The sequence below is a fragment of the Gramella sp. Hel_I_59 genome, from assembly GCF_006714895.1.
In the GTDB taxonomy this organism is placed as follows: Bacteria; Bacteroidota; Bacteroidia; order Flavobacteriales; family Flavobacteriaceae; genus Christiangramia.
In genome coordinates this window covers 2,710,559-3,436,904 of record NZ_VFME01000001.1, presented here as the reverse complement: position 1 = coordinate 3,436,904, position 726,346 = coordinate 2,710,559, and the positions used below count along the sequence as shown (strand labels likewise).

The window sequence follows — 726,346 nt, the reverse complement described above, 5'->3', positions numbered from 1 at the left end:
AAACAAAGGAGTGTCACAGGATAGAGTGGTGGACCTTACTGGTATTCCAAAAAGATCATACGTAAATTATGAAAATGGTCAAACTGATATTCCAATTTCAAAATTGCAGAATATTGCAAGTGCTCTAAATGTTTCTGTATCTGAATTGTTGGGTGAGAAAATCAAGGAGAATAAAAACATCTCGATTTTAAAAGAAGAAGGCTTAAAGTATGAACGCACTTCATCGATTACATTGGAAAAGCTTCAACAAGATGTTCGACAGGTGAATGCCAATGTTGTTTCTTTAAACGAAGGCATAACTAAAAGTCTGGAAAGTTTGGCGAACGCAGCGATGCAGGGTCTCAAAAATGATCTAAAATTAATTAGGTGGACAGAGAGTGTGGATAACAAACGAATTTTGAAAGTAGCTGAAGATCTAGAAACTTTCTTAAATGAATACCAGGCAAGAGAGCATTAAAAAAGAGGACTATAAGCCCTCGAAGTATTGATCTAATAATTTTTGTTCATCTGGAGGGTAATTTTTACGGTTCTCCAGGTAAGAGGTAAAATAATCAAGTTGCTCAAAAATATCGAGCTTCTGTAAATAATCGATTTTCATAACAAGGTTACTATTGGTTAATAAGAATCGTAGGGTCTTGTAATACTAACTAATTTTTAAAGTAAACCGTATGAACTCCTTGGGGACGCTTGTCGTTATTATATTGGTTTCTGCTATTGGGATTTATTTTTTACTGAAGTCAGCTAACAATGATTCTTATAAAGAAAAATCTAAGAAGCCGGTTTCGCCCAAAAATATGATAGTTCTAAAAACATTATTTATACCAAGCAATCTCCTAGGAAAGATCATCGAAAATTTACATCAAGAGCAGAAGCGGACAAAGCAGTAAATAGTCTGAGAGGAATTTTGGAGGGTATACTCATGGACCAAAAGGTGACCAAAGGCGAAATAAATGAGCTTAATAAATGGTGTGTACATAATCAGGGTCTTGGTCACATGAATCCTTTTAAAGATTTCTTGCACACCATACAACATCGTATTTTAACCGAATCGGACAAATTAGATACCCTGGAAGATATTTATTGGCTCTCACAACAATACCAGGAGAATAATATTTATTACAATGCTGTTACTTCAGATATGCAAACACTGCAAGGTATTTGCCATGGTATTATATCTGATGGAGTTATAGAAGATCTTGAGGTTATAGAATTGTATGGATGGATTGAAAAGAATAAACACCTTTCGGAAATATATCCATACGCCGAATTATACAAACTTCTTTCTGATATCTTGGATGATGGAGTGATCGATGATGAAGAAATTAAATCTATAAAATCTTTTTTTCAAGAATTTGTAGAGCTTAATGATAAGAAATTGATGTCTACAATAAAAGAAGACACAACGGGCATTTCCTTCAGCAAGATCAATCCTATCGAAATAAAAGAACCGATACATGGGAAATGGGTCTGCATTACTGGAGAACTCAATAAAGGCACTAAGGAAACTTTGTATTCTCGTGTCGAGCGTAATGGTGGAGTTCGAAAAAACAATGTTTCAAATAAATTAAACTATTTAATAATTGGTGGAGCTGGAAGTCCTGCCTGGACGTTTGCATCTTATGGGCGAAAAGTTGAGGATGTTATATCTAGGCAAAAAAAAGGTCATGATATCAAGATAATTAAAGAGAATGATTTTTATGAATATTTGGAAAGAACAGGTTCGTAAGGATTAGTACACAAATTCGGGAAACAAACTCGTACACAGATTTTAAAAATGAAGTTTGAATTTTAAATATTAAATCATTGATAATCAATAAAGGTTAGCGAAAATAGCACAAGGGTCAGGATTCAAAATCCAGTTTTTTCGGAAGTGCGGGTTCGATTCCCGCCTCGAGTACTAGACTTTGAAAACCCCTGCAAACACAGGGGTTTTTTAGTTTTTTTCGCTGCCATTTTCATTATGAAAAAAAGCGATCCAATAAAAGTCGTACACAGAAACGATCACAGTAGCTTAGAAATATTCGTGGCAAAGAAACGATACTCTAAACCAAAATTGTTTACACCCAAAGTAGATGGAAAACCTTCTGTAGCTCCTGGGCAGTACTGGTATGTCTACTTCTGGTGGCGTAAAAATCCTGAAGGTCCTTTCGATTACCAACCTAGATTTAAGAGAAATCTGAACTACCTCAAAACCGTCAAAGAACGGAAAGCTGCAGGGAATTTAATGGCAGAACAATATCACGAAGCTTTAAAGAAAGGCTGGAACCCGGAAACCAAAAGCATTTCAGGTAGTAGTAGGCGAAAGAAAATTGTTTCATTAAAAGATGCTCTACAATATGCCTTCGACATTAAGAAGAAGGGAAAGAGCCAGCCCACCGTGGACGGCTATAAGTTTCACCTGGACCGGTTTAATGAGTGGAGCTCTACAAACGGAATTTCGGGAATGGATGTAAAGCAATTTGGGATCGATCATTTTTATGAGTTTTGGGACTGGCTGCGTTTTGAGTATATCAAAGATGATAAGCAGCCGTTAAGCGGTACTTCTATTAACAACCATAAACGTTCGCTTTCTGCACTTTTCAGCACTATGAAAAATGAGCGGCTCATTAATGATAACTTCATTATTGGGATTCCGCTGGAAGATGAGGATCCGCAAAACAATAAAGCGTTTACTCCGGAAGAATTAGTGAAAGTGATCAAGACGCTGTCCAGCGACGATCCCTATATGATCCCCATTGTACAGCTCATATTTTATGCATTACTGCGGCCAAGGGAAGTTTTACGACTGCGCATCCAAGATCTTAATACTGAAGACTGGTTGCTGGAAGTAAAAACTAAAACTGAAAGCAGGTCCAGAAGAAGAATTATTGAAAAGATTAAACCTGCGATACAGGCTCTGGATATTAAGGGGAAGCCTGGACATTACCATGTATTCACTTATTGGAATGAGCCGGGCGTCTGGGAACCGAAAAAGCTGAAGACCAAAGTAGACACGATGGGGCGTAGGTTTTCTGAAGTGAAAAACAAACTAGGTTTCGGGAGGGAGTACGGTTTGTACAGCATCAGGCATACCGCTATCATGGATCTTTACCAGAGCTATTTAAATGACGGATTAGCCGAGCATGAAATCTATCCGAAATTAATGGGGCATACTGGCCACCGTTCTATTGAAGGGGTGAAAAAATACCTCAGGCAATATAGTTATGCGTTACCTCCAGATCATTCTGACGTTTACTCAATAGATATTTAAATTAGGAAGGATGGAGAAATCATATATAGGCACCCGGTTTAACCGAAGCATTGTAAAGAAACTGGAAATTCCTGAAGGAACCGAAGATCAAATAAAGAAAGCTTTTGAACTGCGTTTTTTGAAGTATCCGGAAGATCTGGAAGATTGTGTTATTTTGGAAAACCAGGATAAACTTACCAGAAGCATCCAATGGAACTACAACGGACCTTATGATCAAGGGGAGAGTGTAGGCTATTTCTATGATCATAATACAAAGTTTAAAACCAATGAGCACTGGAGTAAAAGGATGCAGGATATTCATGCAAAGCCCAGTTAATTAACTTATAGGTTAATTTTTTATATTTGGGTATGGAAGCATTCATGCAATTTAAAAATACCGATATCTGCCTGGACTTTACGTGTTCATGTGGTGAAGCGAATCACTATGATGGTTATTTTGCCTATGAAATTGCCTGCGGAAACTGTAAAAAAATTTACAAGCTTTCAGATAAAATTGAGGTAACAGCATTGAGTCCTGAAGATTCTCAGTTATCTGGTGGTGCTATGGAACCCATTAAATTAGATGAAGAGCAAGTGGTGGCAGAACCCGGAAAAGTTGTAAGTTATCCAGCATTCAAAAATGATATCGTAATTTTTGATCATGATGAGATTACCAAGGGCTGTATAGCTGGAGAGGGAAAGCCTGAAATTATAGAACCTAGCAAAGCGCCAGGTGATTGGATGAAGGTTCGGGATGAACTGGATAGTTTTCTAAAAAACTCCCCCAGGTGTTTTTCCTAAGACCCTAACTGCGCCACAGTTTTTAGATGAATGCCTTCAAAAGTTCCCCGGCAAAGAAGAAAAATTCAAAGCTATTTTACCAGAAATCGCCAGGTATTATTTCCCGAAGGGAACGACTTCGTATAAAGGGATCACTTTGGAATTTTCTGAAAAAATTGGCGGTGATCAATATTATTTTACTCAAAAGAATTAACTATGAAATACAATTTTCAATTAAACATAGATTTTCATGAAGAAATTCCACGAGAAGAAAAAATAAAAGAATTTGCATCACGAAAAATTAGCTGAAGCATTTTATCCTAAATTAGAATTACGTAATATAGAATCCACCATTGTGGGTGATGATTTGATTTTACTTGATGCTCCAAAATTTAGAGCAGAATGTTCTATCCATGCTTTCGATAATAAAGAAATGTGGGAAATATGCTCTCAATTAAAACATATTAAATCTGCATTAGTTGGTACTGACAAGAGAGATATAATACCATTGTTAGAATCAGTCATCTTAAAACTAGATAGCTAATTATGGCGAAATTTAAATATGATGACGGCATCACATTAAATCTTCCTGAAGGTGTTCTTCCTGCTAAGAAGGAATCTTTTTCTCATGTTCTTTTATTTCAAGATGGCAAATTGATCAACCAATACTTTATAAAACAAGACCCTGATTAAGTTCAGGATGACGATAAAAGGTAAATTTACCTCTATAGACTTTACAGGCGTTAATCTGCAAGTCTGGAAGGAAAGTGAATATTCGCGATAAGTAGCTTTCCTTCAACGGCAGAATTAATTATATACTAATAACTCACAGAAGCAACTTCAAGCTCAGTTTCAAAAAGGGAAAGGCTATTTTCTGAATAATCAATCGCTTTTACCAGGTAGAGCTGCCCGTCTACCATGATCTTTTTATATTTCGATATCTGGTATAATTCGGTTTTAGAGAAGGGTCCTTTCAAGGTGATATTTGCGGCGTTCAGCTTAAAAAATATCCATCGCTTGTGGAAGCTTTCAAAGATTCCTCCTTCTCCAGGTATACTTAAATTGGTACCTTCAAAACTAATTACGGTACCAGGATGAAAGGCGGGATCGTAAAGTACTAATCCTACACCATCTCTATCTTCGATCTCCTGTGACATTTCAGAAGTTCGAACCCGCCATGGAATATATTTAAATGCGGTTTCGATCTTTTGAGTGTTCTCATCATTTTCTACATCCTCATGGTTAGCCTGGAATTTTCCCAGGTCTGTATTATTTGCATACTTCAGGAAATAACTTTCAGCTTCTATATTTTTAGGTTGGGCTATATAAAGACTTTTAAATATAGGCACCACTTTCCCGTGTTTTAAATAATCTTCTTCATTGAAATTAATGGCTATACTTTTCTCAATATCATCAATATCAATCTTTAGGTTGAACAGTGTTGCAAATTTATTCAGGTAATCTGCTACATTCCAATCTGGAATATACCGGCTGAAATCTACGGTGGGATGCATGTCATAGAAATCGAGTTCACTAAGATCCTGGTACCAGCCTATTTCAAATTCGGCAGGAATGAATTTATCAAAGCTGTGGTATATGAAGGTATATGTTGGGAACGGCTGATCTTGTTCAGGTTCTTCTACGTTAAAATTTAAAGTTCCTTCTAAGGTGCCACCATAAAGTCGAGAATCATTTGCAATTAAAAACCCAGCCTGTTCTATTTGTACTCCATGAAAGTTATTTCCCTGGATAAACATATCGTAGCGCAATACATGCTCACCGGCATTTACAGGTGTAAATTCTATTTTCTTCACATAGGTTCTGTAGGGAATACCATCTACCACTCCATTTACGAAGTCCTGCTCCCAGGGAACTGAAGTAATGTCCAGTGGCTCACCTGGTGGCTTCCTAGGAATTTTCACCATATTGTCATTCTCTGGAACCATTAGCAACCTTTTGAAGAATGGATGAAACGGAACCGAACCGGTGAGTTTATATCCTAGCGAATCGAAAGCGTATTCTATAGGAGCAAGCCAAAATACATGCGGAGCAATGACATTGTTATTGTGTACGGTAAAATACTTGGAGTTTGAAACAAGGTAATTCTTCGTTAAGCCTTCGAGGTCCCGCCCGTTAATTTGACCACGATAGAAAAAATGTGGATCATCACTTTTGAGATCTGTACCGAATTTATTCTGATACCTAATTTCTGGAAGTTGCCATTTTACTTCAGGATAAATTTTTCTAGATATGAATTCTGCATGATTGACCCAGGCTTGCTGATGTCCATATTCCTGGGAAGCTTCTGATTTATAATTTTCTGGGAATGGTGAACCAATCACACTAAATTTCGGAAAGAAAGAAGCAATCGGTTTATCCATGATCTCATTCACTTCAGAGCCAAACTTTAAATCACACTTCCTGAATCCATTCAATTTCTCCAGTTGTGTAATTACAGCGTTTTGACGAATCGCTCCTATTACCACCAATGATCTAAAATATTTTCGTTTCCCTGCAGAATGAATTTCGAACTCACCCATCGCTTTAAGCGTGTTGCTATTCTCTATAATTCTTAAAGGCCTGGTATTATGCTTCACCTTAATTTCTCCGGAAAAGGAACTGTTTTCTTCGCGAATTTTTGCGTCTTCACGAACGTGATCTAATTCTACTCCGTTGGTAATAATTCTGAATGACTTCATTTATGCTCCTGAGAATTTTTCGGTTACTTTGAATTGGTTGGGATCGATAATTTGAGGGTCTACAGCATCGATAATTTCTACTTCTACCGAAACTTCAGAAAATGCACCATTTACAATCTGGCACGGTAGTAAGTATTCACCATTCCCATCCAGGTCTATAGTAATATCCTCAGAACCCGTATATTTTATGGCTTCATCTGGCAACCCATATTTATACAATACGTATCTGGCACCTCCAAAAACTATCATGTACATGAGTACCGTGAATTTAAATGTTATCTGTCCGCCGGGCTGCCCTCCTGTAAATTTAAAATCAACCTGTTCACTTTGTGATTGTTCGGGATAGTTGATTTTCTCCACTTTTACCTGGAAAGAACTTGTATTGACATTTACCGTTTTGCTACTGGATAAACCGTTTACGTTGTCTGTCGCTGTAATTTTAACCTGGTACGTAGTATCTGCCTGGGCATTGCTTAAACTCAGCGTTGGGTCTTCCAGGCTGGAATCATTAAAAGTTATTGGCGCACCTCCCAAAACTTCCCAAAGTATTGTAGCTGTGTGACCTTCAGCTACATTTACTGTCGCGTCTATCTGCCCGGTACCATTATTAGAATTGTCCAGGGCAATGTATTTGATCGTGTTTACTACAATTTCTGGAGGGAGATCTGTATCTGGAATATCATTTACGTTATAGTTAATGGTAGCCGTATTACTCAATATTACTTCTGTTCCCATTTTAAAATCGATCTCGTCGAGTGGAAGCCCATCTTTTCTCTGGTCTGGTTCGTAGATAAACTTCACAAAATCTGATAGCGGAATACTATATGGCAAAATATCCGGATTATTCGCCACTAGATCTGATAGTTCTTTAATGCCGGCACCGTCTACAAAACTTATTTTTCCATTTACCGGTACTTCCCTAATTTGCAGGACAGTTGCCGGTTGAATAGCGGTGTAGGCCGTTAAAAACGCTGCCTTGCTAATTTCTATAGATTCGTTCTCGTCGCCTGTAGCTACAATATCTATTATTTCCGGTACCATCGCATACGTATTCCTGTTGGTGAAACTTGGAATATTTACCCTGTCGAACCTTAAAGCGTCTCCATATACATATTGGTTGTCTACCTGGTGAATTACTTTCTTGGTGGTACTCTCCACGCGTTCCCAGCTATTTTCCAGTTGCATTCTTACATCTGTGCTCGTGGCGATCGCATGAATTAGTGCTGTTACCGATTTATAGCCATAGCCAGAATACAACTCCAGTTCTTTGGTATCTTCTACATCATACGTTACCCTGGTACCATCTTTTTGCATATACGATTTTGGAGACAGTGTAGAGATATCTTCCTTGCGACCAAACAGGCATGCTGAAAGGTAAAAACCATAATTATTAAGATAGAAGATAGTTTTTGGAGGGTATAATGACTTATCTGTAAATACCAGTTTCTTCTGGATGGCACCTGCAGAAGTACTGAATCTTACGTATATAAATTCCAGACCTGCGATGTTTATATCTTGAAAATTGATTTCGTACTGCGTGAGCTGTAGCGGGAAGTTTTCCAGGGCTTCGGTATAAATTTCTTCATTGAGTTCATTGCGTACAGAAACCGTTAATAGCTCATTGGTGCGCAGGTATAAGGGAAAAATAAAACCGGTATTTCTATCTACGCTAATATTTTCCTGCGGAAGCCCAAGAAACTGAAGTTCCAATTCATCATTAAACTGTACCGGTCTGTGATTTTTCAAAATATAGAATAGCGGTAGTTCAAGACTAGCGACTGGAACCAAAGCTCCTATCTGGTACTCTTCTGCCACTACCTGGACTTTCTTGAATAGACCTTCTTTAGAATGGAATCCAGTGGTATAGGTACACTCGGTATCATTCATAAAATAAGAATGGTACAGATGTTTTAAATTGAATTCGCAAAAACCATTTTCATCTTTACTCCAACCTTGTTCCAGGAACGGCTCTGCTGCATCGTTTATAAAGACTTTTACGCGCACAAAATAATCTGGATCCTGTCGCGCTTGCAATAATATCTCGGTATCATTCCCATCTGCAATGACCCTGTTTTTATCTGGAGACTGTAATAATTCTATCATGAGGTAATTTTACCGTTGTTTTTACTGCTATCTATTTCACCTTTAAGCTCTGCATCTTTTTCAGCTTCATCATATCCCCAATTTACACGGGCATCTATAGGTTCATCCAGCCTTAGCATTAGTTTGAGCAGCATGGCTTTTAGTTCTGGATCTGAAGTTGGCATTTGCTGCCCCATACCGGCGGCTGCAGGATTTTTGTACATTCCACCTTCAAAACCTTTTACTCGCTGCCTGGTATATAAGATCTCATTAATAAGACGTGGATCCAGTTGACGGAATACAGCATTATCTATGATCATCTCGGTACCGTTTTCACCCGTTAGATAATCATTATCCCGGAAGTAAGTTGGTTCGTTTACAATTCTGGTACCGGCATTTCCCATGTTCCTCGCACGGAAACGTTTACCATCTGTCCTGGTTACATCCATGTAGTCTGGATATTTTCCTTTTTCAAATCCAGTAACACCTTTTAGGGTAGTCATTCCAACTTCTGCCAGCTGTAATCCTGTATTTAATTTTACAGAAGCAACATTGGTAAGCATATTTTGAAGGGAAACCATCCAGGTTGGGTTAGGTAAAATTGTTCCAGGAATTACTGCTGGAACTGCAGCGTGGTTAGCCTTAGCGATAGCAATACCTTTTGCTCCGTTATTTATAATTTCGCTAATTGCCAATCCTTTTTCTAAAAGAAATAAAGCCTTGTAGACACCAGATTTTTGACCGGCAAAACTCATTAACATTTGTAAACCTGCCCGCTGTGCATCAGATTTTGCACGTTCTAGCGTCTCTGTTGCTCGAGCAGATTCCCTGGCAAAATGTTGTTCCCTTTTTAGCTGGGCAGCTTTATTCTGTTCATCTTCTTTCGCTCTAATGGCATCATATCTCGCTTCAATCTCTGCTATTTCGGCTTCTTGCTTTTCTTTCAGTATTTTTTTGAGCTCATTCTTTTGAGTTTCCTCGAGTTCCAGACGCTCTATTTCTGCTTCCAGCTTCGCCTCTTCTTCCTCAAATTTCTGTTCAGCTGCTAAAAGATCTTTTTCTTTATCACTTTCTGCATTACTCAGAGCAATCTCATCTTTTAAGGCTTTCTTTCTCGCTTCAAATGCAGCGATTCTCTCCAGTTCTTTTTCTTCATCTTTGTTTTTTGCTTCATCAATCTTAATCTGGTTCTCTTCCTGTATCTGCTTTAAAAATTCCTGACTAGCACCTGCATTCTTAGCTTCCTGAATCTGGCGGTCTCTTTCCAGGATTGCCATTGCCTCATTAGATTTTGCTAACCTATTTTCTCTTTCCCTGTAAAAATCATCTTCAAGTTTTCGAAGATCTTCTGCACGTTTTTCAGCGGCTTTTTTAGCAGCTTCTAATTCGGCCTGGTATTCATCTCCGCTATCTGAATTTCCCGAAACTCCAGATCCATTTTTTTGGCGTTCCTGTTCTTCTTTTTGTTGCTGCTCTGCAAGTTTTCTTCTACGTCTTTCAATTTCGTCGAATCGTGCCCCAATTTTATCCCAGTCTGCATCTTCGCCTGAAAATGCTGTTTTAGTATATTGAACTGTCTGAAAGAAAAATTTTCTTATTGCCGTATCTGCATCTAACAAGCCGTTAAGTAATCCATCTACACCATTGAAAAAGCTGGTTTTAAACTTTATCCAGCTTACTTCGATCTCATTAGTAAATGCAATGTATTTATCAGATTTTAGCGCTCTATCCTGAGCTTCTTCAAGTTCTCTGTTGGCATCGGCAACATTCTTAATTTGTTGTTCTAGTGGTGTTAAAGCCTTTGTTTGTTCTTCATAAGATTTGTTGACTGCCTGGAATATCTTAAGAGCTCCCCCAGCGTCCTCTCCTGCCCCGCGAAAAATATCAGCGGAAAGTTGAGCGTTTTGCTGGACATTAATATTCGTGCGAACAGATTCCTCAGAGATCGCTTTTAAAGCATCCTTGGTAGTCATTTCACCAGAGCGAACTTTTTCTAAAATCTCATCTGTAAACGGAGCTCCAAAGGCATTTACTAATGAATCTCTTGTAGACTTGGTTTGCTCCTTTAAACTGAGATCTGCTTCTTTAAGTGCGTCAGGAAGTTTGTCCTGGTAGATCCCCAGATCAAAACCGGTATTAACGATATTAATAAATTCTTCAGCACTATACCCAGCCTGAGCGAAAAAGGTTGAATATTCTCGAATGCTATCAAAATACTCATCATTAGCAGCACCGCCTTTAATAAGACCCGCTTCAATTTTGTCCATAGCCTCAGAAAATTCTATTTCAAACTCTTTTGAAATGGCTTTAGCTGATTTTAAGGTCTCTTTAAAATCTGTTCCAAAAGTTTCTTCTAAAGCTTTTGCATGAGTTCGAGCTTTATCTGCAGCATCGCCTTGTAGATTGGTTAGGCGCTCGGTAAGTATCGCAGCTTTACGTACATTTTTGTTATAATCATGCCATACTTTAAACATTCCTACAGCAATGGCGATCGCTGCAAGTGTGGCACCTACAGGAGTAGTGACAAAAGCCCATGCTTGAGCGGTAAGTGCTTTCATGTTACTTCGCATCACCACAAGGCCGGCATTCGCCTGTTGAAGATTACCCGCTCGTAAACCTTGAAAAATATCTGATGTTGCAACCATAAGCTGCTCTCCAGCTTCAGAAGAATCCATCATTTCTTCCTTGGTTAATCCCATTTCATCTCGAACATCTTTAAGACGTTTTTGAGTTTCTTTTAATTTAGAATTCCACTGATTCCAGTCTTCTGTTTTCGGTGAGACAGCATTCATTTGAGCATTGAGCGCTCTCTGTCTTTTGGTAAGTTCATTAACACTCAGGGAAGCTAGGCCAATTTCTTTACGGTAATCTTCCTGCTTATCCTTATTCTCATTCATTTGGACCTTTACTTTTTCCAGATCCTTCCTGATTTGATCGTAAGCATCAGATTCCTTCTTACCTTCTGCAATTAATTTTTGTTTTGCTTTTCGCAAATCCTCCTCTTCGTTTTTTAATTTCCTGTAGGAAGATTGAAGGTCTCCAAGAGCTTTCATACTCTTATCACCTCCATTAATCGTCATATTAAGATTTAAATTCTCATCTGTAATTCTCTTACCCATAAAGCTCAATATTTAGGTCTTTACCTAACTGTGCCCGAATTTGTTCAGTGAGGTTATATTTTAACTTGAAAATGATATTGTTGAAATGGCCGTAGATAATGGAGTTATGAATTTTAACAGGCTTCTGCTTTCCGTATCTGGTACGTTTCATATCTATAAAACGCTGTTGTATATGATGTTCATGATGAAGTGTAGCGTCTGTGACCGTATATTTTCTGGAGAACTCAATTAAATCTATCTTCTGGGTGGAAGTTAAATTTGATAAAATTCGATCCTGAGCATTTTTCATATTTTCGGCTTCCTCGTTGAGAACCTTTTCTATAAATGCTTTTTTAATCAGGTTGTCGCCATTACGCGACTGAAGCGTTTCTATGCCATTCATAATACAAGTTTAGGAACGCGGATGCGCTCCTAAAAGGACACACTAGAAGGTTAAGTGAAGACATAAAAAAAACCGCACTTTGGCGGTTCTTAGGAATGTTGAAGATTTTATCCAGTATAGAAAATGGTGAGATCCAATCCTTCGTTTTTATCGTATGAAAATAATGCCGGATGTTTATGTTTAGAATCTGTGTAAGTTCTTCCGCTCCAATAACCTTCTTTGATATCAATTGTATCCTGCTTATCAAACATACCGGCTCCATTATCATCAATACCATAATGATTGTAAAATTGGTTGACGATATCCTTCAGATTTTTCACCGAATTAATTTTTCTTTTATGAAAGATGAAGTTTTTATTTGGTATGCCTTCAAAATCTTTTAATACCATTTCATCGAAATACCAGAAATATAGTTCATCGGTTTTTTTAAAGTAATTTTTTAATTTCTGGTTAGATGAATTTGTTTCTTCATCTTCCAATAAAAAAGTACTGTCTGGAATGCTTGGCGCTTCCATTAATAGTTCCTGATAACCTTTGTTTATTTTAGATTTTCGGTTGAATATTCCCATAGTACAGTATTAATTGAATTACTAATATATAATAAAAAACGTCCCCGAAGGGACGTATGACAGACGTTCGTGGGGAAGTAGGACCCGGTGAACGAATCTGTATGTTGGTATTAAGGTGTATTATTTTCATTGTTTTTTGAATCGATTTTTATTCTCTTGTCTCTCGAGTTTTCTTCTTTCAGCTCTGGTTGGTTCTGTATTTTCATATCTATAAAACTCATGAACTTTAAAAGAATCTTCATTTATTTTATTAGGTCCCATATTATTTTGTCTTTAAATCGAAATGCATCATATACCCATAAAAGCCTTTGTAGTTACTAACGGGATCTGCATCAAAAGTTCTAAAATCTATATCCTTAAAAAGGCAATCACCCTGAAACTTTTCGCTTTGTTCAAACAACCACTTTTCGAACCGGAGCACGTGTGCTGCAGTATCATTATAAAGCTTGCGGTATGCATCATACCCCTCGTTAATGTCATGTTTGTACATTAAGAAGAAAATCATTTTATTCTTATGCTTAAACTCATCCAGGTTCTTAAAGTCTAAACCAAAAGACGGTAAAACTCCAAAAAGAACTAATTCATCGCCAGGCATATCCCTGGTGAAGATCGCAACATCTTCATCTGTTACTAAAGTGATGTTATGTTTAATTTCAGGATTATCGGCTTTTGCCATTTCCTGGATCCTGCTAAGTTTTGCTTCTGTGATCATCTTTTTTCTTTAATTCTTCTGCTTTTTCATGCAACTGCACCATGCGCACGAGTACATCGTACACATTTACTTTTCCAGTGTCTTCTGCATTCCCGAAAACATTACTTTCTGCGAGGTCCCAAATGACACCCACAGGTCCCACGCCTTTTGCTTTTTTCTTAGAAGGTTTGAAAAGCTGGGCAATGTTTACCTCAATTCCGCCTTTTAATGTAAGTGCATCTGCAGTGGTAATGAATTTGTGGCAGCTGGAGAAAAACATAAAAACTCCAAATTTCACTTCTGGTGGTAATTTGCTTACCAGCTGGATTCTTTCTTCTAAATCTTCCGAAGAAAATTTTGGGCGTTTATTCTTGCGTGCCGGCCTGTACAATACGGCTACCATTTCATCAAGGCATGTCTGATCATTTGTATTACAAAAATCGATCATCGCATTCTGGCAGTGTACAAATACTTCTTCATAGCTGCAATTAGCCAGGGCAGCATCGGGTCCCAATAAAACAGTCTTATCTATGATGATTTCTGGAAGGGGATTCTTCACAAAATTAAGATCTACAATTTTCCGGATCTCTTTTTTATTCTTGCTTTCCTGATCTACAAAATAGGGGCGTACCAACTCACGAAGGCGAGTGATGTTTTCTACTGATTTTGGAGATTCGCTGGCATGAACCATATCCATTACAAAATAGACAAACAATGTTTCCAGGGTTTTCATATCCATACGACCTTGCTGGCGATTAAGCTCCAGGAATGAAAAATAGCGATACTGTGCATCGCTCATCTCTGCAATACCTTCAGGAAATTCTTTGGTTATTTTACCGAATTGAATGCTGTGCATGTTATTTCTTTTCATTTAAAGAAAATCCAGAATCTACCCAGCTTTGATCCTGGATAAGCCTGTACGTTCTAACCACTGCAAAATTTGTTACTTTAAAATACTCGTAGTTGAGACCGTAATCTTCTGCAGAGAGTTTTGATAAAACACTTTTCTCTAATAACTCCGGACTTACGTCCCTGGCATTCGTTGTATAAACAACTTCTGCAATGGCACTCATCGCAATGTTTTGAAGGGTCATTTCTGGCCTGTATAGTGTTTGGTATAGCTTCTCGATATCTCTTATAGAATAACCAATCGAACTGTTAAGTGTGATGGTTTTAAGATCTTTAGAAGTAAGTGTTTGCATGGGCAATTCTCTTACACGAAGGCGGATCTCCTGGACATAAACACTATCAAAATAGGGTAGTTTAAAGTGAATGCCTTTATCTAGTTTTTTGATCTTTTTACCGTTACGAACCCGAATGCCGGCTTCCCATGGTTGCACGATCACCCATATCTTGAGTGCATTAAAAATGTATTCTATAAATTGTTGAATCTGTCCCATTTACTTATTCCATTTCCCGCCTAAGGCCATACATAAAAAGCAAAAGCCAATACATAAGCAGATCCAAAAAACAGATAATGAATCTATATATGGCATCATGCGCTAATTAATTTTATAGTTTCTGGGCAAACGGTAAGCTTAAGCAATTTTAAATCTTTGCGGAATTTATCTTTTACCAGCAGTACTTTCTGCGTTTCTGGTAAAATCCTGATCTTCTTGTCTCTATTCAGAAAATCATTGATATCGCGCTGCAGGATTCTTTTTTGAAATAGCTCCAGAGCTTCTGGTCCCTGCATATTCTTAAGTGCCTCCTCATAGTATTTTTCTTCTCGCCTTTCCTTTCGGGCCTGCGGGGTTAAACTGTAAAAGAATGCTTTAATGGCTTGAAAAATTAGTTTTAGTTTGTTCATAAGATGTTAGAATTTGATTTGTTACTTGTATTCCTGGTTTTTGATATTTACTTAGTGTTTCGCAAATAGTATGGATTGCATAAACTGGTTGACCCAAAACATTTACTCCAATTTGATATTCAGCATGTCTTACTGGATTTTTCCTTAATGCACGAAATCTCCTCTTTCTTTTTAAAGCTTTCCTGAGTGCGAGCTTCAGCATTAAATTGTGAAGTTTTCCTCTCTGCTTTTCACTGTAATATTTCATAGATTTACATGTTTCTTTCCATCCTTTATTCCGTAGAGCTGGTCTGTTTCGTACTCTACTTCATTCTGCCCCGCAAAGATCTGCTCGAGAAGCTTTTCAAAATCCTCGGCCATTCCCTTGAATTTAGCAGACCGGCTTTCCCTTAGCGCTTCCAAGTCTTCAGTTTTCATTTTCACATTGTACTTGAAAGGCAGCATCTCATCTGGCAGTAAAGTCAACGCTCGTGACATTGCATGAAAACCAACGATCTTGCGACAGTATAGAATAAGCTGGCCATCTGGTGTAAAAGTGCCTGCATTTAGATCAATCTTTAGCTCCTCGATCTTATCTACTCCCAGGATAGGGATAAGCGTCTCTGCTTCGATATCGCTCATAAAAGGCACCATACGATAGTACAATTGCCCGCTATTTTCTATAGGGTAGATCTTCTGGAACTGGTTTGTTCTGGTAATAAATAAACCCTGAGCGGTTTTATATTCTTCGCTGGCGATCCATTCTGCCAGCTCCATTTCATCTAATGCCTGAATTAAAGCGTCCAGGGCGCGGTAGCTTCTACGCTCGGTATTTACTTCATCCTTCTTCAGCATCCAGTCCCAAGCCATCTTGGAATTATTTGGCATTTGCACATTTCTACCGGAGGTAGTATGCATTACATCTGCATTAGGAGCATACTGCAAGTAAGCTTGTAATAAGATGTACAGCTGCGCAGTTTTTAATGCTACCTTCATGATTTCAGCATTCTCTCCAGTTTGTTCGCTCTGGTAGAATTCTTCTATCTTATCGTACACCGGCTTACTTATAAAATCTATAAGTAATGGCGTTTGCAGCTCGATATCTGAAACTAGATTTTTGTATTTGAGATCTCTATTAATGAAGCCTAAAAGCTCCTTAATTTCTTCCTGTCCCTGGTCTGCTTTATTAAAAAGTAGTTTCATTCGGCTTTTTTAGGTTTAATGGCAGATTGGTTTTTTGTTCGGCTAGATTCTGAAGTGTCCTGTTCTCTTTGTGCTGAAATCTGGTAGAATCCAAGTTTGATGTCGGTTTTAAAATATGCCTTGATCACATCGTTAAAGACCTTGCAGATAAAAAGCTCTGCGACAGGTATTCCAGTTAACTGGTGGATCTGGTAAGCGTAAAGCTGTTCAGAGCCTGAATCGGACTTTCCGTCTGCACCAACATTAGCAAGGGAAGCATGAAGCGATAGACCGGCCTGTACGGCAAAATCGGACTTATCTGCTACCTTGATCTGGGCTTCTACATATTCTTTTACTTCCTGCTTAATAGGTGTGATTTTCCAGCCTTCTTCAACTGGGGTATTACCTATCATTGTGGTTACGGTTTTGTTGTGCCAGAACTTGCCCACGTTATCGATTCCGGAAAGTACCTGAGATAAGCTATCAAAGATTTGCTCTTCTAGATCCTCTAGCATTTTGGGGCTATAAGTAAGTCCCTGAGTGTTTTTACACTTATTTTTTAATTCCTGTTCCTTATCAGACCAGAATTTCTGAGGTGACGTTATATGAAAGCGAATATTTAGAGAGTTATTTGTAAAAGCTTCAATAATACGTGGAGCTGCAGTAGATCTCTTTATCCAGTTGAGAGTTCCATATGCTTTTGGTAACGCATAATCTTCCATTCCAAAACTTTTGGAGTTTGTGTAATGAATAGATATTGGATATTTAGTGGGGTTCTTACGATCCCAAAGTGGATATACTTCAAAGTCTGCCTGGTTAGAGGAATTCTTCCAGTCTCCCACCACCACATGCGTGGGTTTCTTAGATCTCGCTCCTTTTCTATAAGCCAGTCTGCATCTCTTGGAAGTCATTTCTTCCAGTACCGGCGCCATCTTATTCATTCCAAGCCTGGAGCCTCTAAGATTACGAATCTTCGTAAACACGTTATCTATGTAATAATATTCCACAGACCGTTGAAAGGAAAGTATCTCTACATCGATATCATCCAGCCATTGGGTAATTGCCGCATCTTCTATTGGATCTCGGGTTGCCTGGCTTCCGTCCGGCTTGAACCTGTACAGGTAAGGCCCCTGACCAAAGGCTAAGTTAGACTTACGATCAAGTATTGTAGGAGCAAGGTGATTAGGGAATATAGTTTCTTGGACTTCATCTGGTATATCATTGTTGGTGCCGAAGGGTATTACTTGGTAGTCTCCCAATCTTAATGGGTTCTCATTCCACCGGCTGAATTCTTCCTTAGAATTGGATGCGTTAGATCCAGTTGCCTCTCGGCCTGCTATCTCGAAGTAATGAGCCTTGCCATCTGCTACACCTAAATATTCTTTTCCTGAAGGTAATCTGTGTCCCATCTTATTTCAATTTGACTTCTATCCCATTCACCTCCATTAGCAAAGGGATGTAACAACTCCTGTTTACATGATTATCATTGTCTCTTAGCTGAAGTTTGTACTTCGCATTGCGATCATCTTTGGTTGATGCCATGGGCCGAAGGCTTGCGTTAACGATGCGCTTCTTGCCACCTCCAAGCTTAGCATAGTAGATACTGAATGGCTTACTAAGCTTAGAGCAATTCCTCATTAGCGTAATAGCCTCTTCAAGTGTGTAGGTAGTTGTATTCATTGTCTCAATATTACCGAAGCGAAAGCGGCAGCAAAAGGACACCCAATCATATCTCTAAAAAAGGTAACAAAGTGTAATTACGTTTAGAGGTCTGAGCGTGGCGGGCAGAACTGTGAGACGAATTGAAAATTAAAAATAGGGCATAGGGTCGATTCGCTGATTTTCAGCTATTTAACCATTTGCCTCAGGGAAATAGTTGCGAAAACTTGAACTTTTCAAGGGAAAACTTGTTAGTGTGCACCTGGCATTCCGGTGAATCTTACCGTGTTACCACCTATTTTTTCCAAAAACTTCGGCCTGCACATGAAATACTTGAAGGCATCACTCATGTTGGTAGACTTCATTGGAAGGTCTTTTTCCGGCAGTTTTTCTGAACTTTTATTTTTGTGAACTGTCTTAGATCCAGTTTTTGAGGTTTTAATAATTTTCTCTGCCAGCTCCATCGATGATTTTAAACATTTACAGGTATTCCCATCAATTAGTAACTCTGGAAGGTCTGGATTCGACCTGGTCATAAATGCTAAAGCAAGTTCATATTCCTGCCAGTGGTAAATCGTTTCCTGATTTTCGTTCATAATCGTAACTGTCCAGCCGGTAGAATTTCCAAACTCATCATATTCAATCGCTTTCTTAAACTTACTGGCGTGATCTTCTCCCTGTTTTTTATAAGCGAAGGCTGCACGATCTGGCCACAACTCCAAATGCTTTTCTTTATGATGCCTGTAAAAATCACGAAATTGTTTTCCGAGTTCAATCAAGAAGTCTGTTCCAACGGTATAAAATTCTTTTAAAGCTCTAATCTTATTTCCCTGTTCCTGTCCTGTTACAAGCGAACACATTCCTCCTGTATCCATTCCAGCTTCAATGGGTGCACGGTGATCGATGTATTTTAAATCTAAGGAACTTTCCTGGTATTCTTGCGTCCAGTCGGTGTCGTTATCCAGTTTGCTGTAGTCCCAGCCGTCTTTATTAAATAAATTCTCGGACAAAGCCGGGTAGAACATTTTAGATTTTTCCATTTTGGGTTGAATGGAAAATATAGCAGAACATAATTCTGAAAAATCAAGCTCATCAAACTGTTCTAACAAATATTCAAATCCTAAGAAATCGAGGTTTACTAAACTGGATGCGATATAAAAGAAGGTGCTGTTTTTTCGCTGGGAGATCCAGCGATCTTCCCAACGCTTAAACTTTCGTTTTGCTTTTTCAATCTTGGAACGATTTCCTTCCTGCTCTGCATGGAAAACTTCAGCGCGTATTTCGTTCAGAATAAAAGCGGCATAAATAATTCGCTTTATTTGAGCCTTATCCATGTTCTTTTCCATGTCCAGGATCCAGTCATGTTCACCGTGATTCACATTAGGCATATCGGTAGTGAAGGTGACACCACCATAATAAACCGATTTTCTAAACTTTAACTCACCACCACGTTTCGCAGGAGTAAGCTTACTTATTTTCTTTTTAGATTGATACTTTACTTCATCCCCAACAATATGCTGATAGGAGTCCCCGGCACCCCCCGAAGGGCGGTCCTGGCTTATCATCTTATAGTGTGTTCCCAGAAAATCTGTAATACTATGTTTATATTCTATAGGAGCTTTGTACGGTTTCCCAAAGGTTTTTGGAGGTCTTTTGTTTACCACGTAGTGATGATCTTCATGCCAGCCGTGAATCTTCCAACCGTCCATAAGCGACGGAACCACATTCTTGCGAAGGTTCATAAAAGTATCCCCGGAAATAGCCATATAACAGCCGGGCATATCATAACTAACATCCTGAATCCTGGGGGCGAGAATACCCGTGGTTTTTCCCATCGCACGAGCGGCGATGATAGCGGCATTTTTAGGACCTACCATAAGCACCAGCTGCTGGAGCCAGTTCATGTAAGCTACAGATACCTGGTCATTCTCCGCTGTGATCGTCCTCTTCGCCATCGTAATCGAATATTTGTCTTGGTTCTGAACCTAAATCCTGCTTAAGCCTGAATTTTTCTGTTTCGGCTATTTGAAGCTTATCCAGCCAGTTTCCTACTTCGTTACGATTCATATCATCGGGCAGCCCAATATCTGAAGGTTTAAGAGAGAAGAAGCGGTTTGGTTTAATGAAGAATTCTTCCGGTAGCGTTTCTTTATCGGGCTTATCCAGTTCAATAAGCTTTCCGGCTTCTTTAAGTATATCACTGGCAATCTTCATTTCAGCATGCGTTTTGGCAGTGGTTTTAGTCACCTTGTACATTTGCATTTGCTGTTCATAATGAATACGCCTGTAGAAATCTTTTTTTATTTCTTCATTCAAATAGAAGTAAACCCGGGCATCATCAATGCGGGTTCTGCATTGCTTGATGCTTAGATCTGGATAATGTAATTGTAACTTTCGAGTGATCTTCCTGGGATTAATATCGCCAGCATAAAAGAACCCACGAATTAATTCCAGTTGCTTTAAGTAGATGAGCATTTCTTCGGGCAGCTTATCGGTACCACCTTCAATCCATTCTTCTAAAAGGCTAAAATGATCACCTTCCTCGATTTTATCGAGTTCCTCAATTGTTTCAATGATCTGTTCCATTTTTTTAGTCAAGCTCGAAAATGTCTCTTTTGGCAGCCTCAAATTCGGCTACTCGGGATTGGTTATCGTGAATTTGTACCGCTGTCACGTTGCCAGTTTCCATCTGTACCTTAAGACTGTCTGCTTTGATTTCATCCAATTCTAACCTGCCACGTTCATAAGCTTCACGTATGGCAGAATCTTCTTCGCGCCAAATGCGCATAAAGTCTTTAATGGGAATAGAAAGCCTGCGGGCGATCATGTTGGGGGCCATATTACCGCCTGCAAGCTTCTCAATATGAATAAGCGTCTGCTCATCAAGAGCTGCTATTATTTCAGCATTAGATGGCATTATTTTTTAGATTTCAGAAGTTCTGAAACATAATCACGCTGCCACGCATAGTCTGCAGCCTTTTCAGTATATTCTGCTTTCTTTTCTACGTCTTCAGCCTTTTCAGCTTTAGATTCATTCCTGGAAACGTTGGTGCGTAGTGCCTGGTATCTTTTTCTAAGCTCTTCACCGTCCAGTTTCTCCAGCTCGGCCTTGATCTCAGCTTCTCTAAAAATTGGATGTTCGCCGAGCAGCGTTCCGTTTTTGTGAAAATGCTCCAGCTCATCATAAGCCTGTTTGTTTTCGATAAAATTATCTACGATTTCCTGAGCCAGAATCTTTTCTTCCTCTTCGCTCATACTCGCCCATAACTTCTCACGGCCTTCTTTATAGGCATCGTAAGCGCTTATAAGATCGTTTACCAGCACTTTTAATACATCTGGGCAGTCTTTCTTTTTAATGAAAGGAAATTGCTCTCTAAGCTTGATAGATTTTTTTACGTTGATGGGAACTTCCTTGGCTTCTTCAGCAATTAACTGTGCACGTTCTTCCTGGATAAAAGCAATAAGTGAAGGTTTATCGCGGCCCTCTGCTTTTCTGTCTTTAGCTTCGGCAATATCTGCAGCCAATGATTGGATATCTGGCCACTCTGCAGTATCTGCGGAAAAGGTCATCACGCGTGCTGCCAGGGAAACTACTCCGGAACTGCCAGCTCCTAAAATTACAACACCTCTTTCTGGAGTCTCTTCTTTTTTAACTACCGGGCTTTGCAGTAAAGCGTTCATTTTTCGCTGGTCTATTCCTGCAGCTCTGCATAGTTGATAAATCGCTCGTTCCAGGTTTGCCGGTGTACTGGTCATCCCGTTAAGCTGGTGATGAAAAGATCTGGATCTGTTAGGGAGCGTGTTGTAAATTTTACGTGCGCCGCTTAAAGTACGGTCGTGCTTGATAAAATCTACAACTTCATTTTGTTGTGAAGTCATGGTTCCAAAGTTTAATTATTGATTTTATCAAACTTAGGAACAGGTAACAAGGGGTAAAAGGACAGCTGTTACCGGCTGTTACACAAATAGGAATTTATTTTCTTTGATAGCTTCTTTATATTCTATCTCAATTCCTTTATAAGTTTCAAATTTTCCGCGATTAACCGGGTTGAGCAATAGTTTAGTGGGTTTGAAATCTTCGGGAAGTTTATAGTAAGCTTTTTCAAGTTCCTCAAAATCCAAATGCATAGAAATAAATTGAATATTCCCCAGGATTTCAGCATTTTCTGTAGTGAGTTTATCCACATCCACCAATGGTGCATTTTGAGCTTTACGTAACCATTCACTTCGCTTTGCATCTATCACTCCCTTGATACCAGAAGCGCTCCCAGTTATATTTACCTGCGGATAAGTTTCTCTGCGTCTGGCAGCTCTTGAAGTAGTTGCTAGTCTTTGTATAATTTCATCTGTGAGAAAAGATGTTTCTATTGGGTTATTAAATTGATCCATTTTAAAATCAGAAATTTCTGCATAAAAATCACAGCCGGTTTTTTTTAATTTTTTCATTAACTTTTTATCGGCAACAAACATTTTACACAAGCCATTCCATTCAGAATAAATTTGAGAATGATAACCTCTAGCATCTAGTATTTCAATAATTTCTTTCTTCTGTTTCGAAGGAATAGAGAATGAATGTCCAGGATCATATCCATATTTTTTGCAATGATCCACGATTTCTTCAATATATTTTGCAACTAAACTCATACCCAAATATAAAAAAAACCGCCCTACAAAATGCAGGGCGGTTTCTAACTAACTAATCTAACAAACTATTTTAGATACTTCTGGCTTGCTCTAAGAATATAAATGAGCCTTCGGTATGTTCGTAAGCTTTAAGGGTGATCCTGGCGCCTGCATCTGCTGTCCAGTCTACTCCGCCAAGCAGGAAGATCTTCTCTTCTGCAGCAGCAATCGTAGAAGCATTCGCTCCACCGCTTCCAATAAGTGTATAAACACCACCGTGAACAGGATTAGACAATGCTGTAATCGCTGTAGGCACTGTGTTCGCCTGAAGTTGGTATTCACCACTTCCCGCCAATACATCTGGAGTCGCAGTATCCTGATCAACCAGTTCTGCCTCGTCAAAGGTGAAGGTTCCGTAGTATCTACCTGGTAGAAGGTTAGATTTACCAAACTGTTGAAATTTAACCAGGTCTGATGTCCCGTCGTTGTTGTTTTGACCTTCAAACATCAGTGATAATGGTTTACACTTAGTACCGAATACACGGTAAAAAGCTTCTCCACCATCACAGCTTCCTACTTTTACAGCCACACCTATTGATCTACCGGTCCAGTTAGCGAAGAATTCTTCTATTTCTAAAGGAGATCCTGGGTATCTAAATTGTGGAAGTGATGTAACACTAATATTATCTTCCTCACCATCACTAGACCTTGGAAGATCGATAGTGGTGGAAGTAGCATACATTAAAATTGCATACTTATTTTCTTTGAAAAGAAACTGTCCCGGCATCTTGATTTTTTTGGAATCTCTACCTGGAGCATTCTTTACATCATCCCAATCCCATATTACTATGTGATTGTCTTTACCCTCGGAAGCACCAATAGCTCCACCAAGCGCTGACTTAAGAACATTTATTTTTACATAACTCATAATCTAAGTTTTATTTAAGTGAATTAAAGCCGATCCCAGAGTATGAGATCGGCTGTTAAATTATCCTCGGGCAATCTCTCTGAATTTGCCACCGATAAGTTCTACTGTTAAGAATTTACCTGTAGTAAGAGCGATGTCTGCAGAAAGGAAGAAGTTTCCTCCGTTAGCAATTGTAGTCGCATTATCATTAGATCCACCGGTGATGGTATATCGTTCACCTGGAACTGCACCTTCAATAGTAGTAAGTGCAGTAGCTTGTGTGTTTGCACTGGTCACAAAGCTGTTACCTTCTTCAGCATTAGCTGTAGTAGCATTTGCTGCTAATACAACTTGCTGCTCTTCTTCTTCAGCTCCAACCATTTTTCTTTCAATCTCGATGAATTTTCCACCATCAAGTGCCTGAAGCACTAAAAGGCTTCCATTGCTCGCTACGAAGTCACCAGCCTCAAGGATGATGTTCGCATTGTTCTTCACGGTAGACTTCAGGTTATCTGCATTACCTAAGATGTAAATACGCTCTCCTGGAGTCGCATCTGCGAAATTGGTAATATCTGTAGCCTCGGTGTTATTAGCGCCCACTACGATGCTCTGGTGATCTGCAAGTGATGGAACAGACTCGTTAGCCGGTACCGGCACATATGTATTAGTTAAAAGCTCCACATCGTTAGAAAATACCAACTGGTTCTCATAGCTATTTTCTGGCAAGTCGTATTGCTTGCGCCCAAACATGGCCACATAAGCGGAAAGTTTGTAATCTCCATAAGCCTGGATATCTCTTGGATCTGATCCACCTTTTCTAAACTGGATAAATCCATCTTCGTCAGGCTTATCAGTTAACGCATATTCATTATCCTTGGTAGTGATGTACATAAAATCTTCACCTTCCATCTGATCATAAGTAACCAGTTCAATGTTAGAGAAATCGTCTACAGTATCTGTATCACCTTTATAATCGGTATTTCCACCGTAAATAGTTCTTCTTGAATCATTGTAAGCTCTTTTCCAGGAAGGAGATAACACGAATTGAAGATCTGGAAGAATACTTACATCATATGGTAAGTTCTCACACATTTTCTTTACATAATCATGAACGTTTAGCTTCGTAGGTTTACCCATTTTGAATGGACGGAACTTAACTCCTCTAGCGTCAAGATATAGTTTCAAGAATCCAGAAAAGTTATTCATAAAGCTAGCAGGTGTATCTCTCTCTTCATCCTTGAAGTAGACTCCACGACCCATTACGATCTTATCTTCTTTACGCGCACGTTCCATGATCTTACCAACCACGTAGTATACATACGTCATTTTGTGAGGATCTGAATCTGTGATTCCAAGGGATGCTATGTGCTTCAGGTAGGATTTTTCCAGTTTCTTAAGTTGGTATCCTTTAAAAAGCATATCGATCTGGATGTCTCTTACTTTTCCTTTCTCAGCAACAAATTTCACTTTGTTTTTCGGTAAGAATTTAGATTTCAGAGACTGCGTGATCTCACCGGTTACGATTTGTGTATGGATGTACTCATCAGAAACTCCGGAGATTAACTCTACGTATTTCTTCATTTCCAAACCATCCAGCATGGTATCGTGAATTCTTTGATCTTCCTTACGGAAATATGCCTGGATGTCTGAGTTCAGCTTATCAATATTCGCTGTCTCAGTCCAGTTAGTTTCCGCAGTGATTTGATGTCCTCCAAGCGCCTGTCTCGCAGCTTCGTTCCAAGGGCGACCTTCAAAGGCATTATAGGAATGGTCCTGAGCAAACAAATGCGTTTTGCTGTGTCTAATATTCGCGTTCTTCATATGAGATGCTTTGATAGTTTCAACCGACTCGTCTCCTTCAGGAATTCCAGCCAGCATCTTCTTTTCGGCTTCCAGTTTCTTAATTCTGGAATCCATGGTGGTTAATAATTTCTTTGATTGTCCACCAGCAGTTTTTGCCGGGGCTTTTGCAGACTTAGATTCGTCTGGAGCACCTGCTCCTTCTTCCTCCTCTTCCTCGCCTTCACCACCGTCAGAGTCTTCACTCATATACTTGGCAGCAAGTGCCTGGATCTCTGCATCGTCTTCTTCCTGCTCTTCTTCAGCACCAATCTCGGTGTTAAAGTCTTTCAGGTACTTTTCAGAAAATCCTTCTTTACCTGCTTTCGCATCAAATTCGGCTTTCTGCTCGTCACTCAATTCAAGTTTTTCCTTGTTATCCATTAATGTCTTCGCATCGATATTAAAGAAGGCCATCAGGAAAGGGAAAAACACTTTTAAATTTTTCATTTTTCTTGTTTTGGGTTAATTATTCATGTAGGTTCTCACTTGTGAGAGGAATTTGACCTCTTCCACAGCCTCTTCAAAATCCATGATCCCGTCTATCAAACCAATTTCCTGTGCTTCTTCAGCATAGAACATTTTACCCTCGAGGATTCCCTCTACGTCTGTCTTTAATTTTGGGCGTTGTGATTTGACGAACTCCTGGAATTGAATCGCCAGCGGATTCAGGTGCTCTTTCTTAAATGCTCCATCTTTACCTTTTAGGGCTTCGTTGTAGCTTTTATGTTTAAAGGAACTCTGGGAAGCGTAGATTAATCGCTCTTTAATTCCCATTGCCTTTAAATATTCGGTGTAGTCGATTAGGGTTGCCATCACACCAATACTTCCAAACATGGAAGAGATGTTATTGCGGGCAACTAACTTGTCACATCCAACGCCTGCATATAGGTTTGCGCTGGCACACATATCGGCAAGGCCGATAAGTGGTTTTGTTTTTTTCTTCTGAAATTCTCTGAATGGAGCAATGGCGTTTACAGAGCCGCCGCCAGAATCCAGTAACCAGATGTGACCAATGATATTAGGATCTCTTTCAAAGTATTCCGCGATTCTCACTAATTCTTCAGCGCCCCATCGATACCAGCTTCCTTTTTTAACCATAGGACCGGAAATCTCAATGACTCCAATACTGTTGATAGGTGTGTTGGGATTTTCATTTCGATCTATAGGCTGCCCGTCCTGATCAATAATATATCCGCGGACTTCCTTTTTAAAATTAGGATCGGCTTGGGAAACTTGTTTTCCCTGCAGGATCTGTGCAACCATTAATAGCCATGGCTGTGCGTGCTGCTCAGATAGCGCCCAAGTGCTCGATAAAATTTCAGATTCTGTGTCTGTGAACATTGTACAATTTTGGTAAGTACAATGATAGAAGCAGCGGGATGCTTAGAAAAGGACACAAAAAAACCGCCTGTTATAGCGGGTTTTAAAGACTTCTAAGTATTCTTAGAATATTTAGGAAATTATTCCATTTTTGATCTCAAAAAGGTCGAAAACAACAGGACAAAGTGTCTCAAAATTACGTCATGCGTTGTAATTGCTGGCGTTTCGCCTCTGTTTCTCTTTGATAGAACTTGACAAAGGTGGCGAATTTAGTTTTTGAGTCGGAAATATTGTATAATTCCATGAATTTGTTGATTGCGAAGTGAATAGCCCCTTTGTTTTTGCCATTCATTTTATGGGTCACTTCTGCAGCTAAAATAAAATGATAAAGATTTGTCGAAAACCAGTCTTTAAAGACAGCGATAATTTCTTCTATTTCATCTTCATCTAAACTCAAGAATCTGGATCTTCCGTCTAATGCAGTTTTATTTCTTCGGCGTGCGTGATCTGAAACAGATATATAAAGCGTGTAGCCATCCTTTTCAAAGGCGGGTCTATTGGATTCTTTTAATCTACTATAGATCAATTTACCAAAACTATTCTTTTGATTCACGTGTAGTGCTTTGACTTTATCTCCACTATCTGCTATCTCTAAAGGCTGAGATTTCATTTGAGAAAATAGAAATTCAGCTAAGTATTTCGGAAAAGGGAAGGGGATTAGTTGTTTACTCACAGAGGGTTAGTAGTAGGGTTAAACGAAATTATAATATTATGTTAAGTAATCCAAGTAAAATCTTAATTAGCAGCTGAGCCAATACCATAGCCCGTCATTAGCGCTGTCAATATATACAACGCGGTTTTCCACCAGGGTTGTTTCTTTTTCTCTTCTGCTTCCAATCTTACAGCGGCTATCTGGGCGTTATTCTGGCGTAGATAATCCTTTAGTTCCAATTCGCTTACGACCGACTTTAATTTATCGATCGCAGCCCACTGGCTTGCCATGGTTAACCCATCTTTGATAGATTGCGCTTTAATGCGATCGCATTTCCTGAATTCAGATTCTACGTACTGTAGCGTTTCCATATCCAGGCGGGAACTATCTATTTTCTTTTGCGCGCCTTGTGATAAGACTGGCAAGGCTGTCAGCATCATTAATGTGATAAGGAGCATTTTCATAAGCATCGTTTTTAAGTTGTTCTTTTTCCTGCTGAAACTTCTCGGCGGTAAGAATATCTTTTTCTGAAGCATCTCTTAAACTATCCACGCTTTTGTCGATCTTCCGGATCTCGGCTTCATTTTTAAGTTTTTGCTCTTCCAGGCTTTTATCCAGAGTCTCTAGTGCCTTATTGGTTCCGCTTAATTCTGAATGCAACTGGTAAATAAAAAAGGCCGCCACTGCAATGATGATGAGATAGAGCAGATCCTTGATTTCAAACTTAGATTGGTTCATAATTTTAATCATTGCCCAGAGATAGAAAAGCAGCACAAATGTTGAAGTCGCTACCATAAAGCAGAAAAACTTCAAGCGCCTTTCTATATTCCGGAGTTCGTTACTCAATTTTTTATTGCAAAACCATTAATGATCTCCAGCTCGAATTCATCTGGGCATTGTTTCAACAATTTTCCAAGAGCTGTTCTGGAATCATGGAGATCCATCCTGCCATCGCCGTTCTTCTCTTTTAATCCCATTCCTACCATCACGCAACCACGAATCTCTGTATAGTAATTACCGGCATGAATAAGAATATACGCCCGGCCTTCAACGCCTGTAATGTGAAAGTGGTTTTTAAATTTTGCTGAAGTTCTTTTCTTTACGGTGTAGGTTCCCGGAGGAATACAGCTAACATTCTGTAAATTTCTTTTCCAGGGCAGCTCCAGCGTATCACAATCCCATTCGCTCATATCGTCATTGTCCAGGACGAAAAGCCGGCCCAGGGTTTGCACACCGTCATCGCTAATTCTTTCTAGTAGTAATCGTTTCATTTGAATTTAAATATTTTGATAAATGCTTTTATAATTTCTCTGCAGCGGTAAAATCCTGCGCCGTTTAAAATGATAAGTCCGTCGATGTATGCCAGGATGTAAATGGGAAAAAAGAGATCCATCATACCTAACTGAGAATCTTCAGATTTTGCCATGATATAAAACAGGTAAATTGCTGTTCTAAGAAGGAAGTATGCTTTGACCGGGAATCTCAAACGGGACCAATACAGGAAAAATCCGTAGGTCATGTGCATGTATGCGGCCATAAGAATTGTAAAGGCCAGATCATGAAAATAGTTTGGCAGGTCCCACCACCAGCTGTTGTACTCGAAAAATCTCATTTCTTATTGTTTTTAGAGCGATTAGAGAACCAATCAGCGAGATTATCTGCGAACTTCTTGAAAGCACCCCCGGCACTATCAGTAATACCATCTATAAGTTTTGGAATGTTTCTTCTCAGGTTTTTAATGATCTCCAGGCTAAATATGCCAAAGGCAAAGGAGCCAATTAAGCATAACACGGTGGCGTATTGATATTGCAAGTGAATTTCGTAACCAAACCATACCATGATGCAGGCAAGCACGTAGGTGGCCAGTACTTCTTTTTTGGTAACGCTGGCATCAAAAAGGTTTCTCATAAGCATAGAGATCACAGGACCTACTACTCCCAGAATGAGAAATTTTCGCGTTCCATCATCTAAACCTAAAAACCAGGTAATGATGGTACCGGTTAAGAAGAATACCGCATACAGTGCCTGCAGAATTTTTTCGTTAAACATTCTTAGAGTTTTTGAATTTCAGCACCGTCATTAAGGGCAATTGAGTTGATATCATTGGTTTTTTTCTTTTTTATAATTTTCAAAGGCTTCCATGAGATGTATCAGATCGAACTTATTTTGTCGATCACTATCTCTAAAACCAAAAACTTGTGCTGGGTATGTTGGACTGCAACCTGAACATTCTAGTTCTTCGACTAGCTTTGAATTAAGAATTAGGATAAATCTGTATTCTCTGCCCTCAATAAACTTATCATCGGTCTTAACTAAATAGCTTCGTCCAGAACCTTCCAGGTAAGTTTCTTGACCATATATTTTTCGGACTCTCAAATCGATGTTATGATAGCGTTCCTGACCTACCACTTGAAGGCTGAAGCATACAGCCATTAATAGCATTAGTAATTTCATTTTAGAATTGTTTTGAAATAATTTTTAGGTGGGATGGTTTTTACTTTTTTAAAATTTGAGTCTATTTCCTGAATAGTGAAATCTTGTATACGAATAGGATCGCCACTCATAAGTCCTAAGGTTTCATGCTCAAGACCGAAAAAATGAAAAAGCTCATGGTATAAAAGCATTTTAAAAATTGAAGGATGCTTCAATACTATTTCTGAAAAGACGATGATTACTTCATACCGTTTTTTTTGTGGGTTGTATACTGTACAGATGCTGGCAGCCCTATATGGATTGTCGCTTTCACAGTAATTATTTAATTCGCTTTTAGGAAGTATCAGTATGCCTCTTAGGTCTTTATCTAAAAAGTATTTAGAATTGAAGCCGTTACGATTTGCATCATCGTTAAATTCTAGAATGGCAGGAAGTACAACCTCCGGGTAATTGGTAATTAACCCCTCGGTTTTCTGGCTATGAACGCTTAGGCTTAAAAGCAGGAATATGGACAGGAAGAACTTTACCATGGCAACAGTTGATTTAAAAAGTCTGTTCTGTAGAGATAGCCGGAAATAAATGCTATGATAATGATCGCCCAGGTAATTTCACCTTTGTATTTTTCGTGCCATTTACGGGAATCTTCCTTTTCCAGAAGTGCAAAAATTATTTTAAGATCTCTTTTTTGTGAATCGCTTATTCTTCTACCTTTTACCAGGTATGCCCACGCCAGGAAGAATGGGGTTTTAAGGGTAAGCATAGCAAACCTATACCCGGTATTCCAGCTGCTTTTCCCACGTCTACGCATTTCCTGTCTCAGTAATTTATCTGCGCGCCACGTCATTTTAAGGCTAGCTGAAGCGTTGAGACCTACATATAAATAATCGTGCAGCATGGCGTCCAGGTCCAGCCACGGAATATCACATAACTCTTCAGTCATGCTGGCGCCGTTAAAATGTTTTGGGTTTCTTAAGAAATAATCAAAAGCCTGGTTATAGGGACCGCGTTCGCTAATCTCATATTGCCAGAGCTGCAGCATCACATCCATATCTCTTTTAGCCTGGAAGATCAAATGATCATCCTGCATAAAGAAATCATTGGTGCTGGTAAACAGGTTTTTAAGGAAGGAAATCAATCTCATAAAAAAAGCACTTTCAGTGTATTAACAAAAGTGCTTTTTTAGAGTAGGGTAGAAAAGGACAGGAAATTACGGAACCGCAGGATCTGGATCCGGCTGGATTTCCAGGCTTTCATCGATGAGCTCGAAAGCTCCAGCTGCTCCGTTTAAAATCTCCTCCGGAGTTTTGGCCAGGCTGCCATATATGGAAGTAGTGTTGCTGGTGAATAACAAAGCCTCTGGCAAAGTGCCTATAAATTTAGGATCGAAATCATTCTCTCCTTTGATAATATTGGATCCAAATAAATCGAAAAGCTGAGAGATCTGTGCAGGACTATAAGTTTTAACTCGCTTTCTCAAAAATTGATAAATAAAAATCGGAGATCCTGGAGCTGGATCTTGCCTCTCCACTTTTAATCGATCAAAAATCTCGATCTCGTAATTTCCAGATTTAATATTTCTTTTAATCGATTGGATCTCCGGGCTTATTATTCCTTTTTTGCTTTCTAAAGCATCGTATAAAAGATGTATTTTGCTTCTTACTATCATGTTTTAAAAATTATTATTCAGTAATACGATTTTTGACGTTCCTCTCCCGGAGATTATTTTTTTACCATCGCTAGTTGCTGACATCCCAAGACCTCCAGATGCAAAATTTACAGCGTCTGTAAATGTGTAGCTTTTGACTATTGTTGTAAAATCGTAAGGATTTGATACTTCAAATAGTTCTAATTTCGCGCCATCCCTAGTGGAATAAATAAACTTTTTACCGCTATCATAAAAAGAAATTCCATCCAAGTAGTCGGGAGCATTGTAAATTATAGTTCCAGAATTTATTTTTGTTATATCCCAAGCTGTTGAAAGCTCGCACTTTCTAATTCCATTACTTCCATCTGCTATAACGCAATTTAATCCATCCTGAGAAAAATATAAACCATGAATAAAAGGAAAAGTCATAGGGCTGTTTTTTCTTGTGCCTGTTCTAGTTGTAACATCCCAGGGCGTTGCTAGATCCCAGCTGTATATCCTTTTTTGAGCATCTGTGCCATAAAAAAATCTAGTGCCATCAGGTTTAAAAAATAATGAAGTCTGAAAAGTAGTAGGACTGAGTGATCCGGACGTGCTTGTGATTGAGCTTGATAAATCAAAAGGCTTAGGAAGAGTATTTTTATAAAGATTATAATTGGTTAAATGTATATGGAAAATTGCATCCCCAGAATCAGGCATAAATAAAGAATAAACTGCTCCGATAGAGAATTTACTTTCTTCTATAAATTGTACTGGCTCTCCTTGTAATTTCTGCCTTTTTGAAAAATTAAAATTTGTCCTGCTCATTATTTCGAGATCCTTAATTTTCCATTCACTGGCTCAATAAATAAATATGCAGATCCATCGGCCTCGATATCTGATCCGTTTGGAGCATCCAGATCCTCTCCAGGAGTTTGAGCCTGATCTGCGATCACTGCAGCTCCTCCTGCGTTGCATTCGAGATTCGCTCTAAAATTTGAAATTCCAGGAGATGGCCAGGTTAAAGTCACAGATGCGATCACAAATAATATTTTATCAATATCTGCCGCAGTTAATTCTCTGGAGATATCCACAATTACTGGAGCATCTTTTTGATCTGCATGATCCTTTGCAGATTGTAAATTACTGGCAAGTGCAGACTCCAACTCCGCTACCTTTAGATCATATTCTTCCCTGGAGATAAAATCTTCAGCGCGTATATAATCTCCCTTGGTATAGCGAATATTATCCAGGAAGAAACCAAAATTTGCACTGTCTAAGCCTACATACTGGATTTTAAAGCCAGTTATAAAAATAAGTGTTGGTTTATCTATGGGAATGGAAAGATCCTGGTACGTGCTCGTATCATCCAGATCATAACCAAACGCCTGTAAATTCCCTAGAAAATATCCTACACTTTCCCCGCTGGATGTTTTTCCGTAGATCGTAAAACTTAAAGGGTTAGTTCCTCCATAAGCTACTTTATTCTTAAAGAAAAAGGGCAGTTCTCTAATTTCCCCGGCATCTATAGGAACATCTGCCGTAAAAGTGACCGAATCATACCTTTTAATTCCGGTTGCTTCAATAGAGATTGTGCCATCTTGTGGATCTACTCCGCTGGCAAGATTGATGCGCGCACCTCCGGTAGTTTCTGTAACCGTCCAGCCGGGAGCGGCACCTTCATTATAAATAGGCGTATTGCTTACTCTATCTGGAGCTGCGGCATTCGCAGGAATAAAAAAGAAGGTGACTTCTATTTGAGTGTCTGGATCTATAGTTGGTTTTTCCGGAGTGGCAGAAGCATTTCCGGTAATCTTTACAATCTGGCCCTGGTTATTTAGTACTACCGCGTCAAATCTTCCATGAGTGGCATCGGCAGCATTTAGCGTAATAGGTTGCACCACCGGTTCGGTTTCGGTTCCAAATTCCTGGTCGTAAAAAATCCAGTGTGCAGAAAATTTAAAATCCATCCCGCCCTGGTAATTCCTGCTAACTGAAATAATTTTTTTCTCCAGAGCCTGTCCGCCGGTTAAACTCCGGGCATAAGCTTTGGAAGCTTCGAGGGTTTCGGCTGCTTTCTGGTCTACATACGCCTGGCTTATGCTGCTGGAAAATTCAAAAGTAAACCAGTCGGCATCATCTTCATCCCAGATGGCTTCTTTATCATTTCCGCCAACTACGCGCAATACTGCACGCCATCCTGGCTCTCCGTTAGGATAGGCGATTCTTAATTTATCCAGGGCGCTCTGTCCGCCTTCAGTATCTACAAAATATCCTTTAAAATAAGTAGCTCCGCCACCGCCGCCTGGCGTAGTAGGATCTGTGGTCCATCCAAGATTTACACAGCGATAACAGCTACCGTCCAGCAAATAGGCAAAAGCGCCTTTTGGCGGATTCGAAAACTTTGCCTGTAGCGCAGCGAGATCGTCATGTACATCATAAAATAGGGCGTTGGCGTTAAGCTTATCACGAAATAAATTTATTTCATCTGCAGATACCTGACCTTCGGGATCTAGTAGCGGCCTGCGCTGCTTTTTATCTGGAAACGCTATTTTTTCTGGATATGGCATTAGGAGAGGGTAAAGGTTAAGGTGTACGGGAATCCTAGTTCTTCAACAGGATCTGCAGCGGCCCCAATATATTTTATGGGTTCTATTGCTTTCTGGCTGAAGGTAATTTCAGTCCTACCGTTGTTAAAACTTATAGATGCGGCCATGGGACAATCTTCCCAGGCTAGATCGTAATACTGGTCTTTTTCGGTTCTTACACGTACCTGGTACATCCCGCGAATGAGATCATCGAGTTCCTTGAACTGTTTATCGTTTAAACCGGGATAACTAAGCTCCAGTGTATTATCGTAAATACTGCCGTTGGGAGTTTGCCGGGACCTGCTCTTCCATTGTATTTTTGAGAGCGTGGTGTAAATAGCCGCGAGATCTGGGAAGGTATTTCCCCAAACGCTTTTGAGCGATACCTCGCAGATATCTTCTATGGTATTGTTATTCTTTGCCAGCATACAAGTACAATAATAAGATGCGGTTACTGGTGATAAAAGGACAGCCGTTAAACGGCACTTTAAAAGAGACTCAGCTTTTCCGTTGGATTGCTCAGGTCATAATTGGCAGTCATCGATTCGGTTTTCTTCTTTCCAGATTTCCCGGTATTATTGGAAACGCTCACCGTTTGTTCTACCGTTTTTTGCTGCCAGCCGAATTCTTTGGTGTATTTCTTTAAGATCTCGCTGGGATAACTACTGAGTAAGAACTTGCCTTTGATCTTTGATAAGGTTTTTAGCAGGTTTTCAAAATCATCGATGCTGTACCCGTCGTAATGGCCACAATCTGAATTGTAATACGGTGGATCGCAGTAGAAAAAGGAATTTTCACTGTCTCGGGAATTGATGATACGCAACGCATCGGTGCATTCTACCTGCGTATTCTGCATACGAATGCTGAATTCTTCGGTAAAGCTTTCACGTCTTCGGGCTATTTTTTGTGAAGTGGTTCCTTTGCTTTTATCATATCCCCAGGAACCGTCCAGCATGGAAGCAAAAGATTGCGAAGCCAGCACCCAAACCGCCCAGGCTCTTTTTATCCTGGTAAATAAATGCGGATTGTCATACACTACCTTCGCATCGCTGTGCAGGGATCTTGAGTGTAATGAGATCCTGATCATCTTCTCCAGGTCTACAAAATCGTTCTTGCAGACTTCATAAAAGTTGATGAGTTCTTTATTGGTATCGTTAATCACTTCAATTTCTGAAGGTTTCTTGGCCCAGTAAATAGCGCCGCCACCTATAAAAGGTTCAGCGTAAAGTGTATGATCTGGAAATAACGGAATAATGGTATTGATAAGGTTCTGTTTTCCACCGTAGTAAGAAATAGGTGTTTTAAGTTCTGCAGACATTGGGTATAGATTTATTTAAACTGTTATATTTGTATCCTCTCAAAACCTTGAACAGCGCAAGCGTACCCTGAAGGCCTTGGCCTCCGGTGGTGCGTTTGCGCTGTTTTTGTATTAGGTTTTGAGAGATCTATACGAGCCGGAGGCCTTTTTTAACTGCTTCCGATTTAAGTGATACAAGTATAGTTCTACCAGTTATTTTAGAAAAAGACATGCTTCGAAAGGCTCACACTTCGATGCTTCGACAGGCTCAGCACTCAGTTTGGCAATAAAAAAGCCCCGAAAGTGCGAGGCTGTTGATTTAGTGTAAATCTACACTGTTTTTGGAGGTTCCATATTCAATAAAATTTTCCGTTAGAGATTCCAACGCATTGCCAATGCCAGTGACCTAAAAACCATTGAATGTATACTGAAACATAGTAGCTGTCCCAGCCAATTCTATGATCGTATACCTGGTGTTTAAACTTTATTTTTTTGATCACTGCATGATGGTATTTTTCTAAATATGTTTTAAGCTGGTCTTCCGTGTCAAACTCCTGCACGGTTTTCATGCTCTCTTCCAGGCCCCCACATTGATTTCTGAATTTGATTTTATTCATCCTCAAAGAATTTAAGAAGATCCTGACTCATTTTTAAGGATAAAGGTTCATCTAATTTTCCTTTAAGTTTCTGGGCACTTTTCTCGAGTAAGAAGGAAATTAGAGTTAGTTCATTTTCTTCCAGTTCCAGAACTACTCGATCTTTATGCTCGTGGTGATAGACTATCATGATTCCTTAATTTCATGTCCAGGGCATCCACCTCCAAAAGGATCAAAACCTTCACATTGGGTTGAACTTGGGAGCAGCTTCCAGCCTTCGGCTTTACGATCGGCGATATATTTCCGGGCGGCAGGATCGCTCATGGCCTTGCCATTTTCGTCGTTCATAAGACCGGCGATAGACCGGCCTTTATAGTTTCTTAAGAGTCCGTCGATATTGGTACTCATGTGTCTCTTTATATTCATCTTAAAAAAATATTCTAAAAGTCTCGCCATAGGGATCTGGATCTGTGATCTCTATTTGAAAACTTGATTCGGTTAATAATTCTATTTCTACGGCATCGTTGCCATACCTTCCTCTTAGGTGCAGCACCTTTTTAACTGGCCGGTGTGCGTTTACGTTGATGGTTTTATCGTTCACACTTACGGTATACGGTCCTTCATTACAGTTGAACTCCACATTTCCCTGGCTGGGATTGGAAGCGTCAAACCAGTAGTAGATCTCAGGTTGATGTAGAAATACATCGATCATCTCCATATTTTCCTGCTCCAAATCATTGGTGGAGCAGGATAGGAGCATAAGCAGTACTAAGCAAAGTGATTTTTTCATGTTGTTGGGTTTAAGATTTCTGAAAAGTCCAGGCTTAGTTGTGCCTTTCTGGTGTGAGATAATGGATAATTAAACCAGATGCATTCCTGCACGGGAGTTTTGCGGTAGTTGTTTCTTTTAGTAGAAAGCACCACTTTTTCCCAATCTGCATATAGCTCGTTCATGAGGTCGCAATTGTAACCACTAATCATGACCTTCCCCTGGATGTCGTGCAGTCTCTCTGCCAGCTCATAATGATCAGCATCGGTAAAATCGAATTTGTAATCGTCGTGAGCAGATCTGCTTTCGTTTGGATATGGCGGATCGGCATAAAAAAATGCTTCTGGAAAATCTATTCTTTCCAAACACTCTTCATAAGAGTAATTCGTGATCTGGTAATTACTACCCAGGATCTCTGCGATTTCATAAAGCTTTTCAAATGAATTATTCCATCTGCTTACAGTTTCGCCACCTTTACAATTGAGTTTGTTCTTTGCGAGATGCCAACCTTTTTTTTTTCTTTGGGAACCTAATCCCATGTAAGATTGGCGAAGTCTCACATAGAAAGTACGCGCTCTTTCTATGTGATCTGGAGACTGGCAGTTCCAGCTATCGTCATATTCTTTTTTGCTTACCGGCGTGAAGCGTAACCTGGTTAAAAGTTCGTCTCGATCATCGCGTAACACCTTAAAGAAATTGGTGACATCTGAATTTATTTCGTTCAGTGTTCGAATGCAATTGCCTTCGTAATTTAGAGACAGCACCGCGCTGCCTGCAAATAGTTCTACCAGGTGCACAAACTCTGCGGGGAAATACGGGTAGATCTCATCGATGTAGGAAAATTTTCCACCGAAATAATTAAAGGCTATTTTCTTTTTTGAATTTCCGCTCATGACTTATCAGTTTGCTTAGTAGCTGTATCTAGAAGTTTTTTAGATATCTCCCTCATATCTTCTAGATGAAATTGTGTTGCTTCCAGTTTTCCTTTTAAAAGATTCTCAGCTTCTGTTTTTATGTTTTTCTCTTTAGCAACATTTACAAATGCTTCCATTAAAATTTGAAAAAGTTGCGGCGGGCATTCTAATAAAGGTTTGAATTCTTGTACTTCACAAGGTTCTCTTTCAATCTTTTGTTCAATAATTTCAGAACCATTGAAATGAAGGAAAAAATAATCCTGACCTCTCTGAAGTCTCGCAACTATCTTTACTTTATTACTTAACCAATGGTTTTCTATAAAAATTTCTATCATACTTCAAATCGTTTATTAAACACTTTTCCGCAGCTATGGCATATGTCTGCAGTGAGATCCACGCCAACTGCCGACTCTAATACCACCGTGGTTTTAGAACCATGAGTGCAAAAAAGTGTATGGATACATTTTTTTAGTTTTCGGTATTGAAATATGAGAGGTAGTAATACATCTGCTTTTCTTCGTCCCATCCTTTTTCCAGGTGTTTGGCTGCACCGGTTCCTTTATCGATCTTGATCGTTAGGCCGGTATCCAGTTCTATATCTCCTTTTACTTTTTTAAGTGCTTCGCTTACGGCATCATTCTCGATCGCGAATTTTTTAGTATTGCTTACATCAAAACCATACACCGGTGCTTTTTCGAATTGGTACCGCTCGAATTCGCTATGCATTTCTTCTGGTACCAGGTCTACAAATACATCTTCCTCAAACTCATCGGTCGCAGCAAAAAACTGGAAAGCATCGTTTACAAAGGAAATTTCGGCTTTACGATCTTCAGCAGGGCGTATCACATCTTTAGCGAAATCGCGGCAAAATTTCAAGTAGTTCTTAGTTTGCGCACGGGAATCGTTCAACTCCTCCAGTCCCAGGAAGTTCTCTACCCAGTACTTGGTGTCATACCGGTTAGAATCCATATACAGCACCTTTGGCTCTGCGGTTGCAATGATAATAGCACCTTTATCGAGTTTATTAAGGTTTACGCCTTCCTGAAGAATGGCATCCAGGCGGCTTTCTTTTTTCTGAAACTGGATAAAATCGTATTTCATTTCAGACTTAAAAATGCCGATGCCACTTACTTTTTCGTTGTTGATCTCTATATTCTGAAGATCACATACGTACAGCTCACCGCTTTTAATATGCGGGTGAATGGACTGGTCATACAAATGCTGGGCGATATCCTGGCTCATTTCCATATTGAAGGGTACCAGGAAGTCCTGAAGTTCAGAATCTTCTGAAAATTGGAAGTAGCGTTCTTCTTTTTCACGGAAAGGTTTCAGAAAAAATTCTTTGATCACCGGCCTAATTTCATCGGTAAGTTCAAAAGGTTCCCTAGAGATAAACAGTTCTTCCAGTCGCGCCTTGTTTCCAATTTTATGGATGTACAGGCGCTCGATGTTTACATTAAATAAATTGATCATAATTTTACTTGTTTGCGTTAAAGGTTATTTCTTTCTAATACTTTGAATTTTGCTATGTTGTATAAATGAGATTTTCCTTCTAAACTTTGTAAAGTCTTATCAAGGTTATCTTTGCTGAAGTGCTTAAGTGTTGGGGAATTAATTTTAAGAGAAGCAATTTGTGGAAGGCCGTCTTGAATCAATAGGCAATAAAGAGAATCGTACTTTTTGTTTTCGTATAACTCTTTTAACCGATAATAGAAATCGACCATTTCTTTTGAAGCAATTTTCTCTGCAGCTTTCTTTAATCTGTCTGTATTTTCAGCATCAATAAGCGCCATAATCAGACTATTTGAAGGCTCTATTAATCCAGCATGCAGCAAGATATTTTCAAGCTTATCAATAATCTCCTTGTATTTCACATCTACTTTTTTCTTTAAAACACTAATCTCTTTCTGAATTTCATTTTCAATAACTTCATCTTTGAAATTGAGTAAATATCTTGCCCTTGCTACCAGTACTTTTTCTGCAGGCATCACCACTAAATCATCACCATCCTTAAGAAATTCTCCAAAACCAAGTACTATCCAATAGCCTTTTGAGTTGATCATTAATTTTACGGGATCTTCTTCTTTTTTAAATTGTACCGGAGAAAAGCTTCTTTTAATATTGATAGATTTAACAAGCTCTTTGGTAATTCCCTCTTTTTCTAATTCTTTATAATTCATTGCGTTAAAGGTTATTGCTAAAAAATAATGTTTGATTTATGCCCTGGCGATAGTAGATTTTCTTCTCCTTTACCAGGTTGTTTAAATGCCGCTTGATAAGCGGTAGAATAATCCCGGGTGATTTCCCACATATTTCTGAAAGCGAGATCCCTGAACCGTTGCCGGTCTTTTTAGAATTCTCCTGGATAATCTGGAAGATGGTTTCCATTAGTCCAGGAAGTTTATAGGGCGTTCCACTTCTTTAAATTCATAAACCCAAACCCAGGGATTTGATTCCCATGGCTGCTTTTTAGAGTTTATTGATTGCCAAAGGGATTGAAAAGATTCTTCTGGAGATTCAGCAGGAAAATCTTCGAAGTGATCTCCAATAGGATATATGTGATAGGTTCCTTTTCCTACACACCCCAATTTGCATAAGGAAGAAATACATGATGAATTACTTTCACATTCAGCAGATAAAACTCCTTCCGCGATCGCATCTTCTTCGGAAATATCCTGAAGGCGTTCTACTCTTACATCGGTTACTTCCAGAAATTTTCTGCAGGCTTCCTTCGGCATATAAATGGAAGGCTTCCATTTGTGATAACCATAGATATTTGGATTATTTTTTGAATCAGCTCTATAAAGAAACATGTGATGTATATCCAAAGACTTTTTCCAAGTTTCCCGAACCCAGATGATATCACCTTCAGTATATTTTGGACTTAAATAAATAATATTTCGTTTCAGATTTCTTTGATAAAAATAAAATTCACTTCCAGCTTGGTTTTTGAATTGCCAGTTATCCGGATCTTTATTGATTTCTTCCAGACCTTTTGTTCTCCTGGTTTGTGTTTTTCTTCCGGCGGCCAAAGCTTCAGCCATTGGCGTTCCCATTAAAATTGGTTTAATACTCATAATTCTAGCGTTAAAGATTAATTGTTTAGGTTACTGTCTACCGCAAATTTTTTACTGGTAAGCGGCAGGAAAGGATCTATTTGTTCTATAAGTCCCGCGCATTTGGAGCGGTGCAGGGAATTGCTGGTTTCCTGCTGGTAGTAGTGCAAACTGTCACTGGCGACATAAGCCATAAATACTTCCAGTTGCATGCTGCTTTTCTCAGGTTTATGCGGTGCAGAAAGTTTTTTAAAGACTTCATGCCCGTATTTTGAGAGAATGGAGTAGTGTACACAAGCCTGTATTTTTTGATCATTATTGATCAACTCTATTAAATGCGCAGCGTAATAATGCGTGGCTTCATTCAATACTTCCAGATCTGTAGTGTCTAAAGATTTCAGCGGAATTTTTTGATTATTCATAGCTCTTAATTTTCTCCTATGATGGGTTTGCCTGGCGTATGATTATCGAAAAACATCATCTTCTTAATATTTTCACCGTGTTTCTTTTGAAGCCTGGATCCCATTTCTCCGGAAATCATTTCCAGCCTACCATAGCGCTTATCGTCTTTAAAAAATGAAAACCAGACGATGCTATCATCGTTGTGCAAATACGCCAGCATCTTTACCTTGCTGCAGTGCGTGCAGCTGGCGGTTTTCTTGTGTGGGCATTGTTGTTGTGAACTCATATCAATTTTAGCGTTAAAGGATTACTATGCTTTAAATCGGTTAAGGTTGGCGCGTTCGGCATCAATTAAATTGCCGAGACCTTCCACAATCGTTTGGTTCAAATTATGGCTGCAGTAGCGTTCCAGCTCCTGGAAGTCAATTTCTCCGGATAAATATTTTCTAACCTTGGCGCGGACCTTTTCATAGTCGCTTAGCGACCTGGAGTTGGTCCCGGGTTTTATAGATTTGTAGCCGTATTTTTCTACCCGGTCTGTTTTTATTCCTGCTTTTCTGGAGGTATGCGCAGCACGTTTCTCTGCCCGGCGTTCTTTTCGCTTGGCTTTGTCCTGCTCGTTTTTCTTCCAGGCTTTTTCCAGATACCAGAAGCCAACTTCTTTGGCATCTCGTCGCTGGGTGTCCAGGTAATCGTTGATGTATAAAAATTGCCATTTTCGTTTTTTCGCCCAGCGTTCAGCGCAGTTGATCATCCACATCCACTTCTTGAATTCGCGGTACATCTCGGTTTTTGTGTAGTACCTACCAGTGAAATTCTTCAGTTTTTGATCTTCTAACTCCTCAAATCCCCGGTAAAATGCACCTGCAGCACTCTGGTTTTTCTTTTTTAGCCTGGAAATTACTTTCATGAATTCCTGGTAGAGTAGCTCGGCAAATACCGGCTGGCTTAGAATTCCGTTGCCAGACTCATGCTCCAGCTCTTTCATTGGCGGGATGTGATGCACATGTTTGTTGGCTTCCAGTTCCAGGCAAAGTTCCCAGGTATCCTGGATCCTGTTTTCGAGATTTTTAGAAGGATGCACTTCGACAGGCTCAGTGCTGCAATTCTTTGGAGCTTGTGGTGAGCCTGTCGAACCACGGCCGCCCGGCTTATTCTGTTCCGGCCGCGGGGGGTTCGGGGGGCATAGCCCCGCCGAAGAAGCAACGCGGTCCTGATCCTGTTTTTCAGCGCACAAAATTTCTTTTTCTGAAATTTTGCTTAAACCTCTTTTTTCCGATTCAGCACTTGCAATTCCACCGGGTTTTTCTTCGCTTTTGGTGACCCTGTGTGTTCCTGTAGCTGCCGTAGATTCGCCTTTTTGCGAATCGTTCCTTTCTCCTGGGGATCCGTGGGCATCCCCTTTATTTTCATTCTTATCTTTATATGATCCTGTAGTATCATCACTATAGGTGGGTTTTCCAGTTTTAAATTTTATAAATGGCTGTTTTTCAGGGTTTTGAGTTTTCGAAGGATTATGGTCTTTTATGGCTAAAATTTCAGGGTTAAAATCCACAGAAAAGCCCATATTACGGCCGTGCGATTTATAGTTGATCAGGATACCCGCTTCCACAAGATTGTGCACGTGCGCAAGGATAGCGTCGTTCTGAAAGTTAATTTGTTGCACGCCTTCTACTTTGTAGCGCTTAATGTTTTCGCTATTGGTAAGTAACCTGGGCAGCGTTCCCATGGTGGTGACTCCGGCATTTAATTTTTTCGCGTTCATGGCTTTCACCTGTGCCGCGTAGAAGCAAATGAGCACCGGCAGCGTTACCAGCATTTCATTTTTGAGTTGATGGTAGGTGCGCAGGAGAAAGTGCGTGCCGTTGGCTCTATTGAACTCCAGTACTTTTTGATTGTAGGCCATAGGTTCTTTGCTGGCCAGCTTATGTTTTTGCTTAAAATCTATCCAGAGTGCTTTTTGCTGGGTGGTATGCTTATCTTGTTTTAAGGCTCTGCGAAGTTCCAGGTTAATCTTATTAATGCCTTTACTCTTTTCTTGCTGCCGCTTGTTGTAATCCCTGGCGGCTTTTTTGCCATTCTGAATAGTATCCCGAATAGACTCTTTATCGATATAAGGATATCTGTATACTTTTTTCTGCGGAATTTCCTGCGGAACCGGTTTTAAATGCTCCAGGTTCTGCTGAAGTAAATTGGCTATACTGTTTTCGTGGCTTGACGATGGTTGCATACGGGGGTTTTTTAGAACTGCAATGCAGGCCGGGGTAGGTTTCACCGTCCCGGCGGCGTTGCAGGGAGGTTATACCTCGCTCTTGGTGTTTTTAGAATTTTTTATATATTCTTTTGCTTCGGAAACTAATTCCTGGATAGGTTGTTCTTTCGGTTCCATGTTGTCTAGATCCAAAAACAATTCCTTTTGATAGATCTCGATGAGTTCGTTCCTGAAACTTTCGTACTCGTCTCTTGATATTTTTTTGAAAGGTGATCGCCACATCGAAGAATCTTTTATGACTGATCGATCAAGTTCTTTTACATTCCTAGCGTGACTACCAATGCAGCTATTTTTCCCAAAATCAGATTTGAATGATCTAACCTTATAATCTTTGCCTTTCGAAGCATGTAGCCTTATTTCTTCTACTTGAGTGAAAGATGAATGATAGGTGTTAGTATCGGTATATAGTACGTCTTTAGATTCCTTCCATGCTACAAGTTCTAGATCATGAAATCTATCGCTTGTATCATCTCTGAAGTAGTAATGCATCATAACTTTCTTCTTTTTAAAAAGGGCAGGTAGGGCTGCCCCAGGTTTAATTATGAGGGCATAGTTGCCCTTACCCGCCATTAGGCAGGTTTTAGTTTATGCCAGGCCTGGTGAAACATACAAGCCAGACCCGGTTCCTTTAAACTAGTGGAGAGGGCAGGATTCGAACCTGCACCATACTTACCTCTTATCATAGGGCGTTGGAGTGTCGATCTCCGCCGCTTGCAACATTTGCGCTCAGCATGGACTTACTACCACTTCAGTGCTTTTAGCCACTCTGCCACCTCTCCGGTTGCTCGTCTCTCCGAGCTGTCCTCCTGTCATTCTTGCGCTACCTACAGGCCGATAGCGAACCACTCTATTCCGGGGTCAAGGGCAGTTTATCCTTATATCTCAGGTCATTTTTAAAACTTTCCCATAAAAAACATCTCGCCTGGTGGACAATCCAGGAATTGAACCTGGGACGCACAGATTTTCAGTCTGTCGCTCTACCAACTGAGCTAATTGTCCTGTTGATCATCTTTCTGCCACCGCACCTCGAATAATCCAGGTAATGATCTGGCGGTCTGCACGCTCTTAAAAACCGACCGTACTTAAAAAGACTGTCACGATACCTATGCGTTAATCGATTCGTGAAAAAGAACGCTTCGGGTCGGTTTATAAGAATTAGCCTTCCGTGGTGATCTTCCTTGGGAGTGGAGGATCTGGTACCGTCATTCTCATTTTGTAACTTTTGCTATCTATAATTCCCAGGATATAATTCATGTGGTAGGTTGCACCTGCTTTGGTGAAAATTGGAGCGAACACATCTGGCTCTTCCTGGTAATTTTCGTGGTAGATCTCCTGGGCGCGAATAAGATCTTTGCGGGTGTAGGTTTTTTTATGAAAATCTGAAGAGAATTTGACAGACTGGTGAAATAGCTTCGCCATAATACCAGCCAGGATAAAATTTATACCAGCTAGTAAATATTCTTGATTGCCCATATGATATCCTAATTGATACATTATAAAAGCGGCGGTAAGAATAAATTGAATAGTTCCCAATTTTCTTTTTTTACTTGCTAAGGAATATATCCCCAGAGCAATTATGATTGTCCATAATCCAAGGTTTACATAAGTCATTTAATTTCCGGTTAAAATATTAGCGAGCATGAGTCCTTCATTGCCCGGGCGAAATTCTTCTCCTAGTTGATCTGCCACATCATCCAGGATAGATCTTCTTTTTTTCTTTGGTTCTGGTTTCCCTATTTTTTGATCGCAGTACTTCTGTACTGTTCGCAGCTCTTCCTCTCCCAGAGAAGGAAGGCCCAGCATGATCATATTTAGAGAAGCGTTTGCCATTAATTCAAAAATCTATTGGTTTTGGTTTATTGAAAAGGACGCCAGCTCCTGTTCATTTTTCCGTAGCTGCTTTACATAAATTTGTAAGAGCGTAGCTTTCTCTTCCGCCGAATACAGTGAATTTCCAACCACTTTTATATTCTGCTTTATCCGGTGGATTTCTTTCTTCAGCCAGCGGGCGTCTCTTTCTATCACAACCATACTAAAAATTGTTAAATTCACGCACCACTCCCTGCCTAGTCGCCTTCATAAGCAATGCATGCTTACTTGAGACTCCAGCCTTATCTCTTAATTCACGGCTGTGAGAGTTGTAGGTGCTCCTTTTAATACTCATGGCTACCGCTATGGTTTCGTCTAAAGGATCTGCATCCTGTCCCATTTCATCCAGCATGAACACCTCTCTTGGCTTTAAGGGCTTCCCGTCTATAATTAGGGATTTAAAGCGCAGGGAAATGCAGTCGCGCTTGTGGCGGTAGTTTTCCATGGGCTGCAATATTCCATCGATCATATCTGGATGACCATCTGCAGATCCCCAGCCCAGGGCTATGTAAATTTCTACCTGCCTGTTACGGGAAACTTTCTCACCATTCTCCTTATAATTTTCAAGAGCGGTTCTTGCCTTTTCATTTTTATTAAAATGAGTCATACAAGCGGCGAACAATGGTACCGGAAGATCTTTCCATGTATGTGTTTTTCCATTCTGGATCCAGTGCGTTTTAAGATTTCCCACACAGAAGAACTCGATGTTACTGTCGGTTTTTAAGAGTCCTGCAATTAATTCTTGCGAGTTTGCGGTAGTTGTTGTAGTTTCGTAATTCATAATTTTATAATTAGCGTTAAAGGATTATGTAACCGCCTGAAGTTCACGCTTCGGGCTTTTTGTTTTTAATGGGTCCTGGTTTTTAAGATCGTTTGAATAAGAAACAAGTGATATAAAAAAAACTATAAGTGCTATGGCAGTGAGCCATAAAGCTGTTCTTTCTTCTCTTCTAAGTGAAGCATCTATTTCCTGAATTTCTTGATCTTTCATGATTTCTGGGTTTTCAAAGCTTCATGCCTGTCGTAAGCATCTTTTAATCGTTCTTTTGCTTCCTCACGAGCAGTTACGGTCTCCTCAACCATTAGTCTAATTTCAGTCTCTGCATCATCGTGTCTGCGCTCTTCCTTTAGCAACATGCATAGAAATGGGTTTGAAAGCTTTCCACCTTTCTGGTTGGTGATATTCTTTTCTACCAGGCGTTCTGAAATCTTATTCAGGCAGGCTGGTCCCAGTATTTCTCTTATGTATATTCCTTCTTGCTCCGTAATCATACTATTGTCTTATTGCGGAAATCAACCTACTTAGCTATATTTGTTAATCGCTGGTTAATTACCCGTGAAACAAATATAAAACAATATTGCAGGATATTGCAAGTTAAATTGCAAAAAACTGCAATAATTTATTGCAATAAGCTGCGGTATGTTGAAAATAAAGGAGATCAGAGAAAACAAAGGAGTGTCACAGGATAGAGTGGTGGACCTTACTGGTATTCCAAAAAGATCATACGTAAATTATGAAAATGGTCAAACTGATATTCCAATTTCAAAATTGCAGAATATTGCAAGTGCTCTAAATGTTTCTGTATCTGAATTGTTGGGTGAGAAAATCAAGGAGAATAAAAACATCTCGATTTTAAAAGAAGAAGGCTTAAAGTATGAACGCACTTCATCGATTACATTGGAAAAGCTTCAACAAGATGTTCGACAGGTGAATGCCAATGTTGTTTCTTTAAACGAAGGCATAACTAAAAGTCTGGAAAGTTTGGCGAACGCAGCGATGCAGGGTCTCAAAAATGATCTAAAATTAATTAGGTGGACAGAGAGTGTGGATAACAAACGAATTTTGAAAGTAGCTGAAGATCTAGAAACTTTCTTAAATGAATACCAGGCAAGAGAGCATTAAAAAAGAGGACTATAAGCCCTCGAAGTATTGATCTAATAATTTTTGTTCATCTGGAGGGTAATTTTTACGGTTCTCCAGGTAAGAGGTAAAATAATCAAGTTGCTCAAAAATATCGAGCTTCTGTAAATAATCGATTTTCATAACAAGGTTACTATTGGTTAATAAGAATCGTAGGGTCTTGTAATACTAACTAATTTTTAAAGTAAACCGTATGAACTCCTTGGGGACGCTTGTCGTTATTATATTGGTTTCTGCTATTGGGATTTATTTTTTACTGAAGTCAGCTAACAATGATTCTTATAAAGAAAAATCTAAGAAGCCGGTTTCGCCCAAAAAATATGATAGTTCTAAAAACATTATTTATACCAAGCAATCTCCTAGGAAAGATCATCGAAAATTTACATCAAGAGCAGAAGCGGACAAAGCAGTAAATAGTCTGAGAGGAATTTTGGAGGGTATACTCATGGACCAAAAGGTGACCAAAGGCGAAATAAATGAGCTTAATAAATGGTGTGTACATAATCAGGGTCTTGGTCACATGAATCCTTTTAAAGATTTCTTGCACACCATACAACATCGTATTTTAACCGAATCGGACAAATTAGATACCCTGGAAGATATTTATTGGCTCTCACAACAATACCAGGAGAATAATATTTATTACAATGCTGTTACTTCAGATATGCAAACACTGCAAGGTATTTGCCATGGTATTATATCTGATGGAGTTATAGAAGATCTTGAGGTTATAGAATTGTATGGATGGATTGAAAAGAATAAACACCTTTCGGAAATATATCCATACGCCGAATTATACAAACTTCTTTCTGATATCTTGGATGATGGAGTGATCGATGATGAAGAAATTAAATCTATAAAATCTTTTTTTCAAGAATTTGTAGAGCTTAATGATAAGAAATTGATGTCTACAATAAAAGAAGACACAACGGGCATTTCCTTCAGCAAGATCAATCCTATCGAAATAAAAGAACCGATACATGGGAAATGGGTCTGCATTACTGGAGAACTCAATAAAGGCACTAAGGAAACTTTGTATTCTCGTGTCGAGCGTAATGGTGGAGTTCGAAAAAACAATGTTTCAAATAAATTAAACTATTTAATAATTGGTGGAGCTGGAAGTCCTGCCTGGACGTTTGCATCTTATGGGCGAAAAGTTGAGGATGTTATATCTAGGCAAAAAAAAGGTCATGATATCAAGATAATTAAAGAGAATGATTTTTATGAATATTTGGAAAGAACAGGTTCGTAAGGATTAGTACACAAATTCGGGAAACAAACTCGTACACAGATTTTAAAAATGAAGTTTGAATTTTAAATATTAAATCATTGATAATCAATAAAGGTTAGCGAAAATAGCACAAGGGTCAGGATTCAAAATCCAGTTCTTTCGGGAGTGCGGGTTCGATTCCCGCCTCGAGTACTTAAAAACCCTTACAGAATTCTGTGAGGGTTTTTCTTTGCTATGATCCGGCTATAAATGTTAAAATTCAGATCACTTCCTGCTATCAGTATTCTTAAACAAGAGTGTTGTGGATACACTAAAAATGCACTTCTTATCATGCCTACAATCTAGATTCGCTCTCTACAATATTCTGCATTAACTTATAAGCTGCATTACTCACATTAGAAGATAGACAATGATTCACCTTCGGGATCGATTACTGTAAGGTTTTTGATAAAGAGCAGACGAAATCCCGGCCTGTAGAGATACAGGTTTCAAACTTTAAATTTATGACCAAACATATAAATTACTCTATTCTGGATCTTGCAGTTGTAGGCCAGGATATTTCACATTCTCAGGTTTTCAAAAATACCGTAGACCTTGCTCAGCAGGGAGAAGAACTGGGGTATAAAAGACTCTGGCTCGCTGAGCATCATAATATGGTGAGTATCGCGAGCTCTGCAACAACCGTCCTTATGAGCCATGTCGCGGCTAAAACTGAGAGCATTCGTATTGGAAGTGGAGGAATTATGTTGCCAAATCACTCTCCGTTAATTGTTGCTGAACAGTTTGGGACTTTAGGGTCGCTATATCCAGACAGGATCGATATGGGACTTGGCCGGGCTCCGGGAACAGATCAGGTAACTGCGCACGCGATTCGAAGTGATCGCATGAATTCTGTTTTTAAATTCCCGCATGAGATTGATGAAATTCAGCGATACTTTAAGAATAACTTAAAATCTACAAAAGTGAGAGCGACGGTTGCCGAAGGGGTTAACGTACCCATGTATATTTTAGGCTCGAGCACAGATAGTGCGCATGTAGCAGCAGAAAAAGGACTTCCCTATGTTTTCGCCAGTCATTTTGCACCAGGACAGTTATTTGAGGCAATGGAAATTTATTACAGGGAATTTCAGCCTTCAGCATATCTTGAAAAGCCTTATACTATTGCAGGGATCAATGTGACCGCCGCAGAGACCAAAGAAGAAGCCGAAAAACTTTCTACAAGTTCGCTTAGAATGATGGTAGGTGTACTTACAGGGAATCTGGACTATTTGCAAAAACCGGTTGAAATGGATGCTGAATTACGTGAAGTTCGCGACAATCCCGCTTTACAAAGAATGCTGAAATATTCTTTTGTAGGGGACAAACAGCACATCAAGCAAAAAACTGAAGAATTTCTGAAGGATACCGGGGTTGATGAGGTTATAGTCGCTTCTCATATCTACTATCAGGAAGATAGACTTAAGTCGTACCGCATTTTTTCAGAAGTGATGCAGGAGATCAATTCCTAAACTTCCTTAAATGCAGAAGCACACTCGTTAAGTATGGTTAAATTACTGCTTACAGTACTTGCCATATTTGACTCATGCATTCATTTCCATTATCTTGAAATAAAAAAGATTATGGAAAAGGTAGTGAAGATCAAATCGATTGGGCAGATAACGCACGATGTAAAGCAATTTATTGTCGAAAAACCCGAAGGCTATGAGTTTACGCCGGGACATGCCACAGAAATTTCGATCAATCAGGAAAAGTGGAAGGATGAAAAAAGACCTTTTACTTTCACCAGTTTAAATGAAGATGATCATCTCGAGTTTACCATCAAGATCTATCCAGATCATGACGGAGTCACGGAGCAATTAGCTAAACTGAAGGAAGGTGATGAATTGATTGTAAGAGATACCTGGGGTGCAATCGAATATAAAGGTCCCGGATATATCATTGCCGGAGGAGCCGGAATCACACCATATATTTCTATGCTAAGAGATCTTAAGAAGAAAGATAAACTGGAAGGCATGAATTTATTCTTCAGTAATAAGACCGATAAGGATATTATTCTGAAAGAGGAGCTAGATAGTATGTTGGGTGAAAATGCTAAATATGTAATTACAGATCAGGAAGACACAAAGCATACAAATGCTTATTTGAACGAAGAATTTCTTAAAAGCAACGTATCTGATCTAAGTAAACAATTTTATGTGTGCGGACCACCTGAAATGACAGAAGAGATCAATAAAACTTTGAAAAGTATGGGAGCAGATACCGATGCTGTTCAATTGGATGACCAATAGTCCTTCTCGTATAAATATAAAAAAGGCCGGAAAAAATTCCAGCCTTTTTTTGTTATGATTGCTCTTCAGCATAAGCTTTAAAACTTTCAAGAATAGATTTCCAACCTTGTTCTTGCTGTTCTACCGGATTCTCATCTTCTGTATCCAGAGTCTCTTTGATCATTACGGTCCCATCTTCTTCTGAAAATTTTACTTCTGCATTCCTGCCATCCTCAAGTTCATAGGTAAGTTTCTCTTTTTCTTTGACCTCTTTGTAAGTTCCGGCAAAATCAAAACCTACTTTTCCATCTTCAGATTCCATTCGGTATTTGAATTTTCCGCCCTCCTTGAGGTCATTTTCAGCATTGGGACATAACCAATCTTCACTGGCTTTGTTCCATTTGGTAATATGTTCGGGTTTAGTCCAATATTCCCAAACCTGGTCTAGTTTTGCATTTATCTTACTCTCAATTTCAATCTTTCCTTCTGAAGCCATAATTGTTCTTTTTATTTAAATATATCAAAAAATGAAAGGTCAATCAGATCATTTAGCAGACTTATCGGTTTTGTTTAACATTTTGATTCAAGTATCTCCATAAAATGTAAACAAGAAATATCCGTAGATCAGATACATCATTTCCACGGAATCTTCTATATATCTTTTGTATGGAGAACCAGATCTATTGCAATTTCAATGATGGAGATACCAAACTAAAAAATTTATCAGTTATACGTTCATGAGAACTTTCCACAGTTTAATGCTTTATTTTTCTGAAGCCAACTAGAGAAAATGCCAGTTTCCATGCTCAATAATTTATTGAGTAGTGAGTACAGCCGCTACAATAAGTGGTACTGTAATTAAAGCTGATACTACCGCTGGTTTGGTCCAGCTTTTCCGAATAAATTCTCTTTCCATTCCGATATACCTATTCCAGAAATATTCTGTTAGGATCAAAGCGCCGCCTAAATTCAGCATTAGGCCGATGTAAGTAGTGGAGAAATTAAATACGGTATAGGCATGACCAGCAGTATATAAAAGTGCAAAGAGCAGTACCTGCCATTTTCCTTTATTCTCCTTAACGTTGTTCAGGTTGCTCATAAGAATAACTGCTCCAAAGATCGTGGAGAAGAGCAGGCAGAACATGAAAATAACTCTTTTCGAATATAGTGCAGGAATGAGTTCTGTTATTTCATTGTCTTCAAATTCATCGTGGTTATGATCTGTTTCAGGATTGGGGTTTTCAGACCTGTGTGTCATATAGGTTCAGCAAAATTTTTATCATTCAAAATCGAATTTCAGAAAAAGCAATCTATCAAATTTAAATGATGTCATGACAAAAATCTACAATAGAATTCCATTCAGAAATAATAACACTCGCAATAATAGCAAGTACAATTAAAAACAGGATCAGGAGCCAGTCTATAGATTTGAGCAACTTCATCATTATTATTATATAAGATACAGTGCAGTGTAGGGCCTCTAAATATTCAGTTTTTTATTAAATTAAGGCTTAAAATTAATATTAAAAATTAAACTTTTCACGGTTAGGTTTGAAAACTTTAATTGTATAAATTACAGCAATTCGGTAGCGAGCTATTTGATATAACTATCATTATATAAAAACTATAGATAAAAATTATCGAGTACCTTTTCGTAAATTCGAATTCTAATCCAATTTATTAATCTAATACTTAACAAAATGGGAAAAAATCATTCTGGAAGCGACGATAATCACAAGGTTTGGGAAGTCAATGAATCCAGTAAATGTCCATTTATGGGTGGAGCTCTAAAGAACTCTGCCGGTAATGGGACATCCAACCGGGACTGGTGGCCAAATCAGCTAAACCTCAATATATTAAAACAGCATTCTACATTAACCGATCCTATGGACGATGACTTTAACTATGCTGAAGAATTTAAAAGTCTTGATCTGGCTGCGGTAAAGCAGGATCTTTATGATCTAATGACCGACTCCCAGGACTGGTGGCCGGCAGATTACGGCCATTACGGACCTTTCTTTATACGTATGGCCTGGCATAGTGCCGGTACATACAGGATTGGAGATGGTCGTGGAGGAGCTGGTTCTGGACAACAAAGATTTGCTCCGCTAAATAGCTGGCCAGATAACGCGAACCTGGATAAGGCGAGATTACTACTATGGCCAATTAAAAAGAAATATGGTAGAAAACTGTCCTGGGCAGATCTACTGGTATTAGCCGGGAACTGTGCTCATGAATCTATGGGCTTGCCAATGTTTGGTTTTGCTGGTGGTCGTGAAGACGTATGGGAACCAGAAAACGATGTTTACTGGGGATCTGAAAGCGAATGGTTGGATAATGAAGAAAGATATGCTGAAGGCGATCTTGAAAGTCCGCTTGGAGCAGCGCATATGGGATTAATTTATGTAAATCCTGAAGGACATAACGGGAATCCAGATCCGGTAGAGTCGGCTGGCTATATTCGTGATACCTTCGGAAGAATGGCGATGAACGATTACGAAACTGTTGCCTTGATCGCAGGTGGTCACACCTTCGGAAAAACTCACGGTGCTGCAGATCCTGAAAAATATGTGGAAGCTGAACCAGCTGCTGCAGGGATAGAAATGCAGAGTATGGGATGGCAAAATACCTACAATTCTGGAAAAGGGGCCGATACGATTACTAGTGGTATTGAGGGAGCCTGGACAGATACTCCTACAAAATGGAGTAATACGTACTTCGAAAATCTATTCAAGTACGATTGGGAATGTATTAAAGGGCCTGGAGGAGCATACCAATGGCAGCCAAAAGATAATGCCGGAGCGGGAACTGTTCCAGATGCGCATGACCCAGATAAAAAACATGCACCTTTTATGTTGACGACAGATCTTTCTTTAAAGATGGATCCAGAATATGAAAAGATCTCCAGACATTTTCTTGAAAACCCTGAAGAGTTTGCAGATGCTTATTCCCGTGCGTGGTTTAAACTAACACACCGTGATATGGGACCTATCGAAAGATATTTAGGGCCAGAAGTTCCACAGGAGGAACTGTTATGGCAGGATCCTATTCCAAAAGTTGAACATGAGATCATCAACAATCAGGATGTGGAAAGCTTAAAATCTAAAATCCTTGATAGCGGACTTTCTACTGCAGCGCTTGTTTCTGCTGCATGGGCTTCGGCTTCGACTTTTAGAGGTTCCGATAAACGTGGTGGTGCCAATGGTGCACGGGTACGTTTAGCTCCACAAAAAGGATGGGAAGTGAATAATCCGCCGCAATTAGGCAAAGTGATCCAGACGTTGGAAGGAATTCAGTCAGATTTCAACGATTCACAGGATTCTAAAAAAGTATCTATTGCAGATCTTATCGTGCTTGCTGGTTGTGCAGCAGTTGAGAAAGCAGCTAAAGATGCAGGACATGATGTAAAAGTGCCATTTACTCCGGGACGTGCAGATGCCACCCAGGAAAAGACCGATGTAGAAGCATTTGAACCACTGGAGCCTAATGCAGATGGTTTTAGAAATTACTTCGGAAACAGGGATAACATCTCAGCTTCAGCTGAAGCATTGTTGATCGATAGAGCACAATTGCTAACTCTAACTGCCCCTGAAATGACAGTTCTGGTTGGAGGAATGAGATCTATTGGTGCCAATTATGATGGTTCCAAACATGGAGTTTTCACAGACAGACCGGGACAATTAACGAACGATTTCTTTAAGAATATTCTTGATTTTGGAGTAACCTGGAAGGCAACTTCAGAAGATGATCAATTCTTTGAAGGAAGAGATAGAAGAACTGGTGATGTGAAATATACCGGAAGCAGAGTGGATCTCATCTTTGGATCAAATTCAGAATTAAGAGCACTGGCTGAGGTTTATGCAACAGATGATGTTGAAGCGAAATTTGTAAAAGATTTTGTGAAGGCCTGGGATAAGGTAATGAACCTGGATCGTTACGATCTCAAGGCTTAATATTTATCTAATAAATTAGAAAAGGGTGGCAATTTGCTGCCCTTTTTTATTTAATAGGATTAAACGAAATTCTTTATAGATTTGAGAAGGAGGCTTACTATAAAAATCACAAGCACAGCTAGAATTATAAAACTAAACAGGTTCAGCACTATACGGCTACCTGCAAGATCGTACCTGTTATCGAACCTTTCACTCAATAGAGATTTGGCTGTTTTTTCTGAATGCAGGGCGTGTAGATACACCCATCCTATAGGTTTGTAGATTAAATTGTGTCCAAATGGCCGTTCTTGTAGATTCAAAACTATCTGCGATTTTCATGTAGAAGAAACCTCTTCTTTTACGTTTATGTCTGCAAAATATAAAAAATCAGTGCGTTTTACGCCTTCAGGTAACCCTCGGCAAGCAGATCGGCTTCAGAAGAAATGCTGACTAAATTCCCATTTTTCAGAAGAAAATTTTTAGAGGCGACATTCAGAACATCCTGATAATAGTGATCTGTGATGATAATACCTTTTCTAGCTTTCAGGTTTGTAATAAACTCTATAATGCGCTCTTTATACAGAGGTTCAACCATAGAAAATGGTTCATCCAGTAGTAAAAATGGATGGTCAAGATTGCCCAAAAGAAGTAATTCAAGATACCTTCGCTGGCCAATGGCTAGTTCTTTAATCTTTCTGGAAGCAAAATTCCCTACTCCTTTAGCATAAAATATGCGATCCTGAGCCTCTCCGTCTGGGTGAAAAAAAGGAATAATATCCTGCACTTTTGCATTCTTCGGAAGAAAACTATCCTGCGGCAAATAAGCAATCAATTTTTCTGAAATGATGGAGGATGATGTCAGTTCCCGTTCATTAAGATAAATACTGCCCTGATCAGGTTTTATTTTTCCGAAGAGAATTTTTAAAAAGGTAGATTTTCCAGTACCATTTCTACCGAAGATTCCGATAATTTCACCTGTTTTACATTGAAAATTCAAATCATTCAGAATTTTATCTGCATAGGTTTTGTGAATATTTCGGGCTTGAAGAATTCTCAAAATAGCAACAGGATTATTCCGCACATAACAGAAATCAGAATATTAAGAAGAAAAACACGACTTAGCAGGAATGATTTGCTAAATCCCAGGTTCTCATACATATAGTATTGGTGCTTTTTAAAGTAATCGAATGCAAGCATACCTATAAAAATACCAAAACTGCTGAAAATAAGCAGGGCATACAGGGGTCCGGCAGCGATCCCAATAATGATCGCCAGCGGAACATTGTATGTGTTGATCTCTTTGAAATACCTGAAAACAGCCTGACTAAACATCAAATTATAACGCTTGAATAGCTCTCAAGGTATATAATTCAGTTCACTATTCTGAATAGGCACCAGAAGAATAGGTGAGCTCGTAGCTGTGTGTATAAATTTCGAATACGATCCCAAAAGGATCTTCGACATAACACATTTTAAAAGGTTTTTCTTCTGGATAATATTTTCTAATGGGCATTCGCTGTTTACCACCATTGGCCACAATTTTTTCAATTAGACCTTCAATGTCAGGATCCTGTACACAGAAATGAAACAATCCTGTGTTAAATGGGTTGAATTCTGGCGCTTCTTTTTTGCCCTTAGAAAATGAAAATAACTCGATTCCAACACCATCTGAGGTAGACATATGTGCGATTTCAAATTCTTCCCAGTCGTTTCCAAATACATCGATACACATCTGGCCAATAGCAGTATCAGGGTCTTTCTCTACCTTCGCCGGCTGCATGATCGTGTACCATCCCATTACTACAGAATAAAAATCTACAGCTTTCTGAAGGTCTGGAACGGTGATTCCAATATGTGAAAATGATCTTGGATAAGCGTTTTCTTTTTTCATAACATTCTTCTTTAGAATCTCAAAATTAAGGTATATTCGCCTAGTAAACAATAAGTTACCCAAAAGTGGTATAGGTTACTATAAGAGTAAATTGTACATTCCCAAAGCTTTATGTCGAAAACTATGTCTAAGAATATTTGTCCCTTAAATGCGACCATGAACCTTATTGGTACAAAATGGAAACCTTTGGTGCTCTTTCATTTACTGGACGGTCCGGAAAGATCTGGTATTCTGAAATCCAGGATTCCAGAGATCAGTAATAAAATGTTCACGCAAACAGTTCGTGAATTGGAGAAAGACTTACTGGTTTTACGCAAGGTTTACCCGGTCGTTCCTCCCAAAGTTGAATACCAACTTACTGAAAAAGGTAAGTCACTGGAGCATATTCTGCGTGAACTGGATGAATGGGGAAAGCAGCTTTAGTGGTAGATCTAAATCATTAAACAGGGGAACTGTAATTTTTGAAATTCCGTTAGCAAATTATGACCTGTTCGCGCGGAAGTTTTTCTAAATTTACGGCACAATAACAAACACAACTAAACAACACAACAAATGCCGACTACGGAAGCTAAAATCTTTAACTGTACACAAAGCCAGGCGCTGGCCGAGAAAATCGCCGATCATTACGGTACTCATCTTGGGAATGTGATCACTTCCACGTATAGTGATGGTGAATTTCAGCCATCATTCGAGGAGTCTGTAAGAGGGAGCAGGGTTTTTATCATTGGTTCTACCCATCCCGGTAGTGACCATTTGATGGAAATGCTTCTAATGCTGGATGCTGCAAAACGTGCGTCAGCAAGACATATTACTGCGGTGATGCCTTATTTTGGCTGGGCAAGACAGGATCGTAAGGATAAACCTCGTGTGCCTATTGCCGCTAAAATGATCGCAAGTATTCTCGAAACTGCAGGCGCAACCAGGATCATTACAATGGACCTTCATGCCGACCAGATCCAGGGATTTTTCGAAAAACCTGTGGATCACCTATACGCCAGTACTGTTTTTCTTCCATACTTAAAAAACCTTGGACTTGATAACCTAACCATCGCTTCTCCAGATATGGGCGGTTCTAAAAGAGCTTATGCATATTCTAAAGCATTAGAAACCGATGTGGTGATTTGTTACAAGCAAAGAGAAAAAGCAAATGTGATCTCACATATGGAGCTCATTGGAGATGTAACCGGGAAGAATGTTGTCCTGGTAGATGATATGGTAGACACCGCAGGGACTTTAACCAAAGCCGCAGATCTTATGATGGAACGCGGAGCATTAAGCGTTCGTGCAATCTGTACGCATCCTGTACTTTCTGGTGAAGCTTATGAGCGCGTTGAAAAATCTAAACTTGAAGAATTAATCGTTACCGATTCTATTCCATTAAGACAGGAAAGCAAGAAAATTAAGGTAGTGAGCTGTGCAAATCTTTTTGCAGATGTGATGAAGAGTGTGAATGATAACCGCTCCATCAGTGAAAAGTTCATCATGTAACTTCAGTATTTGATATAATATAAAAAATGCCGGTTCTATACCGGCTTTTTTTATGCTTGATTCTGATTGTTTTGATTTTCTATTGTGATGATCTCGATCTCTTTTCCGGTAATATCCTTCAGCAAATCTGCCTTGCGTAAACCTCCCCAGACTTCCAGTTCCGGATCCCCGAGTGTTGTTATTTGCAACCTGATCTTTTCTGAAGATTTAATGATCTCCAGTTCCTGAACATTCTGGTAGTGACTACGATCCAGGCCATCTGCGAGTCGGAGTAAAGCAGCTAATTTCTCGATCCTCTTGCGTAGTTTTTTTGATAACTGCTTATATAGATAATGTCTCTTTTTAGGAACAGTCCTTCGGTGATAACGAGCGGTATGTGCCATGATATTGATCTCATCTTCAGTAAAACCACGAAGATCTGCATGTCTTATTATATACAGCGCATGTTTATGATGTTTGCGATAGTTGATATAATAACCAATATCATGCATTAAAGCAGCATATTCCAGTAGCTCGCGATCTGCTTCTTCCAGTTTAAGATCTTTTTGAAAACCATCAAATAACTGCAGGCTCATCGCTGCCACATGCCGGGAGTGATCTTCCATCCATTGACATTTCCGTAGCAGCTCATGGACACTACGCTTACGCGGTTCAGGATAATTAGCGACCAGATCAAGTTTTGGACGTTCTTTTTTGATAAAATCGAGGATCATCCCATCTCTAAGCGCAGCTTCAGAAATTTTGATTTCTTCGATATTAAATTCCTTGATAAGATATTTTACCAGCACCATTCCCGGATTGATGATATCTATTCTTTTTTCATCCAGCTCACTAATATCTTCCCTTTCTTTCCGATCAAGCTGAATAAAATCCTTGTAAAGTTTTTTAAATTCTGAAACATCAAAAACCAGTTCGTTCAGGCTCATGTTGGCGGTATGAGAATTCCTGTTGGCGATCATCGCGCCTATATTTTCCATGGTTCCGGAACTTCCAATAATGGTTCTGACTTTATGCTTTGCGAGTATTTCTGAAAGCTCCCCGAGTTCTTTTTTATAATGTTGTTTTAAAGCTTTGATCTCCTCTTTACTAATAGGATCATTAGAAACAAATTTTGCCGCCATCCGGGCAACGCCGAGTTTCAAACTCTGAGAATAGAGAAACTCCTCATTATTACCCAGAATAAATTCCACGCTTCCTCCGCCAATATCCACCATCAAAACCAGTTCTTCGGAAAGTGCTATACTATGCTGAACCGCCAGCCCGATCAATGCTGCTTCTTTACTACCAGAGATTGCTCTAACTTTAATACCAGATTCAGCTTTCATTCGCTGAATAAAATCTCCTCCATTGGTGGCTTCCCGTATGGCTGAAGTGGCGAAGGCGATGATCTCTTCCACGTGCATGCTATCGCATAGAAATTTAATTCTTTTCATGGCATCGAGGCCACGTTGCATGGCTTCTTCACTCAATTTATTCTCCATTCCTTTTTCGGCAAGAATGACCATCTCCTTCAGTTTATCTACCGTTCTAAAACTTCCGTCAGGATAAATATCTACCAGTACGGCATGAAAAGAATTTGTACCAAGATCGATCGCGGCGATTCGCTTATTGGCATTTACAGTTTCAGATGGGTTCTCCATTTGCTTCAGAATTAATTAAGCTTCAATTTATACAAATTATAGATGAACTTCCAGCGAGAGATCTCAAAATGATCATCTCCTGTAATTCATCTGAACTTTTTAAGGGTCAGTGTTTTATAGATTCAGAAAAAGCTTTACTTTTGCAACCTCAAAATTTTGGCAAATGAAGGCAGTCCAAAGCGGACCCGACGACATTTGTTATAACTTTAAATTACAATAATGAAATCAATTACGATCAACGGATCTAAAAGAGAAAGCGTAGGCAAGAAGGCAACGAAGGCACTACGTAATGCTGGACAGGTTCCTTGCGTATTGTACGGCGTAGAAGGTGATCCACTACACTTTGCAGCAGAGGAAATCTCATTCAAAGACCTTGTGTACACTCCAGATGTACATACAGTTAAAATTAAATTGAAAGATGGAAAATCTTTTGATGCGATTCTTCAGGATATTCAATTTCACCCAGTGAATGATGCTATCCTTCACATCGATTTCTACCAGATCTTCGATGATAAGCCAATTACAATGGAAATTCCTGTTCACACTGAAGGTGTTGCAAGAGGGGTTAAGAACGGTGGTGTACTAAGATACAACCTTCGTCGTCTTAAAGTAAGAGGTTTACCTGGAGATCTTCCAGATTACATCGTTGCAGATGTATCTAAACTTAAAATTGGTCAGAAGCTTTACGTAACTGGTGTTGCTAGTGAGGATTATGCGATCCAGCATCCAGATAACACAGTAATCTGTCAGGTAAGAACATCTCGTAACATCGTTGCTCTTGAGGACGATGAGGACGAAGATGAAGTTGCTCCAGATGAAGTACCAGCTACTGAGACTGATGATGTAGCAGCAGTAAAAGAAGGAGAAGACAACTAGTCTTATTCTTTAATTCATATAGAAAAGCATTCCACTTCGGAATGCTTTTTTTATTAGCAGAATTTTATCATTCGGTTTTTAGTAATCTAATTTCAAAGTAGCTGATAAATTTTATCTTTACGAAAACTAAATTGGATGCTTTCATTCTTCGGAAGGATATTACGTAAGAAAGAGACCGGGAAGCAAATAGATCCCATGAAGAAATTTTTGATCGTAGGCCTTGGAAACATTGGCCCGAAATACGAAAATACCAGGCATAATATAGGATTTAAGATCCTGGACGAACTTGCCAGAGAGAAAGAGGTGAGCTTTGAAACCCAGAAACTGGGCGACGTTGCCAGCTTTAAATTTAAAGGAAGAACATTTGTGCTTCTCAAGCCAAGCACGTACATGAATCTTAGCGGGAAGGCAGTGAATTACTGGATGCAGAAGGAAAAGATCAACCTGGAGAATTTATTGGTAGTGACAGATGATCTCAACCTGTCTTTTGGAACATTGAGACTCAAAACCAAAGGTAGCGATGGTGGTCATAATGGGCTTAAAGACATACAGGCACAATTAAATACCACAAAATACAATCGCTTTAGATTCGGAATTAGTGATGAGTTCGCCAAAGGACAACAAATAGACTATGTACTTGGAGAATGGGAAGGTGATGAACTTAAGAAGATGCCGGAACGTTTAAAAACTTCCGCAGAATTGATATTGAGCTTTGGAACAGCTGGAGTTTCCAATACCATGAATTCATATAACGGAAAATAACAGGATTTGGAAGAGCATAAAGGTGCAAACTCATTTAGTAGTGAACGTCAAACTGTAGTGACCATAGGGACTTTTGATGGTGTTCATGCAGGACATCGCAGGATCATAGACCGCCTTGTTAACTCTGCCCATGCGAACAACCTGAACTCGGTTGTGCTCACCTTTTTTCCACATCCAAGAATGGTGTTGCAGAAGGAAAGTGATATCAAGCTTATCAATACGATCGGGGAGCGCAAGCAATTATTAGATCAAACCGGGATAGATCATCTTGTGGTTCATCCTTTCACACATCAATTTTCGAGGCTTACTGCACTGGAATTTGTACGCGATATCCTTGTAAATAAACTAAGGGCGAAAAAGATCATAATTGGATACGATCATAGATTCGGGCGCAATCGCACCGCTGATATTAACGATCTCAAGCAATTTGGAAAAGATTTTGGTTTCGAGGTGGAAGAGATCTCCCAGCAGGATGTAGAACAGGTAGCTGTTAGTTCTACTAAAATTCGGAAAGCACTTCTGGACGGAAGAGTGGAACAGGCCAATATTTATCTTCAAAGTGAATTTAGTCTGAAGGGTATTGTGGTTAGGGGAAGAGGGATTGGTAAAGATCTTGGCTATCCAACTGCAAATATGGAAATTCCTGAAGATTATAAACTAATACCGAAGAATGGCGTTTATGTAGTAAGATCTGTTTTAGATGGACAGACCATTTTTGGAATGATGAATATCGGAACAAATCCAACTGTTGGAGGAAAAGAGCAAACGATCGAAACGTACTTTTTTGATCTTGATAAAGATCTCTACGGAAAAGAATTTACCATAGAAATGCTGGTAAGGATCCGCGATGAAAAGAAATTTAATTCAGTAGAAGAATTAAAGATCGCTATGAAGCAGGATCAGGCATTTTCAAGTCAATATATCAAGGATAATTATGCTCAATAGGTGGTTATTCAAAGAAGTCGATAATTCAGCACTGGTTGTATTTCGTGCGTTATTTGGATTATTGATCACCATCGAAGCATTTGGGGCTATTTTCACTGGTTGGATTCGCCGAACCATGATAGAACCAGAATTCACTTTCAACTTTATAGGATTCGAATTTCTTCAACCGCTACCTGGAAACGGGATGATCTGGTATTACGCGATCATGGGGGTTTTCGGGATTTTTGTTATGCTGGGCTTCAAGTATAGAATGTCCATGGTGCTCTACGGGATCATGTGGGCTGGCGTCTATTTAATGCAGAAATCCTCTTATAACAATCATTATTACCTACTCATGCTCTTATGTTTTATCATGAGCTTTCTGCCGGCACATCGCTGGTTTTCAATAGATGCCTGGAGAAAACCGGAAATTAGCAGAATTTCCATGCCCAGATGGGTCTGGGTGGTGATCGTACTTCAGTTATGGATCGTGTATACGTATGCTTCGGTAGCCAAATTTTACCCGGACTGGCTGGATGGAAGTTTTCCTGCGATGCTTATGGCTTCCAAGAAAGATTACTGGCTGGTTGGAGAATTTCTTCAGCAGCCTTGGATTCGCTATGCGATCACTTCGTTCGGACTCCTGTTCGACCTGTTAATTATTCCGTTGCTACTTTGGAAAAGAACAAGATTAATGGCATTTATCGCTGCGATATTCTTTCATCTGTTCAACAGTTTTATCTTCCATATCGGCATTTTTCCCTATATGTCGCTCGCCTTCTGTATTTTCTTTTTCCCTTCGGAAACTATCAATAAGATATTCCTGCGTGGAAAGAAGAGATTTTACACTGGAAATGAGATCAATGTTCCTTCCTGGAATAAGATCTTTATTGGTGCTCTGGCCGTTTGGTTTGCTATACAGGTCGCCTTGCCATTACGACATTGGTTTTTTCAGGATGATGTACTCTGGACCGAAGAAGGACATCGCTTAAGCTGGAGAATGATGTTGCGAGGCAAAGGTGGTAGAATTACTTTCAAAGTAGTGGAAAAAGGAACCAGCGACACCATCATTGTTCAGAAAGAGGATTACCTGTCTCGAAAACAATTAAGAGCTATTCCAAGTAAACCGGACATGATCTGGCAATTTGCGCAAATACTCGAGCAGGAATATGCTGAAAAAGGTATGGACATAGAGGTTTATACTGAAGGGAAAATCAGGGTGAATCGTGGTCCATATAAAACTCTTATTGATCCAAAGGTAGATCTGGCGGCTGAAGAATGGCAGCATTTTCGTCACCATGACTGGATTTTACCTTCTACCGAAGACTAATTTTCTAGCCTGCTTTTGCTACATTTGCAGCTCATAAAAATTTCAACTTCATTTAAAATTTTCAGGCCTTATGTTACAGGTTTCCAAAATAGCAGAACATAAAGACGAATATATACAGGCACTCAAAAAGCGAAATTTTGAGGCTGAAGCTGTATTCGATAAGATCCTTGAACTGGATGAGACCAGAAGGTCCACGCAGGCACAATTAGACGATACGCTGGCGACTTCCAATAAGCTTTCGAAGGAGATAGGGCTTATGTTCAAGAATGGAGAACACCAGAAGGCGAATGTTTTAAAGCAAAAGACCGGGAAATTAAAGGAAGATTCTAAAGAACTTTCAGAAAAACTGAATAGCACTTTAACTCAACTGCAGGAGTTGCTATACACGATCCCAAATATTCCGCATCCATCTGTTCCCGCTGGTACAAGCGAAGAGGACAATGAGGAGATATTTAAAGATGGTGATGTTCCTGTACTGGCTGAAGGTTCTCAACCACACTGGGAACTGGCTAAGAAGTACGATATTATAGATTTTGAATTAGGGAATAAGATCACTGGTGCAGGATTTCCGGTGTATAAAGGAAAAGGAGCGAGATTACAGCGTGCCTTAATCACCTGGTTCCTGGATAAAGCAACCGAAGCTGGTTATACAGAATATCAATTGCCTCTAATGGTCAATGAAGCTTCAGGTTACGGAACAGGACAGTTGCCAGATAAAGAAGGACAAATGTATCACGTTACCGAAGATGATCTTTACCTGATCCCAACGGCTGAAGTTCCTATGACGAACATGTTTCGTGATAATTTGATGACCGAAACAGATTTCCCAATCAAATGTACCGGTTATACCCCATGTTTCAGAAGAGAAGCGGGGTCTTATGGAGCGCATGTAAGAGGATTGAATCGTTTGCATCAATTTGATAAAGTAGAGATCGTACGAGTGGAAACTCAGGAAAACTCTTATGCAGCTTTAGATGGGATGGTAGATCACATTAAAAATCTGCTTAAAGAACTAAAACTGCCATATCGCATTTTACGTCTATGTGGTGGTGATCTTGGATTTACAGCAGCACTTACTTTCGATTTTGAAGTATTCTCTACGGCTCAGGATAGATGGCTGGAAATAAGTTCGGTTTCCAACTTCGAAACCTTCCAGGCAAACCGACTTAAATTACGGTACAAGAATAAAGAGAATCAAAAGGAACTGGCCCATACTTTAAATGGTAGTGCCCTGGCTTTACCAAGAGTACTTGCCGGAATCCTTGAAAATTACCAGACTGAAGAAGGAATTAAAGTTCCTGAAGTTCTGGTTCCATATTGCGGTTTCGATCTTATCGATTAACCTGATTTTCACCATACTGGAACAGCGCAAATGTTTATATTTACATATGCGCTGTTTTTTATTTATGCTGATTTTCCTGCTCACCGGCTCTATAGCGGTGGCACAATCTGAGCAGCTTGCCAGGAATTTTTTCGATCAGGGAGAATACAAAAAAGCACTTGAGATCTATAAGGATATCTACGAGGATAATCCTTCCAATCCAATCATTTTTAACGGTCTTGTAAGTTCATATCAACAACTGGAAGATTTCAAAGCTGCGGAAGATCTTTTGCGAGAGCGTATGAATGCTTCGGCAAATAATCCAGCCATTCTTATTGATATTGGTCATAACTATGAACTTCAGCAAAACCTGGAACGAGCAGAACAGTTTTACCAGGAAGCTTTGCAGGCGGGTGAATCGCGACCCAATTATGCTTACTCGATTGCCCGAAGTTTTGAGAAATACAGTTTGCTCGACTATGCGGTTAAGGCATATGAACGTGCAATGGAGATCAATCCCGCTCAGAATTTTAATTTGCAACTCGCAAGGATCTACGGGGAACAGGGGAATACAGAAAAGATGTTCTCTAATTATCTCGATCTTATAGAAGATGATACAAAATTCTATAGCCTGGCAAATCGTGAGTTTAGTCGTTATATCACTGATGATCCAGCTACGGAAGCAAATATCAACTTTAGAAAATTACTACTGAAAAGGTCACAGGAAGATCCAAGATTATTATATAATCAAATGCTAAGCTGGCTTTTTGTACAGCAGCAGCAATACGACAAAGCTTTTACACAGGAACGCGCAATTTATAAAAGAGGAGAAAAGAACTTACAGGGAATCCTCAATCTTGCACTGCTGGCACGGGAAGCGAAGCAATTTGAGGAAGCACAGGAAATCCTGACCTATGCAATCGAAGAATCACCTTCACCGGCTTTCAATTTACAGGCCAGACATCTATTGCTAAAACTCAGAACCGAAACGGTAACTTCAGCAGGTTTAGATGACCTTGAGTCGGCATTTGAGCAATTGATCGGAGAATACGGAGTAAATAATGAAACGCTGGAACTTCAGATCGATCTGGCAAACTTTAAAGCTTTCCGAAGCGATAAAAAAGAAGCAGCAATCGCTTTACTTGATAACGCTCAGGAACTACAATTATCAAATTTTGAAAAAGCCAAAGTCAAAATGGCGCTGGCAGATATCCTGGTGATGCAGGAAAAGTTTAACCAGGCTTTGATCTACTATTCACAGGTGCAAAACCTGGTGAAAAACGATGTCATGGCGCAGGATGCAAGATTCAAGGTTGCTAAGACAAGTTATTATAAAGGTGATTTTGAATGGGCGAAAACTCAGCTTGATATTCTTAAAAAATCTACCTCGCAATTGATCGCGAATGATGCCATGGAACTGAGCTTGCTTATTAATGACAATAGCCAGGAAGATAGTACACAAACTGCACTTAAAAAGTATGCCAGGGCAGACCTGCTGGCATTTCAGAAGCGAAATTCAGAAGCTATCTCCATGTTGGATACGATCCTGAAAATACATAAGGGTGAAAGTATAGAGGATGAGGCTTTGTATACACAGGCAAGGCTTTTCGAGGAGCAAGCAAGTTATGATAAGGCAGAGAATAATTATTTGCAGATTATCCAGTCTTATGGTGATGATATCCTGGCAGATAACGCCCATTACTATCTTGCCGAGCTTTACGTAAACAAGCTGGAACATCCAGAGAAGGCAAAGACTCTTTACGAGCAAATTATCTTTAACTTTGCCAATAGTATTTATTTCACAGATGCCCGTAAAAAGTACCGGCAACTTCGTGGAGATATACTGGAATAACATCTTTAAAAATTTCCCGATGATGATTTATAATGTTACCCTGAACGTACAGGAAGAGATCCACGACCAATGGATGGAGTGGATGAAAAAAGAACATATCCCAGATATGTTGAAAACCGGAAAGTTCAGCAAAGCTTTGATGACCAAAGTGATGGTTCAGGAACCAATGGGCGGCATTACCTATTCAGTACAATATACTACGGAAAGCAAGGAAATGCTGGAGCGATATTATAATGAAGATGCCACTAAAATGCGAGCAAGTTCCAAAGCTTTCGAAGGTAAATTCGTTGCTTTTAGAACCGAACTTGAAATAATTGGAGAATATACTTCCCAGGAATAATAGATCATGAAAAATAACAGGCCACCAAGACAAGATTCCAATACAGATGTTAGTGCAAAGAAACATCTTGGTCAGCATTTTTTGACCGATGAGAATATCGCCAGGAAAATCGCTGATACCCTGGATTATTCCGGATATGAAAAAACTTTGGAGATAGGTCCGGGCATGGGTGTGCTTACTAAGTATCTTCTTGAAAAGGATACTGAAGTTCACGTAATCGAGATCGATTCAGAAAGTGTGGAATATCTGGAAAGTCATTACCTGCATTTGCGTGGTCGTATTCATGAAAAAGACTTTTTAAAACACGACCTTGGAAGTATCTTTAGAGAGGAACAGTTCGCTGTAATTGGTAATTTCCCTTATAATATTTCAACACAGATCGTTTTCAAAGTTTTGCAAATGCGAGACCAGATTCCAGAATTTTCTGGAATGTTTCAGAAGGAAGTGGCTAAACGAATTTGCGAAAAGGAAGGAAGTAAAGCTTACGGAATTTTGAGCGTGTTGGTTCAGGCATTTTATGAAGCAGAATACCTGTTCACGGTGCCTCCAACAGTTTTTAATCCACCACCTAAAGTGGATAGCGGAGTTCTACGCTTAAAACGTAAGGAAAACTATAGTCTACCCTGTAATGAAAAGCTGTTTTTTACCGTGGTGAAAACTTCTTTTAACCAGCGTAGAAAAACACTTCGTAATTCTTTAAAAAGTCTTAATCTTCCAGATAATTTAAGGGAAGATACTATATTTGGCTCTCGACCGGAACAACTCGGTTTCCAGCAGTTTATTGAACTGACGCAAAAAATAGAGCCGTATGCAGTTTCAAATAAGTGAAGAATTAATTGACAAAATTCAGTACCTCATCGAACAAGGAAACGATGAGGAATTGTTGTTGCACCTTGAAGACGTGCATCACGCTGATATTGCTGAAATTCTTACCGAAATAAACCTGGAAGAAGCGACTTATATTGTAAGGCTTCTAAATAGTGAGAAAACTGCTGAAGCTCTTATGGAGCTTGAAGAGAATGTTCGGGAACGCATTCTTGAAAATCTTTCTCCAAGCGAGATCGCCTCCGAGCTGAACGAAATGGATACCGATGATGCGGCAGATATTATTTCTGAACTGTCACCGGAACTTCAGCAAAATGTAATCGCTGAGATCGAAGATGAGGAGCATGCAGATCATATCGTGGAACTGCTTCGTTATGACGAAGATTCTGCCGGTGGTCTAATGGCAAAGGAGCTCGTTAAGGTAAATGAGAACTGGAGTGTTACCGGCTGTATGGCCGAGATGCGCAAACAGGCTGAGAACGTTACCCGAGTTCATTCAATTTACGTGGTCGATTCCAAGAATAAATTAAAGGGAAGACTTTCCCTCAAAGATCTGCTAACTGCTTCCAGCAGTGCCAATATCAGCGATGTTTATATTCCGCAGGTGGACTATGTAAATGTGCACACTGAGGGTGATGAGGTAGCGAGGATTATGCAAAAATATGACCTTGAAGCGATTCCTGTAGTTGATGAAATGAATCGCCTCGTAGGAAGAATTACCGTTGATGATATTCTTGATTTTGTAAGAGAAGAAGCTGAAAAGGATTACCAGATGGCTGCAGGTATCTCTGAAGATGTGGAGGCCGATGATAATATTTTCAAGCAAACAAGGGCTAGATTACCCTGGCTAATGATCGGGATGTTTGGTGGTCTTGGAGCTGCCAGTATAATTTCCGGTTTTGAAACCATACTAACTACCTATCCAAACTTACTGGTGTTTGTGCCGCTTATCCAGGCAACTGCCGGGAACGTTGGAGTACAATCCAGCGCCATCATCGTACAGGGACTCGCGAATGACAGTTTGAGAGGGAACATTCTGTCCAGATTATTAAAGGAATTTGGCCTGGCACTTATAAATGGAACTTCCATAGCCATTATTGTTTTTGCTATTAGCTCCTATTTCTTCGGAACCACCATTCGCGAATCGATCAGTATTGGGGTGGCTTTGATCTCTGTGATCGTATTAGCCGCACTTATTGGTACTTTTATTCCTATTATTCTGAATAAAAATAATATTGATCCTGCTGTTGCTACCGGACCTTTTATCACTACAAGTAACGATGTTTTTGGTATCCTTACTTACTTTCTTATCGCCAAGGCGATCCTAGGTTTCTAGGACTGTTCTACGGCTTCTGCCAAATCATTCTTAACTTTGCAGCAAGCATTTTCAGTAGATTACTGAAACTGTGAAAATTGCTAAATTCAAATAAGAAAGACATGATCATCCTACACGCAGATACCAATCACCCAATATTGATGAAAAAACTGGCAGAAGCTGGTCATCATAATGTGGAAGGCTTCGAACAAAGCCGGGAAGAAACCCTGCAGAATCAACATCTATACGATGGTATCGTCATAAGAAGCAGGTATAAGATCGATAAAGAATTTATTGATGCTGCGCCAAATTTGAAGTTTATCGCCCGGGTTGGCGCCGGACTCGAAAGCATTGATGTGGAATATGCTCAGGAACGCGGAATCAAACTATTTTCTGCGCCGGAAGGAAATGCAAATGCTGTTGGAGAACATGCCCTTGGAATGCTGCTATCCCTGTTTAACCGACTAAACAAGGCAGATCGTGAGGTTCGTGAAGGATTATGGCATCGTGAAGAAAACCGTGGCGTGGAACTGGACGGGAAAACTGTTGGTTTGATTGGCTACGGAAATATGGGGAAGAGTTTTGCGAAAAAGCTTAGAGGTTTTGATGTTGATGTTATCTTTTATGATCTGAAGGAGGGAATTGCAGATGAGAATGCAAGACAAGTTTCCTACGATGAATTTTTCGAAAAGGCTGATGTCGTGAGTTTGCATACTCCATTAACAGAAAAGACCTATCAAATGATAAATAAGGAATTTATTGCTAACTTTAAGAAACCTATCTGGTTCATCAATACTGCGAGAGGAAAAAGTGCGGTGACAGAAGATCTTGTTGACGCACTAAAAGAGGGAAAAATTCTTGGAGCAGGACTGGATGTACTGGAATATGAAAAATCCAGTTTTGAAAGTCTTTTTGGGAATAAGAAGAATGTTAGCATAAGCGCGGCAGATCCTATTCCGGAAGCTTTAAGAGAGCTAATGTTTATGCCGCATACACTATTGAGTCCGCATGTTGCAGGATGGACCAGAGAATCTCATGAAAAACTGGCCACAGTGATTGCAGATAAGATCATAGAGAGCTTTGATGCTGGGAAGAAATAGCGAGCTTCAATTTAGAACATTATAAATCTTACTTAACTTTAAATAAGTATAGAACTTTAAAACTTTAAATTCGATTCATTATGAAAAACAGGGTTACAGGTTTGGGAGGTTTCTTTTTTAAAGCAAAAGATCCTGCTGCTACAAAAAGCTGGTACAATCAGCATCTAGGTTTGGATACAGATCAATACGGCTGTACTTTCTGGTGGAAGGATAAACAGGGAAATGATTGCTCAACGCAATGGAGCCCGATGGATCATAAAACTGAATATTTTCAACCTTCTGAAAAACAATTCATGATGAATTTCAGGGTAGAGAACCTGGAAGAATTACTGAAAGTTTTAAAAAATGAAGGAGTAGAAATTGTAGGCGAAATGGAAACCTATGATTATGGTAAATTTGGCTGGATCCTGGATCCTGAAGGAAACAAGATCGAATTATGGGAGCCTGTAGACCAGGTTTTCCTCGATCAGAAAGAAAAAGATAAAGAATAAAAAAAAGCCATGCATAGCATGGCTTTTTTCTTGATTCAATATGTTATTTAAGCTTTAGTGGTAAGATCTAATAAAGCTTCTTTTATAGATTGTTGACCTTCAATTGCCTCAAAAGTCATATTCTTAACTAATGGATCTGCCAGTGACATTACCAGTAAAAATGCTACATCATCTCTGGAGATCTCTCCTCGTTTTCCAAGTGAACCTTCTGCAACTTCAACTTTAGCAAGGCCAAGATCATCGGTCAACGCACCTGGTCTAACGATTGTATAATTCAATCCACTTGCGCGAAGATAGTCGTCAGCTTCTTTTTTCGCTTCAAGATAATGCTTAAGATCTTCATTTTTTGATGGCTCATCTGCTGCCATTGCGCTCAACATTACAAATTTCTGAACATTGGAATTTTTCGCTGCATCAATAAGTTTTTTAGCACCTTCCTGGTCTACAGCAATAGTTTTTTCCTCACTGGTTCCTCCACCAGATCCTGCGGCGAAGATCACTTTATCAATTCCTTTCATGGTGTGACTTACATCTCCTTCAAGATCTCCCATCACAGCTTCTACATCCATATCTTCAAATTGCTGTCTTTGTTCTTCTTTTCGAATAAGTGCCAGCGGATTAAAACTTTCAGAATTGTTCAGGATTTCGATTACTCTTTTTCCTGTTGCACCGGTTGCACCGGCTATTAATATATTTTCCATGTTGTTAGCGTTTAGATTTGCAAGTTAAGAATCAGGCTTTCCAATGTCCAGTAAAAACATCAGAATAACAGTATCTTAACAGCAGCTTATTTATCTTTTGCAGTTGCCGCCGCCCGCTCTTCAAGTTCTTTTTGAAACTCTTCCATCACCGGTTTGACTGTGCTCTCCGGTAGATCAGCAATCCTTATATACATGAGTCCGTCTACCGCATCATTGAACAATGGGTCTACGTTAAACGCAACCACCTTGGCATTTTGCTTGATATATTTTTTTATAAGCACCGGAAGTCTTAGATTTTCAGGTTCCAGCTCATCTATGATGCGGTCAAATTTGTTAAGGTCAGCTTCACTTTCATCAAAGACAAGATCTTTATCGGCATCGACAAGTTTTACTTTAAATTCTTTCTTTGGGTGAACATACTGGGCAACATAGGGATCGTAATAATTGGATTTCATGAATTCGATCATGAGAGATTTTGAAAAATTACTGAATTTGTCACTTATGGTGACTCCGCCAATCAGATACTTATGCTCCGGAAATCGTAAGGTGCAATGCACAATTCCTTTCCATAATAAGAACAAAGGCATTGGCTTTAGCTGGTATTCTTTAATGATAAACGCACGACCCATTTCGATGCTCTCGCTCATCATTTTATAAAGTTCTGGTTCAAAACCAAACAGGTCCTGCAGGTAGAAACCATCAATTCCATGCGCTGCGAAAATCTCATTTCCCATTCCCATTCTGTAGGCGCCGGCGATCTTTTCAGCTTCACGATCCCATAGGAACAAATGATGATAATGATCATCGAATTTGTCTAGGTCCACACTTTTATTGGTGCCTTCTCCTACCTCACGAAAAGTGATCTCTCTTAATCTGCCAATTTCATTCAGGATGTTTGGGATCACTTCACGTTTGGCAAGAAACACCTCGTAATTTTTACTTTGCAGCAGCCGTTTATCCATTCTCCTGCAATTCTCCACTTCAAGACTCATTAATTCTGAATTGGTTTCTTCAGCAACATCTTTCGGAGATCTGGGGATTTTTAGTGTTCTGGGAAGTTTGGACAGTAAATTTTTCTTTTCAAAAACATTGGCAAGCATATATGTTTTCCGTCGTAAAAATGCGGTATACGCTTCCAGATTCGTATGTTCTTTCTGATCTTCTACTGAAATTGGATGACCTATTCGAACCTTTATTTTTCTACGCTTCTGTGAAAGCATCTCACTAGGTAACTTTGCTGTACGCAGCACATCACTCATACTAGCCAGGCGATAGAAAAATACGCTGTTCTTAGCATGGAAATAGATAGGAAGCACCGGCACTTTTGATTTTTGAATAAGTTTCATGGCTGAAGGTTCCCAGGGTTTATCCACGATCAAATGCTTGTCCTTGCTTGTTGAAACTTCCCCGGCAGGAAAAATTCCCAGCGCGTTCCCGGCTTTGAGATGTGCGATCGATCTTTTCATTCCTCCCAGACTGGACTTGGCATCCTTATGGTCTTCGAAAGGATTTACCGGCAGGATGTATGGTTTGAGTGGATCGAGACGGTGCAAAAGAAAATTCGCAATAACCTTATAATCGGGTCTTTTTTCCAGAACCAGCTTCATCAGGATCATTCCATCAATCCCTCCCAGAGGATGATTAGAAACAGTGATAAAAGAACCATCTTTTGGAATCCTTTTCAGGTCTTTTTCCGGAATATCATAATCGATCTCAAATTCATTCAGAATAGAGTCTATAAACTCAATTCCGTTAAGGTTTTTGCGTTTATCGTATTCACGATTAATACGGGAAAGTTTCGTGGTTTTAAGGATCAACCAGCCTATGCTGTCACCAAGAAAACCAAATTTGCGAAGATTCATCACTTTGGCTACTTCTCTTGCACTTACAATTCCCATAGTTGCCTGGTTTAGTTAGTTTTTGACCTAAAATCAATCTTCAGCTACCAGTTGAACGGTGTTTTGAGTCAATTGTTTTAAAAGTACGGTTTTATCCTTTTCCAGGCTAGCGATCGCTTCAGCATTGAAATGCCTGATAGTATAAAGAGAAACACCTGTCTTGTAATCCACTTTGAACCGAGCCTTGAGATGCTGGATAAGTTTTTCAAGCTGGTTGAATTTATTATCTACGCAAACCTTGAAACTAATAGCCGAATTTTGAATAAGATCCACCTTCATCTGATATTTATGGAAAAGCCGGAATATTTCAGAAATATTCTCTTCCACCATAAAGCTGAAATCCAGGGAAGACAATGAGATCAATACCTGATTTTTCTTTACGATAAAGCAGGGTACTTCAGGAAAAATAGTCCTGCCTTTACTTACAGCAGTACCTTCTTCCGCAGGATTAATAAAAGAGCGAACATAAAGCGGTATTTCCTTTCTTTGTAATGGCTGTAATGTTTTTGGGTGTATCACTGAAGCACCATAAAACGCAAGTTCTATAGCCTCTTCATAGGAGATCTGGTTGAGTAAATGAGTTTCAGTGAAGTGCCGCGGATCTGCATTCAGAACTCCAGGCACATCTTTCCAGATCGTCACATTTTCAGCGTTAAGGCAATAGGCCAGGATCGCAGCTGAATAATCTGATCCTTCCCGACCTAATGTCGTCGTGAAATTGTTCGCATCTGAAGCAATAAAACCCTGAGTGATATTTAGCCTTGACGTATCGATATGGCTGAGTACGAGGTCCTGAGTTTTACTCCAGTTTACCTGAGCTTCCCGATTAGTACTATCGGTTTTAATAAATTGTCGGGCATCAAGCCATTGTGATGGAATCTGTTGAGCATTAAGGTACTCGCTAACAATAGTGGTAGAAAGCAATTCACCAAAGCTCACCACTTGATCATAAACGAAATCGTATTGTATTGATTTATTATGTTCTAAAAAGTTTTCAAGTTCGGTAAAAAGCCTTTGAATTTTAGTAAAAACCTTTGCTCTTGTATCTGGAAAAAGCTCCTGCATGATCTCCAGATGATAGGTTTTCACCTCTTCCAGGGTACTTGAAACTCTGGAATTTTGCAGGTATTCCTGTACAACAAACTCTAAAGCATTCGTTGTTTTACCCATCGCAGAAATTACGATCAGTTTTTCTGCAGTTCCAGTAACTTCAAGAACCTTCAAAAGATTACGTACGCCCTCAGCATCTTTTACTGAAGCACCACCAAACTTAAATACTTTGATCACTATTTTTTCACATTTTTATGGATGCCACTTTCTTCCATATGCACGGTCTTCCAGCTCTCCTTTATCTGCGCACCCGTATTTTCGTAAAATTCGATCGCATTTCTATTTCCTTCTGAAACGACCCATTCTATACGTTTAACGCCATGTTCATGACCATATTTCACAACTTGCTGGTATAAAGCTCCGCCAAGACCTGTTCCACGCATACTTTCACGAACGATAAGATCTTCAAGGTGTACGGTTCTTCCTTTCCAGGTAGAAAACCTGAAGTATACCAACGCCATTCCTTCGATCTTTCCGGAAACATCGGCTACAAAACATTTAAAGTTTTCATGTTCAAAACCTTCTTTTTCCAGTGCGGCAACATCTACCTCTACATCATCGAGATGGTTTTCATGTGCGGCAAGTTCTTTTATAAGTTCCAGAACATCCCGCATGTCTTCACGTCTGGCCTCTCTAATTGTATATTCCATAAGTCAAATTTTAACAAAAATAGGGATTGTAGATGATAAGTCTATTAAAGCCTTATTAAAGCATATTTTTATTTTGGAGATAGGCATGCATTCCATCTGCATCCATTTGTACCGTATCCCAGTCCTGCATGACATTAGCACCACTTCTGCGATAGAAATCGGCAGCATCTTTATTCCAGTTTAGAACCACCCATTCTGTTCTTTTTACATTTTCTTCGGAAGCAAATTTGATCACCCGGCTGTAAAGAGCAGATCCCAGGCCTTTGCCTCTGTAGCTTTCCCGAACCACCAGATCCTCAAGATGAACAGTTTTTCCCTTCCAGGTTGAATACCTGAAATATATAAGAGCCATTCCGTGGATCTTCCCTTCAACTTCAGCAACAAAGCAGGTGAAAAGAGGTTGCTCACCAAAACCATCTTGTATAAGATCTTTTACTGAAATAATCACTGCGTCTGGCTCCTTTTCGAAGATTGCGAGTTCCTTTATAAGATCGAGAACGTCCTGCATGTCCCGGGCTTCCGCCTTTCTAATGTTAATTTCCATATAAATACTTTTCTACAAATTTAAACAATAGTAGTATTGCCAGCGAAATCGTTATAGTAAGATCAAAATTTAATACTTTAGCGGCCAGAAACCCAATTTCATGTCTAAGCCAAATCAAACTCTCGGAGAATTTATCATTGAAAACCAGTCAGATTTCCCGGGTTCTTCCGGAGAGTTATCCAGACTTATCAATTCTATTCGGCTAGCTGCCAAAGTAGTAAATCACGAGGTGAATAAAGCCGGACTAGTGGATATCATCGGGGCTTATGGCGAGACTAACATTCAGGGTGAAGACCAGCAAAAGCTGGATGTCTATGCGAATAATAAGTTTATTCAGACCCTAACGAATCGGGAGATCGTTTGTGGAATCGCTTCCGAAGAGAATGATGATTTTATCCGGATCGAAGGGCATAAACGCGATCATAAAAATAAATATGTTGTATTAATGGATCCGCTGGATGGTAGTTCGAATATAGACGTAAACGTATCTGTAGGAACTATTTTCTCGATCTATCAAAGAGTGACACCTATTGGGACTCCTGTTCAGAAGGAGGATTTTCTTCAACCCGGGAATATGCAGGTGGCCGCAGGATATATTATTTATGGAACTTCAACGATGTTGGTATATACGACAGGTCATGGAGTGAATGGATTTACATTAAATCCTGCACTGGGATCCTGGTATCTTTCTCATCCTGATATGAAATTTCCTGAAGATGGAAGGATCTATTCCATTAATGAAGGGAATTACATACATTTCCCACAGGGTGTAAAAGATTATATCAAATACTGCCAGGAGGAACAGGGAGATCGTCCTTATACTTCCAGGTATATTGGTTCGATGGTATCAGATATTCACCGGAATATGATTAAAGGTGGTATCTTCATGTACCCTAAGAGTTCCAAAGCCAATAATGGGAAATTGAGACTTCTTTATGAGTGCAATCCATTTGCATATTTAACAGAGCAGGCGGGAGGTAAAGCCAGTGATGGTTTCCAGAGAATTATGGATATAAAACCTACTGAGCTTCACGAACGTGTGCCTTTCTTCTGCGGAAGCAGGAAAATGGTGGAAAAAGCTGAAGAATTTATGCGTAAAGCTGAAACTGAAGATCAGTCTCAGTCATTATCTTTCTCAAGCAAATAACGATAATCATCGAAGTTTAACTGTCCGCTAAAGATCTGGATAGAACGCTCGATAATTCCTTCAGAAGCCTGGCTGGAAAAACCAAGGCCTATCGCGTAGCGCTTAATAAGTTCAGTTTCTTCTTCGTCGATCTCATTATCTGCAAAGATGATCTTGAAAAGATCGTGCAGGCGCTCTAATCTTCTTTCAACACTATTGGATCCAGTAAGAGGAAATGCTTTTGGGTTTTCGATCACCTTAGCATATTCAGCTTCGTTAATATCCAGTTTACGGGCAAATCTTTGAAGTAATTTCTCTTCTCTATCATTAATCTCACCGTCAATGGCTGCAAGATTTACGATCGATGCGAAATGACTTAAGTTTCTTAGATGCTCTCCTGAGCCAAATAAATCTGAAAAGGACATTTGTAGTATAATTTAGTCTTACAAATATAAAGATATCCCACACTTTAATTACGCAAAGCCAGCATTATTCTTGCTAGTCGTTCGCTAATCTTTTCTTAATCCTTTCCGTTTGAATCGAGTATTATTTAAATTCAATTTTCTTCAGAATTTATGGAAACACCGCTACTGGCTTTTAATGACAAAGGAATTTACTGTGCTGCTGCAGATGTATATCTGGATCCGTGGAAACCTGTGGATAAAGCGATTATATCACATGGTCATGCAGATCATAGCAGGTATGGTCACAAAAAATATATAACGCATCACAGCAATGTACCTATTATTAGTCACAGGCTGGGAGAAATTAATGTCACCGGCAAGAAGTGGAATGAAATCTTTACGATCAACGGAGTGAAATTTTCGTTGCATCCAGCAGGTCATATTATTGGTTCTGCCCAGATCAGGGTCGAGTATAAGGGTGAAGTCTGGGTTTTCACCGGGGATTATAAAACGGAGGATGATGGTGTTGCGGTCCCTTATGAGCCTGTAAAATGCCACACTTTTATTACTGAATGCACCTTTGGATTGCCCGCTTTTAAATGGACTCCACAGGAGCAGGTTTTTGCTGAAATAAATAACTGGTGGGCGCAAAACCAGGCAGATGGGAGGACTTCTGTTCTCTTCGGTTATTCCCTCGGAAAAGCCCAGCGTTTACTGAAGCATTTAGATCCATCTATTGGAAAAATATATACTCATGGAGCCATTGAGAATATGACAGAAGTATTACGTTCTCAAATGGATTTTCATGAAACTACAAGAGTGACCAGGGAAACCACGAAGGAAGAATTAAAAGGTAATATCGTACTGGCCCCGGGAAGTGCTCATGGAAGTACCTGGATCAGGAAAATGGTGCCTTATGTAACCGCCTCAGCCAGTGGATGGATGACTTTTCGTGGTGCCAGAAGAAGAAGAGCGATCGATAAAGGCTTTGTACTCAGTGATCATTGTGACTGGCAGGGTTTATTATCATCTATCAAAGAAACTGGTTGTGAAAAAGTGATTTGTACTCATGGATATACCGATATATTTTCGAAATATCTGCGCGAACAGGGTTACGACGCACGAACTGAAGAAACTCAATACGAAAGTGAGACTGGGCAACTGGAAAGCGATAAAGAAAAGGATTCGGAATGAGAGCATTTGCAGATTTGATCAAAACACTGGATAGTACCAATAAAACTACCCTGAAAGTTGAAGCTCTTACCGAGTATTTTAAAAATGCTGAAGACAAAGACAAAGTCTGGACCATTGCGATTTTAAGTCATCGAAGACCGCCCAGACCGGTAAATACAACCCTCATGCGGGAATGGGCTTCAGAATTAGCGAATATTCCGCTCTGGCTGTTTGAAGAATCCTATCATATTGTTGGAGATCTGGCTGAAACTATTGCCCTTGTTATTCCGAAGAGTGACAGTTCTACGGAAAAGAGTCTGAATCAATTCTTACAGGAGATCCTTGAACTCAAGAAAAAGCCAGAAGAAGTAAAAAAGGAATATCTTTTTGATAACTGGTTAAATCTGAATTATTACGAACGTTTCGTCTTTACCAAACTTATAACCGGAAGTTTTAGAATTGGAGTGAGTCAGAAATTGATGACTCGTGCTCTGGCAAAAGCTACTGAAATTGATGAAGATATCCTTGCTTATAAATTAATGGGGAACTGGGAACCTTCAAAGATTACCTATAATAAGCTTATTCTCGAGGAAAACGAAGAGGATTTTCTTTCAAAACCTTATCCATTTTATCTGGCTTACGCCATTGAAGATGAACCTGATGCACTTGGAGACGTTTCAGAATGGAGCGCAGAGCATAAATGGGATGGCATACGTTCGCAGGTAATTATTAGAAATGACCAGTTATTTGTGTGGTCACGTGGAGAGGAATTGGTAACCGATAAATACCCTGAATTTGAAGCTTTGGTTGGCGTTGTTCCCAATGGTACGGTCATCGATGGAGAAATTCTACCATTTCCAGATGGTGAAATTGGAACTTTTAATGATCTGCAAACGCGGATTGGACGTAAGAATGTTAGTAAGAAGCTTCTTGAAAAAACACCGGTTATTTTAAAAGCTTATGATATTCTGGAATGGGAAGGTGAAGACATTCGGAATACAGCATTTGGAGAGAGACGTGAGATACTGGAAAAGCTATATCACGAAGTTCGAAGTGAAGAGCTGCCCTTGCATCTTTCAGAAAGTATACGATTTAAAAACTGGGAAGAAGCAGCTGTAGAGCGCGAAAATTCGAGAGAAGTAAAGTCGGAAGGATTAATGCTGAAAAGACTTGATTCTCCGTATCTCGTAGGAAGAAAAAAAGGCGACTGGTGGAAATGGAAAGTTGATCCGCTCACCATAGATGCAGTACTTACCTATGCCATGCGAGGTCATGGAAGGCGAAGTAATTTATTTACAGATTACACATTCGGGCTCTGGGATGAAGAAAAAAAGGAACTGGTGACTTTCGCAAAGGCTTACTCCGGACTTACCGATAAAGAATTCCGAAAGCTGGATGCCTGGATCAAACGAAATACGCTGGACCGCTTTGGCCCGGTTAGAAGTGTAACTCCACATTACGTATTCGAAATTGCTTTTGAAGGAATAGCAGAATCTAAAAGACATAAAAGTGGTGTTGCAACAAGGTTCCCCAGGATACTTCGTTGGAGATTGGATAAAAAGATCGAGGAAGCCAATACTTTGGATGATCTAAAAGCGCTCATACCATGATGAAGCGGGCTGAACTCATAGGACTGGCAGATTACTGGTTTGCGGGACAGGACTGGAAACCTTTTAAATTTCAGAAGGATACCTGGACAGCTTATCTTCAGAAGAAAAACGGATTATTGAATGCGCCTACCGGAAGTGGGAAAACTTACGCATTGTGGGTTCCAATAGTACTGGAATATATTCGTAAAAATCCGGATTATAAATCGAAGCATAAGAAAGGTCTGAAGGCGATATGGATCACTCCGCTTAGAGCTTTAAGTGTAGAAATTGAACAGGCCGCTTCACGCTTTGCGGAAGAAATGGGAACGCAGTTTACCGTGGGTATCAGGACCGGCGATACTTCCCAGAAGGACCGGGCCGCGCAGAAACGCTCCATGCCAGATCTGCTCATTACAACCCCGGAAAGCTTGCAATTGCTGCTCGCTTCCAAAAACTACGACAAAACATTCAAGGACCTACAGGCGATCGTGATCGATGAGTGGCATGAACTTCTCGGGACTAAGAGAGGTGTTCAGGTAGAATTAGGTCTGTCCCGATTAAAAACTATCTCTAAAGATTTAAGGATCTGGGGTATTTCTGCTACAATCGGGAATCTTGATCAGGCAAGGGAAGTACTGCTTGGGCCAGAGTCAAAAGCCTTTGAAAATTCGGTTTTGGTGCGAGCATTCTTGAAAAAGAAGATCGATGTACGATCTATCATTCCGAAGAAAATGGAGAAATTTCCCTGGCGAGGGCATTTAGGTCTGCATTTGCTGGATGAGGTCGTGCCTATTATCAAGGAATCCAGAACCACTCTGCTTTTTACCAATACCAGGTCGCAATGTGAACTCTGGTTTCAGAAATTGCTGAGTAAATACCCTGAGTTTGCCGGTGAAATAGCCATGCATCATGGAAGTATTAATAAAGAAACCAGGCTTTGGGTCGAGCAGGCAATAAGAAACGAAAGTTTGAAAGCCGTGGTCTGTACTTCAAGTCTTGACCTAGGAGTAGATTTCGCGCCGGTGGAAACGATCGTGCAAATTGGCGGACCTAAAGGTGTAGCGAGATTTTTACAAAGGGCGGGTAGAAGTGGTCACCAGCCGGGAAAAGTAAGTTTGATCTATTTTCTGCCAACACATGCAATAGAGTTGATCGAGGCTTCAGCTTTACAAAAGGCCGTAGTAAAAAAGGCGGTAGAGGATCGAGTTCCTTACCTGATGAGTTTTGACGTTTTAGTTCAATATTTAAATACGCTGGCGGTCTCCAACGGTTTCTTCCCAAAAGAGATCTTTCCAGAAATTGCCAGTACGTTTTGCTTCCAGGGAATCACCGAAGATCAATGGCGATGGATCCTGAATTTTATTACCAAAGGCAGCCAGAGTCTTCAGTCTTATGATGAATATAAAAAAGTAGAGATTGAGGAAGATGGAAAGTTTAAGATCAATAATCGGGGAGTTGCCATGCGCCACCGACTTCAAATTGGAACTATTGTTAGCGACGCGGTACTGAGTGTAAAGTATATAAAGGGGGGCTATATAGGAACTATGGAAGAGTTCTTTATTTCCAAATTGAAACCCGGAGATGTATTTACCTTTGCCGGTAGAAACCTGGAACTCGTTCGAATTAAGAACATGCAGGTGCTGGTTAGGAAATCTAAGAAGAAAACGGCTAAAGTTCCTAGTTGGTCTGGTGGAAGAATGACCTTCTTCGCTCAAATGAGTGAATTATTACGCGATGAAATGTATGAAGCTTCAGCATTAGAGCAGGATGAGAAGACCAGTCCTGAATTTGAAGCTTTAAAACCTATTTTTAAGAGACAACAGAGAGATTCAATCATTCCAAAGGCAGATGAGTTTTTAATAGAAACTTTCAAAACCAGGGAAGGTTATCATGCGGTTTTCTATCCTTTTGACGGGCGATTTGTGCATGAAGCTTTGGGTAGTTTACTTGCTTACCGTATCAGCTTGCTAGTTCCAATCAGCTTTTCGATCGCATTCAATGATTACGGATTCGAATTACTTTCAGATCAAGAAATTGATATGCAGCAGATATTGGATAACAATCTGTTTTCTGCAGAGTATCTTATGGATGATCTCTATAAAAGTTTAAACTCTACGGAAATGGCCCGTAGAAAATTCCGCGATATAGCAGTGATTGCTGGATTGGTATTTACCGGGTATCCAAATAAGCTGATCAAAAGCAAACACCTTCAGTCGAATTCGCAATTATTATTCAGTGTTTTCAGAGATTATGAAGAGGACAATTTACTGTATCAGCAAGCCTTTCGGGAGACTTTTGAGCATCAGTTAGAAGAAGGGAGATTAAGAATCTCCCTTGATAGAATTTCGAAACAAACGATCGTCTGGAAAAAATGTGCGAAACCAACACCCTTCTCGTTTCCAATCATTACAGATAGAATGCGTGAAAAATTATCTTCAGAAAAGCTGGAAGATAGGATCAAAAAGATGCTGAAGCAATTAGAGGCTTAGTTGCTCTCTCTCATTTGCTTATCGATATAATGTCTTACCAGTTCTGTAGTTACTCCAAAGGCAACATGGGCAAAAAGCTCATTGATCTGCATTCTTACAGGCACATCTGTCGGTTTTGGCTCAAGACCCAGAATTGGTAAAGAAGTTTCGTGAGTAGAAGCCCAGGTCGTAGCACCAAAAATGATCCCGTCCATAGGTTTAAGGCCAAAACGGTTCTTTTTACCATAGCCATAAGCGGCTCCAAGAGAACCACCCATTGGGATGTTCACTAACTGTTCTGCCAGTGCTTCATTGTGAGTGCTTACCGGGCTACCTGTGATCTTAGTCGAAAGGTCGTCTACTATCTTCATTTGAGAAGACTTCTGGTCGATTTCTCTAACCGGAAGAACCTGCTCAATAAGGGTCTTAACAGCAGTCCCGGCAAGACCACCAATAAAACCTGAAATTACGCTACGACTTGTATTAGAAACATATGAATCCTTCTGAAAGAAATTTGCTACACTCATGATTTTGATTTTTTTGTGGAATAAAACTATTTATAAAGCGGGCGTTGCACAATGATTTAACACTGCTTTGGCACAGCTTTACACGAATTTTATATTTTTGAGTATGGATGATAAATTACAAGTAGCCATAATTCAGGCTGAACTGCAATGGGAAAATTCTGAAGCGAATCTGCAGATGTTTTCAGAAAAGATAGAAGCGATCAGTGATAAAACAGAACTTATTGTACTGCCGGAAATGTTTACGACAGGTTTCAGTATGAATGCTGAAAATCTTGCTGAAGAAACGAAAGGAAAGACCCTCAACTGGATGATCGAAACGGCTAAGCATAAAAATGCTGCGATCACGGGAAGTGTGATCATCAAAGATCATGGCGAATATTATAACCGACTCTTTTTCGTATTTCCTGATGGAGATTATAAAATTTATGACAAACGACACACCTTCACTCTGGCCAAGGAACATCTTACATATACTGCAGGAAAAGACAGGTTGATCGTTGAATATAAGGGTTGGAAGATTTGTCCGTTGGTATGCTATGACCTGAGATTTCCCTTATGGGCCAGAAATACCGAAGATTATGATCTATTGATTTATGTAGCCAACTGGCCAGAAAAGCGTGTAAATGCCTGGGATGCATTACTAAAAGCGCGTGCCATCGAAAATATGAGCTACTGCATTGGATTGAATAGAACCGGCGAAGATGGTGATGGCTATGTTTACAACGGGCATTCTGCTGCTTACGATGTTTTAGGTAATGCGATCACCGGCCTGAATAGATCTGAAGAATTCGTGGAGGAATTCGAACTATCAAAAAAGGAAATGCTGGAAACCCGGGAGAAAATGAAATTCTTACAGGATCGTGATTCTTTTAGTCTAGACTAAATTTATAAGGTTGATCCCAGTTAGCGCGCACTTCTAAAGTGTCTCTTAGATACTGAATCCTTTCTGGCTGAATCTTTTTCAGGAAATTACCTGTGTCCCACTTTTGGTTAGCATTGCTGTCAAAAATAACACGCACTAGGATATCCCCGGGATTGAGATAATTGAAAGTGAAATTCGACCGGTCTTCTGAATATTGCTCAGCGAGAATTTCACCTTTAATATTAGTTAACTGTACGATCACTGGAAATTGTTGAATATTCTGAAGATCAATGATGATAGTACCAAATGCTGAAAGATCTTTAGTGGTCATATTCTTATAGATCGTGTCATTGGTTTCTTCAAAAAGGTCTGTAATTGCACCTGGAAATGCAGTAATATTATAATTGTTTGCTGGCTTTTTCTCAAATTTCAGTCTCACTTCATTCAGCAATGGATCAAATTCAGCTTCGAAAGGAACATCAGCAGAATCCATATCCATGATCCTGATCTGGTCTGCAGCATACTCAATGATTGGCGTGTTTGCTTTTAACTTGAAGTCTTTGATCAAATCGCCATTTTCGGTTGAAACCATCAGTGAGTCACGTTCCAGATTTCCCATTCTCGCGATTAGAGTATCCTGCGTTCTTGGAGAATTCACCGCAAACATTAGAGTATCCAGTTCCGGACTGGTATTATACCAGTAATATAAGGTGTCTTTTACAGGGTCCTTTATTATTCTAGAGCGGAAACCTTCAGGTCTGGCAGATAGTAAATCGATTTTAATACTATCGGGATCTGCATATCCTTCGTAACCAAAAATGATCTGGTTCCCTTTAAAATGATTGGGCCTTTTAGGTTCGAATTCGAGCTGTTCCTTGAAAACTGTAAGTTCAAAGGTTTCTTCAGTAGGAATCGTAATATCACCTTCTACAAAACCAATTTTTTCTTTTTTAGGGTTATACAGGTAATTATCGTTGCTATCCATAAGTGCAACCATTCTGTAGGTACCCGCTTTTAGATTTTCAAGACTGAAATTAAAAGTGCTATCCTGGGAGTATGTGATATACCTTGGAGTTTCCTTGAAAACTATAGAATCTGTATAAGAAGTATCGGCTTCATAAAGCATTACAGATATTACTTCTGAAGGTTCTTTCAGCTTAGCATCTCTAACAATTCCAGAAACTGCCAGTGAATCTATATAATCTCCTGTTGAAAATACATATTTGAAATAATCATAGGGATTCCCCTCATTGTTGTCTACGATAGATTTTCCGAAGTTAATGGCATAGGTAGTATTCTCTTCCAGGGTATCAGTGATCTCTATCTTGATATCTTTTCTTGCTGTTCCCAATGGCATGATGTTAGGTTTTGGAACCATGGGAGGAGAAATAATGATCTGTTGGGAAGGTTTGTCCAGCTTTATATATTCATCGAAGTAAATTCGGATTTCCTCCTTGTCGAAATTAGTAGTAAAGTTTTCGGGGTTTGCTCTCAAGAATTTTGGCGGATCTTCATCTACCGGTCCGCCCTCGGGCATTCCTTTCTTTGCACACTGTACTGTGGTGAACAGAAGTATCAAAACGAGAATAAAACCGGGTACTCTTTTCTTCATGAATGAAAGGGAATTCTTTTAGCAAAGAAACAATTATTTTGAATTACAACGTAATGCTTAGTGTGTAATTGCCATGGTAGCGATAGATATGCTGATATTTTCTATTTCAAGTAATTTATGAGCACAGGCTTCCAGGGTAGCTCCGGTCGTAACCAGGTCATCAACCAGCAGCACAGTCTTTCCCTTCAATTCATCGGGCTTGTGAAGTTCGAGCGTTTGTTCAATTTTGCCCCATCTGGAGATCCTGCCTTTTCTGGTTTGTGTTTGCATGGCGTTTACTTTTAATAGAAGATCAGATCTATATTGAGCATTCAATTTTTTGGCGATTTCGATTCCAAATGCTTCTACCTGGTTGTAACCACGTTCTTTTAACCTGGATTTATGCAAAGGAACAGGAAGAACCAGATCTATTTTCTTGTAATCATTAATAGCCGATAGCTCTTCTCCCAGCCATGCGCCGAGATATTTTCCAATTTCCTGGTGTCCGCGATATTTCAGATCATGGATAAGCTGTTGTACCCCAGATTTTTTTCTGAAATGTAATAATGCGGTTGCTTTGTCTATCTTTACCCTGCCCTGGAAAATTTTTTTGACCGGATTGTCGTTATCTAAATGATATCTGGTAACCGGAAGATCATGCAGGCAATTGGTACAAAGTATATGCTCATTTTTCACAAGTTCTGCCTGGCAAATGTGACAGGAAGCCGGATAAAGAAGATTGATGAAATCGTGAAACATTTGTTAATGGCTTGTACCAGACTTGGTTAAACGTATAAATTTACAAACTAAATTGATTCATAATGACAGAAAATAAAAGCAATACTGCATTAAAAGTTCTTACAGGTGTTCTTGCCGTGGCGCTTATTGCCCTGAGTATTTACACGATCAAATTCTATAACGAAGAAAAGGAGAATAAAGAGATCCTTCAGAAGGAAAAAACAGTTATAGAAGATGAGTTGAACGAACTTATCATCAAGTATGATGAGGCGATCGATGAGAATGAAGTGATGGATCAGGACCTGGTAAATGCACGTGATCGAATTACCAGATTATTAGATTCAGTAAAAGATAATGAGGCGAACCTGGTTATGATCTCAAGATATAGAAGAGAGATCGGTAATCTTAAAGCTGAAAAAGATAGGTTATTCCGCGTTGTCGATAGTTTAAGTGCACAGAATCAACAATTGAGTACTTCTTTGGATAGTACAAGCGTTGCGCTACAGGAAAGAACAAGATTTTCAGATTCTTTGCGTAATACGAACCAGAATCTTTCTACAAAGGTGGATAAGGCGGCACGTCTTAAGATCACCGGTTTAAAAGGAGAAGGTGTGATCGTTAGAAATAGTGGAAAACTAGTTGAAAATGATAGAACGGGACGTATTGACCAGATTAGAACCTGTTTTACTCTAACAGCAAATGATCTTGCAGATACAGGTGAGAAAACCATGTACGTTCAGGTATATAATCCTGAAAATGAACTTGTAGGTGACCAGATCGTGGTGCAACATGAGGGTGGAGCAATGGTTTATAGCGCATCTTCTAAAGTATTCTACGAGAAAGATGAACTGGATGTTTGTATTCTTTCTAATACAGATGAGGACAAACTACTGGAAGGAACTTATAAGGTCTATGTTTATAATGACGCTGTTCTTCTTGCAAATGGAAGTTTTAGCTTGAGATAGATTATTAAAACATAAAATACAGACCGCCTTGAAGCTTATTCAGGGCGGTTTTTTTATTTTTGTTCCATGGCAAAACAAGAAGACCTTTTTAAGAACGTGATTTCCCATGCCAAGGAGTATGGGTATATTTTTCAATCCAGTGAGATCTATGATGGTCTGAGTGCTGTATATGACTATGGCCAGAATGGAGCTGAGCTGAAGAAAAACATCAAGGAATACTGGTGGAGAAGTATGACGCAGTTACACCAGAATATTGTTGGGATAGATGCTTCGATCTTAATGCATCCCACCACCTGGAAGGCTTCTGGCCACGTGGATGCTTTTAACGATCCACTTATTGATAATAAAGATTCTAAAAAGAGATATCGCGCAGATGTTCTGGTAGAAGATTATGCTGAAAAGCTACTTCAGAAAGCAGAAAAGGAAATAACGAAAGCGAAGAAAAGGTTTGGTGAAGATTTCGATGAAGAAATGTACAGGCAGACCAATCCAAGAGTGCAAAGATATCTTGGTGACCGTAAAGAGATCCTGGAAAGACTGGCTCGATCACTTACCAATGAAGATCTTGCAGATGTCAAGAAGTTAATAGAAGAACTTGAAATCGCAGATCCCGATACAGGTTCCAAGAACTGGACTGAAGTTAGACAGTTCAACCTTATGTTTGGAACTAAACTTGGAGCTTCAGCCGATTCTGCTACAGATTTATACCTGAGACCTGAAACTGCTCAGGGTATCTTTGTAAACTTTCTGAATGTTCAGAAAACCGGAAGAATGAAAATCCCATTCGGGATTGCACAGATCGGTAAAGCCTTCAGAAATGAGATCGTAGCCAGACAGTTCATTTTCAGAATGAGAGAATTTGAACAAATGGAAATGCAATTTTTTGTACGACCGGGTGAAGAGCTTGAGTGGTACGAGAAATGGAAAGAAGTACGATTAAACTGGCATAGATCATTAGGTCTGGGTGAAGAGAATTACCGATTCCATGATCATGAAAAATTAGCGCATTACGCAAATGCAGCGGCAGATATTGAATTTGATTTTCCATTCGGTTTTAAAGAACTTGAAGGAATCCATTCTAGAACAGATTTTGACCTTAAAGCTCATGAAGAACATTCTGGTAAAAAGCTGAGGTTCTATGATCCTGAGCTTAAAGAAAATTATGTGCCTTACGTGATCGAAACCTCGATAGGTCTTGATCGAATGTTCCTGGCAGTTCTTTCATCTTCGCTAAAAGAAGAGCAACTGGAAGACGGGAATACTCGTACAGTATTAAAACTTCCTGCGGTACTGGCTCCAACAAAAGCCGCAGTATTGCCACTTGTGAAGAAAGACGGCTTGCCGGAACTTGCCCATAAGATCATTGATGAACTTCAGTGGGATTTTAGAGTGCAGTATGATGAGAAAGATGCCATTGGGCGTAGATATAGAAGACAGGATGCTGCCGGAACTCCGCTTTGTATCACTGTGGACCATGACTCACTGGAAGATGATTCAGTAACAGTGAGATTCCGGGATACCATGGAGCAGAAAAGAGTGAAAATCTCTGAACTCGATGCATTGATTAGAAAAGAAACCGACTTTAAAACCTGGATGAAAGATTTCGCATAGGAATTTTCATTTTTGGTATAGTCCCGATATAAAGGCAATTAAGCGATTAATTGCCTTTTTTATATTGATTAAATTTGATAATGTCTATTTTTAGTCATTATTGAAGTTGATGCATTCGCGATGAAAAAATATATACTATTACTTCCTCTTTTATTTCTTTTTCAGCTGAACGTTTTTTCCCAGGAGAAAGAAAGAATGGGACCTGCATTCATAGATTCTGCCAGCGTAATTAAATCCGGAGCACTTTCAAAGAAAAGATTGATCCCTTCTACCAAAAAACAAAAGCTTTATAATCCGAGAAACCGGGGAATCAATAAGATCGTTCCGGGGAAAGGCCTGCCAAAAAGGGACGATCCTACTGTGCAAAAGAAAAAAGGTGAGATCCCGGCGAAAGCTCCAATATTTACATTTGATGGAGCAGATACGAGATCAACACCATCAGATCCAACCGGTGCCGTGGGCCGAAATCATTATGTAAACGCATGGAATTCTGAATTTGCGATCTGGGATAAGCAGGGAAATGTTTTAATTCCTGGTTCTTCGCTCGCTAGTATTGGTGGAGCTTTCAATGATGAAACCGATGGGGATCCTATCGTTTTCTACGATGAGTCGGCAGATAGGTTCGTGGTCATGCAATTTAGCGATGATCTTGCGCCAAGAGGTACAAGTAATTCCCCGGCGGCATTGCTTTTTGCAGTTTCTCAGGGTCCCGATCCTGTAAATAGTGGATGGTACACCTATAGATTTGACCTGGAATCATTGCCAGATTATCCAAAAATTTCGCTTTGGAGCGATGGTTATTATATTACTACCAACAAGGATGCTTTAGAACCACAGGGCAAAGAGATCGTTTACGTACTCGAGCGTGATAAAATGCTGGCTGGTGCAAATGATGTTAGAATACTAGGTTTCCCCTTGCCGGGAATTCAGAATAACGGATTTTACAGTCCGGCAGGTTTCAGTGTGATGGGATCAGATCTTCCGCCTGTTGGAGATGCACCAATAATTTATTTACAGGACGATCAATGGGCCGGGGTGAATGAGGATCACTTAAAGATCTGGCTTATGGATGTAAGCTGGGAAAATCTTTCATCTTCCAGCATTCGGTTAAGCCAGGAACTTACAGATGGTGTTTCACCATTTATAGCAACTTTTGATGGTGGTAGCTTTAAAAATCTTGCTCAGCCGGGAAGTGATACAGATATAGATGCCTTACAAGGTGCCATGATGTATATGACACAGTATCGAAGGTTCGAAGATCATAATTCGGTGGTTATGAACTTTGTGGTAGATGTGGATGCAAGTCCTGCTGAACATGCGGGCATTCGCTGGTATGAACTAAGACAGCCAAACGATGGAGCAGCCTGGAGTGTTTACCAGGAAGGTACTTACGCTCCGGATCCTAGTGATAGATTTAGCGGAAGTATTGGGATTGATGCCCGGGGAAATATAGCTCTTGGTTTTACAATTCTGGATGATAATCCAGTGGATCCAATTTTCCCATCCATTCGTTATACCGGAAGGTACGTAAATGATGCATTGGGAATCATGAGTATCGAAGAACAGAGCATTGTGGAAGGATTGAGTCCGCAGCCCAGTCCTTTTGGACGTTATGGAGATTATGCGCATCTAAGCATTGACCCGGTAGATGATCTAACCTTCTGGCATAATGCAGAATATTTTGAAGGAACAAGGCGTCTTAATAAAGTAGGAGTTTTCAGATTTTCTGCCACAGAATTGAACGATATTGGAGTAATTAGCCTTGAAAGTCCCGAAGATGCCAGTTTAACAGCTTCAGAACAAATTAGCATCAGGCTTAGAAATTTCGGACTTAATCCTCAATCTAATTTTGAGATTAGCTATACCATAAATGGAGGTGAAACTGTAACTCAGACCTATACTGAAACCATTCCTGGGGAAAGTGTTGCTGAATTTAATTTTTCTGAACTCGCAGATCTTTCCGAAGTAGGCCAGATTTATACACTGGTTATTTCTACCAATCTTGAGGGCGATGTTAATCCCGGAAACGATAGTATTGAAGCTGAGGTGAAGAACTTACCACCTAATGATGTTGGAGTTACTTCTATCGACGCGCCGGAATCTGGAGAGAACCTGAGTGCTTCTGAGCAGGTGACGGTTACGATCGAGAACTTTGGGGGAGAGCCTCAAAGCAATATCCCGGTTTCTTATCAGGTTGGAAATAACGCTACTGTTTCTGAAGTTTTTAATGGTACCCTTGAAGTGGGAGGTCTTGAAGTTTATACCTTTGATCAGACTTCTAATTTCTCAAGTTCCGGGAGATACACGATCACGGCAAGAACGAGATTAGCAAACGATTTTGATCCATCGAACGATTCAGAAAGAACATCGGTTGCTAATTTAGATTGTATTCCTGAAGGTTCAGATTGTTCCCAGGGAGACGGTATATTTTATTTCGAGATCAATGATTTTGTAAATGAAAGAATTCCATGTACTACCGGATATCTTGATTTTATTGGAGGTACTACGAATCTTGATCGATCAATAAACGATTACAGCGTAACTGTTCAAACCAATTTTGCAGATGATGATGTGGAGAAGTTTTCCATGTGGATCGATCTAAACGATAATGCGGTTTTTGAAGATTCTGAAAGATTGATCACTTCGGAAGTGATTCCGGAAATCAATACTCCTTTCACTTATGATTTCAGTTTACCTGAAGATGCCAAATTGGGACAACACTTACTAAGAATAAGAGCTGGTGATACCAGTTTTGATGGAGATCTAAATGATCCATGTTCAGTAATGGCTTATGGAACAACACATGATTATTCAGTAAATATCATTGACAGTACTTTAGATATTGAAGACTTTATCCTTAATGAAGCTGAATTGATCGTGGTTTCAGATCCAACAGTAGAAGGTCTTCACAGGGTAGTAATGGAAACGAGCTTTAATGAACCTCTACGTCTTACAGTTCATGATATTAGCGGACAATTGCTACTTGAAAACCTGATCCTGAATGAAGGGGACGGTTATATCTACGATCTGGATATGTCGTACGCTGCGAGGGGAGTTTACCTGGTTCGCGTAGGTACCCGAAAAGTTGGAAAAGTAAAACGCTTTATCGTAAAATAACGATCATTTTAAATAAATCATAACGCTATCCGGGACCACGAAAAGTTCAGATAGCGTTATTTTTGCGCAAAATCGAATTCTATGACTATTATCTCATATAATGTAAACGGCATCAGGGCTGCGATCAGGAAAGGTTTTCTTGACTGGTTACAACAGGCAGATCCAGATGTGGTTCTTATTCAGGAAATAAAAGCTACTCCAGAACAACTTGATCTGGAAGTCTTTGAAAAGGCTGGGTATCCATATCAATACTGGTATCCCGCAACTAAAAAAGGATATAGCGGCGTGGCAATTTTGAGTAAAACCAAACCAGATCATGTAGAATATGGGACCGGGATAGATTATATGGACTATGAAGGCCGGGTGATTCGGGCAGATTTTGGAGAACTTTCAGTCATGAGTCTTTATTTACCATCGGGTACCAATACTGCAAGGCTCGATTTCAAGTTCAAATTCATGGAGGATTTCCAGTATTATATTGATGAACTTAAAAAGTCCAGACCTAATTTGATTATTGGCGGGGATTACAACATTTGTCACGAAGCCATCGATATTCACGATCCAGTAAGGTTAAAGAACACTTCCGGATTTCTTCCTGAAGAACGACAGTGGATCGATAGGTTAATGCAAAGTGGTTTTATAGATAGCTTCCGTCAATTTAATGAGGAACCAGATCAATATTCCTGGTGGAGTTACAGAGCTAATGCACGAAATAACAATAAAGGATGGAGGATCGATTATAATTTGGTAGCAGCACCCCTGAAAGATCGCTTAAAAAGAGCAGTAATCCTGCCGGAAGCATACCATAGTGACCATTGTCCCGTTCTAGTAGAAATCGAAAAATAAAAAAATTATGAAACTTAGAATCCTTACAATATCAACACTTCTTGCATTGGGAACTTCCTGTGTTTCATCGAAAAAATACAATGATCTGGAAGGTAGAAATGCAGACCTTCAGCGTGAGAATAGAAGCATGAATGAGGACCTCAATTCCTTCCGAAGTAATTCGGAAAAGCTTGGGAATGATCTTGCCGGCTTACAAAAAGAGTACGATGCTGCTACTACAGAGCGAAATGATCTAATGCAGAAATATGCTGCGTTGCAAAAGAACTATTCCAGTCTGGAAGAATCTTATGATGCCCTTGAGCAAAATAGTTCAGCAGCAATACTGGAGAATTCCCGTCAGAACAGAGAGCTACTCGCGCAGTTAGACGAAAAAGAAGCCGACCTCCTTACCGAAAAGAACCGACTGGAAAAACTTCAAAAAGACCTTAATCTTCGTTCTCAGAGAATCGATGAACTGGAATCTGTCATTGCAGCTAAGGACGCCAAAATGAACGCTCTTAAGAATGCTGTTTCCAATGCGCTTACAAATTTTGAGGGGAAAGGATTAAGCGTTGAGCAAAAAGATGGGAAAGTATATGTTTCCATGGAAAATAAATTGCTGTTTGATTCTGGTAGCTGGGCAGTGAATCAGGAAGGAAGAAAAGCTGTCAAACAGCTGGGAAGCGTACTTGCGCAAAATCCTGATATCTCAGTTCTAATTGAAGGACATACAGATAATGTGCCTTATGGAGGTAGCGGACAGTTAAAAGACAACTGGGATCTTTCTACTAAAAGAGCGACGTCCATAGTACAGATTTTGCGAGAAAACAACCAGATTGACCCTCAAAGTCTTACTGCTGCTGGTAGAGGTGAATATGCACCAATCGCCAAAAATGAATCTGAAGCAGGAAAAGCCAAAAACCGTAGAATTGAAGTGATTCTTACTCCAAAACTGGATGAAATCACTCGTGTCCTTAATGAAATTGAATAATTAGATGAAATATAGCAATCTACCGAATACCAATATAAAAGTTAGTAAGATCTGTCTTGGTTCCATGACTTGGGGAGAACAGAATACAGAGGCTGAAGGTCACGAGCAAATAGATTACGCCCTGGATAGAGGTGTAAACTTTATCGATACTGCTGAAATGTATTCGATCCCAACGAAGGCAGAAACTCAGGGAAGTACAGAAAAAGTGATTGGATCCTGGTTAAAGAAAACCGGAAGAAGAGACGATGTGGTAGTCGCCAGTAAAGTGGCTGGTCCCGGAGATATGGTTTCGCATATTCGCGAAAATCTTGGTTTTCACAAGGAAGCTATCCAGGATGCTTTGCATAATTCATTAAAGAGATTGCAAACAGACCATATCGATCTATACCAATTGCACTGGCCGGAACGTAATACCAATTTTTTCGGGAAACTGGATTATAAGCATGATGAATCTGAAGCCTGGGAAGAAAACTTTCAGGAGATCCTGGAATCTTTGCAGGAGTTTGTTCAACAGGGAAAAATTGGTCATATAGGTTTGAGTAATGAAACTCCTTACGGACTCATGAAATTTCTTCAGGCTGCTGGAGATAAACTGCCGAAGGTAGTGACCGTTCAAAATCCATACAGTCTTCTTAATCGAAAGGATGAGGTTGGATTAACAGAAATACTTCATCGGGAGAATGTAGGCTTATTTCCTTATTCGCCGCTTGGAATGGGAACGCTCAGTGGAAAGCATTTAAATGGTATACAAAAGAACTCCCGTTTGGATCTGTTTCCGCAGTATAAGAGATATTCAAATGATCTGGCAGTCGAGGCAACCAGGAAATACAAGGATCTGGCCGATAAGCATAATCTTAGTTTAACCCATCTGGCATTGGCTTTCGTGAATCAGCAGAAATTCGTGACCAGCAATATTATTGGTGCTACGACCATGGAGCAATTAAAGGAAAATATTGAGAGTATTGATATCGTTCTTAGCGATGAAATCCTGAAAGTGATCGATGAGATCCATCAGCAAATTCCAAATCCTGCACCCTAAATATTTGGGCTTACCAGGCTCTCATGCACATACATAGAACGGTCGAGGCTATCACGAACATGATACCAATCGGCCGTTTTTCCATGCACGAACAAAAGTTCGCCATTTCTGGCAGTTTTCATTATTTTAGAATTACTGGCAGCTGCTTTATTCCGCAGGTTTGCTTTCGTTGAAATTACTCTAAGTTGTTGCGCTATTTTATTTTCCTTCGGAATAGCACTTTCAAAGGTTTCAGTTTTATAAACAAATCCTAGCGGATCGATTGCTCCTGTATTCCTGCGATATATTCCGAAGTGTAAATGTGGAGGAGTGGTTTTAGCATTTCCCGTATTGCCAACAAATCCAAGAGTATCACCGGTCCTGACCGAATTTAAATTTGGAACTATACTATCCAGGTGAGCATAATATATAGATTGAGAGCGTTTTGAATCACGCAGCCAGACTTGTTTTCCACCAAGGCCTTTCTCTCCGGAATAACCTATCCTTCCAGAAGTCGTTGCAATCACCGGTGTTCCTCGATCTGCAAAAATATCTATACCCTCATGGTCCCGGCTACCACCATCCCGAATGTCTCCCCAGTAACTACCAATATCTGCATTATCCCCACCAGAAACTGGAAATTGATAAGCTGGTAGTATGGAAAGTTGTATTGTAAAAGCCGTATGAGCTTCAATTTCCGGCTGAAAGATCACTTTATAGAGTCCTTTTTCTTCAACTTCGTAGGAAATAGAACCATCAGATTTAGGTTTTAAAACCTGTTCAAACTTTTTAGTTTCCTTGTTACGACGATATATTTCAGTAAAAATAAGGGTGGAAGAGGAGTCGGTTTTAAAATTGGTGTTCAGGATCTCACCTGGTTTTAAATACGCTTGGTAAGAGTAAATACTGAAGCTTTTCGGTTTTAAGTTTCCTGCTTCAGTATACGGCATTTCAACTTCAATACTATCGTTTAAAGCTTTCTGAATCCTGGATTCCCAAAGACTAAATAATTCATTTGAAATATCGCGTTCCCGTTGATATTTCTCTTTATCAGAAAGCCCGGAAATAAGATCTTCAGCTTTTTCCAGCTGAGAACAGCCAGAAATAAGTAAGAAAATAAGAATATACCTAAGGTTGCGCATTTGCTTCATATCGAGCTAAATATACGCAGCAATTGTGCCAGTCTATTCAAAAAGATGACTTACAACATCTTCAATTTTGGAAACTTTAATGACCTTGATATGATATTCAGATTTTGGAAATTTATTCTGTTTGGAAACCATAATACTGGCAAAACCAAGTTTCTCGGCCTCAAGAATTCTTTGCTCTACACGGGTCACTGGTCGCACTTCACCGGCGAGGCCAATTTCAGCAGCAAAACAGATATCTTTTGGAAGTGCAATATCCTCGTTTGAAGACAGAATTGCAGCAACAACTGCGAGATCTATCGCCGGGTCATCCACACTAATACCGCCGGTAACATTCAGGAAAACGTCTTTCGCTCCCAGCCTGAAGCCAGCTCTTTTCTCCAGAACTGCCAGTAACATATTCAGTCTTTTAGCATTGTAACCGGTGGTAGAACGTTGTGGTGTCCCGTAGACAGCGGTGCTTACCAAAGCCTGGATCTCGATCATTAGTGGTCGCATCCCTTCCAATGTAGAAGCGATGGCTGTTCCACTTAGATCTTCATCATTCTTGGAAATAAGTATTTCTGAAGGGTTATTGACTTCCCGTAGTCCGCTGCCCTGCATCTCGTAAATGCCCAACTCATGGGTGCTTCCGAAGCGGTTTTTATGCGCTCTAAGGATCCTGTATACATGATTTCGATCTCCTTCAAACTGCAAAACGGTATCGACCATATGCTCCAGAACCTTTGGGCCGGCGATACTTCCTTCTTTCGTGATATGACCAATCAAAATGACCGGAGTATTACTTTCCTTAGCAAATTTTATAAGCTCGGCGGTGCATTCCCTGATCTGCGAAATACTTCCCGGAGCGCTTTCAATATAATCACTATGTAAGGTCTGGATCGAATCGATAATAACCACTTCAGGCTCGATCTCTTCTACCTGACGGAAGATATTCTGAGTTTTAGTTTCGGTAAGGATAAAACAATTGGCAGGATTAGGATCGATACGTTCAGCTCGCATCTTGATCTGCTGCTGACTTTCCTCTCCGGAAACGTATAAAACCTTGTATTTTAACTGCAGACTTATCTGAAGTAGTAGCGTACTTTTTCCAATTCCCGGTTCACCACCAAGCAAAGTAAGCGACCCCGGGACGAGACCACCTCCAAGTACACGATTTAATTCATTGTTACCAGTATTAAGGCGATCGTGTGGTGTCGTTTCAATTTCAGCAATAAGTAAAGGCCTAGCTAATTTTTTAGCTTCCTTACTGGCACTTGTTTTCCAATCTTTTTTTTCAGGTTTTGCGACAAGTTCTTCAACTATCGTATTCCAGTCGCCGCAACTGTTGCATTTCCCCTGCCATTTTGCGTATTGTGCACCACATTTCTGACAATAGAATGTTGTCTTTACCTTCGCCATTTCCTAAATTATATTCTGCTAATAACCGAAATCTTTTTTGATTGCATCTGCCTTCTCCAGCATATAATCTGCATCAAGAAATGCGATACTTTTTTGTCCGTAGGCATTTTGATACATACGCATTGCCTTTTTGGGATTGCCGGTTTCTTCTTCATGTCGGGCTTCGAAGAATGTTCCTAACATGGTTCCCGGATAATGATCAAAAGCAAGTTTATAAAGATCCTTATAGGCTTCCCAGTTTCGTGTTTTTTCAATAGCGTTATGAACAGCCATAAAATCGTTGATACTTATTTGTCTTTTAAGACCATAAAGCTCTTCGATCGATTCATATTTCTCGGTAAGATATTGGGTAGGAGAAATAGAAGTTTGCAGAAGTATCTCATTATAATCTTTGGTTGATATAGGGCGGTAGATCTCAAACATGCTTGAGATTGCCGAAGGTATGGCCTTGCCTACTAGCGAGTAGTGAGATTCCCCGGTAAATTCTTCGAATTTATAAGAAACCAGCTTGTTGTTGATATTTTTAAGTTGATTGTCAAAATTCGCAATGCCAGATTTTAGTGCAGGTATATCCTCGTTAGATGTAGCCAGATAGAACCATTTTTTGGATTCTGAAGTTTCTAAAGCATCTGTAACCCAGTTTGCTACTTCTGGAGCTAGATCTGGACTAAGATTAATATAGCCTTTAAAAATAGGCTCCTGTTTAAGGAGATAATAATTGATAAAATTAGCCGTAAAATCATGCCCTACGATCATTCGGAAATTTGCCGTTCTGTACTTTTGATCGAGGCTGGCGAGTAGTTCCATGCCAATAAATTCAAAAAACTTAGCGCCTTTATCTGCAGGAAGAGAATTTTCTCCGTAGGATGTATCTTCCATACGAATTCCATCTTGGTTGATTCCAACAACAATCATCTCAGGAATGTCTTTCCAGTAGGAATAATAATCTACCATACCAGCTACGGGTTCGAATAGGTAGTCTCCATCCAGAACGACCACTACCGGGTACCTCTTTTCTGAATTCTGTTCGTAATTTCTGGGAAGTTGGATTTTGATTTCTCTTTTCTCTCCTAGCTTTTGAGAGTTGACGGTCTCATGCAGGATCTGCGACCAGCTTACTAAAGGCAGAATGAGTGCCAATAGCAGGGTTAATAAACATTTCATAGGTGTAGTATTGATTCGGACAGGAAAGGTAAGTATTATTTCCTGTTATTAAAAAGCGGTAACAGGATAAATGATAGTCCGCCAAATAACAGAACCACAGCGGTTTGAGTTGCCCAGGAGATCCAGCCAAGCGCTTCAGCAGCATGTGATTCGATACCAAAGAACATCAGGATTCCCCCTACGGCTAAGGGATAAACGCCTATGCCTCCATTAGTTGCTGAAACAGCGAAACTTCCCACAACGAATGCAGCCAGAATGGTGCCTGGTGTAGCATCTGCAGTTTCAGGAACGCTTAGTTTTATTACGAAGAACATGCATAGATACATTGACCATATAAAAATGGTATGTGCTATAAAAGCCCATTTCTGGCGCATGTTCAGGATACTTCGCATCCCTTCCAGTAAGCCTTTTGCGAGCTTTTTTATTTTCTTAAAAGGTCCCCAGTTTGATCTTTTAATAACTGTAAGGCCTAAAACCCCAAGTCCTACCAATCCCAGAAATATTAGTAGGGTATTCATGGGTTTAATGTTCTGGTCATGCAGGTAGCCCAGAAGATCGTCGGTTTGTAAAATAAGCGCAACCCCAATAATGAGCATTAGGATAAGCAGATCAGCAACTCTTTCAGAAATGATAGTTCCAAAACCTTTTTCGAAAGGAACCTTTTCATAGGTAGTTAACGTGGCAGCGCGCAAAACTTCACCAGATCTTGGAATTCCGAAGTTGGCAAGATAGGCGACCATAACTGCCATGAATCGGTTTGGAAACTTGGTGTTGTAACCCATTGGTTCCAGCATAAATTTCCAACGATAAGCCCTGGAAAGATGCGAAAGAGTTCCCAGAACAAAAGAAACCGCTATCCAGAATTTGTTGGCATCAACGATACTCTGCCATAAGCTCTCACGTTCTTGAGCAGTTGAACTTTGTAATGAATACCATACCAAAAAAATCCCCAGAAATAAGGGGATACTAATTTTTAAAAACTTTTTGAATTTTTTGCTCAACGAACTATTTCAAAAGATTGGTTTCTTCATCAGGAAATACCAATGATGGTTTAAAGTTTTTAGCTTCTTCTATTTCCATAATTCCGTAAGCGATAATAATTAAAATATCATCCTTAGCAACTTTTCTAGCCGCTGCGCCGTTTAAAGTAATCTCTCCTGAATTTCTAGGGCCTGGAATTACGTAGGTTTCAAGACGTTCACCGTTGTTATTATTAACGATCTGCACCTTTTCACCTTCGATAATATTCGCCGCTTCCATCAAATCTTCATCGATAGTGATACTACCAATATAATTTAGATCTGCACCGGTTACTTTAACTCTGTGAATTTTGGATTTTACTACGTGAATCTGCATCATGAATTAATTGTTCAGAGCGATGTTATCGATGAGACGAATATCGTCTGCATATACTGCGATGAACGCCCTGTATTGTTTTTCTTTATCTTTGATTTCAATTTTTTGAAGACTATTAGCTTCAGCAATCATAAAATATTCCAGTTCCAGAACATCCTGATCTTGAAATGCCGTCTCAACCCAGTCTGTCACTTCTTTAGCACTTTTTGTGCCAAATAGCTCACTGGCAGTTTGTAGCGTTTTGTAAATAAAAGCTGCTTTCTGCCTGTTTGCATCAGTTAGACGTTCATTTCTTGACGACCTTGCAAGTCCACTATCCTCTCTTAAAATAGGGCAGCCAATGATTTCTACCGGTAATTTTGTAAGATCTGTAAGTTTGCGAATAATCTGTAATTGCTGGAAATCCTTCTCACCGAAAAAAGCCTTGTCAGGTTCAGTAGCTTCGAACAATTTTTTCACCACGGTACCAACACCATTAAAATGTCCATTTCTAAATTTTCCTTCCATGACGTTCTCCAAACCACCAAAATCAAATTGCTGGGAAACAATCTTACCATCATAAAGTTCAGTCGCATTAGGACTGAAAATCCATAGATTTTGGAATTTTGTCTTTAATAATGCGATATCCTGATCGAGATTTCTGGGATATTTTTCCAGATCTTCCGGATCGTCAAATTGAGTTGGATTTACAAAAATGGACACAACAACCTGGTCTGTTTGTTGCGTAGCGAATTGAACCAGGGATAGATGACCTTCGTGTAAAGCACCCATGGTTGGCACCAGTCCGATGCTCTTTTCTTCAGATTTCTTCTCGCGAATAGCCTCAAGTAAACGTCCTTTCTCCCTAAAAACCTGCATTTTATTTTAAAATTAACAGCGTGCAAACTTAATATATCTGTGGCAATCTGCATAAAATTTTGTAATTTTGCGTGTTTTTTATTCGGAAACGTAACTAAAGCAAAGAATATATGAAAGATAAGAGAGTGTTATACGTCTCGTCTGAAGTTATACCGTACTTACCTGAAACCGATATCTCATCTACTTCCTTTGAAGCTGCAAAAATGGTTAATAACCTTGGCGGACAGATAAGGATCTTTATGCCAAGATTCGGAAATATCAATGAAAGAAGGCATCAATTACATGAAGTGATTCGATTATCCGGGATGAACCTGGTAATCAATGATCTGGATATGCCTCTAATCATTAAAGTGGCTTCCATTCCAAAGGAAAGAATGCAGGTTTACTTTATTGATAATGAAGATTATTTTAAAAGGAAAGCAACCTTAACAGATGAAGATGGAAATCTCTTTTCTGATAATGACGAAAGAGCAATTTTCTTTGCAAAAGGGGTGATCGAAACAGTGAAAAAACTGAACTGGTCTCCAGACATCATTCATGTTCATGGATGGCTATCTTCTCTATTACCACTTTACCTTAGAAACTATTACGGGAATGAACCATTATTCCGTGATGCAAAAATTGTGACCTCCGTTTACAATCAAAGTTTCGATGGAACGTTAGATGAAGAACTACGTGAGAAAATTTTGTTTGATGGTTTTGAAAATGCAAACGTAAAGCATCTAAAAACTCCAAACTTCGTAAATATTTTGAAGACGGCAGTAGATAATTCAGATGCTGTAGTAATGGGTGGTGATGATGTGCCTGAAGAGTTGCAGGATTACATTAAGAAGCTCAATAAACCGGTTCTTCCTTATACCGAAAAAGAAAATTTCTCTCACGCGTATCAAGAATTTTATGACACTAAAGTATTGTCAGAATCGTAAGAAAAATTTTAAATGAGATTAAATAATTTATACAGAATAACAGTCTTTATGGCTGTTATTTCCGCTTTTGTAGGGTGTGACGAAGACTTTTCAGAAATAGGAGGAGAGATCATAACCAATCCTTCGAATGTCGAAGTTCGGGAGTTCAATGTGAATGCCTACACCAAAAAGCTTAATTCAGTACAAACCAATAACTCGTCCAATTTCTTTCTGGGCGTCACCAATCACGATCTGTACGGTAAATCTGTCGCTAGTATAGTTAGTGAGTTAAGATTATCTACTTTGGATCCGGATTTTGGCGACAATGTAGAACTTGATAGTGTGGTGCTTAAAATTCCTTATTATTCTTCGGAAGCAGCCACTTCAGATGATGATGAGGTAACATATGACCTGGATTCCATTTATGGAAATGGTTCTTTCAAATTATCTATTTTTGAGACGAACTTTTTACTGAATGACCTCGATCCTGATGCTGGTTTTGAATCGGCTCAGAGATATTATTCAGATCAAAAACAACTATTCGAGCAGAATATTGTAGGGCCAGCAATCTATGTAGAAGAAAATTTCGAGCCTTCGGCTTTAGCTTTCGACTCTTACGAAGTTGGTGAAGATGGAACCGATACTATCGCAAATACACCATCTTTCAGGATAAAACTTCCTACGGATTATTTCGAAACGAAGATTCTTGACAAGGAAGGTTCTTCGGAATTATCATCAAATACTGATTTCAAAAACTACTTCAGAAATATATATATTAAGGCTGAAGAGAATGGAACTGAAGGATCACAGATCTTCTTTAATCTGAATAATCAGGATGCTAAGATCACTTTATATTATCGTAGTGATCGTGAGGTAGATGATGAAATTGAAGAGGATGTTCGTGGAAGTTATACCTTGAATTTTGCTTCTGGAAACAGAGTGAATCTATTGGAAGGAGCATATCCATCTGATGTTTTACAGGAAATTGAGTCGCAATCTTCAGAAACTGGTGCTGAAAATCTTTATATTAAAGGACAGCAAGGGAGTATGGCGATTATAGAGCTTTTTCCGGATACATTGGTGCTTCAGGATCTAAGATCAGAAGATCTATTGATCAATGAAGCTACTCTGGAATTCTTTGTAAATCGTGATGTTTATGGAGGTGAAAATCCAGATAGACTATATTTGTATGATTTTACTAATAATGCTTTTCTTGGTGATTACGCGATAGATCTTTCGCTTAATGCCGCAGATCCTTCAACTAGTTTGACGACTTTTTCTAGTCCGTTGCAGGTCGAAGAAGGAGAAGATGGTTATTATTATACATTGAGGATTACTAACCATTTATCCAACATTCTGAATAATGATGGAGATAATGTAAAACTAGGACTTGTAGCAGTACCAAATATAAATACGGTGGTTTCAAGGTCAAGTCAGGGAGTAATTGCAGGTTCCTTAAATTCTGCAGTAAGAAATTCAGAAGAGCTTACCAGAATCCCTACGGGTTCTGTTTTAACTCCGGAAGGAACCGTATTGCACGGTAGCAATTCCGCAGATGAAAATAGGAGATTGAAATTGAGAATATATTATACCAACTATAATTAAGAAATATGTGTGGAATTGTTGGATACATAGGGCATAGAGAAGCTTACCCTATTGTTTTAAAAGGATTACAAAGACTGGAATATCGTGGATACGATAGCGCTGGTATTGCTCTATACGATGGTGAAGAGCTGAAGATGTGTAAAACAAAAGGTAAGGTAGCCGATCTAAAGCAGAAATTCGAAGAGGAAGTTACTACAAACGGAACTGTTGGAATTGGTCATACAAGATGGGCAACTCACGGCGAGCCAAATGACGTGAACTCTCACCCTCATTACTCAAATTCTGGTGACCTTGTTATTATACATAACGGGATTATTGAGAATTATGATTCTTTGAAAAAGGAATTGAAAAAACGTGGTTACACTTTTAAAAGTGATACAGATACTGAGGTATTGGTGAATCTTATCGAAGATGTGATCATAAACGAAAAAGTGAAATTAGGTAAGGCAGTTCAGATTGCTTTAAATCAAACTATAGGTGCCTATGCGATCGCTGTTTTTAATAAAACGAAGCCAGATGAAATTGTAGTTGCAAGACTAGGAAGTCCGTTGGCTATTGGAGTTGGAGAAGATGAGTTTTTCGTAGCATCAGATGCATCACCATTTCTAGAATTTACCAATAATGCGATCTACCTGGAAGATGGAGAGATGGCAGTTATTCGTAGAGACAAGGAGGTAAAAGTTAGAAAGATTCATGATGATTCACTAGTAGATCCTTATGTGCAGGAATTGCAAATGAACCTGGAGCAGATTGAAAAAGGTGGTTATGAGCATTTTATGCTGAAGGAAATTCATGAACAGCCAAATGCAATTAGCGATACCTATAGAGGTAGAATGCTTGTTGATCAAGGCATCATTAGAATGGCCGGGGTAGATGATAATATGGAGCGTATTGCGAATGCAAAACGTATCATTATTGTTGCTTGTGGTACATCATGGCATGCAGGACTGGTAGCGGAATATATTTTTGAAGATATCGCAAGAATCCCTGTAGAAGTAGAATACGCTTCAGAATTCAGATATAGAAATCCAGTGATTTCAGAAAACGATGTGGTTATTTCCATATCGCAAAGTGGTGAAACTGCAGATACGATGGCAGCTATTAAGCTAGCCAAGGAAAAAGGAGCTTTTACCTTTGGAGTTTGTAACGTTGTAGGATCTTCAATTTCAAGAGAAACTCACGCAGGAGCTTATACGCATGCTGGACCAGAAATTGGAGTAGCTTCCACAAAGGCATTTACAACTCAAATAACAGTACTTACATTAATGGCTCTTAAGCTTGGAAAGTTTAAGGGGACCATTTCTCATAGCGATTTCCAATTCCATTTACAGGAATTGGAGCGAATTCCGGAGAAAGTTAAAGAGGCACTTAAGTCTGATGAACTTATCCAGGAGATTGCGGCTAAATACAAAGATGCTCCAAACTGTCTTTATTTAGGTAGAGGATATAATTTCCCTGTAGCACTTGAAGGAGCTTTAAAGCTTAAAGAAATTTCTTATATCCACGCTGAAGGTTATCCTGCAGCAGAGATGAAGCATGGACCAATCGCATTGATCGATGAGCAAATGCCAGTTGTAGTGATCGCTACTAAGAAAGGACATTACGAAAAAGTAGTGAGTAACATACAGGAGATCAAGTCCAGAAAAGGAAAGATCATTGGTATTGTGACTAAAGGAGATGAAGAAGTTAGAGATCTTGCAGATTATGTGATCGAAGTTCCAGAAACGATGGAATCACTTACTCCGTTGCTTACAACGATCCCATTGCAGTTATTATCCTATCATATTGCAGTATTGCTCGGTAAAAATGTGGATCAACCACGTAACCTAGCAAAGTCTGTTACTGTAGAATAATAATTATTGACATATTTGATAAAAAAGCCTCTTCGATCGAAGAGGTTTTTTCGTTTTGATAAGATTCTTAGCACGGTTCAACGTTGAAAATTCAGACATTTTCAAAACATTAAAAACTTCTCTTTATTTCAATCTGTTTTTTCAGAGAAAAATTTATCTTTGCACCCTGAAAATGACCTATTTCTGATTTATCAATTTTGAAATCAAGCGAGTAGGTATTTGAATTTTACGTAATAAAATTAAAAGAATTAGATAAATGTCTAAAGTCACAGGTAAAGTTGCCCAGATTATTGGTCCTGTAGTTGACGTTGTGTTCGACTCAGAAAACGCTGAACTGCCAAAGATCTACGATTCTTTGGAAATCGCCAGAAAAGATGGTTCTACTTTAGTTCTTGAAGTACAATCACATATTGGAGAAGATACTGTAAGAACGATCTCTATGGACTCTACTGACGGTCTAAGCCGTGGTGTTGATGTTCTTAATACCGGAAATCCTATTCAAATGCCAGTTGGTAAAGATGTTTACGGACGTCTTTTCAACGTTATTGGTGATGCGATTGATGGTCTTGGAAACTTGCCAAAAGCAGGTGTAGATGGATTGCCAATTCACCGCCAGGCGCCAAAATTCGAAGATTTATCTGTGTCTACTGAAGTTCTGTTTACCGGAATTAAAGTAATTGACCTTATCGAACCTTATTCTAAAGGTGGTAAGATTGGACTTTTTGGAGGTGCAGGAGTTGGAAAAACAGTACTTATCCAGGAATTAATTAATAACATCGCTAAAGGTCACGGTGGACTTTCTGTTTTTGCAGGAGTTGGTGAACGTACTCGTGAAGGAAATGACCTTCTTAGAGAGATGTTAGAGTCTGGGATTATCAAGTACGGTGACGATTTCATGCATTCTATGGAAGAAGGCGGATGGGATCTTCAGAAAGTAGATAAAGAAGTAATGAAGGATTCTAAAGCAACCTTCGTATTTGGACAAATGAACGAACCACCTGGAGCACGTGCACGTGTTGCCCTTTCTGGTCTTACAATTGCGGAATATTTCCGTGATGGAGCTGGAGAAGGTCAGGGGAAAGACGTTCTTTTCTTCGTAGATAACATTTTCCGTTTTACACAGGCTGGTTCAGAGGTGTCTGCACTTCTTGGGCGTATGCCATCAGCAGTAGGGTATCAGCCAACGCTAGCAACCGAGATGGGTGCGATGCAGGAGCGAATTACTTCTACTAAAAACGGATCTATTACATCTGTACAGGCGGTTTATGTACCTGCAGATGACCTTACCGATCCAGCACCGGCAACAACATTTGCCCACCTGGATGCTACAACGGTACTTTCTCGTAAGATTGCTGAGTTAGGTATTTATCCTGCGGTAGATCCTTTGGATTCTACTTCAAGGATCCTTACTCCAGATATCTTAGGAAATGAGCATTATGATTGTGCACAAAGAGTAAAGGAGCTTTTACAGAGATATAAAGAGCTTCAGGATATTATTGCTATTCTTGGTATGGAAGAACTTTCCGAAGAAGATAAGCTTGCAGTATCCAGAGCAAGACGTGTTCAACGTTTCCTTTCTCAGCCATTTCACGTAGCAGAGCAGTTTACTGGTCTTAAAGGTGTGCTTGTAGATATTAAAGATACCATCAAAGGTTTTAACATGATCATGGATGGAGAGCTTGATAAGTATCCGGAAGCGGCCTTTAACCTTAAAGGAACCATTGAGGAAGCGATCGAAGCTGGTGAGAAAATGCTTGCTGAAAACTAAAATTAGTTAAATGTATTTAGAGATAGTTACTCCAGAGGCGGTAGTATTCAGAGCTAAAGTAGATGCTGTGAAAGTTCCAGGAAATGATGGTGAATTTCAAATGCTGAACAATCACGCACCTATCGTATCTGTTCTTACTGAAGGTGATGTAAAGATCGACCTTGCAGCCGGAAGCACGAACGAGATCAAAGCTAAGGATCAGTCGGCTTTTAGAACGGAAGGAAACAATACTGAAGTTTTGTTCTACACCATTAAAGGTGGAGTTCTTGAAATGAAGGATAATAAAGCTATTATTTTAGCCGATTAATATTCTCATTCTTATAAAATTAAAAGCCTTTCATTTCTGAAAGGCTTTTTTTATGAGCATTATTGAACTGCTAATTATTTAGATTCCAGCCATTTCTTTCGGTTCTTTAATTGTTCTTTCGAAGCATTCTCAGATAACGTAATTTTGTAATCAGGATCTGCTGAAAGTTCTATGGAAGTAGTTTTGGTTTCTCCAAATCGCTGATATTCGAGGCTTATCTTTTCACCTTCAGCAGTACCAGCAATCACTTCTTCCATTTCTTTTGAAGTATTTACTGGAGTTCCATTTGCTGATGTGATCAAATCTCCTTCGTTCAGGCAAGCTTCGTAGGCAGGACTTCCTATTACAGTATTCCGACTAATTTGCAATCCGTTCTCAGTTTCACGGAAACTAGCTCCAAAATGATTATTTTTACTGTCCTGAGTGATGCTCACACCTACATGATCGAACAATTTTCTATAATCTGGTTTTTCAGCAGATCGTATATGTTTTGCGAAGAAATTATCTGAGAATTCTTTGCCCGCATATGCTGTAAGTGTATTTTCAATATCCTCTGTATCGTAAGCAACTTCATTCTTGCCATACTTATGCCACATCATTTTCATAAAGTCATCGAGATTCAGACCTTCTTCTCTTAAAGAAAGATCCAGTGCAAGACCAAGGATACTTCCGTAGGAATAATAGGAGATAAAGGTGTTTTCACGATTCACAGGATCTACAGACTTTGCCGCATCTACAAATGGAGCCTGCATGCTCATTTCCATAGGATTGAAATATCGGGTAGCTGGAGAATTCCAGACATAATTAAAAGTCCCGGAAAGCCCTTCGATATATTCTTTTTCTGAAGTGATGCCTGCACGATGTAGAATTAACCCGGTATAATAACTTGTGAAACCTTCAGCAAACCATAAGTTTCGGCTCATATTTACTTCAGAAAAACTGAAGGGTTCCAGATCCGCAGGGCGAATACGCTCCACATTCCATCCATGGAAAAATTCATGAGCTGCGGTGCCAATATTGCCTTTCATTCCACCATCTGCCAGAGCATCTGTCTTTGTAAGAATCGTACTGTTACGATGTTCCATTCCGTCGCCGCTGGCATTTGGCATATAGCAAGCCAGGAAAGTATATCTCCCGTAATCATAATCTGGTAATTCACCGAAAACGGCTGCTTCCTGTTCTACGATCGCTTTAATCTGCTCGAAATATTGATCAAGTTCAGCTTCAGTTCCCTGGTGGTGAAGAACAAATTCGATTTTCTGACCGTCATGCTCGAAACTTCTGATTTGATGATCGCTGATCTCTATCGGGCTATCCATAAAATAATACAGATCTGGCGCCTTAAAAGTTTTCTCATTGATCTTCTCAAGCTGTGTAGCGATCTTCCAGTCTGGTTGATCCTGAAGATCGATCTGTAACTCAATATCACGATCTTTCAATTCTTCGGAATACATGAAGGTTGCTGGAATATTTAAATGAGCATGACTGGCATCAACCTGAGAATAGGTGCCATCACCGCGATTCGCGTATAGTATATACTCTATGGAAATAGTGCCATCTGTATTCTTAACCGTCCAGGAATAAGGATCTTCTCTTGTGATTTCTAATTCTTTTCCCTCACTATTAAAAGCTTTGAAACCGTACACATTTTTGGCAAACTCATGCAGGGCGTATCTACCAGGAGAAGTACGGCTCATTCGTACAGTTAGTTCCTGTGATTTTATCTTCGGAAATGTTACTTCTATTTTTGCTTCATGATGAACAGCATTGCTGAAGGAAATTTTATAAGTGTTTACCTGTGAAGTCGCTGCCATGGAAGTTAATAGCAGTAACAATAATAATGATCGCATAAATTGAAAAATTTTAGGTAGCTAAATTTAAGAGAATAAGTTAGAAGTTTTCTAATCTGGCAAATATTCCAGAATATCCCCGGGTTGGCAATCCAGAGCCTGGCAAATAGCTTCAAGTGTGGAAAACCGAACAGCTTTGGCTTTACCAGTTTTAAGGATAGAGAGGTTTGCCGTAGTGATCCCAACCATTTCAGCCAGTTCATTGCTTTTCATACCTCTTTCTTCCAGAATCCGATCCAGATTGATGATAATGGCCATTCTTAAACGGTTAGTTTGTTCTCTTCCATCAATTGATTTCCCTCTTTAAAAATTTCAGCAAAGATAAAAGCCAACAGGGCAATGATTAGAAAATCAAAATCAAGATGAAAACCACTTACATGATAATTGTCGAAATCCCACATTGTAATCCATGACAGTCCGGAAATAATAAGACAATAAATTCCTATCCTTTGGAATGCCTGCACATTGGTGGTTTTAAAGGTTTCTAGATTTTCTACTGACTTTAAAACATTTTGAAATTGTTTTATAGCTAGGTACATGAGAAGAATTATTCCTGCAAATCTTAGATAATTGAAATATAGCGAAGCTGTATTCCAATCGGTCATATAGATAACATCCTCATCTGGAACTTCTTCTCCTATTACTTTCTGGAATTTTATAGAATTGCCTTTTATCGGTTTGTCTGCATGCCATCCATTATAAAAATCGCGATCTACTTGAAAGTGGATAAAAACAATCGTGAGAATAACTAAGACAAGAATGAAAGCTCCGTTAAGCAATTGACAGAGAAAAGCTGCGGTTTTAAGTAGGCTATTTTTACTCATGATATTTATACTTAGATAGTTAATTCATTTTCCTTCAATAAACTGGCGCTATTTTTAAAGATTTTACTCAAATAAATAAGAAATAAACCAATTGATATTACCAGCCAAGGACTTCCAAGATCATTTTCAATAGAAAGACCTATTTCTAATCTGTTATCAAAAATGAATACAGTGAAGAATTCCGCTACTATCTGTAGAATAACTAACCCAATTATTAATTTTCCTGCGAGGCTTAATCCAGAAATTTGGAGTTTCGTATACAACCTTTCTTTTTCAAAGTCTTTAATTAACTTTTTCAAAATATATACTGATGAAAATAAAATTGATGTATAAATAATCTCAAGAGTGAAGAAAACTATTGCAGCTGCTGTTGACTCTTCGTTCTCAACGATGGTAATATAATCTAGGGAGCTAAGTTTTACGCTTCCACCTAAAAGAAAATATATATAACATAGACTGGTTATAATTAGTTTAAGTAAAAGAAGAATGTAGGAAATGTTGATTATCGTTTTTAGGAATTTTGGCGGCTTCATCTATAGGTAATTATCGTTTTACGATAACAAACATATACTAAATTATCGATTATCAATAATTTTATTTGCAAATATTTCTAAGAGCTTGTTGTAATTGATAGAAAATTGAGAGTGAATTAAATAGAGAGTAATTAATGTAGAAATCACGTTTATCTCCAGGATTATTGATTGCGCTAAAACTATTCTTCAATAATAACTATTATATTTGCGACAAACAGATTTACTAAGTATGCTTACCGCAATTCTTACAGGATTTATATTTTCTATTCTCTTGGTTTTTGTAGGGAAGTTCTTCAAAGGTAAGCTCTCGATACTGGCTTCCATAGTACCACTTGGGCTCTTTTTATACTTTTTCCAGTTTATAGCTCCAATTGCAGATGGTGAAGTAATTACCAGATCCTTTCAATGGATTCCATCCTTTGGAGTAGATCTTGGTTTTAAGCTGGACGGCTTGTCGTTGCTATTTTCTTTAATGATCACGGGGATTGGTTTCCTTGTTTTTGCGTATACCTCTTCTTACTTAAAAGGGCACGAGTACCTGGATAGATTTTATGGATATCTCGCTGCGTTCATGGGTGCAATGCTTGGACTGGTACTTTCTGATAACATGATCACTTTGTTTGTGTTCTGGGAACTTACCAGTATTAGTTCTTTCTTTTTAATCGGCTTCAATAATACTAATCCTGCTTCCCGAAAATCGGCAATGACCGCTTTGGGTATTACCGGAATAGGAGGATTATTACTTCTTGCTTCAGCTTTATTACTAAATAATATTACAGGCACCTACAGCATTTCAGAAATGCTGAGTATGAGTGAAGCTATTCGTGGTAACGAATTTTACGCAGTTGCTGTTATGCTGTTATTTGGTGCGGCTTTCACAAAATCGGCTCAATTCCCATTTCACTTCTGGTTACCCGGAGCAATGAAGGCTCCAACACCGGTATCCACCTACCTGCATTCTGCCACCATGGTAAAAGCAGGAATCTATTTATTAATGCGTTTTACTCCTATTCTTGGAGGTGAAAATATCTGGAATTATACGCTGATCATCGTTGGGGGAATTACTATGCTTTACTCTGCGATCCATACCTTGTTCAGAACAGATCTTAAAGGGATCCTGGCCTATTCAACAATTTCGGCCTTAGGTATTCTGGTGTTTTTAATTGGTCTGGGGACCGAAGAAGCATTCTTGGCTGCAGCAGTATTTATCATTGTTCATGCGTTATATAAAGCAACTTTGTTCCTGGTAACGGGAATCATAGATCATCAAACACATACCCGTGATGTCACCAGACTCGCGGGACTTAATAAAATTATGCTTCCGGTTGGGATCGCCGGGATACTGGCAGCAATTTCCAGTGCCGGGATTCCCCCAACGATAGGTTTTATTGGAAAGGAACTTACGTACGAAGCTACATATCATTCAGAAACGATTATCATAATTTCGATGATCGCGATAGTTCTTACTAAGATTCTCTTGCTATATGCAGGTTTTGTAGCGGGAATCAAGCCATTCACCGGGAAACTGCCTGAAGAACACAAAAACGTGAAAGCTCCTGGTCCAATCATGTGGATTCCGCCGGTATTACTTGCAACTTTAGGTCTTGTTTTTGGAATTGCTCCATTTCTAATTGAAGGTGCTTTAATTAAACCTGTAGTTACGGCTCTTGGTGGTGATGCTTCTGAAATTCATCTGGCACTTTGGCACGGATTTAATCTAATTTTTATACTTAGTTTGATCACTATTGGTGTTGGAACTACGTTATATTTTGTAATCAAACCTTCAGAAAAACTGGTAGCATCTGCAGCGAAATTCAACTCAATTTCACCTGAAAATATTCTGAATCTTATCAATAAAGGTTTTGTACAATTCTCTAACTTCTGGACGAATTTCTTTCAGAATGGATACTTAAGAAACTACATTTCTATCATTATTCTCTTTCTGGTGGTATTGGTCGGTTATATAATGATTGGAAATACTCGTTTCGTGATCGACTATAATTCATTATCTAAAATCACTGTCTATGAGATCACCACTACTTTGATTTTGATTGCTGGAATCTTCTATACAGTTTTTACTGAATCCCGTTTGGCAGCGGTTGCAGCTATGGGTGTGGTTGGTCTATCGATTTGTTTGATCTTTGTATTTTATTCGGCGCCCGATCTGGCCATGACCCAGTTCTCAATTGATACACTTACAGTAATTCTATTCGTACTGGTATTGTATAAATTACCTAAGTATTTGAAACTTTCAGACTATAAAACGCGTGTGAGGGACGGTGTGCTATCCAGTGTATTCGGTTTGATCATTACGGTTCTAGCGCTTGAAGTACTTTCTGAACCTGTAAGCAAGCAGGTTGGGGAGTTCTACGCTGCAAACTCATATGTTGAAGCTCATGGAAAAAACGTTGTGAACGTGATCCTTGTTGACTTCCGTGGTGCAGATACACTAATAGAAGTTTCAGTATTATCTATAGCAGCAGTTGGAGTATTCGGCTTGATGAAATTAAGACTTAAGATGAGAGATAGAAAACGATATGCCGATACAAGTCTAAAACAAGAAAATAAGGAACAATAATATGCGAACAACCATCATATTAAAAACAGCTTCTAATTACCTTTTACCGGTATTGTTGGTGTTTTCGATTTTTATCCTTCTCCGTGGGCATTACCTGCCAGGAGGTGGATTTGTTGGCGGCCTTATCGCATCTATTGCTTTTATATTGCATTCGTTTGCCAACGGACTCGAGAAAACCAAAGAGCTTTTAATCGTGCATCCAGGATTTTTATTACCGGTAGGACTCGCTATTTCGTTTATGGCTGGTCTTGCTCCAGTGATATTTTTCGATATGCCCTTCATGACCGGACTTTGGTCACATGATACAGTTGCTATTCTAGGAAAAGTAGGTTCAGCACTATTTTTCGACATAGGAGTGTACCTCGTGGTAAATGGAGTGACTCTTACAATAATCTTTACAATTTCTGAATCGGCCTGATATGGAGATACTTTTAGCATTAATGGTAGGTATTCTATACGGAACTGGTATTTATATGATGCTTCGCCGAAGTATGGTGAAACTTATTATAGGAATCATATTACTAGGTAACGGCGCAAACCTGCTTATTTTTCTCCTCGGAAGAATAACCAAAGGAGCTCCTCCAATTATACCCGGAGATTCCAAGGTTTTCGTAGAAGCCTTTGCCGATCCTGTACCGCAGGCATTGATCCTTACTGCCATTGTAATTAGTTTTGGATTGCAATCTTTTGCCATCGTTCTGGTAAAGAGGGCGCATACCGTAGTTAGAACTGATGATTTGGACGAAATGAACGCAACCGACGAAGATTCATGACACAGCAATTAATATTATATCCGCTTTTCTTACAGATGGCCATCAGTATTATACTTATGTTCGGCTGGTCCAGGATTCGTTTTCAGAAGATATTCAGCATCTTTGGGAGTACGATGAGCGTAATTCTGGCGATCGTTCTTTTCAGCTATATCTGGCAAAATGGGACTCAAACCATACAAGCCGGGAACTGGGAAGCTCCCTTCGGAATCACCTTTGTTGCAGATTCACTGGCAGCTACGCTTGTACTATTAACCGCAATTTCAGGACTTGCAGTTTCCATATTTTCCGCAGGTTCAGTATTAAGAGACCGGCTAAGATTTGGCTATTTTCCCATATTTCATTTCCTGTTATTAGGTTTGAATGGGGCTTTTTTAACCGGTGATATTTTCAACCTCTATGTGTGGTTTGAAATCATTATTATTAGTTCGTTCGTGCTGATTACCATTGGAGGTGAAAAGGCTCAGCTTGAAGGAGCTGTAAAATATTTCACGCTGAATATTTTAGCTTCCATGATCTTCCTAACGGCGATCGCTGTACTTTACGGTATTACCGGAAGCTTGAATATGGCCGATCTTGCTGGTCAGGTAGCTGCTGTGGAAAATCGCGGACTCGTTCAAATTACTGCCGTATTATTCTTAATAGGTTTCGGGATCAAAGCAGGAGTTTTTCCGCTGTATTTCTGGTTACCGGCTTCGTATCATACACCTCCGTTCGCCGTATCGGCTATTTTCGGAGGATTATTGACCAAAGTAGGTGTATATGCTTTAATACGGGTGTTTACACTAATATTTGTCAACGAACCCTTTCTGAATAACATTATCATGGTCATCGCCATACTTACTTTAGTGAGTGGTGGAATTGGAGCACTGGTGCAAAATAACATGAGGAAGGTATTTTCATATCTAATCATCTGTCATATTGGATACATGATCGCAGGGATCGGGATGTTCACAGAAATTGCTATTGCAGGTGCGATCTTCTACCTTATTCATGATATTATCGTAAAAACCAATCTTTTCATGCTGAGCGGGGTGGTTTATAGAATTACAGGAACTAACAGCATGCGGGATCTTGGAGGTATTTATGCTAAATACCCGAAGATAAGTTTATTGCTATTTATTCCATTATTTAGCTTGGTCGGGATTCCGCCATTATCTGGTTTCTGGCCAAAGATCAACCTAATTAAAGCCGGATTTACTGGGGGTAACTATATTACCGTTGCGGCGATCATCTTTGCCAGCTTTATAACTTTAGTGATCATTGCGAAAATGTGGGCTGAAGTGTTCTGGAAAGATGCTAAGGAAATGCCGGAAAGAAAATATTTTGGATATTATCATAAGATGACCAATCTAAAACGCTCGCAATTTATCGTGCCGGTAGCTATGCTTAGTATTGTATCTTTGTATATTGGTTTTGGAGCTGAACATATTCAGGAGCTTTCTGCAAGAATTGCCGATGAATTGGTAAATAGTGAAGGGTACATTGAGGCAGTTTTAAAGACGAAGAATTAAGAAGATGAAGAATAAATTTCTTTCAAACATATTGCTAACGTTCGTATGGGTTGCCCTAACGGGTGATTTTTCATTCGAAAACTATCTGTTTGGATTTTTTCTGAATTTTCATATTCTCTGGCTCATAACAGTAGGTAGAAAACGAACCCGTTATTTTCTTATAGTTCCGAAGATCATATTGCTGTTACTGAATTTTCTTTACGAGCTTGTAAAAGCAAACATTGAGGTTGCATATGAAGTGATCACACCAAGACTTAATGTGACGCCGGGAATAATCATGGTTCCGCTGGATGTAAAATCTGATATTGGAATTACCGTTCTTGCAAATATGATATCTCTTACACCAGGAACTTTGAGCATAGATGTATCGAACGATAAAAAGGTTCTTTTTGTACATGCAATGTACCTGAAGGATAGAGAGAAATTCATCCGTGGAATCAAAGATGGATTTGAACGTAGAATTTTGGAAGTGCTGTCATGACGTTAGTTGAATATTTACATTATATCATATTACCCATATTGGTGATCTCTGCAGTTTTGATACTTTGGAGATTTATGAAGGGTCCAAGCATTGCAGATAAGATTGTATCGCTCGACCTTCTCATTACGACCGGAATCGGGATCATTGCGATATACAGTATTATTTACAATCAATCCACCTTGATGGATACTGCGCTAATTCTGGCATTAATCGCATTTTTAAGTACAGTAGCGCTTTCATTTTATCTTGAAAAACGTAAAAGGAAATGATAGATATCATAATTGCCGCCATAGCAACACTGGGAGCCCTTTTCGTTCTTTTAGCAGCGATCGGGATCGTTCGTATGCCAGACACTTATCTTCGTATTTCAGTAACTACCAAAGCTGCGACTCTTGGAGTTGGTCTTTTATTACTAAGTTCCACTGTATTCTTTAGTAATGCAGATGTGACTTCACAGGCATTTGTAATCATTCTGTTTCTATTCTTAACGGCTCCTGTTAGTGCTCACCTTATTGGAAGAGCTTCTTATTTTATTGGAGTTAAACTTTGGGATAAGTCGGTAATGGATGAATTGCAGGGTAAATACCAAAAGAACACCCACATCTTAAAAAGCAAGGTGGACGATACCCCTGAAGATAACGTGGATCATAGCAAAATGGATGATGCCGATAAGTAATAAGCGGTTAATCTTTTTTCTCCTCATCCTGTTCATTCTTTTTGATCATCTCGTGTTCAACGTAGCCAAATACAAGGTTAATTATTAGAATAAGTCCGCTTATAATTCCTAGTTCTGTATACATTCCAAAACCAGCAAGACACCCGGTAGCAGCACTACACCAGACTGTAGCTGCAGTGGTAAGACCCTGAATTTTTCTCTTCTTTTCCAGAATAGTTCCTGCGCCAATAAATCCAATACCAACAACGATCTGCCCAAGTACCCGAGTGATATCCACCGACTCTTCGTTTTGAAACCTAAGAGCCATTAATATAAAGATCGCGGAGCCAAGAGCCACCAGTGCGTTGGTTTTCAATCCTGCACCTTTGCCCTGGATTTCCCGTTCATAGCCAATTACCAGTCCGGCAATCGTTGCAAGTACTACTCTAAGAGCAAATAGTTCCCAGTTCATATTTTATAAAATTCATTGCTTAAGTTTGCCATATGCAAAAGCTTCCATTAAAATTAGAGAAAAGACTTGAGAAAAGGAAACATGATAATTCCTTTAGAAGTCTTCCTTCAGAAATTAAAGGAGTAGATTTTTTTTCTAATGATTATCTTGGTTTTTCTTCTTCGGAAGTAGTTAGAAATAGAACTTCGGAGATAATGGAAGCGCAAGCTTATCAAAATGGAGCTACCGGTTCCAGACTTCTTTCGGGTAATCATCCATTATTCAGTAAAGCTGAAAAGATGATTGCTGAATTTCATAACGCTGAATCTGCTCTAATCTTTAATTCCGGTTACGATGCTAATCTTGGTTTTTTTTCCGCAGTACCGCAAAAAGGTGATATCATATTTTATGATGAGTTAAGTCATGCGTCTATCCGGGATGGTATTAGAATGAGCCTGGCGAAATCTTATAAATTTTCTCATAACAGTCTTGAAAATCTGGAATCAAAACTGCGAAAATCCGATACTTCTTCGAATGATTTTCAGGTTTATATAGTGACCGAATCTGTGTTCTCCATGGACGGTGATATTCCAGATCTTGAGGGAATAACTAGACTTTCCAGGCAGTATAATGCCTTGCTGATTATAGACGAAGCTCATGCTACCGGCGTATTTGGAGATAATGGTGTTGGTTTGGTGCAGCAACTAGGAATCGAAGAAAATGTATTTGCAAGAATCCAGACCTTCGGGAAGGCAATTGGAAGCCATGGCGCTGCTATCCTGGGAGGTGAACAGTTAAGAAATTATTTGATCAATTTTGCAAGGAGCTTTATTTATACCACTGCGCTACCACCACATACCCTTGCTACACTTATAGCAGTTTATGAAAATCTACAATTAGATGTTGAGAATATTACAAAGCTTCGCGGAAACATCAATTTCTTTAAAGCTGAACTTGATAGGAACGCGCTTACAAAAAGATTTATAAACAGCGATTCTGCTATACAAAGCTGCATCGTGCCAGGAAATGATCGGGTTAAGTGGATTGCTTTGCAGTTACAGGAAAATGATTTTGTGGTAAAACCCATATTATCGCCAACGGTTCCTTTGGGACAGGAAAGATTAAGATTTTGTCTACATGCCTATAATTCGAAGCAAGAAATTTCGGAGGTCTTGGAAAGGCTGGCTAACTTTGTGCAAAAATCGAATTAATGCCTGCTCATTATTTTATTACCGGAATTAGTACAGATGTTGGAAAGAGCATCGCAGCTGCAATGATCACTGAAGCACTGGAAGCCGATTACTGGAAGCCTGTACAGGCAGGTGATCTTGATAATTCAGATGCTCATAAGGTGGAACGTTTGGTTAGTAACTCCAGGACGACTTTTCATAAGAATAGCTATGCTTTGAATAGTCCCATGAGTCCGCATGCTGCTGCGGAAATTGATTCAGTAAAGATCGATTTAAAAAAGATCAAAAGACCTGAAACCAACCGCGATCTCGTTATTGAAGGAGCTGGTGGATTACTTGTGCCTTTAAATAACAAAAGCACAATTCTGGATCTAATTGAAAAAGATGATTACGTCATTCTGGTTTCCAGGCATTATCTGGGAAGTATAAATCATACTTTGTTAAGTATTGAGATGCTTAAGTCACGAGGGATAGAAAATATTAAGATCATTTTTAGCGGAGATGAGCATCAAAGTACTGAACAGGCGATCCTGGATCATAGCGGTATTGAAGTACTGGGAAGAATAGAGCAGGAGCCGTACTTTGATAAAAATGTAGTACTGGAATATGCTGAAAAATGGAAGGAGAAATTATGCAAGAAGTAGAAATTAGTTCAAGCCTTAAAGAAAGAGATAGTAAACATTTATGGCATCCGCTTACACAGCATAAAGTTTCAGCAGAAATGCTGCCAATTTCAAAAGCGAGCGGCGTTATACTTACTGATGATGAAGGTAGTGAGTATATCGACGGAATCTCATCCTGGTACACTGCGGTGTATGGGCATTGCAATCCCTATATTACAAACAAAGTCGCTGCGCAGATGCAGAATCTGGATCAGGTGGTTTTCAGCGGATTCACACATGAGCCTGCCATAGAGCTATCTGAAGCATTGATAAAAATATTACCTGAAGGGCAGCAGAAACTGTTTTTCAACGATAATGGCTCCACAGCGACCGAGATCGGGATCAAAATGGCTTTGCAGTATCATCATAACCTTGGAAATGATCGAAAAGTAATGCTGGCTTTTGAAAATGGATTCCATGGAGATACTTTTGGCGCAATGTCAGTCTCCGGACTTTCAGTTTATAATGGAGCTTTTGAAGATCATTTTATACGCGTAGAACGTATTCCGGTTCCGAATGGGACGAACAATAAGGCAATTCTTGATCAATTAGAATCTATACTTAGCAAGGAAAATATCGCCGGATTTATATACGAACCTCTAATTCAGGGCGCTGCAGCTATGAAGTTCCACGATGCTGAAGGATTGAATGCAATATTAAAACTTTGCCGTCAACATGAAGTTCTTCTGGTAGCAGATGAGGTGATGACCGGTTTCGGGAAAACCGGAACTTATTTTGCTTCAGATCATATAGAGGAAAAGCCAGATGTGATCTGCATGTCCAAAGCTCTAACGGCAGGCTTGCTGCCAATGGGACTAACCTCTTGTAATCAAAAAGTATATGATGCTTTCTATTCAGATGAAATTGCGAAAGGTCTTTTTCACGGGCATACCTATACCGCGAATCCACTTGCGTGTACAGCGGCCCTGGCAGGAATAGAATTATTGACTTCCGAGGAAATCCAGCAGAACATTCAAAGAATTTCAGAAAAAAACAAGAAGTTCGTTCTTGAATTGGAGCAAAACCAACAAGTTCTCAATGCTCGCTCTATGGGAGTGATCCTTGCTTTTGAACTTGATGTAGAAATGGAGCGTTATGGGAATTTGAGAAATAAGCTTTTCAGGTTTTTTATGGATAATGGGTTGTTTTTACGTCCGCTTGGGAATACGATCTATATCGTGCCGCCTTATGTTACTTCTGAAGAGCAGATGAAATCGATTTACAAATTACTTCAGGAATGTATAGATCAATTTCAGGCGTAAATTAACGCCTGATGAGCTATCAAAAGAACTATCAATACTATTTTTGCTTTAAAATAAGTCCTTGAAAAATCCAATTTCCATAGACGCGATCGCCAGTATTTCTCCATTAGGAAGTACTGCGGAAGAGATCTGGAATAATTATCTCCAGGACTCCCATCACTTTAGTAGAAGAACAACTACTGAAAAATCCTGGTGGGTAGGAGAAATACCCAAAGATCTAGACAATCAATTAATGGAGCTTCAGCAGGAAGACTCCAGGTATCGCCATCTGGACCGTTCGGTTTTAATGGCAATTCTCACCGGTCGAAGACTCCAAGATGAACCGGGTTATAACAATAGCAATTCCGGCTTGAACATTGGAAGCAGCCGTGGCGCAACAGAACTTTTTGAAAAGTATCATAAAGAATTTTTAGAGACTGGAAAAGCATCTACCTATAGTTCTCCAACTACCACTTTGGGAAATATTTCGTCCTGGACGGCGCAGGATCTGCAACTGGAGGGTCCGGAGTTTTCTCATAGTATTACCTGTTCTACAGGAATGCATTCTATTTTGAATGCGATTGCCTGGCTGGAAAGTGGAATGCGAGACAACTTTATTGCCGGCGGTAGCGAAGCACCACTTACAGGTTTTACGCTTGCACAAATGGAGGCAATGAAGATCTATGCACAAAGTGATGATGAATATCCATGTAAATCGCTAAACATGGAGAAGCAAAAGAACAGCATGATCCTGAGTGAAGCTGCAGGATTATTGTCTTTAAGCAAGAACCCTTCAGCAAAATCGCAAGCTGTTATTCGCGGTATTGGGTATGCTAATGAAGAATTAAAGCACGGAGCTTCATTATCGCGGGAAGGTTTCTGTCTACAGAAGAGTATGAAAATGGCAATTAAAGACACTTCCGAAGAAATTGATGCGATTGTTATGCATGCTCCGGGAACCATTGGTGGAGATCTGGCTGAAGTAAATGCAGTGAACGCAATCTTTGGCGATGATCAACCAGCAATAACCTCCAATAAATGGAAGACTGGTCATAGTTTTGCAACTTCCGGAATTCTGAATATACAAATGGCGATATTAATGATTCAGCATCAGCAATTTATAACTGTTCCCTTTTCAAAATTTCAGAAGAAACCCAGGCAATTAAAAAACATTCTGGTGAATTCGGTCGGTTTTGGTGGGAATGCAGTTTCCCTGCTTATTTCGGCAAATTAATATTGTTAGGAATCGCGTTCATAAAACTTATAGCAGCTTTACCCTTTAAAGCTTAGTTTTCTTTATTTTTGAATACAAATCGAATTACATGGCACTTAAACACGACTGGACGAAGGAAGAGATCCTCGATATATATAACAAACCATTTATGGATCTGCTTTACGAAGCTGCAAGCATTCACCGCGAGCATCATGATCCAAATACAGTACAGGTTTCAACCTTACTTTCTATAAAGACCGGTGGTTGTCCTGAAGATTGCGGATACTGTCCACAGGCGGCCCGTTATCATACAGATCTTGAAGGGAACGACCTTATGAGTGTAAACCAGGTGAAAGCTCAGGCGTTACGCGCAAAAGCTTCTGGAAGTTCCAGGGTTTGTATGGGTGCAGCCTGGAGAAATGTAAAGGATGGGGAAGAGTTCGACAATGTTCTGGAAATGGTAAGAAGTATCAATAAACTTGATATGGAGGTTTGCTGTACGCTGGGAATGCTTACTGAAAACCAGGCAGCAAGACTGGCAGAAGCCGGACTTTATGCTTACAATCATAATTTAGATACATCTGAAGATTACTATAAAGAAGTAATTTCTACCCGTGGTTTTGATGATAGACTTGCTACGATCGATAATGTTCGTAAAACAAATGTGACAGTTTGTAGTGGAGGAATCATAGGAATGGGAGAAAGTCCTGCCGACCGTGCAGGAATGCTGGTTGCGCTGGCGACTCTTAATCCACAGCCGGAATCTGTTCCAATCAATGCGCTTGTTCCTGTAGAAGGAACACCCATGGAAGAACAGGAGCCAGTACCAATCTGGGATATGATCAGGATGGTTGCAACCACCAGGATCGTAATGCCTGAAACACAGGTTAGACTTTCTGCGGGGAGAACTCAAATGAGTAGAGAGGGACAGGCAATGTGCTTCTTTGCCGGAGCAAATTCCATTTTTGCCGGAGATAAATTGCTTACAACTCCAAATCCTGATGTAAATGAGGATATGGAAATGTTTAAAATGCTTGGTTTAAATCCGCAAAAGCCTTTCGTTAAGAAATCTCAGCCTGAAAGTGTTACTGCTGAAAATTCTCAATTTCAGAGTCAGAACGAAAAACCAAAATGGTCCCGACCAGGACATAAGATCGAGCGAAACCTTGAAGCTCAGCAAAAGGCAAAAACGAAGGTTTAATTAACGAATATCTATTGAAACTGGATCTCCAAAATATTCCCAGGCGAAGCAATCTTTCAAAAGAAGATTTTCTCCGGGAATATTTTGAACCCAGAAGACCGGTTATTATTGAAGACCTTAGCCAGAATTGGCCTGCTCGTAAGAAGTGGAATTTCGATTATTTCAAAGAAAAAGCCGGAGAGGTTGTGGTACCTTTATATGATGGCAAACCTGCCAGCGGTCGTTCTAATTCTCATGGTCCTGCTCAAAAAATACCTTTCAAAGATTATATAGAAATCCTGGAGAATGGTCCTACAGATCTTAGAATGTTCTTCTTCAATTTACTTCAAAACTGCCCGGATCTTATTGATGACTTTAAGTATCCGGAATTAGGAATCAAGTTTTTTAAGAAGCTTCCCGTGTTATTTGTTGGAGGAGAAGGTTCTAAAGTCGTCATGCATTACGACATGGATCTGGCTAATAATTTTCATTTCAATTTTGCGGGCAGAAAGCGTTTTATCCTGTATCCGCCAGATCAAACAGGCTTTTTATACAAGGTGCCTTATTCAATAGTGAGTATGGAGATTATTGATATGGATGATCCAGACCTACAAAAATATCCTGCGTTAGCAAAAGCCAGAGGTTTTGAATGTACTTTAGAACACGGAGACGCTCTGTATATTCCCAGTCACTGGTGGCATTGGGTGAAATATGAAACCCCAAGCCTTTCGCTTACGCTTAGATCGCTGCCAACGAAACCATCAGATCTGGGAGAGGTTATATCTAATCTTTTATTTATGCGGAATTATGATAATTTGATGCGTAAATTGAAGGGTCAGAAATGGATAGACTACAAAAACCGCAAGGCAATTGAGCGTACGCATCGCTATGCTGGTATTAATTGAAGAACGAATTTATGAGACTTGAGAACATACCGAAGGTTAAGACCATTTCAAAAGCAGATTTTGTGCGAGACTATGTTCGACCGCAAAAGCCAGTAGTTATCGAACGTTTGATCGAGGATTGGCCTGCTTTCGAGAGATGGAATCTGCAATATATAAGTGATATTGCCGGGAACAAGGAAGTGCCTCTGTATGATGATCGCCCAATTAGTTCAGAATTTAAATTCAACGAGCCGCATACAAAAATGAAAATGCGGGATTATGTAGATCTTCTAAAGTCTGAACCTACTAATTACCGAATTTTTCTCTATCATTTGATGAAGGAAGTTCCTGCGCTTCAAGATGATTTCAAATTTCCGGATATGGGTCTTCGTTTTTTAAAGCAATTACCCATGCTTTTCTTTGGAGGAGAGAATAGTAAAGTATTTATGCATTATGACATAGACTATGCGAATATTCTTCATTTTCATTTCCACGGAAAAAAGCGTTGTATCTTATTTCCACCTTCTGAAAGTAAATATCTATACAAGGTACCACATGCTTTAATAAGCCGTGAGGATATAGATTTTACGAATCCGGATTATGACAAATTTCCTGCGCTTAAGGAAGCCACAGGCTTCGTTACAGAACTTAAACACGGAGAGACTTTGTATATGCCTGAAGGTTACTGGCATCATATGACCTATCTCACTGCCGGTTTTTCCATGAGCTTACGGGCCACTCCAAGAACTCTTACCAATTTTTCCAAGGCTATATATAACCTTGTTTTTATGAGGCATTTTGATAATTATATGCGAAAACTACGCGGACAAAAATGGATCGATTACAAGAATGAGCAGGCTATCAGGAATACGCACAGCAAAAATAAGATCGACTAAAGTATTTCCTGAATAGAGTCAAAAACAAGGGAAGACTCATAGCCTTTGCGCATTAGATGATCTGCCAGCTTACCTTTTCTCTTGTATTCATTTGGTTCGTTGATCTTCTCAAGTTTCTTTTCAGCAAGTTCGAAAAGCGTTGACCGATAATCAGATTCTTTGATTTCGGTGAGTCCCATTTTAATAATAGGTGAGGAAATTCCTCTTTTCTTCAATTCCTGGGTGATCTTAATACGCCCCCATTTTTTTATTCTGAATTTCCCTCTAACAAAGCTTCTGGCAAAACGTTCTTCATTTAGAAAACCTTCTTGCATGAGTTCTATGATGATCTTTTCCTTCGCGGCGTCGATCATATGCATTTCATTCAATTTATCTTCTACTTCCTTCTGAGAGCGATCTCTGTAAGCGCAGAAATGCATCAGCTTCTGTAAAGCTTCCTCTACACTATAAGATTTGAATTTATGCTTCATTTCGGGATAAGTATCTTTTCAATTGAAACGCCCAGTAAATGATCGTGATCAATAACCAGATTGAAAATAGTGCAACTTCCGCAGGGATCAAATAGTAGGTATCATATAGGCTGAATGTGATTATTTCGCCGTAAAAAGTGAATCCCAGGATTAGGGTTATACTACTTACAAGAAGTGGAAATTTCCTCATTTTTCAAATATAGAATTTTGAATTCTAATTGCTGAAAAATTAGAAGTTCAAACATAAATAAACCTTCCTGGAAGGAAGGTTCTTAAATTATTATCTGATTGTACTATTTGGCTTTTTTGTTCAGTCGGCCTTCTGCTAGCTTGTCTAGTTTCTCGTCTGCTGTATATTCTTCATCAAGGGTTTTTTGTAGTTTTTTTGCGATGCTATCGTAACCCAGTTCTTTGGCGTAACGAACTACAGTTCCATATCCGGAGATCTCGTAATGCTCTACTCTTTGAGCATCTGCAATTAGACCGGCATCACGCACCTCTTTTTCTGCATCTTCCTTTAGGAATGCTTCAGCTTCAGCAATAAGTCCTTTCATGGCTTTGCAGGTTTCTCCGGTTGGTTTAATTTCCAGTTCCTTGCAAACTTCTTCCAGGCGTTGTTGGTGTTCCTTGGTTTCTTCCAGGTGCGCTTCAAATGCTTTCTTTAGCTTAGCATCGGTAGCATTTTCAGCCATCTTAGGAAGAGCTTTTAATAATTGGCTTTCTGCACTGTAGAGATCCTTCAGTTGGTGTTCGAATAAATCTTTTAAATTTTTCATGATTAATTTTAAATGGTTAATACCATAAAATTAAGCGGAAGAATAAATGTCTGTAGTTAAACCAATGCCAAAGAATTGTTGCTCAAATGCCAATTGGCAATTTCAGAATAGGGCATAAAAAAACGCCTTCCAATTGCTTGAAAGGCGTTCTTGTTATTGGATCACTTTCCCGTCATTATCGTGAAAGTGGTACTCTAAATACGTGTAAGCATCGCGAGGTAAAATTTTCACCCACCTTTTGTGGTCAACAAACCACTTGGAGCGGGGAGATGGAAAGCCTTTTGTTAAAAAGGCTGCAATAAAGGGATGTGCGCTAAGGGTGATCTTTTTATGATCTTTCTTAATAAGCTTTTCAAGATCGACTTTGATCTTATTCACCAAACTAATTGGTGCTTCGATCTCGCCGTTTCCGTTTGGATTATCCTCACGGGTCTTGATATTCATTTCAGGCCTTACGCGTTGTCTGGTAATTTGTATCAATCCGAATTTACTCGGAGGTAGAATCTTGTGCTTAGCACGGTCATCACTCATTTCGTTACGCAGGTGATCGTAGAGTTTCTTCCTGTTTTCGGCTTTGTTCATGTCTATAAAGTCCACTACAATGATACCACCCATGTCACGCAAGCGTAACTGCCGGGCAATTTCTGTGGCACTTATCATGTTAACCTCTAACGCAGTGTCTTCCTGGTTTTTGGATTTATTGGAACGGTTACCGGAGTTTACGTCAACGACGTGCATAGCTTCAGTATGTTCTATTACCAGATAGGCGCCTTTACTCATAGATACGGTGCGCCCAAAGGAAGTTTTTATTTGTCTCTCGATACCGTGTTTTTCGAAAATGGGTTGATTGGATTGATGCAACTTTACGATTGATTCTTTTTCTGGAGCGATTTCGCTCACATAATCTTTGATTTGCGTATAAAGTGTTTCATCATCCACGCAAATGGAAGTAAACGAATCATTGAATATATCTCTTAACAATGAAGAGGCTCTGTTCAATTCTCCCAGTACTTTCGACGGGTGATGAGGTTTATACAATTTTTTACACATTCCTGTCCAGCGACCAACCAAATTCTGTAGGTCTCTGTCCAGTTCTGCTACTTTCTTGCCTTCAGCTACGGTTCTAACAATTACACCAAATCCTTTAGGTTTGATGCTTTTTACCAGTCTCTTTAAACGTTCCTTTTCTTCTTTGCTTTCAATTTTTTGAGAAACTGAAACCCTGTTTGAAAAAGGTACGAGAACGATATAACGCCCTGGCAGGGATAGCTCTGAGCTAATCCTGGGGCCTTTGGTGGAGATAGGTTCCTTAACTATTTGAACCAGTAGCGATTGATTGGATTTTAGAACATCGGCAATAGAGCCGTTTTTGTCTATATCCTTTTCAATAGAAAAATTCTTTAAAGAATAATCTTTTAGTTTACCTGTGCTTACACGTTTGATGAACTTTACCAAAGAAGAGATCTGAGGTCCCAGATCATGATAGTGTAAAAAACCATCTTTCTCATAGCCAACATTTACAAATGCGGCATTTAACCCAGGAACAGCTTTTCGAATCTTGGCAATATAAATATCTCCAACATTGAATTTGGTGCTGTCCTCCTCTTTGTTAAGTTCAATAAGTTTTCCATCTTTTAATAAGGCAAAATCTACAGCAGAAGGTTCGGACCGGATAATTAATTCTTTGTCCACACTTCCAGATTTTATATCCATACCTGTAATAATTACAGACATAGATGGATTAAACATTATTTTTTCACAGGTTTTGAATCCTGAAGAAACCTTTTTAGCAAAACTCGTTTGCTGAAGGTTTCAATTTCAAAGAACGATTGTAATTAAATAAAAAAAGTAGTTGTCACACTACTTTTTCTTGTGGCGATTAGCTCTTCTTCTCTTCTTACGCTTGTGCGTAGCCACCTTATGTCTTTTTCTTTTTTTACCACTTGGCATAGTGCAATGTCATTTAAATTAATACTTATTTCTTGGAAAGACCGGGTCGTCCGGTATTTCAATTTACTTTACCTCAACATTTGATTTAACTCCTTCTACAAAAATCTTTGCAGGTTTAAATGCAGGAATGTTGTGAGCAGGAATTTTAATGGTCGTGTTCTTGGAAATGTTTCTTCCAGTTTTTTCAGCTCTGGTCTTTACAACAAAACTTCCAAAACCACGAAGATAAACGTTATCTCCACTTTCTAGCGAAGTTTTAACCTCATCCATAAAAGATTCTATAGTAGCTTGTACGTCTGCCTTTTCCATTCCCAGTTTTTCTGAAATGTTTGCTACAATATCTGCTTTCGTCATTTTCGTGCTATTTAAATTTAATTATTGGGGTTCAATTTTTCAAGGGGGCAAATATAAGAATTAAATCTGCAATATTTCAAACCTAATTCACTAATAATAACGGAATAAACCTCTATTATTGCGGAGATTCATAAATTACTATGGTTTTTTCCAAAAGACTGAAGCAATGGTATTTGCAAAACAAACGCGACTTACCTTGGAGATCTACTCAGGATCCTTATAAAATCTGGCTTAGCGAAATAATAATGCAACAAACACGGGTGGAACAGGGTTTGCCTTACTACCTACGTTTTACTGAAGTATATCCTAATGTTCATTCCCTGGCCAATGCACCGGAACAGGAGGTGTTAAAACTATGGCAGGGATTGGGTTATTATTCAAGAGCGAGAAACCTGCACACCACAGCTATCAGGGTTTCTAAAGAACTTGACGGGAATTTTCCAGATCATTATAAAGAGCTTAAGACCTTAAAAGGTGTTGGTGATTATACAGCAAGCGCCATCGCTTCCTTTTGTTTCAACGAACCGGTTGCCGTCGTAGATGGGAATGTTTACCGGGTTTTATCCAGAGTTTTTGGAGTAGACACTCCTATTAATAGTACTCCGGGAATCAAAGAATTTAAAGCATTGGCACAGGAGCTTATAGATCATAACGATCCGGCTACCTTCAACCAGGCGATCATGGAGTTTGGCGCCATTCAATGCAAGCCTCAAAACCCTCTTTGTGAGACCTGTCCTTTTAATGATGTTTGCATGGCTTTGAAGAATGACCAAATTAAGGAACTGCCTATAAAGATTAAGAAATCAAAGATCAGGCATCGATACTTTAATTATATAGTTCCTCAATTCAGGGATGAGCAGACCATTCTGGAAGAACGAACAGGAAAGGGCATCTGGTCCGGACTTTATCAATTTCCGCTGGTAGAGACGAATAAACCAGTTGGTGAAGCAGAGCTTATAGATACAGAGAATTTTCAGGAACTCGTAGGTGATCAAAATTTTGAGCTACATATATATAATGAGAAGGAGGTTATTCATAAACTATCTCATCAACATTTACATACGACCTTCTGGACCGTGAATATTGATGCTGAAAGCCTTGAATCCATCAATTTCAATAAGCTGAAGGATTATCCAGTTCCGGTACTTATAGAAAATTTTTTAAATGATTTCCTTCCGGAGGATTATAAATAGATGCTTGTTTATATCTTTGCTCGTTTTTGCCTTTGTGGCGAAAAAAAATTAGTATTTTAGAATAAATTTAGTCTTACTAAGCCTTTATTGGCTTTAAAATTATACTGAAATGACAGGTACATTGAACAAGGTAATGTTGATTGGACATACAGGAGATGACGTGAAAATGCATTATTTTGAAGGTGGTGGATCGTTGGGGCGTTTCCCAATCGCTACTAACGAAAGCTATACCAACAAAACAACTGGTGAGCGAGTGACCAATACTGAATGGCACAACGTAGTAGTTAGGAATAAAGCTGCAGAGATCTGTGAAAAATACCTGAAAAAAGGAGACAAGGTTTATATCGAAGGTCGTATAAAGACCCGTAAATGGCAGGATGATTCTGGAAGCGAGCGATATTCTACAGAAATTCATTGTACAGAATTTACATTCCTGACTCCTAAAAATGAAAGTTCTGCAGAGCCATCTACTGGAAATCAGCAAATGAGTCAGAATAGACCTGCGCAGCAGCAACAACCAGCGACACAAAGTCCCGGAAGTAGAAATGAACCTTATAACCAGACAGAAGAAGAGGACGATTTACCCTTCTAAGTTTAACTAAAATTTCAGCCTTTGGATTCGGAACCTCCCAGTTTGCTTTTGTTTCTAGCCTCAATGGGAATTACCCAGCTTATCAGCCTGATAACCTTATTCGTGCTATTATTATGTTCTGCGATGATCTCTGGAGCAGAAGTAGCATTCTTTTCACTTACTCCCGCGAATTTCATTACTGAAGATGGGAAAAGATCAAAGACACAGAATATAGTCATCAGTCTTCTTGAAAAACCTAAAAAATTACTGGCTACTATTCTTGTAGCTAATAATTTCATTAATATCGCCATTGTTCTGCTCTTCGATAGTCTTACCGATGATATCTTCGGAAGGATGAACACCACGTATTTTGGCATTGATCTGCGATTTATATTTGAAGTAGGTCTAGTAACATTCCTGATATTGTTATTTGGAGAGATTCTTCCGAAGGTATATGCCAGTAGAAACAAGGTGCAATTCTCCAATTTTATGGCTTATCCTATCAATGTTCTGGATACGCTCTTTTCTCCTTTAAGTACTCCAATGCGAGCTGTTACCCTCTATTTTCACGATAAATTCGGGAAACAACGCTCTTTTATAAGTATAGATCACCTTTCTCAAGCGCTGGAACTTACCAGCGAAGAAGATACAACACGGGAAGAACAGAAAATCCTGCAAGGGATCGTCAGCTTTGGAAATACAGATACTAAGCAGGTGATGCGTCCCAGAATGGACATTTTCGCACTAAATGAAGATAGTCCCTACGACGAAATAATTCCTGAGATCATTGAAAACGGTTATTCCAGGATTCCGGTCTTTCGAGAAAATGTAGATAATGTTATTGGAATTCTGTATATCAAAGATCTGTTACCTTATTTAAATGACAGGAAATTCGTCTGGACTAGTTTGCTTCGTGAACCTTATTTTGTTCCGGAGAATAAAAAACTGGATGATCTTTTGAATGATTTTAAAAATAAGAAGAATCACCTTGCCATTGTTGTGGATGAGTATGGGGGAACCAGCGGACTTATTTCCCTGGAAGATATTATAGAAGAGATCGTTGGTGATATTAGCGATGAATTTGATGATGAAGATCTGATCTATTCAAAACTTGATGAAAACAACTTCGTTTTTGAAGGGAAGACTCCGCTTAAGGATTTCTATAAGATTACCAGGATCGAAGATCCTACGGTTTTCGAAGATCAAAAAGGAGAGGCAGATACTTTGGCTGGATTCTTACTTGAGATCTCCGGAGGTTTTCCGAAGAAAAATGACGACATCATATTTCTGAATTATACGTTTTCAATTGAAGTGATCGACGATAAAAGGATTAAGCAAATCAAGCTGAACATTGCTCCTGTATGAGAAAACTGGTCTTTATAGTAGGTCTCCTTTTTACATTTGGATCCTGTCAGGACGAGGTACAACCAAAGCCAAAAGCTTTCCTGGCGCTGGAATATCCCGAAGCACACTATGAACAGGGTGATATTGGTTGCCCGTACAGATTTGAGAAAAATACTGAGGCTAGAATTTCGCCTTCAAGAAATAAGATTCCGTGCTGGGTCAACATTAATTATGATGCTATGAATGGGGTGATTTTTCTTACATATCAGCCTGTTCGCGATAATCTGGATTCTTTACTTACAGATGCCCAGAAACTACCATTACAACATACTGTAAAAGCAGATGCCATAGAAGGGGATGTGTATACCAACGACCTGCATAAAACCTACGGAATGTTATATGAAGTTGAAGGGGACGCCGCCTCCCAGGCACAGTTTTATCTAACAGATAGTACAGATCATTTTATTACCGGTTCTGTATACTTCAATAGTTTGCCAAATTATGATTCCATTATTCCTGCTGCTGATTACCTTAAACAGGATATCAGACATTTAATGGAAAGCCTTCAATGGAATTGATATTTTATTAAGACTTCATTTGGTAAAACCCTAATTATATAGTTAAAAATAGCTTACATCGTCAACGTAAACATGAATCATGAGGCAATTTTATTTGGTATCTCTCAGGTTAATTCTCTTTCTGCTTACTCTAACAATTATATATGCACAGGAAGTACTGGAGGGTAAGTCAATTAACGAAGCCACTGGTGAGGTAGTATCTTCGTTTTAACTCTAAACTAATCTATAAAAACTTCGACCTTTCCTTTGTATGGCAATGGAAGAACGGTGGTGAGAATGTGAATCTTACGACCTTGTTAACCGACCTTAATGGAACAAGTCACGATTATGATACTGTAGATCTTGATCCAGACGGTCAGGTTGGAAACGGACCTTACAGGGTGAGTCAGTTAGGATCATCTGCTGAGGTTTTTGTAGAAGATGCTTCTTATTTGAGAATGCGTGAGCTTGGTTTATACTATAATATTCCTACGGAAGTTTATGACGATTTCCTGAACGGTACTATAGATAATATCAAACTTGGATTCTCGGGAACTAACCTTATCAACATTTTTGATTATAACAGTTATGATCCTGAAGTATCCAATTTTGGAGCTAACGGAATCTTTACCGGGGTTGATGTAACTCCATTCCCTTCTTCGAAAAGATTTCTTTTTCACTTAGCAGTTAATTTTTAATACGTAGATGATGAAAAATACATTAACTAAAATATTCATACTCTTCTTTTTAATTAGCGGTTTTCAGGCTTGCGATGTTGAAGAGTTTTCAGACCTTAATAATCCGGAAGTAGATGCTTTCCGTGACAATCTAACCAGAGGAGATCTTCAGGATCTAGTTGGTGGTGTGCTTTACAGTATGCGCGTAAGCCTCGGGACTTATTATGATGATCTTGGCGTGATAGGCCGTGAATACTGGAGATTTTCAAGTTCAGATCCACGGTTTACTGCAGATCTTTTAGGAAAGGAAAATGCTGTACTTGACAATAATACTTTTTACATCACTAATCCATGGGCGGCAAGATATCGTACCGTAAAGAATGTAAATCTAATCCTTGAGTTTATTGATGGACAGGATGTTTCAGCTCAATTTTCAGACGCTGAAATTAGCGCTACTAAAGGTTTTTTAAAGACTGTCAAAGCGCACGAATTGTTGCTTAACTTAAATCTTACGTATCAAAACGGTGTTCGACTAGAAGCGAGCGATGAAAATAATCTTGGAGAATTCCTAGGGTATGATGCGGCGCTTACTGCGATTAGAGCATTACTTGATGAGGCGGCAGGAGATCTGCAAAATGGAGGCGATTCCTATCCATTTACACTTACTTCTGGCTTTTCAGGTTTCAGTACTCCTGACTCATTCTTAGAAGCAAACAAAGCGATTGCAGCAAGAGTAGCTGCCTACCAGGAAGATTTTCCTGCGGTACTGGATTACCTGGACGATAGTTTTCTCACATTGGATGCTTCCATGCTTGATGAGGGTATTTACTACAACTTTAGTGCAGATCAAACAGATATCCTCAATCCATTGTTCTTTCCTGTAGAGGCGACAACAGCCGGAGCAAGGATCGTGCAGCCAGACTTCGTAACCGATGCTGAGGATGGAGATGAGCGACTCAATAAAGTTGCCCAGCGAAGTGAACCCTTAACTTTCGATTTTCTTACAGGAGATTATGCGGTTTTCAGGTATACTTCCAATATTGATGCGATCCCGATTATAAGAAATGAGGAGCTTATCCTTCTTTATGCTGAAGCAAATATTTATCAAAATCCTTCTGAAGCTGTTGAAGCCTTGAATCTAATAAGGGATTCAGCAGGACTGGATGATTATGATGGTGATTCTTCTGAAGCTTCTCTTATTGATGAGATGCTAATGCAAAGAAGATATTCGTTGTTTGCTGAAGGTCATCGCTGGCTGGATGTGCGCAGGTATGATCGTTTGGATGAATTACCTACCGATAGGGAAGGGGATGATGTATTTGAGCAATTTCCAATTCCGCTTACAGAAAATCAATAATATTGCTGATTTTAGATATAGACCATCCCGTACTGCGGGATGGTTTTTTTATGCTTTCATAAGATTTAAAAATTATCTTCGCCGGACTAAAATTTTAAGTTTGAAAAACATCAAGTGGATCTATCTTATCATCCTTTCTATTGTTTGGGGTAGTTCCTTTATCCTTATCAAAAAAGCACTTGTAGGATTGAGTCCTTTGCAAGTTGGATCCTTCAGAATCATATTTGCTGCACTATTTTTGATATTTGTAGGTTTCCGAAGCTTGATGAAGCTGAATGGGAAACAATGGAAATGGATCGTAATTTCAGGATTTCTGGGATCATTCTTTCCGGTATATTTCTTTGCTTTTGCTGAAACCGAAATCGATAGTGCCATCGCTTCCATATTGAATGCGACCACTCCATTATTAACTTTGATTGTGGGAGCTGCATTCTTTCGAGCAGTAGTTACACAGAACAAGGTCACCGGCGTGATCATTGGCCTTCTAGGAACCTTCGGACTCATCCTTAGCGGGGCGAGTATTAATCCAGATCAGAATTACTTTTATAGTTTACTGGTGATTATGGCAACTGCATGTTACGCTGTAAACGTGAATATTCTCAAGACTAAGATGAGTGATATAAGTCCGCTTGGAATTACCGCAGGGAACTTTTTTGTGCTCTTATTCCCAGCACTTTTGATCCTGTATTTTTCAGGATTTTTTGAACTGGAGCCTATTGCTACTAAAGTTGAATTATCGCTTGTTTATGTGGGAATACTGGGCGTCATTGGAACAGGGGTGGCAATGATCATTTTTAATAAATTGATACAGATCTCAGATCCTGTATTTACTACATCAGTTACTTATACCATTCCGGTAGTAGCTCTTGGTTGGGGAATGATGGATGGAGAGGTCTTTAGTTTGTGGCAATTAGTTTCAGCAATGGTGATACTGCTGGGTGTATTCATTGTGAATCGCTCTAAAAATATCCTCAGAAGAAGAAATAGCACCAAATAAAAAAAGCCCCGTTTCCGGGGCTTTCATAATCTTCAGAAGAAATAATTATTCTACAGAGAAATCTGCATCTTCTACTCCTTCGTTTACCATAATTTCTGAAACTTTAAATTCAAAAGATTGTGGTCCCATACTTTGTGAGATAGTGAAAGGAAATTTAACTCCTTTTACTTCCTGGTAATCACCGTAACCAGTTGGAATGCTCATTGTCTGGCCTCCCTGGCTAACTGTCTTTACAGACTGTACTTTTAGTCCGCTATCTACAGCATAGTAGTTCTTAGTAGTCTCATCTGCACTTACAACGTAAGCATCTTTACCGTCTACCTGCTCGATTCCTTCGATTTTAGCTTCACCAACTGTTAATTCTGGAAAAGCATCAGCATCAGTCTTCGCAGCTTTGATCTGGTCTTCGTTGTATGGCATTTTCTGTCCCATCTGCATAACGAAACCTGTCTCACCGTTAAACACCTGCTTGCTTACAACCTGACCACCCATAGTTACTTCCTGGCTTAATTTTCCAGTAGAAGTTCTTGTCATGTCAAGTCCAAGTTCTCTACCCTGAACATTTGCACTAGCGATCATTTTTACAGTTTCGATACCTTCAACTGCCTCACGACCACCAATAGCTTCAATATACTTGTTGTATACCTTATCAACGCTCATATCAGCATCAACTTGTTTTTGCTCTGGCTTTTCAGTTTTCTCACCAAATCTGTTATAATAATTGATCGGGTAAGTTTTACCTTTATAGGTCATCTTTTCAAGATTCTCCAAGACATCGGCACCTTTACCAGCGATCACGATTCTTGAATTGTCTGCTAGGAAATACTTCTTTGCAACACGTTGAACGTCTGCTTTAGTAACCTTGTCGATTCTTTCAAGATACTCTTCGTAGAAATCATCATCAAGATCTTCAGTCTCTATTTCCATAGCGAAATTAGCAATGGTTGAAGGTTGCTCTAACGCAAGTACGAAATCTCCAGTGATCTTAGCCTTGGCATTTGCCAGTTCCTGATCAGTTACCATTTCGTTTCTCATTTTGTAAACCTCGTCCAAAAATGCAACTACAGAACTATCTGTAACTTCGTTTCTCACACTTGCACTGGCTACGAAAGTAGATGCATACTTGTCATTACCAACGTTGGAGCCCGCGCCGTATGTATAACCTTTGTCCTCACGAAGGTTTTGGAAAAGTCTTCCTTCGCCACCACCACCAAGAATCTTGTTAGCTAATAGGACTGGGAAATAATCGCCATCCTTTTTCTTGAGGTTGATGGTATTTACAAGAGAAATTTCAGATTGCACAGCATTTGGCATATCAATAAAGTTGATCTCCGTTTGCTTTACATTCGAAACTGCAGGCATTTTAGCTTCCGGAGTTGCTTTACCTGTCCATGAAGAAAAGTTCTTTTTTACAAGATCTTTTACGTCATCTTCATCTACGTCTCCTACAACTACCAGGTAAGCGTTCTTTGGAGAGAACCATGTATTATAATAAGACTTTACGTCTTCCAGTTTTACTGCGTTTACAGTTTCTTCTGTAGAGAATTCACCATAAGGGTGATCTTTACCGTAAGCTAATGCAGAGCGAACTCTACGAGCGTTGTAAGATATATCCTTTTCGCTCTGCTTCAATCCATCGATAGTTCTTGCTTTAGACTTATCAAACTCTTCCTGAGTGAATTCTGCGTTGATTATCCCATCTGCCATCAAAGCAAGTAAATCAGGGAAGTATTTAGATAGTGTATTTGCATTCGCACCACCAGCATAAAAATTTAGACGTGCCCCAAGGAAGTCAACTTTTTCATTGAATTCATCTTTAGACATGTTCTTAGTTCCGGTTCCAATCAGGTCACCGGCAATTCCGGAAACACCTGCTTTAGCACCTTCAGCATGTGGAGCATTGTCAAATCTAAGAGACATGGCAACTCGTGGTAATTTGTTGTTTTCCACGATCATTACCTGCATTCCATTATCAAGCTTGAAAGTTTCAGGTTCGTCCACATTTACTTTTGGAGCAGGACCCGGTTCGGGCATCTGGCTACGGTCGATCTGAGCTGAAACTCCAACTGTTAGCGTAGCAAACGCTGCCAGAGTTAGTATATTTTTTCTCATTGTTTTCAATTTTTTAATTATTATTCCGGCTGTTCGCTGGCTGGTAAATACTCAAGCACTACTCTTTGGTTAGGCTTTAGGTATTCTGAAGCAACTCTTTTGATGTCTTCTCTAGTGATATTTCTGTAAATATCGATTTGATCGTTGATAAGATCTGTGTCTCCATAAAGAAGGTAGTTTCTTGCAAGAGAGTTTGCAATACCAGAGATACTGGAATTTGAGTTTACGTAGTTGTTCTCTGCTTTGTTCTGCAGCTTCTGAAAATCTTTTTCAGTAATAAGCTCACTTCTTAATTTAGTGATCTCTTCTTCGATCTCGGTATTTAAAGTCTCAAGTTCAGTTTCTCCCTGAGGAATACTGAAGATAAGATACATCCCGTAATCTTCCTGCTCTAAGTTGAAAGCTCCCACCTGAAGTGCTTGCTTCTGCTCATCGACCAATTTCTTGTAAAGTTTCGAGCTGTTACCATCACTAAGGTAGTCAGAGATCATATTTAGTACATAGGAATCCTTTTCAGTAAAAGCCGGAGTTCTATATCCAATTACTGAAGCAGGGATCTGGATGTTTGAGTCATAAGACTTCGCATTGATCTGCTCTGTAATTGGTTGTTCTTCTGGGAAATTTCTGGTTACATCATCTCCTGAAGGAATTGGGCCAAAATAATCCTTAATCATTTTTTTAGTCTCATCGATCTTAATATCACCAGCAACTACCAATACAGCATTGTTAGGTACGTAATACTTGTCGAAGTAAGCTTTGAACTCATCTAAAGTAGCCGCGTCAAGATCTTCCATATAGCCAATGTTCGGATCCTTATAAGGATGATTTTCGAACATATTCTCCTGCATAGCTGGTAATAAGTTACCATAAGGAGAGTTATCCATACGTAGTCTTCTTTCTTCTTTTACTACTTCATTCTGAGTGTCCACACCTTTTTGTTTAATAATAGGGTGTAGCATTCTTTCAGATTCCATCCATAATCCTAATTCAAGGTTGTTTGAAGGGAATACTTCGTAATAATAAGTTCTGTCCTGGCTGGTATTTGCATTGTTGCTACCACCATTTGAACTAACGATTTCGAACCACTTTCCATTTGGAATGTTCTCGGTTCCTTCAAATAACAGGTGCTCAAAAAAGTGAGCCATCCCGGTTCTTCCGTCTTCACGGTCTTTTCCACCAACGTGGTACATCACAGATGTGGTTACAACAGGAGCGGAGTTATCCTTGTGCAGGATCACATGCAGCCCATTGTCTAAATCATACTCAGTAAATTCTACTTCCTGAGCAAATCCTACGATTCCAATCAAGAAAAAGCAGAATAACAGTCCTAGTTTGTTAATCATTTTTTTAAGGTTTTTTCAATTGCCATTATTAGTTTGTATACCTCTGAAATTGTTACATTAAAATAAGCTTATTATCGAGATTGTGCGAAATGTGTTAAAATTAACAAGCTATTAAGGCAATAAACGCGGTAATTTTAGGAAATTTACGTCTAAAACCAACTTTGCTATGGGTAAATTCAGTATTCCTATTAAATACGGTGTGGCTGTCGCCGCCGGTCTTATTGCTTATTTTCTAATTCTTTCACTATTTGATGCTCACAATCAGCCAATTTATAGTTTATTCAATGGGGTGATCATGGCCTATGGGATGTTTGAGGCCGTAAAGCATTACAGACTTCATAAAGGGAATAAATTTAAATATCAGAAAGGCTTTATGGCCAGTTTGCTAACGGGCTTTAATGCTACTATTATATTTACGATCTTCTTTGGAGTTTATTCTACGGAAATAAATCCAGGTTTTTTAGATGATCTAATTACGGTTTGGATTACAGATTACAATACCAGTATAGGTGTGGTCTTATTTGTAGTAGCTGTTATGGGATTTGCTACAAGTTTGGTTCTTACCCTGGCATACATGCAATTATTTAAAGATTCATGGAATACCAAAGAAGCGAAGAAGCACACTTTATAATCAATTCTGAAAAAGACAAAAACCTTTGTCAATTAATTAATTAGAATTATATTTGCACCCGCTTGCGTGAAAACGGAAGCGATTTTATTAAGTATTTATATAACTAATTATACGCTATGTACGCAATTGTAGAGATAGCAGGGCAGCAATTTAAAGTTGCAAAAGACCAGAGAGTTTATGTGAATCGCCTAGCAGGTAAAGAAGGAGACAGTATCTCTTTTGATAAGGTACTTCTTACTGCAGATGGAGATAGCATTACTGTTGGCGCCCCGGCTATAGAAGGAGCTTTGGTTGGAGCAAAGATCAACCGTCACCTTAAAGGAGACAAAGTAATCGTTTTCAAGAAGAAAAGACGTAAGGGTTACAGAACCAAAAATGGTCACAGACAAGCACTTACTGAAATTCTTATCGAAGGTATCGATCTTAAAGGTGGATCAAAATCCACTTCAGCTAAGAAAGAAGAGCCTAAGAAGGAAACTAAAAAAGAAGAATCTTCAAACGACCTAAGTCAGAATACAGTTGCAGAACTGAGAGAAATGGCTAAAGATAAAGGTGTTGAAGGATATTCTTCAATGAAAAAAGCAGAATTAATTGCTGCATTAAGCTAGTTTAAACTACTAAAAACGAAATAAAATGGCACATAAAAAAGGAGTTGGTAGTTCCAAGAACGGTAGAGAATCAGAATCGAAACGTTTAGGCGTGAAGATCTTTGGTGGACAAGCTGCTGTTGCGGGAAATATTATCGTAAGACAAAGAGGTACTGCTCACCGTCCAGGTGATAACGTATACGCTGGAAAAGATCATACTTTACACGCTAAAGTTGACGGACTAGTGAAATTCACTAAGAAGAAAGATGATAAATCTTATGTTTCTATCGAGCCTTTTCAGGCATAGTTAGATTCAAATGTATATAGAAACCCTCTTCAGAAATGTAGAGGGTTTTTTATTTCCTCTAATTAAATTGTTTAACTTTGTACTGTAAACAATAAACAGAATTATGATCGCAGAAGAATATGAATTAGATGAGAGGCAGATAGATCGAATAATCGCCATGGCCTGGGAAGACAGAACTACCTTCGAAGCAATCGAATTTCAATTCGGTTTAAAAGAGGAGGAAGTCATTAGGTTCATGCGTGAGCAAATGCATCCCAGAAACTGGAGAAAATGGAGAGCACGGGTTCAGGGTAGAAAGACAAAACATGAGAAGCTAAGGAGTGATGACGTTAGCAGATTCAAAAGTAAAGCTCAGCGTCAAATCACTGGTAACAGAATTAGCAAGAAGAAATACTAGCTTATCGTATATTTAGGGAATCAAGTTAATTTTCATGAAAATTATATCTTCCTTATTATCTCTGATATTTCTATTCGTCTTTATTCCGCAAGCTTATTCGCAGTCTAATGTAGAAGTAAATACTAGTTGCGGAATCGTGCAGGGGAATTACGACCAGAAGAGTGATCTAAGCATATTCTTAGGTGTGCCTTATGCAAAGCCTCCTGTTGATGAGCTTCGTTGGAAAGCACCTCAAAACCTTGATCCCTGGAAAGGGGTTAAAAAAACCAAACAATTTGGGCCTTCGGCAGTTCAGGAAAACGTTTTTGGCGACATGGTCTATCGCAGTAATGGCAAAAGTGAAGATTGCCTGTATCTGAATATTTGGACTCCTGATGTTGATCCAGATAAAAAAATGGCGGTTTTAGTTTATTTCTATGGTGGAGGATTTGTCGCCGGCGATGGCTCTGAACCTCGATATGACGGCGCATCGCTAGCACAAAAGGGAATTATTACCGTAACTGTAAATTATAGGCTCAATATTTTTGGATTTCTGGCACATCCCGAGCTCACCGAGGAATCGGCTTACAATGCCTCAGGAAATTATGGTTTGCTTGATCAGAATGCGGCCATCAAATGGGTTTATGAGAATATAACGCATTTTGGTGGTGACCCAGAAAGAATTAGTATCGGCGGTGAGTCTGCAGGTTCCATTTCAGTTAGTATGCAAATGGCTTCTCCATTATCTAAAGATATGCTTGCCGGGGCGATTGGTGAAAGTGGAGCAGCTATAAATCCAGCTTTACCGCCAGTTCGCTTAGAAGAAGCGGAAAAAATAGGAGAAGACTTTGTGATGCAAACTGGTTATACGTTCCAGGAGCTCAGAAATTTACCTACAGATTCTATTTTTAAAATTTACAATCAGTCCGGTAGATTTGGTTTCCCAGCGGTTATCGATGATTATTTTTTACCAAAAAGCTTACCCGAAATTTTCAGTAATAAAGAACAAGCCCAAGTTCCACTTTTGGTGGGATGGAATTCAGCTGAAATGATTGCTGAAGCATTTTTGCAGGATAATAATATGACCAAAGCGAAATATACCGCGAGAATGAAGGAAACATTTCCAGATAAATGGAAACAGGCAATTGAGCTTTATCCCGTTAAGACAAATGGCGATGTTCGTTTAGCTGCAACAGATATGGCCTCCGATAGATTTATATCCTACAGCACATGGAAATGGGCAGATCTACACGCTAATCATTCAGATCAACCGGTATACCGATATTTTTTCAAAAGAATCAAGCCCTCTCCAGATGACAATCCGGTAGATACTTCAGTAGGAGCACCGCATGCTTCTGAAATCGAGTATTTTCTTGGGAATCTAAATGGTGCTGACAATGCGAATCTATCCGAAGATGATTTTAGTATTTCTGAAAACATTCAGAGGTATCTAGTAAATTTTGTAAAAACAGGAAACCCTAACGGAAATGAACTCTTGAAATGGCCGTCAATTAAGTCTTCCGAAGATAAAACTCCGGTTTTATTAATGGATACTGTTTTCAAAGTTGAAGATTCAGAAATTGAAGCGCGTTATCATTTTCTTGATACACATTACCAAAATGATAAATAACAAAAAATCCCCGGGCAGCGGGGATTTTTCAAAAAACCAAACAAAAAAAGGGTCATCAATTCAAAGAGAATGTACTAATTAAATTAACCTCGTTACCCTTATAGGAATATTGGGATAGTGTATTATCCCCGATCATTAGCAGCTTGTCATCAAGAGGAATGACATCATAGGTGTTAATGTTCGTAAATTGATCTACAAGACTAAGATCGGGGGTGTTTTTAGTATCAAATATTTTAAGCCCTTCATCACCATCGCAAACAAAAAGCCAGTCATCCTTTACGCCTAAGCCAAAGGGATTATTCATTTCGTAGGAATTTACAATTCTTGGGTTGTTCTTGTCTGAAACATCTACGACATCCAATTGATTAAAATTTTGTCCGCAATTGTTGCCGCCTCGAATAGTCACGTATGCGTAATTGTCTTTTACTACGACAGGATCACATCCCAATACGTGCTGAAGGAAAGAAACCTGCTGTGGAGACTCTGGGTTCTCAAGATCATAGATATACATTCCAGTCGCACTACCCAGATAAAGATGATCCTGATAATGGAAGATTGTTTCAATATTCCAGCCGGCATATTCACTACTTAGCTCAACCGGATTAGAAGGATTGCTAATGTCTACTACAGAGAGTTCGCTCTCTTCAGCTATATAGAGTAAGTCGTCATTTATTGTAAACCTGGCCATACTTCCGCCGGTACCAGATCCACCACCGTCTGCTTCTGAGAAGAAAGGCTCATTGACCAGATCACCTCTGGCATATTCTATTTTTCGGGATTCAGTGATATAGCCTATAATAACTTCAGTATTATGATCAAAGTTTTCGAAGTCTACGAAACTTACCTGTCCTGGTGGTGGGGTGCGATAGTAATTAGGGAAAATGTCTTTGACCCTGCCTGCTTCTTTAATAGCATTCATGTCACTAAGATCGAAAACTACCAGGTCCATTCCATTATTTGCGTAAAGCATATTATTCCTAATGGCCACATCGGTATTTCGCGGGATCTTCAGAAATTGAACTTTTACGGGATTGAATGGGTCGGTATTGTTGATGATGTGAACACCTTCGTTTTTGTCATTGATAAATATATAATTCTGCCAGGCGTAGATCTTTCCCGATTCTTTGATTTCACGGGGAGCCTGAATTTCTACGGAAGCACGAAAATCAGCGATGGACTGAGTTATGGGTACTGCAACTGTAGTGAACTCATCATCACTATCCTCCTCACAAGAAGTGAAGAGGAAAAGTGGTGATAGTAGTAACACAAAAAGTAAATTTTTCATGTGTAATTGTGGTTAGGTATCTGTTAGATGCTACACTTTCCAAAAGGTTGCGTAAGATTTAAGAAAATTTTTTCTGTCACTTTGTCAGAACTCTGTTTAGTTCTATCTTTGCGATTCTAAAAACCCGGAGGTTAGTATAGATTTATGGAGAAGACAATAGACGAGAAAAAACAGGGGAACTCTTTAGTTATGGAGCCTAAGCCTGAAAATACCCGGAAACTTTTTATTGAAAGTTTTGGATGCGCAATGAACTTCAGTGATTCAGAAATTGTTGCATCCATTCTTAGTAAAGAGGGTTTTAATACTACCCAAAAGTTAGAAGAGGCAGATCTTGTTCTGGTAAATACCTGCTCGATTCGGGATAAAGCGGAGCAAACTGTTAGAAAAAGACTGGAAAAATACAATGCTGTAAAAAGAATAAACCCAGGAATGAAAGTGGGAGTGCTGGGCTGTATGGCAGAGCGTCTAAAAAGTAAATTCCTGGAAGAAGAGAAGATCGTAGATATGGTCGTGGGGCCAGATGCCTATAAGGATCTTCCAAATCTTGTGAGTGAAATAGAAGAAGGCCGAAGTGCCATGAATGTTCTTCTAAGCAAGGAGGAAACATATGGAGATATCTCTCCAGTACGCCTGCAAAGTAACGGTGTTTCAGCATTTGTATCCATTACCCGCGGTTGTGATAATATGTGCACATTTTGTGTGGTTCCATTTACCCGCGGTCGCGAACGTAGTCGTGATCCTCAAAGTATACTTGAAGAGGTGAACGATCTGGCTGATAAAGGCTTCAAAGAAATTACTTTATTAGGACAGAATGTAGATAGTTACTTATGGTATGGTGGCGGACTCAAAAAAGACTTTAAAAATGCTACTGAAATTCAGAAGGCGACGGCAACAGATTTCTCGCAGCTTCTGAAGCTTGTTGCAGAAGCACATCCCAAAATGAGAATCAGGTTCTCTACATCCAATCCTCAGGATATGACGCTTGATGTGATTAGAATGGTGGCCAAGTATCGTAATATCTGTAACTATATACATTTACCGGTACAATCTGGAAGTAACCGAATTTTAAAGGCGATGAACAGGCTGCATACCCGTGAAGAATATTTTGAGCTTATTAGAAACATCAGGGAGATGATCCCAAATTGCGGAATTTCTCAGGATATGATTACCGGTTTTCCAACCGAAACCGAAGAAGATCATCAGGATACCTTATCTCTAATGGAGAAGATTACCTATGATTTCGGTTTTATGTATGCTTATTCTGAAAGACCCGGGACCATGGCTGAAAGAAAGCTGGAAGATGATGTGCCTCATGAAGTAAAGAAAAGACGTCTACAGGAGATCGTAGATCTTCAGCAGAAACATAGTAAACAGAGAACAAAACGTTTCCTAGGGCAAACTACCGAAGTCCTGATCGAAAGAGAATCCAAAAAATCTGATCAACACTGGAGTGGTAGAAATTCACAGAATACTGTCGTGGTTTTTGACAAGGAGAATTATAAGATCGGTGATTTTGTCAACGTAAAAATAAAGGACTGTACCAGTGCTACTCTTATAGGAGAGCCAGTGGGGTATAGTGATAATAACTAATAACCTAACCAATCGTATATGAAACTTCGTTACCTCCTATTCGTATTTTCAGTAGTATTATTTTCATGTAGTTCAGATGACTCTTCTAATGTTGAGGAAGGGAATCCCGCGATTACCGGTGATTTTGTAGGATATACTCAAACCTTCAATCAATCTGGTGACGTTTATGATTACACCTACGAAGACGGTAAATGGTTGAGTATGGAGGTTAATGGCGATCTATGGATTGAACTTCAGTATAATGATGAAGACCAGTTGGTAAGAATTACAGAAAATAGCCAGAACTTTTCTACAGATCTTCAGTTTGGTTATGATGAATCCGGACAGTTAATTTCAGTTCAGGAATATGATGAATCCACTGATAGTTTTATGCCACGGGAGATTACTTATTCTGGCGATGTTATTAAAGTAGATAAGCTTAGCACCGGAGATAATTCTGGAAGAGTTGTTTTCACATTTGACAACGATCAGCTGAGTAAATTTGAAGATTTTAATGGGGATTCTATGCTTCTGCATTCAGATGAACTGGAATATGATGAGGGTGGAAATGTGATTCAGAATACCATATTTACAAGCTATTCAGGTTTATCAATAACCGAGGTTTTTGGTTATGAATACGACGATAAGCCTAATCCTCTCGCAGGATTTTTTCAGAATTACACTTTACCATTCTTAATATATGGCTCTAAAGCAAAATTGGTGAACTATGAGATTAGCACAGCCATAAGAGCATTTGGAACTAATAATAGGATCACGAACATCTACCCGGCGTCCTATTCAGAAAATCAAAAACTCGATATAGAAGTAGATTATAATGGTGAACAAATCACTACGCAAACTTTTATATTTCGTCCACAAGAAGCAGTAATTCAGGTAATCGAATTTTTATACAGCGAATAATTAATGGAATCAGTTCAGGCAATTAAACAGCGATTTGGAATTATTGGAGATGATCCAAAGCTCAATCGTGCAGTAGAAAAAGCAATTCAGGTTGCGCCCACAGATATTTCAGTACTTGTTACCGGAGAAAGTGGTGTGGGTAAGGAAAGTATTCCGAAGATCATTCACGCGCTTTCTCATCGTAAACACGGGAAGTACATCGCAGTGAACTGTGGAGCAATTCCTGAAGGAACTATCGATAGTGAACTGTTCGGACACGAAAAAGGTGCATTTACCGGTGCTACTCAAACCAGAAGTGGTTATTTCGAGGTAGCCGATGGTGGAACCATATTTCTTGATGAAGTAGGAGAGTTGCCTTTACCAACGCAGGTAAGATTACTTCGCGTACTGGAAAATGGTGAATTTATAAAAGTAGGTTCTTCAAAAGTTCAGAAAACCGATGTTCGCATCGTGGCTGCTACGAATATTAATATGTTCGAGAACATTAAAAAGGACAAATTCCGGGAAGATCTTTATTACCGTTTGAGTACAGTGGAAATTGGATTGCCACCACTACGGGAAAGAAAAGGTGATATCCATTTACTTTTCAGGAAATTTGCTTCAGATTTTGGATTGAAGTACAAGATGCCCACGATCAAACTTGATGATGAAGCCGTTGCTTTGTTGCTAAAATATCGTTGGGGAGGAAATATTCGTCAGCTACGAAATATTGCAGAGCAGGTTTCCGTTTTGGAACAGAAGAGAAATATTAGCGGCGATGAACTAAGACAATATCTTCCGGATATTGGCAGTAATCTACCGGCAGTCATTTCAGATAAAAAGAAGGAAGGAGATTTCAGCAATGAGAGAGAGATCCTTTACAAGGTACTTTTCGATATGAAGAGTGACCTGAACGATTTAAAGAAATTAACGCTGAAGTTAATGCAGGAGGGAGATAGTAAGCAGGTTCAGGATGAGAATGAAGGTCTTATCGAAAAGATTTATGGGAATAGTGGCGATGATATCGACGAAGCAGATATTGATGAAGATGAGCTGAATGTTCTTCAAATTCCGCAACAAAATTCTTCTTCACCAAGTCAGGAAGAAAAGGATAAGTATTATTTTGCTGAAGAAATCGAAGAGGAAGAAACACTTTCTCTTCAGGATAAAGAGTTGGAGCTAATTAAAAAGTCGCTGGAAAGACACAGTGGGAAGCGCAAGGCTGCGGCAGAAGAATTGGGAATAAGTGAACGAACTTTATATCGAAAGATCAAACAATACAATTTATAATTAATGACAAGATTTCTTAGCATTATCACAGTATTACTGGTGAGTTTGAGCTTATCTTCCTGTATGTCCTATTCCTTCACAGGAGCAGACACCGGAGATGCTGAAACATTTCAGGTAAATTTCTTCCAGAATAATGCAGATCTTGTGGAACCAGGTATAGACCGAGCTTTTACGATCTCCTTGCAGGACCTTATTCAGAATCAAACAAGTTTAAGTCTTACCAATACTAATGGGGATTTGATCTTTGAAGGTGAAATTACGCAGTTCTATGTGTCGCCAATGTCTGCAACTGCTGAAAATACCGCTGCGCAAAGTAGACTGACCATTGCGGTAAACGTTCGTTATTACAATACACTGGAACCGGAAAAGGATTTTGAAAAGCGTTTTTCTTTCTATTATGATTATCCAGCACAGCAACAATTGATCGGGGCAAACCTGGAGACGGCACTGGACGAGATCTATACCAGAATTACACAGGATATTTTTAACGCAGCGCTTACCGACTGGTAATGGAAAAAAAAGCACTCTTAAGTTTACTAAACTCTCCTGCGGAAATTACTAAAGAACAAACGCGGGAACTGGAAATTTTGCTTGAGAAAGCACCCTATTTCCAGGCGGGTCGTGCTATAAGGCTGAAGGGGCTGAAAGAACACCAGGAATTCAGTTACAATTCAGCATTGAAAAAAACCGCGGCCTATACCACAGACCGTGACATTCTTTTTGATTTTATTACTTCTGAAGAATTCAATCAAAACACGATCGCGAGACAGATCAGGCAGCAGGAAGACCGACTGAAGGAAATGACGGTCTACGAACATGAGGAAGTTCATGGCAGGCGAAGCATAGATCTGGATGATGCGATCAAAATGAAGCAGTCTGAATCTGAACGCGTTATGGATCCTGCATTGTTCGAACGTGCGCAGTTGGAGGATACTTCAGATAATGCGATAACTAATGAATCTTCCGAAGAAGAGAACCTGGAAATTGGAAAACCTCTGGAGTTTGATCAAAAGGAATCTCATTCATTTTCTGAATGGTTAAAATTAACCAAGGCAGAACCTGTAGATAGAGAAAACGAGGCAGAAGAACCAGAAAACGAAGATCGCCAGAGAAAATTTGATCTTATTGAAGAGTTTATTGCTAAAAATCCTAAGATCAAACCGGTAAAATCTGTTTCCAAAAACAATCTTGCCGAAGATTCTATGACCAGTCAGGAGTCGCTGATGACAGAGACTTTAGCGCGTGTTTACCTCGAACAGAAGAACTATAAAAAAGCCATTCAGGCATATAAAATATTAATTTTGAAAAATCCCGAAAAAAGTGGTTTCTTTGCAGACCAAATTCGGGCAATAGAAAAATTACAAGACACTAATAACGATTAAGAATGAGCACATTCACTATATTTTTAGCTTTAATAATTATCGTAGCATTTTTGCTGGTAGTTGTGATCATGGTTCAAAACCCTAAGGGTGGAGGACTATCTTCTTCTTTTGGTGGCGGAGGTCAGCAAGTTGGAGGGGTTAAAAAGACTGGAGACTTTTTAGATAAAAGTACCTGGACACTTGCAACTTTATTGCTTGTTTTGATCCTGCTTTCTAACGTAGCTATTATGGATAAGCCAGCGGAAGCTGGAACAAGGGTTTTCGAAAGTGACGAACCTGTAAATACTGAAATGCCTGCAGCTCAACCAGCAACTCAAACTGACAATGAGCAGTAGATAAGATACTCAAAAACATTTGGAAATGCCAGCTTATGACAAGCTGGCATTTTTTTTTGCCTTATGGCAGAGAATTAGAGCTGGCATAATTTTAGAAATATGTCTCTCGTATTTGAAAAATTAATTAACCTAATAATAAAATTTAATAAAATGGGACTAAACATTAAGCCACTTTCAGACAGGGTTGTAATTGAGCCTGTTGCTGCAGAAAACAAGACTGCTTCTGGTATCATTATTCCTGAGACAGCTAAAGAAAAACCTCAAAAAGGTAAAGTTGTAGCTGTTGGTGGAGGTACCAAAGATCATGATATGACAGTTAAAGAAGGTGATACAGTTCTTTACGGTAAGTATGCTGGAACAGAGCTAAAACTTGAAGGAACAGATTACCTGATCATGAGGGAAGATGATATACTAGCAATAGTATAAGTTTCACTTCAATTTTCTGGCAACCGCTGGAATTTATAATCAAAAATTAATTAACCAGTTATTCTGTAGTCTAACTATAGAAAATTAAAAATTATAGAAATGGCAAAAGATATAAAATTTGACATTCAGGCTCGTAATGGGATCAAACGTGGTGTTGATGCTTTGGCGAACGCTGTAAAAGTAACTTTAGGACCTAAAGGTCGTAACGTAATTATTAGTAAATCTTTCGGTGCACCAACTGTAACTAAAGATGGTGTAACTGTAGCGAAAGAAATCGAACTTGAGGATCCTTTAGAAAATATGGGAGCTCAGATGGTGAAGGAAGTTGCTTCCAAAACCAATGATCTTGCTGGTGACGGTACTACTACCGCTACAGTTCTTGCTCAGGCTATCGTACAGGAAGGTTTGAAGAACGTTGCTGCTGGTGCAAATCCAATGGACCTGAAACGTGGTATCGATAAGGCTGTTGAATCTCTTACTGCAGATCTTGCAAAGCAAACTAAAGAAGTAGGTGATTCTTCAGAAAAAATCAAGCAGGTTGCATCTATTTCGGCTAACAACGATGATGTTATTGGTGATTTGATCGCTCAGGCATTCGGAAAAGTTGGTAAAGAAGGTGTAATTACTGTAGAAGAAGCTAAAGGAACAGAGACTTATGTCGATGTTGTAGAAGGAATGCAGTTCGATAGAGGATATTTATCTCCTTATTTCGTAACGAATTCTGAGAAAATGACGGCAGATCTTGAAGATCCATACATCCTTCTTTTTGACAAGAAGATCTCTTCAATGAAAGATCTACTTCCAGTACTGGAGCCAGTAGCTCAGTCTGGAAAGCCTCTATTAATTATTGCTGAAGATGTTGATGGTGAAGCTCTTGCTACACTGGTAGTTAACAAACTTCGTGGTTCATTAAAAATCGCTGCAGTGAAAGCTCCAGGATTTGGTGACCGTAGAAAAGCAATGTTAGAAGATATTGCTATCCTTACTGGTGGTACTGTAATTTCTGAAGAAAGAGGATTTACTTTAGAAAACGCTACAATCGATATGTTGGGTACTGCTGAAAAAGTAGCGATCGACAAGGATAATACTACAATCGTTAACGGAGCTGGAAATAATGATGACATCCAGAGCAGAGTAAACCAGATCAAATCTCAGATCGAGTCTACTACTTCAGATTATGATAGAGAAAAGCTTCAGGAGCGTCTGGCTAAATTAGCTGGTGGTGTTGCAGTACTTTACGTAGGTGCAGCTTCAGAAGTAGAAATGAAAGAGAAGAAGGACAGAGTAGATGATGCACTTCACGCAACCAGAGCGGCTGTAGAAGAAGGTATTGTTGCTGGTGGGGGTGTTGCGTTAGTTAGAGCTCAGGCTGTACTAAGCAAGATAAAAACCGAAAATGCTGATGAAGCGACTGGAGTACAGATCGTTTCCAAAGCTATCGAATCTCCACTAAGAACTATCGTGCAAAATGCTGGTGGTGAAGGTTCAGTAGTGATTAACAAAGTATTGGAAGGTAAGAATGACTTCGGTTATGATGCCAAAACAGATACTTACGTAGACATGCTGAAAGCTGGTATTATTGATCCTAAGAAAGTAACAAGAGTAGCATTGGAAAATGCAGCTTCAGTTGCTGGAATGATCCTTACAACCGAATGTGCGCTTATTGATCTTCCAGAAGATAATGCTGGAGGTGGAATGCCACAAGGAATGGGCGGCGGTATGCCAGGAATGATGTAATTATCAATTCATATAATTAGAAAACCCGGCAATTTGCCGGGTTTTTTTATTTAGGGTTTTTGATCATTTCGTAAGAATTCAAAAGCGCCTTCCCTGAGATTGATCCCATACTCAAGATAGGCTTTGAGACAGGCCAGAAAATTTGCCCAACCTTCCGAGTTTCTGCCGAGCCAGGCAATCCCTTCAGCGTCATTTTGCATTCCTTCTTCTAAAACTGAAACCAAAGTTTGATTTTTTTCAATTTCAGTAAGTTCGAAAGTTACCGTGGTAATATGATTTTCGGCACCTTCCCATGTTATCACAATAATTTCAGGAAATTCGACCCGTAGCACTTCAATAGAAAACTCAACGAACTTGAATTCCGGGAATTTCCAGGTGATCTGCTTACCTACTTCGAGATTTGAACTTGCTTCAGAAATAAAAAATTTGCTCAATTTCTTCCGGTCTGTTATTGTCTGGAATACATCTTCCCTGCTTTTGGCAACCTGGATCTTTGTACTAATTCTAAGCTTCTCTGAATTTGTCATAAACTGATTTATGGCTTTCTTATTTGAATTTCGCTAAAAGGAAATAATCTATATCTTCAGCTTTTTGAAATATATGAATTCCAGACTAAAAATAATAGCGCTAGTAGCCGGGCCACTTCTTTTTCTTATTCTGCAGCTATTAGGTAGACCCGATTCTATGCCTGAAGCGGCATTTGATGTTCTCTGCGTAACATTGTGGATGGCGATCTGGTGGGTTTCTGAAGCAATTCCCATTGCGGTAACTGCTCTATTACCAAATATCCTTTTTCCTTTAACCGGAGCGGTAAGTATAGAGGATACAACCGCAGCTTTTGGTCATAAATATGTCTTTTTGTACCTGGGCGGCTTCATTCTCGCGGTGGCTATTGAAAGATGGGGTTTACATAGAAGGATTGCTCTGAATATCATTCAGTTCATAGGTGCAGATATCAAAAAGATCATTTTGGGATTTATGGTGGCAACGGCATTTCTCTCCATGTGGATTAGCAATACTGCTACTTCGGTAATGATGCTGCCCATTGGAACTGCAATTATCAGTCAGTTAAAAGACAATCCGGCAAGTGCAGAAAATGAAAATAAAATATTTGGTAAGGCCTTGATGCTGGCAATTGCCTATAGCGCCTCGATTGGCGGAATAGCAACTTTAATAGGTACTCCGCCCAATCTTGTTTTTGCCGGCATTGTAGAAGAAATATATGGTATCGAGATCAGTTTTACCAAATGGCTTATTCTTGGTTTGCCAGTATCGATTTTGCTTTTAATAATTTGCTGGAAGTATCTAACCACAAAAGCCTTCAATTTCAGTCAAACAGAATTTCCAGGAGGAAAGGCAGAGATCGACCGACTCAAAGCTGAACTGGGTCACATGAGCATACAGGAGAAAAGAGTTTTAGCAGTTTTTGCTATTACTGCATTTGGCTGGATTAGCAGAAGCTATCTCTTACAGCCAGTATTGCCGTTCATAGACGATACCATTATCGCGATGATCGCGGCTGTAGCTCTATTTCTAATTCCTGCAGGTAAGAGCAAAAGAAAACTGGTTACCTGGGAAGAAGCGGTTAAAATTCCCTGGGGAATTATTTTATTGTTTGGAGGAGGAATGGCACTTGCAAAAGGTTTTGGGGAAAGTGGTCTGGCGGTCTGGATAGGAGAACAATTGACGAATCTTGAAAATTTGCCATTACTTTTACTCGTAGTAATATTAATTGCTGCTGTCAATTTTCTAACTGAGGTGACTTCTAACCTGGCGACAACGGCCATGCTTTTACCAATTCTTGCTCCTATGGCGATCGCACTCGATTTACATCCTTATTTTTTAATGGTTGGAGCGACTCTGGCTGCCTCCTGTGCTTTTATGTTACCAGTTGCAACTCCGCCGAATGCCGTGGTTTTTGGGTCAGGTTATCTAAGAATCCCGGATATGATAAAAACAGGTATCTGGATGAATATTGTCAGCATAGCATTGCTAAGCCTGATCGTATATTTTCTATTGCCGTATTTGTGGAATTTCGAACCTGAAGTGATTCCGAAGAAATTTTTAGGAGATGGATCCTAGTTTTCTTCGAATTCCTCTTCTTTCATACTTGCCTTGGTTTGCAGGAAATATTTAGGACTTACTCCATACTTTTCTTTAAAGATTTTGGAAAAGTAACTACGATTGTTGAGTCCGATAGACGTTACAATTTCTGAGATGTTCTTTTCTGAAAGTTTCAGCATTTCTTTGGCAGCTTCTAACTTAATATGCTGCATATATTTATTTACAGTAAGATCGTAAACATACTTAAAGCCTTCCTGAAGTTTGTTGACATTGGTTCCAGCTTCTTTCGCCAGCGTTTCTACGGAAAGATTTGTACTAAGATCACCCTGAATTCTTTTGGCGACATAATTCACCTTTTCAATATCAGACTTTCTTAAGATTTTTGGCAGATTCTCCCCATTCTCATCATCCTGATACTGGTCTATTTGTATGGTAAGCATTTCAAATGCTTTTCCTTCTAGAAACAGGTTACGGAGAAATCCTGTAAAATCTTTAGTATTTATCTCATCCATTAAGTCTGCCGACTTAATACTATAATTCCCCTGGTAGAAAAATTGCTTTTTCGAAACTGCGTCTTTAAATAGCTCCTTCAAGGTTGGATCAAGATCTTTAAAATCATAATTGGAACGATGAGCAAAAACAGATCTAATGATTTCCAGGCTCGAAACATGGGTTTGGACATCCTTTTTAAAATATAGGATATGTCCATCATATCCACTGCTGCTCACTACAATGTTCTGGTAGGTATCTATGCTGTGTTCATCATCACTGTGCTGAAAGCAATGGCTAATACTCCCTTCAGAACAGAAAATAAATTTTAAAGGGTGTACGGTATTTAGAGAAAAATGTATTTCAACATCCTGCGAAAATTTACAATTGTAGGTGATATAGCCCATCCCGGAGTCAAAACTAATTCCTCGAATAGTACCTTCACCATACTCTGAAGGAATTTCGACTAGAAGTTCCCCGCTACGATTTTGCACATCTGCATCCAGCGATTGTGCTATGTTCTGCACAATTTCATTAACCGGTAGCGTTTGAACATCAATTCTCATAATATTACTGCTGAATTTTTTCGCCTAATAAGATAGGCTTTTTACAATTAAAAATCTTAAAATCTTGGGTTGTAAAGTTAAAGCTTGTGTGAAAAAATTAAGAATTTCTATAAAAGAAACTGTCAATAGAGATAATGGTAATGCGAAAAACGTTAGTGTTTCGGGGTGTTTCCAAAGCATAGCTAAATTTTAGAGCTATTGGCGGAAATTAATTCAAATTGAAAATCTTTGTTAAATATATATCGTTAATACATTTCAGTAAGAATTTGCTTTATTTTTCAGTAAAAACCATCAATATGAATCAAGATAAAGACAGATCGTCACCTGTACCTAAGGAAGATCGGGATAGTGAACAAAAAGTAAATCAATCTACCGAAACCAGAACTCAGAATTCCAGTTCAAAACTTTGGATCGTGATCGCCATAGTCGTTGTATTTTTACTTATTATTCTTTCTGTAACCGGAGTCTTATAGTTTAAAACTGTAGCTTCGTTTTTTTCGTAATTATAAGTATTAACACATAAGCAAAAGTAAATGGCTAAAAATTATTATGATCCGGCAGACCTGAGAAAATTTGGAGAGATTACTGAATGGAGCGAAGAACTTGGAAACAAGTTTTTTGACTACTACGGTAAAGTATTCGAAGAAGGAGCTCTCTCTGCACGTGAGAAGTCATTGATCGCTCTTGCAGTAGCCCATGTAGTAAAATGTCCTTATTGTATAGATGCATATACCAAAGATGGATTACAACGTGGAATTACCAAAGAAGAGATGATGGAAGCGGTTCATGCCGGCGCTGCAATTGAAAGTGGTGCTACCCTTGTGCATGGTGTGCAAATGATGAATAAATACAAAAAGCTAAGTATGTAAGTTTTTACTGAATTGAAGAACTAAACATACGTAGAAACAACTATATGATCACAAAATCCCTGAAGGCGCGTAAGGATGATCTTTCAAGCCCTAAGAACCAGTTAGAATTTTTAAGCGAAGGCATATTTGAAGAAGGCGAACTCCCGTATTTCCGGGATAAGATCGCAGAAACTCATGACCTGCCATTCAAACCCAAAAAACTCGAAATACTACAGTTGAATCTTGGTTACATGTGTAATCAGGTTTGTTCGCATTGCCATGTAGATGCCGGTCCCGATCGTAAGGAGATCATGACGGTAGAAACCATGAAGCAATGTCTGGAAGTGATCAAGAATACCGGAGCCCATACGCTGGACCTTACTGGTGGTGCCCCTGAAATGAATCCGAATTTTAGATGGTTTGTGGAAGAAGCCGCTAAAGCCGGAATCAAAGATTTTATTGTTAGATCAAACCTAACGATCATTCTTGCCAACAAGAAGTATCACGATCTACCGGAATTCTTTAAGAAGCATAATGTCCACGTGGTTTCGTCTTTACCATTCTACAAAAGAGAAAAAACTGATAAGCAAAGAGGTAGTGGTGTTTTTGATAAATCTATCAAGGCGCTGCAAATGTTGAACGCTGTAGGTTACGCGCAGGAAGGTACAGGTCTAAAACTGGATCTGGTATATAATCCTTCCGGTGCATTTTTGCCAACAGATCAAAAGGCGATGGAGCAGGACTTCAAAAAAGCTTTGAAAGAAGATTTTAATATCGATTTTGGCAGTCTGTTCGCAATAACAAATTTACCCATAAGCCGATTCCTTGAATACCTTATAGCTTCTGAAAATTATGAAGATTATATGTATGCACTGGTAGAAGCTTATAATCCTGCAGCCGTTGAAAACGTGATGTGTACCAATACAATCTCCATTAGTTGGGATGGCTGGTTGTATGATTGTGATTTTAACCAGATGCTGGAACTAAAAGTAAATTCTAAAGTGCAGCATATTAGTGAATACAACGAAGATATTTTGAATGATCGAAATATTATCATTTCCCAACATTGCTACGGTTGTACTGCTGGAGCAGGAAGTAGTTGCCAGGGAACAGTAGCTTAATATGAAATTACAGGGAATCATTTTCAGCTTAATTTTTTTCATTGGAATTACCGGGTTTAGTCAAAACGCATTGGATGATCTATTGCAAAAATATAATTCTGGCGATGTTCCATATACTTCCGTAGAGCAACTGCGTATGGATCAATTAAATGATGAGGTGGTCATCCTGGATGCAAGGGAAAGCAATGAATACGAAACCAGTCATCTTGATGGATCAAAATATATAGGGTATAATAATCTTGATCTTAGTGTTCTGGATTCCATTACCAGGGATAAACAGATCGTTGTCTACTGTTCAGTAGGAATTAGATCAGAGAACATAGCCAAAAAGATTCAGGATTTAGGATTTGAGGATGTAAAAAATCTATACGGAGGAATTTTTGAATGGAAAAATACCGGCTATCCTGTTTATGATAATAAAGGCAAGAAAACCGAAAAAATTCATACTTATTCAAAATACTGGTCGAAATATCTTAAGAACGGCGAAAAAATTTACTAGGTGTCAAAAGAAAATCTGCTAATCATATTTACAAAAAATCCTGTTCTCGGAAAGGTCAAAACCAGGCTTGCCAAAGGAGTAGGAGATAAAAAAGCTCTTGAAATTTATAAATTTCTGCTGAAGCATACTAAGGATGTAACCAGTAAGCTTGACGTAAGCAAGCAGGTTTATTACGCCTGGAATATCGCTGAAAACGATCTCTGGGAGGATGGAGGTTTTCAGAAAAGATTGCAGGTAGAAGGAGATCTGGGAGAGAAAATGGAAGCTGCTTTTAAAGCTGGATTCGACGAAGGCTATAAGAAAATTGTGATTATTGGAAGTGATCTTTACAATCTTGAGACAACAGATCTTGAGGATGCTTTTGAAGAACTTGAAGCTCACGACTATGTAATTGGACCCGCTGAAGACGGTGGATATTACCTTTTGGGTATGAAATCATTAAATTCAGATTTATTCATAAACAAAGCCTGGAGTACTTCCAGTGTATTCGAACAAAGTCTTCAGGACATGCAGGAGGGAACTTATAAAGCGCTGCCACTAAAAAATGATATAGATACGCTGGAGGATATTCAAGATCATCCGGCTTTTCAAAAATTAATAAATAATGACAGATAGAATAAACGAATCGGTAGATTATTTAAAATCCAAAGGATTCGGCGAACCCGAGGTTGGGATCATATTAGGTACAGGTTTAGGTAAATTACTGGACGATGTAGAAATTGAAGTAACCGCCAGTTACAATCATATCCCATATTTTCCAACTGCCACGGTGGAATTTCACAAGGGGAAACTAATTTTTGGAACCCTGGCAGGAAAAAAAGTGGTCATCATGCAGGGGAGATTCCACCTGTACGAAGGTTACAGCCTTTTTGATGTTACATTCCCGGTAAGAGTGATGAAACGTTTGGGGATGAAGCGTTTGCTGGTTTCCAATGCTTCCGGAGCGATCAATTTAGATTACGATAAAGGGGAGTTGATGCTCATTGATGATCATATTAATCTTCAGGGTGGTTCGCCACTGGCTTTCCATGGCGTTGAGCACCTGGGAGAACGATTTGTGGATATGAGCGAACCTTATGATAGATCCATGAACGAGCAATTTGAACATACCGCAAAAGAGCTGAATATTACTTTGCATAAAGGTGTGTATGCTTCGGTATTGGGACCTCAACTGGAAACCAGAGCAGAATACCGTTATTTAAAGATGATTGGTGCAGATGCGGTTGGAATGAGTACAGTGCCTGAAGTGATCGTTGCCAACCACTTGGGGATTCCGGTGTCAGCAATTTCTGTGATCACAGATAAAGGGGATCCGGATAATCTTGAAAAAGTAGATATTCAGGAAATTCTGGCAATGGCTGCCAAAGCAGAACCAGATATGGTTAAATTATTTAAAGAATTACTTAAGAAATTATAAATGAGTTATTTAGAGATTACTAAAGACGTTTACCGTGAGGCTGCACTTACGCCAGATGTGGGACTTTGCTGCACCACAAACCCGATCTGGGAACTTCCGGGATTGAAGATCCCAAAGATCATGCAGGAGATGAATTACGGTTGTGGTTCAACTGTGCATGCCCGGGATCTGACAAATAATCCGCGTACGCTCTATGTGGGTGTAGGTGGCGGAATGGAACTTTTACAGTTCGCTTATTTTTCCCGAATGAAATCTGGAGTGGTTGGCGTAGACGTGGTGGATGAAATGCTGGAAGCGTCCCGCAAGAATTTTGTGGAGGCAGAAGCCCAGAACCCATGGTTCAAATCTGAATTTGTAGATCTTAGAAAAGGAGATGCTACGGCGTTACCGGTGGAGGATAACTCTATAGATGTAGCCGCACAGAACTGTCTTTTCAATATTTTTAAAACTGAAGAGCTTACTCAGGCTTTAAAGGAAATGTACAGGGTGCTAAAGCCGCATGGAAGACTTGTAATGAGTGATCCTACCTGTGAGCAGGAGATGAATGATGAACTTAGAAATGATGAACGCTTAAGAGCGCTTTGTCTTTCCGGAAGTTTAAGCATCAAGGATTATGTGAAAGCATTGACCGATGCCGGCTTCGGAACTATCGAGATCAGGGCCAGAAAGCCTTATAGAATTCTGGATCCCAAAAACTATCCTACAGATGAATTGATTTATATCGAATCTATTGAAGTAGCCGCGATTAAAGATCCTATGCCAGAAGATGGGCCTTGTATCTTTACTGGAAAAGCTGCGATCTATTATGGAGATGAAGATCATTTTGATGATAAGAAAGGACATATTTTATTGAAGAATCAGCCAATTGCAATTTGTGATAAAACTGCAGGTGCACTGGCAGATCTTGGAAGAGATGATATTTACATAAGTGAGTCCACCTGGCATTACGATGGTGGTGGATGTTGCTAGTTAAAAAAACAAGATTATGAAGAAAGTATTTTTAAGTTTTTTGATCCTGGTCTCAGGGGCATTTATTTGTCAATCCTGTAACCTTATTTCGAGCGCAGGCTTCAACAGTAAAGGATTACCTACGCCAGATTCTGCAAATACTTCTGCAGCTGCAGAGGACAAAGTAGATCATTCCGGTTGGGATCAACTATTGAAAAAGCATGTGGATGACGACGGAATGGTAGATTATAAAGGTTTCCAGAAAGATCGGCCAGCACTTGACAAATACTTAAAGATGCTTTCTTCCATGAAGCCAGATGATACCTGGAATCGTGATCAACTTCTGGCATATTATATCAACCTCTATAATGCGTACACGGTGGATCTTATTCTTCGGAATTATCCAACGAAGAGTATTAAGGATATTTCTGGAGCATGGACAAAAGAGTTCGTCAAAATCGGAAATAAGGAAATTTCACTTGGTGCCATTGAAAATAGTCTGTTACGTAAAATGGATGAGCCAAGGATTCACTTTGCGATCAATTGCGCGTCCATAAGCTGTCCAAAACTTATAAATGAAGCTTATACCAGCGAGAATATCGAAAAACAACTGGAAAAGGCTACAAATGAATTTATCAATTCAGATAAGAATGAAATTTCAGCTTCGCAATTGAAGCTTTCATCGATTTTTGATTGGTATAAGAATGATTTTACTGAAAATGGATCTTTGATCGAATACATAAATCAATATTCAGAAGTGAAGATCAACTCGAATGCCAAGGTAGATTACAAGAACTACGACTGGAACCTGAACGAAGCAAAATAAGTGCTGTGATAAGTATAATTATCCCGGTCTATAATGAAGAGAAGCAGCTTCCGGCTTTGCTAAAATACCTGGAAACTGCTTCTTCTACTTATATACGGGAAATTCTTGTTGTCGATGGTGGAAGTACAGATGAAACTTCCCAACTTGCCATCGAACACCCAAAGGTTACTTATTATCTTTCTGAAAAAGGCCGGGCAGTTCAAATGAATTATGGTGCAAAAAAAGCAAAAGGTGAACTGCTGTATTTCCTGCATGCTGATAGTTATCCACCAGAAAATTTTGATATTTTAATCAAGGAGGCTGTCAGAAAAGGCAATAATTGCGGCTGTTTTCAAATGCGCTTTGACAAGGATCACTGGTGGTTGAATTTGATGGGACAATTCACAAAATTTAATCATCTATCCTGTAGAGGAGGAGATCAATCTTTGTTTATTACCAAAGATCTTTTTCATTCCCTTAGCGGTTTTAATGAAAGTTATACGGTTTACGAAGACAACGAGTTTATAAAACGGCTATATGAGCATGGATCATTCACAGTGATCAGGAAGTGGCTTACAACTTCTGCACGTTTATACGAGCGTATGGGAGTCTGGAAAACACAAAAGTTATTTCTTGAGATCTACTGGAAAAGAAGATTTGGTGCTACTGCTGAAGATCTACGTTCTCATTATTGCAAACGGATTAATTCCTGAAGCTGCCGTAAAAGCTTTTCAACTCTTTTTCTGCTGGTTTATTTTGTGGCGTGAACCTGGAATTTTCGAGTCCGCCGCTATTGGTTCCCTGATGCCACTTCCAAAGAAAACCACCTGCAAACCATTCTTTAGACCAAACCTGTTCAAAAAGAACTTGATAAGCATTTGACTGTAAATTTAAATTAAGACCGGGATGTTCCCGTTCAGAATTCCAAGGTGTTTTCAAGGCATGGTCAATACTTCTATATCCAAATTCTGTAAAAATTATCTGCTTCTCAAATTTATCAGATGCAGATTCAAGTGAACTAAGATGAGGTTCCCAGCCTTCTTTTATTTGATCAATATCGGGAGAAGCTTCGTCACTTATGGGAAAGTAAGCGTCCACGCCAATATAATCCAGGTCATCCCAGATCGTAGTTTGATCGAATTTATCCCAGTTTTCAGCATAAGTGATCTGCCCGCTATATATTTTTCTTACTTCGGAAATCAGGTTTTTCCAGAAGTCGGGTCGGTTGCTTACAAAATTGAAAAGTTCGGTTCCAATACAGAATAATTCCACATCTAGTTCTTCTGAAATTTCAGCATATAAAAGAATAAATTCAGCATAAGAATCTTCGAATTGCTTCCAGTCTTCTTCAGTTTCAAATTCAAGATCCCCGGTGAATGTTCCATTCCGAAGCCATATCTGCGGCTTTACCATAATATTTAGATTGCGCTCTCTTAATTTTGAAACAGTATGCTCAATACCTTCCTTGCGTTCACCAAACCACTGCCGATTAATGTTAAATTTTAGCTGAGGTTCCTGGCTGTCCGGTAGAAAACCAAATGGCATCAGGGCAATGTAATTGGCTTCAGTTTCAGCAACATAGTTTACTTCAGTATCGAGAATAGAATCCCGGGAAGCCACGAGGCTAATCCCATTCATTTTAGGTGATCGTTGATTTGTTTGACAGGACGCTGTTAGTAAACCGACCATTAGAAAGATCTGAATTATGAGGAGTGCCGATTTCCACTGCATGATTGAGCGATTATTGAGTAGTATAATTGGGTTTGTAGTTATTTTCAGCTTACTTTACTAAGTATATTCTGGCCTGTAGCAAATTATAAAAATAAATGGAGCATATCGTTATCATCGGAAATGGAATTGCTGGTATCACTGCTGCCCGGCATATTAGAAAAGCTTCAGACTGCAAGATCACCGTAATTTCTGGGGAATCTGACTATTTTTTCTCACGTACCGCTTTAATGTATGTCTATATGGGACATATGAAATGGGGCCATCTAAAGCCTTATGAAGACTGGTTCTGGGAAAAGAATCAAATAGAACTTAAGAAAGCCTGGGTTGATCACATAGATTTTGAAAATAAAGAACTCACTTTTTCTTCCGAAGAAACATTGCACTACGACAAGCTTATTCTGGCTACCGGTTCTTTGCCGAATCGCTTTGGCTGGCCAGGAGAGAATCTCAATGGCGTGCAGGGGATGGTTACCAAACAAGACTTGGAAAAACTGGAGGAAAGAACCTCCAGTATCAAACAGGCGGTTGTCATTGGTGGCGGACTCATTGGCGTGGAACTGGCAGAAATGCTGCATACACGCAAGATTCCGGTGACTTTACTGGTGAGAGAAAAAGGCTTTTGGAGCGGCGTATTGCCACCACAGGATGCAAAGATGATATCTGAGCATATTCTGGCGCATGGAATAGACCTTCGGCACGAAACAGAACTTGAGGAAATTCTTGGGGATGAACAGGGCAACGTTCGCGCTATTAGAACCAAATCTGGGAAAGAGATCACTTGCGAATTTGTTGGTCTTTGTGCAGGTGTAAAGCCTAATATCAACTTTCTTAAGAACCTGGAAATTGAAACCGAAAAAGGCATTCTCGTGAACGAATTTCTCGAAACCAGTATTCCAGATGTTTACGCGATTGGTGATTGTGCACAACAAAGAAAAGCCATAGGAGAACGAAAACCGGTGGAAGCAGTATGGTACACTGGCAGAATTATGGGCGAAACTGTAGCCAGAACGATTACTGGATATCGAACTCCCTACCAACCGGGTAACTGGTTTAATTCGGCTAAATTCTTCGATATAGAATATCAAACCTATGGCTGGGTATTTAATAAACCCGGGCTAAATGAACAGCATTTTCACTGGCAGCACGAAAGTGGAGAAAAGGCGATCACGATCGCTTTTGATACTGAATCAGGAAAATTCAAGGGCATCAATACATTCGGAATACGAATGCGACAGGAGGTATTCGATAAATGGCTGAATGAAGGAAAGACGATAAACCACGTTTTATCAAACCTCAAAGCAGCTAATTTTGATCCCGAATTTTATGAGCATCACGAAGCTGAGATCTTTAAAAGTTTTAAAAACAATTTACAAAGCACCTAATGAGTAGAATTGAACAAAATATGTCGGTAACCGGCGAAGCTGCAGCATCTCTCAATACAGGACAGAAAATATCGACTTTGCTGGGGATGTCTGGACTCATCATTCTTTGTCTCGCTGCTTTCAATCTAAATTTCCCCAATAAGGTTCTTTGGCTAAGTATCGCTTTAGGATCGATCACTGCAGGAATTGTGTGGTTTGCTCATGCTACCTATTCGAGCACGCATGCAGGCATTAAGAACGACGGAGTCTGGTTTAAAAGTATGACCAATCGCGGTTACGTGGCTTATCTTACAGGTGTTGGCTTGACCGGGTTCTATATACTGCTCTATTTCTTTCCTCAATATCTTGGTTTAAGGGCAGAAGGGGATAACGTAGGATTGATCGCTCTGTTTGATCCTCTGAGTTACTTGTTAAGTGGCAATCCGGCGAGCCAGTGGTTCGTATATGGAACTTTGTATACCATTGCTATTCTGGCCTTTGGAGTGAAATTCCTATGGAAATACCGGCATAATCGCTATGAGAAATTAAGAACTTTTAGTGTGATGTTCTTTCAGCTGGCATTCGCATTTCTTATTCCTGAATTTATGTCCAGGCTTAACGACGATGGGATGAACCTGCCGTATTACGATCTTAAGAATATCTGGCCACTTAATTATTATAATTTCGAACAATACCGGGTAGATGGTTTTCTTTCATCAGGTAATATAGGATTGGCTTTGCTAATTTTCGGTGTAGTTTCAATTTTTGTGATCACCCCGATTCTGACTTATAAATACGGGAAAAGATGGTATTGCAGCTGGGTATGTGGTTGTGGAGGTCTCGCTGAAACTGCTGGTGATCCTTACCGCCAACTTTCAGATAAGAGTCTTTTTGCCTGGAAAGTTGAGCGATGGGTGGTGCATAGTGTACTTGTTTTCGTCGTTCTAATGACTACCGCTGTCATCTACAGTTATCTTGGCTATGATTCTTCAAAATACTGGCTTACACGCGATGTCTTCCTGATTGGTGTTGGGACATTTCTAACCTTGCTGTTTGCAGCGATATGGTATTTTAAAAGAGAAGAATTGCAGAAGGACGCAAGATATGGTGCGATTGGATATCTCGTGATCATCCTTGGATTAATAGCTTTCCACTATTTCAGCGGACAGAACTTATTCTTATTTAATGCAGAAAGCCTTCGCCAGGCTTATGGTTTCCTGATTGGTGCAATATTTAGCGGAGTAATTGGAACTGGATTTTATCCAATTTTCGGGAATCGCGTATGGTGTAGATTTGGTTGCCCAATGGCGGCAATTTTAGGAATGCAACAACGTCTATTCTCAAAATTCAGAATTACGACCAACGGCGGCCAGTGTATTTCCTGCGGAAATTGTTCTACCTATTGCGAGATGGGGATCGATGTTCGGGCGTACGCACAAAAAGGCGAGAATATCGTTAGATCTAGTTGTGTTGGCTGCGGAATCTGCTCAGCGGTTTGTCCCAGAGGTGTTCTCAAACTGGAGAATGGTTCCACCAATAATCGAATCACGGCGGAAGATGGAGTTGTTGGAGATAATGTAGATCTTTTAGATCTTCTGAAGCAGAAAAGCTTATAATTTGTAAGGAGTTCGCTTATTTTCGCACTTCTCAAGCTGAACTGAATAACTGCCCATGCATTCTTCCATAAAAGTGATCATTCCGGCCTATAACGAAGCCGATTCGATTGGTTTGGTGATCGCAGCTATTCCTGATATTGTGGAAGAAGTCATTGTTGTTAGCAATAATTCTACAGATGCTACTGAAGCAAAAGCTGCTGCTGCCGGTGCTACAGTCCTGCAGGAGAATCGAAAAGGTTATGGCTATGCCTGTCTAAAGGGAATGCAGTACATCTCTGAACAATCTAAAAAGCCGGATATTATAGTTTTTCTGGATGGAGATTATTCAGATTATCCTTCAGAATTAGTCAGGATCGTTCAGCCGATCATTGAAGATAACAAAGATTTTGTAGTAGGAGCGAGGGTAAAAGAATGGCGGGAAACCGGTTCGATGACCTTTCCGCAGATCTTTGGAAACTGGCTGGCTACAAGTTTGATGAAATTATTTTTCAACTCCACTTTTACAGATCTTGGACCTTTTCGAGCGATCAAATATGAAAAATTACTTCAGCTGGAGATGCAGGATAAAACTTATGGCTGGACAGTAGAAATGCAATTAAAAGCACTTCGGAAAAATTTAAGATACTCAGAGATCCCAGTGCATTATCGAAACCGGATCGGGGTTTCCAAAGTTTCAGGAACACTTAAAGGTGCTATCTTTGCAGGTGTGAAAATATTGGGATGGATCTTCAAATACAGTTTTAAATGATAGACCTGCTGGTGATCATATTATACACGCTTGCGTTGCTGGTTATCTTCATCTACAGCCTCTCGCAGCTACACCTTTTGCTCAATTACCTCAAAGCTTTAAAATCCACCGAGACTGCGGAAAAATTTAACTTCGAAGCGAACGATGACTATCCATTTGTCACCATACAATTGCCGCTCTATAACGAGGAATATGTTGTTGAGCGTTTGCTGAAAAATATTGCCAGAATAGAATATCCCAGGGAAAAACTTGAGATCCAGGTCCTTGATGATTCTACAGATGATTCTGTAAACATCACTTCTAAACTTATTGAAAGTCTGAGGCTGGAAGGATTGGATATACAGCATATTTGCAGAGAAACACGGACTGGTTATAAGGCTGGAGCTTTAAAAGAAGGTCTGAAGATCGCTCGTGGAGAGTTTATCGCAGTATTTGATTCAGATTTTGTGCCCGGCAAAAATTGGCTGAAACAAACATTACCCTATTTTAAAAATTCCAGGATTGGTGTGGTGCAAACCCGTTGGGGGCATCTAAATCGTGATTATTCGCTACTTACCAGGATACAGGCTTTTGCACTTGATTTTCACTTTATACTGGAACAAACTGGAAGAAATTTTGGTCGCAATTTTATCAATTTTAACGGGACAGCGGGAATCTGGAGAAAGGAATGTATTCTGGATGCCGGGAACTGGAGTGGCGATACGCTTACAGAAGACCTTGATCTCAGTTATCGTGCACAGATGAAAAAGTGGGAATTCAAGTATCTTGAAAATGTTGAAACTCCTGCTGAGTTGCCCGTGGTGATTAGTGCAGCAAGGAGCCAGCAATTTCGATGGAACAAAGGTGCTGCCGAAAATTTCAGGAAGAACTATGGAAAATTATTAAGAGATAAATCGGCATCATTCAGTACCAAGTTCCATGGGTTCTTTCATCTTTTGAACTCCAGTATGTTTTTGATCGTTTTGTTTCTTGCGGTGCTCAGTTTGCCGGTACTCTACATCAAGAATTCTAATCCGGCTTTCGACTGGTATTTTAATCTGGTAGCAGTATTTGCACTAAGTACGCTCATCTTTTTTCTTTGTTACTATGTTGCCTGGTCAAGAATACATGGAAAAGGACTCAAATCCTTTCTTAAGTTTTTAGGGATGTTTTTAACCTTCTTTTCTATTGCGATGGGATTTTCAGTTCATAACTCACTCGCTGTTCTGGAAGGTCATATCGGGAAACGCTCGGAATTTATAAGAACTCCAAAATTCAATATTAGTGAGAGTGGTGACAAATGGAAGGGTAATAAATATCTGTCCGGTAAGTTTTCAAGAAATATAATTATTGAAGGGATACTGTTTCTTTATTTTGGCTTTGCCATTTTTAGCGCATTCCGACTTCAGGAATTCGGACTCATCATTTTCCACCTCATGCTATTCGCCGGTTTTGGTTTCGTTTTCATACAAAGCTTAAAGTCTGAAGTTTAACTAACTTAGTCGGAAATCCTTATACCGGAATGGATCTAAAACTGCTCAGGCTTTACAAATTCCCAATTCTTATAGCGCTCTCCTGTGTCGCCTTTTACTGGAGTTTTGCATATGGATTAGTCCGTGAAGATTTTGTTCGGCTTGTGATGCTTTATACGGCTTTATGCTTCCTGAGTTACAAGCTTTATAAGTTACTGCGTCACAATTTCAAATTCCTGGTCATACTTGCGATCATTTTTAGATTGATCTTCCTGTTCGCACTTCCACAACTTTCGCAGGATTACTTTAGATTTATTTGGGATGGACAGCTTATCAATGCTGGTATAAATCCTTATCAATTTATTCCTGCGGAAATTTCCAATGGTCTTAATTTTCCAAATACCGAAGTTTTATTAAACGGAATGGGGAGCCTTAGCGCAGGACATTATTCAAACTATCCACCGGTTAATCAGTTGCTATTTGCAGTTTCCTCGTTTCTAGCAAATTCCAGCCAATTGCTGAATGTGATGTTTTTAAGAGCGCTAATTATTGTGGCCGATCTCGGAACGCTCTATTTTGGTGCTCGTTTGCTTTCAAATCTCGGACTATCCAGGGATAGGATATTTCTCTATATTCTCAATCCTTTCATTATCATTGAAATGACCGGAAATCTGCATTTCGAGTCAGTCATGGTGTTTTTCCTGGTTTGGTCTCTTTATCTATTACAACAGAAACGCTGGGTAGCTTCTGCAATAGTACTTGGCTTGTCCATTTCTGTTAAACTATTACCACTGCTTTTCCTGCCACTCTTCCTCGGTTTTTTTCTGAAGAATTCGAAGCTGTCTTTCTTGAAATTACTCGGATTTTATAGCCTGGTAATCTTAACTCTGGTGATCTCGTTTGTTCCATTTTATTCCGAAGAGGTGATGGCGAATTTTATGGCAAGTGTTGGATTATGGTTTGGTAAGTTTGAATTCAATGCCTCGGTATATTACCTGGTGAGGTGGATAGGTTTCCAGGTAAAAGGATATAACATCATTGAGACCGCTGGCAAGATCTTACCCGTAATCACATTTGTTGCGGTTCTACTTCTGACTTTTCTACGGAAAAATGGGAAGATGCAGAGCTTGATAAAGAGTATGCTATTTGGTATTTCTGTTTATCTACTTCTGTCTACAACAGTGCACCCCTGGTATCTGGCAATTCCAATCTTTCTAAGTGTGTTCACGAGATTTAGATATATGCTCGTCTGGTCCTTGCTGGTCATTCTAAGTTATTCGGCATATTCCAATGCTCAATATGATGAAAATATGTGGCTGGTAGCCTTTGAGTATATCGTGGTAATTGGATTTTTCCTGTATGAACTACTCTTTCAGAATAGTTCTAAGCTTGCGGATTAGGTTTATTAGATTTCTTCAGAAGATATATATCACGCATATAAATGAGTGCACCAAAGAAATGTGCAGCCATAAGTACCGGGTCTTCTCGAAATATTCCGTAGGTAAAAAGCAAGCTGGAGCCTATTAAACTAAGGACCCAGAAACCCAGCGGTAATGAAGATTCCTGATTTACTTCAGAATAATACCACTGGTAAAAAAATCTTGAGGTATATACAATTTGAGCTACCAAACCTAAAGCGATGATCCAACCCGCAATATTTTCAGACCTCAATACATCATCCCAGGTTTGTGTTCCAAAAAAAGTGATGTAGGCCGCAATAGCAAATGGGAAAATTATGACCAGTCCTTTAAAGAAGATATTTCGGTTTTTCCATTCGTTCATTAAAGAAAGATTTCGCCAGTATACTCCGTAGATGAGGAACTGCCCTAACATGATTGCAAAATCATCCCGTAAATATCCATAGGTGAATAATAAAATAGAGGCCAGTAAGCTCAGTTTCCAGAACAATACCGGTGTTTCAACTTCCTTGGATTTTTCAGAAAGAAACCATTGACTTATTAATCTAGCACTAAATAATAGCTGTGCTAAAAAACCTATTGCAAATATTGGCCAGTTCTCCATCTAGTTCTTCATTCTTTTAAGGATCTTCTTTAAACTATTCTTCATCATAGATTGAGCACTTACAGAGAATGCAAAATCCTTACTATCATCAGGAACTTTCAACTCAGACCGTACGTGGCTGTAATAAACACTAACTTTTTCATTTAAATTAATGATCTCCAGCGACACCTTGGTCACATTGGCCTCACCAGGATCGATATTTCCTATTTGTATAGATCCAAGATCGTCTGCAGGCTTTTCAGCCTTGATATTAATGATATAGTCATAACCTTTTGCTCTTGAAGCCAATTGCTCAAGATCTTCCGCTGAACTATTGAATCCAAGGTTTGAGTTAATCAAAGTCACTGGCGTGTCCTGTATGCTCACAAGTTTTCCATTTGGAATTCGATCTTCTAATTTGTCAAAAATCATCTCTCGCAATTTAAGTCGAACGCTTTCTGGGGCATCAATAATATTTAGTAAGTGGGTGCCTTCAGGAAAACTGTAAGTTTTTTGCGACACACTGGAAAACACATAACTTGGTGTATTACAGGATTGTATTGAGATAGCGATGAGGAGAAAAAGAACCAATTTCTTCATGGAATATAAAACACAAAAGCTGCTCAATATTAGGCAATTTCGCCTGTTGAGCAGCTTGAATGTAAGGTAATTATTTGTTAATTACATATCCAGGAGATAGGCAAATATAAGTGGTGCAACGATGGTTGCATCACTTTCAATAATATGTTTAGGAGTGTTTATATCCAGTTTTCCCCATGTGATCTTCTCATTCGGAACAGCTCCAGAGTACGAACCGTAACTGGTTGTAGAGTCCGATATCTGACAAAAATAGCTCCAGAAAGGAGTATCTGTACGCTCCATATCCTGATAAAGCATTGGAACGACACAAATTGGGAAATCCCCGGCAATACCACCACCAATCTGGAAGAATCCAATTCCATCTTTGGAATTTTCAGTATACCAGTCGGCAAGGAAGGTCATATATTCAATTCCAGATTTCATCGTACTTGCCTTCAGTTCACCTTTAAGCACGTATGAAGCGAAGATATTCCCTAATGTAGAATCTTCCCATCCAGGAACCACCATTGGCAGGTTCTTTTCCGCAGCAGCATACATCCATGAATCTTTCAGGTCGATCTCGTAATGCTCCTCCATAACTCCGCTTAACAATAATTTATGCAGAAATTCATGCGGGAAATAACGTTCTCCTTTTTCTTCAGCATCTTTCCAGATCTTGAAAATATGATCCTGAATTCTACGAAAAGCCTCTTCTTCAGGAATACAGGTATCTGTAACCCGGTTTAAACCTTTCTCCAATAGATCCCACTCATCCTGAGCGGTAAGATCACGATAATTCGGAACTCGTTTGTAATGTGAATGCGCTACAAGATTCATCACGTCCTCTTCAAGGTTTGCCCCGGTACAGGAAACAATATGCACCTTGTCCTGGCGAATCATCTCGGCAAAGATCTTTCCTATCTCTGCAGTACTCATTGCCCCAGCAAGGGAAACAAGCATTTTTGAACCGCCTTGCAGCTGTTTTTCGTAATCTTTTGCAGCATCTACTAATGCTGCCGCATTAAAATGCAGGTAATATTTTTCTATAAATTGGGATATATGTCCTTTACTCATCTTCGTCTTCTTCAGTAAAATTTTGGTATTTAAATTTGTAGCTCAGCATTTTGTAATAAAGTTTTGCTGCCAGGAAGTCTGAAGATTTTTCCTTCTTATCCGGACAAAGCTCTACGATATCAAAGCCTACTACATTCTTTTTCTTGAACATCATTTTCAGAAATTCCAGGGTCTCATACCAGAATAATCCGCCTGGCTCCGGAGTACCGGTTGAAGGCATGATGCTAGGGTCGAAAGCGTCAAGATCTATGGTGATAAACACGTTTGGAGTCATTTGTCCAATCGCATCTTCCTGCCAGTCCTCGTAAAGATCATGGGCGAAATACACCTGGTTCTCGTCCATATGATCTTTTTCTGAAATGTCCATAGAGCGAATTCCTACCTGAATAAGATTGGTAGTTTTACTGGCTTCATGAAGTGCACAGGCGTGGTTGCAGGTTGAGCCTTCGTATTCTGGTCTTAGATCTGCATGAGCATCCAGTTGTACAACCGTAAGGTCTGAGAAAGATTCTTTAAAAGCTTTGATACTACCAATAGAAACTGAATGTTCACCTCCAAATAAGGTTACAAATTTCTCCTGTTTGATATAGTTTTTCGTGGTTTTGTAAACCGCTTCAACCATTTTCTCGGGAGAAGAATCCTCGGTCACCGGTGGTGCCAGATAAATTCCTTTTTTGTAAACCTCAGTATTTGTCTCGATATCATACAGCTCCATATTTTCTGAAGCGTCTAAAAATGCATCCGGACCTTTATCGGCACCTTTCTGCCAGGTACTGGTTCCATCATACGGCACAGGAATCAATACCACTTTCGCTTCGTCTATACGAGCATATTTATCGGGTATCCCGGCGTAATTCTTTTTGCTCATGGCTAATTGAATTGTTTAGTTAGTTGTTTATTAGTTGGTTAAAGGTATCGTTTTAATTATTTCTATCATAGCCAAGAATACTTAGCATGTCTTCAGAGTTCTGTTGTTCGCTGAAAAGTTTCGTTGTAATCTTATCATCTTCATCCCGGTCGATTAAAATATGCTTTGGCTGCGGAATAAGACAATGCTGCAACCCGCCAAAACCTCCAATCGTATCCTGATATGCACCGGTATTGAAAAACCCAATATATAAAGGCTTTTCCTTTTTAAACTTCGGAAGATAGATCGCGTTGGTATGTTGTTCAGAATTATAATAATCGTCACTGTCGCAGGTTAGACCTCCCAGCAAAACTCTCTCATATTCATCATTCCACCTGTTTACTGCCAGCATGACGAATTTTTTACTGATCGCCCATGTATCTGGCAATGTAGTAATGAACGAAGAGTTGATCATATTCCACTTTTCACGATCATTCTGCTGTTTCTGATATAAAACCTCGTAGATCGCACCACCACTTTCACCAACAGTAAAACTTCCAAATTCAGTAAAGATATTTGGAACATCTACTCCGGCTTCTTCACAGGTTAGTTTGATCTGGTTAATGATTTCATCTACCATGTAAGCGTAATCATAATCGAATGCCAGTGAGTTCTTGATAGGGAATCCACCACCAATGTTCAAACTATCCAGGCTAGGACATAATTTCTTTAAACTGGTATATACTTTCAAACACTTGTTCAATTCGTTCCAGTAGTAGGCTGTATCGCGAATCCCGGTGTTAATGAAAAAATGCAGCATTTTAAGGTCTACCTGCTCGTTATCTTTCAGTTGTTTATGAAAAAAAGGAACGATGTTCTGGTATCCAATTCCCAATCTTGAGGTATAAAATTCGAATTTTGGCTCTTCTTCCGAAGCAATTCTTATCCCTACCTGGAATTTCCCATTCACTTTTTCTGAAAGTAGATCTAGTTCTTCATAATTATCGATCACAGGAATACACTTTTCGTGTCCGCTATTGATCAGTCTACTTATATTCTCAACGTATTGATCTCTTTTGAAGCCATTGCAAATTACCCAATGATCATTGGAGATCCTTCCTGCAGCTTTAAGCTTTTCAACAATATTAATATCAAAAGCTGAAGAAGTTTCAATGTGAATGTCATTCCTTAAAGCTTCCTTGAGAACATGTTCAAAATGGGAACTTTTGGTGCAATAACAGTAATTATAGGAACCTTTATAATCATGTTTTTCCAAGGCGGCTTGAAACCAGCCTTTTGCTCTGTTGATATTCTGTGATATTTTAGGCAAGTATGTAAACTTGAGGGGAGCGCCATACTGCTCCACAAGCTTCATCAGGTCAATATCATGAAATTTTAATTGTGTTCCTTCCAGTGAAAATTCTTCCTGTGGAAAGTAATAAGTCTGGTCTATGAGATCGCTGTACTTTGTATTCAATTTGCGTAAATGATTTTAAGGCTAAAAATTAGATAATAATTGATAGGGTCAAAAAGATCGACTAATAAATTAATGTTAAGATAAGAGATAGGCTCGCTCCATTGCGCAACGATAGTATTCTGATCGTCATGGAGTTGCAATGCTGAAGGCTTTTCAGCTAATAAAAAGATATTTCTATTCAATTACCTATAGATCGACAGGAAGCCAGGGAAATTGATCCGACTTTTGACGTGGTAAATGTATTTAAAAAATTAAAATGGAAAAGCTAAAAAATGAATTAGTGCATCCCAAGGTTGATAACCTCCTGTTCAGTAAGGTTTCTGGTGCGCCCGCGAGACAGATCTTTCTTGGTTAGACCTCCAAATACAACGCGATCCAGGCTTTCTACATCGTACCCCATGCTCTTAAAGATCCTGGTTACAATATGTTCCTTAATGCTGTAAAGTTCGATCCCAACTTCAGTATGAGGTTTGTCGTCAATAAAGCTAATGCTGGTCACGATCACTTTAGAACCTTCAAGGAAAACTCCTTTTTCGATAGATTCAAGATCTTCCTTGGAAAGAGCTTTACTAAGCGTTACATGATAGATCTGGCGAATTCCATTCTTAGGTTTGGCCAGTTTTTTAGCTAGAGTTCCATCATTGGTAAACAGCAACAGACCCTTTGCCTGGTTATCTAGTTTCCCAACAGGACTTACTCTAGCGTCGGTAACTTTTGAAACAAGTTCCATCACAGTTTTACCACCTTTTTCAGGATTTCCAGTTACAAAAAATCCAGCTGGTTTATTCAGAAGAATATATTGTGGTTTCTCCGGGTTGATTCGGCGACCATCAAAACGAACATCGTCTTCAAGTTTTACTCTATAACCCATCTCTGTAACAGACTTCCCGTTTACAGTAACATTACCGGCAGCAATGTACATATCTGCATCTCTACGGGAACATATTCCAGAGTTTGCGATATATTTATTAAGACGAATACCTTCAGTATTAGAAATTGGACTCTTCTCCATTTTCGGCTTTACCGGTGCATTCCCACGTGCGTGAGATTTTTTCCTGGTACCACCACCTTGTCTGCCACTATTCTTACCACCTGAAGATCTATCGTTTCTGCTCATTGCCAAAATTTTTGCAAAGATACATTATCCCGCATGAGGATGCTAAGTATTTGAGAAAACTTTTAAGATGAGGGTATTACCTCAAAATACCCGGTTGAGAACTTCCTGAAGATCAATAAGCAGAATGCTGAAAACGCCTACGACAATGATCAGTTTTAAAATATTATGCAACAGGAGGTATTGCCACTTGGCTTTACTGAAGTATAAGAGTAGAAGAAAAACACCGAGCAAAAGGAGTGAAGTGTAAAAATAATAATTCATGAAACCTGTCTGAAATTGAGTGATCAACAGGTAAATAGGGATGATGGCAAGCACAGCACATACAGCAAGACAGAATTTGCTCCATCGCTCCCCGAAGACAAGTGGTATGGTTCTGTAATTCTGCGCGAGATCACCTTGCATATTTTCCAGGTCTTTGACAAGTTCTCGCATAAGGATCATCAAATAGAGGAATACAGCATGAATAAATATGACTGTCTCAAAATTTCTATAATAAACAAAGATTACAAAGAATGGTGTGATCGCAAGAATGGAAGCGACTAGATTCCCGAGAAACAGGATCTTTTTCAGGCGATGTGAGTATAGCCAGATTACGAAAATATAGATACTGAAAAATACTACTGCTTTAAATGATACATAGCTGGCAAAAAAGATAGCGGCAAAATTCAGAATAAAATAAACTGACAATTTTGTACGCTGACTAACCACGCGGTCGAGCATGGTTTTCTTAGGACGATTGATAAGATCTTTTTCGCTATCGTAAAAGTTGTTGATAATATAACCTGAAGCGATCACGGTAGACGAAGCAAGGATCAAAAAAAACAGGTTCGCATCAAAAAATACTTCCCGCAATGGTTTATCTGGGGCAAGTATAAAAGCTGAAGTTAAATACTGCGCTAGGACGACCACCAATATATTGTATCCCCTAACTACAGAAAATAAACTGAGTATTTTCAGTAGCAGGCGCTTTTTCGCGATCCCTGGCATAAAGTTGAGTTTAGAAGTTGTAAACTACTTCCAGGTTGTATCCTTTAAGTGATTTTCTTGCTTTTTCGATATCTTCAGTAAAACCAAGGATATAACCGCCACCACCAGACCCACAAAGTTTTAGGTAGTAATCATTGGTTTCGATCCCTTTCTGCCACAGTTTATGGAACTGCGCAGGAATCATTGGTTTGAAGTTATCCAGCACAGTATGAGATAGTTTCTTTACGTTCTTGAAAAGCGATTTTACATCTCCTTTCAAAAAGTCATCAACACAGGCGTCTGTTTGAGTCACGAACTGATCCTTCAGCATTTTTCTAAAAGGCTCCTGTTTCATATTCTCCATGAAAATACTCACCATTGGTGCAGTATCTCCAGTAATTCCGCTGTCTAGTAAAAATACTGCTCCCGTTCCATTTTCAGTTTGAGAAGGAATTCCTGCAGGTTCAATATTTTCTTTGGAGTTAATTAAAATAGGAATGCTCAAATATGAGTTAAGCGGATCCAGTCCTGAAGATTTTCCGTGGAAAAAAGATTCCATTTCTCCAAAGATCTTTTTCAGCTTTAATAATTTGTCCCGGGTAAGATTCTCCAGAACGGTGATCTTATCATGGGCATATTTGTCATAAATAGCGGCGACTAATGCACCACTACTACCAACACCGTAGCCTTGAGGAATACTTGAATCAAAATACATTCCGCTGGAAATATCAGCCTTAAGAGCTTCAATATCAAACTTTACAAGTTCCGGATTGTTTTCCTGAAGTGCTTCAAGGTAAGCAGCAAACTTACGCAGATTGGTATTCGATTTTTTAGCCTCTTCAGTATCATTGTCAGACAACTTCAGGGCGCCATTATAAAAATTATATGGGATCGATAAACCTTTGGAATCTTTAATGATCCCGTATTCTCCAAAGAGAAGAATTTTTGAGTAAAATAAAGGTCCTTTCATAAGCATTCAGGTTCAGTAGGCAGAAATGTAGTCGCAAACTTATTAAAATTACAATTTTTTTGCGCCATTCCCAACTAGGTCGCAAATATAGTGTCCATTCTCACAATACGCAACTAACTCATTCTTAATGAACTCTAAAACTTTAGGAGCGTGATCTTCAGGATATAGCAAATGTACGTTAGCACCAGCATCCAGCGTGAAACAAGCGGGGATACCCGTCTCTTCTCTAAACTTCCAGATACTGTTGATGATTTCCAGCGTGTTCGGTTTCATAAGAATAAAATACGGCTGACTACTCATCATCATGGCGTGAAGTGTCAACGCCTCGCTTTCCACAATTTTTATAAATTCTGAATAATCACCAGATTTCAATGCGGGAATCAATTTGCTTAGATTTTCGTGAGCTTGTTTGAAGCGCTCTTCAGCAAAAGGATGTCCATGCATTAGATCATGACCTACCGTGCTGCTAACCTGTTTTTCACCTTTATCTACAAGTAGTATAGTATCTTGAAAATTTTGAAAGTTTTCATGCAATTCATTTTCATATCTAATTGCAAAAAGATCTGATGAACTCTCAAATTCATTATGTTTTCCCCAGATCATAAGATCCCCTTGTATACTTCTGGAGGCGCTTCCGGAACCAAGTCTTGCCAGGAAAGATGCTTTTCTCTGGAAGTGTTCTTCGCTCATTTCAGGATCTAGCTGACGTTCAAGATCCATAATACAAAGTGCAAGTGCGCTCATCCCTGAAGCAGAAGACGCGATCCCGCTACTGTGAGGAAAGCTGTTTTCACTTCTTATAACAAACTTGTAATCGTTTAAATAGGGGCAATATTCCTGAATGCGCTCAAAAAACTTCTGAATCTTGGGTTTGAAATCTTCTTTAGGTTTATCCTCAAAATAGAAATCGAACTCAAAACTGTCAGATTTATCCTCTTTTTTCTGAAATTCCAGGCTAGTGGTTGATCTGCAATGATTTAGCGTAAAACTTATGGAAGGATTTGCAGGAATTTGATGTTCCTTTTTGCCCCAGTATTTGACCAGTGCTATATTACTTGGGGATTGCCAGCTCACCTTGCCAGACTTTATTTCCCTGGAATACATGGAGGGAACAAATTCCTGATGCGTCATTCTGAAAAATTTTTGTCAAAGTTAAACTTTATGTAAAGATCTTGAGATGTTTCCTTTTAAATAAATTGCTATTTTAGTGAGAGTAACCAACCAGATATGACCTCAAAACTTCTCATAAGAAGCACTTTTGCGGTAGGCATTTGTCTTGTCTTCGGTCTTCTTGGTGCGATCGCTATTCAAACAGGAATGGCAGATTGGTATACAGGCCTGCAAAAACCCTGGTTCTACATAAAGGATGATATTTTAAGCTCCATCTGGCTTTTTATGTACGTGTTACTTGGAGTTGCTGCTGGTATCGTTTGGAGTAAAGGTTTCTATCACAAATGGGTAAAAACAGCACTTTACCACTTTGGTTTCCAATTATTCCTGAATGGTTTCTGGTTCCTGCTGTTCTTTGCTCTTGAAAAACCGGTCCTGGCGCTAGTGGATCTGGCACTGCTTTTTGTGGTTACACTTTTCACCATAAAATGGTTTAAGATTGTAAGTAATACAGCTGCTTATATGCTTGTTCCTTATGCGGTATGGATTCTTCTGGCCTTCGCTTTTAACTTCGAGATCTGGCGTCTTAACTCATAGCTTTCGCAGCAAGAAATCCACCTGTCCACGCATTCTGAAAATTAAAACCTCCAGTGATCGCGTCAATATTCAAAATCTCTCCTGCAAAATATAGATTTGGGTGTAGTTTGCTTTCAAATGTTTGAAAATCTACTTCTTTTAGATCTATTCCTCCAGCAGTTACAAATTCTTCTTTGAAAGTGCTTTTGCCATTTACTGCAAATTCGGCCGCTGTAAGCTGTGCGCCCAGATTCGACAATTGCTGTTTGTTGAGGTCTGCCCATTTACTATCCTGAGAAATTCCAGAAGCAAGAACAAGGCTGTGCCATAGTCTTTTTGGAAGGTCAAACTGAGACCTTTTGTAAACCTGTTGTTTGGAATGTTCCTGTTTCAAATCTTTTAAAGTTTCGAGGATCGACAGTTCATTTTCACCAGGAATCCAGTTCACTTTTATGCTGAATTTATACTGAAGTTCATTTAAAGCCCTGGCTCCCCAAGCTGAAAGTTTTAAGATAGCAGGGCCACTGAAACCCCAATGGGTAATTAGCAATGGACCATCGCTGCTAAGTTTAGCTCCGGGAATCTCTACTTCTGCATCAAGAGCGATGCCGGGTAGATCCTTGATCCTGTCATCTTCGATATTAAACGTGAAAAGGGATGGTACAGCATCAACGATGGAGTGTCCGCTACTTTTCAAAAGATTCCAGATTTTCGAATTGCTGCCGGTTGCAAGCATCAATTTCTCACAGGAATATTCTTTGGAGCCTACTTCAATTTTCCAGTAATCGCCTTCAGAAGAAAAATTCTTTAAACTTTCACCAGTGCGGACTTCAATTTTCAAGTTATCGCATTCCTTTCTGAAGCAGTCAATAATGGTTTCTGAAGAATCTGTAATGGGAAACATGCGTCCGTCATCTTCAGTTTTAAGAGAAACTCCTCTGTCTTCAAACCAGCCAATGGTATCACCGGTCATAAATTTGTGAAAGGGTCCTCGAAGTTCTTTGCTTCCGCGGGGATATTTACGAACCAGTTCGGCAGGAATAAATTCAGCATGAGTGACATTACACCGGCCACCACCTGATATGCGAACCTTATTCAAAACTTCCTTTCCTCTTTCCAGGATAAGAACTTTCAGAGACCTGTTATTTGCAGCAATATTGATCGCTGTAAAAAATCCTGCTGCACCGCCACCTACTATGATCCTGTCGAAATATTCCAAATATGAGCTCTTTGATGGCAAAAATAAACAACTAAGAGCTAGTATTTAGTTTTGCAACAACTTAACAGGATTCTGTAATCGATCCGGATAATCTGAGATGATACCATCAACCCCGAAATCGATCATTCTCAAGATATCATTCACTTCGTTCACGGTCCACACGTTTACTTTAAAGCCATGATCCTGGCATAGCTTCGTATTATCTCGCGTAATAATTCCTACGGAAGGGTGTATGGCTACTGCATCCAGTTTCTTTCCAAGTTCTATCGCTTCAGGTACACTAGCTTTACTCAGGACTGCCAGCGGGATCCTGGAATTGATCTTTTTGACTTCGAACAATTCATTCTTCTGAAAACTGGAAACCAGAAAGTTGCCATATTCCCAGTTTTGTTTTTCAACTCTATGCTGAATAATTTCTGAAACCGCCTTCGCGGTATTCCGTCCCTTAAGCTCAATATTGATCTGGCATTTATTCTCGATAAGATCAAGCACCTCGTGCAGCATAGGAATTTTGAACCGCTCCTCGATCAAAAATGACTGCATTTCTGCACTTCTTTTTTTAGCGATTTCTCCGCTGCCATTAGTAGTTCTATCCAGGGTAAAATCATGAATTACGAACAATTCGCCAGTGGCACATCGATGCACATCGATCTCGATCATATTCACCCCAAGACTGATCGCTTTTTCAATACTTTCCAGTGTATTTTCAGCGAGATGAGCTTTAGCACCACGATGGCCAATTTTGTTGAACTTTTCCATTTTTCAAATTTAGAAATTAATGACTTTCCCTGAAAGTTTAGCGGTTTTAATACAAAAATCGGGAATTTAGAAATGATTATGACGGCTTAACATTTAATTAATTAAAAGCCGGAGTAAATTGAATTTCAACCAAAAATCGGGTGTATTCTAAGGTAATTATCTTGGTAATAATGATTCATCGGATTAAAAATCTAAATTAAATGGACAAGTGGTTCGCATTTGACATTCCGTCCTTTGTTGCGATTATTCTAACCGCAATAGGGATCTATATCGCAATTGTCATCTTTACCCGGATCGCCGGTAAAAGAAGTTTTTCTAAAATGTCCAGTTTTGACTTTGCTATGACCGTAGCTCTTGGGTCTATGGTGGCCACTACGGTTCTAAGTAAAAGCGTGAGCTTATGGGAGGGTGTAGTTGGTATCGCGGCAGTATATATTTTACAGCTATTTGTGGCGATCCTGCGTAGGTTCAAGGTGGTTCAAAATGTAGTGGACAACGGTCCTTTGATGCTTATGGATGGACAAACTATTCTTTATGAGAACTTAAAGAAAGCCAGGGTTACCGAAGCAGATCTTCGATCTAAGTTAAGAGAAGCAAATGTGATCAGGTTAAAAGAAGTTAGAGCTGTGGTTTTCGAAGCAACCGGGGATATTTCAGTTTTACATACCGATAAAGACGACGAAGAACTGGAAGATTATTTATATAAAGACGTTTCAAAATAGGAAGAAGATGCAGGTGAAGGAAAGAACAAGACGAAAGAGTTTAAAAGCTGTTTCAGATGAACAGATAAAGGCAGAATATGCCGAATTCATTCTTGAGAATGAACACCCGTGTATCATGGCCAAGACAATTTTCGCCATGGACCAGTTTATTCTCAAAACTTATGATGACTTTGGTAGTATGGAAGCTTCTGCCAGATTATTAAAGGATTTGAAAGACTATATTGAAGCTTACGATTTTGAATCGAATGATTTCAAAACGTTCCTGGCGGTATTTCCAAATTCTCCGGAGTATTCTGGAATTAACTTCGAAGAATTACTATGGAAGCAGTTAGGCAATATTCATAAACTGGATAACGAGCAATGGGATCCTGCGGTTAGTGATGATCCTAAGGATGAAAATTTTAGTTTTAGCATTGCAGGAAAAGCTTTCTATGTTGTAGGATTGCATCCAAATTCTTCCAGAAAGGCGAGACAGAGTCCATATACTACTCTGACATTCAATTTACACTGGCAGTTCGAAAAACTCAGGGAAATGGGGACCTATCAAAAAGTTCGTGATAGAATTCGTGATCGGGACGTAGCTTTGCAGGGTTCGATCAACCCTATGTTGGAAGACTTTGGAAATAACAGTGAAGCCAAACAATATAGTGGGCGTAAAGTTGATAAAGAATGGAAATGCCCATTCCACTAGGAAATTAAGAAATGTACAGACCAAAAAAATACCGGAAAGATGAGGATGAATTTATTCTCCCATTTCTTCGGAAATTTCCATTTGCGACATTTGTTCTCAAGGGAGAACATCTTCTAGCCACGCATATTCCTGTGCTTATCGACGAATTTGAAGAAGGTAAATGGAGTTTATTTTCTCATATCGCAAACCATAATGAACAGAAAGAATTTCTGAAGGATGATGTTGAAGTATTAGTGATATTTCATGGTGCTCATTCTTATATTTCCTCTTCCTGGTATGAGGAAGCTGATATTAGTACCTGGGATTATTCGGCAGTGCATGTGAATGGAAAAATTAAACTTCAGTCGGAGTCAGAACTAAGAGAATCTCTTTCAAAGCTGGTAGCTAATTTCGAAAAAGAGCAGGAAAATCCTCTTTACTACGATAAAATTCCGAAGAAAATGCTGGAAGATCACCTTCCGCAGATCACGGGTTTCTGGATCGAACCGGTAAAAGTTGAAGGCATCGCAAAACTACATCAATCTTACCATTCTAAAGATGTGGAAAGAGTGGTTGAGAAATTAGATGCTTCAGAAGATCCTCTAAAAAATCAAATTTCAGAAGGCATTAAAAACGAACATAATTTATAATGATCGAAGTAATCAAAAGACAAACTGGAGCGGCATTCAGACTGAGAAAAGGTCAGAAATTGAAAGTGATCGATCCAAACGGAGAACAGGTAAGCGATATGGTTCTTTTTAATGCAAAAGATACCCGGGAAAAGATCTCTTCCGGCAAAACTCTGGATTTTGAGGAAAGTATTTTGATTAGTCAGGGTGATCATCTCTGGAGTAACAGGAGTAATAAAATGATGGAGATCCTGGAAGATACGAACGGTAGAAATGACTTTTTGCTAGCGCCGTGCAGTCCTGAAACTTTCCAGATCATGTATAAGAATAATGAGTATCACCCAAGTTGTTTCGAAAATCTTTATACCAACCTGGAGAAGTTCGAAATTCAGCCAGATGATATTCCTACCGCATTCAATATTTTTATGAACGTTCAGTTCGACACTAATGGAAAACTTAGCGTAGATCCGCCTTTAAGCAAAGCCGGTGATTATGTTCTGTTCGAAGCGAAAATGGACCTTATAGTTGCTTTGACAGCATGTTCTGCCGAAGATAGCAATGGTGGAACCTTTAAGCCAATTCACTACGAAATTATCGATTAAGTGTTCTTCCTACGGTAACGCATATTCAACATTTCTATAGCTAGAGAGAAGAATACTGCAAAATAGATGTAGCCTTTAGGAACATGATAATGTGCACCTTCAACGATAAGCATGACTCCAATTAGTATCAGAAATGATAATGCCAGGATCTGAATTGTAGGATGATTATTTACAAATTCTCCTACAGGTTTGGCGAAAATCATCATTACGATGATGGAAACAATTACTGCTATCACCATTAGGATAATTTGGTCTGTCAAACCTACGGCCGTAAGTATGGAATCAAAGGAGAAAACGATATCCAGAAGTACGATCTGTACGATCGCAGAGCTAAAACTTATCGTTGGCTTTTTACCTTTTTCGGTCGTATTATTTTCCTCCTGTCCTTCTACCTTATGATGAATTTCAAGAGTACTTTTTATTAATAAGAATATACCACCGGCGACCAGGATAATATCCCGCCAGCTTAATTCAAAATCTGCCACGGTGAGTACAGGTTCGGTAAGCCCAATAATCCATGTGATACTTAAAAGCAACAAAATACGCATGATCAAGGCAATGGATAAACCACCTATTCTAGCTTTTTTCTGACTCTCTTCGGGAACTTTACCTGCTACTATAGAGATGAAAATAATATTGTCTATCCCCAGAACGATTTCCAGAAAAGTAAGAGTTAGAAGAGCTACCCAGGTATCTGGTTGTAGAAATATTTCCATGATCAATTGGTTGGTACAACTTCAAAATTAGATAAAAATGAATTACTCATAGTTAATATTATGAGAAACTGATTGAGCCTGTTAATTCTCAAAACCGAATTTGAAATTAACGCCACCGTAGATAGAAATCTGGAAAAAATCATAATCCGTTCGCCAGCGGGATTCACCTCGCACATAAATAAAGAATCTGTAAAAGTGAAATTCCAGTCGGTTATTGACTGCGAGAGAAGGAAAGGATCTCCAGGGTCTTTGAATTATAGAGAGGGAGAGATCCGTTACAGGGATCAGCTTTTTCCCGGGTCTGTAAACGTATCCAAGATTAAAACCTGATGAAGCATAATTGATGGCTTGAAAAGTTTCGTAATACGCTTCGAAGCTAAAATGTTCATTTCGGTATCCCAGAGAAAATATACCGTCGTAAGCAGCTGGGTTCACTGTGCCTCCAAATACTGCATTTCGAACATCCAGCCCTGTACCAGCATAAAAATAGGTTTCATCACTACTAATCCAGCTTTGAGCAGAAATTTGCGTTGCTAATAATAGTAATAAGAGTACGATACATTTTTTCATCAAAATAGTTCATAGAAAACCGCTCAGCTTAACTGCTGATTAATCGGGTCGCCTTGAATATCTTTTGATGTTTGGTTGAGAATGAATATAGAACTTTCTTTCCAATTTAATAGTGAAGAGATTTCAAAAACTAAAATGCGAAATGGTATGTCTCTAAATTGGTATTTATTATCACCAAAATGCTTTAATCTGTTTATAGTTGGTTCAGTTTATTTAATAATTCTTAAATTCTGCACTTAATTTTGAATATTTCATGGTTCAGTTATGAAATCTAGCGAACTATGATATCCAATCTTATTTAATTACGATTATGAATAAAATTTTCTTCTATTCCATAAGTGCAGCCCTTGCCGGGTTTCTTTTTGGATTTGATACAGTAGTAATTTCAGGAGCAGATAAACAATTACAGGCATTGTGGGGGACTTCAGATGCTTTCCATGGTTCTGTTGTGATGGCCATGGCTTTATGGGGTACTGTTGTTGGAGCGATCTTCGGAGGTATTCCTACAAATAAATTCGGTAGAAAAAATACATTGATCGCTATTGGAATTCTGTATTTCGTATCTGCCCTGGGTTCATCCCTGGTAGACGATCCTTATACCTTTGCATTCTTTAGATTTCTGGGTGGACTTGGAGTAGGAGCTTCTACCATCACCGCACCAGCGTATGTATCTGAAATAGCACCGGCCAATAAACGTGGTAAACTAGTTGCCCTGTACCAGTTCAATATCGTTCTGGGGATTCTTATCGCTTTTCTTTCCAATTACCTGTTAAGAAATACCGGAGAAGAACCATGGAGATGGATGGTTGGTGTAGAGGCTATTCCAGCTTTCCTGTATATTCTTTTTGTTATTGGGATTCCTAAGAGTCCGCGTTGGTTGGTCTCTAAAGGAAGAATGGCCGAGGCTAAACGCATTCTGGAAAGGATCAATCCAGGATTAGACGTTAGTGCCAAAGTTCAGGAGATCAGAACACAATCTGATTCTGAAGCTACCGGTGAGAATATCTTTATGAAAAAGTACCGTTTTCCGCTTATTCTGGCATTTTTAATTGCATTTTTCAATCAGTTATCCGGTATCAATGCATTCCTGTATTATGCCCCGAGAATTTTTGAAGCTGCCGGACTTGGAGAAAGTACAGCCTTGTTAAGCAGTATTGGAATTGGAGTTGTAAACCTGTTGTTCACTTTATTAGGAGTGTTTCTTATTGATAAACTTGGTCGAAAACAACTCTTGCTGTTTGGATCGATAGGCTATATTATATCTCTTTCACTGGTTGCAGCTGCATTCTTTCTGAATTGGGGAGGTTTATGGGTACCAATATTTTTATTTCTGTTTATAGCGTCGCACGCCATAGGACAGGGAGCGGTTATCTGGGTATTTATTTCTGAAATATTCCCTAACAGATTACGAGCTTCAGGACAGGCATTTGGAAGTTCAACTCACTGGGTGCTTGCCGCGATCATCCCTTCCAGTATTCCGTATTTATTCAGTACAATTGGTGCCGGCTGGGTTTTCGCCTTCTTTGCCTTCATGATGGTGCTACAACTGTTTTTCGTTATTTTTATGATGCCAGAAACCAAAGGGAAATCTCTGGAAGAACTGGCGGAAGAATTATCCATTAAAGAAATTTCAACTACAACCTGATATTATGAACAAGATTAAATTCGGTTTAACCTCACTGGCTGTTTGCTGCCTGTTTTTCAATTCGTGTAAGGATCAAAATTCTGAAGAAACTTCCGAAGAAATAGCTCAAACAGAAGTTGAGGAAAACAGTGACGAAGCCTATAGACCCAATTTTCATTTTACTCCGGAAAAGAACTGGATGAATGATCCGAACGGTATGTTCTATCTGGATGGTACCTATCACTTATATTTCCAGTATTATCCAGACGATAATGTTTGGGGTCCAATGCATTGGGGACATGCCACAAGTAAGGATATGATCACCTGGGAAGAACAGGAGATCGCATTGTTTCCAGATGAAAAAGGTTATATATTCTCAGGTAGTGCTGTGGTAGATAAAAACAATACTTCAGGATTCGGAGAGAATGGCAAAACTCCGGTGGTGGCTATTTTCACTTACCATGAACCAAAACGAGCTGAGAAAGGTGAGAAGGATTACCAGTCACAGGCGATCGCTTATAGTCTTGATAAAGGTATGACCTGGACAAAATATGAAGGCAATCCTGTGTTACCCAATCCAGGAATTGAAAATTTTAGAGATCCCAAAGTAACCTGGGATGAGGAACACAAGCAGTGGCTAATGGCTTTGGCAACGACCGAAAAAACTTTGTTCTATACTTCACAGGATCTGAAAGAATGGAAAAAAGTTTCTGAGTTTGGACAAGGGAATGGAGCACATGACGGAGTCTGGGAATGCCCGGATTTCTTTCCAATGCAGGTTGAAGGTACCGGTGAAACTAAATGGGTGCTGATTCAAAGTTTAAATCCTGGAGGCTATAATGGTGGATCTGGGACTCAGTATTTTGTAGGAGATTTTGATGGCACAACCTTTACGCCGGAAGAAAATATGACCAATCTGGAAGAAAAGCATGACTACTGGATAGACTTTGGAAGAGACAATTACGCTGGGGTGACCTGGTCTAATGTGCCAGAGGAAGATGGCAGGAAATTGTTTCTGGGGTGGATGTCTAACTGGTTATATGCACAGGAAGTGCCAACCGAAACCTGGAGAAGTGCGATGACCATTGCAAGAGAACTGAAGCTTATCAAAGAAGATGGACAATACCTGGTTACTTCCCAGCCGGTAGAGGAATTAGAAAAATTTAGAAGTGAACCAGTTAAAAAAAGCGCACTTTCAGCTAAGGAAGACCTGGTGTTAATCGATTCATCAGAGATCGATCTATCTAAAGCTGAGGTGAAATTCAGTATTTCTGGATTAGAGGAAGATGGCAACTACCATTTTACACTTTCTAATGAACAGGGAGAACAATTCGTGGTGAATTATGATCATTCAGAACAAAAATTCAGCATGGATAGAAGTAAGGCAGGAGTGAATGATTTTTCAGATAAGTTTTCCGGGACACCTTCAACGGCGCCGAGAATAACAGCGTCCAATTCTATGGAAGTTCATATGTTACTTGATAAAACCAGTATGGAATTATTCATCGATAATGGAAAGACCGTTATTACAGAGATCTTTTTTTCTGAGCAGCCATGGGATACTTTTTCGGTTGGTTCCGAAGAAAAAGAATTTATGGTGGATAGTTTTGAAGCCTATGAACTAAATTTTAATAATCAATAAAAGTATATGTCAAAAAGGATAAAAGCGGTTTGTTTTGGTGAGGTTTTGTATGACGTGTTTCCTGATATGGAACGAATTGGTGGCGCACCGCTTAATGTCGCAGTAAGGTTAAGCAGTCTCGGTATAGATGCTGAAATGATCAGTAAGGTTGGCGTTGATTCCAGGGGAGACGAATTGCTGGACTACCTCAGAACTCAGGGTGTTGAAACCGGTAATATCTTAAAGGATGAAACTCGTGAGACAGGAGCGGTGGATGTAAAACTTTCTCAAAGTGGTTCGGCCAGCTACACGATTAAATATCCGGCAGCCTGGGATGGAATTGTCGCTACTGAAACTATCGAGAAATCAGTTTCCCGTAGTGATGCATTTATCTTCGGAAGTTTGATCTGCCGTGATGATGTAAGCAGAAAGACCTTGTTCGATCTTATACCGAAAGCGTCTTACAGGGTTTTGGACTTCAATTTGAGACCACCACATTATTCAACAGATCTCCTGGCTGAATTGATCCAGCATGCAGAATTCATCAAATTTAATGATGATGAATTGTTTGAAATCGCAAAAATGTTAGGTTCAGAATATAATTCACTGGAGCAGAATCTTCTATTTATTGCGGTGAAATCCAATGCTGAAACTATTTGCGTTACGAAAGGAAGACATGGTGCTGTTCTAATGCATGATAAAAAACTTTATTATAATTCTGGTTACCAGGTAAAAGTCAAAGACACAGTAGGAGCTGGCGATTCATTTTTAGGTACGCTGCTGGCGAAAATGCTTCAAGGAGAAAAGCCTCAGGTAGCATTAGATACAGCTTGTGCGATGGGCGCTTTAGTAGCGGCAAAAGAAGGTGCCAACCCGGTAATTTCAGAAGAATTATTGCACAGGTTCATGAATCCAATGGATGCTAAAAAAGGTAAATAATTACTGAGTATGACTTATATAGATTGGATAGGTTCGGTAGGAGTGTTTTTAATTCTTCTGGCATATGTTCTTAATGCTGCTGGAAAACTTGGAACCAAAGATCTTATCTATATATTACTGAATTTGATAGGAGCCTCATTAGCCTGTTATGCATCAGTATTGATGGACTACGTACCGTTCATAATTCTGGAAGCGGTCTGGGCTACGGTTTCACTCTTCAGTCTCATTCGGTACAAAATGTAGAACCAAATCATAAAAAAAGCGATCCTAAACTGGATCGCTTTTCTTTTCTTAGTTGTTGGGGTTTAGTGTTATTTCTTTACACTTAGTTCTCTAGTTAACCATCCACTTCTGCTAGCTGTTGCAATCGCATAAGGGGTGATCCAGAATAGTCCGAAAGTGTGTAGAATACTGTATGAGTAAGCCCACAATGATTCTGATAGCTTATATCTTTTCGCATAGAACAATACCGGGAAACTTGAATAAACCATAATTCCCAGAAATGTTGAGCTAAGGAATAAAAGTGGGTGAGAGATCACGAAAAATAGCATGATCATAATCAATGGATAACTCATAATGATCTTCAGGAACTGGTTGATGAACAACAGTCTTGATCCAAGAGTTGAACCTTCTCTAAACTGAGTAAATACATATTTAGACATGGCAATATTCTCACGCACATTACTTCGCCCCCATCTAATAAACATCTTATAAAGACCTTTATATTGCTCAGGTACATTGGTGTATGCATACGCGTTTCTCTGGAAAAGAACGTGTTGTCCCTGCTTAAGAATCATGTTAGTCATAGCTCTGTCTTCACCGATATCTGAAGGTTTCCCCATAAAAGTCTGGTTGATCCACTCAGGAAGACATTCAAAAACAGCACTTGCACGATATGCTGCCAATGCACCAGGAGTACAAAGTACAGATTCAAGTGTGCTTTCCGCAGAACGCATAAATTCGAAACTTAGTACGAAATTCACGTTTAACATCTTTGGAAGTAATGCTTTCTCGTTATTCAGAACTCTGATGTTACCTGCAACGGCACCACATTTTTCATTAACAACGAATGGGCTTACCAGATTTCTCAAAGTATCTGCGTTTACTACAGAATCACTATCTACAGTCACAAAAACTTCACCAGTACCAAGGTTAAAACCTCTGTACAATGCATGTCTCTTTCCCTTATTTTCAGGCTGCTGGTAAATCGCTACACGATCACCCAAAACTTTTTTAGCTTCCTGCATCCAGCTCCAGGTATCATCCTTACTACCATCATCGATTGCTAATAACTGTAGTTTTTCTGTAGGATATTCACTTTCTGCGAGGCTAATAAGCGTAGCATACACCTGTTTTCCCTCGTTATAAGCTGGAACGATCACGGTACAGGTTGGTAATTCTTCGTTAGATACAGATTCTATTGGCTTGTACTTGAAATACAACACCAGATTATAGATAAAAAATGCTCCTCGATATAGGAAAAGGGCAGATGCAAGGATAAAGAAAGCATAACCCCAAGTAGTATTCATTCGGGCAGTATTGATCTCTGTAAAATCACTCTGCAGAAAATATACAAGATAAGCTGATCCCAACATGAGTATGAAAGTGCTAATAAGCACAACGATACCCCACGTATTCAGCGGATTTTTGGTTGGTAAGAATTTATTTATTCCTGAAGCGTGTTCTTCTTCAGCAATAGATTCATAATTCTTTTTAGTATTCATATTTCAGATTTTTGTTCGTATTGGTTTCCATATAGGCAACTCCTGTGCCCATTAGAAAAGCCCTGAAAATCAGGGCTTAATTTGGTCTTTATTAAGAATCATGGGTGACAATTCCACACTTTTGCCGTGTAATCTGAACTATTCCTCAATTGCGAAGCTTATTCTGAAGGGACTTCTTCGGTCTCTTCCACAACTTCAGATTTCTTAATTTCATCTGCATTTTCAGTTGCTTCAGAAGTTACCGTTGGTTCTTCTTCATCTGAAAAATATGGGAATACATCCAGGATTGGTGATTCAGTAATTGCAGGAATGCTATAATCGCCCATAGTTTCCTGTAATGCCTGCTCCGTATTTTCATAAGCCTCCTTTACATCGTTCGCCTGGATAAGCATGTATAAATTGGACTTTCTTTCCTTCCCACTCTCATCATCATAACTAATCAACGAAACCTTGGATTTGAACCATCGATCTGAATTTTCAAATGGATGAACTTCAGATAGATTTGCAACCTTTATATTGGTGATCATGAACTCCTCACTTGTGTAAGTCTTCATCTCTTCTGTGATTCTTGCTTCAGCTTCCGTATAAGAAACTGCGTCCAGAAGATAAGTTTCAGTAGTTACTTTACTTTCCCCGGTTTCATGGGTCTTTCTATACTTTACTTTGCACTCGTACCATACTACGCTCATAATGAAAATCTTTTTTTGGGTCGGCAAATATAGATCTTAAAAGCAAAGTGTTCGTAGCAAGTTTGAGAAATTTGTAGAAGTTATAAATGTGAAAGTGAAAGTTGTTGAAAACCGGCTAATTACAACTTAGTTTTCTGTAGGGGTGATCCTTTGGTCAGTATTAAGTTGAAATGATTTGCAGCAATAAGTACAGGCCATTAAGGAAGCTTCAGCTGGATCATGCTGAGCGTGCAGTTCCTGGAAATCATTAAAAAATCCAAGTTTGGTTCTTCCAGTCTTTTCGGGCAGGAGCTCACAGCTTTTAAGGTGAACCACATGTTGATTACCAAAGCGTTTCCTGTTCTCAAGATAAAAGCAAAACATTCCCTTCCTTTTGGGTAAAGATAGCGAAAAATGCTCCCTGAATAATCTCAACCTCATAGCTCAAATTTGAGGGCAAATGTATACTTGCATCCAGAGCTAAAGGTTCAGAAATTATTAATATCTTTTCTGCAGTATTATCTTATGGTTAATTGATTTGTAACTTAGTAAGTTGAAATACTAATCTTTAAAATTACGCTGTTTATTCATTCAGTATGCAAAAGAAGAAAGTGCTTTTTCACAAAATCCACGGTAGATCAAGCAAGATCTTAATCTCTCTGGCATTAGTGTGCCTCGTACTGTATGGAGTGGATTATTTTAATGACATGTTTGGAAGATTCGATAGCGTACTTTTATTCAGTGCTCATTTGATTCTTTTACTCTTCTGGAGCCGAATGATTTTTTTCAAGTCGGTGGTTTCCTGGAACAAACTTGGAATAAATATCAAAATGAAGGGAATCTGGGGAAAGCAGTTTACTTTTGAAAAGATTCGTTCGGTGGAAATTACAGAAAGTGAACTTATTATTATAGGGCGCTACGGAAAAACATCAATTTTTGATATTAAACATATTTCAATAGAGGACAGGGAACGAATCGCAAAGATCTTTGATCGCTACTGTACGGCATCTTATTATGAATTGAAGCAGGCCAGCTGAATATTTGAGAACTATTATACCTGTTTTTACTGAAATAATGGTGCAGCTGATTGAGGCTTCCATAGACTTTAGGATCGATAGAACATTTTGAAGTGTGATAGCAAAACTTACTTATTGCGAAATTCATTTATATTCTTTTACCTCTTCGAGCTATTCAATATGATAATATCGCACAACTTGTGAGTCTAAGGCGATACAATTGGTAATTGAACCTAAATTCCGATCCATTTATTTAATTTAGTCGCCAGACATTGGAACAATGAACGAAATCATAACTACTATTTTCTTCTTTATTGCCGTGATCGATCCGCTTGGGTCGGTACCGGTTTATCTGGAAGCAACCAAGAACATTCCCGAAAAGAAACGTAAGACAGTAGCAATCAGAGCTTCCATCATTGCTTTTCTAATACTATTGTTCTTTATTATAGTAGGACAGCTTGTTCTTGATGGAATGGATGTTTCCCTGGATGCTTTCCAAATCTCAGGTGGTGTGATCCTTTTCTTGTTCGCGCTTACTATGATCTTTGGTGATGGAAAACCTGAATCTGAAAAAGGACTCATCAAAGATTATAAGCATGTGGTGATCTTTCCAGTTGCCATCCCATCTATTGCTTCTCCAGGTGCGATTATGGCGGTAGTGCTAATGACAGATAATAATTTATATACAATACAGCAGCAGGCTGTGACCACGGCACTGGTCCTAGTGGTTATTGCCATTACCTGCATATTGTTATTAACGGCCAATCGTGTAAAAGACCATGTGGGAGAATATGGTATTACCGTGGTAAGTAAGATCATGGGACTAATTCTGGCAGCCTACGCAACCCAATCCATACTGGCGGGATTAAGAGACTTTTTCGTAGTTTTAAAATAGCCTGATAGCCCAATTGATATGACTAAAACAAAATATCCAAATAAACATTTTTTCGGCCTTTTGATAGTTTTTCTGGCGCTGCAAGCCTGCGAGGATAAGAAGGAGATCAGTTCTATAGATCCTATAAGTTGGGAATCGAGACAAATTGATATTCCGCAGAATGACTCATTGGCTTCCGGGGAAACTTATCTCTCTATTTATTCTGAAATTTATAGCCAGACAGAACATATCACTCATGATCTAACTGCGACCATTAGCATGAGGAACACCAGTCGGAAGGATACGATCTATGTTGAAAGAGCCGACTATTACGCCACCAATGGAAAGCTCATCCGAACTTATTTTGATGCTCCCATTTTTATCGCGCCACTGGAAACGATTGAAATTGTGATCGATGAAACCGATAAATCTGGTGGGACTGGGGCTAACTTTGTTTTTGACTGGCAGGCAGATTTAAATACAACCGAGCCGGTATTCGATGCTGTGATGATCTCCACTTCCGGGCAGCAAGGCCTTTCCTTCACTACACAGGGAATTCGTACTAAATAGTTATTATTCATAGAAAATAAAGGTTTCGCCGTTAACTTCATCGTTGAATACTAGTATTTTAACCAATTTTCTTTTTATATCTCAGGATTTAATTCCTAAATTTACCATCCAAATCAGGTCTAAACCTACAAATGCCAGCCCTAATCCGCATTTATTAAGACCATAATAAATTGCGTCATGAATAAAGTGAGGTTGTTGGGATTGGGGATGATCATCCTTGGAATCCTCATTGGCTACCTAAGTACAAGTACAAATTTTCATTTAGTGTCAGGAATCATGCTAGGCCTCGGTGTGGGATGGACCATAACCGGTAGATTCGGTCGAAAACATGATAATACTATCTCTGGAATTAAAACTACTACTTCAGAAGAGCAAACCGTCTAATTTCATTTGATAAGTTTAGGAGCATAATTCTCTTTTTATATCCTGATTCAATCCGACATTATTAACCCAGGTCAATCAACCAGGTTAAACTATTTACAAACCCGTCTGCTAGATTTATACAGCTCCTTATCCCCTCGTATTTTTGTCTCCGAATTAAAGTGAATTCTAAAAATCACAATTATGGAAGATAATATCAAAGGTAAAGTAGTAATTATAACAGGTGGTAGTAGTGGACTAGGGGAAAATACAGCCCGTCATTTAGCTTCACGAGGAGCAAAGGTAGTTATTGCTGCGAGACGTAAGGAAAAACTGGATGCCATTGCTGAAGATATCAGAAAAGATGGAGGTGAGGCGCTTGTAGTGGAGACTGATGTTACTAAAAGAGAAGACCTGAAAAATCTGATTGACCTTAGTAAAAAAGAATATGGCAAAATTGATGTTCTTATCAATAATGCCGGATTAATGGCTATTGCACCCCTTGCTGAAGATAAAGTGGAGGAGTGGGATAAAATGATCGATATTAATGTAAAAGGTGTGCTTTACGGAATTTCTGCAGCGCTCCCAGTGTTCCAGGAACAGGGATTTGGTCACTTTATAAATCTTTCTTCAGTTGCCGGAATCAAAGTATTTAGTCCTGGAGGAACCGTTTATAGCGGAACTAAATATGCAGTAAGAGCAATTTCTGATGGTTTACGTCACGAGGTTGGTGGGAACATTAGAACAACGACCGTAGAGCCAGGAGCTATAGATTCTGAATTAAAATATGGTTCAAGCCACGATGAAAGTTCAGAAAATGTAAAAGAATTTTACAAGCAGGCTATTCCTGGAGATTCTATTGCCAGAGCTATAGCATATGCCATTGAGCAACCAAAAGAGGTGGACGTGAATGAGATCGTAATTAGACCTACGGTTCAGGAATTCTAGATCACCGCTTTATACCGAAACTAAAAAAGTCCTTCAGAAATTTCTGAAGGACTTTTTTAGTATCAAACTTTCCGTTTTTACTGAAGCACTGTAGCTCTTTCAGTTTTAACCTCGTAGTCGGTATAGCCTTTTGCTCCTCCAGAGTAAAAAATATCCTCATCCCAGGGGTCCAGTTCAACACCCTGTGCAAATCTTTCAGCAAGATCTGGATTAGAGATAAATGGTTTTCCGAAGGCAACAAGGTCTGCATCACCATCTTCAAGCACTGCATTCCCTTTTTCCTGATCAAAAATTTATCAGGGATTTTCTCTAGTGCTATGAGGATTTCTCATTTTTTCAATCAATTTAGTATTTTAAGGTCAAAATATTAAGATTCTTAGATTCAATGCTTTAATTATTTCAATTCTTCAGGAGAAATCATTTTCTGAAGAGATTATTGAACCCAGAGACGCTTTCTAATAGCAGCGAAATTTTAACAAAAATATACCAGCTCGCAGGAATCTAGAAAAGTATTTCATACGTAGATTTCCTGGGCGTTTCAAAGCAGGAATCTGTTACTGATTTCAATCGATTAGATTAAAATCAGGACGTCATTATTTTATAATTTTAATTTTTTTCGGAATTCTTACAGGATAGCTATGGGGAAGCAGTCGGTAATGTTGGTGTTGGAAGGAACCTATCCTTTCAACGGAGGTGGAGTTTCTACCTGGGCGCATCTATTATGTAGCCAGATAAGCAACGTGAATTTCAAATTGTACTCCATCAATGCCAATTTTGAAACTAAACCAAAATATGATCTGAGTCCTAATATTACCCAGGTAGTTCAGGTTCCATTATGGACTCCAGATGAACCTTATGATTACATTAGCTATGGGGATGAGTATTATAAAACCGTAGGTAAAAAGGAATGGACCACCAATGAGATTGTAGAGCGTGAATTTGTTCCGGTTTTTTCAAAATTGTTGCATTTAATTTATGATGACAATCTCGAGGTTGAACATCTGGATGAGGTTTTTAGAACTCTGTGGTTATACTTTGAGGATTATGATTACAAGGAAACGATGCGTAGCGAGCCTGTTTGGAAGGCTTACCGTGAGATCATGTCCCAGTATATTGTAAGGGATTACAACCCAGATGCAGCTTTGATAGATATTACCATTGGTCTTCGATGGATCTATAGGTTTTTAATTCCACTGGCCATTACCGATGTCCCTAAATGTGATATCGCTCATCTAACCCTTTCAGGATTCCCTGTGATTCCGGCATTGATCGCACATTATAAGTATGGTACGAAAATCATGCTTACCGAGCACGGTGTTTTCATAAGAGAGCGACTTCTCGCCTTAAACAATTCTGAATATCCATTTTTTCTGAAACGTTTATTAATACGCTTTTCAGAAGCTATAGCAAGGTTGGCCTATTATAAATCTGAAGCTATTGTCTCAGTAAACAAATTCAATATTAAATGGGAGAAAATGTATGGGGCAGATCCCAACAAGATTTCGATCATATATAATGGGATTGATTCTGATAAATTTAAACCGAAACCAAAACCAGACCATCTTAAAAATGTTCCGACAGTTGTTGCAGCTGCCAGGATCTTTGAGCTAAAGGATGTGATTACTATGATCCGGTCCTGCGCCGTAGTTCAAAAATCTATTCCAGATATTCAATATCTAATTTATGGTGATGATAAAGCGGTTCCCGAGTATACAGATACCTGCCTCCAATTAATTGAAGAACTGGGAATAAAGGAGAATTTCAAATTGATGGGGCCTAGAAGCGATTCGCATAATATTTTTCCGGAAGGTGATCTTTCTATTCTTACTTCTATTTCTGAAGGTTTTCCTTATACAGTAATTGAAAGTATGAGTTGTGGTGTTCCTGTCATTTCCACAGATGTTGGTGGAGTTAAAGAAGCGCTGGACGAAAACAGCGGCTTTTTATGCAAGCCGAAGCATGCCCAGGAAATCGGGGAAAGGGTCATAGAATTATTACAGAACAAAGAATTGCGGTCGAAAATGGCTACCCACGCGAGACAACGAGTATTGGATCACTTTACGATCTCGAAATTTATACAGCAATATGAGGATGTGTACGAACAACTTCTAAATGTAAGTAAAGTGGAAAACAAACCTGTGGAAATTTTTTAAATGAACCCGGAACAAAGAAAAGCTGTAGCACATCTCATTATTGCTATTAAAGATCGTAACGGGAAACCGGTAAATTTAAATGTAGTGATCGCCACTATCGAATCTTTAGGCATCAGGGAAGTTGATGTTGAAAAAGATTTTGGCTTCGATAGTATTTTAAGTCTTGCGAACTATATCTATAAAATCTTTGGATTAAGAGCTTATAATGATTTAAAGAATGACAAGCAGCGAATAGTCGAGGCCAAGAATTATAAGAAGATTGCCATTTCCTCGTATTTTTCATCTCGTGCTGTCAAACAATTTATACTTGAGAATGGATCGGGGATCTCGAACTTTTTACCGGTTGCGATACAGGTGATCTCTATTGTACTTTTCGGGATTTCTCTCTGGACATTTTCCAAATTCAATAACCTGCAATCTACTGCTGTGGTTCTTGGTGTGATTGTGGGCTTCGTGGCTACCGGTGGATTTGTACAGGTAATTGGAAAGCAGGTTTCCTATTATTGGTATAATGAAGACTTCTATATGGCCCGGCACTCGGTTCTCAATATTATCAAGTACGGTACGCTTACCATCCTGGTGATATTCATACTTTCAGCCTTGCTAAATTTCATAATACCATTATACTCTATTAGTTTTGTGATCATCTGTTTTTCTTATGCTTTATTCATTGGCTTTCTACTTTTGGTACTGGCGCCCTTATATGCATTAAAGCAACGTTGGATGATCACCGTGAGCATTAGTATAGGAACATCACTCGCACTTGCTTTACATTTCTTCACAAAAGTCCCGGTATATTTCCTGCACTGGGCAGGAATAACTATTGCGGCTTTGACTTCAATTTTATATCTGCAATGGTTCTTAAAACATACATTGAAGAAGAAGAAATCCAGGTCGATCGTAGAACCAAAAGTGACTTTGTCCATTTACCGCAACTTTAATTATTTTTTATACGGAATCTTCTTTTTCCTTTTCGTGTTTATGGATAGGATTATCGCATGGTCATCTTCTACTAATCGCGAGATACCTTATCTATTCTACTATGAAAAGGATTATGAAATAGGCATGGATCTCGCCATCTTGTTCTTCTTTTTGCTGGGTGGAGTACTGGAATACAGTATTACCTCGTTTAACCGACATCTGGACTATTTTCAACTTATTAATAGTTACTCAAAATTCAAGAAGTTCAATCGTAAAATGACGGGATTATATCATCGTCATTTGAGATTACTTCTTTTTACAACGATGGGAGTGGCGATCCTGTTATATCTTATAATGACCCAGCCATGGGGTTATAAAGCGGGATTTGATGAGGCACTTTCAGAACTTAGTATTAAGGTGAGCATATTAGGGAGTATAGGCTATATATTTCTTACTATAGGTGTTTTAAACACGCTGTACTTGTATACTCTCAATCAAAACCGGAAACCGCTGGTTGCCATTATCGCTGCGTTTTTAACAAATTTTATAACGGGAGTGATACTAAGCCGGCTCATATCCTACGAATATGCGGTTGTTGGTTTAATGCTGGGATCTCTGGTCTTCATGCTGGTAACCTTTAGATATACAAAGCAGTTTTTTAAGAATCTGGATTACTATTATTATGCAGCATATTAAATATTTCGTGATGGGTCTGGTTTGCTTTTCAATCTTCAGTTTCTCTAAATGTAAGCATGAAACAGGAAAACGTGTACTTGTAAATTATGGAGATTTTGATCCTGAACTCGTTAAAGGATATGACTATGTGATATTAGAAAGCGCTCATTTCTCTTCGGAAGACATTAAAATTTTAAAATCTAACAACCAGAATGTTCTTGCTTACGTAAGTTTTGGAGAAGTAAATGAAGCTGCTCCACATTACCAGGAGATTTCAGAATATACCCTTTCAAAGAATGACATATGGAACAGTTATGTGCTTGACCTGGAAAATGAACAAACACGCCAAACAATTTTTGAGATCGTAAGAAATAATCTGGAAACCAAAGGTTTTGATGGACTCTTCCTTGATAATATAGACAACTACACTTCTTTTGGACCAACCCCAGAAAAACTGACTTCGCTCGTGAGTTTTCTAAAACTTGTTAAAGCAGAATTCCCAAAATCACATTTGATGCAGAATGCTGGACTGGAAGCGCTTGATGAAACCGAAGAGTATGTAAGTTCAATCGCGGTAGAATCTGTGGCTACCAATTATAATTTTGAAACTTCAGAATATAGAATGAGAGAATCGAAAGATTTCAATCAACGAATTGACAATTTGAAGAGCGTGGCTCAGGATATTGGATTGCCTATTATAATTATTGAATATGCAGATAGTGCAACTCTCAAAAATGCCGTGAAGAAGCGTTTGAAGCCTTATCAGGCAAATCTCTTTATTGGAAAAATTGAGCTTCAAAACCTACCGGAAAATGAGTGATGTTTATTTCTGGTTCAGTGCAACTTTACTCGGACCACTAAGAATTCTTTTATTCTTTTTGTTTTCTTACATTCTATACCGGTTAACTGCTGTAAAACTATCGTATCAAACTGGAATCGAATTTTTTGTCCCTAGGTTTGTAATGGGACTTTCCGCAGCGATCATAGTTAGTTTATTTCTAACACAGATCAATGGTTTCGATACCATGTTAATTTTAATGATCACATCCTTATTCTTTGTTCTGAGTTTTTTAAATCTAAAACGAAAAAAACCAATCAAAGCTCAACTTCAGAAGATTTATAGTCGATTAATTTTATATGTGGTTATTAGGTTTGAGGCTAATCGGTCACTGGTAGAGCGTAAAAATTTCAGAAAAAGAAAGCCGCAGACTCTGGAAGCTAAAAAAACAAAATTCTGGCAAATTGGAATTGCTCTGTTTATTTTCGCCGCTATGTTTATGAGCAGGTATTATTTCCTGCAGTATGATAATTACCTTTTAAGTTCATCCTGGTACGAAGATCTGGATAAAGTAAAAGCCATAGCAGAACAAACCTGGTTCAGTGTTGTTTCAGATTCTATGGGTGGTTATGCGATCATATCATTATACGCAAAGATTTCAGGTCTTAGTGATATGCTGGCCTTGAGTAATGCTGGCTTTATCGAGTCGGCTTTGCTGGCAGTGATCATATATTGGGCGCTATATAAGATAACTCATAAGCATGGCCCTGGATTACTTGCAGCATTGGTATTTGGATTTGGCTACACCATCATCCCCTTAAATATAGACTCTGTTCTGCAGCATAAATCGGTTTTTCTCGCCATGACTCTGGCGCTGCCGTTAATGATCTTCAACATGTATCCCACAAGTTTCCGGCAAAAGAAATCGAATTATTTCGTGTGGAATCTTATAGGTATTCTGGCTTTAAGTTTCGTTAATCTTTTTATAGCTCTGGCCGTATTATTACCGTTTATTCTCATTTGTCTTGCTATTAACCCAGCTGAAAAACGAGCGTACAATTTACGGGCATTGACGGCATACATTATTAGTGCCGCTCTACTCCTGTTGTGTTATCTCGTTGTTTCATACTTCCTGCAGGTAAGCTTTGTGAATCTGTTAGTGTCTAAACTAGTTTCATTTGATTATTACACCTATACCCCAAACCTGATTCTTCCATTTTCAGAATTAGTATGGTATTACATTAGCATAAACCTGGCATTAGGAATAGCCGCAAGCTTTATGATCGCCAGAAAATCTTCCCGATGGAGGTCTATACTCACAATTCTTATTTTTGTCTTGTTTCTATTCACGATTTACGTCCTGGATATTCCAATTCTAGATGATGATCTTTTGCTACAACTTATAGCGGTGTTCCTGCCAATACTAATTGGACTATTATTCTATTTTATCTATTTGCCACTTTATAGTCTGATTAAAAAACTGAACGCTTCCAACCTCGCAGAAATGAGTGTCGTTCTAATATTAACCGGAGGTTTATTCTATGTTGGCGAGAGTAAGGCTAGCGTGACCACCGAGGTTTTTGATTCAAAAAAAGATATTCTCCACGCTTATTATGAGATCGAGAATAGCAGGTTACCTTATTCTTATGCTGTGGTGAACACATCCAGTAATGGTAGGGTAAGCCGCGGCTTGCATTACTTTCTAAGTTATGGTGATTTTAATGCATCATATCTTCAAAAAGATGACAATTTCGCACGGTATAAGGCTGATGATGAGTATCTAAAAACCCATCCTGAAGTAATCTTACCTTCCAGTGTTTTTGTATTTGTTCCAGAAAAACTGAATCCTAAAATTTCGGAAGAAGTACAAAGGAATCTGCAGATGTTAAAACGAAGAGGAAGAGAGTTGAAAATGGTTTACGAAGGTCCTTCGGTACAGGTTTTTGAGATTGTAAATATTCCGAATTCCAGTAAAATAAATGATTTGTTGTTGTGAGAAATTTGAGAGCTAGGTTTATCATATTTTTAGTTAGTATCATTTTGATATCTGGCTGTGAAAAAGATAGCAAGGAGCAGGAGACGGGTAAAAGAACAGAACGTATAAGTTATGAAGCTTATAGTAAAGACCCTTTGGTGACCTTTATCGTAGATCCAGAGGATAAAACCAGTATAGATTACAAAGAGAATATTCATAAAACACTCAACTATTCCAAAATTCCGTTTACGGCTATTCAGCTGGATGAATTTAATTCCATGCCAGCATTCGGGGCAAATAATCGCGTAGTTATTCTTACGAATCCCGATGACCTGAATAAACGAGCATTTTTACAAATCCTTGAATTCCTTGAAAATGGAGGGATGGTCCTGCTGCCTACTTTAAGTTCAGGAGAGCAATTCGACTTTCTTGCAGGAGTGAGACTTGAAGGCGTTCAACAAATTGATACAAAGGCTAACGGTTACCTGGCTCCCAATCATATTCTGCCAAATTTTAAAAACAAGGCATTTAAGCAGGCCACTGTACTGAATGGGTTAAACAGGGACAGTTTTTCTGCGGATATTAAGGTACTTGCTACCGCGAATAGTGATACCAACTACCCGGCAATTCTTCAGAATGATCTTGGGAATGGTAAGGTGATCCTGATGAACACTTCTCAAGCCTTTGAAAAACGCGATCGCGGATTACTCTTTAGTATTCTTTTGCATGGACTTGAAGGAATACCATATTCCGTAGCAAATACTACAAGCATTTTTCTGGATGATTTTCCTGCGCCACTGTATAACATGGCTATGGAGCCTGTTCATACCGAAATGTCTGTGACTCAAGCCAACTTCTATACAGATCACTGGTGGCCAGATATGCTGAATCTTGCTAAGGAACAGGGTTTGATTTATTCCGGTTATGTTTGTTTTGATTACCGTAACCAGACCACACCGCCGTTTACTTTTGAAGAATGGGAAAGTTCCAAAAAACGAGAATCTGGTAAAACAGTAATCGCATCTGACTGGCTAATGAATCAAATGAAGAATTCTGATCATGAACTAGCGTTTCATGGCTATAATCACGCTTCACTTGTTGAGAACGACTGGCCAAATTATGATTTTATGGTCCTGGGATTGGAAGCCGCGAAAAAGAGGTGGCAGATCAGGAACTATGGAAAGCTACCTGCAAGCTACGTCCCGCCGTCAAATAATATAGATAGTCTGGGTTTTGCAGCGCTACAACAAGTATTTCCTTCTATAAAATATAATGCTAGCCTGTACCTGGGAAATTTTGAAGATGGTGGGTCTCGTGAGTTTGACCCTGAACCGTACAACGCTCATTTCTATAATTTCCCCAGAATTACCAGTGGATATACCATGGATGTAGCCAATCAATACAACCAGCAGAATCTATATTTATACACAGGTATCTGGTCACATTTCATTCATGCAGACGATATTTATCAAATTCCATCAAGTTTTGAGGAGCAGGAACCGCCATACGAATATCGAAATCAGGAACAGCTGGGTTGGAAAATTTCTAAAAACGGTTCTCTTGGATTGTATCCACGCTTTGAAAATTATATCAAACAAACAAAAAAGCTGTTCCCATTAATGCGGTTTCTTGCAGTTAAGAATGCAGCTGAAATTACTGAAGCCTGGAGAAATGCATCTTATTCGTATAGTTTTGACAAACAGAAGGTAAAGGTAGGGACCAGTAAAGAAAATGAGAATTGGTGGTTTCTTTATGTGAACTATCAAAACAAAACGCTGATCGAAGAATATTTCAATTCCAAGAAATTTGAGTTTTCAAAAACAAACTTGCATACCGGGAATTTGTACATGCTAAAATCTGAATCTGGACAAATCACTATTCCATATTTTCCGAAGAACACTTCAGCCTTAAAAGTTTCACTAGCAGAACAGTTCGAAAATTATCTCAATCTGGAAGAAACTCCGGCAGACGATTCCATTTCAGAAAAAATCATTGGTTTAAAACAAAGTCTGACATCATCGAACTCCTTCTCTAAAAATAAATGGCTGGAACTCGCCCGTTATCTGGGGTGGCAGAACAGGCAGGCAGAAATATGGCCATTATTAAAAACCCGATATGAGCAGCGTAATAGAGATCAACGATATGTTGAGGTAGCAAGTATGCTGGTAAAAGGGAGTGATTATCCAGACATGCAGACCCGGAAATTCTGGATGGGTGAACAAGTTGCGGTTTCAGGTGGTACACAGGTGAAACTCGATTATATCGGCTACTTCGGAAATAATAATGAAGTGAAATTGAATTCTGCTGAATTGAAGCAATTGATCGCTTCAAACGATTCAGAAAATGTTCGAAATTATATTGAAATTTTTCTGAAGGAATATCCCGATGAAGCAGCAAATTACCTCATTGAAAGTTCCTGCTCCAATCATCATAATTCAGCAGAGACCATTAGCTGGTTTTATGCCGACAGGCAGAATTATAAAGAAGCGATCGCCTGGGCAGGTTGTGCGGAGACCATAGGTGTGGAGACGATAGATCAATGGTATTTAAAAGAGGGAAATGAAGCAGAAATCAGGCAAAGAGGTTATCCACTTTATATTAATTGGTTGTTGAGTAATTCACCGGCCAAAGCCACTCAGCAATTGATCAATATAGAAGCCTGCAATGATGATTTAAAGTCGTTAGCCACAGAGATCTCCTATGCTTTTGGAAACCAGGGAAGTTATAGAATGGCCTTAGCATGGAGCGAATGTAGCGCAGATTTACCGGTTTTGACAAGAATGTACTGGTTGGCACAATTGAGCAAAACACAGGAAATTGAGGATCTATATGCTCAAATTAGTCCTGAAAATGAACAATTCGAAGAAATTCAAGAATTTTTAGTCTCCTACTATATTTCAGAGTCTGATTTTATCAAAGCCTGGAAGATGGCCGATTCAATGACAACTTCTGCTAAGAAAACAGAATTTAGGAAACAGTTGAATAAAGATGTGGTATTTATAGACAGAGATAAGCAAAAGCAATTATTGCTGGAAAACCCTGATCTTTTTGATGGTAAGGTATCGGCATTATTGGAAAAGAGTATTAGAACTACTGAAAGTGATTTTATCCAGTTAAATGGAAATATGGTGGCAGACAGGCTGGATCCTAATTATTATGAAACAAAGATTGGTTATGGATTAAGAGATCGTTCCTACAATACGCATATTTTTAGCCTGGTTCAAACCAAGTCTTACGAAGTGCCAGTAGCACAAATAGATCCTAATAACATAGATCGCAGCTTGTATGGGTTAGATTATCAATTTGTAACGGCTATAAAACCTGGGAAATTTAATTTCACTGCAGGTGCAAGGCTGGAGTTGGACCAGAATGAGAATGTGTATTATCATATTCGCGCCGGGGCTAGTATTAGTAAGGATAGCCTTTATAGTTCCGCTTCTGTGTTTAGACGGCCTGCGCTTACCGGTGGAGCTTATGGTTTGGAGATTTACCAGAGTCAGCTTAATATCTATGAGGAGTTAAGGATCAGTGAAACTTTTAGAACTACTCTGTATCTGGAAGGAAATCACTATGACGATGATGGCACCGTGGACGCTACTGCTGCTTTTGCTTTCTACGGAGAAATATATCGCAATGGAAGATCTGCAATATCTGCCTATACGGAAGTTGCCGGATTACTTGGTAATAATGATAAAAGTAGCGGCTATCCTTACTGGACACTCAAAGAGAGATTGTACGGTGGTTTTGGAGCTGGATATACCTTTGGGAATTTAAATAAAGATATTAATCTAAGCCTTGATGCGGCATATTTCCTCGATACTTTTTCTGATAATTTTCAGCGTTACCGAGGGAGTTTTAGCTATCCTTTTGATGATAAACTATATTTCACAGGGAGCATGGAATTCTATACGTTAAAGAACTTCTATTCTAACAACTTTGGCGTTGGATTACGCTATTACCTTAACTAATTAGGCAAAACTAAGTTTGACAATTGAAGCATTCATACCGTAACCTCATTTCAAAAAAAAAGTCCTTCAGAAGTTTCTGAAGGACTTTTTTTTAGTATTAAACTTCCAATTTTTACTGAAGCACTGTAGCTCTTTCAGTTTTAACCTCGTAGTCGGTATAGCCTTTTGCTCCTCCAGAGTAAAAAGTATCCTCATCCCACGAGTCCAGTTCAACACCCTGTTCAAATCTTTCAGCAAGATCTGGATTAGAAATAAATGGTTTTCCGAAGGCAACAAGATCTGCATCACCATCGTCAAGCACTGCATTCCCTTTTTCCTGATCGAAATTCGTATTGATCATTAATGTTCCTTTGTAGATAGGGCGATAACGTTTCGCGATATCTGTTTCAGCAAAAGAAATTTCAGAAACATCTGTAAATGGTTCAGAAAGATGGAGGTAAGACAGATCGTATTCGTTCAGCTTCTTGATGATATAATCGAAAGTAGGAATCGTTTCTTCATCCATAGTCATCCCGAATAGGCCGTGCATGGAAGGATTTAAGCGAATCCCGATTCGATTTTCCGGCATTACTTCTTTCACCGCATCCAGAACATCAAAAAGTATTCTTGATCTTTTCTCTATAGAACCTCCATATTCATCGTTTCTGTGATTGGAAGTCGCATTGAAAAACTGGTGAAAAAGATATCCGTTGCTGGAATGTATTTCTACTCCGTCAAATCCTGCTTCCATAGAATTTTTAGCTGCCTGCTTAAAATCTTCAATGGTTTGCTTGATATCATCGGCGGTCATTTCTCTGGGCACAACCGTATCCTTAAAACCTTCTGGCGTGAACGATTTTGAATTCGGATTGATAGGAGATGGCGCCAAAGGCAATTCACCTCCATGAAAATCTGGATGTGACATTCTACCCACATGCCATAGCTGAATAAAGATCTTTCCATCAGCATTATGAACTGCTGAGGTCACGTCTTTCCAGGCTTCAACCTGTTCCTTTGTATGAATTCCGGGGGTATTAATATATCCAACGGCATCTTTTGAAACCTGGGAACCTTCAGAAATTATAAGACCAGCGCTCGCTCTTTGTCGGTAATATTCTGAATGGAGTTCAGGAATAGCTTTCTTCTCTGGATTATCTGCACGCCCACGGGTCATAGGAGCCATGATCACGCGATTTTTTAATTCCAGATCGCCTAATTTATATGTTTTTAATAATGCTTGTGTACTCATGATTAGATTCTTAAAAATTGAATACAAAAGTATAGCCTGTGGAAGGGAAAATAATTGACATGGAATAACAGGACTTGTTAAAGCATGTTAAGCTATAGAAGATTTTCTAAAAGCAATTGGCAAAATTGATAGATTCAGGAATCCGGACAGCTCGTAAAAAAATAATTAGGTTATTTCTGACCGTAAATATTTCTTCGGAAGAAGGAATAAAAAAAAGCTTCAGATTTCTCTGAAGCTTTTCCGTTGTGCGGGCGAGAGGACTCGAACCTCCACACCTTGCGGCACTAGATCCTAAGTCTAGCGTGTCTACCAATTCCACCACGCCCGCATTTTAAAGTTTCACAACACTTAGGACTCGTTGTGATTCCCTGCTTAATTACTTAAGCGGGTGCAAATATAAAGATAAGTTTCAATTTTCAAACAGTCTTCCAGAAAAAAATTAAAAAAATTTCAGCTAAAATTTAGTGACTCCAACTAAGTTTCTGATTTTCAGTATAGATCAATTTTAATGATTTTGAACAAAATTTATTTTCTTATGAAAACACTAAGAGCTTTGAGACCAACTTTCCGCAGACTTCTTTATAACTTTACGCAAACCTGAAAATTAATACATGGATTCTATAAAAACATACCTCGAAGAACATAAAGACAGATTTGTCGATGAATTAAAGGAATTATTAAAAATTCCTTCGATTTCTGCAGATGCAAACTACAAGGACGACATGCTGAAGGCTGCGGAAGCTGTAAAGCAAAGTCTACTTGATGCTGGTTGTGATACTGCAGAAGTTGCACCAACTCCAGGTCACCCTGTGGTGTATGCTGAAAAGATCATTAACAAAGATCTTCCAACGGTGCTTGTATATGGCCATTACGATGTACAGCCACCAGATCCATTGGATCTATGGAATTCTCCGCCTTTTGAACCAGTCGTGCAAAAAACCGACATTCATCCTGAAGGAGCAATTTTCGCCCGGGGAGCCTGTGATGATAAAGGACAAATGTATATGCATGTAAAAGCCATGGAATACATGACCAAAAATGATGAACTTCCATGTAATGTGAAATTCATGATCGAAGGTGAGGAAGAAGTAGGAAGTGAGCACCTGGACTGGTATATCAAGGAAAATAAGAAGAAATTACAAAATGATGTGATCCTGATCTCTGATACCGGAATGATCTCCAAAGACACTCCATCTATCACAACCGGTCTACGCGGACTCTCTTACGTAGAAGTGGAAGTTACTGGAGCGAATCGGGATCTGCATTCTGGTCTCTACGGTGGTGCGGTAGCAAATCCTCTGAACGTCTTAAGTGAAATGATCTCCAAACTTACAGACGACAATAATCATATAACCATTCCTGGATTTTATGATAACGTGGAAAATCTTAGTGATGAGGAACGCTCTAAAATGGCAGAAGCACCTTTCAGCATTGAAGAGTATAAAGAAAAACTGGATATCAGGGATGTTAATGGAGAGGAAGGATATTCTACGCTGGAGAGAGGTTCTATCAGGCCAACCCTCGACGTAAATGGAATGTGGGGCGGTTATATTGGTGAAGGAGCGAAAACAGTGCTTCCGTCGAAAGCTTATGCAAAAATATCCATGCGACTGGTTCCTAACCAGGATCATAAGGAAATAACCAAATTGTTTACAAAGCACTTTGAAAGTCTTGCGCCAGATAGTGTTCGAGTGAAAGTGAAACCTCACCATGGCGGATATCCATATGTAACTCCAATAGACACAATAGGTTACCAGGCGGCTAGCGCAGCTTATGAAGAAACCTTCGGAAAAACGCCGATCCCGCAGAGAAGCGGAGGAAGTATTCCAATTGTATCCTTGTTTGAAAAAGAACTGGATAGTAAAATAATACTGATGGGCTTTGGTCTGGATACCGATGCGATCCATTCCCCTAACGAGCATTTTGGAATATGGAATTATCTAAAAGGTATTGAAACCATCCCATGGTTTTACAAACATTTTACTGAAATGAGTAAAAAATAGAGAATATATTAATATTTCTATATAACGGGGGATCAGGTTCGCAGAATTTGATTCCCCGTTTTAGTATATTTGCCGCACTAAAATTATTTTCATGAACAAAATATTAAGTACCTGCCTTCTTGCATCGGCATTGACTTTCGTTTCCTGTAATGAGGACAAGAAAAATGCAGATAAAGATGAGCAGCAGGAGATCGCGATGAACTCAGATTTTGAGGTAAACGTAGATGAATTTGCAGATATTAAAGTACTGCGCTACCAGATTCCGGGTTGGGAAAACTTAAGTCTGAAAGAGCAGAAGTTAGTGTATTATCTAACCCAGGCAGGACTTGCCGGGAGAGATATTATGTGGGACCAGAATTACCGTCATAACCTGGAAATTCGTGAAGCCCTTGAAAATATTTATACAAATTATGAAGGCGACCAGTCTTCAGAGGAATGGACTTCATTTGAAACTTACCTCAAAAGAGTATGGTTCTCGAACGGGATTCACCATCATTATTCCAATGCTAAGATCAAACCTGAATTCAGCAAAGAATATTTTGATACTCTTTTAAAAGAAAGCAATACCGAACTTACAGGTGAAGCTTACGAAGTAATTTTCAATGAAAAGGATGCGAAAAAGGTAAATCTTAATGAAGCTGATGGTTTACTGGAAGGTTCTGCCATCAATTTCTACGGTCCTGATGTAACTGCTACGGAAGTGGATGCATTCTACGCGAAAATGAAATCTCCAAATCCTGAAAGACCACTTTCTTACGGACTTAATTCCAAGCTTGTAAAGGAGAATGGAAAACTGGTTGAAAAAGTTTATAAAAGTGGCGGACTTTACGGTGAAGCGATCGATGAGATCATCAACTGGCTGGAAAAAGCTAAAGGTGTTGCTGAAAATGAAAAGCAGGCGAATGCTTTAGGATTATTGATCGATTACTATACTACCGGAGACTTGAAAACCTGGGATGATTACAATGTTGCATGGGTGGAAGCTACTGAAGGTAATATTGATTATATCAACAGTTTTATAGAGGTTTATAATGATCCAAAAGGTTACAGAGGATCTTATGAAAACATCGTTCAGATCAAGGATTTTGATATGTCCAAAAAGATGAGCGTTCTTGAAAATGAAGTGCAGTGGTTCGAGGATAACTCGCCAATCATGGATGAGCATAAAAAAGATTCTGTAGTAGGAGTAACTTACAAAACAGTGATCGTTGCTGGTGAAGCAGGTGATGCATCTCCAAGTACGCCAATTGGTGTAAACCTTCCAAATGCGAACTGGATTCGTAAAGAGCATGGAAGTAAATCTGTTTCTTTAGGGAATATCATTTCTGCTTACGAAGGCGCAGGCGGATCAGATAAACTGAAGGAATTTGCACATGATGAAGAAGAAGTACAACTTTCTGAACAATACGGGAAAGAGGCAGATAAGCTACATACTGCATTGCATGAAGTAGTAGGTCACGCTTCAGGACAAATGAATGCTGGTGTTGGAGAAACCAAGGAAACTCTAAAGAACTATGCATCTACACTTGAAGAAGGTCGTGCAGATCTTGTAGGTTTGTATTACCTGATGGATCCAAAACTAGAAGAACTTGGACTTACAGATGATTCTGAAAAACTAGGGAAGGCTGCATACAACGATTATATTCGTAATGGATTGATGACACAGTTAGTAAGAATTGAGCCGGGTCAGGATATTGAAGAAGCTCATATGCGTAACAGACAATGGGTGAGTAAATGGGTTTACGAAAAAGGACAGGAAGAAGGAGTTATTGAAAAAGTTGAAAAAGATGGGAACATCTACTTTGATATCAAAGACTACAAGAAGCTTCGTTCATTGTTCGGAGATCTGCTTAAGGAAACTCAGAGAATCAAGTCTGAAGGTGATTTCCTGGCTGCAAAAGACCTGGTAGAAAACTACGGTGTGAAAGTAGATCAGGATATTCACAAACAGGTACTGGACAGAAATTCGAAATTTAAGTCGGCTCCATATAGCGGATTCGTGAATCCTGTTCTGGTTGCTGAAATGGATGAGAATGATGAGATCGTTTCGATCAAAGTAACCCAGCCGAGATCTTTCGAAGAGCAGATGCTGGATTATTCTGAAAACTATAGTTTCTTAACTGAAAAGAAAGAGAAAGAAGAAAATGAAGTTGCTAAAACTGAAGAGTAGTTCTTAGCAGAATTATAGAAAAAAAAGCGGCCAACTGGCCGCTTTTTTTTGTGAGTATATCTCTATTTGAAGTTTGTCTTAAGATACAAACGCTCCACTTTTTCTCTTGCCCAGAGTTCCTTCCGAAGAAACTTTAAACTGGACTTTTTTGTAGGATTGGATTTAAAACAATTAATATTGATCCTTTCTGCAAGCCCTTCCCAGCCATAATGATCATGTAAAGAATCAAGGATATCAGCAAGTTTGATACCGTGCAAAGGATTGTTTGGCTGAGTGTGTTTGTTATTTTCCATAGGCGTGATTAGGTTTTCTTTACAAACTTGGTAAGCAATACGATCTGCTGGCCTTCGACTTTACCTTCAATTTGCTCAGCATTATCATGAACCAGCGATATTCTTCGAACTGCAGTTCCTCTTTTTGCTGTAAGACTGCTGCCTTTTACATTAAGATCTTTGATCAAAACAACGCTGTCACCTGCTTCCAGCACGACACCATTACTATCTTTATGAACGAGTTGAGTATCGGTTTCCTCAGTCTGTATACCTGCTTTAGCCCAGTGCTTTAACTCATCTTCCATATACATCATATCGAGTAAGTCCTGCGGCCAGCCTTCAGATTTAAGTCTGTTCAGCATTCTCCACGAAATAACCTGCACGGCAGGAATTGTACTCCACATACTGTCATTGAGACAACGCCAGTGATTTGGTTCTACATTTTCCGGATTTTCTATCTGCGATTCACAGTTCTGGCAAATCAGGATCTCAGCTTTCTGGTCCTCTGGAGCTTCAGAAACTGTATAAGCATTCAGTTGTTCGGTTTGACCGCACAATTCACAGGTGGAATCACTGCGTTCTCTTAATCTATCTTCAGAAATCATTTATTTGAGCATTTTGAGAAGCAAAGGTAGTTTAAAGCCATGTTTTATTAAGTATTTATGGCTTTTTCAGTAAAATAGATTCAATTTCCAAGGATTCTGCTCCACAATTCAGGAAGCAAACTTTCTGCATCTTCCATGGAACGTTCGGTTTCAGTGGCGGTTAATTCTCCATCCTCTTCCTGTAGTAAAAAGCTGAAAATAAATGGCGCATCGGGATCATTCATATCCAGTTTTCCGAAGCGAAGATCATTGAAATAAAGTTGCTCGTTCTTCTCGCTGAAAGTATACCAACCTTCGCTAATATCAATCAAACGCTTTAAGTTGGTGTGACCTGAAAGACTGTCGGCAAACTCAAGATTCTTAGGTACTTCCTGAAAACTTATAGGTTTGGTGTCAAAAATGGAATAGTCGGCGATCAAAAAATGATCCTTAGCCTCAATATTTGCACTCCATAAAATACTATTCATAGGTGCAGGTCGTGTATCCATTCTTTGATAAGAAATCGACTGTTCTTCCAATGCATTTTCGAATTTGTTATAAGTGATCCATTTAAGTGCAGGGGTGATCAATAATAGGTAAACGCTGCTAATAATCAAACCAAGCCGATTGTATTTCCTTCGTTTTGGATCATCCCGCTTTAAGCGCATCGTCATAATAAGCAGGACTAAAAACGGCAATGTATAAAGTGGATCAATAACAAATATATTCTTATAAGCCAGTCTTAGATCGAATGGCCAGAATAGCTGCGTGCCCCAGGTGGTATGTGCATCGAGCAGGGGATGAGTGAAAAGTCCCCAGAACATGAGCCATGACCAGTTCTTCCAGGTAGCAGCAGATTTGGACTCGATCTTTGAGATTAGCCATCCAAAAACCGTCGCGAACAGGACTGAAAATACTATAGAATGGGAAAAACCACGGTGGATCTCGGTTGCAGTGATTGTATCATAAGCATAGCCTACAAAAGTATCCAGATCTGGAATGGTTCCGGCGATCGCTCCGTACAGCATTGCTTTGTTCCCAACTTTTTTCCCCAGGACAGCTTCTCCAACAGCTGCGCCCAATACAATTTGCGTTAATGAATCCATAAGTGGTGTAGTCTAATTCTCTTGGGAAAACTTACCTGAAGATCAATCTTCCACGATCTGCATTTTTCTAAGTAAGAATGAAGCATTCATATTCTGGCAAATTCCTTTCTTGAATCGGTAGTCAAAATGAAGTTCGTTGTTCTCGATTTCGGCATCAAAATAGTAATTTTTTACCTGCTCGAACTGGTTGGCAGTTTCACATAAACTAAGGTCGTGTGTAGCAATGATCCCCGTTGAATTGGACTTTACCAGGCGTTCAATGAACTTTTTAGAGCCTATCGCCTTATCTGTACTGTTGGTGCCTTTCAGGATCTCATCGAGAATGATAAAGTATTTCTCGGTCTGAATTTTATCAACGATATACTTCAGTCTTTTAAGTTCAGAAAAGAAATAGGATTCATCGTCACCCAGCGAGTCACTGGTACGCATGCTGCTTATCAATTTGATAGGTGAATAGGTGCAGGAATCGGCACATACCGGAAGTCCCATGTTTGACATTACGATTTGCAGCGCGACCGTTCTTAGAAATGTACTTTTTCCAGCCATATTCGCACCGGTAATGATAAAAAACTGGTCGCTTTCTATTCTGAAATCGTTATCTACACGTTTACTTTGCTTTAAAAGTGGATGCCCTAGCTCTTTTGCTTCTATGCCATTTGGTACTTCAGAGATCTTCGGAAAAGTATATTGTTGATGATTAAATGCAAAATTACCGAGGCTGTTGTAAGCATCGAAGTTTTCTACTGCCTTAAACCAGTTGCTAACTTCAGTTCGGTGCTGAAGTATCCATTTCTCTAGTCGGTAAGATTGTTTTAAATCCCAAAGCATAAATCCATTAGCAAGAAATCCAAACAGAAAATTATTCCGTTGATCCAGAGCATCAATACCTTTACTGAATTCTTTTAAAATTTCTGAAGCTTTCCGTTTTTCCGAAGCAATGGAAGTCTGGAGATCATGGAGAATATCCGACTCAAATTTTTCGTCTTCAATAAAGCCGAGTAGCTGGTAATATTGCTGAAAAGTATCCTGGACCTTTCCAATTGCTGAGGATAGTTGATTGATCCTGCCAACGTAAATGGCGGTGATCATGATGCCTATAAGCAACCATAATAACAGCTGGTAAAATCCAATGAAACTGAAATAATAGGCAAGGATGACTCCTACAGAAAGAGTCGTAAAAACAATTGGTAACCAGCGCATAATTGCCGGAACAAAAGCTTTATAATTTGTAATCCATTTGAGAATGGTCTTCGAAGAATTCTCGGTTCTTACCAGCGTAGCAGTGGCGCTAAATTCCTGTCGCCAGTCGGCTTTGTTAGCGAGCTCTTTGATTGCTTCCTGTTTTTCAGTAATTCGGGTAGTGTCATTACTAAGCAGAAAAGATGAAAGTTTGCTTGCTCCTTCAGCTAAAGCAGTTCTATTGAGATACTGAAAAAAGCTTTTTCTTCCGAAGAGATCAATGTCACGACTAAAATCATGATCTTCAACATCAAATTCTTTTCCGTCTGGTAAATTCAGAAAATCCCCTGTTTCGAGAACGTGGATCTCAGTTTCATTTATAGAGATCAAAGCTTCCGTTTTATCCTTTTCGCGTTTAAGACCAGAATGTCTTGAGATAAGGAAGATAAATAGTGCCAGACAGCCAATGACCACAGGAACAACGACCTGTACCTGATCGTAGAAGAAAAAAACTGCGGCACATAAGGCGAGAAATACAAGTAATCTCAGGATACTCGAGACTGCCAGTTTTCCTGATAACTTCTTTCTCTCCTGCTCGTATTTGTTCTTTCTATCCTTGTAAAAAGCTAAAGGTTCTTTCATTCTAAACTATCTAATTCCTGCTTAAGTTTTCTGGTTAATCCTGCAACTACCAGTTCATAACTATGATCTATGAGTTTCCTGGTCAATTCCGGAGCTGCTCCACCATTCATTACTAACGTATTCCAGTGACGTTTATTCATGTGATAACCCGGTAAAATTGTTTCCGGGTATTCTACCCTTAGCTGAACAGCCCATTCTGGATCACATTTTAAATTCACTCTAAGTGGAACTTCATCGAGGCTGGCAATGCTAAACATCTTGCCCATGACCTTAAAAACAAGATTATCCGGGCCAAAAGGTAAATGCTCAGAAACCCCTCTTTTTACTAAGCAATAATCTCTGAACTGGTCGATATTCATAAAAATTAGTGTTTAATAAAAGAGGCAGATCTTATTTTTCCAGTTTAGGAGCTTCCGTATTTTCGATGGTAAGTGCTGAATAATCGAGTTTCCAGCCGATGGTTTCCACGATCTTTTCCATTAGCGCGATCGTACCCAAAGCTTCTTTTTGTGCCTGCTCCATGAGTCCGCTTTGAGGTATCTTGTCTACAATGGTTTTTTTGGCGTCACGGTTAATGTCTGTAAGATCTGAGGTTGTAAAAGGATTCGCCCAGCCTTCACGTTTATCGTAGTATTTAAAATCTGTTTCGATCGTCAATAATTCCGGTTGTGGGAAATTGGTGAGTATGATCTTTTTATTCTCATTATCGCTTTGCATTCTCACCTTGCTAAGATCAAATCCAACGTGTGCTTTCGCCTGTACCAGCACAATGGCTTTCTTTTTTCCGAAGACCAGGCTAATGTATTTTTCCTTTAGATTCTCGTAGTGGTAGATCTCAGAAAAATCACCTTCTACAGTGATAAATTTGCAAACGCTTCTAATCTTATCCATAAGAACAACAGATTGTTCATTGGTCTTCTCCATGGATCGATTCTTATTGAAGATCGAAAAAATAAAGTATGCAGCAACCGCACCGGCTGCAAGTCCTATAAATAGTAATTCCATATTATGTACCTATTTCACCTAAATGAGTGAATTTAAATCCTTTTTCATATTTAAGACCATATCCAAAACAACGATCAAAACTGGAATGTGCAAATAGCATGATTCCGGAAAGCTGTAAAAATGCATGATCGAGCATGATTCCCATCAGGTAGATCGCAATAGCAATTCCTTTATGATGAAAAATGTTATAGGAATATGCACCAATCTTATCACTTGCAAGATAACCCAACATGCCAATATCGGGAACTAAAAATAAGCCTGCAAACCACCACCAGCTATAATCCAGTTTTGTGAAGAGAAAAACCCCCAGAATAAGCATTGCAAATTCTTCGATTTTCAAACTAAGTTTCATTTGTTGAGAATTTTATATAAGACTGGTTTTGATGGTGCTGCGTCATTTTCGAAAGATGCCGGCTGCAAACTTAGAAAGTAGGCGCCGTCCTCAATTTTATTTGGAACATAGATCAATTCTGTGATCGTCGCATGGTAACGGATCTCCTTCGGGTAGTTCCAGAAAGCTTTGTGAGCCAGAAGTTTTCCTTCATCCTTCTCTTTATCTACAGAAGGCTGATCTATAAGCAGGTGATCGATTCCGTGTTCTCTCAAAAAATTAGCCGCCGCCTCCTCTAGATATGGCCAGTTCGTATGAGAATGATGTTTGGAGATCTTACCAATATAATTTGGTAGCGTCCTGATAATGATCGCTTCAGCCGTAGAATCTTTTAAAGCTTTTTCGAATTGTGCTCTTCTAAAAATACGGTCTTCACCAGCAATTTCTGGTTCTAGAGAGATCACTTCTGCCTTAAAAAAGAAACGTTTTAAATGCTGCTGAATAAAATTTGGTTCTTTGGTGATATGACCAACACACTCGGTATGCGTTGCATGAGCATGGGGATTAAAGCTGATATTGTTGAAATTCACTGAAGCTCCCGCACTTACTTTTCCAATAAAATTGCCATCAACAACCGGCTTGATCTCAGGATGTTCCAGATACCAGGCGATTGGATTTTTTTCATCACCACGCAGACTAATGGAAATATCCAGAGGTTTGGAAAGATCTACACGAAAATCTGAATTCTGGTAATGTATGCTGGCGATCATAAGAGATGAATATGCTCAACAAATGTAAGATTGTAAACCGATAATAGGCTAGCGGTGAAGTTGATATTTTTGAGACTCACCAAAATTATAGTCATCAAGGTAAAAGAGCTCTGCGGCAATTCCATCGCTTAGAAATTTACCTTTTTCAGAAATATGGAATTCGGTATCACGCTTTTCTATTTGTCCGTTTTCAAGAAAAATTTGTGCTTCCTTTATAAAATGTTGTTCGTAAAGCTTTCCAAAGTTGCGGTAAATATCTTCTGAATTTACGCCGAATTTTGTGCGTAACCTCGTCATAATATATTCGTTATAAGAATCTGTTAGCGATAAAACTTCCTGCTGTTGCGGAATTTTATTTTCTGCTAATGCCGAAATATATAATGAATTATTCGCCACGTTCCAGCTTCTGGTCTTACCGTCATAAGAATGGGCAGACGGTCCAATTCCCAGATAAGCTTTACCCAGCCAGTAAGCCATATTGTTTTCTGAGTGAAAACCTGGTTTTCCATAATTTGAAAACTCATAATGTTCAAATCCAGCGGTTGTAAGCTTTTGCACCAGGATATCGAAATGCTTCCTGAACTTCTCGTCGGTGACCGGTTGGATCTTTCCTTTCTTGATAAAATTTTCCAGTGCTGTTTTTGGTTCAACGGTAAGCGCATAACTAGAAATATGAGGAATGTCCAGTTCCAGAGCGATCTCTAGATTCTCGATCCATTGCTTATCAGATTGTCCGGGAATTCCGTAAATAAGATCAATACTAATATTATCGAAATATCGCTTCGTAAGTTTCAGGCTTTCTAATGCTTCTGTTGCGTTGTGTGCGCGATTCATCAATTTCAAATCTGCTTCAAAAAAGGATTGCACACCAATACTTAGTCGGTTTACTGGTGAATCATTCAACGTTTTTAAAACTTCTTCTGAAAGATCATCAGGATTTGCTTCGAGAGTGATCTCGGCACTATTTGAAACTTCAAAATTCTGGTTGATGCTTTCAAAAATCAATTCAAGTTCTTCCGCAGAGAGTAGAGAAGGAGTTCCGCCTCCAAAGTAGATGGTTTGTATAAGTCCGGGAATTTCATTTTTTCGCAATTTCAGTTCCCTGCTAAGCATTTCAACAAGTTGCCCCTTCTTCTTTGTAGAGGTTGAAAAGTGAAAATCACAATAGTGACATGCCTGTTTGCAAAATGGAATATGAATATAGATTCCGCTCATGACCTATTTGATCTTACCCGGATTTTGCTTTACAAAGGCGCTCCAGCCTGTGTAGCTTTTGCCAATTTCGGTTTTTCCAGAATTATAAAAGTGGCAAACCGCTGCAGCCAGACCATCTGTAGCATCAAGGTTTTTTGGAAGTTCCCCGATCTTCAGCATACTTTGCAGCATCTTTGCAACCTGCTCTTTACTGGCATTTCCATTCCCGGTTATCGCCATTTTAATTTTCTTCGGAAGGTATTCTGTAATAGGAACTTCGCGCGATAATCCAGCGGCCATAGCCACGCCCTGCGCCCGACCCAGTTTTAACATGGATTGCACATTTTTCCCGAAGAACGGTGCTTCAATAGCAATTTCATCGGGATGATAGGTGTCTATAAGTTCAATGGTTCTCTCGAAAATTAGTTTCAGCTTTACATAATGATCGCTGTATTTGTTGAGCTGTAACTCATTCATTTGAATAAAGCTCATGTTCTTGTTAACCACCTTGATCAAACCAAAACCCATGATCGTGGTTCCGGGGTCAATTCCCAGGATGATCCTTTCCCCTTGTATAGTTCTTTTGTCTGTCGTGCTACTCACTAAAATTGCCTAATTTGGACTTCTGCAAAACTAATCATTTAAAATCTGGCGTTCGCAATTTATGGCCATGCTTCCTGTCTACATCCTAGCCGGCATTTGTCTGTCTTATATAATTTTACTCTTATCACTTTTATATGGTTGGAGAAATTTAAAAAACAATCCTCGTTTTGTTTCTCCTTTTGAAACCGGTTTTTCCATCATCATTCCGTTTAGAAATGAGCAGTTACATTTGCCCGGTTTATTTGACTCTTTGAAAAATTTGAAGTATCCGAAGAACAAATTTGAGATTCTTTTGATCAATGATTCTTCTGAAGATGATTCAGAAAAACTGGTTCAGGAATTTCGCAAGATGCATGCTGATCTTTCGATCGAGCTCTTGCAAAACCAGAGAGAATCCATTTCAGCAAAAAAAGATGCTATAAAGGTCGGTATAGATAAATCCAGATTTGAATATATAGTCACTACAGATGCCGATTGTAAAGTTCCTGAAAACTGGTTGCAGGGATTTGATAATTATATAGAGTCTCAGGATTCAGATCTAATTGCAGCTCCGGTAATATTCGTCGAAGTTCATCCTGAAGATCCACTATTCCGAAAATTTGATCTCATTGATTTTATGAGTTTGCAGGCTACTACGATTGGTTCTTTTGGATTGAGAAAGCCATTTATATGTAATGCGGCAAATCTATGCTTTAAGAAAAAAGCATTCCAGGTAGTTGGCGGTTATAAGCAGTCCGGCAACTATGCAGGTGGTGATGATGTTTTTTTACTTCAGAAATTTAAAGAACACAAAAGAAAGATCGATTTTGTTAGAAGTAATAACATGATCGTAACAACTTCGGCGCAGAAAGATCTTCGAAGCTTTATACAGCAACGTTTACGCTGGGCAGCAAAATCTGCCGGTTACGATGATAGTTTTGCCAGGTTTGCTGCTTTGACCGTGTTTCTAATGAATGCAGCATTAATTATAGGACTAGTGCTTTGCCTGTTCGACGCCAGCTATCTTCAGTGGCTTATGATTGCATTCCTTATAAAGTTTAACCTGGATTTTATGTTGATCTATAAAGCTGCGGTATTTTTTGACAGGAAGGCAAGTATGCGAAGTTATGCCTTGAGTAGTATTGCCTACCCTTTATTTTCTTCAGGAATTTCGCTGACTTCTCTATTCGTAGGTTTTAAGTGGAAGGGAAGAGGTTACCGAAAATAGATTTATTCGGCTTTTACAACTACAGGCATTTTAAACACAGTAGATACAGGAATTCCTCTTTTGCTCGCCGGGTAAATTTTAGGCAAGGAATCAATACTCTGCCTGATCCAGTTCTTAATATCTGGTAATTGATTGGTCACTGTGGTATCCACTTCTATGGATTCAACTTGCGGTTTCCCGTTCTTGTCGATTTCCAGGTAAATAAAAAGCGTATCGTCAATGCTTTTGGTTACTACGGGTTGCTGACTTGCCAGGTGGCTATAAATTGTCGTGGAGACCTGGCGGGCGAAGCAATCTTTAGCTTCGGCAAGATCGGTGAGATTCTGGCAATCTTCGAAAGCGGGATACTCATCCACTTCTTTCCAGTTCAATGTGCGTGATTCCTGCTCCAGAACCTCTTCAGAAGAAATTTTCCTGGTTTCGAAATTACAGGAGCACAGAACTGAAATGGCAACTGCAAATAATATCTTCTTCATTAAAAGTTAGCTTTCGGATTCCAAAAATAGTGAAATCTAGCAGGTTAGGAAAATTATCTGCTATTCCGAAAAATGCTCCTCTTTTTTAAGCTCACTTAACCTGTATTTTGCAATTTCGATCATAGCAGGATTTCCATTTCCGGCATACCTGTCAAGGTATCGCTGGTAATGTTCAGCCACAGATTTTTTATCTTCAAAATACCTGTCGGCAGTAAGCGCCAGTTCCAGTAAAGCCCTTTCGTTTTCTTCATTTTCTTCGATCGCAAATTTGAAAAACCGGTAGGCTTCTTTAAAATCTTCGAGTTCCTTTGAAGCAAGTCCAAGATTCAGAAACTCGTTGTCAACTCTGGGATTTTTTATAAAAAGTGCATTATAGAAATGTTCTCTCGCATCTTTATGCCTGTCCATTTCCATCAGGATGACGCCAATGTTAGAATGCGCAGCGCTATTCATATCATTAATGTCGAGCATTTGCTTATAGGTTTCCAAAGCTTTTGATAACTGGTTGGTCATACGATAGGCTTTTGCGAGCTTTTGCAGTACAAATTCTGAAGCTTCACCTTCTTCTACGATCGTTTTAAACGCCGGTATCGCCTTGTCAAACTGAAAAGTAGACATATAAGCCTGGCCCAGAATAGATAAAAGACTTACATTTTTTGGACGTTTTTTCAAACCAGCCTGCGCGAGTACAATCGCTTCATGTTTTCTACCGCGAGCTAATTGATATTTACTGGTTTTGTAAAGTGCTCCCTGATGTGTAGGATCATAACTAACGGTTTCGAAAAATAAACGATTAGCCAGGGTATCCAGTTTGCGCTTCTCTTTGGTAAGCCCTAATCTATAGGTAAAGCCAGCATTTTCAGGATATCTTTCTTTTAAATTACTGAAGATACTATCTGCCAGCTCAAGTTTCCCGTTTTCAAGTAGCAGTTCTCCATAGTCCTGCATGGTTAAAACCTTCTCAGGATGTTGTTGTGTTACATGTTTGTAATTCTCAAGTGCAGCTTTGATATTTCCTTCCGACTGCTGAAATTTCGCCAGTTTCAATAGAATTTTAGCATCTTTATCAGGCAAGTCTGCCAATAATTTAATGGCTTCTTCACGATTACCAACCGCTGCAAGACTATCAGCATTATTTAAAATGTCCTGCTGCGCATAGGTTGGCAGCAGGACAATTATTGTAAGAATCAGGGCTAGTAAAAATTTCAAATTATTGAATATTATCCGTTCTTAGTTTCTTTTTGAGGCGTAGCAAATTCTATGGGCAAAGCATAGGCGATCGCCACTTTCTCACCCTCAAATTCACCCGCTTGCATCTTTGGCAATGATTTGATCACGCGAGTAGCTTCAGCTTGGAGGCTGGCTCTAACATCAGCTTCTTTTGCCAGAGATCTTGATTCAACATCTCTAATATCACCGTCTTTCCCTATCACAAATTTCACAACGATACGTTGACGACCGGTAAGATTCAATTCTTTTCCCAGAGCGGTGTTAAAATTTTTATTCACATGATTGGTGATTCGCTCCACCGTGCAATCTTTCTGATCATTGCCAGATAGCGATTCACATCCAGGAAAGACCGGTGATTTATCTGCCACCGCAAAGGGTGTAGCCATCTCCTGGCTGAAACCTGAAAGAGAAATTAGCAATACAAAGAGGCTAAGTAGATTTTTAATTTTATTGATTCTCATAATCTTGTTTTTGAATTTATTATTGGACCTTAAATGCGATTGGTAGACTATACATGACACTTACGGCACGACCATTTTGTTCTCCAGGAATAAATGATGGAAGTTCAGAAATTACTCTTTTAGCTTCCTCTTCTAATCTCGGATGCGGAGCTCTTGATTTAATATCCTGAACCTGTCCGTTTTCATCAATTCTGAATTGAACGATAACACGATTTATTCCTTCAAGTCCTAATTCCTTTCCTAGGGAAGTATTGAAGTTCTTGTTGACGAATTTTGAAATTTCTGAAGAAGTACAATTTTTTCTAGCGTCATCCACCCATTGGTCACATTCCTGAAAGGCAGGAACTTTATCGATCACAGCAAATGGTACTGATGAGGTTTTTTCTTCCTTCGTCTCTATAATTACTGGTTCACTGATTTTATTGTTTTTTCGATTTTGTAAATATTCATCATAAGTTATTTCAAAACGTTCATTATTGCGAGCCGAAAATTTCTTGTCAGACTCGCTATAGGTTCCATTCTTTATTTTTCTTTCCTTGCTACTTTCCATGACCCATTTGGTAAAAACTAAGAATCTGTAATATTCTTCCTTAGTTTGTTCTGCTTTCGGTTCCTGAGGAATATGTGTAGAAGCTATTTTATCCCAGCTCAATCCTTTTGCTTCCATTTCTTTTAATTCTGTCCAATATGAATCCACGAGATTTTCATGTTCTGCCTTACTAACTTCCATCGTGCTTTGTTCAATTGAATTATCATCTGAACATGCAACATAAGTGAGCATTAGCATTAGCAAGGGAATGATGAGTAAAAACTTGAATTTTGAAATGTTGGATGATTGATTTTTCTGTAACATAATGATTCGTTTTTTGATTAATGAATGACTAAAAAATTGATTGGTGAATGAAAAGTTTTCTGTTCCGAAGGCTGTATTGAGCAACTGTTCGAAATATTGCTTTTTTCCCGATTTTTGAACGGTGGTACTATCAGCAATATACTCATGAAGCGTAGCCAGACGTGACTGGAAAATATAGATAAGCGGATTGAACCAGAACAGGATCTTTAATAGTTCGAAAACCATTAAATCAAAACCGTGATGATCGTGCAGGTGTACCAATTCGTGCGTGATGATATGCTGTCGGTCTTTTTCTGAAATTTGGTCTCCTATATATAACTTATTGAAATAGGTAAAAGCAGTATACGAATCTGGAACCTCCCTCAGCTCGTAGTAACGAACATCAAGAGTTTTACTTTTTCGAGCGATCTTCTGAAGTTTAATGAGCTTGAAAATAAATATGCTTAAACTAATGACTACTCCTGCAAGATATAACCAGAACAACCAGTTGATCGAAGGATCGGCCTGAACAGGATTCGCAGTCGCGGCTTTCGAGGTTTCACCAATCATAACCTCCGGCATTAAGATCATTGTTTGATCGCTAAATTGTTGCATTATGCGTGCTGGTGCACTTTGCTGTAAGCTCCCAATTTTTACAAATGGAATCAAAAACGCCAGGATAGGAGTTGCAATCAAGTACGCACGGTTAAGTTTAAAAAAGGTTTCTTTTTCCAGCAATACTTCGTAGATCACGAAAAATGCCAGCTGGAATAAAATTACCTGGATGATATAATGTTCCATCACTTATTATCTTTATTGATTTCTTTCAAGATTGCTTCGAGATCTGTTGATTTCATCTCGTTCTTTTTCATAAAAAAGCTAACCATACTTTGAAATGAACCATTAAAATAATTGTTCATCAACTGGTTAATGCTCTGGTTGCTATAGGTTTCTTTCTCAACTTTTGGAAAATAGATATAACCTTTTCCCTTTTTTCTATGATCTACAAATTCCTTATTCTCCAGGATTCTTACAATTGTCGAAACCGTGTTGTAGGCCGGTTTAGGCTCGGGCATTTCATCAATGATTCCGTTCACATTAGATTCTTTTAGATGCCAGAGAATTTGCATGATCTCTTCTTCTGCCTTGGTTAATTGTTTCATGGTAAATGAATAAGTTGAAGCTAATATAGAACTAATCTTTTAGTTTGAACTAATTATTTAGTTAAAAAATGATTTTAAGTTGATTATCTTCGTTCAGAAAAAGAAATAGTATGGAGATAGTATTATTAAGTGTAGCGGCGATTTTTATGATCCTGGGGATCCTGGGAAGTTTTCTGCCGGTCTTGCCTGGAGTACCATTAAGCTGGATTGGGCTGCTTATATTTTTCCTTATTCCGGGAGTAGGAGTGAATTACGTGTTCCTTGGAATCACACTTTTTGTTGCCATCCTTTTCTATATTCTCAATTTTGCCATCCCAGCAATGGGAACTAAGAAATTTGGAGGAAGCCGTAAAGGAATGATCGGTGCAACCATAGGTTTGATCATAGGGATTTTTGCTCCATTTCCGTTCGCTATTCTTATTTGTCCGTTTGTAGGTGCTTTTATTGGAGAAATTCTAAATAAATCTGATTCCAGAACGGCTGGAAAGGCTGCTTTTGGTTCTTTTCTCGGTCTGCTGGCTTCCAGCTTTATGGAATTCATCGTCACCTTTGCATTTCTTATCCTGTTCCTTTACCAATTCTGGAGTTATAAGGAGTTTATATTCTGAAAGATCTGATTTTCAGAAACCTTTAAATAAGCGTACTTTTGCAAAAAAGTTAAATGATGTTGGATTTTATCGTGGTAGGAGCGGCACAGGCAGGTTTGGCCATGGCCTATTATCTAAAACAACAGGGTCATAACTTCCTGGTCGTGGATAAAGAAGCCGAAATTGGTGCTTCATGGATGAATCGATGGGATTCTCTTACTCTTTTTACTCCTTCTGAATTTAATAATATGCACGGGATGGAATTTCCGGCTAAAAAAGGTCATTACCCATCGAAAACTGAAGTCGCCGGCTACTTTAAAGAATACGTGCAGAATTTTGATTTTCCGGTTCAGTTAGAAACTTACATCCAAAAGATCACACGAGTAAATAATCATTTTCTTCTGAAGTCGCCGCAAGGTGATCTAAAAGCCAGAAATGTAATTATTGCTACAGGGCCATTTCATATTCCCTATACACCAGCTTTCTCCAAAAAGATCTCTTCTGAAGTTTTTCAGATCCATAGCAACTATTATAAGAACCCAGAACAGTTGCAGCCAGGACCTGCGATGGTGGTGGGAGCCGGAGATAGCGGATTTCAGATCCTCGATGAAATTTCTGAAAATGATCGCAAAACCTATTTTTCAGGAACTACAGATGTAAAAGTACTTCCGCAGGAAATAATGGGTAAAACACTTTGGTGGTGGTTTACAAAATCTGGTTTTTTAAGCTTCAGCAGAGATACATGGCTGGGAAAAAAGATCAGTAATTCGCGACAACCCGTAATTGGAACAGATGTAAAAGGGATTCTTGCCAGGGAAAATGTGAGCGCTGTGGGTAAAACGAAAGATGCTGAAAACGAACGTATTCTTACCGAAAAGGAAGAGCTTCGGGACATAAAGAATATCGTCTGGGCTACTGGTTACCGACCAAACTTTGAATGGATTGAAGGACTGGAACTGGCCAAGAACGGCTACCCTGAACATTATCGTGGAGTAAGCAATATGGAAGGTCTTTACTTTATTGGCCTGCCCTGGTTACATACCAGAGGTTCTGCAACCCTTGGCGGAATCAAAAAAGATGCGGCTTACCTCGCCGGGAAGATCGCTGAAAAGCATTCAGTTTCAGTATAAAAACCTTTCAGTAATAAGAACTTCAGCTAAATTGGTTTTATGATTGTATCGCATATCTTACTTTTGCGATATGACAGTTACAGATACGCACACTCATTTATATAGTGACTCATTTGATGGCGACCGGCAGCAACTTATTCAGGATGCCATCGCTCAAAACGTGACCCGTTTTTTCATTCCGGCGATAGATTCAGAAACTACCCAAAGTATGTATGAGCTGGAAAAAGCATTTCCAGATAACATATTTTTGATGATGGGATTACATCCTACTCATGTGCAGGAGAATTATGAAGATGAATTAAAGCATGTAGAAGAGGAACTTGCAAAGCGCAAATTTTACGCTGTAGGAGAAATTGGAATCGATCTGTATTGGGATAAATCCACGCTGGAAATTCAGCAGGACGCTTTCAGAAGACAGATACAGCTTGCGAAAAAGTACAAACTTCCAATTGTTATTCATTGTCGTAATGCTTTTGATGAGGTATTTTCAGTATTAGAAGAAGAAAAAGGTGATGATCTTTTTGGGATCTTTCATTGCTTTACGGGGAATTTCGAGCAGGCGCAACAGGCGCTTTCCTATAATATGAAACTCGGTATTGGCGGAGTGGTTACTTTCAAAAATGGTGGAATCGATAAATTCATGGCTCAAATTCCGCTAGAGCAGATTGTTCTTGAGACAGATGCTCCATACCTGGCTCCTAAACCTTTCCGCGGAAAAAGAAACGATCCTGTCTTTATATTAAAGGTTGCCGAGAAATTAGCGGAAATATATGAACTCCCAGTGGAGACCATTGCGGAGGTAACTACCAAAAACTCAAAGGAAGTCTTTGGAATCTAAAGCTGTTAAACATAAATTTTGTTCATTTGTTGAACTAATATTAGAGATAGGTGCAAAATTTTGATGATATACGTTTTTACGACGATGAAGAGGTAAATCCTGCTTTGCAGCAGTATGTGAAACATCCCATGGTAAAGGCGCTTCTGCAATTTACCTTTCCCGATCTGGAATATGACGAGATCAGGACCATACTCGCAGATTGCTATTCTATTAAGGATTTTCAAAGCAAGGTAATTTACTATAGTGTAGAGAAAGTTCTGGAGAAAACCAGTGAGGGTCTTAGTGACCGTGGTTTTGATAAACTTGATCAGGATGAATCATACTTCTATATTTCCAATCACAGGGATATTCTGTTAGATACTTCGTTGCTTAATTATACGCTATACAACCATGACCTGGTGATGACGGCTTCAGCTATTGGCGATAATCTGGTACAGAAACCTTTCCTTGCTGCCCTGGCAAAGTTAAATCGAAATTTTCTGGTTCTTCGAAATCAGAGTCCGCGTGAGATGCTTAAAAGTTCCATGCGACTTTCAGAATATACGAGAGGATTACTGGAAGACTCAAGATCGATCTGGATGGCGCAAAGAGAAGGGCGAACCAAAGATGGTAATGATGTGACCCAACAGGGTGTTCTCAAGATGATCGGGATGGCCAAAGGTGACCTGGATCTTCTCGATTACCTGGCTAAGATCAAGATCGTACCGGTTTCCATTTCTTATGAATTCGATCCTACAGATATGCTGAAGATGCCGGAAGTACTGGCAAAAAGAATGCAGGAGGAATATAAGAAAAGCGCCAATGAAGACTTTAATAGTATCATGCAGGGCGCGATGGGTCAAAAAGGTAGAATACGCCTGAATGCGGGCGAAGTGATCACTTCAGCAGACCTGGATTATATTCGTGAGCAGAATCTTTCAGTCAATGATCAGCTTCAGGCAGTTTCCAAACTCATTGATAAAGCGATCCATAAGAATTATAAGTTATGGCCATCGAACTATATAGCCTGTGATCTACTAAGAAATGAGGAGCGTTTTACAGATAAATACACAGAAAAGGAGAAAAGACAGTTTGACCGTAGAGTTAGCAGACGTGTGGATGTCAAAAATCCGCTGGCTTTGAATAGTTACCTGTTAATGTATGCGAATCCTGTAATCAATAAACTGGGACTTAATGAAGGATAATTCCAAGATACTACTTGTTTATACCGGTGGTACCATTGGGATGATCAAGGATTATGAGACTGGTGCGCTAAAAGCTTTCAATTTTGATGAGCTTTTGCATAACATCCCGGAATTGAAGATTCTTGAGCATGAGATCGAAACCATGACCTTTGGTGATCCTATCGATTCCTCCAATATGAATCCCGAATACTGGATCAAGATCGCAAATGTGATCCACGAACGATTCGATGATTACGATGGGTTTGTGGTGTTACATGGGAGTGATACCATGTCATATACCGCTTCAGCGCTGAGTTTTATGTTCGAAAACCTAACGAAGCCAATCATTTTCACCGGTTCGCAGTTGCCTATCGGGGATTTGCGGACAGATGCTAAGGAAAACCTGATCACAAGTATTCAGGTTGCAGGTTTAAGAAAGAATGGAAAACCAGTTATTTCTGAAGTTGGGCTTTATTTTGAGTACAAATTATACCGGGCGAACAGGACTACAAAGATTAATGCCGAGCATTTTCAGGCATTTTCTTCCATGAATCATCCTGCTCTCGCCGAATCTGGTGTATATCTTTCGGTTAATTATAAGGCACTTTGGGCTCCCAATAGAAAGCAGAAAACAAAATTACATACAGGTTTTGACGATAATATACTCGTATTAAAAATGTTTCCGGGAATAAGCGAGAGCACGGTGGAGCATATTCTGGCCAAACCTGGGCTAAAAGGAGTGGTGTTAGAGACTTACGGTAGCGGGAATGCGCCGAATACATCCTGGTTTCTCGAACTTCTTCGGAAGAAAATAAAAGAAGGGCTTTTTGTGGTCAATGTGACGCAATGCGTAGCAGGAAGTGTGAACATGGGACAGTATGAAACCAGTGTAGGTCTTAAGAAAGTAGGGGTGGTTTCCGGAAAGGATATCACTACCGAAGCTGCGGTAAGTAAACTAATGTACCTGATAGGTAAAGACTTATCTCCAAAAGTTTTCAAAACGATCTTCGAAACCTCCCTTCGAGGTGAAATGTCTTAAAATTAATGGCGGGTTTCTTGACGGGTAATTATTTTTTTCGTTATTTGCCGAGCCTAACAAATACAGAGAGGTGGCCGAGTGGTCGAAGGCGCACGCCTGGAAAGTGTGTATACGTCACAAGCGTATCGAGGGTTCGAATCCCTTCCTCTCTGCTAAGTGTTTATTTAAAATAATTTATATCTTTAACCTTTAACTAATTAAATTAAGACAAACAGTAATGAAAAGATTATTTTCTATTTTGGTAATCGCCGCGATTACGGTTCTTGGAACCTATAATCTACAGGCGGCTAACGGTACGAATAATTTGCCAGGAACGATTGTGAGCTTTGTACAGGATGACGAAGAAGCAATGGCCGGTGATGAACTGGAAGAAGAAGACCTTGGTTTCCACCAGGAGCTTAAAAAACGTTTCATCGAAGGTGGTCCGGAATTTATGGGGATCGTACTTTTGTGTTTAATTCTTGGTTTGGCTATTGCCATTGAGAGAATTATCTTTTTAAACCTATCTACTACGAATACTAAGAAGTTAGCTCAGGATGTTGAGGACGCACTTCATAGTGGTGGTATCGAGGCTGCTAAGGAAGTTTGTAGAAATACAAAAGGGCCTGTTGCTTCAATTTACTATCAGGGTCTTGATAGAGCAGATGAAAGCATCGAAGCTGCTGAGAAAGCAGTAGTTGCTTACGGTGGTGTTCAAATGGGACAGCTTGAGAAGAATGTATCTTGGGTATCTTTATTTATTGCACTTGCACCAATGCTTGGTTTCATGGGTACTGTAATCGGGATGATTCAAGCTTTTGACCGTATTGAAGCAGCTGGAGATATGCAGCCTTCACTTGTGGCAGGTGGTATTAAAGTAGCACTTCTTACAACAGTATTTGGTTTGATCGTTGCGATTATTCTTCAGATTTTCTACAACTATATCATTGCTAAGATTGATAGCATTGTAAATGATATGGAAGATGCATCTATTCTTCTTATCGATATGTTGGTAGCTTACAAGAATAAAAAACGAATCTAAGACAACGTAAATTATGACTTTACATAAAGTATTAAAATATCTGGCACTGGTCATTGGTGTCGTGGGATTGATCCTTTTAGGAAGGATAATCGTTACAGGCGGAGACGCAATAAAAGCCTCGGCAGACTTACAGGGGAGTCATTTAGACCCTTACATGTGGATAGCGTATCTAGTTCTTGCAGCTGTAGTTGTATTAGTTGCTATCTTTGTGATCGTAGGTTTATTCAGAGGAAATATTAAGAACACAATTATTGCCGTGGGATCTTTTGCAGTGATCATTATTGTCGCTTATGTATTAAGTGATGGTGAGGCAACTCAATTGAAAGATGGTACTATGCTGTCTGCATCTGGTGATCACTGGGTGGGCGCAGGATTAATTACCTTCTATATACTTGCAGGAATCGCGATTGCTGCAATGGTATTCTCCGGAATAAAAAAACTAGCTAAATAATATGGCAAAGAGATCAGCACCGGAAGTGAATGCCGGGTCTATGGCAGATATCGCCTTCTTACTTCTAATCTTCTTTCTGGTAACAACTACCATTGAGACAGATAGCGGAATAAGCAGGAAATTACCGCCATGGCAACCTGAAGAGCAGGATCCTCCGGTTATTAAACAACGTAACATCTTTACGGTGCTTGTGAACAGTAATAACGAGCTGCTGGTTGAGGATGAGAGCATGGAAATTGGAGAACTGCGTGCAGCAGCTGTTGAATTTCTTGATAATGGAGGAGGTACTGGAGACGAAGCATGTAGTTTTTGTCAAGGTCCTAAAGATTCAGGATCTTCTGTGAACCCACAAAAAGCCATCATTTCTTTGGTCAATAACCGTGGGACTGAATATGGAACATATATAGCTGTACAGAACGAACTTGTAGCTGCATACAATCAGCTTAGAGATCGTGAAGCTCAAAGAATGTATGGAACAACCTTCACGAAAATGGAGAGTAATTATAACGATCCAAGGTATACTGGTGATAAAGAAGCTTTGAAGGAAAAGATCGATGTGATATCTGATATGATCCCTCAGAAATTATCTGAAGCCGAACCAACGAGTTAGAACTAAATAAAGAAAACGACTTAAATTATGTCAAAGTTTAAAAAGAAGAAATCTGGAGAGTTGCCTGCTGTAAACACGGCATCTTTGCCTGATATCGTTTTTATGCTATTGTTCTTCTTTATGGTGGCAACTGTAATGCGTGACAATACTTTAATGATTCAAAATAATTTACCTTTTGCAGATCAGGTGGAAAAATTGGATAAGAAGGATTTGATCATGTATATCTATGCAGGGAAACCAAGCGAGAGATACCAGGCTAAGTATGGTACTGAAGCTAGAATTCAATTGAATGATAAATTCGCTAGTGTTGAAGAAGTGCAGAAATTTATCTACGCTGAAAGGGAATCTAAGCGTGAAGAACTAGTTCCATATCTTACTACTGCTCTAAAAGTAGATGAAGAAACCAATATGGGGCTTGTATCTGATATCAAGCAGGAACTAAGAAAAGCAGAAGCGTTGAAGATCAACTATACTACCAAAAAGGGAGAAGCTGGTAAGAACGTTAACTAATATCTTTTCAATTTAATTATAGAAAGCATCCTGTCCGGGTAAAACCAGGCAGGATGTTTTTTATATTTATAGCTTATTATAAACCATGAGGATCAAACTGATCATTCTTACCTTAACATTACTTTTTCCTGTACTCTCAATTGCGCAGGAAGATGAGCGGCAGTATAAGATCCCGGATTCAGTACCCTTTACCATAGACAGCCTTTACAGAGAGGATCAATTCTACGTCGGTTTTAGTTTTAATTTGATCACGAATAAACCTGAAGCAGTTTCTCAGGAAAGTTTTTCCGGAGGTATAAACCTGGGGGTAATTCGGGATATACCTTTAAATGAACGTAGAAACATAGCTCTCGGTCTTGGGATTGGTTGGGGAATTGATAGTTATGGTCAGAATTTGCGTATTACTAAGTCTGCTTCCGGTGTCACAGAATTTCAATCCTTAGAAGACATAGATTATGATACCAATCGCTATACGACACAACAGTTCGAATTGCCTTTTGAATTTAGATGGCGTACTTCAACATCAGAATCTTATAAGTTCTGGAGGATATATACCGGTGTTCGTTTAGGGTATATTTATAACTTCCGAAGTAATTATAAAGATGACGCAGAACAGAGTGTTATAAATGATCTTTCAGAACTGAATAAATTCCGGGCTGGAGCAACTTTTACCTTTGGTTACAACACATTCAACTTTCATTTCTACTATTCTTTGATCCCTTTTTTCAAAGACGCTTCACTTCAGAATGAATCTTTGGATGTATCTACTTTAAAAATAGGTCTGACATTCTATATTCTGTAAACCAGAGATTGAATAGGAGTAATTGTGGTCCTAAACCTATTAGACTTCCCAGCCATAGTTCTGAGTTTGTATGGGCTTTAAAATAAAGCCTCGATGATGCTGTAAGTCCGCAGGCGATGATAAGAAAAGCCACGGTATAAATGTAGTAAAGGTGAAAGTAAATACAGAAGCCGGTAACGAACATTAATAGACCGGTGATTCCCATCATATGCAAACTGACTTTAAGCCTGAACCAGCTCAAGGTATAAGCTAATAGAGTAGAAATAAGTATGCCTGCGAAGTAATAATAAAGTCCGGGGTAATTATAGAAGTTCAAGATTTGATGTAAAACCATCAATATTAACAAGCAAAAGAAGAATAGTGGCCAGCGCCTTTCTTCAACTTTCTCCAGAAAAACCGACTCTGCCTTTCCAAGATTCTTCAGTAAAAAATAGAATACTACCGGGATGAATATCGTAATGATCGCTATTGCCATTAATTTAGCCTTCACGATCTCGTCTGGAAAATACCTTGGTATAAAAATAAAGTAAAACAGACTTCCAAAGAATGGCATCCACAAGGGATGGAATACGTATGAGGAAAGCCTAAGCAGGATTTTCATTAGATCTCTTTTCGCAATCTTGCTACAGGAATATCCAGTTGTTCGCGATATTTCGCAACCGTTCTTCTGGCAATAGGATAGCCTTTGCTTTTCAGGACCTTAGCTAGCTTTTCATCTGTAAGAGGTTTTCTTTTATCCTCTTCTTCTATTGACATTTCCAGGATCTTTTTTATTTCTCTTGTAGATACTTCTTCACCCTGATCATTGGTCATCGATTCAGAAAAGAACTCTTTAATAAGTTTGGTCCCGTAAGGAGTGTCAACATATTTGGAATTGGCTACTCTTGAGACTGTAGAAACGTCCATCTCAATTTCATCTGCAATATCTTTTAAGATCATGGGTCTTAGATTCCGTTCATCTCCAGAAAGAAAGTATTCTTTCTGGTAATTCATGATCGAACTCATAGTCACCATAAGCGTTTGCTGTCTCTGTTTAATAGCTTCAATAAACCATTTTGCGGCATCTAGCTTTTGTTTAATAAACATAACGGCATCCTTCTGTGCCTTTGTCTTTTCCTTGGATTCCTTGTAACCTTTAAGCATGTTACTGTAATCCCTAGAAATATGCATTTCAGGAGCATTTCTACCATTCAGGCTCAACTGTAGATCACCATCTTCTATTTTGATGGTGAAATCTGGTATTACATGCTCAACCATTCTGGTGTTTCCAGAATAGGCTCCACCAGGCTTAGGATTTAAATGTTCAATCACATCTATAGCCTCACGAAGATCGTCCTCGCTTATATCATGACGGGTAAGAAGTTTGTTGTAATGTTTTTTACTGAAATGATCAAAAGAGCGTTCCAGTAGATCTTTGGCTAGTTCCACTTGTCTTGTGGATTCTCTGCGGTTTAGCTGAATGATCAAGCATTCTTCAAGACTTCGCGCACCAACACCAGCAGGATCGAGACGTTGTACTTTTTTAAGGACTTTTTCAACCGTTTCCTCGTCTGTGTAAATATTCTGGGTGAACGCAAGATCATCTACAATATCCTGAATGCTTCTTCTAATATATCCGCTTTCGTCAACACTACCCACCAGGAATTCTGCGATATCCTGCTCAATATCATCGAGTCTTATCGTGCTTAACTGAGTTTTCAAATGTTGCGTAAATGAAGTTCCAGCGGCATAAGGCACCTGCTTGTCTTCATCATCTGCACTGTAGTTATTAGCATTCAGTCGATAACTTGGAATTTCATCATCACTCAAGTATTCATCAACGTCTATTTCAGTCTCAATACTTTCACTATCGGTATCGTATTCATCGTCTGAATTATCATTAGCTATATCATCATATTCGTCGACACGATCTTCCTTTCCATCCTCCAGCGCCGGGTTCTCTTCCATTTCCTGTTTGATACGCTGCTCAAAAGCCTGGGTAGGCAATTGAATAAGCTTCATCAACTGGATTTGTTGTGGAGAGAGCTTTTGAGATAGTTTAAAATTTAATTGTTGCTTTAGCATAAAAGAGTGCTTGTCTAACAAAAATAAGGAAAAATCGATCCAAGTTGGCTTTGGCACGAACTATGTTCGTGGTAAATTTTTGTTAAGACAGCTTATGTCGGGAGAGGTTTCTAAACCTCTTCGGAAGCTTTAATTCGAAATCCATTTCTCTTGAAGTTATAGGATGCTCGAAACTTATTCCGGAGCTAAATAGAAACAGATTCTTGTTCTTAAAATACCCTTCTTCGATTCCATAAATTGGATCTCCCACAATGGGCAAGGACATTTTACTTAAATGTATACGAATCTGGTGCGTGCGACCAGTGATGGGTTTGGCTTTCACCAAAGAAAAAATTTCGTCCTCAATTTCAAAATTATCAACCGGTTCAAAAATGGTCGTTGCGGCTTTACCGTCTATACTTGCAGTCTGTGTCACCACGCATTGTAGCTGGCCGTGAACCAGCGTATGATAAGTTTTATGGATTGATTTATTTTCAAAAGCGCTGTAAAACAATTGCTGTACTTTCCTGGTTTTGGCAATGAGAATGATCCCGGCGGTAGGATTATCCAGTCTGTGAACAGGAACCGGATATCGTAAAGCATCTTTTAAATTTGATACTAATAAATTATGCGGAAGGGCATTTTCCAGTGTTCGAAAATAATTGCCATTGGTAGGAATGCCTGATGGTTTGTGAACTACAGCGAGATATTCATCTTCATATAGTACTTCAAGTATAAATTTGAAGATCTTTCTTTGCTGAAATTTATCTTCGAGAAGTTCGATCTTCTGTCCCGGTTGGATCCAGTCTGCAGTAGTTGCTTTTTCTCCATCCAGTAGGACGAGCTTCTTTGCGATCGCCTTTTTCAGTGCCGACCGACTGTTTATTTGAGGGAAAATAGAAATCGCATACTCCTGCAACCGGATCTTATGTTCGATTGCAGGAACTGTATGCGTTGCTATAATATTCAATCTTAAAATTCTGCGTTATGCGGAGTTCTTGGAAAAGGGATCACATCTCTAATATTACCCATTCCAGTAGTGAACTGAACAAGTCTTTCAAAACCAAGTCCAAATCCACTATGAACACAGGTTCCGAACTTACGGGTATCAAGATACCACCATAGTTCTTCCTCCGGAATGTTCAATTCTTCCATTTTTTCTTTAAGAACATCCAAACGTTCTTCACGCTGGCTTCCTCCCACGATCTCTCCAATTCCAGGGAAAAGAATGTCCATCGCTCTTACCGTTTTTCCGTCTTCGTTCAAACGCATGTAGAATGCTTTGATCTTCGCCGGATAATCAAAAAGGATCACCGGTGTTTTAAAGTGTTTTTCAACAAGGTAACGCTCATGCTCACTTTGCAGATCTGCACCCCATTCCTCGATGATATAATTGAATTTCTTCTTCTTGTTTGGCTTCGAGTTTTTAAGGATCTCGATAGCTTCGGTATAACTAACTCTTTTGAAATTGTTTTCCAGCACAAAGTTGAGCTTTTCCATAAGGCCCATGTCGCTTCTTTCTGCCTTAGGCTTTAACTGATCTTCTTTCTCCTGTCTTTCGGCAAGAAATTCCAGGTCATCTTTAGAGTGTTCCATCACGTATCTAAGTACGTATTTAATAAAATCTTCAGCCAGATCCATGTTTTGATCCAGATCACAGAAAGCCACTTCTGGCTCGATCATCCAGAATTCAGCTAAATGTCGGGAAGTGTTGGAGTTTTCAGCTCTAAAAGTTGGGCCAAAAGTATAAACCTGTCCTAGACCAAGTGCAAAAGTTTCAGCTTCGAGTTGTCCGGAAACTGTAAGATTAGTCTCTTTTCCGAAGAAGTCTTCCTTGTAATTAATGCTACCATCCTCATTTTTTGGAGGGTTTTTCATGTCTAGCGAAGAAACGCGAAACATTTCTCCGGCACCTTCAGCATCACTACCCGTAATAATTGGTGTGTGAACATGGTAGAAGTTCTTTTCCTGGAAATATTTGTGAACTGCGAAAGACAGTTTGCTTCGCACACGCATGATCGCTCCAAAAGTATTCGTACGTACACGTAAATGCGCCTGCTCACGTAGTTTCTCCATACTATGCTTCTTTGGCGATAGAATAGTTAGTTTCACTTCTTCAGGATTCGCATCCCCAAGAATCTCAATTTCTGAAACTTCAATTTCAACACGTTGCAGACTACCAAGACTCTCCTTCAAAGTTCCCTTGATAGATATAGCTGCACCTACGTTTATGCGATTGATAATCTCCTCATCGGTATTTTCAAAATCGATAACGCATTGCAGGTTTTTCAAAGTAGAACCATCGTTAAGCGCAATAAAACGATTACTACGGAAAGAGCGTACCCATCCCTTGATATGGTGTTCCTGTAAAAACTGATCGCTTTCAAGTATTTCAGCGACTTTTGCTTGTATCATTTAGTTGAAATTTAGAAAAAACAAAGATAGTTTATCGCCTGAAGCTTAGCAAGCAGGCTGTTTTATATATTAATTTAATTGTTTTGCTGATCGCGATTGGCCTCCTCTTCTTCAGTCTCAAAAATACGCATCGCCGGTTCTTTTAAAGTTTTCTTGTTGGCAATACTTCTTTCCAGCGAAAGTAAAAGTGAAGGTAGCAATAGTAAATTCGACAACATAGCAAACAGTAAAGTGGCTGAGACCAGTCCGCCAAGGGCCACCGTTCCTCCAAAACTACTGATCATGAACACTGAAAATCCAAAGAAAAGAACGATCGATGTATAGAACATACTTACACCAGTTTCTCTTAGCGCGGCATAAACGGAGCGCTTGATCTTCCAGTCATTGGCTTTTAATTCCTGCCTGTACTTTGCCAGAAAATGAATGGTATCATCTACCGAAATTCCGAAAGCAATACTAAAAACCAAGATCGTTGAAGGTTTAATAGGAACTCCAAGAAATCCCATCACTCCAGCAGTAACGATCAAAGGAAGTAAGTTTGGTACAAGAGATATCAAAATCATCCTGAAGCTTCTAAACATCCAGGCCATTAAACCTGCAATAAGAAGTATAGCCAGTCCTAACGAAATAATTAAATTTCTAACCAGGTAACTCGTTCCTTTTTGAAAAAGCAGTGCCTTTCCGGTAAGTGAAACATCATATCTTTCAGATGGAAAGATCTTTTCTATTTCTGGTAGTAGATCATTTTCGATCTCTTCCATCTTCTCTGTTCCAACATCCTTCATGAATGTGGTAATTCGAGCATATTGTCCAGTAGAATCCACGTAGCTTTGCATAATTCCTTCCGAAGAAGAAAGACCTTTTGCATAGGGCATTATAAAGTTTTGCTCCTGTGAAGTTGGTAACTGGTAATATTTTGGATTACCGTTGTAATACGCCTGCTTGCTGTATTTTACGAGTCGGTTGATGGATAATGGCTTGCTTAGTTCCGGAATCTCTTCGATCTTATTTTCGAGATCATTCATCCGTTTTAAAGTAGAAAGCTTCAATACGCCTTTCGGTCTCTTGGTATCGATCATGATCTCCAAAGGCATCACTCCATCAAATTCCCGTTCAAAGAATTTTACATCCTTATAGAATTGGGTTTCCTGAGGCATATCTTCAAGAATACTTCCTGAAACCTTAATGGTATAAATTCCGATGATACTAAGAATCAGTAGAGCGAGAGAAGATATGTAAATTGCAATTCTATGGTTTCTTACCATATCTTCCATCCAGTCAACAAAGCCGCCAATCCATCGTGTGTTTAGATGTTTTAAGTGCCTGTCTCGCGGTGGTTTTAAGTAAGAGTATATAACCGGAATTATCAATAAGCTTAAAACGAAGATCGCCAGGATGTTGATAGAGGCCACTACACCAAACTCTCTTAAAAGCTGACTATCAGTTAAAATGAAAGTAGCAAATCCAGATGCGGTAGTTACATTGGTCATTAAAGTAGCATTACCCACTTTGGTGATCACTCTTTGCAATGATTTCGCCTGGTTTCCATGCTTTTTAATCTCCTGCTGATACTTGTTAATAAGGAAAATACAGTTTGGAATTCCTATTACGATAATTAGCGGAGGAATAAGCGCCGTAAGAATTGTGATCTCATAATGCAGTAGCCCTATAAACCCAAAGGCCCACATAACCCCAATACAAACAGTAACCATCGAAATAATGGTTGCTCGTATGGATCTAAAGAAAAAGAAGAAAATAATCGAAGTGACCAGTAAGGCTGCGACAATAAAAAGTCCAATTTCATCGACTATGTTCTGTGCATTCAGTGTTCGTATATAAGGCATTCCCGAAACTCTAACATCGATACCCTGCTGCTCTTCAAATTCAGCAATAAGAGGTTCCAGTTCTTCCAGTACAAAGATCTTTCTGGCTTTAGTGTTTACCAGTTCTTTATTAAGATACAAAGCAGATTGTATGGTATTGGAATGTGAACTATACACCAGGTTCTCATAGAAAGGCAGAGCCGTAAAAAGTTTGTTTTCGAAAGCTGCGAGAATATCACTATCCAGATCTTCTTCCGGTAGCACCGGTACCATTTCAAATCTTTTGGGATCTTCAAACTTTTTAAGTTCCTGAAGGCTGGCCGGTGAAATGATCTGGTCAACTTCAGGATAAGTAAGTAGCGTATCTGTAAGTTTATTCCAGGCTTTAAACTTTTCAGGAGTGAATAAGGCAGAATCCTGTACTCCTAGCAGAATAAGATTTCCCTCTTCGCCAAACTTCTCCAGGAAGTCGTTATAACTCACGTTCACCTCGTGGTCATCGGGCATTAAATTAGCCTCGGTATACGAAAACTGCATGTTCTTCCATTGTGTGGAAAGCAGGTAGGTTGCGATCAGTATAAGTACAATGATCACAATTCGGTTTCGTAAAATAAGGCGTGCGATGGAATTCCAGAATCCAAAGCTAAAGATCTTTTGCATGGCTTTCTATTAGCGGCGCAAAGGTAAAAAAAACCCTATTTAAATACTTTGTTATTACTGTATTAATCGAGCTTTGAGCTATAACTGTACCTGTAAGGTAAATTTAAGAGAGAAATTTTCTTTAAAAGTAGGAAGACGATATGCTCCATATCTATAGGCTGTGCTAAGACCAAAGCCGCCAAATAATTTATTTAACTCCAGCCCTGCTTCAGAAAATCCATTTTCAAGAGTATTGAACATTATGCCTTCGTGCTTAGCAATATCAGTAAAATCACCAATGGCATGCCTTGAAATGAAAACAAGTTCTGGTCGAAAACTTTTACTTATGATAAACGGTCTTAACTGGTGTCTCATATGTAACATCACCTGCCTGTCTGAATAAAATTCATTGAAATACATGGTTTCAAAACTGTTACGACCAGCAACCGAAATTCTTTGAGAAATCTTAGATCTATTAGGATTGTTAGGGTAGGAGTGGAAAGCATGTGTCAGAGGTAGATCTCCTACACCATAATTACCTTCCAGTATAAATTCGGTTCTGGATTGATCGAGCCTTAAGATCTCATGCTCTGCCTTGATTCCAATTCTGGTAAAGTTGAAATCGCCGTCCAGAATTTTAACTGCCTGTTCTAACTGACCAGTAAACTGAGGGAATTTTTTCTCCAGTAAAACATCACCTTGCGGAGTTCTTAGATATTTTGAAAATGGCTGCCAAAGGAAACCGGCTTTAATAAAGTGGAGATCATAATCACTGTATAACTGATTGTTATCGTTATAATTGTAATTTCTGATCTGCCATATTTCTTCTCGTGAAAATCGCAACTGCGTATCAAGCCTTGGTGTGATTTTATGCTCAAGCCCAACGGCAAAAGTCCTAATATTGTAATAGTTATTGGTGTTTACGAATCTAGGTTCCAGAATAGAAAAAGTATTTCTCCCTTTCAGATAATCTACGGAAGCAATTTCATCAATATCTCTTGAGAAACCGAAGTTCAGATACGTATGATTTCTCTTATTAAGATAGATCTGGCTACCCAAACCATATTTGAACACTTCATCTTTAAAACCGTACGTGAGATACGAGTTCAGATTAAAATTCTCAGAAAATTGATCGTTGGTCTTTCCTCCAAATCCAAGCCTTATACCTTCGTAGTTACTAAACTTAAAGATCTTTCCAAGGTCCATATCCCAGAAACCTATAGGGTAAGAGCCAGAAGCGATGGCTTTTTTGACCTGAATTTTACGCTCTATATTCTGATTCTTTATAAGACTGTCTACTTTCTGTTCAGTAGCTTCATCACGATCATCGAATTCAACTTTTCTGTTTTCTTCCCAGAAACTTTGAGTTCTGTCTATCGCTTCTGGATCGATCCTGATCTCGGCATCACTAATTTTTACCTGGGCCTGCGGCTGCAAGTCGAAATCATAATGTATTACGGTTGAATTTAAGTAAAGATCTTGGCTTATTTCATCTGCACCCAGGAGTCTGCCAAGAATCCCAGGATTTTGCTGAACAGTTCCAATTCCAACAGTACCTCCAAAAACAGCAATTTCTTTTCCTCCCGAACCTGCTTTTATAGTGGTCGTTTGTAGCTTCGGAAACCAGACATCTTGATCGGGGAAATATTGATATTCATAGTCAACTTCCAATTTTACCGCTCCCAGAAGTTGCGCTTTTGCCTTCTGAATAGCGAGGGTTTCCGTATCTAAATAGAGAATTCCTTCCAGGCCAGCTACAACCTCTTCACGCTTTGGACTAAAGTAGATCACATAAGCAGGTCTTGAGGTTCGAGTCGTATCCAGGATCTTATAATCATAGTTTCTGAAAGCTGCTTTCCCTAGCGGTCCTGCATAATCTGTTTTGTAGAGACTGTAATCATTTTTATATAGAGAAAACGGATTGACGCCCATAGTAAGAACATTATAAACCGGTTTCTTAAATCCGGCAGTTCTTACGCCCAGTACTTCTTCTGAAGTGTCACCATTCCCATCATAACTGTGACTGGCAACCTTTTCTGAAAGATATCCACGCCCTTCGTTTACGATAGTTTTAATTTCTGCTGAAGTACTATCGGCATAAAGCTGAATTCCACCACCTTCGTTGTCTACAATAAACTTGGAATAACTTTTATATTTGAAACCAGGTAAGACCTTTTCAGGATCATTTATTTCTTTTCGCGAAATCGCTTCAGAAATAAGACTGTCGGCAGGATTGGGTGCATTGGAAAGTTCTACCGTTTGCAGTCTCTCACGAACCGCGCTTAGTTTGATCTGTAGATACTTTGTATCTTGATTAATACGGGTACTTATTGTCTTGTAGCCAACATAACTAATTCTTACTTCAACGACTTCTTTTCCAACTTGCAATTCAAAACTACCGTCAATATTGGTTAATACTGTGCCATTTTTAAGATTGATCCTGGCGTAGGCTAGTGGTTCATTAGTTTCTGAATCGATGACCCGGCCGTTCACTTTAGACTGTGCGAAGCTAAAAGTAGTAATCAGTAAAAACAAGTATACTAGCTTCGACATTATTTTGAAATGAATTTGTTCAGAAATAAAAATGCCGGTTCAAATCTGTTTTTCTCCAGACCCGAACCGGCATAAAATTTTGAAATTGTGATCATTAAACGGTCATGATCTCTTTTTCCTTCACAACCAGGATACTTTCGATCTTGGCGATATATTCATTGGTAAGTTCCTGAACTTCATCTTCGGAAGCTTTTAAAGCATCTTCAGAGATATCAGTTTTTTTAAGTTCCTGCATCGCATGTTTACGATCATTTCTAACTCCAATCTTAGAATCTTCCGCTTCAGCTTTTGCCTGCTTGGACAACTGAATACGACGTTCCTCGGTAAGTGGCGGTACGTTAATGATTACGCTCTCACCATTGTTCATTGGATTAAACCCAAGATTCGCTACCATGATCCCTTTTTCAATTTCCTGGATCATACTTTTTTCGAAAGGCTGAATTGATAATGTTCGCGCATCTGGTGTGTTCACATTAGCTACCTGTTGCAAAGGCGTTTTTGCTCCATAATAATCAACCATTACACTTCCAAGCATGCTTGGAGTAGCTTTACCGGCGCGTATATTTGAAAGTTGTTTTTTAAGATGCACAATGGCGTTCTCCATTGCTTCTTTTGCTTCTTCTAAAATAAATTCAACCTCGTCCATTTCTAATATCGTTTTCTATTTAATTATAAATTTACTTTTGTTCCTACAGGCTCTCCAGTCGTGACTTTTAACAAGTTCCCCGGTTTGTTCATATCGAATACAATAATAGGTAATTCGTTTTCCTGGCTCAAAGTAAATGCCGTTGTATCCATTACTTTTAATCCTTTCTTCAAGACATCCTCGAAAGAAATAAAATCAAATTTTGTAGCGCTTTTGTCCTTTTCCGGGTCTGAAGTATAAATTCCATCTACTCTGGTACCCTTAAGAATCACATCAGCTTTTATTTCAATAGCTCTTAATACTGCTGCAGAATCTGTAGTGAAGTACGGGTTACCAGTTCCTCCACCAAAAATTACCACACGACCTTTTTCCAGGTGCCTGATAGCTTTTCTTCTTATAAAAGGTTCTGCAACTTCATTAATTTTGATAGCCGACTGTAACCTGGTTTGAATATCTGCATCTTCAAGTGCACTTTGTAAAGCCAGACCATTAATTACGGTAGCCAGCATTCCCATATGGTCACCTTGTACTCGATCCATTCCTTTACTGGCACCGGCAACACCTCTAAAAATGTTTCCTCCACCAATTACAATAGCAAGCTCAACACCTTCTTCTACTACCGATTTGATTTCCGCAGCATATTCTGCCAGGCGTTCGGGATCGATGCCATATTGGCGCTTTCCCATTAAAGCTTCTCCAGATAGTTTTAAAAGTATTCTCTTGTATTGCATAGCTGTTTTTTATGAACCGTTGCAAATATAGCTAATATCTGAATTTGTGAAATATAAAGAGCCCTTTTTGAAAATGATTGGGAAGCATTTAGAATAAATTAACTCATTAGCCTTTTAATAATCGACTGACAGCCAATTCTGCTGGCGGGGTTTTTGATATATTTGGTTCATTACTAAAACTTAAAATATTAGGACCTATGATGGGATATTATATAATTGCTGGGCTCATTTTCTTAGTGAGCATGTTTGTGAGCAACAAACTAAAGAGCAAATTTAAGGAGTACTCCAAGGTGCACCTTCAAAACGGAATGAGCGGTAAAGAGATCGCTGAAAAAATGCTGCGTGATAATGGGATCAATGATGTAAAAGTGATATCTACCCCGGGAATGCTTTCAGATCATTACAATCCGTCCAAGAAAACCGTGAACCTGAGTGAGGGAGTTTACTCTCAACGTAACGCTGCGGCAGCGGCAGTTGCTGCTCACGAATGCGGTCACGCAGTTCAGCACGCAAAAGCTTACAGCTGGTTGCAAATGAGAAGTAAATTGGTGCCGGTGGTTAGTATCGCTTCCAAGTTTTCTCAATGGGCAATTTTTGGTGGACTTATATTAATGAGTATGGTGAGCGTAGGTGTAGGGCAAACTGTGCTGCTTGTAGGGATCATTATGTTTGCTATGGGAACCTTTTTCAGTTTTATCACACTGCCGGTAGAGTATGATGCCAGTAAAAGAGCTTTGGTATGGCTGGAAACTGAAAATATGCTGACTCCTGCGGAACATGATGCAGCAGAAGATTCGCTGAAATGGGCGGCTAGAACTTATGTGGTAGCTGCAGTAGGATCACTGGCTACACTATTATACTTCGTTGGAATATTTATGGGTAGAGATTAATTTAAACTTCAGAATAATAGAAAAGGCTGTTAGAACACTAACAGCCTTTTTTCATTATATCTTTATTTGCCGGTCTATTTGTTGATTGAGACTTATAAAAGTTTCTGTTCTGGACACACCGTCTATCGCCTGTATGTTCTTATTCAGTACTACCATTAGATGTTCGTTATCACGACATAAGATCTTAAGAAAAATTGACCAGTTTCCCGTTGTGTAGTGACATTCGATAACCTCAGGAATTTCACTAAGTTGCTTAACGGCCTGAGGGTTACTTACAGCCTTATCCAGGTAAACGCCTACAAAAGCCATGGTTTTGTAACCTAGCAACCTGGCATCCAGCATCATTTTAGAGCCTTCGATCAAACCAGATTTTTCTAATTTTCTCAAACGCTGATGAACAGCTGCGCCGGTAATTCCAATATTCTTGGCGATCTCCAGGATCGGTTTTTTGGCATCTTTCATTAGATAGTTAAGAATGGTCTTGTCGATCCCATCTAGCTCAACACTATCGTTTACAATCTTCATAAGGATAATTTTTGGTCGTTAAGCTAAAATAGCAAAAATGCTTTTCAATTTTAATTACCTACTTCACCAAATGGGTTGTATCCTAGATATTCTGTCTCTTTTTCTTTAAAAATGATATCATGAGCTTCAAGTTCTTTCAGAATAGGCTCATAGACCTCCTTGCGAATTGGTAACTGAACACCTGGAGTTTTAATTTCTCCGTTGAGGATCATCAATGCTGAAATGGCTACTGGTAATCCCACGGTCTTAGACATGGCTGTTCTGGACTGATCCTCTCCAATATGAACCATCGTAGAATCAATTTGCTTCTTTTCGCCATCTAGCTCGTAACCGAATTTATGGTACATAACGATCATATCCTTGTCATCTTCAGCCAGTGTCCATTTATCCATCAAAATCTTTTGAAGCGCTTGCGCCGGAGTAGCATTTTTGATCCCGATCTTTTTTTCTGAATTAAAAAGATCAAGTTCTATAAGCTTGTCCCACATAATATCATCCTGATCGATCTTAAGACTATGTCTGGTTTTAAGTTCTACGGAATCACTTGGGGAATACGGAAGAAAAGAATTGATGAAATCGCGGTAACTCATTTCTTCTGAATTAGTCATTTCGAAACTATCATCGGTCATTCCAAGTTGCACGAACATGTTCCATGCTCTACTGAAGCCTACTTTTCTGATAGTTCCTCTATATAAAGTAAGTGCATTTTCTAGTCCGTAAACACTTTGATATTTAAGTGAATTCCTGTTGGCATAACCTTCAAATTTTCCGTAGCCTTCTACTTTCAGAAATTCAGTCCTTCGGAATAATCTATGGTATGGAATGTACTTGTACTTCCCTTCCTGAATAAATTCAGCAACACCACCCTGTCCGGCAACGACCACGTTTCTGGGGTTCCAGGTAAATTTATAGTTCCATAGGTTGTTATCACTTTCCGGAGCAACAAGTCCGCCGGTAAATGATTCGAAAAGTAAGATCTTTCCACCTTTGTCTCTTATTCTGTCAATAACCTGCATGGCGCTCATATGGTCAATTCCTGGGTCCACGCCGATCTCATTCATGAATACAAGGTTCTTTTTCTTAACCTCCTCATCCAGAGCACGCATCTCATCGCTTATATAGGAAGCCGTTACCATATGCTTATTGAATTTCACGCAATCATGGGCGACCTCAATATGGAATCTTGCGGGCAACATGGATATCACGAGATCTGCCTGCTGAATTGCAGGCTCCCTGCTTTCCTTGTTGAAAACATCCAGTTCGATGGCTTCGCAATGTTTGCGATCCCGGCAGGCATTTTTGGCATTTTTGAGTTCCTTATCACCAATTTTTAATTTTAGATTTTGCTCTACCGCCCGGTCGAGCAGGTAGTCTATAAGTGCAGCGGTAGATTTTCCTGCACCTACGATTAATATTTCTCGCATAAATTAAGTTAGTTTTGTGTAGTGCAAACGAATGTATTAAAAAGCTGACTCATATAAAACTATGCAGACAAACAGGAAATTCTTAGTAACCGGAGCCATTTTTGGATTGATTGCTGTGATCCTTGGAGCTTTTGCAGCACATGGTTTGAAAGAAACACTTTCAGAAGCTTCTCTAAATAGTTTTGAAACGGGAGTTAGATTCCAGATGTACCATGCTTTTCTAATGTTGATCCTCGGGATTATTATTACTGAAAAAGATAACAAGCTATTATTTTACCTTTTCCTATTCGGTACCATATTATTTTCAGGATCTATCTATTTCCTATCTACATCGGCGGTTACAGGAGTAGACTTCTCAGCAATAGCATTAGTTACCCCAATTGGTGGAGGACTTTTAATTGTAGGCTGGTTCTTAATAGTCCTGAAATTCATAAAGTTAAAAAACAAATAAATTAATTGACGATATCGTTATATCTGCATAAGATTTTTACTTTTGTACGCCTAAACAAACAACAGAATTGATTTTTTTATGGTCGATAACACCCAAATTACGAAAACGATTTCGTTAGAGGATTACGGGATCAAAAATGCCAGAGTACATTATCAACTATCTCCAGAGGAACTTCAGAAGAAAACTATCGCATTAGGACAGGGAGTAGAGAGCTCATTTGGAGCACTTGCTGTTAATACTGGTGAGTTTACAGGAAGATCTCCAAAGGACAGATTCATTGTAAAAGATGAGATCACAGAAGATAAAGTATGGTGGGGAGATATTAACATCCCGTTTGATCCGGAAAAATTTGATTCTCTTTATAATAAGGTAACAAACTACCTTGGAGATAAAGAGATCTTTGCTCGCGATGCCTACGCTTGTGCAGACGATAATTATCGTTTAAACATTAGGGTGATTAATGAGTATCCATGGTCAAACCAATTTGCTTTCAATATGTTCTTGAGGGTAAATGATTCAGAACTTGAAAACTTTCAGGAAGACTGGCTGGTGGTAAATGCACCTGGATTCAAAGCAGATCCATCAGTAGATGGAACCAGACAGGAAAACTTTGCTATTCTTAATTTTAAGAAGAAAATCGCGCTAATTGGAGGAACCGGTTACACAGGGGAAATCAAAAAAGGGATTTTTTCAGCGCTTAACTTTGTATTACCTGTTTACAAGAATACTCTACCAATGCACTGTTCTGCAAATGTTGGAGAAGACGGCGATACTGCTATATTCTTCGGACTTTCAGGAACAGGGAAGACAACACTTTCAGCAGATCCGGAAAGAAAACTTATCGGAGATGATGAGCATGGTTGGACAAAGGAGAACACGATTTTCAATTTTGAAGGTGGATGTTATGCAAAAGTGATCAACCTTTCTGAAGAAAACGAACCAGATATTTACCATGCGATCAAGCCTGGAGCTATCCTGGAGAATGTCGTTCTTAATGACAACGGAGATGTGGATTTTAGCGATACTTCAATCACGCAGAATACGCGGGTAAGTTATCCTATTTATCATATTGACAATATCCAGGAACCGTCTATTGGAGAGAATCCTAAGAATATATTTTTCCTTACAGCAGATGCATTTGGAGTATTGCCTCCAATTAGTAAGCTTACACCAGGACAGGCGGCTTATCACTTTATAAGCGGATATACTGCAAAGGTTGCTGGTACTGAAGCTGGGGTAGATGAGCCTGTACCAAGTTTTTCTGCTTGTTTCGGCGCTCCTTTCATGCCGTTGCATCCTACGAAATATGCAGAAATGCTAAGTCGTAAAATGAAAGATGCAGGGGTTAACGTATGGCTTGTGAATACGGGCTGGACCGGTGGACCTTACGGAGTAGGAAATCGAATGAAATTAAAATATACTCGTGAAATGATAAGTTCTGCGCTTGAAGGAAAACTTGACGGAGTGGAATTTGAAAATCACCAGATTTTTGGATTGAGTATGCCTAAAACTTGCGAAGGAGTTCCGGCAGAAGTCTTGAATCCAAAAAACACATGGGCAGATAAAGAGGCTTATGATAAAAAAGCAAAAGAGCTTTCAAGTTTCTTCAAGCAGAATTTCTCCAAGTTCGAGGAGTATGCAAATGAAGAAATTATGAAGGGAGCTCCTGTAGATTAGTTTTAAATTGTTAGTTGAAATCAAAAAATCCGGTCGCAAGACCGGATTTTTTATTTATCGTATAAAAGTAAATTTACTTCTTATTCACTTCGTTAATGTATTTGCTAATTGCCATGGTCATACTCGGAGTTTCCGGAGTAGGAGCTTTGATATCTGCTGTTAGACCATGTTCCTTAGCTGCCTTTATAGTTGTGTTTCCAAATACAGCGATACGTGTATTATTCTGCTTAAAGTCTGGAAAGTTCTCAAAAAGAGATTTAATTCCGCTAGGACTAAAGAATACAAGAATATCATAAGTTACATCTTTCAGGTCTGAAAGGTCACTCACTACAGTTCGGTAAAAAACTGCTTTTTTCCATTCTACTCCAAGTTTATTTAATGTCTTTGGAACATCTGGCTTCAGCATATCTGAAGAAGGAAGTAAGAACTTCTCGTTCTTATATTTCTTAATAAGCGGAGCAAGCTCTGCAAACGTTCTTTTACCTACGTAGATCTTACGTTTACGATAGACCACATATTTCTGAAGGTAATAAGCAACGGCTTCACTTAGACAGAAGTATTTCAAGGAATCTGGCACCTTGAATCTCATTTCCTCCGCAATCCTGAAGAAGTGATCTACAGCATTACGGCTGGTTAAAATGATCGCGGTGTAGTTGGCAAGATCAATTTTTTGTTGTCTAACTTCCTTACTGGGAACGCCTTCAACATGAATAAAGGGGATGAAATCAATTTTAACTTTCTGTTTTTCTTCCAGCTCAAAATAAGGAGAGTTTTCTACCTTAGGTTCGGGCTGGGAAACCAAAATTGTTTTCACTTTCATATGCAATTCTTTAAAGTTCCTTTTAGATCGTAATTAACTTGTACAAAATAATATAAGGGGCGATTTCGAGAGCGCAAATGTACAAAATAAAATAGAACCAATTAACGCTAACCGCACTTTGATTCCTTCTATAGATTATAAACATTGAAAATGCATTTGCCAGTACAGCCGTAACCGCGATGATCCTAAGGCTGAGGCCGGTAACTTCCATACTATAAACCAGGAAAAGGCACGCGAAAAGAAGAAGGATTGAGATGAAATTGCGATAACTTAATTTCTGAAAAATATAGTAATCTATCCGCTCATCGATATCGAAAATGTTGCCAATGATCTTTTCAACTCCGGCTTTCAATAAAATAAGACAGGTGTAACCTGTGAGAATCCGAATAAACAAAACGATTGATTGAAGATCTGTTTCATAAAAGTACCTGTAAACCAGAAAGATAAATAAAGAGACTGCGATCGCCTGTACAGAGAATAATATAATGTTAAAACCATGAAAAGCCTTATTCTCCTTTCCTTTAAAGGCTATAAATTTACCAGAGTTGAGAAGCGATATAAATTCTTCAAAACGTTGTGGAAAGGCAACACGGGCTAATACCAGCAAGCCAAAGCATAGAAGGAAAGTGATCGTGATCCAATCCTGATATTCACTTAATCTTACCGTCGCCTGCATTTAAACTTTTTTACAAATGTAAAATTTTGACCCTATTTGCGGTTGCTTTCCATGAAGATTTGAAGTTTTAATTTGCATACATTTGCGCAAAAGTTTTAGGAATGGGAAATGGGATAATTATTATACCCACCTTTAATGAAATAGAGAACATTGAGCGCATTGTGAGAAACGTTTTTTCACAAAGACGCAAGTTTCACGTTCTTGTTGTGGATGATAATTCTCCAGATGGTACAGCAACCAGGGTTCGCACTTTGATGGCTGAATTTCCTGAAACATTGTTCCTTGAAGAAAGATTAGGTAAGCAGGGACTAGGAACTGCTTACATTCACGGATTTAAGTGGGCATTAAAGAGAGATTACGATTTCATCTTTGAAATGGATGCAGATTTCTCGCATAATCCCAACGATCTTATACGACTGTACAATGCCTGTAAGAGAGATGGAGCTGATGTCGCCATTGGTTCGCGCTATATTACCGGTGTTAATGTCATCAACTGGCCTATGAACCGTGTACTCATGTCCTGGTTGGCGTCGAGATATGTTCGGTTCATAACAGGTATGGATATACAGGACACCACGGCGGGGTACGTTTGCTATAAAAGTGAAGTTCTAAAAGCAATAAACCTGGATCGCATACAGTTTGTAGGTTATGCTTTCCAGATAGAAATGAAATTCAAATCCTATTTAAAAGGATTTAAGATTATAGAGGTTCCGGTGATCTTTACAGATAGAACACGAGGAACATCAAAAATGAGCGGCTCCATTATTTCTGAAGCCGTTTTTGGGGTAATAAAAATGAAGTTGAAAAGTCTGTTTAACAGGAAAAAATTCTGATGAAAAAGGTTTTAATCAAGAACGCTAAGATTGTAAACGAGAATAAGATCACTGAAGGGGATGTGTTCATCGAGAATGGAATTATCGTTGAAATTGCAGAAAGTATAAGTGCAAAATCACCAGATGTAATTATCTATGATGCTGAAGGCACCTATTTGATACCTGGACTAATTGATGACCAGGTACATTTCAGAGAGCCAGGTCTTACTCATAAGGAAAATATAGAAACGGGTTCGAAGGCTGCAGTAGCCGGAGGTATCACTACCTTCATAGAGATGCCGAATACTTTGCCGCAGGCAACGACAGAAGAGTTATTGGAAGATAAATTCAGTATTGCTGAAGAAACTTCTTATGCGAACTATTCGTTTATGTTTGGCGGCACAAATGATAATCTTGCGGAGATCGAAAAAATCGATCCTAAGAAAGTTGCTGCTTTAAAACTTTTCCTGGGTTCCTCTACAGGGAATATGCTAGTGGATAATGAAAAGGTATTGGAACAGATCTTCAAAAAATCTCCTGTACTTATCGCAGTACATTGTGAAGATGAGGAAACCATTCAGAAAAATCTGGAAGAAGCAAAGGCAAAATTTGGTGATGACATTCCTATTGAAATGCATCCGAAAATTAGAAGTGAAGAAGCTTGTTACAAGTCATCTTCTAAAGCTGTAGCTCTTGCGAAAAAAACCGGCGCTAGATTACATGTCTTTCATGTATCTACTGCTAAGGAATTATCCCTATTTAATAGTAAGAAGCAATTAAAGGATAAAAAGATAACGGCTGAGGTTTGTATACATCATTTATGGTTCAACGACCAGGATTATGCAACTAAAGGAACATTGATCAAGTGGAACCCGGCAGTAAAAACCAAGAAAGATCAGGAAGCATTGTTACAGGGGCTTCTGGATAATCGCCTGGATGTACTTGCAACAGATCATGCTCCTCATACTAAAGAAGAAAAGAAGAACGTATATACGAAAGCTCCAAGTGGTGGACCTTTAGTTCAACATGCTTTGCCTGCTTTGCTACAAATGCATCATCAGGGGAAAATATCTCTTGAAAAGATCGTGGAAAAAGCCTGTCATAACCCGGCAATTCTTTTTCAGATTGAAAAAAGAGGTTTTATTCGTGAAGGATACAAAGCAGATCTTGTTCTTGTAGATCTTAATTCACCTTGGGCTGTACAACCAGATAATATCTATTCGAAATGCCAGTGGTCTCCGTTTGAAGGAACAACCTTCAAATCACGTATCACTCATACTTTCGTGAACGGTAACCTGGTTTACAAGAATTTCAAACATCAACCATTTACGAAAGTCGCTGAAAGACTAACATTTGATCGCTAGAAAGTCATACATATTATTACTTGCACTGTCCATCTTTCTGATTGCCTGTCAGGATCTGGATAAGACTGAGAAGCCAGACAACCTCATCCCGGAAGAGAAGATGGTAGATGTGCTTACCGAGTTATCTCTGGTTCATGCAGCTAAGAATTACAATAAATTCAAGCTTGAACAAACTGGTATAAAACCAGACAGATTTGTGTTTGAAAAATATGATATTGATAGTCTTCAATTTGAACAGAGTAGTAATTATTACTCAGATCAATATGTAATCTATGAAAGAATTTACGATTCTGTAAGAGGTCGAATTAAAGTATTGAAATCAAACTATGATTCTTTGCGCGAAGTGGAGATCAAAAGAGAAGATAGCCTAAAACGCTTGCAGAAAGACTCTTTGCAGATGATGGACTCTATAATGGCCATTCCGAGATTAAGAGATTCTGTGCAACGTAGCAGGTTAAAACTGAAAGATGCTAGTAAATCAAAGAAAGTTATTCGGGATAGTCTGATCGCTCCCGTGAGCATGGAGGAGGACCGGAACTAGTTCTTATAATTACCGGTAGTTCGTTTGACAACACTTTCCATAGGCTCGAATTGATAATTCATTTCCTGGGTGATCTTGGAATTATCGTAGTAGCTTTCTTCGTGCAGACTATTGATAGTTTCATAAGTGATAGATCTTTTTCTTCCGAAAATACTTCCAATCTTTTGAAAGAACCATCCTAACGCGATCATCCATTTCTGAAGTTTTCGTTTAGGTTTCGTCTTATTCAGTGCATTTGCAGCCCACTCAAAAACTTGCTTAAATGAAATATTTTCTGAAACCAGTACATACTGTTCATTCACCTTTTCAGAATTCATTAAAATAATCATAGACTTCACAACATCCTGTACTCCTACAAATCCGGTGACTTTGGGGAAATAATAGGATAATCCGGAATCTATCTTTTTAAATATTTTGCCAGAACCCGAATTCCAGAAACCAGCACCAATGATCACCCCGGGATTCACAATAATGGCATTGACACCTTCCTGAGTTCCACGCCATACTTCTATTTCTGCTCCATATTTGGAAATAGCATAATGGTTGTGTTTCCCTTCCGGATTCCATTTACCGGTTTCATCTATTTTGTCTGCATTCGTGATGTTGCCCAAAGCAGCGATACTACTCACAAAACATAATTTATGCACTCTACAGGAAATGCATAGGTTGACAATATTTGCTGTGCCTTCAATATTGACTTTTCGTAATTCTTTCTCATCTGCAGGGTCAAAAGATACCAGGGCTGCCGAGTGATATACTTGCTGCACATCTACAAATACTTCAGTAAGTTGTGGGATATTATTAAGATCGGCTACATTCCATTCAATTTGATGAAATAGTTTCTTTGCTTCTTCAGCTTCAGAATAAAAAGAAAAAACTTCGAGAACCTTATTCAAATCGCTATTCTCACGATGAATAGCACGAATTTTTTCACCAGCACGCGCCAGTTCATATAGTAAATGAGCGCCTACCAATCCCGTACCACCAGTAACAAGTATCATAGGGTAAATATAGTTATTGCACTTAGGAAAAATAAGAGTAAATGGTATCTTTACGGCTATTTTTACCTGAATTAGCATATTATGGAGAAGAATTTCGTAAAAGAACTTACCTGGAGAGGGATGTTGCACGACACCATGCCTGGAACCGAGGAACATTTAATGGAAGAAATGCGTGCGGCTTACGTAGGGATAGATCCAACGGCAGATTCGTTGCATATTGGTCACCTTGTGGGAGTCATGATGTTACGCCATTTTCAACTTGCGGGGCATAAGCCTTATGCGTTAGTTGGTGGTGCTACCGGAATGATCGGGGATCCATCGGGGAAGTCGACTGAACGTAATTTGCTAGATGAAAAAACTTTACGTCATAATCAGAATTCATTGAAAGAACAACTTTCGAGGTTTCTTGATTTTGATTCTGAACATGATAATGCTGCAGTTCTGGTAAACAATTACGATTGGATGAAGGATTTCTCATTCCTTGAATTTATCAGGGATGTAGGGAAGCATATTACCGTGAACTATATGATGTCTAAAGATTCAGTTAAGAAAAGACTTTCTTCTGAATCTTCTGTAGGAATGTCTTTTACTGAATTTACTTACCAGCTGGTACAGGGTTATGATTTCCTGCATTTATACAGAGAAAACGACTGTACGCTGCAAATGGGTGGAAGCGATCAATGGGGGAATATCACTACGGGAACGGAGCTTATTCGCCGAATTGGAGATGGGAAAGGTTATGCCTTGACCTGTCCTTTGATCACCAAGGCTGATGGAACTAAATTCGGGAAGACAGAAGGTGGAAATATCTGGCTTGATAAAGAGAGAACTTCTCCATACAAATTCTACCAGTACTGGTTGAATACCAGTGATGAAGATGCTGAAAAATACATCAAGATCTTTACATTTTTGTCTAAAGAAGAGATCGATTCTTTAATTGCTGAACATAAGGAAGCTCCACACAAACGTGAGCTACAGAAGGAACTTGGAAAACAGGTGACAACAATGGTACATTCAGAAGAAGATTATAATAATGCACTTGCTGCTTCTGAAGTTCTCTTCGGAAAAAGTACAGCAGCCGACTTTAGAAAGCTTGATGAAGCGACCTTTCTGGATATCTTCGAAGGCGTGCCGCAAGCTGATATCGCGATGACTGAAATTGAGAACGGACTCGACATGATCGCTGCTCTGGCTGCTCAAACCAACTTTCTGAAGTCGAATGGAGAAGCCAGAAGAGCACTAAAAGAAAATTCGGTAGCAGTAAATAAGGAGAAAGTAAAGGAAGATTATACGATCACTAAAGATGATCTTATCAATAACAAATATGTTATTTTAAATAAAGGAAAGAAGAATACTTATATCATTAGAGCGATTTAAAACCTTCGAATGCCCGACTTCGTACATAGAAGTATATGGGTAATTTCAAGGAAGAAGATATAATAAGGGCGATCATTTTCATAATTTCAATGGGATTGATCGTCTTTCTTGCATTTTACAGCTGATCATACCGCCGCTTGGAAAGCTTAAATACAAAAGCCTTCAGGAAGAACCTGAAGGCTTTGTAACTAACTAACCAATCTAATATGAAAATTCACTTAGCGCAAAATGAAGTTATGAACCTTCTCCATCTTACAAATAGTGAGTCGCACTCAACTTCAGTAAATTACAGCTTGAAAAGTTAAAATTTCCATTATAGAACAAGAAGGTTACAACCTCTGATGTCGCTATTGTCAAAACGCCCCATGATCTCTATCTGGTCACCTGAGATTTTTCCAAGATCCTGGGTGGCAATAAATGAACAGGAGTTCAAATTAGCCAGATCTATTACATTAATACCACCGGTTTTACCATCCTGTACGTAACTAAGTGCATCTTCCGGATCCCGTATAAGTATATTCATCCAGTTGGGAGTTTCAAAAACTCCATTCCCATTAGAGTATGCCTGGGATAAAAGTTCAGTCATTCCATATTCACTATGAATATGATCAACCCCAAAACCAGAGCTTAAGATTTGGTGTAGTTCTTCTCGTATCATTTCCTTGCGTCTGCCTTTCATTCCTCCGGTTTCCATTATGATGGAATGCTGTAGATCAAAAGTTTCATTTTCTACAAGATCTAGTAAGGCAAAGGAAACTCCAATCAGGAATACTTTCTTTCCAGCCTGGTCTAACTTCTTTAATTTTTCAGAAAGATCTTCCAGGTCATCCAGGTAAAATCCGCTATCGGGCTTATTTGACCGTTTGATGAGCGCGTCTGCCATATAAATAAGGGAACTTCCTGTGCGTTCCAGGTAACTTGGTAGAAGAGCCAGAAATGTATAATCTTCTGGAGAACCGTAGAATGCTTCAAAGGCTTTTAAAAAACTCTCTTCATAGATGCGAAGATCGGCAACGTGATGCTTGCTGGTTGCAGCTCCGGTAGTTCCGCTGCTGGTAAAAGTGATCTCTGCTTTCTGTTCTTCAGTAATGATATTTTCTTTCTTGAAAAACTCTATGGGTAGAAACGGAATCTCCCTGATAGATAAAACGTTTTCAGGTGATTTCTTCAGAAGTTTACAGAATTTTTGATAAACAGTATTATGCTGAAATTGATATTGGTAAACTTCAAGGCTTAGCTTTTCAAATTCTTCTGAAGAAGAAATATTGAAGATTTTATTTTTCAGCATAAAGAAACATTGGAGCTTCAAAATTAAGCAATAAAAAAGCCTCTTTAAAAAGAAGCTTACAAATTAAGGCTTGGAGTATTTTATTTTACCACCAGTTTGCGGGTAGCTTTAGATCTTCCTTCTTCGATCTTAATAATATAAATTCCGGGAGTAAGTGTTGAAACGTCTAACTCTCTACCTCTTAATCTGGTCTTAAGAACTGGCTTCCCTAAAACATTATAGATCTCGATCTTCTTTTCCTGGTTTTTAGTGGAAGAAATAAAAACTCTTCCTCCAGTAATCGGGTTAGGATAAATGGATAAACCATCGATAGAAATTTCTGTTCGAGCTGAAGCAGATAAAGAGTCCTGAGCGTTCGCAGGGATTGCCAACATCAGGAAACTAAACAATAAAAAGCTAAATAGGTACTTTTGCTTCATTCTCTTTGGTACAGATTAGACAAACTTACAAATAAAATTTCAAAAATCCTGCCACAAAATGCTGGCTTGCCGTAATTTATAGATAATAAAAAAGGGTTACCAGATGGCAACCCTTAATTTTGGCTAATTATTGACGTTCAATATTTTATACTAAACTTTGATCTTAGTTTACCCAATCAAAATCTGCAGCATCTACAGTTGCATCTGCATCGTAAGCTTCTTCAACATCAGCATCCTCACCGTCAATCTGGATTCCAGAAAGATCTGTTCTGGTGTCATCTGCGATATCAATATTGGTTTCAAAACCAGATAAGGACAGACCAGTGATCGTTGCTCCAGAAAGTTTCTTGAACTGTAGTGCTGTTCCTCCAGCTGTTGAAACTGCAGTGATCTGGTTTAGACTTGGCATGTTATTCTCTCCGTCTGCTTCTACAACAGTTGAAAAGTTATCAATAGTTAGATTGATATAAGCATTTGTAACAGAACCATTCCAACCTTCAGTCCAGTCGATCTGGTCATCTTCGTTATTTTCAAAGTAAGCATTGGTTACAGAAACTGAACCTCCAAAGAATTCAACTCCATCATCAGCTCCATTAATAATTGCGATGTTGTCAATTGTAGTTCCGGATCCAACAGCGTAAAGAGATAGTCCATTGTACTGAGATTCAGAATTGATCTGTGCTCCGGCATCTTTTAGAATCAAGTAAGCGATAGAACCTGAATTATCTTCAGCATTAGATCCTCCATAAACGATTCCTCCAACTTCCGCAGTAGCATTCAAACCTTCAGTAGTTGCTGCATTTCCAGCGATCACAAGACCACCCCAACTTCCAGGTTGACCTGAAGTAGAAGACATTATTACAGGACTAGATTCAGTTCCCTGAATATCGATCATTGCTCCTTGTTGTACTACGATATAAATACTTGTAGCATCAGTATCGGCATCACTTCTGGCAGTGATCTTTGTTCCAGCAGGAATAGTAAGAGTTGCTCCGGCATTCACAGAGACTACATCACTAATAACATATTCGCTATCACCATCTAAAGTTAGGTCGCTATCAATGTTGTTTGGAAGTACAGATACCTGCCCACGATTAGAGATCCAGTCAAAAGTAGATTCCATTACCGTTGGAGTTAGAGAATATGTATTGTCGATATCGGCATCATCTCCGTTTAATTGAATATTAGACAGGTCAGTTCTGGTATCATCTGGAATATCAACTGAGTTGTCGTAACCGTTCAATGAAAGACCGTTGATGATCGCTCCAGAATTTTTCTTGAACTGTAATGCAGTTCCACCTTTTGTAGAAACCGCTGTAAAGTTATTGATAGTAGGTTGCTTGTCTTCACCATCTGCCTCAATAGCAGTAGAGAAATTTCCAATTGTATGAAGAACATAAACATTATCGATTGTTCCATTCCAACCTTCAGTCCAGTCTACTGCATCATCTTCGTTATTTTCAAGATAAAGATTCGTAGCATTTACAGAACCTCCGAAGAATTCAACTCCATCATCTGCTCCATTAATAAGAGCAACGTTCATGATAGATGTTCCTGAACCTACTCCATATAGAGAAAGTCCGTTAAACTGAGATTCAGAATTAATCTGAGCTCCAGCATCAGAAAGTACCAGGTAATTGATAGATCCTGAATCATCTGCAGCATCGCTACCACCGTAAAGAATTCCACCAACTTCAGCAGTTGCATCAGAGCCTTCAGTAGTCTCAGCATTACCTGCGATGATTAGTCCACCCCAGCTACCAGCCTGTCCATTAGAAGAACGCATGATCACAGGAGCAGATGCAGTACCGTTAATTTCGATATCTCCACCTTTTTGAACTACGATATAAACGTTGGTAGCATCACTATCATCCAGATCTGGATCTGCAACGATCTCTGTTCCTGCAGGAATTGTAAGGGTTACTCCACTTTCTACGGAAAGAATTCCAGATAATTGATACGAAGTATTAGCATCAAGAGTCATGTCCTCATCAACGCTTCCGTTAAGAATGTTATCTGAAGTTCCTGGATTTGGTGTCCCAGTGTCATCTGTAGGATTAATGATCTCAATATCATTGTCATCACTACTACAACTTGTGATAAGCAAACCGCCAAAAAGCGCGCTCATTAACAAAAAGTGTCTTGCTGTTTTTTTCATAATTTAAGTTTTGATTGAAATTGGTTGTGTGTATATAATTTGTGGTTAAAAAATTAGAAGTTGTAGCTTAACCCAAGGCTCAATACTGCGCCTCTGGTGTAAGACCGAACGGTTTGTTCTGCCTCTGCAGCATTACCAGATAATGGTCTAATTGCCTGATATCTTTCAATTTCAGGGTTAAGTAGGTTCTGTCCTTTGAATTCAAGTTCAAAATTATTTCCGAACTCTTTAGACAGGATCAAATCCAGGGTTACAAAACCTTTTTCAATGATTTCGTCGTTATATTGGATATCAATAAAATCAAGGTTTTGAGTATCTGGTGATCCAAGTGCGTAGATCTTATCTGAAGCGTAGTTAGCTACGATAGTTCCACGGAATGGATTTTCTGTTTCTGTACTGAAGTTTGCCGATGCATTTACGATCCAGTCTGATGCTCCCTGAAGTCCGATTTCATCGTTTCCATTATATCTGAATGTTCTTACAAAGGATCCATCTTCAGCAAAAACATCTTTAAGATCCTGACTATGCCACATTCTGGTGATATTTCCAGAAACACTCATGTCAAGGCCCTGGTCATTATCATTTTCGATTACATCCATTCTTGCTTCAAGCTCCAGACCATAAATGTTTGCTTCATCACTGGCATTGAAATATGAGAATACTCCAGATGCACCACGTGCCTGAGTTCTGTTGATTGGATCAAGAATTTTTTTATAAAAACCTGTAAGGGAAAGTAACTCGCCTGAACTTGGGAAAACTTCATATTTAAGATCCAGGTTATAGTTATTTGAAGCTTCTAGATTTGGGTTACCACGAGTGATCTGTCCAATCTGTGAAACATATTCAAATGGCGCGATCTCTTTAAATTCAGGTAGTGAAATGGTTTTGCTTGCTGCAAGTCTAATATTCGAATCTTCGTTTGGAGAATACTTGATGTTTAAGCTAGGGTATACATTATCGTATTCCTTAAACGTAAAATTGGGAAGGTTTTGTGGGTAGTTGTTCACATCAAAGATAACATCTACCTGGTCCTTCTGGTATCTCGCACCTGCATTAATATTCCATTGTTCGTTTCCAATGTTGAAAACTGCAAATCCACCGTAAGATTCCAGCGTTCCATTATAAATATCTGGCGTAAGACGATTGAATTGTAACAGCCTGTTGTTGAAGTTTTCCGTAGTAAAGATCGCTCCAAGATTGTCGATAGATGAAGGATTTACAGTATTAAAGTCGGTCTCTTCAGCTCCAAAGAATTGTGAAAAGAAATCACGCTCTTTATTTCTATAATTACCACCAAGAATAAGAGAAGCATTATTAGAATCTTCGTTATCCATGCTTAAGAAATTATAGGTATTCTCGATTCTGGCATTAAATTCAGTATCATCGATTTCCTGAGTAGATTTTCTTTGCTGAAAACCACCAGTTCTGGCCAATTGCACGAAGTTATTGTCTCCAATATTTACTTCATTACGAATACGATTCGGTTCATCTGCATTAACAAGATTATAACCTGCAGACCATTCCAGCTCGTTCTTCCCATCAAGAAAATCATGGAAACCGTGTAACTGGTTTACCCAAAGCCTGGTTTGTTTGATATTCTGATCACGAATAAACTGGTTCAGGTTTTCACCTCTGTTTGTTTCTTCAAAAACAAAACCTTCACCATTTCTACCAGCTTCATAAACCTCATCGGTTACTTTATTGATAAATAAACTGGTTGCTTTAAGGCGGTGGTTGTCGTTGATCTCGAAACCAAGATCGGCCATCAAAGTATTATTATCTGTCTTTTTGAAGTTTTCAGCATCTGTAAACTGGTCTTCAAGAACGTTCGTTCTATAGTTTCTGAAAAGACCTTCATTATATTCAAAAGCAACCGAATTAGATGCAGTAACAAATGCTCTAAGTGGTCCAAATTCCTTTCCTGCAGTAATACTTACTTTTCTATTTACTGGAACTGAAGTCTGTGGATTCCAACTCTGATTGTTTAAAGTAAATTCTGTTGGAATGCTCTGGTCGTAAACACCGAAGTATGTGTCTTCCTGGTTTGGAGAAACTTTAAAGTCGTTAAAAACTCCTGCGGCATTCGTATTAATACCAGCCTGAACACTAAAACCAGCTTCATCTTTTCCCCTAAGTTCTCTTGAAGAAATATCTACATTTCCAGAAGCCTGATCTGCAGAACTGATCGCGGAGTATGCCTTGCTGATCGATACATTCTGAATAACTCTCGTTGGAAATAAACCAAGATCGATGTTCTTTCTCTCCACATCATCAGATGGGATTGGGAGACCATTCATGGTACTATACAGGTAACGATCACCAAGACCCCTTACAAATAAGTCACCAGAAGCTTCACTAGTGGTTACCCCTGAAATCTTTGTGGTAGCGGTGGCAGCATCGGAAACTCCAAGTTTGGCTAATTCAACGGCCCCGATGCTTTCCTTTATTTCTACTGAATTTTTTTGTTCTACTAATAAAGCAACTTCAGAATCTCTTCTAGAGACAGTAGTAATCACTACTTCGTCTAATGATGCTGCACTGGATCCTAGTTCTGTATTGATCTCAGTCACTTTTCCAGCTTCTACAACTACATCTGGAATTTCCAGAGTTTCATATCCTACAAAACTAAAAACGACTGTATAGGTTCCTGGTTGTAGTTTGTCTAAAAGATATATTCCGTCGTAATCTGATGTGGTTCCTTTAGAAGAATCTTTAAGGAGAACATTAGCGAAAGGAAGAGGCTCACCACCCATTTCCTTATCGGTCAATTTTCCACCAATAGCACCAGTTGTAGTTTCCTGTGCTTGCACAACACCAACTAAAAGAAGTAGTGTTAGTAAAAAGAATTTTTTCATTTTTTTTCTTGCTATAAAATCTCGCTGCAAATAAACGGCAAGAAAGCCGCGACGATGTTACCCTAGATTTAACCCTTTGTCATTAAAGAGTTAGTTTAATGTTACCAATAGATTAACCTCAATGTTAATTCAAATTAATCCTTAATTTTATGAGCTGTAAACCATAGTTGTACACCATGAAGAAAAAAGACATTCAGATTTTATTAGTAGATGATGAGCCGGATATCCTGGAAATAGTAGGGTATAATCTCTCTTCGGAAGGTTACCAGGTGATCACTGCAGATAATGGTGCAAAAGCAGTTAAGCTTGCTCAAAAACATAAACCGCATCTTATTATTCTGGATGTTATGATGCCTGAAATGGATGGTATTGAAGCCTGTGAGCAAATAAGAAAGATTACAGATCTTGAGCACACAATTATTACATTTTTAACCGCAAGAGGAGAAGACTATTCGCAAATGGCTGGTTTTGATGCAGGAGCAGATGATTATATCACTAAGCCTATCAAGCCTAAAGTCCTGGTGAGCAAAGTAAAGGCGTTGTTAAGACGCTACCGCGATGAAGAGGCAGGTTCCAATATTGTAAAACTTTCCGGGATCACTATTAATCGTGATGAATATAAGATCGAACAGAATGGTGAAGAACGCAGTCTGCCCAGAAAAGAATTTGAGTTGTTATCTTTGTTAGCATCCAAACCGGGGAAAGTCTTTAAGAGAGAAGATATCCTTGACAAAGTATGGGGTAATGATATCGTAGTTGGAGGAAGAACGATAGACGTTCATATTCGAAAACTACGTGAAAAGATCGGTGACGATAAGATCAAAACCATCAAAGGTGTTGGGTACAAGTTTGTAGTTTAATGGCGCAACAATTTAAGAGGTCTTATAGATTTGCAATAAGGACTGCTTTATTTATCAGCCTCTTCCTTACCGCGATACTGGCTTTATTCATCTTTCTGGATTTGCAGAACTGGTGGATCGCGCTCCTTATTTTTGCAGGCCTGTGCTACCTGTTCTCATTTTTGATAATTCAGTATAGAGTAGAGCGGTTTATTTATCGCCGGATAAAAAAGGTGTATGATAATGTATCACTTCTCGATTCAAAAACCTTAAGACCCAACCAGATCACAACAGATATGTCCAGTCTTACCCGGGAGGTTAAGAAATTCGCCGAGGACAAAAAGCTGGAGATCGAAACCTTGAAAGTAAGAGAAGCTTACCGTAAGGAATTTATGGGGAATGTTTCGCATGAACTCAAAACACCACTTTTTACTGTTCAGGGTTATATTCTAACTCTAATAGATGGAGCCCATAAAGATAAGGTTATTCGTAAAAAATACCTTGCCAGAGCCAATAAGGGAGTAGAGCGACTTATTTATATCGTGAAAGATCTAGATATGATCACCAAGCTCGAAACAGGTGATCTGCATCTCAAGTATGAGACGTTTGATATTATCGAATTAATACAGGCTTCTTTCGATCTACTAGAGATGAAAGCTGCTAAAAAAGATATAACACTCACTTTTGACTTGGATTATTCAGAGGCTATTCTTGTGAGAGCAGATAGAGAAAGAATTCAGCAGGTTTTAACCAATCTTATCGTTAACTCCATTAAATATGGAAAGAATGGTGGAACTACAGAGATAAGTATTGAAAATCTTATCAAAAACAAGGTCATTGTGAGGGTGACAGATAACGGAGAAGGTATTGCGAAAGAGAATATTCCGCGTTTATTTGAGAGGTTCTACAGGGTGGACAAAAGTGGTTCAAGAAGAGAAGGAGGTTCAGGCCTCGGACTTTCAATTGTCAAGCATATTCTGGAAGCGCATGAGGAAAAGATCTATGTAGAAAGCGTTTTTGGTGTGGGAAGTGAATTTTCATTCACTCTCGAAAAACGTAAAGAGATCCCGGAGAACTCGGCCATCACCGAAATTACTTAAGCCGGTATAATTTTCAACTTCCTTCAATTTTTCTAAACTTAATTGATTTTGTTTACAGAAAGGAGCAATGCCTTGCTGTTCCAGTCGTTTCGCCAGATATTCCTGTTCTTCCTGTCCGGGTGTTGGAATAAAAAAAGCTCTTTTTTCTAATTTTGCAAGATCCATCAGCGTAGTGTAACCTGATCTTGCAATGATCGTTTCACTACTGTTTATAGCGTCTTCCAGTTCACTTCCGAAGAGATAATTGCGAATATGCAGGTTCGTATTACTCGAACTAAGTTGTTTTTCTTCGGAAATTACTCCGCGTACCAACAGTACACTGTCATTAGTTTTACTGAAGCATTCTAGTAATTTCTCTTCAAGCAACCTGCGCTGAGGTTCCGGCCCGCTAAGCAGCAGCAGGTATTTATATTTAATTTGCACTTCACGCTTTTCGAATCTGCTTAAAGCACCGATATAAGTGGATTGCTCAGGCAGATCTTTTACATGACTCAGATTTCCGCTTAAATTCTTTTCCCTGGAAGCGTAATCCGGGATCCAGATCTGGTCGAAATTCTTCAAATGCTGCCGATTTATATATGTAGACAGCAAGGTTGTGATGCCACTTAGAACATGAATTTGGTGAGTGATAAAAACATTTGTCTTCAGTTCATCGCTATAAACCCCAAACCGATTGTCAGAAATAATTCCTTCAATTTGATAATCTTTTATAATCTGCCTGGTCTTTTCCTTTTCCGCAGCGATGGTTTTTCGAATATGACTGGTTTGTGCAATGATCTTCCAGTTAAGAAGCCAGCCTTTTTTAGCATATTGAATATTATAACCGGGTAATTCGAGATGTGTAAGCTCAGGAAACTCCTTTCTCAGTAATTGCAGTGCAGCGCCATCTGAAGCCAGGATAGGTTCGTAATGTTCATTTTGAAGCGCACGAATAACAGGAATACTGCGGGTGGCATGTCCCAATCCCCAATTCATCACAGCCACTAAAATTCGTTTCTTAGACATATTCAAAACTATTCTTAGCCGCTCCTAAGCTAATTTCTTTAATTTTGCCAAAATATCAATTTTAAGTGGGAAGCAAGAATAAACTTAAACGTTTCAGAGAGAACGAGCAGTTTGAAAATGTAATTCAGCCGTCAAGAGAAGAACTTACGGAGAATGAATTTGCGTTAAAAGGAAACTGGAGCAAGGACCTTTTTAAGAACGACAATCCAATAGTTCTGGAACTTGGTTGTGGAAAAGGAGAGTATACCGTAGAGCTGGCCAGGCAGAATCCAGATAAGAACTTTATTGGGGTGGATATAAAAGGAGCGCGTTTCTGGCGTGGTGCTAAAACTGCCATCGAAGAAGGAATGAAGAATGTTGCTTTTATAAGAACGCAAATCGAACTGATAGAATATGTATTTGCTTCCGCAGAAGTTAGTGAGATCTGGATCACATTTCCAGATCCACAGATAAAATATAAGCGTACAAAACATCGTTTGACCAATGCAGAGTTTTTAGTTCGCTACAAGAATATTCTTAAAGTTGACGGACTCATGCACTTAAAAACAGATTCTGAATTTATGCATGGTTATACTTTAGGTTTATTGCATGGGCAGGGTCAGGAGATCCTTTATGCTCATCACGATATTTATAGTAATGAATATTCTCCAAAAGAAGTAACCGGAATTCAAACTTTCTACGAAAAACAGTACCTTGAAAAAGGTAAACCTATTACCTATATTCAATTCCGGATTAAATAGACATTATTGGAAGAAACGAAGATTTTCCTTATTACCTATTTTGCCGCCTTTATTGGTGTGGTGCCTCCAGGTTTGGTAAACATGACCGTGGCAAAGACCTGTGTGGAAAAAGGTAAAAGAAACGGACTCTATGTAGCCATTGGTGCAGGTATTATTGTATTTATACAGGCACTTATTGCGGTACTGCTTGCAGGTTATATTTTTGAAAATCCTTTTGTTAAAAAGATGCTGCTTCGGGCTGGTCTCGTAGTATTCTGTATTCTGGCAGTATATTTTTTCATCCAGGCACAGAAAAAGAAAAGAATTGACCCAAGTAAGCGAAAGGCGAATGCGAATAGTATCTATAAAGGCATGTTCATCGCTGCCTTGAACGTGTTTCCTATTCCTTATTTTGTAGCAATTGCAGGAGCAATGAATCTAAGCGGTGGTCTGGAATACGACTGGTCCTTAAATTCATCCTTTTCTATCGCTGCGTGTTTAGGGAGTTTTACAGCTTTGTATCTCTACGTAGTACTCTTTGATAAGATCGAAAAGAAAGCAGAGTCATTTGCAAAGTATTCCAACTATTTCATGGCAGCATTAATGGCAGTGCTCATCGTTATTGCCTTGGTAAGAATTCTGAATAATTAATTTTGAAAGATAATTCAGGTTTTTTTGATAGGGTTTATGAAGTCTGCCGGGAAATTCCTGAAGGGCGGGTAACTTCTTACGGAGCCATTGCAAAATCTCTTGGTGCCGCCCGTAGTGCGCGAATGGTTGGCTGGGCGATGAATAATTCTCATGATAAAAATGTTCCAGCGCATAGAGTAGTGAATCGAAACGGAATGCTTTCTGGTAAACATCATTTCTCTGGAACCAACGCTATGCAGCAACTTCTGGAAGCTGAAGGTGTTGAGGTGAAAGAACTACAGGTAGTCAATTTTAAAGAACTCTTCTGGGATCCCATGAAAGAGCTTTAACCAAATATAGTTTACCATAAATTACTGCTATCCAGCTATCGATCTAATATTCCTAAATTCTTCGTATTCTTAGCTTTTACCTTTATATTTGCGTTTAGAATCAGTCTAATTAAGCTGTAAAAAATCTGATTAAAATCAGTCTATGAAATTGAACAGAAAAGAAATTTTATCCGCATTAGAAACTATTTCCGTAGCCGGCGAAGGAGCTAATATGGTCGAGAGTGGTGCGGTTCAAAATGTAATGACCTTTGGCGATGAGGTGGTGGTCGATCTAGTATTAAGTACACCAGCTCTTCATATCAAAAAACGAGCAGAGGTTGATGTAATGAAAGCCATTCATGAAAAGGTTTATGAGAAGGCGAAAATTAAAGTAAATATCAAGATCGAAGCTGCTGAAAAGAAGCCGGAGATCAAAGGGAAACAAATTCCCGGAATTAAAAATATTATTGCCGTAGCTTCTGGAAAAGGAGGCGTTGGTAAGTCTACGGTAACTGCGAATCTTGCAGTGACCTTAGCAAAAATGGGATTCAAGGTTGGTATCCTGGATGCAGATATCTATGGTCCTTCCACTCCTATCATGTTTGATGTGGAAGCTGAAAGACCCTTATCTGTTACAGTAGACGGGAAATCCAAAATGAAACCGGTAGAAAATCATGGCGTTAAGATCCTTTCTATAGGATTTTTCACCAAACCTAACCAGGCAGTAGTCTGGAGAGGACCTATGGCAGCGAAGGCATTAAATCAAATGATCTTTGATGCAGCATGGGGAGAACTTGATTTCATGTTGATCGATTTACCTCCTGGAACGGGAGATATTCATTTATCTATCATGCAATCATTACCAATCACTGGTTCTGTTATTGTAAGTACACCGCAGAACGTTGCTTTAGCCGATGCTAAGAAAGGAGTTGCGATGTTCCAGCAGGAAAGTATCAATGTTCCGGTTCTTGGAATTGTTGAGAATATGGCTTATTTCACTCCGGAAGAACTTCCTGAAAATAAATACTATATCTTCGGAAAAGAAGGTGCTAAAAATCTGGCAGCAGATCTGGAAGTGCCATTTTTAGGAGAAATTCCGCTACTACAGAGTCTTAGAGAATCTGGAGATATTGGAAGACCGGCAGCTTTACAAACTGCTACTCCGTTGGAAAGTGCATTCGAGGAAATCACTCGAAATATGGTGCAGGAAACGGTGAACAGAAATAAAAATTTACCTCCTACAGAAGCTATTAAGATCACAACGATGGCAGGATGTAGCGCGGTTAAGAAAAAATAAATGACAAGCGAAGAAGTTAAAATAAATGTTGAAAAGGCACTTGCCGAAATTCGTCCATTTCTTGAAAGCGATGGGGGGAATATTTCCCTTGTATCTATAGAAGAAAATGATCGTTTGGTGAAAGTACAGCTTGAAGGAGCTTGTGTTGGCTGTTCTGTTAATCAAATGACCCTGAAGAGTGGTGTGGAAATGACGATTAAGAAATATGTGCCTCAAATAGAAAAAGTGGTAAATATAGATCGATCTACCCTTTAAAATTTTGCTGAAGAATGATTAAAACTGATATGCTCATTATCGGTGCAGGTCCAACAGGATTATTCGCCGTTTTTGAAGCCGGACTCTTGAAGATGAAATGTCACCTGATCGATGCTCTTCCACAACCTGGAGGACAGTGTTCAGAAATATACCCGAAGAAGCCAATTTATGATATTCCTGGTTTTCCTGAAGTACTTGCAGGTGATCTGGTTGATAATCTTATGGAGCAGATCAAGCCATTTGAGCCTGGATTCACTTTAGGCGAGAGAGCGGAGACCATAGACAAACAGGAAGATGGAAGTTTTATCGTTACAACCAGTAAGGGTACAAAACATCATGCGCCGGTCGTAGTCATTGCTGGGGGTCTGGGGAGTTTCGAGCCTAGAAAACCACCAATTCCTTCTATCAAAGATTTTGAAGATAAAGGAGTGGCTTATATTATTCGTGATCCTGAAGTATATCGCGATCGCAAAGTAGTGATCGCCGGTGGTGGAGATTCAGCTTTGGATTGGAGTATCTTTTTATCAAATGTTGCTTCAGAAGTTTCTCTGGTGCATAGAAGAAAAGATTTCAGGGGAGCTTTAGATTCCGTAGAAAAAGTTGATGAACTTTCGAAAATCGGAAAGATAAATCTGATCACTGATGCTGAAGTTGTAGATCTTCAGGGGAAAGATGAGCTTGAGGCTGTAGTAATAAGGCATAAAGATGAAGCAAGAGGAGAAGAGATCAAAGAAGTAGATGATTTTATTCCACTTTTTGGACTGTCACCTAAACTTGGTCCAATTGGAGACTGGGGACTCGAAATAGAAAAAAATGCTATTAAGGTTGATAATACTTATGATTATCAAACGAACATTCCCGGGGTTTATGCCATTGGTGATGTAAATACCTATAAAGGAAAATTGAAGCTTATTCTTTGTGGTTTCCATGAAGCTGCAATCATGTGTCAAAGTGCTTACCAGCTCATTAACCCAGACAAGAAGTATGTGATGAAGTATACTACTGTAAGCGGAGTTAGTGGTTTTGATGGAAGTAAGAAAGAAGCTAAAAGAGAAGTTGTAAAAAGTATAAATTAGAAGCAATTAAATGTCTGACGTTAAGATCACCATAATAGACCGTGAAGGCGAGGCTCATGTTATCGATGCCCCAACAGATATGAATATGAATCTTATGGAGGTTATTCGCTCTTATGAGCTCGCTCCGGAAGGTACTATTGGGATTTGTGGTGGAATGGCGATGTGTGCTTCATGCCAATGTTATATGCTCAATTATCAGCATATGCTTCCGGAAATGAGTTACGAGGAAGAAGATATGCTGGACCAGGCATTTCATGTGGAAGATAATAGCAGGCTTAGCTGCCAGATACCTATTACCGATGAACTTGAAGGATTGGAGATTCGAATAGCTCCAACAACCGAATAACAAAAAAGCCTGAAGAATTTACTTCAGGCTTTTTTGCTATAAATTTTTCTAATTCTAGATTGTTTGAAGCGTTTTACGCTCTTCAATTTCAGCTTCGATACCGTCCCAGAATTCTATTCTGCTTTGCAATGACTTTTCAGCGACGGCTTTTACTTCCTGCCACTTCTTATCATCATTTCCGCATAATTGCTCGACCATTCTAAATGCCATTGGACCATGTTCATCTTCATCCAGTTCAATATGGCGATCAAAGTAGTATTTGAACAGACTCAGATCTTCCTCAGGGAACTTTTGCTGCACTTTGCTTATGATAGAGGTAAACATAGCTGGAATTAGTCCTTCACGTCCAAAGGTGAAAGCTGACGCGATCTTATGAGGTTCCTGGCTATAAACAACTTCGAAAGTATGCTTCAGGAATTTTTTGATGCTTACTGGTAATTTACTGGTCGCGATGATCAGAAATATATCAGTGCCATGAGTTGCCTGCATCAAAAGATCTTCGATTTTAGACTTATTCGCCCCGGCGGCAGTCATTGCATCCAGATACATTTCAAAATGGCTTTGTCGCTCACCCTGCATGTTGATATCGGTTTCCTCGGCGAGAACGATCTCATTGATCAGGTATCTCGTTTCCGGATCTCCTACCGGTAACCAAGGATTGGTGGTTTTAGTAAGTTTTTCCTGAAGGGCAGTCAGTAAAGACATGAAGTCCCAAACGGCAAACACATGGTGTTCCATAAACAATTGCAGTTGTTCAGGACTATCGATCTTCTGGTAAAGTGAATGATTAATTAACTGGTTGGTTAGAGGTTTTAAACTTTCGTTTATCTCTTTAATCATCATAGGGTTATTTTTCCAGCAAAGGTAAGAGCTAGCTTATATATTATAAAAAAATTAGTCAGTTTTTACAGCTAGTTTAACTAAATCCTGTGCTTAAAACTGTACTTTGAAATATGCTATTAAATGCAGTCCTAATCTTTTATTCTGAAAAATCTGTAGAGTATTTACAGGTGGATGGAGTAGTGGCGAAAAAGCCGAAACCGCTAAAATCCAAATGTTGTGATAAATATAAAAAGGGCAAACGTTGCAAACGCTGCCCTAGTTTTGATTTGTTATAGGATTTTATTTTTTTAGCTTACCAGCATCAAGTGTCACTTATAGCCGGACTGAGCCTGTCGAAGGCCATTTTAAGTCAAGGTGGTTCTAATGATTTTTACTATTTTAGAAAGCTGCATGTCCTGTAATATCCATCCCGGTAATTAATAGATGAATATCGTGAGTTCCTTCATAAGTAATCACACTTTCCAGGTTCATCATATGTCGCATTATGCTGTATTCACCGGTAATTCCCATACCACCTAGAATTTGTCTGGATTCCCGGGCTATTTTGATAGCCATTTCAACATTATTCCTTTTTGCCATGGAGATCTGTGCCGAGGTGGCTTTACCTTCATTTTTCAATGTTCCAAGTCTCCAGGCCATTAGCTGGGCTTTGGTGATCTCAGTGATCATTTCAGCTAGCTTTTTTTGTTGCAATTGTTTTGCGGCAATAGGCACTCCAAACTGTTCTCTTTCCTTGGCATAACGCAATGCAGTATCGTAACAATCCATGGCGGCGCCAATAGCACCCCAGGCGATACCGTATCTAGCCGAATCCAGGCAACCAAGCGGTGCTCCCAATCCAGATTTATTTGGTAATAGATTTTCCTTTGGCACCTTTACATTGTCAAATATCAATTCTCCGGTAGCACTGGCTCTTAAAGACCATTTATTATGAGTTTCAGGAGTACTGAAGCCTTCCATGCCACGTTCAACGATCAGACCATGTATACGTCCTTCTTCATTTTTAGCCCAGACAACGCCAATGTCTGCAAATGGTGAGTTTGAGATCCACATCTTTGCACCATTTAATAAATAGTGATCCCCCATATCTTTAAAGTTCGTGGTCATTCCTCCAGGATTAGAACCATGATCTGGTTCTGTAAGACCAAAACAGCCAACCATTTCTCCGGAAGCTAATTTTGGAAGATACTTTTTCCGTTGTTCCTCAGTTCCATACTGGAAAATTGGATACATCACCAGGGAAGATTGCACTGAAGCGGTAGATCTAATCCCACTGTCTCCACGTTCAATTTCCTGCATGATAAGTCCGTAGGAAATCTGGTCAAGTCCTGCACCTCCATATTCTTCAGGAATGTAAGGTCCAAAAGCGCCAATTTCAGCAAGGCCTTTTAAAATCTGTTTCGGGAATGTGGCAGTTTGTGCTGCTTCTTCTATGATTGGAGAGACTTCTCTTTTTACAAATTCACGGGTAGCGTCGCGAACCATTTTATGTTCACTTGATAGCAGGTCGTCAATCTGGTAATAATCAGGAGCCTGGAATAGATCTGGTTTCATTGTGTAGTGTTTCTAACAAATGTAACCAAGTCTTTACTGAGAAGCAATTATAATTTCAGGTAGAAATCTTTGACTAGATTAATGTATTCCGGAGTGTAATTATGTCTGGATATTTCAATGATCAGATCTTCAATTTCAGCTGAAGTTTCTTCAAAACTGAAGCTCAGAAGACTCCTTTTTATGGGTGCTTCAGCGGTTCCTTTTACTCTGGTAATTCTTGTATGGTATAATTTAAAAGTCTTAGCAATCTTAATCGCAGTGTCCTCTTCAGAAAAAGGAATGATCATATCAAAGCGTCCGTTTTTGGATAGCAGGAGGGAAGCACCTTCTAATAATTCGGAGAGAGGCAAAGCTTCAGCAAAACGAGCCTGATCACGTTGATGATCACCTGTTTTATAATCTTCAGTATAAAATGGCGGATTGGAAAGAATTAGATCGTAATGTTCTTCATCCTGCATTTCTTCCACAAACTCATCAAATGCTGCATGATAGCAGAATAAGCGATCACCCCAGTCACTATTTTCAAAATTATCTACAGCCTGTTCATAAGCATTTTGTTCGATTTCTAGCGCGTCAATAAGTTCCGCACCAGATCTTTGAGCCATCATGAGGGCAATAAGTCCGGTTCCGGTGCCAATATCCAGGATGCTTTCCGGTTCATGTGCAAGCGAAGACCAGGCGCCAAGCAGCACACCGTCTGTACCAATTTTCATGGCACAACGATCCTGTTCTATTGTAAAATGTTTGAATTTAAATGGCCTTGCAGACATGGAACATGATTTTTAATGGAACTGAAATTCTTCAGTTATGATAACTTTTCAGTTTAGCTGATAAAAATATAAGTACAAAAAAAGAGGTTTTAAATACATAAAACCTCTTTTGATATATTATTCAGAATAAATTATCCTAGAGCAACTCTTTCGAAAGCAACTACTTCAAGTTCGCTGTCTACAGACTTCACGTACTCAGCAACGCTTTGCTTGTTCTCCTTGATATAAGCCTGGTGAACCAAAGTGTTATCTTTGAAGAAACGCTGAAGTTTTCCCTGAGCGATCTTGTCAAGCATATTTTCTGGCTTTCCTTCCTGTCTCAAAGTATCTTTAGCGATCTCGATTTCTTTATCGATAGTTTCCTGATCAACTCCAGTTTCATTAAGTGCAACTGGATTCATTGCTGCAGCCTGCATAGAAACGTTCTTTGCAGCTTCATCTGCTCCATCAACGCTTTTAGAAAGACCTGTAAGAACAGCAATCTTATTTCCAGCGTGGATGTAAGATCCTACGAAAGGAGCTTCAAGAGTTTTAAAAGCACCAATTTCGATCTTCTCACCAATAACACCAGTTTGTTCAGTAAGTTTTTCCTCTACAGTGATCCCTTTATAATCAGCTTTAAGAAATTCCTCTTTAGAAGAATAGTTAAGAGCGATTTCAGCGAAATCGTTAGCCATCTTGATGAAATCATCATTCTTAGCAACGAAATCTGTTTCACAGTTCAAGGAAATGATAACACCTCTAGTGTTTTCAGTATTCACCTGAGCAATTGCAGCACCTTCAGAAGAATCTCTGTCGGCTCTCTTTGCAGCTACTTTCTGACCTTTCTTACGAAGCAATTCGATTGCAGCGTCAAAATCACCATCAGCTTCCACTAATGCTTTCTTGCAGTCCATCATTCCTGCACCAGTAGCTTTTCTTAATTTATTTACTTCAGCGGCGGATATCTTAGCCATAATATTGTTTTTTTATTGAAAAAAGTCGTTTAGAAACTCACTGTAAAGAAAGAAGCTAAACGACTTTTAGATTTTATGTAAACGTTATTTTATTCTTCTTCGTTAGATGATTTGGCTTTATCTAAAGTTTCACTTTTAGATTCAAGCTTCACATCATTCTTAGCTTCTTTCATTGCCTTTTTGTCTTCGGCATCTTTAGAAGGAACTTCAGCTTTTTCTGCTTTAGGAGCAGCAGGTTTAGCTTTTTTCTCTTCTGAAGCATTAGAATCCTCTTTTTTCTTAGCTGGTTTCTCAGATTTTCTTTCTGAAAGACCTTCTACGATAGAGTCTGCAACGTAAGAAACAACTTTGCTAATAGATTTAGAAGCATCGTCATTAGATGGAATTAGATAATCAACCTCACGTGGATCTGAGTTGGTATCAACCATCGCAAAAATTGGAATGTTTAGTTTTTGTGCTTCTTTGATCGCAATGTGCTCACGTGTAGTATCTACAACGAAAAGCGCAGCTGGAAGTCTTGACATGTCTGAGATAGAACCTAAGTTCTTTTCTAGCTTAGCTCTAAGACGGTCTACTTGCAAACGTTCTTTCTTAGAAAGAGAGTTGAAAGTTCCATCTTTCTTCATTCTATCGATAGAAGCCATTTTCTTAACAGCCTTACGAATAGTAACGAAGTTTGTAAGCATACCACCAGGCCAACGCTCAGTGATATAAGGCATGTTAGCCTTTTCAGCCTGCTCAGCAACGATCTCTTTCGCTTGTTTCTTTGTAGCTACGAAAAGGATCTTTCTTCCACTTGCTGCGATCTTTGCAAGAGCATCACCTGCTTCCTGCATTTTAGCAGCACTTTTATATAAGTTGATGATGTGGATCCCGTTACGTTCCATATAGATATATGGAGCCATGTTTGGATTCCAACGTCTGGTTAAGTGTCCAAAATGAACACCAGCATCAAGTAATTCTTTTACTTCTACTTTGTTTGCCATTTTTGTAATAGTTTACGTTCTGTTGAGATAGCAACAACCAGGTGGCTACTTAATAGTATGGCCCTGACTGTTTAGATGCTAAACTAACTTCTGCCCGGCATGAACAGAATAACAACAAAAAATTAATTTTTTTATGAACTCCCCGGAAAATATTCCGGTTATAATATTAACGTTTAGAGAACTGGAATTTCTTACGGGCTTTCTTCTGTCCGTATTTCTTACGTTCTACCATACGTGGATCTCTAGTAAGAAGACCTTCTGGCTTAAGTGCGCCATGATTTTCCTGGTCTAGCGCCACCATAGCTCTGGATAGTGCCAGACGGATTGCTTCAGCCTGTCCAGTGATACCTCCACCGTAAACGTTAATTTTAACGTCGAAGTTTCCTTCATTTTCGGTAAGCATCATTGGCTGGTTCACTTTATAAAGAAGTGTTCCAGTTGTGAAGTAATCTTTAAGGTCTTTCTTGTTTACGGTAATGTTTCCCTGTCCTTCTGAAACATATACACGGGCCACAGCAGTTTTTCTACGGCCAATTTTGTGAATTACCTCCATTACTTAACGTCGTTTAAGTTAATAGTTTTAGGTTTTTGAGCTTCGTGATCATGTTCAGATCCTACATAAACCTTTAAATTTCTGAATAGTTCTGCTCCAAGTTTGTTCTTAGGAAGCATCCCTTTAATTGACTTTTCTACTAGTCTCTCAGGACTTTTTTCGAAAAGTTCTGAAGCTGTCAGACTCTTTTGACCACCTGGATAACCTGTGTGACGGATGTACTCTTTCGCGTCCCATTTCTTTCCAGTTAAGTTGATTCCCTGCGCATTCAATACAATTACATTGTCTCCGCAATCAACATGTGGGGTGAAGTTAGGCTTGTGCTTTCCTCTAAGTAGATATGCTACTCTTGAAGCAAGACGACCTAAATTTTGTCCGTCAGCATCTACCACAACCCATTCTTTGGTTCTGGTGGCTTTGTTAGCCGATACTGTTTTGTAACTTAATGTGTCCACACCAATTGATTTTACTAATTATTAAACATTCCAATCCCGCTTACCCGAATCTCAATCGGGAAAACAGGGGTGCAAATGTACAATTATAAATTCATATAGCAAACAGCACTATCAAAATTTAATCTGACTTAAAGCAGCTGGTTTTCAGTATGATAAAATACCTAAATATTAAAGCTTAATTCTATCAAACGATACATCATAATGTAGGTAAAGGACTTCAAAAAGGAATATCTATCGATATTTAGATCGATAAAGTGCTTTTTTGTGCGTTTAAAGTTAATTTTCGATGTTAAGGATTCCTTAATTTTTAGCATTCTGCTGTATGTTTGTAATCCCTAAATATATATTATGAAACTAATACTGAATGTTAGATTGTATTGCTGCCTCCTACTCGCTGGATTTTTATCTCAAAGTTGTAGTAAAGAGGATATTTCTCAGGAGTCTCAGTTAAAGCTCAGTAACGCAACCACGGTTACTACCGCAGATATGGTTGGAAGCTGGGATCTAACGAAAATGATGGCAGATGTGGAAGTTGATCTCGACTCTACTCCGGGTGGGAGCAAAAATCTTCTGGATGAAACTGATTGTTTTAACACAATGAGTATAACATTTATGTCTGATAGTACGTTTGTAAGTAACAATGCTATGATGACCTTCGAAGACGGAGATGGTGATGATTTTAGTTGCCTTTCTGATAGAATGGATTCAGGTAATTGGTATGTAAGCGATAATAAGCTTGTTTTGGAGCTCACAATTAATGGTGAAACCTTTATTCATGAAAAAGCGATCGATCTTGGATCTGGTACTTTCGCTTTTGATGTTACCAAAATCGAATCAGACCAATATGTAAATGATCCCGGTAATACGAGAGCTTCTGAAATCAGAATTTTGATGCTGGAGTATACAAGAGCTAAATAATAGTAAGAAGTAGTTTATAGTGTTAGTCAAAAAACCTCGTTAGTACTGCTAACGAGGTTTTTTAGTTAAAGATATTTACTGTCTTCTAGTGAGCTTCCAGCCAGTTCTGTCCAATTCCTATTTCTACATCTAAAGGCACCTGCAGCTTGTAGGCGTTCTCCATTTCTACTCGAATCATAGTTTTCATTTCTTCCAGTTCTTCTTTGTGAGCGTCGAATACCAATTCATCATGAACCTGTAACAGCATGCGTGTTTTATAGTTTCCAGCTTTCAGTTTGTTATGAATGTTGATCATGGCTAGTTTTATGATATCTGCTGCACTACCCTGAATTGGTGCATTCACCGCGTTTCTTTCCGCAGCACCACGAACCACCTGGTTTCTTGAATTGATATCTTTCAAATAGCGTCGGCGTCCCAGTACAGTACTTACATACCCATTCTGTCTTGCAAACTCTACCTGGTCTGCAATATAACTACTCAGTTTGGGATAAGTCTTATAATAGGTGTCGATCAAATCTTTCGCTTCACTACGAGAGAGAGAAGTTTGATTGCTCAGCCCAAACGCTGAAACACCGTAAATGATCCCGAAATTCACAGTTTTGGCGTTGCTTCTTTGTTCACGAGTAACTTCTTTCAGTGGCACATTGAAAACCTTGGCAGCTGTGGAAGCATGAATATCTTCACCCTCTTTAAAAGCTTTGATCATGTTTTCTTCGTCACTTAAAGCGGCGATAATACGCAATTCGATCTGAGAATAATCGGCTGCAAGCAGGACGAAATTTTCATCTCTGGGAACAAAAGCTTTTCTAACCTGCCTGCCCCGTTCTGTTCTTATCGGGATGTTCTGTAAATTCGGGTTGTTGGAACTCAGTCTTCCGGTAGCTGCAATGGTTTGCATATATTCGGTATGCACACGACCGGTCGTTTTTTCTACCTGATTTGGAAGCGCATCCACATAAGTATTCTGCAATTTTACGAGTCCGCGGTAATCCAGAACATGTTGAACGATCGGGTTCTCTTCAGCTAAAACGGAAAGTACGTCCTCACTGGTGCTGTATTGACCCGTTTTCGTTTTCTTAGGTTTCTTGGAAAGTTCCAGTTTTTCAAAAAGGATGATGCCTAGTTGTTTTGGTGAACTTATCAGGAATTCTTCTCCTGCTTCCTCGTAGATCTTGGTTTGCAGATCTTTAATGGCATTGGTTAATGCTTCGGAAAGGGATTGCAGGTAATTTTCGTCCAGTTTGATTCCTTCCAGTTCCATATCTGCCAGTACTTCTACCAGTGGAATTTCAATTTCATTGAATAATTTTCTCGTGTTTGCATCTTCCAGTTCTTTCTCGAAAAGCGTTTTTAGCTGAAAAGTGATATCGGCATCTTCTACTCCGTATTCAGTTTGAGATTTCAGATCCACATCACGCATGCTTTTTTGATTCTTACCTTTCTTTCCAATAAGTTCGGTAATTGGCTGCGGAGTGTAATTAAGGTATGTTTCTGCCAGAACATCCATATTATGACGCATATCTGGATTGATAAGATAATGCGCGATCATAGTATCAAAGATCGGAGATTTCACCTCGATATTATATTTGTCAAGAACCTTGATATCATATTTAAGATTCTGACCTATCTTTTCTATAGACTCATTTTCAAAGAAAGGACGTATTTTTTCTATCAATTCCTGTGCTTTCTCGCGTTCCTCCGGAAATGGAAGATAGTAGCCTTTCCCAGTTTCCCAGGAAAAAGCAATTCCTACTAATTCTGCATCCAGTGGGTTCAATCCAGTGGTTTCAGTATCGAAACAAACACTTTTCTGCATAAGCAGTCGTTCGAAAAATAGCTTTTGTGCCATTTCTGTTTCAAGCAACTGGTAAAAATGCGGAGTATCAGCCAGATTTGTTCTCGATGATGTTCGTTCGATCTCTTCGCCATCACCTCCAAATAATGAAAACTGTCCAGCGCCAGCGGTTTGTGCATTTTGTTTTGCTGAAGGCGAATTGCTCACCTGCGTAGGGGTGCTCTCTTCTTCTCCAGAAAATAATTTTAAAAACTGATCTTTCAATCTTCTGAATTCAAGGTCTTCGAAGATCTCCTGTACTTTGTCACCATCTGGCTTGGAAAGTTCGTAATCTTCAGCATGAAACTTTACATCGCAATCAATAAATATGGTCGCCAGCTTTTTGGATAATCGCCCTAATTCAGCATTTTCGATCACCTTTTCCTTCATCTTGCCTTTTAGGTCATCGGTATTTGCCAGTAAACCTTCCATGCTTCCGTATTTCTTCAGAAACTTCTTAGCAGTTTTTTCACCAACTCCTGGAAGTCCTGGAATATTATCGACGGAGTCGCCCATCATTCCGAGGAAATCGATCACCTGCTCCGGACGTTCCACCTCAAATTTCTTCTGAACTTCAGGTATTCCCCAGATCTCAATCCCATTTCCCATTCTGGCAGGACGATACATAAAGATATTTTCTGAAACCAGCTGAGCGAAATCCTTGTCTGGAGTCACCATATATACCTTATAGTTCTCCTTTTCTGCCTGCTTGGCGAGAGTTCCAATGATATCATCTGCTTCCATTCCGGCACATTCCACTACTGGAATATGCATGGCGCGAAGAATTTCCTGTATTACGGGGATGGATTCACGTATAGGTTCAGGAGTTTCATCCCTGTTCGCTTTATAGTCTGAAAACATTTCAGTTCTGGCTTCACTGCCATCCTTATCGAAACAAACCGCTAAATGATCTGGTTTTTCTCTTCTTATAACATCAAAAAGAGAATTTGTAAATCCCATGATCGCAGAGGTATTAAAACCTTTGGAATTAATTCGAGGGTTTTTGATAAAAGCATAATATCCTCGGAAAATTAATGCGTATGCGTCCAGTAAAAAAAGGCGTTTTTGATCGGCCATTAGAAATGTTTAATAAAATTCGTGATTAGCTCAAAATTACAAAGATTATATCGTTCCGCAGAAAGATATAAAACTAAGAATCCAAATAAGAGGGGCTAAGGTTGTCGCTGCTAATCCCTTCATGAAACTTAGCATAACTGAAGCCTTTGTGGATACAGTAAGATCCAATTTCCCCGGCTTTGTTGAGTGCTACATACGCTATCTGGAAATCCTTATGATTTGGTGCTTTGCGAACAGTTCTCATGACCGCTTCCTTGCAGGCTTCCTGCGGAGACATTCCCTGACGCATTAGTTCCACGATCAGGAAACTACCCACACTTTTCATAATTGCTTCGCCCATTCCGGTACCCACAGCTCCACCAATTTCGTTATCCAGGAAAAGTCCTGCACCAATAATAGGAGAATCACCAACACGGCCATTCACTTTATAGGAAAGTCCGGAAGTGGTGCAGGCTCCGGCGATATCTCCTTTGTCATCCATACATAGCATCCCAATGGTATCATGGTTCTCAATATTTATAATAGGTCTGTATTCTTTATGCTCCAGCCAGTCTTTCCAGGCTTTTTCCGAGCTTTCGGTAAGCAGGTTCTTCTTCTTAAACCCTTGTTGAATCGCAAATTGTAAGGCACCTTCACCGGCTAGCATGACATGCGGAGTTTCTTCCATCACTTTCCTCGCTACCTGAACCGGATGTGCGATCTCCTTTAGGTAAACCACTGCGCCGGCGTCTCCATCTGGTGACATGATGCAAGCGTCTAAAGTAACATTCCCGTCCCGGTCTGGCGCGCCGCCATTACCAACAGTAGTATTCTTTAAATTGGCTTCTTCTACCATCACTCCCTGTTCCACAGCATCCAGGGCGCTGGAACCATTTTCCAGCATTGACCCGGCTTTTTTGGTTGCGTTTTGAAAATTCCAGGTTGCCACCGCAACAGGTTTTGGTTTGATGTTCATAGGTTCTAATATATTTTGAGGAAAAAGGCTGGAACTTATACTAAGTGCTCCTATGCTGATCCCGGTTTTCTGAAGAAATTGTCGACGTTTCATGATCGATGAATTAATGCTGCCCTAAATGTATCAAAAAGCGTGATCAAAACCTTTATTCTGGAAGTCGCACTTTGATAAGGTCTTTGTTGGTAATGGCTCATGAATAATATTCTTTTATTCTTACTTAAGTCTTACTTTTTATTTCATAAATTCATGTTAATCTGTTCATGTAGAATCCTACATTCACATTTTGTAATCAATCATATATGTTCGCTTCAGAAATCTGGTCACTTTACGTCACTATTCTTCTAGTCGTCTATGCTCTTATCATCCTCTTCTTCGTGATAAGAGGAAATCTAAAAACGAAGAATATGGATGACTTTGCAATTGGAAGTAATGGTTTTCCTGCATGGGCGGTTGGCTTAAGTCTTGCTGCTTCCATGACCAGTGCGGCAACATTCATCATAAATCCTGGCTTTATAGCTTTATATGGTTTTTCCGGAATCATATCTTTTGGGGTGGTGATGCCCATTGCAATTTTTGCTTCTCTCATATTCTTTACCAAAGCATTTCAGAAACATGGTTCTACTGTCAAAGCTTTAACTATGGCACAATGGATAGGCAAGCGGTATGATTCCAAAGGACTTACTATTTTCTTTGCGATCCTGTCTTTATTATTGATTACCTTCATAGTTCTTATTTGCGTGGGACTTACCCAGATCATATCAAAATCATTAAACCTTGAGCCTTTCTATGTTCTAATGGGGTTGATCACTTTTGTCTTTGGATATACCATGTTTGGTGGAGCCAATTCCATGGTGTATACCAATACAGTACAGGCGATTATCATGTTCGTGGTAGCAGTGATCCTTTTAGCTTCAGGATCTGAGTATTTTTCTAATGGTTTCGAAGGATTTGCGAGTCTGCTAAGTGAGATCGATCCTAATTTGACGAAAACCACAAACTCTGAAAGTTTTCTTTTCCGGGATTATTTTGAAATCATCGTCTGCCAGATCATCATTGGGATCGCCATCGTTTGTCAACCACATATTATTACAAAGACATTATTTCTTAGAAGTGAAAAGTCCATCAATCAATATCTTACCGTAGCAATTGGTTGCATGAGTATCTTCTTCCTTGTAGTAGTGGTTGGCCTTTATGCGAGACTCACTTTTCCAGATCTAAGCCTTGATGGAACAGCCTTGAAAATGGATGAATTGGTTTCGGCTTATGTAGTGAAAACTTTTACAGCGGGAATCGGTGTTATTATCGTTGCCGGTTTGATTTCAGCGGGGCTATCTACTTTAGAGGCTTTGATACAATCACTTTCCACCACGATTACGACAGATCTAATAGCACCATTAAGTAAAAAGGAGAATTTTAATCAAGTAGGATTAAATAAAATTGTGATCATTATACTGGCAATCGTGAGCTTCTTTCTAAGTTACGACCAGATCGTAGATCCAAATGTAAGTGTGGCGATTTTTGCTCAGAATGGGGTCTATGCCTATTTCGCTGCTGCCTTTGTGCCGGTGCTTTTTGGGATATATTTCAAGAAGGTTAGCAAGAATGCAGTATTCATCGCAAGTTTTTCAGCAGTAGCACTTCATTTTATTATTTACTACGGAAGGATTACCCCGTATATGCAGGAGCCGGTGAACAACCCGGGAGTTTCAGCAGCGATCGCTGTTGTCGCATCTTTTATTATTGGTAATTCTCTATATTTAATTAGTAGAAAGAAAACATGAATTATTTTGATTGGATAGGAAAATGGTCTGTCTATACTCCAGATAAGAAGGGGGTAGCATCTGTAGACACGGGTGCCTCATATACTTACAAGGAACTAAATGATCTTTCGATTCGGCTCGAAAATCACTTAAGAATCGAATATTCTATCGAAAAAGGAGATAGAATTGCAGTGCTTGCCTCACATTCCCCAGAATACCTCATACTTTTTATCGCTGCTCAAAGAATGGGAGCAATACTTGTTCCGCTTAATTACAGAGCTTTGGTTTCAGAACTGGAATACTGCATCAAGGACGTAGAACCATCACTGGTTATTTTTGAAAAGGCATATCAAGCGAAAACAGTTCAACTAAGAGAAAAAGTATATTTTAATCAGATCGAAATAAGCCAAATCTTCAAAGCTTCATCCAGAGAAAATTCAGAAGCAATCCCTGCTGAAATTGAACCTGAGCAACCGGTCTTTATCTTTTATACTTCAGGAACAACCGGAAAACCAAAAGGTGTTTTGTATACCAACCGAATGCTCTTCTGGAATAGTTTAAATACTTCAGTACAATTAGAAATAACTTCCGCAGATTTTACACTGAATGCTTTGCCGCCTTATCATACTTCCGGTTGGAATGTGTTGCTGTTACCAATGTTGCACCGTGGTGCAAGGGTAGATTTTCTGAAAGCATTCAAGCCTAAAAAGGTGCTGGATTATATTGAGAATAATTCCATAAGTCTGTTTCTTGCTATTCCCACCATGCTTAGAATGATGGTTAAACACCAGGCTTTCCAGAATTTTAAAGCACCACAGCTAAAATATATTGTTGTAGGAGGAGAAGATCTCTCCATTTCAATTATAGATAAATGGGCAGAAAAAGGAATTCTTTTACGGCAGGGCTACGGACTCACCGAAGCGGGGCCTTGTATCACCTCTCTGCATCATCATGATGCTCTATGGAAAAAAGGTTCTATCGGAAAACCAAATTTTTACGTGGACTATAAAATTTTAAATGACGAAGATCGTGAAGTAATGGCTGGCGAAGCCGGAGAGTTGTACCTGAGTGGAAATATTGTTACTCCTGGCTACTGGAACAATTCAGCTTATACTCTTGAAAAAATAAAAGATGGCTGGTTTCAAACCGGTGATATTGTAAGAATAGATTCCGAAGGTTTTCTATATATGGTAGGAAGAAAGAACCAGATGTTTATCTCGGGAGGAGAGAATATTTATCCTTTGGAGGTCGAAAACGTATTGCTGAAAAAGAATCTGGTTAAGGAGGCGGCAGTCATAGGTGTTGAAGATGAAAACTGGGGGGAAGCTGGAGTAGCTTTTCTGGTTGGAAATATTCAGAAATTAACCGAAGAAGAACTGCAGGAAAAGCTTAAAGACTATCTCGCATCTTACAAAATTCCCAGGCATATTGTATTTCTCAATTCGTTACCTAAGTCCGGGATCGGTAAAATTGACCGTAAAAAATTAAAGAAAATGTATAAGCTCCTACAAGATGAAAAAAAGAATATTATTTAGTCTGTTTAGTATTGTTCTAAGCTCCTTAAGTGCACAGCAAACAATTAGTGAATTAGCAACCTACGAACTTCCAGTGAAAACTATCAAAATCAATCATGAAACAATTGCCTATACCGACGAAGGTAGTGGAGACAGAACTTTAGTTTTCGTTCACGGTCTGTCCAGTAACCTGGATTCGTGGAAGAAGAACCTCGAGGGACTTACCGGGAATTACCGTTGTATAGCAATAGATCTACCGGGATATGGCAAATCTTCCCGTAGCAAAACCGATTATAGCTTAGCTGAATATGCTAAAGTTCTACATGATCTGGTTGATAATATGAAATTGTCTAATGTTGTACTTGTTGGTCATTCCATGGGTGGGCAGATCGCGATGCATTCCGTGTTAAAATATCCACAGACTTATCAAAAATTGATACTTATCGCACCAGCCGGAATAGAGACTTTTACAGAGCAGGAGGCTTCAGTCATGAAATCTGCATATACACCAGCGATGGTTGTAAATACTTCAGATGAGCAGATTCTAGCAAATTATAAGCTGAATTTTTACAGTTTTCCTGATGATGCTCAATCTATGGTAGATGATAGGATCGCTATGAAAGAGGCAGAAGACTTTCCTGATTATGCTGAAACAGTAGTCAGTAACATTCATGCAATGCTGGAGGAGCCAGTAATCGATGAGATTCAAAACATTAAAATTCCTGTGTTAATGATTTTCGGAAAGAATGATATGCTCATTCCAAACAAATATTTTCATCCTTCAGAAAGTATAGAAGGTTTGATAGAAACTTCCGAAGAAAAATTTCAGGATCTTGAAGTTGAGGTGATCGATGAAGCGGGACATTTTGTGAATTTTGAAAAAGCTGAAGCCGTTAATGAACGAATAAAGATTTTTCTAGATTAATGAAGTCTAAACTTAAAATATTCACCGACTTTTCTGAAGGGGTCTTGCCTCATGAAGCATCTTTTCTTCAGAAGGCGAACAGGATACGGGATGATGAGAAAGAGGAAATTTTAAATAAAGTATGTAGAAATGCTGAACGCTTTTTTACTTCAGAAGACTTTGATGAAGAGATTGATAAGCGCAAATATGCTTATATCAAAAAGTGGATAACGCATAAACTTGAGAGAGCCGATGTGGATGCGCATCTGGAATACCTGAGTTTTATAGAAAAACAGGTGTTGACAGATACAATTACTTCCGTGGAAGAAAAAGAACTGCTGGAAAATATTAATGTCTACGATCAAACCTCGTTCTATTTCCAGAAATTCTATGAACTGGTTCGAGAATACCAGGATTATTTGTTGGTAAGATTCAGATATCAGGATTGTGAGCTTACCGAAGCTTTTTTAAAACAGAATCTGGAAGCCTATGAACGCTCCCTGGCTGTAAAAGATGAGATTTTTCATGCAACTAAGGATCTAACCCGGCAATACACCTCACAAAAGATCAATACAAAGCATTGGGAATCCAGATTACTGGAATATCTATATGACGATAAGCTGGATGGACGCAATAAATATCATGCATTCATCAGGCTGGTTTTTCTCTATTTCAACTACAAGGAATATGAGAAGGCGCGTAAGGTTTTTGATTATATCGATGATTGCTTTAAACATGGATTGTTGTACTCCAGGCGTGTGCTTTTTAATTATTATGCGAACCGGGTGATCCTGCATTCGAATTTAAAGGACCTGGATCAGGCTGAGTATTATGCACATTTGTCGGTTAAACAGGATAATAGCGATAAGCTTTTCTACCTGAATAATCTCGTAGCGATCCTGCTGAAAAAGAATAAGAACAGGGAAGCGCTGGATCTACTGACTGAAAATTATAAACTTTTTAAAAGTTCCTATAACCATCATCAAAAGCTTGGATTCGCCACACATTACGTTCGTACACTGGTGAGGAATAAACGGCTGAATATTGCAGAAACCTTTGCGGGTAACTTCCTGTATGAGAATCGAAAGCATGTATTCGAACATCGCTGGGGCAGGTTTTTCTCAAACTACCTAATGTTGCTAACTACAGCAGAAAAACCTGCTGAAGTGATTAAGATCACTAAAAAGTATAATCTTCTTGAGCGCGAAACAGAGGAAATGGGTCGGGAAAATCTTGTACCCAAGATTCACTGGTACTATTATCTAGCCAACTACCTCAATGGTCAGTATTCTGAAGATAAATTATTTGAGAAACTTATTCAAAGCATTGAAGCTTCCAATCTGAATACGGAAGGATTAGAAATGCTAAATGAATTTATAGACCGACTGGCTTTTTCTCTTCCCGGGTTCTTTTCAAATCTAAAGTCGCACTTTGAGGAGAAGTCCCATAATTACTAAGGTTCTATGATCTTTTAGTTAAGGTGTTAGCCAGAATTTTTCACGGTCATACTTCACAATCTTGACTCAGCCCATCCAGTACCGCATACTCTTGTTAATTTCGTCTTAAAACAATCAAAAACTATCTTTTATGAAGATTAGACTTTTCACCATTATGAGCATGCTGTTCGGCGTTTTTGCATACGCTCAAACGGGAAGCATTAGCGGGACAGTTACAGATGCCGCTACCGGGGAACCTTTACTGGGAACCAATATTGTAGTAAGAGGAACCAACACCGGCGCTACCACGAACGAGAATGGGAATTATAAACTGGATCTTGAACCAGATGATTATACCATTGAGGTTTTCTTTATGGGTTACGAAACTCTTACCAGGGATATTAGCATCGCTGAAGGGCAGAACTTGACCATGGATTTTAGTTTAAATCCATCATCCTCGGTAATGGATGAAGTTGTGATTTCAGCAAATAGAAGACCTCAAAAGATCACTAAAGCGCCGGCAACGGTTAATGTGATCTCTGCAAAGCAGATTGCCGACTTTCCTGGTCCCAATCCGGGTGAATTAGCCGCTAGACAAAAAGGAGTGGATTTCGTTAGAACAGGAGTGCAGGGAACCGGAATCAATATTCGAGGATTCAATTCAGCTTTCAACTCTAAAAACCTTCAGATCGAGGACGGGAGAATTTCTTCGCTGGTAGCTACAGGTTTGCCGCTTGGCTCGTTTACGACGATCACAAAGGAAGATATTGAAAGAGTCGAGATTATTTTAGGTCCTAATGCAGCTCTCTATGGTCCAAATGCTCATAACGGACTTGTAAATACACTAACCAAGGATCCAAGAACTTCTGAAGGTCTGGACCTTGTGGTTGGAGCTGGTAACCAGAAGCAGTTCACAGTTCGTGGGCGCTATGCCATGGAGGTGAGCGATAAATTTGCTTTTAAAGTCTGGGCAGAAAGAACTCAGGGAGAGGAATTTGATTATGTAGATTCAGTTTATGTGGGAACTACAGCATATAATGAACTGGATCTGGACAGAGACTTTTCGACAACAAAATATGGTGCAGCTACTTATTTCAGTCTTAATGAAACGAGTGACTTGATCGCTTCTTATGGGCACAGTAATAATTCAAACCTTGGCGTTACGAATGCTGGGAGAAACCAGATCAAGGACTGGTCTATAGATTATCTACAGTTAAAATATGTTTCACCGCATTTCTACGGAAACTTATATCACACCTGGAGTAAGACAGAGGATACCTACGCGATCAACCAGCGTACACAAAACTATGTTTCTTTTATCAATAATGGATTTACAGATGAGGAAGCTAGAGCAAGATCATTTACCGAGCAGTGGTTCCCGATTGAAGGAGCTCCAAATGGCGGAATTAGCCTTCCAAGAGGATCTGTGTTCGAGGATGCTTCTACGAGGCTGAATGCAGAAGCGCAGTATAATAACAACTTCGGAAACCTAACTTACGTGGTTGGTGCTCAATATCAGAAAGATAATGCCGATTCTAATGGTACTTATCTTTTGGATGAAGAAGGAACCATTGAAATTGATCAGGTTGGAGTTTATGGCCAGTTGGAATATAGTTTTGAAGATGCAGGAGTGGATCTTTTATTCGTTGGTAGATATGATGATCATGAACTTTATGGAGGGAATTTTATTCCGAAGGCAGCGATCGTAAAGAACTTTGACTTTGGTAGTTTCAGGCTTACTTATGGAAAGGGTATTGCGGCTCCATCGATATTAAACCTTAGCGGAAACCTTTTTGGGGGTCTTGTGCTGGGTAACGGAGAAGGTTTCACGTTACAGGATGGTACAGAAATTTCTGAGCTAAAAGTTGAAACTATAAAATCCTGGGAAATTGGATACAAAGGAAAACTGTTTGGAGAAAAGACATTTTTCGAAGCGAATGCATACTACAACAAATCGGAAGATTTCCTAAGTCCGCTAATCAACATTTCTGCGACTTCTCCGGTTGCGACCAGGGGAGAGACTCCAATTGGAGATGTGATCGCAGGTTCAGATGGTTCTTTTGTACTTACGTACCTCAACTTCGGGCAAGTGGATACTTATGGGGCAGATCTTGGAATCAACTACTTCCTTAATGATAAAAACCGACTCTCATTTAACTACTCATATTTTGGATATGAACTGGATGAGAATGATCCGGCTAACGATGCGAATAGAGATGGACAGGTGCTGGAAACAGATCTTCCTATCAACACTCCGGAAAATAAATTTGGGATTGGATATTACTATACCGGAGCTAAATTCTTTGGTTCTCTATATGGCCGTTATGTACAGGAATATGACTTCTTTTCAGGGATCAATATCGCTGCTGAAACTCAGGACCTGAATGGTGATGGAGTAGATGACGTCATCGAAAATGCGCGAAACGGTAGAACCTGGAATTATGGTCCACTAGGAGGATTCTTCAATATGGATCTTAATGCTGGTTATCACGTGAACGATAACTGGACAGTTGGAGTTTCTATAACCAATCTTTTTGATTCTGAAGTAAGACAATTTGTGGCTTCTCCGGAAATTGGTAGACTGTTTATGGTAGAGCTGAAATATCACCTGCCAATAGGAAAAAATTAAGATAAAATCCTGTATAACAGATGATCTGTAAAGCAGAATTAGAAAACGGGATTAGCCTTGAATATCTTGATCGGGGAGAAGGAGAAGTAATTCTTCTTCTTCACGGATTGGGATCCACAAAGGCAGATTGGGATCTTCAGAAGCAATTATTTTCAGAAGAATTCAGAGTTATAGCGCCAGATCTTCGAGGACATGGAAACTCTTCAAAACCTAGGCTAAAAGAGGATTACGGAGTTCAGAAATGTGCAGAAGATATGAAGCTGCTGTTGGATAGATTGAAGATAGCAGATTGCATAGTAGTAGGTTTTTCAATGGGTGGTGCGATCGCTTTTGAAATGGCAACCAGAATCAGCGATAGAATTTCAAAAATGGTCATTGTAAATACCGCGCCAGATTTTAATGCGCTGGGAGAGATGGGAGAGCAAATGATCGCAGAGCGAACTGAAATGTTGAGGTCCCAGGGCATGGAAGCCATGGCAGAGAAAGTAGCTATAGGTATGTTTCCTGAAAAGGATCAGGAAGATCTGAGAACAGCTTTTTATTCGAGAGCAAAAAAGAATGATCTGGATGCTTATTACAATTCTTTTATCACACTTATGGAATGGGGAATTGGAGATAAGATCAGAACTATAGATACACCAACTTTGGTGGTTGCTTCAGAACTTGATTATACACCGGTAACTTTAAAGCAATCTTATACTTCAGAAATGAAAAATGCAAAACTGGAAGTAATCAATGATTCCAGGCATGGAGTAACCATGGATCAGCCAGAAAACTTCAATAAAGCACTTCTAAAATTTTTTAGATCATGAACAGAGTAGCTTTGATAACCGGAAGTACCAGCGGAATTGGTAAGTCTATTGCTATTGCATTTGCTGAAGCTGGGTACGATATTATGTTTCATGGACTGGAATCGAACGGCTCAGAAATAGCCAGTAAAATTGGCGAAGAAAATTCAGTAAGAACAAATTTTTCCAATGCCAACCTGAAGGATCAGGAGGCTATTAATGAACTTATTGCAACAACTATAAATGAGTTTGGAAAGATCGATATACTCGTAAATAATGCCGGAATTCAATATGTTTCCAAGGTAGAGGAGTTCCCACTGGATAAATGGAATGACATCATAGCCATCAACCTGAGCTCTGTGTTTGTTGCTTCCAGAGCTGTCTGGCCTTCTATGAAAAACAATAGATTTGGCAGAATCATCAATATTTCCTCTGTACACGGCATCCGGGCTTCAGAATATAAGTCGGCTTATGTCTCTGCAAAACATGGAGTTATTGGTTTAACGAAAGTACTGGGTCTGGAAGGTGCAGGTCATAATATTACCTGTAATGCTATTTGCCCTGGTTACGTAAAAACCCCTTTGGTGGAAGGACAGATAAAGGATCAGGCGAAAGCTCATGGTCTTACCGAAGAGGAGGTAGTAAAACAGGTAATGCTTAAGAAGCAGGCTGTCAAAGAATTTATCCCTGAAAAAAAGATCGCAGAATTAGCCCTTTTTTTAGCGAAGGAAGACTCTTCAGCAATTACAGGATCAGCCTACGTGCTCGATGGTGGCTGGAGCGCACAGTAAATTTAATAGTTTGTTGGACAGAGGTAGGATATTCATTTATTCTGCCTTTGTCTTTATTAGTTAAATTGAACTAAAAATCTGTGGCAACCACGGGATTCCCAATATCTTCGCAAAAAACTACTTAATGCGCTGGTTGATTCTTGCCGTTATCTACATTATCGTAGATCTTTACGCTTTTCAGGCTTTACGGGTATTTTCAAAGAATGTATGGGTTGCCTCGTTCTATTTCCTGATCTCGATCGTTGTGATTGCTAATCTTTTCTATCAATTTAATCAGCCTAATCCTAATGATGGTTTTGGAGGTGGCAGGGGTTACGCGATAGGTATTTTTCTTGCATTCTTTGTAGCGAAAATTGTACTTGCTTTAGTTCTGCTAGGAGAAGATTTTCTAAGACTTCCATTTGCAGGTTTTCAAAAATTATTCGGCTCTTCAGAAAGTTTTTCTATTCCATCAAGAAGAAAATTTATAAGTACAGTGGCTTTGGGCCTTGCGGCAATTCCTTTTGCTGGTTTGTTATACGGAATGGTAAAAGGTCGGTACAACTTCAGGGTGTTGCGATATACACTTTATTTCGATGACCTTCCCGAGTCTTTTGATGGTTATACCATCAGCCAGATTAGTGATGTGCATAGTGGAAGTTTCGATAATAAAGAAAAGATACAGTATGGTGTTGATCTTTTGAAAGAGCAGGAAAGTGATCTGGTGGTTTTCACCGGAGATCTTGTGAATAATAAAGCTTCGGAAATGGAGAACTGGAAAGACGTGTTCTCGCAGGTAAATGCCAGGGACGGTGTATATTCTATCCTCGGAAATCATGACTACGGAGATTATACGCAGTGGGAAAGTCCGGAAGCAAAAAAGCAGAATTTACAACGCCTAAGGGATACTCATGCAGAAATGGGCTGGAAGTTAATGCTGAACGAACACAGTCTTATCGAGAGAAACGGACAAAAGATAGCGCTGGTAGGAGTAGAGAATTGGGGAATTGGCGGATTCAAAAAAGCCGGTGATCTTCAAAAGGCCGGAAACGGACTCTCCAGTAAAGATTTTAAAGTATTACTTAGCCACGATCCGTCTCACTGGGAAGAAGAGGTTAAGAAAGATGAAAAACATTATCATTTAACGCTTAGCGGCCATACTCACGGGATGCAATTTGGGATCGAGATTCCGGGTTGGTTAAAGTGGAGTCCTGTGCAATATCGTTACAAGCACTGGGCTGGAATTTACGAAGAAGCAGGACGCTATATTAATGTAAATAGAGGATTCGGATTTCTGGCATATCCTGGTAGAATAGGAATATGGCCCGAAATTAGCGTCATCGAACTGAAAAAAGGACCTAAACCAGCTTAATACAAAGAATTTCCTATATTTGATTATAGCTGGCGAACACGGTAAATAACCGAAAAAATAAATACTGAATTATGTCAAAGTTTGGTGAACTAGTAGATCTGAACATTCCGGTACTTCTGGATTTTTATGCTGAATGGAGCGAAGCTTCCGAAGCCATGCATCCGGTATTACGTGATGTCGCGGCCGCTTTAGGTGATAAAGCCAAGGTCATAAAGATCGATGTGGATAAGAATTCTCAGCTTGCTGAGGCCTTAAGAGTAAAGGGTTTGCCAACGCTTATGATCTACAGGGATGGTGAAATGAAATGGCGCCAGAGCGGTGAGCAAAATGCAAATACGCTTATTGGTCTTTTAAAGGAGCATCAGTAAGACTTTTGAAAGTGAAGCCTTTTTCAGCATAATATCTCATCACTCTGGGTAATACTTCCCTGAGGTTTTTAAATGCTTTTTCTGAATCATGGAAGACGATCGTACTTCCAGCAACAGCATTATTTATTACATTCCGGTAGCACTTTTCTGCTGAAATACTGTGGTCATAATCACCACTTATTACATCCCACATCACAATTTTATAATCTTGTTCCACAAGTTCACGTGCCTGGGCATTCAAGATCTTACCATAGGGCGGTCTGAAAAACTTTGTCTCTGGAAAGAATTTATTAGCAGTAAATACCTGCTGAGTTTTCTCGGTATTCTCGATATACACGGCTTTACTAGTTTTCCAACCGTTAAGGTGATTATACGTGTGATTTCCCACACAGTGTCCTTTTTCTAAAATACTTCGGAAGATTTCCGGGTACTTTTGAACATTCTCACCAATACAGAAAAAGGTAGCCTTTGCTGAATACTGTTCCAACAGATTCAGTACCCATGGAGTGATCTCTGGGATTGGGCCGTCATCGAAAGTCAGATAGATAGCATTATTATCCTTTATCCTGGAAATGCGTTTTGGATAAAGAAGTTTCAGGACTGAAGGATATTTAGGCAGGAATAAACTCATCAATATTCAAAAATAAAAAACCCGGCGCAATTGGCCGGGTTTAATTTTATTGCTGATCACTTTGCAGCGAAACCGAATCGTCCGGTTGCCCTATGGGAGTTGCGCCATCAAGTGCTTCCAGTATCTCCTGTTGCGGAGATTTTGCTTCGGCATCTATTTCTTCATCTTCACGATAGAAATGCCTGAACTTTTTTAGATAGGTATTGAATTCTTCAGCTTTCACTCTGGCCGTCTCACGATCCTCATAAACCATCATAATGTCAACCAGGCCGCGGTAACGTTCCATATCTGTGATGATCTCATCAGCGTATCTGTATTGACGTTCTACTTCCCAGCTACTATAAAATTCTAGATTCTCCTGATATTTCTTAGTCACTTTCTCCCAGATCTCACGAGCTTTCTGAGGTTTATTAACTTCGTAGTAACCGGTAATAAAAGGTTCCAGTAATGTATAATATTCATAATGCTCGACCGGCATATGTTGCATTCCCAGGTCAAGGATCTCTTCAGCATGTATAGTATCGCCCTCATTAAGGAGATTCTCAGTCAGTCTTGCGAGGTTGCTTCTATAGGTAATAGAGTTTTTACGGGTTTCAGGATCATGATAGATATCTGAAGACCCCATATTTCCCCAGTTCCAGTTCTTCACGATATTGTACATCTTCTCTGTATTCACGCGACCCATATCGAAAGGATTTCGGGGATCAAGAGGAGTTTGAATAGGTACAAGTTTATAAGTAACTCCTTCCAGTTGAAGATAATCTTTCATCCATAGGTAATCATCGTCACCAAAACTTCCGCCGGTAAAATAGATAGGACGTTTCCAATCGTTGTTGGCAATGATATCGAGCATCAACAGCCTGTTCTTGTAAAGCACCTGGTCACCAATCTCAATATCTATATGATCAACGATCTCGTTTGCTTCAGAACGGTCTACGATATTATTGTCCAGTACATTTTGCTTGTCTACCGGAATTCGAACATATTTAGAAGGGAAAGTGTTGATCATGGACCCACTTTGTAATTCAGCCATGGTTCTTGGATCTTCATTCTGAATATAATTCATCCAGGTTTTGATGCCCACAGTGTCTTGGGTTACTTCGCGCAGGAAGATCGCATCGTTCTTTCCGTTATACCAGTCCTGCGGTAATTGCGACGGGATCGCATCACTATCAAAAGCTTTTCGCTTCATCTGGTCAATATACCAGTCGGTTGCCAGTAAACTTGTATTAATTACACGTACATCGGTTCGGTATTTTTCAATTTGCTGAACATACCAGAGCGCAAATGTATCATTATCACCAATGGTAAATATAATGGCATTTTCATCGATGGAATCCAGGTACATCCGGGCCATGGTTAGTGCAGTGTCTCTGCCGGAACGATCGTGATCATCCCAGTTTTCCGAAGCAAGAAGCATTGGCACAGCAAGTAAACTTGCGATCACCACTACCGGAGCCAGAATTTTAGGCCCAATCATAGCTTTAAGTTTGTCGAAGATCGCATAGACTCCAAAGCCTATCCAGATCGCAAAAACATAGAAGGATCCTACGAGCGCATAGTCCCGTTCTCTTGGTTCAAAAGGCCTTTCATTCAAGTAAACTTTCAGTGCAATTCCAGTAAAAAGGAAAAACACCATAAGCACCCAGAAATTCTTCTGATCTCTTTTCAACTGAAAAATGAGTCCAATCAGTCCGAGTAAGAGCGGCAGGAAATAGTAGGTATTTCGAGCCTTGTTATTTTTTACATCTGAAGGTAAATTCTCTTGCGAACCAATATGCCATTCATCAATAAAATCGATTCCGCTGATCCAGTTTCCATGCAGATCTCCAAATTTTCCCTGTATATCATCCTGTCTCCCAGTGAAGTTCCACATAAAATAACGCCAGTACATATAGCCAACCTGATACTCCAGAAAGTAGCTGATGTTTGATGAGAATGAGGGTTTCTCTACATTGATGTAATCGCTAAACTGTCTTAAGAAATTATGGTAGTCTTCCATATCCCTCTCACCACGGGAAAACTGAGTGCGGAATTCGTTGATCGCACTTATAAGTCTTTCTTCACTTTGAAATTCTGGTTTGATCGTGAATTCCAGAGGACCGGTGAATTCCATGTAATTGGTGGCGTGCTCAGTACTCCACATTCTTGGTAGCACTGCTTTATGATCATCGTCCAGGTTCTGGCGTGCGTTCTTATATTCATTAACGATCACATACTTTCCAAGTTCCTCGTCTTTTTCATATTGAGGTTTTCCATCGCGATAAGGATTATTTTCATCAAGTCCGGAATACATCTCAGACCACTGAGGGCCGTAGAATAGATGAGTTTCCCCATATTGCTCACGATTATAATAGGCTAGCAGCTCACGGGCATTATCGGGGCTGTTTTCATTAATCACGGTTGGTGCATTACTACGAACCGGTAGCATTACCCAGCTGGAGAAACCGATTAGAACAAATAGTATACAAAGCAGTAGTGTGTTGTACTGATACAGGTTACGCTTGCGAGTGATATTGATCAGGAAATAGAATATAGCGATGATGGCAAGTAAAGCGATTGCTGTTCCTGTATTAAAAGGCATTCCCAGGGAATTGGTAAAGAACAATTCTGAAGCAGAAAAGAAAGTAAGCGTATAAGGTAATAGCAGTTTGAAGATAAACATAAGAACAGCTACTACGACCACGTTGGCGATGATGAAGTTCTTGACGGTAACCTTCTTATAGTTTTTAAAGAAATAAAGGAATCCGATAGCCGGTAAGGTTAACAGACCCATAAAGTGAACCCCAAAAGAGAGACCGATTACCAGGGAGATAAGAATGATCCAGCGATTTCCACGCGGAGTGAACATATCCCGTTCCCAGAGTAGTCCTAAATAAAACATAACCGACATAAAGCAGGCAGCCATGGCGTATACTTCGGCTTCCACGGCATTAAACCAGAAGCTGTCGGTAAAAGTAAATGCAAGTGAGCCAACGAGGGCACTACCCAGAACGGCTATTTTCTTAGCATCGGTAAGTGTTTCTCGAGGTCCGGCGATCTTTAGCACCAGTAAGCTGATAGACCAGAACATAAACATGATGGCTACGGCACTGGCAAAACCAGACATAAAGTTGATCATTAGGGCGACCTGAGTATTGTCTGCCGCAAAAGTGGCAAAAAATGCGCCCATCATTTGATAAAATGGAGCTCCCGGTGGGTGACCAACTTCCAGGTTGGCAGAGGTAGCAATATATTCACCGGCATCCCAGAAACTTGCCGTTGGTTCCAGAGTAAGTGTATAGGTGGTGAGGGCAATAAGAAAAACCAGCCATCCCAGGATCTTATTCCACTTACTAAAGTTGAAATCTGTCATAAATACTCGTGTAATTCTACTGAAGGGGCGAATTTAATAATAATATGCTGAATGCTTTACAAACGGAATGGAAAAGCGAATATTTTGGAAGTGTCTGGAAATGAATAGAAAAAATATGCTTTCCGAAAAAAATTGAAATTTTAATGAAATTCTTTTTGAAAAAGTTTGCGCGATAGAAACTTTGTCTTAAATTTGCATCCGCATTTAAGCACTGGCCTATGGTGTAACTGGCAACACGTCTGGTTTTGGTCCAGAAGAGTCTAGGTTCGAGCCCTAGTAGGCCAACAAGAAAAACCCTTAACTACTTGTAGTTAAGGGTTTTTTGTTTTAACAGGGGGGTTAAATAGGGGGCAAAAATTATTAGTATTTAATTATTCACGAATATTCATGACTAGTTTTTTCCTGAATTTTCAATTGATGTAGTAAGGACTCGAGGTTTCATCCATTTAAAATTTATATGGCTACAATACTTTTTGCACACCCTGTGCATGCCTATTTAATTATCTTTGTAATGTGAAAATAATGGCATTCATATTATCTTTATATGTACTGGGGCTTAATTTATTAGCCTGTAATGACAGTGATACTTCAGAAGTTAGTTCTGGCTCAGAAGTAACTATGGTTGCTACCCAGAATTTAGATATAGATCATTCACATGACCAAGTAGCGGATTTATGCCCTCCTTTTTGTAGTTGCCATTGCTGCCATGTGCACACAGTAGATTTTGGTTCTTCAAATTTCAAACCTTTGATTATGGAAATTCCATCAAAAGCCTTTGTCCATTTTGACAGCTCAGTGGAAGAACCTATTCTTTCCTTTTTAGATCCTCCAAAAGTTTAATTCAGTTTTTTTAATAGGATAGTTATATCCTTTTTCATCCAAAGCCCTTGTTTTCTGAAGCCTAAAACGATATCGATTTCCTCTATTCGTGGACTGTCGAGATGTTTAACTGAATTAATTTTTTTATATGATCAATAGAATCATTTCATTTTCCATTAATAATAAATTTATTATTGGGCTACTCACCTTAGCACTTATAGGTACTGGTATTTGGTCCATGTCTACAGTAAATCTGGGATCGGTACCAGATATTACTAACAATCAGGTTCAGGTGATCACCCAGTCACCTAATCTTGCCACAGAAGATATAGAACAATTTGTAACCTATCCCGTAGAACTTTCGATGGGTAATTTACCTGGGGTTACAGAGATTCGCTCTATTTCACGCTTTGGCCTTTCTGTAGTTACTATTGTCTTCAAAGATGATATGGGGACATACCTCCCTCGACAACTTGTACAGGAGAAGCTCACTGAATTGGGTAAAACTATTCCCGACAAATTTGGTAGTCCTGCTATGGGACCTATTTCAACCGGATTGGGTCAAATTTATGAGTATACCATAAAGCCAAAGGAGGGATATGAAACTGAATATTCCCCTATGGAATTACGAACTATTCAGGACTGGATAGTCAAGCGACAACTCACCTTACTGGAAGGCGTGGTTGAAGTAAATTCTTTTGGAGGCTCCATAAAGCAATATGAGGTAGCAATCAACCCGGAAAAATTAAACAGTATGGGTATTAGCATCTCTGAAGTTTATGAGGCGCTGGCACGGAATAATGTAAATACTGGAGGAGCCTATATCGAGAAAAATAAAATGTCGAATTTTATTAGGGGTGAGGGCTTAATTCGTTCACTGGAGGACATAAAGAAAATTGCCATTACTACAGAAAATGCAATCCCGATCACGATTGGGGATGTTGCGGAAAATGTTCAGTTTGGAAATCAGGTACGATACGGAGCTTTTACCCAGGATGGGGAAGAAGCCGTTGGGGGAATTATTATGATGCTGAAAGGTGCTAATCCCAACGCAGTCATTCAGGATGTCAAGGATCGTATGGCTGAAGTCGAGAAGTCCCTTCCTGAAGGTTTGACCATAGAGCCAATTATTGATCGAAGTGAATTAATAGCACGAACAACCGATACCGTTAAAACAAATTTACTGGAAGGTGCATTGATAGTGATTTTTGCCCTGGTATTGTTATTAGGTAGTCTAAGAGGTGGACTTATTACTGCTACCACTATTCCCTTATCACTGCTTTTTGCTTTTATTTTAATGAAGCAATTCAATGTCTGGGCCAATCTAATGAGTTTGGGGGCAATCGATTTTGGAATCATTATAGACGGTGCAGTGATTATCATCGAGGGAACCGTGTATGAAATACAAAAACGGATAAGATCTGGCAAGGTGAAATTCAATCAGGCTAAAATGGATGAAGTAGCCTATGATGCTGGGAGCACGATGATGAGCTCTGCATTTTTTGGACAAATTATTATACTTATCGTATTTACACCCATTCTTTTTCTTACCGGGGTAGAAGGTAAAATGTTTAAGCCGATGGCGTATACTTTCGGTTTTGCTATGATAGGTGCTATCTTCTTATGCCTTACATACGTTCCTATGATGTCTGCTTTATTTATGAAACCAATTCAGAATAAAAAGAACTGGTTTGGAAAGTTCGAACGCTGGCTGGAAAAAGTAAGTGACAGGATAATTGGCGGAATACAAAAAGTATACATGCCTTTATTAAAAGGAGCATTAAAATTGAAACTGATCGTAATTGGATCTGCCGTGGTTCTACTTGTGATAGCCGGTTTCCTCTTTTCCAGAATGGGAGGAGAATTTGTGCCTCAACTTGATGAAGGGGATATTGCCATGCAGGCTTTGATTAGACCAGGTAGTTCATTAACAGAGTCTATCGAAGTTTCAAAAAAAATTGAAAATATACTTTTAGAAAACTTTCCTGAAATTAAAACGGTAACGGCCAGAATTGGAGTGGCCGACATTCCCACAGATCCCATGCCAATGGATATTGCCGATATGTACTTAATCCTTGAGAAGGACAAGGATAAATGGACAAGTTCTGAAACTAAGGAAGGGCTTATTGAACAGATTAAGGAAATACTAAATGAAGATCTTACGGGTGTTAATCTAGTGTTTACTCAACCCGTAGAATTGAGGTTCAATGAGTTATTAGAAGGGGTTAGAGAAGATATTGCGGTTAAGTTGTATGGTGAAGATTTAGAGGTATTGTCAGAAAAGGTGCAGGAAATGGCCAATATTATCCAAACCGTTCCTGGTGCAGGAGATGTAAACGCGGAGAGAACCTCCGGCCTACCTCAAATGACAGTTAGATTTAACCGTGATAAAATTGCCCAATATGGACTGGATATTCAGAAAGTCAATGATTATATAAGCACCGCTTTTGCCGGAGGAACGGCCGGGGTCATCTTTGAAGGTGAAAAACGATTCGATTTAGTAGTAAGATTTGATGAAAAACATAGAAAGAATATTGATGACTTACGAGGAATGTATATCGACTTGCCCGATGGAACCCAGGTACCTATAAAAGAAATAGCAGATATTGACTATGTTCCAGGACCTATGCAGATCTCGAGAGATGACACATACAGAAGAACCTATGTAGGAGTAAATGCACGGGGAAGGGATGTAGAGTCTGTGGTTAACGACATTCAGCAAAAATTAGATGAGGAATTAGAATTACCACCCGGTTATTACATTACCTATGGAGGAGAATTCGAAAATCTTCAGAGTGCCAAAGATCGATTAGTGATTGTGGTACCAATAGCTTTATTCTTGATTTTCGTACTTCTATATTTTGCCCTACAATCTTTTTCCCAATCTATCATGATCTATATGGCGATACCTCTGGCTGCTATTGGAGGTGTTTATGCACTTTGGTTAAGAGGTATGCCATTTAGTATTTCGGCCGGTGTAGGCTTCATTGTTTTGTTCGGGGTTGCAGTTTTAAACGGACTGGTACTAATAAATAGATTCAATTCTTTAAAAGAAGAAGGAGTAACCAGTATAAAAGATAGAATTTTTACAGGAACCAAAGAACGAATTCGCCCAATTATGTTAACAGCAACAACAGATATTTTCGGTTTTCTACCAATGGCATTTTCCACCTCTGCCGGTGCAGAAGTTCAACAACCACTTGCTACGGTGGTTATAGGTGGTATGCTTACAGCTACACTGCTTACCCTGGTTGTTTTACCAGTGTTATACACCATTGTGGAAAGAAAGCGTGAGAAAAAAGAACAGAATAAGCTGGATACTTCTAATTCAGGATCTTTAACTACGATTTTGATAATTGGTTTGATGTTAGGCGGAACCTTTTCCGTAAATGCACAATCTGATGCTGTTTCATCTGAATATCCACAACAGGATACTTTACAAACCATAAGTTTGGAAAAAGCCCGCGAAATAGCAATCAAAAACTTTCCTCAGCTAAAAGCCGCTCAGCTTGAAATTGAAAGTGAAGAAGTACTGCGTAAAACCGCTTATGATTTTGGGAATACCCAAATCTTTACTGGAAAAGAAGAGGTAGGAAATGGTTCAGATGGGATCTATACTCAAATTGGTGTTCAACAACAAGGCATAGATGTTTTTGGAATTGCCCCCCGGTTAAAATTGCAAAAAGAAAGGGTGGCCCTTGCTGAAAATGCTTTAGAACTCAATACCTTAGAAGTGGAACGTGAAGTAAGTAGGGCCTGGGCTTCAGTTTATACAAGTAAAAAGAGGTATCAGGTATATAAGAAAATGGATTCAATTTTTGAAGACATTGAAAGAGCTGCAAGAATCAGGTATGAGACAGAAGCTACTTCTAAACTGGAGTATCTTGCTACATCCAATCAGGGAAACGAGGTAAAAATACAACTGGAACAAGCTTATCGAAATTACCTGAAATCATTACAGCGTCTAAATTTGTGGTTTGTTAGTGATACGATCTATGATGTACCAGATGTAACTGCCGAAGCATTAGATGAACCTTTAAATTTTCTGACAGAGTCACTCAAAACCCACCCGGCTCTTGAGGTTTCAGAACAGAGAGTTAATGTTGCAAAAGCTTTAACCAGAGAACGGAAATCTGAATTTCTACCAAAATTTCAGGGACAGTATGCCAGGCAGGAAATTAATGGGCAATCGGGTTTCTTCCAATATCAAATAGGAATCCAAATTCCGTTATTCTTTGGACCTGAATTAGGCCGTACTCAGGAAGCACAAGTGAATCGAAAGATTGCAGAGCAAAATTTTTATCAGGATAAACTCGAATTGGAAACTGCCTATAAAAATATGCGGGAAGAATTCATCAAATGGAGAAATTCATGGAACTATTATAAGGATGAAGCGCTTCCCTTGGCTAAAGAGCAACAGGAAGGATCTGTATTGGCATTTAAGGAAGGTGCTATAGATTATGTAACCTTCCTTCAAAATATAAGAGATGCCATTAGAATCGAGGTAAATGCTTGGAGTGCTTTTGATAATTATCTCGATAGCCGTTATCAACTTGAATATTACCTCGAAAAATCAATCTAAAATTAGAAAGAAAAACGATATGAATAAAAGATCAATAAATATTCTAATGCTTGCCCTATCATTCAGCCTGTTCTTTGGGTGTAAAGAAAATTCTGATATATCAGAAACTACTTCTCACGAAACTGAAGATTCAACTACGAATGAAAAAGAACCAGAAAGAGAAGAAGGCGGGATGCGCTCGGTTTATCTTTCAGAAATGAAATTCAATAGTTTAGGGGTCAAGGTGGACACCTTACCAAATAAAGCATTATCTGGAATAGTAGAAGCAAACGGGCAATTGGAAGTGCCACCTCAATACGAAGCTACCGTAACGGCTGTCTTAGGCGGGAATATTAATTCAATAAAAGTTATTGAAGGGGATAAGGTAAATAAAGGTCAGGTACTGGCGTATCTATCCCATCCCAATTTAACTAAAATACAAACAGATTATATCAATGCCTATAACCGGATGCAGTTCTTGGAAAAAGAATTTGAAAGACAAAAACGTTTGTATGAGGCAGAAGTTGGTTCCGGGAAAACTTTTCAACAAACACAGGCAGATTTTCAGTCGGTAAAAGGAGAGGTGAGTGGTTATGAATCCCAATTAAGGCAGTTAAATTTAGGTGCTTCCCAAATAAGAAACGGCACCCTCTACGAATACGTGCCTGTAGTTAGTCCTATTGCTGGCTATATAGAAAAAGTAAAGGTGCAAATTGGCCAATATGTGGAACCTCAAACCAGCATGTTTATGGTGGTAGATAATGAGCATGTTCATGCCGATCTAATGGTTTTCGAAAAAGATATTTATAAGGTAAAAGAAGGCCAAAAGATTTCTTTTAAGCTGGAGTCAGTCCCCGGAAGTGACCTCACCGGAAAAATATATTCAGTGGGGAAACAATTTGAACAAAATCCTAAAGCGGTGCACGTCCACGCAGAGATAGATAATAAGGAAGATTACCTCATTCCGGGAATGTATATCAAAGGAAAAATTAGGACAGGAGAAGAAGCAGTACCTGCATTACCAGAAGAGGCGGTGATAGAAGAAGAGGGAAATCCTTACATATTTACGGCACAAAAACATCAGGAAGAGGGTAAAACAGAATGGGAATTAAAACCGGTGCAAGTAAGAACGGGGATCAATGAAGATGGATGGGTAGAAATTAAACTGTTGGAGCCCCTTCCAGAAGGTACTTTAGTTGCGTATAACAATGCCTATTACCTGGTATCTGAAATGCAGAAAAGCCAAACCTCTCATGGTCATTAAATAGAGCTTTAAAAATTTAGATGGATGGGCTCTCTGTAAAATGTTTGTCTTAATTAAAATTCCAGAGGGTTCATTCTTAATAAAGAATTAATAAAACAGCGATGAAAGAAATAAAAGCATTTATAAAACCAAATCGGGTTCAAAAAGTGATAGAATCCCTTAGTGAAAGTGGATTCAAAAGTATGACGCTGTCCCAGGGGGAAGGCACCGGGGCATTTAAAGCAAAAGGTGCGTCGCCTTCTTTGGATTTCCGTGTAACCGACAGTCCGGTGGTAAAGTTGGAACTGGTATGTCAAAATGAAGAAGCACAATCAGCAATCGATATTATCCTTGAAAATGCAAAAACAACTGAACCCGGGGATGGGATCATTTATCTATCAGATATTGAAAATGTTTTTCAAATAAAGACAGGAAAATCGCTTAAAATATCTGATTCAAATAAGGATGAAAATGAATGAAATCGAGAAAATATTAGAGGCACACGAAGTTCGGCCAACAGCCATGCGTATCCTGGTCTATAAATTTATGGCTAAAAAAGACAGGGCTGTAACGCTTACCGAAATTGAAAATGCCTTTGGAAAAGCAGACCGGGCTACACTATCCAGAACAGTAAGAACATTCGAGGTAAAGAATATTGTTCATCAAATAGATGATGGCACAGGGATACCAAAATATGCGCTCTGTGAAAATTATTGTAACTGTGAGGTAGAACAGGATTTACACATCCACTTTCATTGCAATAATTGTGATGAAACAGTTTGTTTGACCGATCATAAAATTCCGCATATAAACCTACCAGAGGGATATATGGCAGAAAATGTAAACCTGGTAGTAAAGGGAATATGTGAGAAATGTAGTGGCGTTTAATTTTACGAGATGACCAAAGCCGAAACAACACTTAGAAACAACGGGATTAGACCTACCAAAATGAGATTATTTATTTATAAATATCTCAAAAGAAAGTTTTATGCCGTAACATTAAGGGAAATAGAAACGGCTTTTGTCAAAAAAAGTGAACATACACGAGATAGAACAACAATTTATCGGAGTATAAAATTATTTCAAAAGAAAGGGATTATACATCAAATTGATGATGGTACGGCTATCGCAAAATATGCATTTTCTGTTAAGAATTCACTGGATCTACACTTGCACCTTCATTGTATGAATTGCAACAAAACCTTCTGTTTGCCCAATAAAGTTCCACAGGAAAATTTACCTGACAAATACGAAATAACCGAAGTAAATTTAGTTTTGAAGGGGGCATGTGCAAATTGCCTCAAAGCAAAGAAGCTGAAATATAACATAGACCAATCTGCTCATAAAAAGTTAAAACAATGATACGAATCAAAAATGTCGAAAAAAGCAATTTGATATACGCTTCAATAAGCGGAAAGATTACTAAAGAAGATATAGAGAAAATCCATCCTTTGATACATAATATTGTCAAAAATGGAAATAAGGTGGATTTCTTTTTTGAACTAGTTAACTTTAAGGGCTACAATCTCAAAGGCTTATGGGAAGATTTAAAAATTGATACCGCCCATATTTCAGATTATGGAAAAATGGCCTTTGTGGGTGAAAAAGAATGGCAGCAATGGGCTGCTAAAGCCACTGATTTTTTTACAAGCTCGGAAGTTAAATATTTCGACCTTACCGAAAAGGAAGAAGCTAAAAGATGGATATTAAACCAATAGGGATATGAAAAAGCTACAACTAAAAATTCCGGTATTGCTACCTCAGGTGCCAAATGAAAAAGATACTTGTGTGCAAAGGCTCATTGCTGGATTAGAGGCCAAAGAGGGTCTTGAAAAAGTACATATAGTAGATGATCAGGAAGATACGGTGCCACAACTGTGCTTTCATTATGATCCGGACATTATCTCTATTGACCGAATTCAATCTTTGGCTGAAAATGCCGGGGCAGAAATTACGGAAAAATATGGCCACCTTCTTTTAGAGGTTGAGGGGATTAGACATACCCGCCATGCAAGAACTATAGAAAAGAGTCTGCTGAATATCGAAGGCGTTTTGGAAGCTTCCGCCAATGCCGGAGGAATGATCCGTTTAGAATATGATAAGCGTGAGACTAGTTTTGAAGCGATAAATGCAAGGCTTGAAAAGGAAAACCTACAAGTTAAAAAAAGCTCCTCTGGCCATAAGAATGGTTTTAAATCCTCGGAAAAAACCTCTGATGAATTATATGAAAAAAATAAGATGAGTCAGAAACACCAACATGAAGATGAAGATGAACTGAATCATAAAGAGGGTGATAGTCACGGAGCCGGGGAAGAACATTCACACTCCCACGGAGGTATTTTTGGAAAAAATACAGAACTTATATTTGCCATTATTTGTGGTGTTTTACTAGGGATAGGTTTTGGATTATCCTTTGTAGATTCAGTTCCCCAATGGGTTAGCCTTGCACTTTATATTGGAGCCTATTTCTTTGGAGGCTTTTATACCGCGAAAGAAGCTGTGGAAACCGTGGCCAAAGGTGGTTTTGAAATTGATTTTCTAATGTTGGTCGCAGCTATTGGAGCAGCTATATTAGGGGAATGGGCTGAAGGTGCTTTGTTATTATTTCTCTTTAGCCTGGGACATGCCCTGGAGCATTATGCGATGAACAAAGCACGAAAATCTATAGCCGCATTGGCAGAATTGGCACCTAAAACAGCTTTGGTTAAAAAAAATGGTAAAACGGAAGAAGTTGGTATCGAAAAACTCAATATTGGGGATATCATTGTGGTGAAACCTAATAGTAAAATATCCGCAGATGGCGTAGTTGTAGATGGGCAGAGTAGTGTAAACCAGGCTCCAATAACCGGGGAGAGTGTACCGGTAGATAAAATTCCCGTAGAAGATGTTGAGAAGGATTACTCAGAGGTAGATGATATCAAAGATGAAAACCGCGTTTTTGCCGGAACTATCAATGGGAACAATACTTTGGAAATTAAAGTGATCAAAGCAGCCAAGGATTCTACATTGTCAAGGCTGGTCAAATTGGTTAATGAAGCCCAGACCCAAAAATCACCTACCCAGTTGTTGACCGATAAATTCGAAAAATATTTTGTGCCGTCCGTTCTTATTTTGGTCGGAGCTCTTTTATTCGCATTTTTAGTAATTGACGAGCCATTTAGCGCCAGCTTTTACAGAGCAATGGCTGTATTGGTAGCTGCAAGTCCCTGTGCTTTGGCGATCTCGACCCCAAGTGCTGTATTGAGTGGTGTGGCCCGGGCGGCTCGAGGTGGGGTATTAATTAAAGGAGGCCGACCACTAGAGGATCTGGGAGAATTGACCGCCCTCGCCTTTGATAAGACCGGGACTCTAACGGAAGGAAAGCCAAAACTTAAGCAAGTAGTACCACTTGGGGATATTTCAGAAAATGAACTTCTCAAAATAGCAGTAGCCGTGGAAAGTTTGAGTGATCATCCCCTGGCAAAAGCTGTAGTTCGCGATGGAAAGGAGCGGATGGAAGGCGAGGAAATCCCGGATGCCTCCAATCTGGAAGCCGTGTTAGGAAAAGGTATTAAAGCAACATTGGGAAATGATAAGATCTATGTTGGTAATTTGGATCTATACGAAGAACTAAATGATACTATTCCATCAGAAGAAATAACTACTAAAGTACGAGATCTTGAAGGTGGTGGAAACACAACGATGCTTCTTCGTAAGAATGAAGAATATATAGGCATCCTTGCTTTAATGGATACCCCCCGGGAGGCAGCCAAAAGGACCCTTTCTGAATTGAAGAAAATAGGAATTAAACGAATGATCATGCTTACCGGTGATAACCAGAAGGTAGCAGACGCAGTAGCAGAAGAGATAGGATTGACCGATGCCTGGGGTAGTTTACTGCCGGAAGAAAAGGTGGAAGCCATAAAAAAACTAAAAGAAAAAGAATCTAAGGTAGCAATGGTAGGTGATGGTGTGAACGATGCCCCTGCCATGGCAAACAGCACCGTAGGAATAGCTATGGGAGCTGCTGGTAGCGATGTTGCCCTGGAAACCGCAGATATTGCCCTAATGGCCGATAAATTGGAAACCCTGCCCTTTGCCATTGGACTGAGTAGAAAGGCAAAAGCTATAATCAAGCAGAACCTTTGGGTAAGTCTGGGAATTGTAGCTCTGCTTATCCCTGCTACCATTTTTGGTTTCGCTAACATTGGAGTGGCGGTAGTTATACATGAAGGTTCCACACTTCTGGTAGTTTTCAACGCTTTAAGACTTTTAGCCTATAAAAAATGAACAAAAGCACTTTTATAGTCAGTCAAATGGACTGCCCTTCTGAGGAGCAGATGATTAGGATGAAACTGGAATCTTATGAACAGATAAAATATCTAGACTTTGATATTCCCAATCGAAAACTTGAAGTGTATCATCGAGAAGGGATTGAGGTTATTCATTCCTCGATTTCAGAATTAAAATTAGGCGATAAATTTATAGGATCAGAAGAGGCGGAAGTTCCAGTTATGGAAAACGAAACCAAACAAAAAAATATTCTTTGGTGGGTGTTGGGTATTAATTTTGGGTTTTTTCTCGTTGAAATGATTACGGGTTGGATATCTTCTTCGATGGGCCTTATTGCAGATTCTCTTGATATGCTGGCAGATTCGATAGTATATGCGCTGAGTTTATTTGCAGTAGGTGGTGCAGTTTCAAGAAAAAAGAAGGTCGCAAAATTTAGTGGATACTTTCAAATGTTACTGGCGACTCTTGGATTTACAGAAGTCTTGCGCAGGTTTTTTATGAGTAGTGAAACTCCTTTATTCCAGTGGATGATTATTATTTCTTCTTTGGCACTTGCCGGAAACTTAATCTCATTATGGCTAATCAACAAGGCTAAAAGTAACGAAGTCCACATGCAAGCCAGTGCCATTTTTACTTCAAATGATATTATCGTGAACGGCGGAGTAATTTTGGCGGGTGTTTTGGTTTATTTTTTAGGAAGTAAATGGCCAGATTTGATCATTGGCGGTATTGTCTTCACATTTGTGATGCGCGGAGCAATTAAAATATTGAAATTATCAAGGTAAATCTGGAAAAAAAATCATACATCAAAATGCCTATTACATAATGAAAAAAATGGGAACTATACAGACGAATTAAATATGGAATCATCAAGAAAAAAGAATCTTAAACAAGCAAGAACACTTCAAATATGGAATGTCATTTACGACACGATAGAAGTGGTCGTTTCACTTATTGCTGGAATAACTGCAAATAGTTCTGCACTCATAGGATGGGCACTGGATAGCACCATAGAAGTAATAAGCGCAGCAACTTTGGGCTGGCGGTTGCACGGCGAGCTTAACGACATAGAAGAGGAAAAGGTTAAGCGTCGTAAGAAAATTACATTATATGTTATTGCAGCATCTTTTACACTGGTTTGCCTTTTTATTTCCTATGATTCAATCACAAAGCTAGTTAATCAAGAAACGGCACGTTGGAGTAAATTGGGTTTAATCATCTTGCTTGTTTCATTGGTAGTTAATCCTATTTTAATCTATTACAAAAGAAAATACGGAAATAAATTGGACAGTCCGGCTATGCTGGCCGATGCCAAAGACACTTTTATTTGTTTGTACCAAACTGTGGTAGTACTTGCAGGATTACTGCTGGTCAATTGGCTAGGCTGGTGGTGGGCAGACCCGGTTGCAGCACTGCTTATTGTTCCCTATGCAGCCAAAGAAGGTTGGGAAGCTTTCAATAAAGCCAGAAACATTGAATATAATACGAATTAAAAATGGTGCAAACAGAAAGAAAAAATCTGTAAAATATTTAATCTATAAAATTCCTCTACGGCTTGCCTCGTGCCTGCTTGTTGCAGACAGAGATAGATGGTTCCAGGAATCTTCTTATTAGTTACAATGGCAAAATTAAGAAATCAATGCGCACACTCCGTCTTACTTATCATAAAGTTGAAACCATGGTAGATTTAGGGATTTGCACGGAAATAAAAGCAGTAATTTGGATAAGCCAGTTTCTCCGCTGGCAATTTTTTGTGTGTGATGCAGAGTATATATATTAACTATGGTCTTTTTTGTTCTAAAACTGTTTTGAAAATGGAGGGTGCTTCAGTTAAGGATTGCCAGAATTAAAAAAAAGCTCGTTATTATTTTCCAATTTTCTAGAGGAAATTGAAATAGTGTAAAATTCGTTTAGGAGTTGTTTTGAATAGTAATGGAATTGTGAATTTGGCGGAGTAGGGAACGCGGTGTTGTAGGATTAGACCTGGTTTGTTGGTCAAGTTAATTATTTTCTTTCTAACGGTACCGCTTGTTGTCGATGAACCGTTATTGCCTACAGTGCTTTAATCAGAAAAATGTTTTACCATCGTAAATAAAACCCACACTATATCTGGCTCTTGTAATTGCTACGTAGAATTTCGATTTGGAAATATTTTTAAATTGAGTCTCGTCTCCATTTTTTAAATATTTACGGATTGGTTCAGTTGGATAAATTAATACTCTATCAAAGGATTGTCCTTTTACCTCTCCAAAATTGAACGCAATATGATCATTAACTTTTGTACTTCTTGAATATCTTAAGATTGTCGGGTTATATTTTTCAATGTAATTTTTAACCTCGTTTTTAGGTACAGTAAAAATTCCATCGTGACCTGTTTCTAATTCTAATTTTGAGTTTGTTTTAGGTAAATTGGGGTATAACTTATCTGAAAAATCACAAATTCTCTGATTCGATCTATAGCATTCGTTTCTCTTTGTAATAACACATAATTTTAGACCGTACCAATGCTGAACGAGCTGTATAATATTAGAACCTTTGAATTGTTTATATTTTGGGGAGCAATTCGTGAAATATGTTGCTTGGCGACAATCGCCGACTAAAATAGTTTCTATTGGCGAACGCATTATTTGTTCTACTATATCAAAATCATATCCAGCTAAATCTTGAAATTCATCAATATAAATTCGATCATAGATTTCGTTTAGTCTACTTATTACCATTCCTTTTGAAAGAATGTTACAATGGCTCCCAAATTCTGATAGATGTTCTGAAATTATATATTTTCCACCTACTAAATAATATTTTTCAGTGTTGTCTTTTTTTATAAATCTTCTGGATTTATTGAATAAATTTAGATTTTCAGGGTAGTAAATAGATTCAATTCTCTTTTTCGAGTATAGGAAGTTTTGATAAGGTCGAATATAGTCTTGAAGAACAAAGGCATGCCAGCTTTGTATTGTAATATTGGTAGGAATAAAACCTTTTTTATCAATAATATATTGACGGATTTGTTCGAGGTTTTTAATAGTATAAGCGAGAATCAATATTTTCTCTGACTTCTCGCATATTGCAGAATCTACCAGATAGGTTGTCTTCCTAGATCCAGCTGATGAAATAATTACTTCATTGTTAAGAAATGGCATCAATAATATATTTGGGAAATGAAATCTTTTTTGAAGAATCAAATATTTTCATTGCTGAGTCAGTCTTATTTTTCGTCATATACTCAACTATTTCTTCTTTCGTACTATAGGTTGTATCAAGAACTTTATTAAGATTTTCTAACTCATTCACTTTAACTATTTGTGGCTCTAATGTTTTATAAATTTCATTCTGGTCGGCATAAATGCTAATATTATCCACGTTTGTGTAACTAGAATATTTTGCAGTTATATTCTTAGAAAAATCACCATCGTTATCAGTCATAACTCCTACCTCGTTTTTGGTGATTTGAGCAATGTCTAAAAAACGTTTGAAGGATAATCCTCTAACAGTAATAATATCAATTCCATCTTCAATTGGTAATTTCCCATTATTTTGTTGCATATAAGCTTTTTGGATTATAAGTTCATCAGATGGTCCTTCAACAAGTATTGCTTTTTTTGATAAGATAAATCTCAGAGTATCATATCCTGATAGCTTTTTAAAATAGTTTTGAGTTGTTATTTCTAAATCATTTAACCTCGTATAATTATGATTAAGGCCAATTAAGATAAGTTTATTTAACCCTAATTTATTTGCAACGAAAGGGCTATGGGTGGATATAATTAGTTGTTTTTCTTGACATTTAGATTGAATCTTGTTAATAAGGTAATTTACATTAGTATGAGAAAGGTGATTTTCTGGTTCTTCAATTAAAATAGCATCAGTTTGTTCTCCTTTTCTATCTAATGCGAGAAGCATTTTTAAAATTGACTGTTCACCCTTACCGATAAATTGATATGGAATTTCATCTAGATATGAGGTGAGATTTGTTTCCCAACCTGTCTTTCCAGAAATATCAATTGAAACAGACAAATCTTTATCGGTTATTACCCCTTTATCTTTTTTTAATTTTTCATTGATAGTTTTTATGCTTTCTTGACTGGAAAATGATTCTTTTAATTTTCGATATTCTAAGGAAAGTTCGGATTTCTCTTTAGCTGACAGTTGATCGTTTATAATTTTCTGCATATAGAAATCCGTTCCATATTGTAATCTAATCACAGTAGTATCTATTAATGTTGAATTAATAGGAATACTTCTATATGTGATTGATTTATTGGCAAATGATAGCCATGATGCTTTGTAGTACTCAGAAGGTATGGTGGTTATTTCTGAAGGATTTTCTATGTATTTTTCATATTCCTCTTTGTACTCTTCATTGAATTCAATACTCATTTTTACTCCCGGACAATTTTCACCAAGTTTATTATTAGTTCCTTTTAATTCGGAAAAAGCTGAATTATTTTCAAAGTATAGTTCTATATAAAGTTTTGGTATTGAGTACTTCTTGCCAGCTTTCAATGAATCAATATATTCTTTCGTCAAAGCTTTGCCGAATAGATAAGGAGATATCTCATTCTGAATTTTTCTGCCTTGAAAAGTTCCGGAAAGAGCTAGGTAAATAGCTTCTATAATTGTTGATTTACCAGTTTCATTATTTCCTACGAGAATATTTAAATCAGGATTTAATTCTAAGTTGAAATTTTTAATCGATTTAAAATTATGTATTACAACTCTGTTTATTTTCATATCTAGATTTTGTTGAGCATGTAGGTAAATCGTTATACCTAGCGCAATATAACGTTTACCATTAAAATATGTGGAGATAAAAACAGCATAAGGATATTATTTCAATTTTTTAGATTATCCAATTTGTGTCCTAGCATGTTTTCGATTGTAGATTGGGTAATATTACATCCATTGCAGATAGCAACGTACGAGTTCAGATGCTCATAAAATTGGTTTCTGCTTCAAGGTTGAATAGGTTTTATACTATAAAGCTTTAAAATATTAATCCATTAATATAATATTCAATAAATATTATATTATGGTGTTTTATATATTAATGTTTCTGGATCTAGATAAGCAAAATGTGTTGATCGATTCTTAAATGCATTTCATCAAAATCAACAAAAAAAAGACTCTTCCCTAGTAGAAAGAGCCTAGGCATTCTATTTCAGATTGGGATGAAAAGTGTGTCTTAAAATGCTTACGTTATCGTTCACAAATCCTAATTCCTGATTTCTTTGCCTATGATCATCTTTATAAGAAGATTTGTAGGGTTTACCAGATGTATTTCTGTTCCACACTATCCAAAAGGCCTTGTATCCAATCTCTGCAGATACCTCCAGTTTCTTGTAATTGTATTGCTTATTAGAACTATCTAATTCAATCGCAATATCTTTCTCATTGGGGTTAATTATTATGAAATCTACTTTCCCAATGCAGGTCTTTCTTTTGTGAGCTATTCTTATATGCTCTGGCATTTTGATATCTACCTCACGTACGACTCTCAAATCGAGTCTTTTACATGTTTCTATTATTGAGTCAGTCATTGCTTTAGTAAAATCGGATTTATTTGGGGTATAGATGTAGTCAAATCTGCCGATATCAATCTGCTCGATATCATTCATAATATGCTCAATAATCTCTTGATTAGTTAAACGTTCTTTAGAGTTTTGATCTTTCATAATATTCAGGTTTTAATTAATTAGACTTTCAACATTTCTTTTTTTGTGCATAACTAAAAACCCAGTAAAATCCTGTTAATACGTATATAGAACGTAGTGGCTTTATGCCGTATTCAGGATTTTCCTGGGTAGTTTTGCTAAAGAAAAAAGAGGTGAAGTCTCTAATTAAAAAGGAATTAATTAGGTTTAATGATCAATTGCTCTTGGTTAACCATTCATTATAAATGTGACTAGCTTCTTTATTCTCGCTGAGAAATTTTTTAACATGAGTCAGAACCTGCTCCTGCCCTTTATCATAAGCAGCCTTTTCTAAATCCGGGATAGAGCTGATTTTAAATAGTGAATAGAATACAAAGATCAAGGATAGCAAAACAAGAGATAATTTTGAAATAATCAACCAACGAGGTTGTTCTTGAGAATCCACAGTTCTTTTTACTACTTTTTGAAGGTCATTCAGGCATCTTTCTTGTTTTTTATTCTGCTCCTCTAAGTTTTTAGTTAAAGTGTTTTTTACATCATCTAAATCCGGCTTTATTCTCGTTTGAGATAATTTTATATTTAGCTCAGCTAATTTTTCTACTGATTTTTTGAAATCATTAATTTCTTCGGTCATTAGACGTGCTATTTCATCAATTTTTGCCATACTTATCTATTTAGTCCTCTGTTTTTTCCATTATCGCGTTTTAACGCCTTTTCTAAACTAGGATGTAAACCATAAAAGTTAGATCCTATTTTAATTTTATCGTTTTTAAATATTTTTGAGTTGAGAGATATTTGTTTAATTAAATTTGAACCTGTCAATTTCCAATTAACTTCACTTCCTTTAAATTCTGAGTTTTTGAATTTGTATCGGAATCCTTGCAATTGATTTGATTTATTGATAATCGGTCTGACTTCAATCTCTTTTTGTTTTAAAAGTTTGAAATATTCATCTATAGTTTTCGGTTTTTTCTTTATTACCGATTGATGATTTTTAAGGATTTCATTTCGTACGGCTTTTGTTTTGTTTCTTTTCCTTATTTGAATTTCCTCGACAGTAGTAAGATTCAACTCTTTTGCTATTTCTTTTGCAATTCTCTGACATTCCTTGCTAATGAATGAATCATTATATGCCTTACCGTGAAAGTCGACGCGATTTATATAAAGGTGAATATGCAAATGTGCTTTGTCGTTGTGGGTGAAACCTATGGCTTGACGATCACCCAATTGAAGTTTCTCCATAAACCGCTCACAAATGTTTTTCAACAAACGTTTATTCAATTTTTCCTTATCTTCTATGCAAGGACTTATTACAATACTTATAGTATTTTTAATACAAACCGTATTCAATCGCTGAATCATTGCAAATTCCTTTGAGATCTCTTCAGGATTATCTCCTATTAAATTTTGATTAAACACAATTTCAGCGTCTTTTTCATTATTCCATCCATATTTAATGGAAGCTTTAGTGTGGGATAAACATGAGGCTTTACTTATCATTTTCTTAATTTTTTTAATTGTTCTTTTATTTCATCAGCTAAATCATATACTGCCTTGGTTAGACCTGGATCTTTTTTCCTAAACATATTACCGATCCATTTGAAGTTGTTGTGGAATGTTACCAGATTCTGATATATTTCAATTTCCTCTTCGGTTAACCTTTGAACGACTTTTTTATCCATGGCAGATCTTCTGCAATATTCACTAACACTTAAAGAGGCATTTTTGGCTTTTATTCTTATAAGCTTTTTTTCAAAAATGGTGCACCGAAATTTTGTAACTACTTGTTTCATTTTCTTGTTTTCTTTTTGTGAATAGAATGAGCAAAACAAGAGTGTGTTTTGGCCTTTGGGCCACAAGCACACCTCTTGAAATGCCACTCTGTTTAATTAATTATTTATGAGGTTTAGAGTTCATGATGAATTCATTTAAGTCCTTGAAATCTTTGTATTTCGAACTATTGTCTATGACATTTTCTCTACAACTTTTTAGGGATTTGAGACCACGTCTACCGGCATCATCATTATCAAAGAATATCTCTATAGATTTATAATTATTTAGGAGGGGAGCTGCTTTTCGAACTAATGCTGTGGAATTACATATGATAAAATCAGAAGCATTTGAATTGAAGGAAAAATAATCCTGATAAGTAAGGAAGTCTATAAAACCTTCGAAAATTTTTACTGTGTGCGAGTTGTTATTAATAGTGGTAATATCTTTTGCACCTTTACAACCTTTAAAATATTTATTGCGAAGCTCTGTGCCACCTGAATTGTTTCTGAATGCAATGGCGAAGTATTTCTTACCCTGGCTATTAAAGTAAACTTCAAAACAATAGGTTTTTGCTATAGTTTGAGATATACCTCTGGATTTAAGATAATTTAATAACGCTCTATTCTGTAAATTCTGTTCTTTAAGAACTTCATACTTAAATTCCTCTTTTCCTTTTGAAATTTTCTGCTGTTGAAAAGAAAAAGAACCTTCACCTAAAAAGCTTAATGCACTGCTTACTGAGCAATTTTCTAAACGGGTAATCAAGTCAATAGGGTTTCCCCCAATTCCTTCCCCGTGATCATACCATTTATTTAATCTTTTTGAAACTTTAAAAGAGGGTATAGTTTCGTTACGGAAAGGACTGAGAAACCAGGCTTCATTATTATTTTCTCTTTTACATACTGCATTCAATTGTTGCAGTAAATCAAGCAAGTCGATTTTTTTGGCTGACTCACAATTTATCGTTTTTTTCATTTTTAAAATTTTAAATTACCTTCTTACCTATGTATTGATAATCAGTTATTTGAAGTTGTAATCAATGCTTAATTAAGTCACCTGTCTTACCTAAGGTCTCTAATTGAGGTAAGCTGAAGGTGACTTTAATTCATTGATCTTACCTATTTGAAATACTTGATATTTAGGGAATCACCTTTATCTAGGTAAATAGGTAAGATGATTTTAATATTTATTTATTTTCTAATTCCCAAGGGCTAACTTTGAATAGAGGTTTCGCTAAATAGCCATACAGTTGTCGCTTTGGATGTTTCACTCTCGGAAAATTTTGAGCGCTAAGTGCTCTTCCCATATTTATCTTACTTAAAGACAAATTGAGAGAATTAAGGTCATTGGTAATTTCTGTTGCAGTTAAGAAATCAGTCATATCTTTTCCTGGGTAATAGTACTTTGTAAGAATTTCTTCTTCCTGAGATAATTCTCGGTATTTAGAATTTCGAATCTCATTTAATCGGATATCTTCCAGAGTCAAGGTTGGATCAAAAGATTTATCCTGGTAGGCTAAATAATAAGCCTGAGCCCAAATATTATTTATACCTATTTCCGCTTTATATTTGAAATCGATTTTACCTTTCATTTCAAAACAAAGCCACCGAACGGAACCAGTTTCATCTTTTAGGAAAGTGAATTCGTTGGTTGATCCTAGAAATGAGCATATACGTGGGAGTTTAGAATTTTTACGATCGTATGGAAGTCTCTCGTTGATTCTCATCTTAGACATCATAGCTTTCCGAGAACCTAAGTCTTTTTTATTTTCACCATCAAAATCGTCAAAAACAATTAGGAAATTCCTGGTTAATTGAATGTTTGCATCTTTTCCATGGCCAATTTCTTCAGTATAATATGCCTCCAATTCAGGCGGACATATGTCTCGGCACCAGGAAGATTTACCAGAATTCTGACCTGGATGTACCAGGACAAAGCATTGTTTGTTTACATAATTAGGTTCTAATGCACATCTTACAGCACGAACTAAAAACTTTTTAAAGTTATATTGGAATTGGTCCGCAAATTCTACTGGGACATACTCGGCATATTTTTTTATCCAATCAACTTGGTCCCACTCCGGTAAATTCTCAAAATAGTCACGTATAGGGTTATAGGACTCTATAAAATCAGATTTGATAAAGATTTCGAGTTTAGCTATTGAAATCTTTATGCCCTCACTTTCAAGTTCAATTAATAAAGACTGTAGATTCAATATATCCCATTTAGTATCATTTAAGAGTCGTATTTCGTAATCATGGGATATTTCATTGTAGCGCAATTTGTATTTGGAAAAGATGTAATCTGAAGTTTGATGGTAAACGGTTTTATTCTTTGGGTTTTCAAATCCATAGAAACTACTTTTAGCTTTCATAAAATGATTTTTTTGGTTGAAAAGCCGTATATTTGCATAGCTTTCAACTAGTTAAACGGTTGTAAAAAGAATTAGACGTGGAGTGACAGCTCCACGTTTTTTTTGGTTAAGATTTAACCAAGTCGGGATTATTTCGGGCGGTTTCGAGAAGTTCTCTTTTAGAATAGAATACGGAACCTGCTATTTTATAGAATGGGATAAGTTTCTTTTTTCTCCACCCAATTAAGCATTGCTCAGTTTTACCAAATAATTTAGCTGCCTCTTTTTGGGATAATCGATCTTCCTTTGGGTCTATAACGGTCTGATTTACTAACTCGGTTTTCCGAATCCTGTTTACGACCAGTTCAACAGTATGTTCTAGGTCTTTTTTTGTGAAACCATAAAGAATGGGTTTGTACATAATTAATAGATTTAGTTAAACAATTCATTTCTGTTTTGTTCTACTAAATTCTATAAATGGGTGGGTGGTTTCTAGATCCTTTTTTGAAATAGGATGTTCATTATTTAATTAATAGGGGGTACCAAGGAAAATTAAATTTTTAAAGAAGATAGAAGTTTAATGATTTTATATAATTTTTAGGTAGATCTACTTCTTTTCTGTAGTAAGTGTTGAATGTTGATTTCGTATGATTATGTTCAATATTTAAACTATTAAATAACCGATAAAGGCTTTTGACCTCTGAAACTATTGCTTTCTTATCCCGAAGATATTTTAAAAGTCCTGCGAAGTCTTTCCAATCTCTACTTAGAAAATTAAAATCAGGAATACTCTTATGGATGTGCTGTTCATTTTCTATATGGAAGAATTCAATGAAGGAGCGTAATTCATTTTTATAATTAATTTCTTCTATATCTAAGTGCTTAAAGAAAGTTGAGAATACTCTATAAAGGCTTTGTTTGTCATGCTTCAATTTTAAAATCCCTCTGAGTTCAAGTTTTTCGGAAGCATTTAGTTCTTTCCTGGTTAGGGAATCAAAGCTAAGAGATCCGGTTAAGTGATTAAATTTTAGAGTATCTAGCATCGATAAAAGTAATGGGGTATCAATGTTTAAAACTACCTGAAAAGGGTTTAAGTAATTTTTAATAAGTGGATAACCAATTCTTCTCTCTATTTCAATTGGAACAAATTTGAGCTTATTCTTAATACCTAAATACTCTTCAACGTTTTCAGTCTTCTTTTCACCTCGTATGACAGGTTGAATATTTATCTTAGAAATATCATTTCTAATAATTTTAAACCAAGTATCAAGATCATAAAGAAAGGGTGAGATACAAAGGAGATTTGGGTCATGGAATAAAGTTGGTCTATCGTTTTTCATAATATATTGAAAATCACCTAAGTTGTAAGCTATTCGTATATCTCTAAAATTATCCCTGATTTTTTTAGTAAGACGGTTGTCAGTTTTAATGATATGATCTTCGATTGAATAGTTATTCAATAAGTGGTCGATCCCAGGTAATTCTGGATAATTTAGTTCTTTGGGTTCTTCCGTTTCAGAGCCTAATATCTCTTTATGTTCAAAATAGAAGTCTTCTCTTAGTTTAATTAGAAAAAATGTTCTATCAATTAAATTTAAATAGTTCATCTGTTCCAAGGAAATGATCCGATCATATAATGTCGGATGCTTAGAAGCATAATTGTTTTCTAGCTCCTCTTTCTTTTTCTCAAATAGTACTCTTTTAGCGTAATAATCTTTCATTATAATTTGTTCCAGGTATTATCCATTTCCTGCTTTTTAAAATCTTCAGCAATTTCTACGTAACGCTTAAATGATTTTTCATCAATATTTCCAGTTATATTTCGAACAACCATCTCTTTCATACCCAAAATAAGGGAATTCGTAATAAAGCTTTTTTTGGCGGTGTGACTAGTGATGAGCTCATGCTTTGGTTGTACTTTATCTACTCGTCTTTGGCCAATATATCTTGTGGTATTAACCGGTGTATCTATTCCGACTTTCTTGCAACATTCTTTTATATACTTATTAAACTTTTGTCCAGAAATGGAAGGAATAGGTTCGTAGATGGTACCAGCATACTTTTTAAGTATCGCTTTAGAAAAATTATTGAGAGGTGTTACATGTCCTATGCTTTTAGTTTTTTGAATACTTAGCCGAATTTCATCAGGGTAAATATTAGATGGCTTAAGTTGGCTCAAATCACTGAAACGGAGTCCGGTGAACGCACCCATACAATAGAAATCTCTAACGTGTTCTAGTCTCTTGGAATCAAACTTATAGTTATAAAGCGCCATCAATTCATCCATCGTTAAGTAAATAACTTCGATAGTATTGTGAATCGTTTTAAATTTTTTAAACTCAAGGTTCTCATGATAATTTCTTTCATAAGCCCAGTTCATAAAAGTTTTGATTCCAGCTATAAGTCGTCCAAAATAATTATTTAGAGTATTCCTTTCATTAAAGGCATAATCGCGAAACTTTTCATAGAAGTTCAAATCAATATTATTGAAGCTTAGATCATAATTTGAATACTGTTGAAAGTCTTTGATGAAATTTATTGTTGATACATATTTCTTTATTGTACCCTCCGCTTTAGAGCTGCGATTAGTTTCTATAAACTCATCAAACGAATCAATGAATTTGGGAGCGATGGAATTTTTACCAAAGTTTTTGTTATCTAACTGTTGAAGAATGTAATTCTTGTCAGCCTCAATGTCGTTCAAAAGGGCATATCGAAATATTAGTTTAACCTTGTTTTCAAGATCATCTAGCTGTTTATTATATTCTACATGAAAATTATAATCCTCAGATTTCAGATTAGGTTTAATTCTTTGATTTTTCCAATACTTCTCTAGGGTTTTTACATTGCGCACACTTTTTCGAATTCGCTCGCCATTAGAGGTGATCAACATTCTTACAGGCATCAGCCCACTTTTGGTGATCTTATCTTTTCGAAGGGTAAATGATACCTGCATATATTTGAACTGAAGTTAATAGGATGTAGTAGAATTCTTATTAAAACTAATTAAAATTGATTAAACAGGGGGCTTTATAGGGGGAAAAAGTTTTTCTAAAGATGATTAATATCGATTAATTATGGTTAAACAAATGGGAGGTATACTGTAACATATGGAGTTAATACTAGTTAAAAATTATGAAAAAAGTCTAGTAGCCCTAGTAGGCCAACAAGAATGTTAAAAACCCAAACTGAAAAGTTTGGGTTTTTTTGTTTTATATATTGACTGGGCGATAAGCTTGTCCCGAGCCTGTCGAAGGAAGTTTGAAGAAAGGTGCTTGCCCAAGGATACTCACAAAGTTGTTTATGAAATGAAATTTCATATCAGTAAATCTCATAGTGTGTAATCTTATAATAGCTTAGTTGCCATCCTGAGCCTGTCGAAGGATGTTCGTCAAAGAAAATCAGAGAATAGGTAGTCGAATATTATACCAATATTTCTTATCAAATAATAGGTTTTAGATAAGACACTGCCGCCATCCTGAACCTGTCGAAGGAAGCCTGTAAAATCAATTTAGATCGTCCCAAATCAAAAGCGAACCTCAACATTATAAATTCGTCGAAATTTTATTATCGTCTGTCTTCCGAGATGATAACGACCATTTAATTAACCTCAGCTCCACAACTTCTAGTAATGTTACAGACGATCGATTTGAAGGTTGTAAAAAATTGTTCCCCTGCCTGAAATTTCCGAACTTTGCATCAGAATAGTTTATGCACCCTACTGTGAAACTGAACATTCATTAAACCTATCGCAGTATGCCCTGGTACGTAGCAAGAACCAAATCACAACACGAGATCAAAACTTCAGAATATCTATCCAGAATGGGAATAGAAGTATTCTGTCCTACCATCGTGGAAGTCCGTCAATGGAGTGACCGTAAGAAGAAAGTCACGGTTCCATTATTCAGATCCTATATCTTTGTAAATATCGCTGAAAGTGAGAGGTCAAAGGTCTTTGATGCGCCCGGTGTGGTTAATTTTCTACAATGGCTTCATAAACCGGCTATTGCTAAGGATGCTGAAATCAAAGCAATACGGTCCTGGCTTAATAATGATAAGATCTCAGATCTGGAAGTTACCCAGTTCAAACCCGGAGATCAGGTAAAACTAAAATCGGGTAAAATGGCGAATCAAACGGCAGTGATCAAAGAGGTTGGTGATAAAAAGCTAAAACTGATCCTCGAAGAACTGGGCTGGATACTTACTGCCAGCGTGCACGACGTAGTTTAGGAACACTTAGCTCCTTAATATTATAATTTATCGGTTTAATCCAATATTTTAGCAACGAACTGTTAGGAGGCAATCAAACTCTGCAGTTGTTGATCATTTGAGCTTATAATCTTTATGAAGATATTAGTTACCGGGGCAGCCGGATTTATTGGATTTCACCTTTGCAAAAAACTTTTGCAGGAAGGACATGTAGTAATTGGTCTGGACAATCTTAATGATTATTACTGCCCATCCCTGAAAATTGCACGTCTTGCTGAACTAGGAATTATTACGGCGGCAGATTCCGCATATAATCAGCCATTGAATAGTCAGCAGTATCCCGATTTCATTTTCCATAAGATGGATCTTCAGGATCGCGAAAACTTACCTGGACTTTTTAAGGTTTACGAGTTAGACCTGGTTTGCAATCTGGCTGCGCAGGCAGGAGTACGATATAGCATCGAAAATCCTCAGGCTTACATCGATAGTAATCTTGTAGGTTTTGCCAACATTCTCGAATGCTGTCGACTTTACAACATTAAAGATTTTGTTTATGCCAGTTCTTCCAGTGTCTATGGACAGAACAAAAAGGTTCCATTTTCTGAAGAAGACAGAGTAGATGAGCCTATTAGTTTATATGCGGCAACGAAGCGAAGCAATGAACTAATGGCTTATACCTACAGCCATCTCTACGGAATTCGCTGTACAGGTTTGAGATTTTTTACAGTATACGGACCCTGGGGAAGACCAGATATGGCGATGTTTCTATTTGTAAATGCAATTAAGAATGGAGAACCGATCCGGGTATTTAACGAAGGGAACCTGGAAAGAGACTTTACCTTTGTAGATGATATCATTAATGGAGTGAAAGCGGTAATCAATGATTCAGAAACAGATAAAAATGCACTCCACCGCATATTTAATATTGGAAACAGCCAGCCGGTAAAATTGCTGGATTTTATTGAGCAAATTGAAAAGCAGTTAAGAATCAAGGCTAAAAAGAACCTGATGCCCATGCAGCAGGGGGATGTGAATAGAACCTGGGCAGACTCCCGGCCGCTTATGGAACGCTATGGCTATAAGCCAAAGGTAGATATAGAAGAAGGAATTAAAAGATATCTTGAATGGTTTCAGCGATATTATAAATAATCACAAATTACAAGAAGACTTTCATCATATGGAAAAGAATTTAGAGATTGCGATCTTAGCTTCACTGGAAGCTGGGAAAAGAATTATGGAGATCTACGAAAATGAAGATTTTGAGGTAGATTTTAAAGGAGATGACTCTCCACTTACAAAAGCCGATCTGGCTTCACATGAAATTATCATGCAGCATCTTGCAGCTACAGATATTCCGGTGCTTTCAGAAGAGGGAAGGGATCTTTCCTATGAAGAACGAAAGAACTGGTCCAGCTTATGGATCGTGGATCCTATCGATGGTACGAAGGAATTTATCAAGAAAAATGGGGAGTTTACGGTAAATATTGCCCTGGTTAGGGATCAAAAACCCGTGATGGGAGTGATTTATGTTCCGGCGCTTAAGGAACTGTATTACGCTGCCGAAAATATGGGTTCTTTTAAGGTCGATGATATCGTGGATTTCGAAGGAATGGAAAGTTTGGAATCTTCCGCAGTAAAACTTCCGAAGAAAAATTTGAATAAAAAATTCACCGTAGTAGCCAGTAAATCCCATCTTTCAGAAGAAACTAAAGATTATATCAGTCAGCTTGAAGAAAAGCACGGTGAAGTAGATAGCATTTCTAAGGGGAGTTCTTTGAAGCTTTGTATGGTAGCTGAAGGTAAGGCAGATCAGTATCCGCGTTTTGCTCCTACTATGGAATGGGATACGGCGGCAGGACAGGCGATCTGCACTTTTGCTGGTAAGACTGTGTATGATCATAAAACAGGCGAAGAAATGTTGTATAATCGCGAAAAACTGCTGAATAACTGGTTTCTGGTGAAATAGCTAGATTTGCAGCAATGCCATATAAATTTTAGAAAATGAAAGGAATTATTCTTGCCGGAGGTTCAGGTACCCGATTATATCCTATTACTAAAGGAGTGTCCAAGCAGTTGCTGAATGTTTATGATAAGCCAATGATCTACTATCCACTTTCAGTATTAATGCTTGCCGGTATCAGGGAAATTCTGATTATTACGACACCACAGGACAGAAGTAATTTTGAAAAACTGCTGGGTGATGGGAATGATCTTGGCATGAACTTTCAATATGCGGTACAGGAATCACCAGATGGTCTAGCGCAGGCTTTTATTATAGGGGAAGAATTTATAGATGGTGATGACGTTGCTTTAATTCTGGGAGATAATATTTTTTACGGACATGGATTTACAAGTTTACTTCGGAAGTCGGTCGCTACGGTAGAACAGGAGCAGAAAACTGGAGTCTTTGGATACTATGTAAACGAGCCTTCCAGGTATGGGGTGGCAGAATTTGATGCGGAAGGGAACGTTCTAAGCGTAGAAGAGAAGCCAGAATTACCAAAATCAAATTATGCGATTGTAGGTCTGTACTTTTTCCCAAATTCGGTTATCGAAGTTGCTAAGAATGTGAAACCTAGCAAACGTGGGGAACTGGAGATCACTTCTGTGATACAGTCATACCTTGATGATCGTAATCTTAAAATGGAGATTATGCATAGGGGTTATGCCTGGCTGGATACAGGAACCCATGAATCGATGCTCGAAGCAGGTAATTTTATTCATACCCTAGAAAAAAGACAGGGACTCAAAGTAGCCTGCCTGGAAGAGATCGCTTATGAAAAAGGCTATATAAACAAGCAGGATCTGGTGCAACTTGCAGGAAAACTGGGGAAATCATCCTATGGTGAATATTTATTAAAGAGAGCAGGACAATGAACGATCTAAACAAAACGATCCTGGTTACCGGTGGTGCAGGTTTTATAGGTTCCAATTTTATACCTTATTACCTGGAGCAATTTCCGGAACAGCATATGATTAATCTCGATGCGCTTACCTATGCCGGTGATCTGGAGAATCTTAGCGAAGAGGAATCCAACCCTCGCTATAGTTTTATAGAAGGTGACATCCGCAACCGTGACTTGATTGAAAAGATCTTCCAGGATCATCATATCCAGGGAGTTATACATTTTGCTGCGGAATCTCATGTAGATAATTCTATTAGCAATCCAGGTGTTTTTATCGAAACTAATGTAAACGGAACTTTTAACCTGCTGGATGTAGCCTTTAAGACCTGGATGAAAACTCCGTTTGAATACAGGGAAGAATATAATAATTGCAAATTCCACCATATTTCCACAGATGAAGTGTATGGTAGTCTTGGTAATACCGGGTATTTTACTGAAGAAACTCCCTATGCTCCGAACTCTCCTTATTCGGCAAGTAAAGCTGCTTCAGACATGGTAGTGCGTAGTTACCATCATACTTATGGAATGAATACGGTCATTACGAACTGCTCCAATAATTACGGTCCAAAGCAGCATAAAGAAAAGCTGATTCCAACGATAATTCGAAAGGCTATAAGCGGTGAAAATATTCCTATCTATGGCAACGGAAAGAATGTGCGTGACTGGTTATATGTGCTGGATCATGTAAAAGCGATCAGTCTGGTTTATGCGGAAGCTAAAGCTGGTGAGGTATATAATATTGGAGGTGACGCAGAAATGCAGAATATAGAGCTTGCTCAAAAGATCTGTAAATTGCTGGATGAACTTAAACCGAAGGATTCCGGAAGCTATAGTGAACAGATTGCCTTTGTAAAGGATAGAGCAGGGCATGATCAGCGGTACGCCATTGATGCCAGTAAGATCAGGTCTCAATTGAACTGGAAAGCAGATTCAGAATTTGAAGATGCTTTAAAAGAAACTATAATTTGGTATTTAAGTAGGTAGCATAAATTTCCTATATAAATGCTAGTCATGAAAGGCATGTGATAGATTGTGAGTATTTGGAAGTGGTACTAACTTCCGAATACCTCATTCTTCAGTTATTTTCCAGCACTTTTGATAATCTTCAAGCAAGCGTTTAATTACCTGAGTTTAATAACTTTGTCACAAAAAGGTAAAATTGAAAGCCTGTGTGTTACGAACAAAATAGTGATCTCACTCTTTAATTGTACCAGAAGTTCCATAATTAGCTTTTCGCTAATTTCATCCAGAGATGAAGTAGCTTCATCGAGCAGAAGTATCTGCGGCTGTCTTAATAGAACCCGGGCGAGTGCAAGACGTTGTCTTTCACCTCCTGAGAAGTGAAATTGGTAATTCACAATCACTTCATCAAGTCCGTTTTCTAAGCGATCTAAAAGATGTGAACCTCGTACTTGCAATAAAGTATACCTAATCTCTTTATCTGATATTTTTCCAGGATTGTCCCAAATTAGATTTTCGCGTAAAGTTCCATCTATAAAAAAAGCATCCTGAGGTAGATACCCAATTTGATGTCTCCAACTCTGTAAGTTTTCATCTTCAAGTATCTCATCATCTACCATTATTTCGCCAGATTTTTGTTGTTGTAAACCAGCGATCAAATCGATTAAGGTCGTTTTTCCTTTACCTGATTCACCAATGATTCCTGTAAGAGAAAACGCGGGTATACTAGCACTAAAATCGTGGAATAGTTCTTCATTATCATAGGAAAAATTCAGATTTGTAATTCGAAGTTGATTTTGTAACCGAATTACATTTTTGGGGGTTGAAAAATCTACGTTTGTAGCAGAAAAGTTTTCATCGAGTTGCATCACCATTCGTACGGAAGCGAAATTGCTTATTATAATATTGATATCGGTACTTATCGTTGTGAACTGCGGGTAAACCTTTGAAAATAATATAATCAATATAAAAAATGAGGTTAGAGGAATTAGATCGAATTTATAACCTAAATAGACTACTAATGTAAGGACGATTATTCCGGAAATTCGATAGAAAAAGGTAGGGTAAGCGCTGTTTTTCTGCATCTTCATATCCAGTTTTAGAAGGGATGAAGAAACAGATTCAAATTTTTTGTAATAAAATGCTTCAGACCCATGGACCTTAGCAATCTTTACGGTAGTCCAGAAGTCATCAATATATTTAAGAAGATGATTATAGGAATCCAGAAATCTCTCACCTAGATCAAAAGCTCTGAACATAAATTTACGAAGCAGTATGAAAACCAGTATTCCTATAAAAGAAATGAATAGCGTAAACTTACTTGAGACGAACATTGCCCAAACCAGGTAAGATCCTGCCATAATCAAACCGGTAAGTACCCGCATGATAAAAAAGAAATAATCAGCCAGATTGGGAATTTCGGTACTTAGAACCTGTAAGTGACCAGTTTTGCTTCGATTATTTAATAACTGCCAGTCGGCCTTGATAATCTTCCGGAATAATCTGTTACGTATTTCGTAAATAAACCTTTGTTGATATCTGGCATCTAGCAAGCTTTTCCATAATTGCAAAACTGCCATAAACGACAGTAGCAGGACGTAAATTATAAGAATGGTTTCCAGGTTTAATTGAAAGTTGACCTTTTCTGCCAGCTCTTTAAAAAATTTTGCAATAGGATTCTGATTATCACTGGTTTCAGCAGTTAATAATTGCAAGAGTGGTATCAGGAGTACAATCGAGAGTCCGGAAAATACTCCAAGGAAAAGCGTTAAAGTAAAAAGAAGTAGAATTTTTCCCGGACGAAAATTTAAAAGCATTTTCAGGCTTTTAGTAAAATATGGGTCAATTTTCATAAAGAAATGAATACTTGAAAATAAATTCTTCCGAGGGAAATTACAAAAAGAATCAGTTGCGATAGAACTCGAACACTTTGGAATACTTTCCGTAGAATATTATTGCAATAGTACTTAATTTAAACCTGAAGCCTGGAAAGCATTTCAGTTCAAAAAGATATGTCTTAATTCGATCCAGAAATGATTTGCTATAATAGTCTTCATATTCGATTTGTGTGATCGCAAAATCAGAAAGTTTTGCTATATCTGTTTCAGGTAAGCAGGGTACTAGAGAAGATTCAGGGAAGTATTTTTCCAGGGTTGAATTGCAGAGGGCTACCATGCGGGTCGCATTCAATTGGGTAGTCAGCTCCACAAATTTATGTTCGTCAAAAGTGATGTTTGCTAAGAAATCTCTCACATCAACGAGCCACTTTAACCTAAACCAGGCATGCTTCCCACCGTGAATAATTAAATACAATAGTTCCAGTTCATTATCAAAAATCTGGAAGCTTCGATTTTGAAATATTAGGTTTCCGGTATTTGATTTAATTACTTCTGAAAGAGTTCGATCATCAGTAACTCTGGATTTAAATAATTTCCAGTGAATTTCAATGTTAATATTGTTTTCAGGGTTTGAAAGCAATATTTGATTTGACAGTTTTATTAATCTTTTTCTTTTTTTTGAATTATCTGGCCAGGGGAAAAGAGCTGTTTTGTAGCCATGCAGTTCGAGTATAGAAATACATCTTTCAATATCTTTTGGCGAAACCAATAGATCCAGATCATTAGAGTACCTGTAACTGGCTTCCTGGTGAAGCCGGTAAGATAGCATCGGGCCTTTTAATGGAGTGAATGGGATCGTAGACTTTCGGAAAGCATCTGTTATCTTGTCGAATTCACCTACCTGAAAAAGTAGATGATATTTTTCCTGAAGATAATCCTTACTTCGATTCTCATTTAGTAGCGCATCGATCTGCTGATGAGATAAGCGGTGACGTTGATGAAGAACTTCACGATTTAGAAAAGTAAGGTTTGCCAATTTTCTTTTGTTTATCTATTGAAATCCGGATATTTCAAAGAAACCATCCAGATGTTCACCTCCTAAAATATTAGTACCTCCTATAGATAACCAGGCATGGGCTCTAAACTTTTTGTCAGGAGTTGGTGTTACTCCTATGTGTAAGGTGTTGTCATAAGATCGTCGTTCAAGCATTTTTCGGGTTGCAAGTGCTTTGACAAGACAAGTATTCTTCCAGGGGGTACGATTTTCCAGACCATTAATTATGGTAGCTATTAATAAGGCTTTTCCTATTTTAGCTTCACCTCTGCTGTGAGAAGTTTCTGAAACAGGTGCTGGCATCCATTTCCTTGAAGCCTGATAACTAACTTTTAAGCGATATATAAAAAGGAGTAATATTGCTTCAGGAAGTAGAGTGATCTCTGAAAATGATAATTTCCTCGCCGGTATAAATGAACCTATCATGCTGCAATCGATTCATTAAGAATGAGCTTTCGCGAAATCATCTCATCAATAAAACTATGAACATCCCTGCTACAGGTTTCTTGATCTACATCATATTCCTGTAAAAGTACATCAATGACTTCCTGAATAGTTTTCGGTGATTCTATTAATAATTGCCAGATTCTGCTTCCTATAGGATCAAGACCGTAGTAAGACTCGGCTTCCATACACATTAGAACAGCCTCATTACCGATTTTGCTGGAAAGTACCTTATCATTTACCTGATTTATCATTTATGTATGAGTAAAAATTAAAAAATGTTTAACTAAGCACAAGGCCCCAGCTATTCGGAGGTTTTACAGCTTTTGACTAAACTATTGTAAAAAATTTAACTGTTATGTGTAAATTCGGAAGTACTCGATAACCTCAATATATACTCGATGAAATACACAGGTTCTCCTTGATTAACGAAGCCGAGACAACTATACCATGCCTGAAAAAGCGTGATATAGAAGAGTCGACATAGTAAGGATTATGAAAATTAAGTGGATAATTGCGGATATGCGTTAAACAAAATTGAGGTAGTAGATTTAAATGAAGTTCAAATCTGAATCCAAAAAGATATGAGAAGTATAACTAAGATATTGTGCCGAGGAACTCAATCGAAATTAATAAACTTATTTGGCATAAAAAGTTCAACAGCATACTCGAAATCAACAATCTTTTAAATAAGAAGAATTAGATTTGAAAGTTTATTGCAGTTTCTCCAAGGTAGAAGTGAATAGTAAATCTACTAATGAACTTTCTAAATTGTGAACAAGGAGATTCTAAATGATGGCTTTACTGCTGAGTATGTCTTTAAAGATCAAGTTCGAATAAAAATGTATGAAAAATTCACCAGATTTTAAGTAAATAGATCAGATTAATGTAATCGTGGTTTACATGTATTATTGGTGCGGATATATTAACTAAATTTAAAAAATTCCCAAGAAATCTTGCACTTGATGGGTTTATACTACATAATAAACCGAAAAGTAAGCGAATTCAGGACAATGACAATAAGATATCTTTCAAATTTATATTGTAAAATATTTCATATCCTAAAAAGATTATGAACTGGAAGGGTGTTATCTTAACCTTGAAAAGAGGATGTAATAGTAAATAGCTCTTAAACTTGGTAACTGAGTAAGCGAAAACCCAACTAAGACACTAATGATTAGTTCTTTTCAAGGCCTAAGCTGAGTAAAAGAAACTGTATTATGTATTCCTGTGGTTTTTCATAAACCTTGTAATCCTTTCCCTTTGGGACAACCAAATCTAGGTTGAAGGTTGTTTTGAAAGTAGTTCCCAAAAAAAATACTTATAAAAAATTGTAAGTATTAGTTCAGCGTAAATTCATAAAAAATCATGACCTTGATTGGTTTGTAGCTCCACCATCACCGCCCTTTCCTCCCCTTGAAAGGGTTTCCTTGATTTTCAATTCAGACTTAATTTGGGGTTTTGTCCATTGTTTTTTAGAATTATTTTCTTTCATGACTTAGGTGCTATTTTACTAATTTTTCTTTATTTTCAATTGTCCAATTATCGAACTGTATCCAGCCATAAATCCCTAATACCTCCCAATAAGTTGACGCTAAGTTATCATAAATTAGGATATTTTCAAGAGATTCTTTTAATTTTGCGTTACTTATTAAAGCATTATTGTAGTTACTTTCGCTCAATGATTCCTTAAACTTTGCGAGATAATTTTGATTTATTTGTTTATAAGCAGGTGAGTAAGGCAATTTGTCGAATCTTAACCTATTCTTATCGGGTAATATATTTTCCATTGCTTTTCTGATTAGCCCCCGTTTTAATCCCCCCATATAATAATGTTCAACCGGTAACTGAACCATGAATTCAATTATTCGTCTGTCTAATAAGGGATATGTTATTTCAATTTGATGATGGGAAGAATTACAATCATATTCTTCACCAAAGTTTTCAAATTCCTCTGGCCAAATACTGTTTTTAATATTAAACTGATCCAAATAAAATTTTCTGTAAAAATCTTTCATCCTTTTTTGCAGGCTTTTTTTTACTCTATCCTGAAATTCCAGAGGGAAATTTAAAATAGTCCAGGGTTTATAAATTCTCAAAACGGAGTGAACAATTTCGCGGAAGAAAAATGGTAAAATTGGTTCGGTTATGTATCTGGTTATAAGAGTATAATAACTTAAATTCATATTTTTTCGGAAACGTCTACTTAATCTGAAAAATTTGGAGAAACTCCCATTTCGCATTAAAATGGGTAGTGGGGATACAGTACTATTAGATGTGGTAATATCTCCCAATACCCCGGACAACATTCGACGCACTGATTTTTCTTGAAATTTGGAAAAGATGGCCTCATCTAAATAATATGAATGTACAACAGGGGCATAATTGTCATCAAATTTGGAAAAAAGATCTTTTAAGGAATATTTTAGTGTAGAATGATAAATAAAAGTAGGATCTATATTTTTTTCCTGCTTTATGACTTCGTTTATGTAGTCCATTTCATCACGGAGGCTTGGCTCACAATAATTTTTGTCAAGGACGGACGAAGCAGAAATAATCTTCTTATTTTCTTTTGCAAACTTTCTAGCAGTAATACAGGCAATGGTGCTTGAATCTAAACCTCCACTTAGAGGAACTCCAACTTCGCTAATTACCCTCGTTTGGTCTGCAATCACTTTTTCAAGTAAACTTCTCAATGTCTTAGCCCAATCTTCTTCCGTATTTAAATTTTTATTTTTTTTATTTAAATCCCAGTATTTAAAAATTAAAATCTGGTATTTATCTATTTTAAGATAACTGGCGGCTTTAAGTCTGTAAATGTTTTTCCAAGCAGTTTTAGTAGGAGCATCACATAGGCCTATTGCCTCATCCCTCAAATGTAGATGGTCAACTTCAGTTTTTACAAAAGGAAGTTGTACTAGTGATTTTAATTCCGTAGAAAAAACAAATCTGTTATTTTCAAAATAATAAAGAAATGGCTTTACCCCCATTTGATCTCTGGCACAAAAGAGTTCTTTTTTTTCTTTGTTCCAGATGGCGAAGGCAAAATCCCCATAAATATCTTTGACAAAATCTTTTCCGAATTTGATATAAGACCGTAACAGTAAAAGTGGGTCGGTGATAGTTTCGCGTTCCGATGGATGCGTATTAATTCTATCCATGATTGCCTCGCGTTCATCAAGACGCGCATAAGCTGTGATTACAAAGCCATCTTCTTCATAGGGTGAGGAGTCATAGATGGATTCCGGAGTAACCTGTAATAGCATATGCCCGAAAAACATGGATTCCTCGCGATAAATATCCTGCCGGTCTGGTCCACGATGAGCCAGATCTTTCTGCATGGAAGTGATCCATTCATCCTGGATAGGTCGGCCCTCAAAATCTATAATTCCAAATATGGCGCTCATGAATTTAGCTTAATCTGAATTGTAAATTTTGCCCAGGTAGTCCGCGATTGCCTGTTGAGTTTCTTGAATTGGTATCTGCTTAGGTCTGGATAGTTTTGTGACTTTGGTGTAATTACACATAGCAGTTAGATCTTTGAAAAATGAGGATTCGTTTTCGGGCATCCCAAACATATATTCCAGACGATATATTTCCTTTCTTAAAGCCATAATTTTTTCTACTCCCTCCACCTCCTTTATGCTTATAGAAGGATTGTCGTGAATATCCAATAATAAAATATGATCAAGGGCAAAATGACTTTTAGTATACGATGCTAAGGGAAAGTAAAATTTTTCGGTATCAGGGTCAATTTTACGTAAACTTTCCTTGCTTTCACTAAGCTGCTTAAGACTATCTTCCCATAATTTAATACGGTCGCTCATAGTCCAGATCAAAGCCTGATTATTCTTAATAACTATTGGAGTTATATCATCTGTCAGAAACTCATTATCATCCAACACAAATGCTGCGGTAAGCGAAGATTTTCCGGCTCCGGAATCCCCGCAAAGCATAATTCCCTTATTACCATAAACAAAACAACTGCCATGCATAGGCATAATTTTCCGTTGATGCAAAATTGCGCCGTAGGTTGACCCGTTTAAGTAAAGTTCAATAGTCTCCCTACTTGCTTGTGGGTCAATGCACATGGATATATAATTGCCGTTAGCAGCGTAGAAGGTGCCTACATCATCAACTTCCATTAAAAATTCGTTCTGAGTTACACGATAGAAATCATCAACATATAGTGGATCCTCGACCTCTATTATGTTGTTGCTTATTTCGATTTTTACATCGGTTAAGGGGAACTTATAATGCTGTTGAGGGGCTGTAATGGAATCTTTCAATTTATAAGATAAGTTTTAGCTTTAATTGTAGATAATTCACAAACATAGAAAATATAAATTGTTTACACAGTATTCATTTTCAGGCATGATTTACTCAAAACAGAAGACCTGGTATGCAGGTTTTGATATATGTTGGGTATATGAGATGCTGTTTTTAATCAATTATTAATTAATAAAATGGTAGATAGAGTAGAAATGAAATTTATTCCCAGACTAAGAAATGTAACTCTTGTGAACTATCTATGAGGGAATAATCTCACCGGGAACAGAAATATAAGTTGTAAACTTGATAAAAATACCTTAAACTCTTCAGAATAATAAAATTTAATATTTGAGGAATTATCAATTAAATAGCAATAAATCATGACTTTGATAATTATCTTAACTTCTGAAGTTTGAGATTATGACATTATTAGTAATAATTGGTTATCAAGGGTTTAGGTGTTCCATTTAAAAACGATTGAGATCAGATAAAGTTAAAATTTTTAACGTTTTCAATTTGACAGTATGGATTATCTGGATTAATTTCGCAAGTTCTAATCAACCTGATCCGCCTAACCCTACTTATGTGTCTTTGGTCTAACCAGATTAAAGAATTTCAATCAGGTTTTATCGAAAATTTTATTACGAGAGTTACAATATGTGACTCACGGAGGCGAAGCCCTGTTATGTTATGTCTAAAATTATTCATGTATTACTTACTGGAGGAGTTGGCAGCCGACTATGGCCGCTCTCTCGAAAGTCAAGACCAAAACAATATATAGACCTGTTTGGAGGGAAATCGCTCTTTGAGCTATCAATTCTACGGAATCAAAAGTTTTGCGATGACCTAACTATCGTTGGAAATGTTGATAACGATCATCTATCTGAGGAAACCTTAAGTAGAACCAGGACGATAGATCACTCCAGCATTATTGAAGCAACCCCACGGAACACGGCGGCGGCAATAGCATTTGCAGCTTTTTCTGCACATCCTGAAAATATTCTACTTGTTACTCCGGCAGATCATATTATTGTAGAAGGAGCAGCTTACAATAAAGCAGTGGAAGAAGCAGTAGCATTGGCGAAAGAAGATAATATTGTCACCTTCGGTATTCAGCCGACAAAGCCGGAAACTGGATATGGTTATCTTGAAACTGAAGGCAACACCGTAAGCTCATTTAGAGAAAAGCCAGATCTGGCTACTGCAAAAACCTTTCTGCAAAGCGGAAAATTTCTCTGGAATAGCGGAATGTTCTGTTTTAAAGCAGGTTTGTTTCTGGAGGAATTAAAGAAGTATGAGCCAGAAGTTTTCGAATCATCCAGGGAAGTCTGGTTTAATAATAAGGAAGGTGCATTAAATCTGGAAGACTCCTTAAAAATTCCTTCAATCAGTGTGGATTATGCAGTTATGGAGAGGAGCGATAAAATAAAGGTTGTGAAGTCAGGTTTTGACTGGAGTGATATGGGAAGCTTTGAAGCTATCTATGATTATCTAATTGAGCAGGGACATGAAAAAGATGGCCATGGCAATATGGTAATAGGTTCGAATAATTATACTGCTTTTGTAGGACTTGAAAATTCTATTTTGGTTTGTACAGAAGATGCTAATCTGGTGCTGAGTAAAAAATGTTCCCAGGATGTAAAAAAGGTTTATCAGGAACTTGAGATCTCTGCATCACATTTAATATAGATCTTGGCGCAAACATATAAAAGGCATATCGCTAAAACTATTACCTGGAGAATTGTTGGAACGATTGATACGATTCTGCTTTCCTGGCTAGTGACAGGTAATCCCTATACAGGTCTTAAGATCGGTTTTTCCGAAGTGGTTACCAAGATGTTGCTATATTACCTACATGAGCGTATATGGTTTCGAGTCAAAGCTGGGGTCACGAAGAATGGAGATAGTAGGAAAAGACATATTGCAAAAACGATTACGTGGCGCGCTATAGGCACTTTAGATACGATGCTATTGGCTTGGTGGATTTCAGGTGATCCTTTTACGGGTTTAAAGATTGGGCTTATAGAGGTCATTACAAAAATGATCTTATATTACCTGCACGAGAGAGCCTGGTATAAGTACGACTTCGGACTGCAACAGCGAAGAGATCAAGAATTAAAACGAAAAGAACCATTAGAGAATTCCCATGAATAATATTGTTCCACATACATTTGAAGTTAGCAGAGCGTCTCGTAATTCCATGAAAGGTCATAAGTCTTTTGTGATTTGGTTTACCGGGTTATCAGGTTCGGGGAAATCTACCCTGGCAAATATGGTGGAACAACAACTCTTTGAAAAAGGAATACACACCTTTTCCTTAGATGGTGATAATATTCGTGGGGGACTTAACAATAATCTAGGCTTTAGTCGTGAGGATCGAGAGGAGAATTTGAGACGTATCGCTGAGGTGGCTAAACTATTTGTAGATAGTGGGAGCGTAGTGATTGCTTCCTTTATCTCTCCTTTGCAAAGCGATCGAGATTTTATAAGAGAAATTATAGGAGAAGAAGATTTTATAGAGGTTTTTGTGAACACGCCTTTAAAGATTTGCGAGAAGCGTGACGTTAAAGGGCTTTACAGAAAGGCCCGGGCTGGAGAGATCAAAAACTTTACAGGAATTGATGCACCTTACGAACCCCCAGCAACACCTACGATCGAGATCAGGACAGATCAGGAAGAAGCTAGGGTTTCAGTAGAACGTATCCTTAATTTATTAGAAAAAGAACTGGAAATAACAAAATAATGAGCAAGTACTATCTTAATTACTTAGACGAATTAGAATCTGAAGCTATTTATATCCTACGGGAGGTATGGGCACAATTTGAAAATCCTGTGATCCTGTTTTCGGGAGGAAAGGATTCTATCTTAGTAACACATTTGGCTAAGAAGGCTTTTTATCCAAGTAAAATTCCTTTTGCACTGATGCATGTAGATACCGGTCACAACTTTCCAGAGACCATTCAGTTTAGAGACGATCTAATCAGTGAGCTAGGAGTGAAATTGATCGTAGGATCGGTACAGGATAGTATTGACCAGGGTCGTGTGGCGGAAGAAAAAGGAAAGAACGCTACAAGAAATGCGCTTCAGATCACCACACTTTTGGATGCAATAGAGACTAACAAGGTAGACTGCGCTATAGGTGGCGGTAGAAGAGATGAAGAAAAGGCACGAGCCAAGGAGCGTTTCTTTTCACACAGAAATGATTTTGGAGAATGGGATCCTAAGAACCAGCGGCCAGAACTCTGGAACTTGCTAAACGGAAAACATTTCGAAGGAGAACACTTCAGAGCTTTTCCAATTAGTAACTGGACCGAGATGGATGTCTGGAACTATATTAAAAGAGAGAATATAAGTATACCATCATTATACTTTGCACATGACAGAGAGGTTGTGTTCAGAAGTAACTCCTGGATTCCGGTATCAGAATACCTGAAATTGGAAGAAGGAGAAACTATTGAAAAGAAAAAAATAAGGTTTAGAACCCTTGGTGATATTACCATTACCGGAGGAATAGAGTCTGACGCAGATACGCTGGAAAAGATTGCCGATGAAGTCTCTACTATGAGGAAAACAGAACGTGGAGATAGATCTGATGATAAGCGTTCTGAGACCGCTATGGAAGACCGTAAAAAACAAGGGTACTTCTAGATAATAGATCACAACTTAGAGTCAGCAAGCTTAATTAGCAATACAATATATAAGAGCATATTATAATGGAGATCAATAACAATCAATTACTAAGATTTACAACGGCAGGAAGCGTGGATGATGGGAAAAGTACCCTCATTGGCCGACTGCTATATGATTCCAAATCTATATTTGAAGATCAGTTAGAGTCAGTAACCAACACCAGTGCAAAAAAAGGTCATGAAGGAGTGGACCTGGCATTGTTCACAGATGGCTTAAAGGATGAGAGAGAACAGGGCATCACCATCGATGTAGCGTACAGATATTTCACCACTCCTAAGAGAAAATTCATTATCGCAGATACTCCGGGTCATATTCAATATACCCGTAATATGGTTACTGGAGCATCAACAGCGAATGCAGCTCTTATTTTAATAGATGCCAGGCATGGAGTTATCGAGCAGACCAAAAGACATTCGTTTATAGCTTCACTTCTGAATATTCCTCATTTGATCGTTTGTGTCAATAAAATGGATTTGGTAGATTTTTCAGAAGAACGATATAATGAGATCATTGGTCAGTTCGAGGAGTTTTCTTCCAAGCTGCTGGTAAAAGATGTACGTTTTGTTCCAATGAGTGCCCTTCTGGGAGATAATGTTGTGAATCGTTCCGAAAACATGAGTTGGTATGGAGGTGGAACGCTACTTAGTATATTGGAAACCCTGCATATTAGTAGTGATATTAACAAGATCGATGCACGGTTCCCGGTACAAACTGTATTAAGACCACAAAGTGACGAGCATAGAGATTACAGAGGCTATGCCGGTAGAGTGGCCAGCGGAATCTATAGATTGGGTGATGAAGTAGCCGTACTGCCCTCAGGCTTTACCTCGAAAATCAAATCTATCAATACCGGGGAACAGGAGGTTGAGGAAGCTTTTGCACCAATGTCTATTTCTATAACTCTGGAAGATGATATTGATGTAAGCCGCGGCGATATGATTGTAAAGAAGAATAATCAACCGGAAGGAGAGCAGGAATTTGATGTGATGTTATGTTGGCTGAATAACGATGCTGCGAAGCCCAGAGCAAAATATACCGTGATGCACACTTCCAATCAACAGAGAGCCATGATCAAGGATGTGGTTTATAAGATTGATATCAACACTTATAATAGAAATACGGAAAACAAGGATCTTTCCATGAATGATATTGCTAGAGTAACGATCAGAACTACGCATAGATTGATGATCGATTCTTATAGAGATAACAGAAATACAGGTAGTATTATTCTGGTAGATGAAAATACTAATGAAACCGTTGCAGCAGGAATGATAGTTTAATCTATTTCTGTCGGAATTATCATTAGTCTTAAGTTAGTAGAAGTCTTTTGTAAAGAGGACTGCGGTATTATATGAAAATTGCAATAGCTGAAAATGAATAAAGTAGCATTGATTACCGGCGTGACCGGGCAGGATGGAGCATATTTAAGTGAATTCCTCCTGAAAAAAGGATATATAGTTCACGGTTTAAAAAGAAGATCTTCTCTTTTTAATACCGATAGGATAGATCATTTATATCAGGATCCACATGAAGATAAAAGAAATTTTATACTCCATTATGGCGATATGACAGATTCTACGAATCTTATACGTCTTATTCAGGAAATCCAACCAGATGAGATCTATAACCTGGCTGCTATGAGCCATGTTCAGGTATCATTTGAAGTTCCGGAATATACCGGAAATGCTGATGGATTAGGGACTTTACGTATCCTGGATGCAGTTCGCTTGTTAGGGCTGGAAAAGAAAACACGTATTTATCAGGCTTCCACTTCAGAATTATACGGAAAGGTTCAGGAAGTACCTCAATCTGAAACTACGCCATTCTATCCACGTTCGCCTTATGCAGTTGCAAAAATGTATGCATTCTGGATCACGGTAAACTACCGTGAAGCTTATGGCATGTATGGATGTAACGGAATTTTGTTTAATCACGAATCTCCGCTAAGAGGGGAAACTTTTGTAACTCGTAAGATCACCAGGGCAGCTTCAAGGATCGCTTTAGGACTTCAGGATAAATTTTACCTGGGGAATCTGGATGCACAAAGAGACTGGGGACACGCAAAGGATTATGTAAGAATGATGTGGATGATCCTGCAAGCCGAAAAAGCAGAAGACTGGGTGATCGCTACGGGGAAAACTACTCCGGTTCGAGATTTTGTAAAAATGGCCTTTGCTGAAGTCGGAATAGAACTCGAATTCAGAGGTGAAGATGCTGATGAAAAGGCTTATGTAAAATCCTGTAGCAACGATAAATTTCAACTGGAAACAGGTAAGGAAGTTTTGGCAGTAGATCCGAAATATTTCAGACCTACAGAAGTTGATCTATTAATAGGAGACGCTTCCAAAGCAAACAACAAACTAGGCTGGACTCCTGAATATGATCTAAAGGATCTAGTAAAAGATATGATGGCCAGTGATGTAAAACTTATGCAGAAAGATCAGTACCTTAAAGAAGGTGGGTTTAAGACTTTAAATTATTTCGAATAACTAAGAAAGATTACACGGATTAAGGCTGATTTCACGGAAGGTTCATTTCACTGAAGAAAACGGATTACACGGATGGGGAAATTACTTTTTGAGGTGGAAACGTTTCAAATAATTGGTGCTTGTATGAAAGTTCATAAAGGCCTCGGTCACGGTTTTCTTGAATCAGTATATCAGGAAGTGTTAAGTAAGGAGTTTAATAAGTTTTCAATTCCTTTCGAAGAACAAAAAAGGCTGAATCTATATTACGAAGGTGAAAAACTGGAGAAATATTTCAAAGCTGACTTTCTTTGCTACAACAAAATTATAGTTGAAATAAAATCAGTAGCCTTTTTACCTAAAGCGCTGGAAAATCAGGTAATCAATTACCTAAAAGCTACCAATACAGAAGTTGGTTTGCTAATTAACTTTGGAGAGAAAAGTCTGAAGTGGAAACGCTTCATTAATACGGAAAATTCTTAGAAGGAATTCGCGCAATCCGCCATAATCTGCGAAATCAACTGAGAAAACGATACAGCGGTCTGAACACCTAACAAATCGTAAGAAAGAATTAGAATGAACAAGAGCACAAAAATATACATCGCCGGTCACCGTGGAATGGTTGGCTCAGCGATCTGGCGAAAACTCGAAGCTGAGGGATATACAAATCTTATCGGTAAAACTTCTTCGGAACTGGATCTTCGCAACCAGGCAGCTGTTGCTGATTTCTTTGAAACTGAAAAACCGGAAGTAGTCATCGATGCGGCAGCGAGAGTAGGTGGGATCATGGCGAATAGCGAATATCCATATCAGTTCCTGATGGAGAACATGCAGATTCAGAATAATCTTATCGACTTCTCTCATAAGTCAGATGTTCAGAAATTTATCTTCTTAGGAAGTTCCTGTATTTATCCAAAGCATGCTCCACAACCACTGAAGGAAGAATATTTGCTGACGGATAGCCTGGAACCAACCAATGAATGGTATGCTATAGCAAAGATTGCCGGAGTAAAAGCCTGTGAAGCGATACGAAAACAATTTGGAAAAGATTATGTTAGTTTGATGCCTACCAATCTATATGGAACTCATGATAATTTTGACCTGGAAACTTCGCATGTCTTACCGGCAATGATCAGAAAGTTCCATGATGCTAAAGTAAAAATGGAGCAAGCTGGCGATACTAGCCCAGTTGAACTTAAGAGTAAGTCCGTCGGTGCTAATAATGAGCCTGTCGACCATAGCAGTGAGCCTGTCGACCTTAGCAGTGAGCCTGTCGAACTGTGGGGTAGCGGATCTCCCATGCGAGAATTCTTATTTGTAGATGACCTTGCAGATGCAGTTTGTTTCGCTTTGGAAAATAAATTACCAGAGAATCTTTACAATATTGGTACAGGAGAAGATCTCACCATAAAAGAACTGGCAGAACTTATTCAAAAAATTGTAGGTCATAAAGGAGATATTATCTGGGATACCTCAAAACCTGATGGTACTCCGCGTAAGCTCATGAACGTAGATAAGATGAAGGACGCTGGGTGGAAAGCATCAACAGCGCTGGAAGAGGGAATTCAAAAAACCTATGAGTGGTTCTTAAATAACCAGAATAAATTTAAAGAAGTTAAACTTTAACCAATCCGTGCAGTCTGCATTAATCTGCGGAATCCGCGCTTTAAAAAAATCCGTGCAATCCGCTCAAGTCTGTGGAATCCGCGTCTGAATGAAATGAAGAACATAAAAAATATCTGTTGTATTGGAGCAGGATACGTAGGAGGACCAACTATGTCTGTGATCGCCCAGAAATGTCCCGAGATCAACGTTACTGTTGTGGATCTGAACGAAAAAAGAATTGCCGCCTGGAACGACGATAACCTGGATAATCTGCCTATCTATGAACCCGGTTTAGCCGAAGTGGTTAAAGAAGCAAGGGGCAGAAACCTATTCTTTTCCACAGAAGTTGATAAGGCCATAGATAAAGCAGAAATGATCTTTATTTCGGTGAATACACCAACCAAAACCTATGGTATAGGAAAGGGAATGGCGGCTGACCTAAAATGGATAGAACTTTGTGCCCGGCAAATCGCCAGGGTATCCACCACAGATAAGATCATTGTAGAAAAATCCACGCTTCCGGTGAGGACCGCGGAAGCTTTAAAAAGTATCCTGGAAAACACCGGTAACGCAGTGAACTTCCAGATTCTTTCCAATCCTGAATTTCTTGCCGAAGGAACAGCAATCCAAGATCTGCAAAATGCAGACCGTGTCTTAATTGGTGGAGATATTGACAATACGAAAGGACAAGAAGCCGTACAAGCTTTAGTAGATATTTATGCACACTGGCTTCCTAAAGAAAAAATATTGACGACCAATGTATGGTCTTCAGAACTTTCAAAATTAACTGCCAATGCATTCCTGGCCCAGCGTGTTTCCAGTATAAACGCGATGAGCGAGCTTTGTGAAAAAACCGGGGCCGATGTAAATGAAGTAGCACGAGCTATTGGTATGGACTCGAGGATAGGCCCAAAATTTTTAAAATCTTCTGTAGGTTTTGGAGGAAGCTGTTTCCAGAAAGATATTCTCAACCTGGTGTATATCGCAAAATCATATGGATTAGATGAAGTAGCCGATTACTGGGAGCAGGTGATCATTATGAACGATCATCAAAAAAGAAGATTCGCTGCCAATATAGTACAGACACTTTTCAATACCGTTTCAGGAAAGAAGATTGCCCTTTTGGGTTGGGCTTTTAAAAAAGACACCAACGATACAAGGGAATCTGCTGCTATTTATGTAGCTGATTACCTCTTAAACGAACAAGCAGAAGTTGTAGTGTATGATCCAAAGGTAACCGAAGAGCAGATCTATGCCGATTTGGATTATTTGGGAACACGTACAGAGAAAGAAAACCGAAAGCTACTAAAAGTAGTAAAAGAGCCTTACCAGGCTTGCGAAGCTGCTCATGCTATAGCCGTATTAACCGAGTGGGATGAATTTAAAACCTACAACTGGCAACAAATATATGAGAGTATGCTAAACCCTGCGTTTGTTTTTGATGGTAGAGACATATTGGATACGCAGGTTCTTTCTGAAATAGGCTTTAATTTGACTAGTATTGGAAAACCAGAAATAAAAGCAGTAAGAAAGCAAGCTTCAATAGCTGTATAATTGCTGATTAAGAATTTTAATTTTAGATGGAATACATCAAAAAAATATTAATTACAGGAGGTGCGGGATTCATAGGATCTCACGTAGTTCGCCTGTTCGTGAATAAATATCCGGAAAATCAAATTTTCAACCTCGATGCCCTTACTTATGCAGGGAATCTGGAGAATTTAATAGATATCCAGGACGCTCCTAATTATACCTTCTTAAAGGCTGATATTACTGATGCTGAAAAAATAGATGAACTATTTAGCAAATATCAGTTTGATGGGGTGATTCATCTGGCTGCGGAGTCTCATGTAGACAGGTCTATCACAGATCCAATGGCTTTTGTAAAGACTAACGTAATGGGAACCGTAAACCTACTGAATTCTGCAAAAGAACATTGGAAAGAAGAAACCAATGACAAACTTTTTTACCACGTAAGTACAGATGAAGTATATGGTAGTCTTGGAGAAGAAGGCTTATTTACCGAAACCACCGCTTACGATCCAAATTCTCCATATTCTGCCAGTAAAGCAAGTTCAGATCATTTTGTGAGATCTTATGGAGAGACTTATAAGCTTCCTTATGTTATAAGCAATTGCTCCAATAATTACGGGCCGAATCATTTTCCGGAAAAACTGATCCCATTATTTATAAATAATATTATTAACCACAAATCCTTGCCGGTTTATGGCGATGGGAATTATACCAGGGACTGGCTCTTTGTAAAAGATCACGCGGCGGCAATAGACCTTGTTTTTCATAAGGGGAGCAATAATGAAACCTACAATATAGGCGGCTTTAACGAATGGAAAAATATCGACCTGGTAAAACTACTTTGTCAACAAATGGACCAGAAGCTAGGTCGCAAAGAAGGAGAAAGCGAAAAGCTGATCACCTACGTAAAAGATCGGCTCGGTCATGATCTGCGTTATGCGATTGACGCCGGTAAGATCAATAAAGAATTAGGCTGGAAACCCAGCGTAACTTTTGAAGAAGGACTATCTAAAACGATCGATTGGTATCTTGAAAATGAAGAGTGGCTTAAGAATGTTACCTCCGGTGCGTATCAGGAGTATTATAAGAAACAATATTAGGTTGTAAGCTATAAGCCCTAAGCTATAAGCAAAAAGCATAGAGCCTAAAACATCGAAATGAGAGATTTTAAGAAATATGATGTCTGGAAACTAAGTCATGAGCTGGTACTGAAGGTTTATCGGGTAACTTCATCATTTCCTGATTCCGAAAAATATCAGTTAATAACTCAGATGCAGCGGGCTGCCTATTCTATAACTGCAAATATCAGTGAAGGATGTGGCAGAGAATCAGATAAAGATTTCAACCGATTTTTACAAATTGCCCAGGGATCTGCTCATGAATTGGAGTATTTTTTTATTCTGACAAAGGATCTTTCTTTTATTGATGAAAAGTCTTATGAAGGTCTTAATCAACAAGTAAACGAAATAAAGAAGAAATTATATAAATTAAGTCTCAGGCTAAAAGCATAAGGCCTAAAGCCTAAAGCATCTAAAAAATGAAAGGTATCATACTTGCCGGCGGCTCCGGCACCCGTTTATATCCAATTACTAAAGGAGTATCCAAACAACTTCTTAGTATTTATGATAAGCCGATGATCTATTATCCACTATCGGCATTGATGCTGGCAGGAATTAGAGAAGTCCTTATTATTTCTACACCTGAAGATCTTCCAAATTTTGAGAAGCTATTAGGGACCGGATCAGAACTTGGAATGAGATTCGAATATAAAGAACAACCCAGCCCTGATGGACTGGCCCAGGCTTTTATCATTGGAGAAGAATTTATTGGTAGTGATGATGTTTGCCTGGTATTGGGAGATAATATTTTTTACGGGCAGGGACTAACCGAAATGCTGAAACAATCCCGCTTAAACGTTGAGACAGAAGGAAAAGCAACTGTTTTTGGTTATTATGTCAACGATCCAGAAAGATATGGCGTTGCCGAATTTGACAAGAACGGAAATGTCATTAGTATTGAAGAAAAACCTAAGCATCCTAAGAGCAATTATGCGGTTTCTGGCTTATATTTTTATCCCAATTCTGTAGTGGAAATCGCGAAGCAAGTGAAGCCCAGCGAACGTGGCGAGCTGGAAATTACTTCCGTCAATGAAGCTTACCTTAAGCAAGATAGGCTAAAGGTTGAATTAATGGGGCGTGGATATGCCTGGCTGGATACCGGCACCCACGAATCTATGCTGGAAGCATCAAATTTTATTCATACCATTGAAAAGCGACAGGGGCTTAAAGTAGCCTGTATAGAAGAGATCGCTTACGAAAAAGGATACATTTCTGCAGATGAATTAAAAGTCCTGGCTGAACCCCTAAAGAAAAACGGCTACGGAAAATATCTTTTAAGCAGAATTATTAAACCGTAATTGTATTAGAATTTTATTATTGCTAAGAAGAAAAACATGATTAAAAAAGACAATTCTCCTATTTACGTCACTCAACCCGACATGCCCGTTTTCGACGAATTCGTTGAATCTTTGCGAGAAATCTGGGATTCTAAATTCTTAACAAATAATGGCAAATTCCATCAGGAACTTGAAAAGCGAATTGCAGAATACCTTAAAGTACCTTATGTAAGTCTTTTTTCGAACGGAACTTTAGCTTTAATAACGGCCTTACAGACCTTGCGAATTCAGGGAGAAGTAATAACTACCCCATTTAGCTTTGTTGCCACTACACATTCCCTTCATTGGAATGGCATCAAACCGGTCTTTGTAGATATTGAAGAGGAATACCTGAATCTTGATCCGGAAAAAATAGAGGCAGCAATCACTCCTCAGACTACTGCTATCTTACCCGTACATGTATATGGAAGACCTTGTAATCACGAGAAAATTCAAGAAATCGCAGACAACTATGGCTTGAAGGTAATTTATGATGCAGCGCATGCCTTTGATGTGAACCATAATGGGAGTACCATTCTCGACTATGGTGATTTAAATGTTTTGAGCTTCCACGCTACTAAAACCTTTAATACTATTGAGGGAGGCGCTATTATAAGCCATGATATAAAAACAAAACAACGAATCGATTTTTTGAAAAATTTCGGTTTCGCTAATGAGACTACAATTGTTGCTCCAGGCATTAATGCCAAAATGAATGAGGTACAGGCAGCATATGGATTACTTCAATTTAAGTCGTTGGAAAATAATCGCCTAAAAAGACAAAAAGTTTGGGAAAAATACTCGGAGGAATTAAAAGATGTTCCCGGTGTAAAAATTCCGGAACTACCTGATGGTTTGAGTCATAATTACTCCTATTATCCTGCTTTAATAGAGGAACAAGATTATGGCATTAGCAGAGATAAATTGTACGACAAATTAAAGGAGGAGAGAATATTAACCAGGAGGTATTTTTATCCATTAATATCTAATATTCCTACCTATAGAGGACATAATTCTTCAAAGCTTTCAAACTTACCTATTGCCAATAAAATAGCCGAACAAGTTTTATGTTTACCTCTGTATGCATCCTTAGAATCATTTGAAGTTGAAAAGATTATCTCTTTAGTAAAAAATAACGTTAGAGAAAACTTTTTAATTTAATTGAAAGATTTAAAGAAAAAAACCCTGACAGGTTTAGGATGGAGTTCTGCCGGTAATTTGGTAGGACAAGCCATGCAATTTGTTGTAAGTATAATATTAGCCAGATTGCTGATGCCCGAGGATTTTGGCTTAATGGCAATGGTGCTGGTGTTCACGTCTCTCGCTCAGGTATTTATGAATTTTGGTTTTGGAAGTGCTTTAATTCAGGATAAGAATGCGGCTCAAGAGGATTTTTCAACAATTTTTTACTTAAACGTTGCAATAGGAATAGTTCTTTTTATTATTACTTTTTTAATAAGTGACCTGGTTGCCCAGTTTTATGAAACTGAAATTATTTCTAAAATTCTGCGTATTCTATCCGTTACTTTTATAATTAGTTCCTTTGGAATAATACCAAATATAATTTTAACCAAGGAAATTGACTTTAATAAAGTTGTAAAGGTCGATATAACTGCAAATTTCCTTTCCGGTCTTGTTGCAATCATTTTGGCTTATCTTGATTATGGAGTTTATAGTCTTGTTGCTCAAAGTATTATGGCTTCCCTTTTACGAACAACTTTTATTTTTTTTGCTTCCAGGTGGACGCCTTCATTAGTATTTGAAGTAGCATCGGTTAAAAAATATTTAAATTTTAGTTCAAATATTCTTTTTATCAACATTATCTCCAAAACTCTTGATGAGATGGACACTATTCTTATAGGAAAATTTTATCCGGCTGCTTCACTGGGTATTTTTAATAGAGCTAAAACTTTAAGAAAATATCCATTACAAATAATTGGAGGAGGAATAAATAAAGTGATGTATCCTTCGTTAGCAAAAATTCAGGATGACGATGAAAGATTAGTAAAATATTATTCTGCTCTCATTCATATATTGTCATTTCTGGTTATTCCTGTAATGTTCACATTAGTCATTATAGCCGAACCTCTTATACTTCTTATTCTCACGGAGAAGTGGATAGAAGTTGTTCCGATATTTCAAATTCTTTGTTTGGTGGGATTTATGATTTCAATAGGAGGAATTAACTCGAATATATTTTTAACCAAAGGAAAATCTCGTTTTCTTTTAAAATTTGAAACGGTTAAACGAATTTTGTTCTCGCTGATTATTTTAGCCTCATTACGATTCGGATTAAAAGGAATGGCAACTGCTATTGCATTGGCAACTACTTTATCATTTTTAGCGAACCTCCATTTCCCAGGAAAACTTATTGGCTTTAAATTTTATCGACAGTTAAAAATAATAAGCTTTTATTTAGTAATTGCTATTTTTTCTAGTTCTGTAGCACTTCTATACCAGTTTAGATTAAATGAAATGAACCTATTATTCCAAATTCTGATTCCCAGCATTCAGATTTTGATTTTTTATGTCTTCTTGGTTTATTTTTTCAAATTAAAAGGCTTTGTTTTAATAATGGAAAATTTAATACTGCCTACAATTAAGAAGTTAGAACTAAAAAAAAGCTAACAACGATTTAATGAAAAAAAAAATTCTACTTATAGGCGCAGGTCATCATGCAAAAGTTATTATTGATGTTATAAATAAGGAAGGAAAATATTTCATAGTTGGATTAGTAGACTCCAGACATCAAGCAGGGACTTATTTTTGTGGACATGAAATTTTGGGTCGTCAGGAAGAAATACCAACTCTGGAGAAGAAATACGACATTTCCGGGTATATCATTTGTGTCGGAGACAATTGGATGAGAAGTAAAATAGTCACTCAATTACAGGAATTAATTCCAAAAATTGAATTTTATAACGCGATTCATCCCTCTGTTGAAATCGGAAGTAATGTTAAGTTAGGAAATGGTATCGTCGTGATGCCGGGTTGTATAATTAATACAGAGGCGGCGGTTGGAAATCATACCATCATTAACACAAATTCTTCTCTTGAGCATAATTGTATAATGGAAGATTTTTCAAGCATCTCAGCCGGAGTAACAACAGGAGGTTTTGTCATCTTAAAAAAGTTTGCTGCAATAGCCCTCGGCGTTACCATTTTCGACCGCATTACAATAGGAAAACATTCAGTAATTGGATCTGGTTCGTTAGTAACAAAAGATATTCCCGGATCTGTTTTAGCTTATGGATCTCCTGCAAGGGTAGTGAGAAAAAGGGAAATTGGAGAAAAATACCTTAAGTAAGAAAAATGGAAACAGTGAGTATCTGCATGATTACCTATAATCATGAAAAATATATTGAATCAGCAATAAAAAGTGTCCTAGCTCAAATCACGAGCTTTACAATAAAGCTGTACATTGGAGAAGACTTTTCTAATGATGGAACTAGAAGAATATGTCAGACTTATCAGAGGAATTTTCCCGATCAAGTGGAATTATTACCTTCAAATAAAAATTTGGGAATGATTCCCAATTTTGTTCAAACATTACAAGCTTGTGATGGCAAATACATTGCTTTACTGGAAGGAGACGATTTTTGGACAGACCCCAATAAACTTCAAAAACAAATTGACTTTTTGGAGACAAATGACGAATACATTATGTGTTTTCATGACGCTTTCAAACTCGATGAAATAGGTACTGGTAAAACGGGGGAAAGGACAATTAATAAAGATGAGAGAGCAGATATTTCTACAGAAGACCTGTTAATTAGAAACCGAGCAAACACTCTTACAGTTGTTTTTAGAAATAATGTATTGAAAACATATCCTGATTGGCTTTATACATTTAATGGTGCAGATCGTTTTCTATACCTCCTACTTAGTCAATATGGAAAAATAAAATACCTTCCTTTTGTCGGTGCTACTTATCGGCTTCATTCTGGAGGAATATCTAACTTCAAAAGGAAGCCTGAAAGTGTTGATGTCCTAATAAATCATTATAAGGATAGAATAAGAGCAAATGAAACTTTAAATCGTCATTTTAATTTCCAATATGAGAATTTAATTTCCACCATAATTAAAGATTATGCAATTCAATCGTTTCTGCTTTATTTTTATACTAGGGACTATGGCGGTTGTAAAAATATTATTAGTCAATATAAGCTGAGGATATTTTCCAGTTTGAATTACAAATACCAATTAAAATTTATCTTGGTTTCACTTGCAGGAAATTTTAAAAAAGAAAAAAAGAAATGAATTTTAAAGATATCCAAATTTATTCCCATCCAAGATCCGGATCAAATTATTATGCAGATCTGATAAATAAAAATTTTACTCACAAGGACAACTTCCGCCAAATTTATGGAGATCACAGGTTCCCGGGAAATATTGTGAGGGATAATCCCTCGACGGCTTTTCTTTACATTAAAAGAGACTTTCCTGCTGTTCTAAATTCTATATTTAATATGAAAGAAAGATTTGGACTCCTTGTTTCCTCACCTGAGGAGTTGCAGCAGTCAATATATAAAGAAGTTTATAATCCGCGACTAAAGTCTTTTATTCAGGTTAAAAACGACGAAGGCTTTAAAGTAGAAACAAAAATTTCAAAATTTTTTTCCAGTATCGAAATGAAGCCTCTAGAGTTTCATAATTTACATATTACTCAATGGGAAAAAAATAAAAAATATAAAAATTATCATTCTGTTAATTACAATGATCTCTTAAATAATTTCGACAAAACAATGTCCGAAATTAACATGTTCCTTGGAGCCGATAATTCCGAGTTTACTAATACTTCTGAGCAAGTGGGATACATCCCGCCAAAAAATGGAAAACATTATCTAATAATGAACATTTATAACAAATATTTTTTAAAACCTGCTCTTTACGTTTATAAAAATGTTAAGAGAAACAGATGAAAATAGCTGTTTTTTGTGGAAAGTTCCCGTCGGTGTCAGAAACGTTTGTCGTTGAAGAAATATGTCAATTATTAGATGATGGAAATGATGTGATCATCTTTTCTAAAGAAAAAGGTGGCAATGATTTTACGAGTGCAAAATTCAACCAATACAAACTTCAGGAACGCACCATTTATTTCACTTTAAATAGAAGAAAGACCTTAAAAGGAGTAGTTGAATCTGTATTCACTAATTTAAATAATATCAGTAAAATCCCTAAACTGATAAATAGAATTGGTGTAAGAAGCTTGTTCTCTAATCGAGGCCAATCTTTTTCCTTTCATGAACATCATCATTTTGATATTATTCATTGCCACTTTGCTGTAATGGGAGACCTTGCTGTGAAGTTGCGTCAAAGAAAAATAATATCAGGTAAAATAATAACAACTTTTCATGGATCTGGTTTAGTAACTCTAAATAGTAAAAAAGGGATATATCCTCATTTAATTAAGGAAGGAGATCTTTTTATTTCCAATTCCGCCTTCACAACGCAAGTAGCTGTTAGCAAAGGATATTCTGAAAACAAGATTTTTTATGTGCCTGCACAATTTGATAGCAACAAATTTATTAGGTCCAAACCAAGATTCTACCCTAAAGAGAAAATTACAATCATTTCCATAGGTAGGTTAGTACCTTTTAAAGGCTTCTATTATGGTGTCCATGCTATAAAAAATCTGTTGTTGAAGGGACATACCAATATTGAATACAGAATAATTGGCGAAGGACCAACCAGAGCAGAACTTGAAAAAGAAATTCAGGAATATGATCTTGAGGAATACGTGACTTTATTAGGACAACAAACCAGCGAAATTGTTAAAGAAGAACTTGAAAAAGCCGATATATATATCATGCCAGGTATAATTGATGACAATGGTAGAGCAGAAGCGCAAGGTGTAGTGCTACAGGAAGCTCAGGCAATGGAATTACCTGTTATTGCATCCCGTGTAGGAGGCATGGTGCAAGGAATAAATGATGGCAAAAGTGGATTTTTAGTTTCACAAAAAGATGAAGTTGAATTAGCTGAAAAGATAATCTGGTTTTTGGAACACCAGGATAGAATAAAGGAATTTGGACAAAATGGAAGAGCTTTCGTTTTGGAAAATTTTAATTCTAAAAAAAATTTTGAAAAACTTTTGGGATGTTATAGACATACCCTTAATAAATAGAAACTATTACCCATGAGGATTGCCTTCGTTATCGAAACATTTCCTTCTACAACAGAAGTTGCTATTTTAAATCAAGTTATAGGCTTGATTGAAAGTGGTGCAGATGTTACGATATTTACTTTTAACAAAAGCTACCTGAAGGAAAAGAATATCCACCAAAAGGTTTTTCAGCAACCACTAAATATTATTGAATTACCTAAACCAGCTTTTTCCAAGTACAAAAATGAATGGAAAAATAAATTGGCGGTTCGATTTAACGCCCTCCCCCTTTTATGGCGTTCATTTTTAATATCTCCCGGCCTTTCCTGGAAAGCAATTACTGAAAGCACCTATGGAGAAACCAAAAATGGGTTTAAAATCATTTATGCCATACAACCTTTATTGGAGCAGAATTCTAATTTTGATGTCATTCATTGCCAATTTGGTCCTATGGGATTATGGGGCGCCATCCTACGGGATCTGGGTTTGTTGAAAGGAAAATTAATCACATCTTTTAGAGGATATGATATAAATGATTTGCCTCAAAAAACAAATGAAGAAATTTATTCATTCTTAAAACTGAAGGGAGATCTTTTCACAGCGAATACTTTGAACACAAAACAAAATGCCATAAAATTAGGTTTTGAAAGTAATAAAATTCATATAATTCCTTCGTCAATAAACGTAAAGGAATTTCAGTATCTCAATAGAGGTTATGATAAAGAAAATGAATTTGAGATTCTTACAGTAGCTAGGCTCACCGAAGTAAAAGGTTTAGAATATGCAATTAAGGCTATGGCTATTCTGAAAAATGACTTTAAACTTACAAACTTTCGCTATCGAATAGTTGGAGAAGGAGAATTGAAGCAATCTTTACAAGCATTGATAGACGAAAATGATTTACACGATCAGGTCATCTTAGAAGGTTATCATTCGCAAGAAGCTTTGAGATCCTTCTTTTACAACAAAGCTCATTTATTTATTCTTCCTAGCATTATCACTTCTACAGGTAATAAAGAAGCACAAGGTGTAGTATTACAGGAAGCTCAGGCTTGCGGGATACCGGTTATAGGTACAAACACAGGAGGCATCCCGGAGGGAATTCTTGATGGGAAATCGGGATTTATTGTTCCTGATAAAGAGCCTCGCTCTATAGCTAAAGTAGTTCAAAAGATATTGACTGAACCTCTTTTAATTAAACAAATGGGTAGCGAAGGGCGTCGCTTTGTTGAAGAGAATTTTGATATTAATTCAGTAACAAAAAATTTAATTCATTTATACCAGTCATAATGTCTAAACCTACTTTACCAAATCTATTTATCATTGGAGCTATGAAAAGTGGAACCACTTCTCTACACCAATATTTGGATAATCATCCTGAAATTTTTATGTCCAGAACCAAAGAGCTTAACTTTTTTATAGAAGAGGAAAATTTTTCTAAGGGTATTGATTGGTATAGGGCACAATTCGATGAATCATTTAAATATAATGGAGAATCTTCGCAGAGTTATACCAAACAGCACATATATAAAGGAGTTTCTTCTAGAATAAAAAATACAATTAATGAAGATGGTCGTTTTATTTATGTAGTAAGAGATCCAATTAAAAGAATTATAAGTCATATCAACGAAGCAAAGCTTCAAGGTAACCGAAAAAATAATTTTGATTTGGAAGATTACACTACTGCTCAACTAGAAGAACTAAATTATGTACTTACCAGTAAATATTATTATCAGCTAAAGCCATTTCTTAATTTTTTTCCAATTAAAAATTTTCATTTTGTTTCTTTCGAGGAATTAATAGCCGACCCAGGAAGAGAATTAAATAAAATTTTTAATTTTTTAGATCTAAAGGAAATGGAGCTTGATGAGCTAGAAAATTTAACTGCAAAAAATGTCTCAAAAGAAAGATTGGTAGAAGCCAAATGGATAAGAAATTTGAAGAACGGATCATTTCTTCCTTCAGTAGCAAAGACTTTTATCCCTTCCAATTCAAAAGATAGGATCCGGAAATATCTCGACCGTAGTGGATTAGGTAAAGCTCCGGTAAATCAAATTAAATTATCCCCAGAATTGAAAAAAAGAATTGAAAACGTATTGCGGAATGATGTCAATAAGTTCAGAGAAGTGACAGGACGCAATTTTACCCACTGGTCTATTTAACTAGGAAAATGGCTCCAAGAATTTTTTTTATTATAATAATAAAGAAGTTTATTTCTAGGGCTTTTGTTTAGAAGTAAAATTTTGATATTCAGGGTAATATTCAGCTTTTTTTTAAGACGAGCCATGGAATTAAGATAAATCCAAGAGAAAAATTGATTGAAACTTGGATACAATTTCAAACCAAAAAAGTATTAAAAGATTTGCTATTCAATAGGTCTACAAAATTTCAAGAATTGATAAAAATTAAATTATAAGAAATGGCTGAAAATTTAGTGTCAGTTATTATCCCAAACTTCAACAGCATTAAATTTATTGAAGCGACTTTAGATTCAGTCTTCAATCAAACTTATAAGAACATTGAAATCATAATTATAGATGATGGATCCACTGATGGTTCTTTCGAATACATTTCAAATCTCGATAATCAAAATATAAAACTTTTAAAAAGCCCTGGGAAAGGCGCCTGTGCTGCCAGAAATTATGGACTAAGACTGGCAAAGGGGGAATTTATTCAGTTTTTGGATGCCGATGATTTGTTCAGTCCTAATAAAATTGAATCTCAAGTTTCTGCATTAAGGAACCAACCTGAATCCATTGCTGTATGCTCCACTAAACATTTTTATGAAACTATAGATAAAGGCGTGATAACCGATAGAGAGTTTCTCTATACAACGAGCGATACTGAAGCATTTTTATTAAATCTATATGGGGCAAATGGACAACAGAATATGGTGCAAACCAGTGCGTGGTTAACTCCTAGAATTTTGCTTGATAAAGTTGCCCCCTGGGATGAAACATTGAGTAAGGACCAGGATGGGGAGTATTTTTGCAGAGTTGTAACCACCGCTAAAAAAGTTATTTATACTCCTGAAACTGTAAACTATTATAGAAAACATATAAAGGGCTCAAATATTGCCAATCAAAGGCAACAAATCCATCTGGAAAGTCAAATACGCGCTTTAGATTCAAAGACAAAGCAGTTCGTTATATTGAAAGATTCTCAAGCCTATAACAACGCCATGGCCTTGCAATATAAAATAATAGCTATTGACGCATATCCTATGCACAAGACTATTTACAAAGCCGCAATACATAAAACTGACCAGTTTGGTGGTAGTACTTATGAGCCGGTTATGGGAGGTAAGATTATTGAAAGCATAAAAGCTATTTTTGGTTGGCGCGCGGCAAAATCATTTTCTGTGTTCATTCACAAATACGTGACAGCATAAATGAAAAATCTTCTCTTTATTTCAACCTCAAGCTTAGCAGCTAACCCCAGGCTCGTGAAGGAATTTGAAGCCCTTAAACATACATTTGCCTGTCATGTTTTGTGCTTTAAACATCATGACTGGAGCTTAGAGCTTTCTGAAACAATTAAAGCTAGAAATCCGGAAATTCATTTTATCGAGATTGACAGAAAAAAAGAAATAATTAAAACAGTTTTTTCGAAGGTCTTACAAAAATTTGCTATTGTTCTCAACCCATTTTTTCCAACCAATTTTGGAGTCTGTGCATTTGCCAGTAACGATAAAGCCCTGCAATTATGGTTTATGGCTAATGCTCTACAGAAAAACTCAAAGTTTTCCCGAATAATTGCCCATAACCTGGGTGCTTTTTATGCTTCTGTAAAACTTTCGGAAAAAAATGACATTGCCCTACAATTAGATGTAGAAGATTATTATCCCGGAGAAGCCCTGTATTTTAATAAAGCTTATGAAAAGCAAAACAGGATGAAGCTTATGGCGCATAGTTTTCTACGAGCAGAGAGTGTTTCTTATGCTTCTAAAGGTATTCAACTGGAGTGTGAAAAGCATTTTAAAGGGGACAACCAAATAGAAAATTTGACTATTATTAATTCCTTTAATGCGGAGGATTTTAAAAAACCAGGAAACACTCACACGAATATCATAAAGTGTGTTTGGTTTTCTCAGCATATCGGCCCCAATCGAGGCCTTGAAAAAGTTTTTGCAGCAGCAAAAAGCTTAGACCGAATAGAATTTCACCTTATAGGAAACCCTAATTACAACTATTTGGAAACTGTAAGTATAGGCAAGAACGTAATGCTGCATGACATCATGAAACAGGAAGATTTACATGAATTTTTAAGCCAAATGGATATTGGTCTTGCTCTTGAAAATGTAGAGGCAGACGATAACCGTAACATCTGTTTAACGAATAAATTTTTAGCCTATGTTCAGGCAGGTCTGTATATTTTAGCAACCGATACCTTTGGTCAATCACAATTTTTGAGTTCCTTGGATTATAATGCGGGGCTTATCATGGAATTTTCCTTAGAAAAATCACTTCAGGATCTAGACCGAAACCTTATACAAACGACTGCTAAAGTTGAGAGATGGCAGAACGCCAGGTCTTTTTCCTGGGAGAATGAACAACTTAAGTTACAGAAATTAGTATCATGAAAAAAGTTTTGATGATTTATCCACACTGGCATCCTGCAAACCTTGCAGGTGTTCACCGGCCCCGCCTAATCGGTAACTTCCTGAAGGATCTTGGCTGGACACCGAGGATTTTAACGGTACACGAAGAATACTTCGAAGAAACTCCTGATCATGATTTCAAACGAACTTTTTCTTCTGATTTTGAAGTAACACGCGTAAAAGCCTTGAAAACCTTTAAGCCGAGATTGATCGGGGACATTGGGTTGAGAGCCTTTTACCAGCTATATAAGAAAGCTCTGGAATTAATTGAAACGGAAAAAATCGACTTTATCTGGTTACCTATTCCTTCCTTTTATAATTCTTTGCTGGGAAGGCTTATCTATGAAAAGACAAAGATGCCTTATGGGATAGACTATATCGATCCATGGGTAAGGGATATTACAAATCAAACAGGAGTTCGGGCTCAGCTAAGTCAGTCGGTGGCAAGAGCTTTAGAGCCTATTGCCGTTAAAAAAGCAAGCTTAATAAGCGGAGTATCCACACCTTATTATGAACCTGTTTTAAAGAAAAATTTTCCCGAGTTTTATAATAAGGACAATGAATTGCTTTCTGAGACGGTAAACTCCAAATCTGGAAGAAAAATAGTACATGTGGCAATGCCTTATGGCTTCGATCCCAATGATCACGAAGTTGTCCTTCCTAACGTTAAGTTTCCGTGGGACAATGATCCCCAGGACCAGAAGAACTGGATCTATGCGGGTGCGTTTCTTCCCAATAGCCACATTTTGCTTTCTGCATTTTTTGAAGCTATTGAGAATTTAAGAAAGAAGGGACTTTGGGACGAAAAAATAAAGTTGTGGTTTCTAGGTACCGGAACTTATCCCGCAAAATCAATTACAGAATATTCAGAGGAATTTGGGTTACAGGATATCTTAACCGAAAAGAGGAAGCGTTATCCTTTTCTACAAGTTTTAAACTTTCTTTCAGCGGCAAATACGGTAATGATCATAGGAAGTACGGAGAAGCATTATACAGCCAGTAAAACCTTCCAGGCACTTTTAAGTAAAAAACCGGTATTTAGCGTCTTTCATAGAGAAAGCAGTGCTGTAAAAGTCATGGAAGATTGTAAAGCAGACGATTACACGGTACGTTTTAATCCGGATGACGATAGAGAGACCTTAGTAGATCAATTTGAGGAGAAACTTTTAAACCGTCTAAACCCTACATCATGGAATCCCGATCTGGAGGTATTAAATAAATTTTCAGCTAAGGAATCGGCACGTAAATTGGTTCAAGGAATTGAAAAAGTATATTAATAGCATTCCTACATTAAATCTTATTAGTTAAAACTGGAATACTAAATTTATGAAAGAAAAAAGATCTCAACTTGGTTTCGGTACAGCAAGTTTAACGAGCATAAAGTCTTACCACGAGAGTTTATCATTATTAAATTGCGCTTATGATAAAGGCATCACTTTATTTGATACTGCTCCATTATATGGAAAAGGTTATGCTGAGTTAATTTTAGGCAAGTTCGTTAGAAATAAAAGAAGTGAAATTGAAATAACAACTAAATTTGGATTAGGTGCTTCAAGTTCAAAGTTTATTCATCCATTCTTGGCTTTACCTCTTAATTATATTACCAAAAAAGTTAAAAACAATAAAAAATCTGATAAGAAGCCTCAAGCATTTGTACCGAATTTGTATGTGAGAACTATTGACAAAATCTCAATTGAAAATTCATTAAATCAAAGTCTGAAAAACCTTCAGACAGATTACATTGATAATTTTATGATACATGAGGGGCTGCCTTTCTTCATTACAGAAGAAGGTTTAGACTTTCTTTTTAATTTAAAAAAGGAGGGTGTGATATTAAACCTTGGAGTCGCAGTAAATAGTCACCATTTAAAAAAAATTGACGAGCCTTTACACGATAATTGGGACATACTTCAATACGATCATATGTCTTCAAATTCAAAATCCATACAGACAAGTTTTCCTGAAAGAGACCATTACTTCCATTCAATTTTGAAAAACATAGAAGAATCTCAGGTTGTAGAAGTTAATGACAAGGAGAAAGCAGGATATTTGTTAGCTCAAATAGCGAACAAGAACACAAGCTCTAAAATTTTATTTTCTACAAGAAAGAAGAGCCGATTAATAGATAATATTGATTCCTTTAATAAGTTCAAAAACTAAATGCCATTTTACAATTATAATGTTGATAAAATTACATCTGATCTCCTTAAAAAGGAGGTTGTAATTATTGGCGCCGGAGCATCAGGTATAATGCTAGCTTTAGAATTATTAAAATTAAAAATAAGCACTGTTATTATCGAAACCGGACATTTTCAGGAAGATGAAAAACGACAAGTGTTGAATGAAGTTGTGCAGACGGGAAAAAAATTAGAAAATGCTGTATGGGGCCGAAAAAGAGCAATTGGAGGTACCACAATAGCATGGGGAGGTCAATCCTTACCCTTTTCTTATCTAGATTTCAAAAAGAGAGAATATGTCGCAAACAGTGGATGGCCTATAAATTTTGATTCTCTAAAAGAATACTATAAAGACGCTAATAGGTTCATGGGCGTTGATGTTATGGATTATGAAGGGCAAATATTCTCTAAACTCAATATAAAAAGACCAAATATTGATAAAAATAAATTGAATTATCATGCGTCGAAATGGGCTAACGAACCTAATTTCAGGAAGAAATATAAAAACCAACTAGAAAATGAAGTTGATGTAATTTATAATGCACAAGTAACCGAAATTATTGCAAACAAAAATAAGGTAGAAGGTATTATTCTAGGGAATTTTAAAGGAGAGAGTATGGAAGCTCCCATTAAAAAACTAGTGCTGGCAACAGGAGCAATTGAAGCCACTAGAATGATGCTTCATTTAAGCAAAAAAAATAAAAATTTTTTTAGTGAAAACGGTGAGCTAATAGGAAAGTATTTTATGGATCACCCTTGTATGAAAATAGGTTCTGTAAAAAACATTCGGGATGAGTACTATTTTCAGAAACAGTTCAATACAAATTATCATAAAAATAGAAAATATTCTTTCCGAATCAGTCTATCTGATTATGCTCAAACGAAATATAAAATATTAAATGCCTCATTAAGCTTAATGTTTTATTATTCAAATGAAACAGAGGATCCTATTTATAGGGCAAAAAGTTTAGTTAAAACTCGCAACTTAAGTTCTCTGGGATGGATATTGAAAAACTGGAGAATTTACTATAAAATGTTAGTCGCTTATTTGTATGATGGATTTCTCTATAAGCCAAATGCTGATGTTAAATTAGTTGTAATGGCGGAACAGGAGCCTTCCTTGGATAGCTTTATCTCATTGAGTGAGGAAAAGGATGAGTTCGGTCAGGAAAAAGCTTTAATTAATTGGAATGTTTCTAATAAAACTTCTCAATCCATAAAGAGTATTGTAAAATTCTTTGAAAATTATTTAAATGAAAGTGGACGGGCTACAATTGAATATTTTTCTGATTTGGATAAAATTAATAATAATCTTCTATCGGATGTCAACCATTTTATGGGAGGAACCAGAATGAGTAAATCTGAAGAAACGGGGATTGTAGATGAAAATCTAAAAGTATGGCAAACCGAGAACTTGTTTGTTTGCAGCACTTCAGTTTTTCCAACAGGATCACATTCTAATCCTACGCTTACCTTACTAGCTTTGACACAGAGGTTAGCCTATCATCTTAAATCAGTTTCTCTTTATGAAAAATAGGCTTGCAGTAGTTATTACTCATCCAATTCAATATTATGCTCCAATGTTCAGATTACTGGCAGAAGAACCGGATATTGAAGTGAAGGTTTTTTATACCTGGTCTCAGGCTAAGGAAAAAGTAAAGGACAAGACTTTTGGAAAAGATATACAGTGGGATATTCCTTTGTTAAATGACTATAACTACGAATTTGTTGAGAATTTCTCTAAAAGCCCGGGAAGTAATAAATGGAACGGGATAGAAAATCCCGAGCTTATTAAAAAAATTAAAGAATTCCATCCCGGGGCGATCCTGGTCTTTGGATGGAATATGAAGAGTCATTTCAAAGTAATGAAATACTTTAAAGGTAAAGTCCCGGTTTGGTTTAGGGGTGATTCTACTTTGTTAGATGAGACTAAAGGATTAAAAACTCTGGCCAGACGCCTTGTACTCAAATATGTTTATAATAACATTGATAAGGCATTTTATGTAGGCCGGGAAAGCAAAAGATATTTTTTAGCTCATGGTTTAAAGGAAAAAGAACTCGTGTTTGCACCTCATGCAATAGATAATGATAGGTTTTTTGACGCTACAGGAGAATATGAATTATTAGCAAAAGATTGGAGGGGGGAACTTGGTTACACCAATGAAGATATCGTTATTTTATTTGCCGGGAAGTTCGAGCAAAAGAAGAATCCATTACTTCTAGTAAATGCTATAAAAAGTCTACATGACGAAAACGAATCCAATTTGAAATTGCTTTTATTGGGAAATGGTCCTTTGGAAGCCGAAATTGACACTGCAATAAGAGACTGCTCTTTTATAAAAAAACTTCCTTTTCAAAATCAGTCCAAAATGCCGGTTGTATATCGAATCGCAGATATTTTTTGTCTTCCGTCTAAGGGACCTGGAGAGACCTGGGGCTTGGCGGTGAATGAAGCTATGGCTTGTTCCCGACCAGTATTGGTTAGTGACAAGGTTGGATGTGCACCTGATCTAGTACAAAATAATAACGTAGGTGAAATATTTGAATCCGGTAATTTGGAAGATCTAAAAATTAAGCTCCGCAAAATGTACCAGACGAATTTAAAATCGACAGGGAAAAATGCTAAAGAGGTCATCGCAGAATGGAACTTTAATAAGATCTCTGAAGCAATTAAATCTGAACTTCAGTAATGACCTTACTCTCTATTCTAGGCTTAATAACTCTAGGAATAATTCTACTTAGCTTATTTAATAAGCTTGGACAGAGTTTACCGGTGATCGAGCTGCTTTTGGCAATTGCCGGCCTTCAATGGATTCTTGGTCCAATTATAAGTTACAGCTCTGAAACATCTCATTATAAATATTATATGTATGTTCCCCAGGAGACCTATATGTCTTTTGTGGTTCCTGCTTTTGTGGTTTTTTCAGCTGTTGCGTTACTATGGAAAAAAGAGATTTTCACTTTTGATGAAGCTGATCTGTCTAAGAATTCCGGTTATGGTTTGAAAATACTTCTCTTTGGTATTGCAGCAGATATTGCCGGCAGGTTTGCCCCCCAGTCACTAGCCTTTTTTTTATTCTTGCTGTCGCAATTTAAATTTATTGGAGCGGCTTTATTGCTCTTTTCATCTTCCAAAAAAGAGCGATTGCTATTTTATGCCGCAATAGGTTATTTGTTTGTTACCTCCATAAATAATGCTCTTTTTCATGATTTTCTATTATGGAGTACTTTTTATTTTATGCTATGGGCTCTAAAATATAAACCGGGAGTACAAAAAAAGATCTTTATTCTTTTAGCAGGTCTGGTTTTTGTAATTAGCCTGCAGACTGCAAAGGCAGCTTTAAGAGCTGAAATATGGAACGGATATGAGGGAGATAAAATAGCATTATTTTTCAATGTCCTGGATCAGGAATTAAGCAATACCAATTTTGATGATACAGAACAGGAAGGACTTAATGTTAGGTTAAACCAGGGTTGGATCATTTCTGCTATCATGAAAGAAGTTCCGGAAGATGAACCTTTTGCTAACGGAGCTACTGTAAAAGAAGCTGTGACGGCAAGTCTTTTGCCAAGATTCTTATCGCCAAATAAAAAAAAGGCCGGAGGTCAGGAAAATTTTAAAAAATACACCGGTCTTTATTTAGGCGAAGGAACCTCAATGGGCATGAGTATAATAGGAGAGGCTTATGCTAATTTCGGTTCCTTTGGAGGAATATTTTTTATGCTAATCTGGGGCTTTTTTTTATCGGTTTACTGGAACCGCATTAGGGCTTTGAGTGAGAATCATCCTGTTTTGATCTTCTTTATACCTCTACTATTCTTCCAGGTAGTAAAAGCGGAAACCGAACTGGTTGTTGTTTTAAATCATATGGTAAAGGCCAGTATTGTGGTTGCTTTGTTCTTTTGGGGTGCGCGAAAGCATTTAAAGTGGGAGATCTAATATGTCGGAAAAATATCTAACACTAATTTTTAGAAAACGCCTTCCACAATTCAACAGCATTGAAGAGATTTTTCTACAACTGCTGGAACAATTTAAAAAGCAACTTGATGTACATCATGTTGAGGTACCGAATTCAGGAGCAGATCCCTTAAGTGCTTGTAAAAATCTTCACTTTATACATAGGAATAAAAGTAACATCAACCATATTACAGGCCATATTAATTATGGCTCCCTGGCTTTAGGAAAAAAAGGAATTCTAACTATACATGATATTGGTTCTGCTTTTTACGGCGGAAGTATTCATAAATTATACATAAGGATATTTTGGTTTTGGCTTCCGGCTTTAATGGTTAGAAAAATTACTGTCATTTCCCATTTTTCTAAAAAAGAATTAAGTGAATTAATTCCTTTTGCTAAAAATAAGATAGTGGTAATTCACAACCCGGTAAATTCTGCATTACAATATTGCCCAAAACCTTTTAACAAAGAGAATCCATTAGTACTTCATATAGGTACGAAATCTAATAAAAATCTGGAGCGCACTATTGAGGCATTGGAAGGGATTAAGTGCAGATTCTTAGTAATTGGTGAACTTTCTCAAAGGCAACTTGCATTACTCGAGAACAATAGAATAGACTATTACAACAGAATGCATATTTCCTTTACAGAAATTAAAGCAGCCTATGAAGAATGTGATCTGGTGAGTTTCGTTTCTCTCTATGAAGGATTTGGAATGCCGGTTATTGAGGCCCAGGCAGTAGGAAGGCCTGTACTTACCTCCGCCATAGAACCATTAAAAGAAGTAGCGGGTGATGCAGCCTGTATGGTAAATCCAACAGAAGTTCGGGATATTCGAAAAGGGCTTTTAAGAATTATGAAAGAAGGTAAATATCGGGAAGAGCTTGTAAGAAAGGGACAGGAAAACGTTAAACGTTTTCAACTAAAGAACATAGCAGATCAGTATTTAGCATTGTATAAAGAGATCACAAATGCCTGAAAAGAAGAAAATCCTTATTTTTATAGACTGGTTCCTACCCGGTTATAAGGCGGGTGGTCCAATACAGTCAGTGGTGAATTTAATCAACCACCTTGGCCATGCATATGACTTTGATGTGGTGACTTCTAATAAAGACCTGGGAGAAGTTGCTGCTTATCCAAATATTACTTTTAATGAATGGATTGAAAGAGAAAATTGCCGGGTAATCTATTTGGATGAGAGAAACCAAAATTTAAAGCGCTACCGTGAAATCTTAAGAGAGAAGCAGTATGACTCTGTCTATTTCAACTCCCTTTTTTCGGTAAACTATACACTGAAACCGCTACTGGTTTTGAGAAATTTTAAAGTCAAATTAATTTTGGCTCCCCGAGGAATGTTGGGAGAAGGAGCTTTGAATATAAAGCCGTTAAAAAAGAAAGTCTTTTTAAAGCTTTTCCGAAGTTTCGGTTTTAGCAGTAAGATAAACTGGCACGCCACCGCTGCTTCTGAAGCAACAGAAATAAAGCAGCACTTTGGTGAGGATTCTAAAGTTCGTATAGCAACAAACCTTTCCGCGGTTATGGCTAATGATTTTCCGGAGAAAAAGAAAGATGAGGGATTTTTAAATTTATTCTTTTTATCGCGAATCAGTAAGAAAAAGAACCTTAAAGCTGCCCTTCAGTATCTATCAAGTGTAAACAATTTGTATAATATTAATTTTAGCATAATTGGTCCGGTAGAAGAAGAAAAGTACTGGCAGGAGTGCTTGGAAATTGTTGATGATTTACCGAAAAATATCAGGGTAAAAAATATTGGAGCAGTTCCTAATCACCATTTAAAGGAAGAATTAAAAGATCAGCATTTTATGTTGCTGCCGACTTTTCACGAGAACTTTGGGCACGTGATCATGGAATCCTGGCAAAATGCATGTCCGGTAATTATTTCTAATAATACTCCATGGGAACAACTGGAGCAAAAGAAGATTGGTTTTGATATTCCTTTAGAACAGGAAGAACAATTTATAAAAGCGATAGAAAAAGTAACCGCAATGGATCAGGCTGAATACAATGACTGGTCAAAAGCTGCATTTGATTTTGCTAAAGAATATTGTAATGATCCTAAGGCGATAGAGGCAAGTAGACAATTGTTCGAATGACTAAATACTACCGATTGATTTTTTAATCGGGAAATAAAGATAAATCATGAAAAAAATTCTAATTACCGGTGGTGCTGGTTTTGTCGGTTCACACTTATGTAAAAGATTATTAAATGAGGGTAACGAAATCATCTGCCTTGATAATTATTTTACTGGGAGTAAAAAAAATGTTATCGAATTACTCGATAATCCTTACTTTGAATTGGTGCGACATGACATTACCGAACCTTATTATGCTGAAGTAGATGAGATCTATAATCTAGCCTGTCCTGCGTCACCGGTACATTACCAGTACAATCCTATCAAGACGATCAAAACTTCAGTTATGGGTGCCATAAACACTCTTGGTCTTGCTAAACGGGTCAAAGCGAAGATCTTGCAGGCAAGTACCAGTGAAGTCTATGGAGATCCTGCCGTTCATCCACAGCCGGAATCTTATTGGGGAAATGTAAATCCAATTGGAACCAGGTCTTGTTATGATGAAGGCAAGCGTTGCGCAGAAACCTTGTTTATGGATTATTATCTGCAAAACCAGGTTAAAATTAAGATCATCAGGATCTTTAATACGTATGGACCTAATATGAATCCGGAAGATGGGCGTGTGGTGTCCAATTTTATCGTTCAGGCTTTAAAAGGTGAGGATATTACCATTTTTGGAGACGGTACTCAAACCAGAAGTTTTCAATATGTAGATGATTTGGTGGAGGGAATGATTAGAATGATGAATAGTAGGGATGGTTTTATAGGTCCGGTAAACCTGGGTAACCCGGGAGAATTTACCATGATCGAGTTAGCAGAAAAAATCATAGAACTCACAGGCTCCTCTTCGAAACTTATTCATTTAGATCTTCCCAAAGATGATCCTACTCAAAGAAGACCGGTTATTGATCTTGCCAAAAAAGAACTTAACGGATGGGAACCAAAAGTTCATCTTGAAGAAGGACTTATCAAGACCATAGCTTACTTTAAAAATCTATTAGATGAGGAAGGGAAGATAAGTCCCAAAGTTTTGAACTAAGCTTTATATGCAAACAGATCTATCCTCTTATAAAAACGACTGGTATAAACCTGGAAGCAAATTAAAAATGCTCCTTTGGTATTTGACTAACGTACTCTTTTTTCAGAATTCCTTAAATCCTTCTTCGGAGTTAAATGTGGCATTATTAAAGTTATTTGGAGCTAAAATAGGTGAAGGAGTCGTGATAAAGCCAGGGGTAAATATTAAATATCCCTGGAAACTGGAAATTGGGAACCACACATGGATAGGAGAGAAAGTCTGGATAGATAATTTAGGCGAAGTGAAGATTGGTAGTAATGTTTGTATTTCCCAGGGAGCTATGTTGCTTTGCGGGAACCACAACTATAAAAAACTAACTTTCGATCTGATAGTACAGAATATTACACTGGAAGATGGGGTATGGATCGGGGCGCAGTCTGTGGTTTGTCCCGGGGTAATTTGTAAGAGTCATAGCATTCTTTCTGTGAGTTCAGTGGCTAACAAAAATCTGGAGGCTTATAAAGTTTATCAGGGGAATCCTGCTGTTAAGGTTAGACCTCGAATAATGGATGAGATTGCCACATCGGCTAATGCCTCTTAGTAATGGTACAAGGTATCAGAGATAGGATTAAGGACTTAACTTAGTCTGATAATTTTAAAATTACAGTAAAACTCTCAACAAAGACAGATAACAAATAAAGTGAAAGTTACAATCATCACCGCAACCTATAACAGCGCAGATAATATTTTTACTGCAATGAAATCTATCGCCACCCAATCCTATCTGAATATAGAATGGGTGGTAATCGATGGCGGTTCCAGCGATAAAACCCTCGATATTATTAAGGGAAACTATAGCAGGGAGCTAAAAATTATATCAGAGAAAGACCAGGGAATTTATGATGCCTTAAATAAAGGGATCAAACTCGCCAGTGGTGATATCATTGGTTTTGTGCATTCGGATGATTTTTTAGCTTCGCCGGAAATAATTTCTGAAATGGTTCAGACTTTTAGAGATAGAAAAGTTGACGGAGTGTATGGTGATCTGGAATACGTAAGCAAATCTGATACTAGCAAAAGAATAAGATTCTGGAAAAGTGAACAGTTCTTTTCGAAGTTGTTACGAAAGGGCTGGATGCCGGCTCATCCCACCTTGTTTCTGAGAAGTGAAGTTTATCAAAAACACGGTCACTTTAATTTAAAGTATCGTATCGCTGCCGACTATGATTTTATTCTGAGGGTATTTTCAGATTCAAGCTTAAGCTTTAAGTATATACCAGAAGTTCTTACGAAAATGAGAGTGGGTGGGGCAAGTAACCGAAGTCTTAAAAACATCAAGCTAAAATCCATGGAAGATCTTAGGGCTTTAAAGACTAATAAGATTACGAATCCTTACAGCGTTCTTCTCCAAAAGAACTTATCAAAGATTTCCCAGTTTTTTTAGAAATACATTTAAACCTTTCTTCCCTACAGGTTCAGGTTAATTACTAACCAGAAAACTTTACACCAATGAATATTTTAGATCAGGAGGTCATCCTCGAACTTTTCAAAAGCTATTACGGTTTTTTTACGGCAGGTACTTTCCTGCTTGCCTTTATCCTTACCTGGTATTTTATTCCTAAAGTACTTTGGGTAACTAAAGAAAAACAATTGGTAAAGGAAATCAATCATCGCAGTTCTCATCAAATAGAAGTACCTTCCTTTGGAGGAGTAGCTTTTTTCCTGGTGCTAATACTTATCATAAGTATTCTGCAAAGCCTGCGTATCACCTACACAGGAAACCATCTTATTATAGGTCTTACTTTTCTATTTATGGCGGGATTAAAGGATGATTTGGTGGTTTCTTCGGCCAGATTAAAATTTGTAAGTCAGGTGTTTGCGGCTGGATTTATTATTTTTTCACCAGAGTTGGAGTTAACTAATTTACATGGATTTTTGGGTATCACTGAAATACCTTATTGGTTAGGGTATATTTTAAAATTGTTTGTGGTAATCGCATTGATTAATGCGTATAACCTGATAGATGGTATAGATGGTCTGGCGGGAATTGCCGGGATCGTAATATGTACTTCCTTTGCCGTGATGTTCTACCTTATCTCAGAACCATATTTTGTTCTAATTAGCGTTACCGTAGTAGGCTTACTTGCAGCATTTTTGCGCTACAATTTTTCACGAGGTCATCGCAAGATCTTTATGGGTGACGGAGGCTCCCTTACCATTGGTTTTTTAATAGCCTTCCTTGCTCTGAAACTACTAGTAAGAGATAACTCTGCAACATTACTGGAGGAGGGTTTTATGCCAGAAAATCGTGTATTATTTCTTATAGCTATTTTATTTCTACCTGTTTATGATACTGGAAGAGTCATCCTTATAAGACTTTCCCAGGGAAATACTCCTTTTGAAGCTGATAGAAATCATCTACATCATGTGTTATTAGACAATAAGTTAAGTCATAAGCAGGCCAGTGTATTGCTTGGTTTTATTAATGTTCTAATTATTGGATTGTTTATGATGCTTAGTAAGATTATCAACAGCGTTTATTTGAGTCTCATCATGCTGGCTCTATTCGTGTTAATAGCTTTAGTATTCGAATACCTTCGGAAAAATCGCAAGTACCGGGTGCTTTCAACACGATTAACGAAGAAAGGTATTAAAGTGCAGATTCGCGGACTTATCAAAAATATGAATTTCTAAGCATCTGATGTTCTACTCCTTTCGCCGCCAATCGGATTACTAAAATTAAGTTAAAATTTAACTGACAATTAATTCTCAACCTATTATTTTTGCGGCGTAAATTAAAATTTTTCATGATTCGTAGACTTTTTTTCTCCATCTGCCTGTTAGGCATATTAAGCTCTTGTGTTAGTAAAAAGAATATCTCATATTTTCAAGGGTTAAATCAGGTTCATGAACTACATCCCGATAATAATCTGGAGATACAACCAGATGATGTGTTGACGATCAGGGTTTCTGCTCCAGAACAGGAAGCGGCACTGCCTTTTAACCTAACCAAATCTGTAGGGAGTATGGCTGGAGGAGCATCTGTAGCCAATGTGGAATTGGAGACTTACCTGGTCGCAAATGATGGAACTATTCAATTTCCTGTTCTTGGGAAGGTAGTAGTAGAAGGCTATACCAATCAGGAACTATCTCTGAAGATGAAAGAACTTCTTGAGGTTTATGTTCAGGATCCCATTGTAAATGTTCGTATTCTGAATTTTCAGATCAGTGTTCTGGGAGAGGTGAGAAGCCCGGGAACTTTTAGTATTCAGGATGATCATATTAGTCTTTCCAAAGCATTGGGACTTGCGGGGGATATTCCATTGAGTGGAGATAGAACAAATGTGTTGGTAATGCGGCAGGACAACAATAAAATTGTACATGAATATCTGGATCTAACTAATCCTGAAATACTGGAATCACCATTTTATAATTTGCAACAAAACGATGTTGTTTATATAGATCCTAACGGTCCTAAAAGACAAACCGCTGGTTATCTGGGAACAGCTTCCACTTACCTGTCCATATTTTCAGTAATAATTTCCTTAGTAATTTTACTTACCAATTAGATATGTCCCAAACATCTAAAAATCCTTCAACCAAAGATCAAAATGAACTCAATCTCAGGGATGAAGCAGAAAAATATTTGAGATACTGGCCCTGGTTTGTCGCCTCGGTAATTTTCTCTTTGCTTATAGCTTATATTAACCTGCGTTACACCGTACCTATTTACAGTACTTCAGCAACCATTATCATCAAAGATGAGAACAGTGGAGGAGGTTCTGAATTTGCAATGATGCAGGATCTTGGAATGTTTAGTGGAATGGGATCAAACAGCATTGAGAATGAACTGGGGATTCTGAAAAGTAGAGAATTGATGCAGGATGTAATGCAAAGTCTCAATTTTACTACTTCCTATTATGCTGAAGGTAATGTGCGAACTACAGAAATATATCAGGGAAGCCCATTATTAGTAGAAATCCTCAATAAAAATTCTGCGAAGGAAACACTGCCTAACCTGCAAATCTCAAAACCGGTTCAGGGGGCCATCACGATCACTAATCTTTCTAGTCAACAAAGTTATAAGGCAAATTTAGGAGAAGCATTTGTGATTGGAGAAACTACACTGGTAGTACGCGATAATTCTAATGGAATTGATATTGAGAATTTCAATTATTATCCCTTAAAAGTTGTTTTTAATAATCCCGTAAGTCTTGCAAATTCGTATCGTTCTCAATTGCAGGTGAAACTGGAGGATTACAATTCTACGTTGGTTAATTTAGGATTAAACGATCCCATTAAAGAGAAGGCGCAGGATATTCTGGATCAACTAATTTTTGAATATAACCGGCAGGCTATTGAAGATAAAAACCTGGTAGCAAGAAATACTGCACAATTCATAGATGAAAGGCTGGCTTTGATAACCGGTGAACTCGACTCTGTAGAAAGCGGGAAAAAAGAATTTAAACAGGATAATAATCTTACTGATATACAGTCTGAATCTCAATTATTTATTGAAAGCGCGAGCGAGTTCAATAAGAAAATGCAGGAAATCGAGACTCAACTGGAATTGAGCAGATCTATGCTGAATTTTATGAATCAGGAGAATGATTCAGATCTACTACCATCCAATCTTGGGCTTGAAGGATCGGGACTCAACGAATACATTGCTCAATATAATGAACTGGTGTTGCAAAGAGACAGGATCCTGGCGGGTTCTACGGAAAAGAACCCGGTTGTTATCAATCTGAATACTCAAATTGAACAATTAAAGAGTAATATTTTCAGTAGTATTCAAAACGTACAGACTAATCTACAAATTGCCAGAGATGATCTCAACCGGCAATCTGCAGTAATAGGTGGAAAGATTTCCGCAGTACCTGGCAAAGAGCAGGAGTTTCGGGGTATTGAAAGACAACAGAATATTAAGGAAGCACTTTATCTATTTCTATTACAGAAAAGAGAAGAGAATAGTCTTACACTAGCAATCACTGCACCTAAAGCTAAGATCGTAGACTCCGCATATAGTTCGGGCACTCCGGTTTCTCCAAACAAACGTAGTATTTACCTAACGGCCCTTTTGATAGGATTGGGAATTCCATTTGCGATAGTTTATCTTAAGAACTTACTTAATAATAAAGTTCGTACTAAAGAGGATATTACAGGTAGCGGACTTAGTATTCCAATCGTTGGTGAGATTCCAAGACTTGCCAAAGGTCAGAATGAACTAATACAGGAGAATGACCGCTCTGTACTGGCTGAATCATTTAGATTGATGCATACGAACTTGCAGTATTTCCTGGCAGAAAATTCGAATGAGATCAATCAAAGAGCGACTACGATCTTTGTGACTTCCACAGTAAAAGGAGAGGGTAAAACATTTATTGCTTTTAACCTGGCTAAAACACTGGCTAATACCGGGAAAAAGGTGCTTATTATGGGAGCAGATCTTAGAAATCCACAGTTACAGAGATTTCAGGAAGAGGCGAAATCCTGGTTGGGTGTAAGTAACTATCTGGTAGATCGTAATCTGCATATTCAGGATTTGATCAAAAATTCAAGTATACATCCAGATCTGGACATTTTAACTTCTGGTAGTATTCCTCCCAATCCTTCAGAATTACTAAGAAGTCATAGACTGGAAGAATTGTTCGAACAGGTGAAAGAATTATACGATTATATTCTAGTTGATACGGCTCCAGCGATGGTAGTGGCAGATACCTTTCTTATTGGCAAACATGCCGATCTCACGCTATATTCTGTAAGAGCTGATTATACGGAGAGGAAATTGCTAAACTTTATTGGGGATGCAAAAGACGATCAAAAACTAAAAAATGCCGGCTTAGTATTGAATAGCGTAAAATCTGCGAATTATGGATATGGTAAGTATGGGTATTCTTATGGTTATGCCTACGGAGTTGAATCACAAGGCTTCTGGGAGAAATTGAAAACAAAACTGAAGTCTTAGTGTATAACAATTTAAAGCTATCACCCCGTAATTATCGGGGTGTTTTTGTATGAGAACAATTCTAATTATAATCGCGTTACTTTTCGCTAAGCAGGTTAAAGCTCAGTGGCAAATCGGCGGAAATATAAGCGCTACTGGATTTATTCATTCCCAGGATGAACTACCATTCTGGCTTTATTCAAATACACGAGCAAGAGTGTCTAGTGACACAGATTTTGCAGGTCATAGTTCTATTTATATTGACTACTTGCAAAACGAAGACTGGACCTTCAAAATTCAAGGAGGGGTTTTTTATGACAATGGGTACTACAGGAATCTACAGATGGATGAACTTTTTGCAGAAATTAATTATAAGAACTTTGGTCTGGTAGTGGGCAGGAAACAACGAAAAGAACTATATGATGGTTTGAGTGCCAGTGATATGAATTTTGCCTGGTCTGTAAATTCAAGACCAATACCTGGAATACAGTTTAGTATGAATGAACCTTTCTGGCTACTAAGGTCTAAAGCATTAGGATTTGAACTTGAGTGGGACGAATTCTTTCTCGAGAAAACCAGGTATGTTTCAAATGCCAGATTGCACCATAAAAAGCTAGCTTTTCATTATCGCAAGCAAGGTTTCAAATTAAGCCTGGGTCTTGATCACTATGCTCAATGGGCTGGGACTTCTCCAGAAACAGGAGTTCAACCAAAGGCAGTATCAGATTATTTTAGAGTCATTACCGGAAGAGGAGGTGGTGAAAATTCTGTGGAAGGCGAACGGCAGAATGCCTTAGGTAATCATCTGGGAGTATATTCTGCTCAACTGTCACAAGATTTCAATTATTTGAATGTACAATTGATATATAATCATTTTTTTGAGGATGGATCAGGTAGCAGGTTCGCTAATATTCCTGACGGTAAATATGCAATTAATGTATCCAATCGTAATCCCGGCGCATGGTGGAATGCAATTCTCTATGAATTTTATTATACTAAGAACCAGAGTAAAAACTCGGGCGGTCCTCAGGATACAGATGCATATTTCAATAATTTCCAGGCATACAGATCAGGCTGGACTTATCATAATAGAATTATCGGCTTGCCGTTTTTTGCTTTTGATGCATCGATACCTGCAGTTACTAATGATAAGTTTCTAGCTCATCACTTCGGAATTGCCTCAGAACTTAAGTTTATAGATAGCTTTCCAATCCAAATGAAAACCAAAGTTTCGATGGTCAATTACTCTGATAGTTCTCTTGAAAATGAACAAATCTACTTTTCTAGCTCACTAAGTTCTCAATTGAATCATTTCAACGTTTCTCTCTTAATTGGAGCCGATCTTAGCCAGCCTATGGATAATTCCCTTGGAACTGGTGTACAGCTTTCCAAATCATTCTGATCCCGATTAGTTTATAAAAACATTATGAACAATTAGTATTTAAAAGATTTAATTTGCCTGAAAATTTCACGATGTACCGGGGCTTAAATCGTTTACTACTCTTTCTTATAATTCCATTATTTAGTGTTCAGGCGCAGTACTCACCAGAATTTGAAGTCAATTTAGAAGCCGGTGGATTTTATAGTCAGGATAATGAACTACCATTCTGGTTATATAGCAATAGAAAAGGACTGGTTGATAGAGAAACTAACTTTTATACACTGGCAGGTGCAAGCTTCGAAATAGATTTATACGAAGGGATCATGTTAAAAGCAGGTGGAACCGGCGTATACCGAGAAGGATTCGATAGTTCAGTATATGCTGATGAATTATTTGTTCAAGGTTATGGAAGATATCTGGATCTTCTTGTAGGAAAACGACATGAAGCAATTGCCTTTGATGGCTTAAGCGCCAGTAACGGTCAGATACTAAACTCTTTAAATTCTCGGGCTTTTCCTGGTATTAAACTTAGCAGTGCTGCACCAATTTTCTTAGGTGTGCAAGAAAAGTTTGGTTTTGAATTTGAATTTGCAGAGTATATACTTAATGACGAAAGAACAGTAGAGAGCACTAGAGTTCATAATAAAAGTCTCCATTTTATTTACGCACCCAATAGTTCTTTAAGCTTTAAGATAGGAGCTGAACACTACGCACAATGGGGTGGGACTTCAAATGCGGAGGGGAAATTGCCCGGTGATTTCGAAGATTATTTGAAGATTTTATATGCAGGTAAAGGTGATGCAGATGCACCAGTTGTAGATCAACAGGTCGCTCTTGGTAACCATTTAGGTAGTTATATGTTAGAAGCCAATTATGACACACAAAACTACTATTTTACCTTTTTCATAAATACCATCTTCGATGACCCTAAAGGTAGCAGGCTAGGAAATGCTCCAGATGGCCAATATGGCTTTTATATGCGGTCTAAGGAGGATCGCACCTGGATTCGAAGTGCGATGTATGAACTTTATTATACCCGTAATCAAAGCAACCATTTAGATCTGGACAATTCCAGTGACTACTTTAATAACTCTGTATATAAATCTGGATGGACCTATAATAATCAAATAATCGGTGCGCCATTTTTTGATTACAGTGAAGAATTAAATAGAGTTGTCAACAATAAATTTATTGCTCATCATCTAGGATTTCAGGGTGATTTTCTAACCTATGGAGAAAAGTATCCTTTTCGGGTTCTTGCTTCTTATACCAGAAAAGATGGAACATACAATGATAAATTCTATCCGAACTTAGATGAATATTATTTATTCAATGAAGTGGGCTTTATCACAAAATGGGTTGATGTAAAACTTAATCTAGCGGTGGAGCTATCTCAACAGGCAGGTCCTAAATTTGGAACAGGTATAGTCCTCTCCAGAACTTTTCTATAATACCCAAACCCGGCTATTCGCCGGGTTTTTTAATATCTATCACCACTTTTTCTATACTGAATAAGTTATACATATTTAACTATATTTGAATCTTAACATTTCAAAGTTTTGTTCAACAGGCCTGAACCCACTGAATGTCAAAAACTAACGATAACCCTAACTCGCCAGGTTTGAACCTGAAGCTTTTGCTGATCTCCCTGGTTAGTGGTCTCTTGCTAGTCATGCTAGGATTCTTTATGCTATGGCAACGTTACCAGATCCTTGTTGACGACAGGCAAACCGAAATGTCATCTATGATCGATGTGGTAGCCCAGAATATCGATCAATCCCTTAAATACAGTTATTCTGCAGCTCTTTCACTGGCTTTGCAGATAGATGAGGAAGGAGAGATTGATAACTTTGAGCTCATCGCATCTCAGTTGGTAGATAATAACCCGAATATTGATGCGATCCAGATCGTACCAGATGGCATTATTACCAAAGTATATCCATTTGAGGAGAATAAGGATGCTATCAATTATAATATTCTTGAGGATCCTACTCGTAATGAAGAGGCTTTTGAAGCGATCGAGCGAAAACGTATGTTTTTCGGAGGTCCTTTCGAACTGAAACAGGGTGGTCTTGCCGTAGTTGGACGATTACCTGTTTTTATAAGGAATGACTTTTGGGGTTTTGTTGCCGTCATCATAAAGTTCGATAATCTTATCCATCAGTCGGGGATACATGAATTATCAGGTGATGACTATCAGTTTCAGTTTTCGAAGATAAATCTGGTATCTGGCAATGAGGAATTTTTTCTGCAGTCCAGACCAGATCTTCATGAGAGTTATTCCGAAGTGATTGACTTGCCAGATGGAGAATGGCGATTATATATTATTCCGCAGTCACTGCACCAGCCGTTTCTAAGACTTATTCCGGTTGCCTTGCTTATTATTTTTCTCGGGGGAGCGGTTGCCTATATACTCTACCAGGTCTTAAAACGTCCTGTGATCATGCAGCAGCGAATGATGTCCCAGGCAGGGGAATTAGCTGAAAGTGAACAACGCTTCAGAACGATCTTTAACCAGGCGGCTATCGGGATGGCTCGTCTTGACACCAACACCGGGATCATCCTGGAGACCAATAAGAAATTTCAGCAATTGTTAGGTTATCCTGAAGATTACCTGGTGGGTAAATCACACATTGACATTACTCATCCTGATGATAACCAGAAGAATATTGAACTTATTGATAAACTTCGTAAAAATGAGATCAATCATTACAGTCTGCAAAAACGCCTTATTCGAAGCGATGGAAAAACCATCTGGATCAATCTAAGCGTTTCTCCGTTATGGGCAGAAGGGGAGCAGGCGACTTCACAGATCGCACTTATCGAAGATATTTCTGCCAGGATGGAGGCAAAGCAATTATTGATCGACAATGAAAACCGCTTTAGAGCCCTAGTGGAAAATAGTGATGAGATCATACTTATTGTAGATACCCAAAATAGCGTTCAATATTATTCTCCTTCACTGGCCAAGGTGTCCAAATATGAAGAGATCGATTTTACCGCCCATGGAGTTTTGCATTATATCCATCCAGATGACCATGATCTTTTAAGACAAAAGATCGAATACTCTTATACAAAGCTTAACGTACCTATTGTAGATATCATCCTTCGGGTAAAGAATGCAGAAGATCACTGGTTCTGGGTAAATGCGACGCTAACAAATATGCTGGACGTTCAAAATGTGAATGGATTTGTGGTGAATCTTCGGGATATTACAGAAAAGCGCGAAGCGGAACTTAACCTTGTAAAGTCGTATGAACTGGTGATGGAACAGAATAAACGTCTGCTAAACTTTGCCTACATCGTTTCACACAATTTACGCTCTCATGCCAGCAACATGCAGTCTATTCTGGAATTGTATACTGAAGAAGATTCAGTAGAGGAAAAGGATCAGTATATAGAATTGCTTCAGAAAGTATCAGGGAATCTCGACCAGTCTCTGCATGATTTGAACGATGTGGTTTCCATTAGCACCAATATGGATATTAGTGTGCAAATTATCAATGTTCGGGAAACACTGGAAAGTACTTTGGAAATCCTAATTCCGCAGATCAATCGAAAAGATGCCAGAATTCGAAATGAAGTTCCGACAACAATGGAGGTTTCTTTTAATTCGGCTTATATGGAAAGTGTATTATTGAATTTTCTTACCAATGCACTCCGTTATACCGAAAATTCAAGAACTCCGGAGATTATCATTTCTGGCTATCAGCATAATGGACGCTGGGTGCTCGAAGTGCAGGACAATGGGATAGGTATTGATATGACTGCTTATGGTGACAAGATATTCGGTCTTTATAAAACTTTTTCCAGTAGAAAAGACGGTCGAGGTGTAGGCCTTTTTATTACAAAAAATCAGGTAGAAGCTATGGGAGGGTCGGTTGATGTGGAGAGTATTCTCGGTGAGGGAACAACCTTTAAAGTTTATTTTAAATGACAGAGAAAATAGCTGTGATAGATGATGATGAGGTCTATCAAATGATCATTAGCAGGTATATTGAAAAATCTAGTGCGTTTAAGCAGGCAGAATATTACCAGTTTCCGAAAGAAGCACTTAAGTATTATATTGAAAATAAGGATAATCTACCTTCCGTGATGCTACTGGATATTAATATGCCCTTGATGGATGGCTGGCAATTTCTGGAGGCTTTGCAATCTCAGTTTCCGGATGTTCATGATCACACAAAGATCTACATTGTGACCTCCTCGATCGCATTTTCAGATAAAGAACGTTTTGAGAATTTTCCGAAGTTGGCAGGTTTTCTATCGAAACCTTTAAATGTTGAGAAGCTTAAAGAAATAGGAGGGAGTCAGAAATAAAAAGTTCGGTGTAGGGACCGAAACTTTATATGTACTTGAAAAATATTAACTAGGCTGCTGAAGTGATATTGTAGTGAGAAAGAATAGTCTCATAAAAAAAGATGCTTTTCTCATCCTTTTTCAGACAGGATTGTAAAAATCTTTCCAGATCCATACACTCAAAGGTAATATTGGTATATTTTTTCTGGCCAACAGGTAATTGTAATTCTATAGTTTGTTCAGCGTAGTTAATCTTCACATTCTTAGCTTCGAAATATTTTTTTACGATAGCTCTATGCATTAACTGAAAATTTGAAGTCTCCAGGTTTTTATTGGATATGCTGTAAGAAATAAGGTTTTTAACCTCGTCTAATAACTCCGGGGTAGTAAAATTGTTCATTGTAAGCTTATTGTTAGGTGTATTGTTGTATGATTTACAATGGCTAAATTACTATTAGACAGGCTAAAAGCTGTTAATAAAAATGTAATACTTCCCTTATTAATAAATTTTTAACCTTACCATAATTTTGTTTACAAATAATTCAGATTACAGATCTAAAACCATCGGTGAACGCATGATGCTACCAGCTTCATCAAGAATAGACAGGTTGTAGAATGAAGTTTTGTTCCTTTTTAGATAACCTGAAGAGTAATGAATATGTCCAAACAAATGAATTTTCGGCTGAACGAAGTCTAATGTTTTCAGCAATTCTTCACATCCAAGACGTTCTCCGGAAGCAATTTGATCCATGATTCCGTATGGAGGGGTATGCGTAATTAGCACATCTGTATCTTCCGGTATCTTATTCCAATGCCTTTGCATTGCCAAACCTCTTTCTCTGTTAAATGCCCAGTTCTCCAATCCTGGAGTTACTGGTGATCCCCAGAATTTTTTATCATTAATGATCAATTCCCGGTCAAGAAGTACTTCTATGCCTTCAGGAATGGTTTTTAATAATTCCTTTTTTTCAAAATAGAAATCGTGATTCCCGGGTATGAGAATTTTGTAGGGATGAGGTTGGTCACTCATCCATTTTAGAAAATTATTGGTTTCGTTCCGGGTGCCACCATCTGTACAATCTCCGGCATGAATAAGCACGTCGCCATCAGGAACGGGTAAATGATGATGCAGATTATGCGTGTCTGCAAGACAAACGAGTCTCATGCTAATTAAATTGGTTGAGTTTAAGACAAAAAAAATCCGTTGATGCAAATCAACGGATTTAATTCTTCTTTCTCAATTATTATTCTTCATCTTCCGATCCTAACTGGAGCATTTCTCCATTAGTTGGTAAGACTTTATCAATCGTTTTCAAAATTCCAAAGGCGACGATCGCAGCAGTTACTACGAAAAATATAAATTTAACCAGTAAACTTTCACTGATTACAAGACTGTAAAACCCGAGAAATAACTCGACCATTACAAATAAAACTTTTACACCGACCTTTAAAAACATTTTTTTCTAATTATTACCCTACAAATATAGCACGCAATAAGCTTAGGTTGAAAGTTTAAAAATAAGTTTGACGAATATTTAACTTTGGTAACTTCTGGCTCACAATCTTTTAAGTTAAATATTCTTAATTCAGCCAGAATCATGCCTGCCGAATAGTAAATTGGCTCACCTAAATCCTGGTAAATTGAAGAAATCAAACAAAATCGCTGCTGGAGTTTTGATCGCAATTGGTGTTCTGGCTCTTGTTTTAGTGATAGCGAACAACATTCTGGAAAGTAAGATCAAGAAGGGAATCGAGAAAAATCTGGATTCTGCAAATGCGGTTTATGAAAAGGTCGATGTTAAGCTTTTAGATCGTTCTGCGGAAGTGATCAATGCTGCCATAAGTATTCGTGGAAAAATGTTGAAAGTTGATACTATCAGATTAAATGATATCGAGATCCTTGAGTATTTAACTGACAAGAATATTGTTATTGGTGATTTGAGAATTTCCAATCCTGAAGTGAAGATCTTTAAACTTCCGAAGAAAGAGAAGGATACGTCCTCTTCCAAAAAACAGAATAGTTTTAAAAATAAGATCAGGATCAAGTCGGTTAGAGTTTCCGGCGGAAGCCTGAAGATCTTTGAAAAAGATAGTTCAACTCATAGACTTTATTCTAAACTTCGCGATATTAGTATGGAGCAGGTGCGAATTGATTCAACCTCTCTGAAAGAATCTGTTCCTTTCAATTATGATCTTATCCTTCTGAATATTGATAGCTTGTTTTATGATCTGAATGATCTTCAGAAATTATACGTCGGCGATCTTGTAATAAGGAATAATGATGTCAAGATCACCGATTTTCAGCTTAAACCGAAGTTCTCCAGAAATGAACATCAGCAGAATATTAGTAAAGAAACCGATTGGTATGATCTTGAGATCGATAGCATTGGGATGCAGGGTCTTACCTGGAGTCTACAGAATGATAGTCTGAAAATTGGAAATTCTCTCACTCATATAGATCAATTCGATTTTGTGATTTATAGAGATAAGTTACAGCAGGATGATAATAGTATTAAACCTTTATATAGTCAAATGTTGCGGGAAATGCCGTTGTTGTTGCAGATTGATAGTATAAGTCTTACGAACGGTTATCTCAAGTATGAAGAGAAGATTCATGCAGATCGCGAGCCGGGAACTGTGGATTTTTCTAATATGAATCTTCAGATAAGTCAGATTTCTAACGTGAATTTGAGTAGGGAAGATTTTCCGGAAACCAGGATCAAGGCCCAGGCAGATTTTATGGAATCTGCATCTCTGGATGTGAATTGGAGTTTTAATATAGCTGATACCCAGGATCGTTTTAATATAAGCGGGGAACTTGGTAGAATAGCTGCGGAACAGATCAATGAATTTATGAAACCAGCCATGAATGTACAGGCACATGGAGAAATTGAGGATCTGTACTTTAATTTTGCAGGTGGACCTTACACAGCTAAGGGTGATATGCGCTTGGAGTATAAGGATTTTAAGATCGAAGTACTGCAGAAGGATGGAAAAGAGAAGAACAAAGTCGTATCTGCACTGGCGAACCTTATCGTGAAGAATAAAGCGCAAAATAACAAAGCAAATCATAAAGATATTACTGTGGACAGGGATAGAACGAAATCCTTCTGGAACTATCTCTGGAATATGATCAAGAATGGAGCTTTAAAAGCATTTATTTAAATTCTGAAAGTTACTACCGGCCTGTTAGCATGATTGACCAGGTCTTCGCTAATACTTCCATTGAAAAAGTGTGCGAGACCTTTACGACCATGCGTTCCAATTCCAAGCAGGTCTGCTCCTCGCTTACGAGCAAAATTTAGAATACCTTTTTCAACGCTAATGTCATTATATATATGAATATTAGTTTCCAGCTCAGGATATTCTTCAGTGAATTTCAGCATTCTTTTAGTAGCTTCCGCAGTGCTTAAAAAGTCATTGGGCGTGTTTACGAATAACAGGTGCATTTGCGTATCGATTGCCTGGGCAAATTTCATGGCCCTGGAAAGCAGGTCTTTTTGATCTGAAGTAGCATCTGTAGCGAACACAAAATTTTCAATTCTGAAGTCAGGAATTTCATTTTTGATGACCAATACAGGAATTTCAGAATTACGAACTACTTTCTCTGTATTGGAACCAATGAACATTTCCTGGTAGCCGCTAGCGCCATGTGAACCCATCACGATCATTTCGCAATTCTTCTCATGGCTAATTTCAATAATTCCTTCAAAAGCCCTGTGGAACTGAACGGTTTCGTGAACCTTTATTCCTTCAAGATAGTCTGACATCTTTAATTTGGAGAATCTTTGATGCGCTAGCTTCATAAAAAATAACGCCTCTGGAACGTTCTGGCTACTGCCGTGCACCGGGTCGATCAACATCATTGGTAGCTCCAGCATATGGAGCAAATAGATCTCACTGTCGAATTTTCGGGCCAGTTGTGCAGCGACTTTAAGAGCTTTTTCGGCCTGATCGCTAAAATCGGTGGGAACGAGAATATTTTTCATAATTCGAAGTAATAGATTGAAGGTGAAGTCTCTATTAAATTTACGAAGAATATTTCATTTCCTCTGGCGTTTTTATACTTGAAAAATATTGCTATATTTGCAGCGTTGAAACTAAAATTTTGGTACAGCGAGGGGACAGAAGTCCCCTCTTTTTATAAACATATGCTGAAGGATAAAGTAGAAAAATTAGCAGAGCAGGTCTTTGAAGAGAATAAGAATTTATTCTTAATAAGCCTTGAAATGAACTCCGCTAATCACATTAAGATCGTAATAGACGGTGATGAGGGAGTTTCAGTAAATGATTGTATTACAGTAAGTCGCGGGATCGAGCATAATCTCGACAGAGAAGAGGAAGATTTTTCGCTGGAAGTGACTTCTGCAGGGGTTTCTGAACCTTTGAGCTTACCAAGGCAATACAGGAAAAACATAGGTCGCAGGCTGAAAGTGAAAACTGAAAATGATAAGTTTGAAGGAGATCTTCTGGCTGCAGACGAAAAAGAGATCAAGCTAGCCTGGAAAGCCAGGGAGCCCAAGCCGGTAGGTAAAGGGAAGGTCACAGTTGATAAAGAGGCAACATTGTCTTATGATGAGATTGTGGAAGCGAAAGTTAAAATAACATTTTAATCACAAATTGATATGGAAAATATCGCGTTGATTGAATCATTCTCAGAATTTAAGGATGATAAGCTTATAGACAGGGTTACGCTTATGGCGATCCTGGAAGACGTTTTCAGAAATGCTTTGAAGAAAAAGTATGGAGAAGACGATAATTTTGATATTATTGTAAACCCTGATAAAGGAGATCTTGAGATCTGGAGAAACCGGATCGTTGTTGCAGATGGTGAAGTAGAAGATTCCAATAGGGAAATTTCTCTTGCTCAGGCCAGAAGGATCGAACCCGATTTTGAAGTTGGTGAAGATGTTTCAGAAGAAGTGAAGCTTATTGATCTTGGAAGAAGAGCTATTTTGGCATTGCGTCAAAACCTTATCTCGAAGATTCATGAGCATGATAACACGAATATTTATAAGCAGTTTAAAGATCTTGAAGGAGAGATTTATACTGCAGAAGTTCATCATATAAGGCACAGAGCAATCATTCTCCTTGATGACGAGGGCAATGAAATTGTGCTTCCTAAAGACCGCCAGATTCCATCAGATTTCTTCAGAAAAGGAGAAAATGTACGTGGGATCATTGAAAGCGTGGAGTTAAAAGGTAACAAGCCTACCATCATCATGTCCCGAACCGCACCAGGTTTCCTTGAGAAGTTATTCGAGCAGGAAATCCCTGAAGTGTTCGATGGTTTAATTACTATCAAAAAAGTTGTTCGTGTACCTGGTGAAAAAGCGAAAGTAGCAGTAGATTCTTATGATGATAGGATCGATCCTGTAGGTGCCTGTGTGGGAATGAAAGGTTCTCGTATTCACAGCATCGTTCGTGAGCTTGGAAATGAAAACATTGATGTGATCAATTTCACCAATAATGAGCAGTTATTCATCACAAGAGCCCTGAGCCCTGCGAAGATAACCAGCATTAAAATGGATGAGGAAGCTAAAACTGCTGAGGTAATGCTGAAGCCGGAAGAAGTTTCCAAAGCAATTGGTAGAGGTGGTCACAACATTAGACTGGCCGGGCAATTAACCGGTTATGAGATCGATGTTTACAGAGAAGGTGTTGAGGAAGATGTAGAGTTAAAAGAGTTTACAGATGAAATTGAAGATTGGGTAATCGCCGAATTTTCAAAAATTGGTCTGGATACTGCAAAGGCTGTATTGGAACAGGATGTTGATGATCTTGTACGTCGTACAGACCTTGAGGAAGAAACCATCAAAGACGTTATGTCGGTTCTTCGCTCAGAATTTGAAGAATAATATTTTTTTAATATAGATTACATTAAAAGAGGTTAATTTAGAGGGCAATTTATGGCAGAAGCGAAAACAACGCGATTAAATAAAGTTCTACGTGAGTTCAATATCTCGTTAGACAGGGCTGTGGAATATCTTACTTCCAAAGGCTACGAGATTGATGCACGTCCAACTACCAAGATCTCGGGAGAAATCTACGAGGTGCTTTCTGACGAGTTCCAAACCGATAAGAGTAAAAAGGTTGCTTCCAAAGAAGTAGGAGAAGAGAGAAAGAAGGAGAAGGAGGAACTTCGCAAGGAAATAGAGGAAAAGCGTAAAGCTGAAGAGGTGAAGAAAGAAGAAGTTTCTTCTTCCCGAGCCAAGCTTGCCGGTCCTAAAACGGTTGGTAAGATAGACCTGGACAAAAAGCCCGGAGAGCAAGCTCCTGCGGAAGAAGCCTCTAAAGAAACTGAAGAAGTAAAAGAAACTCCAGCTGAACCTGTCAAAGAAGCTGAGAAGACTACTGAAGAAAAAGAACAACCAGCAAAATCTGCAGAAAAGCCTAAAGAGGTTTCTGCGGAAAAACCTGCTGAGAAAAAAGAAGCTCCTGCTCCTAAGAAGGAGGAAGCTCCGGTTGCTAAAAAAGAAGAAGCGAAGCCAGAAGTGAAAACTGAGGCTAAAGCTGAAACTGAAAAAGCTCCCGATGCTCCAGAAGCTACCGAAGAGAAGAAAGAAGAAGGTTCTGATACGATCAAGACCAACTACACGAAGCTCGACGGACCTAACTTCACCGGTAAGAAGATCGACCTTTCACAGTTCAAGAAACCTGTAAAGAAGAAGGACGAGAAGAAAACCGAATCTAAGGACGAAAAGGACAAGCGTAAGAAACGTCGTCGTCGCATCAGTAAAGATGTAAAAGGTGGTGGTGGAAACAGTCCGCGTGGTGCAGCTGCCAAAAAAGGCGGAAGAGCAAGAAGCAAACCTATTACAAAGGAAGAGCCAACTGAAGAAGAAGTACAGAAACAAGTACGTGAAACTCTGGAGAAACTTCAGGGGAAATCTTCTAAAGGTAAAGGTGCTAAATATAGAAGACAGAAAAGAGACGAACACAGGCAACGTTCTGCAGATGATCTTGCACAGCAGGAATCTGATGATAAGATCTTAAAGGTAACAGAATTCGTTACTGTAAGTGAAGTTGCAACTATGATGGATGTTCAGGTAACTAAGATTATCTCAGCATGTATGTCCCTTGGAATGATGGTAACCATGAATCAGCGTCTAGATGCTGAAACATTAACTATCGTTGCTGAAGAATTTGGCTATGAAGTTGAATTCACCACTGCAGATGTAGAAGAAACAGTTGAAGAAGTTGAAGAGAATCCTGAAGATCTTGTAACCAGAGCTCCAATCGTAACTGTAATGGGTCACGTGGATCATGGTAAAACATCCTTATTGGATTACGTTCGTAAAGAGAATGTAATTGCCGGTGAAAGTGGGGGGATCACGCAGCATATTGGTGCATATGGAGTTGAGCTTGATGGCGGACAAAAAATTGCATTCCTGGATACTCCTGGTCACGAAGCCTTTACGGCGATGCGTGCTCGTGGTGCACAGGTAACAGATATCGCGATTATTGTGATTGCGGCAGATGATGATGTGATGCCTCAAACAAAAGAAGCGATCTCTCACGCACAGGCTGCAGGAGTTCCAATCATCTTCGCGATCAACAAATCTGATTTGCCAACGGCGAATCCAGAAAAGATAAAAGAGAAACTTGCCCAGATGGATCTTCTTGTAGAAGACTGGGGTGGTAAGATTCAGTCACATGATATTTCTGCGAAAACAGGAGCTGGCGTGAAAGAATTACTTGAAAAAGTACTTCTTGAAGCTGAAATCCTGGAATTGAAGGCTAATCCTAAGAAACTTGCCAAAGGTACAGTGGTGGAAGCATTCCTTGATAAAGGTCGGGGTTATATTGCAACTATTCTTGTTCAGGCTGGTACTCTTAAGATTGGAGATTATGTACTTGCCGGTAGAAATAGTGGTAAAATCAAAGCAATGCATGATGAGCGTGGTCACGAGGTGAAAGAAGCCGGACCATCTACGCCAGTGTCTATTTTAGGACTTGATGGTGCTCCTCAGGCAGGTGATACTTTCAAAGTCATGGAAGATGAGCGTGAAGCAAAAGATATCGCAGCACGTAGAACTCAGTTACAACGTGAGCAGAATGTTAGAACTCAGCGTCACATAACGCTTGATGAAATTGGTAGACGTATCGCACTTGGTGACTTTAAAGAACTTAATATAATCCTGAAAGGGGATGTGGATGGTTCAGTAGAAGCGCTTACAGATAGTTTCCAGAAGCTTTCTACGGAAGAGATTCAAGTGAATATTATACATAAAGGAGTTGGTGCAATTACTGAAAGTGATGTACTGTTAGCTTCAGCATCTGATGCGGTAATTATAGGATTTAATGTTCGACCTGCAGGTAATGCCAGAATGGTGGCTGATAAGGAAGAAATTGATATCCGTACTTACTCGATCATCTACGATGCGATCAATGATCTTAAAGATGCGATGGAAGGTATGCTTTCACCGGAACTTAAAGAGGAGATCACTGGTACTGCAGAGATTAGAGAGACCTTTAAGATCTCTAAGGTTGGTACGATCGCTGGTTGTATGGTAACTGCAGGAACTATCTACAGAAGTGCTGGAATACGCCTTATTAGAGACGGCGTAGTCGTTTACACTGGAGAACTAGCTTCATTAAAACGTTTCAAAGATGACGTTAAAGAGGTGAAGAAAGGTTATGATTGTGGTCTTCAGGTTAAGAACTACAACGACATTAGAGAAGGTGATGTAGTAGAAGCATTTAGAGAAGTAGAGGTTAAGAAAACCTTGAAATCAAAATAAACTGAGTAGGATACTCAAGAAAAAAAGCGGCTCTATGAGCCGCTTTTTTTTTGTTAGTGGTGTCGACAGTATTTGTGGGAAATTATTGATACCAAAAGCTCAGATTCGTGCCAATATGGATTGTGTAATAAGATATTAATAGTACCTATTAGTCTTTGTTTCTGAAGATTCAAATCAATTCCTGCAAAACCCATTATAGTATGTTTTGATGATTTCTGCGTACCCATAAAATTGCAGGTTTGGATTTAACCATTGATGAGTTGAGGGCAGCTACTATTTTTAGAGACAGCAATCGCATTGGTGCAGTTCAGCAGTAAACTGCATTGACTAGCTGGAAAGCAAAACATCCCATTCGGAATAACTATAAGTGTGAAATATCTAATTAGATTGCAGGAATCAAATTAGATTAATAACCTTGATTCTTTGGGTAATTCATAGTTACAAATATGACCCCGGATTAATTGATTTCCATGTAAGATTTTAAGACTGTGGCTTTTTCGAGTATGAATTTTCAATGTTTGCTTTACATGTTCTAACTTGAAAACTATAGATATATCTCCACTCGTTGTGGAATAAGAGTATGAGTAGTTGACTATAGAAAACCCGGAATTGACCGAGAAGTACATCTCAGGAAGAGTTGGGGATAAGGGCGATGTAACTTTATTTAAAATCCTGGATTATTGAGAAATCTTCAGCTATACGTACTTGATCTGGTATGGTGTTCGGGCATATCAGTTCCCGAAAATCTTTCAACAAAAAAGCGGCTCATCGAGCCGCTTTTAATGTATAATATTCAAATTCTTATTTCCTCTGTGGCTTCGGAATAAAAGCTGAAGGAAAGTCTTCTTTAAGAGTAAGGAGCGCTCTATCTGCTTCCAGTCTGTTTCTAAAGTTACCTACCCATACTTTATAATTTGGAGCTTCATAGGCGATCTTGGATGGGTATTCGTAAAGATTCCGGTACTTCTGAATTACCTCGTTTGCTTTACCATTATCACCATAAAATAACTGTATCACGAAGCGGTCACCAATTTTATTATTATCACTCAATTCTTTCTTAACTTCCATTAGTTTATCGATCTTTTTGCTTTGTTGAATTTCAACACTGGCTTGTTGAGCGCTGGAACTCAGATTAAAAAGAAGGAAAAAAGCTGCAATCGCAAATGAGTACTGTATATTAGGTTTTTTCATAGCTTGTGGTCTTTTGACAAATGTAAAATATAATAACTTAAACAGCTTGTAAAATATTATTTAGAACTATTATAAATTACCCATTAACACTTATCTAACATTCCTAGAATCGTCTATAAGTATTACTTTTGTGCCTGAATTTAAAGGTACCTTTTTAGGTATTTAGCCCTAAAATACTGAGTGTAAAAACCGTACCAAAGTTTAGACGTTAATCGAACTTAAAATATGAAAAAGGTGATTTTCCGCCATTCAATTTCGCGACAACTACTCTTAAGCGTAGCTTTCTTATTTACATTTTCTCTGTTCGCGCATGCGCAGGATCAGACGGCGCAGGATAGTACAGCTCAGGCTGAGTCTGGCCCGGCGACCGAAGCTGATGCTGGTGCTGGAGCAGCTGCTGCCTCTCTTGGAGATGCTGCTGCTGGTAAAGAATTATTCAATTCATTGTGTGCAGCCTGTCACAAACCTTATTCTAATTCTATTGGTCCTGCCTTAAATGGTGCGACAGATAGACATGAAATGGAATGGCTTTATGACTGGATCCAGAATTCTGCTGCATTGATCGCCAGTGGTGATGCTGAAGCTAATGAAGTTTACAATGAATGGAATCAAACGGCAATGCCGGCTTTTCCTCAATTGACCGAGAGTGATATTGATAATATTCTTGCTTACGTTGAGCAGCCTAAACCAGAGCCAACAGCGGCAACTACTGGTGCAGCTCAGTCAGGTGGAGGTGAAGGTTCAGGTGGTGTTTCTGTAAATATCATTTTAGGAATTCTTGCTTTTGTATTGGTGCTTCTTCTTGTGGTGCTTTTCCTTGTAAACAAAACATTAAGAAATTTCGCTTCTGCGTCTGGAATTGCAATTCCGGAGAAGCCAAAAACTAAACCTTTATACCAGTCTTTCGTAGAGAATCAATTCCTTCTTGTGGTAACCTCAATCTTTGTGTTGCTTACTGTTGGTTACTTCTCTTACGGTTTTTTAATGCAGATTGGTGTTGATCAGGGATATCAGCCAATTCAGCCAATTCACTATTCACATAGAATTCACGCAGGTGATAATCAGATCGAGTGTAAGTACTGTCACTCTTCTGCAAGAGTTTCTAAACATTCCGGGATTCCTTCTCTAAATGTTTGTATGAACTGTCACAAGGCTATTGCTGAAGTGTCTCCTGAAACGGCTACTGAAGAATACTCTAAAGAATTTTACGATAAAGAGATCGCAAAGTTATATGATGCGACCGGTTGGGATCCAGCTTCCAGAACTTATTCTGGAGAAGAGAAACCAGTTAAATGGGTTCGTATTCATAACCTGCCAGATTTCGCATACTTCAATCACTCGCAGCACGTAAGTGTAGCTGGAATTGAATGTCAGAAATGTCATGGTCCTATCGAAGAAATGGAGATCGTATATCAAAACGCGCCTCTAACCATGGGATGGTGTATTAACTGTCACCGTGAAACGAATATCAGAATTGAGGGTAACGAGTACTATGAAAAGATTCATGAAGAGTTATCTAAGAAATATGGTGTAGAAGAGCTTACGGCTGCTCAAATGGGTGGTTTAGAATGTGGTAAGTGTCACTACTAAAATCCTGAAGTTCAGGTTTAATTTAAGAAGCTAATATTTAGATATAATATGTCATCAAACAAGAAATACTGGAAAAGTGTTGAAGAGCTGGAAGATAAAAGCTCTGTTGTTGAGACGCTCCAGCAAAAGGAATTCGCCGAGGAGATCCCGATTGAGGACTTTCTTGGGGATAAAGAAAATCTTGCAGATTCAAAAACTTCAAGACGTGATTTCCTTAAGTATGTTGGTTTCAGTACAGCAGCGGCATCACTGGCTGCCTGTGAAGGCCCGGTGGTAAAGTCTATTCCTTACGTGGTTCAGCCAGACAGGATCGTTCCTGGTGTTGCTAACTACTATGCGACAACTATTGCTGATGGTTTCGACTTCGCTAGTGTATTGGTTAAGACACGTGAAGGTCGTCCTGTAAAAATTGAAAATAATGATCTTTCGAAGTTCAAGGGCGGAGTTAACGCTCGTGTTCATGCTTCGGTACTTTCATTGTATGATACTAAAAGGGTTAAACGCCCAATGATTGAAGGAAGAAATGTTTCATGGGAAGAATTCGACCGTCAGGTTGTTTCAGATCTTGAAAACGCTAACGGCGAGGTGGTATTGCTTACGCAAACATTTGCTAGTCCTTCAACTGCAAAACTAATTCAGGAGTTTTCTTCGAAATTTGGGAATGTACGCCATGTAGTGTATGATACTGTTTCAGAAGATCCTGCATTGAATGCATTTCAGTCTAAATACGGAAGACGTGCGCTGCCTCACTACGATTTCTCTAAAGTAGAAACAGTAGTTGGTGTTGGTGCAGATTTCCTTGGTGACTGGCAAGGTGGTGGTTTTGATGCTGCTTTTGCAAAAACCAGAATACCTGAAAATGGTAAAATGTCACGTCATATCCAGTTTGAATCGAATATGTCATTGACCGGAGCAAATGCAGATAAGCGTGTTCCTGTTAAACCATCTGAGCAAAAAGCCGTTATGGCTGCTCTTAAAGGTTATATCGCTGGTGGTTCTACCAGTGGTCTTTCTGAAAAGCTTGATGATGCAGTCGTGAAAGCGGCAAGACAGCTTAGAAAAGCAGGAAGTGCTGCTGTGGTTGTATGTGGAATTCCAGATGAGGAAGCACAGGGATGGGCGTTGGAGATCAACGAAGCTTTGGGAAGTCAAGTAATGGATTCTTCGAATGCTCGAGTAACTCGCCAGGGAAATGCTAGTGAAGTAGCGCAACTGGTAAAGGATATGAATAACGGAAGTATCGGCGCTCTTATGATCGCTGGTCTAAATCCGGTTCATACGCTTCCAAATTCTAAAGAATTTGTGGAAGGTCTTAAAAAAGTGAAAACTGTAGTTGATTTTACTACAAGAACTGATGAGACTTCTAAACTAAGTAAATATGTTGCTGCAACTCCGCACTATCTTGAAAGCTGGGGAGATATTCAGTATAGCGAAAAGGCTTTCAGCCTTATGCAGCCAACAATAAGACCATTATTTGATACCAGACAATTTCAGGATACGTTATTGAAATGGACAGATAATAACCAGTCTTATTACGAATATATTCAGGAAACCTGGTCTGGCGGACTTGGAGATCGTAACTGGAGCGAAGTGCTTCATGATGGTGTCTTTGAAGCTAGTTCACCAGTAGCTCTTCCGGCTTCAGCAGGAAGCAGTGCATCAGCTATTTCCTACAGCATTGATGATCTTGACGGTGAAGGTTTTGAATTAAGTCTTTATACCAACACTGCGATTGGAGATGGACAGCAGGCGAACAACCCATGGTTGCAGGAAATGCCAGATCCATTAACCAGAGCAAGTTGGGATAACTACATTACCATGTCTAAGGCAGATGCCGAGGCGATGGGAGTTATGAACGAACATGTTGCAAATGGCGGACTTAACGGTAGCTATGTCAATGTTAGCGTTGGTGACACAGTAGTTCAGAATGTTCCGGTTTATATCATGCCAGGACAGGCAAAAGGATCTGTCGGTCTTGCACTTGGATACGGTAGAAAGGCCGGTGTTCAGGAAGAGATGCAAACAGGTGTGAATGCGTATCCATTGTACAATGACTTTAGATCTGTTCAGAAGGTAAAAATAGAAAAAGCTCCGGGTGTTCATGAATTCGCCTGTGTTCAGCTTCATAATACATTGATGGGTCGTGGAGATATTATCAAGGAAACAACCCTTGAGATTTTCAATACTAAAGATGCTCACGTATGGAACCATGTTCCAGAGGTTTCTTTAGATCACCAGGAAACTCCAGTAACTTCTCCGGAAGTTGATATCTGGGAGAGTTTCGATAGATCTACAGGTCCTCACTTCAATTTGAGTATCGACCTGAATGCATGTACCGGATGTGGTGCTTGTGTGATCGCCTGTCATTCTGAAAACAACGTTCCTGTAGTTGGAAAAGAGGAAGTAAGAAAGTCCAGAGATATGCACTGGTTGCGTATTGACCGTTACTTCTCTTCTGAAGAGAATTTTACTGAAGATATCGAGGAAAAAGAAGATGCTTCAGGTCTTGGTTTTGGAGACTATATCTTTGGGGATAGAGAAGGAGAAGGTTCGTTGTCTACTTTCGACAGACTTGAATCTACGGCTGATAATCCTCAGGTTGTATTCCAGCCGGTAATGTGTCAGCATTGTAACCATGCTCCATGTGAAACAGTTTGTCCTGTTGCGGCAACTTCTCACGGTAGACAGGGTCAGAATCAAATGATTTATAACAGATGTGTTGGTACTAGATACTGTGCGAACAACTGTCCTTATAAAGTACGTCGTTTCAACTGGTTCAATTACGCTCAGAATGATGAGTTTGATTATCACCTGAACAACGACCTGGGTAGAATGGTTCTTAATCCTGACGTTACTGTACGTTCCAGAGGGGTAATGGAGAAATGTTCTATGTGTATTCAAAAAACTCAGAAAACCATTCTTGATGCGAAGAGAGAAGGTAGAACGATCGAAGATGGAGAATTCCAGACTGCTTGTTCTGCTGCTTGTGATAAAGGTGCGATGGTCTTTGGGGATGTGAATAACAAAGACTCGAAAGTTCTTGAAAAGAAAAATGACGACAGGATGTATCATCTTCTTGAGTATGTAGGTACAAAACCAAACGTGATGTACCAGACGAAAGTTAGAAATACAACCGAAGCTTAAAATAACGAATAACTAAGAATCAATTAGAAGGATATGTCTCATTACGAAGCACCTATACGAAAGCCTCTAGTTACCGGGAACAAAAGCTATCACGATGTGACGGTAGATGTTGCTGCTCCGGTTGAAGGACGGGCTAACAAATCCTGGTGGATAGTTTTCTCTATTGCCCTTGTTGCCTTTCTTTGGGGTGTAGGATGTATAGTTTACACAATTTCTACAGGTATTGGTACCTGGGGATTAAACAAAACCGTAGGTTGGGCCTGGGATATTACCAACTTCGTGTGGTGGGTAGGTATTGGTCACGCCGGTACACTTATCTCTGCTGTACTATTGCTTTTCCGCCAGAAATGGAGAATGGCAATTAACAGGTCTGCAGAGGCAATGACCATTTTCTCTGTAATGCAGGCTGGTCTTTTCCCGCTTATTCACATGGGCCGTCCATGGCTGGCATATTGGGTACTTCCAATTCCTAACCAGTTTGGATCACTATGGGTGAACTTTAACTCGCCACTTCTTTGGGATGTATTTGCGATCTCTACGTATCTTTCTGTATCACTGGTATTCTGGTGGACTGGATTACTACCTGATTTTGCAATGATCCGTGACCGTGCGATCACTCCTTTTACTAAGAAAGTCTACGGAATTCTATCCTTTGGATGGAGTGGACGTGCTAAAGACTGGCAACGTTTCGAAGAGGTATCGCTAGTACTTGCCGGATTGGCAACGCCACTTGTACTTTCTGTACACACAATTGTATCTTTTGACTTTGCAACATCGGTAATTCCGGGATGGCATACGACCATTTTCCCTCCTTACTTCGTTGCGGGTGCGATCTTCTCTGGATTTGCGATGGTGAACACCTTACTTATCATCATGAGAAAGGTTTCCAATCTTGAAGACTATATAACTATTCAGCATATCGAATTGATGAACATCGTGATCATGATCACAGGTTCTATTGTAGGTACTGCATATATTACTGAGTTAGTGATCGCATGGTACTCTGGTGTTGAGTACGAACAGTATGCATTCCTTAACAGGGCTACCGGACCTTACTGGTGGGCATACTGGAGTATGATGACCTGTAACGTGTTCTCTCCACAGTTCATGTGGTTCAAGAAATTACGTACCAGCATTATGTTCTCTTTCTTTATTTCAATCGTAGTAAACATCGGGATGTGGTTCGAACGTTTTGTAATTATCGTGACTTCACTTCACCGTGATTACCTTCCATCTTCATGGACGATGTTCTCACCAACATTTGTGGATATCGGGATCTTTATTGGAACCATTGGATTCTTCTTTGTGTTGTTCTTACTATATGCTCGTTCGTTCCCAGTGATCGCTCAGGCAGAGGTAAAAACAATTCTGAAGGCTTCCGGAGAAAAGTATAAAAAACTAAGAGCTCAGCATGGTGATGATGTCTTGCATTACGATCCTCAGGCAGTAGGTAGAAATCCTATGCAGAATGAGGAAGATGGAATTCACCATAAAATTGAAGATACAGAACATCAAAAAACGGTAGAAGCAGATCATCCTCATGAGGATACTGTGAACGCAGATGGTATGGTAGTTTCAGAAGTGATGAAAGACCGTATCGATGAGATGTTAGGAAGAATTGGTACTTATGATCCTGCAACACAGTCTGCAGATGATCTTACCAGACTTAAAAATGTCGGACCATTATTGCAACAGCATTTCCATCAGGTTGGTATTTACCTTTTCGACCAGGTTAGTAAATTGACAGAACAGGATTTTGTCTTGCTTGATGAAGTGATCGAAAACTTCCCTATCCAGGCTAACAGAGCTGGATGGACAGAGCAGGCAAACAAACTAAAAAATAAATAATCAGGATGGCATCTAAAGTTTTACACGCTATTTACCAAGATGACGACCTGCTTTTACAGGCTGTAAAGCAGATTCGTGAAGCACGCTATCATATTGGAGAGATCTATTGTCCATTTCCGGTTCACGGACTTGATAAAGCAATGGGACTTGCTCCAACAAGACTTGCCATCACCGCATTCCTTTATGGATTGGTTGGTTTGGCAGTAGCAGTTGCTATGATGAATTTTATCATGATCGAGGACTGGCCACAGGATATTGGAGGAAAACCAAGTTTTAGCTTTCTTCAGAATATGCCGGCATTCGTACCTATCATGTTTGAACTTACAGTATTCTTTGCAGCTCACCTTATGGTAATCACCTTCTATATGAGAAGTAGATTATGGCCATTTAAAAAAGCTGAAAACCCTGATGTAAGAACTACAGATGACCTGTTTCTTATGGAAGTGGATGCTGCGAACCATAACATAGATGATCTTACCAAGTTTCTTTACGATACTGGTGCATCTGAAATTAGATTAATAGATAATAAATAGTGATAATGAGAAGTTTGTTCCATAAAACTATAGGATTTTGTCTGCTTGGCTTTGCAGTTGTTTCCTGCAATGACAAGGAGGATCCAAACTATCAGTACATGCCAGATATGTATGAGTCTGTAGGTTACGAAACTTACGGTGAATACAAGGTATTTGAGAATGCTCAGGAGGCAAAGTTACCGGTAGAAGGATCTATCCCAAGAGGATGGATGCCGTACGATTACGAAAATTCTGCAGCAGGAATTGCAAATGCTAAGGCAAATCTTAATAATCCAATTCCATATACTCAGGATAACCTAGCAGAAGGTAAAGGATTGTACACTATTTATTGTGCTGTTTGCCACGGTGATAAAGGAGATGGAAAAGGAATACTTGTAGAAAGAGAAAAGATCCTTGGTGTACCATCTTACGATGATGCGGGTAGAGCAATTACTGAAGGTAGTGTTTATCATGTAATGTACTACGGAATTAATAACATGGGATCTTATGCTTCTCAGACTTCTATTGAAGAACGCTGGCAGATTGATCACTATGTGATGAGCTTAAAAGATAAGTTGGAAGGTAAACCTGAAAGAGAATTTGAAGAAGAGCAAACAAGCCTTCTTCCTTCCAGAGCAGATGCTAATATCTATGAGGATGCTGGCGATACCGCTGCTGAAGGTGCTACCGAAAACAACCAAACTGAAACTCAAGAATAAAGATTTAGATCTATCAATATGTATACGCTATCCAGTAAAATAAAATTAGCAGCAATCATTTGTATGGTTGTGGGAGCAATAGGTCTCGTTTACGGGTTTATCGCGGCTCCAGAAACTATCGAGGATGTGGAGGCAATGATGGCTTCTGAACATCACGGGGAAGAGCATGCGACAGATGAAACTCACGAAGTTAATGTAGAGCAGATTCCTGGTGGAAACACTGAAGTTGAGAATATAGAACACACTGAAGATAATATTGATCATTCAGCTGAAGCAGATCACGCTGAAGCTGGTCACGGTGAAGAAGCATCTCATGAGGCTGAGCATATGGAGCATATACTGCACCAGTTACAGAATAAGCCATGGGCTGCACTTTATGTGGCAGCATTCTTTTTCTTCATGATCTCTTTAGGAGTTCTTGCCTTTTACGCCGTACAATACGCTGCACAGGCAGGTTGGTCACCGGTATTATTCAGAGTGATGGAAGCTATCACTGCTTACTTACTACCTGGTGGGCTTATCGTTTTTGTAATACTTGTTCTTTCAGGTTTACACTTAAACCATCTATTCGTATGGATGGATCCTGAAGTAGTAGCACATGATGAAATCATTCAGAATAAAACAGCATACTTAAACGTACCGTTTTTCTTAATTAGAGCTGCTATCTACCTTGCTGGGTGGGCTATCTTCAGACATTTACTTGTAAAGAACTCTAGAAAGATGGACGATGCAACAGATCTTTCGATCTTTAAAAAGACTTTCAAGCTATCTGCAGGATTCCTTGTATTCTTTATCGTGACCGAGTCTATGATGTCATGGGACTGGATCATGAGTTTAGATCCGCACTGGTTTAGTACATTATTCGGATGGTTCGTATTCGCAAGTATGTTTGTTTCCGGGATCACTACGATCGCTATTATATCAATATATCTAAAGTCAAGAGGTTACCTTGAATTCGTAAATAACAGTCATATTCATGACCTTGCAAAATTCATGTTCGGGATCAGTATTTTCTGGACCTACCTTTGGTTCTCTCAGTTTATGTTGATATGGTATTCAAATATTCCTGAAGAGGTGGTTTACTTTATCCAGAGGATGAATGATTATCCTATACTTTTCTGGGGAATGATAGTAACAAACTTCCTATTCCCGGTATTATTGTTGATGAACAGCGATTACAAACGAGTGAACTGGTTTGTCGTTATGACAGGTATCATTATCCTTGGTGGTCACTACATCAACGTTTATGTAATGGTTATGCCTGCGACTGTTGGAGAATCCTGGTTTATAGGTATTCCTGAAATTAGTGCAATGCTATTGTTCGGAGGTTTATTCTCTTTCATTGTGTTCAATGCGCTTACAAAGGCACCGCTACTGGTAAAAGGTAATCCATACTTGAAAGAAAGTAAACATTACCACTATTAATAAAGATTGATTGTTTAAAGAAGAACTTATAAAATGACCGTATTTTTAGTAATCATAGTACTCGCACTTCTGGCCGTAACAGGTTGGCAGATCTCTAAGATCTTTCAGTTATCGAAGGGATCAGATGAGGATACTTCACAGGTTGCAAACGATAAGGATAACCGTACTCACGGGATCCTGATGCTAGCATTTGTAATTTTCCTTTACGTTATTACCATATTCTGTTTCTGGGAATACAGTAAATTCTACCTTCCGGAAGCTGCTTCTGAACATGGTTCAGAATATGACACCTTAATGTTTGTATCTATCGGACTTATCATGTTCGTACAGATCATTACTCAGGGTCTACTTCACTATTTCGCGTTTAAATACAAAGGGAAGAAAACTCAAAAAGCATTGTTTTATGCAGATAATGATAAGCTGGAATTTATCTGGACGATCATTCCTGTAATTACTCTTGCTGGTCTTATTATCTACGGATTATTTACCTGGAGTGATATCATGAATATCAATGAGGACGAAGATCCTTTAGTGATCGAGGTTTACGCTTACCAGTTTGACTGGAGAGCAAGATACTCTGGAGAAGATAATACCTTAGGAAAAGCTAATGTTCGTTTTATCGAAGGTGTGAACCAGTTAGGTGTAGATGAATCTGATTCTTATGGAAAAGATGATGTTATCACTACTGAATTGCATTTACCGGTAGACAGACCAGTACTTTTCAAATTCAGATCTCAGGATGTATTGCATTCAGCTTATTTCCCATTCTTCCGTGCACAAATGAACGTAGTTCCTGGAATGATCACTCAATTCGGTTTTACTCCAACGATCACTTCCGAAGAAATGAGAGAAAGTGAGTACATGCGAGATAAGGTGAAGAGCGTAAATGAGGTAAGAAATGAGCGTAACGAAGTACTAAGAGCACAGGGTGAAGCTACCCTTGATGAGTATGAATTTGAGTATTTCTTATTATGTAATAAGATCTGTGGACAGGCACACTACAACATGCAAATGAAGATCGTAGTGGAATCTGAAGAAGATTTCAATGCATGGATGTCAGAGCAGCCTACATTTGGAAGTACTATGGAAGAAAGTAGTCAGAATGTAGATAGACCAGAAGATACTGCTGGAGATGGCACGCCAGAGTCAATGCAAGAAGATTCTGAAGGGGAGATGGAGACTGAAAATGCACCGGAAGGTGAGAATGCAGTAGCTTCAATAGAATAGATAACGAACGTACAATTTTAAGATAAAGAAATTAGAGATATGTCAGCAACTGCAACAGCACCGGCACACGATCACCACGATGATCACGGACATCATCATAAGGAAACTTTTATAACAAAGTATATTTTCAGTACCGATCATAAGATGATTGCGAAGCAATATCTTATTACAGGTCTTCTAATGGGAATAGTAGGTATTGGGATGTCCATCCTTTTCCGTATTCAGCTTGCATGGCCAGAGGAGTCTTTCTGGGTTTTTGAAGCACTATTAGGAGAACGTTGGGCACCGGAAGGAGTAATGTCACCAAGTATTTACCTGGCACTTGTTACTATTCACGGTACTATCATGGTATTCTTTGTATTAACTGCCGGACTTTCTGGTACGTTCTCGAACTTATTAATTCCGTTGCAAATTGGTGCGCGGGATATGGCCTCAGGATTCCTTAACATGGTTTCCTACTGGTTGTTCTTCCTTTCATCAGTGATCATGCTATGTTCATTGTTCGTGGAGTCAGGACCAGCGATGGCAGGTTGGACGATTTATCCTCCATTATCTGCATTACCACAGGCAATTAGCGGTTCTGGTACAGGGATGACATTATGGTTGGTTTCTATGGCGATCTTCATTGCATCTTCATTACTAGGATCCTTGAATTATATTGTTACGGTATTGAACCTTAGAACTGCAGGGATGTCTATGACCAGACTTCCTCTTACTATCTGGGCGTTCTTTGTAACAGCTATTATTGGAGTTGTATCGTTCCCGGTATTACTTTCAGCTGCATTACTATTAATCATGGATAGAAGTTTTGGAACATCCTTCTTCTTAAGTGATATCTTTATTAAAGGAGAAGTATTAAGTCACCAGGGAGGTTCTCCGGTACTTTTCGAACACTTATTCTGGTTCCTTGGTCACCCTGAAGTTTATATCGTATTACTTCCAGCACTAGGGATCACTTCAGAAATTATCGCTACAAACTCACGTAAGCCAATCTTTGGATATCGTGCGATGGTAGCATCTATTTTGGCTATCGCATTCTTATCTACGATCGTTTGGGGTCACCATATGTTCGTATCTGGTATGAACCCGTTCCTTGGATCGGTATTTACCTTTACCACATTACTAATTGCGATACCATCAGCTGTAAAAGCTTTTAACTATATCACAACGTTGTGGAAAGGTAACTTACAAATGAACCCGGGAATGTTATTCTCGATAGGTCTTGTATCAACCTTCATCACGGGAGGTCTAACAGGTATTATCCTAGGGGATTCTACACTGGATATTAACGTGCATGATACGTACTTCGTGGTTGCTCACTTCCACCTGGTGATGGGTATCTCTGCATTGTACGGACTATTTGCAGGAGTTTACCACTGGTTCCCTAAGATGTTTGGTAGAATGATGAATAAGAATCTTGGTTATATCCACTTCTGGGTAACAGCTGTAGGTGCTTACGGAGTCTTTTTCCCAATGCACTTTATCGGGATCGCTGGTCTTCCAAGACGTTATTATACGAACACAAGTTTCCCATATTTTGACGATTATGCCGATGTAAATGTTATCATTACGGTAGCTGCTATCATTACTGCGTTAGTTCAGTTGGTGTTTATTTATAACTTCTTCTCTTCTATGTTCTACGGAAAGAAGGCTGTTCAAAACCCTTGGAGATCAAATACACTGGAATGGACTACTCCTGTAAAACATGTGCATGGAAACTGGCCTGGACCAATACCATCAGTTTACAGATGGCCTTATGATTACTCTAAAACTGGAGAAGACGGTGAGTATGTAATTGCTGGACAGGATTTCGTGCCGCAAACTGTGCCACTTCAGGAAGGTGAGGAAGAATTAAATCACTAGAAAACATTAAGTCTATATAGAAAGCCTTTTCCACTACGGAAAAGGCTTTTTTTATTCTATATGTTTTACCGACTTCTCAAATTGTAATATCTTTTTGGAAATCAGTTGAAATGAAATATTTATTCTCTTGCTTGCTTTTGATAATTAGCTTTAGCCTTTCTTCCCAGAGTTATTGTGACTGCAGCCGGAATGTTGAAGTTTTCAATAAAACCGTCCAGAATTTACCTGTCACCAGGAATACATCAGATCTATCTGCATACAATAAAGCATTAAGTGCTGCCAATAATTATTCGTATTCAGGGAACTACCCAGAATATGATTGTTTTCAACAGATGAGTAAAATACTTGTTACTCTGAATGATCGGCATAATATGATGTATTCTGAAGTTGGTTTTGATGTAAATCAATCTGATACGACCTACCAGGAATTTCCAGAATTTGAAGGTGATCTGGATAGTTTAAAAACGAAACTTGAGCTAAAACCACTAGAAGATGTTGAGGGTATCTATTCCCGTGATGGTTTTAGCATAGGAGTATATAAATCTGAAGAAAATCTAACTTTGGTCAACCTTAGCGGTGGAGAAGAGGTATGGCAGAAAGGGGAAATTATAGGTCGATTCTTGAAATACGGGAATGGTCGCTATCTAGCTGCAATAGGTCAGTTTCACGACAAGCAACTTGTGAATTTCCCCCTGGAGATCAAGAATGGTCATATTTCAAAACTACAGCTTTCAAAGTCCAACGCCAGTCCAGATCTTTCCAGTATAGAAGATACAGAAACTTATCAATATTCAAAATCAGGTGATATTACTTATATGAGAATTGGAAGTTTTTCCGGTTACAATCCCGTTTTGAAGAATGCAGAAAACTTCTATAAAAGTCTGGAAGAGAAACCTGTTACTAAAGACCTGATCCTGGATCTTCGCGACAATGGTGGAGGTGGTGATAGAAATTCTGATATTCTCTATAAATATCTACGGAAAAACTATAAGAATGCAAGATTATATGTACTGATAAATGGGAACACTGTGAGTAATGCAGAGCAGTTCGCTCTAAGACTTCAGAAGTTTAAAAATGTAACCTTACTTGGAAGTAAAACTAGCGGAACTATCGCGTATGAACTTGGTAAAACTTATGATTTTCCCTGCTATAACTTCAAAGGATTCTTTACTTTTAAAGGCGATAAAAAATATCTGGAATATGAGTCTGTAGGAGTGCAGCCTGAGATTAGTCTGGACAATTCTGAAGATTGGATCAAGCAAACTAAAGAATACATTGCGAAAAGCAAATAAATGATGAACGAGAACCTGGATGCCAGTGGAGAGAATCTTTCTCCTGAAGAATTTGACATAGAAAGAGCTTTAAGGCCCCTAAGTTTTGATGACTTTGCGGGACAGGAACAGGTGCTGGAGAATCTGCAGATCTTTGTGCAGGCAGCTAACATGCGTGGAGATGCGCTGGATCATACCTTGTTTCATGGACCTCCAGGTCTGGGAAAAACCACCCTGGCGCATATACTTGCAAATGAACTCAATGTTGGAATAAAGATTACTTCGGGTCCTGTTCTTGATAAACCCGGAGACCTCGCTGGTTTGCTTACAAATCTTGATGAGCGTGATATTCTGTTTATTGATGAAATTCATCGATTGAGTCCCATAGTAGAAGAATACCTGTATTCTGCCATGGAGGATTATCGAATTGACATAATGCTCGAAACCGGTCCTAACGCAAGAACTGTACAAATCAATTTAAATCCATTCACTTTAATTGGAGCTACAACACGCTCAGGATTGCTTACAGCGCCCATGCGTGCACGATTTGGTATTTCCAGCAGACTACAGTATTATTCTACTGAACTGCTTTCAGGCATCGTAGAAAGGAGTTCTGAGATCCTAAAAGTTCCAATATCACAGGAAGCTGCTATCGAAATTGCTGGCAGAAGTCGTGGAACTCCGCGTATCGCAAATGCCTTGCTAAGAAGGGTTCGGGATTTTGCACAGATAAAAGGTAACGGAAAGATCGATATTGAGATCGCGAGGTATAGCTTAAAAGCGTTGAATGTGGACGCGCATGGACTGGATGAAATGGACAACAAGATCCTGGAAACCATCATCGACAAGTTCAAAGGTGGTCCTGTAGGTATTACTACCCTGGCGACAGCTGTAAGTGAAAGTGCTGAAACTATTGAAGAGGTTTACGAGCCATTTTTGATTCAGCAGGGATTTATTTACCGGACACCTCGCGGAAGAGAAGTAACCGAGCATGCCTACCGTCATCTTGGGAGAACCAAGGCTCCCGGACAGAATGGATTGTTTTAAAAAAGTATCATGATGGAGAAAGAGAAAAGTATTCCCGAAGTTTCACTGGCTAAATTTTTAAAGCATTCAGCCAATATTTTAAAGAATCCGTTACCGTTTCATAAGAAGAACTTTGAGGAAAAGGGAGATACTTTTCGATTGAAGATCGGTTTTAGTAAATCGGTCATTTTCAGTAGGGACGCGGCTCTCGTAGAATATGTACTTCAGAAGAACCAGAAGAACTTTGTGAAATCTGAAATACAGACCAAAGACCTGGTGAAATATGTTGGTAAAGGTCTGCTCACCTCAGAAGGAGAGCACTGGAAGAAACAACGAAAGTTGATCCAGCCGGCATTCCATAAAAAGCAACTTGCCAATTTACTTGATTCCATCAAGGAAGCAATCTGTGCCGAATATGAAAAAATCGAGACCGGGAAAGAGATCGATATTTTTCCAATTATGAACGATCTTGCTTTTCAGACGGTTGTAAAATCACTTTTTAGTAGTGCTGCAAATCAAACGGAGATCAACCGACTCCAATATATTACTGAAGCCACGCAGCAAATGCTGGTAAAAGAATTGAGGCAACCCTATCTTGGATGGTGGTTTAGTTTGAGTGGAAAAATTGATAGTTATCTTCAGCTAACAGAGGAGGCAAGGAGTATTTTACGAACCATAGTTCACGAACGACAGGCTTCAGGAAACCGTTATGACGATCTTCTGGATATGCTGCTGGATGCGAAATATGATGACGGGAATTTCATGGATGAAGAACAACTTATTGATGAGATCCTGATCCTGTTTACTGCGGGGCATGAAACTACCTCGAATTCGTTAACTTTTACAGCTCAGTTACTAGCATTCAATCCTGAATGGCAGGAAAAGATATACAAAGAGGTCTCAGTTTTGAAGAATGAAAGCGATGATCTTATGCATCTGGTGACCAAAGCACCATTCACTCAAATGGTTCTGGAGGAGTCAATGCGTATGTATCCTCCAGCTTATTTCATCGATCGGGTAAATATTGAAGAATTTGAATTTGAAGGCAAATACTTTGAACAAGGTTCCAATTTGCTGTTTTCATTGCATGAAGTTCACAGACATCCAGATCTTTGGGAGGAGCCAGACACATTCAAGCCAGAAAGGTTCGCTGATGGCGGAAGACAATATTCCTCACAATATTTCCCATTTGGTGCGGGACCACGTAAATGTATAGGAAATAACTTCGCGATGTTCGAGATGATCATTGCGGTTGCAGAATTGATGAACGATTATAAACTGCAGCCGGTGAATAATGAGATCGAAATAAAACCATTGATAACTCTTAAGCCTAACAATGCTATTCTGAAGTTTTCAAGGAGATAGATTTACTTTAATATTGATTCCAGTAATCTTTCCATTCCCCAGTTCAATAGTTTTTTAGACTCTTCATTATTTAAACCGCATACATCTTTGGTAACTACAAAGGCTTCAACGCCCATAAGCACTGTAGCTATATTGGCTAAGTTTTCTTTTTCTTCAACACTCATATGTTGCGCCTTGCTGTCCAGCAACATCATCAAGGATTTTTTGCGGCGAGCCCCACGCATTTTATCGCTATGATCATTGTTCAGGACTACACTCATATATTTTCTAAAACCAGATTCGTTATCTATGGTTAACTGGTTATAATAATCCTGCATGGATAAAATAGCTTCTTCCAGGTCTTTCCCAGCAACTTCATCATACAGATCTTCAGAGCTTTTAGTATTCAGATCCAGTACTGCTTCTGCTGCAAGTACATCGATACTTGAATAATAGCGATAGATCGTTGCCCTGGAAATGTCTGCTTCTTTGGCCACATCTTCGAGGCTTATATATTTATTCTTTTCCAGTAACTTTTGTGTGCTTCTAAGGATTTTGTCCCGGGTTTTCAGCTTCTGGGTCTTCCTACCTTTCTGGATGTATTGTTTACTCATGAGACAAATATCTTATAAAACTTTGATACTACAAAATTCCGTTCTATATTTACGAGACTAAAATCTCATAAGATGTGTAAAGAATTAGAATCGTGGGTGTTAGGTCACAAAGTTTCAGTGCAGAATCTTTCCGGTGACTACGATCTTAGTATTGGCGAATCCCTTAGTCAGGTACCTGGTCCACCACCACATTATCATGAAAATTTGCATGAGTCTTTTTATATCGTAGCAGGCGAGATGGATTTCATCATCAATGGCGAGCAGAGAAATGTGAAAGCGGGGGAATCGATAGATATTCCCCCAAAAACGCTGCATACTTTCGTAAACTCCAATAGTGGAAACTGTAAATGGGTAAATATTCACAGTCCTAAAAGATTCGGAGAATTCTTTCATAAATACGGGATACTCGCCAGCGAGGAAAATGCTATGGAAAAATCGGTTGCTCCAGAAATTATTCAGGAGGTATTAAAAACTGCGGCCGATTATGATATGATCATTCAAATGGAATAGGAACCAACAAAAATATATACAGATGAAAACGAATTTATTTAGAAGACTAATTCTGGTTTTGCCAGTTCTATTAATAGCGCTAATTAGTTCCTGTAGTTCAGATCCATTTGATGATGAGAACTTACAGAATTATGATTTCAAGGTTGAGAAGGCTGAGACTCTGGATGATCAGCTGGTAATGCTTACTAAGGCAATGCGTAGATTTCATAATTTTAATGTAGCTGTGGATCAGGGTTATGAGCAGGTGAGTCCGCTTGTACCTGGTATGGGCTATCATTATGCCAAAGAAGAATATGTGGATATGAAATTCGATTTGCTAAAACCTGAAATCCTCGTATATCATCCAGATGAAAACGGGAAAATGCATTTTGTAGCTGCCGAGTATTTGATCCCGGTTAAAAACTGCGATCAAACTGAAGATTATACAATACCCGAAGGACCTTTTATCGGTGAAGATGATCACTGGCATCTCAACTGCGTCGCTGGAGGATGGACGCTACACGCCTGGGTGGGACTGGAAAATCCCGATGGAGTTTTTGCGCCATTTAATCCCACACTCCAATGATCTCAGCTATTTAATTTTTACATTAGCTGCTCTAAATTCAGTCTTTGAATCCTTCAGCAGCAAAATATTCACAACTTATTAAAGCCGAAGCAAAACGCCTCGGCTTTTTGTCATGCGGAATTTCAAAAGCTGAATTTCTGGAAGAGGAAGCGCCAAGACTGGAAAGCTGGCTTCAGAATAATATGCATGGGGAAATGCGCTATATGGAGAATTATTTCGATAAGCGTCTGGATCCTACCTTGCTAGTTCCGGGTTCAAAAAGCGTTATTTCTCTACTGCTGAACTATTATCCTTCAGAAATACAAAACAGCGAGTCCTACAAGATCAGTAAATATGCTTACGGTAGGGATTATCATTTTGTGATCAAGGATAAATTGAAGGAAATGCTCGTTACGCTAAAGGCCCAAATTGGGGATTTTCACGGTCGTGCATTTGTAGATTCAGGTCCGGTTCTGGACAAAGCCTGGGCTGCAAAAAGCGGACTCGGTTGGATTGGTAAACATTCCAATTTGTTATCTAAACAAACAGGTTCTTTCTATTTTATCGCTGAATTAATCGTGGATCTGGACCTGGAATACGATACTCCGGTAACCGATCACTGCGGAAGCTGTACCGCCTGTATCGATGCCTGTCCTACGGAAGCGATCGTAGAACCTTACAAGGTAGATGGCAGTAAGTGTATTTCTTATTTCACCATTGAACTGAAAGATGAGCTACCGCAGAGTATGAAGAATCAGTTTGATGACTGGATGTTTGGCTGCGATGTTTGTCAGGACGTTTGCCCGTGGAATAGATTTTCCAAACCTCACCAGGAACCACTATTCAATCCGCATCCTGAACTTCTGGAGAACTCAAGAAAAGACTGGGAAGAGGTCACCAGGGAAACTTTCAACGAGATCTTCAGAAAATCTGCCGTGAAACGAACAAAATTTGAAGGTCTTAAGCGAAATATTGAATTTCTAAAGCCTGACTAGTTTGAGAAGTCATAAGAAATTAGCACTTTTTCATTTTCTCCATTCTTGTTTTTAGCTGCTTGCTCGATCACGATCCTATCTACTTCAGTCTTTACAATATTCTGAAGTTTTCGCTTGGGATGAATTACCAGTTTTCTGGAGATTTCCCCATTCTCTTCAATGATCAATGAAATCTTCAGTAGATCAATTTGTTTGTCATCATAACTCATTTGCCTTAGCTTCATTCTAAGGTCATATTTATAACGGTCAACTATATTTCTAATTCCTGTCTCGTAGCCTCGAAACTCAGGAGGAGTTGCTACTTCATTCACATCGGTTATGTTTGCAAAATCTCCGTCGCCTGAAATCCTGGCGCTATTATTCCCTAATTCGAGGCTTCTGAATTTAAACGGCAGGGTATAAGTGATCGCTACGGGTTGTTCGTTTAACATTGCCGGCTCAGCGATCTTCAATTCCTTTATAGCGTCTTCCGCTACTCGGGCGATCGTGGGGAATTTAGATCGTGATCGTACATTAATGACTTCTCCTTTTTCACTTACAGTAAACTGGATATACGCCTTTCCGGATTCTTTCGATTTGATGATATCAGCAATTTTCGCATTGCTATTCATAAACTGACTTATAGAAATGGTAAAACATTCTTCGGAAGGGTCTTCTTCGCAGTATCCCTTTATTAGTGGTGGACTGTCTACCTCGTTTATGGATAGAGTTTGTGCATATATATATATGCACAGGCACAAGGAAAAGTGCTAAAAACAGACTTTTGATCATGAAAATAATTTAGGCCTCCAAAGTATAAATTATCTTAGAGATACGTTTGAAGCTTTTGTTCTTTTTATTTCTCTAAGGACAGCAGCCTTATTAACTTTGCTAATTAGCCGAAAACTTAAAATTATGAGTAACACTTCCAGAAAAAGAAGAGAGGCATTGGTTTACCACGCTAAACCTAAGCCCGGGAAAATTGAAGTTGTACCAACTAAGAAATATGCCACCCAAAGAGACCTGTCTCTGGCTTATTCTCCAGGTGTAGCTGAACCATGTCTAGAGATTGAAAAGGATAGGGAGAATGTTTACAAGTATACCACCAAAGGAAACCTGGTAGCAGTTATTTCCAATGGTACTGCCGTTCTGGGTCTTGGCGATATTGGTCCCGAAGCATCCAAGCCGGTGATGGAAGGAAAAGGTCTTCTCTTTAAGATCTTTGCAGATATTGATGTTTTCGATATTGAAGTAGACACTAAAGACGTAGATAAGTTCATAGAAACGGTTAAGAATATTGCGCCAACTTTCGGCGGAATCAACCTGGAAGATATCAAAGCTCCTGAAGCATTTGAAATTGAACAACGCTTAAAAGCAGAACTGGATATTCCGGTGATGCATGATGATCAGCATGGAACTGCGATCATTTCAGCAGCAGCATTGCTGAATGCCTTGGAACTGGCTAAGAAAAAGATCAGCAAAGTAAAGATCGTCATCAGTGGTGCAGGAGCTGCTGCTGTTTCCTGTACCAAGCTTTACAAAGCTTTTGGTGCTAAAGCTGAAAATATCGTGATGCTTGATAGTAAAGGTGTCATTAGAAAAGACAGAACAAATCTTTCTGAAGAAAAAGCGGAATTCGCTACTGCCCGTAAGATCGACACCTTGGGTGAAGCCATGAAGGATGCCGATGTTTTCGTGGGTCTTTCTATCGCAAATATCGTAAGTCCGGCAATGCTTAAGAGCATGGCAAAAAGACCTATCGTTTTTGCAATGGCCAATCCTAATCCAGAGATCGATTACAACCTGGCGATGGATACCAGGAAAGATATCATCATGGCGACAGGTAGAAGTGATCACCCAAACCAGGTGAACAATGTTCTTGGTTTCCCGTTTATCTTCCGTGGTGCACTGGATGTACGAGCTACGAAGATCAATGAAGAAATGAAAAAAGCTGCAGTAAAGGCATTGGCAGAATTAGCTAAAGAAGCAGTGCCAGAGCAGGTAAATATTGCATACGGTGAAACGAGGTTAAATTTTGGACCTGATTATATTATTCCGAAGCCTTTCGACCCGAGATTGATCGCCAAAGTTCCGCCTGCAGTTGCCAAAGCTGCGATGGAAAGTGGGGTCGCCCGGGAAGGGATCGATGACTGGCAACGTTACGAGGAAGAGTTGCTGGAACGTATGGGTAATGAGAACAAGATCACCCGTTTGTTACAAAACCGCGCTAAAACAAACCCTAAACGAATCGTTTTTGCTGAAGCAGACCATCTTGATGTTCTTAAAGCTGCACAGATCATTAATGATGAAGGAATTGGGTTCCCAATCCTGCTTGGACGAAGTGAAGTGATCAAGGAATTAATGGCTGAGATCGATTTTCAGGAAGAGGATGTGGTTATCATAGATCCAAAATCTGATGATGAAGAGGAAAACAGAAAAAAATACGCCTACAAATATTGGGAAACCAGGCATAGAAGTGGCGTAACTAAATACGATGCCGAAAAACTACTAAGAGAACGTAACTATTTTGCCGCGATGATGGTCAATGAAGGAGATGCAGATGCATTACTTTCAGGTTATTCCAGAGCTTACCCAACGGTGGTAAAACCTATGCTGGAACTTATTGGGTTAGCAGATGGCGTTTCCAGAGTAGCAGCTACCAATGTGATGAATACCTCCAGAGGTCCATTATTTATTAGTGACACTTCTATTAATATAGATCCTTCAGCTAAAGATCTTGCCAAGATCGCGCAAATGACGGCTCGTACGGTTCAGTTATTTGGTATGGAACCTGTGATCGCGATGGTGTCTTACGCTAACTTCGGATCTTCTAAACATCCAAGAGCGACCAAGGTAAAAGAAGCAGTTTCTTACCTGCACAGGTTTCATCCGGAACTAAGTGTTGATGGAGAACTGCAGGCAGATTTCGCTTTAAATCGCGAGATGCTTCAGAATAAATTCCCGTTTTCAAAACTTGCCGGTAAGAAGGTGAATACACTGATCTATCCAGATCTGGATTCAGCTAACAGCACCTATAAGCTTATCAAAGAACTTAACAATGTAGACTCTATAGGCCCGATCATGATGGGAATGAGGAAACCTGTTCATATTCTTCAGCTTGGTGCAAGTGTAGAGGAAATGGTGAACATGGCTGCAGTAGCGGTTATAGATGCACAGGAGAAAGAAAAGAAGGCTAAGAAAAAAGCTTAATATCTTACATAAAGTAAAGGCGGGAAGATGATTCCCGCCTTTGCTTTATTTTACTACATTTGAACCTCAACACAACTTTCTTTCATGATTCATCACCTCAAGGGTCAGTTAATAGAAAAAAATCCCACCTATGTGGTTATTGAATGCAACGGAATAGGATATACCGTAAATATTTCCCTGCATACATTTTCACTAATTCCTGAATCTGAAGCGATCAGTCTTTATACTTATCTTCAGGTAAAGGAGGATTCACACACCTTGTACGGTTTTATTGAAAAATCTGAAAGAGAGATCTTTAAACTTCTTATTTCCGTTTCTGGCGTAGGCACGAGCACGGCTCGCGTAATGCTTTCTTCCTTGCAACCAAAGGAGGTGATCAATGCGATTGCGACCGGTGATGTTCCTACCATCCAGAGTGTGAAAGGTATCGGCGCCAAAACAGCTCAAAGAGTCATTCTTGATCTCAAGGACAAAGTGCTTAAGGTGATGGGCGATGATGAAGTTTTAATGACTCCAAACAATACAAATAAGGAAGAAGCGTTATCTGCTTTAGAGATCTTGGGTTACAATAGACGCCAGGCTGGCAAGGTTGTAGAAAAGATTCTGAAGGATGATCCTGAATCCACCGTAGAATCTATTATAAAAATGGCTCTTAAAAAGCTGTAACTAAATTGAAGAACAATTACCTGAAATTGTCTTTACCGGTACGCCTGACTTTCCTGTTATTTATGGTGTTTTCCATAGACGCCATTTCCCAGGAGACTCCTCAGGACACCATCCAGGCGGGCTTTGCTCTAGGTGAGCTTCAGCTCCCAGATCCACAATCTATAGAATCCAGATACGAATATGATCCTATCCTCAACCGTTACTTTTACAGGGAACGCGTAGGACAGATCAATATAGGTCTGCCTTTAGTTCTTACTCCGCAGGAATATGAAGACCTCGTGCTGGAAGAGGAAATGCGTAATTATTTTAAGCTGAAAAATGATGCGCTTTCAGGTAGAAAGGAAGGAACCGAAGATATTCAGCGTGATCTTTTGCCAGATTTCTATGTCAATAATAATTTATTTGAAAGCATTTTTGGTGGCTCTGAAATCAATATCGTTCCACAGGGATCGGTAGAAATAGATCTTGGACTTCTCTATACCAAACAGGATAACCCGGCATTTTCTCCAAGGAACAGAAGCAACTTATCTTTTGATTTTGACCAGCGGATTAGTCTTTCCATGCTTGGGCAAATTGGAGAGCGTCTTCAGGTTACGGCGAATTACGATACCGAGTCAACCTTCGATTTTCAAAATCAGCTGAAACTGGAGTATACGCCAAACGAGGATGATATCGTACAGAAAATTGAAGTGGGTAATGTAAATATGCCTTTGAATAATGCACTTATTCAGGGTGCGCAAAGTCTTTTTGGTTTTAAAACCGAACTTCAGTTTGGGAAAACAAGGATCACCGGAGTATTTTCAGAACAAAAGTCGGAGCGACGTACGGTTAATGTGGAAGGTGGAGCAACCGTAGAGGAATTTGCCAAATTTGCCCTTGATTATGATGCCGACCGGCACTTTTTCCTGGCACACTACTTCCGCGATACTTATGACGAAGCGCTAAGAAACTATCCGTTTATCAATACCAATATTCAGATCAAGAGGATTCAGGTTTGGGTCACGAATAGAACCAACAATATTCAGAATATTCAGGATACGCGAAATATCGTAGCGATCCAGGATCTTGGGGAATCCAATGTTCCGGGAAATATTGGACTGGATACTCCGCCGGGCGGATTTTTCAATCAACCAGCAGGAGCTTTTCCAGACAACCTTGTAAATGATTTTAATCCCTTCGGAATAAATGGCAATGGGGAATCTATACTGAATCAGGCTATCAGGGATATTGCTACGGTAGACCAGGGATTTGGGACAATAACAGTTTCCGAAGGAACCGACTATGCAAAACTGGAAAATGCGCGACAACTAAAACCTTCAGAATATACCGTTAACACCCAGCTTGGATATATAAGTTTGAATCAACGTTTAAGCAATGATGAGGTGCTTGGGGTTGCATTTCAGTATACAATCAATGGAGAGGTTTTCCAGGTTGGTGAATTTGCGAATGATGGAGTGAATGCTACAAACGATCCCGGAACTGAAGAGCCAACAACCGGAACCAATTCCAGGGCTAGTCAGAATCTTGTGGTTAAGCTGCTTAAAAGTACGATCACCAATGTTCAGGAACCTATCTGGGACCTGATGATGAAGAACATCTATAGTCTTAATGCGTACCAGCTGGAACGTGAAGATTTTAGAATGAATATTCTGTACACAGATCCTCAACCATTAAACTATATCAAACCTGTTGAAGGAACCACGTTGCCTGCAGATGTGAATGAAACTCCATTATTGCGCGTTTTCAGGCTGGATGAATTGAATACCAATAATGACCCAATCAATGACGGGGATGGATTTTTTGATTATGTACAGCAAATTACCATCGATCCTCAAAATGGTAATATCATCTTTACTACGGTAGAACCATTTGGGGAACACCTTTTCCGAAAACTGGATGAGAATCCAAATGCCGGTAGTGAAGATTATAATATCCCGGAAACCTGGAATCCAAACCAGGAAAAGTATGTTTTTCGCGCTATGTATCGTACTACAAAAACACAGGCAGAGCAGGAAGAGGCAGATAAGAACAAATTCCAGTTAAAGGGTAGATATAAGTCGGCTGAGGTTGAAGGAATTCCAATTGGATTCAATTTGCCGCCGGGATCGGTTACTGTAACCGCGGGAGGGAGAATTCTTCAGGAAGGAGTGGACTACGTGGTGAATTACGAGCTGGGAAGAGTGCAGATCCTTGATGAGGGCTTACTTGCTTCCAATATTCCAATCCAGGTAAATACTGAAAACAATGCATTATTCGGTCAGCAAACTAAACGATTTACCGGGCTCAACGTAGAACATCAGTTCAATGAAAATTTTCTAATTGGGGGTACTTTTATCAATCTTAAAGAACGCCCATTAACTCAAAAAGCGAATTACAGCTACGAGCCAATTAACAATACAATTCTTGGTTTAAACCTGAATTACAGTACAGAAGTTCCATTTTTAACCAGGCTGGTGAATAAACTTCCAAATATCGATACAGATGTTATGTCCAACGTATCTGTACGTGGAGAATTTGCTTATTTGCTACCGGGATCGCCCAATTCTAATGATTTTGATGGGGAGGCTACTACGTATATAGATGATTTTGAAGCTGCACAAACGGCAATTGATATCAACAATCCTTTAGCATGGGAATTGTCCAGTGTTCCGGTTGGGTTTGGTGGTGAACTTGCGAACGGAGACCTAAGTGTTGGTTATAGAAGAGCAAAAATGAGCTGGTATACCATAGATCCTATTTTCTATAGCAATAACCGTCCAGATGGGATCAGCGATTCAGATATTTCTAGTTATGCGACCAGACGGGTTGCGCTAAATGAGATCTTTCCAAATACAGATGTAGTTCAGGGTCAGCCGCAAGTGGTTTATACGATGGATGTGAATTATGATCCTTCAGTTCGTGGGCCTTATAATTATAATCCTGCAGCAGCTGGTGGGAATACGCTGCCTGTACCTGGGAATAATTTCGCCGGAATCACCCGTCCTATCAATACGACCAATTTCGAACAAACGAATGTGGAGTATATCCAGTTCTGGGTGATGGATCCTTATATCTATGCTGAAAATGCTAATAAAAGCGACGGACTCATAAACTTTAACCTTGGTAATATTTCTGAAGATGTACTGAAGGATGGACGAAAGCAATATGAAAATGGCCTTCCCGAAGGTGAAGGAGAAGCGAATGTAATCACCTCTGCATTTGGAAATACTCCGGCAGATAATTCACTGGTGTATGCATTTGATTCTGAAGGGGACGGAAGGACGCTGCAGGATGCAGGTTTTGACGGATTGCTTGATGCTGAAGAAGCCTTAAAATTCCCGGATTTTGGAAACCTCGCCGATCCTTCCGCAGATAATTACGAGTATTTCCTGAATAGGGATGGCAGTGTTTTAGATCGATACCTCGATTATAATGGAACTGAAGGCAACTCGCCAACAGATGTTTCCGATACCAATCGCGGGAATACCACATTGCCTACTACTGAAGATATTAACCGGGATAATACGATGAACACCATCAATAGTTATTTCGAATATAAGATTCCTTTTTTCCGGGGGATGAATATCGATAACAACCAGTATATCACCGATGTCAAGGAATTAACGACCACACTTCGAAATGGTCAGGATCTGCCGGTGCGTTGGGTACAGTTTAAAGTGCCAATTTTTGAACCTACCAATGCTATTGGAGGAATCGCAGATTTCAGATCCATTCGTTTTATAAGAATGTTCCTTAGTGACTTTCAGGACGAGACCATTCTTAGATTTGGAACTATGGATCTTGTTCGCGGAGACTACAGGAGATATAACCAGAGTTTATTCGAGGATTCAGGGCAATTGGAAAACCCAAATACTTCCTTTGAAGTAAATGCTGTGAATATTGAAGAAAATGAGAACAGGCAGCCTATTCCTTATCGATTGCCACCGGGTGTTGAAAGAGAGCAGCTGTATCAAAATAATACCAGCTTGCGTCAAAACGAACAATCACTTTCTTTGAGTGTTTGTGATCTGGAACCTCAGGATGCCCGGGCGGTTTATAAGAATTTCCAGATCGATATGCGACAGTATAAGAATCTTGAAATGTTCCTACATGCTGAATCTGTCATTAACCGCCAACCGCTTAAGGATGGGCAGTTGGTTGCATTTGTTAGAATGGGAACAGATTTTAGTGATAACTTCTACCAGGTGGAAATACCCTTATCACCAACACTTTTTGGCGCTTCTACTGCGGAAGAGATCTGGCCTGAAGTAAACAGAATGAACCTGGAACTGGATTTGTTACAGCAGGTAAAAACTTCAGTACTGGGAGATCCAACTTTGAATTCAACCGACTTGAATTTCTTTACTGAAGATCTTCAGGAAGTAGATGCTGAAGCGCCTTATGATATGGGCAGACTGCGTATTGGAGTAAAAGGTAATCCAAGTTTCGGAAACATCAGGCTTCTCATGGTTGGAGTAAAGAATGGAACCAGGGAAGACGGGGTAACCGATCTTTGCGGAGAAGTATGGTTTAATGAATTACGACTTTCAGACCTTAAGAATGAAGGTGGCTGGGCCGGAGTGGTAAGCATGGATAGTAATCTTGCAGATTTTGCCAATATTTCAGCCACAGGACGACGAAGCACGGTAGGATTCGGAGCTTTAGGACAGGGACCTAATCAGCGAAGCAGGGAAGATCTTCAGCAATATGATGTAGTTACGAATCTTAATATGGGGCAGTTGCTTCCGCAGAAATGGGGAGTGAAAATACCTGTAAATTATAGCAGGGGAGAGGAATTGATCACACCAAAATATGATCAGGAATTTCTGGATGTGGAATTGGATACACGGCTCGATAATATTGAGGACCCGGCACAGAGGGATGCCGTAGAGAAGCAGTCACAATCCTATACCAAAAGACAGAGCATAAACGTAATTGGGCTTAGAAAAGAGCGTACCGGGGAACGAACGCCGATGCCTTATGATATCGAGAATTTTGCTTTTGCAACTTCCTATAATCAGGTGGACCATCGGGATTTTGAGATCGAGGAAAGTATCGATCAAAGTGTTAGAGTAGGTGGAACCTATGAATTTAGTTTTCCGCAGAAAAGCCTGGAGCCTTTAAAGAACCTGGCAGTTCTGGACAGTAGTGATTATTTCGCCATTTTCAGAGATTTTAATATTAATTACCTGCCAACAAACATCAATGCGAGTTCTAATATCTTCCGGCAGTATAACCAGCAAAAGTTCCGTTCTCTGGATTTAAGTGATAGTGATATAGGAATACCAACCCTGTATCAACGTAACTTCCTGTTCGACTGGCAGTATGGGATCAATTATAATTTGACCAGGTCTTTGAGTTTTGCGTTTAACGCCAGCAATAACAGGATCATAAGAAATTATATAGATGATGAAGGTTTTGCTGATGATTCTATAGGAGTATGGGATGACTTTTTCAATATTGGAGAACCAAATCAGCATTTCCAGACACTTCAGGTCAATTATGACCTGCCTTTTGAAAAGATACCAGTCTTAAAGTTTGTGAACGCCACCTATTCTTATACCGGAGACTTCCAGTGGCAGCGAGGGTCTCAGCGTTTTCAGCAATTAGAAGATATTCCGGCGATTGGAAACAGCGTTCAGAATTCCAATACACATCAGATAAATGCCAGTCTAAATCTTCAGGATCTTTACAATTATGTTGGTTTGGTTCAGAAGAAGAATAACAGTGCCGGGAAAAGTATTCAGGAACGGAGCAGGGGAATTCCAACACTTGGTCCACCTTCCGAAGAAGATGAAGAAGTAGAGGAAAAACCTAAGCCAAAAACCAATAAAGGAAATAATACACTTATCGGGATCGCTACAGGATTAAAAACTTTCCAGGTCAATTATCGTAATAGCCGCGGGATATTTCTTCCGGGTTATACAGAGAGTGTCGGCTTTATGGGAACTTTCAGGCCAACCGCTGGATTTACTTTTGGCTTTCAGGAGGATATCAGGCAAATGGCGGCAGAACGAGGATGGCTTACCTTATTCCAGAATTTCAATCAGCAGTTCTCCGCAGTGAAAAATGAGCAACTGGATTACCAGGCAGGTTTTGGTTTTATACCAGATCTTACCATTGAACTTACCGGGAGAAAGAACGAAGCCGAGAATTATTCTGAAAATTACCGTGTAGATCCTGTGAGTATGGATTATCAATCGCTTACTCCTTACACCTACGGGAACTTCAATATTTCAACATTATTGATCGCGACAAGTTTCCAGCAGTCTAATGAAGCCAGTTCTGAAGCATTTCAGAATTTCAGGGCGAACAGAATTGAGGTTGCCAGAAGAATCGCCAATGAGCGTGGTTTGGATCCTACAGATGTGGATGAAGAAGGTTATCCAAGAGGTATAGGAAAAACGAATCAGGCAGTATTGTTGCCAGCATTTATTGCGGCTTATTCTGGAAAAGATGCAGGAAGTGTGCAATTGGGAGCTTTTAGAAATGTGCCTATTCCAAACTGGAATCTTAAGTATACAGGATTAATGCGTTTCGAGTGGTTCCGGGATAAGTTCCGAAGATTTTCCATAAACCATGGATATCGCGCAGATTATACATTGAATCAGTACCAGACAAACCTGGATTATGATCCTGCAGATCCTGAAGCATTGAACCAGGCAGGTGATTTTAAGAATCCTGTTCTTTTCTCAAATCTGGTGTTGACAGAATTATTTACTCCGCTTGCGCTTATCGATTTTGAAACCAAGAACAGCATACAGATCATGGCGAAGATGGAGAAAGATCGCTCGCTCGCTTTCAGTTTTGATAATAACCTGCTTACAGAATACAGCGGAAATGAATATACCCTTGGACTAGGATACAGATTGAGAGATCTAAAGATCGCAACGGCACTTGGAGGAAGAAGAAGAGTGCTTAGCAGTGATCTTAATTTCAGAACCGATGTTAGTTACCGTAAGAACCGAACGATTGTAAGGTATCTGGATCTTGCCAACAATCAGACGATCTCAGGACAGGACATCTGGTCCATTAATTTCAAGGCAGATTATGCGTTTACCAGAAACTTAACGGCGAGGTTCTATTATGATCATACATTCTCAGAATATGCAGTTTCAACGGCATTTCCACAAACAACCATTCGATCTGGTTTTACCCTGATCTATAATTTCGGAAATTAACGAAGCCATATTTGAACAATTCAGCGAAAAAATTAACTTTGCCACAAGATAAAACTAGCACATGAATATTCCACAAGAATTAAAGTACACAAAAGACCACGAGTGGGTTAAAATTGAAGGAGACACTGCGACTATCGGAGTTACAGATTTTGCCCAGGGTGAGCTTGGGGATATCGTATATGTTGAGGTAGAAACTTTGGATGAAACTCTTGAAAAAGAAGAGGTTTTTGGAACGGTAGAAGCTGTAAAGACCGTTTCAGATCTTTACATGCCAGTTTCAGGAGAGATCATTGAATTTAATGATAGTCTTGAAGATGAGCCGGAAAAAGTAAATAATGATCCTTACGGTGATGGATGGATGATCAAGATAAAACTATCAGACGCTTCTGAAGTTGAAGGTCTTCTTTCTGCCGAAGAATATCAGGAAGTAGTAGGTGCATAAATTAGTTTTAATTTTAGCGCTTCTTTATACAGGTGCCATCACGTACTTTTCTTTGATCGTGATGAACTTCAAAGTAAGTGTAGGTGGTTTCGATCCTACAGACAAAATGCTCCATGCCGGAGCATATTTGTTTTTATGTGTTTTGTGGAAACTATTTTTTATTCTGAAAAGCACCGATTTTACGCGTTATCGCCCTAATCTCTACTGGGTGGCTATCGCATGTTTTCTATTTGGTATGTTAATTGAGGTTCTACAGGGAACTCTAACCAGTTACAGGACACCCGATTGGTGGGATGGCCTGGCAAATTCAACTGGTGTATTGCTTGCAGTCATCTTTTTCCTGGTAATGGCGCCCACCATAAAAAAGTTGAAAAGCAGGTATTCTTTGTAATTAACCTTTATTAACCTAGCTTTTTATGAAACCGAAAAAAAATCCGAAAGCCGATCTTCGTCGGAACTGGGTCCTGTTTCTTCAAATTGGACTTATTGTAACCTTATTCTTCACGCTACAGGCATTTCAATGGAAAACTTATGATCCTGCTCAGGCAGGCAAAGATGTGCTGAACCTGGATGATCTACCCCAGGAGGAAGTTCCTGTAACCGTTTATGATCAAACACCGCCACCTCCGCCGCCGCCAGTAGAGCCTCCGGAAATTAAAATTGCTCCAGACGATGCAGATGTAGAGGAAGATGAAATAGCTCCCACTGAGATCAATCTGGATGATATTGTGGAACCTGAAGATATTATTGACGCAGAGCCTGATGAAGTTGTTGAAACGGTCCCATTTAAATTTATTGAAGATGTTCCATTATTTCCAGGTTGTGAGGATCTGGACAATAATGCAGACAGGAAGAGCTGTATGAGTGAGAAAATTAGCAGGTTCGTTGGAAAAGAATTCGATACCAGACTCGGAGAGAAACTAGGGCTAACGGGAATGAACCTGGTGACCGTTTTGTTCGTAGTAAATACTCAGGGTGAAATCGAACAGGTGCAGGCACGAGCTCCTCATCCCAAGCTTGAAGAAGAGGCTAAACGGGTGATCTCGAAACTGCCTAGAATGAAACCTGGAAAGCAAAGAGGAAAGGCAGTGCCGGTCTCTTATGCCATCCCGATTCGGTTTAAAGTTCAATAGTCTTGAGCTTATACTGAAAATTAGCGGTAGATTAATTACTTATTCTATCAGATTAATTTAGTTTTTTAGAAAAAATCTTTATTTTAGCAACCCTTAACAACTAAACGCATTATGGAACCTAAGAAAAATCCAAAAGCTGATTTAAATAGAAACCGAACTCTTTATTTGCAGTTAGGTCTTATTCTTGTTTTGCTAATAACCTGGCGGGCAATAGAATGGAAGACATATGATCCTGAAGCTGTTGACATCGGTCAATTGAATATGGACGAACTTGATGAAGAGGATGTGCCAATTACGGAGATGTTGAACACACCTCCACCACCTCCACCTCCACCACCAGCACCGGAAGTTATCGAGGTTGTAGAAGATGAGGAAGAAGTAGAAGAGGATGAGATCCAGTCTACAGAGACCAACCTTGATGAGATCGTGGAAGTAGAAGAAGTTGTTGAGGCTGTTGAAGAAGAAGAGGTAGCAGATGTACCATTCGCGGTTATTGAAGATGTGCCGATCTTCCCGGGATGTGAAAATCTAAAAAACAATAACGAGCGTAAAGCTTGTATGAGTGAAAAGATCAGTAAGTATGTGAACAAGGAGTTCGATACAGATCTTGGTTCTGAGTTAGGACTTTCTGGTATTAACCGTGTGATCGTTCAGTTTAGAATTGACGAAAAAGGTAATATTGGTCAGGTTAGAGCTCGTGCTCCACACCCTAGACTTGAGAAAGAAGCTGCTAGAGTAATTAACAGTCTTCCTAAAATGAAGCCTGGTAAGCAGCGAGGAAAACCGGTAGGTGTTATGTACTCCCTTCCAATTGCTTTTAAAGTACAGGACTAAATATCCACTCAATATCATATAAATCCCGGCTCTGTCCGGGATTTTTTTATTTTGGGATACTTCTGTTTTATGTATATTACAGCACCAATTAACCTGCTACTTACCTATGAAGTACTGCCTGCTTCTTGTTTTTACATTTTTCTGTCTAAGTGTTCCAGCCCAGGATTCGAGTACAGTTTCTGAAATCTATCCGGAATTTGAAGAATGCTCCAATGTTACTTACGCAAATCAGGAAAGTTGTTTTAAAAATACCTTTTTGGCGAAGTTCAAAGATGAATTCAGACTACCGGAATCTTTAGTGCCGGAAGACTATACCGGTAAGATCACCATAGTTTTTGAAGTTGATGAAGATGGTCTTTTCCAGGTGATCTATCTGGATGCTGCCTACGAAGAACTGAAAACAGAAGTGAGAAGAGTATTTGCAGGTCTTCCGCAGTTAAAACCTGCTACTTACAACGGCAGAGCGATTCATATGCAGTTTAAGATGCCATTGCAATTACCGCTTGGTTCCAACTCAACCTTATATCCTGTCGAAGATATTTCCGAAGAAAAGAGCAACCAGTTAGTGATCCAGGAGAAAGAAGCCAAAGACTCCAATATTCTTGAAGAATATGAGAGAATTAAGTCTGATGATTTTACTCAGCCACGATATAGCAGTCAGATCAATATCCCGCTTTCTCATGAATATTATAGTCGGTTTGATGCTGAGATCAACCAGATAGGTCTCAATTCTCATTCGGCTTCAAAACCACTAATGTTTACAGAGGTCAACAAGTACTATGATTTTAAAGCTGAAAGACAGCAAATGCTGCAGGATCGAAGTACATATGCAGGACGAAAACTTTGGAATGAGCACCTGGTTAGGTTCCAGACAGACGATTATTGGTTCACGATAGATCCCGGATTTGACTTGCAAATAGGGAAGGATTTTGAACAGACAGAGCATGAATTTACCTATAACAATACCCGGGAATTTATTATCCAGGGAGGTTTAGGTAAAAAATTCAATTTTTATTCAGTCATCTACGAAAGTCAGGGAAGATTTGCCCAGTATTATAATGATTTTGCTGAATCTATTCGTCCTGCCGGAGGTGATCCAGCGATCGTACCAGGTAGAGGAATAGCTAAAACTTTTATGAATGATGGGTATGACTACCCGGTTGCAGAAGGTTATTTGTCCTTTACTCCTTCAGAATTTATAAATATCCAGTTTGGCCATGGGAATAATTTTATTGGTGATGGGTATCGCTCCCTTTTACTAAGCGACAATCCATCTCCTTATCCTTATTTGAAGCTGAATACCAAGTTCTGGAAGATAAAATATACAAATACGTGGATGTCACTTAGGGATGTTCGACCGGAAGTTACCAATAGCGGCTCCTTTAGAACAAAATATATCGCAAATCATTATTTGAGTCTGAATCTTACCAAACGTCTTAATCTGGGGTTCTTTGAGTCGGTTATGTGGGAGAATGATAACGATCGTGGTTTTGATTTAAATTATTTAAATCCTGTCATCTTTTACCGCGCGATAGAATTTGCTACCGGAGCCGATGGTGGAAATGCCATTATTGGGCTCACAGGAAAATACAAGATATCGAACCAGATGTATACGTATGGACAATGGTTGATTGACGAATTTTCTTCAACAGATGTTTTTGGAGGAGAAGGAAGCTGGAAGAATAAACTAGGTTTTCAAATTGGCTTAAAGTATTTCAACGCTTTTAAAGTAGACGATCTGTACTTGCAGGCTGAATATAACCAGGTGCGCCCTTACACTTATTCTCATAATTCAATCACGCTTAACTATGCACATAACAACCAATCCATGTCTCATTTATGGGGTGCGAATTTCAGAGAGTTTGTGGGGATCGCACGCTATAGAAAAGATCGGTATTACGGCAGCGCGAAACTGATTCTAGGAAAGCGCGGATTTGATTTTTCTGAAGATGGCGCCTATTACGGTCAGGATCTTTACAGGAGTGAAGAGGCCCGACCATTTGAAACCGGTGTAGAAATAGGGCAGGGGAATACTACGAACTCATTTTATTCTGAATTGGAAGCGGGTTACATTGTGAATCCAACTACGAACTTGAAACTGTTTGCAAGTTTCATCTACAGGGATTTTAATCCGCAGGTGAATACTGCTTTAAATTCTGAAATTTCCACGACCTGGATCAACTTTGGATTGCGCACAGATATTTTCAATTGGTATTTTGATTACTAGTCTTTTTCACCCCTGAAAATTAACACATTGCCAGCCTTGCCAAAACCTAATTAAGGAGTATCTTTGCACAAGTTAAAAAAAAGCTTTTTTGAGCAATACTCGCGTACATAATCCCAACGCTTCCATACTCTCAGATTTTAAGGAAATTACTAAGATGAGGCTGGCCATTAGTGTGGTTTTCTCCTCTGTGGCGGGTTATTTTTTAGGTGCCGATTCCATAGATTTTGTGACTGTTACTTTGCTTGCCATTGGTGGATATCTCATGGTGGGGGCAAGTAATGCTTATAACCAGATCATTGAAAGAAACCTGGACAGCCTTATGGACCGTACGAAAAACCGTCCGCTGCCGGCAGGAAGAATGTCTGTGACCACAGCATTCACGATCGCAAGTATTTTTACTGTTCTGGGATTGATTGTTTTATACGTAATCAATCCAAAAACCGCAATGTTCGGTGCTATTAGCATTTTCATGTATGTGAGTCTTTATACACCATTGAAAACGAAGACACCATTGGCAGTATTTGTTGGGGCATTTCCAGGAGCTATCCCATTTATGTTAGGTTGGGTGGCGGCATCAGGAAGCTTTAGTATAGAGCCAGGTACTTTGTTTATGATTCAGTTCTTCTGGCAGTTCCCGCATTTCTGGGCAATTGGTTGGTGGTTGTTTGATGATTATAAGAAAGGTGGATTCTTTATGCTTCCTACTGGAAAACGTGATCGTGGAACAGCAGTCCAGATCATATTATATACCTGCTGGACAATTATGGTTTCATTAATTCCGGTTTTCGGAGTTACCGGTAAATTGTATTTAACTCCGGTTTCCGGAGTCATAATTCTACTGCTGGGACTTGGAATGATGTATTACGCAATCAGGCTTTTTAAAGAGAAAACGGCTGAAGCGGCTAAAAAATTAATGTTTGCAAGTGTGTCTTATATCACCTTGCTGCAAATTGTATATGTACTCGATAAATTTATTAGACAATGGATTTAACACAGGGATCAGACGAAATGAAACAGGCCCGTGCAAAGAAGATGATGCTTTGGTTCGGGATCATAAGTATGGTAATGACCTTTGCAGGACTTACCAGCGCTTATGTTGTAAGTAAGAACAGACCAGACTGGCTAACCGACTTTGAACTTCCAGTTTCATTCCTTTGGAGTACACTGGTGATCGTAGGAAGTAGTATCACCCTCTGGTTATCGAAACAAGCGATAAAATCTGGTAATCGTAGGAATGCTTCGGCTTTCTTGATTGGAACGTTGATTCTGGCAATTCTATTCGTAGTTTTCCAGTTCTATAGCTTTTCAGAAATAGTGCAATCCGGTTATTATTTTACCGGTAGTGAGAGTACGATTACAACCTCCTTTATTTATGTATTAGTGCTGGCGCATTTAGCCCATCTGGCGATAGGCTTAGTAGTGCTTTTAGTGTTAATTTATAACCATTTTAAACAACGTTATAATGCAGGTCAAATGCTTGGATTTGAGCTTGGTGCAACTTTCTGGCACTTTGTTGATTTTCTGTGGATTTACCTGATTATCTTTTTATATTTCTTTAAATAATAAAATTGCGTATTTTTGCGCATCCTTTAACATTAAAACACTTCTATGGAGGCTACTGTTGTTAGAACAGGCACTGAAGGAAAAACCTGGGGTGGTGGTAATGATCCACTAAAAGCTAGTTATGGTAAGATGATGATGTGGTTCTTCATCCTATCTGATGCTTTAACATTTTCAGGGTTTCTTGCCGCTTATGGTTTTTCACGCTTTAAATTTATTGATTCCTGGCCAATTGCGGATGAGGTTTTCAATCACTTCCCGTTCTTGCATGGAGTAGACGCTCCAATGTATTACGTGGCGTTGATGACGTTCATTTTAATATTTTCTTCGGTAACTATGGTACTTGCTGTAGATGCAGGACATCATATGAAGAAAGCTAAGGTTACGCTATATATGTTTCTTACCATTATTGGTGGAATTATATTCGTGGGATCACAAGCCTGGGAGTGGAAGAATTTTATTAGCGGAGAATATGGAGCTGTAACTACTAAAGGTGGTAACATCCTTCAATTCGTAGATGGTGAAGGTCATCGTGTAGCATTATCTGAGATCGCAGTTCCAATTGAAGGCGATAGAGTAGAGCATGAAGCGAACACCGGGATCTGGTTTGATTCTGGAGCTGAGCTACCAACCTATTCACTTGATGAGATCAAAGCTGGTTTTGCAGCGAATGAAGATCTTCTAATTAGAACACAAACATTTACCGAAGATAACGAGAAAACCATCCTAAGTAGAGATGAGTCTCTGGCTAAGCTGGATACTGAAGCTGTTGGAACTGTAGAAGGTGCTAACCTTACTCAAAATGAGTATGGACCACCATTATTTGCAGACTTTTTCTTCTTTATCACTGGTTTTCACGGGTTTCACGTGCTTTCCGGGATCATTATCAATATCATCATCTTCTTTAACGTAGTCATTGGAACTTACGAGCGAAGAGGAAGTTATGAGATGGTTGAAAAAGTTGGTCTTTACTGGCACTTTGTAGACTTAGTTTGGGTATTTGTATTTACATTCTTTTACCTGGTTTAATTCTGAAATAAATTATTATGGCTCACGATACAACACATGAAGGATCTGCAACTAAAAGGATCTGGTTTGTTTTCGCAATACTTTCAGTAGTAACAATCGCAGAAGTAATTCTTGGAATTATTAAGCCTGCTTTCCTAACAGACACCATGTTCTTAGGAATGAGATTACTTAACTGGATCTTTATCATACTTACGATCTATAAAGCGTATTATATCGCCTGGTCTTTTATGCACCTTGAACATGAAACTAAAGGGCTTAGAAGAGCGATCGTATGGACGTCTATTTTCCTTATTTCTTACCTGATTTTTATCCTTCTTACTGAAGGTGGATATATCTACGAAGTATATAAGAGCGGGCATGTAGCCTGGGACTTCTAACAAAAGTTAAAAGCATTGGAAAAGGCGGTTTTATAAAACCGTCTTTTTATTTTTGTACCCGTCTGTAAAGCATCTCATTGCTATGAAGAAGTTTCTAGTTCTTGGTATTTTATTCGCCCTTCCAATCACCGCATATTTGTTCTTTGCTTCTGGCAAGAACAACTTCGCCAGGTTACCTGTTCTCACAGAAAATGTAACGGATATCTCCGGAATGGAAACCAATACCGATAGTGTGCTTAGTTTTGATGAGCATATCACAGTTGTCGCCTTCTTTGGATCAGATCTCGAAAAGATCAAAGGCAATACCTTCAATCTTGACAAAAAAATACTTGAAAAATATTACGACTTCGACGATTTTCAATTTGTATTAATCCTTCCTTCGGAAACTAAAGAAGATACCGGGAACTTTATTGAAGAATTTAAAAAGATCAGCGAATCTTCGAAATGGAAGATAGCTTATGCAACTTCCGAAGAGATAGAAACAGTTTTTGAAAGTTTTGCCAGTCCGCATAAACTCGATCAGGATCAATACACGCCATATGTTTACATCGTAGATAAAGATCGTAATCTTCGTGGCCGTGATGACGATGAAGATAACGGTGAACTTTATGGGTATGACTCACGTGATGTAGCAGAACTGAATAACAAAATGAACGATGACGTAAAAGTTATCCTTGCAGAGTATCGTCTGGCTTTAAAGCGTAACAATCGAAACGATAAGATCTAATGAAAAACTACTCATATATAGGAATTTCACTGATCATCCTGGTTTTCGGGATCATTTTTATCCCGAAGATCATAGATAGAATTAGTGATAATGAGATCGTTAAAGCAGATCGCCTGAATAAAACAACTGATAAAAAACGTACTAAGACCGATGTTCCTCTGGTTTACCTTGAAATTGATGGAGAGCGAAAAAAAGCACCTCAATTTAGTTTTGTAAATCAGGACGGCGATACGATCACCAATAAAAATTATGCTGGTAAAGTATATGTGGCAGAATTCTTCTTTACAACCTGTCCTACCATTTGCCCGATCATGAATAAAAATTTAGTCGAGATACAGGATGAGTTCAAAGATGCTTCCAATTTTGGGATCGCATCATTTTCCATAGATCCCGAGCATGATACTCCAGAGGTGCTCACTGAGTATGCCGATAAGTATGGAATTACAGATCCAGACTGGAACTTGCTCACTGGAGATCGCGAAAAGATCTACCAGGTGGCTAATAAAGGATTCGGTATTTATGCTGGTGAAGATGCATCTGAAGCTGGAGGATTTGCTCATCAGGGCTGGTTCGCTCTAGTAGATCAGGAAGGTTATATTAGGTCCAGAGAGGATAATTTTGGTAATCCGATTATCTATTACCGTGGTTCTGTAGAACGAAATAAGTCGGTCACTGGAGATCAGGAAGAACCGCAGATCGAAATATTAATTGAAGATATAAATAACTTACTTTGAAAACTTCCCTGAACACTTCAGATAAGATCGCCGTTCCTGTGATTATAGGACTCTCTATCGCCGTTCCTGCCATTGTTGTAGTTCTTATGTTATTACCAGAGCGTTACAACATCTTTGGCGCCGATTCGATGACATTTCCGCTCTTTCATGGTGTACTGAATTTCCTAACCGCAATTTTACTGGTTGTTGGATATTTCTTCATGAAGGCAGACAACTTTTTAGCACACAGGAATACTATGATCGCTGCATTTGGTCTTTCTGTAGTTTTCCTGGTGAGCTATGTGCTTTCAAAGATCAGTAACGAACCGGTGCCTTATGGAGGAGAAGGAATTTTGAGATATGTCTATTTCTTTATACTTGTTTCCCATATTATACTATCCGGAATCATAGTGCCGCTGGTTTTATTTACAATGTATAGAGGCTTGAGTGGAGAATACGACAAGCACTCGAAGATAGCAAGATGGACATTCCCAATCTGGTTATACGTAGCCGTTACCGGTGTACTGGTATTTTTATTTATGATGCCGTATTATTAAATCTCTTCGGAAATTTATAATTTGGTGAGATTAAGAGACTGAATATGAAGAAACTACTTATTATAAGCATTCTATTTGCAGCATTTCTTTTAATTCCTGAAACTGCTGAAGCTCAATGCTCCATGTGTCGGGCTGTGCTGGAAAGTGAAGGTGATCAAAGTACCGCAAAGGGAATTAACGATGGTATTCTATATCTCATGATATTTCCATATTTACTCATTGGTGGGATTGGTTACTTCATTTATCGCACCTGGAAAAGAAGAGAAAAAGAAGAAGCTTAGACTCTTTTGTAATGTAAACTTAAGTTTAAGAATTACACTTTCCCTAACATTATTGTAACATTTCATTTTTTTGATAGTCTTATTGAATAGAAGACAGGTTCTTCTGTTTAATAACCATCAATCATGATCAATATTACCAATCTTCACAAATCCTATAAAATGGGTGCGAATTCATTGCACGTGCTCAAAGGGATCAATTTCGAGGTTGCTGAAGGTGAACTCGTTTCCATTATGGGCTCTTCAGGTTCCGGAAAATCTACATTACTAAATATTCTGGGAATGCTGGATGAAGCCGATGAAGGCTCCTACATTCTCGATGGAGTTCCCATTAAAGGGCTTAGCGAGAAACAAGCAGCGAAGTATCGGAATAAATTTCTGGGTTTCATCTTCCAGTCTTTCAATTTGATAAGCTATAAATCTGCATTGGATAACGTAGCACTTCCGCTTTATTACCAGGGTTTGCCTCGCGGTGAACGTATGGACAAAGCGATGAGTTACCTGGAGAAGGTAGGCCTGGCTAAATGGGCTGGCCATTTACCTAATGAACTTTCAGGTGGACAGAAGCAACGTGTCGCCATTGCCAGGGCACTGGCGAGCGATCCAAAAGTCTTGCTGGCAGATGAGCCTACAGGTGCTTTAGATACAAAAACTTCCTATGAAGTGATGGATCTCATTCAGAAGATCAATGATGAAGGAAGAACTATACTGGTGGTAACTCATGAAAATGATATCGCCCAGATGACTAAAAGGATCGTAAATCTTAAGGACGGTTTGATCATTGAAGATACTTTGGTTTCACAAATAAGAGCTTCAGAAAATGTTTGATCTTGATCGTTGGGATGAGATCTTTGAAACCATCCGAAAAAATAAGTTACGCACGTTCTTAACTGGACTTTCGGTAGCATCAGGAATTTTTATCCTGGTGATCCTGCTTGGAATTGGTGAAGGAATGAGAAATGGAATTGCCCGCGAATTTGAGCAGGATGCTGCAAATTTAATGCTGGTTTATCCAGGAATGACTTCAAAAGAATATAAAGGACTGAACCCAGGAAGACGCATTCAGTTTAAAAATGAAGACTACGATCAGATTCTAAGACTTTACGGCGATAAACTTGATAAAAGCGCTTCGTTATATCAGCAATGGGGACAGGTGCTCACTTACGGGAAAGAATCTGGTTCCTACCAGGTCTACGGAAGTTTTCCCAGCTACCAGGTTCTGGAAAATAACACTCTTACTACAGGTCGATTTATCAATATACCAGACCTAGATAATTCAGAAAAGAATATGGTCATAGGTCAGCGAATCAAGCTCGATCTTTTTAAGGATGAAGATCCTATTGGTAAATACGTGCAGGTTTCCGGAGTGAACTTTAAAATTGTTGGAGTTTACACCGATCCCGGAGGAGAACGTGAAGAATCTCGCGCTATTGTGCCAATTACCACTGCTCAGAAAGCTTTTGGTGGTGGAAACGATATTGCCAGAATGTATCTCACGCTCAAACCTGAAGATGATTTTGACAAGTCGGTAGCTGCCTCCACACAATTTACTGCAGAACTGGACCAGTTCTTAAAGGAGCGTCATACCGTTGCACCAGATGATAATAGTGCCATCTACGTAAATAACTCACTGGAAAATGCGAAACGCTTTTTCACTCTAATGGATATGATCAAATTATTCTTCTGGGGTGTTGGTGTTTGTACCATTATCGCGGGAGTTGTTGGGGTGAGTAATATCATGCTTATAATCGTGAAAGAACGAACCCGTGAAATTGGCGTAAGGAAAGCATTAGGAGCTCAGCCACTTTCGATTATCGGAATGGTGCTTCATGAATCGATCTTTGTAACGGCCATTGCCGGTTTCCTCGGACTCATATTTAGTCTCGCACTCCTGGAATTTGTGGGCCCAATGATCGAAACCCAATATATTTATAACCCAACCGTTAATTTTACGGTAGCGATCAATACGGTGTTTATTCTTGTGATAGCAGGAGCACTGGCGGGATTCTTCCCGGCCTGGAGAGCAGCCAGGATCAAACCAATTGTAGCACTAAGAGACGAATAGTATGTTTAGTAGAGATCGTTGGAATGAAATTATAGAAGCGCTAACCTCGAACTGGTTTAGAACCCTGATGACTGCTTTTGGAGTTTTATGGGGAATATTTATCCTTGTCATCCTGCTAGCTGCAGGAAAAGGATTGGAGAATGGTGTAAAACAGGGTTTTGGTGGTATTGCAACCAATACCATGTTCATGTGGACACAGGTAGCTTCAAGACCTTATAAAGGAATGCCGAAAGGAAGATTCTACAGTTTTGAAGTAGAAGACGTTGCGGCTATCGAGAGAGAGGTGCCAGACCTCAGGTTTGTCTCACCTCGAAATCAGCTTGGTGGTTTTGGTGGCGATAACAATGTGGTACGTGGCTTAAATACCGGTGCATTCAATGTGTACGGAGATTATCCAGAAATCATTCAGCAGGAACCTATGGATATCACTTCTGGCAGGTTCGTGAACCATTCAGATATTGATCAGAAAAGGAAGGTTGCCGTAATAGGAACCGGTGTGCAGGCTGCTCTATATGATAAGGGAGAAGATCCGCTTGGAACTTATATCAAGATTAGTGGAGTGAATTTCATGGTGATTGGAACTTACAAGAAGAAAAGTCGGGGTGGTGATGCCGAGGAAGGTCAGAAAGAGATATTTGTTCCTTTTACAGCTTTTTCCCAGGCTTTTAATCGTGGGAATAAAGTAGGCTGGATGGCCATTACCGCAAAAGACAATAATAGTATCACGGCTCTTAAGGGAGATATTATCGACCTGGTTAAGGAACGTCATAAGATACATCCGGAAGATGATCGCGCGGTGGGTAATTTTGACCTTTACGAGGAATTTTCTAAAGTAAACGGACTTTTTGTAGCCCTTAAGGCGGTAGCCTATTTCGTAGGAGTACTGGTATTGCTTTCAGGAATTATCGGGATTAGCAATATTATGCTCATTGTGGTAAAAGAACGTACCAATGAAATTGGAGTAAGACGTGCTCTGGGAGCAACGCCATGGTCTATAAGAGGGCAGATCCTGATGGAGTCTATATTTCTTACCATCATTTCAGGAATGAGTGGGATCATTCTTGCTACCGGTGTGATCTGGCTGGTCAATTTCCAGCTGGACCAGATGGATACTTCAGAAATGATGTTCTTAAACCCTTCCGTAGACCTGGGAGTGGTGATCGTAGCCCTTAGTATTTTAATAATCTCTGGTCTTCTGGCCGGCCTTATACCTGCACAGCACGCCATCAAAGTAAAACCTGTGGACGCTCTGCGTACAGAATAGTTAGTAAATAGAAACACAATCAAGAAATGAAAAAATTTGTAACCATCGGAATTTTAGTTTTAATAGCAGTGACCTTCGTTGGGGCACTTTATTATCTCTATCAAAAAAGTGAAGAAGATCCAATTGTCTATCAAACTGAGGAGCCTTCAGAACAAACTATTATCAAGAAAACTGTAGCAACCGGAAAAATTGTTCCGAAGGAAGAAGTGCTTATCAAGCCAAATATTTCAGGAATCATCGATGAGATATATATCGAGGCTGGTGACAAGATCAAACAAGGGGATCTAATTGCTAAAATTCGCGTTATACCAAATGTATCATCACTGCAAAGCGCGAAAGATAATGTGGCAACTGCCCGTATCAATCTTGATAACGAAAAGAAAGTGTATCAAAGACAGAAAGAGCTTTATGATAAAGGCGTGATCTCTGCCAATGACTATGATGCTGCTGAAGTTTCTTACCAGAGAAGTGAACAAAATTATCGTTCAGCACAACAAAATTATGAGATCGTAAGAACCGGTACCACCAGTGGAATTGGAAGTGCGGCAAATACCCTTGTACGATCCACGGTAGAAGGAATGGTGCTGGATGTTCCTGTGAAAACTGGAAACCAGGTAATTGAAAGTAATAATTTTAACGATGGGACCACGATCGCAACGCTTGCCGATGTGAACGAGATGATCTTTGAAGGGAAAGTCGATGAGAGTGAAGTTGGAAAGATCAAGGAAGATCTTCCGCTTGAAGTAACCGTTGGTGCGATTGAAAATAAATCTTTCGATGCTGTACTTGATTATATAGCTCCAAAAGGAGTAGAGGAGAACGGTGCGATACAATTTGAGATCAAAGGAACGCTGAACAAAGCAGATACTACATTTATTAGAGCTGGACTTAGTGCGAATGCATCCATTATTCTTGCGAAAGCCACAGATGTACTTGCGATCAAGGAAGCACTTGTGCAATTTGATGATGAGAGCAAGAAGCCATATGTAGAGATCATGACGGGTGACCAGGAATTTGAACGTAGAGAAATTGAACTTGGAGTAAGTGACGGAATTAATGTAGAGGTGACTGAAGGCCTGAAAATGGGCGATAAGATCAAAGTTTGGAACCAGCTTAAGGCTCCTACAAATATTGCTCAAAACTAGAATTTAATTTTTAGGTGTAACAACCTGTACCTTTTACAGACATATCATACAGAATTATATTATGAAGAATTATAGTTTACTTGTTACCCTCTTTCTTTTCTGCGGAATGATGAATGCGCAGCAGAAAGAGTGGACACTGGAAGAATGTGTGGAGTACGCATTGCAAAATAATATTCAGGTTAAACAATCTGAACTTGATCTTGAACTCTCTGAAATCGAGAAACTGGATGCACTGGGTAATTTTATTCCAAGTATTAACGGCCAGGCTACCAATGCATGGAATACCGGTCTTACTCAGAATGTTACCACGGGAATCCTTCAGAATCAGACAGTAAGAAACTTCTCTGCTAACTTAACTGCAGGTCTTACAATTTTTGACGGACTTCGAAATTTCAAACAATTACAAAGAGCTAAGATCTCAAGACTGGCCAGCCAGTATTCGCTGGACAAAATGGAGGATGATATCGCCTTGTTCGTTGCAGATGCCTACTTGCAGGTATTGTTCAGCAAACAAAATCTTGATGTTCTACAGGCTCAAAATGAAGTTACCAAAGAACAATTAACGCGAACTCAGGATCTGGTTGATGCAGGTGTATTACCTCAGGGTGACCTTCTGGAGATTAAAGCTACCATGGCAGATGAGAAGCAACGAATCATTCTTGCTGAAAACCAGATACAAATATCGCTTATTGGTTTAGCACAAACTTTAGGGATTAGAGACTATCAAAGTTTTGATATTGTAGATCGTGATTACGCGGTCTTCGGAAATGAAATTCTTGCGAACTCTGTTTACGATGTGATCGAGAAAGCAAAAGAAGAACGTTCAGAATTAAAAATAGCGGAGGCTAACAGAGATCTTGCAGAGCAGGATGTTGCTTTGGCTAAAGGAGCTTACCTACCAACTTTAGGAGCTTTCTTTAACTATAATACCAGGGAAACCGGACAGGGAAGAATCACTGGTGCCGTGCTGGATCCAACGGAGCCTTCAAGACAAATTGGTTTGGTGCAGGATACTGAGCAGATTGTAGTTGCTCCTAATACGATACCAACACTAGGAAGTCCGTTACCATTTTTTGATCAGTTGTATAGAAATGACGGGATAAGTTATGGTTTCCAGTTAAGCGTTCCCTTCCTGAATGGATTTTCAACAAGAAACGCTGTCAAGAGAAATCAGATCAATGTGAAAAGAGCTGAATTCCAGTTAGAACAGGCTGAACTTGATCTGGAAGCGAATGTTTACCAGGCTTATACAGATGCTAAAGGTGCTTTTGAAGCCTATGAAGCTGCTTTGGTAGCTTCCGAAGCACAGGAGAAAGCATTTGAATATGCTACAGAGCGATATGATGTTGGACTTACCAACGCGTTCGACTTTAGCCAGGCGAAGATTCGTTTTGAGAATACTCAAAGAGAGGCGCTAAGAGCCAAATACGATTATATTTTTAAATTAAAAGTTGTAGAACTTTATTTTGGAATTCCGGTTAGGGATTTAAAACTGTAAATAATGAATAAGAAGAAACTTTTCATCATCCTTGGGATCATCATCGTTTTAATCGTTGCACTAGTTATCGGTAAAAAAGCCGGTTGGTTCGGAAGTTCCACCAACATCAAAGAAGTGGAGATCACTGAAATTGAACCGGTAGATATTATCGAAACCGTATCGGCAACAGGTAAAATTCAGCCAGAGGTTGAGGTAAAACTTTCTTCTGAAGTTTCCGGAGAAATCATTGAATTACCAATAGTTGAAGGTCAGCTAGTGGAAAAAGGAGACCTTCTGGTAAAAGTAAATCCTGATATATACCAATCCAGCGTACAGAGAGCCAGAGCGAGTTATTCTAATTCTCAGGCTAATTTCGCACAGACAAAGGCTAGTTTAAAACAAGCTGAAGCAGATTTTAATCGTAACAAAACTTTGTTTGATAAAGGTGTGATCTCAAAAGCTGAATGGGATGGAATCGTTTCTAGTTATGAAATGGCAGAAGCAAACAAGGAATCTGCATACTACAGCATGCAGAGTAGCGCTGCTACAGTAACTGAAGCAACCGATAACCTTGGACGTACCAATATTTATGCTCCAATGAGCGGTACGATCTCAAAACTGGATGCAGAGCTTGGAGAAAGAGTTGTTGGTACTCAGCAAATGGCCGGGACTGAAATTCTTCGGGTAGCAAATCTTGACAATATGGAAGTTGAGGTTGATGTAAATGAAAATGATATCGTAAAAGTTGCTGTGGGTGATTCTACGATCGTTGAAGTAGATGCTTACTTAGGAAAGGATTTCAAAGGAATCGTTACTGAAATTTCTAATACTGCAGATAATACCCTAACCACAGACCAGGTAACTAATTTTAAAGTGAAAGTTCGTATTCTGAAGGAGTCTTACGAAGACCTCATGGAAGGAAAGCCGGAGAGTTACTCTCCTTTCAGACCAGGAATGACCGCTACGGTAGATATTATCACGAATAAGAGAATGAAAGTAATTGGAGTTCCAATTAGCTCGATCGTGATCAAATCTGATACTACAGCAACTAAAAAGACTTACGGAACAGCTCCTGCTACTGAAGGAACTGAAAAATTTGAATGTGTATTTGTAAAAGACGGACAAAAAGCTAAACTTCGCGTGGTGCAAACCGGAATTCAGGATGATTCTCAGATCGAGATCACAGATGGCCTGAAAGAAGGTGATGTAGTAATCACTGGCCCTTACAATACCGTTACTAAAAATCTTAATACCGGAGATGATATCGAGGTTAAAAAAGAAAAAACGGAAGAAGAAGAGGCTGAATAAATTCTAAAGATTTGGCAACTATATTATGTCTTGAAACAGCAACGACCAACTGCTCAGTTGGTCTTTCTGTTGATGGGAAACTAATCAGTCTTAAAGAAGATAATACCAAAGGTTATTCACATGCTGAAAAGCTACACCTGTTCATTCAGGATGTATTGAAAGATGCAGGGAAGAACCTTCAGGATCTGGACGTAATTGCAATTAGCAAAGGACCAGGTTCTTATACCGGTCTAAGAATTGGGGTTTCTGCTGCTAAAGGATTATGTTTTTCGCTTAATATACCATTGATTTCGATTCCTACGCTAGACCTGCTCGTTCATCAATTAAAGAATGAACCCGGGATGAAGATCGCAATGCTGGATGCCAGAAGGATGGAAGTTTATGCTGCTGTTTTTTCTGAAGATCTAATCCAGGTTCGTGACACCAATGCTGAAATTTTAGACGAAAGTTCGTTTGCGGAATATCTTCAGAAATCGAAAGTACATTTTATAGGGAATGGGGTAGCAAAGTTCCGGGAGATCATCTCTTCTGAAAATGCTGTATTCCACGAACAAAAATTCCCTTCGGCTTCAGAAATGACAGAGATCGCTGAGGTAAAGTACAAAATAAGCGACACCGAAGATGTCGCTTATTTTGAGCCTTATTATCTCAAAGATTTTATGATCGGTTAAGTATTATTCTGCCGATCTTTTTTCTCTTTCAGTTCCTCTCATTTTAGTTTGATCATATAGGTAAACATCTCTTTGTGGGTAAGGAATAGTCATTCCAGCTTCCTCAAGTCTAATTTTACCTTCCTCGATCATATACCAGTGCAGGTCCCAGAAGTCTGGCAATTCAGCAAAATATCGCACAGAGAAGTTTACCGAACTATCTCCAAGTTCAGAAACAATAATCTGTGGTGCAGGATCCTTCAAAATTTTCTCCTGTTCCATTACCATATTGGTAAGGACTTCTTTCGCTTTCTTGATATCATCATCATAAGAAATTCCGAAGCTTAGATTCTCCTTACGCGTTTTATTGAAACTGTAATTCGTAATATTATCGTTGCTTAGTTCACCATTAGGAATTACCACTCGCTGGTTTCCAAACGTATCAAGTTTCGTGTAAAATAAAGAGATCTCTACAACGCTACCAGAAACTCCCTGAGCTTCGATCCAATCTCCAACCTTAAATGGTTTTAGAACGATTATAAGCACTCCACCGGCAAGATTGGATAGCGATCCCTGCAAAGCAAGACCAATGGCCAGACCTGCAGCACCAATTGCCGCCACAAGCGATGCACTCTCTACACCAAGTTGAGTGATAACAAGTACAAAAAGAATTATCTTGAGACCCCAGCTGGCAGCATTTACTGTAAACTTCTCCAGCGTTGGATCATAATCTTTTTTGTCAAATAGTTTCTTTAAATATTTTACAATGAGTTTTATTACCCATAGTCCTACAAGTAGCAGCACAATCGCACCGATTAGCGTAGGGAGGTAATCGATAAACTTGTTCGCGTATTCTTTTGCGATTTCGCCGTAGTTGTTCAACTTGTCCATTCTTTTTTTTCTAATTTAAGTTCAAGCCCCTAGTCTAAAAAAATAGAGGCCATATCCTGTTTATTTTATGTTAAAATTAAATCATCTGTCCTAATGCATCACTTAGTGAATGCACTGGAAGCTGACAATTTCCATGTTGGCAAATATAAATTAATGATTCGCCAGACTTGTGACGATCCTTTAAAATTGCGAGATCAGATTTGCTTATAGAAGCAGCCAGTACTTTATTTTGTAAATATTGCTGCTGAAAACTTTTTGCAAGTTCTTCGGAATTGTCTCCGGTGACGGCAATCTCGTAGAAGGGATGTGTAAAATTCAGTAATAATAGCAACCAGTTCGAATAGGATTGTGCATAATCGTTAATACCCGGAAGCACTGCCTGCAACATTTTTTCTGATCTGTCTATAAGCTCAGTATTACCTGTAAGTTTACCCAGCTTATAATAATTATGGGCCATTACTGAATTGGCTGCAGGAATCACATTATCCTGTACATCAATAATTCTATTGATCAACGCCCGGTCTTTGGATGAAGTAAAGTAAGACAGCCCGGTCTTCTCATCCTTAAAATCATGTTCCACAATTTCAAGTAATGCTTGTGCTTTGTCCAGGAAGTATTCTTTGAAACTGCTTTCATACAAATCCAGTAAAGCCTGAATCACAAAAGCATAGTCTTCGAGATAAGCATTGATACTACTTTTTCCGTTTTTATAAGTATGAAAAAGTCTGCCGTCCGGCTGAATTAAATTCTTCAAAATAAAATTGATTGCCGCTTCTGCTTTTAGAAGATAATTTTCTTTTTGCAGCGCCTGGAAAGCATGGCAATATCCGCTGATCATCATCGCATTCCAGGAAGTGATGGATTTGTCGTCAAGTCCGGGTTTTGACCGCTTAGATCTTTCAGACCCTAATTTTTTCTGAAGTTCTTTCAGTTTAGCGCTTAATTCTTTCGTGCTTAAGTTTAATTTAGCTGAAAGCTCCTCAAGGCTCTGAGTTCGAATGAGCACATAATAATCCTTTTCCCATCTTCCGAAGGCATCGATATGATAGACTTCTGAAAACAATTCGTAATCGTCTCCCAGAATTTTCATCAACTCATCCTTTGTCCAGACGTAAAATGCACCTTCTTCTGAATGTCCCTGGCCATTGTCACTATCGGCATCGAGTGCCGAATAAAATGCTCCTGATTGGTCCTGAAGTTCGTTTTCCACGAATTCCAGCGTTTTCTCAACAACATCAGCATACCATTCATTCCTGGTGAGTTTATACAAATTCGCATACGAACTTACTAATTGCGCATTATCATAAAGCATTTTTTCAAAATGCGGGACATGCCATTTTTCATCTACAGAATATCTTGAAAAACCTCCATCGATAGGGTCATAGACTCCTCCCCAGGATATTTTATCAAATGTATGTTGTACATATTTTAAAAGTTCTGTGTCTTTTTCCTGGTGGGCGAACCTTAAAAGAAAATCATAATTGGAAGGCATCATGAATTTTGGACTTCTATTATATCCGCCATTCTTATGATCCAAAACAGATTTCCATTTTGAGATGATGCCGTCAAATAGTGACTTATCTAATTTCTTTTCATTCTCAGGAACATTAATAATCTGCATTTGAGAAAGTCCTTCTTCCAGCTTTTCAGCATACTCCAGGAGTTTTTCTGGTTGATTATCATACAAATGAGCAATTTGAGTAAGTGCAGATTTCCATTGATCCTTTTGAAAATAGGTGCCTCCCCAAACAGGTCTTCCATCAGGCAAGGCTACGACATTCATTGGCCAGCCTCCCATCCCGGTCATTGCCTGTACTGCATTCATGTAAACCTGGTCAACATCTGGTCTTTCCTCGCGATCTACCTTTACAGAAATGTAGTTGGCATTCATAATTGCAGCTACTTCAGCATCTTCAAAACTCTCATGCTCCATAACATGACACCAGTGACAGGCAGAATATCCTACACTAATTAGCAGTAGTTTATTCTTCTCTTTTGCTTCATCCAGGGAGCTATCATTCCAGGGACGCCAGTCTACCGGATTGTGTGCATGCTGTAGAAGATAAGGACTGCTTTCATTGATAAGCTGGTTCGTATGATCAGGTTTTTTCATAGCACTATTTTGATGGATTTGATATACAGGAGGCTAAAATTAAGGCGATTGTGGCGGGAGCTGCTTGATATTATTAATCTTTTAATAACTTTAACACCCCTGTAATTCAGTTTAATTATAACAGTTTTGCAGATTGAAAACAGATCTATCATATGGAAGACATTTACATTGTGATGCTTGTGGCGCTATTCGCCCTTGCCATTACAGATCTTGTAGTTGGAGTTAGTAACGATGCCGTAAACTTCTTGAATTCAGCTATAGGATCCAAAGCGGTCTCTATGCGAACGATCATGATCATCGCCAGTATTGGTGTGGCTGTGGGAGCTATATTTTCCAGCGGACTCATGGAGGTTGCCCGAAAAGGGATTTTCATGCCGGGAGAATTTTACTTCGAAGAGATCATGATTATTTTCATGGCCGTAATGATCACCGATGTGTTATTACTGGACTTTTTCAATTCACTTGGATTACCTACTTCCACTACAGTTTCTATTGTTTTTGAACTTCTCGGTGCTGCCGTATGTATGGCAGTTATCAAGATCTATACACAGGATAATGGAGATCTTAGTTTACTGCAGAATTATATTAATTCATCAAAAGCAACCGAGATCATTATTGGGATCTTACTCGCTGTGGTCATTGCTTTTATAGTTGGAGCTTTTGTGCAATATATATCCCGACTTATATTCTCATTCCAATTCGAGAAAAAAATAAAATATGCGGGTGCCGCTTTTGGTGGTTTCTCACTTACTTCCATACTCTACTTTATAGTAATTAAAGGTTTGAAAAGTGTTTCTTTTATCTCTCAGGAAACGCTTACCTACATTAACGACAACACTTGGTTTATTGTGTTAATAGGTTTTATAGCATTTACGCTTATCTCACAGTTTATAATGAGTGTGCTTAAACTTAATATCCTAAGGATCATTATCATTATTGGAACCTTTGCGCTGGCACTTGCATTTGCAGGAAACGATCTTGTGAACTTTATTGGAGTACCCATTGCCGCCTGGCAATCTTTTGATCTATGGCAGTCAGCTTACAATGCAACCGGGGTGATGCCATCAGAATTTTTAATGACAGGTCTTTCAGGAAAGGTCAATACTCCCGAACTCCTGTTAGTTTGTGCTGGAGCAGTGATGGTAATCACACTCTGGTTTTCCAGTAAAGCAAAAACTGTGGTTGATACCGGGATCAATCTTTCCAGACAGGGTGATTCCGTAGAAAGATTTGAACCAAACTGGCTTTCAAGAGGGATCGTACGATATTCTGTGATCATTGGAGGGGCTGTAAGTTCTGTTTTGCCGGGTGGTTTAAAAAGCAGTATCGATAATAAATTCAGTAAACCTGCCTCTCACAAGCAAAGTAGTAGGGTAGACGCTCCGGCATTTGATATGGTTCGGGCTTCGGTAAACCTGGTTGTAGCCAGTGTGCTTATTTCCATTGGAACTAATATGAAGTTGCCGCTTTCAACTACCTATGTGACTTTTATGGTCGCTATGGGTACTTCACTTGCGGATAGAGCCTGGGATCGCGAAAGTGCCGTATATCGCGTTGCAGGCGTGCTAAACGTCATAGGTGGTTGGTTCGTAACCGCTATCGTAGCATTTACGGCCGCTGCAATTTTTGCATCTATTATTTTTTACGGCGGAACCATAGCCCTGGTAGTTCTCATTATCGCAGCACTGGTTGTGGTCGTAAGAAGTAGTATTCTTCATTCTAAAGAGATGAAGAAAGAGAAGGATCAAAAGAAATTCAATAAGAGCGATATTATTACGATCAATGAGATCACTGCGGAAACTTCAGAAAATATTTCCAAAGTTATTGCGGGAATAGATAAGGTGTATTCTAAAAGTGTGGATCATCTTGGATATTATGATCTAAGTAAACTGAAGAAGAATTATAAGCGTATTGAAAAGCTGGAGGTTGAAGTTGATGAGCTTAAAGACAATATTTTTTATTTTATCAAATCCCTTGATGAGAACTCTGTTGAGGCCAGTAAGTTTTACATTTTAACCCTGGATTACCTTCAGGATATGGTGCAGTCGATTAGTTTCATCGCCAGGAATAGCTATAACCACGTACATAACAACCATAAGAACCTGAAGTTTAACCAGATTCGGGATCTTAAAAAGGTAGATGATCGTTTGCAGGTGCTTTTTGATGAGCTAATGCTGACCTTTAATAACAACGAGTTCGATAAAATCGATAGCCTGCTGAATGAGAAACAGGAATTGCTGGATTATGTTAGTGATCTAATTCAGAAACAGATCGAAAGAATAAGAACTTCTGAATCTAGTCCTAGAAATACGAAGCTTTACTTCGGAATATTACTGGAAACGAAGGACCTGATAGGTTCTACTATGAATCTGCTACAACTCTTTCAGGAATTTTATCAGGAAGCAAGAAAGACCAATTATTAAATAAAAAAATCCCTTCAAGTTGAAGGGATTTTTTTATTTAGTTTAGTATCAAAGTGATTAGCCATTGATCGCCTCTACATATTGTACTTTATCCCGAAGCATATCTCGAAGCATCGTTTCGATTCCGCTTTTCAATGTCATCGTTGAAGAAGGACATCCACTACATGCACCCTGTAAGATCACTTTTACGGTCTTGGTTTCTTCATTGTAACTGTCAAAAAGGATATTTCCGCCATCACTTGCCACTGCAGGTTTGATATACTCATCAAGGATTGCGACGATCTGCTGACTTGTATCGTCAAGTTCCTTGTATGCTGCATCATCATTATCTTCCTGAACTTTTTCAGTTTCCTGAGTTTGAATAGTCTCCGCGGTCAAAACTTCATTTCCTTCCTCGATATAATTTCTTATGAATTCACGAAGTTCCATGGTAATCTCTTCCCATTCAGCAACCTCATATTTCTGAACTGAAACATAGTTCTCATCAATAAAGACCTCTTTGACAAATGGGAAATGAAACAACTTCTGAACCAATGGTGCATTCTTTGCATCATCGATGTTCTTGAATTCAACCGACTTTAATACAAGTTTTTTGTTCGCTACAAATTTCATTACCGCCGGGTTTGGCGTGCTTTCAGCATAGACTGTCACTGGTACTTTACCGGTGGTGGTCTTTTCCTCCTTGATCACTTCGCCACCTTTGTTAAGGTATTCTTCGATTTGATCTGCTACTTCCTGTTGTACATCGCTCCATTCCACGATATCGTATTTCTCGATAGCGATGAAATTTTGTGCGATATAAACCGTTTTAACAAATGGCAGATAGAATAATTGCTGGGCAAGCGGTGAACGCTTGGCTTCGTCTATATTCTTGAATTCGAAATTTTCATGGCGTGTCAGAAACCTGTCAGCTTCAAATTTTATAATTGAAGCCGTGGTTGTAGGGACTATGTTGATATTAAAATCTTTCATCTCAAAATTTTTGGCAAAAATACTAAAGAAAAACTACGTTATACATATATTTACAGCCTTTATGGTGAATTGGGGATATCTTAAAAGAAGCCTTTCACGGCTCTCTTATCAATTGATTTTATGCACTTTTGCTTCGTTTGCGCTGTGGAATTCTCCAGCATTGAACGCGCAGGAAGTGATCCCTACCTATTCAGATTATCTAACCGATAATCTTTATCTTATCCATCCCAGTATGGCTGGTGCTTCTAACTACGATCAACTTCGTATAACCGGTAGAACGCAATGGTTCGACGTGCAGGATGCTCCTAACTTACAGACCGCAGCTCTAAATATTCGAGCTACCGATAAAATAGGACTTGGAGGTATCATGTTCAGAGATGAAAACGGGAATTATTCAAAACTTGGCGCTTACGCTACTTTTGCTTATCATCTTATGTTTTCCCGAAGTACGGTGAATCTAAACCAGCTATCATTCGGTATTAGTGCTGGTTTAATTCAACATAGACTTGATACGAGCGGTTTCACAAGGTTTGATCCTTTGGTTGGAAATAATCAATCAGATATTTTTGGGAATATTGATATTGGAGCATCTTATTATGTGAATGATCTTTATTTTCATCTTGCCGCAAAGAATATACTTTCAGTAAGCAGAGATCTGTTCTATTCAGATGCGGTGCCAAGTAATATGAGGAAATATCTTTTCTCGGCAGGCTATGTTTTTAGCTTTGACCGTAATAGTGACTGGAGTTACGAGCCTTCCATATTATTCCAAGCCCGAGAAGCTACAAAAGAAATGGCGATAGATGCCAATGTAAAAGCTTATTATCAACTCGATAATAGCAGATTATGGGGCGGAGTTTCTTATCGAAACAGTTTTGAAAGTGTTGAGGTTACCGGGCAAGGTGAAGCGGTTGCAAATCAGCAATTGCGCTACATTACTCCATTTGTTGGAATAGATTACAATAAGTTCGTTTTTGGTTACACCTTCAGCTACCAGCTAAATTCACCTGTGCTAAGTAATACTGGATTCCATCAGATCACATTGGGCTATAACTTCGGAAAAAGCCGCCAGCGTTATGATTGTAAATGTCCGGCGATCAACAATTAAAAATCTAAAGTTTCGACCTTGTAATTTTGCTCTTCCGAAGAAATAATAGAGGAGAGGACATTGGAGTTTGCATTCGAGAAAAATAAGTTGCTAATGGCATCAGAATTATCATTTAGCAATTCCCTTTCAGCAAGGATGATCTTAGTTTGTTTTGCTACTGCTTCTCCAGAATCAATGATCTTCACCGTATCTGGCAATATCTCTTGAAGAACGGGAATTAGATATGGATAATGACTACAGCCAAGCACCAGGTAATCTATTCTAGCATCAAGCATTGGTTTGAGTAAGTGCTGAAGTAAGCCAATCATCTCGGGAGTATTCGTTTTTCCTGCTTCGATGAGTTCTACGAGTCCATTGCCTTCCACTTCTACCACCTGTATATCCTTAGTGTATAATTCGCTGGTTTGGGCAAACAATTCACTTGATAATGTTCCTCGGGTAGCCAGTATACCTATAGCCTTATTAGTACTTTTTAACGCAGCTGGTTTAATGGCAGGTTCAATACCTATAAAAGGGATTCTATAGGAACTTCTTAGTACTTTGATAGCATTTGTAGTGGCAGTATTACAGGCAATGACGATGAGCTTGCAATTGAGCTCCAGAAGCTTTTCCGTGTTTTTGATAGAAAGTGCAATGATCTCTTCCTGGGTTTTCAAGCCATATGGCGCATTCTTACTATCAGATAAATAGATCGTATGCTCGTTGGGAAGAAGTTCATGTATTTCTTTCCATATAGAAGTTCCTCCTACGCCGGAATCAAAAATGCCAATTGGCTGAGACTTGTTCATAAGGTCCTAAAAATAAAAAACTGCGTACTAAGTGTACGCAGTTTAAACATTTTATTGAAATGTAATTGGATTACAGTCCTAAATCTTTTTTCACATCTGGAGTTAGATCATAACCATCAGCTAAAAGAACTCCTGTTCCTGTAGTTGAGTCTAGTACGTAATCGTAATCTTTTGCTCTAGCTACTTTTTGAATGCTAGCACGAACTTTCTCAAGAACTGGTCTTAAAAGATCAGTTTCTTTTTTCTGAAGATCCTGTCTCGCTTTAGTGCTGTGTTCCTGGATTCTTCTTTGAGCAGCCTGAATTTCAGCTCCTCTTTTCTGATTTTCTTCATCAGATTTTGTGTTAGCTTCAGCTTCGTAACGTTGCATTGTGCTTTGAGCTTCAGATAACATGTCTTTGATCTCAGCATCGTAAGTCTTCTCAAGTTTCTGAAGTTGATCCATTGCACTCTTGTATTCCGGAAGTGACTGTACCAACTCCTGAGTAGCGATATGAGCAACTTTAGACTGTGCGTTTGTAAAAGCAGTAGCGCCAATCGTTAAAGCTAAAGCTATAAAAAGTGTTCTGAATTGTTTCATTGTAATCGTCGTTAAAAATTAAAGTTTAAATTTAGTTTATAGTATCATTCTTAGTTTCGCGTGCTTTTAACAAGGAGTCCTTTTTACGTTCTCTCTCAGCTAAAATCCTTGCACGTCTTTCTTCAAATTCTTGTTGTCTCGCAGCCTTCAAAGAATCCCGTTCCTTTTTTCTGGCTTCGATCAATGCTTCACGTTCAGTCTGGCGTTCCTTTACCAGTTCTTCCCGTTCGGTAACTTCAGCATCCTGTTCTACCGTTCTGTTTTCTTCGCGTTCAAATTCTTCTACTTCATCTCGGCCTTCTAATTGCTCACGATTGGCGGTACGTTTAATTGTTCTTAATACCGTTTCGCTTACATCGTATTGCTTGTCTGCATAGATCATTCCAACGTCTGAAGTGCGGTCGAAAATAAAATCAAAATTTCTGTTTTCAGCAATTTGCTGAACTGCTGTGAAAACCTGATCTTGAATTGGTCGTACCAATTGTTTCTTCTGAATCATATAATCACCATTGGGCCCGAATCGTTTTTGCTGATATTCCAGTACCTGTTGTTCCATGTAAGAAATTTCTGATTCACGCTCCTCGATAAGTTCTCTTGTTAAAAGAGCTTTTTCATTATCCAGTTTGGATCGCATGGCTTCAACAGCGCGCATTTTAGTTTCGGCTTCCGCTTTCCATTCCTGAACACGGCTTTCCAGTTGCTTTGAAGCTTCCTGGTATTCCGGAACATTTTCAAGAATATATTCCATATCAATGTATCCCAATCGAATCGTCTTTTGAGCCGTCGCTGTACTTAGACCGATCACTAGAAATACTAATATGAAGTTTATTCTTTTTTTCATTCAAATCGAATATAGAAAATATCGTGCCAATTTAAAATTGTTGTCCTATGATAAAGTGTGTTTCCCAACCATTAGGTCCTGGCTGACCACCTACGATTTCGTCGAAACCATATCCAAAGTCAATTCCAAGTAATCCAAATGTTGGCATAAATACTCTTAGTCCAACACCAGCAGATCTGTTCAACTGGAATGGGTTGTAATCTCTGAAGTTGTCGTAAGTAGCACCTGCTTCAAGGAATGATAATGCATAGATAGAAGCAGCTGGTTTCAATGTAATAGGGAATCTAAGTTCAAGTGAAAATTTGTTGTAGATCACCGCTCCGTCATCTCTGTCATTTACTCCTCTATCAATAGGTACTACAGACTGGTTTGGATAACCTCTTAACTGTATGGTTTCTCTACCATCTAAACTGAATGCTCCAAGACCATCACCACCTAAATAGTAACGCTCGAATGGAGGAATACCTCTTTCGCTGTTGTAAGCTCCAAGGAATCCAAATTCAGCATGTGTACGTAGAACAAGATCACTACTTGGACCAAAGTTGGCTAAAGTTTCATACCAGCTTCCTGCCAGTTTAATTTTGTAAAATTCCAGCCAGTTATATTTTTTCTGGTCAACTTTCTCCTGGTCTGCAACAGAATTTTCTGAAGTTACTCTGTTTCCATTGTTATCGATCAGGTTACCATCATCATCTCTTAACTGGTATTCCGGATCATTCTCCAGGTTTCCGTAGTCTACACCGTTCCATAATGAATAAGGAGGAGTGAACTTCGCGCTAAAATCAAATTTAGAACCCTGCGTTGGGAAGATCGGGTTAAAAGCCGTGTTGTCTCTTACAATTCCTAACTGGTAATAAAGGTTATTCGAGTGACCATCACCAAAAGTAAACAGTCCTGTATTATAGTTATTAAGGTCATATCTCTGGAAGCCAACCACGTTTGAAATCGTAGCGTACTGGTCTGGTTCTCTAAGTCTTTTTCCAAGACCTATGCTTACTCCAAGAATATCAAAACTTCTTGTTTTATCTGCTTCTCTTTCAACATAATCGAACAGAAACTGTCTGGTGTAGCTAAAAGATGTAGATAAACTAACCGGTTCTTCACCACCTAACCAAGGTTCTCTGAAGGATAAGCTGTAGGTCTGATAGAAAGTACTGGCCTGTGCTCTAAGAGATAAGGTTTGACCATCTCCCATTGGAATTGGATCATAAGCATCCTTGTCGAATAAGCCTTGTATACTAAAGTTATTGAACGACAGTCCCAGTGTTCCAATGAATCCACCACCACCGTAACCACCCTGTAGTTCGATCTGGCTGGCTCCTGACTCTACCACCTGGTATTCCAGGCTCAATGTTCCTTCTCGTGGATCTGGATCCACAAATTCAGGATTTAATTGTTCTGCATCAAAGAATCCAAGTGCACCTAATTCACGAATAGTAGAAACCACGGCCTGCTGACTGTATTTCTGGCCCGGCTTGGTTCTCATTTCACGGTAGATCACATGATCCTTGGTCTTGTTGTTTCCAGTTACTCTTATCTCGTCAAAAAAGGCCTCTTTCCCTTCAAGGATTCTTACTTCAAAATCGATCGTATCATTGTAAACATTCGTTTCTACAAGATCGATATTGGAGAAAAGATATCCGTTGTTCTGGTATATATTGGCGATCGATGTTTTATTAGGTTCTCTACTCTGGATTCTTTCATCGATAAGAACACCATTATAAATATCTCCTTTTTTAACTCCAAGAGCTTTCCCTAACTGCTCATCTGTATAAGCAGCATTTCCTAGATAATCAATATTCCCAACGTAATAGCGGTTACCTTCTTCGATGTCCAGTTTCAGGCTAATAGTTTCTTTATCATTCTTAATAAGAGTATCTGAAACTATACGAGCATCACGAAAACCTTCTTCCTTGTACTTGTTGATTAGCGCAGTTTTATCTTCCTGATAATCTGCCCGAACAAACTTGGAACGCTTCCAGAACCTGATAATGTTCTTTTGCTTGGTGTTCTTCATATTCCTCTTCAGCTTCGCGTCTGATAGCTGTTCGTTACCATTAAAGTCAATGCTTTTGATCTTAACGCGATCTCCTTTGTTCACGTTTACCAGCATATTCACCTTATTCGCTCCGGTAGTATCATCAACAGGCTTTGTTTGTATGTAAACATCTGTATTGAAGTAGCCTTCCTTCTTATATTTATTCTGAATATAATTTCTAGTTGTGGTAATAAGGTTTTCAGTAACCTTGGAGCCAGGCTTAAGGCTATTCTCATCTATAAGCTCGTCGCGGTCACTCTTTTTCTTTAAACCGGTAAATGTAGTTTGGTTTAAAACAGGAACTTCCTTGATCTCCAGTTCAAGATCTGCTACGTTACCCTCAACATTGGTGATATAGAAATTGATATCACTAAATAGATCTAACGACCAGAGTTTATTGATCACATTTCTAAGCTTCTCACCCGGAATATAAAGCTCCTGGCCAGATTTAAGCCCGGTGTAGGTAAGGACTGTTTTTTCGTTGTAGGTGGTGGTTCCGGTAACTTTTATTTCTCCAATGGTGTATTTCTTAGAATCTCCCAGTGGAAGGTCCTGTGCTTTGGCAGCTATACTGAAAATGAAAAAAAATGCGAAAAGTGTAAAAATCTTCTTTGTCATGGATGCACTAACTGAGTTGCTCACTTGTTTTTCCAAATCGTCGTTCTCTGTTTTGATAGTTGTATATGGCTTCAAAAAGGTCTTCCCTTCTGTAATCTGGCCATAAGATTTTCGTAAAATACAATTCAGCATAAGCAATCTGCCATAAAAGGAAATTACTAATGCGTTGTTCGCCGCTGGTCCTGATCAATAGATCAACATCTGGCAAATTTTGGGTGTAAAGATGCTCATTTATAACTGATTCATCAATAGCATCAATAGATAATTCCCGGTTACTTATCTTCTCTGCGATTTGTTTGAAACAGCTGGTAATTTCTTCCCTGCTCCCGTAGCTTAACGCCAAAGTAAGGGTCATTCTTGTGTTGGATGAAGTTTTTTCTATAACATCCAGTAATTCTTTCTTCGCTTTCTTCGGAAGATTGGAAATATTTCCAATGCAATGAAGGCGAATATCGTTGTCCTGAAGTGTCTTGATCTCTTTCTTAAGCGATGAAACCAGGAGTTTCATAAGAGTATCGACCTCAAGTTTTGGCCTGTTCCAGTTTTCCGTAGAAAATGCATAGAGGGTAAGGTTTTTCACGCCAATCTCAGCGCAACCTTCTACTGTATCTCTAACAGCTTTAGTTCCTTCTTTGTGACCTGAAGCTCTAAGAAAACCTTTCTGTTTCGCCCATCGTCCATTACCATCCATAATAATGGCAACGTGCGCAGGTAATTTGTCAAGGTTTAAATTGTCTTTATAGTTCATCTAAAAGCAGTAACATGGCTTACGCCCAAATGTGAATGTGAATGACAATCCGGTAAAAACATACCAGTCATTCGTATTTCTATTCCCGAATTCCAGTTGAGGTTCTCTTCGGTCTAAATATTCTTCAGGCCAGCTTCCATCCAGGTTATCTGTTAATGTATAGCGGGCTCCAATTTCCAGCGCACCAATAATATGCTCGGTGATAGCCTCTTTATAGCCAAAAACCATCGGAATAGCGAATTCCCAATTAGTACCTTCATTGGATAGATTCCCGGCTCTGCCATCTTTCAAATAGACATGATCTGCCTTGAAATAGGTGATTCCGGTATATATATAAGGTGTCTTTTGTGGTAAAGGCTCAGATAAGTCAAAATCCCAGAAATTAAATTCCAGTCCCAGTGAAGCTTCAGCAATCGTATTATCGAAAGAATAACCACGCTGTTGTCTTCTGGTGTCATTAGACTCTGTATCATCTGCTGAGATTTTCGCATACAATAATGACAGTCTCCATGCGTGTCGCGGACTAACGTTCCACTTCGCCATAAAACCTCCAACGGGCGTATTGGGAAGGATGAAAGTAGTTTTTCCAACGTCTCCTATAAAATTGGCACCACCCGCAAAAACCCCAACTTCATATTTTTGAGAGTAGGAATTTCCGGTAAAAAAAGCCATTATGATAAATGCGATCAGGTACCTCATAGGTTTTCAAAAGTTTGCAAATATAACAATTCTACTTGCCCTGCAATAATTTGAGCAGATTTGTACATACGTATAAACAACAAATGATTTTATTTATTGCTTAATTCCGTTTGTCTTCACCCCATAATAGCTTTTTTCGTAGCGTATTAAGGAAACTGTCTTCAGTTAATTCCACGAAATTTATGCAGTAGGGTGCTTTTGAAATAATTATTTCGGTATCATTTTCCAGAGTGGCAATTCGGGAATCCATGGATACAAGATGCGTTTTTTCCCGACCAGACACCTTTAATTTGATCTTAGTGCCATCTCTAATTACCAGTGGACGCGCATTCAAATTGTGTGGAGCTATTGGTGTAATCACCAGGGAGTCTGCATCTGGAGTGATTACAGGGCCACCGCAGCTTAAAGAATATCCGGTAGAACCTGTAGGCGTGGCGATAATAAGACCATCTGCCCAGTAAGAAGTAAGGAATTGGTCATTTAACCAGGTGTCCACAGTAATCATGGAAGTGGTGTTTCTTCTACTTACCGCGATTTCGTTTAAAGCGATCTGTGAGAAAACCGGATCCTGATCTTTAGTGTTAGTTTCTATCGTGAGTACTGAACGTGGAGAAAGTGTGAATTTTTTTTCCAGGATTTCGTTCAAGGTGCTTTCTATTTGTTCTTTCTGAATCGTAGCAAGAAATCCGAGTCTTCCAGTGTTGATTCCCACAATGGGGATATTCAGGTTTCTAATATAATTAATGGATTTGAGGATAGTTCCATCTCCACCAATAGAAAAGAACAGGTCAAAAGAATTGTCCAGCTCTTCAAACGCGCTAAACTGGCGGTATTCCTTCTGAATGGAATTGTGATCATGGATCATTTGAAGAAAATCTTCTTCGATCAAAACTTCCACATTCTTCTCGTCAAGCAAATTCAGTAATTGTCCAATGTAATGACCCGCATTCTCATGGTAGAACTGGCCGTAAATACCTATTTTCATAAACTTATATATTCAGGTATTTATCAAGATATTTTGATCTATCCTTTAAATTTTTATTGAAAGTGTCTTCCTGATGTTCAGAAATAATAATATACCCATATCTTCTAAACGACTGAATGATTTCGGTCATTCCCGAAGGTGATATCTTCAGGGTTATCTGAGCCATGTCATTCTCTATCTTTGAAACAAAAGTTCCCAGTAGATGCGCATTATTGGATTCTACGATCTGGCTAACTTCTCCAAGCGTGTAGTCTTTAAATGCTTTTTCCACCACAATAATGTTTCCTGGCTCATGTAGAAAAGGTGTTTCCTTGAATAAAGAGATCATTTCATTCAACTCTACATATCCTATATAAAGATTCTCATCATTCAGAACTGGTAATATATTGGAGTTGTTCTGGGCAAAGGCTTCCAGGCTGTCCAGCCAGTAATTACTTTCACGTGCAAAAAATCCTTCGAGCGCATAACGATAATCGCCAAGGGTCTTATCATTATCAAAACAACGCACATCATTTTCTGAAATGCAACCAATATAAATGCCATTCTCCGCAACGGGAAGATGGGTATAAGTAAGTTGATTAAATAATCTGTGTACTTCTCCAATCTTTTCTGAAAGGCTCAAGATCTCCACATCATTTAGAATGTATTCCTGCAAACTCATATACTCAATTCCTTTTCTGCAAATTAATCAAAATAATATTCAATGAAGCAGGCTGCACTTTGTATTTTTGTTAATAAAACCAAGGGAAAATGACGAAATTAAGTGTAAATATCAACAAGATCGCTACCTTAAGAAATGCACGTGGAGGAGATGTTCCAAATGTGCTGGAGGCTGCAAAAAATATTGAAAAGTTCGGGGCAGAAGGAATCACGGTTCACCCAAGACCAGATGAACGGCATATTCGTTATGCAGATGCAAGGGAATTGAAACCGGTGCTTACTACCGAATTTAATATAGAAGGGAAGCCTATTCAGCAATTTGTGGATCTTGTGCTGGAGGTGAAACCTGCTCAGGTTACACTGGTGCCAGATGCTGAGGATGCGATAACTTCCAATGCGGGCTGGGATACCATTAAGCATCGCGATCATTTGCGTGAAGTAATTTCAGAATTTAAAAATCATGGGATACGTACTTCGATCTTTGTGGATCCAGATCTAAAAATCATTGAAGGTGCTGCTGAAACCGGTGCAGATCGCATTGAACTTTATACGGAGCAATTTGCGGTAGATTATGCTAAAGGAATGGAGGATGCTGCGAAATCCTATGCTGCCTGTTCGAAGCTGGCTTATGAGCTGAAACTGGGAGTGAATGCCGGGCATGATCTTTCTCTTGATAATATTGGATACTTCAGTAATAACGTGCCGTATCTTGACGAGGTTTCAATTGGTCATGCATTGATTTCCGAAGCTTTATATATGGGACTTGAGAAAACTATTCAGCAATATTTGAAATTATTGAAATAATATGGAGTTACATTCGATCATACTGGGAGAGGGAAAGCCGCTACTTATATTACACGGATTCTTAGGAATGTCTGATAACTGGAAAACTTTAGGTAAGAAATTTGCCGAAGATGGTTTCCAGGTTCATTTGATTGACCAGAGAAATCACGGAAAGTCTCCGCATAGCGATGAGTTTTCGTACAGTTCTATGGCGCAGGATATAGTGGAGTACTGTAAGCAGCACGATCTTAAAAATGTATTTCTAATGGGTCATTCTATGGGTGGTAAGACGGCGATGCTTACGGCTTGTGAAAATAAGGAGCTCGTAACGAAATTAATCATTGTAGATATTGCGCCTAAATATTATGCGCCACATCATCAACAAATTTTGAAAGGCTTGACGGCTCTTGATAATGCGCAGCTAAGTTCTCGTGGTGATGCTGAAGAATTTCTGGGAGATTATATTAAGGAGCCTGGCGTAAAATTATTTCTTCTGAAGAATCTTTACTGGAAAACTAAAGAGAAGCTTTCATTACGAATGAATCTTGATATTTTAAAAGAGAAGATTAATAACCTAGGAGAAGCTTTGTATTCCGGGGCTACATACAATGGTCCGGTTTTGTTTATAGTTGGAGAGAAGTCTGATTATATCACGGAAGCAGATCATAAGCTCATCAAAGAACATTTTCCAGAGGCTGAAGTAGCTACAATATCAAAAGCAGGCCATTGGGTACATGCTGAGAATATGAAAGATTTTTATATGAGAGTGTCAGAATTTCTTTAATTCTGGATGATTTTATTATGTATGCATAATAAATTTAAATGTATTGTTGCATAATATCTAATTTATGCTATTTTTGGCAAGAGCATTTTAAGATATATTAAATATAATCCTACTTAAATTATGAAAAGACTATTTTTACTTAGCCTGTTTATGTTGGCGGCGGCTACAACCTATGCCGGAGGTTACAGGGTAAGTCTACAGGGTCAGCGTGGTCTCGCTATGGGACACACCGGAGTTGCAGTTGTTAATAATGCAGAACTTGCGTTCTTCAACCCTGCCGGACTGGTATTCCTAGAGAACAAGATCAATGCATCTGTTGGTGTAAGTGCCGTATTCTCTGATGTAGTATGGCAAAATGATGAATTTGGACAGGTAGAAAGAACAGATAGCCCTGTGGGAACTCCGTTCTATGCTTACTTCTCTTATAAGTTGAACGAGAAATTAAGTCTTGGACTTGCAGCGTATACTCCTTATGGTAGTGCTGTAGAATGGGAAAAAGACTGGCCGGGATCTCACCTGGTAAATGATATCGAACTGGCTGCTATTTATGTGCAGGCGTTAGCTTCTTATAAGATCACCGATAACCTTGCAGTAGGTGGTGGTCCAATCTATGTTAGTGGTTCGGTTAATTTCAATAGAAATCTTAATAGAACTCTTAGTGATCTGGAAGGAAATCGTTCCAATGTTACTATAGATGCTTCTAATGTTAGTGCCTTTGGATGGTCTGCAGGTGTAATGTGGAGTCCGGTGGATAGTCTAAGAGTTGGAGTAAACTACCGCTCGGAAATTCTTGTAGAAGCTGAAGATGGTGATGCAGATTTCGAGAATGTTCCTAATTCTCCTCTTGCACCATTCAGCGATACTCAATTTGACGCTACGTTGCCACTTCCGGCAGAATTAAGCGTGGGAGTTTCTTACCAGTTAAACGAACAGTGGTTGTTCGCTTTCGATTATAACAGAACCTTCTGGGATGTATATAACTCATTGGATGTAGACTTTGCGAATCAACCTACTGCAAATGATTCTTTCAATCCTAGAGCTTACGAAGACTCCAATAATTATAGATTTGGTGTTCAGTATATCGCAAACGAAACCTTTACTTTGAGAGCTGGATACTATTTCGATGGTTCACCGGTGCAAGATGGGTATTTCGCACCTGAAACTCCGCGTAATGACTCCAATAATTTTACAGGGGGGTTATCTATTAATGTAACAGATAATGTAGCAATTGATGCAGCATTCCTTTATAGCAGATTTAAAGAAATAGACGCGACTTATTCTCCAGATCCCTCTGAATTTCCTGATTATGAAGGAGCGCCTTTTGGAGGAACTTATAAGTCAAGTGCATTTGTACCAGGTCTTGGTGTAACTATTAAAATTTAATTAGAAAGATGAAGAACTATTTTAAATATATGGCAATTCTGGCCCTGGGAATCGTTTCCTGTGAACCAGAACTAGAAAATTCTATTGAAGACGGAGATTTTTATACGAGCGGTGAGGCAGATTTCTCAAACTACGTTGCGCTTGGAAATTCGTTAACTGCAGGTTATGCTGATGGCGCGCTTTATTTAAGCGGTCAGCAAAATTCTTTTCCAAGTATTCTTGCTGAAAAGTTTAGTGCTGTACAGGAAACTGGAGAATTTATTCAGCCACTTGTAAATGATAATGCTGGTGGATTGCTCTTAGGAGGAAACCAGATCACGCAAAATAGATTTGTACTTGCAGTAGGAGCCAATGGCCCATCACCTGCAAGATACACCGGAGCTCAGCCTACTACCGAGGTTAGTAATAAATTTGCTGGACCTGTTAACAATATGGGTGTTCCCGGAGCTAAATCCTATCACCTTGGTGCTCCAAACTACGGTAGCGTAGCGGGAGTGGCTGCAGGTACTGCAAACCCATACTTTGCAAGATTTTCAAGTTCTGAAAGTGCTACGGTTCTTCAGGATGCCTTAGCTCAGGATCCTACATTTTTCACGCTATGGATCGGGAACAACGATGTGCTAGGATATGCAACATCAGGTGGTGTTGGAGAATACCAGGAAACTGAAACTAATCCTGCACTTTATGGTGAAGGTGATATCACGAATCCTGTGATCTTTAATGCAGTATATGGTCAATTAGCAAGTTCTCTAGCTGAAACGGCAGATGGTGTATTAATTAATATTCCGGATGTAACTTCAGTTCCTTTTTTTACAACTGTACCTAATAATGCGCTTGCATTAGATGCTGCAACAGCAACCCAATTGACTCAGTATTTCCAGGCAGTATCTGGAGTGCTAACTCAGGTGTTGATTGGTCAGGGTGTTCCTGCTGCTCAGGCTCAGGCTTTGGCAGGTCAGTATGCGATCACTTTCAACGAAGGTCCTAACAGATTTTTGATCGATACTCCTGTAACTCAAACAAATCCTTTAGGATTTCGTCAAATGACTGAAGAAGAATTATTAGTCTTAACGATCGATCAGGGTGCATTGGCAAGTGGTTATGGATCTGTACAGTTTACGCAGTCTGTAGGTGAAGTAATTGCTATTCTTCAAGCTGGTGGTATGCCAACTGAAGCTCAGGTGAACACTTTATTTGGTGCTGTAAGCGGTATAGATGATAAAGATGTGCTGGATAATGATGAGCTTGCAAACATTAAAGATGCAACTACAAAATTCAACAATTCAATTCAGACGTATGCAGATCAATTCGGTCTTGGATATGTAGATGCAAACGCTTTGCTAACTCAATTGGATAATGGTGGAATTACGTTCGATGGAGGAAGTGTAAATTCTGATTTTGTAACAGGAGGAGCATTTTCACTGGATGGGGTTCACTTAACTCCTAGAGGATATGCAATCATTGCTAACGCGATCATTGATGAGATCAATACAACTTACGGTTCTAACGTGCCTAAAGCAAATGTTGGTTCTTATGGAACAGTATCTCTAAGTCAGGACGTTCAGTAATATTAAAATTGACATAAATATTGAAGAGACCGGGTTTTGCCCGGTCTTTTTTTTGCAATTTTACCAGCAAATCAATCAATAATATCATGAAATTATTACTAAGACTTTTACTTACAGCCGTGGCTGTGGTCATATTAGCCAAGATTTTACCAGGTGTTTCGGTAGATAGTTACTGGACTGCCATCATCGTTGCAGTAGTCCTTTCACTACTTAACTTTATTGTAAAACCTATCCTGGTACTTTTTACTTTACCTGTTACCATACTAACCCTCGGGTTATTTCTCTTAATCATCAACGCGATCATCATTTTTATGGCAGATGGTTTTATTGATGGATTTGGTGTAAGTGGATGGTTTATGGCAATAATTTTCAGTTTATTACTTTCCCTGTTTCAGTCGGTACTATTTTCTATTCTGAAATCAGATTAGATTTAACTGAATTTCAACAAATTGAAAGTTTGCAGACTTTAAGAAAAAACGTAATTTTGCACTCCAATTTTTATATAAGATCAAAATGAATATTACCAGAGAGAATATTGATGAATTAAACGCGGTAGTAAAAGTTGATATCGCTAAAGAAGATTACGCCGGTAAAGTAGATAAGATTTTAAAAGATTACCGAAAGAATGCCAATATTCCCGGTTTTAGAAAAGGTCATGTACCAATGGGGATGGTCAAAAAACAATATGGACAGGCTGTTTTGGTGGATGAAGTGAACAAACTTCTTCAGGATAGTCTAAATAAATACCTAACGGAAGAGAAATTGGATGTCCTTGGAAATCCACTTCCGAAGGAACAGGAAAATTTTGACTGGGATCGTGAGAACTATTCTTTTGAATTCGAACTTGGACTTGCTCCAGAATTTAATGTAGATCTTGATCTTAAAGATCCGGTAAGAAAATATAATATCGTTGCCGACGAGAAGATGGTGAACGATCAGGTTGAAAGCATCCAGAAGCAATATGGTAAGCTTAAGACGAAAGATGAAGTAGAAGAAGGAGATACCGTTGCTGGAACCTTTAAGAATGAAGAAGAAGGTATTGAGAACGATACCACAATTGAACTGGCTGCTATCAAAGGAAAGAGAAATCTTGGAAAATTTGTTGGAGCTAAAGTTGGAGATACTCTAACATTGAAAACAAAGAATCTTTTCGAAGATGAGCACGCTCTGGTGAATCACCTAAGCATAGATCAGGAAAAAGCTAACGATCTTGATACTGAAGTAGAATTCACTATTTCTGAGATCAACGAAAGAGAACTTGCAGATCTTGACCAGGAATTATTCGACAAACTTTTCGGTAAGGATAAGGTAACTTCTGTGACTGAATTGAAGGATAAGATCAAGGAGGATGCAGCAAAGCAATTCGAGCAACAAAGCGATCAGCAATTGATGAATGATATTACTGAAAAGCTTATCGAAATTACTAATTTCGAGCTACCTAAAGATTTTCTTCAGAAATGGATACAGACAGTTGGTGAGAAACCGCTAACAGATGAGGAAGCTGCTGAAGAATATGAAAAAAGCGAGAAAGGTCTTCGTTACCAGTTGATCGAAGGAAAAGTGGTAAACGATAACGATCTTAGTGTGGATTTCAACGATCTTAAAGCATTTGCTTCAGAAAAGATCAAGGAACAAATGGCTCAATTTGGTCAAATGGATCCTTCAGAAAAAGAACTTGATGATATCGCTGCAAGAATTCTATCTAACCAGGATGAGGTTAAGAGACTTTCTGAGCAGTTAATGAACGAGAAACTTCTCAAATTTTATAAGGAAAATATGAAATTTGATGAAAAAGAAGTGACTTACGAGGAATTTGTGAAAGCAATCTATAAGTAAGCCTTTTTAGGATATATTAATTATCTTTAAGGCGTTAACTCAACCCGAGTAACGCCTTTTTTGGTTTTATTCGGGAAATTGTTTAAGATTAGAAAAATTCAAAAAAATTGATGGACTACGGAAAGGAATTTCAAAAATATGCTGTTTCAGATCATAACATCAACAGCAATTATTACGATAAGATAGTAAGCAGCATGCTTCCTACAGGGATGACTCCTAACATCATTGAAGAGCGACAGATGAATGCCGTAGCAATGGATGTTTTTTCCAGATTGATGATGGATAGAATTATCTTTTTAGGAACGGGAATTAATGAACAGGTAGCGAATATAGTACAGGCTCAACTTTTATTCTTAGAGAGTACAGATGCTTCTAAAGATATCCAAATATATATCAACTCACCAGGAGGTAGTGTTTATGCTGGCTTAGGTATTTATGATACCATGCAGTTCATAAAACCTGATGTAGCGACTATCTGTACGGGAATGGCTGCTAGTATGGGAGCTGTGCTATTATGTGCAGGTCAGGCTGGAAAGAGAAGTGGTTTGCCACATAGCCGTGTGATGATTCACCAGCCAATGGGTGGTGCTCAGGGACAGGCGAGTGATATCGAGATCACTGCTAGAGAGATCGTAACTTTGAAAGAAGAATTATACAAGATCATTGCGAAACATTCAGGACAAACTTACGAGAAGATCCACGAGGATAGTGACCGTGATTACTGGATGAAGGCCGAAAGAGCCAAGGAATACGGAATGATTGACGAAGTACTTAAAAGAGAAGCATAATTGTGCGGGACTTCAAAGGAAGTCAAAATCTGAAAAATTAAATAATGGCGAAAGAAGATTTAGAATGTTCCTTTTGTGGTAGAAAAAAACCTGAGACCAATTTATTGATCGCAGGCCTTGACGCTCACATCTGTGATAGATGTATCGAGCAGGCTCATGGTATTGTCATCGAAGAGTCGAAACAGGGAGAAGCGAAAGAACTTTCTTCAGATCTTATGCTTAGTAAGCCTAAGAAGATTAAATCCTTTCTGGATGAGTATATCATAGGGCAGGAGGAAACGAAGAAGGTGATGTCTGTTGCGGTTTACAACCACTACAAAAGACTATTACAACCTGAGAAGAATGATGATGTAGAAATTCAGAAAAGTAATATTGTGATGGTAGGGGAAACCGGTACCGGTAAAACTCTTATGGCCAGAACTATTGCGAAAATGCTGAATGTGCCGCTAGCCATCGTAGATGCTACAGTACTTACTGAAGCAGGTTATGTAGGTGAGGATGTTGAAGGTATACTTACCAGACTTTTACAGGCAGCCGATTATAATACTGAAAAGGCTCAGCGTGGGATAGTATTTATTGATGAGATCGATAAGATTGCCCGTAAGAGCGATAATCCTTCCATTACCAGAGATGTTTCCGGGGAAGGGGTTCAACAGGCGTTATTAAAATTGTTGGAAGGAACTACTGTTAACGTACCGCCTAAAGGTGGTCGTAAGCATCCAGATCAAAAATTCATCGAGGTAGATACGGAGAATATTCTCTTTATCGCGGGAGGTGCTTTTGATGGGATCGACAAGATCATAAGCAAGCGTTTAAACATGCAGGCTGTTGGATTTAGTGCATCAAAAAGTGAAGACAAGATCGAACGTACGAATCTATTGAAGTATATCATCCCTAAGGATCTAAAGGAATTTGGATTAATACCGGAGATCATAGGTAGATTACCAGCGCTTACTTATATGAATCCGTTGGATCGCGAAACACTTAGAGCGATTCTTACCGAACCTAAGAATGCCATCATCAAGCAGTATAAGAAACTCTTCGAGATGGACGATATCGAATTTGATATCACTTCAGATGCTCTGGATTATATTGTAAATAAAGCCATAGAATATAAGTTGGGAGCACGAGGATTAAGATCCTTATGTGAAGCTATCCTGACCGATGCTATGTTCGAGATGCCAGAAAGTGATCAGGATCATTTTACGGTAACCAGAGAATATGCTGAAGATAAACTGAATAAATCTACTATGAGCAAGCTTAAAGCAGTTTCATAGAATGATAATTATATAGAAAAAAAACCGCCCATTCGGGCGGTTTTTTTTATTGTTTAATATTTAAGCTGAACTTTGTAAGTAAGCCTGGTAGAGCTTCTAAATGTATTTTGACCTGCTTTATAGAGTTGACCTCAGGATCAAGGCTAAGATTGCTTGTACTTGTAAGATCTGCCTTCTCGAGCTCTGTACGATCGAATATAGCATTTGCAAAGTCTGATCCTTTCAAATCAGCATTTTTCAGAATCGCTTCAGTAAAATCTACATCTTTAAAGCTGCAGTTCTGTGACTGAAATCCTGGTAATCTGACTTTATAAAAACTGGAATGATCGAAGATGCTGTTCTGTGCTTTAAAATTAAAACCAAACATTTCGCATTGATCGAAAGATAGTCCCATCAATTTACAGGTATCAAATGAACAATCCTGAAAGGATGTTTTAAAAAGCGTGTAGTTACTAAGATCGATTTGATTAAAGTTGCATTCAATAAAGCGAACATTGGACAGATCTCTATTGGGAAAGCTACAGTTTATAAACTGGCACTGTTCAAATTCGGAATCCAGTAGATCTGTTTTCTGAAATGTGGTGTTTTCGAAAGTTTGCTCAAAGAAAGCAGGATTTTCCAAAGTACGGTTTTACCAGCTTCCACCAGCTCCACCGCCAGCAAATCCACCACCGCCGAAGCCGCCACCAAAGCCGCCTCCACCGCCGAAACCTCCACCGGAGCCTCCGCCAAAGCCGCCTCCACCACCAAAGCTGCCTCTTCCAAGACTACTTAAAATGATAGCGTCCCACAGGATGCTTCCGCCGTTTCTACGTCCGCCATTACGACCACCGCCACGTTTATTGAACATAGAGATAATTACGATCACGAACAAAACAAGGAAGACGATCGCTCTAACTGGGATGCCACCGCCGGTATTATTATTTTGTGGAACACCTTCGTAGCTGCCAGCGAGAACCTGAAACATAGCATTGGTCCCTTTATCAAGGCCAGCATATATATTATTGTTTCGAAATTCAGGAAGGATTATTTGCTCTACTATCTCTTTAGACTTTGCATCGGTCATAGATCCTTCTACACCATAGCCTGTAGTGATCCAGATCTTTCGGTCTTTCTCAGCCACCAGAACAAGAAGTCCGTTGTCTTCATCCTTGGTTCCAATACCCCACTCATGTGCCCAATCTGCCGCATACGTACCAATATATTCTCCCTGCAGGCTTTCAATCGTAGCAACTACTATTTGGGTAGTTGTAGTATCTGCGTAATTGATAAGCTTTTGCTCAAGGGCTTTTTCTTCAGAAGCATTTAGCATATCAGCTTCATCAAAAACACTGGTTTCAACTGCGGGCTTTGGGGGTATTTCCCGTTGTGCCTGTAGATTGAATGTGCAAATTAAGACGAGTAAAAGTAGTAATTGTTTGATAAGTCTAGCCTTTTGAAATTTGATCTGAAAGTTCGTTAGTGTCCATTTCATCCCACGGGAAGTGCTTTTGAAGTTCCTCACCCGCCTTTAGTACTCCATCGATAAGACCTTTGGTGAAATCTCCCTTTTTAAACTGAGACACGATCATATCCTTAGTGCTTTCCCAGAAGTTATCTGGTACCACATCGTTGATCCCTTTATCACCATAGATCACAAAATTTCGATCTTCAACAGCAACATAGATAAGAACACCGTTAGCCTGCTTCGTGTTGTCCATTTTCAGAGCGTGAAAGACTTCCATAGCCCGATCAAAAATATCCAGTTTACCAGCACTTGGTTCGATATGAACACGAATTTCTCCGCTGGTTTTTCTTTCTGCCGTTCTAATGGCATCAACGATCTTCTCTTCCTCTTTTTTGCTTAGAAAAGCTTCTACATCCTTATTCATAAGTCTAAAAATCGAATTCTACGTCTGGTGCATTCTCAGCTCCGGCATCTGCCTGGAAGCGCTCCATTTTATCAAAACCGAACAACCCTGCAAACAGTGTATTTGGGAAGGTTCTTATGTAAGTATTAAAGTCGGTTACCGCAGCATTGTAACGGTCTCTTGCGACATTGATCCGGTTTTCGGTACCTTCCAGTTGTGATTGTAATTGTAAGAAGTTCTGGTTTGCCTTTAGTTCAGGGTACCTTTCCACAGTTACCAGTAATCTTGATAATGCTGAAGTAACTCCTTGCTGAGCCTGCTGGAATTGCTCAATTTGAGCAGCGCTAAGATTCTCAGCATCGACATTTACTGAAGTAGCTTTGGATCTAGCTTCGATAACTTCCTTCAAAGTACCTCTTTCAAAGTCTGCAGCGCCTTCTACAGTTTTAACCAGATTACCAATAAGATCATTTCTTCTCTGGTAACTGCTTTCTACATTAGACCAGGCTAGTTTAGCATTTTCTTCTTTGGTAACAGCCGTGTTATTGAATCCGGCTGTTACTTGCCACACTACTATTACAAGAACTACTATGATTGCTATTGGAAGCCACTTTTTCATGTTATAATTGGTTTTTTAGGTTAACTAGTTCAGCTTTAATCGTTTCTAATTTTCGAATAATATCGAAGTTACTTAGCGTTTTATTCTTTTCTTCCTTAAGATGGATTTTAGCACCTTCCAGCGTAAAGCCTCTTTCTTTTACCAGGTGATAAATCAGCTCAAGATTTTTAATGTCTTCAGGGGTAAATTTACGATTTCCCTTGGCATTTTTCTTCGGTTTAATGACATCAAATTCTTTTTCCCAGAATCTAATTAAAGACGTATTGACGTTGAAAGCCTTGGCAACCTCACCAATACCATAATAACGTTTTTCAGGTAGTTCGATATGCATTAATCCAGGGATTGGTTTTCACGCTGAGCTTTTTCCAGAACTTCGCCAAATTCTTCAGGAGATAAGTTTCCGTAGTAAAAATTTATAGGATTAATCCTGTCTTCATCTTTAAAGATCTCGTAATGTAAATGTGGCGCTTCAGATCTTCCGGTGCTTCCAACAAATCCAATAACATCACCTCTTTTCACGGTTTGTCCCCTGCGAACGTTGTATTTATATAAATGAGCGTAAAGACTGGTGTAACCGTAGCCATGATCTATTCTTATATGGTTGCCATAGCCGGTAGATCTGCTGTCTGCTCTTACGATCTTGCCATCGCCCGTAGCATAAACAGGAGTTCCTCTTGGAGCAGTAAAGTCCATGCCGTAATGGAATTTTCTAACCTTGGTAAATGGGTCATTTCTCCAACCGTAACCTGAAGCGATCCTGCTTAGATCCTGGTTCTTGACCGGTTGAATAGCTGGAATTGCTTCCAGTAATTCACCTTTTTCTCTGGCAAGATCAGCGATCTCATCCAGAGATTTGGATTGCACCACAAGTCTTTTGGTAAGGATATCCATCCTCTTAGTGGTTTCGGTTATAAGTTTACTGTTGTCAAATCCTTCCAGATCTTTGTACCTGTTAATACCACCAAAACCTGCCTTACGCTGTTCTTCGGGAATTGGATTTGCTTCAAAGTAGAGTCTGTAGATATTGTTATCCCGATCTTCAATATTAGCCATCACATCCTGGATCTGGTCCATTTTTTTATTCAGTAGACCATATTGCAATTGCATGTTATGTAATTCACGCTTTAATGCTTTTTCCTTCGGAGTTTCAATTTGAGGAATATTGAGATAAATGACGAGTAAAATAAAGCCTGCCAGAAATGATCCGGTAATACTTAGAAGTGCGATACCTAGTCTTTTCCCTTTTTTCTTCTCAATTTTCTGATAAGAAAGGGTCTCGCTATCATAATAATATTTAACCTTCGACATGAGTTAAAATTATGCTATTTTTGCCATTCGAAAACGGCTCGAATACCGTGTTATATCGTACGGTAAACGAACAAATATATGAATTGTTTTGCCGTCTTCATAATTTAATGAAATTTGCAACAAATTAGCCAAATGAAGTCACAGGAGATACGCCAGCAATTTCTGGAATTTTTCAAATCAAAAGCTCATAGTATTGTTCCCTCTGCACCAATGGTGATCAAGGACGATCCTACACTTATGTTCACCAATGCAGGAATGAACCAGTTTAAAGAATTTTTTCTGGGAAATTCAGAACCTAAGAACAGCAGGCTTACCGATACTCAAAAATGTCTTAGGGTAAGTGGAAAGCACAATGATCTGGAGGAAGTGGGGCATGATACCTATCATCACACCATGTTCGAGATGCTCGGTAACTGGAGTTTTGGCGACTACTTTAAAAAGGAGGCGATCAACTGGGCATGGGAACTGCTTACAGAAGTTTATAAGATTGATCCGGAAATGCTATATGTTTCAGTTTTTGAAGGTAGTGAGGATGCAGATCAACTTGGTCTGGATACTGAAGCACTGGAACTTTGGAAAAAGATAGTCCCGGAGGAGCGTATCATCTTCGGAAATAAAAAAGATAATTTCTGGGAAATGGGCGACCAGGGGCCTTGTGGTCCTTGTTCTGAAATTCATATTGATATAAGATCTGAAGAAGAGAAAGCTAAAACTCCGGGTAGAGATCTTGTGAACATGGATCATCCTCAAGTAGTAGAGATCTGGAACCTGGTTTTTATGCAATATAATCGTAAAGCCAACGGCTCTCTCGAGGATCTTCCAGCCAGGCATATCGATACCGGGATGGGCTTCGAACGTTTGTGTATGGTATTACAGGATAAGAAATCCAACTATGATACAGACGTTTTCACTCCGCTAATTAATGAGATTGAGAAGATTACTAAATCTACTTACGGCCCTTCAGAAGAAAAAAATATTGCGATGCGTGTGATTGCCGATCACGTAAGAGCGGTATCATTTTCCATTGCAGACGGGCAATTACCTAGCAACACTGGAGCAGGTTATGTGATAAGAAGAATCCTGAGAAGAGCAATTCGTTATGGCTTTACATTTCTTGATACCAAAGAAGCTTTTATCTATAAACTGGTGCCAGTATTGAGCAAGCAGATGGATGCTACTTTTCCTGAAATGACATCTCAGCAAACACTAATCGAAAATGTGATTAGAGAAGAAGAGCAGTCGTTCCTAAGAACTCTTGATCAGGGATTGGTGCTTCTGGAGAATTTAATGCAGAATTCGGAGTCCAAAACAATTTCCGGAGAAAAGGCATTTGAATTGTATGATACCTTTGGATTCCCAATCGATCTCACCGGGCTTATATTACGTGAGAATGGGTATGAGCTTGATGAGAAAGGTTTTGAAGCAGAATTAAAAAAGCAAAAAGATAGATCAAGAGCGGCTACACAGGTGAGTGCGGGAGACTGGACCGAGATCAAAGCCGTAAATCAAGAAGCCTTTATAGGGTATGATGAGCTTGAATCAAACGCATATATTTCAAGATATAGAAAAGTAGACTCTAAGAAAAAGGGAGAAATGTACCAGCTTGTACTTGATCAAACTCCTTTCTATCCGGAAGGTGGTGGACAGGTTGGAGACAAGGGAGTGTTGATGACGGCAGATGGTGAAGCAATCAAGGTCGTGGACACTAAAAAGGAAAATAATTTGATCATTCACTTCACTAAGAAATTACCTGCCAATCCTGAAGCAGAGATCAAAGCAATCGTAAATAACAGAGAGCGTGCAAATACTGCAGGTAATCATACTGCAACCCACCTGTTGCATCAGGCGCTTAGAAGTATACTGGGTACTCATGTAGAACAAAAAGGTTCTATGGTGAATGGCGGCTACTTAAGATTCGATTTTTCACATTTTAGTAAGCTTACTCCAGAGGAGATCGAAAAGGTTGAAAATTTTGTAAATGCACGTATTCGTGAAAACTTGAAATTAGAAGAGCAGCGTAATACCAGTTATGAGTCTGCCCTTGAGCAGGGAGCTATTGCATTATTTGGAGAAAAATACGGGGATTCAGTAAGAGCCATTAAATTTGGTGATTCTATGGAACTTTGTGGTGGAACGCATGTTTCGAATACTTCAGATATATGGTATTTTAAAATTACCGGGGAAGCCGCTGTAGCTTCAGGAATTCGTAGAATCGAGGCTATTACCGGAGAGGCTGCCATGCAGTATTTTCAGGAACAGGCATCAACTCTTAGCGAGATAAAGAATGGTTTGAAGAATTCCAATGATCCTGTGAAAGCGATTCAGAATCTTCAGGAGGAAAATAATGATCTTAAAAAACAGGTGGAGAGTCTTTTAAGGGATAAAGCGAAAGCTCTTAAAGCTGAATTAAGATCTGAGGTTGAAAATATTAATGGAGTCAACTTTTTATCAAAAAAGATAGACCTGGACGCAAATGGAATTAAAGATCTGGCATACCAGCTAGGCGAGGAGTTCGATGACCTTTATATACTATTTGGAACAGAGCAAAATGGCAAAGCACTTCTGTCCTGTTATATTTCTAAAGGACTTGTGGACAAATCTGATCTAAATGCCGGGCAGATCGTTCGCGAATTAGGTAAGTATATTCAGGGAGGTGGAGGAGGCCAGGCTTTCTTTGCCACCGCCGGTGGTAAAAAACCAGAAGGACTTGACGAAGCCCTTCAACATGCTAAAGACTACTTAAATAAATAGTAAGAATCCCGACCTCTCGTCGGGATTTTTTATTTTTATAGCATGCAGTTTAGAACTATTGTGCCCGTTGATCCGTCTCCCTGGAAAATAGATCATAAAACCAGGATCATGTTAATGGGGTCCTGTTTTGTGGAGAATATTGGCAGCAAGCTTCAGTATTCAAAGTTCCCGGTCTTACAGAATCCCTTCGGAATTATTTTTCATCCTATTGCGTTGGAAAGACTAATTAGGCGTATAGCATCCAGAAACTTATTTACAGAAAGTGATCTACTACTGAAGAATGACCAGTACTTAAGTCTGGAAACGCATTCTATGATGAATAGGAGTAATGCTGAAGAATGTGTTCTAAATCTTAACGAGTCGCTGGAAACATGCTATGAATTTATAAGGGAAGCAGATGTTTTAGTGTTGAGCCTGGGGACTGCATGGGGTTATGAACACGAAAGCCTGCCCGGAGTTGCTGCGAACTGTCATAAGATTCCGCAGAAAGAATTTGAGAAAAAGTTGTCTTCCATCGATGAGATCACAGATTCCTTAAAGGGAATTGCTAAATCTCTTCGGAAGATCAATAAAGATATTAAGGTTCTTTACACGCTATCACCGGTAAGACACTGGAAGGATGGAGTAGTACAAAACCAGCAGAGTAAAGCTCATATGCATACTGCTATACAGGCAGCGGTTGAGGTTGATGCGAAATCTTATTATTTCCCATCCTATGAAATTTTACTGGACGAACTACGAGATTATCGATTCTACGCTAATGATATGTTGCATCCCAATGAGGTGGCAATTGACTATATCTGGAACAGGTTTTCTGAAGCCTATTTTAATGAAAGTACAAAGCAGTTAAATACTGAAATCGATAAAGTGCAGAAATCGCTTGCTCATCGACCGCTAGCAGAAAACTCACTTCATCATAAGAAATTTCTTACGAAATTACAAGCTAAAATCGAGGAAATCCAACAAAAACACCCTCAAATAACGTTTTCTTAGGCTGCGTTATTATTGAGTTTATCGGTTTTTGAAGTTATGATAATCTAATTTTAACGTTTTATTCTAATTTATTTGTAAATTTACAAAGCAAGTCCGTTATAATTTACGTCTGGAAATTATTTAAGCATTGCTCAGGTAATCAGATAATTATAAGGATTTGTTTTCTAAAATTTGTTGGGGTAGATTTTAGAGTTTACAAAAGGACGGGTGGGGCCGTCCTTTTGTTTTTTACTTCTCAACTTTAACTTTCTTTAGTATTCTTCAGGCATTTTCAACAGGCTATTTTTTATACTTTGCTCTCTTATAGATCTTAGCTTATGAAGAACTTTCTAATAGTAATCCTTTTTGCCGTCCTGTGTATATTCGGCTATTTATACTGGGAAAAACGCAATGATGAGAAGGAAAGTCTTCAGCAGAATACTGCGCTTATCCAGGAACAGATCAGGAATGTAGGTAAGCTCGTGGTTACTGAAGGAACCTTCTCGCAAGTGTTCACCTATAAGAACTCGAAAAGCTTCTATTTCGATGTGCTTTCAGCAAGAAAAAAAGCGCTAATTATCGTGAATGCTGATGTTAGCGTGGCTTATGATTTAAGTAAACTTGATGTCGAGATCGATGAAGAGAATAAACGAGTCATCATACATAGCATTCCAGAGGAAGAAATCAAGATAAATCCCAATATCAAATACTATGATGTCACTCAGGATTATCTCAACCAATTCGAAGCCGAAGATTATAATAAGATAAAATCCAGGGTAGAAAAAGGTTTGCGAGAAAAGATTGAAAAATCCAGGCTAAAGACCAATGCGAAAAACCGACTCATAAGTGAGCTTCAAAAGATCTATATTTTAACGAACTCAATGGGATGGTCACTGGAGTATCAGGACCAGGTTATTGAAAATAATAAGAAACTCGAAAGAATAAAGCTTTAAGGGCTAACAAGTTTTGTTTCGGTCATTTCGATGCCATCCTCGATTAAATGAGCAATTTCAGGTCTGCGCTCCTTAAGTTCCAGAAGATAAGCTTTGACTTCATTTGCCAGATTTTGATCATCATCAACAGCAAGTTCATAGATCTCAATCGCCAGTAACCAATCACTTTTATGATGCTTTTTCAGAATATCAAAAGCAGCGTTCAGAGAGAACTTTGTATTCTCACCGTGGCGAATGTTTGAAACCGACTTATATAAGGACTCCAGTTCTTCCCGTTCTGGTGTTAGTTGACTCTTAATCGTTGTACTGGATGGATTGTGTGTAATAAGATCAAAAGAATAATGATCTGCAGGTCCGGCAAATGCAGAAATGATTTCCTTTCCTACCGCCATATCATATCGTCCCCAATCTGGTTGAAATAAGATCTGGTCTCCATGACTCACCGTGCAATCTTCAAAACTAATAATGATGATCTTGCCCTGTAGGTTTCTGGTTCCTGTAATGATCGAACCTTCTACCTTAATGCCACCTTCAAATTCAAGACTTACTCTTTCGCCTTCATAGATTGCATAAGCCCTAAGATCCCGCGGACTCATATCTTCAATAGCGAGATTGATGCCTTTTAGTTTTCCAATTGGTGAGCCAAATCCTTCTGCGTGAGAAGATATTCCATGTCCAACAAGCTCTTTTTCGCGGTATGAAAGTGCAGTCTTCCCGGTGGTTTGAATATAGATAGGTCGATCTTCATGTTCCAGAACTCGGCTAAAATTACCAGATACCTGGATGCCGGTCGTAAACTCTATAGTTCCAAGATTTTTAGAATCAATTAATTTTTTAATTCCTGAGAGTCCACCACGTCTAAGCGCCATTTTATTCGCAAATTCTTCCAATACGAGGCTCAAATGCGCAAAATCTGGAGTCACATAGAGTTGTGGCTGAGGTTTAGTGATATCAAATTCCTGTTGGGAAGCTTCGATCGTGTAAGGGATCTTCTTCACTTTACTGGTCATACAGGATTTACTTTCTCCAATTGAGGAAAGCAAGCCTGCTCCATAGATCTTGGGATCTTCCGGAGTACCAATTAATCCGTATTCTACCGTCCACCAGTGCAAATTTCTAATCTGCGACATTTCGCTAGGATTCACCTTTTTATTCTGAAGATCCTCCACTCTTTTTTCCACAGCAACAATCTTTTCTTCGGAAGTGTTTTCAGCTTCCTTTAAGATCGATAATTCACGAATAGCTTCGTAAACTTCAAAATCATGAGAGCTGGAGATCGCTTTGCATCCAATTTCACCAAACCTTCTGAGGTATTCAGCATATTCGGGATTTGCAATGATGGGTGCATGTCCTGCTCCTTCATGGATGATATCTGGCGCAGGAGTATATTCAAGATGTTCGAGCTGGCGAATATCACTGGCAATTACTAAAACATTGTAGGCCTGGAATTCCATAAAAGCTGCCGGAGGTATAAAGCCATCTACAGCAACTGCCGCCCAGCCTATTTCCTCGAGGATCCTGTTCATTCCATACATATTCGGAATACTGTCTATGGAAATCCCCGTTTTCTTGAGTCCGTCAAGATAGGATCTATGGGCAACCTTACTCAGATAATCCACATTCTTACGCATCACATATCGCCAAACCGCCTGATTAATAGGAGTATAATCCTCATAATTTTGTGGTTTTATATATTGCTGAAGATGGGCAGGTAACCTGTCCAGAATTTCGTTGGATTGAATATTATCGAGCATGATCTTCCTTTACTAAAACGTTTGCGTTAAAAGTACAAAATTTGATATAGAATTTGTGTAATCCACGTAGGCATTAGCCATAAAAAAAGCCCCTAATCGGGGCTTTACTATTTTCTATTTTTCCATTCCGGGTGGATATTTTTCCATGATCTTGGCAACGATCTCATTGATACGTTCCTGCTTTTTATTAACCTCCCTAGCTAAAGCTGCAGTTCCCATTCCCTGCCAGACTAATTCCTTATTTTCAGAATCGATAAGGTCTATATAAAGTGTTCCTTCACTGGTTCTGTTCACGGTATTGAATCCGCTTCCCCAGTACCATGGGTTCCAGCCCCATCCATAGCCCCAACCAGCAAAATTATTCTGGTAGATATTGATGTTCTCGTTAGTTTTTGTAAAAATGCTCACTAAGAGATCAGGGTTTTCAGATTTTGTGAAGCCATTCTTTTGCATTTCACTCTCGATGGCTCTTAGAATTCTTTTCTTATCAAGATCAGATATATCGGCTTTGTCTATTCCTGGTTTGAAAAACGCGAAGGATTTGTACTGATTAAAATCGGCTTCCCGATCATAATCTGATGCTACACGTACACTACTGCACGAGCTAAAGATAAGTGCCAGTAGCAGCACTAGAGGAGTAATTTTTAAAAATCTCATAGGTTAGAATTTAAGTTGTTCGTTGTAAACTGAAGAAGAACATGAGAGTCCCAATAAGAATACCGGATAATTTCAGATTCCTCAGTCTTCTAAAAGTCTCAAATATCGTGCCGAAGGATTGATTAGAAGGCGATTGAAGCTCAAGAGCCAATTGAGAATACAAGATAATTTACTCCTGCTTATTTGTTTTACTGTTATATCCATAAGGACAATGGCGACAACCACTTTCGCAACAATAACCGCGTTTTAGGTGATATTTTTCAGTAAAACAGCGGTATCCTTCCGGGGTCAGGTAATAGTCTCCGTCCTCGAGTGTGATTCTTTTTCTCTGAAAATTCATAGCGCTAAAATACAATTTCTTATATTCATTCCATGATTTTGATCGTGAACAAAAGGCTGTTATCAGGGAGATTCAAAGGCATTAGCCTCTGGCCATTTGTTATACTCGAAAATATTCATCTTAAAAAAGATAAATATTTTATCAACCATGAGCGTATTCATCTCCGGCAGCAAATTGAATTGCTCGTGATCTTCTTCTATATATGGTATGCGCTGGAATTTTTTATAAGATATGCTTCACTTAAGGACGGGATGCAGGCTTATAGAAATATTAGTTTCGAAAAGGAGGCTTACAGGCGTGAAACCGATCTCAATTATCTAAAAAAACGTTCTTTCTGGGCGTTTATGAACTATATGTAGTAAGCTTATAGAATTTCATTGCTTATTCTTTCTTCTAAAGTAGATGCATTATTTTTGCAATTATGAATTCCATTTTTCAGACTTCGGAAGTTTTTGTTTCTGAAAATCAATTTATTGCTGAATTTTCAAATTCAGTGACCCTACATATTAAGCGTGAAGATCTTTTGCATCCTGAAGTGTCTGGGAACAAATTCAGAAAACTGAAATATTCTGTCTTGAAGGCTTCAGAATTGAAAAAAAATTGTTTGTTAACTTTTGGCGGTGCTCATAGTAATCATGTCGCAGCCACGGCAGCGGCCGGAAAACTGGAAGGTATTGCAACTATTGGTTTTATAAGAGGAGATGAACTGGAATTTCAGAAAGAAAAATGGAGTCCAACCTTAACGTACGCAAATTCCTGCGGAATGAAACTGAAATTTATAAGCAGGGAAGAATATCGGAATAAAGAGTCTGAAGCATTTCTGAATCAATTGCAATCTCAATTTCCTGATGCGATGATCATTCCTGAAGGTGGAACAAGTGAACTCGCGATCAAAGGTTGTGAAGAAATTATTTCTGAAGCCGATAGGGAATATGATTATATATGTACTTCAGTAGGAACCGGAGGAACTATGGCCGGTCTTATTAATGCTTCTTCATCTCACCAAAATATACTGGGTTTTTCAGCACTTAAATCCAAACACCTTTCCGAAGAGATCAAGAGAATGACCACCAATACGAACTGGTCCATTAATACCAATTACCATTTTGGTGGCTACGCAAAGATTTCTGTAGAATTAATTCAGTTTATCAATGATTTTTTCAGAAAAACCCGAATCAAACTCGATCCGGTTTATACAGGGAAATTACTTTTTGGTATTTTTGAACTCGCGCAGAAAAATTACTTTCCGAAGGGTTCAAAGATCCTGGCAATTCATACCGGAGGCCTGCAGGGGATAGAAGGAATGAACGAAAGATTGAGAAAAAAAGCGCAGCCACAAATTATAACGGAACTATGAAATTGAATAGAGTTTTACTGCTGCTTATTTTCGCTGTTTTTGCTGCTTCCTGCGGAAGTCGTAAAAAGGTGGATACCAGGAAAGATGATGTTGTAAAAAGTGATCGACGGGAAGAGAATAAAAATTCCCCAGCAGAGATCGTTGATGATGTACGGGAAGAAATGCCGCGCAATTCGTACCATTATCGCATCGAGGATTACATTCGGGATTACTCTGAAATCGCCCAGGAAGAAATGAAATTATATAAGATTCCTGCGAGTATCACGCTTGCCCAGGGAATTTTAGAATCTGGTGCAGGTAATGGGCAATTGACCAGGCAGGCAAATAATCATTTTGGTATTAAATGTCACGATTGGAATGGTGAAAAAGTATACCATGATGATGATAGAAAGGGAGAATGTTTTAGAAAGTATAAGCACGCGAAATATTCTTACAGAGATCATAGCCTGTTCCTTTCGGGACGAGGTAGATATTCAGAACTTTTTGAACTGGATGCTAATGATTATGAAGGCTGGGCGAAAGGATTAAGAAAGGCCGGTTATGCGACAGATAGACGGTATCCAGACAAATTGATCGATCTTATTGAACGTTACGAGTTGTATAAATTTGATGAGAACATTAGTGGAAAGTCTACTCGTAGGTATGCTGCACAACCTAAAACTACAAGCGAAAGTCATGTGGTTCAAAAAGGAGATACCTTGTATTCGATCTCCAAAAAATACGATACTACTGTTGAAGATATTAAACGAAGGAACGGCCTGAATGGTAATAACATTTCCATTGGCCAGATCCTGAATGTAAAATAGAGGAATAGAGTTATGATTTATAAGAGAAGTAGTGCCTTGTTCGCAGATGCTAAAAAAGTAATTCCGGGCGGAGTGAATTCCCCGGTTAGAGCTTTTAAAGCTGTTGGCGGAGATCCTGTTTTCATGAAGCGAGCTGCAGGAGCCTATTTGTATGACGAGGATGATAATCAACTAATAGATTATATAAATTCATGGGGTCCGCTAATTCTGGGTCACGCCCACAAGCCGGTAGTAGATGCTGTAGTTGAAAAAGCAAGAATGGGAACATCTTTCGGAACGCCTACAGAAATTGAAACCAAGATCGCAGAACTGGCGGTTAAAATGGTACCCAATATTGATAAGATAAGAATGGTAAATTCCGGGACTGAAGCCTGTATGAGTGCTGTGCGGCTGGCCCGAGGTTTTACTGGAAAAGACAAGATCATCAAATTTGCTGGTTGTTACCACGGGCATAGTGATTCCTTCCTAATCCAGGCGGGGAGTGGAGCAGTAACTTTTGGATCACCAAACAGCCCGGGAGTAACCCAGGGAACGGCTAAAGACACCTTACTTGCTAATTTTAACGACCTTGCAAATGTAAAAGAGCTGGTAGAAGCTAATAAGGAGGAAATTGCCTGTATCATTCTGGAGCCGGTGGCCGGGAATATGGGATGTATTCCGCCAGTTGAAGGTTTTTTACAAGGATTGAGAAAATTATGTGATGAAACCGGAATTTTACTTGTTTTTGATGAGGTAATGACTGGTTTCAGGCTTGCAGCCGGAGGTGTTCAGCAGAGAGAAAATGTTGTTGCGGATATCGTTTGCTTCGGAAAAGTAATTGGAGGTGGATTGCCTGTTGGGGCTTTTGCAGCAAGAAATGAGATCATGGATCATCTTGCTCCCATTGGACCAGTGTATCAGGCCGGAACATTAAGTGGAAATCCACTGGCTATGGCTGCGGGTTTAGCTATGCTAACAGAACTGGATTCAAATCCAGAAATATTTGAAAGCATTGACAGGAAAACAGCCTACCTGCACGAGGGTATGGAAAAAGTATTAAAACAGAATGAGATCGATTTCACGATCAATAGATACGGTTCTATGATCTCAGTACATTTTGGACTGGACGCTGTTACAGATTTTGCTTCCGCGGCGAAGTCTGCGAACTTAGGGACTTTTAATAAATTCTTCCACGGGATGTTGGAAAATGGAATTTATATCGCTCCAAGTGCCTATGAAACATGGTTTATAAGTGATGCACTTAGCTATGAAGATCTCGATCGTACGATCGAGGTAGTAGATAAAGTAGCTAAAACACTTTAGAAATATTAGATCCGGCGGTAATTACTGTCGGATCTTATTTAAATCTCCTATCCTTGAAATAGAAATCTTCATCAGCTTTGGTGATCTCCCTGATCACTTTGCAAGGATTTCCTGCTGCAATCACATTGGAAGGGATATTACGGGTTACTACACTTCCAGATCCAATGACCGTATTGTCACCAATACTCACTCCTGGATTTATTACTGAATTACCACCAATCCAGACATTATTACCAATTGTTACAGGAATTGCATATTCCCATTCTTCATTTCGCTTTTTTGCATCAATGGGATGTCCGGCGGTAAAAATACTTACGTTTGGAGCGATCATTACATGATCACCTATCCTAACTTCAGCACAGTCCAGTATGGTTAGATTGTAATTCGAATAAAAGTGGTTACCAAGGTGAATATTGTAGCCATAATCACATTGAAACGGCGGCTGTATATAAAATTCCGAAGAAACTGAACCCAGAACTCTGCGAATGAGATCGTGTCTTTCAGTAATTAGCTCAGGCGAACTATTATTAAAATCAAAACAAGTTTTCTGAGCATGCAGTCGTTCATCGAATAAATCTTTGTCTGATGCTTTATAGGCTTGCTCACTGAGCATCTTTTCTTTCTCGCTCGCCATGCTTAATTACTCAATTTCAACAATTCCTCGAGATACGTTCTGGAATTCGAAAGTCTGGGTACTTTATGCTGACCGCCAACTTTGTTATGCATTTTCAACCAATCATAAAAAAGATCAGGACGCGCCTGGTGCACAAGTGGCGCATTAAGGGTCATGTTATTATACCTTTTTGCCTCATAATCACTATTTACCTCTTGCAAAGCAAGATCAAGCTGAACCTTGAAATTGTCGAAATCTTTCGGCTCGTTCTTGAATTCGATCATCCATTCATGGGCACCTTTCTCACGGCCTTCCATAAATATTGGAGCAACCGTATAATCCTTGATCTCACAATTAGTTAAAAGACATACTTTTTTGAGAGCAGATTCGGCATTTTCAATGATAAGCTCTTCACCAAAAACATTGATATGATGCTTGGTTCTCCCGGTAACTTTAATTCGGTAAGGATTAGTATTGGTAAACTTAATGGTATCACCAATCTTATATCTCCATAAGCCGGCGTTCGTAGTAATAACTACGGCGTAGTTTGTGCCAATTTTAACTTCATCAAGTGGGATAGCGTGTTCCAGGGCAGAGCCATAGCTATCCATAGGAATGAATTCATAGAAGATCCCATAATCCAGCATGAGTAGCATTTCCTTGGAATCGTTAAGATCCTGACAGGCGAAAAATCCTTCCGAAGCATTGTAGATCTCATAGAACCTAAAATCTTCCTTGGGTAAAATTTTCTGGTACTGGGAAGCATAAGGCTCGAAACTTACTCCGCCATGAAAATAGGCTTCCAGGTGAGGCCATACTTCAAAAACGTTTTCCTTGCCAGTACTTTGCAACACATTATTCAGCAAAACCAGCATCCAGCTAGGAACACCAGCAAGACTGGTCACACGTTCCTTAATGGTTTCATTTACGATTGCCTGCATCTTGGTTTCCCAATCATGCATCAATGAAACTTCGTTACTCGGAGTACTGCTAAACTCTGCCCAGAAAGGCATATTATCAATAAGAATGGCAGAAAGATCTCCGTAACTGGTTCCGTTTTCCTGGTAAAGTTCCTTGCTGCCGCCCAGGCGCAGACTTTTACCGGTAAACATCTGTGAACCAGGATTATTATTCAGGTATATACAGATAAGGTCTTTCCCCGCAGCGTAATGGCAGGCTTCCAGGGAATCCTGACTAACGGGAATAAATTTGCTTTTTGCATTGGTGGTACCGCTGGATTTTGCAAACCATCGAATAGGCCCCGGCCAGAAAATATTATGTTCACCTTTACGGCTACGCTCAATATCACTTTCTATATCTTCATATTTCTGAATGGGAACACGTTCACTGAATTTCTGGTAATTATTGATTTCAGAAAAATGGTAGCGCTTCCCAACTTCAGTATTCTTTGCTTTGGTAATGAGGTTTCGAAGCAGCTCTTGCTGTACCTCATGAGGATACTTAATGAACAATTCCATTTGATGAATTCTCTTCTTTAGGAACCAAGAAGCAATGGAGTTGACTAATGGAATTGGCATTATTTATTTCTATCTTTAAGCCTTGTTTTGCAGGCGTGACGTTATCTGGTTAAAAATAACGGATTCTTTGAAGCCTGCAAAAAAAATAGTTTAGTCTTAAAAAGAAAATTCAATGATCTATAGCGGTGTCCTTACCAAAATGAGAACCGAACTTAGCGATACAGTACAGTATTATTTAGTCTGGAAGGATGATTTCATTCATATGAATCAATTGATAGGCAAGAAAATAAGCATCAATTTTCTTAAATATGAGTGCTTGAATTGTAGCCTTCAGAAGAAGATTTTCAGACAGGGTCTTTGTTATGATTGTTTCAGCTCTATACCCGGAGCCGGGGAATGGGTGATTAGTCCGGAGAAAAGTAAAGCGCATTTAGATGAAGAAGATCGTGATCTGGAGTATGAAAAGAGATCGCAGCTGCAACCACATATAGTTTACCTCGCAAATTCCAGTGATGTAAAAGTTGGGGTTACGCGTAAAACTCAGGTGCCTACAAGATGGATCGATCAGGGTGCGCATGAAGCGATCGAGATCGTAGAGGTTCCCAATCGTTACCTTGCCGGTATTACTGAAGTTGCTTTAAAGAATCATGTAGCTGATAAAACCAACTGGAGGAAGATGCTAACCAACGATGTGCTTGATCTGGATCTTCATGTTGAAAGAGATAAACTGAAGCAATTCATTCCAGATGAAGTACGCAATTATTACCTGGCTAATAACAAGGAGACCGAAATCAAATTTCCTGTAGAGAAATACCCTGAAAAAGTAAAAACCCTGAACTTGAGTAAGAGTCCGTTTTATGAAGGCTTATTACGCGGCATTAAAGGTCAGTACCTCATTTTTGATGATGGAACTGCATTTACTGTAAGGGGACACGAAGGTCACGTAGTCGAGATCAAAGTAGTGTTGTAATTTTAGATACAAATCAAAAAAAAGCAGAACCGGAAGGTTCTGCTTTTTTGTTTCTAATTATTATTGGTAGTGGTATCGGTTTTCTTCTTGTTATTCTTCAAGATGCCGCCCAGAATATTCTTTGCAGCATTCTGAACCTGCTCCTTCTGTGACTTCTGAATACTGTCAGATTTAGTCGTTTTGCTTTGAGCGGTGCTGTCCTGTTTTACAGCAGTCGTGTCATTTTTACTGAAAGGTTTTTTGGGATCACGTTTCCCCTGAAGGATATCGTTGATCGCGTCTACAGCTTTATCTTCCAGTTTGCCTTTTTGTTTTTCAACCACCTTCTGGGTAAGACTGTTTACTGCCTGCTGCATATTTAAATTGATCTTTGGATTCTGAAAATTTCCGGTGATCCCAACGGGTAGTGCAACCATCATATTAGAGAAGTCTTCACCACTAAGTTTTCCAAGTGTTCCGCCTACTTCATTTCCAAGATATTTTGCCGGAATATCTAGTTTGAGGTCATAGTTCATATTCATATCAAATCCATGAGTACCACTAACCTGGAACTTTACACCTTTAATGTCAAAATCAAACGGCGCAATAGCTACCTGTCCATCATTAAATGAGAGTTTCGTTTTAAGATTAGAAAGATCGATCTTATCGAAATTGATAAAGCCAAGCTGAGTATCAAGTTTTGATAATAATGCAGCTTGCTGTGGGTCTAATTCTGCAGTAAGTAACTCTGCAAGCGCGTCACCTACCAGGCTGGTAAGTTGCGGGGTAAGATCTTCGTTCAGGTTACCCTTCAAATTTACTTTGGACTGTACTTTTCCTTTCATGGCTTTGGCCAGTGGAGCTAGATTCTGCATAAGTTCAAGTCCGTTAAAAGATGACGCGATATCCAATGAATTTAGATCCAGGTTCATCTCGAAAGTAGGTGTAGGGTTTTTTGTGGAAACAAACCCATTGGCACCAATACTACCATTAAAAATATTGGTGGATACGTTCTGCAATCTGGCAGATTCATCTTTAATGATCAATAATCCAGTTACATTCTTTAATTCCAGATTATCGTAAAAAACCGTGTTGGCATCAAATTGTAACTGAATATCCAGAAAAGAAGGAATTTTTACGGCTTCCTTTCCGGTGGTCTTACTTTCTGTTTTTTGTTCTCCATCTTCAGTGGTCGTGGTTACCTCCTCAGTTTCAGCTAACATAAAATCATTTACAGAAAACACATTCGATCTAGCTTTGAAATTACCCTTTAGCTGCTGATCTGTAAATAGAAATCCAATTAGGTTTTGAATGGTTCCATTTGCAGTAAGATCAGTTTTTCCGGTGCTAAGCTTCAATTCTGGAACACTTACATTCCCCTGGTTGAAACTCATATTGGCATTGGAAATATTGATCTTGTTTGGAATTTCAGGAGAGGCATAGCTAAAGTTTGAAATAGAAGCCGTTCCCTTACTTTTTACATTTTGATATTGTTCTTTTTCAATAGAGTTCATATCGAAACTGGTCTGCACATCTGCAGTAAGCCTTCCATTTAGATCCTGTTCAAGCTCCAGCGGATAGGCTTTGTTGAGGTTAGCCAGGTTTATACTTCCCTTTAATGCAAGACTTACCAGCATATTTTCAGTAAGATTACTCACTTTTCCATTGGCAGAAAATTGATCTTCATCTATTCTGAAGGTAGCCGTATTGATATCGATGTAAGTATCTTCAGCAATACCGGAATCGTTGAGAATCACCATATCCAGGTTGATATCCTGTACACTCTTAGGCAGCTCCGGATACTTGAACGATGCGTTGCTGGAAGATATTTTCACGTTCATCTTCGGAATATAAGTATCGTCAGCTTTTCCGAAGATTCTACCGTCAACTATAAAGTCTCCATTGGTTTCTACATTTTCAATATTCTGCGCGTAAGTTTGCGGAATCACCGCCAGGAAATTCTTAAAATCTGAAGAAGGGGTTTTAAAGCTTAGATCCATTTCAGTATCACTTTCATTTACCTGCACATAACCATCAAAGGTTAATGGTAACTGGTTCACCATGGCTTCGTTTTCAAGAAACGTATAGCGCATGTTCTCCAAATCCATTTCCAGTACTGCGTCCAGGCTTACAGAATTCTGATTCAGATAATTTACTCCGTCATAATTAAGACTTACCAGGGCTTCGGAATAGGTTTCCAGTTCAGAAGTAGCAAGAGAGAAATCACCATTTCCTTCATGATTCAGGTTTTCAACATCCAGTGCGATCTTCGCCGATTCATCCACATACTTAATCCTGGTATTGTTGATTTCGTAGTGCTTCAGGTCCAGGCTGAATCCTGTAGCGGTCGAATCTCCGGTGGTTGCCGTGGTATCTTCAATAGCAATATCATAATTGGCCTGTCCCAGTGAGTCCACTTTAATATTAAGATATGCGTTATTGATCTTTACCTGATCTACCCTTTTAGGTTCAGAACTACTCTTAAAAAGTTCTTTGACAGACATTTCCAGGATAATCTCCTCACTAAGCGCAAGAGTATCTCCTTTAAAGGGTTCGTTATTTATAATGCTAAGATCCTCAATCACCAAAGTGGCATCCGGAAAATTTCGAAACATACTAAGGTTAATATCTTCAAAATCTACCTGAGCATCCATGTTCTCGTTCAAAGTCTTCCTCACGAGATCCTTCAGCTGAGATTCAAATACAAAAGGTGCGATCACTAATAAGATGATGATCGTTAGTAGTGTAAATCCAATTATTTTAAATGCTTTTTTCATAATTCTATGTTTTAGAATAGCTATGCTATTCGAGAGTAGGTTGATCAAATTGTAATTCTTCCGCAGGCTTCAGCTTAAAATATTTTCTGAAGGCGAAAACAGCAGCATACAAAAATGGTGTGTCTATCGCAGCGATTAAAACTTTAAAAAGAAATCCGCTCAATAAAAGTCCGCCAAAAAGTTCCCATGAAATTTTATTGAAAGTACAGAGCAAGAATAGGACCGAGAATGTGTCTACGAACTGGGAAAGGAAAGTAGAAAAATTGTTTCTTAGCCAGAGATGCTTCCCGCGGGTAAGTTTCTTCCAGAAATGAAATAGCTGAATGTCCACATACTGAGCCAGCAAATAGGCGACCATACTGGCAAAAACCGCAATGGCTGTGGCTCCAAAGACCCTTCCGAAAATTTCGTTGTCGATGGGAGACCAGCTGGTTGCAGGAACATAATCTGCGATATAAATAATTAATAAGGAAAAAACCGAGGCAAAGATTCCAGTAGTTACTACCTGGTTGGCCTTCTTTTTTCCATAGATCTCGCTAATAATATCGGTGATCAAAAAAGTGATTGGATATGGTAAAATTCCTACGGAAATCTCAAAAGTGTAAATTCCGAAGAAATCCCAGTAAAAAAACTTCTGAAAGATCAGGTTGGATACCACCAGAGAGGCAATGAACAACGCGCTCAGGATCATATAAATTTGTAAAGCCCTGTGCTTCTTTTTCCGGGAAAGTTTACTCAAATTTTTTTATTAAGTCTTGCTGCAAAATTAAGAGTATGTGCTTTTGTTTTGCTTAATTTGCTGTGAAATTATTTGATGCTACCTATTAAAATTTTCTTAATCCGTTTTGAATTCCCCTAAAACAGTACTATTGGCCTTAGGTAGTAACCTTGGCGACCGTCTAGGTTATTTGCAAACTGCACTTGATCAAATTCATGAAAATATTGGATGGGTTCGGGAGGTTTCTGGTATTTACGAAACTCCGGCCTGGGGATTCGAAGGAAATTCATTTTTCAATGCCTGTACGAAGATCGAAACAAGACTGGATCCACAGCAAATTTTAAAAAGTTTACAGGCAATAGAAAATGAGCTGGGCCGAGAGAGAAATAATTCCGGTGTCTATCAAAACCGGGTAATTGATCTGGATCTTCTAATTTTTGGAGATGAGATCATTCAGGTCGAAAACTTGCAGATCCCGCATCCCGGAATTCCAGATAGAAAATTCGTTTTACTGCCGCTTCAGGATATTGCGGCAAAGGAAATGCATCCGCTTCTTAAAAAATCTTATCGCGATCTACTGGCAGATACCAATGATACTTCAGAAATCAATAAGGTTTCAGAGAAATTAGATATTCCGGGTATTAAGTATAATTTTCCTGGTTGTAACTATATCGCTGTAGAAGGAAATATTGGTGCCGGTAAAACCAGTTTTTCCACGATGGTTTCCGAAGATTTTAATGCAAAACTGATCCTCGAACGCTTTAAGGACAACCCATTTTTACCAAAATTTTACGAGGATAAGGATCGCTATGCATTTTCATTGGAAATGTCTTTCCTGGCAGACAGGTATCAGCAACTCTCAGATGACCTGGCACAGTACGATTTATTTAAGGACTTTATCATTTCAGATTATGATGTGTTTAAGTCACTAATTTTTGCAAGAATTACGCTTCATGAAGATGAATATTCGCTTTATCACAAGTTATTCCATCTAATGTATAAGGAGCTGGTAAAGCCGGAACTTTATATCTATTTGTATCAAAATACAGACAGATTGCTTCAGAATATTAAGAAAAGAGGCAGAGATTATGAGCAGAATATTCAACCGGAGTATTTGATTGAGATCAATAAGAGTTATCTGAATTTTATCAAGTCTCAAAGTAATATGAAGGTGCAGATCATCGATATTTCAGACCTGGATTTCGTGGCGAACCGTCAGGATTACTTGAAGCTTCTAGCCGAAATCGATAAAGCTGTAAACTAGTTTATCGCCGTAATTTCGAAAAAAGATCCCATACTACAACCCCTGTGCTTACTGAAATGTTCAGAGAATGTTTGCTTCCCAGCTGAGGTATTTCGATAACCGCATCACTGGCAGTTACTACTAACTGTTGTACACCTTTCACTTCATTCCCGAATATTACTGCGGAAGTATGATCCTTTAAAGGTTCAAATTTATCCAGCATTACAGCATTTTCGGCTTGTTCTATGGCGTAGACTTTTTTTCCTTCCTGCTGAAGTTTTGTGACAAGTTCAAGAGTATTTTCCACATGTTCCCATGCGACAGTCTCCGTGGCACCCAGAGCAGTTTTCTGAATATCCTTGTGGGGCGGTCTAGCGGTAATTCCGCATAAATAAATCTTTTCGATCAAAAACGCATCGGCAGTTCTAAAAACCGATCCAATATTATTCAGACTTCTAATATTGTCCAGAATGATGATAATTGGAGTCTTGGTTGCTTCTTTAAATTCTGAAACCGTTTTCCGGTCCAGTTCCGCATTTTTAAGTTTCCTGTTTGCCATGCCGGCAAAAATAGCAAATCTTCAGAAGCAAATAGGGGTATCCAGTTTCGCAGCTTGTACAAATGTTAGGATTAAGTTGTAATTACGACCTAAGCAGCTCATTTTTTATCGCTTTCGCTTAAATTGCAAGGCATCCAAAAATTAGAATTTGCCAAGAAGAAAAAAGACATTAGAAGCTAATAAAATCAATTTTAGAGAGAGTTTTGCTTCCCTTAAGTTCGTTCCCAGATTTTTTAAAGAAATAAGGAAAGTGAATCCGTCACTTTTTTATGCGAATATTTTTGGTCGGGTTTTAAATGCGGTGTTACCGGTGATCATGCTTTTGCTGGGAAAATTGATCATTGATGAAGTAATTCTGCAGATTGGGAATGAAGTAAAAGACCTGGATAGATTATGGATACTGGTGGCTGCAGAGTTTGGACTGGCTATACTTTCAGATCTGTTAAGTCGTGGGATTAGTTTAAGTGATGCGCTTCTGGGTGACCAATACTCCATAGATACATCTGTCAGAATAATAAAAAAGACTTCAGAACTTAATCTTGATCAACTTGAAGATTCTGAATTTTACGATAAACTGGAAAGAGCGCGGCAGCAAACTACGGGAAGAGTAGGATTGATGTCTAATATTTTGACCCAGGGAGAGGATGTCATCGTGATTATATCTTTACTTGCCGGGGTTGTTGCTTTCGAGCCTTGGCTAATCATTCTTTTAATCGTTTCGATTATTCCTACCATCATTAACGAGATCAAGTTTAGCGGAACAAGCTATTCTCTGGCCCGAAGCTGGACTCAGGAAAGACGGGAACTTGATTACTTACGTTATGCGGGTGCGAGTGATGTCACTGCAAAAGAGGTGAAGTTGTTCGGACTCTCAAATTACCTTGCGGGAAGATTTCAGAATCTATCAGCCAAATATTATAAACAGAGTAAAAGCCTGGCGAAACAAAGAGCTGGTTGGGGCTCAGTTTTTAATATTGTTGGAACAGGAGCCTATTATGGTGCTTACGTATTTATCATCTTTAGAACCGTTGCCGGGATCTTCAGTATTGGTGACCTGACATTCTTATCTGGATCCTTCAATAGATTACGATCTAAATTGCAGGGTTTCTTCACCCGCTTTACTCAAATTACCGAGAGTGCTCTTTATCTTCAGGATTATTTCGAATTTCTGGATCTGTCCTTCAGCAATGAAAATTCAGATGAAAAGCTTGAGTTACCAAAAGAGATCAAACATGGTTTCGAGTTTAAAAATGTTGGTTTTAAATATCCAAAGTCTGAAAAATGGGTGGTTAGAAATATCAATTTTCACTTAAGAGCTGGAGAAAAACTGGCCTTTGTTGGTGAGAACGGAGCTGGTAAAACAACCTTGATTAAATTGCTTCTACAATTTTACGAACCTACGGAAGGGGAGATCTTACTTGATCATGTTCCAATTCAAAGATATAACCAGGCGGCGTATCAGCAGTATTTTGGCGTGATCTTTCAGGATTTTGTGAAATTTGAATTGACGCTACGTGAAAATATTGCCATGGGTGAAATTGGAGAAATAGGCAATCAATCCCGAATAGATAGTGCTGCTCAGAAAAGTCTGGCGCAGGAAGTAGTTTCAGAATTACCGCTTGGCTATGCGCAGCAGCTAGGGAAAAGGTTTAAGAACGGGAAGGATCTTTCTGGAGGTCAGTGGCAAAAGATAGCGATCGCCCGGGCTTATATGAAAGATGCAGAAGTGCTGATCCTTGACGAACCAACCTCGGCTCTCGATGCCCGTGCAGAAACCGAAGCATTTCAGCGCTTTATTCAATTAACTCAGGGGAAAACGGCGGTGATCATTTCGCATAGATTTAGTACCGTACGTATTGCAGACAGAATTATGGTTCTTAAGGACGGACAGGTAGATGAAATTGGAACTCACCAGGAGTTGATGGCGAATGATAAATTATACGCCGAGTTGTTCAATTTGCAGGCTGCGGGTTATCAATAATATATATGGATTCGATGGAATTACATACGATCAGACTTTTACTTGATTTCGGACTTATGGTTCTAATCTGGATCGTGCAACTGGTCATTTATCCCGGGCTTTGTCATTACGGGCAGAATGAACTTGGTGACTGGCATAAAAAATACACCGGAAGAATTGGGGTAATCGTGGGACCTTTAATGATCTTGCAATTGATCGTTGCTAGTTCGCAATTGTTCCTACAACAGGGTGTTTACGAGATTACGAGCATACTATTCATACTAGCTTTATGGTTGCTTACCTTTCTTATTTTTGTGCCTTTACACAATGCGATCAAACCATCTGAAAGTTGCGATCAAATCACCGGGAATCTAGTCTCCAGGAACTGGGGCAGAACTATTTTATGGTCGGTACTATTTATCATAACACTTCTTGTCGAAATTTTAGATTAAATTTTCGGGCAAAGTCCTGAATCTTTACATTAGCATTCCATAAAATCCCGCAAAATTGGCAGAGAAAAAATCGCAGAAGGTGACCCCTTTAATGAAACAGTACAATAGCATTAAGCTGAAATATCCTGACGCCATGCTGCTTTTCAGGGTTGGGGATTTTTATGAAACTTTTGGAGAAGATGCGGTAAAGGCTGCGCGTATTCTCAATATCGTACTTACCAATCGTAATAACGGTGGGGAGCGTACGGAGCTGGCAGGATTTCCTCATCATTCACTCAATACCTATCTGCCAAAATTAGTCAGAGCAGGTCAGCGAGTTGCCATTTGCGATCAGTTAGAGGACCCGAAAATGACTAAAACGATCGTTAAAAGAGGCGTGACCGAACTGGTTACTCCAGGGGTTGCATTTAACGACGATATCTTAAGCAGTAAATCAAATAATTTTCTTTGTGCCGTTCACTTCGGAAAGAAAAACCTGGGAATTTCTTTTCTGGATATTTCTACGGGTGAATTTTTATGCGCACAGGGAAATCAGGAATATATAGATAAACTACTTCAGAACTTTTCACCTAGTGAAATTCTTATTCAGAAGAAGTATAAAAAGGATTTTACATCGGCTTTTGGCAAGGATCATCATTGTTTCTTTCTCGATGACTGGATCTTTAAAAGTGACTATGCTCATGAAACTCTCAACGATCACTTCGGAACAAAATCGCTAAAAGGTTTTGGTGTAGACCATCTTGAGGAGGGAATCGTTGCTTCTGGAGCCGTTCTCTATTATCTTGGTGAAACCAGGCATCATCGCCTTCAGCATATTGTTTCTTTAAACCGGATCGCGGAAGAGCAATACGTATGGATGGACAGGTTTACCATCAGGAACCTGGAATTATATCATTCTAATGCGGCAAATGCTGTGACCTTGCTTGATGTGATCGATAAAACGATCTCACCAATGGGTGGCCGACTTTTAAAACGCTGGCTGGCACTACCGCTTAAAGATGCGAATCTTATAGAGCAACGATTGGAAGTAGTAGATTTTCTGCTGAAGAATCCAGAAAGCTTAGAAAGAATTCAGGAGCAATTAAGAGAAATGAGCGATTTGGAACGTCTAATTTCCAAGGTTGCTACTCAGAAGATCAGTCCGCGTGAAGTGAACCAGCTACGACATTCGCTCAATGCCATCATTCCAATTAAAGAACTCGCTCTGGAATGCGATAATGAAGCGATCAGGGTTATTGGAGATACTTTGAATAGCTGCGATCTGTTGCGTAGCAAGATTTCTGAAAGTATCACGGAAGAAGCACCGGTCAATGTTCAGAAAGGAAATGTGATCGCGAAAGGTTTTTCTTCAGAATTAGATGACTTGCGGGCCATAGCTTTTACTGGAAAGGATTATCTCGATAATATGATCAAACGTGAAAGCCAGGAAACAGGCATTACGTCCTTAAAGATCGGGAAGAACAATGTGTACGGTTATTATATCGAGGTTAGAAATTCACATAAAGACAAGGTTCCGGAAACCTGGAACAGAAAGCAAACCCTTGTAAACGCTGAACGTTATATTACAGAAGAGCTCAAGGAATACGAGTCTAAGATTCTGGGAGCAGAGGAGAAGATCCAGCAACTTGAACAGGAATTATTCTCAAAACTGATTTCCTGGATGGCTGAATATATTGATCCAGTACAGCGAAATGCAAAGTTGATCGCAAGACTGGATTGTCTCGCTTCGTTTGCTCAACTGGCTAAACTGGAAAATTATTCGCGTCCGTCTATCACCGATAGTCATGCACTGGCGATTGAAGAAGGAAGGCACCCGGTGATCGAGAAACAATTACCATCTGGAGAAGTTTACGTGACTAACAATGTTAATCTTGACCGAGAGGACCAGCAGATCATCATGATTACCGGGCCAAATATGAGTGGTAAATCGGCCATATTGCGACAAACTTCGTTAATCGTACTTATGGCTCAAATGGGAAGTTTTGTGCCAGCGAAAGCTGCGGAAATTGGCCTGGTGGATAAAATCTTTACCCGGGTAGGAGCGAGCGATAATATTTCGATGGGAGAATCTACTTTTATGGTAGAAATGAATGAAACTGCGAGTATTCTAAATAATATTTCTGAAAGAAGTCTTGTGCTGCTTGATGAGATTGGAAGAGGAACCAGTACCTATGACGGGATTAGTATCGCCTGGGCGATAAGTGAATATTTGCACGAACATCCGGCCCGTCCAAAAACATTGTTTGCTACACATTACCATGAACTGAATGAAATGTGTGAAACCTTTAAAAGGATTAGGAATTATAATGTTTCGGTCAAGGAATTGAAGGATAATGTGTTGTTTCTTCGGAAGCTGGTGCCAGGAGGTAGTGAACATAGTTTCGGGATACATGTAGCTAAAATGGCGGGGATGCCGCAAATGGTTTTACATCGAGCGAACAAAATTCTTGCAAAACTGGAGGCTTCCCACTCGATGGAAGATTCTGGGGCGGTAATGAAAAGTTCTGCGGAAGAGGAGATGCAACTTAGTTTTTTTAATCTGGATGATCCGTTACTGGAAGATTTGAAGCAAGAGCTATTGGCAATCGATATAGATACTTTAACGCCGGTAGAAGCCCTCATGAAGCTGAATGAGATCAAAAGGATGCTGAGTAAGCAATAAGATTTTCATGGTTTGTTGTTTTTGTATCGCACTTTATTATTGTTATGTTCTACATATTAATTGAAAGTTGCTTAATTCCTAATTACTGATAATGAAGAGATAAGCGTCCGGGCTGGAAAGAATCGGTTTGGAGTCAGCTTTTTTTCTTAAATAATTCTTTGCTGTTATAAGATTTGTTTTAAATTTGCCTCCGCATTAAACGCTATGATAATTGGCGTTGTGTTCTTTAAAATCGCGAAAATAGCTCAGTTGGTAGAGCGCCACCTTGCCAAGGTGGAGGTCGCGGGTTCGAATCCCGTTTTTCGCTCTTTAATAATTTTAAGCTCGGGTGGTGGAATTGGTAGACACGTTGGACTTAAAATCCAATGACCATTAGGTCGTACGGGTTCAAGTCCCGTCTCGAGTACTTTAGCGAAACCCCTGCAAATACAGGGGTTTTCGTGTTTTTAGAAGCGTCTTTTCGATCATGAAAAAAGATAAAAAAGACATAAACGTACCTAGAAACGTACCTGCAAATCAGGTCATTTCTTTAGAAATATCCATGGCAGTAAAGAGATATTCGCAGCCTAAACTCTTTATTCCCCGGAAAAACGGAAAGCCGTCCGTTGCTCCTGGGAACCGTTGGTATGTCTCATTTTACTGGAGAACAGATGCCAATGGTCCGCTCGATCGCAAATTCTCCTTCACTAAAAAGATAAACCGACTTAAGACTGCAAAAGAAAGAAGGATAGCCGGGAACCACCTGGTTGCAATTCTTACCCGTGCTCTGGAACGCAATTGGATTCCTGATAAGGAAGAGCGAAAAAGAGTGAAGCCTGGCAAGAGAGATGGATCCTTGATCCTGGGAGAGGCGTTGGATTATGCTTACAAAATTAAAGTGAAGGCTGGGAAGAGCCCAACCACGCTTAAGGGATATGAATTTCACAAGAACCGGTTTCTGGAATGGGCAAAGAATAACGGCTATTACGGAGTCAAAGCCGATCGCTTTTCTATCGATCATTTTTACGAGTTCCTGGATTGGCTCAGGTTTGAATATGTGAATGAGCAGACTGGCCAGGAAGTTTCCGGGAGTTCCGTAAATAATCACCGGCGCAGCATCTCTTCTCTATTTACTACGATGAAGAATGAACGACTGATCCCGGTAAATTTCATTAAAGATATTCCGGACGTGGATTCCGATCCGGTGAATAACAAGGCTTTCACCCACGAAGAGCTGAAGCTGCTCAAAGCGGAAATGCTGAGATCGGATCCATATTTGATTCCTTTCTTCAGCTTTATTTTATATCCGCTCCTGAGACCACGAGAAAACTGCAGGCTTCGGGTTAAAGATCTTAATACGGAAAACTGGCTAATCCAAGTGCAGACAAAAACCGAAGTGCTAAGCGTTCGCAGGATCATTACCAAAATAAAACCGATCATCGAGGAAATGAACCTGGAACAATATCCTGGAGAATACTACCTTTTTACGAATAAGGACCAACCGGCTCCATGGAACGCGAACCTCCAGTCAAGGTATGATCATTTCTCCAGGCGATTCCTGGAGATAAAAAACAAGCTCGGTTTTGGACGTGAATACGGACTATACTCCGGAAGGCATACGGCGCTCATGGATCTCTATGATTCGCTGATATCTCAGGGAAAAGGAGAGATGGAGGCTTTGCTGGCTTTAATGCCTTATTCTACTCATAAAAGTATTGGCGGTGTGAAAGCTTATATACGCCGACACCGAAAAGTGATCCCGGCAGACCATTCTGATATTTATACACTGGACTTTTAATATAAAACAATACTCAATGAAAATAGAGGAGGCAGTAGAAGCGAATAAATTAAAAGTAAAAGAAGCTTTCAATTACAGGAAGCTACCATTTTCTGAACTTAGCAATTGTAGTTTGTCAAACTCGCGAATTCTAAGCTGGAATTTTAAAGACTTGGATCAATCAGGTGAGAGTTTAGGATATTTTAATAAAGACTTTACTCAATTTTTCTTGAATTGGTCATGGAGCGAACGGATGAGGATTAAAGAAGGTAATCCAACGCCAGTTTGTTGTAATTTTAAGATGAGGCCATCTACGAAACAAAAACCGGAAGATATTCCACAAAAATGGTCATGTTCACAATGTGGAAGGAATCTATAATAATATAAAATAGTTTGTAGTCCTAAACGTTAATTTTACTTAAATTCGCTGCTGATTTTAAATTGTAATGAATGGATATTGATTGGGTTAATCACGGGATAGGTTTTGTATTAAGCATAGGGACTTCTATTGTTTTTATTCTCCTTCTCTTATTTTTTTTACAACCACGCATAGAAATTTCAGATAAGATTTGTTACAAAACACAAAAAGGTAAAAAGTTTTATTTTTTTAAAATTGTGAATAGATCTTGGTTCAGCGCCTATACTATTGAATTTGAATTATACAAAAAGATACCTTACATCGTGGATAAGGTGAAAGTGAATCATAGAATAGAAGAGATTGCTCTTAGTAGAAGTAAATTTTACTCCATTCCGCCCTATAAAAGAACAAAGGGTTATGGAGATCACGCAGTATTAATTAGAACCTTTGAGGATTTAAATAAAGACATAAATGTGAAAAACCAAGAGTATATTTTAATAGTAAGCGCTAAACATGGTTTATTTAATCTAACCAAGGTAACGACCCAAACTTTTGAAAACTCTGAGGTGTTTCACAAGGGTCATTTTAAGTTTGGCAAAAATCTTGGTGTATGCTAACTAAAATACTTAAGTTTGCACTCATGAATTTTAAGGTGATGTTAACTTAAGTTATTATATAAATATCATATATTTAAATTCTAAAGTCAAAATAGTTATGAAGACAAACGATCAAATACTTTGGTAGGGTAAATTTATTTGAAAACAATCTAAAATCTTTAAACCTCCTTTATGGAGGTTTTTTTTATTCTAAAAAGTCTCACTCTCCAGATCCACCTTCATCGTTTTTTCGCTCTGGTATTTTTTCTTCAGTTTCTTGATCACGTGCAGCTCATTGTATTTAAAACTGAGCTCATTAATATTAATTCGCTCATGAACCGAACATTCAAAAGATTCTTTAAAGGTTTTGGAATGCACCCGGTATTGTAACCACTCACTCCAGTTCCGGTTGAAGTTGTTCTGCTGAGACAGCTCATTGGCAGTTTCCGGAGCGCAGTCATTTACAAGTAGACCAGGACTTTTAAAAAGGCAAAAGTCAATCTTTGATCGTTTGTCTGGTACCACCGCGGTAATGATATCATCATTCTGTTCCACCACTGCCGGCTGGACATCCATCTTAATTTCGATCACATCGGCTCCTTTTTCATCCAGTTCTGAAAATACCTGTCCGTTCTTATTATACATCACCTGTTCGCCGTTGGCATAGGTAAGCTTATAAAACCGGTTGGAATTATGGGTTTTCTTGGGCTTCGGAATTTCGAGGTGCCGGTGATCTTCACGCTGTTTCTTTAGGATAGCATTCTGAGTGTAATTAATCTCCACATTCGTATCCTGGATATCGATGTCCAGGTTAAGCCAGTTCTTCAGCTCATTTACATATTCGCCAAAAGTCATGTCCGGAACGAAATCTGACAAGCTAAAAGATGAAGGGAATTCATTCAGCTTTCCTGCCTGGAAAGAATATTCAAACTGGTTCATCGTCGCGATAGATTCTGCCCGGTAATTAAGCTTGATCTCGATCACAATAGGATGGAACTGGTTTTCTGAAGTGACATTCACTTTTAACTTGTCTGATAGCCGAACCCGGTTATTCGTGGAAGTATTCTCTAGGAGAATAGTTCTATTAAATGAATTAGGATCGTCCTGGTACACTTTAAAATCGAAATAACTAGCTGTTATAGGATCTATATTTAATTTATAATCTACCTGGTAGGTTCCAATCTTCTCCGGAATAAAAGTACGCTTATAAACTCCCCTGTTTTCATTTTCTGTACTGGTAGGAGTAGAGAATGAAAATGCCAGGTATTCTGAACCTTTGAATTTCTCCAGAAAATTCTGCGGAATATACAGCGCCTGTTTCATGATCTCGTCATCAAACAATTCTCCGGAGATGGTTTTCCCTTCCTGCAGGTACCCGAATCTTAAGATCTCTAGTAAATATGGAAATGGCGCCAGGACATTATAATTGTAATAAATCGGCTCCTCACCAGAATTATCTACATTATTAAAAACTGGAGTGATCCCGTTATGATCATTTATAAATCCACGGAAAGCCTCGTAATTAGATTTTTCCTTAATAGAAGCATCATATACCCGTGGATAGTTGTAGGCATATCGAGGCCAGGTGCTCACGATCTTAGTGTTCACCTCGATACCATATCCAAACTCCGGAACCAATTGCACCGGCCAGGGAAGATCTTTTAAATCTCGATCGTAAACTGCCAGCTCTGCATCTCCGTAAGAAATTTCACATTCTATCTGGCCACCCTGGATCTCTCCAAGAAACAGGATCGCATCGTAATAGGTGTATGGTAGAATGATTTTACCGCGAACGCTGGTATCTACATCTGTAATATTATCAAGATCTGGCAGGCCAAGCATCTCAATGATCTCTTCCTCTGCAGGAATAGAAAACGGTACCGAATAGCTCTTATAAATATTATCGCTGAACAGGCTGCTCTCTTCGTTTAGAGAAACTCCAAAACGACTTAGATCTATTTTATGATTGGTAAGGGTTCTGAAAATGATCATCTCTCTGCAGCATCAAAAGTTAAACTGTAATTCCTGTTATATTCGCGGCTTTTAGAAACGCTCAGGCTGTTAAAGGTTCTTATCACTTCCACACGTTTACCGGGAAGCTGAAGCCAGGACTTTTTGGATCTTAAAATTTTTGAAAGCCATTTCGACTCTTCATCACTGTATAAATTTCCGGTAGTGATCCTGAAGCTGCTCGGTTCCTTAACCTCAATAATTTTTGAGATCTCTTTTCCGGAGGCGGCGACCGTCACCTTGGTAGAATCGTCCTCCTCGACCATTTCTATGCTTCCGTCAAAATTGATCACCTCAGGGCAATTCCATTCATTCAACCAGATAAGCTGAAAAGTCTCCAGTTCTATCTCACGAATTACCACATCGATCTCCACCGGGCCACAGGAAATTTTAATTTTATTCTGGGCTTTTAAATTGAGCGTGGCCAGATCTACCACAGCAGTAAATATTTTACCGGACGGTTTTGTAACCACAATGGCCTGGGTCACATCTCCGGTAATATTGATCGCATTAATAGGATCTTCTGAAATAAAAGAAAAAGCAATTTTCCCGTCTTTAGTTGTAGTGATTTTATCCGGAAGATGAGTCAGCCGGTTTTCGACTGCAGGAGTTTTTCCATTTACAAACTGGAGATTATTGAAAGAGCTTCTTTCGGTAAGGGAATTCGAATTGAGCTGCTTGTCAAAAATATCAAGATCATACTTAATAGGAACGATGGGTGCAAAGATCCCTGAGTTAAGCGCAGGTAGATCTGTAGGTTTTAAAAGTTTTCCTGTCTCCAGGCCAACTATAGTTTCTACAGCATTATCGAAGAATGGCACTCTCTTTTTATAAAAACTGATATTATTCGCGGTATATGCTGCAAACTCAAGAAGAGCCTCGGCATTCTCTGCAGTGGTAGATAGAAATAACACATTGCGATCATCTGCAAAATAGAATCCGTCGTTCTGGATCCCGGTGGTAATGATCTCCACAATGCGAAGCAGCACATTCACCACTTTCGTGGAATATCCGGAAGCGATCTTTACGGTACCACGATAACTTCCCACGGCGAGCGCTTCGGTATTTTGAGTGCTCAAGGTAAGCGTGTGATCTCCTTCAGCAAAAGAAGATGCAGACAATGCCAGCCACGGAGTTTCTGTGGTTACATCTACCTGCAGGGAAGTACTGATATTTATTGTTGCCTGGCTTACCGGAGCTTCTCCTAATTTTTCGGAAAAAGTGAGACCGGTGTGACTAATATCCAAATAGTCCTCGTCTTCAGTAGGACCATTTATTAAAAGTGTAATGGTTCCGGACTTGGTATCCTGTCCATCGTCTACTATAAAACCAGATTCGTAAATACCAGGTGCAAGTCCGTCAACATTTACTCCAAGGAATACGGTTCTATTTCCAGATCCGTTTGCATTGGATACGGTTGCCCAGGGTTTATCCAGAATTATACTCCAGTTATTTTCTGTCGTGATCGCCAGGAATTGATTTTCCGGAGGAGTATCGCCAATTATATAATTAAAACTGAAATCCTGTTTGGAAAGACTCAATCTTACTGTATCAACTACTTTTAAATTAAGGTCAAAGTAATGGTCTTGACGAGAATTATTACCGAACACTTCGATCCAGTATTTCTCGTAAACATTAATTTTATTATAATAATTACCAGCAGCTAGATTATTTGCGGCCGTTGGATCTATAGTTACCTTAAAAGTTCTTTTTTGATTTTCTTCATCTATAGATTCTGCAATTAATTTTAACCAGGGTGGTTTGTTCTCAATTTTGATCTGTGTTTGTGCTGGATTAAGTACATAATCCATCTCAATGACTACAAAAGGAGGCGAAAAGGATTTCTTATATACTAACGAAACCTGACTAGGAGTAATAGACATTATGATTTAATTTTTGAACGGTCCTTAATTTTTTTCAATTTCTCTTCCATCTTCTGACGTTCCAGTTCTGCTTCATAACCGAATAAGATATTATTCGCCATAAGCGTCGCCTCCAGGATATCTTCCAGTAATTCTATCGCACGGCCGGAAGTAGGAACATCTCCACTTTGAGATCCGGAAGGTGGAGTCATGGTGTCGACCGTATCTCCACCATCGGCATACAGGTTTAAAGCTTTCTTTCTTTTCTTCTCCAGGTAATTTAGAATTGGAGGGACTTCGGGATCCTGCCTTACAATCTTTGGAACTACATATTCTCCCACGTGAACATCGCCAGCTACTTCATGGCCGGTTTCGTCTTTATAGCCCATCCCAAAAGGATCTGTGAATCCACCTCGGGCAAAGCTGGTTTTTACTTTACTCTTCGCTTTTGTAGCGTTTTTAATAGCTCCTATAATTCCACCAACCTGGGCAGCGAATCCCAATAACAGAGGAATGTTTTGAGGAAAACCAACTTTCGCAGTTTCAGCTGTACCTGCTGCTATATTACCTGCAGCCTCGGCAGTGTTTAAGGCCATCTTATTTTGAAACAGACCTAACTGTATAGCTGTTTCTTTTAAAGCAAAGAATTGCTTTGCTAATAATAAAGCCTGTCCAACTTTGGTTTCCTGTCCTGCTAAATTGATCGCTGCATCCAGGGAATCGTTAAGGAGTTTTTTCTTTTCTTGCGCCAGCCTTCTTTCATCGGCGATCTTTTCATCAGTCGCCTTTTTCTGGATTCCCAGGAGAACATTTTCATGAGATTCTTTAAGGTTCTGGATTACCTGGTTCTTTTCGTTTTCTGTGAGATTTAAAAACTCAATCTCTTTTTGAAATTCTTCCAGTTTCTTCTGGTAAGCAGCCTCTTCCTTTTCAATGGCCTGCTCCCTTTTAATCTCTTCTTTTTCAGCTTCAGTTTCTGCCCTGGCTAATTCCAGTTCATTCTCCAGTTCCAGTTTCTTCGCTTCGAAATCTCGACGGCGCTGAAGTTCCGCTTCCTCCTCTGCAGCTTTGGCTTCATCTACTTTAACCTGGTGTTCTTTCCTGATAGTTTCCTGCAGCTCCAAACTGGCTCCAAGGGCCTGAGCTTTTTCAACAGCTCGTTTTTGTTCCAGCTCTGCTTTCTTAACATCAGAATCTGCCAAGCGATCTTCAGCCTTTTTTAAATATTCTTCTTCCAGCTGGTTTAATTTCTGCAGTCTCTGCTCATCGGCTTTTTCTGCAGCCTGGCTGGCCTTTCCTAATTCGTTTTTAATACGAAGCTCATCACGCATTAAGTTTCTTCCGGCATCGGCTTTTTGCCTTCTAACCTGATCAACTTTTGCGGTGAGTTCTGCTTCCTCAGTAAGATCTTCTTTGGTAGATTTGGAGAAGGTGTTTTCTTCAGCCTTGATCTGCCTGCGGATTTCAGCAGCTTTTATTTCACGATCATACAATTCATCCTGCGCTTCTTTAGCTTCTGTAAGTAACCGACCTCTTTCAGCTGAAGACAGATTTTCTTCATCACGAGCTTTTCTTCGAGCTTCTGCCACCTGGGCTTCTACCTTACCTTTATCAATAATTAATTGACGTTCTATTTTATCGGCCTCAGCTGCCAGATCTGCAAGTTCTGCCTGTCTCTTAGCTTCGCTGGCGATCTCGTTTCCGAATTTCTTAACTCCGTCTACGGCATTTCCAAAACTATTAACCGCTTTATCGCTGAAATCTTCAACACCGGTGGCAATCTGCGCAACGGCATCGGTGGCCACTTTACCGGCTTCTTTGAATTTTCCGGATAATGCCAGATCAATAGCTTCACCAAGTCGAGGAAAGAATTTTATAAGACCGGTGACTCTATTCTCTACATTCTGAATTATAGAATCCTTGAGTTCTATTAATGTCTTTTTGGGATCTGAGAATACTTTAATAAGGATCCTTCCCAGGTCACTAATCAAATCTGTAAAGTTTCCAACTACCGCACTGGTGACGGCAGTAACTTTATTCCAGGCATTCTGGCCTTCTTCAGAATCTCTAAAGTATTGAGTTACGGCTCCAACTGCCAATGCGATGGCAGCAAGTGTTGCACCTAGAGGAGTAGCAATAAAGGCAATACTTGCCTTAGTTGCGGCAATAATACCGGTCCTCATTCCGCGAAGACCTTCCTGAACCATCACCAGGTCTCCAGACATGATTCCCTGGGTTACCTGGCCAAATGCCTGTCCGAAATCCTGGATCGCTTTTTTACTATTCCCGGTTTCGTTTGCAGCCTCTTTGGTTTGATTGATGAATTCCCGCTGGTTCTTCTTCATCTTATCATAAGTCCCCTCCAGCTGAGCGAGCTTCTTATTCTCGGCATTCCATTTTGCGGTCCCTTCTTCCAGGTTCCGCACATAGCTGCGCTGCGCTTTTAGTTCTTTTCCAACGGAATTGAGGGTGGTTTTCGCCTCCTTATCATTGACCTTAATGGCCAGGTTAAATATTTTAGTGGCTCCCATTATTCGTCTTTTGTATTTAATTGAAGAAGCAATCCAGAAAGTTTTGCGATCACATCATCTGTCCTGGTATCGCCAAGAGCCGTGATCATATAATTAAGCGCACCCGATCTTTCATAGATGTTTTCAAAGAGTCTGTAACTTTTTAAGGTTGCCTGGTGTGGTTTTTTTACTGTTGAGTTTTGCTGGTATCTCGCGGCCTGCAGGTAAACAGATCCACCTTCGCGAACTCCGTTAAATCCGTAATGAAGCATAAAACCAACCTTACTGGAGGTGAAGTTTAAACCGAGTAAACGGTGCTGTCCCATCTTGGCTTTCACTTTTGTAGCGTCCAGAATAGGCTTGTTCTTATCGTCACCCTGGTTTCGGATGCTCAGTTTCTGCCTTAAAACCTGGTGAATGTAAGCCTCGGCCATTTTTGCGGCCTGCTTTCCAATAGCACGTTCTTTGGATTTAATCTGGTTTGAGCTCATCTAGGCAATTTGATGGAGCAATTTGGAAAAGAACCTGCCTCTAAAAAAGGACAAGCCCTAGCATACAGAATCGAGATCTTTCCAGTCGGCTGGATCTACCTTGAGAGATTCGTTCCCGGAAATCATTCCAGCGAACCGGTATCCATACAAATGCTCGGTATATACCGGGCCAACCATCACTCCTTTAACGGTGCTAACTTTAAATTTCCTGTAGAGAATATTGCCAGGGATATTGGAATCGTAGCGCATACGGCTAAGGATTTTCTTGGCGATCCTCTCGCATTGATCCAGGTATTCGTTTTGCTGATCAAAATTTCCCTTTCTCGGATTCATATACACAACGAAAGCAAACATGCGGCCTATTACGGTATTTTGCTCAGTGCTATCCTGCCCGTCAATCTCCGGAGATTCCACAGCCAGGCACGGAAACTTTATTCCAGATCTAAACGCACCAAAGATCTCCTCAAGATCCTGCCTGAAAAATGAATTTTCGGGAAAGTCATTCAGCTGGGCATTGATATTTTTAAAGTAATTAACTAATTGCGCATGAGTAGGATCTGGTTGCATATCTTATTTTTTATCCTGGCTTAATTCATTTTCCATCACGCTCAAAAACTCATGGATATTTAATGCCTGGGTAGATTTTAATTTTGAAGGATCGTATTTAATTTTATTGGTGATCAGCTGGCCAAATGGGGTATAAACCGGTTTTGGTGCCGGGGTCTTATCTTCCGGATCCCGCTTTTCAGGTTTTGGAAATACATGCGGATAAAGATTTGCAATGTATCCACGGCAACCTTCATAAACGGTTCCGATGGCCACTCGTTTCTTTATATCTACTTTCTGAAATTTGGTTACTGCAGGCCCTACGTAAATCTTATCGAATGCTTTACGGATATCCTTTTCATTCTTTGGCACCAGCTTGAATATTGTTTTGAATGCACTGCGACGATATAGTGCAGCACAAAGAATATTCAGGTATTTTTCCTGCTTAGTGGTTCTCCAGTAATAATATGCGGTGTCCAGGTAACCGAATTCCTCGATGGTAATATTCTGCAGCCTGTCCATGGGCGGATAATACAATTTACCCTCGATCTCGAAGGCTTTTAAAAACCTGGTTCTTTTAACTCCGTCGATCAGGAACTGGACATACTCCTGGTATTCTTCCGGAGGTAATTGCCTGAGCACGATCCAGACCTTTATAAAATTATTCTCCCGGATCAGGTTCTTAACCAGGCGCACATATAGTTTGTAATTGTACTCCTCCCTGATTTCTTTTGGATGCAGATCTATAAACCGGTGGTAATGATCCAGCGCATAGGAGATCTCCTCCAGCTGCTTTTCAGATAATTGATTCCAGGATTCAGGAAACCTTATTTTTAGATTCAAGTTAATTGCCATGCTGCTAAATTGCGGGAGCTGCAGCACTAAAAAAAGGACAACGAAATGCTGCCCTTTTTAAATAGTAAATTGATAGAAGACTTTATTTATGATATTTTGATCCAGAGATGGGACCTATAGGACAGAGTCCCATCGGGTATTCATCGATCACCATTATTGGTTTAGGCGGTTCGTATGAACATTTAAAATCTTCTGGAGTGAGTATTTCTAATTCGATATGTCCCATTCCAATTTCTTCAAGTCTCTTTTTGGCCAGCTCTAATTGAGCCGAGGGATTCCCGGTACCAACGATCGCTATCTTCCTGACGTTTTTTCGAATTTCGCTCACTTCCTGTTGGTTTTTATGTGAATAAATATAAGTATTAAAGCCACAATAATTCCCAGGACGATTCCAATGTTCAATCCCCAGCTGGCCGATTTGGTTTCTGTTTTCCTCTCTTTTTCTTTATTGATTGAATTTGTTTTTTGGGATGTGTTGTCCTGGTATTTGGAATTGTTCTGCAGATCCTGTTCGGTTTTTTCTGATTCCTGCGAATTACCATACACCACTTTTGCATTGTAAAGATCGAGCGTGTCTCCTTTGTAAGAAACCCTGGAGGGTTTTTCTGGATCCAGCGGTTCCACCGAAAAAGAAACATCGTTCTTTATCTTTTCAATCTTAGTATTGGTCTGGATATCGTTCTCGAAAGTGATATCGTTTTGAACGATCTCATTGAGTTTTTCCACTTTCTTATGTTCCTCCACCTTTCGGGATCTGCATCCGGAAAGGAGAATGATCAGAGCTATTAATAAGCACTTCGACAGGCTCAGTGTGACATTTGTTTTCATGACTTCAGGAGTATTTTGTAATATTTTTCTGTAAGCTCTATACGGTGCTGCAGGTTATTGTAACCTCCATTAATGGCCTTGGTCAGTCTTTTGATACTCGAGTGATCCACGACATTGCAAAGCCTCCATAGATTATTGGATTCAAAATACCAGTAGGCCGACTGCCAGTAATATTTGGTGATAATGAGATCTGGGTTTTTCATGATCTCCTGGTCACCTACATAATCTGCAAAGAGCTGGTAATTTTTACGGCCGGTGATCATTATAGGACCACGCCCACGAAAAAGCCAACCGTCTCCACTTGCCTCCGGGCCATTGCCGTTTTGACTCGCATACACGAAATTGGCAATTTGCTCAGGCTTCCGGGCAAGGATCTTGGCCACCTGTTTTTCAGCTTCAGAAAGAACACGGTTCCGGTCCTGGTCGAAATCATAAGAGAAGATCTGCAGAAGACGCTCATAGGAATAGTTTAAATTTTCCCATTCCCTGGTGAAATATTGAGATTCGTGCGCCAGCTGACCCACATAATGAGCAAGCCAGGCAGGATCACAGATATTAAACACCACTCGCATTGCGCCGAGCGTGTTCTTACCAATCTTGCCATCTGGCAGGAGTCCGTTCTCTTTCTGAAATCGCTCTAATGGAGTCATGATGCCGGGGTGTTATTTACATTCTGTGCCTGCTGCAGTTGCCTGTATTCAAATTCCCTAATGATCTTTCCGGGCATTTCATCTAATTTCCTAGTGGTGTCATCATGGTAAATCTTGCTCTGCTCAGCGATTCTCTCGGTCACATCTACAATTTTTCGATTGGTTTCATTTTGATCTTTAGACATTGTCATAAAAGCTTCTCCAAAATGATCTGCACGCTGTCGATCGCTTTTACTATAGTCGTGGACCACTTTAAAAAGGTAGCCAACAGCGATGATGAGCGTAAGAATGATTAAACCGGCCAGGCCGTAATCTGAAAATTTAGAAAGTGCTGGATCTAGCATAGTATAGGTTAAGGTTTATTAATATCTTGGGCTTCGATCATAACCAGGCGGCTCACTGATAAATCTGCTGAGCTGGACCTGGTCTTTTTTAAGCTGTGCATCTGAAACTGTAAACCAGATCATTCGCGCCGGCAAAGTTTTAGTCTGTCCTCGAGTCTGATATTTATAAACCAGGTTCATATCCCGTTCCAGGCAAATAGTATATTCGCGATCTACCTCGAGCACATATCCAAAAGGATTATATTCCGGAGTCGCCGGAACTTCATATTTTTTTCCCAGGCTGGTAGAGATGATCTTGGCGACATCTCCGGAGATATCGGTTACCTGGAAGTCTATCGTGACCGTGTCCAGATCTACTGCTTTATCTGGTGGCTCCTGGGCAAAAGTTGTGAGCGAGAATGCTAAAAGGAATGCGAGTGTGAATAGTTTTTTCATGATTTTAGATTAAGTGAATTGTTTATTAATATTTCGCCAGGAAGGCTTTGGTGTTCTCTTTAGTTTTAAGTTTTTCCTGCAGCTCCTTATAGTAATCGACTTTATATTTCGCTTTGTACCAGCCGGAATTCATCGACTTTTCACAGTGTGCAGATTCAATGATATTAAGGAAGGAGACTAAAAGGAGGCCTTTACGGTTTAGATTGCCAAGGGCTTCGTTCCAGCCGAGAACTTCACTCACGGTTTCATGAGTTTTCCCGAAGGGATATTCCTGGTCATTGGTTAGGAAAAGCCAGTTAAAGAAAGATCCAAAAGCGACGTTCCCAACCTGGTCTAAAGCAATGGCGATCCCGGTAAAGAAATGAGTGGTACCAGAAAGGATCCCGCGAGCTTTTCTTTTTTCATTCTTGATGGAAAAAATAAGTTTCCAGATCACCGCAGGCAGGAAAGCGATGGCAATTAAAACCACAGCTAAAAGGATTAATAAAATGGAAATTAGAAGATCTCCTATATTTTGAAAAAACTCCTTAAGCCAGGAGCCTGCATTAGAAAAAAAAGTTCGGACTTTCATGATGTCTAGTGTATTAGATATGATAAAAGTCCGAACTGGAGGATTTTAAAAAAAGGACAGGGAGATTAAGTTGATTATTGAGCTACTTCTTGAGTTTCATCTATCATTTCAAAAGCGCCTTCAACTCCATTTAAAATTTCTGAAGCAGTCTTTTTATCACTCACATAAATGGAGGTGGTGTTGCTCATAAACAAAAGCATTTCAGGAAGTTTATTCCATGCTTTTTGATCAAAATCATTATCTGCAGGATCTATAGTTTCGCCGAATATCGTGAACAGGTTACTAATCTCGGTAGCGCTATAATTCTTAACCCGCTTTTGTAAAAATATATAAGAATATAAAGGTTCACTGGGCAAAGGATTTTCTCTGGCTATTTGCAGACGATCGTGAACTTCTATTTCATACCCACCCGTTTTTAGATTTTTTTTGATGCTTTGAATTTCAGGGCTTATAATTCCAGATTTCCCTTCTAAAGCTTCAAATAAGAGTGGTTGTTTGCTTCTTATAATCATCATTTTAAAAATTATTATTTAGTAATACTATTTTTGATGTTCCTCGACCTGAAATTATTTTTTTTCCGTCGCTAGTAGCTGACATTCCAAGACCTCCCGAAGTAAAATTTACCGCATCCGTATAAGTGTAACTTTTAATTATTGTATTAAAGTTATAAGGTGCAGACACCTCAAATAATACCAATTTTGCAGCATCTCTTGTTGAGTAAATAAACTTTTTTCCGCTGTCGTAGAAAGCTATACCATCTAAATAATCGGGTGCATTGTAAATTATAGTTCCTGAATTTATTGTGGTTATATCCCAAGCTGTTGCAAGTTCACATTTTCTAATACCATTGCTTCCGTCTGCGATGACACAATTTAAACCGTCTTGAGAAAAATATAATCCATGAACAAAAGGAAAAGTCATAGGGCTGTTTTTTCTTGTGCCTGTTCTAGTCGTAATATCCCACGGCGTTGCAAGATCCCAGCTATAAATCCTTTTTTGTGCATCTGTACCATAAAAAAACCTAGTACCGTCAGGCTTAAAAAATAATGAAGTTGCAAAAGTAGTTGGGCTAAGTGAACCCGATGTAGTTGTATTGGAACTAGATAGGTCAAAAGGCGCTGGCAAAGCGTTATTATAAAGGTTGTAATTAGTTAAATGTATATGATAAACTGCATTTCCTGAATCTGGCATAAACAAAGAATAAACGCCACCAATAGAAAATTTACTATCTTCTATAAATTGTACTGGTTCTCCTTGTACTTGCTTTCTTTTACCAAATTGAAAACCCGTCCTACTCATTATTTAGAGATTCTAAGTTTAGAACCCACGGGCTCTATAAATAAATAAGCGGTTTCATCGGCTGCTATTTCTGTTCCGTTAGGCGCGCTAAGATCATTACCTGGTGTTCCAGCTTCATCGGCTATGGTAGCAGCTCCTGTATCGTTGCATTCTAAATTTGCTTTAAATCCTGGTATTCCTGCAGCCGGCCAGGTAAGGGTTACTGAAGCAATCACATATAATATCTTTCCGATATCTGAGGCTGCTAATAATCTGGAAGTATCAACGGTAACTACATTATCAATTGCGGCAATCGCAGCATTTAATTGTGCTGTGGTTACTTCACCTGGATCGCCGGGGTCTCCTTTAAGCCAGTTCAAAAAATCCTGTTCGGTTCCTACATTACCAGCATCCAACCATATTTGATAAGCTGAGTCACCATCTGCTCCAGGTGCACCGGGATTCCCTTTTAACCAATTCAGGAAATCCTGTTCAGTTCCGGCATTGCCCTGGTCTAACCATATTTGGTAAGCAGAATCACCATCTTGTCCTGGCGCGCCAGGCGCTCCAACTAAACTATCCAGCCATTGCTGCACGGTTCCCTGGAATCCCTCATCCTGGGCAACTTCGTAAGCAGACTTTCCCGGAATTCCTCCAAGGCTAGCGATCCATTCAGCTTCGGTTCCCTGGAATCCGTTATCCACGGCAGACTGATAAGCGCTTTTCCCAATTAGACTGGCCAACCATTCATTTTCTGTGCCTTGAAATCCAAAAGCGACTGCAACCTGGTAAGCAGATATTCCATTCTGGCCGTCGGTACCAATACCAATCCAGCCACCGCCATACCACAAATAAGCCTTTTTTTCGTCCAGGACAATATACCAGATGCCGGTCTCGCCATTGGCAGGTCGGTCGAGTTTAGTCGGATAGAACTGGATAGGAGCATTCACCTCCTGGTATGTCCATGCGCCGTTTTTGTATTTCGCAATGATCTGCTGGCCAACCTGAGGATCTACAATCGCGATCCCGTCTTCCTGTACATTTTCAAAAGCGGCCTCCAGTAATTCTTTAGATTCAAAAATCCCATAGAAGAGATTCCGGTTTTCAGCCTGCGTAAGCTCATCCAGAATCGTCGCGTGGTTATTCGCGATATCTGATAATTCCTTAAAATCCTCTGCAGTAGCTTCTGTCCTTCTATTAATAGAAGGGATCACATTACTTTTTTGAGATAGATCTAATGATGGTCTTAATGCTCCTGGCATATTAATGAATTTTAAAAGCTAACTATAGATTTATTATTGTGTACCGGGTTGCTTAACACGTTGGCTTCTTTAGCGGCAAAAGCAGCGAATATTGCAGGGTATTCTCTTAAATAAGCGACCAGCTCTTTGAGCGCTTCGGTGCCTTCCTCTAATTTGGAATCGTAAATGCGATCCAGTTCCTGCTGATCTGTTTTGATCTTTCGCTCTCCAGGGATCTCCTCGATCTCGAAAACAATCCCTTTTTCGTTCAGCGTGAAAATGCCTTCTTTGGCCACTTCAGCAACACAAAGCGGTACCTGGGCAGCCTGTGCAAGTTTCAAAGCTTCTTTAGCTTCCGGAGTCGCCCCGGCTTTAATAAGATTAACCGTCTCCGTTCCTAAAAGACCTCTAAAAAATTTCTTCTCGACCTTAAGCAGGTTTGGCTTGAGTCTAAGGAAGGTGAGACGGCTGTTTTGTATGATAAAATACCGATTGAAGGTTTCCGTTCTCCTGGTAAATAATTCTTTAAATGTGGTGTATCCTTCGGTTCCTACCCATTCCTGGAAAGAGGCTTCATTCTCCTCCATGATCTTGAGGGCTTCGTCGATCGCTTCGGAACCTGTTTTGATAAAATTGCGGCGCATGTCACGCATTTCTGCCCAACCGGCCACCTGGTTATTTTGCCCCTGGCTAATTAGAAATCCGGAAGAAGTGATCTGTACTTTTCCAACCATGGAAAAAGAGAACATGGCCAGGTTGGCGCTCGCTTCCTGAAGCAGCTCCAGCACTTCCTGACTTTTGCCTTCCTGAGCTGCGCCAATAGAATCATAAAGAGCGTTGCCTATGAGCGGCTTGATATGCTTGCGATCTACCCGTTTTAAATAAGGCTGGATAATAGCAAAATCAAAACTATCATTGACGGTGACATACTTTTTAAAATCTTCGATTGTGGTGATAAGGGTGGCCATATTAGATCTTAGATTTTAGAGGTGAGATTTTAGAGCCTTTCATCTCTTTAATAATGATATGTTCATTTAAACCTTCAATCTTTTTTCCAGTCTTTAGAGCATCATCCAGATCTAAACAGATCTGGTGTCTTATTCGCATTTTAACTTCCGGATGATAATTTTCCCATGCTTCACCATACTGGTCACTTAAAAACTGATCTGATATTTTAATTAGATATTTTACTGCCATTACATTACGCTTTGAGTTCCGGTTGGGTTCTTGTCTAAAGTGGTAAGCTCGGTAGCTGCGAAATCTCCTTCGAGATCTTCCGGCCATCCGTTATAATCGCGCAAAACTCTCCACATCTCGAGGGTAGTTTCACGCTTGGTCTTGAACAGCGCATTCAGGATGCTGAAAGCTTCGCGCTTATCGCTTCCGGATCCGCCGTTTAATTTTCCTCCGGGAATTCCCACTCCCATTAAATTAGGATCTGTTCCAATGGCGCTCATAATTTCAGAGTTTCCTGCAGAAGAGTCCAGAAGGCCTTTCCCTTCGGAAGTATTCTCGTCTTTAAGCGGTACCACTTCAATTCCCTTCACCCATTTTCCTTCGCGATCCTTAAAAACGGTCGCCTGGATAGATTTCCCGGCATTCTTATTTCCGGCCAGGTGATCATCGATCGCATCGGCCAGTTGTTTTCTAATCTGGTTCTTTTTGTCTAGGCTGTATTTTTCCCATTCGCCAGCGTAAGTCTTGGTAAAATACTCGTCGCTGATGTACACCATATATTTGATGTTCAGCTGATTTTCTGAAAAGTGCTTTTTATATTCCGGGATCGCATTTACAACATCCATCCAGCCGTTTAGATATACCGAGTGGTGATCTGGTTCCGGGTAATAGATCTCATCTACCAGTGGGTAGAAGATGGGCATGGTGAATTTGTGAATCTTCCGGCTTTTACAATATTCTTTGATCTCCTCTGCAGAGCAGTAAGAATCTACCACCGGGATCTTGCTTACATAGTCTGAATCTACATTGGTATTCCGGGTCCAGTTATGGCAGAAATATGCGTTTTCAATTAGACCGGTTTTTGGATTGATCTTCTCGTAACGCATTTTAGCCGTCTGCAGCCTGCGTACCGAATCGATCTCTTTATAATCGTTGGTAAGGATAAACTCCGGAAAGCCCAGGTTAAAATTCTCCAGGTCTGAAATGATCTCAGTAAAGACCCGGTGCATTTTACGAGCCTTGAAAAATTTTGCAATTTTCTCCTCTGCATGTAAGGGGATAATTTTTTTATCCTCTTTGCCGTCATCGGTGGCGTCATGTCTATAGATCCTGAAACCGTTGCCATAATGAGCTGCTTTTAGAAATCTATAACTGGAGCCTCCGGCACCGTTTTTCTTAAGCGTTTTTACGAAGTTTTGAGGATAGCGATTATCATCACCCCAAAGGGCAATTTTGCCACCGGTGGAGATTCCGGTTTCTTCCGGATTGGTTACGGTATGGTTAGGAGCTGCAGAAAAACTTACTGCAGCAGCTTTTCCGAATCCAAAGCGTAGGTTTTGATTTATTTCAACTGCCATTATGGGACTACTGTTTTACCATTAAATTCTTTGATCCATAGGATGCCTATTTTGGTGACCTTTCCATTCTCCAGGCGAATATTCCTGGTTTTGTTTCCGAAGTGATTCGGGTTTTTCCGGATCTTTTCTTTTTGCTCTTCAGAAGGCTTGAAATTCTTGAGTGCATACACACTATCTGGATCCAGGCCTTTTTCCTTCATCACCAGTTTCACGTTCTCCAGGTGAACCATTTTCCCGCCGGTTTTAGAGTTCCGGTTGAAGGTTCTGTATGAAATATCGAACGGAACGGCTCTTCCTTCTTCATTTGGCGTCCGCATAATTTTGAGGACTTCAGCTCTGGAAATAGTTTCGGTCATGATGCTAAGTTGCGGAAGCAGCGATTTCTAAAAAAGGACAAGCAGGTGATGTCCTTTTTTATGGGGTCCCGTAAAGCGAATTTTACTGGAAAACCCGGAATTTGAGCTTAGTAACTACCAAAGACACGCACCTGGATAATATCATCGCTTCCTACATGGATGAGACCAGTGTAGAATTGTCTGCATTCGAATTAAAAATGAAGGAGCGCATAAAAACCGCTTTCTCATTACTACTTAACTGGCGCTCGAGAGAGCAGGCGGCAAACGTCATGATGGAACAGTTTGAAGTTTCCCAGGCAACCGCCTATCGTGATATCTCTCGAGCATTGATCATTTATGGAGATATCAATAAGGCCGGTAAAGAAGGTCACCGATATATCATCATGGAGTACAACCACAAATTGCTCCAGCTAGCCACCAAAGAAAAAAACCTTGAGCAAATGGGAAGAGCTCTGGACCGGTACATGAAACTGGCAGATCTCGATAAAGAAGAGAACCGGGTAAACCTGGAGAAACTTGCTGCGATGGATATTACCGTAAACATCAGCAAATCTTCAGAAAAAGCGATTGCCGGAATGCTGCAGGGAGGAGTAGTGGATCTAAACAATTTTGAAGCTGAGGATACAGAATTTGAAGAGGTGAAAGATGCGGAAGAATAAGAAAGTAACTCTCAACGTCGCTCAGCTGATCGCTTCCATGGCAAAACAGAAACAGAAGTTCCTGGAATGGGGCAGGGGAAGCGGGAAAACCACTTATTTAGGATATGATTCTCTGCAGCTGGTAAAACAGATGCCCCGAGCGTCTTTTGCCATGGTGGGTTCTACCTATAGCCAGATCCTTTCCCGATTTATGCCGGCGATTAAAGAAGGCCTTGAATTATTCGGGATCTATGAGAATGTGGATTATGTGATAGGATCTATGGCCGGGAAAAAACTCGGTTTTAAGATGCCTTTCCAGGCACCGGATTCTTTCAACAATATTTGGCATTGGGCCAATGGCTGTATTTTCCAGTTTGTGAGCCTGGACCATAAGGATAGCGGACGTGGATTAAACTCCTATGCTATACGTGGAGATGAGGCCGCATTATTCGATAATGAGAAGCTGGCAATCAACGTACGAAATACCAACCGGGCAAAGAAGGCCATATTCAAGAATGCACCACTATTACACTCGGAGGTCTTTACTTCTTCCACACCATTAACCAGGAAAGGGAAATGGTTTACTGATATGGAAGAGCTAGCCAGGAAAGATCCTAATAATATCTTATTCCTGAAGGCGACGGCAAAAGTGAACATGGAGAACGTTAGATCGGACTATTTCGAGTATATGAGGCAGGCTTACACCAATGACTTTATATACGATGCTGAGATGCTTAACATCCGGCCCAAGGAAATCACAGACGGTTACTATTCACAGCTTACCGAGAACCACTACTATACTGACTATGATCTGGGCTACCTGGAGACGCTACCAGGTATCGTGGATGTAAAGGGTAATTCCTTTAATAGTAAGCAGGACCGGGATGTAATGAAGCATGAACTGCTGATCATCTCTGTGGATTGGGGTGCAAGTATTAATGCGATGACGGTATCTCAGCTGCAGGGTGATACTTACCGGGTATTGAAGGAGTTCTTTGTGAAGAGTCCGAAGATCCTGGATCACCTGTTCATTGAGAAGTTCCTCCCTTATTATAAGTATCACCAATGCAAAGAGGTGTACTTCTATTATGATAGAACTGGGAATAATGATACTGCCAACTCTAAGATGACGTATGCCGAGCAGGCAGCTGCTATCCTTAAGAAGCATGGATGGACGGTCTATTCCATGACCACCGGTACCAACCCGGATTATATGGATAAGTTCAGGCTGATCAACGTCGCTCTTAAGGATGATGGACGGAAGCAGCTACCAAAGATCCGGATAAATAAAGGGAACTGTCCGAACCTGATCATCTCCATGGAACACGCCGAGATCTATGATCGAGGAAAGGGACTGGAGAAGGATAAGAGATCAGAGCGAAGGAAGAGCGTGGACCAGGAACATGCCACTCACCTGAGTGATACCTTTGATTATCCTTTTTACTCTATGTTCTGGGATATCTTTAATGGAACTGCCTTATCGCCTGAGGACAGGCCACTTTCAACTTTTGCCAGGTAATGAGAGGAGCGTTTCATATTTGCATGGATTTTAAACGTGGCAAAAGTCACCCGGCTATAGGTTACGGCGTTTAGCAAGGCTTGATTTTTGCGAAAAAAATCTACCTTTTCAATATCTAAATATTTGATAATTAGAACGCTAATAAAATATTTTTGAGAATACCTTAATTTATGAGAATAACATGAAAACAGAATATTACGAGGAAATTAAAAACCTGATCGATCAATCTTATGATCCAGTTGATTCTCTTTTGGAGGAAAGTGAATACACAAAGAAGAAAACCCTGGACGATGTTTTTACTGATGTAACAAACATATTGCCTAGCGAGTGGATCCACCGGAGTTCTGTGTATGAAGCCATGAAAGAATTAGGATTCAAAAGTTTCCTTTACACTTTCCCTGCAGTAGAAGACGAAGAAGGGAAAGTAATTTTTCCAGAGAGGAGTGTCTTCGTTTATTTGATGGATACAAAAACAGCCGCTATCTAAGCGGCTGTTGAATGTACACTATAGTTTACATTTTTATTCCAGGTATTCCCTGAGATCTTCCTTTCCAAGTCTGGTACCGTTTTTAATTACCTGGAACTCGAGTTCATTCTCTATCATATATTTAATCCACCTCCGAACTTCCACATCTGAATATTTTGGATCCAGTTCTATTCCTCTGCAGATCCTCCAGTTCTTTTCGCAAGCGATCAACGTAGATCCAGAACCAAGAAATGCATCGAATACTATATTTCGCTGCTGAGAACTATTCAGGATTAAATAACTGAGCAGCTCTACCGGCTTCATGGTTGGATGCTCTTCACTTCTAAGCGGCCGGTCAAACTCAAGGACAGTTCTTTGCTTTCTGTCGCTGTACCAAGGATGAGCTTCTCCTAATTTCCAACCATATAAACAGGGTTCGTGGATCCAGTGATAGTCCTGGCGACTCAATACAATAGAATTCTTCTTCCAGATAAGGCACTGAGAGATCTTAAAGCCGGCATCCACCAGCGCACTTCTAAAATTTACACCTTCAGTATCGGCATGGAATACATAAATGGGCGCACCTGGTCTTGAAAATTCGTATGCCTGGATATAAAAATCATAAAGGAACTGGTAGAAAGAATTATCTGCCATCTTATCATTGGCGATTTTATCCCGTTTCTTATCGCGGCCTCCTTTATAATCTACATTGTACGGAGGATCTGTTACCGTAAGATTGATGCGATCTTCTTTTAAAACCTTATCATAGGTTTCTTTAAGCGTACTGTCGCCACAAATGATCCTGTGGGTAATATTCTTTTTGATACTTCTTAATTCGTAAACATCTCCAGTTTGCGTGATTGGTTCCACCGGGGGTTCCGGATCAAACTCTCCTTCTTCCTCTGGTTTCAATTCTTCAGGAATAATATCCTCCGGAAGTTCTATGTCGCCCACGAAAAGACCAAGCTCCTCCAGGTCGATATCAGCAAAGTGTTCTTCCAGGATATCAAGATCCCAATACCCGGCAGGAACGTTGGAGGTGATATTGTATTCTTTAAATTCCTGATCGGTGAGTTCCCGGTTCGGAACTCGAACGTCAATTACATCTTCACCACGATTTAAATGAAGCAGGATCTTCACTCGCTGGTGGCCGGCAATTATTTTATTGTCGGTATTGATCGCAGGAACTTCAGCCAGGTTAAATTTCTCCAGGCTTTTGATGAGCTTTTCTTTTTTCTCTTCGGTTAAGGTCCGGGGGTTGAACTCATACGGAATAAGATCTTTTACTTTCCGCTTTTCATTGTGCCATTCTAATGGCAGGACCACAGTTTTATCCGTGGAATTTTCTAAATTTGTCATCTCTCACAATTATTTTAATTAATATTTGACCCAATCGAGTGGGAAGGCTTATGTCCTCCGGTTCCCGATTGGGTTAATTATTAATGATTGTGAGAGATTCTTAGTAAGCCGGGGGATTTATAACAGCTCCAGTATCTTCTGAAGATTGATTTCGTGTTGGTGCAGCTTCTTTTCGCTGTTGTTTATCTGCTGAGCGATCTTCCTTTTCTTTAGCTGGTTTGGTTCAGCTTCCATATTTTTATACCAACCATCGATTCGCTTTTCCATTTTTGAAATGCTGCTGGCAGTATTCGCTTTTTTTAGATAGAGATCCTTCGGAGAAAGGCCGGAGAAGTCTTCAGATGATTTGGTTGGCAGAATCGTGCGATAGGTATCCCAATGATCCAGTTCTTTCCAGATCGTATCTCTCTGCTCGTCTAATGAGAAAATTTCCAGTTGGAGTTTTAGCGCTTCCTCTTCAGCTTCGTCCGGAAGATCCAGCCAGAGAAAATGCAGGTCGCACATTGCATAGAATAGATCCTTCAGCTGCTTATATCGAACCCGAAGTTCCGGAGGCAGCTCTGCGTACTTTATTTTTTTAAAGTAAGACCCGGCGCTCTGGTGAATCACTGCTTTGCGATCCATCTCCACTTCAGGAGCTGCAGGTTTTGGTACCAGCTTTGGTTTAGAGATCTTCTTTACCTGGGCCTTTGCTGGTTCAGCTTGTTTATAAACTCTAAGCGCACGGCAAATAGTCGCCAGGTTCTTATCATTACGGCCACGTTTCAGCGTGCTCAGCACTCTTGTTTTGGCGTTGGGAAGCTTGGAGTATAGCTCCACTCCTTTATCGTAGTCCTGGTCTTTAAACCACTCTGAGATCTCATTCATAGTACTAAGATCCTGAGGTGACCAGCCTTAAAAAAGGACATAAAAAAAACCTCCAGGAATTGCACTGGAGGTTTTTTGAACTAATTAAAAAATCAAATTATGAACGCGGTTGATTTTTGCTATTTTCCAAAGCCTGCAGTTTTACTTCTGCAATACGATAGATGGTTTTGGTATCACTGATCTTTGCCAGCAATTCTATTTCCTCTTTCGTTCTCGCATTGTGTACAAGCTTCGCGAATTCTTTTACATCCAGTTTCTGCTTCTTTAAAAAAGCTTCAGCGTCTGGTCCAAGTGTGGCCCATGGAAAGACCCGGCGGGAAACGCGATACAGCATAAATGCCAGTTCATCACTAATTTCCTTTGTCGTATCTACAAATCCTATGTTCGGGATGGTATAACGGCCGGGTGCTATTGTAAAGGCTTTATTCATGGTCTATTAGACTACTGGAGGTGTAAATTGAGTAATGGCTCCGGCATAAACCGGTGCGATTGATCCTGTGCTGTCTGATATTTTTACTGTAACTCCTACTGAATCGCCAGCTTTCTGGCCACCGGTTGGAGTAACTTCAGTAAAATATGCAGGAGAAAGTCTGGATCCTATCTGCTTAACCAATCCCGTTCTTTCAGTTACCAGGGCAATTACCGGACGATTTAAATACTTCCGTATCCATCCCCCTGTTTTTGCTCCGGTTGATGGAAGAACACCACCAAAATTATTGGTAATACTCAAGCCACCTTTTTCTCCGGCCTGGGCTCCATCTACCAACCCAGTGTCCGGCTTGATATATACTTTATGGAATCCTAAACCTTCTTTAAAAGTGTGTGCTTCTCCAATAGTACCCAATGCAGTAAGATCTGCAGCTTCAGATATTTTCGGCGGAGCGGCTATAGTTTCAAAATCTGAAACAGAAGCAAAATAAACTTCTACTTCACTCACCCCTGGTGCTACTTCATCATTGGAGCAGAAACCCAGGTTCTCAGGTGCAATATTGTCTTCGCAAAGCATCTTATTCGTGTATTTGGATTAGGAACGAGCTGTTTCCATATACAAGCTCAGAGATCACATCTTCGTTGTCGAAGATCTCTTCCTGGCTCATTGGATGCCCGTCGATATTCAGTGTTTTTGGAGCGGACTCTTTAAAGCCCCACTTCCTGCCGCGCTTATCCTCGTGAACAAGGCGCTTGGCTTCCTGCTCTTCTTCAGAATCTTCAGGGGATCCACCTTTCAATGGTTCCTCTTCCTGGGAAGATGCAGTACCTTCCTTTGCTTTTTCAGCTTCCTCTCCAGATGTTTCATTCTCGGAAACTTCTGTTACGTTTTCAGCAACTTCTGTATCGTTTTTGGAAACTTCTGTTACAACTTCTTCCAATTCGGTGTTGGTATCGTCAGATCCTCCAGGCTTATCTTCAGAAGTTGTTACAGCTTTCTTAGCTTCCAGTTCAGCTTCACGCTTGGCGATCGCTTCTTCCAGAAGGGCATTAGTTGTAAGGCCCTCGGTTGGGATTCCGAGTTCCTTACATCTAGCCTTTAATTCTTTTTTATTCATCGTTTACGATTTTAGATTATGCTGCAGGTTCGTTCACTCCGTCAATACCAAAGTATTTCTTATTGTCGGCTGTAGTTCCAAGACCGTATCTAACATCTGTGTAGTTAGAGATCACCACCATCTGGTTGATCAGGAAGTCATAACCTTTCCACCATTCCATAAAGATTTTCACTTTATAGTCCTGCTTCTGGATATCGGTGATCTGTGGTTTATCAAAAACATCTTTCAGGTTTCTGAAGTTGTTCTCGGTAGTTCCGAAGATCACATCGCTCTCCATACCTTCCAGTACAACGATCTCACGTTTTCCTAAACGTGTTTTCATTACATCTCCCTGGAATTTATTCTGTCCAAACTGGTCTTCGTACTGAAGAACGTAACGCTCGAAGTTATTTTCGCTCATAAAGATCTTCTTGATCTTCTTCTTCAGCTTGCTAGGAAGCTTTCTTTCGAATGCAGTTACTTCATCCACGATATTCGCGTCTGTAAGCGCATTTAAAGGAATCTCAAAAGCCGGGTGAGCTGGAGGAGTATCTCTGTCAACCATCGCAGCAAGGATAGTTTCGATCCCGTTCATAGAGAATCCAAACTCATTCTTTCTTGCAGGATCATACACACCGCTAATAGAAAGCGTTTGCATGTTGTCCAGAACTTTTGGAAGTAATTCATTCTCGATAATGTACTTCGAGATTGGCATATCTTCCGGCTTCTTGTTTTCTTCATACAACTCAGCATAGTAAGAGTGAAGAATTTCAGAAGGGATGATCGAGAAGTTCACCTTCTGGTGGTAATCCGTAAGGATCTTATGCTCGATCTGTAATTTTCCAAGCTCTGTCCACTCATTGCTGAATCCCTGCACTACATCTTCCAGTAATGTGTGGGTTTGTGGATATTTCCCTTTGATCTTGGTAAGCGGCTTGGTGTGCTTATCCAGAGTAATCTCTGCTCTGTTTAAAGATGCAGAAATAAGGGTAGGATTGTGAGAAAGGAACGTATTAAGTTCTTTTACCACATCATCTATTAAAATAGTTGTATTTGCCATGGTTTATTGTTTTGGGGCTTCAGAATAAATTGAATTGCTTAGGTCCAGGTAGGCGAATTCTCCTGAATCCTTATCCTCAGCACCTTTTGCAGTGTGAGTTGCTCCTGGTTTTTTGTTTAGCGTAGCGATCTGCGCTGTAAGAGCAGCATTGATCGTGGCCATATCTGCATCTTCTGCAAGATTTTCCACACCGGCTTCAGTGGCAGCAGCTCTAAGAGCTGTTACGGCTGCAGTGGTATTTACTTTTTCAGCATCGATGGCAGCCTGGCGAGAATCTTTCTCTTCCTGCAGCGCAGTTTCTGCAGTATCTTTTGCTGAAGTTGCTGTCTGGATTGCCAGTGCATCGGCAGCGATCTTGTTATCGATCGCAGCTTTTTGTTCGTCATTGATATAGCTTCCATTATCGGTAGTCGCTAAAACGGCTCCCAGGACAGCTACCAAATTCGGAAACGAATTAGGTTTACTCATGTCTGTAGTATTTGTGGTTTTTAATTTTTGCTTTGGGATTTTGAAACTCATCGCGGCGTACTTATCTACCAGGTCCTTTGGTTTCAATTGCATAATGTCTTCTGGGAGCTGGGCCTTCTCTTTTTTGATCACGTGATCATAGAATCCAAGTTCTTCAGCTTCTTCGGTGGTGAACCAGTTGTCTTTATAGTTCAGATAATCCTTTTCAACTTCTTCTGCAGAAATACCCAGACGATCCTCTATAGCGGTACCTAGAGCTTTGTCTATTTTTTCTGAAGCCAATAGCTGCTCCTCAACTTCCTTTTTGTTTCCCCAATAAGAGGAGCTGGAGTTGTGGATCATTAAAAGAGAATTCTTAAAGGCGTGGATCTCGTCTCCGGAAAGTAGGATTAAAGCGGCCATACTGGCGCAAATCCCATCATTATAAGTAATGATCTTTTTCTTGGAAGAGAAAATGGCATTGTAAATTGCCTGACCTTCAAATACGGCTCCACCAGGAGAATTGATCCTGATGTGGATGGTATCGGCATCTTTTTCTAGATCGCTAAAGGCTTCAGCAAATTTTGAAGCGGTATTAATAGACTCGTAAGTATCCCAGTCTATACCACCAATAGCTCCATAGATATATATGGTCGCTTCTTTGGCGGCTTCGTTTTTTACTATGTTGTAGTAAGGTTTCGGTTTTGACAAATCTTTGATTGTTAATCCGTACTATTATGGAAGAACAATGTTAGAAAGTCAGCAGTCTGTAAAAAAGGACATTACAAGCTTCCAGCCAATTGGAAAGCAAGGCCACGGTTTACAATTGGGAAATCGTCTTCATTTCCTTCAAAATATTTAGGCGCTCCGTAGCTATCATTAGACATACTCAGGTTGTAACCTTTCAAACCAATAGGTGAGGGCGCATGCATTTCGTCATAAGTAAATAGTAACGGCTGTTCGCTGGTACCATAAAGATAAGAGTGGGTGTGTCGAGTAATTAAAACCACCACTTCCTTATTATTATAGGTCTCCAGTAAATTCTGAATATTGGCATCTTGCGGAACCAGCGGAAGGGAAAAATCTGTTTGATAGATCCTGGTACCGTTTTTAATGGCGGTCTTATTTCCCAGGCTAAATTTCTCCGGAAGAAAACGAATGATCATCGCTTGGAATTCTTCCGGCAGGTTGTTTATAATTCCAAGAATCTCCTCATCTTTGGTTAAATGATTGAATTTTGGGAGCTGAGAAGCTTCTACAATACTGGCTTTATAGAAAGTATCAAAGTTGAGCTCATCAATAACGTTACAAAGATTCTGGATCATAGCGCGGCAGATTTTTTAGGGACATTATTCGAAACTTCGAAATTTGTCCCAGGGGCTGAAACCAGGTTTAAATTCTCTTCCAGTTCTTTCTTCTTTCGTTTAAAATCCCGGTGAAGCGTATCCAGTTTAATATCATCCTCACCTATATCGTAGAATTCCAGAAAACCTCTAAGGGTTTTAAGAAAATGCTTCTTATCGGTGTGATTAGTCATAAGCATGTGGCGATACAACTCATCTCTAAAAAACCGGTCAGCCTGGTCATTGAACAATTGGGCGTTAATAGTATCTATATGCATCCCGGTTTTGGAATAATAATGCTCGGGAATAGTGACAGAAAACAATTTCCTGAATCTTTTAACCGATGGTTTTACATCATAATTCCTTCCCTGCAGAGAAAGGACCAGATTGCCAATAGGGGTGGTTCTGCTGGCGATCATGTGGTTTCCTCCGCAACATTTTAGGAGGTACTTATAGACATGATCTGCAACAGGGAAGTGTTGGGTGATGGAAAAGTCCACCGTGGGGGATGAGTTTTGGGACATGTTTTCGGACATTTAATCAAATATAGAATATAATCCAATGTTAAAAAAAGGACATAGCGTAATGATAGCGTGGAAAGAAATTCTTAATAAAATCTAAATACAGGGACGAAAAAAAGCCGGCTTTTTTTAAGTCGGCTTGGTAACGGTGTTAATTAAAATTTACAGTATGTGATTACATCTCCTTATCAATAAAATCGAATAGCTGTTTATTCATTTTTTCAGATAAAGACTCATTCATTTTATCCTTAAGTTTCTGAGCACTTTTCTCGAGTAGGAAGGAAATTAGAGTTAGTTCATTTTCTTCCAGCTCTAAGACTACCCGGTCTTTATGATTGTGATTATAGACTATCATCGTTCTATTAATTTTTATGTTGTAGGTTTTAAAATTTCTGAAAAGTCCAAGCTCAGTTGTGCCTTTCTAGTGTGTGATAAAGGATAATTAAACCAGATGCATTCCTGCACGGGAGTTTTGCGGTAGTTGTTTCTTTTGGTAGAAAGCACCACTTTTTCCCAATCTGCATATAATTCGTTCATGAGGTCGCAATTGTAACCGCTAATCATGACCTTACCCTGGATCTCGTGTAGTCTCTCTGCCAGCTCATAATGATCAGCATCGGTAAAATCGAATTTGTAATCGTCGTGAGAAGATCTGCTTTCGTTTGGATATGGCGGATCGGCATAAAAAAATGCTTCTGGAAAATCTATTCTTTCCAAACACTCTTCATAGGAGTAATTCGTGATCTGGTAATTACTACCCAGGATCTCTGCGATTTCATATAGCTTTTCAAATGAATTATTCCATCTGCTTACAGTTTCACCTCCGTTGCAATAGAGGCTTTTTCTGCAAAGATGCCAGCCTTTATTTCTTCGCTGAGATCCTAAACCCATATATGATTGTCGCAAGCGAACGTAGAAAGTTCGCGCACGTTCTACATGATCTGGAGACTGGCAGTTCCAGCTATCGTCATATTCTTTTTTACTCACCGGCGTAAATCTCAACCTGGTTAAAAGTTCGTCTCGATCATCGCGTAACACCGTGAAGAAATTGGTGACATCTGAATTTATTTCGTTCAGCGTTCGAATGCAATTGCCTTCGTAATTTAGAGACAGCACCGCGCTGCCTGCAAATAGTTCTACCAGGTGCACAAACTCTGCAGGGAAATATGGGTAGATCTCATCGATGTAGGAAAATTTCCCACCGAAGTAATTAAAGGCTATTTTCTTTTTTGAATTTCCGCTCATAATGCTAAAACTTGTTGAGCAGGTCTATTTTTGAAATATCCGCGTTTTGTACATTCATCTATAAATTTTTGTGGAGTTACTGCAGAATGGTAATCATCCATTTCCTTGAGATCTTCAATTGTCTTGAAATAGTAACCTACAAAGCGACGGTTATAAGATCCATAGTTTTTAATTTCCCAATCATATTCGGAAGCTGTAAGAGGTCTATCGCAAATTTTGATATATCGGTTTTCTGCACCTGACTTTCTAACTGCCTCATGCATTTGATCTACTATGAGACAAACATATTTTCCTTTAGAACTGTGTGGTTTATAAATGGCGTATATAATTCTAAACCTTCCAATTGGCACCTGAGATTTAATAAAATCCTTCTCAGCTTCAGAGAACTGATAACTCATCGGCTTAGTTGCCAACTTCATAAGTTTTTGACTTGTATTCATAATTTAAGCGTTAGATTTTTAATTATTCGATTCACTTATAAGTGAATATTTATCGATATCCCTGGAGTGCGGAAGCTCCTGAAAGATTTCGTCCAGGAGCTTTATCGCCGCGTTCTTTCCCCAAATATCCTGAGTACTGTCAATATAATACCGGAGCCCATCTGAAACGATAAAAGCCACATGCACATCAATATTAATAGTGTTGCTCATTGGGATGTTTCTACGAGTGATCTTGGCCAGGAGCATATATCCATATTCCCGGTTAATGGAGTGGTGAATATGATGCTGACACCTATTCTCGGTATTGCAAAGCAGTTCCAGGTAATCCTGGTATAATTTACAAGCATCGCTCAGCATTTTAACTTCGTCCTGGCTAATCCCTTTTATGGAGATTTTACTATCTCTTATCATAAGATTACTTTTTTAATGTGCTGGTGGCGGTTCCCATTGATATAAAACATAAGCACCTGCACAGCACCTGCGTATTTTGGGTCTTTTTTTACACTCTCTACCATCTTATCGGCTACTTTATAGGCATCCCGGCCATTATATTTCAGTCTGGAATACCAAACCGGATTGCTCAGCTGGCCGTTGGGTCTTCTATATTTTAGGTTGTCATTTCCATTTTTAAGAAGGATAAGCATCCTTAGATCGCTGCATCGTGGGCAGAAGATCTTATCACTGCGACCTGGGCATGTACATTTTTTAGCTCCTTTTACACTCATATCGCAAATAGTAAACTGTGGTTAATTCCTTCGCGCATATACACTTTTTGATCCTTTATTAATTGATCCAGGTGCTGTACAAACTCCTGAAGGTTCATTTTAGATTCGTCCCAGGCTCTTATAAATTGAATACCCGAAGCATTCCCGGTCTTTTTAGAATTCGCCTGGATGATTTGATATACTTTTTCCATTACAGACTTTTTTGATTTTCTAAAACCTTAAATTTCGCTACGTTATACAGGTGAGATTTTCCTTTTAAACTTTCTAAAGTCTTATCAAGATTATCTTTACTGAAGTGCTTAAGTGCTGGAGAATTAATTTTAAGAGATGCAATTTGTGGAAGGCCGTCTTGAATCAATAGACAATAAAGAGAATCGTAATTTTTGTCTTCGTATAACTCTTTTAATCGATAATAGAAATCGACCATTTCTTTTGAAGCAATTTTCTCTGCAGCTTTCTTCAATCTGTCTGTATTTTCAGCATCAATAAGCGCCATAATCAGACTATTTGAAGGCTCTATTAATCCAGCATGCAGCAAGATATTTTCAAGCTTATCAATAATTTCCTTATATTTTACCTCTACTTTTTTCTTTAAGACATTAATTTCCTTCTGAATTTCATTTTCAATAACTTCATCTTTGAAATTCAGTAAATATCTGGCTCGACCTTCTTTGGCTTTAGATTCTGGAATGATAACTAAACCTTTTTCGTCTTCTAAAAATTTCCCAAAACCTAGTACAACCCAAAATCCATTTGAATTGATCATAAGTTTTACAGGTTCTTCATCTTTTTCAAGTTGTGCTGGGGAAAAACTCCTTTTAATATCAATGGAGGCTAAAAGCTGTTTTGTAATTCCCTCCTTTTCTAATTTTTTATAATTCATAATATTTAAGCGTTAGATTTTATTTTAATTCTTTATTGAAATAGCACAGGTAGTAATACATTTGCTTTTCTTCATCCCATCCTTTCTCGATAAACTTATCGGCAGAATCGGCGTTGATAAAGTCCATTTTGATGCTGATATTCGTGTCCAGGTCTATCTGGCTTTTGTTCTTTTTCCTGATCTCGGTCACCGCTGTATTGTCAATTTCAAAGCTGGTAAGATCCTCGACCTTGTATTTTGGTCCTTTCTCGATTTTGTAGTTTTGGAATTCCGGTACCAGGTCTGGATTTTCGATGGCATTGTTCACAAAATCGCTTTCTTCAAAGGCATCGTTACTGGCGAAATAGTCAAAGGCATGGTTTAAAAAGAGAACTTCCTGCTGTTTGTCTTCTGCAGGTTTTACGACATCTTTAGCAAAGCCTCTGCAGAACTCGAGATAGTTTTTAGTGTGAAAGATGGCATCCTCCAGCTCTTCCAGGTTCAGGAAGTTCTCCAGCCAGTATTTGGAATCGTATTTATTGGAGTCGATATACAAAATCCTAAACCCGGTTTTGCTTTCTGGATTTGTAAGAATTAACGCTCCTTTATCTAGTTTTTTAAGGTTCACTCCCTGCTGTATGTTCATTTCCAGCTGACTTTTGCCTTCCGAAAATTGCAGGAAATCGTCTCTTAATTCACTTTTAAAGATCCCGAAACCTTCTACTTTTTCATTGTCCAACTCCATATTGGAAAGCCTGCAGAAGTATAATTCTCCAGATTTAATATGTGGATGAACTCCCTGATCATATAACCATTGAGCCACATCACGATCTCCACGGTAATATGGAATATCCAGCTCTTTTTGAAGCACTACTTCTAATTCAGAAAACTCCTCGAATTTGAAATACTGCTCGTCTTTTTCCCGAAAAGGTTTTAGAAAGAATTCTTTTAAAAGCGGGCGGATTTCATCGGTGATCTCGTACGGCTGTTCAGAAATAAATAATTTCTCTCCCCGGCATTTATTCCCAACCTGGTGGATGTACAGCTCGTCGATTTGAGTGTTGTAAAGATTGATCATAGTAGAGTCTTATTCTTGAGAAATACTTAGTACTGGAGAACCTTTTTCTATTCCTGCAGGTTCGAATTCATATTCGGGTTCATCATCGTAAGCTGATCTAGGTTCGAGTCCATCCCCTGTAGGATTTATCCAATCTTCTTTTAAAACTTCTGCACGATGAATTTCTCCTCCAATTTCATCACCCCAAAATTTTACAGGTTGTTCTAATTGATTTTCATTTAGAGAATTCACGAATTCTTTTAAATCTTTAAATTTTCTGATTTCCATTTTGATAATTATTAAGCGTTAGATTGTTGAATTAATAGTTCCTTTTCCTGGCGAATAAGCTTCGGAAGATTTTTATACACTTCCGGACAGTTATATTTCACGTAATCCATGAGCACCTGAAGGTCCAGCTGATCTCTCAGGTATTTTCTAATTTTCGGTCTCGCTTTCTCAAGGTCAGAATTCCACCTTGCACTGCGGTTCGCGTTAATTTTTCGTTTCTGGTATTCTTCTTCAGGAGTTTCTGCAGCTTCAATTCTGAAGTTTTTAAAAGCATATTCGAAGGAATTGTGGCATTTTTCCTTGCGTAGCGGGTCAAAATACAAGCTTGGATAGGTTGGAACCCAGCCTTTTTTCTTCTGAAATCGCTTCGCGGCTCTTAGCACATCAATGCTCCGTTGCCATTTTTCCAGCAAGTGATCTTTTTTGAGCAGCTGTCCGTTGAAATTCTTGAATTTTTCAGCCATCCACATTTTGAAGGCATTCTGCCAAACTCCAGGATGCACATCCAGCTCTTTAAAAATGCTGCTGGAGAATTTGAAGATATCCTGGATAGCCAGCTCTTTAAAATCTGCTGGGTGCATAGTGCCGTAATACGCTTCTTGCTTAGCAATTGCCAGATCCAGCGGTTTGTAATTGTCATGTTTCCCGGAGGAAAGGTCCTGTGAAAGTTCTGTTCTATCTTCCAGGTTTTCAATGAGCACCTGGGAAAGCTCATTTTGATTTTTCGCGCCAGCAAAGTTTTTCGCGGGCGCATCGTTAATTTTTTCACCTTGCTTCCTGGGTGGTCTTGTAGAAGTTCCAGTACAATCTTTATGCGTTGACGCGTTAGCGGCAACTCCTTTATCCCTCTTCTTAGTATATTCTAATGTATGGTCACTACTAGATACATTATTATGGCGAACTTTTTTCGTTTGTCCCTCCATAAGAGACTGATTCTCATTAGCGGCAGATTTCGGTTTTCCATTGTCTGTAATGCTCAAAACATCGACGTTAAAAGCGATTTTAAGAGGTCTGGAGGAGCCATGATATTCATATCCTGTTAGTACTCCGGCTTCCTCCAAACGCTCTCTGTGGTTGCGTATGGTCTCTACAGTAGCCGTAGCCAGATTCTTGGCTCCTTCATATTCAGAATCGAGTACCTTATTGGGATACAGCTCCAGTTTGGGAAGAGATCCCGGCACGTGGACGCCAATCTCCGGGCTGCTGCGAAATTTTTTACGATTAAAGAGCTGAGCGTTGTATTGAAAAAGAAAAGCCATAAAAAACTCCCGTGTGGCCGTCTTTACTTTTTGCCTGGTCACCTTCTTGCGAATATGCAGGCCGTGTTCCTGGTTGTACTTCTCTACTTCCAGGTTATAATTTTCTGGATCCAGGTCGGCATACTTTTCTTTAAAAACCATTTCCCGAATACGCATATCCCTGGTCTTTTTAAATGATCTGCAGTGTGCGATTACCCTGGTGTTATAACCATTGATCTTGAAGTTCTCCAGGTCTACCTTTTTATTGTAAGCCTCGATATGCTTATTGTAGTTAATCTTTGTTTGTTTAAAATCTTCCGGAGTAAGAATAGGGTGGATAAACTGTTGGGGGACAGCCTCCTCTTGTTTCTCCGGAAGATTATTATTTGCTGAGGGCTGTAGGCCGTTTAATTTTAGGATGTTATTGGTTAGAATGGATCCTATAGACTTCGGGTTGCTCATAATTTTAGACGCTATATTTTAGAGGTTAGATCTGTTTCGCTTTTAGATTTTATGGTATCGAAATCGAGACACATCTTCTTTTTATAGATATCCATGAGATGTTCTCTTAATTCCAGGTATTCTTTTTTATTAACCTGTGTGGAACCGAGACCAGACCAGGAAGCATTATCGGTTTCCTTTTTAATGAGTTCTTCTGGAGATCTGGCTGAGCTGCCAGTGCATCCATTCTTTCCAAAATCGGCTTTAAGAGTGACACTTTCGAAATTTCCTCCTTTAGATACATGAATCTTTAGATGCTCTATCCTGTCAAAGGATGATGCATGTTCGTTGGTATCTGTGTAAAGCACATTTTCATGCTCTAACCAGGCCGATAATTCCAAATCATGCCACCTGTCGCAGGTATTGTCTTTAATGAAAAAATAGATCATGACTATCTGTTTAATTTAGGGCGTACTATGCCACCCCCGCCAAAGCGGATTTTTTAAAATTTTCTATGTAAAAGGGCGTAGGGACCCTTACCCATTTGCATGGGATTTTTTAATAAAACCGGCCGGTACAATCCAGTTACCTAACCTATGCGGCCGGCCGGCTTTGGATCAAGTTTACACTTGCTTCCGGGTGTGGAGAGGATCGGATTCGAACCGATGAACCGGGAATTTCATGAGATTAAGAGCTCCCCGTCTATTGAACCACTCTAGCACCTCTCCTGCGTATTCTAAAAAGCCTCGCCAGGCCATTGAAACTCTCCTTTTTTTTCTTCGGACCAGTTATTCCAATATTTACCTGATTGGTCATACCAGGTGAGCTTTGTGGAGAGTGCAGGATTCGAACTTACTGCATTACGATAGTCCTCCGCATTAGTGCAATTGCGTCTATCTTTGCCTTTCGACTTTCAGCGGCTTCCAGTTATGCACTTTTTTCGCCAACTCTCCTTTTGATCATCTTTCAGCCACCGCACCTCGAATAATCCAGGTAATGATCTGGCGGTCTGCACGCTCTTAAAAAACCGGCCGTACTTAAAAAGACTGCTCACAAATTCTGCATGCGTTAATCGAATTGTGAATTAAAAGAACGCTTCGGGCCGGTTTTGCTATCTGTTTTTCATTTGCCGGATACGGTCCCGGATCTTTAGGATCCCTTCGGTATCTCCTTTGCGCTTGGCCTTGGCAAAATCTGACATCAGTTTCTTGTGTTTTTTCTTTATCCTGGCTTCTGCAGCTTCCCTGGCTCGTTTTTCCTGCCGGGTTTCATTCCGTTCGTAGGTTTTCTTTTTAGGATTCTGCTGGTTGGAGCTTGGACTCATATCTTATTTTTTTAAATTTTTCACTATCGGCGTCGATGATCCCGAGTAAATAATCGATGGTTACCTGGGCATCTTCATAAGTACCTTTGGTCTCTTCAAAACCTTCCGGATCTGCCAGGTAGTTTTGATCATATATTTTCTTTGCGGTGATCAATTCGTCACGGGTGTAGGATCTTAGTTCCTGAGGATCTTCCGGAGCATTTTTTATTTTCCAGATAATCGTTCCTATATATGCCAGTAAAACCACAAATGGAATAATGGCCGCACTTAGATCGCCAGTTCCTAATTTGAAACCTATCAAGTAAATGAGGTAGAGTGGAGTCAGACCTAGCACCGCGAAATCCACCCATTGTCTTTTAGAAAAGAAGGCGTAGATCACCAGGGCAATGAGGAAGCTGCCAAAACAATTGTTTATAATTTCGATCATGATTTAAAATATTGGTTAACTAATTCTCTTCCGGAGTAGTCCTGCCGGGAACAGGCATCAGTTGAAATTTTATCCGGACAATTCTCACAGAGCTCTCTTACTTTTTCCATTTCACGGTCACAGAGATCACTCCAGAGCACATAGATATTAGTGCCGCGAATTGTATAATTCCGCACCAGGCATTCAGTAATGACTTTTGCCGTTTCCTCGTCCTGCCGGTTGAGTTCCATAAGGAAGCTCATGGCTCCGGGGTTTCCTTTGGCCCATTCCAGGGCAGTGATATAATTTCCCATTATGAAAACATGATTTCTGAAATTGCTTCTTCCTCTTTTCCTGGCCGGTAAAAGTCCCCGATCTGGTCTGAAATAGCGTGCAGCTCTTCTGTTACTGAATTCTTTTTGACCGGTTCTGGAGTAGCTCCTAGTTTATTATTGCAGTATTCGCGAATAAGGCGAAGCTCCTCTTCCGGTAGGGCGGAGAGAAGAGGCATTGCCATATTTGCGTTTACTGTACTCATTATCTGGCTTCAGTTAAATTTTTAAAATGATAGGCGTTACGTTGCGCCAGTGATTTTTTATTACTTAGGCGCTCGATGAAGATCTCATCATGAACACGAGTGGTGCTGCGATCAAATTTTTCATTGATTTCTCCTGCAACTTTTCTCATGAGTGCCGTATCCGTTTTAAAACCTTCCTTAAATTGGGCTCCAATCTCGTTGTCACTCACCAGGACCTGGTCTTTTAGATCTGGATGTTCCAGTAGGTACTCTATAATTTCTAGATCGTTCATTGTATAAATTTCATTTGTTCGGCTTTATGAAAAAAGGACGGTGACTCACGGCTAAAACTTTATAAAAAACCGAACCGTCCTCTTTTACCAACCATCTAAACCCTGTTAAAATATTGTCCGAAACCGCTTCTCATGGCTTCCACCAAAAGACCAGGTTTACTTTGTACTCCTGCTTTTTTCTTTAGCTCGGCATCGTGCTGAGCGAAGGTGCTTTCACTAATTCCCATTTTCATCGCGATCACCAGGTTCTTATGATCCTGTAACATTTCGTCCAGCATGAAGATCTCTCTTTTCTTCAGCGGGTTTCCGTTCAGCTTAATCGGTTTAAAATTGAGGGAAATGCAATCGCGGGTGTGCCGGTAATTCTCAGGTTCCTGCAGTTTACCATCCACGATATCTGGATTGGTATCTGTGCCTCCATACATGAAATAGGTATATAGTTCCAGCTGTCTCGCCCTGGAGACGAAATTGCCGTTTTCCTTATAAGCCTGGAGAACGTTTTGCGCCTCGTGGTTCATGTTATAAGCATTCATTAAAGTGGAGTGATCCTGTGATGATAATTCATGAAAATCATGAGTCTTACCGTTTTGGGTAAATTTTACCTCGAGCTTCTCGCGGCATCCAAAAAATTCGATGTTGGAATCTCCAGGTAATAATCCCGCAATTAAATGTTGCGAGTGTTGTAGCGATGTTGTACTTTTGTTTTTCATTGTTACGATAATTTAAGCGTTAGACTAATAATGATCGGCCTGAAGTGACTGCTTCGGGCTTTCTTTTTTTATAGACTCTTTCTCATTAATTTCAGACTGTACCACCAGGATATAAGCCAGCAATAAAAACATTGCTGCCAGAGCTAACCACAGATGATTATTTTGCCTGCGTAGCGTTTCTGCATTTAGCATTTGTAATTCGATATCCGGGGGGGAGGAGTTCTTTCATTTCTGAGCCGGTTTTACTGGAGAAAGGATCTCAGCTTTTCGCTTATCTTCCTTTTCTTTTTTCTTCTTTAGATGTTCTGCATAGTCCCAAATACCAGCTTCGATAGTAGGATTCGCATATCTGCCATTCAAAACCCCGGAAATATAAATTTGAGAATAAGGATCACCATCCCGGTTCACAATCATGTGCTGGAAGAAGTACTGGTAAATCCTTAACAGGCACTTGGGGCCTATCAATTCTTTTAATCCTTCTGTTTGCTCTTTCGTGATCATACAAATCTCCTATTGCCAGAAACAAATCACTTGTATATATTTGTTTAAGGTTTTGTTTAACTTTCTTGTTAAGCAAACATACAACAAAAAAAGTGTATTACACTAAAAAAAGTGTAAAATAATCATGTTAAAATGTTTCTTGTATTGAATTTGCAGGGATTGTAGCTGAAAAATTTTACACTGATACACGTGTTGGATTACAGAAAAGAGGTTGTTACAATAAAAAAAGTGTATGGATATAAGAATTAAAAAATCGATGGAGGTGATAAATCATATCATCGATGATATGAAATTCGAAAATCCTAAACAATTTTCAGAAGCACTGGGTTTTAAAAGACCTGAAAGAATATATAAAATTTTGAGAGGGGAATCTGGTGTTAGCAGGAAGTTAGCTGATATTATCCATGAAAAGTACCCTCAATATGATAGGAACTGGCTGCTTTCCGGTGAAGGATCTCTGAAAAAGGATGAAGCAAGTAAAGAGCCGGTGGCCAATGATGAGCAGGATGAGTATAAAATAAGCGATGCTGAGATTAATAGTATTCGGCAGGATATCAGGGCGGTAAATGAAAACCTTCTGGCTTTGAGCGAAGGAATGACAAAGAATTTTGAAGTCGTAAGTGATGGAATGTTTGAAAGCTTAAAACATGGACAGAAGTTGCTAAGAGGACAAAAGGAGATCTTGAAATTTGTTTACAGCCTAAATGCCGATGAGATTTCAGCGGCTACCGCGAGATTAAGTAAATTTTTGGAAGAACAACATGAATAATTAATAATCAATTTTTATGGAACTTAAAGAATATATTAAAGAGACAATCCAACAAGCTTATGAAGGAATTGCTGAAGCTCGTGAAGCAAATAAAGATTTAAACGATTCTATAAGCAGGAAGGCAGATACTTATGCTTTTGAAATGTCCATAAAAATTGGACATCGAGAGAAGAACGGAGTACTGCTAGCTGACAATAATAGCGATGTTTCTGTGTTGGAATTTAAAATTCCAATGAAATTAAAATCTTGAGCTATTTTTTTTCAGACGATAAAAATAGATGGTATGATTCTTCAATTTCTCTTGTACATTTTTCTAAGCTACGTTTAGTGGAGATTGCAAGCTCGGTTGCTAACTGAGTTAATTTGATAGCGATTTTAGCATCATTCATTATTCTAATTTTTAGCTAATTAAGGAGATCAGGGCAAAATAAAAAAGGACAGCTAACTGTCCTCAAAATAACGATCTAATTTTTCCTGATCTCCAGGAGAATAATGATCACGATTTTTTAAATAATTGACATAATACTCAAGCCGTTCCAACTTGGACAGCTTTTCCAGATAATCGAACATAAGTAATAGTTAGGTTAATATAAGGATGCTGAGTAGGGTCGCCGAAAATAAATTTTTAATACTAACCGTATGGGATTATTTGATTTTCTAAAAAAGAATTCGAGTAAGGAGAAGGCAGTCGAAAAACCATCATCAACTGAACCAGAAAATAATATAAATCAATCCTTTATTGATGACGGTGTTAAATTTGAATTTCCTAGCGGAAGTCGTTTAGAACTGGTGGAGGATAAGTTCGAAAAAACTAAAATTCTTCGATTTTCGACATTCGCATATTACGGTCTGGATAAGTTTATGATGTTCACAGATAAGTCGGACTCCTTTCTAATTGGATTTCGAGCTGAAGCTGATAAAATACTACTGGTAATTTCCACTTATCAAAAACAGATAAAGTTATCAAAGGGAGATACCGTGAAAGTCTTGTTTGATGATTCGGAAGTTTTAGATTTTCAATTAGATAAGAATGGATACAAATTTGACAAAGATGACGGAGGAGTAATGGTAGAGAGTTATTCCGAAATTAACGAAGAGACTTTGAAAAGGTTTGTTGAACATGATATTGACAAAATAAGATTACAAACAAAGGATGGTCTCAATCACAATATAAATTTTGACTTAAAAACTGCGGAGGATTTTTGCGAAGCTGTATTCACTTTTCATTATTCGTTTAAGAATTTTTATCAGAAAGAGGAATATGTATCCGAGGATGAACACTTGAAAAACAGTAAATCATAGCTGTTCTAGAATCGTACCTATAAAATTTGTAAAACAGAAAATTAAAAAACTTAACTAACTAATTATCAAGACGCTTTTACATAAATAATAGGGAGTACAGTACTTAAAATCCAATGACCATTAGGTCGTACGGGTTCAAGTCCCGTCCCGAGTACCAAAAACCCTCTTAATCTTTTTGATTTAGAGGGTTTTTTTGTACCCATTTGTTACGTACGGAGTTCCATTTTTAACTGAATCCGAAACAGAATTTAATGGACTTTTAATTATCTAACAATAAGGTAAGGTGACTGATGACAAACTCGAAATGATTCTATAATTAATTTAAAAAGGAACTCGTGTTTTAATGTTTTGTATAATTTATTTACAGAATAAGAGACTTTCATTTTATAACTATCTCTTATCCGGAATAAATCTGTCTAGCTCCCGTTGCCATTGGGAAGTCTGTATTACTTTCAAAATAGAACGATTTAGATCTTTGCGTAAATTACTTTTGTTACGAATTGCCATGGCATATAATCGGGGATTAAGTAAGATAGGTTGAACACGAAGATTGAGAGCTGCATCGCTGTTTATATAATAATTAAGCTGCGGGATGTTATGTAGAATGACATCAGCTTTTCTAGAGTTTACGAGCTGTAGACCCTCTTTGAGGTCAGAAACCTTTTGAAAACTTACTCTTTCTTCTTCTAAATATGTGGAAGCTTTTGAATCCTGCAACGCAAGTACCTTCATATCTTTAAGGTCGGTAGGGATTGCAATCTTTTTACTGGAAGAACTGCCCATAATCGAGCTTACTAAAGATGCAGTTAGAACCGCCGTGACCGCCATGGCGATAAGCATCCAGAAAAGTGCAATGACTCTGCCCCAAAAAGTTACCGGAGCCTTATCACCATATCCAATCGTTGTCATAGTAACGCCTGCCCACCAAAAACCTGAACCTATACCTTTTATGATTGAACGTTCGCCTCCAAAATTTTCATCGTTGCTTCTGCGCTCTACAAAATACATGATGGTTCCTACAGTTAGCAATAATATAGAAAGTACTAAAACTATAATCCAGAATCTTTCGCTGAAAAAACTTTTGATAATGGCTCCAAGATCCATGGCTGGGGAGGTCGCTGCTCCCATGTTTGCAGTGTAATAGATATGACTAAAGTCTACCAGGCTGTCCTCTTTTGCAGTTAGTTCACTTAAAAGTAAAATATCGACCTGTTTATCTTTTAGACTCCTATTCGCTGTTTCCGGATCTATTTCCTGAAATCCGAAATTATAATTTAGATCATCGGCAACATTTCTCCAAAGTCGGATGCTAATACCGTCCCAATTTCCCTTATTATCCTTGAACATGTAAGGTGCTTGTTCAAATACGCCTACCTGAAGTTGCTCTATTTTCTTATTGGTAGAATCCTGCGGAATATTACTGGCTAAGATAAAACCTGGAAGTATTAGGAGTACGACCCCTATAAGTGATGAAAAATTAAAGCGTGTCATTTCAAATATTATGAATTATACATTTAAGATATCGCTTAGACCTCTAGATTCTCAGAAGATTTCGTTAAAAATGACAATGGCTTAGATCAACAAGTTTGAATTTCAGCAGCTTAAGTAGCCTTACTATTTTCTGAAATAAGCTTATCAAATGCTGAAAATTATAACTCTTGTCGGAGCCTTGGATTATCATTCTCTTTAAGATACGGAATGTCAAATGGATTGGTTGAATGGAACTAGAAGACATTACCAGAGGTCTTCTTTAGAATAGGCAACAACTATTTCAGATCATGAAACAAATAGATTCTGGAATTGAATCTAGATTGATTATTACCATTTTGAATTATTTTAAAGAATTACTCCAAATTATCTATAAACAAGTAAAGTACAAGCCTTAATTTTATTAAATTCAGAAATCTTAACAAAAACATTAATTATATGACAAATGTCAGATTTAATATGAAAGCTTTAGCGCTTTCATTTACATTTTTGGCTGCAGTATCCTGTAAGGTTAAGGATACTCCGCAGAATACTTCCACAGGACCAGATCAGGCCATGGTGGAACAAGACACGGTTCAAGCCGAAGCAAGTGCAGACCTGAGTCTTGAATTCAAAAAGTATGAGCTGGAAAACGGCTTGAATGTTATTCTACACGAGGATAAGTCAGATCCTATTGTTTCCGTAGCGATTCAATATGGTGTTGGCTCTAACCGTGAGAAAAAAGGTAGAACAGGCTTTGCACACTTGTTTGAGCATATGCTGTTCCAGGAATCTGAAAATGTTCCGCAGGATCAGTTTTTCAAAACAATTCAGGATGTTGGTGGTACTTTAAACGGGGGAACCTGGCAGGATGGGACCATTTACTATGAAGTGGTGCCTAAAAATGCTCTGGAAACGGTACTTTGGTTAGAGTCCGATAGAATGGGCTTTTTGATCAATACAGTGACCGAAGCTGCTTTTGCCAATCAGCAGGAAGTGGTTCAGAATGAAAAAAGACAGCGTGTTGATAATAATCCTTATGGGCATACCGGTTGGGTAATAGACAAAAATATGTACCCTGATGGTCACCCATACAGCTGGCAGGTAATTGGAGAACTGGAAGATCTTCAGAATGCCACTGTTGAAGATGTAAAGGAGTTTTACGATAAATTTTATGGCCCTAATAATGCTACCCTTGTACTAGCTGGAGATTTTCAGGAAGATGAGGCTAAAAATCTTATTGAAAAATATTTTGGTGAGATTAAAAAAGGTCAGGAAGTAGAGCCATTAGAAACGCAATTGGTAACTCTGGATGAAACTAAACGTTTATATCACGAAGACAATTTTGCCACGGCGCCGCAATTAAATATGGTTTGGCCTGTTGTTGAACAGTATAGCGAAGATTCTTATGCGCTAAATTACCTTGGACAGATTTTATCCAACGGAAAAGATGCGCCATTATACGAAGTTCTTGTAAAGCAGAAAGAACTTACATCTCGCGCTAATGCGTATAATAGTCCGAGTCAATTAGCGGGTCAGTTCACTATCAACGTGACGGCAAATTCAGGAGTAGATCTTGATAGTATTGAAATTGGAATTGAAGAGGCTTTTGAACTTTTCGAACAAGAGGGAGTTACAGATTTTGATATTGAAAAGATCAAAGCTGGATTGGAAACAGATTTCTATAATGGTATTAGCAGTGTTCTTGGAAAATCCTTCCAGTTAGCGCGCTATGATGTTCTTGCTGGTGATCCTAATTTCTATAAGCAAGACTTGGAAAACATTAAAAATGTGACCAAGGAGGATGTGATGCGTGTCTATAATGAATATATCAAGGACAAACCTTATGTAATGACCAGTTTTGTGCCGAAGGGTAAAACTGATTTGATTACTGAAAATTCTGAAAAAGCTCAAGTTGTAGAAGAAGAAATTACTGAAAATAAAGAAACTGAAGTATCAGAAGCTCCTTCTGAAAAAGTTGAAAAAACTCCTTCAAATTTTGATAGATCTGTGCAACCTGAAATGGGCGAATCTCCAAGTCTCAGTGTTCCTGAAGCGTGGAATACGGAACTGGCAAATGGTTTAGAAGTTTACGGAATTGAACAGAATGAATTGCCCCTAGTAACTTTTAGTTTGGTTATAGAAGGCGGACATTTACTGGATGATCTTGAAAACAATGGTGTTGCTAATTTAATGAGCGATATTATGATGGAAGGAACAGCTAACAAAACTCCGCAGGAACTGGAAGACGCTATTGCGCTACTCGGTGCAAGCATTTATATGTATACCAGCAATGAATCTATCGTTGTTCGTGGAAACTCTCTGAAAAGAAATTTTTCAAAAACTATGGATCTGGTGGAAGAAATTCTATTGGAACCAAGATGGGATGAAGAAGAATTAGCAAGAATTAAAACCAGCACTATCAACGGAATAGAAAGAAATGAAGCAAACCCTAACAGGATTGCAAGCAGGGTATATAATAAAATTCTTTACGGTGAGGATCATCCATTCGCTTATACTACTTCAGGTACAAAAGAAGATGTGGAAGCGGTTAGTATGGAAGACCTGAAACAATTCTATTCTGAAAACTTCTCACCTTCTGTGGCAAGATTACATGTAGTTGGTGATGTAAATAAAGCGGAAGCTTTGGCGGCAGCTGAAGGTCTTAAGAATAACTGGAAAGCGAAAGAAGTCAATATTCCTGATTTTCAAATCCAGAATAATCGCGAAAAGGCATCCCTGTATTTTGTAGATGTTCCAGACGCAAAGCAATCTATCATTAATATTGGATACATTGCGATTCCAAGAACTAATGAGGATTACTATCCTTTGGAAGTGATGAACTATAAATTAGGGGGATCTTTTTCCGGAAATGTAAACCTTATTCTTAGAGAAGAAAAAGGATACACTTATGGAGCACGTTCAGGATTTAGCGGTTCAAAAATTCCCGGGACTTTTACGGCGTCGTCTTCTGTTAGAACAAATACTACAGGAGAATCGGTAAAGATCTTTAAGGATGAAATTTCTAAATATAAGGATGGGATTTCTCAGGAAGACCTTCAATTCACTAAAAACGCACTGATCAAGTCAAACGCACGCCGATTTGAAACTCAGGGATCGCTTTTAGGGATGCTACAGGAAATGAGTGCTTATGATCTTGATTCAAATTATATCGAGAAAGAAGAAAATGTTATTAATAACATGACTTTAGAGCAACATCAGGAATTGGCGAATAAGTATCTGGATGAATCAAAAATGGCCTATCTGGTTGTTGGAGATGCAAAGACTCAGTTTGAACAATTTAAAGATATGGGTTTTGATGAAGTAAAACTTCTGAATAAAGAAGGTGAAGAAATTAAAATGGAAGACGTAAAATAATTTAGCTATCATTTCTGAATAGAAAAACCTGCCGGTTCTGGCAGGTTTTTTTTGTTTTTAACTGTATACTCAGATATTGTGTGCTTGTAAAGAGAATGCTTGCAATAAAACTTGGAATCAAATCCTCTATTTTACTGTTTTACATTTCTGATTTTGAACATTAAACTCCAAATTTCCATGTATAAGATAACTTGATTCCGTTTAATCGAACTATTTCAGCATCTTTATCAGAGTCTCATGATGATCAGATTTTAGTGGTTATTATCCAATGGCCCTATTTGCTGATATCAACCCTTCATCCTTTTTTAGTGGTATTTCACAGAAGTTAAAATTAAGATTTCATTAGGAAAATATGTTGAACTTCTTTTAATTAGTATTACTCGAAAGTTAAAGACTTGTTAATATGAAGCGATACGCAAATACTCTAAATAATCTGCAGGATGGAACAATGGCGACAGACCTGAGACAAAGCACATCAATAGACTTTATTAATACGTTAAGAGATAAGCGACTTATATATATTAATGACCGCGGACAGGTTTATCTTACCAATAAAGGTAAACTGGCCAACAGGTTGGGATTTCAGCGGTATTTCAAAATGGAAAAGGAACAGCAGGAATTATTTGAGCAGGAACTGGAAACCATTCAGGTTGAAAATAGAGGTCTTCTCATGATCTTTTCAGGAATGATTATTAGTCTTCTACTTATCATTGCATTCTGGATAATTGAACTTCAAACTTTGTAATATCAATCAGTAGTTTAAAAACATTAAAATTTTACCGAATTCTATTAAATGATCTTCCATTAGTAGGATAAATTGCCGGATGAAATTTTACTACCTCAGTAAACAAACTAATAGAGATGGCGTTATGTCTATCCACGCGGATAGCTGTACACAACTCCCTTCAATTCTTGAACGGGTTTACCTGGGAATATTTGATAATAGTAGGCTGGCTTCAGAAGCAGCATTAATGAAATATCAGGTTTTGAACCTCGATACTTGCAGTTGTTGCAGATAATCTAATGTTATCAGTATAACATTCACGGATCCCTCAAGCCTTTTGCAGAGCAAAATACTCGCAATTATATCAAATGTACAACCTACCTCTTTTTGTACTTTTTTGGTGTGGATCAGAAATCATTCTTAGATATGAGAATGTCGCCTTTACAAGGGGCTAATTATTACCGATATTTTTTTACATTCTAACAACTTATACTCCCTTGGCTTCCTCACATTTTATACTTCCAACCATTTAATTGTACCTTTAGATTAAATATTATTGAAACAAATGTCAGGACATAATCACGGTTGTTGCACGCCGCATAATGACGGTATTTTTGGAGAAAGAACAGAATTAATATTTGCTGTTTTAAGCGGATTTTTTCTCATAAGCGGATATTTGCTGCAGGAATTTTCAGGTTTTGATTTCATTTATGCGTTAGTTCCATTTTTGCTTTCTTATTTTTTCGGCGGATTTTTCACAGCTAAGGAAGCGTTTGAAGAAATTTCTAAAGGTAGATTTGAAATTGATTTTTTAATGCTGGTGGCCGCTATCGGTGCGGCTTTTCTAGATAAGTGGGCTGAAGGTGGATTGCTTTTATTCTTGTTCAGTTTTGGTCATGCCCTTGAACATCTCGCTATGGATAAAGCTCAGAAATCTATTGAAGCTCTAACAAAACTAGCTCCCAGGGTAGCATTTAAGAAGATCGATGGCGTGTTCAGGGAAGTGGACCTGGAGAATTTAGAGGTGGGCGATATTTTACGTATAAGACCTAATTCAACCGTGCCGGCAGATAGCATTCTGGTCCATGGTAGAACTAATATTAATCAAGCTCCAATTACAGGAGAAAGCATTCCGGTAGACAAAGAACCTATACAGAATGAAGGTGTAGATTATAAAAATATTACCTCCATTCCCGATAAACACCGTGCTTTTGCAGGAACGATTAATGGAGATGCTACGATAGAGGTGAAGGTGGTCAGGAAGGCTGAGGATTCCACGCTTAGCCGGCTTATTGAAATGGTGCAGCAGGCGCAGGATAAGAAGTCTCCAACCCAATTACTAACAGATAAATTTGAAAAGTTTTACGTGCCTGCAGTGCTTATTCTTATTTTAATTCTAAACCTTGCATTTCTGGTCCTGGATGAACCATGGTCCGCTAGTTTTTACAGGTCCATGGCTGCTCTGGTAGCTGCAAGTCCCTGTGCACTCGCGATCTCCACACCTTCCGCAGTATTGAGTGGAATCGCTCGTGCAGCGAAAGGCGGAGTCTTATTCAAAGGTGGTAAACCGCTGGAAGATCTTGGAACCTTGAAAACTTTAGCTTTCGATAAAACCGGTACACTTACTGAAGGGAAGCCAAAACTAACAGATGTTATTTTGCTGAATAATTCTTCGGAAGCTGAATTACTTTCAGAAGTGATTGCTTTGGAAAATACAAGTAATCATCCGCTTGCCAAGGCTATAGTTCGTGATGGAAGCGCGAAACTGCCAGTAGAATATCAAATACCTCAGTTATCTGCTTCCGAAGCAATTCAGGGGAAGGGTATAAGTGGTCACATTAATGGGAATCAAATATCTATAGGGAACCTGGAACTGTTTGAAGGTGAAGAACAACTTGATTCGAAACTGGTTAAAAGGATCAGAGACCTGGAAAAGGATGGGAAAACTACCATGTTGGTGAAATCTGGAGGCCATTTTAGTGGGATCCTTGGATTAATGGATGAGCCCAGGGAATCAGCGAAGCCTACCTTAATGCGTTTAAGGGAATTGGGTATAAAGCAAATGGTGATGCTCACCGGTGACAATCAATTTGTAGCAGATGCGGTCGCTAAAGAAATTGGTCTCACTAAGGCTTATGGTAGTTTATTGCCTGAAGAAAAAGTTGAAAAGATTCGCAAACTTAGCAGCGGGAAGGCCAAAGTTGCCATGGTAGGGGATGGGGTAAATGATGCTCCAGCAATGGCAAATAGTACGGTGGGAATTGCGATGGGCGCTGCTGGAAGTGATGTTGCACTTGAGACTGCAGATATTGCTCTTATGGCAGATAGACTTGAAGTTCTTCCATTCGCCATAGGTTTGAGCCGTAAAGCGCATAACATCGTAAAACAGAATTTATGGATCAGTCTGGGTGTAGTGGCTTTGCTACTTCCGGCGACAATCTTTGGTTGGGCCAATATTGGAGTGGCGGTGGTTTTTCATGAAGGCTCAACGCTTGTGGTGGTTTTGAACGCACTTAGACTTCTGGGTTACAAATCTGAATAGAAACTTTAAGCATTTCAAAACTATCAGACGATCATATCCTTACGCTTATAAACAAGCCATATTCGGAAATGACAAACAGTCGCTTACGTAAATTTAATTCAATAATTTTCTGAATTCCGAGGAAAGATTCCATTTATTATTATAAATTTGGAATAATTCCAATATTAATAGTTTATGGGTACACCGGGATCAATTGAAATTAAGCATTTTAAAGAAGTTCGTGAAGAGCATAATTATACTCAAACAGAATTTGCTTCGCTATTGGGTATAAAAAATTCAACAGCAGATATTGAACGAGGTCGTACGAAGCTTTCAGGTAAAGTAGTAGCTGAACTTTTAAGGCAGTTTGCGATCAATCCTTTATGGTTGTTTGGAGACAGTGGGCAGAAGTATCTTAAGATTAGTAAAGGAGATGTAAGTCCAAAAGTTGTCACCGTAGATAATGCCGATAACGAAAACATAGTTCTTGTAAACCAGAAGGCGGCTGCAGGTTATCCTCACAACGTTCAGGATGTAGAATGGTATAATCAACTTCCGGCGTTTGATATTCCGTTACCAGAATTTAGAAATGCTACCTATCGTGGTTTCCAGATCGAGGGAGATAGTATGTTGCCAGATTATCGTCCGGGAGAATGGGTGATGGGAAAAGCTGTTGCTAGCATAGAAGAAGCTAGTAACAATAAAGTATACGTGATCGTAATGTATGACTCCGTATTGGTAAAGAAGATTCAGAAAATGCCTGATCCTTCAAAAGTTTTGTTGATATCGCTCAACGAAGAATATTTACCTTTAGAGATCAATGTCCATGATATTCAGGAGATCTGGCAGGTAAATTCCAAACTTACCTTTAACCTGGACAATCCTACAAATAATGGACTTTTTCAGGAGTTACAACAGTCTATGAACGAGTTGAAAAGAGAATTGAAATCTTTTAAACATTAAAAAAGCCCCATCTAAATTAGAAAGGGCTTTTAAATAATTGTTTTATTAAGGACTAGTAGTCGTCGTTTCCTTCAACTTCGTCTTCAACATCCTGAGCTGCATTTTCTACTGCATCTCCAGCGTCGTTAGCTGCATTTTCTACTGCATCTCCAGCATCATTAGCTGCATTTTCGACGTCATTACCTGCATCGTCCATGTCATCCATATCATCCATGTCGTCCATATCATCAGACTCCATTTGCTCCATATCATCAGTTTCATTCTCGTTAGTTTCTCTACAAGAAGTAAAGAATAAACTTGTTGACAGTGCTAAAGCAAGCATTAAAATTGGTTTTTTCATAATTTGATTATTTAGTTATTAGTAGTTTTTAGTAATTCAATGTATTAAAATTCGAGATTTATTACTAATTGTCGTCTCCAATTTTTTCTATTTCTTCGTCGATTTCCTTATTTACTTCATTATCGACTTTTTTAGCTGTTCTTTCAAGAATTCCTTCTCGTTCATCAGCCTCTTCAGGTGATTTGACCTGCTTTTCAACTTCTACTTCCTTGACGATAGTTTCCTTTTCTGCTTCTTGTCTACATGATGTGAATAAAACAGAACTAGTCATTAATACAATCGCAAGGATTGATAAACGTCTCATTTGTATTTATTTAGTTGTTAATACGGGTCGAAATTACAACTATAAACAATTGTACGAATTATTTTTACTTTTTTTTAGCAATGTTTGTTAATCCTTACTCTTTTTCAGCTTTTAAATAGGATTCTAAAAGTCTCGTAGCCCCGGTATTACTGTTAATAAAGTGCCCAGCGATCATTCCGCTCTTTTTTCTGAAGTTAGGATTGCTTATAAATTTGTCCATAATCTCATCAAATTCCTCAGAATTTTTAACAGAAAACAGTCCTGCTAACTGTCTCAATCGTGCTGCTTCCGGAAATTTATCGTAGTTCGATCCTATGATTATAGGAATTCCGAAGGTAGCTGGTTCAAGAATGTTGTGTAAGCCGGTTGAACCTGCTGCACCGCCAACATAAGCAATATCAGCATAGCTATAGGCTCTTCCCAGATAACCAATCGTATCCAATATAAAAACATTGAAATCTTCAATATTAGCCTTATCCATTTCTGTAAACTTTAGCACCGGTTGTTTTATGTTATCGCTTAAGTTTTGGATTTTTTCAGCCTTGATCTCATGCGGTGCGATCAGGAACTTCTGTTCAGGATTTTTATTTATATAGTCAATAAAAACTTTCTCATCTTCTGGCCAGCTACTTCCGAAGACCGTCAATACCTTATTAGCCTTAAAATTTTCAATAAATTCTATACGGTTGTCTTGAGTGATTTGAGCTGCAACCCTGTCGAACCTTGTGTCTCCTGCAACCGTTGTATTCTCAAAGCCTATTTTCTTCAACAAATCTGCAGATTCCTCATTTTGAACAAAGAAGTGATCGAAAGCCTGCAAGGATTTGATTATCCATTTTCCATAGAATTTAAAAAAACTCTGATTTTCACGAAAAACGCCAGAAACCAGGTATGTGGGAATATTACGATTTTTTAAACCTATTAAAAAATTTGGCCAGAAATCATATTTGATGAAGAATGCCATTTTCGGCTTTATGAGTTCAATGAACTTTTGTGCATTATACTTACTATCCAGTGGGAGATAGGTAAATATATCCACCAGATCATGCTTTCTCTTATTATTATATCCTGAAGGAGAAAAGAAGCTCACAATGATCTTTTCTGAAGGGTATTCAGTTTTCAGCATTTTTAGAACTGGTACTGCCATTTCAAACTCGCCAAGCGAAGCTGCATGTATCCATATATACTGTGATCCTGGCTGGAGTAATTTTTCAAGCCGCGGAAACAGACCTTTTCTTCCATCTGAAAATTCCTTCAGTTTTGGACTGAATTTTCCAGCTATCGAAATTACCGGCTGGCTGAAATATATAAGTGAGTTATAGAGAGATTGCATGAATGTAAATCTGATTTCAAAAATAGCCGTTTGTGATTAAAGTGATTGCCAGTAGATGCTATATTTTGTATTTTCGTGAACCTGAAAAAAAATGCAGATGAAAAAGATTCAAATGGTTGATCTTAAAGGTCAGTTCGAAGGTATAAAAAACGAAGTAAATGCTTCTTTCCAGGAAATCATGGAAGAAACATCTTTTATCAATGGCCCTCATGTGCATTCATTTCAGAAGGACCTCGAAGAATATCTGGGTGTAAAGCATGTCATTCCCTGTGCGAATGGTACCGATGCATTACAAATAGCTATGATGGGACTGGGACTAAAACCAGGCGATGAGGTCATAACTGCTGACTTCACATTTGCCGCTACTGTGGAAGTTATTGCCTTACTTCAGCTAACTCCGGTGCTAGTGGACGTAGATCCCGAAACTTATAATATTGATCCTGACAAAATTCGAAAGGCGATCACCCCAAAAACCCGTGCTATCGTACCTGTGCATTTATTCGGACAGGTGGCTAATATGGATGTGGTCATGGAGATTGCTAAAGAGCATGATCTTTTTGTTATTGAAGACAACGCACAGGCTATCGGTGCTAATTACCATACCCGGGAAGCCCAGACGTTCAAAGCTGGAACCATGGGTGATGTGGGAGCTACCTCATTTTTCCCAAGCAAGAATTTAGGATGTTATGGTGATGGTGGCGCTATCTTTACGAATAATGATGAACTGGCACATACAATTAGAGGTATTGTAAATCATGGTATGTATGAGCGCTACCATCACGATGTAGTTGGGGTGAACTCAAGATTGGATAGCTTACAGGCCGCAGTATTGAAAGCCAAATTACCAAAGCTGGATATCTACAACGAAGCGAGGAAGGCAGCTGCTTTTAAATACTCAGAGGCATTTAGAGGTAACGAGCATATTGTCACACCTTACCGCGAAGGTGACTGCGACACTCATGTTTTTCACCAGTACACTCTAAGGATTCTTAATGGCAAGAGGGATGCACTTGCAAAACACCTACAGGAGAAAGGCCTTCCCTTCGGAATTTACTATCCTATTCCATTACATAAGCAAAAAGCTTATGCCGATGAGCGTTATAATGAGGCAGATTTCCCTGTAACCAACAGGCTTGTGCAGGAAGTGATCTCACTACCTATGCACACGGAGCTTGATGATGAGCAAATTGATTATCTTACAGGAACAATAATCGATTTTCTAAAATAATTTCATGAAAAACATTCTTTTTATAGCAGTCGCTATTTTGTTCAGTTTGAACTTGATGGCCCAGCGAACTTATATCCATGCTGGAAAATTGATCGATACAAAAAATTCTAAAGTACTGGAAAAGCAAACCATCATTATTAAAGGTAATAGGATATCTTCCGTAGAGAAAGGGTTTAAAAAACCCTCTAATGATAGCATACAAGTCATCGATCTTAGAAATAAAACGGTTCTTCCCGGGCTTACCGATATGCATGTACATATGGAAGGAGAATCCAGTCCTGGTGAGTATTTAGAAAGCTTTACTAACAACCCGGCTGATAATGCCTTCAACTCTGTAGGTTTTGCTGAAAAAACACTGATGGCTGGTTTTACTACCGTTCGCGATCTTGGAGGTTCTGGTATCAATATCTCTCTTCGGAATGCCATAAACAAAGGGAATATCGCTGGTCCAAGAATTTTTACTGCTGGAAAAAGTCTAGCAACAACTGGAGGTCATGCAGATCCTACTAATGGAGTTAATGCCGAATTGATGGGAAATCCTGGGCCGAAGGACGGCGTAGTGAATAGTCTGGAGGATGCAAGAAAGGCGGTTCGCCAACGCTATAAGAATGGAGCGGATCTTATCAAGATCACTGCTACCGGTGGAGTTCTTAGTGTTGCGAAAAGTAGTTCGAATCCGCAGTTTTTTACTGAAGAAATTGAAGAAATAGTAAAGACCGCTAAAGATTACGGTTTTCATGTGGCCGCTCACGCACATGGTGATGTGGGAATGCAGCGGGCTGTAAGAGCAGGAGTGAAAACGATCGAACATGGAACTTTAATGAGTGAAGAAACCATGGATCTTATGAAGCAGATGAATGCGTACCTGGTGCCTACGATCACCGCTGGAAAGGAAGTTACAGAAAATGCTGAGATCGAAGGATACTACCCGGAACTGGTAGTTCCAAAAGCTCAGGAGATAGGGCCTAAGATTCAGAATACTTTTGCTAAAGCTTACAAGAGGGGAGTACCAATTTTGTTCGGTACAGATGCAGGTGTTTTCAAACATGGAGAAAATGCTCGCGAATTTGAATATATGACCGAAGCCGGAATGCCAGTTATGGAAGCAATCATTTCAGCTACGATCACTCCCGCGAAAGTTTTGAATATGGAAAACGAAAGCGGACAGATCGCTAGTGGTTTTTATGCAGATATCATTGCGGTAAACGAGGATCCTACTCAAAATGTTTCCACCCTAAAAGAAGTGGTATTTGTAATGAAAGAAGGAAAGGTGTACAAGCAGGAATAAAGGTAATATTAGAACTAATATTTTAATTTAGATACTATGCGGTTTTAAATCTTAACTAGCTTAGTTAGATAACAAAAAAAGCCCGATCGCTTGAGATCGGGCTTTGTATTATCAATCATCTGTATTCTACTCTACAGTGGCAGAAGATGTTGTCATACTTCTATTGATCTTTTTTACTAATCCCTGAAGTACTTTTCCAGGACCAACTTCAATAAATTCACTGGCTCCATCATTGACCATATTCTGAACAGATTGAGTCCATTTAACTGGAGCAGTTAGTTGAAATACCAGGTTTTTCTTGATCTCTGAAGGATCATTCACTGCAAATGTGCTTACATTCTGGTAGATAGGACAAATAGGCTTGGAGAACTCCGTGTTTTCGATAGCCTCAGCTAGATCCTTGCGCGCAGGTTCCATAAGTGGGGAATGAAACGCTCCACCCACCGGAAGTATTAATGCGCGTTTAGCGCCTCTCTCTTTTAAATTTTCACAGGCTTTTTCAACTGCAGGATAAGCTCCGGAAATTACTAACTGACCCGGACAATTATAATTTGCAGCAACTACCACGCCTTCAGTTTCAGCACAAATGGATTCTACCATCTCATCTTCCATTCCCAGCACAGCAGCCATAGTGGATGGTTCCAGTTCACAAGCCTTTTGCATGGCTTTCGCTCTTTTGGCAACCAGCTCAAGACCATCTTCAAAACTTAGGGTTTTATTTGCAACCAAAGCTGAAAATTCCCCCAATGAGTGTCCTGCTACCATATCTGGCTTAAAATTCTCACCTAAGATTTTACTTAATATTACCGAATGTATAAAAACGGCAGGTTGGGTAACTTTTGTCTGTTTTAAATCTTCCGAAGAACCCTCAAACATGATATCTGTAATAGAGAAGCCAAGGATATCATTTGCTTTTTCAAATAAAGCCTGTGCTTCTGGAGATTTTTCGTAAAGATCAAGACCCATTCCGGAGAATTGTGCTCCCTGACCTGGAAATACGTATGCTTTCATAAAGATTGTTTAGGATAACAAAAATAGGGATAAATAGAAAGACCTCATAACGAAGTTTCGCTATGAGGTCTTATCTAAAAATCTTATGCTAATCAACTATACATTCAGCTTTCCTTTTTCGCCAATATCCTGCTTGTCGCCAGTAACTGCTGCCATTCCCAACTTGAACAAGGTCACCATTTTGCTATCTTTGTTATCCCAATAATAAGCTTCCTTTGGGTTTACTTTGATCGCAGTGATACTTGGATCATCTTCGCCATCAAACCATGCGTTATCTGCTTTTGAATATAATTCCTTGATCACATCTCTATTGGTCTCGATAAATGCTTCACCGTATACACTTAGAAACTCCATATCTGAAGTTCCGCTATATAGTAATTGAACATCTTTATCTTTTTCGATATCACGATTATGATCGCTATCATTCTTGCTTAAAAACCATACCGCTCCATGATCATCTACTTCTTTAGTAGACATAGGAATTGCGCTTAATGGTTTTTCATCCATATTGGTAACCAGCATGCAGAAATCTACATTTTCTGCCAGTTCTTTAATTTTTTCTCTTGCCTTATCGTCGTATAAATTCTTAGTACTCATAGTAATTTTATTTTGAGTTGAAGATACTTTAGATACTAATGAAGCTGAGCTAAGGAACTGCTAAAAAAGAGGATAGTCTTGTTAAGAAATGTAAAATCAAGAGTATTTATGGATGATTTCTGTAACCTGCGACCTATAGCTAGTTCCAAAAACATTCAAATGCATAAGCAAATAATATAATTGCCAGAGCTCTATTCTTTGTTCCCAATCATTTTTCAGAGGAAAATAATCTTGGTACGATGAAATCATTTGATCGTCAAAACCACCAAATAGTCTGGTCATGGCAATATCCATCTCTCTGGGAGCATAAGCTACTGCAGGGTCAATGATGCATGGAGTACCATTCGTATCAACCAGGTAATTGCCACCCCAGAGATCCCCATGAATCAACGAGGCTTTTTCCTTCGGAATAATGGATTCACAATTTTTGAAAAGACTGGAAGTATCAGGCAGGTCGTAACCTTTCTCTCTTGCCAACTTCAGTTGAGGTTCCAGACGCATTTCAGTATAAAAACTAATCGCGTCAGTACGATAGGAGTTTTGCTGCGGAAGACTGCCTAAGTAATTATCATGATCCAGACCATATTGATCATGTTGCACAGAATGTAATTGTGCTAGTTGGCTTCCGAAGACTTGCCAGAAATCGCGATTTTTAGTGCCTGTCGGGATATATTCTAATAGTAGGTATGAATGATCATCAAGAATAGCAGTATCAAAGATTTTGGGAATTTGAATAACGCCGGGAGCAGCAAGTAATTCCAGGCCCTTTTTCTCTGCTTCGAACATCCCGTGAAATTTTAAAGCAGAATTAAGTTTAAGAACCAGGGATTGATCCTTACATTCTAATTTGTAGACCTCATTGATATCTCCACCAGTAAGTGGCTTAAAACTCTGGATATTGAGGCTATGTTTTTCAGCAATCCTCTCAATGAGATTTTTCCTGCTTTCTTTCATAGGTTAGATAAGTAAACGAGTAGTCGTGTTTTTCATCTTTATCATGAAACTGATCTTTGACTATTTCCCATTCACTTTTATCAATTTCCGGAAAATGTGTGTCGGCTTCAAACTCACCATGAACTCGGGTTAATTCAATTCTATGAGCATGTTCCATCCCCATTTTGTAAATTTCACCGCCTCCAATTATAAAAGCCTGATCATCCAGTTTTGAAACTTTTAATGCATCTTCCATAGAATGTACTACAATAGTATTTTCCGGAGAGTAATCTTCCTTTCTGGTAATGATCACGTGCGTTCTGTCTGGAAGTAATTTTGGGAAAGACTCGAAAGTTTTGCGACCCATAATAATATGATGCCCGGAGGTAAGTCTTTTAAATCTTTTGAAATCGTCTGGAAGATGCCATACAAGATCGTTGTCCTTGCCTAGTGCATTGTTTTCTGCTGCCGCAGCAATCATTGTGATCATATTTAACTGTTTATTGGTCTATCCGGATCTCCAGGAGTAATTCTGTTCTGAAAATCTGTATCTGTATTTTTAGCGTGAGTGCTGCGATCGGGTAGTGGATGGTCTTTCTCTACTTTGGTTTGAAGTTGAGCTATTTTCTCTTGCTGTTTTTTAACCAGTCTGTCCACCTGTTTTGCTTCCCAGTCTTTTCCCATAAAACTATTAATGATAAAGACATTGAAGAAATGGATCAGGAATAACAGCGTCCATAGTAGAACGGCCCAAACAAACCAGTTATATCCAAGGGGTTTAAAATCTTCCTGGTAACCCACCACGACATTCAATACAATAAGAAAAGCGGCACCAATTAAAAATATTACAAAATGCCGGAACAGTCTTTTTTTCTGTCTTGCTCTCTGCCTGGCATTCTCATAGAGCTCCCTTTGTTCATAATCTATTTTGGATTCGTTTTTCTTTTTGGAAAACATAATAAAAAGTACCTTAGTGTAGTTTCAAATTTACATTTTTATCAAAAGAACTTCCAATAGCTTATGGATAATTTAAGAAAAGGCTTTCCTGTACTTCAGCAATATACATACTTCAACACGGCTGCTTGCGGCTTACTTCCCGATAAAGTTTGGGAATTCAGGCAGGATCATGACATGGATTTTTTCTTAAAAGCAAGTGTTTTGAAAGAGAAAATGGGAGAGATGCTTACAGGGGTACGGGAAAGTATAGGTTCTTTATATCACTGTGCACCAAACCGGGTGGCTTTGATTCCAAATTTCTCCTATGGCTTCAATAGTATCCTGGAAGGAATCGATTCGGGTGCCAAAATTCTACTGCTTAAGGATGATTATCCTTCGATCAACTGGCCGGTGGAATCAAGAGATTTTCAAGTCTGTTATGCAAACCTGGATAAGGATCTGGAAAATAATATTCTCGATGCCATCAAGAAAGAGAAACCCGACGTATTCGCCTTTAGTATTGTCCAGTACATTAATGGGGTGCAATTGAGTTCAGATTTCATAAAGGATTTAAAAGAGCAATTCCCGGAACTTCTACTTATTGGCGACGGGACTCAATACTTTGGAACCGAAGCATTTGATTTTGAAAATAGCGGATTGGATATCGCGATCTCCAGTTGCTACAAATGGATGAATGCTGGTTACGGTAATGGCTTTATGTTATTTAGCGATCGTGTAGAAGGAAGACTGAATCCTAAACATCTTGGTTTCGGTTCGCTGCAAGGAAAGTACAAAGAACATGAGGGTAATTTTCTTGGGAAGTTCGAACCGGGTCATTATGATACGCTTAACTTCGGAAGCTTAAAAATTGCGATTGAAATTATTCAGAAGATTGGCTGGGATCCCATTGAAGGTCAGATTTCCAAGCTGAAGCATATAGCCCGGGAACGTTTTAAATCGGCTGGTTTGCTGGAAGAATGGGTTGCAGAAAGAGAGATCTATTCATCCCTTTTTAATATTAAAGGCGATGAACAACTATTTCAGAAATTGAGATCAGAAGATATTATCACTTCCATGAGAGGAAACGGAATTCGAATTAGTTTACACTACTTTAATTCTGAAAAAGACCTGAATAAACTGTTTAATGTACTCGGAATTTAATCTTAAAATTCTGCAGATATTTAATCTATTCATATCCAAAACCGTTTTCGGAATAAAGAATTATCTCTATAAATGACTAAAATTAGTAATATTACAAAAATGATGTAGAACGCTGATATGTATTGGTTTACAAGTATATTTTAATTTAATTTGAAGAGTCAATCATTAAATTAAAACTATGCCAATTAGCAAGCAATACCTGAAGTCCAAACCGGAATGTAAGATCACTTTTAACCTTCCTGCGAAAGAAGCAGATCAGGTAGAATTAGTGGGTGAGTTCAATGACTGGAAACCAGCAAAATTGAAGAAGTATAAAAATGGTAATTTCAAGACTCAGCTTAATTTACCAGTAGATAAAGCATACGAATTCAGATATCTTGTAGACGGACAGTGGCAAAACGATCCAGCTGCAGATGCCTACAAGTGGAATGATTTCGCGGGAGATGATAATAGTGTGGTAAGTGTTTAGATCCTATTCAGTTACCTGAACACCCTTCCAGAAGGCTACATAATTCTCAATTGGTTTAGCCGCGTGACTTGCCTCCGGGTAGAACCATGCTGCATCTTCATTTTTTTCACCGTCTACCTCTATATCATAGTAGGAAGCTTTGCCTTTCCATGGGCAACGGGTGGTGAATTCACTTGGTTTAAAGAATTTATCTTTAATATCTTCAGGAGGAAAGTAATGATTGTTCTCAACGATCCTCGTTTCAGAACTTTCTGCAATTACGGTGCCTTTCCAGATAGCTTTCATAGTTCAGTAAATTTATTTCCTTCTAAAGATATAATTTTTAAAGGAGTTATCTGAATCTGCAAAATTACGCTCAACTACTAATCCGGCTTCATCTGCCAACCAGCTTACGATTGCATCATCATATTTTTGAGAAATCTCGGTATGTATGCTCTCCCATGCATCGAACTTTACTACCAGTTCGAGTTTGTTGATCTTAACTCTCTGCTCTTCCTTGCTTACTAAGAAACTGCGGGCAGTGCCAGTTTCTGGATCGTAGGTTTCCCAGTGCTTGAATTTTTCTACTTCAAATTCGCCGTCCAGTTCGTGGTTAATTCTTACCAGTAAGTTCTTATTAAATCTTTCAGTAATACCAGCTGCATCATTATAAGCATTCATGATGATCTGTGGGTCCTTCTTTTGGTCAAAACCCATAAATAACATATCGTCATCGCTCATCGCAACAGCAATATTCCGAAGAAAATCTACGGCCTCACTATGAGAAAGATTACCAATATTACTACCCAGAACTAAGATGACTTTTTTTCTGGAATTATATTCGGCAAGTTTCTCCAGTGTCTCAAAATAGGTTCCTTGTTGAGTTTTGACAGATACTTGCGGAATTTCATCTTTTAACGCATCTTCAAGTTCATCAAGCACATTCTGACTAATATCTACAGGCAAATAGTTGAACTTATAATTTTTGTCCACCAGTTCCTTTAGAAGAAGCTTGGTCTTTTTACCGTCTCCTGCGCCAAGTTCAATAAGATCAAAATCGTTCTCACTGCTGAAAATCTTAGCGATATCAGTCTTGTTCTGTTTTAAAATATCGAATTCACAGCTGGTAAGGTAATATTCAGGCATTGCCATGATTTCCTGAAACAATTTGTCTCCTTTCTTATCATAGATATACTTGGAATGCAAATATTTTGGATAGCTGGTAAGTCCTTTATGCGTGTCTTCGGCAAAGACAGATTCGAACATGGTTGCAGATTGATTTTTCATATAATGTTATTTAACGAGCCTGAAACCCGTAAACTGCCATCTTAATTGTGGATGGAAGAAATTTCTATAAGTATAACGGCTATGCTTACTGGAAGTAGCGACTGAAGCTCCACGCAGAACCTTTTGATTGACCATGAACTTTCCATTGTATTCACCAAGAGCGCCGTCTGCCTTCTGGTAATTTGGGTAAGGAGAATAAGAGCTTTCTGTCCATTCCCATCTGCTTCCCCAGTCAAAATCTTTTTGAGAAATTTCCCACTCCTGCTCGGTAGGTAGTCTCATACCTTTCCATTGCGCATAAGCGAAAGCTTCATAGTAACTAATATGAGTAACTGGAGCATCCATATTCAAAGGCTTTAATCCTCCTAATGTATATTGATGCCATTTGTTATCGATCTTATGCCAGTAAAATGGCGTTTTAATTTCATTGGTGTTCACCCAATCCCAGGCTTCAGCGTGCCACAAAAGAACATCATCATATCCACCAGCTTCAACAAACTCCATATATTCTGAATTAGTTACTAGTTTATTCGAAATACTGAAATCTTGTAGATAGGTTTTATGTATACCCAATTCATTGTCGTAGCAGAAATCTTCTGAAGTATGACCAATTTCATAAATACCTTCAGAAACATCCAACCATTCTTGTTCAAAATCTTGAACAGGATTTTCTTCAAATTGCTGATTGTATTCAGGCATTAGAGGATTATTTCCTAAAATATACTTGATATCTGCATACAACAGTTCCTGATGCTGTTTTTCATGATGACAACCAATTTCCAGAACACCTAGAGCTTCCTTCGATAGCGTACTATTTTCCAGCAATCTGATAATTTCGGTGGTAACGTATTCTCTAAATTTATAGATCCAGGCAACAGTTGGTCTCGAAAGATTTCCCCTGTCTGTACGTACTACTTTTTCACCAACACTTTCGTAATAGCTATTGAAAACAAATGCGGTATTCTCATCGAACAGCGAATGATTCTCTGCATATTTTTTTAAAATAAATTCTTCAAAGAACCAGGTGGTATGTCCTAAATGCCACTTAGGAGGTGAAACATCTACCATGGGTTGTACCACATAATCTTCGGTTTCCAGGAAGGAGCAAATATTTTCTGAATCTTTTCGGGTTTCTTTGAAAAGGTGTAGTAATTCGGATTGTGACAACATAAAAATGAGCGATACTTTTTGGTATCACTCAAATTTACAATTTTTTAAAAATGAGCTTGCAAGCAGCTCGTTAAGGTCGAGTTAAAAATCTATTATAATGTAAGCGGAATCTTGTAACTAATCGCTCTTGGCTTTCCAGCCAGCTGTCCTGGAGTCATCGTTGGTATCGCTTCGATCATTCTTTTTGCTTCCTTATTGATCTTTGGATGTTTACCAGTGACTTCTTTAACCACCACTTTTCCTTCTTCGTTTACAACTAATGAAACTGTTGCTTTTCCTCTAATGTATTCTCCCTTTTCATTTTTTGGATACTTGTAGTTTTCCTTGATATGTTTCATTAACATGGAATTGAAACAGGTTTTTGTGTCTTCACTTGTTTCGCAACCAGGCCAGACAGGCGCAGTTTCTTTCATAGAAACTGTATTTCCTTTTACCGATACATCGTCTTGAGCGAAGGCTCCGAATCCTATAAATAACAATGCTACTAGAAATATATTTTTCATGTTCTCAATTTTGGTTCATTCTAAAGATTGCAATTATCCCGCCACAATGGACTGAATAATATTCTGGCTATTAAACTGCTACTTTACCTTTGATCGCCGGATGTGGATCATAGTTCTCTAAACTGAAATCTTCAAACGTGAAATCAAAGATGTTTTTTATTTCAGGATTTAGTTTCATTTGAGGAAGTTCTCTGGGTTCTCTGCTTAGCTGAAGTTCCACCTGCTCCATATGGTTGCTATAGATATGAGCATCACCAAAAGTATGGATAAAGTCGCCGGCTTCATACCCGCATACCTGAGCCATCATCATGGTGAGTAGGGCATAGGATGCAATATTAAATGGGACTCCCAGAAAAATATCTGCACTTCGCTGGTATAACTGGCAGGATAGTTTTCCGTCTGCTACATAAAACTGAAAGAATGCATGACAGGGAGGTAACGCAGCCTTTCCGTTTGCTACATTTTCTGAAAATGGGACAGAAGTATCCGGTAGCACTGAAGGATTCCAGGCAGAAACCAGCATTCTTCGACTATTAGGATTTGTCTTTAAAGTCTCTACAATCACCTTTATCTGGTCAATATCCTCACTATTCCAGTTTCTCCATTGATGTCCATAAACAGGGCCAAGATCACCATTTTCATCTGCCCATTCGTTCCATATTCTTACGCCATTTTCTTTAAGATATTCAATATTAGTATCTCCTTTTAGAAACCACAGTAATTCGTAAATAATTGATTTCAAATGAAGCTTTTTGGTGGTAACCATAGGGAAGCCTTCACTAAGATCGAAGCGCATCTGATAACCGAAAACGCTCTGTGTTCCAGTGCCGGTTCTGTCACCTTTTTGAGCACCCGTTTTAAGTACATGTTTAAGAAGATCGTGGTATTGTTTCATGAAGAAAAACTTAGTTTTTGGAGTGAAATGTCGAACAATAAAAATAAGAAAATCGGCTAAACTTTAGACTGAATTCCAGTCCTATCTATAATAATTTAGCATTCTTCTTCACCATCTTCAACTACCGCACATCTGTCTGCATGGTAAGCATTTCGTTTTCCCATGGGCCTTTCAGCACCAATTGTAGAATCGATTTTAGTCTGGTGTTCCATTTCAGAATTAATTTCAGCACCCATTAAAACAATAAAAGCGGTAAGAAATAGCCATAGCATTAGAATTGCAACAGCGGCGAAGCTTCCGTAGAGATCGTCATAACTACCAAAATTCCCGACATACCAGGAGAATGCAATAGAGCCTCCTAACCAGAAGATAGTTCCCAGGATCGCTCCCCAGCTCACCCAGCGCATTTTTGGATTGGTTCGGTTTGGAGCCAGTTTATATACCATACTTAGCATTACAATAAGAATAACTCCCAGGAAAACCCAGCGTAACCAGGTTAGCATATGTTCCAGACCAGGTGTAAGACCAAAGTTCTTTATGAGTAGCGGGAAGAATATAACGATAAGTAAACTTAATAGACCTACCACAACACCTGCTAATGTAAAAAGCAAAGTGAGTAGATTCTTTTTGATAATCCCACGAGTATCAACTTCATCGTAAGCGATATTAACACCCTGAAACAATGCGCTGGTTCCCTTGTTCGCACTCCAGATACTAACCAGGATGCTAATAATCAAACCCCAGCCAATTTCTTCACGATCTTGTTCTATGACCGGGTTGAGAATATCGGTAATCATACCATATGCCTGATCCGGTAGTATTAAAGTAAGTCTGGATAATTGCTCCTGAATCTGCGCGGGATCTAAAACCAGGCTGTAGATAGAAATTGCTACTACAATGGTTGGGAAAATGGATAGGAAAAAATAAAATGCAACACCGGCAGCAACAATCTGAACGTGGTCTACCGACATTTCTTTATAAACCCGCTTTCCAATGTCTACCCATCCTTTAAATGGTATCTGGTGCGGCCATTCCGCATTCTGTCCTCTATATCCTTTTTTCTTAGTTGCTTTTTCCATATTCAGTTTTACTGAGCACGGCAAATTAGCACATTTTCAGACTGCTGAAGAATATGAGATTACAAAGTTTTCTAAAAATTACGCTGTTAGCCAATGATCATTCCGGCGATCGTTGCAGATAAAAGTGAAGCAAGAGTTCCACCAATTAATGCTTTCATCCCGAATTCTGAAAGAGTTTTACGCTGTCCTGGAGCTAACGATCCAATTCCACCAATTTGAATCCCAATGGATGCAAAATTGGCGAATCCGCAGAGCATATAGGTAGCCATGATGACCGACTTTTCGTAATTAAGACTCAATGCATTTGCAGGGTTTTTAAGATCTGCTAGTTGAACATAACCTACAAATTCACTTGCTGCCAGTTTAATTCCAAGCAACTGTCCCATTAGCATCATATCTTCTTTTGCCACACCTATGATCCACATCAAAGGAGAAAAGATAATTCCTAAAATCGATTCTAGGGAGAATTTAGAATATGGAGTATATTCGGCCATTACGCTGTTTAAAGTAGTAAGCGCACCAAGATAACCAAGGATATAATTTATCATGGCAATAAATGCGATAAAAACAAGTAGCATCGCAGCAACATTCGCCGCCAGCTTTAAACCTTCCGTAGTACCATTTGCGATGGCATCCAGAATATTACTACCAATTTTGTCTGAAGAAACTTCTACATCTGTATTTACAGGCTCTTGTTGAGGGTATAAAATTTTTGAAATTACAATAGCACCTGGCGCGGCCATTACTGAAGCAGCAAGCAGGTGTTTAGCAAATTGTAGTCTTAATTCCGGATCATCACCACCAAGAAATCCAATATATGCAGCAAGTACACCTCCGGCTACAGTAGCCATCCCACCAATCATTACCAGTAGAATTTCAGACCTGGTCATACGTTCCAGATAGGCTTTGATCATTAGAGGAGCTTCGGTCTGACCAAGAAAAATGTTCCCGGCGACACTGAGACTTTCAGGTCCTGAGATTCCCATTAATTTGGTAAGTACCCAGGCCATTCCCTTTACAACGATCTGGATCACTCCAAGGTAGAATAATACAGATGTCAATGCTGAGAAGAAGATAATGGTAGGTAGTACCTGAAATAGGAATATAAATCCAAAACTGTCTACATCCATCATTCCACCTAAGAGGAATTCACTTCCTGCCGCGGTAAAATCAAGGATCAATACAAATACTTTTCCTACGAATTCGAATACCTTCTGAACTACGGTGATCTTCAAAACGCCAATAGCCAGTATGAGTTGTGCTCCTAATCCTATACCAACAGTTTTCCAGCTAATCGCTTTTCTGTTACTACTGAAGAGGAACGCGATAAGTAAAAGCACGAACATTCCAAGAACACCTCTAATCAAACTCGAAGTAGACATTCCCTGGCTGGGGATCATTTGCTTCGCAGCTTTCACCGGGATTACATCTTCAGCAAGTTTTGGTTTTGCTGAAAGTTCGAAGGTGTTATCTCTGCCTTTAATGCTTAGTTTTTGATCACTAATCCCTGTTACCCTAAGATTTTGGATAGTATCTTTTGGTGAGTTATAAAACAGGACCAGTAATTTCTTTTGATAAAGATAGTCTCCTGAAGCAATAGTATCCTGTTCGGAATTTGCCAGAAAAAGGAAGCTACCTTCGTTAAAATGAACTTCTTCAACATCCTGAAAAACTGAATTCTCCTGAAATTCGGCTGAATTTTCCAGAGTCCAGGATTTAGAAATGGTTTGTGAAGAAGCTGATGCAATAGAAATTAAGACCAGAAACAGGCAACACCAGAGTTTATTCATTATAGATTATTTTCTTTTGGAGATCTCGTCCCTTAGACGAGCGGCTTTTTCGTAATCTTCCTGATTCACAGCCTGGGCAAGTAGCTCATTAAGTTCTTCTAGTGACATTTTACTGAAACCTGAATCGCTGTCCATTTTCACTTCAATGTCCTCGCGTAGAAGTTCTTCTTCGATTATTTCCTCTTCATCTTTCATTTCCTTTGCGCGCTGACTCTCGTCTGCTTTCAGGAAAATTCCAGCCTTGTCAAGAATGTTTTTGTAAGTAAAAATTGGGGCATCAAACCTTAATGCAAGTGCAATTGCATCGCTGGTTCGGGCATCTACAACTTCCTCGACACCTTCACGTTCACAAATAAGACTGGAGTAAAATACGCCGTCTACCAGTTTGTGAATGATAACCTGTTTTACCGTGATCGAGAATCGATCTGAAAAGTTTTTGAAAAGGTCGTGGGTAAGTGGTCTGGGAGGTTTGATCTCTTTTTCCAGTGCTATTGCAATGGATTGAGCTTCAAATGCTCCAATAACAATTGGTAACTTACGTTCACCATCTTCCTCATTAAGGATCAGGGCGTAGGCTCCATTTTGTGTTTGACTGTAAGATATTCCTTTTATGTTCAGACGAACTAAACTCATGCTTCTTAAAAATTAAAAAGGCTGTCTAAATAAGGACAAAATTACCAGATCTAGACAGCCCTTTTATGGGTCGCAATTTAGAAAAATTATGCGTTTTTCTCTTTAAATTCCCTCAATTTTTCATTTAGCTTCGGTACGATCTCAAAAGCATCTCCAACCACCCCGTAATCTGCAGCTTTAAAGAAAGGCGCTTCAGGATCATTGTTGATTACCACTTTGGTTTTGGCAGCATTAATACCAGCAAGATGCTGGATTGCACCAGATACACCAATAGCGATGTATAAATTGGATGCCACAGGCTTACCTGTTTGTCCCACGTGTTCACTGTGAGGTCTCCATCCCATATCACTAACTGGTTTGGAACATGCAGTTGCAGCCCCAAGTATTTCCGCCATCTCTTCGATCATTCCCCAGTTTTCAGGTCCTTTAAGTCCTCTTCCTCCTGAAACAACAGTTTCAGCATCAGCAATGGTTACTTTATTGGTTGCCTTATCTACAGATTCTACATTTACCGTGAAATCCTCATCTGAAAGGCTCGGGCTAAATTCTTCACCTGCTGCAGCTCCCTGAGCTTCTTTAAGACCGAAAGCATTCTTGGATATTCCAAGCACTTTTACATCAGTATCGATCTTGGTGAAGTTAAATGCTTTATTTGTGAAAGCAGTTCTTTTAACTGTAAAAGGATCTGCGCTCTCTGGCAATGCAACAACATTAGATGCATAACCTGCTTCCAGGTGCACTGCAAGTAGTGGTGCCATATATTTACTGTTCGCACTCTGGCTAAGAACTACAACCTTACTGCTTTCCTGAGTTGCCGCTTGCTTGATTGCGTCAGAATATGCTTCAGCATTAAAATTCTTCAACTTATCATTGTTTACTTTCAAAACTTTGTCAACCCCGTAGGTTCCCAGTTCTGATACGTCATCTATATTAAAAGTAATCGCAGTAACACTGGTATCCAGCATACCTGCAACTTCCTTTGCGTAAGACGCAACCTCGAATGAGGCTTTCTTAAATTTTCCTTCTTCTGATTCTATATATACTAAAACTGACATTTTCTAAATTTTTTAATTCCTGAATCTATTTTATTCTGAATCTTGATTAGATCGCCTTTGCCTCATTGTGAAGCAGGTTGATCAATTCATCCAGATTATCAGGATCGATTAATTTTACATCTCCTTTAGGTGCAGGCTTCTCAAATTTTACTACTTCGGTTTTTACTGAAGTTTCCGCAGGCTCCACAACATTTAGAGGTTTTTTACGCGCTTGCATAATACCTCTCATGTTCGGGATACGAAGATCAGATTCCTCAACCAATCCTTTCTGTCCACCAATTACAAGTGGAAGAGAAGCAGTTAACGTTTCTTTACCGCCATCGATCTCACGAAGAGCTTTCGCTTTGTCGCCATCGATCTCAAGGCTAATACAGTTATTAATGAAATTAGCATCCAGAATTCCGGCTAACATTCCCGGAACCATTCCGCCGTTATAATCAATAGACTCTCTACCAGCAATAACAAGATCATAACCACCGTCTTTTACGACTTTTGCTAATTCCTTTGCTACCTGATATCCATCAGTTGCAGGTGTATTTACTCGAATTGCTGTATCTGCTCCAATTGCAAGTGCTTTTCTAAGTGTAGGCTCGGTTTCAGCTCCACCAACATTTACAACATCAACACTAGCACCTTGTTTTTCTTTGAACCACATCGCTCTGGTAAGACCAAATTCGTCATTCGGGTTTATTACAAATTGAACACCATTCGTATCAAACTTCGTGTCTCCTTCCGTGAAATTGATTTTGGATGTAGTGTCAGGTACGTGACTAATACAAACTAAGATTTTCATATATAAGGTTCTTTTTTTTAATAAAACGTTTTCGAAGACGAAGGTAAGTATTTTATATCAAAAAAAGCTATGCATGCATAATAAATTTAACCAAAAGAATAAGCCAATTTTTAGTTGATTTTTGGTTTTGTAGATGTTTTAATGCGCAATATGTATAAAACTAAGTAAAATTTTGAGATTCTCATTATTCGCGATTTTAGCATTTCCGAAGAACTCTGCGACCCCTAAATTTTTACTTACAATTATGGTATTTACCTTAATGAATTACTATTTTTGCTCTGCAGGAATTAAAATTAAGATTTTACATAATGAGGACAATTCAATTTAGAGAAGCTATTGCTGAGGCGATGAGCGAAGAAATGCGTCGCGACGACAGTATCTATTTAATGGGTGAAGAAGTTGCTGAATACAATGGTGCTTACAAAGCTTCCAAAGGTATGCTTGACGAATTTGGTCCGGATAGAGTTATAGATACTCCAATCGCTGAACTTGGATTTTCTGGAATAGGAGTTGGATCTGCCATGAATGGTAACCGTCCAATCATTGAATTTATGACCTTTAACTTCTCACTTGTAGGGATTGATCAAATTATCAATAACGCTGCAAAAATGCGCCAGATGAGTGGTGGGCAATTTAATATTCCAATTGTATTTCGTGGACCAACAGGATCTGCAGGTCAATTGGGAGCAACTCACTCACAGGCTTTCGAAAGCTGGTTCGCAAACACGCCAGGTCTTAAAGTGATCGTTCCATCTAACCCGTACGATGCTAAAGGATTATTGAAAGCTGCGATTCGTGATGATGATCCGGTGATCTTTATGGAGAGTGAACAAATGTATGGAGATAAAGGTGAAGTTCCTGAAGATGAGTATGTTATTGAAATTGGTAAAGCCGATATCAAGCGTGAAGGTTCTGATGTAACTATTGTTTCCTTCGGAAAAATAATTAAAGAAGCTTATAAAGCAGCTGAAACTTTAGCTGAAGATGATATTTCTTGTGAGATCATTGATCTTAGAACGATTCGTCCTTTGGATATTGATATCCTCATTGAATCAGTTAAGAAAACGAACCGACTAGTGATCCTTGAGGAATCATGGCCTTTTGGAAATATTTCTACAGAAATTTCTTATCAGGTACAATCTAAAGCATTCGATTACCTAGATGCGCCAATTATAAAGATCAATACAGCAGATACACCTGCACCTTATTCACCTGTTCTTCTGAAAGAATGGTTGCCAAATAGTGAGGATGTTGTTAAAGCTGTGAAAAAGGTCATGTACAAGTAGACCTTTTCAACCTATCTTTGAAACTTCATCTAAACGATGAAGTTTTTTTTTATCCTATAATGAACAAATACACCTACCTTTTAATACTTTTTCTCCTTCCAGTTTTTAGTCTTATCGCTCAAACAAAAGCAGGAGGAATTGTTACCGATGACACCGGAGCTACTGTACCTTTTGCGAACGTAGTTTTCGCTAATTCTACTTCAGGAACGACTACCAATGAAGTTGGTGAGTTTTACCTTCAGTCAGATGATAATTATGATACCCTTGTGTTTTCTTTTATTGGCTACAAAACCAAAAAGATCGCTTTAAAATCCAGGGTCAATCTAAACATGGATGTAAAGCTGGAGCAGGAAGCTTCCAGTCTTGATGAAGTGGTTATCTATCGCGGGAAAACCTCGAAGAAGAACAACCCGGCAATTGATATCTTAAAGAAAGTGTGGGCAAACCGCCGGAGCAACGGTGTAAATGCTTTCGACCAGTATAGCTATAAGGAATACGAAAAACTGGAATTTGATCTGAATACCATAGATAGTGCGGTTGTGGAAAGCAGGATCTTTAATGGAATGGAGTTTATTTTTGATTATGCAGATACCAATGCAGTGACCGGGAAGACTTACCTGCCTATGTTCATTAACGAATCGGTAACCCAGGTTTATGGGGATAATAAGATCAACGAAGAGAAGAAAGTTTTACTTGGAAACAAGAATTCCGGATTCAACCAGAACAGGAACCTGATCGATTTTGTGAAGGATATTTATGATGATTATGATATTTATAAAAACTATATCAAGTTCTTCGATAAATCATTTGTAAGTCCCATCTCGACTACAGGGATCGATACCTACAATTATGTGTTGTCTGATAGTGCTTATATCGACAATAAGTGGTGCTATAATATCGTCTATTATCCACGCCGCGAGAATGAATTAACCTTTAAAGGAGACTTCTGGGTGAATGATACGACCTGGGCTGTTAAGAACATCAATCTCGAAACTACCAAGGATGTAAACATCAACTGGATCAAACAGGTTTATATTGAACAGGATTTTGAAGTTCTGAATGACTCTGTTTTTCTTATTGAGAAAGATTTCTTTATGGCCGACTTCGGAATAAACAAAAAGAAAACTTCTCAGGGAGTTTATGCGAAACGAACCATGCTTTACGATGAGTATGAATTTAATAAAGAACGAGGATCAAGTTTTTATAATCAACCAGTCTACAATCCGCAATCTCAAGCTTATAATAGAAGTGACGAATTCTGGAGTGAAAACAGGCTTGAACAGTTAAACGATGATGAAGAAGGAATCTATGTAATGCTGGACAGTCTTACGAAGACAAAGGCTTTCAACAGGTTATATGATATCGCTACGATTGCGCAGTCTGGTTACGTAGAGTTTGATGGATGGGATTATGGTCCTGTTTATTCTACTTTCGGGTTTAATGATGTGGAAGGAGTCCGAACCCGTTTTGGAGGAAGAACATATTTCGGACAGAATGATCCATGGAGAATTGAAGCTTATGGAGCTTATGGGTTCAAAGACCAGAAATTCAAGTATGGAGTTTCAGCAAAAGTGCTGCTGGATTACAAAATGCGGCTTATTCTCAGTGGAGGAAACCGAAGGGATGTAGAGCAATTAGGAACCAGTCTTACAAATTCTACAGATGTTCTGGGAAGGAGTCTTGCGTCTTCATCGCTTCTGAATGTTGGTGATACAGATAAATTGAGTTCTATTAACTTGAGTGTTTTTTCCGTACAACTGGAACCGGTAAAGAATCTTACCCTAAGATTCGGAGCAAATTACAGAATATTGCAGCCGGCATCTGAAGGTTTTAGTCTTGATTATTATGTAGACGACACGCGTACGATCACCGATAATGAGATCAACCAAACCGAACTTTCTACGATCATTACCTGGACACCGGGTAGAAAAACTTCTGGCTTTGGAGTGGAGCGTAATGTGGTGAATGAAGAGGATTTTCCAACCTTGTTCCTGAACTACAGTCTGGGAGTTAAAGAGGTTTTCAATAGTGATTTTGATTATAAGAAACTTCAGTTCTTTTACAATCAGCCATTGTTAATTGGAGGTTTTGGTAGGTCTAATATTAGCCTGGAAGCCGGGAAAACATTTGATGCTGTGCCTTTAGGCTTGCTGAGTGTAGTTCCGGGAAACCAGACTTATTTTAGTATGTATAATTCATTTCCAACCCTGGATTTCTACGAATTCGTGACAGATAGTTATTCAGCTATTCACATAGATCATAACTTCAATGGGAGACTATTTTCTAGAATTCCGTTGTTAAGAGAGCTAAACCTGCGGGAATTGGTAGGATTTCGAGCGGTCTATGGAGATATTTCACAAGCAAGTAAAGATTTAGACGCTTCCGGTTTACCGCTGGTAGCTCCAGATAATGATCCGTTTTACGAGTATAGTCTGGGTATTGGAAATATTTTAAAAGTAATGAGGTTTGACGTTCATTTCCGCGGAAACTACTTCGATAATCCTGATGCAAGGAGTCTTGCGTTTACAATAGATTTCGGATTTCACTTTTAGATAATAGTTTAAATATCAGAAATAACTATATTTGCTGCCCTGAATTTTAATTTAGATAAAAATATAAAAATGTCGAATACTTTTGATGTATTGATCGAGATCCCAAAGGGAAGCCGAAATAAATACGAATACGATTTCAAACTTAAAAAAGTACGTTATGACAGGATGATCTTCTCTTCGATGATGTATCCTGCAGATTATGGTTTTATTCCTAACACCCTTGCATTGGATGAAGATCCACTTGATGTATTGGTATTGGTTTCTGAACCAACCTTTCCAGGGATTGTGATGGAAGTGAAGCCAATTGGTGTGTTCCATATGGCAGACGAAAAAGGACCGGATGAGAAGATAATCTGTGTGCCCGTATCAGATCCTATCTGGAATAGATTGAACGATCTTAAAGAATTAAATGGTCATATGCTTAAAGAGATCGAACATTTCTTTAAGGTGTATAAAGATCTTGAAAAGAAAAAGGTAGATACAGGGGATTTTGGAGATGCAGACGAAGCTCGTGAGATCATTAAACAATGTATCGAACGATATGAGAACTATGACGGTGATAAATCCAGATTCGGGATATAATCGTAAGATATCAATCAAAATATTAAGAATATGAAAGCAATAACCTTAAAAAGTTGTTGCTTTTTTAATTGTTGTCAATTTTACTACATTAGCTAGCATTAATATTTAATTAACAATTAACTAGCTAATATGGAATCAATAATGATCTACCTGCCAGCGGTGCTGGCAATCATCGGACTCATTTTTATGTGGGTCAAAAGATCCTGGGTGATGAAACAGGACTCCGGAGACGGAAAAATGAAAGAAATTTCAGCACACATCTATGAAGGAGCCCTAGCCTTCTTGAAAGCAGAATACAAATTATTGACTCTCTTTGTGATTGGAGCCAGCATTGCCTTAGCCGCAATTGCATATTTTGTTCCAACCACCCATTACCTCATCATAGTTGCCTTTATTTTCGGTGCGATATTCTCAGCATTTGCAGGAAATATCGGAATGAAAATCGCTACTCAAACAAATGTAAGAACGACTCAGGCGGCAAGAACCAGCCTACCGGAAGCATTGAATATCTCTTTTGGAGGTGGAACAGTGATGGGACTTGGAGTTGCTGGTCTCGCAGTACTTGGTCTTACCGGCTTCTTTATATTCTTCTTTCATTATTTTATGGGAGGAGAGTGGACCAATACTCAGCAAATGACCGTAGTTCTGGAAACTCTTGCTGGCTTTTCTCTGGGTGCCGAATCTATAGCACTCTTCGCCAGAGTTGGAGGAGGAATTTATACCAAAGCTGCAGATGTTGGAGCTGATCTTGTTGGTAAGGTTGAAGCAGGTATCCCTGAAGATGACCCTAGAAACCCTGCGACCATTGCAGATAATGTTGGAGATAATGTAGGTGACGTTGCCGGTATGGGAGCCGACCTTTTTGGAAGTTACGTGGCCACAGTACTGGCAGCAATGGTGCTTGGAAATTATATAATCGAGGATATGGGAGGTGATATCACCAGCGAAGGTTTTGGTGGTATTGGTCCAATTTTACTACCAATGGCAATCGCCGGAGTAGGAATTATCATTTCCATCATCGGGACATTATTGGTAAGAATTTCTTCAAATTCGGCTAAAGAATCGGAGGTTCAGAAAGCTTTAAATATCGGGAACTGGGTTTCGATCTTACTGGTCGCGGTATCCTGTTATTTTCTGGTAAACTGGATGCTCCCTGCGAATACCATGACAATGGGATTCTTCATAGGTGGAGAGGAAGGATTTGAAATGATAAACATAAGTTCCATGCGCGTATTTTATGCAACGCTGGTTGGTCTGGTTGTAGGTGGAGCTATATCTTCAGTAACCGAATACTATACAGGTCTGGGAAAAAAACCAATTCTAAAGATCGTTCAGCAATCAAGTACCGGAGCTGGAACAAATATCATTGCAGGTTTGGCGACCGGTATGATCTCTACTTTTCCTTCAATCTTATTATTCGCCGGTGCTATCTGGGCGTCTTATGCTTTCGCAGGATTTTATGGGGTTGCATTGGCCGCTTCAGCAATGATGGCAACGACAGCTATGCAGCTGGCGATCGATGCCTTCGGACCTATAGCAGATAATGCTGGAGGTATTGCTGAAATGAGTGAACAGGAGCCGATAGTAAGAGAAAGAACAGATATTCTGGATTCCGTAGGGAATACGACCGCAGCCACAGGGAAAGGTTTTGCAATTGCATCTGCCGCTTTAACTTCTTTAGCACTCTTCGCAGCTTATGTAACATTTACAGGGATTGAAGGAATCAATATTTTCAAAGCTCCTGTACTGGCGATGCTTTTTGTGGGCGGGATGATTCCGGTGGTATTTTCTGCCTTGGCAATGAATGCAGTAGGTAAAGCTGCAATGGAAATGGTGCAGGAAGTACGAAGACAATTCAAGGATATTCCGGGTATTATGGAGGGAACGGCCAAGCCCGAGTATGATAAATGCGTGGCGATCTCTACGGAAGCTTCCTTAAGAGAAATGATGCTGCCAGGTTTGTTAACCATTGGTTTTCCTTTAGTCATCGCATTTCTGCCAATGATCTTTGGGATGGATAATCTCGCTATTGCTGAAATGCTTGGAGGATATATGGCTGGTGTTACTGTGAGCGGTGTGCTTTGGGCCATCTTTCAGAATAACGCCGGAGGTGCCTGGGATAACGCTAAGAAATCTTTTGAAGCCGGAGTCATGATCAACGGTGAAATGACCTATAAAGGTTCTGATGCGCATAAAGCAGCAGTAACTGGTGATACGGTTGGAGATCCATTCAAGGATACTTCAGGTCCTTCAATGAACATATTAATTAAACTGACTTGCCTTATCGGTCTGGTTATCGCGCCGATTTTAGGAGGACATACAGATGCTGATATTCCAAACCAGGAGGAAACTGTGGAGGTTATCTCTTCGGAAGGTTCTGTGATCTCAAAAGAAATTAGTTTGTAGAAAGATGATCTGGACGATCTGGTAACCGCGAGGTTATTGGTAACAAGTTCTTTGAATGGAAATGAAACCAGTGATACTTATGAATTTGAAGGGTCAAGCCTGGAAGTGCAGAAAAAGATCGATGCTCTATAGTAAACTCTTCAGTAAAAAATAATTAAAGAAACCTCCTCAATCGTGGAGGTTTTTCTATTAATGACTATAACTTTCATTCTCCTATTTCTTCTGAAAATTGATTGTATAAACTGATATTTCAGTTAAACTATGGTTAATCAATCCCTCAAAATTTCAACACTGCTGAAAGGTTAATTAAATTTAAGTTCAATTCAAAAGATTCAGAAAATGTCAGAAGATCACGGACCTAGTATTAAAAATGATAAGCAATACGAGAAATTGCGCAAGGAAGGAATGAGCAAGGAAAAAGCGGCAAGGATCGCCAATACATCCAATTCCGGAGAGAAAGGTGGTAAAGCTGAAAAATACGAAGAGAGAACCAAAGAGGAACTCTACGAGCAGGCGAAAAAAGTTGGCATCGATGGACGAAGTGATATGTCTAAAGATGAATTGATAAAAGCACTAAGAAACCACTAATATGCGCTCAATCTGGAATGGTTCAATAAGTTTTGGTCTGGTTTCAATTCCCGTGAAACTTTATTCGGGTTCTGAGGACAGACGTATAGACCTGGATATGCTTGATAAAAATGATCATGCGCGTATTCGCTATAAACGTGTAAATGAGGATACCGGTAAAGAAGTGGAATGGAAGGATATTGTCAAAGGCTATAAAAAGGATGATGGTTATGTAATTCTGGAAAAAGATGATTTTGACCAGGCGAACATGAAAAAGACGAAAACCATTGATATTGAAGAATTTATCGATGAAGATGAGGTAGCCGATGTGTTGTTTAAAAAGCCTTATTTCCTAGAACCACAAAAAGAAGGAGGTAAATCCTATAATTTACTGCTACAGGCATTAAAAAAGACAGGAAAACTAGGTGTGGCCACATTCGTGATGCGACAAAAGGAGCATTTATCTCTTGTAGGTATTTACAGGGATGCACTGGTTTTACACGTGATTAGGTTTGAAGATGAGATAAGAAATCCCGGAGAACTGAAGCTTACCAAAACCAAGGTAAAAGCCAAGGAGGTAGATATGGCGGTTTCACTGATCGAGCAGTATACTTCTGACTTTGATTTTAAAAAATACAAGGATATCTATAATGACCAGTTAATGAAAATCATTGAATCTAAAGCGACCGGTAAAAAGCCAAAAGTCGAGGAATACGATTCAGAACCCACACAGGCAGACGATTTAATGGCTAAACTGAAGGCCAGCCTTGAAAAGAAAAAGTCAAAGGCCAGCTAATACATGTCTTTAGAGGAATACAATAAAAAACGTGATTTTGCCCAAACCTCTGAGCCTAAAGGTGATCTTGAAAAAGAGAATCTTCATAGGTTCGTAATTCAGCGTCATCGTGCTTCCAGATTACATTATGATTTAAGGCTTGAGGTTGATGGTGTTCTTAAAAGCTGGGCCGTTCCTAAAGGTCCTTCCATGAATCCCGAGGATAAGAGGCTGGCTATTGAAACTGAAGATCACCCGGTACAATATCTACACTTTGAAGGATCGATCCCAAAGGGTAATTATGGCGCTGGGAAAATGAGGATCTGGGATACCGGTACATATGAGTCGGTTGGAGATTTTGGAGCTGAGGAGGCATTAAAAAAGGGTGATCTGAAAGTGAAATTTCATGGCGATAAGATAAAAGGAACATTTGCCTTGGTTCGAACAAGAAGCCAGGATGGACAGAAACACTGGTTGCTTATAAAGAAAAAAGATAATCATTCTGTTACTTCAAATTACGATGCAGAAGACTATGCTCCGCAGGGAATTGTAAAAAGCCTAAACGATTCTAATATCATAAAACCTATGCTGGCAACTGCAGCAGATGGTATCTTTAATAAGGCCGGTTGGATCTACGAGTTGAAATGGGATGGTTATAGAGTTCTTGCAAGTATAAGCCAAGGTAATGTGAACCTGTATTCCAGGAATGGGATCAATTATAATGATAAGTTTTCAAAGCTTGCACAGGACCTGGATAGTATCCCTCATGAGGTGATACTCGATGGAGAAGTGGTAATTCTGGATCAGCAGGGAAAACCTCAGTTTCAAAAACTTCAAAATTACGACAGTAATTCCCCGGCAGATCTTAGGTTTTATGTTTTTGATATACTTTTTCTAAATGGACACAGTACGCTGAAGCTAAGCCTGCTCGAACGTAAAAGTCTGCTTCCTGATGTTCTGGAAGGATTGGAGATGACCTATTACTGCGAGCATGTTGAAAGTATGCCAGATGCTTTTTACAAGAAAGCTTTAAAAGATGGTATGGAAGGAGTGATCGCGAAAAAAGCCGATTCTGTATATACTCCAGGCTATCGTAGTGAGAAATGGTTAAAAATAAAAGGTACAAGCTCTGAAGAAGTTTTGATCTGTGGTTATACAGATTCAAAAGGATCCGTTTTCGGATCATTGATACTCGGGATCTACAGAGAAGGTGAATTACAATACGTAGGTAATTGCGGAACAGGATTCTCTTCTTCGGTGCAACAGGAATTACTTCAGAAGATGCAGGATCTTGAAATTCAAAAGTCACCTTTCCGTCAGAAAATAAATCTTAAAGGCAGAACACCAAATTGGGTAAAACCTGAACTTGTTTGCGAGATCAAATTTTCAGAATGGACAGAGAGCGGTAGAATGCGTCATCCTGTTTACAAAGTTCTGAGAGAAGATAAATCTATAATTGATGTAAAAACCACTAATAAAGCATCTCAGAAATCTTCAAAAGCCAGTTCTAATGCTTTAGAAATAAATGGCAGAACAGTTAATGTCACTAATCTGGACAAGATTTACTGGCCGGGAGAAGGTTTCAGGAAGTACGATCTCATCGATTACTACATACAGGTTTCAGAATATATGATTCCGTTTTTAAAAGATCGTCCGCAAAATCTTCACAGACACCCAAATGGTATTGAGAAAGAAGGTTTTTACCAGAAAGACAATGAAGGTTTGCTGGATTCATGGATCGAAACTTTAAAGATTTGGTCTACTTCTGCGAAAAGAGATATTCAGTACCTTCTATGCCAGGATGAGGCTAGTTTGATTTATATGGCAAACCTGGGGTGTATCGAGATCAATCCGTGGAATAGCAGGAAAAACACTTTGGATCAACCAGATTATGTGATCATTGATCTGGATCCTTCAGAAAAAAATACATTTGAGGAAGTAATCGAAGTTGCGCAGGTGACACAGGAAATTTTAGAGTCGGCAAACATTGAAGCTTATTGTAAGACTTCCGGTTCTTCAGGAATTCATATTTATATCCCACTTGGTGCGAAATATTCTTATGAAGAAGGTCGTGAATTTACAAAGCTCATCTGTTATTATGTTCTCGAGAGAACCAAAGGACTTACCAGCATGGATCGTGCTGTTAAGAATCGGAAAAATAAGATCTACCTGGATTACCTGCAGAATAGACGCGGACAAACTCTGGCTGCTCCTTACTGTGCGAGACCTAAACCTGATGCTCCGGTTTCAGCTCCTTTACACTGGAACGAATTGAAGTCTGGCCTAAAAATCAGAGATTTTGATATTAAGAACATGCCCGCAAGAATTATTGAGAATCCTGATCTTTTTAAAGGAGTATTAGCTGAAGGTATAGATATGGGAAAAGCGTTAGAAGCTTTAAACCGACTTTAATACTAAAATAATTATAAAACTAGGCCATCTGGCAGACTCGGTTCAGAATTAAATATAACTTGAACCAAAACCTTCAATTTTAATGATCAAACGTTTTAAAAAACTACTAGGCAGGTATAGAAATCTCGATCAAATTCATATCGTGCCCTATAGAAGCTATGGTACTTATTCCCATTTATATGTCTTCGGAAGGGTTTTAGATAATGAACCACTGAATATCGTTAAGGAACAGTCCATTTTTCGGACTATAAAAAATACGTATAAGCAATTCGATAGCTTTGAAATTCCTGATGCCGAAATGGAGTTAGTAGTGCCTGGGAAAGTAAATTTAAGGACAACTACCAGTGATGAAGGCTATTTTCTGTTCGATAAGACTTTTGATGAAAATTTATCGGAATATGCGTCTAATGAAGGCTGGATAGATTACGAGGTTAGGTACTGTGAAAAGGTAGAACCTAGAACAGATGAATTGGAGAATCCAAAACGTGGTGAATTTCTTATTCCGCAGCATGATGCTGAATTCGGGGTCATAAGTGATATTGATGATACGATCCTGCATACAGGTGTTACTTCTTTTCTAAAATGGCGCCTTCTGAAGAATTCACTGCTAACGAATGCATATAAACGAATTCCATTGATGGGTGCTCCAAACCTTTACAAGAAATTACATGAAGGTACTAGTGGTAAGTTCAGAAATCCTGTTTTTTATCTGAGCAACAGTCCCTGGAACATGTATGAATATCTTAAGTTGTTCCTGGACCATAATAATTTTCCAAAGGGTCCCATATTGCTTCGTGATCTTCGAACTCCTTTTGAAAGTACTATAAAACCTGAAAAACCACACAAGCAAAAAGAGATCACTAATATTTTGAAAACCTATCCAGATCTTAAATTTATCCTGATTGGAGATAGTGGTGAACATGATGCGAGTATCTATACAGATATTGCGGCTCAGTATTCAGATCGTATCATGGCGATCTATCTAAGAAGTGTAAAACATAAAAAGCAGATGCAGCGTGTGCAAAGTATCATCGATAATTTTGATACAGTACCAGTGCTAATGGTTATGAGCAGTGAGGAAGCTGAGGAACACGCCCGCGAAAATGGCTTTATAAAATAGTCCGGTTACGAAATCCAATAAATTTAAAAAGTCCCTTGAAAAAGGGACTTTTTTTTGTTGTATAAACTGAATTAGCTTGGATCAATACTGGTTCCAACCGCGGCTCTTTCCTGAACCGGAGACTTTCTTGGCATAGTTCCAAAGATCTGGTCCCAAAGTGGAGAGGAAACTCCAAAAGCACGATCTGGTTCACGATAATGGTGTATACTGTGATGATGCCATAAGATCTTCAGAAAATTATCTGGAACCTTAAAAGCGTGTACAGAATAGTGAACAGCCAGGTAAGCAGCATAACCAATCAGGAAACCTGCAAGAAAACCGAATACATAATCGCCTAGTACTGCACGATAAATGATGAATAGTACAGTCGCAATTACAAGGCTAAGAACAGGAGGCATAGCCAGCCTGGATTTATCTTTTGGGTAATCATGATGTACACCGTGCATGGTATAGCTCAATTTTTGCTTTTTAGGCGTAGTTGCTGGAATGTGATATAAGTACCTGTGCATCACATATTCAATTAATGTAAAGAAGAACAGGCCTGCAAGGAATAATCCAATCATCGCCGGCGCTTCAAAACCTTTGTCAAATATTCCGTAGTAAATTAGAGCTACAGAGATCAATCCAAAGATGATCAATGGCAGCGATATATGTGTGTGCGTTAACTTTTCCAGGATCGGGTTATCGAAAAGTTTTGGAGAACCCTTGTGTTTTGGTCTTTTTAGTTTAGTAGATTCCATAGTCAATTATCATTTAAAAAAGTCCGTGTAACTGTCCATCGATGCGGTTAATTATATCACCGAGGTCTTCCGGATTGTCCACAAAATTAATATTATCTACATCAATTATAAGCAAATTTCCTTTATTATAATCGTGTACCCACGCTTCGTAGCGTTCATTCAGCCTGCTCAAATAGTCAATAGAGATAGAGTTCTCATAATCACGACCTCTGCTATGGATCTGTTTAACAAGGTTAGGAATACTGCTTCTCAAATAAATGAGTAGATCTGGTCCCTGAACCACGCTTTCCATAAGATCGAAGAGTGATTTGTAATTTTCAAAATCCCTATTGGTCATAAGACCCATTGCATGCAAGTTTGGTGCGAAAATATAAGCATCCTCATAGATCGTACGATCCTGAATGATCTTCTGGCCGCTCTCACGAATTTGTAGAATCTGCCTGAACCTGCTATTTAAAAAATAGATCTGCAGGTTAAACGACCAACGCTCCATTTTGTTGTAAAAATCTTCGAGGTAAGGGTTTTCCAGAACATCTTCGAACTGTGGTTCCCAGTTGTAATGCTTTGCTAGTAATCGAGTTAATGTTGTTTTTCCTGCACCAATATTTCCTGCTATGGCTACATGCATAATTTATTTCTTAGGCTGAATTAAGGAATGTAAAGATAAAAGAATTGAGTTAAAATGGTCTATTTGAATAAGGATCGGGGAATAATTTTTCGGCGTACTTAACATGTTTGCGTTAAAGAATATTAAATTATTGAATAACAGCACATTAAAAAATAAATTACTAAGAAAATCAATTATATGAAAAAGACGATAATTATGTTGGGACTTCTAGCTGGATTTAGCTCATGTTCCCAGAACGATCAGGATGAAATTATAGCTACAGATGCCAGAGCTAATACTTCTACAATAGAGGTGACAGATTTACCAATTGGTGTAAAATATGCCGAAAGTCAGACTGGAATTGCAGGTGCTTATAATAGATTAAAGCAGTCTCTACAAAAAAATGAAGCTATCAGTATAGTTGCGGAAGTAGACCATTCTAACAACGCAAAATCAATTGGTGAAGAACTGGATTATACCAGTGTAATTTTCTTCGGAAATCCTGTTTTAGGAACTCCGTTGATGCAAAGAAATCAGCTAGCCGGACTTGATCTTCCGCAAAAAGTTTTGTTCTACAAGGATGCTGAAAAAAATGAATTGGCGTTATATAATTCTGTAGAATATTTGAGTTCAAGACATGGATTGGAAGGCGTATCGACACTGCCTAAAATTTCGGGAGCTCTCGAGAACCTTGTTTCAGCTGCTACTAAGTCTGAAGTTGGAGTTTCGCCAGCACAACAAGTTGGTGAGGGAGAAGGAATTGTATCGATAACCAGTAATCAGAACTTTGAGAATACCTACAGCGATCTCAAAACTTTTCTACAGAATAATCCAGAAATCAAAATTGTAGCAGAATTGGATCACCAGGCAAATGCTGCTAGCGTAGGTCTTGATTTGAGACCTACTAATATTATTATTTTCGGTAATCCAAATCTTGGGACGCCCCTAATGCAGAAGGATCAATCCATTGGACTGGACCTTCCGCAGAAAATGCTGGTTTGGGAGGATGTAGATGGTAAAGTTTCTATCTCTTATAATGATCCATTCTTTATTGCTGAAAGACACAGGATTGCAAATTCTGATGATGTTTTAAATAAAATTAAAATGGCTTTGGAAACTATTGCTGAAAACGCTGCTACTTCAGATTAAAAATTTGGGAAAATACAGGAGTTACAATTATAGTTTGTCCACAAGCAATCAAGAAAATCTGTAATCATGTGAAAAAATAATCCGATACATATCAACCTGATAATTTTGTGTTTGATAAATATTATTCCGAAGAAATAGGCAGCGATCGCAATTTCAGAATGAAGGGGATGAAATCCAATTCCGCAGCGATTGGGATCAAAAATTGGAGTAGCCAGTAAATGATCAATATCCACGATCATGGTAGCAGCGAGAATTGCCCAGTACTTCAACCAGTTTTCACGATCATAGAACCAGGCGATCACGGCGATCACCAAAAAGTGCATGGAGTAGTGCACCAGACCCTGTAGCATCAGGCTTTGTTATTATCTTCGGGTTGTTCTCGAAGGAGTCCGTTGAGTTTACGTTCCAGGGCGACATACCTTGAAAATCCAACAACTATAAATAGAATACAGAGGAAAAGGGACAAATAACCTACCCACATCAGGCTGATTCCCTGATAATCCTTGATCTGTAATAAAGCAAGTCCGCTAATTAGTAAATATATAGATGCCCGAATATAGCTGAGTAAAGTTCTTTCGTTGGCAAGTTTAGTTCGTTCCAAAGCAAGATGTTCACGAAGCAGTTTTTCGTCAATGATCCTGGCTTTAAAAGGATTATGTAATTTTACTTTTCTCATAGTTCAAAAGGGAAAAACATCGGGATAATAAATGAGGCCGCGATCCAGATGATAAAGTTAAGCGGAGTTCCGAACTTTAGAAAATCTCTGAACCTATAATTTCCCGGCGCGTACACCATTGTATTCACGGGATAACTCACCGGAGTCATAAATGTAAGCGAACATGCGAACATGACACCAATTAAAAAAGGTTTTTCGCTCACCTGCATCGCCCCGGCCAGACTTATGACAATAGGCGTCATTAGAGCTGCGGCTGCTTTACTGGATAGGACATTCGTGGAAAGAAAGGTGAATAAAAATATCATACTTAACGTCCACCGGGGATCCATATCGCCCAGAGTTTCAAAGACATACTGGGAAACAATATCGGAACCACCGGTTTTTTCCAAAGCTTTTCCCATGGATAGTACACCGGCAATCATGAAAATCACTTTCCATTCAATGGCTTCGTAAGCTTCCTGAGGTTTTAAAATGGTAAGAGTGACAATCAATAAACTTCCAACCATCGCACTTATGAGGATAGAAGTAATGTTAAATGCTGCAGCGGCAACTACCCCAATCACGATGAGCAACGCAGGAATTGCCTTTTTGTAATTCACATTTCTTCCCTGGTATTCTGAAAGTGTTACGATCATTTTTTCTGAAGCGAGGACTGAAATGGCTTTTTCTGAAGCGAACAATAACATCATATCGCCTTCTCTAAGAACTACCCGTGAAACATCTTCGGTGATCGTTTCCTTGCGATGTCGAATAGCCAGAACAGAGGCATAATAAGTGCTTCTGAAGTTCATATCCCTAATGGAATTACCAGCAAGTTCAGATCCATACGGAATCATGACTTCGAAGATCTTTTTTTCTTCTGAAACTTCTGAGGCATCCTGATTGGCCTCCATTTCCTTGATGCTTTCTTTGTCACCTCTAACAGAAATACCTTTTTTTGATTTTAATTTTGCCAGGTTTACTGGATCCACCAGAATTCTAATCCTATCGTTTTCTCTCAAAACCGTTTCACCATTGATTTCATAAACCCGGTAGTGTTTTCTTTTTATTCTAAGTATCTGGATCTTATAGTCTTTGACCAGTCTGGATTCTGAAACAGGTAGGTCGATATCAACATGATCATGATGTAGTTCGATCTCCGCCATATACTTTTCAGTTTGCTTTATAAGTCCTGTGTTTTCAGGCAATCCTCGTTTTGGCAATAGAATTGGTCCAAGCAGGAAGATATAAGCGAGGCCAATAGCAAGTAAGCACAGAGCAGCCATTGAAAATTCGAACATGCCGAAGGGCTCAGAACCTAGCTTTTCAGCATAACTGCTTACCAGGATATTCGTTGAGGTTCCAATAAGGGTACAGGTGCCACCAAATAATGCTGAAAAAGAGATAGGAATTAGAAGTCTGGCGGGGCTAATTTCAGCTTCCCGGCAAACCAATAGTGCCACAGGAATAAGAATTGCAACTACCGCAGAATCATTAATGAAGGCAGAAAGCACAGCTGAAGTGAGACACAAAGAAACAAGTGCAGAAAAATAATTTATACGTGCAATCTTGATGAGCCTGGCACTAAGACCATCAATGATCCCCGATTTGAAAACGGCAGCACTAACCACGAACATACAACCAAGCGTAATAGTTGCAGGGTGGTTAAATCCCGAAAAACCTTCTTCGGGACTTAGAACTCCCGAAATGATAAAAAGCGCCATGATAATGATAGAAGTGGTGTCTATCGAGAAATAATCGCGCACGAACAGGATGATACCAATGATGATGATCGCAACGGTGAGATACAATTCCATCTGAATTTATTTAATATAACAACCTGATGTTCTTCTTAAAGATAAGACTTCTTTTTATTACCTAATTTAATTTCTATTTTACAGTAAAATATGAAAATGGATAAAGCTAAACCAGAGAATTGGCTACGAGGCAAAGTAGAGAATGTTCCCGATCTGTTGCAGCCTGCAGCGCATGCACTACTTCAGTCTAAAGAAGAACTACTGAAATATCTGGATAATTTCCCTGCAGATGAATTATGGGCGAAACCTGCGGAAAGGGCATCTGTAGGTTTTCATCTTCAGCATATAGCTGGTGTGACCAACCGTTTGATCACTTATGCAAAAGGCGAACAATTGAGTGAAGCTCAGTTGCACTATTTAAAACTGGAAGGAAAAGCCGATGCCTCTATTAGTGTTGAAGAACTAATAATTCAGGCTGAAAATGAGTTGAACGCAGCGGTAGAATTTTTGAAATCTCAGAAACCTGAAGATCTAACCAATAGTGTAGAAGTAGGAAGAAAGCGAATTAAGTCAAGTTTAATTGGCGTGCTTTTTCATGCCGCGGAACATTCTCAAAGACATATAGGACAAATGCTCGTGACAATATCTGTGGTAAAAGACTCCTAAAATGGCAAGTTAGAAAGATCAACATTGCCGCCAGAAATGATCAAACCCACTTTCTTGTTTCTAAATTTATCTTTCTGCTGAAGAATTGCGGCCAGGGCTACAGCGCTGGAAGCTTCCACCACGATCTTCATGCGTTCCCAGATCAAGCGCATTGCCGCAATGATCTCTTCTTCAGAAACCCTGATGATTTCGGAAACATGATTCCTGATTATAGGGAAGTTAACGTCTCCAAGCATTGTTTTGAGTCCGTCTGCAATGGTTAGAACAGAAGTATTATTTTCAATCCTTCCACTTTTCAAAGATCTCCATGCATCATCAGCTTCCATAGGTTCTGCGCCAATACAAACACAGTTTTGAAGCAAAACATGAGTGGAGATAGCGGTTCCGGCGATCAGGCCACCGCCGCCAACAGGACAAACGATCATATCCAGTTCAGGATGGTCCAGCAATAATTCGGTTGCCGCAGTTCCCTGTCCCAGGATCACATTCATATCATTAGAAGGATGTATAAAACTTGCTCCTTTTTCTTCCATTATTCTGTTAGCTGTTGCTTCCCGATCTTGAAGAGTAGAGGGACATTCTGTAATCTCTCCGCCGTAGGTTCGAACCGCAGCTTTTTTAACTTCAGGAGCCGAATCGGGCATTACAATGTAAGCAGGAACATTCAGACTTTTAGCTGCCAGAGATAACGCCTGTGCAAAATTTCCTGAAGAATGTGTGACCACACCGGCATTTTTTTCGGCTTCAGAAAGCTTTGAAATTGCATACATCGCACCCCGCATCTTGAATGCACCCATTTTTTGAAAATTCTCGCACTTAAATTCAATTTCACAGCCGGCCATTTCGTCGATTAGCTTAGAAGTTAGAACCGGAGTTCTATGGATAAAAGGCGCTATGGTTTCCAGAACTTTTAGAAGTTCTTCTTTGCTGCTATTCAAATCTTTCAGTTTTATACTAAAATAAAAAATCCCCGTGATTACGGGGATTTTTTTTATTCATTAATAGGGATCGTTAACATGGGAATTTCAGCTTTTTTAACCAGTTCCATCGAGACGCTTTCATTCAGCAGATTGTAGAGGAAACTATGTTTATGAGTTCCAACTATAAGTAAATCTACATTTAATTTTTTGGCTTCCTCAAGAACGGTGCTTACCGTTGACCCTTGAATAAGTAAAGCGTCGCTTTCAACCTCTTTGCTTATAAAACTATCGCATACCTGTTGAAGACTTCGATGTTCTTCGCGATATTCTTCAGCTTGAAGATCTCTGATGTATTGAGGTCCTGGTTCATAACCAACAAAATCCGGTTCTGGATCTGCCACATGCAAAACCCATAATTTGGCTTCATATTTTTCAGCAAGACTTTCAGCAAAGATCATTAATTCGCCAATGCTGTCATTGAAGTCTACCGCTACCATGATATTTTTGAATGTATCCATAGTAAATTACTTAGTAACCTCTGTCCATTTCAACTTTGTTCTTCAGGTCTTGATTTTCCTTCATACGATCATAATTTTCAGCGATCTGCGGAACCACAGATTCCGGCTTGGTTACACTGGCAATATGTGGAGTGATATTGATACGATCATGTTCCCAGAAAGGATGTTCTTCCGGTAATGGCTCTTCTCTGAATACATCCAGGGATGCTCCTGAAAGATGACCATTGTCGATCATTTTCATTAGATCATGCTCCACCAGATGTTCACCACGCGCTACATTGATCACGTATGCACCTTCCGGTAGCATATCAAAAAGATCTTCGTTCAGAATATTTTCAGTGTCTTCAGTCAAAGGAAGAAGACAAACTAAAATTTCAGAATTATTTAAAAATTCTTCTAGCTGATCTTTCCCATAATAACTAGTAACGTTATCACAATCTTTTTCTGTTTTTGACCATCCGGACACCTTGAAAAAGTTCTTGTGCAATTTATCTGCTACAGCATTACCAAGGACACCAAGCCCCATAATTCCGACGTTGGTGTTCTGTGGTCGTTTATATTGAGACCTGTCCCATTGTTTTTTATACTGCGATTTTACATAACCATGCAGATTACGAATATGATTCATTACCTGGCTAAGTACGAAATCACCCATATCTTCGGTAAGTGTTTCGTCTACTACTCGCGTAATTGCAACGTTTTCCGGAAGGGAATTATCACTTAAAATATGATCCACACCTGCACCCATACTGGCGATTACTTTCAAGTTCGGATAATTCTTGAATAATCCTCTTGGGTGGTTCCAGGTTAGCGCAAATTCTACCTCTTCCGGGTCATGTTCTTCCGGATAGGTGTAAATATTCATTCCCGGATGTTGATTTTTTAATGCTTCTACCCATGCCTCCGAATCTCTTCCCGGAGCAACGATTAATACTGACATAAATTTTTCTTTTTCATTTAACTCACAAATGCGCTGTAACCGGTAATTGCACGGCCAACGATCAATGAATTGATTTCTTTAGTTCCTTCATAACTGTAGATCGCCTCAGCATCTGCTACAAAACGAGCTACATCGTATTCTAATAATATTCCATTTCCACCAAGAACCTCTCTTGCTCTGCTTACCACATCCCGCATTCTCATGCTGCAGTAAACCTTTGCAAGACTTGCATGTTCATCTGTAAGTAGATCCTGATCCTGCATTTCTGATAATCTAAAGCAAAGCGTCTGCATCGCTGTAAGATTTGAAAGCATTTCCACAAGATGATTTTGAATAAGCTGAAAAGAGGCAATAGGTCTTCCAAACTGCTCCCTTTTTTTGGTGTATTTCAAAGCGCTTTCATAAGCACCTCTGGCACATCCAACGGCTTGCCATGCTACTCCGGCTCTGGTCATTCTAAGAACATTGGCAGTGTCTTTAAAAGAATTAGCGTTCTGCAACCTGTCACCTTCAGGGATCTTACAATCTTTGAGGGTGATGATCGCATTCTGCACGATTCTCAATGCCATTTTATCCTGAATTTTTTCTGCTGAAAAACCAGGGTTTTCTTTACGTACCAGGAAACCTTTTACTCTTCCAGAGTCAAGATCCCGAGCCCAGATAACGATTACATCAGCGAAAGTGGCGTTTCCTATCCATTTTTTCTGACCATTCAATACCCAGTTCTCTCCATCAAATTTGCAGGTAGTTTCGAGTCCGCCAGCAACACCTGAACCCACATTAGGTTCAGTAAGGCCAAAGGCACCGATCTTTTCCATTTTTGCCATTTGTGGTAACCATTCCTGTTTCTGTTCTTCACTTCCGCAGAGATAAATAGAACCCATAGCGAGTCCACTGTGGACTCCAAAGAATGTAGAGATGGAAACGTCTACACGTGCAATTTCCTGAGCAATGATGCCTTCCATTAAAAATGGCATATTTGGACATCCATATCCTTCATAAGGAACACCAACAATATTAAGTTTGCTGAATTTTTTGATGACTTCAAATGGAAACTGATCTTTCTTCCAGTATTCATTTACTAATGGCCGAATCTCATCTTCCATGAAATTTCTGACCTTAAGCTGAATTTCCCGTTGTTCTGGAGTAAGCTTGAGATCCAGGTTATAAAAATCACCGTCGATAGGAGGCAAGTCGTGCTGACCTTTTTTCTTCTTGGTTTTTAACATTTTCATTAATCCGGCGAGTTGACGGTCGTCAAGTTTGCCCAAAGTTTTCATCGCCTCGGTGAGATCGATCTTTTGATTGATCTTGGCGAGCTGATCCAGATCAACCGATTTTAGAAGGTTAACCGTATCACGAACTTTTTTAAATAAAGACATAGAATTTCCTCTTGGTGGAATTTCAATTTAGGAATTAAAACAGCGTTCGCTTGTTAAGGTTTTCCGAAGAATTGATAAAAAATATCGCGCTTTTCCATAATTATTTAGGGAAAGTTTACAACATCTACTTTCCTGATATATCGATCCATTCTATAATTTTAGAGAAACCTATAAAATCAATAATTATGGAACATCCACAGGAAAAATATCCAAAACCACCATTTGAAAATCTTAACCAGAGTGAACCGGGAACTGAAAGTAGTATTGATCCGGATACAGATCATGGTGAAAAATCCTATAAAGGTTCAGGTAAACTCAAAGGCAGAAACGCGATCATTACCGGTGCAGATAGCGGAATTGGAAGAGCAGTGGCAATTGCTTTTGCCAGGGAAGGGGCAAATGTATTGATTTCCTATCTTGAAGAACATGAGGATGCTAAGGAATCTGCCAGACTGGTAGAAGAGGCAGGGAAAAAGGCAGTTTTAGTTCCGGGGGATATCGGTGATCAGGAACATTGTAAAAGTATAGTTGAAAAAGCTATTGCTGAATTCGGCCAGATCGATATCCTGGTAAATAACGCAGCTTACCAGATGGCGAGAGAGTTTTTGCAGGAAATTTCTGCAGAAGAATGGGACTACACCTTTAAAACGAATATTTACTCTCTGTTTTATTTATGTAAGGCGGCAGAGCCTCATATGAAACCGGGAAGTACTATTGTGAATACTACTTCAGTAAATGCCTACAATCCCCGTCCAGATCTTCTGGCCTATGCTGCTACTAAAGGTGCGATACAGAATATTACAGCGAGTATGGGGCAATTGCTAGCAGATAAAGGAATTCGGGTGAATTGTGTAGCTCCGGGACCAATCTGGACTCCGCTTATTCCGGCTACCATGCCAGAGGATGTGGTGAAGAATTTTGGAAGTGATACCCCTATGAAACGACCTGGGCAACCAGCAGAATTGGCAGCAGCTTTCGTGTTGCTAGCTTCTGAAGATTCTAGTTATATGACCGGCTCAACGGTACAGGTCACTGGTGGCCAGTACACGATTTGATTCATTAAAAAAGCCTCTAAACTTTTAGAGGCTTTTTATATATTTTAGTATGGTTTTATTTCAAATCGAAACTTTCTTTGATCTTATCTACATAATCGAGCTTCTCCCAGGTAAATAGTTCCACTTCCTTGGTGATCTTACCATTATACGGACTTTCAAAAACCTTGGTTTCTGTACGCGGAGTTTTTCCCATATGTCCATATGCAGCAGTTTCCCGGTAAATTGGATTTCTTAACTTCAGTCGTTCTTCGATCGCAGCTGGTCGCATATCAAAAATTTTACGAACCTTTTCTGCAATCTGACCATCAGAAAGATCTGTATTATTCTTTCCGTAGGTATAAACCGAAATAGAAGTTGGTTCCACCACCCCAATTGCATAAGAAACCTGTACCAGAATTTCAGGAGCTACTCCTGCAGCTACCAGGTTCTTGGCAATATGTCTGGAAGCATACGCGGCAGATCTATCTACTTTAGAAGGATCTTTTCCTGAGAATGCACCACCACCATGAGCACCTTTTCCACCATAGGTATCTACAATAATTTTTCTTCCGGTGAGTCCTGCGTCACCATGTGGACCTCCAATTACGAACTTGCCGGTAGGATTAATATGGTAAATAATGTCGTCATTGAACAATTCCTGAACATAATCTGGCAGCTGTTTCTTAACTCTTGGGATAAGAATCTCAACCATATCCTTTTTGATCTTCGCCAGCATTTTTTCATCATCCTGATCAAAATCATCATGCTGCGTAGAAACCACGATCGCAACAATTCTTTCAGGAACGTTGTCATCGCTATATTCAATAGTCACCTGGCTCTTGGAGTCAGGTCGTAGATATTCGATATCTTTACTTTCTCTTCTAAGTTTAGCCAGTTCAATTAGGATACGATGTGAAATATCTAATGCCAGCGGCATATAGTTTTCAGTTTCATTGGTCGCATAACCAAACATCATTCCCTGGTCACCAGCACCCTGTTCCTCCTTCTTTCCACGATCCACACCCTGGTAAATATCCTGGGACTGTTCATGAATAAGGGAGATCACACCGCAACTATCACCACTAAATTTATAAGCACCTTTTGTATAACCAATATCATTGATCACGTCACGTGCGATATTTTGAACATCCAGATATGTATTACTACGTACTTCACCAGCAAGTACTACCTGCCCGGTTGTAACCAGAGTTTCGCAAGCTACTTTCGATTCGCCATCGAAGGCAAGAAAATTATCCAGTAACGTATCACTAATTTGATCTGCAATTTTATCCGGGTGTCCTTCAGATACACTTTCTGAAGTAAATAAATAAGCCATTCAATTACTTTTTAAGTTTATAAGAATGGAAAAATTTGACGTGTGAAGCTAAAAAGGAGTGTAATTACCATTCTGCTTTAGCATTTTAAAACATCGATGTGATGTAGAGGGTTGCAATCAGTCAAATCTATCCCTTTCAATAAGTTGATACAAATGTATAAAATTTAAAAGGATAGCAAATCGATTTAACGCCATTTTAAAGGACGTGGAATTACAGCTGCATTTTCGTGAAATATTAGGGCGTTGCGCTTCGCCCGTTCCGGTCTTGCGCCGGGCTTTCGCGACTCGCTTTTTGGTTCGAAAATGAACCAAAAGAGCTCAAACAACTCGCTCTATCCCTAACGCAACAAAAAAATATACTTCTTAACTATCAGTATTTATGCGGGTTATACTTTGTATTTTCTAGAATGATAAAAAAATAAGTGCGCAAAAGCTTGGATAATAAAAAACTCTGCCGTTATCTTTGTAAAACAATTTTAGAACAATGTACAGAACAGTTTGCAATATGATGATGTGTATGATGTGGAGAACTTCCGCAGCGCACCTTATTGCATAATTCTGAAAGAATATATATTGCAAAAAGCCGCTGCCAACCGCAGCGGCTTTTTTTATGGCCAAAATTGAAATTAGAATATAAAACTTACAATTATGAAATTACAGGTAACAGTTAAAAATATGATGAACATGCGCATGATGATGTGTATGTGCAGCATGTATAGCTATTACCTGAACTCGAGAATATAGATTTTAAAAAGGAATCAATTCAAAAGTCCCCCTGGTAATAGCATATCAGGGGGACTTTTTTATTTCAATCAATTCCAATTTTTAAAAATTTATATCATGAGTACTCAAAAATTTTCAACACAGGCATTACATTCAGGACACGATACAACTCAAAATGGAGGAACCAGAGCGGTACCAATTTACCAGACCAGTTCCTATGTTTTCAACGATAGTCAGCATGCGGCAGATCTCTTTTCTCTTGCAAAGCCAGGTTTTATTTATACCCGTTTAAATAATCCCACTAATGATGTGCTGGAACAAAGGCTGGCAGCACTGGAAGGTGGAATTGGAGCGGTGGTTACAGCATCTGGAACTGCTGCGATCAATACTGCATTACTAACTTTACTAAAAGCTGGCGATCATATTGTAGCCAGTAGCAGTTTGTATGGCGGGACCTTCAACCTTTTACAAAATACACTGCCAAGATTTGGCATTACAACCACTTTTGTAGATCCACGTGATCCTGCCAATTTCAAAAAAGCAGCACAGGAAAATACCCGCGTATTTTTCGTTGAATCTCTGGGAAACCCAAAACTGGATGTCCTGGATCTTAAGGCAATTTCTAAAAAGGCAAAGGAATTCAAAGTGCCGTTTATCGTGGATAATACAGTGGCCACACCTTACCTTCTGAATCCAATAGAATACGGAGCAGATATCGTAATACACTCTCTAACCAAATATATTGGAGGGAATGGAACCAGTCTTGGAGGAGTGATCATTGATGCTGGTAAGTTCGACTGGTCTAGTGGTAAATTTCCTGAGTTTACCGAGCCATCTCCAGGATATCATGAATTAGTTTATCACGAAGCATTGCAGGAAGCAGCATTCATAGCTAAAGTAAGGATCGAAGGATTGCGTGATCATGGTGCAGCTTTGAGTCCGTTCAATGCGTTCCAGATCATCCAGGGACTAGAAACGCTGAAAGTTAGAATAAACGAACATAGTAAAAATGCGCTGGAACTCGCCACCTGGCTAGAGCAGCAGGAGGAAGTGGAATGGGTGAATTATCCAGGCCTCGAATCCAGCGAGTACTACGATATCGCTCAGCAGTATTTACCAAAAGGACAAAGCGGACTCGTGACTTTCGGAATCAAAGGAGGTTATGAAGTAGCTAAAAAAGTAGTAGATGCATCAAAGGTCTTTTCACTGCTTGCCAATATTGGAGATACCAAATCGCTCATTATTCATCCTGCCAGTACCACTCACCAGCAGTTGAAAGACGATGAACAATTATCTGCAGGGGTAAAGCCGGATCTAATAAGACTTTCAATAGGACTGGAAGATACAGAAGATCTTAAAGCAGATTTGAAGCAGGCTTTCGCTCAGATTGCTCAACAATCACTTGTTTAATTTTAGTTTGGTTTCATCGCCGGAGCCTGTATACTATATATGCGGCTCCGGTTTAACCTCAATTTTATGTTACAACAAATAAGCATAACAGATTTCACGAATAGTGCCGGCAAAGTCCAGAAAATAGATGTCTGTTTCCAGTTATTTGGCAGAAAACTTGGAACTGCTCCGGTAATTCTGGTGAATCATGCACTTACCGGCAATGCCCAGGTTTGCGGTTCAGGAGGTTGGTGGAGTGATATTGTGGGGCCTGGAGCGAGCATAGATACAGATCAATATTCTATCCTTTGCATTAACATTCCTGGAAATGGGATTCTGAAGAATGATGAAGATAGCTTTCATAACTATAAAGAGTTTACTCTGAATGATATTGCGAGAATCCAGGTTAAAGTTCTGGAATACTTAAATATCACAGAGCTATTTGCCATCATTGGAGCCTCTATTGGCGGAGCGCTCGCCTGGCAACTGGCAGCTTTAAAACCAGACCTTGCCTTGCACGTGATCCCAATCGCTACAGATCTTAAATCGACAGACTGGCTTCTTGCAAATTGTAAAATTCAGGACAGGATTTTGAATAATAGTGAGAATCCATTGGAAGATGCACGTATGCATGCGATGACCTTTTATCGCACACCACAATCGCTTAGCTACAAATTCAGAAATGAAAAAGACGAAACTACGAAGAGTTTTAAGGTCGAAAACTGGCTGGAGCATCACGGGAGTAAACTTAGATCGCGCTTTAGTTTAAGTTCCTATAAGTTGATGAACCATTTATTGACTACGATCAATATCTCAAATGAATCACAAAGCGCTATTGAAGTGGCTGCGCGGGTTAAAGGCCATATACATATGATCACGATAGATACCGATCTTTTTTTCCTGGCAGAAGAGAATTGGAATTCTTACGTGGAGCTGTCATTATTCAAAAACAATGTCAGTATTCACGAGATCAAATCTATTCATGGACATGATGCATTTTTGATCGAAACCGACCAGGTGGCAAAATTTTTAGAACCCATATTTCAAAAAAAGAACTACACAAATGAAAATAATAAATCTCGCTCTGTTTGGGCCGGGTAAGGTTGGAAGTAAGTTAATTCAGCAGATCATCGCTGCAAAAGATCAACTTCTAAGAAATTCAGACCTGGAGATCAGGATCATCCTGATTGCCGATTCCAGTAATTTGATTACTGATAATCTAGGTTTTAATGAGCACTGGAACGAACGGTTTAGCAAGGAAAAACACTCTTACCAATTCCAGGATATCCTGAAATATTTAAAAAATAATGCATTTACTAATCTAATTTCCATAGACACAACGGCAAGTGATAATTTGCCTGAGAATTATGTTGATCTTATCGAACATGGGAGTCATATTGTAGCCGCAAATAAAGTTGCCAATACACTAAGTCTGGATTTTTATCAGCAGTTAAGAATAGCTTTGAAAAGACATCATAAAATATTTCAGTACGAAACAAATGTGGGAGCTGGCTTGCCAGTGGTGGAAACCATTAAAAGCCTGTATGATTCTGGTGAGCAGGTAACCAGAATTCGGGGAGTTTTCTCAGGTTCACTCAGCTATATATTTAACACCTATTCAAAGGAAAATGTTCAATTTTCAGAAGTGCTTCGGAAGGCCGGTGAATTTGGTTATACCGAGCCAGATGCACGGGTGGATCTTAGCGGGAAGGATGTGGCCAGAAAATTACTAATTCTTGCACGTGAACTTCAGCTAAAGAAAGAGCTGGAAGAGGTAAGTATTCAATCTTTACTTCCTACATCCTTAAATGGTGGAACCCGTTTACAGCATTTTCAGAAGCAAATTTCAATTCTGGATGATATTTTTCAGAAGCATAAAGAGGAGAACAAAAGCGGCGAAGTATTGCGTTATGTGGGGGAACTCAATGTAGAAAATGGAAGTTTGCAAACGAGGTTGATCTCAGCGAATGCTGCAACTCCGCTTGGCCAGATTGATGGAACCGATAATATTTTTGAGATCTATTCTGAATCCTATAAAGAGTTTCCACTGGTTATACAGGGAGCAGGCGCAGGAATTGATGTTACCGCACGAGGTGTTTTTAGCGATATTCTGAAGATAAACAAGCAATTAAACTAAAGTAATGGCAGAATTTGAAACTATAGCGGTACGAACGCAATTGGAACGAACTCAATTTCAGGAGCACTCCACACCTATGTATCTAACATCCAGCTATGTCTTTGAAGATTCAGAAGATATGCGAGCAAGTTTTGCTGAAGAGAAGGAGCGAAATATTTACAGTCGCTATTCAAATCCTAATACTTCAGAATTTATTGACAAGGTAGTGAAGATGGAAGGAGCTGAGGATGGGTTTGCTTTTGCGACAGGAATGGCTGCGGTATTTTCTACTTTGGCAGCCTTACTGGAAAGCGGTGATCATGTAGTTTCATCCCGTTCTGTATTTGGTTCAACTCATGGATTATTCACTAAATATTTTCCAAAATGGAATATTTCACATGATTATTTTGATGTGAATGCACCTGAAGATATTGAAAGTTTGATCAAACCTGAAACAAAAATCCTGTTTGCTGAATCACCAACCAATCCTGGTGTTGATATTCTGGACCTAGAATTACTTGCAAATATTGCCAGAAAACATGATCTCATTTTGATTATAGATAATTGCTTTGCGACTCCATATTTGCAGAATCCTTTAAAATTTGGGGCCGACCTGGTTATACATTCGGCTACAAAGTTGATGGATGGACAGGGTAGGGTCTTAGGCGGAATTACAGTAGGTAATAATAAACTAATTCGTGAGATCTATCTTTTTAGTAGAAATACAGGTCCGGCACTATCGCCATTTAATGCCTGGGTTTTATCAAAAAGTCTGGAAACACTGTCTATTAGACTGGAAAAGCATTGTGAAAATGCGCTAAAGGTTGCAGAGTTTCTCGAATCTTTACCTCAAGTAGAAACCGTAAAATATCCGTTCTTGAAATCTCATCCACAATATGAAGTGGCAAGAAAACAAATGAAACTGGGCGGTAATGTAGTGGCATTCCAGATCAAAGGCGGACTGGAAGCAGGTAGAAGGTTTATCGACAGACTGCAAATGTGTTCAAGATCTGCAAATTTAGGAGATACAAGGACGATTGTGACTCATCCTGCTTCCACTACACATAGTAAACTAAGTGACGAAGAGTTGAAAGCGGTAGGAATTTCAGAAAGCCTGGTTAGAATTTCTGTGGGTCTGGAACATGTGGAAGATATTATTAATGATCTTAAAAAGGCCTTGCAGGAATAGCATTAGCAGTCGGAAATTTTTTATTTTCGTTTCATGCTTTCCAAAAAGACCAAGTATGGCATCAAAGCACTAACATACATAGCGCGAAAAGATGAAAAATTCCCTGTCCAGGCTTCTGAAATTTCAGAAAGTGAGAATATTTCTCAGAAGTTCCTGGAGAGTATTATGCTGGAACTTAGAAAATCTGGTTTTCTAGGATCTAAGAAGGGAAAAGGTGGAGGTTATTATTTAATAAAAAAACCTTCAGAAATTAAAATGACCGCAGTGATCAGGGTGCTGGAAGGACCCATTGCCATGGTTCCATGTGTTAGCCTTAATTACTATGAAAAATGCGATGACTGTCCAGATGAGGACGCCTGTTCTGTTCATAAATTGATGATACAGGTTAGGGATGCATCGCTGAATGTACTTGGAGAGAATACGCTTGCAGACATTGCCTTAAAGCAATGATAAGGGTGTTAAAATAAAATTTTACAGAGAAATAAATTGGTGTTTAAATAAACGAAGTCTAGTTTTGCTTAAAACCTAGTAAACCGATAGGATTATAGTTTTTAATGAAGAGAGTATGTTGATGTTACTGAATCAAACTAAAGAAAAAAGTACCTATAAAAAAGATAGGACTACAGAACGACCGCTTCGAAGTATTCTTAAAACGATTAGTTGGAGAATAGTTGGAACCCTGGATACGGTTATGATCGCATGGTTTCTTACTGGAAAAATAGAAACCGCTCTCGCAATTGGATCTGTAGAACTGGTAACAAAGATGATCCTGTACTTTGGTCACGAACGGCTTTGGAATTTAATACCCTATGGCAAAGATTAGCTTTAATAGTAGCGAACCGGAAATTATTCAAATGTGAAATAGTAACTGGTTATTCGCAATTGACCAGAATTAAATCATAAAGACAGATGAAAAAGTTTAGCGATACAGAAATAGAAAAACTTAACAGTCAGTTACGCGGTGTAGCACCTTCAGAAATAATTCAATGGGTCTTGGCATCTAGTAATAATCCAGTAGTTACTACCAATTTCAGACCTTATGAAGCAGCAATCTTACATGCCTGTACTCAGGTAGATAGTTCTATGAAGATAATTTGGTGCGACACAGGTTACAATACTCTGCCTACCTATAAACATGCTCAGTTTCTCATGGACCATTTAGATCTTAAAGTGAAACTTTATACACCAAAAGAAACTGCTGCTTATAGAGACGCATTTTTTAAGGGTATTCCAGGAGTAGATTCTCCAGATCATAAGGAATTTACCAGGCAGGTAAAACTAGAACCATTCCAGCGAGCAATGGCAGAACAAAATCCAGATGTGTGGTTTACGAATCTTAGGAAAGGACAGACAAATTTTAGAGATAGCATCGATATTCTAAGTTATAGTAAAGACGGTCTTCTTAAGGTCAGTCCTTTTTACCACTGGTCAGACGAAAAATTAGATGAGTATTTGAGAGAGCATAAATTACCGAATGAATTCAAATATTTCGACCCTACAAAAGTATTAAATAATAGAGAGTGTGGTTTACACGCCTAAAAGTTTAAAAATGAGTTCGATCTTAAATCAAAATACGTTAGAAAGCGAAGCTATTTACACCTTCCGGGAAGTTGTGGCTCAGTTCGAAAATCCCGTGCTATTATTTTCGGGTGGTAAGGATTCTATCACTTTGGTACGCTTAGCGCAAAAAGCCTTCTATCCCGCTAGAATTCCTTTTCCATTAATGCACATAGATACCGGTCACAACTTTCCTGAAACTATCGAGTTCAGAGATCGATTAGTTGAAGAACTTGGACTGAACCTTATTGTAAGAAAAGTTCAGGATGATATTGACAGCGGAGTTTCTATTGAAGAAAAAGGCAGGTACTCCAGCAGGAATTCATTGCAAACCAATACTCTTTTGAGTGCTATTGAAGAATATAAGTTCGATGCATGTATAGGCGGAGCAAGAAGGGATGAAGAAAAAGCTCGTGCAAAAGAGAGAATTTTTTCAGTAAGAAATGACTTTGGAGAGTGGGATGAAAAGAACCAGCGACCAGAAGTTTTTGATATGCTGAATGGTCGTATCGATATTGGCCAGAATGTTAGAGTATTTCCTATTTCTAACTGGACAGAGCTAGATGTTTGGAGTTATATAGATGCTGAAAAGATTGAAATTCCTTCCATTTATTTCGCGCACGAGAGAGAGATTTTTGAAAGAGATGGTTTAATCTGGACAGCTTCAGAGCATGTTTACAAAGACGATCATGAACTTACAGAAATGAAAACCGTTCGATTTAGAACTGTGGGAGATATAACCTGTACGGCTGCAGTGGAATCTGGAGCAGATACCGTAGAAAAGATCATCAAGGAAGTAAGGGAATCAGCTATTTCAGAAAGAGGTGCAAGGATCGATGATAAAAGATCTGAGGCCGCCATGGAAACAAGAAAGCAACAAGGTTATTTTTAAAATAAAGAAGAGCATGGAAGTATTAAAAATAGCAACAGCAGGAAGCGTTGATGATGGTAAAAGCACACTCATAGGCAGACTGCTTTACGATACCAAATCTTTAACTTCAGATAAATTGGAAGCCATTGATAGGGTGAGTAAGAAAAATGGTTTGGACTATTTGGATTTCTCACTAGCTACAGACGGTCTGGTAGCAGAAAGAGAACAGGGGATCACAATAGATGTGGCTCATATCTACTTTTCAACATCAAAGAAAAGTTATATCATCGCCGATACTCCGGGGCATATTGAATATACACGGAATATGGTGACCGGAGCTTCAACTTCGCAAGCTTCAATTATACTTATAGATGCCAGAAAGGGAGTGATCGAACAAACGTACCGGCACTTTTTTATAAATAATTTGTTGAGAGTAAAAGAAGTTATAGTCGCTATAAATAAAATGGATCTTGTCAATTATTCTGAAGATGTATTCACCAATATCATTAAGGAATTTGATGAGTTAAGAAGTAAAAGTGATTTCCGAGATCAGAAAATCACCTTTATTCCGGTGAGCGCTCTATGGGGAGAGAATATTGCTGAAAAATCTACCGCAATGTCATGGTATCAGGGACAAACCATATTGGAACATCTCGAGGATCTTAAAGCTGAAGATTTTGCGGAAGAAAGTCAGGCTAGGTTTTCTGTTCAAACAGTGATAAGACCTAAAACAGAAGAATTTCATGATTACCGCGGTTATGCAGGGAAAATTAATGGTAATAGCCTGAGAGTAGGAGATGATGTAACCGTGTTACCATCCTTGACGACCTCGAAAATCAAAGACATTCATTTTTTCGAAGAAACTTTTGATGAAGCTCCAGCAGGAAGTTCTGTAACTATTAGCCTGGCAGATGATATAAATGTCGCCAGAGGAGATATGCTGGTGAAGACCAAAGAGGTTCCTAAAGAAACAAAAGTTGTGGATGCCATGGTTTGCTGGATGGATAATCGCCCTTTGGTTCCGGGCAAAAAATATGTTTTACAACATAATACCAACGGTGTTCTGGCAAAAATAGATAAAATAGAAAGCCATATTGATTCGAATTTTGGAGCCGAGGAGAATGTAACTTCTCTGAGTCTGAATGATATTGGTAGCGTAAAGATCAAACTAAGTAAATCTATTTATGCGGACAGTTATAATGAAAATCGAACAAATGGACGATTTATTCTGGTAGATACTCAAACAAATACCACGGCCGGAGTAGGATTTATTAAATAATTGCTGGAAAATGAACCACTTCAATATCAACATTTTATCAAATATGTGTATGTGCTATTCGCCTCATACTTAGAAGTCCATTTTATAAACTGAGTTATAAAAACTCCTTTTAAGTGTCATTCTTAAAAGGACTTTTTTCATTTAAATAATCAAGATCATGCAAAGTTTTAGAACCGAAATTGAAAATCCCGTTGTCGAGAAAGATATCCTGGATTTAGAAAAAAAGATCAGGCTTTTTCGCGAAGGAAAGGCTGATGAAGAAAAGTTTCGTAGCCTGCGCCTTGCACGGGGAGTTTATGGACAGCGACAGTCGGGAGTTCAAATGGTTCGTATAAAACTGCCGTTTGGAAAGGTGACTTCAGAGCAATTACACCGGATCGCCAATGTTTCAGATGAGTATTCCAAAGGTAGGTTGCATATTACAACCAGGCAGGATATCCAGATCCATTACGTGAGCCTGGACAGGACTCCCGAGCTTTGGGCGCAACTGGAAAAAGATGATGTCACTCTTAGGGAAGCCTGCGGGAATACGGTAAGAAATATCACAGCTTCGCCAACCGCTGGGATAGATCCCAACGAGCCTTTCGATGTATCACCATATGCACACGCTGCCTTTCAATTTTTTCTTCGGAATCCTATCTGCCAGGAAATGGGCAGAAAATTCAAGATGTCCTTTTCTTCTTCAAATGAAGATACTGCACTTAGTTATATACATGATCTTGGTTTTATCGCCAAACTAAAGGATGGAAAACGCGGATTCAAAGTAATGCTTGGTGGCGGTCTGGGCTCACAACCCCGGCATGCAGATGAGTTATATGACTTTTTACCTGCGGAAGAGATCATACCTCTAATTGAAGGTGTACTCCGGGTTTTTGATCGACATGGTGAACGTGCGAAACGTCTCAAAGCAAGAATGAAATTTCTTCTGAAGGATATAGGAAAAGAAGCATTTATGAAACTGGTAGCCGAACAAAAGACGGCACTTTCGCAAGAACAACCTGAATTTGAGATTGAAAGATTCGAAGCAGCTCCAGCTTTGCAACAAGTTGAGGTTCCTTCCGTAGAAATCGAAGATAGGAATGATTTCGAAAGCTGGAAGAAAACCAATGTTTTTGCGCAAAAGCAGGAAGGATTATTCGCTATTGGAATTCGTGTGCCGCTTGGTGATTTTTATACGCGTGGAGCTAGGCAGCTAGCAGATTTGGTTAAAAAATATGCAGGCAACGAGTTAAGATTAACCTTGAGACAGGACATTTTGATTCGTCACGTTCGGCAGGATCTATTACCATTTTTCTATACTGAACTTAAAAAACTGGGATATGCAGAAGTTGGTTACAATAAGACTGTAGACATTACCGCCTGCCCGGGCACCGATACCTGTAATCTTGGTATCGCCAGCAGCACTGGAATTGCCGATGTGCTGGAAGATGTTCTCAAAGAAGAATATCCGCAATTCACTAATGGAAAGGATATCACCATTAAAATTAGTGGTTGTATGAACGCCTGTGGACAGCATAATATGGCTGAAATTGGATTCCAGGGAATGTCTATTAAAGTCGGAAAAACGGTTGCACCGGCACTTCAAGTGCTACTTGGTGGTGGAACCCTTGGAAATGGCAAGGGTAGATTTGCCGATAAACTCGTAAAAGTTCCCAGTAAACGTGGTCCTGAAGCATTAAGGATCATACTGAACGATTTTGAAGCGAATTCTGAAGCGCAGGAAAAATTTGTCGAATATTATGATCGTAAAGAAAAGAACTATTTCTATGACTTGCTGAAAGATCTGGCAGATACTTCAAATATTTCCGAGAATGAGTTTGTGGACTGGGGTCATGAAACTCCATATATAAAGGCAGTAGGAGTAGGGGAATGCGCCGGGGTGGTCATCGATCTAATTACAACATTATTGTTTGAAAGTGAAGAGAAGATCGATAATGCGAAATCTGCATTGGAACGAATGGATTGGGCAGACAGTATTTATCATGCGTATACTTCAATTGTGAATTCAGCGAAAGCCTTGCTGCTGGCTGAAGACGTAAAGACGAATACCCAGGCTGGAATCATTGCGCAATTCGATGAACTATTCGTTGAAACCGGCAAGATCGATCTAGCGACCAGTTTTAAAGAATTTACATACCAGTTAAACCAGCATGAACCTAGCGAGGACTTTGCCAGAAAGTATTTAGAAGATGCGCAGTTATTTCTGAATAGAGTAGATGCTTATAGAACGAAGGAGGTACAGGATGTTTAATTCAGCAAAACTAACCGTAGTAGGCGCAGGTCCGGGTGATCCGGAATTGATCACAGTAAAAGCTTTGAATACTTTAAAGTCGGCTAATGTGATTCTGTACGATGCACTTATTAATAGAGATCTATTGGAATATGCACCACAGGCGAGACATATTTTCGTGGGGAAACGAAAGGATAAACACCGATTTTCTCAGGATGAGATCAATGAATTAATTGTAAAATATGCTACAGAACAAGGACATGTGGTAAGACTTAAAGGAGGAGATCCATTCATCTTTGGGAGAGGGTCTGAGGAGATCAACTATGCTCGAAAGCATGGACTGGAAACTGCGGTTGTTTCTGGAATTACTTCTTCGATCGCGGTACCGGCAAATGTCGGGATTCCGCTGACGCAGAGAGGCACTTCTGAAAGTTTTTGGGTAATTACAGGAACCACCTCCCAGAAGAGTTTATCTAATGATGTGCAATTGGCAGCACAATCTACCGCAACTGTGGTGATTTTAATGGGGATGGGAAAACTTGATGAAATTGTTGAAATTTTCAGCAATTATGGTAAAAAAGATATTCCTGTGGGCATCATTCAGAATGGTACAACTGTGAACGAAAAATCAGGTTTTGGAACTATAAAAACTATTGAGAAAATCGTTTCAGAAAAAAATCTTGGAGCGCCTGCGATCATCGTGATTGGTGAGGTAGTGAAGGAAGCGAATGCTTTACAAAACGTTTTTCAGAACGTGAAAAGTCTTCCTAAGCAAAAAGAATACGTAAAAATTGGAGCTGCTTAATATAATAGTAGCTAGATAACCCTCACCTAGAACGAAGTAGAAAAGTCGAAATTTATGGGAAACTGAAAATCAAAGGTTCCCGGAAGTTAATCAAATTGAGGTTTAGGGATTTTTGGAAACAAATAAAGCAAAAAATGATAAACGGCCTACCGAAAGTATATCGTAAAATTTGAAGTGAAGCCACCGAAAAATTTTAGACTGTTTGAGCAAAACGGAATTTTATAATGGTTCAATTTGAATGGCGAGTTTCTAAAATTTAGGTGGTAAACGAGAAATTTAGATAAAGTTTCGTAAGCCTAGATTTTTTTGGTTCGTTTTTTCATCAATGGAAAAAATGAACAGAATGAATGCTTAGAGGTAATACAAGATAATAATGGAAGAAAGAAACGAACTATATCCGGTTTTTTTAAAAGTGAATCAACTTAATATTCTGGTAGTTGGTGGTGGAAATGTAGGCCACGAAAAGCTTCATTTTCTTTTTAAATCCAGTCCTAATGCGAAGGTTGAAGTGATAGCAAAATGGTTCCTGAAAGAAACCGAAGAGCTTGCCAGAAAACATGGAGCTAAATTGACTAAGGGAAGGTATAAACGAAAATATCTGAAAAAACGGCACTTTGTGATCGCTGCAACAAACGATGCAAAACTGAATAAAAGGGTTTATAAAGATGCAAAAAAGAGATTTTTACTGGCGAATATCGCAGATACACCGGAGTTGTGCGATTTCTATATGGGCGGGATCGTAAATAAGGGGCATGTGAAAATCGCCATTTCCACTAATGGAAAATCACCAACAACCGCAAAGCGTTTACGACAGTTTTTTGAAGAAGTAATTCCAGAAAATGTGAACGAAATGGTGGAGAATTTGAATGAATATCGAAAATCCATCAAAGGTGATTTCGAAGCCAAAGTGGAACAAATGAATAGTATTACTGAGTCTTTAATATATAAAAAGGAGAAAAATGATTAAAACAGATATCCTGATCATTGGAGCAGGACCCACAGGATTGTTTACCGTATTCGAAGCGGGACTTCTAAAACTAAAAACACATCTTATTGATGCTCTGCCTCAACCTGGCGGACAGTGTTCTGAGATCTATCCGAAAAAACCTATTTACGATATTCCGGCGTTTCCAGAGATCCTTGCTGGTGATCTTGTTAAGAATTTAATGGAGCAAATAAAATCTTTTGAGCCTGGTTTTACACTTGGCGAGCGAGCAGAAACTTTAGAAAAACTGGATGACGGAACATTTATAGTCACTACTAACAAAGGCACTCAGCATCATGCACCCGTTGTTGCAATTGCCGGCGGACTTGGTTCTTTCGAACCTCGTAAGCCACCTATTGCAAATATTACAGATTTTGAAGATAAGGGAGTTTCTTATTTTATCAAGGACCCCGAAGTGTATCGTAATAAAAGTGTGGTGATCGCTGGTGGCGGCGATTCTGCTTTAGACTGGGCAATTTATTTAGCCGATGTTGCTGCTGAAGTTGCTTTAGTACACAGAAGGGAAGAATTCCGTGGAGCATTAGATTCCGTAGAAAGAGTTTCAGAATTGGCTAAACTTGGAAAAATTGAAATGATCACCAATGCAGAAGTTGTTGGTCTGCAAGGGAAGGACCAGCTGGAAAAAGTGGTTATTCGGCATCAGGATAAAGCGCGTGGTGAAGAGTTCAGGGAAGTGGATGAATTTATCCCACTATTCGGGTTATCCCCAAAACTTGGACCTATTGGAAGCTGGGGATTGGAAATTGAAAAGAATGCGATCAAAGTAGATAATTCTTATGATTACCAGACAAATATTCCCGGGGTTTATGCGATTGGCGATGTGAATACCTATAAAGGTAAACTGAAGCTAATATTGTCTGGCTTTCATGAAGCTGCAATCATGTGCCAGAGTGCCTATGCGCGAATTAATCCAGATAAAAAGTACGTGCTGAAGTACACGACTGTGGGCGGGGTGGAAGGTTTCGACGGAACTAAAAAAGAAGCGAAACGAGAAGTGGTTAAAAGTATTAGTGTTTAGAAGATCCTGGTAACTAAGGTTACTCTTCAGAAGTGTAAGAATTCCTATCTTTATTGAAAATTTGAAGAAATGAAGATCAGCTTAAAGAGAATCAATGAGAACTACCTGTTCGAGACTGTAAATGAGCGCGGGAATATAGTATTGCTGGATAACAAATCTGATGAGGAGCCAAAGGGTGCGAGTCCCATGGATCTCCTGCTTAGGGGAATTGCGGGTTGTAGCAGTATAGATATTGTGATGATCCTGAGAAAGCAAAATCACGAGCTGGAAGATCTTCAGGTTGAGGTAGATGGTTATCGTGAAGATGGTGCTATTCCTAATGTTTTCAAAAAGATTCATCTTGATTTTATTCTGAAAGGTGACGTTCCAGCAGCAAAAGTGGAGAGAGCAGTAAAACTATCGATGGATAAATATTGTTCAGTTTCGAAAATGCTGGAAAAAGCTGCGGAGATTTCATACAGTTTGAGCCTTAATTCTGAAAAAGTTATATAGTGAATTCGTTTGAAACGAAAATTGTAAAAACCTGGGATCCCTCCTGGAAAGTCCGTATTCTGGTAGCAGTACTATTGTTGGGTGGCGGTGTGATCGCGTATGTCTGGAAACCGGAAAATCCATGGCTGTTACATTCCGCACATGCGGTTTATGTTATCTGTATGTTTATCGCACTAGGGCAAAGTTTTCTAAAACCAAGGACTTTAGGCTTTTTAAAAATCACTCGCAATGAGATCATCATTGAGAAAGAGAACGAATTAAAAACATATAAGATCACAGAATTACAGAATCTTGGTTTTGACTATGTAGGATATGCCAGTTTCTGGAAACACACGATCTACGGAAATAAGAACCATTTATATTTTACCCATAGATCTGGAGAAAAGAGAGATCTTGAAATTACCCTTTCCAATAAGGAGATGAAAGAAGAATTTAGATCATTTCTAAAGGAATTGAGTGAAAATAATTTATTGAAGGTTCAGCAAAGCGGGAATTTCTCTTATTAATTATCAGATTAATTTTTTGCCAAAACACTTGGTTTTTAGAGGCTGAACCCTATATTTGTCTCGTAAGTTCATTGTTTACTAACAATCGTTATCAAGAAAGGTTGAGGGATTAGACCCTGTGAAACCTTAGCAACCCTCCTTAGGAGAAGGTGCTACATTCTACTGAGTTCAGTCTCGGATAGATAACAATCAGAATTCTTTCCAGTCTTCTTTTTTTGATATCGTATTATTTGAATAATCATGTCGAAATTAGAAGAGTTACTCTCTCAAAAAATATTAATACTAGATGGTGCCATGGGTACCATGCTTCAGGAATATAAATTTTCTGAAGAAGATTTCCGCGGAAAACGTTTTGCCGACTGGCCTGTTTCTGTAAAAGGAAATAATGATCTGCTTTCCCTTACCCAACCTGAATCTATTGCCACCATCCATCGAAAATACTTTGATGCCGGAGCCGATATTGTAGAAACCAATACTTTCTCAGGAACTACTATCGCCATGGCCGATTATCAAATGGAAGACTTCGTTTACGAGCTTAATTTTGAATCGGCAAGAATTGCGAAAGGAGTCGCGGAGCAGGTCACTGCTGAAGATCCATCGAAACCAAGATTCGTAGCCGGGGCAATTGGTCCAACCAACAAAACTGCGAGTATGAGCCCGGATGTGAACGACCCCGGCTATCGCGCTATTTCTTTTGATCAACTTCGGAAAGCTTATAAGCAACAAGCAAAAGCACTTGTTGAAGGTGGAGCAGATGTTCTTCTTGTAGAAACTGTTTTTGATACATTGAACGCTAAAGCAGCACTTTTTGCAATTGAAGAATTAAAAGAGGAACAGAATCTTGATATTCCTATCATGGTAAGCGGAACGATTACCGATGCCTCCGGAAGAACCCTATCCGGACAAACTGCAGAAGCTTTTCTTATTTCAGTATCTCATATTCCTTTATTAAGCGTTGGTTTTAACTGCGCTTTGGGGGCAAAACAATTGACTCCGCATCTGGAAGTTTTGAACCGCTATGCGAATTCGGGAGTTTCAGCTTATCCTAATGCTGGCTTACCTAATGCCTTTGGTGAATACGACCAGAACGCGCAGGAAATGGCTTCCCAGATAGAAGAATATCTTGAAAAAGGTCTGGTGAATATTCTTGGCGGTTGCTGCGGAACCACACCAAAACATATTAAAGCAATTGCTGAAATCGCTTCTAATTACAAACCTAGAGTCTTACCACAGCTCGAAACAGAAAGTATATAGAATGTCACAAATAAGACCATTGAAACTTTCCGGACTTGAACCTTTGGTGATCACACCGGATAGCAACTTTATAAATGTTGGAGAACGAACCAATGTTGCCGGATCTAAGAAATTCCTGAGTCTCATCAAAGAAGAGAAATTTGATGAAGCGCTGGAAGTTGCCCGGGAACAGGTAGAAAATGGCGCGCAGATCATCGATGTGAACATGGATGACGGACTCATTGAAGGTAAGGAAGCTATGGTCAAATTCCTTAACCTCGTAGTTGCCGAACCTGATATTGCGCGGGTGCCTATTATGATAGACAGTTCAAAATGGGAAATTATAGAGGCCGGACTTCAGGTAGTTCAGGGGAAATGTGTGGTGAATTCAATAAGTCTGAAGGAAGGTGAAGAAGAATTCATCGCTCATGCGAAAAAGATCAAACGTTATGGTGCAGCTGTGATCGTGATGGCTTTTGATGAGAAAGGGCAGGCAGATAATTATGATCGCCGAATTGAGATAGCAAAACGTTCGTACAATATATTGGTTCATAAGGTGAAATTACCTCCTGAAGATATCATTTTCGATCTTAATATTTTTCCTGTGGGAACAGGAATGGATGAACATAAAAGAAACGCGATCGACTTTATTGAAGGTACTCGCTGGGTTAGAGAAAATTTGCCGCACTGTAGTGTGAGTGGTGGAGTGAGCAATGTTTCGTTTTCCTTCCGTGGAAATAATCCGGTACGGGAGGCGATGCATTCAGTTTTCCTATATCATGCGATCAAAGCCGGGATGAATATTGGGATCGTAAATCCTTCAATGCTGGAGGTATATGACGAAATTCCGAAAGAGCTGCTGGAACATGTGGAAGATGTGATCCTGGATCGGCGAGAAGATGCTACCGAACGTCTTCTGGAACTGGCTGAAAATGTGGTGGGAAGAAAAAAAGAGAATAAAATTGATCTTTCCTGGCGTGAAAAACCATTACAAGAAAGAATTACCCATGCCCTGGTAAAAGGAATTGATGCCTATATTCTTGAAGACATTGAGCAGGCGCGAATTGAAGCTGAAAAACCATTGGACGTGATCGAAGGTCATTTAATGACTGGAATGAACGTAGTTGGTGATCTCTTTGGAAGCGGAAAAATGTTTTTACCGCAGGTAGTGAAGTCGGCACGAGTAATGAAAAAAGCTGTAGCGCATTTGCTCCCTTATATTGAAGCTGATAAATCCAATAAGAGAAAATCAGCAGGAAAAATATTGATGGCTACAGTTAAGGGCGACGTGCATGATATTGGAAAAAATATTGTGGCTGTGGTGCTGGGATGCAATAACTACGAGATCATCGATCTAGGAGTGATGGTGCCACCGGAGAAGATCATAGAAACTGCAAAAAAAGAGAATGTAGATGTAATTGGACTTAGCGGACTCATTACTCCGTCCCTGGATGAGATGGTGTTTCTGGCGAAGGAAATGGAACGTCAGGATTTTTCTGTCCCTTTATTGATAGGTGGCGCAACAACCTCTAAAGCTCATACTGCAGTTAAAATAGATCCGCAATATAAGAATGCGGTTGCGCATGTAAATGACGCTTCCCGGGCGGTGACAGTTGTTGGACAATTACTGAAGGAGAGTACGAAAGAAAAATACAAGAGCGATCTTAAAACCGACTATGATACTTTCCGCCTTAATTTTAAGAAGCGAAGTAAGGTCAAATCATTTCTAAGTATTGAAGAAGCCCGAAAAAATAAATATCAGATTGACTGGAAGAAAACAGATATCAAGAAACCGAATAAGCTTGGTTCACAGGTGATAGATGACTTTGATCTTTCAAAATTACTGGATTATATCGACTGGTCTCCATTTTTTAGAAGCTGGGATTTGCATGGCCGCTATCCAGATATTCTGAAAGATGAAAAAGTTGGCGAGCAGGCACAGAGTCTATTTGAAGATGCGCAGGTTTTACTGCAACGAATTCTGAAGGAAAAGCTACTGAAGGCAAAAGCAACATTTGGATTATTTGAAGCGAATTGTGTTGAAAACGATGATATTGAAGTAAAATATTCTGAAGATTCAGAACAGAAAACTGCTATTTTCAGAACACTTCGTCAGCAATTGAAAAAGCATGGAGATCAGCCCAATTATGCGTTATCAGATTTTATAGCTCCAAAAGAAAATGGCGTTCAGGATTATATAGGTTGTTTTTGTGTGACTACAGGTTTTGGAACCCAGGAATTAGCGCAGGAATTCGAAAAGAATCTGGACGATTACAACTCGATCATGATCAAAGCACTGGCAGATAGGCTAGCCGAAGCTTTTGCTGAATATCTGCATAAGAAAGTGAGGACAGAGGATTGGGGTTATGCCGCTGCTGAAAATCTTACTAATGAGGCTTTGATTAAAGAAGAATATAAAGGTATCCGGCCAGCGCCTGGTTATCCGGCATGCCCGGATCATCTGGAAAAACTAACGATCTGGGAGATTCTTGAAGTAAAGGAGAAAATCGGCGTGGAGCTTACCGAAAGCCTGGCGATGTGGCCTGCGGCAAGTGTGAGTGGTTATTATTTTGCCAATCCTGAAGCTAAATATTTTGGACTGGGAAAAATCAAAGAAGACCAGGTTAAGGATTATGCTGAAAGAAAAGGCATTGATTATCTCAAAGCTGAAAAATGGTTAAATCCAAATATTTCGGACTAGTACTGAGTATTAAGAAGTTAGTCTTTAGACCAACAGGAAATTAGGGAAGTCAGAAACGATGTCAGTGAAGCTGAATTAATTCAACTCCTTGAATAATCGATTTCAGGTTCTTTAAAGATTCTGAAACAGGTTCAGAACGAAAAAAATTGTGAAGTGAAAAATATGCGTTAGGGATTGCAGCGGCATCCTTTTAGTACGAAGCTGAGCCTGTCGAAGCATCGTACTAAAAGATAAAGCGAAAAGCCCGGCCCGAAGGGCAACGCCCAAATTGAAATTAGTATCAAAATCATGAAGATTACCGAACATCTGGAGAAAACCACGGGAGAAACAGTATTCTCTTTTGAGATCCTACCGCCTTTAAAAGGATTTAATATCAATTCGATTTACGAAAATATCGATCCTTTGATGGAATTCAATCCGCCATTTATAGACGTGACTTACCATCGTGAAGAATATGTGTATTCTGAACGTGAAAACGGACTCCTGGAAAAAAAGATCGTTAGAAAACGTCCCGGAACTGTTGGGATCTGTGCTGCGATTCAAAGCAAATATGGAGTGGATGCGGTACCTCATATTCTTTGCGGAGGTTTTTCAAAGGAAGACACCGAGAATTTCCTGATCGACCTGGATTTTCTGGGAATCAAGAACGTAGTGGCACTTCGGGGAGATGCAGTAAAAAGCGAAACTTATTTTAAGCCGGAAGCAAACGGACACCAATTTGCCAGTGAGCTGGTGGAACAGATCAGGGATATGAACGAAGGTAAATATCTGGATGAGGTCATCGAAAAAGGTCATAACACAGATTTTTGTATTGGCGTTGCTGGTTATCCGGAAAAACATATGGAGGCTCCGAGTATAGATTCCGATGTTCGGCGCTTAAAACAAAAAGTAGATGCCGGAGCAGAATATGTGGTGACCCAGATGTTTTTTAATAATCAGTGCTATTTCGAATTCGTTGAAAAATGCCGGGATCAGGGGATCAATGTGCCTATTATTCCGGGATTGAAGCCTTTGGCGACTATAAAACAATTGAGTTTACTGCCGCATAGATTCCACGTGGATCTTCCGGAAGCTTTGATTCACGAAGTGGAAAAATGTGAAAATAATCAAGAGGTACGGCAGGTTGGTGTAGAATGGTGTATCCAGCAAAGCAAAGAATTGATCAAGGGTGGGGCGCCTGTTTTGCACTATTATTCCATGGGAAAAAGTACGAATATCAGGCAGATTGCTGAAGCAGTTTTCTAAGTTCAAACTCTAACGGAATAATATTCGTAAATATGTTAGATTTGTCTCCGTATGAAAAGAATTCTCCCCGCTCTCCTCATGTTTTTCAGCTTGTTCATACAGGCACAGGAAGAAAAACCTGAAAAATATTATTCCTTCGATGCCAGCTATTTTTATGGAAGTATCCTTGAACACAACCCGGATATTGCACATTTGATCGATGAGCACCAGGAAGGTTTTTTACTGAGCGTGAACCGGAAAACCTACGGACTCGAAAAATGGGAAAGCAGGTATAATTATCCTGATTTTGGATATTCTTTTATCTATCAGAATATGAAGAATCAGTATCTCGGAGAGAATTATTCTGTTTACGGTCATTTCAGTTTCTATTTCCTGCAGCGATTGCTGATGTTTCGAATAGGCCAGGGAGTAGCTTATACCACAGATCCTTACGATGCTGATACCAATTATCAGAATAATGCCTACGGAACCCGCTTTTTGAGTTCTACCTATTTAATGGGAAATATTCACAAGGAAAAGATCGTAGGCGGATTGGGAATGAATGCAGGAGTAACCATTATACATTATTCCAATGCAGATATGGGTTCTCCAAATCATAGTACAAATACCTTCACTTTCAACGTAGGAGTTAATTACCTGCTGGACCATAAGGAGCATCCCGACTATATCCCGAGAGGAGAGGAAGAAAAATATACCGAACCTTTTCATTATAATTTTGCTGTTCGAAGTGGTGTGAATACTTCAGGGGTGATAGGTTCTCCAAGATTGCCATTTTTGACGGTTTCAGCGTATGCAGATAAAGTTCTGAATCACAGAAGTACGCTGCATGGAGGAGCAGAGCTTTTCTTTTCAAGGTCTCTGGAAGAATTTATCAGGTATCAGTCGATAGCATTTCCGCAGAAAGGAACTTCAGGCGATGAGGATGCTAAGCGAGTGGGATTATTTCTAGGTCACAAACTCACTTTCAATAAAATCTCCCTGATCACGCATCTTGGGTATTATGCTTACTATCCATATGATGATTATGTGGATAGAGTTTACAACCGAATGGGTTTGCAACGTGATTTTTCTAAAGACTGGTGGGCTTCGGTCACAGTTAGATCCCATGGAGCAAATGCGGAAGCAGTAGAATTTTCAATAGGTTACAGATTATGAAAAAACTGATATTTTTATTCTTCGGAATAGTACTCTGGAGTTGTGATTCTGAAGATGCCAATGACTGTTTTCAGAAAGCTGGCGCGATCACTTCCGAAGAAATAGTACTTGAAAGTTTTGACGAGATCCTGGTTTATGATAAGATCAAATTGTTTATCGAACAGGGAGAAACGCAAAAAGTTATTATTGAAACCGGTGAAAATCTTCGGAATGAGGTCTCGGCTAAAGTGATCGATGGTCAGTTGGTTTTACGAAACGAGAACGATTGTAATTTTGTGCGTGATTTTAATATAACCAAAGTTTATGTCACTGTTCCCGATCTTACTTACTTAAGACACGCAGGAAATTTGATGATAGAAAGTGTTGGAACTTTACGCTTGGATGAGCTTTGGTTGGTTTCCGAAAATCAGGATAAAGATATTGAGGTTTATACCAATGGTGATTTTACACTGGATCTTGAAGTAAAGAACTTCCGGATCACCAGCGATAATTATTCGCATTTCTTTCTTTCTGGAAGCGTAGAAAATTTTGACGGCTTCTTTGCAGCTGGAGATTCCAGGTTGGAAGCTAGAGATCTTGTCGTACTGCATTATGACCTTTTACATCGCGGGACGAATAAGTTGATCATTAATCCGCAACAATCTTTGAAAGCCGATCTTTTTAGTTATGGAGATATTATTTCGGTAAACAGGCCGGCAGATGTTGATGTAACGGAACATTTTGAAGGCAGATTGATTTTTGAATAGTTCAATGATTTTTCAGATTTGTGCGTTTCCCTTTGGGCCGGGCTTTCCGCTTTATCTTTTAACATGAAGCCTCGACAAGCTCAGCCTCGTGTTAAAAGGATGCCGCTGCAATCCCTAACGCAAAATTTTACTAAACAGGACTAGAGTTGAAACTTAGGTCCTTTAACTTGTCGATTGATTTTATTTTTGGGTAAGTTCAGCAAACAAAGTTTCCAGGTAACTACTGCAGAGATCTTTAAAAATTTGGGCGTTTCCCTTTGGGCCGGGCTTTCCGCTATATCTTTGAACACAATCCCTCGACAAGCTCAGCCTCGTGTCCAAAGGATGCCGCTACAATCCCTAACGCAAACAACTAAAAGGCAGTTTTAGAGCTATAACTGTAGCCTTGGGTTATTGAACCTGTGCTCGCTCGATGCTATTTTTGGGTAAGTTCAGCAAACAGAGTTTCCAGGTTCTTGGTCTTTTGATTTAGCTGTAGCGTTTTGAGTCCGTTATCATGGGCGAAATCAAAAACAGCCGGACGCATGTCTTTATTGGAATCAAAAATTAGCTCATAGGTAAAGCCGCCGGTATTTTTTGCAGAGATCATTCCAGGGATCTTTTGAAGAGCAATTTCTTCAATTCGATAGTCGAATTCTACAAAGATCACCTGTTCTTTTTCATTCCTAAGATCTTTGAGATACTTATCGGCGACGATCTTTCCATTATTAATAATGATGACCCGGTCACAGATGGCTTCCACCTCACGCATAATATGAGTGGAAAGAAATACGGTTTTTCCCCGCTTACCATCCTTGCCGTCTTTTCCAATAGAACTAATTAATGATCTTATTTCAACCAACTGATTCGGATCGAGACCAGTAGTAGGTTCATCCAGGATCAATACCTCGGGATCATGCAATAGCGCAGCCGCAAGTCCAACACGTTGCCGGTATCCTTTCGATAGCTGTTCTATTTTTTTGTTTGCTTCAGGTGAAAGCCCGGTAAGATTAATGACTTCTTCGATCCTGTCCTTCGGAGCTGAAAATATGGATGCATGGAACTGCAGGTACTCCCGAACATACATTTCAGTATATAGTGGATTGTGCTCAGGCAGATATCCAATACTTCGCTGAAGATCTGCCAGCTGAGTATCCAGCGTGAAATCATTGATCTTGGCTTCCCCGGAATCTGCAGAAAGGTAGCCAGTAAGAATCTTCATCAAAGTAGATTTTCCCGCACCATTAGGTCCAAGGAATCCAACGATCTCACCGCGGCCAATTTCAAAGCTTACATTTTCTAGCGCCTGCTGATCTCCGAAGCTTTTTGATATATTATTTACTTGTATAGACATAGATTGAGATCAAAATTAGGAATAAATCTTCAGAGAACTCACTGATTATCTTTCAATGTTAGCAGTCAATTTTGAGGTATTAAATCGTAATCTGTAAATAATTCACATCAATTTTCCGAATATGGGAAAAGTTCCAATTTGGATCCCGTTTAATTTTGAGTCTTGAATATTAGTACTACTTTAGTAATTCATAATTATTGAAATGACAAGCTTAATTAACTGGAACGCATTCTATTATTTTTATTTCTATACCAGGAATAGAATCGGGAATGCTATATGATTAAGTAAGCTAAAATTATATAAAAGTCTCGATCTTAGATCGGGACTTTTTTTTTGGAAAAAAATGAGAAAAGTCGGAATTCAGGGTATTAAAGGATCTTTTCATCACCTCGTGGTGATGGACTATTTTGGAGAGCAAACTGCTGTGGCTGAACATATGTCATTTCAGGAACTCACTACAGCGCTAGCCTCAGGTGGCACCACAGAAGCAGTGATGGCTATCGAAAACAGTATTGCAGGCTCTATTCTTCCTAATTATGCCCTGATTGATGAATACAAGTTAAAGGTCATTGGAGAGCATTACACTCCGGTGAATATGAATTTGATGGCGGTGAAAGGTCAGAAAATAGAGGATATCAAAAAAGTATATTCTCATCCTATGGCTTTATTGCAGTGCAAGGATTTTTTTAAAAAACATCCGCATATTAAGTTGATCGAAGATGCAGATACTGCAGAGGCCGCCCGTAGAATTTCTTCAGAAAAAAAACTGAAAGTTGCGGCGGTAGCAAGTCCTGCGGCGGCAAGTATGTACGGACTCGAAATTCTAGCTTCAGGCATTCATACGATCAAATCCAATACCACCAGATTTCTGGTTCTGGGAACAGAAGAACAAAAGCCGAATGGTGAAATTCTTGATAAAGCATCTTTAAAATTTGATTTAAAGAGTGATCGTGGAAGCCTGGTTTCAGTACTCAATATCCTACGTGATTCCTATTTGAATCTAACCAAGATACAGTCATTGCCAATCATAGACGAGCCCTGGAAATATTCATTTTTCGTAGATGTGATCTTTGATAAAAGCGAAGATTTTGATCGTGCGATGGATGTATTGAGATTAATGACCGAGGACCTGAACATATTAGGAATATACAAAAGCAGATTGTCATGAAGACAGCAGAAAGACTGGAAAGCGTACAGGAATACTACTTCTCCAAAAAATTAAGGGAAGTGGCAGCTTTGCGAGAACAGGGCAAACCGGTAATCAATCTTGGAATTGGAAGTCCGGATCTTGCACCACCGCAGCAAGTAATTGATGCGATGCAAAATGGGCTAAAACATTCCAAAGCGCATCAATACCAGCCATATAAAGGAATTCCGGAACTAAGAAATGCTATGATAGCTTTTTATTCTCGGTATTATCATGTAAATCTGGATGCTGAAAATGAAATTCTTCCGCTCATGGGAAGCAAGGAAGGGATTATGCATATTTCCATGGCATTCCTGAATAAAGGAGACAAAGTTTTAGTCCCGGATCCAGGTTATCCTACCTATACTTCAGTTTCCGGCTTACTACAGGCAGAAGTTCAGAAATACACTTTGGATGAATCGCAGAACTGGTTGCCAGACCTGGAAGCATTAGAGCAACAGGGACTTGAAAATGTAAAGATCATGTGGGTGAATTATCCGCATATGCCTACGGGAACCAAGGCGACTGCAGACTTCTTTGAAAAACTGACCGCTTTTGCTGAAAAGAATGAAATTCTGGTAGTCAATGATAATCCATATAGTTTTATTCAGAATACAGAACCTTTGAGTATTCTAGATTCCCATAAAAGGAGCGACTACGTGATGGAACTTAATTCGCTAAGTAAAAGTTTTAATATGGCTGGCTGGAGAGTTGGAATGCTCGCCGGAAGTTCAAAAAGTATTGAAGCTGTTCTAAAAGTAAAATCCAATATGGACAGTGGTATGTTCTATCCTTTGCAGGCTGGGGCAGTAAAGGCACTTCAACTTTCAGATGAATGGTTTGTAAATTTAAACGAGTTATACAGTTCAAGAAAAAAGAAAGTTCTGGAACTGGTAAAAACATTGAATTGTGAAGCAGCCCCGGGGCAGTCTGGACTTTTTGTTTGGGCGAAGGCTCCTGCAGGTAAAAGTGCAGAAAGCCTGGTTGATGAATTGTTGTATGATAAAAATCTGTTCGTAACTCCGGGTTTTATATTTGGTGAGCAGGGAAGAGATTATGTTCGTTTCTCCCTTTGTGCTACGGAAGAAATGATCGATGAAGCTTTAAAAAGAATTAGATCATGAAGGTATTTATAGTAGGAATTGGATTAATTGGCGGCAGTTTCGCGCTGGATCTAAAAGCCGGTATTCCTGGAATTAGTATTGCCGGAATAGATGGAAATGAGGATCACCTGAAGCAGGCGCTTGAACTAGGTCTTATCGATAGAATGTCTACGATAGAAGATATTCATGAAGCCGACCTTGTTTATCTTGCAATTCCAGTAGATGCCAGCATTAAAGTTCTTCCTGAAATCCTGGATAGAGTAAAAGATGATTGCGTGGTGATAGATGCAGGGTCGACTAAAGAGAATATTTGCCAGGTAGTCGAGGATCATGCGAAAAGAAGAAACTTTCTGGCAGCACATCCAATCGCGGGAACAGAGTTTTCTGGTCCGCAGGCTGCAATTCATGGATTATTCAGAAATAAGACCAATATTATCTGCGAAGTAGAAAAGACTGCTTTCAAACTTCAGGAAAAAGCTTTAGAGGTATTTCAGAAGATAGGAATGAGAATACGATATATGGATGCCCGTTCACATGATCGTCATATAGCTTATGTTTCTCATTTATCGCACATTAGTTCCTTTATGCTGGGAAAAACAGTACTGGAAAAGGAAAAGAACGAGCGGGATATTTTCGACCTTGCTGGTAGTGGATTTGCCTCCACCGTGAGACTTGCTAAAAGTTCACCGGCCATGTGGGCACCGATCTTCAGTCAGAATAAAAAAAATGTCCTGGAAACTCTTGATGAATATATTCTGAATCTTCAGAATTTCAGGAAATTGATGCAGGAAGACAATTTCGATCAGCTTTACCAGGAAATGGATCGAACCAATCATATAAAAGAAGTATTAAACGGAATAAATAAGAACGAAGAATTAAAATTACAGGAGAATGGAAAATAAAAAAGAACTCAGAGGATGGTTAGACAACTTCAACCTGTCTCACCCGTTGGTGATCGCAGGGCCTTGTAGTGCAGAAACCGAAGAGCAGGTATTAACGATCGCTCACCAGTTAAAAGATAGTGACGCGACTGTTTTACGTGCAGGAATCTGGAAACCAAGAACTCGCCCTGGGAATTTCGAAGGTGTTGGAGCACTGGGTCTAAAATGGCTTCAGAAGGCGAAAGAGGAAACCGGAATGCTAACTACTACTGAAGTTGCCAACCCGAACCATGTTGATCTTGCATTAAAACATGATGTAGATATTCTCTGGATTGGAGCGCGAACAACGGTTTCTCCATTTATAGTACAGGAGATCGCAGATGCTTTGAAAGGAACTGATAAGATCGTACTGGTAAAAAACCCTGTAAATCCAGATCTTGCTTTGTGGCTGGGAGCGGTTGAGCGCTTACACACGGCAGATATCAACAACCTTGGTGTAATACATCGTGGCTTCTCTGCTTACGAGAAAACGAAGTACCGTAACAACCCGGAATGGCAGATTCCTATCGAACTACAAAATAAATTCCCGGACCTTCCTTTAATCCTGGATCCATCCCATATCGCAGGAAGAAGAGATATCATCTTTGATCTTTGCCAAACAGGACTGGATCTTAATTTCGACGGAATCATGGTGGAAACTCACCATACTCCGGATAAAGCTTGGAGTGATGCGGCGCAACAAATTACACCAGCTACTTTGATCCAGATGATGGAAGATCTAAAGGTTAGAAAAGAGATCTCTGCCAGTCAGGATTTTCAGAATAAGCTAACAGCTTTGCGTTCTAAGATTGATATTACCGATAGTCAGATTCTGGAGATCTTATCTAAACGTATGAAAATTTCCGAAGAAATAGGACAGGTAAAGAAAGACCAGAACGTAGCCATTCTGCAAACTAAAAGATGGAACGAGATCCTTGGGAAAATGGTTCTGGAAGGTGAAGATAAAGGCCTGAGTGAAGAATTCGTTTTAAGATTATTCAAAGCCATTCACCAGGAATCTATTAATCACCAACAGAAAATCCTTGATGTATAAGGGATGATTTCACGCTACCCGGTAGCTTCATAAATTAATGCCTAAATTTGCGGAAAGAAATTATTAGATATGAATAGTTTAGCTTAATGCAGGGAGTAGTTTATAAGTCTACCGGGAGCTGGTATCATGTAAAAGCCGAGAATGGCCGATTTTACCAATGCCGGATCAAAGGAAAGTTCAGGATACAGGGAATTAAAAGTACAAATCCTGTTGCCGTTGGAGATGTCGTAAGATTTGATGTGGAAGATGGCGAGGAGGAAACCGGGGTTATCAAAAAGATCATCGAACGGGAAAACTATATTATCCGGAAGTCGGTTAATCTTTCAAAGCAAACTCATATAATTGCTTCAAATGTCGACCAGGTTTTCTTGCTTATTACCCTTAATAATCCGCCCACTTTAACCACTTTTATAGACCGCTTTCTGGTGACTGCGGAAGCCTATGCTATCACGGCAGTACTGCTTTTCAATAAAATAGATACTTATAGCATTGAGGAACTTGCTGAGGTGAAATACCTTGCAGAACTTTACCGCGGTGCAGGCTATGAGTGTATTGGAATTTCAGCCAAAGAAGGTAAAAACGTAGATAAAGTAAAAGATAAGATGATTGGAAAGACCAGTATGATCTCTGGTCATAGTGGTACCGGAAAATCTACTCTTATCAATGCTATAGAGCCTACTCTCGATCTCAAAACTTCCGAAATTAGCAGGCAGCACAGCCAGGGGCAGCATACCACTACTTTCGCTGAAATGTTTGACCTTCAATTTGATGCAAGAATCATAGATACTCCCGGAATTAAAGGTTTTGGTGTAGTGGATATGGACAAGGAAGAAATTGGTGACTATTTCCCGGAATTTTTTCAGCTAAAACAACATTGTAAATTTCATAATTGTCTGCATCTTAATGAACCAAAATGCGCTGTAAAAGATGCTCTTGAAGAAGGAGAGATCGCCTGGTCCAGGTACAAAAGTTATTTGCAGATCATGGAAGGTGAAGATGAAAACTACAGAGTAGATCAATACCAGAAATAATGCGAGCAGTAATACAACGAGTCACAAAAGCATCGGTCACCGTAGAACATAAAGTGTGCGCGGTAATGCGCGATGGTTTATTGATCCTACTTGGAATAGAGGAGAGCGATACCCAGGAAGATATCGACTGGCTCTGCCGTAAGATCATTAACATGAGAATTTTCGGAGATGATGAGGGCAAAATGAATGAGTCTCTCAAAACTATAGATGGAGATGCTATTGTAGTAAGTCAGTTTACCCTACATGCCAGTACTAAAAAAGGGAACAGGCCCAGTTTTATTAATGCTGCCAAACCTGATATTGCAGAACCATTATATCAGGATTTTGTAAAGTCTTTCGAAAAAGAATTTGGTAAAAGTGTTGGGGTAGGAGTCTTTGGAGGAGATATGAAAGTTTCCTTGCTCAATGATGGTCCAGTAACAATTATCATCGATTCGAAAGAAAAGCGTTAAAAAGCGTTAATTTTTTATATATTGCGGGTTGAACTAACCTATTTTTCAGCTTAATGCGCAAAAGAATCATCACTTTTTTGCTGCTGGTCTGCATGTCTTCCATGTATTCCCAGCAAGAATATTCTATTTTAAAAATTTCCCCGGAATTATTGGAAAATGCAGATGCGGTCGTTCGCAAGATGCACACAAAACTTGTTGTTGAAGACATAGATAAAGTGGTCGTACACACTACCCGCATTGTCACTGTTTTCAATGAGAATGGTGAATACTTTATTGATGCTTACCAGCACTACGATGAGGGTGATGGGATAGCAAAACAGCAGGCCATCATAATTGACGCTATGGGAAATGAAGTTGAAAAGTTCAGGAAAAAGGACTTTTCAGACGTTAGTGCTTTTGGCTCAGGGACCTTATTTGCAGACAATAGGGTTAGTTATATGGATTATAACGCCAGAAACTATCCATATACTGTTATTTATACCAGTGAATTCGAAAACGAAGACACTGTATTTCTCGATCAATGGTTTCCTCTGGAAGGTTATAATGTAAGTATTGAAGAATCTATTTTCGAACTTGAAAACCCTGATGCGCATGCACTAAGATTTCAGGAAAACAATTTCGATAAGGTTGCCATAGAAGATCATTCGGTTAAGAATCATTTCCTTTATAAACTTCGGAATATCAAAGCGAGAAAACACGAAGATTTCGAACCGTCTTTACGCAATACTACACCCAACCTTCTATTTAGCATGGAAAAATTTGAGCTGAAGGGTGTTGCCGGAGAAACCAGAGACTGGAAACATTTTGGTAAATGGATGTATGATAATCTGGTTGCAGAACATGATCATCTGCCGGAGAGCACTATTAAGAAAATAGAAGATTTGACCAGCTCTGCCAGTAGTATTGAAAAAAAAGCCAGGCTTATTTACCAGTACGTTCAGGAAAATACCCGATATATTTCTGTGCAATATGGCATTGGAGGCTGGGAACCTGAAACTGCCATGAACGTGGACAGGCTGGGATATGGCGACTGTAAAGGATTAACGAACTATACGAAAGCCTTGCTTAAAAGTCAGGGAATCGAATCTTATTACACGGTAATCCATGCAGGCGATTCAAAACGTGATATAGAGCCAGATTTCACCATCATGCAGGGGAATCATGTGATTCTCAATATTCCTGCGGAAGATGGAACAGATCTGTGGTTGGAATGTACAAGCCAGACTACTCCTTTCAACTATATGGGGGACTTCACAGATGATCGCTACGCGCTAAGAGTTACAGAAGAAGGTGGAGAGATCATACGTACCAGAAAATATGAAGTATCAGATAATGTACAGGCGATAGAATGCGATATTCAGCTGGATGAAAATGGCAATTTTGATGCGGAATTCACCAGAATCTCGGAAGGTATTCCCTACGGTGATCGCTACGGATTAAAGAGAGAAACGGAAGATAATCTCAAAAAATATTATAGAAACGAATGGGGCAGACTTCAGAATCTCCATTTTGAGAACATTGCTTTTGAAGATGACCGTGTAGCTATTCAATTTCAGGAGAAACTGAAGTTTAGTGGTAGCAGGCTGGCGAGTCCTGCCGGGGAAAGATTACTTGTTCCGCTCAATTTTATTCAGCAGGGGAACATCATGAAGAAAACTTCACAGGAGCGAACCATGCCTTTTGTGTTCGAACGTGGAAAAACCTACAAAGATCACTTCAGCTTTAAGATTCCGCAAGGTTATGAGATCGAAGCATTACCTGGAAGTGACGAGATCGCTTCAGAATTTGGAGAATTCAGTATAAATATTAGCGCTTCCGAAGAAGATAAAAGTATAGAAGTAGAAAGAGTTCTCATTATTCGCGAAGGGGAGTGGCCTAGTGAGCAATTCCAGAATTTCACCCAGTTTATCGATAAAGTAAATACCTTAAATAACCTAAAAGCAGTAATCGCCAAATCCGAAAAATCCTAACCATGACCAAATACCTTTTTATTCTCAGTTTCTTAATTCTGAGTAGCACGACCTATGCCCAGAATTATAAATTCGGAAAAGTATCTAAAAGTGAAGTTGCCCAGAAACAACACGACAAAGATCCTGATGCGAATGCTGCCGTTTTATATAAATATCAGCGTACATACTATGATTATAAGCCAAACACCGGCTTTTTTGTGGTAACTGAATATCACGAACGTATTAAGATCTACAGCAAAGATGGTTTCGACTGGGCAACGCATAAGATCAGTGCCTATAAAGGAGGTTACGAGGAAAACGTTTCTGGAGTAAAGGGAGTTAGTTACAACCTTGAAAACGGAAAAGTTAAGGAAACCAAGCTCGATCGTAAGGATATTTATGAGAATGAGGCAAGTAAATATCGTGAGCTTACTACGTTCACCATGCCTGCGGTAAAAGAGGGAACGGTGATCGAATATGAGTATAAGAAAATCAGCGACCGGATCACGACCTCGATGGATCGTATCAATTTGCAGTATACAATTCCTATTGACAAACTGAATATAAGCGTGACGATCCCGGAGTATTTAAATTTTGGAGTTTATAACAATCCAAAAGCAGCTTTCTATGCTAAAATTAATCAGGGAACCAAGCCATTTAAAAGGTCCTTTTCTAATAATCAGAGAAATTCTTCTTACGGCGGAAAGGTTGTTAGCCATTCCACTAGCAACAGTGTGTTAGATTATATGCAAAACACTTATGAGATCGACCAAGAAGATATCCCTGCCCTTAAAGCTGAAAGTCATGTAGATTATATGGAGAATTACGGGGCATTTTTAGATTGGGAATTAAAGTTTACCAAGTTTCCAAATTCTCCTATTGATAATTACTCGCAAACCTGGGAAGGTGTTTCCAAATCCATTTATAATGATAGTGGATTCAACACAGAACTCCGCAATCAGCGTTTTTTCGATGATGATATCGATGCTTTGCTTGGCACATTGACCAACCAGGAACAAAAAATGAATAAGATCTTCAATTTTGTAAAACAAAAGATGACCTGGAATGATTATGTGGGTTATATAGCTGAAAATGGCCTGCGTGATGCTTACGAGGAAGGTATTGGAAATACCGGTGATATTAATCTTTTACTGGTTTCCATGCTGAAGTATGCTAATATCGATGCCAATCCAGTCCTAGTAAGTACGGTTAGTAATGGCACTCCTCTGTTTCCAACTAAAAATGGATTTAATTACTTGATTGCTGCCGCAAAAATTGGTGATAAAGTGATCCTGATGGATGCAAGTGATCCACTGGCGATTCCTGGGGAACTGCCCAAAAGAGCAAGAAACTGGCAAGGTAGATTGATTCGTGAAGATGGTACTTCAGAATGGGTGAATCTGCAACCTTTGTATTTTTCACAAAATAAAACCAGGCTGAATGTTCAGCTGGCAGAAGATGGAATTTCAGGTAAATACTTCAATAATCTCGATGCTCTTTATGCTAGAAACTTCAGGTTAAATCATGGGAATTTAAGCGATGCTACGGCAAACCTGGAATCGGCATTGAGCAACTATTCCATTTCCGAAGTAAAGATTGAAAACTTTGAAAAACTTGGAGAAGGAATTCACAATACCTATGAGTTCAATACCCAAAGCGGACAGGATGTAATTGGAGACAAGATCTATGTAAAGCCTATGTTGTTTGATGTAACTTCTGAAAATCCTTTTAAATCTGAAACCAGAACACTTCCAATCTATTTTGATTTTCCAATGAAGAAGCATCACCAGGTAAATATGTTGATCCCTGAAGGTTATGAGGTCGAATCGCTTCCGCAGAGTGCTATGGTGCAATTAAAGGATGCTGCCGGAGAGTTTAAATACCTGGTAAAGCACAGCAATAATGTGATAAGAATAGATTCTGAAGTGAACCTGGCGCAAACAATTTTTGCTGCGACAGACTATGAATACATTCAAAAGTTTTACGACAACATCATCAAAAAACAAAATGAAAGCATAGTTTTGAAGAAAATTTCAGCAGATGGACTTGAAGAACGCGCAGACAGCGGTAGATAACTGGATACAGGAACACGGAGTGCGATATTTCAATGAGCTTACCAATATGGCTCAGTTAACAGAAGAAGTTGGAGAAGTAGCCCGTATCATTGCCCGTCGTTATGGGGAGCAAAGTGAGAAAGAAAGCGATAAGAACAAAGACCTTGGTGAGGAGCTGGCAGATGTGGTATTTGTAGTTCTTTGCCTGGCAAACCAGACTGGAATTAATTTGCAGGATGCATTTGATAAAAAGCTTGACCTCAAGACACAACGTGATAAGGACAGACATAAGAACAACGAAAAACTGCAATAATGAAGTTCAAAGAAATGGTTTCTGAACGTCCATTCTGGAAGTCGGTTTTCTGGTTAGGTCTTTCTTTTCTCGTATTGTATAATGTGATCACGATGCTATTCGAATACGGCGGTTTCGAATTTACGAGGTTCTTTGAAGAGCGTACGGCAAATGGGAAACTAGCTCGTTTTATTATCGGACAGTTGATCGCTTCGTTTCTTTATGGTTTTATTTTGTCGTTTGGACAGTTTCGCAGTAAAGAAAAGAAAGAGTAATTTCGTAATTCATCTTTACGAACTCTCATGAATTTATCCCTACATACCGAAGAAAAGAACCTGAAAGCAGCGCTTCAAATCACAGGTTCTAAAAGTGAATCGAATCGTTTGCTAATTCTGCAGGCATTGTACCCGGAAATTTCGATCGAAAATCTTTCGAATAGTGATGATTCTGAAGTATTGAAGAAAGCCCTTGAAAAAGGGAACGGGATCATAGATATACATCACGCGGGAACGGCAATGCGTTTTCTAACGGCTTATTTTGCGGTGAAGGAAGGCTGTGAAGTTGAGCTTACCGGAAGCAAAAGAATGAAGGAGCGACCAGTCAGATTGCTGGTAGATGCCTTACAACGTATGGGCGCCGACATCACTTATAAAAATGAGACCGGTTATCCGCCTTTGATTATCAAGGGAAAAAAATTACACGCATCTTCAGTTAAGCTGGAAGCAAATGTAAGTAGCCAGTATATTTCAGCATTGATGCTCATAGGTGCAACCTTGCCGAAAGGGCTCGAGATCATTCTGGAAGGTCCCGTAACTTCCACGCCCTATATTCTTATGACGCTGGAAATTATCAAACAGGCCGGGATCAATGGTAAATTTGTAAAAGACAGGATCTTTATTGAACCTCAGGAATCTGTAAAAGCGGTAACTATTCCTGTGGAATCAGACTGGAGTTCTGCTTCCTACTTCTATAGTCTTGCCGCTATTTCTGAAACTGCGGAAATTAAACTTAATAATTACCGAAAGGAAAGCAGGCAGGGAGATTCTTCACTAGCTGAAATTTATAAGCACTTTGGTGTGGAAACCATTTATACTGAAAATAGTATTACGCTGAAGAAGACAAAAAAAGCTCGGGCTCGAAGTCTTCGGGAAGATCTTCGTAATTCTCCGGATATCGCACAAACTATCGCCGTTACCTGTCTCGCGACTAAAACCGAGTGTATGCTCACAGGTTTACATACTCTGAAGATTAAGGAAACTGACAGGCTGCAGGCTCTCAAGAATGAAATTGAGAAATTTGGTACAGAAGTCAGAATTACAGGAGATAGTTTGCAACTAATTCCGAATCCTGACTTGAAGCAGGGCGTTGAAATCGAAACTTATAATGATCATCGTATGGCGATGGCCTTCGCTCCACTTGCATTAAAGACAGATCTGCGCATTCTGGACGCTGAAGTTGTGTCCAAATCCTATCCAGATTTCTGGGAAGATCTTAAAGAACTTGGCTACACCTGTAAAGAATAGAATTATTCTATAAATAAACCGCCATTTACTTGACAACGCCTATGTTGAGATTGTATATTTGCAGCTTTTAAAACAGGAACTATGGGAATGAAACTTTCAAATTTCAATTTTGAACTGCCTCAAGAACTTTTGGCTGAATATCCTTCTGAAAACAGGGATGAAGCAAGGCTAATGGTTCTAAACCGTAAGGAGCAGACGATTGAACATAAAAAATTTAAAGATTTAATTGATTATTTCGAGCCGGAAGATGTGATGGTTCTTAATAATACGAAAGTTTTTCCTGCGAGGCTCTTCGGAAATAAAGAGAAAACCGGAGCCAGAATTGAAGTTTTCCTTCTTAGAGAACTCAACCCAGAAACAAAATTGTGGGACGTACTTGTTGATCCTGCAAGAAAGATAAGAATTGGTAATAAATTATACTTCGGTGAAGACGAAAGTCTTGTTGCTGAAGTAATCGATAATACAACTTCAAGAGGTAGAACACTGCGTTTTCTTTACGATGGTTCTTACAGTGATTTCAGACAGAAATTAAAAGAACTAGGCCAAACTCCTCTTCCGAAGTATATCAAAAGAGAAGTAGAGCCTGAAGACGAAGAAAGATACCAGACGATCTACGCCAAAAATGAAGGTGCTGTTGCAGCTCCTACTGCAGGACTTCACTTTTCCAAGCACTTACTAAAACGTTTGGAGATCAAAGGTGTTGATTTTGCTGAAGTTACACTTCACGTTGGACTGGGAACATTTAGCCCGGTGGAAGTTGAAGATCTTTCCAAGCATAAAATGGATAGTGAAGAAGCTTTTATTGAAAAGAACGCTACAGATGTTATCAACCAGGCGAAACGCGATAAGCGCAGAGTTTGTGCGGTTGGAACAACTGTAATGAGGGTTCTTGAGAGTGCTGTATCTTCAGACCAGACTTTAAACGAATTTGGTGGATGGACTAACAAGTTCATCTTTCCTCCATACGATTTCAATATTGCAAACTGTATGATTACTAATTTCCATACGCCAAAATCTACGTTATTGATGATGGTTTCTGCATTTGCCGGTCATGACTTTATGAAAAAGGCTTACGAAGAAGCAGTAAAGGAAAAATACAGATTCTATACTTATGGTGACGCAATGCTGATCATCTAATAAGTCGAAAATAAAATTTAAAGGCCATAATCCGATTTCGGTTTATGGCCTTTTTTGTAAGCTATTGTCTTGTAAAAGACTGAAGCTTCGGTAATAACTTTGTAATTTAGCAGCGTGAAAGACAGGAAAAAAGATATACGGGCATTAACCAAGCAGCAATTGCAGGAGTTCTTTGTGTCACAGGGAGATAAATCCTTTCGTGGAACTCAGGTTTATGAATGGCTTTGGAGTAAAGCGGCGCATTCTTTTGAGGATATGACAAACCTCTCAAAATCTACCCGGCAAATGCTGGATGAGAACTTTGTGATTAATCATATTCGTGTGGATCGTATGCAGCGAAGTAGTGATGGTACGATAAAAAATGCGGTGAAATTACATGATTCACTTACAGTAGAGTCCGTTTTAATCCCAACAAAAACAAGAACTACGGCTTGTGTTTCTTCACAGGTTGGTTGCAGTCTTGATTGCCAGTTTTGTGCTACTGCGAAGTTAAAACGTATGCGTAACCTTAATCCTGATGAAATTTACGATCAGGTGGTTGCGATCGATAATGAAAGCAGGTTATACTTTGACCGACCTTTATCCAACATCGTATTTATGGGAATGGGTGAGCCTTTGATGAATTACAATAATGTAATGAAGTCCATTGAAAAGATCACTTCTCCGGAAGGTTTGGGTATGTCTCCAAAGAGAATAACAATATCAACTTCTGGCGTTCCTAAAATGATCAAAAAGCTGGCAGATGATGAAGCTAAGATCAAACTGGCGGTATCCCTGCATTCGGCTAGAAACGAAGTGCGGACACAGATTATGCCTTTCAACGAAACTTTTCCGCTGGAAGATCTTAGAGAATCTCTTGAATACTGGTATTCTAAAACCGGAAGCCGGATTACTTACGAATATATTGTCTGGAAAGATATTAACGACACCCGGGAAGATGCGCAGGCGCTGGTAAGTTTCTGTAAATATGTTCCATGTAAGGTGAACCTTATAGAGTACAATCCAATTGATGATGGTAATTTCCAGCAGGCAGCTGGAGAAGCAACGAGAATGTACGAGCAAATGCTGGAAAGAAACAATATTACAGTAACGGTAAGGCGTTCAAGAGGTAAGGATATTGATGCAGCCTGTGGGCAACTGGCGAATAAATCGGCTTAATGATAAAGGATAAAACCTCTTTAAAACTCTTATATTTACAGCCTTAATGAAGGTCATCTCTCAAATAAAGCTACCGGTAGAAAAAGAGATGGAACTTTTTGAAAAAAAGTTCTTCGAATCCATGTCTTCCAAAGTAGCCCTTCTAAACAGGATCACTCATTATATCGTAAACCGAAAAGGGAAGCAAATGCGTCCCATGTTCGTATTCCTGGTTGCCAAAATGGTTTCTGAAGGTAATGTGAACGAGAGAACTTATCGTGGCGCATCTGTCATTGAGCTAATACATACTGCCACCCTGGTACACGATGATGTTGTGGATGATTCCAATAGAAGAAGAGGTTTCTTCAGTATTAACGCTTTATGGAAAAATAAGATCGCCGTTCTTGTGGGTGATTATTTGTTAAGTAAAGGTTTACTACTTTCCATTGATAATAATGATTTTGATCTACTGAAGATCATTTCTGTAGCTGTTCGCGAAATGAGCGAAGGGGAACTACTGCAAATTGAAAAAGCCCGAAGACTTGATATAACCGAAGCGGTTTATTATGATATTATACGACAGAAAACTGCAACGTTGATTGCGGCTTGTTGTAGTCTTGGTGCGGCTTCTGTAAATCCTGAAAGTCCTGATGTTGCAAAAATGCGGAGATTTGGAGAACTTATAGGTATGGCCTTCCAGATCAAAGATGACCTTTTCGACTATGGTACTGAAAAGATTGGGAAGCCTACGGGAATCGATATCAAGGAACAAAAAATGACTTTACCCTTAATTTATACCCTAAATACTGTTTCTGAAAAAGATCAGAAGTGGTTGATCAATTCTGTCAAGAATCATAATAAGGATCGTAAAAGGGTAAGAGAAGTTATTGATTTCGTGAAAGACAATGGTGGACTGGACTACGCAGTTAAACGTATGAAAGAGTTTCAGAAAGAAGCACTTCTATTATTACAGGACTACCCAGAATCTGAATACCGGGATAGTTTAGAATTAATGGTAAATTACGTTATAGAAAGAAAAAAATAAAGCGACACATCGTGCCGCTTTTAGTACTACTGGACAGTATCATCTGTCGCTTCCTCATTATTTACATCGTCTGTATCGTGAATTTCCTCATCGATCTCTTCACCAACTTTTTTAGCTCCGCGCTCGATCTTTTCTCCAGCTTCTCTGGCACCATCTTCAATGTCATTTCCAATTGCTTCTGCTGCTTCTTCAGTCTTTTCCTGGGTTGTTTCTCGGCAGGAGTACATAGAAATACTCATTGCAGCTAAGGCCAGGATCATTACAGTCTTTTTCATCATTTATAATTTTAGGGTTAAACTAAAAAAAGCCATTCAAATGAATGGCTTTAATCATATTAAGAAAGAAAATGATTACATATCATCATCACCGTTCATATCGTCAGTTCCTTCTACTTCTTCTTCCATTTCGGTTTCAGCGTTCTCAGCAGCATCTTCTACTTCCTGACCAGCTTCTTCCATTTCGTTTTCTACGTCTTCACCTGCTTGCTCCATATCTGCTTCCATGTTCTCTTCAGTAGTTTCTCTACAAGAATAGATAGAAAGGCTCATTGATGCAACTGCAAATAATAATAAAAATTTTTTCATTGTAAAATGTTTAATTAGTTGAAGACACAAATTTAAACAAAATTTTATTATGCAAAAGGACTCTTTTCACTTAAATATTTCCAATATCTTTTAGGAACGTGTTGAATGTGAAGCCGCATATTTACTCGACTTTTGATGTTTGTGGAGTCAAAATATTCTTTCCATAAATGCTGAAAGTAGATTTCTCCTTCAGCAAAATAGTCGGGATTTCCGCCTGAGATGCCTATATCTTCAGGTAATTCCATCGAAACATATTCTGCCTTCTGAAGATCATAATGTATACCCAGTTTTCGCTTAAGATCATAGATCAACCATCGCTGGTCTGCATACCTGCTTTTGAAGTGCTTCGTGATCACAGGCAACACATTAAAATCTGGTTCAATCACTGCGAAATAAAGGTCGTCTTTAGTAAGTCTAAATCTTATGAATGCCTCCATTCTATGCTTTTCCCGGCCAACTTGTTTTGCTGCTTTGGATATATCCAGCACTGAAGGATGCGAGTAATCCAGTTCTGCTTTCTCCTGAGAACTATAGACATACCGTATCATATCATACATCTTCAGTTCGATCCCAGGAATTTCACTCAGGAAAGAATAGTATAACCTCGTAAAACCGTTAGATGACAACTTTTTCTTCAATGATTTTAAAACTCTCTGTACCTTGAAATCTTCAGTAATTACTTCTAGTGTTTCACTAAATAATTGTTTTTGATCTTCTCCTTCAGGAATGATCTCTGCAATTTCCAGTTTCTGCTCATAGGCATTAAAGACACAGGTTAAAAATCCCGGAAAACTTCCATCATATTTCAGTACAACGCTTTTCATTAAAATAAACTAAGTTGCTGGGTAAACTCCTTTCGATATTTGCTGAAGGAATTCTGCATAATTAACTGCTTTAAGTTTTCACTGCTTACATCTTTCAGTTCCTTTTCTCTGGCATCACAGGTAATAAAATATTTAGCGCGATTCATAGAAATGCCTATCTTTTGAAGATGCTCCCAGTTCAATTTTCTAAATTTTCTTGCCTGAAGGATCTTATTAACCGACTTTAATCCAATTCCCGGAACGCGTAATAGTAACTGTTTGTCGACCTTATTAATATCTACAGGGAATAAATGTCGGTTACGGAGTGCATAACTCAGTTTAGGATCTATATCCATTTCAAGATGCTGGAAATCATTATTCAAAAGTTCCCGAACATCATACCCATAGAAGCGCATTAACCAATCTGTTTGATAGAGCCGGTTTTCGCGCATCATAGGAACCTGGGTTCCTAATGCGGGTAAACGCGGATCATTACTAATTGGGACATAACCAGAGTAATAAACCCGCTTCATATTATAGTTTTTATAGAAGAATGCCGATGAGTACATGATGTCCCTATCGCTTTCACCGGTAGCTCCAACGATCATCTGGGTACTTTGACCCGCAGGAGCGTATTTAGGTGTGCTTTTGATAAGTTTCGATTCAGATTTGTACTGAATGATCTCATTCTTCACCTTCTCCATTGGCTTCATGAAGTCCTCGTGTTTTTTCTCGGGAGCAAGTAGTTTAAGACCTGATTTTGTTGGGATCTCAATATTTACGCTTAGCCTGTCGGCATAGAGTCCAGCCTCTCTCATTAATTCATCACTGGCTCCGGGAATGCTCTTAAGATGTATATAGCCATTAAAGTTCTCTTCTTCCCGTAACTTCTTGGCTACCCGGATCAGTCTTTCCATCGTATGATCTGGACTCTTAAAGATTCCGGAACTTAAAAAAAGACCTTCAATGTAATTCCTACGATAAAAGCTTATGGTAAGATCTACAACTTCCTGTACTTTAAAAGCAGCTCTCTTAATATCATTAGACTTTCGAGTAACGCAATAAGCGCAATCGAATATGCAATGATTCGTAAGAAGGATCTTCAATAAGGAGACACACCGGCCATCCTGCGTATAGGAATGGCAAATCCCCATTCCTGAAGAATCGCCCAAACCTTTCTTAGTATTGGTTCGCTTGGATCCACTGCTTGAACATGAAACATCATATTTAGCAGCATCGGCAAGGATATTTAATTTTTCTTTTATTCGATCGAAATCCATAATTAGGAATTTATCCAAAAATAGGAAATATTCCATAACCATACTGACTCCTAAACGATAAACTATTAGCTCAAAAGATTAATTCTTTTTTAAATATTGATACCCTTCATAAGAATCTGGCTCCTCATCAGCAAGACGGGCAAAATTTTCATAGGCTTTTTTCACCTGAGCTTTTGGCGTAGTGGCGAATTCCTCTTCAGTCACCTCGTAATTCTTCTGAAGTTCTTCTAACTCTAAGTGTAGTTTCTTCTGAATATCAGCATACTTTTGATCACCATATAGATTGTTTAACTCTTTTGGATCTGTCTCAAGATCGTAAAGTTCCCATTCGTCAATATCATCGTAAAAATGGATAAGTTTATACCGGTCTGTTCTTATTCCGTAGTGCCTTTTAACCATATGAAAAGCTGGAAAATCATAATAATGATAATAAATGGCATTTCTGAAGGTCTTTTTTTCTTCAGAATTGGAAAGTAGAGGCTTAAGAGATTTACCCTGCATATTTTCAGGAATTTCAGCGCCGGCGTAATCCAGAAAGGTTGGTGCAAAATCCAGGTTTTGAGTCAGTGCGTCGATAACAGTTCCTTTTGAAATCGCCTTAGGGTATTGTATAAGCAAAGGCATGGCTAATGACTCTTCATACATAAAACGCTTATCAAAAAAACCTTTCTCGAGAAGATACATTCGTCTATGATTCAAAATGTAAGTTTTAGTTTGATGGCCCAGGGTTTTGGTTTTTACTCCCGGGGCTTTTTTATTGAAATAGATTGATTTCTAGCAGAGTGGGTAAGCTGATAATTTGTATTATAAGTATTCCTGAATTTCCTTAATTTTCATTCCCTGATTCTGTAGTGTTTTCTTGCAGAAAATTTTATCTTCGCTGCATAATTTGTCAGTCATGAGTTTACAGGAAAAAGTAATGGTCGAAATGAAAGCGGCCATGAGAGCAAAGGATAGTGTGAAGTTAGAGGCTTTGCGTGCTGTTAAAAGTGAAATACTTTTAGCGAACACAGGATCATCTTCTAATGACGGACTTACCGAAGACGAAGAAATGAAGTTGTTGCAGAAACTTGTGAAGCAGCGTAAGGATAGTGCTGAAATTTATAAGGAACAGGGTAGAGAAGATCTTGCTGAACCTGAATTAGCTCAGGCTGCTGTGATTGAAGAATTTCTTCCAGAACAATTAAGTGAAGCTGATATTGAGAAAGAAGTAGACCAGGTGATCGTAGAAACCGGTGCAACCGGAATACAGGATATGGGAAAAGTAATGGGTGCTTCTACGGCTAAACTGGCTGGTAGAGCAGATGGAAAAACAATCTCAGCAATAGTTAGAAAAAGACTGAATAAATAAAAATTATTACCGGCCCCGTGGCGCAACTGAATAGCGCATCAGATTTCGGCTCTGAGGGTTGCAGGTTTGAATCCTGCCGGGGTCACAAGGAGAATCCGTAGAGCATTTGTTCTACGGATTTTTTATTTCCGTTTCTTCTCCAGTAAAGTACTTTAAGTGCATACAGTTATTGGAACTCACAACTGCTTAAATCTTTCCGAAGTAAAACTGACGGGTAGAAACAAAAAAGCCAGATCGGAAATTGCAAACCGACCCTACTCAGTTTACAAATCCATATGATCTGGCATTTTATGATGAACTGAAGAATTATTAATCCTTCAAATCAATTTGACTGCAATGTATAAAAGTTTCAACATTCAAATTATGGATAACCATAATCGAATAGCGATGTATGGATAAATAGCTGCATACTATCTAGTCACGCATACGAAAATATAAAATATTGTGAATTATCAATCTGCATCATCTGACTAATTACATTATTCGTACTGATCAGCTCCAATGGTCATTTTATCTTTCATATCTCACAAATTAATACACTCCAACACATACTTAAAATATTATGCTAAGTTCCTTGAATACTCTACAGAAAATTTTGATTTATTTAGGCACTGGCGTTAAACATTCTATAAATACTTTCCGAAGCCTTAGCTATCCGATACTTTAGCCTTGAGATAAAAAAGCAAGTATTATGGCAGCATATTTTAATACCAACCAGTTGAGATTGACAATGAAGGAACTGGTAAAGATTTATATGAGTGATTGTGAGGAATGTAACGAACTTTCTCAGGATTGTATGGATCTTTTAAGACACAATTTTCAGGCTGAGTACGCCGTGTATAACAAGCAAACGAAGGCTGTAGAAATTGGAATCAATAAAACTGAGGATGATTTTAATTCTTATCCCCAGATAGAAGTTTATTCCTTTCCAATTAAAGAAATAGGTAAAAAAATTGATCACTCTTTTAAACACAATCAGGAAGACCTTGAGTTTTACGGTAAGCTGATTGGTAGAAAGAAAGGTCTTGGTTCCAATTCTGTAGTTCTTATGGACTAAGATTCTAGACCAGTATAAATAAAAAAAGTCGATTCAGATGAATCGACTTTTTTTATTTACCTATATCGTTCATGATCATTTTCGCATGAACTCTTGAGTTTTCAATAAACCATTTGTGCGTTTCAGTTCCACCACAAATTACACCGGCTAGATAAATGCCAGGGATGTTTGTTTCCATAGTTTCTGGATCATACTCCGGGATTTTCCTACCATCGTCGGAAAGATCAATTCCAATATTTTGCAGAAATCCAAAGTTAGGCCTGTAGCCTGTAAGTAATAAGGCAAAGTCATTTGGAATCGAAACTTCACCTTCATCAGTATCAATTATTACTTCATTAGTCCTAATCTCTTTAATACCGGCGTTAAAATAGGCCTTAATGCTTCCTTCCTCAATCCTGTTTACAATATCTGGTCGTACCCAGTATTTCACTCTTTCTCCAATTTGTGGTTTTCGAACGATCATAGTGACATCACCACCTTTACGGTAGATTTCCAGTGCGGCATCCACAGCAGAGTTACTCGCCCCTACAACAATCGTTTTCTGGGTTGCGTAGTAATGAGGGTCATTGTAATAATGTGAAACCTTAGGCAGATCTTCGCCGGGAACCCCGAGGTAATTTGGAATATCATAGAAACCTGTTGCAATGATTACTTTTGAAGTATGATATTCAGACTTCGTAGTTTTCACAACATGACCTGAACCTTCATTAGACTCCACTGCCGTAACTTTCTCGAAAAGGTGAATATTGATCTTATTAGCAACCGTGATTCTTCGGTAGTATTCCAGGGCTTCTCGCTTCCCAGGTTTAGGATTGTTGCTTATAAACGGAATATTATCCAGTTCCAGTTTTTCAGAAGTGGAAAAGAATGTCATATTCGTAGGGTAGTGGTACAGGGAATTCACCAGGCAGCCTTTTTCAAGAATCACATAAGAAATGCCCTTCTTTTCTGCTTCCAGCGCACAGGCGATACCAATAGGACCACCACCAATAATAACCAGTTCGTAATTCTCGTTAGGAGTTTGCAATAGATCTCAAATTTTTAATGGTTCCAGGCTGATCATCAGACTTAAAAACGAAACTACCTGCCACCAATACATCTGCTCCGGCCTTACTTAATTCCGCTGCATTTTTATCGGTAACACCACCATCAATTTCTATAAGTGTTGGTGCGTTGTTAGTCATGATGATCTCCTTCAATTTCTGTACTTTCTTAAAAGTATTTTCAATAAAACTCTGTCCACCAAATCCAGGATTTACGCTCATTATACAAACCAGATCAATATCCTTGATCACATCTTTTAGCAGATCTACGTTCGTATGCGGGTTAATTGCAACACCAGCTTTCATACCTTCGGCTTTTATAGCTTGGAGAGTACGATGCAAATGGGTGCATGCTTCGTAATGAACTGTAAGTATATTAGCGCCTAAAGCGGCAAATTCCTTAATATACCTATCTGGGTCCACGATCATAAGGTGAACATCGATAGTTTTAGTCGCGTGTTGAGAAATAGCTTTCAAAACAGGCATACCAAATGAGATGTTTGGTACAAAAACACCGTCCATTATGTCAATATGAAACCAGTCCGCTTCACTTTGATTGATCATTTCTACATCTCTCTGTAGATTCCCGAAATCTGAAGCCAGAACTGAAGGGGCAATAAGTGTTGTGCTCATTAAAATTTTGTTGTGTGAGCTGCAAAAATAAGAAGAATTACAGGCTTTTAGAGTATTAGACGATAAATGCTTTTAGAATATTAGCAACGGCATTTTTCGTTGGTTTGTCCAGAACTTCTAGATAATGCTCATAATTTTGAAGTCGGGCACTGCTATAGCGAGCGTCTTCTGAAATAAAATCGCTTTTGTAACCATCGAAGGATTCTTTGTTAATCTCTTTTCCGAATAATTTAATGACATTAAAATGGCGGGAGTCATCCTCGATAGTTTCGTAAAGCTGAACTATCTGTTTTTGGTCTCCTTCAATGATCTGGAAAAAGTTTCCTTCTGAATAAAGTAGTAGTCCGGTAATATTCTGCTTATTATTATTGACTTCAGAATCATTTAGAATTTGTCTGATTTCTATTTCTGAAAGACTTCTTTCAGCAGTACTAACGTAACTTATGGCATATCGCATGATGAAAATGATGATTTAATGTATTTAAAAATATAAGTTTTTTACTAAATCCCGCCAAAACTCTAAGGATGTTATTTTTTCTACAGGAATTTTTCTGCCGATCTCGCTGCGTAATATCCACCCATTCCATGAACGCCACCACCAGGAGGTGTAGAAGAGGAACCTATGAAAATTCTAGGATTTGAAGTTGCATATGGATTAGTGCTCGCTATTGGTCTGGTAAATAACTGACTAATATCCTGTTTGCCTCCATTGATATCACCTCCTATTAAATTAGGATTTAAAGCCTGCAGTTCGTCTGTCCTCATGGTTTTTTTTGCGATTATGCTTTCTTTAAAACCTGGAGCTGCTCGTTCTATCTGGTTTTCAATATGTTTAGACACATCCTCGGTGTTTCCATTCGGAACATGGCAGTAGGCCCAGGCTGTATGCTTTCCTGCGGGAGCCCTGCTAGAGTCAAATACCGAAGGTTGTGCCAGCAACACGTAAGGTTCATGGGATAATCTATTTTCATGTGCTGCTGCTTCTGAATCTTCAAGAGATTCTTTACTGTATCCAAAATGTACGGTTCCGGCTTTTTTGCAAATTTCGTTCGTGAAGGGGATAGGTTTGTCAAGAGCCCAATCCATTTTGAAGATCCCGGCTCCATACTTATACTTTTCCAATCTGCTTCTGTAAGTCTTGCTGAGATCGGTATTCTTAATTTGAAGGATTTGTTTTGGAGTGAGGTCCAGAATGAATGTTTTGCTTGGAGATAATTCTTTCAGATCAGTTACAGGTTGATTCAGGAATATTTTACCACCCTGATCTTTGTAGTAAGCAATCAGAGAATCTACAATCCTAACTGCCCCGCCTTCAGGAAACGGCCAGCCATGCCTATGCGCCAGAATATTCAATACCAAACCGAAAGAGGAGGAGACCAGTTTAGAGAGAGGTAATGTGGAATGAGCAGCGGCACCATAAAAGAAGATTTTACTCTTTTCCTCCTTAAAGTAACGATCTACGGTAAATTTAGCTGACGGTAATGCTTTCAATCCAAATCTGAACATCATTTCGAGATTCTGTGGGATACGAAGTGGAGCAAGTAAATCTTCTTCCAGTTCTGGCCATTGCTCAACAAAGTCCAAAAGTAGGTCGAGATAATTCTGTTCATCCTTTCCTAACTGTTTAGCGGTTTTACGGATATCTTTATAACATCCAAAAGCAGTACCGTCATCAAATGGATGTGCAAAAGGAATTTCCGGATGTATCCATTTGAGTCCGTAATCTTCCAGTGGTAAAGTTTTAAAATAAGGAGATGCAAAGGCCAACGGATGCACAGCAGATCCCAGATCATGCTTAAAACCGGGTAAGGTTATTTCCTCTGTTCTGGCCGCTCCACCAGGTTTCTCTGCCTGCTCGAATATTGCCGTTTTGTAGCCTTGTTTTTGAAGATAGGTGGCTGCAGCCAGCCCGTTTGGACCACTTCCAACTATAATCACATCATACTCTTCGTTCATCAGGGTAGCTCGTTTTCATCTACATTTTCTAAATACTCTTTAAAAGTCCTGTCTCCATAAGCTTTCCCTATCATATCATGAGTAGTGATATATTTAAAATTTTCAAGTTTATGCTTGAAATCTTCAGAAAATGAAGATAATATTACACCTGCTTCAGCAAGGTTTTCAGGTACTTTCAATGTTTTTGCATCAAATCTTTCAGCAATCATTTCAGCCATTTCCAAACGAGTATGAATTTCAGGACCGCCTATCTCAATTAGCTTATCACCACTTTCCATTACTTCAGTAATAAATAGTGCAAGATCAGCCTGGTGCATGGAATTGGTTTTTGCTTTACCGTCGCCAATAACCGGAACCAGCTTTCTTTTCGCCATGATCCCCAAATCGTGCAGACCACTAAATAAACCTACTGGCCGAATGATCGTATATTCAAGACCTGAGCTTTCTAAAGATTTCTCAAAAAGTCTGTTAGAGCCAGGAAGGCTCATTTTCTCATTTTCCTCTGCACCCAGAATCGAAACATATATAAATCTTTTGACCTTATTCTTTTCTGCTTCTTCAAGAATCTTTTTATTGGTATACAGATCTGTTTGATAGAATGAGGAATCATTTTTAGTAAAGAGACTCACACTATTCCCAAGTGCAGAAATCACGATATCTATATCCGCTGCAATACCGGTAAAGTCATCCTCATTTCCCGCAATAAATATCTTGGTACTATACTTTTTCAATTTTTCAGCTCCTTCACTGGAACTGGTTTGTAGCCTGAGCTCTATACCGTCGTCCTGACTCAATAACTTACAAAGTTCCATACCTAATACTCCAGAGGCTCCTGCAATTAATACCTTCTTCATGATTAGAATTCTTTTTGAATAGAATTTAAGAACAAAATCACGGATTAGAGTAAACCGAAATTGGATTAACAAAAATTTAGTCTGGTATAGAAAAGAAAAAACCCCGGTCATCACTCCGGGGTCATTCATCAATCAAAAAACGAACAGTTATTCTCATAACGGGTCATCACTCCCGTCACTAAACTGTTGTCATCTTAAATATTTTAACCAAGATAGGTTTTTAAAATCTTACTTCTGGAAGTATGCTTTAATCTTCTAATAGCTTTTTCCTTGATCTGGCGTACTCTTTCTCTAGTAAGATCAAAAGTCTCGCCAATTTCTTCCAGAGTCATTGGATGTTGATCACCTAGTCCAAAATAAAGTCTGATTACATCAGCTTCACGCGGAGTAAGTGTTTCCAATGCACGCTCGATCTCAGTTCTAAGAGACTCATGTAGAAGTTCCTTATCTGGATTTGGAGATTCACCTGAACGTAGTACATCATAAAGGTTCGAATCCTCACCCTCTACAAGTGGAGCATCCATGGATACGTGACGACCAGAATTCTTCATGGATTCCTTCACGTCATTAATCGTCATATCCAGCTCTTTCGCAATCTCTTCAGCACTTGGCGGACGCTCATGTGACTGTTCAAGGAAAGCAAAAGTTTTATTGATCTTGTTTATAGATCCAATTTTGTTCAAAGGAAGACGAACAATACGAGATTGCTCAGCTAATGCCTGAAGGATAGATTGACGAATCCACCAAACGGCATAAGATATAAATTTGAAACCACGAGTTTCATCAAAACGTTTCGCAGCTTTTATAAGTCCTAGATTCCCTTCGTTGATAAGGTCAGGTAGGGTTAATCCCTGGTTTTGATATTGTTTGGCTACAGAAACAACAAAACGAAGGTTCGCTTTAGTTAATTTCTCCAGCGCGCGGTCATCTCCCGCTTTAATTCTTTGTGCCAGTTCCACTTCTTCATCAGCCGTGATCAGGTCCACTTTTCCAATTTCTTGCAAATACTTGTCTAACGAAGCGGTTTCACGATTGGTAACCTGCTTCGTAATCTTCAGTTGTCTCATCTATCTCTCTTGGATTTTAATTGTGCATAGGGTCTCTGTGTAGTTATACGTAAGAATTCCAAAAAATGTTACAAAAAGTTTTAAAATATTTTTCCGGGCGTTGCACTTCGTGCCGGGCTTTACGCTACTAGTCCTCGCTCCTTGCAGTCGCTGTGGGCTATTCGCTACAATCCCTAACGCAAATTCTCACATAAAAATAATTTCGGAAAAACCTTCGGGTAGGTCTGCAGGAAGTTGAAAACCTTACAGGTTAGAAACAAAAAAGCCCGGAAAATCCGGGCTTTTTTTATTGATTAGAGAAAAACTATTCTTTGTCTTCTCTTGGTTTTCTATCGTCACGACGATCGTCTCTGCGATTATCACGGCCTCGGTTATCACGAGAACCACGATTATCTCTATCTCTGGATCCACGATTATCACGTTTGTCATCTCTTGGTGGTCTTGCTACGTAACCTTCAGGTTTTTCAAGCAATGCCTTACGAGAAACTTTGTCTTTTCTAGTTTTAGGATCAAGACCGAAGTACTTCACATCGATCACATCACCCATTTTAAGAACATCGTTCACATCATTGGTGCGTTCCCATGCAAGCTCAGAGATATGAAGTAATACTTCGTTTCCTGGTGCATCCATATATTCCACAACAGCTCCAAAATCAAGGATCTTGATCACTTTCACTTCATATACGCTACCTTTTTCAGGCTTGAATGTAATAGATTCAATCTTAGCAAGAACCTTGTCAATTCCTTCCTGCTGAGTTCCTAGAATTTCAACAACACCTTCTTCTGTAACCGGATCTTCGTTAATAACGATCGTAGTTCCAGTTTCCTTCTGAAGTTCCTGTATCACTTTTCCACCTGGTCCAATCAATGCACCAATGTATTCATTAGGAATTCTTCTGGTGATGATCTTAGGAGAATGCGCTTTAACTTCAGTATTTGCGGTTGGAATAGTCTCAGAAAGTTTCTCCAGAATATGAAGTCTACCATCTCTAGCTTGTTTCAATGCAGCTACCAGGATTTCATAAGAAAGTCCTTTCACCTTGATATCCATCTGGCAAGCCGTAATACCGTCTACAGTACCTGTAACTTTAAAGTCCATATCACCAAGGTGATCTTCGTCTCCAAGAATATCAGAAAGTACTGCGTAGTCATCACCTTCAGAAATTAATCCCATGGCGATACCTGAAACTGGTTTCTTCAATTGAACACCCGCATCCATCAATGCCATTGTACCGGCACAAACTGTAGCCATAGAAGAAGAACCGTTAGATTCCAAAACTTCAGATACTACACGTACGGTATAAGGACAATCTGCTGGGATCATTCCTTTTAATGCTCTTTGAGCAAGGTTCCCGTGACCAACCTCACGTCTTGAAGTACCTCTAATTGGGTAAGCTTCTCCAGTTGAGAAAGGAGGGAAGTTATAATGTAAATAGAAAGTTTCTTCTCCCTGTTGTGTTGGAAGATCCACCTGGTTAGCTTCTCTGGAAGTACCTAATGTTACTGTTGCCAGTGCCTGAGTTTCTCCACGAGTAAAGATCGCTGAACCGTGTGTAGATGGAAGGTAATCTACCTCACACCAGATTGGTCTGATCTCGTCGGTTTTTCTACCGTCTAATCTGGTTCCTTCTTTTAAAGTAACGTCACGAACAGCTTTCTTCTGAGCATCGTTGAAGTAACCGGAGATCATTTTACCTTTTTCTTCTAACTCTTCTTCAGAGAACATCGCTTTCACTTCATCTTTTATTGCAGAAAAAGCTTCACTTCTCTCTTTTTTGCTGGTACCGCTTTTAGCGATATCATATGATTTCTGGTACGTAGCATCAAGAATTTTTTTCTCAATATCTGCATCTGTTGCAGCTACTTCGTATTCTCTTGGTTCTTTCTTTCCAAATGCTTCAGCAAGTTTTACCTGAGCCTCACACTGAATTTTGATCGCTTCATGTGCAAATTTAATCGCTTCAGCCATCTCTTCTTCAGAGCATTCGTCAAATTGTCCTTCTACCATCATCACAGAATCTGCAGAAGCTCCAACCATGATGTCCATGTCTGCTTCAGCAAGTTTCTCTCTGCTTGGGTTAAGAACGAACTCTCCATTAATTCTTGCTACTCGAGCTTCAGAAATAGGAGTTTCAAAAGGAATATCAGATAATTGGATAGCTGCAGAAGCTGCCAATCCTGCTAGTGCGTCTGGCATAACATCATCGTCATGAGACATTAGCTGGATCATTACCTGAGTTTCAAATTTGTAGTCTTTTGGGAATAGTGGACGTAATACACGGTCTACTAAACGCATTACTAAAATCTCTTCACTGCTTGGTCTAGCTTCTCTCTTGAAGTAACCTCCAGGAAAAAGACCTGCAGCTGCAAATTTTTCACGGTAATCCAGTGTTAGTGGAAAGAAGTCCATGGTAGTAGGCTTGTACGAAGATACTACAGTACAAAGTAGCATAGCCTTACCCATTTGAACGACAACAGAGCCGTGAGCCTGTTTTGCTAATTTTCCGGTTTCGAGGGAAATAGTTCTACCATCTCCTAAATCGATAACCTCCTTAAATGTTTGTGGAATCATAATAATTTCAAATTCGATCTGAATAACTTCAACCAGATCATTTTAGTTAAACAAAGGTCTCCGCCATCCGGACGGCCGGGTTGTGTGTTGTGTGTAGTTGTTGTGACCAATGAAAAACTACCCCCTGGGCGACAATTTTAAGCAACCTGTAACAGGTTGTTTCAAGATATAAAAAAAGGGGGCATAAAGCCCCCTGAAAATTATTTTCTTAGTCCAAGTTCCTTAATGATTGCACGATATCTCATGATATCCTTTTTCATTAAGTAATCAAGTAAGCTTCTTCTCTTACCAACAAGCTTTACCAGCGAACGCTCTGAATTAAAATCCTTACGGTTTTTCTTCAGGTGCTCAGATAGGTGAGCGATTCTGTAAGTAAATAATGCGATTTGTCCTTCTGCTGAACCGGTATCATTTTTTGATTTACCGTGTTTTTCGAAGATCTCTTCTTTTCTTTCTTTTGCTAGATACATTCCAATATTATTTAAATGATTTTTATGTATTGACAGCATTTCTGTCAGGCGGCAAAGATATCATTTATTTTTTATTCCGTATGTATTAGGTTTTAAATTTATAGACTCAATCAAAATTCATATTTTTGCAAAGTGAAAATTGCATTTCCTCATAAACTTCTGGTATCCTTGCTAGCTCTATTAGTGCTGGTAACTACTAATTCATTCGCTATTGAAAAGCATTTCTGTGGCGAGCGACTGGTTGATACTTCCGTTTTTTCTGAATTGGAGAAATGCCCGGGTTGTTCAGGTACTGAAGAAAAAATTCCTTCTGAATCTGAATGTTGTAAGGATGTTGTTGATGTACTGGAAGGGCAGGACATTACAACGGTTAAAAAAATCGACGATCTGGATGTAGATCAACAGGTCTTTCTTGTTGCATTTGGCAACGCTTTCTTTTCACTCTTTCAACCGGAATCTAAAAGCCCGGAAAATTTACTTCATTACGATCCACCTACTATTAGCTTTGACCTTCAGTCATGCTATCAGGTATATTTAATCTGAATTTAGATTTTTAATAGAATTATCACTTTCCGCAGTAAGACTGGCGGAGGGTACTTTAATTATTATCAAAAATCAAAATTCAATTGATGAAAATCATACAATCTCTCATTTTATTACTACTCCCTGCGGTAATCTTTTCACAGGATACTTTCAGTGGTAGAGTACAGGAACTGGGAACAGAAATGCCTGTTCCTGGAGCAAATGTCTACTGGCTAAATACCGAAGTTGGAACCATAACCGACTTCAACGGTGAATTTTCAATTCCGTATAAAAAGGAATACAATAAGCTGATCATTAGTTTTATGGGCTATAAATCAGATACTCTTAGTATAAAGAACAATCGGGATAATTTTATTCATGAACTAAGTCCTTCAGCAAACCTTGATGAAGTAGACCTGGTTTCTCGTAAAAAAGCTACTTCAAGATCTTATCTGGAGTCTACGAATGTCATGAATATTAGCAGTGATGAACTTTTAAAAGCAGCCTGTTGTAACCTTTCCGAAAGTTTTGAAACCAATCCTTCCATAGACGTCAATTTTGCTGATGCTATTTCGGGAACCCGGCAAATAAAGATGCTTGGATTAACCAGTCCTTATATATTGATCGCTACTGAAAATATTCCATCGGTTAGAGGAGCCGCTCAGGCTTACGGACTTTCCTTCACGCCGGGAACATGGGTGGAGAGTATTCAGATTACTAAAGGAGCGGGTAGTGTGGTTAATGGTTATGAAAGTATTGCCGGCCAGATCAACGCTGAACTTCAGAAACCTGCAAATTCAGATAAACTATTTGTAAACCTTTATGGTGCCAGCAGTAAGCGCCTGGAACTTAACACTCATTATAATACTCAACTGAATAAGAAGTGGAGTACAGGAATCTTTGTTCACGGAAACTCGCAACAGGAAGAGCATGATGTTAATAACGATAACTTCCTGGATATGCCCTTGTATAATCAGATCAATTTGATGAATCGCTGGCAATATATTGACAACGAGAACGGGATCGTGGCATTTATGAATTTCCGCTATCTTAATGATGAAAAGCAAACCGGAGAGCTCGATTTCGATCCTGATACAGATAAATTAACCACAAATGCCTGGGGAAGTGAGATTAATACGCAACGTTATGAGTTTTCAGGAAAACTAGGATATGTAAATCCAGAACTTCCGTGGCAGAGTATTGGAATGCAATTAGCGGTGAGCAATCATCAGCAGGATTCCTATTTTGGTCTAAGAGTTTATGATATAGAGCATAATAGTATTTATTCTAATATCATTTATAATAGTATTATAAGTGACTCCAGACACAAGATCAAGACTGGTCTTGATTTTACTCAGGATTCTTATGATGAGCTAGTAGAAGATACAGATTACGTTCGTAAAGATAATTCTGTAGGTGGTTTTTTCGAATATAACTTTGACGATATGGACAAGCTAAATCTTACCGCAGGAGTGCGTGCAGATTATCATAATCGGCTTGGTTTCTTTCTAACTCCAAGAGTTCATGCGAGGTATCGACCTTGGGCAAAATCGGCGTTGAGAGCATCATTTGGTCGTGGCAAACGTGCTGCCAATATTTTTGCTGAAAATCAAAATCTATTCGCGTCTTCCCGGGAGATCAATATTCAAAGAAGTTCTAGTGGAGATATTTATGGTTTGGATCCTGAGATCGCCTGGAATTACGGAATTTCATATATGCAGGGTTTCAACATTTTCAGTAGAAAAGCAGAGCTGATTTTTGATTATTATCGTACGGACTTTCAGAACCAGGTGGTAGTTGACTGGGAAAACCCACAGGAAATAAGTTTTTATAACCTGAAAGGGGAAAGCTATGCTAACAGTTTTCAGGCTGAATTAAGCTATAATCCTGCAGAGCGCCTCGATCTAAGAATGGCATATAAATTTTACGATGTAAAAACTAAGTACCAGACTGGAACTAAGATCAAGCCCCTTATTCCAGAACATAGAGTCTTTGCGAATCTTTCCTATGAAACTAGAATAAAAAATAATAGTCAGTGGAAGTTTGACGCTACCTATAATTGGCTCGGGGAACAAAGATTTCCGTCTACAGCCACAAATCCGGAGGAGTTCCAGGTAGGAGAATATTCGCCATCATTAAGTACACTAAACGCACAAATAACCAGGGTTTTTTCAGGTAGATTCGAGGTTTATATTGGAGGAGAAAACATTACGAATGTTAGACAGGATCGACCAATTCTTGCTGCGGAAGATCCCTTTGGAGATTATTTTGACTCAACCCTCGTTTATGGTCCCGTTTTTGGTAATTTATACTACGCAGGATTTAGATTTAAATTGAATTAAACAAAAGAATATGAAATACTTAGTATTATTAATTTTTATGATAGGTTCTACCAGCATGTTTGCTCAGGATCGCAATGCAAAGGCGTCATTTCAAGTGGATGGTGTTTGTATGATGTGCAAGGATAGAATCGAGAAAGCAGGTATAACATCGAAGGGTGTCAAATTTGCCGATTGGAACTTAGAAACTCAGGAATTACAGTTGATCTTCAATGAAAATAAAACAGATCTTAAAACGATTCAAGGTAATATATTAGAGGCTGGTCATGACCTTGATCACTTGAAAGCTACAGATGAAGCTTATGCTAAGCTTGATGATTGTTGCAAGTATCGTGATCCAGAAGTTAGAGAAGATCATGTTTCAGGAAAGATCGATTAATGCTGAAGTACAGAAACAAAAAAAACGACCTGAGAGATCAGGTCGTTTTTTTATTCTGTAAACTGAAATGTCTAACTATTTTCTCACTGGTTGATTCTGAATTAGATCAAGGTATAAATTCACCTTATTTTTTAATTCAGATCTATGTGTGATAAAGTCTAAAAACCCTTTTTCTTTCAGAAATTCTGAAGTCTGGAAATCCTTTGGAAGATCTTTACCGGTCGTATCCTTTACAACTCTTGGTCCTGCAAATCCTATTAGAGCTCCTGGTTCAGAGATATTAATATCTCCTAACATAGCGAAACTCGCCGTAGTTCCTCCAGTTGTAGGATCGGTAGCAAGGGATATATAAGGAATTTGTGCATTGGCAAGTTGAGCTAACTTCACTGAAGTTTTTGCAAGTTGCATCAATGATAGTGCAGCTTCCTGCATTCTGGCACCTCCAGATTTGGAGATGATCATAAACGGAATTTTATTCTGTAGTGCATAATCTGCTGCTCGAGCAATTTTTTCTCCTACAACAGAACCCATAGATCCACCAATGAATTTAAAATCCATACAAGCGATCACCAGGTCTTTTCCTTTAGATTTTCCAACAGCAGTTCGTACTGCATCTGTTAAACCAGTCTTTTCCTGCGCAGCTTTAAGTCTTTCTGTGTATTTCTTAGTATCCTCAAAATTTAAAGGATCCTTGGAAGTAACATTCTTATCAAGTTCCTTGAAATTGTTGTCATCAAAGAGAATTTTGAAATACTCATTGCTACCAATTCTTACGTGGTATCCATCTTCCGGACTTACATAAAAATTGCTTTCCAATTGTTCAGCATCTACGATCTTCCCGGTTGGTGACTTGTACCACAAGCCTTTAGGGACATCTTTCTTATCTTCAGTAGGAGTTTGAATCCCTTTTTGTGTTCTTTTAAACCAAGCCATTTCTTTCAAATTTTAATCGTCAGGGTTGTCAAATTTATGGCAATAAAAAACAGTCTGATTCCGAAGAAAAAGACTGTTTTGAAAAATTATTTATAAAGTATTTACGTTATTAAGGTCCTCAAAAGCTTTCTTTAAACGAGTCTTGAAAGTTAATTCACCCTCTCTAACCCATTTACGTGGATCGTAATATTTCTTGTTAGGTACATCGTCCCCATCAGGATTTCCAATTTGTGTAGCCAGGTAATCCTTTTTAGATCCCATGTAATCACGAATTCCTTCCAGGTATGCATATTGAAGATCGGTATCAATATTCATTTTGATAACGCCATATCCAATAGCTTCACGAATTTCTTCTACTGTAGAACCACTTCCACCATGGAAAACGAAATCAATATGATTTTCTTCTACGTTATATTTTTTCGTGATATATGCCTGAGAATTCTTCAGGATCTTTGGAGTCAACTTAACATTTCCTGGTTTGTAAACACCGTGCACATTTCCGAAAGCTGCAGCAATAGTGAATTGATCACTCACTTTGCTTAATTCTTCATATGCATATGCAACTTCTTCTGGTTGAGTATAAAGTTTGGAAGCATCAACATCAGAGTTGTCTACTCCATCTTCCTCACCACCTGTAATTCCAAGTTCGATCTCCAGAGTCATTCCCATTTTGGACATTCTCTCAAGATATTTTTTACAGATCTCCATATTCTCTTCCAAAGGTTCTTCGGAAAGATCTATCATGTGAGAACTATATAGAGGTTTGCCAAATTGTTCGTAGTGTTTTTCACTAGCATCTAAAAGTCCGTCGATCCACGGAAGCAATTTTTTAGCACAGTGATCTGTATGCATTATCACTGGTACTCCGTAAAGTTTTGCCATTTCGTGCACATGCTTGGCACCAGCAACTCCACCGGCAATTGCAGCCTGTTCTCCTTCATTCGACAATCCTTTACCAGCGTTAAATTGCGCACCACCATTAGAAAATTGGATAATTACAGGGGAATTTAATTCAGCAGCCGTTTCCAGAACAGCATTCACACTACTTGAACCAATTACGTTTACAGCAGGAAGGGCAAAGCCTTTCTCTTTTGCATAATTGAAAATCTCCTGAACTTCTTTTCCAGTGGCAACGCCCGGTTTGATATTGTGACTCATAACTTTTAGTTGATTAGGTTCACAAAAATAAGAAAATAAACTGGCTTAGAAAGGATAATTGATTCCTACGTTATAAACAGCATGGTTAAAATTATACTCCTGAAACCATCGATTTCCTTCAGGTTGTCCCGGATCATGAGTTTTGAAGCCTATATCAAATCTTAAGACAAAAAAGTTAAAGTCATACCTAAGACCAAATCCACTACCAACAGCTAATTCTTCAAGATCTGAAAACTGCTCGAAAACTACATCTTCTGAAGTTCTGGAATCAAGAACGTTCCAGATATTTCCCACATCTACGAATAAAGCACCCTTAAACTGATCAAATATTCCGAAGCGATATTCTCCGTTGAATGCAAGTTTCAGGTTTGCTTCATTAAACTCTAAAATACTTCCGCTACTACCTGGACCAAGATCATACGCCTGCCATGCACGATTGTCATTGGGTCCACCAGCAAAGAATGTTTTGGTGATTGGAATATCATTTGCATTACCATAAGGTATGGCAATTCCTCCAAAAGCACGAACAGCAAATATTTGATCGTTCCCAAGATCCCAGTGTTTGATGAAATCCAATTCAGTTTTGACATATTGTGAATATGCCACTCCTAAAACTTTCTCATTTCCCTGATCATTTTCAGGGTAATTGAAAACATTAGATAGAGCTGATAACACATTTCCAGCGGTTTCAATTTTGAATCTAAAACGCGAGAATTCCTTATCGTAAAGGCTTTCCCGTGTGTTCCATAAATAAGTATAACTGGAAGCGAAGATCAGGTTGTTTTGAGTAAGTCTCAGCTTACGTTCGTAAATGTCCAGTGTGTTCAGGTAGTCTTCATTCTCCAAACCAGTATTGGGTCTGTCTTCGTTGATGACATAATCTATAAATCCATCGGCTTCTTCAGGAATTTGCAAATCACTTCCCGGAGTGCTGAAGTTAAAATTACTTCGCTGTGCAATAGAATTTAATTCTTCAAATGAATTCCGATAAACATTGAAGTAGTTTTCAGTATTTAAATTTCTAACGTATTGGATATTGAGTAAATCGAGGCTGTTGGTAAGCTGTTTGGAGGGGTTCCAGTTATAATTCAAAATTCCTGAAAATGTTTGCTTATCCAAGCCAATATTTCTCTGGGAGCTAAATCCAAGACTCATACTGGTAAAAGGTGCCATGTATTTCTTAATAAGCCTTTCAGTATCTATAGGTAAAAATATCCTCGGAAGGGTCAATTTTAGATCGGCACCAACTTCAGTAATATCGAAAAAACGGTCTTTATCTGCACTTGCTGCCGCATCTGTAGAAGAAGCAATACTACCGCGACCAGATAATTCCAGGTTCTCCAGTCCGCCAAAAATATTTCTGATCAGAAATGATCCTCCGAATCCAATTCCGAATTTCTGAATATTACTTTGTGAAACATCAAAATCGAATCCAAGCGAATACTTTGGAAGCGGACTTAGAAATATATTAGAGATCAGTTTAGTGTTTGTGCTATCTGAAGGATCTGGAGTATACTGAATATTGGGATACTTAAAAACTCGCAGTGAATTTAGTCTATTATAGGTTCTTGTTCGGTCAAGATCACGATAAATCATACCGGGTCTAATGAAAACAGCATCGGTAACAGCTTCTGGCTTATAACGCATGTCTTCAAAACTAAATAGCTCATACCGCCGATAAGTTGCACTGTCCAGAATCGGCATATTTCTATTAGCGAAACTATAATCTGTAAAGATCTTTACTTTACTTATCGTATGGATCTTGAAGGGAGTTCGGGTGATACTGTCTCCTATATTATTCCGCTCATTCTTTATGATTAGAGTAGTGTTTAACTTGTGGTTAGTATCCACAGTATCTGCGTCAAAACTTATATATTCCTGGTCAAAATTATACACTCCATTGTTCCTGAAAAGGTCTGATAATCTATCTCTTTCCTCGTTGAAATCTAGGGTGTTGTACTGCGTACCGGCTATGATCTCACTTTCAGTTTTGTTAGACTGGTAAAGACTATCCAGGGCTGGCGAAGCAATTTCTGTAGTAAGCGAGTCTAGCGTGTAAGGCTTTCCAGGTTTGACATAATATTCTACTTTAGCCCGTTTATCTTTATTTTCTATAGGCAACACCTTGTAATCTGCTTCTACATTGAACCATCCATTATTCCAGTACCAGGATTTTAACCTGTTAACTGATTTATCTGCCTGCTCTTTATTTAGAACTACAGGTGCTTCTCCAGTTCTTTTGATCCAATGGTTGAACTCTTTTTTGGAATATATATATTGATCAAATTGTTTTTTGGATAGTATTGCTGTAAGTCGCTTTCTTCTGGATTCGTTCTCAAGAAATTTCTCTGTGAGGATACTGTCAATTTCAGGTCGTGCTAAATTGTAGAAATGCAGTCTAAGCGGAAAACCCAATAATTTGGTATTTGGTTTTTGGTAAAGCTGATTTTTAATTCTGGAATCTTTGACTAGTTCGTCATTAGCGAAAATTTCATTTTTCACCAACAGGTTTTCATCGGCTTCTAATCTTTTTACAGCATTACAGCTAAGGATAAGAATAGTCGTTAAAAAAAATAATAATATTTTTGCGAGAAGCCGTGTCAAGTATAATCGATTAGGGCTCAAAAATACATTTTTTGTATGGTAAGCAAAAGCCAGATTAAGTTAATAAAAAGTCTTTCTCAAAAAAAGCACAGGCTTCGTGAAAAGCTATTCATTGTTGAAGGAATTAAAGGGATAAAAGAGTTTTTGAGATCTGATTTTGAGCTATATGCTTTGTTTGGAACCCGGAATTTAGAAGAGGTTAATGAGCGAGATTTCTTTGCGGCGAACTCAACCGATCTAGCCAAGATAAGCTCCCTGACTACTGCTCCAGATTATCTTGCAGTTTTCAGAATGCGAGAAGATTTACCGGTAGCAGAAAATGGATTGAAGGTAGTTTTGGATGGAGTTCGAGACCCTGGAAATCTTGGGACCATCATCAGGCTTTGCGATTGGTTCGGGATCACAGATCTTATATGTTCCAGAGATACAGTAGACTGTTTTAATTCCAAAGTAGTACAGGCCAGTATGGGTTCTCTGTCCCGTGTAAATATTGTGTATACAGACTTATATGAATTCATTTCTGAAAAACAATCTTTCCCCATATATGGAACACTTTTAGAAGGTTCCGATATTTACCAAAGTGAGTTAAAATCAGAAAGTTTTGTCATCTTCGGAAATGAGGCAAATGGCATTTCTTCTGAAATTCACAATTTAGTGAATCAGAAGATAAGCATTCCCCAATATGGTAAGGAGCAAAATACTGAAAGTCTCAATGTGGCAACGGCAACGGCTATTACCCTCGCAGAATTCCGAAGACAGGAGTCTATTGGAAAGTGAAGTTGATAAAAACTGCCCTTGAGGACATTGAATCTACGTTGCCCGTATATATGCTATTGGGGTCTTCATCTCTCACTAATTCGTCATTAATTGCAAATACTCCTCTAATTGAAGGCGTTAGTTTGAAGTAATATAAATATAGATCTATACCAAACCCAATTTCGTAATAATATGTGTTGGTTTTCATACGGAATTGTCCAGCAGAATTATCGTCAGGATTATTCTCATTGCTACTTAGATTTATCGAAGTAGAAAGACCACCGGTCACGAAAGGCCTGAAGTTATTCAGCCTGTTAGCGTTAAATTTCAGTAATAATGGAATATGGACATACGTCGCGCTTATTTCTCTATAGGTACTTTCATCTGCTTTGAGCGCCTGGAAATCTCTAGTATTGAAGTTGACGCCAGGCTCTAACCTAAGATCTAAATTGTTGTGTAATTTTAAATTTCCAACTAACCCTACATTAAAACCAGTTCTAGTTCCAATTCTAAAATCCTGACCTGTTACGGGATCTGGATTATAATCGATATAGTCAAAATCAAAATCATAACTGTTAAAGCCTAGAAAATAACCCCAGGACCATCGAGCATTGTCGATATTAGGTTGATTTACCACGCTCTCCCCTGAAAATAATTGGGCGAAAGAAGCATTTGAAATGAATAGAAAAAGGGCAATTATAAAAAATTTCTTCATGTATCTACTTTGAAGCAATGTATATAGTGGAGACTCCCAGGGTTTGAGGTAAGTCTCTCACATTAGTAAACCCGGTTTTCGATAAAATATTGTTGAACTCCTTGCCATAAGGAAAACTTGCAGCACTTTCGCTTAGGTAGGAGTAGGCATCCTTGTCCTTTGAAAATAACTTTCCTATAGCCGGTAATATCATGGAGGAATATACCTTATACCCTTGTTTAAAAGGGAATTTTGTTGGAACTGAAGTTTCCAGAACCACGAAAATACCACCAGGCTTCAACACACGAAATATTTCTGAAAGGCCGAGTTCCAGGTTTTCAAAATTTCGAACCCCAAAGGCAACAGTAATCGCATCAAAACTATCAGCATCAAACGGTAAACTTTCAGAATCTCCCTGAATCATTTCGATTTCAACATCCAACTCTTTAGCGGCTATCTTTTTTCGACCTACACTTAACATTCCGTCAGATAGATCAAGACCAACGATTCTGTTCGCTCCGGTATTAGCCATTTGAATGGCCAGATCGCCAGTTCCAGTAGCAATATCAAGAATACTATCAGGATTAGTTGCAGCAACTGCAGCAACAACCTTCTTTCGCCAGCTTACATCGGTTCCCATAGAAATAACCCTGTTTAGCCCATCATAGTTGTCAGATATATTGTCGAACATCTGTTCTACCTGCTTTTTCTTGGTGAGCTGCGAGTCTTTGTATGGAGTAACTTTCTTACTCATAGGTGAAATTTGCTTCAAAGATAACCGATATGTAGAAAATAATGGATATTAGCCGATTATTTATCTCTGAAAAGAGATTTTTCCTTTCTGCAAAATAACTTAACTTTGCTTTCACAATTTGAAGCTGTTATATGAAAATAATTATCGCCGGCGCAGGTGAAGTAGGATTTCATTTAGCTAAATTACTCTCCTTTGAATCTCAGGATATTACGCTAATTGACCCAAACAGAGATAATCTTGCTTATGCTGATACTCATCTGGATATTAGGACCATTAAAGGCGATGCCAGCTCCATCAGAATATTGAAGGATGCGCAGGTGAAACATACAGACATGGTAATTAGTGTTACCTCAAGTGAGGCTACTAATATTACGGTATGTGTACTGGCCAAGCAGCTTGGAGCAAAAAGGACGATCGCAAGAATTTCTAATACCGAATATCTCGAAAATCAGGGGGAACTGGGATTCACCCGTTTCGGGATAGATGAACTTATTTCTCCGGAAGCCCTTGCATCGCGTGAAATCGAATTGCTGCTGAATCAGTCGGCGTTCAATGATAGCTACGAATTTGAGGAGGGTGCACTAACCATGATTGGTGTGAGTTTGTCCAGAACCGCGACCTTTGTGGGAAAGACAGTAAAGGAAGCAGCCAAAATCTTTCCAGAATTAAATTTTGTTCCAATTGCAATTCAGAGATTTGGAACTCAATACACGTTGATACCTAGAGGAGATACCCAATTTAAAGAAGGTGATCAGGTTTATTTTATTACCTTAAAAAATGGTGTAGAGGAGTTATACAAACTTACCGGAAAAGTCAGGCAGGATATTAAGAATATAATGGTTCTTGGAGGTAGTAAGATTGGTAGAAAAACTGCACAGGATCTTTGTCGTAACAATTTTCACGTTAAGTTGGTAGAGAAAGATCGTGAAAAGGCATATGAACTGGCAGATGAACTTCCAAATGTTTTGATTATCAACGGCGATGGTCGCAATGTTGAATTACTGGAGGAAGAAAACATTCATGATATGGATGCTTTTATTGCTGTAACGGGGAATTCAGAGACTAATATCATGTCCTGCCTTGTAGCTAAATCGAAGAGTGTTAAGAAAACCATCTCTTTGGTCGAGAATATGGATTATTTTCAACTAAGTCACTCTATTGGTATTGATACACTAATTAATAAAAAACTACTGGCGGCAAATAATATTTTCCGTTATGTAAGAAAAGGTGAGGTCGTAGCGATGACCAAGCTGAATAATATGAATGCCGAGCTTCTGGAGTTTATCGTAAAACCAAATTCTCAGGTTTCAAATAAAAAGATCAAGGATTTGGATTTCCCGCGTTCAGCAATTATCGGTGGAATTATTCGCGATGGCAAAGGTTTGATCGCTTTAGGTGACTTTCTAATCAAACCCGGAGACAGAATTGTGGTTTGTTGTTTACCACGATCTATTAACAAAGTAGAAAAACTTTTCCTCTAATGCCCAGATTGAATTATCAGATAATTCTTCATGTGATGGGATTATTGCTGCTGTGTAATGGTGGCTTTATGCTTTTGGCGACCCTTGTAAGTTATATATATGACGATGGGGTAACTCTTGAAATTTCAACCGCTGCTCTTGTAACATTATTTACGGGGACCTTGCTCATGTTCACTACCCGTGGCCATAGTAAGGAAGTAAAGAAAAGAGAAGGTTATATTATTGTGACTTTTGGATGGATCTTTATGGCCTTAAGTGGTAGTCTCCCTTACCTCATTAGTGAGTCTATACCAACTTTTACAAATGCGTTTTTCGAAACTATGTCTGGATACACCACTACCGGTGCTTCCATTCTTAATGATATTGAAGCGATCCCAAAGGGAATTCTATTTTGGAGAAGTCTCACCCACTGGATTGGCGGAATGGGAATTATCGTTCTAGCCATAGCGATCCTGCCATTGCTTGGAATAGGAGGGATGCAATTATTCTCTGCTGAGTCCCCGGGACCAAGCGCAGACAAATTAAAACCGCGTATTACAGATACCGCCAAGCGTCTATGGCTTATCTATGTTTCCTATACGGTAGCCGAAACTATCCTTCTATGGGTAGCTGGAATGACCTTTTTTGATGCTATTAATCATGCCTTTAGCACATTATCCACGGGAGGTTTTTCTACCAAGAACGCAAGTTTAGCTTACTGGAACGATAACCCTGTAATTCAGTATATCATCATACTTTTTATGCTGCTGGCGGGAAGTAACTTTGTATTGAGTTATTTTGCTTTTAAGGGTCAGGTGCAGAAAATTCTGCATGATGATGAGTTTAAGTGGTACATGTTTTTCATCTTTGGATTTACGGCAATTTCAGCACTTGTGGTTTATTTCCAGGCAGATGTTGCAATTTCAAGTATTGAGCATCCAATGGTTTGGGGTGAAGCCGAAAGCGCCTTCAGACATTCTCTGTTCCAGGTTTTAACCGTGATCACCACTACCGGATTTGTTTCTGCCGATTATACGATGTGGACGCCTTTTCTAACTATTCTCTATTTTGGATTGTTCTTTTTGGGTGGTTCCGCAGGGAGTACCGCTGGGGGAGTGAAAGTGATGCGTCATATTATCATGATCAAGAACGGAATCATCGAATTTAAGAGAACCTTACATCCCAACGCGATACTTCCGGTACGATTCAATGGGAAGTCGATTAGTAAAGAGATCGTTTTTAATATTCTGGGCTTTTTTATACTATATATGCTCTCCTTTATTATTGGTGCAGTAGTATTTGCAGGAATGGGGTTGGATTTTCAAACGGCCATTGGAGGTGCTGCATCTTCACTGGGGAATATCGGTCCAGCCTTTGGAGGTTTGAGTCCCGTGAACAATTTTGATATTTTATCAGATTTCGGAAAATGGTGGTCAGCTTTCTTAATGCTGATAGGTAGACTGGAACTGTTTACGGTACTTATCATATTAACGCCATTCTTCTGGCGCAACAGATAATCTGAATTTATCGAACAAAAAAACCGGCCTTGGCCGGTTTTTTTTTGTTTTGTGTATAACTGCAATTATGATAACACTTCTTTTATTCTTTTAATAGCTTCTTCGATCTGACTTTCACTTGCGGCATATGAAATACGAATACAGTCAGGATTTCCAAAAGCTTCACCAGTTACTGTGGCAACATTCGCTTTTTCCAATAATAACATCGAAAAGTCACTTGCGTTTTCAATTTTAGTACCATCGATAGTCTTTCCGAAGAAGGCCGAAATATTAGGGAATACATAAAACGCTCCCTCAGGTTCGGTAGTAACAAATCCGTCAATCTCATTCAGGTGATCAATAATGAGCTTTCTTCTTGATTTAAAAGTATCGATCATATGACTAATCTTGCTTACCGGAGCTTCCAGAGCAGTGATCACAGCACGCTGCGCAATACAGTTCGCACCACTGGTGATTTGTCCCTGCATTTTATTACAGGCTCGAGCGATATAAGCCGGAGCTCCAATATATCCAATTCTCCATCCGGTCATGGCAAATGCTTTTGAAACACCATTCACTGTCACCGTTCGGTCATACATATCTTCGAATTGAGCCATGGAAGCATGATCTCCTACAAAATTGATATGCTCGTAGATTTCATCGCTTACCACCACTATATCTGGATATTGTTTAAGTACATCAGCGAGTGCTCTTAATTCTTCCTTGCTGTACACCATTCCACTTGGATTACACGGAGAGCTATACCAGATCATTTTGGTTTTAGGAGTGATAGATGCTTCCAGTTGTTCTGGAGTGATCTTAAAACTGGTCTCCACACTGGTTGGAACTTCTACTGGAACACCTTCTGCCAGTTTCACAATTTCAGCATAACTTACCCAGTAAGGGCAGGGTAGAAGCACCTCGTCTCCGGGATTAAGAACAACCATGGCTACATTAGCCAGGGATTGCTTAGCACCAGTAGAGACAACAATCTGTGAGCGATCATAGCTAAGATCATTATCTCTTTTAAATTTAGAAATAATAGCATCCTTTAATTCAACATAACCATCGACCGGCGTATAGGAATTGTAATTGTCATTAATGGCCTGTATTGCGGCATCCTTAATGAAATCTGGAGTATTAAAATCTGGTTCTCCAAGACTTAATCCAATAATATCTTTCCCTTCAGCTTTTAATTCTCTGGCTTTCGCTGCCATTGCAAGCGTTTGGGATGTTGCCATCGCATTAATTCGGTTCGATAGTTTTTCCTGCATGTCTTTAATTTTTTAATGATTCTGAAAATGCTCCTTTTATTCAATGTAGCATCTGCTTCGGAAACATTTCAAAGTTATAATATTAAAATTTTCAGCTACTGTTTATTCAGAAAAAATGGACATAAAAAAATGCCTATTTTTGCTGAAAATTGAATGCTTTGGAACTAATAAAGAAATATTTCCCAAATTTAACTGAAGATCAACTTCAGAAGTTTGAAAAACTGGAAGAGTTATATAAGGACTGGAACCTTAAAATTAATGTAGTGTCCAGGAAAGATATTGACGAATTATACATTCGCCACGTTTTACATTCATTGGGAATAGCAAAAGTTCAGGCATTCCTTCCAGGATCAAGAGTTCTGGATGTTGGAACCGGCGGCGGTTTTCCAGGAATACCTTTAGCAATCTTGCATCCTGAAACCAAATTTGATCTTGTTGATTCTATAGGTAAAAAAATTAAAGTGGTCGATGAGGTTTCAGAAGGTCTGGAACTTGAGAATGTCACCACTTATAATCAGCGTGTAGAAGATCTGAAAGGTCAGTATGATTTTATTGTGAGTAGAGCGGTAGCAGTAATGCCAACTTTTGTTCGTTGGGTGAAAGGTAAGATCGCCAAGGAAAGCAAACACGATTTCAAAAACGGAATTCTGTATCTAAAAGGCGGAGATCTTTCAGAAGAATTACAGGATTATCGGACAGCCCAGATTTTTGAGCTATCCGATTATTTTGAAGAAGACTTCTATGATACTAAGAAAGTAGTCTACTTACCTATGAAATATAAAGGTTAATTCCAGATTATTTGGTAATGATCACCTTCTTGGAATAGCTCTTTTCCCCAACATAGATCTTCACTACATAAACTGCAGAACTCAATTTTTGCTGAATTCGGAGGCTTATTGATTCTTCCGTAGGAATTTCGCTGAAGGTCATTATTTTCTGTCCAGATACGCTGTAAAGCTCTACAAAATCTATATTCTGAAGATCAGGATTGTATAGCGCAATCTCATCTGTCTGGCGAAGATATCTCATATCCAGAAAATCTGGGTCTGATTCTTCTTCTACTTCAGGCTTTTCTTCTACAACTTCCTCGGAAACTTCCTCTTCAAGCTTCTGAAATACGATCTGGTATTTCTCATTAAAAATACCTACACTATCTGTACTCATCGTATAATCAGATTTCATAAGGTCATGATACTCTTCGGTTGTTGTATCCAAAAGATATATGTCGATCTCATTCTGAATATTTTCCAGTTCATCGATTTTGATAGTATACTCGCCGGCTTCTGCAATTTTGAAACCTATAGGCAAAACTCTGGCTTTATTGAAGTCTGGTACACCCTGAATTACAAATTCAGATTCATCAATCATCCAGTAGAGATCTTCCACATTGTTTTCAATAAGCGGGGCATCATATCCAAGATCGAAACCATCGGTAGTATTTACATCTGCAGTAGCAAGAATTTGTCGGTGATAACCTTTAGGAGATTCCAGCTTTAATCTAATCTTGTGCCTGGTATCCTTTTCATATTCATTCTCCGCCGACTTCTTCGGATCTTCTTCCTGTGAGTGGAATTGGGAGTCTCCGGAACTTTCAGGGACAAAAACTCTATATTTATTTTTAAAAGTTATTCGCTGTGGATTTGAAGCACCCTGAGTGTTGATGAAAAATCCCTGACCTACCGGAATATATCTTCCTGGTTTTTTTGAGCCTCGAAGATCTGTTTCCGTTTCGATTCTGGAGTCTATAGAGCTCGCAGAGGATACCGATCCGGATTTATTTAGAACGGCATAACCTCCAACATATTCTTCCAGATAATGGGTGTTTATCTTACCAAAATGATCCCAGAAATAAAGTGAGCCATTGAAATTTTGCTGTTGAATAGCATTCTCTTCAATGAACATTTCTGAATCTATTGCTGAAGGATAAGGATTTCCAGTTAGTAAATTTTGATCCTCACCAACCGCTACGGAAATATCTCCATTATTAGGCATACCACGGAAACTATAGTTCTGGTGAACGTTCAAATCTGCAGCACCTGAAGTTCCTTTCATACTGTAACCAATTCCTGGTTCTAGTTTAAAGGTTTCATCGAATTGCAGCCATGTAAAGTAATCATCAGCATCTCCACTAAATGTGTATAACCAGTATGAGCTTATAACAATGTCACTTCCATCTGCAGCACGAAAATTTGCCTGAAATGTGAATGGATTTGCGCCATTATATAATACAGTATCTAAGGAGAAACCACTGTTCAAACCAGATGCATTTGAAACAGGTGAAGTCCAATAGTTATAATTGTAACTATTAGCTTTTCCTTGTTGATCTATCTGTAAATTGCCTGAGCTTTCTGGTGCAATGATACTACCCTCTAGCTGTACTAACTGCGATTCTCCGTTCAGGTCTATCACCCCGTCTAATCTCAAATAATGTGAAATTAATAATCCGTTTCCAGATCCTTTTCCACTATTTACATTGGTAGTACCTTCAAATTCGATGGTGCCACTTTCAGAAACTAAGCCTAGTAAATTAATATTTCTGGTAGAATTCGTGATGTTATGTTTTGCAACCACAATATTCCAATTGATCAATTGATCATTAATACCTTTTGAGTTTGGCGCATCCCAGACGTCTGGATATAGCCAGGTACTCATAGTATCCCAGTTCCCATTACTGGCCGATTCGTAAGGGAGCGGCGCAGTAGTTTGTTGAGGAGAGGTAATATTCAATAGTTTTCCAGAATTACCTTTAAATGTGGAGCCATCAAGGGTATATGCATCCAGGTTTCCACAGCTTATGTTATCCATTCGGTAATACGCCTCCAGATTACTCCAGTTCAATTCGGTAGCAACTGGAATGACTTCACCAATTAGCTCGGCATTCGTGCCTTTCGTGATGTGCTGATTCATCATTAATTTGATCTGGTCTTGTGTTAACGCAACATTCCAGATTCTCAACTCTTCCATCCAGCCGTGAAAAAAATCTCTAGTTTCTAGGGAGTTTTCCATATCCATAGCACCTAAAATCGCTCGATAATCGTTTGCGGTCGGAGCGGCTCCACCTGTGTTTTTCATAAGCAAGCCATCTATATATAGTCGATACTCCCCAGTACTGGTATGTGTTAGTGCAATATGATACCATCTGCTATTATCAATTATTTTATGAGGTGATGAGATTACTCCGGTGTTATCCCAATTAAATGAGACAATGCCGTTAGTAATTCTTAAATCATAGCCAGGGGCACTATTGGAATAGTTACCATCTCTTTTTGATAATATGGTATGTTTACCGGAAAGAGTTTCCGGTTTAACCCAAACTTCAAGGCTAAAAGCCCCACTAAGATTAAAATTGTCGTCGAAATCAACATGATCATTCTCCCCATCAAAATTAACGTTGTCGCAGTTAGTAATTACTACAGTTATGTCATCTGTGCAACCACCTACTGTCCATGTAAGAGTATATGTGCCGGGTCCTGCGCTAAAAGTTGCATTCGGATCATTAGTTGGATCTGGATATTTTGTTGGGTTACTAGATGAGAACAAGCCATTTTCGCAAGAATTCGTTGAGGTAACATAAGTCCACTTTCCTACCTCTTGCGTTCCGGGTGCATCACAAGTTAAGCAGGGCTCAGGTTTATCCGGATAAGCGCCCTTGTGAGAGTTTTCGTTAGCAGTTAAGGCATTATCATAGGCGTTCAATCTTACAGTATTATTACCACATTCCTCAGCACTATATATTATATTTTCGCCTGCATATGAATAATTTACATTAACATTAGCCATAGCTGTTCCTTTTAGGTCGTAGGCCCTGCATCCATCTACCAGAACTGTTGCTCCATATTCATGATATCCTGGAGCGTCTGGAGTAAAAGTATAAGTGGTTTCCAATCTACCATTTGATAAAATAGGTTTATCAGGACTCCCTAATCCATCAGTCCATTCTATTTCATCTAATAAAGGTTCTATAGGAATTGAGATACCGTCAATAGCCCAAGCACTTTCATCAGAAGTGCCATGAAAAGTCCATTTTATTCTAACTTCAGAATTACCTACGTATGGCGTTAAATCGAATGTAGAATTATCGTTTTCAAAATTATAATTGGTGGGTGAAGAGGGGGGGGTTGTGGCTTTTGCAGGGTCGGAATAATCCCAGGTATCTCCTCCCGATAATGATTGTAGGGTTATTGAATAAGTATTTCCCCCGTCCAAGGACAATTCCAAAGTAGCATAATCACTATTCACTAAGTTATAGGCCTGGTCGAACTCAAGCGATGCTTGACTAATATTTTCTAAACTGAATATGGGAGTTTCTAATGTTGATTCTCCTTGGTAAACTTGAGGTTGTTTCTTCTTTATCCAAGATGATGAATAATCTCCTTGTGCTATTCCAAATTTTGGAGCTCCAGAACTATAATATATTGATCCAAGCTCTTTACCATCACCTTTTGCAGCCCAATTTGTAGGTTTACCATTATTAGCACTTGCAGTAAAATGAGAGGCGGCGGCAGCCCCATCAATTCTCCACATATCTGGATTGTGTTTATCTGGAAACTGTCCGGTTTGGAAATCACCTCCTTTTCCCGTTAAAGCATCTTCCTGTACAGTCAATCCATTTCGTGCCACTAAGGAAACTGATTCGTTGAGGCAAATGTTGAATAAATTCTGATCTAAAATGGGAGCCGTATCAGGTGGAATAGCTCGAGCGTAAAAATTATTGGAGTATTCATTGCAAGTTCCTTTCTGAATCAATACGCGAAAAAGTGTAGACTCACTAGTAGAAGCATCAAACGTGACTGAATAAGAATCTGAAGTGTTATTTATAACTTCCCAAAATCCAGTACCAACTTCAAATTTTTCCCATCGAACAATTGTTCCAATTTCATTTGAAAGTTTCATTTGAATTTGATTTGAACCAGATGCACATGCAGTAATATCAACTTCCTCACTGGAAGTACCAGCTCCATCGGTGGTTAGATATCCTTTTAACTCACCGCCATCGATGTTTTCTGGGATAAGCTGAATTTCTTGTGGAATTACTGAGATATTGCCATGACTATCTACGAACTCCCATTCAATAATGTTAGATCCAATAACAGAATATGGGAAAAGAAAATCTTCCGCCAGTGTTCCCATAATTTGACCATCACATTCGTCTGTTGCAGTTGGTCTTACAAATTCTGAAATACTTGAAATCTGGCAGCCTTTAAAAGTTTGCGCTGGTAAAGTTCCAATGGCATTCGGCTCAGGAGCATTATCAGTAATTATAATTTTTTGTTCAACGGACGGGGTTGGGTTTCCAGAAGAATCTGTAAAGATCCAATATATTGTATGTTCTCCTAATGTGTCAAAAGTTAAATCAGTAACACCCGTTGTACCGGTAATTTCTCCATCACAATTATCAGTCGTCGTTGGAGGAGTTAAAGTAACCGAACATTCCGCTGTGATATCTTCAAGAATCGGAACTACAGGCTTTTCATTATCCTCCACTGTTACGACCTGCACTTTTTCTACAGCGGCGTTACCATTCTTATCTGTTGTATTCCAAAAAATATTTGTTGAGCCTACAGGAAAGGGATCTGTGAGTTCGAGCCCATCATCTCTAACACCAACAGGAGAACTAACTTCACAATTATCCTCAGCTGTAGCTACAACGTTCACATTGGCGCCACATGTGTCTGGATCATTAAAAACCTGTTTGTCACCGTTATGATCAATTACCGGGAGGGTTTTATCTTCAACAATCACCTCTTGCGTTACAGGTTCTGCAACCAGTCCATTCTCATCGGTAACATTCCAGGTTATTATTGTAATACCAATTGGAAATGAATCGTCAAGGTTTTGGCTATCATCTCTCGTACCAACAGGATTTGATACCTGGCAATTATCGGTCGCCCCTGGGTTGGGTATAGTTAATCTAACAAAACAGTTATCTTCTGAACTATCGGAAGTAATAGTGGATACCGCATTTATTACCGGAATAACATTATCCTGAACTGTTACCGTAGCATTGGTAGTGTTTACGTTATTGTTCACATCAGTAACTGTTAGAGTAACGGTATTGTCACCCACGTTGGAACAATCAAACTCAGTTTTGTCCAAACTTAAGTTGGAAACTGCACAATTATCCGAAGATCCGTTGTCTATATCTGCCGTTGTAATACTTGCATTTCCTGAAGCATCCAGCTGAACTGTAATATTCTTAGAGATTGCAGTAGGAGGGATATTGTCTTCAACGGTGACGGTAGCGTTTGCCGTACTTATATTATCGTAAAGATCGGTAGCGGTGAGAACTACGTCGTTTACCCCAACATTAGAACAATTGAAACTTGTGATATCCAGACTCAAATCTTTAATTCCGCAATTATCATTCGAACCATTATCAACTTCAGCAGCGGTTATTAAAGCATTTCCTGAAGCATCCAGCTGAATTGTTATATCCCGAGCAATTGCATTGGGAGCAATATTATCTACGACGGTGACTGTAGCAGGCGCTGTACTGGAATTATTATTTACATCGGTAACAGTTAATACCACATTGTTCGCGCGAACATCAGTACAGTCAAAATTGGTCTGATTCAAACTTAAACTCTGAATACCACAGTTATCATTTGAACCATTATCCACTTCAGCAGCAGTAATCGAAGCGTTTCCTGAAGCATCCAACTGAATTGTGAGATTCTGAGCAATTGCGTTGGGAGCGATATTATCCTCGACAGTAACGGTCGCAGTGGCCGTGCTGGAATTATTATGATTATCGGTTACCGTCAATATCACGTTGTTAGATCCAACATTAGTACAGTCATAACTGGTTTTATCTAAACTTAAACTCTGGATCCCACAATTATCGCCTGAACCATTATCAACTTCAGCAGCAGTAATTGAAGCGTTTCCTGAAGCATCCAGCTGAATAGTTATATTTTGAGCAACCGCCGTAGGTGCAATTTTGTCTTCCACAGTTACGGTGGCATTTGCACTAGCTGAGTTACTGTCTTCATCGGTAACAGTAAGGGTTACAGAATTAGCTCCGATATTGGAACAGTTAAAATCTGTGATATCTGTATCAAAGCTTATACTACTACAGGCATCAGTGGAATTATTATTCACGGCATCGTCTGAGATACTTGCATTACCTGAAGCATCCAGTTGAATGGTAATATTCTTAGTCTGTACTATGGGAGCTACATTATCTTGCACATTAACTGTGGCAGTCTTGGAAGAGGAGTTCCCAAATTTATCGGAGACAATTAGCGATACTGAATTGCTTCCTATGTCATTACAGTCGAACATAGTATTGCTTAAGCTTATATTATCGATAGCACAATTGTCTGAAGAACCATTATTAATATCGGAGGTAGTAATACTTGCATTACCTGTATCATCCAGTTGGATAGTAATATTTTTAGTCTGAACAATAGGATCTTCGTTATCTACAGCAGTTAGTGTGAAAGTTTCTGTAGTGGATTTAGCTGGATCTGAACTATCAGTTACCTCAACGGAGTAGGTCCCCTGTGTAAGATTTGATTGATTCTGAGCTGTAGTACTAACTCCTGTTCCTGTCCAATTGTAAGTATAGGGAGAGGTTCCACCGCTAACGGTGATTGTTATAGATCCATCTGCTGAATTTTCACAGGTAGGATTTGTAGAATTTGCATTTATGGTTTGCGCATGTAATTCTGACCCATCTAATACTACAGATGAGAAAAAAAACAATAGCGAAAAAAGTACAAATTGGAGTTGGGGTCCAATAGTAATTTGTTTCATAAGGTTACCGATCTAGATTTTCATCGGTAAAAGTAATATAAATTCGATTAAAAGTGTTAAGTATATCGTAAAAATTGAAAGATAAAAGTCTTTAATTCAGTAATCTAAACAAATCGCAGGTCTGTTAATTTGTTCTTGTAAGAAACTACTTTCTATTATTTTACTATTATCTTCTTATTACAGATAGCATTCTCACAGAAAACCTTGACGATATAAATTCCAGATCTCACTGGCCTTAAGCCTAGATAAATCTCTTTTTCTGAAGGTAGACCATCGAATTCCTGAATCAGCTTACCACCCATATCATAGATTAAAACCTTTTCGACTTTCAGTAAATCCTCATTACTGATTTTGACGTTTCTACTGAAGGTGCTGTAAGATATTCCTACTAACCCATCAACAACTGGCAGTTCAGGTTCTTCTGGAATAACCACGGGATCAGGTTCCTGGCCGATTTCTTTAAAGAATACTATTTCGAAACGATCGCTAATTTCTCCTTCGGTGGTAGTGCCTATGTAAGAAGCTGCAAGCAAGTCATGAATACTGTCATGCTGCTTATCCTTCAGGTATAGTTCTTTATTTGCTGGCCAGTTTTCAGTGCTATCTATTTTTATAGTAAAAGATCCTTCCGAAGAAGTTTTTATAGCTAGTGGTAGTACTTGTTCCTTTTCAAAATCAGGAACTCCCTGAATAACAAATCTATTATCTGCAAACCACCAGTACATATCTTCCTTATTATTTTCAATAAGCGGAGCGTCATAACCAACATCAAAACCATTCGTGGTATTTGCGTCTCTGGTAACCAGAATCTGTCTGTGATAACCTGCCGGAGATTCAAATTTCAGCCTAATTTTTGCTCGCTCATCTTCGGAAGTTTTCTGAGTATTTCTTTTTGCTGATTTAGGATTATCTTCCTGCTGTAAAAATATTGAAGCACCAGTCGATTCACGTTCATATACTCTCTGCGTGTTATTAAACTGAATCTGTCCACCAAATGTATTTCCATTTACTGGAGCACTATTCAGAAAGAAACCTTGTGCTGCCGGAATATATTGCAAAGCTTTTTTAGTTCCATTTCCACCTACCTGGCTTATACGCCAGTCATTTAGAATTGCAGGTGCAGAACCTGCCAGGGTATAGGTTGCATAACCACCAACATATTCTTCGAGAATATGAGTGCTTCCGGCAAAATGATCCCAGTAGTAAAGTGTCCCATTGAAAATGTTTTGAGAATTATTTCCAGTTCCAGTTCCTACACTTTTTAGATTATCTCTAAGGAATTCGTCTGCATCTAAAGCGGAAGGGAATGGATTACCTACTAGAAAATTCTGTGTTGAATTCAGACTCAATTCGGTAGTAGGGATATCGCCATTATTTGGTTTTCCGCGGAAAACATAATTCTGCGTCATTTGATTTGGAGCCACAGTACCATCTGTTCCTTTCATAGAATAACCAGCGCCTGCAATTTGCATAAAATCTTTACCCATAAAGAGCCAGTCTCCGTAGATATCTGCGTCGCCACCTCTGAAATCCCAGATCCAGGCATCGGTGATCGTTATAGGTGAAGTTCTTGCTCCATCTGCATCGAAATATCCAGTTCTCCAGTTAATTCCAGTAGGATTTTCGGCATTGGTTCCATCCATAAGGACATCTAGGAGTCGGTAACCCGAATTGTTTGAAGAACCCTGGGTACTGACGGGACTGGTCCAGTAATTATAATTAAAACTACTCATTCTACCTTGCTGATCTATTTCCACAAATCCAGCGCTTTCATTTGCCAGAATACTTCCGTGGTTTTGTAATAACTGAGATTCACCCTGCAAATCTATACTACCGTCTAGATACAGATAGTGACTAATGGTTATTGGATTACTAGCATTGATAGTTAATTCCTTACCTGTGGTTTCAGAAAGTAGACCGAGCATCGTAATAGCTCTGTTGGCTTTAAAAGTATGATTGATTCTTGCTATGTTCCAGTCAATTGAAGTGCCATCATTACCTAGGCTATTAGGTGCATCCCAAACTTCGGGTCTTGCCCAGGTATTGATATCTGTCCATGTAGAACCATCGGTATATGAAAAGTATGGTGTTGGAGATGTATTCTCCTGATCTGTTTCAATATTGACCATTCTTCCAGGATTCGCTGCATTAGCATGATTGGGTGTAAATCCGTTCAATGGTTTGAGAACATCCAGGAAGTAACCTGGAAGTTTATTATCCGGATCTGGATCATTGGAATAAAGTCGATAATATCCAGCAAGGTCAGCCGCAGTTTGATCATAGAAACTCACTCCATCCTCGTCTAAATTAAAACCACCGGCGGTATAATAACTGCCATCAACGGTTCTGTTTGGCACAACTTCCCCTTCAATAGGACTAACGACCTGATTTGAAGAATTAAGTTTAAGTCGCTGGTTCATCATGAAACGAATCTCTTTTTCTGATGGTGCAGTGTTCCAGATCCTAACTTCTTCTATCCATCCTGAGAAGTGGTTGGTAGCAGTTTTAGTCGAGGCACTATATCTCGCTCCAATTGCTGCAGTATTAGTTCCAGATGTATTGACAGAAATGCTACCTGCATTTATTCCATCTATGTACAAGGTAGATCCATTACTGGAGACCGCAATATGGTACCACCTGTTGTTAGGCACTACAAATTCAGGAAGATTCTCCATACTAAGTTCAAATCCCGGAGTGCTAAAAATGGTTCCTTTTGAAGCATCTGTCATTCCGCCCTCTGGAAGTGGTCTATCGAATGGCATTATCCATGCTTCTAAAAAGAAACTGCCGGTATAATTATTTCCTAGATCCACGTAATCATCATAACCGTCAAAATCGAGGGTTACGCAATCTACCAGGCTAATTGTTTCTGTATTATCTATTGGTGGACAACCTGCATTTTCGATCAAGACTCCATTTTCATCTGTAGCTGTTGGAGTAAGAACCCATCGTATTTGATAGTCACCTAAATTTTCCGCAGTAAAAATAGCATTCGGGTCCTTTACGGGTTCAAGATTGCTGCTGTTATCCTGGTTATCGAAGCTAAAGCCAGTTGTAACTTCAATGTCGTTGGAGTCAAAAACTTTCCAGCTACCTACATAACCATCGAGCGTAGGGTACTCTACTATTTGCATAGCCTGTTCAGTTGCTGTGACCGTAGCATTGAGAACTATGGAGAGGCTACCACATGCACCTACAGCCGAAGAAACTTCGGTTATATATTCGTCAAAAGCCCAAACTCTAATGGTTTCAAAATTATCTACACTCTGGCATTGCTCACCATTACTATCTAATATTATTCTTGTCTGAACTTCGAAATCATTCCATCCAATTTTTCTTGGAATGAAATTTACTGTGTACTCGTTAACCTCTCCAATTTCTTCTAATTCATTATCTGGATTATCTAAATCTTCATCATAATACCATTGCAATAATATATCCTGTGGTCCTTCTGGTACCTTGACATTATCGACAGCCCAAACATCTCCGTCTCGAACTCCTTCATAATTAAATCTTACCCTTAGATTTGACTGACCCAGGTAGTCGCCAATGTCAATAACCATCTTATTTTTGGGTCTGGATTGAGGAGTACCACCACCAAAATCGAGGTAATTACCACTACTTCCAACCTCTACACTGCCATCGCTGGTAAGAGTATATAAAACCGTGTTATAGTCTGCACCGCCATTTGTAGATATTTCTACGGTAATTTTAGCTCCTTCAGAAAGATTATAACCCTGATCCCATGTGAAGATAGCTTCATCCATTCCATTCAATGCAAAAACTGGAGTTTCCATTAGTGAAACATTATCCCCGGTAACTAAGGCAAACTTTTCATTAACGTTTAGTATTGAAGTCCAACGAATAGTAGAAGGATTATTATAATTTGGAAGATTACCAGTAAAGACTTTGCCATCAGGACCGCCACTCGCGTTCATTTTTAACCAGTGATCTGCTCTGCCGTTATTTGCAGCTGCAGAATAGTCATTTGACCCACCACTTGGATTTGTAAATCTCCAGCCTTTATTCTTAATTCCCGCTTCAGTGAATTGTCCTCCTTCAAATTTCTCACCAGTGCTGCTATATCCTGTTTGTGAACTTAAGCTTATCGTGTCACCTATACATATAATATCTTTATCAACCTGTACAGGAGTAGGTTTAATATCAGCTATAATTACGCTAACAATAGCCGGTTCGGAATAAACTCCACCATCGCATGAATTGTTTGATAATAATGCTCGAAATACTGTAGATTCATCTCCCGGTGATACTGCTGACTCTATTTGATTTTCCGTTAGTGTTGCATTTGTACTATTTATAGAACTCCAGGAAGTTGAAGAGGATCCTCTATACTCCCAACCAATGATCTCTCCCACATAACCGATAAGATTCAGAGTACTTGCATATCCTGAAACAGGGTTGGCGCATGTTAGAAAAAGTCGTTCATCATTCTTAGACCATAAAGCTTCACCGCCCTCTGGAAGTGCATCAATTTTTATTTCAAAATCATGCGATACTGCTTCGCAAGTCCCATTCGCAGGAATAGTATATGTGATGTTATGGGTGCCAGTTATACTTGATATATTTTCCCAATCTATTTGTCCAGTTACAGGATTTAAATAATTACTGCCTAAAGTTGTACTTGAAAAAGTTCCTCCGGAAGCAAATCCAGGTGTAACCGTAGCCTGTAATTCAGATATACAATAATCGGTTTCTGTATATGTAAAAGTCGGATCTTTCTTCTCATAGATAGTCATCTCAAATTCAAAGGAGACTTCTTCACATACATCATCTGAATTGTCTACCGTATTAGTGATGATGTATGACCCTGGATCACTTGTATCCAGATCTATTTCTCCGGAACTGGGATTGATAGAAAGTAGGTTACCTCCTTCTCCAGCGGTTGGAGCAAAAGTGAATACCCCAACACCATTATTTGCAGCTGTAGGAGAAGGATCAGTATCATCTGAACAGAATTCAGAACTAGCATAGTTAAAGTCCGGTATAGGTTTATTATTAATAGTGATCGTAAAGGTTTCTGAAACCGGATCACAACCATCCTCATTATCTCCTGAATAATCAATAGTTCTGGTAATTATGTATTCACCAGCCTCTGAATTGTATATATCTATGGCTCCTGTTGTACTTTCCAATTCTAGGTTTCCTGAACCAGTATATGAAAAACTATCTGCATTTTCTCCGCCGGCATTGATCGTAATTGCCGGGTCGGTTACAGTATCCTCTCTTGTGTTCCTGCAATATTCTTCAGCATCATAACTGAAAGAGGCATCCGGCAAATCGCCAATAATTACAGTGAAATCTGCTTCTACCACATCGCAAATACCAGATGAAGGAGTTGCATAAGTAATGATATATTCACCAGGATCACTTAATGAAGGATTGATATTTCCTGCAGCATCAATAGAAAGTACATCTCCAGCATCAGTAGGTGTGACCCTAAATGTTCCATTGAGATAAGCGTTTTCACCAGTAATTGTTGGAGCCTGAGTAACAGAAATGGAAACACAAAATTCTTCCGCAGCATATTTAAACAATGAAATTACTGGGAGAGGTTCGATATTTACGATGAGGTCATCTGTAATGGAAGAACAAACTCCATTACCATTAGCGGTTAATGTAAGTGTTACTGATCCTGTTTCACCTGTTGCTGGAGAGTAAGTGGTTTGTAACGCGGTTTCATCGCTAAAAGTACCGCCGCCGGAAGAACTCCATTGCAGACTTGAAAAATTACTTGCAGTTGCATCTTCACCAATATTAAAACTATTACTACCAGTGCATACCTCGAAGTTATCTCCGGCATTCACTGTTGGTGGTTCATTGACAGTAAGTGTAGCAGCTCCAGAAGCTATTGTTGAACAGGTATATCCATCTGGTCCTTCTATGAATACTGAATATTCTCCGGCGTCAGCAAGAGATAAAGATGTTAGAGTTAGAGAGTCTCCTGTTTCACCTGTAAGGTTTGCACCGTTAAACATCCATTGATAACTCACTGATCCTCCATTTGCTGTCGCTGCAATATTAAATGTAATATCATCACCAGAACAAGCCGACTCATCCTGCGGTTGAGTAGTAACGATTATATTTTCATCTACGCTTACCGTAACTTCTTCCGATCTCACCAACGAGCATGAATTAGCCGCCGAAACTTCTGCATAATAAATTCCGTTATCTGGCGAATTTACTGGGGAAATCCCGAAAATGGCAGTATTGGCTCCGGTTATTGCTGTTCCAGGATATGTACCCTTAAACCACTGATAATTTAAATCAGCACCGGAGGCTGCTACCTCAAGTTGAATTTCAGCACCAGAGCACGCTCCAATGTTAAAAGGTTGGGAGGTGATATTTATTTTATCATTTACAACAATATCAATACTTACAATCTGTGAAGGACAACCCTCTGAGGCTTGTATTGAGTAGGTAACTGAATAATTTCCTGCAACAATTCCATTTAGATCTATGGCTCCGGTAGATGTGTTTATACCTGAAATACCGTCAAATGTACCTCCGGTATAATTTCCTGTTCCCGTTAGAATAGGGGTAATAATCCCCTGGCTGGCATCATTACAAAATTCAGTTTGATCGTTGGCAAAACTAATATTAGCTGTAGGAGCTTCTGTAATTGTTATTTGTGTAGTTTCAATAACTTGAGCGCAACCTCCAGATTCAGCTGTACTATAACTAATTTCATAAACTCCTGGATCACTTAATGAAGAATCAATTTCACCAGATTCAGTATTTATATTAAGATTATTGCCGCCTGAGATCACTGTAAATGAAAAGCTTCCTCCAGTATAATCGCCTGCCGTATTACTGAAACTAACGCTTTTTACTTCTGAATCTGAATTGCAAAATGGACCTGAATAGCTTATATCTGCATTCGGAATTTCGTTCACAGCTAAAGTTATAGTTTCTGAAGTTGCCGAATCACATATGTATCCATTACTCCCGCTTATCTCAACATAATAATCATCTGCATCAGTTAGGGAAGCATTGTTAAGAACATATGTTTCTCCTGTAGCGCCCGATATCGGGCCGTCTGAATTATGCCATTGATATTGAAGACTTTCTGTGCCTGCAGTAGCAGTTACCGAAAAAGTTACCAATGCATTTTCACAAATTTCATTGTTTGGAGCATCAGTCGAAATTTCAGTAATCTCAATGTTTTGATCTACAATTACTTCGATTTCTTCAGATTTCAATTCAGTACATGGAGATATCCCCGTAATTATTACATAGTAAGTTCCTGAATCTGAAGCAGACGATGTACTAATATTAAAGTCAGAAGAAGTTGCATCGCTAATGGGTGAACCTGTACCGCTTCCTTTATACCATTGGTATCCAAGACCATCACCCGTTGCTTCTATAGACAAGTTTATTGCATCCCCCTCACAAACTCTTGTATCTGTAGGTTGAGAAGGGATGGTGATCACATCATAAACTACGATATCTGTAGTAATATCTGCATAATTACAAGACTGTGAATCGTTAAAACTATAGGTGATTGTGTAGGTGTCTGGACTAACCCCATTAGGAGAAAAAGATCCATCAGTAGCATTAACATTTATGCCTGTAGCTGAAAATGTTCCTTCTTGAAATTGACCAACTGTGTTTGTAAACGATGGCAAATACGAAGCAGAATCTGAATTACAGAAAGGGCCGTCATTATACGTTAAGGTTGCTGAAGGGATTGGGTTAACAGTTATGGTCGAATTAGAAGAAATATTTTGTGAACAACCAGGTCCATCTGTATATGCAATAGATTGAAGAGTATAGGTGGTTGTTTGAGTAAGGTTACCTGTAGCTATTGTCCCTTTACCGGAAGCATCAAGAGCAACCGTAGCATTTCCCGAACCATTTGAGTAGGTAACGGATGTGTTTGGAGTTCCGCTGATATCTAATGATGTGTTGGTATTATAACATATTTCAGAATTAGAGGTGACGAAACTTGCTATGGGGTTGTCTAGGAAATAAATAACAATTTCATCGTTAAAATCTTCGTTAGAATCACAGGCGCCATTTGGATCTTCAGTTTTTAACCTTATTCTAAATGAATCGTCTGCGAAATGTGAAGAAGTAGGGGTGTAGGTAAATGAAAAATTATCTACTTTTCCATTTGGGATATTTGGATTGAAACTTGGATCGTCCGGCGAATAAACATCTACAACCTTTAAGCCTTTATTACCAAAACTTATTGCAGCATTAATTTGTATTGGGGAAATGTTTTTACAAATTGTGATGTCCCCACCCATATCCGCAACTACAAAATTACCTAAGGTAACATTGAAATTGGCAGAGGAAGTACCAGAGCCGCAAATATTATTAGCATTTACGTTGACAATTCCATTATTCAGGTCAACATTGGCAGTAATATTAACTGTTATTGTATTCGTGTTTTCACCGCTTGTAATATTCCAGCCGGGAGGAAGACTCCAGGTATAACTAGTACTGTTACTTACAGGAGGAACACTAAAAGTTACTCCATTTAATGGAGGGCATACATTAGGATTGTTCCCCAAACTACTAGTAATGGCTCCCGGTTGCGAAGGTACTCCGTTGGTACTACTAACAGCAATACTTTTTGCTGGGCTATCCCCACAATCGTTTCTGGCTATTACAGAAATTGTACCGCTGTTAGAACTGCTGCTTACTGTGATAGTACGTGTAGTACTTCCGGAAGTTATAGTCCATCCTGGTGGAAGTGACCATGAATAAGAGGTAGCATTTGCAACGGCAGGAATGTAATAACTTATTCCTGTTGAGGTACTGCAAACATTTGTAGGTCCGGTTATATCACCCGGTAAAACGGGAGCTGGTTGGCTTATACCAATTGCTAGACTCGCAGCTGTACTTGTACCACAATCATTCTTTGCTTTTACAGTTATATTACCTGATCCTGAATTACCAGCCGTAATATTTAATGTAGGATTCGTTGTAACCGTACTGGTGGTTGAAAAGCTGCCAGGAATGGTCCAGATATATTCTGTAGCGCCTTCAACTGCGGCTACGGTATAAGTTTCTGAAGTAGTTGGACAAACCGCAGTTGCTCCAGAGATTATTCCTGGAGTATTAGGTGTTCCGTCTTTTATTGCGATACTTAGAGTTCTGGATTCACTTATATCACAATCATTTTCAGCGGTTACAACAATATCACCTGCATTAGCATTGCTTGTCACCGTTATGGTACGTGTAGAGCTTGATCCGGTCCAGCCATTTGGAAGGGTCCAATTGTAAGATGTAGCTCCCTGAACTGCCTTAATTAAATAGGTTTGTGTGGTTGCCGGGCATATATTGGTATCCCCGGTTATAGCTCCTGGAGTAGCCGGTTTCCCCGCTTTTACAGTAACTGATAATGTTTTTGAAGCACTCGTGCCGCAACTATTCCTGGCTTTAACCGAAATATTACTACTACCAGAAGTATTAGTAGTAACTGTTATATCTGGATCATTTGTTATTTGTTCAGTACCATTCGGCAAAGTCCAAACGTATTCTGTTGCATTTAAAACTGCAGCGATACTATAATCTACTGATATTCCCGGGCAGACCGAAATGGGACCAGTAATAGTTCCCGGGGTTTTCGGAGTATTTGGTTGTACAGTAACACTCAGGTCTCGCATTGTACTGGTACCACAGCTATTTTTTGCTTGTACGCTTATATTTCCACCTGCTGAACCTGAAGTAACGTCTATTGTGTTTGTTGCACTACTACCAGACCATCCAGAAGGTAATGTCCAGACATATTCGGAAGCGTCAGTTACATTCGTAATACTGTATGTCTGCGTAGTTCCAGGGCATACAGTATTATTTCCTGAAATGCTTGCTGGTTGGGAGGGTGTTCCCGGTTTTTCCTGTATAATAATCGTATTACTACTAAAGTCTGGAGTACAGGGAATACCAGACTGAATACTTAATTGAATTTCGTCATTATTCTGCAGTGCGCTACTGGAAAAAGAAGTACTATTATTTCCTACAGTATTTCCATTAATTCTCCAAGTGTAAACCGCACCACTTCCAGCATTGGAAACTGATGCAATACTGAAGCTAATATTTTCACCAGGACAAATTGAGGTTTTGCTGGCCTGAATCTGAACAGTTCCGGTTCTATTGGGGTTTACAGTAATGGTAAAAATATCACTGAAAGTTTCGCAAGTTGAATCGGTTGAAGAACTAACCTTTACTCTAATTTTATCTTGATTAGTCAGACTACTTGATGAATAGGTCGAAGAACTGCCAACTACTGTACCATTCAGAGTCCATTCATATACGGGTGAGGTTCCTCCGGTTGGGTTTGCAGTAAAAGTGACATCAGTTCCCTGGCAAATACTTGCTCCTTGATTAGATGTGATACCTACAGACGTAGGACATTGCCCCCAACTTAAAATTGGGAGAATGAATAGTAAGAAAAACAGATTCCAATGTAATTTTTTAACCATAAGTCTGGCGGTTTAATTACAATAATAAATATCACGTAGGGTAGCAGTAGTAGGAGTTACGCAGGTTTCCTTGCGTGTAACTTGCTGGGGAACAAGTTTTTGGGGAAAGTAAATTTAAGTTAAAATTTTGAATTGTAGCATGTTATGCTAAAAAAACAAAAAATTATGATTGTAGAATATAAGTGGTAGCTGGATTTTGTAAGTGATCTACCTTAAAGTCTGTAAACAAAAAAAACCGCCGAAAAGGCGGTTTTTAAACAGTATGCTTTTTAGAAATTATTACTCTCCTAAAAACGGGTATCTATAATCTGTAGCAGGGACGAAAGTCTCTTTGATCAATCTTACAGAAATCCATCTCATAAGATTCATCTTTGATCCTGCTTTGTCATTTGTACCACTGGATCTTGCTCCACCAAATGGCTGCTGTCCTACAACTGCACCAGTTGGTTTATCATTAATATAGAAGTTTCCAGCGGCATTCTGCAATAAATCTGTAGCCTGAGCAGCTGCGTAACGATCCCCAGAAATAATTGCTCCAGTTAATGCATATATACTCGTGTTATCTACAGTCTGGCAGATATCTGCCCACTTGGATTCATCAAAATTCTTGTCATCATATACATAAACTGTTACTACCGGACCAAAAAGTTCAGTTTCCATAGTAGTGTAGTGAGGATCTGATGTAAGAATTACGGTAGGTTCTATGAAGTAACCTTTAGATTTATCATAGTTTCCTCCAACTACAATCTCAGCATTTTTATCGCTCTTAGCTTTTTCAATATAGCTTGCAAGCTTATCGAAAGAACCTTCGTGAATTACAGCATTGATGAAATTAGACATGTCTTCCGGAGATCCCATTTTGAAAGATTGTACATCTTCGATTACGAAATCTTTAATTTCCGGCCAAAGGCTTTTCGGAATATAAACACGTGATGCCGCGCTACATTTCTGACCTTGATATTCAAAGGCTCCTCTGGAAATTGCAGTTGCTACATGTTTAGCTTTTGCAGTCGGGTGGGCCAGGATAAAATCTTTTCCTCCAGTTTCACCGACAATTCTTGGGTATGTTTTATAGTTCTGAATATTGTTTCCAATTTTTCCCCAAATCCCTTTAAATACGTTAGTACTTCCAGTAAAATGGATTCCTGCAAAATCTGGACTTGCCAATACAGTATCTGTTACCATTTCTGGATCACCATTTACCATGTTGATCACACCTGCTGGCAAACCTGCCTCTTTAAATACTTCCATAAGTACCTGAGCCGATAGCATCTGGCTATCGCTTGGTTTCCAAACTGCAACATTCCCCATAAGGGCAGCACTTGAAGGAAGGTTTCCTGCAATTGCCGTAAAGTTGAAAGGAGTAATAGCATAAACGAAACCTTCTAGTGGTCTGTATTCTACGCGATTCCAAACTCCATCTGAAGAAATTGGTTGCTCATCATAAAGTTCTGCCATATACTCTACGTTAAAACGTAGGAAATCACAGATCTCTGCAGCAGCATCAATTTCAGCCTGATAAATATTCTTAGACTGCCCAATCATTGTGGCAGCGTTCATCTTTTGTCTGTAGGGTCCGGAAATTAGATCTGCAGCTTTTAAAAAGATAGCAGCTCTTTGTTCCCATTCCAGTTTTGACCATTTCTTTCTTGCCTCTAGTGCTTCAGAAATAGCTCTTTCCACATGCTTTTTCTCAGCAGTGTGATAAGTTCCTGCAACATGAGCGTGATCATGTGGAGGATTGATGGTTCTGGTATTCCCGGTTTTTACTTCTTCAGCTCCAATATAAAGAGGAACTTCAGTATTCGCATTCCAAAGGTCTTTATAAGTAAGTAATACTTCTTCTCTTTCTGGGCTTCCCGGAGCGTAACTTTTTACTTCTTCGTTAACCGCTACTGGTACGTGAAAAAATCCTTTTCCCATAAATATAAATTTTGTTTTTTCGTTTATTTCTAATTCCGATAAAGGTAAAAAAATTAAGTTGCACGCAATAACATCTGGCTTGCCTTTACTTAAGCTTAACTTTTTTTGTACATTTCCTTAAAATTTTGATTTTAAAGCATGTGCACAGTTACTTTAGTCCCCCGTCCTGAGTCTATGTCTGGCTTTGTATTAACTTCTAACCGGGATGAATCGGTTGGTCGCGAAACCCTTCCACCTGCATGGGAGCGCTTCGAAGGTGTAAGACAATATTTCCCAAAAGATAAACAGGCTGGAGGCACCTGGCTAGGAGTTAGCGAACATTCCAGGTGTATATGTCTTATGAATGGAGCTGAGAAACCACATGAGCGCAAGCCTGAATATCGAAAAAGTCGGGGAGTGGTTGTTAAAGAATTTCTTGCTTCGTGTAGATTGCGATCATTTATAAACAAATATAATTTTGATGGGATCGAGCCTTTTACAATGATCATTGTAGAATGGCATGATGGTTTATGCTTTCAACAACTAATATGGGATGGCAAAAATTCTAAGCACGAATATCTTCCTATCACTCAGCATATCTGGTCATCTTCTCCGCTCTATTCTGAAGCAATGAAAAAAAAGCGTAAAGAATGGTTTGAAGAAGTAAGCGCTGAAGGTTATACTGCCGAGAGTCTATTGAAATTTCACAAAAGTGCAGGTAACGGAAACAAGGAATACGGATTGATCATAGACCGGGGATTTCTCAAAACTCAAAGTATATCACAGGTCATTAATGAGCCTGATGGAATTCATTTTTCATATCAGAATTTAATAAATAAAGACACTTCAGAAGAATACCTTACTAGTTTAAAGCAAAGGTAGCGGCAAGTCTGAAGGGTGGGATTCTCACCTGAAATTCATTCGTAGTCGTGAAGTTGATCATATTATAGTAGCCAGACATGGAACCAATGGGTGCGGTGAGTAAGCAACCACTTTGATAGGTATGACTTTCACCGGGTTTCAAAACAGGTTTTTTTCCAATCACTCCTTCTCCTGAAACATATTCAATTTCACTCAAAGCATCTTTGATCTCCCAGAATCTGGATTTTAGCTGAACAGAATCGTTGCTCTGGTTTTCAATTGTGATCTGGTAAGCAAAAGCATACTTCAGCTGGAAGTCCTTATAGAACTTACCTTCGAACCTGGTTTCCACAGAAATCTTAATACCTTTTGTAACCTGTTGAATCATGTGTTTCAATAAATTGAAAAAGAAGCGAGCAATGATATGATTGCAGCGACTGTGGCTAATGTAAAGAATATTAGGTTCAGGAATAGAAACTTTAAAATCGTTTTAACACGTTTTTGTCCGTAGAAAAATCGCATCGCTTTGTATAAGTAGAATAGAAATACAAAATTTGCCAGTGTAGTAAGTATTTCCCATTTAAAGACAATTTCAAGTATCAGCGCAAAACTGTAGAGTACAAAAAACACCGTTTGCACGTGAAATGCAAAGATGAGGTGCTCCATATAATTAAAGTCCCTTCTTGAATATAGTAGCCAGATAAATAACGCGAAAACCGGCAAGAAGATGAAGATGATAAAAGGTAACTTTCCTATAAAGTAGTTTATAAATAGCGCCGGGTCTTTTGAAAAGGTTCCCGCATCCACCGCCTTTTTGTAGAGCCAGAGATTATAATTAGATTGCTCGTGCTTCAAACTATCTAGCGCCCGTGAAGAGGTAAAAATCCCTGTTTCATCCTGGTAGGCATAGTATAGATCTGCTTTTTTCGCAAAAGCACTAATAAAGTTCATACTGTCAAGTTCTGGCTGACTCACAAGCTTTTCAGTATAAGTTTCAGTAAAAACATTATTCTGGATGCTATCCAGACCAACATCTTCGCTGGTCAATACTTTATTGATGGAATCCATGGAAGCCTCGCTCAATTCCTTGCGATCCAGTTTTGAAAGCAGGTTTTCGTCCCGGTCCTGTCGTCCAAAACTTTCGCTAGGGTCCAGGCTAAGACTAAAAATCAGAAAGAATATAATTGAAACACTCAGATAGAACCTGAAGGGATTTGCGTACCTGGTTCTCTTTCCTTCCACATAATCTTTTGAAATCTTTCCGGGTTTGAAAAGAAGAATTCTTAAAGTCCGATGAAACCTGGAGTCATAGGCAAATACTCCTGAAAAAAATTCGTTGAATAGATCTGAAAAGCTAAGTTTTTTAGTAGTATTTAATTGTCCGCAATTGGGACAAAAGCGGTCGTTTTTATCTAAAGGCAATTCGCAGTTTAGACAATGCTGACCTCTATACTGGTAAATTTCAATCTTATTTTCAGTATCTGGCATATAAACAGCTTAATTACGAATGTTTCTTGAATTCGCACCTCCTGCACCAATCAGTCTGTCATAACGAGCTCCCGGACTTCTGTAGTAAGCCAAGATCGTATAATTGTTTTCAGTTTCATCATAGTTTCCACTAATTGCTCCATCCTGAATCCCGTCTGGACCTGTCACCACATATTTGTAGTTATAATATCCTTGCTTAAATAATCTCGCTAACTCATAATAACCACTCTCCTTATTATACTCGAGCTTAGTGCTTTCGTCCAGATGAAAATTATTGAACCCTCCATAGAGATGGATCTGTTTCCCTTCAAGCGGATCATAATTTCGTAAAGTAAATCTCATCCAAACATAATCGGCTTCCAGGTCTGAATCTTCTGCAAGCACATTTCTTACCACAAAACCTCCATTAATATCAGGATTGTACGTGTATGGCTGCCCGTCCCTGGTGATATCCATAAAAAGATAATGGAGATATAGCTGCTGCATGTCAACCTTGGCAATATCAGCATTGGTGACTCTTATTTCTTTATTGTCAAACTGAAGAAATTCGTTGCCACCCACAAAGGAAGATTCAGTGTCATAGCGATAGATGAGTTCGTTGGCAATGGTATATTGAGGTTTAAGATCTGTAATCGCAGTTTTTAAATTGAAATTCTGAATGAGGCTCACCTTGACATTCCTGTCAGGATTCTTCAGAAGCAGATCTGGAGAATTAATACTGAAGTTTATAATTTGCTTTTCATCGATAAACTGAAGGTTTCTGGCTCTTTTTACTTCCGCAGTAATTTGCGCTACAGGTTCATAAACCATGAATTTTCGTGAGAATACCTTTTCTCTTTGCGCATTATAGACGCTAATCATATAGTTGCCCGAAACTTTGAGTCCGCGAACATTTTTATTCGGAATGTCAAGCTCGTAATGAGTATAGGGTTGTAGGGTATTTAGCGAATTCCGGTAATTGATGATTCTAACATCATCGAAACCCTCGAGATACTCGTTTTTGTTGAGTTGAGAAGGTGTCCAATCGAAATTATAATGTTCGATCGTGTAATAGTAATCGGCTTCGTCTCCAATGATATCATCAAAGCTTAATTGCAGGTTGGCACCCAATCGAATGATAGGATTTCCTTTATTTTCTACGGAATCTCCCTGGAAAATAATGGTTCTAATGAATGGAGGTGGCAGGGTTTCTTTAACAACCTGGCCATAAATGCACGGCTGAAGCAGGCAAAACGCAAAGAAAATTAGAAAGCCTTTCATAAAGTTTGAGTAAATAGCAAAGTTAATAGAAATTAGCATTTTGCATCCATTTAATTTAACAGTTGACCAAAGTAAAATTCTGACATTTCTTGGGATAAATGGAGTGAAAATTCTTAAATTTGCCCGACTTTAAACTAAAAATTTAACATACACTCCATCCTATGTCAAAAGACATTCGAATTAAAAGAGGATTATCTCTGCGATTAGAAGGGGCGGCGGAAAAAGAGCTTGTAAAGGCTCCGAGATCCAAAACTTACGCGATCAAACCGCCAGATTTTCACACTGTTGTGCCAAAAATGGTAGTAAAAGAAGGAGCTAAGCTTCTTGCAGGTGATGAGATTTTCTATTCGAAATATACCGAGGAAATTCGCTTTACTACACCAGTTAGTGGTGTTCTTAAAGAAATCAAAAGAGGTGACAAAAGAAGGATCCTCGAAATAATCATCGAAGCAGATCCTGAAAACACTTACCGTGAATTCAAAAAGCTGGATCCTGCTAAAGCTGATGTGAAGGATGTTCGTGAACTTCTTCTTGAAAGTGGTTGCGGTGCTTTTATCAACCAAAGACCATACGACATCGTAGCAGATCCTAAGGATACTCCTAAGGCGATCTTTATTTCAGCAGTAACAACTGCTCCTCTGGCGGCAGATAAAGGTTTTATCATCAAAGATAAGATCGCTGCATTCCAGGCGGGAATTGATGCTTTGAGAAAACTTACACCAGGTAAAGTTCATCTTTCTGTAGATGATTCTTCAGCTGAATACCTAAAAGGAATTCAAGGTGTTGAGCTTCATCACGTAAAAGGAGCTCACCCTGCAGGTAATGTAGGTGTTCAGATCCATAAGCTTGATCCTGTTAATAGAGGTGAGCGTGTCTGGACTGTAGGAGTAGAGGACGTTGCTACTATTGGTAATGTTTTTCTAACCGGAGAATATCATGCGGAGCGCACGGTTGCTGTGGTTGGAAGTGAAGCTGAAAACAGGAAATATTACCAGATGACTATTGGTGCTAATGTTGCAGATCTTATTGGTCAGGCAGCAGAAGGTACTCGTATCATCTCTGGAGATGTATTCACAGGGACTCAATTAAGCAACAACCAGTATTTAGGTTTCTTTGAGAACGAGCTTACTCTAATTCCTGAAGGTGACAATTACCGAATTTTTGGATGGTTACCTTTCACTTATAATAATATACATTCACATTCCAGAACTTCACTGTCCTGGTTGTTTCCAAATAAAAAATACACTCCAACCACGAATTTGAATGGCGAAGAGCGTGCTTTGGTGGTAACAGGTGAAATGGAAGAGGTTTTACCTATGGATATCTACCCAATGCAGCTTATCAAAGCATGTATGGCTGGTGATATCGAAAAAATGGAAAATCTTGGGATCTACGAGGTTGCTCCTGAAGATTTTGCAACAGTAGAATACGTGAACACTTCCAAGATTGAGATTCAGGAAGTAATAAGATTAGGTCTTGATTTAATGATTACCGAAGTAGGTTAAAAAGCTGAAGAATATGGAATGGATTAGACAGAGATTAGATAAAATGAAACAGCCTTTTAGCAAAGGCGAGAAGTTAGAGAAATATGCTCCTGCAGTAAATGCATTAGATACTTTCTTATTTACTCCAAATCATACTACACAAAAAGGGGCGCATATTCGTGATGCAGTGGATCTTAAGAGAACAATGATTACCGTGGTGATCGCTCTTATTCCAGCTCTTTTGTTTGGATTCTGGAATGGTGGATATCAATATCTTCACCAATTGCCAGAATATGCAAACGGTGTACCTTTTATTGATGCTTTCCTTCACGGTGCTGGAAAGATTTTGCCAATGATTGCAGTTTCTTATGCTGTAGGTCTTGGAATTGAATTCGCATTTGCGATCTTTAGAGGACACGAAGTGAACGAAGGTTACCTGGTAACTGGTTTGCTTATTCCTATGATCATGCCAATTGATATTCCGCTTTGGATGGTGGCGCTTTCAGTAGTGTTCGCGGTTCTTATTGGAAAAGAAGCTTTTGGTGGGACTGGAATGAATATTCTGAATCCTGCGCTTACGGCACGTGCATTTGCCTTTTTCGCTTATCCAACTTATATGTCTGGAAACAGCGTTTGGGTTAGTAATGCTTATGAAGTAGATGCAGTAACTGGTGAAACGATTCTTGGAAATCTTGCAGCTGGAAATGAGGCAGGATATACTCCACTAGATATGTTCTCTGGAATGATCCCGGGATCTATTGCTGAAACTTCAGCGATTTGTATTCTGGCAGGTGCATTACTACTTGTACTTAGTAAAGTAGGTAGCTGGAGAATCATCTTGAGTGCATTTATTGGAGCTGCAGTGATGGGCTTGATCTTTAATGCGCTACCTTCTTTAGGTATTGAAGGTAATAACTTAACGAATTTTCCATGGTATCTTCACCTTATTGTTGGTGGTCTTGCTTTCGGTATTGTCTTTATGGCAACAGATCCAGTTTCAGCAGCACAAACAATGAAAGGAAAATGGATCTATGGATTCCTTGTTGGATTTATTTCAGTAATGATTCGAGTATTCAACCCTGCATATCCTGAAGGTGTGATGTTAGGTATTCTGCTTATGAATGTTTTCGCACCAACGATCGATCACTACGTGGTAGAATCTAATGTGAAAAGAAGAAAGAAAAGACTTAAAAATGCTAACCCTCAAGTAGAAACAGCAGTTTAGTTATGGAAGAAAAATCAGTAAATAAAACGAATAGCAACGGCTATACTTTCATGTTCTCTGTGATCATGGTAGTTGTAGTTGCCGCTGTACTTGCCTTTGCCGCTATCTCTCTCCAGCCAACACAAATGGAGAATGTGCGTAAAGAGAAAATGCAGAATATCCTTTCTACCGTTGGAATTACTACCGACAGAGATGGAGCAAAAGAGCTTTATGATAAGTATATTGTAGAAGAGGTAGCAATCACTGAAGATGGTACTGTAGATGAGTCTATAGACGCATTTCAAGTTGATCTTGCTAAAGAGATCAAAAAAGATGTTGGAGAACAGGTTTTTCCACTATATGTAGCCGAAGTTGAAGGTTCCAGATATTATATCGTTCCTCTTAGAGGAAACGGACTTTGGAATGCGATCTTTGGATACATTTCATTAAAAGATGATATCAACACCGTGAAAGGTGCAACATTCGACCACCTTGGAGAAACTCCGGGACTTGGTGCAGAAATTACAAAGCAGTGGTTTAAAGAGAAATTTTCTGATGAAAAGATCTTTGATTCTAATGGTAATCTTGTAGGAGTTTCTGTAGTCAAAGGAAATATTGATGTTTCAGATAAGGACGATAATCAGGTAGATGCAATTTCAGGAGCAACGATCACAGGTGATGGTGTTTCTGATATGATCTCAGAAAGATTAAAGCGTTATTTACCTTATTTCGAGCAGCAAAAAGGATTTAAAGTAGCAACTAGATAGATATGGCTGAAGAGAAAAAATTCAACTCTGCTAAAGAGGAAGAAAAGAAACGGGAAATGATCCTTTTCCTTTCAAATTCTGAAGAAAGGGAGCATTTTCTTTCCAAAGGAAATAGAAAATTACTTTCCGATCCATTAGATGACAATAACCCTATTACCGTTCAGGTATTGGGAATTTGTTCTGCACTGGCAATTACCGTGCAGCTGGAACCGGCCGTAGTAATGGCAATCGCTGTAATGGTGGTAATGGCCTTTAGTAACATGATCGTTTCTATGTTGAGAAACCTTATTCCAAGTAGAATCAGGATTATTGTTCAACTGGTTGTTGTTGCTTCCCTGGTAATTCTGGTAAGTGAGATCTTAAAAGCTTATGCTTTTGATGTTAGTAAGCAATTATCGGTTTTCGTTGGTCTTATTATTACGAACTGTATCGTAATGGGACGTTTAGAAGCCTTTGCACTTGGTAATGGGATTTACAAGTCCTTTCTTGATGGTATTGGTAATGCTGCAGGTTATGGTCTAATTCTGGTTGTAGTAGCTTTCTTTAGAGAATTACTTGGATCTGGAAAACTTTTTGGATTCGAAGTATTAGGACATAAAGGTGCAACGATGGCTGAGTCTACTGGACTGTATGCTTTAGGATATGAAAATAACGGTTTGATGTTACTCTCTCCAATGGCCCTTATAGTGGTTGGATTGATCATCTGGGTACAACGTGCCAGAAATCGTAAACTAATCGAACAAAACTAATAGCTGTACAGCAAAAAAGTATATAAATAATGGAATTAGTTAATCTATTTGTAAGAAGTATTTTCATAGAAAATATGATATTCGCCTACTTCCTGGGAATGTGTTCCTACCTGGCGGTATCTAAGACTGTAAAGACAGCTGTTGGTTTGGGTGCTGCTGTGATCTTCGTACTGGCGATCACTGTACCTATCAACTTTCTACTGGATAATTACCTTTTAAAGCCTGGAGCACTTTCCTGGCTTGGAGCTGAATATGCAGATGTGGATCTAAGTTTCTTAAGTTTTATCATGTTCATTGCGGTAATCGCATCCATGGTCCAGCTTGTGGAGATGATTGTTGAAAAATTTGCTCCGGCTCTGTATGGTGCACTTGGTATTTTCCTTCCGCTTATTGCGGTAAACTGTGCGATCCTTGGTGGTTCACTTTTTATGCAGCAAAAAGATTTCGGAGGAATTTCAGAAGCGATCACTTATGGACTTGGTAGTGGAATAGGATGGTTTCTTGCTATCCTCGCCATTGCGGCCATCAGAGAGAAAATTGCATACTCAAATGTTCCCGCACCATTAAAAGGCCTTGGTATCACGTTTATCATTACCGGACTTATGGCGCTTGGATTCATGAGTTTTATGGGAATTAAATTATAATCGTAAAAGAAGATTATGACAGTTATAATAGCTAGTGTAGTAGTATTCTTAGTCTTGATTTTGTTATTGGTATCCATGCTTTTAGGAGCTAAGGCCAAATTATCGCCATCAGGACCTGTGACAATCAACGTCAACAACGAAAAAGATATTGAAGTAGGTTCAGGTGGAACCTTGCTTTCAACTCTTGGAGATAATAAATTGTTCCTGCCTTCTGCCTGTGGTGGTGGTGGAACTTGTATCCAGTGTAAATGTATCGTTGAAGATGGTGGTGGAGCAATTCTTCCTACGGAAGAACCACACTTTACCAGAAAGGAAATTGCAAATGGATGGAGACTTGGTTGCCAGGTAAAGGTAAAGCAGGACATGAAAATAACCATTCCTGAGGAAGTTTTCGGTATTAAGAAATGGGATGCAACCGTAGTAAGAAACTACAACGTGGCATCATTCATTAAAGAATTTGTGGTAGAAATTCCTGAACCAATGGATTATAAAGCCGGAGGTTATATTCAAATTGAAATTCCTAAAACGGAAGTGAAGTTTGAAGATATGGATATTACTGCTCACCCTGAAGAACATGAAACTCCGGATAAGTTTAAAGACGAGTGGGACAAGTTTAAATTATGGCCACTGGTAATGAAGAATCCTGAGTTGGTTGAAAGAGCCTACTCAATGGCTTCTTACCCAGCAGAAGGTCGTGAGATCATGCTAAATGTACGTATTGCCACTCCACCCTTTGATCGTGCAAAAGACGGTTGGATGGATGTGAATCCTGGAGTCGCTTCTTCATATATCTTTAGCTTGAAGAAAGGTGATAAAGTAGTTATTTCTGGACCTTATGGTGAATTCTTCATCAATGAAAGCGATTCAGAAATGCTTTATGTTGGTGGTGGAGCCGGTATGGCCCCAATGAGATCTCACCTTTATCATCTATTCAGAACATTGAAAACTGGTAGAAAAGTAACTTACTGGTATGGTGGTAGATCTAAAAGAGAATTATTCTATACAGAACACTTTAGAGCATTAGAAAGAGATTTTCCAAATTTCAAATTTTACCTAGCGCTTTCTGAGCCTGCGGAAGAGGATAACTGGAAAGTTAAGTCAAATCTAGATGATGAAGGAGATGGTTTTGTAGGCTTTATACACCAGGTTGTAATAGATAATTATCTATCGCACCATGAAGAGCCAGAGGATATCGAACTATATTTCTGTGGTCCGCCATTGATGAACAAAGCAGTTCAGAAGATGGGTGAAGACTTCGGTATGCCCCCTGAGAACATCAGATTTGATGACTTTGGAGGATAATAATTATAATCCCGCTTCGGCGGGATTTTTTTATCTTTGTATATGCCAAAATTAGACGAACAGGAACTACATAACCTGGCAATGAACATCGTTGGTAAGGATCTCGAGGATAACGGGTATGAATTTTTAGGGGTAAATAGTAAACTAAGGCGTAATCCACAGTTTGTGGCCCTAAAGGATACAAAATTGCACTTTGTCATTGTTAGAGCTATTGAATATCCAGATGACCCTCAGGCTTTTGATCCAGCTTTTATGAAAGACATAAAGGAACATGCTGAAAAGTTCAACGCCAGAACTTTTTATGCCGGTGTAGGACTGGCTAATTCTTCAGATTATGAAAAACCGGTCTCTAATGAAGAGGACTATGTTGTGAACTATTCTGGATGGAAAGAATTTTAAATGGATCGTATTTCAATATTTATCATTTCAGTTTTAACTCTGGTATCATGTGATTCTAAGAGTGGACTGGACATAGCTACTTTTCAGGGTGAAGCTTTGGGAACGACCTATTCAGTTCAATACTTTTCAGAAGGCGAGCTTGAGTTCACTGAATCTATGGACAGCATCGTGGATCTTGTAAATGGATCTATGAGTACTTACCAGCAGGATTCCGATATTTCCATGATCAATCGGGGTGATTCTATTGTGACAGTAGATCAGCACTTCATTAAAGTGTTTGAGGCTTCACAAAGGATTTATTCTGAAAGCAACGGTTTTTTTGATCCAACGGTAGGGGTTCTGGTTAATGCCTACGGTTTTGGTCCCGGAGAACCCGTAACCGATCTTTATGCAGAGCGACTCGATTCTTTGAACCAACTGGTAGGACTCAATAAAGTAAGAATTAACGAGGACCAGACTGTCTCCAAAGAGAACCCAAACGTTTACATCGATTTTAATGCAATTGCCAAAGGTTATACTATAGATCTTATTGGACAGTACCTGGAGAATAATGGTGTATCAAATTATTTGATCGAGCTGGGTGGTGAACTAAAAGCCAAGGGTAAAAATAAATCATCTGGTAAGGAATGGTTGGTTGGAATTGATCATCCATTACAGAAAGGTCCGGAAAGACAGTTTAACGCAAAGGTGATGCTTAAAAACGCTTCTATGGCAACATCTGGGAACTATAGAAAGTACCGGATTGACTCTATTACTGGAGAACGCTTTGTGCATACAGTGAACCCAATAACTGGTTTTGCTGAAAAGAGCAATTTATTAAGTGCTTCTGTAATTGCTGAAAACTGTATGATGGCAGATGGTTACGCTACAGCTCTTATGGCCATGGGTCTTGACAGATCGGCTAGTATGCTGAAGGAACTGCAATCTATAGAAGTGTATCTGATCTATTCCGATGAAAATGGAGCTGTCAAAACTTACGTGACACCAGGATTTAAATCCAACTTAGTGGACTAGTAAATTACTTACTGCAAACCGGTAATATTTCCCCTTTTGCAAGTCTATATTTATCAACCTCGTGACTGGTCATATTTTTACTTAGGTCTACTTCATTTACTTCAAAGCCTACTTCCCTTAATTTCTGAAAATAATCCCTGCCATAGATCCTAACATGGTCATACTGTCCAAATATTTTAGCTCTTTGTTTGGGATCGGTAATAGTATCATCTTGAAAGCTCTCAGCTCTGTTAAGGTCTTGCGGTATTTGTAGAATCGCAGTTCCGCCTGGTTTTAAAACTCTGTACAATTCTTTCATTGCTGTAAAATCATCTGGGATATGTTCCAGAACGTGGTTACATAAAATAAAATCATAGCTGGAATCAGCAAATGGTAGATCACAAATATCAGCTTTGACATCTGCCAAAGGTGAATTTAGATCTGTAGTGGTATACTCAAGATTTTTTAGTCTTCGGAAGCGTTTATAAAAAGCCTGTTCCGGTGCGAAGTGAAGTACTTTTCGCTTTTTAGTAAAGAAGTCTGTGTGCTGCTGAAGGTATATCCAAAGTAGGCGATGCCTTTCCAATGATAGAGTGGAAGGGGAAAGAACATTCTCTCTCTGATCTTCATATCCATATGGAAGGAATTTTCGGAAACTGCTACCATCAATTGGGTCAGTATATCGGTTGCCTTTAAGATAAATCTTTAAAAACGGCCTTATCAAGTAACTGGCTCTAATAAGTACGGGCCTGGGAATACTGTTTAAGGCCAGTTTAAAAAGATTGCTCATTGGCTATACTTCGATATCTCCCCAGTTTTCGCCCGATTTGATACGGTATAGCTGCATTTCGGATACACCAAATTGCTTAGCCAGTACTCGAATACGGGTTTTCCTGTCAGGATCTAATAGCTTTTTCTTCAGAATAACAGCCTGCGCATAAGTCAATTTGGAATAAGAGGTTACTTTACGTAATCTTCTGTTTTCCTTATTTTCCTTTACTTTAGGACTGTTATATTGATGTTGGACCCATTCATCCTTGGTGGCCCATGCCAAGTTAGAAACGCGATTGTCATTCTTCACAAAATTCTTGTGAATCACGTACTGATCACCTTCTTTTTTCTCTAAAAACATTTCAGCAATAATGCGATGAATGTAGTAAGTTTTGTGCTTACCATTCTTCAATTTTACCGCGAAGTTTAAATATCCACCTACTTTTCCGCCATTCATCAAGTCTCCTTCGGGGTTTTTCAGATAACTGATCATCCTTCCGAAATTTGAGACTTTGTAGATAAAGCGGTCTTCCCAGGAATCTTTGTGTAGGGTTTTCCAGATTTCCTGTCTGTAACTTTTAATCATAAACTTTTGCTCTAAATTCGTCTTCTTCTGTTGAATTAATTTTTAATGATTCATAAATGTATTTAAATGTTGATAGTAATTCTGGTTTGCCGTCTATCAATGCGACATCGTGCTCAAAATGAGCACTGGGTTTATTATCGACGGTTAGTATTGTCCAGCCATCGGGCAATTGTTTAATTCTCTTAGTTCCAAGGTTGATCATAGGCTCTATAGCTACGACCATTCCTTCTACAAATTTTTTACCTCGGCCACGTTTACCGTAGTTAGGCATTTCGGGATCTTCATGCATCGTTTTTCCTAGCCCATGTCCCACAAGTTCGCGAACTACTCCATAACCGCGGTCCTCCGTATATTTCTGAATTGCATATCCTACATCACCAACGCGATTTCCTGCTTTAAATTCTCGAATTCCTTCATACAGGGATTCTTTGGTGACTTTCAATAATTCCTCAACCTCGGGAGCGATTGTTCCTACTCCAAAAGTATAGGCATGATCTCCGTAGAAGCCATTTTTCAAAGCTCCACAGTCAATACTTATAATGTCACCTTCCTGCAATGGAGTGTTGTTAGGTATCCCGTGCACTACCTGTGCATTGGGACTCATACATAAAGAATTAGGGAAATCATACAATCCCAGAAAACCTGGAACAGCACCATGATCACGTATAAATTCTTCTGCAAGTTTATCTAATTGTAGGGTAGTTACACCTGGTTTAATTTCAGGCGCCAGCATTCCAAGAGTTTTGCTTACAATAAGCGCACTTTCTCTTAGTAGTTCAATTTCCTCGCTGGATTTTGGTATAATCATACTTTTAAAATCTTCTAAAGAGACCTGATCTCTTCTTTTTACCGGTTCCGGTTCCTGGTTTGTTCAATGTAAGTGATTGGTAAATCTCTCCCCAACCTTTCATTCCGCCGTAATTACGATCATCTATAAAAATATCAGCTAGAATCTTTCTGCTAATACTTTGGTCAAATTCTTCTTCAGGGTAACTACTATTTATTGCGTAAAACTTTAAACCATTATTTTCACAGAAGGTAACAGCATCGTCAAGTTTTTCTCCGCTTCTGTAGGTCCAAAGGATTAATCTGTGACCTTCTTCCTGCAATTTCCGAAGAGATTCAAAGGCAAATAGTAAAGGTTTTCCAATTTCTGGAAATCGGTTCTCTACGATCGTACCGTCGAAATCAACTGCGATGGTAAGAGAATTAGGCATAAACAAAATTAGTTATAATTTTTCAATTACAGAGTTTGCAACTTTTTCTTACTACTCTGCGTAAGAATTTTTGTACTCCTTACCACTTACGATCCTGGCAATGTCTTCTTCTATGCTTTCACCCTGGGAATATTCCACAAAACGATTTACTTCCTCTCCATCCTTGTAAAAGATAATTGTAGGTACTCTGGTTACCTCCAGGTCTTGCTCAATGCCCGATGGCGTCGTTTTGTTTCTATCTACAGCAACTAATTGCAGATTGTCGTAATCATAGTTTGCCTCGTCAAGAATCTTCAGGAATTTAGGTAGTTCGCGTTTGCTGTCACCGCACCATGTACCCATAAGAACCTTGATTTCGTAGTCCTTTATATTTTCGTTGATCGTAGCCATTTCATCGGTATCTGGTTTGAAATTTTCATACCTCGAATCAAACCAGCTATTGAATGGTGCTTGTTGTAATTCATCTTTCGTAAAATCACCTAGCAACATATCCTTTTGGGTTTCCTGTTGTTCAATTCCTGTGTCTTCTATTTCATCCATGGCAACATCCTGGTTGGAATTGTCCATTTTATTTCCACAGCTCACAGCAAAAGCTGCAATGATAATAAATAGCTTTTTCATAAAAATTATATTAGGGAGTCTTCTGTCATTAGATCTGGTTGGGTAATTCCCATCAGTTTTAATATAGTCGGAGCAATGTTACCAAGCTTACCGTCCTGAATGGATTTTACATCTTTATCCATTAAAATTAGGGGAACAGGGTTCGTAGTGTGCGCAGTATTTGCACTACCATCTGGATTCTTCATTGTTTCACTATTCCCATGATCTGCAATGATGATGACAGAATAATCATTTTCAAAAGCAGTTTCAGCTACTTTTTTAGCGCAAATATCAACAGTTTCACAAGCCTTGACTGCAGCATCAAAATCACCGGTATGACCTACCATATCTGGATTTGCGAAATTTAAACATATAAAATCAGCCGACTCGTCCTCTAATTCAGGAACGATTTTGTCTGTAATATCATAAGCGCTCATTTCCGGCTGGAGGTCATAAGTGGCAACTTTCGGAGAGTCGCACATGAGTCTTCTTTCACCAGCAAAAGGCTTTTCTCTACCTCCAGAGAAGAAAAAGGTTACGTGAGGATATTTCTCAGTTTCTGCAATCCTTATTTGTTTCTTGCCCTCATATTCAAGGACTTCTCCCAAAGTGGCTTTAATATTAGATTTTTGAAAGATGACATTTACATTTTCAAACCTGTCGTCATATTTCGTCATGGTGACGTAGTATAAGGTCAGTTTTTTCATGTCAAATTCCGGGAAGTCATCTTGTGATAGTGCCTGGGTTAGTTGTCTTCCACGATCTGTTCTGAAGTTGAAATATATCACTACATCCTTTTCACCAAGTTTAGCAACAGGGTTTCCATTATCATCAGTGAACACTATAGGATCTATGAATTCATCAGAAATATCACTCTCGTAGCTTTTCTGAATTTCAGATATGATATCCTGAGTGCTTTTTCCTTCACCCTTTACGATAAGGTCGTATGCTTTTTCAACTCTTTCCCAACGGTTATCCCTGTCCATGGCATAATATCTACCAATAACAGAGGCTAGTTCAGAATTTGTAGATTTTAAATGTGGGAGTAGATCTTCTACAAAACCTTTACCAGAATGTGGATCTGCATCACGACCATCGGTAAAAGCATGTACGTACTTATTTTTTACACCAGCAGCATCAGCTGCAGATAATAATCCTTTTAAATGGTCAATATGAGAATGAACTCCACCATCACTAAGCAATCCCATAAAATGAATTGGCTTATTGTTCTTCACCGCATAGCTAAATGCCGCTTCCAATACTGGTTCATCTTTTAGTGTGTTCTTTTCCACCGCCATGTTGATCTTCACCAAATCCTGGTAAACAACTCTACCGGCTCCAAGATTCATATGTCCAACCTCACTGTTCCCCATTTGTCCCTCCGGAAGACCTACATTAAGGCCATCGGTTCTTAAGGTAGCGTGTGGGAATTTTCCAGGTAGCGAATCGATGAATGGTGTATTAGCTTTAGCTACTGCAGATATTTCATCATTAGGAGAAATACCCCAGCCATCCAGAATCATAAGGAGAACTTTCTTATTCATTGATAGTCGTAGTTTAAGCGATAAAGATAAAAACAATTAGAGGGAATGGCTGAAGGGCAGACTATAATATTTTATTAAATCTAATTCCGACGGAGCATACCGGATGATGAAAAGCTTTGAAGATCAATATTATCTGGTTTGAATTCGTTGAAATCTGCCATCTTCAAATAAGAAACAGCGGTCAGCTAATTCTAATGTTACCAGCCTGCCTGACTCACAACTTATATCTTTAATGACTCTTCGGAAAACGAGTCTAGCATAATTTGAAGTTTTAGCTAAATGAGGCTTCTAAAAAATCTTAACAAAATTTCACTATTTGTAATTTCATTACAAATTAAAAATTTAACATTCTTCCATTACATTTTGGAACAATCTTTTCATTTCTATAGCGTTTATCAAAAGCATGCAAGACTTTGTTTTTCGCCAATTGAGATAACTTTTAGTATCAAATCTTGTTAAAGTTCAGCTGAATTCGAGATTAGTTCTGAAATTTTGTATGTTGGCAAGACTTTTGGAATTATTTAACAAATAACCTAAAACGAAAATTATATGAAGTATAGAATTATGACGGTGATTGGAGTACTAATTTTCTCATTCGCTTTCAGTAATGCATCTGAAATTGACAATTCAAAAGAGATAGTAATCGAGACAGAGCCTGTAAAGGAGGTTGAACTTACTTCCGAAGAAAAGGCGCTCGCATTATATGAAAGCTTTTCCTTGAAAAATAGTACGATGCCAGAATTATCGGTATTTGAAAAAGCTATCAAAGGCTATCAAAAATTAGATGAAGCTGGAAAAGTCAGTAATTCTTTATTAACTGTTGTAGATTTCGACCTTTCTTCAACTAAGAAAAGGATGTGGATCCTTAATATGGATACAGAAGAGGTTGAATACAATACTTATGTAGCTCACGGAAAAAATACTGGTGCTGAATTCGCGACCAAATTTTCTAATACTGTAAATTCACTTCAAAGTTCCCTGGGCTTCTATGTAACAGGGGAAACTTACTTCGGCAAAAATGGACTTTCACTGTTCATTGACGGAATGGAAAAGAAATTTAATTCCAATGCCAGAAAAAGATATGTTGTAATTCATGGAGCAGATTATGCTGAACCTCAATTTATCGATAGACTAGGAAGACTGGGAAGAAGCTATGGTTGTCCTGCAGTTCCTAATACTGTAGCTAAAGATCTAATCCATAAAATTAAAGGAAAGTCGGTCGTATACATTCATCGATCTAACGACAAATACCTGAATACTTCCAGTTTTTTAAATTCTTAAGCTTTAGGCTTCAATAAATCCCAAAGCTTTTTATCAAGATCATAGATATCATCAATAAACCTGGTGGTATCTTTTTTTTGATAGGTAGTCCAGTAAAAGTGATGTACCTTAATTTTTTGCTTCATAGCGATTTGCGTTGTTTTTCCAGATTTTAGAATCTCATCGATCTTCTCATCATCGAATTCTTTCTGATCCTCAATCAAGTATTTAGCAAGATCGAGTACATTCTCCACTCGTACACACCCCGAACTTTGTGCCCGGGCATTCTTTTCAAACAATCTTTTGGAAGGTGTATCATGTAGATAGATCATATATTCATTTGGATAGATGATCTTTACAAGTCCCAATGGATTTGATGGTCCTGCCGGCTGCCTGTAAGTATAAGATCTCGGACTGGAAGAATTCCAATTCACGGCAGAAGGATCTACTTCTTTGCCACTGCGATCATACATTTTGATATTCTTCTTTCTTAAATAACCTACATCTCTAGAAGCTCCCGGAATTACATCATTTTTCATGATAGTAGGAGGGATGGTCCAGGTTGGATTATAAATGATATAATCGATCTCATCAGAGAAAACAGGTGTTTTTCTCGCTTCGGTACCCACCATGGTTTTGTGATTTCTAATGGTATCTCCATTACTGACCACGTAAAGCTCATAATCAGGGATGTTTACTATAATATAATGCTCACCGAGATCTCTGGGATACCATCTCCAGCGTTCCATGTTGACCAGAATTTGATGATACCGGTCTTCTGTCGTAAGATTCAGGTTCTCGATAGTTGTGTTACCAATGACGCCATCAGTGTTTAGCCCGTGGTCTTTCTGAAAATCTTCCAGTGCAGTTTGTAATTTTTTAGTGTACCTAGTTCCGACCGAGTCCGGACTCTTTGTGTAGTAGCCAAGCTCGAAAAGCCGGCTCGCAACATCCGGGATTCTATCATTATCTTCACCGGGTTTTACAAGTTTACCACTAGCGATCACAGTGGAGGAATTTTCTTTAATTCCATCATCCCGGTAATTCTTAAGTGCTTTCTTTAAACTTTTATATACCACATGATCTGGGGCCAGTTCTGCCAGAATGGATGAAGCTTTTTCACCTTTTTCCAGTCTTTTAAATAAGCTTTCATTATTAATGGTGTTGAGCTCTGTGCCCCAGACCTCATAAATTTCTTTCGGATTTAGTTTACCCACGGCAAGATCATGAGCAAGATCGATAAAAGCATCGGTGAGAAGAATTTCAGCTCTTAGATTCTGTTCTTCATTATCACTGTTAAGTGAGGATAGCAATTGCTGTAATTCTTCACCATGATAATCTTCAAAAAATAATCCATCATATTCGATGGTTTCAATACTGCGGAAAAGGTCTTCGCGAGATTCTTTGTCATTCCAGAAAGGCATGAATTCCCTTTGGGTATAAAAGGAATTCACGCTTTTGAAATTGTTTATTTTGGCAGATGTGCTATCGGTATCTTCGAAATAATCCTCTATTTCATCCTGCGAAGTTAGTTCTTTGATCTCTTCAACTTCGTTACGCTCTTCGATACCTTCCAGCTTTGGTTCGTCCTTGCAGGATAAGCTTATTATCCCGAGGATCAAACCCACAAGGAGTAGTTTAATTTTCATTCTAAATGAAACTAAGAAACTCGAACGTCTGAATACTCCGGGTTTTCATCGAATTTTACTTCAGCAAAGGGACAAAGCGGATCGATCTTTAGATTGTGCTTTCGAGCAAATTCAACGCTTTCCTTCAGCAGGCTTGAACCAATTCCCTGGTTCTCCATTTCTCTTTTTACCTCGGTATGATCTATTGTAATGACATTACCTTTTTTGTGATAGGTAAGTTCAGCAACAAGACTATTCTCTTTTTCGATATAGAACATTCCGCGGCTATCGCTTTCTTTATGTTTTATCTCCATATTATTTTCTAAAAATTCCGTCTACTATTCCGTAATCCAATGATTCATCTGCATCCATCCAGTAGTCGCGATTAAAATCCTTAAGGACCTTTTCTGTAGTTGTCCCGCAATTTTCAGCAAGGATCTCTGCGCTAAGGTGTTTGGTTTTAAGTATTTCATTAGCCGCGATCTCAATATTTGAAGCCTGACCTCTTGCTCCGCCACTAGGTTGGTGAATCATCACTTTCGCGTGCGGTTGTATAAATCTTCTTCCTTTTTCTCCCGCGGAAAGTAATATTGATCCCATGGAAGCTGCCAGACCCGTACAAATTGTTGAAACTGGTGATTTTATGCTCATGATGGTATCATAAATAGCAAATCCATCGGTTACATAACCACCCGGGCTATTGATGAATAACTGAATCTCGCCGTCTCCCATAAGGTCAAGATATTCCAGTCGGTCTATGACATGTTTTGCAGTTTTATCATTGACCATTCCCCAAAGATAAATTTTGCGTTCTTCCAGAAATTTATTGTCAATTAGATCCTGGATCTTACCAGGCTTATTCTTAGATGTATCCATAATTCTTATTTGCAGTACTTGAAGTAATAGATAAAAATATGACTATTTTTACGGAAAAGGCAGGTATGCAACTGGCATTTAACAAGATTTTAAAAACTGATTTTTCCTTAGTTCTGCCTTACCTGGAAAAACTGCAGTCGCAGGCGTTGCCACCAGAGATTTTGAAGGAAAGATTACTGGAAATGTTTGAGCAGAATTATGAGTGTTTCGGTATTTATAGAGCTGGAAAACTTGTAGGTGTTTTTGGATTATGGTTCATGACCCGGCATTATGCGGGAAAAACCTGCGAAGTAGATCATATTTATATAAATGATGACCTGCAGGGGCTGGGTGTTGGGACACAGTTATTCCAATTTATAGAACAGTATGCGATCAAAAAGCAATGTGAAACTATCGAGCTAAACAGTTCCGTGGAAAACTTCAGATCACATAAATTTTACATGAATCTTGGTTTTGTAATTCGCGGCTATCATTTTCTAAAAAAACTCTGATTTCCTTTGAACATACAAAAGAAAGCATTTATATTTGCCGCCGCATGCGGGAGTAGCTCAGTTGGTAGAGCGTCAGCCTTCCAAGCTGAATGTCGCCGGTTCGAACCCGGTCTCCCGCTCTAAGCCCTGTCAATCGACAGGGTTTTTTATTGCAAATAATCAGAGTTTGTAGTCTTCCGTTATAACTGCGGAATTCTCCAAATTTCACCTCTCAACTTGCGAAATCTACAGTCTAAAACTATAATATCGAAGACGTTATCTGAAGTTCCATTGTTGCTTTCTTCGGAAAATTAATCTGAAATATTCTGTATTGTAAAACTTAGTTTTTAGCCTTTCTGGTTTATTCATTGTACTGCAATTGTACAAAGCGAATGCCTTAATATGAATTTAAGTTGATACACTTCGAATAAGATCTGTAGCCTGTAAAATTACCACGAATTCCACGCCCTCTTTCCCAACTTAATCATATCGCAAAAAAAAAGCCTGAAACTGGAATTTCAGGCTTTTCAGAATTTATATAAAAAAGATTAAATTATCCGTTCATGGAAATTAAAAACTCTTCATTATTTCTAGTGTTTCTAATCTTATCATTAATAAATTCCATCGCTTCGATAGGATTCATGTCAGCAAGATATTTACGTAGTACCCACATGCGCTTCACATTGTTTTCGTCAAGCAACAGGTCATCTCTACGCGTACTTGAAGAAACAAGGTCGATAGCTGGGAATATTCTACGGTTAGAAATTCTTCTATCCAATTGCAGTTCCATGTTACCGGTACCTTTAAATTCTTCAAAGATCACTTCATCCATTTTAGATCCAGTCTCTGTAAGAGCGGTTGCAATAATAGATAGAGAACCTCCATTTTCTATATTACGTGCAGCACCAAAGAAACGTTTTGGTTTATGAAGTGCATTTGCATCTACACCACCACTTAATACTTTACCGCTGGCAGGTTGTACCGTATTGTAAGCACGTGCCAGTCTGGTAATGGAATCAAGTAGAATAACAACATCGTGTCCACATTCCACCAGTCTTTTGGCCTTTTCCAGTACGATATTCGCAACTCTAACATGCTCGTGAGCTTCTTTGTCAAAAGTTGAAGCAACTACTTCACCTTTCACGTTACGTTGCATATCTGTAACTTCTTCAGGACGTTCATCGATTAGTAGAACGATCTGGTATACTTCAGGATGATTTGCCGCAATAGCATTTGCGATATCCTTCAGTAACATCGTTTTACCCGTCTTAGGCTGAGATACGATCATCCCACGCTGACCTTTACCAATTGGAGCAAAAAGATCCATTACCCTTGTAGAGATCGTCGCCTGCTTTTCAGCAATATTGAATTTCTCTTTCGGGAAAAGTGGTGTAAGATGCTCAAAAGAAACTCTGTCTCTAACAACCTGTGGATCCAGTCCGTTGATCTTATTGATCTTGATAAGTGGGAAATATTTTTCTCCTTCTTTTGGAGGTCTAATCTGTCCCTGTACTGTATCACCTGTCTTTAAACCAAATAATCTAATTTGTGACTGCGATACATAAATATCATCAGGAGAAGTAAGGTAGTTGTAATCTGAAGATCTTAGGAAACCATAGTTATCCTGCATGATATCCAGTACACCTTCACTCTCGATGATAGCATCAAATTCGTAATCCGGCTCACGGTATCTGTTACGATTATCGCGGTTTCCGTTATTACCTTTCTTATTGTCGTTGCGGTTATCATTGCGATTGACGTTACGATTATCATTTCTGTTATCGTTACGGTCATTCTTGTTGTTTCCGCTATTACTATTATTGTTATGATTGCGATCGTTGCGATTGTCGTTGCGATCATTACGATCGTTGCGATTATCATTACGGCTCTCATTGCGACTATCGTTTCTGTTGTCGCTTTTCTTGCGATCATCAGTTTTTGCGCTAGAAGGACTACGCTCGCGAGTACTTTTCTGTCTTGGTTCCTTTTTATCTTCCTTTGGATCAGACTCTTTTCTGGAAGGCCTCGGTGCTTTTGCAGCAGGTTTGGCAGGAGTTTTAGCAGGTTTTTTTTCACTTCCAACCTTCGAAGGTTTTGTGGTTTCCTGCTTAGCCGGTTCGGCATTTTCTTCTGTAAGTACTTCTTTTACTTTTGCTGGGTTAGCTGCCTGGTAGTCCAGGATCTGGTAAACAAGATCCAGTTTTTTAAGGGTTTTATACTTAGGAACATTTAGCGATTGAGCAATTTCCTTAAGTTCAGGAAGCTTTTTAGCTTTTAATTCTGAAATTTCGAACATGTATTCAGTGAAATAATTATAAGATTGGATTGATTTAAAAACTTCTCGAAGAAGAATAAAAAGTTTTGGAGACTTAAGTAACCTGTATTGAATAGGTTACGCATTGTTACTGCAATTATACAACTTTATTTTATTCTTTTACCCAATGATTCTAAAAAGAATCTTTTATTTTTGTGCCGCAATCGCAGGAAATATGCTTCAGAGAATACAGACTATTTGGTTATTATTAGCGGTTATTGTGAGTGCCGGACTCATCTTTGCTCTTCCGCTTTGGGAGAATTCAGCAGGTGAATTTGTCTATGCTCACGAAGTATTAATCGCGCTGGGAATGTTTCTTGCTTCAGCAGCAATTTCGCTGATGAGTATCATCATGTTTAAAAATAGAAAGCTTCAATTTGTTTTGGGGCGTCTAAATATCATATTAAATCTTTTTTTACTAGGAGTGTTTGTTTATTGGTCTCTAACTTTACCTGGAGAGATGGATATCTCAGAGAAAGGTATTGGGATGTTTCTTCCTATTATTTCTATCGTTTTTATTGTTTTGGCCAATAAGGCCATCAAGAAGGACGAAGATCTCGTAAAATCTGTAGATCGATTACGATAAGCCTATCATCTTAGTAGTATTAGTGCGTGAAAAACCCGAAGTGAAAGCTTCGGGTTTTTTAATTATTCTAATTCAATAACTTCCAGTTCCTTGATTTCCTTTTTATCGATCTGGAAACGTAACATGGTTCTTTTCTTGTGAAATCCATGTTTCCCCGCAGCGCCGGGATTCATATGTAAGAGTCCGAGGGTTTTATCGTTCATTACTTTCAGAATATGTGAATGGCCACAAATAAAAAGTTTTGGGGGATTTTGTCTGATCTCTTCTCTAATCGCTGGAGAATACTTTCCCGGGTAGCCACCAATATGAGTGATCCAGACATCTACCTCTTCACACATGAAACGCTGGTTTAATGGAAATTCTTTACGTATTTCAGCATCATCTATATTCCCGTAAACTGCCCGCAGCGGTCCAATTTGCTTCAGCTTATCGGTTACATCTGTTCTGCCAATATCCCCTGCGTGCCATATTTCATCTGCCTCACCGGCATAATGCAAAATTCTTTCGTCTATATGACTATGTGTATCACTTAGTAATAGAATTTTCTTCAAAGTTTTCAGTTTTAAAAGTCGTTTAACAAAGGAAGCGAAATCAGCCCTTTTTCCCTGCTATAATTGCCTTATCTTTGCATTTCGCTAATATAAAAATAAAGCTGACTTGAGGTATTTCCTGAAGCTCTCATATTTCGGTAAAGCTTATCACGGCTGGCAAAATCAACCTGATTCTATTAGTGTTCAGGAGGTTCTTGAACAAAATCTAAGCAAGGTGTTACCATTTTCAGTAGCCATTGTTGGTGCTGGAAGGACAGATGCCGGTGTGCATGCAAGACAAATGTTCGCTCATTTTGATGCTTCGGAAGAATTTGATTTTGAAGATCTTGCTTATAAGCTAAATTCCATGCTTCCGAAGGATATTGCAATTTCTGAAGTATTTCAGGTAAGGAAAGATGCTCATGCGAGATTTGATGCTGTGGCGAGAAGTTACGAATATCATTTGCTTCAGTATAAAGATGTATTTGCTTACGATCAGGCATGGTATTTTCGCTATGAACTTGACCTCGAAAAGATGAATAAAGCTGCAGAGATCCTGAAGGAGTATTCAGATTTTCAGTGTTTTTCCAAATCGCGGACAGATGTACATACGTATAACTGCCGTATCGATGAAGCGAAATGGGTAGAAAAGAACGGGAAGTTTATTTTTTATATCACTGCAGATCGATTTTTGCGTAATATGGTTAGGGCAGTTGTAGGAACTCTGCTTGAAATTGGTCAGGGAAAACAGCCGCTGGAATACATGCACGAGGTGATAAAAAGTAAAGACAGGGGAAAAGCTGGAACTTCGGTACCGGCACATGGATTATATTTAACCAGGATCGAATATCCTGAAACGATAAGAGAACTAGATGGCATCTAATACAGGAAATGCATTTGATATGGCGCTTTTCAAGCGATTGCTTGGATACACCAATCCCTATAAACGAATATTTTATTTTGTAGGTGTTGCCGCCATCCTTGTTTCTCTGTTTGGAGTTCTAAGACCTATTTTACTGCAGGAAACTGTAGATGAAGCCCTGATTCCCGCAGATTTTGACAGTCTTATATATTATGTAAGCCTAATGATTGGGGTTCTGGTGCTGGAAGTGATCTTCCAGTTCTGTTTTATCTACTATGCTAACTGGCTTGGGCAGGAGGTTGTTCGTGATTTGCGGGTAAAACTCTTCAAACACATGCTTGGTTTTAAAATGCAGTATTATGATAAATCTGCAGTTGGAAGATTAGTGACCAGGGCGGTAAGTGATATTGAGACTATTGCCAGTATTTTTAGCCAGGGACTTTTTATGATCATTTCAGATCTACTGAAAATGTTGGTAGTGATTGGTGTAATGTTCTATAAGAGCTGGGAGCTAACCTTGATTGTCCTTACAGTTTTACCTTTTATTATTTATGCAACGAGAGTTTTTCAGAAGAAAATGAAGTTAGCTTTTGAAGAAGTTAGAACTCAGGTGGCAGATTTGAACACTTTCGTTCAGGAACGTATTACAGGGATGAAGATCGTACAGTTGTTTACCCGTGAGAAAACTGAATATGAAAACTTCAAGAAAATCAATGATAAACATAGAAAAGCATGGGTAAAAACGGTTTGGTATAACTCCATCTTTTTTCCAATTGCTGAAATGTCTACCTCCATTACGATAGGTTTAATTGTATGGTTTGGTGGTTTAAGGGTAGTTGCCGGTGATGATATGTCTTTAGGTATTATTGTCGCATTTATAGAATTGAGTCAGATGCTATTCAGGCCACTGCGTCAAATTGCCGATAAGTTCAATACGTTGCAAATGGGAATGGTCGCCGCGAATCGGGTATTCGGGATCCTGGATACAGAATCCACGATAGAAGATAACGGAACTATTGCGGTAGAGCATTTGGATGGAGAGATCGAATTTAAAGACGTAAGATTTAGCTACATCCCAGAGGAAGAAGTTGTAAAAGGAATCTCCTTTAGGGTAGAGCCTGGTGAAACTGTGGCGATTGTAGGAGCTACCGGTGCCGGTAAATCAACTATCATAAATTTACTGAGTAGATTTTACGAAATTGATAGTGGAGTCATTGAAATAGACGGGCAGGATATTAAGAATCTTGAGCTTAAATCTTTAAGATCTCAAATCGCTGTGGTTCTGCAGAACGTATTTTTGTTCGCCGATACCATCATGAATAATATCAATCTTGATAACCCTGATATTTCAGATGAAGATGTGATCAAGGCTGCAAAGCAAATTGGGATTCATGAATTTATAGATTCGCTTCCTGGCGGTTATTATTATAATGTAAAGGAACGTGGAGCGATGCTTTCTTCTGGACAGCGGCAGTTGATCTCATTCTTAAGAGCTTATGTAAGCAATCCAAGTATTCTTGTGCTGGATGAAGCAACTTCTTCCGTAGATAGTTACAGTGAGCAACTCATACAGGATGCGACAGATAAAATTACTGAAGGTAGAACTTCCATAGTGATCGCTCACCGACTCGCGACCATCAAAAAAGCCGATAAGATCATAGTAATGGACCAGGGAAAAATTGTGGAAATTGGTAATCATCAAAGTTTGCTACAAAAAACAGAAGGATACTACCGCAAGCTTTATGAAGTCCAGTTCAAGGAAGAAGAAAGCATCTAGATCGCGCCTTTCAATTTTGCCATATAAAAGCCAAGTACCAGGCTAACCACCACGAAAATAAGCAGCACTAATAGTAAGAACAATAAACTTTTCTGGAGCAATTTCCAAAAAGTCAACTGGTACATTTTCTTGAAAATGATACTGTAGTAAATGATGTAAAAAGGAATGGTGGCATAGTTCATTACCGCAAACAAGGATTGATTGCTGAAGGAGATGATGATTAAAATCGCGAACACAATGCTTATATGAGAATAAGCATAAAGATGGATGATCAAATGCTCGGCAAGATTGTATTTCTTATTTTTTAAAAAGACCAGCCTGGAGAATAAAGTGATTACCGGGATGAAAAGGAAGGTGATAAGGTTCATGTGTTCCAGGATCATCGTAGTGACCTCCCTTGTTATATCACGTTCTCCTGTATTAACCTCAAGACCTCCACCATCTAAATATTCTGGAAAATATTTCAGGTTAACGTAAGTATAGAGACCAGTAAGGGTTAGCGCGATGGTAAAGTATCCGTAAGGATTGATATATTTCTTACGCAGGCCTTCAATATATCCCTGAATCACATCCACAGGTCTACGGAAAAGGTCAATAAAAGTAAGTACTGGTTTGTTCGAGTCAATACTCCAGAAGGATTCAAAGAATTCTCCAAAAAGATAGGGAACGCTAAGCTTGTCACGCACGATCTTCGCTCCACAATTAGAGCAATAATTCTGTTCTTCGGAAATGGCAAAATTGCAATTTTTGCAATGCGTCATCTATTCTTAGCTTATGTCTTCTTTTATTTTCACCTTCAGTTCGTCCATCGTTTCGAACATCACAAATTGCCCATCCCTGATATAAGAGGTTTGTCCAGACTCTTCACTAACTACCAAAGCCAGCGCATCAGTTTTTTCAGTAATTCCTACGGCAGCACGGTGTCTTAGTCCGAATCTCAAAGGAATGGATCTGTCGTTAGATACAGGTAGAATCACTCTGGTGGCGGTGATCATACTTTCCTCGATGACCATCGCACCGTCATGTAGCGGACTGTTTTTGAAAAATATAGATTCAATAATAGGCTGATTCAGCTTGATCTTCATTTTATCTCCAGTATTCTTTACGAAGTCAAGTTTATTGTTCTTTTGAATGACCATTAAAGCTCCAGTATAGGTTTTTCCCATCGCTTCGCAAGCATCAATAATGGCTTCCACATCTAATTTCGAGCGCACATCATCCCTGCTAATTTTGAAGCTTCGTAAGAACCGGCCTTTTTGTGTGAAATTTGTGGAACCAATCATTAAGAGGAATTTCCTGATCTCCTGCTGAAAAACGACAATAAGTGCAAACACTCCAACCCCAACGAATTCACCCAGAACACTGCTAAGTAATTCCATTTGAAGTAGCTGTGTTAGCAGCCAAACAAGGTAAATAACCACAATCCCAATAAAAATATTAACGGCCGCAGTACCTCTAACCAGTTTGTAAACATAGTAGAGTAGGAGGGCGACAAAAACAATATCTAGAATATCGAGGATGCGAAGATCTATGATGTCCAAATGCAGTGGTTTTTTGTAAAAATAGAAAAACTAAACGTAGTTATTGAGTTCACTGGTCAATTTGATGCATTCCATAGCCTCTTTTACATCGTGAACCCTTAAAATTGAAGCTCCTTTATTAAGTGCGATAGTATTTAAAATGCTTGTGCCATTCAGAGCATTATCAGGTGTGGACTTCAGGGTCTTCCAGATTAGACTTTTCCTTGAAAGTCCTGCGAGTATGGGAAGTTCAAGATTTTTGAAAAGATCCAGTTTATTCAGTAGTTCGAAATTTTGAGCAATGTTCTTAGCAAAGCCAAATCCCGGATCAATAATTAGATCATTTATTCCGGCTATCCTGGCTGCCGAAATCTTTTCAGAAAAGTAAAAAAGAATATCTGCAGTGAGATCTTCGTATTGGTTCAGGTTTTTCATAGTTTGCGGAGTACCTTTCATATGCATCATGATATAAGGAACCTGCAGACTGGCTACGGTTTCGATCATTTGAGCATCCAGATTCCCAGCAGAAATATCATTGATGATTGCAGCACCATTCTCAACAGCTTCTCTGGCGACTCTGGATCTAAAGGTATCTACGGAAAAGTTCACTTCAGGAAAATGCTGTTCCAGTAACTTCAGCTTCGGAATCATTCGTTCTAATTCTTCTTCTTCTGAAATATCCTGCGCACCAGGCCTGGAACTATAAGCGCCAATATCCAGAAAGCTCGCACCTTCCTTCAGCATTTTTTCAGCAGAGGAAAGAATCTCTTTATCTGTTTGCTTCCTACTACCCTCAAAAAAGGAGTCTGGAGTGATATTGATGATTCCCATCACTTTTGGTTCGGAAAGGTCGATGAGATTACCACGGCAATTTATAAACATGGGATGGCTGAATTTTGGTAGCGCAAATAACTTTGACTATCTGAAATATTTGACCGAAATTTACGCAAATTACAGCTACTTCATGCAAAATACCTCCGAACAATACGATGATGTCATTGGCCGTTGTCGCAGTCTTTTTCTGAATAAAATGCAGGATTATGGATGTGCCTGGCGCATTCTACGATTACCTTCCTTAACAGATCAAATCTTTATTAAGGCCCAGCGTATAAGAAAACTACAGGAAAGCGATGTTCGAAAAGTTGATGAAGATGAGAAGTCTGAATTTATCGGGATTATTAATTATTCGGTGATGGCTTTAATTCAGCTTGAAAAGGGAATTGCAGATCATCCCGATCTTGGACCTCAGGACGCAATAGATCTATATGATAGGAATATTGCCGCAACCAAGCAGCTTATGATGGATAAAAACCATGATTATGGCGAAGCGTGGCGGGATATGCGAATTAGTTCACTTACAGATCTTATCTTACAGAAGTTATTGAGAGTGAAGCAAATTGAGGACAACCAGGGAAAAACGCTGGTCAGTGAGGGGATTGATGCAAATTACCAGGATATGATCAATTATTCTGTTTTTGCCATGATTCATTTTCAGGAAGCTGAAAAATAATTCAGAATATATAGCTTATGAAAGCAATTGTAGGTATTTGCAGAGTCCTGGTAGGTGTGCTTTTCATCTTCAGCGGATTCATAAAACTGAATGATCCAGTAGGTTTTTCATATAAACTACAGGAGTACTTCAGTGAACCGGTACTGGACATTCCGGCGCTCATACCTTTTGCTCTCATTATCGCTATTTTACTGGTGATCTTTGAGCTAGTGCTTGGGATAATGCTGCTTATTGGGTTTGCAAGAAAATTTACAAGCTGGAGCCTGCTCCTCATGATCATTTTCTTTACGTTCCTTACTTTTTACTCGGCATACTTCAATAAAGTTACAGATTGTGGCTGTTTTGGTGATGCTATTCCGCTTACTCCATGGGAGTCATTCTATAAAGATATCATTCTACTAATTCTGATTTTGGTAGTGTTCTTTAATCAGAAATATATAGAGCCGCTGTTTCCGCAGAAATATCATAAATGGGCAATTTTCCTGAGCTTTATGGCGTGTTTCGCATTTTGTTATCATGTCTTGATGCATCTCCCAATGCTGGATTTCAGACCCTATAAGATCGGCAATAATATAGCTGAAAAAATGGTAGTGCCTGAAGGTGCTCAGGAACCTGTGTACGAGTACCAATGGAAATTTAAGTTGGAAGGGGAGGAGAAGATTATTACCAATCAAGGCGCCTATCCTCAGGTTTCCGGAGAATTCATAGGCGTTGAGACGGTACAGGTCGAAGAAGGCTATATTCCGCCAATTCATGATTTTGTGATCGAAGGTCCGGAAGGTGATATTACGACAGATATTCTTACCACAGATAAAGTCCTGATGTTCGTTATGTATAACATAAGGTCTACTGAAATGGAAGGTTATGAAGCAATACAGGACCTGGCAAAAGAAGCGCGGACTAAGAATTATCGTGTGATTGCACTCACAGCATCAGGCGAAGACCTGCAAGCTAAACTCCAAGAGAAATTTGATCTGGACTTCGATTTCTATCAGGCAGATGAAACTGCGCTTAAAACTATTGTAAGAGCAAATCCTGGTATCCTGGTGTTAAGATCCGGAACCGTGGAGCAGAAAAAACACTGGTTCGACGCGAGCGATATCAGATTATAAGCATCTATTATCTTTTATTCTGAAAATCCTAAAAATTGAAGGTTTAGCTTTGGTTTAGGATTTCGTATTTCAGTCTTTCCTTATATTTGTCTTTTATGCTGAAACCTATAGTAGGAGAGCATCCAATCACTGAAATACATTTATCATGAGAGAACAAATAGTAGCCGGAAACTGGAAAATGAATAACGACCTTGCTGAGACTGAAGAATTGCTTGGCGAAATGAAAATGCAAATGGTAAAGGAGCCTGAAGCGACTGTTATGGTAGCGCCAGCCTTCACAAATCTATATGCTACTTTCCAGGCTTTAAAGGATACTCCCGTGATCGTGGCGGCTCAAAATATGCATGAAAGTGAAAATGGAGCCTTTACAGGTGAAATTTCAGCAAAAATGTTACAAAGTATTGGTGTTACTACGGTAATTCTTGGGCATAGTGAGAGACGTGCATACTTCCACGAAACAAATGAGCAACTGGCTAAGAAAGTAGACGCAGCGATCGCAGCTGAGATGCGAGTGATCTTTTGCTTTGGAGAAGAGCTGGAAGACCGTAAAAACGACAAACATTTCAGTTTAATAGAATCACAATTAAAGGAAGCTTTATTTCACCTTTCCGAAGACGCGTGGAAAAATATCATCCTAGCCTACGAACCAGTTTGGGCAATTGGAACTGGTGAAACTGCAAGCCCTGAACAGGCACAGGAAATGCATAAACATATACGAACTTTACTAAAAGACAATGTAAGCGCGAGTGTTGCTGAAAATACTTCCATCCTTTATGGAGGTAGTGTAAAGCCGGCAAACGCCAGGGAGATCTTTGCCAAAGAAGATGTGGATGGTGGTCTGATTGGGGGAGCTAGCTTAAAAGCAGTTGATTTTCTTGAGATCGTAAACTCATTTTAATGACCGGACATTATTACGAATATCATTTCACGATACAACCGGTCGCGCCAGCTTCAGAAATATTGATCGCAGAACTAGGGGAACTTGGTTTTGAAAGTTTTGTTGAGAATGAAGATGGGATTACCGCTTATGTGCCGGAAGAGCAATTTGCAGATGATTTACTGGATGAGGTGCATATTCTCAAATCTGAAGAATTCAGTATTGATTATAAAGTAAAGAAAATCGAACGGGTGAACTGGAACGAGGAGTGGGAAAAGAATTTTACTCCTATACTGGTAGATGATGAGTGCAGCGTTCGGGCACCCTTTCACGAGAAGCCGGATACCCGGTTCGATATTGTTATAGAGCCAAAAATGTCATTTGGTACTGGTCATCATTCCACAACTCATATGATGATCCAGCATATTCTAAAGAATGACTGGGAAGGTAAATCTGTATTGGATATGGGATGTGGTACTGGAGTCCTGGCTATTTTAGCAAGAATGAAAGGTGCAACTCCTGTTGAAGCGATTGATATCGATAACTGGTGCTACCTGAACACGCTGGAAAATATTGAGCGTAACAATTGTGAAGATATTAAAGTTGAAGAAGGTGGGGCAGAATTGCTATCTGGTAGAAAATACGATGTAATTCTTGCCAATATCAATAGAAATATTTTGTTGAATGATATGGCTACTTATGTAGAGTGTCTGCAAGATTCCGGAAGTATATACTTTAGTGGATTTTATACCGAAGACCTTCCGGTAATAAAGTCGGCATGTGAAAAGCATGGTTTGAAGTTTATAGAACACATAGAAAGAAATAACTGGGTAGCTGCAAAGTTTTCATTTTAAGTATGTTACATTAATTTGTATCTTTGCAGCTTTCAGAAATTGTAATAAGTTGAAGATGAGTACGAAAGAGGAAGTTTTAGAACAGGTTGACCTGAAAACGCAAAAACAGCGTGAAAATGAGATTGTCTTATTTAATGATGATTATAACACTTTTGATCATGTGATCGAAACATTGATTTATGCTTGTGAGCATACTCCCGAACAGGCAGAACAATGTAGTATTCTGGTTCATTATAAAGGAAAATGTACTGTAAAAACCGGACCCTATGATGAATTGGAGCCACGATGCTCAAAATTGCTAGATGCAGGATTGAGTGCTGAGATCGTATAGTGCTACAGAAAATTCCTACATTTAACATAAATTATTAGTAAATATTTACAGTTTAAAGTAGTTTGCCTTCATAAGTGCCCCCTTAACCTAAACTTACTTATGAAAAAAATTACACTTCTTACCCTATCTCTGGGAGTATTGTTCTTTGCTTCCTGTGAAAAAGAGGATGTTTCAGAAATTTCTCCAGAAACAGCTAAAGTTCAAGAAGGTCAGATTTCGAAAGAGGTTCTCAAAAGAATTTCTGATCTCAATTTCAATTCAAAACATGTTGAAAAACAAATGATGATGCTTCCTGATGGAAGTTCTATCGAAAATTACCTTATCGAAGGTGATATTGCTATGACGAAAGATCAATTATTTAGCATGTCCTCGGCATCTATTACTGACAAGCAGTATCGAACCAATAACCTGGTGAGTTCACCTCGAACTGTGAATGTAATTGGGTATACCGGAGGAAGTCAGGCTCTCTCCAGTAAGCAGAGAACAGCTCTGCAATATGCTATTGGCAATTACAATGCACTGGATCTTGGAATTACCTTTACACTTACTTTTGGAACTAACTATCAGCCTTACGATATCGTAGTTTACCAGACCAACAATGGTCAGGCGGGCGGAGTTGCAGGATTTCCTAGGAATGGTAACCCATATAAATTTGTGCAGATCTTCTCAGGTATGCAGAACTACGACACGAACACGAACGAACACGTGATGACTCACGAGATTGGACATGCTGTAGGCTTAAGACATACAGATTGGTATAGTCGACAAAGTTGTGGACAAAGCGGAGAATCTGCAGGAGCAGATGGTGCAGTCCATATCCCAGGAACACCAACCGGCTTTGATTCGAATTCTATTATGCTGGCCTGCTTTGGTGGCAATGAAGACGGCGAATTTGGATATTATGATACCGTTGCCCTAAACTACTTATACTAAAAACCAAACATTGGGCACTAAGAAAAGGCGGTTCACCCGCCTTTTTTTATTTTTATTCTGAAAAGGCTTTTTAGTTTTATAAAAAGCAATTATATTTGCACCCGCTTTACAAAACAGTAGAGCACTATTTAAAAGGCCTCGTGGCGCAACTGAATAGCGCACTTGATTACGGCTCAAGAGGTTCCAGGTTTGAATCCTGGCGAGGTCACAAAAAAACTGCAACTTAGGTTGCAGTTTTTTTTATGTCTTATCTGAAATAAAAAAGCTCGGTTTTTCAACAGAGCTTCTTACCAGGGGGAATTATAATTAATCACTATAAATTCTCCGATTTATATTTTTAATGACGTCAGCCTTAAAACCATCAGATTTCAGGCTATCTGGAATTTCAGCTTGGGGAAGTCCTAATAAAAGCATGTGCTCTATAAGGTTCTGTTTTACGCATTTTTCGATCTGTCCCAGCTTAACCCGGTAACTAGATTTGCGCACAAACATTTCATTATTATGAAAGATTTTGGTGGTAATGTCCAGATCAATTAATGGTCCTCTAATTCTTGAAGAAAGATAGTAATTGAATTTAGGTTCTTTAGCATCTATTAATGCCATTGCCTTGGGTGCGGGCGCGAAGATATCATCTCCCAGTTTCTTGAAGAGCATAGTAAGATATTTTACAGGTTGGTCCTATAAATATAAAATATTGCTTTCCTGTCTATTAACGTTATTGAATTTTATTTGAACGCAATCAGCTGGAATTCAGATTCATAAATATTTAATTATCACTAAGAATGCTAATCATCTATTGCAATCACGCTGTTTTCTGCGATCTTTACAATTCAAACATTGTACATGGATTTCAAAAGATTGTTCTCTTTTCTACGGGAACTTAATAAGAATAATTCGAAAGAGTGGATGGACGAGCATCGTAAAGAATATCATCATATTCGTGACTCTTATATCTTATGGTTGAATGAGCTGGATATAAAACTGGCTAATGTTGATGAAGATTATGCACCTACCGAAGGTAAGAAAGCCATCAACAGGATCAATAATAACCTGATGTTTCACCCTAATAAGCCAATTTACAAAGATCATTTTGGCGCAGGTCTGGATGACAAGCCTGAAAAAGGAGATTTTTATATTCATATAGGGATCAATGGTAGCTTTGTGGCCGGTGGATTCTACCGTCCCAAAAAGTCCATACTTGATAGCATACGTTCAGCTATCGACTATAATGGCGCTGAGTTTAAAGATATCATCGAAAAGAAATCATTTGTAGAAACTTTCGGCGGACTCATAGACGATGAAAAACTGAAGACCGCACCCAAAGGCTTTAGTAAGGATCATCAACATATCGAGCTGCTGCGGAATAAGACTTTTGCTGTTCAGGTTGACCTCACTCAAAAACAAATTCTGAAGAAGGATTTTCAGGAAAAACTGGTAGAGATCTATAGGGAGATGCTGCCTTTCCGAAATTATTTGAATAAAGCAATCACAGTTTGATCTATAAAATATGGAATTGAAGAATTATATACGCGAGATCGAGAACTTTCCGAAGGATGGAATAGGATATAAAGATATTAGTCCGCTCTTGCTGGATCATAAGGCTATGAAAGAAGTTGTTGCAAAGTTTGTAGCCAAGCTTCCAGACGTAAGAATAGATAAGGTGGTAGGAATGGAGTCAAGAGGATTCTTTTTTGCCAGTCTGCTGGCACAGGAACTCAATGCCGGGTTCGTTCCGGTTAGAAAGCCGGGTAAACTGCCTGCTAAAACATTCAAACAGGAATACGACCTGGAGTATGGAAGTGATAGTCTTGAAATTCATCAGGATGCGATCCAGGAAGGCGAAAATGTGCTAATTCATGATGATGTTCTGGCAACCGGAGGAACGGCTTTAGCCACCTGCAATCTTGTGGAAAAATGCAAAGGCAATATTGTGCAATGTAATTTTTTGATAGAACTGGATTTTCTTAAAGGCAGAGACCGGATTTCAAAATATGAGGTAGAGTCACTTATACATTATTAGTCCAGCGAGTTTTTAGTAACCCATAGTCGCCATCCGATAATAGCCATCTGGGCTTTTGAAGCTTTTTGTAAGTCCAATTCCTGCTTGGAGTAACTGGGTAAAAATTTCTTATTGAACTTAGCAAGCGTCTTGAAAATTGATTTTTTCATTTGTACGTGAGATATTCCTGAAAGGTACAAATTATTCAATTTCAGTGAAATAACTTATTTGCCTGAAAATTGGTCATTTAATGCAGTGTATTCTTAGACTTAAAGAAGTAATTGCAATTCTTTGAATTCCTCTATCTTCGCAAAAAATATCATCTATGAGCGTTGTATTTCTACTTGTTGGCTTTGTCCTTTTGGTAATAGGAGGAGAGTTTTTAGTTCGAAGTTCTGTGGCAATTTCACTAAAACTCAGTATTTCCAGGATGGTTGTTGGTCTTACGGTGGTTTCCTTTGCTACTTCAGCTCCGGAGCTTTTAGTGAGTCTGCAGGCCGCCATTGATGGATTTTCAGATATTTCTTTAGGTAACGTAATTGGTTCTAATATCGCTAATATCGGTTTGGTTCTGGGGTTAACGGCGATGGTTTCTCCTTTAATGGTAGATCGTGATTTCTATAGGATCAACTGGCCAGTTATGATGTTATTCTCCATAGTACTCTATTTCTTTCTTCAAAGTGGAGATGTATTATCACGTATAGAAGGCGGAATTCTCTTGCTTGGACTTGTAGGGTACATGTTTCTACTAATTAAGAGGTCAAGAAGAAAAGATAAAGTCGTTGCAGATGAGGTGGATCTTTCACTACAGGATGTTCGAAGTATCAAATTAGGAATCTGGCTCTTAATCGGGATTCTTGCCTTATGGGGAGGATCAGAATTACTTGTAATGGGCGCAGTAGATTTAGCAACTCAGTTAGGGATTAGCGAACGAGTGGTATCTGTGACTATTATCGCTGTTGGAACCAGTGTTCCAGAACTGGCGGCTTCTCTTATCGCAGCAATGAAAAAGGAGAAAGCAATTTCTCTAGGGAATTTAATCGGCTCCAATATTTTCAATATCGCTTCAGTTTTAGGTTTAACCGCTTTAATCAAACCTGTAGTCGTGCAATCTTCAGAAATTCTGTCCAACGATATGATCTGGATGCTGGCAATCGCCTTTGCCTTATTGCCACTATTATTAATTCCGAAGCCTTCAGAAATGGGAAGAAAAGAGGGATTTGGTCTTATTGCCGCTTATGCTACATTTATCCTGATCACGATTCTATAAGTCTTAATTTCTTCTTAAATCCCTTCGGAAGTAGGGGTGCTTAATATTAATGAATGGTTAAAATTTAGAAACTACCCTAAAAAAATAGGGGGTTATCTTAAATAGGGTGCATTTTTTACGAAATCTGCACTCTTTTTTCGTTGCATATCTCTTATATTCGCAACTTCAATCGATAACTACTGAATTATCTGATGATCTGATAGTTCAATCTTTTATAAACCAACACAATTAATATTTCAGCATGTCAACTTTAAGATTCCAAGCTTTAAAAGAAACATTGAACAGGAAGCCGGTGAAGATCAAGGAACCTCGTAGAAGGTCTGAAATTTTCGGTAAGAATGTTTTCAATGAAACTGTAATGAGACAGTTCCTAACCAAAGAAGCATACACGAATGTCGTGGAAGCTATGAACACCGGGAAGAAAATAGATCGTAATGTAGCCGATCATATTTCTACCGGAATGAAGGAATGGGCGATCTCTAAAGGAGTTACTCATTATACTCACTGGTTCCAGCCTCTTACAGGAGCAACTGCAGAGAAACATGATTCTTTCTTTGAGCCTATGGGTGATGGATCGGCAATCGAAAAATTTGGCGGAGGACAGCTTGTTCAACAGGAACCAGATGCATCAAGTTTCCCGAATGGTGGAATTAGAAATACTTTTGAAGCAAGAGGTTATACTGCATGGGATCCTACTTCTCCAGCTTTTATCTGGGGAACTACATTATGTATTCCAACAGTATTTGTTGCTTATACAGGGGAGGCACTTGATAACAAAACACCACTTCTTAGAGCTTTGCAGGCAGTTGATAATGCAGCAACAGACGTTGCAAAATATTTTGATAAGAACGTTAAGAAAGTAAATGCAACTTTAGGATGGGAACAGGAGTATTTCCTGATCGATTCTGCACTTACAGCCTCCAGACCTGATATAACTCTAACCGGAAGAACATTATTAGGACATTCTCCGGCAAAAGGTCAGCAATTGGATGATCACTATTTTGGTTCTATACCTTCAAGAGCGATCGCTTATATGATGGATCTTGAGATCGAGTGTATGAAGCTTGGTATTCCGGTTAAGACCCGTCATAACGAGGTAGCACCAAACCAATTTGAGCTTGCTCCAGTTTTTGAAGAAGCCAATCTTTCTGTAGATCATAATTCATTGATTATGGATGTGATGAAGAGAGTTGGTGAAAGACATAACTTTAGCGTATTAATGCACGAAAAACCATTTGCCGGAATTAATGGTAGTGGTAAACATAATAACTGGTCCCTAGCGACAGATACAGGAGTAAACTTATTATCTCCAGGTTCTACGCCAATGAAGAACCTTCAGTTCCTTACATTCTTTGTAAACACTATCAAAGCTGTTTATGATAATGAGGAATTATTAAGAGCTGCAATCGCAAGTGCTTCCAATGATCACCGTCTTGGTGCAAATGAGGCGCCTCCAGCAATCATATCAGTATTTATTGGAAGTCAGCTGACTAAAGTTCTTGATGAACTTGAAAAAGTGACTGATGGTAAGCTTTCGCCTCAGGAGAAAACAGATCTTAAACTGAATGTAGTTGGGAAGATTCCTGAAATTCTTCTTGATAATACAGACAGGAATAGAACTTCACCGTTTGCCTTTACAGGGAATAAATTCGAATTTAGAGCAGTTGGTTCACTAGCGAATTGTGCTGGTGCGATGACCGTACTGAACAGTATCGTGGCTAAACAGCTTAAAGAATTTAAAGTTGCGGTTGATAAACTTATCAAGGACAAGAAAATGAAGAAAGACGATGCCGTCTTTAATGTTCTTAGAGAGTATATCAAAAAATCTAAGAAAATTAGATTTGAAGGTGATGGATATGGTGAACCATGGGAGAAAGAAGCAGAAAAGCGTGGTCTTAGCAATAACAGAACTACACCTTTAGCTTTAAAAGCTCAGGTAAGTAAGAAAACAATTGCCCTTTATAAGGAACTTGGGGTAATGAATGAAACTGAGATCGAAGCAAGACATGAGATTGAGCTTGAAGAGTATGCGATGAGAATTCAGATTGAAGGACGTATCCTTGGAGATATCGCCAGAAATCATATCATTCCAACGTCGATCAGATATCAGAATATCTTGATTAAGAATGTACGTGGATTAAAGGATATCTATGCCGATGATTTCGCAAGACATGCTAAAGAGCAACTGGAAATTATAGAAAGCATTTCTTCTCATATCGCCAGTATCAATTCTAATGTGAATGCGATGATTGAAGCAAGAAAAATTGCAAACAAATTAGAAGATGCTGAAGAAAAAGCATTTGCTTACTGTGATGATGTGAAACCTTTCTTCGAAGAAATTAGATATCACTGTGATAAATTAGAGTTATTGGTAGATGATGAGATCTGGCCATTAGCTAAATACAGAGAACTACTTTTCACAAGATAATTTCTGAAGATTTTAGAAAAAGAAAAACCACGCATTTAGCGTGGTTTTTTTGTTTAAATAGGTCGTATAATTTCCCAGAAGCCTGAAACTAATTATCTTTGAGAGTTCTAAGTTATATTCATGAGTAAAGAAATTAGCAAAAGGTATTCAGGCAGAGGCGTATCTGCTGGAAAAGAGGATGTTCACAATGCTATCAAGAATGTTGATAAAGGACTTTTTCCGAAGGCTTTTTGCAAGATCGTGCCAGATCATTTAACAGGAAGTGAAGAACATTGTTTGATTATGCATGCCGATGGTGCCGGAACTAAATCTTCTCTTGCTTATATGTACTGGAAAGAAACCGGAGACCTTTCGGTTTGGAAAGGGATTGCCCAGGATGCTTTAATTATGAACATTGACGATCTTTTATGTGTGGGAGCAACCAGTAACATTTTGCTTTCTTCGACTATTGGTCGGAATAAAAATTTGATTCCGGGCGAAGTAATTTCAGCCATCATTAACGGTACAGAAGAATTAATTTCAGAATTAAGAAAATTCGGAGTAGAAATACATTCTACTGGTGGAGAGACGGCAGATGTTGGAGATCTGGTGAGAACGATTATCGTTGATTCTACTGTAACTGCCAGAATGCCACGGAATAAAGTGATCGATAATGCGAATATCAAACCTGGAAATCTAATCGTAGGACTTTCATCTTCAGGGCAGGCTAGCTACGAAACTGAATATAATGGTGGGATGGGAAGTAATGGTCTAACTTCTGCGCGCCATGATGTTTTCTCTAAAGTCCTGGCCGAAAAATATCCTGAAAGCTTTGATAGTTCTATTCCTGAAGAGCTCATCTATTCAGGAAACAAAACACTGACCGATGTTTTAGAAGATAGTCCGATCGATGCTGGGAAGCTTGTGCTTTCTCCAACCAGAACTTATGCACCAGTTATCCAGAAGTTGCTTTCTGATATTGGAGCTGAGAATGTTAACGGAATGGTTCACTGTAGTGGAGGTGCCCAAACAAAGATCCTACATTTTATTGATGATTTGCATATTATAAAAGATAACATGTTTCCTACTCCACCACTTTTCAAACTAATTCAGGAGGAAAGTAAAACTGACTGGAAAGAGATGTATCAGGTTTTTAATATGGGACATCGTATGGAAATTTATATCGATGAGGCTCATGCAAATAAGGTGATCGAAATTTCAAGATCTTTTAATGTAGATGCACAGGTAGTGGGAAGAGTAGAAGCAGCTAAAAGTAAAAAGCTTACAATTAAAAGTGAGTATGGTACTTTTGAGTATTAAAGTTTAGATTACTCTATTCTAATGAATTCTACTCTTATATTCGAAGATTACATTAAACCACATAGTGAAGGGAATTCATTGCATTTTTCGATTTTGCAACCTGATTTAAAATATTTCTCTCATGAATCTGGGCTCATCACGTATGCTTTAAAATTTGGTCAGACATTAGTATTAGGCGATCCCATCTTTTCCTCGTCGTTGGAATCTGACCGAATTGAATTCTTAAATTGTTTTATTTCAGAATTTCCTGATTCCGCATTTGTTCAAACCTCAAAGTACTTTGCTAAATTTTTGCATACAAACTTTGGTTTCTTTGGAACTCGGATTGGAACAGAAAGATTGATAAGTCTGCAAACCTGGTCTCTTTGTGGTAAACGTAAACAGACAATTCGAACAGCTTGTAATCAAGCTTTAAAAAGAGATATTGTAATACGTGAGAATCCGTATGAAGATAATTTTGAGGAAGTAAGCACTGATTGGCTATCAACCAGAACCGTGAAGTCTAGAGAAATAAGTTTTTTGGTTAGAAAATTTCCTTATTATGAAAATAAAACAAGGAAATTTTGCGCCTATCAGAACGATAAACTAATTGCATTTATAGTTTTTGATCCAATATATGTGGACGCCAAATGCATTGGTTATATTCCGAATATATCCAGGGCAAGTGAAAGCTTTAGACAGGGCGCTTTTTACGCTATAATGGCTGAAGCTATTAATCGCTTCAGAATAGAAGGTAAACAATTTATTAACCTCGGTCTTTCTCCATTACATATTAGTGGTTACAGTGAATCCTTCGAATCCAAACCGTTTCTTCGATTACTTAAATTGATAAGAAATTATAGTCCACAACTTTACAATTATTCGGGTATTGAACATGCTAAGTCTAGATTTTTTGACCCTAAAAGACTTCAGGAAGATGGCGAAGAAAATTCGATGTTTTTAAGCCACAATTCGAAATTGCCTCTAATCAAATTATTAGCTATTTTTAGAGCTTCAAATGTTATATAGCAGCTTATAGGTTTTAAAATAGTTAATAATTCCCTTTCCATAATTTTTATATGGTTTTTCTGTTAGTTCTGAAGAATAGATTGGAACGAGTTTTTGACATTTATAAACTGAAAGAACTAAAACGCATAATACGCTACGAATGTTTGATTATCTAAGATAGATTACTATTAAAAATTACTTATGAGAGTTTGGTTTAGTGTTTTTGTCTTAGCATTGATCGCATCAAATGTTTGCGCTTTCTATTATCTGGATCAATTTACTGCCAGATACTTTCAGTTGTTCTCAACCGCTTCATTTTTCGTGTTTTTTTTGATAAGGTATAGAACCGAGAAAAGAATGCTCTTTATTTTAGCGCTGCTAACTTTATGCGATGGACTTATCATAAATTATGAGGACCCACTAGTTAAGAAAATTATTTACACAATTCGCATTATAATTTATCTCTCGATAATTTCTTTTTTGTTCCCTTATTTATCGAGATTAAAGCTAAATCTGATTACTTTATTGATAGTAGGTTTTGTTATTGGGATAGATGTTTATCTTTTGCATGACATGGCGGTGTATATACCTAACTATTCTGAAGACTACATTTTTACTATTTTGTTTTACCTTTTGGGCTTGACTTCTCTTGCGCTGGTTGCAACCTGTATATCATACTTAAATCGTTACGCTAATACAAAGGGTTTTCTCATCGTATTAGTTTCTTTCTGTTTTGTACTTTCAGACATAACTTTTTATAATGCCTATTATTTAGATTTTAAAGTTTTTTATTATGTCGATAAAATAGCTAATATTATAGGAATTGCGTCACTCATAGTATTTACTCAAAAATCAATTAATGCTAAATCAAGATTGTGAAAACTTAATTGACAACCACCAATTGAAATCCAGAATTCCTCAAGATTCGTAAGTACTTTCTAAATTAACCTGAAATGTTTCCGAAATATTTTCTTCCAGTTGTAGCCGGTTTTTTAGTGCTGGCAAACATGATCATGATTTCAGAGTATGACCTCGAAATGATTAGGTGGGGTCGATTAATTAGCACCTTCATTGTTTTTCTAATTTTAATTTGGAAACTGAGATCTGAAAAAGTACTTATCGCCAGTATCTTTTTACTTTTAATTTCAGATGTTTTATTGCTGAATTATGAAAATACAATCATTAATTCAGTGACCTTTCTTTTACGTATCGCCGCATATACCACTTTAGTTTTTGTGATTTTCCCTGAAATCAAAAGCCTCAAAATGAGTGTTGTTCAGAAAATTGTTTTCGCTGTTGTCTTCACCTTGAATATTGGAATGCTATACGTGCTGGTAGATATGGTTCCAGAGAAATATGACTATCCTTATTTGAATTTCCTATTTTATATCTATGGAAGTGCTATGATTACCTTAGTTCTTGCTGCGATATCCTATAGCAATATTTATTCGGATACTACTTCGTTTTTTTTCACTGCCGGAGCTTTAAGCCTCGTTTTTTCAGATATAATGTCATTTATAGCTTATTACCTGGAGTTCTATGAATTTTACTATCCCGATAGATTTTTCTATATTATTGGCATTGTTTCGCTGGTGAAATTTGCAACTTTCAGTAGAAATCATAAGCCAGTATTTGAAATGGAAAGGCTTTAAAGCTTTTATATGATTTCAACCAAATTATCGTAAATTTGCTAGCCTAAATTCAGCAGGAATATATGATTGAAAGACTTAATATCGTAAAGCAGAGGTTTGATGAGGTGAATGATTTAATCATTCAGCCGGATGTAATATCAGACCAGAAGCGGTATATCGAATTGAATAAAGAATATAAGGATCTTCGTGCGTTGATGGATGAACGTGAGAAGTATGTAAGTCTTACTGAAAATATTTCGGAAGCTGAAGAGATTATCTCTGATGGTAGCGATGCTGAAATGACAGAGATGGCGAAACTTCAAATGGAGGAAGCCAAAAATCAACTTCCTGCGCTGGAGGATAAGATAAGAATGATGCTTATACCAAAAGATCCGGAAGATTCTAAGAACGTGGTCGTAGAGATTCGTGGAGGTACGGGGGGAGATGAAGCCAGTATTTTCGCCGGAGATCTATATCGTATGTACACTAAATATGTTGAAAGTAGGGGCTGGAAGCATAATATCGTGGATTATAGTGAAGGTACCAGTGGAGGATTTAAAGAAATGATCTTTGAAGTTTCAGGAGAAGACGTGTATGGTACCATGAAATTTGAAGCCGGAGTGCATCGTGTACAACGAGTTCCTCAAACTGAAACTCAGGGTAGAGTACATACTTCTGCCGCAACCGTTATGGTGCTGCCGGAAGCTGAAGAATTTGATGTTCAGATAGACCCAAAAGATGTAAGAATTGATTATTTCTGTTCTTCAGGACCTGGTGGACAGTCAGTAAACACTACATACTCAGCAGTACGTTTAACTCACGAGCCTACTGGTTTAGTAGCTCAATGTCAGGATCAAAAATCGCAACATAAGAATAAGGAAAAAGCTTTCCGTGTTTTACGTTCCAGATTATATGAGCAGGAACTTGCTAAGAAAATGGAAGCCGATGCTGCCAAAAGAAACTCAATGGTTTCCAGTGGTGACCGTAGTGCTAAGATTCGTACCTATAATTACGCACAAAGTAGGGTTACAGATCACCGTATCAATCTGACCCTGTATGATCTGTCTAATATCATTAACGGTGATATTCAAAAGATAGTTGATGAATTGCAACTGGCAGAAAATACCGAAAAGCTAAAAGAGAATTCTGATATTCTTTAAATCTGAATTAATTAAATATGACTTCACAGGAGCTTACTGAGCAAATTTTCAAAAAGCAAACGTTTTTGTGCGTAGGACTGGATACCGATATCGACAAGATTCCAACCTACCTGCTTTCAGAAAAAGACCCTGTTTTTAGTTTTAATAAAGCCATAATTGACGCTACGCATCAATCTTGCGTGGCTTATAAACCTAATATTGCATTTTATGAAGCATTGGGTGCCAGTGGATGGAAAAGTCTTAAAAAGACGATCGAATACCTGCATACTGAATATCCAGAGCTTTATACTATCGCTGATGCTAAGCGTGGAGATATAGGAAATACTTCCAGAATGTACGCCAAAGCCTTTTTTGAAGATCTTGGATTCGATTCTATAACTGTCGCACCTTATATGGGTAAAGATAGCGTCGAACCATTCCTGGAATTTGAAAATAAGCATACCATTTTACTTGCGCTTACTTCTAACGAGGGAGCTTATGACTTCCAGACCCAGCAGGTAGATGGTGAAGAACTTTATAAAAAGGTCATCAAAACATCTTTAGACTGGGATAATTCTGAAAATTTGATGTACGTGGTGGGTGCTACAAAAGCGGAATATCTTGCTGAAATAAGAAAAATTATTCCTGAAAACTTTTTGCTGGTACCAGGTGTTGGTGCCCAGGGAGGTAGTCTGGAGGAAGTTTGTAAATACGGAATCACCTCTAATGTAGGTCTTCTTGTAAATTCTTCCCGTAAGATTATTTATGCATCAGATTCTTCAAATTTTGCTGAAATTGCTGGTGCTAAAGCTGAAGCTATCCAGATCCAGATGAAGGATGAACTAGCAAAACTTTAGAAATATGCAGTTTCAGGATCAACTTCAACGATCTTTTGAACTCACCTCAATTCCGAAGAGAATAATTTCGCTGGTTCCAAGTCAAACCGAATTACTTGTGGATCTTGGTTTAGAAGATTCTATAGTGGGAGTCACCCATTTTTGTGTGCATCCTGAAGGACTCAGAGATAAGAAAACCAGCTTGGGCGGAACTAAAAAAGTGAATTTAAGGAAGGTCAGAGATTTAAAACCGGATATCATACTTTGCAACAAGGAAGAGAATACTCGCGAAATGGTAACTGCTGTTACGGAGATTGCACCTGTTCATTGCTCTGATGTTGCCAATCTGAATGACAACGCCGAACTTATAAAAATGTATGGGGAGCTATTCGATAGAAGCAAGGAAGCTGAAACCTTAATTCAGAATATTGAACGTTCCCGACAGGAGCTGGTGCAAATTGTTTCCAACTCGAAAACTAGAAGAGTAGCTTATATTATCTGGAATGACCCGTCGATGGTAGCAGGGCAGGGAACTTTTATCAATGAAATGCTTGCACTTAATAAGATGGTAAATGTTTTCGAAGCGGATAGATACCCTGAAACAGATCTTGATACTTTGAAGACTATGGAGATAAACGAAATTCTTCTAAGTTCTGAACCGTTTCCATTTGAAGAAAAACATAAAAAAACCTTCTCAGGAATTTCAGAGAAGGTTACACTTGTGGACGGTGAATATTTTAGCTGGTATGGAAGCCGGGTTTTGAAAGCCTTAAAGTATTTCAGGCAGTTTCACTCCTAGTTTCTACCATGGAGCAATCCATTCTTCGAAGCTCAGCCAGAATCTTTTTGGCTCTAAAATTCAGTTTATCACTTTGTTCTTTATCTATAAGAGCAATCTTGTAAGCACGTTGCATTAATCTACTATACTTCTCACAAAGCCGTTCTTCCTTTGATTTATTTTCGAAAATTCTAAACATATAATACTTAATTTCTTTCCACTTCATCATCATCTATCTACGGTACAAAGCTAAGATTAACAAAGCCTATACATTAATAATGTTGAGTTAAGCTTAATTTAAAATATACCGGATATTCGTGGGAAAGTGTTAAAATATTGTATTATGTAAGAATTTTAAGATCTATCCTGTAGGGCAAAAACACGTTTTAAAAGGTCTGTTGTTCTGGAGTTTAAGGAATTTCTAATGTCCTTCTCTTCCTTTTCTATCATAAGATAAACGCCTTGAAGAGCCTCATTAGTTACGTAATCAGTAAGATCTGGATTGACCTTACTGGTTAGAGGAATAGAGTTGTATCTCTGTATAAGATTGGACCAAACCCTGTTTGCTCCGACTTTCTCTAATGAATTATTGATGATAGGATTGAACCTGTCATAAAGTTGTGTTTGAGTTTTTGATGAAAGGTAACTTGTTGCGGCATTATCTGCTCCCAGAAGAATGTTTCTGGCATCTGCAAAACTTATTTCTTTCACTGCACTCGCAAAAACAGGAATGGCTTCTCCTACTGCATCTTCAGCGGCTCTGTTAAGAACTCTTAAGCCTTCATCTGCAAGATTATCCAAACCAACATCTCTTAAGGTCTTATCAACTTTCTGTAATTCTGGCGGCAGACTTATACGCACAAGTTCATTCTTAAAGAATCCATTTTCAGTTGCAAGACTGGTCACTTCTTTATCGATCCCGAATTGAAGAGCCTGCTTCAATCCAGAGTTAATTTCTGAATCGGTTACACCATAAGTTGAAGGAATCTGAGTTGCAATTTGTTGCAATTCAGCACAGGAACTTAAAGAGAATATAAGTAATAGGCCGAGGAACTTTTTCATGGTAAATATTTTGCTCAAATATACTTGCTAAAATTTTAACGCTTCATCGTATAAAGTTATAATAATATTAAAACTATCGATTTTGTTTATGTCACACGCTGAAGTATTTTTAGCTTGATAAATCTGAAATTCAGATTTTTATAAGAAAGATGGTTAGATAACTTTGAAGTCAATAGGATCGTGTTTCATCTGCATTTAATTTTTATCGAATAATTAAAAACATGAGTAATGAATTAGTAGTAGACTGTTTTAATACATCAGCATATTACAAGTTCATATTCCTGCTTAGAAGCCACCTTCCCCAAGGTGGCTTTTTTTCAGTTTTCAATAATTTTAAAATCTCATTTTCATTGCGATTTTCGTAAATTGCAAGTCAATATTCTTGATATAATTAAACATGGAGCAACAAAGTCCTTATAAACCTAAAAATAAAATAAGAATTGTAACCGCAGCCTCGCTTTTTGATGGTCATGATGCCGCCATTAATATTATGCGGAGAATCATCCAGGCTACTGGAGTTGAGGTGATCCATCTTGGCCATGATAGAAGTGTGGAAGAGGTCGTGAACTGTGCTATTCAGGAAGATGCACACGCGATTGCAATGACTTCTTACCAGGGTGGCCACACCGAATACTTCAAATATATGTATGACCTTCTTAAAGAGAAAGGTTCAGAACATATCAAGATCTTTGGCGGTGGAGGCGGAGTGATCCTTCCAGACGAAATTAAGGAATTGATGGATTACGGGATAGACAGGATCTACGCTCCAGATGATGGTCGTGAAATGGGTCTGCAGGGGATGATCAATGATATGATCCGGCGTGTGGATAATCAGGTTCCAGATCTTGAAGAAGCAGACAAGGTAAACGAGAATCTGCAATCCAGAAATGTTACTACAATATCCCGTCTTATTTCTCTTGCTGAAAACAGGCATGAAGAATTCCTGAAATATTTTGACAAGAACAATTTTGATACAAATAAAACTCCGGTTCTGGGAATTACCGGTACAGGTGGATCTGGTAAATCAAGTTTGGTAGACGAACTGGTTCGAAGATTTTTAATGGATTTTCCTGAAAAACATATTGGGATCGTTTCTGTGGATCCTTCAAAAAAGAAAACTGGAGGCGCATTACTTGGTGACCGTATCAGGATGAACAGTATCAATCATCCTAGAGTTTTTATGCGTTCACTTGCTACCAGGCAGGCAAACCTGGCACTGTCCAAACATGTGGCAGAAGCGGTTGATGTTCTGAAAGCTGCCAGTTATGACCTTATTATTCTTGAAACTTCAGGAATTGGGCAGAGTGATACGGAGATCATGGATCATTCAGATGTGTCATTATATGTGATGACTCCGGAATTTGGCGCGGCAACTCAGCTTGAAAAGATCGATATGCTTGATTTCGCAGATCTAGTTGCTATCAACAAATTCGATAAACGTGGAGCACAGGATGCTTTGCGTGATGTAAAAAAGCAATACCAGAGAAACCACCAGTTGTGGCATGAAGATGCTGAGAAACTTCCGGTATTTGGTACCATCGCTTCTCAATTCAATGATCCTGGAATGAATACTCTTTACAGAAGTCTTATGGACGCAGTAGAGGAGAAAACAAATTCAGGGATGAGCTCAACTTTTGAAATTTCAGAAGAAATGAGCGAGAAGATATTCGTGATTCCGCCAAAACGTACTCGCTATCTTTCAGAAATTGCTGAAAATAATCGTGGATATGATGAAACTGCTGCGACTCAAACTGAAGTTGCTCAGCGTCTCTACGGAATATATAAAACCATCGAAACCGTTGCTAATACAAAAACCGAGTTTGGTAAAGATCAAACCAAATACCTTGATAAAAACGGAATTGATCAGGATGGGATCAAAGAAGTTTCAGCAGAAGATCAGTCCGAATTTTTAAAACTGCTTTTTGCTGAATTCGATAAAATAAAAATGGATTTGGATCCCTACAATTGGGAGATGATTCTTGCCTGGAACGATAAAGTGAATAAGTATACGGAACCTGTGTATAGCTTTAAAGTCCGCGATAAAGAGATCAAAATCGATACTCATACCGAGTCTCTTTCTCATACGCAGATCCCAAAAGTAGCACTTCCAAAATACAAGGCCTGGGGCGATATTCTGGGATGGTGCCTTCAGGAAAATGTTCCTGGAGAATTTCCTTATACTGCCGGACTTTACCCGTTCAAGCGTACTGGTGAAGATCCAACTAGAATGTTTGCCGGTGAAGGTGGACCTGAGAGAACCAATAGAAGATTTCACTACGTAAGCCAGGGATTACCAGCTAAACGACTGTCTACCGCTTTTGATTCGGTTACGCTCTACGGAAATGATCCTGACCACCGACCAGATATTTATGGTAAAATTGGAAATTCTGGAGTGTCTATTTGTTGTCTTGATGATGCGAAAAAGCTTTATTCAGGATTTGATCTGGCAGATGCGATGACCTCAGTGAGTATGACTATTAATGGTCCTGCTCCAATGTTACTTGGATTTTTCATGAACGCCGCGATCGATCAGAATTGTGAAAAGTACATCAAAGAGAATGGTCTTGAAGACAAAGTAGAAGCAAAACTGAAAGAGCTGTATGACGATGCTGGTATCGACAGACCTCAATACCGTGGTGAACTTCCAGAAGGAAATGACGGACTTGGCTTGATGCTTCTTGGATTAACCGGTGACCAGGTTTTACCAGAAGATGTATATGCTAAGATCAAAGCTGAAACCATCAATGTGGTTAGAGGAACCGTTCAGGCAGATATTTTAAAGGAAGATCAGGCTCAGAATACCTGTATATTCTCTACTGAATTTGCGCTGCGTTTAATGGGTGATGTTCAGGAATACTTCATTGATGAAAAAGTTAGAAATTTCTATTCTGTATCTATTTCAGGATATCATATTGCTGAAGCTGGCGCGAATCCTATCACCCAATTGGCATTTACCCTCGCGAATGGATTTACCTATGTAGAGTACTATTTAAGCAGGGGAATGGATATCAATAAATTTGGTCCAAACCTTTCGTTCTTTTTCTCTAATGGAGTGGACCCGGAATATGCAGTGATTGGTCGGGTTGCCAGAAGAATCTGGTCCAAAGCTTTGAAACATAAGTATGGAGCCAATTCCAGAGCTCAAATGTTGAAATACCATATACAGACTTCAGGAAGATCATTGCATGCTCAGGAAATCGATTTTAATGATATTAGAACTACGCTTCAGGCATTGTATGCGATCTACGATAACTGTAATTCATTGCACACCAATGCATATGATGAAGCGATCACCACGCCTACTGAAGCTTCAGTAAGAAGAGCGATGGCTATACAATTAATTATTAATAAGGAGTTAGGTCTTGCTAAGAACGAGAATCCAATCCAGGGATCGTTCATTATCGAAGAATTAACCAACCTGGTAGAGGAAGCTGTGCTTACTGAGTTCGATCGAATCACAGAACGTGGCGGAGTGCTTGGTGCTATGGAAACTATGTATCAGCGAGGAAAGATACAGGAAGAAAGCCTGTACTATGAAACTTTAAAGCACAATGGAGACTACCCGATTATTGGAGTTAATACTTTCCTGAGTTCTACAGGTTCGCCTACAGTAACACCGGGTGAAGTTATTCGTGCTACGGAAGAGGAAAAGGAACACCAGATCAAAACTCTGGAAACTTTACATAAAGCTAAAGAAGATTCTGCTGAAGAAATGCTGGAAAGAATCCAGAAAGCAGCAGTTACCAATCAGAACCTTTTCGAGGAATTGATGGAGGCAACGAAAGTTTGTTCGTTAGGACAAATCACTCATGCTTTATTCGAAGTGGGTGGACAGTATCGTAGAAATATGTAAATACTGAAATATTTTAGAGCATAAAAAAAATCCCGGGAAACCGGGATTTTTTTATTTTCTAGGTTTATAAGGTTAGTCGCCAAACGCGTTGTAATTTTCTAAATTTCTGGATTTCTTTCCGTAGAAGCCGTACGAAATCCTTGCCGTTGCTATTGGCAAGTTCAAGGTGTTCGCAATGCTTACTTAGACGTTCGGTAAGCAGACTTACGGCATGCACATAATGCTTTCTGCTTTCCTGGAAAAATTCATTTTCGGCCCTCGCAATATTTGGCAATAGTGATTCCGAATATCGTATAATATCGCCGGTAAAATAGACGCTCTTATCTTCCATTCCGTGATCATTCAATCCCGATATTTCAGGCAAAAGATAATCAGATACAGATTTGGATATCTTCATGATCTCCCGGGCCTTAGAATATAGAGCTTCGCTGGGCTGTCGGGACTTATCGTAAGAAGATGACATCGTTTAATTTTTCCTCTAAATTACTAGAGACTTATCAAAGACGCATTTAAATGTTAATGTGAATAGTGGAATTATATTTAATATTTAAATTTATAGCTCTACAATACTTTAAAAATATGGTTGATAAATTGAACTGGGCAATCCTGCAGGAATTACAAAAAGATGCGAGAGCATCTTTTTCGGAGATAGGAAGAAAAGTGGGACTAAGCTCACCGGCCGTTGCTGAAAGAATGAAAAAGATGGAGGATGCCGGGGTGATCAATTCTTATAAGGTCAATATCAGTCATCAGAAAACCGGATATCAACTACGTGCTGTAATTACTTTGCGCGCATTTACTGGAAGATTAAAAGCTTTTTTAGAAACAGTTTCAACCTACAAAGAGGTGCTTAATTGTTATCGTATAACTGGTAATGAAAATATTATTATGGAAGTGATCTTAAAAGATCAGGTTCACCTGGAGAAGCTTATTGATCAGTTGATCACCTACGGGGAAACCAGAACCCATATTATTCTTTCCAAGGTTGTGGACGATGCGCCAATACTACCGCGATAAAGATATTTCATTTTTCAGTAAATGTAAACGAGCTAAAAAAAATTGTTAAAATCTGGCTTTATAATTCTTTCCGTTAACAGTTTGATTTGAGAATTTCTAGTTCTTAGTTAAAAAGATTCCAATTGTAATTTTGTTATGACAAACTGAGGAGTTTCGTACTTAAATTTGTATCAAACAAAACAAGTAAAAAGTATCATGAGGAAGAAAGCACTATTATTTTTAGTTCTTGCAGCAGTAACAGGATTAGTAGGATTTACCGGGTTATCATTTTCCGGAATTGAAGTTATTAGAATAATGTTCCTGATTTTTGCAGACCTACTGGTGATTTCTCTTATGGCGAAATTATTTTTTCCAGAGAAACAGAAAATGAAATATCAGCCAGTAAAAAGGAGATAAAAACACATTAAATAGTACCCCAACCCGTAAGTTTATTGCTTGCGGGTTTTTTTATGGAATAATTCGTGATGCAATTATTATATTTAAAGATATTCCAACACCTATGAAAAGACTTCTACCATGTTTCATCTTTCTATTTCTCCCTTTGTTAATCATAGGGCAGGAGGTTCGAATTGCCAAGGGCAATGTTACTAAAGGCATCAATATTCCCGGATCTAAAGGTGAAACTTTCACGATTTATACTCCTTCCCAATATTCTCAGGAGAAAAAATGGCCGGTTATTTTTATCTTCGATCCAAAAGGAAGGGCATCCAGTACCGCAAATCTATTTCGTCCGGCTGCCGAAGATCAGGGTTATATTATTGCAGCCCTGGAACTTGATTTAAAATCTAAGTCTCTTGATAGTGTTATAAATACTTCAGTTTCCATGATGAACGTGGTAACCGGAACTTTAGCAATAGATCCAGAGCAAATCTATTTTGCAGGTATGGCGGAAGGAGCACAGATCGCTTCAGCGCTTACGTTAATGAATAAGAATATGGCTGGTATTCTGGCCATTAATAACTCATTTGTCAACCCAAAATTCGTTAATGATCAGGAGCCTTATATGTTTATTGGAATAGGAGGAAGTCAGGATTATATGGTTTACGAAATGGAAAGCTATCTCAAATTTTATGACAAGCGAGATTTCCCAACGGAGATCTATTACTTTGACGGTAAGGAAAATGACTGGCCGTCCAGTGCAGTCATCTATAATGCGGTTTCCGGTTTTACGCTCCAGGCAATTAGAGATGGATCAAGAGAGGCAAATAAAGATCTCGTTTCTAAATTATACCAGCAGGAACTTGATTATGTAGAAAGTCTGAGACGAACAAGGAATTACTATTCGGCATACGAGAACCTGGAAAGAATGGAAGAAAAGTACGCAGAATTTGGTTACGAGGATGAGGTTAAAGATCGAATGAAAGAGGTAAAGCGTACTAGAGGATATTCTGCTCAGAAAAGAGATTTCAAACAGGCAGTTTCCTATGAGCGTGAACAACAGGCGGAGTATGAATACCTGTTAACTTCAGATGTGATGACGCAAAACTTTCAGAATATTGGTTGGTGGGCGTACCAGATGGATGGTTTGGAAAAACTTCAGAATAGTTCTGAAAAGGCCAAAGTTGATATGGCTTACAGGTTGAAGGGTTATCTGGACTTGCTTTCCAAGCGACAGTTCGATGATATCATGAAATCCAATGCCGGAATCGATGCCAGGATCTTTATAAGTGTTTTGAGAACAGCGATTAATAAGGAAGATCCTGAAGCGTATTTTAAAATCATTTCTCTGGCTTCTTTAGACGGGGATGCTGAAACTGCTCTTTTATACCTGGAAGATCTTCTGAAGACCGGTTATGACGATTATGAAAAATTGTATTCCATCGATGGAACTCTGGACTTGAAATTTTCTGAAGAATACAATTCGATCATTCAGAAGTATCTCAAAAAATCGAAATACTAAGCTGCTTCCCTCGCCAGAAGCTTCTTCAGAAGAATAAGTAACAGGATGCATACAACGGCGAGCCCCATCATAGTATACCAGGTGAAGTCGTAACCAAAATTATCGATTAATTGCATTCCGGAGTTATGTCCAAAAATATGGCTGACTGAAAAAGCTATGCTGTAAAGCGCCATGTAACTACCGCGTTTTTTACCCTGAGACCTAATAAGAGCAAAGGAGTTTGAAAATGGAAAGGCGATCATTTCTCCAATGGTAACCAGAAGCATCCCAACAATAATAATTCCCACCCAACCGGTAAGATTTATGACCAGGAAACTTAATGCGGTTAGGAAGGCACCGAATATGACATAATTTAACGTTCCTAAATTTCGGTTTTCAAGGTATTTGATCAGCGGCATTTCAAAAAGGAATATAAAGAATCCATTCAGTCCTAATATAAGTCCGATTTCGAGTTCGCTCAGTTGATGTACTTCAGAATAGTAAAGTGGCACCGTAGAGAAATACTGGATAAATACAAGTCCGAACAGCATTAGTGCTCCTACGAATACCCAATACAGTTTATCCTGGTATGCGGAAGTGGTATTGGTGATCTCCTCTTCAGGTTCTTCCAAAGCACGTTTAGGATGAAGTAGTTTCAATAATAGAACACCTGCGAAAAGGCAGGTGATACCGTCAACCCAGAATAGACCATCATAACCAGCAGTAGCTATAATTAAACCTCCCAGTGCTGGTCCCGCTGAAAAGCCAAAATTTATCGCCAATCTTATTAATGTTAAGGATCTTGTTCTGTTCTGCGGTTTACTATAGGCGCTTATCGCAACAAACACTGCAGGTCTGAAGATATCTGCTATAGACATGACCAGGTAAATTCCCAGGCAGAACGTCCAGAAATCCTGAGGAAACTGCAGTAGAACGAATAATACGGAACTACCAATCAAACTACCAGCCATGGTTTTATAATGCCCAAATATGTCTGTGAGCTTACCACCCAGAAAAGAGCCGGTTACAGATCCCAGTCCAAAGAATGTGAGTATCCATCCCACTTGCTCCAGGCTAAATCCCTGACTCTTGGTAAGGTACAGAGAAAGAAAGGGAATAACCATAGTGCCGGCTCTATTGATCAGGGTGATCAATGCCAGTAGCCAGATTTCTTTTCTCAGTCCAGAGAACGAATCGATATAGGATGCAAATAACTTTTTCATAGACTTGTCAAGCCTCAAAATTACTTCAATTTTTCTGGTAGATATTGGTTATTTTGGGAATTAAATACATCACATGTCTTTATTCAGAAATTTCGCTATTATCCTTGTTCTTTCCATATCCTCGATATTACAGGCTCAGGTGCTGGACGCCGTAAAAGCTTCGGAAGAGTATCAAGTGCAGTTAAATGAAGATTTTAGAGATTTCGAAGAATCTCCACTAGAAAAGGAAGACCTGGAAAATTTTGATGGGCTGGAATTTTTTGTCATCGATACTACCTATATCGTTGAAGCAGAATTTATTCGAACTCCATCGGAATCTCCTTTTGAAATGCAGACAAGCACTTCCAGGACTTCAACCTATGTGAAATATGGAGAGCTTTATTTTGAACTGAAGGGAAAAGAATTTATGCTGAATTTATATCAAAATCAGAGTCTGAGATCAGATCCTGAATATTTCGATTATTTGTTCCTGCCCTTTACAGATGAGACTAACGGAATTTCAACTTATGTTGGAGGTAGATATATAGACTTCAGTATTCCTGAAGAGAAGACAGTAACTATAGATTTTAATAGGGCATATAATCCTTACTGCGCATACAGCGGCCGGTATTCCTGTCCCATTCCTCCTAAGGAGAATCATCTGGAAACATCAATACCGGCCGGTGTTAAAAAGTTCGCTAAAAACTAGAATGCATAGATAGCAGCGACCAGAAAGGAAGCCAGATCACTATTTGGTTTTAGGTCCCGATCCAGAAATGCCGGGAAATCATCTGAGACGCTATCCAGACGCAATTCAGGTTTGATGATGAGTCCGCCGGTCTGGTAACTTCCGGTTAGCGTGAAAGCAGTAATACTGGTGTCTGCTCCATAAACAACGCCTCCGTCTTCCAGTTCTTTAAAATACTCAGCTCTTAACCCAAGACCAAAATTATCTGTAAATGAAAGTTGCGGATAGATTGCTGCACCATAAAAACCTGTACCATCAGTATCCTGGTAAGTAGTATTCAATCCAAGGTAGAAGCTGTCGGTTAAATCCCAACCTGTAGTTAGATCTATTTGAAATAAACTGTCATCTGATAGTGATTGCTCACCATAGAGAAGATTCAGAAAGGCACTTCCACCGTCCACACTATAACCTAATTGGCCTCCAAAACTATATTTCCCGATAGGGTTATATTCAGTATAATCTGTAGGGTTCATGATGGCTAGCATCCCGGTCCAGTTATCGTCAAAGCTAAAGTCGGCTTTGATTCCAGTGTGGGAGAAAGGGCCGTAGGAGAACATATAAGAGGTAGAATAATTGAAATTCGCTACCGGAGAAATAACCTCGTAACCAAGGTAGGTATTCCAGTTACCAAGCGTAAATTTTAGTGCATCATTCACTTTATAGTAAGCGTATAACTGATTTACAATTTGTGCAGAACCCTGGGAGAGAAATACAGCATCTTCACCTCGGGGTCCAAATACCAGATCTGCCAGAAAGCCGACTTTATCATTTTCGTATCCCAGGATCACATTTGCCATTCCAATGGCAAAACCGGGATCATTGGCAAAAGATGTTGCGGGAGCAGCAGGGTCCAAAGTAACGGCGTCTCCACCTACGATTTCTTCAGATTGGTTAAGACCATTAAAATTTGTTCTGAAGTAAGCATCAACACTTCCGCTAATACTGAATTTTGAGGTTTCTTCGGTTTCATCTTCCTGAGCCTGCAAGCTAAATGAGAAGAATAAGAAGCATGGTACAATGAAGATTTTTATTAATTTTGAAAATGTAATTGCATGCATAATTTTAAGATTAAAACATTGTTAGTGTATTCGTTTAGCGACGGTATTACTGAATGAATTTTAAAGTTTAGCAATTATATAGCGGAGCGTTTGGAGGAACGCTCCGTTTCTATTTTTAGCTGTTATTTTTGATTTAGTCCGAAATCTGGATATGCATCCATACCATGTTCATGAATGTCCAGACCTTCAGTTTCTTCTTTTGCTGAAACTCTTAGTCCAAGAGTAAGCTTCAGAACATAGAATATGATAAATGAGGTCACAATACAGAAGACGGCATAAGCCCCAACACCAATAAGCTGGGTGATGAACTGATCTATCCCAGCCATATTTCCGAAGATGCCAACGGCAAGGGTTCCCCATATTCCGCAGATCAAATGAACGGCTACGGCACCTACAGGATCATCCAGTTTCAATTTGTCAATGAGCGCAACTCCCATTACGATAATGACACCGGCGATCGCACCAATAAGAATTGCATCTGTTGGGGACATCTGGTCTGCACCAGCAGTGATTCCTACCAGTCCACCAAGAATACCGTTTAGAAACATAGTAATATCGTAGTTCTTATAAAGGATGCTGGAGAATATAAAGGATGCTACTCCACCTGCTGCTGCTGCAAGACAGGTTGTTACCAGGGTTAAAGAGGTTAGTTCTGGATCTGCAGAAAGTACAGAACCTCCATTAAACCCAAACCATCCTAACCATAAGATTAAAACTCCTGCAGTGGCAAAAGGCATGGAATGACCAGGAAAAGCTCCAATTTTACCATCTTTGAATTTTCCAATTCTTGCTCCTAAAAGATAAATTGCAACCAGAGCTGCCCATCCACCAACTGAATGAACAAGAGTTGAACCAGCGAAATCATAGAATCCCATTTCATCAAGGAATCCGCCACCCCATTTCCAGGAACCGGCTATTGGATATACAATCCCCACATAGAGAATTACAAAGATCATAAAACTGTTTAGTTTGATCCTTTCGGCTACTGCACCAGATACAATAGTTGCTGCGGTGGCTGCAAACATTCCCTGGAATAGGAAATCTGTCCAATATGTATAGCCTTCGCTGTATGCCAGATCGAGGCTTCCATCGACTAGAGGACTATCCAGTCCAAAGCCTGCAAAACCAAAATATCCATTGAACTCTCCCGGATACATCAAATTGAATCCAAGCAGGCAATATAGTAAGAGACCTACAGTGATAATAAACAGGTTCTTAAATAATATGTTGATTGTATTCTTTTGCCTAGTAAGACCTATCTCCAAAAGAGCAAAGCCCATGTGCATAAAGAAAACGAGTGCCGTACAGATCATCATCCATACGTTATTGATAGTTAATATTCCTTCCATAATAAGTTACTGTTGAGATTGTAGTTTTTACTTGAGTGATTCTGAACCTTTTTCCTTGGTTCTTATTCGGTAGGCTTCATCAATTGTGGACACGAAGATCTTTCCATCTCCCACACTGCCGGTATATGCAGCTTCCATTAATGTTTCTATGGTTTTGTCCATGAAACTGTCTGTAACTACGATAGACAGGTATCTTCGTTGAATATCTGCGGTGCTATAGGATACACCTCGATAAACATGACCTACCTTTTCATTACCAACTCCGGTAACATCCCAGTAGCTAAAAAACGTAACTCCAATTGAGTGCAGGGCTGCTTTGGTCTTGTCAAACTCAGACTTGCGAATAATTGCTTCAATTTTTTTCATAAATGTTGATTAAGAGAGGTTTAAAGTTATTAAAAACTTTAACAGACCCTGTTAAAATACGGGTCGTCTACCAACTTTTACGATATAAATAAAAAACACCCCTATAAATTTAGGGGTATTTAAATAAAAAGTTTAAAATCGAAATATATGTATCTAAAAATCGCTTAAAAAAGTCTGGAAAGGATAATTCCGAGGAATATCGCGATAATTCCTAAGATGATACTACCTAGAAAGTATATAGAGAATGAAATATAATCACCAGATTTTATCATGTTGAAATTTTCAAATGAAAAGGTGCTGAAGGTAGTGAAGCCACCACAAAAACCAATGGCTATAAGAAAGTATAAAGGATGATTAAGCATATCCTGTCTAATAAGCCATCCAAGGGCAAGCCCTAGCAAAAAACTACCCAGAACATTAACTACTAAAGTTCCCTGGGGAATAACTCCGCCGTCATTTAAATACTTGCTTACCAAATATCGCAGACTGGATCCTAAACCACCTCCAAGAAAAACGAGTAGCAGGTTTTTAATCATCTAATGCTGTTTCTTTTTCTCCCAGTGGAATGTACAAATGAGTGATCCATTCGGCTGGATTGGCATTGTCCTTTGGTCCGGTAACGTGTACCTGGAAGAACTCTGCATCTTCCATTACTACCAGGTCGTTCTCCTGAATATACTGGTAAGCCGCATCCCAGGCTTCCTGCAAATATTCATAATCACCTTTTAAAGTGGTTTTCAACGTTTTTTGATTCGGCATAAAACCGTTCAGAACCTGGCTGTCCTGAGGTGTGATCACTTCACTCGGAGTAAAATAGGCTGCCGAATAAATGGCGGTACCTCTATCTTCATTTCTTTCATTGAAAAGAATAAAAGGTTTTCCGGTCATTTCAATATTATTAGAATTCATAAAGTTGCTCACGTCATTGGTCATATCCTCCATTTTACCCGCAATTTGGGAAAGTCGGCTCGCAGTAGTGATATAAAGATAATAACCTCCACCGTGTTGAGTCACTCCGTCCACATTGATCGTATAACTTTCGATCTCCTTTCTTATCTGCTCTTCAAGATTATCCATTCCCTGTTTGAATACCGGCTGTAATCGCTGAGTCATACTTTCATCTTCAAATAAAAATGCTGCTTTTTCAAGAAAAGTTTGATCACCCTTTAAGGTCCAGGTAGTTAAGATACTGTCATTTTGTTTTTCAAAAGACCAGGAGATATCACTGGTACTTTCTCCAAAAGTTGTCTTGAAGGTAACTTTTTGCTCAATGCTACTATGAGGGTTGGCCTTCGTGGTCACCAGCGAACCATCACCCATTTCTTCACTACTCCATTCATAATTCGCACCCTCGCCAATGGTCTTATCACCATAATTGATGATCATGTCTTCAGCACCATTCGACCATGGTTCCCATTCTTTCCATGTAGTAAGGTCATTTACCTCATCATAAAGAACTTCTTGTGGAGCTGCGATCATGCGCTGTTCCTGAACCTGATAACTTCCATCTTTGGTCGCGATATAAATGGACGCTCCAATAAATATGATTAATAGTAAGAAAAACAGGTATTTAAGAATTTTCATGATGACTGGGATTATTGGAGACTAATATAATTATTTTGGAGTGGTTGCAAGAATCAATGATTCAGCTGTGTCTTGATTATGAATAAAATGACAATAAAAGCGATGAAGGCTAGTAGTACCATCAGACTTCCTTTGTAGTATTTTTTATGCAGTTTCAGATCCTTTCGGTAACTAATGATCATAACGATGATAAATGCTACCACGAAAAAGGCAGCGAATATAAGTTGTCCGGTAGAAAACATTTAGTTAATTTTTCAGCAAAGTTAAACTTTTTAAACATTCTAATCATGAAGAAAGCTATTGCTGCTGTGGAAGAGTTTCATTCTGCATTTGGTCTTGGCGTTAAACAGAAGCCAGAGGCCAATCTTGGAAAGGCAAAGAACCTCTTGCGTTTTCATTTAATGAAGGAAGAGAACGAGGAGTATCTGGAGGCATCCAATAGCGGAAATCTTATTGAGGTCGCAGATGCTTTAGGAGATATGCTCTATATATTGTGTGGTACAATTCTCGAACATGGTATGCAGCATAAGATCGAAGAAGTTTTTGAAGAGATCCAGCGAAGTAATATGAGTAAACTGGATGAAAACGGTGAGCCAGTTTATAGAGAGGATGGAAAGGTCCTGAAAGGAGGTAATTACTTTAAACCTGAGATAGGTAAGATCCTAGAAAAATGAAAATCCCGAAAGAAAACTTCCGGGATCGTATATCATTACTGTTTAGAGGAATCTTATTTTACCTCGTAAGTCCAGTTGTAAAGATCTTCAGCTTCGTTATACTGAATTTTCATAAGTGTATCCTTAAAAAAACTGGCATAAGAATCATCCATCTTTGGTAATTCAAACTTTTCTTCTTTATAGCCGAAGCCAGCAATTGGATTGATCACTGTCGCCGTTCCAGATCCAAACATTTCTTTTAACTCTCCTTTTCTGGCAGCTTCAACGATCTCCTGAACGCTAACTCTGCGTACTTCTACTTCAATATTGTTCTCTTCCGCAAGTTTTAGAACACTCTTTCTGGTCACCCCATCAAGAATCCGGTCGTTTGTTGGTGCAGTTACGAGCTTGTTACCAATTCTAAAGAAAATATTCATTGTACCAGCCTCTTCAAGATATTCATGAGAATTGGCATCGGTCCAGATGATTTGCTGAAAACCTTCTTCTTTAGCAAGATTGGTAGGGTAGAACTGTGCTCCGTAATTACCGGCAGCCTTAGCGAATCCAACTCCACCATCTGCAGCTCTGCTATATTTTTCTGAAAATTTCACTCTCACTTCACCGCTGTAATAAGCCTGTGCCGGAGAACAAATGATCATAAATTTATATTCTTTTGCTGCGGAAGCTGAAACACCTGCCTCTGTAGCGATCACGAACGGTCTTAGATATAAACTATTTCCAAAACCTTTCTTGATCCAATCTTTATCTAACTTCAATAGTTCTTCCAGCGCCTCAAAGAAATATTCCTTCGGAAACTCAGGAATTGCCATTCGCGCACTGGATTTATTGATCCTCTCAAAATTTTGCTCTGGTCTAAAAAGCCAGATACGGTCATCTTTATCCTTATAAGCCTTCATTCCCTCGAATACAGCCTGTCCATAATGAAAAACACGCGCTGAAGGCTCTAAAGACAAAGGTCCATAAGGTCTGATAATAGGTTTTTGCCACGCACCATTTTTATAATCACATTCCATCATATGATCTGAGAAAACCTGTCCGAAAGCTAGATTATCAAAATTAGTCTTGTCTATTTTAGATTCGGTAGTCTTTTGTATCTCTATCATTAGTTGATGTTTAGTAGTTGGTGTATTATTGCGCAAATTTACCGAAATATTAGCAGAACGAAAATCTAAAGTTTTGGTAAATTTGAAGACTAACCTTTGTTTAGATATATAATCATGAAAAAATTTGCATTTATTCTTGCTTTTTTTTGTCTTTTATCCTGCGATCGAAAAAAAGATAATGATGAAGCTGAAGCTTTATTAGAAGATAATGTTGAAGCTAATTATGAATCATATGGCCAGGAAATTAGTCCTAAAGGCACTTTCTCCTCATCAGTTATGCTGGAAAAATATGAAAGTTTGCGAGGGGGAGACACTATCGATGTGAAATTTGATACCAAAATTAATAGTGTCTGTCAGAGTAAAGGCTGTTGGATGGTTCTGGAGTTACCCGGAGTGGATGATGTAATGGTGAAATTTGAAAATTATGGCTTCTTTGTTCCAAAGGATGCTATGGGTAAAGATGTGATTGTTCGTGGTAAGGCATTTATTGAAGAAACAAGTGTAGAAGAGCAACGTCATTACGCTGAGGATGCTGGCAAATCTATTGATGAGGTAATGGCGATTCGCGAACCTGTGAAAAAATTTGGTTTTACAGCTGATGGTGTTTTAATAAAAAAATAATTTGGAAAGAAAGATCATTAAAACCAGCGATGGTTCCGTGACCATACATTTACCGGAATGGGATGAACAATACCATTCCAAACATGGTGCTATTCAGGAAGCCAGGCACGTTTTTCTTAAAATGGGATTACATCACTGGTTGGAATCAAATTCAAAGAGACCACTGGAAATTCTTGAGATTGGTTTTGGAACCGGACTAAATGCTTTTTTAACTCTTTTAGAATCCAATCGTCTAGACCTTCAGATAAACTATACAGGAGTAGAAGCATATCCCGTAATTACTTCAGAAATTGAAATGCTTAATTATCCAGAGGCGGCCGACGCTACTTCAGCTGAAGACCAATTCAAAAAACTACATTCCATTCCCTGGGAAATTTCAGTCGCAATCACCGAGAAATTTTCTCTACTGAAGAATAAACTAACATTTCAGGAACTCGATATGACGAACCAGTTTGACCTCGTGTATTTTGACGCTTTTGGCGCAAGAGTTCAACCTGAGCTATGGGGTGAGGATATTTTTAATTCTATGTACAAGGCTCTAAGATCTAATGGTGTCCTTGTAACCTATGCTGCCAAAGGGAGTGTTCGTAGAGCTATGATTTCCGCTGGTTTTCACGTAGAGAAATTACCAGGACCTCCGGGGAAGCGTGAAATGTTAAGAGCTGTTAAACTATAACTGCATTCTCGTTAAACCTGTAGAATTTTGCTACACCTGCCTTTAGTCTGTTGTATATTTCTTCAAAAAAGAGATGAAAGTACTTATTACAGGAGCTACTGGAATGATTGGTTCCAGGTTGAGCGATCTATGCAGAGAGAGTGGCATGATAGTACATTATCTAACCACCAGTAAATCGAAGATTGAAAAAAGGGAAGATTACAAAGGTTTTTACTGGGATCCAAAGTCTGAAGAGATAGAAAAGGAATGTATTAATGGTGTTACCACAATCATTCATCTTGCAGGTGCCAGTATTGCTGAAAAATGGACTTCGGAATACAAAGAGACGATCATTAAGAGCAGGACCGAAACTGCGGCATTGCTTTACGATACCTTAAAGAACAACGAACACCAGGTGGAAAATTTTATTTCTGCCAGCGCTATTGGGAAATATCCGGACTCCCTGGAAAAATTATACTTTGAGGATGACGAAGTGCTTGCAGATAATTTTGTAGGAATTGTAGTGAAGAAATGGGAGGCAGCGGCAGACAGGTTTAGTAACCTTGGAATAGATGTAGCTAAAATTCGTGTTGGTCTGGTGCTATCCGAAAAAGGCGGAATGCTTGAGAAGGTCAGAAAACCTATAGAAATGAATGTTGGAGCCCCTTTGGGAAGTGGTAAACAATGGCAGAGCTGGATACACCTTGATGACCTTGCCGGTATTTTTCTTCACGCTATAGAAAGAGAGCTTACAGGAGTTTACAATGCGGTTGCTCCAAACCCGGTAACGAATAAAGAAATGACCAAGCAATTGGCAGATCAACTCAATAAACCATTATGGCTTCCAAATGTTCCAAAATTCGTACTTAAAACCATGCTTGGCGAAATGTCACAGATCGTTCTTTCCAGTCAGCTGGTAAGTTGTAAGAAGATAGAAGAACATGGATATAAATTTAAATACTCTAATCTTTCCAAAGCTTTGGAGGATCTTACTTAAAACAAAAAAGGCTGCCAGATGGCAGCCTTTTTTTTTATTATTTGATCTTTATAATTAAGCTTTCTTAGCTTCAAGATTGATCGTTAACTGAATTTCATCGTTGATGAACTGGTCTCCAAGACCTTCGAATACAGATTTAGATCCGTAGTTTACGTTCCATTTTGTACGATCGATGCTGAAATCTTTACTGCTGATAGTGTAAGTATCATCATTTTTGCTGATGGTTACAGGGAAAGTAATGTTCTTAGTAACTTCTTTCATTGTAAGATTCCCTTGTAGCATTGTAGTACCTTCTTCTTCAGTGATTCCAGTTACTTCAAAAGTAGCATCAGGATATTCCTGAACGTTAAAGAAGTCACCTTCTTTTCCTTCTACAGTTCCCATAAGGTGAGCCTCAAGATTTGACTTCTCTTCTCCTTCAAGATCTGTAACTTCGATAGACTGCATATCGATCACGAAAGTTCCACTCTGGATCGTAGAGTCTGTAGCCATAAATGTACCTTCTTTCACAGCGATAGTTCCTGTGTGATTTCCAGTTGGCTTAGAACCCTGCCATTCGATAGTGGAAGCAGTAGTATCTACTTTATATTCCATTGCTTCAGCTTCAGCAGTTGCCGCATCTTTCGCGTCAGCTGTTTCAGCTTCGTTATTGTTATTTTTACATGCTGTAAAACCAAGTCCAAGACTAGCTACTACAAATGCATTCAGTAATAATTTTTTCATTGTTAAAGTTTTTTATATTCCGCGCAAAAGTAAATTGAAAATCAAACCGGACTTCTTAAAGTTTTATTAAATAATTTCTGTGACATTTTGACATTTCAGCTTAATTGGCAATGAATTTGACCCCATTGCAGCAGAAAGTAAATTTTTTATAAAATGAGCCGAAAAGAAGATAACATCAAAGACGAAGATAAAAGAGTGAAAGACCAGGTTGAGGATGCGATGGATGAAGCGATCAATGAGGTAGACCAGGCCGGTGATGATACCGAAGCAGAAGATACAGCAAGCGATAGCGAACTTAGCGAAGAAGAGCGCATGATAGAAGATCTTCAAAAAGAGAAGGATAAATTCCTGAGACTTTTTGCAGAATTTGAAAATTATAAGCGTAGAACTTCAAAGGAACGTCTTGAATTGTTCAAAACTGCCAACCAGGAAGTAATGACAGCTATGCTGCCGGTAATGGACGATTTTGACAGGGCGATGAACGAGATCAATAAGTCTGGTGATGAGAACCTTCTCAAAGGAGTTGAGTTAATTCACAACAAACTTCGCGAAACTCTAAAGGCTAAAGGTCTTGAAAGAATGGACGTGGAGCAGGGGAGTGATTTTGATTCTGAAATTCATGAAGCTATTACACAAATCCCAGCACCTTCAGAAGATCTTAAAGGTAAGATCGTAGACGTGGTTGAGCCAGGTTATAAGCTTGGAGAAAGAATTATCAGGTATCCAAA

At 38.9% G+C, this 726,346-nt stretch carries 711 protein-coding genes, 11 tRNA genes, 2 pseudogenes and 1 riboswitch (1 of these 725 only partly in view); of the genes and pseudogenes, 383 read left to right on the top strand and 341 right to left on the bottom strand.

Translation table 11 applies throughout. The features are described from left to right. Positions 1-457: helix-turn-helix transcriptional regulator (locus tag JM79_RS16075; RefSeq protein ID WP_141879133.1), on the top strand; the 457-nt coding region annotated here is incomplete at its 5' end. 9 nt (positions 458-466) lie between these two features. Here JM79_RS16075 and JM79_RS16285 read toward each other — a convergent pair. Beyond that, a complete protein-coding gene (locus tag JM79_RS16285) occupies positions 467-598 on the bottom strand; it encodes a hypothetical protein (RefSeq protein WP_260443469.1) in 132 nt (43 codons plus the stop codon). Between the two features lie 306 nt (positions 599-904). Here JM79_RS16285 and JM79_RS16070 point away from each other — a divergent pair, with 306 nt between their 5' ends. The 6 genes from JM79_RS16070 (at position 905) to JM79_RS16185 (ending at position 4,702) form a co-directional block, all read left to right on the top strand. Beyond that, positions 905-1,726 carry a BRCT domain-containing protein gene (locus JM79_RS16070; RefSeq protein WP_141879132.1) on the top strand — a complete coding sequence of 274 codons (822 nt, stop codon included), beginning with the start codon at positions 905-907 and terminating at the stop codon, positions 1,724-1,726. A 234-nt stretch (positions 1,727-1,960) separates the two neighbouring features. Then, positions 1,961-3,250 carry a site-specific integrase gene (locus JM79_RS16065; RefSeq protein ID WP_141876210.1) on the top strand — a complete coding sequence of 430 codons (1,290 nt, stop codon included), beginning with the start codon at positions 1,961-1,963 and terminating at the stop codon, positions 3,248-3,250. Between the two features lie 10 nt (positions 3,251-3,260). Next, entirely contained in the window at positions 3,261-3,566 is a 306-nt protein-coding gene (locus tag JM79_RS16060) for a hypothetical protein (RefSeq protein ID WP_141876209.1), read from the top strand. A 32-nt stretch (positions 3,567-3,598) separates the two neighbouring features. Next, entirely contained in the window at positions 3,599-4,030 is a 432-nt protein-coding gene (locus tag JM79_RS16055) for a hypothetical protein (protein WP_141879131.1), read from the top strand. Positions 4,031-4,295: 265 nt separating this feature from the next. After that, positions 4,296-4,553 carry a hypothetical protein gene (locus JM79_RS16050; RefSeq protein WP_141879130.1) on the top strand — a complete coding sequence of 86 codons (258 nt, stop codon included), beginning with the start codon at positions 4,296-4,298 and terminating at the stop codon, positions 4,551-4,553. A 2-nt stretch (positions 4,554-4,555) separates the two neighbouring features. Continuing rightward, positions 4,556-4,702 carry a hypothetical protein gene (locus JM79_RS16185; protein WP_185739436.1) on the top strand — a complete coding sequence of 49 codons (147 nt, stop codon included), beginning with the start codon at positions 4,556-4,558 and terminating at the stop codon, positions 4,700-4,702. A 125-nt stretch (positions 4,703-4,827) separates the two neighbouring features. Here JM79_RS16185 and JM79_RS16045 read toward each other — a convergent pair whose 3' ends face one another. The 56 genes from JM79_RS16045 to JM79_RS15780 all read right to left on the bottom strand — a co-directional run bounded on the left by JM79_RS16045 (position 4,828) and on the right by JM79_RS15780 (position 46,677). Continuing rightward, the gene (locus JM79_RS16045) at positions 4,828-6,708 is read right to left on the bottom strand and encodes a hypothetical protein (protein ID WP_141876205.1); all 1,881 of its coding nucleotides are present in this window, start codon (positions 6,706-6,708) and stop codon (positions 4,828-4,830) included. Then, positions 6,709-8,811, bottom strand: coding sequence for a hypothetical protein (locus JM79_RS16040; protein WP_141876204.1), 2,103 nt, complete (start codon positions 8,809-8,811; stop codon positions 6,709-6,711). Then, complete coding sequence (locus JM79_RS16035) at positions 8,808-11,909, bottom strand: hypothetical protein (protein ID WP_141879129.1); 3,102 nt, start codon at positions 11,907-11,909, stop codon at positions 8,808-8,810. The genes JM79_RS16040 and JM79_RS16035 overlap by 4 nt, the downstream gene beginning before the upstream one ends. Then, a complete protein-coding gene (locus JM79_RS16030; RefSeq protein WP_141879128.1) occupies positions 11,902-12,291 on the bottom strand; it encodes a hypothetical protein in 390 nt (129 codons plus the stop codon). Before JM79_RS16030 ends, JM79_RS16035 begins: the two co-directional genes overlap by 8 nt. Positions 12,292-12,398: 107 nt before the next feature. Next, a complete protein-coding gene (locus tag JM79_RS16025; protein WP_141879127.1) occupies positions 12,399-12,860 on the bottom strand; it encodes a hypothetical protein in 462 nt (153 codons plus the stop codon). Positions 12,861-13,122: 262 nt separating this feature from the next. Beyond that, the gene (locus JM79_RS16020; protein ID WP_141879126.1) at positions 13,123-13,572 is read right to left on the bottom strand and encodes a hypothetical protein; all 450 of its coding nucleotides are present in this window, start codon (positions 13,570-13,572) and stop codon (positions 13,123-13,125) included. Then, entirely contained in the window at positions 13,550-14,407 is an 858-nt protein-coding gene (locus JM79_RS16015) for a hypothetical protein (protein WP_141879125.1), read from the bottom strand. The genes JM79_RS16020 and JM79_RS16015 overlap by 23 nt, the downstream gene beginning before the upstream one ends. A 1-nt stretch (position 14,408) precedes the next feature. After that, positions 14,409-14,951, bottom strand: coding sequence for an SPFH domain-containing protein (locus JM79_RS16010; protein WP_141879124.1), 543 nt, complete (start codon positions 14,949-14,951; stop codon positions 14,409-14,411). Between the two features lie 95 nt (positions 14,952-15,046). Continuing rightward, the gene (locus JM79_RS16005) at positions 15,047-15,361 is read right to left on the bottom strand and encodes a hypothetical protein (protein WP_141879123.1); all 315 of its coding nucleotides are present in this window, start codon (positions 15,359-15,361) and stop codon (positions 15,047-15,049) included. Further along, positions 15,327-15,608 (bottom strand): hypothetical protein, encoded by a 282-nt coding sequence (locus tag JM79_RS16000; RefSeq protein WP_141879122.1) that lies wholly within the window; start codon positions 15,606-15,608, stop codon positions 15,327-15,329. Before JM79_RS16000 ends, JM79_RS16005 begins: the two co-directional genes overlap by 35 nt. Next, positions 15,605-16,543: a DUF6712 family protein gene (locus JM79_RS15995; protein WP_141879121.1), complete on the bottom strand. Its 939-nt coding sequence runs from the start codon at positions 16,541-16,543 to the stop codon at positions 15,605-15,607. Before JM79_RS15995 ends, JM79_RS16000 begins: the two co-directional genes overlap by 4 nt. After that, positions 16,540-17,931 (bottom strand): hypothetical protein, encoded by a 1,392-nt coding sequence (locus JM79_RS15990; RefSeq protein WP_141879120.1) that lies wholly within the window; start codon positions 17,929-17,931, stop codon positions 16,540-16,542. The genes JM79_RS15995 and JM79_RS15990 overlap by 4 nt, the downstream gene beginning before the upstream one ends. A gap of 1 nt (position 17,932) precedes the next feature. Next, positions 17,933-18,202, bottom strand: coding sequence for a hypothetical protein (locus tag JM79_RS15985; RefSeq protein ID WP_141879119.1), 270 nt, complete (start codon positions 18,200-18,202; stop codon positions 17,933-17,935). Between the two features lie 230 nt (positions 18,203-18,432). Further along, positions 18,433-20,136 (bottom strand): hypothetical protein, encoded by a 1,704-nt coding sequence (locus JM79_RS15980; protein ID WP_141879118.1) that lies wholly within the window; start codon positions 20,134-20,136, stop codon positions 18,433-18,435. Continuing rightward, complete coding sequence (locus JM79_RS15975) at positions 20,105-20,767, bottom strand: hypothetical protein (protein ID WP_141879117.1); 663 nt, start codon at positions 20,765-20,767, stop codon at positions 20,105-20,107. The genes JM79_RS15980 and JM79_RS15975 overlap by 32 nt, the downstream gene beginning before the upstream one ends. Positions 20,768-20,771: 4 nt before the next feature. Continuing rightward, positions 20,772-21,098, bottom strand: coding sequence for a hypothetical protein (locus tag JM79_RS15970; RefSeq protein ID WP_141879116.1), 327 nt, complete (start codon positions 21,096-21,098; stop codon positions 20,772-20,774). Continuing rightward, positions 21,098-22,060, bottom strand: a complete 963-nt coding sequence (locus JM79_RS15965; RefSeq protein ID WP_141879115.1) for a hypothetical protein — start codon at positions 22,058-22,060, stop codon at positions 21,098-21,100. Before JM79_RS15965 ends, JM79_RS15970 begins: the two co-directional genes overlap by 1 nt. Positions 22,061-22,138: 78 nt before the next feature. Further along, positions 22,139-22,825: a hypothetical protein gene (locus JM79_RS15960; RefSeq protein WP_141879114.1), complete on the bottom strand. Its 687-nt coding sequence runs from the start codon at positions 22,823-22,825 to the stop codon at positions 22,139-22,141. Between the two features lie 70 nt (positions 22,826-22,895). Next, positions 22,896-23,732 carry a hypothetical protein gene (locus JM79_RS15955; protein WP_141879113.1) on the bottom strand — a complete coding sequence of 279 codons (837 nt, stop codon included), beginning with the start codon at positions 23,730-23,732 and terminating at the stop codon, positions 22,896-22,898. Between the two features lie 60 nt (positions 23,733-23,792). Beyond that, on the bottom strand, positions 23,793-26,000 hold the full coding sequence (locus JM79_RS15950) for a hypothetical protein (RefSeq protein ID WP_141879112.1): 2,208 nt from the start codon (positions 25,998-26,000) through the stop codon (positions 23,793-23,795). Positions 26,001-26,015: 15 nt separating this feature from the next. Beyond that, positions 26,016-26,894 (bottom strand): S49 family peptidase, encoded by an 879-nt coding sequence (locus tag JM79_RS15945; protein WP_141879111.1) that lies wholly within the window; start codon positions 26,892-26,894, stop codon positions 26,016-26,018. Positions 26,895-27,069: 175 nt separating this feature from the next. Next, positions 27,070-27,606, bottom strand: coding sequence for a hypothetical protein (locus JM79_RS15940; RefSeq protein WP_185739520.1), 537 nt, complete (start codon positions 27,604-27,606; stop codon positions 27,070-27,072). Positions 27,607-27,668: 62 nt separating this feature from the next. Then, positions 27,669-27,956 carry a hypothetical protein gene (locus JM79_RS15935; RefSeq protein ID WP_185739519.1) on the bottom strand — a complete coding sequence of 96 codons (288 nt, stop codon included), beginning with the start codon at positions 27,954-27,956 and terminating at the stop codon, positions 27,669-27,671. Between the two features lie 13 nt (positions 27,957-27,969). Further along, positions 27,970-28,323 carry a hypothetical protein gene (locus JM79_RS15930; protein ID WP_141879108.1) on the bottom strand — a complete coding sequence of 118 codons (354 nt, stop codon included), beginning with the start codon at positions 28,321-28,323 and terminating at the stop codon, positions 27,970-27,972. Positions 28,324-28,427: 104 nt separating this feature from the next. Further along, complete coding sequence (locus tag JM79_RS15925) at positions 28,428-28,856, bottom strand: DUF5675 family protein (RefSeq protein WP_141879107.1); 429 nt, start codon at positions 28,854-28,856, stop codon at positions 28,428-28,430. Next, on the bottom strand, positions 28,853-29,197 hold the full coding sequence (locus JM79_RS15920) for a hypothetical protein (protein ID WP_141879106.1): 345 nt from the start codon (positions 29,195-29,197) through the stop codon (positions 28,853-28,855). Before JM79_RS15920 ends, JM79_RS15925 begins: the two co-directional genes overlap by 4 nt. After that, positions 29,194-29,634, bottom strand: coding sequence for a hypothetical protein (locus JM79_RS15915; protein WP_141879105.1), 441 nt, complete (start codon positions 29,632-29,634; stop codon positions 29,194-29,196). The genes JM79_RS15920 and JM79_RS15915 overlap by 4 nt, the downstream gene beginning before the upstream one ends. Before the next feature lie 51 nt (positions 29,635-29,685). Next, positions 29,686-30,039 (bottom strand): hypothetical protein, encoded by a 354-nt coding sequence (locus JM79_RS15910; RefSeq protein WP_141879104.1) that lies wholly within the window; start codon positions 30,037-30,039, stop codon positions 29,686-29,688. Beyond that, entirely contained in the window at positions 30,036-30,548 is a 513-nt protein-coding gene (locus JM79_RS15905; protein WP_141879103.1) for a hypothetical protein, read from the bottom strand. Before JM79_RS15905 ends, JM79_RS15910 begins: the two co-directional genes overlap by 4 nt. After that, a complete protein-coding gene (locus JM79_RS15900; protein ID WP_141879102.1) occupies positions 30,542-31,159 on the bottom strand; it encodes a hypothetical protein in 618 nt (205 codons plus the stop codon). The genes JM79_RS15905 and JM79_RS15900 overlap by 7 nt, the downstream gene beginning before the upstream one ends. A gap of 66 nt (positions 31,160-31,225) precedes the next feature. After that, entirely contained in the window at positions 31,226-31,684 is a 459-nt protein-coding gene (locus JM79_RS15895; RefSeq protein ID WP_141879101.1) for a hypothetical protein, read from the bottom strand. Positions 31,685-31,687: 3 nt separating this feature from the next. Continuing rightward, positions 31,688-32,470, bottom strand: a complete 783-nt coding sequence (locus JM79_RS15890; protein WP_141879100.1) for a hypothetical protein — start codon at positions 32,468-32,470, stop codon at positions 31,688-31,690. Then, the gene (locus tag JM79_RS15885) at positions 32,470-34,212 is read right to left on the bottom strand and encodes a hypothetical protein (protein ID WP_141879099.1); all 1,743 of its coding nucleotides are present in this window, start codon (positions 34,210-34,212) and stop codon (positions 32,470-32,472) included. The genes JM79_RS15890 and JM79_RS15885 overlap by 1 nt, the downstream gene beginning before the upstream one ends. Continuing rightward, entirely contained in the window at positions 34,212-34,658 is a 447-nt protein-coding gene (locus JM79_RS15880; protein WP_141879098.1) for a hypothetical protein, read from the bottom strand. The genes JM79_RS15885 and JM79_RS15880 overlap by 1 nt, the downstream gene beginning before the upstream one ends. A 59-nt stretch (positions 34,659-34,717) precedes the next feature. Continuing rightward, a complete protein-coding gene (locus JM79_RS15875; protein WP_141879097.1) occupies positions 34,718-35,548 on the bottom strand; it encodes a DNA adenine methylase in 831 nt (276 codons plus the stop codon). A gap of 335 nt (positions 35,549-35,883) precedes the next feature. Beyond that, complete coding sequence (locus JM79_RS15870; RefSeq protein ID WP_141879096.1) at positions 35,884-36,144, bottom strand: hypothetical protein; 261 nt, start codon at positions 36,142-36,144, stop codon at positions 35,884-35,886. Continuing rightward, positions 36,137-36,313, bottom strand: a complete 177-nt coding sequence (locus tag JM79_RS16180; RefSeq protein WP_185739518.1) for a hypothetical protein — start codon at positions 36,311-36,313, stop codon at positions 36,137-36,139. Before JM79_RS16180 ends, JM79_RS15870 begins: the two co-directional genes overlap by 8 nt. Next, complete coding sequence (locus JM79_RS15865) at positions 36,310-36,531, bottom strand: hypothetical protein (protein WP_141879095.1); 222 nt, start codon at positions 36,529-36,531, stop codon at positions 36,310-36,312. Before JM79_RS15865 ends, JM79_RS16180 begins: the two co-directional genes overlap by 4 nt. A gap of 19 nt (positions 36,532-36,550) precedes the next feature. Beyond that, positions 36,551-36,913, bottom strand: a complete 363-nt coding sequence (locus JM79_RS15860; protein ID WP_141879094.1) for a hypothetical protein — start codon at positions 36,911-36,913, stop codon at positions 36,551-36,553. Beyond that, positions 36,910-37,785 (bottom strand): DNA adenine methylase, encoded by an 876-nt coding sequence (locus JM79_RS15855; RefSeq protein ID WP_141879093.1) that lies wholly within the window; start codon positions 37,783-37,785, stop codon positions 36,910-36,912. The genes JM79_RS15860 and JM79_RS15855 overlap by 4 nt, the downstream gene beginning before the upstream one ends. Beyond that, positions 37,782-38,141 (bottom strand): hypothetical protein, encoded by a 360-nt coding sequence (locus tag JM79_RS15850; RefSeq protein ID WP_141879092.1) that lies wholly within the window; start codon positions 38,139-38,141, stop codon positions 37,782-37,784. The genes JM79_RS15855 and JM79_RS15850 overlap by 4 nt, the downstream gene beginning before the upstream one ends. Before the next feature lie 133 nt (positions 38,142-38,274). Further along, positions 38,275-39,279, bottom strand: a complete 1,005-nt coding sequence (locus tag JM79_RS15845; protein WP_141879091.1) for a nucleoid-associated protein — start codon at positions 39,277-39,279, stop codon at positions 38,275-38,277. 17 nt (positions 39,280-39,296) lie between these two features. After that, positions 39,297-39,986 carry a hypothetical protein gene (locus tag JM79_RS15840; RefSeq protein WP_141879090.1) on the bottom strand — a complete coding sequence of 230 codons (690 nt, stop codon included), beginning with the start codon at positions 39,984-39,986 and terminating at the stop codon, positions 39,297-39,299. Positions 39,987-39,990: 4 nt separating this feature from the next. Then, complete coding sequence (locus JM79_RS15835) at positions 39,991-40,194, bottom strand: hypothetical protein (protein WP_141879089.1); 204 nt, start codon at positions 40,192-40,194, stop codon at positions 39,991-39,993. After that, on the bottom strand, positions 40,194-40,883 hold the full coding sequence (locus tag JM79_RS15830; protein ID WP_141879088.1) for a hypothetical protein: 690 nt from the start codon (positions 40,881-40,883) through the stop codon (positions 40,194-40,196). The genes JM79_RS15835 and JM79_RS15830 overlap by 1 nt, the downstream gene beginning before the upstream one ends. 17 nt (positions 40,884-40,900) lie before the next feature. Beyond that, positions 40,901-41,284, bottom strand: a complete 384-nt coding sequence (locus JM79_RS15825) for a hypothetical protein (protein WP_141879087.1) — start codon at positions 41,282-41,284, stop codon at positions 40,901-40,903. A gap of 5 nt (positions 41,285-41,289) precedes the next feature. Next, on the bottom strand, positions 41,290-41,550 hold the full coding sequence (locus JM79_RS15820; protein ID WP_141879086.1) for a hypothetical protein: 261 nt from the start codon (positions 41,548-41,550) through the stop codon (positions 41,290-41,292). 24 nt (positions 41,551-41,574) lie between these two features. Beyond that, complete coding sequence (locus JM79_RS15815) at positions 41,575-43,494, bottom strand: hypothetical protein (protein ID WP_141879085.1); 1,920 nt, start codon at positions 43,492-43,494, stop codon at positions 41,575-41,577. 69 nt (positions 43,495-43,563) lie between these two features. Next, positions 43,564-44,028 (bottom strand): hypothetical protein, encoded by a 465-nt coding sequence (locus tag JM79_RS15810; protein WP_141879084.1) that lies wholly within the window; start codon positions 44,026-44,028, stop codon positions 43,564-43,566. A 145-nt stretch (positions 44,029-44,173) separates the two neighbouring features. After that, positions 44,174-44,315: transfer RNA gene (locus tag JM79_RS16175), tRNA-OTHER, on the bottom strand. A 144-nt stretch (positions 44,316-44,459) separates the two neighbouring features. Next, a tRNA-Phe gene (locus JM79_RS15805) sits at positions 44,460-44,535 on the bottom strand. Between the two features lie 156 nt (positions 44,536-44,691). Beyond that, a complete protein-coding gene (locus tag JM79_RS15800; RefSeq protein WP_141879083.1) occupies positions 44,692-45,069 on the bottom strand; it encodes a hypothetical protein in 378 nt (125 codons plus the stop codon). A gap of 78 nt (positions 45,070-45,147) precedes the next feature. Then, positions 45,148-45,366 carry a hypothetical protein gene (locus JM79_RS15795; protein WP_141879082.1) on the bottom strand — a complete coding sequence of 73 codons (219 nt, stop codon included), beginning with the start codon at positions 45,364-45,366 and terminating at the stop codon, positions 45,148-45,150. 202 nt (positions 45,367-45,568) lie between these two features. After that, positions 45,569-46,186 carry a hypothetical protein gene (locus JM79_RS15790; RefSeq protein WP_141879081.1) on the bottom strand — a complete coding sequence of 206 codons (618 nt, stop codon included), beginning with the start codon at positions 46,184-46,186 and terminating at the stop codon, positions 45,569-45,571. Between the two features lie 24 nt (positions 46,187-46,210). Continuing rightward, complete coding sequence (locus JM79_RS15785) at positions 46,211-46,396, bottom strand: hypothetical protein (RefSeq protein WP_141879080.1); 186 nt, start codon at positions 46,394-46,396, stop codon at positions 46,211-46,213. Beyond that, a complete protein-coding gene (locus tag JM79_RS15780; protein ID WP_141879079.1) occupies positions 46,393-46,677 on the bottom strand; it encodes a hypothetical protein in 285 nt (94 codons plus the stop codon). Before JM79_RS15780 ends, JM79_RS15785 begins: the two co-directional genes overlap by 4 nt. 148 nt (positions 46,678-46,825) lie before the next feature. On the opposite strand from JM79_RS15780, the gene JM79_RS15775 reads away from it, so the two are divergent. After that, on the top strand, positions 46,826-47,308 hold the full coding sequence (locus JM79_RS15775) for a helix-turn-helix transcriptional regulator (RefSeq protein WP_141879078.1): 483 nt from the start codon (positions 46,826-46,828) through the stop codon (positions 47,306-47,308). Between the two features lie 9 nt (positions 47,309-47,317). Here JM79_RS15775 and JM79_RS16280 read toward each other — a convergent pair whose 3' ends face one another. Further along, entirely contained in the window at positions 47,318-47,449 is a 132-nt protein-coding gene (locus tag JM79_RS16280) for a hypothetical protein (protein WP_260443469.1), read from the bottom strand. Between the two features lie 70 nt (positions 47,450-47,519). Between JM79_RS16280 and JM79_RS15770 the strand changes: the two genes are divergently transcribed. From JM79_RS15770 to JM79_RS15760, 3 genes are all read left to right on the top strand, one after another. Further along, positions 47,520-48,578, top strand: a complete 1,059-nt coding sequence (locus tag JM79_RS15770; RefSeq protein ID WP_141879077.1) for a BRCT domain-containing protein — start codon at positions 47,520-47,522, stop codon at positions 48,576-48,578. Positions 48,579-49,060: 482 nt separating this feature from the next. Then, positions 49,061-50,065, top strand: coding sequence for an LLM class flavin-dependent oxidoreductase (locus JM79_RS15765; RefSeq protein WP_141879076.1), 1,005 nt, complete (start codon positions 49,061-49,063; stop codon positions 50,063-50,065). Positions 50,066-50,176: 111 nt separating this feature from the next. Further along, complete coding sequence (locus tag JM79_RS15760) at positions 50,177-50,845, top strand: FAD-binding oxidoreductase (protein WP_141879075.1); 669 nt, start codon at positions 50,177-50,179, stop codon at positions 50,843-50,845. Between the two features lie 52 nt (positions 50,846-50,897). Here JM79_RS15760 and JM79_RS15755 read toward each other — a convergent pair whose 3' ends face one another. The 3 genes from JM79_RS15755 to JM79_RS16275 form a co-directional block, all read right to left on the bottom strand. Then, positions 50,898-51,320: an SRPBCC domain-containing protein gene (locus JM79_RS15755; protein WP_141879074.1), complete on the bottom strand. Its 423-nt coding sequence runs from the start codon at positions 51,318-51,320 to the stop codon at positions 50,898-50,900. Between the two features lie 318 nt (positions 51,321-51,638). Further along, positions 51,639-52,082 carry a hypothetical protein gene (locus JM79_RS15750; protein WP_141879073.1) on the bottom strand — a complete coding sequence of 148 codons (444 nt, stop codon included), beginning with the start codon at positions 52,080-52,082 and terminating at the stop codon, positions 51,639-51,641. 61 nt (positions 52,083-52,143) lie between these two features. Then, on the bottom strand, positions 52,144-52,269 hold the full coding sequence (locus JM79_RS16275; RefSeq protein ID WP_260443467.1) for a hypothetical protein: 126 nt from the start codon (positions 52,267-52,269) through the stop codon (positions 52,144-52,146). A gap of 255 nt (positions 52,270-52,524) precedes the next feature. Between JM79_RS16275 and katG the strand changes: the two genes are divergently transcribed. Continuing rightward, the gene (gene katG, locus JM79_RS15745; protein ID WP_141879072.1) at positions 52,525-54,777 is read left to right on the top strand and encodes a catalase/peroxidase HPI; all 2,253 of its coding nucleotides are present in this window, start codon (positions 52,525-52,527) and stop codon (positions 54,775-54,777) included. Between the two features lie 376 nt (positions 54,778-55,153). Here katG and JM79_RS15740 read toward each other — a convergent pair whose 3' ends face one another. The 3 genes from JM79_RS15740 to JM79_RS15730 are packed head-to-tail and all read right to left on the bottom strand — an operon-like array spanning position 55,154 to position 56,647. Then, on the bottom strand, positions 55,154-55,813 hold the full coding sequence (locus JM79_RS15740) for an ATP-binding cassette domain-containing protein (protein WP_141879071.1): 660 nt from the start codon (positions 55,811-55,813) through the stop codon (positions 55,154-55,156). Next, entirely contained in the window at positions 55,810-56,088 is a 279-nt protein-coding gene (locus JM79_RS15735) for a hypothetical protein (RefSeq protein ID WP_185739517.1), read from the bottom strand. The genes JM79_RS15740 and JM79_RS15735 overlap by 4 nt, the downstream gene beginning before the upstream one ends. Before the next feature lie 46 nt (positions 56,089-56,134). After that, positions 56,135-56,647 carry a lactoylglutathione lyase family protein gene (locus tag JM79_RS15730; RefSeq protein WP_141879069.1) on the bottom strand — a complete coding sequence of 171 codons (513 nt, stop codon included), beginning with the start codon at positions 56,645-56,647 and terminating at the stop codon, positions 56,135-56,137. A gap of 123 nt (positions 56,648-56,770) precedes the next feature. Between JM79_RS15730 and JM79_RS15725 the strand changes: the two genes are divergently transcribed. Continuing rightward, positions 56,771-57,070 carry a helix-turn-helix domain-containing protein gene (locus JM79_RS15725; RefSeq protein ID WP_141879068.1) on the top strand — a complete coding sequence of 100 codons (300 nt, stop codon included), beginning with the start codon at positions 56,771-56,773 and terminating at the stop codon, positions 57,068-57,070. Between the two features lie 129 nt (positions 57,071-57,199). After that, on the top strand, positions 57,200-58,135 hold the full coding sequence (locus tag JM79_RS15720; protein ID WP_141879067.1) for a ribose-phosphate pyrophosphokinase: 936 nt from the start codon (positions 57,200-57,202) through the stop codon (positions 58,133-58,135). Between the two features lie 50 nt (positions 58,136-58,185). On the opposite strand, the gene JM79_RS15715 is transcribed toward JM79_RS15720, so the two are convergent. Further along, positions 58,186-59,775, bottom strand: a complete 1,590-nt coding sequence (locus tag JM79_RS15715) for a Ppx/GppA phosphatase family protein (RefSeq protein ID WP_141879066.1) — start codon at positions 59,773-59,775, stop codon at positions 58,186-58,188. 219 nt (positions 59,776-59,994) lie between these two features. Between JM79_RS15715 and JM79_RS15710 the strand changes: the two genes are divergently transcribed. The 11 genes from JM79_RS15710 to JM79_RS15660 all read left to right on the top strand — a co-directional run bounded on the left by JM79_RS15710 (position 59,995) and on the right by JM79_RS15660 (position 70,911). After that, positions 59,995-60,651 carry a 50S ribosomal protein L25/general stress protein Ctc gene (locus JM79_RS15710; protein ID WP_141879065.1) on the top strand — a complete coding sequence of 219 codons (657 nt, stop codon included), beginning with the start codon at positions 59,995-59,997 and terminating at the stop codon, positions 60,649-60,651. Positions 60,652-60,786: 135 nt separating this feature from the next. After that, positions 60,787-61,413, top strand: a complete 627-nt coding sequence (gene pth, locus JM79_RS15705; RefSeq protein ID WP_141879064.1) for an aminoacyl-tRNA hydrolase — start codon at positions 60,787-60,789, stop codon at positions 61,411-61,413. Between the two features lie 6 nt (positions 61,414-61,419). Further along, positions 61,420-62,358: a bifunctional riboflavin kinase/FAD synthetase gene (locus JM79_RS15700; RefSeq protein ID WP_141879063.1), complete on the top strand. Its 939-nt coding sequence runs from the start codon at positions 61,420-61,422 to the stop codon at positions 62,356-62,358. Next, complete coding sequence (locus JM79_RS15695) at positions 62,348-63,667, top strand: HTTM domain-containing protein (protein ID WP_141879062.1); 1,320 nt, start codon at positions 62,348-62,350, stop codon at positions 63,665-63,667. The genes JM79_RS15700 and JM79_RS15695 overlap by 11 nt, the downstream gene beginning before the upstream one ends. 70 nt (positions 63,668-63,737) lie before the next feature. After that, complete coding sequence (gene serS, locus JM79_RS15690) at positions 63,738-65,009, top strand: serine--tRNA ligase (protein WP_141879061.1); 1,272 nt, start codon at positions 63,738-63,740, stop codon at positions 65,007-65,009. A 46-nt stretch (positions 65,010-65,055) separates the two neighbouring features. After that, positions 65,056-66,840: a tetratricopeptide repeat protein gene (locus JM79_RS15685; protein ID WP_141879060.1), complete on the top strand. Its 1,785-nt coding sequence runs from the start codon at positions 65,056-65,058 to the stop codon at positions 66,838-66,840. A gap of 19 nt (positions 66,841-66,859) precedes the next feature. Then, positions 66,860-67,180, top strand: coding sequence for a DUF4286 family protein (locus tag JM79_RS15680; RefSeq protein ID WP_141879059.1), 321 nt, complete (start codon positions 66,860-66,862; stop codon positions 67,178-67,180). Between the two features lie 6 nt (positions 67,181-67,186). Beyond that, a complete protein-coding gene (gene rsmA, locus JM79_RS15675; protein ID WP_141879058.1) occupies positions 67,187-68,008 on the top strand; it encodes a 16S rRNA (adenine(1518)-N(6)/adenine(1519)-N(6))-dimethyltransferase RsmA in 822 nt (273 codons plus the stop codon). Beyond that, positions 67,989-69,341, top strand: a complete 1,353-nt coding sequence (gene mgtE / locus JM79_RS15670) for a magnesium transporter (protein ID WP_141879057.1) — start codon at positions 67,989-67,991, stop codon at positions 69,339-69,341. The genes rsmA and mgtE overlap by 20 nt, the downstream gene beginning before the upstream one ends. A gap of 101 nt (positions 69,342-69,442) precedes the next feature. Continuing rightward, complete coding sequence (locus tag JM79_RS15665) at positions 69,443-70,420, top strand: 2-hydroxyacid dehydrogenase (RefSeq protein WP_141879056.1); 978 nt, start codon at positions 69,443-69,445, stop codon at positions 70,418-70,420. Positions 70,421-70,500: 80 nt separating this feature from the next. Then, positions 70,501-70,911 carry a VOC family protein gene (locus JM79_RS15660; RefSeq protein ID WP_141879055.1) on the top strand — a complete coding sequence of 137 codons (411 nt, stop codon included), beginning with the start codon at positions 70,501-70,503 and terminating at the stop codon, positions 70,909-70,911. A gap of 47 nt (positions 70,912-70,958) precedes the next feature. Here JM79_RS15660 and JM79_RS15655 read toward each other — a convergent pair whose 3' ends face one another. The 5 genes from JM79_RS15655 to JM79_RS15635 form a co-directional block, all read right to left on the bottom strand. Then, complete coding sequence (locus tag JM79_RS15655) at positions 70,959-71,612, bottom strand: SDR family oxidoreductase (RefSeq protein WP_141879054.1); 654 nt, start codon at positions 71,610-71,612, stop codon at positions 70,959-70,961. 86 nt (positions 71,613-71,698) lie between these two features. Beyond that, positions 71,699-73,510, bottom strand: coding sequence for a lysophospholipid acyltransferase family protein (locus JM79_RS15650; protein WP_141879053.1), 1,812 nt, complete (start codon positions 73,508-73,510; stop codon positions 71,699-71,701). Between the two features lie 33 nt (positions 73,511-73,543). Then, positions 73,544-74,794, bottom strand: coding sequence for an aspartate kinase (locus tag JM79_RS15645; protein ID WP_141879266.1), 1,251 nt, complete (start codon positions 74,792-74,794; stop codon positions 73,544-73,546). A 2-nt stretch (positions 74,795-74,796) separates the two neighbouring features. Further along, positions 74,797-75,270: a GNAT family N-acetyltransferase gene (locus tag JM79_RS15640; protein ID WP_141879052.1), complete on the bottom strand. Its 474-nt coding sequence runs from the start codon at positions 75,268-75,270 to the stop codon at positions 74,797-74,799. A gap of 55 nt (positions 75,271-75,325) precedes the next feature. Further along, positions 75,326-75,814: a GNAT family N-acetyltransferase gene (locus tag JM79_RS15635; RefSeq protein WP_141879051.1), complete on the bottom strand. Its 489-nt coding sequence runs from the start codon at positions 75,812-75,814 to the stop codon at positions 75,326-75,328. Positions 75,815-75,914: 100 nt separating this feature from the next. On the opposite strand from JM79_RS15635, the gene fbp reads away from it, so the two are divergent. Next, on the top strand, positions 75,915-76,961 hold the full coding sequence (gene fbp / locus JM79_RS15630; protein WP_141879050.1) for a class 1 fructose-bisphosphatase: 1,047 nt from the start codon (positions 75,915-75,917) through the stop codon (positions 76,959-76,961). Here fbp and JM79_RS15625 read toward each other — a convergent pair. Then, positions 76,934-77,365 (bottom strand): TerB family tellurite resistance protein, encoded by a 432-nt coding sequence (locus JM79_RS15625; protein ID WP_141879049.1) that lies wholly within the window; start codon positions 77,363-77,365, stop codon positions 76,934-76,936. The two genes, fbp and JM79_RS15625, sit on opposite strands and share 28 nt — an antisense overlap. Positions 77,366-77,515: 150 nt before the next feature. Here JM79_RS15625 and JM79_RS15620 point away from each other — a divergent pair, with 150 nt between their 5' ends. From JM79_RS15620 to JM79_RS15610, 3 genes are read left to right on the top strand one after another with little or no spacing between them, the layout of a single operon-like run. Further along, complete coding sequence (locus tag JM79_RS15620) at positions 77,516-78,538, top strand: ligase-associated DNA damage response exonuclease (RefSeq protein WP_141879048.1); 1,023 nt, start codon at positions 77,516-77,518, stop codon at positions 78,536-78,538. Then, positions 78,535-80,127: an ATP-dependent DNA ligase gene (locus JM79_RS15615; protein ID WP_141879047.1), complete on the top strand. Its 1,593-nt coding sequence runs from the start codon at positions 78,535-78,537 to the stop codon at positions 80,125-80,127. The genes JM79_RS15620 and JM79_RS15615 overlap by 4 nt, the downstream gene beginning before the upstream one ends. Then, positions 80,127-82,595, top strand: a complete 2,469-nt coding sequence (locus tag JM79_RS15610; RefSeq protein WP_141879265.1) for a ligase-associated DNA damage response DEXH box helicase — start codon at positions 80,127-80,129, stop codon at positions 82,593-82,595. The genes JM79_RS15615 and JM79_RS15610 overlap by 1 nt, the downstream gene beginning before the upstream one ends. Here JM79_RS15610 and JM79_RS15605 read toward each other — a convergent pair. Then, the gene (locus JM79_RS15605) at positions 82,592-83,101 is read right to left on the bottom strand and encodes a DUF1440 domain-containing protein (RefSeq protein WP_141879046.1); all 510 of its coding nucleotides are present in this window, start codon (positions 83,099-83,101) and stop codon (positions 82,592-82,594) included. The genes JM79_RS15610 and JM79_RS15605 overlap by 4 nt on opposite strands. A gap of 103 nt (positions 83,102-83,204) precedes the next feature. Between JM79_RS15605 and JM79_RS15600 the strand changes: the two genes are divergently transcribed. Further along, entirely contained in the window at positions 83,205-83,984 is a 780-nt protein-coding gene (locus JM79_RS15600; protein WP_141879045.1) for an amidohydrolase, read from the top strand. Here the strand turns inward: JM79_RS15600 and JM79_RS15595 are convergent. Further along, positions 83,971-85,575 (bottom strand): Ig-like domain-containing protein, encoded by a 1,605-nt coding sequence (locus tag JM79_RS15595; RefSeq protein WP_141879044.1) that lies wholly within the window; start codon positions 85,573-85,575, stop codon positions 83,971-83,973. The two genes, JM79_RS15600 and JM79_RS15595, sit on opposite strands and share 14 nt — an antisense overlap. Positions 85,576-85,632: 57 nt before the next feature. Further along, on the bottom strand, positions 85,633-86,313 hold the full coding sequence (locus JM79_RS15590) for a phosphoribosyltransferase family protein (protein WP_141879043.1): 681 nt from the start codon (positions 86,311-86,313) through the stop codon (positions 85,633-85,635). 62 nt (positions 86,314-86,375) lie between these two features. Here JM79_RS15590 and JM79_RS15585 point away from each other — a divergent pair, with 62 nt between their 5' ends. The 6 genes from JM79_RS15585 to JM79_RS15560 all read left to right on the top strand — a co-directional run bounded on the left by JM79_RS15585 (position 86,376) and on the right by JM79_RS15560 (position 94,840). Beyond that, positions 86,376-87,257, top strand: coding sequence for a hypothetical protein (locus tag JM79_RS15585; protein ID WP_141879042.1), 882 nt, complete (start codon positions 86,376-86,378; stop codon positions 87,255-87,257). Positions 87,258-87,323: 66 nt separating this feature from the next. Beyond that, on the top strand, positions 87,324-88,868 hold the full coding sequence (locus JM79_RS15580) for a glycine--tRNA ligase (RefSeq protein WP_141879041.1): 1,545 nt from the start codon (positions 87,324-87,326) through the stop codon (positions 88,866-88,868). Between the two features lie 120 nt (positions 88,869-88,988). Beyond that, positions 88,989-91,985 carry a T9SS type A sorting domain-containing protein gene (locus JM79_RS15575; protein WP_141879040.1) on the top strand — a complete coding sequence of 999 codons (2,997 nt, stop codon included), beginning with the start codon at positions 88,989-88,991 and terminating at the stop codon, positions 91,983-91,985. Between the two features lie 81 nt (positions 91,986-92,066). Continuing rightward, a complete protein-coding gene (locus tag JM79_RS15570; RefSeq protein ID WP_141879039.1) occupies positions 92,067-92,831 on the top strand; it encodes an exodeoxyribonuclease III in 765 nt (254 codons plus the stop codon). A gap of 7 nt (positions 92,832-92,838) precedes the next feature. Next, positions 92,839-93,801 carry an OmpA family protein gene (locus JM79_RS15565; RefSeq protein ID WP_141879038.1) on the top strand — a complete coding sequence of 321 codons (963 nt, stop codon included), beginning with the start codon at positions 92,839-92,841 and terminating at the stop codon, positions 93,799-93,801. A gap of 4 nt (positions 93,802-93,805) precedes the next feature. Then, positions 93,806-94,840, top strand: coding sequence for an aldo/keto reductase (locus JM79_RS15560; protein WP_141879037.1), 1,035 nt, complete (start codon positions 93,806-93,808; stop codon positions 94,838-94,840). Here the strand turns inward: JM79_RS15560 and JM79_RS15555 are convergent. The 6 genes from JM79_RS15555 to panC are packed head-to-tail and all read right to left on the bottom strand — an operon-like array spanning position 94,837 to position 100,746. Further along, positions 94,837-95,961: a M23 family metallopeptidase gene (locus JM79_RS15555; RefSeq protein ID WP_260443465.1), complete on the bottom strand. Its 1,125-nt coding sequence runs from the start codon at positions 95,959-95,961 to the stop codon at positions 94,837-94,839. The two genes, JM79_RS15560 and JM79_RS15555, sit on opposite strands and share 4 nt — an antisense overlap. Before the next feature lie 42 nt (positions 95,962-96,003). Continuing rightward, complete coding sequence (gene radA, locus JM79_RS15550) at positions 96,004-97,368, bottom strand: DNA repair protein RadA (RefSeq protein ID WP_141879035.1); 1,365 nt, start codon at positions 97,366-97,368, stop codon at positions 96,004-96,006. Between the two features lie 18 nt (positions 97,369-97,386). After that, complete coding sequence (locus tag JM79_RS15545) at positions 97,387-98,532, bottom strand: alpha/beta hydrolase-fold protein (RefSeq protein WP_141879034.1); 1,146 nt, start codon at positions 98,530-98,532, stop codon at positions 97,387-97,389. Between the two features lie 35 nt (positions 98,533-98,567). Beyond that, on the bottom strand, positions 98,568-99,533 hold the full coding sequence (locus JM79_RS15540) for a lysylphosphatidylglycerol synthase transmembrane domain-containing protein (RefSeq protein ID WP_141879033.1): 966 nt from the start codon (positions 99,531-99,533) through the stop codon (positions 98,568-98,570). A gap of 4 nt (positions 99,534-99,537) precedes the next feature. Further along, positions 99,538-99,888: an aspartate 1-decarboxylase gene (gene panD / locus JM79_RS15535; protein ID WP_141879264.1), complete on the bottom strand. Its 351-nt coding sequence runs from the start codon at positions 99,886-99,888 to the stop codon at positions 99,538-99,540. Positions 99,889-99,894: 6 nt separating this feature from the next. Beyond that, entirely contained in the window at positions 99,895-100,746 is an 852-nt protein-coding gene (gene panC / locus JM79_RS15530; protein WP_141879032.1) for a pantoate--beta-alanine ligase, read from the bottom strand. A gap of 110 nt (positions 100,747-100,856) precedes the next feature. On the opposite strand from panC, the gene JM79_RS15525 reads away from it, so the two are divergent. From JM79_RS15525 to JM79_RS15505, 5 genes are all read left to right on the top strand, one after another. Beyond that, the gene (locus JM79_RS15525) at positions 100,857-101,672 is read left to right on the top strand and encodes a glycogen/starch synthase (protein ID WP_141879031.1); all 816 of its coding nucleotides are present in this window, start codon (positions 100,857-100,859) and stop codon (positions 101,670-101,672) included. A 48-nt stretch (positions 101,673-101,720) separates the two neighbouring features. Then, positions 101,721-103,256, top strand: coding sequence for a DUF4270 domain-containing protein (locus JM79_RS15520; RefSeq protein ID WP_185739516.1), 1,536 nt, complete (start codon positions 101,721-101,723; stop codon positions 103,254-103,256). Positions 103,257-103,261: 5 nt separating this feature from the next. Continuing rightward, the gene (gene glmS, locus JM79_RS15515; RefSeq protein ID WP_141879029.1) at positions 103,262-105,109 is read left to right on the top strand and encodes a glutamine--fructose-6-phosphate transaminase (isomerizing); all 1,848 of its coding nucleotides are present in this window, start codon (positions 103,262-103,264) and stop codon (positions 105,107-105,109) included. A gap of 256 nt (positions 105,110-105,365) precedes the next feature. Beyond that, entirely contained in the window at positions 105,366-106,877 is a 1,512-nt protein-coding gene (atpD, locus tag JM79_RS15510) for a F0F1 ATP synthase subunit beta (protein WP_141879028.1), read from the top strand. Between the two features lie 10 nt (positions 106,878-106,887). Further along, a complete protein-coding gene (locus tag JM79_RS15505; RefSeq protein WP_141879027.1) occupies positions 106,888-107,184 on the top strand; it encodes a F0F1 ATP synthase subunit epsilon in 297 nt (98 codons plus the stop codon). A gap of 74 nt (positions 107,185-107,258) precedes the next feature. On the opposite strand, the gene JM79_RS15500 is transcribed toward JM79_RS15505, so the two are convergent. Genes JM79_RS15500 through JM79_RS15485 form a run of 4 tightly spaced genes read right to left on the bottom strand, consistent with a single transcriptional unit; the run spans position 107,259 to position 110,391 of the window. Next, positions 107,259-109,034, bottom strand: a complete 1,776-nt coding sequence (locus JM79_RS15500) for a PDZ domain-containing protein (RefSeq protein ID WP_141879026.1) — start codon at positions 109,032-109,034, stop codon at positions 107,259-107,261. A 51-nt stretch (positions 109,035-109,085) separates the two neighbouring features. Next, positions 109,086-109,292, bottom strand: coding sequence for a helix-turn-helix transcriptional regulator (locus JM79_RS15495; protein WP_141879025.1), 207 nt, complete (start codon positions 109,290-109,292; stop codon positions 109,086-109,088). A gap of 2 nt (positions 109,293-109,294) precedes the next feature. Beyond that, a complete protein-coding gene (locus JM79_RS15490; protein ID WP_141879024.1) occupies positions 109,295-109,858 on the bottom strand; it encodes a DUF2975 domain-containing protein in 564 nt (187 codons plus the stop codon). Between the two features lie 11 nt (positions 109,859-109,869). Then, a complete protein-coding gene (locus tag JM79_RS15485) occupies positions 109,870-110,391 on the bottom strand; it encodes a DUF2975 domain-containing protein (protein ID WP_141879023.1) in 522 nt (173 codons plus the stop codon). 229 nt (positions 110,392-110,620) lie between these two features. Here JM79_RS15485 and JM79_RS15480 point away from each other — a divergent pair, with 229 nt between their 5' ends. The 7 genes from JM79_RS15480 to mnhG are packed head-to-tail and all read left to right on the top strand — an operon-like array spanning position 110,621 to position 116,410. Next, positions 110,621-112,969, top strand: a complete 2,349-nt coding sequence (locus JM79_RS15480) for a putative monovalent cation/H+ antiporter subunit A (RefSeq protein ID WP_141879022.1) — start codon at positions 110,621-110,623, stop codon at positions 112,967-112,969. Between the two features lies 1 nt (position 112,970). Then, the gene (locus JM79_RS15475; RefSeq protein ID WP_141879021.1) at positions 112,971-113,387 is read left to right on the top strand and encodes a Na+/H+ antiporter subunit B; all 417 of its coding nucleotides are present in this window, start codon (positions 112,971-112,973) and stop codon (positions 113,385-113,387) included. Position 113,388: 1 nt separating this feature from the next. After that, the gene (locus tag JM79_RS15470) at positions 113,389-113,742 is read left to right on the top strand and encodes a Na+/H+ antiporter subunit C (protein ID WP_141879020.1); all 354 of its coding nucleotides are present in this window, start codon (positions 113,389-113,391) and stop codon (positions 113,740-113,742) included. Then, positions 113,739-115,253 carry a proton-conducting transporter membrane subunit gene (locus JM79_RS15465; protein ID WP_141879019.1) on the top strand — a complete coding sequence of 505 codons (1,515 nt, stop codon included), beginning with the start codon at positions 113,739-113,741 and terminating at the stop codon, positions 115,251-115,253. The genes JM79_RS15470 and JM79_RS15465 overlap by 4 nt, the downstream gene beginning before the upstream one ends. Positions 115,254-115,257: 4 nt before the next feature. Next, the gene (locus JM79_RS15460; RefSeq protein WP_026913949.1) at positions 115,258-115,734 is read left to right on the top strand and encodes a Na+/H+ antiporter subunit E; all 477 of its coding nucleotides are present in this window, start codon (positions 115,258-115,260) and stop codon (positions 115,732-115,734) included. Next, entirely contained in the window at positions 115,731-116,003 is a 273-nt protein-coding gene (locus JM79_RS15455) for a monovalent cation/H+ antiporter complex subunit F (RefSeq protein WP_141879018.1), read from the top strand. Before JM79_RS15460 ends, JM79_RS15455 begins: the two co-directional genes overlap by 4 nt. After that, the gene (gene mnhG, locus JM79_RS15450) at positions 116,000-116,410 is read left to right on the top strand and encodes a monovalent cation/H(+) antiporter subunit G (protein WP_141879017.1); all 411 of its coding nucleotides are present in this window, start codon (positions 116,000-116,002) and stop codon (positions 116,408-116,410) included. The genes JM79_RS15455 and mnhG overlap by 4 nt, the downstream gene beginning before the upstream one ends. 7 nt (positions 116,411-116,417) lie before the next feature. Here the strand turns inward: mnhG and JM79_RS15445 are convergent, their stop codons facing one another. Continuing rightward, positions 116,418-116,861: an MgtC/SapB family protein gene (locus JM79_RS15445; RefSeq protein WP_141879016.1), complete on the bottom strand. Its 444-nt coding sequence runs from the start codon at positions 116,859-116,861 to the stop codon at positions 116,418-116,420. A gap of 32 nt (positions 116,862-116,893) precedes the next feature. Here JM79_RS15445 and JM79_RS15440 point away from each other — a divergent pair, with 32 nt between their 5' ends. From JM79_RS15440 to JM79_RS15410, 7 genes are all read left to right on the top strand, one after another. Beyond that, on the top strand, positions 116,894-118,051 hold the full coding sequence (locus JM79_RS15440) for a pyridoxal phosphate-dependent aminotransferase family protein (protein WP_141879015.1): 1,158 nt from the start codon (positions 116,894-116,896) through the stop codon (positions 118,049-118,051). After that, positions 118,051-118,674, top strand: coding sequence for a dethiobiotin synthase (bioD, locus tag JM79_RS15435; RefSeq protein ID WP_141879014.1), 624 nt, complete (start codon positions 118,051-118,053; stop codon positions 118,672-118,674). Before JM79_RS15440 ends, bioD begins: the two co-directional genes overlap by 1 nt. After that, positions 118,662-119,954 (top strand): adenosylmethionine--8-amino-7-oxononanoate transaminase, encoded by a 1,293-nt coding sequence (bioA, locus tag JM79_RS15430; RefSeq protein WP_141879013.1) that lies wholly within the window; start codon positions 118,662-118,664, stop codon positions 119,952-119,954. The genes bioD and bioA overlap by 13 nt, the downstream gene beginning before the upstream one ends. A gap of 61 nt (positions 119,955-120,015) precedes the next feature. Then, complete coding sequence (locus tag JM79_RS15425; RefSeq protein WP_141879012.1) at positions 120,016-121,167, top strand: beta-ketoacyl synthase N-terminal-like domain-containing protein; 1,152 nt, start codon at positions 120,016-120,018, stop codon at positions 121,165-121,167. 88 nt (positions 121,168-121,255) lie between these two features. Then, positions 121,256-122,347, top strand: a complete 1,092-nt coding sequence (gene bioB, locus JM79_RS15420; RefSeq protein WP_141879011.1) for a biotin synthase BioB — start codon at positions 121,256-121,258, stop codon at positions 122,345-122,347. A gap of 14 nt (positions 122,348-122,361) precedes the next feature. Then, positions 122,362-123,231: a cupin-like domain-containing protein gene (locus JM79_RS15415; RefSeq protein WP_141879010.1), complete on the top strand. Its 870-nt coding sequence runs from the start codon at positions 122,362-122,364 to the stop codon at positions 123,229-123,231. Positions 123,232-123,242: 11 nt separating this feature from the next. Next, a complete protein-coding gene (locus JM79_RS15410; RefSeq protein WP_141879009.1) occupies positions 123,243-124,106 on the top strand; it encodes a cupin-like domain-containing protein in 864 nt (287 codons plus the stop codon). Here the strand turns inward: JM79_RS15410 and JM79_RS15405 are convergent. The 5 genes from JM79_RS15405 to JM79_RS15385 all read right to left on the bottom strand — a co-directional run bounded on the left by JM79_RS15405 (position 124,103) and on the right by JM79_RS15385 (position 127,656). Then, positions 124,103-124,576 carry a regulatory protein RecX gene (locus JM79_RS15405; RefSeq protein ID WP_141879008.1) on the bottom strand — a complete coding sequence of 158 codons (474 nt, stop codon included), beginning with the start codon at positions 124,574-124,576 and terminating at the stop codon, positions 124,103-124,105. The genes JM79_RS15410 and JM79_RS15405 overlap by 4 nt on opposite strands. Then, on the bottom strand, positions 124,566-124,766 hold the full coding sequence (locus JM79_RS15400) for a hypothetical protein (protein ID WP_141879007.1): 201 nt from the start codon (positions 124,764-124,766) through the stop codon (positions 124,566-124,568). The genes JM79_RS15405 and JM79_RS15400 overlap by 11 nt, the downstream gene beginning before the upstream one ends. Before the next feature lie 103 nt (positions 124,767-124,869). Beyond that, positions 124,870-125,352 carry a ferritin-like domain-containing protein gene (locus JM79_RS15395; protein ID WP_141879006.1) on the bottom strand — a complete coding sequence of 161 codons (483 nt, stop codon included), beginning with the start codon at positions 125,350-125,352 and terminating at the stop codon, positions 124,870-124,872. A gap of 153 nt (positions 125,353-125,505) precedes the next feature. Continuing rightward, positions 125,506-127,044, bottom strand: a complete 1,539-nt coding sequence (locus tag JM79_RS15390; RefSeq protein ID WP_141879263.1) for an Rne/Rng family ribonuclease — start codon at positions 127,042-127,044, stop codon at positions 125,506-125,508. Positions 127,045-127,365: 321 nt separating this feature from the next. Beyond that, complete coding sequence (locus tag JM79_RS15385; protein ID WP_026913962.1) at positions 127,366-127,656, bottom strand: HU family DNA-binding protein; 291 nt, start codon at positions 127,654-127,656, stop codon at positions 127,366-127,368. A 140-nt stretch (positions 127,657-127,796) separates the two neighbouring features. Here JM79_RS15385 and mutY point away from each other — a divergent pair, with 140 nt between their 5' ends. The 7 genes from mutY to JM79_RS15350 all read left to right on the top strand — a co-directional run bounded on the left by mutY (position 127,797) and on the right by JM79_RS15350 (position 134,352). Continuing rightward, complete coding sequence (gene mutY, locus JM79_RS15380) at positions 127,797-128,849, top strand: A/G-specific adenine glycosylase (RefSeq protein ID WP_141879005.1); 1,053 nt, start codon at positions 127,797-127,799, stop codon at positions 128,847-128,849. A gap of 109 nt (positions 128,850-128,958) precedes the next feature. Continuing rightward, positions 128,959-129,441, top strand: coding sequence for a single-stranded DNA-binding protein (gene ssb / locus JM79_RS15375; protein WP_141879004.1), 483 nt, complete (start codon positions 128,959-128,961; stop codon positions 129,439-129,441). A gap of 21 nt (positions 129,442-129,462) precedes the next feature. Next, a complete protein-coding gene (locus tag JM79_RS15370) occupies positions 129,463-130,785 on the top strand; it encodes a gliding motility-associated protein GldE (RefSeq protein WP_141879003.1) in 1,323 nt (440 codons plus the stop codon). Further along, complete coding sequence (gldD, locus tag JM79_RS15365) at positions 130,782-131,342, top strand: gliding motility lipoprotein GldD (protein WP_141879002.1); 561 nt, start codon at positions 130,782-130,784, stop codon at positions 131,340-131,342. The genes JM79_RS15370 and gldD overlap by 4 nt, the downstream gene beginning before the upstream one ends. A 278-nt stretch (positions 131,343-131,620) precedes the next feature. Next, positions 131,621-132,019 (top strand): hypothetical protein, encoded by a 399-nt coding sequence (locus JM79_RS15360; protein WP_141879001.1) that lies wholly within the window; start codon positions 131,621-131,623, stop codon positions 132,017-132,019. 10 nt (positions 132,020-132,029) lie between these two features. Continuing rightward, a complete protein-coding gene (locus JM79_RS15355; protein ID WP_260443463.1) occupies positions 132,030-133,355 on the top strand; it encodes a RagB/SusD family nutrient uptake outer membrane protein in 1,326 nt (441 codons plus the stop codon). Positions 133,356-133,455: 100 nt separating this feature from the next. After that, entirely contained in the window at positions 133,456-134,352 is an 897-nt protein-coding gene (locus tag JM79_RS15350) for a DMT family transporter (protein ID WP_260443462.1), read from the top strand. A gap of 45 nt (positions 134,353-134,397) precedes the next feature. Here JM79_RS15350 and JM79_RS15345 read toward each other — a convergent pair whose 3' ends face one another. Together JM79_RS15345 and JM79_RS15340 are read right to left on the bottom strand one after the other, a co-directional pair. After that, the gene (locus tag JM79_RS15345; RefSeq protein ID WP_141878999.1) at positions 134,398-136,464 is read right to left on the bottom strand and encodes a pitrilysin family protein; all 2,067 of its coding nucleotides are present in this window, start codon (positions 136,462-136,464) and stop codon (positions 134,398-134,400) included. A 20-nt stretch (positions 136,465-136,484) separates the two neighbouring features. Further along, positions 136,485-137,807, bottom strand: a complete 1,323-nt coding sequence (locus JM79_RS15340) for a pitrilysin family protein (RefSeq protein ID WP_141878998.1) — start codon at positions 137,805-137,807, stop codon at positions 136,485-136,487. A gap of 166 nt (positions 137,808-137,973) precedes the next feature. Between JM79_RS15340 and JM79_RS15335 the strand changes: the two genes are divergently transcribed. From JM79_RS15335 to JM79_RS15315, 5 genes are all read left to right on the top strand, one after another. After that, entirely contained in the window at positions 137,974-138,438 is a 465-nt protein-coding gene (locus tag JM79_RS15335) for a DUF4199 domain-containing protein (RefSeq protein WP_141878997.1), read from the top strand. A gap of 116 nt (positions 138,439-138,554) precedes the next feature. After that, positions 138,555-139,046: a 50S ribosomal protein L21 gene (gene rplU / locus JM79_RS15330; RefSeq protein ID WP_141878996.1), complete on the top strand. Its 492-nt coding sequence runs from the start codon at positions 138,555-138,557 to the stop codon at positions 139,044-139,046. 25 nt (positions 139,047-139,071) lie between these two features. Continuing rightward, positions 139,072-139,332: a 50S ribosomal protein L27 gene (gene rpmA / locus JM79_RS15325; RefSeq protein ID WP_141878995.1), complete on the top strand. Its 261-nt coding sequence runs from the start codon at positions 139,072-139,074 to the stop codon at positions 139,330-139,332. 103 nt (positions 139,333-139,435) lie between these two features. Further along, the gene (locus JM79_RS15320; protein ID WP_185739515.1) at positions 139,436-139,729 is read left to right on the top strand and encodes a TIGR03643 family protein; all 294 of its coding nucleotides are present in this window, start codon (positions 139,436-139,438) and stop codon (positions 139,727-139,729) included. 34 nt (positions 139,730-139,763) lie between these two features. After that, positions 139,764-141,338 (top strand): carboxylesterase family protein, encoded by a 1,575-nt coding sequence (locus tag JM79_RS15315; RefSeq protein ID WP_141878993.1) that lies wholly within the window; start codon positions 139,764-139,766, stop codon positions 141,336-141,338. Positions 141,339-141,393: 55 nt separating this feature from the next. Here the strand turns inward: JM79_RS15315 and JM79_RS15310 are convergent, their stop codons facing one another. Continuing rightward, complete coding sequence (locus tag JM79_RS15310) at positions 141,394-142,623, bottom strand: hypothetical protein (RefSeq protein ID WP_141878992.1); 1,230 nt, start codon at positions 142,621-142,623, stop codon at positions 141,394-141,396. 144 nt (positions 142,624-142,767) lie between these two features. Between JM79_RS15310 and miaB the strand changes: the two genes are divergently transcribed. The 8 genes from miaB to groL all read left to right on the top strand — a co-directional run bounded on the left by miaB (position 142,768) and on the right by groL (position 150,262). Further along, a complete protein-coding gene (gene miaB, locus JM79_RS15305) occupies positions 142,768-144,213 on the top strand; it encodes a tRNA (N6-isopentenyl adenosine(37)-C2)-methylthiotransferase MiaB (protein WP_141878991.1) in 1,446 nt (481 codons plus the stop codon). 18 nt (positions 144,214-144,231) lie between these two features. Further along, positions 144,232-145,113, top strand: a complete 882-nt coding sequence (locus JM79_RS15300; protein WP_141878990.1) for a hypothetical protein — start codon at positions 144,232-144,234, stop codon at positions 145,111-145,113. 3 nt (positions 145,114-145,116) lie between these two features. Continuing rightward, positions 145,117-146,382: a sigma-54 dependent transcriptional regulator gene (locus tag JM79_RS15295; RefSeq protein WP_141878989.1), complete on the top strand. Its 1,266-nt coding sequence runs from the start codon at positions 145,117-145,119 to the stop codon at positions 146,380-146,382. A 3-nt stretch (positions 146,383-146,385) separates the two neighbouring features. Further along, entirely contained in the window at positions 146,386-146,892 is a 507-nt protein-coding gene (locus tag JM79_RS15290; RefSeq protein ID WP_141878988.1) for an LptE family protein, read from the top strand. Beyond that, complete coding sequence (locus tag JM79_RS15285; protein ID WP_141878987.1) at positions 146,892-147,764, top strand: hypothetical protein; 873 nt, start codon at positions 146,892-146,894, stop codon at positions 147,762-147,764. Before JM79_RS15290 ends, JM79_RS15285 begins: the two co-directional genes overlap by 1 nt. 2 nt (positions 147,765-147,766) lie before the next feature. Then, positions 147,767-148,099, top strand: a complete 333-nt coding sequence (gene secG, locus JM79_RS15280) for a preprotein translocase subunit SecG (protein WP_141878986.1) — start codon at positions 147,767-147,769, stop codon at positions 148,097-148,099. A gap of 150 nt (positions 148,100-148,249) precedes the next feature. Then, on the top strand, positions 148,250-148,525 hold the full coding sequence (locus JM79_RS15275) for a co-chaperone GroES (RefSeq protein WP_141878985.1): 276 nt from the start codon (positions 148,250-148,252) through the stop codon (positions 148,523-148,525). 99 nt (positions 148,526-148,624) lie between these two features. After that, positions 148,625-150,262 (top strand): chaperonin GroEL, encoded by a 1,638-nt coding sequence (gene groL, locus JM79_RS15270; protein WP_141878984.1) that lies wholly within the window; start codon positions 148,625-148,627, stop codon positions 150,260-150,262. A gap of 50 nt (positions 150,263-150,312) precedes the next feature. Here the strand turns inward: groL and JM79_RS15265 are convergent, their stop codons facing one another. Further along, on the bottom strand, positions 150,313-150,789 hold the full coding sequence (locus JM79_RS15265) for an SRPBCC domain-containing protein (RefSeq protein WP_141878983.1): 477 nt from the start codon (positions 150,787-150,789) through the stop codon (positions 150,313-150,315). A gap of 73 nt (positions 150,790-150,862) precedes the next feature. Between JM79_RS15265 and JM79_RS15260 the strand changes: the two genes are divergently transcribed. Further along, complete coding sequence (locus JM79_RS15260; protein WP_141878982.1) at positions 150,863-152,344, top strand: SLC13 family permease; 1,482 nt, start codon at positions 150,863-150,865, stop codon at positions 152,342-152,344. Here JM79_RS15260 and JM79_RS15255 read toward each other — a convergent pair. Continuing rightward, positions 152,341-153,381, bottom strand: coding sequence for an AraC family transcriptional regulator (locus JM79_RS15255; RefSeq protein ID WP_141878981.1), 1,041 nt, complete (start codon positions 153,379-153,381; stop codon positions 152,341-152,343). The two genes, JM79_RS15260 and JM79_RS15255, sit on opposite strands and share 4 nt — an antisense overlap. 296 nt (positions 153,382-153,677) lie before the next feature. Between JM79_RS15255 and JM79_RS16170 the strand changes: the two genes are divergently transcribed. From JM79_RS16170 to JM79_RS15215, 9 genes are read left to right on the top strand one after another with little or no spacing between them, the layout of a single operon-like run. Further along, complete coding sequence (locus JM79_RS16170) at positions 153,678-153,854, top strand: hypothetical protein (protein ID WP_185739514.1); 177 nt, start codon at positions 153,678-153,680, stop codon at positions 153,852-153,854. Positions 153,855-153,914: 60 nt separating this feature from the next. Then, positions 153,915-154,250 (top strand): arsenosugar biosynthesis-associated peroxidase-like protein, encoded by a 336-nt coding sequence (locus JM79_RS15250; protein WP_141878980.1) that lies wholly within the window; start codon positions 153,915-153,917, stop codon positions 154,248-154,250. Positions 154,251-154,294: 44 nt separating this feature from the next. Further along, positions 154,295-155,350: an arsenosugar biosynthesis radical SAM (seleno)protein ArsS gene (arsS, locus tag JM79_RS15245; protein WP_141878979.1), complete on the top strand. Its 1,056-nt coding sequence runs from the start codon at positions 154,295-154,297 to the stop codon at positions 155,348-155,350. Position 155,351: 1 nt separating this feature from the next. Continuing rightward, positions 155,352-155,849: a rhodanese-like domain-containing protein gene (locus tag JM79_RS15240; RefSeq protein WP_141878978.1), complete on the top strand. Its 498-nt coding sequence runs from the start codon at positions 155,352-155,354 to the stop codon at positions 155,847-155,849. Then, on the top strand, positions 155,850-156,464 hold the full coding sequence (locus tag JM79_RS15235) for a TIGR04282 family arsenosugar biosynthesis glycosyltransferase (protein ID WP_141878977.1): 615 nt from the start codon (positions 155,850-155,852) through the stop codon (positions 156,462-156,464). Continuing rightward, on the top strand, positions 156,454-157,266 hold the full coding sequence (locus JM79_RS15230) for a purine-nucleoside phosphorylase (protein WP_141878976.1): 813 nt from the start codon (positions 156,454-156,456) through the stop codon (positions 157,264-157,266). Before JM79_RS15235 ends, JM79_RS15230 begins: the two co-directional genes overlap by 11 nt. Continuing rightward, positions 157,267-158,235: an arsenosugar biosynthesis arsenite methyltransferase ArsM gene (arsM, locus tag JM79_RS15225; RefSeq protein ID WP_141878975.1), complete on the top strand. Its 969-nt coding sequence runs from the start codon at positions 157,267-157,269 to the stop codon at positions 158,233-158,235. 16 nt (positions 158,236-158,251) lie between these two features. Continuing rightward, positions 158,252-159,040 (top strand): DUF547 domain-containing protein, encoded by a 789-nt coding sequence (locus tag JM79_RS15220; protein WP_141878974.1) that lies wholly within the window; start codon positions 158,252-158,254, stop codon positions 159,038-159,040. Between the two features lie 5 nt (positions 159,041-159,045). Further along, entirely contained in the window at positions 159,046-159,732 is a 687-nt protein-coding gene (locus JM79_RS15215) for a TIGR04283 family arsenosugar biosynthesis glycosyltransferase (RefSeq protein WP_141878973.1), read from the top strand. Here the strand turns inward: JM79_RS15215 and JM79_RS15210 are convergent. Next, positions 159,722-160,750, bottom strand: coding sequence for a glycoside hydrolase (locus JM79_RS15210; protein WP_260443461.1), 1,029 nt, complete (start codon positions 160,748-160,750; stop codon positions 159,722-159,724). The two genes, JM79_RS15215 and JM79_RS15210, sit on opposite strands and share 11 nt — an antisense overlap. Before the next feature lie 95 nt (positions 160,751-160,845). Between JM79_RS15210 and JM79_RS15205 the strand changes: the two genes are divergently transcribed. From JM79_RS15205 to JM79_RS15185, 5 genes are read left to right on the top strand one after another with little or no spacing between them, the layout of a single operon-like run. Continuing rightward, on the top strand, positions 160,846-162,132 hold the full coding sequence (locus JM79_RS15205) for an FAD/NAD(P)-binding oxidoreductase (RefSeq protein WP_141878972.1): 1,287 nt from the start codon (positions 160,846-160,848) through the stop codon (positions 162,130-162,132). After that, the gene (locus tag JM79_RS15200) at positions 162,132-163,727 is read left to right on the top strand and encodes a 4Fe-4S dicluster domain-containing protein (protein WP_141878971.1); all 1,596 of its coding nucleotides are present in this window, start codon (positions 162,132-162,134) and stop codon (positions 163,725-163,727) included. The genes JM79_RS15205 and JM79_RS15200 overlap by 1 nt, the downstream gene beginning before the upstream one ends. 55 nt (positions 163,728-163,782) lie before the next feature. Further along, positions 163,783-164,475 (top strand): glycosyltransferase family 2 protein, encoded by a 693-nt coding sequence (locus tag JM79_RS15195; RefSeq protein ID WP_141878970.1) that lies wholly within the window; start codon positions 163,783-163,785, stop codon positions 164,473-164,475. Continuing rightward, complete coding sequence (locus JM79_RS15190) at positions 164,472-165,947, top strand: cellulose synthase family protein (RefSeq protein WP_141878969.1); 1,476 nt, start codon at positions 164,472-164,474, stop codon at positions 165,945-165,947. The genes JM79_RS15195 and JM79_RS15190 overlap by 4 nt, the downstream gene beginning before the upstream one ends. Before the next feature lie 29 nt (positions 165,948-165,976). Beyond that, entirely contained in the window at positions 165,977-167,326 is a 1,350-nt protein-coding gene (locus JM79_RS15185) for a mannosyltransferase (RefSeq protein ID WP_141878968.1), read from the top strand. On the opposite strand, the gene JM79_RS15180 is transcribed toward JM79_RS15185, so the two are convergent. The 9 genes from JM79_RS15180 to JM79_RS15140 all read right to left on the bottom strand — a co-directional run bounded on the left by JM79_RS15180 (position 167,310) and on the right by JM79_RS15140 (position 176,088). Continuing rightward, the gene (locus JM79_RS15180; RefSeq protein WP_141878967.1) at positions 167,310-167,948 is read right to left on the bottom strand and encodes a lipid-A-disaccharide synthase N-terminal domain-containing protein; all 639 of its coding nucleotides are present in this window, start codon (positions 167,946-167,948) and stop codon (positions 167,310-167,312) included. The two genes, JM79_RS15185 and JM79_RS15180, sit on opposite strands and share 17 nt — an antisense overlap. Beyond that, a complete protein-coding gene (locus JM79_RS15175; RefSeq protein WP_141878966.1) occupies positions 167,949-168,527 on the bottom strand; it encodes a hypothetical protein in 579 nt (192 codons plus the stop codon). It lies immediately after the preceding gene. Between the two features lie 81 nt (positions 168,528-168,608). Further along, positions 168,609-169,580: a deoxyhypusine synthase family protein gene (locus JM79_RS15170; RefSeq protein WP_141878965.1), complete on the bottom strand. Its 972-nt coding sequence runs from the start codon at positions 169,578-169,580 to the stop codon at positions 168,609-168,611. After that, positions 169,573-170,448 carry an agmatinase gene (speB, locus tag JM79_RS15165; RefSeq protein ID WP_141878964.1) on the bottom strand — a complete coding sequence of 292 codons (876 nt, stop codon included), beginning with the start codon at positions 170,446-170,448 and terminating at the stop codon, positions 169,573-169,575. Before speB ends, JM79_RS15170 begins: the two co-directional genes overlap by 8 nt. 52 nt (positions 170,449-170,500) lie before the next feature. Then, positions 170,501-171,904, bottom strand: coding sequence for an arginine decarboxylase (locus JM79_RS15160; protein ID WP_141878963.1), 1,404 nt, complete (start codon positions 171,902-171,904; stop codon positions 170,501-170,503). Positions 171,905-172,181: 277 nt separating this feature from the next. Next, positions 172,182-173,021 (bottom strand): pseudouridine synthase, encoded by an 840-nt coding sequence (locus JM79_RS15155; protein ID WP_141878962.1) that lies wholly within the window; start codon positions 173,019-173,021, stop codon positions 172,182-172,184. Positions 173,022-173,102: 81 nt separating this feature from the next. Then, complete coding sequence (locus JM79_RS15150; RefSeq protein WP_141878961.1) at positions 173,103-174,008, bottom strand: geranylgeranylglycerol-phosphate geranylgeranyltransferase; 906 nt, start codon at positions 174,006-174,008, stop codon at positions 173,103-173,105. A 10-nt stretch (positions 174,009-174,018) separates the two neighbouring features. Then, a complete protein-coding gene (locus JM79_RS15145) occupies positions 174,019-174,957 on the bottom strand; it encodes a mevalonate kinase (protein WP_141878960.1) in 939 nt (312 codons plus the stop codon). Between the two features lie 48 nt (positions 174,958-175,005). Beyond that, positions 175,006-176,088: a diphosphomevalonate decarboxylase gene (locus JM79_RS15140; RefSeq protein ID WP_141878959.1), complete on the bottom strand. Its 1,083-nt coding sequence runs from the start codon at positions 176,086-176,088 to the stop codon at positions 175,006-175,008. Positions 176,089-176,184: 96 nt separating this feature from the next. On the opposite strand from JM79_RS15140, the gene JM79_RS15135 reads away from it, so the two are divergent. Then, a complete protein-coding gene (locus tag JM79_RS15135) occupies positions 176,185-176,664 on the top strand; it encodes a TspO/MBR family protein (RefSeq protein ID WP_141878958.1) in 480 nt (159 codons plus the stop codon). On the opposite strand, the gene JM79_RS15130 is transcribed toward JM79_RS15135, so the two are convergent. Both JM79_RS15130 and JM79_RS15125 read right to left on the bottom strand, forming a co-directional pair. Continuing rightward, positions 176,654-177,862, bottom strand: a complete 1,209-nt coding sequence (locus JM79_RS15130) for an NAD(P)/FAD-dependent oxidoreductase (protein ID WP_141878957.1) — start codon at positions 177,860-177,862, stop codon at positions 176,654-176,656. The two genes, JM79_RS15135 and JM79_RS15130, sit on opposite strands and share 11 nt — an antisense overlap. A 45-nt stretch (positions 177,863-177,907) precedes the next feature. Beyond that, positions 177,908-178,621 (bottom strand): glycerophosphodiester phosphodiesterase family protein, encoded by a 714-nt coding sequence (locus JM79_RS15125; protein ID WP_141878956.1) that lies wholly within the window; start codon positions 178,619-178,621, stop codon positions 177,908-177,910. A 200-nt stretch (positions 178,622-178,821) separates the two neighbouring features. Here JM79_RS15125 and JM79_RS15120 point away from each other — a divergent pair, with 200 nt between their 5' ends. The 4 genes from JM79_RS15120 to JM79_RS15105 are packed head-to-tail and all read left to right on the top strand — an operon-like array spanning position 178,822 to position 181,244. Beyond that, positions 178,822-179,343: a YetF domain-containing protein gene (locus JM79_RS15120; protein WP_141878955.1), complete on the top strand. Its 522-nt coding sequence runs from the start codon at positions 178,822-178,824 to the stop codon at positions 179,341-179,343. Positions 179,344-179,350: 7 nt separating this feature from the next. Next, entirely contained in the window at positions 179,351-180,034 is a 684-nt protein-coding gene (gntA, locus tag JM79_RS15115) for a guanitoxin biosynthesis heme-dependent pre-guanitoxin N-hydroxylase GntA (RefSeq protein WP_141878954.1), read from the top strand. A gap of 11 nt (positions 180,035-180,045) precedes the next feature. Beyond that, on the top strand, positions 180,046-180,663 hold the full coding sequence (locus JM79_RS15110; protein WP_141878953.1) for an FMN-binding negative transcriptional regulator: 618 nt from the start codon (positions 180,046-180,048) through the stop codon (positions 180,661-180,663). Next, positions 180,663-181,244, top strand: a complete 582-nt coding sequence (locus JM79_RS15105) for an urea carboxylase-associated family protein (RefSeq protein ID WP_141878952.1) — start codon at positions 180,663-180,665, stop codon at positions 181,242-181,244. Before JM79_RS15110 ends, JM79_RS15105 begins: the two co-directional genes overlap by 1 nt. On the opposite strand, the gene JM79_RS15100 is transcribed toward JM79_RS15105, so the two are convergent. After that, a complete protein-coding gene (locus JM79_RS15100; protein WP_141878951.1) occupies positions 181,241-181,960 on the bottom strand; it encodes a TerC family protein in 720 nt (239 codons plus the stop codon). The two genes, JM79_RS15105 and JM79_RS15100, sit on opposite strands and share 4 nt — an antisense overlap. Positions 181,961-182,041: 81 nt before the next feature. Beyond that, positions 182,042-182,530, bottom strand: a complete 489-nt coding sequence (locus JM79_RS15095) for a hypothetical protein (protein ID WP_141878950.1) — start codon at positions 182,528-182,530, stop codon at positions 182,042-182,044. Between the two features lie 310 nt (positions 182,531-182,840). On the opposite strand from JM79_RS15095, the gene JM79_RS15090 reads away from it, so the two are divergent. Genes JM79_RS15090 through JM79_RS15075 form a run of 4 tightly spaced genes read left to right on the top strand, consistent with a single transcriptional unit; the run spans position 182,841 to position 186,957 of the window. After that, entirely contained in the window at positions 182,841-184,175 is a 1,335-nt protein-coding gene (locus JM79_RS15090; RefSeq protein ID WP_141878949.1) for a sugar porter family MFS transporter, read from the top strand. A gap of 4 nt (positions 184,176-184,179) precedes the next feature. Further along, positions 184,180-185,796, top strand: a complete 1,617-nt coding sequence (locus JM79_RS15085) for a glycoside hydrolase family 32 protein (protein ID WP_141878948.1) — start codon at positions 184,180-184,182, stop codon at positions 185,794-185,796. 6 nt (positions 185,797-185,802) lie between these two features. Beyond that, complete coding sequence (locus JM79_RS15080; RefSeq protein ID WP_141878947.1) at positions 185,803-186,714, top strand: carbohydrate kinase; 912 nt, start codon at positions 185,803-185,805, stop codon at positions 186,712-186,714. Between the two features lie 9 nt (positions 186,715-186,723). After that, positions 186,724-186,957 (top strand): hypothetical protein, encoded by a 234-nt coding sequence (locus JM79_RS15075; RefSeq protein ID WP_141878946.1) that lies wholly within the window; start codon positions 186,724-186,726, stop codon positions 186,955-186,957. A 68-nt stretch (positions 186,958-187,025) separates the two neighbouring features. On the opposite strand, the gene JM79_RS15070 is transcribed toward JM79_RS15075, so the two are convergent. From JM79_RS15070 to JM79_RS15060, 3 genes are all read right to left on the bottom strand, one after another. Then, positions 187,026-188,438 carry a glycosyltransferase family 2 protein gene (locus tag JM79_RS15070; protein ID WP_141878945.1) on the bottom strand — a complete coding sequence of 471 codons (1,413 nt, stop codon included), beginning with the start codon at positions 188,436-188,438 and terminating at the stop codon, positions 187,026-187,028. A 158-nt stretch (positions 188,439-188,596) separates the two neighbouring features. Next, positions 188,597-189,127 (bottom strand): DUF4494 domain-containing protein, encoded by a 531-nt coding sequence (locus JM79_RS15065; protein WP_141878944.1) that lies wholly within the window; start codon positions 189,125-189,127, stop codon positions 188,597-188,599. Between the two features lie 126 nt (positions 189,128-189,253). Next, positions 189,254-189,547, bottom strand: a complete 294-nt coding sequence (locus JM79_RS15060) for a hypothetical protein (RefSeq protein WP_141878943.1) — start codon at positions 189,545-189,547, stop codon at positions 189,254-189,256. Between the two features lie 155 nt (positions 189,548-189,702). Between JM79_RS15060 and JM79_RS15055 the strand changes: the two genes are divergently transcribed. From JM79_RS15055 to JM79_RS15035, 5 genes are all read left to right on the top strand, one after another. Next, a complete protein-coding gene (locus tag JM79_RS15055) occupies positions 189,703-190,143 on the top strand; it encodes a hypothetical protein (RefSeq protein ID WP_141878942.1) in 441 nt (146 codons plus the stop codon). Between the two features lie 259 nt (positions 190,144-190,402). Then, complete coding sequence (locus tag JM79_RS15050; protein WP_141878941.1) at positions 190,403-191,017, top strand: MarC family protein; 615 nt, start codon at positions 190,403-190,405, stop codon at positions 191,015-191,017. Between the two features lie 18 nt (positions 191,018-191,035). Then, positions 191,036-191,566, top strand: coding sequence for a DUF3124 domain-containing protein (locus tag JM79_RS15045; protein ID WP_141878940.1), 531 nt, complete (start codon positions 191,036-191,038; stop codon positions 191,564-191,566). Positions 191,567-191,743: 177 nt separating this feature from the next. Next, the gene (locus JM79_RS15040; RefSeq protein WP_141878939.1) at positions 191,744-191,950 is read left to right on the top strand and encodes a hypothetical protein; all 207 of its coding nucleotides are present in this window, start codon (positions 191,744-191,746) and stop codon (positions 191,948-191,950) included. Between the two features lie 180 nt (positions 191,951-192,130). Further along, positions 192,131-192,874: an SDR family oxidoreductase gene (locus JM79_RS15035; RefSeq protein ID WP_141878938.1), complete on the top strand. Its 744-nt coding sequence runs from the start codon at positions 192,131-192,133 to the stop codon at positions 192,872-192,874. A gap of 77 nt (positions 192,875-192,951) precedes the next feature. On the opposite strand, the pseudogene JM79_RS15030 reads toward JM79_RS15035, so the two are convergent. Next, positions 192,952-193,164, bottom strand: a pseudogene (locus tag JM79_RS15030) (alkene reductase); the annotation flags it as partial. A 348-nt stretch (positions 193,165-193,512) separates the two neighbouring features. Here JM79_RS15030 and pelF point away from each other — a divergent pair. Genes pelF through JM79_RS15005 form a run of 5 tightly spaced genes read left to right on the top strand, consistent with a single transcriptional unit; the run spans position 193,513 to position 203,344 of the window. Next, positions 193,513-195,027 (top strand): GT4 family glycosyltransferase PelF, encoded by a 1,515-nt coding sequence (gene pelF, locus JM79_RS15025; protein ID WP_141878937.1) that lies wholly within the window; start codon positions 193,513-193,515, stop codon positions 195,025-195,027. After that, the gene (gene pelG, locus JM79_RS15020; RefSeq protein ID WP_141878936.1) at positions 195,028-196,644 is read left to right on the top strand and encodes an exopolysaccharide Pel transporter PelG; all 1,617 of its coding nucleotides are present in this window, start codon (positions 195,028-195,030) and stop codon (positions 196,642-196,644) included. Then, positions 196,631-197,443, top strand: a complete 813-nt coding sequence (locus tag JM79_RS15015; protein WP_141878935.1) for an endo alpha-1,4 polygalactosaminidase — start codon at positions 196,631-196,633, stop codon at positions 197,441-197,443. The genes pelG and JM79_RS15015 overlap by 14 nt, the downstream gene beginning before the upstream one ends. Continuing rightward, complete coding sequence (locus tag JM79_RS15010) at positions 197,436-199,397, top strand: hypothetical protein (RefSeq protein ID WP_141878934.1); 1,962 nt, start codon at positions 197,436-197,438, stop codon at positions 199,395-199,397. Before JM79_RS15015 ends, JM79_RS15010 begins: the two co-directional genes overlap by 8 nt. A gap of 5 nt (positions 199,398-199,402) precedes the next feature. After that, positions 199,403-203,344: a DUF2194 domain-containing protein gene (locus JM79_RS15005; protein WP_185739513.1), complete on the top strand. Its 3,942-nt coding sequence runs from the start codon at positions 199,403-199,405 to the stop codon at positions 203,342-203,344. Between the two features lie 112 nt (positions 203,345-203,456). Here JM79_RS15005 and JM79_RS15000 read toward each other — a convergent pair whose 3' ends face one another. Both JM79_RS15000 and JM79_RS14995 read right to left on the bottom strand, forming a co-directional pair. After that, positions 203,457-204,572, bottom strand: a complete 1,116-nt coding sequence (locus JM79_RS15000; RefSeq protein ID WP_141878932.1) for an alkene reductase — start codon at positions 204,570-204,572, stop codon at positions 203,457-203,459. 246 nt (positions 204,573-204,818) lie between these two features. Next, a tRNA-Leu gene (locus JM79_RS14995) sits at positions 204,819-204,900 on the bottom strand. Between the two features lie 283 nt (positions 204,901-205,183). Between JM79_RS14995 and JM79_RS14990 the strand changes: the two genes are divergently transcribed. Together JM79_RS14990 and JM79_RS14985 are read left to right on the top strand one after the other, a co-directional pair. Further along, entirely contained in the window at positions 205,184-206,575 is a 1,392-nt protein-coding gene (locus tag JM79_RS14990) for a dipeptidase (RefSeq protein ID WP_141878931.1), read from the top strand. A 91-nt stretch (positions 206,576-206,666) separates the two neighbouring features. Further along, on the top strand, positions 206,667-208,745 hold the full coding sequence (locus tag JM79_RS14985) for a dihydrofolate reductase (protein WP_141878930.1): 2,079 nt from the start codon (positions 206,667-206,669) through the stop codon (positions 208,743-208,745). A 62-nt stretch (positions 208,746-208,807) separates the two neighbouring features. On the opposite strand, the gene JM79_RS14980 is transcribed toward JM79_RS14985, so the two are convergent. From JM79_RS14980 to ruvC, 10 genes are all read right to left on the bottom strand, one after another. Then, on the bottom strand, positions 208,808-209,038 hold the full coding sequence (locus JM79_RS14980) for a VF530 family protein (RefSeq protein ID WP_141878929.1): 231 nt from the start codon (positions 209,036-209,038) through the stop codon (positions 208,808-208,810). Between the two features lie 8 nt (positions 209,039-209,046). Next, complete coding sequence (locus JM79_RS14975; RefSeq protein WP_141878928.1) at positions 209,047-209,622, bottom strand: alkylphosphonate utilization protein; 576 nt, start codon at positions 209,620-209,622, stop codon at positions 209,047-209,049. An 80-nt stretch (positions 209,623-209,702) separates the two neighbouring features. Continuing rightward, positions 209,703-210,707: a metal-dependent hydrolase gene (locus JM79_RS14970; RefSeq protein WP_141878927.1), complete on the bottom strand. Its 1,005-nt coding sequence runs from the start codon at positions 210,705-210,707 to the stop codon at positions 209,703-209,705. 42 nt (positions 210,708-210,749) lie between these two features. Further along, positions 210,750-212,528, bottom strand: a complete 1,779-nt coding sequence (locus tag JM79_RS14965) for a DNA mismatch repair protein MutS (protein WP_141878926.1) — start codon at positions 212,526-212,528, stop codon at positions 210,750-210,752. Further along, positions 212,525-212,887, bottom strand: a complete 363-nt coding sequence (locus JM79_RS14960; RefSeq protein ID WP_141878925.1) for an MmcQ/YjbR family DNA-binding protein — start codon at positions 212,885-212,887, stop codon at positions 212,525-212,527. The genes JM79_RS14965 and JM79_RS14960 overlap by 4 nt, the downstream gene beginning before the upstream one ends. 31 nt (positions 212,888-212,918) lie before the next feature. Further along, entirely contained in the window at positions 212,919-213,533 is a 615-nt protein-coding gene (locus JM79_RS14955) for a DUF4230 domain-containing protein (protein ID WP_141878924.1), read from the bottom strand. Between the two features lies 1 nt (position 213,534). Further along, the gene (locus JM79_RS14950; RefSeq protein ID WP_141878923.1) at positions 213,535-213,885 is read right to left on the bottom strand and encodes a DUF4260 domain-containing protein; all 351 of its coding nucleotides are present in this window, start codon (positions 213,883-213,885) and stop codon (positions 213,535-213,537) included. After that, entirely contained in the window at positions 213,882-214,634 is a 753-nt protein-coding gene (locus tag JM79_RS14945; RefSeq protein ID WP_141878922.1) for a cyclase family protein, read from the bottom strand. Before JM79_RS14945 ends, JM79_RS14950 begins: the two co-directional genes overlap by 4 nt. A 48-nt stretch (positions 214,635-214,682) precedes the next feature. Next, positions 214,683-215,849, bottom strand: coding sequence for a radical SAM family heme chaperone HemW (gene hemW / locus JM79_RS14940; RefSeq protein ID WP_141878921.1), 1,167 nt, complete (start codon positions 215,847-215,849; stop codon positions 214,683-214,685). A 3-nt stretch (positions 215,850-215,852) separates the two neighbouring features. After that, positions 215,853-216,404 (bottom strand): crossover junction endodeoxyribonuclease RuvC, encoded by a 552-nt coding sequence (gene ruvC, locus JM79_RS14935; protein ID WP_141879260.1) that lies wholly within the window; start codon positions 216,402-216,404, stop codon positions 215,853-215,855. Between the two features lie 88 nt (positions 216,405-216,492). Here ruvC and JM79_RS14930 point away from each other — a divergent pair, with 88 nt between their 5' ends. Further along, on the top strand, positions 216,493-217,638 hold the full coding sequence (locus JM79_RS14930; RefSeq protein ID WP_141878920.1) for a glycosyltransferase: 1,146 nt from the start codon (positions 216,493-216,495) through the stop codon (positions 217,636-217,638). A 2-nt stretch (positions 217,639-217,640) separates the two neighbouring features. Here the strand turns inward: JM79_RS14930 and JM79_RS14925 are convergent, their stop codons facing one another. Genes JM79_RS14925 through JM79_RS14905 form a run of 5 tightly spaced genes read right to left on the bottom strand, consistent with a single transcriptional unit; the run spans position 217,641 to position 221,800 of the window. After that, complete coding sequence (locus JM79_RS14925; protein WP_141878919.1) at positions 217,641-218,114, bottom strand: hypothetical protein; 474 nt, start codon at positions 218,112-218,114, stop codon at positions 217,641-217,643. Positions 218,115-218,174: 60 nt separating this feature from the next. Then, the gene (locus JM79_RS14920; RefSeq protein ID WP_141878918.1) at positions 218,175-219,323 is read right to left on the bottom strand and encodes a tetratricopeptide repeat protein; all 1,149 of its coding nucleotides are present in this window, start codon (positions 219,321-219,323) and stop codon (positions 218,175-218,177) included. An 11-nt stretch (positions 219,324-219,334) separates the two neighbouring features. Continuing rightward, on the bottom strand, positions 219,335-219,805 hold the full coding sequence (locus JM79_RS14915) for an energy transducer TonB (protein WP_141878917.1): 471 nt from the start codon (positions 219,803-219,805) through the stop codon (positions 219,335-219,337). A 19-nt stretch (positions 219,806-219,824) separates the two neighbouring features. After that, positions 219,825-221,438, bottom strand: coding sequence for a M56 family metallopeptidase (locus JM79_RS14910; RefSeq protein WP_141878916.1), 1,614 nt, complete (start codon positions 221,436-221,438; stop codon positions 219,825-219,827). After that, positions 221,438-221,800 carry a BlaI/MecI/CopY family transcriptional regulator gene (locus JM79_RS14905; RefSeq protein ID WP_141878915.1) on the bottom strand — a complete coding sequence of 121 codons (363 nt, stop codon included), beginning with the start codon at positions 221,798-221,800 and terminating at the stop codon, positions 221,438-221,440. Before JM79_RS14905 ends, JM79_RS14910 begins: the two co-directional genes overlap by 1 nt. A gap of 110 nt (positions 221,801-221,910) precedes the next feature. Between JM79_RS14905 and JM79_RS14900 the strand changes: the two genes are divergently transcribed. The 11 genes from JM79_RS14900 to JM79_RS14850 all read left to right on the top strand — a co-directional run bounded on the left by JM79_RS14900 (position 221,911) and on the right by JM79_RS14850 (position 229,951). Beyond that, the gene (locus JM79_RS14900) at positions 221,911-222,408 is read left to right on the top strand and encodes a DUF456 domain-containing protein (RefSeq protein ID WP_141878914.1); all 498 of its coding nucleotides are present in this window, start codon (positions 221,911-221,913) and stop codon (positions 222,406-222,408) included. Positions 222,409-222,464: 56 nt separating this feature from the next. Continuing rightward, entirely contained in the window at positions 222,465-223,517 is a 1,053-nt protein-coding gene (locus JM79_RS14895) for an NAD(P)/FAD-dependent oxidoreductase (protein ID WP_141879259.1), read from the top strand. A gap of 70 nt (positions 223,518-223,587) precedes the next feature. Further along, on the top strand, positions 223,588-224,355 hold the full coding sequence (locus JM79_RS14890) for a TatD family hydrolase (RefSeq protein ID WP_141878913.1): 768 nt from the start codon (positions 223,588-223,590) through the stop codon (positions 224,353-224,355). Between the two features lie 50 nt (positions 224,356-224,405). After that, positions 224,406-225,539 (top strand): 1-acyl-sn-glycerol-3-phosphate acyltransferase, encoded by a 1,134-nt coding sequence (locus tag JM79_RS14885; protein WP_141878912.1) that lies wholly within the window; start codon positions 224,406-224,408, stop codon positions 225,537-225,539. Beyond that, entirely contained in the window at positions 225,529-226,557 is a 1,029-nt protein-coding gene (locus JM79_RS14880) for an asparaginase (protein WP_141878911.1), read from the top strand. Before JM79_RS14885 ends, JM79_RS14880 begins: the two co-directional genes overlap by 11 nt. Before the next feature lie 64 nt (positions 226,558-226,621). Next, positions 226,622-226,709, top strand: a tRNA-Ser gene (locus JM79_RS14875). A 65-nt stretch (positions 226,710-226,774) separates the two neighbouring features. Beyond that, positions 226,775-227,578 (top strand): MotA/TolQ/ExbB proton channel family protein, encoded by an 804-nt coding sequence (locus JM79_RS14870; protein ID WP_141878910.1) that lies wholly within the window; start codon positions 226,775-226,777, stop codon positions 227,576-227,578. Between the two features lie 13 nt (positions 227,579-227,591). Further along, positions 227,592-228,029, top strand: a complete 438-nt coding sequence (locus JM79_RS14865) for a hypothetical protein (protein ID WP_141878909.1) — start codon at positions 227,592-227,594, stop codon at positions 228,027-228,029. A 1-nt stretch (position 228,030) separates the two neighbouring features. Further along, positions 228,031-228,639, top strand: a complete 609-nt coding sequence (locus JM79_RS14860) for a biopolymer transporter ExbD (RefSeq protein WP_141878908.1) — start codon at positions 228,031-228,033, stop codon at positions 228,637-228,639. Between the two features lie 27 nt (positions 228,640-228,666). After that, entirely contained in the window at positions 228,667-229,149 is a 483-nt protein-coding gene (locus JM79_RS14855) for a biopolymer transporter ExbD (RefSeq protein WP_141878907.1), read from the top strand. A gap of 85 nt (positions 229,150-229,234) precedes the next feature. Continuing rightward, the gene (locus tag JM79_RS14850) at positions 229,235-229,951 is read left to right on the top strand and encodes a porin family protein (RefSeq protein ID WP_141878906.1); all 717 of its coding nucleotides are present in this window, start codon (positions 229,235-229,237) and stop codon (positions 229,949-229,951) included. On the opposite strand, the gene JM79_RS14845 is transcribed toward JM79_RS14850, so the two are convergent. From JM79_RS14845 to pyrH, 8 genes are all read right to left on the bottom strand, one after another. Next, a complete protein-coding gene (locus tag JM79_RS14845) occupies positions 229,914-230,552 on the bottom strand; it encodes a hypothetical protein (protein WP_141878905.1) in 639 nt (212 codons plus the stop codon). The genes JM79_RS14850 and JM79_RS14845 overlap by 38 nt on opposite strands. After that, complete coding sequence (gene rpoN, locus JM79_RS14840) at positions 230,552-232,015, bottom strand: RNA polymerase factor sigma-54 (RefSeq protein WP_141878904.1); 1,464 nt, start codon at positions 232,013-232,015, stop codon at positions 230,552-230,554. The genes JM79_RS14845 and rpoN overlap by 1 nt, the downstream gene beginning before the upstream one ends. 82 nt (positions 232,016-232,097) lie before the next feature. Further along, positions 232,098-232,964: an RluA family pseudouridine synthase gene (locus JM79_RS14835; RefSeq protein WP_141878903.1), complete on the bottom strand. Its 867-nt coding sequence runs from the start codon at positions 232,962-232,964 to the stop codon at positions 232,098-232,100. A 2-nt stretch (positions 232,965-232,966) separates the two neighbouring features. Then, positions 232,967-234,409: an asparagine--tRNA ligase gene (gene asnS / locus JM79_RS14830; protein ID WP_141878902.1), complete on the bottom strand. Its 1,443-nt coding sequence runs from the start codon at positions 234,407-234,409 to the stop codon at positions 232,967-232,969. Between the two features lie 74 nt (positions 234,410-234,483). Further along, positions 234,484-236,892, bottom strand: a complete 2,409-nt coding sequence (locus JM79_RS14825) for an efflux RND transporter permease subunit (RefSeq protein WP_141878901.1) — start codon at positions 236,890-236,892, stop codon at positions 234,484-234,486. Between the two features lie 78 nt (positions 236,893-236,970). Then, on the bottom strand, positions 236,971-239,424 hold the full coding sequence (locus JM79_RS14820; protein ID WP_141878900.1) for a DUF5686 family protein: 2,454 nt from the start codon (positions 239,422-239,424) through the stop codon (positions 236,971-236,973). A gap of 94 nt (positions 239,425-239,518) precedes the next feature. Then, positions 239,519-240,070: a ribosome recycling factor gene (gene frr / locus JM79_RS14815; protein ID WP_141878899.1), complete on the bottom strand. Its 552-nt coding sequence runs from the start codon at positions 240,068-240,070 to the stop codon at positions 239,519-239,521. 23 nt (positions 240,071-240,093) lie between these two features. Then, positions 240,094-240,801: a UMP kinase gene (gene pyrH, locus JM79_RS14810; RefSeq protein WP_141878898.1), complete on the bottom strand. Its 708-nt coding sequence runs from the start codon at positions 240,799-240,801 to the stop codon at positions 240,094-240,096. A gap of 197 nt (positions 240,802-240,998) precedes the next feature. On the opposite strand from pyrH, the gene JM79_RS14805 reads away from it, so the two are divergent. After that, positions 240,999-241,691, top strand: a complete 693-nt coding sequence (locus tag JM79_RS14805; RefSeq protein ID WP_141878897.1) for a zinc metallopeptidase — start codon at positions 240,999-241,001, stop codon at positions 241,689-241,691. A 54-nt stretch (positions 241,692-241,745) separates the two neighbouring features. Here JM79_RS14805 and JM79_RS14800 read toward each other — a convergent pair whose 3' ends face one another. Next, the gene (locus JM79_RS14800) at positions 241,746-242,216 is read right to left on the bottom strand and encodes an Lrp/AsnC ligand binding domain-containing protein (protein ID WP_026914065.1); all 471 of its coding nucleotides are present in this window, start codon (positions 242,214-242,216) and stop codon (positions 241,746-241,748) included. Positions 242,217-242,266: 50 nt separating this feature from the next. Then, positions 242,267-243,640: a saccharopine dehydrogenase family protein gene (locus tag JM79_RS14795; RefSeq protein WP_141878896.1), complete on the bottom strand. Its 1,374-nt coding sequence runs from the start codon at positions 243,638-243,640 to the stop codon at positions 242,267-242,269. Positions 243,641-243,701: 61 nt separating this feature from the next. Here JM79_RS14795 and JM79_RS14790 point away from each other — a divergent pair, with 61 nt between their 5' ends. Both JM79_RS14790 and pckA read left to right on the top strand, forming a co-directional pair. Beyond that, positions 243,702-244,091 (top strand): DUF423 domain-containing protein, encoded by a 390-nt coding sequence (locus tag JM79_RS14790; protein WP_141878895.1) that lies wholly within the window; start codon positions 243,702-243,704, stop codon positions 244,089-244,091. A gap of 78 nt (positions 244,092-244,169) precedes the next feature. Beyond that, positions 244,170-245,768, top strand: coding sequence for a phosphoenolpyruvate carboxykinase (ATP) (gene pckA / locus JM79_RS14785; protein WP_141878894.1), 1,599 nt, complete (start codon positions 244,170-244,172; stop codon positions 245,766-245,768). Positions 245,769-245,841: 73 nt separating this feature from the next. Here the strand turns inward: pckA and JM79_RS14780 are convergent, their stop codons facing one another. After that, a complete protein-coding gene (locus JM79_RS14780) occupies positions 245,842-246,588 on the bottom strand; it encodes a uroporphyrinogen-III synthase (RefSeq protein WP_141878893.1) in 747 nt (248 codons plus the stop codon). 22 nt (positions 246,589-246,610) lie between these two features. Next, entirely contained in the window at positions 246,611-247,264 is a 654-nt protein-coding gene (locus JM79_RS14775; protein ID WP_141878892.1) for a DUF4271 domain-containing protein, read from the bottom strand. Between the two features lie 101 nt (positions 247,265-247,365). Here JM79_RS14775 and JM79_RS14770 point away from each other — a divergent pair, with 101 nt between their 5' ends. The 3 genes from JM79_RS14770 to JM79_RS14760 are packed head-to-tail and all read left to right on the top strand — an operon-like array spanning position 247,366 to position 249,981. Then, on the top strand, positions 247,366-248,097 hold the full coding sequence (locus JM79_RS14770; RefSeq protein WP_141878891.1) for a polyprenol monophosphomannose synthase: 732 nt from the start codon (positions 247,366-247,368) through the stop codon (positions 248,095-248,097). After that, a complete protein-coding gene (locus JM79_RS14765) occupies positions 248,097-249,440 on the top strand; it encodes a dihydroorotase (RefSeq protein ID WP_141878890.1) in 1,344 nt (447 codons plus the stop codon). Before JM79_RS14770 ends, JM79_RS14765 begins: the two co-directional genes overlap by 1 nt. After that, on the top strand, positions 249,430-249,981 hold the full coding sequence (locus JM79_RS14760) for a DUF4296 domain-containing protein (protein ID WP_141878889.1): 552 nt from the start codon (positions 249,430-249,432) through the stop codon (positions 249,979-249,981). Before JM79_RS14765 ends, JM79_RS14760 begins: the two co-directional genes overlap by 11 nt. On the opposite strand, the gene JM79_RS14755 is transcribed toward JM79_RS14760, so the two are convergent. Further along, entirely contained in the window at positions 249,978-250,982 is a 1,005-nt protein-coding gene (locus tag JM79_RS14755; RefSeq protein ID WP_141878888.1) for an NAD-dependent epimerase/dehydratase family protein, read from the bottom strand. The two genes, JM79_RS14760 and JM79_RS14755, sit on opposite strands and share 4 nt — an antisense overlap. Positions 250,983-251,063: 81 nt before the next feature. On the opposite strand from JM79_RS14755, the gene tyrS reads away from it, so the two are divergent. After that, a complete protein-coding gene (gene tyrS / locus JM79_RS14750; RefSeq protein WP_141878887.1) occupies positions 251,064-252,359 on the top strand; it encodes a tyrosine--tRNA ligase in 1,296 nt (431 codons plus the stop codon). 313 nt (positions 252,360-252,672) lie between these two features. Here the strand turns inward: tyrS and JM79_RS14745 are convergent, their stop codons facing one another. From JM79_RS14745 to JM79_RS14730, 4 genes are all read right to left on the bottom strand, one after another. Continuing rightward, entirely contained in the window at positions 252,673-253,647 is a 975-nt protein-coding gene (locus tag JM79_RS14745; protein WP_141878886.1) for an acyl transferase, read from the bottom strand. 80 nt (positions 253,648-253,727) lie between these two features. Continuing rightward, complete coding sequence (locus tag JM79_RS14740; protein WP_141878885.1) at positions 253,728-254,066, bottom strand: T9SS type A sorting domain-containing protein; 339 nt, start codon at positions 254,064-254,066, stop codon at positions 253,728-253,730. A gap of 163 nt (positions 254,067-254,229) precedes the next feature. Further along, positions 254,230-256,224, bottom strand: coding sequence for a hypothetical protein (locus JM79_RS14735; protein WP_141878884.1), 1,995 nt, complete (start codon positions 256,222-256,224; stop codon positions 254,230-254,232). 53 nt (positions 256,225-256,277) lie between these two features. Then, positions 256,278-259,079: a TonB-dependent receptor gene (locus tag JM79_RS14730; protein ID WP_141878883.1), complete on the bottom strand. Its 2,802-nt coding sequence runs from the start codon at positions 259,077-259,079 to the stop codon at positions 256,278-256,280. 176 nt (positions 259,080-259,255) lie between these two features. Between JM79_RS14730 and JM79_RS14725 the strand changes: the two genes are divergently transcribed. Both JM79_RS14725 and JM79_RS14720 read left to right on the top strand, forming a co-directional pair. Next, positions 259,256-259,939, top strand: coding sequence for a response regulator transcription factor (locus JM79_RS14725; RefSeq protein WP_141878882.1), 684 nt, complete (start codon positions 259,256-259,258; stop codon positions 259,937-259,939). Then, complete coding sequence (locus tag JM79_RS14720; protein WP_141878881.1) at positions 259,939-261,018, top strand: ATP-binding protein; 1,080 nt, start codon at positions 259,939-259,941, stop codon at positions 261,016-261,018. Before JM79_RS14725 ends, JM79_RS14720 begins: the two co-directional genes overlap by 1 nt. On the opposite strand, the gene JM79_RS14715 is transcribed toward JM79_RS14720, so the two are convergent. Further along, entirely contained in the window at positions 260,956-262,023 is a 1,068-nt protein-coding gene (locus tag JM79_RS14715) for a glycosyltransferase (RefSeq protein ID WP_141878880.1), read from the bottom strand. The genes JM79_RS14720 and JM79_RS14715 overlap by 63 nt on opposite strands. 65 nt (positions 262,024-262,088) lie before the next feature. On the opposite strand from JM79_RS14715, the gene trmB reads away from it, so the two are divergent. From trmB to JM79_RS14680, 7 genes are all read left to right on the top strand, one after another. Next, on the top strand, positions 262,089-262,763 hold the full coding sequence (gene trmB / locus JM79_RS14710) for a tRNA (guanosine(46)-N7)-methyltransferase TrmB (RefSeq protein WP_141878879.1): 675 nt from the start codon (positions 262,089-262,091) through the stop codon (positions 262,761-262,763). 6 nt (positions 262,764-262,769) lie between these two features. Further along, on the top strand, positions 262,770-263,393 hold the full coding sequence (locus JM79_RS14705) for a LysE family transporter (RefSeq protein ID WP_141878878.1): 624 nt from the start codon (positions 262,770-262,772) through the stop codon (positions 263,391-263,393). Positions 263,394-263,395: 2 nt separating this feature from the next. Then, the gene (locus tag JM79_RS14700) at positions 263,396-263,722 is read left to right on the top strand and encodes an MGMT family protein (RefSeq protein ID WP_141878877.1); all 327 of its coding nucleotides are present in this window, start codon (positions 263,396-263,398) and stop codon (positions 263,720-263,722) included. Between the two features lie 142 nt (positions 263,723-263,864). Continuing rightward, the gene (locus tag JM79_RS14695) at positions 263,865-264,998 is read left to right on the top strand and encodes an Mrp/NBP35 family ATP-binding protein (protein ID WP_141878876.1); all 1,134 of its coding nucleotides are present in this window, start codon (positions 263,865-263,867) and stop codon (positions 264,996-264,998) included. Beyond that, a complete protein-coding gene (locus JM79_RS14690; protein ID WP_141878875.1) occupies positions 264,999-265,253 on the top strand; it encodes a NifU family protein in 255 nt (84 codons plus the stop codon). Positions 265,254-265,267: 14 nt separating this feature from the next. Then, on the top strand, positions 265,268-266,329 hold the full coding sequence (locus tag JM79_RS14685) for an NAD(P)/FAD-dependent oxidoreductase (RefSeq protein ID WP_141878874.1): 1,062 nt from the start codon (positions 265,268-265,270) through the stop codon (positions 266,327-266,329). A 10-nt stretch (positions 266,330-266,339) separates the two neighbouring features. Further along, complete coding sequence (locus JM79_RS14680) at positions 266,340-266,675, top strand: 2Fe-2S iron-sulfur cluster-binding protein (protein ID WP_026914088.1); 336 nt, start codon at positions 266,340-266,342, stop codon at positions 266,673-266,675. 54 nt (positions 266,676-266,729) lie between these two features. On the opposite strand, the gene JM79_RS14675 is transcribed toward JM79_RS14680, so the two are convergent. The 7 genes from JM79_RS14675 to rplM all read right to left on the bottom strand — a co-directional run bounded on the left by JM79_RS14675 (position 266,730) and on the right by rplM (position 272,792). Next, on the bottom strand, positions 266,730-267,515 hold the full coding sequence (locus JM79_RS14675; protein WP_141879258.1) for a DUF3050 domain-containing protein: 786 nt from the start codon (positions 267,513-267,515) through the stop codon (positions 266,730-266,732). 381 nt (positions 267,516-267,896) lie between these two features. Beyond that, positions 267,897-269,072, bottom strand: coding sequence for an acyl-CoA dehydrogenase family protein (locus tag JM79_RS14670; protein ID WP_141878873.1), 1,176 nt, complete (start codon positions 269,070-269,072; stop codon positions 267,897-267,899). 47 nt (positions 269,073-269,119) lie between these two features. After that, positions 269,120-269,842 carry a methyltransferase gene (locus tag JM79_RS14665; RefSeq protein WP_141878872.1) on the bottom strand — a complete coding sequence of 241 codons (723 nt, stop codon included), beginning with the start codon at positions 269,840-269,842 and terminating at the stop codon, positions 269,120-269,122. Between the two features lie 131 nt (positions 269,843-269,973). Continuing rightward, positions 269,974-270,798: a translation elongation factor Ts gene (tsf, locus tag JM79_RS14660; protein ID WP_141878871.1), complete on the bottom strand. Its 825-nt coding sequence runs from the start codon at positions 270,796-270,798 to the stop codon at positions 269,974-269,976. Positions 270,799-270,887: 89 nt separating this feature from the next. Continuing rightward, entirely contained in the window at positions 270,888-271,784 is an 897-nt protein-coding gene (gene rpsB, locus JM79_RS14655; protein ID WP_141878870.1) for a 30S ribosomal protein S2, read from the bottom strand. A 166-nt stretch (positions 271,785-271,950) separates the two neighbouring features. Next, a complete protein-coding gene (gene rpsI / locus JM79_RS14650) occupies positions 271,951-272,337 on the bottom strand; it encodes a 30S ribosomal protein S9 (RefSeq protein ID WP_141878869.1) in 387 nt (128 codons plus the stop codon). Then, on the bottom strand, positions 272,337-272,792 hold the full coding sequence (rplM, locus tag JM79_RS14645) for a 50S ribosomal protein L13 (RefSeq protein ID WP_141878868.1): 456 nt from the start codon (positions 272,790-272,792) through the stop codon (positions 272,337-272,339). Before rplM ends, rpsI begins: the two co-directional genes overlap by 1 nt. A gap of 348 nt (positions 272,793-273,140) precedes the next feature. On the opposite strand from rplM, the gene JM79_RS14640 reads away from it, so the two are divergent. Next, positions 273,141-273,710, top strand: a complete 570-nt coding sequence (locus tag JM79_RS14640; protein WP_141878867.1) for a DUF5004 domain-containing protein — start codon at positions 273,141-273,143, stop codon at positions 273,708-273,710. Between the two features lie 85 nt (positions 273,711-273,795). On the opposite strand, the gene polA is transcribed toward JM79_RS14640, so the two are convergent. After that, positions 273,796-276,621 (bottom strand): DNA polymerase I, encoded by a 2,826-nt coding sequence (polA, locus tag JM79_RS14635; protein WP_141878866.1) that lies wholly within the window; start codon positions 276,619-276,621, stop codon positions 273,796-273,798. Positions 276,622-276,694: 73 nt separating this feature from the next. Next, positions 276,695-277,669 (bottom strand): N(4)-(beta-N-acetylglucosaminyl)-L-asparaginase, encoded by a 975-nt coding sequence (locus JM79_RS14630; protein WP_141878865.1) that lies wholly within the window; start codon positions 277,667-277,669, stop codon positions 276,695-276,697. 206 nt (positions 277,670-277,875) lie between these two features. On the opposite strand from JM79_RS14630, the gene JM79_RS14625 reads away from it, so the two are divergent. From JM79_RS14625 to JM79_RS14585, 9 genes are all read left to right on the top strand, one after another. Then, on the top strand, positions 277,876-279,357 hold the full coding sequence (locus JM79_RS14625) for a sodium:solute symporter (RefSeq protein ID WP_141878864.1): 1,482 nt from the start codon (positions 277,876-277,878) through the stop codon (positions 279,355-279,357). Then, positions 279,354-280,871, top strand: a complete 1,518-nt coding sequence (locus JM79_RS14620; RefSeq protein ID WP_141878863.1) for an AMP-binding protein — start codon at positions 279,354-279,356, stop codon at positions 280,869-280,871. Before JM79_RS14625 ends, JM79_RS14620 begins: the two co-directional genes overlap by 4 nt. After that, positions 280,849-281,775 (top strand): alpha/beta hydrolase, encoded by a 927-nt coding sequence (locus JM79_RS14615; RefSeq protein WP_141878862.1) that lies wholly within the window; start codon positions 280,849-280,851, stop codon positions 281,773-281,775. The genes JM79_RS14620 and JM79_RS14615 overlap by 23 nt, the downstream gene beginning before the upstream one ends. Next, positions 281,775-283,211, top strand: coding sequence for a hypothetical protein (locus JM79_RS14610; RefSeq protein WP_141878861.1), 1,437 nt, complete (start codon positions 281,775-281,777; stop codon positions 283,209-283,211). Before JM79_RS14615 ends, JM79_RS14610 begins: the two co-directional genes overlap by 1 nt. A gap of 130 nt (positions 283,212-283,341) precedes the next feature. After that, the gene (locus tag JM79_RS14605) at positions 283,342-285,819 is read left to right on the top strand and encodes a TonB-dependent receptor (protein ID WP_141878860.1); all 2,478 of its coding nucleotides are present in this window, start codon (positions 283,342-283,344) and stop codon (positions 285,817-285,819) included. A 20-nt stretch (positions 285,820-285,839) separates the two neighbouring features. Continuing rightward, positions 285,840-286,631: an alpha/beta hydrolase gene (locus tag JM79_RS14600; RefSeq protein ID WP_141878859.1), complete on the top strand. Its 792-nt coding sequence runs from the start codon at positions 285,840-285,842 to the stop codon at positions 286,629-286,631. Then, the gene (locus JM79_RS14595) at positions 286,628-287,398 is read left to right on the top strand and encodes a 3-hydroxybutyrate dehydrogenase (RefSeq protein WP_141878858.1); all 771 of its coding nucleotides are present in this window, start codon (positions 286,628-286,630) and stop codon (positions 287,396-287,398) included. Before JM79_RS14600 ends, JM79_RS14595 begins: the two co-directional genes overlap by 4 nt. A gap of 124 nt (positions 287,399-287,522) precedes the next feature. Next, a complete protein-coding gene (locus tag JM79_RS14590) occupies positions 287,523-288,749 on the top strand; it encodes a metallophosphoesterase (protein ID WP_141878857.1) in 1,227 nt (408 codons plus the stop codon). 71 nt (positions 288,750-288,820) lie between these two features. Then, the gene (locus tag JM79_RS14585; RefSeq protein WP_141878856.1) at positions 288,821-289,117 is read left to right on the top strand and encodes a thioredoxin family protein; all 297 of its coding nucleotides are present in this window, start codon (positions 288,821-288,823) and stop codon (positions 289,115-289,117) included. Here the strand turns inward: JM79_RS14585 and JM79_RS14580 are convergent. Both JM79_RS14580 and JM79_RS14575 read right to left on the bottom strand, forming a co-directional pair. Then, positions 289,089-289,748, bottom strand: a complete 660-nt coding sequence (locus JM79_RS14580; RefSeq protein ID WP_141878855.1) for a polysaccharide deacetylase family protein — start codon at positions 289,746-289,748, stop codon at positions 289,089-289,091. The genes JM79_RS14585 and JM79_RS14580 overlap by 29 nt on opposite strands. 46 nt (positions 289,749-289,794) lie before the next feature. Then, entirely contained in the window at positions 289,795-293,103 is a 3,309-nt protein-coding gene (locus tag JM79_RS14575; RefSeq protein ID WP_141878854.1) for a DUF2723 domain-containing protein, read from the bottom strand. Between the two features lie 212 nt (positions 293,104-293,315). On the opposite strand from JM79_RS14575, the gene JM79_RS14570 reads away from it, so the two are divergent. From JM79_RS14570 to JM79_RS14520, 11 genes are all read left to right on the top strand, one after another. Further along, positions 293,316-293,388, top strand: a tRNA-Gln gene (locus JM79_RS14570). Positions 293,389-293,625: 237 nt separating this feature from the next. Then, positions 293,626-293,943 (top strand): DUF6660 family protein, encoded by a 318-nt coding sequence (locus JM79_RS14565; RefSeq protein WP_185739511.1) that lies wholly within the window; start codon positions 293,626-293,628, stop codon positions 293,941-293,943. A 127-nt stretch (positions 293,944-294,070) separates the two neighbouring features. Continuing rightward, positions 294,071-298,504: a CusA/CzcA family heavy metal efflux RND transporter gene (locus JM79_RS14560; RefSeq protein ID WP_141878853.1), complete on the top strand. Its 4,434-nt coding sequence runs from the start codon at positions 294,071-294,073 to the stop codon at positions 298,502-298,504. Between the two features lie 19 nt (positions 298,505-298,523). Continuing rightward, positions 298,524-299,747 (top strand): efflux RND transporter periplasmic adaptor subunit, encoded by a 1,224-nt coding sequence (locus tag JM79_RS14555; RefSeq protein ID WP_185739510.1) that lies wholly within the window; start codon positions 298,524-298,526, stop codon positions 299,745-299,747. Between the two features lie 101 nt (positions 299,748-299,848). Further along, positions 299,849-300,205, top strand: a complete 357-nt coding sequence (locus JM79_RS14550; protein WP_141878852.1) for a P-II family nitrogen regulator — start codon at positions 299,849-299,851, stop codon at positions 300,203-300,205. Continuing rightward, positions 300,198-300,614: a transcriptional repressor gene (locus JM79_RS14545; protein ID WP_141878851.1), complete on the top strand. Its 417-nt coding sequence runs from the start codon at positions 300,198-300,200 to the stop codon at positions 300,612-300,614. Before JM79_RS14550 ends, JM79_RS14545 begins: the two co-directional genes overlap by 8 nt. 9 nt (positions 300,615-300,623) lie before the next feature. Continuing rightward, positions 300,624-301,088, top strand: a complete 465-nt coding sequence (locus tag JM79_RS14540; RefSeq protein WP_141878850.1) for a transcriptional repressor — start codon at positions 300,624-300,626, stop codon at positions 301,086-301,088. Continuing rightward, positions 301,085-301,444: an STAS/SEC14 domain-containing protein gene (locus JM79_RS14535; RefSeq protein WP_141878849.1), complete on the top strand. Its 360-nt coding sequence runs from the start codon at positions 301,085-301,087 to the stop codon at positions 301,442-301,444. The genes JM79_RS14540 and JM79_RS14535 overlap by 4 nt, the downstream gene beginning before the upstream one ends. Positions 301,445-301,448: 4 nt before the next feature. Next, positions 301,449-303,995 (top strand): heavy metal translocating P-type ATPase, encoded by a 2,547-nt coding sequence (locus JM79_RS14530; RefSeq protein WP_141878848.1) that lies wholly within the window; start codon positions 301,449-301,451, stop codon positions 303,993-303,995. Beyond that, positions 303,992-304,783 (top strand): cation transporter, encoded by a 792-nt coding sequence (locus JM79_RS14525; protein ID WP_185739509.1) that lies wholly within the window; start codon positions 303,992-303,994, stop codon positions 304,781-304,783. The genes JM79_RS14530 and JM79_RS14525 overlap by 4 nt, the downstream gene beginning before the upstream one ends. Positions 304,784-304,858: 75 nt before the next feature. Then, positions 304,859-305,491: a cation transporter gene (locus JM79_RS14520; protein ID WP_141878847.1), complete on the top strand. Its 633-nt coding sequence runs from the start codon at positions 304,859-304,861 to the stop codon at positions 305,489-305,491. Between the two features lie 573 nt (positions 305,492-306,064). Here JM79_RS14520 and JM79_RS14515 read toward each other — a convergent pair. From JM79_RS14515 to JM79_RS14465, 11 genes are all read right to left on the bottom strand, one after another. Next, positions 306,065-307,141 carry a UvrD-helicase domain-containing protein gene (locus JM79_RS14515; RefSeq protein WP_141878846.1) on the bottom strand — a complete coding sequence of 359 codons (1,077 nt, stop codon included), beginning with the start codon at positions 307,139-307,141 and terminating at the stop codon, positions 306,065-306,067. Then, complete coding sequence (locus tag JM79_RS14510) at positions 307,128-308,732, bottom strand: AAA family ATPase (RefSeq protein WP_141878845.1); 1,605 nt, start codon at positions 308,730-308,732, stop codon at positions 307,128-307,130. The genes JM79_RS14515 and JM79_RS14510 overlap by 14 nt, the downstream gene beginning before the upstream one ends. A gap of 422 nt (positions 308,733-309,154) precedes the next feature. After that, complete coding sequence (locus JM79_RS14505) at positions 309,155-309,673, bottom strand: hypothetical protein (protein WP_141878844.1); 519 nt, start codon at positions 309,671-309,673, stop codon at positions 309,155-309,157. A 193-nt stretch (positions 309,674-309,866) separates the two neighbouring features. Beyond that, the gene (locus JM79_RS14500; RefSeq protein ID WP_141878843.1) at positions 309,867-310,316 is read right to left on the bottom strand and encodes a DUF6730 family protein; all 450 of its coding nucleotides are present in this window, start codon (positions 310,314-310,316) and stop codon (positions 309,867-309,869) included. 2 nt (positions 310,317-310,318) lie between these two features. Further along, positions 310,319-311,152 (bottom strand): relaxase/mobilization nuclease domain-containing protein, encoded by an 834-nt coding sequence (locus tag JM79_RS14495; RefSeq protein ID WP_141878842.1) that lies wholly within the window; start codon positions 311,150-311,152, stop codon positions 310,319-310,321. Then, positions 311,149-311,445 carry a mobilization protein MbpA gene (gene mbpA, locus JM79_RS14490; protein ID WP_141878840.1) on the bottom strand — a complete coding sequence of 99 codons (297 nt, stop codon included), beginning with the start codon at positions 311,443-311,445 and terminating at the stop codon, positions 311,149-311,151. Before mbpA ends, JM79_RS14495 begins: the two co-directional genes overlap by 4 nt. 100 nt (positions 311,446-311,545) lie before the next feature. Continuing rightward, complete coding sequence (locus JM79_RS14485; RefSeq protein WP_141878839.1) at positions 311,546-312,400, bottom strand: toprim domain-containing protein; 855 nt, start codon at positions 312,398-312,400, stop codon at positions 311,546-311,548. 211 nt (positions 312,401-312,611) lie between these two features. Continuing rightward, positions 312,612-313,799, bottom strand: a complete 1,188-nt coding sequence (locus tag JM79_RS14480) for a VapE domain-containing protein (protein WP_141878837.1) — start codon at positions 313,797-313,799, stop codon at positions 312,612-312,614. 106 nt (positions 313,800-313,905) lie between these two features. Continuing rightward, a complete protein-coding gene (locus JM79_RS14475; protein WP_141878836.1) occupies positions 313,906-314,199 on the bottom strand; it encodes a helix-turn-helix domain-containing protein in 294 nt (97 codons plus the stop codon). 139 nt (positions 314,200-314,338) lie between these two features. Continuing rightward, positions 314,339-315,499 carry a hypothetical protein gene (locus JM79_RS14470; protein ID WP_141878835.1) on the bottom strand — a complete coding sequence of 387 codons (1,161 nt, stop codon included), beginning with the start codon at positions 315,497-315,499 and terminating at the stop codon, positions 314,339-314,341. Further along, positions 315,499-316,734: a phage integrase SAM-like domain-containing protein gene (locus JM79_RS14465; RefSeq protein WP_141878834.1), complete on the bottom strand. Its 1,236-nt coding sequence runs from the start codon at positions 316,732-316,734 to the stop codon at positions 315,499-315,501. The genes JM79_RS14470 and JM79_RS14465 overlap by 1 nt, the downstream gene beginning before the upstream one ends. A gap of 800 nt (positions 316,735-317,534) precedes the next feature. Between JM79_RS14465 and JM79_RS14460 the strand changes: the two genes are divergently transcribed. The 5 genes from JM79_RS14460 to rfbB (JM79_RS14440) all read left to right on the top strand — a co-directional run bounded on the left by JM79_RS14460 (position 317,535) and on the right by rfbB (JM79_RS14440) (position 321,877). Continuing rightward, positions 317,535-318,008 carry a UpxY family transcription antiterminator gene (locus JM79_RS14460; protein ID WP_141878833.1) on the top strand — a complete coding sequence of 158 codons (474 nt, stop codon included), beginning with the start codon at positions 317,535-317,537 and terminating at the stop codon, positions 318,006-318,008. 114 nt (positions 318,009-318,122) lie between these two features. Continuing rightward, complete coding sequence (locus JM79_RS14455) at positions 318,123-319,136, top strand: NAD-dependent epimerase (RefSeq protein ID WP_141878832.1); 1,014 nt, start codon at positions 318,123-318,125, stop codon at positions 319,134-319,136. Positions 319,137-319,164: 28 nt separating this feature from the next. After that, complete coding sequence (gene cysQ / locus JM79_RS14450; RefSeq protein ID WP_141878831.1) at positions 319,165-319,953, top strand: 3'(2'),5'-bisphosphate nucleotidase CysQ; 789 nt, start codon at positions 319,165-319,167, stop codon at positions 319,951-319,953. 35 nt (positions 319,954-319,988) lie between these two features. Beyond that, positions 319,989-320,864, top strand: coding sequence for a glucose-1-phosphate thymidylyltransferase RfbA (rfbA, locus tag JM79_RS14445; protein WP_141878830.1), 876 nt, complete (start codon positions 319,989-319,991; stop codon positions 320,862-320,864). Then, positions 320,861-321,877: a dTDP-glucose 4,6-dehydratase gene (gene rfbB / locus JM79_RS14440; RefSeq protein WP_141878829.1), complete on the top strand. Its 1,017-nt coding sequence runs from the start codon at positions 320,861-320,863 to the stop codon at positions 321,875-321,877. The genes rfbA (JM79_RS14445) and rfbB (JM79_RS14440) overlap by 4 nt, the downstream gene beginning before the upstream one ends. 137 nt (positions 321,878-322,014) lie before the next feature. Here rfbB (JM79_RS14440) and JM79_RS14435 read toward each other — a convergent pair whose 3' ends face one another. From JM79_RS14435 to JM79_RS14410, 7 genes are all read right to left on the bottom strand, one after another. Beyond that, complete coding sequence (locus JM79_RS14435) at positions 322,015-323,670, bottom strand: ABC transporter ATP-binding protein (RefSeq protein ID WP_185739508.1); 1,656 nt, start codon at positions 323,668-323,670, stop codon at positions 322,015-322,017. Between the two features lie 88 nt (positions 323,671-323,758). Continuing rightward, the gene (locus JM79_RS14430) at positions 323,759-324,727 is read right to left on the bottom strand and encodes a nucleotidyltransferase family protein (protein ID WP_185739507.1); all 969 of its coding nucleotides are present in this window, start codon (positions 324,725-324,727) and stop codon (positions 323,759-323,761) included. 15 nt (positions 324,728-324,742) lie between these two features. Further along, positions 324,743-325,171, bottom strand: coding sequence for a lasso peptide biosynthesis B2 protein (locus JM79_RS14425; RefSeq protein ID WP_141878826.1), 429 nt, complete (start codon positions 325,169-325,171; stop codon positions 324,743-324,745). Next, a complete protein-coding gene (locus JM79_RS14420) occupies positions 325,168-325,443 on the bottom strand; it encodes a PqqD family protein (protein WP_141878825.1) in 276 nt (91 codons plus the stop codon). The genes JM79_RS14425 and JM79_RS14420 overlap by 4 nt, the downstream gene beginning before the upstream one ends. 1,112 nt (positions 325,444-326,555) lie before the next feature. Continuing rightward, positions 326,556-326,684, bottom strand: a complete 129-nt coding sequence (locus JM79_RS16270; RefSeq protein ID WP_260443449.1) for a hypothetical protein — start codon at positions 326,682-326,684, stop codon at positions 326,556-326,558. A gap of 10 nt (positions 326,685-326,694) precedes the next feature. Beyond that, the gene (locus tag JM79_RS14415) at positions 326,695-328,530 is read right to left on the bottom strand and encodes an asparagine synthase-related protein (RefSeq protein ID WP_185739506.1); all 1,836 of its coding nucleotides are present in this window, start codon (positions 328,528-328,530) and stop codon (positions 326,695-326,697) included. A 75-nt stretch (positions 328,531-328,605) separates the two neighbouring features. Beyond that, positions 328,606-329,478 (bottom strand): hypothetical protein, encoded by an 873-nt coding sequence (locus JM79_RS14410; RefSeq protein ID WP_141878823.1) that lies wholly within the window; start codon positions 329,476-329,478, stop codon positions 328,606-328,608. 673 nt (positions 329,479-330,151) lie between these two features. On the opposite strand from JM79_RS14410, the gene JM79_RS14405 reads away from it, so the two are divergent. From JM79_RS14405 to JM79_RS14215, 39 genes are all read left to right on the top strand, one after another. After that, positions 330,152-331,150 carry a sugar phosphate nucleotidyltransferase gene (locus tag JM79_RS14405; RefSeq protein WP_141878822.1) on the top strand — a complete coding sequence of 333 codons (999 nt, stop codon included), beginning with the start codon at positions 330,152-330,154 and terminating at the stop codon, positions 331,148-331,150. Further along, positions 331,151-331,615: a DUF2061 domain-containing protein gene (locus JM79_RS14400; RefSeq protein ID WP_141878821.1), complete on the top strand. Its 465-nt coding sequence runs from the start codon at positions 331,151-331,153 to the stop codon at positions 331,613-331,615. It abuts the gene before it with no gap. Further along, positions 331,608-332,204, top strand: coding sequence for an adenylyl-sulfate kinase (cysC, locus tag JM79_RS14395; protein ID WP_141878820.1), 597 nt, complete (start codon positions 331,608-331,610; stop codon positions 332,202-332,204). Before JM79_RS14400 ends, cysC begins: the two co-directional genes overlap by 8 nt. Next, on the top strand, positions 332,204-333,109 hold the full coding sequence (gene cysD / locus JM79_RS14390; protein ID WP_141878819.1) for a sulfate adenylyltransferase subunit CysD: 906 nt from the start codon (positions 332,204-332,206) through the stop codon (positions 333,107-333,109). Before cysC ends, cysD (JM79_RS14390) begins: the two co-directional genes overlap by 1 nt. Before the next feature lie 65 nt (positions 333,110-333,174). Next, the gene (locus tag JM79_RS14385) at positions 333,175-334,431 is read left to right on the top strand and encodes a GTP-binding protein (protein WP_141878818.1); all 1,257 of its coding nucleotides are present in this window, start codon (positions 333,175-333,177) and stop codon (positions 334,429-334,431) included. Positions 334,432-334,524: 93 nt separating this feature from the next. Then, positions 334,525-335,640, top strand: a complete 1,116-nt coding sequence (gene gmd / locus JM79_RS14380; RefSeq protein WP_141878817.1) for a GDP-mannose 4,6-dehydratase — start codon at positions 334,525-334,527, stop codon at positions 335,638-335,640. 72 nt (positions 335,641-335,712) lie between these two features. Continuing rightward, positions 335,713-336,099, top strand: a complete 387-nt coding sequence (locus JM79_RS14375) for a GxxExxY protein (RefSeq protein WP_141878816.1) — start codon at positions 335,713-335,715, stop codon at positions 336,097-336,099. 93 nt (positions 336,100-336,192) lie between these two features. Next, entirely contained in the window at positions 336,193-337,242 is a 1,050-nt protein-coding gene (locus JM79_RS14370) for a GDP-L-fucose synthase (RefSeq protein ID WP_141878815.1), read from the top strand. A gap of 93 nt (positions 337,243-337,335) precedes the next feature. Further along, a complete protein-coding gene (locus tag JM79_RS14365; RefSeq protein WP_141878814.1) occupies positions 337,336-338,775 on the top strand; it encodes a UDP-glucose 6-dehydrogenase in 1,440 nt (479 codons plus the stop codon). Positions 338,776-338,810: 35 nt separating this feature from the next. Next, on the top strand, positions 338,811-339,854 hold the full coding sequence (gene rfbB, locus JM79_RS14360; RefSeq protein ID WP_141879254.1) for a dTDP-glucose 4,6-dehydratase: 1,044 nt from the start codon (positions 338,811-338,813) through the stop codon (positions 339,852-339,854). Between the two features lie 57 nt (positions 339,855-339,911). Further along, positions 339,912-340,265 (top strand): four helix bundle protein, encoded by a 354-nt coding sequence (locus JM79_RS14355; protein WP_141878813.1) that lies wholly within the window; start codon positions 339,912-339,914, stop codon positions 340,263-340,265. 26 nt (positions 340,266-340,291) lie between these two features. Further along, positions 340,292-341,170, top strand: a complete 879-nt coding sequence (gene rfbA / locus JM79_RS14350; RefSeq protein WP_141878812.1) for a glucose-1-phosphate thymidylyltransferase RfbA — start codon at positions 340,292-340,294, stop codon at positions 341,168-341,170. 36 nt (positions 341,171-341,206) lie between these two features. Continuing rightward, positions 341,207-342,349, top strand: a complete 1,143-nt coding sequence (locus JM79_RS14345; protein WP_141878811.1) for a DegT/DnrJ/EryC1/StrS family aminotransferase — start codon at positions 341,207-341,209, stop codon at positions 342,347-342,349. Continuing rightward, positions 342,350-343,816 carry an MOP flippase family protein gene (locus JM79_RS14340; RefSeq protein WP_141878810.1) on the top strand — a complete coding sequence of 489 codons (1,467 nt, stop codon included), beginning with the start codon at positions 342,350-342,352 and terminating at the stop codon, positions 343,814-343,816. It begins immediately after the preceding gene. A 10-nt stretch (positions 343,817-343,826) separates the two neighbouring features. Next, the gene (locus JM79_RS14335) at positions 343,827-344,495 is read left to right on the top strand and encodes a NeuD/PglB/VioB family sugar acetyltransferase (protein WP_141878809.1); all 669 of its coding nucleotides are present in this window, start codon (positions 343,827-343,829) and stop codon (positions 344,493-344,495) included. Between the two features lie 5 nt (positions 344,496-344,500). Beyond that, entirely contained in the window at positions 344,501-345,448 is a 948-nt protein-coding gene (locus tag JM79_RS14330) for a glycosyltransferase (protein WP_141878808.1), read from the top strand. Continuing rightward, a complete protein-coding gene (locus tag JM79_RS14325) occupies positions 345,445-346,110 on the top strand; it encodes a sulfotransferase domain-containing protein (RefSeq protein ID WP_141878807.1) in 666 nt (221 codons plus the stop codon). The genes JM79_RS14330 and JM79_RS14325 overlap by 4 nt, the downstream gene beginning before the upstream one ends. Beyond that, positions 346,107-347,315, top strand: a complete 1,209-nt coding sequence (locus JM79_RS14320) for a glycosyltransferase (RefSeq protein WP_141878806.1) — start codon at positions 346,107-346,109, stop codon at positions 347,313-347,315. The genes JM79_RS14325 and JM79_RS14320 overlap by 4 nt, the downstream gene beginning before the upstream one ends. A gap of 12 nt (positions 347,316-347,327) precedes the next feature. After that, a complete protein-coding gene (locus tag JM79_RS14315; protein ID WP_141878805.1) occupies positions 347,328-348,584 on the top strand; it encodes a glycosyltransferase in 1,257 nt (418 codons plus the stop codon). Then, positions 348,584-349,456, top strand: coding sequence for a sulfotransferase (locus JM79_RS14310; RefSeq protein ID WP_141878804.1), 873 nt, complete (start codon positions 348,584-348,586; stop codon positions 349,454-349,456). Before JM79_RS14315 ends, JM79_RS14310 begins: the two co-directional genes overlap by 1 nt. A 257-nt stretch (positions 349,457-349,713) precedes the next feature. Further along, a complete protein-coding gene (locus tag JM79_RS14305; RefSeq protein ID WP_141878803.1) occupies positions 349,714-350,685 on the top strand; it encodes a glycosyltransferase family A protein in 972 nt (323 codons plus the stop codon). Next, on the top strand, positions 350,686-351,876 hold the full coding sequence (locus tag JM79_RS14300) for a glycosyltransferase family 4 protein (protein WP_141878802.1): 1,191 nt from the start codon (positions 350,686-350,688) through the stop codon (positions 351,874-351,876). Continuing rightward, complete coding sequence (locus tag JM79_RS14295; RefSeq protein ID WP_141878801.1) at positions 351,873-353,171, top strand: glycosyltransferase family 4 protein; 1,299 nt, start codon at positions 351,873-351,875, stop codon at positions 353,169-353,171. The genes JM79_RS14300 and JM79_RS14295 overlap by 4 nt, the downstream gene beginning before the upstream one ends. A gap of 49 nt (positions 353,172-353,220) precedes the next feature. Further along, a complete protein-coding gene (locus tag JM79_RS14290; RefSeq protein WP_141878800.1) occupies positions 353,221-354,054 on the top strand; it encodes an aldo/keto reductase in 834 nt (277 codons plus the stop codon). Further along, a complete protein-coding gene (locus tag JM79_RS14285; RefSeq protein ID WP_141878799.1) occupies positions 354,055-355,608 on the top strand; it encodes a GMC oxidoreductase in 1,554 nt (517 codons plus the stop codon). Continuing rightward, on the top strand, positions 355,598-356,761 hold the full coding sequence (locus JM79_RS14280) for a glycosyltransferase family 4 protein (protein ID WP_141878798.1): 1,164 nt from the start codon (positions 355,598-355,600) through the stop codon (positions 356,759-356,761). The genes JM79_RS14285 and JM79_RS14280 overlap by 11 nt, the downstream gene beginning before the upstream one ends. After that, entirely contained in the window at positions 356,761-358,011 is a 1,251-nt protein-coding gene (locus JM79_RS14275; RefSeq protein ID WP_141878797.1) for a hypothetical protein, read from the top strand. The genes JM79_RS14280 and JM79_RS14275 overlap by 1 nt, the downstream gene beginning before the upstream one ends. 1 nt (position 358,012) lies before the next feature. Further along, entirely contained in the window at positions 358,013-359,008 is a 996-nt protein-coding gene (locus tag JM79_RS14270) for a glycosyltransferase family 1 protein (RefSeq protein WP_141878796.1), read from the top strand. Next, a complete protein-coding gene (locus JM79_RS14265; RefSeq protein WP_141878795.1) occupies positions 359,001-360,143 on the top strand; it encodes a glycosyltransferase family 4 protein in 1,143 nt (380 codons plus the stop codon). Before JM79_RS14270 ends, JM79_RS14265 begins: the two co-directional genes overlap by 8 nt. A 46-nt stretch (positions 360,144-360,189) precedes the next feature. After that, positions 360,190-361,161, top strand: coding sequence for a UDP-glucuronic acid decarboxylase family protein (locus JM79_RS14260; protein ID WP_141878794.1), 972 nt, complete (start codon positions 360,190-360,192; stop codon positions 361,159-361,161). Between the two features lie 7 nt (positions 361,162-361,168). Continuing rightward, the gene (locus tag JM79_RS14255; protein ID WP_141878793.1) at positions 361,169-361,741 is read left to right on the top strand and encodes a WcaF family extracellular polysaccharide biosynthesis acetyltransferase; all 573 of its coding nucleotides are present in this window, start codon (positions 361,169-361,171) and stop codon (positions 361,739-361,741) included. A 99-nt stretch (positions 361,742-361,840) separates the two neighbouring features. Beyond that, positions 361,841-362,584, top strand: a complete 744-nt coding sequence (locus tag JM79_RS14250) for a glycosyltransferase family 2 protein (protein ID WP_141878792.1) — start codon at positions 361,841-361,843, stop codon at positions 362,582-362,584. A 65-nt stretch (positions 362,585-362,649) separates the two neighbouring features. Then, the gene (locus JM79_RS14245) at positions 362,650-363,834 is read left to right on the top strand and encodes an MraY family glycosyltransferase (RefSeq protein WP_141878791.1); all 1,185 of its coding nucleotides are present in this window, start codon (positions 362,650-362,652) and stop codon (positions 363,832-363,834) included. Positions 363,835-363,947: 113 nt separating this feature from the next. Continuing rightward, positions 363,948-364,709: a polysaccharide biosynthesis/export family protein gene (locus JM79_RS14240; RefSeq protein ID WP_260443447.1), complete on the top strand. Its 762-nt coding sequence runs from the start codon at positions 363,948-363,950 to the stop codon at positions 364,707-364,709. A gap of 2 nt (positions 364,710-364,711) precedes the next feature. After that, positions 364,712-367,108 (top strand): tyrosine-protein kinase, encoded by a 2,397-nt coding sequence (locus JM79_RS14235; RefSeq protein ID WP_141878790.1) that lies wholly within the window; start codon positions 364,712-364,714, stop codon positions 367,106-367,108. A 49-nt stretch (positions 367,109-367,157) separates the two neighbouring features. Continuing rightward, a complete protein-coding gene (locus JM79_RS14230) occupies positions 367,158-368,489 on the top strand; it encodes a capsule assembly Wzi family protein (protein ID WP_141878789.1) in 1,332 nt (443 codons plus the stop codon). Between the two features lie 53 nt (positions 368,490-368,542). Then, the gene (locus JM79_RS14225; RefSeq protein ID WP_141878788.1) at positions 368,543-369,919 is read left to right on the top strand and encodes a capsule assembly Wzi family protein; all 1,377 of its coding nucleotides are present in this window, start codon (positions 368,543-368,545) and stop codon (positions 369,917-369,919) included. A gap of 134 nt (positions 369,920-370,053) precedes the next feature. Further along, a complete protein-coding gene (locus tag JM79_RS14220; RefSeq protein WP_141878787.1) occupies positions 370,054-372,405 on the top strand; it encodes a PAS domain S-box protein in 2,352 nt (783 codons plus the stop codon). Next, complete coding sequence (locus JM79_RS14215; protein ID WP_141878786.1) at positions 372,402-372,788, top strand: response regulator; 387 nt, start codon at positions 372,402-372,404, stop codon at positions 372,786-372,788. The genes JM79_RS14220 and JM79_RS14215 overlap by 4 nt, the downstream gene beginning before the upstream one ends. Before the next feature lie 49 nt (positions 372,789-372,837). On the opposite strand, the gene JM79_RS14210 is transcribed toward JM79_RS14215, so the two are convergent. From JM79_RS14210 to JM79_RS14200, 3 genes are all read right to left on the bottom strand, one after another. Continuing rightward, on the bottom strand, positions 372,838-373,167 hold the full coding sequence (locus JM79_RS14210; protein ID WP_141878785.1) for a hypothetical protein: 330 nt from the start codon (positions 373,165-373,167) through the stop codon (positions 372,838-372,840). Between the two features lie 147 nt (positions 373,168-373,314). Beyond that, complete coding sequence (locus tag JM79_RS14205; RefSeq protein ID WP_141878784.1) at positions 373,315-373,932, bottom strand: metallophosphatase domain-containing protein; 618 nt, start codon at positions 373,930-373,932, stop codon at positions 373,315-373,317. Between the two features lie 79 nt (positions 373,933-374,011). After that, positions 374,012-374,224, bottom strand: a complete 213-nt coding sequence (locus JM79_RS14200) for a hypothetical protein (protein ID WP_141878783.1) — start codon at positions 374,222-374,224, stop codon at positions 374,012-374,014. Positions 374,225-374,408: 184 nt separating this feature from the next. On the opposite strand from JM79_RS14200, the gene JM79_RS14195 reads away from it, so the two are divergent. Then, positions 374,409-375,932, top strand: a complete 1,524-nt coding sequence (locus tag JM79_RS14195; RefSeq protein WP_141878782.1) for a hypothetical protein — start codon at positions 374,409-374,411, stop codon at positions 375,930-375,932. Here the strand turns inward: JM79_RS14195 and JM79_RS14190 are convergent. After that, positions 375,929-376,756 carry a universal stress protein gene (locus JM79_RS14190; protein ID WP_141878781.1) on the bottom strand — a complete coding sequence of 276 codons (828 nt, stop codon included), beginning with the start codon at positions 376,754-376,756 and terminating at the stop codon, positions 375,929-375,931. The genes JM79_RS14195 and JM79_RS14190 overlap by 4 nt on opposite strands. A 162-nt stretch (positions 376,757-376,918) precedes the next feature. On the opposite strand from JM79_RS14190, the gene rimP reads away from it, so the two are divergent. From rimP to infB, 3 genes are read left to right on the top strand one after another with little or no spacing between them, the layout of a single operon-like run. After that, entirely contained in the window at positions 376,919-377,380 is a 462-nt protein-coding gene (gene rimP, locus JM79_RS14185) for a ribosome assembly cofactor RimP (RefSeq protein WP_141878780.1), read from the top strand. A gap of 12 nt (positions 377,381-377,392) precedes the next feature. Then, the gene (nusA, locus tag JM79_RS14180; protein WP_141878779.1) at positions 377,393-378,625 is read left to right on the top strand and encodes a transcription termination factor NusA; all 1,233 of its coding nucleotides are present in this window, start codon (positions 377,393-377,395) and stop codon (positions 378,623-378,625) included. 51 nt (positions 378,626-378,676) lie between these two features. Continuing rightward, positions 378,677-381,511: a translation initiation factor IF-2 gene (gene infB / locus JM79_RS14175; RefSeq protein ID WP_141878778.1), complete on the top strand. Its 2,835-nt coding sequence runs from the start codon at positions 378,677-378,679 to the stop codon at positions 381,509-381,511. 801 nt (positions 381,512-382,312) lie between these two features. Here the strand turns inward: infB and JM79_RS14170 are convergent. Then, positions 382,313-382,702, bottom strand: a complete 390-nt coding sequence (locus JM79_RS14170) for an SPOR domain-containing protein (RefSeq protein ID WP_141878777.1) — start codon at positions 382,700-382,702, stop codon at positions 382,313-382,315. Positions 382,703-382,927: 225 nt separating this feature from the next. Between JM79_RS14170 and JM79_RS14165 the strand changes: the two genes are divergently transcribed. From JM79_RS14165 to JM79_RS14115, 11 genes are all read left to right on the top strand, one after another. Next, a complete protein-coding gene (locus JM79_RS14165; protein ID WP_185739505.1) occupies positions 382,928-384,292 on the top strand; it encodes a c-type cytochrome in 1,365 nt (454 codons plus the stop codon). Positions 384,293-384,340: 48 nt separating this feature from the next. Then, complete coding sequence (locus JM79_RS14160; protein WP_141878776.1) at positions 384,341-387,436, top strand: TAT-variant-translocated molybdopterin oxidoreductase; 3,096 nt, start codon at positions 384,341-384,343, stop codon at positions 387,434-387,436. A gap of 33 nt (positions 387,437-387,469) precedes the next feature. Further along, positions 387,470-389,284: an NrfD/PsrC family molybdoenzyme membrane anchor subunit gene (nrfD, locus tag JM79_RS14155; protein ID WP_141878775.1), complete on the top strand. Its 1,815-nt coding sequence runs from the start codon at positions 387,470-387,472 to the stop codon at positions 389,282-389,284. Positions 389,285-389,289: 5 nt separating this feature from the next. After that, positions 389,290-389,817, top strand: coding sequence for a DUF3341 domain-containing protein (locus JM79_RS14150; RefSeq protein WP_141878774.1), 528 nt, complete (start codon positions 389,290-389,292; stop codon positions 389,815-389,817). A gap of 5 nt (positions 389,818-389,822) precedes the next feature. Next, entirely contained in the window at positions 389,823-390,515 is a 693-nt protein-coding gene (locus JM79_RS14145; RefSeq protein WP_141878773.1) for a cytochrome c, read from the top strand. An 18-nt stretch (positions 390,516-390,533) separates the two neighbouring features. Further along, positions 390,534-391,940 (top strand): quinol:cytochrome C oxidoreductase, encoded by a 1,407-nt coding sequence (locus JM79_RS14140; protein ID WP_141878772.1) that lies wholly within the window; start codon positions 390,534-390,536, stop codon positions 391,938-391,940. Positions 391,941-391,973: 33 nt separating this feature from the next. Beyond that, the gene (locus JM79_RS14135; protein ID WP_141878771.1) at positions 391,974-393,167 is read left to right on the top strand and encodes a cytochrome c oxidase subunit II; all 1,194 of its coding nucleotides are present in this window, start codon (positions 391,974-391,976) and stop codon (positions 393,165-393,167) included. A 39-nt stretch (positions 393,168-393,206) separates the two neighbouring features. Continuing rightward, positions 393,207-395,030: a cbb3-type cytochrome c oxidase subunit I gene (locus tag JM79_RS14130; protein ID WP_141878770.1), complete on the top strand. Its 1,824-nt coding sequence runs from the start codon at positions 393,207-393,209 to the stop codon at positions 395,028-395,030. A 110-nt stretch (positions 395,031-395,140) separates the two neighbouring features. Further along, entirely contained in the window at positions 395,141-396,322 is a 1,182-nt protein-coding gene (locus tag JM79_RS14125) for a S41 family peptidase (protein ID WP_141878769.1), read from the top strand. Positions 396,323-396,325: 3 nt separating this feature from the next. Next, positions 396,326-397,348, top strand: coding sequence for a Holliday junction branch migration DNA helicase RuvB (gene ruvB / locus JM79_RS14120; RefSeq protein ID WP_141879251.1), 1,023 nt, complete (start codon positions 396,326-396,328; stop codon positions 397,346-397,348). A 12-nt stretch (positions 397,349-397,360) separates the two neighbouring features. Further along, a complete protein-coding gene (locus tag JM79_RS14115) occupies positions 397,361-398,692 on the top strand; it encodes a cytochrome P450 (protein WP_141878768.1) in 1,332 nt (443 codons plus the stop codon). A gap of 2 nt (positions 398,693-398,694) precedes the next feature. On the opposite strand, the gene JM79_RS14110 is transcribed toward JM79_RS14115, so the two are convergent. Continuing rightward, on the bottom strand, positions 398,695-399,285 hold the full coding sequence (locus JM79_RS14110; RefSeq protein ID WP_141878767.1) for a TetR/AcrR family transcriptional regulator: 591 nt from the start codon (positions 399,283-399,285) through the stop codon (positions 398,695-398,697). A gap of 72 nt (positions 399,286-399,357) precedes the next feature. Between JM79_RS14110 and JM79_RS14105 the strand changes: the two genes are divergently transcribed. The 3 genes from JM79_RS14105 to queG are packed head-to-tail and all read left to right on the top strand — an operon-like array spanning position 399,358 to position 401,334. After that, positions 399,358-399,795, top strand: a complete 438-nt coding sequence (locus JM79_RS14105) for a cupin domain-containing protein (RefSeq protein ID WP_141878766.1) — start codon at positions 399,358-399,360, stop codon at positions 399,793-399,795. Between the two features lie 22 nt (positions 399,796-399,817). Continuing rightward, positions 399,818-400,360 (top strand): hypothetical protein, encoded by a 543-nt coding sequence (locus tag JM79_RS14100; protein WP_141878765.1) that lies wholly within the window; start codon positions 399,818-399,820, stop codon positions 400,358-400,360. 44 nt (positions 400,361-400,404) lie between these two features. Then, positions 400,405-401,334 (top strand): tRNA epoxyqueuosine(34) reductase QueG, encoded by a 930-nt coding sequence (gene queG / locus JM79_RS14095; protein WP_141878764.1) that lies wholly within the window; start codon positions 400,405-400,407, stop codon positions 401,332-401,334. Here queG and JM79_RS14090 read toward each other — a convergent pair. Beyond that, a complete protein-coding gene (locus JM79_RS14090) occupies positions 401,331-401,945 on the bottom strand; it encodes an energy transducer TonB (RefSeq protein WP_141878763.1) in 615 nt (204 codons plus the stop codon). The genes queG and JM79_RS14090 overlap by 4 nt on opposite strands. A 283-nt stretch (positions 401,946-402,228) precedes the next feature. Between JM79_RS14090 and JM79_RS14085 the strand changes: the two genes are divergently transcribed. The 23 genes from JM79_RS14085 to tsaB all read left to right on the top strand — a co-directional run bounded on the left by JM79_RS14085 (position 402,229) and on the right by tsaB (position 430,156). After that, a complete protein-coding gene (locus tag JM79_RS14085) occupies positions 402,229-404,523 on the top strand; it encodes an NADP-dependent malic enzyme (RefSeq protein ID WP_141878762.1) in 2,295 nt (764 codons plus the stop codon). An 84-nt stretch (positions 404,524-404,607) separates the two neighbouring features. Continuing rightward, complete coding sequence (ruvA, locus tag JM79_RS14080; RefSeq protein ID WP_141878761.1) at positions 404,608-405,189, top strand: Holliday junction branch migration protein RuvA; 582 nt, start codon at positions 404,608-404,610, stop codon at positions 405,187-405,189. A gap of 62 nt (positions 405,190-405,251) precedes the next feature. Next, a complete protein-coding gene (gene sprA, locus JM79_RS14075) occupies positions 405,252-412,349 on the top strand; it encodes a cell surface protein SprA (RefSeq protein ID WP_141879250.1) in 7,098 nt (2,365 codons plus the stop codon). 61 nt (positions 412,350-412,410) lie between these two features. Next, positions 412,411-412,791 carry a glycine cleavage system protein GcvH gene (gene gcvH / locus JM79_RS14070; RefSeq protein WP_141878760.1) on the top strand — a complete coding sequence of 127 codons (381 nt, stop codon included), beginning with the start codon at positions 412,411-412,413 and terminating at the stop codon, positions 412,789-412,791. After that, positions 412,784-413,182 carry a VanZ family protein gene (locus tag JM79_RS14065; protein ID WP_260443446.1) on the top strand — a complete coding sequence of 133 codons (399 nt, stop codon included), beginning with the start codon at positions 412,784-412,786 and terminating at the stop codon, positions 413,180-413,182. Before gcvH ends, JM79_RS14065 begins: the two co-directional genes overlap by 8 nt. Positions 413,183-413,207: 25 nt before the next feature. Continuing rightward, entirely contained in the window at positions 413,208-413,924 is a 717-nt protein-coding gene (locus JM79_RS14060; RefSeq protein ID WP_141878759.1) for an energy transducer TonB, read from the top strand. 111 nt (positions 413,925-414,035) lie between these two features. Then, positions 414,036-414,758: an energy transducer TonB gene (locus JM79_RS14055; protein WP_141878758.1), complete on the top strand. Its 723-nt coding sequence runs from the start codon at positions 414,036-414,038 to the stop codon at positions 414,756-414,758. Positions 414,759-414,864: 106 nt separating this feature from the next. Beyond that, positions 414,865-416,985, top strand: coding sequence for a gliding motility protein RemB (locus JM79_RS14050; protein ID WP_141878757.1), 2,121 nt, complete (start codon positions 414,865-414,867; stop codon positions 416,983-416,985). 88 nt (positions 416,986-417,073) lie between these two features. Beyond that, the gene (gene cyoE / locus JM79_RS14045; RefSeq protein ID WP_141878756.1) at positions 417,074-417,976 is read left to right on the top strand and encodes a heme o synthase; all 903 of its coding nucleotides are present in this window, start codon (positions 417,074-417,076) and stop codon (positions 417,974-417,976) included. Beyond that, a complete protein-coding gene (locus JM79_RS14040) occupies positions 417,967-418,548 on the top strand; it encodes a cytochrome c oxidase subunit 3 (protein ID WP_141878755.1) in 582 nt (193 codons plus the stop codon). Before cyoE ends, JM79_RS14040 begins: the two co-directional genes overlap by 10 nt. Positions 418,549-418,593: 45 nt before the next feature. After that, positions 418,594-419,574, top strand: coding sequence for a cytochrome c oxidase subunit 3 (locus tag JM79_RS14035; protein WP_141878754.1), 981 nt, complete (start codon positions 418,594-418,596; stop codon positions 419,572-419,574). A gap of 17 nt (positions 419,575-419,591) precedes the next feature. After that, entirely contained in the window at positions 419,592-419,951 is a 360-nt protein-coding gene (locus JM79_RS14030) for a cytochrome C oxidase subunit IV family protein (RefSeq protein ID WP_141878753.1), read from the top strand. 82 nt (positions 419,952-420,033) lie between these two features. Further along, positions 420,034-420,678, top strand: coding sequence for a hypothetical protein (locus JM79_RS14025; protein WP_141878752.1), 645 nt, complete (start codon positions 420,034-420,036; stop codon positions 420,676-420,678). Then, the gene (locus JM79_RS14020) at positions 420,678-421,412 is read left to right on the top strand and encodes an SCO family protein (RefSeq protein WP_141878751.1); all 735 of its coding nucleotides are present in this window, start codon (positions 420,678-420,680) and stop codon (positions 421,410-421,412) included. The genes JM79_RS14025 and JM79_RS14020 overlap by 1 nt, the downstream gene beginning before the upstream one ends. Next, positions 421,409-421,948 carry a DUF420 domain-containing protein gene (locus tag JM79_RS14015; RefSeq protein ID WP_141878750.1) on the top strand — a complete coding sequence of 180 codons (540 nt, stop codon included), beginning with the start codon at positions 421,409-421,411 and terminating at the stop codon, positions 421,946-421,948. Before JM79_RS14020 ends, JM79_RS14015 begins: the two co-directional genes overlap by 4 nt. A 44-nt stretch (positions 421,949-421,992) precedes the next feature. After that, a complete protein-coding gene (locus JM79_RS14010) occupies positions 421,993-422,229 on the top strand; it encodes a hypothetical protein (RefSeq protein ID WP_141878749.1) in 237 nt (78 codons plus the stop codon). 123 nt (positions 422,230-422,352) lie between these two features. Further along, on the top strand, positions 422,353-423,054 hold the full coding sequence (locus JM79_RS14005; RefSeq protein ID WP_141878748.1) for an ABC transporter ATP-binding protein: 702 nt from the start codon (positions 422,353-422,355) through the stop codon (positions 423,052-423,054). Then, on the top strand, positions 423,047-424,291 hold the full coding sequence (locus tag JM79_RS14000; protein ID WP_141878747.1) for an ABC transporter permease: 1,245 nt from the start codon (positions 423,047-423,049) through the stop codon (positions 424,289-424,291). Before JM79_RS14005 ends, JM79_RS14000 begins: the two co-directional genes overlap by 8 nt. Position 424,292: 1 nt before the next feature. Further along, positions 424,293-425,555, top strand: a complete 1,263-nt coding sequence (locus JM79_RS13995) for an ABC transporter permease (RefSeq protein ID WP_141878746.1) — start codon at positions 424,293-424,295, stop codon at positions 425,553-425,555. Positions 425,556-425,581: 26 nt separating this feature from the next. Further along, complete coding sequence (locus JM79_RS13990) at positions 425,582-426,700, top strand: efflux RND transporter periplasmic adaptor subunit (protein WP_141878745.1); 1,119 nt, start codon at positions 425,582-425,584, stop codon at positions 426,698-426,700. Between the two features lie 61 nt (positions 426,701-426,761). Further along, positions 426,762-428,198 carry a TolC family protein gene (locus JM79_RS13985; RefSeq protein WP_141878744.1) on the top strand — a complete coding sequence of 479 codons (1,437 nt, stop codon included), beginning with the start codon at positions 426,762-426,764 and terminating at the stop codon, positions 428,196-428,198. 3 nt (positions 428,199-428,201) lie between these two features. Beyond that, positions 428,202-429,485 carry an efflux RND transporter periplasmic adaptor subunit gene (locus JM79_RS13980; protein ID WP_141878743.1) on the top strand — a complete coding sequence of 428 codons (1,284 nt, stop codon included), beginning with the start codon at positions 428,202-428,204 and terminating at the stop codon, positions 429,483-429,485. 11 nt (positions 429,486-429,496) lie between these two features. Further along, the gene (tsaB, locus tag JM79_RS13975) at positions 429,497-430,156 is read left to right on the top strand and encodes a tRNA (adenosine(37)-N6)-threonylcarbamoyltransferase complex dimerization subunit type 1 TsaB (RefSeq protein ID WP_141878742.1); all 660 of its coding nucleotides are present in this window, start codon (positions 429,497-429,499) and stop codon (positions 430,154-430,156) included. A 3-nt stretch (positions 430,157-430,159) separates the two neighbouring features. Here tsaB and JM79_RS13970 read toward each other — a convergent pair whose 3' ends face one another. Together JM79_RS13970 and JM79_RS13965 are read right to left on the bottom strand one after the other, a co-directional pair. Beyond that, positions 430,160-431,026, bottom strand: a complete 867-nt coding sequence (locus tag JM79_RS13970; protein WP_141878741.1) for a mechanosensitive ion channel domain-containing protein — start codon at positions 431,024-431,026, stop codon at positions 430,160-430,162. Positions 431,027-431,102: 76 nt separating this feature from the next. Further along, entirely contained in the window at positions 431,103-433,139 is a 2,037-nt protein-coding gene (locus JM79_RS13965) for a thioredoxin domain-containing protein (RefSeq protein ID WP_141878740.1), read from the bottom strand. 152 nt (positions 433,140-433,291) lie between these two features. On the opposite strand from JM79_RS13965, the gene JM79_RS13960 reads away from it, so the two are divergent. After that, positions 433,292-435,562, top strand: a complete 2,271-nt coding sequence (locus JM79_RS13960) for an inorganic phosphate transporter (protein ID WP_141878739.1) — start codon at positions 433,292-433,294, stop codon at positions 435,560-435,562. A gap of 57 nt (positions 435,563-435,619) precedes the next feature. On the opposite strand, the gene JM79_RS13955 is transcribed toward JM79_RS13960, so the two are convergent. After that, positions 435,620-436,534, bottom strand: a complete 915-nt coding sequence (locus JM79_RS13955; RefSeq protein ID WP_141878738.1) for a NifU family protein — start codon at positions 436,532-436,534, stop codon at positions 435,620-435,622. 10 nt (positions 436,535-436,544) lie between these two features. Between JM79_RS13955 and JM79_RS13950 the strand changes: the two genes are divergently transcribed. Continuing rightward, positions 436,545-437,642, top strand: a complete 1,098-nt coding sequence (locus tag JM79_RS13950) for a type IX secretion system membrane protein PorP/SprF (RefSeq protein ID WP_260443444.1) — start codon at positions 436,545-436,547, stop codon at positions 437,640-437,642. Here the strand turns inward: JM79_RS13950 and murI are convergent. From murI to JM79_RS13910, 8 genes are all read right to left on the bottom strand, one after another. Further along, entirely contained in the window at positions 437,639-438,430 is a 792-nt protein-coding gene (gene murI / locus JM79_RS13945; RefSeq protein WP_141878737.1) for a glutamate racemase, read from the bottom strand. The two genes, JM79_RS13950 and murI, sit on opposite strands and share 4 nt — an antisense overlap. A 70-nt stretch (positions 438,431-438,500) precedes the next feature. Then, complete coding sequence (locus JM79_RS13940; RefSeq protein ID WP_141878736.1) at positions 438,501-439,010, bottom strand: OmpH family outer membrane protein; 510 nt, start codon at positions 439,008-439,010, stop codon at positions 438,501-438,503. 31 nt (positions 439,011-439,041) lie between these two features. Then, positions 439,042-439,851, bottom strand: coding sequence for an OmpH family outer membrane protein (locus tag JM79_RS13935; protein WP_141878735.1), 810 nt, complete (start codon positions 439,849-439,851; stop codon positions 439,042-439,044). 31 nt (positions 439,852-439,882) lie between these two features. Then, positions 439,883-442,507: a POTRA domain-containing protein gene (locus JM79_RS13930; RefSeq protein WP_185739504.1), complete on the bottom strand. Its 2,625-nt coding sequence runs from the start codon at positions 442,505-442,507 to the stop codon at positions 439,883-439,885. 7 nt (positions 442,508-442,514) lie between these two features. After that, positions 442,515-443,255 carry an isoprenyl transferase gene (locus JM79_RS13925; RefSeq protein WP_141878733.1) on the bottom strand — a complete coding sequence of 247 codons (741 nt, stop codon included), beginning with the start codon at positions 443,253-443,255 and terminating at the stop codon, positions 442,515-442,517. Further along, complete coding sequence (locus JM79_RS13920; protein ID WP_141878732.1) at positions 443,256-443,954, bottom strand: DUF6089 family protein; 699 nt, start codon at positions 443,952-443,954, stop codon at positions 443,256-443,258. A gap of 100 nt (positions 443,955-444,054) precedes the next feature. Continuing rightward, complete coding sequence (locus JM79_RS13915; protein ID WP_141878731.1) at positions 444,055-444,939, bottom strand: NAD kinase; 885 nt, start codon at positions 444,937-444,939, stop codon at positions 444,055-444,057. Between the two features lie 4 nt (positions 444,940-444,943). Continuing rightward, complete coding sequence (locus JM79_RS13910) at positions 444,944-445,600, bottom strand: CBS domain-containing protein (RefSeq protein ID WP_141878730.1); 657 nt, start codon at positions 445,598-445,600, stop codon at positions 444,944-444,946. Positions 445,601-445,689: 89 nt separating this feature from the next. On the opposite strand from JM79_RS13910, the gene JM79_RS13905 reads away from it, so the two are divergent. From JM79_RS13905 to clpX, 8 genes are all read left to right on the top strand, one after another. After that, a complete protein-coding gene (locus tag JM79_RS13905) occupies positions 445,690-446,403 on the top strand; it encodes a pyridoxine 5'-phosphate synthase (RefSeq protein WP_141878729.1) in 714 nt (237 codons plus the stop codon). 1 nt (position 446,404) lies between these two features. Then, entirely contained in the window at positions 446,405-447,166 is a 762-nt protein-coding gene (locus JM79_RS13900; protein WP_141878728.1) for an alpha/beta fold hydrolase, read from the top strand. Between the two features lie 120 nt (positions 447,167-447,286). Further along, positions 447,287-448,549: an outer membrane protein transport protein gene (locus tag JM79_RS13895; protein ID WP_141878727.1), complete on the top strand. Its 1,263-nt coding sequence runs from the start codon at positions 447,287-447,289 to the stop codon at positions 448,547-448,549. 8 nt (positions 448,550-448,557) lie between these two features. Beyond that, positions 448,558-450,117: a G-D-S-L family lipolytic protein gene (locus JM79_RS13890; RefSeq protein WP_141878726.1), complete on the top strand. Its 1,560-nt coding sequence runs from the start codon at positions 448,558-448,560 to the stop codon at positions 450,115-450,117. A gap of 86 nt (positions 450,118-450,203) precedes the next feature. Next, complete coding sequence (locus JM79_RS13885) at positions 450,204-450,545, top strand: phage holin family protein (protein WP_141878725.1); 342 nt, start codon at positions 450,204-450,206, stop codon at positions 450,543-450,545. 85 nt (positions 450,546-450,630) lie between these two features. After that, on the top strand, positions 450,631-451,953 hold the full coding sequence (gene tig, locus JM79_RS13880) for a trigger factor (RefSeq protein WP_141878724.1): 1,323 nt from the start codon (positions 450,631-450,633) through the stop codon (positions 451,951-451,953). 110 nt (positions 451,954-452,063) lie between these two features. Continuing rightward, positions 452,064-452,741, top strand: coding sequence for an ATP-dependent Clp endopeptidase proteolytic subunit ClpP (gene clpP, locus JM79_RS13875; RefSeq protein ID WP_141878723.1), 678 nt, complete (start codon positions 452,064-452,066; stop codon positions 452,739-452,741). A 44-nt stretch (positions 452,742-452,785) separates the two neighbouring features. Then, a complete protein-coding gene (gene clpX, locus JM79_RS13870) occupies positions 452,786-454,018 on the top strand; it encodes an ATP-dependent Clp protease ATP-binding subunit ClpX (RefSeq protein ID WP_141878722.1) in 1,233 nt (410 codons plus the stop codon). A gap of 46 nt (positions 454,019-454,064) precedes the next feature. On the opposite strand, the gene JM79_RS13865 is transcribed toward clpX, so the two are convergent. The 6 genes from JM79_RS13865 to JM79_RS13840 are packed head-to-tail and all read right to left on the bottom strand — an operon-like array spanning position 454,065 to position 457,795. Next, positions 454,065-454,640 (bottom strand): pentapeptide repeat-containing protein, encoded by a 576-nt coding sequence (locus JM79_RS13865; RefSeq protein WP_141878721.1) that lies wholly within the window; start codon positions 454,638-454,640, stop codon positions 454,065-454,067. 9 nt (positions 454,641-454,649) lie between these two features. Further along, a complete protein-coding gene (locus JM79_RS13860; protein WP_141878720.1) occupies positions 454,650-455,492 on the bottom strand; it encodes a TPM domain-containing protein in 843 nt (280 codons plus the stop codon). Continuing rightward, positions 455,446-455,889 (bottom strand): TPM domain-containing protein, encoded by a 444-nt coding sequence (locus tag JM79_RS13855; RefSeq protein ID WP_141878719.1) that lies wholly within the window; start codon positions 455,887-455,889, stop codon positions 455,446-455,448. The genes JM79_RS13860 and JM79_RS13855 overlap by 47 nt, the downstream gene beginning before the upstream one ends. Positions 455,890-455,893: 4 nt before the next feature. Beyond that, positions 455,894-456,487 carry a LemA family protein gene (locus JM79_RS13850; RefSeq protein WP_141878718.1) on the bottom strand — a complete coding sequence of 198 codons (594 nt, stop codon included), beginning with the start codon at positions 456,485-456,487 and terminating at the stop codon, positions 455,894-455,896. A gap of 1 nt (position 456,488) precedes the next feature. Beyond that, complete coding sequence (locus JM79_RS13845) at positions 456,489-456,818, bottom strand: MerR family transcriptional regulator (protein WP_141878717.1); 330 nt, start codon at positions 456,816-456,818, stop codon at positions 456,489-456,491. After that, complete coding sequence (locus JM79_RS13840) at positions 456,818-457,795, bottom strand: M23 family metallopeptidase (RefSeq protein ID WP_141878716.1); 978 nt, start codon at positions 457,793-457,795, stop codon at positions 456,818-456,820. The genes JM79_RS13845 and JM79_RS13840 overlap by 1 nt, the downstream gene beginning before the upstream one ends. Positions 457,796-457,927: 132 nt before the next feature. Between JM79_RS13840 and alaS the strand changes: the two genes are divergently transcribed. From alaS to JM79_RS13825, 3 genes are all read left to right on the top strand, one after another. Next, on the top strand, positions 457,928-460,546 hold the full coding sequence (alaS, locus tag JM79_RS13835; protein ID WP_141878715.1) for an alanine--tRNA ligase: 2,619 nt from the start codon (positions 457,928-457,930) through the stop codon (positions 460,544-460,546). A gap of 42 nt (positions 460,547-460,588) precedes the next feature. Further along, complete coding sequence (locus JM79_RS13830; RefSeq protein WP_141878714.1) at positions 460,589-461,539, top strand: GSCFA domain-containing protein; 951 nt, start codon at positions 460,589-460,591, stop codon at positions 461,537-461,539. 317 nt (positions 461,540-461,856) lie between these two features. Continuing rightward, positions 461,857-462,471 carry a DUF4230 domain-containing protein gene (locus JM79_RS13825; protein WP_141878713.1) on the top strand — a complete coding sequence of 205 codons (615 nt, stop codon included), beginning with the start codon at positions 461,857-461,859 and terminating at the stop codon, positions 462,469-462,471. On the opposite strand, the gene JM79_RS13820 is transcribed toward JM79_RS13825, so the two are convergent. From JM79_RS13820 to JM79_RS16165, 3 genes are all read right to left on the bottom strand, one after another. Further along, positions 462,468-464,225, bottom strand: a complete 1,758-nt coding sequence (locus JM79_RS13820) for an aromatic amino acid hydroxylase (protein WP_141878712.1) — start codon at positions 464,223-464,225, stop codon at positions 462,468-462,470. The genes JM79_RS13825 and JM79_RS13820 overlap by 4 nt on opposite strands. Before the next feature lie 114 nt (positions 464,226-464,339). After that, on the bottom strand, positions 464,340-464,882 hold the full coding sequence (locus JM79_RS13815; protein WP_141878711.1) for a DUF4136 domain-containing protein: 543 nt from the start codon (positions 464,880-464,882) through the stop codon (positions 464,340-464,342). 169 nt (positions 464,883-465,051) lie between these two features. Then, the gene (locus tag JM79_RS16165; protein ID WP_185739503.1) at positions 465,052-465,222 is read right to left on the bottom strand and encodes a DUF5522 domain-containing protein; all 171 of its coding nucleotides are present in this window, start codon (positions 465,220-465,222) and stop codon (positions 465,052-465,054) included. A gap of 32 nt (positions 465,223-465,254) precedes the next feature. Here JM79_RS16165 and JM79_RS13810 point away from each other — a divergent pair, with 32 nt between their 5' ends. The 4 genes from JM79_RS13810 (at position 465,255) to hemL (ending at position 468,687) form a co-directional block, all read left to right on the top strand. Further along, on the top strand, positions 465,255-465,581 hold the full coding sequence (locus JM79_RS13810; protein ID WP_141878710.1) for a hypothetical protein: 327 nt from the start codon (positions 465,255-465,257) through the stop codon (positions 465,579-465,581). A gap of 62 nt (positions 465,582-465,643) precedes the next feature. Next, entirely contained in the window at positions 465,644-466,579 is a 936-nt protein-coding gene (locus JM79_RS13805; RefSeq protein ID WP_141878709.1) for a pyridoxal-phosphate dependent enzyme, read from the top strand. Further along, complete coding sequence (locus JM79_RS13800; RefSeq protein ID WP_141878708.1) at positions 466,576-467,385, top strand: glucosaminidase domain-containing protein; 810 nt, start codon at positions 466,576-466,578, stop codon at positions 467,383-467,385. Before JM79_RS13805 ends, JM79_RS13800 begins: the two co-directional genes overlap by 4 nt. A gap of 12 nt (positions 467,386-467,397) precedes the next feature. After that, positions 467,398-468,687 carry a glutamate-1-semialdehyde 2,1-aminomutase gene (gene hemL / locus JM79_RS13795; protein ID WP_141878707.1) on the top strand — a complete coding sequence of 430 codons (1,290 nt, stop codon included), beginning with the start codon at positions 467,398-467,400 and terminating at the stop codon, positions 468,685-468,687. Positions 468,688-468,721: 34 nt separating this feature from the next. Here hemL and JM79_RS13790 read toward each other — a convergent pair whose 3' ends face one another. Next, positions 468,722-469,321 carry a sugar O-acetyltransferase gene (locus JM79_RS13790; protein WP_141878706.1) on the bottom strand — a complete coding sequence of 200 codons (600 nt, stop codon included), beginning with the start codon at positions 469,319-469,321 and terminating at the stop codon, positions 468,722-468,724. Between the two features lie 2 nt (positions 469,322-469,323). Continuing rightward, on the bottom strand, positions 469,324-470,838 hold the full coding sequence (locus JM79_RS13785; RefSeq protein WP_141878705.1) for a GH3 auxin-responsive promoter family protein: 1,515 nt from the start codon (positions 470,836-470,838) through the stop codon (positions 469,324-469,326). Between the two features lie 112 nt (positions 470,839-470,950). Here JM79_RS13785 and JM79_RS13780 point away from each other — a divergent pair, with 112 nt between their 5' ends. Continuing rightward, complete coding sequence (locus JM79_RS13780; RefSeq protein WP_141878704.1) at positions 470,951-471,748, top strand: DUF2797 domain-containing protein; 798 nt, start codon at positions 470,951-470,953, stop codon at positions 471,746-471,748. Positions 471,749-471,801: 53 nt separating this feature from the next. On the opposite strand, the gene JM79_RS13775 is transcribed toward JM79_RS13780, so the two are convergent. Both JM79_RS13775 and JM79_RS13770 read right to left on the bottom strand, forming a co-directional pair. Further along, positions 471,802-474,504, bottom strand: a complete 2,703-nt coding sequence (locus JM79_RS13775; RefSeq protein ID WP_141878703.1) for an AsmA-like C-terminal region-containing protein — start codon at positions 474,502-474,504, stop codon at positions 471,802-471,804. A gap of 25 nt (positions 474,505-474,529) precedes the next feature. Next, entirely contained in the window at positions 474,530-475,195 is a 666-nt protein-coding gene (locus JM79_RS13770) for a queuosine precursor transporter (RefSeq protein ID WP_141879247.1), read from the bottom strand. Positions 475,196-475,349: 154 nt separating this feature from the next. Here JM79_RS13770 and folK point away from each other — a divergent pair, with 154 nt between their 5' ends. Beyond that, positions 475,350-476,486, top strand: coding sequence for a 2-amino-4-hydroxy-6-hydroxymethyldihydropteridine diphosphokinase (gene folK, locus JM79_RS13765; RefSeq protein ID WP_141878702.1), 1,137 nt, complete (start codon positions 475,350-475,352; stop codon positions 476,484-476,486). A 1-nt stretch (position 476,487) separates the two neighbouring features. Here folK and JM79_RS13760 read toward each other — a convergent pair whose 3' ends face one another. After that, the gene (locus tag JM79_RS13760) at positions 476,488-477,024 is read right to left on the bottom strand and encodes a TrmH family RNA methyltransferase (protein WP_141878701.1); all 537 of its coding nucleotides are present in this window, start codon (positions 477,022-477,024) and stop codon (positions 476,488-476,490) included. A gap of 148 nt (positions 477,025-477,172) precedes the next feature. On the opposite strand from JM79_RS13760, the gene JM79_RS13755 reads away from it, so the two are divergent. The 8 genes from JM79_RS13755 to JM79_RS13720 all read left to right on the top strand — a co-directional run bounded on the left by JM79_RS13755 (position 477,173) and on the right by JM79_RS13720 (position 484,829). Continuing rightward, positions 477,173-479,005, top strand: a complete 1,833-nt coding sequence (locus JM79_RS13755) for an ABC transporter ATP-binding protein (RefSeq protein ID WP_141878700.1) — start codon at positions 477,173-477,175, stop codon at positions 479,003-479,005. Positions 479,006-479,010: 5 nt separating this feature from the next. Beyond that, positions 479,011-479,436, top strand: a complete 426-nt coding sequence (locus tag JM79_RS13750; RefSeq protein WP_260443441.1) for a hypothetical protein — start codon at positions 479,011-479,013, stop codon at positions 479,434-479,436. 91 nt (positions 479,437-479,527) lie between these two features. After that, positions 479,528-482,098, top strand: a complete 2,571-nt coding sequence (mutS, locus tag JM79_RS13745; protein WP_141878699.1) for a DNA mismatch repair protein MutS — start codon at positions 479,528-479,530, stop codon at positions 482,096-482,098. 234 nt (positions 482,099-482,332) lie between these two features. After that, positions 482,333-482,405: transfer RNA gene (locus JM79_RS13740), tRNA-Gly, on the top strand. Positions 482,406-482,420: 15 nt separating this feature from the next. Beyond that, positions 482,421-482,504: transfer RNA gene (locus tag JM79_RS13735), tRNA-Leu, on the top strand. A 60-nt stretch (positions 482,505-482,564) separates the two neighbouring features. After that, positions 482,565-483,875, top strand: a complete 1,311-nt coding sequence (locus tag JM79_RS13730; RefSeq protein WP_141878698.1) for a phage integrase N-terminal SAM-like domain-containing protein — start codon at positions 482,565-482,567, stop codon at positions 483,873-483,875. Between the two features lie 16 nt (positions 483,876-483,891). Beyond that, positions 483,892-484,233 (top strand): hypothetical protein, encoded by a 342-nt coding sequence (locus tag JM79_RS13725; protein WP_141878697.1) that lies wholly within the window; start codon positions 483,892-483,894, stop codon positions 484,231-484,233. Positions 484,234-484,304: 71 nt separating this feature from the next. Beyond that, complete coding sequence (locus JM79_RS13720; RefSeq protein ID WP_141878696.1) at positions 484,305-484,829, top strand: hypothetical protein; 525 nt, start codon at positions 484,305-484,307, stop codon at positions 484,827-484,829. Positions 484,830-485,018: 189 nt separating this feature from the next. Here JM79_RS13720 and JM79_RS13715 read toward each other — a convergent pair whose 3' ends face one another. The 19 genes from JM79_RS13715 to JM79_RS13625 form a co-directional block, all read right to left on the bottom strand. Beyond that, entirely contained in the window at positions 485,019-486,800 is a 1,782-nt protein-coding gene (locus JM79_RS13715) for a hypothetical protein (RefSeq protein ID WP_141878695.1), read from the bottom strand. Then, positions 486,797-488,701 (bottom strand): BACON domain-containing protein, encoded by a 1,905-nt coding sequence (locus tag JM79_RS13710; protein WP_141878694.1) that lies wholly within the window; start codon positions 488,699-488,701, stop codon positions 486,797-486,799. The genes JM79_RS13715 and JM79_RS13710 overlap by 4 nt, the downstream gene beginning before the upstream one ends. Continuing rightward, on the bottom strand, positions 488,701-491,211 hold the full coding sequence (locus JM79_RS13705; protein WP_141878693.1) for a hypothetical protein: 2,511 nt from the start codon (positions 491,209-491,211) through the stop codon (positions 488,701-488,703). Before JM79_RS13705 ends, JM79_RS13710 begins: the two co-directional genes overlap by 1 nt. Beyond that, complete coding sequence (locus tag JM79_RS13700) at positions 491,211-491,681, bottom strand: hypothetical protein (protein ID WP_141878692.1); 471 nt, start codon at positions 491,679-491,681, stop codon at positions 491,211-491,213. Before JM79_RS13700 ends, JM79_RS13705 begins: the two co-directional genes overlap by 1 nt. Positions 491,682-491,738: 57 nt before the next feature. Then, the gene (locus tag JM79_RS13695) at positions 491,739-492,248 is read right to left on the bottom strand and encodes a hypothetical protein (protein ID WP_141878691.1); all 510 of its coding nucleotides are present in this window, start codon (positions 492,246-492,248) and stop codon (positions 491,739-491,741) included. A 3-nt stretch (positions 492,249-492,251) separates the two neighbouring features. Beyond that, positions 492,252-493,082, bottom strand: a complete 831-nt coding sequence (locus tag JM79_RS13690) for a hypothetical protein (RefSeq protein WP_141878690.1) — start codon at positions 493,080-493,082, stop codon at positions 492,252-492,254. An 82-nt stretch (positions 493,083-493,164) separates the two neighbouring features. Then, the gene (locus tag JM79_RS13685) at positions 493,165-493,410 is read right to left on the bottom strand and encodes a hypothetical protein (RefSeq protein WP_141878689.1); all 246 of its coding nucleotides are present in this window, start codon (positions 493,408-493,410) and stop codon (positions 493,165-493,167) included. Next, positions 493,407-493,826, bottom strand: coding sequence for a hypothetical protein (locus JM79_RS13680; RefSeq protein ID WP_141878688.1), 420 nt, complete (start codon positions 493,824-493,826; stop codon positions 493,407-493,409). Before JM79_RS13680 ends, JM79_RS13685 begins: the two co-directional genes overlap by 4 nt. Before the next feature lie 80 nt (positions 493,827-493,906). Beyond that, the gene (locus JM79_RS13675; protein ID WP_141878687.1) at positions 493,907-494,560 is read right to left on the bottom strand and encodes a glycoside hydrolase family 19 protein; all 654 of its coding nucleotides are present in this window, start codon (positions 494,558-494,560) and stop codon (positions 493,907-493,909) included. Next, positions 494,557-494,904: a hypothetical protein gene (locus JM79_RS13670; protein WP_141878686.1), complete on the bottom strand. Its 348-nt coding sequence runs from the start codon at positions 494,902-494,904 to the stop codon at positions 494,557-494,559. The genes JM79_RS13675 and JM79_RS13670 overlap by 4 nt, the downstream gene beginning before the upstream one ends. Before the next feature lie 18 nt (positions 494,905-494,922). After that, positions 494,923-495,339: a hypothetical protein gene (locus tag JM79_RS13665; protein ID WP_141878685.1), complete on the bottom strand. Its 417-nt coding sequence runs from the start codon at positions 495,337-495,339 to the stop codon at positions 494,923-494,925. Between the two features lie 25 nt (positions 495,340-495,364). After that, the gene (locus JM79_RS13660; RefSeq protein ID WP_141878684.1) at positions 495,365-495,910 is read right to left on the bottom strand and encodes a hypothetical protein; all 546 of its coding nucleotides are present in this window, start codon (positions 495,908-495,910) and stop codon (positions 495,365-495,367) included. A gap of 74 nt (positions 495,911-495,984) precedes the next feature. Then, the gene (locus tag JM79_RS13655) at positions 495,985-496,425 is read right to left on the bottom strand and encodes a hypothetical protein (RefSeq protein WP_141878683.1); all 441 of its coding nucleotides are present in this window, start codon (positions 496,423-496,425) and stop codon (positions 495,985-495,987) included. A gap of 1 nt (position 496,426) precedes the next feature. Further along, the gene (locus tag JM79_RS13650; RefSeq protein WP_141878682.1) at positions 496,427-497,209 is read right to left on the bottom strand and encodes a hypothetical protein; all 783 of its coding nucleotides are present in this window, start codon (positions 497,207-497,209) and stop codon (positions 496,427-496,429) included. Beyond that, positions 497,209-498,450 carry a hypothetical protein gene (locus JM79_RS16160; RefSeq protein ID WP_185739502.1) on the bottom strand — a complete coding sequence of 414 codons (1,242 nt, stop codon included), beginning with the start codon at positions 498,448-498,450 and terminating at the stop codon, positions 497,209-497,211. Before JM79_RS16160 ends, JM79_RS13650 begins: the two co-directional genes overlap by 1 nt. An 11-nt stretch (positions 498,451-498,461) precedes the next feature. Next, positions 498,462-499,397, bottom strand: a complete 936-nt coding sequence (locus JM79_RS13640) for a DUF6712 family protein (protein WP_141878681.1) — start codon at positions 499,395-499,397, stop codon at positions 498,462-498,464. Between the two features lies 1 nt (position 499,398). After that, on the bottom strand, positions 499,399-499,626 hold the full coding sequence (locus tag JM79_RS13635; protein WP_141878680.1) for a hypothetical protein: 228 nt from the start codon (positions 499,624-499,626) through the stop codon (positions 499,399-499,401). Further along, positions 499,626-500,963: a hypothetical protein gene (locus tag JM79_RS13630; RefSeq protein WP_141878679.1), complete on the bottom strand. Its 1,338-nt coding sequence runs from the start codon at positions 500,961-500,963 to the stop codon at positions 499,626-499,628. The genes JM79_RS13635 and JM79_RS13630 overlap by 1 nt, the downstream gene beginning before the upstream one ends. Then, positions 500,963-501,319 (bottom strand): hypothetical protein, encoded by a 357-nt coding sequence (locus JM79_RS13625; protein ID WP_260443440.1) that lies wholly within the window; start codon positions 501,317-501,319, stop codon positions 500,963-500,965. The genes JM79_RS13630 and JM79_RS13625 overlap by 1 nt, the downstream gene beginning before the upstream one ends. Positions 501,320-501,420: 101 nt before the next feature. Here JM79_RS13625 and JM79_RS13620 point away from each other — a divergent pair, with 101 nt between their 5' ends. The 3 genes from JM79_RS13620 (at position 501,421) to JM79_RS13610 (ending at position 503,963) form a co-directional block, all read left to right on the top strand. Continuing rightward, the gene (locus tag JM79_RS13620; protein WP_141878678.1) at positions 501,421-501,978 is read left to right on the top strand and encodes a hypothetical protein; all 558 of its coding nucleotides are present in this window, start codon (positions 501,421-501,423) and stop codon (positions 501,976-501,978) included. Continuing rightward, positions 501,965-503,476 (top strand): terminase family protein, encoded by a 1,512-nt coding sequence (locus tag JM79_RS13615; RefSeq protein ID WP_141878677.1) that lies wholly within the window; start codon positions 501,965-501,967, stop codon positions 503,474-503,476. Before JM79_RS13620 ends, JM79_RS13615 begins: the two co-directional genes overlap by 14 nt. A 181-nt stretch (positions 503,477-503,657) precedes the next feature. Continuing rightward, positions 503,658-503,963, top strand: a complete 306-nt coding sequence (locus JM79_RS13610) for a hypothetical protein (protein WP_141878676.1) — start codon at positions 503,658-503,660, stop codon at positions 503,961-503,963. Between the two features lie 33 nt (positions 503,964-503,996). On the opposite strand, the gene JM79_RS13605 is transcribed toward JM79_RS13610, so the two are convergent. The 29 genes from JM79_RS13605 to JM79_RS13470 all read right to left on the bottom strand — a co-directional run bounded on the left by JM79_RS13605 (position 503,997) and on the right by JM79_RS13470 (position 521,112). Further along, positions 503,997-505,301: a DNA modification methylase gene (locus tag JM79_RS13605; RefSeq protein ID WP_141878675.1), complete on the bottom strand. Its 1,305-nt coding sequence runs from the start codon at positions 505,299-505,301 to the stop codon at positions 503,997-503,999. Between the two features lie 117 nt (positions 505,302-505,418). Continuing rightward, positions 505,419-506,168: a hypothetical protein gene (locus JM79_RS13600; protein WP_141878674.1), complete on the bottom strand. Its 750-nt coding sequence runs from the start codon at positions 506,166-506,168 to the stop codon at positions 505,419-505,421. Between the two features lie 97 nt (positions 506,169-506,265). Then, entirely contained in the window at positions 506,266-506,598 is a 333-nt protein-coding gene (locus JM79_RS13595; RefSeq protein WP_141878673.1) for a hypothetical protein, read from the bottom strand. 6 nt (positions 506,599-506,604) lie between these two features. Continuing rightward, complete coding sequence (locus tag JM79_RS13590; RefSeq protein ID WP_141878672.1) at positions 506,605-507,174, bottom strand: hypothetical protein; 570 nt, start codon at positions 507,172-507,174, stop codon at positions 506,605-506,607. 1 nt (position 507,175) lies between these two features. Beyond that, positions 507,176-507,715, bottom strand: coding sequence for a hypothetical protein (locus JM79_RS13585; protein WP_141878671.1), 540 nt, complete (start codon positions 507,713-507,715; stop codon positions 507,176-507,178). A gap of 16 nt (positions 507,716-507,731) precedes the next feature. Further along, complete coding sequence (locus JM79_RS13580) at positions 507,732-508,754, bottom strand: hypothetical protein (protein WP_141878670.1); 1,023 nt, start codon at positions 508,752-508,754, stop codon at positions 507,732-507,734. A 3-nt stretch (positions 508,755-508,757) separates the two neighbouring features. Beyond that, positions 508,758-509,912, bottom strand: a complete 1,155-nt coding sequence (locus JM79_RS13575; RefSeq protein ID WP_185739501.1) for a head maturation protease, ClpP-related — start codon at positions 509,910-509,912, stop codon at positions 508,758-508,760. 71 nt (positions 509,913-509,983) lie between these two features. Continuing rightward, positions 509,984-510,526 (bottom strand): hypothetical protein, encoded by a 543-nt coding sequence (locus JM79_RS13570; RefSeq protein WP_141878668.1) that lies wholly within the window; start codon positions 510,524-510,526, stop codon positions 509,984-509,986. Further along, positions 510,523-511,068 (bottom strand): hypothetical protein, encoded by a 546-nt coding sequence (locus tag JM79_RS13565; RefSeq protein ID WP_141878667.1) that lies wholly within the window; start codon positions 511,066-511,068, stop codon positions 510,523-510,525. The genes JM79_RS13570 and JM79_RS13565 overlap by 4 nt, the downstream gene beginning before the upstream one ends. A 172-nt stretch (positions 511,069-511,240) precedes the next feature. After that, positions 511,241-511,420, bottom strand: a complete 180-nt coding sequence (locus JM79_RS13560) for a hypothetical protein (protein ID WP_141878666.1) — start codon at positions 511,418-511,420, stop codon at positions 511,241-511,243. Between the two features lie 14 nt (positions 511,421-511,434). After that, positions 511,435-512,310 carry a DNA adenine methylase gene (locus JM79_RS13555; protein WP_141878665.1) on the bottom strand — a complete coding sequence of 292 codons (876 nt, stop codon included), beginning with the start codon at positions 512,308-512,310 and terminating at the stop codon, positions 511,435-511,437. Beyond that, the gene (locus JM79_RS13550; protein WP_141878664.1) at positions 512,307-512,729 is read right to left on the bottom strand and encodes a hypothetical protein; all 423 of its coding nucleotides are present in this window, start codon (positions 512,727-512,729) and stop codon (positions 512,307-512,309) included. The genes JM79_RS13555 and JM79_RS13550 overlap by 4 nt, the downstream gene beginning before the upstream one ends. Positions 512,730-512,768: 39 nt before the next feature. Then, positions 512,769-513,161 (bottom strand): hypothetical protein, encoded by a 393-nt coding sequence (locus tag JM79_RS13545; protein ID WP_141878663.1) that lies wholly within the window; start codon positions 513,159-513,161, stop codon positions 512,769-512,771. Further along, on the bottom strand, positions 513,158-513,475 hold the full coding sequence (locus JM79_RS13540) for a hypothetical protein (protein ID WP_141878662.1): 318 nt from the start codon (positions 513,473-513,475) through the stop codon (positions 513,158-513,160). Before JM79_RS13540 ends, JM79_RS13545 begins: the two co-directional genes overlap by 4 nt. Beyond that, the gene (locus JM79_RS13535; RefSeq protein ID WP_141878661.1) at positions 513,472-513,666 is read right to left on the bottom strand and encodes a hypothetical protein; all 195 of its coding nucleotides are present in this window, start codon (positions 513,664-513,666) and stop codon (positions 513,472-513,474) included. Before JM79_RS13535 ends, JM79_RS13540 begins: the two co-directional genes overlap by 4 nt. Continuing rightward, the gene (locus JM79_RS13530; protein WP_141878660.1) at positions 513,666-514,358 is read right to left on the bottom strand and encodes a hypothetical protein; all 693 of its coding nucleotides are present in this window, start codon (positions 514,356-514,358) and stop codon (positions 513,666-513,668) included. The genes JM79_RS13535 and JM79_RS13530 overlap by 1 nt, the downstream gene beginning before the upstream one ends. Positions 514,359-514,377: 19 nt before the next feature. Then, complete coding sequence (locus JM79_RS13525; protein ID WP_141878659.1) at positions 514,378-515,415, bottom strand: nucleoid-associated protein; 1,038 nt, start codon at positions 515,413-515,415, stop codon at positions 514,378-514,380. Positions 515,416-515,424: 9 nt separating this feature from the next. Next, positions 515,425-515,682 carry a hypothetical protein gene (locus JM79_RS13520; protein ID WP_141878658.1) on the bottom strand — a complete coding sequence of 86 codons (258 nt, stop codon included), beginning with the start codon at positions 515,680-515,682 and terminating at the stop codon, positions 515,425-515,427. Between the two features lie 11 nt (positions 515,683-515,693). Beyond that, on the bottom strand, positions 515,694-517,382 hold the full coding sequence (locus tag JM79_RS13515; protein ID WP_141878657.1) for a hypothetical protein: 1,689 nt from the start codon (positions 517,380-517,382) through the stop codon (positions 515,694-515,696). 11 nt (positions 517,383-517,393) lie between these two features. Continuing rightward, positions 517,394-517,810, bottom strand: a complete 417-nt coding sequence (locus tag JM79_RS13510) for a hypothetical protein (RefSeq protein ID WP_141878656.1) — start codon at positions 517,808-517,810, stop codon at positions 517,394-517,396. 193 nt (positions 517,811-518,003) lie between these two features. Beyond that, a tRNA-OTHER gene (locus JM79_RS13505) sits at positions 518,004-518,089 on the bottom strand. A gap of 383 nt (positions 518,090-518,472) precedes the next feature. Beyond that, on the bottom strand, positions 518,473-518,685 hold the full coding sequence (locus tag JM79_RS13500; protein WP_141878655.1) for a hypothetical protein: 213 nt from the start codon (positions 518,683-518,685) through the stop codon (positions 518,473-518,475). Further along, complete coding sequence (locus JM79_RS13495) at positions 518,654-519,112, bottom strand: hypothetical protein (protein ID WP_141878654.1); 459 nt, start codon at positions 519,110-519,112, stop codon at positions 518,654-518,656. Before JM79_RS13495 ends, JM79_RS13500 begins: the two co-directional genes overlap by 32 nt. After that, positions 519,109-519,405 (bottom strand): hypothetical protein, encoded by a 297-nt coding sequence (locus tag JM79_RS13490; RefSeq protein WP_141878653.1) that lies wholly within the window; start codon positions 519,403-519,405, stop codon positions 519,109-519,111. Before JM79_RS13490 ends, JM79_RS13495 begins: the two co-directional genes overlap by 4 nt. Continuing rightward, positions 519,405-519,629: a hypothetical protein gene (locus JM79_RS13485; RefSeq protein WP_141878652.1), complete on the bottom strand. Its 225-nt coding sequence runs from the start codon at positions 519,627-519,629 to the stop codon at positions 519,405-519,407. Before JM79_RS13485 ends, JM79_RS13490 begins: the two co-directional genes overlap by 1 nt. Then, positions 519,629-519,901, bottom strand: a complete 273-nt coding sequence (locus JM79_RS13480) for a hypothetical protein (protein ID WP_141878651.1) — start codon at positions 519,899-519,901, stop codon at positions 519,629-519,631. Before JM79_RS13480 ends, JM79_RS13485 begins: the two co-directional genes overlap by 1 nt. A 95-nt stretch (positions 519,902-519,996) precedes the next feature. Beyond that, positions 519,997-520,611: a LuxR C-terminal-related transcriptional regulator gene (locus JM79_RS13475; protein ID WP_141878650.1), complete on the bottom strand. Its 615-nt coding sequence runs from the start codon at positions 520,609-520,611 to the stop codon at positions 519,997-519,999. Positions 520,612-520,635: 24 nt separating this feature from the next. After that, complete coding sequence (locus tag JM79_RS16155; RefSeq protein WP_185739500.1) at positions 520,636-520,803, bottom strand: hypothetical protein; 168 nt, start codon at positions 520,801-520,803, stop codon at positions 520,636-520,638. Between the two features lie 33 nt (positions 520,804-520,836). After that, complete coding sequence (locus tag JM79_RS13470; RefSeq protein WP_141878649.1) at positions 520,837-521,112, bottom strand: hypothetical protein; 276 nt, start codon at positions 521,110-521,112, stop codon at positions 520,837-520,839. 232 nt (positions 521,113-521,344) lie between these two features. Between JM79_RS13470 and JM79_RS13465 the strand changes: the two genes are divergently transcribed. After that, a complete protein-coding gene (locus JM79_RS13465; protein WP_141878648.1) occupies positions 521,345-521,881 on the top strand; it encodes a hypothetical protein in 537 nt (178 codons plus the stop codon). Between the two features lie 16 nt (positions 521,882-521,897). Further along, the gene (locus tag JM79_RS13460) at positions 521,898-522,131 is read left to right on the top strand and encodes a hypothetical protein (protein WP_141878647.1); all 234 of its coding nucleotides are present in this window, start codon (positions 521,898-521,900) and stop codon (positions 522,129-522,131) included. 191 nt (positions 522,132-522,322) lie between these two features. On the opposite strand, the gene JM79_RS16265 is transcribed toward JM79_RS13460, so the two are convergent. After that, positions 522,323-522,451, bottom strand: coding sequence for a hypothetical protein (locus JM79_RS16265; RefSeq protein ID WP_260443439.1), 129 nt, complete (start codon positions 522,449-522,451; stop codon positions 522,323-522,325). Between the two features lie 69 nt (positions 522,452-522,520). Here JM79_RS16265 and JM79_RS13455 point away from each other — a divergent pair, with 69 nt between their 5' ends. After that, entirely contained in the window at positions 522,521-523,183 is a 663-nt protein-coding gene (locus JM79_RS13455; RefSeq protein WP_141878646.1) for a hypothetical protein, read from the top strand. Positions 523,184-523,573: 390 nt separating this feature from the next. Here JM79_RS13455 and JM79_RS13450 read toward each other — a convergent pair whose 3' ends face one another. Then, entirely contained in the window at positions 523,574-524,674 is a 1,101-nt protein-coding gene (locus JM79_RS13450) for a transporter substrate-binding domain-containing protein (protein WP_141878645.1), read from the bottom strand. A 435-nt stretch (positions 524,675-525,109) separates the two neighbouring features. On the opposite strand from JM79_RS13450, the gene JM79_RS13445 reads away from it, so the two are divergent. The 4 genes from JM79_RS13445 to JM79_RS13425 all read left to right on the top strand — a co-directional run bounded on the left by JM79_RS13445 (position 525,110) and on the right by JM79_RS13425 (position 532,236). Further along, positions 525,110-528,028 carry a pitrilysin family protein gene (locus tag JM79_RS13445; RefSeq protein WP_141878644.1) on the top strand — a complete coding sequence of 973 codons (2,919 nt, stop codon included), beginning with the start codon at positions 525,110-525,112 and terminating at the stop codon, positions 528,026-528,028. Positions 528,029-528,431: 403 nt separating this feature from the next. Continuing rightward, a complete protein-coding gene (locus tag JM79_RS13440; RefSeq protein WP_141878643.1) occupies positions 528,432-528,773 on the top strand; it encodes a hypothetical protein in 342 nt (113 codons plus the stop codon). A 544-nt stretch (positions 528,774-529,317) separates the two neighbouring features. Further along, positions 529,318-531,294, top strand: a complete 1,977-nt coding sequence (locus JM79_RS13430; RefSeq protein WP_141878641.1) for a heavy metal translocating P-type ATPase — start codon at positions 529,318-529,320, stop codon at positions 531,292-531,294. 174 nt (positions 531,295-531,468) lie between these two features. Then, on the top strand, positions 531,469-532,236 hold the full coding sequence (locus JM79_RS13425; protein WP_141878640.1) for a LexA family transcriptional regulator: 768 nt from the start codon (positions 531,469-531,471) through the stop codon (positions 532,234-532,236). A 52-nt stretch (positions 532,237-532,288) separates the two neighbouring features. Here the strand turns inward: JM79_RS13425 and JM79_RS13420 are convergent, their stop codons facing one another. The 3 genes from JM79_RS13420 to JM79_RS13410 form a co-directional block, all read right to left on the bottom strand. Then, positions 532,289-532,558, bottom strand: coding sequence for a hypothetical protein (locus tag JM79_RS13420; RefSeq protein ID WP_260443438.1), 270 nt, complete (start codon positions 532,556-532,558; stop codon positions 532,289-532,291). 82 nt (positions 532,559-532,640) lie between these two features. Next, positions 532,641-532,880 (bottom strand): hypothetical protein, encoded by a 240-nt coding sequence (locus JM79_RS13415; RefSeq protein WP_141878638.1) that lies wholly within the window; start codon positions 532,878-532,880, stop codon positions 532,641-532,643. A 94-nt stretch (positions 532,881-532,974) separates the two neighbouring features. Beyond that, positions 532,975-534,213 carry a glycosyltransferase N-terminal domain-containing protein gene (locus tag JM79_RS13410; RefSeq protein WP_141878637.1) on the bottom strand — a complete coding sequence of 413 codons (1,239 nt, stop codon included), beginning with the start codon at positions 534,211-534,213 and terminating at the stop codon, positions 532,975-532,977. A gap of 97 nt (positions 534,214-534,310) precedes the next feature. Here JM79_RS13410 and JM79_RS13405 point away from each other — a divergent pair, with 97 nt between their 5' ends. Together JM79_RS13405 and JM79_RS13400 are read left to right on the top strand one after the other, a co-directional pair. Next, a complete protein-coding gene (locus tag JM79_RS13405; RefSeq protein WP_141878636.1) occupies positions 534,311-535,441 on the top strand; it encodes a DegT/DnrJ/EryC1/StrS family aminotransferase in 1,131 nt (376 codons plus the stop codon). Between the two features lie 4 nt (positions 535,442-535,445). Continuing rightward, positions 535,446-536,729: an amidohydrolase family protein gene (locus JM79_RS13400; RefSeq protein ID WP_141878635.1), complete on the top strand. Its 1,284-nt coding sequence runs from the start codon at positions 535,446-535,448 to the stop codon at positions 536,727-536,729. A 126-nt stretch (positions 536,730-536,855) separates the two neighbouring features. On the opposite strand, the gene fabD is transcribed toward JM79_RS13400, so the two are convergent. The 5 genes from fabD to JM79_RS13375 all read right to left on the bottom strand — a co-directional run bounded on the left by fabD (position 536,856) and on the right by JM79_RS13375 (position 540,227). Then, positions 536,856-537,740: an ACP S-malonyltransferase gene (gene fabD, locus JM79_RS13395; RefSeq protein ID WP_141878634.1), complete on the bottom strand. Its 885-nt coding sequence runs from the start codon at positions 537,738-537,740 to the stop codon at positions 536,856-536,858. Positions 537,741-537,836: 96 nt separating this feature from the next. Then, positions 537,837-538,337, bottom strand: coding sequence for a pyridoxamine 5'-phosphate oxidase family protein (locus tag JM79_RS13390; protein WP_141878633.1), 501 nt, complete (start codon positions 538,335-538,337; stop codon positions 537,837-537,839). A 96-nt stretch (positions 538,338-538,433) separates the two neighbouring features. Further along, entirely contained in the window at positions 538,434-539,291 is an 858-nt protein-coding gene (locus tag JM79_RS13385; protein ID WP_141878632.1) for a fructosamine kinase family protein, read from the bottom strand. Next, positions 539,263-539,760 (bottom strand): dihydrofolate reductase, encoded by a 498-nt coding sequence (locus JM79_RS13380; protein ID WP_141878631.1) that lies wholly within the window; start codon positions 539,758-539,760, stop codon positions 539,263-539,265. The genes JM79_RS13385 and JM79_RS13380 overlap by 29 nt, the downstream gene beginning before the upstream one ends. 2 nt (positions 539,761-539,762) lie before the next feature. Then, the gene (locus JM79_RS13375; RefSeq protein ID WP_141878630.1) at positions 539,763-540,227 is read right to left on the bottom strand and encodes a 2TM domain-containing protein; all 465 of its coding nucleotides are present in this window, start codon (positions 540,225-540,227) and stop codon (positions 539,763-539,765) included. Between the two features lie 63 nt (positions 540,228-540,290). On the opposite strand from JM79_RS13375, the gene JM79_RS13370 reads away from it, so the two are divergent. Further along, entirely contained in the window at positions 540,291-541,367 is a 1,077-nt protein-coding gene (locus JM79_RS13370; protein ID WP_141878629.1) for an aminotransferase class V-fold PLP-dependent enzyme, read from the top strand. A gap of 178 nt (positions 541,368-541,545) precedes the next feature. Beyond that, positions 541,546-541,836, top strand: a complete 291-nt coding sequence (locus JM79_RS13365) for an isoamylase early set domain-containing protein (RefSeq protein ID WP_141878628.1) — start codon at positions 541,546-541,548, stop codon at positions 541,834-541,836. Positions 541,837-541,839: 3 nt separating this feature from the next. Here the strand turns inward: JM79_RS13365 and JM79_RS13360 are convergent, their stop codons facing one another. The 10 genes from JM79_RS13360 to JM79_RS13315 form a co-directional block, all read right to left on the bottom strand. Next, the gene (locus JM79_RS13360; RefSeq protein ID WP_141878627.1) at positions 541,840-542,121 is read right to left on the bottom strand and encodes a DUF427 domain-containing protein; all 282 of its coding nucleotides are present in this window, start codon (positions 542,119-542,121) and stop codon (positions 541,840-541,842) included. Positions 542,122-542,133: 12 nt separating this feature from the next. Further along, on the bottom strand, positions 542,134-543,102 hold the full coding sequence (locus tag JM79_RS13355) for an L-histidine N(alpha)-methyltransferase (RefSeq protein ID WP_141878626.1): 969 nt from the start codon (positions 543,100-543,102) through the stop codon (positions 542,134-542,136). A 6-nt stretch (positions 543,103-543,108) separates the two neighbouring features. Continuing rightward, on the bottom strand, positions 543,109-544,272 hold the full coding sequence (egtB, locus tag JM79_RS13350; protein WP_141878625.1) for an ergothioneine biosynthesis protein EgtB: 1,164 nt from the start codon (positions 544,270-544,272) through the stop codon (positions 543,109-543,111). A gap of 92 nt (positions 544,273-544,364) precedes the next feature. Continuing rightward, on the bottom strand, positions 544,365-544,775 hold the full coding sequence (locus JM79_RS13345) for an energy transducer TonB (RefSeq protein ID WP_141878624.1): 411 nt from the start codon (positions 544,773-544,775) through the stop codon (positions 544,365-544,367). Positions 544,776-544,845: 70 nt separating this feature from the next. Further along, positions 544,846-545,670, bottom strand: coding sequence for a thymidylate synthase (locus JM79_RS13340; protein ID WP_141878623.1), 825 nt, complete (start codon positions 545,668-545,670; stop codon positions 544,846-544,848). Between the two features lie 95 nt (positions 545,671-545,765). Next, positions 545,766-546,749, bottom strand: a complete 984-nt coding sequence (locus JM79_RS13335; protein ID WP_141878622.1) for a YihY/virulence factor BrkB family protein — start codon at positions 546,747-546,749, stop codon at positions 545,766-545,768. A gap of 86 nt (positions 546,750-546,835) precedes the next feature. Further along, positions 546,836-548,539, bottom strand: a complete 1,704-nt coding sequence (locus JM79_RS13330; RefSeq protein WP_141878621.1) for a nucleoside transporter C-terminal domain-containing protein — start codon at positions 548,537-548,539, stop codon at positions 546,836-546,838. 6 nt (positions 548,540-548,545) lie between these two features. After that, positions 548,546-549,172, bottom strand: coding sequence for a bifunctional nuclease family protein (locus tag JM79_RS13325; protein ID WP_141878620.1), 627 nt, complete (start codon positions 549,170-549,172; stop codon positions 548,546-548,548). Positions 549,173-549,258: 86 nt separating this feature from the next. After that, positions 549,259-550,227, bottom strand: a complete 969-nt coding sequence (locus tag JM79_RS13320) for an electron transfer flavoprotein subunit alpha/FixB family protein (protein WP_141878619.1) — start codon at positions 550,225-550,227, stop codon at positions 549,259-549,261. A gap of 46 nt (positions 550,228-550,273) precedes the next feature. Further along, positions 550,274-551,020 carry an electron transfer flavoprotein subunit beta/FixA family protein gene (locus tag JM79_RS13315; protein WP_141878618.1) on the bottom strand — a complete coding sequence of 249 codons (747 nt, stop codon included), beginning with the start codon at positions 551,018-551,020 and terminating at the stop codon, positions 550,274-550,276. A 308-nt stretch (positions 551,021-551,328) separates the two neighbouring features. Between JM79_RS13315 and JM79_RS13310 the strand changes: the two genes are divergently transcribed. From JM79_RS13310 to JM79_RS13275, 8 genes and pseudogenes are all read left to right on the top strand, one after another. Continuing rightward, on the top strand, positions 551,329-552,306 hold the full coding sequence (locus tag JM79_RS13310; RefSeq protein ID WP_141878617.1) for a pyruvate dehydrogenase complex E1 component subunit beta: 978 nt from the start codon (positions 551,329-551,331) through the stop codon (positions 552,304-552,306). A gap of 59 nt (positions 552,307-552,365) precedes the next feature. Continuing rightward, positions 552,366-554,858, top strand: coding sequence for a DUF5686 and carboxypeptidase-like regulatory domain-containing protein (locus tag JM79_RS13305; RefSeq protein ID WP_185739499.1), 2,493 nt, complete (start codon positions 552,366-552,368; stop codon positions 554,856-554,858). Positions 554,859-554,927: 69 nt separating this feature from the next. Continuing rightward, a complete protein-coding gene (locus JM79_RS13300) occupies positions 554,928-555,440 on the top strand; it encodes an inorganic diphosphatase (RefSeq protein WP_141878615.1) in 513 nt (170 codons plus the stop codon). A 129-nt stretch (positions 555,441-555,569) separates the two neighbouring features. Beyond that, positions 555,570-557,978 (top strand): annotated as a pseudogene (locus tag JM79_RS13295) (sodium-translocating pyrophosphatase). A 207-nt stretch (positions 557,979-558,185) separates the two neighbouring features. Beyond that, positions 558,186-558,434 (top strand): Rho termination factor N-terminal domain-containing protein, encoded by a 249-nt coding sequence (locus JM79_RS13290; protein ID WP_141878614.1) that lies wholly within the window; start codon positions 558,186-558,188, stop codon positions 558,432-558,434. A gap of 1 nt (position 558,435) precedes the next feature. Then, positions 558,436-559,209: a Ku protein gene (locus tag JM79_RS13285; protein WP_141878613.1), complete on the top strand. Its 774-nt coding sequence runs from the start codon at positions 558,436-558,438 to the stop codon at positions 559,207-559,209. 3 nt (positions 559,210-559,212) lie between these two features. Next, positions 559,213-561,600: a DNA ligase D gene (gene ligD / locus JM79_RS13280; protein WP_141878612.1), complete on the top strand. Its 2,388-nt coding sequence runs from the start codon at positions 559,213-559,215 to the stop codon at positions 561,598-561,600. Positions 561,601-561,682: 82 nt separating this feature from the next. Further along, a complete protein-coding gene (locus JM79_RS13275) occupies positions 561,683-562,720 on the top strand; it encodes a phosphatase domain-containing protein (protein WP_141878611.1) in 1,038 nt (345 codons plus the stop codon). A gap of 71 nt (positions 562,721-562,791) precedes the next feature. Here JM79_RS13275 and JM79_RS13270 read toward each other — a convergent pair whose 3' ends face one another. Together JM79_RS13270 and JM79_RS13265 are read right to left on the bottom strand one after the other, a co-directional pair. Next, a complete protein-coding gene (locus tag JM79_RS13270) occupies positions 562,792-563,460 on the bottom strand; it encodes a sterol desaturase family protein (protein ID WP_141878610.1) in 669 nt (222 codons plus the stop codon). A gap of 13 nt (positions 563,461-563,473) precedes the next feature. Next, positions 563,474-564,088 (bottom strand): deoxynucleoside kinase, encoded by a 615-nt coding sequence (locus tag JM79_RS13265; protein WP_141878609.1) that lies wholly within the window; start codon positions 564,086-564,088, stop codon positions 563,474-563,476. Between the two features lie 177 nt (positions 564,089-564,265). On the opposite strand from JM79_RS13265, the gene JM79_RS13260 reads away from it, so the two are divergent. Then, on the top strand, positions 564,266-565,216 hold the full coding sequence (locus JM79_RS13260; RefSeq protein WP_141878608.1) for a DUF302 domain-containing protein: 951 nt from the start codon (positions 564,266-564,268) through the stop codon (positions 565,214-565,216). On the opposite strand, the gene JM79_RS13255 is transcribed toward JM79_RS13260, so the two are convergent. From JM79_RS13255 to JM79_RS13245, 3 genes are read right to left on the bottom strand one after another with little or no spacing between them, the layout of a single operon-like run. Further along, a complete protein-coding gene (locus JM79_RS13255; protein WP_141878607.1) occupies positions 565,213-565,566 on the bottom strand; it encodes a DUF6122 family protein in 354 nt (117 codons plus the stop codon). The genes JM79_RS13260 and JM79_RS13255 overlap by 4 nt on opposite strands. Further along, a complete protein-coding gene (locus JM79_RS13250; RefSeq protein WP_141878606.1) occupies positions 565,566-565,892 on the bottom strand; it encodes a DUF202 domain-containing protein in 327 nt (108 codons plus the stop codon). The genes JM79_RS13255 and JM79_RS13250 overlap by 1 nt, the downstream gene beginning before the upstream one ends. Beyond that, positions 565,889-567,688 carry an SLC13 family permease gene (locus tag JM79_RS13245; RefSeq protein ID WP_141878605.1) on the bottom strand — a complete coding sequence of 600 codons (1,800 nt, stop codon included), beginning with the start codon at positions 567,686-567,688 and terminating at the stop codon, positions 565,889-565,891. Before JM79_RS13245 ends, JM79_RS13250 begins: the two co-directional genes overlap by 4 nt. A gap of 90 nt (positions 567,689-567,778) precedes the next feature. Here JM79_RS13245 and JM79_RS13240 point away from each other — a divergent pair, with 90 nt between their 5' ends. Next, positions 567,779-568,294, top strand: coding sequence for a DinB family protein (locus JM79_RS13240; protein WP_347707215.1), 516 nt, complete (start codon positions 567,779-567,781; stop codon positions 568,292-568,294). Here JM79_RS13240 and JM79_RS13235 read toward each other — a convergent pair. From JM79_RS13235 to JM79_RS13220, 4 genes are read right to left on the bottom strand one after another with little or no spacing between them, the layout of a single operon-like run. After that, a complete protein-coding gene (locus tag JM79_RS13235) occupies positions 568,291-569,232 on the bottom strand; it encodes a pyridoxal-phosphate dependent enzyme (protein ID WP_141878604.1) in 942 nt (313 codons plus the stop codon). The two genes, JM79_RS13240 and JM79_RS13235, sit on opposite strands and share 4 nt — an antisense overlap. A gap of 53 nt (positions 569,233-569,285) precedes the next feature. Next, on the bottom strand, positions 569,286-569,732 hold the full coding sequence (locus JM79_RS13230) for a universal stress protein (RefSeq protein ID WP_141878603.1): 447 nt from the start codon (positions 569,730-569,732) through the stop codon (positions 569,286-569,288). A gap of 10 nt (positions 569,733-569,742) precedes the next feature. Continuing rightward, positions 569,743-570,672, bottom strand: a complete 930-nt coding sequence (locus JM79_RS13225; RefSeq protein ID WP_141878602.1) for a glyoxylate/hydroxypyruvate reductase A — start codon at positions 570,670-570,672, stop codon at positions 569,743-569,745. A gap of 17 nt (positions 570,673-570,689) precedes the next feature. Further along, entirely contained in the window at positions 570,690-572,054 is a 1,365-nt protein-coding gene (locus tag JM79_RS13220) for an acyl-CoA dehydrogenase family protein (protein ID WP_141878601.1), read from the bottom strand. A gap of 185 nt (positions 572,055-572,239) precedes the next feature. On the opposite strand from JM79_RS13220, the gene JM79_RS13215 reads away from it, so the two are divergent. Continuing rightward, entirely contained in the window at positions 572,240-573,109 is an 870-nt protein-coding gene (locus JM79_RS13215) for an SDR family oxidoreductase (RefSeq protein ID WP_141878600.1), read from the top strand. A gap of 55 nt (positions 573,110-573,164) precedes the next feature. Here JM79_RS13215 and metK read toward each other — a convergent pair whose 3' ends face one another. Next, positions 573,165-574,424, bottom strand: coding sequence for a methionine adenosyltransferase (gene metK, locus JM79_RS13210; protein ID WP_141878599.1), 1,260 nt, complete (start codon positions 574,422-574,424; stop codon positions 573,165-573,167). Positions 574,425-575,264: 840 nt separating this feature from the next. On the opposite strand from metK, the gene JM79_RS13205 reads away from it, so the two are divergent. From JM79_RS13205 to JM79_RS13110, 20 genes are all read left to right on the top strand, one after another. Continuing rightward, the gene (locus JM79_RS13205) at positions 575,265-576,557 is read left to right on the top strand and encodes an O-acetylhomoserine aminocarboxypropyltransferase/cysteine synthase family protein (protein WP_141878598.1); all 1,293 of its coding nucleotides are present in this window, start codon (positions 575,265-575,267) and stop codon (positions 576,555-576,557) included. 66 nt (positions 576,558-576,623) lie between these two features. After that, the gene (locus JM79_RS13200) at positions 576,624-577,637 is read left to right on the top strand and encodes an alpha/beta fold hydrolase (protein WP_141878597.1); all 1,014 of its coding nucleotides are present in this window, start codon (positions 576,624-576,626) and stop codon (positions 577,635-577,637) included. Continuing rightward, a complete protein-coding gene (locus JM79_RS13195) occupies positions 577,600-578,673 on the top strand; it encodes an aspartate kinase (protein WP_141878596.1) in 1,074 nt (357 codons plus the stop codon). Before JM79_RS13200 ends, JM79_RS13195 begins: the two co-directional genes overlap by 38 nt. A gap of 4 nt (positions 578,674-578,677) precedes the next feature. After that, entirely contained in the window at positions 578,678-579,841 is a 1,164-nt protein-coding gene (locus JM79_RS13190) for an aminotransferase class I/II-fold pyridoxal phosphate-dependent enzyme (RefSeq protein ID WP_141878595.1), read from the top strand. Between the two features lie 33 nt (positions 579,842-579,874). Next, positions 579,875-580,291, top strand: a complete 417-nt coding sequence (locus JM79_RS13185) for an Rrf2 family transcriptional regulator (RefSeq protein ID WP_141878594.1) — start codon at positions 579,875-579,877, stop codon at positions 580,289-580,291. Between the two features lie 115 nt (positions 580,292-580,406). Then, positions 580,407-580,664 carry a DUF2061 domain-containing protein gene (locus JM79_RS13180; RefSeq protein WP_089661410.1) on the top strand — a complete coding sequence of 86 codons (258 nt, stop codon included), beginning with the start codon at positions 580,407-580,409 and terminating at the stop codon, positions 580,662-580,664. 86 nt (positions 580,665-580,750) lie between these two features. Then, complete coding sequence (locus JM79_RS13175; RefSeq protein WP_141878593.1) at positions 580,751-581,380, top strand: phosphoadenosine phosphosulfate reductase family protein; 630 nt, start codon at positions 580,751-580,753, stop codon at positions 581,378-581,380. A gap of 10 nt (positions 581,381-581,390) precedes the next feature. Then, positions 581,391-582,290: a sulfate adenylyltransferase subunit CysD gene (gene cysD, locus JM79_RS13170; protein ID WP_141878592.1), complete on the top strand. Its 900-nt coding sequence runs from the start codon at positions 581,391-581,393 to the stop codon at positions 582,288-582,290. 13 nt (positions 582,291-582,303) lie between these two features. Continuing rightward, positions 582,304-583,548 carry a GTP-binding protein gene (locus tag JM79_RS13165; protein ID WP_141878591.1) on the top strand — a complete coding sequence of 415 codons (1,245 nt, stop codon included), beginning with the start codon at positions 582,304-582,306 and terminating at the stop codon, positions 583,546-583,548. 157 nt (positions 583,549-583,705) lie between these two features. Beyond that, on the top strand, positions 583,706-585,799 hold the full coding sequence (locus JM79_RS13160) for a HEPN domain-containing protein (RefSeq protein ID WP_141878590.1): 2,094 nt from the start codon (positions 583,706-583,708) through the stop codon (positions 585,797-585,799). Continuing rightward, on the top strand, positions 585,792-586,583 hold the full coding sequence (cobA, locus tag JM79_RS13155; RefSeq protein ID WP_141878589.1) for a uroporphyrinogen-III C-methyltransferase: 792 nt from the start codon (positions 585,792-585,794) through the stop codon (positions 586,581-586,583). The genes JM79_RS13160 and cobA overlap by 8 nt, the downstream gene beginning before the upstream one ends. Positions 586,584-586,956: 373 nt before the next feature. Then, complete coding sequence (locus JM79_RS13150; protein ID WP_141878588.1) at positions 586,957-587,550, top strand: bifunctional precorrin-2 dehydrogenase/sirohydrochlorin ferrochelatase; 594 nt, start codon at positions 586,957-586,959, stop codon at positions 587,548-587,550. Next, on the top strand, positions 587,543-588,607 hold the full coding sequence (locus tag JM79_RS13145; protein WP_141878587.1) for an NAD(P)/FAD-dependent oxidoreductase: 1,065 nt from the start codon (positions 587,543-587,545) through the stop codon (positions 588,605-588,607). The genes JM79_RS13150 and JM79_RS13145 overlap by 8 nt, the downstream gene beginning before the upstream one ends. 69 nt (positions 588,608-588,676) lie before the next feature. Further along, positions 588,677-589,099, top strand: a complete 423-nt coding sequence (locus JM79_RS13140; RefSeq protein ID WP_141878586.1) for an OsmC family protein — start codon at positions 588,677-588,679, stop codon at positions 589,097-589,099. Beyond that, the gene (locus JM79_RS13135) at positions 589,099-589,605 is read left to right on the top strand and encodes a PspC domain-containing protein (RefSeq protein ID WP_141878585.1); all 507 of its coding nucleotides are present in this window, start codon (positions 589,099-589,101) and stop codon (positions 589,603-589,605) included. Before JM79_RS13140 ends, JM79_RS13135 begins: the two co-directional genes overlap by 1 nt. Before the next feature lie 85 nt (positions 589,606-589,690). Beyond that, a riboswitch (SAM riboswitch) is annotated at positions 589,691-589,794 on the top strand. A gap of 51 nt (positions 589,795-589,845) precedes the next feature. Next, positions 589,846-590,859: a homocysteine S-methyltransferase family protein gene (locus tag JM79_RS13130; protein ID WP_141878584.1), complete on the top strand. Its 1,014-nt coding sequence runs from the start codon at positions 589,846-589,848 to the stop codon at positions 590,857-590,859. A gap of 1 nt (position 590,860) precedes the next feature. Beyond that, entirely contained in the window at positions 590,861-593,539 is a 2,679-nt protein-coding gene (gene metH / locus JM79_RS13125) for a methionine synthase (RefSeq protein WP_141878583.1), read from the top strand. Positions 593,540-593,827: 288 nt separating this feature from the next. Then, positions 593,828-594,784, top strand: coding sequence for a methylenetetrahydrofolate reductase [NAD(P)H] (gene metF / locus JM79_RS13120; RefSeq protein WP_141878582.1), 957 nt, complete (start codon positions 593,828-593,830; stop codon positions 594,782-594,784). Positions 594,785-594,835: 51 nt separating this feature from the next. Further along, positions 594,836-595,939 carry an acyloxyacyl hydrolase gene (locus tag JM79_RS13115; protein ID WP_141878581.1) on the top strand — a complete coding sequence of 368 codons (1,104 nt, stop codon included), beginning with the start codon at positions 594,836-594,838 and terminating at the stop codon, positions 595,937-595,939. Then, positions 595,936-596,685, top strand: coding sequence for a head GIN domain-containing protein (locus tag JM79_RS13110; protein ID WP_141878580.1), 750 nt, complete (start codon positions 595,936-595,938; stop codon positions 596,683-596,685). The genes JM79_RS13115 and JM79_RS13110 overlap by 4 nt, the downstream gene beginning before the upstream one ends. 415 nt (positions 596,686-597,100) lie before the next feature. On the opposite strand, the gene gldA is transcribed toward JM79_RS13110, so the two are convergent. After that, positions 597,101-598,018, bottom strand: coding sequence for a gliding motility-associated ABC transporter ATP-binding subunit GldA (gldA, locus tag JM79_RS13105; RefSeq protein WP_141878579.1), 918 nt, complete (start codon positions 598,016-598,018; stop codon positions 597,101-597,103). A 343-nt stretch (positions 598,019-598,361) separates the two neighbouring features. Between gldA and JM79_RS13100 the strand changes: the two genes are divergently transcribed. From JM79_RS13100 to JM79_RS13035, 14 genes are all read left to right on the top strand, one after another. Continuing rightward, complete coding sequence (locus JM79_RS13100) at positions 598,362-599,186, top strand: prephenate dehydratase (RefSeq protein WP_141878578.1); 825 nt, start codon at positions 598,362-598,364, stop codon at positions 599,184-599,186. Then, positions 599,183-600,328 (top strand): aminotransferase class I/II-fold pyridoxal phosphate-dependent enzyme, encoded by a 1,146-nt coding sequence (locus JM79_RS13095; RefSeq protein ID WP_141878577.1) that lies wholly within the window; start codon positions 599,183-599,185, stop codon positions 600,326-600,328. Before JM79_RS13100 ends, JM79_RS13095 begins: the two co-directional genes overlap by 4 nt. Further along, a complete protein-coding gene (locus JM79_RS13090) occupies positions 600,325-601,209 on the top strand; it encodes a prephenate dehydrogenase (RefSeq protein WP_141878576.1) in 885 nt (294 codons plus the stop codon). Before JM79_RS13095 ends, JM79_RS13090 begins: the two co-directional genes overlap by 4 nt. Further along, positions 601,199-602,281, top strand: a complete 1,083-nt coding sequence (locus JM79_RS13085; RefSeq protein WP_141878575.1) for a bifunctional 3-deoxy-7-phosphoheptulonate synthase/chorismate mutase type II — start codon at positions 601,199-601,201, stop codon at positions 602,279-602,281. The genes JM79_RS13090 and JM79_RS13085 overlap by 11 nt, the downstream gene beginning before the upstream one ends. Before the next feature lie 86 nt (positions 602,282-602,367). Next, on the top strand, positions 602,368-603,312 hold the full coding sequence (rsgA, locus tag JM79_RS13080; protein ID WP_141878574.1) for a ribosome small subunit-dependent GTPase A: 945 nt from the start codon (positions 602,368-602,370) through the stop codon (positions 603,310-603,312). Beyond that, positions 603,312-603,764 (top strand): D-aminoacyl-tRNA deacylase, encoded by a 453-nt coding sequence (gene dtd, locus JM79_RS13075; RefSeq protein ID WP_141878573.1) that lies wholly within the window; start codon positions 603,312-603,314, stop codon positions 603,762-603,764. The genes rsgA and dtd overlap by 1 nt, the downstream gene beginning before the upstream one ends. 53 nt (positions 603,765-603,817) lie before the next feature. Beyond that, positions 603,818-605,734 carry a transglutaminase family protein gene (locus tag JM79_RS13070; RefSeq protein ID WP_141878572.1) on the top strand — a complete coding sequence of 639 codons (1,917 nt, stop codon included), beginning with the start codon at positions 603,818-603,820 and terminating at the stop codon, positions 605,732-605,734. Between the two features lie 2 nt (positions 605,735-605,736). After that, positions 605,737-607,788: a DUF3857 domain-containing protein gene (locus JM79_RS13065; RefSeq protein ID WP_141878571.1), complete on the top strand. Its 2,052-nt coding sequence runs from the start codon at positions 605,737-605,739 to the stop codon at positions 607,786-607,788. After that, positions 607,754-608,080 (top strand): nucleotide pyrophosphohydrolase, encoded by a 327-nt coding sequence (locus JM79_RS13060; RefSeq protein ID WP_141878570.1) that lies wholly within the window; start codon positions 607,754-607,756, stop codon positions 608,078-608,080. The genes JM79_RS13065 and JM79_RS13060 overlap by 35 nt, the downstream gene beginning before the upstream one ends. Further along, on the top strand, positions 608,080-608,334 hold the full coding sequence (locus JM79_RS13055) for a hypothetical protein (RefSeq protein ID WP_141878569.1): 255 nt from the start codon (positions 608,080-608,082) through the stop codon (positions 608,332-608,334). The genes JM79_RS13060 and JM79_RS13055 overlap by 1 nt, the downstream gene beginning before the upstream one ends. 27 nt (positions 608,335-608,361) lie before the next feature. Next, positions 608,362-609,582, top strand: a complete 1,221-nt coding sequence (gene aroA, locus JM79_RS13050; RefSeq protein ID WP_141878568.1) for a 3-phosphoshikimate 1-carboxyvinyltransferase — start codon at positions 608,362-608,364, stop codon at positions 609,580-609,582. A gap of 87 nt (positions 609,583-609,669) precedes the next feature. Further along, a complete protein-coding gene (queA, locus tag JM79_RS13045) occupies positions 609,670-610,719 on the top strand; it encodes a tRNA preQ1(34) S-adenosylmethionine ribosyltransferase-isomerase QueA (protein ID WP_141879243.1) in 1,050 nt (349 codons plus the stop codon). 114 nt (positions 610,720-610,833) lie between these two features. Then, entirely contained in the window at positions 610,834-611,877 is a 1,044-nt protein-coding gene (rlmN, locus tag JM79_RS13040; protein WP_141878567.1) for a 23S rRNA (adenine(2503)-C(2))-methyltransferase RlmN, read from the top strand. A gap of 46 nt (positions 611,878-611,923) precedes the next feature. After that, complete coding sequence (locus tag JM79_RS13035; RefSeq protein WP_141878566.1) at positions 611,924-612,901, top strand: polyprenyl synthetase family protein; 978 nt, start codon at positions 611,924-611,926, stop codon at positions 612,899-612,901. A gap of 26 nt (positions 612,902-612,927) precedes the next feature. Here the strand turns inward: JM79_RS13035 and JM79_RS13030 are convergent, their stop codons facing one another. From JM79_RS13030 to JM79_RS13010, 5 genes are all read right to left on the bottom strand, one after another. Beyond that, positions 612,928-613,179: a hypothetical protein gene (locus JM79_RS13030; protein ID WP_347707214.1), complete on the bottom strand. Its 252-nt coding sequence runs from the start codon at positions 613,177-613,179 to the stop codon at positions 612,928-612,930. Between the two features lie 72 nt (positions 613,180-613,251). Beyond that, entirely contained in the window at positions 613,252-613,485 is a 234-nt protein-coding gene (locus JM79_RS13025; RefSeq protein ID WP_141878564.1) for a hypothetical protein, read from the bottom strand. Positions 613,486-613,532: 47 nt separating this feature from the next. Then, entirely contained in the window at positions 613,533-614,309 is a 777-nt protein-coding gene (locus JM79_RS13020; RefSeq protein WP_141878563.1) for a TIGR03915 family putative DNA repair protein, read from the bottom strand. Then, entirely contained in the window at positions 614,309-615,568 is a 1,260-nt protein-coding gene (locus JM79_RS13015; protein ID WP_141878562.1) for a putative DNA modification/repair radical SAM protein, read from the bottom strand. The genes JM79_RS13020 and JM79_RS13015 overlap by 1 nt, the downstream gene beginning before the upstream one ends. Before the next feature lie 78 nt (positions 615,569-615,646). After that, positions 615,647-616,267: a sulfatase/phosphatase domain-containing protein gene (locus JM79_RS13010; protein ID WP_347707213.1), complete on the bottom strand. Its 621-nt coding sequence runs from the start codon at positions 616,265-616,267 to the stop codon at positions 615,647-615,649. 199 nt (positions 616,268-616,466) lie between these two features. On the opposite strand from JM79_RS13010, the gene JM79_RS13005 reads away from it, so the two are divergent. From JM79_RS13005 to JM79_RS12995, 3 genes are all read left to right on the top strand, one after another. Continuing rightward, on the top strand, positions 616,467-616,919 hold the full coding sequence (locus JM79_RS13005; protein WP_141878561.1) for a GatB/YqeY domain-containing protein: 453 nt from the start codon (positions 616,467-616,469) through the stop codon (positions 616,917-616,919). Between the two features lie 11 nt (positions 616,920-616,930). Further along, positions 616,931-617,004: transfer RNA gene (locus JM79_RS13000), tRNA-Arg, on the top strand. Between the two features lie 606 nt (positions 617,005-617,610). After that, complete coding sequence (locus JM79_RS12995) at positions 617,611-617,976, top strand: hypothetical protein (protein ID WP_141878560.1); 366 nt, start codon at positions 617,611-617,613, stop codon at positions 617,974-617,976. 52 nt (positions 617,977-618,028) lie between these two features. Here the strand turns inward: JM79_RS12995 and JM79_RS12990 are convergent, their stop codons facing one another. From JM79_RS12990 to rpsO, 8 genes are all read right to left on the bottom strand, one after another. Further along, on the bottom strand, positions 618,029-619,003 hold the full coding sequence (locus tag JM79_RS12990) for a YpdA family putative bacillithiol disulfide reductase (protein ID WP_141878559.1): 975 nt from the start codon (positions 619,001-619,003) through the stop codon (positions 618,029-618,031). Continuing rightward, positions 618,990-619,652: a ribulose-phosphate 3-epimerase gene (gene rpe / locus JM79_RS12985; RefSeq protein ID WP_141878558.1), complete on the bottom strand. Its 663-nt coding sequence runs from the start codon at positions 619,650-619,652 to the stop codon at positions 618,990-618,992. The genes JM79_RS12990 and rpe overlap by 14 nt, the downstream gene beginning before the upstream one ends. Positions 619,653-619,707: 55 nt before the next feature. Beyond that, a complete protein-coding gene (locus JM79_RS12980; protein ID WP_141878557.1) occupies positions 619,708-620,109 on the bottom strand; it encodes a BLUF domain-containing protein in 402 nt (133 codons plus the stop codon). An 80-nt stretch (positions 620,110-620,189) separates the two neighbouring features. Beyond that, positions 620,190-621,608: an NAD(P)/FAD-dependent oxidoreductase gene (locus tag JM79_RS12975; RefSeq protein WP_141878556.1), complete on the bottom strand. Its 1,419-nt coding sequence runs from the start codon at positions 621,606-621,608 to the stop codon at positions 620,190-620,192. Continuing rightward, positions 621,608-622,462 carry an NAD(P)H-binding protein gene (locus tag JM79_RS12970; RefSeq protein ID WP_185739498.1) on the bottom strand — a complete coding sequence of 285 codons (855 nt, stop codon included), beginning with the start codon at positions 622,460-622,462 and terminating at the stop codon, positions 621,608-621,610. The genes JM79_RS12975 and JM79_RS12970 overlap by 1 nt, the downstream gene beginning before the upstream one ends. A gap of 203 nt (positions 622,463-622,665) precedes the next feature. After that, positions 622,666-623,529: a sigma-70 family RNA polymerase sigma factor gene (locus JM79_RS12965; protein ID WP_011708302.1), complete on the bottom strand. Its 864-nt coding sequence runs from the start codon at positions 623,527-623,529 to the stop codon at positions 622,666-622,668. Positions 623,530-623,833: 304 nt separating this feature from the next. Continuing rightward, positions 623,834-626,101 (bottom strand): polyribonucleotide nucleotidyltransferase, encoded by a 2,268-nt coding sequence (locus JM79_RS12960; RefSeq protein WP_141878554.1) that lies wholly within the window; start codon positions 626,099-626,101, stop codon positions 623,834-623,836. Positions 626,102-626,301: 200 nt separating this feature from the next. Next, complete coding sequence (gene rpsO / locus JM79_RS12955; protein WP_141878553.1) at positions 626,302-626,571, bottom strand: 30S ribosomal protein S15; 270 nt, start codon at positions 626,569-626,571, stop codon at positions 626,302-626,304. Between the two features lie 132 nt (positions 626,572-626,703). On the opposite strand from rpsO, the gene JM79_RS12950 reads away from it, so the two are divergent. From JM79_RS12950 to JM79_RS12940, 3 genes are all read left to right on the top strand, one after another. Continuing rightward, complete coding sequence (locus JM79_RS12950; RefSeq protein WP_141878552.1) at positions 626,704-627,114, top strand: hypothetical protein; 411 nt, start codon at positions 626,704-626,706, stop codon at positions 627,112-627,114. 86 nt (positions 627,115-627,200) lie between these two features. Beyond that, a complete protein-coding gene (locus tag JM79_RS12945) occupies positions 627,201-629,435 on the top strand; it encodes a TonB-dependent receptor (RefSeq protein WP_141878551.1) in 2,235 nt (744 codons plus the stop codon). A 10-nt stretch (positions 629,436-629,445) separates the two neighbouring features. After that, positions 629,446-629,811 (top strand): cation transporter, encoded by a 366-nt coding sequence (locus JM79_RS12940; RefSeq protein ID WP_141878550.1) that lies wholly within the window; start codon positions 629,446-629,448, stop codon positions 629,809-629,811. A gap of 75 nt (positions 629,812-629,886) precedes the next feature. On the opposite strand, the gene accD is transcribed toward JM79_RS12940, so the two are convergent. The 3 genes from accD to JM79_RS12925 all read right to left on the bottom strand — a co-directional run bounded on the left by accD (position 629,887) and on the right by JM79_RS12925 (position 634,404). After that, complete coding sequence (gene accD, locus JM79_RS12935) at positions 629,887-630,744, bottom strand: acetyl-CoA carboxylase, carboxyltransferase subunit beta (RefSeq protein WP_141878549.1); 858 nt, start codon at positions 630,742-630,744, stop codon at positions 629,887-629,889. A gap of 90 nt (positions 630,745-630,834) precedes the next feature. Further along, entirely contained in the window at positions 630,835-631,902 is a 1,068-nt protein-coding gene (gene fbaA, locus JM79_RS12930) for a class II fructose-bisphosphate aldolase (RefSeq protein WP_141878548.1), read from the bottom strand. A 45-nt stretch (positions 631,903-631,947) separates the two neighbouring features. Further along, entirely contained in the window at positions 631,948-634,404 is a 2,457-nt protein-coding gene (locus JM79_RS12925; RefSeq protein WP_347707212.1) for a BamA/TamA family outer membrane protein, read from the bottom strand. Positions 634,405-634,542: 138 nt separating this feature from the next. On the opposite strand from JM79_RS12925, the gene JM79_RS12920 reads away from it, so the two are divergent. After that, positions 634,543-635,283 carry an RNA methyltransferase gene (locus tag JM79_RS12920; protein WP_141878546.1) on the top strand — a complete coding sequence of 247 codons (741 nt, stop codon included), beginning with the start codon at positions 634,543-634,545 and terminating at the stop codon, positions 635,281-635,283. Here JM79_RS12920 and JM79_RS12915 read toward each other — a convergent pair. Both JM79_RS12915 and ubiE read right to left on the bottom strand, forming a co-directional pair. After that, positions 635,270-635,977, bottom strand: a complete 708-nt coding sequence (locus JM79_RS12915) for a porin family protein (protein ID WP_141878545.1) — start codon at positions 635,975-635,977, stop codon at positions 635,270-635,272. The genes JM79_RS12920 and JM79_RS12915 overlap by 14 nt on opposite strands. A gap of 4 nt (positions 635,978-635,981) precedes the next feature. After that, complete coding sequence (gene ubiE / locus JM79_RS12910) at positions 635,982-636,710, bottom strand: bifunctional demethylmenaquinone methyltransferase/2-methoxy-6-polyprenyl-1,4-benzoquinol methylase UbiE (protein WP_141878544.1); 729 nt, start codon at positions 636,708-636,710, stop codon at positions 635,982-635,984. Between the two features lie 131 nt (positions 636,711-636,841). Between ubiE and trkA the strand changes: the two genes are divergently transcribed. Both trkA and JM79_RS12900 read left to right on the top strand, forming a co-directional pair. Further along, on the top strand, positions 636,842-638,191 hold the full coding sequence (trkA, locus tag JM79_RS12905) for a Trk system potassium transporter TrkA (protein WP_141878543.1): 1,350 nt from the start codon (positions 636,842-636,844) through the stop codon (positions 638,189-638,191). Beyond that, entirely contained in the window at positions 638,191-639,687 is a 1,497-nt protein-coding gene (locus JM79_RS12900) for a potassium transporter TrkG (protein WP_141878542.1), read from the top strand. Before trkA ends, JM79_RS12900 begins: the two co-directional genes overlap by 1 nt. Positions 639,688-639,752: 65 nt before the next feature. Here the strand turns inward: JM79_RS12900 and JM79_RS12895 are convergent, their stop codons facing one another. Next, entirely contained in the window at positions 639,753-640,940 is a 1,188-nt protein-coding gene (locus tag JM79_RS12895; protein ID WP_141878541.1) for a pyridoxal phosphate-dependent aminotransferase, read from the bottom strand. A 158-nt stretch (positions 640,941-641,098) separates the two neighbouring features. Here JM79_RS12895 and rsmG point away from each other — a divergent pair, with 158 nt between their 5' ends. Next, positions 641,099-641,728, top strand: a complete 630-nt coding sequence (gene rsmG / locus JM79_RS12890; RefSeq protein ID WP_141878540.1) for a 16S rRNA (guanine(527)-N(7))-methyltransferase RsmG — start codon at positions 641,099-641,101, stop codon at positions 641,726-641,728. Positions 641,729-641,735: 7 nt separating this feature from the next. Here rsmG and JM79_RS12885 read toward each other — a convergent pair whose 3' ends face one another. From JM79_RS12885 to pruA, 3 genes are all read right to left on the bottom strand, one after another. Continuing rightward, positions 641,736-648,698, bottom strand: a complete 6,963-nt coding sequence (locus tag JM79_RS12885; protein ID WP_141878539.1) for a LamG-like jellyroll fold domain-containing protein — start codon at positions 648,696-648,698, stop codon at positions 641,736-641,738. A gap of 155 nt (positions 648,699-648,853) precedes the next feature. Continuing rightward, positions 648,854-659,149 (bottom strand): LamG-like jellyroll fold domain-containing protein, encoded by a 10,296-nt coding sequence (locus tag JM79_RS12880; protein WP_141878538.1) that lies wholly within the window; start codon positions 659,147-659,149, stop codon positions 648,854-648,856. A gap of 279 nt (positions 659,150-659,428) precedes the next feature. Then, positions 659,429-661,072: an L-glutamate gamma-semialdehyde dehydrogenase gene (pruA, locus tag JM79_RS12875; RefSeq protein WP_141878537.1), complete on the bottom strand. Its 1,644-nt coding sequence runs from the start codon at positions 661,070-661,072 to the stop codon at positions 659,429-659,431. 138 nt (positions 661,073-661,210) lie between these two features. Here pruA and JM79_RS12870 point away from each other — a divergent pair, with 138 nt between their 5' ends. Further along, positions 661,211-661,933 carry an NRDE family protein gene (locus JM79_RS12870; protein WP_141878536.1) on the top strand — a complete coding sequence of 241 codons (723 nt, stop codon included), beginning with the start codon at positions 661,211-661,213 and terminating at the stop codon, positions 661,931-661,933. On the opposite strand, the gene apaG is transcribed toward JM79_RS12870, so the two are convergent. From apaG to JM79_RS12855, 3 genes are read right to left on the bottom strand one after another with little or no spacing between them, the layout of a single operon-like run. Next, complete coding sequence (gene apaG, locus JM79_RS12865) at positions 661,914-662,300, bottom strand: Co2+/Mg2+ efflux protein ApaG (protein WP_026914360.1); 387 nt, start codon at positions 662,298-662,300, stop codon at positions 661,914-661,916. The two genes, JM79_RS12870 and apaG, sit on opposite strands and share 20 nt — an antisense overlap. A gap of 5 nt (positions 662,301-662,305) precedes the next feature. Continuing rightward, a complete protein-coding gene (locus tag JM79_RS12860) occupies positions 662,306-663,400 on the bottom strand; it encodes a DUF3667 domain-containing protein (protein WP_141878535.1) in 1,095 nt (364 codons plus the stop codon). A 9-nt stretch (positions 663,401-663,409) separates the two neighbouring features. Next, a complete protein-coding gene (locus JM79_RS12855; protein ID WP_141878534.1) occupies positions 663,410-664,660 on the bottom strand; it encodes a DUF5103 domain-containing protein in 1,251 nt (416 codons plus the stop codon). A 161-nt stretch (positions 664,661-664,821) separates the two neighbouring features. Here JM79_RS12855 and JM79_RS12850 point away from each other — a divergent pair, with 161 nt between their 5' ends. The 8 genes from JM79_RS12850 to JM79_RS12815 are packed head-to-tail and all read left to right on the top strand — an operon-like array spanning position 664,822 to position 672,223. After that, the gene (locus JM79_RS12850; protein WP_141878533.1) at positions 664,822-666,165 is read left to right on the top strand and encodes a Na(+)-translocating NADH-quinone reductase subunit A; all 1,344 of its coding nucleotides are present in this window, start codon (positions 664,822-664,824) and stop codon (positions 666,163-666,165) included. Positions 666,166-666,178: 13 nt separating this feature from the next. After that, a complete protein-coding gene (locus JM79_RS12845) occupies positions 666,179-667,369 on the top strand; it encodes an NADH:ubiquinone reductase (Na(+)-transporting) subunit B (RefSeq protein ID WP_141878532.1) in 1,191 nt (396 codons plus the stop codon). Positions 667,370-667,371: 2 nt separating this feature from the next. Beyond that, entirely contained in the window at positions 667,372-668,115 is a 744-nt protein-coding gene (locus JM79_RS12840; protein ID WP_141878531.1) for a Na(+)-translocating NADH-quinone reductase subunit C, read from the top strand. Positions 668,116-668,117: 2 nt separating this feature from the next. Then, positions 668,118-668,864: an NADH:ubiquinone reductase (Na(+)-transporting) subunit D gene (locus JM79_RS12835; protein WP_141878530.1), complete on the top strand. Its 747-nt coding sequence runs from the start codon at positions 668,118-668,120 to the stop codon at positions 668,862-668,864. 29 nt (positions 668,865-668,893) lie between these two features. Further along, a complete protein-coding gene (nqrE, locus tag JM79_RS12830; protein ID WP_026914367.1) occupies positions 668,894-669,508 on the top strand; it encodes an NADH:ubiquinone reductase (Na(+)-transporting) subunit E in 615 nt (204 codons plus the stop codon). 15 nt (positions 669,509-669,523) lie between these two features. After that, positions 669,524-670,810 (top strand): NADH:ubiquinone reductase (Na(+)-transporting) subunit F, encoded by a 1,287-nt coding sequence (gene nqrF, locus JM79_RS12825; protein WP_141878529.1) that lies wholly within the window; start codon positions 669,524-669,526, stop codon positions 670,808-670,810. A 42-nt stretch (positions 670,811-670,852) separates the two neighbouring features. Then, entirely contained in the window at positions 670,853-671,209 is a 357-nt protein-coding gene (locus JM79_RS12820; protein WP_141878528.1) for a Na(+)-translocating NADH-quinone reductase subunit F, read from the top strand. Next, positions 671,210-672,223, top strand: coding sequence for an FAD:protein FMN transferase (locus JM79_RS12815; RefSeq protein ID WP_141878527.1), 1,014 nt, complete (start codon positions 671,210-671,212; stop codon positions 672,221-672,223). Between the two features lie 4 nt (positions 672,224-672,227). Here JM79_RS12815 and JM79_RS12810 read toward each other — a convergent pair whose 3' ends face one another. From JM79_RS12810 to gpmI, 6 genes are read right to left on the bottom strand one after another with little or no spacing between them, the layout of a single operon-like run. Then, positions 672,228-672,992 carry a class I SAM-dependent methyltransferase gene (locus JM79_RS12810; protein ID WP_141878526.1) on the bottom strand — a complete coding sequence of 255 codons (765 nt, stop codon included), beginning with the start codon at positions 672,990-672,992 and terminating at the stop codon, positions 672,228-672,230. A 3-nt stretch (positions 672,993-672,995) separates the two neighbouring features. Beyond that, positions 672,996-673,559: an HNH endonuclease gene (locus tag JM79_RS12805; protein WP_141878525.1), complete on the bottom strand. Its 564-nt coding sequence runs from the start codon at positions 673,557-673,559 to the stop codon at positions 672,996-672,998. Further along, positions 673,552-674,367, bottom strand: a complete 816-nt coding sequence (gene map / locus JM79_RS12800) for a type I methionyl aminopeptidase (RefSeq protein WP_141878524.1) — start codon at positions 674,365-674,367, stop codon at positions 673,552-673,554. The genes JM79_RS12805 and map overlap by 8 nt, the downstream gene beginning before the upstream one ends. Before the next feature lie 4 nt (positions 674,368-674,371). Beyond that, the gene (locus JM79_RS12795; protein ID WP_141878523.1) at positions 674,372-674,776 is read right to left on the bottom strand and encodes a hydrolase; all 405 of its coding nucleotides are present in this window, start codon (positions 674,774-674,776) and stop codon (positions 674,372-674,374) included. Between the two features lie 51 nt (positions 674,777-674,827). Then, positions 674,828-675,397, bottom strand: a complete 570-nt coding sequence (locus JM79_RS12790; RefSeq protein ID WP_141878522.1) for a thioredoxin family protein — start codon at positions 675,395-675,397, stop codon at positions 674,828-674,830. Between the two features lie 5 nt (positions 675,398-675,402). Further along, positions 675,403-676,920 carry a 2,3-bisphosphoglycerate-independent phosphoglycerate mutase gene (gpmI, locus tag JM79_RS12785; RefSeq protein ID WP_141878521.1) on the bottom strand — a complete coding sequence of 506 codons (1,518 nt, stop codon included), beginning with the start codon at positions 676,918-676,920 and terminating at the stop codon, positions 675,403-675,405. A 549-nt stretch (positions 676,921-677,469) separates the two neighbouring features. Here gpmI and JM79_RS12780 point away from each other — a divergent pair. Continuing rightward, complete coding sequence (locus JM79_RS12780) at positions 677,470-678,201, top strand: murein L,D-transpeptidase catalytic domain family protein (protein WP_141878520.1); 732 nt, start codon at positions 677,470-677,472, stop codon at positions 678,199-678,201. Here the strand turns inward: JM79_RS12780 and JM79_RS12775 are convergent. The 3 genes from JM79_RS12775 to JM79_RS12765 are packed head-to-tail and all read right to left on the bottom strand — an operon-like array spanning position 678,198 to position 680,684. Continuing rightward, positions 678,198-679,829 carry a L,D-transpeptidase family protein gene (locus JM79_RS12775; RefSeq protein WP_141878519.1) on the bottom strand — a complete coding sequence of 544 codons (1,632 nt, stop codon included), beginning with the start codon at positions 679,827-679,829 and terminating at the stop codon, positions 678,198-678,200. The genes JM79_RS12780 and JM79_RS12775 overlap by 4 nt on opposite strands. An 11-nt stretch (positions 679,830-679,840) precedes the next feature. Then, the gene (locus JM79_RS12770; RefSeq protein ID WP_141878518.1) at positions 679,841-680,122 is read right to left on the bottom strand and encodes a GNAT family N-acetyltransferase; all 282 of its coding nucleotides are present in this window, start codon (positions 680,120-680,122) and stop codon (positions 679,841-679,843) included. A 1-nt stretch (position 680,123) separates the two neighbouring features. Continuing rightward, positions 680,124-680,684, bottom strand: a complete 561-nt coding sequence (locus tag JM79_RS12765; protein ID WP_141878517.1) for an ATP-dependent Clp protease proteolytic subunit — start codon at positions 680,682-680,684, stop codon at positions 680,124-680,126. Between the two features lie 38 nt (positions 680,685-680,722). Between JM79_RS12765 and JM79_RS12760 the strand changes: the two genes are divergently transcribed. Together JM79_RS12760 and JM79_RS12755 are read left to right on the top strand one after the other, a co-directional pair. After that, positions 680,723-681,175, top strand: a complete 453-nt coding sequence (locus JM79_RS12760; protein WP_141878516.1) for a GNAT family N-acetyltransferase — start codon at positions 680,723-680,725, stop codon at positions 681,173-681,175. Between the two features lie 46 nt (positions 681,176-681,221). Continuing rightward, positions 681,222-681,294 (top strand) — tRNA-Gly (locus JM79_RS12755). A gap of 413 nt (positions 681,295-681,707) precedes the next feature. On the opposite strand, the gene rho is transcribed toward JM79_RS12755, so the two are convergent. Next, positions 681,708-683,450: a transcription termination factor Rho gene (gene rho, locus JM79_RS12750; RefSeq protein ID WP_141878515.1), complete on the bottom strand. Its 1,743-nt coding sequence runs from the start codon at positions 683,448-683,450 to the stop codon at positions 681,708-681,710. A gap of 193 nt (positions 683,451-683,643) precedes the next feature. Between rho and JM79_RS12745 the strand changes: the two genes are divergently transcribed. Beyond that, complete coding sequence (locus tag JM79_RS12745; protein ID WP_141878514.1) at positions 683,644-684,054, top strand: DUF4293 domain-containing protein; 411 nt, start codon at positions 683,644-683,646, stop codon at positions 684,052-684,054. A 62-nt stretch (positions 684,055-684,116) separates the two neighbouring features. Here JM79_RS12745 and JM79_RS12740 read toward each other — a convergent pair whose 3' ends face one another. Beyond that, the gene (locus JM79_RS12740) at positions 684,117-684,605 is read right to left on the bottom strand and encodes a metallophosphoesterase family protein (protein WP_141878513.1); all 489 of its coding nucleotides are present in this window, start codon (positions 684,603-684,605) and stop codon (positions 684,117-684,119) included. Between the two features lie 106 nt (positions 684,606-684,711). Between JM79_RS12740 and truA the strand changes: the two genes are divergently transcribed. Both truA and JM79_RS12730 read left to right on the top strand, forming a co-directional pair. After that, positions 684,712-685,467 carry a tRNA pseudouridine(38-40) synthase TruA gene (gene truA / locus JM79_RS12735; protein WP_141878512.1) on the top strand — a complete coding sequence of 252 codons (756 nt, stop codon included), beginning with the start codon at positions 684,712-684,714 and terminating at the stop codon, positions 685,465-685,467. After that, positions 685,457-687,223, top strand: coding sequence for an ABC transporter ATP-binding protein (locus tag JM79_RS12730; RefSeq protein WP_141878511.1), 1,767 nt, complete (start codon positions 685,457-685,459; stop codon positions 687,221-687,223). The genes truA and JM79_RS12730 overlap by 11 nt, the downstream gene beginning before the upstream one ends. Here JM79_RS12730 and JM79_RS12725 read toward each other — a convergent pair. The 3 genes from JM79_RS12725 to folP are packed head-to-tail and all read right to left on the bottom strand — an operon-like array spanning position 687,220 to position 689,625. After that, positions 687,220-687,984: a DUF3667 domain-containing protein gene (locus JM79_RS12725; RefSeq protein ID WP_141878510.1), complete on the bottom strand. Its 765-nt coding sequence runs from the start codon at positions 687,982-687,984 to the stop codon at positions 687,220-687,222. The two genes, JM79_RS12730 and JM79_RS12725, sit on opposite strands and share 4 nt — an antisense overlap. Before the next feature lie 6 nt (positions 687,985-687,990). Then, entirely contained in the window at positions 687,991-688,764 is a 774-nt protein-coding gene (locus JM79_RS12720; protein WP_141878509.1) for a diadenylate cyclase, read from the bottom strand. A 30-nt stretch (positions 688,765-688,794) separates the two neighbouring features. After that, a complete protein-coding gene (gene folP, locus JM79_RS12715; protein ID WP_141878508.1) occupies positions 688,795-689,625 on the bottom strand; it encodes a dihydropteroate synthase in 831 nt (276 codons plus the stop codon). Between the two features lie 82 nt (positions 689,626-689,707). Between folP and JM79_RS12710 the strand changes: the two genes are divergently transcribed. From JM79_RS12710 to JM79_RS12680, 7 genes are all read left to right on the top strand, one after another. Continuing rightward, on the top strand, positions 689,708-690,253 hold the full coding sequence (locus JM79_RS12710; protein ID WP_141878507.1) for a DUF1599 domain-containing protein: 546 nt from the start codon (positions 689,708-689,710) through the stop codon (positions 690,251-690,253). Between the two features lie 17 nt (positions 690,254-690,270). Beyond that, positions 690,271-691,365, top strand: coding sequence for a BT_3928 family protein (locus JM79_RS12705; RefSeq protein WP_141878506.1), 1,095 nt, complete (start codon positions 690,271-690,273; stop codon positions 691,363-691,365). A 145-nt stretch (positions 691,366-691,510) separates the two neighbouring features. Continuing rightward, positions 691,511-692,263 (top strand): triose-phosphate isomerase, encoded by a 753-nt coding sequence (gene tpiA, locus JM79_RS12700; protein ID WP_141878505.1) that lies wholly within the window; start codon positions 691,511-691,513, stop codon positions 692,261-692,263. After that, positions 692,263-693,096, top strand: a complete 834-nt coding sequence (prmA, locus tag JM79_RS12695; protein ID WP_141878504.1) for a 50S ribosomal protein L11 methyltransferase — start codon at positions 692,263-692,265, stop codon at positions 693,094-693,096. Before tpiA ends, prmA begins: the two co-directional genes overlap by 1 nt. A gap of 55 nt (positions 693,097-693,151) precedes the next feature. Next, complete coding sequence (locus JM79_RS12690; protein ID WP_141878503.1) at positions 693,152-693,427, top strand: ATP-dependent Clp protease adaptor ClpS; 276 nt, start codon at positions 693,152-693,154, stop codon at positions 693,425-693,427. A gap of 99 nt (positions 693,428-693,526) precedes the next feature. Further along, positions 693,527-694,360 (top strand): M57 family metalloprotease, encoded by an 834-nt coding sequence (locus JM79_RS12685; RefSeq protein ID WP_141878502.1) that lies wholly within the window; start codon positions 693,527-693,529, stop codon positions 694,358-694,360. Positions 694,361-694,494: 134 nt separating this feature from the next. Next, positions 694,495-694,568, top strand: a tRNA-Arg gene (locus tag JM79_RS12680). A gap of 98 nt (positions 694,569-694,666) precedes the next feature. On the opposite strand, the gene JM79_RS12675 is transcribed toward JM79_RS12680, so the two are convergent. Beyond that, complete coding sequence (locus tag JM79_RS12675) at positions 694,667-695,014, bottom strand: hypothetical protein (RefSeq protein ID WP_141878501.1); 348 nt, start codon at positions 695,012-695,014, stop codon at positions 694,667-694,669. A 189-nt stretch (positions 695,015-695,203) separates the two neighbouring features. On the opposite strand from JM79_RS12675, the gene JM79_RS12670 reads away from it, so the two are divergent. Together JM79_RS12670 and JM79_RS12665 are read left to right on the top strand one after the other, a co-directional pair. Continuing rightward, positions 695,204-695,857 (top strand): DUF2461 domain-containing protein, encoded by a 654-nt coding sequence (locus JM79_RS12670; RefSeq protein ID WP_141878500.1) that lies wholly within the window; start codon positions 695,204-695,206, stop codon positions 695,855-695,857. Positions 695,858-695,867: 10 nt separating this feature from the next. Continuing rightward, positions 695,868-696,380: an adenine phosphoribosyltransferase gene (locus tag JM79_RS12665; protein WP_141878499.1), complete on the top strand. Its 513-nt coding sequence runs from the start codon at positions 695,868-695,870 to the stop codon at positions 696,378-696,380. Here JM79_RS12665 and JM79_RS16260 read toward each other — a convergent pair. Then, the gene (locus JM79_RS16260) at positions 696,377-696,529 is read right to left on the bottom strand and encodes an SsrA-binding protein (RefSeq protein ID WP_141878498.1); all 153 of its coding nucleotides are present in this window, start codon (positions 696,527-696,529) and stop codon (positions 696,377-696,379) included. The two genes, JM79_RS12665 and JM79_RS16260, sit on opposite strands and share 4 nt — an antisense overlap. Before the next feature lie 155 nt (positions 696,530-696,684). On the opposite strand from JM79_RS16260, the gene JM79_RS12655 reads away from it, so the two are divergent. The 8 genes from JM79_RS12655 to JM79_RS12620 all read left to right on the top strand — a co-directional run bounded on the left by JM79_RS12655 (position 696,685) and on the right by JM79_RS12620 (position 706,748). Next, positions 696,685-697,629: a calcium/sodium antiporter gene (locus JM79_RS12655; RefSeq protein ID WP_141878497.1), complete on the top strand. Its 945-nt coding sequence runs from the start codon at positions 696,685-696,687 to the stop codon at positions 697,627-697,629. Positions 697,630-697,870: 241 nt separating this feature from the next. After that, on the top strand, positions 697,871-700,057 hold the full coding sequence (locus tag JM79_RS12650) for a glutamine synthetase III (protein WP_141878496.1): 2,187 nt from the start codon (positions 697,871-697,873) through the stop codon (positions 700,055-700,057). Positions 700,058-700,177: 120 nt separating this feature from the next. Then, positions 700,178-701,356, top strand: a complete 1,179-nt coding sequence (locus JM79_RS12645) for an AIR synthase related protein (RefSeq protein WP_141878495.1) — start codon at positions 700,178-700,180, stop codon at positions 701,354-701,356. 21 nt (positions 701,357-701,377) lie between these two features. Next, positions 701,378-702,364, top strand: coding sequence for a DUF2156 domain-containing protein (locus JM79_RS12640; RefSeq protein WP_141878494.1), 987 nt, complete (start codon positions 701,378-701,380; stop codon positions 702,362-702,364). 932 nt (positions 702,365-703,296) lie between these two features. Beyond that, entirely contained in the window at positions 703,297-703,995 is a 699-nt protein-coding gene (locus JM79_RS12635) for a lysoplasmalogenase family protein (protein WP_141878493.1), read from the top strand. Between the two features lie 62 nt (positions 703,996-704,057). Further along, positions 704,058-705,134 carry a peptide chain release factor 1 gene (prfA, locus tag JM79_RS12630; protein WP_141878492.1) on the top strand — a complete coding sequence of 359 codons (1,077 nt, stop codon included), beginning with the start codon at positions 704,058-704,060 and terminating at the stop codon, positions 705,132-705,134. 17 nt (positions 705,135-705,151) lie between these two features. Next, complete coding sequence (gene pyrF, locus JM79_RS12625; protein ID WP_141878491.1) at positions 705,152-705,970, top strand: orotidine-5'-phosphate decarboxylase; 819 nt, start codon at positions 705,152-705,154, stop codon at positions 705,968-705,970. Between the two features lie 4 nt (positions 705,971-705,974). Next, on the top strand, positions 705,975-706,748 hold the full coding sequence (locus JM79_RS12620; RefSeq protein ID WP_141878490.1) for a helical backbone metal receptor: 774 nt from the start codon (positions 705,975-705,977) through the stop codon (positions 706,746-706,748). Here JM79_RS12620 and JM79_RS12615 read toward each other — a convergent pair. After that, positions 706,729-706,926: a Lacal_2735 family protein gene (locus JM79_RS12615; RefSeq protein WP_141878489.1), complete on the bottom strand. Its 198-nt coding sequence runs from the start codon at positions 706,924-706,926 to the stop codon at positions 706,729-706,731. The two genes, JM79_RS12620 and JM79_RS12615, sit on opposite strands and share 20 nt — an antisense overlap. Positions 706,927-707,081: 155 nt before the next feature. Next, a complete protein-coding gene (locus tag JM79_RS12610) occupies positions 707,082-707,789 on the bottom strand; it encodes a DUF4197 domain-containing protein (RefSeq protein WP_141878488.1) in 708 nt (235 codons plus the stop codon). Positions 707,790-708,186: 397 nt separating this feature from the next. Between JM79_RS12610 and JM79_RS12605 the strand changes: the two genes are divergently transcribed. Then, the gene (locus tag JM79_RS12605) at positions 708,187-711,642 is read left to right on the top strand and encodes a methylmalonyl-CoA mutase family protein (RefSeq protein WP_141878487.1); all 3,456 of its coding nucleotides are present in this window, start codon (positions 708,187-708,189) and stop codon (positions 711,640-711,642) included. Between the two features lie 64 nt (positions 711,643-711,706). On the opposite strand, the gene JM79_RS12600 is transcribed toward JM79_RS12605, so the two are convergent. Further along, the gene (locus JM79_RS12600; protein ID WP_141878486.1) at positions 711,707-712,105 is read right to left on the bottom strand and encodes a hypothetical protein; all 399 of its coding nucleotides are present in this window, start codon (positions 712,103-712,105) and stop codon (positions 711,707-711,709) included. Positions 712,106-712,221: 116 nt separating this feature from the next. On the opposite strand from JM79_RS12600, the gene JM79_RS12595 reads away from it, so the two are divergent. From JM79_RS12595 to JM79_RS12585, 3 genes are all read left to right on the top strand, one after another. Beyond that, positions 712,222-712,659 (top strand): Lrp/AsnC family transcriptional regulator, encoded by a 438-nt coding sequence (locus JM79_RS12595; protein ID WP_141878485.1) that lies wholly within the window; start codon positions 712,222-712,224, stop codon positions 712,657-712,659. Between the two features lie 195 nt (positions 712,660-712,854). Further along, positions 712,855-713,055, top strand: coding sequence for a DUF1328 domain-containing protein (locus JM79_RS12590; RefSeq protein WP_141878484.1), 201 nt, complete (start codon positions 712,855-712,857; stop codon positions 713,053-713,055). A gap of 103 nt (positions 713,056-713,158) precedes the next feature. After that, positions 713,159-714,559, top strand: coding sequence for a hypothetical protein (locus tag JM79_RS12585; protein ID WP_141878483.1), 1,401 nt, complete (start codon positions 713,159-713,161; stop codon positions 714,557-714,559). On the opposite strand, the gene JM79_RS12580 is transcribed toward JM79_RS12585, so the two are convergent. Then, positions 714,556-715,761: an MFS transporter gene (locus JM79_RS12580; RefSeq protein WP_141878482.1), complete on the bottom strand. Its 1,206-nt coding sequence runs from the start codon at positions 715,759-715,761 to the stop codon at positions 714,556-714,558. The genes JM79_RS12585 and JM79_RS12580 overlap by 4 nt on opposite strands. A 73-nt stretch (positions 715,762-715,834) precedes the next feature. On the opposite strand from JM79_RS12580, the gene JM79_RS12575 reads away from it, so the two are divergent. Next, on the top strand, positions 715,835-716,449 hold the full coding sequence (locus JM79_RS12575; RefSeq protein WP_141878481.1) for a DUF1684 domain-containing protein: 615 nt from the start codon (positions 715,835-715,837) through the stop codon (positions 716,447-716,449). Here the strand turns inward: JM79_RS12575 and JM79_RS12570 are convergent. The 6 genes from JM79_RS12570 to JM79_RS16255 form a co-directional block, all read right to left on the bottom strand. After that, on the bottom strand, positions 716,446-717,546 hold the full coding sequence (locus JM79_RS12570; RefSeq protein WP_141878480.1) for a porin: 1,101 nt from the start codon (positions 717,544-717,546) through the stop codon (positions 716,446-716,448). The two genes, JM79_RS12575 and JM79_RS12570, sit on opposite strands and share 4 nt — an antisense overlap. 122 nt (positions 717,547-717,668) lie before the next feature. Then, positions 717,669-718,895 (bottom strand): ammonium transporter, encoded by a 1,227-nt coding sequence (gene amt / locus JM79_RS12565; protein WP_141878479.1) that lies wholly within the window; start codon positions 718,893-718,895, stop codon positions 717,669-717,671. Between the two features lie 27 nt (positions 718,896-718,922). Beyond that, positions 718,923-719,261 (bottom strand): P-II family nitrogen regulator, encoded by a 339-nt coding sequence (locus JM79_RS12560; RefSeq protein WP_141878478.1) that lies wholly within the window; start codon positions 719,259-719,261, stop codon positions 718,923-718,925. A 164-nt stretch (positions 719,262-719,425) separates the two neighbouring features. Then, entirely contained in the window at positions 719,426-719,797 is a 372-nt protein-coding gene (gene crcB / locus JM79_RS12555; RefSeq protein ID WP_347707210.1) for a fluoride efflux transporter CrcB, read from the bottom strand. After that, complete coding sequence (locus tag JM79_RS12550) at positions 719,790-720,845, bottom strand: GyrI-like domain-containing protein (RefSeq protein ID WP_141878477.1); 1,056 nt, start codon at positions 720,843-720,845, stop codon at positions 719,790-719,792. The genes crcB and JM79_RS12550 overlap by 8 nt, the downstream gene beginning before the upstream one ends. Positions 720,846-720,898: 53 nt before the next feature. Then, positions 720,899-721,087 carry a DUF3810 domain-containing protein gene (locus JM79_RS16255; RefSeq protein WP_141878476.1) on the bottom strand — a complete coding sequence of 63 codons (189 nt, stop codon included), beginning with the start codon at positions 721,085-721,087 and terminating at the stop codon, positions 720,899-720,901. A 45-nt stretch (positions 721,088-721,132) separates the two neighbouring features. On the opposite strand from JM79_RS16255, the gene JM79_RS12540 reads away from it, so the two are divergent. After that, the gene (locus tag JM79_RS12540) at positions 721,133-721,519 is read left to right on the top strand and encodes a nucleoside triphosphate pyrophosphohydrolase family protein (RefSeq protein ID WP_141878475.1); all 387 of its coding nucleotides are present in this window, start codon (positions 721,133-721,135) and stop codon (positions 721,517-721,519) included. Between the two features lie 53 nt (positions 721,520-721,572). Here JM79_RS12540 and JM79_RS12535 read toward each other — a convergent pair whose 3' ends face one another. Beyond that, complete coding sequence (locus tag JM79_RS12535) at positions 721,573-722,622, bottom strand: branched-chain amino acid aminotransferase (protein WP_141878474.1); 1,050 nt, start codon at positions 722,620-722,622, stop codon at positions 721,573-721,575. A 114-nt stretch (positions 722,623-722,736) separates the two neighbouring features. Here JM79_RS12535 and JM79_RS12530 point away from each other — a divergent pair, with 114 nt between their 5' ends. The 3 genes from JM79_RS12530 (at position 722,737) to JM79_RS12520 (ending at position 724,895) form a co-directional block, all read left to right on the top strand. Next, complete coding sequence (locus JM79_RS12530; protein WP_141878473.1) at positions 722,737-723,243, top strand: DUF4920 domain-containing protein; 507 nt, start codon at positions 722,737-722,739, stop codon at positions 723,241-723,243. A 1-nt stretch (position 723,244) separates the two neighbouring features. Then, the gene (mnmD, locus tag JM79_RS12525; RefSeq protein ID WP_141878472.1) at positions 723,245-723,919 is read left to right on the top strand and encodes a tRNA (5-methylaminomethyl-2-thiouridine)(34)-methyltransferase MnmD; all 675 of its coding nucleotides are present in this window, start codon (positions 723,245-723,247) and stop codon (positions 723,917-723,919) included. Between the two features lie 73 nt (positions 723,920-723,992). After that, complete coding sequence (locus JM79_RS12520; RefSeq protein ID WP_141878471.1) at positions 723,993-724,895, top strand: TIGR01777 family oxidoreductase; 903 nt, start codon at positions 723,993-723,995, stop codon at positions 724,893-724,895. 54 nt (positions 724,896-724,949) lie between these two features. Here the strand turns inward: JM79_RS12520 and JM79_RS12515 are convergent, their stop codons facing one another. Further along, a complete protein-coding gene (locus JM79_RS12515; protein WP_141878470.1) occupies positions 724,950-725,618 on the bottom strand; it encodes a YceI family protein in 669 nt (222 codons plus the stop codon). A 153-nt stretch (positions 725,619-725,771) separates the two neighbouring features. On the opposite strand from JM79_RS12515, the gene JM79_RS12510 reads away from it, so the two are divergent. Further along, on the top strand, positions 725,772-726,346 hold the 5' portion of the coding sequence (locus tag JM79_RS12510; RefSeq protein ID WP_141878469.1) for a nucleotide exchange factor GrpE. The gene runs 19 nt beyond the window's last position; 575 of the gene's 594 nt are visible here — the first part of the coding sequence; its start codon is at positions 725,772-725,774; its stop codon lies beyond the right edge, outside the window.

Coding starts and splice junctions, on each gene's coding strand:
- JM79_RS16285 (WP_260443469.1), bottom strand. CDS start 598: ATGAAAATCGATTATTTACAGAAGCTCGATATTTTTGAGCAACTTGAT.
- JM79_RS16065 (WP_141876210.1), top strand. CDS start 1,961: ATGAAAAAAAGCGATCCAATAAAAGTCGTACACAGAAACGATCACAGT.
- JM79_RS16060 (WP_141876209.1), top strand. CDS start 3,261: ATGGAGAAATCATATATAGGCACCCGGTTTAACCGAAGCATTGTAAAG.
- JM79_RS16055 (WP_141879131.1), top strand. CDS start 3,599: ATGGAAGCATTCATGCAATTTAAAAATACCGATATCTGCCTGGACTTT.
- JM79_RS16185 (WP_185739436.1), top strand. CDS start 4,556: ATGGCGAAATTTAAATATGATGACGGCATCACATTAAATCTTCCTGAA.
- JM79_RS16045 (WP_141876205.1), bottom strand. CDS start 6,708: ATGAAGTCATTCAGAATTATTACCAACGGAGTAGAATTAGATCACGTT.
- JM79_RS16040 (WP_141876204.1), bottom strand. CDS start 8,811: ATGATAGAATTATTACAGTCTCCAGATAAAAACAGGGTCATTGCAGAT.
- JM79_RS16035 (WP_141879129.1), bottom strand. CDS start 11,909: ATGGGTAAGAGAATTACAGATGAGAATTTAAATCTTAATATGACGATT.
- JM79_RS16030 (WP_141879128.1), bottom strand. CDS start 12,291: ATGAATGGCATAGAAACGCTTCAGTCGCGTAATGGCGACAACCTGATT.
- JM79_RS16025 (WP_141879127.1), bottom strand. CDS start 12,860: ATGGGAATATTCAACCGAAAATCTAAAATAAACAAAGGTTATCAGGAA.
- JM79_RS16020 (WP_141879126.1), bottom strand. CDS start 13,572: ATGATCACAGAAGCAAAACTTAGCAGGATCCAGGAAATGGCAAAAGCC.
- JM79_RS16015 (WP_141879125.1), bottom strand. CDS start 14,407: ATGCACAGCATTCAATTCGGTAAAATAACCAAAGAATTTCCTGAAGGT.
- JM79_RS16010 (WP_141879124.1), bottom strand. CDS start 14,951: ATGGGACAGATTCAACAATTTATAGAATACATTTTTAATGCACTCAAG.
- JM79_RS16005 (WP_141879123.1), bottom strand. CDS start 15,361: ATGAACAAACTAAAACTAATTTTTCAAGCCATTAAAGCATTCTTTTAC.
- JM79_RS16000 (WP_141879122.1), bottom strand. CDS start 15,608: ATGAAATATTACAGTGAAAAGCAGAGAGGAAAACTTCACAATTTAATG.
- JM79_RS15995 (WP_141879121.1), bottom strand. CDS start 16,543: ATGAAACTACTTTTTAATAAAGCAGACCAGGGACAGGAAGAAATTAAG.
- JM79_RS15990 (WP_141879120.1), bottom strand. CDS start 17,931: ATGGGACACAGATTACCTTCAGGAAAAGAATATTTAGGTGTAGCAGAT.
- JM79_RS15985 (WP_141879119.1), bottom strand. CDS start 18,202: ATGAATACAACTACCTACACACTTGAAGAGGCTATTACGCTAATGAGG.
- JM79_RS15980 (WP_141879118.1), bottom strand. CDS start 20,136: ATGGCGAAGAGGACGATCACAGCGGAGAATGACCAGGTATCTGTAGCT.
- JM79_RS15975 (WP_141879117.1), bottom strand. CDS start 20,767: ATGGAACAGATCATTGAAACAATTGAGGAACTCGATAAAATCGAGGAA.
- JM79_RS15970 (WP_141879116.1), bottom strand. CDS start 21,098: ATGCCATCTAATGCTGAAATAATAGCAGCTCTTGATGAGCAGACGCTT.
- JM79_RS15965 (WP_141879115.1), bottom strand. CDS start 22,060: ATGACTTCACAACAAAATGAAGTTGTAGATTTTATCAAGCACGACCGT.
- JM79_RS15960 (WP_141879114.1), bottom strand. CDS start 22,825: ATGAGTTTAGTTGCAAAATATATTGAAGAAATCGTGGATCATTGCAAA.
- JM79_RS15955 (WP_141879113.1), bottom strand. CDS start 23,732: ATGAGTTATGTAAAAATAAATGTTCTTAAGTCAGCGCTTGGTGGAGCT.
- JM79_RS15950 (WP_141879112.1), bottom strand. CDS start 26,000: ATGAAAAATTTAAAAGTGTTTTTCCCTTTCCTGATGGCCTTCTTTAAT.
- JM79_RS15945 (WP_141879111.1), bottom strand. CDS start 26,894: ATGTTCACAGACACAGAATCTGAAATTTTATCGAGCACTTGGGCGCTA.
- JM79_RS15935 (WP_185739519.1), bottom strand. CDS start 27,956: ATGGAAACGCTACAGTACGTAGAATCTGAATTCAGGAAATGCGATCGC.
- JM79_RS15930 (WP_141879108.1), bottom strand. CDS start 28,323: ATGAACCAATCTAAGTTTGAAATCAAGGATCTGCTCTATCTCATCATC.
- JM79_RS15925 (WP_141879107.1), bottom strand. CDS start 28,856: ATGAAACGATTACTACTAGAAAGAATTAGCGATGACGGTGTGCAAACC.
- JM79_RS15920 (WP_141879106.1), bottom strand. CDS start 29,197: ATGAGATTTTTCGAGTACAACAGCTGGTGGTGGGACCTGCCAAACTAT.
- JM79_RS15915 (WP_141879105.1), bottom strand. CDS start 29,634: ATGTTTAACGAAAAAATTCTGCAGGCACTGTATGCGGTATTCTTCTTA.
- JM79_RS15910 (WP_141879104.1), bottom strand. CDS start 30,039: ATGAAATTACTAATGCTATTAATGGCTGTATGCTTCAGCCTTCAAGTG.
- JM79_RS15905 (WP_141879103.1), bottom strand. CDS start 30,548: ATGGTAAAGTTCTTCCTGTCCATATTCCTGCTTTTAAGCCTAAGCGTT.
- JM79_RS15900 (WP_141879102.1), bottom strand. CDS start 31,159: ATGAGATTGATTTCCTTCCTTAAAAACCTGTTTACCAGCACCAATGAT.
- JM79_RS15895 (WP_141879101.1), bottom strand. CDS start 31,684: ATGATAGTAAGAAGCAAAATACATCTTTTATACGATGCTTTAGAAAGC.
- JM79_RS15890 (WP_141879100.1), bottom strand. CDS start 32,470: ATGAGCAGGACAAATTTTAATTTTTCAAAAAGGCAGAAATTACAAGGA.
- JM79_RS15885 (WP_141879099.1), bottom strand. CDS start 34,212: ATGCCATATCCAGAAAAAATAGCGTTTCCAGATAAAAAGCAGCGCAGG.
- JM79_RS15880 (WP_141879098.1), bottom strand. CDS start 34,658: ATGCTGGCAAAGAATAACAATACCATAGAAGATATCTGCGAGGTATCG.
- JM79_RS15875 (WP_141879097.1), bottom strand. CDS start 35,548: ATGTCTGCAGAACTTAAAACACCTATTTCTTACTACGGTGGAAAACAG.
- JM79_RS15870 (WP_141879096.1), bottom strand. CDS start 36,144: ATGAATAAAATCAAATTCAGAAATCAATGTGGGGGCCTGGAAGAGAGC.
- JM79_RS16180 (WP_185739518.1), bottom strand. CDS start 36,313: ATGATAGTCTATCACCACGAGCATAAAGATCGAGTAGTTCTGGAACTG.
- JM79_RS15865 (WP_141879095.1), bottom strand. CDS start 36,531: ATGAGTACCAATATCGACGGACTCTTAAGAAACTATAAAGGCCGGTCT.
- JM79_RS15860 (WP_141879094.1), bottom strand. CDS start 36,913: ATGAAAAAATCACTTTGCTTAGTACTGCTTATGCTCCTATCCTGCTCC.
- JM79_RS15855 (WP_141879093.1), bottom strand. CDS start 37,785: ATGAGCGGAAATTCAAAAAAGAAAATAGCCTTTAATTATTTCGGTGGA.
- JM79_RS15850 (WP_141879092.1), bottom strand. CDS start 38,141: ATGATAGAAATTTTTATAGAAAACCATTGGTTAAGTAATAAAGTAAAG.
- JM79_RS15845 (WP_141879091.1), bottom strand. CDS start 39,279: ATGATCAATTTATTTAATGTAAACATCGAGCGCCTGTACATCCATAAA.
- JM79_RS15840 (WP_141879090.1), bottom strand. CDS start 39,986: ATGAATTATAAAGAATTAGAAAAAGAGGGAATTACCAAAGAGCTTGTT.
- JM79_RS15835 (WP_141879089.1), bottom strand. CDS start 40,194: ATGGAAACCATCTTCCAGATTATCCAGGAGAATTCTAAAAAGACCGGC.
- JM79_RS15830 (WP_141879088.1), bottom strand. CDS start 40,883: ATGAGTATTAAACCAATTTTAATGGGAACGCCAATGGCTGAAGCTTTG.
- JM79_RS15825 (WP_141879087.1), bottom strand. CDS start 41,284: ATGAATAATCAAAAAATTCCGCTGAAATCTTTAGACACTACAGATCTG.
- JM79_RS15820 (WP_141879086.1), bottom strand. CDS start 41,550: ATGAGTTCACAACAACAATGCCCACACAAGAAAACCGCCAGCTGCACG.
- JM79_RS15815 (WP_141879085.1), bottom strand. CDS start 43,494: ATGCAACCATCGTCAAGCCACGAAAACAGTATAGCCAATTTACTTCAG.
- JM79_RS15810 (WP_141879084.1), bottom strand. CDS start 44,028: ATGATGCATTACTACTTCAGAGATGATACAAGCGATAGATTTCATGAT.
- JM79_RS15795 (WP_141879082.1), bottom strand. CDS start 45,366: ATGGCAAACGCTTCTCTAAATATGATCATGCTGGGCCTTCCTTCTCTG.
- JM79_RS15790 (WP_141879081.1), bottom strand. CDS start 46,186: ATGAATTACGAAACTACAACAACTACCGCAAACTCGCAAGAATTAATT.
- JM79_RS15785 (WP_141879080.1), bottom strand. CDS start 46,396: ATGAAAGATCAAGAAATTCAGGAAATAGATGCTTCACTTAGAAGAGAA.
- JM79_RS15780 (WP_141879079.1), bottom strand. CDS start 46,677: ATGATTACGGAGCAAGAAGGAATATACATAAGAGAAATACTGGGACCA.
- JM79_RS15775 (WP_141879078.1), top strand. CDS start 46,826: ATGTTGAAAATAAAGGAGATCAGAGAAAACAAAGGAGTGTCACAGGAT.
- JM79_RS16280 (WP_260443469.1), bottom strand. CDS start 47,449: ATGAAAATCGATTATTTACAGAAGCTCGATATTTTTGAGCAACTTGAT.
- JM79_RS15770 (WP_141879077.1), top strand. CDS start 47,520: ATGAACTCCTTGGGGACGCTTGTCGTTATTATATTGGTTTCTGCTATT.
- JM79_RS15765 (WP_141879076.1), top strand. CDS start 49,061: ATGACCAAACATATAAATTACTCTATTCTGGATCTTGCAGTTGTAGGC.
- JM79_RS15760 (WP_141879075.1), top strand. CDS start 50,177: ATGGAAAAGGTAGTGAAGATCAAATCGATTGGGCAGATAACGCACGAT.
- JM79_RS15755 (WP_141879074.1), bottom strand. CDS start 51,320: ATGGCTTCAGAAGGAAAGATTGAAATTGAGAGTAAGATAAATGCAAAA.
- JM79_RS15750 (WP_141879073.1), bottom strand. CDS start 52,082: ATGACACACAGGTCTGAAAACCCCAATCCTGAAACAGATCATAACCAC.
- JM79_RS16275 (WP_260443467.1), bottom strand. CDS start 52,269: ATGATGAAGTTGCTCAAATCTATAGACTGGCTCCTGATCCTGTTTTTA.
- katG (WP_141879072.1), top strand. CDS start 52,525: ATGGGAAAAAATCATTCTGGAAGCGACGATAATCACAAGGTTTGGGAA.
- JM79_RS15735 (WP_185739517.1), bottom strand. CDS start 56,088: ATGTTTAGTCAGGCTGTTTTCAGGTATTTCAAAGAGATCAACACATAC.
- JM79_RS15730 (WP_141879069.1), bottom strand. CDS start 56,647: ATGAAAAAAGAAAACGCTTATCCAAGATCATTTTCACATATTGGAATC.
- JM79_RS15725 (WP_141879068.1), top strand. CDS start 56,771: ATGTCTAAGAATATTTGTCCCTTAAATGCGACCATGAACCTTATTGGT.
- JM79_RS15720 (WP_141879067.1), top strand. CDS start 57,200: ATGCCGACTACGGAAGCTAAAATCTTTAACTGTACACAAAGCCAGGCG.
- JM79_RS15715 (WP_141879066.1), bottom strand. CDS start 59,775: ATGGAGAACCCATCTGAAACTGTAAATGCCAATAAGCGAATCGCCGCG.
- JM79_RS15710 (WP_141879065.1), top strand. CDS start 59,995: ATGAAATCAATTACGATCAACGGATCTAAAAGAGAAAGCGTAGGCAAG.
- pth (WP_141879064.1), top strand. CDS start 60,787: ATGCTTTCATTCTTCGGAAGGATATTACGTAAGAAAGAGACCGGGAAG.
- JM79_RS15695 (WP_141879062.1), top strand. CDS start 62,348: ATGCTCAATAGGTGGTTATTCAAAGAAGTCGATAATTCAGCACTGGTT.
- serS (WP_141879061.1), top strand. CDS start 63,738: ATGTTACAGGTTTCCAAAATAGCAGAACATAAAGACGAATATATACAG.
- JM79_RS15685 (WP_141879060.1), top strand. CDS start 65,056: ATGCGCTGTTTTTTATTTATGCTGATTTTCCTGCTCACCGGCTCTATA.
- JM79_RS15680 (WP_141879059.1), top strand. CDS start 66,860: ATGATGATTTATAATGTTACCCTGAACGTACAGGAAGAGATCCACGAC.
- rsmA (WP_141879058.1), top strand. CDS start 67,187: ATGAAAAATAACAGGCCACCAAGACAAGATTCCAATACAGATGTTAGT.
- mgtE (WP_141879057.1), top strand. CDS start 67,989: ATGCAGTTTCAAATAAGTGAAGAATTAATTGACAAAATTCAGTACCTC.
- JM79_RS15665 (WP_141879056.1), top strand. CDS start 69,443: ATGATCATCCTACACGCAGATACCAATCACCCAATATTGATGAAAAAA.
- JM79_RS15660 (WP_141879055.1), top strand. CDS start 70,501: ATGAAAAACAGGGTTACAGGTTTGGGAGGTTTCTTTTTTAAAGCAAAA.
- JM79_RS15655 (WP_141879054.1), bottom strand. CDS start 71,612: ATGGAAAATATATTAATAGCCGGTGCAACCGGTGCAACAGGAAAAAGA.
- JM79_RS15650 (WP_141879053.1), bottom strand. CDS start 73,510: ATGGGAATTGTAAGTGCAAGAGAAGTAGCCAAAGTGATGAATCTTCGC.
- JM79_RS15640 (WP_141879052.1), bottom strand. CDS start 75,270: ATGGAATATACAATTAGAGAGGCCAGACGTGAAGACATGCGGGATGTT.
- JM79_RS15635 (WP_141879051.1), bottom strand. CDS start 75,814: ATGGAAATTAACATTAGAAAGGCGGAAGCCCGGGACATGCAGGACGTT.
- fbp (WP_141879050.1), top strand. CDS start 75,915: ATGTCTAAGCCAAATCAAACTCTCGGAGAATTTATCATTGAAAACCAG.
- JM79_RS15625 (WP_141879049.1), bottom strand. CDS start 77,365: ATGTCCTTTTCAGATTTATTTGGCTCAGGAGAGCATCTAAGAAACTTA.
- JM79_RS15620 (WP_141879048.1), top strand. CDS start 77,516: ATGGAAACACCGCTACTGGCTTTTAATGACAAAGGAATTTACTGTGCT.
- JM79_RS15615 (WP_141879047.1), top strand. CDS start 78,535: ATGAGAGCATTTGCAGATTTGATCAAAACACTGGATAGTACCAATAAA.
- JM79_RS15610 (WP_141879265.1), top strand. CDS start 80,127: ATGAAGCGGGCTGAACTCATAGGACTGGCAGATTACTGGTTTGCGGGA.
- JM79_RS15605 (WP_141879046.1), bottom strand. CDS start 83,101: ATGAGTGTAGCAAATTTCTTTCAGAAGGATTCATATGTTTCTAATACA.
- JM79_RS15600 (WP_141879045.1), top strand. CDS start 83,205: ATGGATGATAAATTACAAGTAGCCATAATTCAGGCTGAACTGCAATGG.
- JM79_RS15595 (WP_141879044.1), bottom strand. CDS start 85,575: ATGAAGAAAAGAGTACCCGGTTTTATTCTCGTTTTGATACTTCTGTTC.
- JM79_RS15590 (WP_141879043.1), bottom strand. CDS start 86,313: ATGTTTCACGATTTCATCAATCTTCTTTATCCGGCTTCCTGTCACATT.
- JM79_RS15585 (WP_141879042.1), top strand. CDS start 86,376: ATGACAGAAAATAAAAGCAATACTGCATTAAAAGTTCTTACAGGTGTT.
- JM79_RS15580 (WP_141879041.1), top strand. CDS start 87,324: ATGGCAAAACAAGAAGACCTTTTTAAGAACGTGATTTCCCATGCCAAG.
- JM79_RS15575 (WP_141879040.1), top strand. CDS start 88,989: ATGAAAAAATATATACTATTACTTCCTCTTTTATTTCTTTTTCAGCTG.
- JM79_RS15570 (WP_141879039.1), top strand. CDS start 92,067: ATGACTATTATCTCATATAATGTAAACGGCATCAGGGCTGCGATCAGG.
- JM79_RS15565 (WP_141879038.1), top strand. CDS start 92,839: ATGAAACTTAGAATCCTTACAATATCAACACTTCTTGCATTGGGAACT.
- JM79_RS15560 (WP_141879037.1), top strand. CDS start 93,806: ATGAAATATAGCAATCTACCGAATACCAATATAAAAGTTAGTAAGATC.
- JM79_RS15555 (WP_260443465.1), bottom strand. CDS start 95,961: ATGCGCAACCTTAGGTATATTCTTATTTTCTTACTTATTTCTGGCTGT.
- radA (WP_141879035.1), bottom strand. CDS start 97,368: ATGGCGAAGGTAAAGACAACATTCTATTGTCAGAAATGTGGTGCACAA.
- JM79_RS15545 (WP_141879034.1), bottom strand. CDS start 98,532: ATGAAATGTTTATTAACCCTGCTATTGGCACTCATTCTGCCTTTAGTA.
- panD (WP_141879264.1), bottom strand. CDS start 99,888: ATGCAGATTCACGTAGTAAAATCCAAAATTCACAGAGTTAAAGTAACC.
- panC (WP_141879032.1), bottom strand. CDS start 100,746: ATGCAGGTTTTTAGGGAGAAAGGACGTTTACTTGAGGCTATTCGCGAG.
- JM79_RS15525 (WP_141879031.1), top strand. CDS start 100,857: ATGAAAGATAAGAGAGTGTTATACGTCTCGTCTGAAGTTATACCGTAC.
- JM79_RS15520 (WP_185739516.1), top strand. CDS start 101,721: ATGGCTGTTATTTCCGCTTTTGTAGGGTGTGACGAAGACTTTTCAGAA.
- glmS (WP_141879029.1), top strand. CDS start 103,262: ATGTGTGGAATTGTTGGATACATAGGGCATAGAGAAGCTTACCCTATT.
- atpD (WP_141879028.1), top strand. CDS start 105,366: ATGTCTAAAGTCACAGGTAAAGTTGCCCAGATTATTGGTCCTGTAGTT.
- JM79_RS15505 (WP_141879027.1), top strand. CDS start 106,888: ATGTATTTAGAGATAGTTACTCCAGAGGCGGTAGTATTCAGAGCTAAA.
- JM79_RS15500 (WP_141879026.1), bottom strand. CDS start 109,034: ATGCGATCATTATTATTGTTACTGCTATTAACTTCCATGGCAGCGACT.
- JM79_RS15495 (WP_141879025.1), bottom strand. CDS start 109,292: ATGGCCATTATCATCAATCTGGATCGGATTCTGGAAGAAAGAGGTATG.
- JM79_RS15490 (WP_141879024.1), bottom strand. CDS start 109,858: ATGAGTAAAAATAGCCTACTTAAAACCGCAGCTTTTCTCTGTCAATTG.
- JM79_RS15485 (WP_141879023.1), bottom strand. CDS start 110,391: ATGAAGCCGCCAAAATTCCTAAAAACGATAATCAACATTTCCTACATT.
- JM79_RS15480 (WP_141879022.1), top strand. CDS start 110,621: ATGCTTACCGCAATTCTTACAGGATTTATATTTTCTATTCTCTTGGTT.
- JM79_RS15475 (WP_141879021.1), top strand. CDS start 112,971: ATGCGAACAACCATCATATTAAAAACAGCTTCTAATTACCTTTTACCG.
- JM79_RS15470 (WP_141879020.1), top strand. CDS start 113,389: ATGGAGATACTTTTAGCATTAATGGTAGGTATTCTATACGGAACTGGT.
- JM79_RS15465 (WP_141879019.1), top strand. CDS start 113,739: ATGACACAGCAATTAATATTATATCCGCTTTTCTTACAGATGGCCATC.
- JM79_RS15460 (WP_026913949.1), top strand. CDS start 115,258: ATGAAGAATAAATTTCTTTCAAACATATTGCTAACGTTCGTATGGGTT.
- JM79_RS15455 (WP_141879018.1), top strand. CDS start 115,731: ATGACGTTAGTTGAATATTTACATTATATCATATTACCCATATTGGTG.
- mnhG (WP_141879017.1), top strand. CDS start 116,000: ATGATAGATATCATAATTGCCGCCATAGCAACACTGGGAGCCCTTTTC.
- JM79_RS15445 (WP_141879016.1), bottom strand. CDS start 116,861: ATGAACTGGGAACTATTTGCTCTTAGAGTAGTACTTGCAACGATTGCC.
- JM79_RS15440 (WP_141879015.1), top strand. CDS start 116,894: ATGCAAAAGCTTCCATTAAAATTAGAGAAAAGACTTGAGAAAAGGAAA.
- bioD (WP_141879014.1), top strand. CDS start 118,051: ATGCCTGCTCATTATTTTATTACCGGAATTAGTACAGATGTTGGAAAG.
- bioA (WP_141879013.1), top strand. CDS start 118,662: ATGCAAGAAGTAGAAATTAGTTCAAGCCTTAAAGAAAGAGATAGTAAA.
- bioB (WP_141879011.1), top strand. CDS start 121,256: ATGGCACTTAAACACGACTGGACGAAGGAAGAGATCCTCGATATATAT.
- JM79_RS15410 (WP_141879009.1), top strand. CDS start 123,243: ATGAGACTTGAGAACATACCGAAGGTTAAGACCATTTCAAAAGCAGAT.
- JM79_RS15405 (WP_141879008.1), bottom strand. CDS start 124,576: ATGAAGCATAAATTCAAATCTTATAGTGTAGAGGAAGCTTTACAGAAG.
- JM79_RS15400 (WP_141879007.1), bottom strand. CDS start 124,766: ATGAGGAAATTTCCACTTCTTGTAAGTAGTATAACCCTAATCCTGGGA.
- JM79_RS15395 (WP_141879006.1), bottom strand. CDS start 125,352: ATGAAAAATTTAAAAGATTTATTCGAACACCAACTGAAGGATCTCTAC.
- JM79_RS15385 (WP_026913962.1), bottom strand. CDS start 127,656: ATGACGAAAGCAGATATTGTAGCAAACATTTCAGAAAAACTGGGAATG.
- mutY (WP_141879005.1), top strand. CDS start 127,797: ATGGTTTTTTCCAAAAGACTGAAGCAATGGTATTTGCAAAACAAACGC.
- ssb (WP_141879004.1), top strand. CDS start 128,959: ATGACAGGTACATTGAACAAGGTAATGTTGATTGGACATACAGGAGAT.
- gldD (WP_141879002.1), top strand. CDS start 130,782: ATGAGAAAACTGGTCTTTATAGTAGGTCTCCTTTTTACATTTGGATCC.
- JM79_RS15355 (WP_260443463.1), top strand. CDS start 132,030: ATGAAAAATACATTAACTAAAATATTCATACTCTTCTTTTTAATTAGC.
- JM79_RS15345 (WP_141878999.1), bottom strand. CDS start 136,464: ATGAGAAAAAATATACTAACTCTGGCAGCGTTTGCTACGCTAACAGTT.
- JM79_RS15340 (WP_141878998.1), bottom strand. CDS start 137,807: ATGATTAACAAACTAGGACTGTTATTCTGCTTTTTCTTGATTGGAATC.
- JM79_RS15335 (WP_141878997.1), top strand. CDS start 137,974: ATGGGTAAATTCAGTATTCCTATTAAATACGGTGTGGCTGTCGCCGCC.
- rplU (WP_141878996.1), top strand. CDS start 138,555: ATGTACGCAATTGTAGAGATAGCAGGGCAGCAATTTAAAGTTGCAAAA.
- rpmA (WP_141878995.1), top strand. CDS start 139,072: ATGGCACATAAAAAAGGAGTTGGTAGTTCCAAGAACGGTAGAGAATCA.
- JM79_RS15320 (WP_185739515.1), top strand. CDS start 139,436: ATGATCGCAGAAGAATATGAATTAGATGAGAGGCAGATAGATCGAATA.
- JM79_RS15315 (WP_141878993.1), top strand. CDS start 139,764: ATGAAAATTATATCTTCCTTATTATCTCTGATATTTCTATTCGTCTTT.
- JM79_RS15310 (WP_141878992.1), bottom strand. CDS start 142,623: ATGAAAAATTTACTTTTTGTGTTACTACTATCACCACTTTTCCTCTTC.
- miaB (WP_141878991.1), top strand. CDS start 142,768: ATGGAGAAGACAATAGACGAGAAAAAACAGGGGAACTCTTTAGTTATG.
- JM79_RS15300 (WP_141878990.1), top strand. CDS start 144,232: ATGAAACTTCGTTACCTCCTATTCGTATTTTCAGTAGTATTATTTTCA.
- JM79_RS15295 (WP_141878989.1), top strand. CDS start 145,117: ATGGAATCAGTTCAGGCAATTAAACAGCGATTTGGAATTATTGGAGAT.
- JM79_RS15290 (WP_141878988.1), top strand. CDS start 146,386: ATGACAAGATTTCTTAGCATTATCACAGTATTACTGGTGAGTTTGAGC.
- JM79_RS15285 (WP_141878987.1), top strand. CDS start 146,892: ATGGAAAAAAAAGCACTCTTAAGTTTACTAAACTCTCCTGCGGAAATT.
- secG (WP_141878986.1), top strand. CDS start 147,767: ATGAGCACATTCACTATATTTTTAGCTTTAATAATTATCGTAGCATTT.
- JM79_RS15275 (WP_141878985.1), top strand. CDS start 148,250: ATGGGACTAAACATTAAGCCACTTTCAGACAGGGTTGTAATTGAGCCT.
- groL (WP_141878984.1), top strand. CDS start 148,625: ATGGCAAAAGATATAAAATTTGACATTCAGGCTCGTAATGGGATCAAA.
- JM79_RS15265 (WP_141878983.1), bottom strand. CDS start 150,789: ATGACAAATTCAGAGAAGCTTAGAATTAGTACAAAGATCCAGGTTGCC.
- JM79_RS15260 (WP_141878982.1), top strand. CDS start 150,863: ATGAATTCCAGACTAAAAATAATAGCGCTAGTAGCCGGGCCACTTCTT.
- JM79_RS15255 (WP_141878981.1), bottom strand. CDS start 153,381: ATGAGAATTGATGTTCAAACGCTACCGGTTAATGAAATTGTGCAGAAC.
- JM79_RS16170 (WP_185739514.1), top strand. CDS start 153,678: ATGAATCAAGATAAAGACAGATCGTCACCTGTACCTAAGGAAGATCGG.
- JM79_RS15250 (WP_141878980.1), top strand. CDS start 153,915: ATGGCTAAAAATTATTATGATCCGGCAGACCTGAGAAAATTTGGAGAG.
- arsS (WP_141878979.1), top strand. CDS start 154,295: ATGATCACAAAATCCCTGAAGGCGCGTAAGGATGATCTTTCAAGCCCT.
- JM79_RS15240 (WP_141878978.1), top strand. CDS start 155,352: ATGAAATTACAGGGAATCATTTTCAGCTTAATTTTTTTCATTGGAATT.
- JM79_RS15230 (WP_141878976.1), top strand. CDS start 156,454: ATGACAGATAGAATAAACGAATCGGTAGATTATTTAAAATCCAAAGGA.
- arsM (WP_141878975.1), top strand. CDS start 157,267: ATGAGTTATTTAGAGATTACTAAAGACGTTTACCGTGAGGCTGCACTT.
- JM79_RS15220 (WP_141878974.1), top strand. CDS start 158,252: ATGAAGAAAGTATTTTTAAGTTTTTTGATCCTGGTCTCAGGGGCATTT.
- JM79_RS15210 (WP_260443461.1), bottom strand. CDS start 160,750: ATGCAGTGGAAATCGGCACTCCTCATAATTCAGATCTTTCTAATGGTC.
- JM79_RS15205 (WP_141878972.1), top strand. CDS start 160,846: ATGGAGCATATCGTTATCATCGGAAATGGAATTGCTGGTATCACTGCT.
- JM79_RS15200 (WP_141878971.1), top strand. CDS start 162,132: ATGAGTAGAATTGAACAAAATATGTCGGTAACCGGCGAAGCTGCAGCA.
- JM79_RS15195 (WP_141878970.1), top strand. CDS start 163,783: ATGCATTCTTCCATAAAAGTGATCATTCCGGCCTATAACGAAGCCGAT.
- JM79_RS15190 (WP_141878969.1), top strand. CDS start 164,472: ATGATAGACCTGCTGGTGATCATATTATACACGCTTGCGTTGCTGGTT.
- JM79_RS15185 (WP_141878968.1), top strand. CDS start 165,977: ATGGATCTAAAACTGCTCAGGCTTTACAAATTCCCAATTCTTATAGCG.
- JM79_RS15180 (WP_141878967.1), bottom strand. CDS start 167,948: ATGGAGAACTGGCCAATATTTGCAATAGGTTTTTTAGCACAGCTATTA.
- JM79_RS15175 (WP_141878966.1), bottom strand. CDS start 168,527: ATGAAGAAATTGGTTCTTTTTCTCCTCATCGCTATCTCAATACAATCC.
- JM79_RS15170 (WP_141878965.1), bottom strand. CDS start 169,580: ATGAGTAAAGGACATATATCCCAATTTATAGAAAAATATTACCTGCAT.
- speB (WP_141878964.1), bottom strand. CDS start 170,448: ATGAGCAAAAAGAATTACGCCGGGATACCCGATAAATATGCTCGTATA.
- JM79_RS15155 (WP_141878962.1), bottom strand. CDS start 173,021: ATGAGCAGAAACGATAGATCTTCAGGTGGTAAGAATAGTGGCAGACAA.
- JM79_RS15150 (WP_141878961.1), bottom strand. CDS start 174,008: ATGCCAGGGATCGCGAAAAAGCGCCTGCTACTGAAAATACTCAGTTTA.
- JM79_RS15145 (WP_141878960.1), bottom strand. CDS start 174,957: ATGAAAGGACCTTTATTTTACTCAAAAATTCTTCTCTTTGGAGAATAC.
- JM79_RS15140 (WP_141878959.1), bottom strand. CDS start 176,088: ATGACGCATCAGGAATTTGTTCCCTCCATGTATTCCAGGGAAATAAAG.
- JM79_RS15135 (WP_141878958.1), top strand. CDS start 176,185: ATGACCTCAAAACTTCTCATAAGAAGCACTTTTGCGGTAGGCATTTGT.
- JM79_RS15125 (WP_141878956.1), bottom strand. CDS start 178,621: ATGGAAAAGTTCAACAAAATTGGCCATCGTGGTGCTAAAGCTCATCTC.
- JM79_RS15120 (WP_141878955.1), top strand. CDS start 178,822: ATGGACAAGTGGTTCGCATTTGACATTCCGTCCTTTGTTGCGATTATT.
- gntA (WP_141878954.1), top strand. CDS start 179,351: ATGCAGGTGAAGGAAAGAACAAGACGAAAGAGTTTAAAAGCTGTTTCA.
- JM79_RS15110 (WP_141878953.1), top strand. CDS start 180,046: ATGTACAGACCAAAAAAATACCGGAAAGATGAGGATGAATTTATTCTC.
- JM79_RS15105 (WP_141878952.1), top strand. CDS start 180,663: ATGATCGAAGTAATCAAAAGACAAACTGGAGCGGCATTCAGACTGAGA.
- JM79_RS15100 (WP_141878951.1), bottom strand. CDS start 181,960: ATGGAAATATTTCTACAACCAGATACCTGGGTAGCTCTTCTAACTCTT.
- JM79_RS15095 (WP_141878950.1), bottom strand. CDS start 182,530: ATGAAAAAATGTATCGTACTCTTATTACTATTATTAGCAACGCAAATT.
- JM79_RS15090 (WP_141878949.1), top strand. CDS start 182,841: ATGAATAAAATTTTCTTCTATTCCATAAGTGCAGCCCTTGCCGGGTTT.
- JM79_RS15085 (WP_141878948.1), top strand. CDS start 184,180: ATGAACAAGATTAAATTCGGTTTAACCTCACTGGCTGTTTGCTGCCTG.
- JM79_RS15080 (WP_141878947.1), top strand. CDS start 185,803: ATGTCAAAAAGGATAAAAGCGGTTTGTTTTGGTGAGGTTTTGTATGAC.
- JM79_RS15075 (WP_141878946.1), top strand. CDS start 186,724: ATGACTTATATAGATTGGATAGGTTCGGTAGGAGTGTTTTTAATTCTT.
- JM79_RS15070 (WP_141878945.1), bottom strand. CDS start 188,438: ATGAATACTAAAAAGAATTATGAATCTATTGCTGAAGAAGAACACGCT.
- JM79_RS15065 (WP_141878944.1), bottom strand. CDS start 189,127: ATGAGCGTAGTATGGTACGAGTGCAAAGTAAAGTATAGAAAGACCCAT.
- JM79_RS15060 (WP_141878943.1), bottom strand. CDS start 189,547: ATGAGGTTGAGATTATTCAGGGAGCATTTTTCGCTATCTTTACCCAAA.
- JM79_RS15055 (WP_141878942.1), top strand. CDS start 189,703: ATGCAAAAGAAGAAAGTGCTTTTTCACAAAATCCACGGTAGATCAAGC.
- JM79_RS15050 (WP_141878941.1), top strand. CDS start 190,403: ATGAACGAAATCATAACTACTATTTTCTTCTTTATTGCCGTGATCGAT.
- JM79_RS15045 (WP_141878940.1), top strand. CDS start 191,036: ATGACTAAAACAAAATATCCAAATAAACATTTTTTCGGCCTTTTGATA.
- JM79_RS15040 (WP_141878939.1), top strand. CDS start 191,744: ATGAATAAAGTGAGGTTGTTGGGATTGGGGATGATCATCCTTGGAATC.
- JM79_RS15035 (WP_141878938.1), top strand. CDS start 192,131: ATGGAAGATAATATCAAAGGTAAAGTAGTAATTATAACAGGTGGTAGT.
- pelF (WP_141878937.1), top strand. CDS start 193,513: ATGGGGAAGCAGTCGGTAATGTTGGTGTTGGAAGGAACCTATCCTTTC.
- pelG (WP_141878936.1), top strand. CDS start 195,028: ATGAACCCGGAACAAAGAAAAGCTGTAGCACATCTCATTATTGCTATT.
- JM79_RS15015 (WP_141878935.1), top strand. CDS start 196,631: ATGCAGCATATTAAATATTTCGTGATGGGTCTGGTTTGCTTTTCAATC.
- JM79_RS15010 (WP_141878934.1), top strand. CDS start 197,436: ATGAGTGATGTTTATTTCTGGTTCAGTGCAACTTTACTCGGACCACTA.
- JM79_RS15000 (WP_141878932.1), bottom strand. CDS start 204,572: ATGAGTACACAAGCATTATTAAAAACATATAAATTAGGCGATCTGGAA.
- JM79_RS14990 (WP_141878931.1), top strand. CDS start 205,184: ATGGATTCTATAAAAACATACCTCGAAGAACATAAAGACAGATTTGTC.
- JM79_RS14985 (WP_141878930.1), top strand. CDS start 206,667: ATGAACAAAATATTAAGTACCTGCCTTCTTGCATCGGCATTGACTTTC.
- JM79_RS14980 (WP_141878929.1), bottom strand. CDS start 209,038: ATGGAAAATAACAAACACACTCAGCCAAACAATCCTTTGCACGGTATC.
- JM79_RS14975 (WP_141878928.1), bottom strand. CDS start 209,622: ATGATTTCTGAAGATAGATTAAGAGAACGCAGTGATTCCACCTGTGAA.
- JM79_RS14970 (WP_141878927.1), bottom strand. CDS start 210,707: ATGGATTCATTAACGCAAATTGTATTGGGCGCAGCTGTTGGAGAAGCT.
- JM79_RS14965 (WP_141878926.1), bottom strand. CDS start 212,528: ATGAAAGAACCTTTAGCTTTTTACAAGGATAGAAAGAACAAATACGAG.
- JM79_RS14960 (WP_141878925.1), bottom strand. CDS start 212,887: ATGAATATCGACCAGTTCAGAGATTATTGCTTAGTAAAAAGAGGGGTT.
- JM79_RS14955 (WP_141878924.1), bottom strand. CDS start 213,533: ATGGAATTACTATTTATAGGACTTGCAGCCGGTGCGGTTGCTGCATAC.
- JM79_RS14950 (WP_141878923.1), bottom strand. CDS start 213,885: ATGAAACTTAGTTTGAAAATCGAAGAATTTGCAATGCTTATTCTGGGG.
- JM79_RS14945 (WP_141878922.1), bottom strand. CDS start 214,634: ATGATCGCCAGCATACATTACCAGAATTCAGATTTTCGTGTAGATCTT.
- hemW (WP_141878921.1), bottom strand. CDS start 215,849: ATGAGCGGAATCTATATTCATATTCCATTTTGCAAACAGGCATGTCAC.
- JM79_RS14930 (WP_141878920.1), top strand. CDS start 216,493: ATGGCCATGCTTCCTGTCTACATCCTAGCCGGCATTTGTCTGTCTTAT.
- JM79_RS14925 (WP_141878919.1), bottom strand. CDS start 218,114: ATGAAGAAGATATTATTTGCAGTTGCCATTTCAGTTCTGTGCTCCTGT.
- JM79_RS14915 (WP_141878917.1), bottom strand. CDS start 219,805: ATGAGAATCAATAAAATTAAAAATCTACTTAGCCTCTTTGTATTGCTA.
- JM79_RS14910 (WP_141878916.1), bottom strand. CDS start 221,438: ATGGAACATTATATCATCCAGGTAATTTTATTCCAGCTGGCATTTTTC.
- JM79_RS14905 (WP_141878915.1), bottom strand. CDS start 221,800: ATGAAACAATTAACCAAGGCAGAAGAAGAGATCATGCAAATTCTCTGG.
- JM79_RS14900 (WP_141878914.1), top strand. CDS start 221,911: ATGGAGATAGTATTATTAAGTGTAGCGGCGATTTTTATGATCCTGGGG.
- JM79_RS14895 (WP_141879259.1), top strand. CDS start 222,465: ATGTTGGATTTTATCGTGGTAGGAGCGGCACAGGCAGGTTTGGCCATG.
- JM79_RS14890 (WP_141878913.1), top strand. CDS start 223,588: ATGACAGTTACAGATACGCACACTCATTTATATAGTGACTCATTTGAT.
- JM79_RS14880 (WP_141878911.1), top strand. CDS start 225,529: ATGAAGGATAATTCCAAGATACTACTTGTTTATACCGGTGGTACCATT.
- JM79_RS14870 (WP_141878910.1), top strand. CDS start 226,775: ATGAAAAGATTATTTTCTATTTTGGTAATCGCCGCGATTACGGTTCTT.
- JM79_RS14865 (WP_141878909.1), top strand. CDS start 227,592: ATGACTTTACATAAAGTATTAAAATATCTGGCACTGGTCATTGGTGTC.
- JM79_RS14860 (WP_141878908.1), top strand. CDS start 228,031: ATGGCAAAGAGATCAGCACCGGAAGTGAATGCCGGGTCTATGGCAGAT.
- JM79_RS14855 (WP_141878907.1), top strand. CDS start 228,667: ATGTCAAAGTTTAAAAAGAAGAAATCTGGAGAGTTGCCTGCTGTAAAC.
- JM79_RS14850 (WP_141878906.1), top strand. CDS start 229,235: ATGAGGATCAAACTGATCATTCTTACCTTAACATTACTTTTTCCTGTA.
- JM79_RS14845 (WP_141878905.1), bottom strand. CDS start 230,552: ATGAAAATCCTGCTTAGGCTTTCCTCATACGTATTCCATCCCTTGTGG.
- rpoN (WP_141878904.1), bottom strand. CDS start 232,015: ATGCTAAAGCAACAATTAAATTTTAAACTATCTCAAAAGCTCTCTCCA.
- asnS (WP_141878902.1), bottom strand. CDS start 234,409: ATGATACAAGCAAAAGTCGCTGAAATACTTGAAAGCGATCAGTTTTTA.
- JM79_RS14825 (WP_141878901.1), bottom strand. CDS start 236,892: ATGCAAAAGATCTTTAGCTTTGGATTCTGGAATTCCATCGCACGCCTT.
- JM79_RS14820 (WP_141878900.1), bottom strand. CDS start 239,424: ATGTCGAAGCTAGTATACTTGTTTTTACTGATTACTACTTTTAGCTTC.
- frr (WP_141878899.1), bottom strand. CDS start 240,070: ATGGACGAGGTTGAATTTATTTTAGAAGAAGCAAAAGAAGCAATGGAG.
- pyrH (WP_141878898.1), bottom strand. CDS start 240,801: ATGCAATACAAGAGAATACTTTTAAAACTATCTGGAGAAGCTTTAATG.
- JM79_RS14805 (WP_141878897.1), top strand. CDS start 240,999: ATGATGGGATATTATATAATTGCTGGGCTCATTTTCTTAGTGAGCATG.
- JM79_RS14800 (WP_026914065.1), bottom strand. CDS start 242,216: ATGAAGATTGTAAACGATAGTGTTGAGCTAGATGGGATCGACAAGACC.
- JM79_RS14795 (WP_141878896.1), bottom strand. CDS start 243,640: ATGCGAGAAATATTAATCGTAGGTGCAGGAAAATCTACCGCTGCACTT.
- JM79_RS14790 (WP_141878895.1), top strand. CDS start 243,702: ATGCAGACAAACAGGAAATTCTTAGTAACCGGAGCCATTTTTGGATTG.
- pckA (WP_141878894.1), top strand. CDS start 244,170: ATGGTCGATAACACCCAAATTACGAAAACGATTTCGTTAGAGGATTAC.
- JM79_RS14780 (WP_141878893.1), bottom strand. CDS start 246,588: ATGAAAGTGAAAACAATTTTGGTTTCCCAGCCCGAACCTAAGGTAGAA.
- JM79_RS14775 (WP_141878892.1), bottom strand. CDS start 247,264: ATGCAGGCGACGGTAAGATTAAGTGAATATCAGGATTGGATCACGATC.
- JM79_RS14770 (WP_141878891.1), top strand. CDS start 247,366: ATGGGAAATGGGATAATTATTATACCCACCTTTAATGAAATAGAGAAC.
- JM79_RS14765 (WP_141878890.1), top strand. CDS start 248,097: ATGAAAAAGGTTTTAATCAAGAACGCTAAGATTGTAAACGAGAATAAG.
- JM79_RS14755 (WP_141878888.1), bottom strand. CDS start 250,982: ATGATACTTGTTACTGGTGGTACGGGATTGGTAGGCGCTCATTTACTA.
- tyrS (WP_141878887.1), top strand. CDS start 251,064: ATGGAGAAGAATTTCGTAAAAGAACTTACCTGGAGAGGGATGTTGCAC.
- JM79_RS14745 (WP_141878886.1), bottom strand. CDS start 253,647: ATGCTGAAAAATAAAATCTTCAATATTTCTTCTTCAGAAGAATTTGAA.
- JM79_RS14740 (WP_141878885.1), bottom strand. CDS start 254,066: ATGAAGCAAAAGTACCTATTTAGCTTTTTATTGTTTAGTTTCCTGATG.
- JM79_RS14735 (WP_141878884.1), bottom strand. CDS start 256,224: ATGAAAAAAACAGCAAGACACTTTTTGTTAATGAGCGCGCTTTTTGGC.
- JM79_RS14730 (WP_141878883.1), bottom strand. CDS start 259,079: ATGAAAAAATTCTTTTTACTAACACTACTTCTTTTAGTTGGTGTTGTG.
- JM79_RS14725 (WP_141878882.1), top strand. CDS start 259,256: ATGAAGAAAAAAGACATTCAGATTTTATTAGTAGATGATGAGCCGGAT.
- JM79_RS14720 (WP_141878881.1), top strand. CDS start 259,939: ATGGCGCAACAATTTAAGAGGTCTTATAGATTTGCAATAAGGACTGCT.
- JM79_RS14715 (WP_141878880.1), bottom strand. CDS start 262,023: ATGTCTAAGAAACGAATTTTAGTGGCTGTGATGAATTGGGGATTGGGA.
- JM79_RS14695 (WP_141878876.1), top strand. CDS start 263,865: ATGAAATTGAACAGAAAAGAAATTTTATCCGCATTAGAAACTATTTCC.
- JM79_RS14690 (WP_141878875.1), top strand. CDS start 264,999: ATGACAAGCGAAGAAGTTAAAATAAATGTTGAAAAGGCACTTGCCGAA.
- JM79_RS14685 (WP_141878874.1), top strand. CDS start 265,268: ATGATTAAAACTGATATGCTCATTATCGGTGCAGGTCCAACAGGATTA.
- JM79_RS14680 (WP_026914088.1), top strand. CDS start 266,340: ATGTCTGACGTTAAGATCACCATAATAGACCGTGAAGGCGAGGCTCAT.
- JM79_RS14675 (WP_141879258.1), bottom strand. CDS start 267,515: ATGATTAAAGAGATAAACGAAAGTTTAAAACCTCTAACCAACCAGTTA.
- JM79_RS14670 (WP_141878873.1), bottom strand. CDS start 269,072: ATGAAACCAGATCTATTCCAGGCTCCTGATTATTACCAGATTGACGAC.
- JM79_RS14665 (WP_141878872.1), bottom strand. CDS start 269,842: ATGTCTGCAAGGCCATTTAAATTCAAACATTTTACAATAGAACAGGAT.
- tsf (WP_141878871.1), bottom strand. CDS start 270,798: ATGGCTAAGATATCCGCCGCTGAAGTAAATAAATTAAGAAAAGCTACT.
- rpsB (WP_141878870.1), bottom strand. CDS start 271,784: ATGGCAAACAAAGTAGAAGTAAAAGAATTACTTGATGCTGGTGTTCAT.
- rpsI (WP_141878869.1), bottom strand. CDS start 272,337: ATGGAGGTAATTCACAAAATTGGCCGTAGAAAAACTGCTGTGGCCCGT.
- JM79_RS14640 (WP_141878867.1), top strand. CDS start 273,141: ATGAAACTAATACTGAATGTTAGATTGTATTGCTGCCTCCTACTCGCT.
- polA (WP_141878866.1), bottom strand. CDS start 276,621: ATGGCCGATCAAAAACGCCTTTTTTTACTGGACGCATACGCATTAATT.
- JM79_RS14630 (WP_141878865.1), bottom strand. CDS start 277,669: ATGAAACGTCGACAATTTCTTCAGAAAACCGGGATCAGCATAGGAGCA.
- JM79_RS14625 (WP_141878864.1), top strand. CDS start 277,876: ATGTTCGCTTCAGAAATCTGGTCACTTTACGTCACTATTCTTCTAGTC.
- JM79_RS14620 (WP_141878863.1), top strand. CDS start 279,354: ATGAATTATTTTGATTGGATAGGAAAATGGTCTGTCTATACTCCAGAT.
- JM79_RS14615 (WP_141878862.1), top strand. CDS start 280,849: ATGAAAAAAAGAATATTATTTAGTCTGTTTAGTATTGTTCTAAGCTCC.
- JM79_RS14610 (WP_141878861.1), top strand. CDS start 281,775: ATGAAGTCTAAACTTAAAATATTCACCGACTTTTCTGAAGGGGTCTTG.
- JM79_RS14605 (WP_141878860.1), top strand. CDS start 283,342: ATGAAGATTAGACTTTTCACCATTATGAGCATGCTGTTCGGCGTTTTT.
- JM79_RS14600 (WP_141878859.1), top strand. CDS start 285,840: ATGATCTGTAAAGCAGAATTAGAAAACGGGATTAGCCTTGAATATCTT.
- JM79_RS14595 (WP_141878858.1), top strand. CDS start 286,628: ATGAACAGAGTAGCTTTGATAACCGGAAGTACCAGCGGAATTGGTAAG.
- JM79_RS14590 (WP_141878857.1), top strand. CDS start 287,523: ATGCGCTGGTTGATTCTTGCCGTTATCTACATTATCGTAGATCTTTAC.
- JM79_RS14585 (WP_141878856.1), top strand. CDS start 288,821: ATGTCAAAGTTTGGTGAACTAGTAGATCTGAACATTCCGGTACTTCTG.
- JM79_RS14580 (WP_141878855.1), bottom strand. CDS start 289,748: ATGAGTTTATTCCTGCCTAAATATCCTTCAGTCCTGAAACTTCTTTAT.
- JM79_RS14575 (WP_141878854.1), bottom strand. CDS start 293,103: ATGACAGATTTCAACTTTAGTAAGTGGAATAAGATCCTGGGATGGCTG.
- JM79_RS14565 (WP_185739511.1), top strand. CDS start 293,626: ATGGCATTCATATTATCTTTATATGTACTGGGGCTTAATTTATTAGCC.
- JM79_RS14560 (WP_141878853.1), top strand. CDS start 294,071: ATGATCAATAGAATCATTTCATTTTCCATTAATAATAAATTTATTATT.
- JM79_RS14555 (WP_185739510.1), top strand. CDS start 298,524: ATGAATAAAAGATCAATAAATATTCTAATGCTTGCCCTATCATTCAGC.
- JM79_RS14550 (WP_141878852.1), top strand. CDS start 299,849: ATGAAAGAAATAAAAGCATTTATAAAACCAAATCGGGTTCAAAAAGTG.
- JM79_RS14545 (WP_141878851.1), top strand. CDS start 300,198: ATGAATGAAATCGAGAAAATATTAGAGGCACACGAAGTTCGGCCAACA.
- JM79_RS14540 (WP_141878850.1), top strand. CDS start 300,624: ATGACCAAAGCCGAAACAACACTTAGAAACAACGGGATTAGACCTACC.
- JM79_RS14535 (WP_141878849.1), top strand. CDS start 301,085: ATGATACGAATCAAAAATGTCGAAAAAAGCAATTTGATATACGCTTCA.
- JM79_RS14530 (WP_141878848.1), top strand. CDS start 301,449: ATGAAAAAGCTACAACTAAAAATTCCGGTATTGCTACCTCAGGTGCCA.
- JM79_RS14525 (WP_185739509.1), top strand. CDS start 303,992: ATGAACAAAAGCACTTTTATAGTCAGTCAAATGGACTGCCCTTCTGAG.
- JM79_RS14520 (WP_141878847.1), top strand. CDS start 304,859: ATGGAATCATCAAGAAAAAAGAATCTTAAACAAGCAAGAACACTTCAA.
- JM79_RS14515 (WP_141878846.1), bottom strand. CDS start 307,141: ATGCCATTTCTTAACAATGAAGTAATTATTTCATCAGCTGGATCTAGG.
- JM79_RS14510 (WP_141878845.1), bottom strand. CDS start 308,732: ATGAAAATAAACAGAGTTGTAATACATAATTTTAAATCGATTAAAAAT.
- JM79_RS14505 (WP_141878844.1), bottom strand. CDS start 309,673: ATGAAAGATCAAAACTCTAAAGAACGTTTAACTAATCAAGAGATTATT.
- JM79_RS14500 (WP_141878843.1), bottom strand. CDS start 310,316: ATGGCAAAAATTGATGAAATAGCACGTCTAATGACCGAAGAAATTAAT.
- JM79_RS14495 (WP_141878842.1), bottom strand. CDS start 311,152: ATGATAAGTAAAGCCTCATGTTTATCCCACACTAAAGCTTCCATTAAA.
- mbpA (WP_141878840.1), bottom strand. CDS start 311,445: ATGAAACAAGTAGTTACAAAATTTCGGTGCACCATTTTTGAAAAAAAG.
- JM79_RS14485 (WP_141878839.1), bottom strand. CDS start 312,400: ATGAAAAAAACGATAAATTGTGAGTCAGCCAAAAAAATCGACTTGCTT.
- JM79_RS14480 (WP_141878837.1), bottom strand. CDS start 313,799: ATGAAAGCTAAAAGTAGTTTCTATGGATTTGAAAACCCAAAGAATAAA.
- JM79_RS14475 (WP_141878836.1), bottom strand. CDS start 314,199: ATGTACAAACCCATTCTTTATGGTTTCACAAAAAAAGACCTAGAACAT.
- JM79_RS14470 (WP_141878835.1), bottom strand. CDS start 315,499: ATGAAAGATTATTACGCTAAAAGAGTACTATTTGAGAAAAAGAAAGAG.
- JM79_RS14465 (WP_141878834.1), bottom strand. CDS start 316,734: ATGCAGGTATCATTTACCCTTCGAAAAGATAAGATCACCAAAAGTGGG.
- JM79_RS14460 (WP_141878833.1), top strand. CDS start 317,535: ATGCCCTGGTACGTAGCAAGAACCAAATCACAACACGAGATCAAAACT.
- JM79_RS14455 (WP_141878832.1), top strand. CDS start 318,123: ATGAAGATATTAGTTACCGGGGCAGCCGGATTTATTGGATTTCACCTT.
- cysQ (WP_141878831.1), top strand. CDS start 319,165: ATGGAAAAGAATTTAGAGATTGCGATCTTAGCTTCACTGGAAGCTGGG.
- rfbA (WP_141878830.1), top strand. CDS start 319,989: ATGAAAGGAATTATTCTTGCCGGAGGTTCAGGTACCCGATTATATCCT.
- rfbB (WP_141878829.1), top strand. CDS start 320,861: ATGAACGATCTAAACAAAACGATCCTGGTTACCGGTGGTGCAGGTTTT.
- JM79_RS14435 (WP_185739508.1), bottom strand. CDS start 323,670: ATGCTTTTAAATTTTCGTCCGGGAAAAATTCTACTTCTTTTTACTTTA.
- JM79_RS14425 (WP_141878826.1), bottom strand. CDS start 325,171: ATGATAGGTTCATTTATACCGGCGAGGAAATTATCATTTTCAGAGATC.
- JM79_RS14420 (WP_141878825.1), bottom strand. CDS start 325,443: ATGATAAATCAGGTAAATGATAAGGTACTTTCCAGCAAAATCGGTAAT.
- JM79_RS16270 (WP_260443449.1), bottom strand. CDS start 326,684: ATGAAAGAAAATAATTCTAAAAAACAATGGACAAAACCCCAAATTAAG.
- JM79_RS14415 (WP_185739506.1), bottom strand. CDS start 328,530: ATGCAGAAAGATCTGGCTCATCGTGGACCAGACCGGCAGGATATTTAT.
- JM79_RS14405 (WP_141878822.1), top strand. CDS start 330,152: ATGTCTAAAATTATTCATGTATTACTTACTGGAGGAGTTGGCAGCCGA.
- cysC (WP_141878820.1), top strand. CDS start 331,608: ATGAATAATATTGTTCCACATACATTTGAAGTTAGCAGAGCGTCTCGT.
- cysD (WP_141878819.1), top strand. CDS start 332,204: ATGAGCAAGTACTATCTTAATTACTTAGACGAATTAGAATCTGAAGCT.
- JM79_RS14385 (WP_141878818.1), top strand. CDS start 333,175: ATGGAGATCAATAACAATCAATTACTAAGATTTACAACGGCAGGAAGC.
- gmd (WP_141878817.1), top strand. CDS start 334,525: ATGAATAAAGTAGCATTGATTACCGGCGTGACCGGGCAGGATGGAGCA.
- JM79_RS14375 (WP_141878816.1), top strand. CDS start 335,713: ATGGGGAAATTACTTTTTGAGGTGGAAACGTTTCAAATAATTGGTGCT.
- JM79_RS14370 (WP_141878815.1), top strand. CDS start 336,193: ATGAACAAGAGCACAAAAATATACATCGCCGGTCACCGTGGAATGGTT.
- JM79_RS14365 (WP_141878814.1), top strand. CDS start 337,336: ATGAAGAACATAAAAAATATCTGTTGTATTGGAGCAGGATACGTAGGA.
- JM79_RS14355 (WP_141878813.1), top strand. CDS start 339,912: ATGAGAGATTTTAAGAAATATGATGTCTGGAAACTAAGTCATGAGCTG.
- rfbA (WP_141878812.1), top strand. CDS start 340,292: ATGAAAGGTATCATACTTGCCGGCGGCTCCGGCACCCGTTTATATCCA.
- JM79_RS14345 (WP_141878811.1), top strand. CDS start 341,207: ATGATTAAAAAAGACAATTCTCCTATTTACGTCACTCAACCCGACATG.
- JM79_RS14335 (WP_141878809.1), top strand. CDS start 343,827: ATGAAAAAAAAAATTCTACTTATAGGCGCAGGTCATCATGCAAAAGTT.
- JM79_RS14330 (WP_141878808.1), top strand. CDS start 344,501: ATGGAAACAGTGAGTATCTGCATGATTACCTATAATCATGAAAAATAT.
- JM79_RS14325 (WP_141878807.1), top strand. CDS start 345,445: ATGAATTTTAAAGATATCCAAATTTATTCCCATCCAAGATCCGGATCA.
- JM79_RS14320 (WP_141878806.1), top strand. CDS start 346,107: ATGAAAATAGCTGTTTTTTGTGGAAAGTTCCCGTCGGTGTCAGAAACG.
- JM79_RS14315 (WP_141878805.1), top strand. CDS start 347,328: ATGAGGATTGCCTTCGTTATCGAAACATTTCCTTCTACAACAGAAGTT.
- JM79_RS14310 (WP_141878804.1), top strand. CDS start 348,584: ATGTCTAAACCTACTTTACCAAATCTATTTATCATTGGAGCTATGAAA.
- JM79_RS14305 (WP_141878803.1), top strand. CDS start 349,714: ATGGCTGAAAATTTAGTGTCAGTTATTATCCCAAACTTCAACAGCATT.
- JM79_RS14300 (WP_141878802.1), top strand. CDS start 350,686: ATGAAAAATCTTCTCTTTATTTCAACCTCAAGCTTAGCAGCTAACCCC.
- JM79_RS14295 (WP_141878801.1), top strand. CDS start 351,873: ATGAAAAAAGTTTTGATGATTTATCCACACTGGCATCCTGCAAACCTT.
- JM79_RS14290 (WP_141878800.1), top strand. CDS start 353,221: ATGAAAGAAAAAAGATCTCAACTTGGTTTCGGTACAGCAAGTTTAACG.
- JM79_RS14285 (WP_141878799.1), top strand. CDS start 354,055: ATGCCATTTTACAATTATAATGTTGATAAAATTACATCTGATCTCCTT.
- JM79_RS14280 (WP_141878798.1), top strand. CDS start 355,598: ATGAAAAATAGGCTTGCAGTAGTTATTACTCATCCAATTCAATATTAT.
- JM79_RS14275 (WP_141878797.1), top strand. CDS start 356,761: ATGACCTTACTCTCTATTCTAGGCTTAATAACTCTAGGAATAATTCTA.
- JM79_RS14270 (WP_141878796.1), top strand. CDS start 358,013: ATGTCGGAAAAATATCTAACACTAATTTTTAGAAAACGCCTTCCACAA.
- JM79_RS14265 (WP_141878795.1), top strand. CDS start 359,001: ATGCCTGAAAAGAAGAAAATCCTTATTTTTATAGACTGGTTCCTACCC.
- JM79_RS14260 (WP_141878794.1), top strand. CDS start 360,190: ATGAAAAAAATTCTAATTACCGGTGGTGCTGGTTTTGTCGGTTCACAC.
- JM79_RS14255 (WP_141878793.1), top strand. CDS start 361,169: ATGCAAACAGATCTATCCTCTTATAAAAACGACTGGTATAAACCTGGA.
- JM79_RS14245 (WP_141878791.1), top strand. CDS start 362,650: ATGAATATTTTAGATCAGGAGGTCATCCTCGAACTTTTCAAAAGCTAT.
- JM79_RS14240 (WP_260443447.1), top strand. CDS start 363,948: ATGATTCGTAGACTTTTTTTCTCCATCTGCCTGTTAGGCATATTAAGC.
- JM79_RS14235 (WP_141878790.1), top strand. CDS start 364,712: ATGTCCCAAACATCTAAAAATCCTTCAACCAAAGATCAAAATGAACTC.
- JM79_RS14230 (WP_141878789.1), top strand. CDS start 367,158: ATGAGAACAATTCTAATTATAATCGCGTTACTTTTCGCTAAGCAGGTT.
- JM79_RS14220 (WP_141878787.1), top strand. CDS start 370,054: ATGTCAAAAACTAACGATAACCCTAACTCGCCAGGTTTGAACCTGAAG.
- JM79_RS14215 (WP_141878786.1), top strand. CDS start 372,402: ATGACAGAGAAAATAGCTGTGATAGATGATGATGAGGTCTATCAAATG.
- JM79_RS14210 (WP_141878785.1), bottom strand. CDS start 373,167: ATGAACAATTTTACTACCCCGGAGTTATTAGACGAGGTTAAAAACCTT.
- JM79_RS14205 (WP_141878784.1), bottom strand. CDS start 373,932: ATGAGACTCGTTTGTCTTGCAGACACGCATAATCTGCATCATCATTTA.
- JM79_RS14200 (WP_141878783.1), bottom strand. CDS start 374,224: ATGTTTTTAAAGGTCGGTGTAAAAGTTTTATTTGTAATGGTCGAGTTA.
- JM79_RS14190 (WP_141878781.1), bottom strand. CDS start 376,756: ATGAAAAATATTCTCGTTCCCACCGATTTTAGCGATCAGGCCGAAAAA.
- rimP (WP_141878780.1), top strand. CDS start 376,919: ATGCTGAAGGATAAAGTAGAAAAATTAGCAGAGCAGGTCTTTGAAGAG.
- nusA (WP_141878779.1), top strand. CDS start 377,393: ATGGAAAATATCGCGTTGATTGAATCATTCTCAGAATTTAAGGATGAT.
- infB (WP_141878778.1), top strand. CDS start 378,677: ATGGCAGAAGCGAAAACAACGCGATTAAATAAAGTTCTACGTGAGTTC.
- JM79_RS14170 (WP_141878777.1), bottom strand. CDS start 382,702: ATGAAAAAACCTAATATACAGTACTCATTTGCGATTGCAGCTTTTTTC.
- JM79_RS14165 (WP_185739505.1), top strand. CDS start 382,928: ATGAAAAAGGTGATTTTCCGCCATTCAATTTCGCGACAACTACTCTTA.
- JM79_RS14160 (WP_141878776.1), top strand. CDS start 384,341: ATGTCATCAAACAAGAAATACTGGAAAAGTGTTGAAGAGCTGGAAGAT.
- nrfD (WP_141878775.1), top strand. CDS start 387,470: ATGTCTCATTACGAAGCACCTATACGAAAGCCTCTAGTTACCGGGAAC.
- JM79_RS14150 (WP_141878774.1), top strand. CDS start 389,290: ATGGCATCTAAAGTTTTACACGCTATTTACCAAGATGACGACCTGCTT.
- JM79_RS14145 (WP_141878773.1), top strand. CDS start 389,823: ATGAGAAGTTTGTTCCATAAAACTATAGGATTTTGTCTGCTTGGCTTT.
- JM79_RS14140 (WP_141878772.1), top strand. CDS start 390,534: ATGTATACGCTATCCAGTAAAATAAAATTAGCAGCAATCATTTGTATG.
- JM79_RS14135 (WP_141878771.1), top strand. CDS start 391,974: ATGACCGTATTTTTAGTAATCATAGTACTCGCACTTCTGGCCGTAACA.
- JM79_RS14130 (WP_141878770.1), top strand. CDS start 393,207: ATGTCAGCAACTGCAACAGCACCGGCACACGATCACCACGATGATCAC.
- JM79_RS14125 (WP_141878769.1), top strand. CDS start 395,141: ATGAAATATTTATTCTCTTGCTTGCTTTTGATAATTAGCTTTAGCCTT.
- ruvB (WP_141879251.1), top strand. CDS start 396,326: ATGAACGAGAACCTGGATGCCAGTGGAGAGAATCTTTCTCCTGAAGAA.
- JM79_RS14115 (WP_141878768.1), top strand. CDS start 397,361: ATGGAGAAAGAGAAAAGTATTCCCGAAGTTTCACTGGCTAAATTTTTA.
- JM79_RS14110 (WP_141878767.1), bottom strand. CDS start 399,285: ATGAGTAAACAATACATCCAGAAAGGTAGGAAGACCCAGAAGCTGAAA.
- JM79_RS14105 (WP_141878766.1), top strand. CDS start 399,358: ATGTGTAAAGAATTAGAATCGTGGGTGTTAGGTCACAAAGTTTCAGTG.
- JM79_RS14100 (WP_141878765.1), top strand. CDS start 399,818: ATGAAAACGAATTTATTTAGAAGACTAATTCTGGTTTTGCCAGTTCTA.
- JM79_RS14090 (WP_141878763.1), bottom strand. CDS start 401,945: ATGAATAGCAATGCGAAAATTGCTGATATCATCAAATCGAAAGAATCC.
- JM79_RS14085 (WP_141878762.1), top strand. CDS start 402,229: ATGAGTAACACTTCCAGAAAAAGAAGAGAGGCATTGGTTTACCACGCT.
- ruvA (WP_141878761.1), top strand. CDS start 404,608: ATGATTCATCACCTCAAGGGTCAGTTAATAGAAAAAAATCCCACCTAT.
- sprA (WP_141879250.1), top strand. CDS start 405,252: ATGGTGTTTTCCATAGACGCCATTTCCCAGGAGACTCCTCAGGACACC.
- gcvH (WP_141878760.1), top strand. CDS start 412,411: ATGAATATTCCACAAGAATTAAAGTACACAAAAGACCACGAGTGGGTT.
- JM79_RS14060 (WP_141878759.1), top strand. CDS start 413,208: ATGAAACCGAAAAAAAATCCGAAAGCCGATCTTCGTCGGAACTGGGTC.
- JM79_RS14055 (WP_141878758.1), top strand. CDS start 414,036: ATGGAACCTAAGAAAAATCCAAAAGCTGATTTAAATAGAAACCGAACT.
- JM79_RS14050 (WP_141878757.1), top strand. CDS start 414,865: ATGAAGTACTGCCTGCTTCTTGTTTTTACATTTTTCTGTCTAAGTGTT.
- JM79_RS14040 (WP_141878755.1), top strand. CDS start 417,967: ATGGATTTAACACAGGGATCAGACGAAATGAAACAGGCCCGTGCAAAG.
- JM79_RS14035 (WP_141878754.1), top strand. CDS start 418,594: ATGGAGGCTACTGTTGTTAGAACAGGCACTGAAGGAAAAACCTGGGGT.
- JM79_RS14030 (WP_141878753.1), top strand. CDS start 419,592: ATGGCTCACGATACAACACATGAAGGATCTGCAACTAAAAGGATCTGG.
- JM79_RS14025 (WP_141878752.1), top strand. CDS start 420,034: ATGAAGAAGTTTCTAGTTCTTGGTATTTTATTCGCCCTTCCAATCACC.
- JM79_RS14020 (WP_141878751.1), top strand. CDS start 420,678: ATGAAAAACTACTCATATATAGGAATTTCACTGATCATCCTGGTTTTC.
- JM79_RS14010 (WP_141878749.1), top strand. CDS start 421,993: ATGAAGAAACTACTTATTATAAGCATTCTATTTGCAGCATTTCTTTTA.
- JM79_RS14005 (WP_141878748.1), top strand. CDS start 422,353: ATGATCAATATTACCAATCTTCACAAATCCTATAAAATGGGTGCGAAT.
- JM79_RS14000 (WP_141878747.1), top strand. CDS start 423,047: ATGTTTGATCTTGATCGTTGGGATGAGATCTTTGAAACCATCCGAAAA.
- JM79_RS13995 (WP_141878746.1), top strand. CDS start 424,293: ATGTTTAGTAGAGATCGTTGGAATGAAATTATAGAAGCGCTAACCTCG.
- JM79_RS13990 (WP_141878745.1), top strand. CDS start 425,582: ATGAAAAAATTTGTAACCATCGGAATTTTAGTTTTAATAGCAGTGACC.
- JM79_RS13985 (WP_141878744.1), top strand. CDS start 426,762: ATGAAGAATTATAGTTTACTTGTTACCCTCTTTCTTTTCTGCGGAATG.
- JM79_RS13980 (WP_141878743.1), top strand. CDS start 428,202: ATGAATAAGAAGAAACTTTTCATCATCCTTGGGATCATCATCGTTTTA.
- JM79_RS13970 (WP_141878741.1), bottom strand. CDS start 431,026: ATGGACAAGTTGAACAACTACGGCGAAATCGCAAAAGAATACGCGAAC.
- JM79_RS13965 (WP_141878740.1), bottom strand. CDS start 433,139: ATGAAAAAACCTGATCATACGAACCAGCTTATCAATGAAAGCAGTCCT.
- JM79_RS13960 (WP_141878739.1), top strand. CDS start 433,292: ATGGAAGACATTTACATTGTGATGCTTGTGGCGCTATTCGCCCTTGCC.
- JM79_RS13955 (WP_141878738.1), bottom strand. CDS start 436,534: ATGAAAGATTTTAATATCAACATAGTCCCTACAACCACGGCTTCAATT.
- murI (WP_141878737.1), bottom strand. CDS start 438,430: ATGAACAAGTCTCAGCCAATTGGCATTTTTGATTCCGGCGTAGGAGGA.
- JM79_RS13940 (WP_141878736.1), bottom strand. CDS start 439,010: ATGAAACAATTCAGAACACTTTTTATAGCTTTAGCTTTAACGATTGGC.
- JM79_RS13935 (WP_141878735.1), bottom strand. CDS start 439,851: ATGAAAAAAAGAATAAACTTCATATTAGTATTTCTAGTGATCGGTCTA.
- JM79_RS13930 (WP_185739504.1), bottom strand. CDS start 442,507: ATGACAAAGAAGATTTTTACACTTTTCGCATTTTTTTTCATTTTCAGT.
- JM79_RS13925 (WP_141878733.1), bottom strand. CDS start 443,255: ATGAACTATAAAGACAATTTAAACCTTGACAAATTACCTGCGCACGTT.
- JM79_RS13920 (WP_141878732.1), bottom strand. CDS start 443,954: ATGAGGTACCTGATCGCATTTATCATAATGGCTTTTTTTACCGGAAAT.
- JM79_RS13915 (WP_141878731.1), bottom strand. CDS start 444,939: ATGAAAATAGGTATTTACGGCCAGTTCTACCATGAGAATGCGGGTCAT.
- JM79_RS13910 (WP_141878730.1), bottom strand. CDS start 445,600: ATGAGTTTGCAGGAATACATTCTAAATGATGTGGAGATCTTGAGCCTT.
- JM79_RS13905 (WP_141878729.1), top strand. CDS start 445,690: ATGACGAAATTAAGTGTAAATATCAACAAGATCGCTACCTTAAGAAAT.
- JM79_RS13900 (WP_141878728.1), top strand. CDS start 446,405: ATGGAGTTACATTCGATCATACTGGGAGAGGGAAAGCCGCTACTTATA.
- JM79_RS13895 (WP_141878727.1), top strand. CDS start 447,287: ATGAAAAGACTATTTTTACTTAGCCTGTTTATGTTGGCGGCGGCTACA.
- JM79_RS13890 (WP_141878726.1), top strand. CDS start 448,558: ATGAAGAACTATTTTAAATATATGGCAATTCTGGCCCTGGGAATCGTT.
- JM79_RS13885 (WP_141878725.1), top strand. CDS start 450,204: ATGAAATTATTACTAAGACTTTTACTTACAGCCGTGGCTGTGGTCATA.
- tig (WP_141878724.1), top strand. CDS start 450,631: ATGAATATTACCAGAGAGAATATTGATGAATTAAACGCGGTAGTAAAA.
- clpP (WP_141878723.1), top strand. CDS start 452,064: ATGGACTACGGAAAGGAATTTCAAAAATATGCTGTTTCAGATCATAAC.
- clpX (WP_141878722.1), top strand. CDS start 452,786: ATGGCGAAAGAAGATTTAGAATGTTCCTTTTGTGGTAGAAAAAAACCT.
- JM79_RS13860 (WP_141878720.1), bottom strand. CDS start 455,492: ATGAAATGGACACTAACGAACTTTCAGATCAAATTTCAAAAGGCTAGA.
- JM79_RS13855 (WP_141878719.1), bottom strand. CDS start 455,889: ATGAATAAGGATGTAGAAGCTTTTCTAAGCAAAAAAGAGGAAGAGAAG.
- JM79_RS13850 (WP_141878718.1), bottom strand. CDS start 456,487: ATGAAAAAGTGGCTTCCAATAGCAATCATAGTAGTTCTTGTAATAGTA.
- JM79_RS13845 (WP_141878717.1), bottom strand. CDS start 456,818: ATGCATATCGAACTACCTGAAAAACGTTATTATGGTATTGGTGAGGTT.
- JM79_RS13840 (WP_141878716.1), bottom strand. CDS start 457,795: ATGTCGAAGGTTAAATATTATTATGATAGCGAGACCCTTTCTTATCAG.
- alaS (WP_141878715.1), top strand. CDS start 457,928: ATGAAGTCACAGGAGATACGCCAGCAATTTCTGGAATTTTTCAAATCA.
- JM79_RS13830 (WP_141878714.1), top strand. CDS start 460,589: ATGCAGTTTAGAACTATTGTGCCCGTTGATCCGTCTCCCTGGAAAATA.
- JM79_RS13825 (WP_141878713.1), top strand. CDS start 461,857: ATGAAGAACTTTCTAATAGTAATCCTTTTTGCCGTCCTGTGTATATTC.
- JM79_RS13820 (WP_141878712.1), bottom strand. CDS start 464,225: ATGCTCGATAATATTCAATCCAACGAAATTCTGGACAGGTTACCTGCC.
- JM79_RS13815 (WP_141878711.1), bottom strand. CDS start 464,882: ATGAGATTTTTAAAAATTACTCCTCTAGTGCTGCTACTGGCACTTATC.
- JM79_RS16165 (WP_185739503.1), bottom strand. CDS start 465,222: ATGAATTTTCAGAGAAAAAGAATCACACTCGAGGACGGAGACTATTAC.
- JM79_RS13810 (WP_141878710.1), top strand. CDS start 465,255: ATGATTTTGATCGTGAACAAAAGGCTGTTATCAGGGAGATTCAAAGGC.
- JM79_RS13805 (WP_141878709.1), top strand. CDS start 465,644: ATGAATTCCATTTTTCAGACTTCGGAAGTTTTTGTTTCTGAAAATCAA.
- JM79_RS13800 (WP_141878708.1), top strand. CDS start 466,576: ATGAAATTGAATAGAGTTTTACTGCTGCTTATTTTCGCTGTTTTTGCT.
- hemL (WP_141878707.1), top strand. CDS start 467,398: ATGATTTATAAGAGAAGTAGTGCCTTGTTCGCAGATGCTAAAAAAGTA.
- JM79_RS13790 (WP_141878706.1), bottom strand. CDS start 469,321: ATGGCGAGCGAGAAAGAAAAGATGCTCAGTGAGCAAGCCTATAAAGCA.
- JM79_RS13785 (WP_141878705.1), bottom strand. CDS start 470,838: ATGCCAATTCCATTAGTCAACTCCATTGCTTCTTGGTTCCTAAAGAAG.
- JM79_RS13780 (WP_141878704.1), top strand. CDS start 470,951: ATGATCTATAGCGGTGTCCTTACCAAAATGAGAACCGAACTTAGCGAT.
- JM79_RS13775 (WP_141878703.1), bottom strand. CDS start 474,504: ATGAAAAAAGCATTTAAAATAATTGGATTTACACTACTAACGATCATC.
- JM79_RS13770 (WP_141879247.1), bottom strand. CDS start 475,195: ATGATCCTGAGCGCGTTGTTCATTGCCTCTCTGGTGGTATCCAACCTG.
- JM79_RS13760 (WP_141878701.1), bottom strand. CDS start 477,024: ATGGCAAACAGGAAACTTAAAAATGCGGAACTGGACCGGAAAACGGTT.
- JM79_RS13750 (WP_260443441.1), top strand. CDS start 479,011: ATGGATTCGATGGAATTACATACGATCAGACTTTTACTTGATTTCGGA.
- mutS (WP_141878699.1), top strand. CDS start 479,528: ATGAAACAGTACAATAGCATTAAGCTGAAATATCCTGACGCCATGCTG.
- JM79_RS13730 (WP_141878698.1), top strand. CDS start 482,565: ATGAAAAAAGATAAAAAAGACATAAACGTACCTAGAAACGTACCTGCA.
- JM79_RS13725 (WP_141878697.1), top strand. CDS start 483,892: ATGAAAATAGAGGAGGCAGTAGAAGCGAATAAATTAAAAGTAAAAGAA.
- JM79_RS13720 (WP_141878696.1), top strand. CDS start 484,305: ATGGATATTGATTGGGTTAATCACGGGATAGGTTTTGTATTAAGCATA.
- JM79_RS13715 (WP_141878695.1), bottom strand. CDS start 486,800: ATGATCATTTTCAGAACCCTTACCAATCATAAAATAGATCTAAGTCGT.
- JM79_RS13710 (WP_141878694.1), bottom strand. CDS start 488,701: ATGTCTATTACTCCTAGTCAGGTTTCGTTAGTATATAAGAAATCCTTT.
- JM79_RS13705 (WP_141878693.1), bottom strand. CDS start 491,211: ATGGGAGCCACTAAAATATTTAACCTGGCCATTAAGGTCAATGATAAG.
- JM79_RS13700 (WP_141878692.1), bottom strand. CDS start 491,681: ATGAGCTCAAACCAGATTAAATCCAAAGAACGTGCTATTGGAAAGCAG.
- JM79_RS13695 (WP_141878691.1), bottom strand. CDS start 492,248: ATGCAACCAGATCCTACTCATGCGCAATTAGTTAATTACTTTAAAAAT.
- JM79_RS13690 (WP_141878690.1), bottom strand. CDS start 493,082: ATGGCAATTAACTTGAATCTAAAAATAAGGTTTCCTGAATCCTGGAAT.
- JM79_RS13675 (WP_141878687.1), bottom strand. CDS start 494,560: ATGACTCCATTAGAGCGATTTCAGAAAGAGAACGGACTCCTGCCAGAT.
- JM79_RS13670 (WP_141878686.1), bottom strand. CDS start 494,904: ATGCTAGATCCAGCACTTTCTAAATTTTCAGATTACGGCCTGGCCGGT.
- JM79_RS13665 (WP_141878685.1), bottom strand. CDS start 495,339: ATGAAAAAACTATTCACACTCGCATTCCTTTTAGCATTCTCGCTCACA.
- JM79_RS13660 (WP_141878684.1), bottom strand. CDS start 495,910: ATGAAAGTCCGAACTTTTTTTTCTAATGCAGGCTCCTGGCTTAAGGAG.
- JM79_RS13655 (WP_141878683.1), bottom strand. CDS start 496,425: ATGATGATTATAAGAAGCAAACAACCACTCTTATTTGAAGCTTTAGAA.
- JM79_RS13650 (WP_141878682.1), bottom strand. CDS start 497,209: ATGAGTAGGACGGGTTTTCAATTTGGTAAAAGAAAGCAAGTACAAGGA.
- JM79_RS16160 (WP_185739502.1), bottom strand. CDS start 498,450: ATGCCAGGAGCATTAAGACCATCATTAGATCTATCTCAAAAAAGTAAT.
- JM79_RS13640 (WP_141878681.1), bottom strand. CDS start 499,397: ATGGCCACCCTTATCACCACAATCGAAGATTTTAAAAAGTATGTCACC.
- JM79_RS13635 (WP_141878680.1), bottom strand. CDS start 499,626: ATGGCAGTAAAATATCTAATTAAAATATCAGATCAGTTTTTAAGTGAC.
- JM79_RS13630 (WP_141878679.1), bottom strand. CDS start 500,963: ATGGCAGTTGAAATAAATCAAAACCTACGCTTTGGATTCGGAAAAGCT.
- JM79_RS13625 (WP_260443440.1), bottom strand. CDS start 501,319: ATGACCGAAACTATTTCCAGAGCTGAAGTCCTCAAAATTATGCGGACG.
- JM79_RS13615 (WP_141878677.1), top strand. CDS start 501,965: ATGCGGAAGAATAAGAAAGTAACTCTCAACGTCGCTCAGCTGATCGCT.
- JM79_RS13610 (WP_141878676.1), top strand. CDS start 503,658: ATGAAAACAGAATATTACGAGGAAATTAAAAACCTGATCGATCAATCT.
- JM79_RS13605 (WP_141878675.1), bottom strand. CDS start 505,301: ATGACAAATTTAGAAAATTCCACGGATAAAACTGTGGTCCTGCCATTA.
- JM79_RS13600 (WP_141878674.1), bottom strand. CDS start 506,168: ATGAATGAGATCTCAGAGTGGTTTAAAGACCAGGACTACGATAAAGGA.
- JM79_RS13595 (WP_141878673.1), bottom strand. CDS start 506,598: ATGAATAAAGCCTTTACAATAGCACCCGGCCGTTATACCATCCCGAAC.
- JM79_RS13590 (WP_141878672.1), bottom strand. CDS start 507,174: ATGCTTTGCGAAGACAATATTGCACCTGAGAACCTGGGTTTCTGCTCC.
- JM79_RS13585 (WP_141878671.1), bottom strand. CDS start 507,715: ATGAATAAAAAAGAATTAAAGGCTAGATGTAAGGAACTCGGAATCCCA.
- JM79_RS13580 (WP_141878670.1), bottom strand. CDS start 508,754: ATGGCAAATACAACTATTTTAATAGATGATGTGGTAAAAGAACTTAAT.
- JM79_RS13570 (WP_141878668.1), bottom strand. CDS start 510,526: ATGATCCAGAATCTTTGTAACGTTATTGATGAGCTCAACTTTGATACT.
- JM79_RS13565 (WP_141878667.1), bottom strand. CDS start 511,068: ATGTCCCAAAACTCATCCCCCACGGTGGACTTTTCCATCACCCAACAC.
- JM79_RS13560 (WP_141878666.1), bottom strand. CDS start 511,420: ATGATAGTCTATAATCACAATCATAAAGACCGGGTAGTCTTAGAGCTG.
- JM79_RS13555 (WP_141878665.1), bottom strand. CDS start 512,310: ATGAGCGGAAATTCAAAAAAGAAAATAGCCTTTAATTACTTCGGTGGG.
- JM79_RS13550 (WP_141878664.1), bottom strand. CDS start 512,729: ATGAAGTTGGCAACTAAGCCGATGAGTTATCAGTTCTCTGAAGCTGAG.
- JM79_RS13545 (WP_141878663.1), bottom strand. CDS start 513,161: ATGATAAGAGATAGTAAAATCTCCATAAAAGGGATTAGCCAGGACGAA.
- JM79_RS13540 (WP_141878662.1), bottom strand. CDS start 513,475: ATGAGTGTAAAAGGAGCTAAAAAATGTACATGCCCAGGTCGCAGTGAT.
- JM79_RS13535 (WP_141878661.1), bottom strand. CDS start 513,666: ATGGAAAAAGTATATCAAATCATCCAGGCGAATTCTAAAAAGACCGGG.
- JM79_RS13530 (WP_141878660.1), bottom strand. CDS start 514,358: ATGAATTATAAAAAATTAGAAAAGGAGGGAATTACAAAACAGCTTTTA.
- JM79_RS13525 (WP_141878659.1), bottom strand. CDS start 515,415: ATGATCAATCTTTACAACACTCAAATCGACGAGCTGTACATCCACCAG.
- JM79_RS13520 (WP_141878658.1), bottom strand. CDS start 515,682: ATGGAAATCAGAAAATTTAAAGATTTAAAAGAATTCGTGAATTCTCTA.
- JM79_RS13515 (WP_141878657.1), bottom strand. CDS start 517,382: ATGAGCAACCCGAAGTCTATAGGATCCATTCTAACCAATAACATCCTA.
- JM79_RS13510 (WP_141878656.1), bottom strand. CDS start 517,810: ATGATCTATTTTTTCATTAAAGACAATACCTGCGACAGGTGGCATGAT.
- JM79_RS13500 (WP_141878655.1), bottom strand. CDS start 518,685: ATGAGTCCAAGCTCCAACCAGCAGAATCCTAAAAAGAAAACCTACGAA.
- JM79_RS13495 (WP_141878654.1), bottom strand. CDS start 519,112: ATGATCGAAATTATAAACAATTGTTTTGGCAGCTTCCTCATTGCCCTG.
- JM79_RS13490 (WP_141878653.1), bottom strand. CDS start 519,405: ATGGGAAATTATATCACTGCCCTGGAATGGGCCAAAGGAAACCCCGGA.
- JM79_RS13485 (WP_141878652.1), bottom strand. CDS start 519,629: ATGAGTACAGTAAACGCAAATATGGCAATGCCTCTTCTCTCCGCCCTA.
- JM79_RS13480 (WP_141878651.1), bottom strand. CDS start 519,901: ATGAACGATCTAGAAATTATAGAGTACCTACTGGAACATCCAGATCTA.
- JM79_RS13475 (WP_141878650.1), bottom strand. CDS start 520,611: ATGAAAAACAAAAGTACAACATCGCTACAACACTCGCAACATTTAATT.
- JM79_RS16155 (WP_185739500.1), bottom strand. CDS start 520,803: ATGCTAAATGCAGAAACGCTACGCAGGCAAAATAATCATCTGTGGTTA.
- JM79_RS13470 (WP_141878649.1), bottom strand. CDS start 521,112: ATGATCACGAAAGAGCAAACAGAAGGATTAAAAGAATTGATAGGCCCC.
- JM79_RS13465 (WP_141878648.1), top strand. CDS start 521,345: ATGGATATAAGAATTAAAAAATCGATGGAGGTGATAAATCATATCATC.
- JM79_RS13460 (WP_141878647.1), top strand. CDS start 521,898: ATGGAACTTAAAGAATATATTAAAGAGACAATCCAACAAGCTTATGAA.
- JM79_RS16265 (WP_260443439.1), bottom strand. CDS start 522,451: ATGTTCGATTATCTGGAAAAGCTGTCCAAGTTGGAACGGCTTGAGTAT.
- JM79_RS13455 (WP_141878646.1), top strand. CDS start 522,521: ATGGGATTATTTGATTTTCTAAAAAAGAATTCGAGTAAGGAGAAGGCA.
- JM79_RS13450 (WP_141878645.1), bottom strand. CDS start 524,674: ATGACACGCTTTAATTTTTCATCACTTATAGGGGTCGTACTCCTAATA.
- JM79_RS13445 (WP_141878644.1), top strand. CDS start 525,110: ATGACAAATGTCAGATTTAATATGAAAGCTTTAGCGCTTTCATTTACA.
- JM79_RS13440 (WP_141878643.1), top strand. CDS start 528,432: ATGAAGCGATACGCAAATACTCTAAATAATCTGCAGGATGGAACAATG.
- JM79_RS13430 (WP_141878641.1), top strand. CDS start 529,318: ATGTCAGGACATAATCACGGTTGTTGCACGCCGCATAATGACGGTATT.
- JM79_RS13425 (WP_141878640.1), top strand. CDS start 531,469: ATGGGTACACCGGGATCAATTGAAATTAAGCATTTTAAAGAAGTTCGT.
- JM79_RS13420 (WP_260443438.1), bottom strand. CDS start 532,558: ATGCTTGCTTTAGCACTGTCAACAAGTTTATTCTTTACTTCTTGTAGA.
- JM79_RS13415 (WP_141878638.1), bottom strand. CDS start 532,880: ATGAGACGTTTATCAATCCTTGCGATTGTATTAATGACTAGTTCTGTT.
- JM79_RS13410 (WP_141878637.1), bottom strand. CDS start 534,213: ATGCAATCTCTCTATAACTCACTTATATATTTCAGCCAGCCGGTAATT.
- JM79_RS13405 (WP_141878636.1), top strand. CDS start 534,311: ATGAAAAAGATTCAAATGGTTGATCTTAAAGGTCAGTTCGAAGGTATA.
- JM79_RS13400 (WP_141878635.1), top strand. CDS start 535,446: ATGAAAAACATTCTTTTTATAGCAGTCGCTATTTTGTTCAGTTTGAAC.
- fabD (WP_141878634.1), bottom strand. CDS start 537,740: ATGAAAGCATACGTATTTCCAGGTCAGGGAGCACAATTCTCCGGAATG.
- JM79_RS13390 (WP_141878633.1), bottom strand. CDS start 538,337: ATGAGTACTAAGAATTTATACGACGATAAGGCAAGAGAAAAAATTAAA.
- JM79_RS13385 (WP_141878632.1), bottom strand. CDS start 539,291: ATGAAAGAAAGCAGGAAAAATCTCATTGAGAGGATTGCTGAAAAACAT.
- JM79_RS13380 (WP_141878631.1), bottom strand. CDS start 539,760: ATGATCACAATGATTGCTGCGGCAGCAGAAAACAATGCACTAGGCAAG.
- JM79_RS13375 (WP_141878630.1), bottom strand. CDS start 540,227: ATGTTTTCCAAAAAGAAAAACGAATCCAAAATAGATTATGAACAAAGG.
- JM79_RS13370 (WP_141878629.1), top strand. CDS start 540,291: ATGGATAATTTAAGAAAAGGCTTTCCTGTACTTCAGCAATATACATAC.
- JM79_RS13365 (WP_141878628.1), top strand. CDS start 541,546: ATGCCAATTAGCAAGCAATACCTGAAGTCCAAACCGGAATGTAAGATC.
- JM79_RS13360 (WP_141878627.1), bottom strand. CDS start 542,121: ATGAAAGCTATCTGGAAAGGCACCGTAATTGCAGAAAGTTCTGAAACG.
- JM79_RS13355 (WP_141878626.1), bottom strand. CDS start 543,102: ATGAAAAATCAATCTGCAACCATGTTCGAATCTGTCTTTGCCGAAGAC.
- egtB (WP_141878625.1), bottom strand. CDS start 544,272: ATGTTGTCACAATCCGAATTACTACACCTTTTCAAAGAAACCCGAAAA.
- JM79_RS13345 (WP_141878624.1), bottom strand. CDS start 544,775: ATGAAAAATATATTTCTAGTAGCATTGTTATTTATAGGATTCGGAGCC.
- JM79_RS13340 (WP_141878623.1), bottom strand. CDS start 545,670: ATGAAACAATACCACGATCTTCTTAAACATGTACTTAAAACGGGTGCT.
- JM79_RS13335 (WP_141878622.1), bottom strand. CDS start 546,749: ATGGAAAAAGCAACTAAGAAAAAAGGATATAGAGGACAGAATGCGGAA.
- JM79_RS13330 (WP_141878621.1), bottom strand. CDS start 548,539: ATGAATAAACTCTGGTGTTGCCTGTTTCTGGTCTTAATTTCTATTGCA.
- JM79_RS13325 (WP_141878620.1), bottom strand. CDS start 549,172: ATGAGTTTAGTTCGTCTGAACATAAAAGGAATATCTTACAGTCAAACA.
- JM79_RS13320 (WP_141878619.1), bottom strand. CDS start 550,227: ATGTCAGTTTTAGTATATATAGAATCAGAAGAAGGAAAATTTAAGAAA.
- JM79_RS13315 (WP_141878618.1), bottom strand. CDS start 551,020: ATGAAAATCTTAGTTTGTATTAGTCACGTACCTGACACTACATCCAAA.
- JM79_RS13310 (WP_141878617.1), top strand. CDS start 551,329: ATGAGGACAATTCAATTTAGAGAAGCTATTGCTGAGGCGATGAGCGAA.
- JM79_RS13305 (WP_185739499.1), top strand. CDS start 552,366: ATGAACAAATACACCTACCTTTTAATACTTTTTCTCCTTCCAGTTTTT.
- JM79_RS13300 (WP_141878615.1), top strand. CDS start 554,928: ATGTCGAATACTTTTGATGTATTGATCGAGATCCCAAAGGGAAGCCGA.
- JM79_RS13290 (WP_141878614.1), top strand. CDS start 558,186: ATGTCAGAAGATCACGGACCTAGTATTAAAAATGATAAGCAATACGAG.
- JM79_RS13285 (WP_141878613.1), top strand. CDS start 558,436: ATGCGCTCAATCTGGAATGGTTCAATAAGTTTTGGTCTGGTTTCAATT.
- ligD (WP_141878612.1), top strand. CDS start 559,213: ATGTCTTTAGAGGAATACAATAAAAAACGTGATTTTGCCCAAACCTCT.
- JM79_RS13275 (WP_141878611.1), top strand. CDS start 561,683: ATGATCAAACGTTTTAAAAAACTACTAGGCAGGTATAGAAATCTCGAT.
- JM79_RS13270 (WP_141878610.1), bottom strand. CDS start 563,460: ATGGAATCTACTAAACTAAAAAGACCAAAACACAAGGGTTCTCCAAAA.
- JM79_RS13265 (WP_141878609.1), bottom strand. CDS start 564,088: ATGCATGTAGCCATAGCAGGAAATATTGGTGCAGGAAAAACAACATTA.
- JM79_RS13260 (WP_141878608.1), top strand. CDS start 564,266: ATGAAAAAGACGATAATTATGTTGGGACTTCTAGCTGGATTTAGCTCA.
- JM79_RS13255 (WP_141878607.1), bottom strand. CDS start 565,566: ATGCTACAGGGTCTGGTGCACTACTCCATGCACTTTTTGGTGATCGCC.
- JM79_RS13250 (WP_141878606.1), bottom strand. CDS start 565,892: ATGAGAAAAGTAAAATTACATAATCCTTTTAAAGCCAGGATCATTGAC.
- JM79_RS13245 (WP_141878605.1), bottom strand. CDS start 567,688: ATGGAATTGTATCTCACCGTTGCGATCATCATCATTGGTATCATCCTG.
- JM79_RS13240 (WP_347707215.1), top strand. CDS start 567,779: ATGAAAATGGATAAAGCTAAACCAGAGAATTGGCTACGAGGCAAAGTA.
- JM79_RS13230 (WP_141878603.1), bottom strand. CDS start 569,732: ATGGATACATTCAAAAATATCATGGTAGCGGTAGACTTCAATGACAGC.
- JM79_RS13225 (WP_141878602.1), bottom strand. CDS start 570,672: ATGTCAGTATTAATCGTTGCTCCGGGAAGAGATTCGGAGGCATGGGTA.
- JM79_RS13220 (WP_141878601.1), bottom strand. CDS start 572,054: ATGTCTTTATTTAAAAAAGTTCGTGATACGGTTAACCTTCTAAAATCG.
- JM79_RS13215 (WP_141878600.1), top strand. CDS start 572,240: ATGGAACATCCACAGGAAAAATATCCAAAACCACCATTTGAAAATCTT.
- metK (WP_141878599.1), bottom strand. CDS start 574,424: ATGGCTTATTTATTTACTTCAGAAAGTGTATCTGAAGGACACCCGGAT.
- JM79_RS13205 (WP_141878598.1), top strand. CDS start 575,265: ATGAGTACTCAAAAATTTTCAACACAGGCATTACATTCAGGACACGAT.
- JM79_RS13200 (WP_141878597.1), top strand. CDS start 576,624: ATGTTACAACAAATAAGCATAACAGATTTCACGAATAGTGCCGGCAAA.
- JM79_RS13195 (WP_141878596.1), top strand. CDS start 577,600: ATGAAAATAATAAATCTCGCTCTGTTTGGGCCGGGTAAGGTTGGAAGT.
- JM79_RS13190 (WP_141878595.1), top strand. CDS start 578,678: ATGGCAGAATTTGAAACTATAGCGGTACGAACGCAATTGGAACGAACT.
- JM79_RS13185 (WP_141878594.1), top strand. CDS start 579,875: ATGCTTTCCAAAAAGACCAAGTATGGCATCAAAGCACTAACATACATA.
- JM79_RS13180 (WP_089661410.1), top strand. CDS start 580,407: ATGTTGATGTTACTGAATCAAACTAAAGAAAAAAGTACCTATAAAAAA.
- JM79_RS13175 (WP_141878593.1), top strand. CDS start 580,751: ATGAAAAAGTTTAGCGATACAGAAATAGAAAAACTTAACAGTCAGTTA.
- cysD (WP_141878592.1), top strand. CDS start 581,391: ATGAGTTCGATCTTAAATCAAAATACGTTAGAAAGCGAAGCTATTTAC.
- JM79_RS13165 (WP_141878591.1), top strand. CDS start 582,304: ATGGAAGTATTAAAAATAGCAACAGCAGGAAGCGTTGATGATGGTAAA.
- JM79_RS13160 (WP_141878590.1), top strand. CDS start 583,706: ATGCAAAGTTTTAGAACCGAAATTGAAAATCCCGTTGTCGAGAAAGAT.
- cobA (WP_141878589.1), top strand. CDS start 585,792: ATGTTTAATTCAGCAAAACTAACCGTAGTAGGCGCAGGTCCGGGTGAT.
- JM79_RS13150 (WP_141878588.1), top strand. CDS start 586,957: ATGGAAGAAAGAAACGAACTATATCCGGTTTTTTTAAAAGTGAATCAA.
- JM79_RS13145 (WP_141878587.1), top strand. CDS start 587,543: ATGATTAAAACAGATATCCTGATCATTGGAGCAGGACCCACAGGATTG.
- JM79_RS13140 (WP_141878586.1), top strand. CDS start 588,677: ATGAAGATCAGCTTAAAGAGAATCAATGAGAACTACCTGTTCGAGACT.
- JM79_RS13130 (WP_141878584.1), top strand. CDS start 589,846: ATGTCGAAATTAGAAGAGTTACTCTCTCAAAAAATATTAATACTAGAT.
- metH (WP_141878583.1), top strand. CDS start 590,861: ATGTCACAAATAAGACCATTGAAACTTTCCGGACTTGAACCTTTGGTG.
- metF (WP_141878582.1), top strand. CDS start 593,828: ATGAAGATTACCGAACATCTGGAGAAAACCACGGGAGAAACAGTATTC.
- JM79_RS13115 (WP_141878581.1), top strand. CDS start 594,836: ATGAAAAGAATTCTCCCCGCTCTCCTCATGTTTTTCAGCTTGTTCATA.
- JM79_RS13110 (WP_141878580.1), top strand. CDS start 595,936: ATGAAAAAACTGATATTTTTATTCTTCGGAATAGTACTCTGGAGTTGT.
- gldA (WP_141878579.1), bottom strand. CDS start 598,018: ATGTCTATACAAGTAAATAATATATCAAAAAGCTTCGGAGATCAGCAG.
- JM79_RS13100 (WP_141878578.1), top strand. CDS start 598,362: ATGAGAAAAGTCGGAATTCAGGGTATTAAAGGATCTTTTCATCACCTC.
- JM79_RS13095 (WP_141878577.1), top strand. CDS start 599,183: ATGAAGACAGCAGAAAGACTGGAAAGCGTACAGGAATACTACTTCTCC.
- JM79_RS13090 (WP_141878576.1), top strand. CDS start 600,325: ATGAAGGTATTTATAGTAGGAATTGGATTAATTGGCGGCAGTTTCGCG.
- JM79_RS13085 (WP_141878575.1), top strand. CDS start 601,199: ATGGAAAATAAAAAAGAACTCAGAGGATGGTTAGACAACTTCAACCTG.
- rsgA (WP_141878574.1), top strand. CDS start 602,368: ATGCAGGGAGTAGTTTATAAGTCTACCGGGAGCTGGTATCATGTAAAA.
- dtd (WP_141878573.1), top strand. CDS start 603,312: ATGCGAGCAGTAATACAACGAGTCACAAAAGCATCGGTCACCGTAGAA.
- JM79_RS13070 (WP_141878572.1), top strand. CDS start 603,818: ATGCGCAAAAGAATCATCACTTTTTTGCTGCTGGTCTGCATGTCTTCC.
- JM79_RS13065 (WP_141878571.1), top strand. CDS start 605,737: ATGACCAAATACCTTTTTATTCTCAGTTTCTTAATTCTGAGTAGCACG.
- JM79_RS13060 (WP_141878570.1), top strand. CDS start 607,754: ATGGACTTGAAGAACGCGCAGACAGCGGTAGATAACTGGATACAGGAA.
- JM79_RS13055 (WP_141878569.1), top strand. CDS start 608,080: ATGAAGTTCAAAGAAATGGTTTCTGAACGTCCATTCTGGAAGTCGGTT.
- aroA (WP_141878568.1), top strand. CDS start 608,362: ATGAATTTATCCCTACATACCGAAGAAAAGAACCTGAAAGCAGCGCTT.
- queA (WP_141879243.1), top strand. CDS start 609,670: ATGAAACTTTCAAATTTCAATTTTGAACTGCCTCAAGAACTTTTGGCT.
- JM79_RS13035 (WP_141878566.1), top strand. CDS start 611,924: ATGAAGGTCATCTCTCAAATAAAGCTACCGGTAGAAAAAGAGATGGAA.
- JM79_RS13030 (WP_347707214.1), bottom strand. CDS start 613,179: ATGATGAAAAAGACTGTAATGATCCTGGCCTTAGCTGCAATGAGTATT.
- JM79_RS13025 (WP_141878564.1), bottom strand. CDS start 613,485: ATGAAAAAATTTTTATTATTATTTGCAGTTGCATCAATGAGCCTTTCT.
- JM79_RS13020 (WP_141878563.1), bottom strand. CDS start 614,309: ATGAAAAGCGTTGTACTGAAATATGATGGAAGTTTTCCGGGATTTTTA.
- JM79_RS13015 (WP_141878562.1), bottom strand. CDS start 615,568: ATGGATTTCGATCGAATAAAAGAAAAATTAAATATCCTTGCCGATGCT.
- JM79_RS13005 (WP_141878561.1), top strand. CDS start 616,467: ATGAGTTTACAGGAAAAAGTAATGGTCGAAATGAAAGCGGCCATGAGA.
- JM79_RS12995 (WP_141878560.1), top strand. CDS start 617,611: ATGGCAGCATATTTTAATACCAACCAGTTGAGATTGACAATGAAGGAA.
- rpe (WP_141878558.1), bottom strand. CDS start 619,652: ATGAGCACAACACTTATTGCCCCTTCAGTTCTGGCTTCAGATTTCGGG.
- JM79_RS12980 (WP_141878557.1), bottom strand. CDS start 620,109: ATGCGATATGCCATAAGTTACGTTAGTACTGCTGAAAGAAGTCTTTCA.
- JM79_RS12975 (WP_141878556.1), bottom strand. CDS start 621,608: ATGAACGAAGAGTATGATGTGATTATAGTTGGAAGTGGTCCAAACGGG.
- JM79_RS12970 (WP_185739498.1), bottom strand. CDS start 622,462: ATGAAGAAGGTATTAATTGCAGGAGCCTCTGGAGTATTAGGTATGGAA.
- JM79_RS12965 (WP_011708302.1), bottom strand. CDS start 623,529: ATGAGACAACTGAAGATTACGAAGCAGGTTACCAATCGTGAAACCGCT.
- JM79_RS12960 (WP_141878554.1), bottom strand. CDS start 626,101: ATGATTCCACAAACATTTAAGGAGGTTATCGATTTAGGAGATGGTAGA.
- rpsO (WP_141878553.1), bottom strand. CDS start 626,571: ATGTATCTAGCAAAAGAAAGAAAAGAAGAGATCTTCGAAAAACACGGT.
- JM79_RS12945 (WP_141878551.1), top strand. CDS start 627,201: ATGAAAATCATACAATCTCTCATTTTATTACTACTCCCTGCGGTAATC.
- JM79_RS12940 (WP_141878550.1), top strand. CDS start 629,446: ATGAAATACTTAGTATTATTAATTTTTATGATAGGTTCTACCAGCATG.
- accD (WP_141878549.1), bottom strand. CDS start 630,744: ATGGCTTGGTTTAAAAGAACACAAAAAGGGATTCAAACTCCTACTGAA.
- fbaA (WP_141878548.1), bottom strand. CDS start 631,902: ATGAGTCACAATATCAAACCGGGCGTTGCCACTGGAAAAGAAGTTCAG.
- JM79_RS12920 (WP_141878546.1), top strand. CDS start 634,543: ATGGTAAGCAAAAGCCAGATTAAGTTAATAAAAAGTCTTTCTCAAAAA.
- JM79_RS12915 (WP_141878545.1), bottom strand. CDS start 635,977: ATGAAGAAATTTTTTATAATTGCCCTTTTTCTATTCATTTCAAATGCT.
- ubiE (WP_141878544.1), bottom strand. CDS start 636,710: ATGAGTAAGAAAGTTACTCCATACAAAGACTCGCAGCTCACCAAGAAA.
- trkA (WP_141878543.1), top strand. CDS start 636,842: ATGAAAATAATTATCGCCGGCGCAGGTGAAGTAGGATTTCATTTAGCT.
- JM79_RS12900 (WP_141878542.1), top strand. CDS start 638,191: ATGCCCAGATTGAATTATCAGATAATTCTTCATGTGATGGGATTATTG.
- JM79_RS12895 (WP_141878541.1), bottom strand. CDS start 640,940: ATGCAGGAAAAACTATCGAACCGAATTAATGCGATGGCAACATCCCAA.
- JM79_RS12885 (WP_141878539.1), bottom strand. CDS start 648,698: ATGAAACAAATTACTATTGGACCCCAACTCCAATTTGTACTTTTTTCG.
- JM79_RS12880 (WP_141878538.1), bottom strand. CDS start 659,149: ATGGTTAAAAAATTACATTGGAATCTGTTTTTCTTACTATTCATTCTC.
- pruA (WP_141878537.1), bottom strand. CDS start 661,072: ATGGGAAAAGGATTTTTTCACGTACCAGTAGCGGTTAACGAAGAAGTA.
- JM79_RS12870 (WP_141878536.1), top strand. CDS start 661,211: ATGTGCACAGTTACTTTAGTCCCCCGTCCTGAGTCTATGTCTGGCTTT.
- apaG (WP_026914360.1), bottom strand. CDS start 662,300: ATGATTCAACAGGTTACAAAAGGTATTAAGATTTCTGTGGAAACCAGG.
- JM79_RS12860 (WP_141878535.1), bottom strand. CDS start 663,400: ATGCCAGATACTGAAAATAAGATTGAAATTTACCAGTATAGAGGTCAG.
- JM79_RS12855 (WP_141878534.1), bottom strand. CDS start 664,660: ATGAAAGGCTTTCTAATTTTCTTTGCGTTTTGCCTGCTTCAGCCGTGC.
- JM79_RS12850 (WP_141878533.1), top strand. CDS start 664,822: ATGTCAAAAGACATTCGAATTAAAAGAGGATTATCTCTGCGATTAGAA.
- JM79_RS12845 (WP_141878532.1), top strand. CDS start 666,179: ATGGAATGGATTAGACAGAGATTAGATAAAATGAAACAGCCTTTTAGC.
- JM79_RS12840 (WP_141878531.1), top strand. CDS start 667,372: ATGGAAGAAAAATCAGTAAATAAAACGAATAGCAACGGCTATACTTTC.
- JM79_RS12835 (WP_141878530.1), top strand. CDS start 668,118: ATGGCTGAAGAGAAAAAATTCAACTCTGCTAAAGAGGAAGAAAAGAAA.
- nqrE (WP_026914367.1), top strand. CDS start 668,894: ATGGAATTAGTTAATCTATTTGTAAGAAGTATTTTCATAGAAAATATG.
- nqrF (WP_141878529.1), top strand. CDS start 669,524: ATGACAGTTATAATAGCTAGTGTAGTAGTATTCTTAGTCTTGATTTTG.
- JM79_RS12820 (WP_141878528.1), top strand. CDS start 670,853: ATGCCAAAATTAGACGAACAGGAACTACATAACCTGGCAATGAACATC.
- JM79_RS12815 (WP_141878527.1), top strand. CDS start 671,210: ATGGATCGTATTTCAATATTTATCATTTCAGTTTTAACTCTGGTATCA.
- JM79_RS12810 (WP_141878526.1), bottom strand. CDS start 672,992: ATGAGCAATCTTTTTAAACTGGCCTTAAACAGTATTCCCAGGCCCGTA.
- JM79_RS12805 (WP_141878525.1), bottom strand. CDS start 673,559: ATGATTAAAAGTTACAGACAGGAAATCTGGAAAACCCTACACAAAGAT.
- map (WP_141878524.1), bottom strand. CDS start 674,367: ATGATTATACCAAAATCCAGCGAGGAAATTGAACTACTAAGAGAAAGT.
- JM79_RS12795 (WP_141878523.1), bottom strand. CDS start 674,776: ATGCCTAATTCTCTTACCATCGCAGTTGATTTCGACGGTACGATCGTA.
- JM79_RS12790 (WP_141878522.1), bottom strand. CDS start 675,397: ATGAAAAAGCTATTTATTATCATTGCAGCTTTTGCTGTGAGCTGTGGA.
- gpmI (WP_141878521.1), bottom strand. CDS start 676,920: ATGAATAAGAAAGTTCTCCTTATGATTCTGGATGGCTGGGGTATTTCT.
- JM79_RS12780 (WP_141878520.1), top strand. CDS start 677,470: ATGAAGTATAGAATTATGACGGTGATTGGAGTACTAATTTTCTCATTC.
- JM79_RS12775 (WP_141878519.1), bottom strand. CDS start 679,829: ATGAAAATTAAACTACTCCTTGTGGGTTTGATCCTCGGGATAATAAGC.
- JM79_RS12770 (WP_141878518.1), bottom strand. CDS start 680,122: ATGGAGATAAAACATAAAGAAAGCGATAGCCGCGGAATGTTCTATATC.
- JM79_RS12765 (WP_141878517.1), bottom strand. CDS start 680,684: ATGGATACATCTAAGAATAAGCCTGGTAAGATCCAGGATCTAATTGAC.
- JM79_RS12760 (WP_141878516.1), top strand. CDS start 680,723: ATGACTATTTTTACGGAAAAGGCAGGTATGCAACTGGCATTTAACAAG.
- rho (WP_141878515.1), bottom strand. CDS start 683,450: ATGTTCGAAATTTCAGAATTAAAAGCTAAAAAGCTTCCTGAACTTAAG.
- JM79_RS12745 (WP_141878514.1), top strand. CDS start 683,644: ATGCTTCAGAGAATACAGACTATTTGGTTATTATTAGCGGTTATTGTG.
- JM79_RS12730 (WP_141878511.1), top strand. CDS start 685,457: ATGGCATCTAATACAGGAAATGCATTTGATATGGCGCTTTTCAAGCGA.
- JM79_RS12725 (WP_141878510.1), bottom strand. CDS start 687,984: ATGACGCATTGCAAAAATTGCAATTTTGCCATTTCCGAAGAACAGAAT.
- folP (WP_141878508.1), bottom strand. CDS start 689,625: ATGTTTATAAATTGCCGTGGTAATCTCATCGACCTTTCCGAACCAAAA.
- JM79_RS12710 (WP_141878507.1), top strand. CDS start 689,708: ATGCAAAATACCTCCGAACAATACGATGATGTCATTGGCCGTTGTCGC.
- JM79_RS12705 (WP_141878506.1), top strand. CDS start 690,271: ATGAAAGCAATTGTAGGTATTTGCAGAGTCCTGGTAGGTGTGCTTTTC.
- tpiA (WP_141878505.1), top strand. CDS start 691,511: ATGAGAGAACAAATAGTAGCCGGAAACTGGAAAATGAATAACGACCTT.
- prmA (WP_141878504.1), top strand. CDS start 692,263: ATGACCGGACATTATTACGAATATCATTTCACGATACAACCGGTCGCG.
- JM79_RS12690 (WP_141878503.1), top strand. CDS start 693,152: ATGAGTACGAAAGAGGAAGTTTTAGAACAGGTTGACCTGAAAACGCAA.
- JM79_RS12685 (WP_141878502.1), top strand. CDS start 693,527: ATGAAAAAAATTACACTTCTTACCCTATCTCTGGGAGTATTGTTCTTT.
- JM79_RS12675 (WP_141878501.1), bottom strand. CDS start 695,014: ATGCTCTTCAAGAAACTGGGAGATGATATCTTCGCGCCCGCACCCAAG.
- JM79_RS12670 (WP_141878500.1), top strand. CDS start 695,204: ATGGATTTCAAAAGATTGTTCTCTTTTCTACGGGAACTTAATAAGAAT.
- JM79_RS12665 (WP_141878499.1), top strand. CDS start 695,868: ATGGAATTGAAGAATTATATACGCGAGATCGAGAACTTTCCGAAGGAT.
- JM79_RS16260 (WP_141878498.1), bottom strand. CDS start 696,529: ATGAAAAAATCAATTTTCAAGACGCTTGCTAAGTTCAATAAGAAATTT.
- JM79_RS12655 (WP_141878497.1), top strand. CDS start 696,685: ATGAGCGTTGTATTTCTACTTGTTGGCTTTGTCCTTTTGGTAATAGGA.
- JM79_RS12650 (WP_141878496.1), top strand. CDS start 697,871: ATGTCAACTTTAAGATTCCAAGCTTTAAAAGAAACATTGAACAGGAAG.
- JM79_RS12645 (WP_141878495.1), top strand. CDS start 700,178: ATGAGTAAAGAAATTAGCAAAAGGTATTCAGGCAGAGGCGTATCTGCT.
- JM79_RS12640 (WP_141878494.1), top strand. CDS start 701,378: ATGAATTCTACTCTTATATTCGAAGATTACATTAAACCACATAGTGAA.
- JM79_RS12635 (WP_141878493.1), top strand. CDS start 703,297: ATGTTTCCGAAATATTTTCTTCCAGTTGTAGCCGGTTTTTTAGTGCTG.
- prfA (WP_141878492.1), top strand. CDS start 704,058: ATGATTGAAAGACTTAATATCGTAAAGCAGAGGTTTGATGAGGTGAAT.
- pyrF (WP_141878491.1), top strand. CDS start 705,152: ATGACTTCACAGGAGCTTACTGAGCAAATTTTCAAAAAGCAAACGTTT.
- JM79_RS12620 (WP_141878490.1), top strand. CDS start 705,975: ATGCAGTTTCAGGATCAACTTCAACGATCTTTTGAACTCACCTCAATT.
- JM79_RS12615 (WP_141878489.1), bottom strand. CDS start 706,926: ATGTTTAGAATTTTCGAAAATAAATCAAAGGAAGAACGGCTTTGTGAG.
- JM79_RS12610 (WP_141878488.1), bottom strand. CDS start 707,789: ATGAAAAAGTTCCTCGGCCTATTACTTATATTCTCTTTAAGTTCCTGT.
- JM79_RS12605 (WP_141878487.1), top strand. CDS start 708,187: ATGGAGCAACAAAGTCCTTATAAACCTAAAAATAAAATAAGAATTGTA.
- JM79_RS12600 (WP_141878486.1), bottom strand. CDS start 712,105: ATGTCATCTTCTTACGATAAGTCCCGACAGCCCAGCGAAGCTCTATAT.
- JM79_RS12595 (WP_141878485.1), top strand. CDS start 712,222: ATGGTTGATAAATTGAACTGGGCAATCCTGCAGGAATTACAAAAAGAT.
- JM79_RS12590 (WP_141878484.1), top strand. CDS start 712,855: ATGAGGAAGAAAGCACTATTATTTTTAGTTCTTGCAGCAGTAACAGGA.
- JM79_RS12585 (WP_141878483.1), top strand. CDS start 713,159: ATGAAAAGACTTCTACCATGTTTCATCTTTCTATTTCTCCCTTTGTTA.
- JM79_RS12580 (WP_141878482.1), bottom strand. CDS start 715,761: ATGAAAAAGTTATTTGCATCCTATATCGATTCGTTCTCTGGACTGAGA.
- JM79_RS12575 (WP_141878481.1), top strand. CDS start 715,835: ATGTCTTTATTCAGAAATTTCGCTATTATCCTTGTTCTTTCCATATCC.
- JM79_RS12570 (WP_141878480.1), bottom strand. CDS start 717,546: ATGCATGCAATTACATTTTCAAAATTAATAAAAATCTTCATTGTACCA.
- amt (WP_141878479.1), bottom strand. CDS start 718,895: ATGGAAGGAATATTAACTATCAATAACGTATGGATGATGATCTGTACG.
- JM79_RS12560 (WP_141878478.1), bottom strand. CDS start 719,261: ATGAAAAAAATTGAAGCAATTATTCGCAAGTCTGAGTTTGACAAGACC.
- crcB (WP_347707210.1), bottom strand. CDS start 719,797: ATGATTAAAAACCTGCTACTCGTTTTTCTTGGAGGTGGTTTAGGATCC.
- JM79_RS12550 (WP_141878477.1), bottom strand. CDS start 720,845: ATGAAAATTCTTAAATACCTGTTTTTCTTACTATTAATCATATTTATT.
- JM79_RS16255 (WP_141878476.1), bottom strand. CDS start 721,087: ATGTTTTCTACCGGACAACTTATATTCGCTGCCTTTTTCGTGGTAGCA.
- JM79_RS12540 (WP_141878475.1), top strand. CDS start 721,133: ATGAAGAAAGCTATTGCTGCTGTGGAAGAGTTTCATTCTGCATTTGGT.
- JM79_RS12535 (WP_141878474.1), bottom strand. CDS start 722,622: ATGATAGAGATACAAAAGACTACCGAATCTAAAATAGACAAGACTAAT.
- JM79_RS12530 (WP_141878473.1), top strand. CDS start 722,737: ATGAAAAAATTTGCATTTATTCTTGCTTTTTTTTGTCTTTTATCCTGC.
- JM79_RS12520 (WP_141878471.1), top strand. CDS start 723,993: ATGAAAGTACTTATTACAGGAGCTACTGGAATGATTGGTTCCAGGTTG.
- JM79_RS12515 (WP_141878470.1), bottom strand. CDS start 725,618: ATGAAAAAATTATTACTGAATGCATTTGTAGTAGCTAGTCTTGGACTT.